Origin of the sequence: Nitrospira sp. KM1 (assembly GCF_011405515.1) — a bacterium.
Lineage (GTDB): Bacteria > Nitrospirota > Nitrospiria > Nitrospirales > Nitrospiraceae > Nitrospira_C.
On record NZ_AP022671.1, the window covers coordinates 2,592,164 to 3,514,909 of the forward strand.

894 protein-coding genes, 11 tRNA genes, 2 other RNA genes, 9 pseudogenes and 3 riboswitches (2 of these 919 only partly in view) are annotated in these 922,746 nt (G+C 55.8%); of the genes and pseudogenes, 531 read left to right on the plus strand and 385 right to left on the minus strand.

Features of this window, described 5'->3' with window-relative positions:
• The 3 genes in view from W02_RS12025 to W02_RS12035 are tightly spaced (at most 34 nt apart) and all read right to left on the minus strand, a layout consistent with a single transcriptional unit that may run on beyond the window.
• Positions 1-141: the 5' portion of a site-specific integrase gene (locus W02_RS12025; RefSeq protein WP_173047997.1), read on the minus strand. It extends 1,065 nt beyond the left edge of the window; 141 of the gene's 1,206 nt are visible here — the first part of the coding sequence; it begins with the start codon at positions 139-141; the stop codon falls past the left edge of the window.
• 17 nt (positions 142-158) lie between these two features.
• Positions 159-470, minus strand: coding sequence for a hypothetical protein (locus W02_RS12030; RefSeq protein ID WP_173047999.1), 312 nt, complete (start codon positions 468-470; stop codon positions 159-161).
• Between the two features lie 34 nt (positions 471-504).
• Positions 505-645: a hypothetical protein gene (locus tag W02_RS12035; RefSeq protein WP_173048001.1), complete on the minus strand. Its 141-nt coding sequence runs from the start codon at positions 643-645 to the stop codon at positions 505-507.
• A gap of 105 nt (positions 646-750) precedes the next feature.
• Here W02_RS12035 and W02_RS12040 point away from each other — a divergent pair, with 105 nt between their 5' ends.
• From W02_RS12040 to W02_RS12065, 6 genes are all read left to right on the plus strand, one after another.
• Positions 751-921, plus strand: coding sequence for a hypothetical protein (locus W02_RS12040; RefSeq protein ID WP_173048003.1), 171 nt, complete (start codon positions 751-753; stop codon positions 919-921).
• On the plus strand, positions 918-1,595 hold the full coding sequence (locus W02_RS12045) for a hypothetical protein (RefSeq protein WP_173048005.1): 678 nt from the start codon (positions 918-920) through the stop codon (positions 1,593-1,595). Before W02_RS12040 ends, W02_RS12045 begins: the two co-directional genes overlap by 4 nt.
• A complete protein-coding gene (locus W02_RS12050) occupies positions 1,586-2,158 on the plus strand; it encodes a hypothetical protein (RefSeq protein WP_173048007.1) in 573 nt (190 codons plus the stop codon). Before W02_RS12045 ends, W02_RS12050 begins: the two co-directional genes overlap by 10 nt.
• 203 nt (positions 2,159-2,361) lie before the next feature.
• Positions 2,362-2,598 (plus strand): CV_2116 domain-containing protein, encoded by a 237-nt coding sequence (locus W02_RS12055; RefSeq protein ID WP_173048009.1) that lies wholly within the window; start codon positions 2,362-2,364, stop codon positions 2,596-2,598.
• Positions 2,599-2,699: 101 nt separating this feature from the next.
• The gene (locus W02_RS12060) at positions 2,700-3,071 is read left to right on the plus strand and encodes a MarR family winged helix-turn-helix transcriptional regulator (RefSeq protein WP_173048011.1); all 372 of its coding nucleotides are present in this window, start codon (positions 2,700-2,702) and stop codon (positions 3,069-3,071) included.
• Between the two features lie 155 nt (positions 3,072-3,226).
• Positions 3,227-3,508: a hypothetical protein gene (locus W02_RS12065; protein WP_173048013.1), complete on the plus strand. Its 282-nt coding sequence runs from the start codon at positions 3,227-3,229 to the stop codon at positions 3,506-3,508.
• 682 nt (positions 3,509-4,190) lie between these two features.
• Here the strand turns inward: W02_RS12065 and W02_RS12070 are convergent.
• The 5 genes from W02_RS12070 to W02_RS12090 all read right to left on the minus strand — a co-directional run bounded on the left by W02_RS12070 (position 4,191) and on the right by W02_RS12090 (position 10,052).
• Entirely contained in the window at positions 4,191-4,703 is a 513-nt protein-coding gene (locus W02_RS12070) for a hypothetical protein (RefSeq protein ID WP_173048015.1), read from the minus strand.
• Positions 4,700-5,416 carry a TIGR04255 family protein gene (locus tag W02_RS12075; protein WP_173048017.1) on the minus strand — a complete coding sequence of 239 codons (717 nt, stop codon included), beginning with the start codon at positions 5,414-5,416 and terminating at the stop codon, positions 4,700-4,702. Before W02_RS12075 ends, W02_RS12070 begins: the two co-directional genes overlap by 4 nt.
• A gap of 1,327 nt (positions 5,417-6,743) precedes the next feature.
• A complete protein-coding gene (locus W02_RS12080) occupies positions 6,744-7,964 on the minus strand; it encodes an XRE family transcriptional regulator (RefSeq protein WP_173048025.1) in 1,221 nt (406 codons plus the stop codon).
• Between the two features lie 627 nt (positions 7,965-8,591).
• On the minus strand, positions 8,592-9,080 hold the full coding sequence (locus tag W02_RS12085) for a GNAT family N-acetyltransferase (protein WP_370467930.1): 489 nt from the start codon (positions 9,078-9,080) through the stop codon (positions 8,592-8,594).
• A gap of 705 nt (positions 9,081-9,785) precedes the next feature.
• Entirely contained in the window at positions 9,786-10,052 is a 267-nt protein-coding gene (locus W02_RS12090; protein WP_173048027.1) for a hypothetical protein, read from the minus strand.
• Between the two features lie 268 nt (positions 10,053-10,320).
• Here W02_RS12090 and W02_RS12095 point away from each other — a divergent pair, with 268 nt between their 5' ends.
• Positions 10,321-10,710 carry a VOC family protein gene (locus W02_RS12095; protein WP_173048029.1) on the plus strand — a complete coding sequence of 130 codons (390 nt, stop codon included), beginning with the start codon at positions 10,321-10,323 and terminating at the stop codon, positions 10,708-10,710.
• 69 nt (positions 10,711-10,779) lie between these two features.
• Entirely contained in the window at positions 10,780-11,043 is a 264-nt protein-coding gene (locus W02_RS12100; RefSeq protein ID WP_197742005.1) for an SgcJ/EcaC family oxidoreductase, read from the plus strand.
• Positions 11,044-11,320: 277 nt separating this feature from the next.
• Here the strand turns inward: W02_RS12100 and W02_RS12105 are convergent, their stop codons facing one another.
• The 4 genes from W02_RS12105 to W02_RS12120 all read right to left on the minus strand — a co-directional run bounded on the left by W02_RS12105 (position 11,321) and on the right by W02_RS12120 (position 14,925).
• Positions 11,321-12,004, minus strand: coding sequence for a lipid-binding SYLF domain-containing protein (locus tag W02_RS12105; protein ID WP_173048031.1), 684 nt, complete (start codon positions 12,002-12,004; stop codon positions 11,321-11,323).
• A gap of 749 nt (positions 12,005-12,753) precedes the next feature.
• A complete protein-coding gene (locus W02_RS12110; RefSeq protein ID WP_173048033.1) occupies positions 12,754-13,050 on the minus strand; it encodes a hypothetical protein in 297 nt (98 codons plus the stop codon).
• 1,185 nt (positions 13,051-14,235) lie between these two features.
• A complete protein-coding gene (locus W02_RS12115) occupies positions 14,236-14,373 on the minus strand; it encodes a hypothetical protein (RefSeq protein ID WP_173048035.1) in 138 nt (45 codons plus the stop codon).
• Positions 14,374-14,499: 126 nt separating this feature from the next.
• Positions 14,500-14,925: a hypothetical protein gene (locus W02_RS12120; protein ID WP_173048037.1), complete on the minus strand. Its 426-nt coding sequence runs from the start codon at positions 14,923-14,925 to the stop codon at positions 14,500-14,502.
• 157 nt (positions 14,926-15,082) lie between these two features.
• On the opposite strand from W02_RS12120, the gene W02_RS12125 reads away from it, so the two are divergent.
• The 3 genes from W02_RS12125 to W02_RS22165 all read left to right on the plus strand — a co-directional run bounded on the left by W02_RS12125 (position 15,083) and on the right by W02_RS22165 (position 16,028).
• Positions 15,083-15,271 carry a hypothetical protein gene (locus W02_RS12125; protein WP_173048039.1) on the plus strand — a complete coding sequence of 63 codons (189 nt, stop codon included), beginning with the start codon at positions 15,083-15,085 and terminating at the stop codon, positions 15,269-15,271.
• Between the two features lie 206 nt (positions 15,272-15,477).
• Positions 15,478-15,681, plus strand: coding sequence for a hypothetical protein (locus tag W02_RS12130; RefSeq protein WP_173048041.1), 204 nt, complete (start codon positions 15,478-15,480; stop codon positions 15,679-15,681).
• 86 nt (positions 15,682-15,767) lie between these two features.
• Positions 15,768-16,028, plus strand: coding sequence for a thermonuclease family protein (locus tag W02_RS22165; RefSeq protein ID WP_370467983.1), 261 nt, complete (start codon positions 15,768-15,770; stop codon positions 16,026-16,028).
• 275 nt (positions 16,029-16,303) lie between these two features.
• Here the strand turns inward: W02_RS22165 and W02_RS12140 are convergent, their stop codons facing one another.
• On the minus strand, positions 16,304-17,347 hold the full coding sequence (locus tag W02_RS12140) for a hypothetical protein (protein WP_173048045.1): 1,044 nt from the start codon (positions 17,345-17,347) through the stop codon (positions 16,304-16,306).
• Positions 17,348-17,677: 330 nt separating this feature from the next.
• A complete protein-coding gene (locus W02_RS12145) occupies positions 17,678-19,102 on the minus strand; it encodes a hypothetical protein (protein ID WP_173048047.1) in 1,425 nt (474 codons plus the stop codon).
• A gap of 648 nt (positions 19,103-19,750) precedes the next feature.
• Between W02_RS12145 and W02_RS12150 the strand changes: the two genes are divergently transcribed.
• Positions 19,751-20,416 (plus strand): outer membrane protein, encoded by a 666-nt coding sequence (locus W02_RS12150; protein ID WP_173048049.1) that lies wholly within the window; start codon positions 19,751-19,753, stop codon positions 20,414-20,416.
• A gap of 191 nt (positions 20,417-20,607) precedes the next feature.
• On the opposite strand, the gene W02_RS12155 is transcribed toward W02_RS12150, so the two are convergent.
• Positions 20,608-21,528: a YdiY family protein gene (locus W02_RS12155; protein WP_173048051.1), complete on the minus strand. Its 921-nt coding sequence runs from the start codon at positions 21,526-21,528 to the stop codon at positions 20,608-20,610.
• Positions 21,529-22,143: 615 nt separating this feature from the next.
• Here W02_RS12155 and W02_RS12160 point away from each other — a divergent pair.
• The 7 genes from W02_RS12160 (at position 22,144) to W02_RS12185 (ending at position 28,162) form a co-directional block, all read left to right on the plus strand.
• Positions 22,144-23,679 carry an arylsulfatase gene (locus W02_RS12160; RefSeq protein ID WP_173048053.1) on the plus strand — a complete coding sequence of 512 codons (1,536 nt, stop codon included), beginning with the start codon at positions 22,144-22,146 and terminating at the stop codon, positions 23,677-23,679.
• Between the two features lie 618 nt (positions 23,680-24,297).
• Positions 24,298-25,683: a hypothetical protein gene (locus tag W02_RS12165; RefSeq protein WP_173048055.1), complete on the plus strand. Its 1,386-nt coding sequence runs from the start codon at positions 24,298-24,300 to the stop codon at positions 25,681-25,683.
• A gap of 139 nt (positions 25,684-25,822) precedes the next feature.
• A complete protein-coding gene (locus tag W02_RS12170; protein ID WP_173048057.1) occupies positions 25,823-26,032 on the plus strand; it encodes a rubredoxin in 210 nt (69 codons plus the stop codon).
• Positions 26,033-26,052: 20 nt separating this feature from the next.
• Positions 26,053-26,802 (plus strand): pirin family protein, encoded by a 750-nt coding sequence (locus tag W02_RS12175; RefSeq protein ID WP_173048059.1) that lies wholly within the window; start codon positions 26,053-26,055, stop codon positions 26,800-26,802.
• A 140-nt stretch (positions 26,803-26,942) separates the two neighbouring features.
• Positions 26,943-27,254 (plus strand): hypothetical protein, encoded by a 312-nt coding sequence (locus tag W02_RS21300; protein WP_197742006.1) that lies wholly within the window; start codon positions 26,943-26,945, stop codon positions 27,252-27,254.
• The gene (locus W02_RS21305) at positions 27,223-27,396 is read left to right on the plus strand and encodes a hypothetical protein (RefSeq protein ID WP_197742007.1); all 174 of its coding nucleotides are present in this window, start codon (positions 27,223-27,225) and stop codon (positions 27,394-27,396) included. The genes W02_RS21300 and W02_RS21305 overlap by 32 nt, the downstream gene beginning before the upstream one ends.
• 340 nt (positions 27,397-27,736) lie before the next feature.
• The gene (locus W02_RS12185; RefSeq protein WP_173048061.1) at positions 27,737-28,162 is read left to right on the plus strand and encodes a hypothetical protein; all 426 of its coding nucleotides are present in this window, start codon (positions 27,737-27,739) and stop codon (positions 28,160-28,162) included.
• A gap of 1,212 nt (positions 28,163-29,374) precedes the next feature.
• On the opposite strand, the gene W02_RS12190 is transcribed toward W02_RS12185, so the two are convergent.
• The 3 genes from W02_RS12190 to W02_RS12200 all read right to left on the minus strand — a co-directional run bounded on the left by W02_RS12190 (position 29,375) and on the right by W02_RS12200 (position 32,023).
• A complete protein-coding gene (locus W02_RS12190) occupies positions 29,375-30,118 on the minus strand; it encodes an HAD family hydrolase (RefSeq protein WP_173048063.1) in 744 nt (247 codons plus the stop codon).
• Positions 30,119-31,132: a phosphotransferase gene (locus W02_RS12195; RefSeq protein ID WP_173048065.1), complete on the minus strand. Its 1,014-nt coding sequence runs from the start codon at positions 31,130-31,132 to the stop codon at positions 30,119-30,121.
• 468 nt (positions 31,133-31,600) lie between these two features.
• Positions 31,601-32,023, minus strand: coding sequence for a response regulator (locus tag W02_RS12200; RefSeq protein ID WP_173048067.1), 423 nt, complete (start codon positions 32,021-32,023; stop codon positions 31,601-31,603).
• 547 nt (positions 32,024-32,570) lie between these two features.
• On the opposite strand from W02_RS12200, the gene W02_RS12205 reads away from it, so the two are divergent.
• The 8 genes from W02_RS12205 to W02_RS12240 all read left to right on the plus strand — a co-directional run bounded on the left by W02_RS12205 (position 32,571) and on the right by W02_RS12240 (position 37,940).
• Positions 32,571-32,933, plus strand: coding sequence for a response regulator (locus W02_RS12205; protein WP_173048069.1), 363 nt, complete (start codon positions 32,571-32,573; stop codon positions 32,931-32,933).
• A 123-nt stretch (positions 32,934-33,056) separates the two neighbouring features.
• Positions 33,057-34,136 (plus strand): hypothetical protein, encoded by a 1,080-nt coding sequence (locus W02_RS12210; RefSeq protein ID WP_173048071.1) that lies wholly within the window; start codon positions 33,057-33,059, stop codon positions 34,134-34,136.
• A 115-nt stretch (positions 34,137-34,251) separates the two neighbouring features.
• Positions 34,252-34,653 carry a cupin domain-containing protein gene (locus tag W02_RS12215; RefSeq protein ID WP_173051468.1) on the plus strand — a complete coding sequence of 134 codons (402 nt, stop codon included), beginning with the start codon at positions 34,252-34,254 and terminating at the stop codon, positions 34,651-34,653.
• 108 nt (positions 34,654-34,761) lie between these two features.
• Positions 34,762-35,082, plus strand: a complete 321-nt coding sequence (locus W02_RS12220) for a hypothetical protein (protein WP_173048073.1) — start codon at positions 34,762-34,764, stop codon at positions 35,080-35,082.
• Between the two features lie 457 nt (positions 35,083-35,539).
• Positions 35,540-36,082 carry a hypothetical protein gene (locus tag W02_RS12225; protein WP_173048075.1) on the plus strand — a complete coding sequence of 181 codons (543 nt, stop codon included), beginning with the start codon at positions 35,540-35,542 and terminating at the stop codon, positions 36,080-36,082.
• 6 nt (positions 36,083-36,088) lie between these two features.
• Positions 36,089-36,421, plus strand: a complete 333-nt coding sequence (locus W02_RS12230; protein WP_173048077.1) for an FAD-binding domain-containing protein — start codon at positions 36,089-36,091, stop codon at positions 36,419-36,421.
• Positions 36,418-37,395 (plus strand): DUF523 and DUF1722 domain-containing protein, encoded by a 978-nt coding sequence (locus W02_RS12235; RefSeq protein ID WP_173048079.1) that lies wholly within the window; start codon positions 36,418-36,420, stop codon positions 37,393-37,395. Before W02_RS12230 ends, W02_RS12235 begins: the two co-directional genes overlap by 4 nt.
• Before the next feature lie 29 nt (positions 37,396-37,424).
• Positions 37,425-37,940, plus strand: coding sequence for a sirohydrochlorin chelatase (locus W02_RS12240; RefSeq protein ID WP_173048081.1), 516 nt, complete (start codon positions 37,425-37,427; stop codon positions 37,938-37,940).
• Between the two features lie 88 nt (positions 37,941-38,028).
• Here the strand turns inward: W02_RS12240 and W02_RS12245 are convergent, their stop codons facing one another.
• Positions 38,029-43,818, minus strand: coding sequence for a filamentous hemagglutinin N-terminal domain-containing protein (locus W02_RS12245; RefSeq protein WP_173048083.1), 5,790 nt, complete (start codon positions 43,816-43,818; stop codon positions 38,029-38,031).
• Between the two features lie 16 nt (positions 43,819-43,834).
• Positions 43,835-45,448, minus strand: coding sequence for a ShlB/FhaC/HecB family hemolysin secretion/activation protein (locus tag W02_RS12250; protein WP_173048085.1), 1,614 nt, complete (start codon positions 45,446-45,448; stop codon positions 43,835-43,837).
• A 376-nt stretch (positions 45,449-45,824) separates the two neighbouring features.
• Between W02_RS12250 and pyrE the strand changes: the two genes are divergently transcribed.
• Complete coding sequence (pyrE, locus tag W02_RS12255) at positions 45,825-46,403, plus strand: orotate phosphoribosyltransferase (protein WP_173048087.1); 579 nt, start codon at positions 45,825-45,827, stop codon at positions 46,401-46,403.
• A gap of 21 nt (positions 46,404-46,424) precedes the next feature.
• Here pyrE and W02_RS12260 read toward each other — a convergent pair whose 3' ends face one another.
• The gene (locus W02_RS12260) at positions 46,425-46,742 is read right to left on the minus strand and encodes a hypothetical protein (RefSeq protein ID WP_173048089.1); all 318 of its coding nucleotides are present in this window, start codon (positions 46,740-46,742) and stop codon (positions 46,425-46,427) included.
• A 71-nt stretch (positions 46,743-46,813) separates the two neighbouring features.
• On the opposite strand from W02_RS12260, the gene W02_RS12265 reads away from it, so the two are divergent.
• Positions 46,814-47,239: a rhodanese-like domain-containing protein gene (locus tag W02_RS12265; RefSeq protein WP_173048091.1), complete on the plus strand. Its 426-nt coding sequence runs from the start codon at positions 46,814-46,816 to the stop codon at positions 47,237-47,239.
• 11 nt (positions 47,240-47,250) lie between these two features.
• Here W02_RS12265 and W02_RS12270 read toward each other — a convergent pair whose 3' ends face one another.
• The 16 genes from W02_RS12270 to W02_RS12345 all read right to left on the minus strand — a co-directional run bounded on the left by W02_RS12270 (position 47,251) and on the right by W02_RS12345 (position 65,548).
• Positions 47,251-48,135, minus strand: coding sequence for a phosphodiester glycosidase family protein (locus W02_RS12270; RefSeq protein WP_173048093.1), 885 nt, complete (start codon positions 48,133-48,135; stop codon positions 47,251-47,253).
• Between the two features lie 91 nt (positions 48,136-48,226).
• Positions 48,227-49,843 carry a hybrid sensor histidine kinase/response regulator gene (locus W02_RS12275; RefSeq protein ID WP_173048095.1) on the minus strand — a complete coding sequence of 539 codons (1,617 nt, stop codon included), beginning with the start codon at positions 49,841-49,843 and terminating at the stop codon, positions 48,227-48,229.
• Between the two features lie 17 nt (positions 49,844-49,860).
• Entirely contained in the window at positions 49,861-50,316 is a 456-nt protein-coding gene (locus tag W02_RS12280) for a response regulator (RefSeq protein WP_173048097.1), read from the minus strand.
• On the minus strand, positions 50,313-51,734 hold the full coding sequence (locus tag W02_RS12285) for an ATP-binding protein (RefSeq protein WP_173048099.1): 1,422 nt from the start codon (positions 51,732-51,734) through the stop codon (positions 50,313-50,315). The genes W02_RS12280 and W02_RS12285 overlap by 4 nt, the downstream gene beginning before the upstream one ends.
• 207 nt (positions 51,735-51,941) lie before the next feature.
• Positions 51,942-53,438: an NADH-quinone oxidoreductase subunit N gene (locus W02_RS12290; RefSeq protein ID WP_173048101.1), complete on the minus strand. Its 1,497-nt coding sequence runs from the start codon at positions 53,436-53,438 to the stop codon at positions 51,942-51,944.
• Complete coding sequence (locus W02_RS12295; protein WP_173048103.1) at positions 53,435-55,132, minus strand: NuoM family protein; 1,698 nt, start codon at positions 55,130-55,132, stop codon at positions 53,435-53,437. Before W02_RS12295 ends, W02_RS12290 begins: the two co-directional genes overlap by 4 nt.
• Before the next feature lie 5 nt (positions 55,133-55,137).
• Positions 55,138-56,697: a NuoM family protein gene (locus tag W02_RS12300; RefSeq protein WP_173048105.1), complete on the minus strand. Its 1,560-nt coding sequence runs from the start codon at positions 56,695-56,697 to the stop codon at positions 55,138-55,140.
• An 8-nt stretch (positions 56,698-56,705) separates the two neighbouring features.
• A complete protein-coding gene (gene nuoL, locus W02_RS12305) occupies positions 56,706-58,670 on the minus strand; it encodes an NADH-quinone oxidoreductase subunit L (protein WP_173048107.1) in 1,965 nt (654 codons plus the stop codon).
• Position 58,671: 1 nt separating this feature from the next.
• The gene (gene nuoK, locus W02_RS12310; protein WP_173048109.1) at positions 58,672-58,974 is read right to left on the minus strand and encodes an NADH-quinone oxidoreductase subunit NuoK; all 303 of its coding nucleotides are present in this window, start codon (positions 58,972-58,974) and stop codon (positions 58,672-58,674) included.
• A gap of 4 nt (positions 58,975-58,978) precedes the next feature.
• Positions 58,979-59,500 (minus strand): NADH-quinone oxidoreductase subunit J, encoded by a 522-nt coding sequence (locus W02_RS12315; RefSeq protein ID WP_173048111.1) that lies wholly within the window; start codon positions 59,498-59,500, stop codon positions 58,979-58,981.
• A gap of 9 nt (positions 59,501-59,509) precedes the next feature.
• Positions 59,510-60,097, minus strand: a complete 588-nt coding sequence (nuoI, locus tag W02_RS12320; RefSeq protein ID WP_173048113.1) for an NADH-quinone oxidoreductase subunit NuoI — start codon at positions 60,095-60,097, stop codon at positions 59,510-59,512.
• 10 nt (positions 60,098-60,107) lie between these two features.
• Complete coding sequence (locus tag W02_RS12325) at positions 60,108-62,795, minus strand: molybdopterin-dependent oxidoreductase (RefSeq protein WP_173048115.1); 2,688 nt, start codon at positions 62,793-62,795, stop codon at positions 60,108-60,110.
• Positions 62,796-62,865: 70 nt separating this feature from the next.
• The gene (gene nuoD / locus W02_RS12330) at positions 62,866-64,110 is read right to left on the minus strand and encodes an NADH dehydrogenase (quinone) subunit D (RefSeq protein WP_173048117.1); all 1,245 of its coding nucleotides are present in this window, start codon (positions 64,108-64,110) and stop codon (positions 62,866-62,868) included.
• A 14-nt stretch (positions 64,111-64,124) separates the two neighbouring features.
• Positions 64,125-64,628, minus strand: a complete 504-nt coding sequence (locus W02_RS12335) for an NADH-quinone oxidoreductase subunit C (protein WP_173048119.1) — start codon at positions 64,626-64,628, stop codon at positions 64,125-64,127.
• 9 nt (positions 64,629-64,637) lie between these two features.
• Positions 64,638-65,165 carry an NADH-quinone oxidoreductase subunit B gene (locus W02_RS12340; protein ID WP_173048121.1) on the minus strand — a complete coding sequence of 176 codons (528 nt, stop codon included), beginning with the start codon at positions 65,163-65,165 and terminating at the stop codon, positions 64,638-64,640.
• A complete protein-coding gene (locus W02_RS12345; RefSeq protein ID WP_173048123.1) occupies positions 65,156-65,548 on the minus strand; it encodes an NADH-quinone oxidoreductase subunit A in 393 nt (130 codons plus the stop codon). Before W02_RS12345 ends, W02_RS12340 begins: the two co-directional genes overlap by 10 nt.
• Positions 65,549-66,182: 634 nt before the next feature.
• Between W02_RS12345 and W02_RS12350 the strand changes: the two genes are divergently transcribed.
• On the plus strand, positions 66,183-67,646 hold the full coding sequence (locus tag W02_RS12350) for an OmpA family protein (protein WP_173048125.1): 1,464 nt from the start codon (positions 66,183-66,185) through the stop codon (positions 67,644-67,646).
• 101 nt (positions 67,647-67,747) lie between these two features.
• Entirely contained in the window at positions 67,748-70,051 is a 2,304-nt protein-coding gene (priA, locus tag W02_RS12355; protein ID WP_173048127.1) for a primosomal protein N', read from the plus strand.
• Here priA and W02_RS12360 read toward each other — a convergent pair whose 3' ends face one another.
• From W02_RS12360 to W02_RS12370, 3 genes are all read right to left on the minus strand, one after another.
• The gene (locus W02_RS12360; RefSeq protein WP_173048129.1) at positions 70,052-70,483 is read right to left on the minus strand and encodes a hypothetical protein; all 432 of its coding nucleotides are present in this window, start codon (positions 70,481-70,483) and stop codon (positions 70,052-70,054) included.
• Between the two features lie 87 nt (positions 70,484-70,570).
• Positions 70,571-70,963, minus strand: a complete 393-nt coding sequence (locus W02_RS12365) for a response regulator (RefSeq protein ID WP_173048131.1) — start codon at positions 70,961-70,963, stop codon at positions 70,571-70,573.
• Between the two features lie 240 nt (positions 70,964-71,203).
• Positions 71,204-71,287 (minus strand) — tRNA-Leu (locus tag W02_RS12370).
• Positions 71,288-71,574: 287 nt separating this feature from the next.
• Here W02_RS12370 and W02_RS12375 point away from each other — a divergent pair.
• The 7 genes from W02_RS12375 (at position 71,575) to W02_RS12405 (ending at position 77,316) form a co-directional block, all read left to right on the plus strand.
• Positions 71,575-72,228: an HAD family phosphatase gene (locus W02_RS12375; RefSeq protein ID WP_173048133.1), complete on the plus strand. Its 654-nt coding sequence runs from the start codon at positions 71,575-71,577 to the stop codon at positions 72,226-72,228.
• A gap of 98 nt (positions 72,229-72,326) precedes the next feature.
• Positions 72,327-72,962, plus strand: a complete 636-nt coding sequence (gene queE / locus W02_RS12380; RefSeq protein ID WP_173048136.1) for a 7-carboxy-7-deazaguanine synthase QueE — start codon at positions 72,327-72,329, stop codon at positions 72,960-72,962.
• Positions 72,963-73,066: 104 nt separating this feature from the next.
• Positions 73,067-74,578 carry a leucyl aminopeptidase gene (locus W02_RS12385; protein ID WP_173048138.1) on the plus strand — a complete coding sequence of 504 codons (1,512 nt, stop codon included), beginning with the start codon at positions 73,067-73,069 and terminating at the stop codon, positions 74,576-74,578.
• Positions 74,579-75,706, plus strand: coding sequence for a beta-N-acetylhexosaminidase (gene nagZ, locus W02_RS12390; RefSeq protein ID WP_232068532.1), 1,128 nt, complete (start codon positions 74,579-74,581; stop codon positions 75,704-75,706). It begins immediately after the preceding gene.
• A gap of 27 nt (positions 75,707-75,733) precedes the next feature.
• Positions 75,734-76,120, plus strand: coding sequence for a hypothetical protein (locus tag W02_RS12395; protein ID WP_173048140.1), 387 nt, complete (start codon positions 75,734-75,736; stop codon positions 76,118-76,120).
• A 22-nt stretch (positions 76,121-76,142) separates the two neighbouring features.
• Complete coding sequence (locus W02_RS12400) at positions 76,143-76,619, plus strand: phosphate-starvation-inducible PsiE family protein (RefSeq protein ID WP_173048142.1); 477 nt, start codon at positions 76,143-76,145, stop codon at positions 76,617-76,619.
• Between the two features lie 124 nt (positions 76,620-76,743).
• Positions 76,744-77,316: a hypothetical protein gene (locus W02_RS12405; RefSeq protein WP_173048144.1), complete on the plus strand. Its 573-nt coding sequence runs from the start codon at positions 76,744-76,746 to the stop codon at positions 77,314-77,316.
• A gap of 6 nt (positions 77,317-77,322) precedes the next feature.
• Here W02_RS12405 and W02_RS12410 read toward each other — a convergent pair whose 3' ends face one another.
• The 4 genes from W02_RS12410 to W02_RS12425 form a co-directional block, all read right to left on the minus strand.
• Complete coding sequence (locus tag W02_RS12410; protein WP_370467984.1) at positions 77,323-78,813, minus strand: amino acid permease; 1,491 nt, start codon at positions 78,811-78,813, stop codon at positions 77,323-77,325.
• Positions 78,814-78,894: 81 nt separating this feature from the next.
• A complete protein-coding gene (locus W02_RS12415; RefSeq protein ID WP_173051471.1) occupies positions 78,895-79,638 on the minus strand; it encodes a gamma-glutamyl-gamma-aminobutyrate hydrolase family protein in 744 nt (247 codons plus the stop codon).
• 3 nt (positions 79,639-79,641) lie between these two features.
• Complete coding sequence (locus tag W02_RS12420; RefSeq protein WP_173048146.1) at positions 79,642-80,085, minus strand: hypothetical protein; 444 nt, start codon at positions 80,083-80,085, stop codon at positions 79,642-79,644.
• A 133-nt stretch (positions 80,086-80,218) separates the two neighbouring features.
• Positions 80,219-80,683 carry a hypothetical protein gene (locus W02_RS12425; protein ID WP_173048148.1) on the minus strand — a complete coding sequence of 155 codons (465 nt, stop codon included), beginning with the start codon at positions 80,681-80,683 and terminating at the stop codon, positions 80,219-80,221.
• Positions 80,684-80,765: 82 nt separating this feature from the next.
• On the opposite strand from W02_RS12425, the gene W02_RS12430 reads away from it, so the two are divergent.
• The 3 genes from W02_RS12430 (at position 80,766) to W02_RS12440 (ending at position 83,696) form a co-directional block, all read left to right on the plus strand.
• Positions 80,766-81,965 (plus strand): Xaa-Pro peptidase family protein, encoded by a 1,200-nt coding sequence (locus W02_RS12430; RefSeq protein ID WP_173048150.1) that lies wholly within the window; start codon positions 80,766-80,768, stop codon positions 81,963-81,965.
• 118 nt (positions 81,966-82,083) lie between these two features.
• Positions 82,084-82,893, plus strand: a complete 810-nt coding sequence (gene tatA / locus W02_RS21885; RefSeq protein WP_173048152.1) for a twin-arginine translocase TatA/TatE family subunit — start codon at positions 82,084-82,086, stop codon at positions 82,891-82,893.
• Complete coding sequence (locus W02_RS12440; RefSeq protein WP_173048154.1) at positions 82,890-83,696, plus strand: HEAT repeat domain-containing protein; 807 nt, start codon at positions 82,890-82,892, stop codon at positions 83,694-83,696. The genes tatA and W02_RS12440 overlap by 4 nt, the downstream gene beginning before the upstream one ends.
• Here the strand turns inward: W02_RS12440 and W02_RS12445 are convergent.
• The 6 genes from W02_RS12445 to W02_RS12470 form a co-directional block, all read right to left on the minus strand.
• Complete coding sequence (locus W02_RS12445) at positions 83,677-84,189, minus strand: PilZ domain-containing protein (protein WP_173048164.1); 513 nt, start codon at positions 84,187-84,189, stop codon at positions 83,677-83,679. The genes W02_RS12440 and W02_RS12445 overlap by 20 nt on opposite strands.
• 45 nt (positions 84,190-84,234) lie before the next feature.
• Positions 84,235-84,756, minus strand: coding sequence for a PilZ domain-containing protein (locus tag W02_RS12450; RefSeq protein WP_173048173.1), 522 nt, complete (start codon positions 84,754-84,756; stop codon positions 84,235-84,237).
• Between the two features lie 193 nt (positions 84,757-84,949).
• Positions 84,950-86,206 (minus strand): ATP-dependent Clp protease ATP-binding subunit ClpX, encoded by a 1,257-nt coding sequence (gene clpX, locus W02_RS12455; protein WP_173048175.1) that lies wholly within the window; start codon positions 86,204-86,206, stop codon positions 84,950-84,952.
• Between the two features lie 13 nt (positions 86,207-86,219).
• The gene (gene clpP, locus W02_RS12460; protein WP_173048177.1) at positions 86,220-86,852 is read right to left on the minus strand and encodes an ATP-dependent Clp endopeptidase proteolytic subunit ClpP; all 633 of its coding nucleotides are present in this window, start codon (positions 86,850-86,852) and stop codon (positions 86,220-86,222) included.
• Between the two features lie 56 nt (positions 86,853-86,908).
• A complete protein-coding gene (gene tig / locus W02_RS12465; RefSeq protein ID WP_173048179.1) occupies positions 86,909-88,222 on the minus strand; it encodes a trigger factor in 1,314 nt (437 codons plus the stop codon).
• Between the two features lie 41 nt (positions 88,223-88,263).
• A tRNA-Leu gene (locus W02_RS12470) sits at positions 88,264-88,346 on the minus strand.
• 536 nt (positions 88,347-88,882) lie between these two features.
• On the opposite strand from W02_RS12470, the gene W02_RS12475 reads away from it, so the two are divergent.
• Positions 88,883-89,761 (plus strand): HEAT repeat domain-containing protein, encoded by an 879-nt coding sequence (locus tag W02_RS12475; protein WP_232068534.1) that lies wholly within the window; start codon positions 88,883-88,885, stop codon positions 89,759-89,761.
• A gap of 96 nt (positions 89,762-89,857) precedes the next feature.
• Here W02_RS12475 and W02_RS12480 read toward each other — a convergent pair whose 3' ends face one another.
• The 4 genes from W02_RS12480 to W02_RS12495 form a co-directional block, all read right to left on the minus strand.
• Positions 89,858-91,081, minus strand: coding sequence for an OmpA family protein (locus tag W02_RS12480; protein ID WP_173048181.1), 1,224 nt, complete (start codon positions 91,079-91,081; stop codon positions 89,858-89,860).
• 28 nt (positions 91,082-91,109) lie between these two features.
• Entirely contained in the window at positions 91,110-91,538 is a 429-nt protein-coding gene (gene mscL, locus W02_RS12485; RefSeq protein ID WP_173048183.1) for a large conductance mechanosensitive channel protein MscL, read from the minus strand.
• Positions 91,539-91,578: 40 nt separating this feature from the next.
• Positions 91,579-92,703 (minus strand): YdiY family protein, encoded by a 1,125-nt coding sequence (locus tag W02_RS12490; RefSeq protein WP_173048185.1) that lies wholly within the window; start codon positions 92,701-92,703, stop codon positions 91,579-91,581.
• 434 nt (positions 92,704-93,137) lie between these two features.
• Positions 93,138-95,243 carry an AsmA family protein gene (locus W02_RS12495; protein ID WP_173048187.1) on the minus strand — a complete coding sequence of 702 codons (2,106 nt, stop codon included), beginning with the start codon at positions 95,241-95,243 and terminating at the stop codon, positions 93,138-93,140.
• Between the two features lie 108 nt (positions 95,244-95,351).
• Between W02_RS12495 and W02_RS12500 the strand changes: the two genes are divergently transcribed.
• From W02_RS12500 to W02_RS12525, 6 genes are all read left to right on the plus strand, one after another.
• Positions 95,352-95,441: transfer RNA gene (locus W02_RS12500), tRNA-Ser, on the plus strand.
• Between the two features lie 109 nt (positions 95,442-95,550).
• Positions 95,551-95,650, plus strand: an RNA gene (ffs, locus tag W02_RS12505) — signal recognition particle sRNA small type.
• Between the two features lie 96 nt (positions 95,651-95,746).
• Positions 95,747-97,561, plus strand: a complete 1,815-nt coding sequence (dnaX, locus tag W02_RS12510; RefSeq protein WP_173048189.1) for a DNA polymerase III subunit gamma/tau — start codon at positions 95,747-95,749, stop codon at positions 97,559-97,561.
• Positions 97,558-97,881: a YbaB/EbfC family nucleoid-associated protein gene (locus tag W02_RS12515; RefSeq protein WP_173048191.1), complete on the plus strand. Its 324-nt coding sequence runs from the start codon at positions 97,558-97,560 to the stop codon at positions 97,879-97,881. Before dnaX ends, W02_RS12515 begins: the two co-directional genes overlap by 4 nt.
• A gap of 2 nt (positions 97,882-97,883) precedes the next feature.
• Positions 97,884-98,486 carry a recombination mediator RecR gene (gene recR, locus W02_RS12520; protein WP_173048193.1) on the plus strand — a complete coding sequence of 201 codons (603 nt, stop codon included), beginning with the start codon at positions 97,884-97,886 and terminating at the stop codon, positions 98,484-98,486.
• Positions 98,487-98,599: 113 nt separating this feature from the next.
• Positions 98,600-99,037 carry a TraR/DksA C4-type zinc finger protein gene (locus tag W02_RS12525; protein ID WP_173048195.1) on the plus strand — a complete coding sequence of 146 codons (438 nt, stop codon included), beginning with the start codon at positions 98,600-98,602 and terminating at the stop codon, positions 99,035-99,037.
• 74 nt (positions 99,038-99,111) lie between these two features.
• Here W02_RS12525 and W02_RS12530 read toward each other — a convergent pair whose 3' ends face one another.
• The 3 genes from W02_RS12530 to W02_RS12540 all read right to left on the minus strand — a co-directional run bounded on the left by W02_RS12530 (position 99,112) and on the right by W02_RS12540 (position 100,957).
• Positions 99,112-100,278: a tetratricopeptide repeat protein gene (locus tag W02_RS12530; protein WP_173048197.1), complete on the minus strand. Its 1,167-nt coding sequence runs from the start codon at positions 100,276-100,278 to the stop codon at positions 99,112-99,114.
• Between the two features lie 110 nt (positions 100,279-100,388).
• Complete coding sequence (locus tag W02_RS12535; protein WP_173048199.1) at positions 100,389-100,724, minus strand: hypothetical protein; 336 nt, start codon at positions 100,722-100,724, stop codon at positions 100,389-100,391.
• 158 nt (positions 100,725-100,882) lie between these two features.
• Positions 100,883-100,957, minus strand: a tRNA-Val gene (locus tag W02_RS12540).
• A 160-nt stretch (positions 100,958-101,117) separates the two neighbouring features.
• Between W02_RS12540 and trmFO the strand changes: the two genes are divergently transcribed.
• From trmFO to W02_RS12565, 5 genes are all read left to right on the plus strand, one after another.
• A complete protein-coding gene (gene trmFO, locus W02_RS12545) occupies positions 101,118-102,434 on the plus strand; it encodes a methylenetetrahydrofolate--tRNA-(uracil(54)-C(5))-methyltransferase (FADH(2)-oxidizing) TrmFO (RefSeq protein WP_173048201.1) in 1,317 nt (438 codons plus the stop codon).
• Positions 102,407-103,342 carry a tyrosine recombinase XerC gene (locus tag W02_RS12550; protein WP_173048203.1) on the plus strand — a complete coding sequence of 312 codons (936 nt, stop codon included), beginning with the start codon at positions 102,407-102,409 and terminating at the stop codon, positions 103,340-103,342. The genes trmFO and W02_RS12550 overlap by 28 nt, the downstream gene beginning before the upstream one ends.
• A gap of 84 nt (positions 103,343-103,426) precedes the next feature.
• Positions 103,427-104,323: an acetylglutamate kinase gene (gene argB / locus W02_RS12555; RefSeq protein ID WP_173048205.1), complete on the plus strand. Its 897-nt coding sequence runs from the start codon at positions 103,427-103,429 to the stop codon at positions 104,321-104,323.
• Positions 104,324-104,332: 9 nt separating this feature from the next.
• The gene (locus W02_RS12560) at positions 104,333-105,205 is read left to right on the plus strand and encodes a M28 family peptidase (RefSeq protein WP_173048207.1); all 873 of its coding nucleotides are present in this window, start codon (positions 104,333-104,335) and stop codon (positions 105,203-105,205) included.
• Positions 105,205-105,930 carry a hypothetical protein gene (locus tag W02_RS12565; protein WP_173048209.1) on the plus strand — a complete coding sequence of 242 codons (726 nt, stop codon included), beginning with the start codon at positions 105,205-105,207 and terminating at the stop codon, positions 105,928-105,930. The genes W02_RS12560 and W02_RS12565 overlap by 1 nt, the downstream gene beginning before the upstream one ends.
• Here W02_RS12565 and W02_RS12570 read toward each other — a convergent pair.
• Positions 105,927-106,466, minus strand: a complete 540-nt coding sequence (locus tag W02_RS12570; protein WP_173048211.1) for a gamma carbonic anhydrase family protein — start codon at positions 106,464-106,466, stop codon at positions 105,927-105,929. The genes W02_RS12565 and W02_RS12570 overlap by 4 nt on opposite strands.
• 84 nt (positions 106,467-106,550) lie before the next feature.
• Between W02_RS12570 and rimO the strand changes: the two genes are divergently transcribed.
• Positions 106,551-108,017 carry a 30S ribosomal protein S12 methylthiotransferase RimO gene (gene rimO, locus W02_RS12575; protein WP_173048213.1) on the plus strand — a complete coding sequence of 489 codons (1,467 nt, stop codon included), beginning with the start codon at positions 106,551-106,553 and terminating at the stop codon, positions 108,015-108,017.
• Positions 108,018-108,053: 36 nt separating this feature from the next.
• Here the strand turns inward: rimO and W02_RS12580 are convergent, their stop codons facing one another.
• The 3 genes from W02_RS12580 to W02_RS12590 all read right to left on the minus strand — a co-directional run bounded on the left by W02_RS12580 (position 108,054) and on the right by W02_RS12590 (position 111,896).
• A complete protein-coding gene (locus W02_RS12580) occupies positions 108,054-109,565 on the minus strand; it encodes a DegQ family serine endoprotease (protein ID WP_173048215.1) in 1,512 nt (503 codons plus the stop codon).
• Positions 109,566-109,665: 100 nt separating this feature from the next.
• Positions 109,666-111,069, minus strand: a complete 1,404-nt coding sequence (locus W02_RS12585) for a heavy metal sensor histidine kinase (RefSeq protein WP_173048217.1) — start codon at positions 111,067-111,069, stop codon at positions 109,666-109,668.
• Between the two features lie 155 nt (positions 111,070-111,224).
• On the minus strand, positions 111,225-111,896 hold the full coding sequence (locus W02_RS12590) for a response regulator transcription factor (protein ID WP_173048219.1): 672 nt from the start codon (positions 111,894-111,896) through the stop codon (positions 111,225-111,227).
• A 183-nt stretch (positions 111,897-112,079) separates the two neighbouring features.
• Here W02_RS12590 and gcvP point away from each other — a divergent pair, with 183 nt between their 5' ends.
• The 4 genes from gcvP (at position 112,080) to arfB (ending at position 117,260) form a co-directional block, all read left to right on the plus strand.
• On the plus strand, positions 112,080-114,965 hold the full coding sequence (gcvP, locus tag W02_RS12595) for an aminomethyl-transferring glycine dehydrogenase (RefSeq protein ID WP_173048221.1): 2,886 nt from the start codon (positions 112,080-112,082) through the stop codon (positions 114,963-114,965).
• Positions 114,966-115,081: 116 nt separating this feature from the next.
• Positions 115,082-116,392 carry an aminotransferase class V-fold PLP-dependent enzyme gene (locus W02_RS12600; protein ID WP_197742009.1) on the plus strand — a complete coding sequence of 437 codons (1,311 nt, stop codon included), beginning with the start codon at positions 115,082-115,084 and terminating at the stop codon, positions 116,390-116,392.
• 102 nt (positions 116,393-116,494) lie between these two features.
• Positions 116,495-116,719, plus strand: a complete 225-nt coding sequence (locus W02_RS12605; protein WP_173048223.1) for a hypothetical protein — start codon at positions 116,495-116,497, stop codon at positions 116,717-116,719.
• Between the two features lie 130 nt (positions 116,720-116,849).
• Positions 116,850-117,260, plus strand: coding sequence for an alternative ribosome rescue aminoacyl-tRNA hydrolase ArfB (arfB, locus tag W02_RS12610; protein ID WP_173048225.1), 411 nt, complete (start codon positions 116,850-116,852; stop codon positions 117,258-117,260).
• Between the two features lie 112 nt (positions 117,261-117,372).
• Here arfB and W02_RS12615 read toward each other — a convergent pair whose 3' ends face one another.
• Positions 117,373-118,152, minus strand: coding sequence for an enoyl-ACP reductase (locus tag W02_RS12615; RefSeq protein ID WP_173048227.1), 780 nt, complete (start codon positions 118,150-118,152; stop codon positions 117,373-117,375).
• 70 nt (positions 118,153-118,222) lie between these two features.
• Entirely contained in the window at positions 118,223-118,834 is a 612-nt protein-coding gene (locus tag W02_RS12620) for a mismatch-specific DNA-glycosylase (protein ID WP_173048229.1), read from the minus strand.
• 94 nt (positions 118,835-118,928) lie between these two features.
• Between W02_RS12620 and W02_RS12625 the strand changes: the two genes are divergently transcribed.
• Complete coding sequence (locus W02_RS12625; RefSeq protein ID WP_173048232.1) at positions 118,929-119,195, plus strand: hypothetical protein; 267 nt, start codon at positions 118,929-118,931, stop codon at positions 119,193-119,195.
• A gap of 56 nt (positions 119,196-119,251) precedes the next feature.
• Here the strand turns inward: W02_RS12625 and W02_RS12630 are convergent, their stop codons facing one another.
• From W02_RS12630 to W02_RS12680, 11 genes and pseudogenes are all read right to left on the minus strand, one after another.
• On the minus strand, positions 119,252-119,776 hold the full coding sequence (locus W02_RS12630; RefSeq protein WP_173048234.1) for an NUDIX domain-containing protein: 525 nt from the start codon (positions 119,774-119,776) through the stop codon (positions 119,252-119,254).
• Positions 119,777-119,819: 43 nt separating this feature from the next.
• Positions 119,820-120,941, minus strand: a complete 1,122-nt coding sequence (gene gcvT / locus W02_RS12635) for a glycine cleavage system aminomethyltransferase GcvT (RefSeq protein ID WP_173048236.1) — start codon at positions 120,939-120,941, stop codon at positions 119,820-119,822.
• Between the two features lie 10 nt (positions 120,942-120,951).
• Positions 120,952-121,287: pseudogene (locus W02_RS12640) on the minus strand (FKBP-type peptidyl-prolyl cis-trans isomerase); the annotation flags it as partial.
• A gap of 75 nt (positions 121,288-121,362) precedes the next feature.
• Positions 121,363-122,580, minus strand: coding sequence for an FIST N-terminal domain-containing protein (locus tag W02_RS12645; protein WP_173048240.1), 1,218 nt, complete (start codon positions 122,578-122,580; stop codon positions 121,363-121,365).
• Between the two features lie 29 nt (positions 122,581-122,609).
• Positions 122,610-122,837 (minus strand): hypothetical protein, encoded by a 228-nt coding sequence (locus W02_RS12650; protein WP_173048242.1) that lies wholly within the window; start codon positions 122,835-122,837, stop codon positions 122,610-122,612.
• Between the two features lie 71 nt (positions 122,838-122,908).
• Positions 122,909-124,108, minus strand: a complete 1,200-nt coding sequence (locus tag W02_RS12655) for a P1 family peptidase (protein WP_173051474.1) — start codon at positions 124,106-124,108, stop codon at positions 122,909-122,911.
• Between the two features lie 28 nt (positions 124,109-124,136).
• On the minus strand, positions 124,137-124,988 hold the full coding sequence (locus tag W02_RS12660; protein ID WP_173048244.1) for a TIGR00730 family Rossman fold protein: 852 nt from the start codon (positions 124,986-124,988) through the stop codon (positions 124,137-124,139).
• Positions 124,989-125,044: 56 nt separating this feature from the next.
• Positions 125,045-125,470 (minus strand): hypothetical protein, encoded by a 426-nt coding sequence (locus W02_RS12665; RefSeq protein WP_173048246.1) that lies wholly within the window; start codon positions 125,468-125,470, stop codon positions 125,045-125,047.
• A 2-nt stretch (positions 125,471-125,472) separates the two neighbouring features.
• Positions 125,473-125,856: a hypothetical protein gene (locus tag W02_RS12670; RefSeq protein WP_173048248.1), complete on the minus strand. Its 384-nt coding sequence runs from the start codon at positions 125,854-125,856 to the stop codon at positions 125,473-125,475.
• On the minus strand, positions 125,853-126,383 hold the full coding sequence (locus W02_RS12675) for a GNAT family N-acetyltransferase (protein ID WP_173048250.1): 531 nt from the start codon (positions 126,381-126,383) through the stop codon (positions 125,853-125,855). The genes W02_RS12670 and W02_RS12675 overlap by 4 nt, the downstream gene beginning before the upstream one ends.
• Before the next feature lie 5 nt (positions 126,384-126,388).
• Positions 126,389-127,003, minus strand: coding sequence for a DUF502 domain-containing protein (locus tag W02_RS12680; RefSeq protein ID WP_173048251.1), 615 nt, complete (start codon positions 127,001-127,003; stop codon positions 126,389-126,391).
• 166 nt (positions 127,004-127,169) lie between these two features.
• On the opposite strand from W02_RS12680, the gene W02_RS12685 reads away from it, so the two are divergent.
• Positions 127,170-127,460 carry a Trm112 family protein gene (locus W02_RS12685; protein WP_173048253.1) on the plus strand — a complete coding sequence of 97 codons (291 nt, stop codon included), beginning with the start codon at positions 127,170-127,172 and terminating at the stop codon, positions 127,458-127,460.
• A gap of 680 nt (positions 127,461-128,140) precedes the next feature.
• On the opposite strand, the gene W02_RS12690 is transcribed toward W02_RS12685, so the two are convergent.
• The gene (locus tag W02_RS12690; RefSeq protein WP_173048255.1) at positions 128,141-128,512 is read right to left on the minus strand and encodes a hypothetical protein; all 372 of its coding nucleotides are present in this window, start codon (positions 128,510-128,512) and stop codon (positions 128,141-128,143) included.
• A 92-nt stretch (positions 128,513-128,604) separates the two neighbouring features.
• The gene (locus W02_RS12695) at positions 128,605-128,931 is read right to left on the minus strand and encodes a hypothetical protein (RefSeq protein WP_173048257.1); all 327 of its coding nucleotides are present in this window, start codon (positions 128,929-128,931) and stop codon (positions 128,605-128,607) included.
• Between the two features lie 379 nt (positions 128,932-129,310).
• Between W02_RS12695 and W02_RS12700 the strand changes: the two genes are divergently transcribed.
• Positions 129,311-129,385: transfer RNA gene (locus W02_RS12700), tRNA-Gly, on the plus strand.
• Positions 129,386-129,564: 179 nt separating this feature from the next.
• Here the strand turns inward: W02_RS12700 and W02_RS12705 are convergent.
• The 4 genes from W02_RS12705 to W02_RS12720 all read right to left on the minus strand — a co-directional run bounded on the left by W02_RS12705 (position 129,565) and on the right by W02_RS12720 (position 135,296).
• The gene (locus W02_RS12705) at positions 129,565-131,748 is read right to left on the minus strand and encodes a DUF3488 and transglutaminase-like domain-containing protein (protein ID WP_173048259.1); all 2,184 of its coding nucleotides are present in this window, start codon (positions 131,746-131,748) and stop codon (positions 129,565-129,567) included.
• The gene (locus tag W02_RS12710) at positions 131,738-132,865 is read right to left on the minus strand and encodes a DUF58 domain-containing protein (protein ID WP_173048261.1); all 1,128 of its coding nucleotides are present in this window, start codon (positions 132,863-132,865) and stop codon (positions 131,738-131,740) included. Before W02_RS12710 ends, W02_RS12705 begins: the two co-directional genes overlap by 11 nt.
• Before the next feature lie 43 nt (positions 132,866-132,908).
• On the minus strand, positions 132,909-133,850 hold the full coding sequence (locus tag W02_RS12715; RefSeq protein WP_173048264.1) for a MoxR family ATPase: 942 nt from the start codon (positions 133,848-133,850) through the stop codon (positions 132,909-132,911).
• A gap of 129 nt (positions 133,851-133,979) precedes the next feature.
• Complete coding sequence (locus tag W02_RS12720; RefSeq protein WP_173048266.1) at positions 133,980-135,296, minus strand: hypothetical protein; 1,317 nt, start codon at positions 135,294-135,296, stop codon at positions 133,980-133,982.
• 134 nt (positions 135,297-135,430) lie between these two features.
• Here W02_RS12720 and W02_RS12725 point away from each other — a divergent pair, with 134 nt between their 5' ends.
• From W02_RS12725 to W02_RS12740, 4 genes are all read left to right on the plus strand, one after another.
• Entirely contained in the window at positions 135,431-136,444 is a 1,014-nt protein-coding gene (locus W02_RS12725; protein WP_173048268.1) for a ChaN family lipoprotein, read from the plus strand.
• A gap of 34 nt (positions 136,445-136,478) precedes the next feature.
• The gene (locus tag W02_RS12730; protein ID WP_173048270.1) at positions 136,479-136,634 is read left to right on the plus strand and encodes a hypothetical protein; all 156 of its coding nucleotides are present in this window, start codon (positions 136,479-136,481) and stop codon (positions 136,632-136,634) included.
• 25 nt (positions 136,635-136,659) lie between these two features.
• The gene (locus W02_RS12735) at positions 136,660-137,508 is read left to right on the plus strand and encodes an SWIM zinc finger domain-containing protein (RefSeq protein ID WP_173048272.1); all 849 of its coding nucleotides are present in this window, start codon (positions 136,660-136,662) and stop codon (positions 137,506-137,508) included.
• 127 nt (positions 137,509-137,635) lie between these two features.
• Positions 137,636-137,818 (plus strand): hypothetical protein, encoded by a 183-nt coding sequence (locus W02_RS12740; RefSeq protein ID WP_173048274.1) that lies wholly within the window; start codon positions 137,636-137,638, stop codon positions 137,816-137,818.
• A 37-nt stretch (positions 137,819-137,855) separates the two neighbouring features.
• On the opposite strand, the gene W02_RS12745 is transcribed toward W02_RS12740, so the two are convergent.
• A complete protein-coding gene (locus tag W02_RS12745) occupies positions 137,856-138,524 on the minus strand; it encodes an arylesterase (protein WP_232068535.1) in 669 nt (222 codons plus the stop codon).
• A 102-nt stretch (positions 138,525-138,626) separates the two neighbouring features.
• On the opposite strand from W02_RS12745, the gene W02_RS12750 reads away from it, so the two are divergent.
• Positions 138,627-139,310, plus strand: coding sequence for an ABC transporter ATP-binding protein (locus tag W02_RS12750; RefSeq protein WP_197742012.1), 684 nt, complete (start codon positions 138,627-138,629; stop codon positions 139,308-139,310).
• Positions 139,311-139,316: 6 nt separating this feature from the next.
• Positions 139,317-142,001 carry an ABC transporter permease gene (locus W02_RS12755; protein WP_173048278.1) on the plus strand — a complete coding sequence of 895 codons (2,685 nt, stop codon included), beginning with the start codon at positions 139,317-139,319 and terminating at the stop codon, positions 141,999-142,001.
• Here the strand turns inward: W02_RS12755 and W02_RS12760 are convergent.
• The 9 genes from W02_RS12760 to W02_RS12800 all read right to left on the minus strand — a co-directional run bounded on the left by W02_RS12760 (position 141,992) and on the right by W02_RS12800 (position 150,744).
• A complete protein-coding gene (locus W02_RS12760; RefSeq protein WP_173048280.1) occupies positions 141,992-142,213 on the minus strand; it encodes a hypothetical protein in 222 nt (73 codons plus the stop codon). The two genes, W02_RS12755 and W02_RS12760, sit on opposite strands and share 10 nt — an antisense overlap.
• 11 nt (positions 142,214-142,224) lie before the next feature.
• A complete protein-coding gene (locus tag W02_RS12765; protein WP_173048282.1) occupies positions 142,225-144,975 on the minus strand; it encodes a M1 family metallopeptidase in 2,751 nt (916 codons plus the stop codon).
• Positions 144,972-145,670 carry a ribose-5-phosphate isomerase RpiA gene (rpiA, locus tag W02_RS12770; protein ID WP_173048284.1) on the minus strand — a complete coding sequence of 233 codons (699 nt, stop codon included), beginning with the start codon at positions 145,668-145,670 and terminating at the stop codon, positions 144,972-144,974. The genes W02_RS12765 and rpiA overlap by 4 nt, the downstream gene beginning before the upstream one ends.
• The gene (glk, locus tag W02_RS12775) at positions 145,667-146,731 is read right to left on the minus strand and encodes a glucokinase (protein ID WP_173048286.1); all 1,065 of its coding nucleotides are present in this window, start codon (positions 146,729-146,731) and stop codon (positions 145,667-145,669) included. The genes rpiA and glk overlap by 4 nt, the downstream gene beginning before the upstream one ends.
• Positions 146,732-146,751: 20 nt before the next feature.
• On the minus strand, positions 146,752-147,552 hold the full coding sequence (gene pgl, locus W02_RS12780) for a 6-phosphogluconolactonase (RefSeq protein ID WP_173048288.1): 801 nt from the start codon (positions 147,550-147,552) through the stop codon (positions 146,752-146,754).
• A gap of 79 nt (positions 147,553-147,631) precedes the next feature.
• Positions 147,632-148,294, minus strand: coding sequence for a hypothetical protein (locus W02_RS12785; RefSeq protein ID WP_173048290.1), 663 nt, complete (start codon positions 148,292-148,294; stop codon positions 147,632-147,634).
• 23 nt (positions 148,295-148,317) lie between these two features.
• Positions 148,318-148,947 carry a L,D-transpeptidase gene (locus W02_RS12790; protein WP_173048292.1) on the minus strand — a complete coding sequence of 210 codons (630 nt, stop codon included), beginning with the start codon at positions 148,945-148,947 and terminating at the stop codon, positions 148,318-148,320.
• 12 nt (positions 148,948-148,959) lie between these two features.
• Positions 148,960-150,108, minus strand: a complete 1,149-nt coding sequence (locus W02_RS12795; RefSeq protein WP_173048294.1) for a murein L,D-transpeptidase family protein — start codon at positions 150,106-150,108, stop codon at positions 148,960-148,962.
• Positions 150,109-150,120: 12 nt separating this feature from the next.
• A complete protein-coding gene (locus W02_RS12800) occupies positions 150,121-150,744 on the minus strand; it encodes a hypothetical protein (protein ID WP_173048295.1) in 624 nt (207 codons plus the stop codon).
• Positions 150,745-151,123: 379 nt separating this feature from the next.
• Between W02_RS12800 and rpmH the strand changes: the two genes are divergently transcribed.
• The 17 genes from rpmH (at position 151,124) to W02_RS12885 (ending at position 166,764) form a co-directional block, all read left to right on the plus strand.
• Positions 151,124-151,261: a 50S ribosomal protein L34 gene (gene rpmH, locus W02_RS12805; RefSeq protein WP_080886085.1), complete on the plus strand. Its 138-nt coding sequence runs from the start codon at positions 151,124-151,126 to the stop codon at positions 151,259-151,261.
• Between the two features lie 132 nt (positions 151,262-151,393).
• Positions 151,394-151,765, plus strand: coding sequence for a ribonuclease P protein component (gene rnpA, locus W02_RS12810; RefSeq protein ID WP_173048297.1), 372 nt, complete (start codon positions 151,394-151,396; stop codon positions 151,763-151,765).
• Complete coding sequence (gene yidD / locus W02_RS12815; protein WP_173048299.1) at positions 151,766-151,984, plus strand: membrane protein insertion efficiency factor YidD; 219 nt, start codon at positions 151,766-151,768, stop codon at positions 151,982-151,984. It begins immediately after the preceding gene.
• Between the two features lie 25 nt (positions 151,985-152,009).
• Positions 152,010-153,689: a membrane protein insertase YidC gene (yidC, locus tag W02_RS12820; protein ID WP_173048301.1), complete on the plus strand. Its 1,680-nt coding sequence runs from the start codon at positions 152,010-152,012 to the stop codon at positions 153,687-153,689.
• A gap of 8 nt (positions 153,690-153,697) precedes the next feature.
• Positions 153,698-155,125, plus strand: coding sequence for a tRNA uridine-5-carboxymethylaminomethyl(34) synthesis GTPase MnmE (gene mnmE, locus W02_RS12825; protein WP_173048303.1), 1,428 nt, complete (start codon positions 153,698-153,700; stop codon positions 155,123-155,125).
• A gap of 17 nt (positions 155,126-155,142) precedes the next feature.
• Positions 155,143-157,023, plus strand: coding sequence for a tRNA uridine-5-carboxymethylaminomethyl(34) synthesis enzyme MnmG (gene mnmG, locus W02_RS12830; protein ID WP_173048305.1), 1,881 nt, complete (start codon positions 155,143-155,145; stop codon positions 157,021-157,023).
• A gap of 54 nt (positions 157,024-157,077) precedes the next feature.
• Entirely contained in the window at positions 157,078-157,755 is a 678-nt protein-coding gene (gene rsmG / locus W02_RS12835; protein WP_173048307.1) for a 16S rRNA (guanine(527)-N(7))-methyltransferase RsmG, read from the plus strand.
• 2 nt (positions 157,756-157,757) lie between these two features.
• Entirely contained in the window at positions 157,758-158,534 is a 777-nt protein-coding gene (locus W02_RS12840; protein ID WP_173048309.1) for a ParA family protein, read from the plus strand.
• Entirely contained in the window at positions 158,512-159,360 is an 849-nt protein-coding gene (locus tag W02_RS12845) for a ParB/RepB/Spo0J family partition protein (protein WP_173048311.1), read from the plus strand. Before W02_RS12840 ends, W02_RS12845 begins: the two co-directional genes overlap by 23 nt.
• A gap of 152 nt (positions 159,361-159,512) precedes the next feature.
• Positions 159,513-160,007 (plus strand): polymer-forming cytoskeletal protein, encoded by a 495-nt coding sequence (locus W02_RS12850; protein ID WP_173048313.1) that lies wholly within the window; start codon positions 159,513-159,515, stop codon positions 160,005-160,007.
• A 77-nt stretch (positions 160,008-160,084) separates the two neighbouring features.
• On the plus strand, positions 160,085-160,480 hold the full coding sequence (locus tag W02_RS12855; RefSeq protein WP_173048315.1) for a polymer-forming cytoskeletal protein: 396 nt from the start codon (positions 160,085-160,087) through the stop codon (positions 160,478-160,480).
• Positions 160,481-160,548: 68 nt separating this feature from the next.
• On the plus strand, positions 160,549-161,631 hold the full coding sequence (mnmA, locus tag W02_RS12860) for a tRNA 2-thiouridine(34) synthase MnmA (protein WP_173048317.1): 1,083 nt from the start codon (positions 160,549-160,551) through the stop codon (positions 161,629-161,631).
• A gap of 126 nt (positions 161,632-161,757) precedes the next feature.
• Entirely contained in the window at positions 161,758-162,297 is a 540-nt protein-coding gene (gene atpH / locus W02_RS12865; protein ID WP_173048319.1) for an ATP synthase F1 subunit delta, read from the plus strand.
• A gap of 102 nt (positions 162,298-162,399) precedes the next feature.
• A complete protein-coding gene (gene atpA, locus W02_RS12870; RefSeq protein WP_173048321.1) occupies positions 162,400-163,917 on the plus strand; it encodes a F0F1 ATP synthase subunit alpha in 1,518 nt (505 codons plus the stop codon).
• 16 nt (positions 163,918-163,933) lie between these two features.
• Positions 163,934-164,812: an ATP synthase F1 subunit gamma gene (gene atpG / locus W02_RS12875; RefSeq protein ID WP_173048323.1), complete on the plus strand. Its 879-nt coding sequence runs from the start codon at positions 163,934-163,936 to the stop codon at positions 164,810-164,812.
• A gap of 28 nt (positions 164,813-164,840) precedes the next feature.
• Positions 164,841-166,289, plus strand: a complete 1,449-nt coding sequence (gene atpD, locus W02_RS12880) for a F0F1 ATP synthase subunit beta (protein WP_173048325.1) — start codon at positions 164,841-164,843, stop codon at positions 166,287-166,289.
• 55 nt (positions 166,290-166,344) lie between these two features.
• A complete protein-coding gene (locus tag W02_RS12885) occupies positions 166,345-166,764 on the plus strand; it encodes a F0F1 ATP synthase subunit epsilon (protein ID WP_173048327.1) in 420 nt (139 codons plus the stop codon).
• Positions 166,765-166,848: 84 nt separating this feature from the next.
• On the opposite strand, the gene W02_RS12890 is transcribed toward W02_RS12885, so the two are convergent.
• Entirely contained in the window at positions 166,849-167,421 is a 573-nt protein-coding gene (locus W02_RS12890) for a DUF3365 domain-containing protein (protein WP_173048329.1), read from the minus strand.
• 118 nt (positions 167,422-167,539) lie between these two features.
• Here W02_RS12890 and W02_RS12895 point away from each other — a divergent pair, with 118 nt between their 5' ends.
• Entirely contained in the window at positions 167,540-168,505 is a 966-nt protein-coding gene (locus W02_RS12895) for an RluA family pseudouridine synthase (protein ID WP_173048331.1), read from the plus strand.
• A 31-nt stretch (positions 168,506-168,536) separates the two neighbouring features.
• Complete coding sequence (locus W02_RS12900) at positions 168,537-168,959, plus strand: hypothetical protein (RefSeq protein ID WP_173048333.1); 423 nt, start codon at positions 168,537-168,539, stop codon at positions 168,957-168,959.
• Positions 168,960-169,040: 81 nt separating this feature from the next.
• Here W02_RS12900 and W02_RS12905 read toward each other — a convergent pair whose 3' ends face one another.
• Entirely contained in the window at positions 169,041-169,220 is a 180-nt protein-coding gene (locus tag W02_RS12905) for a hypothetical protein (protein WP_173048335.1), read from the minus strand.
• 166 nt (positions 169,221-169,386) lie between these two features.
• Between W02_RS12905 and W02_RS12910 the strand changes: the two genes are divergently transcribed.
• Positions 169,387-169,818, plus strand: a complete 432-nt coding sequence (locus W02_RS12910) for a GNAT family N-acetyltransferase (protein WP_173048337.1) — start codon at positions 169,387-169,389, stop codon at positions 169,816-169,818.
• Positions 169,819-170,285: 467 nt separating this feature from the next.
• On the opposite strand, the gene W02_RS12915 is transcribed toward W02_RS12910, so the two are convergent.
• The 4 genes from W02_RS12915 to W02_RS12930 form a co-directional block, all read right to left on the minus strand.
• Positions 170,286-170,954 carry an outer membrane beta-barrel protein gene (locus W02_RS12915; protein ID WP_173048338.1) on the minus strand — a complete coding sequence of 223 codons (669 nt, stop codon included), beginning with the start codon at positions 170,952-170,954 and terminating at the stop codon, positions 170,286-170,288.
• A gap of 117 nt (positions 170,955-171,071) precedes the next feature.
• A complete protein-coding gene (locus W02_RS12920) occupies positions 171,072-171,872 on the minus strand; it encodes a metal ABC transporter permease (RefSeq protein WP_232068536.1) in 801 nt (266 codons plus the stop codon).
• A gap of 270 nt (positions 171,873-172,142) precedes the next feature.
• The gene (locus W02_RS12925; RefSeq protein WP_173048342.1) at positions 172,143-172,931 is read right to left on the minus strand and encodes a metal ABC transporter ATP-binding protein; all 789 of its coding nucleotides are present in this window, start codon (positions 172,929-172,931) and stop codon (positions 172,143-172,145) included.
• 46 nt (positions 172,932-172,977) lie between these two features.
• Positions 172,978-173,889, minus strand: coding sequence for a metal ABC transporter substrate-binding protein (locus W02_RS12930; RefSeq protein ID WP_173048344.1), 912 nt, complete (start codon positions 173,887-173,889; stop codon positions 172,978-172,980).
• A 133-nt stretch (positions 173,890-174,022) separates the two neighbouring features.
• Between W02_RS12930 and W02_RS12935 the strand changes: the two genes are divergently transcribed.
• Positions 174,023-175,198, plus strand: coding sequence for an anhydro-N-acetylmuramic acid kinase (locus tag W02_RS12935; protein ID WP_173048346.1), 1,176 nt, complete (start codon positions 174,023-174,025; stop codon positions 175,196-175,198).
• 11 nt (positions 175,199-175,209) lie between these two features.
• On the plus strand, positions 175,210-175,719 hold the full coding sequence (locus W02_RS12940) for a DUF2726 domain-containing protein (RefSeq protein ID WP_173048348.1): 510 nt from the start codon (positions 175,210-175,212) through the stop codon (positions 175,717-175,719).
• 6 nt (positions 175,720-175,725) lie between these two features.
• Here the strand turns inward: W02_RS12940 and ybgF are convergent, their stop codons facing one another.
• A complete protein-coding gene (gene ybgF / locus W02_RS12945) occupies positions 175,726-176,256 on the minus strand; it encodes a tol-pal system protein YbgF (protein ID WP_173048350.1) in 531 nt (176 codons plus the stop codon).
• 265 nt (positions 176,257-176,521) lie between these two features.
• Here ybgF and W02_RS12950 point away from each other — a divergent pair, with 265 nt between their 5' ends.
• On the plus strand, positions 176,522-177,307 hold the full coding sequence (locus W02_RS12950; RefSeq protein WP_173048352.1) for a right-handed parallel beta-helix repeat-containing protein: 786 nt from the start codon (positions 176,522-176,524) through the stop codon (positions 177,305-177,307).
• Positions 177,308-177,359: 52 nt separating this feature from the next.
• On the opposite strand, the gene W02_RS12955 is transcribed toward W02_RS12950, so the two are convergent.
• From W02_RS12955 to W02_RS12970, 4 genes are all read right to left on the minus strand, one after another.
• Positions 177,360-178,289, minus strand: coding sequence for a GGDEF domain-containing response regulator (locus W02_RS12955; RefSeq protein ID WP_173048354.1), 930 nt, complete (start codon positions 178,287-178,289; stop codon positions 177,360-177,362).
• A gap of 243 nt (positions 178,290-178,532) precedes the next feature.
• Positions 178,533-178,853 (minus strand): hypothetical protein, encoded by a 321-nt coding sequence (locus W02_RS12960; RefSeq protein WP_173048356.1) that lies wholly within the window; start codon positions 178,851-178,853, stop codon positions 178,533-178,535.
• A gap of 333 nt (positions 178,854-179,186) precedes the next feature.
• A complete protein-coding gene (locus W02_RS12965; RefSeq protein WP_173048358.1) occupies positions 179,187-179,384 on the minus strand; it encodes a hypothetical protein in 198 nt (65 codons plus the stop codon).
• A 168-nt stretch (positions 179,385-179,552) separates the two neighbouring features.
• Complete coding sequence (locus W02_RS12970) at positions 179,553-179,876, minus strand: hypothetical protein (protein ID WP_173048360.1); 324 nt, start codon at positions 179,874-179,876, stop codon at positions 179,553-179,555.
• A 339-nt stretch (positions 179,877-180,215) separates the two neighbouring features.
• On the opposite strand from W02_RS12970, the gene W02_RS12975 reads away from it, so the two are divergent.
• The gene (locus W02_RS12975) at positions 180,216-180,950 is read left to right on the plus strand and encodes an outer membrane protein (RefSeq protein WP_173048362.1); all 735 of its coding nucleotides are present in this window, start codon (positions 180,216-180,218) and stop codon (positions 180,948-180,950) included.
• Between the two features lie 598 nt (positions 180,951-181,548).
• Here W02_RS12975 and W02_RS12980 read toward each other — a convergent pair.
• Entirely contained in the window at positions 181,549-181,986 is a 438-nt protein-coding gene (locus W02_RS12980) for a response regulator (RefSeq protein WP_173048364.1), read from the minus strand.
• 1,106 nt (positions 181,987-183,092) lie between these two features.
• Between W02_RS12980 and W02_RS12985 the strand changes: the two genes are divergently transcribed.
• Positions 183,093-183,878, plus strand: coding sequence for a class I SAM-dependent methyltransferase (locus W02_RS12985; protein WP_173048366.1), 786 nt, complete (start codon positions 183,093-183,095; stop codon positions 183,876-183,878).
• A 323-nt stretch (positions 183,879-184,201) separates the two neighbouring features.
• Positions 184,202-184,477, plus strand: a complete 276-nt coding sequence (locus W02_RS12990) for a hypothetical protein (RefSeq protein ID WP_173048368.1) — start codon at positions 184,202-184,204, stop codon at positions 184,475-184,477.
• On the opposite strand, the gene W02_RS12995 is transcribed toward W02_RS12990, so the two are convergent.
• From W02_RS12995 to W02_RS13015, 5 genes are all read right to left on the minus strand, one after another.
• The gene (locus tag W02_RS12995) at positions 184,465-185,643 is read right to left on the minus strand and encodes a glycosyltransferase (RefSeq protein WP_173048370.1); all 1,179 of its coding nucleotides are present in this window, start codon (positions 185,641-185,643) and stop codon (positions 184,465-184,467) included. The two genes, W02_RS12990 and W02_RS12995, sit on opposite strands and share 13 nt — an antisense overlap.
• A gap of 5 nt (positions 185,644-185,648) precedes the next feature.
• Positions 185,649-186,632 (minus strand): glycosyltransferase family 2 protein, encoded by a 984-nt coding sequence (locus W02_RS13000; protein WP_173048372.1) that lies wholly within the window; start codon positions 186,630-186,632, stop codon positions 185,649-185,651.
• 61 nt (positions 186,633-186,693) lie between these two features.
• Positions 186,694-187,851 (minus strand): glycosyltransferase family 4 protein, encoded by a 1,158-nt coding sequence (locus W02_RS13005; RefSeq protein ID WP_173048374.1) that lies wholly within the window; start codon positions 187,849-187,851, stop codon positions 186,694-186,696.
• A gap of 82 nt (positions 187,852-187,933) precedes the next feature.
• A complete protein-coding gene (locus W02_RS13010) occupies positions 187,934-188,791 on the minus strand; it encodes a hypothetical protein (RefSeq protein WP_173048376.1) in 858 nt (285 codons plus the stop codon).
• Positions 188,792-188,950: 159 nt separating this feature from the next.
• Positions 188,951-190,507 (minus strand): alkaline phosphatase family protein, encoded by a 1,557-nt coding sequence (locus tag W02_RS13015; protein ID WP_370467985.1) that lies wholly within the window; start codon positions 190,505-190,507, stop codon positions 188,951-188,953.
• Between the two features lie 266 nt (positions 190,508-190,773).
• Between W02_RS13015 and W02_RS13020 the strand changes: the two genes are divergently transcribed.
• The 9 genes from W02_RS13020 to W02_RS13060 all read left to right on the plus strand — a co-directional run bounded on the left by W02_RS13020 (position 190,774) and on the right by W02_RS13060 (position 201,788).
• On the plus strand, positions 190,774-191,793 hold the full coding sequence (locus W02_RS13020) for a glycosyltransferase family 2 protein (protein WP_173048380.1): 1,020 nt from the start codon (positions 190,774-190,776) through the stop codon (positions 191,791-191,793).
• A gap of 55 nt (positions 191,794-191,848) precedes the next feature.
• Positions 191,849-193,687 (plus strand): FAD-dependent oxidoreductase, encoded by a 1,839-nt coding sequence (locus tag W02_RS13025; RefSeq protein WP_173048382.1) that lies wholly within the window; start codon positions 191,849-191,851, stop codon positions 193,685-193,687.
• Positions 193,688-193,790: 103 nt separating this feature from the next.
• Positions 193,791-194,099 carry a hypothetical protein gene (locus tag W02_RS13030; RefSeq protein ID WP_173048384.1) on the plus strand — a complete coding sequence of 103 codons (309 nt, stop codon included), beginning with the start codon at positions 193,791-193,793 and terminating at the stop codon, positions 194,097-194,099.
• Between the two features lie 30 nt (positions 194,100-194,129).
• Complete coding sequence (locus tag W02_RS13035) at positions 194,130-195,116, plus strand: glycosyltransferase family 2 protein (protein WP_173048386.1); 987 nt, start codon at positions 194,130-194,132, stop codon at positions 195,114-195,116.
• A 15-nt stretch (positions 195,117-195,131) separates the two neighbouring features.
• A complete protein-coding gene (locus W02_RS13040; RefSeq protein ID WP_173048388.1) occupies positions 195,132-196,187 on the plus strand; it encodes a Gfo/Idh/MocA family protein in 1,056 nt (351 codons plus the stop codon).
• A 7-nt stretch (positions 196,188-196,194) separates the two neighbouring features.
• Positions 196,195-197,118 carry a glycosyltransferase family 2 protein gene (locus W02_RS13045; RefSeq protein WP_197742013.1) on the plus strand — a complete coding sequence of 308 codons (924 nt, stop codon included), beginning with the start codon at positions 196,195-196,197 and terminating at the stop codon, positions 197,116-197,118.
• Between the two features lie 17 nt (positions 197,119-197,135).
• The gene (locus W02_RS13050) at positions 197,136-198,698 is read left to right on the plus strand and encodes a lipopolysaccharide biosynthesis protein (protein ID WP_173048389.1); all 1,563 of its coding nucleotides are present in this window, start codon (positions 197,136-197,138) and stop codon (positions 198,696-198,698) included.
• On the plus strand, positions 198,695-200,296 hold the full coding sequence (locus tag W02_RS13055; RefSeq protein ID WP_173048391.1) for a glycosyltransferase family 39 protein: 1,602 nt from the start codon (positions 198,695-198,697) through the stop codon (positions 200,294-200,296). The genes W02_RS13050 and W02_RS13055 overlap by 4 nt, the downstream gene beginning before the upstream one ends.
• A 466-nt stretch (positions 200,297-200,762) precedes the next feature.
• Positions 200,763-201,788, plus strand: a complete 1,026-nt coding sequence (locus tag W02_RS13060; RefSeq protein WP_173048393.1) for an SGNH/GDSL hydrolase family protein — start codon at positions 200,763-200,765, stop codon at positions 201,786-201,788.
• Positions 201,789-201,951: 163 nt separating this feature from the next.
• On the opposite strand, the gene W02_RS13065 is transcribed toward W02_RS13060, so the two are convergent.
• The 3 genes from W02_RS13065 to W02_RS13075 form a co-directional block, all read right to left on the minus strand.
• On the minus strand, positions 201,952-203,229 hold the full coding sequence (locus W02_RS13065) for an ABC transporter ATP-binding protein (protein ID WP_173048395.1): 1,278 nt from the start codon (positions 203,227-203,229) through the stop codon (positions 201,952-201,954).
• Between the two features lie 712 nt (positions 203,230-203,941).
• The gene (locus W02_RS13070; RefSeq protein ID WP_173048397.1) at positions 203,942-204,187 is read right to left on the minus strand and encodes a CV_2116 domain-containing protein; all 246 of its coding nucleotides are present in this window, start codon (positions 204,185-204,187) and stop codon (positions 203,942-203,944) included.
• Positions 204,188-204,594: 407 nt separating this feature from the next.
• Positions 204,595-204,671, minus strand: a tRNA-Met gene (locus W02_RS13075).
• Between the two features lie 89 nt (positions 204,672-204,760).
• Between W02_RS13075 and fmt the strand changes: the two genes are divergently transcribed.
• Genes fmt through pheT form a run of 5 tightly spaced genes read left to right on the plus strand, consistent with a single transcriptional unit; the run spans position 204,761 to position 211,163 of the window.
• Positions 204,761-205,705 carry a methionyl-tRNA formyltransferase gene (gene fmt, locus W02_RS13080; protein WP_173048399.1) on the plus strand — a complete coding sequence of 315 codons (945 nt, stop codon included), beginning with the start codon at positions 204,761-204,763 and terminating at the stop codon, positions 205,703-205,705.
• A gap of 27 nt (positions 205,706-205,732) precedes the next feature.
• Entirely contained in the window at positions 205,733-207,163 is a 1,431-nt protein-coding gene (gene rsmB / locus W02_RS13085; RefSeq protein WP_173048401.1) for a 16S rRNA (cytosine(967)-C(5))-methyltransferase RsmB, read from the plus strand.
• Positions 207,160-207,843, plus strand: coding sequence for a ribulose-phosphate 3-epimerase (gene rpe / locus W02_RS13090; protein ID WP_173048403.1), 684 nt, complete (start codon positions 207,160-207,162; stop codon positions 207,841-207,843). Before rsmB ends, rpe begins: the two co-directional genes overlap by 4 nt.
• Before the next feature lie 7 nt (positions 207,844-207,850).
• Complete coding sequence (locus W02_RS13095; protein WP_173048405.1) at positions 207,851-209,419, plus strand: phenylalanine--tRNA ligase subunit alpha; 1,569 nt, start codon at positions 207,851-207,853, stop codon at positions 209,417-209,419.
• A gap of 19 nt (positions 209,420-209,438) precedes the next feature.
• Positions 209,439-211,163, plus strand: coding sequence for a phenylalanine--tRNA ligase subunit beta (gene pheT, locus W02_RS13100; protein ID WP_173048407.1), 1,725 nt, complete (start codon positions 209,439-209,441; stop codon positions 211,161-211,163).
• Positions 211,164-211,230: 67 nt separating this feature from the next.
• Here the strand turns inward: pheT and rplT are convergent, their stop codons facing one another.
• The 7 genes from rplT to W02_RS13135 all read right to left on the minus strand — a co-directional run bounded on the left by rplT (position 211,231) and on the right by W02_RS13135 (position 215,632).
• A complete protein-coding gene (gene rplT, locus W02_RS13105; protein ID WP_173048409.1) occupies positions 211,231-211,599 on the minus strand; it encodes a 50S ribosomal protein L20 in 369 nt (122 codons plus the stop codon).
• A 49-nt stretch (positions 211,600-211,648) separates the two neighbouring features.
• On the minus strand, positions 211,649-211,843 hold the full coding sequence (gene rpmI / locus W02_RS13110; RefSeq protein WP_173048410.1) for a 50S ribosomal protein L35: 195 nt from the start codon (positions 211,841-211,843) through the stop codon (positions 211,649-211,651).
• A 39-nt stretch (positions 211,844-211,882) separates the two neighbouring features.
• Positions 211,883-212,392 carry a translation initiation factor IF-3 gene (gene infC / locus W02_RS13115; RefSeq protein ID WP_173051477.1) on the minus strand — a complete coding sequence of 170 codons (510 nt, stop codon included), beginning with the start codon at positions 212,390-212,392 and terminating at the stop codon, positions 211,883-211,885.
• A gap of 10 nt (positions 212,393-212,402) precedes the next feature.
• A complete protein-coding gene (gene thrS / locus W02_RS13120; protein WP_197742014.1) occupies positions 212,403-214,337 on the minus strand; it encodes a threonine--tRNA ligase in 1,935 nt (644 codons plus the stop codon).
• Positions 214,338-214,474: 137 nt separating this feature from the next.
• A tRNA-Val gene (locus tag W02_RS13125) sits at positions 214,475-214,549 on the minus strand.
• Between the two features lie 136 nt (positions 214,550-214,685).
• The gene (locus tag W02_RS13130) at positions 214,686-214,958 is read right to left on the minus strand and encodes an HU family DNA-binding protein (protein WP_173048412.1); all 273 of its coding nucleotides are present in this window, start codon (positions 214,956-214,958) and stop codon (positions 214,686-214,688) included.
• 92 nt (positions 214,959-215,050) lie between these two features.
• A complete protein-coding gene (locus W02_RS13135) occupies positions 215,051-215,632 on the minus strand; it encodes a helix-turn-helix domain-containing protein (RefSeq protein WP_173048414.1) in 582 nt (193 codons plus the stop codon).
• Positions 215,633-215,993: 361 nt separating this feature from the next.
• Here W02_RS13135 and W02_RS13140 point away from each other — a divergent pair, with 361 nt between their 5' ends.
• From W02_RS13140 to W02_RS13255, 24 genes are all read left to right on the plus strand, one after another.
• Complete coding sequence (locus W02_RS13140) at positions 215,994-216,443, plus strand: Rrf2 family transcriptional regulator (RefSeq protein WP_255458501.1); 450 nt, start codon at positions 215,994-215,996, stop codon at positions 216,441-216,443.
• A gap of 8 nt (positions 216,444-216,451) precedes the next feature.
• Positions 216,452-218,929, plus strand: coding sequence for a sulfurtransferase TusA family protein (locus W02_RS13145; protein WP_173048418.1), 2,478 nt, complete (start codon positions 216,452-216,454; stop codon positions 218,927-218,929).
• 22 nt (positions 218,930-218,951) lie between these two features.
• A complete protein-coding gene (locus tag W02_RS13150; protein WP_173048420.1) occupies positions 218,952-219,659 on the plus strand; it encodes a phosphoadenylyl-sulfate reductase in 708 nt (235 codons plus the stop codon).
• Entirely contained in the window at positions 219,656-220,720 is a 1,065-nt protein-coding gene (gene trpD, locus W02_RS13155; protein WP_173048422.1) for an anthranilate phosphoribosyltransferase, read from the plus strand. Before W02_RS13150 ends, trpD begins: the two co-directional genes overlap by 4 nt.
• 27 nt (positions 220,721-220,747) lie before the next feature.
• Positions 220,748-221,545 (plus strand): sulfate adenylyltransferase subunit CysD, encoded by a 798-nt coding sequence (cysD, locus tag W02_RS13160; RefSeq protein ID WP_173048424.1) that lies wholly within the window; start codon positions 220,748-220,750, stop codon positions 221,543-221,545.
• A 139-nt stretch (positions 221,546-221,684) separates the two neighbouring features.
• Positions 221,685-223,529, plus strand: coding sequence for a GTP-binding protein (locus W02_RS13165; RefSeq protein WP_173048426.1), 1,845 nt, complete (start codon positions 221,685-221,687; stop codon positions 223,527-223,529).
• A gap of 136 nt (positions 223,530-223,665) precedes the next feature.
• Positions 223,666-224,586, plus strand: coding sequence for a P-loop NTPase (locus W02_RS13170; protein WP_173048429.1), 921 nt, complete (start codon positions 223,666-223,668; stop codon positions 224,584-224,586).
• Between the two features lie 22 nt (positions 224,587-224,608).
• Positions 224,609-225,361, plus strand: a complete 753-nt coding sequence (locus W02_RS13175) for a PCP reductase family protein (RefSeq protein ID WP_173048431.1) — start codon at positions 224,609-224,611, stop codon at positions 225,359-225,361.
• Positions 225,362-225,431: 70 nt separating this feature from the next.
• On the plus strand, positions 225,432-226,229 hold the full coding sequence (locus W02_RS13180; protein WP_173048433.1) for a hypothetical protein: 798 nt from the start codon (positions 225,432-225,434) through the stop codon (positions 226,227-226,229).
• A 123-nt stretch (positions 226,230-226,352) separates the two neighbouring features.
• Positions 226,353-227,111, plus strand: coding sequence for a YebC/PmpR family DNA-binding transcriptional regulator (locus W02_RS13185; RefSeq protein ID WP_173048435.1), 759 nt, complete (start codon positions 226,353-226,355; stop codon positions 227,109-227,111).
• Between the two features lie 36 nt (positions 227,112-227,147).
• Positions 227,148-227,756 carry a Holliday junction branch migration protein RuvA gene (gene ruvA / locus W02_RS13190; protein WP_173048437.1) on the plus strand — a complete coding sequence of 203 codons (609 nt, stop codon included), beginning with the start codon at positions 227,148-227,150 and terminating at the stop codon, positions 227,754-227,756.
• Between the two features lie 2 nt (positions 227,757-227,758).
• A complete protein-coding gene (locus W02_RS13195; protein ID WP_173048439.1) occupies positions 227,759-228,253 on the plus strand; it encodes a hypothetical protein in 495 nt (164 codons plus the stop codon).
• A gap of 22 nt (positions 228,254-228,275) precedes the next feature.
• Positions 228,276-229,280 carry a Holliday junction branch migration DNA helicase RuvB gene (ruvB, locus tag W02_RS13200; RefSeq protein ID WP_173048441.1) on the plus strand — a complete coding sequence of 335 codons (1,005 nt, stop codon included), beginning with the start codon at positions 228,276-228,278 and terminating at the stop codon, positions 229,278-229,280.
• Between the two features lie 174 nt (positions 229,281-229,454).
• On the plus strand, positions 229,455-230,531 hold the full coding sequence (pheA, locus tag W02_RS13205; protein ID WP_173048443.1) for a prephenate dehydratase: 1,077 nt from the start codon (positions 229,455-229,457) through the stop codon (positions 230,529-230,531).
• Between the two features lie 5 nt (positions 230,532-230,536).
• Positions 230,537-231,619 carry a histidinol-phosphate transaminase gene (gene hisC / locus W02_RS13210; protein WP_173048445.1) on the plus strand — a complete coding sequence of 361 codons (1,083 nt, stop codon included), beginning with the start codon at positions 230,537-230,539 and terminating at the stop codon, positions 231,617-231,619.
• An 18-nt stretch (positions 231,620-231,637) separates the two neighbouring features.
• Positions 231,638-232,651: a 3-deoxy-7-phosphoheptulonate synthase gene (gene aroF, locus W02_RS13215; protein WP_173048447.1), complete on the plus strand. Its 1,014-nt coding sequence runs from the start codon at positions 231,638-231,640 to the stop codon at positions 232,649-232,651.
• Positions 232,652-232,707: 56 nt separating this feature from the next.
• Positions 232,708-233,598 (plus strand): prephenate dehydrogenase/arogenate dehydrogenase family protein, encoded by an 891-nt coding sequence (locus tag W02_RS13220; RefSeq protein ID WP_173048449.1) that lies wholly within the window; start codon positions 232,708-232,710, stop codon positions 233,596-233,598.
• A 4-nt stretch (positions 233,599-233,602) separates the two neighbouring features.
• Entirely contained in the window at positions 233,603-234,925 is a 1,323-nt protein-coding gene (gene aroA / locus W02_RS13225; protein ID WP_173048451.1) for a 3-phosphoshikimate 1-carboxyvinyltransferase, read from the plus strand.
• 47 nt (positions 234,926-234,972) lie between these two features.
• Positions 234,973-235,632, plus strand: a complete 660-nt coding sequence (gene cmk, locus W02_RS13230; RefSeq protein ID WP_173048453.1) for a (d)CMP kinase — start codon at positions 234,973-234,975, stop codon at positions 235,630-235,632.
• Entirely contained in the window at positions 235,629-236,282 is a 654-nt protein-coding gene (locus W02_RS13235) for a 1-acyl-sn-glycerol-3-phosphate acyltransferase (RefSeq protein ID WP_173048455.1), read from the plus strand. Before cmk ends, W02_RS13235 begins: the two co-directional genes overlap by 4 nt.
• Positions 236,283-236,338: 56 nt before the next feature.
• Positions 236,339-238,057, plus strand: coding sequence for a 30S ribosomal protein S1 (locus W02_RS13240; protein WP_173048457.1), 1,719 nt, complete (start codon positions 236,339-236,341; stop codon positions 238,055-238,057).
• A gap of 2 nt (positions 238,058-238,059) precedes the next feature.
• The gene (gene sppA / locus W02_RS13245; protein WP_232068539.1) at positions 238,060-239,007 is read left to right on the plus strand and encodes a signal peptide peptidase SppA; all 948 of its coding nucleotides are present in this window, start codon (positions 238,060-238,062) and stop codon (positions 239,005-239,007) included.
• A gap of 50 nt (positions 239,008-239,057) precedes the next feature.
• Positions 239,058-239,336: an HU family DNA-binding protein gene (locus W02_RS13250; RefSeq protein WP_173048459.1), complete on the plus strand. Its 279-nt coding sequence runs from the start codon at positions 239,058-239,060 to the stop codon at positions 239,334-239,336.
• 7 nt (positions 239,337-239,343) lie between these two features.
• Positions 239,344-240,345 (plus strand): PCP reductase family protein, encoded by a 1,002-nt coding sequence (locus W02_RS13255; protein ID WP_173048461.1) that lies wholly within the window; start codon positions 239,344-239,346, stop codon positions 240,343-240,345.
• Between the two features lie 80 nt (positions 240,346-240,425).
• On the opposite strand, the gene W02_RS13260 is transcribed toward W02_RS13255, so the two are convergent.
• Positions 240,426-240,746, minus strand: a complete 321-nt coding sequence (locus W02_RS13260) for a hypothetical protein (RefSeq protein ID WP_173048463.1) — start codon at positions 240,744-240,746, stop codon at positions 240,426-240,428.
• Positions 240,747-240,977: 231 nt separating this feature from the next.
• On the opposite strand from W02_RS13260, the gene W02_RS13265 reads away from it, so the two are divergent.
• The 4 genes from W02_RS13265 (at position 240,978) to W02_RS13280 (ending at position 243,639) form a co-directional block, all read left to right on the plus strand.
• The gene (locus W02_RS13265; RefSeq protein WP_173048465.1) at positions 240,978-242,180 is read left to right on the plus strand and encodes a VCBS repeat-containing protein; all 1,203 of its coding nucleotides are present in this window, start codon (positions 240,978-240,980) and stop codon (positions 242,178-242,180) included.
• 108 nt (positions 242,181-242,288) lie between these two features.
• Positions 242,289-242,489, plus strand: coding sequence for a hypothetical protein (locus W02_RS13270; RefSeq protein ID WP_173048467.1), 201 nt, complete (start codon positions 242,289-242,291; stop codon positions 242,487-242,489).
• Positions 242,490-242,544: 55 nt separating this feature from the next.
• Positions 242,545-242,706: a hypothetical protein gene (locus W02_RS13275; RefSeq protein ID WP_173048469.1), complete on the plus strand. Its 162-nt coding sequence runs from the start codon at positions 242,545-242,547 to the stop codon at positions 242,704-242,706.
• An 18-nt stretch (positions 242,707-242,724) separates the two neighbouring features.
• Complete coding sequence (locus tag W02_RS13280) at positions 242,725-243,639, plus strand: D-alanyl-D-alanine carboxypeptidase family protein (RefSeq protein WP_173048471.1); 915 nt, start codon at positions 242,725-242,727, stop codon at positions 243,637-243,639.
• Between the two features lie 126 nt (positions 243,640-243,765).
• On the opposite strand, the gene W02_RS13285 is transcribed toward W02_RS13280, so the two are convergent.
• Both W02_RS13285 and W02_RS13290 read right to left on the minus strand, forming a co-directional pair.
• Complete coding sequence (locus tag W02_RS13285) at positions 243,766-244,299, minus strand: hypothetical protein (protein WP_173048473.1); 534 nt, start codon at positions 244,297-244,299, stop codon at positions 243,766-243,768.
• 148 nt (positions 244,300-244,447) lie between these two features.
• Complete coding sequence (locus W02_RS13290) at positions 244,448-245,392, minus strand: LysR substrate-binding domain-containing protein (protein WP_173048475.1); 945 nt, start codon at positions 245,390-245,392, stop codon at positions 244,448-244,450.
• A 177-nt stretch (positions 245,393-245,569) separates the two neighbouring features.
• Between W02_RS13290 and W02_RS13295 the strand changes: the two genes are divergently transcribed.
• Positions 245,570-246,010 carry a group 1 truncated hemoglobin gene (locus tag W02_RS13295; protein ID WP_232068540.1) on the plus strand — a complete coding sequence of 147 codons (441 nt, stop codon included), beginning with the start codon at positions 245,570-245,572 and terminating at the stop codon, positions 246,008-246,010.
• Between the two features lie 43 nt (positions 246,011-246,053).
• Here the strand turns inward: W02_RS13295 and W02_RS13300 are convergent, their stop codons facing one another.
• From W02_RS13300 to W02_RS13325, 6 genes are all read right to left on the minus strand, one after another.
• Positions 246,054-246,344: a hypothetical protein gene (locus W02_RS13300; RefSeq protein ID WP_173048479.1), complete on the minus strand. Its 291-nt coding sequence runs from the start codon at positions 246,342-246,344 to the stop codon at positions 246,054-246,056.
• A 17-nt stretch (positions 246,345-246,361) separates the two neighbouring features.
• Positions 246,362-246,748, minus strand: a complete 387-nt coding sequence (locus tag W02_RS13305; RefSeq protein ID WP_173048481.1) for a DUF2065 family protein — start codon at positions 246,746-246,748, stop codon at positions 246,362-246,364.
• Between the two features lie 55 nt (positions 246,749-246,803).
• Entirely contained in the window at positions 246,804-248,075 is a 1,272-nt protein-coding gene (locus W02_RS13310; protein ID WP_173048483.1) for a Glu/Leu/Phe/Val dehydrogenase, read from the minus strand.
• Positions 248,075-248,839 (minus strand): lipoyl(octanoyl) transferase LipB, encoded by a 765-nt coding sequence (lipB, locus tag W02_RS13315; protein ID WP_173048485.1) that lies wholly within the window; start codon positions 248,837-248,839, stop codon positions 248,075-248,077. The genes W02_RS13310 and lipB overlap by 1 nt, the downstream gene beginning before the upstream one ends.
• Positions 248,836-249,888, minus strand: a complete 1,053-nt coding sequence (locus W02_RS13320) for a S1C family serine protease (protein WP_173048487.1) — start codon at positions 249,886-249,888, stop codon at positions 248,836-248,838. The genes lipB and W02_RS13320 overlap by 4 nt, the downstream gene beginning before the upstream one ends.
• Before the next feature lie 124 nt (positions 249,889-250,012).
• On the minus strand, positions 250,013-251,266 hold the full coding sequence (locus W02_RS13325; RefSeq protein WP_173048489.1) for an RNA polymerase sigma factor RpoD/SigA: 1,254 nt from the start codon (positions 251,264-251,266) through the stop codon (positions 250,013-250,015).
• A 387-nt stretch (positions 251,267-251,653) separates the two neighbouring features.
• On the opposite strand from W02_RS13325, the gene W02_RS13330 reads away from it, so the two are divergent.
• The 6 genes from W02_RS13330 (at position 251,654) to W02_RS13355 (ending at position 255,681) form a co-directional block, all read left to right on the plus strand.
• Positions 251,654-252,520 carry a tRNA (adenine-N1)-methyltransferase gene (locus W02_RS13330; protein WP_173048491.1) on the plus strand — a complete coding sequence of 289 codons (867 nt, stop codon included), beginning with the start codon at positions 251,654-251,656 and terminating at the stop codon, positions 252,518-252,520.
• Entirely contained in the window at positions 252,517-253,275 is a 759-nt protein-coding gene (locus W02_RS13335) for an SDR family NAD(P)-dependent oxidoreductase (protein WP_173048493.1), read from the plus strand. The genes W02_RS13330 and W02_RS13335 overlap by 4 nt, the downstream gene beginning before the upstream one ends.
• Positions 253,276-253,343: 68 nt before the next feature.
• A complete protein-coding gene (locus tag W02_RS13340; protein WP_173048495.1) occupies positions 253,344-254,198 on the plus strand; it encodes a shikimate dehydrogenase in 855 nt (284 codons plus the stop codon).
• On the plus strand, positions 254,195-254,704 hold the full coding sequence (locus W02_RS13345; RefSeq protein WP_173048497.1) for a shikimate kinase: 510 nt from the start codon (positions 254,195-254,197) through the stop codon (positions 254,702-254,704). The genes W02_RS13340 and W02_RS13345 overlap by 4 nt, the downstream gene beginning before the upstream one ends.
• 61 nt (positions 254,705-254,765) lie before the next feature.
• Positions 254,766-254,842 (plus strand) — tRNA-Arg (locus W02_RS13350).
• Between the two features lie 638 nt (positions 254,843-255,480).
• Positions 255,481-255,681, plus strand: coding sequence for a hypothetical protein (locus W02_RS13355; protein WP_173048499.1), 201 nt, complete (start codon positions 255,481-255,483; stop codon positions 255,679-255,681).
• 36 nt (positions 255,682-255,717) lie between these two features.
• Here W02_RS13355 and W02_RS13360 read toward each other — a convergent pair whose 3' ends face one another.
• On the minus strand, positions 255,718-256,983 hold the full coding sequence (locus W02_RS13360; protein ID WP_173048501.1) for a phytanoyl-CoA dioxygenase family protein: 1,266 nt from the start codon (positions 256,981-256,983) through the stop codon (positions 255,718-255,720).
• Between the two features lie 15 nt (positions 256,984-256,998).
• Complete coding sequence (locus W02_RS13365; RefSeq protein ID WP_173048502.1) at positions 256,999-257,244, minus strand: hypothetical protein; 246 nt, start codon at positions 257,242-257,244, stop codon at positions 256,999-257,001.
• Between the two features lie 315 nt (positions 257,245-257,559).
• On the opposite strand from W02_RS13365, the gene W02_RS21890 reads away from it, so the two are divergent.
• Positions 257,560-258,936 carry a PAS domain-containing methyl-accepting chemotaxis protein gene (locus tag W02_RS21890; protein WP_173048504.1) on the plus strand — a complete coding sequence of 459 codons (1,377 nt, stop codon included), beginning with the start codon at positions 257,560-257,562 and terminating at the stop codon, positions 258,934-258,936.
• 956 nt (positions 258,937-259,892) lie between these two features.
• Here W02_RS21890 and W02_RS13375 read toward each other — a convergent pair.
• Positions 259,893-261,356: an Ig domain-containing protein gene (locus W02_RS13375; protein WP_173048506.1), complete on the minus strand. Its 1,464-nt coding sequence runs from the start codon at positions 261,354-261,356 to the stop codon at positions 259,893-259,895.
• A 344-nt stretch (positions 261,357-261,700) separates the two neighbouring features.
• Between W02_RS13375 and W02_RS13380 the strand changes: the two genes are divergently transcribed.
• Complete coding sequence (locus tag W02_RS13380) at positions 261,701-262,108, plus strand: hypothetical protein (protein ID WP_173048508.1); 408 nt, start codon at positions 261,701-261,703, stop codon at positions 262,106-262,108.
• 974 nt (positions 262,109-263,082) lie between these two features.
• On the opposite strand, the gene W02_RS13385 is transcribed toward W02_RS13380, so the two are convergent.
• The 6 genes from W02_RS13385 to zwf form a co-directional block, all read right to left on the minus strand.
• Positions 263,083-264,045, minus strand: coding sequence for a hypothetical protein (locus tag W02_RS13385; RefSeq protein WP_173048510.1), 963 nt, complete (start codon positions 264,043-264,045; stop codon positions 263,083-263,085).
• A 294-nt stretch (positions 264,046-264,339) separates the two neighbouring features.
• The gene (locus W02_RS13390; RefSeq protein WP_173048512.1) at positions 264,340-264,642 is read right to left on the minus strand and encodes a hypothetical protein; all 303 of its coding nucleotides are present in this window, start codon (positions 264,640-264,642) and stop codon (positions 264,340-264,342) included.
• Positions 264,643-265,095: 453 nt separating this feature from the next.
• Entirely contained in the window at positions 265,096-266,760 is a 1,665-nt protein-coding gene (ybaL, locus tag W02_RS13395; protein WP_173048514.1) for a YbaL family putative K(+) efflux transporter, read from the minus strand.
• Between the two features lie 195 nt (positions 266,761-266,955).
• Positions 266,956-268,128, minus strand: a complete 1,173-nt coding sequence (locus tag W02_RS13400; RefSeq protein WP_232068541.1) for an MFS transporter — start codon at positions 268,126-268,128, stop codon at positions 266,956-266,958.
• A 220-nt stretch (positions 268,129-268,348) separates the two neighbouring features.
• A complete protein-coding gene (locus W02_RS13405; protein ID WP_232068542.1) occupies positions 268,349-269,584 on the minus strand; it encodes an MFS transporter in 1,236 nt (411 codons plus the stop codon).
• Positions 269,585-270,040: 456 nt separating this feature from the next.
• Positions 270,041-271,477 (minus strand): glucose-6-phosphate dehydrogenase, encoded by a 1,437-nt coding sequence (gene zwf / locus W02_RS13410; protein ID WP_173048518.1) that lies wholly within the window; start codon positions 271,475-271,477, stop codon positions 270,041-270,043.
• A 206-nt stretch (positions 271,478-271,683) separates the two neighbouring features.
• On the opposite strand from zwf, the gene W02_RS13415 reads away from it, so the two are divergent.
• The 11 genes from W02_RS13415 (at position 271,684) to W02_RS13465 (ending at position 287,067) form a co-directional block, all read left to right on the plus strand.
• Complete coding sequence (locus W02_RS13415) at positions 271,684-271,983, plus strand: hypothetical protein (protein WP_173048520.1); 300 nt, start codon at positions 271,684-271,686, stop codon at positions 271,981-271,983.
• Positions 271,984-272,187: 204 nt separating this feature from the next.
• Entirely contained in the window at positions 272,188-274,053 is a 1,866-nt protein-coding gene (malQ, locus tag W02_RS13420) for a 4-alpha-glucanotransferase (RefSeq protein ID WP_173048522.1), read from the plus strand.
• 491 nt (positions 274,054-274,544) lie between these two features.
• Positions 274,545-275,921 carry a sigma-54 dependent transcriptional regulator gene (locus W02_RS13425; protein WP_232068543.1) on the plus strand — a complete coding sequence of 459 codons (1,377 nt, stop codon included), beginning with the start codon at positions 274,545-274,547 and terminating at the stop codon, positions 275,919-275,921.
• Positions 275,922-276,519: 598 nt separating this feature from the next.
• A complete protein-coding gene (locus W02_RS13430; RefSeq protein WP_173048524.1) occupies positions 276,520-277,188 on the plus strand; it encodes a DUF5752 family protein in 669 nt (222 codons plus the stop codon).
• A 10-nt stretch (positions 277,189-277,198) separates the two neighbouring features.
• Entirely contained in the window at positions 277,199-278,884 is a 1,686-nt protein-coding gene (treS, locus tag W02_RS13435; RefSeq protein WP_173051482.1) for a maltose alpha-D-glucosyltransferase, read from the plus strand.
• Positions 278,885-278,912: 28 nt separating this feature from the next.
• Positions 278,913-280,112, plus strand: coding sequence for a glycosyltransferase (locus W02_RS13440; RefSeq protein ID WP_197742015.1), 1,200 nt, complete (start codon positions 278,913-278,915; stop codon positions 280,110-280,112).
• Between the two features lie 54 nt (positions 280,113-280,166).
• Positions 280,167-281,444 carry a glycosyltransferase family A protein gene (locus tag W02_RS13445; protein WP_173048526.1) on the plus strand — a complete coding sequence of 426 codons (1,278 nt, stop codon included), beginning with the start codon at positions 280,167-280,169 and terminating at the stop codon, positions 281,442-281,444.
• Entirely contained in the window at positions 281,441-282,139 is a 699-nt protein-coding gene (locus W02_RS13450; RefSeq protein ID WP_173048528.1) for a hypothetical protein, read from the plus strand. Before W02_RS13445 ends, W02_RS13450 begins: the two co-directional genes overlap by 4 nt.
• A 39-nt stretch (positions 282,140-282,178) precedes the next feature.
• Positions 282,179-284,173 (plus strand): alpha-1,4-glucan--maltose-1-phosphate maltosyltransferase, encoded by a 1,995-nt coding sequence (locus tag W02_RS13455; RefSeq protein WP_173048530.1) that lies wholly within the window; start codon positions 282,179-282,181, stop codon positions 284,171-284,173.
• Between the two features lie 23 nt (positions 284,174-284,196).
• Positions 284,197-285,858 carry a putative maltokinase gene (locus W02_RS13460; RefSeq protein ID WP_173048532.1) on the plus strand — a complete coding sequence of 554 codons (1,662 nt, stop codon included), beginning with the start codon at positions 284,197-284,199 and terminating at the stop codon, positions 285,856-285,858.
• Between the two features lie 711 nt (positions 285,859-286,569).
• A complete protein-coding gene (locus tag W02_RS13465) occupies positions 286,570-287,067 on the plus strand; it encodes a Fur family transcriptional regulator (protein WP_173048534.1) in 498 nt (165 codons plus the stop codon).
• Positions 287,068-287,181: 114 nt separating this feature from the next.
• Here W02_RS13465 and W02_RS13470 read toward each other — a convergent pair whose 3' ends face one another.
• Complete coding sequence (locus tag W02_RS13470; RefSeq protein ID WP_173048536.1) at positions 287,182-287,694, minus strand: AraC family transcriptional regulator; 513 nt, start codon at positions 287,692-287,694, stop codon at positions 287,182-287,184.
• A gap of 845 nt (positions 287,695-288,539) precedes the next feature.
• Between W02_RS13470 and W02_RS13475 the strand changes: the two genes are divergently transcribed.
• Genes W02_RS13475 through msrA form a run of 3 tightly spaced genes read left to right on the plus strand, consistent with a single transcriptional unit; the run spans position 288,540 to position 290,220 of the window.
• Positions 288,540-289,229, plus strand: coding sequence for an OmpA family protein (locus W02_RS13475; protein ID WP_173048538.1), 690 nt, complete (start codon positions 288,540-288,542; stop codon positions 289,227-289,229).
• Between the two features lie 19 nt (positions 289,230-289,248).
• Positions 289,249-289,656, plus strand: coding sequence for a PilZ domain-containing protein (locus W02_RS13480; protein ID WP_173048539.1), 408 nt, complete (start codon positions 289,249-289,251; stop codon positions 289,654-289,656).
• Between the two features lie 27 nt (positions 289,657-289,683).
• Positions 289,684-290,220 carry a peptide-methionine (S)-S-oxide reductase MsrA gene (gene msrA, locus W02_RS13485; RefSeq protein ID WP_173048541.1) on the plus strand — a complete coding sequence of 179 codons (537 nt, stop codon included), beginning with the start codon at positions 289,684-289,686 and terminating at the stop codon, positions 290,218-290,220.
• A 101-nt stretch (positions 290,221-290,321) separates the two neighbouring features.
• Here msrA and ttcA read toward each other — a convergent pair whose 3' ends face one another.
• The gene (ttcA, locus tag W02_RS13490) at positions 290,322-291,194 is read right to left on the minus strand and encodes a tRNA 2-thiocytidine(32) synthetase TtcA (RefSeq protein WP_197742235.1); all 873 of its coding nucleotides are present in this window, start codon (positions 291,192-291,194) and stop codon (positions 290,322-290,324) included.
• 168 nt (positions 291,195-291,362) lie between these two features.
• Here ttcA and W02_RS13495 point away from each other — a divergent pair, with 168 nt between their 5' ends.
• Both W02_RS13495 and W02_RS13500 read left to right on the plus strand, forming a co-directional pair.
• Complete coding sequence (locus W02_RS13495; RefSeq protein WP_173048543.1) at positions 291,363-292,415, plus strand: putative zinc-binding metallopeptidase; 1,053 nt, start codon at positions 291,363-291,365, stop codon at positions 292,413-292,415.
• A complete protein-coding gene (locus W02_RS13500; protein ID WP_173048545.1) occupies positions 292,412-293,434 on the plus strand; it encodes an ATP-grasp domain-containing protein in 1,023 nt (340 codons plus the stop codon). Before W02_RS13495 ends, W02_RS13500 begins: the two co-directional genes overlap by 4 nt.
• Before the next feature lie 54 nt (positions 293,435-293,488).
• Here W02_RS13500 and W02_RS13505 read toward each other — a convergent pair whose 3' ends face one another.
• Positions 293,489-293,992: a hypothetical protein gene (locus tag W02_RS13505; RefSeq protein ID WP_173048547.1), complete on the minus strand. Its 504-nt coding sequence runs from the start codon at positions 293,990-293,992 to the stop codon at positions 293,489-293,491.
• A gap of 167 nt (positions 293,993-294,159) precedes the next feature.
• Here W02_RS13505 and W02_RS13510 point away from each other — a divergent pair, with 167 nt between their 5' ends.
• Positions 294,160-294,639, plus strand: a complete 480-nt coding sequence (locus tag W02_RS13510) for a hypothetical protein (protein ID WP_173048549.1) — start codon at positions 294,160-294,162, stop codon at positions 294,637-294,639.
• Between the two features lie 7 nt (positions 294,640-294,646).
• Here W02_RS13510 and W02_RS13515 read toward each other — a convergent pair whose 3' ends face one another.
• Positions 294,647-295,252 (minus strand): 2,3-diphosphoglycerate-dependent phosphoglycerate mutase, encoded by a 606-nt coding sequence (locus W02_RS13515; RefSeq protein ID WP_173048551.1) that lies wholly within the window; start codon positions 295,250-295,252, stop codon positions 294,647-294,649.
• An 85-nt stretch (positions 295,253-295,337) separates the two neighbouring features.
• On the opposite strand from W02_RS13515, the gene W02_RS13520 reads away from it, so the two are divergent.
• On the plus strand, positions 295,338-296,219 hold the full coding sequence (locus W02_RS13520) for a hypothetical protein (protein WP_173048553.1): 882 nt from the start codon (positions 295,338-295,340) through the stop codon (positions 296,217-296,219).
• 19 nt (positions 296,220-296,238) lie between these two features.
• On the opposite strand, the gene W02_RS13525 is transcribed toward W02_RS13520, so the two are convergent.
• Positions 296,239-296,871, minus strand: coding sequence for a DUF2628 domain-containing protein (locus W02_RS13525; protein WP_173048555.1), 633 nt, complete (start codon positions 296,869-296,871; stop codon positions 296,239-296,241).
• Positions 296,872-297,028: 157 nt separating this feature from the next.
• Between W02_RS13525 and W02_RS13530 the strand changes: the two genes are divergently transcribed.
• Genes W02_RS13530 through dapB form a run of 9 tightly spaced genes read left to right on the plus strand, consistent with a single transcriptional unit; the run spans position 297,029 to position 307,032 of the window.
• Entirely contained in the window at positions 297,029-298,240 is a 1,212-nt protein-coding gene (locus tag W02_RS13530; protein WP_173048557.1) for an acetylornithine transaminase, read from the plus strand.
• Between the two features lie 21 nt (positions 298,241-298,261).
• Complete coding sequence (gene argF, locus W02_RS13535; protein ID WP_173048559.1) at positions 298,262-299,227, plus strand: ornithine carbamoyltransferase; 966 nt, start codon at positions 298,262-298,264, stop codon at positions 299,225-299,227.
• On the plus strand, positions 299,224-300,438 hold the full coding sequence (locus W02_RS13540; protein WP_173048561.1) for an argininosuccinate synthase: 1,215 nt from the start codon (positions 299,224-299,226) through the stop codon (positions 300,436-300,438). Before argF ends, W02_RS13540 begins: the two co-directional genes overlap by 4 nt.
• Positions 300,435-301,847 carry an argininosuccinate lyase gene (gene argH / locus W02_RS13545; RefSeq protein ID WP_173048563.1) on the plus strand — a complete coding sequence of 471 codons (1,413 nt, stop codon included), beginning with the start codon at positions 300,435-300,437 and terminating at the stop codon, positions 301,845-301,847. The genes W02_RS13540 and argH overlap by 4 nt, the downstream gene beginning before the upstream one ends.
• Positions 301,844-302,080 (plus strand): hypothetical protein, encoded by a 237-nt coding sequence (locus tag W02_RS13550; RefSeq protein WP_173048565.1) that lies wholly within the window; start codon positions 301,844-301,846, stop codon positions 302,078-302,080. The genes argH and W02_RS13550 overlap by 4 nt, the downstream gene beginning before the upstream one ends.
• A 47-nt stretch (positions 302,081-302,127) precedes the next feature.
• On the plus strand, positions 302,128-304,041 hold the full coding sequence (locus W02_RS13555) for a B12-binding domain-containing radical SAM protein (RefSeq protein ID WP_173048567.1): 1,914 nt from the start codon (positions 302,128-302,130) through the stop codon (positions 304,039-304,041).
• Positions 304,034-305,296, plus strand: a complete 1,263-nt coding sequence (lysA, locus tag W02_RS13560; protein ID WP_173048569.1) for a diaminopimelate decarboxylase — start codon at positions 304,034-304,036, stop codon at positions 305,294-305,296. Before W02_RS13555 ends, lysA begins: the two co-directional genes overlap by 8 nt.
• Before the next feature lie 33 nt (positions 305,297-305,329).
• The gene (dapA, locus tag W02_RS13565; protein ID WP_173048571.1) at positions 305,330-306,202 is read left to right on the plus strand and encodes a 4-hydroxy-tetrahydrodipicolinate synthase; all 873 of its coding nucleotides are present in this window, start codon (positions 305,330-305,332) and stop codon (positions 306,200-306,202) included.
• A gap of 26 nt (positions 306,203-306,228) precedes the next feature.
• Entirely contained in the window at positions 306,229-307,032 is an 804-nt protein-coding gene (gene dapB, locus W02_RS13570; protein ID WP_173048573.1) for a 4-hydroxy-tetrahydrodipicolinate reductase, read from the plus strand.
• A 1,492-nt stretch (positions 307,033-308,524) separates the two neighbouring features.
• Here dapB and W02_RS13575 read toward each other — a convergent pair.
• Complete coding sequence (locus W02_RS13575) at positions 308,525-308,836, minus strand: hypothetical protein (RefSeq protein WP_173048575.1); 312 nt, start codon at positions 308,834-308,836, stop codon at positions 308,525-308,527.
• Positions 308,837-309,019: 183 nt separating this feature from the next.
• Between W02_RS13575 and fsa the strand changes: the two genes are divergently transcribed.
• Complete coding sequence (gene fsa / locus W02_RS13580; protein ID WP_173048577.1) at positions 309,020-309,670, plus strand: fructose-6-phosphate aldolase; 651 nt, start codon at positions 309,020-309,022, stop codon at positions 309,668-309,670.
• Positions 309,671-309,706: 36 nt separating this feature from the next.
• Here the strand turns inward: fsa and W02_RS13585 are convergent, their stop codons facing one another.
• Complete coding sequence (locus tag W02_RS13585) at positions 309,707-310,390, minus strand: uracil-DNA glycosylase (protein WP_173048579.1); 684 nt, start codon at positions 310,388-310,390, stop codon at positions 309,707-309,709.
• 121 nt (positions 310,391-310,511) lie between these two features.
• Between W02_RS13585 and W02_RS13590 the strand changes: the two genes are divergently transcribed.
• The 6 genes from W02_RS13590 to W02_RS13615 all read left to right on the plus strand — a co-directional run bounded on the left by W02_RS13590 (position 310,512) and on the right by W02_RS13615 (position 318,049).
• Positions 310,512-311,573, plus strand: coding sequence for a lytic transglycosylase domain-containing protein (locus W02_RS13590; protein WP_173048580.1), 1,062 nt, complete (start codon positions 310,512-310,514; stop codon positions 311,571-311,573).
• 10 nt (positions 311,574-311,583) lie between these two features.
• Entirely contained in the window at positions 311,584-312,921 is a 1,338-nt protein-coding gene (locus W02_RS13595; RefSeq protein WP_173048582.1) for a glycerate kinase, read from the plus strand.
• Between the two features lie 14 nt (positions 312,922-312,935).
• The gene (locus W02_RS13600; RefSeq protein ID WP_173048584.1) at positions 312,936-315,605 is read left to right on the plus strand and encodes a PEP/pyruvate-binding domain-containing protein; all 2,670 of its coding nucleotides are present in this window, start codon (positions 312,936-312,938) and stop codon (positions 315,603-315,605) included.
• 105 nt (positions 315,606-315,710) lie between these two features.
• A complete protein-coding gene (gene rmuC / locus W02_RS13605) occupies positions 315,711-317,102 on the plus strand; it encodes a DNA recombination protein RmuC (RefSeq protein ID WP_173048586.1) in 1,392 nt (463 codons plus the stop codon).
• A 9-nt stretch (positions 317,103-317,111) separates the two neighbouring features.
• Complete coding sequence (locus W02_RS13610; RefSeq protein ID WP_173048588.1) at positions 317,112-317,543, plus strand: MazG nucleotide pyrophosphohydrolase domain-containing protein; 432 nt, start codon at positions 317,112-317,114, stop codon at positions 317,541-317,543.
• Positions 317,540-318,049, plus strand: a complete 510-nt coding sequence (locus tag W02_RS13615) for a PilZ domain-containing protein (protein WP_173048590.1) — start codon at positions 317,540-317,542, stop codon at positions 318,047-318,049. Before W02_RS13610 ends, W02_RS13615 begins: the two co-directional genes overlap by 4 nt.
• 9 nt (positions 318,050-318,058) lie before the next feature.
• Here the strand turns inward: W02_RS13615 and panC are convergent, their stop codons facing one another.
• The 4 genes from panC to W02_RS13635 all read right to left on the minus strand — a co-directional run bounded on the left by panC (position 318,059) and on the right by W02_RS13635 (position 321,413).
• Entirely contained in the window at positions 318,059-318,916 is an 858-nt protein-coding gene (gene panC / locus W02_RS13620; protein WP_173048592.1) for a pantoate--beta-alanine ligase, read from the minus strand.
• Positions 318,913-319,470 (minus strand): 2-amino-4-hydroxy-6-hydroxymethyldihydropteridine diphosphokinase, encoded by a 558-nt coding sequence (folK, locus tag W02_RS13625; RefSeq protein WP_173048594.1) that lies wholly within the window; start codon positions 319,468-319,470, stop codon positions 318,913-318,915. Before folK ends, panC begins: the two co-directional genes overlap by 4 nt.
• Positions 319,471-319,484: 14 nt before the next feature.
• Positions 319,485-320,660: an LL-diaminopimelate aminotransferase gene (locus W02_RS13630; protein WP_173048596.1), complete on the minus strand. Its 1,176-nt coding sequence runs from the start codon at positions 320,658-320,660 to the stop codon at positions 319,485-319,487.
• A 69-nt stretch (positions 320,661-320,729) separates the two neighbouring features.
• Positions 320,730-321,413: a type 1 glutamine amidotransferase gene (locus W02_RS13635; RefSeq protein WP_173048598.1), complete on the minus strand. Its 684-nt coding sequence runs from the start codon at positions 321,411-321,413 to the stop codon at positions 320,730-320,732.
• 241 nt (positions 321,414-321,654) lie between these two features.
• Here W02_RS13635 and W02_RS13640 point away from each other — a divergent pair, with 241 nt between their 5' ends.
• The 3 genes and pseudogenes from W02_RS13640 (at position 321,655) to W02_RS13650 (ending at position 323,376) form a co-directional block, all read left to right on the plus strand.
• Positions 321,655-322,158, plus strand: a complete 504-nt coding sequence (locus W02_RS13640; protein WP_173048601.1) for a hypothetical protein — start codon at positions 321,655-321,657, stop codon at positions 322,156-322,158.
• 57 nt (positions 322,159-322,215) lie between these two features.
• A pseudogene (locus W02_RS22170) lies at positions 322,216-322,580 on the plus strand (macro domain-containing protein); the annotation flags it as partial.
• 100 nt (positions 322,581-322,680) lie between these two features.
• Entirely contained in the window at positions 322,681-323,376 is a 696-nt protein-coding gene (locus tag W02_RS13650; RefSeq protein WP_173048603.1) for a hypothetical protein, read from the plus strand.
• A 25-nt stretch (positions 323,377-323,401) separates the two neighbouring features.
• Here the strand turns inward: W02_RS13650 and W02_RS13655 are convergent, their stop codons facing one another.
• A complete protein-coding gene (locus W02_RS13655; RefSeq protein ID WP_173048605.1) occupies positions 323,402-324,418 on the minus strand; it encodes a hypothetical protein in 1,017 nt (338 codons plus the stop codon).
• 234 nt (positions 324,419-324,652) lie between these two features.
• Between W02_RS13655 and W02_RS13660 the strand changes: the two genes are divergently transcribed.
• Together W02_RS13660 and W02_RS13665 are read left to right on the plus strand one after the other, a co-directional pair.
• A complete protein-coding gene (locus tag W02_RS13660; protein WP_173048607.1) occupies positions 324,653-324,958 on the plus strand; it encodes a putative quinol monooxygenase in 306 nt (101 codons plus the stop codon).
• 184 nt (positions 324,959-325,142) lie between these two features.
• Positions 325,143-325,976 (plus strand): hypothetical protein, encoded by an 834-nt coding sequence (locus W02_RS13665; protein ID WP_173048609.1) that lies wholly within the window; start codon positions 325,143-325,145, stop codon positions 325,974-325,976.
• 32 nt (positions 325,977-326,008) lie between these two features.
• Here the strand turns inward: W02_RS13665 and W02_RS13670 are convergent, their stop codons facing one another.
• On the minus strand, positions 326,009-326,719 hold the full coding sequence (locus W02_RS13670) for a class I SAM-dependent methyltransferase (protein ID WP_173048610.1): 711 nt from the start codon (positions 326,717-326,719) through the stop codon (positions 326,009-326,011).
• Between the two features lie 265 nt (positions 326,720-326,984).
• Here W02_RS13670 and W02_RS13675 point away from each other — a divergent pair, with 265 nt between their 5' ends.
• Complete coding sequence (locus tag W02_RS13675; protein WP_173048612.1) at positions 326,985-327,605, plus strand: hypothetical protein; 621 nt, start codon at positions 326,985-326,987, stop codon at positions 327,603-327,605.
• Here the strand turns inward: W02_RS13675 and W02_RS13680 are convergent.
• The gene (locus W02_RS13680) at positions 327,598-327,939 is read right to left on the minus strand and encodes a hypothetical protein (RefSeq protein WP_173048614.1); all 342 of its coding nucleotides are present in this window, start codon (positions 327,937-327,939) and stop codon (positions 327,598-327,600) included. The genes W02_RS13675 and W02_RS13680 overlap by 8 nt on opposite strands.
• Before the next feature lie 23 nt (positions 327,940-327,962).
• Between W02_RS13680 and W02_RS13685 the strand changes: the two genes are divergently transcribed.
• Complete coding sequence (locus W02_RS13685) at positions 327,963-328,505, plus strand: hypothetical protein (protein ID WP_173048616.1); 543 nt, start codon at positions 327,963-327,965, stop codon at positions 328,503-328,505.
• On the opposite strand, the gene W02_RS13690 is transcribed toward W02_RS13685, so the two are convergent.
• The 5 genes from W02_RS13690 to W02_RS13710 form a co-directional block, all read right to left on the minus strand.
• Positions 328,499-329,497, minus strand: a complete 999-nt coding sequence (locus W02_RS13690) for a hypothetical protein (RefSeq protein WP_173048618.1) — start codon at positions 329,495-329,497, stop codon at positions 328,499-328,501. The genes W02_RS13685 and W02_RS13690 overlap by 7 nt on opposite strands.
• Positions 329,498-329,643: 146 nt before the next feature.
• Complete coding sequence (locus W02_RS13695) at positions 329,644-330,555, minus strand: Ku protein (RefSeq protein ID WP_173048620.1); 912 nt, start codon at positions 330,553-330,555, stop codon at positions 329,644-329,646.
• A 183-nt stretch (positions 330,556-330,738) separates the two neighbouring features.
• Entirely contained in the window at positions 330,739-331,143 is a 405-nt protein-coding gene (locus W02_RS13700) for a VOC family protein (protein ID WP_173048622.1), read from the minus strand.
• An 82-nt stretch (positions 331,144-331,225) separates the two neighbouring features.
• On the minus strand, positions 331,226-331,603 hold the full coding sequence (locus W02_RS13705; RefSeq protein ID WP_173048623.1) for a YciI family protein: 378 nt from the start codon (positions 331,601-331,603) through the stop codon (positions 331,226-331,228).
• Between the two features lie 494 nt (positions 331,604-332,097).
• Positions 332,098-332,460 carry a YciI family protein gene (locus W02_RS13710; protein WP_173048625.1) on the minus strand — a complete coding sequence of 121 codons (363 nt, stop codon included), beginning with the start codon at positions 332,458-332,460 and terminating at the stop codon, positions 332,098-332,100.
• Positions 332,461-332,648: 188 nt separating this feature from the next.
• Between W02_RS13710 and W02_RS13715 the strand changes: the two genes are divergently transcribed.
• Both W02_RS13715 and W02_RS13720 read left to right on the plus strand, forming a co-directional pair.
• Complete coding sequence (locus W02_RS13715; RefSeq protein ID WP_173048627.1) at positions 332,649-333,710, plus strand: serine hydrolase; 1,062 nt, start codon at positions 332,649-332,651, stop codon at positions 333,708-333,710.
• Between the two features lie 16 nt (positions 333,711-333,726).
• Complete coding sequence (locus W02_RS13720; RefSeq protein WP_173048629.1) at positions 333,727-334,293, plus strand: ATP-binding protein; 567 nt, start codon at positions 333,727-333,729, stop codon at positions 334,291-334,293.
• An 18-nt stretch (positions 334,294-334,311) separates the two neighbouring features.
• Here W02_RS13720 and W02_RS13725 read toward each other — a convergent pair whose 3' ends face one another.
• Positions 334,312-335,343 carry an alpha/beta fold hydrolase gene (locus W02_RS13725; protein WP_173048631.1) on the minus strand — a complete coding sequence of 344 codons (1,032 nt, stop codon included), beginning with the start codon at positions 335,341-335,343 and terminating at the stop codon, positions 334,312-334,314.
• Positions 335,344-335,385: 42 nt separating this feature from the next.
• A complete protein-coding gene (locus W02_RS13730; RefSeq protein ID WP_173048633.1) occupies positions 335,386-336,531 on the minus strand; it encodes a lipocalin-like domain-containing protein in 1,146 nt (381 codons plus the stop codon).
• A 167-nt stretch (positions 336,532-336,698) separates the two neighbouring features.
• Between W02_RS13730 and W02_RS13735 the strand changes: the two genes are divergently transcribed.
• The 4 genes from W02_RS13735 to W02_RS13750 are packed head-to-tail and all read left to right on the plus strand — an operon-like array spanning position 336,699 to position 340,043.
• A complete protein-coding gene (locus tag W02_RS13735) occupies positions 336,699-337,388 on the plus strand; it encodes an LON peptidase substrate-binding domain-containing protein (protein ID WP_173048635.1) in 690 nt (229 codons plus the stop codon).
• A complete protein-coding gene (locus tag W02_RS13740) occupies positions 337,388-338,359 on the plus strand; it encodes an ATP-binding cassette domain-containing protein (RefSeq protein ID WP_173048643.1) in 972 nt (323 codons plus the stop codon). Before W02_RS13735 ends, W02_RS13740 begins: the two co-directional genes overlap by 1 nt.
• A 19-nt stretch (positions 338,360-338,378) precedes the next feature.
• Positions 338,379-339,158 carry an ABC transporter permease gene (locus W02_RS13745; RefSeq protein ID WP_173048645.1) on the plus strand — a complete coding sequence of 260 codons (780 nt, stop codon included), beginning with the start codon at positions 338,379-338,381 and terminating at the stop codon, positions 339,156-339,158.
• A 24-nt stretch (positions 339,159-339,182) separates the two neighbouring features.
• The gene (locus W02_RS13750) at positions 339,183-340,043 is read left to right on the plus strand and encodes a SirB1 family protein (RefSeq protein WP_173048647.1); all 861 of its coding nucleotides are present in this window, start codon (positions 339,183-339,185) and stop codon (positions 340,041-340,043) included.
• Between the two features lie 130 nt (positions 340,044-340,173).
• Here W02_RS13750 and W02_RS13755 read toward each other — a convergent pair whose 3' ends face one another.
• Positions 340,174-340,929, minus strand: coding sequence for an MBL fold metallo-hydrolase (locus tag W02_RS13755; protein WP_173048649.1), 756 nt, complete (start codon positions 340,927-340,929; stop codon positions 340,174-340,176).
• Between the two features lie 5 nt (positions 340,930-340,934).
• Complete coding sequence (locus W02_RS13760) at positions 340,935-341,429, minus strand: MarR family winged helix-turn-helix transcriptional regulator (RefSeq protein ID WP_232068546.1); 495 nt, start codon at positions 341,427-341,429, stop codon at positions 340,935-340,937.
• Between the two features lie 55 nt (positions 341,430-341,484).
• Between W02_RS13760 and W02_RS13765 the strand changes: the two genes are divergently transcribed.
• Positions 341,485-342,117 (plus strand): HEAT repeat domain-containing protein, encoded by a 633-nt coding sequence (locus W02_RS13765; RefSeq protein ID WP_173048651.1) that lies wholly within the window; start codon positions 341,485-341,487, stop codon positions 342,115-342,117.
• Between the two features lie 3 nt (positions 342,118-342,120).
• Here W02_RS13765 and W02_RS13770 read toward each other — a convergent pair whose 3' ends face one another.
• On the minus strand, positions 342,121-342,978 hold the full coding sequence (locus W02_RS13770; RefSeq protein ID WP_173048653.1) for a metallophosphoesterase: 858 nt from the start codon (positions 342,976-342,978) through the stop codon (positions 342,121-342,123).
• Positions 342,975-343,538 (minus strand): hypothetical protein, encoded by a 564-nt coding sequence (locus tag W02_RS13775; RefSeq protein WP_173048655.1) that lies wholly within the window; start codon positions 343,536-343,538, stop codon positions 342,975-342,977. The genes W02_RS13770 and W02_RS13775 overlap by 4 nt, the downstream gene beginning before the upstream one ends.
• On the opposite strand from W02_RS13775, the gene W02_RS13780 reads away from it, so the two are divergent.
• From W02_RS13780 to W02_RS13795, 5 genes are all read left to right on the plus strand, one after another.
• Positions 343,537-343,692: a hypothetical protein gene (locus tag W02_RS13780; RefSeq protein ID WP_173048657.1), complete on the plus strand. Its 156-nt coding sequence runs from the start codon at positions 343,537-343,539 to the stop codon at positions 343,690-343,692. The genes W02_RS13775 and W02_RS13780 overlap by 2 nt on opposite strands.
• Entirely contained in the window at positions 343,689-344,732 is a 1,044-nt protein-coding gene (gene truD, locus W02_RS13785; RefSeq protein ID WP_173048660.1) for a tRNA pseudouridine(13) synthase TruD, read from the plus strand. The genes W02_RS13780 and truD overlap by 4 nt, the downstream gene beginning before the upstream one ends.
• A gap of 61 nt (positions 344,733-344,793) precedes the next feature.
• On the plus strand, positions 344,794-344,931 hold the full coding sequence (locus tag W02_RS22175) for a hypothetical protein (protein ID WP_370467941.1): 138 nt from the start codon (positions 344,794-344,796) through the stop codon (positions 344,929-344,931).
• Entirely contained in the window at positions 344,909-346,039 is a 1,131-nt protein-coding gene (locus W02_RS13790; protein ID WP_255458511.1) for a TIGR00300 family protein, read from the plus strand. Before W02_RS22175 ends, W02_RS13790 begins: the two co-directional genes overlap by 23 nt.
• On the plus strand, positions 346,036-346,836 hold the full coding sequence (locus tag W02_RS13795; protein WP_197742017.1) for a dimethylarginine dimethylaminohydrolase family protein: 801 nt from the start codon (positions 346,036-346,038) through the stop codon (positions 346,834-346,836). Before W02_RS13790 ends, W02_RS13795 begins: the two co-directional genes overlap by 4 nt.
• Positions 346,837-346,942: 106 nt before the next feature.
• Here the strand turns inward: W02_RS13795 and W02_RS13800 are convergent, their stop codons facing one another.
• Positions 346,943-347,317 carry a hypothetical protein gene (locus W02_RS13800; RefSeq protein ID WP_173048664.1) on the minus strand — a complete coding sequence of 125 codons (375 nt, stop codon included), beginning with the start codon at positions 347,315-347,317 and terminating at the stop codon, positions 346,943-346,945.
• A gap of 169 nt (positions 347,318-347,486) precedes the next feature.
• Complete coding sequence (locus tag W02_RS13805) at positions 347,487-348,176, minus strand: outer membrane beta-barrel protein (protein WP_173048666.1); 690 nt, start codon at positions 348,174-348,176, stop codon at positions 347,487-347,489.
• A gap of 275 nt (positions 348,177-348,451) precedes the next feature.
• Here W02_RS13805 and W02_RS13810 point away from each other — a divergent pair, with 275 nt between their 5' ends.
• Both W02_RS13810 and larB read left to right on the plus strand, forming a co-directional pair.
• Positions 348,452-349,471, plus strand: a complete 1,020-nt coding sequence (locus W02_RS13810) for an NAD(P)H-dependent glycerol-3-phosphate dehydrogenase (RefSeq protein ID WP_173048668.1) — start codon at positions 348,452-348,454, stop codon at positions 349,469-349,471.
• On the plus strand, positions 349,468-350,235 hold the full coding sequence (gene larB / locus W02_RS13815; protein ID WP_173048670.1) for a nickel pincer cofactor biosynthesis protein LarB: 768 nt from the start codon (positions 349,468-349,470) through the stop codon (positions 350,233-350,235). Before W02_RS13810 ends, larB begins: the two co-directional genes overlap by 4 nt.
• Before the next feature lie 48 nt (positions 350,236-350,283).
• Here the strand turns inward: larB and W02_RS13820 are convergent, their stop codons facing one another.
• Positions 350,284-350,760, minus strand: a complete 477-nt coding sequence (locus W02_RS13820) for a hypothetical protein (protein WP_173048672.1) — start codon at positions 350,758-350,760, stop codon at positions 350,284-350,286.
• Between the two features lie 245 nt (positions 350,761-351,005).
• On the opposite strand from W02_RS13820, the gene larC reads away from it, so the two are divergent.
• From larC to rsmA, 5 genes are read left to right on the plus strand one after another with little or no spacing between them, the layout of a single operon-like run.
• Positions 351,006-352,208, plus strand: a complete 1,203-nt coding sequence (gene larC, locus W02_RS13825; protein ID WP_173048674.1) for a nickel pincer cofactor biosynthesis protein LarC — start codon at positions 351,006-351,008, stop codon at positions 352,206-352,208.
• Entirely contained in the window at positions 352,205-353,215 is a 1,011-nt protein-coding gene (locus W02_RS13830) for a sodium:calcium antiporter (protein WP_173048676.1), read from the plus strand. Before larC ends, W02_RS13830 begins: the two co-directional genes overlap by 4 nt.
• Before the next feature lie 10 nt (positions 353,216-353,225).
• Positions 353,226-354,248, plus strand: coding sequence for a 4-hydroxythreonine-4-phosphate dehydrogenase PdxA (pdxA, locus tag W02_RS13835; RefSeq protein WP_173048678.1), 1,023 nt, complete (start codon positions 353,226-353,228; stop codon positions 354,246-354,248).
• Positions 354,249-354,263: 15 nt separating this feature from the next.
• The gene (locus W02_RS13840; RefSeq protein ID WP_173048679.1) at positions 354,264-354,587 is read left to right on the plus strand and encodes a hypothetical protein; all 324 of its coding nucleotides are present in this window, start codon (positions 354,264-354,266) and stop codon (positions 354,585-354,587) included.
• Positions 354,588-354,590: 3 nt separating this feature from the next.
• Positions 354,591-355,394, plus strand: a complete 804-nt coding sequence (gene rsmA, locus W02_RS13845; RefSeq protein ID WP_173048681.1) for a 16S rRNA (adenine(1518)-N(6)/adenine(1519)-N(6))-dimethyltransferase RsmA — start codon at positions 354,591-354,593, stop codon at positions 355,392-355,394.
• Between the two features lie 28 nt (positions 355,395-355,422).
• Here rsmA and W02_RS13850 read toward each other — a convergent pair whose 3' ends face one another.
• A complete protein-coding gene (locus W02_RS13850; RefSeq protein ID WP_173048683.1) occupies positions 355,423-355,773 on the minus strand; it encodes a PilZ domain-containing protein in 351 nt (116 codons plus the stop codon).
• A 271-nt stretch (positions 355,774-356,044) separates the two neighbouring features.
• Between W02_RS13850 and W02_RS13855 the strand changes: the two genes are divergently transcribed.
• The 3 genes from W02_RS13855 to W02_RS13865 are packed head-to-tail and all read left to right on the plus strand — an operon-like array spanning position 356,045 to position 360,025.
• On the plus strand, positions 356,045-358,495 hold the full coding sequence (locus tag W02_RS13855) for a DNA translocase FtsK (RefSeq protein ID WP_173048685.1): 2,451 nt from the start codon (positions 356,045-356,047) through the stop codon (positions 358,493-358,495).
• Positions 358,492-359,214 carry an outer membrane lipoprotein carrier protein LolA gene (locus tag W02_RS13860; RefSeq protein WP_173048687.1) on the plus strand — a complete coding sequence of 241 codons (723 nt, stop codon included), beginning with the start codon at positions 358,492-358,494 and terminating at the stop codon, positions 359,212-359,214. The genes W02_RS13855 and W02_RS13860 overlap by 4 nt, the downstream gene beginning before the upstream one ends.
• A gap of 46 nt (positions 359,215-359,260) precedes the next feature.
• The gene (locus tag W02_RS13865) at positions 359,261-360,025 is read left to right on the plus strand and encodes a 2OG-Fe(II) oxygenase (protein ID WP_232068547.1); all 765 of its coding nucleotides are present in this window, start codon (positions 359,261-359,263) and stop codon (positions 360,023-360,025) included.
• 21 nt (positions 360,026-360,046) lie between these two features.
• Here the strand turns inward: W02_RS13865 and W02_RS13870 are convergent, their stop codons facing one another.
• The 6 genes from W02_RS13870 to W02_RS13895 all read right to left on the minus strand — a co-directional run bounded on the left by W02_RS13870 (position 360,047) and on the right by W02_RS13895 (position 366,525).
• Positions 360,047-360,469, minus strand: coding sequence for a hypothetical protein (locus tag W02_RS13870; RefSeq protein WP_173048689.1), 423 nt, complete (start codon positions 360,467-360,469; stop codon positions 360,047-360,049).
• A gap of 520 nt (positions 360,470-360,989) precedes the next feature.
• Positions 360,990-361,499 (minus strand): hypothetical protein, encoded by a 510-nt coding sequence (locus tag W02_RS13875; RefSeq protein WP_173048691.1) that lies wholly within the window; start codon positions 361,497-361,499, stop codon positions 360,990-360,992.
• A gap of 80 nt (positions 361,500-361,579) precedes the next feature.
• A complete protein-coding gene (locus W02_RS13880; RefSeq protein ID WP_173048693.1) occupies positions 361,580-362,977 on the minus strand; it encodes a radical SAM/SPASM domain-containing protein in 1,398 nt (465 codons plus the stop codon).
• Between the two features lie 72 nt (positions 362,978-363,049).
• Positions 363,050-365,116, minus strand: coding sequence for a universal stress protein (locus tag W02_RS13885; protein WP_173048695.1), 2,067 nt, complete (start codon positions 365,114-365,116; stop codon positions 363,050-363,052).
• Entirely contained in the window at positions 365,085-366,218 is a 1,134-nt protein-coding gene (locus W02_RS13890; protein WP_173048698.1) for a radical SAM protein, read from the minus strand. The genes W02_RS13885 and W02_RS13890 overlap by 32 nt, the downstream gene beginning before the upstream one ends.
• Positions 366,190-366,525 (minus strand): hypothetical protein, encoded by a 336-nt coding sequence (locus W02_RS13895; RefSeq protein WP_173048700.1) that lies wholly within the window; start codon positions 366,523-366,525, stop codon positions 366,190-366,192. Before W02_RS13895 ends, W02_RS13890 begins: the two co-directional genes overlap by 29 nt.
• A 23-nt stretch (positions 366,526-366,548) precedes the next feature.
• Here W02_RS13895 and W02_RS13900 point away from each other — a divergent pair, with 23 nt between their 5' ends.
• Positions 366,549-366,818: a hypothetical protein gene (locus W02_RS13900; RefSeq protein WP_173048702.1), complete on the plus strand. Its 270-nt coding sequence runs from the start codon at positions 366,549-366,551 to the stop codon at positions 366,816-366,818.
• Here the strand turns inward: W02_RS13900 and W02_RS13905 are convergent.
• Positions 366,800-367,561 (minus strand): class I SAM-dependent methyltransferase, encoded by a 762-nt coding sequence (locus W02_RS13905; RefSeq protein WP_232068548.1) that lies wholly within the window; start codon positions 367,559-367,561, stop codon positions 366,800-366,802. The two genes, W02_RS13900 and W02_RS13905, sit on opposite strands and share 19 nt — an antisense overlap.
• A gap of 777 nt (positions 367,562-368,338) precedes the next feature.
• Between W02_RS13905 and W02_RS22180 the strand changes: the two are divergent.
• The 24 genes and pseudogenes from W02_RS22180 to W02_RS14025 form a co-directional block, all read left to right on the plus strand.
• Positions 368,339-368,437, plus strand: a pseudogene (locus W02_RS22180) (YgjP-like metallopeptidase domain-containing protein); the annotation flags it as partial.
• A 78-nt stretch (positions 368,438-368,515) separates the two neighbouring features.
• A complete protein-coding gene (gene uvrA / locus W02_RS13915) occupies positions 368,516-371,026 on the plus strand; it encodes an excinuclease ABC subunit UvrA (protein WP_173048708.1) in 2,511 nt (836 codons plus the stop codon).
• Positions 371,027-371,480: 454 nt separating this feature from the next.
• Complete coding sequence (locus tag W02_RS13920) at positions 371,481-371,705, plus strand: CsbD family protein (protein WP_173048710.1); 225 nt, start codon at positions 371,481-371,483, stop codon at positions 371,703-371,705.
• A 54-nt stretch (positions 371,706-371,759) separates the two neighbouring features.
• Entirely contained in the window at positions 371,760-372,038 is a 279-nt protein-coding gene (locus W02_RS13925) for a PepSY domain-containing protein (protein ID WP_173048711.1), read from the plus strand.
• 57 nt (positions 372,039-372,095) lie between these two features.
• On the plus strand, positions 372,096-372,743 hold the full coding sequence (locus W02_RS13930; RefSeq protein WP_173048713.1) for an outer membrane protein: 648 nt from the start codon (positions 372,096-372,098) through the stop codon (positions 372,741-372,743).
• 245 nt (positions 372,744-372,988) lie between these two features.
• Positions 372,989-373,774: a BON domain-containing protein gene (locus tag W02_RS13935; RefSeq protein WP_173048715.1), complete on the plus strand. Its 786-nt coding sequence runs from the start codon at positions 372,989-372,991 to the stop codon at positions 373,772-373,774.
• Between the two features lie 21 nt (positions 373,775-373,795).
• Positions 373,796-374,434 (plus strand): superoxide dismutase, encoded by a 639-nt coding sequence (locus W02_RS13940; RefSeq protein ID WP_173048717.1) that lies wholly within the window; start codon positions 373,796-373,798, stop codon positions 374,432-374,434.
• A gap of 33 nt (positions 374,435-374,467) precedes the next feature.
• Positions 374,468-375,316: a hypothetical protein gene (locus tag W02_RS13945; RefSeq protein ID WP_173048719.1), complete on the plus strand. Its 849-nt coding sequence runs from the start codon at positions 374,468-374,470 to the stop codon at positions 375,314-375,316.
• A 346-nt stretch (positions 375,317-375,662) separates the two neighbouring features.
• Complete coding sequence (locus tag W02_RS13950) at positions 375,663-376,088, plus strand: DUF3015 family protein (protein ID WP_173048721.1); 426 nt, start codon at positions 375,663-375,665, stop codon at positions 376,086-376,088.
• Between the two features lie 187 nt (positions 376,089-376,275).
• The gene (locus tag W02_RS13955) at positions 376,276-376,674 is read left to right on the plus strand and encodes a beta/gamma crystallin domain-containing protein (RefSeq protein WP_173048723.1); all 399 of its coding nucleotides are present in this window, start codon (positions 376,276-376,278) and stop codon (positions 376,672-376,674) included.
• A 227-nt stretch (positions 376,675-376,901) separates the two neighbouring features.
• Positions 376,902-377,207, plus strand: a complete 306-nt coding sequence (locus W02_RS13960; RefSeq protein ID WP_173048725.1) for a hypothetical protein — start codon at positions 376,902-376,904, stop codon at positions 377,205-377,207.
• A gap of 19 nt (positions 377,208-377,226) precedes the next feature.
• Positions 377,227-378,045 (plus strand): polysaccharide deacetylase family protein, encoded by an 819-nt coding sequence (locus tag W02_RS13965; protein ID WP_173048727.1) that lies wholly within the window; start codon positions 377,227-377,229, stop codon positions 378,043-378,045.
• Positions 378,046-378,087: 42 nt separating this feature from the next.
• Positions 378,088-378,327, plus strand: coding sequence for a phosphopantetheine-binding protein (locus tag W02_RS13970; RefSeq protein WP_173051487.1), 240 nt, complete (start codon positions 378,088-378,090; stop codon positions 378,325-378,327).
• A gap of 5 nt (positions 378,328-378,332) precedes the next feature.
• On the plus strand, positions 378,333-379,745 hold the full coding sequence (locus tag W02_RS13975) for an AMP-binding protein (RefSeq protein ID WP_173048729.1): 1,413 nt from the start codon (positions 378,333-378,335) through the stop codon (positions 379,743-379,745).
• A gap of 3 nt (positions 379,746-379,748) precedes the next feature.
• Complete coding sequence (locus tag W02_RS13980; protein WP_173048731.1) at positions 379,749-380,069, plus strand: MaoC/PaaZ C-terminal domain-containing protein; 321 nt, start codon at positions 379,749-379,751, stop codon at positions 380,067-380,069.
• On the plus strand, positions 380,066-381,016 hold the full coding sequence (locus tag W02_RS13985; RefSeq protein WP_173048733.1) for a hypothetical protein: 951 nt from the start codon (positions 380,066-380,068) through the stop codon (positions 381,014-381,016). Before W02_RS13980 ends, W02_RS13985 begins: the two co-directional genes overlap by 4 nt.
• A gap of 34 nt (positions 381,017-381,050) precedes the next feature.
• The gene (locus W02_RS13990; RefSeq protein ID WP_255458592.1) at positions 381,051-381,536 is read left to right on the plus strand and encodes a LolA-related protein; all 486 of its coding nucleotides are present in this window, start codon (positions 381,051-381,053) and stop codon (positions 381,534-381,536) included.
• Entirely contained in the window at positions 381,533-383,857 is a 2,325-nt protein-coding gene (locus W02_RS13995) for an MMPL family transporter (RefSeq protein ID WP_173048737.1), read from the plus strand. Before W02_RS13990 ends, W02_RS13995 begins: the two co-directional genes overlap by 4 nt.
• Positions 383,854-385,041: a beta-ketoacyl-[acyl-carrier-protein] synthase family protein gene (locus W02_RS14000; RefSeq protein WP_173048739.1), complete on the plus strand. Its 1,188-nt coding sequence runs from the start codon at positions 383,854-383,856 to the stop codon at positions 385,039-385,041. The genes W02_RS13995 and W02_RS14000 overlap by 4 nt, the downstream gene beginning before the upstream one ends.
• Positions 385,041-385,838 carry a beta-ketoacyl synthase chain length factor gene (locus tag W02_RS14005; protein WP_173048741.1) on the plus strand — a complete coding sequence of 266 codons (798 nt, stop codon included), beginning with the start codon at positions 385,041-385,043 and terminating at the stop codon, positions 385,836-385,838. Before W02_RS14000 ends, W02_RS14005 begins: the two co-directional genes overlap by 1 nt.
• Positions 385,835-386,311, plus strand: coding sequence for a hypothetical protein (locus W02_RS14010; RefSeq protein ID WP_173048743.1), 477 nt, complete (start codon positions 385,835-385,837; stop codon positions 386,309-386,311). The genes W02_RS14005 and W02_RS14010 overlap by 4 nt, the downstream gene beginning before the upstream one ends.
• A complete protein-coding gene (fabG, locus tag W02_RS14015; protein ID WP_173048745.1) occupies positions 386,308-387,030 on the plus strand; it encodes a 3-oxoacyl-ACP reductase FabG in 723 nt (240 codons plus the stop codon). Before W02_RS14010 ends, fabG (W02_RS14015) begins: the two co-directional genes overlap by 4 nt.
• Positions 387,027-389,096: a glycosyltransferase gene (locus tag W02_RS14020; RefSeq protein ID WP_173048747.1), complete on the plus strand. Its 2,070-nt coding sequence runs from the start codon at positions 387,027-387,029 to the stop codon at positions 389,094-389,096. Before fabG (W02_RS14015) ends, W02_RS14020 begins: the two co-directional genes overlap by 4 nt.
• Before the next feature lie 129 nt (positions 389,097-389,225).
• A complete protein-coding gene (locus W02_RS14025; RefSeq protein ID WP_197742019.1) occupies positions 389,226-391,727 on the plus strand; it encodes an ATP-binding protein in 2,502 nt (833 codons plus the stop codon).
• Between the two features lie 24 nt (positions 391,728-391,751).
• Here the strand turns inward: W02_RS14025 and W02_RS14030 are convergent, their stop codons facing one another.
• The 8 genes from W02_RS14030 to W02_RS14065 all read right to left on the minus strand — a co-directional run bounded on the left by W02_RS14030 (position 391,752) and on the right by W02_RS14065 (position 402,817).
• Positions 391,752-394,391, minus strand: a complete 2,640-nt coding sequence (locus W02_RS14030) for a patatin-like phospholipase family protein (protein WP_197742020.1) — start codon at positions 394,389-394,391, stop codon at positions 391,752-391,754.
• A gap of 12 nt (positions 394,392-394,403) precedes the next feature.
• Positions 394,404-395,840 carry a patatin-like phospholipase family protein gene (locus W02_RS14035; RefSeq protein ID WP_173048749.1) on the minus strand — a complete coding sequence of 479 codons (1,437 nt, stop codon included), beginning with the start codon at positions 395,838-395,840 and terminating at the stop codon, positions 394,404-394,406.
• Positions 395,841-395,881: 41 nt separating this feature from the next.
• Entirely contained in the window at positions 395,882-396,910 is a 1,029-nt protein-coding gene (locus W02_RS14040; RefSeq protein ID WP_173048752.1) for a hypothetical protein, read from the minus strand.
• Between the two features lie 100 nt (positions 396,911-397,010).
• Positions 397,011-397,574 (minus strand): TIGR00645 family protein, encoded by a 564-nt coding sequence (locus W02_RS14045; protein ID WP_173048754.1) that lies wholly within the window; start codon positions 397,572-397,574, stop codon positions 397,011-397,013.
• Between the two features lie 168 nt (positions 397,575-397,742).
• Complete coding sequence (locus W02_RS14050; protein ID WP_173048755.1) at positions 397,743-398,426, minus strand: response regulator transcription factor; 684 nt, start codon at positions 398,424-398,426, stop codon at positions 397,743-397,745.
• Position 398,427: 1 nt separating this feature from the next.
• Positions 398,428-401,154 (minus strand): PAS domain S-box protein, encoded by a 2,727-nt coding sequence (locus W02_RS14055; protein ID WP_173048757.1) that lies wholly within the window; start codon positions 401,152-401,154, stop codon positions 398,428-398,430.
• A 179-nt stretch (positions 401,155-401,333) separates the two neighbouring features.
• Positions 401,334-402,008, minus strand: coding sequence for a response regulator transcription factor (locus tag W02_RS14060; RefSeq protein ID WP_173048759.1), 675 nt, complete (start codon positions 402,006-402,008; stop codon positions 401,334-401,336).
• The gene (locus tag W02_RS14065) at positions 402,005-402,817 is read right to left on the minus strand and encodes a sensor histidine kinase (protein ID WP_173048761.1); all 813 of its coding nucleotides are present in this window, start codon (positions 402,815-402,817) and stop codon (positions 402,005-402,007) included. Before W02_RS14065 ends, W02_RS14060 begins: the two co-directional genes overlap by 4 nt.
• Positions 402,818-403,022: 205 nt before the next feature.
• Between W02_RS14065 and W02_RS14070 the strand changes: the two genes are divergently transcribed.
• A complete protein-coding gene (locus tag W02_RS14070; protein ID WP_173048763.1) occupies positions 403,023-403,799 on the plus strand; it encodes an acyl-homoserine-lactone synthase in 777 nt (258 codons plus the stop codon).
• A gap of 27 nt (positions 403,800-403,826) precedes the next feature.
• Here W02_RS14070 and W02_RS14075 read toward each other — a convergent pair whose 3' ends face one another.
• Positions 403,827-404,759 carry a LuxR family transcriptional regulator gene (locus W02_RS14075; protein WP_173048765.1) on the minus strand — a complete coding sequence of 311 codons (933 nt, stop codon included), beginning with the start codon at positions 404,757-404,759 and terminating at the stop codon, positions 403,827-403,829.
• Between the two features lie 221 nt (positions 404,760-404,980).
• Here W02_RS14075 and W02_RS14080 point away from each other — a divergent pair, with 221 nt between their 5' ends.
• Entirely contained in the window at positions 404,981-406,339 is a 1,359-nt protein-coding gene (locus W02_RS14080; RefSeq protein ID WP_232068549.1) for an OmpP1/FadL family transporter, read from the plus strand.
• A gap of 123 nt (positions 406,340-406,462) precedes the next feature.
• Here W02_RS14080 and uvrC read toward each other — a convergent pair whose 3' ends face one another.
• The 5 genes from uvrC to W02_RS14105 all read right to left on the minus strand — a co-directional run bounded on the left by uvrC (position 406,463) and on the right by W02_RS14105 (position 410,907).
• Positions 406,463-408,268 (minus strand): excinuclease ABC subunit UvrC, encoded by a 1,806-nt coding sequence (gene uvrC, locus W02_RS14085; RefSeq protein ID WP_173048767.1) that lies wholly within the window; start codon positions 408,266-408,268, stop codon positions 406,463-406,465.
• A gap of 83 nt (positions 408,269-408,351) precedes the next feature.
• Positions 408,352-409,221 (minus strand): diaminopimelate epimerase, encoded by an 870-nt coding sequence (gene dapF / locus W02_RS14090; protein WP_173048769.1) that lies wholly within the window; start codon positions 409,219-409,221, stop codon positions 408,352-408,354.
• A gap of 104 nt (positions 409,222-409,325) precedes the next feature.
• A complete protein-coding gene (locus tag W02_RS14095) occupies positions 409,326-409,724 on the minus strand; it encodes a VOC family protein (RefSeq protein ID WP_173048771.1) in 399 nt (132 codons plus the stop codon).
• Positions 409,725-409,726: 2 nt separating this feature from the next.
• Positions 409,727-410,230 carry a GNAT family N-acetyltransferase gene (locus tag W02_RS14100; RefSeq protein WP_173048773.1) on the minus strand — a complete coding sequence of 168 codons (504 nt, stop codon included), beginning with the start codon at positions 410,228-410,230 and terminating at the stop codon, positions 409,727-409,729.
• Positions 410,209-410,907 carry a polysaccharide deacetylase family protein gene (locus tag W02_RS14105; RefSeq protein ID WP_173048775.1) on the minus strand — a complete coding sequence of 233 codons (699 nt, stop codon included), beginning with the start codon at positions 410,905-410,907 and terminating at the stop codon, positions 410,209-410,211. The genes W02_RS14100 and W02_RS14105 overlap by 22 nt, the downstream gene beginning before the upstream one ends.
• Positions 410,908-410,969: 62 nt before the next feature.
• Between W02_RS14105 and W02_RS14110 the strand changes: the two genes are divergently transcribed.
• Positions 410,970-412,148, plus strand: coding sequence for a site-2 protease family protein (locus W02_RS14110; protein WP_173048777.1), 1,179 nt, complete (start codon positions 410,970-410,972; stop codon positions 412,146-412,148).
• A 4-nt stretch (positions 412,149-412,152) separates the two neighbouring features.
• Here the strand turns inward: W02_RS14110 and W02_RS14115 are convergent, their stop codons facing one another.
• The 17 genes from W02_RS14115 to secA all read right to left on the minus strand — a co-directional run bounded on the left by W02_RS14115 (position 412,153) and on the right by secA (position 433,805).
• Complete coding sequence (locus W02_RS14115) at positions 412,153-413,511, minus strand: hypothetical protein (RefSeq protein WP_173048779.1); 1,359 nt, start codon at positions 413,509-413,511, stop codon at positions 412,153-412,155.
• Positions 413,512-413,610: 99 nt separating this feature from the next.
• Positions 413,611-414,468 (minus strand): YihY/virulence factor BrkB family protein, encoded by an 858-nt coding sequence (locus W02_RS14120; protein ID WP_173048781.1) that lies wholly within the window; start codon positions 414,466-414,468, stop codon positions 413,611-413,613.
• Between the two features lie 72 nt (positions 414,469-414,540).
• Entirely contained in the window at positions 414,541-416,028 is a 1,488-nt protein-coding gene (locus W02_RS14125; RefSeq protein ID WP_173048783.1) for an NADH-quinone oxidoreductase subunit N, read from the minus strand.
• Positions 416,025-417,587, minus strand: a complete 1,563-nt coding sequence (locus tag W02_RS14130; RefSeq protein ID WP_173048785.1) for an NADH-quinone oxidoreductase subunit M — start codon at positions 417,585-417,587, stop codon at positions 416,025-416,027. Before W02_RS14130 ends, W02_RS14125 begins: the two co-directional genes overlap by 4 nt.
• Before the next feature lie 6 nt (positions 417,588-417,593).
• Positions 417,594-419,492, minus strand: coding sequence for an NADH-quinone oxidoreductase subunit L (gene nuoL, locus W02_RS14135; RefSeq protein ID WP_173048786.1), 1,899 nt, complete (start codon positions 419,490-419,492; stop codon positions 417,594-417,596).
• 91 nt (positions 419,493-419,583) lie between these two features.
• Positions 419,584-419,889 carry an NADH-quinone oxidoreductase subunit NuoK gene (gene nuoK, locus W02_RS14140; protein WP_173048788.1) on the minus strand — a complete coding sequence of 102 codons (306 nt, stop codon included), beginning with the start codon at positions 419,887-419,889 and terminating at the stop codon, positions 419,584-419,586.
• The gene (locus tag W02_RS14145; RefSeq protein WP_173048790.1) at positions 419,886-420,404 is read right to left on the minus strand and encodes an NADH-quinone oxidoreductase subunit J; all 519 of its coding nucleotides are present in this window, start codon (positions 420,402-420,404) and stop codon (positions 419,886-419,888) included. Before W02_RS14145 ends, nuoK (W02_RS14140) begins: the two co-directional genes overlap by 4 nt.
• A gap of 29 nt (positions 420,405-420,433) precedes the next feature.
• Positions 420,434-420,976, minus strand: coding sequence for an NADH-quinone oxidoreductase subunit NuoI (nuoI, locus tag W02_RS14150; protein ID WP_173048792.1), 543 nt, complete (start codon positions 420,974-420,976; stop codon positions 420,434-420,436).
• 34 nt (positions 420,977-421,010) lie between these two features.
• On the minus strand, positions 421,011-422,027 hold the full coding sequence (nuoH, locus tag W02_RS14155; protein ID WP_197742238.1) for an NADH-quinone oxidoreductase subunit NuoH: 1,017 nt from the start codon (positions 422,025-422,027) through the stop codon (positions 421,011-421,013).
• Between the two features lie 104 nt (positions 422,028-422,131).
• Positions 422,132-424,801, minus strand: a complete 2,670-nt coding sequence (gene nuoG / locus W02_RS14160; protein WP_173048796.1) for an NADH-quinone oxidoreductase subunit NuoG — start codon at positions 424,799-424,801, stop codon at positions 422,132-422,134.
• A gap of 2 nt (positions 424,802-424,803) precedes the next feature.
• A complete protein-coding gene (nuoF, locus tag W02_RS14165; RefSeq protein ID WP_173048798.1) occupies positions 424,804-426,111 on the minus strand; it encodes an NADH-quinone oxidoreductase subunit NuoF in 1,308 nt (435 codons plus the stop codon).
• A 10-nt stretch (positions 426,112-426,121) separates the two neighbouring features.
• Positions 426,122-426,649, minus strand: coding sequence for an NADH-quinone oxidoreductase subunit NuoE (gene nuoE / locus W02_RS14170; RefSeq protein ID WP_173048800.1), 528 nt, complete (start codon positions 426,647-426,649; stop codon positions 426,122-426,124).
• A 137-nt stretch (positions 426,650-426,786) separates the two neighbouring features.
• Positions 426,787-428,538: an NADH dehydrogenase (quinone) subunit D gene (gene nuoD / locus W02_RS14175; protein ID WP_173048802.1), complete on the minus strand. Its 1,752-nt coding sequence runs from the start codon at positions 428,536-428,538 to the stop codon at positions 426,787-426,789.
• A gap of 6 nt (positions 428,539-428,544) precedes the next feature.
• Complete coding sequence (locus tag W02_RS14180) at positions 428,545-429,024, minus strand: NADH-quinone oxidoreductase subunit B (RefSeq protein ID WP_173048804.1); 480 nt, start codon at positions 429,022-429,024, stop codon at positions 428,545-428,547.
• Positions 429,025-429,100: 76 nt separating this feature from the next.
• Entirely contained in the window at positions 429,101-429,472 is a 372-nt protein-coding gene (locus tag W02_RS14185; protein WP_173048806.1) for an NADH-quinone oxidoreductase subunit A, read from the minus strand.
• A 9-nt stretch (positions 429,473-429,481) separates the two neighbouring features.
• Positions 429,482-430,648: a class I SAM-dependent methyltransferase gene (locus W02_RS14190; RefSeq protein WP_173048808.1), complete on the minus strand. Its 1,167-nt coding sequence runs from the start codon at positions 430,646-430,648 to the stop codon at positions 429,482-429,484.
• Positions 430,649-431,084: 436 nt separating this feature from the next.
• Positions 431,085-433,805, minus strand: coding sequence for a preprotein translocase subunit SecA (secA, locus tag W02_RS14195; protein ID WP_173048810.1), 2,721 nt, complete (start codon positions 433,803-433,805; stop codon positions 431,085-431,087).
• 178 nt (positions 433,806-433,983) lie between these two features.
• Here secA and W02_RS14200 point away from each other — a divergent pair, with 178 nt between their 5' ends.
• From W02_RS14200 to W02_RS14235, 8 genes are all read left to right on the plus strand, one after another.
• A complete protein-coding gene (locus tag W02_RS14200) occupies positions 433,984-434,295 on the plus strand; it encodes a hypothetical protein (RefSeq protein WP_173048812.1) in 312 nt (103 codons plus the stop codon).
• A gap of 94 nt (positions 434,296-434,389) precedes the next feature.
• Complete coding sequence (locus W02_RS14205; protein WP_173048813.1) at positions 434,390-435,481, plus strand: energy transducer TonB; 1,092 nt, start codon at positions 434,390-434,392, stop codon at positions 435,479-435,481.
• Entirely contained in the window at positions 435,471-436,820 is a 1,350-nt protein-coding gene (locus tag W02_RS14210) for a sialidase family protein (protein ID WP_173048815.1), read from the plus strand. The genes W02_RS14205 and W02_RS14210 overlap by 11 nt, the downstream gene beginning before the upstream one ends.
• A complete protein-coding gene (locus tag W02_RS14215; protein ID WP_173048817.1) occupies positions 436,810-437,379 on the plus strand; it encodes a TlpA disulfide reductase family protein in 570 nt (189 codons plus the stop codon). Before W02_RS14210 ends, W02_RS14215 begins: the two co-directional genes overlap by 11 nt.
• The gene (locus tag W02_RS14220; protein WP_173048819.1) at positions 437,376-437,693 is read left to right on the plus strand and encodes a hypothetical protein; all 318 of its coding nucleotides are present in this window, start codon (positions 437,376-437,378) and stop codon (positions 437,691-437,693) included. Before W02_RS14215 ends, W02_RS14220 begins: the two co-directional genes overlap by 4 nt.
• Positions 437,694-437,823: 130 nt before the next feature.
• Positions 437,824-440,130 carry a TonB-dependent receptor domain-containing protein gene (locus W02_RS14225; protein ID WP_232068550.1) on the plus strand — a complete coding sequence of 769 codons (2,307 nt, stop codon included), beginning with the start codon at positions 437,824-437,826 and terminating at the stop codon, positions 440,128-440,130.
• Positions 440,131-440,160: 30 nt separating this feature from the next.
• Positions 440,161-440,646 carry a S9 family peptidase gene (locus tag W02_RS14230; RefSeq protein WP_173048823.1) on the plus strand — a complete coding sequence of 162 codons (486 nt, stop codon included), beginning with the start codon at positions 440,161-440,163 and terminating at the stop codon, positions 440,644-440,646.
• Positions 440,647-440,799: 153 nt separating this feature from the next.
• A complete protein-coding gene (locus tag W02_RS14235; RefSeq protein WP_173048825.1) occupies positions 440,800-441,849 on the plus strand; it encodes a tetratricopeptide repeat protein in 1,050 nt (349 codons plus the stop codon).
• Between the two features lie 70 nt (positions 441,850-441,919).
• On the opposite strand, the gene W02_RS14240 is transcribed toward W02_RS14235, so the two are convergent.
• A complete protein-coding gene (locus tag W02_RS14240) occupies positions 441,920-442,474 on the minus strand; it encodes a Slp family lipoprotein (protein WP_173048827.1) in 555 nt (184 codons plus the stop codon).
• A 95-nt stretch (positions 442,475-442,569) separates the two neighbouring features.
• Between W02_RS14240 and W02_RS14245 the strand changes: the two genes are divergently transcribed.
• From W02_RS14245 to W02_RS14285, 9 genes are all read left to right on the plus strand, one after another.
• Positions 442,570-443,208, plus strand: a complete 639-nt coding sequence (locus W02_RS14245; RefSeq protein ID WP_232068551.1) for a thioredoxin domain-containing protein — start codon at positions 442,570-442,572, stop codon at positions 443,206-443,208.
• 55 nt (positions 443,209-443,263) lie between these two features.
• Positions 443,264-445,798 carry a heavy metal translocating P-type ATPase gene (locus tag W02_RS14250; protein ID WP_173051492.1) on the plus strand — a complete coding sequence of 845 codons (2,535 nt, stop codon included), beginning with the start codon at positions 443,264-443,266 and terminating at the stop codon, positions 445,796-445,798.
• Positions 445,799-445,870: 72 nt separating this feature from the next.
• The gene (locus W02_RS14255) at positions 445,871-447,298 is read left to right on the plus strand and encodes a Do family serine endopeptidase (RefSeq protein WP_173048829.1); all 1,428 of its coding nucleotides are present in this window, start codon (positions 445,871-445,873) and stop codon (positions 447,296-447,298) included.
• 266 nt (positions 447,299-447,564) lie between these two features.
• On the plus strand, positions 447,565-447,987 hold the full coding sequence (gene nikR / locus W02_RS14260; protein WP_173048830.1) for a nickel-responsive transcriptional regulator NikR: 423 nt from the start codon (positions 447,565-447,567) through the stop codon (positions 447,985-447,987).
• Between the two features lie 3 nt (positions 447,988-447,990).
• The gene (locus W02_RS14265) at positions 447,991-448,416 is read left to right on the plus strand and encodes a DUF3842 family protein (RefSeq protein ID WP_173048832.1); all 426 of its coding nucleotides are present in this window, start codon (positions 447,991-447,993) and stop codon (positions 448,414-448,416) included.
• 109 nt (positions 448,417-448,525) lie between these two features.
• A complete protein-coding gene (locus tag W02_RS14270) occupies positions 448,526-450,586 on the plus strand; it encodes a TonB-dependent receptor (RefSeq protein WP_232068553.1) in 2,061 nt (686 codons plus the stop codon).
• Between the two features lie 100 nt (positions 450,587-450,686).
• Positions 450,687-451,664 (plus strand): deoxyhypusine synthase family protein, encoded by a 978-nt coding sequence (locus W02_RS14275; RefSeq protein WP_173051494.1) that lies wholly within the window; start codon positions 450,687-450,689, stop codon positions 451,662-451,664.
• Positions 451,648-452,706 (plus strand): ADP-glyceromanno-heptose 6-epimerase, encoded by a 1,059-nt coding sequence (gene rfaD, locus W02_RS14280; protein WP_173048834.1) that lies wholly within the window; start codon positions 451,648-451,650, stop codon positions 452,704-452,706. The genes W02_RS14275 and rfaD overlap by 17 nt, the downstream gene beginning before the upstream one ends.
• A gap of 676 nt (positions 452,707-453,382) precedes the next feature.
• A complete protein-coding gene (locus W02_RS14285; RefSeq protein WP_173048836.1) occupies positions 453,383-453,973 on the plus strand; it encodes a DNA-3-methyladenine glycosylase in 591 nt (196 codons plus the stop codon).
• Positions 453,974-454,043: 70 nt separating this feature from the next.
• Here W02_RS14285 and W02_RS14290 read toward each other — a convergent pair whose 3' ends face one another.
• The 8 genes from W02_RS14290 to W02_RS14325 all read right to left on the minus strand — a co-directional run bounded on the left by W02_RS14290 (position 454,044) and on the right by W02_RS14325 (position 460,854).
• A complete protein-coding gene (locus W02_RS14290) occupies positions 454,044-454,409 on the minus strand; it encodes a hypothetical protein (RefSeq protein ID WP_173048839.1) in 366 nt (121 codons plus the stop codon).
• Positions 454,410-454,637: 228 nt separating this feature from the next.
• Positions 454,638-456,461 (minus strand): ATP-binding protein, encoded by a 1,824-nt coding sequence (locus tag W02_RS14295; protein ID WP_173048841.1) that lies wholly within the window; start codon positions 456,459-456,461, stop codon positions 454,638-454,640.
• Positions 456,462-456,532: 71 nt separating this feature from the next.
• A complete protein-coding gene (locus W02_RS14300) occupies positions 456,533-456,928 on the minus strand; it encodes a phage holin family protein (protein WP_197742022.1) in 396 nt (131 codons plus the stop codon).
• Between the two features lie 65 nt (positions 456,929-456,993).
• Positions 456,994-457,353 carry a DUF5666 domain-containing protein gene (locus W02_RS14305; RefSeq protein ID WP_173048845.1) on the minus strand — a complete coding sequence of 120 codons (360 nt, stop codon included), beginning with the start codon at positions 457,351-457,353 and terminating at the stop codon, positions 456,994-456,996.
• Positions 457,354-457,382: 29 nt separating this feature from the next.
• Positions 457,383-458,003 carry a c-type cytochrome gene (locus W02_RS14310; protein ID WP_173048847.1) on the minus strand — a complete coding sequence of 207 codons (621 nt, stop codon included), beginning with the start codon at positions 458,001-458,003 and terminating at the stop codon, positions 457,383-457,385.
• 12 nt (positions 458,004-458,015) lie between these two features.
• Positions 458,016-458,846, minus strand: coding sequence for a carotenoid biosynthesis protein (locus tag W02_RS14315; RefSeq protein WP_173048849.1), 831 nt, complete (start codon positions 458,844-458,846; stop codon positions 458,016-458,018).
• 31 nt (positions 458,847-458,877) lie between these two features.
• Positions 458,878-459,861: a hopanoid-associated sugar epimerase gene (hpnA, locus tag W02_RS14320; RefSeq protein ID WP_173048851.1), complete on the minus strand. Its 984-nt coding sequence runs from the start codon at positions 459,859-459,861 to the stop codon at positions 458,878-458,880.
• A 102-nt stretch (positions 459,862-459,963) separates the two neighbouring features.
• Positions 459,964-460,854 (minus strand): polyprenyl synthetase family protein, encoded by an 891-nt coding sequence (locus W02_RS14325; protein WP_173048853.1) that lies wholly within the window; start codon positions 460,852-460,854, stop codon positions 459,964-459,966.
• A gap of 350 nt (positions 460,855-461,204) precedes the next feature.
• On the opposite strand from W02_RS14325, the gene W02_RS14330 reads away from it, so the two are divergent.
• The 17 genes and pseudogenes from W02_RS14330 (at position 461,205) to W02_RS14410 (ending at position 474,934) form a co-directional block, all read left to right on the plus strand.
• Entirely contained in the window at positions 461,205-461,501 is a 297-nt protein-coding gene (locus W02_RS14330; protein ID WP_173048855.1) for an antibiotic biosynthesis monooxygenase, read from the plus strand.
• Positions 461,502-461,546: 45 nt separating this feature from the next.
• Positions 461,547-461,752: riboswitch (cobalamin riboswitch) on the plus strand.
• A gap of 869 nt (positions 461,753-462,621) precedes the next feature.
• Positions 462,622-463,539, plus strand: a complete 918-nt coding sequence (locus W02_RS14335; RefSeq protein WP_173048857.1) for an acyl-CoA desaturase — start codon at positions 462,622-462,624, stop codon at positions 463,537-463,539.
• Positions 463,540-463,591: 52 nt separating this feature from the next.
• The gene (gene cfa / locus W02_RS14340) at positions 463,592-464,701 is read left to right on the plus strand and encodes a cyclopropane fatty acyl phospholipid synthase (protein WP_173048859.1); all 1,110 of its coding nucleotides are present in this window, start codon (positions 463,592-463,594) and stop codon (positions 464,699-464,701) included.
• A 5-nt stretch (positions 464,702-464,706) separates the two neighbouring features.
• Complete coding sequence (locus W02_RS14345) at positions 464,707-466,047, plus strand: FAD-binding protein (protein ID WP_173051495.1); 1,341 nt, start codon at positions 464,707-464,709, stop codon at positions 466,045-466,047.
• Positions 466,048-466,155: 108 nt separating this feature from the next.
• A complete protein-coding gene (locus W02_RS14350; RefSeq protein ID WP_173048861.1) occupies positions 466,156-466,443 on the plus strand; it encodes a hypothetical protein in 288 nt (95 codons plus the stop codon).
• On the plus strand, positions 466,440-466,775 hold the full coding sequence (locus tag W02_RS14355) for a hypothetical protein (RefSeq protein ID WP_173048863.1): 336 nt from the start codon (positions 466,440-466,442) through the stop codon (positions 466,773-466,775). Before W02_RS14350 ends, W02_RS14355 begins: the two co-directional genes overlap by 4 nt.
• 54 nt (positions 466,776-466,829) lie before the next feature.
• Positions 466,830-467,207, plus strand: a complete 378-nt coding sequence (locus tag W02_RS14360) for a hypothetical protein (RefSeq protein WP_173048865.1) — start codon at positions 466,830-466,832, stop codon at positions 467,205-467,207.
• Between the two features lie 48 nt (positions 467,208-467,255).
• Complete coding sequence (locus tag W02_RS14365) at positions 467,256-467,915, plus strand: hypothetical protein (RefSeq protein WP_173048867.1); 660 nt, start codon at positions 467,256-467,258, stop codon at positions 467,913-467,915.
• 96 nt (positions 467,916-468,011) lie between these two features.
• Positions 468,012-468,659 carry a hypothetical protein gene (locus W02_RS14370; protein ID WP_173048869.1) on the plus strand — a complete coding sequence of 216 codons (648 nt, stop codon included), beginning with the start codon at positions 468,012-468,014 and terminating at the stop codon, positions 468,657-468,659.
• Positions 468,660-468,686: 27 nt separating this feature from the next.
• Positions 468,687-469,748 carry a hypothetical protein gene (locus W02_RS14375; RefSeq protein ID WP_173048871.1) on the plus strand — a complete coding sequence of 354 codons (1,062 nt, stop codon included), beginning with the start codon at positions 468,687-468,689 and terminating at the stop codon, positions 469,746-469,748.
• A 181-nt stretch (positions 469,749-469,929) separates the two neighbouring features.
• Positions 469,930-470,994, plus strand: coding sequence for a DUF2914 domain-containing protein (locus W02_RS14380; protein WP_173048873.1), 1,065 nt, complete (start codon positions 469,930-469,932; stop codon positions 470,992-470,994).
• 46 nt (positions 470,995-471,040) lie between these two features.
• The gene (locus W02_RS14385; protein WP_173048875.1) at positions 471,041-471,403 is read left to right on the plus strand and encodes a DUF1499 domain-containing protein; all 363 of its coding nucleotides are present in this window, start codon (positions 471,041-471,043) and stop codon (positions 471,401-471,403) included.
• An 84-nt stretch (positions 471,404-471,487) separates the two neighbouring features.
• On the plus strand, positions 471,488-471,811 hold the full coding sequence (locus tag W02_RS14390) for a PilZ domain-containing protein (RefSeq protein ID WP_173048877.1): 324 nt from the start codon (positions 471,488-471,490) through the stop codon (positions 471,809-471,811).
• 548 nt (positions 471,812-472,359) lie between these two features.
• Positions 472,360-472,764: a hypothetical protein gene (locus W02_RS14395; RefSeq protein ID WP_173048878.1), complete on the plus strand. Its 405-nt coding sequence runs from the start codon at positions 472,360-472,362 to the stop codon at positions 472,762-472,764.
• A 72-nt stretch (positions 472,765-472,836) separates the two neighbouring features.
• Positions 472,837-473,781, plus strand: coding sequence for a hypothetical protein (locus W02_RS14400; protein WP_173048879.1), 945 nt, complete (start codon positions 472,837-472,839; stop codon positions 473,779-473,781).
• Between the two features lie 414 nt (positions 473,782-474,195).
• Positions 474,196-474,540, plus strand: a pseudogene (gene speD, locus W02_RS14405) (S-adenosylmethionine decarboxylase); the annotation flags it as partial.
• Positions 474,541-474,601: 61 nt separating this feature from the next.
• The gene (locus W02_RS14410; protein WP_173048881.1) at positions 474,602-474,934 is read left to right on the plus strand and encodes an SCP2 sterol-binding domain-containing protein; all 333 of its coding nucleotides are present in this window, start codon (positions 474,602-474,604) and stop codon (positions 474,932-474,934) included.
• Positions 474,935-474,946: 12 nt separating this feature from the next.
• On the opposite strand, the gene W02_RS14415 is transcribed toward W02_RS14410, so the two are convergent.
• From W02_RS14415 to W02_RS14450, 8 genes are all read right to left on the minus strand, one after another.
• Positions 474,947-478,129, minus strand: a complete 3,183-nt coding sequence (locus W02_RS14415; protein WP_173048882.1) for an efflux RND transporter permease subunit — start codon at positions 478,127-478,129, stop codon at positions 474,947-474,949.
• Positions 478,130-478,138: 9 nt separating this feature from the next.
• Positions 478,139-479,368, minus strand: a complete 1,230-nt coding sequence (locus tag W02_RS14420; protein WP_232068735.1) for an efflux RND transporter periplasmic adaptor subunit — start codon at positions 479,366-479,368, stop codon at positions 478,139-478,141.
• Positions 479,368-479,994: a TetR/AcrR family transcriptional regulator gene (locus W02_RS14425; RefSeq protein ID WP_173048884.1), complete on the minus strand. Its 627-nt coding sequence runs from the start codon at positions 479,992-479,994 to the stop codon at positions 479,368-479,370. The genes W02_RS14420 and W02_RS14425 overlap by 1 nt, the downstream gene beginning before the upstream one ends.
• A 203-nt stretch (positions 479,995-480,197) precedes the next feature.
• Positions 480,198-480,584, minus strand: coding sequence for a PilZ domain-containing protein (locus W02_RS14430; protein WP_173048885.1), 387 nt, complete (start codon positions 480,582-480,584; stop codon positions 480,198-480,200).
• A 25-nt stretch (positions 480,585-480,609) separates the two neighbouring features.
• Positions 480,610-480,996 (minus strand): PilZ domain-containing protein, encoded by a 387-nt coding sequence (locus tag W02_RS14435; RefSeq protein WP_173048886.1) that lies wholly within the window; start codon positions 480,994-480,996, stop codon positions 480,610-480,612.
• A gap of 42 nt (positions 480,997-481,038) precedes the next feature.
• Positions 481,039-481,458, minus strand: coding sequence for a PilZ domain-containing protein (locus W02_RS14440; protein ID WP_173048887.1), 420 nt, complete (start codon positions 481,456-481,458; stop codon positions 481,039-481,041).
• 276 nt (positions 481,459-481,734) lie between these two features.
• Entirely contained in the window at positions 481,735-482,214 is a 480-nt protein-coding gene (locus W02_RS14445; RefSeq protein ID WP_173048888.1) for a hypothetical protein, read from the minus strand.
• 62 nt (positions 482,215-482,276) lie between these two features.
• Positions 482,277-482,762 (minus strand): hypothetical protein, encoded by a 486-nt coding sequence (locus W02_RS14450; RefSeq protein WP_173048889.1) that lies wholly within the window; start codon positions 482,760-482,762, stop codon positions 482,277-482,279.
• A gap of 114 nt (positions 482,763-482,876) precedes the next feature.
• Between W02_RS14450 and W02_RS14455 the strand changes: the two genes are divergently transcribed.
• The 6 genes from W02_RS14455 to W02_RS14480 all read left to right on the plus strand — a co-directional run bounded on the left by W02_RS14455 (position 482,877) and on the right by W02_RS14480 (position 488,359).
• Positions 482,877-483,434, plus strand: coding sequence for a thiamine pyrophosphate-binding protein (locus tag W02_RS14455; protein ID WP_173048890.1), 558 nt, complete (start codon positions 482,877-482,879; stop codon positions 483,432-483,434).
• The gene (locus W02_RS14460; RefSeq protein WP_173048891.1) at positions 483,431-484,009 is read left to right on the plus strand and encodes a thiamine pyrophosphate-dependent enzyme; all 579 of its coding nucleotides are present in this window, start codon (positions 483,431-483,433) and stop codon (positions 484,007-484,009) included. Before W02_RS14455 ends, W02_RS14460 begins: the two co-directional genes overlap by 4 nt.
• A 43-nt stretch (positions 484,010-484,052) precedes the next feature.
• Positions 484,053-485,135 carry an alanine--glyoxylate aminotransferase family protein gene (locus W02_RS14465; RefSeq protein WP_173048892.1) on the plus strand — a complete coding sequence of 361 codons (1,083 nt, stop codon included), beginning with the start codon at positions 484,053-484,055 and terminating at the stop codon, positions 485,133-485,135.
• The gene (locus tag W02_RS14470) at positions 485,132-485,851 is read left to right on the plus strand and encodes an NTP transferase domain-containing protein (protein ID WP_173048893.1); all 720 of its coding nucleotides are present in this window, start codon (positions 485,132-485,134) and stop codon (positions 485,849-485,851) included. The genes W02_RS14465 and W02_RS14470 overlap by 4 nt, the downstream gene beginning before the upstream one ends.
• Positions 485,852-485,868: 17 nt before the next feature.
• A complete protein-coding gene (locus W02_RS14475) occupies positions 485,869-487,257 on the plus strand; it encodes a CDP-alcohol phosphatidyltransferase family protein (RefSeq protein ID WP_173048895.1) in 1,389 nt (462 codons plus the stop codon).
• A 109-nt stretch (positions 487,258-487,366) separates the two neighbouring features.
• Entirely contained in the window at positions 487,367-488,359 is a 993-nt protein-coding gene (locus W02_RS14480) for a lysylphosphatidylglycerol synthase transmembrane domain-containing protein (RefSeq protein WP_255458513.1), read from the plus strand.
• On the opposite strand, the gene W02_RS14485 is transcribed toward W02_RS14480, so the two are convergent.
• On the minus strand, positions 488,356-488,727 hold the full coding sequence (locus W02_RS14485; protein ID WP_255458593.1) for a PilZ domain-containing protein: 372 nt from the start codon (positions 488,725-488,727) through the stop codon (positions 488,356-488,358). The two genes, W02_RS14480 and W02_RS14485, sit on opposite strands and share 4 nt — an antisense overlap.
• A gap of 233 nt (positions 488,728-488,960) precedes the next feature.
• Here W02_RS14485 and W02_RS14490 point away from each other — a divergent pair, with 233 nt between their 5' ends.
• From W02_RS14490 to W02_RS14500, 3 genes are all read left to right on the plus strand, one after another.
• Entirely contained in the window at positions 488,961-490,970 is a 2,010-nt protein-coding gene (locus W02_RS14490) for a carbon starvation protein A (protein ID WP_173048908.1), read from the plus strand.
• A gap of 79 nt (positions 490,971-491,049) precedes the next feature.
• Positions 491,050-491,547: a YajQ family cyclic di-GMP-binding protein gene (locus tag W02_RS14495; RefSeq protein WP_173048910.1), complete on the plus strand. Its 498-nt coding sequence runs from the start codon at positions 491,050-491,052 to the stop codon at positions 491,545-491,547.
• Positions 491,548-491,600: 53 nt separating this feature from the next.
• Positions 491,601-492,620: a hypothetical protein gene (locus tag W02_RS14500; RefSeq protein ID WP_173048911.1), complete on the plus strand. Its 1,020-nt coding sequence runs from the start codon at positions 491,601-491,603 to the stop codon at positions 492,618-492,620.
• A 5-nt stretch (positions 492,621-492,625) separates the two neighbouring features.
• Here the strand turns inward: W02_RS14500 and W02_RS14505 are convergent, their stop codons facing one another.
• Complete coding sequence (locus W02_RS14505; RefSeq protein WP_173048914.1) at positions 492,626-493,339, minus strand: hypothetical protein; 714 nt, start codon at positions 493,337-493,339, stop codon at positions 492,626-492,628.
• Between the two features lie 753 nt (positions 493,340-494,092).
• Here W02_RS14505 and W02_RS14510 point away from each other — a divergent pair.
• Complete coding sequence (locus W02_RS14510) at positions 494,093-494,497, plus strand: hypothetical protein (protein WP_173048916.1); 405 nt, start codon at positions 494,093-494,095, stop codon at positions 494,495-494,497.
• Between the two features lie 482 nt (positions 494,498-494,979).
• On the opposite strand, the gene W02_RS14515 is transcribed toward W02_RS14510, so the two are convergent.
• A complete protein-coding gene (locus W02_RS14515; protein WP_173048918.1) occupies positions 494,980-495,858 on the minus strand; it encodes an IS1595 family transposase in 879 nt (292 codons plus the stop codon).
• Positions 495,859-496,029: 171 nt separating this feature from the next.
• Between W02_RS14515 and rsmH the strand changes: the two genes are divergently transcribed.
• From rsmH to W02_RS14620, 21 genes are all read left to right on the plus strand, one after another.
• Complete coding sequence (gene rsmH, locus W02_RS14520; RefSeq protein ID WP_370467986.1) at positions 496,030-496,941, plus strand: 16S rRNA (cytosine(1402)-N(4))-methyltransferase RsmH; 912 nt, start codon at positions 496,030-496,032, stop codon at positions 496,939-496,941.
• Positions 496,938-497,273: a cell division protein FtsL gene (locus tag W02_RS14525; RefSeq protein ID WP_173048922.1), complete on the plus strand. Its 336-nt coding sequence runs from the start codon at positions 496,938-496,940 to the stop codon at positions 497,271-497,273. Before rsmH ends, W02_RS14525 begins: the two co-directional genes overlap by 4 nt.
• Entirely contained in the window at positions 497,273-498,988 is a 1,716-nt protein-coding gene (locus tag W02_RS14530; protein ID WP_173048924.1) for a penicillin-binding protein 2, read from the plus strand. The genes W02_RS14525 and W02_RS14530 overlap by 1 nt, the downstream gene beginning before the upstream one ends.
• A 24-nt stretch (positions 498,989-499,012) precedes the next feature.
• Positions 499,013-500,512 (plus strand): UDP-N-acetylmuramoyl-L-alanyl-D-glutamate--2,6-diaminopimelate ligase, encoded by a 1,500-nt coding sequence (locus W02_RS14535; protein WP_173048926.1) that lies wholly within the window; start codon positions 499,013-499,015, stop codon positions 500,510-500,512.
• Positions 500,509-501,996 carry a UDP-N-acetylmuramoyl-tripeptide--D-alanyl-D-alanine ligase gene (murF, locus tag W02_RS14540; protein ID WP_173048928.1) on the plus strand — a complete coding sequence of 496 codons (1,488 nt, stop codon included), beginning with the start codon at positions 500,509-500,511 and terminating at the stop codon, positions 501,994-501,996. Before W02_RS14535 ends, murF begins: the two co-directional genes overlap by 4 nt.
• A 31-nt stretch (positions 501,997-502,027) precedes the next feature.
• Positions 502,028-503,104: a phospho-N-acetylmuramoyl-pentapeptide-transferase gene (mraY, locus tag W02_RS14545; protein ID WP_173048930.1), complete on the plus strand. Its 1,077-nt coding sequence runs from the start codon at positions 502,028-502,030 to the stop codon at positions 503,102-503,104.
• A 6-nt stretch (positions 503,105-503,110) separates the two neighbouring features.
• A complete protein-coding gene (gene murD / locus W02_RS14550) occupies positions 503,111-504,517 on the plus strand; it encodes a UDP-N-acetylmuramoyl-L-alanine--D-glutamate ligase (RefSeq protein WP_173048932.1) in 1,407 nt (468 codons plus the stop codon).
• 110 nt (positions 504,518-504,627) lie between these two features.
• Positions 504,628-505,746: a putative lipid II flippase FtsW gene (gene ftsW / locus W02_RS14555; RefSeq protein WP_232068554.1), complete on the plus strand. Its 1,119-nt coding sequence runs from the start codon at positions 504,628-504,630 to the stop codon at positions 505,744-505,746.
• Entirely contained in the window at positions 505,743-506,870 is a 1,128-nt protein-coding gene (murG, locus tag W02_RS14560) for an undecaprenyldiphospho-muramoylpentapeptide beta-N-acetylglucosaminyltransferase (protein ID WP_173048935.1), read from the plus strand. Before ftsW ends, murG begins: the two co-directional genes overlap by 4 nt.
• 70 nt (positions 506,871-506,940) lie before the next feature.
• Positions 506,941-508,332, plus strand: coding sequence for a UDP-N-acetylmuramate--L-alanine ligase (murC, locus tag W02_RS14565; RefSeq protein WP_173051496.1), 1,392 nt, complete (start codon positions 506,941-506,943; stop codon positions 508,330-508,332).
• A 4-nt stretch (positions 508,333-508,336) separates the two neighbouring features.
• Positions 508,337-509,284: a UDP-N-acetylmuramate dehydrogenase gene (murB, locus tag W02_RS14570; RefSeq protein ID WP_173048937.1), complete on the plus strand. Its 948-nt coding sequence runs from the start codon at positions 508,337-508,339 to the stop codon at positions 509,282-509,284.
• Positions 509,284-510,267 carry a D-alanine--D-alanine ligase gene (locus tag W02_RS14575; protein ID WP_173048939.1) on the plus strand — a complete coding sequence of 328 codons (984 nt, stop codon included), beginning with the start codon at positions 509,284-509,286 and terminating at the stop codon, positions 510,265-510,267. Before murB ends, W02_RS14575 begins: the two co-directional genes overlap by 1 nt.
• 2 nt (positions 510,268-510,269) lie before the next feature.
• Positions 510,270-511,139 (plus strand): cell division protein FtsQ/DivIB, encoded by an 870-nt coding sequence (locus W02_RS14580; RefSeq protein WP_173048941.1) that lies wholly within the window; start codon positions 510,270-510,272, stop codon positions 511,137-511,139.
• Between the two features lie 3 nt (positions 511,140-511,142).
• Positions 511,143-512,378: a cell division protein FtsA gene (gene ftsA / locus W02_RS14585; RefSeq protein WP_173048944.1), complete on the plus strand. Its 1,236-nt coding sequence runs from the start codon at positions 511,143-511,145 to the stop codon at positions 512,376-512,378.
• Positions 512,379-512,430: 52 nt separating this feature from the next.
• The gene (gene ftsZ / locus W02_RS14590) at positions 512,431-513,609 is read left to right on the plus strand and encodes a cell division protein FtsZ (protein WP_173048949.1); all 1,179 of its coding nucleotides are present in this window, start codon (positions 512,431-512,433) and stop codon (positions 513,607-513,609) included.
• Between the two features lie 129 nt (positions 513,610-513,738).
• A complete protein-coding gene (pgeF, locus tag W02_RS14595; protein WP_173048951.1) occupies positions 513,739-514,365 on the plus strand; it encodes a peptidoglycan editing factor PgeF in 627 nt (208 codons plus the stop codon).
• Between the two features lie 46 nt (positions 514,366-514,411).
• Complete coding sequence (locus W02_RS14600; protein WP_173048953.1) at positions 514,412-515,122, plus strand: YggS family pyridoxal phosphate-dependent enzyme; 711 nt, start codon at positions 514,412-514,414, stop codon at positions 515,120-515,122.
• The gene (gene proC, locus W02_RS14605) at positions 515,115-515,927 is read left to right on the plus strand and encodes a pyrroline-5-carboxylate reductase (RefSeq protein WP_173048955.1); all 813 of its coding nucleotides are present in this window, start codon (positions 515,115-515,117) and stop codon (positions 515,925-515,927) included. Before W02_RS14600 ends, proC begins: the two co-directional genes overlap by 8 nt.
• Positions 515,927-516,223 (plus strand): YggT family protein, encoded by a 297-nt coding sequence (locus tag W02_RS14610; RefSeq protein ID WP_173048957.1) that lies wholly within the window; start codon positions 515,927-515,929, stop codon positions 516,221-516,223. Before proC ends, W02_RS14610 begins: the two co-directional genes overlap by 1 nt.
• Before the next feature lie 19 nt (positions 516,224-516,242).
• The gene (locus W02_RS14615; protein WP_173048959.1) at positions 516,243-516,755 is read left to right on the plus strand and encodes a DivIVA domain-containing protein; all 513 of its coding nucleotides are present in this window, start codon (positions 516,243-516,245) and stop codon (positions 516,753-516,755) included.
• Positions 516,756-516,827: 72 nt separating this feature from the next.
• Positions 516,828-517,952 (plus strand): serine hydrolase, encoded by a 1,125-nt coding sequence (locus W02_RS14620; RefSeq protein ID WP_173048961.1) that lies wholly within the window; start codon positions 516,828-516,830, stop codon positions 517,950-517,952.
• A gap of 9 nt (positions 517,953-517,961) precedes the next feature.
• Here the strand turns inward: W02_RS14620 and W02_RS14625 are convergent, their stop codons facing one another.
• Positions 517,962-518,279: a hypothetical protein gene (locus W02_RS14625; protein WP_173048963.1), complete on the minus strand. Its 318-nt coding sequence runs from the start codon at positions 518,277-518,279 to the stop codon at positions 517,962-517,964.
• A 151-nt stretch (positions 518,280-518,430) separates the two neighbouring features.
• Between W02_RS14625 and W02_RS14630 the strand changes: the two genes are divergently transcribed.
• From W02_RS14630 to W02_RS14675, 10 genes are all read left to right on the plus strand, one after another.
• Positions 518,431-518,967, plus strand: coding sequence for a CDP-alcohol phosphatidyltransferase family protein (locus W02_RS14630; protein WP_173048965.1), 537 nt, complete (start codon positions 518,431-518,433; stop codon positions 518,965-518,967).
• 150 nt (positions 518,968-519,117) lie between these two features.
• Positions 519,118-520,332, plus strand: coding sequence for a type II secretion system F family protein (locus W02_RS14635; protein WP_173048967.1), 1,215 nt, complete (start codon positions 519,118-519,120; stop codon positions 520,330-520,332).
• Positions 520,333-520,535: 203 nt separating this feature from the next.
• Complete coding sequence (locus tag W02_RS14640) at positions 520,536-522,224, plus strand: nitrogen regulation protein NR(II) (protein WP_173048969.1); 1,689 nt, start codon at positions 520,536-520,538, stop codon at positions 522,222-522,224.
• Positions 522,209-523,594: a sigma-54 dependent transcriptional regulator gene (locus tag W02_RS14645; protein WP_173048971.1), complete on the plus strand. Its 1,386-nt coding sequence runs from the start codon at positions 522,209-522,211 to the stop codon at positions 523,592-523,594. Before W02_RS14640 ends, W02_RS14645 begins: the two co-directional genes overlap by 16 nt.
• Positions 523,587-524,510, plus strand: a complete 924-nt coding sequence (gene ispE / locus W02_RS14650) for a 4-(cytidine 5'-diphospho)-2-C-methyl-D-erythritol kinase (RefSeq protein WP_173048973.1) — start codon at positions 523,587-523,589, stop codon at positions 524,508-524,510. The genes W02_RS14645 and ispE overlap by 8 nt, the downstream gene beginning before the upstream one ends.
• A gap of 203 nt (positions 524,511-524,713) precedes the next feature.
• A complete protein-coding gene (locus W02_RS14655) occupies positions 524,714-525,655 on the plus strand; it encodes a ribose-phosphate pyrophosphokinase (RefSeq protein WP_173048975.1) in 942 nt (313 codons plus the stop codon).
• Between the two features lie 44 nt (positions 525,656-525,699).
• Positions 525,700-526,491, plus strand: a complete 792-nt coding sequence (locus tag W02_RS14660) for a 50S ribosomal protein L25 (protein ID WP_173048977.1) — start codon at positions 525,700-525,702, stop codon at positions 526,489-526,491.
• 3 nt (positions 526,492-526,494) lie between these two features.
• The gene (pth, locus tag W02_RS14665) at positions 526,495-527,082 is read left to right on the plus strand and encodes an aminoacyl-tRNA hydrolase (protein WP_173048979.1); all 588 of its coding nucleotides are present in this window, start codon (positions 526,495-526,497) and stop codon (positions 527,080-527,082) included.
• A gap of 3 nt (positions 527,083-527,085) precedes the next feature.
• On the plus strand, positions 527,086-528,177 hold the full coding sequence (gene ychF, locus W02_RS14670) for a redox-regulated ATPase YchF (RefSeq protein ID WP_173048981.1): 1,092 nt from the start codon (positions 527,086-527,088) through the stop codon (positions 528,175-528,177).
• Positions 528,178-528,348: 171 nt separating this feature from the next.
• Positions 528,349-528,843, plus strand: coding sequence for an acyloxyacyl hydrolase (locus W02_RS14675; protein WP_173048983.1), 495 nt, complete (start codon positions 528,349-528,351; stop codon positions 528,841-528,843).
• A 202-nt stretch (positions 528,844-529,045) separates the two neighbouring features.
• On the opposite strand, the gene W02_RS14680 is transcribed toward W02_RS14675, so the two are convergent.
• From W02_RS14680 to W02_RS14690, 3 genes are read right to left on the minus strand one after another with little or no spacing between them, the layout of a single operon-like run.
• Entirely contained in the window at positions 529,046-529,705 is a 660-nt protein-coding gene (locus tag W02_RS14680) for a UdgX family uracil-DNA binding protein (protein ID WP_173048985.1), read from the minus strand.
• Complete coding sequence (locus W02_RS14685; RefSeq protein ID WP_370467943.1) at positions 529,639-532,773, minus strand: DNA polymerase III subunit alpha; 3,135 nt, start codon at positions 532,771-532,773, stop codon at positions 529,639-529,641. The genes W02_RS14680 and W02_RS14685 overlap by 67 nt, the downstream gene beginning before the upstream one ends.
• Entirely contained in the window at positions 532,731-533,915 is a 1,185-nt protein-coding gene (locus W02_RS14690) for a hypothetical protein (RefSeq protein ID WP_173048989.1), read from the minus strand. The genes W02_RS14685 and W02_RS14690 overlap by 43 nt, the downstream gene beginning before the upstream one ends.
• Before the next feature lie 441 nt (positions 533,916-534,356).
• On the opposite strand from W02_RS14690, the gene rpsF reads away from it, so the two are divergent.
• The 14 genes from rpsF (at position 534,357) to W02_RS14760 (ending at position 543,798) form a co-directional block, all read left to right on the plus strand.
• Complete coding sequence (rpsF, locus tag W02_RS14695) at positions 534,357-534,704, plus strand: 30S ribosomal protein S6 (RefSeq protein ID WP_173048990.1); 348 nt, start codon at positions 534,357-534,359, stop codon at positions 534,702-534,704.
• Positions 534,691-535,089, plus strand: a complete 399-nt coding sequence (locus W02_RS14700) for a single-stranded DNA-binding protein (RefSeq protein WP_173048992.1) — start codon at positions 534,691-534,693, stop codon at positions 535,087-535,089. Before rpsF ends, W02_RS14700 begins: the two co-directional genes overlap by 14 nt.
• Before the next feature lie 20 nt (positions 535,090-535,109).
• A complete protein-coding gene (rpsR, locus tag W02_RS14705; protein WP_173048994.1) occupies positions 535,110-535,382 on the plus strand; it encodes a 30S ribosomal protein S18 in 273 nt (90 codons plus the stop codon).
• A 37-nt stretch (positions 535,383-535,419) separates the two neighbouring features.
• Positions 535,420-536,013: a DUF177 domain-containing protein gene (locus W02_RS14710; RefSeq protein ID WP_173048996.1), complete on the plus strand. Its 594-nt coding sequence runs from the start codon at positions 535,420-535,422 to the stop codon at positions 536,011-536,013.
• 62 nt (positions 536,014-536,075) lie between these two features.
• On the plus strand, positions 536,076-536,261 hold the full coding sequence (rpmF, locus tag W02_RS14715; RefSeq protein ID WP_173048997.1) for a 50S ribosomal protein L32: 186 nt from the start codon (positions 536,076-536,078) through the stop codon (positions 536,259-536,261).
• A gap of 159 nt (positions 536,262-536,420) precedes the next feature.
• Positions 536,421-537,446, plus strand: coding sequence for a phosphate acyltransferase PlsX (gene plsX, locus W02_RS14720; RefSeq protein WP_173048999.1), 1,026 nt, complete (start codon positions 536,421-536,423; stop codon positions 537,444-537,446).
• Positions 537,440-538,417, plus strand: a complete 978-nt coding sequence (locus tag W02_RS14725) for a beta-ketoacyl-ACP synthase III (RefSeq protein ID WP_370467987.1) — start codon at positions 537,440-537,442, stop codon at positions 538,415-538,417. Before plsX ends, W02_RS14725 begins: the two co-directional genes overlap by 7 nt.
• Before the next feature lie 80 nt (positions 538,418-538,497).
• Positions 538,498-539,442 carry an ACP S-malonyltransferase gene (fabD, locus tag W02_RS14730; RefSeq protein ID WP_173049004.1) on the plus strand — a complete coding sequence of 315 codons (945 nt, stop codon included), beginning with the start codon at positions 538,498-538,500 and terminating at the stop codon, positions 539,440-539,442.
• Positions 539,443-539,452: 10 nt separating this feature from the next.
• Entirely contained in the window at positions 539,453-540,196 is a 744-nt protein-coding gene (gene fabG / locus W02_RS14735) for a 3-oxoacyl-[acyl-carrier-protein] reductase (protein WP_173049006.1), read from the plus strand.
• 82 nt (positions 540,197-540,278) lie between these two features.
• Positions 540,279-540,512 (plus strand): acyl carrier protein, encoded by a 234-nt coding sequence (gene acpP, locus W02_RS14740; protein ID WP_080886408.1) that lies wholly within the window; start codon positions 540,279-540,281, stop codon positions 540,510-540,512.
• Between the two features lie 12 nt (positions 540,513-540,524).
• Positions 540,525-541,772, plus strand: a complete 1,248-nt coding sequence (fabF, locus tag W02_RS14745; protein WP_173049008.1) for a beta-ketoacyl-ACP synthase II — start codon at positions 540,525-540,527, stop codon at positions 541,770-541,772.
• 27 nt (positions 541,773-541,799) lie between these two features.
• Positions 541,800-542,516 (plus strand): ribonuclease III, encoded by a 717-nt coding sequence (gene rnc, locus W02_RS14750; protein ID WP_173049010.1) that lies wholly within the window; start codon positions 541,800-541,802, stop codon positions 542,514-542,516.
• 112 nt (positions 542,517-542,628) lie between these two features.
• Complete coding sequence (locus W02_RS14755) at positions 542,629-543,174, plus strand: peptidylprolyl isomerase (protein WP_173051497.1); 546 nt, start codon at positions 542,629-542,631, stop codon at positions 543,172-543,174.
• A gap of 96 nt (positions 543,175-543,270) precedes the next feature.
• Complete coding sequence (locus W02_RS14760; protein WP_232068557.1) at positions 543,271-543,798, plus strand: peptidylprolyl isomerase; 528 nt, start codon at positions 543,271-543,273, stop codon at positions 543,796-543,798.
• An 89-nt stretch (positions 543,799-543,887) separates the two neighbouring features.
• Here W02_RS14760 and W02_RS14765 read toward each other — a convergent pair whose 3' ends face one another.
• Together W02_RS14765 and W02_RS14770 are read right to left on the minus strand one after the other, a co-directional pair.
• Positions 543,888-544,589 (minus strand): hypothetical protein, encoded by a 702-nt coding sequence (locus W02_RS14765; protein WP_173049014.1) that lies wholly within the window; start codon positions 544,587-544,589, stop codon positions 543,888-543,890.
• Positions 544,586-545,515 (minus strand): hypothetical protein, encoded by a 930-nt coding sequence (locus W02_RS14770; RefSeq protein WP_173049016.1) that lies wholly within the window; start codon positions 545,513-545,515, stop codon positions 544,586-544,588. Before W02_RS14770 ends, W02_RS14765 begins: the two co-directional genes overlap by 4 nt.
• 203 nt (positions 545,516-545,718) lie before the next feature.
• Here W02_RS14770 and W02_RS14775 point away from each other — a divergent pair, with 203 nt between their 5' ends.
• From W02_RS14775 to panB, 4 genes are read left to right on the plus strand one after another with little or no spacing between them, the layout of a single operon-like run.
• Entirely contained in the window at positions 545,719-545,859 is a 141-nt protein-coding gene (locus tag W02_RS14775; RefSeq protein WP_173049018.1) for a hypothetical protein, read from the plus strand.
• A gap of 28 nt (positions 545,860-545,887) precedes the next feature.
• Positions 545,888-546,745, plus strand: coding sequence for a bifunctional methylenetetrahydrofolate dehydrogenase/methenyltetrahydrofolate cyclohydrolase FolD (gene folD, locus W02_RS14780; RefSeq protein WP_173049020.1), 858 nt, complete (start codon positions 545,888-545,890; stop codon positions 546,743-546,745).
• Positions 546,746-546,780: 35 nt separating this feature from the next.
• On the plus strand, positions 546,781-547,668 hold the full coding sequence (locus W02_RS14785; protein ID WP_173049022.1) for a methylenetetrahydrofolate reductase: 888 nt from the start codon (positions 546,781-546,783) through the stop codon (positions 547,666-547,668).
• Positions 547,668-548,453: a 3-methyl-2-oxobutanoate hydroxymethyltransferase gene (gene panB / locus W02_RS14790; protein ID WP_173049024.1), complete on the plus strand. Its 786-nt coding sequence runs from the start codon at positions 547,668-547,670 to the stop codon at positions 548,451-548,453. The genes W02_RS14785 and panB overlap by 1 nt, the downstream gene beginning before the upstream one ends.
• Before the next feature lie 736 nt (positions 548,454-549,189).
• Here panB and W02_RS14795 read toward each other — a convergent pair.
• From W02_RS14795 to W02_RS22185, 3 genes are all read right to left on the minus strand, one after another.
• Positions 549,190-549,993 (minus strand): symmetrical bis(5'-nucleosyl)-tetraphosphatase, encoded by an 804-nt coding sequence (locus W02_RS14795; protein ID WP_173049026.1) that lies wholly within the window; start codon positions 549,991-549,993, stop codon positions 549,190-549,192.
• A 258-nt stretch (positions 549,994-550,251) separates the two neighbouring features.
• Positions 550,252-550,650, minus strand: a complete 399-nt coding sequence (gene queF, locus W02_RS14800) for a preQ(1) synthase (protein ID WP_173049027.1) — start codon at positions 550,648-550,650, stop codon at positions 550,252-550,254.
• Between the two features lie 28 nt (positions 550,651-550,678).
• Positions 550,679-550,972, minus strand: coding sequence for a methylenetetrahydrofolate reductase C-terminal domain-containing protein (locus W02_RS22185; protein ID WP_173051498.1), 294 nt, complete (start codon positions 550,970-550,972; stop codon positions 550,679-550,681).
• Positions 550,973-551,334: 362 nt separating this feature from the next.
• On the opposite strand from W02_RS22185, the gene W02_RS14810 reads away from it, so the two are divergent.
• Genes W02_RS14810 through W02_RS14830 form a run of 5 tightly spaced genes read left to right on the plus strand, consistent with a single transcriptional unit; the run spans position 551,335 to position 555,494 of the window.
• Positions 551,335-552,237, plus strand: a complete 903-nt coding sequence (locus tag W02_RS14810) for a thiamine pyrophosphate-dependent enzyme (RefSeq protein WP_173049029.1) — start codon at positions 551,335-551,337, stop codon at positions 552,235-552,237.
• A 22-nt stretch (positions 552,238-552,259) separates the two neighbouring features.
• Positions 552,260-552,976, plus strand: coding sequence for a 2-oxoacid:acceptor oxidoreductase family protein (locus tag W02_RS14815; protein WP_173049031.1), 717 nt, complete (start codon positions 552,260-552,262; stop codon positions 552,974-552,976).
• A gap of 9 nt (positions 552,977-552,985) precedes the next feature.
• Positions 552,986-553,309 (plus strand): pyruvate ferredoxin oxidoreductase, encoded by a 324-nt coding sequence (locus W02_RS14820; protein WP_197742027.1) that lies wholly within the window; start codon positions 552,986-552,988, stop codon positions 553,307-553,309.
• A 35-nt stretch (positions 553,310-553,344) separates the two neighbouring features.
• Positions 553,345-554,109, plus strand: a complete 765-nt coding sequence (locus tag W02_RS14825) for a carbon monoxide dehydrogenase beta subunit family protein (RefSeq protein ID WP_173049033.1) — start codon at positions 553,345-553,347, stop codon at positions 554,107-554,109.
• Between the two features lie 41 nt (positions 554,110-554,150).
• Positions 554,151-555,494: a transketolase C-terminal domain-containing protein gene (locus W02_RS14830; RefSeq protein WP_173049035.1), complete on the plus strand. Its 1,344-nt coding sequence runs from the start codon at positions 554,151-554,153 to the stop codon at positions 555,492-555,494.
• A gap of 89 nt (positions 555,495-555,583) precedes the next feature.
• Here the strand turns inward: W02_RS14830 and W02_RS14835 are convergent, their stop codons facing one another.
• Positions 555,584-555,832, minus strand: a complete 249-nt coding sequence (locus tag W02_RS14835; RefSeq protein WP_173049037.1) for a hypothetical protein — start codon at positions 555,830-555,832, stop codon at positions 555,584-555,586.
• Positions 555,833-555,982: 150 nt separating this feature from the next.
• Here W02_RS14835 and W02_RS14840 point away from each other — a divergent pair, with 150 nt between their 5' ends.
• Entirely contained in the window at positions 555,983-557,101 is a 1,119-nt protein-coding gene (locus tag W02_RS14840) for a small ribosomal subunit Rsm22 family protein (RefSeq protein WP_173049039.1), read from the plus strand.
• Between the two features lie 280 nt (positions 557,102-557,381).
• Here W02_RS14840 and W02_RS14845 read toward each other — a convergent pair whose 3' ends face one another.
• Together W02_RS14845 and W02_RS14850 are read right to left on the minus strand one after the other, a co-directional pair.
• Positions 557,382-557,564: a hypothetical protein gene (locus tag W02_RS14845; RefSeq protein ID WP_173049041.1), complete on the minus strand. Its 183-nt coding sequence runs from the start codon at positions 557,562-557,564 to the stop codon at positions 557,382-557,384.
• A 38-nt stretch (positions 557,565-557,602) separates the two neighbouring features.
• Positions 557,603-557,968, minus strand: a complete 366-nt coding sequence (locus W02_RS14850) for a hypothetical protein (RefSeq protein WP_232068558.1) — start codon at positions 557,966-557,968, stop codon at positions 557,603-557,605.
• A gap of 97 nt (positions 557,969-558,065) precedes the next feature.
• Here W02_RS14850 and W02_RS14855 point away from each other — a divergent pair, with 97 nt between their 5' ends.
• The 13 genes from W02_RS14855 to W02_RS14915 all read left to right on the plus strand — a co-directional run bounded on the left by W02_RS14855 (position 558,066) and on the right by W02_RS14915 (position 575,304).
• A complete protein-coding gene (locus W02_RS14855; RefSeq protein ID WP_173049043.1) occupies positions 558,066-558,494 on the plus strand; it encodes a dual specificity protein phosphatase in 429 nt (142 codons plus the stop codon).
• A 59-nt stretch (positions 558,495-558,553) separates the two neighbouring features.
• Positions 558,554-559,435, plus strand: coding sequence for a bifunctional DNA-formamidopyrimidine glycosylase/DNA-(apurinic or apyrimidinic site) lyase (gene mutM / locus W02_RS14860; protein WP_173049045.1), 882 nt, complete (start codon positions 558,554-558,556; stop codon positions 559,433-559,435).
• A gap of 161 nt (positions 559,436-559,596) precedes the next feature.
• A complete protein-coding gene (locus W02_RS14865) occupies positions 559,597-560,796 on the plus strand; it encodes an ATP citrate lyase citrate-binding domain-containing protein (protein WP_173049047.1) in 1,200 nt (399 codons plus the stop codon).
• Between the two features lie 45 nt (positions 560,797-560,841).
• A complete protein-coding gene (locus W02_RS14870) occupies positions 560,842-562,662 on the plus strand; it encodes a citrate/2-methylcitrate synthase (RefSeq protein ID WP_173049049.1) in 1,821 nt (606 codons plus the stop codon).
• Positions 562,663-562,863: 201 nt separating this feature from the next.
• The gene (locus W02_RS14875) at positions 562,864-565,110 is read left to right on the plus strand and encodes an aconitate hydratase (RefSeq protein ID WP_173049051.1); all 2,247 of its coding nucleotides are present in this window, start codon (positions 562,864-562,866) and stop codon (positions 565,108-565,110) included.
• 25 nt (positions 565,111-565,135) lie between these two features.
• A complete protein-coding gene (locus tag W02_RS14880; RefSeq protein ID WP_173049053.1) occupies positions 565,136-567,367 on the plus strand; it encodes an NADP-dependent isocitrate dehydrogenase in 2,232 nt (743 codons plus the stop codon).
• Between the two features lie 65 nt (positions 567,368-567,432).
• On the plus strand, positions 567,433-568,143 hold the full coding sequence (locus W02_RS14885; protein ID WP_173049055.1) for a 2Fe-2S iron-sulfur cluster-binding protein: 711 nt from the start codon (positions 567,433-567,435) through the stop codon (positions 568,141-568,143).
• Positions 568,144-568,243: 100 nt separating this feature from the next.
• Positions 568,244-569,827, plus strand: a complete 1,584-nt coding sequence (locus W02_RS14890; protein WP_173049057.1) for an FAD-binding protein — start codon at positions 568,244-568,246, stop codon at positions 569,825-569,827.
• A gap of 96 nt (positions 569,828-569,923) precedes the next feature.
• A complete protein-coding gene (sucC, locus tag W02_RS14895; protein WP_173049059.1) occupies positions 569,924-571,102 on the plus strand; it encodes an ADP-forming succinate--CoA ligase subunit beta in 1,179 nt (392 codons plus the stop codon).
• 25 nt (positions 571,103-571,127) lie between these two features.
• On the plus strand, positions 571,128-571,703 hold the full coding sequence (locus W02_RS14900; RefSeq protein ID WP_173049061.1) for a hypothetical protein: 576 nt from the start codon (positions 571,128-571,130) through the stop codon (positions 571,701-571,703).
• A gap of 28 nt (positions 571,704-571,731) precedes the next feature.
• Positions 571,732-572,604 (plus strand): succinate--CoA ligase subunit alpha, encoded by an 873-nt coding sequence (gene sucD, locus W02_RS14905; protein ID WP_173049063.1) that lies wholly within the window; start codon positions 571,732-571,734, stop codon positions 572,602-572,604.
• Positions 572,605-572,669: 65 nt separating this feature from the next.
• The gene (locus W02_RS14910) at positions 572,670-573,527 is read left to right on the plus strand and encodes a metal-dependent hydrolase (RefSeq protein ID WP_173049065.1); all 858 of its coding nucleotides are present in this window, start codon (positions 572,670-572,672) and stop codon (positions 573,525-573,527) included.
• Positions 573,528-573,669: 142 nt separating this feature from the next.
• Positions 573,670-575,304, plus strand: a complete 1,635-nt coding sequence (locus W02_RS14915) for a B12-binding domain-containing radical SAM protein (RefSeq protein WP_173049067.1) — start codon at positions 573,670-573,672, stop codon at positions 575,302-575,304.
• A gap of 7 nt (positions 575,305-575,311) precedes the next feature.
• Here the strand turns inward: W02_RS14915 and W02_RS14920 are convergent, their stop codons facing one another.
• Both W02_RS14920 and W02_RS14925 read right to left on the minus strand, forming a co-directional pair.
• Entirely contained in the window at positions 575,312-576,043 is a 732-nt protein-coding gene (locus W02_RS14920) for a DUF72 domain-containing protein (RefSeq protein ID WP_173049069.1), read from the minus strand.
• Between the two features lie 55 nt (positions 576,044-576,098).
• On the minus strand, positions 576,099-577,064 hold the full coding sequence (locus W02_RS14925; protein WP_173049071.1) for a VIT1/CCC1 transporter family protein: 966 nt from the start codon (positions 577,062-577,064) through the stop codon (positions 576,099-576,101).
• A gap of 181 nt (positions 577,065-577,245) precedes the next feature.
• Here W02_RS14925 and W02_RS14930 point away from each other — a divergent pair, with 181 nt between their 5' ends.
• On the plus strand, positions 577,246-578,082 hold the full coding sequence (locus W02_RS14930) for a PilZ domain-containing protein (protein WP_173049074.1): 837 nt from the start codon (positions 577,246-577,248) through the stop codon (positions 578,080-578,082).
• Positions 578,083-578,551: 469 nt separating this feature from the next.
• Here the strand turns inward: W02_RS14930 and W02_RS14935 are convergent, their stop codons facing one another.
• Entirely contained in the window at positions 578,552-578,923 is a 372-nt protein-coding gene (locus tag W02_RS14935; RefSeq protein ID WP_173049076.1) for a hypothetical protein, read from the minus strand.
• Positions 578,924-579,031: 108 nt separating this feature from the next.
• The gene (locus tag W02_RS14940) at positions 579,032-580,048 is read right to left on the minus strand and encodes an alcohol dehydrogenase (protein ID WP_173049078.1); all 1,017 of its coding nucleotides are present in this window, start codon (positions 580,046-580,048) and stop codon (positions 579,032-579,034) included.
• A 207-nt stretch (positions 580,049-580,255) separates the two neighbouring features.
• Between W02_RS14940 and W02_RS14945 the strand changes: the two genes are divergently transcribed.
• A complete protein-coding gene (locus W02_RS14945) occupies positions 580,256-581,077 on the plus strand; it encodes a cyclase family protein (RefSeq protein WP_197742028.1) in 822 nt (273 codons plus the stop codon).
• 298 nt (positions 581,078-581,375) lie between these two features.
• Here W02_RS14945 and ahcY read toward each other — a convergent pair whose 3' ends face one another.
• Both ahcY and metK read right to left on the minus strand, forming a co-directional pair.
• A complete protein-coding gene (ahcY, locus tag W02_RS14950; RefSeq protein WP_173049080.1) occupies positions 581,376-582,632 on the minus strand; it encodes an adenosylhomocysteinase in 1,257 nt (418 codons plus the stop codon).
• 107 nt (positions 582,633-582,739) lie between these two features.
• The gene (gene metK, locus W02_RS14955; protein WP_173049082.1) at positions 582,740-583,888 is read right to left on the minus strand and encodes a methionine adenosyltransferase; all 1,149 of its coding nucleotides are present in this window, start codon (positions 583,886-583,888) and stop codon (positions 582,740-582,742) included.
• Positions 583,889-584,257: 369 nt separating this feature from the next.
• Here metK and W02_RS14960 point away from each other — a divergent pair, with 369 nt between their 5' ends.
• From W02_RS14960 to W02_RS14980, 5 genes are all read left to right on the plus strand, one after another.
• On the plus strand, positions 584,258-585,691 hold the full coding sequence (locus tag W02_RS14960) for a cytochrome c biogenesis protein ResB (RefSeq protein WP_173049084.1): 1,434 nt from the start codon (positions 584,258-584,260) through the stop codon (positions 585,689-585,691).
• Between the two features lie 75 nt (positions 585,692-585,766).
• Entirely contained in the window at positions 585,767-586,681 is a 915-nt protein-coding gene (gene ccsB, locus W02_RS14965; protein ID WP_173049086.1) for a c-type cytochrome biogenesis protein CcsB, read from the plus strand.
• Between the two features lie 73 nt (positions 586,682-586,754).
• Positions 586,755-587,372: a TlpA disulfide reductase family protein gene (locus W02_RS14970; protein ID WP_197742029.1), complete on the plus strand. Its 618-nt coding sequence runs from the start codon at positions 586,755-586,757 to the stop codon at positions 587,370-587,372.
• Positions 587,369-587,908, plus strand: coding sequence for a peroxiredoxin (locus W02_RS14975; RefSeq protein ID WP_173049088.1), 540 nt, complete (start codon positions 587,369-587,371; stop codon positions 587,906-587,908). The genes W02_RS14970 and W02_RS14975 overlap by 4 nt, the downstream gene beginning before the upstream one ends.
• A gap of 6 nt (positions 587,909-587,914) precedes the next feature.
• Complete coding sequence (locus W02_RS14980; RefSeq protein WP_173049090.1) at positions 587,915-588,661, plus strand: cytochrome c biogenesis CcdA family protein; 747 nt, start codon at positions 587,915-587,917, stop codon at positions 588,659-588,661.
• A gap of 217 nt (positions 588,662-588,878) precedes the next feature.
• Here the strand turns inward: W02_RS14980 and W02_RS14985 are convergent, their stop codons facing one another.
• Positions 588,879-589,817, minus strand: a complete 939-nt coding sequence (locus W02_RS14985; protein WP_173049092.1) for an outer membrane protein assembly factor BamD — start codon at positions 589,815-589,817, stop codon at positions 588,879-588,881.
• A 133-nt stretch (positions 589,818-589,950) separates the two neighbouring features.
• Here W02_RS14985 and W02_RS14990 point away from each other — a divergent pair, with 133 nt between their 5' ends.
• The 3 genes from W02_RS14990 to W02_RS15000 all read left to right on the plus strand — a co-directional run bounded on the left by W02_RS14990 (position 589,951) and on the right by W02_RS15000 (position 592,662).
• The gene (locus W02_RS14990) at positions 589,951-590,943 is read left to right on the plus strand and encodes a 3-oxoacyl-ACP synthase III family protein (protein WP_173051502.1); all 993 of its coding nucleotides are present in this window, start codon (positions 589,951-589,953) and stop codon (positions 590,941-590,943) included.
• A 79-nt stretch (positions 590,944-591,022) separates the two neighbouring features.
• Entirely contained in the window at positions 591,023-591,640 is a 618-nt protein-coding gene (locus W02_RS14995) for a DUF47 family protein (protein ID WP_173051503.1), read from the plus strand.
• A 29-nt stretch (positions 591,641-591,669) separates the two neighbouring features.
• The gene (locus tag W02_RS15000; protein ID WP_173049094.1) at positions 591,670-592,662 is read left to right on the plus strand and encodes an inorganic phosphate transporter; all 993 of its coding nucleotides are present in this window, start codon (positions 591,670-591,672) and stop codon (positions 592,660-592,662) included.
• 24 nt (positions 592,663-592,686) lie between these two features.
• Here W02_RS15000 and pnpS read toward each other — a convergent pair whose 3' ends face one another.
• Both pnpS and W02_RS15010 read right to left on the minus strand, forming a co-directional pair.
• A complete protein-coding gene (pnpS, locus tag W02_RS15005; protein ID WP_173049096.1) occupies positions 592,687-594,501 on the minus strand; it encodes a two-component system histidine kinase PnpS in 1,815 nt (604 codons plus the stop codon).
• Positions 594,498-595,208 (minus strand): response regulator transcription factor, encoded by a 711-nt coding sequence (locus tag W02_RS15010; protein WP_173049098.1) that lies wholly within the window; start codon positions 595,206-595,208, stop codon positions 594,498-594,500. Before W02_RS15010 ends, pnpS begins: the two co-directional genes overlap by 4 nt.
• A 150-nt stretch (positions 595,209-595,358) precedes the next feature.
• Between W02_RS15010 and ispH the strand changes: the two genes are divergently transcribed.
• The 27 genes from ispH (at position 595,359) to W02_RS15145 (ending at position 625,789) form a co-directional block, all read left to right on the plus strand.
• Positions 595,359-596,315 carry a 4-hydroxy-3-methylbut-2-enyl diphosphate reductase gene (ispH, locus tag W02_RS15015; protein WP_173049100.1) on the plus strand — a complete coding sequence of 319 codons (957 nt, stop codon included), beginning with the start codon at positions 595,359-595,361 and terminating at the stop codon, positions 596,313-596,315.
• A gap of 162 nt (positions 596,316-596,477) precedes the next feature.
• Positions 596,478-600,137 carry a chromosome segregation protein SMC gene (gene smc / locus W02_RS15020; protein WP_173049102.1) on the plus strand — a complete coding sequence of 1,220 codons (3,660 nt, stop codon included), beginning with the start codon at positions 596,478-596,480 and terminating at the stop codon, positions 600,135-600,137.
• Positions 600,138-600,330: 193 nt separating this feature from the next.
• Entirely contained in the window at positions 600,331-602,505 is a 2,175-nt protein-coding gene (gene shc, locus W02_RS15025; protein WP_173049104.1) for a squalene--hopene cyclase, read from the plus strand.
• 53 nt (positions 602,506-602,558) lie between these two features.
• Positions 602,559-603,326 carry a hypothetical protein gene (locus W02_RS15030; RefSeq protein WP_173049106.1) on the plus strand — a complete coding sequence of 256 codons (768 nt, stop codon included), beginning with the start codon at positions 602,559-602,561 and terminating at the stop codon, positions 603,324-603,326.
• Positions 603,327-603,338: 12 nt separating this feature from the next.
• Positions 603,339-604,109, plus strand: coding sequence for an ABC transporter permease (locus tag W02_RS15035; RefSeq protein ID WP_173049108.1), 771 nt, complete (start codon positions 603,339-603,341; stop codon positions 604,107-604,109).
• Positions 604,110-604,200: 91 nt separating this feature from the next.
• Entirely contained in the window at positions 604,201-604,995 is a 795-nt protein-coding gene (locus W02_RS15040; protein ID WP_173049110.1) for an ABC transporter ATP-binding protein, read from the plus strand.
• Positions 604,971-605,414 carry an outer membrane lipid asymmetry maintenance protein MlaD gene (gene mlaD, locus W02_RS15045; protein ID WP_173049112.1) on the plus strand — a complete coding sequence of 148 codons (444 nt, stop codon included), beginning with the start codon at positions 604,971-604,973 and terminating at the stop codon, positions 605,412-605,414. The genes W02_RS15040 and mlaD overlap by 25 nt, the downstream gene beginning before the upstream one ends.
• Positions 605,415-605,470: 56 nt before the next feature.
• Positions 605,471-606,100: a phospholipid-binding protein MlaC gene (locus W02_RS15050; RefSeq protein ID WP_173049114.1), complete on the plus strand. Its 630-nt coding sequence runs from the start codon at positions 605,471-605,473 to the stop codon at positions 606,098-606,100.
• Positions 606,101-606,127: 27 nt separating this feature from the next.
• Positions 606,128-607,330: a BamA/TamA family outer membrane protein gene (locus W02_RS15055; RefSeq protein ID WP_173049117.1), complete on the plus strand. Its 1,203-nt coding sequence runs from the start codon at positions 606,128-606,130 to the stop codon at positions 607,328-607,330.
• On the plus strand, positions 607,275-608,363 hold the full coding sequence (locus tag W02_RS15060) for a DUF3187 family protein (RefSeq protein WP_173049119.1): 1,089 nt from the start codon (positions 607,275-607,277) through the stop codon (positions 608,361-608,363). Before W02_RS15055 ends, W02_RS15060 begins: the two co-directional genes overlap by 56 nt.
• Before the next feature lie 157 nt (positions 608,364-608,520).
• Positions 608,521-610,464 (plus strand): 1-deoxy-D-xylulose-5-phosphate synthase, encoded by a 1,944-nt coding sequence (gene dxs / locus W02_RS15065; protein ID WP_173049121.1) that lies wholly within the window; start codon positions 608,521-608,523, stop codon positions 610,462-610,464.
• Between the two features lie 10 nt (positions 610,465-610,474).
• Positions 610,475-611,656, plus strand: coding sequence for a flavodoxin-dependent (E)-4-hydroxy-3-methylbut-2-enyl-diphosphate synthase (ispG, locus tag W02_RS15070; RefSeq protein ID WP_173049123.1), 1,182 nt, complete (start codon positions 610,475-610,477; stop codon positions 611,654-611,656).
• Positions 611,657-611,731: 75 nt separating this feature from the next.
• A tRNA-Cys gene (locus W02_RS15075) sits at positions 611,732-611,806 on the plus strand.
• A 228-nt stretch (positions 611,807-612,034) separates the two neighbouring features.
• Positions 612,035-613,051: an adenosyl-hopene transferase HpnH gene (hpnH, locus tag W02_RS15080; protein ID WP_173049125.1), complete on the plus strand. Its 1,017-nt coding sequence runs from the start codon at positions 612,035-612,037 to the stop codon at positions 613,049-613,051.
• Position 613,052: 1 nt separating this feature from the next.
• Positions 613,053-613,448: a hypothetical protein gene (locus tag W02_RS15085; RefSeq protein ID WP_173049127.1), complete on the plus strand. Its 396-nt coding sequence runs from the start codon at positions 613,053-613,055 to the stop codon at positions 613,446-613,448.
• A gap of 308 nt (positions 613,449-613,756) precedes the next feature.
• A complete protein-coding gene (locus W02_RS15090; protein WP_173049129.1) occupies positions 613,757-614,227 on the plus strand; it encodes a hypothetical protein in 471 nt (156 codons plus the stop codon).
• Positions 614,228-614,427: 200 nt separating this feature from the next.
• Complete coding sequence (locus W02_RS15095; protein ID WP_173049131.1) at positions 614,428-614,934, plus strand: c-type cytochrome; 507 nt, start codon at positions 614,428-614,430, stop codon at positions 614,932-614,934.
• Between the two features lie 53 nt (positions 614,935-614,987).
• Positions 614,988-616,691 (plus strand): cytochrome ubiquinol oxidase subunit I, encoded by a 1,704-nt coding sequence (locus tag W02_RS15100; RefSeq protein ID WP_173049134.1) that lies wholly within the window; start codon positions 614,988-614,990, stop codon positions 616,689-616,691.
• 58 nt (positions 616,692-616,749) lie between these two features.
• Complete coding sequence (locus W02_RS15105; RefSeq protein WP_173049136.1) at positions 616,750-617,556, plus strand: cytochrome c; 807 nt, start codon at positions 616,750-616,752, stop codon at positions 617,554-617,556.
• A 1-nt stretch (position 617,557) separates the two neighbouring features.
• A complete protein-coding gene (locus tag W02_RS15110; RefSeq protein WP_173049138.1) occupies positions 617,558-618,490 on the plus strand; it encodes a ubiquinol-cytochrome c reductase iron-sulfur subunit in 933 nt (310 codons plus the stop codon).
• Positions 618,491-619,603: a cytochrome bc complex cytochrome b subunit gene (locus tag W02_RS15115; RefSeq protein WP_173049140.1), complete on the plus strand. Its 1,113-nt coding sequence runs from the start codon at positions 618,491-618,493 to the stop codon at positions 619,601-619,603.
• 47 nt (positions 619,604-619,650) lie between these two features.
• Entirely contained in the window at positions 619,651-620,610 is a 960-nt protein-coding gene (locus W02_RS15120) for a hypothetical protein (protein ID WP_173049142.1), read from the plus strand.
• 26 nt (positions 620,611-620,636) lie between these two features.
• Positions 620,637-622,484, plus strand: coding sequence for a cytochrome ubiquinol oxidase subunit I (locus W02_RS15125; RefSeq protein WP_173049144.1), 1,848 nt, complete (start codon positions 620,637-620,639; stop codon positions 622,482-622,484).
• Positions 622,485-622,564: 80 nt separating this feature from the next.
• Positions 622,565-623,188 (plus strand): cytochrome c, encoded by a 624-nt coding sequence (locus tag W02_RS15130; RefSeq protein ID WP_173049146.1) that lies wholly within the window; start codon positions 622,565-622,567, stop codon positions 623,186-623,188.
• Between the two features lie 10 nt (positions 623,189-623,198).
• On the plus strand, positions 623,199-623,918 hold the full coding sequence (locus W02_RS15135; protein ID WP_173049148.1) for a cytochrome c: 720 nt from the start codon (positions 623,199-623,201) through the stop codon (positions 623,916-623,918).
• A gap of 24 nt (positions 623,919-623,942) precedes the next feature.
• Complete coding sequence (locus W02_RS15140) at positions 623,943-624,779, plus strand: ethylbenzene dehydrogenase-related protein (RefSeq protein ID WP_173049150.1); 837 nt, start codon at positions 623,943-623,945, stop codon at positions 624,777-624,779.
• Entirely contained in the window at positions 624,776-625,789 is a 1,014-nt protein-coding gene (locus W02_RS15145; protein WP_173049152.1) for a c-type cytochrome, read from the plus strand. The genes W02_RS15140 and W02_RS15145 overlap by 4 nt, the downstream gene beginning before the upstream one ends.
• Before the next feature lie 103 nt (positions 625,790-625,892).
• On the opposite strand, the gene ubiA is transcribed toward W02_RS15145, so the two are convergent.
• Complete coding sequence (gene ubiA, locus W02_RS15150) at positions 625,893-626,789, minus strand: 4-hydroxybenzoate octaprenyltransferase (protein WP_173049154.1); 897 nt, start codon at positions 626,787-626,789, stop codon at positions 625,893-625,895.
• A gap of 104 nt (positions 626,790-626,893) precedes the next feature.
• On the opposite strand from ubiA, the gene W02_RS15155 reads away from it, so the two are divergent.
• Both W02_RS15155 and W02_RS15160 read left to right on the plus strand, forming a co-directional pair.
• Positions 626,894-628,822, plus strand: coding sequence for a hypothetical protein (locus W02_RS15155; RefSeq protein ID WP_173049156.1), 1,929 nt, complete (start codon positions 626,894-626,896; stop codon positions 628,820-628,822).
• Between the two features lie 62 nt (positions 628,823-628,884).
• Positions 628,885-628,960: transfer RNA gene (locus tag W02_RS15160), tRNA-Thr, on the plus strand.
• Between the two features lie 5 nt (positions 628,961-628,965).
• Here the strand turns inward: W02_RS15160 and W02_RS15165 are convergent.
• The 6 genes from W02_RS15165 to W02_RS15190 all read right to left on the minus strand — a co-directional run bounded on the left by W02_RS15165 (position 628,966) and on the right by W02_RS15190 (position 632,574).
• Complete coding sequence (locus tag W02_RS15165; RefSeq protein ID WP_173049158.1) at positions 628,966-630,081, minus strand: site-specific integrase; 1,116 nt, start codon at positions 630,079-630,081, stop codon at positions 628,966-628,968.
• Positions 630,068-630,298, minus strand: a complete 231-nt coding sequence (locus W02_RS22190; RefSeq protein WP_370467944.1) for a helix-turn-helix domain-containing protein — start codon at positions 630,296-630,298, stop codon at positions 630,068-630,070. The genes W02_RS15165 and W02_RS22190 overlap by 14 nt, the downstream gene beginning before the upstream one ends.
• Before the next feature lie 39 nt (positions 630,299-630,337).
• Positions 630,338-630,505, minus strand: a complete 168-nt coding sequence (locus tag W02_RS22195) for an excisionase family DNA-binding protein (protein WP_173051504.1) — start codon at positions 630,503-630,505, stop codon at positions 630,338-630,340.
• Between the two features lie 323 nt (positions 630,506-630,828).
• On the minus strand, positions 630,829-632,052 hold the full coding sequence (locus W02_RS15180) for a hypothetical protein (RefSeq protein ID WP_173049163.1): 1,224 nt from the start codon (positions 632,050-632,052) through the stop codon (positions 630,829-630,831).
• Entirely contained in the window at positions 632,049-632,381 is a 333-nt protein-coding gene (locus tag W02_RS15185) for a hypothetical protein (protein WP_173049165.1), read from the minus strand. The genes W02_RS15180 and W02_RS15185 overlap by 4 nt, the downstream gene beginning before the upstream one ends.
• Positions 632,368-632,574: a helix-turn-helix domain-containing protein gene (locus W02_RS15190; protein WP_173049167.1), complete on the minus strand. Its 207-nt coding sequence runs from the start codon at positions 632,572-632,574 to the stop codon at positions 632,368-632,370. The genes W02_RS15185 and W02_RS15190 overlap by 14 nt, the downstream gene beginning before the upstream one ends.
• Positions 632,575-633,710: 1,136 nt before the next feature.
• Here W02_RS15190 and W02_RS15195 point away from each other — a divergent pair.
• The 4 genes from W02_RS15195 (at position 633,711) to W02_RS15210 (ending at position 639,224) form a co-directional block, all read left to right on the plus strand.
• Positions 633,711-634,712: a hypothetical protein gene (locus W02_RS15195; protein WP_173049169.1), complete on the plus strand. Its 1,002-nt coding sequence runs from the start codon at positions 633,711-633,713 to the stop codon at positions 634,710-634,712.
• A gap of 318 nt (positions 634,713-635,030) precedes the next feature.
• Complete coding sequence (locus W02_RS15200) at positions 635,031-636,614, plus strand: HNH endonuclease (RefSeq protein ID WP_173049170.1); 1,584 nt, start codon at positions 635,031-635,033, stop codon at positions 636,612-636,614.
• 85 nt (positions 636,615-636,699) lie between these two features.
• The gene (locus W02_RS15205; protein ID WP_173049172.1) at positions 636,700-637,203 is read left to right on the plus strand and encodes a hypothetical protein; all 504 of its coding nucleotides are present in this window, start codon (positions 636,700-636,702) and stop codon (positions 637,201-637,203) included.
• Positions 637,204-637,418: 215 nt separating this feature from the next.
• Complete coding sequence (locus W02_RS15210) at positions 637,419-639,224, plus strand: hypothetical protein (RefSeq protein WP_173049174.1); 1,806 nt, start codon at positions 637,419-637,421, stop codon at positions 639,222-639,224.
• A gap of 1,168 nt (positions 639,225-640,392) precedes the next feature.
• Here W02_RS15210 and W02_RS15215 read toward each other — a convergent pair.
• Positions 640,393-641,211, minus strand: a complete 819-nt coding sequence (locus W02_RS15215; protein WP_173049176.1) for a hypothetical protein — start codon at positions 641,209-641,211, stop codon at positions 640,393-640,395.
• Positions 641,212-641,919: 708 nt separating this feature from the next.
• On the opposite strand from W02_RS15215, the gene W02_RS15220 reads away from it, so the two are divergent.
• The 11 genes from W02_RS15220 to W02_RS15265 all read left to right on the plus strand — a co-directional run bounded on the left by W02_RS15220 (position 641,920) and on the right by W02_RS15265 (position 653,852).
• Entirely contained in the window at positions 641,920-643,956 is a 2,037-nt protein-coding gene (locus W02_RS15220; protein ID WP_173049178.1) for a cytochrome c, read from the plus strand.
• A gap of 590 nt (positions 643,957-644,546) precedes the next feature.
• Entirely contained in the window at positions 644,547-645,101 is a 555-nt protein-coding gene (locus tag W02_RS15225) for a response regulator (RefSeq protein ID WP_173049180.1), read from the plus strand.
• A complete protein-coding gene (locus tag W02_RS21800) occupies positions 645,098-645,223 on the plus strand; it encodes a hypothetical protein (RefSeq protein WP_255458516.1) in 126 nt (41 codons plus the stop codon). The genes W02_RS15225 and W02_RS21800 overlap by 4 nt, the downstream gene beginning before the upstream one ends.
• 324 nt (positions 645,224-645,547) lie before the next feature.
• Positions 645,548-646,066, plus strand: coding sequence for a cytochrome c3 family protein (locus W02_RS15230; RefSeq protein ID WP_173049182.1), 519 nt, complete (start codon positions 645,548-645,550; stop codon positions 646,064-646,066).
• 44 nt (positions 646,067-646,110) lie between these two features.
• The gene (locus W02_RS15235; protein WP_173049184.1) at positions 646,111-648,294 is read left to right on the plus strand and encodes a molybdopterin-dependent oxidoreductase; all 2,184 of its coding nucleotides are present in this window, start codon (positions 646,111-646,113) and stop codon (positions 648,292-648,294) included.
• Positions 648,295-648,315: 21 nt separating this feature from the next.
• Positions 648,316-649,023: a 4Fe-4S dicluster domain-containing protein gene (locus tag W02_RS15240; protein WP_173049186.1), complete on the plus strand. Its 708-nt coding sequence runs from the start codon at positions 648,316-648,318 to the stop codon at positions 649,021-649,023.
• The gene (nrfD, locus tag W02_RS15245) at positions 649,020-650,336 is read left to right on the plus strand and encodes an NrfD/PsrC family molybdoenzyme membrane anchor subunit (RefSeq protein ID WP_173049188.1); all 1,317 of its coding nucleotides are present in this window, start codon (positions 649,020-649,022) and stop codon (positions 650,334-650,336) included. The genes W02_RS15240 and nrfD overlap by 4 nt, the downstream gene beginning before the upstream one ends.
• Positions 650,329-650,847, plus strand: coding sequence for a quinol:electron acceptor oxidoreductase subunit ActD (locus W02_RS15250; protein ID WP_173049190.1), 519 nt, complete (start codon positions 650,329-650,331; stop codon positions 650,845-650,847). The genes nrfD and W02_RS15250 overlap by 8 nt, the downstream gene beginning before the upstream one ends.
• Positions 650,844-651,320, plus strand: a complete 477-nt coding sequence (locus W02_RS15255; protein ID WP_173049192.1) for a cytochrome c — start codon at positions 650,844-650,846, stop codon at positions 651,318-651,320. The genes W02_RS15250 and W02_RS15255 overlap by 4 nt, the downstream gene beginning before the upstream one ends.
• Positions 651,321-651,324: 4 nt before the next feature.
• Positions 651,325-652,530: a hypothetical protein gene (locus W02_RS15260; protein WP_173049194.1), complete on the plus strand. Its 1,206-nt coding sequence runs from the start codon at positions 651,325-651,327 to the stop codon at positions 652,528-652,530.
• Entirely contained in the window at positions 652,527-653,852 is a 1,326-nt protein-coding gene (locus W02_RS15265) for a cytochrome ubiquinol oxidase subunit I (protein ID WP_173049196.1), read from the plus strand. The genes W02_RS15260 and W02_RS15265 overlap by 4 nt, the downstream gene beginning before the upstream one ends.
• A gap of 190 nt (positions 653,853-654,042) precedes the next feature.
• On the opposite strand, the gene W02_RS15270 is transcribed toward W02_RS15265, so the two are convergent.
• Positions 654,043-655,791 (minus strand): thiamine pyrophosphate-dependent enzyme, encoded by a 1,749-nt coding sequence (locus W02_RS15270; protein ID WP_173049198.1) that lies wholly within the window; start codon positions 655,789-655,791, stop codon positions 654,043-654,045.
• Positions 655,792-656,197: 406 nt separating this feature from the next.
• Between W02_RS15270 and W02_RS15275 the strand changes: the two genes are divergently transcribed.
• Both W02_RS15275 and W02_RS15280 read left to right on the plus strand, forming a co-directional pair.
• Positions 656,198-656,740: a hemerythrin domain-containing protein gene (locus W02_RS15275; RefSeq protein WP_173049200.1), complete on the plus strand. Its 543-nt coding sequence runs from the start codon at positions 656,198-656,200 to the stop codon at positions 656,738-656,740.
• 110 nt (positions 656,741-656,850) lie between these two features.
• Entirely contained in the window at positions 656,851-657,876 is a 1,026-nt protein-coding gene (locus W02_RS15280) for an SDR family oxidoreductase (protein WP_197742031.1), read from the plus strand.
• Positions 657,877-657,978: 102 nt separating this feature from the next.
• Here the strand turns inward: W02_RS15280 and W02_RS15285 are convergent, their stop codons facing one another.
• Positions 657,979-658,686 carry a response regulator gene (locus tag W02_RS15285; protein WP_197742032.1) on the minus strand — a complete coding sequence of 236 codons (708 nt, stop codon included), beginning with the start codon at positions 658,684-658,686 and terminating at the stop codon, positions 657,979-657,981.
• Between the two features lie 878 nt (positions 658,687-659,564).
• Between W02_RS15285 and W02_RS15290 the strand changes: the two genes are divergently transcribed.
• The 3 genes from W02_RS15290 (at position 659,565) to W02_RS15300 (ending at position 661,628) form a co-directional block, all read left to right on the plus strand.
• Complete coding sequence (locus tag W02_RS15290; RefSeq protein WP_173049202.1) at positions 659,565-659,717, plus strand: DUF3309 family protein; 153 nt, start codon at positions 659,565-659,567, stop codon at positions 659,715-659,717.
• 17 nt (positions 659,718-659,734) lie between these two features.
• On the plus strand, positions 659,735-660,595 hold the full coding sequence (locus W02_RS15295) for an SDR family oxidoreductase (RefSeq protein ID WP_173049204.1): 861 nt from the start codon (positions 659,735-659,737) through the stop codon (positions 660,593-660,595).
• A gap of 247 nt (positions 660,596-660,842) precedes the next feature.
• Entirely contained in the window at positions 660,843-661,628 is a 786-nt protein-coding gene (locus W02_RS15300; protein ID WP_173049206.1) for an SDR family oxidoreductase, read from the plus strand.
• A 519-nt stretch (positions 661,629-662,147) separates the two neighbouring features.
• Here W02_RS15300 and W02_RS21805 read toward each other — a convergent pair.
• On the minus strand, positions 662,148-662,273 hold the full coding sequence (locus tag W02_RS21805) for a hypothetical protein (protein WP_255458518.1): 126 nt from the start codon (positions 662,271-662,273) through the stop codon (positions 662,148-662,150).
• Between the two features lie 348 nt (positions 662,274-662,621).
• On the opposite strand from W02_RS21805, the gene W02_RS15305 reads away from it, so the two are divergent.
• From W02_RS15305 to panD, 3 genes are read left to right on the plus strand one after another with little or no spacing between them, the layout of a single operon-like run.
• The gene (locus tag W02_RS15305; protein WP_173049209.1) at positions 662,622-663,203 is read left to right on the plus strand and encodes a hypothetical protein; all 582 of its coding nucleotides are present in this window, start codon (positions 662,622-662,624) and stop codon (positions 663,201-663,203) included.
• A gap of 36 nt (positions 663,204-663,239) precedes the next feature.
• Positions 663,240-663,692, plus strand: coding sequence for an SRPBCC family protein (locus W02_RS15310; RefSeq protein ID WP_173049211.1), 453 nt, complete (start codon positions 663,240-663,242; stop codon positions 663,690-663,692).
• A 3-nt stretch (positions 663,693-663,695) separates the two neighbouring features.
• A complete protein-coding gene (panD, locus tag W02_RS15315; protein WP_173049213.1) occupies positions 663,696-664,061 on the plus strand; it encodes an aspartate 1-decarboxylase in 366 nt (121 codons plus the stop codon).
• 507 nt (positions 664,062-664,568) lie between these two features.
• On the opposite strand, the gene W02_RS15320 is transcribed toward panD, so the two are convergent.
• Positions 664,569-665,279: a Crp/Fnr family transcriptional regulator gene (locus W02_RS15320; protein ID WP_173049215.1), complete on the minus strand. Its 711-nt coding sequence runs from the start codon at positions 665,277-665,279 to the stop codon at positions 664,569-664,571.
• Positions 665,280-665,358: 79 nt separating this feature from the next.
• Here W02_RS15320 and W02_RS15325 point away from each other — a divergent pair, with 79 nt between their 5' ends.
• Positions 665,359-666,030: a chemotaxis protein CheB gene (locus tag W02_RS15325; protein WP_173049217.1), complete on the plus strand. Its 672-nt coding sequence runs from the start codon at positions 665,359-665,361 to the stop codon at positions 666,028-666,030.
• A gap of 151 nt (positions 666,031-666,181) precedes the next feature.
• On the opposite strand, the gene W02_RS22200 is transcribed toward W02_RS15325, so the two are convergent.
• From W02_RS22200 to W02_RS15340, 3 genes are all read right to left on the minus strand, one after another.
• Positions 666,182-666,595, minus strand: a complete 414-nt coding sequence (locus W02_RS22200) for a response regulator (protein WP_173051507.1) — start codon at positions 666,593-666,595, stop codon at positions 666,182-666,184.
• A gap of 230 nt (positions 666,596-666,825) precedes the next feature.
• Positions 666,826-666,990 carry a hypothetical protein gene (locus W02_RS15335; RefSeq protein ID WP_173049219.1) on the minus strand — a complete coding sequence of 55 codons (165 nt, stop codon included), beginning with the start codon at positions 666,988-666,990 and terminating at the stop codon, positions 666,826-666,828.
• Positions 666,991-667,124: 134 nt separating this feature from the next.
• A complete protein-coding gene (locus tag W02_RS15340) occupies positions 667,125-669,131 on the minus strand; it encodes a catalase (RefSeq protein ID WP_197742033.1) in 2,007 nt (668 codons plus the stop codon).
• 502 nt (positions 669,132-669,633) lie between these two features.
• On the opposite strand from W02_RS15340, the gene W02_RS15345 reads away from it, so the two are divergent.
• The 6 genes from W02_RS15345 to W02_RS15370 all read left to right on the plus strand — a co-directional run bounded on the left by W02_RS15345 (position 669,634) and on the right by W02_RS15370 (position 673,451).
• Positions 669,634-669,804 carry a hypothetical protein gene (locus W02_RS15345; RefSeq protein ID WP_173049223.1) on the plus strand — a complete coding sequence of 57 codons (171 nt, stop codon included), beginning with the start codon at positions 669,634-669,636 and terminating at the stop codon, positions 669,802-669,804.
• Positions 669,801-670,292 carry a hypothetical protein gene (locus W02_RS15350; protein ID WP_173049225.1) on the plus strand — a complete coding sequence of 164 codons (492 nt, stop codon included), beginning with the start codon at positions 669,801-669,803 and terminating at the stop codon, positions 670,290-670,292. The genes W02_RS15345 and W02_RS15350 overlap by 4 nt, the downstream gene beginning before the upstream one ends.
• Positions 670,293-670,309: 17 nt before the next feature.
• Positions 670,310-670,756, plus strand: a complete 447-nt coding sequence (locus W02_RS15355; RefSeq protein WP_173049227.1) for a DUF421 domain-containing protein — start codon at positions 670,310-670,312, stop codon at positions 670,754-670,756.
• A gap of 63 nt (positions 670,757-670,819) precedes the next feature.
• Positions 670,820-671,359 carry a BON domain-containing protein gene (locus W02_RS15360; protein WP_173049229.1) on the plus strand — a complete coding sequence of 180 codons (540 nt, stop codon included), beginning with the start codon at positions 670,820-670,822 and terminating at the stop codon, positions 671,357-671,359.
• A 118-nt stretch (positions 671,360-671,477) separates the two neighbouring features.
• Complete coding sequence (locus W02_RS15365; RefSeq protein ID WP_173049231.1) at positions 671,478-672,569, plus strand: outer membrane beta-barrel protein; 1,092 nt, start codon at positions 671,478-671,480, stop codon at positions 672,567-672,569.
• Positions 672,570-672,830: 261 nt separating this feature from the next.
• Complete coding sequence (locus W02_RS15370; RefSeq protein WP_173049233.1) at positions 672,831-673,451, plus strand: PRC-barrel domain-containing protein; 621 nt, start codon at positions 672,831-672,833, stop codon at positions 673,449-673,451.
• Positions 673,452-673,686: 235 nt separating this feature from the next.
• On the opposite strand, the gene W02_RS15375 is transcribed toward W02_RS15370, so the two are convergent.
• On the minus strand, positions 673,687-674,064 hold the full coding sequence (locus W02_RS15375) for an isoamylase early set domain-containing protein (RefSeq protein ID WP_173049235.1): 378 nt from the start codon (positions 674,062-674,064) through the stop codon (positions 673,687-673,689).
• Between the two features lie 1,627 nt (positions 674,065-675,691).
• Between W02_RS15375 and W02_RS15380 the strand changes: the two genes are divergently transcribed.
• From W02_RS15380 to W02_RS15390, 3 genes are all read left to right on the plus strand, one after another.
• Complete coding sequence (locus W02_RS15380) at positions 675,692-675,865, plus strand: hypothetical protein (RefSeq protein ID WP_173049237.1); 174 nt, start codon at positions 675,692-675,694, stop codon at positions 675,863-675,865.
• A gap of 90 nt (positions 675,866-675,955) precedes the next feature.
• Positions 675,956-676,438 carry a hypothetical protein gene (locus tag W02_RS15385; protein ID WP_173049239.1) on the plus strand — a complete coding sequence of 161 codons (483 nt, stop codon included), beginning with the start codon at positions 675,956-675,958 and terminating at the stop codon, positions 676,436-676,438.
• 55 nt (positions 676,439-676,493) lie between these two features.
• Complete coding sequence (locus tag W02_RS15390; RefSeq protein WP_173049241.1) at positions 676,494-676,874, plus strand: response regulator; 381 nt, start codon at positions 676,494-676,496, stop codon at positions 676,872-676,874.
• 5 nt (positions 676,875-676,879) lie between these two features.
• Here the strand turns inward: W02_RS15390 and W02_RS15395 are convergent, their stop codons facing one another.
• Entirely contained in the window at positions 676,880-677,338 is a 459-nt protein-coding gene (locus W02_RS15395; protein ID WP_197742034.1) for a hypothetical protein, read from the minus strand.
• A 1,449-nt stretch (positions 677,339-678,787) separates the two neighbouring features.
• Between W02_RS15395 and W02_RS15400 the strand changes: the two genes are divergently transcribed.
• Entirely contained in the window at positions 678,788-679,153 is a 366-nt protein-coding gene (locus W02_RS15400) for a response regulator transcription factor (protein WP_173049243.1), read from the plus strand.
• A 280-nt stretch (positions 679,154-679,433) separates the two neighbouring features.
• Here the strand turns inward: W02_RS15400 and W02_RS15405 are convergent, their stop codons facing one another.
• Positions 679,434-679,838: a response regulator gene (locus tag W02_RS15405; RefSeq protein ID WP_173049245.1), complete on the minus strand. Its 405-nt coding sequence runs from the start codon at positions 679,836-679,838 to the stop codon at positions 679,434-679,436.
• Between the two features lie 359 nt (positions 679,839-680,197).
• Here W02_RS15405 and W02_RS15410 point away from each other — a divergent pair, with 359 nt between their 5' ends.
• Positions 680,198-680,752 carry a hypothetical protein gene (locus W02_RS15410; protein ID WP_173049247.1) on the plus strand — a complete coding sequence of 185 codons (555 nt, stop codon included), beginning with the start codon at positions 680,198-680,200 and terminating at the stop codon, positions 680,750-680,752.
• Positions 680,753-681,653: 901 nt separating this feature from the next.
• Here the strand turns inward: W02_RS15410 and W02_RS15415 are convergent.
• The 10 genes from W02_RS15415 to W02_RS15460 all read right to left on the minus strand — a co-directional run bounded on the left by W02_RS15415 (position 681,654) and on the right by W02_RS15460 (position 693,380).
• Entirely contained in the window at positions 681,654-682,169 is a 516-nt protein-coding gene (locus W02_RS15415) for an NADH-quinone oxidoreductase subunit B family protein (protein ID WP_173049249.1), read from the minus strand.
• A 13-nt stretch (positions 682,170-682,182) separates the two neighbouring features.
• On the minus strand, positions 682,183-683,760 hold the full coding sequence (locus W02_RS15420; RefSeq protein WP_173049251.1) for an NADH-quinone oxidoreductase subunit C: 1,578 nt from the start codon (positions 683,758-683,760) through the stop codon (positions 682,183-682,185).
• 7 nt (positions 683,761-683,767) lie between these two features.
• On the minus strand, positions 683,768-685,282 hold the full coding sequence (locus W02_RS15425) for a hydrogenase 4 subunit F (RefSeq protein ID WP_173049253.1): 1,515 nt from the start codon (positions 685,280-685,282) through the stop codon (positions 683,768-683,770).
• Positions 685,279-685,947 carry a hydrogenase gene (locus W02_RS15430; protein ID WP_232068563.1) on the minus strand — a complete coding sequence of 223 codons (669 nt, stop codon included), beginning with the start codon at positions 685,945-685,947 and terminating at the stop codon, positions 685,279-685,281. Before W02_RS15430 ends, W02_RS15425 begins: the two co-directional genes overlap by 4 nt.
• A gap of 2 nt (positions 685,948-685,949) precedes the next feature.
• Positions 685,950-686,918, minus strand: a complete 969-nt coding sequence (locus tag W02_RS15435) for a respiratory chain complex I subunit 1 family protein (RefSeq protein WP_173049255.1) — start codon at positions 686,916-686,918, stop codon at positions 685,950-685,952.
• A 9-nt stretch (positions 686,919-686,927) separates the two neighbouring features.
• On the minus strand, positions 686,928-688,955 hold the full coding sequence (gene hyfB, locus W02_RS15440) for a hydrogenase 4 subunit B (protein ID WP_173049257.1): 2,028 nt from the start codon (positions 688,953-688,955) through the stop codon (positions 686,928-686,930).
• Between the two features lie 15 nt (positions 688,956-688,970).
• Entirely contained in the window at positions 688,971-689,903 is a 933-nt protein-coding gene (locus W02_RS15445) for a carboxypeptidase-like regulatory domain-containing protein (protein ID WP_173049259.1), read from the minus strand.
• A gap of 38 nt (positions 689,904-689,941) precedes the next feature.
• Positions 689,942-690,178 (minus strand): hypothetical protein, encoded by a 237-nt coding sequence (locus W02_RS15450; RefSeq protein WP_173049261.1) that lies wholly within the window; start codon positions 690,176-690,178, stop codon positions 689,942-689,944.
• A gap of 509 nt (positions 690,179-690,687) precedes the next feature.
• On the minus strand, positions 690,688-692,046 hold the full coding sequence (locus tag W02_RS15455; RefSeq protein ID WP_173049263.1) for a sigma-54 dependent transcriptional regulator: 1,359 nt from the start codon (positions 692,044-692,046) through the stop codon (positions 690,688-690,690).
• Complete coding sequence (locus tag W02_RS15460; protein WP_173049265.1) at positions 692,043-693,380, minus strand: nitrogen regulation protein NR(II); 1,338 nt, start codon at positions 693,378-693,380, stop codon at positions 692,043-692,045. Before W02_RS15460 ends, W02_RS15455 begins: the two co-directional genes overlap by 4 nt.
• A 287-nt stretch (positions 693,381-693,667) precedes the next feature.
• Here W02_RS15460 and W02_RS15465 point away from each other — a divergent pair, with 287 nt between their 5' ends.
• Complete coding sequence (locus tag W02_RS15465) at positions 693,668-696,004, plus strand: PAS domain S-box protein (RefSeq protein WP_173049267.1); 2,337 nt, start codon at positions 693,668-693,670, stop codon at positions 696,002-696,004.
• 84 nt (positions 696,005-696,088) lie between these two features.
• Here the strand turns inward: W02_RS15465 and W02_RS15470 are convergent, their stop codons facing one another.
• Positions 696,089-697,273 carry a response regulator gene (locus tag W02_RS15470; RefSeq protein WP_173049269.1) on the minus strand — a complete coding sequence of 395 codons (1,185 nt, stop codon included), beginning with the start codon at positions 697,271-697,273 and terminating at the stop codon, positions 696,089-696,091.
• Positions 697,274-698,133: 860 nt separating this feature from the next.
• Positions 698,134-699,717, minus strand: a complete 1,584-nt coding sequence (locus tag W02_RS15475; protein WP_173049271.1) for a hypothetical protein — start codon at positions 699,715-699,717, stop codon at positions 698,134-698,136.
• 290 nt (positions 699,718-700,007) lie between these two features.
• Between W02_RS15475 and W02_RS15480 the strand changes: the two genes are divergently transcribed.
• Together W02_RS15480 and W02_RS15485 are read left to right on the plus strand one after the other, a co-directional pair.
• Positions 700,008-700,475 (plus strand): two-component system response regulator, encoded by a 468-nt coding sequence (locus W02_RS15480; protein WP_173049273.1) that lies wholly within the window; start codon positions 700,008-700,010, stop codon positions 700,473-700,475.
• 256 nt (positions 700,476-700,731) lie between these two features.
• On the plus strand, positions 700,732-701,244 hold the full coding sequence (locus tag W02_RS15485; protein ID WP_173049275.1) for a hypothetical protein: 513 nt from the start codon (positions 700,732-700,734) through the stop codon (positions 701,242-701,244).
• A gap of 65 nt (positions 701,245-701,309) precedes the next feature.
• On the opposite strand, the gene W02_RS15490 is transcribed toward W02_RS15485, so the two are convergent.
• Positions 701,310-704,468, minus strand: coding sequence for an efflux RND transporter permease subunit (locus W02_RS15490; RefSeq protein WP_173049277.1), 3,159 nt, complete (start codon positions 704,466-704,468; stop codon positions 701,310-701,312).
• A 370-nt stretch (positions 704,469-704,838) separates the two neighbouring features.
• On the minus strand, positions 704,839-705,321 hold the full coding sequence (locus W02_RS15495; protein ID WP_173049279.1) for a hypothetical protein: 483 nt from the start codon (positions 705,319-705,321) through the stop codon (positions 704,839-704,841).
• A 214-nt stretch (positions 705,322-705,535) separates the two neighbouring features.
• On the opposite strand from W02_RS15495, the gene atpG (W02_RS15500) reads away from it, so the two are divergent.
• The gene (atpG, locus tag W02_RS15500) at positions 705,536-706,432 is read left to right on the plus strand and encodes an ATP synthase F1 subunit gamma (RefSeq protein ID WP_173049281.1); all 897 of its coding nucleotides are present in this window, start codon (positions 705,536-705,538) and stop codon (positions 706,430-706,432) included.
• 208 nt (positions 706,433-706,640) lie between these two features.
• On the opposite strand, the gene ppk2 is transcribed toward atpG (W02_RS15500), so the two are convergent.
• From ppk2 to W02_RS15520, 4 genes are all read right to left on the minus strand, one after another.
• The gene (gene ppk2, locus W02_RS15505; protein ID WP_173049283.1) at positions 706,641-707,456 is read right to left on the minus strand and encodes a polyphosphate kinase 2; all 816 of its coding nucleotides are present in this window, start codon (positions 707,454-707,456) and stop codon (positions 706,641-706,643) included.
• 161 nt (positions 707,457-707,617) lie between these two features.
• Positions 707,618-707,980: an STAS/SEC14 domain-containing protein gene (locus W02_RS15510; RefSeq protein WP_173049285.1), complete on the minus strand. Its 363-nt coding sequence runs from the start codon at positions 707,978-707,980 to the stop codon at positions 707,618-707,620.
• A gap of 387 nt (positions 707,981-708,367) precedes the next feature.
• A complete protein-coding gene (locus tag W02_RS15515) occupies positions 708,368-710,728 on the minus strand; it encodes a PAS domain S-box protein (RefSeq protein WP_173049287.1) in 2,361 nt (786 codons plus the stop codon).
• A 551-nt stretch (positions 710,729-711,279) separates the two neighbouring features.
• Positions 711,280-711,591, minus strand: a complete 312-nt coding sequence (locus tag W02_RS15520; protein WP_173049289.1) for a hypothetical protein — start codon at positions 711,589-711,591, stop codon at positions 711,280-711,282.
• Between the two features lie 112 nt (positions 711,592-711,703).
• Between W02_RS15520 and W02_RS15525 the strand changes: the two genes are divergently transcribed.
• The gene (locus W02_RS15525) at positions 711,704-712,081 is read left to right on the plus strand and encodes a PilZ domain-containing protein (protein WP_173049291.1); all 378 of its coding nucleotides are present in this window, start codon (positions 711,704-711,706) and stop codon (positions 712,079-712,081) included.
• A gap of 276 nt (positions 712,082-712,357) precedes the next feature.
• Here W02_RS15525 and W02_RS15530 read toward each other — a convergent pair whose 3' ends face one another.
• Entirely contained in the window at positions 712,358-712,570 is a 213-nt protein-coding gene (locus tag W02_RS15530) for a hypothetical protein (protein WP_173049293.1), read from the minus strand.
• Between the two features lie 383 nt (positions 712,571-712,953).
• Here W02_RS15530 and W02_RS15535 point away from each other — a divergent pair, with 383 nt between their 5' ends.
• Together W02_RS15535 and W02_RS15540 are read left to right on the plus strand one after the other, a co-directional pair.
• Complete coding sequence (locus tag W02_RS15535; RefSeq protein ID WP_173049295.1) at positions 712,954-713,610, plus strand: hypothetical protein; 657 nt, start codon at positions 712,954-712,956, stop codon at positions 713,608-713,610.
• Positions 713,611-713,727: 117 nt separating this feature from the next.
• A complete protein-coding gene (locus W02_RS15540; protein ID WP_173049297.1) occupies positions 713,728-714,378 on the plus strand; it encodes a phosphoribosyltransferase in 651 nt (216 codons plus the stop codon).
• Between the two features lie 111 nt (positions 714,379-714,489).
• Here W02_RS15540 and W02_RS15545 read toward each other — a convergent pair whose 3' ends face one another.
• The 5 genes from W02_RS15545 to W02_RS15565 all read right to left on the minus strand — a co-directional run bounded on the left by W02_RS15545 (position 714,490) and on the right by W02_RS15565 (position 720,358).
• Positions 714,490-714,960: a response regulator gene (locus W02_RS15545; protein ID WP_173049299.1), complete on the minus strand. Its 471-nt coding sequence runs from the start codon at positions 714,958-714,960 to the stop codon at positions 714,490-714,492.
• 278 nt (positions 714,961-715,238) lie between these two features.
• Positions 715,239-715,706 carry a response regulator gene (locus W02_RS15550; RefSeq protein ID WP_173049301.1) on the minus strand — a complete coding sequence of 156 codons (468 nt, stop codon included), beginning with the start codon at positions 715,704-715,706 and terminating at the stop codon, positions 715,239-715,241.
• Positions 715,707-715,914: 208 nt separating this feature from the next.
• A complete protein-coding gene (locus W02_RS15555; RefSeq protein ID WP_173049303.1) occupies positions 715,915-716,532 on the minus strand; it encodes a chemotaxis protein CheB in 618 nt (205 codons plus the stop codon).
• Positions 716,529-716,894, minus strand: a complete 366-nt coding sequence (locus tag W02_RS15560; protein ID WP_173049305.1) for a hypothetical protein — start codon at positions 716,892-716,894, stop codon at positions 716,529-716,531. The genes W02_RS15555 and W02_RS15560 overlap by 4 nt, the downstream gene beginning before the upstream one ends.
• Positions 716,895-717,031: 137 nt before the next feature.
• The gene (locus W02_RS15565) at positions 717,032-720,358 is read right to left on the minus strand and encodes a CheR family methyltransferase (RefSeq protein ID WP_173049307.1); all 3,327 of its coding nucleotides are present in this window, start codon (positions 720,356-720,358) and stop codon (positions 717,032-717,034) included.
• A 200-nt stretch (positions 720,359-720,558) separates the two neighbouring features.
• Here W02_RS15565 and W02_RS15570 point away from each other — a divergent pair, with 200 nt between their 5' ends.
• The 4 genes from W02_RS15570 to W02_RS15585 all read left to right on the plus strand — a co-directional run bounded on the left by W02_RS15570 (position 720,559) and on the right by W02_RS15585 (position 723,031).
• Positions 720,559-720,795: a hypothetical protein gene (locus W02_RS15570; protein WP_173049309.1), complete on the plus strand. Its 237-nt coding sequence runs from the start codon at positions 720,559-720,561 to the stop codon at positions 720,793-720,795.
• 544 nt (positions 720,796-721,339) lie between these two features.
• The gene (locus W02_RS15575; RefSeq protein ID WP_173049311.1) at positions 721,340-721,597 is read left to right on the plus strand and encodes a hypothetical protein; all 258 of its coding nucleotides are present in this window, start codon (positions 721,340-721,342) and stop codon (positions 721,595-721,597) included.
• 219 nt (positions 721,598-721,816) lie between these two features.
• On the plus strand, positions 721,817-722,224 hold the full coding sequence (locus W02_RS15580) for an Hsp20/alpha crystallin family protein (protein ID WP_173049313.1): 408 nt from the start codon (positions 721,817-721,819) through the stop codon (positions 722,222-722,224).
• Between the two features lie 297 nt (positions 722,225-722,521).
• A complete protein-coding gene (locus tag W02_RS15585) occupies positions 722,522-723,031 on the plus strand; it encodes a DUF948 domain-containing protein (RefSeq protein WP_173049315.1) in 510 nt (169 codons plus the stop codon).
• A gap of 189 nt (positions 723,032-723,220) precedes the next feature.
• Here the strand turns inward: W02_RS15585 and W02_RS15590 are convergent, their stop codons facing one another.
• Complete coding sequence (locus tag W02_RS15590) at positions 723,221-724,387, minus strand: zinc-dependent alcohol dehydrogenase (RefSeq protein WP_173049317.1); 1,167 nt, start codon at positions 724,385-724,387, stop codon at positions 723,221-723,223.
• Between the two features lie 74 nt (positions 724,388-724,461).
• Complete coding sequence (locus W02_RS15595; RefSeq protein WP_173049319.1) at positions 724,462-725,478, minus strand: SRPBCC family protein; 1,017 nt, start codon at positions 725,476-725,478, stop codon at positions 724,462-724,464.
• A gap of 779 nt (positions 725,479-726,257) precedes the next feature.
• On the opposite strand from W02_RS15595, the gene W02_RS15600 reads away from it, so the two are divergent.
• Positions 726,258-726,665, plus strand: a complete 408-nt coding sequence (locus W02_RS15600; RefSeq protein WP_173049321.1) for a response regulator — start codon at positions 726,258-726,260, stop codon at positions 726,663-726,665.
• Positions 726,666-726,669: 4 nt separating this feature from the next.
• Here W02_RS15600 and W02_RS15605 read toward each other — a convergent pair whose 3' ends face one another.
• The 5 genes from W02_RS15605 to W02_RS15625 form a co-directional block, all read right to left on the minus strand.
• Positions 726,670-727,173, minus strand: a complete 504-nt coding sequence (locus W02_RS15605) for a DUF6328 family protein (RefSeq protein ID WP_255458520.1) — start codon at positions 727,171-727,173, stop codon at positions 726,670-726,672.
• Positions 727,174-727,191: 18 nt separating this feature from the next.
• A complete protein-coding gene (locus W02_RS15610; RefSeq protein ID WP_173049326.1) occupies positions 727,192-727,665 on the minus strand; it encodes a low affinity iron permease family protein in 474 nt (157 codons plus the stop codon).
• 12 nt (positions 727,666-727,677) lie between these two features.
• The gene (locus W02_RS15615) at positions 727,678-728,124 is read right to left on the minus strand and encodes a response regulator (protein WP_173049328.1); all 447 of its coding nucleotides are present in this window, start codon (positions 728,122-728,124) and stop codon (positions 727,678-727,680) included.
• A 91-nt stretch (positions 728,125-728,215) separates the two neighbouring features.
• Positions 728,216-729,175, minus strand: a complete 960-nt coding sequence (locus tag W02_RS15620; protein ID WP_173049330.1) for a YihY/virulence factor BrkB family protein — start codon at positions 729,173-729,175, stop codon at positions 728,216-728,218.
• 95 nt (positions 729,176-729,270) lie between these two features.
• A complete protein-coding gene (locus W02_RS15625; RefSeq protein ID WP_173049332.1) occupies positions 729,271-730,401 on the minus strand; it encodes a Gfo/Idh/MocA family protein in 1,131 nt (376 codons plus the stop codon).
• 330 nt (positions 730,402-730,731) lie between these two features.
• Here W02_RS15625 and W02_RS15630 point away from each other — a divergent pair, with 330 nt between their 5' ends.
• Positions 730,732-731,058: a hypothetical protein gene (locus W02_RS15630; protein ID WP_173049334.1), complete on the plus strand. Its 327-nt coding sequence runs from the start codon at positions 730,732-730,734 to the stop codon at positions 731,056-731,058.
• A 61-nt stretch (positions 731,059-731,119) separates the two neighbouring features.
• Entirely contained in the window at positions 731,120-731,431 is a 312-nt protein-coding gene (locus W02_RS15635) for a DUF2892 domain-containing protein (protein ID WP_173049336.1), read from the plus strand.
• Positions 731,432-731,476: 45 nt separating this feature from the next.
• Here W02_RS15635 and W02_RS15640 read toward each other — a convergent pair whose 3' ends face one another.
• Positions 731,477-731,977 carry a PilZ domain-containing protein gene (locus tag W02_RS15640; RefSeq protein WP_173049338.1) on the minus strand — a complete coding sequence of 167 codons (501 nt, stop codon included), beginning with the start codon at positions 731,975-731,977 and terminating at the stop codon, positions 731,477-731,479.
• Positions 731,978-732,164: 187 nt separating this feature from the next.
• Entirely contained in the window at positions 732,165-734,771 is a 2,607-nt protein-coding gene (gene ligD, locus W02_RS15645; RefSeq protein WP_197742035.1) for a DNA ligase D, read from the minus strand.
• A 284-nt stretch (positions 734,772-735,055) separates the two neighbouring features.
• Between ligD and W02_RS15650 the strand changes: the two genes are divergently transcribed.
• Both W02_RS15650 and W02_RS15655 read left to right on the plus strand, forming a co-directional pair.
• Positions 735,056-735,874, plus strand: coding sequence for a Ku protein (locus W02_RS15650; RefSeq protein WP_173049340.1), 819 nt, complete (start codon positions 735,056-735,058; stop codon positions 735,872-735,874).
• Positions 735,874-736,683: a tetratricopeptide repeat protein gene (locus W02_RS15655; protein ID WP_173049343.1), complete on the plus strand. Its 810-nt coding sequence runs from the start codon at positions 735,874-735,876 to the stop codon at positions 736,681-736,683. Before W02_RS15650 ends, W02_RS15655 begins: the two co-directional genes overlap by 1 nt.
• A 21-nt stretch (positions 736,684-736,704) precedes the next feature.
• On the opposite strand, the gene W02_RS15660 is transcribed toward W02_RS15655, so the two are convergent.
• Positions 736,705-737,172, minus strand: a complete 468-nt coding sequence (locus tag W02_RS15660; protein ID WP_173049352.1) for a CBS domain-containing protein — start codon at positions 737,170-737,172, stop codon at positions 736,705-736,707.
• Between the two features lie 188 nt (positions 737,173-737,360).
• Here W02_RS15660 and W02_RS15665 point away from each other — a divergent pair, with 188 nt between their 5' ends.
• From W02_RS15665 to W02_RS15680, 4 genes are all read left to right on the plus strand, one after another.
• Positions 737,361-737,669 (plus strand): hypothetical protein, encoded by a 309-nt coding sequence (locus W02_RS15665; RefSeq protein WP_173049354.1) that lies wholly within the window; start codon positions 737,361-737,363, stop codon positions 737,667-737,669.
• A gap of 76 nt (positions 737,670-737,745) precedes the next feature.
• The gene (locus W02_RS15670; protein WP_173049356.1) at positions 737,746-737,949 is read left to right on the plus strand and encodes a hypothetical protein; all 204 of its coding nucleotides are present in this window, start codon (positions 737,746-737,748) and stop codon (positions 737,947-737,949) included.
• A 109-nt stretch (positions 737,950-738,058) separates the two neighbouring features.
• Positions 738,059-738,523 carry a response regulator transcription factor gene (locus W02_RS15675; protein ID WP_173049358.1) on the plus strand — a complete coding sequence of 155 codons (465 nt, stop codon included), beginning with the start codon at positions 738,059-738,061 and terminating at the stop codon, positions 738,521-738,523.
• A 194-nt stretch (positions 738,524-738,717) separates the two neighbouring features.
• Positions 738,718-740,448 carry a PHP domain-containing protein gene (locus tag W02_RS15680; RefSeq protein WP_173049361.1) on the plus strand — a complete coding sequence of 577 codons (1,731 nt, stop codon included), beginning with the start codon at positions 738,718-738,720 and terminating at the stop codon, positions 740,446-740,448.
• A gap of 84 nt (positions 740,449-740,532) precedes the next feature.
• On the opposite strand, the gene W02_RS15685 is transcribed toward W02_RS15680, so the two are convergent.
• The 8 genes and pseudogenes from W02_RS15685 to W02_RS15715 all read right to left on the minus strand — a co-directional run bounded on the left by W02_RS15685 (position 740,533) and on the right by W02_RS15715 (position 750,680).
• Positions 740,533-742,596 (minus strand): response regulator, encoded by a 2,064-nt coding sequence (locus W02_RS15685; protein ID WP_173049363.1) that lies wholly within the window; start codon positions 742,594-742,596, stop codon positions 740,533-740,535.
• Positions 742,593-743,195 (minus strand): chemotaxis protein CheB, encoded by a 603-nt coding sequence (locus W02_RS15690; protein ID WP_197742036.1) that lies wholly within the window; start codon positions 743,193-743,195, stop codon positions 742,593-742,595. Before W02_RS15690 ends, W02_RS15685 begins: the two co-directional genes overlap by 4 nt.
• Complete coding sequence (locus tag W02_RS15695) at positions 743,192-744,022, minus strand: protein-glutamate O-methyltransferase CheR (protein WP_173049365.1); 831 nt, start codon at positions 744,020-744,022, stop codon at positions 743,192-743,194. Before W02_RS15695 ends, W02_RS15690 begins: the two co-directional genes overlap by 4 nt.
• 6 nt (positions 744,023-744,028) lie before the next feature.
• Positions 744,029-747,133, minus strand: coding sequence for a response regulator (locus tag W02_RS15700; RefSeq protein ID WP_197742037.1), 3,105 nt, complete (start codon positions 747,131-747,133; stop codon positions 744,029-744,031).
• Positions 747,134-747,473: 340 nt separating this feature from the next.
• Positions 747,474-748,592: a hemolysin family protein gene (locus W02_RS15705; RefSeq protein WP_173049367.1), complete on the minus strand. Its 1,119-nt coding sequence runs from the start codon at positions 748,590-748,592 to the stop codon at positions 747,474-747,476.
• 61 nt (positions 748,593-748,653) lie between these two features.
• Positions 748,654-748,968, minus strand: coding sequence for a CBS domain-containing protein (locus W02_RS21815; RefSeq protein ID WP_370467988.1), 315 nt, complete (start codon positions 748,966-748,968; stop codon positions 748,654-748,656).
• Between the two features lie 3 nt (positions 748,969-748,971).
• Positions 748,972-749,100, minus strand: a pseudogene (locus W02_RS21820) (CBS domain-containing protein); the annotation flags it as partial.
• 62 nt (positions 749,101-749,162) lie between these two features.
• Positions 749,163-750,680: an FAD-dependent oxidoreductase gene (locus tag W02_RS15715; protein ID WP_173049369.1), complete on the minus strand. Its 1,518-nt coding sequence runs from the start codon at positions 750,678-750,680 to the stop codon at positions 749,163-749,165.
• Between the two features lie 92 nt (positions 750,681-750,772).
• Between W02_RS15715 and W02_RS15720 the strand changes: the two genes are divergently transcribed.
• Positions 750,773-751,033 (plus strand): hypothetical protein, encoded by a 261-nt coding sequence (locus W02_RS15720; protein WP_173049371.1) that lies wholly within the window; start codon positions 750,773-750,775, stop codon positions 751,031-751,033.
• A 336-nt stretch (positions 751,034-751,369) separates the two neighbouring features.
• On the opposite strand, the gene W02_RS15725 is transcribed toward W02_RS15720, so the two are convergent.
• The 3 genes from W02_RS15725 to W02_RS15735 all read right to left on the minus strand — a co-directional run bounded on the left by W02_RS15725 (position 751,370) and on the right by W02_RS15735 (position 753,152).
• The gene (locus tag W02_RS15725) at positions 751,370-751,720 is read right to left on the minus strand and encodes a hypothetical protein (protein WP_173049373.1); all 351 of its coding nucleotides are present in this window, start codon (positions 751,718-751,720) and stop codon (positions 751,370-751,372) included.
• Between the two features lie 111 nt (positions 751,721-751,831).
• Positions 751,832-752,284 carry an SRPBCC family protein gene (locus W02_RS15730; protein WP_173049375.1) on the minus strand — a complete coding sequence of 151 codons (453 nt, stop codon included), beginning with the start codon at positions 752,282-752,284 and terminating at the stop codon, positions 751,832-751,834.
• 241 nt (positions 752,285-752,525) lie between these two features.
• Complete coding sequence (locus tag W02_RS15735) at positions 752,526-753,152, minus strand: hypothetical protein (RefSeq protein WP_173049377.1); 627 nt, start codon at positions 753,150-753,152, stop codon at positions 752,526-752,528.
• Positions 753,153-753,639: 487 nt separating this feature from the next.
• Between W02_RS15735 and W02_RS15740 the strand changes: the two genes are divergently transcribed.
• The 7 genes from W02_RS15740 (at position 753,640) to W02_RS15770 (ending at position 759,466) form a co-directional block, all read left to right on the plus strand.
• Positions 753,640-754,764, plus strand: coding sequence for a bifunctional 2-polyprenyl-6-hydroxyphenol methylase/3-demethylubiquinol 3-O-methyltransferase UbiG (locus W02_RS15740; protein ID WP_173049379.1), 1,125 nt, complete (start codon positions 753,640-753,642; stop codon positions 754,762-754,764).
• 108 nt (positions 754,765-754,872) lie between these two features.
• Complete coding sequence (locus tag W02_RS15745) at positions 754,873-755,058, plus strand: hypothetical protein (RefSeq protein WP_173049381.1); 186 nt, start codon at positions 754,873-754,875, stop codon at positions 755,056-755,058.
• A gap of 140 nt (positions 755,059-755,198) precedes the next feature.
• Positions 755,199-756,764 (plus strand): DUF748 domain-containing protein, encoded by a 1,566-nt coding sequence (locus W02_RS15750; protein ID WP_173049383.1) that lies wholly within the window; start codon positions 755,199-755,201, stop codon positions 756,762-756,764.
• Positions 756,765-756,851: 87 nt separating this feature from the next.
• On the plus strand, positions 756,852-757,085 hold the full coding sequence (locus W02_RS15755; RefSeq protein ID WP_173049385.1) for a hypothetical protein: 234 nt from the start codon (positions 756,852-756,854) through the stop codon (positions 757,083-757,085).
• 301 nt (positions 757,086-757,386) lie between these two features.
• Positions 757,387-757,797 (plus strand): response regulator, encoded by a 411-nt coding sequence (locus W02_RS15760; protein WP_173049387.1) that lies wholly within the window; start codon positions 757,387-757,389, stop codon positions 757,795-757,797.
• Between the two features lie 204 nt (positions 757,798-758,001).
• Entirely contained in the window at positions 758,002-758,739 is a 738-nt protein-coding gene (locus tag W02_RS15765; protein WP_173049389.1) for a hypothetical protein, read from the plus strand.
• 154 nt (positions 758,740-758,893) lie between these two features.
• Positions 758,894-759,466 carry a hypothetical protein gene (locus W02_RS15770; protein WP_173049391.1) on the plus strand — a complete coding sequence of 191 codons (573 nt, stop codon included), beginning with the start codon at positions 758,894-758,896 and terminating at the stop codon, positions 759,464-759,466.
• A gap of 217 nt (positions 759,467-759,683) precedes the next feature.
• Here W02_RS15770 and W02_RS15775 read toward each other — a convergent pair whose 3' ends face one another.
• The 4 genes from W02_RS15775 to W02_RS15790 form a co-directional block, all read right to left on the minus strand.
• Positions 759,684-760,259, minus strand: coding sequence for a response regulator transcription factor (locus tag W02_RS15775; protein WP_173049393.1), 576 nt, complete (start codon positions 760,257-760,259; stop codon positions 759,684-759,686).
• 212 nt (positions 760,260-760,471) lie between these two features.
• Entirely contained in the window at positions 760,472-761,047 is a 576-nt protein-coding gene (locus tag W02_RS15780) for a class GN sortase (protein WP_173051513.1), read from the minus strand.
• Positions 761,048-761,049: 2 nt separating this feature from the next.
• Positions 761,050-763,182, minus strand: a complete 2,133-nt coding sequence (locus W02_RS15785; RefSeq protein ID WP_173049396.1) for a marine proteobacterial sortase target protein — start codon at positions 763,180-763,182, stop codon at positions 761,050-761,052.
• 296 nt (positions 763,183-763,478) lie between these two features.
• Positions 763,479-764,399: an OmpA family protein gene (locus W02_RS15790; protein ID WP_173049398.1), complete on the minus strand. Its 921-nt coding sequence runs from the start codon at positions 764,397-764,399 to the stop codon at positions 763,479-763,481.
• 728 nt (positions 764,400-765,127) lie between these two features.
• On the opposite strand from W02_RS15790, the gene W02_RS15795 reads away from it, so the two are divergent.
• Entirely contained in the window at positions 765,128-765,781 is a 654-nt protein-coding gene (locus tag W02_RS15795; RefSeq protein ID WP_173049400.1) for a HEPN domain-containing protein, read from the plus strand.
• A 938-nt stretch (positions 765,782-766,719) separates the two neighbouring features.
• Positions 766,720-767,631, plus strand: a complete 912-nt coding sequence (locus W02_RS15800; RefSeq protein ID WP_173049402.1) for a GNAT family N-acetyltransferase — start codon at positions 766,720-766,722, stop codon at positions 767,629-767,631.
• 36 nt (positions 767,632-767,667) lie between these two features.
• Here the strand turns inward: W02_RS15800 and W02_RS15805 are convergent, their stop codons facing one another.
• On the minus strand, positions 767,668-768,174 hold the full coding sequence (locus tag W02_RS15805; RefSeq protein WP_173049404.1) for a GNAT family N-acetyltransferase: 507 nt from the start codon (positions 768,172-768,174) through the stop codon (positions 767,668-767,670).
• A gap of 146 nt (positions 768,175-768,320) precedes the next feature.
• Positions 768,321-768,385: riboswitch (Fluoride riboswitch) on the plus strand.
• 84 nt (positions 768,386-768,469) lie between these two features.
• Between W02_RS15805 and W02_RS15810 the strand changes: the two genes are divergently transcribed.
• The gene (locus tag W02_RS15810; RefSeq protein ID WP_173049406.1) at positions 768,470-769,675 is read left to right on the plus strand and encodes a cation:proton antiporter; all 1,206 of its coding nucleotides are present in this window, start codon (positions 768,470-768,472) and stop codon (positions 769,673-769,675) included.
• 12 nt (positions 769,676-769,687) lie between these two features.
• On the opposite strand, the gene W02_RS15815 is transcribed toward W02_RS15810, so the two are convergent.
• The 4 genes from W02_RS15815 to W02_RS15830 form a co-directional block, all read right to left on the minus strand.
• Positions 769,688-772,339: a sigma 54-interacting transcriptional regulator gene (locus W02_RS15815; protein ID WP_173049407.1), complete on the minus strand. Its 2,652-nt coding sequence runs from the start codon at positions 772,337-772,339 to the stop codon at positions 769,688-769,690.
• The gene (locus W02_RS15820) at positions 772,340-773,584 is read right to left on the minus strand and encodes a tetratricopeptide repeat protein (protein ID WP_173049410.1); all 1,245 of its coding nucleotides are present in this window, start codon (positions 773,582-773,584) and stop codon (positions 772,340-772,342) included.
• Positions 773,585-773,705: 121 nt separating this feature from the next.
• Complete coding sequence (locus W02_RS15825; protein WP_197742038.1) at positions 773,706-774,155, minus strand: HIT family protein; 450 nt, start codon at positions 774,153-774,155, stop codon at positions 773,706-773,708.
• The gene (locus W02_RS15830) at positions 774,131-774,775 is read right to left on the minus strand and encodes a hypothetical protein (RefSeq protein WP_173049412.1); all 645 of its coding nucleotides are present in this window, start codon (positions 774,773-774,775) and stop codon (positions 774,131-774,133) included. The genes W02_RS15825 and W02_RS15830 overlap by 25 nt, the downstream gene beginning before the upstream one ends.
• Positions 774,776-774,963: 188 nt before the next feature.
• Between W02_RS15830 and W02_RS15835 the strand changes: the two genes are divergently transcribed.
• The 9 genes from W02_RS15835 to W02_RS15875 all read left to right on the plus strand — a co-directional run bounded on the left by W02_RS15835 (position 774,964) and on the right by W02_RS15875 (position 784,144).
• Complete coding sequence (locus W02_RS15835; protein ID WP_173049414.1) at positions 774,964-775,839, plus strand: hypothetical protein; 876 nt, start codon at positions 774,964-774,966, stop codon at positions 775,837-775,839.
• Positions 775,840-775,841: 2 nt separating this feature from the next.
• Positions 775,842-776,264 (plus strand): secondary thiamine-phosphate synthase enzyme YjbQ, encoded by a 423-nt coding sequence (locus tag W02_RS15840; protein ID WP_173049416.1) that lies wholly within the window; start codon positions 775,842-775,844, stop codon positions 776,262-776,264.
• Positions 776,265-776,269: 5 nt separating this feature from the next.
• On the plus strand, positions 776,270-777,397 hold the full coding sequence (locus tag W02_RS15845; protein WP_232068564.1) for a S1C family serine protease: 1,128 nt from the start codon (positions 776,270-776,272) through the stop codon (positions 777,395-777,397).
• 64 nt (positions 777,398-777,461) lie between these two features.
• Positions 777,462-779,225, plus strand: a complete 1,764-nt coding sequence (locus tag W02_RS15850) for an AAA family ATPase (protein WP_173049417.1) — start codon at positions 777,462-777,464, stop codon at positions 779,223-779,225.
• Between the two features lie 2 nt (positions 779,226-779,227).
• Positions 779,228-780,748: a proteasome accessory factor PafA2 family protein gene (locus W02_RS15855; protein WP_173051516.1), complete on the plus strand. Its 1,521-nt coding sequence runs from the start codon at positions 779,228-779,230 to the stop codon at positions 780,746-780,748.
• A gap of 17 nt (positions 780,749-780,765) precedes the next feature.
• On the plus strand, positions 780,766-780,945 hold the full coding sequence (locus tag W02_RS15860) for a ubiquitin-like protein UBact (RefSeq protein WP_255458596.1): 180 nt from the start codon (positions 780,766-780,768) through the stop codon (positions 780,943-780,945).
• A 54-nt stretch (positions 780,946-780,999) separates the two neighbouring features.
• Positions 781,000-781,776, plus strand: a complete 777-nt coding sequence (locus tag W02_RS15865; RefSeq protein ID WP_173049419.1) for a proteasome subunit alpha — start codon at positions 781,000-781,002, stop codon at positions 781,774-781,776.
• Positions 781,777-781,815: 39 nt separating this feature from the next.
• Entirely contained in the window at positions 781,816-782,655 is an 840-nt protein-coding gene (locus tag W02_RS15870; protein WP_173049420.1) for a proteasome subunit alpha, read from the plus strand.
• 4 nt (positions 782,656-782,659) lie between these two features.
• A complete protein-coding gene (locus W02_RS15875; protein ID WP_173049422.1) occupies positions 782,660-784,144 on the plus strand; it encodes a proteasome accessory factor PafA2 family protein in 1,485 nt (494 codons plus the stop codon).
• Positions 784,145-784,202: 58 nt separating this feature from the next.
• Here W02_RS15875 and W02_RS15880 read toward each other — a convergent pair whose 3' ends face one another.
• The 18 genes from W02_RS15880 to W02_RS15965 all read right to left on the minus strand — a co-directional run bounded on the left by W02_RS15880 (position 784,203) and on the right by W02_RS15965 (position 797,081).
• Positions 784,203-785,189 (minus strand): YheT family hydrolase, encoded by a 987-nt coding sequence (locus W02_RS15880; RefSeq protein WP_173049424.1) that lies wholly within the window; start codon positions 785,187-785,189, stop codon positions 784,203-784,205.
• Positions 785,190-785,382: 193 nt separating this feature from the next.
• Positions 785,383-785,655, minus strand: coding sequence for a DUF5985 family protein (locus tag W02_RS15885; protein WP_173049426.1), 273 nt, complete (start codon positions 785,653-785,655; stop codon positions 785,383-785,385).
• On the minus strand, positions 785,652-785,918 hold the full coding sequence (locus tag W02_RS15890) for a DUF5985 family protein (protein WP_173049428.1): 267 nt from the start codon (positions 785,916-785,918) through the stop codon (positions 785,652-785,654). Before W02_RS15890 ends, W02_RS15885 begins: the two co-directional genes overlap by 4 nt.
• Before the next feature lie 2 nt (positions 785,919-785,920).
• Positions 785,921-786,307: a hypothetical protein gene (locus W02_RS15895; protein ID WP_173049430.1), complete on the minus strand. Its 387-nt coding sequence runs from the start codon at positions 786,305-786,307 to the stop codon at positions 785,921-785,923.
• Positions 786,308-786,551: 244 nt separating this feature from the next.
• Entirely contained in the window at positions 786,552-787,148 is a 597-nt protein-coding gene (locus W02_RS15900) for a DUF3365 domain-containing protein (protein WP_173049432.1), read from the minus strand.
• Positions 787,149-787,601: 453 nt separating this feature from the next.
• Positions 787,602-787,781, minus strand: coding sequence for a DUF5989 family protein (locus tag W02_RS15905; protein WP_173043561.1), 180 nt, complete (start codon positions 787,779-787,781; stop codon positions 787,602-787,604).
• Between the two features lie 130 nt (positions 787,782-787,911).
• A complete protein-coding gene (locus W02_RS15910) occupies positions 787,912-788,268 on the minus strand; it encodes a hypothetical protein (RefSeq protein WP_197742039.1) in 357 nt (118 codons plus the stop codon).
• 327 nt (positions 788,269-788,595) lie between these two features.
• Positions 788,596-789,648, minus strand: coding sequence for an acyltransferase family protein (locus W02_RS22205; RefSeq protein ID WP_173049434.1), 1,053 nt, complete (start codon positions 789,646-789,648; stop codon positions 788,596-788,598).
• Positions 789,649-790,260: 612 nt separating this feature from the next.
• Positions 790,261-790,336, minus strand: a tRNA-Asn gene (locus tag W02_RS15920).
• A 67-nt stretch (positions 790,337-790,403) separates the two neighbouring features.
• Entirely contained in the window at positions 790,404-790,673 is a 270-nt protein-coding gene (locus tag W02_RS15925; RefSeq protein WP_173049436.1) for a hypothetical protein, read from the minus strand.
• Positions 790,674-790,756: 83 nt separating this feature from the next.
• Complete coding sequence (locus W02_RS15930; protein WP_173049438.1) at positions 790,757-791,035, minus strand: pyruvate ferredoxin oxidoreductase; 279 nt, start codon at positions 791,033-791,035, stop codon at positions 790,757-790,759.
• 18 nt (positions 791,036-791,053) lie between these two features.
• The gene (locus W02_RS15935) at positions 791,054-791,761 is read right to left on the minus strand and encodes a 2-oxoacid:acceptor oxidoreductase family protein (protein WP_173049440.1); all 708 of its coding nucleotides are present in this window, start codon (positions 791,759-791,761) and stop codon (positions 791,054-791,056) included.
• A gap of 18 nt (positions 791,762-791,779) precedes the next feature.
• Positions 791,780-792,682 carry a thiamine pyrophosphate-dependent enzyme gene (locus tag W02_RS15940; RefSeq protein WP_173049442.1) on the minus strand — a complete coding sequence of 301 codons (903 nt, stop codon included), beginning with the start codon at positions 792,680-792,682 and terminating at the stop codon, positions 791,780-791,782.
• Between the two features lie 54 nt (positions 792,683-792,736).
• Entirely contained in the window at positions 792,737-793,948 is a 1,212-nt protein-coding gene (locus W02_RS15945) for a transketolase C-terminal domain-containing protein (RefSeq protein ID WP_173049444.1), read from the minus strand.
• A gap of 40 nt (positions 793,949-793,988) precedes the next feature.
• Positions 793,989-794,624 (minus strand): carbon monoxide dehydrogenase beta subunit family protein, encoded by a 636-nt coding sequence (locus W02_RS15950; RefSeq protein ID WP_173049446.1) that lies wholly within the window; start codon positions 794,622-794,624, stop codon positions 793,989-793,991.
• 357 nt (positions 794,625-794,981) lie between these two features.
• Positions 794,982-796,070, minus strand: a complete 1,089-nt coding sequence (locus tag W02_RS15955) for a hypothetical protein (protein WP_173049448.1) — start codon at positions 796,068-796,070, stop codon at positions 794,982-794,984.
• Positions 796,071-796,361: 291 nt separating this feature from the next.
• A complete protein-coding gene (locus W02_RS15960) occupies positions 796,362-796,640 on the minus strand; it encodes a YciI family protein (RefSeq protein ID WP_173049450.1) in 279 nt (92 codons plus the stop codon).
• Between the two features lie 27 nt (positions 796,641-796,667).
• On the minus strand, positions 796,668-797,081 hold the full coding sequence (locus tag W02_RS15965; RefSeq protein WP_173049452.1) for a DUF2203 domain-containing protein: 414 nt from the start codon (positions 797,079-797,081) through the stop codon (positions 796,668-796,670).
• A 459-nt stretch (positions 797,082-797,540) separates the two neighbouring features.
• On the opposite strand from W02_RS15965, the gene rho reads away from it, so the two are divergent.
• The 8 genes from rho (at position 797,541) to hisB (ending at position 805,021) form a co-directional block, all read left to right on the plus strand.
• Positions 797,541-798,788: a transcription termination factor Rho gene (gene rho / locus W02_RS15970; protein ID WP_173051517.1), complete on the plus strand. Its 1,248-nt coding sequence runs from the start codon at positions 797,541-797,543 to the stop codon at positions 798,786-798,788.
• Positions 798,789-798,883: 95 nt separating this feature from the next.
• Entirely contained in the window at positions 798,884-799,090 is a 207-nt protein-coding gene (gene rpmE / locus W02_RS15975; RefSeq protein WP_173049454.1) for a 50S ribosomal protein L31, read from the plus strand.
• 105 nt (positions 799,091-799,195) lie between these two features.
• On the plus strand, positions 799,196-800,266 hold the full coding sequence (gene prfA / locus W02_RS15980; protein WP_173051518.1) for a peptide chain release factor 1: 1,071 nt from the start codon (positions 799,196-799,198) through the stop codon (positions 800,264-800,266).
• Positions 800,263-801,165, plus strand: a complete 903-nt coding sequence (prmC, locus tag W02_RS15985; protein ID WP_173049456.1) for a peptide chain release factor N(5)-glutamine methyltransferase — start codon at positions 800,263-800,265, stop codon at positions 801,163-801,165. Before prfA ends, prmC begins: the two co-directional genes overlap by 4 nt.
• Before the next feature lie 3 nt (positions 801,166-801,168).
• Positions 801,169-802,428: a UDP-N-acetylglucosamine 1-carboxyvinyltransferase gene (murA, locus tag W02_RS15990; protein ID WP_173049458.1), complete on the plus strand. Its 1,260-nt coding sequence runs from the start codon at positions 801,169-801,171 to the stop codon at positions 802,426-802,428.
• 3 nt (positions 802,429-802,431) lie between these two features.
• Positions 802,432-803,136, plus strand: coding sequence for an ATP phosphoribosyltransferase (hisG, locus tag W02_RS15995; protein WP_173049460.1), 705 nt, complete (start codon positions 802,432-802,434; stop codon positions 803,134-803,136).
• Positions 803,133-804,416: a histidinol dehydrogenase gene (gene hisD, locus W02_RS16000; RefSeq protein ID WP_173049462.1), complete on the plus strand. Its 1,284-nt coding sequence runs from the start codon at positions 803,133-803,135 to the stop codon at positions 804,414-804,416. The genes hisG and hisD overlap by 4 nt, the downstream gene beginning before the upstream one ends.
• On the plus strand, positions 804,413-805,021 hold the full coding sequence (gene hisB, locus W02_RS16005; RefSeq protein WP_173049464.1) for an imidazoleglycerol-phosphate dehydratase HisB: 609 nt from the start codon (positions 804,413-804,415) through the stop codon (positions 805,019-805,021). Before hisD ends, hisB begins: the two co-directional genes overlap by 4 nt.
• 51 nt (positions 805,022-805,072) lie before the next feature.
• Here hisB and rnhC read toward each other — a convergent pair whose 3' ends face one another.
• Positions 805,073-805,750 carry a ribonuclease HIII gene (rnhC, locus tag W02_RS16010; protein ID WP_173049466.1) on the minus strand — a complete coding sequence of 226 codons (678 nt, stop codon included), beginning with the start codon at positions 805,748-805,750 and terminating at the stop codon, positions 805,073-805,075.
• A 105-nt stretch (positions 805,751-805,855) separates the two neighbouring features.
• Between rnhC and W02_RS16015 the strand changes: the two genes are divergently transcribed.
• Together W02_RS16015 and rnpB are read left to right on the plus strand one after the other, a co-directional pair.
• Complete coding sequence (locus W02_RS16015) at positions 805,856-806,719, plus strand: M48 family metallopeptidase (protein ID WP_173049468.1); 864 nt, start codon at positions 805,856-805,858, stop codon at positions 806,717-806,719.
• A gap of 171 nt (positions 806,720-806,890) precedes the next feature.
• Positions 806,891-807,317: RNase P RNA component class A (gene rnpB / locus W02_RS16020), an RNA gene on the plus strand.
• A gap of 21 nt (positions 807,318-807,338) precedes the next feature.
• Here the strand turns inward: rnpB and W02_RS22210 are convergent.
• Positions 807,339-807,641, minus strand: a pseudogene (locus tag W02_RS22210) (glutaredoxin family protein); the annotation flags it as partial.
• 161 nt (positions 807,642-807,802) lie between these two features.
• Between W02_RS22210 and ilvB the strand changes: the two are divergent.
• The 13 genes from ilvB to queA all read left to right on the plus strand — a co-directional run bounded on the left by ilvB (position 807,803) and on the right by queA (position 820,867).
• Positions 807,803-809,578, plus strand: a complete 1,776-nt coding sequence (gene ilvB / locus W02_RS16030; RefSeq protein WP_173049470.1) for a biosynthetic-type acetolactate synthase large subunit — start codon at positions 807,803-807,805, stop codon at positions 809,576-809,578.
• A gap of 26 nt (positions 809,579-809,604) precedes the next feature.
• On the plus strand, positions 809,605-810,123 hold the full coding sequence (gene ilvN / locus W02_RS16035) for an acetolactate synthase small subunit (protein ID WP_173049478.1): 519 nt from the start codon (positions 809,605-809,607) through the stop codon (positions 810,121-810,123).
• A 56-nt stretch (positions 810,124-810,179) separates the two neighbouring features.
• Positions 810,180-811,193 (plus strand): ketol-acid reductoisomerase, encoded by a 1,014-nt coding sequence (gene ilvC, locus W02_RS16040; protein ID WP_173049480.1) that lies wholly within the window; start codon positions 810,180-810,182, stop codon positions 811,191-811,193.
• A gap of 15 nt (positions 811,194-811,208) precedes the next feature.
• A complete protein-coding gene (locus W02_RS16045; protein WP_173049482.1) occupies positions 811,209-811,859 on the plus strand; it encodes a phosphatidylserine decarboxylase family protein in 651 nt (216 codons plus the stop codon).
• Entirely contained in the window at positions 811,856-812,662 is an 807-nt protein-coding gene (pssA, locus tag W02_RS16050; protein WP_173049484.1) for a CDP-diacylglycerol--serine O-phosphatidyltransferase, read from the plus strand. Before W02_RS16045 ends, pssA begins: the two co-directional genes overlap by 4 nt.
• Before the next feature lie 387 nt (positions 812,663-813,049).
• A complete protein-coding gene (locus W02_RS16055; RefSeq protein ID WP_173049486.1) occupies positions 813,050-814,597 on the plus strand; it encodes a 2-isopropylmalate synthase in 1,548 nt (515 codons plus the stop codon).
• A gap of 67 nt (positions 814,598-814,664) precedes the next feature.
• On the plus strand, positions 814,665-815,027 hold the full coding sequence (locus W02_RS16060) for a cupin domain-containing protein (RefSeq protein WP_197742041.1): 363 nt from the start codon (positions 814,665-814,667) through the stop codon (positions 815,025-815,027).
• Positions 815,028-815,048: 21 nt separating this feature from the next.
• Positions 815,049-816,122, plus strand: coding sequence for a 3-isopropylmalate dehydrogenase (gene leuB / locus W02_RS16065; protein WP_173049488.1), 1,074 nt, complete (start codon positions 815,049-815,051; stop codon positions 816,120-816,122).
• A 10-nt stretch (positions 816,123-816,132) separates the two neighbouring features.
• Positions 816,133-817,341: a hypothetical protein gene (locus tag W02_RS16070; RefSeq protein WP_173049490.1), complete on the plus strand. Its 1,209-nt coding sequence runs from the start codon at positions 816,133-816,135 to the stop codon at positions 817,339-817,341.
• 10 nt (positions 817,342-817,351) lie between these two features.
• Complete coding sequence (locus W02_RS16075) at positions 817,352-818,374, plus strand: aspartate-semialdehyde dehydrogenase (protein ID WP_173049492.1); 1,023 nt, start codon at positions 817,352-817,354, stop codon at positions 818,372-818,374.
• Positions 818,356-818,628 carry a DUF2905 domain-containing protein gene (locus W02_RS16080; protein WP_232068565.1) on the plus strand — a complete coding sequence of 91 codons (273 nt, stop codon included), beginning with the start codon at positions 818,356-818,358 and terminating at the stop codon, positions 818,626-818,628. The genes W02_RS16075 and W02_RS16080 overlap by 19 nt, the downstream gene beginning before the upstream one ends.
• The gene (locus tag W02_RS16085) at positions 818,625-819,833 is read left to right on the plus strand and encodes a SpoIID/LytB domain-containing protein (protein WP_173049494.1); all 1,209 of its coding nucleotides are present in this window, start codon (positions 818,625-818,627) and stop codon (positions 819,831-819,833) included. Before W02_RS16080 ends, W02_RS16085 begins: the two co-directional genes overlap by 4 nt.
• The gene (queA, locus tag W02_RS16090; RefSeq protein ID WP_173049497.1) at positions 819,833-820,867 is read left to right on the plus strand and encodes a tRNA preQ1(34) S-adenosylmethionine ribosyltransferase-isomerase QueA; all 1,035 of its coding nucleotides are present in this window, start codon (positions 819,833-819,835) and stop codon (positions 820,865-820,867) included. Before W02_RS16085 ends, queA begins: the two co-directional genes overlap by 1 nt.
• A 106-nt stretch (positions 820,868-820,973) precedes the next feature.
• Here the strand turns inward: queA and W02_RS16095 are convergent, their stop codons facing one another.
• Positions 820,974-821,672 (minus strand): SurA N-terminal domain-containing protein, encoded by a 699-nt coding sequence (locus W02_RS16095; RefSeq protein WP_173049499.1) that lies wholly within the window; start codon positions 821,670-821,672, stop codon positions 820,974-820,976.
• A 200-nt stretch (positions 821,673-821,872) separates the two neighbouring features.
• Here W02_RS16095 and W02_RS16100 point away from each other — a divergent pair, with 200 nt between their 5' ends.
• The 10 genes from W02_RS16100 (at position 821,873) to bfr (ending at position 833,849) form a co-directional block, all read left to right on the plus strand.
• Positions 821,873-822,331, plus strand: coding sequence for an RDD family protein (locus W02_RS16100; RefSeq protein WP_173049501.1), 459 nt, complete (start codon positions 821,873-821,875; stop codon positions 822,329-822,331).
• Positions 822,332-822,367: 36 nt separating this feature from the next.
• The gene (locus W02_RS16105; RefSeq protein WP_305080020.1) at positions 822,368-823,417 is read left to right on the plus strand and encodes a rod shape-determining protein; all 1,050 of its coding nucleotides are present in this window, start codon (positions 822,368-822,370) and stop codon (positions 823,415-823,417) included.
• A 23-nt stretch (positions 823,418-823,440) separates the two neighbouring features.
• Entirely contained in the window at positions 823,441-824,316 is an 876-nt protein-coding gene (gene mreC, locus W02_RS16110) for a rod shape-determining protein MreC (RefSeq protein ID WP_173049503.1), read from the plus strand.
• Positions 824,313-824,813 (plus strand): hypothetical protein, encoded by a 501-nt coding sequence (locus tag W02_RS16115; RefSeq protein WP_173049505.1) that lies wholly within the window; start codon positions 824,313-824,315, stop codon positions 824,811-824,813. The genes mreC and W02_RS16115 overlap by 4 nt, the downstream gene beginning before the upstream one ends.
• Before the next feature lie 30 nt (positions 824,814-824,843).
• Positions 824,844-826,694: a penicillin-binding protein 2 gene (gene mrdA, locus W02_RS16120; protein WP_173049507.1), complete on the plus strand. Its 1,851-nt coding sequence runs from the start codon at positions 824,844-824,846 to the stop codon at positions 826,692-826,694.
• Positions 826,691-827,815: a rod shape-determining protein RodA gene (rodA, locus tag W02_RS16125; protein WP_173049509.1), complete on the plus strand. Its 1,125-nt coding sequence runs from the start codon at positions 826,691-826,693 to the stop codon at positions 827,813-827,815. Before mrdA ends, rodA begins: the two co-directional genes overlap by 4 nt.
• Positions 827,816-827,979: 164 nt before the next feature.
• Positions 827,980-829,488 carry an Rne/Rng family ribonuclease gene (locus W02_RS16130; RefSeq protein ID WP_173049511.1) on the plus strand — a complete coding sequence of 503 codons (1,509 nt, stop codon included), beginning with the start codon at positions 827,980-827,982 and terminating at the stop codon, positions 829,486-829,488.
• A gap of 14 nt (positions 829,489-829,502) precedes the next feature.
• The gene (gene dprA, locus W02_RS16135; RefSeq protein WP_232068566.1) at positions 829,503-830,693 is read left to right on the plus strand and encodes a DNA-processing protein DprA; all 1,191 of its coding nucleotides are present in this window, start codon (positions 829,503-829,505) and stop codon (positions 830,691-830,693) included.
• Positions 830,694-830,781: 88 nt separating this feature from the next.
• A complete protein-coding gene (topA, locus tag W02_RS16140) occupies positions 830,782-833,121 on the plus strand; it encodes a type I DNA topoisomerase (protein WP_173049515.1) in 2,340 nt (779 codons plus the stop codon).
• A 251-nt stretch (positions 833,122-833,372) separates the two neighbouring features.
• Complete coding sequence (gene bfr, locus W02_RS16145; protein WP_173049517.1) at positions 833,373-833,849, plus strand: bacterioferritin; 477 nt, start codon at positions 833,373-833,375, stop codon at positions 833,847-833,849.
• Positions 833,850-833,995: 146 nt separating this feature from the next.
• On the opposite strand, the gene W02_RS16150 is transcribed toward bfr, so the two are convergent.
• The 4 genes from W02_RS16150 to W02_RS16165 form a co-directional block, all read right to left on the minus strand.
• Positions 833,996-835,678, minus strand: a complete 1,683-nt coding sequence (locus W02_RS16150; RefSeq protein WP_173049519.1) for a sirohydrochlorin chelatase — start codon at positions 835,676-835,678, stop codon at positions 833,996-833,998.
• Positions 835,679-835,741: 63 nt separating this feature from the next.
• Entirely contained in the window at positions 835,742-836,281 is a 540-nt protein-coding gene (locus tag W02_RS16155; RefSeq protein ID WP_173049521.1) for a helix-turn-helix transcriptional regulator, read from the minus strand.
• Between the two features lie 218 nt (positions 836,282-836,499).
• Entirely contained in the window at positions 836,500-836,808 is a 309-nt protein-coding gene (locus W02_RS16160; protein ID WP_173049523.1) for a hypothetical protein, read from the minus strand.
• Positions 836,809-837,655: 847 nt separating this feature from the next.
• Positions 837,656-838,093, minus strand: a complete 438-nt coding sequence (locus W02_RS16165; RefSeq protein ID WP_173049524.1) for a Fur family transcriptional regulator — start codon at positions 838,091-838,093, stop codon at positions 837,656-837,658.
• A 127-nt stretch (positions 838,094-838,220) separates the two neighbouring features.
• Here W02_RS16165 and W02_RS16170 point away from each other — a divergent pair, with 127 nt between their 5' ends.
• Positions 838,221-838,784: a hypothetical protein gene (locus W02_RS16170; protein ID WP_173049526.1), complete on the plus strand. Its 564-nt coding sequence runs from the start codon at positions 838,221-838,223 to the stop codon at positions 838,782-838,784.
• 25 nt (positions 838,785-838,809) lie between these two features.
• On the opposite strand, the gene W02_RS16175 is transcribed toward W02_RS16170, so the two are convergent.
• Positions 838,810-840,348, minus strand: coding sequence for a carboxypeptidase M32 (locus tag W02_RS16175; RefSeq protein WP_232068567.1), 1,539 nt, complete (start codon positions 840,346-840,348; stop codon positions 838,810-838,812).
• Positions 840,349-840,450: 102 nt separating this feature from the next.
• On the opposite strand from W02_RS16175, the gene W02_RS16180 reads away from it, so the two are divergent.
• Positions 840,451-841,092 (plus strand): O-methyltransferase, encoded by a 642-nt coding sequence (locus W02_RS16180; protein WP_173049530.1) that lies wholly within the window; start codon positions 840,451-840,453, stop codon positions 841,090-841,092.
• A gap of 106 nt (positions 841,093-841,198) precedes the next feature.
• Here the strand turns inward: W02_RS16180 and W02_RS21895 are convergent, their stop codons facing one another.
• The 14 genes from W02_RS21895 to W02_RS16250 all read right to left on the minus strand — a co-directional run bounded on the left by W02_RS21895 (position 841,199) and on the right by W02_RS16250 (position 855,356).
• Positions 841,199-841,399: a multidrug efflux SMR transporter gene (locus tag W02_RS21895; protein WP_305080021.1), complete on the minus strand. Its 201-nt coding sequence runs from the start codon at positions 841,397-841,399 to the stop codon at positions 841,199-841,201.
• A 216-nt stretch (positions 841,400-841,615) separates the two neighbouring features.
• Positions 841,616-842,164, minus strand: a complete 549-nt coding sequence (locus W02_RS16190; protein ID WP_232068568.1) for a heme-binding protein — start codon at positions 842,162-842,164, stop codon at positions 841,616-841,618.
• A 212-nt stretch (positions 842,165-842,376) separates the two neighbouring features.
• Positions 842,377-845,595 (minus strand): efflux RND transporter permease subunit, encoded by a 3,219-nt coding sequence (locus tag W02_RS16195; protein WP_173049532.1) that lies wholly within the window; start codon positions 845,593-845,595, stop codon positions 842,377-842,379.
• 4 nt (positions 845,596-845,599) lie between these two features.
• A complete protein-coding gene (locus W02_RS16200; RefSeq protein WP_173049534.1) occupies positions 845,600-846,766 on the minus strand; it encodes an efflux RND transporter periplasmic adaptor subunit in 1,167 nt (388 codons plus the stop codon).
• Positions 846,763-848,130, minus strand: coding sequence for a TolC family protein (locus tag W02_RS16205; RefSeq protein WP_173049536.1), 1,368 nt, complete (start codon positions 848,128-848,130; stop codon positions 846,763-846,765). Before W02_RS16205 ends, W02_RS16200 begins: the two co-directional genes overlap by 4 nt.
• 161 nt (positions 848,131-848,291) lie before the next feature.
• Complete coding sequence (locus W02_RS16210) at positions 848,292-848,732, minus strand: hypothetical protein (protein ID WP_173049538.1); 441 nt, start codon at positions 848,730-848,732, stop codon at positions 848,292-848,294.
• 94 nt (positions 848,733-848,826) lie between these two features.
• Positions 848,827-849,303: a response regulator gene (locus tag W02_RS16215; protein ID WP_173049540.1), complete on the minus strand. Its 477-nt coding sequence runs from the start codon at positions 849,301-849,303 to the stop codon at positions 848,827-848,829.
• Positions 849,304-849,651: 348 nt separating this feature from the next.
• The gene (locus W02_RS16220; protein WP_173049542.1) at positions 849,652-850,080 is read right to left on the minus strand and encodes a response regulator transcription factor; all 429 of its coding nucleotides are present in this window, start codon (positions 850,078-850,080) and stop codon (positions 849,652-849,654) included.
• Positions 850,081-850,261: 181 nt separating this feature from the next.
• On the minus strand, positions 850,262-850,903 hold the full coding sequence (locus tag W02_RS16225) for a response regulator transcription factor (protein ID WP_173049544.1): 642 nt from the start codon (positions 850,901-850,903) through the stop codon (positions 850,262-850,264).
• Entirely contained in the window at positions 850,872-852,368 is a 1,497-nt protein-coding gene (locus W02_RS16230) for a PAS domain-containing sensor histidine kinase (protein ID WP_173049546.1), read from the minus strand. Before W02_RS16230 ends, W02_RS16225 begins: the two co-directional genes overlap by 32 nt.
• A 549-nt stretch (positions 852,369-852,917) precedes the next feature.
• Complete coding sequence (locus W02_RS16235; RefSeq protein ID WP_173049548.1) at positions 852,918-853,124, minus strand: DUF2934 domain-containing protein; 207 nt, start codon at positions 853,122-853,124, stop codon at positions 852,918-852,920.
• Between the two features lie 668 nt (positions 853,125-853,792).
• Positions 853,793-854,680 carry a prohibitin family protein gene (locus W02_RS16240; RefSeq protein WP_173049550.1) on the minus strand — a complete coding sequence of 296 codons (888 nt, stop codon included), beginning with the start codon at positions 854,678-854,680 and terminating at the stop codon, positions 853,793-853,795.
• Between the two features lie 41 nt (positions 854,681-854,721).
• Complete coding sequence (locus tag W02_RS16245) at positions 854,722-855,090, minus strand: hypothetical protein (RefSeq protein ID WP_173049552.1); 369 nt, start codon at positions 855,088-855,090, stop codon at positions 854,722-854,724.
• Complete coding sequence (locus W02_RS16250; RefSeq protein ID WP_173049554.1) at positions 855,087-855,356, minus strand: hypothetical protein; 270 nt, start codon at positions 855,354-855,356, stop codon at positions 855,087-855,089. Before W02_RS16250 ends, W02_RS16245 begins: the two co-directional genes overlap by 4 nt.
• A 71-nt stretch (positions 855,357-855,427) precedes the next feature.
• Here W02_RS16250 and W02_RS16255 point away from each other — a divergent pair, with 71 nt between their 5' ends.
• From W02_RS16255 to W02_RS16290, 8 genes are all read left to right on the plus strand, one after another.
• The gene (locus W02_RS16255) at positions 855,428-855,628 is read left to right on the plus strand and encodes a hypothetical protein (protein ID WP_173049556.1); all 201 of its coding nucleotides are present in this window, start codon (positions 855,428-855,430) and stop codon (positions 855,626-855,628) included.
• A 350-nt stretch (positions 855,629-855,978) separates the two neighbouring features.
• Positions 855,979-859,236, plus strand: a complete 3,258-nt coding sequence (locus W02_RS16260) for an efflux RND transporter permease subunit (RefSeq protein ID WP_173049558.1) — start codon at positions 855,979-855,981, stop codon at positions 859,234-859,236.
• 51 nt (positions 859,237-859,287) lie between these two features.
• On the plus strand, positions 859,288-860,421 hold the full coding sequence (locus W02_RS16265) for an efflux RND transporter periplasmic adaptor subunit (protein ID WP_173049560.1): 1,134 nt from the start codon (positions 859,288-859,290) through the stop codon (positions 860,419-860,421).
• Between the two features lie 28 nt (positions 860,422-860,449).
• Positions 860,450-861,892, plus strand: coding sequence for a TolC family protein (locus W02_RS16270; protein WP_173049562.1), 1,443 nt, complete (start codon positions 860,450-860,452; stop codon positions 861,890-861,892).
• Complete coding sequence (locus W02_RS16275) at positions 861,861-863,243, plus strand: TolC family protein (protein ID WP_173049564.1); 1,383 nt, start codon at positions 861,861-861,863, stop codon at positions 863,241-863,243. The genes W02_RS16270 and W02_RS16275 overlap by 32 nt, the downstream gene beginning before the upstream one ends.
• Before the next feature lie 513 nt (positions 863,244-863,756).
• Entirely contained in the window at positions 863,757-865,352 is a 1,596-nt protein-coding gene (locus W02_RS16280) for a TolC family protein (RefSeq protein WP_173049566.1), read from the plus strand.
• A gap of 63 nt (positions 865,353-865,415) precedes the next feature.
• On the plus strand, positions 865,416-867,344 hold the full coding sequence (locus tag W02_RS16285) for an ATP-binding protein (RefSeq protein ID WP_173049568.1): 1,929 nt from the start codon (positions 865,416-865,418) through the stop codon (positions 867,342-867,344).
• A 3-nt stretch (positions 867,345-867,347) separates the two neighbouring features.
• The gene (locus W02_RS16290) at positions 867,348-868,736 is read left to right on the plus strand and encodes a sigma-54 dependent transcriptional regulator (RefSeq protein WP_173049570.1); all 1,389 of its coding nucleotides are present in this window, start codon (positions 867,348-867,350) and stop codon (positions 868,734-868,736) included.
• A gap of 440 nt (positions 868,737-869,176) precedes the next feature.
• Here W02_RS16290 and W02_RS16295 read toward each other — a convergent pair whose 3' ends face one another.
• The 3 genes from W02_RS16295 to W02_RS16305 form a co-directional block, all read right to left on the minus strand.
• Positions 869,177-869,554: a response regulator gene (locus W02_RS16295; protein ID WP_173049572.1), complete on the minus strand. Its 378-nt coding sequence runs from the start codon at positions 869,552-869,554 to the stop codon at positions 869,177-869,179.
• 520 nt (positions 869,555-870,074) lie between these two features.
• On the minus strand, positions 870,075-871,427 hold the full coding sequence (locus W02_RS16300; RefSeq protein ID WP_173049574.1) for a sigma-54 dependent transcriptional regulator: 1,353 nt from the start codon (positions 871,425-871,427) through the stop codon (positions 870,075-870,077).
• Entirely contained in the window at positions 871,427-873,091 is a 1,665-nt protein-coding gene (locus tag W02_RS16305; RefSeq protein WP_173049576.1) for a sensor histidine kinase, read from the minus strand. The genes W02_RS16300 and W02_RS16305 overlap by 1 nt, the downstream gene beginning before the upstream one ends.
• A 176-nt stretch (positions 873,092-873,267) precedes the next feature.
• On the opposite strand from W02_RS16305, the gene W02_RS16310 reads away from it, so the two are divergent.
• The 13 genes from W02_RS16310 (at position 873,268) to W02_RS16370 (ending at position 885,335) form a co-directional block, all read left to right on the plus strand.
• Positions 873,268-873,681: a response regulator transcription factor gene (locus W02_RS16310; RefSeq protein ID WP_173049579.1), complete on the plus strand. Its 414-nt coding sequence runs from the start codon at positions 873,268-873,270 to the stop codon at positions 873,679-873,681.
• A gap of 87 nt (positions 873,682-873,768) precedes the next feature.
• Positions 873,769-874,050, plus strand: coding sequence for a hypothetical protein (locus W02_RS16315; RefSeq protein WP_173049581.1), 282 nt, complete (start codon positions 873,769-873,771; stop codon positions 874,048-874,050).
• 208 nt (positions 874,051-874,258) lie between these two features.
• Positions 874,259-875,356, plus strand: a complete 1,098-nt coding sequence (locus tag W02_RS16320; protein WP_173049583.1) for a glycosyltransferase family 4 protein — start codon at positions 874,259-874,261, stop codon at positions 875,354-875,356.
• Between the two features lie 162 nt (positions 875,357-875,518).
• Positions 875,519-876,874, plus strand: coding sequence for an MFS transporter (locus tag W02_RS16325; protein WP_173049584.1), 1,356 nt, complete (start codon positions 875,519-875,521; stop codon positions 876,872-876,874).
• 76 nt (positions 876,875-876,950) lie between these two features.
• Complete coding sequence (locus W02_RS16330; RefSeq protein WP_173049586.1) at positions 876,951-878,015, plus strand: BON domain-containing protein; 1,065 nt, start codon at positions 876,951-876,953, stop codon at positions 878,013-878,015.
• Positions 878,016-878,035: 20 nt separating this feature from the next.
• Positions 878,036-879,310, plus strand: coding sequence for an MFS transporter (locus W02_RS16335; RefSeq protein WP_173049588.1), 1,275 nt, complete (start codon positions 878,036-878,038; stop codon positions 879,308-879,310).
• A gap of 9 nt (positions 879,311-879,319) precedes the next feature.
• Complete coding sequence (locus W02_RS16340) at positions 879,320-881,488, plus strand: amylo-alpha-1,6-glucosidase (RefSeq protein WP_173049590.1); 2,169 nt, start codon at positions 879,320-879,322, stop codon at positions 881,486-881,488.
• Positions 881,489-881,866: 378 nt separating this feature from the next.
• Positions 881,867-882,157: a hypothetical protein gene (locus tag W02_RS16345; RefSeq protein WP_173049592.1), complete on the plus strand. Its 291-nt coding sequence runs from the start codon at positions 881,867-881,869 to the stop codon at positions 882,155-882,157.
• Positions 882,158-882,244: 87 nt separating this feature from the next.
• The gene (locus tag W02_RS16350; protein WP_173049594.1) at positions 882,245-882,535 is read left to right on the plus strand and encodes a hypothetical protein; all 291 of its coding nucleotides are present in this window, start codon (positions 882,245-882,247) and stop codon (positions 882,533-882,535) included.
• 336 nt (positions 882,536-882,871) lie between these two features.
• Positions 882,872-883,732 carry a DMT family transporter gene (locus W02_RS16355; protein WP_232068569.1) on the plus strand — a complete coding sequence of 287 codons (861 nt, stop codon included), beginning with the start codon at positions 882,872-882,874 and terminating at the stop codon, positions 883,730-883,732.
• Between the two features lie 292 nt (positions 883,733-884,024).
• Positions 884,025-884,327 (plus strand): hypothetical protein, encoded by a 303-nt coding sequence (locus tag W02_RS16360; protein ID WP_173049598.1) that lies wholly within the window; start codon positions 884,025-884,027, stop codon positions 884,325-884,327.
• A gap of 112 nt (positions 884,328-884,439) precedes the next feature.
• Complete coding sequence (locus tag W02_RS16365; RefSeq protein ID WP_173049600.1) at positions 884,440-884,832, plus strand: nuclear transport factor 2 family protein; 393 nt, start codon at positions 884,440-884,442, stop codon at positions 884,830-884,832.
• 95 nt (positions 884,833-884,927) lie between these two features.
• Positions 884,928-885,335, plus strand: coding sequence for a hypothetical protein (locus tag W02_RS16370; RefSeq protein ID WP_173049603.1), 408 nt, complete (start codon positions 884,928-884,930; stop codon positions 885,333-885,335).
• A gap of 18 nt (positions 885,336-885,353) precedes the next feature.
• Here the strand turns inward: W02_RS16370 and W02_RS16375 are convergent, their stop codons facing one another.
• On the minus strand, positions 885,354-885,602 hold the full coding sequence (locus W02_RS16375; protein ID WP_173049605.1) for a hypothetical protein: 249 nt from the start codon (positions 885,600-885,602) through the stop codon (positions 885,354-885,356).
• Positions 885,603-885,720: 118 nt separating this feature from the next.
• Here W02_RS16375 and W02_RS16380 point away from each other — a divergent pair, with 118 nt between their 5' ends.
• From W02_RS16380 to W02_RS16390, 3 genes are all read left to right on the plus strand, one after another.
• Complete coding sequence (locus W02_RS16380; protein ID WP_232068737.1) at positions 885,721-887,208, plus strand: alkaline phosphatase; 1,488 nt, start codon at positions 885,721-885,723, stop codon at positions 887,206-887,208.
• A gap of 131 nt (positions 887,209-887,339) precedes the next feature.
• Positions 887,340-887,552, plus strand: coding sequence for a hypothetical protein (locus W02_RS16385; protein WP_173049609.1), 213 nt, complete (start codon positions 887,340-887,342; stop codon positions 887,550-887,552).
• 21 nt (positions 887,553-887,573) lie between these two features.
• The gene (locus tag W02_RS16390; protein WP_173049611.1) at positions 887,574-888,056 is read left to right on the plus strand and encodes a hypothetical protein; all 483 of its coding nucleotides are present in this window, start codon (positions 887,574-887,576) and stop codon (positions 888,054-888,056) included.
• 90 nt (positions 888,057-888,146) lie between these two features.
• Here the strand turns inward: W02_RS16390 and W02_RS22215 are convergent.
• The 11 genes and pseudogenes from W02_RS22215 to thiC all read right to left on the minus strand — a co-directional run bounded on the left by W02_RS22215 (position 888,147) and on the right by thiC (position 897,261).
• A pseudogene (locus W02_RS22215) lies at positions 888,147-888,863 on the minus strand (M48 family metallopeptidase).
• Positions 888,863-889,363 (minus strand): annotated as a pseudogene (locus W02_RS22220) (restriction endonuclease subunit R); the annotation flags it as partial. The pseudogenes W02_RS22220 and W02_RS22215, both read right to left, overlap by 1 nt.
• Before the next feature lie 351 nt (positions 889,364-889,714).
• Positions 889,715-890,635 carry an NAD-dependent epimerase/dehydratase family protein gene (locus W02_RS16405; protein WP_197742044.1) on the minus strand — a complete coding sequence of 307 codons (921 nt, stop codon included), beginning with the start codon at positions 890,633-890,635 and terminating at the stop codon, positions 889,715-889,717.
• 88 nt (positions 890,636-890,723) lie between these two features.
• Complete coding sequence (locus tag W02_RS16410) at positions 890,724-891,164, minus strand: pyrimidine dimer DNA glycosylase/endonuclease V (RefSeq protein WP_173049615.1); 441 nt, start codon at positions 891,162-891,164, stop codon at positions 890,724-890,726.
• 125 nt (positions 891,165-891,289) lie between these two features.
• A complete protein-coding gene (locus W02_RS16415; protein ID WP_173049617.1) occupies positions 891,290-891,460 on the minus strand; it encodes a hypothetical protein in 171 nt (56 codons plus the stop codon).
• A gap of 110 nt (positions 891,461-891,570) precedes the next feature.
• Positions 891,571-892,113, minus strand: coding sequence for a YdeI/OmpD-associated family protein (locus tag W02_RS16420; RefSeq protein WP_173049619.1), 543 nt, complete (start codon positions 892,111-892,113; stop codon positions 891,571-891,573).
• A gap of 228 nt (positions 892,114-892,341) precedes the next feature.
• Entirely contained in the window at positions 892,342-893,433 is a 1,092-nt protein-coding gene (locus W02_RS16425; RefSeq protein WP_173049621.1) for an aminomethyltransferase family protein, read from the minus strand.
• Positions 893,430-893,819: a two-component system response regulator gene (locus tag W02_RS16430; RefSeq protein ID WP_173049623.1), complete on the minus strand. Its 390-nt coding sequence runs from the start codon at positions 893,817-893,819 to the stop codon at positions 893,430-893,432. The genes W02_RS16425 and W02_RS16430 overlap by 4 nt, the downstream gene beginning before the upstream one ends.
• 15 nt (positions 893,820-893,834) lie before the next feature.
• Positions 893,835-894,350, minus strand: coding sequence for a tetratricopeptide repeat protein (locus W02_RS16435; RefSeq protein ID WP_173049625.1), 516 nt, complete (start codon positions 894,348-894,350; stop codon positions 893,835-893,837).
• A 119-nt stretch (positions 894,351-894,469) separates the two neighbouring features.
• Complete coding sequence (locus tag W02_RS16440; protein WP_173049627.1) at positions 894,470-895,270, minus strand: sulfide-dependent adenosine diphosphate thiazole synthase; 801 nt, start codon at positions 895,268-895,270, stop codon at positions 894,470-894,472.
• 80 nt (positions 895,271-895,350) lie between these two features.
• Positions 895,351-897,261, minus strand: a complete 1,911-nt coding sequence (thiC, locus tag W02_RS16445; RefSeq protein ID WP_173049629.1) for a phosphomethylpyrimidine synthase ThiC — start codon at positions 897,259-897,261, stop codon at positions 895,351-895,353.
• An 84-nt stretch (positions 897,262-897,345) separates the two neighbouring features.
• Positions 897,346-897,455, minus strand: a riboswitch (TPP riboswitch).
• Between the two features lie 164 nt (positions 897,456-897,619).
• On the opposite strand from thiC, the gene nadA reads away from it, so the two are divergent.
• From nadA to lspA, 3 genes are all read left to right on the plus strand, one after another.
• Entirely contained in the window at positions 897,620-898,723 is a 1,104-nt protein-coding gene (gene nadA / locus W02_RS16450) for a quinolinate synthase NadA (protein ID WP_173049631.1), read from the plus strand.
• 190 nt (positions 898,724-898,913) lie between these two features.
• The gene (ileS, locus tag W02_RS16455; RefSeq protein WP_173051523.1) at positions 898,914-901,727 is read left to right on the plus strand and encodes an isoleucine--tRNA ligase; all 2,814 of its coding nucleotides are present in this window, start codon (positions 898,914-898,916) and stop codon (positions 901,725-901,727) included.
• The gene (gene lspA / locus W02_RS16460; RefSeq protein ID WP_232068571.1) at positions 901,724-902,254 is read left to right on the plus strand and encodes a signal peptidase II; all 531 of its coding nucleotides are present in this window, start codon (positions 901,724-901,726) and stop codon (positions 902,252-902,254) included. Before ileS ends, lspA begins: the two co-directional genes overlap by 4 nt.
• Before the next feature lie 912 nt (positions 902,255-903,166).
• Here lspA and W02_RS16465 read toward each other — a convergent pair.
• On the minus strand, positions 903,167-904,048 hold the full coding sequence (locus W02_RS16465; RefSeq protein ID WP_173049633.1) for an undecaprenyl-diphosphate phosphatase: 882 nt from the start codon (positions 904,046-904,048) through the stop codon (positions 903,167-903,169).
• A gap of 268 nt (positions 904,049-904,316) precedes the next feature.
• On the opposite strand from W02_RS16465, the gene W02_RS16470 reads away from it, so the two are divergent.
• The 4 genes from W02_RS16470 to W02_RS16485 all read left to right on the plus strand — a co-directional run bounded on the left by W02_RS16470 (position 904,317) and on the right by W02_RS16485 (position 908,497).
• Positions 904,317-905,015 carry a helix-hairpin-helix domain-containing protein gene (locus W02_RS16470; RefSeq protein ID WP_173049635.1) on the plus strand — a complete coding sequence of 233 codons (699 nt, stop codon included), beginning with the start codon at positions 904,317-904,319 and terminating at the stop codon, positions 905,013-905,015.
• 140 nt (positions 905,016-905,155) lie between these two features.
• A complete protein-coding gene (locus W02_RS16475) occupies positions 905,156-906,409 on the plus strand; it encodes an efflux RND transporter periplasmic adaptor subunit (protein ID WP_173049637.1) in 1,254 nt (417 codons plus the stop codon).
• Positions 906,410-906,556: 147 nt separating this feature from the next.
• Complete coding sequence (locus tag W02_RS16480) at positions 906,557-907,261, plus strand: ABC transporter ATP-binding protein (protein WP_232068572.1); 705 nt, start codon at positions 906,557-906,559, stop codon at positions 907,259-907,261.
• Positions 907,262-908,497 (plus strand): ABC transporter permease, encoded by a 1,236-nt coding sequence (locus tag W02_RS16485; protein ID WP_173049639.1) that lies wholly within the window; start codon positions 907,262-907,264, stop codon positions 908,495-908,497.
• A gap of 54 nt (positions 908,498-908,551) precedes the next feature.
• On the opposite strand, the gene W02_RS16490 is transcribed toward W02_RS16485, so the two are convergent.
• Both W02_RS16490 and W02_RS16495 read right to left on the minus strand, forming a co-directional pair.
• Positions 908,552-909,775, minus strand: coding sequence for an HD-GYP domain-containing protein (locus tag W02_RS16490; protein WP_173049641.1), 1,224 nt, complete (start codon positions 909,773-909,775; stop codon positions 908,552-908,554).
• 103 nt (positions 909,776-909,878) lie between these two features.
• On the minus strand, positions 909,879-910,253 hold the full coding sequence (locus W02_RS16495; protein ID WP_255458524.1) for a RusA family crossover junction endodeoxyribonuclease: 375 nt from the start codon (positions 910,251-910,253) through the stop codon (positions 909,879-909,881).
• 1 nt (position 910,254) lies between these two features.
• On the opposite strand from W02_RS16495, the gene W02_RS21825 reads away from it, so the two are divergent.
• Entirely contained in the window at positions 910,255-910,386 is a 132-nt protein-coding gene (locus tag W02_RS21825) for a hypothetical protein (protein WP_255458525.1), read from the plus strand.
• Between the two features lie 59 nt (positions 910,387-910,445).
• Here the strand turns inward: W02_RS21825 and W02_RS16500 are convergent, their stop codons facing one another.
• From W02_RS16500 to W02_RS22225, 5 genes and pseudogenes are all read right to left on the minus strand, one after another.
• On the minus strand, positions 910,446-910,886 hold the full coding sequence (locus W02_RS16500) for a division/cell wall cluster transcriptional repressor MraZ (RefSeq protein WP_173049643.1): 441 nt from the start codon (positions 910,884-910,886) through the stop codon (positions 910,446-910,448).
• 14 nt (positions 910,887-910,900) lie between these two features.
• Positions 910,901-911,101: a helix-turn-helix domain-containing protein gene (locus tag W02_RS16505; RefSeq protein ID WP_173049645.1), complete on the minus strand. Its 201-nt coding sequence runs from the start codon at positions 911,099-911,101 to the stop codon at positions 910,901-910,903.
• 109 nt (positions 911,102-911,210) lie between these two features.
• Positions 911,211-911,555 (minus strand): FmdB family zinc ribbon protein, encoded by a 345-nt coding sequence (locus W02_RS21830; protein WP_173049647.1) that lies wholly within the window; start codon positions 911,553-911,555, stop codon positions 911,211-911,213.
• A 70-nt stretch (positions 911,556-911,625) separates the two neighbouring features.
• Complete coding sequence (locus W02_RS16515; protein ID WP_173049649.1) at positions 911,626-912,036, minus strand: ComF family protein; 411 nt, start codon at positions 912,034-912,036, stop codon at positions 911,626-911,628.
• A 177-nt stretch (positions 912,037-912,213) separates the two neighbouring features.
• A pseudogene (locus W02_RS22225) lies at positions 912,214-912,468 on the minus strand (double zinc ribbon domain-containing protein); the annotation flags it as partial.
• 121 nt (positions 912,469-912,589) lie between these two features.
• Here W02_RS22225 and W02_RS16520 point away from each other — a divergent pair.
• Both W02_RS16520 and W02_RS16525 read left to right on the plus strand, forming a co-directional pair.
• A complete protein-coding gene (locus tag W02_RS16520; RefSeq protein ID WP_232068739.1) occupies positions 912,590-913,288 on the plus strand; it encodes an ABC transporter ATP-binding protein in 699 nt (232 codons plus the stop codon).
• Positions 913,288-914,214: a dihydroorotate oxidase gene (locus W02_RS16525; RefSeq protein ID WP_173049653.1), complete on the plus strand. Its 927-nt coding sequence runs from the start codon at positions 913,288-913,290 to the stop codon at positions 914,212-914,214. The genes W02_RS16520 and W02_RS16525 overlap by 1 nt, the downstream gene beginning before the upstream one ends.
• A gap of 139 nt (positions 914,215-914,353) precedes the next feature.
• Here W02_RS16525 and W02_RS16530 read toward each other — a convergent pair whose 3' ends face one another.
• On the minus strand, positions 914,354-914,617 hold the full coding sequence (locus W02_RS16530) for a LuxR C-terminal-related transcriptional regulator (protein ID WP_173049655.1): 264 nt from the start codon (positions 914,615-914,617) through the stop codon (positions 914,354-914,356).
• A 136-nt stretch (positions 914,618-914,753) separates the two neighbouring features.
• Here W02_RS16530 and W02_RS16535 point away from each other — a divergent pair, with 136 nt between their 5' ends.
• Complete coding sequence (locus W02_RS16535) at positions 914,754-917,411, plus strand: FtsX-like permease family protein (RefSeq protein WP_173049657.1); 2,658 nt, start codon at positions 914,754-914,756, stop codon at positions 917,409-917,411.
• Positions 917,412-917,507: 96 nt separating this feature from the next.
• On the opposite strand, the gene bioB is transcribed toward W02_RS16535, so the two are convergent.
• From bioB to obgE, 6 genes are all read right to left on the minus strand, one after another.
• Positions 917,508-918,503 (minus strand): biotin synthase BioB, encoded by a 996-nt coding sequence (gene bioB / locus W02_RS16540; protein ID WP_173049659.1) that lies wholly within the window; start codon positions 918,501-918,503, stop codon positions 917,508-917,510.
• A 103-nt stretch (positions 918,504-918,606) separates the two neighbouring features.
• Positions 918,607-920,007, minus strand: a complete 1,401-nt coding sequence (locus W02_RS16545) for a lipopolysaccharide assembly protein LapB (protein WP_173049661.1) — start codon at positions 920,005-920,007, stop codon at positions 918,607-918,609.
• Positions 920,008-920,011: 4 nt separating this feature from the next.
• The gene (gene rsfS, locus W02_RS16550) at positions 920,012-920,458 is read right to left on the minus strand and encodes a ribosome silencing factor (protein WP_370467989.1); all 447 of its coding nucleotides are present in this window, start codon (positions 920,456-920,458) and stop codon (positions 920,012-920,014) included.
• Positions 920,445-921,101 carry a nicotinate-nucleotide adenylyltransferase gene (gene nadD / locus W02_RS16555; RefSeq protein WP_173049665.1) on the minus strand — a complete coding sequence of 219 codons (657 nt, stop codon included), beginning with the start codon at positions 921,099-921,101 and terminating at the stop codon, positions 920,445-920,447. Before nadD ends, rsfS begins: the two co-directional genes overlap by 14 nt.
• A gap of 90 nt (positions 921,102-921,191) precedes the next feature.
• Positions 921,192-922,313: a glutamate 5-kinase gene (gene proB, locus W02_RS16560; protein WP_173049667.1), complete on the minus strand. Its 1,122-nt coding sequence runs from the start codon at positions 922,311-922,313 to the stop codon at positions 921,192-921,194.
• Positions 922,295-922,746: the end of a GTPase ObgE gene (gene obgE / locus W02_RS16565; protein WP_173049669.1), read on the minus strand. Its footprint extends 574 nt past the window's final position; the window shows 452 of its 1,026 coding nt (coding positions 575-1,026); the start codon falls outside the window, past its right edge; it ends in the stop codon at positions 922,295-922,297. The genes proB and obgE overlap by 19 nt, the downstream gene beginning before the upstream one ends.

Here is a 922,746-nt window from a genome sequence, read left to right on the forward strand (position 1 = left end):
CTCTTTGCACCGCTGCCAGAGCTCATGGTCATCGGGATCGGGAAAGCGACGGCCCGCCAGACACTCGGCTTCGTAGTCTTCAACGATCGAATTGAGGGCAGGCACAGCCGAGGAGGGCACGAGCGTGAAATTGGGAGCCATTCGGACACCTCCATCGGTTAGTGCGTGCGGTCTTTCTTCGCGTACTCCGGCACCGAGATACAGGCGTCGTAGGTGGCTTTCTGCTCACACAGGTGAATCAGATGCAGCAGGTCCTCCTCGAACTCCCGTAGCTCTGACGCGAAGAGCATCTTGTAGGCACGGCGAAAGTCGCGGATGGCATGCGCCAAGAGATGAAGCTCGCCATAGTAATAGGCTTGTCGCAGTTCTTCGATGGGACGCGTGCGCCGATCTTCGGCGGCTCGCTGTTGTTCCTCGTTCTCGAAACAATCTGGCCCGGTGGCCCATCCTGGGGTGCTGTCGGCATCCATGGAAGTCCTCCTTCGTGGCTGAGGGTGGTGTGCGTTAGGCGGCCTTCTTGCCCTTGAAATGTTGCTCGAGCAAGTGACGAATCAATCCTGCTGCGGACGTGCCCTTGATCCGTTCGGCATCGAGCTTGGCTTTCAACTTGGCAGGCAGTTGGATGTTGAGACGTTGCATTTTCATTGAGCCTCCTTGCAGCTAGAATGGTCCCATGGTCCCATAGGACCACATATGATGTCAAGATGTGTGCGTTGACATCACTACAGCGTTTAGATACCGTGCGCCCCGATGGAAGAGAATGAAGAGATAAAACAGCAGCTTGGCGTCCGGATTACTACGTCCCTTGTTGTAGAGAGTAAGGTCCTCGCAGCACGGCAGAAACGACGGCTTAATGATTTAATCGAGGAGGCCATTCGCGATCTGCTGAAGAAGTACAAGGAGAAGGGGAAAGGAAAATGAGCAATACTAAAGCTCCTCGCTTCACAATCAATCAATTCCTTTCCTTCTTTTGCGGGATGACCATTTTTATAGGCGCTTCACTTCAGTCCGCAAACGGAGAGTCTCCTACAACTGTGAAAGTTGACACTGATTCAACCTCCTTCCATGTCGGGAATGTTCTAAATAGGATGGAAGCAATAAAGAAGCCACTGTTAAAACTATATGATCAGCCAACTGATATGGGGTTTGACAGGAATGCTTCGAGCTACAACGGGAATTTATCTGTGAGTTGGTTCAGTCTGTACCACGGCTTTTTTGACAGAATTGAAGTTTCACCAGAGGAATTCAAGGTTCTTGGTGATCAGAACATTAAGCTAATCAGAGCGCTTGATGAGTCGGTAGATGCAAAATTTGAGCTGTGGACCGCAGTTTATCCAGAACGAGACCAATCTTCCGATCCTGTGATCAGGGCCAATACAAAACGCCAACTAAATATCTGGACAACGGCGATGTGTGGAGACTTCAAAGCCTTAGGGGAAGTTCTTTCTAAAGTGCATATAGAGAACGGAGGGTTTGTTACCGATTCGACGAATCTAGGTGAGAGAATAGAGACAGCATATGCACCTGTTATTTGGGTCTGTCAAAAGGCAGCTAGGGAAGCTTATTACGGAGAAGGGGGTAAGGAATGCCAATAAGAATTATACTAATCGTTCTTATCCTGATTGGCAATAATGTTCCGTCTGCATTTGCCAATACTCCAGCTCATTCAACAGTGCTAATCACCGATCCTGTAACTATAATCGCAGCTGTGGCAGGGGCTCTGACCGTGATGGGAAAGGTAGCAAAGCAAATTGAAGCTTGGTTCACAGGTAAACCGGAGAAACCTAGCTCTCCTGTTACTGCCGAACAGCAAAGCGGCAGCATCCTTGTAAAAGAAAATGGACAGATCATTGAGACCATTACATCTGATGAGCTCAACAGTTTAGATCAAAGAAGCAAAATGCTCATACGTGCGCTGAGCAAATCCATAGACAATACATACGTCATTTGGGCTGCTGTTTATCCATATAGAAATGATTCTTCTGATCCCATTGTAAACGCCAAAACCAACAAGCAACTCAATGAGATTGCGAACAATATGTGTTCAGATCTGACCCGTCTTCTAGACTATATAGAAGGTCTCGGAAAGAAAATGCCTACGGACTACACTTCTGTCCACCGGGTTTGTGAGGAAGTCGCTTCACGCCAGGGCAGTTAGCCTATTCTCCGCCTTAATCAGCTCGTATTCTTCTTCGGGGCCGAGAGACGACCTCCAAGCCGCCGCCCAGCGAGGTCATCTCAGCATTGCACCGCGGGCTTGCCCCTACGCTCTTGAACCGCTCGGATCCCTCATCATCAGGCTGAGTCAAAATGTTCTCGTTTTCGTTACAAAATGCCGATCGTGGGGTAGCTTGGCCGTCTATGGCCAAAACCGTTCAGTATCACTACTACACGATCCGCTCGTTGCCCTGGCAATTGGTCAGCACCCACCAATGGAAACCACACATCGTGATTACGTGGCAGGATGATGGGAGAACGCACACACGGGAATTTTCCCCCGCAGTCACCTACCAGTCAGAGGAAGAAGCCGATGTCCACAGCGTGACCTATGGTCAGCGCGTGGTCGATGGGAAAGTGCGCGGGCAATCCCTGACCTAAGCCACAGCCTGGCATTCCGTCATCCGACCCTAGATATCCTCGCATCCTGCTCCGTCCATCCTGCTCTTGCGCGGCTGCGAGAGATCACGCATATCTAGGCGATGGGACCACAACCGACCATCCTTGAACAGATTCTGCGTCTTCACGCAGAGCTTCGAGAGCGGTTGTCCCAATTTCGCCTGACGCCGCTACAGGCCGCTGTGCTCCTCTACCTGCACCGCCATCCTGACGTGGGGACAATGCGACTCGCGGAGGCGCTCCGGCTGAAGGCTCCGACCACGACGCCCGTGATCCAAGACCTTTTCCGTAAGCGACTCATTACGCGGAGTGCGCCCACTCGTGACGGACGAGCGCGCCCGGTCACGCTCACGAACAAAGGAGCGGTGCTCATTCCGCAGATTCTGAAGAGCATTGAAGGGATACGACTTGAGGAGGCGGAGCCGGCCGACGAGCAGGAGACATCGTGGGGCTGATCACACGAACACGGAGAGATTCAGACACGTGGAGGGCACGCGTGCCCTCAACATGGGGATGGGCCAGCGGAGATAGATGTCAGGCCGACACTTGACGTCTTGGCTTGCCACAAGATAATTAGCCTTCCTAATATACCGTTCGGCTGGAGGGACTCATGGACGACTTTGACGCGCTGCTCTCATCACTCGAAGAACCGGACCCGTCCAGTAAGAATACCCTGTGCGACATCATCCTGGATCTGTGCCGGGACAATGCCGCCGTGAACGTGATGGAACGGGAGGTCCCTGAGGTCTCATCCGAACTTCGCACGCTCCTGGTTCAAGACATTGTTCAATTGTTCATGACCCACCAGCTGACGAGTGATCAGTCGATTTACCTGCTCGATGAGGTGCGTCGCGTGATTGAACCACGGCATGCACAGCCGGCCAGGCGTTGAGGCCGCGCCGACAGATCGCGACAGAGCTGCATCCCTACGATTAAGAGAACGTCTAAGCACCAGAGGATCGTGGATATAGTTGAGACGATAATTCCTCCTCTGTTGGCCGTCCAAAGTGATTTGCCACCTTAAGCTTAAATGAAATTCGACATTCATCGGTCATCTGAAGGCGTTTATTTTTAAGGGCAATGGGATAATCATCCTGGTGGATGGAGAAAACTCTATTGAGGTTAACGAAGCTTGGCTCAGATATGAGATCGGTAGGTTCAATGTAAAAAAAGTTGGAATAGTCCGTCAAATTGTTCTGTTGAAATTTGGCTGTCTCGGAAGCATCTTTTGCGATTCGTAGAATGCGAAATGGCTCAATTGGAGCAATGACGAATGAAGGGGCTTCCAATTTCCCGTTTCTACCTTCTACATCGCAGCATTGAGAGACAACGATTGTAAGACTAGGCAGGAACTTAACGATTCCCTGAAAGTATTTTGTGTTTACCAGGGTGGGAGTGAGGCGAAGTGTTTCAGTAGAAGAGGAGTCTTCTCCTGTCAGTTTCCCAATTAGTTCGAGATCTCTGTTCTTTATAAACGGAACGTATAGACCGGAGATTATGTCGCCCTGCCGTAAGGCATTCTGGTCAGGAGAAGCAGTAAACATATTTTATAGTGGCATAGTCTCCATTCCTTTTCATTCTATGTAAAGATTTCCATGCTTTTCCTTGTCTGGTTTGAAGCGGCTCGCAACCTCTAAAAAGGCCTGAGAGACCTGTGGAGAGGCGTGGCGGAATGAGAATATTACCTCATCGTCCTGGACGGTACCGTACCGCGTTTCTCTTTCGAGGTCTCCCGTGAAGGTCAACGATCCTGTTGGCAAAACCTCCGGTTGCCAGAGTCGTTCATGCAAAGAATTGCTTAAAGCGGTATATATCTGGCGCCTGGAGATAGTCCCAGCTTGGAACAACTGATCAACAGCCAGAGCCAATGCGTCAACAAAGGTGTGGGCAAGTTGCTGAACGAAATCCCTCGACTCAGGGTATCTCGGTTTAGTAGCTCTCCAGCCAGCCGTTCCCTCTTCATAATGGAGCTCGCTCAGCGCTTCGTCTGCCCCGACAAAATCTTCGAATTCAAATCCTGTTCTGGTACGACCGCCTGTCCGATCGGTTGTTATGCTCCGCAAATGAAACTCTAATAAATCATTCACGATTGCCCCCTCATCACCTTTTTATATTCGGCAGTGATATGGCTTAGGAATTCGAGTTGGATCTGATGATGTAGTTCTGCAGATGTTTTCCTTAAATCTTCAAGAGGGCAATCGCTTAAAACATAGGCATCAAGATCCAGCAGATAGACTGCTCCAGGTTGATCCGGCGGTTTTCCCGAGAATGCGGTTCTTAACGTAATGAGGCATCCCGGCTTCTTCATAGTGACTTCGAGAGAAAATTTCATTGGGCCGGTTTGGGTCGCTCGCTTGATATCGAAAAATGGATTGATAAAGTTAGTGATTTTGTAGGTTAGGCCCTCTCTAGGCACTTCAATATTGTTGACGTATCTCAGCCCCACACGCTGACAGTGGGTGATTTCGAATAAGTTGCAGACTTCTTTTGTAAGCTGTAATGCTTCGGCTTGGAACAATTCAAAAGTCTCATACTTAGTGAACAGTATTATTAGCCGATCTTCGCCAATTCTTATTGACCGCGTCCCCTCCACGTTCCAGAATGTATAGAGCTTAGCTAGAGAGCCTTCAATTAGCTCGATTTCATCTTTTTGAAATTTGGGATATGTGTCCTTGAGCTTCTTTTGTACAACACAAAGATCCCTTTGCACTTGTAGATTGAAAGGATAGCGTATTTCAAATGCTACCTGCTTCAATGGATTGAATGGAAAAACTTCATCAATGGCGTCCTGGTCAATCACCAAACACCTCCAGTGGATAGTCTAGCCTCCCCACATTGACCATTTGAAGGGCCTCCCGCCTCTCAAACATTAGCTGATTGCGCCAGAATATCAATAATGTACGGGATCTCTGTGGAGACAAGCCCGTCATCGGGAATCTCGGCCCTTGTCTTTGTATTTCTTGAGGAGGTCGCGGATGGCTTCTTCGACCAGATCATTTACCCATTGCTCCTCGTCTACTGATAAATGCTGGAGTTCCTTATACAGACTCTTGTTTAGACGGAGCCCATATGTTTTCCGTGACGAGTCGGGCTTGTCGGGGGGCATGCATGCCAACAATATGCTTGATCCATATAGCTAGTCAATAATATTGTTAGCTATTTAGTAGATGTATTTTTATATTTATATATATAGATATCTATATCATGGTGCCCAAGAATCTTTCCCGTGGGCCTCTTTATCTTCGCTTTTTGGCTTGTTCGTGTACGAGCTAGACTAACTATAACCAGACCTTCAGACGGGGAATTGGTTGGCAACCAAGCCCTTATACCTTTGGTCGTTTATGTCGTTTTGGTTGGACGTCAAAGGGAGTCGCTGGGGTGGGGACTTCAGTCGTTTTTGTCGTTTATGTCGTACCCTGATGTCGTATGAAAATTTGTTGCGAATACGGCCTTTGCCCAGTAGGTGCACATCCAATAGCAGCTATTGCTTGATCTTGAATTCTGACACAAAACGTCTCTAGACCTTGTTCATACCCAGCGTTGAGAAAATCTCTAGGAAGCCACTCGCTGTGGGCCAAGAGCTTACTCCGTGTATCGTCACAGTCTTTGACAGAAAGAACCTCGCACTGATTGAAGAGCCCCAAAAGATCAAATACTCTAATGACTGGTTTCGGCACATTCATATTAAGGTTGAGGAGCGTATTCAAGGCTTGAGCGTCGTGACTTAAGGCAGGCACCTCCAATGATACAGCTGCTGCATATGTGTACGCCTCACCTGATCCTACTCGCAATTCGTATTGCTGTCCCATTGCCTGTATAGCATCCCACGTTGCCTGGATCGTGGTTGCAGGTAGTCCAGACGTTTTCAGATGGGTTTGGAGAAAGAGGGAGTCGAAGATTTTTATAACTCCCGTTTGCAGAACCTTATCGAACCTAGCGCCTATGTACGCTTTGTATTTCTTATTTTGCCTGATCTCATTTTCGACTTCATGCACAATGACAGGTTGAATGCTATATCCTGAGCTCAATAGCTTCAACAAATTGTGTCGGTCAGTTAGTAGGAGCTGAATAGTAGCATCAGAATCACAAAGAAGGAGGGAGGGATTATCCATAGAATAGCAGAAACACTATTCTGAATAGGCGGGAACTTTATCATTAAATCTGGAGTAGAAAGTTCCTTCATCTATCATAAGAAGTTCAGCAGCTTTGCTGGTGCTAACGTTTCCTATGCGGAGAGCATCTAAGACCCTGAGAATATATGAGGAAGGCAATCGCAGCGTTCTTGTGGGAATGGTTGTGTTACGTTTGTTTTGCCACTCTGGCTTAATGCCTTTCTTTCTTATGAATTGGCCGGCACTTAAGGCCCGCTCGGAAACCTTAAGCAGGTCTTCCGAGATCTCCAAATTGATGTAATTGTTACGCTCATCTTCAGAAATGAGTTCATTGTCAACTGCTGCAGATAGCACGGTGCGTTGTTCGCAATGAGTCATACCCACGAGCTCAGCGAGTTTCTTGGAAGAAAGTGCGTGCCAATTGATTCCTAGCTTAGATGTCATATGAATCAATACTTCCCTCGGCACTAAACACTCTTTAGCAAAAGCCTCGGCCCGCTCTTCTGATAAGGAAGGTATCAAGTCTTTAGCTTCAAGAAAATCGATGGACGCTCCTTCTGTGCATGCATCAAAGATTGCGTGCGCAAGTTCATGCAACAAGACATGGTTTCTTCTGAACCATGTTCCCTTGTATGTGTTGGAGAACAAGCAAGGGCGATCAAGGGATGTTGCACCAAGATAAAAACAGCAACCTTCTAGGTTGGACTTAGGCAAGGGACTCTCGATAATGAGAACACCTTTGCTTCGCAGATTTCCTCTGAAAAGTTCTCCAATTCCGCCATGCCCTTTTTCTAAACCCGTATATTGGCGGAAGATACGCGCTGCTTGGCGCCCCTGTTCTCTAGGCGGAGCTTGCTTATCAGTCTCACGGCGTATTGCCTCAAAGAGAAGATCCCAACCTACATCTTTGGTACTAGTCACCTGCTCTAGTTGATCCACATAAAATCCTAGTTGGCGGATCAACAGGACGCATTCACGATCAGAGTCAGTCAACCCAGCACCTCTGAACTTGAACCATATGGCTGGCGTGATGTCGGCCTGATGACCCTTGATTCTCTTAGAGCTTCGTAAGAGAGTTGGTGCGACGCCGAGAACGGCTGAGAGACGACGAACCATTGAATCAGGGATCGAACGTTGTCCCGCCGCCCATTGCTGCAAGAGGTCTGGGCTGATACCAAGAAGGCCGGCGGATGTAGTTGCGTTTAAACCAGCGGAATCTAGAATCTGCTGTAGCATTTAATACCCATAGTATAAGCATTCATTAATTGACTCATAGCATGCATGAAGACTGCCTCTTCACGTGCGAAATTTTTATAGACAGTGTCACCGTGATGCGAGGGAAATCACACTTACAAGTATAGGCATAGGGGTATGCTACGGCATGCCATTGGAAAGGCGGTAGCAATTTATCATTTGAAAACAATCACTTCAAGATATTGCAGCTAGGCCTATTCGTAGTTGTTGTTACTCCCCAGCACACAATAGTTAGTATAGGTCTCACTTTGTGGCATAGACAAGGTGGATCTACGACAAAATTTGAATCGATTCCCGCGACAAGGGATCATCCATCCTATATTGTCGATTTTGCTTCATAACCCCACTCTCTCTCCATAGCCTCTTGCGCGAATTCTTGGCCGACCCACGGCGCGCTTTGGGACACAAGCTCGTCGGTGAATACCGAAGGGGCGGGTGCCTGTCTCGGCCTCTCAGAATCGAACGCTGTGCGCAGGAGGGGGCATGGCTGAGGGGTGGGAGAGACGAAGCGAACCTTTTCAACACCGTAAAAAGTCGAGGCCGGGTACCGAGGATCCGGACGGGAGAGGAATGCGAAAGTGGAAAGGCCGGGGGGGGGCTCCCTCTGCCTTAGTTGAGGTACTTTTCCATTCGAAAGTTGGTCATCGATACGCCCCTAACAGTGACAATCTGAGGGGCGATGCAATGGAATCCATGACCCTCAAAAACGGGGCGAGCGGTGATGCTGGCTTCCGTGTATAGACGAGTCAGTTTTCTTTGTCGAGCGACTTCCTCCAGGTAATCCAGCATCGCCCCAGCAACACCACGCCTTTGATGCTGTGGATGAACGTACAGCATGTCGATATGACCGTCATGCTCAAGATCGCAGAAGCCAATCACCCGCCCTAGGCTTTCCGCGACCCACGTCGCCTTTGCTTCACGTCGAGCCTTAAATTGCTCTAGGTCAATCAGCTCTGGAGCCCAAGCCATAACCTGCATTTCCGTATAGTCGTGAGGACTTGCGCTCCGTACTGAGTCACGGAATAGCGCGACAAGTGTGTCGGAATCGGCAACCAAAAATGGCCGTATACTTACAGGAAGCATTGCGCGCGAAGTCATGGATACACAGAAGAGGATAGTCTCACTGGTCGATCGGGAGTCTAACAAGGGCCAATTCGCTGCTTCAATATAACGACGGGGCGTGTGTCTGGCTAGTCGTGGGGAGCCCTAATTGGCGGGGGGCACGTTGCCTTGAGGCCGGGGGGCTTCCTGACTGTCATGTAATTGTCATGTGACTGCCCTACTCTCGCGTTGTCTGCTGTATCCTGGCGTATCGAGAATGACCGGTCTATACGATGGAAATGCAACGCCAGAACACAGCAAGCAACACTGAACCATATGCTGCGCTCCCTTCAGGGTCTAGCGCCCGCAAGGGTGTCCGGGTTCAAATCCCGGCTTCGGCACCACCCACCCATCCTGCCTAATTGTTCAATGAGTTAGAAATGCGAACGGAACGAGGTGTTACCGGGGTGTTAATCACAGCCTCAAGGCGCGTCATGGCCGCATCGAGTTTTCGGCCTTGACCGTCCGATAGCGCAGGAACATTTCGACAGAGGAATGCCCAACGATCTTCATGATCGTTTCCGTATCGACACCGGCCCTCAGCTAGATTGGTCGCGGCACAGTGTCGAAGATCATGGAAGACGAAGTCAGCAATCGATTGCTCCTCACAAAGCCGCTGGACCTCTCGGTACGTATGGTTCAGTTTCTCCCCGTCCTTCTGAAACACCAGCCCCTGAATGCGCATCACCCCATCGGCGCCTCTCAGCCGCTGGAATTCCCGACGCAGTCCCTTCTCAAGGTCAACCCGATCCCGCGTGACCGTAAGAATCTCTTCCAATCGCACCCGGTGTGATAGCCCGTCAGCAACACCGACTTGAACCAGGCCGGCGCCGCGTCATAGAGCCGTGTCCATTCTTCTGGCTCTAAGACCCCGTTCCTGGCGTTCTTAGGCTTGGGGGCGGCCACGAGACAGGCCACATTGCGGGTGATGAGATCCCGCTTCATCGCCTGCTTGAGATCGATAATCACCCGAACGCCCGAATGCGAGAGCCGCGACGGCGGGGGCTCTGGGGCGATTCCGCTCCCATGCCGCCGTGGGTGTATCGCAAGGCCAAAACGTGGGCAAGCCCCTGAATGGTTAGATCTGGAAACGTCACAAGGCGAACTGGTGCCTACTCAATAAGGGGTGATATGCTTGTCCTTCGTCGGACAAACATGACGGTTTCCGCCTTCTCTGGTCGGATATTGACTAAGCCATCCCTCTTGCCCCATCTGTATATATTGTGACGGAGTGATAATGGGAAGACGCTACGATCATATCGACCTGCGGGTACGCAGTCTGGCCAATGTGCAAGACTTCTATGCGACCCTCATGCCGGCGCTGGGATTTACCCACAAGGTCGAAGTAGCAAATTGGCTGGTGTTTGAAGGGCCGACCTTGACCGGGATGCCGGACTTCTTCGGCCTTACGGAATCACCGCAGCATGTACCCAATGAATGCCGGATCGCTTTCTGGGCTGAGAGCACGGTTGAAGTGGATCGGCTGGCCGCCCTTGCGATACGTGCCGGCGCCCAAAGGGTGGAGGGGCCGGGCTACGATGAAGGGCCCGGCTATTACGCCGTCTTCTTCGAGGATCCCGATGGGAATCGTCTGGAAATCTGCCATCGTACCAAGCACGCACAGTAAACGAATTGAATCCCCATGCCTTGAGACTTCGAATAACCGATCTCAGCCCCCTCTGAGATGGGAGGCGAAATGACGGAAGACGAACGAGCGATCCGGCATGTCATTGCGACTTGGCTGCAGGCAAGCCAATCTGGCGACACGGCCACGGTGCTCTCGCTCATGACTGAGGACGTGGTATTCATGGTTCCCGGTCTGGAGCCGTTCGGCCGAGAGGGTTTCGAATCAACCACCAACGAGCGCAGCACCACAGGGACACAGATCGATGGGACCAACGACATCGTCGAACTTCGGATCCCGAGAATTGGGAGTTCACGCGTAATCGGATCGCCCTGAGCATCACCCCATCAATCGGTAAGCCAGTGCAGCGCACCGCGCTACACCCTGACGCTATTCCGTAAGGAAGCGGACGGCCGTTGGCGACTTGCGCGTGACGCCAACCTATTGATGGCGAAAAACTAGGAAGCGAGAAAGCTGTGGAATGGTCGGAAGCTGAAAATCACTTCATCGCATCAAGACTTTCCCGCTCCCACTCCAGTAATAGAACACAGAAACATTCGGAAAGATCGAAGCCGCCGTGTTCTGTCCGGCAACCGGACTACCAAGTCGCTTCTTATTTCAAGAGCGTTTCTGCCGCAGTACGAAGGGTTGTTGCCTGAGGATTACTCACCTCTTTTTTGACGATGATATCGATCGGGCGTATAGGCCGTCCATAATAGGCAGCATTAGAGTCGTTTGACACGAAAATACGGGCACCTTCTACTGCGAGGCCCGCGAACGCTCCCTTCGTTCTGGCATATGAAACGACATCGGCCGTAACTCCTTGACCCGACATGCCTGCCCCGACAGGCCCGGCCGTAACCCCGACATTGGCGCCGAGCTTGAAGTCGTTCGAATAAAATTCCTCGAGCCCTTTCTGTGTCCGGACGACGAGGACCATCTCGGAGACATCGCCCCCGGCCTGAAGGCCAAAGCTGACCGACCCCATGGTGTAGAAAACTGGCCCTCCCCATGTGTTGGTCCTCTCGTCTCGAACGAGCAGCACGCCGCTACCACCCGCTCCGCCGACGATGACGGCTCCTCGCACGAACTGCGGGACAATGAAGAGCCCTTTGGAGTCTTGCCCCAATTGCTTCAGTGATCCCTTCATTCCGTCGTCGGCCGTAAATGCCTCCAATGTCAGCCGGGCTTTCTCAACCAGCTGCTGTTGCTCCAGCGGCTCTGCGGCGAGTGCGGGGGTTGTAACAAAGACAGAGAATATTCCGAGTGCACAAAGGAGTGCTCTAAGGGGTGACATTATAGGCTCCTCTTTGGACTAGAAGTTAAAGTGGATCCGCGAAGTCTTCATCCTTCTTTTTTGGCAGAAGTCCGTTTACATATCGAGGTACTGCTGTCACGTACGAGCAGACCCAAAACGGCTCACCCAAACACCCCTCCATAGTCCACGGACCTAATGGTGCCTCCATGAACCACTGATCTGGCGGTTCGTGAGGGCTGCTTTTGACAGCCGGGGTGATCGCACGGACACTTCGTGACCGTTTTAGCCGCTCGTTGGCATTGATCACTGCAAAATGCCTCGCCCGCCACCTGGCACGAACAAGAATCATGTGCACATTTCTGTTGTGACATCGCACACCTCCACGGTTAGAACTGCCAGTATGAGATGGAGCGGAGGCTTGGGCAATGGGAAGCTGCTCCTTTTGGTCGTTGAATCGTGAATGTCGTAACCCATGGCTGGTAGCAAGCTGGGTACCATGACCGCGACAGGGGCTCCCAAACACAGATCACCAATCAGGATTTCGAAATGCTCCAGAGTGGGATCAACCGGGGTCCTTGTGCCATGTCCGGATGCCCTGCGCTCTCGGCGGCGTTTACCCATGGAGCGATGGATATTTCGTTGATCCCGGTACGAAGTAGCTCTTCTCAGGCAAATCCATTTCCTCAGCACTGCGCAGCTTAGCGTGAGCTCTTCGGGATGTTGCATCAGATACTTCCTTCTTGGGAGACCACAGGCATGGTTCTATCACGCGACAGGCGTGAATCCATTCATTCCCGCAGGATCTCTATGCTGTTCACTTGCACCCCTTCAAAGCGCAGGGGAATGATGCAGTCGCGTGTGGCGTATTCAATCGCGAGAGCCTTCTTCCTATTCGAGCAGGTCTCAATGTTGGTAAATGCACGTGGAGGGGGAATCGGTAGGCGGTCATTTACAAAGGACACGATGGTCCAGCGGGCCTTCACGCGCCAGATACCCCGGTTGGATTTGGACAAATGAATCTTGACGATCCCTTTGCTGGCCAAATTGACGGTGCACAATTCGCAAGCCATGGAGGTCGAGACCACGCAGAATCCACGGAGCAGCCGCTCTCTAGCGCCTCCCGCATTTCGCGCAGGCTCTTCATTCAATAACAACCCGCCTTCCTAACTACAAAGCTGTACGTACTTGACCCAGACCAGCTTCAGCCCCCATGGGTTTCGGTACTTCCCTGTGTGCCCCGTATCGTCAGACTCGCAAGTTGGAAGGGGACTTGGCAGAATAGTTCTCGATCTTACGATTAGGGACACCCTTCTTTATGGCGCGATCGCTTTTCCGCCGATCTCATTCGGCTGTTCCGAAGCTCAGCTCATCTTTCGGTCGGTCGCCATGCTCCGTGAACTCCCAGTTTCGTAGCCCGCTCGCACGTGCTAACCTTATTCTCATGGACGTACGTGTCACGAGGACAGCACCCGATGCCGTCGATCAACGACGGAGATTCGACCAACGATCCGCTTTGTGGATTGGCATTTCGGTTGTCATCGCGGTTCTTGCGGTTCTTATCGTCGCTGTATTCATCTTCGGAGAAAGCTTCACCTCGATCTATCACCCTCAACCAAAAGCTTCGGTGATTCCCCAGCCGCGCGTCCCGCCCAATGCGCCGGTTCCTGCAGTCCCTTCCACCTTGCCATAAGAGATTGCTTCATTTGTGCGAGAGAAGTGAACAGCTGGAAGTAGATTTCCAATCATCCAGATCTCGAGTAAGCAAGCCACGTGAGTTGAGACATTAGAGAGCACCATAATGCGAGGATCACGTCCCGCCGACCGGTGCGCCAAGCGGGAATCGACGGTGTTACTCTTTTGTTAACTTTGCAGCGGCAAATGCTAAAAGTCTTCCCCTACCTCTTCATTTGTGAGAGCCTGAAAGTCATCCAAATTCACCTCTCCCTATGCAGAAAGGCAGGCTTCTCCATGTCGCACGTGGCTACTGTTCTTGGAACTTCCTTGGTCAGGTTCGGAATTTTCGGCTCGGTCATTGTCATGTTCGTTGGAACGACGATTTTTGCCGTTCATCTAGTCATGGTCTCCGCAGGAGACCAAGTCCCTAAGACGAGCTCAGAAGGCTGCCGTTCTGTCTAAGGAATGCCTACTACGCTGCGCCGCTCTTCCGCGATGTTCGTGCTTCGCTAGCAACTTTTCCAATCGGGGGTCAGACTGATCGATCCTCTCCCAATCCTCGACATCAGCAGCAACCCCCGCCGCCGACAATCCGCCTAGTGCCTCGTCGCAAGCGGGCCTTCCGGCCCTGACCTATAATCCAGACTGTACCGAAATTCCCGCTCAGCGAGCTTGCGTGCGTCGATCACAAGGAGGACGAGATACATCACCGCTAAGATAATCTTCATCGCCATGATGTCTCCTCCTCGCCTGGCCATTCCATCGCCGGTTCGGCAAGTGACGGTGGCTCCATGCCGTTAACGGGCTCCGGAGATGGCGTGTGGAGGGTCTCTCTTCCTATCAACCCCGTCAGCCGGGCTTCATGTTTCCGGTACATGCTCAATCCAGTCGGTCAGCGCCGCAAGATAGGCGTGCAATTCCTGCAGCTCCTTGGTGAAGATCGACCGATGCACGGCACGAAATTCGGCGATCGCTTGCGCCAAGACGTGCAGATCGCCGTTCTCGTATGCCGCAAATCGACCATCGCCCTGACACCAATGCTGCGTTTCGACATGCTCGCGCTGCGCCTCACTCTCAAAACAATCCGGCCCCGTGGCCCATCCTGGAATGTTGCTGTCGGTGTCCTCCTGTGGGTGAGTGGTGGTTACGCTGCCCCTCTTCGATTTGAAATGCTGATCGAGCAAGTGACGGATCAGGCCGGCAGCTGACGCACCGCACTGACGCTCGGCGTCGAGCTTGCGCTTCAGTGATTCAGGAATTTTGATAACGATCCGGTTCATTGTCATGATTGCACCCAGTGGCGTACACTACTTATGTTACGTAAATTCTAATGTTACATTATCTAGCAAGTGATAGCAAATGCTGTTTGCCAGCAGGTTAAGAGTCGTGTAAAACGATGTCAGGCGGGTGTCCTACAATGTCCTGCCCCAGGACGGGGGATAAATGGCTCCAAAGACGAATCCCGATAAACCTGCCCATTTGAATGTCCGCGATATCCCTCGTGAGACCTTATTTCGTCTCAAAATGGCAGCAGCGGCAGAACAGAAGACAGTAAAGGATCTTATTCTCGAACTGGTGAACGGGAAGATTCAGGAGTTGGAAAAGAAGGGCTTACTGCCGAAAGGCAAATAGAGATGGCTTCTTCAAAACCGCCCTGCCCCAAGTGTCATAGCCTGTGCATCCATCACCAGTTCGTTGGGTATGTGAGATCCCGAACTTTCAGTGGCAGTCTGGTGACCAAGCCGCTTGGGCCGGGAAACTGGATGTGCCAGGACTGCGATTATAAGTGGCGAGACGACGGCATGACGGCAAGAATGAGTCCTGCCAGGGGGTAGTCCATGTCTGCGATCAACCCCGACCTCAACGAGGTCATCGACACAATCCTCAGCCTCACCATTGACCCTTACCGGCGTTTCATAGAAAAACTGAGGATTGAGGGTCGGATCTCGGATGCCGAGATTGCCGAGTTAAACGAGGTGGTCAAAGTTCAACGAACTGAAATGTCCAAGCTCATTCAGGACGGGCTAACAGACGAGACATAGATGGCTAGAACCTCGCCTACTATGCCAGTACGATCAAATCCTTCCCCGTCCTACTAGCCCGGCTATTGGAAAAGTGAGCTTCGCGTATTCCGAGAGGAGCGCGGGGCGGTCATTCGACAAGCACCGGCCGCACGATTGCCGATGTGCTGTTAGCCGATGGAGCGGATGTGAACCATCAACTGGTCAAGAGTGGCTGGTGTTGGTGGTATGTGCCGAAGGACACCGTACTTGAGAGATTGGAGGGAGAAGCACGAGAAGCGAAGCTAGAATTATGGACTGATGCTTCTCCCGTTCCACCGTGGAAGTTCAGGAAAAGTAGGAGAGGAAGGCGCGCCGGAATGTGTTGAAATGGAAGCTTCTGCTGTTGAAGTCGCTCCATAGGACGTTCCTGAATTGTCCTATTCAGAAGGGCCACACCGACTTCATGAATTTCCGTCTCAACCATCCACCACTCTCTCATCACGTTCGCCATCCTTCAAAAGGCAAAGCGATCTGACTTATAGGCATCCTATCTCTCCCTTCTTCACCTGCATGCCAACTTGTTTCCCCATAGCTTTCATCGAGGCGACCGCACCTCGACCGTAATGACCTCAAATGTTAAGTGTGTTCATGTCTGACAGGGTTAGGGAGAGATCGGTCCGATATATTTTTGTGCAACCACAACATTGTCATACCAGATCTGACTGACATGACCCGCCGGATTTCTATAGGGGACATAATGTAGAAGCCAGACCCAGTTTAGTGCGAGCTCGGGAGCTGTCCTCCATCGGAAACCTTCGAAGGTGCCCTGGGCAGTGACTTCGGGTGTAAAGGAATCGCCAGTCCACGTTCCGCGAGGGTGCCCTTCCTCGTAGTGGGCCACTGGAACTCCGTCAATCCATAAGCGCAACTGGCCGTTTCGGGCGGAGAAAGGCTCGTTCACTTTTACGCCAAACTCCACCGCGTACCATTTCCCCGGCGCGACTCGAGGGCGGGAATTCTTCATCATGGTATTGCCAGATGCCTTTGCCTTTAACATGGAGGTGCTTGGATCGATTTCTTTTTGGACAGGTGTAACAATCTCTCCCCAGCGTTTCATTTCGACCCAGTAAAGATAGAAATCCAACATGAATTGGTCGAAGATCTCAAATCCAACCGAAAACGCAGAGTCCCCTTCCGGCCAGTGACAACAGAATCTGGGATGAGAGAGCTTGGGTGGATTAAGTCCCCCCATGAGAACTCCGGCATGGGTATAGATCCCGTCGTGCGCATATTTCACGTAGTACCGAATAAACAGTTCGTTGTAGTTCTGAGGGAGCATTTTGTAGAGGTCAGCGCCCCATGTTTGTCCGCCGATGGCGCTCAGCTTCAATGCCTTGGAGTCTCTCGCATGAGGGGCCGGATCATCGACCAAAGTCATGCCAATGCTGACATTCCTGATCTCTGACCAGTCCTGTTCAAGGTCATCCACCGAATTGCGGTCGAATCTCTCGACGAACACGACGGCAGGGTCATGTTCGATCCCCACGTCGCCGGGATACTTTTTCGCAAGGGCTGAACGGTCATCGTCGATCGTCTTGCGATATTGGAGGGGATCATCCGGATGCAGGTCAGTAGTCTCCGACGGTAGAGAAAATAGATACTCCGGCCCGTACGCGAATAATAGAAGAACAAGTGCGGTAAGCACACACCATGTCTGTCTCATCCTTTTTGGCGAAATCATATGTATGGCTTGAGACCCCCGCAAAGGTTATCCGCATTTTCCAATGAAATCCAGACCGTGCCAAAACATCATATCCAAGCTATCTTCTAAGAGTAGGCGAAAGTTAAGACATTGCGACATGCCAAGGCCATCCCCACCGTGGGGTGTAGGAAGATCAGTCGGGGAGGTGCCACAGCGGATTGAGAAGGAATCTTGCACCGTAGAGGCGCCGCCATAATGATGCCCGCCAGCGACAGGTGAGCGCCGGTATGCTCAGGATGGCGAGCAGAAACCTTGCCTACCCATCTTCAGGTATTAATCGACACGGCCGCCAGTGCTGTCGAGATGCGCGATCTCGGATGCCAGAACTGGCTGCAGGCACTGCGCAATACGAGCGTTGGCACGGCTTGAATAGTGCGCCCCAGAGGGGACGAACTTTGGGTAGCTGTCTTGGTCAATCAAACACCCTGCCATGTCGTGATACGGCAATCCTGCGCGGGTCAGCATCTGTATCGTCGGGCGTCGCTCATTAGGCACACCAAATTCAGATTCGTAGGGCAGCGTGACAATTAACGGGATCGCCCCGTCCTCCCGTATATCCTGCACCAAAGACCGGATTACGAGTTGACTGGCGCGAATGGATTCAAGAGAGACATCTTTGTACATGAATTCGCCGGGAGGCCTGACAGAGTTCAGTAAACGAAATACATAGGAGTGTTCCAGCGGACCCCAGACCCCTTGTCGTTCCCATTGTATCGGCTGAAAATAGTCGTCGAGCTCAAGATAGGGCAAGTCGTTGATCGAGCGCGCAGAAACATCGATGGTGCCGGATACTGGAGCATTAATGGCGACCGGACGAGCGTGATTCTCAACCAACCGCGGACGGACAAAAGGGAATCCAAACCACTCCGGATTCATAATAAAGGGATACACGCTGTTGATGCGCAAGAGCATCATTGAGGAAATTCCAATGACCACAATCTGCGGGTTCCAGGAACGGACATCTTGTCCATAGCGTAAAAATGTCTGATTAAGCCCATAGGCGGACACTCCAAAATTCAGGACCTGTGTGTCGGGTTGCAACAATCCTTCTAATGCATGCCCCCACGATTCTTCACAGCTCACCTCGGCGCCAAACGTCATAGAGTCTCCAATCAGCGCGATGCGAACGGTAGCGGGACGATTCGCCATGCCCGTGTGTCTGGTGCGTGAATCATGAAATGAGACGCCGAGCCGAGGGCTGCGAATTCCCTCCGTGCTGCTGAATCGCAGTCCGCTTGCACTCCTTCGAGAGGGGCCGATCGTCCAGCCGAGGGTCGGATCGGGCACGAGATAGGGAGAAGTGAAGGCCATTTCAGCGATCACGGATTTCGTCGTGCTGACGACATCGACCCAATGCCTGGGATACAACACGATGCCGAATATCGTCTCGGTCGATCCGGACGATCGAGACAGAAGCCGTGAAGTCGCTTCGAGGCTCCCTAAAACAAGGGGTAGCAGAAGCAGGTTCATGCTTGCCCCCATCAATGCATCTCGTCGGGCCTGTCTGTCGCTACTGCATACCGTACGCATCATCCATGTTACACAGACCATGATGAGGAGAGACGAACAGAGAAAGACGATGCCTGGGAGGCTGAATAGGAAGTACCACACATCCGGTTTGCCTGCCGCCCGATAGAGCGAAAGGACGGCGAGAAACAGGCCGGCTTCGGCAGCACCGAGGATAAGAAATATCACCATATTCTAGGCTTGCGATGTGAGTAGAATGCAAAGAGGAAATGGTCACTGTCAGGTAGACTCAACGAATACGAAATGCCGCTAACGATGGGCATGTCGACTCCGGTCAAGCGTTATGTGAGAGGTCAAACTACGCAGGCTAGGGGTTCGTCCTCATTGCCCACGTCGCTCACCGCATCAGATTCGTCGCTATAGCAAGCACAGGGCCTAAGGGCGACTTGCTTTGGCAGTGGGGAGAAATCCGACGAACGTGCTGTAATGGATAACTACCCTCACCTTGTGAGCACACGAATTAAATTGGTTCTACTGGACTGAACGGTCAGATGTGCGTAACCGCTCGGCCTGCGCGGTGCGCGACCGCGCAGTCTCTACGCGTGAACGCATAGTTCCGGGTCTATACAAATTGCTCGGGCCGGCTCAACGGCGGGTTGAGATCCAAATAGGAACGGGCGAGGCTTCCTATGCCGGAGGTCTGCTAAGGAAGAAAACGCGAGGTGGAGACGGCAGCAAATCAATCAGTAGACTCTAATTCCACGCATTCCATATTCCTCCTTCGTACTATTGGTGGACGAAACCCCGCTTCAGTAGACTCGGGTTCCTAAGCGTTAGAGACGTCCCATTATTCTTCTACCTCTAGCTGGAAGGAGTGCCATGATATTCTTCTTGATTCTCCTCCTCATGCCCGTTCCTGCCTTCGCTGAACTTGAAATCGCCGCCTACGGCGGAGGTTCCTTCACGAATAAAACTAATATCACCGAAGATAGTCTCAATCTGTCCATAAACAACGTGAAGTTCGATGACTCAGTCACAGTGGGTGGGAAAGTGGGGTATTGGTTTCCTGCCTTCTCCAACATTCTGTCCTATGGCCTTGGCGTGGATGTGTTTTATTTCCGACCGAACATCTCTGAGCAAACAGTTGGGCTCAGAGTCGGCAATCTCCAAGGTAGCGGTCGACTGTCCGCGATTAATATTCGAACTGTCGGAATTGGAGTGGATATTTTGAAACTGCGCTTGGAGCTATTGAAGGACGACCATTTCCAGCAGGGGCGGTTTCAACCGTATATCACGGCCGGTCCAGCTATCTTCCTAACTGAATTCAAACAGGATAATGAGAAGGCGAACGACACAAAGCTCGGTCTTAAGGCTGGTGGCGGGGTGCAGGTCCTTTTTACGAACATGGTTGGCCTATTTGCTGAGTACCGCTTCACCCATTATGTGGGAGCGGTTGATGTAGAGTTCTCCCCAGTAGATACGCGAACGCTGGAAGGTGATATCAATACTCACCATCTCGTAGGCGGCCTCGCCCTTCACTTCTAATAATCATCTCGAACGAGGGCTTCCATCAAGAGGAGCCCTCAACAGCCCCGTCGAATAACTTTAATCGTTTTTGTCGTGTTGGTCGGACCCTGACCCATTATCAGAGCGGGTCCCATCGCCGCGGCAGGGTTCTTTATGTGAGAGGTTCAGGAAGAAGAAGGCCCCTTGGCTGCGGGCTTATTCATGAGGGGCTAGAATTCAAAGCCCACGCCAAAAATGTAGGCATCGTCTACCTCCTTGCGATCGGGGGCAGGCTTCGTATTCAGCCGATAGTCGTATTCAAGGCTTACGTACAGCGTCTGATAGACAGGGATGCGGACACCTTGATCCATGGTAATGCGAATAGCATTTCCGTACTTGAAATCATAGTACCCATCAAAACGCTGAAAGATCTTGATGCGAGACCATAGCGTGGCTTCAAAGCGGTATCCTGCATGGGCGGAGGGCGTTTGGGTGCGAGGTACCGTGGTGTAATCTTCATCGACATAGGCCATGCCGACCGTGCTGGATAGAGAAAGCTGCCCTGTATTGAAGAATTGATACCCCACTCCGGCGCCTAACGTGGTACGAAGCTGGAGGTTCTGAAACCGGTCATGTTCGAGCATGTTGGACGTGTTGAGAAAGACCTTCTCGGTGAGAAAATAGTCATATTTTAATTGGAATAACCAGTTTCTCGCGGTCACGGCACCATTAGCTTCGCCATAGTTGTATTTGCCCTCCAGATCTAAACGCTGACGATGGGCTTGGATCTTGACCCGGCTGACTGCATTGACGGCTTTGGTATTGGTGTTCCCAGTGGTGTGGTTCCCCCCTAGCGTGATTGTGCCGTCATGGCGGATATGCCCGATGTTGATGCCTTTGACTTCGGATATAGGGATGGGGCCGTCCTGCCTAAGCTCCGTGACATGGCGGAATTCATGCCCGCCCACGAAAAAGTCGGAAACGAGACCTTTCTTCTCCCCTGACACCCTCACTTTCATTGGTTTGGTGGATGTCACGTGCACGACTTTCCCCCATTCGATCTTCATCTCTCCATATTCGGTGTCAAGGGTCAGAATGCCATCCTCCATCGTGACGATCTCGCCACTCAGGCGATCTCCATTGTGCGTCATGACCTCATCGGCCCATGCAGAGCCCGACATCCAGCCAAGAGCCGCTAGGATCAGCCAGTGGCAGTGCCGACATCTCAACAAGTGACGACTCTCGAAGACATCGCTCGGGCTCAGTTGCTTTCCAGGTTTGTCGCAGATCCGATACAACCCTAAGTGGAGAAGCCAGAGGTTATATCACTGGACTGCTGCTGTTCTTCAAGAGTAGTAGGAACATCGCAAATTGGCACTTTCAGGAATCTGGTTGCTACCGCATTAATAACCACGAGCTGGGAACGTGCAGTCGACTGGAATTTCCGGTCATAAGTTGGGGTTTTTCCTATAGAGAGTGTCCTCTTTTTCGAGGACATTGTAGATAAAAATCCCGTGGGTGCCCGTGTTGTATCTGTCCCTTTCGTGATCACTGCTTTCACAGATAGATTCCAATTACATATAGAGCCGGGTTTCCTTTTCGAGGGTGCCCAGGTTGGGAAAAACGAGGAGAACGGTGTTGAAACGCCTGTCAATTCTGACAGTACCCAAATCTATGAGAAACCCCTACGCTCACCCCGACTAAGCATCAGCCGGACGCTTATGCACGGTTCTGAGAATTCTGAATACGGACAAGGAGACAATTGTATGAGGGGAATCACACTGTTCGTCGTGCTCTTGGGTATGACCTTGCTACTCGTCCCTGCCGAAGCAGCGGACAAGAAACCCAACATCGTCATCATCTGGGGCGATGACATTGGCTACTGGAACGTCAGTGCTTACAACCAGGGCATGATGGGCTACAAGACGCCGAACATTGACCGCATCGCGAAGGAAGGTGCACTGTTTACCGACTGGTATGGCCAGCAGAGTTGCACCGCCGGCCGCGCGGCATTCATCACCGGCCAAGTCGGCTTTCGGACCGGGCTGCTCAAGGTGGGCCTGCCGGGTGCCAAGGAAGGGCTTCAGGAGCGAGACGTCACGATCGCTCAGCTGCTGAAAGGGCAGGGCTACATGACCGCGCAGTTCGGCAAGAACCATTTAGGTGACCGCGACGAACACCTGCCCACAGCCCATGGCTTCGACGAGTTCATGGGCTCGCTTTACCATCTCAATGCTGAAGAAGAGCCGGAGAATGTGGATTATTTCAAAGATCCGGAATTGATCAAGAAGTACAACACCCGCGGCGTGATCCACACCTGGGCGAATCCGGACGGCACGCAGAAGATCGAGAGCACCGGCCCTCTCACCAAGAAGCGCATGGAGACGATTGACGAGGAAGTTACGAAGGCATCGCTGGATTATCTGGAGCGCGCGAAGAAAGCGGACAAACCCTTCTTTCTCTGGTGGAATTCGACCCGGATGCATATCTTTACGCATCTCAAGAAGGAAAGCGCAGGCAAAACCGGGCTTGGAATCTATCCCGACGGCATGGTCGAGCACGATGCCATGGTCGGCCAGCTCCTCGACAAACTCAAAGAATTGGGCTTCGAAGAGAATACGATCGTAATGTACTCCACCGATAACGGCGCTGAGTCGTTTAGCTGGCCCGACGGGGGCACGACTCCATTCCGTGGCGAGAAAGCGACAAATTGGGAAGGCGGCTTTCGTGTCCCCACTGTTATCCGCTGGCCCGGGGTGATCAAGCCCGGCACCGTCAACAACGAGATCTTTGCCCATGAAGACATGCTACCCACGTTGTTAGCAGCAGCAGGTGATCCGGACGTAAAGGAAAAGCTGCTCAAAGGCATGAAGGTCGGCGACAAGATATTCAAGGTTCATCTAGACGGGTATAACATCACCAATGCGCTGGCTGGCAAAGCCCCAGATCCCCGTCAGGAATTTTTCTATTTCAACGACGACGGCTCACTGGTGGGGCTGCGTTACAAGCAATGGAAGCTTGTGTTTGCCGAGCAACGTGCTCATGGCTTCGATGTCTGGCAGGAACCGTTTGTCCCGTTGCGGCTCCCAAAGCTCTTTAACCTGCGCTCTGATCCGTTCGAAACGGCCGATCATGTCGGCATGGATTATAGCCGTTGGCGGGCCGAGCGCATCTTCTTGCTCGTGCCAGCCCAGCAATACATCGGGAAATTTCTCTCCACGTTCAAGGAATTCCCGCCCAGCCAGAGGGTCGGCAGTTTTAGTCTCGATCAAGTGCTGGAAACCCTTCAGAACCGCCAGTAAGCGAAGTCGCGCGCGATGGGCTCTTGTCCAGATGAGAGCGATGGATGTCTCCGCCGGGCGTGGGAGTCCTCAATCGGCCATCACGCCTGCCGCTTGATGCCGGGGGAGGACTCCTGCCATGTTGTATAAGGTGTTGCTTTTGGATGACAAACATGGGCCATTGGACCAACATTTGCCGAGGCCGAACCAGCGTGCCCTCCCTCTCACTACCGGCGGTGACATTTATACCGACTCCAGGGTTCTTTTAAACCTAGCAGCTACCTCTTGCAGCTCATCAATCATTCCGTACTGCTCCACTAGCAGCAGGCCTTCCACTCGCCCTCTCCGTTTCAACGACGGCGATATCACCGAGCATAGAAATAAATGTACCTAATGTCATTAGTGTCCCTACGAATGAGGTATTGGTCGTCAAAGTGTGAAGGAATAAGCTCCTGACGCTTTCTTAAAAGGAGCAACGCTGCTATGAAAACGATTACAAAGTGCCTCCTGTTGTGTTTCTTATCCATAAGCGTTGGCTCATTCCTCAATGCATGTAGCAGTGGCGGAGACAGCTCATCTTCCGCTCCGCCTTCCCCACCAACTACGACATCAGTTAGTTCCGGTCCCAGTATTGTGTATGTGGCCGATCAGGACATCGATGAAGTATTCGAGCTGTTTGTTGCCGGCTCCTCCGTCAAGTTGAATCCGCCGTTACCATCTGGACGAAGTGTCACAGACTTTGTCCTCACTCCTGACAGAACTGCGGTGATCTATAGGGCGGACCAAGATGCTGACGACGTGTTCGAGTTGTATCGTGTCACCTTCGCCAATCCAGGCGTCAGTACGAAGCTCAACGGGCCTTTGCCACCCGGGGCGAATGTGTCGTTCAACTTTGTCGTGACGAAAGATAGCTCTTCGGTCTTATATCTCGCGGATGAAACCACAGCCAACGTGCTGGAACTCTATCGGGTATCCTTTGTTAATCCAACGAAGAGCACTCGTCTCAACGGACCATTAGTCGCCGGCGGTAATGTATTTTTTAGATTTGCAGAAACTCCTGACAGTTCAGCGGTGGTTTACTTTGCAACGGAATTAGATGCGGATCGAGTTGAGTTATTTCGCGTCCCGTTCGCGACCCCACGCATCAGCACAAGACTCAGTGACCCATTGCAGGAGGGTGATGTCGATAGTTTTGTCATTGCGCCCAATGGTTTGGTAATCGTCCATGGTCTCTCTCGCCAGGTGCCTATCCCAGGGACTAGCTTTACTCAATTCCAAAGAGAAATATTTCTATGTTCCGCTGTCGTCTCTGGGAGCAGCACGAAGCTCAATGGACCATTCGTGGGTACTCCCACTCCGCGCTTCGTCCACGCATTTGACATCAGACCGGACAGCGCATCTGTCGTCTATACGACCGCAGATACCACAGGGGATTACCGCCAACTGTACTGGGTACCGTTCGCCGCTCCTGGAATGAGTACCCGCTTGAATGGGGTTGCCGATGACAATTTCCTGTCTTTCTTCCGAATCACCCCGGATGGCTCGGCTGTCGTGTACGCGGCTAATACTAAACCGCCCCTTTCTGCAAGCAGCACCGGCGGTACGGCCGTTTACCGTGTGCCCTTTACCTCACCAGGAGTTTCGACCAGATTGAGCGGAACGCCTGTGGCAGGAGGTGGGGTCCACTATTTTGCCAATGCATTCGCAGTGACTCCGGACAGTTCAGCAATTGTGTACCTTGCCGACGAAACGACTGACAATGTACTTGAGACGTATCGCGTCCCGTTTACGACGCCAGGCTCCAGCACAAGGCTGAATGGTCCGATCGTAGCTGGAGGCTCCGTTAGTTCTCTTTTAGGTTTCTCCATCCTTCCTGATAGCTCCGGCATTGTATACGCCGCTGATGAAGCGGTAGACGATGTTATTGAACTCTACCGTTCGGACTTCTCAACTCCAGGGGTAAGCACAAAACAGAACGGGCCTCTTGTCGCAGGAGGTAATGTGGACGGGTTCATCGTGCAGTAAAGGTGGTACACCTTCAGCACCAAACTATACGATGTCATGACCGGGGGATAGGCCGCCAGAAAGCGCCGTACCTTGGCGAGTCACTTCATAGTTCGGCGACGAAGGGGGGCGGATTCGTCACTAGCCTGAAGGAAATTACGTGGCGGACGTACCATTCAAGAGATACCTCTGTCTAGGATGCGGGTTCCACTACGACGAGGCTCTGGGGTTGCCAGAATTTGGAATCACCCCGGGCACACGCTGGGCAGACATCCCTGACGACTGGGTTTGCCCCGACTGCGGCACTCCCAAGCGCCTCTTCGAGATGGTTGAGATCGACTATGCCGAGGGGCAGCCTAAGGGACATTGAAGACTGACTTGGAAACCGCCGTGTCGAAATCATTCGTACTACGCGCTGCCGACCGCGGGCACGACCGCATTCCTTCCACTGGACCCAACTCGTCGTACGTCTCTGGACACCCGGAGTCGTTCATCATCCGCGATTCGAGCTTCAACTTCCACGAATACCAGGACGGACGACACGGCTTCGGCCGGATGCGGGTCTTCGGCGACGAGGTATTTCACGGGATGGGGTGCGGATATAACATGCATCCCCATCACAATTTCATCATCTGCGCCGTCGTTCTCAAGGGGTGCCTCATACACATCAACACGCTGGGTGATATCGACCAGCTCGGGCCAGGCGATTACTACGCATTTTCGGCTGGCTCGGGAGGGAAACACACCGAACTGAGCATCGGCGACGAGGACATGCACGCTATCTATCTCTGGTTCATCCCTGGCAAACTCTCGCTGCCGCCCACGTACGCTCGCGCCCACTTCGACTCGATCACCCGGCGAAACCAGATCACGCAACTGGTGGGAGACGCCAACGGTGCACTGCCGGTTGAACAGGACATCCGCATCTCACGCTTAGCCGGTGACAGACCAGCCGACTACATCTATACGCCGCGGTCGAGTGGGCACGGGGTGTACGTCTTCGTGATCGACGGGGAATTGCAGTGCCAGGGCGAAACGCTCGGCTGGCGCGACAGCATTGGGGCGTGGGGCCAGTCGTCGCTCGCTTGCCGGACGGGGCACGGTGGCGCGGATGTGCTGCTCGTCGAAACAATTATGTAATCGATCCCCGCACGGGAGGGTTTCTATGCCGATCATGCAAGTGCAGTATCCCGCTGGCGGCCTGAACAAATCAGCGAAAGTGGATCTTGTGAAGAGACTGACCGAGGTGCTCATCGCGATGGAGGGAGGAGCCAACACGCATGGTGGTCGCGCCTTCGCCTGGGTGCTGTTCACAGAGGTTCCGGCCGGCGACTGGTGGATTGGGGGGCAGTTGCGAAGACGAGTTCGTGTCGCCACCTGGCAAATTCCTCGTTCACGTCACCGTGCCCGAGGGGTATCTGAACGGTTCCCACAAGACGGAAATTCATGCAGCCATCAACCAGGCCGTCCTCGAAGCGACAGCGGTGGCTGCGCCTGCGGGCATTCCCCCGGCCACGGAAGCGAGCGTCCTGGTGGTAATCGACGAAGTTCCGGAGGGGAATGGGGTGCCGGCGGGAAGACCATCTCGTTGAATCGATCGCCGAGGTCGTCGGCCTTTCGAAGGACGGAGTTCGCTATGCGTGGGTGCGGGCATACTTCGCAGCGAAGGCGCGACAGTACGCGGCTGCCGGTTACCCCGAAGACACCGGCTCACTCCTTCCGACTCGCGTGTAGGTCAGCTGAGAAGATTTTTGAGCATGGCACGGAAGGCCTATTCAGCAAATGGGCAAAGGCTGAAGGAGGTTTGAAGGGTCTTTCTTGAATGCAAGATAGTGAGCAGGATCCAAGAAAATAAATGCGGGTCGTAAACGCCGAAAATTGGGATCATGGCAAGTCGCGACTCCATCTCCATCCGTCCAAAGCAGCTTCTGTGGTGTGAGCTAAGATCTGCAAACTGTGCTAGTTACGAAGGTGGGAAGCCGCTGATATTAACTTTGTGCGCAAATTGCATTGACAGAGTAAACAGCGTTCGACTAGAGCTATAGCTAGTTTTCCCCTCACTATGGGAGGTCCCATGCCGGAACCGTTTTTCAATATTCCGAAAACGATAGTTCGTCGAGACGCATCGCTCATGGGTGGAGGAAACAATCCGAGCGAAGAATTGACTCTGATCGATCTCGGAACGACATCGTTTGTGCTGCAAATGGCGAGTGTCATGATCATGGAAGATGAACCGCAAGAGAATCTCCTTGCCTTCATGGTCGTGCGGAGCCCTAACCCTAACATCCCGCCAGGTCCGCCGGAAATCATTCAGAGTCTCAGTATCCCTGTAGTGCAGAGCGGGCATTTGAAAGGGAACGGAGCCGGTACGTATGTGGGCATCGTGCAAGGCCCGATACCTCTTAAGTCTGGCGAGAAGCTTTGCTTCCAGGTGCAACGGAAAGTGGGGCCGGGCACATACGCCTTTCACGCTCAGGCATGGGGATTCGCAACGAAATGAGAAGCGATTTCCGGCGACCGCGAAAGTCAGACGGTAGGTAACGCCAGACTGGCAATCACATGCAATAACGATAAAAACGTAGGAGAACTTGCAGCCGCATCAAGCAGTACGGTCATTCGGCCTTATTCACGCTAGTGCCTGCCCCCCTGCCATAATGCTCTTGTTCTCTGTTGCTGCAGGGCATATAAAGGCTTCCGAGGTGAATCATGCGTAATGTCGCGCGGATCATCGTTGGACCGATAAACACAGACGGTCTCGACTTGCGGGTGGTGGAACTTTCGGACGGTTCGGGACGCGTTGAGGTTTGGAACGGAATTTTGTGGGTTCCCGCCGGTGGCAACCGACCTGTTACGCCCACAATCCCTGTCCACCTGCAGGTTCCTGCCTCGTTGGAAATTCACTAGCTGCCGGTCAACCCAGCCTCCGCTCTCTGTCTGCTAGGACTTGGACTGCTCTTCGCTTTTTTTGAGCTGTCTGACGTCTGCAAGAGGTATGGGCGCTCCCAACCTTCGTGTCACAAGTATTGTCTCACTGAAATCTTGTACAATGCCATACCAGTGATCGGTATGTATTGTGGGTGATGTCGATTCCTCGCCAGCCACGAGAATAGACATGAGTTGGGTGTGATATGATGCGCATACACGTTTGGTGTCATAGATGGCCCGCTTTGGAAATATGAACATGATCGTTCGTTCTGTTCTCAGTATTCTGAGCCTTGCGAACGTACTAATGTTGACATCTTGCGTTTCTTTGTCTGGGACACCCGGATCTCTCAATCGCTGTCCCTCTGCTGCCCCCAAGCAGCTTGTTGGTGCAGGTCACAATACCTTGCATGTGGAATATCAGGAGCCGGAGACCCAAGTGAACGGGATGCCGCTCAGAACACTGAGTTTTACGACCATTTATTACGACTTAGGATCTGGCGCTGTTGAATATGCAAAACATAACGCCACAGACGTTGGGGGAAAAGGAAAAGTGAGTCGAGACATTGTTATTCCGATCTCTGCCGGAAAGCAAACTGAAGTACGCGTGTGTGTGACAGCTACCAACTCCGTGGGAGAAGGAGCCCCATCCTTCTAGCGCGCTCTTTATAGAATGTCGATTTATCCAAGAGTTTCCCCGCTGCAGTGATACCAAAGAACCTCCAACGCAGCCAGCTCGATGGATCGGATGCGAAAACGCTATCCAACGATCCAGATTACCCATTACGCATTATTGTCCCTCAAAGAAGCGGACGGCGTTCAGCAATTCAGGGAAATTGTAAATAATATAATCTGGGTTGACCCCTTCCTTCTCCTGCAGACCCTGGTTTGATCGGATAAAAACGGTCTTGATTCCCACGCGTTGGGCGCCATAGACATCTCGATACATGTCGTTTCCGACATACAACACTTCGGAGCTCTTCAAGTTGATGGCAGAGAGGACGTTTCGGAACAATTGCTGATGGGGTTTTCTGAAACCTACGTCCCCGGAGACGATTATGGGATCGAAGTACCGCAAGAGACCTACGGCGTGCAGCTCCGGTACAGCATAGGGTGTCTGAGCATCAGTAATCACGGCGAGCTGGTATGTTTGATGGAGTTGAGCAATTGTATCCATCACTCCAGGATACAATTCCAATCGAAAGCGTGACGCTGCCCGGTAGGTCTCTGCCAGATACAAGGGCAAATGCTCAAGTTTCTGCTTCGGCAGTCGTCGTGAAAAATCCGATGAATACAGACTGATGATGTCCTGAAAGATTTCGACGACATTGAACTCGGGGTGCCGCTGTTGCGACGCATCGCGCTGTTCCTTCATTTTCCGAAAAAATGTGTCTCTCAACCTGGCAGGGTCGAGCGCAATGCCCTGATATGACAGCACGTTGCTTACGATCCGGTACACATCTTCGAGCCCTTCATCTGTTCTGATATCCACGAGCGTCCCGTTGACGTCGAATATCAGACCTTTGACGATCATTTACAAACCTCTCCTCCAGCACTCCTTGGCTTCGTTGATCAAGCGCCTGCGATAATCGTGATCGACCCATGCATTGCGTGCGATACGCAAAAGCGTCATGCCCATATAAAACGGGACGCGGCCGGTCATGGATCGAAATGCGCCCTCGCGGTCGGGGAAATGGCAGGCATATTCCCATAGGAAATGTCCTATGAATGGTTCTGCGGCATGCCTGTCATGCGTCATGTGCATGAAGAAATGCTTCAATTCTCCCGCGATGCGCCCGGTGTCAAACACCCGATCTGCATGCTTCCCCCGCTCGAGGTCGAACGTGATCACGTGCAAATGCTCTCCGAAGGCAAAGTTTTCCGGCGTGGCGTCCCCATGCACGAACACCTGGTTGTCCTGCCACATTTTAGGTTGACGACTCCACTGGTCCCGGAGCCAGCGCAATTCGCCGCACTCCTCGTTCCCGACGGCTCCGATCTTGTGCAGGCTATGGATGAGGCGATCGACATAGCGACAATCTTGATGGAAGTCGACCCTGGCGCTGACAGCTGTCCGATTGTGGAACGTGGAGAGAAAATACGCGAGCGCGGTCAGCTTGGAATACAGCTTGGGAGAACGCCCGTCTCGAATCGATTCACGAATCACGTCACTGAGCAGTTCTCCGCCCGTATGCTCGGTCACCAGTAGCGCGTTCATGGAATAGTAGCGCCCCAACGGTTTGACGACCTGGTGGGGATAGCCGGTCAGCCCTTGTTCCCGCATCATACACAAATGGTCGAACTCATGCGTGAGTCGTATGGCCGCCTTCTCCTGGTTCGGATTGCCCGACGAAAGGAAAAACTTGCCGATCACCTGCGTGCCTGTCGAACGCTCTTCATACAGATACACATCATTCGATCCATTGAGTTTGAACACACGGTAGGTAGCGGAGCCGGAAGTTCCCGTCAGTTGTGGCTGGACGTGGTGCTGAAGATAATCATGCAACGGATCGTGGTGCGGAAGACGCCCGACGTAGGTTTTGCGCATGGCTCAAAAGACCTGGTCGACAGTTGCGATCGGACAGCGCGTGTCACCGAGTAATCCGGAGATACGAAGGTCATTCTCACACCCGAACCCCGCTTACACAAATGCCGGCCGTTGTTGAGAAGAGGATGGATCATCCCATGCTGTGGGCGCCATATTTTCTCAGTGCGTCCATGGGAGGTGACGATTGAGACGTGTTGTGTAAGGCGAAACAAGAGCGGTACAGTTGAGGCAGGTCTTAGCCAAGCGGTGAACGGATGAATACAACTCAAGCGGCGGAACTGCGGGTGAAATGGAAGGAACGGCGTGAGATGGCCATGTGTGAGCATCTCAATCTAGAATTGGAATGGACGGACAATGGTTTTCGGACGGGATTCTATGACTGCATTGTGTGTGGAGAACATGTCGTCCGTCAGCCCAGGCCGAAGGAGGGACACGCTCAAGAAAGCTGATGTTGAGGTGGGGGCTCCCTCATAACGGTCGATCTCTTCGAATTGATTTGACGGCGGCGATGGCCTCCCGGAGCGCTTGGTCCAGGTCTTCCACGGAAGTCAATGCTTTTACCAAACAGACGTATGCACCGGACCTCATGGCAAGGTCGGCGAGCGTGAGGAAAATTTTGCGTGTCAGCACGACCACGGCGATGTCAGGGTGATGGGGACGTGGAAGGACCCGAGCCAACAGCTCCAAGCCTGTCATATCAGGCAGATCCAGTTCGAGAATGATGCAATCAAACGAGTGGGCCTGCAGTAATTGAAGAGCCGTCTGGCCGCTTTCAGCTTCTACGACATGATAGTCGGCTGAGGTTAACGTCAACTGCCGCCGCCAGTACGGGCGGTCATCATCGTTGCTGTCGATGATGAGCACGTTGATGCGCCCATGTGAGCCCTCCATACTTTCACCTTGGTCCAGATTCCTTTTCTGAGTCAACGTAAGGCCCAATTTTCTCAGTAAGTGTGACAAATGACCCCAAACACGAAATCGACGAGCCGTACCGGGAACGGTGAGACTCACTCTTGTGAGTCGACATACTTCCTCATGTAAAATTTCGTGGTTCCGTGCCGAGTGCGAACTATGAGCTTCGATTTCTGAGCGCCGATCGCCGCCGAGAGCCACGGCCAACTCCTACATAACCTTCCGTCCTTCGGTGGCCTTCGAGCGGCGGCTCTCCGAAACGATCAACACTCGGGCGTGACGGCTTGGCATGAACCGTCTGGCCCGAACAGTTTTCTTGCGGGGAACCAACGCCTGAGCATTGATCATATTCCCTCGTCTCGAAGACGCCCGCTCGCCTTCCCACCATAGCCATGTGCATTATCCCGTCCGGGATCGGTCCGAGAGCGCCATGATCCGGGATGCAAGTCTCAAATCAATCTTCTCCTTGTGAATCTCCTCGTTTTCAGTATCCTCAGTGATGTTGCGTCGTGCACGACGGGAGATTATGGCATCAATCCTCATCATCGATGACGAACCCGCGGTTCGGCTGCTCTTGCGGACCGTGCTGGAACAATCAGGTTATGACGTGCGGGAAGCCCAGAGCGGTCGAGAAGGTCTCGCTTCCTATAGAGAACAGACCGCCGATCTAGTGATCACGGACATTCTGATGCCTGATCTGAGTGGCCTGGATACGATCATTGAGCTGACGAGAGAATTTCTCAACGTAAAAGTCATCGCCATTACGGGCGTGCTAGGTGAGCCGCAGATGCTCGAAAGGGCAAGACTGCTGGGCGCCCGTCACATGCTCACCAAGCCTTTCAGTGTTCCGGAACTCCTCAGCGCCGTGCGTGACGAGTTGGAACACTAACCGGAACCGAACTCACCATCCAGGAACAGTCGATGATCCCCGCCGACGTTTTGTGGGTGGCACAAACGAGCGCGCTCGGCGTATGCTTGACCAGCTGGATAAATCCTGGGGGTCTATCTGCGCATGCGGAGCCCGGTTGGACTGGATACCATCATCAACATACGTTGGATGCTCATTATTATTCTTGGGTGTGCCATGCTCGTCGGAAGAGCAGAGGACGGCGTACCCCACTCTCCCGCCGGCTCGTCAGAGGATCAGCATTCTCATGGGTTCGTAGGGAATCGGTTTGTCGCTTCATCAGCAGGGAAGAATCCGTCGACCCAGCCGACTGGCGCAGGGAAACTGCTGCTTCGCTGCGTTTCTCCACTTGGTTGCCGCGTCAGTATAGACGGAGAGCCCTTTGCAACGATTCCACCGAATGCAGCCAGGAAAGCTGCTCTCGATTTTGGAGAACACCTGATCGAGACTGATTCAGACACTCCCGCCCTTGGAGCCATTGCCTCTCATTCGACCGTCGTGAATAGCTCGCAACAACGACTATATGAAATCGCCCCGCGACCTCCAACGTGGGCACAGGTCGCAACTGCCGTGGAAGGAAGGGCAGTCCTGGCGCATACAAAAGCCGGGGCGAGAGGTTTTGACCGGGACAAGAAGGAATGGACCGGCATCGGAGCCTCTCACGAGATCAACGGGATCTCAGATGTGTGCTCGGGGTTTCTCAACCGATTCGTCTTGGCGGACGTGGAGAAGGTTGGGTCGATGTTCATCCTCCCGGAGCTGCTGGATGTCAGCAGTTCCGGCGGGAAACCAATCGAGATCAAGCCACGAGATTGCTCGAAACAGGTAAAGCAGAATCTGCATCATCATGGATTGGAGCAAGCGGAGAGCGAGGGATGGCTGACGGTAAGGACGCAGAGTCTCACCGGGATGCATGACAAGAATGGAGAGAGCGTACTGGTCGGTCAATCGACGTCTGCCTATCCCTCCGATATCTTTTCACTCGTGGCCAGCGACGTGCGCGTCAGGGGGGGGAGAGCATTGAGGCCGGGCAAATTGGATGATTGCCCCAGGGGTGAGAACCTGGCTCCCTTCTTCATTGGCGAAGTATTGGGATATCTCTTAACGGCAAACGTAGGCCTGTATGTGGATACTGAAAAACTTGAGGAATTCGACAGCACAGTTCGGGTCTTATGGTGTCGATAGGTAGCGGAAGGTTGCACCCTCTGGTCTGATGAGACGGGAATTGATACTATGTTAAGCATTCCGCGCACCGGATGAGGGGTGCGGGTCCGGAAGAAACGGAGGAGTGTCTATCATGATGAAAAGCTATGTGGTCCAACTCGAAGAAGCGACGATTGAGAACAAGAACTTCCGCCATGTACTGTTTACCGCACACCATTCACAATTGGTCCTCATGAGTTTGAAACCCGGAGAGGAAATTGGAGAGGAAGTCCACGATCTCGATCAGTTCATCCGGTTTGAGTCGGGCACGGGTATGGTCGTCCTGGACGGACAGCAGCAGCCTGTCGGAGACGGATTTGCGGTGATCATCCCAAAAGGCACAAAGCACAACGTGTTCAATACCTCAAAGACCGAGCATCTGAAGCTCTACACTGTGTACAGTCCGCCCGATCACAAACTTGGAACTATTCACAAGACCAAGCAGGATGCGGATAGGGACTCTCAGGATCACTTCGACGGCCGGACCGACGTCCAATAATGATCGATGCGCAAGCATCGGGTGCCGAGGACGAGCATCGTGAAATCGAGCCTGCGTCGAAGGTGGACACGCCACCAACGCTGTAGGAGGTCATCCATGATGTGCGGTATGCGAATCGTTGTCGTTCTGCTCCTTGCCGTGCTTCCGACAGTCGTTCCGGCCCAAACTCCCGATGGCGTTCCTTCAAACGCTGCTACGGTTGTGAAAGGAGATGTATTGTATTGGGAAGGAGAGGAACTGGTCGTGAGAGAATTTTCAGGCCATGAAGTTCGGCTGCGCGTGGCGGCTGATACCAAGATCGTCGGAGCGGCAGGAAAACTCAAGACGGGCGACAAGATTGAAGCGTTGACCAAGTCAGATGGTCACACTACTTCAATCACGCTCCAAATTCCAGGCGGCGCATCCCCCGCTCCGCCCGTCCCTCAGTAGGCTTCTTTGCCGGGTGGACCCGATAGCCTGAAAATTTCGATTCAAACCCCGCGATTGACGATTCCTGCCGCACGCAACTCTGGGCAGTAAGAAGATGATTCGAAAGCGAGACCGTGAGATGGCCGTAACGGGTTGAGAGATCCTGAAGAAGTTCGATTCGACCCTCTACGTTACAGCTTCTTGTCGTGCAGGTACTTGGTCGGTCGTCCCTGGCTTCCCGTTTCTGCCATTGCGCTCAGTAGCCTTGGGAGAACCTGGGACGCTCATGACTATCGGACAACGGGTCTATCTCCCAAAAGCACTCTCAGGGAGATCTTGTGTTCAACTACCAGAATGTAGAGGCTGCGCTGCAAAGCATTTTTCAACTGCCAATTGAATCTCATCAGCATGCGATTGATGATTGAGGGTGATGTCCACAGATGCGCGGTGTCGTGGAACGACTAAAGTGTACCGACGAATGGGAATGAGATTTACCACGAGAGTATTGTTAGCCGTCGCCGAGTGGGCACTCGGTCTTGCCCTTGTCCTTGTTCTCCCTCAGACCGTCCATCACGCCTCTGCTGCGACTGGACAGGACAACGAAAAGATTGAACTCTATATGATCGCAGGCGACTACCGTCGTGCACTGGAAACGTGCCAGCGGGGTCTGGACGAGACCCCGTCCGTGTCGGGGTATGTTCGCTTGATCTATGTCTATCATGCCATTGATGCATATCTTGAGCACCTTTCGCGTGAGGAGCAATGGACTGCCGTCGAACAGCTGTATCTCAACCTCGCCCATCGAGCCACCGAGGAACTGGTTGACCCTCCCGGAGGCTTGGCTCGCATGGCAAAAGAAATGATTCAGACAGGTGTTCGCCAACAATCGGACGTCGCGGCAGCCATGGCAAACAGACTGAACAAAACAGAAACTGATCGTCTCTGGTTAGAGCAGGCACGGTGGCGTGACGCTCATCCGAGTGGATGGTGGAAAAGCCTGCCGTCGGATTGGATGCGGTAGACCCCCATGAGTGACGTCGCCGCGAACAACGGCAACTGGCAATGGTGCGCCTCCACCGGCACTGACGCCATGCGCGGGTACCGTATTTTCAACCCCGTCTTGCAAAGCAAGAAATTCGATCCGGACGGTAGCTACATTAAGCGGTATGTGCCAGAACTCGTCTCGCTTCCTGAGCGGTTCATTCATGAACCTCATATGATGAGCACGCAAGAACAGACTCGATTCGCTTGCCGTCTCGGCATAGACTATCCTGAGCCTGTGGTAGATCATCAGCAGGCCCGACACGAATATTTATCGCTGGCCGAATCGTCCCGAGCGGAAGCACGCGGATCCTCATGACAAGCACAGGCCTAAGCGAGTCTCATCCCTTACCGATTCGCATTGGCGTCAGCCGGTGCCTTTTGGGGGAACAGGTCAGATACGACGGCGGTCACAAACGGGATCGCTTCGTCACCGACGTGTTGAGCCGTCACGTCGAATGGGTGCCGATTTGTCCTGAGGTTGAAGCGGGCATGACCACGCCCCGTGAGCCCATGCGCCTGGAAGGCGATGTGCTGCACCCGGAGCTTATTACAATTAAGACCGGCAGGAACATGACCAGGCAGCTTGCTGACTATACAGAGCGAAAACTTGGCTCTCTGGCAGGCGATGGGCTCTCGGGGTATATTTTCAAGAAAGATTCTCCGAGCTGTGGTGTCACACGGGTACGCGTATTCGATCGTCATGGTCTGCCGATCCGTTCCGGCGTCGGACTCTTCGCACGGGCGTTTACCAAACAGTATCCTCTTGTCCCGGTAGAAGATGAAGGCCGTCTGTCCGATCCGGCCATCCGTGACAATTTCATTGAGCGAGTCTGTTCGTATTATCGGTTCCAGAGATTGGGACAGGGCGGACTCACCCGTGAGAAGATCGTTCGATTTCATACGATTCACAAGTACCTGGTACTGGCGCATAGCCGCGGTCATTACCAGACGTTGGGACGACTTGTGGCTCACGCCCACGTGTATAGATCTGCACAGCTCTACGAGCGCTACGGCCCGTTGTTCATGCAGGCCCTATCGGTAAAAACGACCCTACGAAAGCACGTCAACGTTCTTCAACACATCGTGGGCCACCTCAAAGACCGCCTCCAAGCGGATGAACGGCAGGAGCTCGATGCGGTGATCCGCGAATATCATCAGGGTTTCGTGCCGCTCGTTGTGCCCATCACGTTGCTTCAACATTACGCGGGCGTGTATGACGTCTCTTATCTTCGAGAGCAGGTCTATCTCACTCCCTACCCAAAGGAGCTCAAGCTTAGAAATTACGTGTAGGCTGTTGAACAGGCGCGATGAAAGGAGTCATGATGGCAGGAGTGGTTCGTGGCGTCGTGTTGGTAGGTCATGGAGGCATTCCGAAGGACTGCCCTCCGGAATTAGTGACGAGATTAAAGCGTTTGGAGGGGCAGCGGCGCGCGGCCAACCTGCCTCCTTCTTCGGAAGAATTGGAACTAGATACCAAGATTCGTCGATGGCCCAGGACGGCACAGACGGATCCTTACCGGTCCGGCCTCGAAGCTGTGGCGTCGGCGTTGCGGCCGCAGCTCAACGGCGTACTGTTTGCCTTGGCGTACAATGAATTTTGTGCTCCGACGCTGGAGGAGGCGGTCGATGACCTTGTTGCGCAAGGCGCGACGCATATCACCGTCGCTACGACGATGTTCACTCCTGGAGGATCCCATTCGGAAGTCGAAATTCCAGAAATTCTTGATGCGTTACGCACGCGTCACCCCGGGGTCAATTTGCGATATGCCTGGCCATATGATTTGAACTTGGTCGCCGCGCTTCTGAGACAACAAACCAACAAGTTCCTCGCGTAGAGGTCTGTCGTCCTGCTGCTACCGGGTGTGGGTCCCGCCTTACATGCCGCAGTGGGATCCACCATGAACCGCTATGAGCTTGGCGGCATCACCGTGCGGTTGCGTCAGCATCTTTGTCTTCAGCCGGTGCTGTCAAGAGAGTCGAACCCGTTCTGCAGGCGTTGATGGGGAAACATGGAGGAATTTCTCTCGCCACGCTCGGTTCATCGGATCCGATGTCGATGGGCGTTTCCGCGACGATAGTTTCCGGTAGATAGGTGGAGATCACGGCGATCATGTTCGGGCCTGTGGGCTCATAGAGATAGGAAGGAATGACCGAATCGCGATTAAAGGATGGTACGAACCCCATGAAGCCGGCAGTCGGACTGGTTGCAGGAACGTAACAACCATTGAAGCACACGAGTCCAGGCGGCGCGTTCAAGAGACTCAGCGAATTCCCGGGGCTCACCCTGCCCGTCACAAATGCCGAGATTCCAGACACGGCGGTTGCCGCGCGTATGCTGAGCATGCCGGCATTCACGTTGACCTGTAAGGGGGATATCTGTGTGCCCACCACTCCATTGAATGCTTGAAGGGTCGAATTCCCTCCGGCTGAGACATTGACTCCGGATCCCGGAGCGCTCATGACCGAGCCATTGTTGGCGGCGACATTCACCGCTCCCCCTGTAGTGAGAGACCCTAACGTCACATCAGTTCCAGCGGAATAGATGATCGCCCCCGCTCCAGTCGTGGACATTGCCGTGGCCAGCATAGCGATTGGCCCCCCCGATGTCGATACGGTCACAGTGTTCGGCCCGTCTGTCGCGAGGTTGGCAAGTTGAGTCACCGAATTCGTGGCGTTCAAATTCAAGATTCCCCCGCTTGAGGTCAATGCCCCACCGATTGTCAAGTCGCTGGCGCTCACGGATATGTTTCCGTTCACGGTCGACGCGCTGAGCGTCAAGGCGTTCGCATCGGTGAGGGAGACATTGTTTCCGCTGGCAATGCCGACGGTGCTGAAATTGTTGGCCGCATTATTCAGGGTGATGTTGTTGGCCGGGCCAGCTGCGAGGACGGTAGCCCCGGCGACCGTCATCATACCGGTTTGCGTGATCGGCCCGGTGGCGGTGATTCCGAGCGTACCGGCAGAGGTGGCCCCCGCATTGGCGCTCACGCTCCCGATGGTGACGGGGCCGGTCTCGGCCCAGGTGATGTTGCCCCCGGTGAAATTGACGGTCTCAAAACTGTTACCAGTGTTGGGCAGGGTGATGTTGCCACGGGTGCCGGTAGTGCCGCCGAGGTCCGTAACCGTCAGGTTCTGACCGACATTCAATGTCACTGGCGCACTCTGGGTCAGGTGATAGGTATTCGTTATGGTGCCGGTGAAGGCGGAGGTTGCAGTGGTCACGGAGACAGGGCCGCTGAAATGATTTCCCGCGTTGTTGAGCATAATGGCAGAGGGGAGCAGCGCCGGACCCGTGAAGGTGGCAGTGGTCCCGGTCGTGGTAACGGTAATGGGCCCGGTGCCTGGTAACGGCAGCGCATTGAGATTCGTATCGGTGCCCAACACAAAGCTCGCCCCCGCGCTGCCGACGGACGATTGCGTCCCACCGATCCGAGTTGTGCCCAGGAGGTTCACATTGCCGGCCGGAGTCAGCGTGGCATCTCCTGCGACGGTAAGAGTTTGACCGGCCGGTAGTGTCAGATCACCGGCGGTGGTGGCCGCTGTCAGATTGCCGCCCACCGTCGAAGTGTTGAACGCGAGAGCATTACCGTTCGTCAGTGTCACCGACCCCATTGCGCCCGCCGCCGTGGTGTCAAAGCTTGCCGCGCCTGCGACGGTTAGGGCGCCCGATTGGCTGATCAAGCTTCCCGCCGTAACGTTCAGCGATCCTGAAATCGTCGAAGTAGCTAGGTTCAGTGCATTGGCATCGGTCAGGACGACGTTGTTCGCACTGGTGATGCCGACGGTGCTGAAATTGTTGGCCGCATTATTCAGGGTGATGTTGTTGGCCGCGCCGGCCGTCAAGGTCGTGGCTCCCGTGATCGTGAGCGCACCGCTTTGGGTGAGAGCGCCATTGGTGGTCACGCCCAAGGTGCCACTGATGGTGGAGGTACCAAGATTCAGCGCATTGATGTCATTCAGCATGACGTTATTGCCGGTCAGGATCGAGACGGCGCCAGTGAAGTTGTTCGCATTATCGAGGGTGATGTTGTTGGCCGCGCCAGCCGTCAGGGTCGTGGTACCGGGGACCACGAGATTGCCAGAGTCGGTGATTGTGCCGCCGGCCGTGACAGACAAGTTGCCCCCTGCCTTCAGGACGGTGGGGGGCAAGGCGATCGACGCGTTATTGAATGTCAGCGTTAGATTACGCAGATTGGTGAGACCAGCTAAGGCCGGGACGGTCGCGCCGGCATTCACGTTACGGAGCGAGACGTCGCGGAAATTGGCTTGTGTACCGGCAAAAGCCAATGCCCCGCCGAAGTTATTCACCTGGGTGCCCAGGAACACGTCGCTATTGGTTGCGGTCGCGGTGAACGTGGTGGCGCCGGTGACGGAGAGGGCGCCCGACTGGGTCAGGGCGCCGCCGGTGGTCACCGTAAGGGGCCCGGCAATCGTCGAGGGGCCCAGCGCCAGCGCATTGATATCGTTGAGCGTGACGGCAGCGGCACTCGGGACCGACACGGCGCCGGTAAAGTTGTTCGCATTATCGAGCGTGATGGGATTGGCGCCGGCCGTCAAGGTTGTGGTGCCCGGAATGACGAGGGCGCCGCTGTCGGTAATGGCCCCTCCAGCGGTCACGGTGAGAGTGCCTCCTGCTGCCAGTGTCAGGGCTGGGAGAGCCACGGCGGCATTATCGTGGGTCAGGGTGAGATTGCGGAGATTCGTGAGGCCGGCCAGGACCGGAACGGTCGCGGCCGCGTTCACGTTGCGCAGCTGCACGTCGCGGAAGTTCGTCAACGTGCCGGCAAAGCCGAGCGGGCCGCTGAAGGTATTGGCCTGCGTCCCCAGCAGCACATCCGTATTGGCGACCGTGGCGGTGAACGTGGTGGCGCCGGTGACGGAGAGGGCGCCCGATTGGGTCAGGGCGCCGCCGGTCGTCACGCCGAGGGTGCCGCCGACGGTAGACGGCCCGAGGATGAGCGCGTTGGTGTCGCGCAGGGCGACGTTGTTGCCGCTCGTCACGGTGACGGTGCTGAAGTTATTGGCGGCGGTGCCCAGATTGATATCGTTGGCCGATCCGGCGGCCAGGGTGGTGGCGCCGGTGACCGTGACGACACCGGTTTGCGTCAAGGCCCCGTTGGTGGTCACGCCGAGGGTGCCACTGACAGTGGAAGCGGCAAGAGCCAAGGCCGTGGCATCGGTGAGGGCGACGTTGTTGCCGCTGGTGATGGCGACGGTGCTGAAGGCGTTTCCGGCGTCTGTGAGGGTAATGTTATTGGCCGCGCCGGCGGCCAGGGTGGTGGTCCCTGTCACCGCCAGGGCTCCCGATTGGGTCAGAGGGCCGGCGGTCGTCACCGCCAAGGTCCCACTGATCGTCGAGGGGCCCAAGATCAAGGCGTTCGCATCCCGCAGGGCGACGTTAAACGCCCGACTGACGCCGATCGCACCGATGAAGTCGTTACCGGCAGTATTCAGTGTGATGCCTGCGGCCGGGTCGCCGGTCGCCAAATCAATGGTGCCCGAGGCTCCCGTATCCACCGTTAGGACCGCTCCTTGGGTAATCGCACCTCCGGTGATGTTTCCTCCTGCTCCGGTTTGTCCGCGTGTGGTGATAAGGGTGGTTCCACCGCCGCCAGTCGAGATGGATCCTCTCAAAGCCGCTGTGCCAGTTCCTCCCGCGGGACTGTTTACGACGAGTTGAACGGCGTTCCCCCCGGAGTTTGTCGTGGCAATGGAACTCCCTGCGTTCATCGTAAGTCCTTGAGCTCCTGCCCCATCCGTATTTGCGTTGATCGAAATGGTCCCAGAACCAGCATTGACGATTCCGGAAAGACTGACGCCATTGGGAGAGGTGATCGCGATGTTGCCGGTCGTGGTCGTGAGATTCCGCACTGTCGTGATGGCTCCTGGATTGAATGGCGCTGTACTGGAAGATCCTACCGACAGCGCAATATCGCCGCTGCCTGCGCTGAGGCTACCCGCCGCTCCGAAGGTAATCCCGCCGGCGCCTGCTGTCCGATTGGCGCTGATGGCATTGGAATCGTTGGCCGACAGCGAGATATTTCCATTGTTGGTTGTGACCGCCGCATTCACGTTGATGTTACGTCCAGCCTGCATGCTGATTCCAACGCCATTGTTGGTCATCGAAATGGGATTGGACACTGTCACGTCGGCGTTTGCCTGCAAGGTCACATTTGCGGCGGCCGCATTGATCGTCGCTGAGTCAATCGTCTGGTTGGCGGCCGGTGTATCGCCGAATTGGTCCACCTGCGCCAACGTGGCGGCACCTCCCGTCGCTACGGTTATGCTGAGCGGATCGAGCAAGAGAGACCCGGTCATCCCGTTGGGCGCCAGCGCGTTCACGTGCCCATTGAATCCAAGCCGCTCATGCCCCGACACTTCTACCTGGCCTCCATTTCCGCTTTGGTCTCCTCCCCTGGCAAGAATATTTCCGTTGAACCGGGTGTCGCGGTCAGACCACACCACTACGTTTCCAGCACTCGAATGACCGGCCCCTGATGCATCGACCACGCTGTCAGTTGTGGCCACGGTATTCTTTGTCGATGCGATGAGGATTCGTCCACCCTGAGAACCATCCGTTCCTCGCGCAAGGATGTTCCCAGACAAGCGTACAGTCTCTCCGGTAATTGTCACCTGGCCCTGAGACGCTCCGGGCTGTGCCGCTGACACGTCGATTTCGCCCGTATGGAGTACTATCCCATCCGCGTGCTTCACTTGCCCCAGGTTGGTTTTCCAGCCGATGCGACCGGTATTGGTGACGGGATCCGATCCCTCCAGTCGTACGATTCCTCCCTCGCCGGCCAAACTTCTGGCTCGGATGACCCCACTTTGATTGACGACGGAGGAAAACACCTCTCCTGAGGCTTTGGCCGACAGGATGACTTGACCGCCGCCGGCTATGATTGTCCCGCTGTTTCCCACGGCAGAGGCGAGTGGCGCGCCGTCCATACCCGTGAGGCGACTAAGGACTTTTCCGTCTATCGCGTAATTGATGAGACCGTCTCCCATCATATCCATTGTGAACTGCCTACCCGACCCCAGAACGACCTGTCCGAGATTGGCGACGATCAAACCTTCGTTGGAAACGCCAGGAGCCACGAGAAACACAAAGCCATGATCCGATATCTGGATCGCCCCCCGATTAACGACCGTTCCCAGCGTTTTCAAGGGATCTTGCGCAAATAAATAGTGACCGGCCATGAAGTCGCTGTCGCGGATCTGCAATGTTGTGGCAAGCAATCCCCCGACGTTGATCTGAGACCCTGCTCCAAAGAGAACCCCATTGGGGTTCAAGAGAACGAGTCGCCCATTTGCCTGTAGTCGGCCGAGAATAATTGAAGGGTCGGTTCCAAGTACGCGATTCAGAGCGACCGAGCTTGCGGAAGGCTGAACAAATTGAACGGATTCCCCTTGCCCGATCGAAAAGCTTTTCCAGTTCAGGATGGCCTTGTCGGTGGTCTGTTGAATGGTGAGGGCTTTGCCGGTACTCAATTGTATCGTCGCCCGACCTCCAACCACCGTACCGTCGGCTGGAAGCGCAGCGGCCAGAGTCGGCATGAGGATCTGAACAGATGCCAGGAGGCAACGGAGAGCTCGCGACAGGCTGGCTCTGCCGTGAAAGCCGGCCGCCAGTCTATGCAAGCGATCTTGTTGCGTCAGAATGCGCGCGTGTGTCTTGTTGAGATGGCTTTGCGGATAAAGATGATCACGCACGCGTTGTTCCCTCGGACTAGAATCTAGCGATCGCCTGTAAGTAGATGATCGGCGAACGACCGCCGGCAACCGTACCTCCAATGGGTGTGGGTCCAAGCGGGAATCCCGCCTCGGCTCGAAGCCTTGAAGAAAGATACGGTAACTCTGTCTGAAGTCCCATTCCGGTGCCGGTCAGATTATTGGAAGGTCGTTCGCCGGGTTGAGGGTTATGTACGCGTCCGTCGCCATGGTCGATAAAGACCGTGGCCTGAGTCGATCCCAACAGCGAAGGGAAAAAGGGCACGCGCACTTCGGCAGAAACGGAGTATCCCTCATCGACGAACCGTTCGCCGAGTTGGTAACCGCGAACGGAATCCGGACCGCCGAGCAGCATTTGTTCAATCACCACGACGGGCCCTGTCGTCGCCTGTCCAGTGGCTCTGACGATCATGAGGGCACCGTGACCGAGGCTCTGTATGCGCCCCGCGTTCAAGGTCGCCTTGGTAAATCTGTTATCCGCGCCTTTGCGCGTACTAAGGCTCGAATTGTCATCCATCCCCCCGAGGAGCTCTCCAAGACCCTGATAGCCATACAGCGAAACGTAACTTCTGCCGGAAAGGTCCAGGCGATCGTAGTTGACGCCGGCTTTCAGCATGCGCACGGCGTCGTCTCCGGTCAACGTTCCCAACGCGAACAGTTTATTGTCTTTCGAGGCGAACCCCGCTTCGGCCAAGAGCGACTGAAAGCGCGACTTCGCAAATGGGTGAGTCATGGCAATATCGTATGTGGTGATCGTTCCTCGGAACTGAAGGGCCGCCAATTCTGCGCCGACATCAAAGCGTCCGCCCGACCCCGACGCGACGAGCTTTGTCCCATGAGCCCCGATCGGGACGGCATAGGCTCCGGTGACAAACTGCAACTGGTCCGGATGATCTCCGATGATGCCGTTGAGATTCATGGTCGCACCATCAAACAAGACATTTCCGGCTTCGACGCCCAGGCCAAAACGATTTCGCGAGATGGTGTTGAACCCGTAATTGTTATAATCCACCGTGACATGAAGCGGTCGCTTGTCCTCGGCCTGAAGACGGATGTTCGTCGACCCCGTGGAGGGACCCGGCTCCAGGACGGCGGAGACTTTCAAATCGGGATACTCGTTCAGCAACAACAATCCCCGTTCAAGAGCGGCGTTTTTTACGACGTTGTCCTCCATGGCTTGTGCGAAATTGCGTCGGATGAAGTCGGTTGAATAGTGCCGGTTGCCTGTGACGGAGATATTCCCCACCCTGCCTTCCAGGACCGCGACCGTCACCATACCGAACTGAATGTTCTGCTGTGGAATATAGGCCGTGGCGAGGGTATATCCCTTTTGCCGATAATGTTCTGTGACTGCATCGGCCACGCCTTCAAGTTCCGCCAGAGTCAGTGATCGGCCTGTATACGGTTTGGTCACTGCTTCGAGTTCAGATTCGGATACGGCGGTATTGCCGGCGAATGAGAATCCTTTGACAAGCAAGCTGCTAACGGGTGCCGGTTCAGCCAATCCGGCACCTCCCCACAGGCAGAGCACGATTCCGATGACGTCGACCCGTATCCATGAAAAACCGCGCGGGCCGCACCAAAATCCATACGCGATTGGTGACGGCTTCACTTTGTCGTCAAGCTATGCCAAGATGGCACCCTTTCTGATGCCATGTGGGGAATGGTTGAAAGCCTTTTCGCTACCCCTCTGTCTTATGTTGATCGTCCAGGCCTGCGCGATACATTCAGATCGCGCATCACACCACGGTGAAACGTCCGCAACCGATGAAGCACAACCGCCTCCTGAGGTAGAGAAGATAGATCCGCCTCGCCCACCGTCCACGATCTGTCCGCCTGCCATGAAAGGATCCTGTTAGATCACAGTTGTACTAGGGTCATTTGACCGTACAGCGAAGGACGAATATGGTCAATGAAATGTCCGATTTTTCACGTATGATCCGGTTTGGATCGATTACTGCTTATCAGGCTTCCGCGGTGACTCTGCTATGAGTGCCCGGCAGGAATTAATTCGAGCATTCCAGCATACGCGGTCGTTCAAATGGGATCCTGGAAAGGGGTTCATTCTCGCCTCGGGGGAAGTCAGTCCATTTTATGTCGACTGTCGATCGCTTATGGCCCATCCCGACGCGAGGAATCTCGTGGGAGCCCTTGCGCATGAGGTACTAGGCGACATCGCGTTCGATTGTCTCGGAGGTTTGGAACTCGGGGCGATTTCCATTGCGACCAGCATCTCTGATTATGTTTTTCGAGCCACGCCCCGCCGTGCATGGCGCACGTTTGTGGTACGCAAGCAGGTTAAGGGTCACGGAATGGGCAAGCTCATCGAGGGAGCGATCAATCCCGGTGATCGGGCACTGATCGTCGATGACGTCTTGACCAGCGGAGGGTCACTGCTGAAATCGGTTGCGGCTGCAAGGCAAGCCGAACTTCACGTCACTCACGCACTCGTCATTGTGGACCGAAAGGAACAGAATGGGCGATCTCGCGTTGAGCAGGAAGGGCTTACCGTGGTGAGCCTGCTGACAATTGATGATTTGCTCGCGGGTGCGCGTCAATCCGCTTGAGATCGGTGTGACGGCGTGACATCACTGAGAGGGCTTGCATCGGAATTCAATCCCCCACCGGCGCTCCGAGAGCATTTCCTGCGATCCCTGAACCGCGGTTGAAACTCTCGTCCGTCCTTTTGTTTCGCCCTCACGGGTAATCGTATATTGGCCGCCGCACTTCTCTCGCATCAGATCGATGGCGTCTTTTCGAAAGGAAGACAACATGGATCCTTGCGGCGCCTTGAATGGATAGACCACCACGCCTCCATCGCCCGTATCCTGGACGAGTTTGGCCCCTTCGGCGCACCCGATCAACAAACACGTGACGGCCAAACTGAGCCTTGACCCGATCTTCATGCGGCTCCTATCATAAACATCACGGGCCGTTCCTGTCGATTGGCGCGACGAGTATGAAAGGGAGGTATCAAATGAGCAGCCGGATGGTTGGAATAATCGGCGGTCTGGTGATGTCGATGCTCGTGGCCGGTAACGGCGTCTCGGCTCACCATTCGTATCTCTTGTCCGTCCAGCAGTTGCGGGCGGGCATCGCGAAGGCGCCTTCAAAGAGCGGAAAGGGATTCATCCTCGTCGATGTGCGCTCTGCGGAAGAGCATGCCGAAGGTTTTATTCCCGGCACCGACTTCAACATTGATTTCCGAGAGATCAAAGCCCGACACAAAGAGCTTGGAGCGAGCTTGACCGATCATATCGTCGTCTACTGTCGGTCCGGGCATCGGAGTAACATTGCCGCGGAGGCGTTAGCCGACTTAGGGTATACTCACGTGTACAATGTGAGCGGCAGCATGAATGCGTGGATGGAGGCGGGCTATCCGGTTGATTCGGGCGGACGTTAGCCATGCGGCGGCTACGGCCCCCCTCCTTGACGATGCGCATGGCGGGGTGTGATCCCGATCACGGCGGGCAATCCGATATGCCCGGCACGCTGGTCATCGAGGAACGGCATCCAGTGTTCTCCGCCCGCAGTCGTCTTTCCAATGCGATGCAGTGGGGCCGCCAGCGCCACATCCGATGAGGAACCTCCATCCATCGCCATTGCCCGACGAATCGTGAACATGCCTTCTCGTAGACACTGTCCAATCTCATACAAGGCGGCGGGTTGCGTCGTTTTGAGCAGCATGATTTTGCCGTTACGTTGTTCGGCCACAATGGTTTGCTGAGCCTGCTTTCCTGTCCGTTTGACACGAACCGTTCCGCCCTCGTCAAGAAGCATCAATGATTGAGCGGCTTCCCGATACGGAACCCGGCGCTCATCGAACGAATCTACCGTAAGGTCAAAAATACGAGCCCGTGCGGCGTCCGGATTGGTCGGTTCAGCCGTGAACAAGCCCATCCAGGTGGTGTGCGGCTTTCCGCCGAGTGAACGGCCGTTTGCGTAGAGCAAACCGAGATAGGAAAAATTCTCGCGAAACAGTCCCGCGTTGAAGACAAGATCGTGGCCTGTGCGCGCTTGCCATTCGTGAATGTCCGGCGGAACGTCCAAGCGTTCGTTCTGATATTGATGGACGGAGAAACGATATCGATCGGGATCGATCTCTATGGCGACCATCGGAGGGACGGCGGGACAACTCTCCGGAGTCCACAAACTGACGGCCAGTCCATCGGCTATGCGGTCCCAGACAATGGGACCGGCCCATCCGACAGAGCCGGAACAGGCGACCGAGATCCAGGCACAAAAAAAGAGAGAACGGAGATGAGACCCAGGTTGGCCTAAAGACAAATCCCGCAGCATGGCTCCAACGGTGCCGAGTATAAAGATCCTCTCAACGTGGGTCAAACAATCCGAATAGATGACTCATATCCTCTCGGCCGGCATCAGACCTTCAATGCGGTAAAACCGAGGGTGTGGAGGCCAGGGCTTTGGCAGGACGTGCTGCCGTATCGAGAAGATGGCGGACCGTGTGTGCCAAGGTTTCAGGAGTAAACGGCTTTTGGAGAAATTCGATAGCTCCTTCTTCATGCCCGGCCAGAATTCCAATGTCGTCCGTGTATCCGGACATGAATAGAATGCGCAGATCGGGCTTGATGATGGAAAGATGTTGAGCCAGTTCTCGCCCCCCCATCCCCGGCATGACCATGTCACTGAGGAGGAGATGCAACGCGCCGACCTGTTGGCTGGCCAGCAAACAGGCTTCGACGCCGTTCTTCGCTTCGATGACCTTATACCCGAGCTTTCGCAGTTCATCCCGGATCAGGGTCCTCACACTGCCATCATCCTCAGCCAGGAGAATGGTCTCCGTCCCGCGTTGTGCGCCGGCTTGTCGTTGGTGGCACATCCCGGTCTCCACTTCGCTGTCCACGCGCGGCAGGTAAATGTCGAACCGCGTTCCATGGCCGATCCGGCTGGCGAGGTCGATGCCTCCCCCGCACTGTGTGACAATACCGAAGACGGTTGAGAGCCCGAGCCCGCTTCCCTTGCCTTCGTCCTTTGTGGTGAAGAACGGTTCGAAGATGTGCGACTGTGTCTGACGGTCCATGCCTGATCCGGTATCGATCACCGATAGTTTCACGTATGGTCCAGGCGGCAGCGGTTGCACATGATGCACTGGGCTCCGCATCAGTTCGATCGACGACGTCTCGATTCTCAGACTGCCTCCGTCCGGCATCGCATCCCTGGCGTTGACAACGAGATTCATGATGACCTGTTCCAGCTGGGCCTGATCGGCTCGTACACGGCTTTCGTCCGGACCGGGGGCAATGACCATCCGGATATCCGCGCCGATGACCCGCCTCAGCATGCCCTCGATGTTCGACACGACGGCATTCAGAGCCAAGACTTTGGGCTCCAACGGCTGTTTGCGGCTGAATGCCAATAGTTGCTTGATTAAAGTGGCAGCCCGTTCTCCGGCTTTTTGAGATTCTTCAAGTTTGTCGTGCAGGGGATGATCCTGACCCAGCTCGGCTGAGAAGACGTGGTTGTATCCCATGATGACGGTGAGCAGATTGTTGAAATCATGGGCGATGCCGCCCGCAAGCCGCCCGACCGCTTCCATTTTTTGGGCCTGACGGAACTGTTTCTCACTCTGCCGCAGCGCTTCTTCGGCTCGTCTGCGTTCTGTACGCTCATCGCGTTCACGCAATGCGCGCTGCACGGAGGGCACGAGCCGGCCCAGACGCTGCTTGAAGACATAATCGGTCGCACCTTGGTGCATGGCATCAATCGCCAATTCTTCTCCGATCTGGCCGGACACGAATAAGAAGGGGACGTCGGGAGCGTGCTGGCGGGCGAGTGCGAGCGCGCTGATCCCGTCGAACCCGGGCAGCGAATAATCGGCGAGGATCAAGTCGAGAGTACCCTCCTTCAGGGCCGAAAAGAATTCGGCCCGGGTGTCGACTCGTTGCGTGATGCAGAAGAGGCCCGCTTCGATCAGCGTGGCACGGATGAGATCGGCGTCGAGAGGGTTATCCTCGAGATGCAGCAGGCGGAGGGGCTGATTCACGGTTCCCTTCCCCGAGACTATGAGGCGGCTTCCATCGCCGCTGGGGGCGGTTCATTGATGACACCCCAAAAGACGCCGAGTTCCTTGACGGCATTGATGAATTGGTGAAATTCCACCGGCTTGACAACATAGGCATTGGCTCCGAGCGCATAGCTCCGAGCCAGATCTTGTTCTTCCCGAGAGGAGGTGAGCATGACGACGGGAATCGGCTTCAGATCCGGGTCGCCCTTGATGATTCTGAGGACCTCCAATCCGTCAACCTTCGGCATTTTGAGATCGAGGAAGACTACTGCGGGATTACCGTGAGGGCGGGCTCTGAATGATCCGCGGCAATAGAGATAATCCAGCGCTTCTGCTCCGTCGTGACAGACGACCACTTTGTCGGCAATATGATGCTCTTCCATGGCTGCCAGCGCCAGTTCCGCGTCGCGGGGATTGTCTTCAGCCAGAAGAATCGGTTTCATCATGGTCATTGAGTATTCCTGTTCAACGGAAGTGAAAAGCGGAATGTCGCTCCTTGATCGATCGCACCTTCGGCCCAGGTCTTACCTCCGTGCCGGTGGACGATGCGTCTCACGTTCGCGAGCCCGATACCGGTCCCTTCGAACTCGTCATTTCGATGCAGGCGTTGAAAGACACCGAACAATTTATTGACATACTGCATATCGAAACCGACCCCGTTGTCCTTGACGAACAATTCGATTTCTCCGGGCGCCGCGGCAGCGACAGCCCCGATCTCAATCTTGGGAGTCTCTCTGGTCGCGGTAAATTTGACGGCATTGGATAGAAGGTTCGCATACACCTGGCGCAACATGGCCGGATCGCCGGGCACATCCGGCAACGAGCCGATTGTCCAGGAGATCGTCTTGGCTTGCAAGTCAAGTCGTAAATCGTGAATGACCGATTTCACCAGCTGGTTGAGATTCACCGTCGTCCGCAGCATCTCCTGTCGTCCCATGCGTGAAAAGACGAGCAGATCGTCGATGAGTTGCCCCATTTGCTTGGCGGAATCTGAAATGGTCTGAAGATAGCGCTGGGCTTTTTCGTTTAAGGAAGGACCGGCCGCCTTCGAGAGCAGGGAGGCATATCCATCGATATGTCGCAGCGGAGCGCGCAGATCATGTGAAACGGAATAGCTGAATGCTTCCAGCTCTTTGTTGGCGGCCTGCAGTTGCTCCCCACGGCGTTGCAGTTCGGCCGCAACCCGACGCCGGGCCGTGATGTCGTGATGAATGAGATAGTACACGGCTGCGAGCAAGACAAGGAGTAACAATGCGCCCAGGCCGAGCAGCGCGATGGTGTTGCGTGTATTGACTGTGGACTGAAGAATACGGGTTCTCATGGATTGTTGTTCGGCCGTGTCCAACTCCGCCACCACCCGATGAATCTCCACGAGTTCGACTTTGGCCGCACCCGACAGCGCCAGATGGCGAACGCCTTCCGCTCCGCCGGCGGCGCGCTGGCGGATAGCCTGCTCCTCGGAGTCGATTTGCTTCCCGATCAACTGTTCGAGAGTGGAAATGCGGGTTTGTTGCTCTGCCGAACCGGCCGTGAGGAATTCTAAATAACGGAAATATTCTGGAGCTTGGTCTTTCACCGTGCGGTGGGCCTTCAGGTAGGACTCGTCGCCCGTGACCAGAAAGCGGCGATGACCGTTCTCTGCGGCATCGAGAGTTTCAGAGATGGAGGTCAGGAGCCGGATCAATTCATGACTCGCGGTGTCCATCCGGCTGTTTTGCAACACCTCCGCGGTATTGCGGTACGAAATGGCGGTGATCACCATGATTCCCGCGAAGACCAGTCCGAATCCGGCAAGAATACGCTGCTCGATCGACCACCCCGAAAACCAACTGGCCGTGGCGGGAGTTTCGGCGCCGGAGTCGGCGACCATACCGGAATCCGTGGTGCCATGAACAGGTGAAGTCGAAGCCGAATGTTGTTGCGAGGCGGATTCCATAGGTGTTGAAAGGACGCCGGAGAAGACGACAATGGCTGCAAGAAACTGTACTCTGGCCGGCTGGACCCTGCAAGGAATATTTCAGTCCGGGTTGCGCCGCCGACTCAGTGGATATTTATTATGGGTGCGAAGAAGCGGCGATTAGAACGGAAGAGTGCCCGGGTTGGATGGCAATGAGGCGGCGGGTCCGGTCAAATTCGAGAACATCATGGTCGCGGCGACGACCCAGTCGATAACCGGTTGGGGATAGATTCCAACAATGAGTGTTCCTGCCAAGCCGACATAGACGACGGCTTTCATAGAACCCGACACCGTCAGCGGGGACGAGTCGTACGGCTCACTGATGTACATTTTCTTTACGACAATCAGATAGTAATACATGGAAATGACAATATTGATCAGACCGACGGTGATCAATGTGTATAGGCCTTCTTTGATCGCTGCGACGAAGATGTAGAGCTTTCCAATGAAACCTGCCAGAGGCGGCACACCAGCCAAGGACAATAAGAAAATCAGCATGGAAAACGCCAAGAACGGTGAACGGCGGCCCAAGCCGCTGTAATCGTCGATCTCTTCGCTGCCGATGGCCTGCCCGACCGCGATAACGATGGCGAAGGCCCCGAGATTGGCAAATAGGTAGGTCAGCAGATAGAAGAGGATGGCATCGTTGCCCATCTTCGTTCCGGCGGCCAGACCGATCAGCACGTTGCCGACCTGAGCAATTCCTGAATAGGCGAGAAGGCGCTTGATGTTGCGTTGCGCAATCGCCACGATATTGCCGTAGGTCATTGAAAGAATCGAAGCTGCAACCAGGAGGAGTACCCAGGTCGGCTTGAATGTGGCCAGCGCCACGAAGAACATGCGAAGCAAGATCGCGAACGCGGCTCCCTTGGGAGCGATCGACAGGAACGCCGTGACCGGGGTGGGGGAACCATGATAGGTGTCCGGAATCCAAGAGTGAAACGGAACGGCTCCGATCTTGAAACCCAGTGCGCCAAAGATGAGCAGAAAGCCGATGATCAAGCCTGGTGTGGCCTGGACGGACTTCATATCTGAAAAAACGAGCTTCCCGGTTTCTCCGTAAACCAGGCTGATGCCATAGGCCAATAATCCCGCCGCGAACACGCCTAATATGAAGAACTTCAGTCCAGCCTCGTTGGAGGCCACATCGTCTCGAAGATACGAAACCAGTACATAGAAACCGAACGTGGAAAATTCCAGCGTGACAAAGAGCGAAAGGAGATCGTTGGCAGAGGCCATGAACATCATGCCCAGCGCGGACATCACGACCAGGAAGTAATATTCCCCGCGGAAAAACGCGAAGCGATGCACAAACTCGACGGATGCCAAGATCACCAGCATCGTGGCCGCAACGATGAAAATCTTGAAGAAAATCGCCATACGATCGACGACGAACATATTCGCGAACAACGATCCGGAAATGCCGGAAATATCGAACCAGGCCAGGCACCCCAGGACAGCCAGCAGTCCCGCGACACTGAGGTAGGCCAATTGTTCTTTGGCCAGCCGAGGGAACGAAAAGTCGACGATAAGGATGACACAGAGCCAACAAGTCAGGAGGATCTCCGGCAGCAGCAGGAGAAGATCCGCGGATGTCATGGTCAAAGAAAATGTCATCGTACGATCCGTGATGAGTCCATAGGCTTTCGTGTGGCGAGCAGTCCGCTCTCTTCAGGTAATACGGAAGAAGCCGATGAAGGGGCGACTTCGTTCATCGCATGCGGTCGCGTCACAGGGACAACCTGGGTCACACGGGCAACCAGAGGATCGACCCCCGATCTCACCACGTTATAGAGATGCATGGGTAGAAGGCCAAAGCCGATGCTGACCGAGATCATGATGAAGAGGGGTAATCGGTCAACGGTCGCCACAGCATCGTGTGAATGACTATATTTCTGATCCATGGGACCATAGAACAGGCCGCGCATCATTTTAAAGAGATAGGCCAGTGTCAGGACGATACCGACGACAGCCACGATGACCTGGAGGGGATATTTGTTCCAGCTGCCGACAATGATCATGACTTCCGCGATGAAATTGACGGTCCCGGGCATGCCGATGGAGGCCATGCAGCCAATGACAAAGCAGCCGGCAATAAACGGCATCCGGTTTGATAAACCGCCGAGGGACGGAATGTCGCGCGTGTGCGTCTGGTCATACACCCAACCGGCCATGGCGAACAGCATACCCGTGGCCATGGCATGGGCGAACATGTAAATGACCGCCCCGCTGAGGCTGATGTAATCCAGCGCGGCCATGCCGAGGAACACGTATCCCATGTGGCTGGAACTCGAATAGCCAATGACGTACTTCGTATCTTTGGCATAAAACGCCACAAAGCCGCCGTAGATAATGCTGAACATACACAGGATGGCCGCCATCGGCATCAGTTCGCGCGTCGTCTCCGGCAATATTTCAAATGCCACACGGATGATCGAGAAGTGCCCGAGCTTCATCAGAACCCCCGCATGCAACATGCTGGTGGCGGCGGGAGCGGCGGCATGGCCGACCGGCGACCATGAATGGAGGGGCCAGAGTGGCGCGATCGACGCAAAGCCGAAAAAAATCAGGATCCAAATGATCTTATCCAGCGTGGTCCCCAGCACCGGAATGTTCATGAGTTTGGCCTGCTCACGGAGCACGAGAATGTCGAAGGTGTTGAGACCGGCATACTTGTAGATTAGCAGGATCCCCATGAGCGCCGCGACCGCGAATGCCGAAAGGAACAGCACCAGCTTCATCGCCGCGTATTCTTTGCTATTGGAGCCAAAGTTAAAAATAAAACCGACGGAGTCGCGGAGTTGGAGACCGTCCGGGTCCGTCATCTCGAGGTACTTTTTCGTGTGGCTACCCCACATGCCGAGGAGGAGATACATCGGAATAACGGACATTTCATAGAAAAAATAGAGGAAAAACAGATCCAGCGACATGAACACGCCGATGGTGGCGGCCGCAAGAATCAGGAGCCAGATGTAAAACTCTTTGGTTCTATCCTTGATGTGCCACGAAACGAAGATGCCGGCGAACAGCAGAATGGCCGAAGCAAGGACCAGCGGGGTGCCGATGCCGTCGACTCCAAGATGGAGCGAGATTCCAAGCTGTCTCGACCATTCATATTTCTGGACAAACTGAAATCCGCCCTTGACCGGATCGTAGGTGTAAAAGAGATACAATGAGGCCAAGAGGGAAATGAAGGCGGATCCCGCCGCAATGCCGCGTACCAGCATCGCCTGCCGGTTAGACACGAAGATCAGCGCCAAGGCGCCGGCGAAGGGAGCGAACAGGATATAGAGCAGCGTGTATTCACTCATACGTATCAATCAAGTCGCTTTGAGGCGACGGCGTTCTCCGATACCATCGCACCATGGTGCACGCGGTCGACCAGTGCCTGCACCGACCCGTTCATCATGCGAAGGAATGGGGATGGATACAGGCCGATCCATAGAATCATGGCTGAGAGCGAGACGGCGATGATGACTTCGCGAAGGTGCAAATCTTCGATAGAGGCCTTGACTGTTCTCCCCACCGGTCCGAGAACGGCCCGCTCGTAATACCAGAGAAAATATGCCGCTCCGGTAATGACGCCGGTCACCGCAATGAGACCGTAGAGCCAATAAGCTTTGAACGTCCCCAACAGGATCAAGAATTCTCCGACGAAGCCGTTCGTGCCCGGTAATCCGATCGAAGCCAACCCGATCAGCAAGAAGAATGTGGCCAAGAGCGGCGTGTGCTTGGCGATGCCCCCGAACGCACTGAGATGCGTGGTCTGTTGTCTGGTGTAAAGAAACCCGGCGATGAAAAACAGCCCGGCGGTGCTGAAACCAAGATTAATCATGGTCAAGAGGCTTCCCTGAAGACCCTGAAAGTTCAGGGCAAACAGACCAACGACGATGAACCCCAAATGGCTGATGCTGCTGAAGGCGAGCAGACGCCTGAAATCCGGTTGGATCAATGCCATGAGGGCACCGTAGACGATGGCGGCCAGTCCGAGCGCCATGAGCACCGTCACGACCATTTCGTTTTTGGATGCATCGGGAAGTAAGGGGATGCTGAAGCGCATGAAGCCGAATGTCCCGAGCTTCAGACCAGCCAGCGCAACGGCCATACCGATCGGACCTTCCATAAGGGCGTTGGCGAGCCAGGTATGGAAAGGGAAGACCGGAGCCTTGAAGGCGAAACCCATGAACATGAACCAGAAGATCAACAGTTGCTGGTTCAAAGGGATGGGAACGGCCAAGAGCTCCAACAGATCAAACGAGTAAAGGGTGTCGCTATGATGGAGCGTGGCCCAGTTGTGGTAATTGATGTCCAACAAGGCTATGCCCACCAGCATGAACACGCTTCCCAGCAGTGTGTACAGCACATATTTGAGCGCCGCGTAATGCCGCTCAGCCCCTCCGCCCCAGAGCTTGATCAGGAAATAACTGGGAATGAGCATCAACTCCCAGAAGACAAAAAAGAGAATAAGATCCAGCGAGACAAAGACACCCATGGTGGTCGTTTCCAGCGCCAGAAGCGACATCATGTACAGCTTCATCTGGTGCCGGACCGTGTCCCACGAATAGATGACGATGAGGACGGTCAGAAAAGCCGTCAGCCCGACGAAGAGCACGCTGATGCCGTCTACTGCCAGGTGATAACTGATCCCCAATGCAGGTATCCAGCGCACGCGCTCGACAAATTGCATCGCCGCGGAATCAGGGATGAATCGGACCAGTACGAAAATCGACAGCGCCAGCTCAACCAATGCGATCGTCAGAGCAGAGGTGCGGACCAGGTCTTCGTCATCGAACAGCCAGAGCACCGCAGCTCCGATGAGGGGGAAAAAGAGAATGCAGGACAGGATCGGAAAGGTCGAGGAGAGTTCTACAAGCATGATGAGCTTCAGCCTTGTACAATCAACTGGATCACGACTGCGAGCAGAAACAGCCCTGCGACGATGATGGCGGCATAATGATGGACCATGCCGCTTTGCAACTGCCGCCATTGTTTGGCGACAAGATGGTTCCCGTAACCGATCACGTTAAGGCCGCCATAGATCACATACTTTTCGATCCATGTCGACCCGGCGGCTCCCAGCTCAGCCATGTGCCCCACGGCGCGGACGATGCCGTCGATGACGACTCGATCCAACCAATCAAGAGCCAGACCCAATTTCTTGGTAGGTTCGACGAAGAGGAAATCGTAGAGCTCATCCACATAGTATTTGTGAAGGAGTGTGGTGTAGACCCCTCGCATCGAGGCCGCCCACCGTTCAGGGGCGCCTGGATTGATGCTGTACAGATAGTGGGCGAGCCCTAATCCAAGGAAGGCAATTCCCGTTGCGATCATCATCAGCGTCAAGACCAGACCGGTACTCGCTTGGTGCTCGCCAGCCATTCCGGCCACCGGCGCAAGAAAATGATGGAGCCATCCGTGTTCGGGAGGGAATCCCAGAAACCCGCCAGCGAGTGACAAAACTCCCAAACCCATCAACGGGCCGATCATGACCGTAGGAGATTCATGGACGTGCGCCTCGGTATGGTGGTCCATTCGGGATTGTCCGTAGAACGTCAGATACGTCAGTCGAAACATGTAGAACGCTGTCAGCAGAGCACCCACGGCGGCCATGCCGTACAACACATAGTGATGATGCGTGAAGGCATGGGCCATGATCTCGTCTTTGCTCCAAAAGCCAGCGAACGGTGGTATGCCGGCAATGGCGATCGTGCCGATGAGAAACAGCCGGTATGTCCATGGTATTTTCTGGCTCAGCCCGCCCATTTTCCGGATATCCTGTTCCCCTGAAAGTGCATGGATGACCGAACCCGCCGACAGAAAGAGGAGCGCTTTGAAGAACGCATGCGTCATCAGGTGGAAGACGGCCGCCGTGTAGGCCCCGATCCCGCAGCCGAGAAACATGTACCCCAGCTGACTGACGGTCGAATAGGCGAGGACCCTCTTGATATCGTTTTGCACCAGGCCGATCGTCGCGGCGAAAAGTGCCGTACTGCCACCGATAACTCCGACAACGGTCATCGCCGTCGGGGACAAGTCAAAGATGGCATGATTCCGGACGATCATGTAGACACCCGCTGTCACCATTGTCGCAGCATGAATGAGGGCGCTGACCGGGGTTGGTCCCTCCATGGCGTCAGGCAGCCACGTATAGAGCGGAATTTGGGCCGACTTGCCGACGGCGCCGATCAGGAGGCACAACGCGATGGCGGTTGCCATTTCCGGCGGTAGTTGTCCCACCTGAGGGAATACCTTCGTGTAGTCCAGAGTCTTGAAATTGATGAATACAAGGAAGATGGCCAGAAGAAATCCTGCGTCGCCGATGCGGTTGACGACGAATGCCTTTGAGGCGGCCTTGGCCGCCGATACTTTGTCGTAGTAGTAGCCGATTAAAAGATAAGAGCAGAGGCCCACGCCCTCCCACCCGATGAACAGCACGACATAGTTATTCCCCATGACCAACAACAGCATGGAGACCATGAACAGATTCATATAGGTGAAGAAGCGTGTGAAGCCTTCTTCTCCGTGCATATACCCCACCGAATACACATGAATAAGAAGGCCGACCCCGGTGATCACGAGCAGCATCACGCAGGTGAGAGGGTCGACCAGAAATGCGAGATTGATGGTCAGGTCGCCTCCGAAGATCCACTGGTAGGCGACGACTTCATGGGAGATTCCAGTCTTCAGCACGTCCACGAAGACCCCGAGCGTGCAGAGGAACGAGAGCCCCACCGAACCCCATGCCAGGCGATGCGCCAAGTCATGGGAATAACGGCTTCCCAGCAGACCGTTCAGAATGACGGCCAGTAAAGGGAATACAGGAATCAATTTGATCAACAGGTCTGTCATGTCACCACTTGAGCAGATTCATTTCATCGACGTTCGTCGAAATCTTGCCGCGGAAGACGACGATAATGATGGCCAGTCCCACAGCGGCTTCACCGGCGGCAATTGCAATGATGAAAAGGGCGACCAATTGACCGGCCATGGATTCCAGATAATAGGAAAAGGCGACGAGGTTGATGTTGGCCGCGTTCAACATGATTTCCACTGACATGAGTACGATGATGAAGTTGCGCCGGATCAGCACCCCGAGGAGGCCGGTCATGAACAGCACGGCGCTCACCGCGACGTATGCAGAAAGAGGAACCATGATGTCAGTTCTTATTCGTCTCGATGGGTTTGGGGGTCTTGGCCAGCACGATGGCTCCGATGATCGCGCCCAGGAGAAAGATTCCGACGATCTCGAATTGCAGGAGATAGTCGCTGAACATCTTCATGCCCACGGCATACGTCGCTCCGTCCTGGAGGACCGTGGTGGTCGGAGCGTCACCCTTGGCGCCTCCGAATGGGGAACGGAACAACAGGGCCACCACGTAGAGTGAGCCCAGTACCGCGGGAATCAAAAAGTACTGAAACGAGGAATGAAAGTATCGTTCTTCGGTTTTCAGATTGAGCAACATGAGCACGAAGAGATACAAGACCAGAATGGCCCCTGCGTAGACGACGACCTGCACGGCCCAGAGAAATTCTGCGTTGAGCAGAACGAAAAGACCCGAGACATGAAGGAGGAGCGCCAGGAGAGCCAATCCGCAGTGGACGGGATTTTTTAGCGCGACGGTCAGTACTGCCGCGGCAATGCTCATGAACGCGAAATAGGCAAAGAACAGCGAGATCATCTGTCAGGCTCAGGTCAAATGCTTTGGTGTCGACTGCGTCGGTTTCACCACCGATTGCGGGAAATAGTAGCGGTACTCCCGGCTTTCCTCGACGTTCTTTTCTTGATTGTGGGCATAGAGATATTTTTTCGCGTCGTCGAGATGACGCTCCCCGATATCGTAGAGCCGCTTTTTGTCGAATAGGAGGGTCCGCTTGTCGTGCGTTGAAAATTCGTACATCTTGGTCATGGCCAATGCGTTGACGGGGCAGGCTTCGACACAGTATCCGCAGAACACGCACTTCGTGATGTCGATATAGAACTCACTCGCGTACCGTTGGAGCGGCCGATCGGCGTCCTCTGAGCTGATGACCTTTATGCAACGCGAGGGGCATGCGGCCTCGCAGAGGTCGCAACCGACACACCGTTCACGGCCGTCGTCATATCGCAACAGTCCCAAGGCTCCGCGGTGTGCGTCCGGAATGACCCGTTGTTCGCGTGGATATTGAAAGGTGATCGGTTTGTGAAACATGTGCTTGAACGTGACCTTCATGGCGTCCCAAATCTCATAGAAGAGGGCTGCTTGAAGGATTTTCTTGGTCATGGATCCGACGTTCATCGCTTCTCGCTCACGCTTTCTCAATGGTTACGGCGGTGCGTTTGAATGACGGTACTCCCGTTGTCGCATCAACCTGAACGGACATCAAATCTTTCACCGGCGGTTCATTGAAATGCTCCGGGAAAAAACAGGTGCCGGCCGCGACGGTGTGGTCTTGCTGGACGTTGATCTGCAACGAACCTCGGTCGGAGGTCAATCGCACGGCGTCGCCGTCCCGTAGATTCAGACGTTCCATATCGGAGCCGTTCATTCGGATCCGGCCCGTGTTGGGATCGATCTTGATGAGTCCGGGCGCGAGGGTGGACAACTTGCCGGAATGATACAGCACCTGGCCCATGAGCAGCGTGAACGGCCGTGCGCTGGGGGGTGACGGTGTTACATAGCGTCCTGCAGCGCCTGCGGCATATCCGTTCGCGAGGTATCGATCGGCAGTCGGGATGATCTTCCTCGGCTGTCCGAGATTATAGTACCCAGGAAGCAGTTTCATGATCTCGGCTTGAATGTCGTTGGCGGACTCGTATTCCCATTGGCAGCCCAATCCGTTGGCGATGGCCGTCATGATGTGCCAGTCAGGGAAACTTTCTCCGATGGAATCCATGGCCTGCCTGACCCGCAGGACGCGTCCTTCCAAATTTGTGAAGGTTCCATCCTTTTCAGCATAGGTAGACGCCGGCAACACGATATGGGCGAGCCGGGCGGTTGCCGTGAGAAAGGGATCCTGGACGACCAGAAGATCCAAGCGCTCCAAGGCCGCTTGAACCTCGAGGGAAGCGGGAAGGGTCTCCAGAGGGTTTTCGCCGATCAGATACAACGCGCGGATCTCTCCTCTCCGGCAGCGCTCAAGGATTTCCATCAGCCGGACGCCGCTTCCGGATTTGGGAAGGGTGACATCCCAGGCGGTAGCCAGCCGATTTCTGGTCGCCTCATCGTCGAACGACGCTAAGCCCGGAAGAAATTCTGGAGCGACCCCCATATCGACCGCACCCTGCTCATTGGCTTCTTCGGTGACGGTGCTTACTCCGCAGCCAGGGCGGCCGAGTTTTCCTGTGATCCATGCCAGATCGATCAACTTCAAGACATTGTTGTAACCGTTGATCTGTCGCACGATGCCTTCTGCGCAGAGAATGATGGAACGCGGTGACTCGGCAAAAATCGTGACCGCCTCTTTCAGGTTGTCCACCGTCAATCCGGTGCGCGAGGCGACCTGCTCAAGGGAAACGGAGGCGACAGCGGATTTCAAGGCCGCGAAGGCCCGGGGATGTTTCGTGACCGTTTCTTCATCGACGAGATCGAGTTCGATGGCGGCCTTCACGAGCCCATCAATGATCAAGCTTTCCGTTCCTGGCTTGATCAGGAACGGATGAGAGGACAATTTGCCGAGATTGGTCACGGCGGAGTCGAAAACCATCACCTGAGCCTTATAGACGCGAATCGCTTCTTTGATGCGAACTGCCGTCAAGGGATTGGTTTCAGTCAAGTTCGACCCGATAGCCAGAACAGCTTTGGCCTTGGTGAGATCCTCCCAATCATTCGCCGCACGGCCGATCCCCAGAGCATGTTTCGAGGCATGCACGAAATTCATATGACCATAGCGGGCGCTGCTGTCGAGGTTGTTGGAGCGGAACCCGGCTCGCATGAGTTTCTGGAAAAGATACAACTCTTCGTTCGTGCAACGCGCGGTGATCAGGCCGGCGATGGAGTCGGACCCATGTTTCTTTCTCGTTTCTTCGAAGCGATCAACGACGGTATGCATGGCTTCGAGCCACGGTACGGCCGTAAGGCGGTCACCCTTGCGCACCATCGGTTGCTTCAAACGGGCCGGCGAGTCGATGTATTCAAACCCAAATCGTCCTTTGACGCAGATGCCTCCGTGGCCTTTGGCGGTCTCAGCCCGGTCGCCCCATTTATTTTTCCACGACAGCGGAGAGGTGACGCGAATGACTTCTGTATCCTTGGTTTCCACATGCATCTGACAGCCGTCGCCGCAGTAGTTGCAGGTCGTCGTGGTCTTCTTCATCTGCCAGGGCTTGTACAAATACTTTGAAAATTTATTTGTAATCGCCCCGACCGGGCAGACGGCCAGGCAATCTCCGCAAAATTCGCAGGAGAGCGGCACGTCGCCCTTGGCGACGACCTGATTGAATCCGCCTTTCTTCATGAACTGGAGCGCATCGATCATGAGCACGTCTTTGCAGACGTTGATGCATTCCGCGCAGGCAATGCAGCGGTTCATGTTGAAATCCAGCACGAGACTGCGCGTGTCCTCAGGGATAAATTTCTGTTTGGCGTTGGCCAGATTGGTGACGCCGTGCTGGAACGCCATATCTTGCAATTCACAATGGCCGTCGGCGTCGCAGACTGGGCAGTCCAGCGGATGGACGGAGAGATGCTTCTCCACCGCCTTTTTTCTGGCGAGGAACAGATCGTCCCCTTCCGTCCGGATGATCATGCCGGCCGTCGCTTTAGCCGTGCAGGAGCGGACCGGGGCCTTCTTGCCTTCCTGCGTCACCAGGCACATGCCGCACGACCCGAAAGGATCGAAGGTATAGTGATAGCACATGGCCGGGAGAATCTTGCCGGTGCTTGAGATCACGTCGTAGAGCGACACCCCGTCCTTCGCGGTCACCGTCTTCCCGTCGATGCTCAGCTCGATGGTCGCGGCTTCGACGTCAGGATTCGTGGCTGGCTTCAGTCCCATAATTCACTCCGCCTGTCATGCCCGCATGGTCTCCCTACAGGGAATACATGTGCTCCGCCGAGGATGCCCGTCATCGATCGCACTCACCCATCACGATGTCGTACGTGCCGAAGAGGGTGATGGCGTCGGCGATCATATAGCCTCTCGACATATGATCGAAGGCGCCCATGTGGATGAAAGACGGGGCACGAATTTTCAGCCGGTACGGCTTGCCTCCCCCGGCACTGACGATATAAAAACCGAGCTCCCCCTTATGAGCCTCGGTCCCGCAATAGATTTCTCCCGGAGGGGCGTTGAACCCCTGCGAGAACAATTTGAACTGTTGAATCATGGACTCGAGATTTGTGAATACACGGTCTTTGGGCGGCAACGTGACGCTCGGGACATCCGCCATGATCGGCCCGTCCTGCATTTGTTCCAGACATTGTTTGACGATCTTCACGCTCTCATACAGTTCCATGACACGGATCCAATAGCGATCGTACGTGTCGCCGTTTTTTCCAAGCGGCACATTGAACTCGCACTTGGGATAGGCGGAGTATGGTTCGGCTTTGCGGAGGTCGTAATCGACTCCGGACCCTCGCAACGTCGGACCGCTCAGCCCGAAACTCACGGCATCCTCGGCGGAAATCACAGCAACACCCTTGGTCCTGGCCAGCCAGATCCTGTTTTTCTCCAAGAAGACAATGTACTCATCGATCTTCGGAGGAAAGTAGTCCAGAAACTGCTTCAACTTGTCCAACAGCGAAGATGTGAAATCCCGTTCCACACCCCCGATGCGATACCAGCTCGTTGTCAGTCTGGCCCCGCAGAGTTCGTCGAACCAGTCCAACAAGATTTCGCGATCGCGAAAACAATAGAAAAACACCGTCATCGCGCCGATATCCAGCGCCTGTGTGCCGAGCCAGAATTGGTGGCCGATGATCCGTTGGACTTCTGCTACGATCGTCCGGAGATATTCTGCCCGCTCCGGCACGGTAATGTTCATCAGTTTCTCGACGGCTCGACAGTAGGCGAAATTGTTGTACATCGCGCAGACGTAGTCCAGGCGGTCTGTATGGGGAATAAACTGATGATAGGTTCCCTCTTCGGCCAGCTTCTCTACCCCGCGGTGCAAGAATCCCATTACGGGGGTGGACTTCACGAGCCGTTCGCCTTCCAATTCGAGGATGACTTTCAGGACTCCATGCGTGCTCGGGTGCTGCGGCCCCATGTTGAGAAGAAGCTCTTCGGTCCGAAGGGTCGGCAGCGTCTCGCTCTCCGGATGAGCCGGGTCGACTTTATAGACGGTCGTTCTTTGATCTTCGAAAGCCATCGTTCAAGCACCGATCAGCGGGATGTTTCATCGAGAAATTCGAAGGTGTCCCGCCAGCCTTTACCGCGTAGAGGGAAATCCTTTCTCAACGGATAACCTTCGGTATAGTCATCCGGCATGAGGATCCGGCGAAGATCCGGATGACGACGAAATCGAATCCCCATCATGTCGTAGACTTCCCGCTCCATAAATTCCGCGCCCATCCACAGATCCGTCAGCGAATCCACGATACAGTCCGATTCCGGCACCCGGGTTTTTAAGCGGATGCGATGGCGCTTCTTGATCGAATAGAACTCGTAGACCACTTCGAACCGTTCTTCGTCATCGGGCCAATCGACGGAGCTGACGTGAACGATATAATCGAAATCCATGGCCGGATCGTCGTGAAGAAATTGCGCCACTTCATGTAATGCCTCACGGGAGACCGTCACGGCCAAGTCACCTCGCCATTCCACGGCCTTGACGAAGCCGGTTGAAAAATTTTCCTGAAGGCGATTGGTCAATTGATCTGGGGACATAGACGATGCCTAGGCTTTGAAGCTTGGCCTCACCTGCTCGGGCTGTTTCACAAACACGCGCTTCTGCATAATTCGCTCTTGAAGCTTCAAGATTCCGTCAAACAGGGCTTCGGGCGTGGGTGGACAGCCGGGGACATAGATGTCGACCGGTACGAAACGATCCACTCCTTGCACGACACTGTAGCTGTCATAAATGTTCCCGGACGTGGCGCAAGAACCCATGGCAATCACATATTTCGGTTCCGGCATCTGATCGTAAATCTTGCGGATGACCGGTGCCATCCGCCTGCAGACGGTCCCCGCAACGATCATGAGATCGGATTGCCTGGGAGAGGCTCTGAACACTCCCGCTCCATAGCGATCCATATCGTACCGCGAAGAAACCGCGGCAATCATCTCGATAGCGCAACAGGCCAACCCGAACGTCATCGGCCACAACGAACCCTTTCGAGCCCAATTGACGGCCTTTTCCACCGTAGTCGTAATCACGTCCGGCGAGCCGTCCTTTTCCTGGCGACCGAGTTGGATTAGTCCCATTCCAGGGCCCCCTTTCGCCAGGCGTAGACGTAGGCGACGAGGAACAGCGCGATGAAGATCAGCATCTCCACCAATCCGATGACACTCACTTTATTGATATCGGTGAATACCACTGCCCAAGGGTAAAGGAAAATGACTTCAATATCGAAAATGACAAACAGCATTGCAAAGATGTAGTAGCGCACCGGGAAAGGCATTCGGGCATCGGAAAACGGCTCAGATCCGCACTCATATGCCGAAAGTTTCTCCGGTTCCGGATACTTAGGTTGAACCAAATAACTGATCAATAGGGTCACGACCCCGAATCCCAGCGCAATGAAAATGAAAAGAAGTATCGGAAAATACTTTGTCAGATACTCAAGGAGTAATTCAAAACCGCTCATGGGAAGTGCCTTTCAACGCCTTGAGTTGCAAGGAAGAACGGGATCTTAGACGGTGGGTCGTACGTATAGCAAGCGTACAAAGGACCTAGGGTCGAGACCCGAAAGTCCTAGGCTGATCGAAAGAATTTATCTTGCCATTTTGAAGCAAAAGCGAGCTTGCCGGTTGAACGTCCCCTCAGTCGCATCTCTGAATTATGCAAGAATCTTATCTGGCTGGAATTGCAGGAAAATATTCATTTAAGAACGACGCATATTCTCTGCCGGCATCCGTAAATGCCCCGGGGGTGCCTCGTCATTTTGCTGCCACTCGGATTGCAGAGGCGGCTGGGCCGTTGCCTTTTTCCGCCTATGGATTTGTGTCTCGATACGGGAGGCCCTCACGCTCGGGGATTTCTCAGGTCCGTTTGAAGGCGTACTCATGATCGATTCTTCATCCATTGGGTCGAGCGTAGCACCCGTTGTTGCCTATGGTCAATTGGGCAAGACCGCATAAACCTTGACAGTATGTGACGATTTGCTAAGGTTGCTCAAAGCAACCCTTGTCCTAACAAGAAGGACTACTACTATGATCCTGCGCTCAACCTTACATGTTGTGGTTCTGTCCGTAATGGCATTGGCTTACGCAAACTGCCAGATGGCTTGGGCTGATGATCTCGACAGCATTCGATACGGAGAATCGGTCCTCACCTATGCATCCGGATCGATTAGGCAATCGAGCCCTCAGGATGGCGTGGTCAACGTCATTACCGGAGACAATCAGACAACCGGAGACAGGATGCAGTTGGGGCAAGGTGACGTCTTGTATCTCAAATTAAGGAATCCGGGAGAGGCGTCAATAGGCGACCTTTACAGCATTTTCAAGCGAACGCGCAAGGTTTTCCATCCACAGACGAACCGATATATGGGCTATCTCGTTAACCGTCTCGCCATCGTGCGTGTGACGCAGGTGGAAAAATCGCTGAGCACGGTTCAGGTCATCAGAGCCTATGCAGCGATCTCTCCAGGCGACCCGGTGGTGAAATTCACTCTCCCTGAAGAACATCCGGCTCCTGACAGAGTCCCGGCAAAGGATGTGACGGGCATGGTCGTCGAATTGCAGGCGAACATGGGCATGACCCTCGTTGCGCAACGCAATATCGTCTACATTGATAAAGGACGAGAGGACGGGGTCCGCCCAGGGGATCAAATGGAGGTCGTTCGCTCCGGCGGTAATCTGCCTTCGCGCGTAGTGGGCCAAATCAGCATTTTGGGGACAGAGGATCATACCGCGACGGCGCTCATCACCAAATCCACCTCGCGGATCCTCAAGGGAGACCGTGTGCACCTCAAACTGCAAGGTGACGATATCGTACCGGTCTCGATGCCTTCTGAGGGATATGACTCGATTCCGTCGGTTTCCTCGGCCATGGCATCTTCTGGTGACAGGGCGGCTCATGCCAAAGGTACCGTACGGGAGACTCGTATTACACTTACCGGACTGACGAAGCAGTTGCGCTATGAATCTGGTGAGGCGACCATTCAACCGGATGGTCAAAGGGTGCTGGATCAGCTCGTGGAAAACGTGAAGGCCGCCCCGGGCGAACAAATGATTCGAGTCGAAGGGCATGCCGATGACATGGAAATTGGTCCCGCTCTCAAATCGCGCTATCCGACCAATTGGGATCTGTCCAAAGCCCGCGCGACCGGGGTTCTGAGATATCTCGTTGACAAGGGGGGCATCGACTCGGCACGAATCTCTTCCATCGGGTTTGGTGACACAAAACCGGTTGTCAGCAATGCGACGGAGCAAGGCCGTCAGCGGAACCGTCGAGTCGATGTTGTGCTGTATACTCCTGAGACCGGTAAGGGAGATGCAGAACGGTCTTCTGCGGCGGGAGATTTAAGAGACGAAGTCCAATCGAGCCATCCGGCACCGGATATCAAAGGTCTTGCCGCGCCATCCCATCAACCGGTAGCCGAACCAGCCGTCGAGTCGAAGAGCTCTGCGATTGATAGCGCCTCGATCGGATCGGATCAAATTCCAGGAGCCGGGCGAACGGTTGTCGAGCCTGCGGCTCCGGATCAGGTTTCAAATCAGCAGTCCCTCGTTCAGCCGTAGAGACTGATCCCGTTGGGAGCGTTCGCTTCCTGCGATCGCTCCACGGGCCTCTTACGACCCGCTCCATTGTTCGGTGTTTTCAAGCGCTGCTACAATGCGGCATGAACGTCAACCTGCCTTCTCCGATTTCTCAAACCGATTCTCTGTATGCCGATGTCATCGTCCCTCGTCATATGGCGGGTCCCTTTACCTACAAGGTTCCGTCCCGGCTCGCGTCGAGCATCAAGGTCGGTCACCTCGTCGTCGTCCCATTTGGAAAATCGATTTTGCACGGAGCGGTAATCGAACTGGCTCGCACGTTTTCCGGTCCAGTTGAGCACTCGAGAGTCAGAGAAGTCCAGGGATTCGTCGGCGGATCGGCCAGTGCGGAGATTCCCTCACGACTGCTTCATCTGGCAAGAGAGATATCCCACAATTATTGTGCGCCGTTGGGGCAATGCTTGCGGCTTGTCATGCCTCCGACCCATGCTTGGCCGCCTGATTCGGGACTGTTGAAACTGACTGAGAGCGGACGTGATGCTCTCAATGGGAACGGCACCCTGCCTCCTGACGAACGTATTCTCTTGAAGCGGCTTTTAAGGAAACGTGGGGGGATTAGACAGCTCACGTTGACGGGGAAAACCGGTTCAAGTGTCATGGCCACGATAGAAGGGCTGCTGTCGAAAGGTTGGATCGAGAGATCCAGAGTGCTGCCAGCTGGAGAAGACCGAGAGGACGGCCGAATCGATCGATGGACAATTGGCGGTGATGGCGGGCAGGAGACGAGAGCAGAATCGTTTCAATGGGAGCAGCGGATAAGCACTCTTCTGCTCGAGCGCCGAGCAGCCCGCATGGCGGTTCAGGCTTCCAGTCAGGATCGTATTGATGCTCTCGGACGCGCGGTAAGCATAGTTTTGGGCCAACAGCGGACCGTCATGGTCCTCGTTGGCGAGGCCAACCGAGCTGAAAGGTTGGCTGCGATGTTGTCCGCTGTCATCAAAGCGAAAGTCAATTATTTCCACAGCGGGTTACGAGAGGAACAGAGGTGCGGCATTTGGGATGAGGTCAACAGGCAGAAGGTCCCGATTGTAGTAGGGACTCGGTCAGCGCTATTTCTGCCGATGACTCAACTAGGTTTGATCTGGATTGAAGAGGACGAGGACGCGGCGTTCAAGGAACCTCAAGAGCCTCGCTACCATGCACGAGAAGTGGCCTGGATGAGGGCCAATAGCGATCAGGCGCTTCTCGTGCAAGCCTCGTTACACCTGTCTCTTGAGTCGGAGGCGCTCAGTCAAGGTGACGTGTATACTCATCCGTCTTCTGTCGCCCGACTATCGTCCATAGAAGTTGTCGATCTACGCGCTCACCCCCGAAACAAAGCACTGAGCCCCCGGATGATCGCTGCGATCGAGGAGACGATCCATCGGCAGGAGGGCGTCGTATTATTTCTCAATCGTAAGGGGTATGCAGGCGCGCTGGTCTGCGGTGAGTGCGGTCAGGTTCCTCGTTGCGCGTCCTGCAGCGTGGCGCTGACCTACTATCGGCTAGCCGGACGACTCTCATGCTCATATTGCGGCGTGCGCATCCCCATTCCCGAAACCTGCGCGGCATGCGGCGGGTCGCGTCTGCAACCAATTGGCGAGGGAACCGAGCGGGTCGAAGATGAAATCAAAGGGCGATTCCCAGGAGCGCGGGTTGTTCGGGCAGACGGCGAAACCATGCGCAAGCCGGCCCACGCCAAGGCGACATGGAGCCGCATCTCCCGGCGTGAATGGGATGTCCTCATCGGCACGCAACTCATTCTCCGAGATTCCAGATTATCTGGCGCCGGTCTTGTCGGGATCGTTCAGGCAGACAGCAGCCTCAATCGTCCTGACTTTCGCGCGGCCGAACGCACGTACCATCAATTGCTGGATGCGATCGAATTAGTCGGCCGAGACGGAGGTGGTGTAGGCCGCGTCATCATTCAATCGTACCTCCCGCACCATCATGCCATACAGTCGATTGCGCGATCCGACGGAGCGTTGTTCAAACTCGAAGAATTGTCCCATCGACAAGCGTTGATGTATCCGCCCGTCGTGCATCTGATCGCACTGCAAGTATCGGGATTGCACGGCGCAACCGTTGTAAAGGCGGCACGCGAATGGGCGAGTCGACTTCAAGAGTTTCCTCAGCCACACGAAAGAGAAGAGGGACTGGTTCCTCGCGTTGCATCAAAGACCGCTCATTCTTTCATGGTACTGGGGCCGGTGCCGTCACCCATCGCAACACTGAGAGGCCGAAGCCGATGGCAGATTCTGATCAAAACATCGGATCGAGATTACGGAGTGCAGGTCGTCCGACTCGCGACGGCCAAACTAGAGGAGGCGTATCCAGCCCGTATGGCGAAGTTTGACGTGGACGTCGATCCTGTCGAGACATGGTAATCACCGCCTGTTACGGCGGCGCGGCGGAGTCGCTGGTGGGAGAACCTCCGCTGTCGTCACAGATGCCGATGGCGTCCCTGCTCGTTTGAATAGCCCGTAGGAAAATGCCAGCCAAAATACTGAGGAAAACAGCCCGATGAGTGCGGCCGAGAGAATGGTTCCCATTTGCTCATCGGACGGCTGTTGCGTCGCCGTCCGGACCTGTATCATCGTCACGACAGGCCAGGCGAAGCTTTCCGCGCCCAGGAAGAGAGTGGACCATGCCCATACCAAGCCGGCGGTAGTGCCCTTCCAGATCAGAAATGCCGTGACGGCCGTGAATAGCAAGATGGCCAATAGCAGCGGAAAGGCATCCCATGCCAGCCAGCCGCCCACTGTGACAACAAGGCTGCCCAGCAGCGCATTGCCAAGAGAACTCCACGATATAGTCACCCATCAACTCCCGACGTGGATCATTCAGGACAGTCTGAAGTCAGTCTGAGAGCTTGTCAACGGGAGTGGAGGGCAGGGAAGCCTAAATTAGGTCTGGAGCGCCGATTCGGCTGCAGCGAGGAGAGATTTCATCTCAAACGGCTTTTGGAGAGTCCGATGCGCCCCCAACATTTTGGCCACGTCGAGGAACCCCAAGACGCCGATCATGTCGCTGCCGCCGGTGATCGCAATGATCTTCACATGCGGGGATTCGCGCCGCAGGGTGGTAATGCATTCAAGCCCGTCTTGATCCGGCATGAGAATATCGGTGATGACGAGATCGGTGGGTGCCATGCGATATTGCGTCAAGGCATCTTTCCCATTACTGGCCTCTGTTACACGATATCCCGCCTCTTCGAAGGTACTCCGGATCAACCGGCGCACCTGATCTTCGTCGTCGACAATGAGGATTGAGGGCCGAGATTCCTTTGGGAGATTCATAGCATTCATAGTGTGTGAACTGTTGTGATTGATTGCTTGGTCGAGAATGATAGTTACCGAGCACTCTAGCATCGGAGTGCGAGCCGAGCAAACAATTCACTAACTTTGGCGTGAGCCTCCTTCTCTGATGAGACTGGCACCGAGTTCTCGGAAGCTTGGGGGCATACGGTCAAGGGATCAGTCGGAGAGAGTTGGAGGTGCAAAGAGGTGCAAGATGTCTAGAGATGACCACGAAGCATTTGGTGCCGAAGGCGGGACTTGAACCCGCACGGCTTGCGCCACACGCCCCTCAAACGTGCGTGTCTGCCATTCCACCACTTCGGCATTAACGGGAGTACACCCTTGCGTGCATGGCACCCTGTTATCGTCGTCGCCTACGCACTGTTCTCCATCCCGCAATGGGGAAAATAGAACCGTCGCAGGGCGCGAGCAAGCACAAGCGACATGCTGAGGGAGCGACATTATAGAAGTACCCCAAAATCCTTGTCAATCAACAGGCTGTTCGGTAAGATTGGCGCTCGATTGCCCACACTTACAGAGCCGCTTTCAATAACGTGCAAGGGTATCACGATCTTCATCCCTCACTCGTTCGAGCCGCTACGGCGTCTTCCGTGACTTCTGTCGCGGCATTATTCGACGTAGACAACACCTTACTGCCCGGACAGGCCAGCGAAATCAGGTTTTTTCGCTATCTCTGGCGCAAAGGCTTCGTCGGGTGGCTCGAGCTCAAAAGGAGTGTGGCGTGGGTGGTCGGGAAGAGAACATTCTCCATCCATCCGCTGCGGGAAAGGAAATTGTATTTGGCCGGCAAGCATCGGTTCGAAATCGAGGCCCATGCCCGCGACTTTTTTCGAAATGAAATGGTCGGACGTGTCTCGTCGAAGGCCCGCGACCGGCTCGACGCCCATCGACAGGCCGGCCATCACCTGATCTTAGTGACGGCTGCTCCGGATTTCTTGATCATTCCTTTGGCGGAACTTCTGAACGTTCCTACGCTGTTTGCCGCCAGACTCGAACGACTCGATGGCGTCTACACGGGCCGTGTCCTTCCTCCGCTCCCTTACGGCCGCGGCAAACAGGAGTTGATCGTGGCACATGCACGCGAAAAAGACATTGATCTCAAGAATTCGTTTGCATACGGCGATAGTCCGGGAGATGTCGAGTTGCTGGAATCAGTGGGATACCCGGTCGTCGTCAATCCCATCCGGGGAATGAGACAGATCGCGAGCCGTCGGAGCTGGCCGGTTGTAGGATGGAACTCATGACGCTGAGCGTCGGCCGTGTCCTGCCCGTACAGACATCCAATTTTACTCCAGGTGATCCCCGCCTTGATTCCGGATATGATCGGCTTCGGAATTGACTCATGCGAATTACGGAAATCTTCCATAGCATTCAGGGCGAGTCATCCTATGTGGGAATGCCCTGCGTGTTCGTGCGGCTTACCGGATGCCCGCTTCGTTGCAATTGGTGTGATACGGAATATGCCTTTCATGGCGGAACAGAGTGGTCGATCGACACGTTACTCACGAAGGTGTCTTCCTACAATTGTCCCCTGGTAGAAGTGACCGGAGGAGAGCCGCTCGCGCAGCCTGAAGTGTTCCTGTTCATTACAAAGCTCTGCGACGAAGGATACACAGTATTGATTGAAACGAGCGGGGTGCTCGACATCGAACCAGTTGACAGGCGGGCGCATGTCATCCTGGATGTCAAATGTCCGGCCAGCGGGATGGCGGACCGGATGAACTGGTCGAATCTGTCCAAGCTGGAGGCAAAGGACGAGGTCAAATTCGTATTGGGAGACCGGCGTGATTACGACTGGGCACGTGATGTCATAGACCGGTTTGATCTTATCAAGCGCTGCCCCATTTTGATGAGTCCCGTCTTTGGGAGCGTTGAACCTCGGCAGCTTGCCGATTGGGTGCTGGAGGATCAACTCCCCGTGCGGTTTCAATTGCAAATTCACAAATTCATCTGGGCTCCCGACATGCGAGGGGTGTAGACCGCGGATAGGACGCCTTGCGGGAGGGGTCGCCCTGTGAATTGACGGTCTGCGTTGGTCGCGGCAGGCTCCATGATTGAGCCATGAACAAGGAGATCCGACGAATGAAGATCATGCAGGTGGAGGTCAAGGCCGGGCGAGCAGAATCTGAAGCGGCTCAAGCGATCGTATTGCTGCATTGCGAAGGCGAAGGACTGGGCAAGCAGGACGCCGCCGTCATTGATAAGGGACTCGGAGGCGCATTGCGTGAGCTGTTGCAAACCCGGGAATTCGAGGGCAAACCCCATGAAACGCTCGTCTTTCATTCGCAAGGGAAAATTCCCGCCAAGCGCATTGTCCTCGTCGGGTTGGGGGAAAAAAAGGAACTGACCCTGGATGCCATCAGGCAGGCTCTGGGGTACGCCGTCAAACGAGTCCGGCAGTGCAAGGCCGACTCTTTCACCGTGATTGCTCCTCAAGTCGCTCCGAGGGGGCATTCACTGACCGAGATGGCCCAGGCGATGGCCGAGGGCGCGATCCTCGGAAGCTACCAATTCACCGCCTACCGCAGTGACAACAGTCCGGGTAAAGACATGGCCGCGATGACGGTTCTCACATCCCAGAAAGCCACCGTCCGCCAGTTGACCGAAGGCGTCCGGCGGGGCGTGGCCACGGCCGAGGCCGCGACGTTTGTGCGAGACCTCTGTAACCATCCATCGAACGTGATGACTCCGTCGCGTATTGCGACCGAGGCCAAGTCCATCGCCAAGGAAGAGAATATCGCGCTCAAGATTCTCGAGCAAAAGGATATGGAACAGCTTGGGATGGGGGCATTGTTGGGCGTGGCCAGAGGCAGTCAGGAACCTCCCAAGTTCATCATCCTCGAGTACAACGGCGCCAGGAAGAAGGACGAACGTCCCGTCGTCCTCGTGGGGAAGACGATCACGTTTGATACGGGGGGTATCTCTCTCAAGCCGGCAGAGAACATGGAACACATGAAGGCGGACATGACGGGCGGAGCCGAGGTACTCGCGTCGATCAGAGCCGCGTCCCGACTCAAGCTTCCCATCCGTCTGGTTTCGATTTTACCGGTTGCGGAGAACATGCCGGGCGGTAAAGCGATGAAGCCGGGAGACATCGTGAAGACCCTTGCGGGAAAGACGGTGGAGGTTCAGAACACCGATGCTGAAGGCCGGTTGATATTGGCTGACGGGCTGGCCTATGCGCAGCGATATAATCCTGTCGCCCTCATCGATATCGCCACCCTGACAGGGGCCTGCGTGGTTGCGCTCGGTCAGTTCGCGATTGGAATGTTCGGGACTGACAATCGGTTGAAAGAGCAACTGCGCAAGTCCGGATTCAAATCCGGCGAACGGGTATGGGAAATGCCGCTCTGGGATGAATACTTCGAACAGCTTCGCAGCGATGTCGCGGACATGCGCAATATCGGCGGTCGTGGCGGGGGGATGATTACCGCAGCGTTGTTCTTGAGCAAGTTCGTGGGCAACTGTCCCTGGGCGCACATCGACATTGCCAGCACGGATTGGAGCGAACGGGAACGGGCCTATGTTCCGAAGGGACCGACGGGGATCGGGACTCGGCTGCTCTTGCAATACCTGATCGACAGGAGCCTCTAAGTGGCACGTCTCCAATTCAGCTCTCGCGAGAAAATCGGCCAATTGTTCATGTTCGGCTTCATGGGGACCTCGGTGGCGCCCGATCTCGCCGAATTCATCAAAGAGTATAAGCCGGGAGGGATCATTCTCTTTTCCAGGAACCTGGAATCCGTTGAGCAAATCGTGGAACTGACGAATGACTTGCAGCGGCACAGTCCGAAATCTCCGCTTTTCATTTCCATCGATCAGGAGGGTGGACGAGTGTCCCGGCTGCCGAATGGGTTTACGATTTTCCCGGCATGCGAACTCCTCGGCCGGTGCAACTCGAGCGAGTTGACGTATGCGGCGGCCGCGACGATCGCCAAGGAATTGAAGGTAGTCGGGATCAACATGAATATGGCGCCGGTATTGGATGTCAACAGCAATCCGGACAATCCGATCATCGGAGATCGGGCGTTCGGATCCACACCGGACATCGTCAGCGAGATGGCGGCGGTCATGGCCGCCGGCCTCCAAGACAATCGTGTGGTCGCGTGTGGGAAACACTTCCCCGGCCACGGGGATACGAAGGCGGATTCCCATAAAGAATTACCGGTTGTCGAAGCCGCTCACGAACGGCTGGAGGCCGTCGAACTTCCTCCGTTCCGTCGTGCCGTGGCGGCAGGGATCGCATCGATCATGACCGCCCACGTACTGTACAGAGAGCTGGATCCGCAATTGCCGGCGACCCTGTCCCATACCATCATCACCGGTTTGCTCAGGGAGGAACTTCGCTATGACGGCGTCGTACTGAGCGATGACCTCGAAATGCGAGCGATCGTCGATCACCACGGAATGGGCGACGCATCGGTTCTTGCCTTGCAGGCAGGTTGCGACACGTTATTGATCTGCAAAGAGCGTGAACGAGAAGTTGCGGCCTTTGAAGCGATTGAAAAAGCGGTATCTTCGGGAATCATTTCAACGGAGCGACTGGATCAATCGGTGGCCAGGATTCAGCGCATGAAACAACGATTTCTCATTCCCTACAAACCCGCTGTTCTTTCGGACGCCAAGTTGGTTGCGGGCTGTCGCACGCATCGAGCCTTATTGCATACTATGCTGCAGTTTAAGTCCCGGCTCGATAAGAGGGCGATTGCCAAGGCGGTGTAGCGTTGGGTGTGAGTATACGGAGGACTCATGGGAGTAAAGAAGGGCGATCTCATTGATGAGCGAAAACGGCATCCGCACGCCTGCGGGCTGGTTGTCAAAGTCATGGGCGGTGGCGCCGGGTTCGAGAAAGTCGTGTGTTGCGATCACGAGTTGACGGAAGAGGATCTGGTATCTGAGTTGGGAAGTCGAACGGGGCGCACAAAAGGAACGTTGCTTCCCGCCACCGTGATTGACGAAAAGAAGCTCTATCCGGACTCATGCGGCCTGCGGGTCATGATCATGGACGGTGGCGCCGGGTTCAAGGAGATCCGTTGCTGCGGACATTCATTGACGGCCAGTTCCGTGCGAGAGCTCAACTATGGCCAGCTCAGAGCGTCGGAACCCAAGGAAAATAGCCCCCCGGGCCACGCCTGATCGGCCGATTCGGAGGATCGCGATGCGAGATCGTAAAGAAGTCATGAAGCGTTGGTGCGGGATCATGGAGTGGCTGGACCGGCTCGGCTATTTGACCGCCGGATTCAGCTTGCTGCTCTTGGGAATGCTGATTTTTGCCCATGCCTGGTACGTGTTTGCAATCAAGGCTGGAGAATTCGGTTTGCTTCCTTCCGGCCTCAAGCTATTGAACGACCTCTTGCTCGTCATCATTCTTCTGGAGCTATTTCGGACCGTCATCCGATTTTTGCAAACCGAAGTACTGGACCTTGAGCCCTATCTTGCCGTCGGGATCATTGCTTGCACCAGACGTGTGTTGACGGCAAGCGCGGAGTTGTCACATCTACCGGCCATGAGCGAAACACAGTTCTATCAATATCTGATGGATGTCGGGCTAAACGTCATGGTGATCATGGTCTTGGTTTTGGGAGTGTTTCTGATCCGCAAACGTCCTCCCCAAACGCCCGCCCCTTCTCATTGAAGAGAATCCAATTTGCTTTCTCCCTTTGAACGGACTCTGGGGCGGTGAAGAGAGGTCGAGACTTCCCCCATCGGCTTGCCCTCTTCTCAAGTCTTGTGGCATCATGCCGTTCTTTGGAGACTGCATGGCGGCGTTGATCGAATACGTGGGCTCTGTCCATATTTACCTCGGGCCGTACCGAGGGAATCCGATCGCGTTGTATTTAAAGCGGACGGATACTAAATGCCAGATCAGTCCCAGGGTATATCCCTGGAACGACGTCATCGGGACCGGGGAAACTCCCAATAAGGCCGCAGCTGATTTTGAGGATAAATGGAAGGCAAAGGGATTGTCAGCCGAGATGTATTCTGGCCCTTCGTGGGAAGGGGGAATTAAGCCCGAGAAGCCGGCTCCTCCGAAACCTCCAGCTGCACCCAAGCCAGCTGGCGCCGCTGGCGCACAGCCATCTGCAACTCCGTCCTCTCCTGCTGCCGCTGGAAGTACTCCGACCCAGCCGATGCCTGCGGCTGCAGCGTCTCCCCCTGGACTCAAGCCGGCCGCGCCGCCTGCTGGTGTGCAACCAGGCGTCAATACAGCTTCTTCTTCGAGCTTGGAGAGCGCTCTGACTCAACCAACAACGCCCCCCGCTGCGCCGAATCCGACTCCGCCGGCTTCGCAAGCGACTGCTTCATCGAAGCCACCGGCCGATCCGGCCTAATGGACGTCACTTGGAATTCGTAGTGAGCGGGTGTCCTGCCTGAAGGTTTTCGAGGCGGCTCTTTTTCATTCCATATCCCAAGTACACCGCGATTCCAACAATCGTCCAAATTCCGAACCTCATCCACGTCAACGCCGGCAGCTGCCACATGAGTCCCAGGCAGGCCAGCATTGCGAGGATTGGTACGATTGGCATGAACGGCAGGCGAAAGGGGCGTGGGTGGTCGGGTTTCGTATAACGAAGAACGATGACACCGATGCATACGAGGACGAAGGCGAAAAACGTACCGATATTGGTCATATCGGCGGCTTCACCAATCGGAATCAGGGCGGAGAGAAAAGCCACAGCCAGGCCGGTGAGAATGGTGGCCCGATGCGGTGTGCCAAACCGCGGATGAACTGTGGAGAGGGAGGTGCCCAGGAGCCTATCTCGAGACATGGCGAAGAACACGCGAATCTGACCCAGCATCATCACGACCAAGACGCTGGTAATCCCAGCAACGGCGCCCACGGCGATGACAGCCGCTCCCCATTTAAAACCGGCGACGCGAAGCGCCTCTGCCACGGGCGCATGGATGTCGATCTGGGACACGGGTACCAAACCGGTTAGGACGGCAGCGACGGCAATGTAGAGGATGGTGCAGACGACCAGGGATCCGATGATGCCAAACGGGACGTCTCGCTTGGGGTTTTTCGCTTCTTCGGCTGCCGTGGACACTGCATCGAAGCCAATGTAGGCAAAGAAGACAATTGCAGCGGCGGCCCCGACTCCTCCGAGGCCTTGCGGCATGAAGGGGGTCCAATTGGCTGGGTCCACGGAGGTGCTGCCGATTCCGATAAAAAACGCGATGACTGCCAGCTTGATGACGACCACGATGCCTGTCACTCTGGCACTTTCTTTCACACCCACGACCAGAATGATCGTAACGAGCAGCACGATCACAGCTGCTGGAATGTTCGCGATCCCGCCCTCTGATCCGCCCGGCGGATGAGTGGCCCAGTAGGGCAATTCCAAGCCTGCGAGTTTGAGTAGATTATTGAAATACCCCGACCACCCGATCGCTACTGCCACACAAGCCACACCGTACTCGAGGATCAGATTCCATCCGGTCAGCCAGGCGAGCAATTCACCAAGCGTCGCATAGGAAAAGGTGTAGGCACTTCCTGCCACGGGAATCACGGCGGACATTTCGGCGTAACACAGCGCTGCCAGCGCGCAGGTCAGACCCGATAAAATGAAAGATAGAATAATGCCGGGGCCAGCCCCTGGGCGATGGGCATCCCCCACAATGGCCGTTCCGATCAGAACGAAAATACCGGTTCCGATGATCGCTCCTATGCCAAGACAGGTCAGGTCCCAGGCAGTCAGAGTTTTCTTGAGACGTTGGGCGGGCTGTTCCGCGTCTGCGAGGATCTGCTCGATCGATTTGGTACGGAACCATCGACCGACCAGCGAACGTCCGCTTGTTCCTTGCTGGGAAGCCGCAGCTGATCGCACGAGCACGTCAGGTTCCATACTCAATCAAGTATAGCAGCACGTCCGGATAGAGCAGTGCTGGATTGACTGGTGGTGTGGAAGTCAGGCCGCACGGTGTACACGCGCCGCGCGCAAAAAGGCTTCAAACAGACGCCGATGCGCAGGATATCGCTCGAACAGGAATTCGGGATGCCATTGAATGCCCAGGAAGAATGATCGTCCAGCCGATTCGATCGCCTCCACAATGCCATCGGGAGCCACTGCACTGGGCACCAGGGAGGGGGCGACGGTCTTGACGGACTGATGGTGGGAGCTGTTCACTCGCATCGTGACGGCTTTTACAATCCTGCCCAACAAGCTGTCATGGACAATTGCCACGTCATGGCTCAGATGGGTGGCCCGTGTCGCTTGGCGATGTTGTAACGGTGCTGCGATCTGCGAAGGGATGTCTTGGAAGAGGGTCCCTCCGAACGCGACGTTCATAGCTTGCATGCCTCCACAAATGGCGAGAACCGGCTTGTCCGAGGATCTTGCCAGGCGAAGAATGTCGAGTTCGAAATCGGTTCTTCGTTCGCTGACGATGCTGAACTTGTACCGTTGACGTTCACCGTACAGCGCCGGCTTGAGGTCCGGACCGCTTCCCGTGAGAAGCAGGCCGTCGATACCGTCGAGCAACCGTTTGCGCGAGCTGCGGTCGGCGACCAACGGGAGCACGACTGGAATGCCGCCAAGCTCTTCCACGGCCCGAACGTATCGGGCGCGGAGAAAATAGGTCGCTTCGCGGCCTCCCCAGTCCTTCCGATCACCGGCGTTAAAGTCTGGGGTCACGCCGATGAGCGGTTTCATCACTTAGCGGATAGGTTCCATTTCCGGCGTGGAAGGCGATGGAGCAGGTTCGTTATTATCGGCCACCCCCAGGAAACGGATGGGCCGGTCACCGCGGAGGTGCTCGGGAGTGATGATATACGTTCCATACATGCTAGTTGTCCAGATGCTCTTGGCTGCCTGTTCGTTCCCGCCTGAGAATGCGTAGGCGAGACCACCGACGATGCCTCCTCCGATTGCGAATACCGCCTTCAACGGAAGATAGATCAGGGTCGAAAGGCCGGCTGCGGCTCCCATCGCAGCTCCGGAAGTCGTGCCACCCTCGGATGGGTTTGTCGGCGCGGACTCCTGACTCCAAGCCTCAGGAGCCAGCAACATGGTGCAAAGCGTCAAAAGAACAGCCATGGCAATAAATCGGACGTAGGAGGTATCACCGGCAGATATGTATAATGACGAATAGCTCTTCACAGAGAGTCCTCCTTCTTCCAACGAAGCCAGGAGAGCACGGCCACGTTTCGAGCGCTCTCCCACAAATTAATATATACGTGGGTTATAGCAAATCCAGGTTTGATTGCAAACCCCCTGCCGAGAACATGATCCGTCATGAAGGACTTGTGTCTCCCGATAAAATATCCAGTTCAGATGCTACATATGATGTGATGAACGCGCTCTTATCAGGGAGCGTCTCCTCCAGCTCCTGGGAATATGTGTCGGCGATGAGACATTGGTTTTCCTGTGCGATGCCTGATTGCAACAACAGGTCAAGTTTGGTCCGGCAAACGGCTTGAATAAATAGTTCATGCGCTCTGCCGGCCAATTCCGTTCCGTCCGCTGGGATTGATCCGAACAGAACCTCTGCCAGCCATCGTCTGAAGCTGATTGAATCAACGGCACGATCGATCTGTCTTTGAGTGATTTCAATGGAAACTTGGATGCCGCCCTTCCAACTGCGTTTCTTGACGTTGTACACGCAAGCGTACGTCGACGGCTTTGTCGCCACTGGTTCAGGTCCGAAGAAGAGCGTTATTCGATATTGCGACGGTTCAGCCGGTGCATTCGATTGCATGGCAGCTATTCTAGCACGCCCATGCGGTGGTTGCCGCGTTCATTGACGGCCCCATCGACGCGACGATAAGATGCGGATTCCTATGTCGGCTGCGCATCAAGAACGAGTCGCCGCCATTCAGCGCGCGCTCCGCGAATCCTGCACGTCAGACGGATGGTTGTTCTATGATTTTCGCGGGAGCGATCCACTCGGATATCGGGTGCTTCTGCTCGATCCCGCCATACATGTGACCCGGCGCTGGTATTATTGGATCCCCGCAGAAGGTGCTCCGACGAAACTCCTTCACCGCATTGAGCCGCACGTGCTGGATGCTCTCCCCGGCGATGCCATCACGTATCTATCGTGGGACGAACAGCGCCGGTCTCTCGCCCGGATCTTGTCTGGTCACCGGATCATTTCCATGCAGTACTCGCCGTTCAATGCCGTCCCCTACGTATCACGGGTGGACGCCGGTACTGTGGAGTTGGTCAGAAGTTGTGGGGTCGAGGTGAGAACTTCGGCTGATTTGATTCAGACGTTCGAGGCCTGCTGGACCGACCAGCAGCTGGAATCCCATCAGTTTGCCGCCGCCGCCTTACGGCGTATCGTTGATGAGGCCTTCGACCATATCCGCGCCGGCGTCATCAACGGACGCAATCTGACTGAATACGGGCTTCAACAATTTATCCTCGCTCGGATCCATGCCGCCGGGATGGTGACGTCCAGCGCGCCAATTGCCGCCGTCAACGCCCATAGCGCCGATCCCCACTACGGTCCTTCGGAGGTTGGTTCCAGCGGCATCAAGCGAGATGATTTCGTCTTGATCGACCTATGGGCGAAGCAAGCTCACGCGTCATCGGTGTATGCGGACATTACGTGGACTGCCTATGCAGGTCAGCACGTTCCCCGGAAACATCAGGAGATCTTTGCAATTGTCAGGCAAGGCCGCGATGCCGCACTGACATTCGTCCAAGAAGCAGTAAAGAACGGGCGCTATCCGCTCGGATGTGAAGTGGATGACGTGTGTCGCGGGGTCATTCGGACGGCCGGGTATGGCGATCAATTTCTGCATCGGACCGGGCATTCTATCGGTGAGGAAGTGCATGGGAACGGAGCCAACATAGACGGTCTGGAAACCCAGGACGATCGCCGACTCATGGCCCGCACATGTTTTTCAATTGAACCTGGAGTCTATTTGAGGGGAGAGTTCGGCGTCAGAAGCGAGTTGGATGTCTACGTCGGCGAACGCGAAGCGCGCGTGTACGGACTGCCCCTTCAGACGGAATTGTCGCCTCTTCTCTGAATGCCTTCCGATCCAAAGCCCATTCCTTGACAGTGGCTTCCACAGGCCTTTACAGTACTCATATATGAAAAACCAATAGTATTCGGGTCGGATTTCCATAGTCAGAGAGGGTTGCGGCATGTTCGGTACAATGGGCATTTCTGAACTGATCATCATTCTTGCGATTGTCTTGATCATATTCGGAGCGGGAAAGCTGCCTCAAATCGGCGAAGGAGTTGGGAAGGCGCTTAAGGGTTTTAAGAAAGAGGTCCATGACATCCCACCTGCCGAAGTCTCGCAATCCGAGCAGAGTCAGCCGGGACCACCCCACACGCAGTCTGTCGCTGCGGCACAACCTCCTGCTCCGAACCATTCCGCCGCATCGGCGCCGAAGCCGACGGCACCCTATACCCCAGGACCCGAGTTAACCCCGGGAACGACAGCGGCTGCTGTATACAACATGGGACCCCAGCCATATCAACCGCGTTCTCAAGGATCATCCGGACAGCCCGCGGCGAATCAGAATCCTGCCGAGGCGACCTCACGACCTCTAACAATGGAGGAACGAGCGGCGACACCGAGCCCGGCCATGCGGGCGCAATATCCGCCTCTACCTGCCGGAGCGCAACAGAAGCCTGCTGCCAAACGTCCTTCGGCGGTGGTGAACAAGGATGCTGTGGCTCGGGTACAGACACAACAGGCGGCTATGAAAGCTAAATCCGCACAGCAGCAGGGAGTGTCTCCTGAGGACATGCAAGGATTAGGAGAGGGACTTGGTGATGCGCTGCGGACATTCAAGCAAGCCGTGGCAGATGTCCGAAACTCAGTTGATCCGCAAATGCGGACGATTCAGGCCGAAGTCGATGCCGCACAGAAAGAACTTCAACAGTCCATCGACGCCGCAAAAGAACTCCCTGCCGTCCATGAAGATCCTCCAAAATCGGTGTGACGGCATTGCGTAGCGCCACGCCGCGACTCGCTCTGCAACAGAGGATTGTGCTCGTCGCTGGGGTCGTACTGACACTCGCAGCGTTGTCTTGGTCTGGATGTGTTCAGGAAACACCATCTTCCGTACAGCAAACGGTTTCGACGTTGATCGGACTTCTCCATGATGCGAGCCCGGCAATGAGGCGGACCGCAGTCGAATCCCTTGGAAAGATCGGTGACCCAGCTACTGCCCTTGCGGTGATACCGCTTATTGACGATCCAAATCCGATGGTCCGGAATGCTGCAGCCAAAGCGGTGGGTCGCACCGGCTCTGGAACCATACCGGAGGTGGTGCCGCATCTTATTCGGGCCTTGGAGGACACGGAAGCGGAGGTCCGTCTCGCGGCGGCCGAGGCGCTCGGGGAACTGGAGCCTCCATTGGAGTTTCTCGGTCCGTTAGTTTCTTTATTGTCATCTCACCGCAGGGAAGTGCGAAGAGCCGCTTCCTACGCACTTATTCCGCTCGATCTGTCCTCGCGATCGGAGCAGCTCGCGGGTGCGATGCACGATCCGGATCCCGACGTTCGGCAGGCGATAGTGGCCGTACTCGGCGAAGCAGATGCAAAAGAAGCGGCGCTGCGAATACGTGAGGTCGCGCTCCATGATCCCCAGCCGGCCGTGCGCATTGAAGCGATTTACCGACTGCGGCATCTCGATGATGAAGAGACTCGTCCGGTGCTCAAGCGAATTGCAGAGACTGATCGTGCGGAAGAGGTTCGGCGATGGGCGAGATCAGAGAAAGGATCTAGGCACGGGATCGATTGAGGGCTGACACCAGATCGACGAGTTCCGTGCGCGACTTGTCATCGATCTCCGTAAATTGGACTCCCATCCCGGGAAACAAGAGAAAGCGTTCGGGTTTATTTCTGGTCCAGGCGACCTTCGCCTTCGCCTTGTGCTTTTCCCAAGGGCGGTCCGGGAGAGCAAATTCAACGGCGAGCTCAGTTCCTGGCGCCAGTGGAGTACTGCTTTCTATAAACAGGCCGCCCCCTCCGATACCTCCGGTCAGGCTGTCGAATTGCTTTCCCTCAGGCGTGGTGTATTTGACTTTGAGTGCCAACGGAGCTCTCTGATGGGCCCGGGCATGGGCATACCGCGTGTCGTCGTCTGCCGTCTGGATACGCTCAATGATTTCCAGCCACGAAACCGCGCCCAGCAACTTCCCATCCAGAGTCCACAGAGTGATCAATTCACGATCGCTGTCGATTTCCAGCGTTTTGCCCTCGTGCCCCTGTGTTTCCATAACCGGGAATTTCATATGACACGCCTCATACGGTCATGAGCGGATTGACGATCGGACGTCTCAGGCGGCTGGTTGGCCGACATGCTGAATGGCCTTGACGAGATCGAGGACACGGGTCCGAATATCGGTGGCGATCTCAGTGAAGCGTATTCCCATGCCCGGACTGAACGTATATTGGTCGGCTCGCGGACATACCCACGCGACCAATCCTTTGGCAGGAAGCCATTCGTTCGGTTTTTCAGGAAGTGAAAATTCCATCGCGAGTTTTGTCCCGACCGGTAACGGCGCGGAACTTTCAATGAACAAGCCTCCTCCGCCGATTCCGCCTGCGCGGCTTTCATAATATTGTCCTTCCGGAGTTCTGTACTTCACACGAAAGGATAGCGTCACACGGGGTTCTGTCCTGGATTCTCGTGTGGCGGGGGGTTTGCGGTAGGCAAGAATTTGGTCGATGACGAAATCCCAAGAGAGATTGCCCATCGCTTCCCCGTTAATGCCGAGAAGCGTGACAATTTCTCGCGCCGAATCCATTTCTATGGTTTTGCCCTTGTGTCTGAGACTCGACGCGACCTGGTATTTCACATGCCCCCCTGCAGACACGTACTTCCCAAGTATAGCGCAGCATTTAATGCTGTCGAGGAAAAGCGCATAGTATCAATGCTTGGGGGTTGGGGAGGATGCTGGAATGCATGTTGAAGAGGGATGCTTAGCACCCCTCTTCTGATACGGCGTAGAAAGCGGTATCGAGATGGATATATCGCGCAACAAAGCGAATTTATGCGGTTTTTGCGTCTTTGTCCTGTTCAAATATCCGTATGGGAGGATGTTTCCCTAGAATGGCGTCCTCGGTGATGAGGACCTCTTTCATTTGTTTCTGTGAGGGAGCATCGTACATCACGTCGAGCATCACCTCTTCCAAGATGGCTCTCAGACCTCTGGCGCCAGTCTTCTGAACGAATGCTTTGCGTGCGACCGCGCCGAGCGCCCCGTCGGTGAATTTCAATTTGATCTTTTCGAACGAAAGCAGCTTTTCGTATTGCTTGGTAAGAGCATTCCGCGGTTCAGTCAGAATGCGGATGAGCGCCCGCTCATCCAGTTCATCGAGGGTGGCCACAACAGGAAGCCGGCCAACAAATTCGGGAATCAGGCCGTACTTGAGAAAGTCCTCTGGTTGTACTCTCTCAAACAACTCGCCGATTCGGACTTCCCCCCTGCTGCGAATCTCTGCTCCAAACCCCATCGATTTACGGTTCAGGCGCTGTTCGATGATCTGCTCAAGGCCGACAAACGCCCCACCGCAGATGAAGAGAATATTGCCGGTATTGACCTGGATGAATTCTTGATGCGGGTGTTTCCGTCCCCCTTGAGGGGGAACGTTGGCGATGGTGCCTTCGACCAGCTTTAAGAGAGCTTGCTGGACGCCTTCTCCCGACACGTCTCGCGTGATCGAGGGACTGTCGCTTTTGCGGCTGATTTTGTCGATTTCGTCTATGTAGACGATGCCTCGTTCTGCACGTTCCACGTCGTAATCGGCCGCTTGAAGGAGCTTGAGAATAATATTCTCCACATCCTCCCCGACATAGCCCGCTTCGGTCAATGTGGTCGCGTCGGCGAGTGTGAACGGCACATCGAGATACTTCGCCAGAGTTTGTGCCAGCAAGGTCTTGCCTGTACCAGTTGGCCCCACCATGAGGATGTTGCCTTTCTGCAACTCGACGTCATCGACGTCTTTTTCTTTGGCAGAAATCCGCTTGTAATGGTTGTGGACAGCAACTGAGAGGATCCGCTTCGCCCGCTCCTGGCCGACGACATATTGGTCTAGGTGATGCTTAATTTCTGATGGTTTCTTGAGTTTGGAGGAAATTTCCTCCTTCGCTTCCTCCCAGTCCTCGGCAATAATGTCGTTACAAAGATTGACGCATTCATCGCAAATGTAGACGGTGGGACCGGCGATCAATTTACGGACCTCGTCGCGGCTTTTCCCGCAAAAAGAGCACCGAAGATGTCGGTCCATCTTTTCCTGCTTGGCCATGCGTCCTCCTGTGTTACTTATCTTTGGCCCCGTCCTTCTCTGATCCACCGACGGCTTTGAGGGTCTTGGGCGCCCTGGTTATGACTTCGTCGATCAGGCCATAGCGCTTGGCTTCCTCCCCGGACATGAAGTAATCCCGCTCTGTATCGTGGGAGATCTTTTCAATCGGCTGTCCTGTGTGCTTGGCCATGATTTCATTCAACCGTTCCCGGATCTTCAAAATCTCTCGGGCGTGGATATCGATTTCCGTGGCCTGTCCCTGAAATCCACCCAGTGGTTGATGGATCATGACGCGGGCATTCGGAAGCGCAAACCGCTTTCCCTTGGTCCCGGCGGTGAGCAGCAAGGCCCCCATACTGGCCGCCTGTCCGAGGCAAATCGTGTTGATGGGCGGCTTCACGTACTGCATCGTGTCATAGATACCCAGACCAGCCGTCACGCTTCCACCTGGTGAATTGACATAGAGGTTAATGTCCTTTTCAGGGTCTTCGGCTTCCAAGAATAACAGTTGAGCAATGATGAGGTTGGCGAAGACATCATCGATTGGCGCTCCGAGAAAGATGATCCGGTCTTTCAGCAGCCTCGAATAAATATCATACGCCCGTTCGCCCCGATTCGTCTGCTCAACGACAATAGGAACTAACATGCACGGTATCCTTTCCGCTTGTGGTGAGGCCGGCCGCCGGACCGGACGGGTCCCGACTATCCTTGAATCACGGCGTTTCGATAGACGAAATCCAACGACTTATCAGCCAGGATGCGAGCACGCAATTCCTCGATGGCATCCTGTCCACCCGATTGAATCATCTTTACCAGTTCGTTTTGGGGCATTTTTAATTCGGTCGCCAAACGATGCACTTCATGGTTCACATCATCCTGGCTCACGGTAAGCTGTTCCTTTTCCGCGATGGCCTCAAGCAGGAGCCCGACTTTGACGCGGCGACCTGCTTCTTCCCGATTTTGCTGGCGAAGCTGCTCCAGGTCTTCTGTCGCACCTCCGTCGTCGCCGCTCGCGGCTCGGCGTTGCCGCTGTTGCATATATTGCCTGATGATGGCCTCCAGTTCTCGTTCGACCAGCGTTTCAGGAAGGTCGAAGTGATGTGTCTCAACAAGCCGTTTGAGGATCGTATCTTTGTAGGAGTCCTCGATTTCCCGCTTCAGGGCCTTTTCCATTTCACTGCGAAGCCGGTCTGTCAGTTCGGTCAATGAGGCATAGGAGCCACAATCTTTCGCAAATTCATCGTCCAAGTCCGGGAGTTTCTTGATTCGTACGCCGGTAAGGAACACCGAGAATATTACTGACTTGCCTGCAACCCTGTTGTCAGGATGGCTTGTCGGATACGGCTGCGTGATTTCCACCTGGTCGCCGGAATGTTTTCCCACGAGATGTGCGTCCACATCCAATCCCAAGAGAGGAGCTTTTGATCCAACCTTGTGCAGATGGCCTTCTTTCTTGGAACCCTCGAGGGGCTGTCCGTCGAGCCGTCCTTCAATCGACAGGATGACAAAATCGCCCTCCTGGATCGTATGCCCATCGGGTGCGGCTTCGAGACGGGCGTGTTGTTCTCGCAGCACTTCCAACCCTTTTTGGATCTGATCGTCGCCGACGGAACGCTTGTCTGGCTTCAACGAAATCGGGTTGGGAGCCTTATAGTCCCTGAGTTCGATCTTGGGTTTGATTTCGACAGTCGCCGTGAACGTAAAAGGGGAATCTTTCTTGATTTTGACGCGCTCGAGCGGCGGAATATCGACCAATACCGGAGAGATACCTGCTTGGCGGACAGCCCGGCCGTAAAAATCGGGGACGATATTGCGGAGGACGTCCTCCTCTACTGACTTGGCATAACGCTGTTCCAGGAGAGCCAATGGGGCTTTACCAGGGCGGAAACCCGGCACACGGACTTGGCGATTCAACTCCTTGTAGGCCTGCACAAATCGTTGGGCAACTTCTTCCGCCGGCACTTCGATTTTCAGGGCCCGTTTCATCGGTCCCAATTCGGTCATTTCCATCTTCATGAATCGAGTCAATCCTTTGGTTCAGGGCGTGAAACGCAGTCTGGTGCGAGAGGGGGGACTTGAACCCCCACGGTTACCCACGAGATCCTAAGTCTCGCGCGTCTGCCAGTTCCGCCACTCTCGCACGGCGGGGATGTTGGACTGATGTCCTCTACACAGCAAACAGGCGAAAATACACGTTCCTATTGCTATTTTTTACCGTTGGAAGCATCCAACTGTCAACCCATACTCCTGCGGGGATTGTGGGATTGTTGGGCTTGATGTGTTGATCGATGATGCCTGAATGCAGCGCTCTCTTCAAAGCCTCAGAAGAGTATCCGATCCCGTGCCGCGAAGGGAGATACGTGCGACCCTTGTGAGGAAGAATCTCCGGTAGCCTCTGTTTGTACGGCCCGTTATAATTAGAGAATCTTCTCATCTTCACTGCCTATTGCCGGAATGCTAGTGAGGAGGTGCACCATGCCCATGGCCCCGCGTTTGATCCTGGCGCTTGTCATCCTTGCCATCTATCCGATCCCTTCATCAGCATACCGCGATTATTTATCCGCAGAACAGAAGGCCAAACTTGAAGAGATTCGGTCTGTCCGTATTGACGCATTGGCATTGTCCGACAAGGGAGCTCTTGATGCGGCCCCACTCGCGGATGTCGCGGCGAAACGAATGGAGGAATTGGGATACATCGTTGTGCGGGATTCGGCCAAGCCGCATGACGCGGTCGTGAAGGTTAAGTGCGAACAACGAAAAACATGGGAGGGAACAACCGCAGCCGGCGGCGATGCCGATTTACCTGATGCCCCGTCCAGGCTTTGGAAAGGTCCCGCTTGTCAGCTCAGCTACCTGCTTGGCGACATGAGGATCAAATGGCAAAAGGAAGTCCGTACCGATTTCGAGGATTCCGATTCCGCCTCCCGAACTGCCAATGCTGGCGATCCCGGCGCCTATGCGATGACGAGCCTGGCGGAAAAGCTGAAACAATACGATTTCCCTATTCTGCTGGCAGCCGAATGGGGACAGCCAGATCGCCTACTGAAGCTTTTGGAGGCGTCGGACACACCACAGACTCGGAAAATTAGGATCATCGCCTTATTGGGGGAGATGCAGGCGGATGAGGCGTTACCAAAATTAAAAGAGGCTCTGAAAGACAAGGATTTGTCCAAGCAGGCTGCGGTGGCTTTGGGCAGTATGGGGAAAGACGGGATTCCCATTCTGATCGATATCCTGAAACACTCCAAGCAACCTGATTTGCAGGCAGCGGCTGCGAAAGGTCTTGGCGATTTAGGTAATACCCACAATGATCCGTCTGTTGTGCCTCCTCTTCTTGAGATGCTGGATGCTCCAGGCGTGGATATTCGGGTGCAAACAGAAGTCGCCTGGGCCCTAGGCCGCGTCCCAGATCGGCGTTCCGTCCAACCACTGTTCGATCTAGACAAGAAATTACAAAAGATACGTCAGGATCCGCCCGATCCCTTGGTCAAGAAGCTCAAGGAGGCCGTTTTTTGGGCCATCAAACAGGTATACACGGAAGATCAATATAGTTGATCACGACGAAAGACCGTCAGGTGTATTGAGGCTCCTGGACCGGCACGATATGCGTGGCGCCCCCGGGCGCCACGGCAGTAGCATCAGAAAAGAGAACTACTTGGTAACGCGTATCTCGACCCGTCTGTTTTGCGCACGGCCTGCGTCGGTTGAGTTCGGACCCACCGGGCGGCTATCGGCATACCCGCTGGTCGCAGCGCCCGGTAGACCGCCCTCACCCAGCGCTTTGGCGGCATTCGCTGCGCGTGCTTCCGACAGCTCCTGGTTGCTTGGAAATCTTTTCTTAAGAGAGCTCCGAATAGGCCGGTTGTCCGTGTGCCCTTCGACTGCCACCTTGTATTCCGGATATTCTTTCAGAATAGCTCCCACTTGTTTGAGCGCCTCAGCACCGGCAGGCTTCAGCTCATCTTCGCCCGAGCCGAATAGATAGCCCGAAGCGAGGTTGATCAACAGACGTTCATTATTGAGATCGACAGCAATGTTGTTCTTGTCAATTTGAGGTCGAAGCGCACGAACCAGCCCGCGTTGGGCTTCCCTCAATTTGGACATTTCTGTCGAGAGATCACCACGGAGACCCGCCAATTCTTTGTCCCGAGCAGCCAGATCCTGCTCGCGACCGGCGAGCTGCTTTTCGAGGTCTGCCACACGTTGTTTGGTCGACGCCAGCTCGGCGGACAGGCGATCCTTATCGGCCCCTGCCCCCTGGGCCGAAGCAAGTTGAGATTCCAACTCAGTGATACGCTGTTTCGCAGCGGCCAACTCCGATGCGCACTTCTCCTTGTCCGCTCCGCCCGCCTGCAACAGCGCCACCTGTGATTGTGCAGCCGCAAGCTCGGCCGCCAGACGCTCCTTATCTCCTAGGCCGGACTGGGCTCCCGCGAGATCCGATGCCAGGCGGTCTTTATCGCCGGATGCAGCCGCCAGCTGGCGCTCAAGGTCAGCATTGCGGGATCTCGCCTGATCCAGGTCGCTCTGCATCCGTGATGAATCTCCTGCGCTCGAGCGAAGCGAGTTCAATTCACGGTCGCGATCGGCCATCTGGCCTTCCAACGCATTGACGCGGTTCGTCAAGGCGCCGTTGTCAGTCTGCGAGGCCGCCAAATCATCCGATAGCCGTCGACGCTCTTTTTCCAGCGCTGCATTGCGTGCGCCGAGATCGTCGGCGGCTTTTGAGGCATCCAGCTTATTGCGATTGCGATATTCATATCCACCGTCGCAACAGACCGCCTCCTTGAGCGTCTCAATTCTCTTTCCAGTGCAACCCGTGAAGAGGCCGAACATCATCGCGCCGAGCATGGCAAGATTGAGGACCTTCCACATGACGTGTTCCTCCAGTATAAGTGATCATTCAGACAGCAGACGTACAGTGTGCACAACGCGTCGCCCGAATCGGGATCGTGGACAAACATTGGGGGCAATCCTTCGTGGTCGGGGGACCCGGCTGTGGGTCTTTCTTCAGTCGGTTGATTTGCTTCACGAGGAGGAAGATCACAAACGCGATGATTAAGAAGTCGAAGACGGTCTGCAGGAAGACTCCGTAATTCACAGTCGGGACACCCGCCGCTTTGGCCGCTGCGAGCGATGGTTGTGGAGAGCCGGACAGATTAAGGAACAGGCTGGAAAAATCGACCTTTCCCATCAAGAGCCCGATCGGCGGCATCAGCACATCACTGACCAGCGACGAGACGATTTTCCCGAAAGCGCCTCCGATGATGACACCGATGGCCATGTCGAGGACGTTGCCCTTCATGGCAAACTCTTTAAATTCTTTGAGCATGGTCACCCTCCTCGCTTAGATTTGATGCACTCGCGCGAGCCTACGTGCGTTTGCGCGACGTGTCGAAGCTATACCCTAACGTCAAGAGGTACAAATTATCCGTGTCGGTCGTGCCCGCCGCGGGTCGGCTGTTATAGCGAAGGGTCCACTGAAAACCTGTGACAAAACCTGCGACAATCTTGAACCGTACGCCGGTGTCCGCCGTGATGTAATAGTCTTTCGAATTTTGTATCGACGGAAATCCTTCTTGAAAGTGATAAATCGCCACACGATCGTCCAAGAAGGGCCAATTGAATTTGATCGACCAGCGACCGCGGAACGAGGTCTTATCGTTCGCGACGTTAAAATCCTCATTGAAATAGGCTAGACCCGCTTCGGCGTACAGCGTCATATCTTTCAACCAGGGGCTGTCATAATCGTTCCGGTCGATGAACTGATAACCGGGGCCTGACGAGAGAGCGGTGCGGAGCTTGAGATCCTGAAACGTATCTTGTTCGAAGTACGAAGATGCGAACCAATAGAAACGCTTCGTCACGAAGAAATCGAGTTTGATCGTGCCGCGGCTGTTGCGTACGAGCAGTTGTCCGTTATCATCGCCGTAGATGTAGCGACCCAGAAGTGTCAACCGCAGCGATTCGCTCCGTCCGATAAACTCGCCGATCAGACTTCCGTTGCGAAGGTGGCTGTTGCCCGCGGCCTGTGAATATCCTCCCTGAAGGCTGCCTGTGTAGATGACGGGCGGCTGGATCAGGGGATTCACCGAATCCACTGACTGGAGTGGCACGGCAATCGTACCTTGAAGAGGTTCCACCTTCACGTTTAGGACGCCTTCCGGTTCTGATACAGCGGTTCCAACGATCACCGAGCCTTCCTTCAAATGAAACGGGAGCGGGTGAGTGAGGTTGAGCTTGGCGACTTCACTCCAGTTCACCTTCAGATACTTGTCTGGACTGGCCGCAGTGCTGATGTGAAGGACGCCGGCGCTCATTTCGATGATCTCGCCATAGATGACACTTCCGTCTTTGAGCGTCACGCTGTCGGGAACGGAAGTCGCCTGTTGAGCCGTTGCAGGGGTAACTGGGTCGGCCCCCATCACAGGGTCAGAGAGTATGAGGCACCATACAGCTGTGACCGCCATGCACACCGACCAAACGGACCGCTTCATTACCAATACCTCCTTCGGATCAGTTCGCTTAAGGATGTGACGCACGACCTGTGGATTTGCGTCGTTATCACATCTCCAAGTGAATTTCCCGGTTCAGGTGTATAACTCACACGGAAGATCACTTCAAGGCTGGAGAAACGAAAACATGTTGCACACAATGAGGCAAGCTCGATGCCGGAGGATGTTACGTAAGTAACATACATTTGTCACTGTAGGCGCAGCCCTACAGAGCCGGATTCGTGTTATAAAACATCCGCGCTTTTAGCAAGGCGACAGCGTCTGAGAACAGATTGTTCCCAGTTTGGATCAAGAAATTGAGCGACAAAGGAGCGGCCGATTCATCGGAGGAATTGAATATGGCGGTGATATCGAGAGGTTTCACCCGTTGAGTTTGTCAAGAAGTGTGTACGGACAAGCCGTGCCCCAATAGAATTCTAGCGACCAAGCAAGTCGTTCAGTAGATCCCTTCCTTCCCGCTCCAGATCACGCGGAGTTTTAGTTCCATCCAGCAAGCCTTTTACTGCTTCCTTGGCTTTATCCTGAACCTGTTCCTGAATTTTTCCGGTAAGATCCTTCAAATCAATCCCGTAGGATGGATTTTGGACTGTTCCGGTGACGAATAGTGGAAGTCGCAGCCGCCCGTCTTTGAGCGCAATCTTCACCAGAGGGGAAGACTGAGTCAATTTCCGGCTGACAGTCTGGGACAAGTTTAGATTGAGGACCAGATTGAGCGTTTGATCCAATCCGACCGTCCCTCGGCCTACCGCCTGAAAGTCGTGACTATCCATAAAAAGTTTTTGCACCCGGACGACCCCTCCTTTGAGTGCAAGATCGCTTTCCAAAGTGGAAAAGACCGTGGCGCGCGCGGATGCGGGGGAGACCCCGGCGGCTTTGAACAATTCGGCCAACTCATCCACGAGGTTGACCCCTTCGATCCTTCCATTTTTCACGTCAACGTGACCCGTACCGGTTAAAGCTTTGGTCGACTCCGGAATCGAAAACCCCTGTCCCGCGACGGCAAGATTCATGGCTGCTGTCCCCGACAAGGATACCGGGCTATCGGGATGCAGACTCTTCAGTGCGGGGGAAAGCTGCATTCCCTTCATTGTCATGTTTCCCGTAAATGGAGGAGCGGCAAGGCCGGTGGTGACCGAACCTTGCGCTGAGGTTTGCCCTTCGAGGAAGCGGACGGTCAGACCACTCAGCTTGATTTCTCTCCCTTTCATTTCCAAGGTGGCCCGAAGGTCTTGCAGATCGACCGGTTGAACAAAGGGTGTCTTCACGGGGAGATCACTGGTCTTGACCGTAGGCGAAGAAATCAACACTTTCGCTTGTCCTTCTCGAACCGTTCCCTTGACGGAGATTGCCGATGCTCCGGTCAGCACTCCGAATCGCAGATCGGAAACATCGGCGATCTCAAGAGGTGCCGCCGCATTCTTGATCGGGAGTTTAGCAGCGGCTGCCAGGTGGAAATCCTTGATGGCAGCCGGTTTGGTCAGTGGCAATTCAACCGGGATATCCGCGGTATCGATAGATGCTGCTGATGCAGTGATTTGAGCCGTGCCTCCGAGCATCGTCCCCTTGATAGTGACGAGAGATTGTCCTACGGCTACAGCCAGGCTGAGGTTTTGGATGTGTACCGATTCCATGGCGGAAACTCCCTGCCTGACGGGGTAGGGCGCGGTCACCTCTACAAGAAAGTCCTTGATCTCCACCGGCTTGGTCACAGGTAGTTGAATCGGCAGGTCTGCGGACTTTATCGAAGGGGAAGAAAGTCGTGCATTCAATTGTTGGTTCACAAGTTTGCCGGTAAGAGTGGCGGACATGTTTCCGGCACGCAGATCGAATGCATACCGTTCGATCTCGGGTCTTTCGGCGAGTGGCCCCAAAGTCCCGTCGATACGTACCGCAAGATTGGAAGGCAGAATGGTGGCTTCAGCATGGACGGCGGGCATGCTGCCGAGATGAACGGACGTGAGCGATACATTGAGATCCTGCAACTGATGTTCACTCACGGTCTGTGAAGAAAGATCGCGATAGATCAACATTCCGTGCTCGATGGTGACGCGGTCAACGGCGAGCAGCGCCAATGCCTGTAATGGATTGCCGGATGGTTCAGGCGGAACTGTCGGAGATGAGGGTTGTGGATGGCCGCTGCCTCCGATGGTCGATACGTTTAGAATGCCGGAAGAGCTCTTGATCACGGTGATGACGGGGTCGCGAAGCGTGATCGCCTCGATTTCAACAGTTCCGCTGAATAGCGGCAGGAGTTTGACCCCGATATCCAGAGAGCTGAGAGAAGCAAACGAGCCGTTGCCGAATGCCGGATCTTCCAGAACGGTAAATCCGGCAATCCGAGCACCTACTTGCGGCCAAAGAGTCAGACGAGCCTTCTGCAGTTGAATTTTCCGGTTCAGCGCTTCTTCCACCAGCGGCTTGTAGTGGTCTTGATAGTCGGCGAGGTCAACCAGGAACGGAAGCGTAAGGATGGCCACAACGATGAGGCCCAAGAATAGGAGTAGGCCAATGAAGAGTTTCATTTCAAGGATCTCTCACGGCAGTATAGGAAAGCGATACCAACTGGTCAAACCCTCACCTTGCCGCTCCTGGGAGCGCATGTTAAGATCCGCCATTCAAAAAATCGCTGCGGAGAGGTGCGAGAGTGGACGAATCGACATGCTTGGAAAGCATGCGTCCCGGCAACGGGACCGTGGGTTCGAATCCCACCCTCTCCGCCATAAGGTGTTTGATGCGAGGCCGTGTGCGCCAGCTGATGCAGCCGGATTGCTATTGCATCTTGTAGATCGTCATATCAGGCAGTTGGGTACGGAGTCGAGGTTATTTAGGGGCTGGGCCCTGTGCAACGGAACCCTGTGAACCCCGCCAGGTCCGGAAGGAAGCAACGGTAAACAGATCGTTTTGGGTGCCGCAGGATCACCTGGCCCCGCTAACGGAGATCAAACAACTACAACCTATCCGATTGTGTTCCGGGGTCCATATGCATGGGCCTGGCTGAGCGGATGGAGCTCTCTGCGGAATATTGATGGACTATCAGGTCTCAGCAAGAAAATATCGCCCCGGCACCTTCGACGACGTGATCGGTCAGGGACACGTCGTGCAGACGCTCGTCAACTCGATTACGACCAAGCGAATTGCGCAGGCCTATCTTTTTTCCGGGACTCGGGGCGTCGGGAAGACCACCATCGCGCGCATTCTGGCCAAAGCGCTCAACTGCGAGCAGGGACCGACCGGCACGCCCTGCGCCGCCTGTTCCAACTGTCTTGAAATCGCTCAAGGAACATCTGTAGACGTCATCGAGATCGACGGCGCATCCAATACGAGCGTTGATGATGTGCGGGAAATTCGGGAGAACGTAAAATTCACTCCCTTCCGAGGCTCGTATCGGGTCTACATCATCGACGAAGTGCATATGCTCTCGAATTCCGCTTTCAATGCCCTGCTCAAGACATTGGAGGAGCCGCCGCCGCACGTCGTCTTCATCTTTGCGACGACGGAGATTCATAAGATCCCCGCGACGATTCTGTCGCGATGCCAACACTATAACTTTCGACGTATCGCACGGCAGGAGATCATCGAACGGCTTCGCCATGTGGCTCGACAGGAAGATATCACGATAGAGGAGCGAAGTTTGACGGCGCTTGCCAGAGCCAGCGAAGGCAGCATGCGAGATGCACTGAGCTTACTGGATCAGGCGATCGCGTTTGGCGGCAAGACGATTGTCCATGCCGATCTCGAGGCGCTATTGGGAGCCGTTCCCCAGGAACTCCTTCGGGTGATGATCCAGGCCATTACCGCCCAAGACAGCGCAGAGGCGCTGGACGTGCTCGCCCAACTATTGGATCAGGGGCACGATCTCCGAGCCTATTGCGCGGAGGTGGTCGAGTATGTGCGGAACATGCTGGTCATAGCCGTGACGGCTCAGCAGGACTGGCCGCGGTTGATCGAAGCGTCGCCGGACGATCTTGCGCAGATTGCGGCTGATCGAGGAGCACTCACTCCGGAGCAGCTTCAGCAACTGTTTACTCTTTTCACTCAGGCTGAAGACGCATTGAGATTGAGCGCGCATCCCAGGTTCGTTTTGGAAACTGCCGCTGTGCGTGCTACCAGGCTGCTCCGGCTTTCCGAGGCGACTCCGGTACATCGAGAGCGGCCAGCTTCCGGGCCGCCTCCTCAACCCACGAAGGCTTCGCCGGACAAGACAAAGAATACGTCGGCCGAGCGACCATCAACTTCCGTCGCTTCGAGAACCGATTCCCGGCCTGCCACACCGCCTCCAGCAGGTCCCTCCGTTGGTCACTCCGAATCACGAAAGGCCCCGGTTCCGGCTGCCGACGAGAAGGTGGAAAACAAAGGATTGGAGACAGCGAGCGAGCAGAATGACCGACGGGTTGCATCCGCGCCGGTGCGCGCGCAGGCGGCGGTACTCAATTGGGAACAACTTCAAGATGAAGTGGCCCACAATCATCCCAATATCGCTCCATTTTTAGAAATGGGTCGGTTTGTGGGTATCGAGGGGAATGTCGTGACGGTCGGCTTCGCCAAACAGGCCATGACGGCCAGGAGTCTGTTGGAAAAACCAGACAACATGCACGTTCTGACATCGCTGTGCGAACGGCTGAGCGGTCAGCCCGTAAAGCTTCGGATCGTCGAATTATCCGACAATCATCCGCCGGGTCCGACGATGGCGCAGATACGGGCGGCGAAAGAACAAGAACAAAAGGTGGTGCTGTTCGAGCAAGCACGAGCCCATCCCGTCGTCAAGCAGGCGCTGGAGATGTTCGGAGCCGAGCTTGCCGATGTGAGGGCGGTGTCGCACCAGAAGGGAGTAGAGGAATGAAAAATCCATTTGGAAATATGGCCAACGTGATGAAACAGGCCCAGGCCATGCAGGCCCAGATGGCCAAAATCCAGGAAGAGGCGGCCAGCAAGACCGTCACCGGTTCCGCAGGCGGCGGTACGGTCACTGTGACCGCCAATGGAGCCATGGACCTGGTGAGCATCGTCATTGATCCCGAGGTGGTGAAAAGCGGTGATGTCGACATGTTGCAGGATGTCGTCCTGGCAGCATCCAACGATGCGCTTCGAAAGGCCCGTCAAATGATGGCCGATGAAATGAAGGCCGTGACGGGCGGCATGAATCTACCCGGCTTGTTCTGACGATGGCCGTCGACCAACAGGGACTCTTGCCGCGTCTCGTGCGGGAACTCGTTCGGTTACCCGGTATAGGACAGAAGACCGCCCAGCGGCTGGCGTTTCACGTGCTCAAGGCCGAGCGAGAGGATGCGTTGCGTCTGGCGGATGCGATCCGTGCGGTGAAGGACGGGCTGACGTTCTGTCAGCAGTGCCGGAACATTGCGGAAGGCCCGTTGTGCGAATTGTGCCTGGATCCCAAACGCGACAGAAGAAAGATTTTGGTGGTAGAAGAACCCAGTACCCTCTATGCAGTCGAACGGGCGGCAGGATATCGTGGGCTCTACCATGTGTTGCTCGGCGCGCTTTCTCCCCTCGATGGCATAGGCCCTTCCGATATCCGCGCCGAAGAGCTCATTGATCGTGTCAGGCTTGGAGGGGTCGAGGAGGTGATCGTGGCGACCAATCCGACGATCGAAGGGGAAGCGACCGCGATCTATCTGACAAATCAGCTAAAGCCGTTAGGCGTGCGTGTGTCCAGGATAGCCTATGGAATTCCCGTTGGGATGGATATCGAGTATGCGGACGAAGTGACGTTGCTGAAATCCATAGAGGGACGTCGCGACCTTTAAGGGGAAGTGAAGTCTATCGTAACAAAAGCCGCCAGTCCCATTGACCGCATTTCGGCGCGGCTGTTATAGTTCGATCCTTATTCGATCCCGTGTTCAGGATTGGCTGGAAAAGGATGAAGGCACGATCGTCAGCCAAACGCCCCTCGGTTTCTGCCCCACGGTCCGTCTCAACCCGGAGTCGCCCCAAGTCACAGTCAGGACGAGAAAAATACGGTCCCATCCGTCGTGATCTTCAGCGTCAGCGCAAAGCCATTCTTGATGAAGCCGGGGAAGGCATTACGAAGCGAGATCGGCAGGAGGCATTTCCCGACGTAAGTGATCAAGCCTCCGCCGAGGTGGATCAGAATTTCACGATGCGCATCAGGGAGCGCGAGCAGAAGCTCTTGAAGAAAATCGATGAGGCGCTCGAGCGGATGGACAAGAAGACCTATGGCATTTGCGAACGCTGTGAAGAAGAAATCCCTTATCCTCGATTGAAAGCCCGCCCAGTGACCACACTCTGCATCGAATGTAAGACCGTGCAGGAACAAGAAGAGAAAATACGCCGCTAGGGGCTTCTTCGATCTGTCCCCATCCTCCTGTTGAAGATAGCTATGGCGAGCAGGTTGCTCAGCCTATCGCGTGACTAGTGTTTGAGCGCTTTGACGCGTTGCTGAACGAGAGCGATGCGATCGGCTTCCTCGGGGATGCCTTCGACAATGGCCAGGTAGGTTTCATATTCATTGAGCGCGCGTTTTTGATCCGTCGGTTCGACCATTTCCGCCAGGTTGAAGCGGGCGAGAGCATAGTTGGGTTTTAGCAGCACGGCTTTTTCAAATGCAGCCTGAGCGGCGGCTTTGTCACCCAGCTTCTGATAGACGGTCCCTAGATTGTTGAGCGTCTCGGGCGTGTTGGGACGAATGGTTAATGACTGCATCATTTCGGCCTTCGCTTTTTCGTACTGCCCGAGTCCGAACAAGGCTTGACCGTACTTGTGATGCGCTTCGGCAAGCCACACCTTGTTGGTAAACCCGCTGGCAATGGATTTCTGATACGCATCGGCGGCGATGGCATAGTCTTGGGATCCACAATACGCCAATTGTGCCGTCTGTCCTCTGGCAAATTGCTGGAGTGACGGGAACGGTTCCTTGTCTTCTCCTCCCTGACTGTCGATCTGCTGGCCCGGTTTCGGACCATTCGGCATACGCAATCGATTCAAAAATTCCCGACGGTAGGGAGAGAATAATCGAACAAAGGGGTCCGGCGCCATGGAGGCCTGGAGCAAAACCGGTTCGTCCTTGGGTCCAATGATCATATATTGCGTTGTGGTTTTCTCATCTCCCGTTTCGTACAAGGCTGTGGAATCCATGTCGGCCTTGGTCGCGAGATTGGCCACATTTAAATAGAACTCCATGCTCGGTTTCAGCATGGTCAAGGTGTGTCGAAGCACGGGGTATGGCTTCAAATCGAGTCCCGAAGAAAATGTAAACAACGCTCCGACGAGCCAGCCGTCCTCGGTGAAGAAATAAGATTCGTCTCCCTTGGAAGGACTGCGGTCGGCAGGAATGACCAATTCCTGTCCTGTTCCCCAGCTCTTGGTTTGGAGGGATGAAGCAGGATGTTGCTGCAGAAAATCTTTCTTGCGATCACAGAGGTGAGAGGATTTGAGCAACAGCAGGTCGGTTTCTGAAGGGGGAAGGTTCGGGGGCCGAGGATTCGGCGTTTCACATGCTGCAAGTGCAGCGATCAGCGTGATGGTCAGAAGCCGCAGAACGCAGACTCGGGTGCTCGAAGGTCTGATCTTTGGAAACATCGTGGATGCGAGAATACAGAATCGTTCCGAAGTTTGCCAGTAGCCAAACAGAAACGCCCGCCTCTCCGTGCAAAGAGAGGCGGGCGTCTTAATCGAAAGGCAGAATATGGCTAGCGTCGCTGACTATCCAACATCGAATCTTCGCTGGTATAGCCGAACAGATAAGGCATCTTGCTACTCAACGTATACAATGGACGATTGATCCCATAATCAAGTCCTTGTCCGACGGGGTGTGAGACGAATGCCACCCAGCGAAGTGGATGGTCGTTCAGCGCAGCGCCTGCTGCGACGTCGGTGTACACGAGCGAGGTGCTGTCCATCACCGTATAAATGCTGGCCGGGGCGATGTAATCACCGTCCGCATCTACGGTTTGTTGTTTGGCCGTCGAACATCCGGCCAATCCCCCCACCAAGAGAATTCCCAACAGCACGGCATGAATCTTCATGTTGACCTCACATATCCCGAGCATCATGACCGACTGACGTATTCCAAACTGAATGAAGTCTAGCCGACCTCCAGGAATCTGTCCAGGATTCGAGCGTTCTCTACCGCTTAGGTTCTATGATAAATGGAGGTATTGAGTCGCTTCCGACGGGGGGAATATGGTGGGCGATACAGGTATCGAACCTGTGGCCTCTTCCGTGTGAAGGAAGCGCTCTGCCACTGAGCTAATCGCCCAACCGGGGCGAGTCTAGCACGGGGTTCTCCAACAGATCAATTTGAGGAACATGGAGTTTCACGCCGGCGAAACGCAGGCGTGGTGGGCAGTTCCTTGACTCTCCCAAAAGTGATTTCTACAATGCAATTTCCTGCACAGGATAGATCTGGATCGGATTTCATGCGAACAGACATCGTCATCATCGGAGGGGGCCTTGCCGGTTCTGAGGCGGCGTGGCAGGCGGCCAATCGCGGCGCCAAGGTGACCCTCTACGAAATGCGTCCGAAGTCGATGACGGCGGCACATAAAACGGGGGGCCTGGGAGAACTGGTCTGCTCTAATTCTTTAGGGTCCTCGGATCCAATCACGGCGCCAGGTCTCTTGAAGGAAGAGATGCGGAAGCTCGGTTCACTCGTCATCCGGGCGGCCGAGCAGGCCAGGGTGCCTGCCGGTTCCGCATTAGCGGTCGATCGTGATCAATTCTCTTCTATGATCAGCCAATCTCTTCAGGCACATCCCAATGTACGAATTCTTCATGACGAGATCACGGAGATTCCTAGTGACTGCGTCTGCATCGTGGCGACCGGTCCGTTGACTTCCGATAAGCTTTCCCAGGCAATCGCCGGGCTGACACAGTCGAACCATTTATTCTTTTATGACGCCATCTCCCCGATTATCGACGCCGATTCCATCGACATGGATGTGGCATTCCGCGCTTCACGGTATGGAAAGGGAGAGGATGATTACCTGAACTGCCCCATGGACGAATCAACGTACACTCGATTTTATGAAGCGCTGCTCGCAGCAGAGAAAGTTCTGCCAAAAGAGTTCGAGAAGATTCCTTATTTCGAAGCGTGCCTTCCGATTGAAGTCATGGCCGAGCGGGGAAAACACACGATGCAGTTCGGGCCATTGAAGCCCGTCGGCCTGGAAGATCCCCGGTCGGGCCGGCGGCCGCATGCGGTCGTCCAACTGCGGACCGAAAATGCGCATCGGTCGTGTTACAACATCGTTGGCTTTCAAACAAAGTTGACCTATGGAGAGCAAAAACGAGTTTTCCGCATGATTCCAGGTTTGGAGGGTGCGGAGTTCCTGCGGTACGGCAGCTTGCACCGCAACACGTTCATCAATTCTCCGCAGTTGCTGCACACTACATTACAGTTCAAGAGTCGAAATACCCTGTTCTTTGCCGGGCAACTCGTCGGCGTGGAAGGGTATACCGATTCCGCTGCCATGGGAGGGCTGGCAGGTATCAATGCCGCCCGGTGCCTTGCGGGTCTACCTCCCGTAGCGCCTCCTCCCACCACCGCCCATGGCTGTCTTCTGGCCTATATCACCTCCACGGATCCCTGCCGCTTTCAACCGATGAATTCGAATTTTGGGTTGTTCCCGCCCCTCTCTTCGCCTGTTCGGGACAAAGAGCGCAAACGCCGTTTGATCGTGGAGCGTGCACTTAAGGACCATGCCGCATGGATGACGCAATCCGGGCTTTCCTAAGGTTTCTGGCCACAGAACGCGGTGCATCCTCCGAGACCATACGCAGCTACAGGTCGGATCTCAGGCAATTCCACGGTTTTGTGAGACGTCATCAAACGACAATGGCAGTTGATCCGGCCTCGATTACGATTGACGCCGTGCGGGCGTATCTCCAATGGCTCGATCAGAAAAGAGAGAAGCGCACCACCATTGCGAGGAAAGTCGCTTGTCTCAGAAGTTTCTATCGCTGTTTGTTCCGAGAAGGCATCGTTGGCCACGATCCCCTCGAAGACCTCCGAGGACCCAAACAGGGTAAACCGCTCCCGCGTGTATTGACGAAAGATGAAGCGGTGGCCTTGGTGACGTGCCCTGACGTTCGCCAACCATTCGGACTGCGGGATCGGGCCATCCTCGAAACGCTCTATTCGACCGGCGCGAGAGTCAGCGAGCTCGTCTCTCTCAATACCGATGACCTTGCCTCGACCGGATTGGTACGATTGAAAGGGAAAGGACGCAGGGAACGAATCGTTCCCATCGGACAGGTTGCCGTCGAAGCGATACGCGCATATCGAGAATCCCTGCCACGTGCCAGTCCTCCGGGACATCACGACCCAATGTTTATGAATCATCGCGGAGGGCGGTTGACGTCTAGAAGCGTCGCAAGGATGGTGGCCCGCTATTCCGATCGATTGACCGGAGGTTCCGCCAGTCCGCATACGTTGCGGCACTCCTTCGCCACGCATCTGTTGGACGAAGGCGCGGATTTACGGGCGATACAAGAAATGCTCGGTCACGCATCCCTCGGCACAACTCAGAAATACACCCATGTGGCGATGGCTCAGCTTCTGGCGGTATACGATCAATCCCATCCCCGGGCCGGCCGTATGACGAGCGGGCGAGCCGCTCGAACGGGGAAACGGCCGGCGTGATTCGCATTCCACGCTAGGTCTCCGCCCGTCGTCATGGTATGGTAGCGCCAATCTCCAACGACTCCATGTTGCGGGGACCGGACGATGAATAAGCTCATCAAGAAAGCGAACGTCCTGATCGAGGCGCTGCCCTACATCCGAACGTTTCGCGGCAAGACCATCGTCATCAAATATGGTGGAAACGCCATGACCGAATCGTCCCTGAAAGAACGGTTCGCGCAGGACATCGTGCTCCTCAAGTACGTCGGCATCAATCCGGTCATCGTTCATGGTGGTGGTCCTCAGATCGATGAAATGCTGGATCGGCTCGGCATCGAATCGACGTTCCTCCACGGGGTTCGCGTTACCAACGAAGCCACGATGGAAGTCGTCGAAATGGTTTTGGCGGGCAAGATCAATATGGAGATTACGGATCTCATTAACCGGCACGGCGGAAGCGCCGTGGGTTTGAGCGGAAAGGATGGCGGGCTCATTCTCAGCAAACCGTTGACGGCAAAAGCTTGGGCCGAAAGCTTGGAGCGTGACTTCGATGAAGAGGATGGAGAACACGATTTCGGATTCGTCGGGGACATCGACAAAGTGGATCCGAGCTTGCTGCACAGACTTCAGGAAGATCATTACATTCCGGTCATCGCGCCCATTGGGACTGATCGGGAAGGCACGACCTACAACATCAATGCGGACTTGGTGGCCGGGGCGATCGCCGGTGCGTTACAGGCGGAGAAGTTGGTCATGATGACCGACATCAAGGGTATCCGGGATGCCAAGGGACGGCATCTCTCGACCGTGTCCCGCAAGGATGTTCAACGCATGGTCAAGAAGGGCACGATCACGGAAGGGATGCTCCCGAAGGTGCACGCCTGTCTTGATGCTCTCGAGGACGGCGTGGGAAAAGCCCATATCATCGACGGCCGAATGCCGCACGCCATTCTTCTTGAAGTGTTCACGCGCAAAGGCATCGGCACCGAGATTACATCATAAATTCCTGCCGTGTCCGATCAGCATCTTCGCATACGCCGGCATCTTCGAACCTTCGCGGGTGAACGTCACCCTGACACGTCCGCCGGATCGCTTCAGCAAGCGGCGCGATATATGGCAAGCGTCTTCACCCGGTCCGGTTGGGTCACCACGATGCGCCCCTTTCGGTCCGGGAGGCAGAACTATCACAACGTGGTGGCAGTCAGGAATCCGGCGCGTGGAAGACAAGCTCAGCAGGCGGCTCCACTTCTTATCGGCGCACACTATGACACGGTCACGGGATCTCCGGGAGCTGACGATAATGCGAGTGGGCTGACGGTGCTGTTGGAGGTTGCCCATCGGATGGCAGCGAAGGAACTCGTCCGTCCGATATGGCTCGCAGCATTTTGTCTGGAAGAAGAGGGCCTCGTAGGGAGTCGCGCCTTTGCCGCCGAACTTTCGAGGTCCGGCCAACCGCTGCATGGGGCGATCATTCTGGAGTGTGTTGGATATGCCAGCCAGGAAGCCGGCTCCCAACGGACGCCTCCCGGCGTACCCATTGCCGTGCCGACGGTCGGCAATTTTCTCGCGCTCATCGGCAACGAATCGTCACGGCTGCTTCTTGGGGATGTTCTATCCTGCGCCAAACAGACGGTTCCGCAGTTACCGGTTGTTCCGCTGTTGGTTCCAGGCCGCGGGGAAGCCCTGCCGGATGTTCGCCGGAGCGACCATGCGGCCTTTTGGGATGCCGGGTTTTCTGCCATCATGCTCACGGATACGGCCAACTTTAGAAATCCTCATTATCATACAGTCACCGATACGATGGACACGCTGGATCTTTCGTTTCTCGAGCACGTCATCGATCTGATCTGTGCCTGCGCCAATGGTCCGGCGGTGGCAGGCTGATGGGAAAGTCGCGACCACGAGTCAGTTCCTGCACGCGCGCGACCATCGGGAGAGTGTTTCAACGACTCGAATTCCGTACGCTGGGTCGCGTGTACTGTTATGAAGGTGGAGACGGCTTCTGGCGGACAAAGCGTGAACCTGCTCGCCGCCTGGGTACTCGAATCGCCGCCGCGCTCAGCCATGAGCTGTCGATAGGAGGACGAAGTCTGTATGTCGGGGCCGGAGTCGCTGAAATTCCGGCTCTTCTGATGGAGACCGTGGATCTCCAGCGGCGCGTGCACCCGTTCAATCTTCGGCGTCTCGAAGTCGGCTCGCTTAACAGAGCGTGTCAGGGAACCCCAGTGAGATTCGTCACTCGGGATGCGGCGACGGCGGCAGGCCCCTTCGATCATCTCTGGATCGTCAGCGTATTGAACGATCCGGAACGCTTTCCGGATCTGGCGCCGCTATCCTACGGCCGCGCTGATCCTGTGACGTTTGATCCGAAGCGATTTTCCATCCAGCGCAGAACGGTTCAAAGCCTGGTCGATCGCTGCATGCCCAAGCTGTCGCGCCCGGGGCTCGTAACGACGTCTACCGAAGAGGTCGTCTGGATTGCCGACTGGTGTCACCGGCACGGCATTCCGTATTTGGTCGGGCGGAAACAATTCCCCACTGCTCTCGTGGGAGATCCCATCTGCTTCATCCATGTTGGAATGCCCAAGAAGTCCGGCCGAATGCATTAGAGGCGAAAGCCGGTGCGTCCGGTCGACGCCCCCCCGAGATATTGGCCTGCGTATTTCACATAATTGCCGGCGGACTCTTTGATCCAATCCAGCTCGTCGGCCGTGACCGGTCGCTTGACCTTGGCTGGAGAACCCAATACGAGGCTTCTAGGAGGGACCGCGGTTCCTTCAGTGATCAGTGCCCCTGCTCCTACGACTGAATCCTCTCCGATAATGGCACCGTCCATGATGATGGCCCCCATGCCGATCAATACTCGATCGTGAACGGTACATCCGTGGAGGATGACACTGTGTCCGATCGTGACCTCGTTTCCGATGACGAGCGGATGCGTGTCATGGGTCACATGAAGCATGCAGAGGTCCTGCACGTTGGTGCGCGCTCCGATGCGGATGGAATTGACGTCGCCGCGGATGACAGCGTGAAACCACACGCTGCAGTGCTCGCCCATCACCACGTCCCCAATGACGATTCCAGTATCTTCGATGAAGCACGATGGGGGGATGGTGGGCGTTATGCCTTGAAAGGTCCGTATCATGGGGCAAACCATATTGGATTGCCTTCGGCTTTCGCAAGCGCTCATTTGACACGGTTTTTCACACTCCCGTAGACTGGCCCTCGTATGGGTCACCCATTGATCACTCCCCGGCGTGCCGGGACGAAGCGGGCGAGTACGAAAAAAGGCGCAACGACGAAGATCGGGTTCGTCAATTTGGGGTGCTCCAAAAACCAGGTTGACTCCGAGGTGATGCTCGGCACGCTCGTCAACGAGGGGTTCGAACTGACGGGAGATCCCAAAAAGGCGGAAGTGGTCATCATCAATACGTGCGGGTTTATCGAGGAGGCCAAGCAGGAATCGATCGATGCGATTCTGGAACATGGTCGATTGAAGAAGGATGGGATCTGTCGCGTCCTGATCGCCGCCGGATGTCTGGCCCAACGATATCAGGGTGAGCTACTCAAGGAATTGCCTGAATTGGACGGCGTCGTCGGGACCGGAGAATTCGGAAACATTGCCGACATTTGCCGGGATTTGCTTTCTTCCAAGAGACACCCTCGACGTCTCTGGATCAGCCAGCCTCCGTATCTGTATGACGAGATGGCCCCTCGAATGAGACTCGGAAGACACCACAGTGCCTACATCAAGATTGCCGAAGGGTGCAATCGGAACTGCGCGTTTTGCGCGATTCCCCTCATGAGAGGGAAACAACGGAGCCGTTCAATCGAGTCCATTGTGGGAGAAGCTCGGCGTCTGGCGGGCGAGGGCGTAAAAGAGATCAATCTGATTTCCCAGGACACGGTGAACTACGGCGTCGATCTTGGCTTGCGTCACGGCCTTGCCTCGCTGCTGCGCGAGCTGGTGAAGGTCAAAGCGCTTCATTGGATCAGGCCGTTCTATCTCTATCCGCAACAAGTCACGGATGAACTCCTCGATCTCTATGCGGGAGAGGAGCGGATCACCAAGTATATCGATATGCCGCTCCAGCACATCAGTGACCGGATGTTGAAGCGAATGCATCGTCTTGGCGACCGGCATGCGATCGAGCGATTGGTCGAGCGCATCCGGGAGCGGATTCCCGGCGTGTTCTTTCGAACAGCGTTCATTGTCGGGTTTCCTGGCGAAACAGATCAAGACTTCGAAGAACTTGCACGCTATGTGGGTGATGCCCAGTTCGATCGCGTCGCCGCCTTCCTGTATTCAGACGAGGAACAGACGCCGGCGGCGAGTCTTGATGCGAAGATCGATCGGTCGGTGATGCACGCGCGCCGGAACGAGCTGTTGAGTGTGCAGGAGGAAATTGCTTCCGCAAAGAATCGAGCCTACATCGGTACCACGCTTGAAGTATTGATTGACGGCCGCTCGGAAGAGTCGGAATACTTGCTTGAAGGCCGTCACCAACGACTGGCCCCTGAGATCGACGGGGTGGTCTATATTAATGATGGGATGGCCGGCGCCGGCACGCTGGTTCATGTCGAGGTGACGGACGCCGCAATGTACGATCTGGTCGGCCGAGTAGCGGGTGCTCATGGGAATGCTCCTTCCGTTTCAAAACATGTGTTGACCGGAAAGACCGGAGGCTATCGATGACGACCGCCTCCGGTCTGGACTCCGCGTAAGCCCTCGTTACACCTTCGCGCTCAAAAAAAGTGCGCTGCCGCGTCTGGTAATCAGGATCAGCACATTCTCCCCCTTTTTGACGCTGGAAGATGCCTTTTCAAAATCCTTGACGGATTTGACGGGCTGCCGGTTGATTTCCCGGATCACGTCTCCCGCCATCAGTCCCGCTTTTTCGGCACCGCTGTCAGGGTCCACGTTGGTCACCACCACACCAGCGGACTTGGCGTTCATGCCCAACTCCTTCGCGGTTTCCCGATCGAGATCCTGAACCGCGACACCGGCGAACGCGAAATCCTTTTCGCCGCTGTCGACCTTGGCCACTTTGGTGGTATCCGGCTGTTCGCCGATCGTGATCGTGAAATCTTTTTCATGACCGTCGCGCATCACCTTGACCGGCACGTGAGCTCCTACGGCGGTGCGTGTGACCATCCGCTGCAAGGCGACCGCGTCTTCAACGGAGGATCCCTGATAGGAAACGATGATGTCTCCCTGCTTGAGACCTCCTCGCTCGGCCGGGCTATCCTCCCTCACATCGCTGACCAAGGCGCCCTTGGTTTGCTTCATGCCGAAGGACTTCGCCAAATCCTGGTTGAGATCCTGGATCCCGATACCGAGGAACCCGCGAACCACCTTGCCGTTCTTCACCAGGCTCTCATAAATCGGTCTGCTCATACTCGTGGGGACAGCGAATCCCACGCCTTGGTACCCACCGGTCTGAGAAAAGATGGCCGTATTGATGCCGACCAATTCCCCTTTGGTGTTCACGAGCGCTCCGCCGGAGTTTCCCGGATTGATGGCGGCGTCGGTCTGTATGAAATCCTCGTATTGGGTAATGCCCATGCGGCCTCGTCCGAGAGCGCTCACGATGCCGAGCGTCACGGTCGAATTCAAACCGAACGGATTTCCCACGGCAAGGACGTACTCTCCAACCTGAAGCTTCGATGCATCACCCCAAGCCACGCTCGGCAGACGATCTCCTTCGATCTTGACCACGGCCAGATCGGTCTTCGGATCGGTTCCCACGATCTTGCCTGTGAACTCGCGCTTGTCCGGAAGGGTAACAGACACATCTTTGGCCCCGTCGATCACATGATTGTTGGTCAGAATATATCCGTCCGAAGAGATGATCACGCCGGATCCCTGTCCGCCACCGCGGTGTCCGCGCGGTTCCCCGGGGCCCTGCGGCCCGCGGAATCCTTTCGGACCGAACGGCCCGTTGGGCCCGCCGAAAAACTCCTCCATACGGTCGCGCATGTCGCCCCGGCCGCTACGGTCTTCCGACACTTTGTCGGCAGCGACGGTTGTAATATTGACGACCGCAGGAGTCACGGCCTTCGCCACTTCGGTAAATCCCTGCGATGACGCGGCAGCCAGAGGGGCCAGGACGGCCGGACTCTCCGCTGTCTGCGTGTTCGAAGCGTGAGACGGAGTCAGCGATCGGCCACCCCACAGCAGGACCGCGCTCAGTGCAGCCATCCCGATAACCGGGCCAACGGTTCGACGAACGACGTGATTCATGATGCCCTCCTTGAAAAACGACGTGTGAGAATCAGACTGGCGATAGAGGAGAGCGTAACAACGAGCGATGAGAGGACCATTAGGGAGGAATTAAAAGATCTTAAGACTGGCGCGGGGAAAGCGGGAGCGTCACCGTGAAGGTCGAACCTTTTCCGATCTCGCTGTGCACCTCGATGCGGCCATGGTGAGAATCGGCGATCCAGCTGCAGATGGCGAGACCCAGACCCGTCCCTTTCTTGGTGTGCGCTCGCGCGTCGTCCGTTCGGTAGAAGCGGTCAAAGATTCTTGGCTGTTCTTCGGGCGAGATCCCGATTCCCTGATCGGCGACGGAGATCTTGGCCTGAGTGGAACTCGTTGCCAGTGCAATATGGACCGAGCCGCCCGGCCTCGAATACTTCACGGCGTTATCGACGAGGTTGAGAAACAATTCCCGCAGGCGCAGTTCATCGCCGAGCACGGTCGCCGGCGACATGAGACCCACGACGACTTGAATGCCCCGCTCCTGCCCGAGCAATGCCGCCTGCCGGTGAATATCTTCGAGGAGGCTCTCAAGCTTGACCGGGAGATGCTCCATCTTGACCTCCCCCATGTCCGCCCGGGAAAGAAAGAGAAGCTCATCGACGATCCGTGTCATGCGGTCGATCTCTTCGAGATTGCTTTCCAGCACGGTCGTGTAATCCCCCGCTTCACGAGGACGTCTCAGGGCCAATTCCGTTTCGCCCTTCATGACCGTCAGCGGAGTTCGCAGCTCGTGCGACGCATCGCTGCTGAATTGCCGGATTTGACGAAAGGAGATCTCAAGCCGGGCGATCATGTTATTGAACGTTTCCGCGAGGCGGCCGATTTCGTCTGCAGAAGCCGGAGCATTCAATCGCTGCGTCAGATCGCCTCCGGCGATCCGTTGGGCCGCCAACGTAATCGCGTCGACGGGGCGCAATGCGCGCCCCGCAAGAAACCATCCCCCCGCGAGGGATACGGCCACTGCCAGCGGAATGGCGACCAACAGGACGAGCAAGAGACGGTTGAGTGTATGCTCGACGGATTCCATGGAGGTGCCGACCTGAACGATATACAGCAGATTTCCCCGATATATGATCGGCACGGATATCAACCTTAGGGGGGGCTCCTTGGGATATTTGGCCGATTCGAAGATCGTTCGACCGGAAAAGGCCACTTCCAGCGCCTGACGGCTCAAGGGGAGTTCATGCTGTTTAACGTTGGGGGACCGGATGGTGATGGTGCCGGACGGGCTGAAGATCTGAAAAAATTTGTCGATGCGGGCGAGCTCTGGAAATTGTGACATCAATTCATTTTCGTCGATCAACGGCAGGAACCCTCGTTGTTCGAGAGACCGGACGGCTGCCGCCGCGGTGTCTCCCAACGATTGATCCAACTCATCGCGGAGATCTCGAGAGGTGATAAGGTAGAGCACGGTAGAAAAGGTGACGAGAATCAGCGCGAGCGCGCTGCCGTACCACAGCGTGAGCCGAAGACGCAGCGGCATCAGCGATCCTCGGGCGGGAACACTCTGCTTTCCGTGCCCGTGAGGGACGGGCCTGGGAGACCGCTCTGATGAAGGGTCTGGAATCTGCAGGCAGATGAAACGAACACCCGATGAAAGGGGGGCAGGGAGATACCGGGAAGGATGTGCCGCATGCGCTAGTCGGCTTTCAACATATAGCCGCTTCCACGAATCGTATGGATAAGCTTCTTCGTGTGACCTCGGTCGATCTTGTTTCTGAGATAATTCACATAGACGTCTATGACGTTGGTAAACGTATCAAAATCTTGATTCCAGACATGCTCCGAGATCATGGGGCGGGTCAGAACCCTTCCTGAATGACGCATCAGGTATTCCAAGAGCGCATATTCCTTCAGCGTCAGATCGATGCGTTGCCCTCCGCGAGCCACTTCACGCGTGGCCGGGTTCAAAACGAGATCGTCAATCTGCAGGACGCCCGGGCTGTCGGTTGCGCCACGGCGCAGAAGTGCGCGAATGCGAGCCAGCAGTTCATCGATCGCGAACGGTTTGGTCAGATAGTCATCCGCCCCAGCGTCAAGACCTTTGACTCGCTGGTCGACCTGTGACTGGGCGGTGAGAATCAGGATAGGAGTCTGAATTCGTTCGCGGCGAATGTTTTTTACGATCTCAAGACCGGACAGGGATGGGAGCATCAGATCCACGATAACCGAATCATAGTTGGTGGCCAGGGCCATCTCCAAGCCCTTGGCCCCGTCTTCGCACAGGTCCACCGCGTAGCTCTCCTCCTCAAGCGCTCGCTTGATAAAGCAGCCGACCTTGGTTTCGTCTTCAATGACCAGAATACGCATTAGGAATGCATGATTATAGCAAACCCTCTGGTCCGTAGTTCCAGAGTAAATTGTGCCCCGACGATCGGATGCCGCTCCCTCTGGGCATGACGAACTTTGCTTGGAGAATTGAGGGCTGACATGGTAATCTTCTGTCGTTCAAGGACGAGCGCTGATCACACATTCATAACCTGATTACCTGCCATGGCCATTCCCGAATTCATGAATTCGACGGATTCTTTTATCAACCGACATCTCGGGGTGACCGATGCCGACCAACGCGAAATGCTGGCCATTCTCGGGGCACAATCTCTTCAGGCTCTGAGTGATGCCACGATACCAGCCGACATTCAATTGAAGCGTGAGCTGGATCTGCCACCGCATCGAAGTGAACAAACGGTGCTGCACGATTTACAGGCGTTAGCTGCGGAGAACCGAGTCTATCGGTCCCTGATCGGCATGGGCTATTACCAATGCGTCACTCCCGCTGTCATACAACGGAATATTCTGGAAAACCCAGGATGGTACACCCAGTACACGCCGTATCAGGCTGAGATCGCCCAAGGCCGGCTTGAAGCCCTCGTGAATTTCCAAACCATGGTGGCGGAGTTGACCGGGCTGCCACTGGCCAACTCCTCGCTTCTCGATGAAGCCACGGCGGCGGCGGAAGCCATGGCGATGTGTCTGTCCGTGGCCCGGAGCCTGGGACAGGAACGAACGGAATTTTTCATCTCACAAGATTGTCACCCCCAGACAGTGGGGGTTATGCAGACCAGAGCCGAACCACTCGGCCTGACTGTGCATGTCGGGAGGACGGCGGCGATCGACTTCGGCAATCCAAAATTGAGCGGAATCATGTTGCAGTATCCGGCCACCGACGGGTATGTCGGAGATTACAGTTCTCTGGTGAGCCGCGCCCATGAGGCCGGAGTCATCGTAGTGGTCGCGACGGACCTGTTGGCGTTGACGTTGCTGCGTCCTCCCGGTGAATTCGGAGCGGATATTGCGATCGGATCCAGCCAGCGATTTGGTGTGCCACTCGGATTCGGCGGTCCTCACGCGGCATTTATCGCTTGCAAAGAAGAATATAAGAGGCAGTTACCGGGCCGGATCGTCGGCGTTTCCAAGGATAAGACCGGACGCAGGGCGTATCGACTGTCCCTTCAGACTCGCGAGCAGCATATCCGGCGGGAGAAAGCGACAAGTAATATCTGTACCGCTCAAGTGCTGCTGGCGATCATGGCAAGCATGTATGCGATCTACCATGGCCCGGAGGGGTTGCAGCGAATTGCCCGCCGGATTCACGGATTGGCCATGGTGTTGGCTGCAGGGCTCCGTCAATTAGGATTCGAGATCCGGAATGAAGTATTTTTCGACACCCTGAGGGTGACATTGACGAAATACCAGGCTGACCAAGTACTGGTTCGAGCTGATGAGCAGGGAATGAATTTGAGACGGTTTGGTGACGATTCCATCGGCGTGGCATTGGATGAAGTGAGCAGTGAAAAGGAGGTCCGGTCCATTTTGGAGGTCTTTGTCGGACACAATCGGCTGCCCTTTGCGCTGAGCGACCTTGCCGAGACGGGACAACAGACATTCACGGAAGGCGTCGCCAGGACGAGCCCCTATTTGACGCACGAGGTCTTCAACCGATATCACGCTGAACATGAGATGCTCCGATATCTTCATCGGCTTCAATCACGGGACCTTTCTCTTACCCATTCCATGATCCCGCTTGGTTCTTGCACGATGAAACTGAACGCGACGACTGAGATGCTGCCGATCACGTGGCCGGAATTTTCACGCCTTCATCCATTCGCGCCTGTCGAACAAACAAAAGGTTATTTGGAATTGTTCAGGCAGTTGGAGGGCTGGCTGGCCGAGATTACAGGATTCGCAGCCGTGTCCCTGCAACCGAACGCCGGTTCTCAAGGAGAGTACGCCGGCCTAATGGTCATTCGCGCTTTTCATCGGAACCACGGAGAATTCCATCGTGATATCTGTCTGATTCCCGTCTCGGCGCATGGGACGAATCCGGCGAGTGCGGCCATGGTGGGGATGACCGTGGTGCCCGTGGCATGCGATAAGCAGGGGAATGTGGATCTGATCGACCTGGAGGCTAAAGCGGCGCAGCATCGCGAGCGGCTGGCGGCGCTGATGCTGACGTATCCCTCCACGCATGGGGTGTTTGAACCTGGCGTGCGTCGGATCTGTCAGATCGTGCACACGCATGGCGGACAGGTGTACATGGATGGGGCGAATATGAATGCGCAGGTCGGACTATGTCGTCCGGGTGATATTGGGGCCGACGTGTGCCATCTCAATTTGCATAAGACGTTCTGCATCCCTCATGGTGGCGGCGGTCCAGGCATGGGACCGATTGCAGTCGCTCGGCACCTCGCGCCGTTCCTTCCCGGCCACCCGGTTGCAGGATCGAGCAATCAGGATGCGATCGGACCCGTATCCGCGGCTCCCTATGGGAGCCCGAGTATTCTGACGATTCCCTGGGTGTATATCGCCTTGATGGGACGGGACGGACTCACCAAGGCCACACAGGTAGCCATTCTCAACGCGAACTACATGGCGAAACGGTTGGAGAAGCACTATTCCATCTTGTATACGGGTGCTCAAGGGTTTGTCGCCCATGAGTTCATCCTCGATCTGCGTGAGTTCAAAGACAGTGCCGGCATTGAGGTGATGGATGTGGCAAAACGCCTGATGGATTACGGATTCCATGCCCCGACGGTCTCGTTTCCCGTTGCCGGTACTCTGATGATCGAACCGACGGAGAGTGAATCAAAGGCCGAACTCGACCGGTTCTGTGAGGCCATGATCTTAATTCGTGCCGAGATTCAAGACGTCATCGACAACCGACAGCCACGGGCAGGCAACTTGCTCAAGAATGCTCCCCATACCGCTGAAACAGCGACGGCCACGCAATGGGACCGTCCGTATACCCGTGAACAAGCCGTATATCCGGCGCCCTGGGTGAAAGACCGTAAGTTCTGGCCTCATGTTGGCCGGATCGATGAGGCCTTCGGCGACCGCAATCTCATGTGCACCTGTCCGCCGATGGATACCTACCAATAAGCTCCGGCGCGGCCCTCATTCGTTCAGGGTCGCACCGTCAGACTTGCTCCTCGATTCAAGCTCACAGTAAAGTCTCTTTTGAGACTTCTGGTCCAAGCTCTGGAGAAGAGAGACTCATGTCTTCCATTGATCGACGCAGTTTTCTCATCCGAACCGGGCTCGCAATCGGCTCCGCAGCCCTGTCCGGAGCGCTCCCGGCTGCTCCGGCGTCCGCGGTATCGCCAGCATCTTCGTTCGAGGATTGGCGTACCCTAAGGGCGCAATTCAGCCTGGCGCCGGATGTGATCCACCTGGCAGGATTTTTTCTCGCATCGCATCCGAAACCTGTGAGAGAGGCTATTGAGCGACACCGCCAAGGGCTGGATGCCGACCCCATCGGTTATTGGTTTGGACATGAAACGAAGCAAGAGGCGGCAGTACTTCAGGCGGCCGGGTCATATCTGGGGTGCGACCCCACCGAGATTGCCTTGACCGATAGTACAACCATGGGCCTGGGGCTTCTTTACGGGGGGCTCCGCCTGCTGCCAGGACAAGAGATTCTCACGACGACACACGATCATTATTCAACGGAAACCTCCCTACGCCTTCGGGCTGAACGGACCGGGGCTACGGTGCGCAGGATTTCGCTTTATCAAGATATACGGAGTGTGTCGCGTGAGGCATTAGTGGATGCATTGATGTCAAACATTCATCAATCAACCAGGATCGTCGCAGTGACCTGGGTGCATTCGAGCACTGGACTCAAGCTTCCGATTGCGGAGTTTGGGCAGGCACTGCGGAGGCTGAATGAGTCACGAGATGAGAGAGAGCGGGTTCTGTTATGTGTCGACGGGGTGCATGCGCTTGGCGTGGAGAATTTCCGCGTCACCGATTTGCAATGCGATTTTCTGATTGCAGGAACTCATAAATGGATGTTCGGTCCACGAGGAACGGGCCTGGTATGGGGGCGCGAAAGCGCCTGGCCAGTGGCGAATGCGATTATTCCGACATTTAATACCGAAGCCTATGACATGTGGATGAATTCCATTCCTCCTAGACCGTTGCCTATGTCGGTGTATATGACTCCAGGAGGGTTTCACTCGTTTGAGCACCGATGGGCGCTTGACGCGGCTTTCTCACTGCACCAATCTATTGGAAAGGGTCGTGTGACGGAGCGGATCTATCAGCTAAATCAGCAATTAAAGCAGGGATTGGCGCGCATGCCGCAGATCCTCCTCCATACACCGATGTCCCAGGAATTGTCTGCGGGAATCGTGTGCTTCGAGGTCGATGGGAGGCCTCCCGAGCGTGTCGTTGACAGGCTGCGTCAAATGAAGATTGTCGGAAGCGTCACACCCTATGCGAATCGATACGTTCGACTGGCTCCCGGGGTCCTCAATGACCCCGCAGAAATCGATCACGTGCTCGGTGCAATGAAAAATCTGTGAATACAAGGAATTATGTTTTCCCCCTCCTTCGGGGCATTGAACCGCACTGCGAGTTTCGGCGATAAAATGAGATCTGAATGACAGAAATGAGGTTGTCGTCCTATGTCCCAGATTCTAAACCTGAGTGAACATACGACCGATGAGGAGCTTCAGCGACTCACGACGCTTCTTCTTTTTCATCTTGTCGAGCGTTGCGGGGGCCAAGTACAGTTCAAACTTGAGGATGCCCAGCGGGTCAGATCCAGCCTGACGACAAAGATGGTTCAAATGCAGGTGGGAGATGAAGTGCGGATCAGAATCATCGACCGCCTTCCCGAGTTACAGTAATCATCCTACGCCGGATCTGCAATTCATTTGTCGGCATTGCGAGTGTGGAAGCCAAAAGTTAAGGCGTACGTCTGCGCATTGATGTTGATCTACTATGTGTGACTAATCGATTCTGATCAGCCTAGGTGCGATGCTCCACATTTCATTGCAGATTGCCATTCCGGACTCCGAAATAGACATCCATGCCATCCGGTCGCAGGGGGCCGGAGGGCAGCACGTCAATAAAGTGTCATCAGCTGTGCATTTGCGGTTCAATATTGGGGCCTCCTCCTTGCCTGCGTTCTATAAAGAAGCATTGCTGAAACTGAATGATCACAGAATCTCAACCGATGGCATGATCACCATCAAAGCGCAACAGTATCGGAGCCAAGAGCAAAACCGCGAGGATGCGCTCGAACGGTTGAAGGCATTGATTCAAAGCGTCACGATTCCACGAAAGAAGCGCAGGCCGACCAAACCAACCAAGAATTCCCAGAATAGAAGGCTTGAGAGTAAGAAAAAGGCGGGACGATTGAAAGCGTTGCGTCGATCCGTTGAGTGAACATTGCAGGCGCTTCAACGGACTGTGCAAAGCCGCTGCAATGCCTATAGGTCCACCTGCATAGGCTGTTTACGGTGTGAAAACGCAGGTGACGAGGTGGTTTAATAGTCGCCTATTCCATTGGGACGAGAGATCCCAAAATGTGATATCCCCCATCCACGTAGATGACTTCTCCGGTAATGCCCCGCCCTAACGCACTGATAAGAAACATGGCCGTGTCTCCGACCTCGCCCTGTTCCGTTGCGCGCCGGAGAGGGGCACACTCCTTATGATGATCCACCATCTTGCTGATCCCGGAGACGCCTCGCGCTGCGAGTGTCTTGATGGGACCGGCAGATATCGCATTGACTCGAATGTTCTTGGGACCGAGGTCATGGGCCAAGTACCTCACCGTGGCCTCTAATGCAGCCTTGGCAACACCCATGACATTGTAATGCTGCACGACGCGCTCCGCGCCGAGATAAGTCAGTGTGACCACCGACCCGCCGTTGGGCATCAATGGAAGCGCAGCCTTCGTGACGGCGACGAGAGAGTAGGCGCTCACATCAAGGGCGGTAGCAAATCCCTTGCGCGTGGTATTGACGAATTGTCCTGTCAGTTCCTCCCGAGGCGCGAAGGCAACCGAGTGCACAAGGAAATCGATCGTGCCGGCCTCTTGCTGAACATGCTGCATCAGGGCCGCAATGTCGTTATCATTTCCCACGTCGCAGGGGAAGGCCTTCGCTCCCGACACCGTGGCGGCCAGTTCTTCCACGTTGTCCTTCAAACGCTCGTTTTGGTAGTTAAATAGAAGTTTTGCTCCTTGGGCAGCCGAGGACTGCGCAATGGCCCAGGCAATGCTGTGTTTGTTGGCGACGCCGATCACGAGACCGGTTTTCCCCTCTAGTAGCATAGCGCTCCTCTAATTCAGTTATGCATGTTCAAATTGGACGGTCACTGAATGGCCAAGATAGCATGAATGATCAGTCCCTTGCATCGATTGCGCGTCGAAGTTCCTGGAACGCGGCCAGCATCACCGCATAGGAATAGTGGGCATTCCTACCGCTGGGGTTCGGAAGGAGAAAAATTGGTGTTTCGCCGAGAGTCTGCGGCTGATATCCCAACCGAAAACGCCGGCGTGAGGAATCTGGAAAGAGAGAACGATAGATCGTCACTCCAAGCAAGGCAACAAGACGCGGGCGATACTGCCCGACAACGTCGTGAAGACGTCTGGTGCCGATAATATACTCGTGTTGTGACAACCCATCAATTCCGGACGTTGCGCGCGGGATGATATTCGTAATGCCAAGCTGCCATTCAAGCAATCGTCGGTCATCCTCATACGACAGACGTTCCGGGACGAGTGCGGAGTCGAAGAGGAGTTTCCAAAAGCGGTTCGAATAGCCGGCGAAGTGATGCCCGACTGAGGCCGAGCGCATTCCTGGATTGATACCGACAAAGAGTACACGAAGGCCATGGGTCAGGTAATCGGGAAGGACGCGTTTTGGTATGGGCAGTGAACGGCCAATTGGGTGTTGAGGCGGTTTGGTTGTCGTCTTGCTATATTGCCCCACCCACTTGACTTTGGAAGGCATTAGTTCTCTGGTACGGTTTTGCAACACATTGTTATTTCAAAATATAGTGCGTGAGAAGTGTCGGCACCGACTTTGCTGAACAACTGGATAGGCAGTGCCGATTGACAGGCACACAACTCAAATTCAAGGGAGGTTACTTACTATGAAGCGCATGTTGATGGCAATCATGGCAGTTGCGGTTGCAATTTCCTTCAGCGCTCCTTCTTTCGCCGGCGAAGAGAAGAAGGACAAGAAGGATGAAAAGAAGGGCGGCCACGTTCTCGTCTATGGTGAAGAAAAGAAGGACAAGAAGGACGAGAAGAAGGGCGGCCACGCGGACGAGAAGAAGGACGCGAAGAAGGACGAAAAGAAGGGTCACTGATCCTTTTTGGCGAGCAAGTCGGCTTGAGGGGCCGCCCGCCAAGAGCGGTCGGTCCCTCAAGCACCTTCCCTACCGATCCCCTCAACATAGATCGACAGTAAGCCCACCATCGTTTTTGCGTCTCGAATTGCGCCCGAACGGATCATAGCGACGGCTTCTTGAAGGGACAATTCGACGACATCCAGTACCTCGTCCTTATCGAGGTGCTGATGGCCTTTCGTGAGATCAGTTGCGCGATAAATGTGAATGACTTCGTCGGTAAAGCCCGGGGCGGTGAAGACGCTCGACAGGAGTTCGAGAGTCCCCGCCCTATAGCCGATTTCCTCCTCAAGTTCACGCGAGGCGCAGGCTTGAGGATCTTCACCTGGATAGAGCTTTCCTGCCGGGATTTCATAAATAAAACCGCCAGCCGCGTGCCGAAATTGGCGGACGAGCATGACGGTTCCATCTGGCTTTAGCGGAACAACGGCCGCTGCGCCGGGGTGTCGTACGACTTCGAGGTCCACGGTTACTCCGTTCGGCAGCGCAACCGAGTCGATATTCACGGTGATCACTTTTCCGTTGAAGATATTCTTGCTCACCACAGCGGGTCAGGCTCCAATAAAGCGGATCGCCGGTACGTTCTTATGAAGATGTGGTCTTTGGTCCGGCTTTGAGTCTCTGGTAGAACGGCGGTTTGACGATGTGTGCCGGAAACAATTTCCCTCGAATATCTATCGTAACCTGTGTTCCCGGCTTCGTATGAGCAATCTCCACGTATCCGAGGCCGATGCCTTTCTGCAGGAGCGGGGAAAGATTGCCGCTCGTGACCTCCCCGATGACATGTGAGGAAGACGGATCGAGAATGCGGAAGCCGTGCCGGGGCACTCCTTTTTCCAGCAGTTCGAAGGCCACAAATCGTCGTGAGGTACCGGTTTGTTTTTGTCGGTGAAGGGCATCCCGTCCGATGAACGTTCCCTTCTCGAGATCCACGGTCCATTCGGCCGCTGCCTCTAAAGGGGTGATGTCCTCGTTCATGTCGTTCCCGTAGAGCAGGTATGCCATCTCAAGCCTCAGGAGATCACGAGCGCCCAATCCGGCGGCTTTGAGACCGAACCCGCGCCCAGCCTCGAGCAACCGATTCCAGAGGAGCGAGGCTTTCTCCGCCACCACGTTGAGCTCGTATCCCAGCTCCCCTGTGTATCCGGTTCTGGCGATGAAGCACGGAATTCCGGACACGGTACTGTCGCAGCAATGGTGGAGTTTGAGGGTTTCGATGTCCGCCGCACCAAGCGATGCCAGAATTGCTCGGGAAGTTGGTCCCTGCAGGGCGATTTGAGCCAGGTCGGTCGAGCGATTGTCGATCGTGCACGCATCTTCCTGGCGACGGTTCTGTTGCATCCAATCCACGATCTTCCGGAGATTCGAAGCATTGACGCATACGAGGAATTCGGTCTCATTGGTTCGATAGACAAACACGTCATCCTTAATTCCGCCGCGATCGTTGCAGATCATTGAATAGTGAGCCTGTCCTACGGAGAGACGGGTCACATTATTGGTGGTGACATACTGAAGGTATGAGGCGCTTGAAGCTCCGGAGACGACCACGCGGCCCATATGGCTGACGTCGAAGAGACCGGCATGTGTTCTGACGGAATGGTATTCATCGACGACGCCGGTATATTGAATCGGCATCTCCCACCCGGCAAAATCGACGAGTTTGGCTCCTCCCTGGCGGTGTTGTTCGATGAGTGGGGTGTGCAGCATTGGTAAGAGATTAGACGACTTTAAGCAATTCAACGTCGAAAATCAGCGTGGCATGCGGGGGAATCGCCCCTCCGGCTCCGCGCGCGCCGTACCCTAGTTGCGGTGGAATAATCAATTGGCGCTTGCCTCCCACCTTCATACCCTGTACGCCTTCATCCCAGCCCTTGATGACTCGTCCTGCCCCGAGAGGAAAAGAAAATGGCTGGCCTCGGTCGACGGAGCTGTCGAACTGTTTCCCGTTTTCCAGCCTGCCGGCATAGTGCACGATCACGGTTTTCCCCGCCACCGCCACGTCTCCGCTCCCGACGGCCTGATCGATGTACTGAAGGCCTGAAGAAGTGGTAATTTCCTTTCCAGTGGCATCGTGTTCGCTCATAGCTGAGTCCCCCCTTTGCGACGGTGTTGAGGTGACGTCTCTGACTCAAATCTGTGACGCGTCGGGCTCTGAAAATACGGCAAGGCTCGCCGTATAACCATGCAGGAAGTTCTTCCCTCCGACCGGACCGATTTCTCCCTGCGCGAAGAACCCGGCAAGCGGGAGGTCCCCCAACCGCTCACGGACGACTCCGGTGTCGTGATGCGGCCTGCCGAACAATCCCTCTCCCCGCCCGCAACAGCTGAATAGCAGGGCGCCAAGTGGTGGGTTGGAATACTTCGACCGGTCCGCCGCAAGCAGAAAATGCAGGTCTTCACTTGCGGATCTGGCATCTCGAAGATGAAATTGCAGTGTTTGACCCTCCCGAACGACATCGCCGATGGCAATTGCGCCGGCCTCTTGGTCTGCGCCCATCAGATTGCGCACGAGAAAGTCACCCCGATCAAAATGACTTTTATGCTCGTCGATGACAATGCCCACATGGAGCGCACGATGAGCAATCCGACGCTCAGGGCTTTCAAGAGATTCGAAGACATCCTGCAGACGGCGCAAGGCGGGAAGTCCACCGAGCTCATAAACAAGATTCCCTTCGGCCTTAGTCACGACGAATCGTTCGCCGATCGGGCAGCATCCTTGTGAAATGATCGAGCGAATCACGACGGGTCCGGTGAGCTGGACACCGACGAGGCCTGCTTCATATACCGTCTCGTCCAGTAGTAATCTATTTTCTCCGGATCCGTGTCCGCCTCCAGCGAGACCTCCGATTGCCTTTCCGTTCGGATACCGCTCCGCCATAAGCGTCAACACGTCATCCACTGGGGTAGAAAACGGATCGGCCAAGAGAAGAAAGGTGGACTCGAGGACGCTCGGTTCCGGCCATCCTTTGAGCTGAATGTGATCCTGCTCAGCGGTGAACGTCAGGCGCAGCGGTTTCACGTGGACTTTCGGCAATCGCGCTGTCCACAGCGTCAGCGCCGCAGCTGTTTCCACTTCTTCCGTGCCAGCGATGATGCCGGTTCCTGAGCAGCCGAGGCAGGCGCCGACGCGAAGCTCTTCTTTGAGCATGGCGGAAATCAGCCCAGCCTTCTCCACATGATGAGGAGAAAAAAAGATACATGCGAGGTCCATCGGCTCGTGGCCGATTTGCGACCGGATAGCATCGGCCAGATCCCGCACGGCGGCTTCCGTGTCGGTCTTGCGGGAGAGGGCAGAGGCGAACTGCAGTGTGGCGGACGTAGTCGTCCGGGTTGTGTGAGCAGTCATGGTTACACAGCGCTTATTAAGGATGTGCGTTATACGCCTGGGTTCATGCGTTCGGCGCGATCTTGCGCGAGTTTTCGGTAATAACGCCAGACGTAGTGGTAATAGTCGTCCAGTTGTGCCAGCAGATAATGTAGTTCAGTCGGGTCTTCTGTTTCCAATGCCCGCACCATGCGGGTCTTCAAGAATTCGCCAAAGGCCTCGGTCTTTTCCACCGCCGTCAGGAGACGCAACCCGCCGCCGATTTGATACTCGTTCATACGGAGACTCCGTGGTCACCAGGCGCCGCAAAAGGATAACGAGCGTGTGCAACAAATTGCAAGCCGCCGCCTCATCGCTGTTCCGTCCTTGGTTCGATGAGTGCACGCAAACGTGTCAGTGAGATGGCTTCCACCCGCCGGTCGTCCCGACCTACCACCGTGGTGGCCATGGTCAGGGCATTCAGAACGGCTTCCTCCGTCGCTTCAACGGTCGCCGCAATCAATGGGTTGAGATGCGTGTCGGCCAGATGAGTCAGTGCGAACGTAGGCGTCTGAGGGTAGTGCGGAATGACGTTGGCAGTAGAGAATGCCAGGATGAAATCCCCGCTTCCATGTCTGGCCGTGGAACCGGTGCGGGCCAATCCAAGAGCTGCACGTTTAGCTAATCTGCTCAATTGGCGCCCGTCGAGGGGTGCATCGGTGGCGATGACAATGATGATGGACCCCTCGCTCATTCCAGGATGAACGGACTGAGCCACCGGGGTGTCGGTGTCATACAGTTTTCCGACGGGAACTCCCGAGACGACCAATTCAGGACGGCGGCCATGGTTGGCATTGACCAATACGCCGATGGTATAGCCATTCTCTTTTTCTGAAAGGCGTCGCGAGGCCGATCCGATCCCTCCTTTGAAACCATAAGAGACCATTCCCGTTCCGGCACCCACCGATCCTTCGATGACCGCTCCGCTGGATGCTTGATCAAGAGCCCGGACGACATCGCGCTCGGAGACGTGACGCCCTTGGATATCGTTCAACCGGCCGTCGTCACATTCCGCCACGACCGGTGTCAGCGTGTCGTCGGTGATGCCGATATCGGGGTAGCGTGCGATCATCCAGTCCATGATGCCGTTCGCGACACGCGGCACGTTCAATGTGTTGGTCAGGGCCACTGGATACTCGAGGAAGCCGGATTCGGCCACCCATGCCAATCCGGTCATCTCACCGGTGCCGTTGAGTACGAACGAACCGGCGGGGACTTTGTTATGCCACACGTCCTCGCGCGGGATGATGACGGTCACGCCAGTTCTCACCGGCCCGATTCCGGGGTTAAGAGGACCCTCTCCAGAAATAAGGGTGGTATGTCCGACCTTCACTCCTCCGACATCGGTAATGGCATTCAGGGGGCCTGGGGGGTAGGACCCAACGACAATCCCCAAATCCCGTATTCGATGGCGTATTGCGTCGGCATCCTGAGCGGCAACAAGAGGCGCTCCTTCAAGGCTGCAGCCGAGCGCGGCGTATGTAAGTGCCGCGATCACGACTCGCGTCATCACACGGGAACGTCCTCTTGAAGCGTGTTTATGACGAAGAAATACCATGGTGCCGGGCAATCAGTTCCCATGCCTCCTGTGCGGTTTCTGCGTAATGGAACAATCCAAGGTCTTGTTGGGCAATGAGCCCATCCTGCACGAGCAATTGCCAATTGATGAGTCGATCCCAGAAATCCCTTCCGACCAGTACGACGAGAATATTGCTGATCTTGCCGGTCTGGAGGAGCGTCAGGGTTTCGAAGAGTTCATCAAGCGTGCCGAATCCACCTGGAAATGCCACCAAGGCTTTGGCTCTGATGAGGAAGTGCATCTTTCGAATGCCGAAGTATCGGAACTGAAAGCTCAACTCGGGAGTGATGTACGGATTGGGGTGTTGCTCATGGGGCAGGGTAATGTTGAGTCCTATGGATTTGGCGTTTACGTCAGAGGCACCGCGGTTCGCGGCCTCCATGATGCCGGGGCCACCGCCGGTCACAATAACGTAATCGCAACGGCCGCTTATCTGGCAGACGGAAGAGACCATGCGGGCAAAATCGCGGGCGATTTCATAATACTTCGACAGCGCGACTTGACGTTTGGCCTTCTCAAGTTCCTGGATGTCTGATGGATTGCCTGGGCCGTTGGCGATAAGGCGTTCGACGTCTTGCAGTGCACTCTGCGCGATGGACGTCTCTTGAAGCCGAGCGCTTCCGAAGACCACAATAGTGGAGCGGATGCCTTGCTCCCCCAATTCCAGCTCGGGTTTTAGCAGTTCGAGTCCAAGGCGAACTGATCGGAGTTCTCCGCGCTGAAGGAATTCGGTATCGTGGTCGGCAGGGATAAAAGATGACGAAGAGAACGGTGGGTCGGTCGATGAACTGTGGGCGGAAGAAGGCTCCATACGGTGCGTAGTATAGCCGGAGGGGTGACGTGCGGCAATTCGGACTGCCTGTTGGGTCAAAAAGGGATCGGATTGAAGCGTGGCCCGGCATCTCGGTGAAGAAATGCGTGATGGCTGACTATGCCCTGCGGATCGTAGAACACCTCAAAGGCATCCGCACCCAACCCGGTGCGAGAAATGACGAGATCCGGATCAACCGGGGACCAGAATCTGAACACCCAGCCGAAGTTGACGCGTGAATATTTGAGGTCCATGAACCGGTACGTGGCGACGATCCCTTCATTGGAATCGGACAGGGCATCGGGCGTTCCCAATGTCGCGAGGACATCACCAAACGTGGTCTTGCCGGGCTCAATGAATGCCACATCGTTCGGCGTCAAGGGATGGTTGATGGTGATGCGGGCGATGTTGCACCCACTGGCGCAGACAAGAGCGGCGAACAAGAGGGGGCCGAACAAAGTCGTACGCAGGAATCGGTGCATCCTTAATCTCCGAAGGGCCAGAATCGAAATTCCATTCCCTGGGTTCGACGCGATGAAATAACATCCTCGACGACCCCTTCACGGTTGAGAAGGACGAAGACGTCATCACTCTTCACGGAGACGCGAGAAAAATTGATTAAAATGAGAAGTAGGCTTCCCGCTTTCGCATCGTATCGGTAGTACTGAAATACATCCCGTCCGTTGACTTGGAGGATGCGGTCCGGAGCCCCAAGGTAAGCGAGCACATCTGCGGTCCGACTGACTCCCTTTTGAATGGCTGCGATGGATTCGGGTTTAATGTCGTCTCCAATCGTTCCACGATTGAGCGCACAGCCGTGACTCGACCCTATCAGGACCAAGAAAAGCAGGAGTGTTCGTGCAATCATACGGATTCCTCTTGTGTATCGCGTTGGGATGTCAATGAATGAGGTGGAAGGACGAAATCTTGTTCATAGACGATGTACTTCGAACACAGGAGACCGACGCGGCGGTAAACGGTTTGGGCGGTCTGGTTGTCACGTTCGACGTAGAGCCTGACGCCGCAGACACGGGCATCTGCTCTGACCATCTCGATGATCCTTTCGTGCATCCGACGATAGACGCCACGCCGGCGATAGGCGGGATCGACATAGACACTTTGAATCCACCAGAAGACGGCGTTGCGCCAGTCGCTCCATTCGAATGTGATCATCAATTGTCCAACCAGGCGGGGCTGCGGACTGCCTTGATTCTCCGCAACCATGAAAAATCCTCGATCGGGAGCGTTGAGCACGGCTCGCGTGCCGTCCAGAAGGCGTGGACGGTCAAGCGTTCGGCCCTCGGTCTCAAGCGACATGGCCATGCTGAAGGTGACGATTGAGTCTTCATCTTCCGGTCTAGCCGTTCGGATGATGAGGCTGTCTGACGGCGGCATAGGTGTCAGGCGGACATCCTTGGCGCGCCCAACCAATCGGCGCCCGGTTGATAAAAGCCGGCTGAAAATTCCATCTTCATGGCATCTTCAGGCAGAAGGTTGAGCGGGTGAAGCTGGCGGTGCGGCACGAAGGCGAGAAATCCCGTAAACGGGTGGATGGCGGTTGGGACGAATATCATCATGAGGTTATCTGCCTGGTCGACTTGGAGAGGGGCTGGAGCAGTCCCCATCACAAAACCGAGAGCCCAGACGCCGTCGCGGGGAAATGGGAAGGCCACCACTGTGCTGCGTCCGAATCGAGATCGGAATTGAAATAGGTCGGCCATGCCTTTGAGGGTGAGATAAATGCTCCTAACGAAAGGAATATTGTCGATCCAGCGTTCAGTCGAGTCCAGCAGCCTGCGTCCAAGCATATGCGTGGCGATCATTCCGGTCACCATGACCAAAATGAAAAAGATGCCCAGACCGATCATCGGTTTGGCCGATATGCCCAGATTGTTCAGAAGGTCTGCAATGGCTGAATTGACGGTTGAGACCAGAGTCGCGAGGATGATCAATGTGGCCCATCCAGGGACTAGGATCAGCAGACCTGTGAGGAATTTCCGCCAGAACACATTCACGGGTGCGCCATATTACGTGTTGTGTGAGCAGTCAGTCTAACAGAATTTGTGTCCTGAATGGAGCGAGGAATTCGACTTGATCCCTGGGAATTCGACTTGATCTCTGGGAATGAGTACTCTATTCTGGTGCGCCTTGAGTGATTTCCTAGAATCAAGGAGTCATGAGATGGTTGAAGAACCTGGATTGAAACGCCCGGCCCGAGTTGACAAAGATCTGCTGGCGATTCTCTGTTGCCCGGAGACAAAACTTGAAGTCAGTCTTGCAGATAGCGCGTTGGTCGACAAACTCAACCAGGCCATCAGCCGAGGGACCCTTAAAAACAAAGCCAAGAAACTCGTGATGGAACCACTGGACGGTGGACTCATCCGTGCAGACAGAAAAGTTCTCTATCCGGTCAGGGAAGACATTCCGGTCATGCTCATTGAGGAAGGGATTCCTCTCGACGACAGCATCTAGCCTCGGAACAAGCACCTACCACCATGGTGTTCTGCTCCCCAACTTTGCCGAATTACGAGTCCAACTTATTGATTATCTGTCTTCGAGCCGGTTGATGTGCCGCACTGCCGACAGAAGTACTCATAGAGGTTTCCTGTTGGCAAGACAAGAAGCAACCGCTCTCTCGTCGGTGTAGCGGTACGGCAACGAGGGCAATAGAGGAGAGACGCGTTGAGCGATTCAAACTGATCAGGTTGGTCGGCTCCCCCTGGCCTAGGGGACCTGTTGGAACGAGGGGACATTCCTGGTGGCCATGATGTTCCGGGCGGACGACGCGGAGGAGAAGCCATGGCAGATTCTACGCGGGTATAGATTGGACGGTCAACGTCGGTTCAAGACAGAGGTTGATTTACCAGAACGGCCCCGTTCGGGGATTAGCAGTCGCATCGACAGCGGGCCTGAGCATCTTCCAGATCACCCTTCCAGTCTGAACTATTCCGTAGAGGAGCACTCCACTCAGGAGACCATAAAAACCTGCCGTGCTCCAGGGCCAGAGGTGCGGGGCGTGGAGCATTACGCCGAGGGCGATGTGACCACCTACTCCGAGGCACAGGGCGAAAATGATCCATTCGCGCATCACGGTGGGTTCCTGCCTCTGGATGATTGCAGCGCGTAAGTGGACGACCGACAAGAAGGATCGCTTAGATTGCCGACGCCTTTGCGGATTCAATCTCTGTAGCCGTGATCAGACTGGAGAGGTAATCGGCTACAAAATTCAGTGCTTCTTCTCTCCCATCGGCACGCCGTCCTTTTTCTCTGCGCTGAACAGACAATTCGTGATCCAGATCCGACTTCACCTCCGTGAGGACCCGCTGAAGGGATGAAGGAGTGAGATTTGCATCCATGTCCTCTAGCTCTTGGCACCGATCAAGCACCCAGTTCAGTCCCTCGATTCTTCCGGCGTAGTGCTCCTGTTCCGCCGTATCAATGCGGGCCATCGCGGTTGCAAATGTCTGGGCTTCATAGACGAGATTGTAGAAACTGGTCACAGCTCGCTGTAGGGTCGGGTTCATAGAACTCCTTTATGGACCGAGAGAATATGTTAACCCCCCAATTATACATGAGATTGAAATCGCAACAAGGAAAATTTTTAGGTGAATACCAGTTACGTAAACAGCAGTGAATGGAATTCGTTCATGAAACCGTAGTAAAGCGGAGCGAAGTCTTTCAAGCTGTCGGGGCTGGTTTCTTTCAGGCGTTTGAAAAAAAATACTTGCGTGCGCGGATCCAGTTGTTCAAGCAAATGGCTGAGTTGGGCCATGCTGTAGCTGCCGGCCGGAACGCTGAGAATGTAGTGAACCAGACGTTCGACGAACTGTTGCGCAATATATTCGGTGCTGAGGTATCCGTCAGGCAATTTGCCTGCGGTGAGGAATTCATCAAATGGAATCGCTTGAGCCGCGAAGGGACCCTGCTGCTGAGAGGAAGTCACGCTGGAGGTACCTCACGGGAAATGGCGGATCTAAACCACTCCGACAACTTTACTGGAGGTGTTTTAAGCCGTCAAGTGCGAAGAAGGAGCAGTTCGACTGAGCCAAAAGACTGATAGATCATTGGGAAGGAGCCAATCGCTTCGCATATAGCGTGTTCGAGCTAGAGGCTGCTTTGTAGAGAATATAGGAGATAATCGGAGATCGCCGAGGCCTTTCGTCTAAGCAGAAACGTCGTGAGTGAGATGAATCTTCAAATTAGAATGCATAACCGTACGAGTCGTTTGTAGACTCGTCAATTCGCTGCTGGGTGTTTTCGGTTGCTTGACAGTGCCATAACCGGTCAGTAGAATCCTGACCTTCCTGGCAGACTTCCTTCGAGCGGGAATAGCTCAGTGGTAGAGCATCGCCTTGCCAAGGCGAGGGTCGAGGGTTCAAATCCCTTTTCCCGCTCCATTCTTTTTCTTCCGTCTGATTTCGACGTGACCTGTCACGTTCGCGTAAACCCCTCGACTTTCACGGTAAGGTCAGAATACGTTGGAGGCGTCAGCCTCCTAAGACGAACGTCTCATGGCACGATCATTTGTTTCTGCCGGTAGGCTGCACTGCTGTTCAAAGCGGGCTAATGCACTGCATCACGTCGTACGAGCGAGGCGTCGTAGCGCAATGAGTTGCTCGGCGGCCCTGGCGAGTTCTTCGTGAGTGAGCGGTGTTCCACCAAAGCGTCCTCGGCAATAGAGTTCAGTGATCTGCTTCACCGGACCTCTTGCCTCCTGCCATTCATCACCGATCAACTGGAGGAACTCGGTTGATGTCGTCGCCGGATGGAGGGTCATGCCTTGACCTGCAGCGATGCTCAGCATGTTCTTGTACAGCTGCGTGATGTGTTCTTGCATGCGCGTTGCGGGATAATGACGCATCTGTCTGGCATATCTCCGATGCCAGGTGAATGCGATCAGCAGTGCAAGGCCTGCGAAGACAGAAAATCCGAGGAGCCAGTAGACCGTGCCATTGGCAATGTGAGCATGACCCAAGAGGACTGCGAGCATATGAGACCCTGTGTTTGCGAGGTTCCTGAACCAGTGGGTGACGAAGGTCCGGACGACTTCACCGCTGTCCCGCAGTCCATGGACGACCGCTATTTGATCGCGGATGTCATATCGGATGAAGACTCGGTCCCACTGTAGTTTCACGGATTCACCGAAGCGCCGGAACGTTTCCCAACCTGTCGCGGCTGGGGCGGCACTCGCGGGCGTCGGGTCCATCATGATCCATCCGGAACGAGGGAGGTAGACTTCCACCCAGGCATGGGCATCCCGTTGGCGAACGGTATAGTAGTTCCCGAAGTCGTTCCATTCGGTCGCAAGAAACCCAGTGATCAGACGAGCGGGGATTCCCAGCGTCCGAAGCATCACAACCATTGCGGTCGCATAATGCTCGCAATAGCCGGTTTTGCGCGTAAAAAGAAAATCCTCGAGCGGGCTCACTGAGGCCGATGTCTCTGTCTCCAAGCTGTACCGATAGCTGGTCAATAGATGTTGCTGAACGGCAACGGTCATTTCATACGGAGTGTGGAGGGTGGCTGTTACCTGCCGTGCCAATGCGATGACATCGTGTGAGACATTCGGCAATTGCAGGTATTGCCCACGAATAGAATCGGCATATTCTTCGCGAGAGCTCATGCGTTCGTCGGACATGATTTGGCGTTCACGAGAGGTCACGGAATATCGGATTCTGGACGCAGACGGAAAGGGCAGATGAATCCCGTTCATCCTATCGGCTTGCAAACTTCCGAAATCTCCGCTGACCAATTCGGCAAACGGAGCGGCGAACAGGACGGCTGTGTCGAGTGCTTCTAGCAAGATGTCCTGGCGGAGCTGCCGTGAAAACCGATCAGGCGGTTGGGTTCCGACCGCTCGTACGGTGAACATGCCATCGCCGATCAGCCCCAGCTGCCGACGGAATCGGCTGCCGGAACTCCATGCTCGGCCGGAATAATGTTCGTACGCTAATCCTCGGAGATAAAGGCGGTCTTTTCCCGCTGCAGGATCGTCTGGCAATCCGACCCGCATGACGATTTGAGGATCTTCCTTCACGGAACCGATCATCCCGAGATCGACGCGTTCGGAGAAGCCAGTTGTCTTGAGCCCGTCGCCTTTTGGCTGCGGGAGAAATCCGGCACTGATGCGCGGAAGAAGGAAGAAAATTGTCAGGGTCAGCACAAACGTCAGGACCGCAATTCCATTGGTCAGCCAGAAAAAGCGGCCGGTGATGACTGCCTGCACGGAAAAGGCGTTTGTCCGTCCTGAGTCGGTTCCGTCTCCCGTGGACAAGGCGTCTCGTCCGGTCAGGTGGTAGAGCAACAACGTCCAGATGGCGGTGAGAAGATAAAGAATAAAAATGGGCACATACCAAAGGTCCGCAGTCTGTGCGGCCGAAGCCAGGATGGCCATCAAGCAGAGGGCGTACAGATGCCGATAGTCGCGGCGCTGATGCAGCGAGACGACTTTGATGCACATCAAGAGCACAAGAAAATGAACGCCGGATGGCAGCAATTCCTGAGACACGACCCAGAAATCGATGACAAAGAGCGCAAACGCCAAAATCAGTAAGCCGTTCAACAGTGCTGGAGACGCTGGCACTAATTGTGGCAGGTGAGTCGCCTGAGGCCATCCAGTCGTATGAAGCAGGATCATGATCACGATAAGTGCGGTGGGGATCGCGAGTAGGACGGGGATACTTCCCGCAAGCAACAATCCGAGAAAGGCCGTTGCAGCCAACAGGATAGAACTAAGTTTCAATGCCCGTTCAAAAGGCATGAGTCAATTCCTCGATCTGAGCCCGGCGTAGTATGCGATCGATGCCGGCCATCTGCCCTTGCCATGCGGCATCAGACCAGGGCATGACGGCGATGGTGTATCCGCATTCGGCATCCACCGCCGGGTCGAACATACGAGCGGATGTATGATCCTCGGCTCGCCCTGGTTTTCGACGCGTGCACAGCGCGAGGAGACGCAGCATCGACAAGAGATGATCCGAACCGGTTCCCAGGCTGGAGTCTTGGTCGTTCACGATGAGCCGCAGGGGGTATGAGTTTCTGGACAAGTGCCAGAGAATCGAGGCGACGAGGGTGACGCTTCGTTCGAATAATCGATCCGATTCATCCGGAGCCACGGTCGATAGAACAATCGTAACTCGCAGCTGGTCTTCAGCTTCAGTTTCTCGCACCATTAACTGGGATGTACGCGCCGTTGTCATCCAGTGAATGGCGCGTGAATCATCTCCGGGCCTGTACAGTCGCAGGTTATAGAGTTGCGTTCCGTGACCACGACGCGGGAGGGAGAGGCCCTGTCCGTCACTGACGAGTTCCTCGACGAAGCGCAAAGAGAGCGGTTTGATCGGAGGGCCGACAAGAACATGCGCATCGACGCGATAGAACGCTCGTTTGAGAAATAACCCAAATGGGAAAAGAGTTTCTGCCCGAATCCCATCGATGTGAAGCCAGCCTCTGGCAGACGCAAGAAGTGGATAGGAAAGCACGATCGATCGCTGAGCCGGTAGCTGCGGAACAAACAACCCGCGTTCGAGATCCTGATTGGCCGAGACGTCGAGAATGTTGACCGAAAAGACCGGCAGATGTGCATTGCGGTTGATGACGACCACCGACATCGTTGCAGGCTCTTCGGCTATGATCAAGTCCGGCAAGTGCCTGTGGAACTCAAGGCGGCGTACACATTGCTCTGAGAGCAACCCCGAGATGATGACAAGACTCAGCATCATGGCTAGCAAAAGGTAAAACAGGTTATTCCCCGTGTTGATGGCCGCGACACCGATAGCTACGGTAAAGAGAAGAAAGCGGGTGCCTTCCGGCGTCAGCCGAATGGACCGCCTGGTTAGAAGCTGCCAGACGCGGGAAGTGATTGAACTGGGGGTCATAGGCCTGACTTATGGAGTCACAGGCTTGCCGGGTCTCGTCGGCTCAGACGGGAACGGGAATGGTGTCAAGGATGTCGGAGATGATTTGTTCCGCCTGTTCAAAGCTCTGCGCACGGAGGCCTTGGGTCCGGTTCAGCATTACGCGATGAGGGAGCACGACCGGAGCCAGTTGTTTGATATCCTCCGGAAGACAGTATGAACGCCCACGAACCAACGCCAGAGCCTTTGCCGATTTGTTGAGAGCCAATGCCCCCCTTGTGCTGACGCCCAACGAGAGTAACTCACTGTGTCTCGTGGCCTTGACGATGGCCAACAGATAGTCAGTCAGGCTCTCATCCATGTGGACATGGTTGGCTTGTTGCTGGAGTTCCAGAACACCATCCGTCGACAAGACGGCCTGTAGATTCTCGGCAGGATGAAGCGCATAGGCTCGTTCAAGGACTTGCCGCTCGTCGTCCAGAGAAGGATACCCAATCCGCAAGCGCATCAGAAACCGATCTAGCTGGGATTCCGGTAACGGAAATGTTCCGTGGTATTCGGCAGGATTTTGCGTGGCGATGACCATGAACGGTTGGTGAAGCGGATAGGTCTGATTGTCGACCGAGATCTGCGCCTCGCTCATGGCTTCCAGCAAACTGCTCTGCGTTTTTGGCGTGGTGCGATTGATCTCATCGGCCAGGACAATATTGGCGAAGATAGGGCCCGGCATGAATTCAAATGCTTGCTTCTGTCGATTGAACATCGAAACGCCGACGATGTCAGACGGCAGAAGGTCGCTCGTGAATTGAATACGTTTGAAGGAGCAGGCGAGTGACTGCGCCAGACTATGGGCCAACGTCGTTTTGCCTACCCCGGGAACGTCTTCCAACAACAGATGACCGCGGGCGAGAAGGCAGACGACCGCCATCTCGATGACAGATGCCTTTCCCTTGATGACACGGGCAATATTGTCCTGAATGGCGCGAATGGGTTGTGACGGGTTCATGGAAATGATCGGCTTGGACGGCGCGGAAATGACCGGTGCTCTGACACCGATGGAGTCTAACAAAGGGTTTCGGAACGGTCAATTTATCGGTTGATTTTCGTTCCCGACGCGGACCAACCGTCTCATCCATCAGATGTCGGGAATGAGTGTCAGCATCCAAGGCGAGGTTTCTTCGACCATGTCCCGGAATCGCCTCGCGGTGCTGCTTGCAGGCATGTCGGGAAATTCTGCGCCGCGCCGGATTTGAACCGAGTGAAAACCGAAATGGTCAGTGGAGACTCCATCGAGTCCCAGCACTCGAGGCAATTGTCGGCGAAGGGGCACATGGTCCTGGAGATTGACGGAATCATGGGCCGTCAGCTTGTTGAGCAGTTCGTAAATGTTTCCGAAGATAGGTCGAATATTGTCGAATGTAAACGGCTGGTCAACTGGTCGATAGCGGTCGTCTTCTATGAGTTGTGCCAGAATTTCCCAGAACACCTGTGTGTCAACGGCGCCCAACACACAGACCTGGCCGCGTCTGGAAAGCAACTCCAGGAGCGCGAGCGGACCGCGTATTTCGAATTTCCACGGCGGAAAGATCAGGGCGCGATCGCCGTGTAGAACTTCCAGCGCCGGTTCACCGCCATAGTCAATACGGTGGGAAGCGCCTCGGGTGCGGTTGAGATCGTGTTCGATGACCGCTGCATTGAGCCGTGCCGGTTCATAGGCGAATGTGGGTGTGGCCGGAGCCCAGCAGGCTGCGATCGAATATTGAGGAGCAAGCTTTCCGGAACGGTCCAGACGATCGAGCGCGAACATATCCTGATTGCCGAAGAACTGAAAAGACAAATCCGGTCTGGAGCGCAGCGACTCCAGACACAGGCGATCGGGATGCAGCGGACCGCCGAGCTTCGATTCGGGGTGGAGACGATCGAGGCTGTGCACGATGAGGGTCTTGCCTCGTCGGCGGATCGCGGGTGCATAGCGTTCGACCGTTTCGGTCGCGAGCGATAGGTCTCCCGCCCCGACTTCGAATAGTGAAGGAGCTTCCAAAGTGAGAAGGAGCTCGAACGGATTTGCATTCGGTTGGTGCAAAAAGTCCACGGCGTTGGCGGGGAGCGCCGTACGATGCCATGCGAAGGACGGCCGTTCGACGAGGTCGAACCAGACGCAGAGGGCGCGTACGGCTTTGGTCGGAGGAAGACCGGTCAATTCCTTCAACCGTGGACCTGGAAGATCTTGTGCCCGCTCAATATGGCCGGCTGTGAGCGCCGTGGTGATCGTGTCTCTCACTGCCGCGGGCAGTTCGACGCGCCGGACCTCCTCGATCAATCTCTTGAGCGTCACGGGAAGCTGTCCCGCCCCCACAAGGCGACGAGAGGCTTCCCATTGTTCTTCGCGTTCTTGAAGCAGCCGACTGACCTGTGAACGAAAATCTGCGAGTATGTGTGCGTGGGCGGACATGGTTGTTAAATGGATGGTATGACGAGGGGATGTACCGTTGGCGATGATGCTATTTGCAGCATAGCGACCTGACGGCTGAGGGTCAAGGCCGACGGTTGCCACAATGAAAAACGTGTGTTAGGGAAAGGAGGCGGATGCCCAGAGCTCGTGATGCACATTATCAAGTGACATTGTCCTGGCCTTGCGCCGGCTTGTTTGTTCTCTTGTTGTTTGGAGGCTGTGCGGAGTCAGTGCGTGTGACACCACCGATGTCGGATGCTCCCGGCACAGTATCTTTTCACGGAAATCAGATTATCGAGACGTCCACGCGACGAATTGTGTCTCAGAACGAGCTGATGGCGCGCGTGAATGAGCAGGACGTTGTCTATCTGGGTGAAGAACACCACAATCGGTTTCATATCGAAATCGCTCTTACGATCTTGCGGCACTTGATTGCTATGTCAAGGCGGCCGGTGCTCGCGATGGAAATGTTCGGATGGGATTCCCAGACTGCTCTCGATCAGTATGTCTCGCCCATCGGATTGCCGAAATCCGAATTATTGGACAAGCTTCGTTGGCGGCAGAATTGGGGAGGACCATTTGAGGATTACGAGGCGCTCGCGCTCTTTGCGCGTGACCAGCATCTTGCGCTTATTGCGATGAACCCACCCAAAGGATTGGTCAGGGCGGTCGCGAAACAGGGAATAGAGCAGGCCCGTCGTGACAATGAGATGATTCGATGGCACATGGATGACGAAACCGTTGTCGATGATGCGGAATATCGGTCGCGAATCCTTGGGCAGCTCCGGGCCTGTCATGATGGGGGTCCTGATGCCATGTATCAGGCTATGTACGAAGCATCGATGGTACGGGACGAAGGCATGGCCAGAACCGTGACCGAACAGGTCCAGCGCATAAGAAACGCTCATGATCGACTCGCGGGCCCGGTCGTGAGTTATACAGGCGGAGGTCATATTCAATATAATCTGCCGGTTCCCAAGCGGGTTGCCCGCCGCACAGCCGGTTCCGTACGGCAGCTCACTATTTATATGACCTCCTACGATACGACGCGTCGCAACGAAGTGCTGGAAATGATTGGCGAAAACATCGCCGATTATGTCTGGCTGACTCCGATAGGAAGCCAGGGGCCTCCCCGGCGCTGCCGTTAGGAAGATGTTGCGATGCGGACTGGAGGATCCTACAATGAACCTGTCTCATCGCCGTGAGTGGGGAAAGGATGATGAATCCTTGACACTCGAAACGAGCCACCTCAGACTGAGCCGGGATGAATCGGTTTCAGCGGTCGCGTCTGAGTTCGGGTATCCGGTCTATGCGCAACAAGATTCCTTGCTCGGCTGAACGGCTCAGTCTCCTGGATCCTCCCATGATTCAGGGAGTCGTGGATCGCAATGCATTCCATATCGGAAACCAATATCTCTCCGAGAACAGAGTTCGCATCGTCGAAGCTGATGATGCGCAAATTTCTTCTGCTGTCATCGGCAATTCCGGCCTGTATGAACAGACGATCAAGTTGAAAGATGGACACCTCGTCTCTCGGTGTAGCTGCTCTCTCCCCGAGGAGCCGATGTGCCGGCATTGCATCGCTGTCTTGCTGGAATATCACCGATGGGTCCAGCCCAGGACGAATGCGAAAAAAGCGAAGCCTCCTGCTCCAGTAGCTCCGGCTGCTCCAACCACCAATGGAGAGAGTACTCCTCCACCGTCGACAGGAGAACAAGGAATCGATGTCAGGTTGGGCGAAGTGATGGCATTCATTGAATGGCTTCAACCTGCCATGAAAGCCGTCGAAAAAGGGGCCGTCTTGCCGGATGCTTCTCGGCTCGCCGGTGATGTAAGCGTCTGGGCTCACATCATTCGAAATCTGGACCTTCGCAGACGTGAAAGTGAGGAAATTCAACTCACGCTTGAGTCTGAACGACGGGATCGTGAGGCTTTTCTGGCTAAAATGTCCGAGCAGCTCCAGGTCGCCATGGCTGAAACCAAGACGGCACAGGCCAGCAGCCAGCAGCTTCAACAAGATTTGTCTTCTTACAAGGACGTCATGGGCAAAATTTCTGATATTGCCTCAGAAATCGGCGGCTACGACAGCCAGATAAAATCCATTTCCGGTGAGTTGCTCTCCAAGGGAGCGCAATTGGACAAATTGGCGAATTCATTTAGAGAAGTGGCCGCTGCTCTCAAAGCAGCCAGCAGGACGGGATCCTCTGAATAGCGGTCAACCGTTCGTCCTCCCTTGCCGACCTGTTTCCACGATCACCTCTTGCGCCGAACCTGGCTGATTCAGTACAATGCGCACTTCTTTTAGTCATCCGATCAAGGGAGGATTCAGGATGAAGAAGATGTGTTCACAGATAAGCGCGATCGCCGGCACCGCTCTCCTGATCGGTGCGTCACAGGTGCTAGCCAACGAGCCGAAGGGTGAGGGACCGCCGGACTACAGCGGCATCAGCTGGATGTATTACACCCTGATCGGTATTGTGCTCGCATACGGCGTGTATGATTCATTTTTAAAGAAGGACTGATTTCGGTCACCGAATGACTCGATGAGGCACCGGGACCCTACTCGGTGCCTTTTTGTTTTCCTTTCTTATCCTTCCTCGCCCGATTCTGTTCGAGCACGGGCTTCAATGTTTCATATACCTTGTCTGTCACGATTCGGTAACCTTCTGCCGTGGGATGGATTCCGTCCGCTTGATTCAAGATTGATGATCCTGCAACGCGATCGAGAAAAAATGGGATCAATGCGAGGCCATATTGCTTGGCCAATGTAGGGTACATGGCCTCGAAGCCGGCCGTATATTCCGATCCGTAATTAGGAGGAAGCTTCATCCCGGCAAGGATCACTGTGACCGAGGCCTGTTGAAATCGTTCGATGATACGTTCGAGATTGGCCCTGGTTTCTTTAAGGCTCAACCCGCGCAATCCATCATTGCCTCCGAGTTCGAGAATGGCAAATTTCGGTTTGCTGTTCAGAGCCCAATCCACACGACGAAGTCCTCCCGCGGTCGTATCGCCGCTCACACCCGCATTGATGACACGGTACGATAAACCTGCTGCGTCGAGCCGACGCTGGAGCTGTGCCGGATATGCCTCTTCCGGGGCCACTCCCAGTCCTGACGTGAGACTGTCTCCGAAGGCGACGATGCGTGGCCGCTCGTGAGCCGGATTGGTGAGCGTTTCCGCCGAGGCGGACGGCCACGACGATTCGCCGGTCAGATGCGACGCCATGGCTATTGTGACCGCAGGTACTAGGATCCTGAAATAATCCAAGGCCTTCATAGAATTCAGTATAATAACAATCCAAAACGAATTTCTGCAGGAGGTACCAGAGTGATCAGTATCGCTCATCTCTCGATGCGGCTGACCGCTGCCGGCCGCACGATCACAATCTTGGACGATATCTGTCTGGAGGTCCCGGAAAAGCAAACGGTGGCGGTCGTGGGGGCTTCCGGAAGTGGAAAATCGACCTTGCTCGGACTGATTGCCGGATTGGATCGTCCCTCAAGCGGATCGATCCGCCTCAACGGCATGGAGATCACCAACATGTCCGAAGGATTGCTGGCGAAATTCCGCCGCAACCATATCGGTTATATTTTTCAATCGTTTCATCTCATTCCCACATTGACGGCATTGGAAAACGTGTTGGTGCCGCTCGAACTGTCCGGTATCACCTCAGCCGGCGAACGGGGGGTGGAATTGATGGGCGCCGTGGGGCTGAGCCATCGATTGCATCACTACCCAGTGCAATTGTCGGGCGGCGAGCAGCAACGCGTGGCGGTTGCGAGAGCTTTTGCCTGTCGTCCCTCGATTCTCTTGGCAGATGAACCGACGGGGAATCTGGATTCCCACACAGGGTATCAGGTGCTCGACCTACTTCTCTCCCTCCATCGTGATTACGGGTCCACGTTGGTCCTGGTGACGCACGACCGTTCCCTGGCTTCTTCGATGCAACGGGTCGTCACCTTGCGCGACGGGCGTGTCGAATCGGATGAGTACAAGCCAGAAGCGGGTTGATAAGCCATGACATTCCTTTCTCGTTTCGTCCGGCACATGGCCTGGAGAGAAACCCGCGGAGCGTGGCGTCATTTTTCGTACTTCTTTATCTGTATCGCAGTCGGTGTCGGTGCCGTCGTTGCCGTTTCGTTGTTCGCTGCTCATGTCGACCGAGCGATCAGCAGGGAGGCTCGTGGATTGCTTGGCGGAGACATGGAAATCCGGTCCTCCCGCGCCCTCTCGACCGAGGGACGACGGGTACTGGAGGATGTTGGCCGTCGCGGGATCGTCATCTCGCATGCAAGCGAATTGGTGGCTATGGCGGCTCGTGAGGATCGCTCATCCTCTACGGCCAAAGCGAGTGGTCAGCTGACCCAGATCATTGAATTGAAGGCCGTGGAGCCTGCCTATCCCCTGTATGGCACCCTACGACTTGAGCCCCATGAGCCATTGACCGGGCTGTTGTATCCAGGAGTCGGAATGTGTGCTCAGCCCTGTCACGGAGCGGTGGCACAAGAGGCGCTCTTCCTCCGCCTGGGACTCCAGCTTGGAGACAAGATCAAGATCGGACAAGCGGTCTTTATCTTGGCCGGTATGGTTCGAACCGAGCCGGACCGGTCGGCTAACGCCTTTAGCCTGGGGCCGCGCGTGATCGTGTCACAAGAAGGTTTGCGGGCAGCAGATTTGGTCAAGCCCGGCAGCAGGGTGCGAGAACGGTATCTTCTCAAGACTCCTCCTGCGATACCGCTCGACCCGTTGCGCAGCGAACTGAGGGGACGGCTCGTATCGGAAAAGGTTCACATCTCTGGATATCGAGATGCCCAGCCACAACTCAAGCAGTTTCTCGACCAGCTCTCACGGTATCTGGGCCTCATTGGCCTCACCGCTCTTTTCATCGGAGGCATGGGTGTGGCGATGTCGATTCACGCCTTCCTGCGGGAGAAGCTCAAGACCATCGCCATTCTCAAGAGCGTCGGCGCGGAGTCCTCGACGATTATCGGCATGTATGTGGTGCAGTCGCTCGCACTCGGGGCCATTGGAAGTCTCACTGGCATGGCAGCCGGAGTGCTCATCCAGAGAGTGCTGCCCCCGCTGCTGACCGATGTGTTCGCCACGGAGATTCTGCAGCAACTAGGTATGTCCGCTGACTTGTCCGTCGTGTCGATCGGGCCGTTGATCAAAGGGGCCATGCTCGGACTCCTTGCCACATTGTTATTCACGATGTGGCCGTTACTCGCGATCAGGGAGATAAGGCCGGGATCGATTTTCCGCCGCGAAGTGGGAGTGACTGACGGTTATGCCGATACAACGCCCCTGTCTTGGAGGACCAGATGGGGGCTGAATGACGCGCCAAAAGTCATCACCATGGTCGCCTTGCTGACGGGTCTCGCCGGTCTGTCAATGTGGCAGGCTGGAAACTGGAAAGTCGGTGGATTATTTTTTGGCGGACTGGGGGCTGGCGTCAGTGTGTTGTTGGTTGCCGCAACGTCCGCGGTCGGATGGCTCAGGAGGCTTCCGCGGCCGGGGGCACTGACACTGCGCTATGCGTTCGGCAACGTGATACGCCCCGGCAGCCAGTCCATCGGGATTATGATTGCCATCGGCGTCAGCGTGACGATCATCGTGACCGTGTCACTTGTCGAACGGGCACTTCTCAGGCAGGTCGGGGAAACGCGTCCAGTGGACGCCCCCACGTTTTTCTTCATCGACATTCAGCCGGATCAGCGGGAGCATTTTGCAGCGCTGATCCGCGATCAGACAGGTGGGCGGCTTCCTGAATTGACCCCGCTTGTGCGCTCCCGACTCCATGCCGTTGATGGCCGGATCGTCAAAATTGAAGACGATCATGAGCCGGAGGAAAGGAGGGATGAAGACAAGGAAGAACGCCGAAAACAGTGGTACCTCTCGCGTGAATATGTCCTTACGTATATGGACGAACTTCCGAAGGGGAACGAAATTGTGCATGGACGCTGGTGGACGTCGGACCGGTCGCCCACCACACCGACTGTCTCGGTTGAAGAGGAAGCGGCGAAGGCGTTGGGAGTGACCATCGGCTCTACGCTCGAATTCGACATACAAGGAACAACGGTTGCCGCGCAGGTGTCCAGTGTTCGAAAGGTCGACTGGGGAAACTTCTCCACGAATTTCTATATGATCTTTTCACCGGGATTGCTGGAGGGAGCCCCGCATACATATGTTGGAACGATCCACGTGCCTTCCTCACAGGAGCTCCCGATTCAACAGGCGGTCGTGGCCGCGTTTCCTAACGTGAGCGCGATCCATGTGGGCGACGTCCTGGAAAATTTCGGTCGTGTGTTGGACCGGCTGGCACTCGCCATCCGGGCAGTGGCCTTGTTCTGTCTGATCGCAGGGGGAGCCGTCATGGCTTCTGCCCTTGCCGCCACAAGATATCAACGCCTCTATGAATCCGTCATTCTCAAGTCGCTCGGCGCGACGCGGGCGATGATTGCCCGAACCTTTGCCCTGGAATATATGATGATCGGAATGATGGGGGGGGCCATGGCGGTGGGGTTGGCGAGCGCGCTGTCATGGCTCGTCTTGACCTATCTGTTCGAACTGTCATGGTCGTTCCACCCTGCCGTGCTGCTGAGTGGCCTTGGCCTCACGATTCTCGTGACGCTTCTGATCGGGTCCATCAGTACGTATCGCATCCTGGGACAGAGACCACTCGCCATTCTGCGTCACGAGTGAGAGGGATCGGCGGGATGCCAGGAACCGGAACCGGTTGCCTGATGAAGTGTCAGCGCATACCTCGGACCGAGGATGACGCCATTCGACAGACGGGTGTCGGCTGAGTCCAATTTGATACGGACGCCCTGGGTTCGAAGTCCGGCAACCGACTGTCTTCTGGCTCTTGCCTGGTCACGTGCCGGATACATGGTCAGTGCGGTGAATTTCACCATCGAAACGCTCCTCATTTCCAAGCAGCCTGTAGGTACCCGGGCAGAGCCGCCGATTGAGTCTGTCGAAATGTGACGACGATGCGGAGCTGTTCGAGATATTGCTCAAGCGTTCTTCCTCCAAGATCGATGTGACGGCTTGAAAAGAACGTCCTGACATCCTCCTCGAGTTCGGGGGTGGCCAGCCCGGTGATGCCGCCGCACAGTCGCCGAAGCCCTTGCTTCGGAAACTGGCGGTCCATCAGGTCCCAATTGGCCTTGACGAAATTCCAGCCGAGATGACGTCCATATACATTACCCATGACCGCGCTGACGATGAAGGGCGCGTCCTGTACACGAATCTCGCCATTGAGTGTCTTCGCCAGGGTTTGCTCCAGTAACGATGGATGTCGAAAGGCCGTCAGGGCAAACAGATAGCGGCGTTCCTCCTGCGGAGTGGCGGCAGTCTTGAACCGTTCGGTAAACTCCTCATACCGGGCCGCATCGCCGGTAAACGCCAAGATCGATACAAGAGCTGGAACAAGGTTCGGGTCGACCGAATCCGCCTCGCGTCTTGATTGACCGTACAGTTCTTCTGCCTTGGTCTGAGCCGATGAGTCGTTCCCGAGTCTGCCCAATGCACCGACGAGTTCGCTGCGCAATTGTCTAGTCAGATCATTTTCATCGGCGTGCGGCGTCCAGCCTATTTCGCTGACGGCAGGTCCGAGCCGGTGGCGGACAAACGTTTCGAGCGCGGGACGGTCTGACGTTTCGATTATGCGATTAAGAAAGGAAAACGAGTCGATCATTACAGCCCATACGTTTTTATCGCGCTCGGAGGTGAAACGTCCGGTCAATGCCAAATAGTCCGACAGAGGGAATAATCCCGCAACGGTGGTCGCCCACGCATCATTCAGAACATTGAACCGCTCGATGGCCGCAAGGTGATTGAGGCCGCCGTCGAGCAGGCGGGCGAACAGCGAAGGACCATACCGCACTCTGAAAAACCCGTGTCCACCCTCATTCACGACGAGGGATTCGGTTTCAGATGGCACCGTCACGCGAGTGCTGCGGTCGACAAGCAGCACCCGGCGGGTCCCGGACATAGCGCCAGCTCGCAGACGGATCTGAACCGGCACATGCCAGCTCGGTTGTAATCCTTTGGCTTGACTCGCTGAAGAGGGAAGATAGGTAAAGCGCTGCTGGGTCAGAGTCAGTTCTCCGTTGTCGGCAAGCTCCGCCGAGACAAGCGGGTAGCCCTCCTGGAAAATCCAGCCGTCCATCAGTTCGGGGACCGGCTGGCTGGCGGCTTTTCCCAGTGAGATCCAGAGATCCTTGGTATCGGCGTTTCCATAGGCATGGGTCTTGAGATAATCGCGAACGCCGTCTCTGAAGACAGCCGGACCGATGTATTGTTCGAGCATGCGGAGGACCGACGCCCCTTTTTCATAGGTCAGCACATCGAACATGGCTTCGGCATCCTTGGGAGCGCGCACGGGGAATTCGATTGGTCTGGTGCTGTGGAGACCGTCGACTGCGAATGCCGCCGCGCGAGAGACACTGAACGTGTCCCATCGCTTCCATTCCGGCTTCCAGGCATCCACGGCCAGCATTTCCATGAATGTGGCGAATGCCTCGTTGAGCCATAGTCCGTTCCACCAGGACATCGTGACGAGATCGCCAAACCACATGTGGGCATTCTCGTGTGCCACGACGTCCGCCACTCGCTCCAATTCCCCATGCGTGCCGCGATGCTGGTCGACCAAGAGCGCGGTTTCTCGGAATGTAATGGCCCCGAGATTTTCCATCGCACCCGATGCGAAGTCTGGAAGAGCAATCAGGTCCAATTTGTCGCCCGGGTAGGGAATGCCGTAGTAGGATTCAAAAAATCTGAGCGATGCGGCGGCAATATCCTGTCCAAAGGACATCAGCGACTGCTTGCCTGGCACGGCCCAGAGTCGCAATGACGTCGCCCCGATCAGAGTTGGCGCACTGCCTTCCAATGGGCCGACGACGAATGCGACCAGGTAAGTCGACATCTTCATGGTATCCGCAAATCGGACGACGGTCTTGTCTCCTTGAGCTGTTTTGGAAAGAACCGAACTGTTGGACAGGGCCGTGACATTCCTGTCCACCACGAGAGTGGTGGAAAACACAGCTTTGAAATCCGGTTCGTCCCAACAGGGAAAGGCTCGACGTGCGTCGGTGGCTTCGAATTGGGTGGCGGCAATCGTGTGGCTGACGCCGCGAGGATCCTTGTAGGTGCTGCGATAAAATCCTCGCAGCTTGTCGTTGAGAATTCCGCCGAATGAGAGGCTCAACCACCATTCTCCTGGAGGAATGATCGGGTCAAATGTCAGACGGCACCGTTGCAAGTCGGGTTCAAGGTCGACCGTGGCGGTTTGTTCTTGCCGACCCAGGCCCTCATGGATCGCGGCCTGTGCAATCGTCAGATCGACCGCATTGAGGACAATCGTGTGAGTCGGCTGCGCAATCTGCAATGCGATCCGTTCAGTTCCTTGAAAGGTGGCCTTGGCCAGATCCGGTTCGAGGCGGAGTTCGTATCTCGTCGGAACGACATGCCGTGGCAAGCGGTACGGATCGACCTCAGCTGATGAGTCATGAGTCATATGAGTACCTTTCAATTGGATTGGGAATGTCTGAGCCGCGGCAGGCCGAATGGCGGAGACCAATAACCTGTCGAGCGGAATAGCGACCAACGCCCCTGTCAGCCACCCCAGCATCTTAAGAATGGGGCGTCTTCCGGTCGCCGGAGAGCGGCTCATGTCCTCGAAGCAGTCAGGACTTCGGCTCCCGCTGGTTTTCCAACAATGAGCAGGTCCGTGCGTCCAACGAAGAGTCCGGTTTCGACCACTCCTGGAATCTGATTGAGCGCGGTCTCCATCTGGCGAGGATGCTCGATGGCCGCCAGATGCACGTCGACGATCATGTTGCCGGTTTCCGTTCTGAACGGGGCGCGACCTCTTTCGCGAACGAGTGCACGACTCTGTGTCACGTTCTCGATCTGGCGGACCGTGCTTCTCCAGCCGAAGGGTACGATTTCCACTGGCAAAGGAAATGAGCCGCCGAGCACAGAAACCTGCTTGGTATAGTCCACCATCACGATAAACTGTTTGGCCGCCGCAGCAACGATCTTTTCTTTCAAGAGGGCACCGCCCCCCCCCTTGATCAAATTGAATGCGGGATCAGCTTGGTCAGCCCCGTCGATGGCGAGATCAATCACCCAAGGCTCATCGGTCTGGAGCAGTGCGATGCCGGATTGTGCGGCGAGATCGGCGGTTTCCTGCGACGTCGGTACGCCGCGCAATTTCATGCCGTTACGGACTTTTACTCCCAGGGCCATCAGCAGGTGTTTTGCCGTCGATCCAGTCCCGAGACCGAGAACCATGCCGTCCCTCACATACTCGACCGCCTTGAGAGCGGCAGTTCGCTTGCATGCGTCGAGATCGGTCGCAGTCATGGACGGGCAAGTTGGGCGGCTGTGCCGGCCGCCCCGAGGAGAGCGGTGTATTCATTCAGGACGACATGAACGGGGATATTGCTCATCAACCGTTTATAGCGTCCTTTGTTGGTGAAGGCCTTCATAAACGTTCCATCTTTCAGTTTCGCAAGCAACTTGGGAGCGATGCCGCCCCCGAGGTAGAGCCCGTTGATTGCCATGGCTTTTAAAACCAGATTGCCGGCTTCTGCCCCATAGATCGAGGCAAAGAGATCCAATGCCTGCTTCGCGATTTCCGCCTGACCTTTGAGGCCCGCCTCGGCGATCTCGGCAGGAGCATTGCCTGCCGCAATTTTTTCGGCCAGCCATGTGGGCTCGTTCTTTTTCGTATCTCTCAGGAATTCATAAATCGCATGCAATCCGGGTCCGGACAATACCCGCTCATAACTCACATGAAGATAATGGCTCCGGACATGTCGCAACAGTTCAACCTCGGTATCGTTGTTTGGTGCAAAGTCACAATGACCACCCTCCGACGGCATTGGCCGATAGCGGGTACCATCCCAAAACAGGATAGATTCCCCAAGCCCGGTACCCGCTGCGATGAGGGCGATTGCCTGCTTCTGTTGGGGAGGCGCGCCGGCGTTCAGAGTGTGAAGCTCATCGGGCCGGAGAAGCAAAATCCCGTGGGCGGTGGATTCTAGGTCGTTCAGCAGTTTCACGGTTTGAACGTTGAAACGTTTGGCCAGCGCGGAACCGTCGACGACCCATGGGAGGTTCGTTGTATGGCTGTGGTTATCGATAACCGGCCCAGCGACTCCAAAACAGGCTGCATCGATCGTGACTGGACTGGCATCGTGCACGGTTTGAGGAGGAGTCTCCGTCTCCGTGGATGACTGGTTCATCGTGTCCAGCGGCACCGGCGGTTTTGGAGGAACCAGAAATTCTTCGAGCATTTCCTCCAGGCTTGTGTAATCGGAGCTCTGAAACGTCTCCAGCCTGGTGGGTTCCGTGCGTTCGTGACTCCAGTCAAATAAGGCCAGATGGGTTTTTGTCCCGCCGATGTCTCCCGCGAGGATCATGGGTGCCTTTCAAAAGATGACTAATTGCTCATGGTGGTCAATGCGGCGGCCGCCGGCCGATCCAACAGCCAGATCACATGACCCTGATGGGGACGTACGAGGGCAGCCGGAAGTTTGCGATCTGCTTCCGTTTTTGGTTGCAACAGGCGTCCGATGATTTGGGCCTTCCCGGCTCCCATGACGAGAAACACTATCATACTCGCGCGGTTGATCATATCCAGCGTCAACGTCAGCCTCGTCCTTACTCCCTGAGCCGCCTGTCCCACAGTGACCAGCCGGTCGTTGTCTGACAATGCCGGGGTGTCTGGGAATAGTGACGCGGTATGTCCGTCGTCTCCGAGGCCGAGAAGAACCAGGTCCAGGCATGGAACGGCTGGAGCAGAGCTACCGGCGACGCTGCGGATTCTATCCTCGTAACGACGCGCCGCGACTGTGGCGTCCGGGAGCTCTCCCTCCATTCGATGGATGCGATCCGCCCGGAGCCTGAGCGGGCGAACAAGCGTGATAAGAGCCGTATGGTAATTGCTGTCAGGATGATCGGGGGGAACACAGCGCTCATCTCCAAAGAACAGTTCGATCTGGGACCAGCGAACAGCGTCGCTCCATTCTGGTGTGGCCAAACGTTCGTACAGAGTTTTTGGCGTGGAGCCGCCTGAAAGAGCCATGAGGCAGCGGCCGTTTGTCTCAATGGCTCGGGTGGTCGCTTCGAGGACTAGTCGGGCGCCATCCTGGGCCCATTGGCGGCTGTCGGCCGCGACGCGTATCTCTGGGATATCAGGCATAGTGGTAATGAACGGTCGCCGCGGTGATCTCACGGTCATGGCGGCACGTTGTCGATTGGTACAGGATCCTCATATCTCAAGGCAAGGGAGGATATCGATCATCTTATGGAGCCGAGCGTCAAAAGGCAATGTGCGCTTTTTCTTCGTCTCCGGCTCTCCGGATCAGAAACGGAGTGCCATCGATGACTGACCATGCCAGCGACTGGGCATCGACAGTTGAAAGCGTGAGTTCCAGTCGTGGCTTCTCTTGGAAATCTTGCCCGGTCAACAAGATCGTCCACCATTTGTAAGCCCACCGCCGAACTATTTGTGCCTGATGCCACAACCACAAGAGCGGACGGCCGGCAGTGGACGCCACAATGTCAACTGTCAGCGCCGGTTGGAAAAGTAAGGAATATTCAGCGGGCATATCTGCCAGCGAAACCGGTTCCTGAGCGATGGGACCTGCTGGATCGATCTTGCGGCGGTCGATAGACGGGCGTGTGGATAAACGAAAGATTCCAATCAGGCTAGCAGACTGATCAAGCGACCAGCGGACAATTGGAATACGATAGAGATCGACGGCGCGCCCCCTCAGAAAGATCATATTCGTCCTAAGATCGATCAGCACATACATCTGGGCTGTTGTCGCCAACCGAACCTCTTCGGCCAATACTCGGTTGGTTTCGATCAGAGATGCAGGATCATCGGGGTCTACGGGGAGAGAGAAGGGCGAGTCCGCGGCACCGCCATCCGATGCGATGGCGCCAAGCAAGGCAAGAAGTAGGACGAAGGCCGTCATGGGCTGCGCCGACATGACGCAGATCAGAAAATCATGATGGGGGTTCCGACGCGCGCCAACTGATAGACGCTTTTCAAGTCCGTATCGTTTAATCTGATGCAGCCATGCGTCACGTTTTTGCCGAGCAGGCGAGTGTAGAGGGTGCCATGGATGAAATAACCTTTTCCGAAACCGAGTGCATATTCACCGAGAACGCCGAGTTCGATCCGATTGGCCTGCCGCGCGGGGATTTCGAGGCCCTCTTCCACGAATGCCCAGTCGGGTTTGACCCAGACGGGATTGACGAGCTTGGATTGAACCACAAACTCTCCACGAGGTGTATCAAAGACCCATTGCCCTTCACGTTCCCCCGGCTTGTCCAAGATACCGCCACTACCGGTGGAGGCGAGCGCATCGAGAAGCACCCGATCCCGTTGCTTGATGTACAGATGGTTTCTCGCGGTGTCGACAAGAATATAGGGGCGGGCAGGGGCCAATTGGGACAGTTGTCTCGTCAACGATTGATAGCGTTTTTGTTGCGTTCGCAACTCCAAGGGGTCGGATTCAACTACGCGCTCATGTGATGTGCCGGTTGTTGGCGATCCGGTACTTTGGGTTCCGGACACGAGGACTATGCCGATAAGACACGATAAGAGTGCGGAGCTTGTGCGCATGATGCATTCCGATCAAATCTGACCAGCCGGGGCATCGAGATTCGTCAGAGCCCTGGCAATAGAATTCTCCTCGTGGAGAGCGCCCACGATTGTCACCGGCGTCCCCTTGTCTACGCGGTTGAAGAGCAGCGCCATGTGTGGATTGTCGAGCATCACGCAGCCCAACGTTTGCTGCATGGGACGGTTCTCTCCACCATGGATTTCGATTTGTCCTCCGATCGATCGGGCCGAAGGGACGCGACCGGCTTTACGGCTGGACTGAAAGCGTCGGCGGTCTTCTCCATTCGGATAGTCGAGCACCAACGCCCGAAAGAATTGAGTCTGGCCCTGACCGCGTTTGTCGGCGATGCGATAGAGACCTTCCGGCGTTGCCCCATCGCCCTGATAGCGCTTTTCCTTGATGCCGTTGTAACCAAGGCGGATGGAATATGTCGCCACCTTCTCTCCGCTGCGGTACAGCGTGAGCAGACGATCGGCCTTGCTGACGACGATGGCCGTCGTCCGATGGGTGCGGGACCAGTGTACGGTGTGCCGAGCCATTTCCTTCCACTGGCCGATATGGTCGCGGTCGGCATAGCGGCCGAGTTCGCGGTTTAGGAGGGCTGCCTGCGAGACAAGATTCTCGGACGCGAGCCGAGCAGCTTCCAAAGATTGGCCATACAGTCCTTGCTGTAGAAAACTGCGAGCTTGTTTGATAAGCAGATCGGTTTCAACCGGTTTACGACCCAATATGAGGCGGCCGTCAATTGCATGGATTTGGAGAGTCGTTAAATTATGTCGATCCTCCACGCGAGCGAGTTGGTCCAGTGCTGATCGTTTGAGGGATTCGCGCTGCATGTTGATCCGGGCGACGGTGGCTTGACCATCTTCATGAAGCAGGCGAAGCGCATCCCCGACATCATTAGATTCCCATGGCCAGCGAATGGCGTCGTCTTCTGCATCCACTCTGGCTTTGAGGACGATCCATCTGTCCACGAAGTGCGCATACTCATCGGGAGAATATTCCACCGCCCGTAAATTGACCAGATCTCTGTCGATGGATTTGACCGCCTCCACCGCCTCGGGCGGAGCCACTTGAACACAGCCGATCTGGCTGACTGAATAAGCCAGGCCTCCCAGAACAACTGCACGACCCATTCGAGATACCAGCAGAGATTTCATGAATGATAGGGCTTATTTCACCTTCCGTTTTGGTGAAGAGGCCTTTACTTTTCCAATTTTTGCCAGAGCCGACTCGATTTCCGCCGAAACCGCTTGGCTTTTCTCTCTTACGGCTTTGGCCTTTGTCTGTGCTGTCAGGTAGTCACCCTTGTCAATCATCATCTGAACGTCATTCGCCGAAGCTTTCAATGCATCCGCGTCGGCTTTGATCGATTCGAGCGCCGCACGATCCTTCCCCGTTGGGGCTTTCATCACAAGGTCCATTGTCCTATTGACCGAATCTTGAGCATCATGATGTGCCTGCACGGCGGCAGTTTTTGCATCTTCCATGATTCGGGCCGACTCAGTCTTCACCCGCGAGGCCTCGGACTTCGCTATGGCGGCCATCTGATCGACCTTGCCGTAATCACGGAAAAGCGCGAATTTACTTTGCTGCTCAGAGACTTCCCTTTGGATGGCGGCCATGGTTGCCTCAAGCTTCGCATTCTCGTCTGGTAAATAAGCGGCTGCCCCGCTCTGCTGCGCTTCCTTGACGGCCTGATCGGCCGCATTGATGTCCTCGGTGGGCGGTTGCGCGCAGGCAGTGACGCACAGTACCAAGGCAACAATAGATAATGGCCGCAACTGGAGTCTCATGAAGCGTTCCTCCCGAATTCTTTCTAACGAGGTTCGATTAGGCTCCACACCCAACTGTTGGACTTCGCAAACACGATGCCCGGATCGGTTGCCGGAAATTCTCGGAGCCTATTAATGAAACAATGAGATATGCTGACGGGATCTGCAGTGCTGCTTCTTCTTGTGTAGCAGTTTAGCTCAGTTAAACAGAAAACTCTACAAAAGCGTCACATTATGAAAGCGTTATCAATATCTTAGGCCAGCTAAAGGTGACTTCTTCGTCTCGAAAGATTATATGAGGTAAAACTGCGTTTGCTGTGACTCGTTGCGGTTTGACAGGAAATACCCTCAACCCTATAATGCCCGTTCGCTTGTAACGTTCTGACAAGGAGCTATGGGTATGTCGTTTACCTTTCAACAGCCATCAAATCTCAAGAAGAAGCGTGAGCATGGATTCCGTAAACGTATGAGCACCAAGAACGGCCGAAAGGTGCTGGCTCGCCGCCGGGCCAAAGGGCGCGCTCGTTTGACGGTCTAGGTCCATTCACGGAACCGCAGACATTCGCGAGGATTCTTGCCCTCCTTGCATCTCCCTGATCGGAAGTCTTTTTTCCAGCATGATGCGGTGTAGTTGTGGTCGACCTCGGCCCGTAGGCATGAGTTAATCGCCATGGCGTTGCGAGGGACCGGGGCAGACAAGAATTTATTTCTTCGAACCAGCCGCGAGATCGAATACGTCAAGCAACATGGACGGCGGGTGTCGAACACGGTTTTCAACATGCTCATCTGCAAAATCGGTGATGGGAATACGCGTGTGGCGATCATTGTCGGCAGAAAGTTCGGCACGGCCGTACGTCGGAACAGAGCCAAACGTCTCTTCCGCGAACTCGTTCGACACATACACACGGAGCTTGTTTCCGGCCATTTGCTGGTGGTCTTTCCGAAGAGGGATGCATTGACGCTTCCCTTCAAGGCGCTCGCCCAAACATGGCGCTTCACTCTAAGGCGGCATGGCATCATCATTCACGGAGAATGCTGCTAAATGCGTGCGCTACTGCTCTACGGCTTGGCCGGCTATCGATACCTGATTTCACCGTTTCTTGGCCGAGCGTGCCGGTTTGAACCTACGTGTTCCGAATATGCGAGCGAGGCTATCGAGCGATTCGGGGTGGGGCGTGGAATCTGGTATGCCTGCCGTCGCCTGCTGAAATGCCATCCGTTCCATCCCGGAGGATGCGATCCGGTGAAAGAGGCCAGATGAAGAATTTCTGTGTGCGCGGATCACGATGATGGAAAAACGAGTCGTTATTTTTTTGGTTCTTTCGTTGGCTGTGATCCTGGGGTATGACTTTCTCCTTAAACAGTTCGGACTGCTGCCGCAATCGCCGACCGTTCAAGAGGAACCCGTCAAGAGCGAACTTGGATCCACAGCTGAGGAGGCCCATCCTGCAAATGCGGAACGAAAGGTAGAGCCTCGGCCCGACCTCTCTGTGAAGCGAGATGCGCCATCTTCGAACGACGTCACTGAGCGCACGGCCCCGCTGTCAGAGCAGGTCGTCACGGTTGAAACCGATCTTGTCAGGGTCGGAGTCTCGTCGCGGGGAGGAGTCATATCAAGCTGGGAGCTCAAACAGTATCGCAGCAGCTCTCAAGAACAAGAGCCCGTTCAATTAATCCATCAGGGTGGAAAATTCAGGGGACCGCTCTCCATCATCACCGGGAATGGCACGGCCGAGAAAGCATTGCACGAAGGGATGTTTTCGGTCGATGCGGATTTCGCAAGCCTTGACGCTTCCCATCCTGTCGGGCATATGACGTTGCGATTCCAGGATGCCAGAACGGGTTTGGCCGCTGAAAAAGTGCTCACGTTCCATCAGGGAAGTTATGTGGTGGATGTTGCAATTACGCTTACGGGTGTCACCGATCCCTACGAGGTCGTGCTCGGAACGAATTTCGGTATCGTGGAATGGGGTGACGGGTTCATCGGCCTGATCGGTTCGGCATCGCTGGTAGATGGAAAGGTGGAAAAAGAAACGCCGGACTCCGAACTCGAGCGAAAGGGAGCGGTGCAATGGGTGGCGCTCCAGGACAAATATTTCATGTCAGTCCTGATGCCTGCCGGGGGAATGGCCGTCCACGTCAAGAAAGAAGCCGATAAACTGGTGTCCGCAGGTGTGCGGATGCCTGCGTCTGGAGGGCGGATATCAAGCCGGCTCCAACTGTATGCCGGCCCCAAGGAATACGATACCCTACGTGCCCTCAATGTCGGACTGGAAGACACCATCGATTTCGGGTGGTTCGTCTTCGGCAGCTGGAGCGTCGTGAAAGCGGTCGCCAAACCGATCTTTTACGTCCTGAGATTTATTAATGAGTACACGTACAACTATGGTGTGACCATCATTGTTTTGACCATGTTCATCAAACTGCTTTTTGTTCCCCTGCAGTACAAGAGCTATAAATCCATGAAACAGATGCAGGGCATTCAACCTAAGGTGTTGGCGCTGCAAGAGAAATTCAAGGACGATCGTGATCGGTTGAACAAGGAGCTGATCAAACTTTACCGTGATTACAAAGTGAATCCCGTCGGCGGTTGTTTGCCGATGGTGCTCCAGATGCCTGTTTTCGTAGCCCTATTCAATATTCTGTATATGACGATCGATCTCAGGCAGGCCCCCTTCATGGGCTGGATTACAGATCTGTCAGTGCAGGATCCCTACTACGTTTTGCCGATTATCATGGGTGCGACCATGATCATCCAGCAGAAAATCACTCCGACTACTATGGATCCCACCCAGGCCAAGATCATGTTGATGCTGCCGGCCTTCATGACATTCTTGTTTATCAACTTTCCGGCAGGGCTGGTCCTATATTGGCTGACGAACAACGTGCTGACCATCACCCAGCAGGTCGTTACCGATCGCGTGCTCTTTGCCAACAAACCATTGGTGGTTGAACCAGCGAAGTAATCTCTGACATGGCCATGCGCGGAGGATTGGAAGACACAATCTGCGCAGTTGCGACTCCTGCAGGCCAGGGTGGAGTCGGAATCATTCGTCTGAGTGGTCCTCGCTGCCTTGCCATTGCGGACAGTCTTGTCCGCTTGCGATGCCGACGACCCCTCGAGTCGATCACGTCCCATTTCATGTACTTGGCCGATGTGCTGCTGCCGCGCTCCATGCGTCGTACTCACCCGCTTGAGGCGGAGACGGAAGCGGCCGATGTGCTTGATGAAGCGATGATTGTCTACATGCGGTCTCCTCGCTCGTTCACAGGCGAAGATGTCGTTGAAATTCAATCGCATGGAGGCGGGCTCGTATTGTCGCTTGTCTGCAAGGGATGCGTGGAGGCCGGGGCAAGGCTTGCCGAGCCCGGTGAATTTACGAAGCGCGCATTTCTCCACGGCCGGTTGGATCTGTCTCAAGCTGAAGCGGTCCTTGATACGATCCGTGCGAATTCGGCTGCCAGTCTGTCTGTGGCACAACGTCAGCTAAGAGGAGAATTGGCGGAGCAGGTGGCTGTGACCCGAGCCATCCTCGTCAACATTCTGGCACATGTTGAAGCGGGAATCGATTTTGTGGAAGAAGACATTGCATTTGTCGGACGAGAGGAACTGAGCGCCTCAGTTCAACAGGCCTCAGCCACCGTTCGCCGCCTGCTGGACACGGCGCAGCAGGGGCGCATGATGCGAGAGGGGGCTCGCGTAGTCATCGTGGGTCGCCCAAACGTGGGTAAATCCAGCCTGCTGAATGCCCTTCTCAAAGAAAATCGCGCGATCGTCACCGCGATTCCCGGGACGACGAGAGATGTGATCGAGGAAGCCGTCGACATTCAGGGGTTATGCGTGCATCTCGTAGACACGGCGGGTATTCATGAATCGGTCGATCCAGTTGAGCAGGAGGGCATTCGCCGGACAAGTCTTGCGCGGGAGCAGGCGGACCTCGAACTTCTTGTGATTGATGGGAGCACGGGTCCGACCGCTGAAGACCTGAGTCTCCTAGATGAGGTCCAGAGTAGGAAGCACATTGTTGTTCTGAGCAAGTCCGATCTGCCCGCACAGGCTGATTTTGCCAACCGTGCGAGGGGCTGGAACACTTGTCACGTTTCCGCTGTGACAGGAGAAGGTATCGATCGGCTCAGGGGCATGGTGCACAATCAGTTGGTTTCAGGTGGTGGAGACGCAACGGAAGGGGTTATGGTGACGAACATTCGCCATCAAACGGCTCTGCTTCGAGCCGCCGGTGCGCTGGATCATGCAGGAAACTCGGTTTTGATGGGGTTGCCGGCAGAGTTGATCGCGCTTGACGTGCAGACAGCGGCCGATGCGTTGGGAGAGATCACGGGCGAGATAACCAGTGATGAGATCCTGGAAAAGATATTTGCCGAGTTTTGCATCGGCAAATAGGGAGTGAAGGAATACACATGAGTCTGTCCGTTGACGTGCTCGTAGTGGGCGGGGGACATGCGGGATGCGAAGCCGCTTTGGCAGCCGCACGGATGGGAGCAACAACTCTGCTTTTGACGATGGAGCGCGACCGAATTGCCCAGATGTCGTGTAACCCTGCCATCGGGGGCATTGCCAAAGGGCATCTGGTAAAGGAGATTGATGCTCTAGGCGGCGAAATGGCAAGAAATACCGATCGAGCCGGCATTCAATTCCGGCTGATCAATACGAGCAAGGGGCCGGCCGTTAGAGCCTTGCGGGCCCAGTGTGACAAGCGGCTCTATTGCGAAGCAATGCAGAAGACGCTTTCTGAACAGTATGGGCTGTCTATCGGCGAGGGAACCGTCGATCGGGTGCTTTCCAGCGATGGAAGGGTCACTGGAGTCGTCACGAATCGCGGCGACCGGATCAACGCGCGGGCCGTGATCCTCACATCGGGTACATTCCTTAGGGGACTTATCCATATTGGACTCAATCATTTTCCCGCCGGACGTGCCGGTGAATCCTCAGCCGAACACCTTTCGGACTGCATGCGGGATTTTGGTTTCGAGATCGGCCGGCTAAAAACCGGTACCCCTCCGCGGTTAGATCGTGACACAATCGATTTCTCTGTTATGCTTCGACAGCCTGGAGATGATCCACCTCTACCCTTTTCTTATCGAACAGATAGGGTCAGGATGCCTCAACGTGATTGTTTTTTGACCCATACGAACGAGGCTACGCACGACATCATCAGAAGCAATCTCGACCGCTCGCCACTATATAGCGGAATCATTGATGCCGTCGGCCCGAGGTACTGCCCGTCTATTGAGGATAAAGTTGTTCGATTTGCCGACAAGCAACGGCATCAAGTATTCATAGAACCAGAAGGTTTGGATACTCGAGAATTTTATCCTAACGGTATTTCGACGAGCCTTCCCGTGGACGTTCAAGCTGGCATCCTACGGACAATTCCAGGGTTGGAAACGGCGGCGATACTCAAGCCAGGATATGCAATCGAATACGATTATTTCCCGCCTCGACAGCTGCACCCGACCCTTGAGACTAAGCTAGTCAAAGGGCTGTATCATGCCGGTCAAATAAACGGAACGTCCGGCTACGAGGAAGCGGCTGCGCAGGGTTTGATGGCAGGCATCAATGCGGCATTGCAGATTCAAGAAAGATCTTCTCTGGTCCTCGATCGATCGCAAGCGTACATTGCGGTGCTAATAGACGATCTCATCACAAAGGATGCAAGAGAACCATACCGAATGTTCACGTCCAGAGCAGAATATCGGCTATTACTGCGTCATGGGAACGCTGACCTGCGATTGACTCAGATTGGTCGTGATATGGGTCTGATCGATGACGACCTGTATACACGATTTCATCGCAAACAAGAACAGATCGCTTCTGAGGTTGAAAGGCTTGGGCAAGTAAGACCGAGCATCAATGAAGAAGTGAAGCGCCGTTTGATAGCTTCACAAATTAAAGATGCGACAGGACCCTGTACTGTAGCCCAATTGTTGCGCAGGCAGAACGTGAGTTATGAAATACTTCTCGATAGTTTGGATCTTGAACGTATATACGATAAGGAAAATATTGAGGAAATTGAAATTCAGATTAAATACGAAGGTTATATCAAACGCCAGCTCCAACAAGTGGGTCGTTTTAAGAAGTTTGAAGAAAAGCCAATCCCAGCAGGGTTTTCATATGACAAGATATCTGGTTTCTCACGTGAGGTCAGGGACAAGCTTAATAAAGTTAGGCCTGCGTCTGTTGGTCAAGCATCAAGAATATCAGGGGTGACGCCAGCCGCCATTTCACTTCTTCTCGTCAGCCTCGAAAAAAGTAATCTCCATCCGACAGTGCCCATCTAACCGCAGCGTTTCTACCGCCTTGACCTCTTCTTCCGATTCGCGTAATTGTTCCACGTGGAACAGTCAGAGATACGAGAATGCGTAAAAAGGTCCGCACAGGCAGTTGGAGTCGTGCTCACTGATGAACACGCATACTGTTTTTACAAATATCTCGAGCATCTGACTTTATGGAATAAGGCAATCAACCTGACGGCCATAGAGGACTCCAAGGAAATAATAGTTAAACACTTTACGGACTCACTTACTGCCCTTGTATCAGTATCAATTCAGCATGGCGCAGTACTTATAGACATAGGCACTGGGGCTGGATTTCCATCCATTCCGTTAAAAATAGTGAGACCTGATCTGACCTGTGAGTTGATTGAGCCCAATCGTAAGAAAGTCTCATTTCTTACCTCGATCATAGGATCGCTTAAGCTCTCAAATGTTTCTGTTTTTGTCGGAAATATTGAAGATTACATAGCCAATCCTGATCATAAACTCGGAGACATCGTTGTATTTCGAGCTTTGAAATTCGAGCCAATTGTGAAACACGTATCTTCGATACTCCATAAGTCTGGTCTGGTCATTTTATATAGAACGGAAAGGTTGAAACGAGCCTCAACTGGATCTTTATCCGTTGAAGCAGAAACAAGTTTTTCTTTGCCATTCGGATATGGGGAAAGAGTCATATCAGTCTTGCGACATCAAGACAGTGTTCCACGTGGAACGTCGATTATGGAGAAAGACTGACAATGGCGCGAATCGTAGCAGTTGCCAATCAAAAGGGCGGCGTTGGCAAGACCACAACTTCTGTAAATTTGGCAGCGGCGCTTGCTGTACATGGTAATAAAGTTCTCTTGGTTGATATGGATCCTCAGGGGAACGCCACCAGCGGCCTTGGAGTTGACCCTAGATCGTTAGATATGACAGTGTATAACTGTTTGATAAAGTATATAAAATTTGAAGATGCCGTAAGGCAGACTGAAATTTCCGGGCTATCCTTATTGCCATCAAACCATGATTTGGCAGGTGCCGAAATTGAGTTGGTTAACGTGGAAGAGCGAGAAAAACTCCTTCGAAACTTCCTTCGAAACGTCGATTCATTGTTCGATGCAGTGTTCATCGATTGCCCTCCAGCACTCGGTATTCTGACAGTGAATGCCCTAGTGGCAGCCAGATCAGTGCTGATCCCAGTTCAATGTGAGTATTATGCGATGGAAGGGTTGAGCCGTCTTATTGGAAGTATTGAGCGCATACAACAGGCGTTGAATCCGGGCCTGACAATCGAAGGAATCGTCTTGACAATGTACGACGCTCGGAATACTTTGGCACGCCAAGTTGCCGATCAGGTTCGTGAACATTTTGGAGACCGTGTTTATCAGGCCACAATTCCAAGGAATGTCACATTGGCTGAAGCCCCGAGCTATGGGCGCCCGGTTCTCCTCTACAATGCTTCGTCGGCCGGGGCGCAATCCTATCTCTCCCTAGCCAAGGAGTTTTCGAGTCATGGAGAAAAAGGCCCTGGGTAGAGGACTCGATGCGCTATTGCCCTCGTCAAGGACAGCGTCAGTAGCCGAGGCTTCCGAGCTTCAGCACATCCGCCTCGATGCCATCGTCCCCAATCGCTTTCAGCCTCGGCACACCTTCTCACCGGAAGATCTTGCTGAACTCACATCTTCATTGAAGCAGAGTGGGTTGTTGCAGCCCATTCTGGTACGACGTAAAGGAGACGGTATTTATGAGTTGATTTCCGGGGAGCGTCGATGGCGGGCGGCCAAAGATGCAGGACTGGAAACAATTCAAGCTGTCGTTCGAAATTGCGCGGATGAAGAGTCTGTCATTCTCGCCCTGGTTGAGAATCTCCAACGCGAGGACCTCAACCCGATGGAAATGGCCAAGGCGTATCACCGCATGATGACGGAGTTTGGATTGACTCAGGATGTGATCGCCAAGCGGGTCGGGTGCGATCGATCTTCGATAGCGAACCTCGTTCGATTGTTACAGCTACCCGTCGACGTCCAGCAGTTGATAGAAACAAATCAACTTTCATCCGGACACGCGAAGGTCATCCTTGGCCTTTCAAGCGCCGATGAGCAGCTCAGGGTAGCTCAGTTGGTCGTCTCCAAAAACCTATCCGTGAGGGAAACGGAAAAAATCATCGAGCAGGCCGTGCCGGATCGAAAACGGCGCGGTCGGGAGATCAGACGATCTCCACTGTCCGACGTAGAGGGACGGCTTCAAAAACGGTTTGGCACCAAAGTGACCATTCAGAATGGACGCCGAGGAGGCAGGATCGTAATCCATTATTTTTCGCCCGACGAACTGGACGGAATTCTGGAAAACATTCTGCAGTAGGCCGCGTCCTCTACAAATTATGATGAGGAGGAGAAAAGCATATTTGTTGATAATTCATCGGACTGATGGCACTGTTTCTAGCAGATCTCCTCGCCGTCATGTCGCAGATGTCCTCGGAATAACCATTTGACCAATCATGAGGGAGGAGTGCGATGTGGGGACAAGATAAGCAAGACAATAAGCGCGGATCTGATTCCGAACAGAACTTGGATGAAATGGTGAACAGTTCTTCTCCGGTGCGTGAAGGTGACGAGGATATCAGCGCCTTTGTCGGAAAGGGAGTCGATTTCAAAGGCACCATCACCTATAACGGCACGGTGAGAATCGATGGCTCGCTTGATGGCGAGATCCATACTGAGGGAACCCTCCTGATCGGAGAGGAAGCCGTCATCAAAGCCAAGATCACCGCCGGCACCATTGTCTGCAAGGGGAAGGTTACAGGAGACGTAGTCGCGAAAGATCGGGTGAAGCTTCGTGCACCAGCCGTCATGAATGGAAGCGTGAAGACGCCCATGCTTTCAATGGAGGACGGCGTATTGTTCAACGGCGGTCTTGAGATGAGTCAGGTTCGGGAGACAACGCAGGGAACGACGTTGCATTCAGTTGGGGGCGGCGGCGCCGGTCCCGGTACCAAGCGGGCGGGCTGATGGTCCGGAGCATTTTCCTAGTTGTTAATACGTAGGTCCATGTCCGGTCTCGATCTCGCCGACAAGGAGGCATTCGTATGTGGGCGCTAAAAGAACGAAATGCGCAGATCGAGACCGACAACGAAAATATCACGCTATTTGCGAAAGATGTGCTGTTTAAGGGTGTCATGAGTTTTGACGGGACGGTGCGGGTTGATGGGCATGTGGAAGGGGAAATCCATACCAAAGGCACGCTGATCGTGGGGGAGAGTGCGGTCATCAAGGGGTCGGTGACTGCTGCCGTCCTCATGAACAGCGGCAGGATCAATGGCACCATCACGGCGACGGAAAAAATCCAGATTCTCAAACCGGGAATCCTTGTCGGAGACATCAGCACACCTCTTATTGCCATCGAAGAGGGTTCCCATTTCCATGGCATGTGCGACATGGGCATGCACCGGCTTGACGAGCACGTCATTCCTGTTGCCTCTTAAGCGGGCCTCTTCTCCCTGCCCAGCTTCCTCTAGCCCTTTGTCACCTGTCTCAGTACAATAGCGTCCCCATGACCAAGCCCCGGGTGCTTCTTGGAATGAGTGGCGGAGTCGACAGCTCAGTGGCTGCGGCGCTCCTTGTCCGTCGCGGGTACGATGTTCAAGGCGTCACATTGCAAGTCTGGGAGCATGAGGACGAAACGGTCGCAGCCTCAAAAAAGTGGCAAGAGCGAGGCTGCTGCAAGGTTGGGATTGCCCGCTTTGTGGCCCAAAAGCTCAAGATCTCGCACGAGGTCATTGATCGACGCGAAGAATTCCGCAGCGGTGTCATTCAGGACTTTCTGCACGCCTATGCCGCAGGGACGACTCCCAACCCGTGCGTCCGATGCAATGAACGAGTCAAGCTCCGTAGTTTGTTGGAGATTGCCGATGCACGCGGGATTGCATATGTAGCCACCGGTCATTATGTCCAAATCGACGATTCGGGTCCCAGATTGCGCTTGAGACGTTCCGCCGATCGGAAGAAGGATCAGAGTTACTTTCTCTATCGGTTGAATCCGAGCTGGTTGCCGCGATTGCTCTTTCCCGTCGGCGCCATGCAAAAAGGGGAAGTTTGGTCAGAGGCGGAATCCCTGGGACTACCTGTAGAAGAATTGCAAGAAAGTCAGGAAATCTGTTTCGTCAGCCACGGAGATTATCGGACTTTCATCGAGGCGGAACTTCCATCAGCCAGAAAACCTGGGGCCTTCAAGGACAAGAATGGACAGTACCTCGGGCAACACGACGGGATTGCGTTTTATACTCCCGGCCAGAGGCGCGGATTAAGAGTCGCAACCGGGCAACGCCTCTATGTGCAACAGGTCGAACCTCAGACCAATACAGTTGTACTCGGTACCGAGGAAGGGCTGCTTAGCCGGAACTGCCGCGTCCATGATCTGAACCTCTTTGACGAGACGCTGGGCACCGGGCGATGCGAGGTGGAAGTCAAGGTCCGCTATGCGACTCCTTCAACTACGGCCACAGCGGAGCCGCTTGGTGACGGCAGCATGCAAATTCATTTTCATCACCCGCAACGTGCATTGAGTCCCGGTCAGTCTGCGGTGTTCTATCGCGGGGACGAGGTGCTTGGCGGAGGAATCATCCAGCCGATCTGAGCTGCAGCGGCATCTCCGTATTGACACTTCCCTTCTTCCAATGCTAGTTTTGCGCGCCAATTTTCGTGCTCCGGCACGGAAGCATTCCGTGTGTCTCAAATACTACTCACGAGCGGACAAGGAATAGTGATTAAGACAGCAGTTGCGCGACGGTATGCCCAGGCTCTTTTTGAGCTTCTGGAACAATCACAGATTGAGGCGACGCGAATCACTCTTCAAGGGCTGGGACAAGCTCTCAAAGATTCGTCCTCTCTCCGCCACGTGGTCGCCTCTCCAGCATTCGGGGTGGGGGAAAAGATTGCCGTCCTGATCGAACTCGGTGAACGGCTTGGCTGTCCTCCGTCCTGCAAGGCCTTTATTCAGCAACTCGTCAAGAAGAATCGAGTGGGATTCATTCCTGAGATTGCTCAGGAATTTTCGAAGCTGGTCGACCGATCGAAGGGAACTCAGCAGGTTACGATCCTGTCTACCGCCTCTCTGCCTCAGACTGAGCAGGAACGGATCACCGCTCGATTGCGAGAAACGTTAAAGCAAAACGTGGATGTCACGTTTCATGTCGAACCCAGCCAGCTTGCCGGACTTCAGATCCATATCGGCAGCACCGTCGTGGACAGTACGGTCAGGGGTAGACTCAATAGCATGCGAGCTGTCCTGACGCGAGATTAGCCCCGCCATATGGTGGTGCAACAAGGAAGCAGAGCAGATCGCTCTCTCGTCAAAACCATCGACTTTCAATGCCTGTCGAGACTGACGGACTAAGGAGTAGCCATGCAGATTAAGGCAGAAGAAATCAGCGCCATTATCAAAGAAAAAATCAAGGGTTTTGACAAGCAGGTCGACGTCAAGGAGGCGGGTTCCGTCATCCAGGTCGGAGACGGCATTGCCAAGGTCTACGGCCTCGACGGAGCAATGGCAGGTGAAATGCTCGAGTTTCCCGGCGGTCTCTACGGCATCGCGCTCAACCTCGAAGAAGACAACGTGGGTGCGGTGTTGATGGGTGACGACGTTGGAATCAAGGAGGGTGACCCCGTCAAGCGAACCGGACGCATCGCCGAGATTCCGGTCGGCGAGGCATTGGTGGGCCGTGTGGTTAACGCCATTGGCCAACCAATTGACGGTAAAGGGCCGATCAAGTCCGATCATTCGTCACGGATCGAGGTCGTTGCGCCGGGCGTCAATACACGTCAATCCGTCCGGGAGCCTCTACAGACTGGGATCAAGGCTATTGATGCCATGATTCCGATTGGCCGTGGTCAGCGAGAGCTTATCATCGGAGACCGTCAGACAGGAAAGACCGCGATCGCAGTCGATACGATCATCAATCAGAAGGGCTTGAATGTCTTCTGCATTTACGTCGCCATCGGACAGAAACGCTCGACGGTCGCCCGAGTGGTCAAGACCTTGGAAGAACACCACGCCATGGAATACAGCATGGTGGTTTCGGCCACGGCCAGCGACGCAGCCCCGATGCAGTTCCTGGCGCCGTTTGCTGGCGCCGCAATCGGCGAATATTTCCGCGACAACGGAAAGCATGCGCTGATTGTCTATGATGACTTGTCCAAGCACGCTGTGGCCTACCGGCAGCTCTCGCTCTTGCTTCGGCGGCCACCGGGTCGAGAAGCCTATCCGGGCGACGTGTTCTACCTCCATTCCCGTCTGCTGGAGCGCGCGGCAAAATTGAGTGACCAGCTGGGCGGCGGCAGCCTGACGGCTCTTCCCATCATCGAAACACAGGCGGGCGACGTCTCGGCATACATTCCGACCAACGTCATCTCAATCACCGACGGGCAGATTTATCTCGGAAGCGATTTGTTCTATTCCGGCATCCGCCCGGCCATTAACGTAGGTCTGTCGGTATCACGTGTCGGAGGATCAGCGCAGATCAAGACGATGAAACAGGTTGCCGGCACGCTCAGACTGGATTTGGCCCAATATCGGGAGATGGCGGCTTTCAGTCAGTTCGGCAGCGAACTCGACAAAGCCACTCAAATGCAGTTGGCTCGCGGGGTTCGCATGGTTGAACTTTTGAAACAGGGGCAATACAAACCTATGCCGGTTGCCGATCAGGTGTTGTCGATCTATGCCGGTGTCTCCGGGTTCCTGGACGATGTGCCGGTCGAAAAAGTTCAACAGTTCGAAGCGGATCTCCTGCATTACGTGCAGCAGCACCATCCGGAATTGAAGAAGGAAATCACGAGCATTGGAAAGATCGACGATAAAATCGGCGGCCGGCTCAAAGAGATCATTTCCACGTTTAAGCAGAAAATGGGATTCGGAGCGAAGTAACTCCGGAAGCCGACGCATGCCAAGCCTTCAATCGTTACGCCGGAAAATCGCGGCGTTCAAAAATACGCAGAAGATCACCAAAGCCATGAAGATGGTTGCGGCGGCGAAGCTCAAGCGCTCACAGGACCGCATTCTGGCCGCACGGCCGTATGCCCACAAAATGCGCGCCGTGTTGAGCAATCTCAGCCGACGTGTGAACCGCTCGTCCCACTCCCTCCTGCAGAAGCGCGAAGTGCGACGTGTCGAAGTTCTGGTCGTCACGAGCGACCGTGGGCTGTGCGGCGGATTCAACGGGAACATCATCCGAAAGACGTCGGAGTTCGTGCGTCAATGCGAAGCACGCGGACTGCAAGTCACGCTGAGCATTGTTGGACGAAAAGGCCGCGATTACTTCAGGCGGCGGACGTGGGCAATCCGTCAAGAGTGGACGGGAATCTTCGACAAGCTGAGCTTCGAACACGCGATGGACATTGGCAACGACCTTGTCGAGAATTTTACGAATGGATCCTTTGACGAATTATACGTGGTGTATAACGAGTTCAAATCCGCCATCCAGCAACGGGTGATCGTCGAAAAGCTGTTTCCCATTGATGTGGCAGCCGAATTCGATTCCTCCCAAGCAGAGGCCGTCACCGGGGGAAGTTATTTGTACGAACCCGAAGAACTGGAATTGTTGACGGTCCTTCTTCCCAAGCATTTCCAAGTGCAAGCGTTCCGGATCCTAGTGGAGTCCGCTGCGGCCGAACACGGGGCCCGCATGGCTGCCATGGACGGCGCGACCCGTAATGCCGGACAGTTGATCAAGAAGGTGACGCTCTACTACAACAAGACCAGGCAGGCGGCGATCACCAAGGAACTCATGGACATCGTCGGCGGCGCAGAAGCGCTCAAGTAACCGAATCCGTTCCCGAAAGGAGCATCTCGTGGCGACAGCAACTGGAAAAGTCATTCAGGTCATCGGACCGGTCGTAGATGTCGAATTTCCTCCGGGACACCTTCCCAATATCTACAATGCGCTGAAAGTGACGCAGGAGGAGAATAAGGCTGCGGGAAAGCCGGCGGTTAAGATCACGCTCGAGGTGGCCTCGCATCTTGGCGAGAACCGGGTCCGGGGGATCGCGATGTCCACTACCGATGGATTGACGCGTGGTATGGATGTGCAGGACACGGGTGCGGCGATCTCGGTGCCCGTTGGCCGCGAAACGCTCGGTCGCCTCATCAACGTCCTCGGTGAACCGGTCGATGAAAAGGGCCCGTTGAAGGCCAAAAAAACGTATCCGATTCACCGGCCGGCCCCCAAACTCGAGGATCAGGAGACAAAAACAGAGGTTCTCGAGACCGGCATCAAAGTCGTCGATCTCCTTGAGCCGTATAGCAAAGGTGGAAAAGTCGGACTCTTTGGCGGAGCAGGGGTAGGAAAAACCGTCATTATCATGGAGCTGATCAATAACATTGCCCTTCATCACGGCGGATTTTCCGTATTCGCCGGTGTCGGAGAACGCACCCGCGAAGGCAATGACCTGTGGCACGAAATGCAGGAGTCCAAGGTTATCGATCCCAACGACTTCACCAAATCCAAAGCCGCATTGGTGTATGGGCAGATGAATGAGCCTCCGGGAGCCAGGCTCCGTGTAGGCCTCACCGGGTTGACTGTGGCGGAATACTTCAGGGATGAAGAAAACCAGGACGTGCTGCTCTTCGTGGATAATATCTTCAGATTTACTCAGGCGGGATCTGAAGTGTCGGCCCTTCTCGGTCGTATGCCGTCTGCCGTGGGCTATCAGCCGAACCTCTCTACCGAAATGGGAGCGTTGCAGGAGCGCATCACTTCCACCAAGCGAGGATCGATTACTTCCGTGCAGGCCATTTACGTTCCGGCCGACGACCTGACAGACCCTGCCCCGGCCACGGCGTTTGCGCACCTGGATGCGACTACAGTCTTGTCACGGCAATTGGCGGAGTTGGGTATTTACCCGGCTGTGGATCCGTTGGACTCCACGTCGCGAATTCTTGACCCACAAGTCATCGGTGAAGAGCACTATAAGATTGCGCGCGGAGTCCAGTCCGTGTTGCAACGGTATAAAGATCTACAAGATATTATCGCCATCCTTGGTATGGACGAACTTTCCGAGGATGACAAAATGGTCGTCGCCCGTGCCAGAAAAATCCAACGGTTCCTGTCTCAGCCCTTTCACGTGGCCGAAGCCTTTACTGGAGCTCCTGGCAAATACGTGAAACTGAAAGACACCGTGCGCAGTTTTAAGGAGATTCTCGAGGGCAAATACGATCACTTGCCGGAACAGGCGTTTTACATGGTGGGACCAATCGAAGAAGCGGTGGCGAAGGCGGAAAAGCTGGGCGTCAAAGTCTAGCCGGTCGCTCGGCCTCGAAGAGATCGTCGTTCGAAGACAACCTGTAGGGTCGGACATGCCTGGGAAAATTCTGTTAGAAGTCGTCACACCGGATAAGCAGCTGCTGAGTCAACAGGTCGATGAAGTGATCGCGCCAGGATCAGAGGGCGATTTCGGAGTCCTCCCGGGGCATTGCCATTTTCTGTCGATGCTGAGGATCGGTGAACTGCGCTACCGAATCGATAATGCCATGCATCACATGGCTGTGCTTTGGGGGTTTGCCGAAGTAACCCCGACGCAAGTCACTATCATGGCGGAAATCGCCGAGAAAGCGGAAGATATCGATGTGGCCAGAGCCCAAGCCGCGGTCGAGAAGGCAGAACAATTGGTAAAGGCCGGAGGGCTGCCCTCCGAGGTAAGAGACGCGGAGATCAGTTTAGAGAAGGCCCGGCTCCGAAAGAAAATTGCTGAACGCGCAGTAAGACCTGTCCGATAGTGCTCGGATTGCAGGAACGCTGGTCGTAACGCCTACTTGTATCCTTGCTCTTTAGACTCCTGCCGTCACGCCTCGTAAGCCGCCTCAATTATCCAACGGGATTTCAATCACCAGGCCGTCCATCACATCGTCGATTTTGAAATCTTTTTTCTGACTGTTCGGGTGTGCATTATGGCATTCCACGCAAGATCGGCTGACTGCCCGATCGGCATAAACAGCCTGAAAATAAAGACGATTGTCGATTGTAACCGTACCGGTCACCGATCGTTCGGGATGCTCTCGCACCGCGGATAGCCCATTTGCTTCAAGCCTCCCTTGAGGACCATTCTGCGGATTGATCGGCCATTGGCTGATTAGGCGATAGCGCACCTTCGAACCCGTTGTGGCGGCGAGATTACCGGCTTCCAGGAGGAATTGAGCCGGGAGCGGAAGAATATTTTTCTTGGAGCGCCAATTTTCTGCTGCAGGTGCTCCTCCATTCTGTTCCTGTCGTTCGACGACGTGAATAGTGTAAAAAGTTCTGTCTGCTTCGATCACTGCGTGGATATAATCTGTGACGGTCTCAGGGGCAATGCCGGGTTGGTTGCGCGCGTTCAAACGATCCGTCACAACGAGACCGATCAGCACTACGCAACTCAAGAGAGCAAGCCCTTTCATGGGGACCTCCTTTGATGAATAAAATGTTCTTCACCCAGCATACCCTTCCCGTTCCATCCCGGGCAATGCGCGGGATTCTGGACCGTCGGCAACAAGTCGGAAGTGACGCGTTACGCATATGATTACAGAATTTGTCGTGACCGCCGGTGAGCAACCCAAACGGCTGGATGTCTTCCTCGTCAACCGTGAGCGAGACATTTCACGCTCCGCGCTCCAGCGTCTCATTGAGCTGGGCAGGATCCGAATCAACGGCCTTGCCGTAAAGCCAAGCCAGAAGATCAAGCCAGGCGATACGATCACCATGGACGTGCCCAAGCCGGAGCCCCTCGAGCTCAAGGGAGAAGCGATTCCATTGGAGATCCTCTTTGAAGACGACCAATTGCTTGTCCTGGAGAAGCCTTCGGGCATCGTGGTCCATCCGGCGCCAGGTAATTGGAATGGGACTCTCGTGAACGCCCTCCTCCATCATTTTCAAGTCGCAGGAGGCAGTGTCTCGACCATTGGCGGGAAAGAGCGCCCCGGCCTTGTTCACCGGCTCGATAAGGAAACGTCCGGAGTGATGGTCATAGCAAAGACCGATCAGGCGCACCGCCATTTGGCAGCGCAGTTCAAGCACCATACGATTTCCCGTGTGTATGAAGCGTTGGTCCTCGGCGTCCCGAAAAAGGGACATGGCCTGATCGAACTGGCTATCGGCAGGGACCATAAGGAACGAAAGAAGTTTTCCTCTCGCACGACACGTCCAAAGGAGTCTGTCACGGAGTACCGGGTCGATCACCGGTTTGGAAAAACCGCTTCCCGTGTCCTGCTGTATCCGCGGACCGGCCGCACTCACCAGCTCCGCGTACACTTATCGTCTCTTGGACACCCTATATTGGGAGATCCCACTTACGGCGGACGGAAGGTTTGCTATGTTGAAGGAATTGAGATTCCCAGAGTCATGCTCCATGCGCGATCTTTGGGTTTTCAACATCCGATGACCGGGGAGCGTCAGGAATATGTGCGGCCCAATCCTCCCGATATGGACCAAGTCATACATCAATTGACCCGGATCGGCTCCGCACCGCGGCTCACCGAAGCATAGTGCCGCGAAAGGAGTAATAGGAGATAACGCTATGGAAACGGGAAGCGTCCTCGATGCCATAGGAGGATTCATCGCGCATCTGAAATTGTTCGCGGCCAAGCTGCCTGATATTGTTCATTTCGCGGTCATGCCCACAGGTATGAAACCGAAACTCGAATCGATCGAGGATTACGAAGAACTGGTTTCCCGGTTTCGAGGTATGAGCGGGACGACCGCCTACAAGATGCTGAATGGGTTTTTTGTGGAATCCCTCGAAGCGTTCGAAGTCGGCAATCTACTTGGGGCCGTGCATCCGCTCCTGGCCGCACTCGATCATATCGAACGGATGCATCAGGACAGGGAAATCGCTATCGGAGCACCTGACGAAAAGCGAATCACGGAATATCGTCAGGCCTTGCACAAAATTCTTCCCGGAAACAAACCGGAATTGGACGGTGCCGGAAGGGGAATATGATCTGGGCTGATCCTTGAAGAGGCGGAATTCTTACGGCATCCCGCGTATACGTTCCGGAGACGCCGGAGCAAACAAAGAACACTAGTGACCCATCTTGGGCCCGGTGGCGTTTGCTCCTTCGGCCACCAGCTTGAACCGTACGGTAGACCCGCAGTGCGGACACTTGGCACGGATCGTCGCTTCGTCCAATGGTTCGTATTCATTCTGCTTGAGCCACATCAGCTGGAAACATTTGGGACAGCTACGGACTTGCGTTGTCATAACGTTCCTCGTACACTATGCGCGCAAGATGTTCAAGACGATACCCGGAATCGACTCCAACTCATCTACAAAAAGTCAGGGCCACCGGCGGCGTGCTCTTTTCTTCACCTCCCGCTCGCGTGTGTGGAAGGCAATCGAACCGCCAGAGGAGCTACTGTAGTCCAAGATGGCGCCTGCCCTCAAGCCTGTCGTCACGTTCTCGGAAAAAAAAGAGCTTCAGCCGGAGCAACTTCTCAAGCTGTTTCATCAGGCACCCTGGGCCAAGGAACGGACGCTCGAAGATGTTCGGGACATGCTGCGCCACACGGATATGGCATTGTGTGCGTGGGACGGCGATCATTTGATCGGATTCATCCGTGTGCTGACGGACTTTGTCTATCGTGCTACCATCTGGGATGTGATCGTCGACAAATCCCATCAAAGGCATGGCATCGGAACCGATCTTGTCCAACGAATCCTTCATCATCCCCGCCTCAAGCGCGTAGAACTCTTCTGGCTCTGTACCCGCCGTCCTGCCTTCTACGAAAAGCTTGGGTTTAACTCCAAGGAGCAGACCGGCATGGTCTGGGTCCGCTCAAAACACGTCTCCCTCGATTAGCCTGAAATATTCAGAGCGGCCGGCCGTGGATGTTTTGCTGGCAATCCGAGGTCTCTAGCAGGCCGTTGAAAAACTGTTTTGGACCCCGGAAAACACAAACCCGGGTATGATCGCTGATCGAGTCGGAAGAGCTCACAGGATGTTCAAAAAGGCCTTCCGGCAAGGCCGCAGCGAACGAAGAGGCGAATCGTAACCGTTCTCACCCGCCCGCCCCGAGCGGCCCAAGCCGCTCTTACCCGGGCGTACGCTGAGCCTCTGAGGTTCACGCCGTGCCGAATAAGGCACGGCACGCCTGTGAACGCCGCCGAGATGGTGAGGCGGCAGTGTCCCGCGAGACCGCAGCCTGGTGAAGACGTGTCTTGGCACGTCCGGGCGGGCGGGTGACATGAGCGACTTTTTCAACATCCTGCTAGGCATAGGAACGCCGCCGTCCCGGCGAGAGTGATCGCCGGGGGGCGTATTCCGGTCTAGAATATGTACTTGACGCCGAAGAGGATGTTCATGCTGGAAGCGTCGAACGCAGACCGATCGGTGACCGTCGACCCCTGTTTGGTCTCAAGGGTTCCGCGGTTTCGATTGACGGCAAATTCTGTATTTAGAAGAAAATGTTGGGTGAGGGCGTAGTCTAATCCGCCGGCGACGCGCCAGGCGAAGGTATTGCCTGGGCTTAGGGTAATATTCTGGCGCTTGAACGCGTCCGCTTCACTGGTCGAGTTGATATTGACGCCGATGCCGGTTCCGACATATGGCTGCAGTTTACCAAAATGCCCAGGCCGAAATTCTGCATAGAGCGGCAACAATGTCACCGTGTTCACGCTGGCTAAATCCGCCTTGGGTCGTTCGAGGTCGACCGAATGGCGTTCCCAGGTCAGCATGGCTCCAATGTTTATCCATTTATTTACGCCGTACATGGCCTGGAAGTTCAGTGCCGGCCCCACGCTGCTGTCGGTACCATCCACCACTTCTTGAGTCAATAAACTGAGTCCGGCACGGAACCCCACGGTCATTCTTCCTTCTGGCGCCGTCCCTTCATGTTTCCACGACATGTCCTCCGCTGCAGCGGAGCCTGAGAACCCGAAGGTGAAGAATCCTAGCAGCATCGATAACACAACACATAGGCCGAACCGGACGTTCATATGGTCCTCCGTGGTAAATGTGAACTGGCGCCCATTTTCTGGATTTTGAAGGGGCGTAATCTACCAAATGCCTGGAGGGGTTTCAATCGAAACTTGAGGATCGGGGGTAGTCAAGTCCTAGGCCGGTACAGTTGCCGTTCCGCGTGAACGTTTGGGTGAGAACAGGATTGACAGAAAAAACAGCAGGGTCGAGAGCAGGACGATGGCCGGCCCGGACGGCACGTCCCAGGTGGCTGAGACCAAGACACCGGCTACTGCGGTGGAGACTCCGATGAGTAACGAATAATACGTCAGTGTCCTGAGGCTGTGCGTCAATTGGTATGCGGTCGACGCGGGAATAAGCACCATCGCGAACACGAGAATGGCGCCCACCGTCTTAAGCGAGACGACGACGGTGATTGCAATCAACGTCAAGAGGAGAAAAAACATGCGCCGAGCCGGTACGCCGGACGCTTCGGCCATTTCCTGATCGAAGGCAATGAAGTACAACTCCTTTGAAAACACGACAATGGTTCCGATCACGAAAACCGTCAGTCCCGCAATGACTCGGATTTCCTCTGATGTCACCGACAAGACGTTCCCGAAGAGATAGCCATAGACTTCAGCATTGTAGGCTTTCATCAACCCGATAAAGAGAATGGCGAGGGCCATCGTGGCCGTATACAGGATGCCGATTGAGACATCGAGCTTCATGCGGCCGCGTTCTTCCATCCATCCCGTCATCCAGACGGTGATCAGTCCGAAGACTATAGCAACCAACAGCGGCGGCCATCCCATTAAATAGCCCAACGCCACACCGGCAAACGCGGCATGGGCCGTCCCGGCTCCGACGAATGCAAGACCGCGCAACACCACGAATACGCCGATGACGGAACAGACCCCTCCGACCAGCGCCGCCGCGAGCAGGGATCGTTGCATGAAGTCGTAAGTGAGGAGCTCAAGCATTCGGTGACGAGATCAGTATCGATCTATTGAAACAGCGAGGTCCGGGACATTATTCCCTGATCAGGGAACATCTTGAACGCAATGCCATCGAGGCTCCAGCGGACAAGCGAGTTCAGACCGCTGTTTGAAGCTCCAGAAAGATTCACAGAACCGATTAATTGCATAGTAGCCTGATCAAAGGCAAATAGCTTGACGAAACCAGAGGTGTTCAGAGAATCCGACTGTGCCAAAAGGGTTCTACCACTAATGATGATGATAGTCTTCGACGATTACGAGATCATCACCGGTGATGACCAGATCCTTGCCATACACCTCACGAAGGATATCAGGTTTGAGGACTTCCTCCGGCGGCCCAGCGGCATACAGACGAGTTTTCAGGAGCACCAATCGATCCACGCGCGATCGGATCAAATTGATATCATGGGTGATCAGAAGGACGGTCAGACCGAGATCTTCGTGCAGACGTTGCACGAGATCAACGACGCTGTGTTGGGTGGTGATGTCAAGACCGGTGGTGGGCTCATCCAACAACAGGACTTGAGGTTGCTGAGCGAGCGCTCTGGCGATGAACACACGCTGTTGCTGACCGCCTGACAAATGTCCCAGCGCGGTATGTTGGTGGGCCTCCATCCCGACATGGCTCAAGGCGTCCAGTGCGATAGCCCGGTCCTGCCTGGACGGACGCGTCAGCAATCCAAGCGCGCCGTAGCGGCCCATCATGGCGGTTTCAAGCACCGTGACCGGAAAATGCCTGTCGATCACCCCTTTTTGAGGAAGGTATCCAATGCGCGCCCGATGGTGACACCGAAGTTCATCGCAGGAGCAATCGAAGATTCTCATATGCCCCTGTCGGGGCGGCATCAGTCCCAGTACGGCGCGGCACAGAGTTGTTTTTCCTGATCCATTGGGACCAATGACCCCGATGAACTCCCCTGCATGGATTTCAAGGCAAATGTCCTTGAGGGCCGTTACTCCAGGAAAGCCAAACGTCGCGTGGTCAAAATGGATGATGGAGGGTGTTGAGCGGTGCACTAGTCACATCTCCTCCGGCCTGCCCGGATGGATCGAAACCGATCGCTTAAACGGCTTCCAGTGCATACGCCAATTGGAGCACATTATAACGCAACATGTCGAGATAGGAGTCCGTCTGGGGTATGCCGCCCGGAAGTGTCGTGAGAACCACGACACGGGCCCCCGTTTCCTTCGAGAGCAGCTCGGGAAGCTTTTGGCTGAGTTGAATTTCTGAGACGACAACTTTGACGTCCTCCTTTTTCATCATATCGATGAGTTCCTGCATGTGGAGTGCGGAAGGCTCGCTTCCAGATTGCATCTGGATCGTCCCGGCAATTTGCAGGCCGAATCGCCGGGCTAAATACGGCCAAGCTGGGTGATGTGCGACAAACCGGCGATTCTTTAGCGCTTTGACCCGACCGGCCAGCTCAGACTGGAGTTGGTCAAGACGGGTGAGATAGGCGGCTTGATTACGGCGATAATCATCCGCATGGCCTGGATCGACCTGGATCAGTGACTCCGTAATATGACGCATCATGGTGGCCGCGTTTTGCGGATCCATCCAGACATGCGGATTGCCCGATTCGCTGTTCTCGTGGGGATGTCCGTGATCGTCACGGATCAACCCGATGCCTTTGGACGTGGTCACGACCTGCAACGATCCGCTCCCGGCATTCTTGACGAGAGAGGCGACCCAAACCTCTAATCCGATACCCACCTCGAATAACAATCGCGCTTTTCTCACCGCCACCAGATCACTGGGTTTCGGAGAGTAGGTGTGTTCGTTTTCATAGCCCTTCAACAGTGAGGTGACCCGGACATGTGAGCCGCCTACCTGTTCGGCCAGATCCTTGAGCACAGGAATCGTGACGACGATATTCAAGGGTCCCTGAGGCGGTCCGGCCCAAGACGATCCCGCCAGAAGGGAGATGATGCTCATCACGAGGACGCGGATGTATCCGTACAAGGAGCGAGGCATGGGGTCGGGACCGTAACATCGGGTTTGTACGAAGTCAACGCGCGCAATCACTAGCCGTTCTCTTTACCTGCGACTTGACCGGACGACGCACTTCAATTAGCGTAGCGGCAAACTTATCTGTGGAGGGCGTTGCATGAAGATTGTGGGATTGATGTCGGGTACATCGGGGGACGGAGTAGATGCAGCGCTGGTGGACATCACAGGTCGAAATCAGTCACTCACTGCTCGGACACTTGCCGCACAAACGCTGGCCTATCCCCGTTCATTGCAACAGCGGATCCTCACCGCCTCCGTGTCGGGGACGGTCGCAGACATTTGCCACTTGAACGCGTTGCTCGGAGAATGGTTTGCGGATGCGGCATTGCAGGTCATCCGGCAGGCCAAACTGCGGCCGGCTGATATCGCGCTGATCGGATCTCATGGACAAACCGTTCATCATCTCCCCTATGGGATCCATGGGCCTGGCGTCGGAGCGATCCGCTCGACGTTGCAGATTGCCGAACCTGCCGTCATTGCTGAGAGGACCGGTATTACGACCATCGCGAATTTTCGCCCTCGCGATATTGCAGCGGGGGGCCAGGGTGCCCCTCTTACTCCGTCGGCTCACACGCTGCTCTTGAGACACTCTCGCCGTGCCAGGCTGATTGTAAATCTGGGTGGTATCAGCAATGTGACATACGTACCCAGCCGAGCGAGCAAGGACGGTGTCCTCGCGTTCGATACCGGGCCCGCGAACATCGTTCTGGACAGTTTGGTCGCGCGGGTGACGAAAGGACGGATGTCCATGGACCGTGACGGGAAGATGGCCCTCAAAGGGACTGTCGATACCAGACTACTCGGCAAGCTTCTGGCCCATCCGTTTCTTTCGAAGCGTCCGCCGAAATCCACAGGGCGGGAGGATTTTGGACCGGCATTGGTAGACGAAGTGCTGAACGCTCAGCAACAGCAGCAACTCTCTCTTGAAGACGTGCTTGCCACATGCAGTATGTGGACGGCCAAAGCCGTCGGTACCGCTCGGCGATGGATAACCGGGGAAGTGGATGAAGTCGTCGTAGGGGGAGGAGGGACGCGTAATAGAGCCATTATGAATTGCTTGTCCTCCGTTTTTTCTCCCGTGCCGGTGACGACATTCGAAGCCCTGGGGTGGGACAGCAAATCCTTCGAGGCGGTGGCCTTTGCGGTCTTGGCGTATCAGACCGCGACTGGACAAGGCGGCAACATTCCCGCTGTCACCGGTGCCACCCATTCTGTGCTGCTTGGCACCATTGTTCCCGCCGGCCCTCGCTGGACGCGGCATTTTCATCGATGATGAATCACGCCATGGAGTACGTCGCAATTGGAATGGGTGTTGTGGCCATCGTTGTGGTGTTCTGGCAGATGGCTCGGCGTTCAAAGCACTCGGATCAAGAGGACGCCATCACGCTCCCGAGCCATGTCGTCGTGAAGCCGCAGGAACTCCTCACGGCAGGAGAGTTGGCGTTCTACAATATGATCCAATTGGCGGTTCACGACCGGTATCTCGTGCTCGCCAAGGTGCCGTTGCGGGCTGTCTTATCTCTTCAAGTGGATGGAGCCGTCAGGCTGCCGCTGTTGCGCCGGATGGCGTTGAAGCAGCTCGACTTCGTGCTGATGCATCCGGGTTCAAGAACGATCGAACAGGTGATCGTCGTCGGCGATGCCCATTCCGATACAGAAGAGCATCAAGTGGGTCAAAAAGAGACTCAGGAATTTTTGAGGGCGGCGGGAATCCGAGTCACGACGTTAGGAAGAAATCGCGCATATACGGTTCAGGAATTGGAGCGGATGTGTGGGCTTGGAGACGATGATTGAAATACCTCACCGCAAGCCGTCAGCGACATCCTCAGAGAACGGTGGAACCGGTTCGATGCGGATCGAATCCGCCTCGATCGCTTTGCGAGCCAGCTCTGCTTCCGGACTGTCCGGATACTGGTCGACCACGCGCTCATACATCATTCGGGCTTTTTCGAGGTCTTTGAGCTTGGTATAGGTTTGGCCGATCTTCAGAGTCGAGGCTGCGAGTTTGGGACTTAACGGATAATACGAAACGACGTTGTAAAAGGCCTTGAGCGCATCCTTGTATCGCCCCATCCTGTACTGGCACTCGCCGACCCAGTATTCGGCGTTTGCCGCGAGTGCCGTGTGTCCGTGGAGTTCGAGAAAGAATCGAAAGCCCGCCAGAGCGGCTTCGTAGTCACGATGTTTGAATTCTTCCATGATCCGATCGTATAGATGTCGGGAGGTGTCCTGTATCTGAGAGGGAGTTGCCGTTGCATAGAGAGGAGGAGTGACAGTCAGGAGTAGGAGCATGGCGAATATTCTCACTATCCGGCCACGTCGTATTCTCATGGGAACCTCCTGGGATCAAACGTCCTCGGGTATGTCGCAATCGGCATGCCAGATCAGACATCGAACTATACCGCTAAAAGTAAGGCAATTCGCCTTGTTACAATTGTCCCCCCGAGGCCCGGTGCGATGGCGAACCTCGAACGCCCGACAGATTTGTACGATCCAGTGAGAGCCCGATCATGACTGCAAGACGCGAACGCAGCTGATTTCCGTTGTCGGCAGATAGGCCATTCATATGAACAGCCCATCAGAAAATGATTCAGCGATGATGAAGATTCCAGACAATCCGCACGGAGGCAGAACACTGATCGTCGACGGCCAGGATCCCCGGGCCTATCAGAAACCCAGCGAGGCGTTGAAAGAGGCGGAAGAACGCGACCAGATTTTTGTGAAGCCGGGTATGTATGAAGACAAGGTATTTGTCGCGGAGAGGCCGATTTTCCTTATCGGTGCCGGCAGGGACGCCGTGCAAATCTATTCCCGTCGAGGCGGACCGCTGTATCTCCAACAGGTGAAAACTGGACGGATATCCGGCATCACCTTTCGCTATGTCGGGAGCGATCAGCATTCGGCGATGAATCTGCTCGATTCCACATGCGTGGTAACGCAGTGCCGGGCCAAGGAGGGCATTTTGTCAGGCGTGGTGATTTATGGTCCGTCATCTCGTCCCACCTTCGTCGATAACGAGGTGTGCGACAACCGGGAGTCGGGCATTTTTGTATTTGCAGGAGCCCAGCCCAGAGTGGCCGACAATATATGCCGCAATAACCATCATTTCGGGATTGCGGTGCGGGATGCGGGAAGTCGGCCTGAACTTGTGAGAAATCACTGTTGTGAAAATATGCTGAGCGGAATATTGCTTTTCCATCATGCCGAAGCCTTTCTCATGGACAACCGCTGCGCCGGGAATATGCATTGGGGGATGGTCATCACGCCTGACGCCTCAGCGACACCCGGCGCTGATCAGCTTGTCAATTCAAACGTGTTTTACCCAAATCCTCGAGGGACCATCCTGGTGACGGATTCACCGTTAGCCGAGATTGGGCGATAAGGGCAGTGAGAATGCGGTTCAGATCGAGACGGGGATCGCAGTACTAAAGAAATCAGGAGGTAGAAACGGCAGCCGATGCGGCATATCCTGATGCCTCGTGGAAGGAGAATCCGCTTCCGCCCTGTTGCTTGGCGCGGTACATTGCGGCGTCGGCATGCTTGAGCAATTCGTCTACACCCTGGTCGTCATGCGGAAAGACCGTGATCCCGATGCTCACGCCGACAGTCACCGTGTGCCCCTTCAAATCGAACCCGGCTGAAAGCGCTTCGACGATCCGCTTTGCCACAATGACGATTGCGGCTTCGGTCGCCACGCCTTCCAAAATAATGGTGAATTCATCTCCTCCCATTCTTGCAACCGTATCCACTTCCCGCACACAGCTCTTGAGGCGCTCCGACACGGTCTTTAAGAGTTCATCTCCGATGTCATGACCCAATGTGTCGTTAACTGCCTTGAATCGATCAAGATCGAGCAGCATGAGCCCGATGGGCTGTTGGATTCTCTTGCTGCGGGCCATTGCCTGAACCAACCGGTCCCGAAATAGACTGCGGTTCACCAGTCCGGTCAGATGATCGTACTGGGCCAGGTATGTCAACCGTTCCTCGGTTCGCTTTCGTTCTATTGCATAGCGAACGGCACGTGCGAGCAGTTCGGGGTGCCCCTGTCCTTTGACCAGATAGTCCTGCGCTCCTTGTTGGACGGCCTGGAGAGCGAGTGTTTGATCGCTGACGCCGCTCAAGACTACTAAAGGAATTGAAGAGTTGGTCGCATGAACCTGTCGAACGGTCGGGAGACCGAATGCGTCGGGAAGGGAGAGATCGAGGAGAATGGCATCAAAACGACTCCGGCCGAGGCGATTCAGACCCTCCGTCAGCGTCTTGACATGGGTGATCTCAAATTCCTCGACGCTCCACTCCGCGAGGAGATCCTGCGTGAGTCGTGCATCGACGTCATTGTCCTCGATGAGCAAAACGGTGATCATGGAAGGACCCTTAACCGGTACCACTCAGCGGATGGTGCTTCGCTGACCGGAACAGCCGGCCGGATACGGTCGGCGGATCTCGATTGCCATTATAAGCACGAGTGGCGAGGCAAGAAACAAAAACCGCAAAACCGCCGCCCTGCAGATCGAATAATGGCGCGCTATGCCTAGCCCGGGGAAGACTCGATCAACTGTTGCGTTTTGACAACTCGGCGGACAATGCGAGGTGGGTGCTATGAACAATTATCCGTGAGGGACCAGCGGTGAAACACCGAGATAGGGCCCGCCAGGCAACCGCTCAGGACCTATGGCCGCCTCGCAGGCATACCCAGGCTCGAACGGCCAGAGCATGGACCGTCCCAATGTCGATCCTCTTACGTGGACGTACCGGAATGTCACTCCGAGACGTTCAGCCTCCTCGCGCATGGTGGAAAGACAACCCTCGTAAGAAAAGGATCTTCGCCCCAAGATAATCGGTTCACCGGTTCGACTGTGAAAAATCGTAAAGGGCTCGGCACAACCGGCCAGCAAGAGCACGCTGACAAGCAGAAATACACCACGCATTGGGATGGCTTGTCCTAACACAATGTCTCTCAATAAAAGTCCAATCGAATCGGCTTTACATCTGTAATAAGTGAACCTGATCCCTTCAACGGGCACCGCACCTGTAATTGGCCTTCGCCACTCATTCCTCTGAATTCTACACCAAAGATTCTCCCTGCGCACCAACGTATTTGAGCAAGCCCTATGGAAAGAAACAATCACAGGATCCAGGCGGAGAGCGTAGGAAAACCTCATGGGCAGGTTCCATGCCCTAACCATCTTGGCAATCAAAATATTCACGTATGTCGATGGTATGACGGTGGAGAGAGTAGGCAAACGGATGCTGCTGGTTCCTCAGACCGGTTTCTCAGCGATGTATTCGAGGTATTTCCACAGATCCTTTGCTTCGGCTTCTCCAAAGACGAGAGGAGTATTGTTGGCAGAGCCGGTAAAATACACTTTCACTGTCAGCTCGTCCTGCCAGGCCTGAACCTCACAATAGGCGATGCTGTCCAAGTTGAGGGCTTTTTTCCCGATACGTACATAGTGCATGCCATCCCTCACAATAAGATGGATCGAGTTCAGTTCGTTATAACATCGCCATGATGTCGCTCCAATGACTAAACGATTTCATGAGGGCCATACCTGCGTGGCGAGGCTTGGCAATGTATTGCGAGCGATGGATCGGATATCAGACCGCACAGACCAAGGCTATGGAAATTAGTTTCGTGGTCGTGGATCGAGATCTGCGGGCAGGCAGTAGTAGTGGGCGCTCCGGCTCACGCCCCTCTTTTCGAAAACCAGCGCGTTCCTTTCGGAGTCCGATACTTTCTCTCCACGGTCAATCGCTGATGTTTTGATGGAATTGATCAGGCCTTTCATGTCCCGCTTACACTCCTCGCGTGATTCATAGGCTTCGTAAATCGACCAACGGGTCTGCTTATTGACGAGATCCAGTAGCGACCCGCTCTCCACCCAGAGGATCCAACTGGTAAAGAGGATAGTTGTCCCACTCTGTGCCCATGTAGGCAGGAGGGAATTCATCTAAGCAGTTCCCCGTTCGCGGCAGGTTCTGTTGGGCCTACAGTATGAATTCATCAAGCCGCTGTCAAATATTTGTTGATACGAAATACAACCAATAGGCTTTGATGAAAGCCTTACAGAATCGCCTCCTGCCGTGTCTTCATGCGAACATTGTCGCAATTAGTTCTCGGAATCGCCGTATCAGCAACACCCATCGCATTGAATGCCGGTTCGCAATGAGAGTTGAAAGGGTCGTACGCGGGGAATTGTGTGCGCAGATGATCCGTTAAATCTTGACTCGTATTATAAACACGATAGCCTAATCGAACATTGGTCAACCTCAATCCAAAAGGTGTTCGAATGGCTAATCGTGCATCCATCCTCTTGTGTTTTGCCGGAGCGCTCATGTTCCTCTTGTCGTTCCCCGTGTCTGCCAGGGCCGAATATTATGCCGACATCTACGGCGGTGAAGTCTTTACCAAGGATACCGACCTCACCATCACCAGTACGCGGGGCACGACGATCAACAACCAGAATCTAAAGGTCATGAATAACTGGACAATCGGAGGGCGGGGCGGCTATTGGTTCGAAGGCATGGACTGGCTCGGTGTCGGATTGGACGTGTTCTACTTCCACCTGAAGGCTCCCAGCCAACTCGTCCAGAGCACGGCCACAGGCTTCGGCCCCACCACCACGACATCGACACCTGCGGATTGGTCGTTGCCGGTCCTCGGTATTGGGTTCGACGTCCTTCGACTACGGGCGCCGCTGCTACGCAGCGAGGAGTTTACTCACGGACGGTTGCAACCGTTTATCAGCGCGGGGCCGGCGCTCTTCATCACATGGGCACAGACGCCTCGGAACGTCCAGCCCACGGGTCAACACGATACGAACGTGGCCGTGGGAGCAAAGGCCGAAGGGGGATTGACGTTCCTCGTCACCAAAACGATCGGTCTGTTTGCAGAATATCGGTTTACGCACTTCACCTCGAAGCTGAGCTATGAAAACACGGCAGGGGGACCGGCCACTGATACTTACAAAACAACGTGGGACTCTCATCAGGTCATCGGCGGAATTACGTTTCGATTCCCCTGACGAGCGGGTACAGGTATGAATCGATTTATGGTCGCCGTGGATACGTCGTCCATGGTCAGGAGGAGAAAATCGGACGTGTAGTGTCCAAGGTCTTTCCATCATGGAATCAACACTCGCACGGCCTGCGTGCAATATACGCAGCCTAGGTAGGTGACCTCCGTGCTCCGCCTGTATTCGTCAGGGCGCATCGCCTTCACTGGTGCCAGCGCCGATGCCATGGCAGTATTGATCCGGACATCAATTGGCCCCAGTGACCGCTCGATCTTCTCAACTGCTGATCCAACCTGATCTGGATCACAAATCCTTTTACGGTCGCACGACCGACTCCCGCGGACGCTCCTGCGACGACGACCACTCCTTCCCCTGAGCCTATTGTTCCGACCGACCTTTGAGCTGAGTTCCTGCGTTCTCATCGCTGTGAATATAGTAGGACGAGTGCATTCGCACGAGGGGCACTGTATGGAAACATATTAGGTACAAACAACGAGTAACGATGTTACAGATATGCGGAGATTGAAGATGCCGTACAGTGATGTTGGAGATCGGTTCCTTGGAGTCGCTTTGACAGGGAGGGAGAAGGTTTAGAGGTGCGAGCCGCTCACCCTTTTGAAGATAGGTGCTGATCGTGCCACAACTTCATCATCGTTTCGTATAAACGGTCCACTGCGGCTTCCTTGTTGATGAACACCGAGGCTCCGGCCTCCATCATCGCAAGTTCAACGGGGCCACCCTGGTGAACAGAAAGCCCGATCACGATGATTTTGGGATGGGCTTGCTTGATCTGCCGGGTCGCTTCAATACCGTCGAGCTTCGGCATCGTAATATCCATGAGAATAACATCGGGCTGCCGCTGTTTAGCCAAGAGGATCGCCTCTCTCCCATTGGCACCTTCACCGATGACTTCGACTCCGGGATAGCTTCTGAGCATGTCGGTCAGTACTTCTCGCATGGAGGCATGGTCGTCAACGACGAGGACGCGGATGGCGCCTATGGCAGTCTGAGAGTCAGTTGAGTCTCCGAGGGAGTCCTGTATCATGGTCGATCGTATTTCATTCGTCCCGAATATTTCGAATTACTCTGACCGGAAGTCAATCCTTACGCAACTCGTCGATACCAATGACAAAGGATTGGGGGGGTGCTGTAAAGATTGACCCTCAAATCACCTGCGACATGAGGAATTGGGGATGACCATCGCGCCGAACTCGCTTGAGAGCAGCCTCACATGAATGATTGGTCGGGTCGATGTCGCCACACAGCTTCAATAGCCATTGTCGGTTCAACGCCCGTTGTAAGGTGGCCTCGTATAGGATTGGCCGAATGATTGTCCGACCGGAGCGAGCGGGTCACCATAGTTCTCCATGGCCTTCAACCGTCTTTCCCGCTCAGCCCGTTCCTGTTGTTCTTCTTTCTCGCTTTCAGTCAAATATTCCGCAGCGCTTCGGTATCCAGTGACACCAGAAGCATTAAGGAGAAGTCCTTGTGTCCCTTCAGGGCTGGCGGTCGAATTGGGGTTTGTGTTTATAGGCTGAGCATGTACTGGACATGGAAGGAAAGCCAAAATAAATAATAAAACCGATACAGTGTGTCGTATTGAAAATTTCATGATTTAGCAGACCATTCTCTGCATGGACTCGCAATCTCAGCTTCGATACATCGTACTATTATACTTCTATTTATACTTCTATTACGACTCTTGTGCTCCACATTAAAAAAGAACCTGTTCCATTATTCTAATAATCGTATGTATACATTTGGAACCAAATATCCGAGATTCCTACAGTAGCGAAGAACCAACGCTCTCATAGCTTCTACAAATTCGCTCAAACTAAAGGATTACACTCTCATGCAAAGAAAAGGATAGATGGCCCGGCTCTTGCTGACATAAGAATTAATGTCCGGCTTCATAAAGTACGCGCGTTTCTTAACGCCGACTTTGACAACAAACCTTTGCTGAAATTAGTAATCCGAATATGTCTGCGGAAACTCCTCAGCGATACACTGCCGGTCCATCTCAGACCGATCCTCCTCTGTCCTGCACTGTCTGAAATTCGTTATCGAGTGCGGTTCCCCATCAATTGTCCGTTGTGCAATGACGAACCCGCGTAAAAGTGTCACTTAATAATTAATTAAGAGGAGCAGATCATGCCGGCAACGCCGTTTGGAGTTCCAAGTGCTTCACCTTTGTCGTGGGACCAAAGCACTGCTGCCAAACCTGAATTATCGATAGCCACCCCTCGAATCATTTATGACACGTTTCCGCAAAGTCGAACAGCCGATGATGCGTTCATTCGTGATGGGATGAGTCCGGTGGAACTGCGAAAGCTGCGGGAGTTGGTCTTGGCAGAAAAACCCGCTCATGTGCTGGAGGTGGGCATGGCTAACGGGACGAGTTCGGTGGTCATTGCCGATGCGTTACGCCAGTCTGGAGGTGGATCGTTCACTTCGATTGATCCAAAGCAAACGGCCTCCAGTCCTGAAGGATACGGCAGTGCCGGGCTAAGGGCGGTAACACCGATTCTGCCGAACCATCGGCTCATTGAAGATTTTGATTATGTTGCGCTTCCCCGGTTAGCGGAACATGGAGAAAAGTTTAATTTCATTTTGGTTGACGGCTATCACTCATTTGATCTGACACTGCTCGATCTCTTCTACGCCGACAGTCTGCTCAAGGTTGGAGGCCTGCTCGTGTGTCATGACTCATCATCACCTCCGGTCTTTAAAGCGTTGCGATGGTTGGAATGCAATAAGCCTTACTCGCGCCTTTCTCCTCCGCTCTATACGGGAGGTCAACCGATAACGCGCAAACTCTACAGCCGCATTTTTCAGCGGAAGGCTCGACGCGAGAGGCAAACTCAGTGGCAAATGCTGGTTGCCTATCGGAAACAGGCCGAACACCATATGCCCGAACACCTCTTGTCGGACTTTTAGACCTGCAATCGTTCTCAGGCCCGCTAGACCCAAGCTTAGGGAGGCTATCGTCGGTTGAACTACAGGCCTGACTGTTTCCCCTCGTGTCAGATGCAGCTCATATCCGTCCCAAAGAAATCCTCTGCTAGTATCCAATAGTAATTCTGGCAGCGAGCGGAATAGCCGTGTGTCGCGCTCGGTCTTCTCTGCGTATGAATGTACAGCTCGTTCCCAGACCGATATCAATCTTCTTAAGCAATACCTCGCCTTTCCGGGAGATCATTCTTGTATAATGTGAAGCGTTGACCATGGACTCACCGTCGATCGACAGAAGGAAGGTCCCCATGAACACACGACTGATACTGATCACGATACTGCTGCCGGTCATTTCCGGTTGTGAATCGTATACAAGACCGTTGGGAGTCACCAATACGACCGTTGCCTCTGCAAAACAGGGCGAAGACTGCCGGCTTATCGTGTTCGGACTGGGAGATATGGCTGATGTGACCGAGGCCGAAGCCATACGGTCGGGTGGAATTACGAAACTACGGAATGCGGAGTATCACGTCCACACCTTCCAAGGCGTAGGAAAGGAATGCGTGACCGCTCACGGTGAATGAATAAAGCGCGACGGCGTTGAAGAGCAATCGATAAGCGGGCTCGGCCCTGTATCTATCTCTTGGTCTCTGCCCCGTAGTATCTCTAAAATGAAGGTTTCCAGTTTTTCCACATGTCGGTCGACAGCAAATTGTCGACTCAATTTCTCCGATGGTACTTGAGTGGCCAATAAACCGGCTTGAGATGAATTCAAGAAAGACACCCACTCTTCGGCACTGTCGAGAATCTTTAGACCGGCCCCCGATTGATATTCGATGCCGCGAAGGGCGTGAGGAGTTGCAAGAACGGGCACTCCGTGGTACAGGCTCTCGGCAAGCTTAATATTCACGCCCGCACCGGTGCGGATGGGGCACATCATAATATCAACCCGGTTCCAGACCACTTGGAGTTCACGGGCAAAGCCGTGGGCGACGACTCGGTCGCGAGTCGGTATCTTGTCGCTCTGCCGTCCAAAGACGTGAACTTCGATCGAACGGTGCACGTTCGGAAGGATCTCATTGAGCAGCCACATCCAGTTCTGGCGATTGGGCCACCAGGCAAAATCAGCAAGGAATCCGAGGCGAAGCCGTGCACTGGGTTGACGCGTGCGGGCTATCGGAGGCTCTGTAAACAACGGCGGAACGTACAGGCCTCGCAACCCCGGGATTTGGGTACAGCCCCAAGCCATCTCAGTCGTTGAAAGAAAAATAACTCCTCGAACACGACTGAAACCTGCAATCTCGTAACACCGCTGCTTGGCAATTTCCGCCTTAAATATCCGATGGAGGAAGGAAGAACCCAGTTGCTGAACCAGCAACTGATGCTCAAGATTATGAGCGATGAGTACCGTCGGCATGTCCGAAGGTAAGACGTCAAGAGCCCACAACATGTCGCTGCTATTGATCAACGCGGCATCGTAATGATGAGCATGCGCTCTTTCCAGGATTCTCTGCTCGAACTCGCCTTGACGCGCAAACAGGGCCTTTGCGGGGAGTTCTGAAAAACACGATTTGGCCAAGGACGCGAGCTGCCGCGACCGGTACCAGGGGCCGGGAGGAGGGTGAAGGGGCCCAATCAAGTCAACCGTGTGGTTTCTTCGCAGAGCGGCTACCAGGCCGCGCGTATAGGTGCCTGCGCCGCCAGGATGGGTGGCAGGGTCAACCAATGACGCAATGAGTAGCTTTGCCACAGCGGTCAGCGGTAGTTCGTTTCTTCCAGCTGTTGGTTTCTGAAAGCCATCAGCATTCCCTTGATCTCCACAGCATGGATCCAAAACGCGAGCCCCAGAGCGATGGGGAAGTCCGCCAGCCGCAGGCCGTAATATCGGCCTACCCGGAAACATGTTCCCCAGCTCTCGATCAGTCGACCTATGTAGAACAATGGAATTGAAGCCTGCCCGAGTCTGAGAAGCCAGCTGAAGCGCAATTGGGGGTCAACCTGACGAATGCGTATAGTGGCCCAGCCGATGTGACAACGGATATCCCGCTCCATGGACCATCCTTCGAATTCGTGTATCACGGTCATGGCAGGCTGAAAAATAAAGCGGCCTCCGTCCCGCTGGATGGCCGCAGATTGCAGTTGCGCGGCATACGGGCCTTCCTTCTCGGGTAGGGGAAACCGTTCCAAGGTTGTTCGGCGAATTCCGGAGTTGTTGTTCGAAATGAACCGGGTAGGCGCCACTCTCCCGGGATCAAGGAATCCTCTGGTCAAGACCGCAAGGCTTCGCTCGATGGCGGTCTTGCCTTCGTACATCGTCCGGCCGCTGACGGCAACGTGTTGGGGATGCAAACGTAAGGTGTCCACCAGCGATTGGAGCCATCCGGAAACTGGCGTGCAATCGACATCCAGTATGGCGATGATTTCACCTTTCGCCGCCTTGGCAGCTGCATTTTTCCGCTCATAGCTTCCATCGTGAGGCACGGCAAGTACCCGCAAGTCAGGTAGTTCGGCGATCACCTCGGCAGGGAGCTTCCGAGCGCGTTCGTCTGTCTCAACGAGGAGAAACTCGACGGGTTGGTCGACTTTCTGTCGTGCGAGAGCTTGCAGACAACTTCGCAAGTCCTCAAGGCCCTCGTGGCGCGTGGTGTCATGGTCCGCGACAATCACCACACTGACTACAGGCTTGGAATTGGCGCCGATCACCGACTGTTCCGTCATTGTATTTGTAGATGTTGGCATCGTGAATTCTCCGACTCTTGTTGTGTTCCCTGTGCATCCATCGACCAGGATGCGCGATGTTCTATTTACCCGTGCTGCAGTGTTCAACGAGACGTTGATACAGGTCGGCATGGCGCCTGACGCCCTCTTCTTTTGTGTATCGAGCGAGGACCTTTGCGCGAGCCGTTTTCAACTTGTTCAATGCTGGGGCAGGGTTGGCGATGATGTCGAGCGCTGCATCTGCCCATCCGTCTGGATCCAATGGCGCCACCAAATTACCATACAGGCCGTTCTCAAGAATTTCTGGAAATGCACCGCTGCGGCTTCCCAGTAACGGCACGCCGGCGGCAATCGATTCCAAGACCACGTGGCCGAATGCTTCGTTGTACGAAGGTATCAATAATAGGTCTATAGTCGACATGACGTCGCAAATTTGGGTTCGATGACCGGTGAATTCGACATTCTTCGAGAGTCGCAGTGTCTTGACCTGATCCTTGAGTTCTCCCTCCAAGCTGCCGCCACCGATAATCATGAGTCGAGCGTCAGGGACAGCATCAACGATTTTTCGCATGGCAGCGATCGCAACACAATGCCCTTTTTCATATTCCAGCCTTCCGATGACGGCAAGTACTGGACGCACGGGATTCCTAAGGGCGCGAATTTCCGGCAATTCGGTGCGGCCTGCAAGAAAACGATTGAGATCGAAAAATCCGCCAATCACTTCCGCACGATCCCATTCGCGTGGCAGCAACTCCTCTTTGAGCAGATGCTTCGCTACACAAACGTATGCGGCGGTATGTGTCGACAGCCAGGAGTGCATCACACGCATCAACGGCCTAAGAAACCATCGTGGTTTTGGGCCACCCCCAAAATTTATCGTTGCGATGACCACCGGTACCCGCGCCAGTCGTGCGGCCAAGCGGCCCCACACATTGCAGAACCCGGATTGCGTGTGAACGATGTCCGGTCGAATGCGGCGGAACGTCTTGTAAAATGCATAAATGGTCTTGATCATGCCCGCAGGAGTTCTAAGACTCGGAATGCCCAGCCCAAGTTCATGTATCGTGCAACCGGTTGCCAACACCGCAGCGCCGAGTGAAGAGGTGGTCGGCATCAGGGTGACAATTTCGAACTTGAAGCGCTCGCGATCCAGTTTTTCGGCAAGACCAAGCGGTGCATGCTCTCCTCCGGCATCGCGATAAAAACCAAGATAGACATACAGCACATGTATCTTTTTCATTCCGGTGTTACATGGCGAAGGATCACCGATACACAGCTGAACCCGCGCTGTACCACGCGAGTTCGGCGAAGCCGTGGTCCAGTTAAGGCTTGCGAAATCGATCCCGAAGTCTTTGTGCGATGAGTGCTACTGTTGCCCATAGGCCCCGGTAATGGAGAGACCATTTGACGAGGTCGAAGTGATTTCTCCTCCCATCATGGCCGCAAGCAACCTTTAACGTTCCCCACTTCATAATGTGAGTCCTTCGTGAACGATCTGCGTTGATCGTGTTGGCTATCATACGCGGATTCGGATGGCGACCATGAAGTATTTTTACAGTGTTATGCACAAATCCTGGTGATTCAAATCGACAATTATACTCAGAGGTGAGATTTGCCACTCTCACGCGGCTGTTATATACGGCTTCTCGAAATGCTGGCTGATCATTAAGGTTGCTATCCACTTTCGTGACGATTCCGAAGGGAGTGAGCCATTGTTGCTCCTTCCCCACATCCCTCTCATACAAGGCCAGCCAATCAGCAAACAACTGCTTGATTTGGGGAGACTTCTTAAACAACATCACTCCGGTATTAAACTCGGGAAAACTGTCTGGGATGCCATTTACCCGGTAAACGGCTCGGTACGTGCTGTGGGCCAAGGCGAGGTCGAACTTGTCCAATAGTGTAAATAGCTCCTCAAAGCTATCGCAGACGTACGTATCAGTATCCAAGAACAGAGTGTTTTCGTAAGGAGAAGAGTTCATGAGCAACACTTTATCCATGAGATTAAAGCGGGGATGTTGAATTGGCATCACACTGTCGAAATGTTTTGATTGCACCTGTTCATTGCAAAACAGTGTGATCGGGATGGCCGGCATTTGGCGTTTTAAACTTTCGGCAGAGACACAGCACTCATCAATAAATTTCCTTCCTGTTGCGATGTAGATGACTCCAGTCGACATAAATGAGAAATGAAGACCCCAAAAGCTATTCCAAACTCACGAGCCTATGAGCAGCCGATCAAGCGCGTGACTTGGCAAAACCGTGCTCCGCGGTTTGTGGGGCTAAGCATGTATTGCCACATCATCGACGTTGGACTTCACGTGTGGATCAAACCAGCACTATACGATAAGCGACTGGCCGGGAAGGTCGCTATGAAGGACGCCTGCTGCCGCCAAGACTGTAGCAGTTACATCAACCAAATGAGGCTGTCTCCCCTTGATCGGTCGGTACGTTCCCGATCGCGGCACGATAATCGCGCGTGAACCGTGGACGTGGTTTCCCGACCGCCCTGACCCCACCCCTTCGCGCAACACGGTGCCGTAGACCGGTGAAGTCACGCCCCGCAGATGTATAGCTTGTTCATTGCTCCACCGAATAATGAGGTCGGGAAGGTGATCGAGCGCTCGACCGGGAGGTAAATGTTCCCCAGGACGTTCAATGCCTGCAATGCACGCGTTCCCGTCGATATCGCAATACGTCCGGAGCCCTGCGGAAATCTCGTTGCAAAGCTCGTTTACCTCGGACTTGGCAACAATGCCATTCCGCTCTCGGCCTCGGACGTTGAGCCGAACCAACCCGGGTCCGTCGGAGGGTAATGAAAAAGCCCGAAGGGTTGGCCAGTCTTTCCCGATCGTCCCGAGTCGAGCGGTGAGCTCGAGCGAAAGGGAGTCCGGCAGCATGTCCGCTATGGCCGTTCGAAGCGAAGTGGGAACCATCGCGCGCAGTTTCGTGAGAGCGTCACTTCCAGATGACTTCTGGACCGGCGCTCCGGGGTTCAAAATTCGTTTCAACATCTCGGGAAGAAGATCGGCCCGACAGGTTTCCTGACCCATGCCCTTGGGCCAGAAGACGAAGATATTTGCGTCGGCAGGCAGTGCCTTCACAATCCGACCGAGTGCGGCATCCGCTGCTTGGTAGACGTCGACCAACGAATTCTTCAACAAAGCGGACCCAGCTGAGGATTGACCTATGAGGTTGACGGCCGCTGGATTCAAAAACTGATGGCCCGCCAGGTGTACGGCAACCATATGCACCCAGAGCACGTCTACAGTCTTCTCGGCCAGCAGTCGTTCAACTGCGCCGGCTAGGCGACCGGGTGCCTGCATGAGAATATCCCGGAGATATAACAGGTGATGCTGCGATGGCTGTCCAAAGGTCTCCTCACCTCTTGGTGTCTGGCCGAGGTGTTCTGAGAGTTCCTTGCCCACGTTTGAGGGACGCGACCACTTGGCTAAGTGGACCCGTGACTGAAATTGGCATCCGCTGACCACAATGCTGTTGGTCAGATTCTGTAGAGGATGTTCGGGTGGATCGATGGCAAGGACTCGCTTGCCCGCTCGGTCCAATCGTTGGAACAACGTATCAGCCGGCATCAGGTCATAGGAAAGCCGGAGTCGTTGTTCGGAAGGAGACCAGGTAAACAAGGAGTAAATGCCGTGTTCCGATGGATGACGACCCGTGTAAAGAGTCGAATAGACGGAACCATCGAGAAACGGGGGGGCGAGCTGAACGTTCTGGCCTGCTCGCTGAAGAGCTGCAAGATGCGGCATTCGGTCATCCCCGATCAACTGCTCGATCAGGGGCGCCGATGGAGCCTCTAATGAGATGGCCGCAATCACTTTGTGTACACCATGACAGATTGAATGGATGCGCGTGTGGCCCTTGATCCTGCACACTCCGTGGGGTGAGCTGGATTCCCCGGTTAAGACTGCCCAAAAACTATGCCAGCTCGGAATCAAAAAAATCAATCCGTTTGTCTTGTTGCTGGAATCATTCCACTGAGCACATGGATTAGCCGGTATATGGGATGCTATTTTCCTGAATTGCCTAAGCCAGGGGCCGCCCCCTATACTCTTTCACATGGTCCCTGACAGAGTGAGCGATCCGACAAGGTTGTTCATCGTTGGAAGGCAGAGTTGTCTTGTCACCGCACAAACGGTCGATGATTGACCGTACCGAATCTCCTCAAGCCGACACCATTTCGGTTGTTGTCCCGGTTCATAATGGAGGGCCGGACTTCCGACGGTGCCTGGCGAGCTTGCAGGCCGCTTCGCCACCTCCGTTTGAAATTATCGTGGTTGCGGACGGAGACACCGACGGGTCGGGGGCCTACGCCGAGCGCCTCGGCCTGCAGGTGTTGCGATTCCCAACGGCGGGAGGGCCCGCAAGAGCGCGAAATCTTGGTGCCGGCAGTGCGCGAGGAGCGATCCTCTTTTTTGTGGATGCCGACGTCACCATCAAGGGCGATACGATCGGCCGGGTGGAGGAGGCTTTCCGGCGAGAGCCGGGTGTCGCCGCAGTAATGGGTTCTTATGATGATCAGCCGGGCGATCCGAACGTGCTTTCCCAGTACAGGAATCTCTTGCACCATTGGGTTCATCAGGAGGGACGTGAGGAGGCTTCAACGTTCTGGGGGGCCTGCGGAGCCATACGTCGGACCGTGTTCGAGAAAGTAGGCGGGTTCGACGAAACATATCGAAGACCTTCCATCGAAGATATTGAACTTGGGTGTCGGCTCAAAAACGCGGGTTATCGGATACGCCTGGTGAAAAGCTTGCAGGTCACCCACTGGAAGAAGTGGACTCTTTCGTCAATCGTCTGGACCGACGTGTTTTGCCGCGCATTGCCCTGGACCGCACTCATCCTTTCACAGCGTGGGATCCCCAATGATTTAAACTTGAAGATGTCCGGGCGCATCAGCACGTTATTGGTGGGGATAATGGTGGTGAGTCTGGGCATCGTCTGGTGGTGGCCCTGGGCAATCGTCATCACAGCCCTGTCCATAGTGGGGCTGCTTGCGTTGAACCATCAACTCTATGGGTTTTTTATCAAGAAACGCGGATTGAGTTTTTCCCTGCGGGCTATCCCCTTGCACTGGGTCTACTTTCTCTACAGCGGGCTGGCCTTTGGAGCCGGAGCGCTCCGATTTCTGATGATATCTCGCACGAGGCCGGCCCGCTGAACTTCGGACTTGAAGGGCACGTGTTTCATGAAGTTCGTGTAATTGGAGAATCCAGGTGAGCCGAGCTTCTACAGTGATCATTGGCGCCGGTCCGGCCGGACTGACCGCTTCCTACGAGCTCTCCAAGCGGGGAGTGATGTCGACCGTACTGGAGAGCGGAACCCAGGTCGGCGGGATTTCGAAGACCGTGAATTACCACGGATATCGTTTTGATATCGGGGGGCATCGATTTTTCTCGAAAGTGCCGCTGATTAATGAGTTGTGGCAGGAGATCCTGGGAGAGGAATTCCTGCTGCGTCCGCGCAAGTCCCGCATCCATTACCAACAGCATTTTTTCGACTATCCCTTGAGGCCGGTCAACGCCTTGCTCGGATTGGGACCACTCGAGTCCGTTTTGATCGCGCTCAGCTATTTGAAAGCGAGATTCGCACATATCCACGACGAAAAGACTTTCGAGGACTGGGTGTCAAATCGGTTCGGGTACCGACTGTATAACATCTTCTTCAAGACCTACACGGAGAAGGTCTGGGGGATTCCCTGCAAAGAAATCTCGGCAGATTGGGCGGCACAGCGGATCAAGAACCTTTCCCTCAAGCAGGCCGTCCGCAACGCATTGCTGGGCGCCTCTCGCGGGATAGATGGTCAGAAGATTACCTCCTTGATCGAACGGTTTCACTATCCAAGGTTTGGGCCTGGAATGATGTGGGAACGGTGCGAGTCGGTGATCGGCGAGCGGGGTGTCCGCACGATTCGCGGCATCCACGTCCAGCGGCTCCGTCACGGACAAGGGCGAGTTGAGTCCGTCTCCGGGACGACGCTGACTGGAGAACAGACGGAATTCGACGGCTCTGACTTTGTCTCGACGATGCCGCTTCGGGAGCTTGTGTTCGCGCTGGATCCCTTACCTCCGGAAACAGTGCTCCATGCCGCCTCGCGTCTCCGCTACCGTGATTATTTGACCGTGGTCCTGATCCTCAACCGCGAGGAGGTCTTCCCGGACAACTGGATCTATATCCATTCTCCGGATGTCAAGGTTGGAAGAATCCAGAACTATAAGAACTGGAGCCCCTACATGGTGCCGGATCCAGCAACGACCTCGTTAGGACTGGAATATTTTCTCTGGGATAAGGATGAGGAATGGTCATGGCCCGATGAACAGCTCATCCACTTGGGCACCCGCGAATGTCATCAGTTGGGGCTCATCGATCCGAAGGAGGTCGTTGGTGGGACGGTCGTTCGGATGGAAAAAGCCTACCCCGTGTACGATCAAACGTACCAAGCCAATGTGACGATCATCCGTGACTATCTGGCGTCATTCGCGAATCTGCAGACCATAGGACGGAACGGGCTTCACCGATACAACAACCAGGACCATTCGATGCTGACCGGGATTTATGCGGCTCGGAACATCACGGGAGAACGGTGGGACGTGTGGACGGTGAACACCGAAAAGGAATATCACGAAGAGGGCCGCATGGCGAACTCGAAGGGCGGGGATCGGTTGGTTCCCGAGCCGGTAACCGTTGCCGTGAAGGACCCGCCGGCCTCACTCGATCGGGTGCTCGACCGGGCCTTTGCGCGGCTGGATCCGGTTGCCATGGGAGTGGCGATGGGGACGGTCAGTGGGCTTGGGCTCCTCCTGGCTACCGTGATCTTATTGGTCAAGGGCGGTGGAAACGTGGGGCCGAATCTGTCTCTCGTCGGACAGTTTCTTTCAGGTTTCAGCGTCACATGGATCGGCGCGGTGATCGGCTTGGTCGAGATGGGGCTATGGGGATTTCTGACTGGATACGTGGGTGCATGGCTGTTCAACCGTGGCATCGTACTCTATGCACTGCTGGTGCGTTCTAGAGCCGAGGCGGAGGAGAGACGCAATCTATTGGACAAGGTATAGCGGGATGTCGGAAAGTCCCCAGCGTTCTTCTCGGGTCACGGTTTTCAAAGCATCGAATTAGTTGTACAACAGCCTGATCGTGTTCTGGATCGATAGGTGATAGATGGACAATGCGGATCGGGAAGAACGGGAACTCAATCGCGCAGTGGTGAGAATCCAGGCGGTCCTGCTCGCGGCCGGCTTCGGACTGGTGTGCGGAGCCGGCTTATTTCTCATGACTGCCTGGCTGCTGATCAGAGGCGGCGAGGATGTCGGAATCCATCTCCGCTTGCTGGCGAATTACTTTATCGGCTATTCGGTCACCTGGACCGGCAGCCTCGTCGGCTTTCTCTACGGCACCGCAACGGGGGGACTCATCGGATGGGCCCTGGCGACTATTTATAATCGGGTTGTCGACATGCGATCGAAGTGAGGACTGTCGGGCAAAAGGAGTCCCTGCCACGTGAGCGAGACGAACAGCCCGTTGATGTCGGTCGTGATCGCGACCCCTGATAGTTTTGACGGCATTCGTCATACGATCTCCTACCTGATCCGCCAGACGGCCCGGGCTTCGCTCGAAATCGTGATCGTGGCTCCCTCGCGTAGGCAACTGAACCTGGATGAAGCTCGATTGTCCGAGCTTCTAGCAGAGTTTTCGCAGGTGCAGATCCTGGAGGTGGGGGCCATTCACTCCATTGGTCGGGCTAATGCCTCGGGGATTCGCCGGGCCTCCGCTGCGCTGATCGCATTGGCGGAGGACCATTGCTTCCCGGATCCACAATGGGCGGAGAGCTTAATCAACGCCCATCGCGGTCCTTGGACGGCCGTCGGTCCCGCGGTCCGCAATGCGAATCCCAATAGCGCCGTGAGTTGGGCGGATCTCTTTATTGGCTACGGCCCTTGGCTCTGGCCGACAACCGCCAGAGAGGCTGACTTTCTTCCCGGTCATAACACCAGCTACAAGCGGAACGTGTTGCTTGAATACGGGGAACAATTGGAGCCGATGATGGAGGCGGAAACGCTTCTGCATTGGGATTTGCGCAAGACCGGACACCGCCTCTATATCGATCCATCCGCTCAGGTTGCGCATACGAATTTTTCGTTGTGGCGGTCGTGGTTACCCGTGCAATTCTACAATGGTCGCCTCTTTGCCGGTGCAAGGGTGCGGGAAATGGCTTTCTGGCGGCGCACGCTGTTCGTTGCAGGCTCGCCGCTGATTCCTGCCTTGCGGCTCTGGCGGATCTGGCGAGGCCTTGGGTCCATTGAGCAACGGCGCCGGTTTCTTTCGTGTATCCATGCTCTGGTGATCGGACTGGTCATGGATGGGATCGGACAATTGGTGGGCTATGCCGCTGGAGTCGGAGGAGCCGTCGATCAAGTGGCCCGGTTCGAATTTCATCGGTTTCGGCACATTCGAGACGAAGACCGCCGGGATCTGTCTCTGGTGTGAACAGCGGGCTGGCGTATGGAAGGCGACACGGAGATTCGAATCGGGTTCGTCGGGTGCGGGCGTGTCACCGAACAGTTGCACCTACCGGCGTTGAAGTCACTTCAGGGGATGAAGATTGTCGGGTTGGCTGATATGGACCCCGAGGCGTTGCACCGTGCGTCTCGGCACGTCGACGCCGAGTATCGGTTCACCGATTATCAGGACCTGCTCAAGGTCGACTCGATTGATGCCGTGGCGATCTGCGTGCCGGCACAGAAACATGTGGAGGTCGCGCTGGCCGCGCTGGATGCGGGGAAGCATCTCTTTATCGAAAAGCCGCTCGCCCTCACGCTGGAGGATTGCGATCGGCTGATCGACCGGGCGTCACGCACGACTCGGATGGTGATGCTGGGATTCAATGTACGATGGCATCGGCTGGCCCGTCAGGCGAGGGCATTGATCCAAGAGGGCAGATTGGGACCGCTCGATCTCATCCGCAGTGTCCTGACGAGTTCTCATGACAGTGTTCCTGAATGGCGAAAGACCCGTGCGACGGGCGGGGGGGCTATGCTGGAGATGGCCATCCATCACTTCGATCTGTGGCGCTATCTGGCGCAAGCGGAGGTGGAGGAAGTCAGCGCCTATACGCGGTCCGGGTTGTGGGAAGATGAATCAGCCACGGTGATCGCCCGAATGAGTAACGGCGTGCTGGCTACCGTTGCCTGTGCCGAACGGACGAGTCAGAACAACAGCGTGGAAATCTGCGGGCGGACGGGCTCCCTCGCACTGTCATTCTATCGGTTTGACGGCCTGGAGTGTGCCACGACGACGAGCATCCCCGGGGATGTCCGAAGCCGAGTGGACGCAGCGAAGCGCCTTATTCAGGAACTGCCTCAGGCGCTATTAGGCTTCCGGCACGGGGGAGAGTGGTTGCTGTCCTATCGGGACGAGTGGCGGCATTTTCTTGCGAGTCTCCAAAACGGTGCCCAACCCGGGTGTACTCTGGAAGACGGCCGGCAAGCTTTGGCGGTGGCGCTGGCGGCCATAAACTCAGCCTCGACCGGCAAAAGCGTAAGAGTCGATCGGAGATGAGAGAGGCGTGAGCGACGATCATGTCCCTGCTTCGAACGCCGAGCGCTCAACTACGCCCGTGCCGTTCTTTTCGATCATCGTTCCCACGTGGAATCGACCGCGACAACTTCGGGCCTGTCTCGGAGCGTTGACCGGGCTGGAGTACCCGGCGGCACGTTTCGAGGTGATCGTGGTTGACGACGGAAGCCACCCGCAGCTTGACGCAACGGATTTCGGTCGGTCCGATGGTCGCGTGACGTGGCTGCGCCAACCCAACGCGGGTCCGGCGGCGGCCAGGAACACGGGAGCCGCCAAGGCCCAAGGCGAGTACCTGGCCTTCACCGATGACGACTGCGTGCCGGCTCCGGCCTGGCTGAAAGGTTTCGCCCGCGCGTTCGAGCACGCGCCTCGGGCGATGATCGGTGGCTGCACCACCAACGCATTGCCTGACAATATCTATGCGACTGCAAGCCATGTGATCGTGGAGGCGGCGAGGGCGTATTTTCTCTCGACGCACAGCCAGTTCCAGTTTTTCGCTTCGAACAACCTGGCTCTGCCGGCTGATCTGTTCCGGGCCATGAGAGGGTTCGATCCGTCCTTTCGAACGTCGGAAGATCGGGATTTCTGTGATCGGTGGGTGCGCGGAGAGCATCAGCTCGTCTATGCTTCCGATGCGGTGGTCCATCACTGTCACGAGCTGACCTTGGCCGGATTCTGGCGTCAGCATTTCGGCTATGGGCGAGGCGCGTATCGTTTTCATCGCGCTCGCGCCATGCGCGGGGCCGGGGCCTTTCGCCCCGAGTTCTCCTTCTATCGGAACGTGCTGGGATATCCGTTCGTGCGCACGCGTGACAGACGGACGGCTTCCCTTGCCGCGTTGTTCCTCTTGTGGCAAGTGGCGAATGTCGCCGGATTCCTTTGGCAGGGCTGCCGGCGAGAAACGCCCAGGTGAAGGATGGCACGACCGCGATGACAACCGCTCGGGTACATTCCCAGCCGGGGCACCATTTGCTCGACGGCACTGTCCGGGTCATGCTCGCGGAGGCGCTGTTCCCGGTGACTGGGCTGGTGACCGCCGCCTTTCTCACGCGCAGCCTTGGACCGGACGGATATGGATTGCTGACGTTGGCGGTCACGCTGATTGGGTTGGTGGAGTGGAGTATCAACTCGTTTTTTTCCAGGGCCACCATCAAGCATGTTGGAGAAAGCACGGACTGGCGGCCCATTGGTACGGTCGCCATCCAGCTTCAGTTCCGCATGGGGGTCTGGGCCATGGCGGCGATGTGGATGCTGGCTCTGCCGTTCGCCCGGCTGCTCAATGAGCCGTCGCTGGTGGCCTATCTCGCACTCATGGCAATGAATATCCCGATATTCGCGCTTGCCCAGGCCCATCGCCATGTTCTCGCCGGAACGGGCGCCTACCGGGAGTGCGCCGTTGCGAGTGCCGGTCGATGGATCGCGAGGCTGGTGTTTGTGATCATTCTGGTCGCAGGAGGCTTGTCCGTGTTCGGCGTCATCCTGGCCATCATCGGCTCAACGTTGCTTGAACTGCGTCTGTATCGCCGGTCTCTGCGCCCGGCGCTGTTCTCGCGCATTGGATTAACGTCATGGGCGCTGTGGGATTACTCATGGCCGCTGTTTCTATCCGCGATGTGCCTTGCGGCGGTAGGCCGCATCGATCTATTCGCCGTCAAGGCCTTGGGTGCCACGGCAGAAGAGGCCGGACTCTATGGTGCGGCGCAGAATCTTGCATTGCTTCCGGCGCTCCTGAGCATGTCGGCGGCGCCGCTGTTGCTGTCGAGTGTGAGCCGGGCGCTTTCGAGCGGAGATTCCAATCTCGCCAAGACAATGACGCGGCAGGCCATGCGGGGTGTCCTGCCGTTATTCCCCCTTGCCGCAATGGTTGCAGGATCGGCCGATGAGATCGCGGTCTGTCTGTTCGGGGAGTCATTCCAAGGGACTGGGCGGTTTCTCTCCTCACTCATCTTCGGAACTGCAGCAACGTTGCCGCTGTCGGTCGTGCTTACCGTGCTGATTGCGGATGGACACCCGCGAATGACGTTCGTGCTGACCGGACTCCTCGTTCCCCTCGCGCTGCTAGGACACGTCGTGGTGATCCCGCGATATGGTCCGTTCGGCGCCTCACTCGTCACCACCTCCGTGGAGTTCATCGGAATGGTGATCGGATTGGTCACCCTCGGCCGGCTCTGGGGTGTGACGCCGCCGCTTGGCACAGTGGTCCGCACGCTCGTTGTGAGCCTGATCGTGCTGACTGTGGCGCTGACGTGGCCGACTCCCGGCTTACTCGTCTTCGTCAAGCTGTGTGTACTGACCGGCTTGGTCATTGCCTGCTATTGGGCGTTTCAGGAATTTACAGGGGAGGAAATTGCCCTAGCCCGCTCCCTGGTCATGCGCAAGAGAACCGCGATGCCCTCGACCAACGAGACAGAGGGAGTCTCCGAGGCAGACCCAATCAAGCACGAGGACTCCGGGTCAGCGAGAACTGTGCGCGGAAAGGCCGCTACGCCATGAACGTCGGATCGTCCGAAGGGAATAGGCAGCATCAGGCTTCATTGGAGCAAGCCGTCCTACGGCCGGCACAGGATCGCCGATACGATCTGCTCGCAATGGCATTTTGTCTTTTCATTGCTGTTTTAGCACTATGGCTGGGGTCCTTCCGAGAAGTGGGAAATTGGGGAGTAGAGACCGACTTTTTCGAGCGAGATGTCATACAGGCCGCCCGGATCGTTGCCGGACAACCCTATACGAACCACCACTATCCGCCTGGCTATGCGTATCTGCTCGCCCTATCGTCCCACTTCACGCACGACATGTTTACCGCGGGCAAGATCCTGACGGGTGTTTCGGTAGGTCTGATCGGCCTCGTGAGTTATCGTCTGCTGACGATCTTGTGGGGAAGGCGGCCGGCGCTTGCGGCCATCGTCCTGACACTGCTCGCGCTCCTGCCGTATGCGGTTGTCGCATCGGCCGACATGGTCGTCAACCTTGCCCTGCTGGTATCGATGTGGATGCTGTTGCGACACGAAACCACACGGGCCGTCTGCGCGATGGCCGGCATCGCGGCGGGCGTCGCGTACCTTCTCCGCTACAACGCTCTCTTCGTACTCGTCGGGGCTCCCGTGGCGCTGCTGATTCTCGGCAAGGAAACCGATTCTTGGAAGAAGAGACTGGGTAGGATCGGGGTGTTCTCAGGAGCAGCCCTGATCGTCATGGCGCCATGGCTGTTGGTGAATTGGCATCGAAATGGGAATCCGTTTTCGAGCGATCTCTATCAGCAGGTCGCTGCGCACTTTTATCATCCGCAAGGGGATGGGTTCGGCCGGACGATTGCTGAAATGGGACAGCGCTTCACCTCTCCATGGGATGTCATGGTCCATGATCCCTTGCGGATCGCGAAGAGGTTTTTCAAGGACGTGCTCTATACCAAGGCCGCTCACTTGACATGGCGGGTGATAGAGTTCCCGGCCGCTCTGTTTGCCGGCGCAGGGCTGTTGTTATATTTCCAGCGGATGACGAAAAAGCGGGCGGCGTTTTTGATCCTGTGCATGGCCGGATACCTGCTCCATGGGCTGGCCGGATTTGCCGTCCGTTTCTATTTCTTTCTGTTTCCACTCCTCTTTGCGCTGGTGGTGCTGCCGATATTTTATTTTGAGCGGATGCCAATTTCGGGACGCGTTGCCGGAAGAGAATGGGCCGTTGGGTGGTGGGTGTTCGGCCTCGTGGCGCTTGCCGCGACCTATAGTACCTATGTGAGTACGAGCCAGTTTCTGCGGCTTGAACCGAAACATCTCCTCGAAGCGGCCTCGATGATCAAATCCCGCGCAGTTGCAGGCGACCGGATCATGGCCATTGAGCCACACCTGGCCCATTTGACTGGCTTGGAGGTGACGTCGGCAATGGTTGCTGATTCTCTAGACCAATATCTTGCAACCGTGGCGGGCGAACATATTCGGTTCCTCGTGTACAGCGAGCACGAAGAAGATTACTGGCCGGGACTGCACTCCTTGAGTCAACCGAATCAGCTCCCGAAAGGCTATCGGGTGATTTACCAGCATGGGCCGAGCCGGACCATTGTGTATGAGATCGAGGGGGCGGCTGCCAGCCCCTAAGTCATAACTTTTCCATCCTTCGTCCTCTTGCACGAGCCTGGACATGCGTGCCATCATCCCGCGGCGTTCTCGTCGGAGACTCCAGGAATGTTTTCAGATAGTCTCAAGCAGGAATAGAAGATCGTCCGCCACGTACAAGGGGCCGATCATGTCAGCTCTCACTCACCTCCACTCACTGTCCGAATGTCATCGGACTCGCTCGCTCATGAGTCCGGCTGACCCTTCACCGCTCTGCCACCAGAAGCCGGCAGGTGGTGTTCCGGTCTATTCCCAGCTCGATGAATCGGGAGATTCCGATCGAAAGAAAGGGGGGCGTCCGGTGACTTTCTTCCTCCCACGTATGACATACGTGAAAAACGTAACCCACCGAAAACGGATCCCGACCGGTTTTTTCGGCATATGAGTATGAGTGCAATGGCGTCAGAAACTGTCGCTTGCGCCAGGCGTAGAGGCTGAGAGATCTTTCATGATCAACCAGCCTCTCAAGAGGCTCTTTGTCGTCGCGGGTGTTCTACTCACCTCCCTCATTGCGCTCGAGGTCGCGGTCAGAAGTTGGGGGTTTTCTCAGCCACATATCTACGATCCCATTTATACGGCGTTTGACCGCCACGGAACCATTCCGTATGTCCATAAGCCCAATCTGGCACAAGCCAGGGCGCGCGGACTTGCCATCATTAACACCGATAGTCTCGGACTGCGGACGAAGACCGCAGGGTTATTGTATGGTCCCAAACAGCCGAACGAATATCGTATCGCGATCGTCGGAGATTCCTGCACATTCGGCGAAGGTGTGCGAAACACCGCGGATACGTTCGCACAAGTATTGGAAGACGAACTGAACGAGCCTCCACAGGCTCTCAAGGTGAAAGTGTTCAACTATGGTGCATCGGCGTATAGCGTCAAAGAGATGGCGGCGACACTGCAATACCGAATGTTGGACATCGAGCCGGATCTGGTCATGATGGCCATCGTTCCCTCGGATTTCAACTTGGCTCGAACGCCTTTGATTGATGAGGCAGGCTATCTCATCAGTCATAGGATGTCCTTTGTCAGTGGTCTGAGTTCGACGGCAAGCCAGGTTATACGGAATGCTCATCTTCTCTATGTTCTGAGAGCCTTTGCCGTCCCGTTGTTCATTAAGCCTGTCGATATCATGCAGGTGATGTCACGAGGAGAGATCCCCGAATCGTATCACTACATCAAGCACTTCAAGGAAACGGCAGAACAAGGCAGGCTCTCATACATGATCGTACTTCTTCCGCTCCTGGACAATTCGTGGGGACCTGTGCCGGACCAACTGACCCGCGACAGTATCGGCTATGTCGATCTGTCGTTCTTGGTGAAGGATTTTACGAGGGAGCAGTACAGGGCGAGCCCATTTGACCCACATCCGTCGGCTGCAGTGCACCGTCGAATCGGCCAAGAACTCGCAACGGTGTTACAGCGCAGCGCATTCAGCGCTCGAGACCATCATGAAGACGGTAGGCAGTAGTTCCCGTCTTGCTCAGGTGAAAAACTTCCGACGTGTCCGTGCATTCCTCTTGGTCGTTGACCGTTGTGAGGGAAGGTCTTCGTAAGAACACTGTAGATCTCGGTGAGACTCCCTCTGTGATTCTGAAGGGAGGGTCACTTTTCACGGCAGAAATGCGGGCAGGTTATTGCTCGAACTTATCGAAATTCACCGTCCACTGTAACCGTGGCCGAATCACACCTGGGATGGGACCACCGATGTGGCCGCGGGCGGAATGTTCGGTGTCACCTTCGACAATCTGCAGTACGAGGGCTTCGTACTCTTGTATGTCGACTTCTCGGCTGCGCAGCGTTCTACAATGGGCATTCACAAAATAGGTGCCTTCAGTGAGCAGGTTGCCCGGTACGATGCCTCGGCTGACGTAGTTGCCGACCTCTCGGCGGCGCACGGTTTGGTCCGGTTCATAGGCGGTAAAGACCAGATCGCTCTTGTCGTTCACGAGGGCAAAGTGAGGTGCCAATACCAGCCCCGGGCGAAGCACCTCATATTCCAACTCCACGGCGAACGACTCCGTGGTATCCAGGACATTCTTGACCACCATCTGCTCATCGCGGATTCGTACTGCCCGTAGGCGAACGGCATCGTTTCCCGGAGCTATCCTACGATCCGTCCATTCACGCAAGCCTGAGGCCCCGGCGTGCAGACTGAGATACTGGCTCACGACCTCTCCCGCCTGGCCATCAGCGAGAATTCGCCCTTGGTCCATCAAAATTGCCCTTTGGCACAACCGGGTTACCAAGGGCAAATTATGCGATACGAGCAAAACAGTTCTTCCTTGGCTGCCCATCTCTTCCATTTTGGCGGTGCATTTTTTCTGGAACTCACCGTCACCGACGGCGAAAATCTCGTCGAGAATCAATACTTGAGTCTCCAAATGCGCTGCGACGGCGAAGGCGAGGCGGACGTACATGCCGCTCGAATAACGTTTAACGGGCGTATCGATAAATTGCTCGATTCCGGAAAACGCGACGATTTCATCGAACCGCCGCTTGATCTCATATTTTTTCATCCCGAGGATGATTCCGCTTAAATAGATGTTATCCCGCCCGGTCAACTCACCGTGAAAGCCTGTGCCGATCTCGAGTAAGACCCCTACTCGACCGTGTATGTAGGCTCGCCCGCTCGTGGGCTCCGTTATTCGAGATAGGATTTTCAGAAGAGTTGATTTCCCAGCTCCATTCCTTCCGATAATGCCCACCGCTTCTCCGACTTTAATCTCAAAAGATACGTCTTGAAGAGACCACAATTCCTGTTGTGCCATGCGACGAGATGAAGCCGTGAGGCAGTTCCTGAAAAAATCGGATACTCGCTCTGACAGGTGTTCATGCGCCCCGTTGTTCTGTCGCTTTCCTAACGAAATGGTGTATTTCTTCTTCAGCTGTTCGGCCTTAATTGCAATCATAACTGCTACCTCGACCCTCTATTTTAGTGGTTCTACAGCACTGACATGTTCAGTCTGAGCTACGCAGTCAGCTCTCCAAGAAGAACATCGATACAAGACTCCGTATCTTTAAAGCCGAGTATAATGGGCTGTGCACAGCTTACGCCAGGTGATTTCCCACATAGCCAGCTAGACAGTAGACGCGGCTCCTGATAGGCCCATGATCAGATAAATGCTATAAAACACCAACTAGCCAGAGTATTTGTGGGCTCAACAGCAGGTTTCACAAATATATTTCGTTGCAGTCGCCGGTCAGACCTAGTGGACTGGCGAGTCAGTCAACTCGACCTTTGAGAATGCTACAACTTGAGCGCGTGCCTTAGGAAATGTATGGATCCTCATACGAATCGACACCTTGACGAGAGGCTAGTTCTTGGAGGGCAAGTTTTACAGACGAGGAAAGTCATTCTGCCCGACTTGAATGTAGACAACCGTTTTTGATCATCTTATTGGTTTACGAAAGATCACGTCGAGAAGGATGTGATTCCTTCATGTGGGGGGAACCGATTCATCCTTTCCTTTACCACAAAACCACTAAGAAGTTCATCCCCAGCAGGGCGGCACTCCCTTTGATAGGGCCGAGAATGGCAGTTGCCCTTTTTCTACCCATGTTCGCTGGAGCCATATTCCCGAACCACAACGACTCCGAAGTCTTCTGATTGAGAAGCCTGCATCACCGAGAATCAGAGAGCGATTGCCCTACTACCTTTCCATCAATGACTCGCTCCGCATACGCGATCCCATGCACATCGGCATCGGTTTCGGTTTGATAGACCCCTTCCGGCGTGAAGTGCCGCACGGCTAAGGCAGATCCGGTTTCCCAAAAGATCGTAATGTCGGATAACCATTGCTGGGAATCCAGAACATGAATGGGTTGGGATTTGATTCTGTAGTTCTTGTAAGACGCCTCTTTACTCATGAGGCGAGTGATGCCCGCTTTTCGCGAGATACACAAGAGCAAGATGGCCAGAGTAATACGCCAAGTGCATAGGGTCGGATGGCGGCACATATCGAGCGAGACGATGTGACGGCGTCAGCGGAGGGTCTAGTATCCAGGTGGCATGGCTGGTTTGTGTAAATGGCCTGAAACGCTAGCTAGATTGGACAAGTACGGATCTTCACTTCCTGTCGTGGCCATCGATATCCGCCGCCGCTATCTGGACAAGATTCTGGCTTTTCAAAATTCAATGCCTATCCAGTCCGGATCCTCGGTACGTGAGCGCGGAATTTTTCGCTGTTGCGTAATCGACCAGGACAGAACACGGACAATTTCAGTCTTATGCGGTGATTGGTTGAAAGAGGAGAGCGGTAGCGAGTTGATTTGGTTGGTTGCGGGGAGAGGATTTGAACCTCTGACCTTTGGGTTATGAGCCCAACGAGCTACCAGGCTGCTCCACCCCGCGGGCGGAATCTAACAAAGCGTGGAACGGCAAGTCAAGCAAACCGGCTATGACTGTTGCATTCGTTTCCTCGCCGATGTTAAAGCCAGCGCATGCGTATCGTATTTATGGGAACACCGGATTTTGCCGTGCCCTCGCTTGACGCTCTTTTGAAGTCGGATGACGAGGTAGTGGGAATCGTTACACAACCGGACCGCCCCAAAGGGCGCGGTCAGTCACTCGTATTTTCACCGGTCAAGCAACTGGCGGAACGTGAGCGCATTCCTCTCCTGCAACCGAGCAAGATGAAAGATCCGGATTTTCAGAAAAGTCTAGCTGCCTGGAAGCCGGATGTGATTGCGGTTGCCGCCTTCGGGCGCATCTTGCCGCAGTCGATCCTGATGCTTCCGTCCAAAGGATGTATCAATGTGCACGGCTCTCTGTTGCCGAAGTATCGCGGAGCCGGTCCCATTCAATGGGCGATCATCAACGGCGAAACGGAAACCGGCATCACCACGATGCTGATGGATGAAGGTATGGATACCGGAGCCATGCTGCTTCAGGAGTCACTGATTATCGATCCGAGCGATACGGCGGGTAGCTTATCCCCAAAACTGGCTGCATTGGGCGGTCGATTATTGGTTGAAACGATCCATCGCTTGAAAGCCGGAACGTTGACTCCTATTCAACAGGACCACAGCAAGGCGACGATGGCGCCTCTACTCAAAAAAGAAGATGGAGTAATCGATTGGAGCCTGAGCGCCAAGGACATTGCCAATCGAGTCCGCGGTCTGACGCCCTGGCCCGGCGCATATACGTTTCTGGGAGGAGAGCGTTTAATGGTATGGCGTGTACATCTCGCAGCCACCATCACGTCCGATGCTCCCGGAACGATCACCGCGGTCAAAAAGGATGAAGTTCACATCGCGACCGGCGGAGGCACCCTGATCATGACGGAGCTCCAGAGCGCGAATGGGCGACGGATGACAGTTGGACAGTATCTTGCCGGACATCCACTTCAAGTCGGTGCACGTTTGGGAACAGAGACCGCGGCATAGGTCCTGTTCTCGACCTCACGGTCACTCATGTCCAAAGGTTCCGGATCGGTATTCTTATCAGGCCGGCTTCAATCTGCACGGTCGGTCGCACTTGCCGTATTGATCCAATCGGTAGAATCCGGTGAGGGCGTCGACCTTCTGCTCGACCGCGCCCTCGACCATTCTTCATTGGATAAAAGAGATCGCGCGTTGATGATGGAACTTACCTATGGAGTCCTGAGGCGGCAGGGAACGATCGACTGGCGGCTTACACCGGTGCTCGACAAACCGATGCGCCGGCTTCCTGTGATGGTCCAAATGCTGCTGAGAATGGCAACGTATCAGTTGCTATTTTTGGATCGCATTCCCCCCTCGGCGGCCGTGAACGAGTCTGTACGTCTGGCCAAGGCTGCCACAAAAACTTTGGGACGAGATTGGAGCGGGTTCGTCAATGCCGTGCTGCGTTCATTGATTCGTGAGCCGGTACCTCCATGGCCATCGGTGGATGATGATCCGACTGCGGCCTTGGCCGTCCGGTATTCGGTGCCCGAATGGCTGAGCCGCCGATGGATCGATCGGTTGGGGATCAGGGCCGCCGAGGCCTCCTGTGAGCAGGCCGGGACGATTCCTCCGGTCACGATCCGTGTGAATCGTCTGAGGACGACCCGGGATGAATTTCTCGGCCGGTTGATTGAAGCCGGCGTGAACGCCATTTCAACAATCGTCAGTCCGTGGGGGATTGTCCTGAAAGACTGCGGCGCAATCCGATCGCTCCCGGGATTCGAGGAAGGGATGTTTTATGTCGAGGATGAAGGGGCGCAGATGATTCCTCTTGTGCTCGATCCCCGTCCCGGCGAGGCGGTTCTCGACGCCTGCGCGGCGCCGGGAGGAAAGGCGACCCATCTCGCGGAAATCATGAGCGACAACGGATTGATTTACGCAGTCGATCGACACAAGGCGAGGGTCGATTTGCTAAAAGCCAATTGCCGCCGGCTGGGGATCAACAGCGTGATGCCGGTCGTCGGTGATGCCAGGCGGCAGTGCGAGTGGTCGGTGACCGAAGACGACAGAGGCGACGCGCGTCTTCCGGCGACCTTCGACCGCATTCTCGTTGATGCGCCATGCAGCGGGCTAGGTGTCTTGCGGCGACATCCGGAATCGAAGTGGCGCAAGCAGGATTCGAGCTTCGAGCGGCATCAACTTCTGCAGCTGGAAATACTGCGCTCAGCGGCCGTCAGCTTGCGACCCGGCGGGACGCTGGTCTATAGTACGTGTTCGACCGAGCCGGACGAAAACGAAATCGTGATCGAGAAATTTCTCTCTACCCACGGGGGGTTCCGGCGTGAGTCCGCGGCGCCGTGGCTTCCCGCCATCGCTCGGGATCATTTCCTGACACCCGGGGGTGCGTATTCGACTGAAGGGAATCTGTATTCCATGGATGTGTTTTTCGCCGCACGGCTCAGAAAGCGACTCGCATGACCCGATCCGTCCACATCGCTCCTTCGATCTTGTCCGCTGATTTTGCGCGGCTGGCAGAAGAGGTTGGCGCGGTCGAACGGGGCGGGGCCGACTTGCTGCACGTCGACGTCATGGACGGCCATTTTGTTCCCAACCTGACCGTGGGCCCTCCAATCGTCGAATCGTTGAGAAAAGTCACCAAGCTCCCGTTGGACGTGCATCTCATGATTACCAATGCCGATGCGTTCATTGCAGAGTTCGCTTCGGCCGGTGCGGACTACATGACGGTGCACGTGGAGGCCTGCCCTCATTTGCACCGGACGATCCAAGCCATCAAAGAACATGGCGTGAAGGCAGGGGTGACGCTCAATCCTGCCACCTCTCTGCACACAATCGAGGAAATTCTTCCCTACGTCGATCTCGTCCTCATCATGTCGGTCAATCCAGGCTTCGGCGGCCAACAGTTCATCGAGTCGTCTCTGCAGAAAATAGCGGCTGTCCGGCGAATGCTCGACGAGATCCAGAGCTCGGCGCTCTTGGAAGTGGACGGAGGAATTAAAGTCAACAATGCCGCTCAGATCCTGGCCGCCGGTGCAGAAGTCCTCGTGGCCGGTTCCGCTGTCTTTACGAGCCGTGACTACGGCGCCACGATTGCTGCGTTGCGCGGCGCGGCGCATCCGGCCGCCTCTGCGCAGCGATAGGCTTTGGGTGGATATTTCATTACTCATCGACAGCCTGCATCCTCTCGAAATCCGCGTGCTGACCGCGTTCGGCCAGCGGGTTGTCGCGGCGACGCTCGACTCGGAACAGCTGGCCGAGGTGACGGGGCTGGAACCATCGCAACTGAGCATGGCCGTCGAATGGCTGCTGGCGAAGTCGCTTCTCGTCATCGACAAAGAGACGATCACTCCGGTCGTCTCAATCACTCCAATCGGACAACAGTACCTTGATGCCTCCTCCCCGCTCGAACGGGTGCTCGCGGCCGCCCGTCAAGGAGCCGAAACCGGCCATCGCGTGACGATACAGGCTCTTCAATCTCAGGACGGGCTCGATTCTTCCCTCGTCAGCAAAGCCGTTGGCCGGCTCAAGAAAGAAGGCGCGCTGCTGATCGTGCAGGGTGGTTGCATCGAATCGACGGGACGGCCAAGCCCCACTGCTGAGCGGCTTCGAAGCCTGTTCCAAGAACTGCGCCACAGTCCGCGAGAGCTGCAAAGTTTTCCGGAGCCGGAGCGCCACGTCATTGAAGACTATGCAGTCAAGCGAGGTAATGCGAAAGAGCCGTTTCGGATCGACGAACGCGTGGCCCGGGTATTCAAGCTTTCGGCCGAAGGCGTCACCGCGTCGGAACACCTGGTTGCACAAGGCGTTGCCGAGGAAGTCTCCCAACTCAGCCCTGAACTCCTCAAGGACGGAGGCTGGCGCAACAAGCGCTTCAGAAAATACACCATCAGTCTTCGGCCTCCAAGGATCGGAACCGGGAAAAAGCATCCATACCGAGAGTTTCTCGATTCGGTCAAGACCAAGCTGGTCAGCATGGGCTTCCTCGAAATGCGCGGCTCGCTGGTCGAGACCGAATTCTGGAACATGGACGCCTTGTTCATGCCGCAGTTTCATCCCGCCCGTGACATTCATGACGTGTACTTCGTCAAAGAGCCGACACATGCCGGGCACATTGCCGAGCCGTTTCTGACTCGCGTCGGCCAGACGCATCAGAACGGGGGAACCACGACGGGGTCGACCGGATGGGGTTATCCGTTTGATGCCGAGCGGGCGAAGCGGTTGGTCTTGAGAAGCCAAGGGACGGCCGTTTCTGCGAGGACGTTGGCGGCTACTCCAGCGACGCCGGGGAAATACTTCTCGATCGCGCGCTGTTTCCGTTATGACCAGGTCGACGCGACGCACGCGACGGACTTTTTCCAGGTGGAGGGCATCGTGCTCGGAGCGGACATTAATTTTCGAACCCTGCTCGGCCTGTTGAATCTCTTCGCTCGCGAGGTCGCGCAGGCAAGGGAAGTCAAATTCCTTCCCGCGTATTTTCCATTTACCGAGCCGTCCGTGGAACTGCACGTGCGCCATCCCCGACTCGGCTGGATGGAGTTGGGCGGAGCCGGGCTCTTTAGGCCCGAAGTCACGTTGCCGCTCGGCGTTGGAGTTCCCGTCATAGCGTGGGGGCTGGGGCTCGATCGTATGGCCATGGTGGCACTGGGAATTCACGACATTCGCGAGCTTTTCACCGACAATCTGGAATTGATCAGAACCACCAAGGTCCCGCTGTAATGTAGATCGGACTACCGGCATGCCCACTATTTCCATCTTTAAGCACGATTTTGAATCGCTGATCTTCGGCTACAGCCACTCACGGAAGACCATGGCCTTGGATCAGATCGAAGAGTGGCTGATGCTCGTGAAAGGGGAGTTAAAGGGACACAATGCGGAGACCGGTGAACTCCGCATTGAGCTCCAGGACAGCAACCGGCCGGACTTGTGGTGCTGCGAAGGCATCGCCAGGCAGATCCGGACCAAGCAGAAGGGCCGTCCCGGTCCGTATCCGTTCCTGAAGCGAAGGACTTCCGTTTCACGGAAGATACACGTGGCGGCGGGCCTGCGAACTGTCAGGCCGTTTATCGCCGCGTGCACCGCCAAGGGCTATCGTGTTACTGCCGAGGGGCTGGCTCAGCTCATTCAGACTCAGGAAAAACTCGCCGATATCTTCGGCCGGAAACGAAAGACTCTGTCGATCGGGCTGTATCGGCTCGCGAACATTCGCTTTCCTGTGACCTATACCTTGGTCAATCCGGATCAGGCCCGGTTTACTCCGCTGGGCATGGAAACCGTCATGACGCTGTCAGAAATTCTGATGGTGCATCCCAAGGGAATCGAGCACGGGCACATCCTGCAAGGACATGACCGCGTCCCGCTCCTTCACGATGCCAACGAGCAGGCATTGTCGTTTCCGCCGATCATCAACAGCCGCGAGATCGGGGAAATTCAGGTCGGCGACGAAGAACTGTTCGTGGAAGTCACGGGGATGGATTTGCCGATGGTCATGCTCACGCTCAATATCCTTGCGGCCAACCTGTCGGATCGAGGAGCCGCGATCGAGCCGGTCGAGATTCGGTATCCCTCTAAAACGGCCGTGGGGAAATCCGTACTGACGCCGCAAGATCTCGGGCGTCCTCTGGTGCTTCCGGTGAAAACAATCGAGCAATCGCTCGGGCAACCGCTCGGTGGTCCTGCCGTCAAGAAGGCGCTGGAAGTATACGGCTACGATGTGCAGGTCCGAAATGGAAAAGTAAAGGCGAAGTTGCCGCCGTTCCGCCAGGATTTGCTCCACGCCATGGACGTCGTGGAGGACGTGGCGATCAGCCGAGGGTATGCCGACTTTCTCCCCGTCATGCCGTCCCAGTTCACCGTTGGTGGCCTCTCGCAGATCGAACAGCTGTCCGATCGATCCCGTGAGCTGATGGTTGGGATGGGCTTTCAGGAAATCATTTCTAATATTTTGGGATCGCCCAATGCCTATCGGGATTCTATGCGACTCGCAGGGACGGAATGGGGACGAATGGTGGAGGTCGATAATACGATGTCCATCAGCTTCTCCTGCTTGCGCCAATGGATGATCCCATCTCTTCTCAGAGTTGAGGCGGCCTCCAACAGAGCCTTCTATCCGCATCGCATGTTCGAAAGCGGGGAGGTGGCGATACCGGACGATTCACATGAGGTGGGGTCAGTCACGGCAACAGTGCTGGGGGCGGTCATGGCGCATGCTGCGGCGCATTTCTCCGAGATTCACTCCTGTTTGGATACCCTGCTCTATCATCTTGATCGGCCGTATACGCTCCAGCCGTTGGCGCACCCGTCGTTTCTCGATGGACGGGCGGGAAGAATTCTCTTGGAGGAGATGCCCGTTGGTCTGATAGGAGAATTACATCCCGAGGTGTTGGAACGTTGGCAGATCGGGGTGCCCGTCGTGGCGTTCGAGATCAATCTATCCCGGCTGCTTTCAGCCGCAGGGCGATGACGGAGAGCGGTCGAACCGTCGCTCCGTCATCGTGGATCCCGAATCGTGCAGCAGTGTTCCGTGCGAACTACGCGGAGGCGGGAGTCAGGTGCTGCTTGGCTAAGCCGACAAGTTGTTCGAATCCCGGAGCATCCTTGATCGCCATGTCGGACAACACTTTCCTGTCGAGCAGGACATTGGCCTTTTTCAACGCGTTGATGAACCGGCCGTAAGTCAGTCCGTGTGCTCTGGTCGCCGCGCTGATCCGTGCAATCCACAATTGCCGGAATTCCCGCTTACGATTCTTCCGTCCCGTGTACGCGTACTGTTGACCCTTGTCGACCGACTCCGTGGCTGATCGGAACAGACGGCTTTTTGCTCCGTACTGTCCCTTAGCCAGCTTCAGCCTCTTCTTACGTCTGGCCCGTGTTTTAGGTCCGCCTTTTGCGCGTGGCATGACTCGTACTCCTTGTTAAGGACTGTCCCCAGTGAAATGCATTGACCGCTTAGGCGTACGGTAACAACCGGCCCAAGGCGGCGGTTTTCGTGCTATCGACCACGACCGAGCCGCTCAAGCGCCGTTTACGCTCCCGGTTCTTGCTCGTGAGGATATGCCGTTTGCCGGCCTTCTTGCGTAAAAACTTTCCGGTTCCCGTTTTATGAAACCGCTTGCTCGCTCCGCTGTGGGACTTCATTTTCATGGTCTACATTCCTTTGGTTAACGGTCAGGTCGGCACGGATTAATTTTTGGGGGCGACGATCATGATGAGGCTGCGGCCTTCCATGCGGGGGGCGTATTCGATGGTACCCGTTTCCGAGAGCTCCTGAATGACGGCATTCATGACGGTGCGCCCCATCTCCTGATTGGCCATTTCACGGCCGCGATAGGTGAGCGTGACCTTCGTCTTATTCCCTTCTTCCAAAAACCCTTTGATCTGACGGACTTTGATTTCCAAATCGTGCTTGTCGGTACGCGGTCGGAGCTTGATCTCCTTGACCTGCGTGGATTTCTGGTGCCGTCGGCTTTGATGGTCCTTCTTGCTCAGCTCATACTTGTATTTTCCGTAGTCCATGATGCGACACACGGGTGGAACCGATGTGGGTGCAACCTCGACCAGGTCGTACCCATTCTCCTGCGCCTGCCTGAACGCCTCCGGTGTAGGAAGAATTCCAAGCTGTTCACCTTCTGCCCCGATGACTCGGACTTCACGAACACGGATTTCGCGGTTCACGCGTAGTTTGGGGACGATAGGCCACCTCTCATGATGTGGGTGAATGTTGCTGTGTGGATCGATTCGCTTCAGCTCTCAACAAGTCGAGGGCTCCGGCAATCGTCATGGTTCCGAGATTGGCGCCGCTGCGCCCGCGGACGGAAAGGCTCCGGCTCTGAACTTCGCGGTCGCCGACGACGAACATAAATGGAATCTTCGCCTTTTCCGCCTCTCGAATCTTCAGACCGATCTTCTCGTTGCGGAGGTCGGCTTCGACTCGCAAGCCGGCGGCCTTCATCTCGGCGACGACCGTACCGACGAACTCACGTTGCTGATCCGTGATCGACATGACAATGGCCTGGACCGGTGCGAGCCAGACGGGAAACGCACCCCCGTAATGCTCGATCAAGATGCCGAAAAATCGCTCGATCGAACCCATAAGCGCCCGATGGATCATGATCGGCTGGTGAGGCTTTCCGTCTTCGCCGATGTACCGAAGTTCAAACCGCTCAGGATTGTTGAAGTCGATCTGAATGGTCGAGCACTGCCACGATCGTCCCAGGGCGTCCTTGATCTTGATGTCGATTTTCGGGCCGTAAAAGGCCCCGCCCCCCGGGTCCAGATGAAAAGCGATCTCTCGTCCCTTGAGCGCCGCTTCAAGCGCGCTGGTAGCCAAAGTCCAATGCTCGTCGGCGCCGACCGATTCCTTGGGTCTCGTAGACAGGAACACTTCGAACTCGTTGAACCCGAAGGTCCGCAGAATAAAGAACGTGAAATCCAGTACGCGACTGACTTCGGTTTCAATTTGATCAGGCCGGCAAAACAGATGGGCGTCGTCCTGCGTGAAGCCTCGGACACGAAGCAGTCCGTGAAGCACACCCGTCCGTTCGTATCGGTAGACGGTTCCCAACTCACCGTAGCGGATGGGCAGGTCGCGATAACTGCGGAGGTGTGATTTATAGATCATGATGTGATAAGGGCAATTCATCGGCTTCAACTGATACTCGCTGCCCTCAAGCTTCATGGACGCGAACATGTTTTCGCGGTAGTAGTCCACGTGACCGCTGGTTTTCCACAGATCCAGGCGCGCCACATGGGGCGAATACACCAGTTCGTATCCATCCTTGAGGTGCTGTTCACGCCAAAAATTCTCAATAAGCAACCGGATCGCAGCGCCCTTGGGATGCCATAGGACCAAGCCCGGTCCGATTTCGTCTTGAACGGAAATCAGGTCCAGCTCCTTGCCGACCTTGCGGTGATCGCGCCGTTTGATCTCCTCCAGCCGGGCCATATGCGCATCGAGCTCGGTCTTGGTAGGAAACGACGTGCCATAGATCCGTTGCAGCATTGGATTGCGCTCGTCGCCACGCCAATAGGCACCGGCCGTCGTCAGAAGCTTGAAAGCCCCGATATGGCCTGTCGAGGGAAGGTGCGGACCGCGGCAGAGGTCGACGAAATCTCCCTGGGTGTAGGCTGAGATGGGTTCATGATCAGGGAAGCCTTTGATGAGTTCGACTTTGTAGTGTTCGCCCCGGGATTGAAAGAAGTCGATCGCTTCTTGTTTGGAAAATTCACGTCTGGAGATCGGAAGCTTGCGCTTGGCGATCTCCAAGGCCCGGGCTTCGATCTTTTCCAAATCTTCAGGTGTGAACGGACGATCGAACGCGAAGTCGTAATAGAAGCTATCTTCAAGCGCGGGACCGATGGTCAATTGGGCGTTTGGAAACAGTTCCTTGACTGCCTGAGCCATGAGGTGGGTGCTGCTGTGACGATAGACTTCACGGCCCTCGACACTGTTAAAATGTAGCGGGTCTATAACGGAATCGGCGGTCAGGACGGCGGACAGATCAGTCGGTTGACCGTTGACATTCGCGGCCAGAAGATCCGAACCGACTGGGACGCCAGCCAGTGCGAGGGCCTGCGCGACCGTCTGGCCGCTGGGAACATCAAGGACCGCCCCGTTTTTAAAAGTCACTTTAGGCACGAATTTTTACTTTCCGGTCTATTGCGCTGATGGAACGTGGCTTGGTGTATCAGAAACTAAAAACTAGGTATCCAGGGTGGATGCAAAAATACGAAAGGCACCCCCACCGCCCGCAGCGATCAGGTGCCTCGGCTAGATGGTAGGCGCGGACGGTCTTGAACCGTCGACCTCTACCGTGTCAAGGTAGCGCTCTCCCCCTGAGCTACGCGCCTATCGTCCGAACGGGCATGCTAATATAGGCCCGCACAAGGTGTCAAGAAACACAAAAGAGAAGGAGCACCTTCGCCAATGCGGGCGAAGGTGCCGCCTCCTCTCTTGCTAACAGCAACGAAGTCCGGTCGTATGGTCTTATCGAACCGCCGACTTCAGCACTTTCCCGGCCGAGAATTTTGGAACCTTGGCAGCCGGAATCTTGAGCGCTTCGCCTGTCCGAGGATTCCGACCCATCCGGGCCTTTCTCTTGGAGATCGTAAACGTGCCGAAGTTGACCAGAGAGACACGCTGTCCCTTCTTGAGCGACGAGGTCACCGCTCCTGTAAAAGCCTGGAGCGCATTCCCTGCAGCCACCTTCGTAATTCCGGCGGAGGCAGCCATCTTCGCGATCAGTTCTTCTTTCGTCATTATCTTTCCTCCTCCTTTTATTTATAATGTGTGGGTTGATGCACCCGCCAACTTCCGATTCCTGCGCCGGTTTGAATGTGTTCGGTAAATTATCAGGCCTCGCCAACCGCACGGCCCCGCTTCACAGGGATATGCAGATCATGAATTTTCTTGCGAAGAGTGTTCCGGTTGAGTCCGAGCAACTCGGCGGCCTGGATTTGATTGCCCTTTGTTTCCTGCAAGGCGCGAGTGATCAAAGGCCGTTCAATGGCCGAAATCAGGATTGGATGTAGATTACGGCCGGATCCATTCCGCATCCCTTTGACGAAGTCTCCCATTTTTGATTCCAAATATTCCTCCAGAGAGGAAGGGGCGCTGCCGTTCAACGCCGTGCCTTTATCCCGTCCCATGCCCTGCATGAATTTTGACGCGCGTTTCAGAACGGACCTCGGGCCTGTCACCACCAAGGTCTGTGAGACGTCGATAGAAGGGGGAAGGCCGGGAGTTTGACCATGGATACCAGGCTTAGATTCGATAATGACGGCATCGTAGCTGCGCTTTGCGGCCTCGCGCGGAAGCGCACCCGCATCTTTTGCCACAGTCAAGTAGGCGTCCTTGAATGCATGCTTGAACTGATGCTGGATGTCTGCGTCGCCGCTCAGCAACAGAATACTGAACGAAGAAGAGAGTGTCATGAAGGTTGTCACCCGAAGAAGAGGGGCGGATTATTGCCCAGGGCCGATTTGATGTCAACGAAGAATTTGGCCCTGACGATCGTACCTAGTGGCATTGATTGAATGTCATCGCACAGTCCGCTTCTGATGACTGCGCAGAAGATGGCCACGTAGGCAATGACGTCATTTTACTGCGTGACGTGGAGTGCGAATAATAAAATTTTGATGTGCCTGGACAACTGCGTTCTCAAAATATTGCGAACAAGGGCCATCACTCACTGATTTTCGGCAGGGTCGATTACATCACATCTGAGACTTGACATCATAAGTGTAGGCCTGGTTATAATATCATTCGCTTTAATTCCGACCGGAATACTGAAGTATGAAGGTATCTCTTCGATCTTCTTACGGAATCATGGCAGCAGTCGATCTAGCTATGCAGTCAGGCGCTTCACCAATACAGACGAAGTCTATCGCGAGGCGACAAGGTATTCCCGCCAGATTTCTCGAGCAGGTTCTGCACGCCATGAAAAAGGCAGGACTTGTTTCCAGCTTGCGCGGAGCTCAGGGCGGATACATCTTGTCGAAGAAGCCCTCGCTTCTGACGGTCGCGGAAATTCTTGAAGCTCTCGAGGGACCCTCCTTGCCCGCTGCCGGTATGAACGGCCACAGCCCATCGAGGGGCCTCTCTAGAACGGAACAGTTGCTTGCCAAGGTCTGGGATCGCGTCAATGCCGCTCAGCGCGACGTGCTTCAGGGCATTACGGTAGAGGAGTTAGCCTCGCAGCAACGCCAACTCGAACAACAACGCTCTCTCATGTATCACATCTGAGGTCACGTATGAGTCACACGACGACTGTCGATAACACCGTTCAAACTCAAGCGATTCCTCCCGAGATTCTCGAGGAAATCCAGACATTCGAAACCGAGTCTCGCCGGCTCCTGTCAGGTGAAATCGTCAGCGATCTCTTCAAACCGTTCCGATTGCAATACGGCATCTATGGTCAACGGCAGCCTGGCGTGCAAATGGTTCGCATCAAGATTCCGTTCGGAGGGATCACGGCCAATCAATTGCGACGGGTGGCCGAACTCGCCGATCGTTATGCCACGGGCGTAGGGCATGTCACGACTCGCCAGGACATCCAGCTTCATTTCGTGGAATTAAAGGATGTGCCGACCATGATGCGCGGCCTGGCCGAAGTCGGACTCACCACCAGGGAAGCCTGCGCCAATACTGTTCGTAATGTCACCGGATGCCATCTCGCCGGTGTCTGCCCCGGCGAGGTTTTTGACATAACGCCCTATGCGAAAACCGTCGCCTATCATCTGTTACGGAATCCGCTCAATCAGAGCCTTCCACGGAAATTCAAGATCGCATTTTCCGGGTGCAAAACGGACTGCGCCCTGACCCCTATCCATGATATCGGGTTGCTCGCCGCCAGGCGAGAAGACGGCACGATCGGCTTTCGCATGGTCGCGGGCGGCGGTCTCGGTTCCGCTCCTCGGATCGCGCAGGTTCTGAGGGAATTCACCCCGATGGAAGAGTTGATTCCCAGCATCGAAGCGGTCATCAAGGTGTTCGACACCCTGGGCAACCGCAAAAACCGCAATAAGGCGCGGATGAAATTCGTCATTGAAAAGCTCGGGTTTGCCGAATTCAAGCGGCGATGGGAACAGGCTTATACGGCAATGGGATGTGCCCGTCCCACGTCTGAACCATTGAAACTGCTGCAGCACCGAGACGAGCCCATTCCACTGATCATGCCGACCTCTCCCGCAGGAAAGACAAAGCCGGCAGAAGGGAACGGCCATGTGAACGGGGCGCATCACGAGACGCCGTTTGAGATGTGGAGCCGCACCAATGTGGTCCAACAAAAACAGGCGGGCTATGTATCGGCCGTCATCAAGCTCTTCATGGGTGACCTGACGTCGAGTCAAATGTTGCTGGTAGCTGCCCTCGCCGATCGGTATTCCAACGGAAACATTCGCACGACCATCAATCAAAACATGATTATCCGATGGATACCCGAATCGAGTGTCGGACCGTTATACGAGGAGCTCGCTTCACAGGGCCTATCGGATCCTGGGGCCGAGCTGGTCGAAGACATTATCGCCTGTCCCGGGACGGATACGTGCGGCCTCGGGATCACGTCGTCCAAGGGCCTCGCCCGAGCGTTGGCAGAAGTATTTCCGGCCGGTAGAGTCCCTGCCGATTTGCGGGACGTCAGCGTCAAGATCAGCGGGTGTCACAATTCGTGCGCCCAGCATCACATTGCCACCATCGGGTTGCACGGGGTGGGGAAGCGCATAGGCGAACATACTGCGCCGTTTTACGAGCTGCATCTCGGTGGAAAGGTGAACGGGACAGCCAAGATCGGTCAGCTGGTGGTCAAGCTTCCAGCCAAGGCGGTGTCGGCGGCCATCACCCACCTCATCGAGGTGTACCGGCGCGATCGAAAACCCGGCGAAGGCCTTCCGGCGTTCATCGATCGGGTCGGCAAGAATGCGTTGAAGGATGAATTGATTCCCTACACGATCGTTCCGACTTTTGCCGACGATCCCGGCTTCTACTACGACTGGGAGGGGGAAGAGGAATTCGTTCTGGAAGATCTGGGGCCGGGAGAGTGCGCCGGCGGCGCGCTCGAAATGATCGAGAACGGCATCCTGGAGGCCGACCAGGAGCTGTATCAGGCGAAGTTGTTGGCCGACAATCATCAATATTCCGTATCGGTGAACAAGTCGTATCGCGCCGTCCTGGCCGCAGCCAAAGCACTTTTGGTCACCGAAGGTCTTGAGCCGTCGAGCGATGCGGAAACCTTTCAGGAATTTGATGTGCGGATCGCAGACAAAGGCGTGGTGCCCGCTACCTATCGGCAATTGAGCCGGCAGGTGGGCGACCTGGGACCGAAGGACACCACTGCGGCCTCGGCATTGGAGAAGATGACCTTCGCCAAAGGGTTTGTCGACGCGTGCCGAATGGCGACCGATAGTATGGGGAAGGACCTCAAATTGGGCTCAGCCCATGACATCAAGCCCGTTCCTCAGCAGGCCGCGGAAATCAAACCGGCTGCTTCCGTCCCAACAGGTGCTCCAGTCTATGACCTGCGCGGGGTGGCCTGCCCGCTCAATTATGTCAAGACGAAGCTCAAGCTCGAAATGATGGACAGCGGCGACCGCCTGGAGGTGTGGCTTGACGCCGGAGAGCCCATCAAGAATGTGCCCATGAGCCTCAAGAATGACGGACATAAAGTGCTGTTGCAAGAAGCGCTCGAGCCGCAAGCCGAACACTTTCGTGTGCTGGTCGAAAAAGTTGAATAACGGGCTCGTGGAAGGGGAGTCGATGACGGCCTTGCCAATCGAGGATATACGGAAGTGGGGAGACTCGTTCGATCTCCGCCAGCCGCAAGACATTTTGGCGTCGGCGATCGAACGATATCACCCGAAAATCGTGCTGGCGTGCAGCTTCGGTGCGGAGGACGTGGTGCTTGTTGATATGATTCACCGCATCAATTCAGCCGTGCCGCTCTTCTATCTCGACACAGAGTTCCTGTTCCCTGAAACCTATCGGACACGCGATCGTATTATCGAACGTTATGGGCTCGAGCCGGCACAGGTCCATCGGGTGACGTCTTTCCTCACGCCGCAGCAGCAAGCCGAACAATTCGGAGATGCCTTGTGGAGCCGCGATCCCGATCAGTGTTGCCAGCTTCGAAAGGTGGAACCGCTGACGCGCACTCTTAAGAATTTTGATGCGTGGATCACGGGCATCCGGAGGGATCAGTCGCCTACAAGAGCCGGTGCGCGAGTCATCGAATGGGATGAGAAGTTTCGTTTGGTCAAAGTCAATCCATTGGCTCGCTGGACGTGGACGGACGTGTGGACGTACATCACGGTCCATGAAGTTCCGTACAACGAGCTGCATGATCGCCATTATCCGAGTATCGGGTGTTCGCACTGCACGGCTCCGGTGATGCCCGGTGAAGACCAGAGGGCCGGACGCTGGAAAAATAACACCAAAACGGAATGTGGACTTCACAAGGCCTCATGATGTCGTTCCCCCTCCTCATCGCCAAAATCGCCAAAGGGCAGCGGGCCGCAAAAGACCTCACCTGGGATGAAGGCAAGCGCGCCATGAAGGCGCTGATCGAGGGAGAAGCCACTCCTGCGCAGGCCGGTGCGTTCTTGACGGCCATGCGCATCAAAATGGAATCGGTCACCGAATTGGCATCGTTCGTCGCCACGGCCAGGTCCTATGTCGTTCCTCTTCCGATTCCCCGGGACAGCGGTGTCGTGGATGTGCCGTCGTATGCGGGGAAGCAGGACACCTTTCATGCGATCGTCGCCTCGTGTATCGTCGCCGCCTCAGCCGGTGCGCTCGTGCTGATGCATGGGTATGACGGCATACCTGGTCGGCCCGGCACGGCCGCCGTTTTGAAGGCACTCGGTATTCCGGTTGATAGTGAGCCACATGTCGTTGCCGACACGGTGACGCGGCAAGGGTTTGGTTACTTGGACATCGGCCTCTATCATCCTCCTCTCTATCGATTCCTCGAGTTGCGAAAAGAATTGGGTGTTCGGAATGTCTTTCATCCGATCGCACGGCTCTTGAATCCTGCGCGCGCCTCGTCACAGGTCGTGGGTCTCACGCATCCTCCGCATTTTGAAAAGACGGCCGAGGTGTTGAGAATGTTGGGAACTCCTCGAGCACTTGTCGTGAGGGGAGTCGAAGGCGATCCTGAATTGTCGATCGCCATGGCGACGAAAGTATTGGAATTGCGCGATGAACGCATTACGCCATTGACGCTGGCCCCGAAAGATGTCGGCCTGCCATTGGGGACGTCCCGCGAGATGGCCGGATTTTCCGTCGATCAGCGCGGCAGGGAAGCGGAGTTGATCAAAGGCCTTCTCACCAACAAGATTCAAGGCGGACCCCAAAACTGGGTCATCCTGAACGCAGCCTTGCTTCTCTATGCGGCGAACAAAGAAGCATCGCTCGCTGCCTGTATTCCGCTGGCCCGCCGGGTGATCGAGAATGGGACGGCGGCGAGGAAATTCGAAGAGTTGAGTCGGTCCCCCGTCGGGGCCGGTTCGGTGTCTCACATCGCATGAGGGGAAACGGAAGAGAAGGAACAGGTCGTGAAACATCTGCGGCAGTTGGAAGATCAAAGCGTCTACATTCTTCGGGAAGCCTACAAGCATTTCGATAATCTTGCGATGCTTTGGTCGATGGGCAAGGATTCGACCGTGCTGCTGTGGCTCGCACGCAAGGCCTTCTTCGGCCACGTTCCATTCCCTCTGCTCCATGTGGATACCAGTTATAAGATTCCGGCCATGATCGAGTATCGTGATCGGCTCGCCCGCGAATGGCATCTCAACCTCGTCGTGGGACAGAACAAGGAAGCCTTGGCTGCCGGGATGAATCACACACTGGGTCGTGTCACCTGCTGCACGGCATTGAAGACCAACGGACTGAAACAACTGTTGGAGCAAAAAGGCTATACCGGTGTCATTCTAGGAGTCCGTGCCGATGAAGAGGGGACGCGCGCCAAAGAGCGGTATTTCTCTCCGCGGGACAAGCACGGGGATTGGGACTTCCGCGACCAGCCGCCCGAATTGTGGGACCAATTCAAAACGACGTTTCCTCCTGGTACGCACATCAGAATCCATCCGCTCCTTGATTGGACGGAGATCAATATTTGGGAATACATCAAGCTGGAAAATATCCCTTTTATCGATCTGTATCTCGATAAAGGCGACGGCACCCGCTATCGAAGCCTCGGCTGTGCCCCCTGTACCATGCCGATACAATCCAAGGCTAAGAATGTCGATGACATTATCGAAGAGCTGCGGCATACCACGGTGGCTGAGCGCTCTGGGCGTGCGCAGGACGAAGGGCGCGGGATGGAGTTGCTCAGAAAAGACGGATACATGTAAGCCGATACCCGGAAGCTGCGGTCCGCTGCCGCACTGAGGGCAACTCCGTTGGTAATGAGACGACACGGGTTCTCTCTATATTCCCTTCACAGGCTGACTGAACGGTGACCGAGATCATTTGTAGAGGAGCTCCAGTACCATGACGAGTGCACCGACCAAGCCGTCCGAACATCTCAACATCGTCATCGTCGGCCACGTCGACCACGGTAAATCCACTCTGCTCGGACGTCTCTATGCCGATACGGGATCGTTACCGGACGGCAAACTGGAAAAAGTGCAGGCCATCTGCCGGCAGCAAGGGAAGGAATTCGAGTACGCGTTTCTCTTCGATGCCTTTCTGGAAGAACAGGAGCAGGGCATCACCATCGACACGGCCAGAACCTTTTTCATATGGAAAGGCCGCCAGTACATTATTATTGATGCACCGGGTCATAAGGAATTCTTGAAAAATATGATTTCCGGAGCGGCCAGGGCCGAGGCCGCTCTCCTTCTGATCGATGCCTTGGAAGGCGTGAAGGAACAATCCAAAAAGCACGGCTATCTTTTATCGCTGCTGGGCGTGCGTCAGTTCGCGGTCGTCGTCAATAAAATGGACCTTGTGGGTTATCGCCAGGATGTCTTCGATGGAATCGAAAAGGAGTATCGGGAGTTTTTGAGCCAGTTCGGGGCGACCCCGGAAACGGTCATCCCCGTCAGCGCGAAGTTGGGTGACAACATCGCGAATCGTAGCCAGGCCATGGCGTGGTATCAGGGTCCCACGGTGTTGGAGACGCTCAGCCTGTTTAAGAAGGAGACCGCCCGAACCGAGCAAGCGTTACGGTTTCCGATACAGGACGTCTACAAATTCGATGCCCGTCGCATCATCACCGGCCGCATCACGGCGGGACGACTGAAGATCGGCGACCACCTGGTATTTTCTCCTTCAAACAAGCGTGCCAACATCCGATCGGTCGAAGCCTTCAATATCGAGCCGGCCCCAACCGGCGCCGAGGCGGGGCAATCAGTCGGGATCACGCTCGACGAGCAGATTTTTGTGGAACGAGGAGAAGTGGCGACTCACCAAGACGAATTGCCGCTCGTCTCGACGGCGTTCCGCGCGAATCTTTTCTGGCTCGGACGTCGCCCGTTGGAGAAGGGACGCACCTATCTGCTGCGGGTGGCAACCAAGGAAGTCGACTGCGAAGTGGCAGCCATTCACCGAATCATCGACACGATGCAATTGGACCAGCAACAAGACAGCACGTCCGTTGCAAGAAATCAGGTCGCGGAATTGACCCTGAGGACAAAGGCCCCGGTCGCGTTCGATCTCTCATCGTCGTTCGAATCGACGGGTCGATTCGTCTTGGTCGACGACTATGACATTTCCGGCGGCGGCATCGTGACCGAAATGGTTCATGACGACCAGGAACTTCTCCGCGAGGAGGCGCGTCGACGCGACTTCGCGTGGGTCAAAGGTGAAGTAGGTAACGAAGCGCGTGCGCAGCAATATGGTCACCGCGCGGCCATCGTGCTGGTTACGGGCGGGCGGCATGCCGGAAAATCGTTTCTTGCGAAGAAACTCGAAGCTCGGCTGGTCGCCGATGGACGTCATGCGTATCTTTTGGACGGAGAAAATCTCCGCCGCGGACTCGATGCCGATTTGTCGTCAGCTGAGCGGAATCACACGACTGAAATGGCGCGGCGCTATGGCGAAGTCGCCAGATTGTTGATTGATACAGGTCTGATCGTCGTCTCAACCACCAATCCGTTTGGGATGGGCTATACGGAGGCGGTTCAGGCGATACGGACGCTGGTGCACCCGGCTCCGGTCATTGCCGTCCATATGAGTAAGACACCGGAAGAGGTTCCGCCCGATACAGATATCGTGCTGGCCGGACCGACGGATTTCGACGATTCCACGGAGCGGATCGTGGATGAACTGAAACGTCGGGGTGTCCTCGCGCACGCGATTGGAGCAAAACCCACGTTTCAATATTCGATTTGATGTTGCTGGCCGGTATGCATTTTCAAACAACAATGTCGCCTGTGGACATCCTCTTCCGGTGGTTTGACTCCTCGGAAATCCTTATGTTAGCGTACCTTCTCCACTAGTTCGCTGCGCAATATGAGGCCCTCTCTTCATGGCTCCTGAGAAAGATTTAAAGACGATTTTGGGCAAGCTGAGGTATTCAGACGATGCCAAAGTCGTTCAGCAGATCACCGAGCAGATGCAGCAGGTCCAAGTCCGGATGGCCGGTATCCGGCACAAACTGGTCGTCATGAGTGGAAAAGGCGGCGTCGGGAAAAGTATGACGACCGTGAACCTTGCCCTTGCGTTTGCCAGACAACATGCCCGTGTTGGATTGCTCGACGTCGACCTCAACGGACCATGTGTTCCCAGAATGTTAGGCCTTCATGGGCAGTCCTTGACGATGACACCGCAAGGAGCGGTCCCTCCGATCGGTCCGCTCGGAGTCAAAGTCGCGTCGATGGATTTCTTTTTAGGGGCTGCATCGCCCGTACGGTGGAAAGGTCCTATGGATGTCAGTCCCGTCTGGCTCGGGCTGATGGAAATGAACGTCATTCGGGAGTTTCTTGCAGACGTGGCCTGGGGTGAACTCGATTATCTTCTCGCCGACCTCCCGCCGGGTGCGGCCGCCGATAAGCCGCCCGTGATGGCCGGGTTTATTCCCGATCTTGCCGGTGCAATCGTGGTGACCACGCCTTCCGAGGTTGCCTCTGATGTCGTTCAGAAGTCGGTGACGTATGCCCGCGACATGGGCATCAAGGTACTGGGTATTGTGGAAAACATGAGTGAATATCGATGTCCATCCTGTGGCGAGCAAAACGAATTATTCGAGGGTAATACCGAAGCCATGTGCGAGGTGTTGGACCTTCCTTTGCTCGGCCGCGTCCCCTTCGACCGGAAATTGGCTCGGACCTTTGATAAGGGTGAGCCGTTGTTGGATGAGACGTATCCGACCATTCAGCGGTATCAGGACATTGCCGGTCGCATACGAACATTGCTGGACTACAAGAAAGTCCTCGCCGAAAAATTGTGACGCGCATCCAAGAGGAGTTGCCATGAAATTTGTATGTCTGAACTGCGAAACGTACATGAACTTTGAAAAAGTTGAAAAACCGGGAGAAGGTTCGCTCGGTGTGTTTTTCGGATGTCCCTCCTGCGGGGCCAAGTTTTCGATGGTGACCAACCCCGGCGAGACTCAAATGGTCAGTTCCCTCGGCGTGAAACTGGGAGGGAGGACCGTGAGCGCGGAACCTTTTGAGATGACCAGAGGGACGTTAAAGGACGAAGCGTTGGCCGGCTCCGGGCAAATGGCAGCTTATCTGAACGAAAAAATCCAGGGCGGGCAACCGGCTGCCGCACCGGCCATGTCATCGACCAAGGCCGGTGAAAAATCCTCCAGCGGCTGTCCATTTTCCGCAATGGTGGCGGAAATGGGATTGACCTCGTCCGGAAAGCCTGCGAACGGCGGAGCCCAAAAGTCTGAATTCACGTGGACAGCGGATGCAAAAGAGAAGCTGGACAAACTCCCCGTATTCGTTAAACCGATGGTGCAGAGCAGCGTTGAGTCGTATGCCCAGAAGCACGGATATTCGACCATCACGCTCCAAGTCATGGATGATTCGAAAAACGATTCTCCGAACGGGATGTCTTGGACCAAAGAAGCCGAGCAGCGGTTGGACAACATCCCTGACTTCATCCGGCCAATGGCGCGGAAAGAAATCGAGCGGCTGGCCAAAGAGCGCGGGGTGGCCGCGATTACGGCTCAGGTCATGGATGACGCCAAGGACAAGTTCATGAAATTTATGTAGCGAACCACCACTGCAACGATTGAAAGCTCTGGGCCCATTCGGGACACCGAATGGGCCCTTCCCTTGTCAGATGCACATCGATCGTCTTCTGGTACGCCCCGGACTTCTCGCCGCGTTGCTTGTCGTGGCATCGCTGGCGGTCAGCCACGTGACCGGAATATTTTTTGTGTTTCCGTCCCATGCCCAGCACGGATCGCTCCCGCATTCGTCCACCCTCGAGGCTGATGCAGCGGGTCTGACCCATCATGGTCATGGCGGATCTCTGAATGGTTGGGAGGGTTCGTCCGAAGGCATTGCCTATTCGGAGCGCAATCACCATATCGCGGGATGGTTTGTCATTCTGATGGCCTTGACTGAACTCGGCCATGCGCTTCGACTGCCGTACATTCGTTGGACCAAGCTGCTTTTGCCAACGGCCATGACCGGGATGGGTCTGTTTCTGCTCATCTGGAGCGACCACGAAGCCTGGCCGGTGGGCTCCATGAGCTTCACGCAGACGTTTTTCGGACATGATCAAGAGATTCTTCAGCACAAGGCCTATGGCGTCCTTGCCCTTCTCGTCGGTGGCGTCGAATTTCTCCGCCGCACCGGCTGTGTCGAGCATGTGGCATGGGCCATTCCACTGCCGACCATGGCCATCGTCGGAGGATTCATGCTCTTCGGCCATTCACATGGCATCCATCCGTCCGCCGACTTGATTGCCGCGCATCATGCCATCATGGGTGCCCTCGCGATCAGTGCCGGCTCATCGAAGCTGTATTCCGGCTGGCAGTCCGGTGCATTGAAGACCGGAGGTTCCAGATGGGAAATCCTCTGGGCCGGGCTGATTCTTTTGATCGGCATGCAACTGCTTATCTATTCTGAATAAACCTCACGGCCGGGATTCGCTCCGCCTGTAATTGACACCCCGCGAAGCGCTATGTTAGTGGTACAAAGTTAGGACTTATCTGAATTTGGCGGACGAGCCGCTATCTGGCATCGGAGTGACCAAATGGGTGGACATAGTCACTGGGCAACGATCAAACGACATAAGTCTGCTCAGGATGCTAAGCGTGGGAAAATTTTCACGAGAATTATCCGTGAGTTGACGATTGCGGCCCGTTCTGGGGGCGATCCTGACGGAAATCCACGTCTGCGTTTGGCGATCGCCAAGGCAAAAGAAGCCAACATGCCGGGCGATACCATGAAGAAGGCGATTCAGCGTGGGACGGGAGAGCTTCCCGGTGTTTCCTACGAAGAATTTACACTTGAAGGTTATGGGCCAGGAGGCACCGCGTTATTGCTCGAAATTACCAGCGACAACCGCAACCGAACGGTAGCCGAAATCCGCAGTCTCTTTACAAAAAATCATGGAAATATGGCAGAAGCCGGGGCAGTGGCCTGGCAGTTTCAAAAGAAGGGGCTGGTGACGATCGAGAAGGAAAAGATCAAGGAGGACGATTTGTTGACCCTTGCGCTTGACGCCGGCGCCGAGGACGTCAAGGTCGGTGAGAAGACATTTGAGGTTGTCACGGAGACTCAGGCGTTCGACAGTGTAAAGAAAGCTCTCGCAGATGCCAAGATCGATACCTCGTTGGCCGAGATCACGTTCATCCCGCAAAATACCGTCAGGCTGGAAGAAAAAGACGCCGAGCAAATGCTCAAGCTCATGGAAATCATGGATGAGCATGACGATGTCCAAAAGACCCATGCGAATTTTGATATTTCGGACGAGGTGATGGAAAAAGTCGCCGCCGCGGCGGCCGGGTAGGTCTTCTTTCTTTCAGCCCCAGTCCGACACGATTGCATGATCGCCCTCCTGACAGGCCGATTGGCCTCTAAGGCGCCGACGCACCTGGCGCTGGATGTCCACGGCGTCGGATACGAAGTCTTCATTCCCCTCAGTACCTATTATTCCCTTCCTAACCAGGGCGACACCGTGACGTTGAGCGTTCATACGCATGTGCGTGAGGACGCCTTCCAGCTCTTCGGATTCATGACGCAATTGGAGAAGGAATCCTTCCTCTTGTTGACGACCGTGTCGGGTATTGGTCCCAAGACATCTCTGGGCATTCTCTCCGCTCTTCCGGTATCGGATCTGATTGCCGCGATCCAAAATGCCGATGTGGACACCCTCGAAAGCATTCCCGGAATTGGAAAGAAATCGGCTGGACGCATCGTTCTTGAACTCAAAGATAAAATGAGCAAGTTACGCTCGGGATCGGATATCCAGGACGAGGGGCGGCAAGACGGGCAGGACCGCACCGCCGAAGATGCCCTCTCTGCCCTGACCAACCTTGGCTACCGGGCACAAGATGCCAAGGAAGCGATGAAGAGAGCGAAACACCTGAATCCGGGAGCGGCGAGTTTACAGGAGATGATCCGCGAGACATTGAAAGAACTCGCGAGGAGGTAAGGATGTGCATCGGCTTTGGGAATCAGCTGCTTCGATGGACGTTGACAGTGGGTATTGGCATCGGCGCCGTCGTCCCAATATTGCCCGCCTCGGTTATGGCGGATGAGTCACCGGCAGAACCCAAGAGCATTCGGAAAACGTGCGGAACGTGCCCGGAAGGTTATGCAACGGTTGGCGTCACGGATGCCCCGACGATCTGCAAAGATGGGGATCCCACATTGGTCCAATGCGTGCCCCTCGGTTCTAATGTACTGTCGGTCTGCGGGTCCTGCCCTGAAGGCTATCGTGAAATGGGCGGGTCTTCAGTTCCGGTACGCTGTGGAAACCGCGACGGAGGCAGGATGAGTCAATGTCAGTTGGAAAAGATGGGAAGCGAGCTTCCTGACCCGATGAAGGGAGGCAAGACTTGCCCTCCTGACTGCGGCAGTACCGCCGTGCCTGGCCAGGGAGCACTGCCTCCTCCTCCAAGATATCTGCCTGCTCCGGAGAATAAGTAGGATCTCGATCACCCGAATGACGATGACCCCACGAACAGTCAGCCCGCAGCTAAGTGACGACGAACGGAGCACAGAGAACATCCTTCGTCCACAAACCCTTCAGGACTATGTCGGACAGTCCCGCATGAAGGATTCCCTTCGGATTTGCATCGATGCGGCTAAGCAGCGAGGCGAAACACTCGATCATACAATCTTCTATGGCCCTCCTGGACTCGGGAAAACGACGATTGCGCATATCATCGCCCGTGAAATGGGTGGAACGCTGCGGGCGACGTCCGGATTGGTGCTGGCCCATGCGGGGGATCTCGCGGCAATTCTGACCAATCTTCAAGAGCGTGATGTGCTCTTCATCGATGAAATTCACCGTCTTCCCGCATCGGTTGAAGAGGCGTTGTATCCCGCCATGGAGGACTATCAGCTCGACTTAGTGGTCGGTCAGGGGCCGGCGGCCAGAACCGTCAAGTTGGATCTTCCACGGTTCACCTTGGTCGGTGCGACGACAAGAGCGGGGGCGTTGACGTCACCATTACGCGATCGGTTCGGCCTGGTTCATCGACTTGAATTCTATACCTCCGATGAGCTTCAAACCATCGTAACCCGTTCGGCCGGACTGCTTGGCATTTCGGTCGATGCGGCTGGCGCCGAGGAGATCTCCCGACGGGCGCGTGGAACACCAAGGATCGTCAATCGCCTGGTCAAACGCGTAAGAGACTATGCGCAAGTCAAAGCGGAAGGGCGTATTACAAAGGTCGTCGCTCAGGACGCCTTATCGTGGCTGGGAATCGATAGCGCCGGGTTCGATGAAATGGACCGCAAGATTCTCCTGACCATCATCGAGAAGTTCGGGGGCGGTCCAGTGGGCGTCGAGTCCCTTGCAGCGGCGGTCCAGGAGGATAAGAGCACGATCGAGGACGTCCATGAGCCCTACCTCATCCAAGCCGGTTATCTGGAACGCACCGGGCGGGGACGCCAGGTAACCAGAGAAACCCTCGACCACTTCAAGAAACCCACAAATCGGCTGTATTAAGCCACCACGTTTCACCTCATGCGGCGATCGGCGTGTGATGCGCAAGCTCCCGAAACTGTTGGGACTCCTTGCTTTCCACGGAATCATTCCTGTATCATTCCACACTTACTCACACCCGTTCCGCCTCTGGACGTCCCGTCCAACTCATGAGGCACGGGTGGAGGGGGTCAGTGCATGTCCGAGGACCTTTCCGAACACCGGAAAGAGATCGATCGAATAGATGATGAGATCCTGCGTCTCCTCAATATTCGTTCACAGAGTGTCATCGAGATCGGCAAGCTCAAAAAGCAACAGGATGCAGGAGCTAATCTACACACTCCTGCACGGGAAGCTGCCATCTTTGATCGGTTAATCGCCAAGAATCCCGGTCCTTTTCCCACCGACGCCATCAGGCCCGTCTACCGGGAGATCATGTCAGCCTCGCTCTCGCTCGAGGGGCCGCAAAAGGTGGCCTACCTCGGACCCCGGGCCACGTTCACCCACATGGCATGCATGCAGAAATTCGGGTCATCGGCTCAGTACGTGCCGGTCAACAGCATCCGGGATGTGTTCAGCGAAGTGGAACGAGGCAGAGCCAACTTCGGCGTTGTCCCGATCGAAAATACGACCGAAGGAGTGGTCAATCACACGCTTGATATGTTTATCGATTCAAATCTATTGATTTATGGTGAGGTCTTGCAGGAGGTGTCTCACCATCTGCTGTCGAGTTCCGGCGTGGCCGAGGCCGTCAAAAAGATTTGCTCGCATCCGCACGCGATTGCCCAATGCCGCAATTGGCTAGAGGCCAACATGCCGCTGGTCCCGGTCTCGGAAGTCGCGAGTACGGCGCGCGCAGCAGAAATGTGTCTGGACGACCCGTCGATTGCCGCCATTGCATCCGAATTGGCCGCACAATTGTACGGATTGAAGATCCTCAAGTCCCGCATCGAAGACAACCTCAACAATATGACCCGCTTTCTCGTTTTATCGCAGAAGCCTCCGCAACGCACCGGGAAGGACAAGACCTCGCTCATGCTATCAATCAAGGACAAAGTCGGAGCGTTATATGACCTGCTTCGGCCGTTTGCCTCGCACGGGCTGAGTATGACGAAGATCGAGTCGCGGCCCTCCAGGCGAAAGGCCTGGGAATACATCTTCTTCGTCGATGTCGAAGGACACATCGAAGAAGAGCGCGTCAAGAAGGCCGTTGAGGAAATTACCGGCCGGTGTCTGTTCATGAAAGTCCTGGGGTCATATCCGGCCCACACCTAAGCATTATGACACTGCACGTCCATCCCGACATCGCCTCGTTACATCCGTACATCCCTGGCAAACCTGTTGAGGAACTGCAGCGAGAACTCGGCCTGACGCAAGTTGTCAAGCTGGCCTCCAATGAGAATCCGATCGGGCCGTCCCCTAAGGCGTTGGCTGCGCTTGGCGACGGAGCGGCCACCTTGCACCGGTATCCCGATGGCGGAGCATTTCGACTCCGTGAAGCCTTGGCCGATCGTTGGAAGGTCACCTCGGACCACATCATTCTCGGGAACGGCTCCGATGAAATTCTCGGCCTGTTGGCCAGGACGTTCCTCACCCCTGGCGATGAAGCGGTCATGGCGGACCATACGTTTGTCATCTATAAAATGGAAGTGACGGCCGCTCATGGCAGGACCATCGCGGTTCCACTGAAGCAATGGCGTCATGATCTGGCGGCTATGGTACGCGCGATTACTCCGAGGACGCGGCTGCTGTTCGTCTGCAACCCAAATAATCCAACCGGCACCATGGTATCGGCGGACGAGGTGGCCCGATTCATGGCACTGGTGCCTGAACATGTGCTGGTGGTGTTCGATGAAGCCTATATCGAGTATGTCCGGAGCGCGGAGTTTCCCGACTCGCTGGCCTATGTGAAGGAGGGGCGCCATGTCATTGTGCTCAGAACGTTTTCGAAGATCTACGGTCTGGCGGGGCTGCGCATCGGATATGGTGTGACGACGCCCGAAATCACTAATTACCTGAACCGGATTCGGCCTCCGTTCAATGCCAATAGTCTGGCACAGCGCGCCGCGTTGGCGGCGTTGAATGATGACGAGCATGTCTCGAAAAGTCGGGTGATGAATGCGACCGGCATGGAGCAGATGGTCACGGGGTTGCGGGCGCTTGGATTATCTCCGATTCCGAGTGAAGCCAACTTTATCTATGTCGATATCGGTCGGGACGGCCGACAGGTCTTCAATGCCTTGTTACGTCAGGGTGTGATCATTCGTCACATCGAGGGTCAGATGATACGGGTCACGGTCGGGCAGGCAAATGAGAATGAGGCATTTCTAGCCGCTCTGGTCCGCGTACTTCGGACAGATTGAACCACAGGTGAGGAAGCCATGATTATCGTGTTGAGACCGGATGCATCGGAACGTGAAGTCGACCATATCGTTGATCGGCTCCGCGAGCTCGGCCTGAAGTCCCAGCTGTCCACCGGCCAGGAACGGACGATCATCGGCGTCATCGGCGACGATCGGATTCTGCAGAATCAACCGCTCACGGCCTTGCCGGGCGTCGAAAGTGTACTGCCGATCCTCGCTCCATGGAAACTGGTCAGCCGCGAGTTTAAGAAAGACGGGACCGTCATCGACGTCGGCAGCGTCAAGATCGGCGGACACAAGTTGGCCATCATGGCGGGGCCGTGCGCTGTCGAGCGGCTCGAACTGACGGTCGGCATCGCCCACGAAGTGAAGGCGGCCGGTGCCAGCATCTTGAGAGGAGGAGCGTATAAGCCTCGGACCTCGCCGTATTCGTTTCAGGGGCTGGGCCGTGAGGGGTTGGACTATTTGATCGAGGCGCGCAAGCAAACGGGGTTGCCCGTCGTGAGTGAAATTCTGGACACCCGCGACATCGAGTTGTTCCTGGAGAAGGCCGACATTATCCAAATCGGTGCGCGCAACATGCAGAATTTCGAATTGCTGAAAGAAGTGGGCGCGTACGACAAACCTGTGCTGCTCAAACGAGGCCTGTCCGCGACGATCAAAGAATTTCTGCTGTCGGCCGAATACATCATGTCACGCGGGAATCGGAACGTCATGCTGTGCGAACGGGGAATCAGAACCTTCGAAACCCAATATCGCAACACGCTCGATCTCGCTGCGATTCCGACCTTGAAAGAGTTGTCCCATCTTCCGGTCATTGTCGATCCCAGCCATGCAACGGGCAGATGGAATCTCGTGGCCCCCATGTCCAAAGCCGCAGTGGCCGCCGGAGCTGATGGAATCTTGATCGAAGTGCATTCCAATCCCGAATGTGCGCTGTGTGACGGAGAAGAATCGATTAAGCCCACGAAATTCAAGGAGCTCATGCAGGACATGAGAAAGATCGCGGTGGCCGTAGGGCGGGATTTGTAATGACAGTCATGCGAATGAACGTGCTGTTTTCTGCGGTCTCCTCCGGCTGCTGACCGATGGCCCCTCGTTTTACACAGGCTGCGATCGTTGGGGTTGGATTGATCGGCGGATCGCTCGGAATGATCCTTCGCCGCAGAGGTCTGGCGGCCAAGGTTGTCGGCGTGGGACGCCGGCTCGACAACCTCAAAACCGCGATCGAGGTCGGGGCCATCGACCGATACGTTGTCGATCCGGCTGAGGCGATCCAAGACGCGGACCTTGTCGTCCTCGCTACGCCGGTCGATACCTACGACCGCCATTTGAAGGAATGGGCCTCGCGGTTGAAACCCGGCGCCATCGTGACCGACGTCGGGAGCGTAAAGGGGGCATTGGTTGAACAGTCGGAGAAGGCCATGCCCCCCGGCGTGCATTTCGTCGGCGCTCATCCGATCGCCGGGAAGGAAAAAACGGGCGCCGCCGCCGGTTCCGAAGACCTTTTTATGGGGGCCCGGTGCATTCTGACGCCGACCAGGCATACGACTCAGGAGGCACTCGAACGGGTGCGTGAAATATGGGAGGCCACAGGGTCGGTGGTTTTGACGATGGATCCGCACATGCACGATCAAATACTCGGCGCGGTGAGCCACCTCCCCCACGTCGCGGCCTTTGCCCTGATCAATGCCCTGATCGACATTCGGGGCCAGCTGCCCGCGCTCGATCTGGTTGGCCATTCGGGTGGAGGGTTGAGGGATACCACCAGAATCGCCGCCAGCTCGCCGGAGATGTGGCGGGATATTTTCCTTTGGAACCGGGACAATCTCGTGCGGTTCATCGAGTCATATGAACAGGCGTTGGGCAGATTGAAAGGTCTGATCCGGACCGGTGACGCATCCGGCATCGAAAAGGAATTGGAGCGCGCCAAGCAGGAACGGGACAAATTTCCGGCTCGTCCGGCAACGAGATCGTAATTCTATGGCATTCATGACCATCACGCCCGGCCGACCGCTGCGAGGCACGATCACCGTCCCCGGCGACAAATCTATTACGCACCGGGCCATTATTCTGACCGCTCTAGCCGAGGGAGTAGGGCGGATCGTGCGCTACTGCCGAGGGCAGGACTGTCTCGACACTATGCGGGCGATGCGATCACTCGGGGTGAAAATCGAGGAGTCTCCAGACGAATTGATCGTGCATGGAAAGGGACTCTGGGGATTATGCGAGCCGAGTGACATTATCGATTGCGGAAATTCCGGTACGGGGATTCGACTGTTGACGGGCCTGCTGGCCGGTCAGGATTTTTTCTCGATGCTGACGGGAGATGTCTCGATTCGTCGGCGGCCGATGGGACGGATCGTCAAACCACTGCGTGAAATGGGTGCGACGATCGCCGGGCGAAAGGGCGGCGAACTCGCCCCCCTCGCCGTGACTGGGACCACCCTGCACGCGATTACCTATGCGTCACCGGTCGCCAGCGCACAGGTCAAGTCGTCATTATTACTGGCGGGGCTATTCGCCAAGGGCACGACGCGCATTACGGAGCCGCAGCTGTCCCGTGACCACACGGAGCGGATGTTTCAGTTCTATCAACTCCCGTTCACCCGTCAGGGATTGACGCTCACATTGGAAGGCAGGCCATCGGTCGGATGGCCGGCGGCGCCGTCGATGACCGTTCCCGGCGATCTTTCCGCCGCGGCATTTTTTGTCGTGGGGGCCACGGTCATTCCCGGATCGGATGTCACCATCCAAGGCGTAGGAGTCAATCCGACCCGCACCGGTCTGTTGGATATCCTGAACAGGATGGGGGCAGATATTCAGCTCCTCAATCCGCGCGAGGCAGGCGGAGAACCGATTGCTGACATCCGCGTGAAGTCGGCTAGACTGCGTGGCGTTACCATCGAACCGGATGTGATCCCCCAAACAATTGATGAATTTCCCGTCCTATGCGTGGCGGCCGCCGTGGCCGAAGGACGTACGACGGTTTCCGGGGCGGAAGAATTACGATTCAAGGAGAGTGACCGGATCGCGACGATGGCGAACGAACTACGGGCGATGGGGGCTGACATATCGGAGACGCCGGACGGGCTGACGATTAACGGACGCGGAGGCGCTTCGGAACATGGCCGACTGCTCGGCTCCCGCTGCCGAAGTCATGGCGACCATCGGGTGGCCATGTCGCTTGCAATCGGCGCGTTGACGGCCAGTACCGAGACGGTCATTGAAGAAACCGAATGTATTGAGACATCATTTCCCGAGTTCCATCAGACCTTGTTGAACCTCACCTCGGGGAACCCGTAAAGGGGTGAGGTGATGACGTTGCGGGGGTTGGAAAGGATTTGCGCCCGATGATCGTCGCGATTGATGGACCCGCGGGGGTCGGCAAGAGTACGGTCGCGAAGCTGCTCGCATCCAAACTCCGGTTTCTGTACTTGGATACGGGAAGTCTGTATCGGGCGGTGGCCTGGGCCGTCATCCGGAATCGTATCGATCCCGCGGATGCCGATGCTGTGTCGGCGATTCTTCCCGGCCTGTCCGTCCAAATGCGATTCGAGAATGGAACGGCGGTCGTAGAGGTGAATAGACAGGATATTTCGAACGAATTGCGGACTCCGGAGGTCTCGGCCGCTGCATCGGTCGTGTCGGCCATTCCTGCCGTACGTGCATGGCTGTTTCCCCTTCAGCGGGAAATCGGGCTTCAGGGTTCGGTCGTGGCCGAGGGTCGTGATATGGGCACGCACATATTTCCCGAGGCCGAGGTCAAGTTTTTTCTAGAGGCGGATCCCATGGTGCGGGCCGATCGTCGGCACCGCGAACTTGTGGCTGCCGGTCATTCGAGACAGATTGAACAAACGGCGTTGGACATCAGCACGCGCGATGGAAGGGATCGTTCTCGTGCCGTGGCTCCGCTCGTTCCGGCTGATGACGCGCACCATATCGATACATCGGCCATGTCTGCTGCAGAAGTTGTGGAACACATGATGGCGGTGGTGACGGCCAAGTTGTGAGTGCAGTTCTATACGGTCTGTTATGGATTCTGGTCCGGCTCGTCGCCTGGATCTGTTTTCGGTATCGCGTCGTTGGAATCGTGCCGCGTCGCGGAGGTCTCTTGATCGCGGCCAACCATGCGAGCTATTTTGACATTCCGCTGCTCGGCTGCGGGATGACGCGGCGCGCGTGGTATCTCGGGCGAAGCGATTTGTTCGTTCCGGTGCTCAAGCCGATCCTCCAGTGGCTGGGTTGGATCCCGTTGAAGCTGGGACGTCTGGATCGTAAGGCGTTCGATACGGCGATCGACCTTATCCGAAAGGGAAAGGTCGTCGTGATTTTCCCAGAAGGGGGACGGACGCTGGACGGACGGCTGCGGGAGGGAAAACACGGTTTGGGGATGATTGTCGCGCAAACCGGCTGTCCCGTCGTACCGGCGTATCTGAAAGGTACCTATGATGTGCTGCCAGCCGGAGCCACACGGCCCAGGCTGCATCCCGTCACCGTCATTTTCGGCGAGTCGTTACAGTTTTCTCCGCCCGCCGCAGACGGTGAGATGAAGACATTCTATCAGGAAGTCAGCCGGACGGTGATGGAGCATGTCGCCGCCCTCGGTCAGGTTGAATCGCCGAATCATCAACGGCAAGCCGGATTTCGCAACGCTGAGTGAGTTCCGGTGCAGTCCATATTCAGCACCCGACACGGTCGGAAGAGTAGGATGAACCCATGAGCACGGTTTCGAACACCAACGAGCAGCAATTGGATCGCGATGCCCTGGCCGCCCTCTATGAGGAAACCTTCAAGAATTTGCAGGAGGGTACCATCACGGAGGGCCGCGTCGTGGCTCTGACGAAGGATAAAGTTGTGGTCGACATCGGCTACAAGTCGGAGGGCATGATTCCCAGCGACCAATTCGCGAGCGAGGAGCTCCAGAACATCAAGATCGGCGACCGGCTACAGGTCTATATTGAAGAGTGCGAAGACGCCGACGGCAACCTGATTCTTTCCAAAGAAAAAGCCGACAAGATGAAGATCTGGGAAGAATTGGAAAAACTGTACAAGGACGAGAAAAGCATCGACGGCAAAGTCGTGTCGCGCATCAAGGGCGGCATGATGGTGGACATTGGGGTGAAGGCATTTCTGCCGGGTTCACAGATCGATCTGCACCCGGTGCGTGACTTGGACGGTCTCGTCGGTCGCACGTTTCCGATGAAGATCATCAAGATCAATCATCGTCGCGGGAATGTCGTGGTGTCCCGCAGGGTGCTGCTCGAAGAGACGAGAGATAAGAAGCGGCAGACCACGCTGGCGACATTAAAAGAAGGTCAACTCATCCAGGGTACGGTCAAGAACATCACGGACTACGGAGCCTTCATCGATCTCGGCGGCATTGACGGGCTGCTCCACATCACCGACATGTCGTGGGGACGCGTGGGGCATCCGTCGGAGATGTTCAACGTCGGCGACCGCGTGGAAGTCAGCGTGCTCAAGTATGACCGGGAGACCGGCCGCATTTCCCTGGGGCTGAAGCAAAAGTCCGCAGATCCGTGGACCAACGTCGCCGGCAAGTATCCCATCGGCACGCGCGTGCGCGGAAAGGTCGTGAGCCTCACCGACTATGGAGCCTTTGTAGAACTCGAGCCGGGCGTCGAAGGGCTCGTGCACGTCTCGGAAATGTCCTGGACGCATGAGGTGCGGCATCCATCGCGGGTGGTGGCAATCGGCGACCAGGTCGAAGCGGCGGTGCTGAATGTGGATCCCGCCAGCCGCAAGATTTCACTCGGGATGAAGCAGACAGCGCCAAACCCATGGGATATGGTCGAGGGAAAATATCCGATCGGCACCCGTATCGAAGGCAAGGTCAAGAGCCTGACTGATTTCGGTGCGTTCATTGGCTTGGACGAGGGCATCGACGGATTGATCCACATTTCCGACATGTCATGGACGAAGCACATCAAGCACCCGTCCGAGTTGTTTAAAAAAGCCCAGAAAGTCGAAGCCGTTGTGTTACGGATCGACAAAGAGAAGGAGCGGCTGTCTCTCGGATACAAGCAGTTGTCGCGTGATCCTTGGGACGACGAGATCCCCGGCCGGTATCGGGTTGGAGACTCCACGAGCGGCAAAGTCAGCAAGGTGGCAGACTTTGGAATCTTCGTCGAGTTAGACGGCGGCGTGGAAGGACTGATCCACATCAGCGAAGCGGGTCTGGACTCAAGCGTCAAGCTGGAAGACAAGTTCAAACTCCAGGACGAAGTCACGGCCAAGATCATCAAAGTCGATCGTGAGGAGCGGAAAATCGCGTTGAGTCTGCGCGACCATCAGCTGGACTCTGAGCGGCGCCATGTGGACGAATATCACGCCGCGCAGGGTGCTCCGGATCAAAGCTTGGGGCGTGCGGCAAAGCAGAGTCGTAAACGCGCTGCCGCCGAAGACGACGAACGGTAGACGTGAGAGGCGACAAGCAGCGTGATGGCACGCTGCTTGTCGGATCACTCAACATGGCAGAGGCTGTCCAAGACAAACCGGTGAAGCGCTCACTTTTCCGAAAGGTACTGTGGCTGGTGGGCATTGGAATGATCGTGCTCATCCTCGTCAATGTCCTGTTCCCGGACCTGGACCTTTCAACCGAGGATCGCGTAGCGTTAATTAGGGTCGAAGGCGTCATTCTCGACTCGCAATCGACTGTGACGGAATTGAGGCGGTTCGGAGAGAATCCATCCATCAAAGCGATTGTCTTACGCATCGACAGTCCCGGCGGAGGGGTCGTGCCGTCGCAGGAGATCTTCGACGCGGTCCAACGGGTGCGCAGCAAGAACAACAAGGCCGTGATCGCCTCGATGGGAACGGTGGCGGCGTCAGGAGGATATTATATCGCGGCGGCCACCGACCGGATCATCGCCAATCCCGGAACGTTGACCGGGAGCATCGGTGTGATCATGGAAACTGCGAACATCGAAGGGCTCTTGAAAAAGATCGGCGTGGAGGGCATTGTCGTGAAAAGCGGGAAATTCAAAGACGTCGGTTCTCCGCTTCGGAAGATGAGCGATGAGGAGCACGCGCTGCTCCAATCCGTCATGGATGACGTGCATAAACAATTCATCGATGCCGTCGCCGCCGGTCGCGCGTTGGAGGTCACCGCAGTGCAGGCGCTGGCGGATGGCCGGATTTTTACGGGTAGACAGGCCAAGGATGCGAAACTCGTCGATGAATTGGGCAATCTGGACGATGCCATTCAGTTGGCGGCGGATCTGGCGGGCATTGAAGGCGAGCCGAAAGTGGTCGAACCTCGCCGCCGGTTCTCGTTCAGAGAACTCATCGATTCGCGGTTTGCGGATATTTTCCCGAAAGTCGATTTTCATGCTGGGGTGAGCCTGAAGTATCTCATGGCGTTCTAATTATCGGCGTGGCAGGCAGTCCACGCCCGGCAGCGAAAGGGGAATCGCATATGACGAAGGCCCAGATCATCGAACGCGTTTCCGAGCAGGTTACGACGCTGACGAAGCGCCAGGCGGAAATCGTCGTGAATACGATTTTTGACTGCGTCAGAGATTCGTTGAAAAACGGAGACAAAACAGAGATTCGTGGGTTCGGAAGCTTTCGACTCCGGTCTCGCCGCATGAAGGAGGGGCGGAATCCAAAGACGGGAGCGACCGTCGCCGTTCCGGCCAAAAAGGTTCCATTCTTCAAAGCCGGCAAGGAACTCAAAGAACTTCTCAACCAGTAGGAATGTTATGACTGAATCAGATTCCGACTACGCAGCGGCCACCGATGTCAGGTGGACCGAGGGCGCCTTGAAACGTATGGAACGGGCGCCAATCTTCCTCAGGGGAATGGTGCGCAGGTTGGCGGAGAAAAAGGCCAGAGAATTGGGCTACGCGGAAATTACAGAGGAAACGCTTGACCGGTTCAAGAGCCAAATGATGGGCGGAATGGGGGGAGAAGCCGGCATGGCCGATGCCGCCGCTCAAATGGCTGCCGGGCACTTGCCATGGACCGCCGCCGCAAAGGCGCGACTGCAGAGCGTACCGGAATTCATGCGGGGAATGATCCAGCAGATCGCTGAGGAGATTGCAAAAAAAGGCGGTCATATGGAAGTAAACATCGATCTCTTCGAACGGGTAGAAGCCATGGGCGACATTCGGGAAGAGTCGGTCTCCCCACTGCCATGGACACGTGGAGCTGTCGCGCAACTGCAGGAGAAGCTCAAACAGTCTCCGCCGATCGCGGTGGAGTTTGTCACTGACATGCTGAAGCGCGATACGGAAGATCTGGCGCGGGAAAAAGGCCTGACAGAAATTGACGAACACGCGCTCATTGAATTGTGGGAGGCTCCCCAGGAGCGTGTCCTATGGTCTGATGAGGCCTGGAAACGTCTTCAGACCTCCCCGGATTTCGTCCGGAGCGGCATCCGTAAGGCCGCCGAACGCCGGGCACGCAAATTAGGGCTCAAAGAAATTGACTCCGAGCATCTCACCACCTTTCGGAATCAAGCGATGATGAAGGCGGTCAAACGAATTCGTTCGTTCGGCTATCAGGATCTCACCTTCGATGCGTTTGATACCGCTCTGAAAAAGACGAAGCGACTGCAGGGCAACGATCAGGCGGAAAAGCGTCTGGAAGAGATACGCGGACACTTTGCCGATCCGAATACCAAGAAGCCCGAGGGAGGAACCCTGGGAGCGGACCTGATGGATCGGTTCCGGCGTTACCTTAAAGGGGAAGGCGCTCTGTAAACCGAGCCGAACTGTTCAGGTCCGGCTACGGTTCGATGTGTCATGAGGTGGTGGAATAGCCCAGGTAGTTGGGCGAGAGGCTAATGTGTGGCCGCCTGCTGAGGCCAGAATTTATGACGGATCTGGGGAAGCGGTTCGTTGTCGAAGTTCGGAATGTCGTACAGGCATCGGTCAATGAGCTCAACTTCTTCTTCGGTTAACTCCAGCGACACCTTCTTCTTCCAAAATTGGTCGAGTGTAAAATAATCACCCGACTGAGGCTTTTCGGCGAGAAATGCCTTCATCTTCTCGAATCCCGCAGTGTCCACACCAGGAATACGACCTTTGTTCCGGTCATGACACCAATGCAGAACCTCGGCGATTCCATACATCGTAATATCAATCTTAACGGTTTTACCCATGGATGCCTCCTTGCGAAAGGTGCTAGTCTAACCCAGATTCAATCCAATTTTCAAAGCCTTCGTCAGCACGCGCTCGAGTGACTACGGTCCGTCGTCGCTCCAAGATCGGATCCACCGCATTGCTACAGGAAAGACGGGATCGGTATACTGACACCTTCTCACCATGCCACCATCACGCTGCCAGTGCATTCGCTTGTCCGCCGTGACCGCATCCTCTCACGAGGCCGTTCGGTGAGGCTGCGACGGGATCTTCAGTGTCTTGCCGTGTCTTGCTGCTCCATCTCTCTGGGAGTGGTGTTCGTTCTGGCGATCGCCTGTTCGAAGCAGGATCCATACGTGCCGCCAGACCCGTTGTATTACTTTGCCAGTTATAAAGTCGGAAAGAATCCGACCACAATCACCCCGTTCGACATCAACCTCGACGGGATCACAGATCTTGTCACGACTAATATCGCCAGCAATACGCTTTCTATCCTGATCGGCAACGGTGATGGAACATTCCGGGACCAGGTTCAATTGCACGTGTGTCAAGAGCCTCGCTCCCTAGCCACAGGGTCGTTCAATGGAGATACGTATCCGGATATTGCTTTGGCATGCTCCGGAGGTGACCAGGTTGCCGTGATGTTCGGCCGGCCAGATGGAAAATTTGAAGAAGGACCGCAATATCCCGTTCACCGTACGCCGATCGCAATTGCCAGCGACGATCTGAACGGGGACCATATTGCCGATCTCGTGGTGGCGCTTCGGAACGACAAAATCAAAGTGTTCATCGGTCTGGGCAATGGAGAATTCAAGCATGGGGTGCAATATGAATACGGAGATACTCCCACCTCCGTGGCCCTCTCCGATTTGAATGCGGACGGCGTGATCGATCTGGTCGTGACAAACGGCGGTCCCATGTCGAACGCCGTGTCCATCTGGTTGGGCAACGGAGACGGCACCTTCAAAACTCCTACCGACTATCGGTCCGGCAAAAGACCACTGGGAGTGAGCTTTGGGGATTTTAACAATGATCAGATCCGCGATCTGCTCGTAATCAATGGGGAGCGGGATAGTTTTTCGACGTTTCTGGGAAACGGGAACGGGACGTTCCAGGCTGGTCGTGATTCCGGAGCCGATGCCGGGCCGAACTTCGGACTCGCCAGGGATTTCAATGGCGATCGACGCACCGATGTGGCCATCGTGAACCTCCAGTCCAGCGACCTGTCAATCCTGTTTGGCCGCGGAGATGGGACGTTTGAATATCCGCCCAGGAATTACCGGACGAAACCCGGTCCTTTTGCCGTGGCGACATACCGCGTGACGACAAAGGAGGTCGACGAGCCTGGGCTTGCCATTGCGGACAACGGAGACGGGTCCGTGTCGATTTTTCTGCATCGCGGACTCAAATCCATTTCGCCATCGAAGCCGCCTCCTTCGGACGGCAATGGGTAACTCGGGCGGGTGTGAGCGAAAGGGGTGTCTGCTTGACAGTCCAAAACCCCTCGGCTAGATTGCCGGGAGAGGCACTATCCATCGCATGCCGCTGTGCGGCGGGGGTCTGTGAGATCGTTCGTTTGGTGGTTTAGCATCGGCACGCTCCTTACGTTGTCGGTCTTGATGGTGCAAGGTGGAGTGAGAGATCTACTGGACGGAGCTCATCCGGCCGCAGGAACGAGTCCCTATGTGTCATTTGGGACGACCATCTTCGGCGGCGGACTTCTAGCCGGATGCCTCGCACTCGTCATGAACCGGATTCGATGACAGGAGAACGTTTCGGCGGCTTCTAGGCATGCATTGTCTCAAGTGCAAAGGATTCATGATGGTCGAGCGTCATTACACCCTGATGAACCGCCGTCTGTATGCGCGCTGCTTGAACTGCGGTTTCTGGATCGATTTGGCGGACCTACTCCGATTTTTTCACAAGGTCATCGACAGCGGATTCCGAGGACAGAAAGTCCGCGAATCGTTCACCCTCTGATCCTGTTGGAATGCGTGAATGACATTCTCTAAGATCTCGAAGACTCGATCCCCGATCATCGGAAAATGGTGCCTGGTGACAATGGTTCTTGGCGCCCTGATCGCTGCCACCCCGGGAGAAGGATATGCCAAGCGGACTTCGGGAGGGTCGCACCGGGTCCAGATGGTCAAGAGCAACAACGGCTCTTTACCCTGGAGACGCGCCCCGGCTCACAGCATTTTCATGAAGGATCTCGCGAGCGGGCGCGTGTTGTATCAGCATGAATCCGAAAAACGCCTGTCTCCCGCCAGTCTGACGAAGATCATGTCCGCTCTCGTCATCCTCGAGAAAGGACAATTGGAAGATCTGGTCACTGTGAGCCCCACCGCTTCGCGTGCCCATAAAACGCATCTGCGGCTTAAGCCGGGACAAGTATTCAGACTCGATGACCTCTTGAAGGGCATGCTGATCATGTCGGCCAACGACGCCTGTCTCGCGGCGGTCGAGCATGTGGGCGGCGATGAAGCTCAATTCGTCACGCTGATGAATGCGAAAGCCGAAGAATTGGGATTGCGCGATACACATTTCAGCAATGCCTGCGGCTTCGATCATCCCGATCACTATTCTACGGCAGAGGATCTCGCGCGGCTGAGCGTGATTGCCCTCGGTCAACCCACGTTCCGTCAACTCGTGCGGGAAGAACGAGCGATCATTGTGCCTGTGAACGGTAGCCGTGCATATGTGTTGCACAATACCAACCGGCTATTGGGTCGGATTCCTGGCGTCGAAGGAGTCAAGACAGGGTTTACGTCCAAAGCCGGACGTTGTCTCATTGCCAAAGTATCTCAGAACGGCAGCGAACTGCTGCTCGTTATTCTGAACTCAAACCGTCGCTGGAACACCGCCGTCAGCCTCATCAACTACGGGTTACGGACGTCCGATACCATCCGATAATTCGTCCGCGTCCGGCCCCCACTCGGTTCCTTCAAACGAGCCATCGGGACATTCTGGCCCTATATTTCAGAACTTACACCCGAGTACGGGGATCAGGAAGACTAGCGAGAGAGTGCGTGTGAGGAGCTATCGGAGTGGAGAAAACTCGATGTTTACGTCCTTCCCAAGATAGTTGATGACAAAACCTTGTTTATCGTACGCAAGGACCGCCCCCATGACATTTTCATCCCCGTATTCTTCTTGGCCGAGAAGCTTCCGCACGTCTTCGGGACTCTCGCTGTTTAGCACGTTCCTAAAAATTCCCCGCGTCTTGTAAGCGAACCGATTATTCACAAAGATCAGATCGACCTTGCCGTCCTGCACACGGACACCGGCCATCGGGCCGGTTGGTTTGCGCTGATCGAGCAGAAAGACGAAGAGCGCTTCTTGTTCGACCTTTATCCCTGGGATTTTTTCATTCACCAGCACATCGAGGACCTTCGCCTCACTGTCGCCTAGTTTAACACCGAACAAGGAGACATCTGGGCTCTTGATACCCTTGGGATCCATCACATCGTTCTTGCTGAGCTCATAGGGCTCAGCCAGTCCTGTCGATATAAAGATGCCAGCCAGGGTGAGCGACACGCAGATCGACAAGGCCGCTCGCAACATCACCTTCATTCATTCCTCCTCCAACATAATCCCTGATTCCGCGCCGGTATGAAAGCAGGCGTGCCGAATGGTGGGACACTGAGGGTGTATTGTAGCGAAGGGTTGGCGAAGTTGCAAGGAAGCACACGGCGGAACACCAGTCGTTGACTGGTTCGCATCAACGCCCGGATGGGTCGCCGACCCTGTCTCGAGCGGCCCGCGAGGACCTCACTGCGAGCAAACTATTCATCGTGGACCGGCACAGTAAACCGAATTCCCTTGCCGCAAGATGTTGATGACGGCGGACTCGGTGGACCAAACCGACGGCATGTGAAGGAATGGGGTCGTAAAGATCGATCACCCGAAGCGCTTTGTGCGAGGACCGATGGCGGACATACAACTCGGGAAGAATGGTAAAGCCTGCTCCCTCGGCTACCGCTTCAAGTATGCCCTCCGGTGACGTCATCTCCAGCACCACCTGTGTCGTGATGCGCGCTTTTCCACATTCGCCCTCGATCATCCTTCGCAAACAATAATCGGCGGGCATTAAGACCAGTGGAAGACCTGCCATCTCCCGCATGCGCATACGCGACGGCTTCACTTTGTGCTGAGGCGGGCCGACAAGCACCAACCGTTCGTCAAACAGTGGAATAGTCGCAAGCTGAGCCTGGGACACCGGCAACAGGCAGATCCCGAGATCAAGGCGGTTCGCGATAAGCCCTTCGACAATGTCAGCCGAGGGCTGAGAATGGACTTGCAGGTGGATCGCGGGAAATCGTTGCTTAAAATGAGAGACCAGCGGGGGAATCAGATAGGAATTGACCGTCGCAAGCGTGCCGACGACCAGACGGCCACGCCGGGCTCCATGCAGGTCGCTGACGAGCTGCACGCCATGCTCGATTTCCCTGAGCGCCCGTTCGGCGTGCTCCTTGAATAGTGCGCCCGCCTGCGTTAAGAGCACCGAGCGGCCGAGCCGGTCGAACACCTTCATGCCCAGCTCATCTTCGAGCGCGCGTATCTGGACCGATAACGACGGCTGAGAGAGGTGCAGTGAGTCCGCCGCCCGAGTGAAATTTCCCGCCCGCGCAACCTCCAAAAAGTATCGAAGATGGCGTAGTTCCATATTCAGAGCATATATAATTTATAGCTATATATTGTATAGAAACAATATATTGGATCTATTGATCCTAGCATCGGTAGCATGAGGCGTCAAATAGAGCGCGTTCGGAACGTCCACCGGCGCGGGAGTGCTATTTCATTGAGGCGGCAAGGCATCAAGGCCGCAAGAAGGAGGATGCAAATGAGCAAACTGTGTGGGTTGGGGGTCGTGGCAATCGTGCTGGCGGGGGCAGTGACTGCGTATGCGGAAGCTCAGCCGGCAGGGAAATCACTGTATGAACGGTTGGGAGGAAAACCGGCCATCACCTCGGTGGTCAATCAATTCGTCAGCAATGTTGCGGCGGACGCGAGGATCAGCGGTAGATTCGCGACGACCGACATTCCTCAATTAAAGGCTCATCTCGTGGATCAAATTTGCTCGGCCGCAGGTGGACCCTGTTCATACAAAGGTCGTGATATGAAGACGACGCATGCCGGCATGCGCATTGCGAACGCTGACTTTGCGGCATTAGTCGAAGATCTCACCGGCGCCCTCACCCAGCATAAGGTGCCGCAGCGTGAACAACAGGAACTGCTCGGGCTGCTCGGGCCCATGAAAAAGGATATCGTCGAAGTTCCGTAGGGCTTCGCAGGGCACGGGAGCTTTCCTCTACGGCTCCCGTGCATCAGCCTGGCGCGGCAATCAGCAGCAGGGTTCCCAGTTCCCGTAGGCGCCGGAAGTATGGACGACTTTCTTCATCAAGGTCCGGCTCGAGAGATTCCAGATCGAGCAGGCAATCGCCAATGATCCCTCGCCGCTGCTCGTCGAGCCCGTCGGAACTGTCGAGATAATACACGACGCATCCTCCAATGACCGTGTCCAAGGTCATCAGGGGACCTTCATGCTCGCTTGGCAGCTGTGGCCAGGTTTCTTCCTTATGTGCTTCCCACAAATCTGTAATCGTTTCTCGGTTCATCGCTCCACCATTCACGATTACAATCTTCCAATCCACCCTATCGCATGCAGGAGAAGCAGTGCAAGCGCGCATTGACCCAGGCCCCAAAAGCGATAATCCAGATCCTCGCGGTCCAGACACCAATCCAACAATGTATGCCGCCATCGAGCGGGAGCGAACCAAAAGACACCTCCTCCCGCGATCATCAGCAGACCCACGGCAATCCACAGTCCGTGATAAGCGAGGTCCGATGCCGATATGAGGAGCATCGTGCCTCCAAGGACGGAGAGGAGTTCCCAACGGATGGGCGAAGAGCCGGCCGGCATGTCGCGAAGGCGGCTCACGATCAGACGTGGCGCGATGAGAAGGGCGGCTCCATCTGCGAGCCAGAGAAACGCCAGAGAGGCCAATGCATAGAGTTTCATGCGCAATGTGCTACGGGAGGCAGCGAGGGGAGCATTTGGAGGCGGCCAGTGAATATCAGGGGTACAGGCCGCGATGGGAATGCGCCTGGGCGACCTTATCGATTCCGCTCATGAGTGCCGCCATACGCATGGAGGTTCGTTTGAGAGCCGCAAATTCCATGGTGCGAGCGAATGCAGAGGTCATCAAGTCGCGTAGCCTGTTCTGAATATCCGAAGCTTTCCAAAAGAAACGTTGAGCATCCTGCACCCACTCGAAATAGGACACAATCACGCCTCCTGAATTGGCCAGGATATCCGGAATGACGAAGATCCCCATGTCCTGAATGATTCGATCCGCCTCCAACGTGGTCGGACCATTGGCGCCTTCGGAAAGGATGCGGCACTTCAGTCGGGTCGCATTCCGTTCGGTGATCTGTTCTGAGAGGGCTGCCGGAATGAGCACCGTACAGTCGAGTTGAAGCAGCTCATCGTTTGAAAGGGCCTCCCCTAGATTCATGGCGGCCAGAGAGCGTCCAGCATCTTTGTAACCCGCTAGCAGTGTGGGTATGTCGATGCCCTTGGGATTGTAGATGCCGCCATTCACATCGCTGACCGCCACGATGCGCGCCCCACACTCGTGCATGATTCTGGCGGTATGAGAACCCACGTTCCCGAATCCCTGAATGGCTACCGTTGTATTTCGGATGTCGAGATTCAAATGTCGTAGCGCTTCGAGCGTGACGTACACGACCCCGCGCCCCGTTGCCTCCTCACGTCCGAGGCTGCCTCCGATCGAAAGCGGTTTGCCCGTTACCACTCCGGGCACGGAGAATCCGACTTGCTGGCTGTACGTATCCATGATCCAGGCCATAACCTGCGCATCCGTTCCGACATCCGGTGCCGGAACGTCTTTGTCTGGGCCGATCAAAGGGAAAATCTCCGCGGCATAGCGCCGTGTCAGCCGCTGCAATTCCCCGCGTGATAACCGTTTGGGCGCAACCGCAACACCACCCTTTGCTCCTCCGTACGGCAGATCGGCTAAGGCACATTTCCAGGTCATCCACATGGCGAGCGCCGCGACCTCACCGAGATTGACATCGGGGTGGAACCGGATTCCTCCTTTGGAAGGACCGCGAGAGGAGTCATGCTGAACGCGATATCCCGTGAACACCTCCACATGGCCGTCATCCATTCGAACGGGAACGCTGACGGCGAGCGATCGTTGAGGAAATTTCAACCGTTCGCGCAGGTCGGGATCCAGCGCCATCAGCGAAGCCGCCTCATCGAATTGAGACATTGCCAATCGAAACGTTGGAGTATCAAGTTCTCGCGACGGGAGTTGAGCCATTAGAGATCCTCGGTAAAGACCGGCGCCGGGCATGGTCCGGGTCCGGTGGCTATGTCGTTTGTTTCAACCTGCACAGTCCAGCTCAGACCGAAGAGTTGGCCGAATATCCCGGAAACCTGGTGCGCGACGTTCGAGAATGAGACCGGCATTGCACTGAGCGATGCGATGGAAGCCGTGCCGCATCCGGAGAGTCCGCAGGGAATAATACAGGAGAACCAACCGAGGTCAAGATCGAGATTCAGCGAAAATCCGTGCAACGTCACACCCCGCTCCACACGTATGCCAATTGAAGCGATCTTTGCATCCCCTTCGGATCCACGAACAAAGACGCCCGGCTGGCGATGTATGCGATACGCTGGGATATCCCACAGGGATAAGGTCCGTATCACCGTCTCCTCAAGCAGCCAGACATACTTCCTCGGTCCCGGGGCATAATCCGACAACAGAAAAATGGGATATCCGACCAATTGTCCCGGACCATGGAATGTGATCGAGCCTCCCCGGCTCACGTATTCGACGGTCGCACCCTTGCGCAACAATTCGATTTCCCCGCCAGGCAGGTGCGCCGGCGAAGTCCGTCGTCCTATGGTATAGACGGGCTCGTGTTGCAGAAGTAGCAGTGCGTCGCGGCGCCGGCCCTCAACGCGATCCTGATGCAGGCGTTGCTGGAGTGTCCAGCCGCGATGGAAGCTTATCGGAAGCAGAAACTGATACAGATCGGCCTGTTGCCTAAGATGAGCGGCCCCACCATTGTGTCGCGTCACGGCGAGGTTCTCGGCTGGCTTGGCTTCGGGAGGTGTATCGTCAATTGTCCATTCTTCCGTTGAAGCGTGAGTTGGACGGCGCTCTGGTCTCCGTTCCGGAGCAGCGCATGCCAAAAATCTCCCATATTGTAAATTTGGTGTTGGTCAACCGCGGTGATCACATCGCCTTCCTGCAGTCCGCCCATACCGGCAGCCTGCGTCGTATCGACCTTAAGGGCCAACACTCCACGGTCACCTTCAAGCCCAAGGCTGGCCATGAGGCTTGGGGAGACGGTAAGAGGAGTAAAGCCCAAGTCAGGCCGATAAATCGAGCCTCTCACAATCATCGACTCGATGTGCGGATAGACGGCGTCCATTGAAATCGCGTAGCTGATAGCTTGAGCAGAGGGGGCGATGGCTACGTTGATACCGACCACACGACCGGACAAATCGACCAAAGGGCCGCCGCTGTTACCGGGATTGATGGCCGCGTCCGTTTGGATCAGATCGTAGAGGGTCTCTCCATCAGGTGTCAGCACGGACCGGTCGAGGGCGCTCACGACGCCAACCGTGACGGTCGATCCTCCCTTCAAGGCGAGAGGATTACCGATTGCCACTACGGACTCACCGATTTCCAATGCAGGCGAGGGGCTGAGCGTTGCGGGAACCAGATCTTGCGCGTTGATCCTGACCAGCGCGAGATCCAGAAGAAAGTCCCGCGCGACGACTCGCCCGGGGGTAAGCCGTCCCGTGGAAAGACCGACGACGATGCTTTTCACACCGGCGACCAAATGATTGTTGGTCAGAATATATCCGGTCTGATCGATGATGACCCCCGATCCTGACCCTGATTGGTTTTGAGACGGAGCGGCGGGCATCCCGCGGGTGAGAATGGTGACGACGGAAGGGCGAACTTTGTTGACGACGGCCGGCACCGAAAGGGACTTGTCGGCTGCGGCTGAAACGATCGGCCCTGGATCTGCAAAGGCAGAAACGGATCCTCCGAAGGAGATCAAGAACGCAAGACAAAGGATTGATCGATTAGGACGAGAAATGAGCGAGAAATTCATGAATCTGGTCCCTCACAGACCGCCCATTCTCCCATAAGTCTTGGCAGGCGGGAAAGCGGCGCCACAAACAAAAAGGGGCGAGGAATGATCCTCGCCCCTGTGATGACCGCGCTGAACCGGAAGATCATTGAATTGCAGCAAACATTTCCTTGATGGCCGGAGTTTTCAATTTCTTGAGCGCCTTGGCCTCGATCTGTCTAATGCGTTCCCTGGTGACCGATAGATTCTGGCCTACCTGCTCCAGCGTGGATGGTTGGTCATGCCCGATGCCGAACCGAAGTCTGATGACCGTCTGCTCACGCGGCGTTAACGTACTCAAAATGCGATCCAGTTGATTCGCCATTTCCGTGCGATGAACATGAGCGTCAGGTGGAACCGCCTGCAAGTCCGGGAGGAGCTCCCCAAACTCGGTCGAGCCGTCACCGACCGGATGTTCCAGAGCCACCGGTTCCTGAAACGCCTGCACGGTTTCATGCAGCCGTTCCGGCCTCATTCTCAACACACTGGCGATCTCTTCCAGCCGCGCCGGACGCCCAAGCTGCTGTCCCAGCCGCCGGGTTACCCGAAGAATGCGATGTGACGCTTCGGTCTGGTGAACGGGTATCCTGATCGTCCTCGCCTGATCCGCGAGCGCCCGAGTGATTCCTTGCCTGATCCACCAGGTTGCATAAGTGCTGAACTTGAACCCTTTGCGGTATTGATAGCGTTCAGCGGCCTTCATCAATCCGATGTTGCCTTCCTGAACCAAATCCAACAGGGTCAGCCCCCGCCTCGTATAATGTTTCGCGACATCTACGACGAGCCGAAGGTTGCATCGCACCAATTCATCCTTTGCCGATTCGAGGATCTTTCTGGCATCGCGAATCGCCGCGAGATGTTCCTTCAATTGCTTGGAGAGGCGACCAGCCGATTTGCCTGTGCCGACCCCGGAAATTAGCACGCCAGACACGCTTGTCTCGACTTTATCGAGCACGCTGGCCGAGAGACCGCTGAGACGACGGATTTCCTGTAACGTGCGCTGGCTCTCCGCAACGACCTCGCTTCGTTTAATCTTCGATAATACTTTGAGCAACTGATGCACGGCGCTCCGAACAAGCCGCGATCCCTGATCGATTCGCTTTGCCAGTTCAGTTTCTTCTTCACGCGTCAACAGGGGTCGTTCGCCGAATGAGCGGAAGTACAAGGATTCCAGGAGAAATGGACCGGAAGCCGCCGCCTGCTTCTTCACTCTGACGGTCTCTTCCAGTTGGACTTCTTCAGATGAATCTTTACCGATCATGTCCAGAAGGTCGCTATCTTCAGGACGGTCTGCATCCATATCCTTCATCATCGATGGTTTCGTTTCCGATTCGTCGACGGGGAACAAGTCGTCCTTCATAGTATCCTCCTCCTCCCACGCCCATTGAAGTCATCCCATTTCGTAGCGTTTGGGTTACTCTGTAAGAGCCGGATTCACCAAAAACGATTCACCGCTCGACGTGGTCATTCAGATCTTTCTCTATGGTGTACTACGCAGCAATTCCTATGCTGGATTGATCATGAGAAAGGGAGAACGCGATCATACTGAAAAGCCGAATTTATTAGAGTTGCTTAATGAAGAGCTCGAAGCGATAGGTGAGGCAATCATGCTGCATCTGTGTAGGTAAAGGATAGACAGTCCTCGTTTGCGCCACGAAGCCATGCCGTCCCCGGACTCCAATTCGATGAACGCGGGAGTGTCAACGTTGTTGAAAACTGGGGAGGCGCACTTCTAAAATGCCCCACCATGTCGAAACTTGCCGACGGCGAACGCGTTCATCTGATCGACAAAAGAGGGCGGCAGTACGCCGTCAACCTCAAGGCCGGTGAGACGTATCAGTTCAGCGGGCATAAAATTCTTCATGACGACCTGATCGGTCGGCCTGATGGATCGGTGGTCACGCTCTCGGGCGGACTCATGATGATGGCGCTGCGCCCCACCTTCGGCGAGTACGTTCTCAAGATGCCGCGAGGGGCTCAGGTCTTGTATCCGAAGGACCTTGCACTCATTCCGATGTGGGCGGACGTCTATCCGGGTGCTCGGGTTTTCGAAGCCGGCACGGGTTCCGGTGCGTTGACCATGGCGCTGCTTCGTGCAACAGGTCCCCGCGGTCTGGTGGTCACCTACGAACTCCGCGAGGATTTCTCCAGGACTGCGGCGATCAACATCGAGCGCTACATGGGGAGACCATCGAATCTGATTACGCTTCGGCGGGACGCCTATGAGGGCATCGGTCTTCTCGAGGATGGGATCCCGTTCGACCGGCTCGTGCTGGATGTGCCGGAACCCTGGCAGGTAGTCCCTCACGCCGCAAGCGTGCTGCGATCGGGAGGCGTGTATCTGAGCTTTGTCCCGACGGTGCCGCAAATTCAAAAGACCGTGGAAGCGCTGGAGCAGACCAACGCATTTGCAATGATCGAAACATTTGAAACGCTCTTGCGCACCTGGTCGATTCATGGACGCAGCGTTCGTCCCGATCACCGTATGGTTGCCCATTCCGGTTTTCTTACCGTCGCCAGGAAAGTCGAACCTGGTTTTTGGGGACCTGTCCGGCATGGGGAAGAGGCAAGGGATGATTCGGAATCAGACGATAACCAGGAGGACATGACGTGAAACAGCGAATGGCCGGCAAGGTCGCGATTGTGACAGGAGGAAACGCCGGCATCGGCGAAGCCGTGGCCAAGCTGTTCGCGCAGGAAGGTGCATCGGTGGTGATCACCGGCCGCCGGCAGGGTGAACTGGACCGCGTCGTCGAAGCCATTGCACATGCCAAGGGAAAGGCTATCTCGGTCGCCGGGTCCGTTACCGACGAAGCGCATGCCCGCGAGACGACGCGACGGACGCTGGAGACGTACGGGAGAATCGACGCGCTGGTGAACAATGCCGGCATCGGAGATTTTGGGAAGCGGCTTCATGAAGTGGATGATGCCACCTGGTCTCACGTGCTCGACGTCAACGTGACCGGAGTCTTTCGGATGACCAGAGCCGTGCTGCCGCAGATGCTGAAACAGCGAAGCGGCTCGATCGTCAATGTATCCTCTATTGCCAGCCTGGTCGGAATTCCATTGCTGCCGGCTTATGCCGCCTCGAAAGGCGCCCTGGACGCGTTGACCCGCGCGATGGCGATCGACTATGCAACAGACGGCATCCGATGCAACGTCATCACGCCGGGTCTGACCGAAACGCCGATGGCTGCTCCTTTGATGGCAAATCCGAGCCAGCTGAATCCGATTCTCGACAACTATCCGATCAGGCGTACGGGCAAACCCGAAGAGATCGCGCACATGGTCCTCTATCTGTCATGTGATGAGTCGACCTGGGTCACCGGCAGTACGTTGAGAATCGATGGGGGCATGACCGCACGCTGAAAGCCGACAGTCTGGTATTCGATGCGGGTCGCAGCATAACTGTACTGCTGCTCGAATAGACGATAACGATGGATGCCAACGTCAATACTCAGTTCTGCGGAATCATCGGTAATCCAGTGGAGCATTCGCTTTCACCCGCGATCCACAACGCGGCGTTTCAAAAACTCGGTCTGAACATGGTGTATCTGGCCTGGCGGGTTGAGTCGATCAAAGAGGCTCTTCAGGGTCTTCGGGCATTGGGCAATTTTCGCGGGGCCAGTGTGACGATCCCACACAAGGTCGCCGCCATGCCGTTCCTGGATCACGTCGATCCGACCGCGCGTCATATCGGCGCGATCAACACGATCGTTTCGGACGGTGGGATGCTGACCGGCTACAATACCGATGCAACTGGGGCGTTACATGCGTTGAACCGGCAGGGGATATCGACCAAAAACGAAACGGTGACACTGTTGGGTTCGGGAGGCGCTGCGCGGGCCATCGCGTTTGCGTTGACGATGGGGGCACAGGTCGGCCGCCTGTATCTTCTGGGAATCGAGGAAAAAGAACGGGTGACATTGGCGGACGATGTCAGATCCAAAACGTCCACGAACGTGATCGATGCGTATCTCGACGAGGCGGTGCTCATACGCATCCTGCCCGAGACACGGGTCCTGATTCATTGCACGCCGGTCGGCATGACGCCCAAAGTTGGAAAGACGTGCGTGCCGCCGCAGTTGCTGCACCCAAACCTCACCGTTATGGACATCGTCTATAATCCCCGCGAGACGCAATTGTTAAGAGATGCGCGTCATGCTGGATGCCGGACTGTCGAAGGTTTGGATATGTTCCTCTATCAGGCAGTTGCCCAGTTTGAATTGTGGACGGGCCGCTCCGCTCCGGCCGATGTCATGCGCGCGGTATTGGAGTCGAGATTCACATGAACATCGTGCTCATCGGCTACCGGGGCACCGGCAAGAGTACAGTCGGCCGATTGCTCGCCACACAACTCGGCCGCACGCTCATCTCAACCGACCAGGAAATCGTCAAGCGGACCGGACAATCCATCCCCGACCTGGTAGCGGCGCACGGATGGGAGCACTTCCGAGATGTGGAATCGGAAGTCTGCCAGGAAGTCGGTGTGCGGGAGCATCTTGTGATCGATACAGGCGGCGGCGCGATCCTCAGACCTCAGAACGTCGACGTGCTGAAATCCAAAGGACGGCTGTTCTGGATGACCGCCTCGGTCGACACGATCAGCGCCCGCATCGGCGGCGATACCCAGCGGCCGTCTCTGACGGGAACCCGGTCGTTCGTCGATGAAATTGCCGATGTGCTTCGGGAGCGGACACCTCGCTACCAGGCTGCCGCCGACGTGACTATTTCGACCGATGGCATATCGCCCAGCGACCTCACCGTTACCATTCTCAATCATCTGGGAATGGCGTAGGTCATTAGCCATCGCACGACCTTGACAATTTCTCCTGCAAAGTGCTTGAAATGAACCCTGTGCGCCCGTAGCTCAGTTGGATAGAGCGTCGGGCTTCGAACCCGCAGGTCGCAGGTTCAATTCCTGCCGGGCGCACCAATCTTTCAAGTACTTCCATCCCGCTTCAAAGTTGATAGAAACCCTCAAAGTGTCCGTGTCGAATTCATCACACCTCCTCGGAGCGTAAGAGCAAATAGCTGTGGGCCGAATGCCGTGTGGCTATGTGGTTATAGATGGGGCGGGATCTGCTCGCGAGCTAATAGCGAGCATTGAGGGACCTACTTCCCCCTTCGGCAGTGTGAGCGACACACCCTTCCGTTCCAATTCCTTGAGGTGAGTTTCTAAGACTTCCAGCTTGTACTCCCGCATGGATTTGCGGTGAAGGGATGCTGCGACCTTCAGCTTGTCCGCGGTCACCATTTCAAAGAAAGGCTTAGGACATGCCGATCTCAAGACGGCAACCGTGTATATCCAGACGATGGACAGTGCCACGGCTTCCATGCATGGGCAACATGAAGCCAGACTCTTGAATGTGGCTGAGCCTAGACGGGCTGCGGTGAGGGCACCGTTTCAAGTACCTCTGCAGGCTCTCAGCCATCAGGTCTCCTCGCCACCCGTCAATCCACTCGTTGACGTGTCGCGCGTGCGACCACCTGAACCGGTTGACGTTGTGGCCACACCATCCTCCCCGCACGAGGACCACTGGCAAGAGTGGCCAGGCTGAGCAGAGAGGATCTATGGAGACGAAGGATCAGTGCGCACTCGCTGACTCCACGGTGAAGGAAGCCATGCAGATGCTCGGCATGGCGAAGAGCGTCATGTATCGGGCTCACCAATCGGGTCAGCTGGAACCGGGTTGGGCCTCGCTACAGGATGCGCGTGCGCCGCACATCGGTCATGCGGAAGCTGGCAGAGAGACAGGCTCAAGAGCTGCCTAGTGGCGCGGTCTCGGCATATGGATCTGGAAGGATCGTTCAGAGGGGATAGCTGTCTGCGACAGGAGGCTTGGCTTTCATGAAGAGCTGCCTGACAGCAGGGAAGGGGTTAAGGGCACCAAGCCTGCCAAAGGGCCTGAACACCAGGGCCCATGCGCGCCGGATATCCTCGGTGTTATTCGGGAGAGCTGCGTGCAGCGTCAACGGCGTGTGGATGGTCGCTGATCCAACAGACAGCGGACAAGGGACGGCTTGGGAGATATCCACCTTGTCAGTTGTGATTGCGTACCGATCATGAGCATCTATCTGATAATGAGGAAACAACCCCTTCTGATGGCTGCCAGGGATAAAGTGGAGACAGCCGTTGTATGCAGTGACAGGCTGCAGGGGAATCCAAAAATGTAAGGTGTTCATAGGAAAAAACCGGTTGCGAAAGGCTTGATCCTGATGCCAGCGCGTACCATGCAGCTCATGGGGCCGTTTATAAAGAGCCTGATCAAATGAGGCATAATTGGTCATTCCCCCAAGTTGCTGAGCAATGCGATGACAGGACTGAAAAGCAGTAGTCTCACGAATGGCGGGAGCAATCCTTAGCACATGATCGATGACGCCAAATGGATGACCCAAGGACTTAAACAATGGATCGATAATTCTCTGAAGGTGGACAATGTCGCCAGGAGTCGTGAGATTGGAAACGCTGAGAAAACCGTCACGCTGGAAAGCTTCGATCTCTGCTGCAGTGAGGTGTCGTTGCCCAACATGCGATGGGATGGAGTCAGTTTCTTTCCCTTGCGGGGCTAGTTTCGCAAGGCCTCTTTCAATGGTAGTGACGAGCACATCCCCTGTGGTACAGGGTTTCCACAAGCAAGCATAGGCACCATTCTTTTTCGCGAGTTCCCAGATGTCGCGGTTGGCGACGCGGGTAAGTACAATAACTGGCAATTTGGGAGCACTCGCAGCGGATACCGCATTGGCCAGAATCTGGAAGCCCGACATATCGGGCAGATCGAGCTCGAGCACCAGACAATCGATGCGCTCGCGCCGCAGAATCTCACATCCGATGTTCCCGGAGTAGGCTTCGAGAATCTGGTCGTCAGGAAAGATTCGCTTTAGACGATGAACGAAGTATTTGTGGTCGTCGGTGTCCCCGTCGATAAACAATATGTTTATCCCCATGGTGCACCTCCACCGGAACATCAGTATCGACCATATGAGGGCCTGCTGCAACCAATTTGCGTATGACGCTAAAGTAGGGGGAAAAAGACTTTCTTCAGAATTATGGCCCGTTCTTCTGAGCCCAGGCATTCAGGAATGGCGATTTTAGCTATTTATTCCACCGGCACACTCTTGCACGGTATGGCAGTCTTCGAGGATGGGTTGTATCTCTCGTTCGTTGGCGGCAATCATCAACAGATGAATTCCATAAACCGTCGCAGTGATGAGAAGGACCAGAAGGGCCCCGCACATTCCTATTCTGACGAGGGACAGCCGCAGGACCATGACATCGGGTTGGTCCGATGCCGTCCTGAACGCGGCCCGGCGGTTCACCCATGACCAGAGTGCCATGGTGGATGCCCCCCTCTACTAATTAAGGACGCACGACATGACTCGGTTCCCCACTAGGGGGCATCTCCCGCAACCGTGAGGAGAAGGGATCAACCGCCTAACCGATTGGATTATTGAGAATGTATTCACGATCCTCTCCGCTCCTCCGCAGCCGCGAAAACTCGGTACCATGAGCCTGTGAGGCGGCCCGTCAAACAGAATACTTAAGTTTGTGGGTTGGAGGACCGACGAAGAAGTAGAAACTTCCTAGAACTACCTGGAGGTCTAATACGGTTGTATCCTTTGTCGTGAGCCTTTCTCAGGGAGGAGCTGAACATGTGGAACCGTACGAGTAGTGTTAATGATCTAAAGGGAAAGGCTGAAGCGATCGACAAGGTCCAGGCAATCATCGAGTTCAACCTTGATGGCACCATACTGACCGCCAATGCCAACTTCTTACAAACCTTGGGCTATACCCTTAACGAGGTGAAAGGGCGACATCATCGCATGTTCTGCGATCCCACTTATGTCAGCAGTCACGAATACGTCGCGTTCTGGGAGAAGCTGAATCGAGGGGAGTTCGACACAGGCGTGTATCGTCGCCTTGGCAAGGGTGGTAAGGAAGTGTGGATCCAAGCGTCATATAACCCGATCAAAGGCGCGCGTGGGAAGGTCTATAAGGTCGTCAAATTTGCGACGGACATTACGGCTCAGAAAAGGGCGCAAGTTGAGTTGGAGTCCTGCATGGCCGAAGCGCAACACTCACTCGCGGCCTTGGCACAAGGCGATCTCACGCTACCCATGCAAGGGACCTATCAAGGTGATCTGCAGAAACTCCAAGTGAGCGTCAATACGGCGCTGACCAATCTCAGCCACACAATGGTGGCAGTGAAAGTCGCCGTTGATGTCGTGGCTGCGGGATCCGAACAGATCACCAAAGGCAACGAACATCTCTCGCAGCGGACCACGGAGCAAGCATCGGCGCTGGAACAAACGTCGGCTTCTATTGAGGAGATGACCTCGACAGTCAGACGCAATGCCGATAATTCCAAACAGGCCAGTCAACTGGCAGTCGCCTCTCAGAATGTTGCCAACCAAGGTGGCGCGATCACAAAGAAAGCCGTCGCAGCCATGGGCGAAATCAATGAAAGCAGTAAGAAAATCGCTGATATTATTACGGTCATCGATGAAATCGCCTTCCAAACCAACTTGTTGGCGCTCAATGCAGCTGTAGAGGCGGCTCGAGCGGGAGAACATGGAAGGGGATTCGCGGTAGTGGCTTCTGAGGTCAGGAATCTCGCGCAACGGTCCGCGACGGCCGCGAAGGAAATCAAAGGTCTCATCAATGAATCGATCCAGCGAGTGGCAGACGGTACCCAGCTGGTCAATCAATCAGGGACGACTCTGGATGAGGTCATGAGCTCGGTCAAGCGTGTCACGGATATCATTGAAGAGATCACCGCGGCCTCACAGCAACAGGCGACGGGCATCGATCAGGTCAACAAAGCCATCGCGCAGATCGATGAGACCACGCAACAGAATGCTGCGCTGGTTGAAGAGACGACCGCGGCGAGCCAATCCATGAAAGACCAGGCTCAGGAGTTGACCCGTCAAGTCGAACAATTCAAAGTCCATCAGGTGAAATCGAATCACGCCACCCGCTTGGCGGGTAACTGGGACCAGCCTGAGGTACTGAGGAAGGCAGTCGCCTAACCACTTCATCATTCCCCCCACGTCCATCTCCCATGCGCCAGCTCTTGCTGGAAGTCGTTCAAGACAGCCGAAGATCCTATGTGCAATGCGGGTAGACGATTGATCTGATTGTCCTGAGCGCCGATTGTCTCGAAACCCCAGTCTTGCAAATAGATTTGGACAGGGGTGCCGTGGCCCAGGTTTTTGCGAAACGGCCCCATTACAAGGTGACGGTGTCACGTCCCTTCTTCTCACCGCGAAATCTTATGCTCACGTACCGAGGATCCGGACTGAAAAAGGTTCTGCATTATGAAGGGCTCGGCGAGGCTTGTACCTGCACGGGTTCAGAGATCCGGCCTAACCGCTGCACCGTGTGCTGTGCCTTCCATCCCACAGAAGGGTATCAGTCTTTGGACGTGCTCGAAAATACGCTTCTGAAACCATGGTGCGCAAATAATGGTGAACGAACGGAAGTAGGAGGGAACCGACCTGGCAGTACCATCTTAGCTTATCCAGAATGCATCCACGTTTCTTTATGGAGACGAGGAAGCGTCAAGGCTTCATCAAAACCGCCCCTGCCCCAAATGCGAGAGCTTTAAAAGGTCGATCGACAGGTCTTCATTTCGTTCAGATCGCATCCAATTGGTGGGACCGTCGTTACCAAGCATAAGACGGACTCTGCAAACTGGATCTGTCAAGATTGCGGTCAAAAGTCGAGCGAAGACGATCGGTAGCACACAACATAAAAACCGGCCGGCCGCAACGAATCATAGGTCCAGGTGGGGCTGCCAAACCAACCGAGCGGTGATGAGTCGGACGAAGAGAGCACTTTTGCGCCGTCTCGTGTCACCTGCGGTTCCGACTGGCAAGGGACCGATGTTACACCGGCTGCCTCGGGGTATGCGGAATGGGCGGCGGCCACCCTGAGGTGCCGCTATTCATGGCGGTAAGGGACAGGGTTGAAATCATGAGAGAGGCTACATGGCATTAATGGTCAATTGTGTAGGGGCGGATGAGCTTGTCTGCTGCACGGGGGAGCTGGAATCTCGCACGGTAAAGGTATGAGTGGTCGTCCCGTTGCTTCCGGAGAGTGGAATGCCGCTGATCACACCCGAAGAAGGATTGAGAGTGAGACCGTTAGGAAGTGCAGGATTAACGGACCATGTATAGGGGCCAGTTCCACCGGTCGCCGCCAGTTGGATATTGGGATACGCCCGATTGACAGTACCGGCGGGCAGTGCAAACGGATTAATAACAGGCGCAGAGACGGCGCCTTCTATGAGCAGTTGCAGATTTTTTGTGACGCTTTGGGGAGTGGGAAGCGTCTGATCGGTTACCGTTACGACTAGGGTCTGATCGCTTGCCGTGCTCGGCGTCCCGCTGATGAGGCCTGATGATGTATTGAGGGACAATCCGCTGGGCAACGGGGGTGAACTGTTGGACAGCCCCCATGTGTACCCCCCCGTCCCGCCGATCGCGACGAGCTGGGCACTATAGTTTTGGCCAGCAGTGCCCCGCGGCAAAGAATCCGTGCTGATTTGTAGGGACACCGCACTGATTGATAGCTGGAGCCCTCTTTCAATAGTCAGCGATGTCGCATCGGTCAACGTAAAGGTGTGTGTCTCGCTGCTGACGACCGTAGGCGTCCCGACAATGGCACCCGTTGAAGGAGATAGAGTGAGCCCGTTCGGCAGTGGAGCAGAGCCCGGTTTCAAACCCCATGTGTACGGTGTCGTTCCTCCGTTTCCTCCTAGCGCCGTCGCATATGGTTGGTTGATGGTTCCAGGCGGGAGTGAAGAGGTCACAATCGTTAAGCTTGAAGGTGCCGTCCGGGTGGAAATGGCCAGGGATTTGGTAATGGCTTGCGAGCCGCCTTCCGTGGAATCCTGGACTCGAATGACGAGATCGACCGGTCCTCCGATCCCCGTGGGTGTTCCGCTGATAATTCCGTTAGAGTTCAAGGTAAGGCCAGCGGGAGCCTGAGGGGAATCTGACGCAAGACTCCATGTGTAACCGGGTGTACCCCCGGAAACCGCGAGGGCAACGTTGTATGGAACATTCACAGTCCCGTCCGGAAGCGGTGAGACGGTCAAGATGGTCAGGGGACCGGGCTGAGCCGGCTGGGCCGGGGGCGTGCCAGTGGAGACGTCATTACACCCGGAGATCCCAAGACAAGTTGCATATAGAAGGGGGCTTATGGCGATCATCTTGGTGATTGACCGAAGACTTCCCATGAAATTCTTTTCCATTCTTAGATTCCGGCGCTCTGTTCCCTCCAAGAGTCTCAAACCTGGAGCTGGAACATGAGGAGTACACGCCGTGCACGATCCGCCTTGATCGAGAGAATGCTTCCGCTGTGTGACTGCCAGTGGACTGCTCAATGCCATAATCCGCTCATTGTGCGTGTCATCCAAATGCGTGGTCTTCGAGATCGACGTCATTCCCATCCATGTGTAGAGCACGAATTGGAGTGTCCCTAAACACAGTCGGAGCTTAGGGGCACACACTTGCCTTAAGCAAGTGGATGTATCCGGATATGAAATTGTGTGCTTCTACGTCTTGCGCTAGATCGGAGATGAAACGATAATCGCTGCCAAGACAAACGGGCGTATTGCGTAGTCGCTTCCAATGCCTCGGCGAGCGGTGAAAGCACGCTGCGAGGGGCAGCGCGTACACCTGTGCGGAATAGGCATACGGCAGGCGAGGTCTGAGTTTGCCAGCATCGCTTTTTCGCCTTGAGAGGTGTACAAAGGCCTCTCTAGACTACTCGCGACCGGAGGAGCCGATGTACGATTTTGACGCTCTGCTCTCATCATTCGAAGAGCCAGACTCGTCCAGTCGGGAAGACCTGTGCGACGTGTTCCTGGATCTGTGCCAGCAGAATGCACGTGTGAACGTCACGGAACGGGAAGAGCCTCCACTTTCAGTAGAACTTCGCAGGAGGCTGATTCAAGACATTGTCAAGTTGCTCGAGACCAATCAAGTCACGACCAATCAATCCCTTCAGCTCCTCGATGAGGTGCGCACCGTGATTCAGCCAAAGACTGCGCAGGCCGCCAGAGAGTTGGGGCAGCTCATGCGGGCCGCGCTAGACCTGAGAACGTCTGAATCGGCTCCATCCCCTCCGTATGGGACACATCGATCCCGGTTCGATGGGACTGACCAAGGAGAGCTACGCCCCTCCAGTTCTTGACAGTTTTGAAGAAAGAGGCGCGTTGTTGATCCGGTGGTATGGCTGCCTTACAGCATCACCGCTTCGCTGGTCCTAAGCCTCTAACTCAAAGAGCAATTGATCATCCTTCGAGAGTTTTGATATTGGATCTGGTGAATAGTTGTAATTCGGATCCACCCATCGAATAAGCATACATGGAGTATCTGGGTTTTCTGCTGTCACGAGAACAGTGGCAATAGCGCCCTCTTTCCACGGCCAATAGTCTTGGAGAAGTCGGATTCGCGATCCGACTTTGAGAGCGTCAGGCAGCATATCTGGATGGTACGGAACCGTGACGGCTTGGGCAATGACCAATCATCGCGGTCCCGGCATTCGCAGCGGCTGCTGACATTGACGTCGGGTCTGCTTCAGCTTGGAACATCAATTGTCGGGACATCCATTTGGCGCACGCCCCTCGCAATCGGCTTGCCGGTCCCACTCGATGTCGCCTATACTCTTTTGAACAACGAACCTCCCTTTGTGAGGCCATACGCATGAAATCTATCGGCGTAGTTCTTGTTTCCTTCAGCCTCGCCGCTTGTATTGCGGCGCCTCAGACGGAATTTATGGGATCAAACGGCAAAATGATCTATCCCCTCACCTGTCAGACATTGGATGGGTGCGAAGGAGAAGCACGCAAAGTCTGTCCAGGCGGATACGATACCGTACCCGTCGCTTCTGGGGCGGAAAACACTTCGACCATGGGCGGCATTAGTCCTACGCCTGTGCAAAGACTCTCGGTGACGTGTAAATAACCCGAACGTGCGAGGGAGTTGCAGACCAAGTATCTGGGATATGTGCAAGGCGAGGGGCAGAGGTTACATTATGCCGATTCGGCTGCCCACACATGGCAGGGGTGTTTAGCAGAAGTTAGAAGTGTCTTTCTCCGTATTGTGTTCTCAGGTTCTATCCTCCTCCTCAACGAGTTCTCTAGAGTGCAATTCGCCATAGCGCCATCATCTGCCGGCTACACCCGTCTCTTTAGTAACTGGTCCGATTGCCTCCTTAATTGCTCTTGATTCTGCAGCGGTTTGGTCGAACCCTACCCCAACGTTTCCCGTTTCGGTGATGCTGATGCTTATCGAGAGAGGATGTGGCTGAGAGGGGTAGGGTATGAGATCAGAGCTTGGACAGTGGTATTTCTCTCGGGGCGTATCCCTTTCAGGTTGGCAGGTGTATGCCTTCCCAAACCACAGTTGATCCGGTTTGTTGCTGACCTTGATCAGATCTCCGAGTTCGACGCCGTGTACGGTGAACACTCCTCCGCCTGTTTCGGTGAGGCCGAGCATTCCCGAAGTGTGTTGTTCAAGACTCTTGATTGCCACGGCTACGGACACATCGATTGACGGCTTGCTCACCGTCGCTTCATTGTCAGGCGGCTTGGGGGGAGTTTCCACGGTTACCGCCACAGACTTCGCGAGTCTGATATAGGCAGGCTGAATCTGGAATGCGTTCTCGGTCAGATGATTAAATCGAATGAGGGCCACGAACTCCGAAGCCCTGTACTTTGGCCCTCTGACCACCAGGGCGCAGCGGTAATCCTGTAATCTGCTGTCTGCAAGAATAGCCCGAGCGGAATAGGAAGCTTGCCCGGACCTTCTTAGCTGCTCTTGCGCGGGAAGCTCCGCCTCAGGGTATTCGAACGATTCTTGCCCTCCGGCATTCACCATGGGTGTGGATACAGGCTGAAGTCCATCTCGATCCGTTAAACAGGACGAGGTCAGGACCGTTTCAAAGTTACGGTCCTTCATCAATTGGGTCATCACCAGATCATTGGCTCGTGCATGGGTGATGTCGGTCTCGGGAATCATCACGAGAGAAACGACGCCTTTCTTTGCGCCGCTCAGTTCCGATTTATCAAAATGAGAACAGGCTACCGGCATGAGGAGAAACGCAAGCATCAACAGCGCTGGATTCATCCTCACAGGCCGTGAGGACGACCCGGTTGGCTGCTGTCTGTGGTTACTGATGTCGATGCGGCAGCGGAACCTTTCGGGGGAAGAGAGAAAGCCGGACATGGCAGCACCGCCTTTCTCACAAGCAGTCGGCGGTCGGCCCCCTTTTACGATGGCCGTCGGCAGGTTGTGTATATATATTGTGCGTCTCGGACAGTTATTGTTCAAGAGGGCGGCGCATCGAGATTTTGACCATGATCAGGCGGTCATTGCACTACCATCTTCTTCGTCGGCTTCCCGAATGCCCGCATTGAAATCTCAGCTCTTGTCCAAATCCTCAATACCATCGGTCGTGACGAGGATGCGCTTCGATCGACGTGTGGAGTGAGCGACGTTCCATTGCTCGAGCTGCTGGATCAGGCCGGATGAGGTAGTTTGCACCAAGAAGTCCGTCGTGCACTTGACGACATAGTTCTCCGCTGTGGCTTTATTCTCGATTGTGAAGACCTGTGTTCCTGTCCGCGCTTCGAACTGCGCAGTGATTTCGAAAAACGGGAACTGCACGCCCAAATAGGCGCGGACGGTATCGATGCCGGTGGGAACGCCTACATTATCGTTCATGGAAACCTCATAAGAAAATTATTCACCTGCGTCTTGATCCTGGGTGTGAAGCCGACGACTGGACTCAAGTTTCTAAGCGAACGATAAGAGCAATAAGAAGCAGAAAGAGCAGCAAGAAGCAGGCCGCCGGGCCTTAACATCAAGCCTCGATCGATGATGCAAATTAGTCTCTGGAAAATCAGAGAGATGACGATTCGCCGTTCTTAGACACAGCAATCAACGCATTTCGCCAAGAACAGTTTGTCTTCGGATGTCTTGATCGAGCGCAAGGACGAGAGACAAGATGTCACATCATGCTACGCGTGCGTCATCGGAGCGCATGTTGGAAGCCGTGACGGCTCTATCTTGAAAGGGTGCCTGAAAACCCGGCTAATGGTCAAGAGCCACAGCCAAGTCTAGCAGTTGGAAAGGATTGAGGGAGTCATCTGGGCCGAGAGAGCGGGAAGCGGAGCATCATTGCTCGGCGCCTCTGCTGAGTGGCTCAAATCCCAGCATCACGTACTCAATCATTCTTCGAGCGATTTCTCGTTCTCCCATAATGACTCGTTGGGCGCCGTGCTTCGTGAGATATTCGACTTCGGCGTCGGAGTGCGCGCGTGCCACAATCGATAGCGATGGATTCAGTGATCGGGCTCGCTCGATTGCGTGTCCGGCTTCAAACACATTGGGGATGGCACTGATCAGGAGGCCGGCATCAGAAAGGCCGGCTGTCTCCAACACCCCTGCCTCACTCGCTTGGCCGAGAATCGCCGGCATTCCGTCAGTATTAAGGCGAGCGACGATGGAGGCATCGGTTTCGATGACGACCACGGATCGATTTGCTCCTCGTAGAGCAGCGCTCACGATCTGACCGACACGCCCATGCCCGATCAGGACGACGTGGCCTTTCTCGATGCCGTCTCGTTCCAGTTCAGAGGCAGATGTGGAAACCTGGGGTTGAAGGCGAGACAGCAGGGCAAACAGGAAGGGGTTCATCATGATGGACAAAATTGCGCCTGCCAAAATCACATCTCGTCCTTGGGACGACAGCACGCCGAGCGTCACGCCGAGTTGCGCGAGCATAAAGGCAAACTCTCCAATCTGAGCCAGGCTGGCAGAAATCGTCAGCGCAATCCGTTTGGAATAGCCAAACATCAGCACGATTAACCATGAGGCCGACGACTTGCCGAGGACGATAATGAGGAGCGTGGCCGCCACTGCCCAGGGATGGGTGATGAGGATTCGCGGATCAAAGAGAATCCCGACGGATACGAAGAATAACACCGCAAACGCATCTCGGAGCGGAAGGGTGTCGGCCGCCGCCCGGTGACTGAGTTCGGATTCGTTGAGGATAAGGCCAGCAAAAAATGCGCCAAGTGCGAAGGATACGTTGAACAGCGCTGCGGAGCCGAACGCAAGACCGAGGGCGATGCTGAGAATGGCCAGCGTGAACAATTCGCGTGAACCAGTCTGCGCGACGCGATGCAGCGCCCAAGGGATGAATCGTTTGCCGATGACGATCATCAGCGCGACAAATACGCCCATCTTGACGAGCGTGGTCGCAACCGCAGCGGCGAGTGATGCCAATGACGGAGATCCTCCGCCCGTGGCGTTGAGTGCGCCTGCCAGAGCCGGCACGATGAGCAACAAGACGACCATGGCGATGTCTTCGACGACGAGCCATCCCACCGCAATGCGCCCTTCTTGGGAGTTCACCAAATGTCTGTCTTCGAGTGCGCGCAGGAGCACGACTGTACTGGCAGTGGACAGTGCAAGTCCGAACATGACCGCCGCCCCGTGAGTCCACCCCAATCCGTAATGGGCGAGCGCCCAACCCAGAATGGTGGCGCTGAGAATTTGGACCACAGCTCCTGGCACCGCAATTTTCCTTACGCCCCAGAGGTCCTTGATGGAAATATGCAGGCCGACGCCGAACATCAGAAGAATCACGCCGACGTCAGCGAGTTCTTGGGCCAATCCGGAATCCGCGACAAAACCGGGTGTGAAGGGTCCGATCACGATGCCCGCAAGCAAAAAACCGACAAGCGGGGCAATGCCCATACGTTTGGCGGCCATTCCGAAGACAAAGGCCGTGACAAACGCTCCGACGAGCATGGGAATGAGATGGTGAGTTTCCATAGGTACAGATTGGCCGAAGCCGTCCATCCATTTGTTATGAATCGAGTGCCGCCTATCTATAACCTGCTGCTGGTCTTGAGGCAACTGAAGACAGGAAAGGTCTTTAGCATACTCAGTACGCAGAGGTCACTCAGGACGGAAGATGCGGGGTTTCATCGTCGGGCAGAGATGTCGCCCGGTATGCAAGATCATCCGTCAGGCGTTGACGGTTTCCGCCTGATGAGGGTTCACGATCACGCGGCCGCTGAACCAGAGAGTCGCCACACCCAAAACGAACAGCACCAAGCCAATTCCGCCCACACTGATGTATTCGTCGAATTGTTCTGTCAGCCAGCCGAAGAACGTCATGCCAGCCATCGACGTCGCTGTTGCGATTGCCGTGTAGATGGCCATGACGCGCCCCACCATCTCGGCCGGGGCAATTTCTTGAATCAAACCCCACGCGATCGGTGTCCACGTTCCGAAGCCAATCCCGATGATGCCCATAAGCAGCATCGCAACTGGCAGATCTCGGGACCAGAGTAGTCCCCAGAGTGCTGCGGTGGCGATCATGCTCGAAATTGCCACTGCCCGGACACGCATGCGGATGCGCCATTTTGTCAAAAAGACGAGCCACAATGAGGCCACAAGCAGACCGATTCCAAGACAGGACCAGATATAGCCAATCTCGATCGGTCCTACGCCGAGCATCTTTTTGCCGAATACCGGGAACAGTGTGGTGAACGCGCCTGTTCCAAAGGTGTACAGCGAGGCCAACAGAATGAGTATCAAGATAGTCCGCTGCGTGAAGAGGGAGTAGCGGAGCCCTTCCGTCATGTCGCCCAGCAAGGCGGTCGCCCAGTGCATTCGCGTACGAGCGCCGCGTGACGTATCAGGAAACCGGATTGGTATCAGACAGAGCGCCGAGGCGAGATAGGTCACCGCATTGATGCAGAGCACGTCCTGCGATCCCGAAAAAGCGATGCCTGCGCCGCTTAACGCAGGTCCGATGATGATGCCGATGCTTGTGGTGCTTTGAAGCAATGCATTGGCCGCGGTGAAGCGTGGACGATCGACGAGAAACGGAACCGAGGAGGACAAGGCCGGCACGAACATCGCTGTGGCAATCCCGTACAGAAAGACGAGCAAGTACAGCATCTCGACAGTGAAGAATTCGACCGACAATGCACAGGGGATGACGCCGATCAACAGCGCGCGCGCCACGTCGCTGCCGATCAGGATGGCTTTCTTCGGAAGGCGATCGACGGTGACGCCGATCAAGGGGCCCAGCACGATGGGCGGGAGAGTCTGAAGTAATCCGATGATGCTGGTCTTCAATGCCGAACCGGTGACCGAATACACAAACCACAACAGTGCGAGCCGGCTCACGCCATCCGCGACCTGCGAGAGGATCTGACTCCACCAAATCAGAGCAAAATCCCGTGAGAGGAGCCATTTGCGTGTACCGGCGCCAGGAGACGTGCTGGTGTCCAGTGTGGAAGTCAGAGGTATTCCGGGGTGAGGCTAGCCAAGTGCAAAGTCTGCGCGCTGATCCGGTATGCATGCCGGGAATGCTGTTTCTTCGGTGGATAACGACCTTGTGTCATGGTCAGGCTGCTGCCGCGTGCGTCCGTACGGTTGGAGTGCCAAGAGATTGTCGCGGGAAACGGGCTGCCACGCAAGCCGTTAACAGGAGGACCAAGCCGAGCCCAATAAGGCTCGCGGCAGGCCCGATCGCATCTGCTATCCAGCCGAAGCTCGACATCCCTACCATCGCTGCCGCCATGGAACCGGTGCTGAAGGTTGTAAAGACTCGGCCCATCAGATGCTCAGGGGTAATTTCCTGTAGTAATGCCCATACGACCGGATTTAGAACTGCGGCACCGGCTCCAACCATGATTACGAAGCCGCCTGCGATCAGCGGTGATTCTAGCAGGCTTAGGCTGCAAACGGCCATTCCGCCCACCGTCGTGCCGCCGACGAGAATCTGCATCCGGCTCCGCACATCGTTATTTCTACGCATGGCCAACCATGAGGATGCGCCAAGCATGCCTACTCCCAGCGCAGACCAGAGCCATCCAAGCTGAACCGGGCCGACGTGCAGGGACTCTTTCGCATAGACCGGCAGAACAAACACGAATGCGCTCGCCCCGAGATTGTAAAGAGCGGAAATAATGACCAGGACGAAGACGGTCGAATGGTCGCGGAAGACGAATCGGAAACCGATAGCGAGATCGTTCAAAATGGAAGACGTCGAGGCGGCTTCCCGCGCCCCGACCTTCTCGTCGCTCCGGATTGGTATGAGGCAGAGAGCAGAGATAAAGAACGTGACCGCGTTTACATAGAGTACATGCTGGGCCCCTATCAGCGCGATTAAGATACCGCTGACGGCGGGTCCGAGCAATGTCCCGATGTTATTCGTGCTTTGTATCAATGCATTCGCGGATACGAGTTCACGGCGCCGCACCAAGAGAGGGACCGCAGAACTCAGTGCGGGGCCGAACACCGTGGACACCATGGACGTTAAGAAGATCAGCACGAACAAACCCTCTAGGCTGAGCAAGTCCAGTCCATACAGTGCCGGTATCAGCAGTGTGAGCACGGTTCGGATCAAATCCACCCATACCATCACGATTTTCTTGGGAAGGCGGTCCAAGTACACACCGATGACGGGGCCAAAGACCAACGGCGGGATCGTCTGAAGCAAGCCGACCACAGCGAGCATGAGCGCTGATCCGGTCAGCTCATAGACAAACCACAATAGTGCAACCTTATTAAGACCCTCTCCAACCTGAGACGTGACTTGTCCCCACCAGAGCAAACCAAAATCGCGAGTCCTGATCAACCTCCATCCTCTGCCATCCGATTCAGTTGATTGAACGTCCGTTGATTCGGGATTTTGTTTCGATTCATGGGTGTTCATTCAGCCACCGTCTCAATTCTTATTAGGGGTAATGTAAATCCTATGATCTCCCTTTAAGCAATTGATAGACCAGACGGGCTCTCGCACCGAGATAACCAAACCCATGAATTTATAAGGATCATCAAGAGGCAAGCGTTTGAAGGGGTCTTTCGAAAATATTTCCGGGAGACAATTGAGCCACAGTCTGAGACAAGCTGTCCTGGTCGCGACTGCTCAAACTGACGGAAGGCGGTTCTGGGGTGAGGTGTTATGAACGAGCGTCTCGTGCAGTCGACCATCGTGTCGCCTTATAGATGAGAAAGAGATTAACCCATAAAGAAAGATCCTATTTCGGTTCTGATATGCCGGCATGAAATTGAGAGTGGCCGATTATTTGAATCAAGTGCGTTGACGTTTTGGTCTCCGAGTATTTAAACCGCCCAACTCCGGATTGTGCCAACCTCTCTCCGGCTCGACGCCCTGATCTCTACCAACTGGGCCCCAACTGCCTCGCTTATAAGGAAGGACTTTGGAGTGGCGCTTCAATACGGGATCAACGACGGCCCATGCGGCCTCGACTGCATCCTGGCGGGTGAAGAGCGCGTTATCGCCCAATAAGGCATCCCCTAAGAGGCGTTCATATGGCCCTTCTTCTCCCGGGTGTTCATCCAACAGATACAGTTCCTGCTGATCCCCGACAAACTCATGCCCCGGCCGTTTCGTGCGCGCCGCCAGCGCGACGGCGGTCCTCGGCGAAAGCCGAAAGCGGAGATAGTTGGTCCGCTCCGCAGACAGCGTAGAATCCGAGAAGAGTTTTTGAGGCGGATCTTTCAACTCCACGAGTACTTCGGCGGCCGTTTCTGCCAAACATTTTCCTGAACGGAGGTACCAGGGCACGCCGTCCCATCTCCAAGAATCGATAAATAGGCGAACCGCACAATAGGTTTCCACGTTCGATCCTTTAGCCACTCCTGGCTCGAGGCGATACCCCGCATATTGACCTCGCACGACGTCCCTGGGCTTCAGGGAACGCATGGCCTGGAATACCTTGGCCTTCTCACTGTGGATCGCGGCATAGCCCTGATAGGCAGGAGGCTCCATGGCCAGCAATGCCACAACTTGCAACAGATGATTCTGAATCACGTCCCGAAGACAGCCGGCACTTTCGTAGAATGCACCGCGGGTTTTTACACCGAACGCCTCGCTCAACGTGAGCTGTACCCCGGCGATGTAGTTGCGATTCCAGATCGGCTCAAGGAAGGAGTTGGCAAAGCGAAAATAGAGAATGTTCATGATCGCTTCCTTCCCGAGGTAGTGATCAATGCGAAAAATCGAACTCTCCGGGAAGACGGATTGGGCGGTACGGTTGAGCGCTTGCGCTGAGGCAAGATCCCGCCCGAATGGTTTTTCTACGATCAGACGTGCCTCGTTTGCGAGACCTGCCGCTCCCAATCCCTGAATGACCGTCGCAAACAAGGTGGGGGGAATGGCGAGATAATGCGCGGGACGCGAGGCCGATCTGAGTTCCCGTTTGATGGCCGCGAAGGTGGTTTCATCACGATAGTCACCTTTCACATAGCGCAGCAGCGAAAGGAGACGACGGAAAGCCTGGTGATCCGTTACGCCTCCCGCAGCATCGATACTGTGCCGCACATGCTTTGTTAACCGATCTACATTCCATTCGGACGAGGCTACGCCAATAATCGGAATATCAAGATGGCCGCGGATGACCATGGCATAGAGAGAGGGGAAAATCATTTTATGGACCAAATCTCCGCTCACTCCAAACAGAACTAACGCGTCTGATGGCATCACGCGGTCGGTGTTCACTCCCATAGCGACAACCTCCAATTTTCCTGTGCGATGGATTACTATGGCGGTCTACAGACCCGCTCCGTCCTGACTTCTCGGCATTCTAGACTAAGCCAGGCGAGGCTCAAAGATGTCGATCGACCTACTCGATGCGTCACCTTGATCCAGCCGGGTTCCAGGGGCTGGAATAGCATACCGAGCGCATGCATTCTAGAGCGATGAAGTTGGACGTGGACCGATTGACGCAGCGGGCAAAGAAAGCTCTGTCCAAGGCGGGATTGCTCGACAATCCCCGCAAAGTATACGAACTCGTCAGTTCAGGAGAAATTTGCTATCTGTCAAACGTGGGAGCGAAAACCTATATGGAACTCTGCCGGTATTTTGGAATTCGCAATGATTCTAAACATCCGGTTCGACAATTCAAGCCGCTCAATCCGGTCTACCTCAATCAATGTATCAATTATCTCCAGGGTCATGGCTACAGAGTCATCAAACCCAATCGTCGTCGCAAGAAGGGAACGACCCCGTAATCGCCATGATGTTTGTTGGAATGGCAGGAGCATCTCTCGAGATAGACGGTACTCATATTTTCTAAACTGTAGCCGGTGTTCCGTATCCGTCTGGCGCCTCATGGAAAGAGAGTCAACCTCAAAGATTCCGGGTCGATGGGGCCGAGGTCATACGCGTAGCCACACTATTCGCTCAAGTTATCCCAGTCACAATAACGCTGGAAAATGAATACTGATCAGTGGGGAATAGACGGGAAGTATGTGGATGCGGGGGGAGAGATACGCACGGTTTCGAGCCAGGCCATCGATAGAATCAGGCAGACGATGGGGAAGCCGCCCGATCCTGAAGCATTCTTTTACGATGCGCCGGTACGGGTTGTCCGGCAGGGGATGCGTATCACGCTTCCCGAGCCGGCGGACTTGCGATTGGAAGACGGCTCTGTCGTCGTTGTAACCGATCATCTCCCCGATACGGTTCCCATCGGCTATCACGATCTCATCGCCGCATCCGGACATCATTCTCCTGTTCGCTTGATCGTCACTCCAGGCCGGTGCCATTTACCGGTGGGTCTACGAACGTGGGGTTGGAATGCTCAGGTGTATGCGGCGCGAAGCCGCACGAGCTGGGGAATTGGCGACCTGGCCGATTTGCGCCGTTTGGCTCGATGGTCGCAAGATCTCGGGGCAGGAATGGTACTCGTCAACCCTTTGGATGCTCCACTGCCGGTCGTCCCTCAGGAGGCCAGTCCCTATTCACCCTCTAGTCGCCGTTTCCTCAACCCTATGTATCTGCGGGTCGAAGACATGCCAGGCGCCGCATTCCTGGGGAAAGATCTTCAGCGCCTGGTGACTGCCGGACATGCGCTCAATCAAGATCGGCACATCGACCGTGACCAGGTCTTCAAGCTCAAGCAGCAGGCTTTTCAATTGCTCTGGTCGCGATTCACCGGAAACCCAGAATTTGATGCGTTTCGTGCGGAGGGGGGAAGGACTTTGAACGAGTTCGCGGTATTCTGCGTGTTGACCGAGAACCATGGCACCAATTGGCGGCGATGGCCGGCTGCGTTCAGAAATCCTGCATCCGAGGAGGTTCTGCGTTTTGCGAAGACGCATCAGGACCGTGTGCGCTTCCATGAATGGCTCCAGTGGCAACTGCATGATCAATTGTTGGCCGCCAGCCGGTATATTCCTCTGATGCATGATCTTCCGATCGGATTTTCATCCGATGGGGCGGATGCGTGGGTTTGGCAGGATCTCATTGCCCAAGGCATGACGGTCGGCGCACCGCCGGATCTCTACAACACAGAGGGTCAGGATTGGGGCCTGCCCCCTTTTGTGCCCCACAAACTGCGGAAGGCGGCGTACAAGCCTTTTATCCAGACGATCCGTAGCGCGCTCCGGTTTGGAGGAGGTCTCCGAATCGATCATGTCATGGGGTTGTTCCGACTTTGGTGGGTGCCGGATTCCGCCAAAGCCAGCGAGGGTGCCTACGTGCGCTATCCGGTGGATGAGCTATTGGCGATCTTGGAGGTCGAGAGTGAACGCGCGAAAGCCGTGATCGTCGGTGAAGACCTCGGAACGGTGGAGCCCGGAGTCAGGGAGAAACTGAGCGGCCACAATGTGCTCTCCTATCGGGTGTTCTGGTTTGAAGAAGAGGCACCCTCATCCTATCCTGAGAAAGCGCTTGCCGCGGTTACGACTCACGATCTCCCAACATTAGCCGGCGTCTGGACCGGAGCCGACTTCACGACGCAACAGAGTCTCGGGTTGAATCCCGATCAGCATGCGAGCGAGCGATTTCGAGATAAGCTACTCCAGACCACCGGCCTTGAAGCCGATGCCGATGTCACTCAGGCCATTACCAAAACGATTGAGCAATTGGCTGACGCGCCCTCTGCCATAGTCATGGCGATGATGGAAGCAGTCTGTGTGGTGAGCGAGCGGCCCAATATGCCGTCCGCGGCAGGCAAGTATCCCAATTGGTCGTTGGCGCTTCCACTTCCACTGGAAGACATCGAGGCATCGGAGCATCCACGCAGGCTCGCGGGGATCCTCAACCTGAGAAAGGTAAAACCACCCTCAGCATCCTGACAATCAGGATTCAGAAATCGGCCAGGGTATCAGCGTTCCTAGCTCCGCGTGATTCCATGCGCGCGCATCTGTTGGAGCATGGGATCGTAAGAAGTTTCCATGGCGGCGTGAATGGCCGCTGCATCCAATTCACTCGTTGTGAAGCTTTCGTATCCCAAGAAGAAGTGATGGCAAGCCAATCATGCATGCGGATTCCAGCGCATAGGGCACCTGCTGCGTCGTTGCCCAACCAATCGCGATGTCTGAGTCCTCATGAGCAATATGCTTCACGCTTGCCGGGCATGTCTGAATGGTGTCTACCGTGTTTGGAGATTGGTTGAAATTGATGGCGAGTGGTGCGCTCAGCTTATGTGCCCAACCTCATCGTGGATGGCAGCGGGGGAAGACCAAAAATATTCAGTGGCGTAAGGAATCGTTTTATCCGTAATATTTTCTGATCCGGCATTGATGCCCTCAGACAAATGCCGGCCTTTGATGGAGGGTCTAGGCCCATGCTGCGACAATCGCGTGTCATGCTCGTCGACGATGATCTGGAAACCGTCAAGATGATTCAGGAGGTCCTCATCAAGGAAGGCTATGAAGTCGAGACTGCAAACGAAGCCGAATCGGCGCTGCGTCGCCTGACGGAGTGGCAACCGGAACTTCTCATCACCGACATTCACATGCCTGGAATGGATGGGCTGGCCTTGCTGGAAACAGTCCGTCAAAAGAGTCCTGATGTGCTCGTGATTTTGTTGACTGCCTTCGGATCGTTGAAGACGGCCGTGGACGCCATCAAAGCGGGGGCGTTCGATTATCTGAGCAAGCCATTCATCGTCGAAGACATCCGGCTTGTGGTCCGGCGGGCTCTCGAGCATAAAAAACTATTGAAGGAGAATCGCTCGTTACGGGATCAGTTGCGGCAGCGCTACTCGCTCGACAACCTGGTCGGGAGCAGTCCGGGCATGGTGACGGTGTATAAAACTGTCGCTCGTGTGGCCAAGACTGATAGTACAGTTTTGATTCAAGGTGAAAGCGGGACGGGCAAGGAGTTGATCGCGCGTGCCATTCATGCCAACAGCCCTAGGAGCAGCGGTCCGTTCATTCCGATCGACACAGGGTCATTGGCAGAGTCGCTGCTCGAATCTGAGCTGTATGGCCATGAGCGCGGAGCTTTTACGGGCGCAGTGTCGATGAAGAAAGGACTGCTCGAGCAGGCGCACCAAGGAACCTGCTTCCTGGACGAAATAGCCGACCTGTCTCCCGTCGTCCAAAGCAAATTGCTTCGGACGCTTCAGGAGCGTGAGGTTCGCCGCGTTGGCAGCAATGTCACTCAAACCTTGGACGTCCGGATCATTGCTGCGACAAAAAAGGATTTGAAACCCCTGGTGGCGGCGGGCAAGTTTCGAGAAGATCTGTTTTATCGATTGGAAGTCGTCACCATTACCCTGCCCCCGTTACGAGAGCGCATTGACGACATCGCTCCGCTTAGCCAGTTTTTCGTGGATAAATTGGGCCGAACAAAGGAGCGCCCTGTCAGCGGACTGTCGCCGGAGACCCTTAAGCTGTTGAAAAATTATTCGTGGCCCGGGAATGTCAGAGAACTCGAGCATGTGGTCGAACGCGCTATCGCGCTCACGCCCCATCCCGTCCTCCTTCCGGAGGATCTACCCGACGCGGTCCGCGTGGCGACTGTACAAGAGCATGCGCAAGCTCGCGGCTGGACTACGTTGGAACAGTTGGAAAAAGAACATATCCAGCGTGTTCTCGATGCCCATCAACAGGACCACGGGCAGGCCTCCGCCATATTGGGCATTCACCGGAAGACATTGCTTCGAAAAATTCGATCCTACGGCCTTAGCGAGCGGGGATCCGCCATTTCCCAGTAATACCTATCGTATCAGAGGAAGCGTTGATGTTCTGCACGGCACCATCTCATAAACATACGGGACGGGCAGGCTCCGACGAAACGTGAACTCCCACAAAGAAGCCATTTCCTCGCCATCCTAGAGATTTTCTGGTCCGCCGCATCAGGTCGGCTTGAGCTACGCGGGGAGCCTGCCTCAGGCAGGACTGGCTGGCGATATCCCTAATCCTTCTATCCATCATGCGGCTCGAGAATCTCCGTTGAAGACCGGGCATCGCTACCGTTACCATAGGCCTGTGATCGACCGCAAACTGGCTATGGCGTAACCCATCGAAAAATGGGATGGTGAGGAAAAAACGACGGCGATTGCTGATTGCGCACCACGTTTGATTGCATAAGAATCGTAAGCGCACGATGGAGGAGTGTTCCTCTAGGTCTCCAAAATAACATTCAAATCTCATGCATAAAATAATATTGTGACTCAGCGCCAGGGCCTCCAGCCACCGATGGACGGGGAATCCTTATCCAGGCTTTGCTGCACCGCATGTGACGCTCAAATTGTTCAGTGGAACGGGATACACGGTTTCACCTAGATAGGACCAACGACTAAGGGAGATTTTGTGTATACGGCAGAACGGCCTTTTGTATTCATGGAATGTTCGGAATTACGGGAGATACTCGGAGAAGAAGCCGAAGATGAACGTCGGCTGGCTGAGTTGCTCGAATCTGTCCCTCTCGATTCCATCTATTTTCACACCCATAGTTATTTACTACGGCATAGCTATGTGGAACGGCCTTATCCCAATGATTTTGCGCAGTGGGTTGCCATGGAAGTTCGGGACCATGTACTGGGCGAAAGACTCGCCGTGGTCGATCCGTTTGAATTCTCGGAATTGGAAGCCTTGCGGGGAGAACTCATCTCGATTATCGATGACCACCTCTCGCGCATGCCGATCGTTCCGCGGGTCATTTTTGGAGAGCCGTTTCATTTTAATAAATCTCGCATTCTCCAGGTGCCGACCGGCATTGCGGCCAAGACATTGCAGGAATTTCGAAATGCCTTGGGCGAGGTTGAGGTAAGCGCAATCTATTTCCATGTCTTCGAATCGCGTCATCGCCTGCATCAGGATGACAGCGATTTTGCCACGTGGATTGACAAGTGCCTCGGCATGCCGGACCTTGCGAACAGGTTTCGGTCCATTAATCCATATTTGGGCAGTCTCGAACGGTTACGGTCGGCACTCCTCACGGCCTGCGACGATGTACTCAGCCGTGAGCCGCAGACTTGAGGAAGAAGAGATGGCGGTGGTGATGACGGATCCAACCTGGTTCAAAGACGCGGTATTCTATGAACTGCACGTCAAAGCCTTTTGTGACAGCAATGACGATGGGATCGGAGACTTCCGAGGCTTGATCGGGAAATTGGACTACATCGAATGGTTGGGAGTGAACTGTATCTGGCTGCTCCCATTCTTTCCGTCGCCGCTGCGTGATGACGGCTACGATGTTTCGAATTACAGGGACATTTTCCCCGACTACGGCTCGATGGCAGATTTTCGGGAGTTCCTGGACGAAGCGCATCGCAGAGGGATGCGAGTGATCGCTGATCTTGTGCTCAACCATACATCGGATCAACATGCCTGGTTTCAATCTGCTCGTAGCTCACCGCAATCGCCGACCCGAGACTATTATGTCTGGAGCGACACTGATAAGCGGTATGAAAAGGCACGCATCATCTTTATCGACACGGAAAAATCCAATTGGACATGGGATCCTGTCGCCAACGCGTACTATTGGCATCGGTTCTTCAGCCATCAGCCCGATTTGAACTACGGCAACCCCGAGTTACGGAACGCCATGCTGGACGTGATGTCCTTTTGGCTGGAACAGGGACTCGATGGGTTTCGATGCGATGCGGTGCCATATCTGTTTGAGCGCGAGGGGACGATCTGCGAGAATCTGCCGGAAACCCATACGTATCTCAAAGAAGTCCGCAAACGGATCGATACGGCCTATCAAGGGCGAATCCTGCTGGCTGAAGCCAACCAATGGCCGGCAGACGTACGCCCATATTTTGGCGACGGTGACGAATTTCACATGGCGTTTCATTTTCCGTTGATGCCCAGATTATTTATGGGTTTGCGAAGCGAGGATTGGCATCCGATCGTCGATATGTTCACCCATACGCCGCCCATACCGGAGAATTGCCAATGGTGCCTCTTCCTCCGGAATCACGATGAACTGACATTGGAGATGTGCGCCGGTGAGGAACGAGATTACATGTACTACGCCTACGCACGTGATCCTCAGATGAGGCGGAATATCGGCATCGCCAGACGCTTGGCGCCCCTGCTGGACAATGACCGCCGCAAGATCGAACTGCTCAATAGTCTGGTCTTCACATTGCCGGGAAGTCCGATCATCTATTACGGCGACGAAATCGGCATGGGCGACAACGTGCACCTCGGAGACCGTAATGGCGTCCGTACACCCATGCAGTGGACGGCGGATCGGAACGGAGGTTTTTCAAAGACTGACCCCGCGAAACTCTACCTGCCGGCGAATTCCGATTCGGTATATGGCTATCAGGGTACGAATGTCGAATCCCAACGTCAGGCACAGCACTCTCTCCTACAATGGATGAAACACATGATCGCCGTGCGAAGGAGGCAGCCTGCGTTTGGTCGCGGGACCATTACCTTTCTTCGCCCGCACACCGACAAGGTGCTGACCTATCTGCGTGAATACCGCGACACGACGTTATTGTTGGTGCACAACCTGGCGGGCTCGGCGCAGCCGGTGGAGTTGGACCTCTCACGGTTCGAAGGGATGGTGCCACATGAGCTTTTCGGTGATTCGCGGTTTCCAGTTATCGGCAAACAGACCTATGCGTTGAGTCTGGCTCCCTACGGCTTTTACTGGTTCAAGCTTCACCCCAAAGCGGTTTCGGATTCTTCCTACGGCATCGAAGGCAGTGTGATCTGACGAACCGGCAACGAGAGGAGCGCCAACGGTGGCCCGCGAACTGGACGAATATCGAGATTGTGCCCCCAAAGGAACGGTCGATTTCCTCTATCGACTAAGCGACGTGGTATCGGGACGCAAGTTTCTCCATGTCAGTGCTGTCCGCTACGGGAGCGGGATGGCTGAAATCCTGCGTCGGCTCGTGCCGATGATGAAGGCGTTGGGGGTTGACGCCCGGTGGGAGGTGTTGGCCGGCGATCAGGAGTTTTTCCGGGTCACCCGGCTTCTGGCAAATGCACTTCAGAGTCAGGACGAGCGTCTGACGGACCAAATGCAGGAAGTCTACCTTCGGATCAACCAGCGCAATGCCATGGCGCTCGATCTCGACGCGGACCTCGTCATGGTTCATGATCCTCAGCCTGCCGCGTTGATCGAATATCGAAAAGGCGGTAATTGGTTTTGGCGCTGCTACCTCGACGTGGGCACGCCGCGCCAACATGCGTGGAATTTTCTTCGGCGTTTTGTGGTCGCGTATGATGCCGCCATTTTTTCGTTGCCTGGGTTTGCCCACCGGCTGCCGATTCCCCAATTCCTGATCTATCCGTCCATCGACCCCTTGAGCGAGAAAAATCGGGAATTGAGCCGTGCAGAAATCAATGACGTGATGCAGCGTCTCGGCATTCCGCGGAATAAACCGATTTTGTTGCAACTTTCACGTTTCGAACGGTTTAAGGATCCGGTCGGGGCTATCACCGCCTATCGCTTGGTGAAAAAGCATCACGACTGTCGCGTGATCATCGCTGGGTCCGGCGTGACCCATGAGCCGGAAGGAGAAGCCGTGCTCGCTGAGATCCAGGAGGCCGCCGCGGAAGACCCGGATATCCATGTCCTCCAGTTGCCTCCCGAGGCCGATCTCGAGATCAACGCTCTTCAGCGCGCAGCGACTCTGATTTTTCAGAAGTCGGTAAAGGAAGGATTCAACGTCTCGGTGGCAGAAGCCATGTGGAAGGGCAAGCCGGTCATCGGCAGCACGGCCGGTGGCATTGCGGCACAGATCATAGATGGAACGACGGGCTATACGGTCCATTCGGTTGAAGGAGTGGCATTTAGAGCCAGATATCTCCTCAACAACCCGGGAGTCATTCAGCGCATGGGAGGAGCGGGGCGCGAGCATGTGAGGAGAAATTTTCTCATCACTCGAGACGTAAGCGATTTTTTGACCCTCATGCGGCTGTTCGCAAATCGATGACCGCCCGCGTATGGTGGTTTGCAATCCGACACTCGGAGCCTAAAGGAATCAGCAATGCCAGCCGCAGCGTGGGAGCAAATTCAAGAGCAGTATCCTGGTCTCGACAAGATCGACATTCTGATCGGCCTTCCGACCTTCAATCTCGCAGCCACGATTGAAACTGTCCTGAGCGCCATTCTGGAAGGTCTCGACCGGTGGTTTCCTCAGGCGTCGGTCATCATCGTCGCAGCCGATGGAGGATCGAAGGACGGCACGCCGGAACTGATCAAGCGCAGCATTGGAAATCGCCGTCCTGTCGCGGTGATTCCCGCTATCGCCAATGGGATGGTGGCCAATCCGTTCGCGATCAATCGATTGTCGTACTCCGGGATGCCCGCCCGGGAAGAATCATTCAGATCGCTCTTCATGATCGCCGAACAATCGCGGGCGCGAACCTGCATCTGTATCGACGGAGGCATCCGCTCCGTTATGCCGGATTGGGTGGAACTGCTTGCCAAGCCGGTATTGGAAAAGGATGCCGATTATGTCGCGCCGGTCTTCCGTCGGCAACGCTATGAGGGAAGTCTCACCAATGGACTTGTCGCACCATTGACCCGAGCGCTCTATGGTAAGCGGATCGCCGGTCAAGCTGGCGGAGCATATGGTTTCTCTGGAAAGCTAATCAGCCGCTGTGTGCAAAAAGATCTCTGGGAAGGCGAGGCTGCGCGGTTCAGCATTGACACGTGGTTGACCACGGTCGCCATCGCTGAAGGATTTAATGTCTGGCAAGCGTCGCTCGGATCCAAGATTCAAGATGTCAAGGCAAACGGTCTGGACGTATCAATGGTGCTGACGCAGGCGGTGGGTGCGGTCTTTCATTATATGGAGCGCTATCAGGATGTCTGGGAAAAACAAGCTGAGTCGAGCGCGGTTCCGGTCAGCGGGCCTCCGTTTGAAGTACGGGCTGAGGCGGTGACGATCAATACCGAGCGAATGGTGCAAGGATTTCAGCAGGGACTACGGGATTTGCTCCCGATCTGGGAAATCATTCTCGCCCCCGACACCTTGGAAGGCATCCTCGCGCTCGGATTGGCCGAGGAGGACGCGTTTACCTTTCCGCTCCCACTATGGGTTCAGACCGTCTACGACTTCGCGATCGCGTACCGCGAAAAGGTCATCCATCGAGACCACCTCCTCAAATCATTGACCCCGCTGTATCTCGGCCGGACTGCATCGCTGGTACTTGAAACAAGGGGGGCCGGAACGGAAGAGGTAGAACGGGCGGTGGAACACGGTTGCACGACCTTCGAGCGCATGAAGCCGTATCTGGTCGAGCGATGGAGGTTCCAATGAATGAAATGTGGCAGGAAGCGATGGTGGAAGGCTATCGGGAAATGATGCGGCGGGTTGCCCTATTCCTTCCGAAACTTATGGCGCTTCTGACGTTTCTGACCCTGGGGCTGATCGTCGGCGGAGTCATCAGAATGTTTCTGCAACGGGTCCTGAAAGCCGTCCATTTCGATGCCTTGTGTGAACGCATGGGAGCAGCTCCGGCGCTGAGAAGAGCCGGAGTGAAGCGTTCCCCGTCTCAACTGATCGGGCAACTCGCATTCTGGATCGTGTTCGTATTCTTCGCATTCATGGGAGTCGACGCGTTGGATCTCCCGGCCACCACCCATCTGATGAGCGCCATCGTAGGCTTCCTCCCCCATGTCATTGCGGCCGTGTTTGTCGCCCTTGTGGGTATCCTGCTGGCGAACTTCAGCGGCGAAGCCGTTCTGATCGCGGCCGTCAATGCTCAAATCCACGGGGCGAGATTGATCGCCACGCTGGTTCGGTGGGGCGTAATCATCTTCACAGCGGCAATGGTTCTCACCCAATTGGGCATTGCGAAAGAAATTGTGATCGCGGCGTTTTCGATCATATTCGGAGGGATTGTGCTCGCCATGGCCATTGCGCTGGGCTTGGGTGGGCGAATCATCGCACGAGAGGCGCTGGAACGGCGCTTGCGACGTGAGAAGGTGAACGATGAACTCACGCATATCTGATCTTGTAACTCGGCGTATCCAATAAGGACGATCACCGCTATGTATCCGAAGAATGGAAGGCAACGGGTTGTCATCGAGCATGTTACGCCGGAAGTCGATGCAGGTCGGTTCGCCGTCAAGCGAGTGGTTGGTGAGCAAGTTGTCGTGGAAGCAGATGCCTTTGCTGACGGGCACGATAGTCTGTCCTTGCGGCTCCGTTATCGTGCGGAAGAGGATAAACGCTGGACGGAGATCGCCATGGATTCAGTGGGAAATGACAGGTGGCGGGCCTCATTCCCAGTCACCATTCAGGGGTACTATCGGTACACGGTTACTGGCTGGGTCGATCATTTTGCGACCTGGCGCCGAGATTTCATCAAGAAGCATGATGCCGGACAGGATATTCAAGTTGAGATGTTGATCGGGGCGAAATTGATGGAGGACGCAGCTGGCCGGGCAAAAGGGAAAGACAAAGATACGTTGTCGGCGTCTGTGCGGGCTGTGGGCGCACAGACGATCGACGTGTCAGAGCGTGTTCGGGAGGCGCTCAACCCGGTAACCGAAGCAGTTATGGCGAAATATCCGGATCGGGAATTCGCGACGACTTACGATCAGGAATTGCGAGTGATATGTCAAAGGATACAAGCCCGGTTCAGTACCTGGTATGAAATGTTTCCTCGCTCCTGCAGCGGGACTGCCGGGCAGCACGGGACATTTAGAGACTGCGAGACTCGACTGCCCTATATCGCGTCAATGGGGTTTGACGTCCTATACCTTCCTCCCATTCATCCGATCGGGAAAACACACCGGAAGGGGAAAAATAATTCTCCGACTTCGGAGGCGACGGACCCGGGAAGTCCTTGGGCCATCGGGGCGATTGAAGGAGGGCACAAAGCGATTCATGCCCCGTTGGGGACGCTTCAGGATCTGAAGCATTTCATCGAGCAAGCCCGTGCACACGGCCTGGAAGTCGCTATGGACATCGCATTCCAATGCGCACCGGACCATCCCTATGTGAAAGAGCATCGCTCGTGGTTTCGGATCAGACCGGACGGAACGGTGCAATATGCGGAAAATCCTCCCAAGAAATATCAGGACATTGTGCCTCTCGAGTTTGAGAATGGCGACTGGGAAGAGTTATGGAATGAACTCAAGTCGGTGATCGACTATTGGATTGGACAGGATGTGCGGATTTTTCGAGTCGACAATCCTCATACGAAACCATTTGCGTTTTGGGAGTGGCTGATCGAGCGGATCCATCAATCTCATCCTGATGTGATTTTCCTCTCGGAGGCGTTCACTCGTCCCAAGATCATGTACAGACTGGCCAAGCTGGGGTTTACACAGTCGTACAATTATTTTCCGTGGAGAACGACGAAGGCGGAGCTAACGGAGTACTTTACAGAGCTTACTCAGACCCCTGTACGGGAATTTTTCCGTCCGAATGTCTGGCCGAACACGCCGGACATTCTCACTGAACAGCTGCAGCAAGGAGGACGGCCGGCGTTCATGGCAAGGCTGATCCTGGCTGCCACTCTCGGCGCCAGTTACGGGATTTACGGTCCGGCTTTCGAACTCGGCGAGCATGTCCCGTTCAAGCCGGGGAGTGAGGAATACTTGAACTCTGAAAAGTATGAGATCAAACATTGGGACTTGGAGCAAGCCACGAGTCTCCGTGAATTGATCGGTCTGGTGAATCGCATCAGGCGAGAGAATCCGGCTCTCCAAAGCGATTGGAGTTTGCGATTCCACCAGATTCCAAATGACCAATTGCTGTGCTACAGCAAGCGCTCGCCGGATAAGTCGAATATGATTCTCGTGGTGGTCAACCTCAGCCACCAAGACGTTCATTCGGGCTGGGTCGAATTGGATCTCGACGAGCTGGGTCTGGAGGGGGGGTACCCGTTTGAGGTGGAGGATCTCCTTACCAACGAGCGCTATGTCTGGCAGGGCCCGCGCAATTATGTCTCGCTTAATCCCCACTCCATTCCGGCACACATTTTCCGCGTTCATCGACCTGTGACGCTGCAAGCAACGATCGACAAGTCCCGCTGAGAGATAACCAAAGGACTTCATCCATGCGAACCGATGCGCAGACCTGGGAACAGCATTTCAAACAGGGGACGGCAGACACACTCATGAAAGTCCTGCCGGGAGTTCTGCCGACGCGTCGATGGTTCGGAAGCAAGTCGAGAAAGATTACGACGGTTCGTGTTGTCGAGACGATTCAGATTCCACCGGCTTCGATGACCCTGCTGCTCTTAGTACGTGTGGGCTACTCCGACGGAAGCAGCGAAATGTACACGTTGCCGCTAATCGCGGCAATTGGAGAAGAAGCGGAGCGGGTCAAACAGAATCACCCCCAGGCGGTCATTGCTCCCTTGACGGTTCAGATCAGTGAGAGTTTGCAAAGCGGTGTCCTGTACGAGGCCACCTGGAATCCTGATTTCATGCGCACGCTTCTCCAGGCCATGAGCCGAAGAACGACATTCAACGGTACCGCAGGGACTCTTCACGCGTCATGCACGGCTGTTCTGCCAAATCTCATGCCTGCGGGAACGGAATGGGAGCCAAACGTGATGAAGGGCGAACAGAGTAATACCTCGGTGGCATTCAACAAACGTGTGATCATGAAACTATTCAGAAGGCTGGAGGAAGGACTCAGCCCGGATGTGGAAATCAGCAATGCCTTAACCAAAATCGAATTCCCGTACAGTCCTGCTCTTGCCGGAATGCTGGAATATCAACCTGAGTCTGGGAACCGATTGAGCATTGGCGTCCTGCAGAAATTCGTGATCAACAACGGCGACGCTTGGAGCAATACGCTCGTGGCGATCGAGGAGTTTCTGGACCGTGTGTCGCGCGAAAATCTTTATGACGAACCTCCACCGGAACATCACATTCCAGTCCTTGATCGCGCGCAAGAGGAATTCCCGTTTCTGGCCCAGCGGATGATCGGTCCGTACCTTTCATCAGCGGAACGATTGGGCAGAAGAACTGCAGAACTCCACTTGGCCCTGAGTCGCATCCCTGATGACCCGGCATTTGCCCCTGAGGCCTTTACGACTACCTATCGTCAGGCTCAGTACGATTCTATGACCGCGGGTATGACCGCTGCTTTTACTCTGCTAAGAGACCGCATGGATACCTTATCCCTGCGAGGACAACTGAATGCCCGCCTCATATTCGATATGGAGCCGACATACCGTCGCACTTTCGAATCGTTTAGGAACATCCATGCATCCGTTAGTCGCATCCGATGTCACGGCGATTATCATCTCGGACAGGTGTTGTGTACGACAGATGGCGATTACATGATCATCGATTTTGAAGGAGAGCCGGCTCGCCCGCTTGCCGAACGTCGGATGAAGCATCCTCCGCTGATAGATGTTGCGTCGATGATTCGGTCATTTCAGTATGCTCCATTTGCATTTCTCAAAGGACGGGGGGCATCGCTCGGAACCGGGTCCGTGGACATTTCCGAAGATCAATATTACTGGGCGAGGTATTGGTCACACTGGACCAGCGCGGCATTTGTGAAGGGGTATATCAATACCGCGGCAGGTACCGAGGTCTGGCCGCGACAGGTCGAGCAGGTCAGTTTATTGCTTGATGTCTATCGGATGGAAAAGGCAATGTATGAATTGCGTTACGAACTCAATAACCGTCCTGATTGGGTAGAAATCCCTCTGCACGGACTAGTGGATGTCCTTAGATCAAGAGCCAAAGCAAGTTCTTAGTGGACATAATTCTGAATGCGGTCATGGATACATTCAACCCCCACAGAAATCTTATCGATTAGCTGAGCACAGAAGATATTCACTTAGAATTCTCCGATGATGAACTGCAAAGGCATTGGTTGGTTTGCATCTATCCAATGACCGGCGAAGGTGCTTCCTGCCCAAAATTCCCAGCTCCACACAACAACGCTGTACGGACCCGCTCTGCGGCAATGAAGTCGAGACTGTTCATCGCTTCCTATTGTCTAGCGATGTGAAGGCTTGGCGGTTGGTTCTTAAAATCGATCCGGCCTCTTTCCCTCGGTGAGTCTTTGACCCTTGGGCGTCGGAAAATGCTCGTCGCAACAGACGTGCGGGTTCTTCGCGGGTCACAACAGGAGGTCGACTTAAATGTTGTTTAAACGCATCAGGGAGGAAGTATTGCAAGAGGCGGAGCGGGGGTCATTCCGCTCCGGCTCTCACGACGCGGCGAAAAAACGGCCGAGTCAAGCACGTCTTAATACTAGTAAAGACGTGTCAGAAGACAAAACCCACACTCCAATTTGAAAAATAATCTTTCACGGTCTTAGGTGTCCGAAATAAATCGGACAATCCAGGAATGCAGGCACAAAAAATATCAGTTAAGAGGGTGGGGAGTGATACCCGGTGATACGTCCTATATACAGAACGGTTGGCTCTCCAATGTAGTAGGGTTATTGATTTCCGTCTGCCATGAAGAGTGCATCTTCCGCCTTTATTTCACTGAACAGAAAACCATCTGTTCATAAGACGATTGACCAACTACGTTCACAGCTCACGCGGTTCCACCTCAAGTGGAGCTCACAAAGAGAGCGTATTGTCAGTACCTTCCTGCTTCAGGAACACGTGACCGTTCGTGCGCTCTATACCCAGCTCAACAAAGGGAGGCAGCGCACGCCCCTCGCCGCCGTCTATCGAACGGTCAAGGTGCTGTGTCAACTAGGGATAGCACGGCCGAGATCATTCATGGGGGAAACTCATTACGATAATGTGTCAGCAAAGTCGGAGCATGATCATTTGATCTGTACCGGATGCGGCCATATTGTCGAGTTTGAAGACCGGACAATCGAGAAACTCAGACAAAAGGTTGCGGTGGCCAACGGCTTCAGCCTGACGGCGCGCAATCTTGAGCTATATGGTCTTTGCCGTCACTGTCGAGACTATGGAGACCCTTCGCGGCAAGCCATTTGAGGTGGAGCTAACTTTCTTGCAAACGATATTCTATAGAAAGCCTGTCTCCACCCGCCTCTCCCCCTGTATCTGCCAAACCTTAGATGCTCCTGCCGCTTTAAGGAGCAAAACCATTTATAGTGCCATCATCTTGTAGTTTAGATCGTAACGGGACGTCTGGCGTCTCTTAAAAGCACTCGGGGAGCACCCTTCGATGCGCTTAAAGAAGTGACTAAATGCAAAGGAATCACTGAAACCGAGCATTGTCGCCACATCGGTGACGGATAATCCTTCTCCTGTGAGCAGGAGTTTGGCTTTCGTAATCCGGATGCTAGTCAGGTACTGGGAGAACGGGATACCCATTTGGTGGCGAAAAAATTCAGAACTGTATTTTTCTGAATACCCAAGGAATTGCCCCAAGTCTTTGAGAGTAATACGACTCTGGAGGTTCTCAAGGACGAATGCTTGGATTCGTTGAGCAGAAGAGCTTTGTCGATAGGGAAGGATAGAAAAGACAGGTGGAGATAACGCTCGATGAGCAGCAAGGTGGGGTATAGGGTGAGGGTTCTGTAAGCGCCCTTGGTCCTCTTGAACCAAAGGTGCCGCCTCCGATCGGCTTTGAACAGCAGGGTTGCTTTCGTACATCATAAAAGAGAAACCATCCTTTCCGATCGTAAAAAAAGCCCACGACCCTTTTCGGATCGTGGGCTCTGGGAATCGGATTCCTCTGGCCTCCGTATGGCACCAGCCATATTCTTGTTGAGTATAGTTATCAATATCATGATAAGCGGAAATCTGTCAAGCAAGAGTAAAGGCGCGTAGGGATATTCAAGAGAAGGTTATGAAAGTCTTCCGTCTAAGCCGAGCCAACACCACGCCTTTCCCATGTAATTCTTTAGCCGGATATTTGCCAGTGAAAGTCCCCACGAAAGCAGAATAGAATCTATACAGTTTGGGGATTACCCTTTGCGTATGACTCATACGGGACATATGGAAGGAAGGTGATATCCTTGAAACATGTGAGCAGGATAAAGTCCGGCGAACGACGTGCCTGGACACGACACTGTCCTTGCTGCGGGCGTACATTAGACAAGCAGGATCCCATTGCTCCATGGATCTGCGTCTGTGGGTGGCACAGTTAGACCTATCAGAAGTTAGATCAATAGGGAGGCCGCCGCATGAACCACATCATTCCCCACGATGTTCGAGCAGGAGTCCTTTTGGTGGTCGGATTTGCTCTCTTGGCCATTATTTGTGCTGTGGCCGCCTTTAGTACGGTCATGCGTCCCGTTCGATGGGCTGACAGAAGGCATATCGACTTTAGGCAGCGGAGGAGGAGTTACTAACCGTTTTCTGTGCCTAAGCACTGCCTCGTCATAACACCTCGCAATTTCTCACTCTTTATACGGCACGTGTTCCCTCCAAGCGCCTAATAATTTGGGTGCTATATTTGTTGTACGCAAGGAATTCCGCAACATATGGAAGGACGATGCATGCAACAACAACATTTGGGAACTAAGGCATTCATGCTTCTGAGCATCATTGTTCTCTTCAGTCAGGGCTGTGGAGTGAAATGGCTTCAATCCGATGGTGACTCTTCCAGAAAGGGCTCTCAAAGCAGCCGGTCGGGCGATATTTCAGGAACACCCTGGGATGGTAAAGGCATAAACCCCGCCTTTCCGCTCATGACGCAGAGAGAAAACGCCACAGAACTCAGCGGATTCTCCGGTAACCCGGCAGAAGAACGCCTGATGGAAGGCTCAGGCATTTCATCAAAGTATCAATCAGCAAGACGCGCGATGCAGCGCGCTGAACTAACTCAAGAGGAGAGGGCTGCCATCGAAGCAGGACTACAGGATGTATTCTTTGCCTATGATCAATGGTCGTTGTCAAAGAATAGCATGGAATCCTTGGACCATAATGCTGAGTGGCTGAAAGCACACCCCGGTGCTGTGATGCGGGTTGAAGGACATTGCGATGAACGTGGAACGGCAGACTATAACGTCGTGCTCGGTGAAAAACGTTCGAAGAGCGCCCGTGCCTATCTGCTGGAATTGGGAGTAAGTCAAACTCAACTTGGAACAGTATCCTACGGCAAAGAGCGGCCGTTCTGTCTGGACCACACCGAGGCCTGTTATCGAGAAAATCGTCGGGGGCACATGTGGCTACGGGTCAAGAAATAGACAAATAGGATGCTTTTTTATGCTGGATATTCGAGGCAGTGGAGAAAAGAGCATGGTCACCAAAGCACGTTCGGCGAAAATCGAACCCGTCGATCAGAGACGGCAGCCCCGATTCACAGCTCAATTTAGAAGTACATTTTCTGGAGGTCAGCGCGAGGGCCAAGGAAAAACAATAGATCTTTCCGATGGGGGCTGCAAGATCGAATCCAATCAAACAGTCGTCATTGGCGGCACCTTTGAATACCGCATTTATGTGCCAGGGCTCAGCTGGCCTATAAGAATTGATGAGGCCCAAGTTCGATGGGTTAATGGGAAGATATTTGGCGTACAGTTCATTTCTATCCAAGCGGAAGAGCGTCAGAAACTCAAGCAACTCCTCATCAACCTAGAAACTGAACAGGTTCAAGAGTCGTGTCGTCGTCATTAAACTTTATGGTATATATGATCAAATCATATGGCTCACGAACTTGCCACTCTCGCAGGAGGCTGTTTCTGGTGTCTTGAAGCGGTCTATGATCAATTGCAGGGCGTCATCTCCGTCGAGTCTGGTTACTTAGGTGGACAAAAGGATAATCCTACCTACGAGGAGGTTTGTGCCGGCAGTACGGGTCACGCTGAAGCGATACGCATCACATTCGATCCCACTGTTGTGAGCTACCGGGAGTTGCTTGAAGTGTTTTTTTCAATTCATGATCCTACGACGTTGAATCGACAGGGGCATGATGTCGGTACTCAGTACCGATCGGCTATTTTCTATCACGATCAGCTTCAGAAAAAGACGGCCGAGGAGATGGTCGCACTCTTGAACAAAGATCGAACGTTTCCAGCGCCTATCGTGACTCAGATCACGCCTGCCACTTCTTGGTACGAAGCCGAGCCCTACCATCAGGAATACTATGCGAAGAATCCTTACCAGGGGTATTGCACGGCAGTCGTCGGGCCAAAGATGGTGAAGTTCCGAAAACTATTTTTGGCCAAGTTGAAATCCTGACGTTCCTGCTTTCATTCTTCTTCAACCGTAAGGCAGGTTCTCGCGACATCACAAGCGACAAAGCTTCTTGCTCGGTAACGGGCGACAGGGACATCCTTCAATCAGGGAGCCTGCATTTCACCTTGATCCAACCATGCATCCTGGATTTCTGAGCCTACGGCGTTGACCCCGAGAGATTTAAAATCGAACAGTCCTCGGTCCAATAACAATGAGGGCTCGACGTTGGACAGCGCGGCGAACATGCTAGCTGTGCATCCCGGACATCGATCCTCCCACTCTCGTAAAAACTCTTTGACTTCTTTGCGCTTAAGTTCCTCCTGTGAACCGCAGAGGTCACAAGGAATGATCGGAAATGCCCTAAGGTTGGCATATCGTGCAAGGTCGCTCTCCCGAACAGCGATGAGCGGCCGGATGACGACGTGACGTCCGGTCGTGGACAATAGCTTCGCTGGCATCGTTTTCAATTTTCCGGTAAACAGGAGGTTCAGAAGGAAGGTTTCGAGAACATCGTCGCGGTGATGTCCGAGGGCAATCTTGGTAGCGCCCAATTCGGTGGCTATCCTGTAGAGATGTCCACGGCGGAGTCGAGAACACAAAGAGCAGGTCGTCTGACCCGCTGGGATGAGTCGTTTAACTATTGAGTAAGTATCCCGCTCCTCAATATGAAAGGGGACACCAATACCTGTCAGATACTTGGGTAGGATTTCTGGAGGGAATCCCGGCTGCTTTTGGTCCAGATTGACGGCAACCAAATCGAAATGGATTGGCGCTCGTTGTTGCAGAACAAGGAGCAGGTCCAGCAGGCCGTAGCTGTCCTTTCCGCCTGATAAGCAAACCATGATTTTATCGCCATTCTCTATTAGCCCATAGTCGACTATCGTTTTCCCCATCAGACGGAGCATGCGGGTCTGCAGTTGCTCGGTCGTCTCGTCTAGCCTGGAGGCTGGAGCTTTCGGTCCGGACTGTTGAAACATGACCGGCATTGTATGCGGACAGGAATGACTCTGTCGATGGCACACTCCGGCAACGTTCCTCTTCATTCTTGACGGAATCCCTGGATGGCTTCATTCTGCTCCCTACAGGCCCCGTGCGGTCATCAGTGCCACTCTGGTTAGTGTGATCTGAACGGTAGGAGTTGCAAGATGCTGAAGCTGGAAAAGCGGCATTCGTTGGCTTCCTCCACAGCTGAATCGCAACCTTGGTGGGTTCCTTGGCCTGATGACAAACTCTTGGACCTGCCGATGTGCCATCTAGAGGTCTCCCTCGCATCCCCCTTTCTCTCAAGTCTCATCCACCAGCTCTACAGTGAACTCGAATCCAATCATTTGAAGTTCCGACCGCATTTCTGGTTATCCAACGAATGGTTTACTCCCGACGGTGTGCCGGGAATTGCCATCCCTTTCTATCTCTCGCATCCTCGCCTGATGAAGCTTGAGCTGGCACAGATGTTAGAAGTTGAAGGTGGAACGAACGAATGGTGCATGCGCATCTTGAGACATGAAGCCGGACACGCGATCGAAAATGCCTACCGAACAAGACGACTTCGAAGCCGTCAACAAATCTTCGGTCGTTCGTCTGAACCGTATCCGACTTACTATCGTCCCCGTCCCTACAGCCGCAGCTTCGTCAGACACCTCGATGTGTGGTATGCGCAAAGTCACCCGGATGAAGATTTTGCCGAGACGTTTGCAGTCTGGCTTACGCCGGGTGCAACGTGGGCTGATCGATATAAAGGATGGCCGGTCATTCGGAAACTCCAGTATATGGACGAACTCATGCGTGGGTTGTCTGATGTAGCGCCAGCGGTGACCAGCAAAGAAACGGTCGATCCTCTCGACACGATGAAGAAGACACTTCGTGAACATTACGAACGGAAACGAAGCCATTATCGGATTGAACGAACATCGTTCTTCGATCCCGATCTCAAACGGCTCTTCTCGGACGAGTCTGGCCCAATCAGCGCAGCAAGGTTTCTTAATCGTTTCCGACGCGAGGTTCGTCGAAAAGTTGCCGGGTGGACCGGTGAGTATCAATACACCATCGATCTCGTGCTCGAGGACATGATTCAACGCTGTCGACAACTCAACCTGCGCCTCCAAGGACCTGAGGAACAGGCGAAGCTGGACTTCACGATTCTTCTGACCGTCCATACCATGAATTATCTTCGTAGCGGACGGCATAAGGTGGCCGTATGAAGCGTATGCGAGTTCTCGTACTTATGCACGAAGACTTGATTCCACCAGACCAATTAAACGGCCACAATCCTAAGGGTGCTGAGTGGAAGACGGAATTTGACGTCGTACGAGCGCTTCGCAAGCTGGGTCATGATGTGAAACCTCTTGGCGTGAGAAGCGACCTTGGCGTCATTCGTGCGGCCGTTGAGCAATGGAATCCTCAGATTGCGTTCAACCTCCTTGAAGAATTCGACGGCATGGCCGTTTTTGACCAACATGTCGTGTCATATCTGGAGCTGTTGCATGTCCCTTACACGGGTTGCAATCCTCGAGGATTGATGCTTGCACGAGACAAGGCACTCTCAAAACAATTGTTCTCATTTCATAGAATACCGTTCCCGGACTTCATGGTGGTCTTGCAAGGCCGGACGGTCCGGCGGCCGAAATGCCTCTCGTTTCCCCTCATCGTAAAATCAGTGACGGAAGAAGCCTCGCTCGGTATCTCACAGGCGTCGATCGTTCAGGATGATGAGAAGTTGCAGGAGCGGGTGTCGTTTATTCATCAGAGTGTCGGCACCGACGCCCTCATTGAACGATATGTCGAGGGCCGCGAGTTCTACGTCGGGGTTATCGGGAACGCTCACCTTCAGGTGCTGCCCGTATGGGAACTGAATATGGATAATTTGCCGGATGATGCCAACCGCATCGCGACGCAACGGGTGAAGTGGAGCCGAACCTATCAGGACAAATATGGAATCAGATCGACGGAAGCCAAACACCTTCCGGATGGCAAGACGGAACAAATCCAGCACTTGGCCAAACGCGTATACCGGGCGCTCGGTCTGAGTGGATACGCCAGGATCGATTTGCGAATGGATTGCAGCGGACGTCTGTACATCTTGGAGGCCAATCCCAATCCGCAGATCGCACAGGACGAAGACTTTGCAGACTCTGCTGAGAAGGCTGGCTACCCGTATCCCGAATTGCTGCAGGAGCTACTGCATGTCGGGTTACGTTGGCGACCGGCAAAGGCCGCGTGAACGTCACGCACAAGCCGTAGATCTATAGATGGTCGGTCGACGCGGACGAATCGATCAGGGTCCCCAGTTGAATCCGAATAGAAGGGTGACGCTGGAATTATCGCTCTCCGTTAATGACGGAGAAAGATTGATGTCGTGTAAGTTGACCTGAAGCGTCGAATTCAGCGCCATGTTGGGAATGACCTGGTATTCGAGCGACACCCCAATGGGGATAAACCAGCTTGTATCGTTGCGATCGATGCGGGTTGGACCGGTTCCCTTGTCGAGATCCGCGTGAAGAAATCCAATACCGGTGAACGGAACGAGGTTCACGTGATTGTTAAAACGGAAATGATAACGCCCCACCCCGGCGAAAGCGATCTGAAACAGATCCCCCATCGGGCTGATTTGCAGCATGGGACCCGCGGAGAAGTTTCTGTCGAAGTAGTAGTCGAGGTTAAAGCCCATCGTAAAAACCGTGTTATTGACGGTTCCCGATGTAAATCCCAGCCCCGTCCCGAATCCCCAACGATTCTCATCCGCATGTGCTGACGGCACCATGATGTACGTGCAGGCCATGAGGAGACATCCGGTTATGAATTTTTCTGCAATGCGAAGCATGAAGCGAATCTAGCATGGGGGATTCTCCCTGAACAAGGCGCTTGAGCCCGTTTCGCTCCTGCGGTATTCTCGCGCCCTGTAGGTGGGATCTGATTTGACCAAGTAGACGGAACGGAAGACGGGCTATGACACCGAATGAAGCTGCAGAGGCGGTGCTCCATGAGCTCCCCAGCCGTCTTTCTCCTTCCGGGCTCGAAGAGTATGGAATCCACGCCACACCGGAACAGGCACAGGTTATTTGGCAGGAAATTCTTTCGCTCAACTTCTTCTGGATCACCATGGCGGTGGAGGCGCACATCCCCAAGGAATGCCGCGTTCTCGTCAAACAGCTCGTCCTCAACTCCATTGAACAGTCTTGGCCGGCGGATGAAGTAAAAACTGTTCCCGCGTGGAACCAGTATTCAATCGAACAGCAGGAACGCACACATCGCTACGAGCGACTCGCGAATGAAGGGATGAGCCCACTAGCCATTAGCGCCGAGCTTGGCATGATGTTGGAAGAGCAACGGATTGTGGAAGAGGAGAGCCGGCGGAATGTGCTGACGCTCCTCATCGATTCTGTGCCGGTCGATGCGTATGGTGAGGTGCTCAAGGATCTAGGCTGACTGACCCTCACAGATACCGGTGATCGAGGGTGCGGCCCTGGGCATCCAATTCGTACAGTAAGGGCGCGCCAGTCGGAATATTCAGTTCGAGTACCTGTTCTCTGGAGAGCTGTTCCAGTTCCATCACCAGCGCGCGCAAGCTGTTCCCATGCGCGGCGATCAAAATTGTCTCGCCTTTCAAAATGAATGGCTTGATGGTTTGTTCATAATAGGGCAGTACCCGCTCTGCGGTATCCTTCAAACTCTCACCGCCCGGAGGACGCACGTCGTAGCTTCGTCGCCAAATCTTGACTTGTTCGTCACCAAACTTCTTGGCCGTTTCCGCCTTATCCAGTCCTTGCAGATCGCCGTACATCCGTTCATTCAGGGCCCTATCTTTTTCTATGGGAATGGTTGATTGGCCAATCGTCTCCAGCGCGAGTTGGAGCGTGTCATTGGCTCTCTTCAAGACAGAAGTGAACGCACGATTGAACGAAAATCCTCGCAGCTTTTCACCGGCCTGTTTTGCCTCCTGAACGCCTTTGGGCGATAGCGGCACATCGACCCAACCGGTGAAACGGTTTTCCAAGTTCCACTGCGACTGTCCATGACGGAGTAAAACCAGACGAGCCATCGATACCCCCTCCTTCGGCATCCGCCGCCCTTCCTGTATGCGGAGAGAATACTGGATCAGAGGCTCAAGTCAAGCGTTGCTTTCGATGACCGCTGGCAGTACCATTCCCGCCAACTTTCTTCCAACGAAGACGCTCAATTTCATGAACCCCGTTCCTCCGCACGACATCGATTGGCTCGTGGTCCAAAGCTGGTGGCAACGCATGGCGGAGCGTCTCCATGTCACCGACAAGGCGACTCCGTTCTTTCGACGCATTCAGACAGGCGATTTATTGGAGCGTATGGTCCAGGTGGGAGTGCAAGTTGATTATGTTCTCTTTGTGCTGATGCGGTATTGGGTGCCGACCGTGCTTCCGCCACCAGGCCGAGAACGACTCACCAAGAATGATCCGGACTACTGGCTGGAATCTGAGCAAATCCTCAGGGCGGCTGCCGGTCGATTGCGTGAACTCAAGCCGTTGATTGAACTCCTGACGAGTCCCGGTCCCCTGTCCGACCAGCCCGGTCACAAACATCGCACGCAACCCGAGGTCATTGAATTGGAGTTGGCCAATGTCGTCGAGGGAATTGCCGAAGCGGCGGGAACCTACGGAGGACCGGACTATACATCCATCGTCAAAGCGTTCGATCCGGTTCCACTCCGTCAAACCCAACCGTTTAAACACAACAAGAAGCACAGTGCGGAACTATGGGTCGTCTTTCTGCTCCGTGAACACTTCCGGAGCCTGGGGTTAGGCAAGGACCGCTACTGGCCGCTCGTAGCGCCGATCTGTGAAGTCGCCGGCATTCTAAACCAGTTCGGGCAACCCTACAGTCCCGATGAACTGAAATCCTGGTGGCAGAAAAACTGGCCAAGAACCTACACGCAGCTCGAACAACGGCAGGAGGCAACGGACGCAGGGGGGGCCGCCTACGAGCAGGACTTCTTATGGTTTCAGGCCTGGATTGGGTGGCAGCGCTCCATTTAGCAAATTGGAGAGTGATGCGTCAGGTCGTAGTCGATGCAGCGGGTTTCACTGGTTTCGACGGTCCAGGTTTGAAGTCCGGCGGGCCTTCCTGAACCATTTTTGCCATGACCAGCGCAAAGAGCAGGTAAAAGAAAACTCCTACCCAGATAACATACGATTGGACGCCTCCGGTTTCCTTTAAGGCGACCTCCTGGCCGGCAGGATTATTCCACGCCTTTTGCTTGATCTCTCCGATCTGTTCTCGGCAATGCCAGAAATAGACATAGTTGCCGGTGGCCCCTGCCATGACGCTCCATACGATTCCCGATGTCATATCACCGGTGAGATAGGCTGAGACCATAGGCCCAATCGCATACACCATGGCGTAGAGATACATTTTGCGATAAAGAAACCAGAGGAATGAAATGAACAAGAATGCCGGCCAATTCCACGTCAGTGCAAATTTCGGATTTTGCTCAGGCCCGAATTTCTTGAACTGCTGGAGATAACGATCCGCATTGGGACCGATGAATCGCCGCCAAAGATCCACATCGGCTTCTGTGGCACGGAAGGTCGGTTCCTCAAGAGTCTGACCTGTCGGCACGTCAGAGAGCCCGGTCCCGCATTGGTAGCAAAACCGCGAGTCGTCCTGATTCTGTTGTCGGCATTGCATGCAGACCTTCATTCGCCAGAGAGTACCATAATAGTCTCGCGGGAGTAGTGGCCAACAACATGACCTCGGGAAGAACCCGTCGCTCGGTTTGCGGTCAGGTTGATTTCATAGAGGAGCTATGCTAGCTTTCCTTTCTTTACAACGGGATACGACTGCCATGCCTACCGAAGAGCTCAAGGAAGACGCCGAGCGCTTCCTCATGGATACCTATACCAGGCAACCCCTTTCGATAGTCAGGGGCCGGGGAACCAAGGTGTACGACTTGGAGGGCCGTGAATACATAGATTTCGTCGGGGGTATTGCCGTGAACCTGCTTGGTCACGGCCATGCGGATCTCGTTTCGGCGATTCAGCGGCAGGCCACGCAAGTCCTTCACGCGTCGAATCTCTACTACACGGAACCCCAGGTCAGACTTGCGGAAATCCTAGTGGATCATTCCTTTGCCGACAAAGTGTTCTTTTGCAACAGCGGTGCGGAAGCCAACGAAGCCGCCATCAAGCTGGCTCGCCGGTACTCGTATGGCAAATACGGTCCCGGTCGGTTTGAAATTATTACCATGAACAACTCCTTTCATGGCCGAACCATGGCCACGCTCACCGCGACAGGCCAGGAAAAGGTCCAGAAGGGATATGAGCCTCTGGTTCCGGGATTTTTGCATGTCTCTCTGAACAACTTGCCGGAACTCGAACAGGCCGTTACCGATAAGACCGCGGCGATCTTGCTTGAGCCGATTCAAGGAGAAGGCGGGGTTCATGTGGCGGATCGGCGGTATTTGGCAGCCGTCAGAGAGCTCTGCACCAAGAAAGATATTCTGTTGATGTTTGATGAGGTGCAGACCGGCATGGGACGCACCGGCACGCTTTTCGCCTATGAGCAGCTTAGTGTCGAACCTGATGTGATGACATTGGCAAAGGGGCTTGGCGGGGGTGTGCCAATCGGTGCCTGCCTTGCGAAAGACGCTGTGGCGCAGGCGTTCGGTCGAGGCGCGCACGCCTCGACGTTCGGCGGCAATCCCCTGGCCTGCGCGGCGGCATTGGCGGTGTTTCGTGTTCTTCTCGAAGGGTGCGTCTTGGACCAGGGTAAACGAATGGGTGAGTATCTGAGCAAGGGCCTTATGGATTGCAAAGACCGACATCATGTCGTACGGGATGTTCGCGGTATGGGCCTCCTGCAAGGAATCGAAGTTGATATGGACGCCAAAGTCATCGTCAGCGACTGCTTGCGGCGTGGCATCCTCGTCAATGCGACCGGCGACCATGTCGTCCGATTGGTCCCACCGTTGATCATCACGCAACCTGAGATCGATCGATTGCTCGACGTACTGTCACATACGTTTAATCGACATGCATTGGAAGTATCGGCCCATTGAGAGTGCAGCGACCGATTGACCATGCCGACGAAACGACGCCACGCTTCCGAAAAGGATTTGATTGATGTCGCGACGCTCTCACGCCGCGAGATTGAAGACCTGCTTGCCCTCGCTGCCAGACTGAAGGACAAACAGCATCGCGGTATTTCTCATCAGCTCCTGCAGGGGAAAACGCTCGGGCTGCTGTTTCAAAAGCCATCCACACGGACCAGAGTATCGTTTGAGGCTGGCATGAATCAGTTGGGCGGCCATGCCTTAGTTCTGCCCATGAGTGACATCCAGCTCTCGCGCGGCGAAAGCGTGGCCGATACCGCGCGAGTTCTGTCACGCTATCTCGATGGCATCGTCATCCGCACCTATGACCATGCCACAGTCCAGGAGTGGGCGCGTGAATCGACAATGCCGGTTATCAACGGATTGACCGATCTCAGCCATCCCTGTCAGGCTCTTTCGGATTTGCTGACCATCAGGGAGAAAAAAGGACGTTTAAAGGGGGTCAAGATCGCGTACGTCGGAGACGGCAACAATGTCGCAAATTCCCTGATTGAAGCTGCTGCAAAAACAGGAATGAGCGTCGCCCTGGGTTGTCCATCCGGTTATCAGCCGGATCAGCACGTCGTCGACCTCGCTCGGCTCGAAGCCGCAAAAACCGGAGCCACCATCGACCTCAGTCACGATCCACATACGGCAGTAAAAGAAGCGGATGTCATTTACGCGGACGTCTGGATCAGTATGGGGCGCGAGCGTGAACAGGCCAGACGGCTCAAAGTTCTTGCGCCGTATCAGGTCAATATGCGTCTGGTGGGACGTGCGAAGCCGGATGTCATCGTCATGCACTGCCTGCCGGCGCACCGGGGTGAAGAAATCACCGCCGATGTACTGGACGGCCCTCAATCGGTCGTTATCGATCAAGCGGAAAATCGGTTACACATGCAAAAGGCCATCTTGACCCAACTGTTAGGGGAGAGGAAACACCGTACATCATGAGTCGCTCCATTAAAAAAGTCGTGTTGGCCTATTCCGGGGGGCTTGATACATCCGTCATCTTGAAATGGTTACAGGAGACCTATCAGGCGGAAGTCATCGCGTTCTGCGCCGATCTCGGTCAGGGAGAAGATCTCAAGGCCATAAAATCCAAAGCGCGGGCGTTGGGGGTCAAGAGAGTGTACGTGGAGGATCTTCGCGAAACGTTCGTTCGTGAGTACGTCTTTCCGATGTTGCGTGGGAATGCCATGTACGAAGGATGCTATCTGCTTGGCACATCCATCGCAAGACCATTGATAGCCCGCCGGCAGGCCGAGATCGCGCTCAAAGAGGGCGCGGAGGCCGTATCCCACGGCGCGACCGGGAAAGGCAATGATCAGGTGCGCTTTGAACTCACCTACATGGCGCTGGCGCCGGGACTGAAGATCATTGCGCCGTGGCGTGAGTGGACCATGCGGTCGCGCCGCGAGTTGATCGAATATGCGGATCGTCACGGCATTCCCGTCACGGCGACCAAGGCCAAGCCGTACAGCATGGATTTGAATCTGTTCCACGTGAGCTACGAAGGAGGAATTCTCGAAGATCCTTGGGAGTCTCCGCCTGACGAGATTTTCCAAATGACTGTCTCACCGGAACGGGCACCGGACAAGCCGATCGAGGTCGAGATTGATTATGAAGCGGGCAATCCCGTCGCGGTCAACGGCAAGAAAATGAGTCCGGCGACTCTCCTGGCCACGCTCAATACACTCGGTGGCGCGCATGGCATCGGTCGCGTCGATCTTGTGGAAAACCGTTACGTGGGTATGAAGTCGCGCGGCGTCTACGAGACTCCCGGTGGGACCATTCTCCATGTCGCCCATCGGGGTCTCGAATCCTTGACGATGGACCGCGAAGTGCTGCATTTCAGGGACAGTCTCATCCCTCGGTTCGCGGATCTGATTTACAACGGCTACTGGTTCAGCCCGGAACGGGAAATGATCCAAACGGTGATCGATGAGGCCCAGAAAGACGTCACAGGTACGGCGCGGGTCAAGTTATATAAGGGAAGCTGTACCCTCGCAGGGCGTAAATCAAATCGGTCGCTCTACCGGCTCGACATTGCCACGTTTGAAGAAGACGACGTCTATAATCAAAAAGACGCGGAGGGGTTCATCCGTCTCAATGCGTTGCGGCTGAAGATTCGGGCGCAGCGGAAAAAGGCACCATCCCGATGATCGAGCGGAGGGAGCGCGGACGGACCGGATCGACCGGCACCAAGGCCTGGGACGGCCGGTTCCGGGAAAAGACACACCGGCTCGTGGAAGCCTTCACCATGTCGGTGGAGACCGACCGTCGTTTATACGCGCAAGATATTCAGGGCAGCATTGCCCATTGCAAGACGATGCGGAAGGCCGGTGTCCTCAAAGCAGTGGAGATGGCGACCATCGTGCGCGGTCTGGAATCCATCAAGCAAGAATTCAACCGAGGCAGGTTCAGGTTCAGGCCGACGGACGAAGACGTTCATATGGCTATCGAGCGACGTCTGACCGAACTCATCGGCCCATTGGGAGGCAAATTGCACACCGGACGAAGTCGGAACGATCAGGTGGCACTCGATATCCGCCTCTATCTTCGGGATCAACTCGATGTCCTTCGTACCCGCGTGCAGGAGTTCCAGCGCGCGTTGGTGGCATGCGCCAAAGCCAATCGTGCCGTGCCCATGCCGGGATATACCCATTTGCAGCGAGCACAGCCGGTGTTGTTCGCACACCATCTGCTGGCCTATGTGGAAATGCTCGAACGTGACAAGGGTCGGCTTTGCGATGCCAGAACACGACTGAATGTCATGCCGCTCGGGTCCGGGGCATTGGCCGGGACGAATTATCCCATTGACCGTGGCTATACGGCGCGGCTGCTCGACTTTCCGGCCGTGACGGCGAACAGTCTCGATGCGGTGTCCGATCGAGATTTCATGATCGAGACGGCCGCAGCCCTCTCGATCGTCATGATGCACCTGTCACGTCTCAGTGAAGAACTCATCGTCTGGTCGTCGCAGGAGTTTCGGTTCGTCGATCTACCGGACGGTTTTTGCACCGGCAGCAGCATGATGCCACAGAAGAAAAACCCTGATGTGCCGGAGCTGATCAGAGGAAGAACCGGCAGAATCTACGGGCACCTGATGAATCTTCTGACTACTCTCAAAGGTCTCCCGTTAAGTTATAATCGTGACTTACAGGAGGATAAGCCGCCGGTCTTCGATGCGATCGATACAGTATCGGCCGCGCTTGAAATCATGACTGAACTGATGCGACGGGTAAAAGTCAATCATGCTGTTCTCCAACAGGCCGTTGAAGGCGGCGGATTGCTGGCGACCGAATTGGCCGATTATCTTGTCACTCGTGGGGTGCCGTTCCGCGATGCTCACGGGATCACTGGACGGGTCGTGCGGGCGGCGCTGGAGAGCAAACGGGAATTGGCCGACATGTCGCTTGAGGAATTACGGGGATTCTCCGATCGGATCCAGAAAGATGTCTTCGCGCAGCTGACGGTCGAGGGGGCGATCAATCGGAAAGCACAAGTTGGCGGAACGGCCCGCAGGCGGGTCGAACAACGGATCAAGGAGTTGGAACGGGCCTTATCGTGAGACAGGGTGTAATGGCGCTCGTCGTCTGTTCTCTTACGGCGTGCGGCGTGGTCGGTTCTCCAATTCCACCGGAGCATGTCGGCGTCGCTGTCACCATCGAAGAACAGAAACGTCAAGACGCATTGAACGGTCGGCAACCTCCGGTGTCAGATGTTGACCCGACTCAGTCAGACCCCGAGTTTCAAGGCCAAGACGTGAATTTGCCGTCATTGCATCCCGTGGGCACTCGGTAAGCGACGTACCCGATGCGTCACTCGCCACGCGAGGTCATGGAGGAACTATGCAATTGATCCAGCCGCTCAAACAGGGGTTGCCGATCAATCGTTCCACTGCGAATCGGCGGTTGCTCTTGGTCGACCCCTATCCGCGAAACAGCCAATACCATCTGACCGCGTCGGAGCGACGTGCGGTCTGGTTCCCCAAGCTCAGCTTACCGACGATCGCGGCCTATACGCCGGAACACTGGGATGTCGCGCTTGTCGATGAGGCGGTTCAAGATATCGATTTCGACGACCCGTGCGACATGGTCGGGATTTCCATCATGACGTGTTATGCCCCGCGTGCCTACGAAATAGCCAAGGAATTCCATCGACGGGGGAAGACCGTCGTCATGGGCGGAGTGCATCCGACCTACTGCCCGGACGAATCGCTACGCTATGCCGACGCCATCGTGTGCGGGGAGGCGGAAGATCTCTGGCCGCAGCTGGTTGCCGACTACGAAGCGGGACAGATGCAGCGCATCTACCGGATGACGTCGTTTCCTGCACTCGAGCGGTATAAGAGTCCGCGTGTCGAGCTCCTGAGCCCGGATTCGTACATGACCAGACAATGCAGCTTTACGACGCGGGGCTGCCATTTCGACTGTGAGTTTTGCAGCGTCTCCCCATTTAACGGAAAGACGACGAGACGGCGTCCGGTTGAGGAAGTCGTCACCGAGCTGCAAAACATGCAGCGCTGGATCCGCGGCGAGCTGGTCGAGCGGATCAGAGACGAACCGCTGTGGAAGGCGTTCATCCTCGGGCTCCGTATTCGTGTTGGGATCGAGGACGGCAGCATCGTGGCGTTTGTCGACGATCTGCACAACAGCAACCGTGCATACTGTCGGGAATTGTGGGCAGCGCTGAAACCACTCAAGATCAAATGGGGATGCCAATCGACGCTGTTCCTGGCGGACGATGAGGAGATGGTTAAACTGGCGGCCGAAAGCGGTTGTGTGTCCGTCTTTGTGGGAATGGAGTCGCTCGACGAAGACTGTCTGGACGAAACCAACAAGCCATTCAATCGTGTGAAGAAGTTTTCGCAAGAGATCAAAATGTTTCACGATTATGGCATTATGGTGAATCCCGGCATCGTCTTTGGCTTCGACAATGACGATGAAGCCGTCTTTGAACGGGCCGTCGAATTCCTGACGAACAACCAGGTGGAGCTGGCATATTTTAATGTCCTGACCCCTCTGCCCGGCACGGCGCTCTATGACCGCTACAATGCTGCCGGCCGCATCTTCGATCGGGACTGGTCAAAGTACGACGGAAAACATGTCGTGTTTCATCCCAGCCGTATGACGCCTGAACAGCTCCAAGAAGGATTCCATTGGGCGAACCATCAATTCTATTCATTGCCCAACATCTGGCGGCGGTTGTCCGGAACGAAGCAGCGGTTCATTGCACGGTGGGAGATGAACCGGGAATTTCGCAAGCTGGTCAAACGAGGCTGTCCAAGGGGAAGGCTGTCCCCATTGGCGTCCGTGCTGAAGAACCTTCAGGCGAAACTGCCGGTCTTCGACACCGATCAGTTGATGCCCAGCGCATTGCACGCGCCCAAACAGCGTTCGGATCCCAAAACGCTTCCGGTCGAACATCTCGCGCTGAACATCAAGGTGAAGCGGCATGACAAATTTGCAGCGCTGTTTGTCGATCTTGAAGGCACGCTGGATCGTCTCAACGCTCAGGAACTGATCAAGCGGATGACCATGGCCGCAGAGAAAGCGAAGATGGACATCATTGTGAATTTTGAACATCTCAAGCTCGCGACCCCCGATGCCTTGAAGACATTGGTGGATCCGGAAGCGATCAAAGCAGCCATTCCGAACGTGAAAGTACGGTACCGAAAGTTTAAGGATGCCTTTGAGACGGCCCTCCAGGGGTTTTCCCTTGCCGGCCTCGAAATGCTCAGCGAGGACCTTCAGGATGCATAATTTTGAATATCGCCACGGCGAACTGTATTGCGAAGACGTGCCGGTCAGCCGGATCGCCAAGGAAGTCGGCACACCTTGCTACATCTATAGTCATGCGACCCTCATCCGGCATATCCGAGCCTACGACCAGGCATTCAAGAGCATCCCCCATGTCATGGCGTTTGCGATGAAGGCCAATTCCAATCTGGCCATCCTGAGACTCATGGCAAAAGAGGGAAGCGGTGTCGATATCGTGTCCGGGGGAGAATTGTTCCGCGCGCTCAAAGCAGGGGTGCCACCGGCGAAGATCGTCTTTGCGGGCGTCGGCAAAAGCGCCGAAGAGATTCGCGATGCGCTGAACGCCGATATCCTAATGTTCAATGTCGAGTCACCAGCCGAGATCCAGGCGATCCACGACGTAGCATCTTCCATGAAGAAGAAGGCTCGGATCGCACTGCGGATCAATCCTGACATCGATCCGAAGACCCATCCTTACATCTCCACCGGTTTGAAGAAAAGCAAGTTCGGGATCGCAGCCGACCGCGCGTTGGAAGAATTTAAACAGGCTGCCTCGCTTACGCATGTCGAGGTGGTGGGTGTCCATGCGCATATCGGGTCACAATTGACCGAGGTATCCCCGTTTGTCGAATCGCTGAAGAAGGTGCTCGGTCTCGTCGAAGCACTCAAAGGACAGGGAATCAATATCCGCTACCTCAATATCGGCGGCGGATTAGGGATTACGTATTCAGACGAGAAACCGCCGTTGCCCCGGGATCTCGCCGATGCCATCTCGCCTCAGCTCAAAGGGTTGGATATCACGTTGGTCATGGAGCCCGGCCGCGTCATCGTGGGGAATGCCGGCATCCTTGTCACCAAAGCCCTATACGAAAAGGTCGGCGAAGCGAAACGATTTATCATCGTCGATGCTGCAATGAACGACTTGATCAGACCGAGCCTCTACAGTGCCTATCACGACATTCGACCCGTCTCTGAGGTAATCATGCAGCGTGCGCGGCATACCGTCGATGTCGTCGGACCCGTCTGTGAGTCGGGAGATTTCCTTGCCAAGGACCGCATGCTTCCGGAAATGAAGCCGGGCGATCTGTTGGCGGTCATGAGCGCTGGCGCGTATGGATTCGTCATGGCGTCCAACTATAATTCACGGCCGCGAGTGCCTGAAGTGCTCGTGAAGGATGGAGAAGTCCATGTCATCCGCGCGCGCGAAACGTATGACGATTTGATCCGAGGTGAAGCGGTTCCCGCATTCCTTGGATAGTCGTGGAATGGAAATGATCAGGAAGGAGTGCCCATGTTCACCGGATCGTTAGTCGCCATCGTGACCCCGTTCAAGAACGGCAAACTGGACGAAAAGGCGTTTGCCGATCTCATCGAATGGCAGATCGAGAACGGCACGAATGGCATTGTGCCCTGCGGAACCACAGGAGAATCCGCCACCCTGACGCATGAGGAACATCACCGGGTCGTCAAGTTGGCAGTTGAAGTGTCGAATGGGCGCGTGCCGGTCATCGCAGGAACCGGGTCTAATAGCACAGCTGAGGCTATCTCGCTGACCCGCCACGCCAAGGAAGACGGAGCCGACGGGGCGCTTCTCATCACACCCTATTACAATAAGCCGACTCAGGAGGGACTGTACCGACATTATAAGGCCGTTGCTGAAGCGGTGGACCTTCCGCAGGTCCTCTACAATATCCCCGGCCGTACCGGTGTCAATATGCTGCCGGCTACAGTCGCTCGACTATGCGGTCTTCAGAATATCGTCGGGATCAAGGAGGGAAGCGGATCGGTTCAACAAGCCTCCGACATCGTTCAGACCTGCGGCGAGCGGATGACGGTATTGTCGGGTGACGATGCGCTGACGTTACCGATGATGGCGGTCGGTGCCAAGGGCGTCATCACGGTGACGGCCAATATCGTACCTGATGAAATGTCCGAACTGGTCAATGCTTTTCTCGCCGGGCGAGTCGAACAATCTCGCGCAGTGCATTTCAAACTCAGTCCCGTGTTCGCCGCGTTGTTTTATGAAACCAATCCGATCCCTGTGAAAGAGGCGTTGGGGCTGATGGGAAAGATCAATCCGGAACTTCGCCTGCCGCTCTGTCCGATGGGTTCTGATACCAAAGCGCAACTCACGCGAGTCTTGAAGGACGCCGGGTTGATTTAGCGCTCTGCGCAGAAAGCTCATCACACATGGTGAATATCATTGTCGCGGGCGCGGCCGGTCGTATGGGCTGCCGTCTCGTGGCCCTCATCAAAGAAGCGGCCGAACTTCGATTGGCCGGGGCCGTTGAAGGCAAAGGACATCCGGCGGTCGGCCAGGACGCTGGTGAGGTCGCCGGCTGTGATCGCAGCGGTATCAGGATTACCGACGATCTTTCGGCAGTGATTGGCCAGGCCCAAGCGGTCATCGACTTCTCGGTACCCGAAGCCACTCTGAAGAACCTTCGCACAGCGGCGCAACACCAACGGGCTATGGTCATTGGTACGACAGGATTTTCCGCATCGGAGTTGGATGAACTGAAGACGTTGGCCGGCCGCATTCCCTGCGTCTTCTCGCCGAACATGAGTGTGGGGGTGAACCTCATTTGCAAGATCATCAGTGAAATGGCGAAGACGCTCGGAGAGGATTACGACATCGAAGTCATCGAAGCTCATCACCGGCTCAAGAAAGACGCCCCCAGCGGCACCGCGCTGAAGATTGCCGAGGTCTTGGCCAAGGCCGTCAATCGAGATTTGAACCAAGTCGGAGTCTATTCAAGAAAAGGGGTGATCGGCGAACGCAAGAAATCTGAAATCGGCATCCAGACAATTCGGGCCGGCGACATCGTCGGCGACCACACCATTCTCTTCGGCGGGGTGGGTGAACGCATCGAGGTCACGCATCGAGCCAGCAGCCGTGATACCTTCGCCCAGGGAGCATTGCGAGCGGCACGGTGGGTGGCCGGTAGGCCCCCCGGACTTTATGACATGACGGATGTGTTGGATTTGAAGTGATGGTCCATGCGCCTGAATGAATTGGCCTCTTCAATCACCACCTACGACTGGAGGCTTTCCAGTTTCCTCGCAGGCTTGTCGAAAACTGTTTTGGACTCCGGAAAACACAGAGCCGAGTATGATCGCTGATCGGGTCGGAAGAGCTCATAGGATGTTCAAAAAGGCCATTGTCTCACCCACCCAGCCCCGGCGATTCCATTTCCACCCTCCCACCCACCGATTGCTTTGCAATCGTTATCCCGCAACGCGCCGTTCCGCGGGCAAGGCCGCAGCCAGGTCCGCGGCGCGAAGAATAATGAGCGCCACGGTTGCGGACGGGCGCGAGTCGGTGAGCGCCCAGTGTCTTGAGGCGAAGCGTAACCTTTCTCACCGCCCGCCCACCGACTGTGGGAACAGTCGTTTTCCCGGGTCTCACCCGCCCGCCCCGAGCGGCCCAAGCCGCTCTTACCCGGGCAGTACGCTGAGCCTCTGAGGTTCACGCCGTGCCGAATAAGGCACGGCACGCCTGTGAACGCCGCCGAGATAGTGAGGCGGCAGTGTCCCGCGAGAACGCAGCCGGAGGAGTTTTTCAACATCCTGCTCGTGGTCAAGGAAGGCGCATCGTTGACCTCCGTGGACAGTGAAGGCCCGCGATAATCTCTGCGTGCGATCTTTGAGTCTGAAGCGGATTACAGAATGAGTCGGCTGGAGGGTTGTAACGCAGGACTGGGAAGATCGTCCGCCGGCGTTCGTTTTCCCTTCAGATTCTGCGTTCGTGTGCCGCGAGCGGATCGTTGATCATGCAAGTTTGCATGTTAGAGCTAGGAGGTCGTTCCGAGAAGTCGCTCGCCTGGAGGGTTTGGGGCCCCAGTGGTATCAAGCGCCCCTCTACGAGAATCAGTGTCTCGCTGTGAGGGGGCGAGGTTCCTGATCCGCAGCCTTGCGACGACCACAGTTCAAACAGGCGAACACCATGATCGCAAGTCCGGCATCAAGGTCGACTGCGCGCTCGGGGTACATTGTTCCGCGGCATTTGTCACATGTCTTCATGGCCCCACTCTAGCACCACCATAAATGGATGCATATCCATCGGAAGTACGGTCTAACGTGGGAAATAGGTCCCGTGTGAGCGGCATGACATAGGCCATTCGATCTATGTGCTATCGGCAGTGATAATGTACCCGGGAAAGCATTTCAAGTTGGTCCATCCTTGACAGTGAGCGACAGCTCCCATAGGATTGTGGTATACGAACATTACCTCTACTATGTATAGGATTCTCTTCGCACTAATCCTCCTCACCATCCTCTTCTTTCTAGTTCGGAGCGCCATACGGGATTTCAGGGGGCGTGCAGGACAAGGGATGCTTCCTCCCGACAAAGATCAGATGGTGCAAGATCCGGTTTGCCGTGCGTTTGTACCTAGGGGAACGGCTGTGACGGAAGTCGTGGGAGGGCAGACCTACTGTTTCTGTGGTCGGACTTGCGCGGACAAGTTTCAGAAGCAGATGTCCGCCTAACAGCCGGAGTAGTCGTAATCCGACAGCTTGTCTTCTTTATCGAACTTGAGGGTAATTTGACATTGATTCGGAGAGAAATTGAAGAGGGGAGCTCCTGTTTTCCCGCCAGCGATACGGTAATAGGTCCAGGTTTCTCCTCCGAAGAATCGAGGTGACTTTCCGTCCGGGGCGCCCCAATTCTTTTCAAACCAGGCTTTCTCCTTACCTTGCATTTCCGCCGGTCTCAAAGACGCTTCCAAATAAGGGTTGTTGCCCCCGCATGCCGAAAGTAGCAGAATCAGAAACAGCACCCAAAGGAATCGTCGCATTGTGTCTCTCCTGGAGGTCGATGAGATAGGGGAATACCGGGGGAATTGTAGCCCCCACCCTGGGGACTGTCAAACCCGGGAGACAGACATTGCGATGCAAGACCGTTCTTCATAGAATGGTCAAAGCAATGGTCGAAGGACGTGGACAGCAACCGTCATATCCGGACATGAAAGGATCGACGCATGAAATTCTATCTCGATACAGCGAGCGTGAAGGAAATTCAGGAAGCGGCGAGTCTCGGGCTGTTGGATGGGGTGACGACGAATCCTTCGCTTGTCGCGAAGGAGGGCCGTGTATTCCGCGAAGTCTTAGTCGAGATTTGTAACATTGTGGATGGTCCGATCAGTGCGGAAGTCGTCAGCATCGAGGCCGACGCCATGGTCAAAGAGGGTAAGGAGTTGGCCAAAATTCACAAGAATATCGTGGTGAAAGTGCCCCTGATCGCTGAGGGTCTCAAAGCCACAAAGCGACTGTCGTCAGAAGGCATCAGGGTCAACGTCACGCTCTGCTTCTCGCCTACGCAGGCACTCTTGGCTGCGAAGGCCGGAGCCTGGTGTGTGTCGCCTTTCATCGGCCGGCTCGACGACATCAGCTCGAACGGCATGGAACTGATTCGACAGATCGTGACGATTTATAAGAACTATGATTACAAGACCAATGTGCTCGTCGCCAGCGTTCGGCATCCCCAGCATGTCGTCGAGGCGGCATTGGCTGGTGGTCACATCTGCACCATGCCCTTTGCGATCTTCCAACAGATGGTGAAACATCCGCTGACAGATATCGGCTTAAAAAAGTTTCTCTCCGATTGGGAGAGCCAGAACAAGAAGAAGTGATGCCGCTTGCTCCTATCAGGTGTCTGCTCATTCGGGTCATACGTGCAGACGCCTACGGGCTTCTTGGAAGATGGTATCGAACATCGGCTTCGTGAGCTTGCCGGTAAATGTGTTCTGTTGGCTGGGATGATATGATCCGATCAGTGTCACATTCCATGGAAGCGGGTAGATGGCGGCGTGCCCGAATGCCGGTAGTGGAGAGGGAAGCCGGCATCCCTCTTCGCGGCAAGCTTTCAAGTACTGGTCGAACGCGACCTTGCCAAGGGTTACGACCACTTTCACATTGAGCAGCAGGCGGAGTTCTTCCCGCACATAAGGTCTGCAGGCTTCGAACTCGTCCGGTGCAGGTTTGTTGTCCGGAGGCGCGCAGCGGACCGACGCTCCGATATAGCAATTGGTGAGGATCAGCCCGTCATCCTTATGGTGCGAGAGCGGCTGATTGGCAAATCCATGACGATGTAACGCGTCATACAACCAGTCGCCGCTGCGATCTCCGGTAAAGACCCTTCCCGTTCGGTTCCCACCGTGAGCGGCGGGAGCAAGTCCCAATACATACAATTGCGCATCGGCGTCTCCAAAACCCGGCACCGGCTTTCCCCAATAGATCCATTCGCGATACTGCTTCCGTTTTTCCGCCGCCACGGTGTTTCTGTAACGCACCAATCGAGGACAAGCCGTGCAGGCTGTGATTCGATCATTCAATACCGTCAGAGGATGCATCGAAGGCAGTCTATCACGAAGACGAAAGCCGATCCTGCTTGCCGCATGAGGTTCGAGCTGTTAGCATGGGCATCGTCCGCCAGTTCATTCGCCGGAGGGAACACACATCATGAGGAGCTGGGTGCTGCGACATATGCTGTCAACCGGTCTGATCATTGCCTCGGTGTGTCCGATCTCGACGGCGGCGCAACCAGCGACCGATCCGGTGGACCTGAAGGATTCCGGCTTCCGTTCGATACTCAACGGGGAGACCGAACGTGAACTGCCTCTCCCGTCGCCGGATGCACTGGAGCCGGTGACTGACAATGAAGAACGCCTGGTCATCTTGCCCGAAATCAAACGTCAAGGTGAGCATTTCTACCTCAGCTCCTTCAGGCTACCCGACAAGATTACATTTGCAGGTCAGACCGTCCCATTGGACAACTGGCAGGTGCGAGAACGGATCGAGTACGAGTTCTATCAATTTCTCGAGGATCAGGGTGAAAGCATCATTCTGGCAAAGCGCACAGGGCGGTGTTTCCCACCTGCCGAACGACAACTGGCTGAAGCCGGACTTCCCGATGATCTGAAATATATGCTGCTCGTGGAAAGCAAGTGCATTTCGGCCGCCTATTCCAAGGCCAAGGCGTCCGGCCCATGGCAATTCATCGGTTCAACGGGAAGGCGGTATCAACTCAAGAGCGATGCGATTCGCGATGATCGGCGCAATCTGGAAATGTCCACGGAAGCCGCGGTCAAGTATCTCCGGTATTTGAAGGAGTATCAGCAGAACGATTGGTTCCTTGCGATGGCCTCCTACAACGCCGGTGAGGACCGGGTCCGTAAGCTGCTCAAGGAGCAGAAGATCTCTGATTATTGGCGGATGCATGGTCCGCGCGAAACCATGCGATATGTTCCACGCATCATTGCCGCCAAAGAAATTTATTCACAGCCGGAGAAATATCTCGGGCTCAGCAAGAAGGATTTGTACGTGCCGTTGGAAACCGAGACCGTGACGGTCAACGTGAAGGACTCTCAGCGCGCGCTCACCTCGATCGCTGAGGAATACGGGACATACTTTCTCGAACTCAAGATGCTGAATCCTGAATTCAAGAAAGACGTACTGCCGCGTGGTATCTATAAAATCAGGGTCCCTCGTCAAACCTGCCCGAGCCTCTGTTTCAAGCAGGACAAGACACCATAGTTAAACGTTCATGACCATCCATCTGCCCGCTTCCCGGGCGTCTTCGTTGCTGAAAGTCATGGTCGGACGGGCATTGAAGGCCGTCGATGCCGGAGCTGCGGTGCGGCGGGAAGTTACTCGGAACGGCGATCGGCTGGCGGTGGGCAGCCGGCGTTACGATCTCCGGCGGTACGAACGCATCGTTGTTATCGGCGCCGGAAAGGCGACGGCGACGATGGCCCGTATGATCGAGCGCATTCTCGGTCCCAAACTCGACGGCGGGCTGGTCATCGTCAAATACGGCCACGGCTTGCCGACAAGACGGGTTCGTGTCGTGGAAGCCGCGCATCCCCTTCCGGACCGCGCCGGGCAGGCCGCGGCCCTTCGTCTGCTGGCCATGGCGGCCTCTCTCTCGAAACGTGATCTGCTGATCGTCCTGCTGTCCGGCGGGGCATCCAGCCTGATGCCGGCCCCTGTGCCGGGCGTCACGCTCGCCGACAAGCAACGCGTGAGCAACCTGCTCCTGAGAAGCGGTGCGACGATCAGTGAGATCAATACCGTTCGCAAGCATCTCTCCCGCCTCAAGGGAGGGCGTTTGGTCGAATCCACCGCAGCCACGGTGGTCACGATCATCCTGTCCGACGTCCTTGGCGACGATGTCAGTTCGATCGCGTCCGGTCCAACCGTGCCCGATCCGACGACGTATCAACAGGCGGTCGAATGTCTCAAGCGCTATCGTATCTGGACCGCGACGCCCCGCTCGGTACGGGCATATTTGGAGAAAGGTGCCAAAGGTCTGTTGCCTGAGACGCCCAAAGCGGGTAATCGAGCCTTCCGCCGTGCCAGACATCTTATCGTCGGGAGCAATGCGGTCGCGCTCGCAGCCGTCACCCGTGTGGCGCGCGAGGCCGGCCTCAGAACAGTCTTGCAGTCGCCCGCCGTCACCGGCGAGGCACGGGTGGCGGGCGCGCGCTTCGCGGCCATCGCGCAGCGAATCGTACGGCGGGATGATCCGGTCCGCAGGCCCTGCTGCGTCGTTGCGGGAGGAGAAACGACCGTGACCGTGAAGGGGAATGGAACAGGAGGACGGGCGCAGGAGTTCGCTGCCGGGGCTGCGCAGGGTATTGCCGGGTTGAAGAATGTGTGGGTTGCTGCGATTGGCACCGACGGCACCGATGGTCCGACGGACGCCGCCGGGGCTGTCGTGTCGGGCGAGACGATCGCGCGCGCAAAACGCCTGCATGTCGATCTCGATCTGGCTCTTCGGCTGAATGACACCTACCCGGCGTTGTCCAACCTCAAATGTCTCGTCAAGACAGGTGCCACCGGAACGAACGTGAACGATCTTTACCTCCTTCTGCTGTTGTAGGTACTATTCGGGCGATGACCCGTCCGCTGATTCTCCCGCTCACGGACTGTACGGATCCCGCGTTGGCGGGAGGTAAGGCGGCAGGCTTAGGGCGCCTACTGGCCGCCGGCTTTCCAGTTCCTCCCGCCCTGTGTCTGACGACGCTTGTCCATCGCGAAGCGCTCATGCGTTCCGGATTTGATGCCGATGTGTGCTGGCTGGACGCTTGTCGCGTGGAAGGAGAGGAGCGACTGGCTAAGCTGCGCACAGGTCGGTCTGCGGTTTCGGCGTTGGACTACGGTCCCATCGTGGCGATCTGTCGTGAAGCCATGACTTTCCACCGCCTCACAAGCGAAGCAGGGTGGGCCGTACGGTCTTCGGCTACCGTCGAGGATGCCGGCGATGCGAGCTTTGCCGGACTGTTTAGCACTCGGCTCGGCGTGCAGTCGAAGGATCTTGCTGCCGCGATTCGGGACGTCTGGTCGTCGCTGTGGGACGAGCGAGTCCTGCAGTATGTGCGTGCTCGCGGCGCCGGAGGTCGGCCACCCGGCATGGCGGTGGTGATTCAGCCCATGGTCGCGGCTGATGCAGCCGGTGTGATGTATTCAATGCATCCTGTCACCGGCCGATCCCGTCACATCCTGATCAATGCAATCCCAGGACTGGCTGCCCCGCTCGTCGACGGTCGGGCGGCTCCCGATCAATATGTCGTACAGGTGGATGATGCTGGCAAGCCCGTCTTGGTCCGATCCGCCGTGATCTCGGAGAAGTCACGAAAACTCTCGGTCGACCAAAACGGACTGCATACTGATTCGCTGACCGCTAAAAGGGCCCGTTCCGGTACGCTGTCAGAAGGACAACTCTTCGGCCTGGCCGAAATGGCAAAGGAGATTGAGAAGGCGCTTGGTTGTCCCGTCGATGTGGAATGGGCATTCGCATCCGAGCGATTACGGATCCTCCAAGCGCGTCCTATTACGGGTATCGTCCCTACGGTGGCTACGACCAACGATGATTGTGAATGGACAAGGGCCAATTTTAGAGAAACGATGCCGGAAGTGCCGAGCCCATTGGGGATTTCGTTTCTCGAACATTTCATGGACATGTACATCATGTCGCATTACCGTCGGCTCGGATGCAGGGTTCCCGAGGGGATCTCAGCCGTGCGGGTGCTTCACGGCCGGCCCTATTTGAACGCCTCACTGTTCCATTGCCTCATCGGCCAGCTCCGAGGCGATCCCTCCATGAACATCGAGCAGCTCGGAGGTGAAGCGGTCCTCGATCCGCTGCCCACGAAGCCGATCGGCTGGGCCGCCTATGCTCGCGCTGGGTGGCTGATGTGGAAAGAGATGAAACTGGTCGATCGCATGGGCCCGGTGTGGTTTGCAGAAATGCGCGCCATGGCTTCCGACTACAACCTTGAACGAATCCGGCAATGGACCGCCGAAGAACTGTCGAGGGCTCTCGACCGGCTTGGACGGTGGCTCGATACGCGCGAGGTGACGTTCGGTATTGCCGCGGCCGTGGGCCAATGCCTTCAAACATTCAGCGTGCTGCTGCCGGCCTGGCTTGGACCGGATTGGCGAACGCTTTTCAATGCGGCGCTTCAGGGACAGGGGACGGTCATCAGCGCAAATCAGATCGTGCAATTGGCCGGGATCGTGGATGTTGCGCGGCAGGATCGCTCGCTGGTGCAAACGATCGCGACGTTGCAATGCGACATTCGGACCGTGCGCTGTCAATTTCCAGCACATCCCTTTCTTTCGGCGTTCGATCGCTACATGGAGGATTACGGCCATCGTGGAGTGGGCGAATCAGATGTCATGTCGCCGCGATTCAGGGATCAGCCGGATGCGGTGCTGGCGGTGATACGATCTCAATTGAACGGTCCCGCTGCCCGGCCCGAGGAGATTCTCACGCGGCAACGAACCACTCGAGCAGAAGCCTTGAAGGCCATCCAGAAAAGGATCGGCTGGCGCCTGGATCGGCAAGTGATCTTTCAATGGTGGTACCGACGCCTCTGTCGGTTTTTCTCTCTCCGTGAGGAGAACCGACATCACCTGATGCGGTACTCGACGGCAGCCCGCGCGCTGTTGCTTCGTCTGGGCGAACGCTTCGTCGAACGAGGCGTGCTGGAGATGTCTGACGACATCTTCTTCTTGACGCTGGATGAACGGGAGGCGTTATCAGCGTTCGTCGACCGGGAATGGAAATCTATCGTGCGCTCGCGGCGATCCGAGCATGCTAGGCAGTGGGCGGTTAGCGTTCCCGATACGATCCGGGACTGGGGAAAACAGTCGCCGGTTGGACCATCTGCTGATGATAGTATCCGAGACGGAGTGCTTCACGGACTTCCCATCAGTGTCGGGCTCTCGACCGGGCCGGCCAGATTGATCCGCTCCATGGCTGATTGGATTCATGTCAAACCCGGAGATGTGATCGTCGCACCGGTCATCGATCCAGGGATGGCGCCGCTGTTTGGGATCGCCTCCGGATTGATCGTCGAAATGGGAGGGACATTGTCGCACGGGGCGATCATCGCGCGCGAATACGGCATCCCAACTGTGGCCAATGTCGGCGATATCATGAGCCGGCTTCGAGACGGCGACATCATCACCGTGAATGCCAGCATGGGGGAGATTATTCTTCAATCTGAGATGCCGTTGTCCGTGGCAGAGCCTAAAGGCCCTAGACTCTCAAGTACTTGACCTTTGAGTAAAACTTTCGTAGTCTCGCCGAAATTTCCTGTCTTCACGAGCGACACCCTACAATTGATCTGATTCTAATCGTTAAGATGACGGGATCACGATCTCATGATTGAGGGTACCGCCCTTACCATAGGCCTTGCGGCTGGCGTGCTTTTCGGAGCCGTCATTGCCGGTTTCATCACGTCTTCTCGCGTGCGTGCCCGGATGCAGGCGCAATTGCTCGCATCCGCGGAGCGTGCGCAGCGAGCCGAGACGCTCACGGAGGAATTCCGTCGCCGCGGAGACGAGGATCGTGCCGTGCTCGATCAGCTTCGTCAGGAACTAGCCAATGCCTCGCATGCCCGTGCCGTGGCCGAAACTCAGGCCGTGGAAACACTGCGGCAGGCGGATGAACAGAAAAATCTCTTGAGTCAAGCCCGTCACGAATTGATTGAAGCGTTTCAGGCCTTATCGGGAGAAGCGCTGAAGCACAACAATGAAGCCTTCTTGAATCTAGCCAAGACGTCCTTTCAAACGCTTCAGGCCGAAGCCAAGGGTGATCTCGCCCGCCGACAGCAGGCGATCGATGAATTGGTCAAGCCTCTTACGGAATCGCTGCATCGGTACGACGAGCAGCTCCGCCACATCGAACAATCCCGGCAAGCCGCCTACGGCGGTTTAGACCAACACTTAAAGCTACTGGCGGAATCCCAGCAGCGGCTGCAAGAGGAGACCGGAAATCTCGTACATGCATTGCGCTCTCCGACGGTGCGTGGCCGTTGGGGAGAAATTACTCTCAGGCGGGTGGCCGAACTGGCCGGCATGGTGGCGCATTGCGATTTTGTGGAGCAAGGATCGGTCACTGCGGAAGAAGGGCGTATCCGTCCAGATATGATCGTCAATCTTCCGGGCGGCCGTCAGATCATTGTGGATTCGAAAACGGTGCTGGCGGGCTATCTTGATGCGCACGAAGCGGAGAACGAGGAGCGCCGGCTTGAAGGCCTGCAACGCCATGCGGCACAGGTCAGGTCACGGATGGATCAACTGAGTCTCAAGGCCTATTGGAGCCAATTTGAACAGACGCCGGAATTCGTGGTGCTGTTTTTGCCGGGCGAGCAATTCCTAGGAGCCGCATTGGAACAGGACTCGAGTCTGATCGAGGACGGATTCGCACAAGGCGTGGTCCTGGCGACCCCGACCACACTCATGGCGCTGTTGCGGGCGGTGGCGTATGGTTGGCGGCAAGAGCGGCTGACGGCGCATGCGGAGGAGGCGGGAAGATTGGGCAGGGAGCTGTATGAACGGATGGCGGTGCTGGCCGAACATTTGAACGACGTGGGGCAGTCCCTGGGAAAGAGCGTGGTGGCGTACAATAAAGCCGTCGGCTCGCTGGAGACGCGGATTCTGCCGGCGGCGCGGAAATTTAAGGAGCTCGGGGTATCGTCGGAGAAGGAGACGCCGTCGCTGTCTCCGATCGAAACCGTACCGAGGAAGGCGCTGCCTCACGAATATGAATAGGAGAGGGTCATGACTGATGCACAAGGAATGGTCGAAGCGTTCCATCGCATGTTTCAGATCGTCGTGAACGACGTGCCCACCGCGGTCGACGATCGCACGCGGGCGTTGCGTATCCGGTTGATCGAGGAGGAGTTTCAAGAACTTCAGGAAGCCATGAAGACCGATGATCTGGCCGCCATCTCCAAGGAAATGGCGGACCTCCTGTACGTCGTGTACGGCACGGCTGTGTCGTTTGGCATCGATCTGGAACCCGTGTTCCGGGAGGTCCACCGCTCCAATATGAGCAAGATCGGAGGGTACAAACGGGAAGACGGGAAATGGGTGAAGCCAGCCAGCTATTCGCCGGCGGTGATCGAACCGATCGTGGAGGGGCAGGCGGCACGGCGACGAGGAGTGGTAGAATCGGCAGAGAAGCTTGAAAGGGTGCAACAAGAGGCATGAGGACACTGCACTGTCCAAACTGCGGCACGCCGTTCGTTCGGGTGGCCTCGAACGAAGGGTCCGTCGAGCGCATGTTGAACCGTTTCAACATGTTTCCATTCCGCTGCCAGCTCTGCACAAATCGCTTCCGCGCGTTCTTTTCGGGAGGCAAACTCATCACGCAGGCGTACGACCGGCGACAGTTCAAGCGCCTGACGGCATCGATCGAGGCCCAGATCCTCGACGAACGGCAGTTGCCCTTCGCTAACCGCGTCACCGATATTTCCATGGATGGCTGCACGCTCTTGATGACGGGATTTTCCAAGGGTACGTTTCTGGAACTTGTCCTGAAACCGGCATCGGAACTCGAAGAAATCCGGATCGAGAGTGCGATGGTCTGTTCAGTCCATTCGTCTTCCGTCGGTCTGAAATTTCTCGAAATGACCGATCCGGACAAGCAGCGCCTCAGCCAAGTCGTACTGGGTCTTCTCGTGAGCCAAGGGCAGCATCCCACCACGAACGCGTAACGTCTTCTCCTATCGACGCGGCTTGACCGCCACCATCATGTTATCCAGTAAGCGGACCGATCCGATGCGAACGGCCCCCAAAATGACGGCCCGCCGCTCGATGCGGGTCAATGGTTCAAGCGTCTCCGGGTCGCATATGGCGAGATAGTCCACGGACATGGTTGGTTCGCGCCCAATGACGTGTCGCATGCGCTGTTCGATTGATCGGCTGTCGCGCAGGCCGGTTTCAACCGCGGTCCTGCCTATCAGCAATGCCTGATGAAATGTAGGCGCTGCGCGCCGTTGGAAAGGAGTCAGATAGATGTTGCGGGAACTCATGGCCAGGCCGTCTGGTTCCCGGATCGTGTCGGGCACGATGAGATCGATGCCGAGGTTCAGATCACGAATCAGACGTCTGATCAGCGCGGCTTGTTGAAAATCCTTCTGCCCGAACAGCGTGACATGTGGCCTGACGATACTGAACAGTTTGGTCACGACCGTGGCCACTCCGGCAAAATGATGCGGCCGCGACGCTCCCTCCCAGTGTTGCGCAACGACCGGGACCGTGACGATGGTTTGAAAGCCTTCCGGATACATCGCTCCGGCGTCAGGTTCGAAACAGACGTCCACGCCCTCCCCTCTACACAGTGCACGGTCTTTGGCAATCGGTCTGGGATAACGGGAGAGATCCTCGTTAGGGCTGAATTGGGTAGGATTGACAAAAATGCTGACGACCAGCGCGTCGCACTGCAATCGCGCCGCTTTGATCAAGGCACGATGACCGTCATGAAGAGCGCCCATCGTGGGCACCAATCCGATCGTCACGCCCTCGCGCCGAAGACGGTCGCTCCAACGACTCATGGCGTGCGGAAGGCGGATGATCTTCATGAATCGCCAGTCGAACTGCAGGCAGGTCTGGATCCGTAGCGCGTCGACGGTTGGGGGAACAGCAGACGGACTTCCGATGGATCGTCCGCTTCCGCCAGCAGTTGATTGACCGTGCGTCTCATGGTCGGATGAACGAACAAAGGTTCCAACTCGCTTAGCGGCATGAGGACAAAGCGACGCCGGTGGAGACGCGGGTGGGGAACGGTGAGTCCGGGTTCGTTGATCACCCGATCTCCATAAAAGAGAATGTCCAGGTCCATCGTCCTGGGGCCTGAGCGATTCTCCTCATCGCGTCCGAGGGAGCGCTCGATCTCCCGAATGACTGTCAACAGGGATTGCGGAGTCAGATCGGTCTCGATGTGGACGACGCCATTGAGAAACCAGTCGTTCCCCGGTTGAGCATGGTCGAACACCGGCTCGGACTCATAGAGAAGCGAGACGCCGGCGAGCCTCGAATGGGGAAGCAAGCTCAGCAGAGTCACTGCCCGGTCGCAGAAGTCGATGCGGTTTCCGACATTCGACCCGAACCCGATGAATACTGCTTCCCGGCTCATTCGTTCTTCCGCCGTTAAAATCCTGCTTTCTTGATGCGCTCCACGGCTTCGGCCAGCCGCTCCTTCGATGTACAGACGGTCATCCGGATATAGCCTTCTCCCGGCGCCCCGAATCCGTTGCCCGGAGTGGTCACGATGCCTGATTTTTCGAGAAGATGCGCTGTAAATGAAGCGGAATTATATCCTTTCGGAACTGTGACCCATATGTAGAACGCAGCAGGGGGAGGATCGACTTCAAGCCCCAGCTTTTTCAAGCCCGGCACCAGGATATCGCGTCGTTCCTGATAAACCTTTCGAAGCGCATCGGTCACGGAATCGTCAAGGTCAAGGGCAGTGATTCCTGCGGCCTGGACGGCCTCGAACACTCCTGAGTCCAGGTTGCTCTTGACCTTGCCGAGTCCAGCCAGCACGTCTTTGTTGCCGACGGCAAATCCGAGACGCCAGCCGGTCATATTGTATGTCTTGGAGAGCGAGTGGAATTCGACGCCGACATCCTTGGCCCCGTCCACTTCCAGAAAACTGGCCGGCCGTTTGCCATCGTAGAAGATTTCCGAATACGCGGCATCGTGGCAGACGATGATCTGATGTTCCTGCGCGAACTCCACGACGCGCTTGAAATAGTCTTTCGTCATGATCACGGAGGTCGGATTATTCGGCGAGTTGAGCCACATGAGTTTGGCTTTCCTCGCGACATCCTTTGGGATTGCCGTGAGATCGGGCAGGAACCCGTTGGCCTTGGTCAGCGGCATGATGTGTGAAATCCCGCCGGAAAAACTGGTCCCAACCGGGTACACCGGATAGCCGGGGCTCGGCACCAGGACGATATCGCCGGGATCGACAAAGGCGAGATGGATATGTCCGATGCCTTCCTTCGAGCCAATCAGAGTCAGGACTTCATTCCCCGGATCGAGCGTCACGTTGAACCGTCGTGCGTACCAGCCGGCCACTGCCTTGCGGAACGTCAGCATGCCTTCATAGGACGGATATTGGTGATGTTTGGGATTCTTGGCCGCGATGGCCAGGCTCTCGATGATTGGGCCCGGGGTCGGAAGGTCCGGATCACCGATGCCGAGGTTGATGATGTCGACGCCCCTGGAGATCGCCTCCTGTTTCATCTTGTCGATGGCGGCGAACAGATACGGCGGCAGTGTCTTAATGCGGTTGGCAACTTCGATTGGGAAACCGGCCATGGTCTCACTGCTCCTTTGCTGAATGAATGAGAATCGAGTGACAAGAGTACAGCAGGACTGAGTTGTCAATCAACGCTGTGAAGAGCTCAGATGACCGATCAGTCGATCGGCAAACTGGTGCAGGACAGGCAGATGAGGAAGTGCAGAAGCCTTCACATCCTGCGCGGTCAGGCGCGCCTTGATCAGATCCGGAGCGCATTCCCGGCACAGTGAATCAATGCCGGCTGGCTCCATTTCGATATGAAAAAGGAGCCCGTACGCAGCAAGCCCGTAGCGGAATGCCTGGAGCGGCGCAACGGATGATCGCGCCAGCGTAACGCAATGGCTCGGCAAGTCATAGATTTCGCCATGCCATTCGAAGACATCGAACGAGCGCGGCAAGGTCTTGAAGAACGGATCGTCGGACGCCTCAGGCGTGGCGGTAATCGTCGTCATGCCGAGTTCCAATTGCATTCCAGACCTCACGGTCGCCCCGAGCGCCTTGGCCATGAACTGACTACCGAGACAGACGCCGATGACCGGATTGCCGGCGAGAAGCACAGACCGGATGAAGGCCGTCTCCTCGGTGATCCAACGATCAGAATCGTTGACCGACATCGGCCCGCCCATGACGATGAGCAGATCGCCGGCGTCTTGCGGCAGGCCCTCCTTGGGAACCAGGTACGGTTCAAGCGAGACACCACGGTTGTGCAGTGCCGTTGCAAAGGCGCCGGGACCTTCGAATTCCACATGTTGGAGGATTACGGCGCGCATTGACAGTTCTGTGAAATCACACTACGCTTCGTGCTTTAAATAAGATAAGGCGAGCTGGTGCCTGCTCCGATCAGAACGTAAACGAGATATAGTTGCGCATTCAGTCTGAGGTCGAGGACGTAGTGTTGTTATCAATGTACGCGAGGTCGATTTCAGTTACAAGGGAGTCGGGAAGGTTTGGCTCTCAGGGATTACCCACAAGGCATTCTAATAGGTTAACCAAGTTTGCAGGAGTTATCATTTGAAGGAATCTGATCTCGACTGGCTGGTCCGCAACCGTTCAGCGATTCAAGAGTTGCTGCTCGAATTGTGGAAGGAATTTCCCGATACCCCTGCGCTTGATTCCCAGCCGAGGGCCATATTGCAGTTGCTTGTCGGTGCGGCATTTTCGCTATGGCGGGGCGCGTCCTTGGCGGGTACGGCGCGGGATTGGCAGGAGAACGCCAGCCATTCGAAAAAATTTCTGTATATGGTCGTGAAGGACAACGCGATCGGTTCGTCGCAGGAGCGGGAAACCGGATTCTGGACGGTGGGCTATTACTTGAACAATGCGTGTTTGCGTTTGGATATGGCCTATCGGATGCTGGACTATTCTCCACCGCTGCGCACCTCCATTGCCGATTTCCTCAAACTGCACACAGCCGCGACCGAATCACCTGCAGATCCGCGCGAACCTTGGGAACTTGCGCATCGTGCCGCCTATGATCTCTTGAACGAAACCAGACGGCGGTTGACACAGTCGTAAATACTGTCCAGCCGTTGAAGTCACGTCACGCTCGACAGGGCAGTTGAACTTCTCGTTGTGTGGGCCGATATCACGACGCTTGCTGTCGACGCGATCGTCAATGCCGCGAATGAATCGTTGCTCGTGGGAGGTGGCGTCGACGGTGCGATTCATCGCGCTGCAGGGCCGACCTGTTGAAGGAATGCCGAATGCTCGGAGGCTGCCTCACCGGAGAGCCAAGGATGACTCAGGCATACCGTCTTCCCGCCCGCCATAATCATCCACACGGTTGGACCAGTCTGGTATGGAGGGACGCGAGGTGAGCCTGACCTTCTGGCGTCCTGTTATCGTTCTGCCATTGAAATTGCGGCTGCAGCCAGCTCAGTACGATCGCATTTCCAAGCGTCAGTACAGGCGTATATGGATATCCGGTCGAGCTGGCCGTCCCTGTTGCGGTGGCATCTGTGAGAAAGACAGTGGCAAGATACTCAATCATTCGGCAAGTCGTCTTCTGCTGTTTTTCACATCATGATCGCGCCGTCTATGAAAAGCCCCTCCTCGGAAATTAGTCCTTCGAACCGTAAGGCTGACCGTCCCGCGCTTCCTGACCGCATCTATCATCTCGCTGAAGCTTCAAACTGGCCAAAAATTCGACGAACGGGACTGCATAGCACCAGCGTGCTCCTCGACCGGGCGACATACTCCGGTGAACGGCGAGACGCACTGGAACGGCACCAACGGAAAACCTCTATTGTGTTGTCTGATGGTGCTCTCATCCGCGACCAGCGGCCCATGCCGTCTGATGCCTTGGCGTCATGCCTCGTGGGTCTGTCCCCGCCAGAATGGTACGCCATGATCAATGCCCGCGTTTTCTTCTGGATTGATCCTGACAGACTGAACCGTCAGCGTGCGGCATGTGGTGCGCGGCCACAGATCGTCCTCACCGTTGACACGCAGCAATTAGTCACGGCGTATCATGACCGCATATCGGTGACGGCAATCAATACCGGCAACGCCAGACGGCGGCCGGCGCAACGCGGCGCTGCCACGTTCGTGCCGTATCAAGAATGGCTGGCGGCGCGGTGGAGCTCTGAGAGCCGTGGGCTCGGCATGCATGAACGGAGCCGTTCACATCGACCGGTCGAGCTTACGGTGTTGGAGTCAGTTCCGGATATTATGCGGTTTATCGTCGGAACCAGGCGACTCGAGCCCGGCGAATTGCTCGCTCCCGGCGACTGAGCGGGTGTGGTGAACGGGCTCTCGATCAAGGCTGTTCGAAAAAATATTTGAAGCTGATGTTCGGATAGATCGCGCGCATGTCGTTGTCGCCGGCGATGGTGAACATCACGCCGATAGCACCTACCAGTTTGGCGCCGGACTCGTAGCGGGAAAATGTATATTCAAGGCCCGGTTGGACGCCCAAGAGCCAGAACGTCTTGGTGGATGAATTAACCGGATGGCCGTCCAGCCGCGTGCCGAGCTGTTGGAGCGTCGTCAGTTCGACGAGATAACCTAGGCCGTTCTGTTCGTTCACGACGTGCTCGAGCGCAAGGTGCGTCGTGATCAGGTCCCCTCCGTAGACCGTTTCACCGGGAACTGAGCCGGATCCCGGGGCATTGTAGGTATAGAACACATTGCCGCTTACGCGAAACGGCTGAAGATTCTTACGGAACAGCAAACCCTCCGAAATCGCGGTGGACCCAAATCGGCTTGACGGAACCCTGGAGAGCGGGGTGAATCCGCCGGGAATCTCTGGTGTGCCGGCCCAACGATTTACTGGGAGCGATACCTTGCTATAGAGCGAGATAGACGGTCTCCAGGAATCCGGATTCTGAACGATCGGGCGATATTTCATGATGAGGCTGGCTGTGCCAATTCCAAGTGCCGATGTTCGGCCATCGGGGTCCGTATTGTCAGAATGCCAATAAATGCCCGACACGCTCAGGCCGGTAAGGACGTGCTGGCTGAGACCATAGTAAAGGATGGCTACCGGCATGACAGCGTCAGGACTAAATGGGGTTGCCGTCGCTTTTGAGGTGGTATTATGCTCGAAATTCCCGGTCCCGATTTGCCCTTGGACGTAGAGGCGGACGAACCACTGTCCCTTCCGCGATACGTCGGCGCTTGAGGTGAAGGATGTGCCGTGCGTTGGAGGGTTCCAACTCTGACGGTACCTCATTAATTCTTCTTGAGTCGGAACCCAGTCGAGGCCAAAAGTGGAAGACAGGTTTCCGCAACCCAGCAGAATGGTTAGGGTGAACAGTGCGGTGCGGCTGTTCACGATATCGAGCCGCCCTCATATTGAAGGTCGATCATACAATGGGGGCGGCCATTGCATTCGAGCACGAACTGGGCAATCGATGTCGTGTTAGAACGCATGGGTTCCATCTTCGTCGGCTCGAGCATATTGAAAACCGGCTTTCTCCACCAGCGATGGGAGAGGTATCGTATTTCAGGGTCATTGTTCAAGTTGTGAAATCCACAATAACGTTTCGAGAGAAGGAGGAGCGTGGATATGGTGACCATGGCACTGTTCGTCCGTTTGGAAGCCAAACCGGGAAAAGAAAAAGAGGTCGAGAACTTTCTGCTGAGTGGACTGCCGCTGGTGCAAGCCGAGCCTGCCACCACGGCCTGGTTCGGGATTCGTCTCGGTCCCTCCACGTTCGGAATCTTTGATGCATTTCCAAACGAGGCAGGCCGCCAAGCGCATCTGACTGGTAAGGTTGCCGCCGCGTTGATGGCCAAAGCCGGGGATTTATTTGCCAAACCCCCTTTCATTGAAAAGGTGGACGTCTTGGCGGCCAAACTTCCAGGCTCCTAATGCAAAGGATTTGTACTCAGGATGTTCGTGAGACTATCGGCAGAAACGCTGCCATCACGTCGTCCGGCATACTCGCTCGCGACACAGTACGATTCGACTTCGAACGGCTTCGGCAGAAGCGAGACCCTGGTGTCTTCCGTTTCTCAACTGGTCCTTACGGGCCGGGTGCGATACAATCGTACACATGAACACGCCGATCAAGGATCTCGAAGACGTCCGATGGCTCTTGGGCCATACCGGAGGATTTCGCGGCGGGTATGTCACCGACGTCCACATGTCCAAACGCCGTCTGTATGACGAAGGATCTGCGCGTGAGGTCCTGACCGATACGACGGTCAGCATCATTGTCCGTTACCGTATTCGCGAAATGGCGCGGGTCGCAAAACTGACGATGATCGGCGTCTCTGATTTTTCTATTTTTGAACAAGAAGGGGCGGATTGTTCGAGGCTCGAAGTCGTTCAGGCTGAGTGGACTGCGGGAAAATTGCGGTTCTGGTTTGATCCGCAAGGCGAGTTATATGTGGTGTGTGACGAAGCATCGCTTGAGGAAGTGGCGATGCCGTTTTTCGAAGACCGCGCCAGGGAACACCCGATCCGCTGGACGTTTCAAAGCCCGATGGCCGACTGGCCGACCGTCGAATGGCTGCTGGATGCCCTTCACGGAGCCGGCGTGCCGTGCACGTGGAAAAAAACTGCGAGAACAGCCCGCCGCCAGTCATCGATTCAATGGGAAGGGGAGTTGCTGCCGACGTCAGACGCGGAGGAAATGGAGTGTGGCGGTGTGCGCGCCATGCTGTACGGTCCACTAGACGGGCCGGGATTCGGGGTCGTTCTCCAAGTCGAGGGCGCACATAACCGAGCGGCGAATCGCATTCTCTCAACCGCCGCCGACCTGCTCGTGCGTCGTTTCTCCGGCCGGTGCCTGGTTGGAAACACGATCATTCCAGGAGGCGAATGGCTGAGTTGGAAAACGTTGGAATATCAGCGCGCGATTGATTCTGAACCAGCCGATAAATGAAGCACATCGCTGTGCAGGTGCGTCAGCTGTCGTTACGCCAAGGCTTCTTCGCTGGAATGTCCCGTCGCATGCGTGGTGGGATGCGAATAGACCGTCGTACCGTTCGAGTGGGCCATGCCGCTTCCGTTTTTGCCATTCACGCATTCGACTAACGCCCAAAACCTCAGCGGATTCACGTTCTGCTTGCGCGCGACGTGAAGGCTCGTACCCTCCAGTACGGTGTTGAGCGACAGGTCGGTTCTCCACCCGAGATGCCTGGTGAGAGGAGAAATGACTTTTTCTACGGCGGCGATCATCTTATTGCCATTGCTGAAGTGATTGAGCATGATGATACGCCCGCCAGGACGGCAGACTCGGATCATTTCATTGACCACTTTGCGGTAATCGGGGACGGCCGTCACGACGTAGGCGGCCACGACGGTATCAAAGCTGTTGTCCTGGAAATCCATCGATCCGGCATCCATCCGGTGCAGGGTCACGTGATCCATGCGATGTTCCATGGTGCGCTTTTTGGCTATGTCGAGCATGCCTTCCGAAAAATCGATGGCGACGATTTGACAATGACGGGGATACATGGGGAGAGCGAGACCGGTACCGACTCCAACTTCGAGAATGCGTTCATCGGGCTGGACATTGAGGTTTCGTATAGCTGATTCGCGCCCTTCGTGAAACACTTTCCCAAAAATTTTATCGTATACACCGGCGTAAGACGTATACACTCGCTCGACTTTGTGTAAATCCATGTCACCTCCAACCCACACATCGCGCATCCTGCCCACCCCGAGGAGCAGGGATGAACCGATAACGAATTCGGTGGGGTCTAACTATAAAATATGGCGGAGCGCCTGAAATGGAGCGAGGGGACCCGCCGGAATAAAAACAGCTCTACAATAGCCAACTTCTGGCGGTGAGTCAACAGAATCTTCCCGCATCTTGCTCAAAAATCGATAAAAATGGTTTACATGCCGGACTTGATTCGTCTCTAAACGCTGTGGGATAGCTACGCCCATGATTCTCGCGGGGATGTTTGCCGCACTGTTGTTCCTAGGATTGATTCTCGGCGACTGGCTGTACTTCGTCCGCCTGACGCCCGACGCCAGCCGGTACGGCTGCGGGATCGCGAAAAGTCAGAGTACGATTCGCGCGGTCAGCCTGCCGAGCTTCCGCAAACGGTTGGACGATAACGGCGGCGCATTGATCCTTCCGCACGGGATCGCGCGCATGTACCCCGATCTGGATCAAATAGCCATCCGTCCGCAGTACCATCTGTTCTCCATGAGTTTTCGCACGGCATGGCCGGTCAAAGGATTGATCCATCTCTCGACCGGTGAGGAGAGCACGAATATGCTGTGCGTGAAACGCATTCCGTGGTCTTCCGCACTCATCACCATGCTCTGGTTTCTCCTGGTCGGAGCAGGGACGGCGTCATTTCTGGTGATGTATGCGTTGCAAGGGGGCCTCGACTCATTCACCGGCGTGCTCATGGGAGCTGGAATCCTCGGCATTGGACTGCTTGTCTTCGCCTTCGGCCTCGTGACCGTTGTCATTTCTTATCGACTGGAGAACAGCCGGCTCGAAAGAGTGTACGGAGAATTGCGGGCAGAGATGGAGAAGACGGCGGCTACCTGAAAAGGTTGAGAAACCGGTCATACTCGGCTGGAAGATCGAGTGCCGGACGGTCCCGTGCCAATCCTGCAATGATGCCGCGGTGTTTTTTGCTGAGCCCAGAATCTTCGAATGCCCGCCTGAAGTGCTCCCATCGTAAGTCGGACTCCTGTGCCAGCCGGGCCTGATCGGCCTTGGGCAGCGCATGAACTGTGCTGGTCAGGGCACGGATGGCCTTCTCGACGCTCTCATAGGGAGGCGCGAGCTTCAACCGTGCATAAAAGGTTTCCAGATGCGTGCGAAATTCTTCTTTAAGGTCATGGATCGGATCGGATGATGGCGGGTTTGCTTGTGACATCTGCGGTCGACGGATGATACGGTATGATGGTTCAGAGTGACAACCAGTCGGCGGTAATTATTTTGCAACGGGGAGAGGGTTGGAAGATGGCACACATCAGATGGGCGGCATGGGCGCTGACGGGTCTGCTGGTTCTGACAGGCTGTTCACACCATCATCATAATAAGATGGCAGGTGGAACACACGATGCCTATTGGGACAAAGGCCGGCAGGATGTCGAGAAGCTGATTGATCGGACCGTGAAGGACCCGGCAAAAGCATCACAGGTGAAGGCAGCCGCCGATGAGATTGTGGCCCAACTCAAAACCGGGCGGGAGCAGGAACGGGCGTTTCATCGTCGGTTGTATCAACTCAACTCGAGTTATCAGGCGGTGCCGGAGGAGTTTATGAAGATCCTTGACGAGGCCAACAATCAGCGAATGCGCTCGGCCTCCAAAGTACTTGGTTTGCGTTTTAAAATGAGAGACCTGATGACACCTGAAGAGTGGAAGTCACTTTCAGACCAGATGGCAGAGTATAGCGGACGGTATGCGCATGGAGGTGCTGCGCCCACTGGCCACTACTGATTCGTGGCGGCAGCCGCTTTCAGAGGCATGGCCGTCCAGGACGCGCCGGCATTGGTCGAGTGATATAATCCGCTGCCATTGGTGCCTGCGAACAAAACTTGGGGGTTATTGGGTGCCATCGCCAGCGCGCGGATATTCAATGTTGCGAATCCCTGATTGATCGCAGTCCAGGTGGCGCCGCCGTCGGAACTCGTCCAGACGCCCGCCGGCCCTCCGATGTACAGATGTGAGGGGTCAGTCGGATGGATGACGATGCTGCTGACGAATGCCTCGGGAAGCGTATGCCCGATCCGCTCCCAGACCGAGCCTTTCGTCGTCGTCTTAAATAGTCCCTTCGTCGTGGCGGCATATACCACCTCAGGCGTCAGGGGATCGATGGCCAGCGCATTGACGCCGAGTGCCATGGCGGCCATGAGCTCCCGTTCGGGAATGAGTCCGTCATTGATCTTCTTCCAGGACATCGTCCCATCGTCCGACCGGTAGACACCGCCTGTCGTGCCGGCATACAGCACGCTCGGATGGCTGTGATCGATCGCGATCGAGACGACGATGTGGACCTCCTTCATGCCGTTCATTCGTTCCTCCCACTCACGGCCCGCATCCTTGCTGAAGAATGCGCCGACAGTGGTCGCGGCATAAATCTTTTCAGTTGCGGTGGGGTGAAACACGAACTGATTGATGAATGAGACGTGCTCTTTGAGACCGACATTGTGCGGCAGCCAGTGTTGTCCGCCGTCGGGACTCTTGTACACCGCATCCCCCATGGTCCCTGCATAGACCGTGGCGGGAAGCTGAGGATCGATCGCCACCGTGGTGACGCGTCTGGCGCTGAAACTCGGAAACCGCTCCCACAGAGCGCCCCCGTCGCGTGACTTATAGACGGCATCGTTCGTCGCCACATACAGAATATTCGAATTGGTCGGATGCAGTGCGATGGAAACGATCGCGGCGCTCTCTTTCGTGCAGCCACCTGACGCTAGGGCAATGAGCAAGGTGAACGCCGCGCAGAGTGCGTGTCGGACAGGGGGGAGCCCAGATTCGGAGATGATCATAGGAAGAAGGTTACGGATGGTGGGACCTAACCACAGACTGTCCGGTGAGTCAAGGCAACGGGAGCAGATTGAGGCGGATGCGGATGTTACGCCCGTTGTCGACGTGTTGATGAGGTGCGCTTCTTGCCGGATCCGTTCCCACCGCGTTGTCCGACGCTTTTCTTGAGGGCGGCCATGAGATCAAGGACCTTCGCCCCCTCCGCGGGTTCTTCCTCGTCGACCTCCACGGCAGGCCGTTTTTTTGCTTTGGCATCAATCAAGGCGCGCAGCGCATCGGTATAACGGTCTTTGAATGCCGAGGCATCGAAGGGTGCTGTCTTGCGCCGAATCAGCTCGCGGGCCAAATCGATGAGGTCGGCGTCCGACCGGTTCTCTTTGATCGAGGCAAAGAGTGGAGCGGCGGACCGCACTTCGTCGGCAAAGCGCAAGGTTTCCATCAGCAGCCCGTCTCCACAAGGTTTGAGTGCGGCAATGTATTCCCGAGTCCTCATGACGATTTGACCCAGTCCCATCTTGTTGGATTGACGCAGTGCGTCGCGCAGGACCCTGTACGCATCTTCAGCCAGCTCGCCGTCGGGAGCAACATAGTAGGGTTGATCGAAGTAGATGGGGTCGATTTCGCAATGATCGACAAATTGAGCCAGATCGAACGTCCGTTTGGCCTCCAGCTTCACGCTATCGATGTCGCGCTGGTTGAGTAGCACATAGTGCCCCTTGGTGATTTCAAAGCCCTTGAAGATTTCATCTGTGTCCACGGGACCCAGCCCCGGTGCGACCTTTTCATATCGTATGCGTTTGCCGCTCGGGCCGTGGACCTGATGAAATGCCAGCCTGGCGCCGGATTTGACGGCTGGATACACCCGGATAGGAACCGACACGAGCGACAAGCGGATGTGTCCGGTCCAGATCGGCCGGCCGCCTATCTCCGATGTCGATCGCGAAGCTCTTCTGGGCTTTGAACCAGATCGTCGTTCCGCTTGTCGTTTGGACGCGCTCATGTTTCTGGCTCCTTGATCAATTGCAGGATCTCTCTGTCCGAAGCGTGCGGGAGCGTCCGAGGAACACGCCCCATCCGGGAGCGAGCAAGGACGATCACACTGTACGATACGGGATTGTCCCCCGTTGCGCCAGCTGCGCTGCTGTACCCGCGATGACGCGCCTATGGCATGGGGTGTGACTATTCACGGCGCGGCGACAATCATCCATGACACTCCGAACTTGTCCGCGACCATGCCGAACCGGCGTGAAAAAAAAGTTCTGGCTAGCGGCGCTTCGACTCGGCCACCCACGGCCAACGCACCGAAATAATGGTCGGCTTCCTCTTCAGTCTGCACCATCAATGACAATGCGAAGCCTTCAAAAGCCGGATGCCCGCCGCATCGTCCGTCGGAAGCCATCACGACGGTCTCGCCGATCCGGACGCTCAGGTGCATGATTTTCTGTCCATCGCCGGATGGGCATGACGCGGGACCCGGACTGTCTTGGAAACGCATCATGGCCCCGACCTTGGCTCCCAGCGCGTTCACATAAAATTGCGCCGCCTCTTCGCAGCGACCGTCGAAAAACACATAAGGTTGGATCAGCATGACAACCCCCTTTCATGCTCTGCATATCATATTCAACTGGACCGACCGCCACACGAGGCGCGGGAATCAAGGGAACGGGATTTCAACCGGGCTCTTGGCACATCCCGGTTTTTGGCAGACCGGGAAGCTCGATCACGGGTCGCAATTCAACGGTGCCTTTCTTGGCCATGGGAATGCGGGCGGCAACATGGATGGCTTCATCAAGGTCGGCGGCCTCGATGAGAAAATACCCGCCCAGCTGTTCGCGCGTTTCTGCAAAGGGCCCATCGGTGACCAATTGCCTGCCTTGGCGCACTCTGACGCTGGTTGCCATAGAAGTCGGCATCAGCGGATTGGCGGAAATGTATTTTCCGGCTTCCTCGAGCTGCCGGGCCAACTGTGTCGATTCGGCATAGCAATCTCGTCTCTCGGTTTCGGTAAGGGCCTGCTCGTCACCATAAATTAGCAGCATATATTTCATGCTTATCTCCTGTATCCGGGGAGCGGTTATCTGGCGCGCCCGTTCATTTCCGTATTGCGAATTCGTTGCCCTCGGTTTCGCGACAAATGGTGAAATACCTTACGTGGGAAGTGGCTGTCTTGCTTTTGCAGATCGTGCCTCCGAGGCTGCGGATTGTTGTCGTGTCGCGATCGACGGAGAGAACTGCGAGATAGTTTGTAATCGGTGGTCAGGATGTTTGCGTACGATCATGCCACCGTCCACATTCCCCACGCCATGGTGGGATGTGATGCCCCAGTAATCGGATGCGCCGGGAAAGGGCTGGATCGTCCAGCCGAACAGCTTGCCGTAGAACTTCTTGGCCGATCCGGATCGTCGGCAGAAATCTCAAACCAGACGATCCGAGGTCCCGTTTTTCCCGCACGGGAGATTTCAATTGCCTCTTGGATCGGGTGCTCATCATATCCTCCTTTGATCGATGAGCTATCGCACGGGCCGGTGTCGGCATGCTCCGTCTACAACGGGAGTCCTGTCACCTGCCTGACCGGGCGGATCTCGACGCTGCCGATACGAGCGCCTGGGACGCGTTCCGCGATGAGAAGTGCTTCCTCCATATCGGCCGCATTGATCAAAAAATATCCGGCCAGCTGTTCGCGCGTTTCCGTGAAGGGACCATCTGTCATAATACGTTGTCCGTCCCGCACCTGGACGATGGCGGCGGAGGATGACGGATGCAGGGGAGAGGCACTGATGTATTGCCCTGCGGCGTGAAGCTGATGCGTCAGCGCGATGGACTGGTCGAGCAAATCCCGTTTCGTGTCGGCCGTGAGTCCGTCAAACAGCGCTTCATTATGGTGGACGAGCAGCATGAATTGCATGCGCAGATCTCCTTCAAGCGTGCGGATGAAGACTGCTATAAGATAGTCGTCCCGACATGCATAAATCGACAGGCAATTGAGATTTGATATTCAACTATACGATGGACTGTATGCGATATACCTTGCCATTCGCTGTTCTCGTCTGGCCTGCCATGAAAAGCCCTGAATGACCGGACGATTGGGATAGAATGCGGCACATTCAGCAGACCCTGGACGAGTGGCGGTTGCAATACGATATCCCGCTCGTCGCCGCTTGCATCCGTTTGGACGGGCGGTTGCTGTGGAGCGGGGTCTCTGTGGCAGCTCGCCAAAAAGCGGCCATGGGGTTGTCGTGCCCGATCCGATTTCCAATCTACAGCATTACGAAGATCTTCACCGGCATCTGCGTCTTTCGCGCAGAAGCGGCCGGGCTCCTGCATGTCGACGATCCCCTGTACTCGTGGTTTCCTGAGCTTCCCGTCTCTCGTAAGATACGACTGTCGCATCTTCTGCAACACACGAGCGGATTGCGGGACTACGGATGCATGCGAGCCTATCACGAGGCGGTCACATCCGCTCCCTCGAGCCCCTGGTCGGATCACCAATTCCTGACAGTCACACTAAGCGAGAAACCGCTGTTTGAACCCGGCACAGGCTGGTCTTATTCCAATATCGGATATCTTCTTTTGCGGCTGATCCTCGAGAAGGCCACCGGCAGCAGTTTTCGCCGCGTGGTCGACAAACATATCGTCTCGACGCTCGGCCTCGTCAATACATTCGTTGCTGAAACGATCGACGACTGGCACTCTTGTATGCCAGGTTATGGGCGAGAACTGACAATCAACAACGAAGAGACGGATGTTCGTTCGTCGTACCATCCGGGCTGGTGCGCCCCGGGCGTGGCGGTCTCGACCCCTGAAGATGTGACGAGGGTGTTGGACAGCTTATTTGCGGGAGACCTGATGGATTCCCGATCGCTGCACCGGATGCTGCACCTCGTGCACGTTCCGCGCACCGTTCCCCCTGTCGTGACACCCAGCTGCGGTCTGGGTATCCTCGCCGATCCGGACGGCGTATACGGGGCAGCTTATGGCTATGGTGGTGAAGGACCCGGGTATCGTCTCTGCGCATCCATCGTGCCTCACACAGCCGTCGGCCGGCTGAGCGTGGCTGCGTTCGGCAATAGCAGCGGTGGCGCAAATATGAAGTGGGCCGAACACGCGTTGATCCGAACGGTGCTCGCCGGCGAAACGGGACGTGGGTCACTCTAAGAACAACGCGGACCTTATGGCACATAGAGCCGTTTTACATGTGATGTCCGGCAAGCTTGCGTCCGGTAAGACGACGTTTGCAGAGCGTCTCGCAGAAACACTTGAGGCGGTCTTTATCAGCGAAGATGTCTGGCTCTCGGTACTGTTTCCAGGGCAGATCGGCAGCTTTCAAGATTATCTCGTCCTTTCCGGTCGGTTCAGGCGAACGATCGAAATACATATCCGGAGCCTTCTAAGAAAAGGCCTATCCGTCGTCTTTGATTTCGGCGGCAACGCACCGAAGGAGCGAGCATGGGTCAAGGCGATTGCCAGGGCGGAAAAGGCCGGTTTCATGGTGCACTATTTGCGCGCGTCGAATGAAACGTGCAAGAGCCGGTTGCGCCGACGTAATCGCAAAAAACCGATGGGATCGAAACCGACGACGATGAAGGAATTTGATTCGATCACAAGATTCTTTGTCCCGCCAAGCCGGTCGGAAGGATTCGACATGCGGGAGTATGCCGCGGGGAAATTGATCCTTGGGACATCGCCGGGCGCGATGGTGAGGCGGCCGCGCAGGAGTCCAAGGAACTCGGTCTCATGAGACCGGCCGTTCAGGGAGTTACCGAAGGAGATCCACCAGCGTCTGGACGAAGAGGTCCGGCTCTTCAAAAGGCGGATTGTGAGCAGATTGCTCGAACCACACGAGATGCTTACGCGGTGACCGCAACTGATGAAAATACCGCTCGGCCAGTACCGACGGCACCACATGGTCGTAGCGGCCCAATATGAAAACGATGGGGACGGAAAATGATTCGTACCGTTCGCTCAGCCGAAGCGCGGCCAACTCCTGCCATAGATGTTCGAGAGAAAATCGATTGCCTCGTCCGAAATCGACGAGGTCGATCAGATTGGCTTCGTCGGTCATCAAGGCCGACCAGATCAGGGCACCTGTGGAAAGATTGCCGTGAAATGTTCCGCCCAAACGTTCGACCCACTTTCGAGAGACAAGCATAGCGTTTACGCTATGGGGCGGCGCCCCGATCTCCTCAAGTTCGCGAATCGCCTTCTGGTCCTTTCGCTGCCGGGCCTGCGATTGCGCAAACTCGTAGGATAGCCGTTCTCCCGCAGGCATGTCGGCGATCTGCCCGACTCCCACATAGGCAGCCACCTTTTCCGGATGCGTAGCGGCGTAAATGGTGCCGGGTACGGTTCCCCAGGAGTGTCCGAGAAGAATCACTCGTCTCGCGTGAAATCGTGAGCGCACCAGCTCGACGACTTCGTCCAGATCCTTCACGATCCGGTCGATCGTCATCGTGTCGGCAGCGAGATCGCCATGGTAGGACCGACCCGTTCCTCGCTGTTCCCAATAGACGACCAAGAAATGATGTTCAAGCGCGCTATCGTATGAGCGGAAGAGCGCCGATTCGCTCGTGCCCGGACCGCCATGCAGGAGAATCAAGGCCGGGTTGCCAACATCCACCCCGCGAAACCATAGGCTTTGCGGTACCCCGCCGATGGAGATCATTTCCATCGTCGCAATACTGTTTGGAATGACAACTCCGTCGGTATCCCTGAACGGCTCCGTCCGCACGCAAGCGGTGGAGGAGATCAGTACGGCACACCAGCATAGGCCGTGAAGCATCGCATTCATCGTCGGAGCGCGTCCGGGCAAGCAGAGCCGGCCCATCATCCCTTACAACTTTCGCTGTATGCGTTCGGCATAGCCTGTCAGTTCCATATAGCCGTGCCCCTGAGCATGCGCCCGTCCTGCGCTGCCTTCAACGGTAATGGCTCCTTCCCAGTACGTCACCTGGGTGCTGCGCTCGGTCTTCAACTCCTGCTGGTCCGACCTCGGAGTGATCACCAACGAGAGGTCGAGGGAGGGCACCGTGAGTTTCCATGTGAGCGGGTACCGCGCTTGGCTGATCGGACTCGTCCAGAGCCGGGAAGACTCCAGAGAAAAATCCTGAATTGACAAGTGGCGGGTCTGACCATTGCGGTCGATGAAGGTGCCGCTGGAGACAGGATCGGCCGAGCCGTCGGTCCGCCTCAACCGATAGAGCATCAATTCGGTCCGGTCGGCCAATTGCACGCTGAACCAGTCCCACCCGACCAGCTTGTTTCCCAAGTCGGCTGAGCCGAATTCATGATCCATCCAACTCTCGCCGGTTACGTGGAATGTGTCATGACCAATCGTCACCCTGCCGGACGTGGTGAGTCTGGTCAACGAATAGTAATGGGACGACTGCCCGGATTCCGTGCCTTTTCGGCTCATGCCACCCGTCCCGTGGACGACAGGCGCTTTTTGAGACTGCAGGTCAAGGTCGATCGCAACGCGATGATCGGAAGCGGAGAGCCGGTGATGGTCGGACTGCGGCTCTGATGCGTCCACGCTCCATCGGTCGATCCAGACGTGAAGACGGTCGGAGGCGGCCCCCGCCTTGCCCAACCCCTCCCGGCTGACTTTTTCGGCATAATAAAATTGGCCAGTCTTCAAATCGCTCACGGCGAAGTGCGCCAGGTACAGCTGCGACACGGTCCAGCGCGAAGGCAAGGTCCTGATCTGACCGGGGGGAAGAGCCCGACGGAAAAATGTGAGCTGAAACCCAAATGCCCGGCCGTCCTCCGTCACGAGATTTCCCGTGTAATACCACCACTCGGTACGAAAGCGATCATGCGATCCGTGGTCACGGGGAAAATCGTAACGATACCCCGGTTCGGCCTTCTGGAAATCCTGGGCGGGATCTGCCGCCCGAACGGACCCCGCGAGAGCGGCAAGGAGAACCGGCAACGCCATTATCCATAAGATGCTGTGCGGGCGGAAGAATCGCGTGCTCACGAATTTCATTGTATCAGGGTCGAACGGGCTGCGCGGTTACGTGGAGCGCGAGAACACATGCTGGTCAAAAATCGCCTGTATTCATCGAGTGATTCTTTGCTTTGCACGAGGCTGCATGCACGCAGCGCGCCGTTGACAATTTTGGCGACCATCGGCTATCGTGAGCCATGCAAGTCGATCGTGAACGTGAACATCAGGGGCCTGAAGATCACGACAAAAGCGCCCCGTTTCCCATTCCTTCGCGCATTCCGATCTTTGCTCTTCCCAACGTCGTGTTGTTTCCGAAGACCTACCTTCCCCTCCATATTTTCGAGCCGCGATATCGTCAAATGGTCGATGACGCTGCGAGGACCGGACAATGCATCGGCATGGCGCTGCTCAAAGAGGGATGGGAACCGGGATACTACGGGAACCCGCCTATTTATGGAATGGGGTGTGTGGGGCGCCTCGTCAGCGTACAGCCACTGGCGGACGGGCGTTCGAATATTCTCCTTCAAGGGTTGCAGCGGTTTGAGGTCGCCGAGGAGTCGTACGACAAAGCGTATCGGCAGGCGACGATCACCATCAAAGCGCGCATGGTGGATACGACATTGGATGGCTCCGTCCGCCGGCAGCTCATCGGATTTCTGGAGCGGTGTCTCAGGTCTCGGGACGAAGCGCGGAGCTGGCAGAGCTGGTTCCGCGAAGACGTGACCGACGAGGTCCTGGTGAATACCCTTTCGAGTTATCTCGAATGCACGCCGCTTGAAAAACAATTTCTGCTCGAAGCCGACAGTCTTCATCAGCAGGCTTGCCGCCTCAGCGATCTCATCCAGTTCCTCATGCACGATCATCATGGCACGAAGGGCTGGGGATAATGGACCGGGCGATCGCGATCGACGTTTCACACTTCTCAAAATCGTACGACAAGCACGTCGCCGTATCAGACATTTCGTTTCAGGTCTTTGCGGGAGAGATCTTCGGACTCCTGGGCCCGAACGGCGCGGGAAAGAGCACGACGCTCCGGACTCTGATCACCCTTCTGATACCGACGTCCGGCTCGGCCACCGTATTGGGGCATGATACGGTGAAGGATGCCGACCGGGTCAGGCAGCTCATCGGGTACGTTCCGCAGGAGCGTGCCATCGACCGCTTTTTGACCGGCCGCGAGCATTTGGAATTGCTGGCGGCCCTGTATCACCTTCCCAAGAACGTTGGAACCACGCGCATCGGCGAATTGCTCAAGCTGGTGGAGCTCGAGGCTCATGCCGATCGTCCGGCCAAGACCTATTCAGGAGGGATGAAACGAAAACTGGATATTGCCTGCGGTTTGTTGCCTGATCCCAAAATCCTGTTTCTCGACGAACCGACCCTGGGTTTGGACGTCCAGAGCCGGTTGAGAATTTGGGACTACGTGCGCATGCTGAAGGCCCGAGGCATGACCGTCGTCATGACGACCAACTATCTCGACGAGGCCGACCAGCTGTGTGACCGTCTCGCGATCATCGACGGCGGAACGATTAAGACGATGGGATCGCCGGCTGAACTTAAAGTGGGTTTAGGCGGGGATATTGTCTCACTGACGCTGAAAGACTCAGGTCAAATGGGTTCGCTGGAATCGGCGTTGCGAGGCCAGCCTGCCATCAAATCTGTGAGAGCGACACCGAAGGGGCTGGATATCCGGGTCGAATCCCCGGAAAAGGCTTTGCCCGCCATCCTGGAATCCGCCAATCGACTCAATTGTCCAGTCGAATTCATTCAGTACAACCGCCCGCGTCTGGATGATGTCTTTATCGCCCATACGGGCCGCGCCATTACCGAATCGATTCCCGAGAGCCAGACGGTATAACGGTATATAAGGAGTCACTGTGTCACAGTATTGGCAGGAGATCAGCGCCCTCACGATGCGATGGGTCCGGCGACTGAGCCGGGAAAAGTTCAGTATGCTGTTCACGCTGGTCCAGCCCATGCTGTTCTGGTTGATCTTCTTTGGCAACCTGTTCCAGCGGGCAGCCGATGCTCAAGTCACGCAGGCTCCCAACTACATCAGCTTTCTGGCGGCCGGCGTGGTCGTCATGACGGTGCTCAACAACGGCCTTGCAGGAGGCGTCGATCTGTTGTTCGATAAAGAAAACGGATTTTTGGAACGCCTCATGTCCACCCCGATTCATCGCACATCGGTCATTTTGAGCCGGTTCATTTTCGTCATGACCATTACCTCGCTGCAAGTCCTGGTCATTCTTGGGGTGGCGGCGTTATTTGGGGTTCATCCAGCTACTGGTTTACTCGGGATTGCAGTGATACTCTTGATCGGCATGCTATTCGGCGTGGGGCTCACAGCAATTTCGATGGCTATGGCATTTTCCGTGAAGAGCCACGGCGATTTCTTTTCTGTGCTCGGCTTTCTGTCGCTTCCGATGATATTCTTGAGTTCGGCGCTGGTTCCGCTCTCGGCGATGCCGGGATGGATGGGGTTTCTGGCGCAATTCAATCCCATGACTTGGGCGATTGATGCCGTGAGGCCGCTGATCCTCTCGAACTGGTCCGAGGCTCTGCCTCATGTGGGAATGGTGCTGGTCGTCATGGCCATCTTCGACGCAATCTGTCTCTATGGCGGAGCGAAGGCCTTTCGCAGAGCGATGGGGTGAGACCCAGTTCTTCGGGAGTTCGCCATGGTCGTCACAGAAAGTCAGATCAGAGCCCTCATCCGACTCCTCGCCGATGAGGATAGGAGGATCGTCCAGACGATCAGCGACAAACTGATCGACATCGGCCCTCTCGCCGTTCCTCTCCTTCAAGAAGCGGAAATCGAACAGCCGGAAATGGCGGAACGGATTGCGTCCGTGTTGGAGGAGATTCGAGGAGGGAAACTCGAACAGGAATTGGTCGATCTTGCCTCGGCTCCGGACGAGGACATGGACCTCGAGAAGGGTGCCTTTCTGATCGCCCGCTATGCCTATCCATCGCTCGACGTGCCGCAATATATTCGTCAGCTCGATGAAATGGCTCAGGAAATTCGAGACCGCATCGGTCCCCGAGCTTCCGGCGAAGAAACGGTCAAGACGTTCAATCGGTACCTCTTTACGGAACAGGGATTCAAGGGGAACACCAAGAACTACTATGAAGTGGAGAACAGCTACCTCAACCGTGTCATCGACCGGCGCACTGGTATTCCCATCAGCTTATCAGTCGTGTATTTGCTGATTGGCCGGCGGTTGCACCTTCCCATCCACGGCATCGGTATGCCCGGGCATTTCCTGGTGAAGTACGAGTCGGACCGGTACAAGATCTTCGTTGATTGCTTTAACGGCGGGGCATTACTGACCGAGAAAAATTGCCAGCGCTTTCTGACGGAGGCTGGCTATGGTTTCGATGAAAAATATCTGCAGCACAGTCCTGTCCGCGCCATTCTTTCTCGAATGACGAAGAATCTTCTGGCCATCTACTCCAAACTGGATGATTCACTGAAGAAAGCCCGCCTGGGTAAGTTCATCGAGATTCTTGGATGTGACAGCCGGGAAGGCGGTCTCTAACCGGGTATGAGAAAATTGCCCTAGGCGCTCTGCTCCTCTGCTTGAAAGGCAATGCGTCTCACACCCTCCCTACGCATTGCGGTTTCCTTCGCTGCAGCCTCGCGTAAGACGATCGTGAACATCCCCCGGTCTATATCTTGATGGTCAGGCGGTCTCTGGCCTTCGTAATCATCCCATCGAACTCTTCCCCGGCTTGTCCACGCACGTCGTAGTCCTCCGCGACCGGATAAAAGTGTGACAAAATAAGCCGGCCGGGTCCCGCCTGTCTGGCCACCTGGCCGCATTGTCCGGCATGCAGATGCGCTTGGCCCGGCTTGTTGGCCGGGAAGGAACAATCCAGCACGGCGACATCCACGTTCTGGCAGAGCCGCACGAGGTTGTCACAGTACATCGTATCCCCGGAGTAGGCGATGGCCTTTCCTCGGAATTCAATCCGGTATCCGACGCAGTGAAGATCGGGAACATGTGTCATGGTCCGTGGAGAGACCTTGGTATCCCCGATCATGAAACTGCCGTCGCGTACCTCCTGAAACGTCACACCGAAGGGCACGCGTGAAAAACCGGGAAACGTGTTCATGATTCCTTGCAAAATGCGTTTTGAGCCTTTGGGGCCGATCACGGTGAGTGGGGGCCGGCTTCCCCCCCCGTACTTCGTATAAATAAGAGCATCAAAAAAGAATGTGATGAAATCGGAAAAATGATCGGCGTGAAAATGAGAAAACAGAATGTGGGTGATCCGATGGCGGTCGATATCCATCTTCAAGAGATTGGTCAGCGTCCGCGGGCCGAAATCCAGCAAGAGATGGTGGTCGGTTCGGACGAAATAACCGGCGGCGGCTCGAGTGGGATGAAGATTCGTCCCTGATCCTAGAATGGTCAATTGCATGTGAACTAATGGTCGTTGCGGCTCGTGAAACTGTCACGTATGCGGAGGAGCAATGCACGCGCCATGTCTGCTTCCTTGGGCGTCAGGGCCTGCGCGAAGAAGGGACGCAAGAAGTGGATGTGTAAGGAAAAGGTTTTCCTGAACAGGGCATCACCTTTGTCGGTCAGGCGGACCTTGATGCTTCGACGATCGACTTGGACGGTTTCTCTTCTGACCAGCCCTTTCCGGACGAGCCGGTCCAGTACGCCGGTTAACGTTCCCTTCGTGACCAATGTGCGCAGAGAAAGCTCCGAGCACGTCAACCCTTCGGTATCTCCGAGCGTGGCAATGACATCGAACTGCGAGGGCGTCAGCCGCATGGAGCGGATATGCCGGCTGTCTGCCCGCCAGAAGGCGAGGTACGCTTCCACCAATGGGCGAACCACCTTCAGATGGGGATCGTCTTGCAGATCCGGAAGCTCCATGGCGCGAGAATAATCCGCATGAAAATCAACTTGCAAGTGCCGTCGCCGTCCGTTGACGACGCAAACCACCCATCCCTATGATGCGACCCTAATGCGTCGGTCTCAATCGGGACAGGTGAATTTCAGCGCGATCATCCTGCTGCTCGGGATTGTGATTACGTCCGTCTGGATCTGGAAACGCTTGTCGCTGGATACGCAGGAATATCTGATCGATCAGGCGATTCCAATTGCATTATTGGGGGCGGCGCTCGTCGCCGTTCTGGTTCTCTCTATTCGGGCCGTTCGCCGGACTCGAAGCAGGTTGCGGAACCGGAACGACCTTTTGGCACTGTTTCAGGCTGAGCAGGCACGCGAAAAGAAGTTGGAAATTGCATTTCTCCTGATCGAGACCAATCGATACGCATTGAAAGGCATCGAATCTGTGGCTCCCGCCATGAAGGAACTCTTTACGACTACGCTCACACGCGCGTTGGGCGAAAAACAGCATCGCATCAGGGGAATGGCGGCCAGCCATCTGGGCGTCTTGCAGGACCGTAGTGTGGTGCCGCTGCTGGTGAAGGCTCTTGAGGACGATCATGCCTACGTCCGGTCTTGCGCGGCTCTGGGTCTTGGCCGGCTGCGAGCGCTTGAAACCAGAGAACGCCTTATGGCGGTGATGAAAGATGATTGGGACCAGACTGTCAGGAGCAGAGCGAAAGAAGCATTGGACAGGATGGGATCGTAATGCCTATGCGGCCTTGGCCTGCACTTGTTCGGATGCCCAGTCGATGACGACGATTTCAGGCGTGCAATTCCATCGAAACGGGAGGAACGACCATCCGAGCCCGCGATTGACATACAGGCGATGAAATGATGTTTCATGTGGACCCGCAATCCGCCCGCCGCAACCCGGGGGGAGCCAAAACGTCGGAATGCCGGGAATGCTCCATTGGCCGCCGTGACTATGTCCGCACAAAATCAGATCGGCAGCGTGGCTATCGTCCATTTGGTCCAGGATGTTCGGCGCATGGGCCAGCAGGAGCGTATAGCGCCGGTCGCTCTTTGTCGGAAGGCAACTGAGGTCGGCCCGATGCAAGGAGGGGTCATCCACACCGACGATCGCGAGTTCGCCCGCACCGGTCTCGACATAGGTGGTCTGATTGATGAGAAGCGTAATGTCGCGACGGTTCGCCCAATCGGCGAATGTCTCGATCGCGACCCCACTGTAATGGTCATGATTGCCCAGCGTCACGAAGACGGGCGCGATCTTGCGCAGCCCTGACAGAAACCGAAAGAGATGCGGAAGGCCTTCCGGTACATTCAGCAGGTCTCCGGTAATGACGATCCAATCCGGGCGGAGGCCGGACACCGCTTGCACGATCCGTTTATGTCTGGCTTGATACCGATCGATGTGAAGATCGCTCAGATGGATGGCGCGCCGCCCGGCCAATGCGGGGTGAGTTTGTTTCAACTCCGTGACTTCATAGGCCGACAGACCGACTTCCCAGTGGGGAAAGAGGCTGAAGAACCGGTAGAAGGGTTCACTGAGCCAATGACCGATGAATGCCCGGACTCGATCGGGCCACGACGCGAGGCGTCTGCTCATTTCATGACCCGGTCCAACTCCGCTCGGTCGCTCACGGTCACCCGGTACCCGCGATCATACAGCGCGCCCATGCCGGTCATCACTTCTTCGAGATTTCGTGTGCGGTGCCAGCGTTCCATCCGTTCGGTCAGCGTCGAAAGCGAGGAGCCAGGAGAGGCCTCTTCATCGACTGTCAGCGAGAGCGAGCGGAACAAATCCATCAACTCGGCCGGACTGTAGATCCGATCGTCGTTGGAATCGGCCACCAGCGCAAACTCGTAGATCGTGAGACTGACAGAAAGAATGGCCTGTGTCTTGGAAAAATCATCACGTGCCGCATTCATCCCGCCGGGATAGCGGCGTGAGCAATCGGTGCCAGGCTCGCCAGTAGATGCCGCCGGAGTCCAGGCGATCCCCTGTACTGCGGGGGGAGATTTCTTCAAGCCCTGGTAGAACCAGGACAAACAGGTGCTGGCCTCCGTAAACGCGATTTTGTCGCGATTGACATGACGTATGATGTGAGCGGCGAACTGGGAGAATACCGCGTTGTCTGCCGCCTGAACGCTCCGAGGATCGGACATGAGCAGGGTTATCAGCAAGAGGGCGGCCACATTCGGACCTGAAAGGGGGAGCCTGTGCATGGGAAAGTATAACATGACCCGGTTGATGACCGGACCAAAAGATCACAATGGGACGCGGCAACGAGACGGCCGATCCGGAGCGGTCGAGCGATGACTCCAGAGCCACTACCGTACCTGACAGATGGATGGGAAGGTATCGGCGGGCGCGCGCGGGTATTGCCGGAGGACTTTCGAGTTGACGAGCGGCCGTTGTATTTCCCCTGCGGAGAGGGCGAGCATCTGTATGTCAGGATCACCAAGCGGCTGCTGTCGACCCCCGACTTGATCCGGAAGATCTCTTCCTCGATCGGCATGAAAGTGCAGGCGATCGGCACGGCGGGTCTGAAGGATGCGAGGGCGGTGACAAGCCAGATGGTCTCTCTTCAGGGAACGACTCCCGACCGGCTTTCACGGCTTAAACTCGATGAGCAGGTCCTTTCGGTAGAAGTCCTGGGACGGCATCGGAACCGTTTGCGGCCGGGGCATCATGCCGGTAATCGATTCCGCCTCGTTCTTCGCGATGTCGCGGCTCATGCGCCGGAGGCCGTTCCGGCCGTGTTGGAACAGTTGGCTCGCAGAGGGGTCCCGAATTATTTCGGCCCCCAACGCCAAGGGAAAGAGGGAAACAATTTCCGTCTAGGAGCAGCGTTGTTGAACGACCCCGTCAGGCGGAACAGTATGAGCAAAGCGAAAAGACTCTGGTATCTGAACTCTTTTCAATCTCATTTGTTCAATCAGATCCTGGCTCGCCGGATCAGCCGTCTCGATCAAGTTCTTCAAGGCGATTGGGCCATGAAGCACGAGAATGGAGCCTGTTTTCCGGTAGAGGATGCTCTCAAGGAACAACCGAGAGCGGACCGCTTCGAGATCAGTCCGACGGGCATCCTGTTCGGCTCCCGAGTTTCTTGGGCGACCGGAGAACCAGGGGACTGCGAAACGGCGGTCGCTGAATTGAATGGTACGGCGCCGGAGCATCTGATTACCGCGTCCAAAAGCTGCGGTCTTCGAGGCGAACGACGAGCCCTCAGGGTGGCAATGACCGATCTGGACTGGACTTTGCTGGATTCACAGCTCACGTTGACCTTTACCCTGCCTCCCGGTGCGTATGCCACCAACGTGTTACGCGAACTGATGAAAAGCTCTGCACCGGTCTAATGTATCGGCCGCGGCCATGCCGCCGTATTCCACATGGTAAACTGAATACGGGAGGTCCGTCATGGTCTCCACACAAGAGGCGGTCGTTCTCCGCGGTCATATCATCGACTCACTCATTCTCGCCAAAGTACTGGATATTATCCTCACCATGGGGGGGGACCTTCGACCTCGAAGACATGTCGATTGGGAAAACACGTGATGAGCCGTCGCGCGCCAGAATCCTCATCCAAGCTCCGTCGCCGAAGATCCTTGCCGACATCCTGCGCGCGATTCAGCCGCACGGTGCGGCAATCGAACGGGACTGTGACTGTCGTTGCGAGCAGGCTCCGGCCGACGGCGTCTTTCCCGAGGAGTTTTACGCGACGACCCATTTACCCACCCAGATCAGGTTGCAGGGCGGGTGGGTTGATGTCGAACCGGTGGAAATGGATCTGGGGGTCGTCGTTTCTGCCGACTTGAGCCGTGCTCGTACGGTACCGATGGGAGAAGTTCGGCGAGGTGAATTGGTCGTCACCGGAAGGGCGGGGATACGGGTGAGCCCCTTACAGCGGCCTCGGGAGCGGGATGCGTTCAGTTTCATGGAATCGCAGGTCTCGGCCGAGCGTCCCCACGGTCATATCATCGCCGATGTCGCCAGGCGCATGAAGTCGTTGAAGGATGAGCACGGGAAGTCCGGTCAGAACAGAAAAGTGTTGTTCGCCGGCGGACCAGCCATCATCCATGCGGGAGGTAGAGAGGCGCTCATGTGGCTCATCGACGCAGGCTTCATCCATGTGCTGTTCTGCGGCAATGCGCTTGCCGCTCACGATATGGAAGCCGACCTGTATGGAACATCACTTGGATACGGCTTGTCCGCCGGACGCACCGTTCCGCACGGGCACGAGCATCATTTGCGCACCATCAATCGCATCCGCGCAGTCGGAAGTATCAGGACGGCGGTCGAACGCGGTGTCATCAAGCAGGGCATCATGGCTTCCTGTGTGAAACAGGGCGTCGAGGTGGTCATGGCCGGTACAATCCGAGACGACGGCCCTCTTCCCGGCGTGGTCACCGATTCCATCCGGGCCCAGGCTGCCATGAGAGCTGCAATTCCCGGCGTCGACTTGGCCTTGCTCGTAGCGTCTACATTGCACGCCGTGGCTACGGGCAATCTCCTCCCCGCGTCGGTCCCAACCGTGTGCGTCGATGTGAATCCGGCCGTTCCCACCAAGTTGGCTGATCGAGGAAGTTTTCAAGCCGTCGGCCTCGTTATGGACGCCGCCTCATTTCTGCGTGATGTTGCCCGCGAACTGGGATGGTCTTCATGAGCCGTCTGCTCGTTTGTCCCCCTGACTTTTTCGGCATCGAATACGAGATCAATCCCTGGATGCGCCGGTCGAACACGGTCAATCGGGACCAGGCTGTCGAGCAATGGCACGAATTGATGACGGTACTCGAATACAAGGCAGGAGCCGCGCTCGAACGAATGACCCCTGTTTCCGGGTTGCCGGATCTCGTGTTTACCGCCAATGCCGGTATCGTCTGCGCGCGTACGGCGGTCGTCAGTCACTTTCGATATGCAGAACGTCAAAAGGAAGAGGCCTATTTCGAGGACTGGTTCCGTCTGCACGGCTACCGAATCCTGACGTTGGAACGGGAGCACTATTTCGAGGGAGCGGGAGATCTATTGGAGCTTGCGGGCTCATGGTTTGGTGGGTATCGGCAACGTACGGACATCCGTTCGTTCCCTGTATTGAGTGAATGGTTTCACCGCGAGATCATCTCACTGGAGCTGGTGGACAGCCGGTTTTACCATCTCGATACCTGTTTTTGCCCGCTCACCGGAGGAGAAGTGTTGTATTACCCTGCCGCATTCGACCGTTATGGCCAGGCGGCCATCCACGATCGGGTCCCTTTGGACAAACGTATTGCAGTCCCCGAGGCGGAAGCCCTCAAGTTTGCCTGCAACGCCGTGTGTGTGGGCAAGCATGTCGTATTGCCTTCCGGTTGTCCGGAAACCATGAAGCGCTTGGAATCATGCGGGTACGATGTGCATCCCGTGACTCTGGACGAATTCATGAAGTCCGGAGGCTCGGCCAAGTGCCTCACCCTGGCGCTGAACTGATTTCTCCTGCCATTGAGTGAAGATTATTCTTCAGGCCGCAGGAGTTTCGTCCTACATCATTCACGAAATGGGTGTCGATCGGATGAATGCCGTTTGCCTGGTGCTCTCAGGGAGGCCGGCGGAACAGGAATGCTCCATACAACCCGGCGATGGCGATAGTGACGACCTCAATCGTTATCAGGAGCCGACTGACGATGGCGTCAGGGGTCGGAGGATCGAGGATAAACCTCAGGCCGAGAAATTCCGGCGTCTGTGAAGAAGGCGCTTCCCATGGCGGAAACAGCACGGCAAGCCCCAATGCCGCCACCATCAGATACAGAGCCTGAAGATTGAGAGGTTCAGGTGTTTTTTTGGCTTCGGGGGACACGGGAGAAACGGTTGCGGAAGGTTCGTCGACATAGGACTCCAGCCTCTGCCCGCATCGGGTGCAGTAGCGGTAGAGTTCAGGCAGGTCCGCGCGACAGGATGGACAGATCTTCATAAGCGTTATGTCAGAGGCTACACGGAAATGCGTTCGTTTTTCCAGATGCGATCGTGAGGACGGCTCCGAGTGTGGTTGTGTGGAAAGACGTTGGCCGTCGGCCTCGATGGGAACGACGAATTTGTTGACGACCCGTACTTGGCAGCCGGGCAGCCGCACGACGGCGCTGTCAGAAGTGGAAACTCAGGCCAAAACTGACTGTCAGCGCGCTATAGGTGGCGCTAAAACCGAAGGGATCTGCCGCGGGGTTGTCATCGTTCGATGTATAGGCCATCCTGGCCCGGTGATATTGCATTTCTCCGAATAATGCCCAACGGCGGGTTATGTAGTAGCGTGCGCCCCCCTCCACGTTCAAACCTATCGCCGTGGCAGACTGGCCCGGAGGAGCTTCTGGTCCGCTCAACTTTCCGAAAAATAAGCCAGGACCGATTCCGGCATAGGGCTGGAAACGATAGCCCGGATACCGGACCATCAGCGTCGCGACATCCCAGATGATCATTCGCTGGTGTACGCCGGGGAAGATGCCCGTAGCGGATCCCCTACTATTGGAGAGCGTCACGGCCCCTTCCTTGATGTGCGGATTGGCAAAGGACAAGCCCGATTCGACCCCGATCCATTTTGCTCTGGAGAAGTAGTGCCCGACCTTGGCCCCGAACATGATGGAGTTTTTCAGCGGTTGATCGGCGATCGTAAAATCGCCCAGTCCATGCTGGGTCACATTGCCGTCGCTTAGCGGTTGCGGGAAGGTCGTACCCACTTGTCCTCCGACGTACGTCTCAGCACGAACGACGGTATCGTTCAGGAGAACCATCGCCAACATGAAACCGAAAATGAATGTGCCGAACCGTAGGCGAGGCATTGTCGGTCCTCCGCAAGCTGAATGTTTTCGTTCTGGTCATCCTAGCGGGAACCACTGGTGAGACGAAGACAATTTCGAAATTGTGAGTCACGTGCGCAAACCGTTCTACGAGGGGCGAAGTGTCTATTGCGGCGGCGTCTATTCGGCGGGATGAGTCCCGGCCGGGACGGCGCTTCATTGACAGGTCTGCGAGCGGATTTCTATAATTCGCCCGCCGGATGACACGCCGTGCTTCGATGCACCCGTAAACTGGTCCCGCACCATCACTCCGAACCATGTCTGATATCAATCGCATTGCAATCGTCGGAGCCGGGGCGTGGGGAACGGCGCTCGCCAAGCATCTTTCTGAAAAAGGGCTCCTGGTCCATTTGTGGGCGTATGAGCGGGAAGTGGTTGACTCCATCAGGTCCACGCGTGAGAACCGGTTGTACCTTCCGGCAGTTCCGTTGCCGAGGTCCTTGGCCGTCACGAATTCATTAGGGGAAGCGATCCAAGATTGTCAGGGCATTCTCTTTGTGGTGCCCTCTCATGTCGCTCGCCAGGTTTTGCAGCGGATGGCGCCGCTCATCGAGGCCGAGATCCCCGTCATCAGCGCGACCAAAGGAGTCGAAGAGGATACGTATCTGCTCATGTCTCGCGTGATGGAGGACGTTCTGCCGGTACCGGCCCATCGGAAGTTGATGGTGTTATCCGGACCGAGCTTCGCGTCGGAAGTCGGACGCGGACAGCCGACGGCGCTCTGTCTGGCCGGAGGCGACGCCCAGCTCGTCAGCCGGTTTCAGGCAGCATTCATGACATCATCATTGCGTGTCTATGCCGACAGCGACATGATCGGTGTGCAGCTGGGAGGAGCGTTGAAGAATGTCATGGCTCTGGCCGCCGGCGTTGTCGACGGCCTTGAGCTCGGATTCAACACACGAGCCGCCTTGATTACGAGAGGTCTCGCCGAAATGGTTCGTCTGGGAACGGCCATGGGCGCCGATGCCAGAACGTTTTACGGACTATCCGGGGTCGGCGACCTCGTCCTGACGTGCACCGGGACATTAAGCCGCAATCATTCGGTCGGCGCGAGGTTAGGCAAGGGAGAGAAACTCGACACCATCCTCGGTAACATGCATGCGGTGGCCGAAGGCGTGCGAACAGCCAGAGCGGCCTTGGGCATGGCCAGACGGGCGCGAGTCGAGATGCCGATCGTTCAAGAGATCAATGCAGTACTCTTTGAAGGCAAGTCCTGCCGACGGGCCGTCAGTGATTTGATGGAACGCGTCGCCAAGCCTGAGAAGGGTCTGCCATGAATCAGGAAAGATTGGAACGGCTGTTGTCCCGGGTGCGGGTTGGTGCTCTGACCGTTGCAGAGGCGGTGGACCAACTTCGATCGTTACCCTATGAAGATTTGGGGTTCGCCTCGCTCGACCATCATCGATCCATCCGTCAAGGATTCCCCGAGGTCATCTTCTGCGAAGGCAAGACCCCGACGCAGATCCATGCGATTGCCAAAGCGCTGCGGAAACAGCACCGCCCGCTATTAGCGACAAGGGCCACGCCTCAGATTGCCAGATTGATCAAACGCCTCGACCGGCGAGCCGTCTTCCACCGGGATGCGCGCATCGTGGCGATCAGAGATGTCCGCCAGAGGCTGATTGGGCGAGTGTTGGTCATTACCGCCGGGACGTCGGATATTCCCGTAGCGGAAGAGGTGAAAGTCACGGCTGAGGTCATGGGGAGCCGGGTTGAACACCTCTACGATGTGGGTGTCGCCGGCATCCACCGCCTCTTAGGACGGCGTGACCGTCTGGCTCACGCGAACGTCATTGTCGTTGTCGCCGGGATGGACGGAGTTCTGCCCAGCGTCGTGGGAGGGCTGGTCAGTTGTCCGGTCATTGCGGTACCGACCAGCCGAGGCTATGGCGCCAGCTTCGGGGGGTTGGCCGCCCTGCTGACGATGCTGAATTCATGCGCCGCCGGCGTCGGTGTCATGAACATCGACAACGGATTCGGGGGCGGGTGCCTGGCCCATCGCATTAATCAGATGAAAGCCGGTAGCGGCACGGTACGATGACTCCCGCAACGGAAGACTGGGTTCCAAAGATCCGGGCGCCCATGAAGCCTACTTCAACTCCACCGTTCCGCGCTTAGGCCACGAGACCATCAAGGTCCTCGGGCCCTTCTCGCCGTTGGCGAGAAGTTTCGCCCTCAATTCATACTGGTACAAACCTGGCGCCGCGGGCGTTTTCTTGTGGTCCATGCCGTCCCATGAAAGGATGACAGGAAGATGAGGATGCTCTCGGGTTCCGTTCGGCGCCGGTTCGACAAGCACAGGCTGACGAGTTGAGAGGAAACGGATCGACGTGCGGGACGGCGACGTCAGAAATGAAGAGACTTCCAGGAGGGTCGCTTCGGTCAGGTCTTTCGGTAGTTGGATGACCGCGGAAAATTCCAACGGACCTTGAGAGACGTGAAACGGCGTCGGAGTGACCTTGAGTTCCAGGATCTTGAGATCCGGCTCCGGACGCGGGGCCTTCTGTTGCTTGGCCCCTGCCAACTGTTCATCTGGCGCCACACCCAGAGCCAGCAGAGTCAGCATGACCGCCGCAATACGTGGAGAGCGTAACCTGTGAGCGAGAGACCGGCTTGAGTTCGACGATCCTGGAAACAACATCCGCAGCCGTGAATGTGAACGTTCGATGAAGCAGCGCGCTCAATGTCACTCGTTGATAGGGGGATAGCACAGCGCTGGATGCCTGTCAACGTAAGAGGACACTCGTTGCCGTTAGATCGGACCTTCTGTAAGATGGCGCGGTTTATCTCAAACAGAGTGAAGGAGTGTCGGTGGGAACGCATCTCCATTTCGACTGCTTTTCCGGCATCAGCGGCGACATGACGCTAGGGGCGCTGGTTGACGTGGGCATGCCGTTTCGCGACTTGGTCGGCGGCTTGAAGCGTTTGGGGGTGTCGGGATTTCGCCTTACCAAGCGAAGAGTGCATCGGGAGGCCCTGCACGCCACGAAGGTCAATGTGCAGATCACTTCTGCGATGCGGTCGCCGCTGTCGCTACGGAGCATCCACAAAATTCTTTCCCGCAGCCGGTTGTCCGAACGCGTGAAGCAACAGAGCCGAGTGGTATTCGATCGCCTGGCAGAATCCGAAGGTCATGCTCACCGTGTCCCGAAGGCCCATGTGCATTTTCATGAGGTGTCGGTGTTGGACTCCTTCGTCGATATTGTCGGGGCCCTCATTGGCTGCGAGGCGCTGGATGTGACTCGTGTGACGTCCTCCGCTGTCAACGTAGGTAGCGGGACGCTTCAATCCGCTCACGGTACCCTGCCGGTGCCGGGACCGGCGGTTGCCGACCTCTCCAGGGGCATCCCGATCTACAGCGCCGGCCCTGCCAGGGAACTGGCGACGCCTACGGGCATCGCGCTGTTGCGTACACTGACGACCGAATTTGGCGCGATGCCGCCCATCATTCCTTCCGCCGTGGGATACGGTGCCGGCGATGCGGAGCCCGAGGGATGGCCGAATGTGCTGCGTGTGCTCTTGGCCCGGGAGTCGCTCCAACGAGGTCGGCTGCACGACATGGTCGTGTCGATCGAGACGAATCTCGATGACCTCAATCCGCAAATCTACGAGCACATCGTCGAACGGCTGTTCGACCGGGGAGCGTTGGACGTCACGCTCACACCCGTCATCATGAAGCGCGGGCGACCGGGTATCGTGTTGACCTGTCTTGCCGGACAGGAGCATGTCGAACGGATGCTGGACATTGTCTTTTCCGATACTACGGCATTGGGAGTGCGGGTTCAGCCGGTCGCCAGACAGATTCTGCCTCGCCGATTTGTATCGGTGCCGATTCGCGGTGGCACCGTCCGGGTCAAGATTGGAACAGTCGATCGTGGAACGGCCAAGGGTGTGCCCGAATATGCCGACTGCAAACGGATCGCCGTACGCACCGGCCGTCCGGTGAAAGTCGTGATGGAAGAAGCGGCGGCTTCCTATGCGAGTTTTCGCCGGAGCGGAAAGGTTCACGCGTGACCCTTCTGCTCTATGGGGTGATGTTCGTGGCCTCGGTTGTCGTCACACTCGGGGCCTGTGCCTTGTTTACCAACGGCATCGAATGGTTGGGCAAACGACTCAAGTTATCGGATGGGGCCGTCGGGAGTGTACTTGCCGCAATCGGAACCACGTTGCCGGAAACGTCGATTCCGATCGTCGCCATTTTTATTGGCGGGAGCCGTGAGGAGACGGAAGTCGGTCTCGGCGCCATTCTCGGGGCGCCCTTCATGCTCAGTACGCTGGTCATTCCGATACTGGCCATTCTTCTCATGATCTATGCCGGGTTGGGAAAGCGGACGGCTTCGTTTCGTCTGAACTATAAGGACGTCGCCGTCGATCTTTCGATCTTCGCGGTCGCGTATTTGGTCGCACTCGCCTGCGCATATCTGTCCTCACAACCGCTGCATCTGGCGGCGGCTGTGGGATTGGTCGGGCTGTATCTGTACTATGTGAAATTGAAATTTGCCAGTTCGGATGACGATGAAGGAGGGGAACCGACGGACCTGGGGCCTTTGTTTTTCGGGCGCCGGTGGTCGGTCCCACCTTATGGGCTGATTGCGCTCCAAGTTGCGGCGGGGTTAGGCGGGCTGGCTGTCGGAGCTCATTTGTTCGTCCATGCCGCCGAATCGATGGCCGCATTTCTCATGATTTCTCCTCTGATCCTCGCGTTGCTGATCGCGCCGCTTGCCACGGAATTGCCCGAGATGTCCAATAGTTTTCTCTGGCTGTATCATAAGAAGGATCGCCTCGCGGTCGGAAATGTGACCGGCGCGATGGTGTTTCAAGGGACGATCCCCGTGTCCGTCGGCCTGATCGGCACGGAATGGTCATTAGCTCCATCCGCCTTGATCACCATAGTGCTGGCGGTCATCGCGTCCAGCAGTCTTCTCCTCCAGGCGATCCTCGGCGGAAAGTGGACCCCTTGGTTAATGACCACGGGCGCAATTCTGTATATCGGGTACGCGCTGTACTTATATGGCAATTAAAAAAAAGCACATGCATGGGCGTCCACGTCCACGGCTGGGCATTACGATGGGGGATCCGGCAGGGATTGGACCAGAGGTCATTGCCAAAGCGTTGATGACGGACAAGCTCAAGAGCCTTCCCATTCCATTAGTTATCGGGTCGGCTTCCGTGATGCAACGGACCGTCCAAAAACTAAAATTAAAGATGCGGGTGATCCATGTCAAAGATCACCAAGAAGACGGAGGAGGTCGAGACGTCATCGCGGTTCTGGATCCGTTGGATCGTCCGTTGATGCGTTTCAAACCGGGAACTGCCGCCGCGGAAACCGGCGCGGCATCCGTCGCCTATATCCGGAAGGCGGTAACCTTGGCTCAATCCGGTTATATCGACGGGATGGTTACCGCCCCGATCAACAAAGAAGCCATCAACATGGCCGGCTGTCATTTCCCTGGTCATACCGAGCTGTTGGCCGATCTTACCCGGGCACGGGAATCCGGGATGATGATCCTGGGAGGGCCGTTAAAAATCATGTTCGCCACGACGCATGTCGCGATCAGAGACCTTCCCCGGTTGCTGACGAGAGAGAACATTGGAAAAGCGATCAGGCTCGCTCACCTTGCGCTGACGCGGTTGTTTGGAATCAAGAAACCACGCATCGGCGTCGCCGCGCTCAATCCCCATGCGGGGGAACATGGCTTGTTTGGCGACGAGGAGTCGCGGCTGGTGCTCCCGGCTTCGAAGGCGGCCCAACGTCGGGGGATTCTGGCCAGTGATCCGTTGCCCGCGGACACACTGTTTGGAAAGGCCGCGCGAGGAGAGTACGACGGGGTGGTCGCGCTGTATCACGATCAAGGGTTGATCCCGCTGAAGCTCGTGGCGTTCGGTTCGTGCGTCAACCTCACCGTCGGGCTTCCGATCATTCGCACGTCGGTTGATCATGGCACGGCCTTCGACATTGTGGGAAAAGGCGTGGCGGATCCCGGCAGCCTGATCGAGGCGGTCACGCTTGCAGCCGCATTGGCATCAAAACGCCGACACGTCACGAGAGGATAGAAAGGATGCGCGCATATGGCACAAGAATCTGGCGAGGCAATCACCGTCATTCAACAACAACTCAAGGAATTGGAGGGTATCGTTGAGGAGACCATGGGCACGCTCAATATCGTCTCCGGCACTGAACGCGTCACAAAGTGGAAGACCAAAACGGCGGCCTTGCTGACCCAATCTGCAGGGGCTCAAATAGGGCAGGACTTCGCGCGTATCCAACCCGGCCCATCCTTTACCAACGACATGGTGGAAGAATTTACGGATCTGGTCGAATGCTTTCGCACCCCGCTCCTGAAGTTGTCAAAAACACTGTCCCAGACCGGCGGCTCGCCAGGCGGAGGCTGATGGGTGCTCCCGTCGGATTTTCCTCCCGCCAACAAACGGCTCGGTCAAAACTTTCTCATCGACCACAATATTGTTCGAAAGATCGTCGCCGCGGCTGACATCGGTCAAGACAGTACGGTATTGGAAGTCGGGCCGGGGCGCGGGATTCTGACAGAGGCTCTGTCGGCGGCGGCAGGGCGAGTGGTGGCCGTTGAGATCGATCCGCTGCTCTGTCAGATGCTTGAAAATCGACAGGCGAAATGGCCGAACGTCGAATTCATCTGCGCCGACGCATTATCCTACCCGCTGGATCAGCTTCCGGTCGGTACGATTGTCGTCGCGAATCTTCCATATTATGTTTCCACACCTCTTCTGTTTCGCTTGCTTGACGCCCGCAGGCGCTTCCCGAGACTTGTTCTGATGCTGCAGGAAGAAGTCGTGGACCGCCTTGTGGCAAAACCCGGCGGGTCTGAGTACGGCGTCCTGTCGGTCATGGCGCAGTATGCGGCCGACATCCATAAATCGTTTCGGGTATCCGCCCAATGTTTTCGGCCGAGACCGGAAGTCGGCTCAGCAGTCGTCCGATTACTGGTCAGAGAACGGAGCGGCTTGACAGCCGAAGCGGAGCGCGAGTTTCGTCTTCTCGTGAAGGCCGCCTTTGCTCACCGAAGAAAAACGTTGATCAATTCGCTCCGCGATGAAGGCTACCTCGTCTCAAGGGCGACGGATGTATTGAACCGTCTGGGATTTCCGCTCAATGCGCGTGCGGAAACGCTGTCTGTGTCGGACTTCATAGCTTTGACGGGGCAGTTCCGAGAAACCAATTGACGACGAGTGGTATGCGGCCACAGATGGTTCAGGCGGCGTCCGAGCGGAGGTATTCCAGGAATTCACAGAGGTGGCGTTCCTGCTCCTGATGCATCGCGATGAACATCACGCCGAATGATTGATTGGAGATCCAACGGGCAATCGCCGACTCCACCTGGACCGGAGCAGGATAATAGGGGAGCTGGATGATCAGACTGTACGGGTGGCCGATCATGACGGCCTGGTCGCTGCTGACGCGGCAGCCTCCCGGCGAGAGATCGAGGATGACGCCTTCTCCTTCGAGGTTTTGAGTCGATCCCTGAGGCATCGTCACGGGCGAAAAGGACAAGAGCGAACCGGGCGGTAATGCGCTTCTCGAATGTTTCCGTCGCTCGCTCATATCGTCTGCGCTCATGAGACGGAGACTCGCCACGTGCCTGTACGGTGGTAGCCATACCGGGCTCAAGCTCCAAACACGTGAGAGGCTTGAGCACCAGCATCATCATATTCGCGTGGATCTCTCTCGCAAGAAAAAATTCGTTTCTCAATCTATCTGGGCGAGCGGGAGATCTGTCGTCGCGTCGACGACTGCGTGATCCTGTCCGGTCCGGCGCATGTGAAGACAGGACAGTCGTTTGTAATGGCCTCATTCCTGTGTTAGCATCCGCTCCATGGGCGTTACCAGTTCGAGTAAGCGGGGCGACGCCCGCCGCGCCCCTGCTCCCCCCTCCCATATCCAGCGTGAAGTCATCGGCGTCATCCTCATCGCACTGAGTCTGCTTACCCTGTTGAGTCTGTTATCGTTTGTCCCCGGTGAACCCAAGGTTATTGCCACGGCCGGCACGACGATTTCTCCTCCGACCCATAACCTCATCGGTTCGGTGGGTGCCGTGTTCTCGTCGGTGCTGTTCTCGTTGATCGGAGGTGCCGCATATCTGTTTCCGCTCCTTCTCGGCCTGATGGGGGCGCGGTGTTTCACTCAAAGCGACTTGTCGATCCGGCTGAGAAATGCGGCGGCTTCGCTGGTCGCATTGCTGTTTCTGAGCGGATTGCTTCACCTGGAGGTCACCGCCGTCCCTACCATCTCGAGCGGAATGGTCTACCGTGGGCAGGCGGGAGGACTCTTCGGTCAAGCGCTGGCCAACGGTCTGCGCGAGTATTTCGCCAGCACGGGGGCGCATATTCTAATTCTTGCCGGGTTGCTCGTGGCATTGCTGTTTACCACGCCGTGGTCGCTGGCACAGCTGATGCTGAGAGTGTCGGCATGGGGGAGAAGAATCCTGGAGGCGGGGTATGCTCTTATCCCTGAACGTGGCAGGACCGAATCGTCCAAGGACGCTGCCAAGGTCAAAAAACTCAAGACGACGAAAACGATACGTTCGGTGATCGAGGAGGTGCTTCCGGAATCGGACGAACCATTGATGCCCGAACCGCCCCTCATCCAGCCCCCACTGCAGCCATTGCCGGCCCTGGATGTGAAAGCGGTCAAGGAGTCTGCACGAGAAATTGCGGAGGTCGAAAGCGAACCCGTTCATGTGCCTGAACAACCTATTGCCGGGCATTATCGTCTGCCAGATCCCAGGGAGCTCTTGAGCGAGTCCTCGGGTACCGTTTCGCGCATCAGCGATGCCGAATTGACCCTGCAGTCCGAGATCCTTTCCAGGGCATTGATGAGTTTCGGCATCGAGGGAAAAGTCACCGAAGTCCGGCCCGGCCCTGTCGTGACGATGTATGAATTCGAGCCTGCCCCCGGCACGAAAGTCGCGCGCATCGTCAACCTCGCCGATGACCTGGCTCTGGCGATGAAAGCCATCAGCCTCAGAATCGTGGCGCCGATTCCCGGGAAGTCCGTGGTCGGCATTGAAGTGCCCAATGCGCAGCGCGAAATGGTCTCGATGAAGGAAGTCGTCATGAGCGAAGCGTTCACGCGCGCCCGTTCCAAATTGACGCTGGCGCTGGGGAAGGACATTTTCGGTGCGCCTGTCACCGCCGATTTGAAGACAATGCCGCATCTACTCGTGGCCGGGGCCACCGGAGCAGGGAAGAGCGTCGGGCTCAATACCATGCTCATCAGCATCCTGCTGTCGGCCAGGCCGAATGAAGTCAAGCTGCTGCTGATCGATCCAAAGATGCTGGAATTTCAAACCTACGATGGGATTCCGCACCTGTTGCGCCCGGTCATTACCGATCCGAAGTCCGCGGCGCGAGGGTTGAGTTGGGTCGTCCAAGAGATGGAACGGCGCTATAAGCTTCTGGCTGAAGCCGGCGTCCGCAACATCGATTCGTACAACCGGAAGGTGGCGGGTGCCCAGGGGGTTGCCGGTGATCAAGGTGCAGAAGCCAAGCTGGACCAACCAGAGCTACCCATACAGTTCTTGTCGGAAGAGGCCAGATTATCGGCCGGTGAGAGCAGCATCCCTGAAGGAAATCCGGGATCGTTTGCTCCGCCGCCTACACCGCCGGAGCCGCTTCCATACATCGTGGTCATGATCGACGAATTAGCCGATTTGATGATGGTAGCGCCCAAGGACGTCGAAGATAAGATTGCACGGCTGGCCCAGATGGCTCGCGCGTCGGGAATTCATTTGGTTCTGGCCACACAGCGTCCGTCGGTCGACGTCTTGACCGGGCTGATCAAGGCAAACTTCCCCGCACGGATCGCCTTTCAGGTTTCCTCGAAGACCGATTCGCGCACGATCCTGGATGCCAACGGGGCGGAAGCCTTGTTGGGACGGGGAGATATGCTGTACCTGGCATCCGGCACAGGCCGGTTGATGCGCCTGCATGGTTCCTTTGTCTCTGACGACGACGTCCGCCACGTCGTTGAATTCGTCAAAGAGCAGGCCCTTCCAAGTTACAATCCCGAACTCCAGTCGTTGAAACAGGAAGAAGCCAAAGAGGAAGAGGCCCAGGACGAAGTGTATGAACAGGCCAAGGACCTGGTCCTGTCCACCGGACAGGCTTCCGCATCATTGATCCAACGCCGGCTGCGTGTCGGGTATCCGAGAGCTGCCAGGATGATTGAGCAGATGGAGGCGGATGGACTTGTTGGCGCCGCCGGGCGCGACGGACGCCGGGAAGTTATCGGAAGGCGGGGGCCGGTAGGAGAGGCACAGGGATGATCGATACGCTGAAGGTGCTATGGTGCGCATGGTTGGTCGCAGGGCTTATCACAGGAATCGGCTTGGCGGCGACTGAAGAATCAGTCGACGAGCAGGCCCGGAAGGAAGTCCGGGAAGTGGTAAAACGGCTACAGGCCCGGTATGAGAAGACCAAGGATTTGCAAGCCGACTTTACGCAAAAAACCTTGATCGAAGGGTTTGAGCGTCCCATTACTTCATCCGGCAAAGTGTACGTGAAGAAGCCGGGCCGCTTGCGATGGAACTATCTGGACCCTGCGACGGAGGATATCTATGTCAACAAGGAAGATGTGAAGGTCTACGTCCCGGAACACAAGCAGGTCTTGGTCGGAAAATTGACGCAAATGGCCGCGTCGAAAGCGCCGCTCGAACTCTTACAGGGAGCTGCCAAGCTCGACGAGTCGTTTACCGTGGAGCCCACGCCGGGGAAGGGACGCGGCATCGGAGGCATCCCTCTCCTGACCTTGGTGCCCAAGATTCATGAAGGCGAGGCACAGCGGAATCTGCAAAAAATCGTCGTCGAAGTGTTCCCGAAAACCTACTACATACGGACCGTTTCGCTTCACGAAGTCAGCGGCAACGTGTCGAATTTCGAATTCTCCTCTCTGCAAGCCAACATTGGGATCGGCGATGATCTGTTCGAGCCGAATTTTCCTGCCGATGTGGAAATCGTCAAGGCGCCTGTGTTAAGTCAGCCATAGAGGCCCTGCCGAAGGTAGAGAAAGGGTCGAAGAGTTTGGAGTGCGCATGATCGATATGGCCGCGCAACATTCTGTCAGGGACGCAGTAGAGCAGGCGGTGGCCGGCTTGGACTTTGATCGTCTCAATCGGGAATATTGGGATCAAAACGAGTTTCTCTTCATCCCGCAATTCCTCGATCACTCGATCGTTGAAACCCTCTTGGTTCCTGAGGCGCAGGGTGTGAAAGGGAGCCTGAACCGTAATTATATCCCCGGCCATAAGAAAGGCGGAAGCGTCAGCTACTACACGGTCATGGAAAAGGCCCCGGTGTTTCTCGATCTCTATCGGTCCGAGGCGTTCAGGGATTTCCTGAGCCGTCTGACGGGGGTCAAGTTGATGCTATGTCCGGACCATGACCCGCACTCATGCGCGCTCTACTACTATACTGAACCCGGAGATCATATCGGATTCCACTACGATACGTCCTATTACAAAGGGGCTCGGTACACTATTCTGATGGGTCTCGTGGATCGATCGACGCATTGCAAACTGGTCTGCGAGCTGTTCAAAGATCATCCGACCACGCCGTCGAAAAAACTCGAATTGACTACCAAGCCTGGCGATATGGTCGTTTTCAACGGCGACAAGCTGTGGCATGCCGTAACTCCACTCGGCGAAGGAGAGGAACGCATTGCCCTGACAATGGAATACGTCACCAATCCCGAAATGGGGCCGATCAAGCGCTTCTACTCCAACCTCAAAGACTCGTTTGCCTACTTCGGTCTTCGCGGTGTATTCAAGCGCGCCGCTTCTCCTCGCCGGACGCACTGACCGGTTTCGCGCATCATCGATTCACGTGCGATTTCCGCTCGAATGGTTATTCGGAATTCTCATGGCATGGATCTGCGGCAATGGCTCTGCCCCTTGTTGGGAGTCGGGAGCGGACGCGCGCTGGTGGACTTGCATTGATTGACCGGTGAGGCGAGGCCGCCCGGCACGCAAGGGCTTTGCTCGTCTTGGAAATGGACCGCGGTTGGTGGCATGCAGGTCGGCGAGAGATTCCCGCATGGCACGAGCGATCACCCAGGCGAGGGTTAAACCCGGCGTCCAATACACGGCGTCGCGCATCTGTTCCACCAAGTCGGTGGGCAGGTTCACGGTCAGCCGGACCTTTCTGCAGAGCGGCTGCCTGGAGTTTCCCGTTGTAGCAGGAGCCCCTCCGTTAATGGGAATGAGACGTGGTTCAGAATTCTGTATTACCTCTTGAATGGCCATGGCATTCCTTTCGAGCTATGCCGGGCGATCGTTCCGACAACCCGGCTTGTGGATGGGATCAACTGACATGCCGACCAAAAGAAAGGCCGCGTGCCCAGAGGACGGGCAAACGCGGCCATGTGGCGCAGGTCCGTGGCGGTGGGATCGCTCCAGATGGGCACTATCCAGAGGTCGCCACACCAGCGGCACAGTTGTGGGGCCGCTTCAGTGAGGGTCCATCGACGCCGGGCCGCGCCAAACGTACAATACCTGCAAGTGGAAACCGGATGAGGTTGGAGGGACGATATGGTCACGTTGAGTCGCCTCAGCAACCCTCGTACCACGACCTAGAAACCGTGTTTTTCTAAACAACAGGGCGACAACGGTCTGATCTGTATATGATTTTTCATCTCCAATGGCTCAAATGAATTTGTGATCAAAAATGGAATGGCGAAAGACGTATCCGAATGAATACGAAGAAAAAGCTAGACGGATACAGGGTTTAGCAGGTGTAGACTGGGTGGCCGGGTTACTGCGGGGGTTACTGATGTAGATGTTTCATGGCTGCGGCGCACAGGATGATGAAGAACCCCATCCAAAGTGCCGCACGTTGGAACGGAACGGCCTCGTAGGCTTCCGTTTCGTCGTCCTCATCATCCGACTTGAAGATGACGGTGTAGAGAAACAGGGTGAGAAGGCACAGGACGAGGAAGAGCTTGATGAAAAACACAGTGAGGTATTTCGCATGGTGTTGGATGCTCGTTCCCGTCTGAGAGGTCAGCACCTGGTTGACATAATGCAGATTGATCCCACCGGTAAACAGGAGCACAACCAGGAGGATGCCGGCGACCTTCTTGTAGTGCTGATAGAACACATCGGTAATGGGTTTGATGTGTTCCTTCGCGACGCTCTTTTGAAGGCCCGGAGTGACCGCCATCACCAGAAACGCCAATCCTCCGATCCAAATGACCGCCGACAACAGGTGGAACCAATGATTGACAATAGGGATGAGCGTATTGAGGTCGGTCGCGATTGATTGTGCAGCGTCCACCTGAGTCAGCCTTCTTGGTCGAAAGTAAACTGTTGTGTGCCGGGCTGGTACATGGAAACACCAATGGGTCGAGTCAGCGTTCAGGCGTGGGACGAAGGTTTGAAGACCGGAGCGTCATTCCCGAACCGCTTTTTGCGGAGTTCTTCCATCAACTCGACGGTAATGAGCCCGATGTGGTGTTCGCGCGCATGTTTTTCGACGCCCTTCTTGACCATGGCCCGTAGGAAATAGGGAATCCGGCTCAAGCGTAAGGCCGATGCTTCGTCCCAGTTGACCTCGGTCTCTTCCTGGACATTGAACGCGACCTTGATCTTTTCCCCGCCCTTGGGGGTATACAGGCACCACTGGTCTTCGTCCAGCCAGTCCCCATGGTCGACATACGGCCTGGCGCGGCACCCGCCGCAGATATCCGTGTATTCGCAGTCTCCGCATTTGCCTTTCAGCTGAGGATATCGGAAGGAATTGAATATGTCCGATTGCTCCCAGAGATCCGCGAAACTCTTCTCCCGGACGTTGCCGGCTGACAGCGGCATGTAGGGGCAGGGTGTCAATTCGCCGTTCGGGGTCACACGGGCATAGTTCGTTCCGGCCAGGCATCCGCCGCCCATGTAACCGGTCGCTTTGGTGATCGGAGAATTCGGATCTTTTTCGTAGGCCAGGCGTTTGAAATGAGGTGCGCAACGGGCACGGACCAGCATGCCTTGGTAGTTGTCCTGGCAGTTCACCAGGTACCCGAGCACTTCTTCGTATTGCGCCGGGGTGATATCGGTCAACTCTTCCCCCCGTCCCGTACAGACCATGAAGAAGACGTTGAGCACGCGGGCACCGAGTGTATGGGCCCATTCGACGACAGCCGGCAATTCTTGATAATTCATCGGCTGGGCGCTGAAATGGATTTGGAACTGCAATCCATTGCGCTTACTCGCCTCGATGCCGGCCACGGCTGCTTCCCACGCGCCGGGCACCCCGCGAAACGAATTGTGCTTGGCGGCGTCCAGGGAATCGATGCTGATTCCTACGCCCATGACACCGATGTCTACAAGCGTGCGGGCCATGTGGTCGTCGATGAGCATGCCATTGGTCCCGAACACCACCATGAAGCCGAGAGAGACGGCATGGCGGGCGATATCCAGGATGTCCGGGCGCACCAGAGGTTCTCCACCGGTGATCACGATCAGACATCCCTTATTCACGGCTGCAATTTGATCGATCAGGCGGAAGCACTCGTCGGTCGAAAGCTCATCGTCCCCTCCGGCCGCCTTGGTCGTCGCGTCGAGATAGCAATGATCGCACTTGAGATTGCAGCGCTTGGTGAGATTCAGTGCGACGAGATAGGGTTTGAAGTCATCGACGGTGCGTCCATCATACGGACCGACGCCGGCAGGCGTAGGGGTGAAGAACTGTGTAACCTGCTGCTGAAACGAGCCCAGCCCTGCCGTCAGAGATGGAATATTGAGAATCGGGAGCGACTTTCCCATAGTCAGTCCTGAGTGCTGAGAGTGGCGTATGAAGAAATCGGAGGTGGCTCCGATCCGACGCCGCACTCAGAACTATGCTTTGGCCTTTCCGGTCAGGTTGGCAATCATGTCCTTGAGGTTGCCGGTTTTCATGGCCTCCTCCATGTACCCTTTCGCCTGCTCGATGCCTTCGTTCGCAACTTCCAGCGTGATGTGCGTCGTTCCGATCTTATCCGCATGCTTGACGATCAACGCTTTGGTGCAATCACGCATAAATCCATCCGGCGCGCGCTCAAGTCGCGCTTGGGCATCGGCGGTCCAGGTATAGGGGACTGAATCGGCAGGGGGATGTCCATTCGACGCCGTTCCGTTCACCGCGTCCAATTTGGCTGCCGCGTCAGCCGAGATGCCGGCACCTTTGTTCGCAAAAATCGGTTGGTAATCCTCCGAAGCCGCCTCTTGGATCATCGGCGCGGCGTATTCGAGAGTAATCGTCGTCATGCCTAATTTGCGGGCGCTTTTCTCGATCTTGGCTTTGGCGCGCCGTCGTTGGAACCCGGCTGGAACCGCACGGATGGCTTCCTTCGCGTCTTTGGTCCATTGCATCGGCACATCGTCGTAGGCCACGTCGGTTTCGACGGCGCCTTCCGATTTGGCCGCGGCTTCAAAGATGCTCTTGTCGACCTGCTTGAACCTGGCTCCTTCGGCTCCGCAAACCGGACATTTGACCGGTGTATCGCCCTTGCCAATGTATCCGCATCCGTCGCATACGAAATAGTTCTGATTCATCCGGTCAAGATAGGCCTGCGTGACCTCGGAATTTTTCGGTTTGTCTTCGACGACCTGGGTCATCATGCCGCTCAACGTGGAGCCCATGAGGTCTTTCGCCACCGAATCATCCGCCTGCATCTTGTCCCGATCGATTCCGGCAGCATCCAGATTTCCACCGAGTGCGCGCATGGCATCCATCGCACCCTTGGGAAGGATATGGCCGACCGCGGAATCCACGACCGTGTTGCTGATGATCGTGTGACCCTTTTCGATTGCATACCGGTGAATGGCGGTCTTGGCGACTCCTCGTGCGAAGACAGGAATTTTTTCCATCCGATGGAGGGCCTCTTCGGTCCAGGCGATCGTGTATTCCGCCTGGGTATCGATCGGAGGCACGTACTTTCGGTTGGAGACCAGGACGTTACAGGGTGCGCTCCGTAGGAGATTTTCAGTGTTGCTGCCGATATCCATGTCCTCGTCGCTATGGACGCCGATGCGGCCAACGATGAGGAGCGCAGGAATATCTTTCCGAACGTATTGAATAATCTTTTCAAAGGCCTTGCCGTCGAGCAAGGTCGTCTTGATGTCGGTTTGTTCCGCCTGTGCGATTTCGCGGGAGATGTCCAGGTGCGATTGATAAATTTTCGCCAAGCCGCTGTCGATGATCTCTTCGTGCAGCTTTTCTTGTTCCTTGAACCGGAATACTTTACCGGCCTCTTCATTCAAGACACCTGAGATGCTATGGAAAGCGGCATAGTGAAAATAGGGGTCGAATGCGGAAATCGCCTCAACGGGCATATTCAACGCTTTGCCCAAGGCCAAACCGGTCATCAGGCCGCCGAATGAATAGGGGCTGCCATCCACCGCCACGACGATCTTACCGGACGTCATGGGCTGGATATTCTTAATGATCAACATGTCCGAATTGCGGATGCGGCGGATCACACGCTCGGTATTGCTGCCAATCACACTGTCTTTGACGGCTCCCACCCCCAATGCGCCCATGATGACCAGGTCGTAGCCATTCGTATTGATATCTTCCGCCAGGACCTTCCAATTACGGCCCTCGAGCGACCGGCGCTCAATCGGTAGGTTGGCCTCGTTGCATTTCTTATCGACGTAGTCCAGATAGGAATCGGTGATGATCTGAAGTCCTCTGGTAATCAAGGAATCATGGATCTGGCGCTGGCGGTCGAGCTCTTTCTCGTCGTGATACTCTTCCGGAAGTCCGGCCTCCATCTGCTTGAATCGCTTGTCGTGCATCTTGGCCGCGTAGACATGGCTGCCGACGATCTTGGCTCCGAACATCTTGGCCATGTGAACGCCGACGTCCACCGCCGTGTTGGAATGGTCGGAGTTATCGACCGGAATATAGATAGTCTTGTACATTGAGATGTCTCCTCCAGGCACCCTCACAGACGGCGAGAATCGTCATAATTGCCAAAAAAACCAAATGGTTGACGATGGCCGCCTCTGTAAAAGAAACGGCATGATAGCACCGGCCGTCTCGGGATTGCAAGGTATTCAGGGGGTAGAAAGGACTTGTTAGGGCGAGGAGGTCGTGAGGGATTTTCCCTCTGAATGCGAGGCCGAGAGGCGAGGTTTTTTGGACCGCAGGATTCTTCCAGGGAGAGGAGCGTGTCCCGTCCGGAATTCCCTTCGATGCCACGAGCAAGTTGGCGTCGGCGTACGTGCCGCCCTCCTGCGAGGTCTGGGATAGCGAACCGGTCCATTTCCTGGGATCACGGCTTCCACTTTTTTGTTCCCAGGCCTTGAGGCATGCCTTCGCGATAATTTTGTTCAACGGTGCAGGATTATAGAGCAGTTTTCTGATGCTGTTGGGCGTCAGCATCAGCGGGTTATAGCCGGCCGACAGGTACCCTTCTTCCAGCAAACGTTGTTCGAGATCGGTGTTCGGCTGGATTCCGAGGAAGAACATCAGCGGAAACACCCGTTCTTCGCCCAAGATGGATGCAACCATCTTATAAGCCTCGACGCTCTGCAGCAGTGTCTCTTCCGTCTCTTTGGGACTATTCAGCGAGTCGTTCAGGATGACCTTGCCCTTAAAGCCGGCCTCGGCAAGATAGCGGCATCCGTCATAGAGCCGTTCGAGTTTGAAGCCCATGTACAGATTGTTCAGGACCTCCTGGGAACCCGATGTGATCGCCACCTCCAGGTCTCCCACTCCCGAGCGGACCATCAACTTGGCCAGGTCAGGGGTGATCAAGGACGTCTGGATATATCCCGACCATTCAATTTCCAATTTCTCGCTGAGAATCCGCTCTAAGATCTCCGTGCATTGAGGGTATGCTTCCTTCCCTGTAATAAACTGCGCGTCCGTGAACCAGAACCGCCTGGCGCCCCATTGATGGTAATGTTGCGCAATATCTTTGACTACCATGCCGGGGGGGCGATACCGGACTCGTTTGCCCTCTATATAAGGATAAAGACAGAAGGCGCAGTCATAGGGACAGCCGCGCTTGGTCTGCACGCCGATCGCTTCGTCTCGGTAGGCCCCGTATTGCGGGAAGATTGAGATAGGGAAGGTCGACTGTCAGCGCATCGAGGAGGGCCGGCGAGCCCTGTTGCCCCTTCCGGATCCGCCCGCTTTCCTTAATGATGTAACGTTCATCTTCGATCGATCGTCCCTCGATCAGCTTCAGGATGGCGTCTTCACCCTCGCCCAAGAGCCCGATGGTGCCTTCCGGCAACTTGTCGATCAACTGATCCGCAAAGGCGGTGAAGGCGCCGCCTCCGATCATGATCTGGGATTTGGCAAACTCCTTCCGATATGCCAAGGATACGAGAGGATCGTATAGATGTGGCGGTAATACCGGTAAAGTTGTTTGACGCCTTCGATCGATGCGACGATGCGTTTGAGAGGGTTGCTCGCAAAGTAGAAGTTGAATGCATGCTCAAGAGACGAATCGCCTTCGTGCGGCGAGAAGATTTGAATGTCGCGCCACGAGAAACACAGCAAATTCGTGCCTTCTGCCAGGCAACCAATCCTCAAATCGCTCAATTTTCTTCATTTAATGCTCGCTTAGGATTCAGCATTCAGGACCCAGCACTTTATTTGATTGCCACGTGAATGGCAACAATGCCGCCTGTTAAATTTCTATATGATACCTGCCGGAAGCCCGCGTCGCGCAAGACCTGGCAGAGCCGTTCCTGATCGGGGAATGTGCGGATGGACGCCGGAAGGTATTCATAGACGCCGGTTCTGTCGCGGGCAACCTTGGTGCCGATCCAGGGAAGCAATGTAAACGAATACCAATCATAGAGAGTTCGTAGCCAACCAAACACCGGCTTGGAGAATTCCAGGCACACGAACGTGCCGCCCGGCTTCATGACACGCCGGATTTCGCCCACGGCCTGGGCGAGATTCCCGACGTTGCGCATGCAGAATCCGGTTGTGACGGCATCGAATGTCCCGTCGGCAAAGCCCAGATGCTCGGCGTTCGCCTGCATGCAGGTGATTTTGTCATCCAGTTGTTTGCTTTGAATCTTCCTGAGCCCTTCCACGAGCATCGCGTGGTTCAAATCTGAGGCGATAACTCGCCCGGCGTTTCCCATGAGAGGTTCGACAAGTAGAGCAAGATCGGCAGTGCCGGCTCCGACATCGAGAGCCGTTCCCTGTTCGGCTCGCGGGACCAACGAGGCGGTGATTTTTTTCCAGCGATAGTGTAACCCAAAGCTCAGCAGCGTATTGTTCAGATCATAAACCCCGGCGATCGCCGTGAACATCCGCTGTACCGCCTGCTCACGGGCCTCTCCCGACCAGGTCGAAATGGTGCGGGCTTCCGCGTCGCCCTGGCGCTGGGTCTGCGTCACGGACTCCTCCACAGATAACATGCTCAGCGTGGTAGCACCTGCTTCGAGGCGGTGTCAAGCCGACAACAGACCTGTTGCCGGTTGGGCGGCATTCCCATTGCCTCACTCGGGGTTAGTGGCTGGACTTCGCCGCACATGACGAAACTTACTCTCAACCAGCTTCCAGCTTCCTGCTCCGCGCTTGCGGCGATTTGTACGGGAATTATGGATGCGTCCGAGTACAAAGCATGTCTGGACGATGACCTTGATAATAATCGTTTTTCGCCCGACCTGGGGGTGTTGGCAACTCAATCATGCACGGTGGTTTGTTCGCTATATCTCAAGAGGCTGTGATGGAAGCCATCCAGTCCTCGACACTCCGTAATCTTCAGCTCCCTGTTCCCAGGATTGAGGAACAGAGACTGATACTGGATCGATACCGCAGGTGCACCTGCCGTATTGATTTAGAACGGCGGGCATTTGGACAACCCCGCCAACAAATGCAGGGGTCTCATGCACGACCTTCCGACCGGTCGCGTGCACGTGAAGGTGGGAGCGCCTGTCAAGGACTGATTTTCTGGCCGGCTTACGCCTAGCGGAATTTGCATACTGACAGCTGTAAAACACTTGTTTCCTGAACCTAGTTTCCAGGCAATATTTTCAATTCCATGGATTTGCAAATTGTGCCAATAGCATTGAACCCGATTCTCCCGCATGAGGCGGGCCATGCATATCGCATATCAGAGGTCCTGCAAAGCGATTCGGCTATCATGATCAAGGAACGCTACAAGGATGATTCACACCGAGTCATTCTGGAACGAGGTGGATAAAGTCATGCCCAGCTATCGAGAGCGAAGGGAGTGGCTGAGGAAAAACGGCGCGTCGATGGATGTGTGAGCGCGTGCTGCGCCTGGCCAGACTCCTGATACCGAACCTCTCAATCCTATTTTTCTACATGATATAATCCCCCACCCCATGAGCCATTCCATCATCATCAAGGGCGCCCGAGAGCACAACCTCAAGAACATCGACGTGGAAATCCCGCGCGACAAGCTGGTGGTCATCACCGGGCTGAGCGGTTCAGGGAAGTCGTCGCTGGCCTTCGACACGATCTATGCCGAGGGGCAACGCCGGTACGTCGAGTCGTTGTCAGCTTATGCCCGCCAGTTTCTCGAGCAAATGGGAAAGCCTGATGTTGATTCCATCGAGGGGCTTTCGCCCGCCATTTCGATCGAACAGAAGAGTACGAGCCACAATCCCCGGTCGACCGTTGGAACGGTGACGGAGATTTATGACTATCTGCGCCTGTTGTTTGCCCGGGTCGGAAAGCCGACATGTTTCCAGTGCGGAGAAGAGATCACGGCGCAGACCGTCCAGCAAATGGTTGACGCCATCGCGGCATTGCCGGACGGGATGAAATTTCAGATTCTCGCGCCGATCGTGAGGGGCCGCAAAGGGGAATACCGCAAAGAACTGCTCGAAATGCGTAAAGCCGGTTATGTTCGGGCCCGCATCGACAACGTCATCGTCGATCTCGGCGACGACATCACGCTCGATAAACAGAAGAAACATACCATCGAGATCGTCGTGGACCGGTTGGTGATGAAATCCGGCGATGCCATGCTGCGCCGTCTGGCGGATTCGGTCGAAACCTCGCTGAAGCTGTCCGGCGGATTGGTCGGCGTGCTGACCGATGACCAGGCGATGGCACTCTACAGCGAACGACTGGCCTGTATCCGCTGCGGCGTCAGTTATCCCGAAGTCACGCCTCGAATCTTCTCGTTCAACAGCCCTCACGGAGCCTGCCCGGCTTGCGATGGGATCGGCTATGCCGTCACGCCCGGTTGCCCGGAAGACGAAGACCTGACGCTCCTGGAGCCCTGCGAGGTGTGCCACGGTGCGCGGCTCAGGCCGGAGAGTCTGTCGGTCAAGGTTGCCCGGAAGTCCATCGCGGAAGTCACCCGGCTTTCGGTCCGTGTGGCATCGGAGTTCTTTTCGGCTCTCAAGTTTACCGAGCGGGAAATGATCATCGCGCATCGTATTCTGAAGGAGATTCGCGAGCGTCTCGCGTTTCTCGTCAATGTCGGATTGGACTACCTGACGCTGGACCGGGCAGCGGCCACGCTCTCGGGGGGAGAAGGACAACGCATTCGGCTCGCGACACAGATTGGATCCGGCCTCGTCGGCGTGCTCTACATTCTCGATGAACCTTCCATCGGGCTGCACCAGCGCGACAATCGGCGCCTACTTCAGACCCTCCTGCGGCTGCGTGACCTGGGCAACACCGTGGTCGTCGTCGAACATGATGCCGAAACCATGATGGCGGCGGATCATATTATGGATATGGGACCCGGCGCTGGCGCCCATGGCGGCCGGCTGATTGCGCAGGGCACGCCGAAAGAAATCATGAAGGATCCACAGTCCCTGACCGGCCGGTATCTGCGCGGCGTAGAAATGGTGGCTGTCCCGAAGCGGGAGAGACTTCCCAAAGCGTGGCTCTCCGTCGTAGGGGCATCCAAACATAATTTAAAGGGAGTGACCGCGAAAATTCCGCTGGGATTGCTGACCTGTGTGACCGGTGTGTCCGGTTCGGGAAAGAGCACCTTGGTGCTGGAAGTTCTATTTCATTCGCTATCCCAACTTCTCTACAGCAGGAAACCAAAGATTGACGGATGCAAAGAGTTGAAGGGAGCCGATGCCCTCGACAAAGTCATCGACATCGATCAATCTCCGATCGGACGCACACCCCGTTCGAATCCGGCCACCTATACCGGGCTGTTCGGCTATATCCGGGACTTGTATTCCAACTTGCCGGAGTCGCGAGTGCGCGGATATAAGCCCGGCCGCTATAGTTTCAATGTCAAGGGCGGACGATGCGAGGCTTGCCAGGGCGACGGCCTGATCAAGATCGAGATGCATTTCCTTCCGGACGTCTATGTCACCTGCGAGGTTTGCAAAGGACAGCGATACAACCGGGAGACGCTGGAAATTCTGCACAAAGGGAAAAGCATCGCCGATGTCCTCAACATGACGGTGGACGAAGGGCTGGAATTTTTCGAACACATCCCGTTGATCAAATCGAAACTTCAGACACTCCATGACGTCGGTCTTCACTATGTGAAACTTGGACAATCGGCCACGACCCTGTCCGGCGGAGAAGCGCAGCGGGTGAAATTATCGCGCGAGCTGTCGAAGCGGGCCACGGGGAGGACAATGTATATCCTGGACGAGCCGACGACGGGTCTGCACTTTGCCGATGTCCAGCGGCTCCTCGACGTATTGGACAGGCTCGTCGAGTCCGGCAATACGGTGCTGGTCATAGAGCACAATCTCGACGTGATCAAGAATGCGGATTGGATTATCGATCTGGGTCCGGAAGGGGGCGATCGAGGCGGCCATATCGTGGCCGAAGGATCTCCCGAAGAAGTTTCAAAAATGAAACGCTCATACACTGGACAGGTCCTGAAAGAAGTCTTGGCAGGCTGACTCACATACACGATGTCTCCAGCGTTTGGCTCCTTCCCCCGCTTCCCCAGCCTGGACCTAAGAAACACTACTAGGACACACTGTCTTTTTCGGAAATAATGTCTGCAGGTTCGCCATCTGCGTGGATACGCTGCGATAGCATCGTGAAATCGTATGCACTCTAATGAACTGCATTTCTCTTCTTATAGGACAACCTATTCCTCGAGCGCTGAAATTCCAGAAGCCTTCTAATTGGTTTCGACGCCTCGTGCCGTTCGGCTATATCGAAGTTCTGCTGTAATTCCGAATCCTTCCGCCGAGCAAACCAGTCTTTCACAGAGCTGGTCCGCTGCTTGCTAGCTCATGCGTGATGTATGCGTTTCTTCCAAGGATTGCTACGCATCGCGGAGCAAATCATGTTGGATGCAAACAGACCCGGAGTCTGACCCAATCACCAAAGTCATGAGGAGGAACTATGAACAGCGATCAATTCAAAGGGCAGTGGAAACAATTCAAGGGTGAGCTGAAGAGGCAATGGGGGAAGTTTACCGACGATGATTTGATGAAAATCGAAGGAGATTACGACAAGTTCACTGGCGCAATGCAAGAACGATATGGCGACAAAAAGGACGAGGTCAGCCGTTGGGCCGATCAATGGTACGAAAAGCAGCATGCGGCCGGATCACAAGGAAAGATCTGAGCTGATAACAAAGGAATTGCGAGCGCATGGCGTTACACCGATAGGGGGATACATATGAAACAGTTTGCCGCAGCCGTTGTCATGACAGCCTTGCTAACGTCTCCGTCCTGGGCGCTCTTCGAGAGTAACAAGGAGTTGTCAAAAGGCGCTTCCGTGACTCTCGACAAAGCCGTGCAGGCCGCCGTGGCTGCAATGCCTGGAAAGGCCGTGGAAGCTCAGATCGGGAGGGAAGAGGGACGAACTGTGTATAAAGTCGAGATCATCGACAATGGCGATAAGACCCGGATGGTCTATGTCGATGCGCAAACCATGCAAGTGAAGATCGACAAATAGTTCGGGTGATGCCGGGGCTTTTCGAGGCCCCGGCATACGCTCATGGAGAGAGCCATCATGAAGAGGCAATCCGTTTTATCCAGGTTCGCTCGCCGCGTCGTCCGATCCAACGTGGTCACCAAGGTAAGGGTCGGTATCGCCACTGTTTTGATCGGAGGTGGCTTGGCGGGAGGGCTGGGAATGCCTTCCGCAACGCAAGCCGAGAATTATGTTTTTGATGACGTGGAAAAAGGTCTTGTATCGTTAGGTGGTCGCGCGACCTATTTTGATCCTCCGGGGGCGAGCCCGAAATGGTATGGCGGAGCTCAGGCGCGCCTGCATCTTGGTCAGATATTTGCCATAGAAGGGTCGGTCGATTATCGGGAAAAGAAATACGGAGACACATTTACACGAACCTATCCGGTTCAAGTGTCAGCACTGATCTATCTGCTTCCCGGCAAACGCATCAGCCCCTTCTTGCTCGGCGGGGGCGGCTGGTATTACACGAACGTCAACAATCCAAATGGCGCCAGCGATACGCAGAACCGGTTCGGGGCACACGCGGGAGGTGGCGTTCAGTGGATGCTGAACACACGATTTTCAATCGATTCGACCTATCGGTATGTCTGGTTGGAGACTATCGATTCGACCAATCAAAACATCAAAGATAAAAGTTTCAACGACAACGGCCACATGGTGACCGTCGGATTGAATTTCCACTTCTGAAGGTGAACTGATGAAAAAATGTGCTCATCCATCTTGTTCGTGCGAGGCGCAACCGGGAAAGGAATTTTGTTCGGATAATTGCAGGAACGCCGACAACCAAACCGATGGACATTGTGGTTGTGCCCACCCCTCCTGTCGGGCGCCAAGAGTCAGCTCACGATAAAGGAACGGAATACTCGGTCGATGAAACGCCGAGAAATGGGCCGCCAAAACCGAAAATTTAGACTAATCAAAGGAGAAATGTCATGAAGACGACCATGATCAATGCAGCCTGCGTCCTTACCCTATTGGGTTTCCTGGGAGGTTGCCAGGGAGGCTCGAGTCATTGGAGTTCAAGCCAGTCGGCTGATGCCAGAATGAATGCCGCCATCAAGAATAAGTTTGCGGAGGAAAAGATAGATCTGACGAAGGTCGGAGTCGACACCCAGGACGGTCACGTCTATCTCAGTGGTGTTGTTCCAACATCGGACGAAAAGGCCCGGGCGGAACAGATCGCCAGGAATACGGTGCTAGCCTCACCCGCGGTGAACTGGTTGATCGTCAATCAGCTTCAAGTGCGGCCGGTCATTGACGACGCGGTCATTACATCGTCGATCAAAGGCCGTCTGATGAACGACCGTCAAATCAACGCTTCTCAAATCGCCGTTGATACCCAGCAGGGTATCGTCAGTTTGAACGGATCCGTGCCGTCTCCCGATCATAAATTCCGGGCAGAGACGCTCTCGCGTGAAATCCCTGGCGTACGCCAGGTCGTGAACAACCTCCAAGTGCCCCCCGTGCCTCCCGCGACCGGAATTGTGCCTTCTTCCGGTCTGATCCAGAATGACCCATTGATTACGGCCACGGTCAAGGAACGTCTGACGACGGATCGCATTGCCAATCTCGCGCGAGTCCATGTCGATACGACGGAGGGCACCGTCTATTTGAACGGCGTCGTGCCTTCTTCCGGTCATAAAGTCCGCGCGGAACAGATTGCACGGGACGTGAGCGGGGTCACGCAAGTTGTCAATAATCTGCAGGTGCAACCATAGCTCCAGAACGGAGAGAAATCTATGAAACAAACAGGAACCTATACTGCCAGATCATTTGATCTGCATGGACTGCGGGGGATTTCCGATCGGACGTTGGATACCCATTTCAAACTTTACGAGGGGTACGTCAAGGAAACGAATCGGCTGATGCAGCTCTTGAGGGATTTTCTCAAGGACGGAAAGGTGGATCAGGAGGAGATGCCGGCCTATTCCGAGCTCAAACGTAGGATGGGGTTTGAGTCGAATGGTATGGTGCTTCACGAATACTACTTCGATAACCTCATGCGGGGGGGGTCCGATCGATCGCCCGACCATTCCCCGTTTCGAGAGGCGGCTGAGGACAGTTTCGGATCGTTCGAATTATGGAAAGCGGATTTTGTCGGAGTCGGCAAAATGCGAGGGGTCGGGTGGGCGGTGTGTTATCTCCATCCAACCATGGGACAACTGGCCAATCATTGGATTACCCTGCATGAAGTGGGGAACGTCACGGGTTTTGTCCCGCTCCTTGTCATGGATGCCTGGGAGCACGCCTTTATCCTGGATTACAAGCCATCTGAGCGCGGCGAGTACATTGACGCGTTCTTCAGCAATGTCAACTGGGGAACGGTCAATCAACGGTTGATCAGCTCTCCCGCACACCACGCGGCGCAGCACACGTGAGCCGTGAGCCAACAGCTGGAAGGAGCCCACTGAGTGCAAGTCCTGCTGAGAAGCCTCATCATCTGCGGGCCGTTGCTGGGGGCGGCGTGCCAACATGCGGCGCCTCCTCCAGCACGCGTGGACAAACCGGCTGTCTCATTTCGGAGCGCGTTACTCGAAGAACATTATCAACGTCTGGGTGAACAGCCTCAATTGCTCTCAGGAGACAGGCTTGTCGTCGGAACAGTGACGGCCGTCGCGTCCGAGCAAATCAAAGTCGACATCGGTGAATTGCAGCCCCGTTTCGTCCCGGTCAAGCCTTCCGAGGAAAAGCGATTTACCGTTCAACCAGGAGATGAGCTGATCCTGACACTCAATGAGCAGAATCTCGTCGTCGACTATCATCTCGCGGGTGAACGGAGCGGAGGGCACAGCGTGCTCCGTGGAAGCATCGCCCAACACCTTCCTGTCGGTCATGACCGCGTCGTCATCAAGACGACGGAGGGACGTGAAGACAGTTTTGAGATTCGACCCGCATCGAGAAGCAAACTCGCATCGATTCCGGTGGGAGTGCAGGGGGTCTTTCTTCTCGACGAAACCAATAAGATTGTCGATGCCACGTTCGCGAATCCGCAGGCCGTGGATCAGGCACGCAGACTGCCGGAGCAGAAGTCACCTTTGAAAGGTTCCTATCCGCGGATCGACGGCACCATCATCGAACCGCTTTCCCAAGATCGCATTACCATCAAGACGCAAGATCGCGGGCAACAGTCCTATCATGTGCGACCATTGGTGCAAGAGAAACTGGCAACCATGAAAAAAGGAGATGCCGTGACGGTCATGATTGATGAGGACGATGAAGTCATCGATGTAGCGGTGCCGCCTAAGGAGAAAAGTCGATAGCCAGCGGACTTCTCTTCCTCAGCGCCACAGATCGTAAGGACGGGTCTCCTAGCCACTCCACCGATTTTCTCTTCTCTCGTTCTGAACACTCTTTAATCAGCAGTCACAAGTCTTGCCTTCAATAAGCCGGTTGAATCTGCGCACTTTGTCCCCCGTGGACAGGTTATTCCACAGGGAGTCCATATGGAACCGGGAGAGATCTTCAGCGCTAGATCCATAAAACATGCGTCAGCACGCTTGATACAGCGCGTACTGATAATCAGGCCTGCTGTTTGCTCTAGACCTCGATTGCTGGCGATGGACATATAACCATCGAGTTCATTCCATAGTGAAGGAGAGCATCATCATGAGTACACGAAGCGGGTACAGAGCATTGGTCGCGTGCGGGGTTGTCTGTCTGGCTCTCAGCATCACGGCATGCAACACCACCAAGGCCACGGTCGATTCGACCGTGAAATTCTTTTCCAGCACGAGTCCTGAATCCATGTTTACAGCAGACGGCATGGTCGAGCGGGATCAACAGATCAAGCTTTTTGCCGGGGTGTCCTATGAGAATTTACGGCAAGAGGCAGCCTCGGGCAGCGGACAGTATCTCACGTCCCTCGCCGTCTTGTATGGCGTTCCAGAATCCCGGCAGGCACAGTTCGGCAAACTGCTTCAAGAGCATCACGCATGGTTGTTCCCCGCGGATCTGCAAGAGGACGCGACCGCGCATGTGAAGATGGTTACGGCGTTGAACAGTGTACTTCCGACCTCGCTCGTCACGCCGTAAACACCTATTGGATGACAGATTGGAGGATGACATGGGACCGATGGGCAAAGGCGTAATCTTGTGGCTGCTCGGTGTTCCGGCAAGTCTGTTAATCATCCTGTGGTTTCTGGGGATTTTGAGATAAACCTACTGCTCAGGGAGCTGTGGCTGGGGTCACAACCCCCTGGGCATCTTCAATGGAGGACGTATGATACAGACGAAGTCCGGAAGGATTGGATTGTTGGTTGCGGCAGTGGCACTGGCTGGTTCCTATTCCGCCTTTGGAGCGGATCTGGAAATGCAGGTAGTCGATAAGAACTGCTACATCGAGATTTTTGAAGACGACAACTTCGATATGGACGATCCTCATGTGAAGCTGCAGGGTCCGAAGGAATATGCGACTTTGAAGAATGTGGCAGGAAAAGATTGGAGCAATGACATCGAAAGCGTCATTGTAGGATCGAATGCGAATGTCCGTGCCTATGAAGACAAAGATTTCAAAGGGACGGAATTGGCGTTTGCACCGGGTCAACGGGTTCCCAACTTGGGGAAGCTCGACATGGCCAATGACATTGAATCACTCAAGATCGCCTGCGGTCCCAACTGATCAACCCGACTCTCCCACGGAGGGGTTAGGTTGACCCCTCCCCCTCCCATACGGAGCCCTTTCGGATGAGCACAACCTATCGTCGTCATATGATGATGTTGTTGTGAGAGTCGTTTCATCTGTGACGGGTGGAAGAGGCGATCGCTGGTGCGGGGTGGCGGACGGAGTTTAGACGGAACATTCATCTTTAACATGGTCGAAAACGGCAGAATGATAAGGAGGACTTTATGAGAGTGCGGATGTTGATGGCATTGGCACTGACGGTCGGAGGCTGCGGACCGCATTACACGATCCCGAATTTCGACACCGACGAAATCGAGAAAGTTGTTTCGAGCGGTCGTTCTCCGCAGGGATGCATTGAGGGTCTGAAGGAAGATGCCAAACAATTGAATGTGAAAGTACGGCTCGTGGACATGCAGCACCAAGAAACATCCGGACCGATCGCCTGGATTTACAGCAATACATATGTCTGCACCGGCAAAGTCGTTCAGACTCGGGCGGAGCACGGATCTGTCGAAAAACAGCCGCTTTAACAAATAGGAGAATGCGATCGTGTTCACCGATGCCTCTACGCCGAAGAGCGCTGACGGAACCGGTGAGAGCTATGAACCGGCTTCGGGCCTCAAAGTCCGCTTCCTCCTTACGTTCGACGATGGCCCTCATCATTGTACGTCCAGGGTCCTGCAGACACTCGCGGTCAATTCCGTGCAGGACGAAATTAAAGCCGTCTTCTTCGTCCAGACCAGACACCCGGAAGGTGGAGGGTCGGCAGCCGGTCGTGTGATCTTGAAACAAGAACATCAGGAAGGTCACGTCCTCGGCCTCCATACTGGAACCGCGACAGGACACATTAGTCATACCAGTTTGTCCCGGATGGAATTAGAACGATCATTGGAGAACGGCAAGAAGGATCTCGCGGCGATCATGCATCGATCGCCGCTGTTGGTCCGGCCGCCCTATTGGCGGTACAACGCCCGATCTTTGGAATGTTACGGGCGTCATGACCTGCACATGCTGCTATCGGATGTCAAAGCGTATGACGGAATAAATTGGGGAGCACATGTCTTCCGGCGTTGGAACTTTCGATCACAATTAAATCGCGTCCGGAATGAATCCCGACACGTGGCCAGGCGAGATCGCGAGGAGACTCGGCCGGTGGTGGTGACATTCCATGACACGAATGCCTATACCGCTGACAATCTTGCCGAATATCTTTCCTTGCTGATTGATGAAGCCGAACGGCTGGGTCTGCCGCTCCATACCAAACCGTTTTTTGACCAACCAAGTGACGTGCTGGACGGCGCCCTGCAGTGTGCAGTTCACAATCCCGTACCGACATTCCATTCCGGAATGTGTGTGACCACAGGGTGATCCATGTCAATACCGGTAGATAAATCCGAAGGGGCGCAGGCGGTGGAAATAGAAATGGCCGGTCTGATCGTCGACACACTGAAACTGGAAGTTGCACCGACGGAGATCGACCCTTCAGCTCCATTGTTTGGAGAAGGACTGGGACTTGACTCCATCGATCTGCTGGAAATCGCTTTGGCGGTATCCAGGAAATACGGTGTCGATCTCCGGTCGGGAGACCGCGCCGCCTTCGGCTCGCTGCACGCATTGGCGGCACACATCGACCGGCATAGGGTCCGATGATGTCCGTGAGCACGCACAGGTCCGCCGCGACGTTCGAGTCATCGGAAATCGGCGGCTGCGTGACCGCCTCGCCATGGATCAGTCCACTGGTTCGATACGCTGAACTCGATGCTCCATTCGCATGGCGCAAAGGCACGACGGTGACGGTCCGCCACTTTTTGAGCGCAGTCTGGCGACTGGCTGCGCGCCTGCCGTCAAAACGGCATGTGATCAATCTCTGCAACGATCGCTATTACTTTGCCGTCGGTTTCGGCGCGGCTCTGGTGAGAAGACAGATCAGCCTCCTGCCGACCTGCCGGGCGGCCGAGCCGTTGCAACAACTCTCGCATGAGTACGAGGACGTTTATGTGCTGGCCGATCATGCGGATGTTCCGTCTGGGCTTTCCACGTTCGCATTCCCTGAAGATGTCCAGAGGGTCGCTCCGGCGCCTCATAACCCATTGATTTCTATTCATCAGCTGGCCGCCATCGTGTTTACATCCGGGAGCAGCGGATGTCCTCAAGCCCATGCCAAACGATGGGGCAGTCTCATCCAAGGCGCGCATGCGCTGCGTCGCCAATTCGATCTTGGCCGGAAAAAGGCGAGCATCGCAGTCGGCACCGTACCGGCCCAGCATATGTATGGGCTGGAGACGACCATCATGCTTCCGCTGCAATGCGGATGGGGCATTCATGCCGGTATGCCGATCCTCCCGGCGGACATCATGGCCGATATCGAGCAGATCGATCTTCCTGTCTGGCTGATGACGACCCCGGTCCACCTGCGTGCGTACATGGGCCAGGGAGCGGTGCTCACGGGGCTCGAAGGCATCATTTCGGCCACCATGCCGCTGACGGCGTCACTAGCGCAGGACGTCGAACGATCGTGGTCGGCTCCTGTCTATGAAATCTATGGCTGCACAGAAGGCGGCATCATCGCTTCCCGCCGGACAGTCGACGGCAAGTGGTGGCAGCTCTGTGATGGCTTGAACATCCGACAGAACGGCGAAGAGACATGGGTCAGCGGCGGTCATGTCGGAACTGCGCTCAAACTCACGGATCGAATCGTCGTCGGAGATGATCGGACGTTGGATCTGTTGGGTTCGAGCTACGATCTGGTCAAGGTAGCAGGCAAGCGGGCCTCGTTGGCAGCCTTGAATAACGCGCTGACCCGTATTTCAGGAGTTGTGGACGGAACATTTTTTTGGCCGGATCAAGGCCGAACGGGAACGGGCCGGTTGAGCGCCTTCATCGTGGCTCCGGGGATATCCCGGTCACGCATTCTTGGCGAACTGCGGAAGCGCATCGATCCGGTGTTCCTGCCCCGCCCGTTATACCTGGTCGATGCGTTGCCACGGAACACTACCGGGAAGCTGCCGCGTGAACGATTGGAAGCATTTGCGAATCGACTCAAATCGTGCCCCTCTGTTCGAGGCTGATCCATGCATATCGAACTGCCGTGCTGCATCGACCCTGCTCACGCATCTCTAACCGGGCATTTCCCTGACCATCCCATCGTGCCGGGCGTGGTGATTCTGAACGAGGTGTTGCGGGCGGTCGAGCCGTATTGTAGCGGAATGTCGGACGCGTTCAGGATGCCTTCGGCGAAATTTCTGTCCCCGTTACTGCCCGGTCAACGATTTACCATCACCATTGATCATTCGAACGAGAAGACATGTTTTACCGTGAAGAGTGGGATCACATGCATTGTGACGGGTATCCTCACACCGGAGTCGCCCTCGTCCGGAGGCGACGTACCGTGAACAGTCTCTGGCTCGATCAACGAGAACGAGGCAGTCGCCGTTTGATCCTGTGCCTGACGTGGATCACGCTGCGGCTGGGACGCGGCCTGTCACGAGTATTTCTATATCCGATCTGCCTCTATTTTACGGTGTTTTCCGGAGGGACGCGCCGCATCTCCAAAGAGTATCTCGAAAAGGTGCTGCGACGCCGGGTGGGTTCGATGGATGTGTTCCGACATTTTCACACCTTCGCGTCCACGATACATGACCGAGTGTATCTGCTGTCGGGAAAGCACCGGCATTTCGAGGTGCGGATCGAAGGGGAGGAGATCCTCGAACCGTATCTCGAACAGAAGCGTGGATGCATTCTACTGGGCTCGCATCTGGGCAGCTTCGAAATGTTGAGGGCCCACGGTCTGTTCGAACGGCAGCTGCCGATCAGTATGGTCATGCACGAAGGCGCGACTCCGAATTTGAACGCGGTCCTCCACAATCTCAATCCTGCCATCCGGCCTCGCATCATTTCACCCGGTACGCCGGATACGATGCTGATGGTCAAGGAGCGGCTGGATCTCGGCGAGCTGGTTGGAATTTTGGGAGATCGGATCTTTCGCGGCGACCGGGCGATGGTCTGCACCTTTCTGGGGCAGCCGACTCGATTTCCCGAGGGGCCATTATTGCTCGCCGCGTTGTTGCGGGCTCCCGTTATTTTGTTCTTCGGACTGTACGAAGGCGGGCGTCGCTATACCGGACGCTTCGAGCTATTGAGCGAGGCGATGCCGGCGGTCCGTCCCAGGTCGTCCGACGACCTTCGTCCTTGGCTCGAACGGTATGTCGGCAGACTCGAACACCATTGTCGGTTGTATCCCTACAACTGGTTTAACTTCCATGGATTACCTCATGAAACACAGTCTGCACATCTTCATCCTGAGTCTCCTTTGCTGGTCGCCGACGGACGTATTCGGTGAGACGGACTCGCCGCCGTGGAACGTGCCTCAGCTGATGGAGCTTATGGCGCAAGTGACGTCCCGTCAGGAAAGCTTTACGGAGACCAAGATCGTGGGGGTCTTGACTCGTCCTCTCGTCTTGAAAGGGACATTATCCTATGTCCGGCCGGATCGGGTCGAAAAACATGTTCTGGCTCCTTATGACGAACATGTCGTCGTGCATGGCGATCAACTCACGCTGGCCAATCGCGAGGGCACCAAACGGGTGAACGTGAGAAGTCATCCGCTGATCTGGTCATTCGTGGAAGCGATCCGTGCAAGTCTCGCCGGCGATCTCACCACGCTCGGCCGTTTCTATTACATCGATCTGCAAGGAACCCGGGACAGTTGGATTCTGATCTTGCGGCCGTTGGACCGGCAGGCTGCGGAGTATCTCTCCAGCGTCAGACTGAGTGGACACGGCAACCGTTTGGTCAGCGTGGAGATTCAGGAAACAGGCGGGGACCGATCGGTCATGCTGATCCAGGGACACGTGTCGTGAGTGCCGCCTTTCGGCCCGCCCTCATCCTCTGGGTCGTCTTCCTTCTCGCGTGCGGCGCCGTGGTGACTCGAATGACAGTGACCACCGATTTGGCGGCATTATTATCCGGCTCGGCCATTCCTGCCCAGGAACTTCTGATCGCGCAATTGCGGGATGGAGTGGCGGCCCGCCTGTTACTGATTGCCATCGAGGGTGCGGATCCTGAAACTTTGGCGGAGGCCAGCGGCCGGCTCACGGAAGCGATTCAAACCAGCAACCTGTTTGGCTATGTGCACAACGGTGATCCGGCCAAACTCAAGATCGAACGCGACGTCCTCATGCGACATCGGTATGTCCTGAGTTCGGCCGTCGCCGCCGATCATTTTACCGCGCCCGCCTTGCGTGCTTCCCTTGAGCGTCAAATGGAATTGCTCGGTTCTCCTGCCGGGGCCGTGACGAAAGCGCTGTTGCCAGCCGATCCAACGGGCGAGCTCGCACACATTCTGTCCGAGTTGTCCATGGGGGACGGCCCCTCGGTGCTGCACGGAGTCTGGTTCTCACGGGATGGTTCCCGCGCGCAACTTATCGCGGAAACGCGGGCGGCAGGCTTCGATCTCGATCAGCAGGGATCCGCATTGACGGCGGTTCGGAAGGCATTCGCTTCTCTGGGGCTGCCGGAAAGTGTTCGTCTGCTTATCAGCGGACCCGGCGTCTTTGCCGTGGACTCGCGAGCCACGATCGAACGGGATTCATGGAGACTCTCGGCCGTGGCCGGCACGCTCGTCGTCGGATTGCTGCTCACGATATATCGTTCCGTTTCGCCCGTTTTACTGAGTCTGCTCCCGGTGCTCAGCGGTCTTCTTGCCGGCGTCGCGGCGGTTCAGATTGTCTTCGGCTCGGTCCACGGCATTACGCTTGGATTTGGTGCGACGCTGATCGGCGAAGCCGTCGATTATCCGGCATATCTGTTCACGCAGGTCATGACCGGTGAACGGTTTCAAGAAACGCTCTCTCGTGTGTGGCCGACCTTGAGGCTGGCCGTGCTGACGACCGTCTTCGGCGCGCTGACGATGTTGCTCTCGAGTTTCACGGGCCTGTCACAACTAGGCGTTCTGTCGGCCGTGGGTGTATCGGTTGCAGGTCTCGTGACCCGGTGGGTACTGCCTGCCCTCTCACCGCAACCCATGAAAAGTTCCGCCCGCGAAATTCTTCCGCTGAACTGGACCAGACCGTTGGCGGACCTGCGTTCCGCCTCCTGGGTTATCTGGGTGCTGTGTTTTGGCGCCATGGGGTTGCTGACGGTCAAACATCAGAGCATTTGGGATCATGATCTCGCCAATCTCAGTCCTGTCTCGCAGTCGGCCAAAGACTTGGATGCGCAATTGCGCGCTGAACTCGGGGCACCGGACGTCCGTTATGTCGTCGTGGTGCGAGGCCCCGATCAGGAACAGGTTCTCACGACGAGTGAACATCTTGCCCTGGTGCTGCACCGAATGACGCAGGACGGATTGTTGACCGGCTACGATCTTCCCAGCCGGTATCTCCCGTCTCGAGAAACCCAGAGCCGGCGACTGGCGGCGCTTCCTGACCGAGCACAGCTTGCCGCCGCGCTCACCCGTGCGCGTGACGGGTTGTCGTTCCGCTCCGGCCTCTTCGAGCCGTTCTTACGGGATGTCGAACAAGCACGCGCTGGGAAGTTGCTCGAGAGCGACGATCTGCGGGAATCGGCCTTTTCCATAAAACTCAGAGCACTGCTACTTTCCGGCAAGGACGGCTGGATAGGGCTGGCGCCGCTCCGCGGCGTGTCTTCAAGCACGGCGGTCGCGGACCGGCTTGCTCAATCCGGTCTGTCCGGTGCGAGGTTTCTCGATCTCAAGGGTGAAGCCGAACGATTGGTCGATGGGTATCGCCGGGAATCCCTTCGGTTTACAGCCGCCGGTTTCCTGGCCATCACCGCCGTTCTATGGTGGGGCCTCCGGAATCCCGGTCGTGTGGGACGTGTGCTGGTGCCGCCCGTCGTGGCCGTCATCTTTGTCGTGACGATTCTCACGGTGGCCGGTGAACGGCTGTCACTGTTCCATCTCGTGTCGCTCTTGCTGGTGATCGGGATCGGGCTGAACTATGCGCTGTTTTTCGACAGACGATTCACGGATGAAGCCGAGCGCCGGCGCAACCTTCTGTCCCTGACCGTCTGCATCCTCTCCACCCTGTCGGCATTCGGTGCGCTGGCGTTCTCACATACGGCGGTGCTCCATGCCATTGGGCTCACGGTGAGCCTGGGTGCATTCTTCTCCATGATGTTGTCCGCGGCGCTCGTCCAGAGACGGGAGACCATCCGATGAATTCCCTCACCGTCACTGCGATGACGACGGTCAATCCTCTCGGTCGCGGTCTCGCCGCGACCTGGGACGGGCTGTATCAAAACCGGCACGGACTGCGGCCCAACGATTTTGAGGACGCCGCCATCGACACCTGGATCGGGCGAGTCGACGGACTGGAGAAAGAACCGCTCGAAGGAAACCTGGCTGACTTCGATTGTCGCAACAACCGGCTGGCGGTCATCGCCTTGCGGCAAGACGGATTCGAACAGGCCGTCGCACGAGCGCGTACAAAATACGGCGCGGATCGCATCGGTGTGCTGGTCGGAACGACCACCTCCGGGATTCTCGAAACAGAGATGGCCTACCGCCAGCGAGGTTCACGGAATGGAAATCTGCCGCCCACGTTACGCTACCGGTGCACCCAAAACGTCTTTTCGGTCAGCGACGTCGCCCGGCGCCACTTGTGTCTGAACGGCCCGGCCGCGTCCGTCTCGACGGCCTGTTCGTCCAGCGCCAAGGTATTTGCCAGTGCGTCCCGCTGGATCGAGGCCGGGTTGTGCGACGCCGTCGTCACGGGCGGGGTCGACAGTCTGTGCCTCATGACGCTGTACGGGTTTTCATCGCTCGGACTGCTTTCCGACATGCCGTGCCGACCCTGCGATGTGCATCGCAACGGTTTGTCCATCGGAGAGGCGGCAGGATTCGCATTACTGGAACGGACTCATGAGGCCGACGGCGACATTGTGTTCCTGGGATACGGAGAAAGCACCGATGCCTATCATATGTCGACACCTCACCCGGAAGGAACGGGTGCGGCCGCGGCAATGCAACAGGCTTTGCAGTGCGCCGGCTTGACGCCGAGGGACATCGACTACGTCAATATGCATGGCACCGGCACACAGGCCAATGATCGCGCTGAAGATCAAGCGATCGAACGGACGTTCGGCAAACGGACGCCGTGCAGTTCGACCAAGGGCGGAACCGGCCATACCCTGGGCGCGGCAGGCATCGTGGAAGCGATTCTGACGATCTTCTGCCTTCGGTATGGGCTGCTGCCGGGAATCATTCATACGCGGCAACTCGACCCGGATTTTCGCAGTCGGATTCTCCTCCAAAGCGAACGGCGACCGGTACGGTTTGCCATGAGCAACTCCTTCGGGTTCGGCGGCAACAACTGCAGCCTCATTTTTGGAAGGACGGGCTGATGCAGCTCTATGTGCAAAGTGTGGGGCTCATGGGGCCTGGATTGAACGGCTGGGTCTCGACGCAACCGATTCTGACCGGCTCCGCTCCCTACCGGTTCGGCGATACGCCTCGGGTTGTCCCGAGCATCTTGCCGGCGACGGAGCGCCGCCGCAGCAGCGACGCGGTCAGATTGGCCATTGCCGCCGCCGAGGAAGCCTTGCGGGGCAGCGAGATTACGGGCAACGAGACGGCGACGGTGTTTGCGTCTTCGGACGGCGACGGGTATATCACGCATCAGATCTGTGAGGCATTGACGACGCGCGAGAAGGAGATTTCGCCGACTTCGTTTCACAATTCGGTGTACAACGCCCCGGCCGGCTACTGGAGTATCGCCATCGGGTCACGGCTGGGATCGACAAGTCTCTGCGCCTTCGACGGCTCGTTTGTCGCCGGCCTCCTGGAAGCCGCCGCTCAAACGTGCGTCGATCATCGGCCGGTCATGCTGATCGCGTCGGATCTCCCGTTTCCCTTTCCCCTGTATGCCCTTCGGCCTATCGAGCACGCGTTCTCCGTCGCCATTCTGATGACGCCCGATGCCGGCAGGGGCGCGTTGATGCAATGGCAGATTCAGATCGGCGCCCGCGAGCCGGCCACGTCTGATCCGGCGGGATTGCCGGCCGGCCTGTACCGTAACCCCGCCGCTCGCTGTTTGCCGTTGCTGCGGACGCTGGCCTGCCGCTCGACGGAAACCGTGGTTCTCGACTATCTCGACAATAACAGCGTGACCGTGTCTTGCCAGCCGGTGGTGCCGTCATGAAATCGTCGTCACCCAACATTGCGGACCTCATTCCGCACCAGGGAAGCATGTGCCTGCTCGATTCGGTGGAAACATGGGATGACGAACATATCGTGTGTCTTGCGACGAGTCATCGCCGCCTCGATAATCCGCTCAGGGACGGCAGCGGATTGCGTGCGCTCTGCGCCATCGAGTACGGCGCTCAGGCGATTGCCGCTCATGCGTTCCTGACGCAGGCGTCGCCCGGTGGCCGATCGGGAATCGGACTGTTGGCGGCGGCGCGCGATGTGATTGCTACCGTCTCGCATCTGGATAACGTTGACGGCCCTTTGACGATTCGTGCGCAGGCTGTGTTGCGATTCGATCGGGGGAACATCTACGACGTGGCGATTCAGTACCGTGAGCGGCCGCTGCTCACGGGTCGGCTGACGGTCGTATTGGTGAATGCATCGGTTGAACGGAAGCCCGTGAATCAAGGAGGTGACGAACGATGAGCAAACGTGCTCTCGTCACAGGTGGAAGCGGCGAGATCGGCTCGGCGATCTGTCACGAACTCGCGGCCGCGGGGTTCGAGGTCATCGTGCACGGCTATCAGCGTGCCGAGCGCGCTCGAGCCGTGGTGGAAGCCATTCGGGCCAAAGGAGGCGCTGCCGAGGCTGTGTGTTTCGATGTGACGAATGCAGAGGAGACGTCGCGGGTATTGGAAGGTCTCAAGACGACCGGCACCATTCAAGTGCTGGTCAATAACGCCGGCATGTATCACGACGCCGTGATGGCCGGGATGACCGTTGAACAATGGAGGTCCGTGATCGACGTTTCCCTGAACGGATTCTTCCATGTCACGCAACCCTTGCTGCTTCCGATGATTCAAAGCCGCTGGGGCCGCATCGTGAACATTACTTCGATCAGCGGGTTGATCGGGAATCGGGGACAGGTCAACTATGCCGCCGCGAAGGCGGGGCTCCATGGCGCGACGAAGGCGCTGGCCGTGGAGCTGGCATCCCGTGGCATTACGGTGAATGCCGTGGCCCCGGGAGTTATTGCCACTCTCGGCACGGAGGAACTCTTCACGCCGGAGGCCGTCGCCCGTCTCGTCCCGATGAAGCGGGCCGGCGCTCCTTTCGAGGTCGCCAGCCTCGTAGCCTACCTGGCGTCGGAGGCCGCCGCATACGTCTCCGGTCAGATTATTTCCATCAATGGAGCGATGGCATGAATCGATCGTCGGACGGTGTCGCCGCCGTGATCCCCGCGTACAACGAGGCTTCCACCATCCATCGCATTGCCGCAGGCGCGCTTGAATACGTCCCGCGTGTGGTTGTGGTGGATGATGGTTCATCGGATGACACGGCGGATCGGCTGCGCGGCCTTCCCGTCACCATTCTTCGCCAACCGGGTAATTTGGGCAAAGCCGCGGCCCTTTGGCGGGGTGCGCAGCATGCGATCGCGCTCGAAGCGGATGCGATCATCACCCTGGACGGAGACGGACAGCACAATCCGCAGGACATTCCTGCACTGATTGCGATGCACCGGCGAAACTCCGGCGCGATCATATTGGGGTCACGGCGGCACCACGCCGGAAAAATCCCGCTTGTCCGTTACCTTGCCAATCGTCTGGCGGACTTTTGGATCTCATCGGCGGGTGGACGAGCCGTTCGAGACAGTCAATCGGGATTCCGCATATATCCGGCTGACGTCTTGCGTGTGTTGGGAGCCCGCTGTGATCGGACAGCCGGCTTCGTGTTCGAAAGCGAAATCCTGATCGAAGCGGGTCGCCACGGTGTCCCCATCCATTCGGTACCGATATCGGTGGAATACGGGCGGCATCTTCGGCGCAGCCATTTCCGGCAGGTCCGCGACGTCAGCCGCATCACGCGCATGGTAACCCGCAAACTGCTCGGGCGCCGCAGGGAGATATCGAGACCTCCTGAGGATCGAATCGAGGAAGCGACGCTCTCACCTACAGCTCCGTCCGTCTCGAGGCGAGCCCACGGGTCATCTTTTCGCCGCCGGATCCTGTTCGTCGCCGAATCCGTCAGTCTGGCGCACGTCGCACGGACAGTCGCCCTGGCACGGACTCTTGATCCGGAACTGTACGACCTGCATATGGCCTGTGATCCAAGATACCTCCCGCTGTTTGGATCACTCCATCCAACTCTCCACCATATCCGGTCCATTACATCGGAGCAGTTTCAAGAGCGGCTGCGCACCGGAAGCCCGCTCTACTCGTCCGATGAACTCCGAGCCTATGTGTCGGAAGAGTTGCGCCTCCTGGCTGATCTGAATCCCCATGCGGTCGTGGGTGACTTCCGCTTGTCGCTGTCGGTCAGCGCCCGTGTAGTACGGATTCCCTATTTGACCGTCACCAATGCCCATTGGAGTCCCTATGCTCCATCGCGATACGTCGTTCCCGAGCTGACGATGACCGATCGATTGGGAGTGCGCGCGGGGCAATGGTGCTTCGACCTGATCCGGCCATTGATCTTTGTGCAGCAATCGTGGGCTTTGAACAACGTGAGACGAGAATACGGTTTGCCCTCTCTGGATTATACGTTGCCGCACGTGTTTACCGATGCGGACGAGACCCTCTATGCCGACCTCCCCAAACTCGTTCCCACGTTCGACTGTCCGGCGCACCATCACTATATCGGGCCGGTGCTCTGGTCCCCGCCCACGCGGCCGTCTTGGTGGAAAGGGATTTCAAAAGACCGGCCGATCGTCTATGTGAGTTTGGGATCGACCGGTCCTCATGACCTTCTCAATACGGTCTTGGAGACCCTTGAGGTTCTCGGCCTCTGCGGAATGGTCTCGACGGCGGGGAAACCCGCTCCGTCTAGCATCCCCGATCACGTGTTTCTGTCGCCGTTTGTTCCCGGTCTGGAAGCGGCGGAACGTTCGGCACTCATTATTTGCAACGGCGGCAGCGCGACTGTCTATCAGGCGTTGACCGCCGGGATTCCCGTCCTGGGAATCCCGAGCAACCTGGATCAGTTCCTGATGATGGAATATGCCGCACGGGCCGGGACCGGCGCATATGTCCGGCCACGCGAGGCAGCCGTGCAGGATCTGGCTCCCATCCTTCACGACCTTCTCACTGATCCTGAATATCGTAGCAAGGCCGAAACCTTCAAAGGTCTGATCCGTTCAGGAGACGGCTGTACTTCGTTGGATGCGATCCTCCGCAGACGGCTGAATATGAATTCGAACGGCGATGCATCATCTCCGGCTGAAAGGCGCCGCGCGTCTCACGACGCGGCGTCCGGTTCTCACTCGGCAGCCTGATCGGCTCGCTGATCCTCTCAACAATTCCTCGCATGTTCTGACGGCTTGCTGCGGACCTTGCAGGGCCTGGGGGGAATTACTAGAATGGCGGCGTTCATGCCGGTTTTCACCTGCTTCCAAGGAGTTCGTATGCCGCCGAAAAAGAAGCCTTCCGTCGGGCCCAAACAGGGCGGGACAAAACAGATAGCCGAAACGATGTCCGCTCCCTCGACGCAGGATTTCGAAAAACTCGGCGTATTATATCTGGGCCGCCCGTACGATCCTGAGGCTAAACAGCCAAAACCGGGATGGTTCCTCTACGACTCAAAAGATCTGGTCACCCACGCGGTGTGCGTTGGTATGACCGGAAGTGGAAAGACCGGCCTCTGCTTATCTCTGCTCGAAGAAGCGGCTATCGACGGTATTCCGGCCATCATCATTGATCCCAAAGGCGACCTTGGGAATCTTCTGCTTACCTTCCCCGATCTCAAAGGTGAAGACTTTCAGCCCTGGATCAATGAGGACGATGCAAAAAAGAAGGGCTTGTCCACTGCTGATTATGCCAAAGCTCAGGCAGAATTGTGGGCGAGCGGTCTGGCCGCGTGGAACCAGGACGGCGCACGCATCCGTCGCTTGCGGGATGCCGCCGAGTTCGCCATCTATACGCCGGGAAGCCAGGCGGGGTTGCCGGTTTCGATTTTGAAATCCTTTGCGGCGCCGCCGGGCGACGTCCTGAGCGATGCCGAGGTCCTGCGGGAACGAATCATGACTACGACGACGGGTCTCTTGGGCCTGCTCGGAGTCGAAGCCGATCCGATACGGAGCCGCGAGCACATTCTCCTATCAACGATTCTGGATCATTTCTGGAGGCAACAACAGGATCTCGATCTTGCGGCTCTGGTCCGGGCTATTCAAACACCCCCGGTGAACACCGTCGGAGTGATGGACCTGGATGCCTTCTTCCCCGCCAAGGAACGGTTTGCATTGGCGATGAAGATGAACAATCTCCTTGCCTCGCCGGGATTTCAGGCGTGGATGGAAGGAGAGGCACTGGATATCCAGCAGCTGCTGTACAGTCCTGCAGGAAAGCCCAGAATGGCGATCTTTTCGATCGCACACCTCAGCGATGCGGAACGGATGTTTTTTGTTACGCTGCTTCTGAGTCAAATGATCGGGTGGATGCGGGCGCAATCCGGGACGACAAGTCTTCGGGCCCTGCTCTACATGGACGAAATATTCGGATATTTTCCGCCGGTGAGGAATCCACCGTCGAAATTGCCGTTGCTCACGTTACTGAAGCAGGCACGGGCGTTCGGGCTTGGCGTCGTGCTGGCCACGCAAAACCCGGTCGATCTCGACTACAAAGGGTTGGCCAATACGGGGACCTGGTTCATCGGCCGTTTGCAAACGGAGCGGGACAAGGCACGCGTCCTCGAAGGGTTGGAAGGCGCATCCTCGGGAGCGGGAATGAAGTTTGACAGAGCCCGCATGGAGAGTCTGCTGGCCGGCTTGGGGAATCGTATTTTTCTGATGAACAATGTGCACGAAGACGAACCCGTCGTGTTTGAATCCCGGTGGTGTCTCTCGTATTTGCGCGGCCCGCTCACTCGCGCGCAAATCAAGCAGCTCATGGACCTCCAACGGTCTGACGCCGCTCTGCCGTCATCGTCGGGCAAGGTGGCGCTTCGTGAGCAGGGTGGCGCTCGCCCTTCCGTTGCGCCTGACGTGCCTCAGTTTGTCGTCCCGGTCAGAGGCTCGCGCCCGAACAATGCCGGGCTGGTCTATCGGCCGATGGTCATGGGAAGCGGTCGGCTCAGGTTCGTCGATGCCAAAAGCGAAGTAGACGACGTGAGGGAAGTGACGCGGCTGGCCGAGTTCGGAGACGGCGCCGTGACGGTCGACTGGGATCAGGCGTCGGCCCTCAACGTTTCCGTGACTGATTTGGAATCCGTTCCGGACGAGACCGCCCGATTTCTTCCACTCCCTTCTGCGGGAGCAAAAGCGAAAAGCTATGCCGGATGGAACAAAGAGTTCGGTGCCTGGTTGTTCCGTACACAAGGCATAGCGGTGCTCAAAAGCCCAAGTACCGGCGCGGCGTCCAAGCCGGGAGAGTCCGAGCGGGATTTCCGCGTGCGATTGCAGCAAGCCGGCCGCGAGCACCGTGATGAGGCCGCCGAGTCGCTGAGGCGTAAGTATGCTCCGAAAATCGCCTCATTGCAGGAGCGTATCCGCCGAGCCGAGCAGATGCAGGAACGTCAACAGGCGGAGTCGCGATCGAGCCAGTTGCAGGCCGCAGTTTCGGTCGGAGCCTCCATCCTCGGCGCTTTCCTGGGACGAAAAACGTTGAGCGCAACCAACATCGGCCGCGCGACGACCGCCATCCGTGGAGCGGGCCGCGTGTTGAAGGAGGCGCAGGACGTCAGCCAGGCACAGGAGACTGTCACCGCGTTGCGGCAACAACTGTCCGAGTTGGAGAGGCAATTCGAATCCGAACGGGAAGCCCTCTCAGCCGCGACCGATCCGCTCGGTGAGAAACTCGACGTGGTGTCGATCCGGCCGAACAAAACCAACATTGCGGTCAAGCTCGTCGCCCTGGTCTGGGTCCCCTACTGGGAAGATGGACAAGGATTGATGACCGCAGCCTATGAATGACCGTCTTCCCTTTCTGCGCCGACCTCACCCTTGAGCCTGCGCGCGCAGGGTCTCGAAGAGCCGATCGGCCGGCTGGTCAGGGTCGGTCTTCACGTTGCGAAACACCTCATCGACGATGTGTGAGCCGAGCTTCCGGTACGATTCGAATTGCGATTCGTCGAAAAACTGGTCCGCCGTCGATTCGTGCGGAAATGCCGGATGGCTGGCCGCATAATCGAGGATGTCGGTCGGTTCCTGCCCGCTCAGTGAAGGCTTGAGATACAATAGGAGGCCGCTCGGCGCTCCTGGATCCACCAGATCGTAACGGATCCTGCCGATCGCATGGTGACGCTCGCTGAAGGGCGATGAGTTCTGCCGGCGCAGTTTGCTCACGTCCATTTCGATTTCGATCCCCAAATCGATGCGGATCTTTCGAATCGCGTTCCCCAGATCGGAGAATCTCGACAATTGATCGCAGCCGGCATCGCTGACGACGATGATGTGGCAGCGCCTGCGGACCATTTCATAGAGCGCGAGGTTCTCGAAGTGGCCGCCGTCGGAGAGATAGACATATCGCCGCTCGTTATTGGTGAAGCCGAATGCCTCCGACAGGAGGGGGCCGACGGCGAACTCCGGACAGGATCTCTTGTAGGCCGTCCGGCCGGCCTCCCCCGGATTTCCCAGCCACCATCCCAGCCGGATGTTGAACAGCGTCAACAGCAGCGTGACGGCAGGAGAAGAGTGGTAGCCCATGTTCGGGCTTGCGGCGGCTCCCGAGATGGCCAGCGCGGTTCCGATCGTGATGGCTTGATTGACGGCCGGATTCTTTCCATATTCTCGCGTCGGACGGTAGCCCGGCGTCATATTCCCGCTCCCGGAGTGCAGAGGACTGACCGTGAACGACTGCGCCTTTCTTTGCTGCCAGGCGAGATTGCTCCCGTGGACGAGGTTCAAGGCGATGTTGACGACGTGGAACGGTTTCTGAACCGGCTTGCCTGCAGGCGCCAGCTCCGCCATTTGGAAGTTATCGTGCGAATCGAAACCGGTGAAGGCGTTGGGTTCACGATCCCGTCCTCGCGATGCCCCGAGATACGCACGGATGAGGCGATTGCGGTACATGGCATGAAGGGAAAATTTGTTGATGTTGATGTAAAACGACATCAGGATGGCAAAGAGCCCCATCCCGGTCATGAACTGCCCCACCGTATTTGACGAGGCGTTATCCAAGATGACGGAATTGGCCCATGCGAGCAGCATGAGCACCAGCACCACCGTCAGCGGGGCCAGCAGAAGCAGATAACTCTGGACCCCGATCCTCGCCCACCAACTCGGCCGCTCGTCGTCGCGCCGTACCGCGGTTTTTGAACCGAATCCGAAGAGGATGGTCAACAGTCCCGTGATGCCTCCAGCCGACGTGAGCCATCCTGGAATATAGGACAGGATGTGCGGCCCAAAAATCGCGATGCCGGAAATGCCGGACCAGGTGGCTGTTGCAATCAACGCCCAGGATCCTGAACGGCCCCACCATTCCCGGTCGTCATCGCCGGTCGCACGGCTCGAGATACCGATGAAGAGAGCGGCGGCGAGGAGAAACAGCGACAGAAAGGCCGGCACGGCCACGCAGGTGTACCAATTTTCGAACTGAGGCACGTCGTAGAGCGGTTCCGCCTTCATCAGCGCGAGCCACAGCAAGGCGCCGCCGAGTAACCCGCTGAGGGCGATCGTCAAGAGTTCCAGGTACCGCCACATATCGTTCCACGGTCGTCTGAGAATCAAGGCGGCGATCACCCAGGCGACGGTGTGCATGATCGCGGCTCCCGCCGCCAATGTCACCGGGGTAGACAGCCCGTAGAGCGTCATGTGATCGAGCGTGCGGCCCGATTGGAGATACCAGTGCCATGCCAGGGCTAGACACACCGCGCCCACAACGAGGGGAGTGAGGCACAGCGCTAGAAAGGCCGGCTGTCCTTCGATCTGTTTCCAGATAGGGGCTGAACGCAGCTTGTGCAGGCTCGGCCTGCAAACATGCAGATACACCAGATTGATCAATAGGAGCAGGCTTCCCAATGTGGCGGCGGTTCCAGCAATGGCATCTGAATGGGGGATGCGAAGGACCGATCGGTAGAGCAGAGGCCAAGCCAGGAAGGCAAGAAGAAACGGGATGAAGACCAGCCAATTTAGAATCAAGTTTCTCAGATAGGTGCCGACGAGAGTCCACGAGTCAGCGGACAGCAAGCCCAAACGAGGAGTCAAGTAGTTACTGTAGGCGCGAAGGTAAGCGATCGGCAGAGGCTCGATGCAGTCAGGCTTCGGTTCGAAGCGCAATTCATCGGCGACGCCTGCGAGTCCGCGCCGGTGATTGCGGATCCACGCCGACAGCCAACTCCCGATGTATCCCCCTCCCGAGACCGTAGACAGGTAATCGAATCGTTCCAGAACCTTGAGACGGGCCAATCCCTGCATGACGCCCAATGCGAACGTCGCGCTGCGTATGCCGCCCCCGGAGAGACAGAGCGCCATGCGCGGGCGGGTCAACGTATGAATGCGGGAATAGATCGCGGCGAGACGGTCGGCTTCGGACGCCGCCGGCCTGGGGGAAGCCAGCGGACCATGGATGGCGGTGTACTCCTCTTCGAGGACATGGGAAAGGTCAAAGGGGCCGTGTTCGTGAGAATCAGCAGCCATGTGCGCCTGCGATCATTTCGCTTCGAGAAAGCCCACGATGCGATGACGGTACTGCTCTACCACCTTGCGGGCGGCTTTGAGGAGTAAATCGCCATGACAAGGGGTCTTAATTTTGAACAAGGTCGGGATCACACTGACTGCCTGCTGAATCTGCTTCGGCGTCACATCCGTTGAAAAGTCTTTGCGACAGCTCTCCGGCAGATCTTGATACCCGGTCCATTCGGCATCGACGTGTTTCAAGACCACGATCCGCAAATGAGCAAAATCCGGCAACACCACTCCCTGCGTCCTCAAGCTGTGCCAGAGTAGCGTCTGATAGGTATTGGCTCGTTCTTCCATGATCCCCACGATGCGCGACGGATCCTCACGGAATACCTGAAATCCCTTGTCGTTGCCATCCAGCTCCGGGCCTCCCGCATCGAAGGGAAAAGACGTGTCGATAACGATGATGAGCCCGCGCTTGGTGGAACCCTGCGGGATCTTCTTGAGAAAGAGGGTGGTCAGCGATTCTGTCCCGAGATTATCGAACAGCCCCCCGTCCCCGATGTGCATATAGGTCGGGGATCCTTCAATGCGGTAGGTCACCGGCCCGACGACTGGCGGAAAGGACGCCGATGTCGCCACGGCGAGCGACAGCCGGAGATTTCTGTAGTCGGCTCCTACACGTTCGAACGTGAGTGGCAGAAACTGCCGGCTGGCCTTGTCGAGTCCCTTCTGAATGATGGCCATGCCTTCCGGAGTGACGGGCACGGGCCGGTCCGGTTTCTTCAATTCATCGATCAGAATGTCGATGAAATCGTAATCGAAGTCTGCGGCGGGCAGCGTGGTAAAGGCAAAGCGCCGGCCGGAGTTATACACCGTTCCGTTCAGGATGACTCGCGGGATATCTCCACGGTGTTCCCTTTCGTAGACCTGGGCGAATGTCATGTCGTGCAGGAATTGCGCATCCCATACCTCGGAAAGGGAATAGGCCAGTTTGGTCGGGTTGAAGGCACGGAAGTACGCCAACTGCCGAACGACTCCGCGCTCCTGAAAATTGGTCTGCATGGCCGTCTTGTAGCCGGAGAAAAACTCACGATATCGAGGGGACAGTCCTTCCCCTGTCAGCATCGGTTCAGCCCTCGGCGGCTTGTTCGCGATATAGTATGCCGTGGCAAGGCTCCCACCCGACACGCTGGACATATAGCTCACGGTCTCCAGTACGCTCCGCCGCGCGGCGCCTTGCTGGACTGAGGTTTCCGCCAGAGCTTCCAACGCGCCGGCGGCGAACGTCGCCGCACGGCTCCCACCCCCGGACACCGCCAGCCCGACGAGCAGTTCTTGATCCTCCAATGGCGCGAACAGCGCGGCGGCATCTTTTGGTTGAGCGGGCAGGTCGTGGATCTTCGCGAAGCAACCGGTGAGCGTGAGACACAGCAGCGCACCGATAACAACAGGCGAGTCGTTCATAGCTCCATCTCCCATAATGAATGCGGCGTGCCGCAATCGATTCAGCCGGCAGATTCCCGAATGAGCCCGCGGTGCGCCATCGGCCGCCGGGTCTGTTTCACCCGGAAGTAGCAGAACCCTTCGTGCTCGATAAGTTTCCGCGCAATGATGCCTCCTGCAGCTTCCAGGGAAGCCGCCAGGGTTTCGTTTCCTGTTCCGAAGACTCCGGCCCCACGGACGACTTTTCCCACCTCTGCCGTCACGGCGGCTTCTGCTCGCAAGGCGTCGCGCGTCACTCGAGCCAGGGCGTCCAGCGGGATGGGCGGATGATCGGCGCTGAATTCCGGATACGGCGGAATGTCCGGCGGCCACGATATCTGCAGAGCGGTGGCTCCGCTCACCGCTGGAACTTGGAACGCTGCGTCGAAGAAGGCCTCGAGAAAAATCCTGGTCAGATCCGCGGTGATACCCTGCGACGTCACCGCCTTCGCAACGCTGCGCAAGGGACGGTCGGATGTAGAAAGGTCGTGGGAGAGACCTGGAAACATGAATATGTTGCCGTTGCGATCGACGAACCCGCCCGACATGGCGGACTTGTTCGCCGATGCGTGAAGCTGGGCGGCAATGTTCCCGAAATACGCCTTGTTATAGGCGGACAGCAACAGGGTAAAGCGCGACACATCGCGCTCCAGATCATCTTCGTCGAAGTCCAAGTGGGCGTGCCAGCGATTGATGGCGGCAACCACTTTCCGGAGGAGGCTCACATCGAGCCGCCGGTTGGGTGATTCCTCCAACTCGAACACGATGGTCTGCAGGCCGTTCAGGCCGTCGGCTTCCTGTGGTTGCCGGTTCAGCAGATGCTTCACCAGCTTTGCGACGGGATCGACGGTTTCCTGCGCCTCAGAGGTCTGTTTCTTCGGCGGCGCCACACAGGCGACGTATTGTTGGATCGCGCGGTCATCTCCAGCGAGCTTTTCGCGAAATGACGCTCGATGGAGATCCAAGTTCTGCCGAAGATCGAGCACGGAAGATGTGCAAGAGGTCAGGCACAGGAGGCCGGTCAAAGGAAGCAAGCCGCGAAAGAGAGGCATGTGCGTCATCCCATCCACACTGGTTGTTGTCCATGCCCTCGCAGGTAATGTCCGTAAAACGACTCGACCTCTGATCGGCTGCTCGACCGGACCGTGCGGACTAATGTTTTTTGTCCTTTTGCATGATCTTATCCGTCCAGGCCAGGAGAATGGCCGACCCGAGAAACGTCATATGAATGAAAATCTTCCATTTGATGTGTTCGGGATCCTCATTGGCCACGTTGACAAAGGCCTTCAGCAGGTGAATGCTGGAGATCCCAATCAGGGAAGCCGCCAGTTTGACCTTGATCGTGCCGGGGTCCACGTGGCTCAACCAGTCCGGTCTATCGGGATGGCCGTCGAGATCCAGTTTGCTGACGAACGTGGCGTAGCCTCCGATCACGACCATAGTCAGGAGATTGGCGACCATGGTGATATCGATCAGGCCGAGGACGCCGAGCATGAACGTCGTTTCTTCCAGCCGATGGATGTGCGTGATCATTTCCCAGAGTTCGCCCAGAAATTTGTACGCGTACAGCGTTTCTGCGACGATCAACCCTCCGTACAGAGGAGCCTGGATCCAGCGGCTGGCGAACACGACGATTTCGAAGGCGTGCTCGACGGGATGATCCTTGAGATAACGCGCGCTGCGAATGTCATCCTGTTCTAGATGGCCGTCGGACATCACATCTCCTTGGCGGTGGTGCGTGTTGAGTAGGCGCAACGAAGGACTGGCACGATTCGTTGCGGGCGTATCCTAGAGGCAGGCCATCGTCGTGTCAATTGCGTCCGAATGGACCGGGTCATCGCGAGCGACGGAGGCAGCAATGATGCGCTGTCGTCGAGCCGGCAGTTATGTCACATCGGCGCGCGATGAAGGAGCCTTGAAGCTTCCCGCGTACAGCGCGGCCACCTGGGAGCGGCGTCCGATCTGAAGCTTGGAATAGATATTGGCCAGATAATTTTTTACGGTTTTTTCACTTAGATTCAGCTGTCCGGCGATTTCCTTGTTCGTCATGCCGTCCGCCACGAGCGGCAGCAGGCGTTGCTCCTGCGGGGAGAGCAACGGCCGTTTCGACGGCCCTCCCGACGCGGAAGACTGCTTGAGCCACTGCACGCCGTACTTGGTAAGTCGCGGGTCCACCAACGGCTGACCGCAGGCCACGGTTCTGATGGCGCGGATGAGCGCATCGGACGCGATATCCTTCAGTACATAGCCGTGTGCACCGGAGAGGATGGCCTCGAGCACGGTATGATCGTCGGCGAAACTGGTCAGGAACAACACCTTTGTCCCGGGACACGACGAGAGGATTTCTCTCGCGGCCTCGACGCCGCTTCCGTCCGGCAAACGGATATCAAGCAGCACCACATCCGGTTTCAGACGAAGGCTCATGGTCCTCGCCTCCTCCTTTCCGGCCGCCTGTCCCACCACTTTGATGCCTGGCGTGAGACCGAGCACCGCCCCCAGTCCGATCCGGACGACCTCATGATCGTCCACGATGAGCAGCCGTATGACTTTTGATTTTTGAGCGTCCATGTTATTCAACTCCTGGCAGTTCGACGGTGATACAAGTGCCACGACCCGGTGCACTTTCGAGCACCAGCCGCGCGCGGATGTTCTTCGCGCGGGCCGCGATGTTCATCAATCCGTGTCCATGGATGCGCTTCCGTTTGGGGTCGAATCCGATGCCGTCGTCGGAGATCTGCATCACCACGGAGTTCGATTCGCGGCGAAGGGAAACTTGCCGGTTCGCCGCCTGTCCGTGCCGGACGCTGTTGCTCAGCGCCTCCCTGGCGATGTTCAACAATTGTTCCGCCTGCACCGGAGAAATCGCTTCGATGACGCGGTCTTCCACGGCGAGGTCCGCCGCTTTCCGGTCGTTGGAAGAAAATGAATCCACGATTTGGCGCAGGGCTTGCCGGAAATTCATCGAAGGGCTCGGTCCCTGCTTCAGGAGGGCGATGAACGTTCGCACATCCGTCACCAATTGATTGAGTTGGTCGATCGCCTGAGTCATGTAGGTCTTGGACCGGCGAATCGATTGTCCGGCCACGAGTTTCCCGGCTTCCAGTTGCATGCCCACTGCATAGAGCGACTGCAGGATATTGTCGTGGAGGTCTTGACTGAGCCGTTCCCGCGATTCCGATGCCTGTTTCCGTTCCGTGATGTCCTGGACGACCGCCAAGAGCAGGGGGCCAGGATGGTTGGGCATGTCCACTCCGGTGGCGCGGACCGATACCCAGATAGTTTCCCCGGTTTTCTTGATATAGCGCTTTTCCAAGGCATACTCGGACCGCATGCCATGATACAACTCGTCCGTCAGAGCCACGTTTTTCGGGAGGTCGTCGGGATGGATATACAGATGATAGCTGTGTCCGACGACCTCCGATTCCGGATATCCGGTGAGGTCGCAGAATGCTCGGTTGGCCGAAAGCAGGCGTTGCTTATTGTCCAGGATGACGAGTCCCACGGGGGCCTCCTCCACAAACCGCTGCAGACGGGCCTCGCTGACCCGCAACGCCTCCTCAGCCCGTTTTTGCTCGGTAATGTCGGACCCGACTGTCACGACACATTTCACGCCGTTGAGCTCGATCAATTCGGACGAAACCAGGCAACGCCGCAACGAACGTTCCTTCGTATAAAAGTCCATCTCTTGATTGCGCAGCGATCCCGCTGCGACCAGCCGCTTCAGGAAGTCCGCTCGGCTGGACAACGTAGGCCAGAGACCGAGATTGAGGGTCGTCTGCCCAACCACTTCGTCGCGGCGGTACCCGAACAGGCGCAGCGAGGCCTCGTTGATTTCCACGCACCGTCCCGTGTCCAGTTCGGTCACGATGATCGGATGCGGACTCATGCGGAAGGCCTTGCTGAAGCGTTCCTCGCTGGTTCGTAACGCCTCCTCGACCTCCTTCCGGGCCGTGATGTCACGGACGACACAGGCGACAGTGGCTTTGACGAGCCCCGCTGCGGGGATGCGGCTCAAGACAGCGGAAAAATAGTGACGATACCCGCTGATCGCCAAATCATATTCGATCGCTCGGGTCTCGCCGGTGTCCAGCACCTGTCGGATCACTTCCAGATGCGCTCCACCCTGTTCTACGCCAAAGACATCCGTCAGGGCTTTGCCGATAATGTCCCGTCTCGGCAGGGCCAGCATGGCTTCATTCTTCGTCCACACATTGAGATAGGTCCCGGTCTCGTCGAATTCAAATGCAAGGTCATCGAGAGCGTCGAGGAACGACCGGAGCCGGGCTTCACTTTTCACTTGGGCGGCCTCCGCCCGCTTCAGGTCGGATTGGTCCACATACAGACCGACAGCGGTGGATGATCGCCCCGATTCGGCCGGTACGAAGACCGGCCACAACAACAGATCCAGTATGGATCCGTCTTTGCGACACCGCCGGAGTTCGATCGGGCCGGTGATGTCCCCCAGGAGCCCCTGCTCCCAGAGCACAGAGGCCGCGGCTTCCTCGCCATTGGGAATATACGGCAGTTCGCGCCCCAGGACCTCCTCCTCTGTCCAACCGAAGAGACGCGTCGCGGCCTGGTTCCAGGTCGTGATCCGGGCATTCTCATCCAGACTCACGAGGGGAAGCGGAGATTCCCGCACCAGCGTGGAAAGCAGTTGGGTGGTGTGCCGGTGCTCCGTGACATTTTCACAGACGACCATGATGACCAATCCTCGGTGGGGATCGACTGCCGCGCGGGCGCGCTCGTGGACCCACAGCCGGCTGCCGTTCTTCCTGACCTTCCGGATCTCCCATTCGAATGTGTCGCCTGGATGCGAGGAGCACGTCTTCAATTGGCGGTGGATCGTCTCATGATCGCCCGATTCAAACACGGTCAGTACTGATTTCCTGACCAGCTCGTCTCGACGATATCCGAGCTGTTCGGCGCCATAGGTGTTGACGGACAGGACGATGCCGTCGGGAGACAGAATGAAATACATCGAGGGGTTGTTGTCGTAAAGAAACTGAAACTGCTGCTCGCTCTCCCTGAGGGCCTCCTCCGTCCTCTCCCGCTTGCGAAGTGCATGCTCCAGATCATCGACGGTGCGCTGCATGGTCTCGACGATCGTTCGGACTTCCGTCAGGAGGCTGTTCTCAGTGCCGTGTGCCTCGGAGAACGGCGCCGCGGGTCCATTGCTTCGCGCATTCGCACGGGTGGCATGATCGAAAAGCTGTCGAAGGCGTACCAGTTGGGTCTTGAGGGATTCGATCTCGACAGACGAGGGAGAAGATGTCGAAAGCGGACGCTTCAGCATGTACGTGCCCCGCTGCAAACCTCCGACCCTCAAGACACACAGCGGACGCGAATGAAGGTCGAAAGGGACGTTCAGCCCGTTAGCATAGAGCCGGGTGCCTTGTAATTGCTAGGTGGAAGCGGAGGAGGACTCAAATGCACTTCAGGCGACGGTCCGACAAGACGGGTATGCCGGGGAAGTCAGTGTGGGCTTCCCGGATAGGTGGACTGGCTCTCTCGGACGAACCAGGCGACGGCTTCTGTCCTGCGCTTGACGTTGAGCTTCTCAAAAATATTGGCGAGGTAGTTTTTAACCGTCTTATCACTCAAATTAAGTTGCGCGGCGATCTCTTTATTGGTTTTGCCTTCGGCGAGCAATGGAATGATGAGCCGTTCCTGGGGAGACAGGGGGGTACGGGGAGCCGAGGGATGTTCCTGCCCCGGTTGCATACGAATCCAATGCAGGGCTCGTTGCGTGATCCTGGGATCCAGATATCCGCGGCCTTCGGCCACCGCGCGAATGGCCCTCACGAGGTCGTCCGTTCGGACGTCTTTCAGCACGTACCCGTGCGCGCCGCTTCGAACGGCGGAGACCACAGTCGAATCTTCCGCGTAACTGGTCAGGACCAGGATGCGTACCTGAGGGAGCACAGCCAACAATTGGCGGCAGGTATCCAAACCCGAGGCATCCGGGAGCTTCACGTCGAGGAGCACCACCTGCGGCTTCACCCGTGCAACGACGGCCACGGCTTCCGCGACGCTGCCTGCTTCTCCGACGATCTTGAAGTCCTCTTCCAGACCGAGGAGGGAGCGCAAACCGTGGCGTACGACTTCGTGATCATCGACGATGACGATTCTCGTATGGGCTGGTTTCATACAGAGGCGACCATCGGTTCCAAGGTAAACTCCGCGAGTACGCTGGTTCCGCCCCCGGCCTCAGACCGCACGGACAGATGTCCGCCCAGTTTCTTCGCGCGCGCGACCATATTGGCCAAACCGTAGCCTTTTGTACCGACCCGATCCTGCGGAAACCCGATTCCGTCGTCCAGAATATGAAGACGCACCTTGTTCCCTTTGGTATGGAGTGACAAGGTGATGCGGGAGGCTTTGGCATGCCGGACGCAGTTGCTGACCGCCTCTCGGACGATTTTCAAAATTTCCTGTTTCTCTTCGAGCGTTAAAAGCGTCATAGCCTCCGCGTGAATGTCATCGACAATCTGAATTCGGGCCGCCTGGCGGTAGGTGCTGATCAACGTTTGCAGTTCCGATGAGAGGTCGAATTCTTGAACAGTTCCCGATTCGAGCATGCGGACCATACCTCGGACTTCATGAATCAGGGTATTCAACTGTTCAACGACGAAATCCCCCATGCTATTGACATTTTGTGAGACTGATGATTGCTGCCGGCGTGATGTTTCGATTCCCAGGCCGATTGCATAGAGGGATTGAAGCACGACGTCGTGAAGATCGCGGCGAATCAACTCCCTGTCATAAAGCAATGACGTCAATCGTTCCTCGGTGGCCTTGAGAGCGGTGGTAAGTCCCTCTCCTTCATGGAGCAGTTGATTGACGGGGTTCGTCGCCCATGATCGCTGGCCGTCTTCCTGTAAAGGCAGGTATTCTCCAGACTTCTGGTTGCGCTTTTTGTATCCGTCAATGACCTGAAATCCACGTCGTATTGTCACGGTTGGTCTCGTCTCCTCTCGGTTCGGGCGATTTTTCTGAAAGCCCTGGATAGTTCCGTCCCCGCGCGTCGTATGGCGCGCGTACTGATGTTTACGGGATTCCCTCCGTCCCCGTCACCTGGCGTACACGCCAGGTGACGATTGCCGGGCATTTTGGTCATGTGGTGCCTAAATGCTGGCAATTGTCAAAAAACAGGAGGTTCCTATGCAGGTTATGCAGGAAATCCGGCCGATCGAGTTCATGGAGGACGAATTGCTCGTCAAGACTTTGACGGACGAAGACGAACTAAAAGCATCGTTTCATCTGCGTCACCAGGTATTTGCCGAGCGTCTCAAATGGGTCGGATGTAATCAAGACCGACTTGAAATAGATACGTATGATTCCTTTGCCACCTCAGTAGGGCTGTTTGACGGGGCACAACTGCGAGGGGTATTCCGGATGGTGGCTCCGCCTTATCCGTTCATGCTCGAGAGCGAATTTCGTTCCTGCCTGGCTCCCGGAAGTGAGATCAGAAGGGAGCGGGATACGGTCGAAATTACCAGGCTGGCGATCGACCCGACATTATCCGACCGCGGACTCTCAATACGGTTCATGCAGGTTCTTTTTAAAGGGGTATACCAATGGTCGATTCAGAACGACGTGCGCTTTCTCTACATGGTGGTTGAAAAGCGGTTTCTCAGGGTCCTGCGAGGAATGGGATTTTCCTGTGAGGCGATCAGTCAGGCCGTCTGCATTCCTCCGGCTGAAGCGCTGTCCATTGCTGCCGTGCTCGATTGGCAGCGTTTCCGTGAAGTGTGTCCGGTCGAGAACCCTGCCTTCTATAACTGGATTGATATCGTGGATGGATCGACGGTGTTTGAAAAGAGCGGATTTGTGGCGAAGGATGCTAGGGACAACTATACCGAGACTCGCATGCCGCGGAGCCGGTGGGCTCGTGTCAAAGGAAGGCTGGAGACGGAGAAAGGACTGGCTGTGGCCTGATCTCAGGTGGTCCGGACGACGAATGGACTATTCGTCCGCTAACAAGCCGTTTTCGATGGCAAACGCGACAGCCTGAGTCCTCGAATTGACGTCCAATTTCATGAAGATGCTCTCCACATGAAAACGGACCGTCCGCTCGCTAACGCCGATGATACGGGAAATTTCCCAATTTGTTTTTCCCTGTTTCATCCACATCAGCACCGTCATTTCCCGCGGGGAAAGACCTTTGACCCTGTTCGAAACGGGAGTATTGATGTTCGCGATCATAATCCTGTGAAGATAGGGGATGAGATATTCCAACAGGCTCTTGTACCGGATCGTACTTGCCGCGTCCCCCCCGGCAAATGAGAAGAACGTCGCATATCTGCCGGTACGTTCCCGCATGCCGGTGGTCAGTCCGTGCGTCAACCCATAGGACCGGGCTTCCTCGATGAATTCCATCTGTCTTGCAGAACTCTTTCCCGAATAGGTCTGAGTCCACACTTGGGTTTCACACGAGGTTAAAAAAGACTGGAGCACGGGATCAACCGCGGCATATCCGTTCTTGCCGTAGCTGTACAACCAGTCGTTCGAATAGCTGACGTTCAAGACACTGTTGAATTCCTTGAAGTGTCCTTTTGCCGTCAGTTGTGCGACTCCGCCGATGACGCGGGGACAGTCGACGGCCTGTTGAATGAGTTGCAAAAGATGATAGACGTCGTCACCCGTAGAGGCATCCAACGCGTGATGAAGAACTTCAGCGATGTTTTGCGTTTCACGCTTGGACAGGCCGGAGAACAGGTCGGCAGGAAACGGACGACGTTCCTCGATGGGACCGATCGAATTCGACCAGGGCCTATGTCTGGCGATACTGTGCGCGTTCGGGTGTGATGTCCAGTTTCCTCCCCTCTGGATGAAAGGAAACTCTCCGGAAAGCGCACTATCAGAAACCAGATATTCCTGTCCGAGGGGCTCACTCATTGGCAGACTCCCGGGTAAATAATGGTGACCCTGTTCTGAACAGCAAATCGGCCACAGTGTAGGGTAGACTGCTTGCAATATCAACAATTGACATAGGGTTATTCGAAATAGACCAAACAGCCCTATTGATAGGGCTGTTTGGCCCTTGTCGTGAACAGCCGATCCATGTACCTCCAGCCGGCATTCTCAGAATCCCACAACCGGATCGGGAGGGGTTGAGGGTGAATGGTCGCGGCTGGCAGGCGGGCCTGCTGTTATTGGTGTTGATTCATCCGCATCCTGCATCCGGCCAGGCCCTACGGTTTCAACCGCAAAGCGCGTCCGCAGCCGGCCAAGGCAATGCGTTCAGCGCTCAGGCGGATGATCCATCCGCGATTCACTACAATCCTGCAGGGCTCACACAGGTCGAGGGCATGCAGGCGATGTTCGGAACGGTCCTTCTCGGCGGGTCAGTCAAATACAACAGCCCGGGTGGTGTGGATACACGCGGAGATTTCGGAGGTAGTGTCGTATTTCCTCCACCGAGTCATACGTACTTCAGTGCCAATCTCGGATCTCTCGGTGCCAAAACTCTTTCTGCCTTTACCGTGGGGCTCGGATTGACGTCTCCATATGGTCTCAGCACCAGATATCCCGTCGATGGCCCATTCAACACCGCGGTAACCTCGGCAGCGCTGCCGATGATCGATATCAAGCCAACGCTTGCATACAAATTGAACGAAGATCTGTCGTTCGGCATCGGCGCCGATATCTATACGTTCGCCGGTTTTCTGGGAGAGGGCCATGCAGAGCAGCGTCAGATTTGGCCTGGCGGACTCGGTGTGCCGGCAGGGGCCTCGCTCGAGTTCTCCGGCAAAGGGACAGGCGCCGGATTTGTAGCGAGCGCATTGTATACGCCTTTGCGAAATCCCGAAGGCAGGGCGGTGGCTTCCATCGGGCTGGTGTACCACAGTCAGGCATCGGTTCCATTGAACGGCTCCCTACTGGTGAATGGTGGGAAAATTGCCGATGCATCGACCACTATGGTCCTCCCGCAAATCTTCACTGGGGCGATGGCCATCTGGCCCGTCAGGACCACCGAGCGAGAATGGAAGCTGGAACTGGATGTAGACTTCGTCGGGTGGAAATCCATGCGGAATCTCGACGTCCACCTTTCCAACGGCACGACGATTCCTCAACCCCAACAATGGAAGACCGTTCCGGTCGTATCGGTCGGGACCGAATACAGATGGCGTGACCCCTCGTGGCTGACCTCTTGGGAAGTGACGATGCGGACGGGCTACACGTATACGAAAAATCCCGTTCCGGACGCGACGTTCAATCCGGCCATTCTGTCCTTGACGGCTCACACGATTTCGCTTGGCGCCGGATTGCTGTGCAAAGGTGCCGGCCATTTTTTCGGAGTCGTCCCTTGCTCGGGCGAATCAGCGCTGTGGCCGAAGGCGGTCGGCCTTGATGTCGCGTATCAGGAATGGATCTACGAGTCGCGTACCGTGACCGGAAATAACAATCCTACCGTCAACGGACGGTACAATGCGTTCATCCATTTGGGAACCGTCAGTCTGCAGATGAGATATTGAGAACGGGCGAACGTGGGGGATTCGTTGCCAAGTATTCCACGGAAGCAGCTGAGAAATCCTTCGGCTTGATTGACTTCCTTGAAAGAGCACGGTAGGTCAGGAGGCGGTATAGGTCGGAAGATTCTAGGATGCCAGGCTGCGGCGAAGTTCCCGCAATGTTCTTTCATCCAACCCTGCCTGACGCAATGCGTCGTCGCTTGCACGAGTGATATCCTCTACGCTCTGAAAGTGCTTCAACAGCTTGGTCCGTGTAATCGAGCCTACGCCGATAATTTGATCCAGACGGGAGGATACGAGGGTCTTCCCACGCAGCTTGCGATGAAACGTGATCGCAAACCGGTGGGCTTCGTCTCGAATCCGTTGAAGCAGGTGCGTGGCCGGTGACTGAGGCTTGAGAAGAATAGGATTTTTTCTGCCTGCCAAAAAGACCCGCTCGTCTTTATCCCCGCGGGCCTTCGCCAGACCGAGAATCGGCAGATGCGGTTTACCGGCCTGCTTCAGTCCTTCCATGGCCGCAGCGAGCTGGCCGAGACCCCCATCGATGAGCACGAGATCCGGCAGCGCCAGATCCTCGACGGTCCCATACCGGCGGCTCACCACTTCACGCATGCTGGCAAAATCGTTGGCTCCGGTGACCGTGACGATTTTGAAGCGGCGATAATCGGATTTCTTCATCCGGCCCTGCTCCCAGACAACCATGGAGGCGACCGACTGGTTTCCCATCGTGTTCGAAATGTCGAAGCCTTCTATTCGGAGCGGCGGGGCTTCGAGATGCAGGAGCCGTTTGAGTTCGGCTCCGGCCTGACGATCGAGCTCTTCGTCGCGCAAATGCTCGGCCGCCGCCGCTGCGGCATTCTCCTCGGCAAGAAGCACCAGCTGGTGTTTGACGCCCCGCTCGGGAGCGATGAGACGGACCGTTTCGCCGCGCTTCTCCGTGAGCCAGCGGGCGATCAGCTCCGCATCGGGGATCTCCACAGGCACGAGTAATTCTCGGGGAGGCTGGCCGTCCTTATTATAGAACTGCTCGATGGCTGAACGGACCAGTTCTTCGTCCGCCGCATCCGCCGACTCAGGCCAGAAGAAATCTTTGCGTCCGATCAGCAACCCGCCGCGGACGAACAGCAATTGGAGATCGACCGCCGTCCCCTGCCGGGCGATGCCGATGACGTCCTGATCGGCCGAGACAACCTGTGTGATCCGCTGTTTTTCGAGCGTGCGCTCGATCTTGAACAAACGGTCGCGCAGGCGGGCTGCCTCTTCGAATTCCTCGCGACCGGCATGCGCTTCCATCCGGCTCCGCAGATCCTCGACGAGCTCCCGATCCTTCCCCTCGAGGAAATTTCTGACCTGCTTGACGATGGCATGGTAGTCGGCTTTGGACTGTTGGCCGGTGCAGGGAGCCATGCAGCGCTTGATCTCGAATTCAATGCATGCTCGTTCGGCATGGCCGTCGATATCGATGGTACATGTTGCCAGTGGAAATGCTCTCTTGATGACCTTCAGCGTTTCGCGCAATGCTCCGGCCGGTGTGTAGGGTCCATAATACAGGGCACCGTCTTTCTGGACCCGACGAACGATCGACAGGCGTGGGAAGTTATCTTTTACCGGCAGCCGCAGATAGGGATATTGCTTGTCGTCCCGCAGCACCACATTGAACCGCGGCCGGTGGCGCTTCACCAGATTACTTTCGAGGATAAGCGCTTCCAGTTCGGATCGTGTCACCATCGTTTCCAGATCGGCGACCTGCCCGACCATCAGCGATGTTTTCGCCGAGTGATCTGTGCCTTTCTGAAAATACGATCGGACCCGATCGGACAAGACGGCTGCTTTCCCGATATACAACGGCTCACCGGCGGCATTTCGAAAAAGATAGACGCCGGGTCGATCCGGCACATGTGCGAGCTTGGATTGCAGAAGGTCTTTCGTCATGGATTCACCGGCCATCCGTCAGGATACCAGGAAGTGGGGACGATTGCCCCCGGGAACGGAAGAGAAGAGGAATTGGAGAGGGACTATCGCAATGCCCGCAGGAATGAGGCGCTCAGCGTACCGCGGGCGACCTCGGCGACCGGTCCGGTCATGGTCAGATCGAAATCCGGCGCGACGTCGATATTGAGCGAGCCTCCAGGCATGTCGACGCGGACCGGGCTCTTGACCAGTCCCAGGCGAACGGCGGCACTCGCTGCCGCACAGGATGAGGACCCAGAGGCTTGGGTTTCACCCGCGCCGCGCTCCCAGATGAGGATGAAGAGTTTCTTCGGACCAGTGGGAACGGCAAGCTGGACGTTCGTCCGCCTGGGGAAAATGGAATGGTGTTCCAGCGCCGGCCCGAGGGCCAAAAGATCCTCACGCGTCCAGGATTGACCGGCTGATTTGAAGACGACGCAATGAGGATTGCCGACGCTCACTCCGGTAAAGTTCAAGGACCGGCCGGCAGCCTGGATTGGCTGGCGGATCAGTTCATCCGCGCGGAGTGTGCAGGGCAACGCACCGGGGGAGAACGTGGCACGGCCCATTTCAACTGTGACAGAGGATGCGTCGCGGCGTGCATCGAGATGCAGATCGACCGTGACCAGTCCGCCCTTCGTCTCGACAGTGAAGTGTGTCTTCTTGGTTCTGCCCGTCGCATGGAGGTACCGGGCGAAAATGCGCAGACCGTTTCCTGACTTTTCCGCTTCGCTTCCGTCCGGATTGAAGATGCGGAGTCCGAAATCGGCGCTCTTGGACGGTACCGGAACCAGAATCCCGTCGCTGCCCAGCCCCCAATGACGATTGCAGATCAATGCGACGGTCTTGCTTTTCAACGCGAAGGTCAATTCCTTCGGGTCCATGACCAGATAGTCGTTTCCCAGCCCGTGCCCGCGAAAAAACCCATTCTTCATCGAAGGCTCCTTCCAAACGGCGTTCTGCTAAAAAAACGAACGACAATACTCGGTCCGACGTGAATCCGTCAATGGAACGGGACGGCCGATCCGATGGCGGTCGATCACACGATCGTGATGTCAGGCGGCCGTTCGATCAATTCGACCTCATAGCCGTCGGGCGCGTCGATGAAAATGAATCGGCTTCCGGAGGATGTCACGGTCGGCCCATCGGTGATCCGAATGCCCTGCGCCTTCAGCGAGGACATCGTGTCGTCGAGGTCGTCAACTTGAAAGGCAAGATGCACGAGGTCTTCCTGCACCTTCACGGGACCGCTGGCGGGAAAGCTGCAGAGTTCAATCAATTCCTCGCTGTTGGGCACCCGCAGGAATGCCAGCTGGGAACCACGGGGAGAGGTCTTGCGTTCGACCACCTGCAAACCGAGCACGTCCGTGTAGAAAGCGATGGTATGATCCATATTGCTGACCCGCATTCTGGTATGCAACAGCTTCATCACGCGCATCGCTAGATCTCCTCGGCCCGCATCCCCGGTCCGGTTGTTTTTCTGAGAAGGATTTCCGCAGAACCATCAATCAGGAGGTTCGGAAGAGGCCCGATCTCCTGATAACCGTGCCTGCGGTAGAAACGGCGGGCCGGTTGGTTGAAGTCCGATACGCAGATGAAGAGATTCGTGGCTCTGGCGAATACCAGCGACTCGACATGTTCGAGTAGGCGACTTCCCACTCCGCGTCCCCTGGCCCGTGCAGCCACGCCGAACAGTTCCAGATAATCTCCGAGAAGAAAGTGGCGTCTGACCACGGCGATCGCTGCGACGACACCCGCATCATCAGGCAGGACATAACTCTCGCGCCCGGCAGGGATCGGCGCGAAATATCGATCCCAGTCCGCCATCCGATGACCGAGACGTTTCCATGGCTCTGAGCCGAGCAGGAGGCCGATGACCGCATGACGATCCTCCGCCGTCATCGCTCTGATAGGAGGCGGCATCAGCGGTTCGTCTGCCGGCATGCGAGGACATCCGTGACGGTCATGGGAATCAGGTGGCGCTGCGGCAGTACCTGTTCGGCCAGATGGGCGACCGCCTCATAGGTGTATCGGCCTTTCCCGTTGGCATGCAGCACGACGATACTGCCTTTGCGAGTGAGGCGGGAGAGCCGGTGATCGATCTGTTCCAGTGAGAGGGTGGGGTCGGGATCCCCCGACACGACGTTCCAAAGGATGAACTGAAGTCCCAGGTTTTTGACCAGATCGACGGTGTGATCGTTGAACTCGCCGTACGGCGGGCGAAAGAGAGACGTCGCCCGTCCATATTTCGTTTTGAGCACACGGACGGGTGCCAGGATTTCCTGTTGCTGTTCGTCGAGTGTATGCATGGGAAGGTGCGCGTGCACGTCGCCGTGGGTGCCCACCTCGAAGTACGGAATCCCTAGGAGGAATTTGACTTCAGTGTCGTGCCGCGCCATCCATCGGCCGGACATGAAGAATGTTGCGGGAATTTTATGTTCGACCAAATAGTCGATGACTCGTTGATCATAGCCGCTGCCATTGCGGACAGGGCAGAGATCGAACGTCAAGGCGACTCCGGGACAGGCCGGAGGGCCGCTGGTGAGGACTTCACCGCAGGCGGATCGTGCAAGGACCACGGCAAGGAGAACTGTCCCAAGGGCCAATCGGAGGATAGGCATCGTCGTCAGTATACCCGACCGCACGCTTGACGGCGAATTTTCGCCGCTGGTACGGTATCTTCATGGCATTGCCTGATTGGGAAATCGGACGGGCGCTCGGCATACCGATACGGATCCACGCGTCGTGGTTCCTCGTATTTTTCTTCATGAGTTGGACCTTGGCGACAGGCTATCTCCCGGATGCCTTGCCCGGTCTATCCCACGAACGGTATTGGGGAATGGGAGCCGTCGCGGCCCTGCTCCTGTTCTTGTCAGTTCTGCTTCATGAACTGGGCCACTCCTACGTCGCCAAGCGATATCACATCCCCATCGCCCAAATCACGCTCTTCATTTTTGGCGGGGTGGCGCATATGGGAAAGGAACCGCCCCATCCCCGTGCGGAGTTTCTCATTGCCATCGCAGGACCGGCCGTAAGCTTCGTGCTGGGCGTACTATGCCTTACGTTGGCGATGACGGCGGATACGGTGTTTCCAGGGCCGTCAGTGCGGGGTTTCGTTGTGCTGGGAGGTTTGCTGGGCATGGTCAATGTCCAATTGGGGCTGTTCAATCTTATCCCTGGGTTTCCGTTGGACGGCGGTCGAATGTTACGGGCGGGACTATGGGCATGGAGCAAAAATCTTTATCGTGCCACCGGTCATGCCGCCATGTTCGGCCTCTGGTGCGGCGTCTTGTTTTGCCTGATTGGAGCCTGGATCGTCGGAGAATCTCTGTTCGGAGGGGGTGAGCAGTCGGTGGCCGGTAATGGAGGCTGGCTGTTGTTCATCGGTGCGTTCCTGTTCAGCGCCGCTTGGAATGCGAGGAAGCAGGCGTCCCTCCGTATGGCGTTGGAAGCCACGACCGTTGAGGAAGTCATGGTCCGGACGCCGTTGGTCATCCCATCACATCTGACGGTTCGCGCGGCCGTCGATGACTATTTCGTCGCTCACGGCTTCAGTGGATTTCCCGTGGCCGAGGGGGATTCCGTGACAGGTGTGATCACTGTGGACGATCTCCAGCGGGTGCCGCAAGCCCTCTGGGATTGGCGGACGGTGCGGGATGTGATGAGCCCGGCTTCCCCGGATCTGTTCGTGACCAGGGATCGGACGGTCAAGCAGGCGCTTGATCGCATGGCCAGAACCGGCCGGGATCGGCTTGTGGTGATGGAAGAAGAGCGACCGGTCGGCCTCATCACACAATCGTCGGTCGTGACGTTTTTTCAGTTACATCGAAATGGCCGGGCGCAGAAGAAGCCGGACACCTGAACGGCTACCCATCCGCCTTGGCCACCGAGATATTCTGTGCGATGGCAATCCGAATGAGATGCACCACGAGAAGAAATCCATATACCACGCAGAAGAATTTGAAGGTGACACGATAGAAATCCATCAATAGGACAGGAAGGCAGAGCGCAAACAGGAGGCTCGCGATCAAGGTCATAAACGTCAGGCGCCGGCAGAATTCATGCGACGCTTCCTTCCCGATCGGCTTGAGGGCTCTCGCATAGCGCTCAGCGCGCTGGAGCCTGGCTTCATAGAGAGAGCGTTCACCGAAGCCCCAATAGCGGAGGTAGAAGTATCCTGCAACAATCCACAGCCATGGCATCGCCCACAACGGCCAGTAGGTCCCGCCATGATATGTGTCGCTGCTGATCAATGTGGCGAATGACGGAGCATAGAGCAATCCCAACACCAGAGGGAGGACGCGTTCATCACGAGGACGTTCCCCTGCGGGCCCGCCGTGGATCAGTTCCTTCTCGAATAGAGGGTAGCCGTACTTGAGAACCACGAGTGCGATCGCCGCGCTCATGGTCTTGTCCGGAATATACCGGATCCAGTTCTGAAGCCAGTTGACGATCCACCAACCGATGCTGTCGGCCCATGTCAGGCCGATCAGTGACTCGATGGACTGGTGGACCATGTGTTCCCATTCCAGCACGCGCGTGCTCAGCGTGTCGGCCAGATCCGGATTGAGGGAAAAGATCGAGTGTTCATTCAGGGCAGCCTGGACGAAGGTCCCCGGCACGCTCATGACCAGTGCGCCGCCGACGCCGAACGCATAGAGGAACCAGGCGTGCGAGAGTGCGGAACTTTTTCCGGTCCTGAGATACTTCTGAAATCCTCCCTGCCGTGCCATCCAGCCCCAATACAGAGCCCCGGTCATACTTACGAGCGACCAGGGAAAAATCACGACGTCTGCTCCCGACTCGGGAAATAGGAGCCAATTCACGATGGAGTTGGAGAGTAGGGCGGCCGTAGCTCCCCACCACGGACCGAGCAGGAAAGCTACGAGCGCCGTTCCGGTCATATCGAGAAAGAGGATGCTCTCCAGATGACGGCTCAGCGTCAATCCCACATAGTTCAAGAGAAGGCCGGCGGCCACGATCACACCGGTTTCATACATCAGAAGATAGGAGGTTCCGCGCAGGGGACGTGACGAAAAGAAATCAATCACCGGCGCGGGGTCCGGCAAGGCTCGTTCCGCCGCAGAATGCGCTTTGCGCTCTTGTCCCGACTTGAGCCGGTTCTGAATGTCGAGCAGCTTTTCCATCATGGACAGCATAGCGGCGACGAAGCCGGCAATGGTGCCGCCCAACATCAACAGATCTTTTCCGAAGTCGTCGAACATCTTCCGAAGGTCTCCGATGGTGGTTCATTGTAGCCAGGTCGGCACGCCCTCGCCAGAAAAAGCCCGGAAGCCGACAGCGGCAGACCTGCTCCGGATGCATTACAGCGACATGCCGGGAGTCTTGGACAGGACGGGGTCGGGCACCCGGATCCGTTGCTGCAGCGAGTGGGCGACAACGGCTCCAAAGAGGAGCAGCGTGGCAGAATAATACAGCCAGAGAAGGAGGAGAATGACTTCCAACAATGAGCCATAGAGGTCGTACAGCGCGGCGTATTCGGCATAGTTCGTAAACAGCAATTTTGCCGAGACCCACAGGAGGCTGAACGTGAGGGCTCCGATCATGGCTTCGCGCCACCCGGGAGGGCGGCGGGGTACGAAGCGGTAGAGTGCCGTGACGGTGAGAAAGGCCAGCAGAAACGGAAGCGTATAGGTCAGGAAAAAATCATGAGCCGTCAAGGCCAGGAGGTCGAGCCCCCAGAAATGGGGGATATAACTGGTGATGATGTTGACGGTCTGCGTGGCGACGTACGAGACGACGAGCAACAGTCCGACCGCTCCAAGGGAGGCGACAGAAATAATCGTCGAAATCAGCGGATGGCGTTGCCAGCGGCTTTCGAATACGACATTCAGGGCGTAGTCGAGCTCGTAGAAGACCAGCGTGCCGAACCAGGCAAAGGACAAAAAGACGAGCCAGCGCACCGTGTCCAATTCGCTCACGCGCTGCAACTCCACGGCCAGCTTGGCGCCGAGAGTCGGGAGAAAGCCTTTCAAGAAGCTGAGGAGCACTTGCGCCCCGATGACATCCTGACTGACGATGAAACTGACGCCGTACAGCAGGAGAAAGACGAGCGGGAAGAGCGAGAGCAACGAGAAAAATGCGAGGGACGCCGCGAGGCTGCCGCATCCTTGTCTTAAGAACGATGTGAGGAAGTCTTTGAGCAGACGCCAGAGTTCCATTGGCCGCCACCTCTGATGGAATCACTCAGCCTAGCACGGCTGGCGCAGTGATGCACGGGCGGTCAGCCTGTGTTATTTGAGCGGAAGGACCGACTGCACCGCCAGACTTACCAGAGGATTCGGGAACAGTCCGAAGATGATGACTCCGGCGACTGCGCAGGCCAAGACGATCGAGAGGGCCGGGGAAGGCACCAGCCGCGGAGGATCAACCACCGATGCATCCGGTTCGCGCATATACATGACCATGACGATCCGCATGTAGTAGTAGGCGGACACCGCGGCGAAGATCAAGGCGATGACGGCCAACCACGTCAGCCCGGCATCGACCGCCGCCATGAAGACATAGAACTTTCCGATGAACCCGGCGGTAGGAGGAATGCCGGCGAGCGAGACCATGAACACGAGCATGAGGAACGCCGCCATCGGTTGACGTTTTGCCAGTCCGGTGAAATCCTCGATCTCCTCGCCTTCTATTCCACCGGTACGGAACATCGCAATCACGGCAAACGCTCCCAGGGTCATGAAGGCGTACAGGACGAGATAGAGCATGACACTGGCGATTCCCGTCGTCCCTCCCGACTCGCTCATACTGCGACCGGCCGCCACGATGCCGATCAAGGCATACCCGGCATGCGCGATGCTCGAATAGGCCAGCATCCGTTTGATGTTGGTCTGCACGATTGCCACCAGGTTTCCGAGCACCAACGTGGCGAGACACAGCAGAAGGAACAGCGCGGACCAGTTGGCCTTGAGCCCGCCGAGTCCTTCCACGAACACGCGCAGGAAGGCTGCGAAGCTGGCGGCTTTGGATGCGACGGCCATGAAGGCCGTGACGGATGTCGGCGCTCCCTGATAGACATCGGGCGTCCACATATGGAACGGCACGACCGCAAGCTTGAACGCAAATCCCACTGCGATCAGGATGGTCCCGATGAGCAGCAATGGATCATCGAAGCCGCGGGATCCTATGGCTCCCGCGATGACAGAAAGTCTGGTGCCTCCCGTCACTCCATATAAGAGAGAGATGCCGTACAGCAAGAGACCCGACGAAAAGGCCCCGAGGACGAAATATTTGGCCGACGCTTCCAATGACCGTGCCGAAGACCGTTTGAGTCCCGCCATGATATACAGCGACAGAGACATCAGTTCGGTCCCGAGATAAATCGTGAGCAGATCGGTTCCGGACACCATGACCATCATCCCCGAAAGCGACAGCAGGATGAACCCGTAATATTCACCGAGCTGAAGTCGCTCGACTTTGAGGTAGGGCATCGACATGAGAATGGTCATGCCGGTCACGACATACAGCATCAGTTTCCAGAAGCGCGCATAGCCATCGACGACGACGAGGTCGTTGAATGCCTGCACCCGCACGTTCATTGATCCGATCTGGCCGCCGGTGAGCCCGATGCACAAGGCCAGCGACCCGAGACTCAGCCATGCCAGCAATTCCTTGCGCGACGGTTTCGTCACGGGATCGAGGATAAGCACCAGGCAGGCTGCCGCGACAATCACCAGCTCGGGAAGAAGGACCAACAGGTCGGCGCCGAATGAAGTCATGGCAACCGTTCTCCTTCCAAATGCATCGCCGGTGGAGAGACGAGCGCGGAGACCGGAACTCCGGCAGATGGATGCGTCGTCGGAGCGACTTTGGCCCTGGCCATGGCCTCAAGGGTCTTATCAACGCTGGCGTGCATGCGGAGAAGGACCGGGTTCGGGTACAGGCCGATCCAAAAGACCAGAATCACGAGGGGCGCGAGGATGCCCAGTTCACGATGATTCAAATCGGTCAATTTGGGCAGATGGCCGGGAGACGGGACGCCGAATGCGACGCGTTGGATCATCCACAGCATGTAGGACGCAGCGAGGATCACCCCGAGAGAGGCAACGGCCGCCGCCGCCTTGCTCCACAGGAACGTGCCGACCAGGACCAAAAATTCTCCGACAAAGCTGTTGGTGGCGGGGAGGCCGAGAGACGACAGTGAGAAAATCACTAGAAACGTGGCGTAGCGCGGCATCGGATTCGCGAGGCCCGTATTGTCGGCGATCAGGCGGCTGTGCGTGCGTTCATAGATGATCCCGACACACAGAAACAGCCCTCCGGTGGTGATCCCGTGATTGATCATTTGCATCACGGCGCCCTCGATCCCCTGCTGGTTCAGCACGAATAGACCAAGCGTGACGAATCCCATATGGCTGACGCTCGAGTAGGCGATCAGCTTCTTGAGATCCGTCTGCGCCAAGGCCATGTACGCTCCGTAGATGATCGCGACGATCGAGAGCAGCGCCATCACCGGGGTCATGACCCGGCTGGCATCCGGGAGCATCGGCAGGCTGAATCGCAGGAATCCGTATGTGCCCATCTTGAGGAGCACGCTGGCGAGAATGACGCTGCCGGCAGTCGGCGCCTCCACGTGAGCGTCGGGCAACCAGGTGTGGAAGGGAAACATCGGGACTTTCACGGCAAACGCGGCGAAAAAGGCAAGGAACAACCAGGTCTGAAGCGGGCCCGGATAGGTCACCTGGCTTAACGCAAGGATGTCGAACGTCCGGCCGCCATAGAAATACAGCACCAGAATGGCCACGAGCAGCAAGATACTTCCTGCGAGCGTATACAGGAAAAATTTAATCGCTGCATACAACCGGTTCGGTCCTCCCCAGACACCGATCAGAAGATACATCGGTATCAGCATCGCTTCCCAAAAGACATAAAAGAGCACGAAGTCCAACGCGGCGAATACCCCCAACATAGCGGTTTCCATGACCAGCAGCACCGCCATGAAACTTCGGACGCTGACCGTAATCGCCGTCCAGGAGACCAAAACGCACAAAGGCATGAGGGCGGCCGTCATGAGCACCAGCGGAAGACTGATCCCATCCAACCCCAGGCTGTAATGGATGGGCGGAGTCTTGATCCAGGCGACATGTTCGACGAACTGCATTTGACTGGAGTGCGCGTCGAAAAGCCACCACAGCGGGATTGCCAGGACCAGATCGGCAATCGTCACGCCGAGGGCGATCCAGCGAGCGGACGATTCTTTGGCACAAGCGATCGCTGCGGCTCCCGCGAGCGGAAGGAAGATCAGAACCGTGAGCCATGGAAAGCCGGTCGAAGACATTACGCCTCAATAGAGTAAAAACACGGTCAGAATGACGGCCACGCCGAGGGCCATGCCCAGTGCGTAATGCTGTGTTTGCCCGCTCTGCAGCAGCCGCATGAACCACGCGCCCCATGCGACGGCGCGGGCCACCCCGTTCACGGCCCCGTCGATGATCCCGACATCGACCCGTTTCCAGAGTTCCCCTGCCGCGCGAAAGGTCGGACGGACGATCACGCGGCTGTAGAGTTCATCCACATACCACTTGTGGAACGATAATTCATACGCCGCCTGCCACGTGCGGGCGAGGGTATCCGGCAGCGAAGGGTTGACCACATAGGCATAATAGGCGCCCCCGATGCCGAGGACGCCCATCAGTGTGGCCGCTGCCATGACTCCGGCAGCGCCGCTTCCATGATGCGCCGCCTGTTCACCGCCGGACGAAAACATCGGTTCGAGAAAAGACGGAATGCCGAGGTACCCCGTGACGATGCTCAACACCGCGAGAATCATCAGCGGCACGGTAATGGTCGGCGATTGTTCATGGACGTGTGCAGCGTGATGGGGATCGACACGGGAAGAACCCCAGAAGGTGACGAAGACCAGGCGGAAACTGTAGAACGCCGTCATGAGCGCCGTGAGCAGACCGAAGACCGTGAGCACCTGACCGAGCGGCCCGGATGACCAAGTCGATACGAGCAGGTCGTCCTTGCTGAAGAATCCGGCCGTCAGGGGAAATCCGGCGAGGGCGAGGGAACCGACGAGGAAGGTCCAATACGTGACCGGAAGCTTGTCTTTCAATCCGCCCATATGCCGCATGTCCTGCTCGTGGTGGAGCGCGAGAATCACCGAGCCGCATCCTAAGAAGAGGAGGGCCTTGAATGCTCCGTGCGTCAACAAATGGTACATGCCGGCCGCATAGGCTCCGAGGCCGCAGGCCATCATCATGTAGCCGAGTTGGCTCATCGTCGAATAGGCCACCACTCGCTTGATATCTGTTTGGGTGAGCGCGATGGTGGCGCCCAATACCATGGTCAGCCCGCCGACCACGGCAACCACGGTCATAGCCGTAGGAGACAGGTTGTACAAAGGCGCGAGGCGCGCGACCATGAACACGCCGGCGGTGACCATGGTGGCGGCGTGAATCAACGCGGAGATCGGCGTAGGGCCTTCCATGGCGTCCGGGAGCCAGACGTGCAAAGGCACTTGAGCCGATTTGCCGACCGCTCCGGTAAACAGGAGAAGACAGATCATCGTCATAACGGGAACGTCCCACGTGCCGCCCAAGGCGCTCAGGACGTTCAGTGTCGCACCGGCCGCCTCCGGGGCTCTGGCAAAGACGTCGGAATAATCGAGCGAGCCCAACGTCGTCCAGACGAGCAGAAGGCCAAGGATAAAACCAAAGTCGCCCACGCGGTTGACGATGAATGCCTTCGTCGCAGCCGCGCAGGCTGAAGGCCGTTCATACCAGTGGCCGATCAGGAGATAGGAACAGAGACCGACCGCTTCCCAAAACACGAAGAGTTGGAGGAAATTATCGGCCAGCACCAGCATGAGCATCGAAAACGTAAACAAGGCGATATAGCTGAAAAAGCGCGCATAACCCGGTTCGCCCGCCATGTAACCGATCGTATAGATGTGAACGAGTGTACTGACCGTGGTGACCAGCAGCAGCATGACGACGGTCAACCGGTCTACCGTCAATCCGATATGGATATCGAGCGTGCCTGAGGTCAGCCAGGTATACAGGCGAAGGGTCGTATGGTGTCCGCCGGCTACATCGAAAAACGCCAGTAACGACAGCACAAAGGAAAGCGCAACGGCCGGCACCGCCACGAGATGCGCCTTGTCTTTGATCCACTGTCCACCGAGCCCCAAGATCAGAAACGAGGCCAGCGGAAAGAGAGGAATCAATTCATACGTCATGAACCGGGTGCCTCAAGAAACCATCCGCTTGCCGCCGGGACAGAGCGCAGGATGTGACCCATAGATGCCGTTCCTCCGCCGAACCCGTGCATCACCATTTCAGCAACTGAAAGTCGTCGACATTGATGCTCGACTTGGCCCGATGCAGCGCGATGATGATCGCCAAGCCGATCGCCACCTCGGCGGCGGCTACCGTCAAGGCGAAAAAGACGAACACCTGACCGGCCACGTTATGGAAATACTCGGAAAACGCGACGAAATTGATATTTGTGGCGTTCAGCATGAGTTCGACCGACAACAAGATCGTAATGATGTTTCTCCGGATCAACACGCCGGTGACGCCGGTGAGAAACACGACTCCGCTGAGCACCAGATAGAACGAAAGGGGAACGGTCATGATTCGGCAGGCTCCAGGAGATCACGCTTGGCGAGCACGATCGCCCCGATCATGGCCACGAGGAGAACCAAGGATGCGACTTCAAACGGAAACAGGTAAGTCGAATACAGCACGTCACCAAGGGCTTCCGTGTTTCCCAGCTGTTCCACCGCGATGTCGGACGCATGGAGCGCTGGTGAGGGGGTTCGGCCTTTCGCAAGAGTCAGGACGATTCCTTCGAGCGCCAGCAGCGAACCGACGAGGGCGGCGGCGGGCCATTGGCGGTGATAGCGTTCATCCTGTTTGACGTTCAGCAGCATGACGACAAAGAGATACAACACCAGGATCGCACCGGCATAGACGATGATTTGCACGGCTGCAAGAAATTCGGCGCGAAGGGTCACGTATAGCCCGGCGACGTGAAAGAACATGATCAACAGGGAGAGCGCGCTGTAGATGGGATTGCGGAGTGCGACGACGAGCACCGATGTCGCCGCGATCATCAACGCAAAATAGAAGAAAAAGACCTGATCCATCTACTGATTCCCGTCCGGCCTGACGACCGTTACGAAGGTTTTTGCGGGATGTTCCCGAACGACACGTTGAAAAACGCGACATTCGGATGTTGCAATTCCAATCGCTTTTCTCGCACGGGAAACGAACGGTCCCCGATGGCGAGCAGTTGCTGTTTGTTCAGCTGCAACTGGCGTTTGTCATAGACAGCCCATTCGAATTCCCGCGTCATTCCCAGGGCATCGACCGGACACGCATCGACGCACATGCCGCAAAACAAACAACGGGTCATGTCCATGTAATATTCCTTCGAATAGCGCTTCGTCGGTTCGCCCGGCACTTCGGCGCTGACCACGCGGATGACCCGCGAGGGACAGGCCGCCTCGCACAGATCGCACCCGACGCATTTTTCCGTGCCGTCATCGTACCGGAGCAGCGCCAGCATCCCCCGGTAGTTGTCCGGCAAGGTCCGCTTTTCGTGAGGGTACTGGACGGTGATCGGCTTGTAATGCAGGAGATGCGACATGGTGGCCTTCATCCCCACAAGGATTTCGTAGAAGATGATCGTTTTGAACCACGCTGTCAGCGAACGCATGTTCGACCTATTGGATGTTCAGCACACACAAAGGCTATTGGGGAAACAAATATGCCGCGATCGCCGTCACCACGATATTGCCCAACGCAATGGGCAACATGACTTTCCATCCGAACTTCATCAGCTGGTCATAGCGCAGGCGCGGCAGCGTGGCGCGCAGCCAGAAAAACAAAAAAAGGAATGTGTAGACCTTGACCGTGAACCACGCGATGTTTTCGGCCCAGGCGAACTGTTCGAGGCCGAGGTGCCCGAGAATGGTCCCGGGATACGGAGCGTTCCATCCCCCGAGAAACATGGCCGCTGCCACGCAGGACACCAGCACCATATTGGCGTATTCCGCGATGAAGAAAAATGCGAACCGCATCCCGCTGTATTCCGTAAAAAATCCCGCCACCAGTTCGCTCTCCGCTTCCGGCAAGTCGAACGGGACGCGGTTCGTTTCGGCCACCGCGGAAATGACGTAGACGACGAACGCGAAAATCTGAGGCGCCGGCAGCGCGAAGACATACCAATGCCAGAATCCTCCGGATTGAGCCTCCGTAATCTTGACGAGGCTCAAGGAGCCGGCCAGTAAGAGAACCCCGACGATGGCCAAGCCCACGTTCAGTTCGTAACTGATGACTTGGGCGGCTGAGCGCAGTCCTCCCAGCAGGGAATATTTACTGTTGGAGGCCCACCCCCCCAGAATGATGCCGTAGGCTCCGATCGAGGTGAACGCAAGAATGTACAGAATGCCGATGTTGATGTCGCTGATCACGAACGGCTTGACCGTGATGCCCATGAATTCGAACGGTTGATTCGGCCCGAACGGCACGACGGCAAAGCCGATCAGCGCCGGAACCATGGCGAGGATCGGCGCCAGCGTGAACATGAACTTGTTGGCTCCGGCCGGTACGATGTCTTCCTTGAAAAACAGCTTCAGACCATCGGCGATCGGTTGCAACACGCCGTAGGGGCCGACTTCCATCGGACCCATCCGGTCTTGCATCCAGCCGAGCACCTTGCGCTCGGCCAGGGTCAGGATCATGACCGTGAGCATCACGATACCCATGACGGCTGCGATCTGGGCGAGAGAAATAACTAAGCGCACGCTGAGTTCAGTCACGGTCACACTCCCGGATGACAGGTAAGCAACACATTAGTCTGATAGGTTCCTCAAGGAATTTTGACGATCGAGACAGACGTGTTTCTGAACGACGGGACCCGCGTGACCGCGTCGATCGTGCACTCGAACAGATCCATGGCCTGTTGGGCAAAGTGATCGGGGAACCAGACGGTGCCCCGGGGCACCCGGTCCGTCAGCTTCACCGTCGTCGTAAAACTGCCGCGCCCATTGGACAACCTGACGCGATCGCCGTTCTTCAACATGCACGCATCCGCGTCGGCGGCGCTCATGCGCAACGAGCCCGAGCTTTCGACTTGTAGCAGTCCTTTGGCCCGGGTTGAAAGCTTTCCCGAGTGAAAGAGACTTTGAACGATGCCGAGGTCGACCGTGCCTTCTGCCTGTCCTGTGCGCGGGGCCAGAGTATACCGTCTGTCCAGGTCGAGTCGATATCCCTCTGTGAGATATCGTGCGATTGTCGATTGATCCGCCTTGGGAGGGACCGGCGCCGGTCCCAATGATCCATATCCGGGAATGATGCTCCGGATTTCCTTCAAGACGTCTTTGGCCTCCGCATATTCGAGCGGTGTGCCCAGCAATACGGACAGAACGGAGAGAATCTCCCAATCCGGCCGGCTGTCTCCGACCGGTTCGATTGCCGGCCGCACGGACTGCGCGTGACCTTCCTGGTTGGTAAACGTGCCGGCTTTTTCCATCGAAGAAGACGCGGGCAGCACAACGTGCGCCTGCAGGGCTGTTTCCGTCAGAAAGAGTTCCTGGCAGAGGAGAAATTCCAGTTGGCCGATCGCTTGCGCCGCTCCCAGTTGCGCGGGAAGGCTGCCGAGCGGATTCTCGCCGACGATGATCATCGCTTTCAACGAACCTCTTGTCGCCTGTTCGATCATCTCCACGAGCGTTGCGCCCCGTTCGGCTGGAATGGCCGCTTTCCAGGCTTGCCCGATCCTGTTCCGGGATTCCGAATCGGAACAGTCTCTGGGCCCGGGAAGGAGTTCCGCCAGGGCGCCCATTTCTGCAGCTCCCTGATCGTTGTTCTCCTCGGCGAGCGTGGCCAGGCCGCATCCCGGCGACGTCAATTTGCCGAGCAGCAGCAGGAGATCCAATAGGTTCACGCAGCTGGAATAGCCTCCTGAGCTTCTCAAGAGTTCCTGCCCCGCCAGTACGACCACACGGCGACCTTTGAGGACTTGCTGCGCGATCGCCATGAATTGTTCCTGCGACGCGCCGGTCACGGACGAGATGTCGGTCCAGGAAAGCGCCCCCGCCGCTTGGGTCAACGCTTCGACGTAGCCGGCCGCTTGCGAACGGACTGTTGGATCGACCCCGTTGTGATCGATCACCGCCTTGATCAGTCCCAGTACCGCACTACCCAATTGAGGCGGCTGCACACAGACATGATGGTGGGACAGATTGGCGATGTTGCTGATCGTCCCGACAGCCGGAACCATTGAATCGATCGTGCAAAGGGTGGCGCCGTGTTTCTTGACGGCCTCTTTGACTCTCAGTCCGGCGATGGGATTGGTTTCGGTAATGTTGGTTCCGATCAGGAGCAACGTATCGGCGTGGCTCAGATCTTCAAGACTCACGGTCCACCGGTGCGTGCCTTGCACCCGACGCATAGCCTGTACACCGTTGATCTGCCCGTATCGGGCGCTGCTGTCGAGGTTGTTGGTGCCCACGACCAGCCGCATGAATTTCTGGAAGAGATACAGATCTTCGTTCGTACAGCGGCCGGATATCAGCCCACCGAAGGCCTGCGAGCCATGCGCGGCTTTGAGGCGTCCGATTTCATCGGCGGCGAATTGGAGCGCTTCTTCCCATGTCGATTCCACGAGCGTGCCGTTGCGCCTGATCAGCGGTTTCGTGATACGGTCCGGATGCGTGGCGGCATGATAGCCGAAAAACCCTCTGGGACAGAGATCACCGTTGTTTCGGCCGGCGCCGTGGGCGGAATTCACTTCGACCAGTAATTGACCCTTGGTTTGCACGGTGATCTGGCAGCCGTCGCCGCAATACTGGCAGATCGTGTCGGCACGCTTGAGCATCCACGGACGGTACTCATACATGGAGAGACGACTGGTGATTGCGCCCACGGGACAGATCTGGACGCACCCGCCGCAGAATTCGCAGTCCAGCGGATGCGTGCTGAACGATTTGATCTCCGTCATGGTTCCACGCCCGGACGGGGCCAGCGCTTTGACGTCCATCACTTCGTCGCAATAGCGAACGCATCGCAGGCACTGCACGCACCGGTTCATCTGCGTCTCAATGAGCGGGCTGAAGTATTCTTTCTGGAAAATGCGTTTGGTCTCGGCGAAGCGGCCAGCGGTCGCGGTATATTCATGTGAAAAATCCTGAAGGTCGCAGCGGCCGCCCTGGTCACAGACGGGACAGTCGAGCGGGTGATTCGCCAGAATGAATTCCAGCACGGACTTATGCGCGTCATTGACCACGCTCGTCGCGGTGCGCACCGCCATGCCGTCCGATGCGACCGTGCTGCAGGACGTCTGGAGTTTCGGCATCTTTTCGATTTCCACCAGACACATACGGCAATTGGCGTCGGGCTTGAGCTTGGGGTGATAGCAGAAGTGTGGAATCATCACACCGACCCGCCGGGCAGCTTCAATTACCAGCGTGCCCTTGGGCACGGTGACTGAGATGCCGTCGATGGTCAAACGGACGGTGTCTGTCGTCGTCTCCGCCATGGTCAGTGCCGGGCTCCTGCCGGAATCGGCCGAATGAGATTGGCCGCTTCCGCTTCATGGATCAGCGTGACATATTCAGGCCGCCAGTGTTTCAAGGTGCTCATGATCGGCGCGACTTCCGCATCCCCGAAGGCGCACACCGTGCGGCCGGCGATGTTTTTGCAAAGGTCGGACAGGGTTTCAAGATCTTCGGCGCGCCCCTGCTTGGCGACAATGCGCCGCATGGTCTGCACGAGCCAGGAACTGCCTTCCCGGCACGGACTGCACTTGCCGCATGACTCATGATAGAAAAACTCCATCAGGCGCAGGGCAGCCCAGACCATGCTGGTCCCTTCCTCCATCACGGTGACGCCGCCGGACCCCAACATCGAGCCGGCCGCCGCCACCGATTCAAAATCCATTTTGACGTCGAGATGATCGGGAGTCAGAAACGGCGCGGAGGCCCCGCCCGGAATAAATGCCTTGATCGGCTTATTCTCCCGCATGCCGCCGGCATGCTCATCAATCAGCTCGCGGAACGTCACGCCCATGGGCACTTCGTAATTTCCTGGACGCTTGATGTGACCGCTGACGCAGAATACCCGCGTGCCCGTGCTCTTGGGCGGCGATCCGATGGCCGCGAACCACTCGAAGCCTTTTGACAGGATGTGCGGAAGATTGGCGAGGGTCTCGACATTGTTCACTACCGTGGGCTTGTTATAGAGACCATGGGTGGCGGGGAACGGTGGCTTGACGCGGGGTAGACCGCGCTTGCCTTCCAATGATTCGAGGAGCGCTGTTTCTTCCCCGCAGATGTAGGCGCCGGCACCCCGGTGGACCCAGACATCCACGTTGACTCCGGTCCCCAGAATATTCTTCCCGATGTACCCTTTGTCCCTGGCCTCTCCGATGGCCCGCTCGAGGATGCGCGACCCGAGAACCATTTCACCGCGTATATAGATGTAGGCGGTTTCGGCTCCAATGGCGTATCCTGCCAAGACGATACCCTCCAACAATTGATGAGGATCCCGCTCCATCAATTGCCGGTCCTTGAAGGTGCCGGGTTCGCTCTCGTCCGCGTTGCAGCAGAGGTAGCGGGGTCCTTTGTGGTCCTTCGGAAGGAAGCCCCATTTCACTCCGGTGGGAAATCCGGCTCCTCCGCGCCCCCGGAGTCCTGATTTCATGACCGTGGTCGTCACGTCAGCCGGGGAAATTTTCCCCAACACCTTTCTCAGCGCTTGATATCCTCCAGTCCTTTCGTAGTCCGCCAGCGAACCGCTGTACCCCTGCGCGGACATATTCTTCAATAGGATAAGTTCGTGTTTCGGCATCGTCTTCCGATCAATCTTGTGCGGCCGGTTCGGGCCACATGTAGGGACCGCTTTTCAAAGGGCTCGTGCCGGCGGTCCTCAGGTCCGCGAGAATTCTGTCCACGCGGTCCTCCGTCAACCGCTCGTAATAGTCATCGTTGATTTGCATCATGGGGCCGGTGCCGCAGGCGGCGAGGCATTCGACGGTGCTCAATGTGAAGAGTCCGTCCGTCGTCGTCTCGCCCGGGCCGATCCCGAGTTTGTGCTTCAGCCACCCGACCACCGTATCAGAGCCCACCAGAGCGCACATGAGCGATTTGCACACCTGAATGTGGTATCTGCCCACTTTCTTGAGGTTGAGCATCGTATAGAATGTAGCGGTTTCATAGACCTGCGGCGGCGTCAGGGTCAGCAGCCCCGCTATTTCGATCATGGCCGCTTCTGTCACATACCCCTGCTCGCGCTGAGCCAGATACAGCAGCGGAATGAGGGCGGACCGCTTGACCGGGTATCTCATGAGGATATCGTCGATTTCTTTCTGATATTTCTCTCTTAGCACGGGCACAGTCCTTTTTATCTATTCTGCCTGCCGTCGGCTTGCTCGAACCTCGGTCTCAGGTCAGCCTCTCAGCGGCCGCATTCCTGAAGAGCTCCGGCGGAAATTTTTCGTCCGCCCGATTCGCCAACCGGGGCTCTCTACCTGTCGCACTCTCCCATGACAATATCGTAGGTGCCGAAGATCGTGATGATGTCGGAAATCAAATAGCCCCGCGCCATGTGATCGAACGCTCCCATGTGCACGAACGACGGGGAGCGGATTTTCAAGCGGTAGGGACGGGCCGAGCCGTCGCTGACGATGAAAAATCCGAGTTCTCCCTTCGGCGCTTCCGTCGCACAGTACGTCTCCGCTTTCGGCGGTTTGAGACCCTGCGTGAAGATGATGAAGTGATGGATCAAGCTCTCCATATCCCGCATGACGTGCGGCTTCGGGGGCGGAATATATTGAGGCGCATCCGCGATGATCTCCCCGGGCGGCATCTGATCCAGGCATTGCTTGATGATCCTGGCGCTCTGCCGCATTTCCTCCATCCGGACCCAATAGCGATCGTACGTGTCACCGCTTTTCCCGATCGGGACTTCCCAATCGACCCTGTCGTAGACTCCGTAGGGCTCTTCCTTGCGGATATCGTAGGCGACGCCGGATCCCCGCAGCACCGGGCCGGTGCATCCGAAATTGATGGCATCGGCAGCGGAGATGACGGCGACATTCTTCGTACGGCCGAGCCAGATGCGATTGGTCGCGATCAATGAGTCGTACTCCTTGACCTTGTCCGAGAACGTTTCCAGAAACGTTTTCATCCGCTGGACGAGGTCGGGGGTGAAGTCGCTGTCAACACCGCCGATGCGATAGTAATTCAACGTCAGACGAGCTCCGCACAGCTTTTCGAACATGTCGAGCAGAGTCTCGCGCTCTCGGAATGTCCAGAAGAACACCGTCATGGCGCCAATATCCAGTGCCTGTGTCCCCAGCCAGAACAGATGACCGATGATGCGCTGCATTTCGGCCACGATCGTGCGGATGTATTCGGCTCGTTCCGGAATCGTGATCCCCAGCAGTTTTTCGACCGTTCGCACGTACGCGTAGTTGTTGGCCATTGCGCACACATAGTCGAGCCGGTCGGTATGAGGGATGATCTGCATGTACGCGAGGCCTTCGGAAAGCTTCTCGACTCCGCGATGCAGATACCCCAGGTCGGGCGTGGCCTTCACGATCCGCTCACCGTCCAGTTCAAGCACCACGCGGAGCACCCCATGAGTGCTGGGGTGCTGCGGCCCCATATTCAGCAGCAGTTCCTCGCGGCGACGGCGACCGGATGGAACCGAGTCGGATCGGAACACCTGTTTTTCCTGTTCGGGAATCTCGCTGCCGGCCATTTCGGCCGGCGGTTCGTCCAGGCGCGGGATGAACTCGAACTGGCTGCGCCAACCCCGGCCCTCCGTCGGGAAGTCCTTCCGCAGGGGGAATCCTTCCGCATAGTCCTCGGGCATGAGGATCCGGCGGAGATCCGGATGCCCGGTAAAATGAATTCCCATCATGTCGTACACTTCACGCTCAAGAAATTCCGCGCCTTTCCAGATGCCGGTCACGGAAGCAATCGTGGGATTGTCCTCATTCAGTCTCGCTTTGAGCCGTAACCGGTGACGATGCGGCAGCGAGTGCAGATGATAGACCACCTCGAACCGCTGCTGGTCTTCCGGATAATCGACCGAACAAATATCAGAAAGATGGTCGAAGGACGCCTCCGGTGCGTCGTGGAGAAATCTCGCCAACTCCACGATATGCGCCGATGCCACGGACACAGATACCTCGGACCGTTGCGTATCCGCCTGAACAGACAGCACGGCCTCCGGGAATTTTGTCATCAACGTTTCGAACAAGGATTCCATAACCGGCTATTTCACGAACACCTTTTCCCGCTGAATTTTTTCTTGCAACTTGAGGAGTCCGTCCATCAGCGCCTCCGGCCTGGGAGGACAGCCTGGAACATAGACGTCCACGGGAACGATCTGATCGACGCCCTGCACGACGGCATAGCTGTTGTAATGGTTGCCTGACGTCGCGCAAGAGCCCATTGAAATGACGTAGCGCGGTTCGGGCATCTGATCGTAGATGCGTCGGATGACCGGGGCCATCTTGCGGCTGACGGTGCCGGCCACGATCATGAGATCCGACTGCCGGGGCGATGCGCGGAACACGCCGGCGCCGAACCGGTCGATGTCGTAGCGCGATGAAACGCTGGCGATCATTTCGATCGCGCAGCAGGCCAACCCGAACGTCATGGGCCACAAGGCGGACTTGCGAGCCCAGTTTACGACCGCGTCCAAATTGGTCGTGATGATATTGGCTTCGAGTTGGCGCTCCAGAAAACTCATGTTGTCCTCACCGTATTCCGTCCCGAATGCAGGCACACTGGGCGAACCGGATGGGCTGAACGAATACTGGCCTCGCTCAATCCCATTCTAACGCTCCCTTCTTCCACGCGTACCACAGGCCGACCAGAAGAATGGCGATAAAGACCAGCATCTCCGCGAGTCCGAGGAAACCCAACGACTGAAACCGCACCGCCCAGGGAATAATGAAAATGACTTCGATGTCGAAAATGACGAATAGCATCGCGATGATGTAGTAGCGAATCGGGAACTGAATGCGCGCATCGGAAAACAGCGGGCTGCCGCTCTCATATGGATTGAGCTTGGCGCGATAGGGCCGGCTTGGCCTGACGAGCTTGCCCAATAATAGAGACGCCATGCCAAACACCACGGCAATCCCGATGAAGATCAGAATCGGGAGATAATTCAGCGGGGTCGTCTCTCCACCCATAGGTGTTCCTCACACCGCAGCGTACGCGCTCAATGCGGAGCCGAAAAATGGTTTGAATGCCAGGCCATCCAGTTCGGGACGCTCGATCCCTTTGTGCTGGACGAGAATCTTGAATGTGCGGCCCATGCCTTCCGGCTTCAGCAGATGAACAGCCGCTTGAAACTCCCGGCTTCCCGGTTCATGTCTGGCGATCAGTTCTTCGACCCCGAGACCCATGAGAAAGCTCATTTGATTGGTGAAACCCGTGACGGATAAACCGCACGCTTCTCCCACCGTGGCCAGAGTCGTAAAATCAACGTGCGCCGTCATGTCTTGCAGTCCGACCCTGATATATGGGTCTTCGGAGGTCATCTGTGCATGGTAACAGATCAGCGTCCCGCGTGATCGCTCCGGCCCGTACAGGTCTCGTGCCGCATGGCCGTAATCGATGGTCATGACGATTCCACGGTTGAGACTGCCTGCGACCTGCTGCATCCAGGCCGACGCCGCGAGGTTGATCTCCGTGCGATACCCGTCCGGCAGTTCGATGCGGACTCGCTCGAGATATTCGCGGAGGGCCGATTGGGACAGTGGCCTCAGACATTCGACGAACCGCCCGTCCCGGATCTCGACAAAGATTTCTAAAAGCACGCCGTCCTTCATTTCGACGCGGTGGACCGGGAAGGCATCGGGCAACTCGTTGCTGAACATCAACCCTGTCGTGCTGGATTCGCCGAGACCGCTCAGATCCTCAAGCCAGGTGATTTGGTCGAACCACGGTCGGAGATGCTGTTGTTGCACGGACCTCATCGATGCACTGCGCTCGATCAAGACGTACCGCAACCGGCGCGCCAACGCGGGGCATTCGTCATGCGCGGCGGAGAGGACATGTCGTGCGAGCAGTCCCTTTCCCGGCCCCATTTCGATCACGACGAAGGGGTTGGGATGGCCAAGAAGACTGTCGACTTGTTGCGCCTGTCTTGCGAGCGCCTGCCCCAAAATCGGATGGACATCCGAACTCGTATAGAAATCGCCTGACCACCCGATCCGCTCCTCGTGGGCTTCTGGAGGCCTCATGTAATACCCGAACTGAGGATGATAGAGCGCCAGTTCCATGAAACGGACAAATGGGATCGGTCCGGTAGCGGAGATCTCGGAGGCGATGGCGGCGATGAGTTCAGGGTGGCCAAGCGTCATAAAGGTCCCGTTGTCGCGGACAAAGCACGGAAACCAGCATTGAGGGCGAAGAGAATACTCACCCGTGCCCTGCACGGGCCAAAAGTGGCGTAGAGTAGCCTCGCGAGGCGAGTTAAGTCAAGGTGAACCAGCCTGAAATCATTGAATTTTTCAATGTTTCACGCACGTCGCTGTCGATGCGCTTGTGCCCTCAAATTTTAAGTGTCAATGCTCGAGCGTGGCGCCAGTAAGTCTCCGAGGCATTGAGGATGCCCGGCGTCTGGGAGAGGGGAGGAGGCGATTTGTTTCATGACAGCATTTGGAAAAGACTTTATATGGGTTTTTTGACTGGAACGCACGATAGCGAAGGCCATTCGTGAGCCGGATCAGCCAGGGAGAATACGTGAAAATGACTCTACAGGACAGGGGCAAACGTGAGCGAGGGAGCTGAGGCCGATTAGGCCCCGTGGCACTTCTTATATTTTTTCCCGCTGCCGCAGGGGCAGGGATCGTTTCGACCAACCTTGTCGTCGTTTCGCTGGACGGTTTGCGAGGCGATCGGTTCGTTCCCGCGATTAAGGATGAGCTTGGGCTGAGGAGGGGTGATGACGGGAGGAGGCGGTGGGGCGGCGGCCGGACCGTCGTTTCTGACCGCCTGCACATGGAACAGCCGATCGATGGTGTCCGATTTGATGCGTTCCATCATGCCGGCGAAAAGATCAAACCCTTCCCGTTTGTATTCGATCAACGGATCTTTTTGGCCGTACCCGCGCAAACCGATTCCGTCGCGAAGATGGTCCATCGCCAGAAGATGGTCTTTCCAATGATGGTCGATCACCTGCAACATGAAATTCTTTTCGAGGAACCGCATGAGATCCGATGACAACTCACGCTCTTTGTGACCGTATGCCTCCTGGACCTGGTGTTTGAGGTCTTCAATGAGTGCGTCACGTCCCATGTCACGCAGCGATTCCCCACCGTCGTGTTTCCCCTGCGTCACATCGAGGCCGAACTGCCCCTGCATCATCTCGGTCAGGCCCTTCATGTCCCATTCCTCGGGATACTGTTCGGCTGGACAGTAGACAGTGAGTGCGGACTCTGCGATGGACGACATCATGTCGAGAACGTCGCCGGCGAGGGTCTCTCCGCTCAGCACCGCTCGGCGGTGACGGTAGATCACTTCGCGCTGTTTGTTCATCACGTCGTCATATTCGAGGAGTTGCTTCCGGATCTCGAAATTGTGGGCCTCCACCTTTTTCTGCGCATTGGCGATGGCGCGCGTGACCATGCCGTGCTCGATGGGAATGCCTTCCTCCATTCCGAGCTTGAGCATCAGCTGCGAGACTCGTTCGGAGGCGAAGATGCGCATCAGATCGTCTTCCAGAGACAAATAGAAGCGGGATGAACCGGGGTCGCCCTGACGTCCGGCCCGACCGCGGAGCTGATTGTCGATGCGCCGGCTCTCGTGCCGCTCCGTCCCCAGGATATGGAGTCCGCCCAACCCGACCACGTCCTGTTTGTTCTTTTCACAATCGGAGCGGATGTCCTCGTAGACGGCCAGTTTTCGCTCATCGGGAAGATTCTCTTCCCGATACAGCACCTGCTTGAACATGAAATCCGCGTTGCCGCCGAGAAGAATATCGGTGCCGCGGCCTGCCATATTGGTGGCGATGGTCACGGCTCCCTTGCGCCCGGCCTGAGCGACGATTTCCGCTTCGCGCTCGTGCTGTTTTGCGTTCAACACGTTGTGCTTGACCCCGCTGCGGCTCAGCATGCCGGCGATCTTTTCGGACTTCTCGATCGAAATGGTGCCAACCAGCACGGGTTGGCCCCGTTCATGGCACTCCTTGATCTCTTCGACGATGGCCGCGAATTTTTCCTTCTCCGTGCGATAGACGACGTCGGCGTAATCGAGCCTCACCATCTTCCGGTTGGTCGGCACCACGTTCACATCCAGATTGTAAATCTTGGCGAACTCCGAGGCTTCCGTGTCCGCGGTCCCGGTCATGCCTCCCAGCTTCTTGTACATGCGGAAGTAGTTCTGGAACGTAACGGAGGCGAGCGTTTGATTCTCATTGGCGATTTTGACGCCTTCCTTGGCCTCGACGGCCTGATGGAGTCCGTCGCTCCAGCGGCGCCCCGGCATCAAGCGACCGGTGAACTCGTCGACGATGATGACCTCACCGTCTTTCACGACGTAATCGACATCCCTCCGGTAAAGCGCGTGGGCCTGAAGGGCTTTGACCACGTGGTGCACCATGTCCATGTTCGCGGGATCATATAAATTGTCGACTCCTAGGAGCCGTTCGACCCGGGCGTTGCCGTCTTCCGTCAACGAGGCGGTCTTCGTTTTTTCCTCGATCGTATAGTCTTGTTCGACCTTGAGTTGGGGGATGATGGCATTGATGCGATAGTACAGGTCAGTCGTTTGGTCGGTCGGGCCCGAAATGATCAGCGGCGTTCTGGCTTCGTCGATCAGAATGCTATCCACCTCGTCGACGATGGCGAAATTCAATTCCCGTTGCACGCACTGGTTCAAATCCGTGACGACCAGGTTGTCCCGCAGATAATCGAAGCCGTACTCATTGTTCGTGCCGTACGTAATATCCGCCCGGTAGGCCTCTGGCCTGGTGCAGGGGCGCAGGTGCTGCAGGCGACGGTCCGACGCCTCGTAGGTCGGATCGAAGAAGAACGAGGCATCGTGCTGAATGACTCCGGTGGACAGTCCGAGCGCATGGTACAGCTGTCCCATCCATTGGGCGTCCCGTTTCGCCAGGTAATCGTTGACGGTGACCAAATGGGCGCCCTTACCTTCGAGCGCATTCAGATAGATGGGAAGGGTCGCCACCAAAGTTTTGCCTTCCCCGGTCTTCATTTCCGAAATGCGACCCTTGTGCAGGATCATCCCGCCGATGAGCTGCACGTCGAAATGCCGCATGTTGAGTTTCCGTTTTGACATTTCCCGGCAGACGGCAAAGGCCTCCGGCAGAATGTCGTCGAGTGTCTCTCCGGCGCTGAGCCGTTTCTTGAACTCCTGGGTCTTGTCGGTGAGGGCTTCGTCCGAGAGCGGGGCAAGAGAAGCCTCCAGACCGTTGATACGTTGGACGACAGGCATCAACGCCTTGATTTCACGTTCGTTCTTGCTGCCGAAGACGAGATTCAATACTTGTGTCAGCATGGTCACGTGTTATTTATTTAACGGTACCGGCCGTGCTCATCGCAAGTGTGACGAGCTATTCTGCGGGAGTATACCGGAAACGTACGGTGAATCCTATCGTGAAGACGGCGGAGTTTTAGCGGAGCATCGCCTTGACTCCCCTTGACGCATTCCAGTACCATCGCAGCAGGAAGCTTCGATGCCCATGAACGTACGCATGGTCCGATCACTCGTCTCTCTGCTGGTCCTAGGGATCATCGTCATGGGCGGGCTTGCGTCCGCGCAATCGCTTACCCATGAATCCCAACATGCCCATCATCAAAAGGCCACTCACGGGACCGTGTTGTGTTCTTGGATGTGCGCCACAGGGCACGTCTTGGATGCAGCCGTTGTCCCTGACCTTATCGAGCAGCGCCCCGTTGCGTTAGCCGAACCGTACACCATCAAGACCGTTCCCTCTCTCCATTCTTCGATCGTCACTTCCCGCGGACCTCCTGCTCATACCCTGTAGCATTTCCAGTTGACGCAACCGGTTCAGGCAGTCGAACCGGCTTCATCGCGTCCACCGTTTGCGGGCGTAATCGTCCAGACAGGCGGAACGAGCTATGCGGGGGGTAGAGTCGGTGAATTTTTCTAACACGGCCACCGCGGTCGATGCAAAACAGATGAGCGGACAGCTTCGGCTCCGCGGCTGGGGTCTGTCCATAGGGCTGCACGGGTTTGCTGTGGCAGGTTCGATGCTTTTGATGGCGCAGATCCAACCTCCGCCATTGAAAGAGACGTTCCAGTGGGATGTTTCGGTCGTTGAGGCTCCTACGGAAAAGCCGGTCATGGCTGCGGCCCAACCTATGCGCGCGCCGGTGCCGCCCACGCCTCCACGGCCTCAAAAGGCGACTCCAGCGGCTGAACCTCCTCCTCCCGTTGTGACACGGTCCGTGCAATCCAAGGAGCAGCCTGTCGTCATGCAGCGCGATCAGCCGCGAACCATCGAACAAGTGACCCCGGTCGTTCAAGCCCAACCGGTCGAACAACACCAGGAACCCGTTCAGGAAAATATTCAACCCCAGCAAGTCCAGATGGCCGAGCGGCAGGTTGAACAAGCAACCCATGAAGCCGTACGACACGAAGAGCCGGTCCAAGAAGCGCCTCCTTACGAGAAAGTGATCGCACCGGCGCAGCCGGTGCCCACTCAAACGACGGTGGCAGCCGTTCAGCACGAGATGGCGCCCGCAGCGATCGAACAGCAGCGTCACGATGCCCCGGTCCAGCGTGCTGCGCCTGCGCAGGAATCCAGTCCGCCGGTATCGGAACGGGCGGACAGCGTGGCTGCAGCCCCTCCGGCTCCCATGGTGACGGAGACGCCCGTTCAAGTCGCAAAAGCAACTGTTTCGGGTCCGGAAACCAAGGCCGATCACCGCTGGATCGCCGAATCGCTTGGCCGCAGACTGGCCGAACTCAAACGCTATCCCAGTTCTGCGAGGATGAACGGGCTGGAGGGAAAGGTCATTCTGAAAGCCGTCATCCGTTCAGACGGACAATTAGCCGAGGTGTCGGTGCAGAAAAGTTCCGGGCATGCCGTTCTCGATGCTGCGGCCATAGAAGCCGTCAGGCTGGCCTGCCCGCTGCACATGAAGCATGCGATCGAGAGGCCTCAGGTGGTCGTCAGTGTACCGATGGTGTACAGCCTTGCCAATTAATGACGGAAGAAAAGGCGATCCGCCGGAACGAATGGGCAAACCGGTGATGATTGCGGGGCCATCCCGCAGAGCAGGATGGTTCGCGGTCTACGGGGTATGGCTCGCCCTATCCGCTACGTCGGCCTGGTCGGGGTCGCAGCTTCCCGTCGAATTCGGTCAAAAGGACGTCCACACCCATCACGTCAAAAGCGTCGTCGGTCCTTCAGTCCACATCGATGAAAAAGGATTCATCGCCGCCGCCTGGGTGGAAGAGGATAAGGATGTACGCACGATCTTCTTTGCAAAGTCCGATACACCCGGCGGACCACTTGGGCAGCCGGTTCGAGTCAATGATCCATCCGAGAGCCCCTATTACAGACAGGAGTCACCCGCGCTGTCGCTCCATGGAAACGATGTTTTCCTGACCTGGTCGAAGACGCATCCCAACATGACTCCTGACAAGCCGTTTTCCAGCGAGCTCCGCTTGAGCCGATCCCATGACGGCGGGCGTACATTCGCCCCGTCCACTCTCGTCAACGATGACGGGCAGGTGATCAATCATACGTTCGATGCCATGCAGGTGGCCCCCGATGGCGCCGTCCATATGGCGTGGATCGATGGTCGCGAAGGCAAGAAAGAACCGGGAACATTTGTGGCCCGCTCGGCCGACGGTGGACGGACGGTTACGAAGAACATGAAAGTCGATGAGAATACCTGCGTCTGTTGCCGGACGGCATTAGCCGCCTCTTCCGACGGAACCATTTATCTGGCTTGGAGAAAAATCCTCGACGGGAACGTTCGTGAAATCGTGGTGTCGCGGTCGATCGACGGAGGGGAGAACTTTTCCCGTCCAACCATCGTCGGGAACGACCGGTGGGTCTATCCTGCCTGCCCGCATCGGCCGGCTTCTCTCGGTGTCGATCGCCAGGGGCGCCTCTATGTCGCGTGGTACACCGAGGGTGCAGACGAGACTCCTGCGATCTATCTGGCTTATTCGGACGACAAGGGCTCCACGTTCTCAGAGAAGCATCAACTGAATCGCTCGAAAGGAACCTTTCCGGACCATCCGCAAATGGCGGTCGATCAGGAGGGCCGGGTCGTCGTTGTCTGGGAAGAACAATCACCGGTACGCCGCGAGGTTGTCGTCAGCTACTCTGTTGATCGAGGCGGGTCGTTCAGCATTCCGATGAAACTCAACGAAAAAAACGGTCAAACGCCGACTGTCGCGGTGAACCAACAGGGAACCGTGGTGATGGGTTGGAAAGAACATGCCATGCCGGCTCATCGAATGGTGCTACAGACCATGTCATTTCCCTCCGTGCAGGTTGCCGGAGAAGGATCCGGCCGTCATGGGCACTAGCCTCGGCACCCGGTTGGTCTGTTTGCTCATGCTTGTGGGCGCGGTCTTGCAGACAGGAGACGGCCCGGTATTCGGCGGTGACTCCGCCTCCCGTGATCCCTTTGCCGAACTGAAAATCAACCGCACGACTGCCGATCGGATCCTCGAGCCGTTCGATCTGAAGGGGCTCGACGGGGCTTCCGTCCGTTCGGGGGATCTCAATGGGAAAGTGGTGTTGTTGAATTTTTGGGCGACCTGGTGCGGCCCCTGCAAAGAGGAAATGCCGTCATTAGCACGGCTGCAGCGCGGGTTCGATCCACAGCGATTCGCCGTGGTTACGATCACGACCGATGTGCAGCCTCAGGGCATCAAGCAGTTTCTGAATCACTTGGGGATCACGTTACCGGTGCTTTTCGATGAAGACCAGGAGGTTTCGCGCGGCCTCATGGTGCGCGGATTGCCCACGACCGTACTCGTTGCATCCGACGGGAGAGTGGTCGGCCGCGCCGTGGGACCGCGAGCCTGGGACAGCCCGGAATCATTGAATTTGGTGAGGCACGTGCTCGACGACCAGAAATGAAGCGGGCTCCCGTTCTATTGTCATTGACCGTCGCCCTCTTTTATGCCGCATTGGCGATGGGGGCGGCCGGTTGCCAGTTTCTTCATCCGGACAGCCCGTTCCACTCCAGGCACCAGAGCAACTCTCACGTGGCTCACTCGGCGATATGCGCCTGGGCCTGCCAGGTCAATCCGTCGGCTGCGCTCGTCCCGGTGATTCCATCGGTGACCCTTCTATTCATGCTCTCGCGGGTCCTGCCGCTTCTCAGGACTCCCTACATTTCCTTCGCATCGCCCGTTCGGCTCTCCCGCGGCCCCCCACTCGTTGCGCGCTGAGTTCTATCACCGTCATTCGGTTTTTCACAGGCAAAAGACACCGCCTGCTTCATGGGCGCTGTCCAGCCCACCATTGAAGGAGTATCGAGCCATGTCGTCTCGTGTACAGGTTTGTCGAGGGTGGTGCATCATGCTATACGCTCTCGCGGTCGTATTCGGATCATTGGTATGGAGCAGCATTGGCGCCGCTCAAGATACATCTGTCGAACCTGCTCCCTCGGCCCGGGAAACGGAATTGCGCGATCAACTCAAGGGTATTCTCCAAGAACTGGAAGACATTCAACACAAGAAGGAACAGGCGGCACCGGAGGCGGAACGTGCGCCTGTCGTCAAGGAAAAGACCTCGGCGCCGGCACCGGAATCGGAACATGAGACTGTTCCGGAATACGAGCTCGCAGACATGAGCATCGTGAGCAAGCGCATGCAGAAACGTCCGGAAGGCGTGTCCATCTCGGCTACCATCCCGGCCGAAACCGATTCTCAGCCGACGCGTACGATGAAAGAGTCGATGGAATCTATTCCCGGCGTCGTACTGAGGCAGGCAAACGGCCCGCGCGACTTCAGCATCATGATTCGCGGCCAGGGCGCCAAGACGGCGTTTGCCGTTCGCGATATCAAGGTCTATGAAGACGGGTTCATTCAGACGCAGTCGGATGGTCTCTCGCGCCTGGATATGCAAGACCCCTGGTTCATGCGCAGCACCGAAGTGACACGCGGCGCCTCGTCCTCCCTGTACGATAACTATGCGTTAGGCGGTATGGTTCAATTTAGGACAAGGCGCGGCAGCGACATCAACGGGTTCGAAGCCTTTCTCCAAGGCGGATCCTACGGCTTTCAAAAGCAGGCGTTTGCGGTTGGTCAGCAGTTTGAAAATCTCGACGTGTCACTGTTCGGCAGTAATGCCGCCGAAGACGGATATATCAGGAACAGCGACTATTCGACGCAGACAATCAACTTCAACCTCCGTTTCAAGATCGATGACAAGCAGAATTTCTACTTCAAGGCGATTTCCAACTGGCTGGATACCAGAGTGCCGACCCGATTGACTCAAGCACAATTCACGACGGACGATCGCCAAGCCGGAGGAGCTCAGACAACCTGCGTGTCCGGAACGTACATGGCCGGCTGCGCCAATGCGACGTTGCTCCATCAACAGCGCATCGATCGGCGGACCATCGTGGGGGGTATCTATGAGCGTCAGCTCAACGCGGGCACGGTGCTGACCATCGAAGGGGATTACGACGTCAAAGACATCAATCAATACTTTTCTCAGATCACCGACAACGTCAATCCAAACGTCAAGTCATACGCCGACCTGCGAAACGACAGCCGGGTCGGAGGTATGCCTCTGCGGAGCTACGTCGGATTCTTCATCAACAACATGGAGCAGGAGGGGAACACGTTCCAAAACCTAGCGGACGGTCAAGGCACGCGGGGATCGTTGCTTCAAAACAACCGCGGCACGATACGGAACATCGGAGGAAGGATTCGAGAGGAACTCGAATTCGTTCCGAAATGGATTCTCGCAGCAGGCTTGGGATTTGAGCAGTCAATGATCAGCGTGCAGTCAATCAATTACACAGGCGCAACACCGTCGCCGGTGAGCGCGAATCGCACGTTCTATAATTGGGCGCCCGAAGTCTCGCTATCTTGGAAACCGGAAGACGGCTATCGGACTTGGATACGCGCCTCGACTGGATACGGCATTCCGCAATTCAACAATCTTCTCAGGGATCCGGTGACGGGACTGCCGGGCACCAATTTCGACCTGAAGCCTCAGAAGAATCTCAACACGGAAATCGGCACGGAAGCGAGGCTTCATCGAACGCTCGGCGTCCAATTAGTTGGGTTCTGGACATTCTTCAAAAACGAGATCATCACACAGACCATTTCAGGAGGGAATACGGCCTCCGTCAACGCGGATTCTTCCCAATACCGTGGAATCGAAGCGTCGTATGACTGGCGGCCGCTTTCCGGATTACGGCTCTCGGGAGCCTATACGCACATCGATGCCCGATATATCAATTTCTCCGATCGGGTCGCAGCGGGATTTCTCTCGAGAGACGGGAAAAACGTTCCGAATGTTCCGACGGACGTATTACACACGAAGGCCGAGTACGACCACGCGTTGTCCGGATGGGGTGGATGGATCGAGGCCTCGTATTACAATAGCTACTTTCTGAACAACAGCAATACGTTCGGAATCCCTTCCTATCTCATTGCGAATATCAATGTACACAAAACCGTGGACGTAAAGAGCAAGTGGTTCCGTTTTGCCAAATTTTATCTCGAGCTCGATAACATCGCGGATAAGAAATACGTCGCGTCCGGCCAGGTCATCGGCGGCGAGACCACCGCTGCCGGCGCCTCTCAGCAGGCATTCTTCGCCGGCTACGGGCGGGCTATCTATGGAGGGGTCACGCTGGGATTGTTCTGACAATTTGAATGGCAACAGACGGCGCGAACGATGGAAACCCTGCACGGACGTCGACCATGTCGTGCGCAGGCGGTCTTGGAGCAATTTGACGACGGCGGCTATGCCGCACTGATGGGACTGGTGAAGTCACCTGACGTGTTTGCATGCGCGGTCAGTATCGCCGGCCCAACGGATCTTCGGATGCTGCTCCGCGACAGAGAATTTTATGTGGGGGTTGGAAGCCAGGATGAAGTACGGATCGGCCGCTGGTGGTCCGATCGTGAGCGGTTGAGGCTCACATCTCCAGTCGATCAGATTGGCAGTATCAGAAAACCAGTTCTGCTCTTACACGGCGTGCAAGACGTCGTGGTGCCCGTGGAGCATTCGCGAATCATGGCGGAGAAATTCAAGGCAGCGCGTTATGCGCAGTATCGATATGTGGAGTTGCCATTTGGAGACCATTGGCTCAGCCGCGAGCAAGACCGGATCCGTGTCTTCAGCGAGCTCGAGGAGTTCCTCACACCGTATCTTCAGTGAAGGCGGAGGGCAGATTCTGTTCCCCGACGGGCTTGGATCGGAAGGACCATGGTTCCCATTCACCGCTACAGGCCGAGTTGATTTCATACCCCTCGGTCCGTATAGTCCAAGCTGTCTACGTGGCAGGCGAATGGTGTGCCGGTTGAAACGCGTATGAGCCCACGCACGCTCAGTATCTTCGCATATGGGCTCCTCCTGATTTGCCACACGGCCGCTGCCGGTGCCGCGCCATCGGATCCCGCGCGCCGCACGCTGGAGCGGGCCGCCGAATTGTCCAGGGCCGGCGATATCGATGGCGCGATCGCCTCGGCGCATAAAGCCGTTGAGTTAAACCCGTCATCCGCCGAGGCGTACCATCTTCTTGGATACCTGTATTTCCACCACAAGAAAAAACCGACTGAAGCGGCTGAGGCGTTCGAGCATGCCCTGAGGATCAAGCCGTCCTATCCTGAGGCGCTGAACGACCTGGCCGAAGTCTATATCGCGCAAGGGAAGTCGGCCGATGCCGAACACACGCTCAAGCGCGCTCTCGAGGTCGACCCGAAGCACGAAGATTCCTATCTTGATCTGGCACGACTCTATGAAGGAAGACGGGAGACGGCTGCCGCCATGAAGACGTACCAGCGGCTGCTGGTGATTCATCCCGGAAGCCCGGAGGGTTTGTTCGGGCTGGCGCTTCTGAACGAAGCCCAAGGTGAAGACAAGGCTGCCCGCGATCTGCTGGCCAGGTTGACGTCCGTGAATCCCAAGCACGCCGACGGCTGGTATCAGGCAGGAAGGCTGGCAGAGCGCAACAACGACCTGCTCGAAGCGGCCTATGACTATCGACAGGCGATCGCGGCGAAGCCGAGTCTCGTCGACGCACATTATAACTTGGGGTTCATTCTGCGCAGCCAAAACAAACCGGCCGATGCCGAACGCGAGTTCCTCGAGGTCATCCGGTATCGTCCGGAATATGCCGAAGCGCACATGAACCTGGGAGTCGTTTACACCAGCATGAACAAGCTGGAAGATGCCGAACGGGAATATGAGAAAGCGGTTGAACTCAAGCCGGGCTATGCGGAGGCCCACTATAATCTTGGTGTCTTCTATGAGTTGCACCGGAAGGACATGCCCCGGGCGCTTGCGCAGTATCACAAATATCTGAACCTGGGCGGCCGCGACGATCGGGTCGAGCGTATTATCGGAACTTCAGGACGGTAATGAGGAAAGCGCCAGCTCGTCTCGCCTGCCTTGGAGAGGGTTGGCGGGAGAGGTCATGTGACGGAGGCGGCTACCAATAAGGCCAGGGACGCCAGTAGGGACTCCAATACGGGCCCCAATAAGGCCCCGGACCATAATACGAATACGGATAAGGCCTGCTGCGCGGGTAGCTTTGCTCCGAAACATTCCAGACTTGGAGTTTTCGGGCGTCGACGGTCGGATAGGTGTATTCGGTCTCATCAAGAGGGAGCGTCACGGAACCGGTGACATCTCCGGTGACGGTCACTCTGGTCCCATGCGGGATGGTGGCTGGATCAAGAAATTCTTTGTGAAGCGCGACGAATCGCCCTTGAGATTGCGTGAGGTCGGAACCAGGCGCTCCGGATCTGTCCAGAGGAAGCTGAAGGATTTCAATGCGGGTGCCTTCCCTCAGGCGTTTGGCAGAAAGCACTTCTCCGCCCAGCTGCACTTCCTGCCCTCTATATGAGTCCGGCGACCCCTTGACCTGGGCGAACGTCACCCGGTTGACCGGAACACTGTCATCGCTTTCTTGCGATGAGGCACAACCTGCCAAAAGGGCAAGAAACAGTGCGGCATACCCGTAGGCACGCAGGTGGATGCGCATACTGCGATTATAACAAACAGCAGTCGAACGAGGTATTCGATATAATGACGGGTTCGTACGTCGAAACGCAGCAGATAAGATGAAAGGAGAGAACGGTGAAGCGATACGAAATCTGGATGGCGGCACTCTCGATAGGACTGTGGGCGCTTACGGTGGGCGCATTCGTGCACGCGGCAACTCCGGAGCTGAAGGGCAAGTTCGAGATCCTCAAAGACGAGCGGTCCACCCACTCACCGGGAAAAGTCAGGCTCATCGAGTTCGCCGATTTTTACTGTCCACATTGTCACCGGTTCGACGGCGAAGGGTTGGCCGTGCTGGAGAAAGAGTTCGGCGACAAGCTCGAGGCGACTATGGTGGGATTCCCCGTGATCAGAGGAAAGCTCCCGACCCCCTTCGACATGTATGAACAGGCGAAACTCATGGGCAAGGGCAACGAGATGAAGCGGGTGCTTTTCCGCACCATTCACACCGACAAGGTCACGGGAGTGTTGGACCGCTCGGTGCGGGAAGTCCTCATCAAAGAAGTGGGGCTCGATCCCAAGTCCTTCGAGGAAGGGATGGCCAGCGGGAAGCCGGCCAAGCTGTTCGAGGAGGGCCGCGCATGGGGTGAACGAATCAAGATACAACAAACCCCGACCGTACTCCTTGACGGTAATATCAAGGTCGAGAACATCGACCCGGAAAATCTCAAGCTGATCATCCACAGTATCCTTGACGCGGATCGGAAGAAATAAGTGGAAGGGTGTATGACAGACCGTGAAGGCTGGTCGACATGACCATCGGGTTTCTATGGCGATCGATCCAATTTGCGGCATGACGGTGGATCCGGCCACGGCTGCCGGGAGTTTTGACTATCGCGGCACCACATACTACTTTTGCGCGCAGTCCTGCCTGAATACCTTTAAGGCCGATCCCGAACGCGCCGTATTGTCCCAGCCGGCCGCTCTTATCTCGCTGGGCAAGAAGAAATCGTTACCGATGATGCCGGCCGCGGCTCCGAACTCCGGTCACATCGATCCTGTCTGTGGGATGACTGTGCAACCGGACACTGCTGCCGGTTCCCACACCTATCACGGTCGGACGTATTATTTCTGCGCGCAAGGTTGTCTGAACAAATTTCGCGATGATCCGGCGTATTTCGCATTGCCCCCGGACCAGCGGCGTCCCAAACCGGTGAAAATCCCCGCAGGGGCCGCCGTCGAATACATCTGCCCGATGGATCCGGATGTGCTGGAGACCAAGCCGGGGGCCTGCAGGATTTGCGGAATGGCGCTGGAACCCAAAGTCGTTTCGTTGGAAGACGGGCCCAATCCCGAACTGGAGGACATGACGAAGCGGTTCTGGATCAGTCTCGCACCGGCGTCACTCGTGATGGCATTGGCGATGGCCCCGATGATCCCGGGGCAACCGTTGAAGCCGTTTCTCGACGGCCAAGCCGTCAACGTGATGCAATGGATACTCTCCACGCCGGTTGTGCTCTGGGCCGGCCGGCCATTTTTTGAACGGGCATGGGTTTCCTTCGTGAATCGCGCCCCGAACATGTTCACGTTGATCGGGATTGGAACCGGCGCGGCCTATCTCTACAGCACGGTCGCGACGTTCATGCCGGGAATCATGCCGGCCTCGTTCAGCTCGCACGACGGCTCGATGGCGGTCTATTTCGAAGCAGCGGCCATGATCACGGTGCTGGTTTTGCTCGGCCAAGTCATGGAGTTGCGTGCGCGCCGTCGAACCACTTCAGCGATGAAGGCACTGCTGGGATTGGTTCCCAAAGCGGCCCGCCGGGTCGAAGATGATGGAGTGGATCGGGAAGTCCCGCTGGAACGGATCCAGGTCGGAGACCGTCTGCGGGTGCGTCCGGGAGAGCGTATCCCCGTGGATGGCGTCATTATCGACGGGGGAACTTCGGTGGACGAGTCGATGGTTACCGGTGAATCTGTTCCGGTGGAAAAGACCGTCGGTTCGGCAGTCACGGGAGGCACGATCAACGGAAACGGCAGCGTATTGATGCGGGCCCAGCGCGTAGGGAGGGATACCCTGCTCGCGCGCATCGTTCACATGGTGGGAGAGGCGCAGCGTACCAGAGCACCGATTCAACGCATTGCCGATATGACCGCCGCCTACTTCGTTCCGATTGTCATAGCCATTTCACTCCTGACGGCGGTGGCGTGGGGAATCTGGGGACCCGAACCGAGATGGGCCCATGCATTGGTCAATGCCGTGGCCGTGTTGATCATTGCCTGTCCCTGTGCACTGGGCTTGGCGACTCCCATGTCGATCATGGTCGGGACCGGACGAGGCGCGACTGCAGGCGTATTGGTCAAGAAGGCCGAGGCGCTTGAGGTGCTGGGAAAGGTAGACACATTGGTGATCGACAAGACCGGAACGTTGACCGAAGGAAAACCCAGGCTTGTCTCGATGCGCTTCGTGCCGCCCTGGACGGACGCCGAGGTGTTGAACCTCGCGGCAAGCCTGGAACGCAACAGCGAACACCCGCTGGCAGCCGCAGTCGTCGCCGGGGCCGAACGACGAGGATCGACGCTCTCGCCCGTCAAGGATTTCAGGTCCGTGACCGGTCACGGAGTCGTGGGAATGGTCAGGGATCGGCGAATCGTCATTGGAACCTCGACATTTCTGCGGGATGAGGCCGGGGGATCGGCGCCCGATCTGGACGTGCTCGAAGGCGAAGCCGCAACGCTGCGGCGCGAAGGACAGACCGTGCTGTTCGTGTCCGTGGACGGACAGGTGGCCGGATTGCTCGGCGTTGCAGATCCAATAAAAGAGTCCACGCCTGAAGCGGTAGCTGCGCTCAAAGCCGACGGCGTCTCTCTGGTGATGGTGACAGGGGATCACCGCGAGACTGCGGAACGCGTCGCGCGGCAGCTGGGGATCACGGTCGTGCATGCAGGCGTATTGCCCGAGAACAAGGGACGGATTGTGGGTCAATTGAAAGGCGATGGCCGTGTCGTGGCCATGGCCGGTGATGGCATCAACGATGCCCCGGCCCTGGCGCTCGCGGATGTCGGAATCGCCATGGGGAACGGGACAGATGTCGCCATCGAAAGCGCGGCCGTTGCGCTGATCAAAGGCGACCTTCGAGCGCTGGTGCGGGCCAGGCGGTTAAGCCGCGAAACCATTCGAAACATTCGACAGAACCTCTTTTTCGCATTCGCCTATAACATGGTGGGCGTGCCCATCGCAGCGGGTATGCTCTATCCGTTCTGGGGCATTCTCTTGAGCCCGATGCTGGCCAGCGCGGCCATGACCTTCAGTTCTCTCTCGGTGATTTCCAACGCCCTTCGACTGCGCCATGTAGAATTATGAGTGCGTCCGCTACGGGCGCATGCTAGGCTACGGACGCTTTTTATCCTGAAATTCCGACAGAGCGGGAAGGCGATGCGCGTCATTCGACCGTATGTAGGATGTCTGTGGCTCTGCGCGGCAGGATTTTGCCTCACGCAGGTGGTCCCTGTTGAACGGGCATGGGCCGGAGCCAACCTCATTCCCGTGGCGGCCGCCCATGATCTTCAGGCGCAAATCAAGGGGACTGCAGCCAAAGTTATTCCCGCGGTCGTGAGCATCGCGTCGACCGTGATGGTGCGGGACCAGGCGTTCGGCGATGAGGCCCTGCCGTTCGGACTATTCAAAGAACCGCCCGCCCGGCGCCAATACGGTCAGGGGTCGGGCGTGATCGTGACGGCTGACGGCTATATCATTACGAACAACCATGTTGTGGCCGATGCGGTGAACGTCGAGGTGATCCTGGCCGACAGGCGGCAATTCAAAGGTCGAGTGGTCGCCACCGATCCGAAGACCGACGTGGCTGTGGTCAAGATCCAGACAACGAATCTTCCGACAGTTTCATGGGGTGATTCGAGCCGTCTCGCCGTGGGCGATTTTGTGCTGGCGATCGGCAATCCTTTGGGACTGAGCCGAACGGTGACGTTCGGAATCGTGAGCGCGGTGGGGCGCGCCGACGTCGGCGTGGCAGATTTCGAGGACTTTATCCAGACAGATGCGCCAATCAATCCCGGGAACTCAGGCGGTGCGTTGGTCAATATCAACGGGGAACTGGTCGGCATCAATACCGCGATTGCGAGTCCGACGGGCGGAAGCGTCGGGGTCGGGTTTGCGATTCCCAGCAATATGGCCAAGTCGGCGATGCAGAGCCTGATCAAGACCGGCCGGGTTGTCAGAGGATTTTTGGGAGCATCGACCCAGGACGTGACACCGGCGCTTGGGAAGATCTTTCGATTGCCCGATGTGAAGGGCGCCATTGTCACGGACGTACAGGCAAAAGGCTCCGCGGAAAAAGCCGGTCTGAGGCGCGGAGACGTCGTGGCCCGCTTCGACGGCCGCGATGTCATGGATAGCGGCCATCTGCGCAATCTGATCGCAGCCGCCACGGTCGGCAGCAAACACCGCTTGGACATCGTGCGGGACAGCAAATCCCTGCAGGCGGAATTGACGGTCCAGGAAGCGCCCCGCGAGCGTGCGAAGCGCAATCAAGGAGAGGCGGCTCCGGACTCGACTTCGCAACATCCGTTGTCCGGAGTGGTCTTCGACGATATCACGACCCCGCTCGCCCGGCAGATGGATCTGCCGGTCAACAACGGCGTGGTCGTCACGGATATCGAGGAGGGCAGCCTCGCGGAATCGTCCGGACTCCAACCGGGAGACGTGATTCTCGAGCTGAACCGGCAGCCCATTCCGAATTTCTCAGTCTTCCAACGCCTGGCCGATCCCATGAAGCCGAACGATTTGGCGCTCCTCCTGATCAACCGCCAGGGAACCGTGCTGTACATCCCCGTGCGCGGCGAATAGGCGAGTCCCTAACGGGGAATTCGCTGCGCTCCCTCCTAAGCACACGGCGAGATCAGGGCCGGGCCGCCTGCCAGTTCCGCCTCGAGCCACTGGCTGCAGGCACGTAACCTCGTCGAAATCGGCTAGGATCTCCTGTCCGTCCGCCTCGGCATCTTTGACGCACATTCTCCTGTCCGTGCTCATCGTGCGGTGCACAAGTGGTTGACGCCCTGTCACCATAGGTGTTATGAATTTCACAATCGTGCTACTGACTGTTCGGTCTGGTCATGAAGAAACTCGTCCGATTCGGCGTCTCACTGGATCATCACCTGCTCGGGGACTTTGACAGAGTCGTCAAGCGCCGCAAGTACGCCACTCGTTCCGAAGCCCTTCGTGATCTGATTCGAGAGCAGCTCGTCAGTGAGGAATGGACTGAGGACCGGGATCGGGAAGCCGTGGCGACGATCACGTTCGTCTACGACCACCATGTGCGGGATCTCAGTCGCAAGCTGACGCATATCCAACACGATTTCCAGGGGCATGTCATGGCCGGGATGCATGTGCATCTCGACCACGATCACTGTCTCGAAGTGTTGGTCGTCAAAGGCACGGCCGCTCAAATCAAGAAGATCGCCGATACCCTGATCAGTGTAAAGGGCGTCAAACACGGCAAGCTTACGATGACGACAATGGGGAAGGGGCTGAGCTGACTCATGCGCGTCTGTGTCATCGATGGGCACGGAGGCGGCTTGGGACGCCGGCTCATTCAGGGGCTTCGAGATGAACTTGGTCGGGATCATGAATTGATTGCCCTCGGAACCAATCAAACGGCGGTCGAGGCCATGCGGATACCGGGAATGACCGGGGCGGTCATGGGGCCGGAGTCGATCGCCGGCACCGTTCAAACGGCCGACATCATCGTGACTTCGTTGAATGTCCTGCTGCCTTACCAAGAGAGCGAGGAGGTCACGCGTCATATCGTGAAGTCCATTCTGGAATGCCGGGGCACCAAGATCCTGCTGCCTGTCAATCAATACCGGTTGGAAGTCGCGGGAACCCAGTCGAGCAAATTGGAGCAATTGATTGCGAGTTCTCTTTCCCGGGTACGTGCCTTAGTGTCCAGCGAACCGGATCATTAAGCCGCTGCCGGCAGTCAAACCTACCAGGCCACGAAGGTCTGAATCGCGTGCGCACATGATGCGCACTTTCCGTGGGATAGACGCCCACGAATCAGACGGAGGTGGTCGAATGTTCAGACTGCAGCTCGCAGGCAGGGGCGTGGTCATGCCGGGTGTTCTGTGGATGGCGCTGTCATCCGCAGTCGTACATGCCCATGATCCGGACGAAACGGTTCTTGAAGTCCCTGAGGTCTCGGTCATTGCCGAGCGGCCCGCTGCATCTTCCTCACAACAATTTATTCCCGACAAAGAATACCTGCTTCAACCACAAGGGCGGCCGGCGCAGGTTCTGAGACTCATTCCGGGCTTCATCGCGGTCGAACATTCCGGCGGCGCCGGTAAAGCGGATCAGTATTTTTTGCGAGGTTTCGATGCGGATCATGGCACCGACGTCGCATTTTTTTCCGACGGTATGCCGATTAACTTCCGTTCGCATGCCCATGGGCAGGGCTACGCCGATCTCAACTTCATCATTCCGGAAACGATCGAAGGGCTCGACGTCTACAAGGGCGCCTACCTGCCGGAATTCGGAGACTTCGATACCGCCGGCGCGGTGAATTTCCGAACGCGTGAAGTCGTCAAGGAGGGATTGGTGCAGGCGGCCGGCGGCCAGTTCGATACGCAACGGTACATCCTGATGTTTTCGCCTACGAAGGACAAGGTCCGCACGCTGTTCGCAGGCGAGGGGTATTACACCAATGGACCGTTTCAGAATGACAACCGGTATTTCCGAGCCAACCTGCTCGGAAAGATGACGACCAATTTTACGAGCCGCGATGAATTGAGCGTGACGGGGACGTTTCACAAGGCGCAATGGAATGCATCGGGAGAAATCCCGCTCCGCGCCGTCGATGACGGCACGCTCGACCGTTTTGGAGCCATCGATCCGTCGGAGGGCGGCAAGACGCTCCGGACGACCGGTAAATTGAACTACCACTACGATACGCCTTCGCGCGGGCAGTTCTTTGTGAATGCCTATGCGCAATACTATAAATTCGACCTGTATACGAATTTCACCTATTTCCTGAACGATCCGGTCAACGGGGACGGGATTCAGCAACACGACACCAGGGTCATGTACGGCGGCGACCTCGGCTACAAACAGCGTGGAGAGCTGCTGGGTATTCCCAGCATCGGAACGATCGGACTACAAACCAGAGTGGACAACATCCACGCTCGTTTGGGAACACAAGTCGCCAGGAATCCCCTCGGCACGACCACGGACAGCGACATTCTCGAGGCCTCCTATGCCCCCTATCTCAAAGCCGAGCTTCAACCCCTGTCATGGATGCGAGTGAACGGCGGCGTTCGGGCCGAAATGTTTACCTTCGACGTGCGCAATCGCTGCGAGACGTGTGCGGAGCAGCCGGCCGGACGAACGACGTCAGGATTGGTCCTGCCCAAAGCCAACTTGATCCTGGGTCCCTGGGTCAGAACCGAATTGTTCGCCAATTACGGGGAAGGCTATCACAGCAACGATGCACGATCCGCGGTTGCGCCCGGTTCGTCGCCGCTGGCTCGAGCTAGGACCTACGAAGTCGGCCTGCGCTCGAAGCCATGGGGCGAGGAAGGCATAGAGCTGATTGCCACCCTGTGGGCGATCGACCTGAAATCCGAACTGGTGTTCGTGGGTGACGAGGGAACAACGGAAAGCCGTGGCCCGACCCGTCGGCGCGGCGTCGAGGCGGCCGTGCGTGGTCAGGTGTGGGGGCCGCTGTATGTCAACGGCAGCATCACGTGGTCGAAAGCAGAATTTACCAACGGCGATGCCATTCCTCTGGCCCCCGAATTGACGGCCTATGGTGCGGTATTGCTCCAATGGCCCGAAGGGCTTCGTTCGCAAATCCAAGCCACGTATCTCGGCGTGAGACCGCTGGTCGAAGATCGAAGCGTGAAGGCTCCGTCATGGGTGGACATCGATCTCTCGGAGCGGTATATCCTTCCAGTGAAACTTCCACATGGTCGCCTGGAAGCGTTCCTGTTCGTTCAAAACATTCTCAATACGAAGTGGGAGCAAGCCACGTTTTACTTTGAGTCGCGACTTCGTAACGAGGCCAACGGCGTCAACGACATTCATTTTGTCCCGGGCAATCCCAGGTTTTTCATGGGTGGGTTAGCCTGGTATTTTTGAGAGGAGGATCCATCTTGGGACCTGGAGGCGCCGATTCTGCTACCATGGCAATGGTGCAAGGCTTCACGATAATGTTCAACCTTTACACAGGACGATGATGATGAAACCGACATCGATTTCGCATTTTATCGATCACCACTATAGACATTTCAACGCCGCGGCGATGAAGGACGCCGCGCAAGCCTACCGTAAACATGTCGAAGGCGGCGGAAAGATGTTGGTCACTCTCGCCGGTGCGATGAGCACGGCGGAATTGGGGCTGTCGCTCGCCGAAATGATCCGGCAGGACAAGGTGCATGCGATCTGTTGCACCGGTGCCAATCTGGAGGAGGATGTGTTCAACCTGGTTGCGCATGACCATTATGAGCGCATTCCCCATTATCGGGAGCTGAGTGGAGCGAATGAAGAAGCGTTGCTGGAGCGGCATCTGAATCGAGTGACCGATACCTGCATTCCGGAGGAAGAGGCGATGCGCCGCGTGGAGCGTGCCGTATTTGAAGAGTGGGCTCTGGCCGAGCGAAACGGGGAACGGCATTTCCCGCATGTGTATCTCTATCGTCTTTTGAAGCAGGGAACGCTGAAGACGCATTATCAAGTCGACCCACAAGACAGCTGGTTGCATGCAGCGGCCGAGAAAGATCTGCCGATGTTCGTCCCGGGATGGGAGGACTCGACGCTGGGAAATATTTACGCGGCGCATTGCATCACGGGAAAACTTCGAAGCGTGCATACGGTTCGGACCGGTGTGGAGTATATGACCGAGCTGGCCGGATGGTACATGCGGGTCGCCTCGGCACGTTCGCTCGGATTTTTCCAGATTGGAGGCGGAATCGCCGGAGATTTTCCGATCTGCGTCGTGCCGATGCTGAGCCAGGATCTGAAGCGGGAACATGTGCCGCTCTGGGGATATTTTTGCCAGATCAGCGATTCCACGACCAGTTATGGGTCGTATTCGGGTGCCGTGCCGAATGAAAAGATCACATGGGGCAAGTTGAGCATCGACACACCAAAATTCATCATCGAATCGGATGCCACCATCGTGGCGCCGATGATCTTTGCGTATGTCCTCCACTGGTGAGAGGACGCGTCGCCTGGAAGATTGTCGAGTGCTGGTGACCGGTGGTGCCGGGTTCATCGGCAGCGCTCTCATTTGGGGTCTCAATCGACAGGGATGCACCGACATCGTTGTCGTCGATCGGTTGCGCCACACCGACAAATGGCGTCATCTCGTTCCTTTGCGATTTCGGGATTATGTGGAGGCGGAGGACTTCTTAGCCCGTTTGCAAGACGGGGAGCTTGGAACATTCGACATCGTGCTGCACCTCGGCGCATGCTCGTCAACCACCGAACGGGACGCGACCTATCTGGTCCGCAACAATTTTGAATTCACCAAAGCGTTGGCCCGAACTTCATTGGCGACCAATGCGCGGTTTCTCTATGCGTCATCGGCGGCGACGTATGGTAATGGGGCGGCAGGGATGAGCGATACCGAGCCAGATCTGGACGGATTCAGCCCGCTCAATGCATATGGCTTTTCCAAGCACCTCTTCGACCGACACGCATGGAGGAACGGCTGGCTCGACCACATCGTCGGGTTGAAATACTTCAACGTCTTCGGCCCCAACGAAGATCATAAAGGCGATATGCGCAGCATGGTTCACAAGGCCACTGTGCAACTGCAGGAGACAGGAACCATCCGGCTCTTCAAAAGCTATCGTCCTGACTACAAGGATGGCGAACAACAGCGGGACTTTCTCTATGTGAAGGACGCCGTGGCGATGACATTGCACCTGGCGACGAGGACGGGCGCGAACGGGTTATTCAATATCGGATCCGGTACGACTCATACCTGGAACGAGTTGGCCGCAGCCGTCTGTCGGGCTCTGAAACGGGAAACGGCCATCGAATATATCGACATGCCGGAGGATCTACGGCCCCGATATCAATATTTCACAAAGGCGGATATTGGAAAATTGCGTGGCAGCGGATTTTCTGATGCATTGACACCGTTTGAGTCAGCCATTCATGACTATGCAACGAACTATCTGCTGCGGGACCGCTACTTGGGATCGCCCGTTTCTTCAGCTTCCGGTCTCGAGATCGACCGGGGCACTCCCTGATCGCGTGTGGCGCGGCAGCGCAGGACGTCCAGCCATTTCCCTAGCGAACGGCCGACTACCGTCTGAGGCCGATTATGTCCTTCGCCCGACTGCATCGGCGGGTTCCTTCTCAGGGGCTTTGATCTCCGACTTCTTCAGCATTCCGAATACGAACACGTAGAGCCGTGGCTATATACCTTATGTCCAATCAGGCTTCAGGTGGAGTCGAGAGTCTCCGTCATCGCCCGCAAACAACGTAAGGACCTGGAGCGACGCGACCCGGTCTTTCGGGTGCGGGGCGGAGGACGCACGAGTGGTCCGACATTGACGGAACGGTGTAAGAAGGCCGGATGAGATGACCTATCGGTCGTCGAGAAAAAGTCGAGCCGCGTACGATGGTTAATATTCGCTCTTCCGAGGGCAACCGAACGAATGTTGGAGAAAGGCAAGTGGTAGGGCATCCGTCATTGGATGAAGCATCCTTCGGTACATATTGGGTCAGGTCCTGCTGGCAGAGATGTTCTGGGCTTTGTCATAATCTGCCGCCGGCCGTTGACCCTGCTCCCGCCGCTCTGCGAAACAAGAGAGATGATGCTCAAGAGGAGGGTACGCTCTTGCCGGTCGGCATAAGGAGAGCCATGCATCGGAGAACCCAACTCGGACACGCGATCTCACAATGATGTTCCATGGTGAAGGGATGTTCAAGCTGCAACAGAATCACGCGAAGGGAGCCGTGCTTCGAAGGCATTATTTCGACCGGCCGACCCTTACCGTCGCGAAGAGCCTCCTGGGGAAATATCTGGTGCGTCAGAACGATGGGAGGATGATTGCAGGCCAGATCGTTGAAGTAGAAGCCTATGTCGGCCCAGATGACTTGGCCTGTCACGCGTCAAAGGGCCGAACTGCCCGCACCGATGTCATGTTCGGTCCGGCAGGGATGGCCTATGTTTATCTGATTTATGGCATGTACCATTGCCTCAATGTCGTGACGGAGCGGGAAGAGTTTCCAGCGGCGATTCTCATTCGTGCTATAAACGTTGAGGGTACGTTGATTGACGGTCCCGGACGTCTGTGCCGGTTCATGACGATTGATCGTTCCTTGAACCGGGTCGACCTCACATGTGGCCAGCATCTATGGTTCGAGGATCGGCAAGCTGTGCTGCGCGGCCTGAAAATCGAAACGTTTCCGAGGATCGGCGTCGACTATGCAGGTCCGTGGGCGTCAAAACCCTGGAGGTTTAGAATTGTCGCCATGGAGAGCGGCAACGGTAGAGCGCGGAGAAAATAAGTACACCAAATACAACGGGGAAGCCGTGGACTGCACAGCTTCCCCGTTTCATAAGAAGAGAACGTAGGCCTTATTCGATTTTCCGGTCCCCTGTGATCTTGGTAGCCGAGGTTACGGGGGGAGCAATCTGAATCTGAGGGCCCTGAACCTTCGGAAGACGGCCGGCGCCCTCGGTTGCGGTGATACGGGCGTTGTCAGTTTTCGTCAGGTCCTGTTTTGCACTCTTTACAGAATCGGCTGACTTCAACAAGGTGGATTCCCCGCGGGCGTCATTCTGGCCAGGATCATTGGCAGTAGGCTGACCATTGACGGGGCTTCCGCTATTCTTCATCGGATAGCCCTCATGCTTGGGAAGCAACGCGGGATTGGCCGAAGCCATGGACAGCGCAAACAGGACACCGGAGACCGTCGCAACAGCGCCTAATAAGAGCTTCATACCCCTTCTCCTTTGAATAAATGGTGGCTGAAGGATTGCCGTCAATTACGTTCCGTCATAAAGCCGAATCAAGTGGGCGAATGATAGCCATAGGGGGGGAGACCTGTCAAGGGTGAACCTCCGATGAAAATTGACGTCCAGTGCCTTGGCAGCGACGAGTCAGGGCCACATGTCGGCATGAGCAAGTGGTGGTGACGGGAGAGAGAGAACGTCAAACCTGAAAGAGCATCAGGTCCCGCGTCGAATCGGCCGTCTCGGGCGGCCGCGATGATGCCGGAAGGCGGGCCCGCGGCTCACACCCGGCAGTCGGATCGTGACCGACGTCCCTTCACCCGGGGCGCTGCCGATGGCGATGGATCCTCCATGCTCCTCGATAATCTTCTTGACTGTGGCGAGTCCCAGGCCGGTCCCGGCTTTCTTGGTCGTAAAAAACGGCTCGAACACTTTATCGACGATTTCTGGCGGGATCGGTGCCCCATCGTTCTTGATGACGATCTGATCTTCGATGCCGCGGCCGGCCCGATGCTGGGTCACCTGGATCGTCAGATGCCCTCCGGGTGTCATGGCCTCCCCGGCGTTCTTGAAAATGCTGAGGAAGACCTGCTGCAGCTTGGCCTCATCTCCCCGGACGGGAGCAAGGACCTGCGCATATTCTTTGGCGACATGGATTCTCGTGACTTCCAGATCGGTCGCGACAACGGTGAGGGCGCTTTCGATGACTTCGGGGATTCGGACAAGGCGACGGTTCAGCTCCAATGGCTTGGCGAAATCCAGAATTTCGTTCAGGATCACTTCGACCCGCATGAGATCGCGCATCGCATTTTCGACCCGGGTTTGAGGGTCGAAATCCAAAATGCCTTCAGTGGTGACTTCTTCCAACTGGGAACGGATCGACGCGAGTGGTTCCCGCACCTCCGTGGCGAGAAAGGCGCTGAATTCTCCGATAGCCGCCTGTCGCTCCTGCTTCCTGATTGCGGGCTCCAGGGGCGCGACGGGAGGTGCCGACGGGGCGGTGGCTGCGCTGTCCTCTCCGGCCACCGGTACCGGAGCGACGGGGGCCGGCGCCGGAGCCTGAAGCAGGTCGGCAAGCTTGAGAATCGTCGGTTCCAGTGTCCGCGCATCGGTCGGCTGATATCTGCCGGCCTCGCGCGATGCGAGCGTTAACGTTCCTCCCACCTGGCCCCGCACGAAAAAGGGAAAGACCAGAGAGGATTGAAAGCGGTCCTTGAAGAGTTGTTTGTGATCGAGAAAGCGCCCTTGAGTCGATGCCAAATCATGATCCACACGGGGCTTGCGGTGGCGGATCGCCCACCCGGCGGCGGAACTATCCAGCGTCAGCCGTTGGCCGGCCTTCATCTCCTTGCGCCCGTCTTTCTGTTCCCCTTTCAAGTCGCCGGCGATGCCAAGAACTTCCACGTTGCCGGCCATGGGATCATAGTGGCAAACCCAGGCACGATCATACGGCACGGTCTGATTGGCTTCGGCGAGCACCGAGAGAATCTGTTCTTGCAACTCCGGGGTCAGCTGCGAGACCGGCGCGGCGTACAGCTCGGCAGGGGATGGCGCGGCAGCCGGTTCGTTCATCACCAGCGGACGGCTCAGGACCACATTCATGTTGAAGAGCCCTTCGCGCTCCAGGGCCTTCGAGACATCCTCGCCGGCCTGATCCATCAATCCCTTTTCCTTCTTGGTAAACGTCGCGCTCTCTTTTCGTGCGATGACCAAACAGCCGTAGGTACGATTGCGATGCTTGAGTGGAATGGCCAGGAGGGATTTGGCTCCCGGCGTGATCATCCGCAGACGCATGGTACGACTGCCGTCCTGATCGCGCGTCGAGCCGTCGACCATATGGGGTCCGGAGAGCGTGCGAAGAATGGCTCTGACGTCACGAATGGTGAATCCCCGCGCAGCATGTGCGACCAGCGGTCCCTGTTCCCGGTGATAGACGGCTGCCAGCGCGGAGTCCACGGGCAGTTCGTTCAAGACCGAGGTGAGCGTCCGTTGCAGATGGGTCTCAGGCTGGGACTTGTCGGGTATAGAAGATGGCGCCATAAATTCTGTCGATCATTGGAGGCGCATTGTAGCAACGGCCACCACCCATTTCAACGGAAAGTGGAGGCGGGTCATTCCGGCGGGTTGATGATTTTCGGCTGCCGCGGTTCCGTGGAGCGGACTTCTACTATACGGCGATCGGTTCCCAAGAATGTCAGCACACCCGTTACCACGCTGATAACGATCGAACCGCCCACGGCCGGCCAGAATCCGGTGACGATGAACCCCTTCACCAAATAGGCCGTCAGCTCCAGCAAGAGGGCGTTCAACACGATGAGAAACAGGCCGAGCGTCAGCACGATCAGCGGGAACGCCAGCACGAGAAGAATCGGGCGGAGCAAGACATTCAGCAGAGTCAGAACGAGTACCGCAGCGAAGCCGGCGCTCAGACTGGTGACTTCGATTCCAGGCACGATCGAAATAGCCAGGAAGACCGCGATACCGGTAATCAAGATCCGGGTGAACACGTCGGACAAACCTCCGTCCGAGGATGAAGGGTATGCAGATGCAAACTGGACGATCTGCATGTCCCTTAATGACCGTGACCGGCAGAGGGTGCGCCGGCGGCTGGCGCGTCTTCTGCGGAGGGGAGACGCTTTCCAACCGAAAAATGCACTTCGGTCGCGATCAGCACCTTCTCGTCCTTCGTCGCTTCGACCACGACCCGGTCGCCGACAGTGGGCCGATCCGTGGATTTCGGATTGCCCTTCTGCTTGAAGCGCGTGTCCTTCGTCAGTTTGACGGTGACATTTGTGCCCTTTTGAGTCTTCACCTCAACATGGTCGTTGTCGATGGCGGTGACGGTCCCGAGCACATGCAGGCCGCTGCCGTGGGCGAACACAGTCGTGGAAAACAGCAAAAATGTACAAGCCAGGATGAAACGATGCAGCATGGTCGTTCGAGTCTCCTTCTTCTTTGAGATCAATGGTGATGCCCGCCGCTGGAGTGGCCGGCGGCCGATTCGTCTCCCTCTAAAAATTTGTCGAAGGCTTCGTTCTCTTCCACCTCGTGCTGGGATTTCGGGTTCAGCGACTCCATTTCATCCAACTCCTCAGGTGTGAGTTTCGAGAGATGGCGGATGAAGTGAACAAGTTTCCAGCTGTCGAGGTCTTTCTCCGGCTCTCCCTCGCCCCAGCCCGGCATCGCGGTAAAACGGATTCCGTTATGAATGACCCAAAACAATTCGCCGTCGGACATCGACTGGGTGTCGGACAGGCGCAGGTCCGGCGCTTTGGGATACACGTTCTTGCCGATAGGCGTGTTGCCGCCGCCGTTATTCGCATGGCAAATGGCGCAATGATCGGCGAAATGCGCGAGCGACTCTTTCAGAACGTCCGGAGTCAACACCACCGGGTTCAATGCATTCCGCTGTGCGATGGGGATTGCCAGGTGGCGAATCTGTCTTGCCGCCATGACTTCCAATACATGCGGCTCGGTTTTCGCGCTGAATCCTGTCGCATAGAGCCGGTAGGCCACCCAGCTGAAGGCCAATACAGCGGCGATGACCACAATGACGAACAGGCCCACAATCTTTTTTTTCATAGCCCTTCGACACTATACAAACTTATCGGACTCAATGCCACCGGTCCGATGTGAGGCCAATGGCGGAAAGATTCTCAGCCATAGGAGGACCGTCGGAATGAGGAAGGTCAATATCCCAGCGACTGCCAGCAGAGTTTCACCGATCCAGAACGTGACGGCAAGGTTGAAGGTCAGGACGCCATAATACAGGCCGGCTCCCAACAGCAGGCGAGGCGTCATAGAGGGAGACGAGGGCTGTGGAGGAAGACCACGGTCCAGTGGAAAATAGCAGAGCAATGACAGAACGCCCACCGTGATCCAGCCGAGATAGTTGGCGATCGGCACGCCGAAATGAACACCCGGATCCGGATAGTAGTAGATCTTTCCGAGAAACCAGCGATCGCCCCGCAGCGCCACCGGATCGATGACGGTGTCGATACCTGCAAAAAACAAGGCGGTGAGGACAAGTGTCTGCCAAGAGGTTCGGGTGTGGAGATCCATGGTGATTCGTGCCGGCCCGATCTCTCGTTCCCGGTTGGTCGTGATCGGCAGGAGAAACGTCAGCGCCATGCAGTATGCGGCATACAGCAGAAAACTGAAGGACAGAGAGTCGATGAAGGGAATGTTCGACAGGTAGAGCTCTTGCCCCACGGTCGATCCATTATAGTGGTACCACCCGAAGGGTATGCCGGTCCGGGTGGAGCTGTATTCACAGATGAATGCGGTGATCCAGCTGACGAGCCAGAATCTCCAGGTTCGCGGCCAGCCGATCAATCGGATTGCAGAGAAGAGAAAAGCGGCCAGAAACACAAATACATATGGACGAAAGACGATGGTGCCGAGGAACAGCAAAAAGACATCCATCAGCAATCCGGTCGACCGATGGCCCGCATGGTCAGGCGTATCCGTGCGACCTGAACCATCGCACGGCTTTTCCCAGGGCGACTTCGGGAGGAGTCTGCGGTAATCCGAGCTCGCGGATGGCTTTGCTGCAGTCGTAGTGCATTTTGTACTTCGCCATTTTCACGCCTTCGAGCGGGATGCGCGGCGGTTGGCCCGTCAGGTGTGCGATCCACTCGTTGGCATAGGCCAGCGGAAGTATCGCCAGTCTGGGAAGCTTGATCGTCGGGGCCCGAACTCCCGTGAGCCGGCTGAGCACCTCAAACACCTCATGCAACATGAGGTTGGCATTTCCGAGGATGTATCGTTCACCAATCCGTCCCTTGTGCATGGCCAACAGGTGTCCGGCTGCGACATCGTCAACGTCGACGATATTCATGCCGGTTTCGATGTAGGCCGGCATCCGGCCTTTCATGAAATCCACAATGACCTGACCCGTAGGCGTCGGTTTTACGTCGCCTTCACCCACCGGAGCGCTGGGGTTGACGATCACGACCGGGAATCCGTCGCGGGCCATCTTGAGAACTTCCTGCTCGGCAAGATACTTGGATCGTTTGTAATGACCCGCCATTTGATCGAGCGATACGGGCGTCTCCTCGGTGCCCACGCCTCCGCCGGGGGGCAGTCCGATCGCTCCAATAGTGCTGCAATACACCGTGCGTTCCAAGTCAAGTGATCGTGCGGCCTCAAGCAGATTTCGCGTGCCGGTGACGTTGATCTCGTAAAAAATAGACGGATCCTTCGCCCACAGCGCGTAGTGAGCAGCCACGTGATACAACTGCCGGCATCCGCGTAATGCGGCTCGAAGCGAAGACGGGTCCCGAAGGTCTCCCGGCACCCGTTCCACCGACGCACCGTCCAAGTTGTGAAAGTCGGAGTCGGAACGCGCCATCACACGGACGTCGGTTCCCGCCCGTGAAAGCGCCCGCGCAACCGCACCCCCAACGAATCCGGTGGCTCCTGTGACAAGTACCTTCATAGGTGGTCGTCGCCGAGTGTGTTATGCGGCATCGCAGTGTGGCGGGACATGCGCTGCGACGATGGGCGCGATGAACGAGAAGACGCCGTCTGCGAAGGGCCGTCAATTTTTCCGCGAAGTGATATATCGGGCGATGTCGCGAAGCGCGTCAGCCGAGGTTCCGAACGCATGCAGTCGGTCAATCGCCCGCGTCACGCACTCGTCCGCGAGCCGTTTTGCCCCCTCTACACCATAGAATGCCGGGTAGGTCTTCTTGCCCCGCTCCGCATCGGTATTGGGATTCTTCCCCAGCTCCTCGCGAGTCCCCGTGACGTTCAGCACGTCGTCGGCTATTTGAAACGCCAGTCCAATATCCTCGGCATAGCCGGTCACATCGTCCAATTGTCGGTCAGTGGCCCCTGCCGCGATCGCGCCCATCCGCACTGCCGCTCGTATCAGCATGCCGGTTTTATGCTTATGGATATTTTGAAGGGTGGGAAGGTCGATGTCGCGATGCTCGGCTTCGATGTCCAGGACCTGCCCGGCCACCATTCCCAGATTGCCGGACCCGTGTGCCAATTCCTGAATCAAACGGACCTGCCGCTCCGGCGGGCATCTTTTCATGAGATCGGGTCTGCTGCAAAGGTCAAACGCCAGCGTGAGGAGCGCATCGCCCGCAAGAATCGCCATCGCATCGCCGTAGACCTTGTGGTTGGTGGGTTTGCCGCGACGGAAGTCATCATTGTCCATTGCAGGAAGATCGTCGTGGATGAGGGAGTAGGTATGAATCAGCTCGAGTGAACAGGCCACGGCCATCAGTCCCGGAGGCGATGAGCCCACCGCCTCGGCGGTCGCGATGGCCAGAATCGGGCGGATGCGTTTGCCGCCCGCCATCAGACTATACCGCATGCTCTCGTGCAAGGTGAGCGGGTGCACGGCGGCCGCGGGCGCCACGTGATCCAGGAAATGATCGACCTCAAGCCGTTTCAGTTCGAGATAGTCCTTGATGTTCATGGAGATAACGGGCTCTCGTGAGAAAAAAATTGTCAGACCCGCGCGGAGAGTAGCAAACGGGTCTTGGGGGAGTCAAACGAGAGCGAGGGAGGCCACGCAAGAATGTTTCAAAGCGATAAGAAGCAGATTGAAAGTGCTTCCGTGCCCTAAACAATTGAATGCGAGCGAGCACGAGGGTAGGTTGCCCGTGACAGGATCTGCACCCTGACGTTTCTTCCTCAAGAGTGAGCGTGAGCGCCTGCTTGCTGCATCCGCATGTCGTCGACATTGTCCCCTTTAACATCTCCGCATGGTCACGGCATAATAAAATGAACTGTACAAACTGTTATGGTAACAATGGGAGGTCAAGCATGCCGGTCACGTTGATCAATGTGTTCACGGTTCCCAAAGGCCAGGAAGAAGCGTTCACCAAATGGTGGCAGGACGTGAAGGCCGACATCACGTCGCAGCCCGGCTTCATCAGCGGGAAGTTTCACCGGAGTCTCAAACCCGATAGCAAGTACAATTTCATCAATGTGGCGATATGGGAAAACGAAGATGTCTACTGGAAAGCCTACGAGAAGAGCGTGACGCCGATGAAAGCCAAGCTCGTGCAACTCGGCGTCGAGATGGTTCCCGCACTGTATCAGGTTGCATTCGAGTATTGATTCGATGTCCTGCCGCGTGATTGACCTTGGGTCGGCCTGCTTCTACACTCCGGCCCCATTGCTGGTTCTCTGATTCATTTTGGAGAGCAACGAGGGAACCCCGTGATAATCCGGGGCTGTCCCGCAGCGGTAAGCGAGAACGACTCCACGATGCGCACTGACTCCTCCGAGTCGGGAAGCGGTGGAAAGTTAGGAACACGGCGAAATCCGAACTCGCAAACCGAAGACCTGCCGGCATCCGGTGCGGGAGAGACACCAGGCGCTGTGTTGACCTGGAAACCTCGCGGGAGATCCATGGGTCTGAGCTGGCACGGATTCCTTTTTCTCTCTCCGTTCTCTGTTTTCCCCGTCGATTTCCTGTCACCCGCGGGGTGAAGGTCTCCTAAGCGTCGTGCGTTTCCTCGACAGATACTTCGGTCGCCCTCAACCTCTCGCGCCTATTCGCAAGGCGTCAGCCGACAGCGTGAATATTGACCGGATACCTCTAAGGCGATTATGAAGCTTATCAGTGGTTAATTGGACGGAATTGCCCTGATCATCACACCGCTGTAATCGGAGAATCCCGTTGCGCGCTGGATTGCACGCACATGAAGGCTGTTTTCGAGGGGGTAGGAGGAATACCTGAAATAGTATGAGGCCGCTGGTGTGATCGCCATCCGAACGGCTGCCTCTGTACACCTCGGTGGGACCGTGAAGGGCAGGAGTATGCCCTTGCCATTTACCTGTGTGAAGCCCTGATCAGGTGCCCTCAAAGCCCAGGTCTTTCACCCAAAAGACCGTAGAGGGCTATTGCCTCGACCGACGGTCTCCTGCTACTCACGAGGGATGTTATGGGAGGGGGCTCGGTTTTCTCTTTATTCCTATGGTACTGATGGGCTATATCAAGACGATCAAGTTCACAGACGATGCGTCCTCCGGGATGCTCGTGAAGGATTGAATATTCGGCAGGTCAGATGGCGTATGGCGGCGATGTATCTTGCCCTCACCGTACTCGGGTAGCGCATCGTCAAAAAATTATACAAATCCAGTCATTGGCGAGGAAGAGGCTACTGGACGCCCTATTGTGCGTCAAGTAGCCGCTTGTTATTGTGCGTCGATTGAGGAACGTGAGGTACGACATATGAATACTGCGCACTCTCAAACCGCCGGTGCGGTTTCTGAGCGTTCCTGGATGGATCTGTTTCGGTATTGGGATGCCATTCCCTTTCTTGCCATCCATGTGTTGTGTTTGTTCGCGATTCAGACCGGTGTCCGATGGGAGTGGGTGGGGCTCGCCATCGGGAGTTACTACGTGAGGATGGTCGGTGTGACAGCCGGCTACCATCGATACTTTTCACACCGCTCATTCAAGACCGGACGTGTGTTCCAGTTCTTGCTGGCGTTTGTCGCCATGACATCGGCTCAAAAGGGGGTCTTGTGGTGGGCGGCCCACCACCGGCATCACCACAAGTATTCCGATCGCGAAGAGGATTTCCATTCGCCGTTGCAGCGAGGATTTTGGTTCTCGCACGTCGGCTGGATCCTTTCGGAGGACCATGTCCGGACGGACTTGACCTTGGTCAAAGACCTGAAGCGCTATCCGGAACTCCAGTTTCTCGACCGCTTCTATTTCATCCCTCCGCTGCTCTACGCGGGGGGGATGTATGTGTTCTGGGGATTCCCTGGCCTGGTCTGGGGCTTTTTCATCTCGACCACCGCTCTCTATCATTGCACGTTCTTCATCAATTCGTTGACTCATCTGGTCGGTACAGTCCGGTACCGGTCTGGTGACGGGAGCAGAAACAATGTCGTCCTGGCCATCCTCTGTTGTGGCGAAGGGTGGCACAACAACCATCACCACTATCAATCGACGGCCAATCAAGGATGGTTTTGGTGGGAGGTGGATTTTTCCTATTACGTGTTGATCGTCCTTTCATGGCTGGGTCTTGTGTGGGATTTGCGCACGCCCCCACCTTACATCAGGGCCGCGACCATTGCGGCCGAGTCACTTGCTCAATCTCAATCCCTCGACCGGCGTAAGCCGATCGTTCCATGCTAGCCTGAGAGTTCTGGGCCGGTACAGACCGGCCGCCATCCGAGGGATCACCATCATGAAACACAAACAAGTCATCGAACAATTGCTTGGAAAAGCCAGGGTGCGGATCAACGGCATGGAGCCCGGCGACATCCTGGTGCACAACGACAAGTTTTACGGCCGCGTTCTGGCCGAGGGATCGTTGGGCTTGGGCGAGTCTTACATGGACGGGTGGTGGGACGCTGGACGCCTGGATGAATTTTTTTCGAAGTTCCACAGCGTGCCGCTGGATCAGGCCGTGGTCGACAAGCATTTGGTCATCAACGCGCTGAAGGCACGCTTGTTCAATATGCAGAACAAGCGGCTCTCGAAGAGAGTCGCTCAGCAGCATTACGATTTGGACAGCGCATTCTACGAAAAGATGCTGGGTCCGCGGATGCAGTACACCTGCGCCTATTGGAAACGGGCGCAGGACCTGGAGGCCGCGCAGGAACACAAGCTGGACCTGATCTGCAGGAAGTTGCGCCTTCAAAAAGGTGACCGGGTGCTTGAACTGGGATGCGGTTGGGGAGGGTTTGCCCACTATGCCGCGACGACATATGGATGCCACGTGACCGCATACAACATCTCGGCCCAGCAGGTTGCGTACGCCCGTCAATGGTGCAAAGGGCTTCCCGTCGAGATCGTCCACGGGGACTACCGGGAGGCTCGCGGCGAATTCGACAAAGTCGCGGCCATCGGTCTGTGCGAGCATGTCGGATACAAGAACTATCGCACGCTGATGCAGACCATTCACCGCTCGCTCAAGCGACGGGGACTCTGTCTGGTGCATACGATCGGGAACAACGCGTCGGTTTCGACAGCCGATCCCTGGTTCGACAAGTATATTTTCCCGGGCGGCATGCTGCCCTCCGTCGCGCAATTGAGTGCGGCGATGGATGATCTCCTGGTGATGGAGGATTGGCACAATTTCGGTCCGGACTATGACCGGACGCTGGTGGCCTGGCAGGACAACGTCGACCGCCACTGGGAGGAATTGAAGACGTCCTTCGACGAGCGGTTCTACCGGACGTGGCGCTACTACCTGCTGTCCTTGGCTGGCGCATTCCGCGCCCGCCGGATCCATTTGTGGCAGATCGTGATGTCGAAGCAGGGGGTGCTCGGCGGTTACGAGCCGGTGCGATAACCCACATGATAGCGTTTGAAGCGTATGCCGAAAAGCGTGCGCGAGCGATTGCGGATGCACGGAACGCCCATATCGGTCCTCTGACCCTGGACAAGCCTACCTCCAATCTATTCCGGCACCGTCCTTCAGACAGAGGACACCGTCTCGACCTGCGCGGGTTTAACCATGTGATTCGTGTCGACGAAGCAGCCAGGACGGCGGACGTCGAGGCATTGACGACCTATGATGATCTGGTGAGGGAAACACTGCGGTTCAATTTGATGCCGGCTGTCGTACCGCAGCTCAAGTCGATCACGATCGGAGGAGCGATCGCCGGCATCGGCATCGAGTCGACTTCGTTCAAATACGGTTTCGTGCACGAGACCGTGCGGGAGCTCGAGGTGCTGCTCCCCGGAGGAACGGTCGCGGTCGCCGACCGCGAAAACGAATATCGCGATCTCTTTTTCGGATTTCCCAATTCTTACGGAACGCTGGGATACGCGCTCCGCGTCGTCATTGAACTGGTGCCGGTGAAGCCGTTCGTGCGCCTCACGCACCGTCGGTATGCCGATCCGGCTCAGTATTTTGAAACCATGTCGCAGGTTTGCCGCGATGGCGCCGTGGATTTCGTGGACGGCACCATGTTCGACGGGAGGACCTTCTATCTGACCACCGGAGAGTTCGTTGATCAGGCGGAATGGCTCAGCGACTACACGTATCTGCAGATGTACTACCGGTCAATCACGGAACGGACCACCGACTACCTGACCGTGCATGACTACCTCTGGCGTTGGGACACCGATTGGTTCTGGTGTTCCAAACACTTCCTGCTGCACTATTCCCTGATGCGAAGGCTCTGGGGCAAGCAGAGACTGAACTCGACGGTGTACTGGAGCGTCTGGAAGCGTGCGCACGCCTCCCGCGTGGCACAACTGGCCTTGGGAGTGCTTCAAGGCCGGCAGGAAGCCGTCATCCAAGACGTCGAGATTCCGATTGAAGAGGCGGGGCGGTTTGCAACATTCTTCAATGAGGCGATCGGCATAAAACCGGTTTGGCTGTGTCCGGTCGCCGCCCGCGATCCCTCGGTCTCCTATACGCTGTACCCCATGGATTCACGCAGACTCTATGTGAATTTCGGTTTCTGGGACACGGTGAAGAGCGCGCATGGCGATGGGCACTACAATCGCATGATCGAAGCAACCGTCCGCGAATTAAAAGGCCACAAATCACTGTATTCCAATTCATTCTATTCAAGAGACGAGTTCGACCGGCTGTACAACGGTCTTCAGTATGGGATGCTCAAGGAGCGCTATGATCCTCGAGGACAGTTCAAGGGTTTGTATGAAAAATGTGTGCTCAAGCAATAGATCGTACGCTTAGTAGGCATCATCGCGTCCCTCTCGCGCATAAGATCCTCATCAGCCCGTTGCCTGCCGCTTGTCATTCCGCGGGCCCCTTGGCTATAATCCGTGACCATGAGCATCAGGAAAGCGGGAGGCGATTGGGAGCCGATGCTGCTTCCGATCGAACCTCGGCATTGCAAGGTCTGCAAGCAGGGACTGTATCGGGACAAGACGATTTTGCGTGGCGGGTGGTCCCGCTGCACAGTCTGTGATGAATTCGTTCACTATAGCTGTCTTGCAAGCGGAAAGGTCTCATTTCTGAAGGCCCGGCCGCGCGTCTGCAAGACATGCCGGGCGGCTCAAATCGCCGGTTCTAACCCAGGGATTTCAACGGACCATCCGGTCGCTGTCGGCTCGTGACCTCGAAATCCGTTACCCACCCTGCTCAGCACCACCCCGCCTGGCACCATCCGTTTGCGTTTGCCGTCCGCTATGTGCTGGCTCCGCTGATCCTGTCGTTCAGCGGCTTCTTCAGCGCAAATTTTTTCATCAGCGGACACTATACCTGGCCGAGAACGAGCCGCATGCTTGCCCTGACCTTAACACTGCTCGTACTGTCCTATGAGTTTGTGTACAAGGAGCAGCGGGCAAGATCAGGTTCACCCGAACAGGCTCGGGCTGCGGTCTTGTATGCCTGCATCATCCCGTACCTCGCCGGCGTGGCGCTGATGTTGGCGTTGTGGAAACTGTAGCGTCGCCATCTCGGCGGCATCCGCAGGGACGACCATCAGAGAGGTACAGGCGTCGTGGCGCAGGTCTTTCGTAGCGGTGCATTTCTTCAGCAATGCTGGTCGGTCCATCCTCTATGCCTTGCAGTCAAACGGATGGCCGAAGGCAACACGCTCATCCTGAGTTGCAGCTCCTGCCGGTTTGCTCACCACCTGGCTGTATCCAGCATTGCACTCCGTGCATCGGCCGTTCCGGATCAAGTGGATGATCCGGCGATTGACCGCCCCGTCTCGACCGATGGACCATCCCGTTTCGCAGAGTGTCTGCATGCCCATGCCCAAGAGCTTTCTCTTCGGTCGATGGACGTGTTCGAAGATCTGGCCATGATCCGTTGCGCTGAGTGCCGCCGACACTATGTCGTCGTGGTGGCATCGTTTGAAACGCATCAAAAATGAAATGACCGCCACGGCATGGCTCACCTGTCAATTCCGTAAATCACGCTCATGACCTCGTTATCCCCCGGGCATCCGGCCGGCCGAGAACGCTCGCTGTCGTTGAACGAGGAGGAGCTTGCGCTGGTGTCGGACGGGCAACTCTTCCGCAAAAAATCCAAGATCACCGAGAAGATCCGCGCGCAACTCGAAATGGTCAAGCAGATGCTCGACGACGAACTGAAGACGACTGGATTGTTGTATCCGGATCGCTTTGACCGCAATGCGGTACAGTTCGTCAAAGGAGAACATCTGGAAGATTGCCCGTATCAGTATCTCGATTATCCCAAGCACTTTCACGGTGTGGACAAGTTTACCTTCCGCACGCTCTTCTGGTGGGGGCACCACGTCGTCGTCGCGTGGATTCTGGAGGGACAGCGGATCAAGCAGTACAAGAAGAATCTTGTCGACCGATTCCATGCCGTGGCGGGCCGAGGCGTCGAACTGTCGACGGCGCCGACCTTATGGGAATGGAAACGGGGAGAAGGGTATACCGTGAGTGTTTCTCACGATCGAAAGGCGACCATCGCCGCGGTCATGGCCGAGCGGTCGTTCATCAAACTGATGAGGGTGGTGCCCCTGGACGATTTGCTGATTCGGGAAGGTCGTCTCGACGCAGTCGTACGCGAGGCGTTTTCGGCTATGCGGTCCGTCGTGACCGTCAAATCCTGAATTGTGCATGCCGACGTATTTCGGTAGACTAGCGCCCGGTCGCCCTATGATTATGGTTCAGTTGAACGCGGTGCGCTGACGCAGAAGGAGGTTATCGTGGACAATGAGTGGATGCGGTCGGTCGCGCGAGTGCTATGCATGGCAGGGGTGTTGGCAGTCGTTGGCTGCGGAGGATCCGGGCAGACTGTACACGTCGATGTGACCCCTAAGCAGGTTCCGGCGCAAATGGCAGAGCCGGAAGCCGTCAAGATCGTCATCGAGCCATTTGAAGACCGCCGCGTCGAAAAAAATCGCGTCGGGATGCGCTCTCATCTGTGGGGCGGTGTCACGTATTTCAATGTGACCGGCGAAAAGCCCGGAGAGATGTACGCCAAGGCCATGGCCGAGCGCCTGAGGACCCGAGGCTGGCATGATCGCTCATGGGACGCGCGGGTCGCGCCGGCGGGATCCGCCACCGATGCCGACATTGTCATTACGGGACAAATTCTGGACGTATCCGCCAACGCCAAGAGCCGGGTGTTTTCAACCGCGTTGACGACGAGCAGCAAATTGACGATTTCGGCCAGGAACAACACCGACCGGACGGTCACGAACCGGACTATCGAAGGGGCGCAGAGTGACACGGTCTTCTGGTTCAGCGAGGAAGATGTCAAGAAATTACTCACTGCGACCGTTAAAGACACCCTCGACCGATATCTGGAGGACACCAAAATTTCTCAACGGGCTGTCAGGCCAAGCCGGTGATCGCGTGAAGGCGGGAGGAGGACAGTCGTGCGCGAGCGTCGCTGGGAAACCATTGCGCCACTGACGTTCGGGCAGATTCTTGCCGTCGGAGAAAGATTGGCCGCCCTGGGATTGAAGCCGGCGGCTCCGGCCAACGACGTCATCTGCTACGTCGAAGAATGGACGGTCGAGTCACCGGAAGATTTCGACGAGCTTGACGCTTGGGCCACCGAAGATGTCACGCTCATCCATATACGGGAAGGATGGCGTGGCGATTTTTTCCTCCTGTCCGGTTCCTACCACACCGTCTACCAGCGCCATCAAGACGTTGGAACATACTGTTCGATCAGCCACCCGTGGCGCATACGGGAACCCCTGAGGTGTCACGAGAGCCGGAGCATGCTTTGGCTGGGATTTCGCCATGCCCATTCGTTTGTGCGGGTACGCCTTCAAACGACCGAGGTGATCAGCCCGGGCGAAACCCGAGGTGACGCGCAGCGGGGCCGCTGGCTGGACGAGCGGCGAGCCGCATTCCTCGAAGCGATCACGACGTTGGAATTGCCCGTCGAGACGGCCATTGACCATTCTCAGGTGACCCTCCGTCCCTCGGATCCTGCCGTGCCGTTCTTCTGTTCCTGGCCCGATGCGTTTGGTCCATGCCAATTCGAGTACAACTCGTCCGATGCGTTCGAATTTCTGGTTCCCGCCAGCCGGCTGGCAGCCACCTTTGCCCCTGAGCCGGCCGGCGTCAGGGCATATCTGACCGGGTTCAACGAAACGGCACTCAATGAGTTCGCCGCCTTCGAGCCGACGCCCCGCCTGGCCTACCGATGCTCAGTCCATTGCCCGCTTGATGACTTGCCGGAGATCCGGTCGATAATCGAAACGGAGGGACGGCTCTACGCCACATTATGTGAATTCCAAACTCAGGAGTTAGTGCCGGACGGCGAGGACGCCTCTGCCATCGTGGGTATCATGGGTACTGAAGCAGGATTCCATCTGGAAGTGCGTCTCAACCGCGCGCCACTGCCTGAAGAGCATATGGAACATTGGCTGGAACGACTACTTGGGCACGAGGTGAGCTATGCGCCGCTGCCGGCCTTTGTCTGACAGAGGGCCATGGGGTACTTCCGCTTCCATTATGGCCCGCCTAGACTCGGCACGACGCTCTTCGTCATGATTATGGACCCGTCAACTTTTCCCTCTCTATTTGACAATTCGGCAGGATCTTGAAACCTTAAGCCGGATGTCCCCGAGTTCCGCACTGAGATCCTTCCTTGCCAAACCGTTCATGCCCGCCGTGTTTTTCCTGTCGGGAGTGATCTACGACACGGTGACACTGACCAGAATCGACCGCCTGCAGGACAATCTTCTGCTACTGGTCTACATCCTGCTGCTGGGAATCATGGTCGTGCTGACCGGACGGCTGGGCATCGAACCACCGCCGGACCGTGATCAACTCGCTGCGTTGACACCATTTTCCCGTTGGGTCTTGCGAACCCGTCCCTACTATCCCATGGCGAGTCAATTTCTGATGGGAGGCCTGTTCAGCGCCTATGCAATTTTTTATTCGCGTAGTGCCACATTGACCGGGACTGCGGTGTTCCTGGGGTTACTCGTCGGCCTGCTGGTTGCCAATGAGTTTTTGCGTGACCGCCTCTCGAACCTTCGACTTCTGATCAGCCTGTACGCGCTCGTGTGCTTTGCGTTCTTCACCTTTTTCCTCCCCGTCATCACCGGCTCTATGAACAGTCTCGTCTTCCTCTCGGGTGCGGTTCTCAGCGCAGTGGTGACCTCGCGCGTGGTTCATCTGGTCTACCGCGATAACCCGGATCGATCACGCCGGGAAGCAATCGGCGTCATCGCGCCGGCATTCGCCCTTATCGGTCTTCTTATCGGATTCTACTTCATGAATTGGATTCCTCCCGTTCCTTTGTCTCTGAAGTTCGGGGGGATCTACCATGAGGTGAAAAAGACAGATGGGTCGTTTGAATTGTCGTATGAGAGGAAATGGTTCGAAGTCTGGAAGCGATCGGACACGACATTCCCCGCCCACGAGCCGATCTATTGTTTCACGGCGGTATTCGCTCCGGTGGCGCTCAATACGACCGTCTATCATCATTGGTACTACCGGGAGAAGGCCGGGAGGGCGTTCACGCACGCGGACCGGATCCCGGTGAAGATTTCAGGGGGTCGCGAGGGCGGCTATCGAGCCTACACGTTCAAGCAGCAGTTGGATCCCGGCGACTGGCGCGTGGACGTGGAATCGGAAGACGGGAGAATCATCGGACGGGTTGCGGTGAAGGTGGTCGATCAGCCGGGTGGGTCTCCTCTCCTGACAACTCTCTTGTATTAGGTCGTTGCCGGTTGCGGAGGGGCGGTGCAGGGCATAGAGTTCAACCATGAACCGGCGATCACTCACCTCCTGTCCGTCAAGCCCCAATTGCGTATCGACACAGGCGCAAGACGAGGGGCATGCCATTCGTCCGTTGAATTTCCAACGGTCTCCGGCCGAAGCGATGGAGGTGCTCAAATCGGCGATTGGAACGTTGCCCCGGACACGCCTCGTAGAACAGGACGGTCTGTACTTGCACTACGAATTTACAAGCCTGCTCCTGCGATTCGTGGACGATGTGGAATTCCTTTTCGACTCCGAGACGAAAACCGTTCACTTTCGATCCGCATCGCGCGTCGGGTACGGCGATTTCGGCGTCAACCGGCGCCGCATGGAGGACATTCGGCGGCTGGTAGCGGGAAAGATGTGATGCTGTCCGACGTCGGGATCGTATGCTCGCAATTGCTTTGCGAGTACCGGCGTATTTGTTAGGGTGCTCCTGAGAGAGGGATGCGTGGGATTCAAACGTAAACATTCACGGATGGATGTCGGACGGAGCGGCCAACTGCAGAGGGGCTCGCTCTCGGCCTCCTGTACCGTTCTCGACGTCAGCGAGTCGGGGATGAGAATTGAAAGCAGGATGTTCGTCAAGACGGGAGACAGCCTCCAGTTGACCATAGATCTCGGTCGGGGGCAGGCACTGTCCTGTACGATTCAGCCTGCGCATGTCAGGTCCCCGCGCTTTGGCGCAAAAATCACGGCGATTACCGTGGAAAATCAGGAACGACTGACTCAGATCCTGGATGAACGCATCCAACGGCAATTCTCCTCACGCTAGCCCAACGAACGACGTGCGACCGCTCTGTGTGTGGTGAATAGTGTCAAATGCACCTAGATCTACTCCGATTCGCCGCTCCAGGCGGATCCCTCTTTGGGATTTATTGACAGCGTCGAACCTCCTACTCTAGGCTTTTTCCCCTGCGCATATCATCGGAGGCATCTTCATGAACCGTTCGATGCTTTCACTTCCCATGATCCTCCCCGGGGTCTGGGCGAACAAGCAAACTTCTTCCTTGCAGCCTGTGTATGGCTGTTGATCGCCGCGTGCAGTAACGGGGGCAACGATTCGGCTCCGCAATCGGGAATCCCTGCACCGGCGCCAGGGATGGGATCAGCGAGTTCCGTTGTGTGCATGGCGGATCAAGAAATCGACGGGATCAACGAATTATATCTGGCCGGGTCTAACGTAAAACTCAATCCACCACTGCAGCCTGGGAATTCTATCTTGGATTTCCAAATGCTACCGGATGGCTCCGGCGTGGTGTACCACGAGTTAGTCTCTACCATCGACCGCAGGGAGACATCGATCTATGGGAAATCTCTTTCGTGCGGTTTGCAGCTCCAGGCGCCGGCATCAAGCTCAACCCTCCAGTAACGTTTGACAACGAAGTCGTCGAGTATCAAGTGACGTCCGATAGTCGCGCCGTGGTGTACGCCTTTGCCAATCGACATCTCTACTGGAAGAAGTTTTTGCGGAGGACGTTTGATCAGCCGGGTGAGGGAATAGACCTGAACCTGCCCCTCGAAGCCGATCAATATCTGGTGGGGTATAAACTGATGCCCGATGCGTCCGGCGTGGTAATGCTGATTGGAAACGGAAATCATAGCAAACTCTATCTCAAAACGATTTACACATCCGTCAGACAATATTCTGTTGACGCCGGCGTGCACGGCATCGATTTCAGACTTTGCGGTTGTATCCGGCGGAACCCGCGTGGTCTATGCGAATGAGGGTCTGTTCATAATGGGTTGTACTATGTGGATGTTTCCGCCCCGCAGGTTGCCTTCATTTTAAATGAGCCGTTGGCACCGAATGACAGGATTAAACCGTTTGCAATTGTCCCGGATGACAGCGGTGTGGTGTATGTCAGAAATCCTTATGCCTCCTCCGTTGACGAAGTCTGTCTGGTTACATTTGCCGCGTCCGGGTCCTGTGCGAGGCTCGATGATCCGGCAGATCCAGGTCTGGTTGTCAGGGATATCGTGGCGGTGACCCCGGACAGCACGAGCATCGTGTACCTGTGGTGGTCCCAATCCAAGCGAACGACCGAGTTGTATCGGGCGCTGTTTGCAATCCCGGGAACAAGGCCGAAACTCAATAGTCCGCTGGGAACTGGTCAGCAGGTGAGGGAATTGGCTCTGACTCCCGATGGCTCGAGCGTCGTCTACATGAGCTCTGAACAGGTCAATTTGCAGGGAGGGTTCTTTGACTACTATTTGACCAACACGGAATTGCGCAGAGCGGCGTTTCCCGCTCCTGGATCCAGCACGCTGCTGTTCAAGGCCGTGAATCCGAGCACCGAGGTCAACGAGTATACGATCATGGCCAACGGCACGGCGTTGGTGTATCGCTCCTGCAAGGCGTTTAACGACGCCAACGTCTATGGAGAGCAACCCGTGCTATATCGATTGAACGTTGCGATGCCTGGAACGGTGAATAAAAATCAGTGGAACCGCAGTTCCAATGGGAGGCGTCCGTGGGTTTCAAATGCTAGAAGGAGTCTCAAGCGGAGGTCCATTGTGATTCATCCCTGCGAATTGCGCCGACCAGCCGATCAAGCCCGCATGGCAAAACCGGCTCCCCGCAATGGCCAAAGATTGAACAGGTACGTGGCATGCGTTCTGTATTGGCAATCACGCCGCTCACTTCGAACGTGCCCGCGGGCTTCGCCACTGGCGAGAAGCCCGTTCTTTATGAATCAGTGGGCCGGAGATCCCGGTTTCGGACCCAGTCGAGTGGTGTGCTGAAAGATGCACTTGGGGCAGGTGTAATGGACGAACTGTCCGCTGGCGACCAGCCGTTTCTTCATCGGAACCTTGCACCAGGTGCAAAAGCGGTCCGGAGGTTCGGCGGCTGGGGTGGTACCTGAGGAATGGGTTTGAGCGACTGTCATGTGCTGCATTGTCCCCGACCGTGGAGAAAGTTGTCAACTGATTGACTCCGGGCCTCCGCGAGCGAAAAAATATCCGCTTCTCGTAGCATCCGAAAAAAATCATGGTATAGTGCAGGAAATTTCCCGCGCGTTGGTTTCCTCACCCACATACAGAAAGGCGGACAGCCCTATGAGCGTTCCCGTTGGTTCCGATGAGACGATTTTGCCGTCCCATGCCCCGGCGGTTTCCTCACCTGTGCAAGCGCACGACATGGTCGGTGAGGGAAAAGCATGGGGACTCTGTACCGCCGTTGATTTGCAAGATTGCAATCCGGAGTTGATCCGGAATGCGGACCACATCCGCCGCTATGTCGTCGAGCTCTGCGAACTCATCGACATGAAGCGTTTCGGCGAGTGTCAGGTCGTCAATTTCGGCTCAGGACGGGTCGCCGGGTATTCAATGGTGCAGCTGATCTCGACTTCGTTGATCAGCGGCCACTTCGCCAACGACACCAACAACGCGTATCTCGACATTTTCAGCTGCAAGGGCTATGACCCTGCCATTGTCGAGGCGTTCTCCAAACAATTTTTCGGGGCGCAACGCAGTACGGCCACCGTCACGCTTCGGTATTAGGTCATTCCCGGGAGCCGCAGGGCTCGCGGCTCCCGGACCGGACGGCCGCCCTCCCTTCTTCATGAAAGCCACCAACGTGAAAGAATTCTTTCGATCCCTCCCGGCCAAATTGGATGTCGAGGCTGCCGAGGAGGTCGAAGCGATCTATCAGTTCGATCTGAGCGGCGCGCAAGGTGGTCAGTACATCGTCACGATACGGCAGGGAACCTGTGAGGTGACCGAGGGCCTGCATGAGGATCCGCACGTCACCTTGTCGATGGCGGGAGAGGATTGCATGAAGGTGTTGAACGGTCAACTCAGCGGTCCGGCTGCCGCGATGTCGGGACGGCTCAGAGTCAGCGGCGATCTCGGCCTTGCAATGCAGCTGAAGTCGTTGTTCCCGGGTGTCGCCTGAGCTCCCGACCGGTCAACCCGGGACGGGGAATTCGGCCTGAAGAGCGCTCTCCCGGGGCTCTTCTCCAGGGAGAGGCCGGGGGAATCGCTCTTCTAAGATCATGTAGACGGTCGGAACCAGAAACAGCGTGAGAAGCGTCGAGACGCTCAACCCTCCGACGACGGCCCTTGCCAGTGGCGCGTTCGTCTCGCCTCCCGTTCCCCAGCCGATGGCCATCGGAAGCAGGCCGAAGACGGTGGCCAGCGATGTCATGAGGATGGGACGAAGCCTCGTCCGCCCGGCTGTCACCACGGCCTCATGGAGTGCAAGGTCTTTTCGCCGCAGGACGTTGGTATAGTCCACCAACAAGACCCCGTTTGAGACGACGATTCCGAGCATCATGATGATTCCCATCATCGAGGTAGTCGAAAGGGTAGTGTCCGTCAGAAACAGGGCGAGAATGACACCGGGAAATCCCATGGGAACCGAAAACATGATGATGAATGGATCGACCAGGGATTTGAATTGCGCAGCCATGACCATATAGACAAGCATGAGCGCCAGGATGGTCGCAAACAGAAGACCCTGAAAGGTTTCACGCTGTTGTTGAATCTGGCCGGCCAATTGGACGTTGAAGCCCGTCGGCAGTTGCAATTGGGCAAAGCCCGCCTCCAGATCATCGGCGATCGCGCCGAGATCACGGTTCACCGGGTTGGCGGTGATGTGAACGACCCGCTGAAAGTATTTCCGGTCGATCTTCACCGGCCCGGCGTTTAATTTCAACGACGCGACGTTTTTTAACAGCACCGGTTCGCCGTTTCTCGCCGTCAGCAGAATGTTCTCGATGTCCGTCAGATCCTTCCGGTGTTCCTCGGCGAGCCATGCGCTGATGTAATATTCGTTCCCGTTTTGCGGGTCTGTGAAGATAATCGGATCGGTCTGCCCGTTTCCGTTCAAGGAAAACAGCACGGCATTGGCCACGTCGGTTTCACTGATGCCCAACAGGGCGGCCTTCTCCCGGTCTACCACCACGTTGATCTCCGGGTAATTTTCCTCCCGGCTGACCTCGATGTCGGCTAAGCCTTCGATCCGGTGCATTAATCCTTCGACCTCCCGGATGACTTGCCGGGCATTTTCAAAATCATAACCGTAAATCTCGACGTCCACGGCCTTCTGCGAGCCGAAGCTCGTCACGCGCTTGACGAGCCCCCCGGGATCGAAAAACATCGCGACACCAGGAAACAGCTTGAGGACTTTGGGACGGACGTCGTTCATGATTTCCACCTGGCTGCGTGTCCGCTTGTCCGGAGCCGTCAGATAGACGGAGATGACCGACGTATGGGGACCGGTGTTCGGGTTGAACAGGGAAGAGCGGCCCTGAGCCAGCACGCCGGTACTGGAGACGATCGTCTCCAGCTCATGCGGCGGGATCTGCTCGCGCATGATCCGTTCGACTGCGGCGACCTGCTGTTCGGTTTTTTCCACCCGCTGTCCCACCGGAGCGCGGAGAACGATGCGGAACTGGCTTTCATCCGATACCGGAAGAAACTCCGTCCCGATTTTCGGAATCAAGGCCAAGGATGCCCCGAAGATGAATATGATGCCAATGATGAATACCCGCCGATGCACGAGGACCCACCTGAGCGAATTTTCATATCCGCGGTCGAGAGACTCGTACCGGTCGCGGCTCCACATCATCAGACCGACAAACCACTGGGGCATGGACCGATGGGCGTCGTCCTCGGGTTTGAGGAACTTAAAGCATAGTGCCGGAGTGACCGTGCGAGATACGAAAAAGGAAGTGAACAGCGAAATGGCGATCGTCAGGGTGAGCGGGATGAGCAGCAGCCTGGCGATGCCGACGACGAAAAAGATCGGAAGGAAGACGACGACCGTCGTCACCGTGGAGGCCAGGATTGGCATGGCGACCTCGCGAGCCGCATCGAGAATCGCCTCCCAACGACGTGAATTCGTGTTGAGATGGCGCTGAATATTCTCCAGTTCAACGATCGAGTCGTCCACCAGGCGGCCGATGCCCAAGGCCAGCCCGCCCAAAGTGAATACATTCAAGGTCTGCCCGGTAAAGTACAGCACGATGAACGTCACCATGATCGACAGTGGAATGGCGACCGAAATGATCAGGGTGCTGGTGAGGTTACGCAGGAACACGAGAATGACCGCTGCCGCCAGGAGCGAGCCGTGCAACGCCTGCTCGATCAGATTCTGAATGGATTGGCGAATGTACACGGATTGGTCGAACGAGATGCCCAGGGCGACTCCAGGCGGAATGCCAATCATCTTGGGAAGGGCTTCCTTGAGTGCATCCACCACCCCGACCGTATTGGCGATGGGCTGTTTGTTCACCCGCAAGTAGACGGCGCGTTTGCCATCGGTCCTGACGATGTTGGTCTGGATATCGGATGAGTCCGTGACAGACCCGAGATCCCGCACACGCACGGGATTGCCCTGCTGGTTGACTTTGACGATGACGTCCTGAATCGGCTCGACCGTGCGGAACTGATTGTTGGTAAAGACGTTATAGTCAAGGTTCCCGGCCTTGATGTCTCCCGACGGCAGAATCAAGTTGGCTGCTTTCACGGACTTGACCACGTCCAGAATCGAAAGTCCCCTGGCGTTGAGCAGCGCGGGGTCCAGGTTGATGTTGATTTGTCGGATCTTCCCGCCCTCGACCGTCGCGGCGGCGACGTTGGCGATCTGTTCTATTTGAGGGGCGATCGTATTATAGGCCAGATCGTAGAGCGCCCGTTCGTCCAGCGACTCACTGGCCACCGTGACAAACGCCACGGGGATGTTTGAGACGTCAAACTTGACGATAAAGGGTTGGAGGATTCCAGGCGGAAGACTATTGAGGATCTGCGTGATCCGCTGCATGACCTCCATCTGGCCCACGTTGATGTCCGCGCCCCAATTGAACCAGACCTGGACGCCACCGATCCCCTGTTTGGAAAATGATTCCACGTGTTCGACGTTGGAAGCTGAACTGACGGCCTTCTCGATCGGATAAACCACGCTTTGTTCGATATCGAGGGGGGGAGCGCCTTTATAAATGACGCCCACAAAGGCCACAGGGACCTGGATGTTCGGGAAGAGATCGACCGGCAGGCGGTTGAGCGAGGATGCTCCGAGCACGATCATGGCCAGCGACAACATGAGAATACCGATCCGATTTCTCAATGCCAGCAGCGTGAGCCACATGAAATGCCGTTATCCTTTGGATGAGAGCGAGAGGGATGGCTCCTGAGGAGACGGGTTGGTGTGGGGAAGCGATTCGATGGGCTGCGCGTGCACCGGTGTGCCGTCATGAACGAGGTCTTTTCCTGAGACGATGACCGTCTCCGATCCGGTCAGTCCTTTGGTGACCTCGACGCGATTCTCGTCGCGAACCCCTATTTCCACCGGGACCCGTTCGGCTTTTCCTTCCCGGACGATGTAGACGTACTGCGCATCTTCCAGCCGGCTGACGGCGTCGATCGGAATCTGAAGCGCATCGGCGTGTTTCCCGACGAGCACTTCGACACGCGCGAACATGCCTCCTTTTAACAGCTGTTCTGCATTCGGCAGGTCCACCTCGACGGTCATGGTGCGAGTCGCACGGTTCAACGCTTGGACAATCCGCGTCACGGTGCCTTCGAACACGCGGTGCGGATACGCCTCCGCGCGGACCTCTGCCTTCTGCCCGGTCCGGACGAGCGGCACGTCCTTTTCGACGACTTCGATCAATGTGCGGACGATTTCGACATCGTGAAGGTTCAGAATGCCCCGCGAAGTCGTCGAAGTGCTGGTGGCAGCGCCCGTCACATAGGCACCGAGGTCGAGGTTGCGCTCGGCGATATATCCGGCAAATGGAGCGCGAATGTACGAATACGCCAGATTGGTTTCCGCCTGCGCGAGGGCCACTTCCATCTGCTTCACCTGCGCGCGCAGGGATTCCAATGCGGCGACGGCTCCGTCGAAATTGACGAGCGCGGTATCCAGGTCCTGCTGGGAGACAAACTGCTCTTTGATCAGGGCCTGCATGCGATCGAGGGTCAGTTTGGCGTTGCGGACTGAGGCATCCTGCTGGGTGACTTTCGCACGCGCCGCGGCGAGATTGGCCTTGGCCTGGTTCACGGCATGCCGATAATCCGTATGGTCGATTTCGATCAGGAGTTGGTTGGCTTTGACGAAATCTCCCTTATCGACGTAGAGCTTGGCGATATAGCCGTCAACCCGGGAGAAGATATTTACAACCTGATTCGGCGTGATGTCCGCGGTATAGGCAAGCCTGATATCCAGATCACGTTTCAACGGGGTGACTGTTCCTACGGAGATGAGCCGTGTTTTCTTGGAGTCGACCTTGGCCCCGCTGCTGAGTCGAAAGACGACGAGCGCGGTGACCGCAAAAAAGATGATCACCCCCAGCGTGACGATAGGATGTCGTCTGACGGACCGCATCACGTCCGCCTCCGGCCGGGGCGACGAAGGCCGGCCAGGAAAATATCCACGATCGTGGTCACCGTTTCCTCGTGCGAGCGGTGCATGGGCACGCCGAAGATTTCGTGCAAGAGACGATGATGAACGACCATACCGACAAACGCCCGCGCGGCGAGGAGGGGATCCACCGTCCGGAACGCACGTTCACCGATCCGCGTGTCGATGTAGGCGGCCAGCCGTTCGTAAAACACCCGATGATGTTTGCCGAAAAACATGTCTGAAAGCTCGTCCCCTTCGAGCGCACTGAACAGCAGCAGCCGCAAGAAGGTGGAATCCGTATGCGGACGAATCCGGAAGGCGGCGATGAGCGTGAAGACCCGGCGGTCATCCCTTTTCTTGGCGGATTCCTCCACCGCCTCAAGCAACTCGTTGATCGTGACTTTTTCAGCTAAAATGGCCGCGTACAACGCCCGTTTTGTCGGGAAGTATTTGAAGACCAGTGCCTCGCTTACTCCCGCTGACTTCGCGATTTCCTTCGTGGTCGTCCCATTAAAGCCCTTCGCAGCAAAGAGCGATGCTGCGGCCGCAATGAGACCGGCCTGACGTTCTTGACTTGATGGACGTCGTCGCGAGTTCGATGGCGTCATGGGGACATGGTGAGTGAGTAGTTACTCACCGGGAGACTACCATGCCGTGCGTGGGCATGACAAATAAACGACCGGGAATCTACACATGCATTCTGAAGTCTAAAGAACGGCGGCCTGTATCGTAGGAAGAAAGAGGAAAGTCGTGAGGGTTTCCCACGGCAGGAAGGTTTCGGCGACTGCCACTTGTGAAACGGAACGGAGTGCTAGGCCGATGCCTTCGGGTTCAAAGACAAAAAATAGTGGAGTCTATTCCTTTCGCGGAGATTCATTTTAGTGATCTCGACTCCAAAACGATGACCTGACGTCCATGTCACGCGGGACTCCATAATCAACAGAGGATCCTGGCCATCGGGCAGATACAGAAACAGAGTCACCTCCGTCCCGCGGCGTACCGGCACGGTGCCGTGAACTCCCAAGCCATGATGCGAGAGGTCCGTGGCCGTGCCGTCACCCATCAGGACGTCCCGGCATCCCGCTTCTGCAGAGTACATGAGTCTACAATCGGCATGTGCGCGGGTGTGTTGTCGCCGGTTACGGAAGCGTGGGACATCTCGGCTGACGCGGACGGCCGAGCCTCGGGCGGTTTTCATAGCGGTCCTCCTTACAGGCAGCAATTTAGTACCCTGTGTGCCGGGCGCGGGTCGCGCAATTCCAAACATGAAAGCGCAATTGATTCTGGGCTTCGAGGTCCCACGAGATCATCTCGACGCCGAACTGACGCCCGGAAACCCATGCCACCTTGGTCTGGGCGATGCAGACGGGCTCATCGGCGCCCGGCAAGTCGATATAGAGCGAAAGGTTCATGTTCGGATTGACCAGGCGATTTCCACGTATTCCGATCCCCCGGTCCGACATATCGGTAACCAGTCCATCACCGATCAGCATGTCTCCCGCCGCCATGCCTGAATACATGAGGGCGACCTCGGTTGGTACACGCTCCGTCAGCCTCCGGTTCGGGCGGATTTCCGACTTCGCCGTCTTGTCACATTGATGAGATTTCATGCCGTGCCTCCTGTAAGTTCTACGGGATCTCTCTCCAACGGCCTAGCCCATCGATGCAATTCGAAAGGCGGTTCGATGTTCGCTTGACGTTGACAATGTCGCATGTTTCCAGACGACTTCTTGCACGCGCTTGCGTTCGTCAGCATTCAACGTTGGAAACCTGGCGGCGAACTTGAGGCCTGAAACCCAGGAAATGGTGGTTCCGGTGAGGCAAACAGGGGGTTTACCGTCTTCTAGATACAGGAACAGGGTTACGGTGCTTCCGGCGAGAGGAGGAGTGGTGCCGACGACCTTACAGCCGGTCTTGGAAAGATTGATGAGCAATCCATCCGCCGTCACGCACCGAGAACCGGTTTCGCTGACATAGAGGACGCGGAGGTGGGTGGGTACCCGTTCGGCATACCGTCTGTCTAACTGCGCATGCGTCCTTACCGCCGCCATCTCCTTCACGCGCGATTTCATATCTGCCACCATCCTTTCTTTGCAGGGTCTATTTTGCCCGACACCTTGAAGGTAGCGGGTTTCCCGGTTTCCGGCATTCCTAGAGAGAGGGGGCAGGATACCCTGCAGAAGAGGGGGAGGTGCGACACAGCCCGTGAATAAGGCTGTGAAACGTCTGCTGTTCCTTGGAATGGCCCTTGGAATATCAGGTCGAAACGCCGGTTCAAGACCGCAATTGGCCCGTTACCGGTGAGAACCGGTTTACAAATGTGTGGGGGGCCGCGAAAGCGAGAGCGGCTAGGGAGCCGTCAGCAGGCTGCCTTCAAGAATTGTCGAGCGCAGGGTTTGGCTTTCAAAAAAGATGATTCCTTGGTCATTGCGAGTTTCATAGCGCAGAGTCACTTCCGTCTCGAATCCCTGCCAAGCATGGAATCTGGCCGGGCCAATGGCGATTTGTCCAGGTGTCCGATCAAGCGGTCCATATCGCGACTGCAGAAATTCCAGCATTTGATCATGCGCAACTTTCCCGTGATATCTGACAATGACCCGAGCGAACTTATCGTCCACGGTGACAAATCGCATGGATTCGACATTCACTGAGCCGAGGGTCAGGGGTACGGATTTCAGTTCGAATGTTTTTTGCCGCCCTCCCGTATCAACCTCTCTGAATGTCTCAGACTCCGATAGCGCGGCTCCCCAGGGAATGCCTTCGAATCCATTTGGATCGTCCTTCATTTGCACGGCAAAGGCGAGCGGACTCACGATCAAGATGGTCAAGAGTCTCACAAAAAAGATGAGATAAAACATGCGTAGGAGTAAAGAGCTGAACCGCATTGCAACTAGTCGGCCGTGTCTGCGATAAAGTCATTAAACCGGGGAACCAGCGTACGACTGTCCAGAAAGATAAACCCGCGTTCGGTACCGGCCTGGTAGGTAAGATTGATCTCGGAATCGGTTCCTCGCCAATTATATTGCTGATTGAGTCCCCGAATCATCTGTCCCGGCAGACGCTCGATCGGACCGAATTGCTGCTCCAGATAATGTAAAACTCGCGTATGCGTATTGTCTCCATGATAGCGAATCGTCACGCGGGCGAATTGATCGTCCATGGAGGAAAAGAGGATACTATCGACGGGAATATCAGCGAGGGCAGGGGTCACATTCTTGAGGCGATACTCGGTCACGTGCTCTCCCCTCCGAGCGATTTCGAAATCGGGTTGTGACTGCAAACCCGTTCCCCAGGCGATGCCATGAAATCCTCTTGGGTCGTTCAGCATCTGCCCGGCTTCGACCGGTGCAAACCATGACGCGCAGAGCGCGAGCACAATGGCTCTTTCCCATCTACATTTTCGCCATCGAGCAGTGGCGGTCATTCTGGCACGCTAACACGCAATCCATCGAGGCGCAACCGGCCCTTTTTCTTGAGAATGCGTCTGGGCATGGCTTATAATGCGCGCGCCTTTTCTGTTCGCAATCCAAGGGGGCTATTGGGCAGGATCATGATCGACAGCGGCGCATTTGTTCAGGCCATGCAGGACATGGGCGTCAATTTCTTTACGGGCGTTCCCGACTCGATCCTCGGCGGAATCATCGCGGAGTTGATGGATCGGCGCATGTACACGCCGGCGGTTCGTGAGGATGAAGCAGTCGCGATGGCTGCTGGAGCCTATATGGCTGGAAAGATCCCCGCCGTGCTCATGCAAAACTCCGGACTGGGAACGTCACTCAATACCTTGATTTCGTTAAATATCATCTACCGTCAGCCCTGCGTCCTGATCGTCTCTTGGCGGGGACAGGGCGGGAAGGATGCACCTGAACATCTGGTCATGGGAGAGGTCATGCCTCAATTCCTCGACACGATGAAAATTCCTCACCGCACATTGACGGAAAAAGCGGCCGTTGAAGATTTCAAATGGGTGGCGGAAACCTTCATGAAACAACGCATCCCGGTAGCGCTGTTTATTACCAAAGGCGTGGTGAGAGGATTACACCCATGAGACCCGAACAAGGGACATTGATTAGCAGGGCGCAGGCCATCGGCGCGTTGCTTGAGTTGTTGACGGATCAACCGGTCATCATCTGTAATGGGTTTCCGTCTCGCGAAACCCATAAAATTGCCGACCGGCCGACGCATTTTTATATGATCGGATCCATGGGAAACGCTCCCGCCATTGCACTCGGAGTGGCTTTGGCGAAACCCGGGAAACAGGTCATCACCTTCGACGGAGACGGGAACGTGCTGATGGGAATGGGGACGTTGGCGACCGTCGGGGCGTTGAAACCGAAGAACTTCATTCACGTGGTCTTCGATAATGAAGTGTATGGGACGACGGGGAATCAGCCGACCATTTCGAACGTCGTACCGTTGGAAAAGGTGGCGAAAGCGGCCGGGTATGTCAACGTCGAGCGGGTTCTGGACCGAGAAGACCTCGTGTACGAATTCAAAGACATGCTTAAGAAGGATGGCCCTAGTATGCTGTTGATCAAGGTGAATGAATTTGCGGAGGATGCCGGTCGCGTGCTTCATGAGCCGGCAGATATGACCAAGCGTTTCATGGGCGCCATTGCCTAACGGTAGACCGATATAACGACATGATGAACGATGAGGTAAAGGCATGATGTTGCTCAATCCCGGGCCGGTCAATGTCAGTGACCGTGTCCGCCAGGCGCTGTCCCGCCAGGATATCTGTCATCGGGACTCCGAGTTCGCGGACCTGCTACACGGTATCCAGGCCAAACTCTTGAAAGCATTCGTTCCAGGAGCCGAGTCGGAGTATGCCGCTGTCCTGATTTCGGGTTCCGGCACCGCCGCCGTCGAATCTGCAGTGATGTCTTCGATCCCCCACGGAAAGCGGATGCTGATCCTCAACAACGGCGTCTATGGTGAACGACTGTCCCAGATGGTCGGTCTGCATCGCCTGGGCGTCTCTGAATTGAAATACGAGTGGACGGCCAGGCCTGACCCGGAGCGTGTGCGGCTCGCCCTGCGTCAACATCCCGAAGCGCATGTGGTGGGCATGGTTCATCATGAAACGACAACCGGTCTCTTGAATCCTGTCAAAGAAATAGCAGAGGTTGTTGACAGTCAGAACCGTGTCTTCATTCTCGACGCTGTCAGTGCCCTGGCTGGAGAGAGCCTCGATATCGCTTCGTCCCATATCTATATGGTTGCCGGCACTGCAGGAAAATGCATCCAGGGATTCCCCGGGGTCTCGTTCGTCCTGGTTCGTAAAGGATTCCTCGAGCGTATGCGCGCATACCCCAAGCGCTCCTGGTATTTGCACCTGACGCATTACGTGGACAACGAAGGTCGGGGAACGACGCCCTTCACTCCTGCGGTTCAGTTGTATTACGCCTTTGATGAAGCGCTCAACGAATTGTTAGAGGAGGGGGTGGCCAAACGCATTCAGCGTTACAAGAAAATGGCCGCGTTGATTCGTGACCGAATGGCAAAATTGAGCGTCAAGCCGGTGCTCACGCCGGACCGTCAGTCCAACAGTCTTACCGCGTATTACCTGCCGGAGGCGTTAAGCTATCAGGTCCTACATGACCGACTGAAAGACCAGGGCTACGTGATCTATGCGGGACAGGGAAACCTTGAAAACCGGATTTTCCGAGTCGCCAACATGGGCGCGCTGACTGAGGAGCAGTTCACCGGTTTTCTGGACACGTTCGAGCGGATCTGTCTGGCCGCATGAAAGCCATCATCCTCGCCGCCGGTGTCGGGAAGCGTTTGTGGCAGGTAACTCAGCATCGTCCCAAGTGTTTAATTGAAATCGGGGGACGAACTCTTCTCAATCGGTATCTACGATCACTGGCCGAGGTCGGAATCCGCCGAGCAGATATCGTCGTCGGCTACAAGCAGGAGATGATCCGCTCCGCCGTAGCCTCCAACGATTGTGGCCTTCACGTCCAATTTCTCGTCAACGAACAGTTTCATCGGGGCAGTATTTCGTCGCTCTGGATCGCGCGGGCGGCATTGGACGACGATACCATCGTGATGGATGCGGATGTCCTGTTTCATGCGGAAATTCTGCGGCGGTTGGTACGCTCGCCCCACTCCAATGCGCTGCTGATGGACGAGTCGGTGAAACAGACGGGAGAGGAGTGTATGGTCATCGTCGAAGGCGGACGTGTCATTGCATTGACCAAGCAGATGCCGGCGCGTTTTGACTATGCAGGCGAGGGAGTCGGATTTTTGAAAGTGAAGCATGCTGATGCCGCGCACATGGTTGCCTCGCTCAAGACATTCGTCGATCGGGAGTTGTGGCACATGGAATATGAAGACGGACTGATCGGATTTTTTCGCGATGTCAAGGTCGGTCATGAAAAAATCGGAGGTCTGCCGTGGACCGAAATCGACTTTCCGGATGATGTTGAGCGGGCGAGCCGGGATATCCTGCCAAAACTCTGAAACGCCGCTGATGCAATATGAGCGATCGTCTTGTCCATACCGAAACCGATGTGCAGGGGTTGTCGACGGCAATCTTATTGCCTTCGATGGATCTTTTCGGTTCGCCCATCCGTTCCGCGGTGCCGCCGCTGACGCAGGTCGTCGGGATCGGATTGTTTCAACGGACGGTTCTCACCCTTCAGCGCGCTGGAATCAGACAGCTGATCGTCCTATCCGGATCTGACGAAGATCAATTGAAGGTCGCGCTCACCAAAGGACCCCGCGTGACGATTCCTGTGCGGTGGATGCCGTTACGAGAATTTCCCGTCGATGATCCGAGAACGTGGGAAGCGTTAGGGGCGGAAGTGCGTGGATTTTGCCTTTTGTCGGGTGTCGGAGGGGTCTTTTCCCGTCCCCTTATCGAGCAGTTGCGTCAGGACGTGCAGGAGGGAGAGGCGATTGTGGTGGCTCATCGTTCTGGAGCATCTCCGGACGGCAAAGCGAACATGAACGTCTTGCTCTCCAACCAAGAGGAAGAACTTGCCGACGTGGTGGTGTTACCGTGCGAACTGTTGGACGCCGCGAGCCTCGTGAGTATCGACGCGGGAATGGTTCCAGTTCGGAGATGGCTCCAAGAGGCCTCGCGCAATGGTCGGGTACGTATCTTGACGACGGATGCCAACGCCGGCCGGTGGTATCAGGAGATTCGGAATCCCGCCGATCTCCAGACCGCTGAACGAAAGTTGTTCCTTTCTCTGAAGAGCGAGTTCGAAGGATTTATCGACCGGTATTTTAATCGCAAACTTTCTCGATGGTTCACGCGAATCTTTCTCATGCTCGGTCTATCGCCCAACTCCATCACGATGGTAGCAACGATAATCGGTCTGCTCGCTGCAGCGGAGTTTGCAAGTGGTTCGTATGGCGCCGGATTGCTGGGTGCGGCGCTTTTTCAGCTATCAGCGGTGATTGATTGTTGCGACGGTGAAGTGGCACGCCTGACATTCACCGAATCGCCTTTCGGTGCATGGCTTGATATGGCCATGGACAACGTCGTGCATCTGGCCATATTCGGGGGCATTGCCTGGGGACTGTATTTGAGCATGGCGGGTGCCACCCATGACTGGGTCCCACTTGCTCTGGGCGCAACAGCCATTCTGGGTAATGTGCTGTCATTTGTCTCGGTGAATCGAGCGCAAGGGATCAAGGCGAGCAGCGGATGGAGGACGGCGCGGCATGCAGCCTGGGCGGAGTTCATGTTGAAGAATGTGGCCAGCCGTGATTTTTCTGTTGCGGTCTTTCTCTTTGCACTGTTCGGCGTGCTTGAACTCTTTCTGTGGATTGCCGCGGCCGGGTCATTGGCCTTTGCCATGTCCATGTTGTGGATCATCCGACCGTCTGCTCGTTCCGAGCCTGCTCAGCGGGGTTGAGCGCTGAATCGCCGGCCATCCTGACGGGGCACAGAGGTAGTATGATCTGTAGGCCAATCGAACGTGCCCGATCCTCCGGAGGGCTGCCGCCCTCCACCTTCTCCTTCACGTGATAAGACTTCTCCTACTTCTCACCGGCGCTGTGACACTGTGTGTTCTCGTGTGGCACATCGGTCCGATGCACATCTACGACACCGTCACTCAACTCGGCCCCCTAGCGCTTGGCGTCATGCTCTTGCCTTCCGTGGTCATGTACCTTGTCGAGGCATACGGTTGGGAGGTCGCGCTACGAGCCATGGACCAACGTGTCCCGTTTATACGATTGCTGGCGATCAGAATGGCCGGAGAAGTGGTGAATATGACCACGCCGACAGCCTATGTGGGTGGAGAGCCATTGAAAGCCTATCTTCTTCAAGCCGACCGTGTTCCGATGGTGCACGGGCTGGCTTCCGTCGTCATCGCGAAAACGACCATGACTGTCGCACAGATTGCATTCATCTTGATCGGGATAGGACTTGGAGTGTGGGCCTTGGGCGCCGACAGGTCGTCCGGGCAGATGGCCGTGGCGGCGCTCCTGAGCGCCGGCCTGCTGGGGGTTGGGGTAGCGGCATTTATTTTCGTGCAACGGAGAGGATTGTTTACATGGATGCTCGGTATCCTTCGGGCGCTCAGGCTCCGTATTCCGTTTCTCGAATCGAGAGAGGAGCAATTGCATTCGCTTGATCGCACGATTCTGGGATTCTATACGGATCATCAGGCGGCATTTTATACCTCCGCCGGCCTGTATTTGGTGGGATGGCTCGCCGAAGCGCTGGAGGTATTCGTCATTATCATCCTGCTCGGAGAGCCTGCGTTCTGGTGGTCCGCGCTGTCGATTGGTGCCTTGTCGGTGTTTATCAAAGGCGGCACCTTTTTCATTCCCGGCAGTCTGGGAGCGCAGGATGCGGGAAATCTATTGCTATTTCAGGCCTTCGGATATTCCGATGTTGCCGGAATCAGTTTTGCTCTTTTACGCCGTTTCAGGGAGCTTGTCTGGATAGGAGTTGGGCTGATCTGCTTGACGGTAATTGGGAATCGCAAGAAATGGAATCAAATCGGCTAGGGTATTGTGCCTGAGCGTTGCTGCTGAATCCTCTGAATTCGTTCGACCATCTGATCCCAGACAAAGCCGTGAAGGCGAAGGTTTGCCACGCGTTCCACCTGGATGAATTCAATGCCCGCTCTCACGCCCTGGACCCATCTGACCTGCCCTGCTTCGATTGGAAGAGACAATGGCTGGTCGGGAAGCAACAGTCGTAAGGCCAGACTGTGATCGCGCGGCAACGGTTCATCGGTCTCAACCGTACAGCCCAGGGCCGACAGATTCGTGATTGTCCCCTCTCCCACCGTCGCACTGACACAATAGACAGCCGGATAGGACATTGGAACCCTGTAGAGACTGCGCTGATAAGGTTTAAGCAATTCCTCCATGCAGCGAGTGTAACTGTGGCATCTGTTCAAAAATATCCCTCCTAAGGGGGGCGTTTGCGACTCGTGTGTGTATGGATGGTGACCTCGTACGTTCACCGTCTCTTGGCAGCGTGACTCCACTCCGCGAGGAGTGTGCCTGCTCGTATGTTAAATGTTCGCGCAATGTCGCTTGGCATCACCAATGATTGCAAGGTTCGCATGAGTTGCGTGTACGGTGTGATAGGATGCATCGCATGAAAATACCGTCCATTCTATTTTGGGGAGGGCTTTCCGCCCTCGGAGCCGGTGCGCTTGCTTTTGTCACGGGAGTGGTGGCGCCGCAGGAAAAGGTCAACGGACTGTGGCTGGTGGTTGCGGCGTCGTGTATCTACGTGCTGGCGTATCGTTTCTATGGCCGGTGGATTGCCGCCCGGGTTGTCGATCTCGATGACCGACGTGTCACACCGGCGACCCGCTTAAATGATCTCGTCAATTTCCATCCTACCAATCGGGTTGTTCTGTTCGGCCATCACTTTGCCGCGATTGCCGGAGCCGGGCCGCTGCTGGGTCCTGTCCTCGCTGCGCAGTTCGGGTTTATGCCGGGGTTTCTCTGGCTGGTCATCGGAGCGGTGCTCGGCGGAGCAGTACAGGACTTCATCATTTTGGTGGCTTCGATGCGGAGAAACGGTCGATCGCTTCCGGAGATTGCTCATGATGAACTGGGCATCGTAACCGGCACGGCAACGGCGGTCGCCGTCTTGTTTATCGTCATTGTGGCACTGGCGGGTCTGGGATTTGCGGTCGTCAATGCACTCTACCAGAACGCCTGGGGCACGTTCACGATTGCCATGACTATTCCCATCGGGCTCAGCATGGGTTTTTACCTCCAGAAGTTTCGACCCGGCTCAGTGGCAGAAGTATCGCTGTTTGGCGTCGTCCTCCTGCTGGCCGCCGTGCTGTTCGGTCGTGTCGTGGCGCAGTCGTCGTACGCCTGGCTCTTCGAGTTCGACAAACCTGCGCTGGTATGGCTGTTGGCCGGCTATGGGCTGGTCGCGTCCATTCTGCCCGGTTGGATGCTTCTCGTACCGCGAGGATATCTTTCCACATTCATGAAACTCGGGGTGGTTCTTTTGCTCGGCCTTGGCGTCATCCTCATGGCGCCCACAATCGAAATGCCCCGGGTGACGCCATTTGCAACAGGCGGAGGCCCCATCATCCCCGGCACGCTGTTCCCTTTCTTGTTCATCACCATCGCCTGCGGCGCAGTATCGGGTTTTCACGCATTGGTGTCGTCCGGTACCACCCCGAAGATGATCGAACAAGAGTCCCAAGCTATTATCGGATATGCCGCCATGCTGCTGGAGAGTTTTGTTGGAGTTATGGCGTTGATTGCCGCCTCGGTGCTGATTCCGGGAGACTATTTCGCAATCAACACAACCCTCTCGCCCGATGCACTCGCCGCCTTAGGGTTTGCTCCGGTACGCCTTGCCGAGCTTTCCCAATTGGTCGGGGTGGACATTGCGGGACGACCAGGAGGTGCTGTCTCTTTGGCAGTCGGGATGGCGTCCATCTTTGCTGGGTTGCCGGGCATGTCCGGACTGATGGCCTATTGGTATCAATTCGCCTTGGTATTCGAAGCGTTATTTATTCTGACCACGATCGATACCGGCACTCGAGTAGCGCGATACCTCATTCAAGAGATGGCCGGTCGTGTGTACGGTCCATTTCGCCGTATGAACTGGTGGCCGGGCGTCATCCTCAGCAGTGGCATCGTGGTCGGATCGTGGGGCTATCTCATCGGCACAGGAAATATTTCGACCATCTGGCCTATGTTTGGAGCGGCCAATCAATTGCTTGGGATGTTGGCGCTGTGTATCGCAACTACCGTATTGATCAAGATGCAAAAGACTGCATATGTATGGGTCACAGCCATACCGATGGCGTTTATAGGGTGCATCACCATCGTTGGTTCCTACGAAATGTTTTGGTTGTTTATGGCAAAGGCGGCAACGCTCGCTGCCGGGCTTGCTCAAACACTATATCTAGATGCAGTTCTGGTTGCGGTAGTGGCGGGTTTAGGTTTGATCATTCTCACCGATAGCATCCGGCAATGGTATAGCTACGTCATTCTTAAGCGACCGTTTACGAGCAGTGAGGTTATTGTGTTGGCAGGCGGCGGTTCACCATCCGGGATAAGACACACGATCGACTCGTGCGAACTGGAAAAGAAATTCCGATTGCCACATGGCAGCGGCTGTTGCTGATTCCAGATGGCGGCAACCGGTCAAGGCCAACAGTGTCCGGAAATCGAATGGCGCCCAGAAAGGGCCCTGGAGGAGAGAGATGGCTGATCAATTTTCATTTGATGTGGTATCTGAAGTGAACATGCAAGAGCTAAAAAATGCGCTGGACCAAGCGACCAAAGAGATTAAGCAGCGGTTCGACTTCAAAGACTCGAAAACGGAAATTCTGCTAAAGGAGAAGGAGAAAGAACTCGTCGTTGTGTCCGATGATGAATACAAGCTGAATGCGGTGCAGGATATTATCAAGGCGAAGTGCGTCAAGCGAGGAGTATCCCTTAAGGCGTTTGAACATGGCGTTGTCGAACCTGCACTGAGCGGCACGGTTCGGCAAACGGCAATGATTCAAAGCGGGCTGGCATCGGAGAAGGCAAAAGAGATCACGAAATCAATCAAAGAATCTCGGATGAAAGTGCAGGCGCAGATTCAGGGAGAACAGGTCAGGATTCTCAGTAAGAGCAAGGACGAACTTCAGACGGCCATCGCTTTTTTGAAGGGAATGGATTTCGGAGTTGACTTACAATTCACGAATTATCGGTGATCAAGACGCCAGCCTTTTGTAAATGTAAATGTTCTGGCATTCCGATGAGATGGATGCTCCTCACGCTCGTATGCCTGTCTCTTGAACTCACTGGGTGTGACCGGGGCGATCCGATCGTCCTCATTCAGCTCCATCCAACAAACCAGGATATCATTTACGTCGCGACCAACGACTATATCTACAAGACTCGTGACGGAGGGCAGACGTGGACCAATCTCTCTCAAGGGATGAGTCATTCACGCGTCATTTCCATGGCTATCGATCCGACGTATCCGGCGACCGTGTATGCCGGGACGAAAGGAGATGCAGTATTCAAAAGTCACGACGGCGGACAGCGGTGGGTCTCCATGCGTTCGGGGCTCGATGATGCGACGATTTCATCAGTGGTCAACCAGTTTGTGTTCGATCCGAGGGATAGCAATCATATATTCCTTGCAACGACGATGGGAGTATTTGAAACGAAAAACGGTGGTGAGAACTGGACAAAAAAAATGGAGGGCATGAAAGAAGTGCTGATGGTGGTGACGCTTGGCATGGATCCGACCCGCACGTCGACACTGTATGCAGGTACGAGTGGCGGCGTGTACAAAACCGTGGATTCGGCAGGGCGTTGGGAACAAGTCAATAACGGTTTGGTCCCTCCGACAATGGTCAAGACATCCCGTGCACTCAATGTCACAGCAGTTGTGGTCGATCCCTTCGATTCTCGAACGGTCTACGCTGCGACGCTTGCCGGGATCTTTAAGTCTATCGATGAAGGCAAGTCTTGGAATCGGATCGGGGAATCGCTTCCCGACCAGATGATTATGGCCATGATTCATGATCGAGCACGCCAGGGAGTGATCTACGTGACAGGGCGGGATGGAGTGCATCGTACGACAGATGGGGGAGCTACCTGGAACGCGCTCAATACCGGATTGACAACCACCAACGTCCGGGCCGTTGCCCAGAGCGAGAGAGACTCAAATACGTTGTATGCGGGGACCAATGGAAGCGGCTTGTATCGAAGTCGTAACGCGGGAGAAACATGGGAGCCAATGCCGAAGCTCAATAACCGCCCGTCTGTGCATTAAGCAGATTATCTAGGCGAACCTGTTCCCCTGTTCTGGAGACTGGAACTAACCGAGGAGCCGCCAAATGACGAGCCCACAGTCGAATCCTCGAGGCTGGATCCAATCGATGATGGTCGCAAGTTTGAGCCCACAGTGGAGTCTTGAAGATTGGATCCAACGGTGGATCGCTGCAGCGAAGAGTCGACCTCAGAAGATTCTTCACGATTGAACGAGGATTCTCCAATCATGGGACCCGCGCGTCCAGTCGCTCCGATCTCGAATCCGGTCGGACCATTCCCGCCGATATCTCTGCTATTTCTTGGCGAGAAGCCGATATCTTCCCCCGTGCGGCCCTCATTGCCGATTGCGGAGCCTGTCTTGGGAGTTCGCCCGATCTCAGGTCCTGCTGATGGAGCCTTGCCGATATCCGATCCAGTCCTTGCGCTGGACGGAAGCGTAGGTGCGCCGATGTCTCGCTGGATGGATTCCTCTACCTCTCTTGCGATTTCAGCTTCACGGCCGGCATGTTCAAAGTCTGAATGAGCTTGCTTGGAAGCCGCGTCCCCGATTTGTTCAAGACGGACGTGCAACGTGAGGAGGTCAGCCCGCGCTATGGCCACTGCACGAATCATGTCGCCGATCATGACTCCTCGCGAGGCAAACGAATAATTGGACAGCTGCGCCTGAGCAGAATTAAGGATCTCGCTCAGTTCATGCCCCAGCTCCTCGACATGCTGCAACTCAGTCAAATCAGTTTTACAACAGTCGAGAAACTTCCTGTATTTGGCAAGAAATGCAGAAACATTTTTTCTAAGCTCCTCGACTTTAAAGTCATAAGTGGCGCTTTGGTTTGCCGATCCAACTTCTTGATTTGGTGCGGTGTCTTTTTCCCCAATAAGTGGAACGCATCCCTGATCGGGCTTTGAGGAATATTGCCGATCGGTTTTGCGATCGGGGCACCAATAGATTGGTGATGCCGCAAAGCCGCTTGGGGGCTGCTGTCCGTCGGACCATAGAATAAATAACAAGCAAAGTAGCGACCTAATCACTGTCGAGTGCGTCATAGCAATATTTTTCATATAAAACTCATTGTTGATCCGATTCATCCCCTTGTCAATTAAAGGCATTCATACGGATGTGGCTGGGACGTCGATATTTGGAATACTTGAGTGAGTGATAGCTCTGAAGTTCCTAGATAGTGGCTCCCACCCGGACTTCTAACAACCAAATCCATCCATTTAAGGCTGTTCCGGCGCATGGCTTTGGGACATTTTGACCTACTCCATTCAGTGCATGAAAATACGGATGATTATATATTTCACACACCCAAAATGGCCCCTCCACAATCACCCACAAACGGTTGACTTCCATCTTATCGCCATTTTATAGTGGCGGCCTTTCTCTATCTCAGCAACCTCAAAAAAGAGGTTGCGAATTTTATCTACTAATGCTACGTAGTCACCACTGGCTAGTGCAATGCACAGGAGGCGCACATGAATAAAGAACTGTTCGAGCTTCAAGAGACGGTTCAAACGCTTGCACAAAAGCTTGAATCCCAGGAATCGGAGATGGAACGAATTAACAACCAGCTTCGCGACTGGAATAGGAAGGCACACGCTCACTGTCCATCGTGCGGCCAGAGAAGCCTTATTCGTAGCGGCAAAACACGCAACGTGCAGTTTGCCGATCTGGCGCTCCCAGAAGCTGTAATGATGTGTCTGTTTGAATTTGACTATCCGGTAAGCCCAAGAACGCTTCGATTGAAAATGGAAGAGCGAGGATATCCATCCATCAAACTGGGTCGTTATGCGAACAAGCTTCACACTGCTATCTGGAGACTGATCGCATCGGGAAGAGTCAGTAGAGAAGAAGGAGACGAGATTATAGCAATTAGATAGCAACTGGGGGCAGTGCCCCTGCTTTAGCACATCATCTCTGGACATTGTTAGCCGTGTGCTGGGATTGGTTCCGCACGCAAACCGATCCCGACCACGCAACAATGAAAGGAGGTGATTGAAATGGGGAAAAGGAAAGGGAAGGGGAAAGGACCGCGTTTGCCCCGCGGTCCTATAACACGAGTACCCAAAATCCCAGGAACACCCTACTTCATTAAGTGCTAGGCTAACGAGCAGGGGACCACTGCCCCCTCCATTTTGGTGGGAGGAAGTGGTTTCACAGTATGGTGCCGATTGTCTTACTTTGTCAAGGGCGGGAGGATTCGATACAATGCCAGGTATGGCAAAAGAGAAGCCGTTGTCGTTTAGTCCTTTGAGCCTCGACGAGGCCATGAAGAAGCTTTTATCTGTGAAGCCTGACAAGAAGTCAGTCAGGCGGAAACCCTCTCGGTCCAAGTCTTCATCGAAGTCCTCTTCCTGACAAGTCATTTATACATCAGCCTCTTGCCTTCGATCTGATTGAAGGCCAGTAATGCTCGCGTTGCATCGTCCGTCTTGCGAGCGTTGTAACGGAAATCAAATTCCGCCAGATAGCGGTGCAAGTGATGCTTTGAAACGTGATGGAATGTTCCGTTGATTCCGCGCTTCAGTAGGCTGAAAAACCCTTCAATCGTGTTCGTGGTGACTTCACCGCGTACATAATGACCGCGTGAGTGATTTATAGTCTGATGATCAGCGAACTCTTTCTTGAGGCCACGATAGCCGAGGAATTCATCAGTCATGATCCGAGCATCGGTTGAAACATTTTCACGAATAACGGATCGAAGATTGCGCGTTGTCACTCTCGGCATAGCGAATGAACGGACATTGCCATTGCGCTCAACAAGCGCGAAAACAGCGGTCTTTTTTGATGGACCTGCGGAACGCTTCTCTTTTCCACCGATGTAGGTTTCGTCACACTCCACAATGCCGCCAAGCTTGTTTCCGCCTGGAGCTTTCTGCATTGCATGCCGTAGACGATGACTCATAAACCATGCGCTCTTGTAGGTGATGCCAAGCATGCGATGGAGTTGATGGGAGCTAATGCCTTTCTTGGCTGAACACATAAGCTGACAGGCCATGATCCACTTAGAGAGTGGAATATGGGAGTCTTCGAAGACTGTTCCCACGGTCGCGGAGAACTGTTTACGGCAAGAGCCGCACTTGAGAACCACACGCTTTGAGGCTTTGACGTTGAGCGTATAAACTTTTTTAGATTTGCAATGCACGCAAATCGGTCCGTCCGGCCAGCGCATTTTTGAGAGATATTCATAGGCCGCTTTTTCATCGTTCAAATGTTTCCCTGCTAGTAGATTTTGCCCCATAAATACCCCCTGTTGTTGACCTGAACAGAGGATAACCCAAGAGGCTTGGGTGTGTCAAGTATATAATCATGAAAATACGCTGTAAGTGCATGAATAATTGTTGACAACTGTTTGACGAGGAGTATACTCCGCTTTTGGTGGGAGAATGTGGGAGAAGATGGAATCAGTAAAATTAAAGACGTTTCTGGGCATGAACCAGTCATGCTCGAAGAAATCATTCATTGGCTTGATCTAAAACCTGGTTCGATCATTTTGGATTGCACTGTGGGTTATTGTGGGCATGCCGAGAAGATTTTGGAATCCACCGCGCCTGACGGTGCTCTCTACGGCATTGATCGTGACCCAGAGGCTCTCAATGCGGCTCGTACTCGTCTTGGAAGATTCGGTACGCGAATTATTACAATTCACGGAAGTTTTGCAGACTTGAAATGGCACCTTGCAGGACGTGGTGTCTCTAGAGTCGATGGGGTGCTGTTTGATCTCGGGGTTTCATCCCCTCAACTCGACAATCCTGCGCGCGGGTTCAGCTTTCAGACGGATGGTCCTCTTGACATGCGTATGGATCCCACTACAGGACCAACGGCGGCTGATATCGTGAATAGTACGGATGAGGCCGATCTTGCGGATCTGATCTATCGGTTTGGAGAGGAGAGATTCGCGCGTCGAATCGCTCGGTCGATCGTCCGAGCAAGATCTGCTCGTCCGATCGGGACAAGCGGCGAACTGGTCGCGATTATCAGAGACGCCGTCCCGGCGCACTATCGACACGGACGACTCCATTACGCCACGAGGACGTTTCAAGGGCTTCGAATTGCGGTGAACGCTGAGCTTGATCAATTGGAGTCGGCCCTGCTGGACGCCGTCGACGTGTTGTCACCGCGAGGGCGGCTGTGTGTCATTTCCTTCCACTCGCTTGAAGACCGAATTGTCAAACGAACCTACCGCTCGCTGTCCGAATCGCGGTTGCAGGTATTGACAAAGAAGCCGCAGATGGCGAGCGAAAACGAAGTGCTTCGAAATCCACGATCCCGGAGTGCAAAGCTTCGAGTCGCAGAACGCCTTGAGCTGGAGGGACGGTCATGAAAATGATCGCATTGCTGGCGGGGTTATGCTTGGTCTTTGTGTTTGTTTGGGAACGAGTGGAAGTCGTTCGACTGGGATATCAGATCGAGCGGCTCAAGATCCAAAAAGTCTTGCTCGAACGTGAACGGGATCATCTGCAAGTCAAGTCGTCCGCACTGACGGCTCCCGAGCGTATCGCCAAGGTGGCCGTTGACAAGCTCGGATTGTTCCCGCCTCAGCAGGGACAAGTTTTTATGGTGCATCAACAGTTGGAGCCGATGACGCCGTCCGTCTCAGTACCTGATCAGATCCGTATCGCGAAAAACGTTCAAGGAGTGAAGGTGCGGGAGTAATGAGAATGGGGCCGCCGAGAAGCCGGCAGTATTTGGTTACGCTCATACTACTCTTCGGTTTTGTCGGCATCATGCTCCGCTTGGTCAATCTTCAGGTGCTTCAGGCCAAGGAACTGACTGCGAAAGCCGACCGTCAACATCAGAAGAGTGTGACCTTCGAGGGCGCTCGTGGGACCGTCACGGACCGTCACGGTAAAGTCCTGGCCATGAATATCGACGTGCCGTCTGTATTTGGTGTTCCAACGGCACTCGAGAACCCGGCTCTTGTTGCGCGTCACCTCTCGCCCGTACTCCATTTACGAAAGGATGAACTGGAGAAAAAGTTGCGTCAAGATAAGAGTTTCGTCTGGTTGGCTCGTAAGGTGGAGCCGGAACAAGGTCACCTCCTTGAGCGGCTCTCGCTCGATGGCGTCGGGGTAGTGATGGAGGGACGACGGTTTTACCCCAAGGGACCATTGTTGTCGCACGTGCTCGGGTTCGCAGGAATGGATGGGCAGGGTTTGGAGGGCTTGGAGCGTCGCTATGAGGGGGATCTTCAGGGAGAAAAACGTATGACGGTTCTACAGCGTGATGCGCTTGGCCGGACCGTGTTCCCAAAAGGATTAAAGGAAAACGCTCCTGCTTCCGGGCACACATTGGCATTGACCATTGACGAAGTGATTCAATATATCGCCGAAAAGGAATTGGAAGATGCCGTCAATCGCGCACACGCGAAGGGAGGAACGATCATTGTCATGGACCCGCACAGCGGGGCGATTCTTGCCATGGCTGTCAACCCACGATTTGATCCGAATGCCGTCGCGTCGCTCACGCCTGATCGCTGGAGGAATCGTGCGCTGACAGATACTTACGAACCGGGGTCTACCATGAAAGTCATGGTGGCTGCCGCTGCCCTTGAAGAAAAGGTCATGATGCCCGGTTCCATGTTGTTTGCCGAAAATGGTCAGATGGCAGTGGCTAATACGACGATCCATGATCACGAAAAGATGGGTTGGATCACATTCGCGCAAATGATTCAAAAATCAAGCAATATCGGTGCTGCCAAGACCGGAATGGCCCTGGGTGAACAACGCCTCTACCGCTACCTCCAGGCATTCGGGTTCGGGCAACGGACAGATATCGACCTGCCCGGAGAAGTAGCTGGATTATTGAAGGCGCCTAAGTTGTGGGGGCGACGTTCGCTGGCCTCTATTTCCATGGGGCAGGAAATCGGGGTGACGCCTCTGCAAATGGTCTCCGCTGTTTCGGCAATCGCGAACAACGGAGTCCTGATGAAGCCCTATGTGGTATCGGAAATCAGGGATCAGAAGGGAGGACTTCTGAAAGATTCCCTGACCCAGGTGAAGCGGCGCATCGTTTCTCCCGAGACGGCGAGAATCTTGACCACTATTCTCGAAGGTGTGGTTACAAACGGAACTGGGACGAAAGCGGCCATCCCTGGGTTCCGTGTTGCGGGTAAAACCGGCACCGCACAGAAAATCGATCCTCGTACCGGAACATACTCGAACACGCAGTTCATCGGTTCTTTTGTGGGATACGTTCCCGCCGATAGGCCTCGGCTGGCCATGATCGTCGTGATCGATGAGCCGCAGGGCGAAGCCTGGGGCGGAGTCGTGTCGGCACCGGTATTTCGACGGGTGGGAGAGCAGGTGCTGAACTACTTGGGCGTGTCGCAGGACGATCAGGTAAAGATTGCCATGGTGGCCAGAAGATAACGAGCAGGAGCGGGGCTCAGCACCATGAGGCTGGCGGAACTGGTATCGGCCCTTCACGGACACGTGGAAATTCTAGATCGCCGGGGTAACCTCGATCCGGAGGTGACTTCGGTGACCGATGACTCACGGTCGGTCACCGAAGGAAGTCTATTTGTCGCCGTGAAAGGCGATCGGTTCGATGGGCATGCGTTCATTGAGGACGTTGTTCGAAGAAAGGCTTCGGCAGTCATGGCACAATCCGAGGTGCAAAGCGCGATCCTCCCCTTTGTGAGGGTCAGCGATTCTCGCAAGGCGTTGGGCCTGATCGGAAGCCGTTTTCAAGGCGATCCTTCTGCTCAGTTGACGATGATTGGTGTGACCGGCACGAATGGGAAGACGACAACCACCTATTTGACCAAAGCGCTGCTGGAGGCATTAGGGCGCAAAGTGGGGCTGATTGGAACCGTCGCCTATCAGATAGGACGGCAAATTATTCCGGCATCACACACGACGCCTGGGGCGTTGGAGCTTCAAAGGCTTTTATCGACCATGCTTTCGGCAGGACTCGATACATCGGTCATGGAAGTCTCCTCACATGCGCTTGCGCTTGATCGCACGGCAGGTTGCGAGTACGACGTCGCCGTCTTCACGAATCTGACCCAGGATCATTTGGATTTTCATCGCACCATGGAGGAATACTTTGAGGCGAAGCTCAAGCTTTTTACGAGCCTGGGCGGTGGGGCGAAACGCGCACCACTGGCAATTGTCAATATGGATGACTCGTGGGGTGCCCGCATTCGGGGGGCCTGTCGGGTTCCGGTATGGGGGTATGCCATTAACGCAAATTCGGATCTTCGGGCGGTATCGGTACGTCTTTCCATGGCAGGCACTTCCTTTACAGTTGAAAGTCCTGCCGGGCGTTTCCCCATCGAAAGCCGGCTTGTCGGAGAACATAATGTGTACAATCTGTTGGCGGCCATCGGGGTTGCGTTTCATGCGGGCGCAACGTGTGATCAGGTGCGGGAAGCGGTGGCATCAATCGATAACGTGCCGGGTCGGTTTGAACGTGTTTTTGCCGGACAAAACTTTACGGTCGTCGTCGATTATGCGCACACCGAAGACGCTCTGCTTCGGCTGTTGACAGCCGCACAAGTTTTAAAAACACATCGTATCATCACGGTATTCGGGTGTGGAGGCGATCGGGATCGAGGGAAGCGACCCAAAATGGGACGTGTCGCGGTGGAACACAGCGATGTTGTCGTTTTGACCTCCGACAACCCGCGAACGGAAGATCCTTTGGCCATTCTCCAGGCGGTCGAAGTCGGGGTTCGCGATGCCCTACGACGCAAGACCATCGAATACCACCTTGTGGCTGACCGTCGTGAAGCGATCGCTCTGGCCATTCGCTTGGCTCGCCCCGGTGACATCGTGCTCATTGCCGGGAAAGGGCATGAAGACTATCAGATTGTCGGGACCAAGAAACTGCATTTTGACGATCGCGAAGTCGCGCGCGAAGCCATCGAACAACTGAGGAGTTGCGCGTGACTCCACAGCACAGTGGAGCATACAGCCACGGCGAGGAAGGGATGGCGTTGTTCACTATCGAAGAATTGCGTGAAGTCATCAGCGTCAAGGTGCTTGCGGGCGAAACGTCAACATCCGCCAAACGTCGTATCCGCGGTGTCGCCACCGATTCCCGTTCGATCCGACGAGGCGACCTTTTTGTCGCGCTCCGTGGAGAACGGTTCGACGGGCATGACTTCATTGCCGCGGTACTCGCGAAAGGTGCGACAGGGGTGATCGTGCATGACCAGTACCAGGTTCCCGCGAGCATTGCCCGATCGGGACGTTCCGTGCCCTTTGTCTTCGGGGTGCGCGATCCGCTCTTTGCGTTTCAGCAACTCGCGACGCACCATCGAAGTCGGTTTGCTATTCCGGTCGTGGCCGTCACCGGAAGCAACGGCAAAACGACTACAAAGGACATGGTTGCGGCTGTGGCGGCCCAACGATGGCGAACGCTCAAAACAGAAAGTAATTTTAATAATCGAATCGGAGTTCCTCACACCCTGTTACGCCTGACGGCTCGCCATCAAGCAGCAGTCATCGAAATGGGAGTCGATGCGCAGGGCCAGACGACCAGGCTGTCCGAGATCGTCAGGCCAACTGTCGGATTGATTACCAATATCGGACCCGACCATTTGGAGTTCTTCGGCAGCATGGAGGGGTCGGCTCAGGCCAAGGCCGAACTCTTGGACCAGTTGCCGGTGGATGGCACGGCCATTCTCAATGCCGATGATGCGTATTTTGATTATCTTGCCTCGCGCGCCCGCTGCCGAGTCCTGTCGTTTGGAATTTCGCAAAAGGCCGATGTTCGAGCTACGGGGATTACGTCTGACAGCAAGCGGGGCATGACCTTCGCCGTGACGCTCCTTGGAAAGACCCGACCCCTCCTTATCCAGATCAAGGCGCATGGTCATCACAATGTCAGCAATGCATTGGCTGCTGCGGCGGTCGGGTGTGCGCTTAATCTGACTGGAACAGCCATCGCGGAGGGGTTGGCGAAATTCCGCCCGGCTGCGATGCGTTCGCAGGTCGTGACGCATCACGGCGTTCACATCATCAATGATTGTTATAACGCCAATCCTGCCTCCATGAAGGCGGCCATACAGCTTCTTGCGCAGTGGGAACCCGCCCGCGAACGAATTGCCGTGCTCGGAGATATGCTCGAACTTGGCCCAACCGCTCGCCAAATGCATCTGGATGTCGGTCGGTTCCTTGCTTCACAACAGGTCACGAGGCTGATTGCATGCGGAGTGTTGGGACAAGACATTGCCGAAGGTGCCAGGAAGGGCGGCATGACACGTTCATCTATTGTCGAGGTTCCCGATGCATCGTCTGCGGTTGACTGCGTTCGTCGGACGATCCGTCAAGGCGATGTCGTGCTGGTGAAAGCCTCGCGTGGCATGAAGATGGAGCAAGTCGTCCAGGGAGTGACAGGTATGAGGGCCGTGACGAAGCAGGCGTCATAGGTCGGGTCATCGGTCGGGGTCGGAAGGGTGCATGCTCTACATCTGGCTTTATCCGTTTCACACGGAATATTCGTTCCTGAACGTTTTCAGATACCTGAGTTTCCGCATCATCTACGCCGCTGTGACAGCGTTTCTCATCGCATTCGTCTTGGCGCCGTGGTTGATCAAAAAATTGCAGGAAATCAAGCTTGGACAGCAGATTCGCGATGACGGGCCGAAGCGCCATTTGACCAAAAGCGGCACGCCGACGATGGGAGGCATGCTGATCATCTTTGCCGTGCTGCTTTCGACTATGCTTTGGGCGGACATCTCGAGGTCGTACGTCTGGCTCGTCATTATCGCGACGCTCGGCTTCGGCGTCATAGGATTCATGGACGACTATCTCAAGTTTATGAAGGCTCGATCCAAAGGCCTATCGGCTGCACAGAAATTTTCCGCTCAGATCGTGGTCGCTCTGCTGATCGCGCTCGCGCTCTATTTCATGCCGGGCTACACGACGAAACTCAATGTCCCGTTCTTCAAGAATTTTATGCCGGACCTTGGCTGGTTTTATGTGGTGTTCGTCGTGCTGGTGATCGTCGGCAGTTCGAACGCCGTGAATTTGACTGATGGTCTCGATGGGCTTGCGATTGGCCCGGTGATGATTGCGGCACTGGCATATACCATTGTCGCGTATGTTGCTGGACACCGCCTGATGTCGGACTATCTGCTGATCCCTCACATCGAAGGCGCGGGCGAGATCGCCGTGTTTACGGCTTCTATTCTCGGCGCAAGCCTCGGGTTTCTATGGTTCAACACGTATCCGGCCACCGTATTCATGGGAGACGTCGGATCACTGCCGTTAGGCGCAGCGCTTGGGACTGTAGCCGTCATCAGCAAACACGAACTCCTGCTCCTGATGGTCGGCGGTGTCTTCGTGATCGAAGCGGTCTCGGTCATCTTCCAAGTCGTCTCATTCAAGTCGCGGGGTAAACGAATCTTTTTAATGGCTCCGATCCATCATCATTTTGAAATGAAGGGTTGGGAGGAGCCAAAAGTCGTCGTTCGGCTGTGGATCATCGCCATCCTTCTGGCGCTGCTCAGCCTGAGCACGTTGAAGCTTCGGTGATGTCATATGGGGAGCGCTGAACACACTCCGTTGGAAGGGGCACATGTGACGGTACTGGGCGTGGCTCGTAGTGGGATCGCCGCCTGCCATCTTTTACAAGAAGCGGGAGCACGGGTCACCCTCGCCGACCGCAAAGAACCAGAAGAACTGATGTCGGCGCTCTCGTCAATCGATCGAAATCAGGTAAAGGTCGTCGCTGGAAGCCGCTATGAGACGTCTCTTGAGAAAGCCGATCTGGTGGTGATCAGTCCTGGCGTTCCCCATCGGATCGATGCGCTGGAACAGGTGCGCCGTCGCGGCGTCAAGGTGATCGGGGAACTGGAACTCGCGGCGCAATTTCTGACTGCGCCGATTCTAGGGGTGACCGGTACGAACGGAAAGAGTACGACCGTGACCTTGATGGGGAAGATGCTGGCCGAACAGGGCAAGACGGCCTTCGTGGGCGGAAATCTGGGTACGGCCTTGAGCGAAGCCGCCTTAAAGACAAGACAAGCGCACGCACGAGGATTACCCGAACCGTTCGACTACCACGTGGTGGAAATCTCGAGTTTTCAGTTGGAAGCAATCGAACAGTTCCATCCATGGTTGGCCGCTATTTTGAATATTACCGTCGATCATCAAGACCGCTATGCCTCGTTGGATGAGTATCTTGCAGCCAAGGCGAGCATTTTCCAAAACCAGACGGAACGCGATTTCGCCCTGGTCAATCTCGACGATGCAAGGGTTGCGCCTCTCCGAGGCAGGGTGCGAGCCAAACGTCTGGGATTCACCCATACGCAACGACTGCCATCCGATGTGGACGGGGGAACGTTTCTCGAGGGTGATTCGATCATCACGACCGTGACGGGAAAACGTGAGGAGGTCTTTCGGCGTGGAGAAATTAGAATGCTCGGGGCTCATAACGTCGAAAATGCGATGGCCGCGGCTACCTATGCCGCACTCTGGGGCTGTCCGCCTGACATCATCAGGCGTGTCATCTCGACGTTTCCCGGCCTTGAACATGCCCTGGAATTGGTCCGCGAGCGCAGGGGGGTCCGGTTCGTCAACGATTCCAAGGGGACGAATGTAGATGCCACCCTGAAAGCGCTCCAGGGACTCGATCGGCCAATCTGGCTTATAGCAGGCGGGAGGGATAAGGGAGGGGATTTTTCGCGCTTGACTGAAACCATTCAGCGGCGTGTCAAGCGCGTCATCCTGATCGGCGAAGCGGCGGCCTTGATGAAGGAGACCTGGAGCGGGATTCCTTCAAGCGATGCCTCGAGTTTGCGTGAAGCCGTCGAGTTGGCCGCGCATGAGGCAGTTTCCGGCGACGTCGTGCTGCTATCACCAGCCTGCGCCAGTTTCGACATGTTTGTGGATTATCAGGATCGCGGGCGACAATTTAAGGCGGCCGTTCAGGCGTTACCCGCGTAATGTGCATTGTTGATAGACAATGGTCGTGACTCGTGGCGGCTCGCTCTTCAGGAACGATGTCTTTGCCATGGACACCAACCGGCAACCGGCCTGCCAGGCATCGAGTGCCAATGGATCACACGATCCTTTTTATCACGCTCACACTGGCTCTGTTGGGCCTCGTGATGGTGTTCAGCGCCAGTGCAATCGTGGCCGGCAATCGATTTCACGATCCGGAGTTTTTTCTCAAGCGGCAGGTGGCATGGCTAGGGTTCGGGTTTGCCTTGATGCACATCGCGTCTCGCATCGACTACGCGCTATGGAAAAAATTGTCGCTCCCCATTCTTCTCTGCATGACCGCGCTCTTGGTCATCGTGTTGATTCCCGGATTCGGAGTTGTCGCGAAGGGAGCCAGGAGGTGGCTGCATGTGGGGCCGATTTCCATGCAGCCGGCCGAGATGGTCAAATTGGTGGCCGTACTCTACCTCGCCGCATACCTGACCAAGAAAGCAGAGAAGCTCTCACTGTTTCGCAGCGGCCTCTTGCCGCCTCTGATTGTCATTGGGTTGCTCGGCGGCCTCGTGCTTCTCGAGCCGGACTTGGGGACCGTCGTTGTCATTGGACTCGTGAGTGTGGGACTGCTGTTTCTCGGAGGCGCGCGAGTCTCTCACCTGATCGCACTCGGACTCTGTGCGATCCCCGTCGTGCTGATGTTGATCCTAGGGTCGAGCTATCGCCGCCAACGGTTCCTGGCGTTTCTCGCGCCGTGGAAGGATGCCTCGGACGGGGGCTTTCAAATCACGCAGTCATTTCTCGCATTCGGCAGCGGCGGACCCTTGGGGGTCGGTCTGGGGGAGGGAAAGCAGAAGCTATTCTTTCTTCCGGAGGCGCACACCGATTTTGTGCTGGCGTTGATTGGCGAGGAACTGGGATTGGCCGGGACGGCGACCGTGATTCTCTTATTTGCCGTTTTTGTCTGGCGCGGATTTGTGATCTCGTCGCGAGCGAGAATGCCCTTCGGAAAATTTCTCGGCATGGGGCTTACGCTCCTCATCGGCATCCAAGCCTTGGTCAATGCTGCGGTGGTGACGGGGTTGGTTCCCACAAAAGGGCTGACCTTGCCGTTCGTCAGTTATGGAGGGTCGTCTCTTGTCATTAGTTTCATATGCGTCGGGATTTTGCTCAGCATATCCCGCGACCGACACGCGGGAACGTCGAAGGTCGGGCGTGGTGATCCGGATCACGGATGACGATCATCATTGCCGCCGGAGGGACAGGGGGGCATCTCTATCCTGCGGTTGCATTAGCCCGGGAGTTCCTTCGGCGCGATCCTACGATTCGGATTCAGTTCGTCGGGACGGCCCGCGGTATCGAGACGAAGGTGCTTGCGCACGAGGGGTTCGAACTCAGGTTGATCAGCGCGAAGCCGGTTATGGGAACCGGAGTCTTGGGAATTGCGAAGGGTCTTGCCGCCATGCCGGTCAGTTTGTGGCAATGCGTTCGAATGGTCCTGAAAGAAAAAGCGGATCTCATCGTTGGCGTGGGTGGCTACACCAGTCCAATGATGGTCGTGGCTGCGGCCATGGCCGGAGTGCCGCGAGTAATTCTCGAACCGAACGCCAATCCAGGTATGGCAAACAAAGCCATCGGCTGGGCGGCGAATCGCGTATTTCTGGCATTCGAATCAGCAGCCACCTCCTTCAACCGGGCACGCATCCGGGTCGTCGGGACACCGGTGCGGAGAGAATTTCTCGATCATGTCAAGGAAGCACAACTGACACCGAGGACAGCCGGTAGACGGCATGTTTTGATTTTCGGAGGCAGTCAAGGCGCAAAAGCCATCAACACCGCAGTTCTGGAAGGGCTGAGCAAGCTCGCTATGGACAATCCATCCCTGACAATCACTCATCAAACCGGCCAACCGGACCATGCCCGTGTCCAACAGGCCTACCGGGGGGTGGGGATTGCCGCTGAAGTGGTGCCGTTCTTATACGATATGCCGGCCGCGATCGGCGCGGCGGATCTGGTGGTCTCACGGTCCGGTGCCATGACCATAGCCGAATTAACCACCTGCGGCAAACCGGCGGTTCTGATTCCGCTTCCGACGGCGATCTATGGTCATCAGATGAACAACGCACAGGTTATGGAAGCCGCTGGAGGGGCAGTCGTGCTGCCCCAGTCCGAACTGACGGGCGACAAGCTGGCTGCGACCGTGACGTCGCTCTTGAAAGACGAGAATCGTTTGAGAGAAATGGGAACTGCGAGTCTGGCATTGAGACGAACGGACGCCGCGGAAATGATCGTCCGCGAATGCTATTCACTCATGGGAGACCGTCATGACGACCATCAGTCTCATGGAGCCACGGGAGTCTAATGGCATCGGACCAGGAAGCAGGCAAGGGTTCAATCCTTCCCAACCCGTCGGAGGTTTGAGGCGCGCACCGATGTTTCGCAAGACGCAACAGATTCATTTGGTTGGCATCGGCGGTGCCGGCATGAGCGGCATTGCGGAAGTGTTGCTCACGCTCGGATACAAAGTAACGGGTTCCGACCTCCAAGCATCGGATACCACGCGCCGGCTGGAAGAACTCGGAGGAAGGATTTTTATCGGACACCAGGAATCAAATGTCGGAGATGCTCAGGTCGTGGTCATTTCTTCGGCCGTATCCCGGCAGAACCCTGAGGTGCTGGTGGCAAAGGCCAAGCAGATTCCAGTGATTCCGCGTGCTGAAATGTTGGCCGAGCTGATGCGATTGAAATTTGGAGTTGCGATAGCCGGTGCGCACGGGAAGACCACTACCACATCCATGGTGGCGAACGTGCTGGCTCAAGGGGGACTGGATCCGACGATGGTCATCGGCGGGAAAGTCAATGCGCTGGGTAGCCATGCCCGGTTGGGGCGAGGCGATCTCTTAGTGGCGGAGGCCGATGAAAGTGACGGGTCCTTTCTTCGACTCTCTCCGACGATTGTCGCCGTCACCAATCTGGATCGTGAACATCTCGATCATTACGGCAGCATGGAACGCATCAATGAAAGTTTTTTGGAGTTCGTGAATAAGGTTCCCTTTTACGGAATGGCGGTGCTATGCGCCGACGACGACCGGCTTCGTTCACTTTTCCCGCAGATCGTCAAGCGGTATCACACCTATGGCTTGCGAGAAGCAAGCGGTGTGATGCCTGATTTCAAGGCCGCCGATATTTCGCTCAAACAATGGGGGGCAGAGTTTAGGGCATTCTTCCGAGGTCGGAACCTGGGGCCGTTCCGCCTTTCAGTGCCAGGAATTCATAACGTCTCCAATGCGCTCGCCGCCATTGCCATCGGTGTCGAGCTCGATGTGCCGGTGGATCTCATTCGTAAGGCCCTGGCGGCATTTACGGGAGTTGAACGCCGATTTCATCTCCGAGGCGAGACGAACGGAATTATGGTTGTGGATGATTACGGCCATCATCCGACGGAGATCAGGGCGACGCTGGCTGCCGCGAAGCAAGGATGGGCTGAGCGACGGCTGATGGTCCTCTTTCAACCGCACCGCTATACGAGAACCCGCGATCTCCTGGATGAATTTTCTCAAGCGTTCAGCGACGCCGACCATCTCTTTCTCACAGAAATCTATCCGGCGAGTGAGCAGCCGATTCCCGGCGTCTCCGGATCCAAGCTCGCAGAAGCTATTCGATCCGTGGGACATCCGTCCGTGACCTTCGTCGAACGGAAAGACCAACTTGTCGATCAGGTTCTGCCTCAGATTCGATCTGGAGATTTGGTGCTGACTTTGGGAGCAGGAGACATCTGGAAGTCGGGACCGGAACTCTTGGCAAGGTTGACGAACGGAACATGAACCGATGCACCGGAGAGTTCGCGGAGAGGATGCCAGCCGTGACAGGAACACATTTCGTAAACGGGATCTGGCCGCGGCAGTGGCTGGCATTAAGGGCGCCGTGTCATTCGATATTGGACTGGGACCGTATACGTCATTTCGCATCGGCGGCCCGGCTGATGTGCTGGTCGAACCGGCCGACATTGAAGACCTCGTCCAGCTTGTCCGTCAAGCACGTCGTCAACGTGTTCCGATATTCGTGGTGGGCGGTACCAATTTGCTCATCCGAGACGGTGGCATTCGGGGAATCGTGGTGAACATGTCCGCGCTGCGGTCCATCAAGGATGAGCCGGGTCAGGTGCTGTACGTCGAGGCAGGGGTCGGGATGCCGACGCTCATTAGTTATGCGATCCGCCGCTCTTTGGCGGGTTTGGAGTGGGCGGCCGGGATTCCCGGTACGGTCGGTGGCTGCGTGGTGATGAACGCCGGAACGAGACTGGGAGAGATGAAACAGTCAGTGCAAGCCGTTCGCATGGTCTCGATGCGCGGGAAGGTCATCGACATTCCTTCCTCAGCTATTCCGTTCGAGTACCGTCGCGCTGACCTGCCCAAGGGGATCGTGGCAGGCGTCTGGCTCCAATTGCGGCAAGGAGTCAAGGCCGACATTCAACAAGTGGTCAAAGAGTACCTGCACTATCGACGCGAGACACAGCCGCTTGCCCAGCCGAGCGCAGGGTGTGTCTTCAAGAATCCACCCAAGGATTCGGCAGGGAGGTTGATCGAATCGGCCGGGCTGAAGGGCATGCGCGTGGGCGACGCCGAAGTGTCGACCAAACACGGAAACTTTATCGTGAATAGAGGTCAGGCTCGGGCGGCCGACGTTGTGGCGCTGATCGAAAAGGTTCGCCGAATAATTCGACGGCAGGCCGGGATCCGGCTTGATCTTGAACTCAAGATCGTGGGGCAGAGGTAATGGCGAAGAAGCGTCGGTTACTGACCAGTTCCCGTGTTGGTGTGCTGATGGGAGGACAGTCATCTGAGCGGGAAGTGTCCCTGCGCACCGGCGCGGCGGTCCATCAAGCGCTTCTCCGACGAGGATATGACGCGGTGGCAATAGACGTCGGTCCGTCACTGAGTAAAGATCTTCAAGCACACAGTATCGCCATGGCATTTCTTGCGCTCCATGGACCTGGCGGCGAGGATGGCTCCATCCAGGGGTACTTAGAGACGTTGGGCATTCCCTACACGGGATCTGGCATCCATTCCAGTGCGGTAGGGATGCATAAAGAAACGACAAAGATTCTCTTGCGAGCGCAAGCCATACCGGTTCCGACGGGATTTGTCATTAGGCGCGGTGCATTGAGATCAAGTGGCCGGTCCTTGCGAAGTACCAAATTGCGCTTGCCGGTGGTCGTCAAGCCCGCTTCTGAAGGATCGACGATCGGAGTCACCATCGTGAAGAAGCCATCACAGTGGAACCCTGCCGTGGCCCTCGCGCATCAATACGACCGTGAGGCGGTCGTCGAGGCCTATGTTCCAGGGCATGAAGTGACGGTGTCGCTCCTTGGGAGACGAGACGGAGCGCCGTTGGTCTTGCCTGCCGTCGAAATCATGGCACCCGGAGGATTCTACGACTACGCGGCAAAATACGAGAAAGGCAAGACTCGGTATGTCTGTCCGGCACCATTACCGGCCTCCATCACCACGCACATCCGCAAGCTGGCATCGCAAACATACGAAGCATTGGGGTGTGCGGGCGCCGTACGTGTGGATTTTCGCATTACCCCGCGCGGACGCCCCTATGTGTTGGAGATCAATACGGTTCCCGGCATGACGGAGACCAGCCTGCTGCCGATGGCGGCCGCGCAGGCCGGCATCGGCTATGACGAACTCACCGAACGGATTTTGGAGTCTGCCATCGTGCGCAGGGAACAGATGACGCAAAGGAGCAAATAACCGTGTGGTCTCCATTTCGGAAACGGCGTCAAGCAAAGATCGAGGTCCGCACCAATCGATGGAAAGGGTCTCGGGCGGCCCAAGCTGCCGAAGAACATCAGCAGCTGAAACGATCGAAACGGTTGGCGACCTGCCGGCGCATGGCCCGCGGATTCGCGTGGGGAGCGGCATCGGCGGGAATGATATGGATGGGAATTGTTGGCATTCGAGAAACAGGGCCGATGATTCAACGAGGTTTGGAGATCAGAGAATTTCATATAGAAGGCGTGCACCATGTGACGGCCCAGGAAATTGTCGACCGATTGTCGCTGAAGAAGGGGATCGCGCTCCATCAAGTGAACCTCTCATATCTCGCCGAGCGGTTGCAGGCTCTGCCATGGATCAAAGAGGCGACGATTGAAAGGCGGCCGCTGCATGAATTGCGTATCAGCGTCGTGGAGCGCACTCCCGCCGCCATCATCAAAGTGGGCGTTGAGCATTTCCTGGTCGATCAAGAAGGTGTGATGTTGAACCGGCTGGGGGCTCACGACGAATTGGCACTGCCTCTCCTGACCGGCCGTGAGGCACGGTCTGCGCTGCGCGGCGATGTGCGAGCCAGGAGAACAGTAGAAGCCTCCGTTGAATTGGCCAAAGTCATGGCGAATACCGTGGATGGGCGAGTGGAAATTGATCTCTCTGATCCGGCCGGGCCCGTTGTTTCCACCAAGGGTACGCGGTTCCAATTTGCAGCCCATGCTCTCGTTGACCAATGGAACAGATTTAAAACGGTGAAGTCCGTATCCAGGCTTGGAGCTTCGGATGGCAAACGGCATGAGGGCGGCGAAGTGGATTTGCGATACGACAATCGCGTCATCGTCCGGGAAAGGGGGTAGGCAGTGGCAAAACGCGATCAAATTCTTGTGGGCTTGGACATTGGAACCACGAAGATCTGCGCCATTGTCTCCGAAGTCACTGATGACGGTGTGCTGAACATCATCGGGGTGGGGTCGAGTCCGTCTCGCGGGCTGCGCAAGGGTGTCGTCGTGGACATCGAAAGCACCGTGGAATCGATTAAGAAAGCGGTGGAGGAAGCGGAACTCATGGCGGCGGTCCAGATCAATTCTGTCTATACCGGAATTGCCGGAAGCCACATCTCGGCGGAAAACTGCAAAGGCGTTGTCGCGCTCAAGAAATCAGAGGTGACTCGCGACGACGTGCAACGGGCTATCGAAAGCGCCAGAACCGTGGCAGTCATCCCGCACGAACGACGTATCCTGCATGTGCTGCCGAGGGAATTCATGGTCGATGGGCAGGAAGGCGTACGTGAACCGTTAGGACTGTCCGGCAATCGGTTGGAAGTCAACGTCCACGTCATCACCGGCGCTGTGACGTCCGCACAAAACATTATCAAAAGTGTGAATCGGGCCGGACTCGATGTGGTGGACATTATTCTGCAACCGCTGGCTTCCAGCGAAGCCGTATTGAGCCAGGAGGAACGTGATCTCGGCGTGGCGATGGTCGATCTCGGCGGCGGCACGACGGATCTGGCCATCTTCCTCGACGGAAGTATCAGACACTCCGCCGTCCTGCCCATCGGCGGTCAGAATCTCACGAAGGATTTGGCCATCGGCTTGCTGACATCGCAAACGGAAGCCGAGAGGATCAAAGTACAACATGGTCAGGCGAGAACGGAACTCGTGCTCGGGCACGAGCGGGTAGAAGTCCCCTCAGTCGGGGACCGTCCGGCGCGAACCTTTTCACGGCGTGACATTGCGGAGATTCTCGAACCGAGAGTCGATGAGATGTTCGAACTGGTCAGACGAGAGATCGTGCGTGCCGGGTACGAAGGAATGCTGGGAGCCGGCGTGGTCATCACGGGGGGGACGTCGCTGCTGGAAGGGATGCCGGATGCGGCTGAACATGCCTTGAATCTTCCTGCACGGAGGGGCGCACCTTCCGGAATCGGCGGGTTGCGGGACATCGTGAGCAATCCCATGCATGCAACGGGCGTCGGCTTGCTTCTTCATGCACGTCGGCACACTGACGAGATGGCTGCGGCGGGGTTGCGAAGCGGTCGGTCGTTGGGAAGGGTATTCGATCGGATGAAATCGTGGATGTTCGAGTTCTTCTAACGCTCGCGCGGACACGCCACTGCCGCGCGGCTTGCTCAAGGGAGGTGCCCCCATGTTCTCATTTCAAGAAGATGTCGTCTCTCCGGTCCGGATCAAGGTCATCGGTGTCGGCGGCGCCGGATGTAATGCCGTCAATACCATGATTACCTCCGGGCTCGCTCGGGTTGATTTTATTGCGGCCAACACCGACCTCCAGGCCCTGGAGCGCTCGCGTGCCGGATACAAAGTTCAACTCGGCCCTGAACGGACAAGGGGGCTCGGCGCGGGGGCAAAACCGGAAATTGGAAAAGAATCGGCCTTGGAAAGCAAGGACCAGATCCGTGAGTGCCTTGAAAATTCCGATATGGTCTTCGTGACGGCTGGAATGGGCGGAGGAACTGGAACCGGAGCGGCTCCGATCGTGGCCAGCATTGCCAGGGAGTTGGGCATTCTGACCGTTGGCGTTGTAACCAAACCGTTTCAGTACGAGGGCCATCGCCGGATGTGCCATGCTGATGAAGGGATACGAGACCTGCGGCGACATGTCGATACCCTTTTGATCATTCCGAATCAGCGACTCTTGGGAATCGTCGACAAGACCACGCCGCTTCTGGAGGCGTTCAAAGTTGCGGATGATGTGTTGCGACAGGCGATCCAAGGCATTGCCGACGTGATCACGACGACCGGCCATGTGAATGTGGACTTTGCCGACGTCCGCACGATCATGTCGCATACGGGGCGTGCCGTCATGGGCATGGGCGTATCCCGGGGTACGAACCGTGCCATCGAAGCGGCTCAAAAGGCCATTTCCAGTCCGCTCTTAGAGGAGGGGAGTGTGGAAGGCGCACGGGGCGTTCTGCTCAATATTACGGGTGGCCAAAACATGTCGCTTCATGAGATTGAAGAAGCTGCGTCGATCATCCAACAAACGGCAGATTCCGAGGCCAATATCATCGTCGGCCAAGTGATCAATCCGGACATGGGTGATGACCTGGTAGTCACAGTGATCGCGACAGGGTTTGAGCGTGAGGAACAGCCGGCGGCGGCATCCATGGCAGCCTCCCGACCATCTCGAAATGCGCATCAGTCCATGAGTAGCGCAGCCGCAGTGGCCGACCGGCCACACAAAGATCTCGATCGGCCGACATTTCTTCGTCGGATGAGCGAATCCAACCATGCGATGGACCGTGTGGCAGTGGTAGCGGACGACGAGTGGGATGTACCGACCTTTTTACGAAAGCAAGCTGACTAGAACCGGACAATACACAATACGATGCGCGCATCTGTGATCACGGTTCCAGCCTTCGCGTCGGCACGTGAAGGGGTCCGGCATTTTTTTGGCACGAAGGACGATGGCGGGTCACGTCCTCTGAGTGTGGGCATGCCGACGCGTACGGCCATGGGAAGGACCAAAAACTGGCTTCTGTCGGTCAGACAAGTACATGGAACGGATGTCTTGGTGGTGGATCATCCAATTGGCGAGTCGGACCGCTTTGAAGAGGGATGGGATGCGCTGATTACCAATCAGCCGGGACTCACTGTGGCGGTGAGAACGGCGGATTGTGTGCCGGTCTTGGTCTATGATCGGAGGAAACGAGCCGTGGCCGCCATCCACGCAGGTTGGCGAGGAGCGGTTAGTGGAATACTTCCAAAGACGCTCGATCGATTGTCGAACCATTTTCAGATCGAACGCGGGGATCTTAGGGTAAGCATTGGACCGTCCGCCGGTCCATGCTGCTATGAAGTGGACGATGCGGTGTTGAACCCATTACGGAGCACATTCTCAGGATGGGAGCAAGTGGTGCGCAACGATATGGGAAAGAAGACGCATTTCGATCTCAAAGCCTTCGTCAGGATGCAACTGTACCACTATGGCATCGAGCACCATCATGTAACGAGCGTCAACCTTTGTACGATTTGTCATGAGGAACTCTTCTACTCGTACCGAAGGGAAGGGCGCGTCAATGGAACGATGCTCAGTGGTATCAGCCTGATCGCGCAAGCATAGTCATCGCGCAAAGAGTTGAAGGCTGTAGCGAAATGTCCCTTCACCCATGAGCCAATTGCCTGGATTCTCGATCAGCGATCGGATCGGGATGGTGCGAGACAGAATTCAATCGGCCGCTTCACAATCGGGCCGGGATCCGCAGGCCGTCCGACTGGTTGCCGCCACGAAGGGTGTTTCGATCGAAAGGCTCAGGGAAGCCATCGGTGTCGGTTTGAACCTGGCCGGTGAAAATCGCCTTCAGGAAGCGCTTCCCAAAATCGAGGCCTTGCAGAATACGCCGGTTCGTTGGCATTTTATCGGCCGATTACAACGCCGGAAGGTGCGGGCAGTTGTCGGGGTATTTGACGTGATCCACTCCGTAGACAGCCTTGACCTCGCTCAAGAAATCGACAAACGTGCCGGGTTCGCTGGCATCCGGCAGGATATCTTGTTGGAGGTAAATCTCGGTGAGGAACCGTCCAAAGGCGGCTTCTATGCGGACCACCTCGAACGGGTGCTGCCGCAAATGGGGGGGCTGGCGCATGTGCGAGTGAAAGGGTTGATGATGATTCCGCCACTAGCTACTGTGCCGGGACACTCAAGGCCATATTTCCGTCGATTGCGCGAATTGGCACATAGCCTGTCCCGACAGTCGATCGGGGACGTCAGCATGGGCGAATTGTCAATGGGCATGTCCGACGACTTTGTCGTCGCAATTGAAGAAGGAGCGACTCTGGTGCGGCTTGGCAGAGCGATTTTCGGAGAACGTGATGCCTGAACAGAGGTCCGATACCGTAGCCTTCATGGGCGGTGGCCAGATGGCGGAGGCAATCATTGGCGGGTTGCTTGCGGGGGACGTACGGAGTGCCGAGGCCATTTGGGCGACAGATCCCGTGACGGCACGGCGAGATCGGCTGAAAAGTGAGTTCGGTATTCGCGTCGGTGCGGACAATCTCCCTGCTGTCCAGTGGGCGAGCATCGTTGTCTTGGCGGTGAAGCCTCAGCAGGTGGAACGGCTGCTCAAAGAGCTTGAAAGAGACTTATCGGGTCGAATAGTCGTGTCAATCGTGGCCGGGACATCCATTGCGAACATCGCGGATCACTCTCCGGGAGCACGAATCATTAGGGCGATGCCCAACACTCCCGCGCTCGTACGAGAGGGTATGACGGCTCTGGCTTATGGTCCGAATGTGTCCTCCGATGACGTGGAACAGGTCAGAGCCATGTTTACGGCCGTCGGACGCGTCATTTCCGTCGAAGAGCATCTGATGGATGCGGTCACCGGACTCAGCGGAAGCGGCCCAGCCTATGTGTTCCAGGCGATCGAGGCATTGGCTGACGGAGGAGTGAAAGTGGGGCTCCCCCGTCAAACCGCGGAAATCCTGGCCGCCCAGACGGTGCTCGGCGCAGCACGGATGGTGCTCGAATCCGGTGAGCATCCCGCAAAGCTGAAGGATCGGGTCGCCTCGCCGGGAGGAACGACGATGGCGGGACTCCATCAACTTGAACAGGGAAGGTTCCGTGCTACACTGATGGGTGCGGTTGAGGCCGCGACGAGGCGATCACGAGAACTGGGACGCTGATGTTCATAGGAGGAAATATCTTGCAGGGTTTTGCCACTGTTTTAGACACGGTCCTCTGGCTCTATATGTGGATCATCATTGCGCGTGCCTTGATATCGTGGGTGAATCCCGATCCATGGAACCCGATCGTGCAATTCCTTGAACGGGTTACCGAGCCGGTTCTCGCGCCGATCCGTCGATTTGTTGGGTGGCGCATCGGATTCGACATCTCGCCCATCGTGGCCATATTGGCGATCACGTTTTTGCAAGTCGCGGTAGTGCAAACCTTGCGCGACATCGCTGTCCGCATGAATTGATTCGTCCAAGGGGGATGCCATGAGAATTACACCGCTCGACATCCAGCAGATGGTCTTCAAGGCGAGCTTTCGCGGCTATGATAAGGAAGAGGTGAATCGGTTCCTCGAAGAGATCGCGGAAACGGTTGAGATGTTGAACCGAGATAATGCCGTCCAGCGGGAGAAAATTTCCTTCCTTGAGCAGCAAGTGTCCGAACTCAAGCGAACCGAAGTCACGTTGTCGAACACGCTTGTTTCGGCTCAGTCGCTCGCAGAGGATGTCAAGCGAAGTGCCCATCGTGAATCGGATCTGATACTGAAAGAGGCAGAGCTGAAAGCCGGTGAGATGATTCGCAAAGTCCGTATGGAGATGAACGATACTCAGAGGGATCTGGCGTCTCTCCAAAAGCAGCGGTTGCTGATGGTGGAGCGCCTGCGGGCGACTTTGCGAACGTTTGAACGCATGTTGGAAGTGGAAGAGCAGGAAGCGTTTTCCGACAATCCATCGACCGTTGAGGATAACCTCGAGGGAGAGTCGAGCGCCGCGCTCTAGGGGCGGCACAGTTCGGTACGTTTGGGCGTGATTCTGTCCCCAGTTGTTCTTGGGATTTTCCTCCAAAAGAATATGGTGTCACCGCACATAATCCGGACGGCCTTGCAGGAGGCCGTTCATGACGGAGTATTCCCCGGCGCCGTGCTGGCTGTCCGTGCGGGCGGTCAGGAGCGATTCATCTTGCCTGTCGGTCGCTTGACCTGTGACCCTGAAAGTTCGCCAGTAACCGAGTCGACGATTTACGATCTCGCCTCGCTCACGAAGCCCCTGGCAACGGTTACATCGTTGCTATTGCTCTTTCAGCAGGGGAGATGTTCGCTGGAAACATCGGTCGAGGAAGTACTTCAGTCGTTCCAAGGCAGCGCAATCGGGACCGCCACGGTAAGAGATCTTCTCACGCATAGTTCAGGCTTGCCGGGTTGGAGACCGATCTACGAGCGGCTAGCCCAGATGGGGCCGGGTGTCGCTCCCCTTCACTCGGACATGTTGCGCAATTCCCTTGAGACAATCCTCCGGAATGAACCGCTAATTTATCCGAGAGGATCTAAAAGTCTGTACAGCGACCTAGGATTTATTCTCCTGGGATTGATGATCGAACACACGACTGGCTTGCCGCTCGACCGCTGGTTCGACGACGCAGTCGCGATGCCATTTGGAGCTCCTCTCCTGGGTTACCGTCCAACCACGAAATTCTCTTCACAGCTTGGCGGTGGAGAGAAGACTGCCATGAGGATTGCGCCGACGGAATCAAATGCTTGGAGAGACGGAGTCACACGCCACGAAGTACACGATGAGAACGCGGCTGCGATGCGAGGAGTCGCTGGGCATGCGGGGCTTTTTGGAACTGCCGAGTCCGTGCTTGCGATTTCAGGTGCATGGCTGAAGGCTTACCATTCGACCGGATGCCGGCTTGAGCATTCACTCGTGAGGCAGTGGGTTGCTCATCAGAATATTTCGAATTCGAGCTGGGCGCTTGGATGGGATACACCATCGAAGGATTCCTCATCCGGGCAGTATTTTTCCGAGCAATCATTCGGGCATTTGGGATATACGGGAACTTCGCTCTGGATTGACCCGGTGAAACGTATCGAAGTGGTGCTCCTGTCCAATCGCGTGCATCTAGGTCATGACAACAATAAGATCCGGACGTTCCGACCTCGAATTCATGATCTCATTATGCAGGAATGTGCAACGTGAACGAGCGATCTAGGCGGGGTCTTGGTAGTCGATCCACGTTTCTTTTTCGGCCAGATATTTCGTGCCTCGAAAATTCAGTCTCGTGCGCATCTTACTAAACCCCAACGGGTGGAGTTTAGCTACAAGCTCCCTCACGGCTGAAGCGACTGTGGGGTAAGACTGTCCTTCGACCGTCAATGCTTCATACATGACCTTTGCCGAATATCCAGACGGGGTTCGATTCACCAGTATGGCACGATTGAAGTAGCGGTCACTTGGATCGACTCCTTCGATCTGATGTTTTTCGACGAGGCCTTCCTTTTTAAACAGCGATGACAGAGAACTCATGACTCCTCCGAATGACCGCGCCGATCCGATGCCGAGCCGCCAGTATAGGGGAGGTGTGACGGTCTTCGCAAGACGTTGACAAGACTTCAAGCCCCCTCCTATCATCACCGCTCCATTGCCCGGTAAGGATTCTCCTGATCTCCTGACTGGCATGAATATCCCGAACAGCCTAACGCTGCTCCGTATCCTCCTCATTCCTGTGTATATCGGATTGCTGGTCTACGGGCATTTCGATCAAGCGCTCATTGTCCTGCTCATTGCCGGGATCACCGATGCATTGGACGGCACGATAGCGCGCGCGGCGAATCAAAAAACCCGGCTAGGAGCCTTTTTGGATCCCCTTGCAGATAAACTCCTTCTGACTTCCGGGTTTATCACACTTTCGATCATACATGTGATTCCCTCATGGGTGACGATCGTGGTGGTCAGTCGCGACGTCATGCTTCTTCTAGGAACGGCAGTCGCAGAGTTGAGTGAGTTCAAGATCGACATCACTCCGACCTTTTTGGGAAAGGGTACAACATTTCTTCAACTGTCGTATGTGATCTTGGTCATTTTTCTGAGTTCCCGAAATACGGATCTAACCATTCTGTATCCTCTCCTGTTTGGCATGGTCACGTTTACTCTTCTCTCGGGCTTTCATTATCTCTACAGAGGATATCAACGCACTGGGACTGCAGTGCTGTAAGTACGCTTCTGAATGGAAGTATTTCCTCCTCTTCTGCTCCGCACAGTTTGTGCATTTGTTTGACAGGTTTTGAGGTCGAACGTAGACTCGCCAGGTAAGCATTGCACTCACCGGTCCGATACTCGGCATTTGTCTAGCGGAGTCTTGATTATGGCGACATTTGCATACGTGGGCCGTTCCCGCTCTGGCGCCGTGAAGAAAGGGGAACTGACTGCCAAGACGAGAGACGAGGCAGTCGATCAGCTTCGAAAGCAGAGTATCGTCGTCACCAGCCTTGATGAAAAATCTGGAAAAAGTAAGTTGTCCCTGAGCCTTGGCTCGGGTTTGACGGACAAGGATCTTGTGGTTTTTACTCGCCAGTTTGGAACGATGATCAATGCCGGCCTTCCGCTGGTCCAGTGTCTGGAGATTCTTTCCACCCAATCCGAGAATAAGACCCTTCGAGAATCCGTAGGCGAAGTCCGGACACAAGTCGAGGCTGGTTCGACATTCTCCGATGCTCTTCGCAGGCATCCGAAGGTATTTGACGATTTATATGTCAACATGGTGCACGCGGGGGAAGTCGGCGGCCTGCTGGATACCATCCTGACCCGATTGGCGAAGCACATCGAAAAAGCGATGAAGCTTAAGGGGCAGATCAAATCTGCCATGATTTATCCGGCTGCCATTCTCGGAGTCGCAGGAGTCGTGATCACTGTGCTGATGATTTGGGTCATCCCGATCTTTGCCAAAATGTTCGACGAGTTGTCATCTGGAAAGGTTGGGCTTCCGGGTCCTACACAGGTCGTCATTGATATCAGCAATGCGTTTCAATCGTTCTGGTACATCGGCGTCGGATGCATCTTCGGTGTTGTGTTTGCCGTCAAGAAATATTACGCGACTCCAAAGGGAAGAATGGCTATCGACCGCTTACTGCTCAAGTTGCCTGTTGTGGGCGACTTGGTTCGCAAAGCATCGGTTGCGAAATTCACCCGTACCCTCGGCACGCTCTTGTCGAGCGGGGTGCCCTTGCTCGATGGTCTATCCATCTGTGCAAAAACATCCGGCAACAAGGTCATTGAAGAAACGTTGCTGAATGCCCGAGTGAGCATCAGCGGAGGGAAAACGATTGCCGATCCTCTGGCGGCGAGTCAGGTATTCCCCAAAATGGTGACACACATGATTGCGGTGGGCGAGTCGACCGGCGCACTGGACGCCATGCTTGGAAAGATCGCTGACTTCTATGAGGATGAAGTCGATCAGGCCGTTGCGTCTCTCACGTCATTGCTTGAACCGATGATGATGGTCTTTCTCGGTGTCGTGATCGGCTTCATCGTGATCGCCATGTACCTGCCCATTTTCAAGATGGCTTCAGCGATTGGCTAACAGCCTCTTACACACAACGGCCCGGGACAAGGTGGTCGCCGTGTCTTGGGTCTTGCGGAGTGTTGAGTTCCCGCCTCATTGTCAATTCCTCTCATCCCGGGTTGCGGTCGCATGTCGCTGGTTGTTCGGATTGTTGTCCCCGTGCGGGTCGCGCTCATGCGAGGGCGCCTGCTCGTGGCGATGTGAAATGAATTCGGACCTGTATGGATGAATTTCGTTCTCGGGTACGCTCTTTGATGGTCATTCGGGTCACGATTGTGACCCTCATGCTGGGACTCTCTCTGGTTTTTCAGGCGACGAGGGGCGAGCAAGAACAGACCTTCTATGTGCTGATTATCAGTACCTACGCGCTGACCATTCCCTCCGCGCTTCTGCTCCCTCGTTTACAATCTGGTCCTGCACTCACAACGTTCTTCTGGATGCAAGTCGGCATAGATTGTTTGCTCGAGACCATCTTGGTGGCCCGCACGGGCGGGGTCGAAAGTCCGTTCGCAGTTCTCTACATCGTCACGGTAACCGCGGCAAGTCTTGTCCCTCGGCGACGCACGGGACTGCTGGCGGCCTGCGGATGCATTATTCTCTTTGGCACGGTCACCAACCTGCAATTGTATGGGTTGGTAGAGAGATTCGGATGGTTGCCTCAAAGCCATCTGACGTTTCCCGAGACGTTTCAATCTTTCGGAGCCTATACCCTTGCGCTGTTGGTCGTGGGTCTCCTCGGTGAAACATTAGCGGATCAATTGCAGGAGACAGGCAGATCCTTACGCGAGAAGGAGATGGGCTTAACCATCCTGCAGGCGTTTCACGAAAACATCGTCCGTAGCATCAGCAGCGGAGTCTTTACCGCGGATGCACAGGGAGCCATTACGTCATTCAATCCCGCTGCTCAAGAAGCCACGGGTCACGACCTCGCCAAGGTGATCGGGCGTCCGTGGCGCGAAGTCTTCAATTGGCACCCCAACAACTCAGCTGACGACGTGACCTCGCAACCAGGCATGATCCGTTTCGAGGTCGAGTGTAAACGGGCGGATGGCGATCGACTTGTCTTGGGCATGACGCTGTCGCCACTTCACCAACAGGATAATGAAGATGGCCTTGTCGGAGTGTTCAAGGATTTGACAGAAATGAGAGATCTCGAAGAAGAAATGCGCAGAAAGGAGTGGCTCGCGAATCTCGGAGAAATGTCCGCCGGAATGGCCCATGAGATCCGTAATCCGCTGGGCGCGTTGGCGGGAGCGATGCAAATGTTGAGAAAGAGCGGGGTGGATGAAACGGACCGCCGACTTATGGACATTGCCATTCGAGAAGCGACACGGCTCGACACGATCATCACGGAGTTCTTGCAGTATGCACGTCCTCCGGCCCTCAACCTCGCCGAGCACGATATTAACAAAGTGCTTGCCGAGACTCTTGATCTGGTACAGCATGAGGCTCGAGCCCGGCCGAAGCTGACCATCGCGACCGCACTGGCAACCGAACCGCTTCCGGTCCAGGTAGATCAAGATCAAATCCGGCAAGTGTTCTGGAATCTCGCGACGAACGCCTTTGAAGCCATGCCGAACGGGGGGCAATTGGCGATTGGGACGGGACGTCGACACATCGATGTGAACGGCCGCAAAGGCGACGTCATCGAAATCAGTTTCCACGATCAGGGGGAAGGGATTGCGATACAGAATCTCGACAAGATCTTTCTCCCGTTCTTCACCACGAAGAAGTATGGATCGGGACTTGGACTAGCCGCCGTGCATCGGATTGTGGATCTCCATGATGGATGGATTAAAGTGGAGAGTGATCAGCAACAGGGAACTCAGTTTGTGGTGTGCCTGCCGCGCTCCGGTCACGGCGGCGTACGGCTGTGGCACGAAGGACGGACGCCGTGGAAAAGATCTTAGTCGTTGACGATGAGCAAAGCCTTCGCGAGGTCATGAGCATCATGCTTAAGCGTGCGGGATATGCCGTAACGGAAGCTTCCGACGGAGAAGAAGCCATTGGACAGATCAATAAGGACATCTTCGATCTCGTGATTACCGACCTTCGAATGCCAAGGGCGGACGGCATGGACGTCCTCAAAGCAGTCAAGTCGAACTCTCCAGAAACCGTAGTGCTGGTGGTCACCGCGTTTGCCACGGCCGACTCTGCCGTCGAGGCCATGAAGCAGGGAGCCTATGACTATCTGACTAAGCCGTTCCAAGTCGATGAAGTGCAGCTCATCGTTCGGAATGCGCTCGAAAAACGACGCCTGACGACCGAGAACATTCTCCTCAAACGCGAGATCGCCAGTCAGTCATCGTTCGCGCAGATCGTGGGTCAGAGCGATGCCATGAAGAAAGTCTTCGACGTGGTCAGAAAAGTCGCGGACGCGAAAAGCAACGTGTTGATCTGCGGCGAAAGCGGAACGGGAAAAGAATTGATCGCCCGTGCCATCCACTACAACAGCGCGCGAAGCCCGATGCCATTCGTGGCTGTGAATTGCAGTGCGGTTCCCGAGACGCTCCTCGAGAGCGAACTCTTCGGCCACGTAAAAGGGTCATTTACCGGCGCTGTGGCCAATAAGGCCGGTCTGTTCGAGGTTGCGAACGGAGGCACAATTTTCCTCGATGAAATCGGCGATACGACACCGACCATTCAGGTAAAGCTCCTGCGAGTGATCCAAGAGCGGGAGTTCCGCCGTGTGGGCGGCAATCAGGATATGAAGGTCGATGTCCGCGTGATCGCCGCCACGAATCGGGAATTGGAGAAGGCTGTGGCGGATGGATCGTTTCGTGAGGATCTGTATTATCGTCTCGATGTCATTCCCATCCGGCTTCCACCGTTGCGACTCCGAACGGGAGATATTCCGCTCCTGGCCAAACATTTCCTGGAGAAGTTCGCGAAGGAGGGCGGAAGGTCGGCTCCATCATTGACGCAAGACGCCGTGCAAGTCCTCCTCGGTCATGAATGGCGTGGAAATGTACGTGAATTGGAGAACCTGATCGAGCGCGTAGTGGCATTCTGTTCGGGAAAGGACGTTTCCGGAGCTGATATTCAAAGCTGGTTGCATCATGCCGTCGCCCCTCCGTCGCCTCAAGGGACACCAACCGATCTCCCCGAAGACGGGTTGGATCTCGAGGTATTGATCAACGGTATTGAAAAGGATCTGCTTCTAAAGGCCCTTGAACGCACCAAGTGGGTCAAGAAGAAAGCCGCGCGGCTATTGCGGCTCAATACACGCTCGTTTCGATACCGGCTGGAGAAGTATGCTATAAAAGGAGGCCGTGACTAAAAGTTTTCCAGCCTCGGATCCCACGCCACAGGATATTGTCACAGTCGCCGCTCCCGCCAAAATCAATCCGATACTGCGCATTCTGGACCGCCGTCCAGACGGTTACCATAATCTCTGGTCCGTCATGCAGACGGTGGGGCTCGAAGATGAGGTCCAGATGCGTCTCCTGCCGGGACGACACGACATTCGTCTCCACTGTGATACGGAACAGCTGGCTTCGGATCATACGAATCTCGTGTATCGGGCTGCTTCCGCAGCGATAGGCCGGTCTCGACGATCGACTGGTCTGGAGATTAAACTTTCAAAACGTATTCCAATGGGTGCGGGTCTCGGCGGTGGTAGCAGTGATGCTGCAGCCACCCTAATTGGACTCAACCGGCTGTTGAACATGCACTGGTCACGCGAGGAAATGGCGGCAATGGGCGAGCCTCTCGGTAGCGACGTGCCGTTTTTCCTCTTTGGCCCGTCAGCCGTCGTGTCCGGACGAGGAGAGAAGGTTCGACCAGTCAATATTGAAGGACCAAGGTGGGTGGTGCTAGTGAATCCAGGGTTTGGAATTGAGACCAGATGGGCCTACGCACAATTGGCGGCATCAAGATCTTCTGTGAATCCTGCATCGTGGCATCCTCCGCGCCCCTACGATGCTGAACATGTGACATGGGATCAACTGGCTCAAGACAGTGAAAATGATTTCGAAGGCCCTGTATATGCCAAGCATGGAATTTTAAAAGAGCTCACTCAAGCATTGAGAGATCAGGGAGCGGAAATGGCGCTGTTATCCGGAAGCGGGGCAACCGTTTTTGGGATATTTCGCCATGAAGTTGCGGCAAAATTGGCCCGTAAGCACTTCGATGGTCTTAAGAAGATACAAACATTTGTCGTGCAGACCTGTTCCGGGCCGCGTATCGTTCCCTAAAGCTGCAGAGTCTTCGTGTCTCTCGGTTGACAAGGCCTCAGCATTTCCGCTACATTTCAATCCCTCAGTTGGCTTCCTCAACAGCGCGCAGCGAATAGAGGTAGGCGGGTTCGAGAGTACGCCCACCGACGCCCGCCGTCGAGACGAACCACGTACGAAATTTGGACCGTTCCGGGCCGCCCGGATGTCCGTTTGAGGGATCGATGAGCAGAGAATTGATGATTTTCTCTGGCAACGCGAATCCGGCCCTCGCTCATGAGATTTGCGCCTATCTCGGCGTCAAACTTGGTGAGGCGACCGTGTCGTCATTCAGCGACGGCGAAATTCGGATCAAGATCGAAGAAAATGTGCGTGGGGCCGACGTTTTCGTTGTTCAATCGTCCTGTGAGCCGGTCAATGATTCGCTCATGGAATTATTGATCATGATCGATGCACTTAAGCGCTCATCGGCCAACCGCATCACGGCGGTCATTCCTTACTTCGGTTACGCCAGACAGGACCGTAAAGACCAGCCTCGAGTACCGATTTCGGCCAAGCTGGTGGCCGATCTGATCAGTACCGCCGGTACGGATCGTGTGCTGACGATGGATTTGCACGCAGGACAGATTCAGGGGTTTTTCAATGTTCCCGTGGACCATCTTTACGCCTTGCCTGTGCTACTGGATTACATCACAAAACAGAAATTGGCCGACCTGGTCGTCGTGTCGCCGGATGCAGGAGGCGTGGAGCGTGCCAGGGCATTTGCGAAACGCTTACAGGCGAATTTAGCCATCATCGACAAGCGGCGTGAGGGGCCGAATCAGACGCAGATCATGAATATCATCGGTGATGTCGAAGGGAAAAGCGCCCTCTTGTTAGACGACATGATCGATACAGCGGGTACGATCGTGCAAGGCGCTCGGGCCTGTGCTGACAAAGGCGCTCGTGAAGTCTGGACAGCCTGTACGCATGCGGTCCTTTCGGGACCTGCGCTCGAACGTCTCCAAAACTCCTGTCTCCGACAGGTCGTCATCACCAATACAATTCCAATGCGTGGGAAAGAGCAAGTCTGTCCTAAGTTGCATCAACTGTCAGTTGCCCCGCTCTTGGGCGAAGCGATCCGGCGCATTCATGAAGACGAGTCGGTCAGTTCCTTGTTTGCATAGCGCCGGCTGAATATTACGAGTTCTAACGTGGACGGAGGCGTGTCATGAAATTCGATTTGGCGGTCACGGTCAGAGAAAAAACGGGGAAAGGAGCCGCCAGGCAACTACGCCGCGACGGAAAAGTCCCGGGTGTGTTGTACGGGCAGGGAGAATGTCTGCTGCTGACGATAGAGCCGGATGCTTTGGTGAAGATACTCAAAACGCAGGCCGGCAGCACAGCATTGATCTCTTTGACTATCAATGGGGCCAAGTCGAAGCCGAAACGGACGGCGCTATTGAGGGATTTTCAGGTCGATCCCGTCGAAGGGCATGTCCTTCATGCCGACCTGTTCGAAATTTCAATGGAGAAGGCTATCCGGGTCAAGGTTCCCGTGCACGTCACGGGTGGCGTTCCGGTCGGCGTCAAGGAGGGTGGCATCCTTCATTTTAATATGCGCGAGCTGCATGTCGAATGTCTGCCTGGTGCACTGCCCGACTATATTGAAGTCGACGCGTCCCCGCTTGCGATCGGACAGGGGATTCACCTCAAAGAGATTGCAAAGCGCGATGGTGTTCGGTACCTCGATGATCCCGAGCAGATGGTCGTCAGTGTGGCAGTGCCCATGTCGGATGCCAAACTCGAAGCGCTTCTGACCAGCCAAGCTGCAGGGGCTGAGGGAGCCAAAGAACCGGAGGTTGCCATCAAAGGCAAGGTCGCGACCGAAGCGACTGAAGGAGGCGAGGCGGCGAAGGCGGGAGCGCCGGCTGCTGGGGCCGACGCAAAGGCCGCAGAAAAGAAAGAAGGAGCTGCGGCCGCTCCGAAGGCTGAGAAGAAAGAAGCCGAGAAGAAGAAGTAACCGTTGCGGCTGCTCGTTGGACTGGGTAATCCCGGGACTTCATACGCCCGGACCCGCCACAATGCCGGAATGTGGGTCCTTGAGCGGGCGGCTGCCCGATGGTCGGTACGTCTCTTCAGGCGGGGAGTGGCCTGCCGGGGAGCTGGGCGTATTGGCTCCGAAGCGCTTGAACTCGCCGGCACGCTTGACTATATGAACGTGACCGGCCCGCCGGTCAAAGGACTGCTCCGAGATCTCTCGCTCACTCCCGAAAGTCTTATCCTCATCCACGACGATCTTGATCTTGAACCCGGGCGACTCCGTATCAAACAAAACGGCGGTCACGGTGGACATAACGGAATCAAATCGATCGTCCAGGCTATCGGGACCTCACAGTTCGTACGGGTCAAAATCGGGATTGGACGTCCGATTCCGAGTGTCGACTCTGCGGACTACGTATTGGCGCCGGTGACGGCAGATGACATGGCCGTCATCGATCCTGTGCTGGAGCGGGCCGTCGACGCGCTGGAATGTCTAATCTCCCGCGGCGTCGATGTCGCGATGAATCAATTCAACATCAGGGATAATTCAGGCGACGAACAGGAAGGATAAGGTATGGGGCTCTGTTGCGGCATGATCGGGCTGCCGAACGTTGGAAAAACCACAGTCTTCAATGCATTGACCGGTGGGGGTGCACTGGCAGCCAACTATCCGTTTGCGACTGTCGATCCAAATACGGGCATTGCGCTGGTTCCCGATCCTCGGCTTCAAAGACTCACAAGCATTTTTGCGTCGAAGAAGACGACGTACAGCACGCTTGAGGTCCGTGACATCGCCGGGTTGGTGGAAGGGGCCAGTAAGGGAGAAGGTCTTGGCAACCAGTTTCTGGGGCACATCCGTGAAGTGGACGCCCTGCTCCATGTAGTTCGATGTTTCCAGGGAACGGACGTCGTACATGTCAGCGGCAGCGTCGATCCGATCCGCGACATCGGAGTCATCGAAACAGAGTTGATGCTGGCCGATCTCGACTCTCTGGAACGCCGCAGACAGAAAACCGAAAAGAAAGTGCGGGCTGGCGACAAGAAAGCCGCATTTGAAATCGAATTCCTTTCTCGTATGATCGGCAGATTGGACAAAGGTGAATGGCTGGGCAATCTGACCTACACCTCTGAAGAGCGCACGCTCTTGGATGAATGCCAGCTATTGTCCGCCAAACCGGTTCTATTCGTCGCGAACGTTTCGGAAAGCGGGGACACAGATGACGCTCTGGTCAAGACGGTGCGCACCTTTGCTGAGAAGCGCGGCGCGCGTGTCGTGACGATTTGTGGTCAGTTGGAAGCAGAATTGTCAACGCTGCCTGAGACCGAACGATCGGATTTCCTGGCAGGGATGGGGTTGACGGAATCAGGACTGGTCCGTCTCACGCGGGAAGCCTATGCCTTATTGAACCTCATCACGTTTTTCACAGCGGGAGAAATCGAGTCGCGTGCCTGGCCCATTGTGAAACAGACGAAGGCACCGCAGGCGGCAGGGAAGATCCACTCCGATATGGAACGGGGATTCATTCGTGCCGAGGTCTACACGTATGACGATCTCCTCGCGCATGGATCTGAAGCCAAAGTAAAGGAAAAAGGGTTGTTTCGTCTGGAAGGCAAAGAATATGTCATTCAAGAAGCGGATATCGTCTATTTTCGATTTAACGTATGATCAAACTGCTCTTATGCCTCCCATGACAATCAATTGATCCCTCTCTTCCACGGCTCGGCATTAGCGGACAATCGATACCCTCGTAAGATTTGGATCCCCTGGGGTCTGTGCCCTCTCATTATGGCGATGTTGGGGATGTTGGCGCCGCCGTCATTCACAGAGGCGGCAGAGATGAGGCTTGAATCTTTGCTCTTGAGGGGAGGCGTCAGCGGCAGTTCGGTGATTGGGGAAGAGCAACAGACGGATTTTGGTCAGATCGACCTTGCGCTCACCGCGAAGCTTCCGTGGCAATGGGAGGTCGGATCTGACTGGATTCTGGGAACTCGTCTCCTGACCTCTGCCGGGGCTCTCCGAGGAGCACATGAAACCAATGGAATATTCACGCTGATGCCGTTTGATGTCAGCTTCGGTCGAAAAGATCAACGCGTATCCATTGATATCGGCGTCGGCGGGGCCCTACTCACCGACTACAGATTTGGCAAGCAAAATTTCGGTGGACCGTTCCAATTTGTCTGGACATTCGGAGTGCGCAGCCGAATAGCCGGTCCCATCGGACTCGGCTATCATTTCCAACATTATTCCGATGCCGCGATGTACGGAAGTGATAGCCGCGGCGTTGATCTGCATCTCCTAGAACTCATCTACTGGTTCGAGCCCTATTGGTGAAGCGGAGACCAAACGTTCGTCATCCACTCGCTTTTGGGCGCTCATTCCTGCATGAAAGCCACGATCGTTCTGCACTACATAGCCTTGGTTGTCGGTTCATCAGCAAGCGCCTATCTCTCTTCACCGCGCATAGGCCGAAGTTGTCTTTCCCAGGAAACCGCGCTATCGTTGCTAACACATCAATCTGATTTTTTGCGCGCATCTAGTAGCGGACCCTGCTTCTAGGGATTTGTTGAACTGACCGTGCGATGCGTCTCAGTTCGCCGACAAAGCGTTTGTATTCCTCGCTGCGTCGGGCTGCGTCGGGCTGATGAAGGATCGCCGACGGATGGACTGTCACGAACACATTCGGACTCATGGACGTCTTCCATCGCCGATTTCTCATTTCATGCAAGCGGATAGCTTTGCCAAAGATAGCTTGTGCGGCCGTCGTCCCAAGACATACGATCGCGCGTGGCTTGATAGTCTGTACTTCAGCTTCCAGCCAAGGCCGGCAGGCGGCCAGCTCCTTGGCAGAAGGTTTCTTGTGCTTTCGGCGCTTGCTGAGGGGCTCCCACTTGAAGTGTTTGACCGCATTCGTCACATAGGTTTGTGTCCGGGCAATGCCGGCGTCTGCCAGCGCACGATCGAGAACCCTTCCTGCCGGTCCAATAAAGGGGCGGCCTGTCCGGTCTTCCTGGTCGCCCGGTTGTTCTCCCACGAAGAGTAACTCGGCGCGCGGCGGCCCATCCCCAAACACCGTTTGAGTAGCTTGCCGATAGAGATCGCATCCGGTACAGACTGCGGCGGCTCGTTTCAGTGCCGGCAGGGCCAGTCTGACGGGGATGAACGGAGCGGCGGATCGGTCATCACGGCGTTGCATGCATTCTCATACCACGGCTCTGGGGGTATGCGCGCCTCTGATTCTTGTTCCTTGCCTTCGAGCAATTGAAGATCATGAACCGTCAGGGTGACGGCGCCGAGCATTTCCTCGACAAGCCCGCGCACGATATACGGCCGGTCGGGTGCCAGGAGATGATGGCAGCGCCGATACACGTTCGGAAAGAGAGTCCCGTCATACAGGGCGGTGGTATCTTCAAGCGTGATAAATTCCATGGGCAGATCGCTTTTCGTGGTCACGGATTTTTCCGTGATCAACCAGCCGACCATTGTGATACGATGTCCGACAAAACGACCCATCCGGGAGGCCGGGACCGGTCGCAGTCGCTCGATTTGCCGCCGATAGAGGGTCAACGGATGGCGGCTTATCAAAAAACCAAACGATTCTCTTTCATGGAGCTGCTTCTGCAAAGCCGAGTAATCCTCAGGAACCGGCAACGGTCCAGAGGATAGGCAGGCCTCCGCATACAGCCGCCACAACAACGCCGGTCGCGTAAGCTCTCCGGCAATCGCATCACAGCAGCCGGCGCGAATCAATGCGCGTGCCTGACTTGGTTTCAAGTTGACGCGCTTCAAAAAATCTGAGAACGAACGAAAAGGACCGCCCTCCGTCCGTTTCTTGATGATCTGCTCACCAAGATCCTTGGAGATCGTCTTGACCTGCATCAAGCCCATGCGGATCCGATCCCCCTCACCGCGATACGCCCAGTCGCTGGCGTTAATATCCGGAGGGAGTATGGCGAGTCCCATCCGCCGTGCCTCGGAAAGATAGGCAAAGGTCGAATAGAACCCACCCTGGTTGCTGATGACCGCGGCCATAAACTCGGCCGGATGGTGCGCCCTAAGGTACGCAGCCTTGAACGATACCTGCGCATAGCTGGCTGAATGAGGCTTGCAAAAGCTATAGCCGGCGAAGCTCATGATCATCCGCCAAATCTGCTCGATCACGAGTGGCGAGGCACCGTTTCTGGCTGCTCCTTGGCAAAACTGTCTATAGTAATCACCCAACTGCCGCTCTTTATGCTTTTTGCTGATAATCTTGCGTAGTTGATCCGCGTCTTCCACGGAAAAATCCGCCAGGGCCATGGCGACTTTGGTGACATCTTCCTGATACACCATGATGCCGAACGTCTCGGCCAGAATAGGCTTCAGCTTCTCGTGCAATGGCTTGAATTGTTCGCCATGTGCCCGCCGTACAAAGTCATGGACGAAAGTGATGGCGGCAGGCCGGACAAGTGAGGAGACAACAACGAGATACTCGAAGACATCCGCAGTCGCCCGGCACGCGGCGGGCATGCCGCTCCACAGTTTTTTCAGCAACAACCTCGTGGCCGGTGATTCGACATAGAAGCAGCCGATAGTATCTCCGCGCTGGATTAGTTCTTTAGTGGCCTCGTCCTGCAATGGATCCCAGTACGCATAGTCGAGCAATCGTCCGGTATGGCTGGCGATCGCGGCCAGTGCATCGCGAATGACGGCCAGCGAGCGGTTTCCGAGTAGGTCGATCTTGACGAGTCCCGCCTCTTCTGCCTGGTCTTTTTCCCATTGAATGACGGGCCGCTGAGTCGTCGTCGATTCGATGGGCACGTACCGCCGGATGTCATCCGGCACGATTACGACTCCTCCGCAATGCTGGGAGAGATGTCGGAAATGATTCCGTGCTCCAAGAGCCTGATAGAGAATGTCGGGCCAGGGGGCATGTAATCGAAGGGATCCGGAAAGTTCATGCACCCATTGTTCGCGCGTCTGGGCTTTCAGAAACCCCTGCTGGCGCATGATGCGAGAGGAGATCGCCGTGATCTCTTGTGCCGGCATGCCATGGACTTTTGCGGTTTCGCGGATGGCTGCACGCAAGCCAAGGCTATTCTGGTTTGCCACCATGGCGATACGACCGGCGTATTGTTTGAATACATCGTTGATAATCTTGTCGCGCTCGTCCCACGGAAAGTCGATATCGATGTCGGGAGGATCCTTACGCCCGGAATTCAAAAACCGTTCAAAGAACAGCTTATGCGTGAGGGGGTCTACGTGGGTAATGCCCAGACAATAGGAGACAATCGAGGCGGCGACCGAACCTCGGCCGCACGTTAGGCGTGACCAGACAATGTCCTGGACGATCAGAAAGTAATGCGCAAACCGGTTGTCTCTGATGACTGCGAGTTCCTTTTCAATCCGTTCACGGATTTCATGGGAAACGACGCCGTAGCGGGCCGCGGCGCCTTCATACGTCTGTTTGCGCAGCTTGACGCACGCTGCTTCATCCGACAGTCCTTGAAAAGCGTGAACGACCAACTTACCGAACGTCCAATCGCTGTGACAGGCGCCGGCGATCCGCACCGTGTTCTCCAGCGCTTCCGGTACGTGAGGGAATTGCGACGTCATATGTTCGGGTGATGCCAGCCATTGAGTCGGTGAGCAGCAGGCTTCAGGCGGGAGACGAGACAGGGTGGTATTCAGATCAATGGCCCGCAAGAGACGATGGGTTTCGATGTCCGATGGGTTTGCAAAATACACTCGATTGGAGGCGACGGGAGGCACTCCGGTACGTCGGCTCCATTGGACGGCCCGATGCATGGCCGGGCCCGGTGTCAACTCGACATACAGGTCTTGGCGGGCATCATGCCCCCAGGCCGTGAGCGCCTCTTCGTCATCGGTGATGAGAATCAGTCCGCTGCGATGACGGGCAACCGCAGTGACAAAATCAAAGGAGGAACCGGAGTGCCGTTCGGACAAGAGGCGGCATAAGTTAGAATAACCCTCCAGAGTTTTGATCAGTAATACGGTGCGATGTTCGCCCGCCGTCAATTCGGCGCCGAGAATAGGCCGTATCCCGTAGTGACGCGCTTCCTCGATGAATCTGATGGCGCCATACAGTCCGTTGGTATCCGTGACGGCGAGGGAGGTCATGCCGTATCTTTTCGCCGACTCGCAAAGCACGGCGAGTGGTGACACCCCGCGCATCGGAGAATAATCCGAATGCACGTGAAGATGAATGAACTTGGAAGGCGTCATCGTGAGGTTCGCCCACGGGAGATGGCTCCTGTTCCCCATTTTTCCCGGATTTGATCCAATGCGAGGGAGAGCCGATGATGCGCCGTCGGCTCAGTGCCGGCCGTCGACACAAACAGGGATAATTGCTCATGCGGGAATTCCAGGCGATCAGCGCAAAGTACCATTCGTCTGAGCCGGACACGGCGACGGAAGCCGCGTATCAGCAAGTGTGTCAGCACCGGCTGAAGATCGGCCTCCCAGCAGGTGGCGCATGGAAGGAATTGGCGTACGATCCGTTCGTTCCCATCGCTGTGACGGATGGTCAAGCACAGCCGCCGGCAGGTTCGTCGTTGTTGCCGAAGTGCCATGCAGAGTTGTTCCGATAGCTCGTAGAGCCGCCCTAAAAGATAGTGATAATCCACTTCACCAGGCGTCAGATCGACCGAACGTTCGATGGAGGGTTGTGCGATCGGCGGTCGCACAGGAGAGGAGTCGATCCCAAGCGCCCAGTTACGAAGGGACTCGGCCGCTGAGCCAAATGCCGATTTCAGATGGTCTGGTGACACGTCGGCAATGGATCCGAACGTCCGGAGGTTTAAATCGTCCAGACGACGTTTGATGTGAGACGCCTGCACATGGTGGAGTCCTGGGAGCAACATGGTTGGTAACGGTGCAAGGAACGACCGTTCCGAGCCGGCATGAACAGAGAGTATTCGTGTCGGGCGGTCGAGAGACGTGGCGGCAAGTTGAGCGACCAACTTACTGCCGCCCAGTCCAATGACGCTGTCCAATCCCTGCATGTGCATAATCTCCCGTCCGATACGTGTCGCGGTATCCATGGGAGCGCCAAAGAGGCGGGTGGTGCCGGTCAGATCAAGAAACAATGAGCCTGGGCGGATCGATTCCCATACCGGTGCAAAATAGGCGATACGAGATTGTAATTCTCGATGCGCGGCTTCGAGCCGCCAAAGGTCAGAAAGGACAATGCGCAGGGCAGGGCATAACCGGCCGGCCACGTCAACCGACATGCCAGGCATCACTCCTTCGTCGAACGCTTCTTGAGAAGTTTCTCGAATCAATGCTCGGGATACCCGAGACGAGACGGCAGCCACAGGCCGATGTCGCAATGAAGGTTCATGCTTCCTGGCAAGTGCGATTGCGAATGATGGAATTTGAAAACAGACGATAGAACGGTCGACCATGTAGCCAATGGTTACAAATAATATCGTGCAGAGTCAATCCCTCAAACCGATATAAAAAATTACAGGCAGCTGTAGGGAGAGACCGTTCTATTCCATGGTCAAGGTTTTTAGCGGGAAGTTTTAGCAGGATGTTGAAAAAGTCCTCTTGCCTGAAGACCTTTTTGAACATCCTGTGAGTTCTTCCGACCCGATCAGTGATCATACGGCTCTGTGTTTTCCGGGTCCAAAACAATTTTTCAACAGCCTGTTAGGGCTCCTTAACAGAGGAGCGTGTGCTAACGATGCACACTGAAAGAAACGAAGAGACACTAAATTGAACGAGCAAGTAATTGACAGATATTTTATTGCTATGTTACGTTTCCCATTTCGCACGATTCATTAGCGCGCGCTTACACCTCGCTCCCGACTGGTTCGGGGGCCTTTGTCCAGGAGGATCTCCGCATGGAACTCTACGAGTCTCTCTTTATCATTCGTCCGTCCATTACAGACGAAGAAACGAATGCCCTCATTGAAAAGATGAAAGCGGTGGCCGAAAAGACCGGCGCTCAATTCATCAAATCGGAAAATTGGGGACGTAAGAAGCTCGCATACGAAGTCCGGCGTGAACGCAAGGGCACGTATGTCTATTTTTATTTCAAGGGGCCGAATAATACCGTCGGCGAATTGGAACGGGCGTATCGTCTGGAAGACAATATCATCAAGTTTCTGACCGTCCACCTTGAAAAGGAACTGGTACCGCGGCGCGCTCCTGAGGCGCCCTCAGAGGAGTTTGCCGGTGGCCGGATTTAACAAAGTCGTCCTTCTCGGAAATCTGACGCGCAATCCTGAATTGCGGTACACACCGAACGGAACTCCCGTGGCGACTTTGGGCCTGGCGGTCAGCCGGCGATACCGACAGGGCGAGGAATTGAAAGAAGAAGTATGTTTTGTGGATGTGGTCGTATTCGGGAAGCAGGCGGAGCATTGTGGGCAATATTTGAGCAAAGGCAATGGAGTTATCGTCGATGGGCGGTTGCAGCAGCGGCGTTGGGAAACGGATGACGGTCAGAAGCGCAGCAAACATGAAGTGGTTGCACAGACCGTGACGTTCATGCCGAAGCGTACTGACAGCGGCTCGAGTCAAGAGGCTCCGGCGCACGACGAACCGCACTACGATTACGAAGAGCAGCAGTAACTATTTCGAAGGAGCAACGCATGGAACGCGAACGTGCTGGCGGTGGTGGGCGGGGTGATGGAGGTGGAGGAGGCGGACGGTTTTTTCAGCGCCGCAGACCCTGCCGGTTTTGCATTGAAAAAGGTTCGATTGATTTTAAAGATGTGGGGCTGTTGCGTAATTTTTTGACGGAACGCGGCCGCATCGTGCCTCGGCGCATCTCCGGCAACTGCTTGGGGCATCAACGCGAATTGACCACGGCGGTCAAACGAGCCCGTCACATCGCACTCATCAGTTTCGCCGAAGAACGGTAAGGACCGAGCCGGGATGTCGCTGCACACGGATGTTACGATGAATATTCTCACTCCGCTGGTTGCGGACATTACAGCCGAAGGACGTTCTTTTGTGGGCGATGTATCGGCTGAGGAGTTGGAATTGTCTGATGCCGACACGGTGCTCCGGGGTCCGTTGTCCGTCAGCTTGGATCTGCTCAAAGCGGACGAGATCATTGCCGTGACGGGAGTGATCGAAGGCACAGCGATCCGGCAATGCGTGCGGTGTTTGAAAGAGTATGACGAGGCCCTGGTGTTTTCAGTACGCGCCGCGTATTCCCGCGAGGGGAAAGAAGCGAAAAAGGAACCCAAGCCGCTCGGGGGACATCAAAAACCAGGGAGCTCGGACTCAAAACATTCTGGCTTCAGCAAACGCGAGACGGGCTCGGACGAGGATGTGGACGATGACGGCTATTTGTATCAAGGCGATCATCTGGAATTAGGACCGATGCTGCGTGAGCATGTGATCTTGGCCGCACCGATGCAACCATTGTGTCGAAGCGAATGTGCAGGCTTATGTGCCCGTTGCGGAAAAGACCTCAATGCAGGACCCTGTCAGTGTCCGGCAGAGCCACAGTCCGGTTCTATTCGAATCATTCGAAGTACAAAGTAGAGTCTTCATTCATATGCATGGAACTTGATTCGGCTGTTGCCGAGTGGTTGGAGGAACGCGCGATGCCAAATCCGAAACATAAACATTCCAGGGCCAGAAGAGACAAGCGGCGCACCCAGAAGCTGCGCATCACTCCGCCAGGGATGGCTGTGTGTCCGCAATGTCATGAATTGAAGCTTCCCCACTATACCTGTCTGAATTGCGGCACCTACAAAGGCAAGGCGGTCATCCAAGTCGAAGAAGTTTAGCGACTAGCCCCACCAGGTCCGTCCCCATGGGGTGGGCCGTAGTCCGTTGTGGAAATTGATTTACTGCGCTAAGCTCTCGCCGCAACGACAGAATTGCCAAGAAGGCGTTCGTCCATCTGAATCTCCGATCGCACATTGCCTGTGACAACACCTGTCAGGATGAAAATTGCGCTTGATGCGATGGGTGGTGACCATGGGCCGGCCCCGTGCATCGAGGGTGCGCTCCAAGCCGCCCAAGAGATGAATATTGATGTCATTCTGGTCGGCGACGAGAAAATTCTTGCCGATGAATGCCACCGCCTCGGATGTACAGACGGACGGCTCACCATCAAGCATGCACCCCAAGTCGTGGAGATGCATGAATCTCCGGCTGCCGTGGCCCGAAAAAAGCGAAATTCGTCCATCTGGATTGCGACGGAACTGGTGAAAAGTGGCGATGCCGGCGCGGTCGTGAGTCCGGGCAATACCGGAGCCAGTATGGTCTCATCGTTTTTTGTGCTGGGCCTGAGCAAGGGTGTGGAGCGACCCGCCATTGCGACGAGCCTTCCCACCCTGACCGGCGAAGCCATCATGCTGGATGTCGGAGCCAATGTGGATTGTACGGCTCAGCACCTGACCCAGTTCGCTATCATGGGAAACGAATACGGCAAGCACCTGTTTCGGAAACCGAATCCGCGCGTGGGTTTATTGAGCATCGGCGAGGAGGACAGCAAGGGCAATGAGGTGACGAAGGAAGCGTTTAAATTATTGAAAAACAGCGCGTTGAACTTCGTCGGCAATGTCGAGGGCCGTGATGTGTACAGCGGCAACGCAGACGTGGTCGTCTGTGACGGATTCATCGGCAATGTCGCGCTCAAAATTTCTGAAGGCGTCGCCGATACGATCAAGAAGCTGCTGTTTAAGGAGATTTCTGCCTCTTTTCTGGGAAGGCTTGCCTATCCGCTCATCGCCGGGCCGCTTCTCAAACTCAAACGAAGGATCGACTACGCCGAATTCGGCGGTGCGCCGCTGCTCGGCGTCAACGGGATCACCATGATCTGTCACGGCCGCTCCTCCGCCAAGGCGATCAAGAACGCCATCCGGCGGGCCAAGGGATTGGCCGAACGGCGCGTCCATGAACTGATCCAACGAGATATCGACGAAGGTCTTGAGCAGCAAGAACCGCCGGCGGACCCGGCATCATGAAGGCCAGGATCAGCGGCACCGGCTCATACGTTCCCCCAAAGGTACTGACCAATACCGATTTGGAGAGTATGGTCGCGACGTCGGACCAATGGATCACGGAGCGGACAGGGATTCGAGAGCGCCGTCTGGCGGGAGTCGGGGAGGCCTGTTCGGACCTTGGAGTCAAGGCCTCGCTGCAGGCATTGCGGAACGCCAATGTTCGCCCGATAGACCTGGATCTCATCCTCCTTGCCACCTGCACGGGAGATTACCCACTCCCCGCGACCGCCTGTCTCATTCAACATCGATTGGGTGCGACACGTGCCGCGGCCTGCGATCTGTCCGCCGCCTGCTGCGGATTTGTATATGCCCTGTCTGTCGCGGATGCCTATGTCAAAACGGGTATGCGCCACGTATTGGTGATCGGAGCCGAAGTAATGTCTTCGATCATGGATTGGACCGATCGAAATACATGCATCTTATTCGGCGACGGAGCGGGTGCGGCAGTCGTCAGTGCAAGTGAGGGGGACCGGGGCATCCTTTCCACGCACCTTCGCTCCGACGGGGCGCTGCATGATCTTATTGCCGTTCCGGGAGGCGGCTCTCGCCAGCCATTGTCGGACAAGGTCATTGCGGAGAAGATGCACTGTATCAAGATGAAAGGGAACGAAACCTTTAAAGTGGCAGTGAGGATGTTGGAAGAGATTGCCCGTGAAACGTTGGCCGCCAACAACTACGGCGTGGAGGATCTCGACCTCTATGTGCCGCATCAAGCGAATATGCGCATTCTCAAAGCGGTGGCCGACCGGCTCGGACTTCCGTCAGAAAAGGTCATGCTCAACCTCGATCGCTATGGAAATACTTCAGCGGCATCAGTCCCGATCGCCCTCGATGAGGCCGTCCAACAGGGCAGGATCAAGCCCGGATCACTCGTCATGCTCGGCGCGTTTGGTGCGGGACTCACATGGGCTTCGGCCTTGCTTCGATGGTAAGAAAAGCCGTCTCTCCGCAATGAGTTCAGTCAACTTTTCCCGTTGACTTTCAACAGTATTTCGAAGATATCTACCAGCTTATGACTTCAGCAATCGGGTTGGTCTTTCCGGGACAAGGGTCGCAATCTGTCGGCATGGGAAAGACTCTCGTGGACACCCACCCTTCGCTTCAAGCCGTGTATAACGAAGCGTCTTCCGTTCTCGGGTACGATGTTGCAGCCCTCTGTTTCGAAGGACCAGCGGAACGGCTGAATTTGACGGAATTTACTCAGCCGGCGTTGCTCGTGAGCAGCGTGGCAGCCTTGCGGGCGCTGGACCTGAGAAAGGCCAAACCAATAGCGGTGGCCGGCCACAGTCTGGGAGAGTATTCTGCCCTCGTGGCAGCCGGTGGACTTGCCTACCGTGATGCCGTCAGCATTGTTCAGAAACGTGGCAGGTATATGTCCGAAGCCGTGGCTCCGGGCACCGGACTCGTCGCTGCGCTCTTGGGGCTTTCAGCCGACATGGTCAGGGACGTGTGTCGTGAGGCGTCCCCGGTTGGAGTGGTCCAGGCGGCGAACTTCAACTCGCCTGGGCAAATCGTAATCGCAGGTGAGAAGCCGGCGGTGGAGCGGGCCATCGTACTGGCCAAGGAAAAAGGATGCAAAAAGGCCATTCCCCTTCCCGTGAGTGTGCCGGTACATACGCCGCTGATGCAGACGGCCGCCGACCGACTGGCGCAAGACCTCGCCGCGATCCGTTGGTCTGATCTCAGCAGTCCCTTGATCAACAATGCCGAAGCCAAACGGATTGAGAAGGCGGGAGAAATTCAACCGTCCCTCGTCCGGCAGCTTCCATCATCGGTTTTATGGGAGGATTCGATCAAGGCCATGGCGTCGATGGGTGTCAAACACTTCATCGAGGTGGGACCTGGTACAGTATTGGCTGGGTTGATCAAGCGAATCGTACCTGAGGCAGTCACACTCAACGTATATGATCCAAAGTCGCTGGACGCGACGCAGACCGCTTTGGAAGCAGCAACGTAAGGAGCTACGGATGTCATTACAGGGCCGTGTCGCAATCGTCACCGGTGCGGCGCAGGGAATTGGTCGCGCCATCGCAGAAACGCTGGCCAAGGCCGGCGCGGACATTGTGGTGGCCGATCTTGATCCAGCGCGATCGCAGGAAACGGTGACAGCAGTGGAACAGGCGGGGCGGAAGGCGCTCAATATCAAAGTCAACGTGGCGAATGCCGGGGATGCCAAGGCCATGGCCGAACAGGTTGTCACTGCCTGGGGGAAGATCGATATTCTCGTAAACAATGCGGGTATTACTCGCGACGGCCTGCTGCTCCGGATGAAAGAAGAGGACTGGAATCTTGTCCTACAGGTCAATTTGAACGGGACCTTCAATTGCACGAAGGCCGTCTTGCAGCCGATGACCAAACAGCGTTATGGTCGCATCGTCAATATCGCGTCGATTGTGGGAGCAATGGGCAATGTGGGGCAGGCGAATTACGCCGCCTCGAAGGCCGCTGTGATCGGCTTTAGTAAAACCGTCGCACGCGAATATGCCAGCCGAAATGTGACCGTGAACGCCGTGGCGCCTGGTTTTATCGATACGGCGATGACCCAAGGATTGACAGCCGAGGTCAAGGAGATGTTGCAGAAGCAGATTCCTCTGGGGCGACTAGGGACTCCTGCTGATATTGCCGCGGCGGTCAGATTTCTGGTATCCGAGGAGGCGGCGTATGTGACCGGGCATGTCCTGCACGTGAATGGAGGCATGTTGATGTCCTGAGCACGCATGGATGATTTGCGGGCATGAATGAACAGCAGGTTGCGAATGATATGAACGGCGAGGGAAGGAGGGTGGGACTGTTATGGCGACGGTAGATGAACGGGTGAAGAAGATCATTGCAGAACAACTCGGCGTCGAAGAGGACGAAGTGACCAGCGAGGCCAGTTTTGTGGAGGATCTGGGTGCCGATTCCCTCGACACGGTCGAGTTGGTGATGGCGTTGGAGGAAGAATTCGGGATCGAAATCCCGGACGAGGATGCCGAAAAAATTCTTACGGTCGGCAAAGCACTCGATTACATCAAAGAAAAGGCATAACGCGGTTCTTGTATGGCGGACCGGCCTTCTAGACGTATCGTTGTGACTGGAGTAGGACTTGTCACTCCGCTCGGCACTGGTGTGGAGAAAACGTGGAAGGCGATCTGTGCCGGGGAATCCGGAATCGGCCGCATCACGAAGTTCGACCCGACCACATACGATGCGCAGATCGCCGGGGAAGTGAAGGATTTCGATCCGGCGCAGTTCATTGAGAAAAAAGAAATCAAGAAAATGGACACCTTCATCCATTACGCCGTAGGCGCTGCGCAACTGGCGGTGGATGATGCCGGTCTGAAAGTGCTTCCCGAGGAGGCCACGAAGGTTGGGGTGTATATCGGATCCGGAATCGGTGGTCTCGGGTCTATCGAGCATTATCATACTGTCCTGAAAGAAAAGGGGCCGGGGCGTGTCTCCCCGTTTTTCATTCCGATGACCATCATCAACCTGGCATCGGGTCAAGTGGCGATCAGGTTGGGAGCGAAAGGTCCGAATTCGTGCGCCGTCACCGCATGCGCGACCGGCAACCACTGCATCGGAGATGCCTATCGATTGATTCAGAGGGGCGATGCCGACGTGATGATCGCCGGAGGAACCGAAGCAGCCATTACGACGCTCGGTGTAGCCGGCTTTGCGGCGTCAAAAGCGCTGTCGTTCAGGAACCACGAACCGACGAAAGCGAGCCGGCCGTTCGACAAGGACCGCGATGGATTTGTCCTCGGAGAGGGCGCGGGAGTAGTCGTCTTAGAAGAATTGGAACACGCCCGCCAGCGAGGTGCCCGGGTCTATGCTGAATTGATCGGCTACGGCATGAACAGCGACGCGTATCATATCACGGCACCGTCCGAAGAAGGGGAGGGGGCGGTTCGCTGCATGGAATTAGCCATCAAGGATGCCGGTATCGGAAAAGACGAGGTCGGCTATATTAACGCCCATGGCACCTCGACAATGGCTGATGCGATCGAGACTCGCGCGATCAAACAGGTGTTTGGAGAGAGAGCGCCGCGCATTCCTGTCAGTTCGACCAAGTCCATGACCGGGCACCTTCTTGGCGCAGCCGGCGGCATCGAAGCGGTCTTTAGCGTATTGGCCTTGCACCATGGCATCCTCCCTCCAACCATCAACCTCGACCACCCCGACCCCGAATGCGATCTGGATTATATTCCACACCAGGCAAGACAGGTCGCCATTCGCATCGCATTGTCAAATTCCTTCGGGTTCGGAGGAGTCAACGCGTGCCTCCTCTTCAGGCGGGCACCCTGACATCTCAGTGCCGGATTCGTGCGCTTCATGACGTCTCGCCTACCGATTGAATCGCTCCAATCGTCGCTGACGTATTGCTTTGTCAACGTGGGTCTGCTGGAGGAAGCTCTGACGCACACGTCATACGTCAATGAGGTCAAGAAGAGTGAATCATCGCACAATGAGCGCCTTGAATTTCTCGGTGACGCGGTTCTCTCTCTCGTCATAAGCGAATACCTCGCTGTTCGACTGCCGCACTGTTCGGAAGGGATGCTGTCCAAATTCAAAGCCAGGCTCGTCAGCGAATCGTCACTGGCGCACGCTGCGCGGCGCCTGAATCTCGGCGCCTATCTCAAGCTGGGAAAAGGCGAGGACCGCTCGAACGGACGCGAAAAGGATTCGCTGTTGGCGGACGCCCTCGAAGCAGTCCTCGCCGCGGCGCATCTGGACGGTGGGTTCCAGGCCGGCCGTATGGTTACCTTGCGAGTATTTGCGGACCAGCTTCATTCGATCACCGATCAGAACGCCGGACAGCCCGGGGCGGACGATTCGAAAACGCGGCTTCAGGAGTGGTGTCAAAAGCGGCTTGATGTCCTCCCGGTCTATGCCCTGATTCGGGAAACGGGACCGGACCATAGCAAATGGTTCGAAGTTACGGTTTCTGTGAACGGCGAGATCATCGGTGCAGGAGCTGGGCGAAGCAAGAAAGAGGCTGAGCAGGCGGCTGCCAGAGAAGGGTTGCAGCGGACTTCCGACTTGGCCTGACGGATCTGGTAAGATGTGACGGTCAAAATTTTATCATTCCTGAAGGAGGGCAACAATGCGGAGGCTGACGATGGCCGTGTTGGTCGCGGCGTGGTTCTGTGCGGGGGCAAGCATGCTCATGATGGCGGGAACAGCCGTTGCCGCTGAACAAACCCCGAAAAAGGGCGAAGTAGCAAAGAGTCCGAAAGCGGTCATCAAAACCAAGTACGGTGAGATGGAAATCGTCTTTTTCCCAGACAAGGCGCCCAAGCACGTGGAGAATTTCGTCAAGCTCGCGAGATCGGGATTTTATAACGGCACGATCTTCCACCGCGTCATTCCGGGGTTTATGATCCAGGGCGGAGACCCCAATACCAAAGACTCGAGCAAACCCGAAAGTTACGGGATGGGAGGTCCGAACGAACGGTTGAAAGCGGAGTTCAATGACACGCCTCATCGACGCGGGATCGTTTCAATGGCAAGGACGAATGACCCCAACAGCGCAGGCTCTCAATTTTTCATCGTGGTGAAGGATTCGAACTTTCTTGACGGGCAATACACCGTCTTCGGCGAAGTGGTCAAGGGCATGGAGGTCGCTGATAAGATCGTCAACCTTCCCAAGAATGCCCGTGACCTGCCCACTGAGCGGGCGGAAATGACCATTACGATCGTCGAGTAATTGATGCTCATCCAATCATCCCGTCTCGCTGCCACAAGGTTGTTGTGCTGCCTAGCGGGTCTCCTCTTTCTTACAGCCTGCGGGGGAAAGCCCGCGGTGAAACCTGCGGTTCCTCCACCTGACCCGGGTCCCAAAGCGATCATCAAGACCAAGTTCGGAGATATGTACATGAAGTTTTATCCGGACTTGGCCCCGAAACACGTCGAGAACTTTATTAAACTCGCGAAGTCCGGATTCTATAATGGAACCATCTTCCATCGAGTCATCCCCGGTTTCATGATCCAAGGGGGTGACCCAAATACGAAGAATTCGCTCAAGAAGGAGTCATACGGTCAAGGAGGACCAAAGGACGAGAAGGGAGAGCCCATTCTGCTGAGGGCGGAATTTTCCGACACGCCACACAAACGCGGAATCGTCTCGATGGCGCGGGCCAATGAGCCCGATACAGCCGGGTCCCAGTTTTTTATTGTTGTGGAAGCATCACCATTCCTTGATCGCAAATACACCGTATTCGGTGAAGTCATCAAGGGACTTGGCGTGGCAGACAAAATAGTTGCGCTGCCGAGAAACGAACGTGATTTGCCAAATGAGCGGGTCGAGATGACTGTGACGATCGTGGAGTGAGATCTTCGTGCCCGACCGGATGCTCTGCGAGCATCGTGCCGTCCACCGCAACACTTCATTTGTCTACAGATGTTGGTCGAGAACCACGCTCAGTGGTGGTGATGCTCGCAGCCCGGTCCGTGGGTATGAGGCTCCTGGACAGACGGTGGCATGAACGATTGGCCTGGGAGCACGATGTGACCGGCAGACTGCTGCTTCGTGAGATGCGCGGCAATTTCGGGATGGTACGCGCGAACGTATCCGATGAGGCCCGCAAGAAACCGCTGCGACTGGAATCCGGTTCCTGAAAATTCCGACACGAATGCGATGGCCCGATCGAGTACGTCCGGTGCGGTGTTCGTGTCGGCAATCTGTTGGGGGTTCTGCTTCTTAAAGGTGTCATATTCCTTTCTCAAATGCTCCGCGAAGACAGGCATCGGCGCAGCAGGAACATGCAACGGGCTGAGAGTGCGGCGGAGGGCTTGAATGGCGGCGATGATTTCAGCATCCTGTCCATCGCGTCTCCCTTGGAAATACGTGAAGATCACCACTTCGATCAGGTTGTAGAGTGCGACAGATTGCTGCCCCCCCACATCAGCGAGTTGGCGGTAAAAATCCCGTCGGACCGGCATGAACTGTTCTCCGAGCCGCTTTTGTTGATAGTCACTCCCGGTTTCAAGGTAGATACAGTCGATCGGGCAGGACACGCGGACGATCCGGTGCTCCCCGCAACAGACGGGGCAGATGGATCCGCCGAGCGCCGGACAGGAACGTTTGCCCTTTCGCTGATGACAATAGACGCACTGGCTCATTTCTGTATGTTCCCTTCAGGGGCGGGTTTTGGTGGGGGAGGGATGAAGCCATAGTCCGCCAGGGTCCGTTTCTCTTTATTCGACCGTTCGCTCACCGGGGCTTCCAGCCCGTTCATCTCCGCCGCATGTGCCAGCTCATACGGAACGAGGATGAGATTGTTGTTGCGGTCGATCCCCAAATCTCCGGGAGACGGCAAGTACTCTGCAATCACCTGGAAACGTTTGTCGCGGGTCATCCGCCAGACCTTCCCCGTCGTGAAGTCCGAGACGTACATATTGCCCCAGCGGTCGAAATCAACACCGCGCAAGTTGGAAAAACGTCCGGAAAAAAATCCGTTCGAAAACAGTTCCGTGACGGTTCCTTCCTGCGAAATCTCAGAAATCTTGCCTTTGTCCCAACTCACCGCGATGATATGGCCCGACTTGGGATGTATGGCCAGTCCCGTAGGCCCGGCCAGTGCCGCATCAGCGGCCAGGACTGTCACGTGTCCTGCCGCGGGGTCAATACGATAAATGGTGTTGGCCTTCTGATCGGAACAGTACAAAAATCTGTGCCCGTCATAGGCGACATCGGTCAACGACACCCCGTGTCCAGTTCCGGGCGCGACTGCGAGAGTAAAAATCGATTCCCCCGTTTTCGTGTTGAATCCTCTCAGCGTATCCAGGTCCGCGACATATAGCACATCACTGGCAAGCGCCATCCCTTTTGGCGCATGAAGCGTGACGCGATCTCTTCCTCCTTGAATGAACTTGAGCTTGACCACCTTGCCCGTCGCATCCAGCTTGGTAATAAATCCATTGTTGTCGGCAGCTTCAGGTTCGCCGTTTACGCTGGAGATAAAATAGTCTGTGCCCGACTCAGTCGCCACAAAACTGTATGGTGACTGTAGGTCGGTGACCGTAACCTGGGCCTCAGCTTCTCGCATGGGTGTGAAACACAGGACAACGCCAAGGCAAAGCCAGTGAAAGGGAAGGTAAGATGTTATGGGTAGGAGCACGGGTGAAGCTCAGATTTTGGTGAATGAAGGTACAGTTGCAGTGTCGTGCGAGCATCGTATCTTCCGATCTACGGACTGTCAAGGAACGGCGGCTGCCAGATGCACACTCATGTTCTGGAGGACGGCGTCGCATGTGGATTCAACAGCTGGGCGGCAAGCCGGCTCTCTCCGTGCAGGCGTTGACTTGCACAAAAATGCCCTGGTATCGTGCGCTGCCTCCCGAATTTCATAAGACCGGGCAGGTCCGCTGTTCGTTCAGCAGATCACACTGAGTCAACGCACTCAAGCACGGAGGGACATGTGGCGGCACGAATCATCGACGGGAAAGCCCTAGCACAGCAAGTAAGAGATCGTTTGGCGGTGGAATCAGCCGCCCTATTGGCCAAAACAGGAATCAAACCGGGATTGGCGACCATTCTCGTAGGAGACGATCCCGCTTCGCACGTCTATGTGCGCAACAAACAGAAAGCTTGCGAACAGGCTGGAATTTACGTTGACGATCACAAGTTATCCGCTTCGACAGCTCAGTCGGAGTTGCTGGCTCTCATCGAAAAGAAGAATGCTGATCCGAAGATTCATGGGATCCTCGTCCAACTCCCTTTACCGAAGCATATAGACAGTAAGGTCATCCTTGAAGCTGTTTCTCCGCACAAGGATGCGGACGGGTTTCATCCATATAATTTTGGACGGTTAGTCGAAGGCCATCCTGTTTTCGAGGCCTGCACGCCCAAAGGGGTCATCAAGATGATCGAGTCAGCCGGAGTGTCCATCGAAGGGAAGCGTGCCGTGGTGCTGGGCAGAAGCAATATCGTGGGAAAACCGCTGGCGCTTATGCTGTTGCAACGCCATGCGACCGTGACGATTTGTCATTCCAAGACCAAGGATCTTCCCGCTGTGTGCCGGGAAGCGGACCTCCTTCTGGTTGCGATTGGGAAGGCAAAATTCGTCACCGCCGACATGGTGCGCGAAGGTGCAGTGGTCATCGATGTGGGTACGAATAAAACTCCCGAAGGAAAGCTGTGCGGTGATGTGGATTACGAGCCGGTCAGCCAAAAGGCGGGCTGGATCAGCCCCGTTCCCGGCGGGGTCGGTCCCATGACGATAGCGATGTTGCTGGACAACACGGTCGAGTCTGCGAAGAGAATGGCCGGAATGTAACGGGCGGCGACAGCCGCCGCAAGGGTCTGGTTGATATGGAGCAGGAGCCGAAACGTCTACTCGAAGTGCTCGATCGCGGGCAGTTTGCCGTCACGATCGAATACAACCCTCCCAAAGGAACGAATCTCACAGCAGTACTCGACAATGCCAAGACCATGGTCGGGCGTGTACATGGGGTCAATGTCACCGATAACACGGCCGCAGTGGTCCGCGCTGGCTCTCTCCCCGTGTGTCGCCTGCTCTATGAGTTGGGGCATGATCCGGTCATGCAGATGACCTGTCGGGACCGGAATCGCATCGCGATGCAGTCGGACTTGATGGGCGCGCATATGCTTGGGATTCGGAACATTCTCTGTCTCACAGGTGATTATCCGACGGTCGGAGATCATAAAGACGCGAAACCCGTCTACGACTTGGATTCCGTTCAGGTCATGCAGCTCGTGCAGGGGCTCAATCATGGGCGGGATATGGCCGGACATGCCCTCGACGGCGCCACCGCTTTCCATATCGGGGCTGCCGTAACTCCGGAGGCAGATCCGGTCGGCCCGATGCTGGCGAAGTTTGAAGTGAAGGTCAAAGCCGGCGCAAGATTCTTCCAAACGCAGGCAATTTACAATCCGGACCAGTTTGCGGAGTTTATGAAGGCGGTTCGACCGTTCAAAGTCAAGGTGCTGGCCGGCATCCTCGTCATGCGCAACGCCAAGATGGCAGAGTTCATGAATGCGAATATTCCAGGGGTATCGGTTCCGCAGGCGATGATCGATGAGCTGCGGGCGGCAGGCGCCCGGTCCGAGGACGCGGGAGTTGAAATCGCGGTCCGCACGATCAAGGCCGTGCAACCGCACTGCGATGGTGTCCACATCATGGCGATCAAGGCAACTCATCGTTTGGGGGAGATTCTGACAAAGGCTCAACTTGGTTGATGACCATCCCTGAACTCCGACAATACAAGGGAGGGAAAAAACTCGTCGTGGTGACGGCGTATGACGCCCTCTTCGCCCGTATTATCGAGCAGGCGGGAATCGATGTACTCCTGGTCGGTGATTCACTTGGAGTGGTGGTGCAAGGACAAGCGAATACTCTTGGCGTTTCGATGGACGAGATGTTCTACCACACCAGACTGGTTGCAGAGGCGGCTCAACGCGCTCTCGTTATCGGCGACATGCCGTTTATGTCGTACCAGGCGAGCCGAGAAGATGCGATTCGCAATGCAGGTCGATTGGTGCAGGCAGGGGCTCATGCCGTGAAACTCGAAGGCGGCTCCACGATCATTGATCAGGTCGACGCCATTACGCAGATTGGGATCCCCGTGGTGGGACATCTCGGCATGACGCCGCAATCGGTCCACCGGTACGGCGGTTATAGAGTTCAGGGAAAAGCTGAAGAAGACGCCGAGGTCTTGGTCAACGACGCCAAGGTGCTGGAGGCTGCAGGGGCAGTAGCGGTCGTGCTGGAAGCGATTCCCGCCATGCTCGCGAAGCGTATTACCGAACAAGTGTCCATGCCCACGATCGGTATCGGTGCAGGTCCTCATTGCGACGGCCAAGTGCTGGTATTGTACGACCTTCTTGGTTTGTTCGACGAATTCGTTCCGAAGTTTGTGAAGCCCTATGCTCACCTCAAGGCTGACGCTCTTCAGGCGCTCAGGCGGTATAAAGAGGAAGTCGAACAGAGCAAATTCCCGTCGGATTCGGAGAGCTACCATTAACTGTCGCGCGGCAACGTGCGATTCCCCGCCAGTCATCTCATTAGAATTGCCTTGAGGTTCCCTTTGATCCGTATATTCTTGATACGGAATGCCCGTGCCGCCCACTGGTGGGTGACAAGCTTCTCAAAATAATTCGTAACGAAATCTCCGAATCTGCAAGGTGGAATCGAGCATGGAGTGGATCGAGGACTGCGAAATGCGCGGTTCGAGCGTACAGTCTATTCGTCCCGTGTCTCTTCCTGATAAGAATCATCCTCTTTACCACCGTAGAGAGACTGTTTCCGGCGCGGAAGACTCCATCCGTAGCATCTTCTTCAATGATCTCTTGGGCTGTACGCTAGTGGGGCTCGTCCTCATTCCAGCAGCTGAGTCAGTCAGTAGCCTGCCGGCTATTCGTGTGGATCTTCGCCTACCCATTCTTCGGATTAACGCCCTGGGTGGACCTCCTTTGCCGGATTGTCGTCCCACATGCTGTTCAACGACCGGATGCACATGAATATCACCTGGCAATCCAATTGGCTCAAGTGGGTTCTCGTGACACCCAGGCATCATCATGCGAACATAGTCGAAACTCCGCCCATGCCAATGTCAATTTCGGCGTGACGTTCATCGTGTGGGATCGAATATTCGGAACATATGTTCATCTAGAAACGGTCACTGAACCCATCTCATTCGAAATCAACGAGAGGGTCCCTCTTCCCCGTTTGTTGCAGGAGTTTGATCAAGAATACAGGACTTACCTGGCAAGTCCTGGAACTTGAAACACCGCCCGGTCACTCACGCGTAGCGCGGTCAATTCTCGTCCCCATACACAGCCGCTGTCGATCATCAGTAAATTGGTCTCTACGTGGAGTCCGAGCGCAGCCCAGTGCCCTGCGATAATCGTTACGTCGGCACTCTGCCTATCGGGGAAACTAAACCATGGCCGATATCCTTGAGGGGCTTCGTCAGGTCTCCCCGAAAAATTCGACAGATCGCCCGAGACGGTACAGGTCCTTATTTTTGTGAAGATACGAGTGATCGCAGCCAAGCGCTTGAGGCCTCGGAGGGACGCATGCCATCTGACCGTCGGCTCATGAAAGAGTTCCCGCAGCAAGGTTCGGTAATCAGGGCCAGCCAAGAAATGTTCCACTTCTCCGGCCAAGCGGAAGGCTTCATCGGCTGTCCACGTTGGCAGCAGGCCGGCATGGACCATGAGGTAGGCGTCATCTCGAAACACTAGCGGTAGATGACGAAGCCAAGCGGTGAGCTCGCTGCGGTCACGGGCTGCGAGCACGTCATGGATGGTGTCTTTGGGGCGAAGCGATACCAGTTCTTCGGCAGCAGCCAAGAGAAACAGGTCGTGATTCCCAAGCACCACGGAGGCTGTTCCTCCAAGACTCTTGATAAACCGCAGTACCCCCACCGAATCCGGTCCTCGGTTGACCAGGTCTCCCACGAACCAGAGCCGGTCAGTCTGTGCATTGAAGCCAATTTGACGGACCAATTGATCGAGTTGCGATGCGCACCCCTGAACGTCTCCAATTGCATAAGTGGCCATCGGAGAACACTATCCTGATGCTTGAAAATGTTCAACAAATCTCGGGATGAACAGGCTGCTCAAGGAACGGTACAACTCCTCATACGATGAGCTTGGAAATAAATCATGCCATGCGCCTTAACCGGGTAGCGCCGATCTCTCTACCCATATTCATGAGGAGCTTCTTGGTTGAGCTGAATCAACGTGGCGGGGTGACAGAGGGGAACAAGCGCTCTAGAGGTGGTATTCTGGTTGATGACGGAACCCACTCGAGGCCAGCTAGGGATATTTTGCCTCAATGACGCTACGGAGGCCGCCTCGTGCGGCGAAGGTTCCTGTAACTTTCACCCATACCGGTTTGCAGGCCGCTGCGACATCTTGCAGGATGCGGTTGACGGAATTCTCGTAGAAAATTCCGACATTACGGTAGGCATGGATATACATCTTCAGAGACTTGAGTTCGACGCAAGCCTTGTCGGGCATGTAGTGAACGGTAATCGTTCCGAAGTCTGGAAGGCCGGTCTTGGGACATATGGCTGTGTACTCGGGGATCTCTACGGTAATTTCATATCGCTTGTATTGATTGGGGAAGGTTTCTATCGCTGGAAGGGGAACGGAGATGCCGCTTCTGGCATGACGTTCGTTATACCCATAGGTCGGACGCTGCCTGCGACTCATCTTTCGGTTGCTCACGAGGCTGTTCGGTTCATAATTGTTTCATCCATTCCGTTTGGCCAATCTGTTCCAAAGCAATAAACATCGATACCCACGGACACTTCATGTCCGGGTATACTTCGCAAAATCCACCTTTCCGCACGCCTCCGCAGGGACCGTGACTCATGAACTTTGGACACTCGGCCTTGATTGAATTATCAGGGATTGGAGGACGCTTGTGGACGCCGCCGACATGCTCGGCCCCCTCGTCTTCCCCCGGAACAAGTACGCGTATCGCCATGATTGAACCAGTGTAGACAGAATCCTGCGAATGGGCAATGTGCATCTGCAATTTGTGCACGCGTCATTCCTATCGTGGGACGCTCTGAAAAGCAATGCAAGTTAGGGCGAATGGCCTATCGCTGAGGTGAGGGCTAGGCCTTCTTTCGATCGCTGTGGGCCTTCTGAGAAGTTGCTTTGATTATCAGGACGTTATAGACTTTTACCAGTTCGTTGCGCCATGCCTCCGAAGCAACATTCTGATTGACAGTGTTTTTTCGGCTTTGCTACGATGAATTTAATTTTGACAGCCAGTACATGCGTTAGATTTGTTCTTCCATCCTCGATTTCCTACGGGCTTGCTGCGCACAATTGTATCTGTCTTAAAGGCAACGTATTGTCGTTGTCACCAGAGAGGGAGGTATCCCAATGAGTCTCGACTATGTGAAGTTCTCCAATGGTTTTGAAAAGTTCATGCCGAAGGAATATCGGGACATGGTAGAGCATGGCCCTTTCGGAAAGAAGATTTCCGTTTCTCAGATGGGTAGCTTCAAGGAAGTGCTTGAGGAACATCCGATGTGTGCAGGCTGTGCCATGACACTATTCATTCGGTTGGCCATGATCGCGTTTCCGAACCCTGAAGACACCATCACGGTTGGCACGGCAGGCTGTGGTCGTTTGGCGATCTCTCAAGCTGCCATTCCATTCGTATATGGAAATTACGGTGACCAGAACGGTGTGGCCAGCGGGTTGTCCCGCGGTCTTCGCCTTCGGTTCGGCGACAAGCCGAAGGACGTGGTGGTGATGGCTGGTGACGGTGGAACGGCCGATATCGGATTCCAGCAGGTCCTCCACTCCTGGTTCAGGAAAGAGCGCTTTACGACGATCATGCTGGACAACGAAGTGTATGGCAACACCGGCGGGCAAGAGAGCGGTATGACGAACCGCGGGGCGGTGTTGAAGATGGCCCCCCTCGGCAAGAAATTCGAAAAAATGGACATGGTGCAAATGGCGAAGGTTGCCGGTTGTGCGTACGTGGCCACAGTCGTTCCTAACAATCCTCGCCGGGTCGAGAGCGTCATTAAGAAAGCCGTCTTGATTGCCCGTGAAGTCGGAGCGACCTATATTCAGGCCTATACCTCCTGCAACATCGAATACGCGATTCCCACTGATAAAGTCATGGAAGACGCAAAGACGGTTGAGAATGACCGGTATGCGTTTTCCGAATACATCAGTGACGAAGCCAAACAGTACTTGACCGAGCGGTACGGCTATAAAGAATTCCTTCCGAAGCCAGCTGCTCCAGCCGCCGCGATTCCCGGCAAAGCGTAGTTGACAACAGGGAGGCTGAATCATGGCAAAACGGTTCAACATTCGGATGGCGGGTGTCGGTGGTCAGGGTGTCGTCACGGGCTCGCATATTTTGAGCACGGCCGTCATCAACGCCGGCGGTGAAAGCACAATCGTGCCGTTCTACGGATCAGAAAAGCGGATGGCCCCCGTTGAAAGTTACGTTCGTGTATCGGACGAAGCCATCTATGAAATTGGCGAGATCACGTTCCCGCACATCATCATTATCTTCCATCCTCAGGTCATCACACACGGCAAGTCCTATACGATGCCGTTCTATTTTGGATTGAAGGAAGATGGGGTGGCGCTCATCAATAATGACGGTCCGATGAAGCTGCACAAGGATCAAGCACGTGAATTGGAAGAACGACGGGCCAAGCTGTATTACTTCCCCGCGACTAAAATTTCCTTGGAAGTTGCAGGGATGGATCTTGCCACCAATATGGCGCTCATGGGGTGTATCGGTGCCATTACAGGTTTAACCAACATGAACGGATTGGAGCAGGCCGTAAAAGACCGATTCTTGGGCAAAGGATTTGTGGTATCCGGAGGCACGGCGGCATTGGATAGCGTCGTCGAGCGGAAATTCAAGAAGAAACAGGAATTGATTGAAAAAAATGTCGCGGTCATGCGGGCCGGATGGAACTATGCCGTCGATCATGGTTGGGCGGCAGCCGACGTGAAACGCGCGGAAGAGCCGGTCGCTGCAGCCAGCGCATAAAGGAGCACTATGTATCTCGTAGCCGATATCAGCGTCGAAATCTGTGCCGCGAAAAGCTGTAAGCTCTGTACCCAGTATTGTCCGGAAGCCAATACCATCCTCTACAGCGACGAGATGGGAAAGGACAAGGGATTCAAGTACGGGTCGGCCTATGTCGCGGTGGATCGGTGTAAAGGCTGCGCACAATGCGTGTGGGTCTGTGACAACATGGCTAAGAACAATGCAATCAAGATGATCATGATCGATCAACTGCCGAAGGCCGCGTTGACCGACAATGTGACATACGGTGAAAAAAGTACGACTGCAGTCCTGGCAAGCCCAGTCGTCGGGTAGCCTACGAGCGTTAGGCGTTAGAAAGGGGAACGGGCGTGGCAACAACGCAAGATACGAGAGAAAAAATCATCGTTCCTGGCCCGGCGGGTTTTCATCCGCCTTCAGCGGCGCAACTCGGTGTCGCACTCCCCGATCCCGGGCAGGGCCTGTATTATGGATTGCTCGAGCCGAACGAGGAGAAGGTCATTGAAGAGATGGCTCGGAAGATGCTGACCAGCCCCAATGCCACCATTTTTCCTGGACCCCTTCTGCTCTGGGCCTGGAATGATCATGCGGTCGAAAAGGCAAAAGCCACGTTGGAAATTGCCGCGCAGATCCCCGAGGTCATGATCATCCCCATGCCGGATTACCGGCCGAAATATCCAAAGATCGATCCTGAAGAAGTCATCAACCCCAACCATCCGAACTTGACGATCTGGGGCAATAAGATCGAGGCGTGTATTTTTATCGGCGTGCATTGTCACTACGCAAATCTCACATTGAAGATGATTCGTGCGGGAACCAATTGTTGTACGATGGCGATCTGTGCCGAGCAGGGTCATGAAGATGCGATGCTGACGATCCGGGACTCGGATACTTTGAAAATCAAACGGGTCGCGCAGATCTTCAAAAAAGTTCGTGAAGAAATGGGTATTCAGTTGCCCAGCAGCGGTGAGAATGTCCGTTTCACGGGCACTCAGTCCAAAGTGCATGGCGGGAAATCTCATACCAATCCGATGACGTTTGCGCCATCGCCCGGTGGGGCTGGCAGCGCGGCGATGTTCGGTCATTCTCCGGAACAGATGAAGCGAGAAGGGTAGCCCGAAAAGTCGGCTCACCACTTTTTTAAAGAGGTGCGATTATGAGCGAAGCGTTAGAGACCCAGCAAAAGACAAATCCACAGGGTGATCCAATCACCAGCGTGGCGGCTCCGAAATCCGACGGGAAAAAGGATCCGCATGCCGAGGCAAAACGGCAGAAAGTCGTGACGCCGGAATATCTGTTTCACGAGGCTCCCAGGACGAAGGAATTTATTACGGGCAGCGAAGCCGCCAAGGAAGCGATTCGGCGCTCTAACGTCGATCTGGCTATTGCCTATCCGATTACCCCCCAGAGCGAAACGATGCAGCTCGTCGGCGTGCTCTATGGGGAAGGATATGTGAAGGAATATTATCGCGGCGAAGAAGAAGTCGGCGTCATGGCGGCGATTGCGGGAGGTTCTCGTGCGGGTGTCCGCTGCTATACGGCGACCGCTGGCCCTGGCACCTTGCGCGGTCTCGAAGGCATCGCCTCCTGGCCTGGCCACCGGCTTCCCGTCGTGGCCATGTTTACCTGTCGCGTCGTCAACGCTCCGCTGGCGATTCAGCCCGACAATATTGAAGTCTCGTATCTCTTGAACTGCGGCATGATCGTTTTCCACGCTGAAAATCAGCAGGACATGTTTGATTTCACCATGGCCGGATTCACCATCAGTGAAAAAAATGATGTGACCTTGCCGGTCGGCGTGTGCTGTGACGGCTTCTTTGTCACGCATGCCCGCGGGTACGTACGCATGCAGGACAGAAGCATGAAACTTCCGCCACGCGAAGCCTGGCGTGGTGCGGTTCCCGTGTTGGATGCGGAGAACCCTCCTGCGCGGCTGTCGCGTGACGCTCCGGTACAAAAGTCCAATTTCATGGCCTACAACATCCACGCCGTGTGGCAGCAGGAAGTCTGGGCCGCAGTGGAACGTTCCCGTAAGTACATCAATCAATATCTCGGCGGACTGCTGACAGCCGAAAATATTGACGGGGCGGACGCCATCATCATTGCTTCCGGTAGCGCCGCAGCACAATCACGCGAAGCGGTCCGGATTTGCAAAGAAAAGGGCTTAAACGTCGGGATCATCAAGATTCGTTCGCTTCGGCCATTCCCCACGAAAGAGCTTCGACAGCTCTGCGGGAACGTTAAGCTGATCGTTATCCCTGAATTCAATTACGTCGGATGGCTGGCGAAAGAGGTTGCGACGGCAATCTACGGTTTTTCCAAAGCCAAGATCATCGGTGGTCCGCGCGTCTATGGCGGTCAGTCGATGCCAGTGGAGTTGATCGTAGACGAAGTTGAATCTGGCCTGACGGGCAAGAAATCCACCAATGTGGCGATGTCACAGATCATGGGCGGTGCCGTCAATCCTGATGAAGTCGCTCACTTCATGCGCAGTATCTGATCGACGCAACATTCGGAAAAAGAAGAGCCCGATTCCCAAGAGGGAATCGGGCTCTTTCATTATTGGCATAAGAGCGGGCTGGATCTCTTCTATCCTTGAATCTCGTCCTCCACCATTTCCTCGCTGGACGGCATGCCGTACGCGACATATTTGGCATAGGACAGGTAGATCATGGCGCTGTCGCGCATAGCTTTTGATCCTTGCATCATACGCACCAGTTTGTCTGATCCTGGGGCCTCTGTGGCTTGGAGAGTCACCACATGATCCTGAAGGAGTTTTGTATAGCGTTCCACGGATAGTTCAACGTCTTTATAGGCTTGTAAAATGGCGTCTGTCATGTTGTCCTCCTTCGCTCGGTCAGCATACACTAGGGCATGCCTCCCTTCAACGTCAGCCAACGTGCGGGCATATCACCGGTTGTTCTGAAAGTTCTTGAGCAGATCGCAGGCAGCGTATCACGGACTACTCTGGGTCATACAGCAGCAGGGGTGAAGCATCTCTCAAGATTGTTTACCAAAGACAGGCAGAGTCTTCTCAAGAATTACCTCGATGATCCCGCCAGAGCCTCCGCTTATCTGAAGTATTTCTTTCCCATCAACCTGTCGAAGATCCAGCTTCTCCTGGACGAATTGCCGGCGGACACGTTCACATCCGATCGTTCGGAGGGATTGTCCGTCCTCGATGTAGGGTCGGGGCCTGGCACAGCAGCCATCGCAGTGCTTGATTGGCTGGTGCAGAATTACCCAGAGCGAACGAACGGACTTTCTGTCGTTGCAGTGGATTCATCGTCAGGCGCATTGATCCAATCACGCCGGATTTTGGAGGGATATTGTCGGGAAGCAGGACTGGAAGGAGTGAGGTTCACGGATCATCGGGACGATGTGGAGCAGAGCATGAGACATGTTTCCGGGAGCGCTCTTGAACAACACGGCCCCTACGATCTCGTGATCCTGGCCAATTGTCTTAATGAGTTGGGAACCGGGTTGCCCGATCCGACTACCATACAAACTACCATAGTGGCAAACGCACTGGCGCTCATGAAACCACACGGCACCGTCATGATCGTCGAGCCGGCTTTGAAGACGACGTCGAGAGCCCTCCATCGGGTACGCGATCGCTTATTAGATGAAAGACATTGTACCGTGTATAGTCCCTGCCTGCATGAAGGCCATTGCCCTGCATTGGTCCATCCCGACGACTGGTGCCACGAAGAGCGTCGCTGGGAGGCTCCGGCAGCGATTCAATGGATTGACCGGGGCGTTGGGTTCATCAAGGACGCACTGAAGTTTTCCTATCTACTGCTCCGCACAGACGGACGGACGATCGTGAAACGTAGTCCAGATGTGTTCAGAATCGTCAGTGAAATGCGAAAGATGAAGGGGGACACGAGGGCCTGGCTTTGCAACGAACTCGGGCGCATCGAACTGGGTCGCCTGGATCGGATGAGATCCGAGAGTAATGCGACGTGGGATGAATGTGAACGGGGCACGATTGCTGAGATCAAAGGCGCGCATCGCAAGGGCGGATCCAAGCTCGAAAGAATTCCTGCCGAAGGGACCGTCGCGATTGTCAGACGAACGGACTCGCCAATCAATCGAACGTCGTGAGTGCGTCACTCTCACGAAGTGACTGCAACAGAACTTCCTGGACTGCCCGGGCAGTTCCGTGATGCCGGTGTGATATGAAAAATGCGGTCCGTTGGCAGCGCTCTCCATCGCTTGTTCATCGTGGGAAGGGGAGTGGGCATTGAAGAATGTAAAGATTATCTGGGCTTCGACCTAGGCGAGGAAGACGGATGCCGACCACTGGATCTTAGCGCGGAGGATGCGAGGATGTGCAAATACGGGGCGGAGATTTGACCCTAAAGAATAGGAAACGAATAAGGTCCTAATCTGCTTCCGGCTCGGAACTGCCGTGCTGGTGCGACACTTTATCCTCTTCGAACAACTCTTCCATTTCTTCGGCAATCATGTCGCGATCATTCGGAACGGATATCAGTGGAATCTCCTTGCGGGCTGTTGCTTGTTTCTCGGCTTCAGGCGGTTCCGGCTGTTTGGGCTGGTCGCTCATGGCTGAAGTATACACTACTTTAGGAAACGGAATGGGGGTTATTCAAAGGCTTCCAAGGACGACGGTTCAGGGAACGTTCTCTTGCAATTTCCGCAGGTCACAAAATAGATGGCCTCGCGGACGGACATCGTCGCACGAAAATCCAAGCTGACCCCCCGATGGTTGCATGCCGTGCAGGAAATGTCCTTCAGCCGATACGGCACGTCTGGCTGGGTGCGGAGATAAAACTCCATGTCGGTATAGATGGGAAAACTATAAAAGCATTTCTTGCAGATGCCACGCCATTCGCCATCCGTTTGCATGAATCGTTGATCGACCCCAAAGCTGGACCCTTTGCAGACCGCGCACTGAACGGTTGCCAATCTGGATTCGACTTCCTGTACGGACGGACGAGACATGGACATCTTTCCCCCTCAGCGCAGTATAAGCGTTGCCTCTGCTTGTCCGCAACGCAGGAGGTCCCTATTGAACTCCGAACAGACGCGCGTATACTGAGCATCCATGCATGCGATTACTGAACGGTTATGGGTCGGCAATGTGTACGAGGCCGAGCGGCCGCCGGCAAAAGTGGCCGCCCTGCTCTTCGTTGCGGAGGAATTTTCAGCGGACCCTCCGTCCGGGTTGGCCTATCAATATATCCCTTTCAAGGAATATGGGCCTCCAGATGTGTCGTTGCTCGATCGTGCCGTGACATGGCTCGAACAGCAAAGTGCTGACAATGTCGTGATGGTCTGTTGTCGAGCGGGAATGGGCAGATCCGTATCCGTGGTGATGGCCTATTTGTGCTGCACGGAACGTCTGACCTATGATGACGTGCTACAACTGGCCATCAGCCGTCGGCCCGGAGCGCTTCCGCTTCCCGACCTCCGATCTGCGATCGAGAAAGTTCAAACCATCCGGCAGACCCGTATGCGCACTGTGTTGCCGTGATGGAAACGTCACCTGTTCATCATTCCCATGTTACTTTCTTACCGGGAGGCTAGTACGTCATGCCTGAATTGCCGGAGGCAGAGATTGTCGCCCGACAAATCCGGAACCGTCTGGTAGGTGCGGTGCTGACTGATGCATGGATTGGACGGGAGGATATCGTCCGCGAAGGACTTCCCCTCCTGTCCTGGTTCCAAGGCGCGTCGCTGCGCACCGTCGACCGCTATGGGAAAAGCGTCGCCATGGGGTTTCATAAGGAGGGCACGGTTCGCTTTATTGTCGCAGAGCTTGGAATGACCGGTCTCCTGCTTTTCCGTTCAGCCCAGGCACGCCATCCGCAGCACGTGCATGTGCGGGTATCTTTCATCGGAGGAGATGAGCCGGAGTTGTGTTATTGGAACCCGCGACGATTCGGCCGGATCTCGTTGTTCGATAGAGCAGGGCTCAATCGATACATTGCCCGTCGGTTTGGTCTGGACCCCCTGTCCGCCAGCAGGGAAGATTTTCTCGGTATTGTCAGGCAGCGCAGAGGTCGACTGAAGGCGCTCCTCATGCACCAGCAATCCGTTGCAGGGATTGGGAATATCTATGCCAACGAGATCCTATTTCGAGCGGGTCTTCATCCAGATGTCCGAGCCTCTCGTCTTTCGATGCACACGGTCGAGCATCTCTATGACCTGACCCAAGCGGTGCTTCAAGATGCCATCAGGTGCGGCGGCTCCAGCGTCCGAGACTTTTTTGCTCCGGACGGGACGGAAGGACAATATAAACAACGGCATCTCGTGTATGGGAAAGAGGGGCTTTCCTGTCCAAACAAATGTGGAGGAACAATTCGTCGCCTGCATGGAGAGCGCAGCTCCTTTATTTGTCCTTCGTGCCAGACAAAACGCCTAAGAAATCGTTCAGCAGCCCGGATCGAAAAGACAATTCCACAATTCCTTTAGAAAACGGTATTTTGCGATCGATATCTTCCTCCCAGGCCGCAGGATAGGCCTTTTGATCTCCATGCTTTAGTACCTCTGGTGTATTGAGTCATCCCCGCTATTTCGTTACAATCCGGCTCCCCTATCGCCCGTATCATTACCGGTTTGAGAGGAGATCCGTCATGGCCAAAGTGCTGGAAGGTCCCGGCATGGGACTGATGAAGAAGTGGGGAATTGCCGTTCCAAACTATGTCGTCGTCACGTCCGCCGATGAACTCGCCAAACTCGGGCAAGCCAATGATTGGATGAAACAGACAAAACTGGTGGCCAAGGCGCACGAAGCCTTGGGGTCCAGATTCAAGCTCGGGCTGGTCAAAGTCGGACTCGACCTCAACGGTGCGGTTGCGGCGGCCAAGGAAATGATCGGCCGTCATGTGGGAAGCATCACGGTCTCGCAAGTCATTGTGTCGGAAATGATTCCTCACAAGGAAGAATATTACTGCGCCGTCAAGTCCACCCGTGAGGGCAGCGAGGTCCTGGTGGCCAATTGCGGTGGAATCGAAGTGGAATCGAACTGGGAACGGGTCAAACGGCTGACTCTTGACGTGGGACAGTCGCCAACCGCTGACTCTTTGGAAAAGCTGGCCAAAGATGCCGGGTTTACCGGTCCGCTCGCGAAAAAAATGGCCGATTTTGCCGGCAAGATGTTTACCTGCTTCGACAGCGAAGATGCCCAGTACCTGGAAGTCAATCCCGTCGTCACCCGCGAGAGCGATGGAGAACTGGTGGCGCTTGATGCCGTGACGCTGCTCGATGGGGATGCCAAGTTCCGTCATCCGGATTGGAATTTCCAATTTGCGGCGGAGTTCGGCCGCGCCTACTCCAGGGAAGAAATGGAAGTCATGGCGGTCGACAGCAAGATCAAGGGATCGGTCAAGTTTATCGAGATCCCCGGTGGGGACACGGCGATGCTTCCGGCGGGAGGTGGGGCCAGTGTGTACTACTCGGACGCAGTGGTTGCACGCGGCGGAAAGCTTGCCAACTACGCCGAGTACTCTGGCGATCCTCCGGATTGGGCCGTTGAAGTGCTGACTGACAAGGTCTGTTCGTTGCCCGGCATTAAGAACATCATTGTCGGGGGAGCCATCGCCAACTTTACCGACGTCAAGAAAACCTTCGGCGGCATCATTAACGGATTTCGCAAGGCAAAGTCCGAAGGCAAGCTCAAGAACGTCAAGATCTGGGTGCGCCGCGGCGGCCCGCGCGAAAAAGAAGGTCTCGATGCCATGCGCGCGCTGAAAGACGAGGGTTTTGACATTCATGTCTACGATCGCAATACACCGCTGACCGACATCGTCGATAAGGCGCTCCAAACGAAATAACCTGCCATAGAACCAATGATCCGAGCGATGTAAGGGGAGATCCCGATGAGTATCCTGGCGAACAAAGACACCCGCGTAGTAATTCAAGGCGGTCAGGCCGGAGTCAACGCCGCCCGCCGCATGGCCGAGTTCAGTTACCTCATTAAGCGACCGCTGAATGTCGAAGCGTTTGTCTATCCGCCGGACGCAGGCAAAACGAATGAGATTCCTTATGGAAGCGGATTGCTCGCCATTCCCGTCTACAAGTCCATTGCCGAAGCCACGAAGCATCACCCCGCCATCAATACGAGCCTCGTCTACATCGGAGCTGATCGGGCCATGAAGGGCGGTCTGGAGGCCTTGGACGATTCGCATATCAAGGTCGTTTCGATGATCACGGAGGGTGTGCCGGAGAAGGACGCGAAACTGCTGGGAACCCACGCTCGCAAGCTCGGTAAAGTCTTCAATGGGCCATCCTCTATCGGGATCATTTCGGCCGGGGCGTGTCGTCTCGGCGTCATCGGTGGGGCATTCGACAACCTCGTTCTCTCCAAGCTCTATCGGGAAGGATCGTTCGGGGTCATTACGAAATCGGGAGGGTTGTCCAACGAAATCATCTGGATCTGCTCCCAGTTCGCCGACGGAATCACGACCGCGATCGGTATTGGCGGCGATGCGTATCCTGGCACGGACTACGTCAGTTACCTTGAGATGTTCGAGAATGATCCGCAGACAAAGGCCGTGATCATTGTAGGAGAGATGGGCGGGGATCTCGAAGAGCGTGCGGCCGAGTGGTATGGAGCGAGGAAGCGCAGGATCAAGCTGATCGGTGTCGTGTCTGGATTCTGTCAGGAGAGCTTGCCGAAAGGCATGAAGTTCGGACATGCCGGCGCGAAAGAGGGCATGAAGGGCGAAGGGTCGGCGAGATCGAAGTCCGATGCGCTCAAGAAAGCGGGAGCCATCGTGCCGGCCACATTTGGGGCGCTCGGTCCTGCCATCAAGGAAACGTATCAGGACCTGCTGAAATCCGGTCAGGTCAAAGAGCCGGTGGAGCCCGCTGTATTGCCGAAGCTGCCCAAGTCGATCGAAGAGGCCATGAAAGCGGATGAAGTCATGGTCGCTCCGCTGATCCGTACGACGATCAGCGACGATCGTGGGGACGAGCCTTGCTATGACGGGTATCCTGCCTCCGAACTCATCAACAAAGGCTATGAAATCCCACACGTCATCGGTCTGCTCTGGGATAAACGGCTGATCTCCAAGCAGGAAGCAGAGATCATCAAGCGAATTATGATGCTCTCGGCCGACCATGGTCCATGTGTCAGCGGCGCGTATGCGACGATTCTGGCGGCTTGCGCGGGTATTGGCCTGTCGCAAGCGGTCGCAGCCGGTCTCATCATGATCGGACCGCGGTTCGGCGGCGCCGTGACGGATGCCGGACGCTATTTCAAGTACGCCGTCGACCAAAAGATGACCGTCGATGAATTCCTGGCCCATATGAAAAAGCATGTTGGGCCGGTTCCGGGGATCGGTCACCGTGTGAAGAGCCTCCGTAATCCCGATAAGCGGGTCAAGGAATTGGTCGGATACGTAAAGAGTTTGAATATCAAGACGCCTTGTCTCGACTTCGCGCTGGAGGTTGAGAAAGTGACCGCGGTCAAAAAGGATAACTTGATTTTGAATGTCGACGGTACGATGGCGGCCGTCCTGGTCGATATCGGCTTTCCGGTCGACAGCTTGAACGGGTTTTTCATTCTGTCACGCACGATTGGACTGATCGGTCATTGGGTCGATCAAAAGCGGCAGGATAGCCGTTTGATCAGATTGTTTGACTATCTGGTGAACTACGCGGCCCCCAAGAGACGTGAAGTTCCGCCTTTGAAATAGCGCATGCCGTGCCGAGGAGGTAGGACTGCGGAAGGCCGGCCGCTACGTGACGGCTTCATTCGTTCGTCGAGAGCAGTTGCGGGACGCGTCCTTGCTGAAATAGCATAACCGGAAGGGACTATCCGGCCGGTGTCGGAGCCGGATGAGATGCCCGGCGGCGCGTCCGACGATCAATGCTTACATAGAAGATGGAGAACAGTTATGTCGATGGATCTTGCCAAAAAGTTGTACGCCAGAATGCCAGAGGTGTTTGCCAAAGCCAGGAAGAAGTTTGGCCGCGGGTTGACGTTGGCGGAAAAAATTCTCGTGTCGCACGCCGACAACTTCGATGCCCAGACGTGGCAGCGTGGGAAGGCCATGCTGTCGTTGCGGCCGGATCGTGTGGCCATGCAGGATGCCACCGCTCAGATGGCGATGTTGCAGTTTATGCAGGCCAACAAGAAAAAGGTCGCGGTTCCCAGCACGATTCATTGCGACCATCTCATCAGGGCCGAGATGGGCTCGCAAAAAGATCTCCTGCGCGCGATGGACGAAAACAAAGAAGTCTATAACTTTCTTGCGTCAGCGGCCAAAAAGTACGGCATCGGATTTTGGAAGCCGGGCGCGGGCATCATTCACCAGGTGGTCCTGGAGAACTATGCTTTTCCAGGCGGATTGATTATCGGGACGGACTCCCATACGCCCAATGGCGGTGGACTGGGCATGCTGGCCATTGGAGTCGGCGGTGCGGACGCCGGTGAGGTGATGGCAGGATTGCCATGGGAGGTCCTCGATCCTAAATTGATCGGCGTGCGGCTCACCGGCAAGTTGAACGGTTGGGCGTCTCCCAAAGATGTCATTCTGTATCTCTGCGGGCTGCTCACGGTAAAAGGCGGCACGAATAAGATCGTCGAGTATTTCGGTCCCGGAGCAGAAACCATCAGCGCGACGGGCAAGGGCACCATCTGCAATATGGGAGCGGAGCTGGGCGCGACCACGTCGGTCTTTCCGTTCGATCAGAAAATGGTCGCCTACATGAAGATCACCGACCGCGGCGATCTGGCCAATTTCGCGCTGTCTCATAAAGACCTGCTGGTCGCAGATCCGGAGGTCCATCAGGCTCCTGAAAAATATTATGACCAGATCGTCGAGGTCGATCTTTCAACGCTCGAACCGCATGTGGTGGGCCCCCACACGCCAGATTTGGCCCGTCCGATTTCCAAGCTGGCATCGGAAGCGAAGGAAAAGGGATATCCGGTTGAACTGAAGGCGGCGCTGATCGGCAGCTGTACAAACAGCTCCTATGAAGACATCAGCCGTTCCGCACACATCGCGCGGCAGGGTCTCAATGCCGGTATCAAGGCCAAGTCATCCTTTTTGATCTCGCCGGGCTCCGAACGCATTTATCACACGATGAAGCGTGATGGGTTTTTGGATACCTTCGAACAGTTGGGCGGTACCGTGTTGTCGAATTCCTGCGGGCCCTGCATCGGTCAATGGAAGCGCGCCGACGGTGTCAAAGGTAAGGCCGACTCGATCGTGAGTTCCTTCAATCGAAATTTTCCGGGACGCAACGACGGCATCAGTGAAACCCTATCGTTTCTCGCCAGTCCGGAAGTCGTGACGGCCTATGCGTTGTCCGGCGACCTCGGCTTCGACCCAGTGAATCACACACTCAAGGGTGCCGACGGTAAAGAGTTCAAGTTGGAACCGCCGGTCGGTGAGGAACTGCCGGCAAAGGGATTTGCCAAAGGTGAAGAGGGTTTCATCGCCCCGGCAGACAGCGGCGATGCGTTGACGGTGGATATTCCCGCCACAAGTGAACGATTGCAATTGCTTCAGCCGTTCCCCCGTTGGGACGGCAAAGATTTCGAGAAGTTGCCGCTCCTGATCAAGACCAAGGGCAAAACGACCACGGATCATATTTCACCCGCCGGACCATGGCTCAAGTTCCGTGGCCATCTCGATAAGATCAGCGACAATATGTTTCTCGGCGCGAACAACGCGTTTGCGTCAGAGCCCGGCAAGGGGACCAATGTACTGACCGGGGAGTCCGACCTCACGATCGCGCAGATCGCCCGAGCCTATAAAGCCAAAAGCATCGCGTCGTTCGTTGTCGGCGACGAAAATTATGGCGAAGGAAGCAGCCGTGAGCATGCGGCGATGTCGCCGCGGTTTCTGAACGTGCGCGCGGTCATCACCAAGAGCTTTGCGCGCATTCATGAGACGAATTTGAAGAAACAGGGGATCTTGGCGTTGACCTTCTCTGATCCGAAGGACTACGAGAAGATTGAGCAGAACGACCGCATCAGTGTGACGGGGCTACAGAGTTTGGCCCCCGGCAAGCCGGTGCAGGTGACAATCCACAAGACGGATGGCCAAACGCTCATCATCCAGGCGAACCATAGCATGACGGAGCAACAAATCGCATGGTTCAGGGCGGGTTCAGCGTTGAACGCGCTCAATTAATCAACGGACGGTGAGAGAGGATGCTATGACGACGAAAGCTGACAAGATCATTTATACGAAGACAGACGAAGCGCCCATGCTGGCGACCTATTCGTTTCTCCCCATCATCAATGCGTTCTCAAAGGCGGCTGGAGTGAGCGTCGAATTGCGGGACATCTCCCTGGCCGGCCGTGTCATTGCGGTATTCCCGGAATATTTGACGTCGCAACAGAAGCAACACGATGCCTTAGCCGAGCTTGGCGAAATGGCAAAGACACCGGAAGCCAATATCATCAAGCTGCCAAACATCAGCGCCTCGATCCCGCAGTTGGTGGCGACGATCAAGGAATTGCAACAACAAGGCTACAAATTACCGGATTACCCGGAGAACCCGAAGGATGACAAGGAGAAGGACATCAAGGCCCGTTACGACAAAGTCAAAGGCAGCGCGGTCAATCCCGTGCTCCGCGAAGGCAACTCCGATCGCCGCGCTCCCTTGTCCGTGAAGGCGTATGCTCGCAAACATCCGCACAAGATGGGTGCCTGGACCTCGGACTCCAAGACCCATGTCTCCCACATGAAGAGCGGCGATTTCCGCTCGAACGAAAAATCCATCACCGTCCCGGCCGCAACTACGGCGAAGATCGAGTTTGTAGGGGCCGACGGCAAGACCACCGTGTTGAAGGACAAGATTGCGCTTCAGGCCGGTGAAGTCCTTGATGCCACGTTTATGAGCGTGAAGGCCCTGCGCACATTCCTCGAGGAGCAGATCGAGGAGGCGAAAAAACAGGGCGTGTTGTTCTCCCTTCACATGAAGGCCACCATGATGAAGATCTCCGACCCGAAGATCTTCGGACATGCCGTGACCGTGTTCTACAAGGATGTGTTCCAGAAGCACGGCGAAACGCTCAAAAAGCTCGGCGTCGATCCGGACAACGGCATCGGCGATTTATACGCCAAGATCAAGGCTTTGCCGGACGAACAGCGAAAGGCCATCGAAGCAGATATTCAAGAGGTCTACAAGAAGAGACCTCCCATGGCGATGGTGAACAGCGACAAGGGGATTACCAATCTCCACGTGCCGAGCGATATCATCATCGACGCCTCCATGCCTCCCGTGATCCGTGATTCAGGCAAAATGTGGAATCCGGAAGGCAAGCTGCAGGATGTCAAGTGCGTGATTCCTGACGCCAGCTACGCGCCGGTGTATCACGAGGTGGTCGAATTTTGTAAAAAGCACGGCGCGTTCGACCCAAAGACGATGGGCAGTGTGCCCAACGTTGGATTAATGGCGCAAGCGGCCGAAGAGTACGGTTCGCACGACAAGACGTTCAAGGCGCCCGGCAATGGGACGATGCGCGTGGTCGATGCCTCCGGCAAGACGTTGCTTGAGCATAAAGTCGAAGAGGGTGATATTTGGCGCGCCTGTCAAGTAAAGGATGCTCCGATTCAGGATTGGGTGAAACTGGCGGTGACCCGTGCGAAGGCGAGCGGCACTCCGGCCGTGTTCTGGTTGAATAAGGATCGCGCGCATGATGCGGAGCTGATCAAAAAGGTCAATGCCTATCTGCCGAAGCATGATACGGCGGGTCTCGATATCCGGATCCTGTCGCCGGCTGAGGCGTGTCGGTTCTCGTTGGAACGGATGAAGGAAGGTAAGGACACGATTTCCTGTACCGGTAACGTTCTCCGCGACTATCTCACGGACCTCTTCCCGATTCTCGAAATCGGGACCAGTGCCAAGATGCTCTCGATCGTTCCGTTGCTGAATGGCGGCGGCTTGTTCGAGACTGGCGCGGGAGGATCGGCGCCGAAGCACGTGCAGCAGTTCCAGGAGGAGGGGTATCTCCGTTGGGATTCGCTCGGCGAGTTTCTGGCCTTGGCCGCCTCGTTGGAACACCTGGCAAAGGTAGGGAACAATCAGGTTGCAAAGATTCTGGCGGACACGCTGGATCAGGCCAATGCGAAATTTTTGGAGAGCAACAAGTCACCTGCCAGAAAAGTCGGTGAAATCGACAACCGCGGCAGCCACTTTTACCTTGCGCTTTATTGGGCGCAGGCCTTGGCCGCGCAGACGGCAGACAAAAAGATCGCAGAAAGATTTACGAAGATCGCGAAGGATCTGAGCGACAACGAGAAAAAGATCGACGGCGAATTGCTCGCGGCGCAGGGCAAGCCCCAAGATGTCGGAGGCTACTACCATCCGGACGATACGAAGGCGTCCAAAGCGATGCGTCCGAGCGCGACGTTGAACGCGATCATCGATGCGATCGCGTAAGCTAGCGCGATGAACGGCAAGGCGAGATGTCTGTCTCGCCTTGCCGATTTGCCCATTTGAGGGATATGGCTCAAGAAAACGCGAATGTGATCGACCAACCCGAAGTGCTCACACCTCGGATGGTAACGATCGAAATTTCCGGTAAGACGTACGAGGTGCCAGAGGGCATCACCGTCATCAAGGCGTTGTGGTATACGGGACAGGAAGTCGTCAGGGGCGCGGGCTGTCTCGGCGGGTTTTGCGGCGCGTGCGCGACATACTACCGCACCAAGGACGATCCAAAGGTGAAGACGTGTCTAGCCTGCCAGACGGCGGTCCAGGACGGTATGTCCTTTACGATGATGCCGCCGTTTCCAGCGCGCAAGGCCACGTACGACATTCAGAAACTGCAGGATCCCAAGCAGGATCTGTTCAATCTATATCCGGAAGCGCCGCTGTGCCGGAATTGCAACGCCTGTACGGAAGCCTGTCCGCAAAAGATCGATGTTCGAGAAGGCGTGTGGAAAGCCGTGTTCGGAGATTTTAAAGGCGTGTCCGAGATGTTCATGGATTGTGTCATGTGCGGAATGTGCACCCCCGTGTGTATTGCGGATATCGCCCCAAACCTTGTGGCCCTCTATGTCAGTCGCGCTCAAGGCGCCCACTTTACGGAGAAACCAAAGGGGCTGGAGACACGAATCCATGAGATTGAGAACGGACGTTTCAATGAAGAGTGGAACCACATTCTGAAGATGAACGAGAAGGAGTTGGTCGATCACTGTGCGACGGTAAAATGAGGGGCTGGCATTGCGTGCATTCAAGCCGAAGTGCGCAGCGCTTGGCCAGGATCCGGCCATATCCTGAGATGCACCTCCTCTCCCGCACATCCTAATCATCATGGATATTCACGCACTGCAACAGATTGTTCACAAGACCAGAGATGCCAGGCGTAAACAGACCCTTCCCAAGTTCTCTCCTGCCGATCGTGACCAGCTGATCAAGAAATATCATCCGGATTCACGCGAAAGCGCCTACCGACCCATTCGCTTCGGACCCAATGCCGGTGAGAAGACGGTCGTCGAACTCGCGACGCTTCTCGAAGGCGACAGCCTCATCGGAGAAGACGTCGATCTGACGCCCCACTATACAACCGACGTGCTTGTCATAGGGGGAGGTGGGGCCGGTTGTGCCGCCGCGTTGCATGCTCATGGCGCCGGGGCCAAAGTGATTCTCGCCACGAAGCTGCGGTTGGGTGATTCCAATAGCGTGATGGCGCAGGGTGGTATGCAGATCTCGGTGGCCCCAGAGGACTCACCGGTCACGCATTTTCTCGATACCCTCAAGGGCGGCCACATGAAGAACGACCATCAGCTGCTCAAGGTCATGGTGGAAGAAGGCCCCGCTATTGCCAAGTGGTTGATCGGGCTGGGGGTGCTCTTCGACCGGCAGGCGGACGGAAACCTTCATGTCAAGAAGGGGGGCGGGAGCTCAAAGCCCCGGTTGTTGACCTGCTCCGACTATACCGGCCTCGAGATTATGCGTGTGCTGAAAGATGAGGTCATCAATCAAAAAATTCAATTGCTGGAGTTCTGTGCCGCCGTCGAACTGTTAAGCGATGAGGGCGGCAAGTGCTCCGGCGCCATTTTCAAAGATTTGGATAATCACCGGTATGTTGTGGTGGCCGCCAAGACGGTCATTCTGGCCACCGGAGGCATTGGCCGGCTCCACATTCAAGGATTTCCCACCAGCAATCACTATGGGGCGACAGGAGACGGGCTCTGTCTTTCCTATCGAATGGGAGCGGCATTGGCTCACGTCGACACCTTCCAATACCATCCCTCCGGGGCCGTCTATCCAGAGCAGTTGATCGGAGCATTGGTCACAGAGGGAATCCGGTCCGAAGGCGGACATCTCGTGAATGCCAAGGGTGAACGGTTTGTGAATGAGCTGGATACGCGGGATGTGGTCTCGTCATCGATCATCCGCGAGTGTGAGGAGGGCCGAGGGATCCGTACGATGTCCGGTCGCGTGGGTGTGTGGCTCGATACACCATTGCTCGATGCGGAACACGGGCCGGGTACGGTAGAGAAACATTTCCCGGCCATGATGTTGCAGTTTGAACGGTTCGGTATCGACATCAGCAAGGACCCTGTGCTGATTTATCCGACCCTGCACTATCAAAACGGAGGGGTCAAGATCGACACGAATTCGGAGACCAACGTCGGCAATTTATTTGTAGCGGGAGAAGCGTCCGGCGGGTTGCATGGACGCAACCGACTGATGGGGAATTCGCTTCTCGATCTGATGGTGTTTGGCAAGCGTTCCGGCTTGATCGCGGCGTCGCGAGCCGCATCGATGCCACAGGGTCGATTGACGGTAAAACACCTGGAGCGGTTCCGCGCAAATGCGAAAAAACACGGCAGCCTGAGCGGTGTCATCTCCCCGATGATCTTGCCGGCCTATACGAGGAAAGCCGGATAGGAACACACGGCCGAGTGCATGGGCAGGGAAGCATTGAATCGGCTCGGAACAGCCGTGACCGGCCCCGCGAAGCGAAGGAAGTGGAGAAGGAGCGTTATGAACGTTCATGAATTTCAGGCGAAGGCATTGTTCGCTCAATTCGGTGTGCCGGTGCCGCGTGGAAGAGAGATTACAAATCCAGAGACTGCCACGGCCTGGGCGAATGAGCTCAATACTCCCGTGTTCGTCGTCAAAGCGCAGATCCATGCAGGCGGGCGAGGCAAGGCCGGAGGAGTCAAGATCACCAAGGACAAGACGGCAGTGGCGGGTCTGGCCAAGGAACTCATCGGAAAAACCCTGGTAACGCACCAGACAGGCCCTAAAGGACGCAAAGTTCACCGTCTCTTGATGGAAGAGGGAGCGAATATCGCCAAGGAACTCTATCTTTCGATTCTCGTGGACCGCGATACGGGGTGCCCCACCTTTATCGCGAGCACGGAAGGTGGAATGGAAATCGAAGAAGTCGCAGAAAAGTCCCCTGAAAAGATCATCAAGGAAGCCATCGATCCGTCTGTCGGTTTTCAAGGACACAATGGCCGCAATGTGGCGTTTGCCTTGGGGCTCCAGCAGATTGAGCCCGCAGTCATCAACCCATTCGTGCAGCTGCTTGGGAACCTCTATCGTCTGTTCATGGAAAAGAACGCGGCGCTCGTTGAAATCAATCCGCTGATCATCACGAAGGAGAAAACGCTTGTCGCCCTCGACGGCAAGGTTTCCTTTGACGATAACGGCCTCTTCAAGCATGAGGACGTCCAGAAAATGCGGGACTTGAACGAAGAAGAGCCGCTGGAGATTGAAGCGACAGCGAACAACCTGAATTACGTAAAACTGGACGGCAATATCGGCTGCATGGTGAATGGGGCCGGGCTGGCGATGGCCACCATGGATGTCATCAAGCTCGCCGGCAGCGAACCGGCAAATTTTCTGGATGTGGGTGGCGGTGCGACGAAGGAGACGGTCGCGGCCGGATTTCGCATTCTCCTCAAGGATCCCAACGTCAAGGGCATCTTCATCAATATTTTCGGAGGGATCGTCCGCTGTGAGCGCATTGCCCATGGCGTCATCGAAGCGGCCAAGGAAGTCAAAATCTCCGTCCCGTTGGTCGTCCGTTTGCAGGGGACCAATGCAGAAGAAGGACGCAACCTCCTGGCGGAATCAGGCCTCAAATTGGAGGTCGCCAACGATTTGTGGGAAGCGGCGCAGAAAATCGTGAAGCTGACCGGAAAGGCGGCGTAAGACCACCATGCCATGGAGAATGTTTGTGATCGGGGTCGTCCTCATGACCGTATCCGGTTGCATCATGGTTCGGGATGGGCAGGTGAAACCGCCGGCTCAGTGGCCCCCTCAAGTCACTCAACAAGCTAAGAAATCCATTTCGCTCCTTGTGTTCCAAGCCGGCCAGACCGCTCCCCCCGGCCAGGCCGTGAATCCCGAAAATGCCGAGAACGCCCGAAACTTGGCGGTAAAAGCCTACACGGAATCCGGCCTGTTTTCATCGGTCACGGCCGGGGGCCAGCCGGCTGATATTCAAGCCGACATCACGATCGGCGAACGAGGCAGCGAAGGCGTGTCGTGGTCGGGAGCGCTTTCGGCGTTGACCTTCACCATGATTCCTGGATACGTGTCTCAGGACGTCGTATCGACCACGACCTTCAAGGATTCTCAGCAGCGGATATTTGGAATGGTCGAAAAACGGGAAGTGTTGGGATTTTGGATTCAGTTTTTTCTCCTGTTTGGGATGCCGTTCGTCGATGGTCCGGCTTCGATCATCAACGAGACGGAATATGACATGCATCGCGCCACCATTGAGGAAGCACGCGGCAAAGGCTGGTTTTAGCGGTCGTCGTCGTTGAAGAGGAATAGCTATGTCCATATTGGTCAATAAGAATACACGGGTGGTGGTCCAGGGCATCACGGGCAAAGAAGGGTCCTTTCATGCCACACAATGTAAAGCCTATGGTACCAAGGTCGTCGCCGGCGTCACGCCGGGAAAGGCCGGCCAGGAGGTCGAGGGCATTCCCGTCTTCAATACCGTCGCGGATGCAGTCAAGAAAACCGAATGCGACACGTCTCTGATTTTCGTGCCACCGCCCTTTTGCGCCGATGCCATTTTGGAAGCCGCCGATGCGGGAATCAAACTCGTGATCTGCATTACCGAAGGCATTCCCGTGAATGATATGGTCAAGGTGAAACGCGGATTGCGTGGACGCGATGTGCGGTTGATCGGTCCGAATTGTCCGGGGGTCATTACCGTCGATGAAGCGAAGATCGGTATCATGCCGGGCTTCATTCACAAGAAGGGTATTGTCGGCGTGGTCTCCCGAAGTGGAACGCTCACCTATGAAGCCGTCCATCAGTTGTCGACGTTGGGCCTCGGTGAAACCACCTGTGTCGGAATAGGTGGCGATCCGGTGAACGGGACAGGATTCGTCGATGTCCTGCCGTTATTCGAGAAAGATCCCGACACCCATGCTGTTGTCATGATCGGCGAAATCGGGGGCGATGCAGAAGAAAAGGCGGCCGAGTTCATCAAGAAGCACGTCAAAAAACCCGTCGTGAGTTTTATCGCAGGGATTACTGCCCCGCCGGGTCGTCGCATGGGCCACGCAGGAGCGATCATCTCGGGCGGTAAGGGCACGGCCAGCGAGAAAATGAAGGCTCTGGAAGCCGCGGGTGTCAAAGTGGTGAAGAATCCGGCCGAAATCGGTATGGCAGTAAAAGCTGCGCTAGGTCGGTGATACAACCACGGGAACGATGGGCATGGAGCGGCCGGTTGATTCTATTGACCGGGAGAAGGCGAGCAATGAAACGTCTAATCGTGCTCCTTGTGCTGATTGTCTGCGGGCAAACGCAGCTCACCGACGCAGCCGGCCGAAACACAACGGTTACCTGGCACGGCCACGCGGCGTTTGAAATCATCACGCCCAACGGGACGACACTCCTTATCGATCCTTGGTTGAACAACCCGCTCAATCCTCTGGTGAAGGACAAACAGGATCCGGTCGAACGTCTCGCAAGAGCGGATTACATACTGGTCACGCACGGTCACTTCGACCACGTGGGGGATACTGTCGCGATTGCCAAGAGGACCGGCGCGCGCTTGGTCGCCAATTTTGAGTTGGGGACGAACTTAGCCAAGTTGCAGGGATTCCCCAAAGATCAGATGGGCTTCGATACATTGATGAATCCCGGCGGAGAGATTTCCCTCGCAAACGGTGAAGTGATTGTGGCCATGACTCCTGCCGTGCATTCGAGCGGCATGGGCAACCCCATGGCAAACGAACAAAGCCCGGAGCTCGTCTATGGAGGCAATCCTGGCGGTTTTGTCATCAAGGTCAAAGGCGGCCCGACGATTTATCATTCCGGCGATACGGCATATTTCAAAGACATGGAAGTGATCGGCGAACAATATGAGCCGGATCTCGCGTTGCTCAACATCGGCGGCCATTTCGGAATGGAGCCTCGCATGGCCGCTCGTGCTGCTGCCAGCGTAAGGGCGAAGGTCTCAGTGGGCCATCATTACGGCACGTTTCCTGTCCTCACGCAGGATACAACTCAATTTTCTGATGCCTTGAAAAAGCGAAAGCTGGGGTTTCGTCAAATGACGCCCGGCTCCTCCATCGTCTTCAACGGCACCAAGCTGAAGCCTGCCCAACCCTAGCCACGATTTTTATTTTGCACACGATTCTCATGGTATTTCGCGTGTAAGTCGCGTATCCTCATAGAATTCGTCTACTGCAGACTGTGCCGCCGATCATCGCTAGCCGGTCCCCTAAATGATTGAAGCCGAAGCAAGGAGCTGATTGCGAGTCTTTCTCGTTCACGTCCGGGACCCCCAGTTTTACGCGCTTCCGGCGAAAACTCGCGCGAAAAACGGCAACATACGGGTCATGGGATTCCCGCCTATCGGGATCATGTCCCTTTCCGCTGTTCTCAAGGAGGCCGGACATGAATGTGTCATGTTCGACCAGGCCAATCCGGATACTCCCAACGCGGTCATTCTCGAACAAATTCACCACCAGCAGCCTTCATTGGTAGGCCTCAGCTTTCTCAGCACGACCAGCTATCCGTATGCGAAAATTCTCGCCCGCCAGATTCGCGCCGCCAATTCAAAGGTCAAGCTGGCCTTCGGCGGTGTATTCGCCAGCCTGAACGCACCTTTGGTCAAACTCCAATGCCCTGAAGTCGATTTTATCTGTCGCGGCGACGGAGAACAGCTGATTCTGGATCTCCTCGCCAACCTCGAAGAGCCGGAAGGCGTATGCGGTCTGACATGGATGAGCGATGGGAGAGTTGTCCAGAATCCGGGACGGCCGATAGAGCGACACCTTGACCAATGGCCGTTCCCCGACCGGGAGAGTCTCAAGCTCGATTTTGTCGAATCCATGCCGTTGGATGTTCCGGCCGTGCTCTCCATGGACCGCTTCACCACCATGCAGACCTCGCGAGGATGCCCCTGGCCGTGCGTCTTCTGCGACATTCCAATTTTTAACGAAGGCAAGTGGCGCGCGCGCAGCGCACAGCATGTCGTGGACGAGTTGAAATACCTCGAATCACTTGGATATGGATCGGTCTATTTCGTCGACGATCATTTTCTCCTTCAGCCCAAGCGGATCGAGGCGATCTGCCAAGGGGTGACGAATCAGGGGTTACACATTCAGTGGGGAATCGAGGGACGCGTGGATTCGGTGGCACAACATCTCTTTCCTGCCATGGCCAAAGCCCATTGCCGAACGGTGATGTTCGGCATCGAGAGCGGAAGCCAAGCGATTCTCGACCGGTTGAAAAAGGAGCAAACCCTTCAGGAAGTCGAAACGGCGGTGACAAACGCCAAGAATGCCGGCATTGAAATCGTGCACGGATTCTTTACGGTGGGAAATCCTGATGAGACGGTCGAAGACATGAAGGCGACGTTTGATTTTGCCGCCAAGCTTCCACTCGATACGTTCGGCTTCAATCGCCTCTGCGTGTATCGAGGAACCCCGCTCTGGCAGGAATACATCAAAAGAGGACTGGTGAGCGAAGCGAGCGATTGGTACAAGTACTTCAAGTGCTCGGAGATTGATCCTACATGTCTGCCGGGTGAAACGATCAATCATGTTCGGCAAGAGGGTCTCAAGAGGCTGTTTATTTATAAGCTCACGCGCTATCCTTTGCAGACCTTTAGATTGCTCCGGCGGTTTCTCAGATTTATGCCGGTTCGCGATGTAGTCTATCTCATCATGAAGCCGTTTCTTGGACAGAAAAAGGGAGCCACCAAAGCCGAAATTCTTTCTCGCGCTGTTGAGCACGCCGATATGAAGGACGCTGCCGCTCAACTCACGCACTTGACCGATGAGATGCTACACAACGTTCTCGAAGCGTCTCGTGTCGAGCGCCAGCGGATCCAACTCGAGGCGGAGAGTTCAAGAGAACTTCCGATGGTGCCGGCCAGGTAACCTCTGATTATTCCGTTGGAGTGATGAGACGCAGAAGTGTATCTGCCCACACCCAGGGCGATCCCTGGTCCTCATGCTTACAGTACACAAAGCAGTCCATGCCCTGCCTATTCGCTTCTTTAATTCGCTCCGCCCAATGGCCGAGGGCCGTGTGGTCATATTCGGTCTTCCGCAACCGGATGTACCAGAAGTCCGCCGTTTGACGCAGCTCAGCCGGACGGTCGTCGGTATCGGCCGCCACCCAAGAAACATTTGATTGTTTCAGTAGTGTTTCGACTCCCGGTTCGTACCAGGAATCATGGCGGAACTCGACCGCCCATCGGTGTGATCGGGGAAGCTGGTGAAGAAACCGCTCGAGACGGTCGTCATCTCTAGTCAGATTGGGAGGCAACTGGATGAGCCACGGACCGAGCCGATGCGCAACAGCCATTGGTGCCAATTGAGTGACCATGACATCGAGAAACGAATAGCAGTCCGGCTTGAGTCTGTACCGATGTGTGATTTGACGGTGAACCTTGGGTGCGAAGACGAAATGGTCAGGGGTCGCCGCCATCCAGTTCGAAACCGCTTTGTCGCCGGGCAGACGATACCAGAGCCCGTCCAATTCAACAGTATCGTATCTCGTCGCATAGTACTTGAGAAAGTCGGCATGCTTGAGATCCGGCGGATAGAAACGGTCAGGCCCCTGCCACGGTTTGTACGAGTATCCGGACAGCCCGATATGGAATCGTGCGTTCATGCCTCCGATTATAACGAAGCCCAAGCTCCTATCTGAAACTATTTCAAGGGACGATCTAGACTGATATGCCCCAAAATCGCTGAGCCAGCAGCCCGATACTGTAGCTCACGCCCACCGCAACGGTGAGAATGACGAGATTCAACAGTATGCGGCGTGTGACATTCATGCCGGAGAGGAACGATAAAAGTGTCGAGACGACGACGACCATGATACCGGCGGTGGCCACTGACAAAACGGCATTTGTTGCGCCGAAGAGCACGGGCAGGACCGGAACGGTGGCACCAATGATATAGGCGGTTCCCACTACGGCCCCTGACACGACCGGCGATTCTTCCATTATCGCCTGTTCAGGCTCTTCTCCGAGGAAAATCTTTTTGGCCAGGTCCGTTGATTTCACTTCCTTTTCGGAGTTCAACGCGAGGAACGCTCCGGCAGCCATCGAGAAGGCGCCGGCCACTGCGGTGGTGCAGGCGGCGATAAGCACGGTCGTGGGATTCCCGAATGCACCAAAAAATCCGCTCACAGCGCCCAGAATTTCCACTACCCCATCGTTCAGGCCCAGGAAGATGTTGCGAATCTGCTCGGCGCTGATCTTCCGTTCCGTGAGAGTCGTGACCATCACATCTTCATGCTTGAATTCATCCGTAAGGATCCCACGGAGCGCCTCGCCCAGTGGTTCCTTCTTGTAGGCTTGCCACAGCGTCAGATATTTGCGGACTCCATGCACTTCGATTGCCTCGAGAATGAGATGAATGGCTCCCGTTCCGAACAGACGGCAGACGAATATGAGCAGGCGGAGCTTTAGCCGCCTTCCGATATCGAGCCGATCCGTGTGCAGGCCGAAAAAGTCTTGCCAGAATCTCAGATGCTCCTCTTCGACTGCGACGAGCTTGTCGAGCGTGTCTTGCACATCACAGTCGCCGGTCATAGCCTTCAGTTGACGATAGAGGGAGAGGTCGAACAGTTCGTCCAGAACCAACGTTCTGGCTAAGTGAAGGTCATGAGAAGATGTGGAAATCATGAGTGACGGATAGAAAAGGATTATAGCGAAATGTGTCCGAGGCGTCGATAACCGGTATGCCGGCATAGTGCTGGCTAGATGGACCGACTAGGAACGGGCATCTTCATTCCCGCGATTTTCTTGACGGAATTCGCACCTTGCGATAGAAAAATACAAGCTCAATCGAGAGGGCCATTCGCGCATGAAGCCATCCCCAAGAAAATCCCGCACGTTGGTCAGAATCCCCGTCGAGTTCGAGAGTATTGCGGACGACACCGAGTTGAAGGGGAAGGGATACACGCTTGATCTCAATATGAACGGCTGCCGGGTTGAATCCCATACCATCGTCCCACGTGGCAGTTATTTACGGCTGCGGCTGACGATTCCGAAGGTGCCGGCGCCAGTGCTGATTGGGATGGCCCGGGTACGGTGGGTTCAAGCCCATTCCTTTGGCGTTGAATTCATCCAGCGGTCCGCAGACGACATTCCTGTGATCAACCGAGTGACGGCCGAAAGCACGGAACAAAAAGAGTCCGTGGGCCGCGCGATCCAACAACGGGCAGGCACTGCCAACTGCACGGTCCTTGTCGTTGAAGATGATGAGGATGTGCGGCACCTCTGCGCACGCACACTCGAGGAGATTGGGTGCAAGGTCATCAAGGCGGCCGGTAGCACAGAGGCACTGCAGGCGTCTGCCGCCTACATGGGACCGATCCACCTCCTTCTGATCGATCTCATTCTGCGTCCGCCAGTTCTTCAGTTGCAGTCAGGCGGAGAACGATATCCACGGGTACATGGACATGAACTGGTGAACCATATCCTGCGAATCAGAAAGAAATGTCACGTGGTGTTCATGTCCGGTCACGACGACAGTGCTCTGAAAACCCTCGGCATAGATGTGGGAGAGGCACTCTGTTTGCAAAAGCCTTTCAGCCGGGAGGATCTGCTCGTTGCCATCAACCAGGCCATGGCCGCTTCACCTTGCGAATACCGGGAATCCCGCCCGGACAAGCCCAAAAAGGCGGCCAATTCCCGCTAGATCGTCTCACTGATCGGTTCTGGACGAAACACACACCAATCCACCCATCGATGACGCCACAGTCCGCAGCATGTGACCCCGTCGTCAGCCCATCAGGAAATACGCACCGAACCCGATAGCAGCCAGGACAGCGATACTCAGCATCGCTTTTTCGTGGCCGCACATTCCTGCTTGAGCCTTGCAGGCGGAGAGTGAACACATGACCGACATACAACCTCCAGGGCAACTAGGACATCATAGCGCACCCCTGAAATCAAGCAGGTAAACCATGACCGACGGCAGCAAAACGAGCACGGTCATCGCCGTGTCAAGGCTTGTCTGGTCTCATCAAGGTGTTTTTGCAGATGGCGAGAGGTCCGATAGGATAAGCGTTAGTTTTTCTGACAAGTTAGGCAAGTAAGATACGCAGAGGTCGAACTGGCAAAGCATAGCCTCCTGCCCGCTGATGGACAGGAGGCATTTAGTGGTCTTACCGACAATTAGGCGGGGGGCTGTTTCCGAAAACCTGTTTGAGATTCGTCCAGCGTTCGAATTCTTGGGTTGAGAGGTCACGCGCTCCCAAGCTGCCGGATTTGGTAGACAATTTCACCCATTCCTCGTACATGGCACATTCTTCGGCGGAAGCTGCCGGTAGAGCAGATCGAGGAACTCTGACGGCATTGTCTCGTTCGGCGGCGGCCGGTGCCGATGATTTGGAGCTAAATTCCGAAGCCTCCGGAATGGTGCTGAAACCCTCCTTGTCGGATTCTTGAACAGCATGACAGCCCGCGCGAGGCTGGTCCGTATACACTTCACCGGGGCACACGTACATTGCAGCAGCGAGAACAATGGTTTCCAGCATGGAAGGCCCTCCTATAAACACCGGTAGCACAACAGTAACATGGAAGACCCGAACCAGAAAGAAAATCCACGTGTTTCTCAGCTTGCCATCGTCCGATCGCCTCTCGCCTCAGTCCATGGTCAGCACGACGCGAAACCTCGCCTTTCCGCTCAACATGCGGTCATAGGCCGATGCCACCTGTTCGAGGGAAAAAGTTTCAACCATTGGTCGTATTCCGGTGAGAGCGCAAAATTTCAGGGTGTCTTCAGAATCGCGCCCCGTCCCGGACGGCCATCCTTGGATCGATCGCCGTGCCCCGATGAGCTGAATCGGAGTCACAGTAATCGGGTCGGCTGAGGCGCCGACGACTAGAAGCTTCCCGCCGACAGTCAGCCCATCAACAAGCGCGGACATAGACTTACTGTCAGGGGCGGTAGACAGGATGACTGTGGCACCTCCCATTTTCGCCAACTCACCGGCTGCGTTGGCCGAACCCGCGTCAAGGTATTTCGCTGCTCCCAATCGAAGTGCGAGAGCCTCCTTATCCTTTCCTCTTCCGATGGCCACGGTATGGAATCCCATCTTGGCGGCGAACTGAATTCCAAGATGTCCCAGGCCTCCTAACCCCTGAACGACGACCAAGTCTCCCGCGCGCGCGCCGCTGTGCCGAAGACTATTAAAGGTTGTGACACCCGCACACAAGAGGGGAGCGGCTTCCACCGGGGAAAGATCATCGGGAATCGCTGCGAGGGTTTCGCTTTTTGCAATCATATATTGGGCGTAGCCGCCATCATGGCTGAACCCGGTGACCTTGAACTCATGACAACCCATGAAGTCTCCTCGACGGCAGGGCATACAGCGGCTGCAATGGCCGCCATGCCAGCCCACACCCACTCTCTGCCCCGTCTTCCAGTTTGGAACATCCTCACCGGCAGTATCGATCACTCCCGCGACTTCATGCCCTGTGATCCGAGGGTATTGGAGCGCCGGCCAATGTCCCTCCTTGACAAACACATCGCTATGACAGACACCGCAAGCCTGCACTTTGATGCGAACCATACCGGGACCAGGATCGGGAATCGCCCGTTTCACAATTTCAAATGCACCGCCGGGATTATTGATCTGGGCCGCAGTCATTTGAGCCATGGTTGCCTCCCAAAGGATGTGGTCGTGAGGGTATAGAAAGAGCCTAGTTCATCCGATTCGATCAGGGCAAGATCCAAGGCGGACTCAGATAACAGGGTGCATCGCTATATGGCTCCATCAGGATATTTCCCGCAACACAGTTCGCTTCATGATAAAACATGGACGTCGCCTTTCAAAGTAAGGGATCGAGGAGGTGCGAAGAAAAATATGAGTGGTCAGCCGTACAGGATGCGAATCATTGTGGCGGTCTGTCTTCTCGTGATGTGCTCATGCTCCAGTGATCCTGTGCCAACTGGAACATTCGTCCACGAGAAGTTTGTCGATCTCACACATCCGTTCGAACCGGAAACAATCGTCTGGCCTACCGAGCAAAACTTCAGGCTGATCACGCAGTTCCAAGGAGACACGCCGGCAGGCTATTACTATTCTTCGAATCGCATCGAGATGCCCGAGCATGGCGGCACTCACATCGACGCGCCGATCCACTTTGCCAAGGGCGGCCGCACCCTCGACCGAATACCTCTAGATAAATTGATTGGTGCAGGGGTTCGGATTGATGTGTCGTCATCATGCAGCCGCGAGCGGGACTATCGGGTGATGGTGCGGGACCTCCAGCAATGGGAGTCGCTAAACGGAACTATCCCGTCTCATGCTATCGTGCTGCTCGACACGGGGTTCGCCCGTCTTTGGCCCAATAGGCGAGATTATCTGGGAACGGAGCTGAGAGGACCGGCAGGTGTGCGGGAACTTCACTTTCCCGGATTGCATCCTGAGGCGGCTGCGTGGCTGATACGCGAACGGCATGTGAAGGCCGTCGGCATCGACACCGCTTCTATCGATTACGGACAGTCTATTGGATTCGAGTCACATGTGACATTGTTGTCCAACGACATTGCTGTATTCGAGAATGTAGCCGATCTCTCATTACTTCCAGCTCGCGGGTTTAATGTGGTGGCGTTGCCGATGAAGATTGCGGAGGGATCCGGCGGACCTTTACGCATCATTGCGGTGATGTCGGAAGCGAAATAGTGCGCAGGCTTTTCTGTTCCGGTGGACTCGAGCGTTCTTTTCAGGCGAAGGACAGAAAACTCAGCGTCAATTGCATAATCCCGTTTACGTTCCACGACAGCACTAGCTGGCAGCCAATCTCCAACCTTTTGGTCTGAGCGGCTTCTGCAACCCTGATGAAGCAATGGAGTTGAAAGTGGACATGGATTCGATGAGAGACTGCGGTCGCCGAGGCGACCGCAGTGAAGAAGGTGATAGGCGGTTCGATTAGCCGGAGGGGGTGTTCCGGCACTCGTACAGAGCAGTACTCAAACCGTCACTATGTCCCCATCTCCCAACTCGCCAAGTACTTTTCCTGTTCTTTCGTCAGTTTGTCGATCGCGACTCCCATGCCGGCCAACTTGAGCCGCGCGATTTCCTTATCGATCGCCGGGGGAACGGGATAGACCTTCTTTTCGAGCATCTTATAGTTCTTCACGATATATTCGGCGCCGAGCGCTTGGTTGGCAAAGCTCATGTCCATCACGCTGGACGGATGACCCTCGGCCGTGGCGAGATTCACCAACCGGCCTTCGCCAAGCAAGCTGACCCGATTGCCGTTCTTCAAAGTGAATTGTTCAACGCCCGTGCGGATGATCTTCCGTTTGCGGCTCATCTTCTCGAGCGCTGGTATGTCCAGTTCGACGTTGAAGTGGCCGCTATTGCACACGATCGCTCCATCCTTCATCTCGGCAAAATGCTCACCGCGGATGACTTTCAAATTTCCCGTCACCGTCACGAAGAAATCACCGATCGGAGCAGCCTGCTCCATAGGCATCACACGGAATCCGTCCATGACGGCTTCCAGTCCTTTCAATGAATCGACTTCTGTCACGATCACATCGGCACCCATGCCCTTGGCTCGCATCGCGATGCCGCGGCCGCACCAACCGTAACCGGCGACGACGACGACTGATCCGCAGACAAGCCGGTTTGTCGCACGCACGATGCCGTCCATCGTGGACTGCCCGGTCCCATAGCGGTTGTCGAACATATGCTTGGTATCGGCATCGTTGACCGAAATGACCGGAAACTTGAGGACTTTCTTCTCCGCCATGCTTCGAAGGCGAATGACCCCCGTGGTGGTCTCCTCGGTGCCTCCGATCACGTTCTTCAACAGGTCCTTCCGTTTGGAATGCAGATGAGAAACGACGTCTGCCCCGTCGTCCATCGACACGTGTGGGCGGTGGGCGATGGCCGATTCGATATGGCGGTAATAAGTCGCATTGTCTTCGCCCTTGATCGCAAAGGTCGGGATGCCTTCATGCTGAACCAACGCAGCGGCGACGTCATCCTGAGTACTGAGAGGATTGGACGCACAAAGGCGCACGTCCGCCCCACCTGCCTTCAGGGTAATGGCCAGATTGGCAGTCTCGGTGGTGACGTGTAGACAGGCAGTCACCCGTACTCCCTTGAGCGGCTGCTGTCGTTTAAATCGCGTTCGGATGAGCCGCAACACGGGCATCGTGGCTTCTGCCCATTCGATTTTCAGTCTGCCCTGATCGGCCAGCTTAATGTCTCTCACGTCGTAATCCACAGAGTCCTCCTCTTTGTGATCTTTGTGTAGGAATCGCTGCCCAAGAAAAGGGGGACGGGTTGGTGGAACCCGTCCCCCTCATTTATCGACTCATACGCCCAAGGCGATTACAGTCCGGCGTCCTTGCGCAGGATCTTCGCCTTGTCCGTCTTTTCCCAGGTGAATTCCGGTTCATTCCTGCCGAAATGACCGTAGGCCGCGGTCTTTCTAAAGATGGGCCGGCGGAGCTTGAGGTGATCGATGATCCCTCGCGGAGTCATTGGGAAATGTTTGCGCACGAGTTTGTCGAGGTTGTCCACGGACACTTTTTCGGTGTTCTTGGTATCTACCAACACGGACACAGGATCGGCGACGCCGATCGCGTATGCGAGCTGAACTTCGCATTTATCGGCAAGTCCGGCGGCCACGATATTCTTGGCAATGTAACGGGCCATGTACGAAGCAGAGCGGTCAACCTTTGTGGGATCCTTTCCGGAAAAGGCACCGCCGCCATGACTACCATGACCGCCGTATGTATCGACAATGATCTTCCTTCCGGTCAGTCCTGTGTCACCCATTGGACCACCGACCACGAATCGTCCGGTCGGATTGATATGATGCTTGACGCTAGTCAGGTCGTAGAGTCCCTTCGGCATGACCGGCTTGATCACCTTTTCCATGATTCCGCGTTCGATCTGCTTGTTGGTCACGTCCGGGCTGTGCTGAGTGGAGACGACAATGGTATCGATACGGACCGGCTTTCCGTTTCGGTATTCCACTGTGACCTGGGACTTGCCATCCGGACGCACCCACGGAAGGATGTTTTTCTTTCGGACTTCAGCCAGGCGGCGGGTCAATCGATGCGCCAGGACGATAGGCATGGGCATCAACTCCGACGTTTCATTCGTCGCATAGCCAAACATCAGACCCTGGTCTCCGGCTCCGCCCGAATCGACTCCCATGGCGATGTCGCCGGATTGTTGATGAATAGCCGTCAGGACGGAGCAGGTATTGCAGTCAAAGCCCCAAGACGCGTCGCAGTACCCCACGTCTTTGATGACATCGCGGATGATGTCCGGGATCTCGACGTAAGCTTTGGTCGATATCTCGCCGGCTACGAATGCGATGCCGGTGGTCAGGATAGTTTCACAAGCCACTCGGCTGAATTTATCCTGACCGATGATGGCATCCAGAATGCCGTCGGAAATCTGGTCGGCGATTTTATCGGGATGTCCTTCGGTCACAGACTCGGACGTGAACAAATAATTGTTTCTCATCGGCTCCTCAGTGTGATTCGGTGAAAGAAACCCCAGCCGCTTCGGTGTGACCCGGGTGACGTCGGGGTGCTTTGCAGAATAGAGGCGATATTAACGGAGATATGCTGCTTTGTCCATCACTTCAATAGTACTGGACGGGGATTCCAATAGTAGGGGCTCTGCAGGCCCTACACAGCGGGCGAGGTTTGCTTGACACTTGTTTTCCAGCACTTGTAAGATGCAAGCGTTTGCGATTTCCCCCGCCTTGCAATAAGGCTAAGGGTGCTCTCGGGAGTGAAGGCTATCCCCTTGGCTCAGTACCGTCTTAGCTCCAATTCAACGATGTTGTAATGATGGTGTGCCTGATGGAAGAACTAAGGTATCCGGGTAATGAATATGCCGCCTGAGACGGTATCACCCCAGGACGCTCCACGGTCCCCGGCTCCTGGTATCGGCTGGAATGAGTTTTCACGTGAACTGGTGGACTTTTTCGCCTCGATCAGGCTGGCGATGTTTCTGTTCCTCTTCATTGCAATGACCGCCACCATCGGAACCGTCATACAGCAGGGGGAACGGCCTGAAACCTACATTCAGGAATACGGGGAAAATGCCTATCGGTGGTTTCTTCGACTTGGGTTTACCGACGTCTACCATACATGGTGGTTCACGAGTCTGCTCGGACTGCTGTGCGTGAACTCTCTCACCTGTTTCTATAAACGGTTCCCGGCTGTCTGGCGTTCCATGAAGCAGGACAGGGTCAGCGTGACCTTGAGCTTCATTCAGGGAATGAAACAGCGGGCAGAGATGCATGTTTCGGGTAGCAAGGAATCCGTCGCCAAGCAATTGGCCCAGCACTTTATCGAAAAAGGCTATCGCGTTCTCGCAAAAAACGATGCCGGCGATGTCACGGTGTACGCGACGAAGGGAGTGATGGGCCGGGTAGGCGCTCATATGGCCCATCTCAGCGCCACGGTCATCGTACTGGGCGGACTTCTAGGGAGTTATTACGGCTTTCAAGAGTTCGGCGTGTGTCTCGAAGGCCAGACCTACCATATCCCGCGAGGCAACTTTGACTTGAAAGTAGACAAGTTCTGGATCGATTACCATGAGAACGGGTCCGTCAAGTCATACAACAGTACGTTGACCGTCCTAGATGGTGGGCAAGCGAAGTTGACGAAGACGATTACGGTGAACGATCCGCTGGTCTATAAGGGAATCTGGTTCTACCAATCCAGTTACGGTGACGCATGGGACCAGATCGAAATCGCGCGGGTCAATATCAAGGAGAAGCAATCCGACAAGGTGATCAAGACAGTCGATCTCGAGTGGCAAAAGGAGCAGGCCGTCGATGATCTCAAATTAAAGTTGGCCATCACGGATTTCGTAGCGGACTTTGCATTCAACTCCACGGAAAAGAAGGTCTATTCCAAGACCGTCGAACATGCCAATCCAGCGATCAAGCTGGCAGTGAACGAACGTAGCACGGTGGAGGCGACGCCGTGGATCTTCTATCAATTCCCGGATTTGTTCGACATCAAAGATTCGAAATATCAGTTCGAGCTGATTGGCTATAAGCCAAAGAAATACACGGGTTTGCAAATTGCCAAGAATCCCGGCGTCAATATTGTCTGGATAGGTTCCACGATGATTGTCGTCGGCATTACGTTGTCTTCTTTCATTTATCACCGCAGGATTTGGACGAAGATCATTCCCGATGGAGATGGCGTTACCGTGCATATCGGAGGAACGACGCACAAGAGTCTTATCGATTTTCAAAAGGAATTTCGTAAGCTTACTGAGAAAATCCACACATTTTCCGCATAGCCGATAGTGGTCAAATCGTACCTGACTTGGGTATGATGAACGATCGGGAATGTGGTATCGATCAACGGAGGATTTATGGCCCGCTCGTTGTTCTTATTCGACATGACTTTTTGGCTCTATCTGGCTTCGTTGACCCTCTACATCGCCTATCTGTTCGCGCGCCGTCCTGCAATGGCATTCGCACCGGCAGGACATCCTATTGAGAATTTTGACGAGCGTGACGGGGCATGGGCCACACAACTCGGACAGGTAGCCACGCTTGTGACCATATTCGGCTGGATGGTGAATACGGCCGCGCTCTTCACGCGCGCGTTTGAACGACTCCAACATTCAGGGACGTTTGCGCCCTGGTCGAATCAGTTCGAAGCAATGGCGTATGTGTCCTGGGCGATCATTCTTGGGTATGTACTGCTTGAGTTGCGTTACAAGATCAAGGCGATAGGCGCGTTCGTCGTGGGAATAGGATTTATCGCCATGGGGGCCGCCTCTTTATTGCCCTATCGATATCAAACCGCCGAGCCATTGGTTCCAGCCCTCAATAGCTATTGGATTTATATTCACGTATCCGTGACGTTGACCAGTTATGCTGCATTCGCGATGGCGGGCGGACTCGGCCTGATGTACCTATTTAAGGAACGGGCAGAACAACACGGGAGCAAATCGCGTTTTTATGCTGCATTTCCAGACCTTGAGACGATTGATGAACTCGGATACAAGGCCATCATGATCGGGTTTCCTCTTCTGGCATTCGGCATCATTCTCGGAGCCATGTGGGCTAATTATGCATGGGGGGGGTATTGGAGTTGGGATCCCAAGGAAACGTGGTCGCTTATCGTATGGCTCATCTATGGCGCGTATATCCATGCCCGGATGACCAGGGGATGGGAGGGGCGACGGGCGGCGATTTATGCCGTCTTCGGATTTCTCATGGTCATTTTTTGCTTCTGGGGAGTGAATTTTTTATTGTCGGGACTTCACGCCTACGCTTGATGAGGCGGAGAACCGGCACCCAACCGGATAGACCGGTTTCGAGCCTGCGGAAGGCTCACAGAAGAGGACACCCGTGTCAGACCAGCCGACAACTTCGTTATCAGATTCGACCGGCCGTTCCCGCCCGCTGATCTTCGTCATCGGAGCCGTCATTTTCGGCCTCGTGTTTGGCATCGTTTGGATGCAAAGTGCGAAGTACGAACCCTTGGTCATAGGAAAAATGGCTCCGGATTTTGCTTTGTCTGATCTCAGTGACAAGCCGTATCGGCTGTCCGATTTTCGTGGGAAAGTCGTATTTCTCAATTTTTGGGCTACCTGGTGCAAACCGTGCCGCGAAGAAATGCCTTCGATGGAAGTGCTCAACAAGAACTTCGAGAAGGATGGGTTGGTGATCCTGGCTGTCAGCATCGATCGTGTCACGACGACCAAGGATATTCCTCCATTCGTCAAGGGCATGAACCTGACGTTTCCCGTCCTCATCGATTCTTGGGGAAAGACGGACAAACCGTACAAGCGCATGGGCGTTCCCGAGACATTCATTATCGATCAGGAGGGGATCATTCGTGAGATCGTGATCGGACCCCGTGATTGGACGAGAATCGATAGTCTTCAAATCCTGACGAAACTATTGAATGTGACCCCAAAAACTGCCGCCGAATCCTCGATTGTCTTAGAAAGGAAGAGAGGATGAAGTCCGCTTTGTCCATAGGAGCGGGTGTCGCCGTCATCACATTATGGACAACGGTCCTCACGGCTGGCGTGGTCATTCCCAGTCCCGTGGCCAAGCGGGGAATCGTCAAGACAGGGGACGAAGCTCCTAATTTTCAATTACGGGATATGGAAGGGCGGCTGGTCGCGTTATCGGACCTTCGCGGCAAAGTCGTGCTGCTCAACTTTTGGGCAACTTGGTGCGGGCCCTGCCGAGTTGAAATGCCGGCGATGGAAGAACTGTATAGAACGTTCGGGCGGAAGGATTTTGAAATCCTGGCCGTATCGACGGATGCGCAGGGGGTCACGGTCACCCGCCCATTTCAGCAGGAAAATCATCTGACGTTTCCCATCCTCCACGATGCGGACTTTCGTGTTGGGCTGACATATGGAGCCCGTACCCTCCCAATGACATTCATGGTCGACCGACAAGGTATCGTGCGGCACCAGATTTTTGGCGCACGGGACTGGAGCGCCCCTGAAGCCCAGCAATTGATCCGCTTGTTGATGAAGTCGTAGTAGGCTGTGACACAATCAATCTCACAAATCTCGCTGCTTGCCGCATTTTCAGCAGGGCTGCTCTCATTTGTCTCCCCATGCGTCCTGCCGCTCGTCCCATCATACATTTCCTACATTACAGGATTGTCGATCGAGCAATTGACCGATGCGACCGCCCGTTCGAGATTCAAGACCACAATCGTGGTCAACTCGCTCCTCTTCATCGCGGGGTTTTCTGCCGTATTCGTCGCCTTTGGGGCGTCCGCCAGTTTTATCGGGCAGATGCTGATCACCTATCAGGACCATATTAGGAGAGTCGGCGGCGTGCTGATTATCGTGTTCGGGTTGTATTTACTGGGGATTTTGAACATTAATTTCCTGCAAATGGAGCACCGGTTTCAATTCCGTAACCGGCCGGTCGGCTATCTCGGCTCATTTCTCATCGGCGTGGCGTTCGCTGCCGGTTGGACACCATGCGTCGGTCCTGTGCTCGGAACCATTTTGTTATACGCGAGTACTACGGACTCATTGCTAAACGGCATCCTCCTCCTTACGAGCTATTCCCTCGGGCTAGGTCTTCCCCTGTTTCTCACGGCTCTCGGAGTCGACCGGTTTCTAGCCTATTTCAAACAGGCGCGTGCATACCTTTGGGGAGTCTCCACGGTGAGCGGGGTCATGCTAGTGGTCGTGGGCGTGATGATTTATGCGAATTCACTGACGATGATCACGAGCTTCCTGGAACGCTATGGAATCGGATGGTATCTCGGCCAATGAGAACCGCTGAAAAAGCTTGCAGCATCGTTCTCATGCCAGCGCGAGCGTCATCCGTACTGGCAAAATTTCGAACTCATCCGGTGATTGCCAGGAACCGCCAGATACGGTGAGAGGCTCACACCCCATAAGAGTGACCCCGAGTGCATACACGCTTAGTAGTACGGGTTTCCTCTTGAGAGGAAAGTCGAAGGAAAACGACTGGCTCAGGGTCTGCGGATCAGCACCAGGCGCCGATTCGGCAAGTTACAAATGAGGGGGCCAGCCCATTGGCCGAGGGAATGCGAAGGGAACTACCAGTGGTCTCGGGAACAACTCCAGCGGCAAGGCTCGATTGATCACCGGATGAAGAAGGGGAGGCTTCAACGGATGCGGGCTCATCTTGTTTCTTGGCCGCGACAGCAGTCGGTTTACCACCGTTTATTTTGGCCAGCAGTTTCGCCCCCTCTTTGGAGTGTGTACTATTCGGATACTTTTCCGCCAGCAGCGTGAGTTTTTCACTCGCCCAGTCATCCGCGCCCAGGTCGTGGTAACTCAACGCCAAAAAATATAGGGCATCGGGAGCGACGGACTTATCTGGATAGACCTTCATGATCTGGTCAAACCGGTGGGCAGCTGCCAGGTATGACCCTCTTCGATAATAGAACTGTCCGACAAATAAATGCATCTGAGCCAGGAGATCATGGCATTCCTGCAATTTTTCACTCGATGGACCGTCGTATCTGCTTCCGGGATATTCGCGACGTAATCGCTCGAACGATTCGATGGCCTTCTGAATAGGTTCCGGATCGCGTTCGATGCCTTTGGCCCGTTTCATCTGGCTTTCACCGACCCGAAACGCCGCATAGGGTGCGAGCACATGCGTGCGATGGAGATCGAGGAAGTGATTGTATTCCACGATCGCTTCGGCGTATTCCTCCTTTTCGAAGAAGGCCTCGCCGCGCTTCATGATGACGTTCGGATCGTAGTTTTTTTCGATAGTATCGCCCAGGAAGATGGACTCGTCCGTTCCACTCACGTTTTTCTTGGCAGTAGGGTCGGCATTTTTGGGCGTGCTTGAACACCCGACGGCGAAGGAGAAGGCTCCGATCAGGAGCATGAACTGTAACGGAATGCCCGGCCACTGAGTACGTATGACCGAACGTATCATCGATAGCATAAAGTGATGCCCTAGTTTGTAGCAGGAGAGTCTCCAAATTGCAACGAACTACGATGAGTTGACCCCCATACCATCGGGACCTATAATCCCGCGCAGAAAGCAAACGTGGATCGACCGAGAATCCAGCTTGAGCATGATCCGGACTCGAATAATTGGCACAGGTTCGTACTTGCCAGACCGTGTGGTCCCAAACGGTGAATTAGGCGCCGGTTTGGGAACCAACCCTGCGAAGGTCCTTCGATTAACTGGTATTTCCGAACGTCGTCGGGCGACGGAATCGCAGGCTTCCTCTGACCTTGCTGTTGAAGCATGCCGGGAAGCATTGACGTCCGGAGGGGCCCTCGCCTCGTCAATTGAGGCCATCTTAGTATCGACCACTTCGCCGGACAGCGCGTTTCCGTCTACCGCCTGTCATGTCCAGCATCGGCTCGGTTGCCGTGGGGTAGCGGCGTTCGACCTGGCCGCTTCCTGCTCCGGATTTCTGTACGGACTGTCGATGGCTGATGCCATGATCCGAAGTGGTCAGATAAAACAATGTCTTGTAGTGTCCGCTGAGGTGAAATCTAGTTCGGTTGATCCCGCGGACGCCGACACCGCATTTCTATTTGGGGATGGGGCGGGAGCCGTGGTTGTACGCGCGGAGTCAGGACCCGATCAGCAGACTCAGGGGGTGCTGGGAATCAGATTGTACGCCGATGGGGGGAGGCACAATCTGATTCATATCGCGGCGGGAGGATCGAGAAATCGGGCTACGGTGGCCGCCATCCAGGCGAATGAACATAAGATACGGATGGAGGGGGGGCCGCTTTTTCGTCTGGCAGTCAGAAAGCTGGAACAGGCCATTCGAGATATTTTAAAGGAATTCGGAGTGGGATTGGATGACATCGCGCAAATCCTCCTGCATCAAGCCAACGGTAGGATCCTCTCTTGCCTCACGGAGAGATTGGGCGTGTCTGCATCCAAAGTCTGCTCTGTCATCGAGCGGTATGGCAACACTTCGTCGGCTTCTTTGCCAATAGCATTGGACCATGCAGTTCGGAACGGCAACGTTCACGAGGGCGACGTGGTGCTACTGGGGAGTTTCGGAGGAGGAATTACATGGGCTGCAGGATTGGTCAAATGGTAACGATGAGCCCGAACACGAGACAGGCGGTGCGAGGAACGCAAACAACAGGAAGGTTTTCCATCGGAGGAGCCCTGTCATGATGTTCGGATTGATACCGAGAGAAGAAGCCTTCTTCGAATTGTTCAAGAAGGCGGCTCATAACATGATCGAGGGAAGTCGTCTGCTTGCCGGGATGATGAAAGATTTACGGTCCCCCATTGATCAGGCCAAACGGATCAAGGATGTCGAACATATCGGGGACGGCATCACACATGACATCGCACTTCGGTTGAATCAGACCTTTATCACTCCGATCGATCGCGAAGATATTCACGATCTCGCCAGCGCGTTGGACGACATTCTGGACGTGGCGGAGGCCGTGGCTGACCGTTTCGTCCTGTACAAGGTGACACAGCCGACACCGATGGCCGTCAGGCTTGCGGAGATCTTGTATCAGGCTTCAGTCGCAGTCGGGCGTGGGGTCGACCGGCTTGGGCTGCCGCATCCGCAAATTCAGGAATGCAGCGTTCAGGTGAACAGCCTCGAGAACGAGGCCGACCGCGTATCCCGTGATGCCATATCCGAACTCTTTGAGAAGGAAACGGACCCTATCGCGGTCATCAAGTGGAAAGAGATTTACGAAGGGTTCGAAGCCGGAACCGACCGCTGCGAAGACGTCGCCAACATCCTGGAACGAATCTCCATTAAACATCACTGAGCAGAGGCCGAACCTCTACATCCGACACCATGCCTGATCTCGGCGGAATGCTTCTCCTTGTCATTTTTCTCGCACTGCTGTTCGATTTTTCGAACGGATGGCACGACAGCGCCAACGCGATCGCGACGGTCGTGTCCACGAGAGTCGTCCCCCCGTTTGTGGCCGTGATGGGCGCGGGAATACTGAACATCGCGGGAGCGTTCATGTCGACGGCGGTTGCCAAAATGGTCGGGTCGGGCATCGTGGATCCGGCATCCGTGACTCAGCAGATGGTTGCGGCTGCCTTGGCGGGCGCCATCTTATGGAACCTGTTTACCCTGCTCCTGGGTCTTCCGACGAGCTCTTCCCACGCGTTGATCGGCGGCTTAGTTGGAGCGGGAGTGACGCACGGCGGATGGAGTACGGTGAAATTTTCCGGCCTTCGGTCCGTTCTGGAGGCAATGGTACTGTCACCGTTCTTCGGATTTGCCATAGGACTGTCGTTCATGGTGATCATCAGCTGGTTGTTTTTTCGCGTGGCCCGCAGCGTGGCGACAAAACTCTTCAAACGCCTGCAATTGTTGTCCGCCTGTTTCATGGCCTTCAGCCACGGAGCGAACGATGCGCAAAAAGCGATGGGGATTATTACCCTCGCGCTGCTGTCTGCCGGTGAGATTCAGACGGCCGAGGTGCCCACCTGGGTCATCGGCTCCTGTGCCATAGCCATGGGACTGGGTACGGCAGTTGGCGGATGGCAGATCGTCCGTACGCTGGGTATGGGAATCGTCAAATTAGAGCCTGTCCATGGATTTGCCGCTGAAACCGGGGCTGCTGCCGTGTTGATGGTCACCGCCCATATCGGGCTGCCGGTCAGTACAACCCACACCATTACTTCTTCAGTGATGGGAGTCGGGGCCATCAAGCGCCTCTCGGCCGTTCGATGGGGTGTGACAAGGCGGATTCTCTATGCCTGGATCTTTACTCTTCCCGGCGCAGCCATTCTCGCCTCGATCATCTACGTGCTCGGCGCCAAATTCTCATAGCCGGCCCTGAGAGTCAGATACAGCCTACAGGATGGGGAGCCTCACGACGAACCGGCTCCCGGTGGGACTATTCGCTTCTGCCCAGACCTGCCCGCCGTGTCCCTCCACGATATGCTTGACGATCGCCAGGCCCAGGCCGGTGCCTCCCAGTTCACGTGACCGGGCTTTGTCGACCCGATAGAACCGTTCAAAGATGCGTGGCCGGTCCTGCTCGGGAATGCCGATTCCTGTATCAGCCACGCTAATCTCGATCATGTCTTGCGGATGGCCGGGCAGGCCGACATTGTGGATCGGGCGGGCCGCGACGGTGATGGTCCCGCCCTCCGGAGTGTATTTGATCGCATTGTCGACCAGATTCGCGAGGACTTGGAGCAGTCGCTCTTGGTCCCCGCTAAAGAGCGGAAGGCCCACCATGCCGACGGCTTGCAATTGGTGCTGTTTCTTATCCGCCAGAGGTTTGATCATGGAGAAGGTGCGTTCGATAAGCGAATCAATCTGCAGCGGCTCACGCTTGAAGTGCACCTGCCCAGATTCAATCTTCGACAGTTGAAGGAGGTCTTCCAGGATCAGGTTGAGCCGATCGCTTTGTTTAAGGATGATGTGAAGAAAATTAGTCCTGCTTTGCGGATCATCCTGCGCGCCGTCCAGCAGGGCCTCGACATAACCCTTGATCGAGGTGAGCGGCGTCCGTAATTCGTGAGACACGTTCGCCACAAAATCCTTTCGAATGCTTTCGAGCCGGCGAAGTTCCGTGACGTCATGGAAAATGAAGATGGCGCAGACGTCGTATTCTCCTTGCGCGCCTGCTGCCGAGGCCTCGATATGCACGCAGCGCCCCGAGTCCAGGAGAATTTCCTCTTGTTCCGTCGTCGATCCATCAAGGACCCTTGAGACAATCGCATCAAGCTGAGGATGTCTGAAGGCCCTGGAGTAATGATGCCCTCGCGCCTGTGACTTCGAGATGCCGAACATGCGTTCCAATGCCGGATTGACCTGGAGGATACGTCCCGCGCTGTCCAAAACCATCACGCCTTCCACCATGGACGTCAACATGGCGAGCAATTGAGCACGGTCGTCGGAAATTTCCGCGATGCTCGTGTTTAACTGGTCGGCCATTTGGTTCAGTGTATCGGCCAAGAGGCCGACTTCATCGCGCGACGACACACGAATCTTGACCGTATGATCTCCGCCCGCCAGTCTCTTTGCCGCCGATGCCATGTCCAGCAACGGCCTGGTGAGGCTTCCCGCCAGCCAGACGCTGAGACCGACAACGAGCAAGAACGCGCTGCCGAACGCAAGAGCGAGGTTGCGTTTGAGCGTCGCCTGTTCTTGGTCAAGCGTCGTCATCGGAAGTCCCAGCCTCAGATAGAGCGGTTGAACAGACGGATTGGCGTTGTGCAGACGTGTGGCGCGGTAGAGCGTCCGATCTCCCGTCGTTTTGCTGGCGCGCAGGTCCGTGCCAGTCCCCGTTGCCACGGCCTGCTCGATTTCCGGTCTCGTACGGTGATTTTCAACGGCGGCAAGGTCCCGGTCTTGGACCGCACTATCGGCCACGACCGTCCCGTCACTCGCGATGAGTGTGACTCTGGCCAGGGACCGTGTGCCGAGTTCCCGCAGGACGGATTGGAGTTGAAATCGGACAGCCGGTGCCTGGAGATCGGGAAACAGACCTCGTAGTTGATACGCGATCAGGCTGGTCCGGACTTCCAATGTCAGATGGGATCGAGTGAGTTCCTGCTGCTCCAGTGAGCGCGCGGCGAGAATTCCCGCGATGACGAATCCACAAATAAGGGCAAGCAGTGTGGCGAGCGCGACCTTCCAGCGGATCGAGATCGTCATGTCGTGCCAGGTCGCTCCTTCAATTTATAACCAAGGGATTTGACGGATAGAATCGCCTCATCGAGGAGCGAGATCTTTTGTTTGAGGCGACGGACATGCACATCGACGGTTCTCGTCGTGCCGAAGTAGTCGTACCCCCAAATGGTATTCAACAGGACTTCCCTGGTCAGCACGCGTCCGGGATTACGCAGCAGGTGTTCCAGAAGACCGAATTCCTTGGCCGTGAGCGGCACCTCTGTGCCTTGGACGGTGACTTCGTGGCGTGAGAGATCCATGACCACTGGGCCGTAGCGGTAGACAGTGGGACTGTCCGTGTGACTTCGGTCGAGTCTGCGGAACATGGCCTTGACCCGTGCCACGAGTGCTTTCGGGCTGAACGGTTTCGTGACGTAATCATCGGCTCCGAGCTCGAGACCAATGACGGTGTCGGACTCTTCCGCTTTGGCCGTCAGCATGATGATCGGCAGCAGAGCGGTTTCCGCGGAGGCGCGCAGACGTTTACAGACCTCAAGCCCGTCGATTTCCGGCAGCATCAGGTCGAGCACGAGCAAATCCGGCTTTTCGGATTTGGCCAGCTTCAGACCTTCGGTTCCATTGGCGGCCGCGACGACCCGGTATCCCTCCTTCTCCAGGTATAATTTGACCAGTTGAAGAATGTCCCGCTCGTCCTCGACGACGAGGATTTTTTTGATGCCGTTCTGTGTCATGGCGACGAGTCAGCGTACGGAGGTATGTGAAGCGTGTCAAGGCACGCTGTGACTCAGGATCCTCCTTGGGAGGTGTAATCTGTTGACGGAGACCGTCAATGTCACGTAAGGTGATGCACGGGTTGTCCAGTCAGAAAGGGGCCTGATTCCATGAAAATTTATCTCGCCAATCCGCGCGGATTCTGCGCCGGTGTGGACCGGGCCATCGATATCGTCGATCTCTCGTTGAAGAAGTACGGAGCTCCGATCTACGTGCGCCACGAGATCGTCCACAGCCGTCATGTCGTGAATTCATTGCGTCAGAAAGGAGCCGTGTTCGTGGAGGAACTCGGTGAAGTGCCTGAAGGCTCCGTCGTGATCTTCAGTGCTCATGGTGTGGCAAAGTCGGTCTGGGATGAAGCGAATCGTCGCCGGCTGCATGTCATCGACGCGACGTGCCCGCTCGTCATCAAGGTCCACAATGAAGTCAATCGCGACTATACGCAGGGGTATGACTTGATTCTCATCGGTCATGCCGGACATCCCGAAGTGATCGGAACGCTCGGACAGATCCCCGACAAGTTTCACCTGGTTTCCTCGGTGGAGGATGTTGAAAAGTTGCAGGTGGAAAATGCTCATTCCTTATCATATGTCACGCAGACGACGTTGAGCGTCGATGAGTGTCGTGACATCGTCGGGGCTCTTCATAAGCGATTTCCCAATATCAAAGGACCGCATCAGGAAGATATCTGCTATGCCACGCAGAATCGTCAGAATGCCGTCAAGGAACTGTCCAGGCTTGTCGATGTAATCCTGGTCATTGGATCGCCAAATAGCTCAAATTCCAATCGGTTGCGGGAGTTGGGCGAGCACTGTGGGATCAATTCTTATTTGATCGATTCCGCAGCCGACATCAATCCGGGCTGGCTGAAGAACGTCAATGCCGTGGGTATTACTGCCGGGGCGTCCGCTCCAGAAGTCTTGGTTGAGGAAGTCGTGGCGTATTTGAAGACCTATGGGTCTTCGGCAGAGGTGGAGCATTTGAATGTGATCGAGGAGGATGTAGAGTTCCTACTTCCGAAAGAGTTGATTGCGATCGAATCTGCAGGCAAGTCCGTCACCGCATGAGTCCCGCCTGTCCCTGTTTCGACCAAATATTGTAGGACTTGGCTAGCGCCTCCACTACAGGCTGTATTTTTCTTTGATTCCCCGGCCGGGCTGTGCTACAAAACTTGCCCGTGCAGTCCCCACACCGACCAGCAAAAACTTCTATCACAGAAGGAGCCGTGCATGTATCTCAAGTCGCTTGAGATGTTGGGGTTCAAGTCGTTCGCGGAAGCGCGAATCGAATTTCCGGAGGGTGTGACGGCGATCGTCGGCCCCAATGGAAGCGGTAAAAGCAACGTAGTCGATGCCATTCTATGGGTGCTGGGGGAACAGAGCACAAAAACGTTGCGCAGTGAAAAAATGGAAGACGTGATTTTCAACGGGACCGAGTTGCGCAAACCCTTGGGTATGGCGGAGGTCTCACTGATCATCAGCGGGCTCGATCATATCAAAGTCGATCCGCTCTCCGGTCTCACAAGCCAACTCGCGGAATATCAGGATCTGATGATCACACGCCGCCTCTACCGTAACGGAGACAGCGAATATCTGCTCAACAAGGCGGCGTGTCGTTTGAAAGACATCCGCAGCGTGCTGCTGGATACCAGAGCGGGAACGAAGGGACACACGGTTATTGCCCAGGGACAGATCGATCAGATTCTCAATGCCTCTCCGCAAGACCGTCGTGAGCTGATCGAGGAGACCGCAGGGATCGTTCGATACAAAAAACAAAAAGCCGAGGCGCTACGCAAGCTAGACTCCACACATCAGAATCTCCTGCGGGTGAGAGACATCATCGCCGAGGTCAAAAAGCAGTTGAATTCGCTCGAACGCCAGGCGCGTCAGGCGCGCTCCTATCAACTGCTTCAACAGGAAGCCCGGACGCTGGAAATTCGGTTGCTTACCGATGAATATCGAACGCTAAGCAGGGGCATCACCGACATTGAGAAGGCGCTTTCAGGCCTGACGGAACAGGAATCGGAGCAAGCAGCACAGCAGGGGAGACTCACCGCTGAACTCGAACGGACCAAGCTGTCGATTGCCCAGGCGGGCGAGGTCATTCAACAGCGCCGTCAAGAACTCGAACGCGTTGAACAGCAGCAATCGCAGGCGTTGACCGCCGCGGAGGTCGAACGGCATCGGGGTGAATTGTTTCGCCAGCAGCGAGTTCAGGGAGAGCGCGAATCCGAACGTATGCGGCAAGAGCAGGAACGGGTCAAGGCGGACGATGCGGTGCTGCGCGAAACGCTGGAAACGCTGGAATCGCAACTCGTCGAGCGCGAACAGGAACTCGAGGTGCTTGACTGTGAGGTGAAAGCCCTCTTGCACCGGCGGGCAAGCGTTGTACAGGAAGAGGAGCGCGGACGTGTGGACGTATTGAATCTTGCCGTCCTTGTGGCAAACACGGAGCAGAACCTGTCCCAATTGACGACACGGGTCGGCGACTTATCGGCACGAGAGACCCGAATGGCCCAGGAGCGGGAGGAGTTCCGCGCGCAGCATCTCGCGACGGCGGACAGACAGCATCAGGTGGGTCTTGATCGGCGAGAGGCCGAGACCTCTGTCGTCGAACTGCGCCATCGACAGCAAGAACTTGCGCAGTCTATGGAACAGACGGAACGTGCCGTGACGGAACTGGATCGCACAAATCTGCAGCAGGCCGAGGAACTCGCCGCCGCGGACTCACATTTGCGTGCGCTACAGGATGTTCTGCGCGAAGCGATGGGATATGCCCGGACGGGAGCCGAAGAATCCACGGCTCTAAAGGGTTGTGATGGCGTCCAGGAGGCAATTGCCGAGTGGCTTGAGGTTCCCTCAGGTCTCGAGCGCGCGGTAGAAGCTATATTGGGCGAACGGGTCCGAGGCTGGTTCGTCGATAACCCTGAGGCGGCAACACGAGCGGTGGGTTTTCTCACGCAACATGAACTAGGGCGTGGAGCGTTTCTTCCCCAGTCTCTCCGGTGGACAGAACGGCAGTCCGTCGAGCCGTGGTGGGAATTGCTTCGAGAATGTCCGGGCGTCGTCGGACAGGCTCTTGATCTCATCCGTGGTGACGACGCGCGCAACGCTGTCCGCGCCTATCTGTTCAGCGGCGTGGTCATCGTCGACACACTGGATGTGGCCATGACTCTGTGGCGTGCCGGAACCTGGACCGCTCCCGAGGGGCCGACGTTCGTGACACGTTCCGGTGAGGTTCTCGATGCTGCCGGGGTCGTAAGCGCTGGCCAGGCCGGAGCCTCGGGAGCCGGTCTTCTTGAGCGGCGTCGTGAAGTCATGGATCTCGATGCCAGGCGGACGCGCCTTGGGGAGGCCTTGGAAGAGGGGCGTTGCCGTCGCGAGCAGATGGGCGTAGCACTGCAATCGCTTCGTGAAGAATCACGAGTGGTGGCGGACTTCCTGCGTGAGGCCGAACTGAAGGCGCTCTCGCTTCAGAAAGATGAAACGGGGTTGCACCAGTTTCTCGGAAATTTATCACAACGCATCGAGGTGCTGGAGGGGGATTCAAAGCGCGACTCGGAGGAGGTTCAGAGACTCGAGCAGGAAGTCCGGCTGAACGAGGGACAGTTGGCCCAGTGGATGAGAGAAAAAATGGGACAAGAGCAGTCGCTGGGGCAAGTTCGCGCACGAGCGACTGAAATCGATCACCGGGTGCAAGAGGTGCAACAACGGCTGACGGCAGCACAGTTATCCGCCCAGGGTGTCCGCACGACCTGCGAGCATCATCGCCGGGACTTGGAGCGCGTCAGACAGGAACATGAAGAGGCCGTCAGGCGCAGCGAGGAACTCACCCAACAGCTGGAGTCCTTGAGTGGGTCCATTGAGCAGAGCGAAGCAGAACGCCGGAAGCAGGAAGATCTCTGTCGGGATCTGGGCGCCGCGGTCGACGCCGCGAAGGGGTTGTTGGTAGGGGCGCAGGATTGTCAAACGGAAGACCTGACCCGCGCACAAGGGATTGAAGTTGACCTGGACACTGTGCGGAATACGGTATCGTCCCTCCGAGAGCAACGGATGACCGTTGAGGTTAAGCGAGCCGAAGTGCGTACGCAACTCGGCGTCGTGGAATCCACGTTGACCGGTACCTATGAAGTCGATCTTGGGATGCTATCGGACCAATTTCAAACGGACGCATTGCCGGACGGACAGAATCAACCCGACCAGCCCGTAGATGATCCCAGGCAGCAACTGCAGAAAATCCGAGAGCGGCTCGACCGCATGGGACCGATCAATCTTGCGGCCATTAGCGAGCATCAAGAATTGGAAGAGCGGCATCGATTCCTGACAACGCAGGAGCAGGATCTCTCGAATTCGATCGCCTCGCTGAAAGAAATCATTCAACGCATCAATAGAACGACCAAGGACATGTTCGCCTCCACCTTTGCCGAACTGCAGGAGAAATTTAGCCAGGTTTTCGCGAAGTTCTTTCCTGGCGGCCGCGCCGAACTCCAGTTGGTGGATGCGGCGGTTGATGAATCCGGCGAGGGAACAGGCTCGGAGGATCCGGGAGTCGAGATCGTCGCACAACCTCCTGGAAAACGCCTGAAGAACATTACGATGCTCTCCGGAGGTGAAAAAACATTGACGGCCATGGCGCTATTGTTTGCCAGTTTCCTTATCCGTCCGACGCCGTTCTGCATTCTTGACGAGATCGATGCGCCGCTCGATGAGGAAAACATCGGACGGTTCACGGCCGTGCTCCGTGAGCTGTCCAGCGATGCGCAATTTATGGTCATCACGCATAATAAGCGCACGATGGGGATCGCAGATTCCTTGTTTGGGGTAACCATGGAGGAGCCGGGAATCTCGAAGCTCGTCTCGGTCCGCCTCAGCGATTTTCAACCAGCGTAGAATGATAATAGTCGAAAAACTCTTGTAGTTCAGGGCACTTCCGCTCTCCTCTTGCTTGACTTCGCTTGTGGTGTCTGTTATATCCCGAGACACTAGTCGTGGTCGATCCGCGTATCGAAAGCCCGGCATGCGCCGATGAGGTAAAATCGGTAGGGCCGATTCCTCTCGCGTCTATTCTTGCAGTCAAATCACGATGAACATTATTCGGACGTTACTCGATCGTCTCTCCGATAGTCTGTTTGTCACCGTGCCCGACAAGATCAGGCTTGCCACCGACCCGTCTCTGCTCCCATCTCTTCGGCTGGTTTCCGACAAGTCCTCCCCCGTGGTCTCCCCAGATGTGCCGGGCCGGCGTACGGCGTCACCGGTCGGGAGCCAACTGGATGCAATCGATGATGCGGTGCGGCGGAGCCAAGCCTGGTTTCTGTCCAGGCAGCATCAATCGGACGGCTATTGGGTTGCCGAGCTGGAAGCCGACACGACATTGACGTCCGAATATCTCATGCTGCGCCGTTTCCTCGACCGCGTGGATCCCGAGCGCGAGCGAAAAGCCGTGCGATACCTCCGCGCGACGCAACAGCCGGACGGAGGCTGGCCAATTTTTTACGGAGGTCCGTCGGAAATCAGCGCGTCGGTCAAGGCGTACTTTGCTCTCAAATTGAGCGGAGTTTCAGCGGAGGAACCGTTCATGATCCGCGGCCGCGACCGGATTCTCGAAATGGGCGGGGTCGTGCAGGCGAATGTGTTCACAAAAATCGCTCTGGCCCTGTTCGATCAATACGACTGGCAGGGCATTCCCAGTATGCCTCCCGAGATCATGCTTCTTCCCAAGCGATTCTACTTTAGTATTTATGCGATTTCCTATTGGTCGCGGGCGGTGTTGATCCCGTTGCTCATCGTGTTCGCAAATCAGCCGGTCTGTCATGTTCCGAAAGAGCAGGGGATTGACGAGTTGTATCTGTCTCCCCGCGCAGGCCTCCGATACCGGCAATTTCCGCCGTTTAACAAAGACCAGGGATGGTTTACGCCGCACAACGTGTTTGTGGTTCTCGATGCGGTGCTTAAATTGTACGATCGCATGCCGTTGAACTGGGTGCGGGAAAAGTCATTGCACCGCGCCGCGACGTGGATGTTGGAGCACATGAAAGGGACGGGCGGGCTCGGGGCCATTTACCCGGCGATGGCGAATTCCATCGTGGCCTTGCGGTGCTTGGGCTATCAAGTGGACGACCCGCTGGTTCAAAAAGCGCTGCGTGAAATCGAAGACCTGGAAATTTACGATTCCGTGGCAATCGGAGACCAGCGCGTCGACGCGCTGCACCTGCAGCCCTGCCATTCTCCAATTTGGGATACGTCGCTGTTGATCAATGCCCTCATCGAGGCTGGAATGGCACCGGATCACCCGGCTCTTCAGCGCGCCGGCATGTATTTGATGTCACGGCAGACCAAGACACTGGGAGACTGGAGATTCTCTTCTCCGCAGGCGGAGCCGGGAGGCTGGTATTTTCAGCACGAGAATGAACTGTATCCCGACGTCGACGATTCCGCGGTTGTCCTCATGGCGTTGGCGAAAATTCGTCTGCCTCAGGCCGAGGCCCTACAGGATTCGATTGAACGAGGACAGCGCTGGGTAGTGGCCATGCAGGGTTCCGATGGAGGCTGGGGGGCATACGACAAAGACAATAACCGCATCGTATTCAATTACATCCCGTTTGCGGATCACCATGCGTTGCTCGACCCAAGCACTTCGGACTTGACCGGCCGATGCCTCGAAATGTTGGCCGCGATCGGATACGATCGATCGCATCCGGCAGTGGCATCCGCCCTTAAATTCTTGAAACGCGAGCAGGAATTGGACGGCAGTTGGTACGGCCGCTGGGGGGTGAACTATATTTACGGAACCTGGTCCGTACTAGCCGGTCTCAGAGCGATCGGAGAGGACTTGTCCCAACCGTATATCCGGCGGGCTGTTGAGTGGCTTGAATCCAAGCAAAATCCCGACGGGGGTTGGGGAGAATGTTGTCAATCGTATGGCGAGTGTGAATGGAGCGGAAAAGGAGACAGCACGCCTTCTCAGACCGCCTGGGCCGTGATGGGGCTCATGTCAGCGGGCGTCACTGATTCGTTCAGTGTGGCACGGGGTATTCAGTATCTGCTCCGACAACAGATGAAAGACGGCTCCTGGGAGGAGATTCGCCACACGGGCACGGGTTTCCCGCGCGTGTTCTATCTGCGCTATCATTGGTACTGCCAGTATTTTCCTTTGTGGGCGCTGGCGATGTACCGCAATCTCAGGGCGCGCGGGAAAATGCGGGCTGATGAGGTTCGTCAGTCAAAATTGGCTTCCAGACCACGGGCCGATGCTTGATTGCTCAGTCGACGAATGCTGCTGTCCGTGAGCGAGCGGACTCGCGACCTGCTGTGAGCCCCGTCGCGATCTTTGCGGCCACTCGGTGGGAAGTTCGCGCCCTTCTTCGTGCTCTCCCGACAACACAGATGACAAGGATCGGTGGAATCCGCTGTTGGAGTGGTACGCACGGAGGCATTCCCTATCACATTGTGCAAACGGGTGTAGGACCGGAGCCTGCCGCCAAGGCCGCACGAGCGATAACCGAGGCTCGGGCTCCCGCGCTCATGATTTCGACCGGATTTGCCTGTGCCCTTGCCTCGGCGCGTATCGGAGATCTTGTCGTCGGAACTGACGTGCAGTCTGTGGCCTATCAGGCTGGATGGAAAAAGAATACAGCGACTTGGGTCTGCGATCAGCGAATGCGCAGTCGCTTGTTTCACGCCGCGAGCGGCGCGGGAATTTCAGCTCTTGATGGCGCCGTCGTCTCGGCGCCGACGGTCGTCTGCTTGGCCGGCGAAAAGCGCGATTTGGCCAGCATGACTCAAGCCGTTGGCCTGGACATGGAAAGCGCGGCGCTGGCAGGGGTCGCGGCCAGACGGGAGATTCCATTTTTGATCGCGCGTACGGTTTCTGATCTTGTCGACGAAAATCTCGCTGTCGATTTCAACCTCTTTCTTCGACCACAGGGGTGGGCGCGAGGAGTGCTCATGTTCGTCCGGCGTCCGTCCAGCATTCTGGATTTAAATCGCCTGAGGAGGCAGAGCCACATTGCGGCGGATCGGTTGACGACGGTGTTCCAAGCGTTCGCCGCCGACGCCTTTGGATTGTCAGAGTCGTGAGGGCCGTATAACGTGATCACATTCATTGAACATCTCGGAAAACAGGCAGTAGGGATGATCCGTGAGATGGGACGGATGCTGCTCTTTCTCGTGTCGTCATTCGCCTGGTTGATGCGGCCGCCTTTTCGACTGATCCAGTTCGTCAAGCAATTGCATTTTGTCGGCTACAAGTCGACGTTCGTGGTAGTTCTGACGGCCGGATTCACGGGAATGGTGCTGGCTTTACAGGGATACTACACGCTACGCAAATTCGGTTCGGAAGGATTGCTCGGTTCTGCGGTGGCACTGAGCATGATACGAGAGCTCGGACCGGTATTAGCAGCATTGATGGTCACGGCGCGTGCCGGATCCGCCATGACTGCGGAGATCGGTATCATGCGCATCACGGAACAGATTGATGCATTGGACACCATGGCGATCAATCCGCTGCAGTACCTGATCGCACCCAAATTGGTCGCCGGCCTGGTCGGGGTGCCTTTGTTGGTCGCCATCTTCGACGTCGTCGGGATCTATGGAGGCTATCTTGTCGGTGTCGAGCTCCTCGGGGGCAACGGCGGGGCCTACTGGAATTCTATCGAGTCCGCGGTCGAGTGGAAGGACGTGTACGGCGGGATCCTGAAATCGGTGAGTTTTGGGCTGATCGTCAGTTGGATCTGCTGTTACAAAGGCTTCTATACCAGGCAGAGCGCGGAGGGACTGGGAAATGCCACCACCGAGGCGGTGGTGCTGGCATCCGTGCTCATTCTTGTCTGGGACTATTTTCTTACGTCGGTGTTGTTGTAGTTCGAGAGATGCGTGAGCATCACGCGAGGAGCGCATTCAGTGTGGGGTGGTATTTCCAGGCATCGGTGCGGGACGCGGGCGTCGGAGACGCATGATTAAACTCGTCGGTGTGGAAAAAACATTGGGTGGGCAGCGCGTGCTGCAAGGACTCGATCTGTCCATTCCTATTGGAAAACTCACAACGGTGATCGGCCGCAGCGGCGAGGGGAAGAGCGTCCTCTTGAAGCACATGATCGGACTGATGCAGCCCGACCGCGGTGAAGTGTGGGTGGACGGTATTGAAATCTCGCATCTGAAGGAGAAACGGCTCAACGATATACGAAAGCGGTTCTCCATGCTGTTCCAAAGCGCCGCGCTGTTCGATTCTCTTTCAGTATTTGAAAATGTGGCTTTCCCGCTCCGCGAGAAGCTCCGGATGACCGGCTCGGATGTGACGAAACGTGTCGAGGAGAGGCTGGAACAGGTCGGGCTGCAAGGGATGGGTCACAAATTTCCGGCCGAACTCAGCGGGGGCATGCGAAAACGCGCCGGCCTGGCACGTGCGTTAGTCATGGAGCCCGAAATCATTCTGTTCGACGAGCCGACGACCGGCTTGGATCCGTTAATGGCGAAATCCATCCACGACTTGATCGTCGCCATGCAGCGGCGCTTTAAATTCACGGCCGTCATGGTCAGTCACGAAATTCCGGAAGTCTTCGCGATTTCCGATTGGGTTGCCATGCTGCGGAAGGGTCGGATTGCCGCCATGGCGCCGGCTGCCGAGTTTGTACAGATCACCGATCCCGAGATCCGGGAGTTCATTACCGTCGGCGGCACGGTCTCACTGCAGGGAGCACCGATGCGCGCGGCAAGGGAGGACGAATGGAAAAAGCCAAACTTGAACTGATCGTGGGCCTGTTCGTCTTGGCGGGCATCGTCTGCCTGGGCTACCTGTCGGTCAAATTGGGGAAGCTGGAACTCATTGGTGGAAACGTGTACGAAGTGATCGCACAGTTTACGACGGCTTCGGGACTCAAGCCAGGCTCGGCGGTGGAAATTGCCGGCGTGGAGGTCGGTCGAGTGCGCGGCATTCTGTTGAAGGACGACCGGGCCGCTGTGACGCTGGCAATCAATGATCAGATCAAGCTGTACTCGGACACGATTGCCTCTATCAAGACCAGAGGGATCATCGGTGAAAAGTTTCTCGCGCTGTCTCCGGGCGGCGGGGGCGACCAGTTGAAACCGGGTGATACGATCAGAGACACCGAGTCCGGACTCGATCTCGAAGAGTTGGTCAGCCAATACGTCCATGGTAAGGTGAACTGATTTTTATGGAATCGGCGTGTGAATTCGCACGGGAGAGTGATGTTATGACAGGATTTGTGAGAACACCGAGGAAGGTAGCCGTCGGAATCGTGGCCTGTGTGTTCCTGTGGGCGGGAGGCCTGCTCGTGCATCCGGTCGACGTGGCGCATGCCGGTGATGCCACCGATGCGATGAAGTCAACCATCGACGAAGTCCTCAAGGTTCTGAGAGACAAGGAACTCAAGCAGCCTCCAAAAGCTGACGAACGGCGACAATTGCTGGAGAAGGTGGTTGGGGAACGGTTTGATTATCCAGAGATGTCCCGGCGTTCGCTGGGAGCGGCTTGGACGAATCTAAACGACAAAGAACGGGATGAATTCGTCGGGCTGTTCAGAACGTTACTGGTCAATACCTATGCCGATAAGATCGAGTCGTATTCCGGTGAAGGTGTCCAATATCTCAGCGAGCGGACTGAGAAGGAGTATGCCGAGGTCAGGACAAAAGTCCTGACGGGGAAAACGGAAATTCCTCTCGATTACCGGCTGCTGCACAAGGCATCGGCCTGGCGCGTCTATGATGTCGTGGTCGACGGAGTCAGCCTCGTCAACAATTATCGCGGACAATTTGCAAAGATTCTACGCAGTGGAACCTTTGCCGACCTCGTTGATCAACTCCGCAAGAAATCCGATAAAATTAAAGCCCCATAACGCGATCGCTTACCCGAACGAGTGCTCATGACGAGCCTGCGCGGCATCGGTGCCATTTTCGCATGCCTGCTTGCGGGCGCCGGCATGCTCTGGGGTGCCGCCGCGCGGGCGGACACGCAAATCTTCCCCATTCCATCCGCTTCCACCTCCCGCAATGACGGAAATGACGTGGGATTGATCGTTCCCATTTTGATGACGGACCCGGACGGCGAATTGAAATATCTGCTGGCTCCAATGCTCATCAAGAACTCGATCGTCGGGACGAGAGGGACATTGAATGTGTTCCGATACGATTCAGGCGGACGGCAGATGCAATTCATCGGCTCGTTCACGGAAAGAATTGAACGCAAGATCATGTTCAACTATACCGATCCGGCATTCAGCAATGGACGCTACTTTCTGAATTTTGGAGGAGCGTTTTTCAAGAACGCGACCGCCAGATTTTTCGGCATCGGGCAGGCGACTCCGGAATCCAACGAGACGAATTATACTGACCGCGAGGCGAGAGCCAACTGGCGGTTTGGCATCTATGCCAACGAGGTGACGCAGATCTCCGTCAGCCAGCGATTCCGTCAGGTCAGCCTGCAAGAGGGCGCGACCGATTTGCCGTTTACCGTGGACCGGTTTCCAACCGTCGATGGCGTGACGGGTGAGTCCCTCATTTTCGGAAATCGCGCCACCTTTCACTATGATACGCGCAACAATCTCGTTTCTCCGACAGACGGAATGGCGATCACCGCGTACGCTGAGATCAATCAGAACATTCGTAACGGGGATCATCCGGTATATTCACGCTATGAGTTGGAGGTGAAGAAGCTGTTTCCCAGCGAATCCAAACGGGCCATATTAGTGATGCGCGCGGACATTCAAGCTACGCTGGGGACACAGGTTCCGTTTTTTGAACAGAGTTCGTTGGGAGGTCAGAACAACCTCCGCGGGTACGGCGTGGACCGCTTTATCGATAAAAACCTGGTCGCCGTGAGCATTGAAGAACGCATTCACATTGCACGAACCAAGCTCGCGGGCGTGACAGCCGATTTCGAAATCGCACCGTTTCTCGATACCGGCCAGGTGTTTAATGATTTCAAGGACGTCAGTTTCAAAGATTATCGGATGACCCCGGGGATGGGATTCCGCGGAATTGTGCGCCCGAACATGGTGGGCCGCATCGATTATGGATATAGTAAAGAAGGCGGCGCCATATTCGCTGGTCTCGATTTCCCATATTGAAATTGTGCGCCTTCGTATCGCAGTTGCTCTCCGCCGTGCCCTGCCTGTCATTCTGGTTGCGGCCCATCTTGCTTTTCCGATTCCACTGTGTGCCGAAGGATTCGGCCCGTTCCCGGTAAGGAATTTCAACCCACTCGATCAATTGGTCCTGAACATGCCGGGCGACCGTGCATCGGTGGTGAAGAAGGGGACCCTGGATATCCGCCTCGAAGTCGCGAATACCGCCGTCATCTATCGGGAGGAAAATCCGCAGGCCAGCGCCACGATCAAGTTCGAGACATTGCGAAGCGGGCTCTTTCTCCGCTATGGAGTCCATGATCGGTTCGAAATTGCCATTGAAATTCCCGGATACTACCGATATCAAGGATTTATGGATGGACCGATCAAGACCGTTGAACGACTCACAACCGGACTGTCTCCGGCCCGGAGCGCTCTTGGAGACATGTCCTACGTCTACAACATTTCTCGCGGGGGACAGACCGTAGTCAGCGGAAGGGAAGGAGCTGCAGGGTTGGGAGACACGACGCTCATGAGCAAGTATCAGGTGCTCCCGGAGACGTCGGTATGGCCGGCGCTTTCGATTCGCACGGCCATCAAACTGCCGACTGGTAACGAAGGAGAATTTTTTGGAAGCGGAAGTCCAGATTTTGGAATCGGGCTGGCTTCGGAAAAATCGCTGGGCGGTCGGTGGATTCTTTACGCCAACCTGAACGGGGTCTTTCCGACGGGGCGGATCGGCGGCATGCCGTTACAACCCACCTTCACGGGAATCGCCGCTGCTGAATATCTTTGGACCGAGGCGTTGTCTCTGACCATTCAATTTGACTATTATTCCCCTCCTTTCCACGGAATCGGGCTTCGTACACTCGACCGCGGTGTGACGGAAGTGGCTGCCGGGTTCGGCTACCGTATGGCGTCACACTGGTTGTGGCAACTGTACGCTATCGAAAATGTTGACTTCATCACGGGGAGCGCTCCCGATTTCACCGTCTCCACACTGATCACCTATAGGTTTGGGTTGTGGTCCGACTGAGTATTCATACTCAGGCCTAACATGCCTAAGCGCTTGACAACATAGGCATCTTGTGTGAAACTACGTCTGCCATCATACGCCGCATGTCTGCTTCGCCACACCTTGGTTTACTCAGCCTGTAAATCAGGCAACGGTTACTCGCAAAGGAGCTTCCAACATGTCAATTTTGAAGACTATCCATAGCCCGGCGGACTTAAAGAAGGTCCCTGCTTCTAAATTTCCAGCCCTATGTCAGGAAATCCGTGAGCAGATCATCGGGGTTGTCTCCAATGTAGGAGGCCATCTGGCGTCCAATCTTGGCGTGGTCGAATTGACGGTCGCGCTTCATTATCTGCTGGATACACCTCAGGATAAAATTGTTTGGGATACAAGTAACCAGGCCTACACGCACAAGCTGTTGACCGGGCGACGGGAGCAGTTTCATACACTCCGGCAGTATGGAGGGTTAAGCGGGTTCTGTAAACGTGAAGAAAGCACGTACGATACGTTCAACGCGGGCCACGCAGGGACCGGGGTCTCGGCAGCTTATGGCATGGTGGAAGCCAGAGAGCAGTTAGGGCAGAACCACAAAGTCGTCTGCATCGTTGGTGACGGGGCCATGACTGCTGGGATGACTCTGGAGGGACTGCACCACGCAGGAGGATTGGCAAAAGATTTTCTGGTGATATTGAACGATAACCAGATGTCGATTTCGAAGAATGTCGGAGCGATTTCCTCGTATCTTAACCGGACGTTCACCGGTGAGTTCTATACGAAGATGCGGGAAGAAACCGGACAACTGTTGGCGAAGATCCCTCACATTGGTCAGGATGTCCAGAAGCTGGCTCGGCGTGCGGAGGAGCTTGCCAGGGGAGCGATTCTCCCCGGACTGTTGTTTGAGGAGCTCGGTTTCCGTTATGCGGGACCGATCGACGGGCACAATTTCGAGCATCTCCTCCCGACCCTGGAAAACGCGTTGAAGATGAAGGGGCCGGTCCTGCTTCACGTCATTACGAAAAAGGGGTTGGGGTATGAGCCCGCAGTCCAAAACCCCGTCTGGTTTCATGCTTGTCCCGCATTCGTCCAGGAGACCGGCGCTCCCGCAAAGAAAGCCGCACGCCCCTCCTACACTCAAATGGCCATCGAGTCTTTGGTCAAGCTGGCACGGGAAGACAAACGGATCGTGGCGATCACTGCCGCGATGTGTGAGGGGACGGGGCTGAATGCATTTGAAAAGGAATTTCCAGACCGCCTGTACGACGTAGGCATTGCCGAGCAGCATGCCGTCACCTTTGCTGCAGGGCTTGCGACGCAAGGCATGCGGCCGGTTGTGGCGATGTATGCCACATTCCTGCAGCGCGCCTATGACCAGGTGGTGCACGACGTGGCCACCCAGAATTTACCCGTGACCTTTTGCATCGACCGCGGCGGTTTGGTGGCCGAAGATGGCACGACCCATCATGGTGCCTTCGATTATGCCTACCTAAGGCATATGCCCAATATGGTCATCATGGCACCCAAGGACGAGAATGAACTTCAGCATATGCTCAAGACGTGCGTCACATACGATGGGCCGGCTTCGGTGCGTTATCCCCGCGGAGTGAGCCTGGGGGTCGAAATGGATCGCGTCCCGACCGCTCTCCCAGTCGGCAAAGGAGAACTGCTGCGAGATGGTCATGAAGTGGCCATCATGGCTATCGGAGTTCCTGTCTGGCATGCGGTGAAAGCTGCCGAACGGCTTAGTGCCGAAGGCATTTCGACGGCGGTCATTAATGCCCGGTTCGTGAAGCCTCTCGACAAGGATCTCATCGTGAGCATTGCCAAGAAGGTACGGTATGTTGTGACGGTCGAAGAAGGCTGCAAAATGGGAGGATTTGGGTCAGCGGTTCTCGAAACCTTGTCGGATGCCGGAGTCGGGGGACTCAAGACCAAAATCCTCGGACTTCCCGATTGGTATATCGAGCAGGGTCCGCAAGACCTCCTCCGCGAACGGTATGGGTTGACGCCGGAAGGTATCTACAACAGTGTGAAAGAGCTCGTGGGGGATGGCGCGGTTTCGCTGCAGGATGGAATGCCGTCGATGGCAGGACATCTTCCTCACGGGGATGAACAAGGAAGTTAGCCTCACGCTCATGCATATTACACGACGGAAAACGAGGCAAATCACGGTCGGAAAGATCAAGGTCGGCGGGGATGCCCCCGTGTCGGTCCAGTCGATGTGTTCGACGGACACTCGCGATATCGCCGCCACGATCGAGCAGATCCACCAACTCGAGACCGCCGGCTGCGAGGTTATTCGTGTTGCTGTTCCGGACGAAGATGCTGCAGCGGCTCTGCCGAAGATCAAGGCCGCGATGGCAGTGCCGCTGATTGCGGACATTCATTTTGATCACCGGCTCGCGCTGAAGGCCGCAGCCGTCGTGGATTGTGTCCGGATTAACCCTGGCAATATCGGCGCCTGGTGGAAGGTGGAAGAAGTCATCAAGGCTGTGAATGATCACGGGATCCCGATTCGGGTCGGCGTCAACGGCGGATCGCTTGAACGGCCTCTGTTGGACAAATACGGTTGGCCGTCGCCGGAGGCATTGGCTGAGTCGGCGCTGAACGCCGTGCATGCGTTGGAGGACGTCGGTTTTACCAACATGAAGGTGTCCCTCAAAGCCTCTGACGTCCACCATGCGATCGATGCCTATTGGTTGTTTGCGCATCAGTCGAACTATCCCTTGCACATCGGAATCACTGAAGCGGGTACCGCGATGACCGGAGCCGTCAAATCGTCCATGGGGCTCGGTTTTCTCTTGTCGCAAGGAATTGGAGATACACTCAGGGTCTCGCTCGCCGCCGATCCGGTTGAAGAAGTGAAAGTCGGATTCGAAATCCTCAAGTCCCTTGAGCTTCGCCATAGGGGCATCAATGTGATTGCCTGTCCTACATGCGGACGAGTCGAGATCGATGTCGTGCGAATGGCCAACGAATTGGAAAAGAAGCTTGGCCACATCAAAACTCCGCTCAACGTATCGGTGCTCGGCTGCGTCGTCAACGGCATCGGTGAAGGGAAAGAAGCCGATATCGGGATCGCGGGCGGGGAAGGAAAAGGAATTCTCTTCAAGAAAGGCAAACTCGTTCGCAAGGTGCCGATGGAAGAACTCATGGATACGCTCATTCAGGAAGTGGAGTCGCTTGCCAAGGAAAAAGAAGCCGAAGGTAACGGCGAAGTCGTCGAGCGTGCGGATGAGGGCTGGGAACCCCTCATCGCCGGATCAGATCAACCCTCCACGCTCGGGAAAGAAATTCCCGTTCTTCCCAACCGCTAGACCGGTCCATCCTGGTAGCTACCGCCATGCGCGAAAGTTGAGATGCCGAAACCAGGCCCGTTATAATGGCTGCGTGGCGCCGTACCCAAGTGGTAAGGGAGCAGTCTGCAAAACTGCGATGCAGCGGTTCGAACCCGCTCGGCGCCTCCATTCCAGCTTTTTCCGAGATTGACTATCGCTCCGCTTCTTTTGTCGTAGGTCGACGTATTGAGGGCAGCATAAAGTATCCCTAAGGGCGGCTGTTGTGTTGGTGGACTTACGAGGTGTGCGAAATTGACCCTCCTCTGAGGGAATGTTAAAATCTCGCACGTTAGGATTCCTCGATCGTATCACACGCTGCAGCGCCTCGTATAAAAGCGCACTACGGAGGAGAGTGGAATGGGTGTTCCCCTTTCGCAAATGGTTACCGTGTCAAAGTACGTGCTGACTCAAAGACTCCGCGGCGTGGCGCGCTATCCCCTCGTATTGATGCTGGAGCCTCTTTTCCGGTGTAATCTTGCCTGCGCGGGGTGTGGCAAGATTCAGTATCCGGACCATGTTCTCGACAAGCGATTGACTCCCGATCAATGCTGGGCCGCCGCGGAGGAATGCGGGGCTCCGATCGTCAGTATTCCAGGAGGGGAGCCCCTGATTCATCCGGAAATCGCGAAGATCGTCGAAGGACTCGTGGCGCAAAAACGATACGTGTACCTGTGCACCAATGCGATCCTGCTTGAGCGAAAACTTGACGAGTACAAACCCTCGAAGTTCCTCACGTTCAGTGTCCACATGGATGGACTCAAGCCCGAGCATGATCTGGCCGTGTGTCGGGACGGGGTCTACGATGTCGCAGTCAAGGCGATCAAGGCTGCTCTCAAGCGGGGCCATCGCGTGACGACCAATACGACTCTCTTCGACGATGCCAACCCCGAACGAGTCAGAAAGTTCTTCGACGAGATGATGAAACTCGGGGTCGAGGGCATGATGATTTCCCCCGGCTACAGTTACCAGAAGGCGCCGGACCAACAGCATTTTTTGAAACGATCGAGGACTCGAGAGTTGTTCTCGCGAATTCTGAGCAAGCCCGAACGCGGCTGGCAATTCAATCAATCGCCGCTGTTTTTGGATTTCCTCATGGGGAACCGGGATTATGAGTGCACACCATGGGGAAACCCGACGTACAATGTATTCGGTTGGCAGAAGCCCTGCTACCTGTTGCAGGAGGGATATGCCAAGACGTTTCGTGAGTTGATGGAAACGACGAAATGGGATCAGTATGGATCTTCCAAGAACGAAAAGTGCGCGGACTGCATGGTGCATTGTGGCTATGAAGCCTCGGCCGTCCAAGATACCTTTGGCACCCTTTCAGGATTCAGCCGCACGGTGAAGCTGACGCTCCTGCCGACCTCCAGATAACATGACCGATACAAAGGATCACAGCGCGGCGGCGGGAGCCGCCTCGCTGGAAGGACGCACGTTTCGTCCGACATCCCCGCAAGAGTTAACGGAAGCTGTCGAACTCGCATTCGATTATCGTGGGGATGTCACCCTGTACACGACGTCTGGCCAATTGATCACAGGGTACATTTTCAACCGCGATGCCACAGGGATCTCCCCCTATCTGGAAATATTTCCTTCCGGCGAATCCGCAGCTTGTCGGATTAACTACAACCAAATTGCCAGTATCGCTTTTACAGGGCAAGACACTGCGTCAGGGAAGTCCTGGGAAGCTTGGATGGCCAAGAAAGAGTCCGAACGACAGGCTGAAACCCGGCGTGTGGCCACCGATGCAGAGTCTCGCGGCCATCTCTAACGTGGATCCTCTGTTCATTGTCGAGCATCATCCCCTCCTCGCGGATTCTAAACCCCATCAATATCCTCAAAATCTGCATTTCTCTAATGCGATGAGGACCTCCTCTCGTTGACAAAGATAGGGTCCTATGTTAGAAGAGCGGCCTCAAAATTGGGTACGCTTGGCCCACGGAATTTCGTTGCCTGGCAGACGTAGCGGAGGCTTCGGGGCACGATAGTCGTCGGTCAGAAGCGGCCCGGGGTGATTTTGTCGTCGCACAGGGGACATTGACATCGTTACGATGGGTTGCAGTGCTTGCGGCGGCTCTCGTGTTTTCGCCTCTCATAGCCGTGGCGACGCACGAGGCCGACCATCGGTTCACTGTCGAAGGTTTTGTCTGTGGTCCTGATGGAAAGGGAAGTGCTGACGCCGATGTCATGGTGAAGGATACCAAGATTTCCTACGGTCAAGTCGTAAAGACCGATGGAAACGGGTATTACAAGGCTACCTTTCACCTGCACAATGACAATCTTGGTGATCCGCTCCTCGTCGAGGCGAACGGACAGCAACAGGAGCAAAAAGTTCAGTTTGATCCCAAGGACCTGGAGTCGGAACGCAAAATTCAGGTCCATTTTGGGCAAGGATGTATTCGCGACGTCGGGGGGCCTCCGGTGTGGGTGTACGCGGGGCTCGGAGTCGGCGTTCTGGCAGTGGCAGGCATCATCGGGAAGAAGATGGTGCGTTCATGGCGGAAACAGGGTCAGAAGAGAGGAAAGTCTCAAGGTAAACGGAAGAAATAACCGAGGCGGATCGTGGGGCTGTTGCGCACCTCGCCGTATCGGTCGGATGACATGGCGGGAACATTGCGCGTGGCTTCAATGGATTCGTGAGAATTGGCGCTTTTGCAGAGGTTGGCATTCACCTTGGCGAAAGCGCTTTTTTTTGGCCGGAAATCATATTTTTTGAAAGCGGTGGGGGAAAGAAAGGAGCTCGAATCCGTATGAAAATCATTCAATGGGCTTTCTTGGCTGGAGTGGGATTGGCGTTTGCCGGCTGTGGTGGAGAGGGCGGCGGTGAAGGACCGATTGTTCCGCCTCCTCCTGCCCCGGCTGAATACGCGGACAAGCACATGCCGGCTGGTTGGTGGGCGGACGCGGCCAAAGTAGAAGAGGGGCGCAAGCTGTTCATCGGTGAAACCAATCCGGACGTGAACTGCGCAAGCTGCCATGGAAAAGATGGCAAGCCGGTCAAGGCCGGTGCGCGGGACTTTCGAAACGGCGAGCGGATGAAGCTATATTCAGATTCCGTGTGGTTCTGGCGTATCTCGGAAGGTGTACCAAACACGAAGATGAAAGCTTGGAAGAGCAAGCTCTCTGATGAAGATCGTTGGAAGCTCGTCCTCTTTGAACGGAGTTTTGGACTCTCCGGCAAGGCCTGGGATGCGGACAAGAAGCAATGGGCTGATGCGGGAACGGTCAAGGTCGCAGCGGCTGAGTCCGTGAAGTAATCGAAGCTGGCGGATCGAACACTCGTGACTGTAGTAGGAGGGCGGCGAGTATTATGAAAACCTGGCAGCGCGGTCTCTTAGCATTGTTTGCGCTCGTGGCGTTGTGGGGAGGCACAGCCTATGCGCAGGCTCCCGGCGCCCCACCGGTTGAGTTTCCCTATACGGGAAACCGGACCGCCGTCTGGATCGTCGCCCAACTGCACATTCTCTTCGCCGGCTTTATTCTGGGCGCCCCGATCTTCGTCGTGATTTCCGAATGGCTCGGCTATCGGAAGCAGGATCCCCGGTACGACAGGTTGGCGAAGGAAGTCACCAAGGTAACCGTCATTTTGTACAGTATGACGGCGCTGACGGGTGGGCTGTTTATCTTTGTCCTCCTGGCCACCTATCCGCAATTCACGACGTGGCTCATCAATCACTTCTTCATCGTGTTTGCAGTCATCTACCCGCTGCTCTTCATCGGGGAGACATTCGTCCTGTACATGTATTTCTACACCTGGGATGCGTGGAAGGGGAATAAGAAAGCCCGTCATATCGCGCTCGGTGTGCTGTTGAACCTGATTGGAACGATTACGCTGTTCGTGATCGACGGGCCGACCTCGTTCATGAACACCCCCGTCAAAGCGGAGGGCATTTCGCCGCAAGAATTTCTTGCGACGGCCACGATCTGGGACAAGATTTTCAATTACAGCTGGATGCCTCTCAACTTGCACCGTCTTGTCGGGAATGTGACGTTCGGAGGATTCGTCGCCGGCCTCATCGCCGCCTACATGTACATGGGGGCGGACAAAGAGGAAGAGCGTTCCTACTATGACTGGATGGGGTTCGTCGGCAATCTAATCGGTGTCGGTGCGCTGTTGTTCCTTCCTTTCATGGGCTACCTCCTTGCCTACGAACTCTGTGACTATGACGCCTCCATCTGTCCGTATATGATGGCCGATCAGCTCTCGATGTTCTTTGAAATGCAGGGCGCCATGATCGGACTCATCTTTTTGGCCAGCAACTATTACATCTGGTTGAGCATGAAGCGGATCGAAGGCGTCGAGAAAGTCCGTATGACCATTCTCGCGCCTATCGTCATGATTGCGCTGCCTCTGATCATGACCAAAGTCCTCACCGACTATCCGGCCCCGGATCCAACGTCGCTCGTCTTCTTGCTCCCGCTCCTCTTAGCGCCTGTCATCCTCGGCAGGTTCATTCCTGTGACAGTTTCCGCCCGCACCGTCATCAAAGTGGGATTCTTGATGGTCGTGGTCGGCAACGCCATCTGGATGACTCCCCACGGCTTTGTGCCAACGGGAGCGAAGCTCGTCGCCGAGCTGGAGTTGCCGTCCGACTGGAATTTTCTGGCCCTGATGCCGGCGAAAAACTCCGCAGCGTTCACGCTGGTGTTTGTCACCGTCGTCAATTATGTGATTTATAACCGGGCCATCAGCCAGGGGACCATTGTTTGGGGACGAATCGATTTCGTCTCACAGTTCGTCCTGATCTTCCTTGCATTCAGCGCGATTTGGACCATGGGATTGATGGGCGCCGTGCGCTCGCTCCTGCGGAAGTACTTCCATACATATAACCTGTTGCCCGATTTCACGGCGGAATCATTCACGCCGACATTATCCTATTCGGCCTGGTGGATTACTGCCATCACCGTCGTCTTTTACGGCGTCGTCAGCTTTGCGATTTTGGTCACCTTACGGGCATCACATCCCAAAGACCACGTTCCGGAAGGGAGCCCCGTTCCTGCCGGAGCCAAGTAGTCGCCGTATGATATGAATGGTTGGTGAGTAGACTTGAGCATTACGCACGAGGAGTTTTATGGGTAAGGCAATGTTGAAGATCGTCACGGGTTTGGTCATCGGTGTCGTGCTGTGGGTCGTCACAATGGCACTGGAATTCCCGCCGGTGTTCCGCTGGCTGTTTTTTGGCTATGCCATGCTGGGGACCGTCGTGTTTTTGATTCTCGACGCGCCGAATCTGAAGCCGATGAGCGGGGTCAAGGCGGTCGGGGCATTGCTGGTCTTTTACGCCGTCATGTGTACGGTCTACATCGCCGGAGCTTCATTGTGGCCGCAGTACGATCCGGAAGACGAAAAGGGAAAGATCGACAAAATCCTCAAGCCCAAACGCGCTGCGACTGAGCAAGGGAAGGCCGACGAGTTGATCGCCCGTGCCAAGGCGCTCGATGAGCAGGCCAAGGCATTGGCGGAACGGATCAAGGCGCTGGGCGGCGATCAAGCTTCCGGTGCTCAGGCGGCCGGGGGGCCGGGGGCCCCGCCCTCAACGACGGGTGCGGCCGGTGGCGATATTCTCAAAATCGGTGAAGATCAGTGGCAACTGCAAGAATGTTACAACTGCCACAAGCTCAAGGGTGAAGGTGGAAAGAAGCGGGGTCCCGAGCTCGACAATATCGGCAGCTACCTGACCGTCGACGATATCAAGCAGAAAATTCTCGATCCGAAAAGCTGGATGGCCGAAGGATTCGAGAAGGAGTTTGAAAAAGGCAAAATGCCGGACAAGTACAAGGACCTCATGGAAGAGAAGGACGTGGTGGCTCTTGCCACCTGGCTCGTGACCTTCAAGGATACGTCGGTGAACACGCCGAAACCCATCAAGAAAAAATAGCATGCAGCCACAACTCAAATCCAAAGTTCGGTGTACGGATCGTGAAATCGGTGAAGTGACGAAGGTCGTCGTCGATCCGCTCTCGCACGAAATCAGCCACATCGTCGTCTCCATGAACGGAAGCGGCGAGCGTCAGGTCGCCATGGCTTCTGTCCGTCATGTGACGGAGGGAACGGTGGAACTGGGGACGGCTTCGACGGACGTGTTGTCGCTTCCCCCGTTCAAGCGTGACGATTACGTCACCACGCACGAAGTCGAAATCGCCCATCTCGAGGAAAAAGTGCATGTGACCCCCGGCGAAGTGCTGGTGCCATTCCCCGAGCTGGAGAAGAACGTCAAGCGCCGGACGTTCTTCATGAACTTCACCCATGCCATCGGCTTCCTCATTGGGTTGCCCATCGCCTTCCCGATCCTTCGGTACCTCATGAAGCCGATGTATGTGCCGTTCGACAACAGTTGGCTCAAGATCGGTAATGTCGGCAAGATCAAACAAAACGATATCGGTGTCCAGTTCAAATACAAGCGCAAAGTCAAAGAAGCGTACATGCCGGAAGCCGAAATCGAAAAAAACGTCTGGATACTGAAAGCCACGCCGGCCGTACTTGAACAGGTGTATCAAGGCAAGGACATGGAGTTCCGGAATGCGTCGGGTTTGCCCGTCTGGACCAATAAGAAAGACATTCCCTACGTCGCGTTTTCCGGCAAATGTCCTCATCTCGGGTGTGGATACAAGTGGCGGCAGCATAAGGTGCTCGGTCAGGTGTTTCTCTGTCCATGCCATTTGAGCATCTACGATGCTGCGGGAAAAGTACTCGACGGCCCGGCTCCGCGACCGCTCGATTCGTTGCCGATCAAAGTGTCGGCCGGCGGAGACGTCGAAATCATCGACATGGAATTCAAGGCGGGCACCAAAGCCCAGATCCGGATCATCTAGATGGAACATTCGTCGATTCCAAGCACCCAGCCGACCGTCATCGAAAAGGTGGTGGCCTTTATTGACGAGCGGGTTGGCCTGAAGCAGATGCAGGCGAAGATGTTGAATGAGCCGGTCCCTGGGGGATCTCGCTGGGCCTACGTCTTCGGCTCGGTCCTGCTCTTCATCTTCATCATGCAGGCGCTGACCGGCATCTTGTTGATGTTCTACTACGTGCCGACTGCGGATCACGCCTATGCCAGCACGCAGTACATCATCCACGATGTGGACTATGGGTGGTTCCTGCTGAGTTATCACTTTTGGGGTTCAACCGCCATGGTCGTCTGCGTATTTGCCCATATGTCTCAGGTGTTTCTCTGGGGGGCATACAAAGCTCCCCGTGAAATGATCTGGCTTGTCGGCCTGGCATTATTCGGGGTCGTGATGGGATTCGGTTTCACCGGCTATTTGCTCCCCTGGGATCAGCGCGCCTATTGGGCCACGACGGTAGGCGTCGAAATCATGGACAAGACGCCGGTTCTGGGCGACTTCATGGCCCGCTTCCTCAAGGGCGGTCCCACGCCGGGCCAGATGACGCTGAGCCGGTTCTTCGTCATCCATGTCATGATCTTGCCGGCCGCCTTGATGGGGCTGGCAGGCTTGCACCTCTTCCTCTTCCGGGCGGCGGGACCGGCCGGTCCGTTCCGTGGCTCCGTTGAAGAGATCAAGGCCAAGACGGATTACTTTTTCCCGCGTCAGATCTGGAAGGATATCGTCGGCATGGCCGTCGTGTTCGCGAGCATCTGCGCGCTCGCGTTCTGGGAGCCGGTCGTGCTCCTGGAGGAAGCAACGCCGGATCCCGGCGACTATCATCCGGAACCGGAATGGTACTTCCTTTTCCTGTTCCAGCTGCTGCGGCTGAAGATTTTTTCTGGGGAGTTCGGTCAGTTCCTGGGCGCCATTGCCGTGCCGGGTGCATTCATGGCGTTGCTCGCGGCTTTGCCGTTCATCGATCGGGATCCCGAACGAAACATTTTCAAACGTCCGATCGCGCTGATCGGATGGATCGTCGTGATGGTCACCATTTTATTGTTTACCGTATCCGCAATCATCAACCGGGAATTCTTGGACTGAGGACGCCGCGCCGTGCGCCACAACCCATGACCGACGAACGGGATTCCATGTCGCCAACAAAAATCGGATTGCAGGTACTTTGGTCCACCTTCTGGACGGGGCTGCCGATCAAGCTGGCAGTTGCCGTGCTGTTTTTAGCGATGGGCATCATGCATTTCGAAGGACGGCTCGGCCTGGCGTTTTTGATGCTCCTTGCGAGCCCGGTCACCGTCTTCGCTCTCCCGGTGATCAGCGCGGCATTTGACTCTCATCTCGGTGAAGGCGCCGGGATTGCGCTCCTCTTCCTTATCTCTATCCCGGTCGACATCTGGGCATTTGGGGTGGTGAGCAGGACGTTTTTTCTGGAGAAGTTCAGGAAAAATCCGCCGGACGGCCTTGGCTTGACGCTCTGGTGGAAGTCGGCCGTTGCCGGGGCGATTTTCCTCCCGATTCTGTGGTTCCTGGTCGGTACCGTGACATCGGCTTCGATCTCCATGTCCCACAGTTTGCTGGACATGGACATGTTGAAGGCCATTCCAGTCGCCGAGCGGATCAGCATCGAGCTCACCATTTGGGGGATGATCTCGACCACCGTACTATTGATTCTCCTCCTGATCGGCGTGTCAATCGTTGGACGCATCATTCGCAGCAAGGCAGCCACGGCCGGCCCGGCTCCGGAGAACTACCAAGGCATCGTGACCCGCTGGGACCTCATGCGTGTGCCTGCCGACCAAACCTTGATGCTGACGGCCATGACGGGGGCAGGTGTGGCGCTGTCGTTGTTGTTCTGGTCGGTGCTTCCTGTCACGACTCCACATCCTCACGAGTGCTGCAAGAAAGAGGAAGTGAAAGCGCGTCCGGCCATCAGGCCCCTCGAATCCTTGAACAAGGACGAGAAGCTGATTGCCCAGCTGACCGCGCAACTGGATGCGCTTGAAAAGCAAAAAGCCGAGTCGGACAAAGACAAGACCAAGGGCAAACAGAAAGCGTCCAAAGAGACGGCGTCTCCAATTCAGAAGAAACCGTAACTCAAGAGATCAATGAGGTGAGTGCCATGCGACACCAGGGCGGAATGATTCAGCGGCTGCTCCGAGCCCTCGATGGTCCCGGCAGATGGCTTCCGGGTCTGTTGCTTGGCGCTGGGATTCTCGCGCTTCCCTCTCTGGGGTTTGCGGCAGAAGGGACCCAGGCCGGTCCGACCGAATATCGCGACATTCCGGGGATCGGCAGCCGGAATCTCGTCTGGATCATCGCACAACTCCATCTGCTGCTGGCGGGATTCGTGCTGGGCGTTCCAATTTTCGCCTGGCTCTGCGAAGTCGTGGGCTGGAAGGGTGGGGAGAAACGGTATGACAAACTCGCCAAGGAGTTCACGAAGCTTCTGACGTCCGCCTATGCCACGACCGCATTGTTCGGCGGCATTCTCCTGTTTCTCCTGATCGCGTTTTACCCCAAACTCATGAATTATCTGACGGATATTTTTTTCCCGTCGTTCATTTTCTATTGCATCCTCTTCCTGCTTGAGACGGCTACACTCTATCTCTACTGGTACGGGTGGGATGCGATGCAGGACGGCAACAAGAAGACCTTCCACATCTTCTTGGGCTTTCTCCTGAACTTTTTTGCCTTCTTTATCATGATCGTGCCGAACTCCTGGGCCACGTTCCAGGCCAGTCCGGTCGTGATCGCGGAGGGCACAGACCTCCAGCGAGCCTGGGCGGCGACCTGGAATCCCACCTGGTGGCCCGTCAACATCCACCGGTTGATCGCCAACGTCGTGCTGGGCGGATACATTTGCGGCGCCTATGCGGGCATCCGATATCTGTCGGCGAGAAATGCAGAAGAGCGGGACCATTATGACTGGATGGGATACGTCGGCAATTTTATCGGCGTCTTCGGTCTACTCCCGCTCCCGTTCGCCGGCTACTGGTTGATGCGCGAAATCTATCAGTACAATCAGCAGATGGGCATCACCCTGATGGGCGGATTCCTCTCCTGGCTCTTCATCCTGCAGGCCATGCTGATCGGCGTGTTGTTCCTCGGGTCCAATTATTATTTCTGGCTCGGGATCACGCATCGCATTCCGGGCTCCGAAATGAAATATCGCAAACCGATCATGACCATGCTGATCATCCTGCTTCTGTGTCTGGGAGTGTGGATGACGCCGCACTCGCTCGTCGCCAGCCTGGAGGAAGCGAGAAAGATGGGCGGGACGCACCATCCCCTGCTCGGGGTGTTCGGAGTCATGTCCGCCAAGATGACAGTGGCCAACCTCATGATTCTCGTCACGTTTATGAGCTTCATCATGTATTGGCGCGCGGGCAAACAGGAAACCGCCACGTGGGCCAAGGTGGCCAGGTCAGTCATGGGCGGAGTGCTTGTGCTTGCAGGTATCGCCGTGATCGTACTGGGTGTGTGGGGCTATTTCGTTCCGGCCATCATCCGCATCAATTATTTCTCGACCTCGCAGGTGCTCATCGTACTGTTCGTCATGCTGACGATCACGCCACTGACGGCACTTCTGCTCAAGAGCGCGAAGACGACCACGGAGATGGTGTGGGGACGGATGCCGCCACGGGCCGGTTATGCGCTTGTATTGAATTCCGTCATGGTCATTCTTTTGATGACGCTGATGGGCTATGCGCGTTCGTCGTCACGAGTTCATTGGCACATCTACGGTGTCATGCGAGACTCGTCGCAGTATGCTTTTTCACCGGCGCTCGGATATGCGGCCGCCTTCATGGCGTTGAATACGTTTCTCTTCTGCATGCTCGTGGCATTTATCTTCTGGGTCGCGACGATGGGTGACAAGGCCAAAGGCGGTCATACGAGTGACAAGGCTGAGCTGCCCCACGGCATTCCCGCCATGGCCGGCGGGGCGCCCGATCGTGACCGAGCATGAACATTTCATCGTTCGATTATTTCTGCGTGATCGGGCCGGCTGATTGAGCCGGCCTGGTTGGACATTTTGAGCGAGGGATTATGAGCGAAGTCGCAATGCTGCAGTTGATCGGGCTCTTGGTCGTCTGCACGGGAATCAGCATCCTGCTCTTCATCCGTGCCCAGTTCGCCAGGGTCATCGGATTCGTGGCCATTGTCCTGGGCCTGTTTTCTCTGGTCGCGCTGGCCGTTCCTCAGATGGCGTCGCTGCCTCCCGCGGAGGAAAAGTTCGACATTGCCACCGTGAAAACCCCGACGGATATGGCGGCCATCGGTCAAAAGATCTTTTTCAGCAAAGGCCAATGCGCGCTCTGTCATTCCATCGGTCCGAGTGAATCAGCCCGCTGTCCGGACTTGAAAGGCATCGGCGCCAAGCTGAGCCGGGAATTCATCTTCGAGAGCCTCACGCAGCCGCAAGCGTATATCTACCTGGACTACCGGCACGAAGGCCCGCCGAAGGAGTACCCGGCGCGCATGCCGTACATCAACAAGAATCCGATCGGCCTCTCCAAGAACGAGATCCTGTCCGTGATCGCATTCCTGCAGCAGATGAGCGGGGAGCCGATTTCCGTCAGTCCGTCAGAACTCGAAGTGCCGGGACAGTCTCCCGCCGCACCGGTCAAGGCCGCGGTAGAAGTTCCTGTCACCGTCGCACACGCACGTTGAGGAGGCACGTATGGGTGGCCCATTAGTCAAACCCGTGATTCTGATCGGAGTGGTGTATCTGCTCCTGAAGTTTGTGGTGCCGAATATTCCAGGCTCCGCTCCGCTGCCATCCAGTCTGATCTTTCTGTACCTCATGCTGGTCACCTCCGGGATCGTGATCTTTGCCACGATGAGCGGCGAATCCAAGGATGCCTTTTGGGGACCGATTCAGCGATTCCTGACCGGCGAGAACATCGGCGCGTTGCAAACGGCCCGCTACGGGGTCTTGATTCTCTTTCCGCTGCTCGTCGGTTGGCAGACCTACGGAAGCACGGCGGTCAGCGATCAGCCTCCGGCGGAAAACCGGACCATTCATCCTGCGCCTCCCGGTGAATACACGGGCCTTTCAAACCCCGTCTCGAAGACTCCGGACAACATCATGCAGGGCAAGGGGTTCTATGCGGCCTTCTGTTCTCCGTGCCACGGCGGAAATTTCGATGGAAAGGGACCCGCGGCGCGCGGGTTCAATCCTCCTCCGGCGAATTTTTCCGATCCGACGACCATCGCCATGCTTCAGGAAAGCTATCTCTTCTGGCGTATCAAGAAGGGCGGGGTCGGTCTGCCGATCGAGGGCATGCCCTGGAAATCCGCAATGCCCCGATGGGAAGTCGAACTGCCGGATGAATGGATCTGGAAGATCATCATGGGCGAATACGACGGAGCCCATCAGTCCCCGAGAACGTGGGAGTAACCAATCAGGTTGGATGAGGCATTTATGACACGGGTAAAGCCGCGGCCAGTGACCACTTTCAAGATAGCGTCGGCAGGTGCAGCATTCGCATGCCTTCTGGCCGGAGCCGTTCCTGTGCTTGCGCAAGAAAGCGTTGCGGTTCGCGCCCCGTTGGCCAAAGGTGCGCTGCCGGTCGATGATCCAAACGCCGCTGCCTGGAGCAGCGCCCCGCAGGCGCAATTCCCCATGTCGCCACAGGTACATTGGCAGAACCGTATCCAAGAAGTCACGGTCAAGGATGTCAAGGTCCGTGCGCTGCACGATGGCACACAGGTCGCGTTTCTGCTCGAGTATGAGGATCCCACGGAAGATCCGGACGATGCCGCTGCGCTCGAATTCATGGTCGGCGAGTTGAAAGCCCACTTCGCCCATGGCCAGCCGATGTCCCAGGTCGAAGGCGGTCCGGTGAACATCTGGTTCTGGAAGAATAAGGCGAACAAAGCCGTTGACATGAACGCCAAAGGGTTCGGCACGCTCAAGACGCAATCCCATCAAGATGTGACGGCGAAGGGGGTGTACTCCAACGGAACATGGAAAGTGGTCTTCTCCCGTGCGCTCTCCAACGAGCATGTCGATGAAGATACGCAGGTCAAGCCGGGAGAATTCATCAACATCGCTTTCGCAGTGTGGGACGGTAAAAAGAACGGCGCCGGTGAACTACAGGAAAAGGGGTCACAGAAAGCGGTCTCCTCCTGGTGGTATTTCCGTGCAGAGCCGCCACCGGATTACTCAGGCTATCTTTATGCGGCGATGGCCATTGCCGTGGCGGTCGGATTTCAGTTTGTCCTGATCCGCAAACTGAAGAAAGGGCAGTCAGCATGAAGGCGGCAAGGCTTCAAGTCATGGGAGCGGTGGCCGGCCTGATCGGCGTGTGGGGTATGGTCGCCGGTGGCTGCGCGAGCGAGCAGCAGAAAAAGGGGCACGAACTCTATGCCCATTACTGCCTGCATTGTCACGGAGAAAACGGCCGTCAGAACGAAGGGTTCAATTGGTCCTCGATGCCGGATCCCAAGCCGAAGGATTTGTCCAATAAGTCGGAGATGAGTACGTTCAAGGACGAGGACATCTTCAACACCGTGTCGCGCGACATGAAGGATACCAGCCCGGGCGGTGACAAGATCGGCGATGACGATTTCGCTGTCCCGACGATGCCGACCTTCAAGTACACGCTCTCAGAAGAGGAGATCTGGGCCATCGTCGGGTATGTGCGCACGCTTCACGGCATGAAGTTGGAATTCAAAGTCGAGGAGCGGAAGAAGGAGTTGGCAGAGGCGCTGAAGTCCGCCCAGACAAAGTTCGATGAGTCGAAGGCGGCCTATGAGGCGGCGGAAAAGAAAGCAAGCGAAGAAGCGGAAAAGAAAAGCGCCGCGCTCAAAAAAGACGTCGATGTCGACGAGTCTTCCTATGCCAAAGAACAGGAAGCCATGGGCAAAGCGAAGAAAGAATTGGACGCGGCCCAGATGGCGGTGACCAATTTCACGAGCAGACCGGGCAAAGGCACGAGCGTGGCCAGGCCGGATCTTCCTGTCAAAGGTGATCTGACGGCTGTGCAGGATCTTGGCAAGCGACTGTATTTCAATAAGTATGGTTGCAACGGTTGTCACAGCATCGGCGAAGATGGCGGTAAAGTCGGTCCGGCTCTCGACCGTGCCGGATTCCGCCTCAACGGCACCTGGATCTATCGATGGGTCAAGAATCCACAGGCGATGAAGCCCGAGACGCGCATGCCGGCCCTCGGACTCAGCGACGCGGATGCCAAGGCCGTGACAATTTATCTGGGAACGTTGCGTGCGCCGAGAGCCGAACCGGCGAGCGACAAACCCGCGAGCTGATCTATGTTCGGCTGTCCAGCCGAGCTTGGGAAATGCAGCGCCGTGCGCAGTTCGCACCCGACGGCGCCAGCCGATATGCAGCGTAGGTCGAGCGCCACACTGGTTACAGATAGAACCCGGTCAGCAGTCCAGCCGCAATGACCGAACCGAACCATACGTGCCGGTGAAACAGTTCAAACGCACGTGAGGGTGAGAGCGCGGTTCTCAGTTGAAAGACCTGTCCGAGGCATACCAGGCTGAGGCCTGCGAGTACGACGAAGAAACTCCGCCCGATAGCCGACATCCAGCCGGCCAGTCCCAGCAGAAATAACATCGCGGCCAGTGCCACGCCGACCGCGATCCATGAGATCCGTCCGAAGAACAAGGCCGATGATTTCACGCCGATGCGGAGATCGTCCTCCACGTCCTGTAGCGCGTAGATCGTATCGTAACCAATGGCCCAGAAGACGGTTGCGGCAAATACGAGCCATGCCGGACTGTCGAGCGTTTCGCGAGCGGCGGCCCATGCCATGATCGTTCCCCAACCGAACGCGATGCCGAGCATCGTCTGCGGCACATGAATGATCCGCTTGGCAAACGGGTACAGTGCCGCGAGCAGCAGTGCGATCGGACTCAAGAGCATGGCAAGGGGATTGAGAAGCAGCACCAGCCCGGCGGCGGCGGCCACCAGGACGGCGGCGATCGCCGTCGCCTGTTTCACCGTCATTTCACCGGAGGCTAATGGTCGTAAGCGGGTCCTTGAGACGTGCCGGTCGAACGAGCGGTCGGCAAGATCATTCAGCACGACACCAGCGCTGCGCATAAGGAACGAGCCGAGTGAGAAGATTGCGAGCAGTTTCCATGGAGGAACGCCCCGGGAGGCAAGGATGAGCGACCACCATGTCGGCAGCAACAGAAGGAGAGTCCCGGTCTGGCTCTGAAGACGGATCAAGCGAGCAACCGCAGACCAGGATGGCAGGACCGAAGGTCTGATAGATTCAGACGGAAACTCTGCAGGCATGCCCGCGACCTTAGCCGAGGCATGTGTGGCTGTCAAACGGGCTCTCAACTCATCCGGTCGGTTGTGGCTGACGGCGCCTTTTCGGTATAACGAATATGGTGAGGATGATTCACACTCATCGTGGTATCAAGAGCCGGCTTTCCACCGCGGCTATGGTCGCGGGGTTTTTGACGCTCCTGTTGGAGGGGTGCGGCCTCTTTAGCAGTCGAGACGGCCTCGGAGCCGGATATTATCTGCCGCTGACGGTGCAGCTGCGGGCCAATCCATCGGTTGCCGCGGCGCAGGTGACATACCAGGACGCCTGCGGCCAGGAACGCACGCTCCCAATCGGAGAATCTCTTTCGGCGGCGATTACACGCAAGACGGGCCGTGTCTTCCAAAAGGTCGTGTCCGATGAACAAGCCGGGGCGGCCGTGGACGGGTATGAGGATGTGTCGGTCGGCCTCGCGACGCTCGATCTCCTCGTCACCAGAAAAGTGAAGAAGAGCTATCCTGCCACGCTCACGATCGGATTGGATTTCGCCTATACGGCTGCCGACGGGACGGTCCTCTTTCAGAAAAAGTTACAAAGTTTGGGAAGCGGCGAAGTCGATGCGAGCGCTTCCTCATGCGATGTCACGGGACTCGAGCAGATTGCCCACGACGCGATCGAGCGCGTCACCGACGGGATGGCGATTCAACTCGGAACCTCCAGCAAGGTCCTTGAGGCCGCCCGCAAAGCAGGCAGCGGCACACCCACACCTCAGGTCTCGGTCCCTCCCTCGCCGATCCCGTCGGGTATAAGCGCTGCCGCGCCGCTCACGATGTCTTTGGTTCACACTCCGTCACGATCGTCGGCTCCGGCCGTTCCCGGCGGACCAGCGACGTTGACATTTAGGGCCATCGTGCGCGATGAGAACCGCAATCAGGTGCTCCATCCGGGCGAAGCGCTCTCTGTCGAAATCGAAATCACCAACGACGGGCCGGGGGATGCGCTTGGCGTCGAGGTGATGGCGAACGGAACTCCCGAGTTGGTCGAACAGATCCCGAGCGTCGTGCCGGTGGGAGACATTCCACGGGGCGATGTAAAACGGATTTCAGTCGAAGGAAAAGCGGGAACGATAAAGGAAGCGCTGCAGGCCGAACTGACGCTCTCCATGCGAACCACTTCGCCATCGGATCAACTGCCTCAAGCCAAGCGATTCGTCATCTCGATGAAACCTGAAAGCGCTCCGGGCGCCACGGCCGCCCCGGTCGATGTCGATGAGATTCCCAAGTCGAGCGGAAAACTGAAACAGCCGAAGGCCATCGGAATTGCCGTGGGGATTGGACAGTTCCGCGATCCCGACGTGCCACAGGTCAAGTATGCCTCTCGCGACGCCGAAGTCATGGGCGGCTATTGGCAGGCGGTGAGCGGAATTTTGCCGGACCGGATCCGTAGACTCACAGATCATCGTGCCCTTAAAGACGATCTGATCGAAGCCTTGGAGGAGTGGCTTCCGGCTAAAGCCGATGCGTCCACCGTTGTATATCTGTACGTGTCGGGCAGGGGAGTCGTGGATGCCTCGACTGGAGCCGTGTCCATCGTGCCGTTCGATGGTCATGCATCCGGCACCCGGATGTATTCGTTGCGGCGGCTCCACGAATCCCTGACACGATTACCGATCTATCGAGCCATAGTCATGCTCGATCTGTCGCTCGAGACGATTGCCAGGCAGGACGGGTTGGAACCTGCTGCACCGGTGTGGGAACAGAGCGCGCAGGGGAAAGACAAGGTGCTCTTGATGGTCGGCAATCGGAGCGTTCAGGAAGCCCACGCTTATGATCCGGGGCACCATGGTCTGTTTACATACGAGGTCCTGAAAGGCATGGCCGGTGCCGCCGATGTCGATAAAGACGGACAGGTTTTGGCCGGTGAACTATGCGCCTATGTCAAAGGTGAAGTGCGTGTGATTGCAAGAGAACAATTCGGAAACGAACAAGAGCCCTTTTGCATACCGGGCCCGAATCAAGGCGCGAGCGTGAGATTGCAGCCGATCTCGAAGATCAAGTAGCAGGGGAAAAACCTCTTGAGACCTGGAAAAAACCCGTGTAGGGTAAGGATCCTTCCGCAGACGCCGGCGTAGCTCAGTTGGTAGAGCAGCGGTTTCGTAAACCGCAGGTCGCCCGTTCAATCCGGGTCGCCGGCTCCACAATCTCAAGCACTTACGTTCTTAGAAGAATCCTTCAAATCGGCAGGTGTTAATACAGTGTTAGAAAGGTAGGTAGAGAGCTTACCTGCAGCGGCAATCAAATCACTTTCTGCCACGCTGTTATATCGCTTCCACATCATCGGCGATTTGTGCCCGATGATCTGCATGGCCGTGGTTGTATCGACGCCTGCGCGTCTTAGGTTTGTGGCTGCGCAGTGTCTCAAATCGTGAAACCGTAAGTTCTCTATGCCTGCCTTCTTGCTAGCCGTCTTAAATGACCTTTTGACTTCCCTCACAGGATTTCGCTGATACACGAATACGTGTTTGTGTTTTAGGTCTCTGACCTTGGATAGGTCCATCAAGGCGGTCTTCACATCATGAGTCATCGGCACCTGACGGGGTTTGTTGGTTTTTGTATCAACACCCCGTAGTGTAATGATCCCTCGATGCAGGTCTACTCGATCCCAGGTCAAATTTAAGATTTCGCCTAAACGCTGACCTAGATGGTAGGCAGTTAGCAAGATGGGCTTCAAATGAGGGGCAGAGCATTCGTATAGCCTGCTCCACTCTTCAGCACTTAACACTCTGTCTCGTTCATTGTTCGGGTTAGGAATGGGTACAAGGCTAGCAGGGTTGACCATGAGCAGACGCTTTCGTCTCGCTACGTTCAAGCAATGCTTCAGGACGATGTGATCATTGTTAATGGTCTGAAGCTTTACCGCATCACCATTACTCTTCTTTCGCTGTGCCCTGTACTCCTCTACATGTTCAGGAGTAATTGCTGTTAGCTCCTTGTTTCCAAAGAACGGTATCAGCTGTAACTGGACTATGTTAATTCGGTCCTTAAGAGACTTGAGCCGTAGAACCTCCTCTAGTGCTAGGTAGGTCTCTCCCCACTCCTTAAATGTGAGCGGTTTGGCTGCGTCGCTCTTGATCATGCCCTTCATCAATTCAGTCTTGATAAGAGCTTCCTGTTGTCTAGCAGCAGTCCGGTTATGACTTCCGACCTTCCACCGTCGCAGCTTTCCTCCTCCTTTTCCATTTGCTAGCGATATTGTCTTACCATCATCAATGATAGAGAACTCCACATAATAACTATCCTTCCGTTTAGTCAGCCCCATCGGACTTCCTCCTTTCCTGTGGCTTGCTTGCCACTCCGACCAGTTGGGTAAGGGAAACGTTTAGCGCCTTACACAGCTTGAGAAGAGTGGAGAGCTGAGGGTCAAGCAGGCCAGCTTCGAGCCTTGCAAGTGACACAAAGTGCACGCCACTTAAGTCCCCCAGCTTTCGCAAGCTCAACCCTCGTCGCTCTCGCCACTCTCTCAAGCATGTCTTCATAGACGAATGTTAGCGTTTATGCTAATACACTGTCAATCACTATTTGGCGGGCATCGGCAGGACAGTGTGTTCCTCGATCCAGTTATCTAACGCTTGTCGATCAAACTTGGTCAGGCGTCCCACCTTCACAAAGGGTATTCGGCGTTGGCTTACCATCGTATAAAGGGTATGAACACTTATCCCAATGATGTCTGCCATTTCTCGCATACCCAACAGTCGGCGCGACGTTTGCTGAGACGGCTCAGTCACTTGGTTATCCTTTCGTTTTCTCTAGTCCCCGGGTCTAGCGCTCGCCTTCCCGCGCCAGCGGGGAAGGCGAGCGCACTAGACAACTCGGCTTTCAGTGGGTGAGATTCCACACTCTCAGTGTTGACCTGCTAAATTTTAGGGGATGCAAAGGACGACCTACGAGCTTTTGGGGGGTGTACTACATCCCTCGTTACTTCAGTTATTTGGGAATGTGGCTTTAGAAAAGATTAATCAATCATAGGTGAGCACACACCCCCACAAAGTTAGTAGGTATTGAGGGTCTATAAATGGATGAATTCGTCTTTCATCGACCATGCCCACTCGGGATTTACGACCAACTGATGCGGCACCCCATTTCCATAGTCCTCATACAGTGCGAATCCCAACCACGCCATCTCCTGCATCGCTAGTTTTGCAGTGTCTGGGCTTACTCTGAGAGCGTCTTTAACTTGGTTGACTGTTAAGGCCTCCCCTCCGTTTCTCTTGAATGCCAGCAGTATTTTCCTCCGCTTCTCTGGCATTGACGACAGTGCCACTTGTACGACATGTGGCATATCCTCTACCGTTAATTGTCGTCGTTCGTGCAGAAGCGCATGACCCCGAGCTAGGTTATACAGAACAGCCTGTGCCCTATATGGTGCTTCATGCTGTGGTTGTATGTCTGGGTCATAGGGAGTTCGCATTATCGCAAGGAGCTTAGCGCAAGCTGCAATACTCCTGCGGGTTTCAGCAGGGTCTTTAGCAAGCTCCCAGGGAACACCTCTGAACCCCTTATTGTCTGTGAATACCTGAGCCAAAAACTGATGTACCTGCAACCTGCACGTCCTCAACTTTTCGACATAGGGAAGTTCCCCATGATTTATCTTGGACAGTTCTTCAACAGTGGGTTCTGACATGGCTTGCATGACAAGGAAAAACATCCGACTGCCGAGATTGGCCATAACCTTCCATACCACTGAATCAAATGGGGTTGTACAACCCAACCATGCAAACAAGTAATCGCCCTCATAGCCACGTCTTCCATGTGTCCCGCTATCAGTCATGAAACCCTGACCATCCAACACGCGAGTGATTACACTAAATTTTTCGATTAATTCATCCTGTTTTCCTTTAAAGATGGTTGCCATTTCCGGGGTAAGCAGTACCCGCTTTTGAATTTTTGGCAGGAGATCAACTTTCTTTAACTTGTCTACCGACGTATTTGCCGATTGGCTCACAAACGCAGCATGCGTGAACTTATCCGACCGATAACAGATCGGGTCACCATTCATGCAGGCCCCATCGAACATACTGGCAACCGTAGTTTTCCCTGCACTGGGTGGTCCCACGTAAATTAACGCCACAGGGTTCACGTTGTCGGCGAGCAATAGTGTGGCGCACGTCGATAGTCCCATCTCTACAGCCTGCCATAAGTCAGGGAAATGCGTAGTTATGACATCACGGACATCCTTAATGCTCACTTTGTTGACGGTTGCAATTTCTTCCACCGCACTATTCACGTTCATGCTCCTCTCCGTACGCTCGGAAGTTTGTTCCGAGATGTGGTATTTCCTGCATAGCTGACCTTCATGCCTTTCTGCGCGGCCTTCGCGCAATAGATCTTGCGTCCCACGAAATGTTTTCGGATTAATTCATCAGCCTGTGGGTAGATGACATGGTCCATATAGTCGTCATCCTTTTTATTGAACAATGAATCCGTTAGCGGAACAGAGTTATGATTGATGCGCGGAGAATCTGCTCCATCCACGTCCCCCACGATCTCAAGACGGACGGGATCACCCGTTACCGGAAGTCTCCATTCTGCTAGGACACGCGTTATCTCAACTTCGCTCATGCGTCACCTCATTTATCGGCTGATTTGGTTTAAGCCCAAGACGAACCCATGCCTCCAAATCTGATACCCGTATGCGTGTCAATCGACCAACTTTCACGATTGGGATGTGACCACCGGCGACCCATTTTTTAAGCATCGCCACTGAACACGAGAGACGTGTTGCTACTTCTTTGATCGAAAGTAAATCTGCCATGAACTGCTCCTTGATAATGTGGATGAAACACACTGCCATCCGCTGGCACTATGCCATGGTCTAGTAGATCATCTAAGAAAACTCGATTGGATTGAATAAAGACCTAGGGAATAGGCAGTGAACAAGCACTAGCGGACATAACCAAGCGCGCGCACAGTCGCAGTTACATATGTCACCTCCTGGTTGACTTATTGGATGGACGGATCTGAAGCAACTAATGTTGCCTATCTGAAAATATCTGCGAGAAGTGGAGTTGCTTTGCGCTTACATAGGCTGAATCTTATATCTAAACCATCATGGACCATCAGGATACGATCTCATGGTCTATGGAGGAAGATTTCGATTGCTACTTCCCGAGCTGCCTATCCCGATAACGTCAAAAAGGTCACTGTATCTGAAGGGATACCTCTCGAATAGTGTTTTGAGCCTGAGATCCCCTGCTAGGACTCATACAACTTACCGCAGGTGATTGGTGGAAATATGTCAAGGTGAACCTACGGTATCAAGCGGTATCCACTCATAGTAACGATGAAGGGGATTTTAGGCTTTCTCATAACACTTAACGGTCATCTCCTAAAAAAGTAACATCCTTCATCAGATGTGTAAGACCAGCATGTCATTCAAACTTTATAACCATATATAAAATGTATGAATTTTCCGAGGTACTTAGAAATTGCCTAGAAATCAATAATCTAAACTTTCTGGCGAAGCCTCACCCCTAAACGAGTTGAACATAGCCATGTCCTTCCCTTTTTCCGAAAAAGCTACCTCAAGAGGTTAAATTAGGTTTGAGAGAATTTTCGATGTGCCTGAAAGCCTACTTTGCCCATTTTTACAATAACCTACGAACACTTTTAATGGTCTGAAAACGCTTCAATTTAGGTCGACTTTTGTCAACCATCTTGTCAACCGCCTTCCTTCTCTTTACGCATATACACGCATATGCATATTTCTCATGGCTCTTGCGCCTCTGTCACAGAGGCTCCTAGAATTGCTTCCCAGAAAAGGTTTATGTCCGAACATATCCCTTACTTCATCACATGGCGTACTTTATAGATTTGTTTTCGCCCGAAACGTATGACGCCTTCAGTCGATCCAAGCGCGACATATCTGGATTTCGCATTCGTCATAAGCGAATGGCAGACCGCATTAAGCCAGGGGATGTGTTCGTTTGCTATCTCACTCGATTGTCGCGCTGGTTCGGTTTACTAGAAGTTGTCGAAGGGCCGTTCATTGATAATCACCCGATATTTATTTCAGAAAACGATCCATTTGTAGTCCGCTTTCGCGTTCGCCCTCACGTGTGGCTGGATGTAAAAGTGGGAATTCCCATACACGATGAGTTGATCTGGAACGGACTATCTTTTACGCAAGGGTTAGCAAAAGGATCAATAGGATGGACTGGGAAGGTCCGTGGCAGTTTAGTTCGCTTAGATGATCGGGACGCCTTATTTCTTTCTGACCGGCTGAAGAAGCAATCCACTGAGCAGAAGTCATATCCGCTAAGTGACCAAGATATTCGGCGTCTCTCAACTCACACCGTTAATCGCTCTGACAAGGTAGTCAATGTCTCAGTGCCCGATGATTCAAATCTTTTCGAGGATGTTGAAGCTGTTGAAATAGAAACACGAGAATCAATCCGCATGCAGGCACTTACCGCACGAATAGGACAACAAATGGGGCTTTCCATTTGGATTCCCCGAGCTGATCGAAGTGGTGTTTTGAAAGAGCTAAAGGATGCTGGACAGGTACTTGAGCGGCTACCACTTAATTACGATGACACCACTCTTCGAACGATTGAGCAGATAGATGTTCTGTGGTTAAGAGGCCGCTCGATTGTTCGAGCCTTTGAAATTGAACATACCACATCTGTTTATTCTGGTATTTTGCGAATGGCGGATCTATTAGCTCTTCAGCCCAATATGGATATTAAGTTGCACATCATCGCGCCGGTGATGAAGAGAGAAAAAGTCTTTCAAGAGATTAGACGACCTGTATTTTCACTTCTCGAAAAGGGTCCATTAGCCGAGACCTGTACCTACATATCTTATGATAGTTTGCGAGAACTGAATGGACTAAAGCATCTGGAGCACCTATCAGACAGCGTGCTTGATGAGTATGCTGAAGAAGCGGAATGAAGTGTCCAGTGATTATCAAACTGATACTGCAATAATTGATTCGGTGATTGTAGAGACAATTGTGAGCAAAAGTTTATTGCTTCGAAACTCCCAGCTTATATGACCACAAGATCAAAGACGTCTCTGGTCGGGTAGAGGACACCTGCATTATCAACAGGTCTACACCAAACTTTACGGTCTATATGCCATTGCTGGTTCGGAAAAAGGCAAGATTACTCAAATTCATGAGTCTCATGAGACAGGTAATTGCAACAAATCTGTTAAAACATCTTGACTAGCTTCTCGTGAACGTCAATTGATGCGCCGGTCATTGCTTACATGCCATTTTCACAAACCGTAAGAGATCAAGCCCTAGTAGCCGCAGCTAGGCATTGTTGTGTTTGTCATCGTTATAAGGGCGTCAAGGTAGAAGTTCATCATATAGTGCATGAATCAAAGGGGGGCACGAATGATCCGTCCAATGCTATTACGCTTTGCTTTGATTGTCATGCAGACGCAGGACACTACAATCCGGATCATCCCAGAGGTACGCGATTTTCACCAAGGGAATTAAGAATTCACAGAGATAACTGGCATTCGATAGTTCTATCTCAAAGGGTTGCTGCTCCCACCGAACCGGATTTTATGTACTGCCGGTTTCTATTGTGTAAGAGCTTTGACGCAATTCGTGAGATTACTCTTGGAGATCTTTCAAACGTTCCTGTCTCTCAGCCGATGCTTGTTCAAAATTCAGTTTTGGAATTTCAAAAGATGATTGTTCAAGCGCACCCAGTATCTTATCGCCACGACAAGGAATGGGGAGACAGCTTTCCTAATATAGAGGCTTATTCAGAAAGGTATCCGACTGTCCAAATTCACAATCGCTCGGAGATGTCTGGATATCCGTATTTTGAAGCAATACGCGCCCCCTCCATCGATGAGCTTCAAAGTAAATTAGCTCCTAAAGATGGAGTCACTCGACTCCTGATCGAAGCCGGTGTTGCTCCGGCATCTATATCCCAAGTATTAGCCTACCATGAGCGATGTGGGGCCGATTCCTTTCAGGAAATATATCGATTGCGGCCTTTGTGGTGTCTTTATCTTGGGGCTACTAATCTCACATCAAACCCGTTGCAATTGAGAGGTATAGTATGTGAGAAGTACGAGCCTGCGGGCCTGGCATACAGAGATTTTTACCCATCAGTAGGAACTGATCATACTTCAACAGTTCATGGTCTACCGCTTGCTGCGTTACCGGCAGGAGCGACATTGTTATTTCCGGTTGCAACAATGCTTGGACCAATGGAATGTATCGGCTTTGAATCAACATTTCAGGAAACTGCAGACATACCTTCTGGACAAGTTCAGACTTTCTCCCACGAAGATTTGTCTCCGGCGCAGGCTGTTACATCATTGATCGGGCCTGTTATGTGGCCGAAGTCGATTGATGTTCGAGTAAACTCAATACAGGTGGAGCAGCAGATTCATGATTTTAATCTCAAGTCTTTATACACCATTAACAGATATTGGGAGATGGGTTCATGCCCGCATATTTTCTTCCTTGGTCAAGAAACTATTTTGCCAGAATATTATGGTGAATTATTTGCAAAGCAGCCTGGTGAATCTCACCAGGAGATAATTATCATCCCAAGTGGTATTGATACCGTTTTGATAGTCGAGTTGGAGCCAGAGCAGACAATCATCGAGGAGATCTCGATAAACAAATCCCTGTATAGAACAATGGTGAGACTTAACCAAGGCGACGCGCTAAGTATTCCCGTAAAATCCGGGGACCTTATTGACCTGAAGGGCCATTATATTTCTAAAAGCACCGCAGCAACTGACCCATGGTTCAGGAATGCGTTGGTTCATGGTTTTATTTTGGAAGGCGCGGGATTAAAGTCACACTCGATTCAATCATAGAAGTGTCATAAGCTCCTTCCGCTACATCTGCAGGCTCTTCACAGGTGCCGGAGCACTTACTCGCAGGAAAGAACGTAGCACTGCATTGCTCAGCATACTCTTTATAGTCATTCTTCTGATCTCTTCTGCTTCATTTGCTGCTGTGTTCGACAGGCAAAAGGCCTCACCCTATATCCTTGAGTTCTACATTGCTTTTAACGAAGGTGCCGATTGCCCGCGTTTGTATGAACTGAGAAAGGATGCGAAACAACAGGGTGCAGATAACCAGCAACAACAGGAGATAAACGATAAATTGCGTTCGGTTGGTTGTATAACCGAGAAGTCGAGGAGGGTGGAAATAGGTCGACCTAACACAGGAAACTTTACGGTGACAGAATACAAGATTTACAGAGAGATAGTTGATTTACCAATATCTATATCGGAGGAGCAGGCTCTTGACGATGTTGCAAGAAAGTACAAGATTTCAGTCTCCGAAGTGCGAAATAAAGTTAATAAGGTCCAAAGTAATCTGTCGAAAAATGGGTGGATGAACGGCAATCCTAAAGACGAGATTCGTTATGCATCAGACTGGGCTGGTGAGACACCGTAAAAAGTTATCGAAAACCGCGTGTGGCTTCAGCGTCCTGCAATAGTTGAACTGCCGAACTAAACCATTTGTTTCGCCCCAGTTGAGACAATGCGGTAGCTATGGAACTGGTGATTAATTTCTCCCTAGAGTGTGAAGTTCTACTTGATATTGGCTGACTGACTCAGGATCGGCAGGTGTTAGCTTTGCGAATACACATAACTTAAAGATGTTTCATCATGTCTGGCCTTTCCAATTTTTATAACAACCTATTAACGATCCAAGTCGCTGTCTTCGGAATTATCACAGCCGCTGTTTTTGTTCTTGTTCAAATTTCATATTCCGTATCACATAGGCATAGTCTAAGGCTTTTTAGAGACAGAGTATTGATAGTATACTTCGCAGTTAGCATAGTCGCCCTCACGTTGACTTCTAGCGCTAGTCTTTTACTGTCGCTTCCGAAACATGATTTTCTCCCAGGATACAATGTAAATGTTCGCGGGCTTTTACTAAATCTATGGACGCCGCCAACACTTTTATTTCTCACCGGTTTATCGGCCATCTTATTCTGTGCGTTTCTTCTTAGAAATATTCAATACCTCCATCCTCAAAGAGTTCTGTTATTGATTAGCAAGACAGTAACTCCTGAAGAAGTACAACTCTTTTTACTCAAGAAATATGGGCTTTCTCCTCCGCGTCTATCCTCTCATTTGGGAAACATATCTGATGAAAACCTGCAGCAACTAATGAGATACGTAGGAGGGACTGGGCCTGAACCAAGTGAGGAAAACATGCAACAATTCGCTGAAGCTGAGAGGGAGAACGAGCAGCGATTTAAAGAAGATCAGCTACGCTATATAGAATTCAAAAGAAAGGCAGAATCTGCGACAGATCCCCTTGATACTCTGTCGACTGTCGCCGTTGCAGCTCTCAAAGCTACGGATCTACAGACACTTGCGGAGGTCCCTAAGACTATTAGGGGCATTACTCGCGCTGCTCTCGCATCAATAAAGCCTTCAGGTCTAACTCACTGGAACCCAGCTGGAGGTCTAGCAGATAAGTGGGTAATGCATTTGATCAATTTTACATCAAGGCTACTTGAAGTGGCCCGCAAAGAGGGTTTGTCTTCAGTCGAAGTTGATATCCTTCAAACTACCGACGACTGTGTCTGTCAGCTGATTGAGAAGGAAGAAGAGCAGGCAATTATCAAAATTATGGGTTTTTGGAAGCAGGTTAGCAATGCGGCAATTGGTAATAACAAGTCAGTTTTTATTTGGCTAATTACCAAATATGCGGCTATTGGGGAGACAGCACTTGAGCGTGAGCTGAAATCAATAAGTGATGAAACCTTCAGACACCTGGGATGGCTAGGAGAAAACCTGTTAGATAAGACAGGCTATACAGAAAAAGCAATTATGTATGACCTAGACTATTCAACAGAGTTTGATGAACTTCTGAATGCGTTACTGTCATTCGGTTCCATTTATAGCTCAAAGTATTCCAAGCAATATCCTTTAATCTACTTCGATGCGATTCGTGTAGTTTTTATAAAACTCTCGAAGTTAACAAAGGGGCTTCCATCAGACTCTGAAATCAAAAACTCATTGTACGCTTGCATAAGCAGCATAGCCTCCTTTATTGACGCTGCACTGCGCAGCTCAAACTCTGATGGAGCAGCGCTTGCGGTTATCAGAATTAGACAGTGCTACGAAGAATTGGTAACGATTCAACTTCACGAGAGGGCAGCTGAAGTTGTGAGTCTGCTTGTTGATGCCGCAGTTTCTGCAGTTCAGAGTGACTGCAAAAGCCATCTTATACCAGAAGGAATAGGCGAATATTTAACTAAATTGCTTATTAAATGCCCGTATAAAGATAAAATCGCTAGCGCAGTTAGAGACAGCCTTATAAAGTCCCACGGGACTGGACACTCAAAAGTATGGGGTTTTGTCACAGAGTTAGGAAAACGCATGGGTACAAATTTCGGATTAATGTTCGATGAGAAAACGGGGAAAATCTACGCAAATGATGACCCACGTCGGCAATAATTGGTTATCGTCACCTCTGCCTCTTTTTCATCTCACACAGCCTTTCTTTATATAAGCTAGCCTACTAACAGACAGGCCCAAGTGTGGGCAATAGGAATGGACCTGTGGTGGGTAAATCATTTGGCCTAAATTGGCTTGAAAAAATCCCCCCTTAGCCCCCCTTTGTTCAAACGGTAACATCCACAGGGGTATGTATCAGTGTTATTACAGTGTTAGGAACAGCGACAAACTAGACTGAAATGGACTGAACAGCAGATAACTGAATGAGGTAGCAAGATTCCTTGTATGCAACAATGACAAGGGGATTGCCCAATCATCAAAGACTTGAACAATCCCCCATTACTGATTCGTAAACCGCAGGTCGCCCGTTCAATCCGGGTCGCCGGCTCCAGCAGAAGTGGTTGAATGTATGGCCCTTGCTCCACTGGAGTCGGGGCTATTTTATTGTCTTTTATCGCTTCTGCTACCACTTTGCTACCACTTTCAGAATTAACGGTCATATCCAGCCGGTCCAGTGCCCCTGGAGCTTGCTTTTCAACCGTCGTCCATAGGTCGATACCGTGAGCTTAATGGTGGTGTGGCCCAACTGTCGTGCAACACTGCTCAACGTGTGAAGACGGCCGCCTGAGGGTATTGAACATATCAAAAGCTGTATAACAGCTCTTGGCATGATTCCACTGTCCGACCCGGAGACACGCCGTTAAATTGGGGCCTGATGCGCATCCACAGGCAGGACAGCCAGCATGATCTGTTTCATGGTGTCCTCCTATTTTCTATCAAGCAAACGAAAGTTAGGCGTCGATGACTCTGAGACGCTGCTTAATCGCAGTACATGGGGGTTCGCCTACTTCTGCTCTTCTTTTTACTTCATGAAAGAGATCATCTAAGGGGTGCGTTATAAGACGGTTTTCAGTGTTGTAAATAGCATGGGTATAATTGCGGCCTACTATCGTATACGAGCTAGATGAGAGGATCTCCCGTCGTATGTCGCTACAGGAGCAGAACAGGATTGCGATTCCAAAGTAGACTATATATTTGCCCATTGTAGTCTTGTCCAACCATGTCTTTGAGGGAAACGCATGTTTCCAATAACAGCGGGCCACTAGTTGAATTTACGTCAGCACTCGGCGCGCGAACATTATCCAATTTTGGGCGCAGCCTACCGCAATCAATTGGATGGTCCTGAGGGCAGAGAACCGGAAGGTTGGACCCCCGGTTGACTAGGCCTACTCGGTACAGAAGGTGGAGTAGTTGCTGCCGCAGAAGATTTGAGCACCTCAGCTATCTTCTGAAGTTCTTCTATTCCTATTCCTGCTTTCGCATTCTGATAGAACGCTTGTTGTGCTTCCTTCATGTTGGGAAACTCTGCTTTGATTAGGTCAATAGCCTTATCCAATAAATCCTGTTTCTGGGTTAGGTAATTTTGATAAGTCTCTTCTTCACTATCACGACCTAACCATTTGTTCATTCTGTCTATACAGAGGCTATGTAAGCTATCTCGGTAAATCTGCAATCCCTGTGTTCTGTAAAGTAACGGTGCAATTTGAGTTGCAACTGCTCTGGCATATTGATTTGCAAGTTCACCAGTTATCCCGCTCTTGGGTTCTTGCGCAGCGAGCTTAAAACCATCGGCCACAGTGGAGGCAAAGGTCTCACCTACATCTGGGGGAGGCTCTGAACAGGTTATGAGATCACCCTTGTTATGGGGATTTTCAGCAACAATAACGACTCTTCTACTCGCCGTGGTCGCGAAGGTATTTACAGATCTTGGGTTGCCAAACCACTTGCTCCAGACACTGGTTGTATACACTTCATCTTGAATTGAAGGATTTGTGTCCCTTTTCGACCAGGTAGAAGTGCCACAACCGAATACTGATATCGCAACCAAGATCAGTAAGCTCAGCCGTGCTATAGGGTTTAACCGCATGTCAATAACCTCCGTAATAGAAAAAATCTCTGCATCCAGCGTGCGGACATCACACTGCATTCGGAATGACCTTTCAGCAAGTTTGCTGCCTAATCATTCTCACGGATTATTGGATTTTTCGTTAATCATGCGAACGGACAAGGTTCTACTATGAATCGAATTGAGTACATGAAGGATTCGAAATGATTCAGAGGTCACTATATAAGTGGGCCGTATTAGTTGGAGGCCATACACGGCCATTAGCCTGAAAGTGAAACGAAGATGAGGAACACACTTTCCTCAGGCGAGGAATAGGAGTTAAAAAAGATTCGTGGCAACGGTTGCCGACGGGAGATGGCTCAATGTCGCCAGTATAGAAGCAGACAAGAACATGATAGGCACTTGGTCCATGACATCGGGAAATAGCTCTGTCGGAAAATGCCTGGGTATTTAACTGACTTGCTATGCTACCTTTCTACTAGAAGTGTCATAAACAACTTCATTGGACTAACCCCGGGTCGAATACCCTGATTCCTCTCGTGTCAGAGGATAGATTCACAGGTGTTCTCAAGCACGAGCGAGCAAGTATACCGCTGCGCGTCACCGGGTCGTCTCACAACTCGCGTTATCGTGTGGCTTCACGAATCGGCTAATGCTCGGGACCATCTGATGGGTTTTGAGCACCGCCACACTTTCTCCCTGTCACTCCTTTTGACACAAATACTCCCCTTATCCTAGAATCACAACAGCAACAAAGTTCCTGCGAGGTCCACTCCGCTGATGAGCTGGATGTTGCTTTCGCGGAAACGAGTTGTCCTGATCACGTTCGGACTCCTCTTCCTGCTAGACGTAACCCGCTCGCTATACGCCCGGATCGGGTATGCCGATCCGGTTGAATTGTGGCAACCGGATCGCGCCCACTATGCTGACCTTGTTTGGCCTCCAGGCACCGGCGTGCCGCCCGATACGCCTCTCGGCCAACGCATCTTTGCCAAGCGATGCGCGGTCTGTCATGGGCCGGACGGTCGAGGGAACGGGCCGGCGGCCCCTTCGCTGATTCCGCACCCGCGCGATTTCACCAAAGGCCAATTCAAGTATAAGTCCACTCCGCCCGGCCAACCGCCAACCGACGAAGATTTGACTCGTGTAATTACGAACGGGTTGACCGCCAGTGCGATGCCCTATTGGGGCGATCTGTTGACCACAGAGGAAATACGAGCCGTCGTCGATCACGTGAAGAGCCTATCGCCGGTGTTTGGTCAGTCTGTCCCATCGGCCTTCTCCATTCCAGCACGATCCAAGTCCGATTCTGACAGCATTGCACGGGGCAAAGCGCTTTTTGTGGCACAAGCCTGCGTGGCCTGTCACGGGCCGGAAGGCCGCGGGGGGCTGCGGCTCAGGGATGCCAACGGTTATGAGGTGGTATCCCGCGATCTGACAGCCCCGTGGACCTTTCGCGGTGGAAGTACACCGGAGCAGATCTGGCTCAGGATTACGAACGGCTTGGCGCCAAGCCCGATGCCTTCATTTGCCGAAAGGACATCGCCTGCCCAGCGATGGGATCTTGTCAACTACGTCCTTTCGCTGGCGAGGGCAGCCCCATGGGAACCGGGTGGAACTCTCGACGGACCCGGACACTCGACCGATCCCGTCAAGCGTGGGGCGTACTTGATTCGAGCCGAGATGTGCGGCCTGTGCCATACCCAGATCAACCGGACCGGCATCTATCGGAGCGACGAGTTTTACTTAGCCGGTGGGATGCGGGTCGACCTGGGGGCACATGGCCATCTTGTCAGCCGGAACCTCACAGGCGATTCCACTACCGGACTCGGTGAATGGACCAACGAGCAAATCATCGAGGCCTTGAGAAACGGCCGTACCCCGGATCGGGTCCTGAATGTCCTCGACATGCCCTGGAATTTTCTTCACGCCTTGCCCGACGAGGATGCCAACGCGATCGCCAGTTTTCTGAAATCGCTGTCACCAGTCAGGAACCACATTCCACCTCCGCTGCACTTTGGCGTCCTCGAGACTATTGCTGCGAAACTTATGCATCCCCGATGGCCGGCGTTTCCACCTGCCTACCTGGTCTTCGTTGAAGGCAACTTCGGACAAACTGGAGACGCCGCTTCACGTGGCTGGTTACAAGCCTACCTCATCAATGCTCAATGGCTTATCTTGCTGCTTGGCATAGTGGCATTCGTCTTCGCTGGAACACGTGCCAAGCGGCAGAGAGAACCTGGGAACCGGTGGAAAACGGTAGGAGTCGTCTTGGCCGTCCTCGCAATCTTCTTTGTCGGCTGGTTGGTGTATTTCCTTCCTGCTCTCAGCGTGTTGCCTCCTGAGCGGGTCTCCCAACAATTTTTGGATCGCATTCCAACACCCAATCTCACCGAGCTTCCGTCTCCGGAGCACGCCGCATTAGTGAAGCGTGGGCGCCTTCTCTACACAGTCGCCTCTTGCGCATTCTGCCACCGCCCGGAAGGCTACGGCGGGCTCAAGATTAGCTGGAAACCCTTCGGGACATTGTGGACGAGGAACATCACCCAGGACCGCAAGACTGGAATTGGTGCGTGGAGCGATCGGGAGATTGCCCGCGCGATCCGCAGCGGAGTGACTCCCGACGGTCGCATGCTCCATTGGCAGGGCATGATCTGGGACTTTGCGTCAAATTGGGACGAGGAAGACCTCCGCTCGATCATTGCCTATCTGCGGACATTGCCACCGGTGTCAAATCAGGTTCCATCGGCGCGGCCTCCGGCAGAGGACGATTGTGACAAGTATACTTTTTGGATCAACGAGAGCGCTCGGCCAGGATGTGAATAGAATTGTTCGTGACGGCGCGCCTAACATCTACGCTCTCATGCAAAAAATAGTCAGGACTTCATCCCCGTCCAGTCGCCGAACCAATCTATCCAGAACCAGCGAACTGAGGGGATTCGAAGGGGATGTGTCCCCTTCGTGGGGATCGTACAAGGGGGCCGGTCCCCTTCGTTAGGAATCGGTGAGGCACGATTCAGAGTCGAACCGGTGACTGGTCGCCCGTTCGATCCAGGTCGGCGGCTCCCACAATCTCAAGCACTTAGATATTAGCCGCAGCGACAAAAGGCTATTGTGCTAAAAGTGTGCTAAACGACTCTCGCCTGCCGCAGATCATGGAAGCGAAATCCTGAATCGAAGTGAGGTGGATAATCTTGAATGCCGAGCAGCTCAGGGGCGAGCGATTGGCGTCTAATTTGGTGAGGAGCGGTACGAAGGAAGTGGCGAGAGACCCTTCTGAAGATCCAAATCCTATTGAATCCCCTAAGCTGACAGGCAAATCGGCTCCTATCTTGGATTCTCGGTCCCTTGATTAAGAACTCCCACCGATCCACACTACAGCATCTTTCCCACCGTATAACGCAGGAGGACACCTCATGGCGTCTAGTTCGTCCTTCCCTCTTGTTGAAAGATCATCCACCGGAAACCGTGATAGGAAATCTGTCCTGATCATTGACAACACTCTCAAGGATCGAGAGTACTATGCTGACCGTCTGGTGCCCGAGTATTTCCTGTACATGGCCGACAGAGGGAAGACCGGCCTCGAATGCTTCTACGCACACCGGATTGACTGCGTAGTCCTTGAACTGGATCTTCCTGACGTAAGTGGGTTTGAAGTACTCATCGAGTTGGTGCCAGTGGCTAGCCGTCCTGCTGTTCCTGTCATCATCCTGACTAGACTGCCGAACCGAATGATTACCGAACTTGCGGTGAAGAATGGCGCTCAAGCAGGGTTACACAAATCTGAGACAACGCCGGATCAACTCAGCGAGGCAGTGTTCAAGGCAATAGTTGCGGTGCCTCGTGATTATAAGAAAGAGAGTGAAGCCTTCAAGTTCCCTCGCACGAAAACTGAGACCCTGATAACCGAAAATCCTGCAGAACGCAGCTCTTCCAGAGTCCTCGGGGACTCGTCCAGCGAACACCAGTGATCGAAACCGACAAGGAAATCTTACCTGACACCAAGCAGTTCACACCTGATGAAGTCGAGGTGGTGGAGTACTATGCCGGTGAAGTGGCGAAGATAGCCAGCGGGCTATCGGAGAACCGCTAGTCCATTCCTGAATCCTCTATTCCCCTGTGCTCATAGACGCTGTGTGTCTACGTCCAATCATCGGCAATGTGTCCGTGAACATGTCCGTGCGTGTGAACTCTTGTTGCAAGCAGTAAAAAACAGGGAATTGTCTGAAGAGGAATGGAGTTTCCAACCTGTGTGGAAAAGGGCTCGGCGGATGCGATGACTTATTTCCCTTCTTGAACAGCCGGCGATCTCGATCAAGAATGAAACAGGTTTCACATCCCATTCGCGCGACATCGGGCGCCGGGACGATTCAGGATGTCGCGGACGACGAATCCGAAACGATGCACGGGTGGGCACATGAACAGGGTCCGCACCATCGTCATCTTCATCGTTTTGCCGATCGCAGGGATGGCTGCAGCGTTTGGTACGCTGTACTCAACCGGCAGCACCGACCTGGCAAGCCAGGATCGACAGCCGATCGCCTTCAGTCATGCGCAACATGCGGGGCAACTCAAGGTATCGTGTCTGTATTGTCATCGCCATGCCGCGGAATCCCAGACGGCGGGAATTCCTCCGGTTCACCTCTGTATGACCTGTCATCAGCGCATCGCTCCAAGGTCCGAGCCATTGCGGCAGCTGGCCGCGTACTGGAAGGAGCAGCGTCCAATCCCATGGGTGCGGCTGCAACGGCTTCCTGACTTCGTCTACTTCACGCATGAAATGCATTTGACCGCCGGTTTCGAATGTGCCGACTGCCATGGCGCGGTCGATCGCATCCGCACCACGCCTCGTGCGGCAAGCTATGAGATGGGGTGGTGTCTGACCTGTCATCGCCAACAGGAGGTGTCCCAGGATTGCTGGACCTGTCACAAGTGACAGATCCTTGAGTCGACCACGCAAATGCACCGTGGAGCTACCGAATGGAATTCCGTCGGCGTGATGTTCTTCGTCTCATGGGCTTTTCGATCGCCGCTGCGGCGCTGCCGGGCTGCAAGCAGGAGTCGCATAATCTCATCCCGTATCTGCTTCCCGACGATGAAATCATTCCCGGTGTCGCCAATTGGTATGCCACGATCTGCCAAGAATGCGAGGCTGGTTGCGGGACCATAGTGAGGGTACTGGAGGGCCGAGCGAAGAAAATCGAGGGGAATCCGGCGCATCCCCTCAACAAAGGGAAATTGTGCGCGAAGGGCCAATCGTCGTTGCAGGCCCTCTACAACCCTGATCGACTGAAGAGTCCCCTTCGCCGGATGGGCCCACGGGGCGAAGGACGCTTCGAACCGTTGACATGGTCCGAGGCCATCGAGGCCTGCCGCGACATCGTGCGTGAATCTCCTGCTTCGTTGCTCGTGGGTCGCGCGGCGCCGGGCAGTGAATCAACCCTCCTCGACCATTTCATGAAGACTGTCAAGGGAACCGCCCTCTTCTATACACCGGAAGACACAATCTCATTAAGGAAAGGGCTGCGGACGGCGTTTGAGTTTGATGGTCTTCCCGCCTATGACCTCGCACATTGCGATTATCTCCTCTCGATCGGCGCTCCATTTCTCGAATACTGGCTTTCACCTGTGTCCCTCAGCGCCGGATTCGGCGCGATGCGGCAGGAACGTCAGTCTATACGCGGCCGGTTCGTTCAGGTCGAGCCTCGTTTGTCCGCGACCGGCGCGAGTGCGGACCGATGGATTCCGATCAGGCCCGGCACCGAAGTATGGCTGGTGCGTGCCCTCACCAAATTGCTCTGGCAAGCCGGACGGGTTGGTCGCAACTTCAGGAATGAGGCGAAATGGTTGAACGAACTTCGCGACCTCACGATCGATGAGATTGCCGACACCATTGATGTGTCGGTGACGTCCATACGGGACTTGGCGAGCGAACTCCTGGAGGCCCGAGCGCCCTTGATTCTCGCCGGAGGCACATCCAGCGATCACACCAACGGCACGGATCTTATTATCGAAACGCTCGCGCTCAACGCCATGCTAGGGTCCGTCAATCGTCCCGGCGGCATGCAGCTCGGCCGCCCCATCGAATTTTCCGCCGGACCGTCCGCCGTCGGCGAACAGGCATTGATGCAGGCGCTCGGCCGTCTAGCTGACCGTGAAGGCGCCCTTTTTCTCCATCAGACCGACCTTCTCCATGTTCTTCCGACTTCGTTGGATGCGCTTCCATTGCTTCGCCGCTGCCGGCAGATTGTCAGTTTCGCCTCGTTCCCTGACGACACGACGATGATGGCCGATCTCGTACTTCCGGTTCATACGGCACTGGAGTCGTGGGGAGATCGAACCTATGCCGGCCTGACGGGAGTGCCGGCGGTCGGTCTTCAACAACCCGTCGTCCAGCCGCTGTTCGAGAGTCGTCAAATCGGTGATCTGATCATCGAGCTTGCTCGGCTGTTGGGAGAGAGCGTTCAGGCTGAATTGCCTTGGCAGTCCTTTCACGCCTATCTGCAGGAACGATGGAAGGGACGCGCGGACACAACCCATGAGACGGACCAGTGGATTCATCACCTGCAACAAGGCGGGCGGTGGGCCGGAACCGACTCGCCCGTCACCGTGACCCTGTCGGCCCCGCCGTCACGCGAGCCGGCGGCGTTTGCCGGAGATCCGTTGGAGTTTCCGTTTTATCTTCTACCGTACCCTTCGTCGGGACTTCACCGAGGAGAAGGAGCGAATCGGCCGTGGTTACAGGAGCTGCCTGATCCGCTGACCGCGGCGGTCTGGGGCAGCTGGATCGAACTCAACCCCGTGACGGCGCGAACGCTGGCCTTAAGCGACGGTGACGTCGCCAGAGTGCTCAGTCCTTACGGGGCTGTCGAAGCTCCTGTCGTGATCTCGCCCGGCGCTCGTCCGGACACCATCGCCATGCCGCTGGGACAGGGACATGCAGCCTACGGACGCTACGCGTCGAACCGCGGAGTTAACCCGACCTCGCTGCTCGCTCCGCTTTTCGATCGGCGCTCAGGACATCTTGCAAGCGGAGCGACGCGCGTGCGGATTGAACGAACAGGGCGGCAGGCCCGGTTGGTCCGAATGGAAAATCCTGGCGAGGGCGACGGCACGTCCTTGATACATATCGAACGATTACGGCGGAGGCCCGGTTACGCCTAGCCAATTACAGGAGGGATAGACATGTCTGCCACGGAGGGGCCTCCAACCTATAAATGGGAAATGGTAATCGACCTGGACCGTTGCACGGGGTGCCAGGCTTGCGTCGTCGCTTGCCATGCAGAAAACAACGTGCGCAATTCCAGCGAGCAGGAATGTGCGGACGGGCGCGCCATCAGTTGGATCCGGATCGAACGATACGTGGAGGGAACATATCCGAATACACGCGTACGCTTCGTGCCGGTGCTGTGCCAACACTGCGGCAACGCGCCTTGTGAGCCGGTCTGTCCGGTGTACGCGTCGTATCATACGCCGGACGGGCTCAACGCGCAGGTATACAACCGCTGTATCGGGGTGCGCTATTGCGGAAACAATTGTCCTTACACGGCTCGTCAGTTCAACTGGTTTGATCCGCAATGGGACGCTCCGCTGGAGGAACAGCTCAATCCTGATGTCACGGTCCGCATGAACGGCATCATGGAGAAATGCACGTTCTGCGTTCAGCGGATCAGGCGCGCCAAGGAACAGGCTACGCGGCAGGGCCGGCCGGTTCAGGACGGCGAAGTCATTCCGGCTTGTGTCCAGTCCTGCCCGACCTCCGCCCTGGTGTTCGGCAACCGGCATGATCCGGAGAGTCGGGTCTCGAAACTCGCCGCCAGTGAACGACGGTTCCATCTCTTGGAATCGTTGGGGGTGGAGCCCTCGGTGACGTATTTGAAGCGCTTACCATGACGCAGGATGCTGGTGCAGGAGAGTTCGAGAGGATCAACTGCGAATTGCTCGCGCCGATGGAATCCTTTGGCGCGGGATATCTGGCGTTGGTCATCGTATTGGCCTGTATCGCGGCCTTGGGGGCCGGGGCATGGGCCTTTCAGGTTGAAACAGGCATCGGCCAGACCAACCTCCATCCGCCTATTTTCTGGGCTTCCTATATCGCCTCCTTTGTCTTTTGGATCGGCGTGAGCCATTCCGGCACGTTCATTTCCGGCGTGTTGCGTTTGACCAAAGCGGAGTGGCGCCGCCCCGTAACGCGCATGTCGGAATTGATGACGATTATTTCAGTCGGCATCGCCGCGCTGTTCGTCTTTTATCACCTGGGCCGCGTCTGGCGTTGGTATTACTTGCTACCGTATCCCAACCAACGGGGCATCTGGCCAAATTTCCGTTCTCCCCTTCTCTGGGATGCGACGGCGATTTTCACCTATGCGACGGCGAGCACCATTTATCTCTATCTGCCGTTGATCCCGGACTTTGCTCTCGCCCGTGATCGGTTCCGCGGCCGGCGCAAATGGATCTATGGGCTGTTATCGCTCGGCTGGAGGGGCAGCCAGTCACAATGGGAAATGCTCCAGACCGCCATCCGGATCATCACCCCGCTGATCGTCATGGTCATGATATCGGTTCATTCCATTGTGGGGTGGGATTTCGGCATGTCCATCGTTCCCGGATGGCATACGTCGATCATCGCGCCGTACTTCGTGGTCGGCGCCGTTCATTCGGGACTCGGCATGGTCGTCATCGCGATGTTCGTCGTGCGCAAGGCGTATGGCCTGCAGACCTATATCCGTCTGGAACATTTCGACAAGCTGGGGAAGCTCATCGTCGTCACCACGCTGACGTTGGCCTATTTGTATTTTGCCGAGCTGCTGACAACATGGTACGGCAAATTCCCGGACGAAGAATCGGTCATGTACTCGATGCTGACCGGCCGCTTCTCTCCTGTGTGGTGGGCCATGATCATGATGATTTATGTCGTGCCGTTAGTGACGCTGACCATTCCACGGTTCCGGCAGTGGCCGGTGGGAATCATGATCGTCGGCGTTTTCATTAACATCGGGATGTATACCGAGCGCATGCTGATCCTCGTTCCTCCGCTTGCCCACCCCCGGTTGTCGTACAACTGGAGCGCCTACTCGCCCTCGATCATCGAAGTGATTCTCATGGCTGCCTCTCTGGCATTCGCGGTGTTGTTATATGTGCTGGCCGCAAAGTTCGTTCCTATGATTTCGATCTGGGAGGAAAAGGAAGGGCGATCCCGTGCCTGACGTGAATCCCTACAGTCTTTTTGCGCTGTACCGTCCGGCAACGCCCTTGACGGGCCTCCTGACGCGATTGCGCGAGCAAGGCCTTGCCGAAGATGCGATCGAACTGCTGACGGGAACGCCGTTGCGCGAGGCGAGCTCCGCGCGATGGAAGGGCATCCCCGTGTATCTCATTACCCTATTGTCGGGATTGGTCGGCATCGGTATGGGTATATTGTTTGCTGCCGGAACGGCCGTCTTGTATCCAATCTTTACCGGAGGCAAGCCGATTGTCGCCCGCCCGGTCGTCGCGATTATTTCGTACGAAACGATGATGCTGACGGCGATCGTCATGACCTTCGCAGTGCTGCTTGTAGGTCTCCCTGCGGGCCGACGGGGTGACGGTCAGTACGATCACCGTGTCGGCGACGGATATATCGGCGTCGTCGTTCGGGTCGAGCCGCAGAAGGTGGACGAGGAGAAAGTGTATCGCACCCTTGAACTGGACGATCCGGTCGAACTGCGGAGAGCATGATGACGCGGGTTCCTCTATGGATGGGTGTGATGATCAGTGTCGGCGGTTTAGTTGCATCCTGCTCTCGGGACATGGCGGAGCAGCCGTCCTATCATCCACAGGAACAGCCTCGAAAGCACTCGCCCACCCTCAGTATTCCGCAATCCAGCCGGGTGATCCGCTCATCGCGGTCCGATGGGCCGTCTGAACACCCCGCTATCGCCGCCCGGTTGTTCGCCATCAATTGCGTTCATTGTCATGGCTCGGAGGGACATGGAGACGGTCCTGTAGCTGGATACTTGCTCGAGCGCCCCGAGAATTTGCACTCACGCGAGGTTCGAACAAAGTCCCAAGATGCGCTCTATGCCGTCATTACCGACGGGCATAAAGGGATGCCGGCGTTTCGCGGATACCTTTCTGCGGACGAACGCAGCCTCCTCGCCGCTTATGTCAACTCATTCGATTCTCAAAACACAGCCCCCGACGGACCGTGAGCGCATGGAAATCCAAACCGTTCAGATTCCCTTACTCGGTAATAGCGCGGCGGTGGGAATCGCCAGCCTCTTGCATATCGCAATTGCCAGTTTGGCCGTGGCATTCATGCTCCTGGCGCCGGTTGCGGAAGCCATCGGCCGTTTTTGTCCTCACTTCGAAGAGCTGGCTCGGAGCATGACCCGCTTCACGCTCGTCACCTATACCGCCGGTCTGGTGCTGGCGGTGCTTATGGTTGAATTGTTCATCGGTTTCTATCCGATCACCAATGCATGGCTCTTTAATCGATTCCGCATGCCAATCGGCATCGCACTGGCGGCATTTCTGCTGCAACTGCTGTTGCTCTACCCCTATTACCATTTTTGGGATCGCATTCGAACCTGGAGCATCAGAGTACATGTGGGGATGGGAATGGCGGCATTCGCACTCATGTTGGTGTGGGTGGGGGTGCTCGATGCGATTGGTTCGTTCATGCTTACTCCGCGAATGGATGAAGGCGGCACCCGTTTGATGAACCCGTCGTGCGTGACGCTCATCATCCACCGCCTCTTCGGTGATCTTGTGGTGGCCGGGTATGCCATGGCCGGCTACGGAGCGTGGCGCCTTTCGTGCGCAAGCGACACGGACCGCTTCTATTATGCATTCATGGCGCGCACAGGCATGTGCGTTGGGCTGTTCGCACTGCTTGTTCAACCGGTCACCGGATTTGCCTACGGATATGTCATTGAGCATGCCGCTCCCGATGCCTATCGCGAGATGCTCTCGGGACGGTATCAACCGCTGTTATATGGACAAACAGCCTGCGTGGCGCTCCTGTTCGCAGGTTCGGCACTCTGGATTCGCCTCACTCACGGCCTGCCGGCGGCGGGAATTCTCCATTGGGCGTTCTTGGCGGTCGCGGTTTTGACGGTCGGCTTCGCCGATGCGCCGGGATGGCGCAGGGCATGGACCGCGTTGCTCGTCCTCGGAACGCTGTGGCAGCTTCTGAAGGAAGGAACACCCCTTTCGGCAGGGATGGATACGATCGGAGAGAAGGAAGCTCGTTGGACTGCAGCGGCCCTCGCTTTGCTTGCGCTGGGTACGTACCTCACGATGGGGATCATGCGAGAAAGTTTGCGGCACCCCTACACGGTGCATCACGTAATCGTTCTGACCGACGGAACTGAGACCGTGGCCGGTGCGGGTGAACATGCTACAGGAGGCGGACAGTGATCGAGCAGGAACCTCTTTTCATTCCGATGCTCGCAGGACGGGTGGCCATTGCGACCGCCGCCCTGACACATAGTTTGTTTGCCACGTTTATTGTCGGCACCTCGCTGATCGCCGCAGCGGTCGCGACCGTCTGGTTCCTGTCCCGTGCTCCGGAGCATCAGCGACTCGCGCGCGCTCTCGCTTTCACGCTCGTACTGGCCACGGGTACGGTATCATTTTTCGGCGTCATCTTCGTATTCAGTCTGAACATTTTCTGGCCACGGTTCTGGCACAGGATTTTTCACATCATGATGTGGCCGTTTCTGGCGGAAGTGATGTTGTTTCTGGGCGAGGCCATCCTGGCCTATGCCTGGTATTACCTGTGGGATTGGTCCTCTCGACATGCAGTGTATCGGCGATGGCATCTGGGTTTCATTTGGGGCGCGGCGCTTTGCGCCGTCTCGGCCATGTTCATGATCGATATTACGGCGTCCTACATGCTCACCCCGTTTCCCGCTGAGTCGGGATGGCAGAACGTCCTCAATCCGACCATGATCCATCTCGACCTCCATCGCTGGTTCGGTAATTTGACGTGGGCGGGATTCGCCTTGGCCGGCATCAATGCTGTCGGACTGGTCAGGGCCAAAGATTCCTCCGAGCGGGCATATTTTCAGTGGGCGGCAGATCGCTTTTTCGTCATTGGATTCGGGGCGCTGCTGGTGATGCCGATCATTGGATATCAATATCTCCTGCATCTCCGATACGGCCAGCCTCAGGCCTTTCAAGTGCTCATGCTGGGAGAACGATCCTGGCTCTTCGACCTTGTTGCACTGCTGTACGGGCTGCTCGTCTTTCTCGGATCTCTTCACGTCGTACACATGGTGCGACAGCAGAGACGGGAATCGCCACTCTCCGCCGCCCTAGTCCTGGTCTCCACGATTATCATTGGTCTTGCCGCTGTGATATTGGCAATGCCCTATCACATTCAACACATCCCATTTGCTTCCCTGTTGACTGATCGGGAAATCAATCCGATCGGTAAGATGCAGCCCAATAAATACTTTGCGCTGTCTTTTTTATTTGCGTTCGGTCTGGTCAACAGTATCTGTTCCATCCGAGCTCTGCGGCAATCCCACGGTCTGCAAGATTACCCTCAACCGCCCTGCATTCGAACGACTTCCATCCTCCTGGCGATCAGCGTCTGTTCCATTGTGATCATGCTGACGATGGGATGGACGAGAGAAACAGCCCGTGCGTACAACGGATACCTTATTTACAACCAGTTCAGCCTTGGAGACGAACGAAATACATATGCCGGACCGCCTCGGGCGTTGAAGAATTGAGGCAACTTTTCGTGACGGGAATCGAGACGATCCACTCGCCGCATGATGGGTGGTCACATACACGGTGAAGAACAGGTCGGCGGCGTCGATTGCAGCAGCCAATGCGTAAAGCGATATCCCGCAAAGGCGGAGCGGGCCGGCGTGCATATCCTGCAATTTCCCGGCTGATCGTTATATTTCCATTTCGACTTCACACGACTTCTCGAATGGCATTTTTTAGGACAGTTTTAATGATCTCCCACCGATCTTCCTGGCCGCGCGCGAGCGCCTTCCCGAACTGCATGGCTTGGTGAAGCGAGATATGCCCGGGCAAGGGAGGCTCCAGCGCATCGACGCTCGCTTCGACCAACACGGGTCCTGAATCGCTGAAGGCTTTTCGCAGCACGTCGCCCACCGCTTCCGGGTGATCGACAGAATACCCCGCGGCGCCGCAGGCTCTGGCATAGAGGACAAAATCTATCGGCTGCAATTCGACGCCAAATTGGGGATTGCCTTCCATCGCAAGCTGTTCCCATTTGATCATGCCCAGTAAATTGTTCTTGAATAGAATGATCTTGACCGGCAACCGATATTTAACGAGTGTGGCGAGCTCGCCCATGAGCATGGTGAACCCCCCATCACCGACAATGCAGACAATCTGACGGTTTGGACAGGCCATGGCTGCCCCGACCGCATAGGGCAGGCCGCAACCCATCGAGGCTAACGTCCCCGAGGCCGTAAACTGCATCTGCTCTCTGATACGCAGGTGGCGGGCCGCCCACGTGGTAATGGTCCCGGTATCACAGCAGATAATCGCATCGGGATCAAGAAACTCATTGAGCCGATGTGCAACAACCTGCGGTTTGAGCGGGATGTCCATTCGAGTCCCGCGTTCCTCCATCAACGTCGTCCACTGCTGCATGCTCTGCTGCGTCTTTGCAAGGAAGGTCCGATCGCGTTTTCTCTCGAGCAGGGGAAGCAAGGCGCGGAGAGTTGGCCGGCAGTGGCCGACCAACCCGATATCCACTGGATAGCGAAGTCCGATACGGGCGGCATCCACATCAATCTGGATCCCTCTTGCATCCGCCGGCTTCGGATAAAATTCAAGGTACGGGAAACTGCTCCCGGCAATAATGAGCGTGTCGCAGGTTTGCAGAACCTCTTGCGAAGGGGCCGTTCCGAGCAACCCGATGCCCCCGGTCGTATAGGGGCTATCATCTGGCAGCACGGCTTTCCCGAGTAGGGCTTTGATCACTGGCGCGCCGATGGTTTCGGCGAGTTGCAGTATTTCTTCCCGCGCAGTCAAGCAGCCGCGACCCACCAGCACCGCCACTCTCGCTCCCGCATTAATAAGGTCCGCGGCCCTTCTCAAGTCTTCTGTGGAAGGGAGCGGCATAGCCTCGCTGTATCCTTGGCCACTGTGTTGGGCCGTATTGCCGCTGGAGCGCACTTCATGCGTCCACTCCTGCACATCCTTTGGAATCGTGATATGGGCAACCGTTCGGCGTGCGAGAGCAGTCTTGACGGCTTCGTCGACCACGTTGAGCGCATGGGCAGGCCCGTTGATCCGTTCATTGTAGGCCGCCACGTCGACAAAGGCTTTGTTGAGATCGACATCCTGTTGGTAATGGGTGCCAATGAGGTCATGAAATGTGTGGCCGGTAAGCGCCAATACGGGTTGCCCATCGGATTTCGCGTCATAGAGGCCATTGATGAGATGCAATCCACCGGGACCGGAGGTGGCAAGACAGACGCCAAGTCGTCCTGTAAATTTGGCATACGCACAGGCGGCAAATGCGGCCGCCTCCTCATGACGGACTTGAACCACGTGAATTCGATCTTGGCGAGTTCGTAAGGCCTCGAACAACCCATTGATGCCGTCGCCGGGAAGAGCAAAGATGGTCGTCACGCCCCACTCAATCAGCCGTTCCACCACGCAATCCGCCACCGTGTATGCCACAGGTACATCCTTTCAAGTTCACTGCAAGAAACCGATCATTCGCCGATAGTCAACTGATTGATGACGCGATGAATAAAATATTGACCCATCGCGTCACCCTGTCTAAGTATTTCACCGACGCAAGTGTTAGGAAACAGGTTATATGGCCCTGTGACTAAAACAGCGTGAGATCGGGATGCGCTCTGACGCGGTTGAGAGGGCGAATGGAGAAGTGAGAGACTGATCGGACGCCCCAGCACACGGACACCCTGTCCGGCGAGACAACTTCTCCGCCTGTAGCTCAAGCCAAATCCTCTCTCTCCACTAGAAATCATCCTATTTGTGGGACCTGCTCGTTATGGCTTTGGGTTTGCAACACATCTGCCGTGCCTAGAAGCTGTCACCTCAAACCAATTGGAGGATCATTATGGGATTGGTGACCAGGACTCCCGACGTACTCAAGATGTTGAAAGACGATCATGACAAGGTCAAAACGATCTTTGAGGACTTTGAGCAGGCCGATGACAGGATGAAAGCGTTCTTAGTCTCGCAAGGGATTAGGGAGCTCGAAGTCCATGCGGCGATTGAAGAGGAATTGGTCTATCCCGTTTTACGATCGGACTTGGAGGAAAAGCACATTCTGGACGAAGCGTTAGAGGAACATCATGTGGCGCATTTGCTCATCGAGGAGTTGCGAGCCATGTCGCCGGCGGATGAGCGGTATTTCGCTAAGTTTAAGGTCTTGGCCGAGAGCATTCGGCATCACATCAAGGAAGAAGAAGGTACCATGTTCCCCGAGGTTGAGGAGAAAGAATTGAACTGGGAGGAACTGCTTGTCGCCGTCGAACGGCGAAAAAACGAGTTGCTCGAAGGAGCCAAGCCGGAACTGCAACCGGGAGTCAGCACCATTACAAAAGGGAAGCACGCCAAGGCCGAGGTGGACATATCGAGCCAGACCATTCACGTGTAAATCCTCCTCAAAGCTGGCGCAGGCGGCGATGGACGGTACGTAACCTCTTAACCTGCATGGGAGGCAGTGAGTCATACTGAAACCCCTACCTCCGGCGAGGAGGCTGACGGGTGAGACGCAATTTTCAATCATTCACTCCAGGCGACAGAAAGGTCGTTATGCTTACCAAGGTGTGTCTCTCAATTCTTTGCCTTGCCGGGTCACTTCACGTCGTGGGATGCGGACATCATTACGATGTGAAAGACAAAGTCATCATCATCACCGGAGCCTCAAGTGGCTTTGGGAAAGGCGTGGCGCAACAATTGGCCGGAGAAGGCGCTCATGTCGTGCTGGCCGCCAGACGAACTGCTCTCATCGAAGGATTAGCGCAGCAAGTTGGCAACGATGCGCTGGCGGTCACCACCGATGTGGGAAATGTGGAGGACATGCAGCGGCTCGCGCAAGCGACACTCTCAAAGTTTGGTCGCATCGACGTGTGGATCAATAATGCCGGAGTGGGAGCATTTGGTCGATTCGAGGATATTCCCGTCCAGGACCATGCCCGGCTCGTCCAGACGAATTTACTCGGGGTGCTGTACGGCAGTCATTTGGCAATGAAGCAATTCCGACAGCAGGGCTTCGGCAGGTTGATCAATATTGCCTCGATTTCGGGAAAGATCGGTACGCCGTACTATGCGTCCTATAGCGCCACCAAATTCGGCATCAATGGATTGGGAGAAGCACTCAACCAGGAATTGAGATTGAGCAAGAGCGACACGATCCACGTTTCCACAGTCAATCCTCCTGCTGCCGACACGCCGTTTTGGGAACACGCAGCCAATTATACGGGCCACACACCACGGGCAACTCCCATGTACGATCCCTCGGATGTCGTCAATGCGATCGTGGATACCGTGCGCAATCCACAGCAGGAAGTGAATGTAGGTTTCGGAGCCAAATCGTCTGCGTTCTTTCACCGTATGGCTCCAGACACCGCCGCCGGCTTGTTTGGACGATCGATTCATACGGTTCAAATGGAGAACGCTCCGCTTAGGAGCAAGACGCCCGATAGTTTGTATGAACCTGGTATGAGCGGCACCGAAGTGTCGGGTGGCGTGAGAGAACGCATTGCGGAGGAAGACCGTGTCCGCCGATGACCTGGAAAAAGTTAGAGGATCTATGAAGTAACAGAGTGGCAGTCGAAGGTATGGCCGCAGGATTGTACTGGGAACGAAACTCGAGCCGATCGCGCTAGCGTGCTAGTCCGGTTCTCGCCAGCTTTCCGTCCAGACCGTGAAGCTTGCACAATTTTTTTGCAGTTCATAATACAACGTCTGAGGCTCATGTAAGGTGATGGTACAGAAGCCCCGTGGTCCTGAGAGCATCAGAGGATCTGGATCGATCGGGGTGCGGTAGAGTTTCACATCGCAATTGACCGGTCGAATGACATAGCGAAATGTTATTTCAACGGCCGTCATTGAGGTTCGAAGCCGAAGTTTGGAGAACGAAGACGGCAGTCTCGGCCTAGGCTTCAGTACGACCGCCGGTTCGCCCGCATCCTTCAAACCGGACCACTCGTTCTTGCCTGTTTCTTTCTGAGTCGGCGGAATTTGTGCGATGCCTCGCAAGATTGTCATGGTCAAGAGGTCGCCTGTTGTATGCCATTTCCATAAGCAGGCATAGGCCCCGTGCTTCCTCGCGAGATCCCAGATGTCGCGATTCGGGACACGCGTCAACACGATAATCGGGAGAGACGGTTCGCTTGAGACGGGTACACACTCAAGCAGGATCTGAAAGCCGGACATATCCGGGAGTTCAAGTTCGAGCACGACACAGTCGATGCTTTCCGTTTGCAATGTTTGGCGGGCGTGTTCGCCCGCAGCGGCCTGCAGAATGCGGTAATCCGGCAAAGACAATCCGAGGCGCTCGACAAAGTAGGACCGATCCTCATGGTGCCCATCGATCACAAGGATAGTTATCCCATGGCAATCCCTCCTCACTTCTAAAGGGGCTGGCTCATTTGGACTGTTCGAAGAGTCAGTGCCTTTATGCAAAGCAACAGCTCTGATCTGCTTTCGACACTAGCCTTTCTACAGATTCGCATCTTGCACGGACTGTTCTTGTCCGTAATGTGAGACAGCGCATGGGGTTAGGGTTCAATGCGGGTGCCGCCTGTTTATGAAATGGAAAGACATTCTGTCCTCGAAGAGGACAAGTTACCGCGCGGCGCGCATTTCCTCCACGTAGATTTGCCTGTATTGAGCACAATGTGAACATGGCTCTGCCTGTGCACTCGTATCCTTACCAATAAACCCCCTTATTGAGCAGCCTTGGCTTAGCTGGGATCTAGTAGAGCTAAATTTCGTAAAGAGACATTGGTCTGGTTTATGATGATCAAGATACTCGTCGTGGATAATTTCCCTCTATGCTCGAAGCGCTTAGTGAAATCATTGGGTAGCTACCCCAACTTCCAAGTGATCGGCCAAGGCAGAAATGGCCACGAAGCGACGGTACTGGATGGGTTCGTCTGCCATGGCTTAAAGAACGACCATCTACCCCTCCTTTTAATTCTTACAACGTAGGGACATCCAAAGCTGCTCGGTGCGTGAGGTCGATGTTTCATGATGTCTCTATATATAGAGAACGCCTCATAACTAACTCCCACCGTTGACGACAAATCGTCCTATTTCGACAGATTGTCCTAGGGTCCCATTGTGGGTGCGTCGGAAATCGAGCACTTCTCGTCCTTTGTGATTCGGTACTCCCTTTGCAGAAGTTGCAGCGCCGTCCACTGAGCGGTCAGCGACGGTATTGACAGGCCCAGCCGCACGAAAGGATTCTTCCTATGAACAACATTCTCATCATCATTCTGATCTTGTTGTTGATCGGAGCATTGCCAGCATGGCCGTATAGCTCGGGGTGGGGCTACTACCCCTCTGGCGGCCTTGGACTGATCCTGCTCATCCTTGTAATTCTTGCGATATCAGGTCGTATCTAAACCAAAGAGGAAAAGCCATGGCGTCTGAACATCAAACCAAGCCCGCGCAGCAACAGAGTGGCCAGCCCGGTGTGGAAGCAAAAATGCGGCCTCGGCCAAAAGTGGTGTCGCGTTCCTATCTCGGGAGCGGGAAGCTCACTGACAAAGTAGCCCTGATTACCGGCGGGGACAGCGGGATTGGGCGGGCGGTCGCGGTACACTTCGCAAAAGAGGGAGCGGACATTGTCATTGTGTACCTCAATGAACATGACGACGCCCGAGAAACGCAACGGCTTGTCGAAAAAGAGGGGCGCAAGTGTCTGACGATTTCCGGCGATGTCGGTGAAGAGAGCCTGTGCCGACAGGTGGTTGACCGCACCGTGCAGGAGCTGGGGCGACTGGATATTCTCGTCAATAATGCAGCCGAACAGCATTCCCAGGAATCGATCGAACACATCACGGCTGAGCAACTGGAGCGGACCTTCCGAACAAATATCTTTTCATTCTTCTACATGACGAAAGCCGCGATGTCACATTTGAACGAAGGCAGTGCCATCATTAACAGCACTTCAGTGACGGCCTATAAAGGGAGTGATCATCTTTTGGATTATGCATCTACCAAGGGTGCCATCGTGGCTTTTACGCGCTCACTGTCGCAAGCCGTAGCGGAAAGAGGCATTCGGGTCAATGCCGTAGCCCCTGGTCCAATTTGGACTCCCCTGATACCCGCGACGTTTCCGGCGGATAAGGTGAAGACGTTTGGATCCAATGTGCCTCTCGGAAGGCCTGGAGAACCGGAAGAGGTCGCCCCAAGCTATGTTTTTCTCGCCTCAGATGATTCGTCGTATATGACCGGGCAGGTCCTCCATCCCAATGGGGGAACCATCATCAACTCGTGACGCTGTCTCGGCGGAGAGGTAGGGGTATAGTGGGTGCTGTCATTCGCTTTCTGTAATCGTTGTGCCCGTGCCATATCACATCTCTTCGGGACCTTCCGTAAAAGGGTATAAACAAGACTTCCTTGCAATCGATGAAGATCACAAGAGGGAAGGATCTCAAAACAGACCAGACTCCATCTCCCCGTACAATAAAAGCGCCTTCCTTGGTTGGTGGCATGGCCTTATGGGCTGGGGTAGAGTAGAAGCCATGGACCATTGGCGTGGCAAATGGGCACTCATCACGGGAGCCAGTGCGGGAATCGGCCAAGCACTGGCTGAGCAACTTGCCGAGGCCGGCGCCCATCTGATCTTGACTGCGCGGCGTTCTGAACGCCTGGAGGTATTAGCGGAGAAGCTCACACGCCAGTATGGGGTGCGCATCAAAATCTTCCCAGCCGACCTGACACGACCAGCCGCGCCCGATGATGTGTTCGCATTTACAGAGAAACAGCGTCTTGAGGTGGACCTGTTGGTTCTCAATGCCGGCTTTGGCACCTATGGACCATTTTCAACGTCCGACCGCACACGGCAGTTGGCAATGGTGCAGGTCAACGTCGCGGCAGTTGTCGCCTTGACGCATCTGTATTTACCGGGAATGATCGATCGCCGACACGGAGAGGTCTTGATCGTCTCTTCGACCGCCGCCTTCCAGGGGTTACCCTATTTCGCCACGTATGCTGCGACGAAGGCGTTCGATCTGCTGTTCGCCGAGGCGCTGGCCGAAGAAGTACGTGGCTATGGCCTCCGTGTATGTGCCCTCTGTCCCGGGAGGACCGTCACTGAATTTCAGAAAGTGGCAGGAGGGCCCCGACGACACAAGCAACAGGCCAAGTCTGCGGCCGAAGTGGCTCGGGTGGGATTGCAGGCACTCGCACATGGGAGGAGCTATACGATCTCGGGCGTCGTCAATTACTTGCACACCCACGCCCAGCGATTCGTTCCGCGTCGACTCGTGACCGGCATGGCTGCGAAAAATCTTCGTCCGCCTGCCTAAGCCGCTTCTCACGGTAATATCCCATTTTCGAAATTGCCACGTGTGCCCCGGACCCATATGATCGTTCGTACTACAGCTTTCCTTCTGTCCCTCTGTCCCTCTGGCATGCCTCCTCCCGCGATGGCTCAAGACCAATCCGACTCGTCGGATCAACCGGTATGGTGGTATGGATTATCGTCGACCGCTCTGATGCTGAGTGGAAGTACTTTGTCTGTGAAGATGACCTCCCGAGTGCATGCTATCGTGGTATGGATACTGGTGAGAATATTCCCCATGTCTGTTACTCCATATCGGACTGAAGGCATACTTGGAAGGCTGTGGTTTACCTGTACCTCCATCAAGTTACTTCGCTTCTTCAACTGCTTGGTTGGGGATTGGTTGCGGAGGCAGGGCATCTACCGCCCGTGACCATCAAAACATGATCGGGTTCGTGACAGTTCTGAGCTGCGATACACGCAGCAGTTGAGCGCGGCTGCACACAACGGCATTATCATTGATCTTCAGGATTATGCAGCGCTGCTACAAGCGGTGATGCCGCTTCTCCGAATCGGCCTCAACGGCCATGGTCCAAGAGATTAGCGCGATAATCCCACCCAGAATAAGCACTCCAAGCAATCCTATTTCAATCATGCCTAATTCAATCATGCGGCACCTCCCTGCTTCCCTGCCGTTCTAATTTCACTTCCGTGCTTCCCATGTAAAGTATGCAATCTCACTTCCGCGTTCGATCGTCGTCTAAGAGTCGAAAATCCCAACCTTTTCAGGGTTGGCATCGCGCGATGATCCCGACAAGTTGTCAGATTAAGACAAGATGTCGAGTGATTAGGAATATTCTCACACAAGGAATACGCAGTTATCAGGAGAATCATCATAACGGATTAGGGCATTCCTCTTGCTCCCTTCACTCAGTAGACCGACCCAAATCGATAGGTGTTCACAGGATGCGTTCAAACTCTTAATGATCTGAACGGTCTTCAGGTCCGGAGGTACAGCATGAGATCCATGTTACACATCGCCGCCATCGGTGCCGTCGTTGCCATTTATGGAATGGTGCCGGCAGTCGGGACCGCTGCGTCCAACGATTCCGGGAACAAGAGAGAGCTCGGGACACCTGCTTCTGGATCCGCTAATGATACGGAATCAACTGAAAAGAAGCGTGATCCGAACAGAACGCAGACACCCGAGCAGAACCGGCAAATTACCGTGGGAGGAGCGCAGGCTACCCTCGAAGGAGAACTGGTCAGTGTCAACGGAGAACAATACGAGATTCAAGCCGCGCCGTCAGGGGATCGGGTCAAAGTAATGGTGAATAAAGACACCAATCTCGACTGTGCCAAAGCTCCATCCAGTGGTGACAAAGGCAAAGATCAAATGTCGAGCGATCGGGATGCAGACAAACACCAGGGTATCAGCGAGCGGCAAGCTCAGCAGGGCCAGCGGCCGGATGAAACCGCGAAGGGTTCAGGATTCAAGATCGGCTCATGTGATTTCCATCAAGGCGATCGCGTGAAAGCAGAGGTGGACGACATGGGTCGTGTGACCACGCTCAAGTATCTCTCGAAGGCCTCTCACTGAGGCGCTGATGGCCAAACTCAACAGAGGAGAAAACCAATGTCATTGATCGAGAAGGGTGTGGAAATCAGTGTGCCCGTCACAGTCGCCTACAACCAATGGACGCAGTTCGAGGAATTCCCCCGCTTCATGAATGGAGTGGAGCAGGTCACTCAGCTCGATACCACGCATCTGAAGTGGAAGGCCAATATCGGAGGAAAAACAGAAGAATGGACGGCGGAAATTACCGAGCAAGTACCAGATGAACGCATTGCGTGGAAGAGTCTTGACGGAACCCAGAACGCGGGCGTCGTGACCTTCCATCGGCTCTCGGACACCCGTTCAAAGGTGATGCTCCAGCTGCAGTATGAACCGCACGGCATGGTGGAAAATGTCGGAGAGGCAATAGGGGTGGTGTCCAATCGAGTCGAGAGCGACCTTGAGCGGTTTAAAACCTACATCGAGGCGCGGGGCAAAGAAACTGGTGGATGGCGCGGCACGGTAAAGCACTAAGGCATGTTTCGGCAAATGTTGCGATCCAAAATTGACCGCGCCACGGTGACCGGCGCATATCTGGAGTACGAAGGTAGCTTGACGATCGATGAGGACCTCATGGAAGCCGCCGCGATTCTTCCCTATGAGGCCATCATGTGCTTTGACTTAAACAACGGTGAACGATTTCTGACCTATGCGATTCCGGGCCGGCGAGGTGGAGGGAATGTCATCGTCAACGGTCCCACCGCCAGGAAGGCTGCAGTGGGCGATCGACTGAGCATCTTTTGCTATGAATATTACGATGAAGAAGAGATCACACGGCACGTCCCCAGAATCGTCCGCGTCGATGCCAAGAACCGAATCGTTAAAGCCGCAGCAACCCAGTGAACCAACCCCTCTCAAAGGAGACATCATGTCACACGCAGTAAAGAGCATTCTCGCTATGAGTGCCCTCCTCGTCGCCGTTCCACTCAGCATGTCGGAAGTAAGTGCTGAGCAAGGCATGGCGCAGTCCGATAAGTCGCGGCAGCCAGGTCAGCCGCAGTCAGGCAATCCGAATTCACCATCAGGCGTGGAGCGAGGATCCGGTCAAAAGTCAGACGGAAGTCCAAAGAGTGGGTCGTCAGGGATGGGATCTATGGGCGGTGGAAACCCAGGCAGTGGAAGTACGGGGACCGCAGCCCCCATGCCAGCCCCCACGGCTCCTGGATCAAGAGGAGGAATGTCGGGCGGGTCAGGTGGTGGATCAGGTGGCGCAGGCGGTGGCGGACGATAAGCCTCCCCTCGCCCGGAGGTCCATCGTCCAACCAACCTCCCTGCTCAAGCAAGGGCAGCATATTTCCCTCTGTTGCCCTTGCTCTCTATTGAATTCTCACGATTTCATGTTTCCCCATCCTAAGCTGGCGGCGCTAATCGATGATATTCGTCTCGAATGAGTGCGTAGTGTTCGCAGGAAGCGGATTCCAATGCTTCGCGATCCAGAATGCGTATGATGCCGCGTCGATAGGTGATCAGGCCGGCATGCTGGAGGCCACTGGCCGCGAGCGACACAGTGGCACGTCGAACGCCTAACATCTGTGCAAGAAATTCCTGTGTCAGGGTAAACTCGTCCGAAACGACTCGGTCATGTGTCATCAAGAGCCAGCGCGCACATCGCTCCTCGATCGAATGGACAGCACTGCAGGCGGCGTGTTGCGCGATCTGATTGAACAGGGCTTGAGCATACCGATAAAGCAGGCGACAAAAGCTAGAGCTCGCATCGGTGGTGATGGATCGGAAATCGGTTGCGTTCATCACCAAACATTCACCGGCCACTTGGGTGAACGCCCGTAACGGGACGGTCTCCGTTTGGAAAAACACAGGAAGGCCCAACACCCCTTCATTGCCCACGGTCGCCACTTCGGCGGTCTTGCCATCTTTCGTGTCACTGACGATGGAATAAACCCCGCTCAACGGGAAATAAATCTTTTTGATCGGCCGGTTTTTTTCATAGATTTTGGATCGCACCTTCATCGTGACGCGTCTCAACTTCTGTAAAATCGGTTTCCGCTCCGGCTCTCTCAAGGCCATCAAGAGACGATTGGCTTCTTGGGTGGAAGTCTTCACTGCCGTTCCCCTTTCCATTTGGACATATGTTACGGTAACATTCATCTGTACGTTACCGTACTCAAAAGTGAGGGGAGAGATGTCTCGAGCCGATCAGTTTGCCGCCTTTGATGTCGTGCTGATCGCCGCGTCCGTTGGCGGCATAGAGGCCGTTCGAGAAGTCATCAGCGGATTATCGCCCCGTTTTCCTGCCGCCATCGTCATTGTGACCCACATGACGAACCCCGCAAGTTACTTTGTGAACATTCTCAGTCGCGTGACCAGTCTTCCAGTGAAGTGGGCCGAGGAATACGACCCTATCCGTCCAGGGCACATCCTCGTCGCTCAGCCTGGCAAGCATTTGATAATCAGAAAGAATCGGACGTGCCATGTCTCGAGTCTGCAAAAGCTGAATTACGTCCGTCCCTCGGCCGACATTTTGTTTGAAAGCGCGGCCTATGCGTATGGGAAGCAGACCTTGGGGGTGGTATTAACGGGGTCGGGACGGGACGGAGCCGTCGGCAGCCGGTTTATCAAAAATGCCGATGGACGGGTCTTAGTGCAAGATCGACAAACGTCGTACAGTTTCGACATGCCCCACGCCGCGATTGAAACCGGGGCGGTGGATTTTATTCTGCCGTTGGGTCAAATGGCCTCGACCATCACCGCAATGGTGACCGTGAAGGGAGTCTCTGATCTGTTTCGTGTCTCGCCAAATTTTGCTTCATCGTACATCGGTATAGCCCGTGGGTTGTGCTTGTCCTCTTCCTAGCAAGCCTCTTGCCCTTCCCTTCGGATTGTTCGGATCAACGTGGTAGTTGTCGCCTCGTTCGTGCGACGAGATGAGATCGATATCCGACTTAGGTGTTCGGACGGCGAGAGGAGACTTCGAGGGTCGATCCGAGCTATGACACCTATTGTTTCTACTCAAAGGAGAATCTTGGCAGATGACGCTCCTTCTTTTTGGGAGGGATGTGTGCCAGAGCTCTTAGGATGGTCATGGCAAGCATGTCACCCGTGGCTTGCGGCTTCCAGAGACAGGCATATGCCCCGTTACTCCTCGCGAGTTCCCAGAGATAGCGATTGGGCACATGCGTGAGCACAACGACTGGCATAGAGGGGGAGTGCACACGTTTCACACTGTTTACGAGAATTACGAAAGGAGAAACATCGGTGAGATCAAGCTCAAGCACGATGCAGTCCACTGATTGATGACGCAGGATCTCACGTCCCGCTCCACCGGTGTCGGCTTCAATAATATGGTAGTCGTAAAGGTGGGTCTTGAGACGCTCGACGAAGTAGGAACGATCTTCTTTATTCCCGTCGATGAATAAAATATTTACCCCATTCCATCACCTTGTCTAAGTATTTCACCGACGCAAGTGTTAGGAAACAGTTTTTATGGCCATGTGACTAAAACAACGGGAGATCGAATGGCTCTGACGCGGCAGAGAGGGGCGAGTAGCGGAGTGAGAGATTGATCTCAGACGCTTGAGGATATTCTGCAAGGCACCTTGTCTTGCTGTGTCAGCTGTTTTCACCTCTTCTTAATGAAAAGGACATTGCCTTATCCATGAGATCTTCTTCGTCCAGCTCTTCCGGATGGCTGGTAGACGATTTCCTCTTCGATGGCGGCCGGTATGGACTCAAGCTCCCGAACCCCTTCCAGAACCAGTCTGGCTTTCTTACGCTTGTCAGTGGCCTCCTCGAATTCATCGAAGATGGCTTTCACCTTCTTATGATCTCCTTAAGCATCTTTCAAACTGTCGGTGGTTTGGTCATTACGGGCATGGTTCGATCTTGCTCGTATGAGTTATACAAAGCCCATTTCACTCGGTGTCGAACTCGTCTTGCGCCGCTCCTTTCTTATTTCGGCCGATTCCAATGGCGGTGGTGGCTCATCGCTTCGACAAACGCCTTCGACAGGTCGTTAGCGTCTTTGTCGATGACGACACCGGCCGCCGCACTGCTCACCCCCACGGCCTGTAACAGTTCCTTAGCATCTCCACTCGCAGCAATGGCCTTCCCATGATCGTACGCCTCGCGTACGAAATGACGGGATTCGTAATCGTTCATCAGTGCCGACACGCTTTCTTTCCCGGAGGGGATATAAACCGCGTCATACATGATGGAGTCCGCGGTGACAAAACTCTTATCAATCTTGAGATCTTTCAGTTGGCCCATATGCGGAGCGATGATCTCGGCGGTCGCACCTTCCTTCTTCAAGCTTGCTTCAAGGCGTGTAATGTCCGACGTCACGACGCCGTCTGATGCCAAGATCGCCACTTTGCGGCTCTTGATCGTCCCAGTCGGCGGTTCCTCCTGGCTGAGACCCTTGGCTTTGCCCGCACGAGCCGCGGGCTGCCCCTTCGGGGACTGCAAGCCGAGTTTGGCTGCGACTTTGGTCGCCAAGGCCTCATCGACTTTTGCCAGATGATCAAGCATCAATGATTTGATTTTGGCCTCGGAAACTTTCGATAACTCGAAGGTCAAGGCTTGTCCGATGTGATCCTGCTCCGGCAGGGTGAGGCTGTTGTAAAACAGCGCCGCCTGCGTGTAGTGATCACCGAATGTCTTGCTCCTCTCTTTTATCTTCGTACCCTGCACCGTGGAGGGGTAATGCACATATCCGCCCTTGGTTGCCTCGGCTTCGTCCGGAGTGCTCTTCAGAGAGTTGGGTTCATAATTGGCCTTTCCCGGTCGATTGGTAAAGCGCATCGGCCCGTCCTGCTGGAAATTATTCACCGGCGACTTGGGTTGATTAATCGGCAACTGGGTAAAGTTCGGCGTCCCAAATCGATTGAGTTGCGTGTCGAGATACGAGAACAGACGGCCTTGCAACAACGGATCGTCCGATACATCGATGCCAGGGACCAGATGGCCGGGATGAAACGCGACCTCTTCCGTCTCAGCAAAGAAGTTGTCGGGGTTGCGGTTGAGGGTCAATTTGCCCACACGCTGCACAGGCACTTTGTCTTCAGGCCAAATCTTTGTCGGGTCTAAGACATCGACGCCGATCTTGTCCGCCTCATCTTCCGGCACGAGTTGAAGAGCCAGTTCATACTCCGGATACGCCTTGTTTTCGATCGCTTCCCATAAGTCACGCCGGTGGAAGTCAGGATCTTTGCCCGCCAGTTTTTGAGCCTCATCCCAGACGAGGGAATGTACGCCCAGTTCAGGCTTCCAGTGAAATTTCACAAAGGTGGACTTGCCCTGATCGTTGACGAGGCGGAACGTATGGACGCCAAACCCCTCCATCATCCGATAGCTTCGCGGAATGGCTCGGTCGGACATAATCCACATGATCATGTGCATCGATTCGGGCGTGAGAGAAATGAAGTCCCAGAAGCTGTTATGCGCCGTAGAGCCTTGCGGTATATCGTTGTGCGGTTCGGGCTTGAAGGCGTGCACAAGATCGGGAAACTTGATCGCGTCCTGGATAAAGAACACGGGAATGTTATTGCCGACGAGATCCCAGACCCCTTCGCTCGTATAGAACTTCGTCGCGAATCCTCTGGCATCGCGAATGGTATCGGCAGTGCCGAGGTTCCCATTCACCACTGAAAAGCGCACGAACACGGGAGTTTTGGCCGACGTATCGGTCAGGACGGCTGCCTTGGTGTATTTGGACAAGGACTTGTACACTTGAAAATAGCCATGGGCTCCCGACCCCCGCGGATGTACCACACGTTCAGGCATCCGCTCATGATCGAAATGCGTCATTTTCTCCCGAAAGTGGAAATCCTCCAGTAAGGTCGGGCCTCGTGAGCCGGCTTTCAACGAATTCGCATCATCCTCGATTTTGATGCCCTGATTCGTCGTCAAAGCATCCCCTTGAGCCACCGATGGCTGTTTCGCATCGCGGGGGGCCATGGGGGACTTGTCATTGGCAGAAGCGACACCGTGGAATAGGAAAGTAAGAGCAAGCAGGACGAACAAGCCAGGGAAAACGCAGGTCGTTAATGCGCGGAGCTCTGTCTGTTGCATAGATCTCCTTGGGACTAGCGGTTAAAGGAACGGCAGCCACTCCTTTGCAAAGTGAAGACCATTCAAGAAAACTTGACTAGAAGGCGGTTTTTATTATGGAGCTGCTTGGAATATGCCGGGCAGACTGTCTCGTGGAGACAGTGTGTCAGATCATTTTGTCCGATGGACTCATGGAAATTCGGAGAAAATGGCTTACTCTCATCACTATCGCTGCTCTCTCGCCAGAGAATCTGAAATTGCACAAGGCCTTTTGTTCATGGACAATGAGCCGATGGCCGCTCCCACGCTTTCCAAGATACAACTTCGAGCCTCAGAGGCAGCTTGTGAGGTTTCATTTCATTATGTGATCGATCCCCCTCATTGCCAGGTCAGGCTCTACAGGACACCGATGGATATGGATCCTCTGGTGGTCAATGGTCCTGCAGGATGGGGCACCATCGTCTTGGATGAACCGAGGACACTCTACTTCGACTTTGTGAAAAACGAGGGTAGTTTCTCGCTCTATACAGACGGCTGGCGCGAGCCGTCAGCCACGGACCCTCTCATACTCCTCCCATGAACGAATGGCTGGATCTCAAACAGGATCTTCCATTCCAATACCGTCAATGGAAAAGCGAACGCATTGGCTGGGGTATACTTGCCCTGTTCATTGCTGCAGCCCTTGGCGGACTCTTCGGGCATCATCCGCTAGCACGCACTTCCGCTTCCAGTTCTGATGGACATCTCGTCGTCACATATGATCGTTTCGCTCGCTACGGCAGCCAGTCGGATATCTCCGTTCGCATAAAGAATTCCGCTTTCAAAGAGGGAACGGTGCGCCTCTGGATAGATGAAAGCTACCTCAATGACTTGTATGTTCAGGTGACCAGTCCCTTCGCTCTGCCAGGCGACAGCCGAGAAGGGAGTCGAGCATTCGTCTTTAAGGCGACCGGAGAGGACGCGACGATGTCCTTCGCGCTCGAGTTTCGATCACTTGGCAGATTAAGTGGAAGGGTTCGGCTCGATGACGGAACGCCTGTCACGCTGAGCCACTTTATTTGGCCATAGTCAACGAAAGGCTGTCCATGGACTCCATCATTCGTGGTGTTACCGTCTATGTGTTCTTATTAGTAATCTTTCGCATCGCCGGGCGCCGGACCTTGGGCAACATGACCAATTTTGATTTCGTCCTCGTGTTGATTATCAGCGAGGCTGCTCAAAATGCCATGACCGGCGATGATTTCTCCGTAATCAACGGCATGCTCGTGATCTCCACGCTTGTCGGACTCAATATTCTCCTGTCCTACATGAAGCTCCGCCTCCCTCGGCTGGAACGCGTGATTGAAGGCATGCCTCTGATACTGGTGAAGGACAGCCGACCGCAGAGAGAGCTGATGAAGAAAGCGCGCGTGGACGAAGAGGATATCTTGTCATCCGCACGGGAGAACTATGGCCTCGGCACGATGGAACAGATCCGCTATGCCATTCTTGAAACCAATGGCAGCATTTCGATTATTCCGAAGGCGGGATGATGGGCAAGGTCGTAGGTGGCTGTTGAAAAACTGTTTTGGACCACGGAAAACACAGAGCCGGGCATGATCGCTGATCGAGTCGGAAGAACTCACAGGATGTTCAAAAAGGCCTTCCGGCAAGGCCGCAGCGAGGTCCGCGACGCGAAGAATAATGAGCGTCACGGTTGCGGACGGGCGCGAGTCGGTGAGCGCCCAGTGTCTTGGAGGCGAATCGTATCCTTTCTCACCCGCCCGCCCACTGACTGTGGGAACAGTCATTTTCCCTGGCCGTACGCTGAGCCTCTGAGCGATGCGAGAACGCAGCCGGAGGACTTTTTCAACATCCTGCTAGGTGGCTTCGCGCTATGCGCAGTCTGTCTCTTGCCGGCTGGGTGCGTAAGCCCGCAACAGCTGGACGATGACCGCCTTGCCGCTCGGATCGATGAGGCATTCCTCAGAACGGACGAGCTCAATCTCAGCCGGTTGGAAGTCAATGTCGAGGGAGACGTGATCTATCTGAGCGGCATGTCGGATGATCATGAAAGTAAATCCCATGCTGAAACCATCACCCGATCCCTTGCCGAAGGCAAACGAGTGGTAAACAAAATTGAAGTGGATTTTTAGATACTGTTCACCAGGGTCGTTCCCGCCCGGCTCTGGAAATGCGATTGCTTGTCTATCATCGCGCCACGTTTCATGGCTGATCGGGCGGATCCTCGTCGTATCTCTCTCCACATGGTTGATGGCGTTCCAACACGGGCAAGCTGCCGATGTATGGCAGTACGGGGGATTTCTGGATCTTGCGTACGAGTTGAACTACAACTTCCCGGAAAATCATCAATGGAGAAGCAAGGAAACCAGTCCCCGTACCAATGAGCTGGCTCCGAATATGGGACTAGCCTATCTGCGGAAAGACCCCGCGCGCGAGTCGCGTTGGGGCATGGAGCTCGCCTTTCAAGGCGGGTACGACACCGACGCGCTCGTGCCGCAGCCGAATGCGAGTGGGGTAAAACCGATCGAAGGGGCTGATACGCTCAGATATCTGGCGCGGGCCAACGTGAGTTACCTTGCTCCTGTCGGACACGGGCTGACGATTTCAGCCGGCCTGATCAAAGGCATGAAGACCTATGAAGAGTTTTATGCGAAATACAATATCAATTACACCCGCGCCTATCTCACCGACTACAACCCCAACTTTATGATCGGCGTGGGTGCGTCGTCTGAAATCACAAAATCCTTCGAATTGGGCCTGTACATCGTCAATGAATATCAGCATCTCTCGCATGCCAATGACTTGCCTAGTTATGTGGCGAAGATGGAGTGGCGCGCCGGAGATCATGTCACGCTGTATCAGAATCTTTACTATGGGCCCGATCAGCGAGATACCTCACTCAGGTTTTGGCGAATTTTTTCAGATTCAACCGTGGAGTGGCGGACTCCTGAGTGGAAGATCGCCCTGTCCTATGATGTTGGCAGCGAGGAGATGAGCGACGCGCCGACGAACGCCCGGGCGGCATGGATGGGCGCTGCGCTCTTCACGCAGCGGCATCTCGCAGGACCCTGGAGCGTCGGAATCCGGCCGGAGTTTTATTGGGACCCACAAGGTAGGATGACTGAACGAGATCAGTTGCTCTGGGCCAATTCGACGACGCTTGAGTACAAGCGGCATTTCGGGCAACAACTCGCCATTGTCCGTTTCGAGTACCGCTATGACCACTCGAGCGGGGCGCAAGGCGGATTCTTTCATCATGGCTCCGCGCTCGGAGTACCCAAAATCGTGCCAAGCCAGCACCTCACCATTCTGGGGCTGGTACTGGCGTTTGATTCGGCATAGCGGTTGAGGCGTGAAAAGGCTTGGTCGGAGGGATCCGCCTTTCCCGAAGCAGCGTGAAAGTTCTTCAATATCTGGGTGTGGGGGCGATGATTCTCTTGACAGAACGTCCCGGTCAGACAGATTGTCCATAAGGAATTGATCCTTCGCATCGAAATCCAACTAATCTGCCGCTCACTCTTCGGCCTTCTCCTTGCACAAGACCGTTTTAACTACATCGTCAGTCATTTCGTGGGAACACACTTTTAGAACGAGGGAGGGGTTATGAAAAGCAGAACTTGTGTCTTGAGTGCCGTGGGCGCGTTCATGTTGATGGCGTGGCCGCTGCAACCGGCAGTGGTCGGAGCGGATTCATCAGCCGATCAGCGTGAGCAACAACGGGGAAAGACGTCCCCGGGGTCGACGAACATTACGAACTCGGCGGGGGATACCGGGGTCCCGAGCAAATATACCGTGTTGCCCGTGGCCCGCGGCAAGAAGGTGGAGGTCGAGAGCTCGCTGGTGGGCGACAAAGTCGTGGGCCAGAAGGGGGAAGAACTGGGACAGCTGAAGAGCGTGATCATGGATTCTGAAACAAAACGCATTGAATATGCGATGATCGAGATCGGCCACAGCGGCCAGTATCAGGCGTTTCCCTGGAGCAATTTTAAAGTGGACAAGGAGAAGGGCCAGGTTCAGCTGAATATACCCAAGGAGCAACTGAATCCCAGCGTGGCCGCCGCCGACACGTCGCCGGATGTGAAGAAAGTATTCGAGGATGAACTCAAGAACATCCGTGAACGCGAGTCGCAAATGGATCGTAGAGGTAGTGGGGTGACCGGTGACGATCCGACCGCAGGCGGCTTTCCCGCTGGCTCAGACATGCCAGGCCAAGGCGCCAAATGACATTTTAAAGTTAGAGGACCAAGTGGGGGCTTGGACCTAGCAGTGCGAAGGCCAAAAGACTTCCCTAGTTGAAAAAATTTAACACATCACCGTATCGACCGGAGGCTGTACCAAACTGTAGCGGCCTCCGGCGACAAACTGTAGCCGGCCTAGCAGGCAAACGCCTATAGAACGTAAGCGCTTGCTTTTGTCGGTTCTCTTTTCAGTTGTCTTTCTACCGAGTCCCACTCAATGACTATCCAGCTGACTTTGGTTTTGGATCAACTGGTCTCAGCGGATCGACATCTCGAATCGAATTGAAGGTGCCGTACTCATTGGCGATTCGGCGAAGATTTAATGGGTCTTCTTCCCAACGCTGCCCGTCGATCACAAACTTATACTGATAGGCCCCTGGTTCGAGTCGCAGGGTAATCTTCCACAATCCGCCAGCGTCGGTTTTGAGAGAGTGAGCTTCCGGATCCCATTGATTAAAATTCCCGGCGACGGTGACAGTGGTCGCCGACGGGCCGAAGTATTCAAATGTCACCGGCTGTTTGGTCGAGCGCCGAGGCGAAGTACGAGATGCTGACGGTTTCTTGGACCCAGAAGATTTCTTGATGGCTGGTTTTTTCATTTATCCTTTCTCCATTTGGAGTCAATGACTGACAGATGCAACTGCTGGATGCAGTATCAGTTCCGTACTGAGGCTTAATCAAGCCACGCTTCAGATAACCAACGAGGTACCTTTCCTCCCTGAGAGCAGATCAGACAGAACCCGAGGCGTTAGCCTACGGATCTGCAATCCACACATACCTGCTCACGATCAGCACCCTCCCTTTCTAACCGGCGAAATTACTCACTGCATTTTTCAGGGTATCATGCCTTAGGTAGCCCGGAAGTTCCTCTTTGACGAACAAGCGTTAATCAATCAATTGGCAGGGGGCCGCGGTGGGCTCGGCACCGGATTTGGTGGCCTTCATTTCCACCGGATCCATCTCTCGGGCCTAGCAGGATGTTGAAAAAGTCGCTCATGTCACCCACCCGCCCGGACGTGCCAAGACACGTCTTCACCAGGCTGCGTTCTCGCGGGACACTGCCGCCTCACTATCTCGGCGGCGTTCACAGGCGTGCCGTGCCTTATTCGGCACGGCGTGAACCTCAGAGGCTCAGCGTACGGCACGGGTACGAGCGGCTTGGCCGCTCGGGGCGACGGGTGAGACCCGGGAAGACGACTGTTCCCACAGTCGGTGGGTGGGCGGGTGAGACCCGGGAAGACGACTGTTCCCGCAGTCGGTGGGCGGGCGGGTGAGACCTGGGAAAACGACTGTCCCCGCAGTCGGTGGGCGGGCGGGTGAGACCTGGGAAAACGACTGTCCCCGCAGTCGGTGGGCGGGCGGGTGAGAATGGATACGCTTCGCCTCAAGACACTGGGCGCTCATTATTCTTCGCGCCGCGGACCTCGCTGCGGCCTTGCCTGCGGAGCGGCGCGTTGCGGGATGACGATTGCAAAGCAATCGGTGGGTGGGAGGGTGGAAATGGAATCGCCAGGGCTGGATGGGTGAGACATGGCCTTTTTAAACATCATGTGAGCTCTTCCGACCCGATCAGCGATCATACCGGCTCTGTGTTTTCCGGGGTCCAAACAGTTTTTCAACAGCCTGCTAGAGGCCTTGCGGCTCTTCATCTGCAAGCAACTTACTCCGACCAACCTGTTTGAATTCCTGTTTTTCAAGCTGTCGGCTCAGGCGCCACTTCATTGAGCAAGGCACTATCCCAAGCACTCTGACTGCCATGCCGCGACACTATCGAGGGTTTGTAAATGCCATCTCACTGTGTGGCGACAGGACGATCGATGACCTGAGAGACGAAGCATCGTGTTGGTAGAGCAACACGTAACTTGCCTGATTTGCTGGATGTCGGTCATCGCATCGCATGGACCAATGCGAAAAGCCCCCGGAACTGAAAAGGTATGAATTCTGCAGTCAATACCGGTATCAAATCTATGGGTTGAGGCGTCATGACGGTGCTCGTTGCAACATCATCCTCCTTCAATGTTTTGCCTCTACACTTTTGTGCCTGCCGAATGATTCTATCCTCAGGGTCTGCATTCTCATGTTGTGATTGCTGATTCCCTATTTCTTCCGGGTGTAGCAGCTCCGCGCCCTCTCGGGTTCTTAATGCAACTTCGCTGTAACAGCGGGGAGCATCAGGCTGTAACACGGGATCGTTACAATATGCGCGTCGAGAATGAGGAGGACCATATGAGACAACATGACACATGGGAAGATGAAGTGGCGTATCGGCGCACATTGTTTCAAGCGGCGTTGTTAGGAGATCAGCAGGCGCAACTGGAACTGGAGCGGGAGTTTCATGCCCGGATTTCGAACGGATTGGCGGATGAGTCAAAGAAGAGGGAGGCGACCCCTCATGCATGACTACCGACCCATGCTCTTGATCGAGCGCACCGCAAAGTCCATTGAGTCCGATCATTGGCCCTGCGGCGTGCGCGGCGAAAGGCTGCGTTTATGAATTGGACCGGAAAAGCCGAAAAAGTCTCACTGATTCAGAGCGGGAAAGTCCTCCATTCGGAGGAATTGCTCATGACGAGACGAGTCTCAGCCATCAAAGGCAAGACGCGACAATCGCAACCGCGCCTCGTCGTTCTGAGTGCAGTGATCACGTGGGCCGTCGTAGGGCCGATGCAGGCGACCGTAAGCCAATCGTTCGATACACGGCAGGATTCGATTGTTCAGGTGGAGGCGTCTCTCGAGCGCGCTGCGATCAACAAGCACAAAGTCTCAACCCAACGTGATGTGCATGACATCACGTTCTTGCTGGAACAATCATGGAAATCTGCAGTGAAAGCGGATCTTGCAGCACGGAAGCTCTATGCCAAGGAAGCCCTGACTCTCTTGCAACGTTCGGCCGCCCATGGAGACTTTGATTTAGGGAAAGCGGATCCAGTTCTGATCCTGATCCGGCGCCTGCTGTCCGATCAAGCAATCTAATGCAGAGGTGCAAGCATCATGGTCGTGACGGAGAATAACAGACCGGGGAGGTCTTATGATCCGGGTGGTCGTCATTGACGATTTTGCTGCCATGCGCAACGCGCTAATTGAGGTCGTCCGCGCCCACCCAGCGTTGGAGCTGGTCGGTGCGGGTATGAATGGCGAAGACGCCGTCCACCTGGCCGACGTACGACATCCCGATGTCATTCTGATGGATGTGTCGACCGACACCTGTGATGGCATTGAGGCCACGCGCCACGTGAAGCGGCGGCATCCTGAGATTGCCGTGATCGGAATGGCCGCGCAGCCGTCCGAAGAGGCGATCTTTGCGATGCGATCGGTGGGTGCGAGTGATATTCTCGCCAAGGGCATACCCACGAAACAATTGTATTCGCGAATTCTGGGAATGTATGAGATACGACAGGCGGTGTCGTAGCAGGCTCAGCGTCGTACGATTTCTAAGATCGTTCTGATCCGCTGTTCAGTCAGCGTTTCATCTGCTTTCAGATATCCCTCGAAGTCTCCTCGTATCACTTTCAAGGCATACCGTTCGGTTTCGATTTCTCTCGATGTCCGAACACCTAACCGACGGAGCACGGGCACAGGGGGACACCACCCTTGTATCGCATGTTGCAGGAGAAAGCCGGCTACCACGGCAGGAATGACAAATAAGCGACGATCGAACAAAGCCCCTAGGCCTAATCCGAATAGGGAAATGCAGGCGGCATTTGTTTCCAGCGCGCGTTCGATATCCCATTCCTCATCAAGTTCCTTCAAGCGGATATCGATCTCATCTCGTTGCACGACCGAGGCGATATCACGGACCATATCCTGCTCAATCTGCTCGATAATCGCCTCGTTCGTGTTTCCCTCAACGCGTTCAGTGGTGGCTGGTATCATGGCTCATTCTCCTGTGTGGTGGTCTCTATTGGGATTAAACAGGCTCGGCATGGCCAAAGAGCCTATCACAACGGAGGATGTGTCATGACCCGGATGGCGAACAATAACCGCAACATAGTCACCTTTTCTCCCTCCACCTCTTGTTATTTCAAAAAGGTTTGCTCTCATGTGCCGAGGAGACGTGAAGAGCGTTCAGTGGAACACCCCTCCATAATCAACAGACCTAATCGTTCCACCATGATCCACGGACCCAACGGCTGGCGTGTGCGGTCCTTTGCAACCGGGATGATCACAGGGGCATCGCGTGATTGTCTTGGCTGCTCGCTCGCACCTACCACTGCAAAATCGCTTGCCTTTCACATGACATGAACATGAATTATGCGCACACTTCTGGTGTGTCATGGCCCCTCCGAGGTTAGACGTTCAGTATGGGATGCAGTTGGGGCTTGCGCAATGAGAAAGGAAGTGATGTAACGAATGCAGAACAACGTGGTCAACAACACTTTTGTCGTTTCTTCGGTTCTCGCTCAGCAGATCATACGGCAAGCTTAGGGCGAATCCGGCGGCATGCGGGGTGTCGCTGGCGGAATCGGCACAGGCTTCGGCGGTGGCACTGGAGACGGTGGCAATGGAGTCGGCGGTGGAGGAGGTATTGGGGTGGGCGGAAGAGGTTCCGGTGGCGGATTGGGAATCGGTTGTGGAGGTAGTGGGTCGACCACCGACACCATCAACACATGAGTTGACTCGTGACAGCCCTGACTTGCTAGATAGACGAAGCAGCTTAGGACGATAGCGTACATTTTCAAACCGCTTTCCAGCGCAACATAGTGAGCAGCATTGCTCCGGGTGAATGATGCTGCTTTTCTGAATCAGCCTCAACGGCCATTGCCCAAGCTCTGCTAATCCATATGCAATCTCATGTCCATTAGTAAACCGCTTCCCTAAGAATTGGAAATACTGAGCTTCGCTGGTTTGTCCTTTCACTTTGGCTTCCGACAAGTTGTCAGATTAAGACAAGATGTCGAGTAAATAGGATGTTCTCAATCGACGAATACGCAGTTTTCAATTGAATCAGAATAACTGACTAGGGCATTCCTCTTGCTCCCCTCACCCAGTAAAAACCAACCAATTCACCCAATTGGTAGTGTCCATATTGTGAACCAACTTTTGATGACCTGAACGGTCTTCAGGTCTGAAGGGACAGCATGAAGTCCAGTCACACATAATTGCGAATAGGCGGCGGTAGGCATTTGGGGGCGCCAGCGAGCGGAAGCCCAGCAGGGCCAGCGGCGGATGAAACCGGGAAGGGTAAGATCGGCTCATGTGAATTCCATCAAGGCGATCGCGTGAAAGCGGAGATGGACGATATGAGTCGAGTGACCACACTGAAATATCTCTCGATCGGGCAGGGTGGCTGATCGCCAAGAGGAGAAGCATACGGCTTGTGACATGATGCGAGTCCTCGTCATTGACGACTTCACAGGGATGCGAGACGTGCTGATAGATATCTTGCGGGAGCATTCAGATGTGGACGTCGTCGGCGCCGGCGGTAATGGGCAGGACGCGGTCGAGCTGGCCGAGAGCCGTCGCCCCGATGTCATCGTGATGGATATCACTATGCCGCGATGCAGCGGTGTCGAAGCCACACGTATCATCACCCAACGGTTTCCCGACATGAGAGTCATTGGAGTAACGGCCTTAGACGATGATGCCAGTGAAGCCGCCATGCGCGATGCCGGAGCCTGCGGCTTTCTCTTAAAGGAGCAAGCGCCTGATCGTCTCTATTCACTCGTTCATGCGGCACACTACAGATGAAAAGGCAACGTTCATGTCAGGACAAACTGGAAATTCTTATTCCAAGGAGCCATCGGGTGCCAATGCCGTTCGGCATTACGCTGGTCAATGCCGAGTTCGGCATGAGCCAACCTGATAAGTCCAGGCAGCCAGCCTACCCAGCTGGCAATTCCTCCTGCACCGGCTCCGGCAGTCCCGGGAGCAGGGCAGGCGGATCAGGAGGCTTCCCTTGGTGGCGTCTCGGGTGGCTTCGGTGTAACAAGAGAGGGCAGACATTCTATCGACCTTCGCGTGACATTTCTTATGGCGGAGGTAGCGGCGCGTGTCGTAGCCCTCGGCCCGTGGAATCGAGAGCACGACGCACGAGCAAGCGCAGATCATTGATGAGGAATGGCTTATTAAGGAGATCGAATGCCCCTGCCTTCAGGCCTTCGACGGCTAATTGTGGTGACCCGCCGGCACTGAGAAGGATGATTGGCACATCGGTTCGAACGGCTCGGATTTGTTCCAACAGGGCTAACCCATTCATTCCAGGTAAATGAATATCCACAATCAGGAGCTGAGGATGCCACGTCTCAAAGTGGCGGAGCGCCGCCTCCGCGTCGGTCGCCGTCGCGATCTCACACCCTTCGGAAGAAATCAGCTCAGTGAGAAGCGTCAATGTGTCCTCATCGTCGTCGACGAGCATGACGCGGGGAAGAGACATGGCGCACCATAGAATTGGCTTAGGGGCGGCACAGCATAACGAGGGACCGATCAGCCTGTCCAGCGCTCAACACTTTCACGTAGATAACGGATCCTCACCTAGTGGTTCTCCTAGCGCATAGCCGTCTGGTCATCCCCATCTTCGGGTTGTACGTGTCATTCCGTCCAATGCGGAAATGCCCAAACAAAGACCGAGAGGTGAAACTCCCTATCGACTGGTGCGATCTTTGCACTATTTCAGGTTAATGCGCTTTACTTCACCGCGTGAGCCGGCGCTCCTACAAACCGATGCGGTATGTCTGACGATCTAAATGGGTGACCTCTATGCCTCAACATATGATCCCGTGCACTCGGGAAGTGATGCAACAAATGCAGAACAACGTGGTCAACACCCTGATCGATGTCGGGCTCTTAGACTTCCCGGCGGATCAGACCGAACAAGAGAGCCTCGCCGAGGCGTATAGAGACGTTCTCGACGCGCAAGGATTGCTTCGATCACCCGACAACGCTATTGAGCTGGGACGATGTGTAGTCCTTCCCAGTTCAGCAGAAGAACTCTCGCTGCTTCTGGTTACACCGTCCCCGGTCGATGAATATGATGAGGAGTTGCGACGCAAGACTTCGCCAGTCATGTTTGAGCGGAGGCCGAACGGCGACATTTGTCTTCCGCAGCGGTGGCTCCTGACCCAAATCGAACACCTCGCTGACAATCCTTTGGCGCCCGAAGAAGTGCAGGCGTGCGCCAGGATGGTAAGCCTCACCGCTGTCATACCAGGAGGAGGCATTATTGTGCCTCACACGACAGACACGATTGCCCTAAGTTTGAGCAATGATGATGGAACCGAGACCGTGCTTGAGGCGCTCCCCGGGGGCCTCACATTTACCCTGGAATTTCTAGGAAAGGATGCTGATTGAAGAGGTTGTCTGCCACGGCTTAAAGAACAACATCTAAACCCCTTTGAATCTACAACATGGAGACATCCAAAGCGGCTCGGCGCGTGAGGCGATTCGATGTCTTTATAATAGAGAATGCCACACAACTACCCCACCGTTGACGACAAATCGTCCTGTTTCGACAGATTGTCCCCTTTGGGGTGCGCGGGGAAGTGTGAGCCCTTCTCGCCCTTTGCAGAGGTGCAGCGCCATCAACTGAACGGTCAGCGGCGGCGTATTGACAGGCCAGCCGCATGAAAGGATCCTCCTCTGAACAACATTCTTGTCATCATTCTGATCTTGTTATTGATTTGAGCATTGCTGCATTCGACCCGAGTGTGGCCGCATTGGCCAGCCGGTTCCAAAACCGCGTGCCTTCCTCCTCCACCAGCTGAGTATTGAACCCCGCAAGGGTCTCCGTGTCGGCGCCGGAATTCCAGGAGCCGCGAGCTGCCGATTCAGCGCCCGCTCACCCCTTGCTGTTGCCATTTGAACGTCGAACTGCAGTAGAAGAAATAACCGGGGGGGAGTCTTTTCTGAACCAGCTCGCTCATTTAACGACTCCTCAGTCCGACCATTGTTCTTTGTTTTAGGCCGGTAAGAGAGCCGCCGGGAGGAATGTGATTTAGCGCAGTTTGGTAAGTGAGGGCGTGCTAATCGGCCCGCACCTTGTCCACGGTTACGCGAGATACATTTACAACCTTGACTATCTCTTCCATAGGAGTACGGCGTTCCAGGCGCCTCATGATAAGCGTGACTTGGCGGGGTGTAATCTTTTTGTTCTTTAGCATGTCCAGTGGATCCAAACTGAGAGCGTGGTTCTTATTCAACAGAGGAAAAGGAAAAATCCAGACTTGGACATCGAGTCAAGACTAGATACTTGTCACGACGATGGTCGTGATCTGCGAACATCCGCGAGGGCCTCAAGAATCTCAGCCGGTCTCGGAGGGCAACCGGGGATACAAACATCGACCGGAATGTGGCGGTCTACCGGGCCTGTTACTGCATAGCTGCCTTTAAAGATTCCGCAATTGACGGCGCAATCGCCAAGGGCAATCACCAGCTTCGGATCAGGCGTCTGCTTATAGACGTCCTTCAAAGGGTGCTCCATATTGGCCGTGACTGGTCCGGTCACGACCAAAGCATCGGCATGACGCGGGGAGGCGGCAATATGAACGCCGAACCGCTCGATGTCGTATACGGGATTTGTCAGAGCGTTCATCTCCATCTCGCAGGCGTTGCAGGAACCTGTGTCTACCTCGCGGATCGCCAAGGATTGCTTGAAGGGCAACGCCTTTTCACGCGTCTCCGGCGCAAGGGATGCGCATGATTGTGCAGCATCGGTATATTGCCCCGTCACTACGCCGGTCTTCAGGCTCTTTTTCAGAATACGGAACATAGATGCCTCTCCTTTAAAGATCGTTGCCGGCGTAAGACAGATTGAAACTCTTGTTGATCAGCGGAAAATCAGGAACGATATTCCCGATGACGGCCCACTGGATCGCGGGCCAATTGACGAACGAGGGGTCGCGCACTTTGCAACGATGGATACGGCCGTTCTCTCCGGCCATCACGAAATAGAGGATTTCTCCCCGCCAGCCTTCGACCGCCGAAAGGGCCCACTCTCCGGGGCGCGGCTGATGATCAGAGGTGGCGACGAGTGGACCTTGCGGCATCTTGTTGAGAATTTCGCGGATCAGACGGATCGATTCATGAATCTCGTCCATGCGCACGCGTAAGCGCGCACGGACATCGCCATAGCGATAAAGCACGACGTTGATCGCTAATTCATTATAGGCGGCGAAGGGGCGGTCTCGCCGGACATCCTGATCCATGCCGGACGCTCGTCCAACAATCCCGACCACTCCGTGGTCCCAAGCCGTGCGTTCTGTCAGGACGCCGGTCGTTTCCAAACGGTCGGTGAGTGACGCATTCGCAAAAATGATGGATTCCAGCTCGGCAAAATCCTTTTCGATCGCATCCAGGACATCGACCATTTCGCTGCGTTGGATGGCCGATACGTCGTTCGTGACGCCGCCTATGGCCAACGCGCCTCGAAGAAATCTCGATCCGGTCAACCGGTCGTTGAGCTGCATCAGCAGTTCTTTCATCCGGCTGCAGTGGGCATGAGCCAGCGCATAGGCGGTATCGGTGCAGATCGCTCCGACGTCTCCGAAATGATTGTGGAGCCGCTCCAATTCCAGGAAAAGCGAACGGAGGTAGCGTGCGTGTCTGGGGACCTCAAGGTGTAAAAGACTTTCCGCTGCCTCGCAGTAGGCCAAACCATGTCCGAACGTCGTGTCTCCAGAGACCCGTTCGGCGAGCGGAAGCGCGGTGATCAGCGTCTGTTGTTCAAACAGCTTTTCGATGCCACGGTGCTTCCAAAAGTGGCGGATTTCGAGCTGCATGATCGGCTCACCGGCGACTGAGAACCGGAAGTGGCCTGCCTCGATCACGCCGGCATGAATCGGACCGACCGGGATTTCGAAGACGCCTTCCCCCTCGATATGACGAAACCGGTATTCACCCTGCTGCCGGCCGATAGTCTTATCCCACAAGAACTCCTTCATCAAGGGATGCGTGCCCTTAGGCCAGTGCTCATGGCGAACCAGGCGGCGCAGATCAGGATGCCCTTGCGGGATCAAACCGAAAAGATCACGAATTTCCCTCTCATACCACTGCGCCGCGTGGACGGACGGTGTAATCGAGGTGAAGAGACGGTCTGCTCCGGCAACCGCCACCGTCAGGAGCACCCAGTGCCGGTCCAAGCTGAACAGATACTGAATCTCGTATTTCTCTTCGAGCGGGCGGCAATCGACGGCGAACAGCAGCGCCAGGCGGCCCTGCAGCTTTTCGTGGAGAAACCGGGCAAGCTCCGGAAGCCGGCTCTTGTCGACGCGATACTGCACGAGGCGGTCGGATGAACGCTCCGCGATCAAGTCGGGAAAGGTTGACTGTATCCGTAGCACGGCCGATGATCGTTCCGTCACGTTCCTCTTAGCGGCTCAGTAATAGCGTGGAAGCCATTTCAACAAATTGTCGGAAAGACGCTGGCAGCGTCATGCAAAATCCCACGAGCATGGCGCCCAGCAGAATGATCGGAATATGACCGATTGACCACTGTTCGCCATGCACGATGTCTTCAGGCGCTGGACCCCAGACCATGCCGGTGATCCTGTAGAGAAAGCCGGCAAAGGCCACGACACTGCAGAGCAACAGGATCACGACAGGCGTCCTTGTGCCGGGCTGGGTCCACTCACCCGGAAGGCCGGATGAGCCCAACGCCGTAATGATCTGCATCTCGCTGGTAAACAGCGCAAAGGGCGGCAGTGCCGTGAGCGCCAGTCCGGAAATCAGCAATGCCAGGGCAGACCAGGGCAGCACGGTCGTGAGCCCGCGGACCTGGTCGATCTCCACGGTTTTAAACCGTCGGTGGATATTGCCGGCCGCGAAGAACGCCAGCGATTTCGCGAAGGCATGGTTGACCAGATGGAATAATCCACCGAAGGTGCCGAGTGGCCCGCCGACTCCGAACCCAACCATGGCCAGGCCCATGTGCTCAATGCTGGAATAGGCAAACAGCCGCTTATAATTGTGTTGCAAAAGGATGAAGAAGGCTGCGAGTGCAAATGAGATGAGCCCGAACAGTGCCAACAGGCCGCCGGTGAAATCGGGAGACAGGGCCTGGTCGGCAATCCCACGGCATCGGAGTATCGCATACACCGCCACCGTTTCCAGCACGCCAGCCAGCATGGCCGCGACCGGTGCCGGCGCTTCGGTGTAGGCGTCGGGAAGCCAGCTGTGCATCGGCACCAGGCCGACCTTCGTGCCGTATCCCACGAAGAGAAAAACAAAGGCCAATTTCAGAATGTGCGGATCGAGTCGGGCCGCCACCTGCTGGAGCTGGGTGATATTGAGAGCGGAGCTGACATCGCCCAGCACGCGAAGGGAGGAATAATACATCAGCACGACGCCGAACAGCGCCAGGGAAATGCCGACTGAACAGAGGATCAAGTACTTCCACCCGGCCTCCAACGATTCGCGCCGCCGCCAGAACGCGATGAGAAATGTCGTGGCCAGCGTCGTGGCTTCGATCGCCACCCATTGCACACCCAAGCTGTTGGCGACGGTCGCCAGAACCATGGCAAGCAGGAACATGTGAAACAGAAAAAAGAAGAGACTGAGCCGATTGGGCGCAATCATGCCACGCGCCACCTGCTCATCCATGTAGGAGCGCATATACAGCGAACAGGCGAGGCCGACCGTGCCGATAATGAACAGAATGACCGATGACAGAGCGTCAATATAGACGATGTCGGCGAAGGCCGTGACCGACCCCTGTAAGAAGACGGCTCGCCCGATGACTGCCTCCGCGCCAACCAGTGTCCCAATGCTGATGAGGTTGGTGACATGGAGCCAGCGCGAACTTTTGATGAACAGGCTCAGCCATCCGGCCGTCAGCGGCGCGAGCAGAAGCAGACCGACGGCGATCATGATGGTGAATCCGGTCATTCCTTTAACTCGGTGAGATGAGTCGTATCGACGCTGTCAAACGCGTCTTGCAGGCGATTCGTATAAATCCCCGCGATTAAGGCCGCGACCAGCACGTCGAAGAACACGCCTAATTCGACGATCAGCGGCATGCCGTACGTGGCAGCGGTGGCCCCCAGAAAGAGGCCGTTCTCCATGACGAGAAACGCGATCAACTGCGTGACGGCTTTTTGCCGGGAAATCATCGTGAAAAACCCGATGAGCACGATGGCCAAGGCGATGGCCAAAGAGTCGCGTGTCAACAGATGTCCGAAGGGAATGATTGGTTGTGTAATGAAGAAGGCGATCATGACCAGCGCACCGCAGATCAGCAGGCTTGCCGGTATGTTGATCCTCATGACCAGTTCGCGGGTGACGTTGAGCCGTTCGATGACGCCTTTCAACACGCGGGGAATCACGATGACCTTGACGACCACCGTCAATGCCGCGGCGATATAAATGTGACGGGTGCCGGTGAAGAACGCCACCAGGGCAGCCGTCATGGCCAAAAACAGGGACTGTAGCGCGAAGAGGTCCACGCAGGCCGAAAGCCGGCGCTGCGCCACGATGGCAAAGCAGGTCAGGAGCAGCATGGCCGAGCTGAAATCGACAATTTGCGTCGCGATATGCGGTGACAGCCAGGACACGGTTAGCCTCGCAAGATGTAAAAGAACAGCAGTCCGAGCAAGGCCAGGATGAACGCCACACCGAGAAGATCGGGGACACGAAAGAGACGCAGTTTGGCGAACATACATTCGATCGTCCCGATCAGCACGGCAAGACCGGCGACCTTGACCACATACACGGCTAGTCCGATCGACAGGGCCACCGGCGTCACACGTGTCGCAATGCCCCATGGAACGAAGACATTGGCAATGAGAGTCAGGAACACGAGCAGCTTGATGCCGGAGGCCCACTCCATCACTGCCAGATAGCGGCCCGAATATTCCAAGACCATCGCCTCATGGATCATCGTGAGTTCGAGATGGGTCGCCGGATTGTCCACCGGAACCCGACCAGTTTCGGCGAGGGTCACAATGAAAAGGGCCGCGAGTGCCATGACATGCGAGGAGGGATCCGTCACAATGCCTTCCAGCAGAGCGGTCTTGTGGACAATCGTGCTGAGATTGGTGGAGCCGGCCGCCAATGCGATGGCGAAGATGGCCATGATCATGGCCGGTTCCGTCAGTGAGGCCACGATCGACTCCCGGCTGCTGCCCATCCCACCGAACGATGATCCGGCATCAAGGCCCGCCAGAATAAGAAAGAACGTGCCCAACGCAAGCAAATAGACAAAGGCGAGGATATTGCCCGCAAAGTTCAAAGGCATCTGCGAGGCGAAAACCGGCACGAGCAGCCCGGCCGTCAACGTCGACGCAAAGACGATGTAGGGGGTTGCCGTGAAGATCCATGAAGCGGTCGTGGAGACGACCGGTTGCTTGCGGAACAGTTTCCTAAGGTCGGCATACGGTTGGAAAATGCCGGCGCCCTGGCGGCATTGGAGCCGCGCCTTCACCTTTCGAATCAGACCGACGATCGCGGGCGCAACAGAAATGAGGACGATGGCCTGGGCCAACGTGAGCGCGATCGCTTGGAATATCGACTGGTCCGTGATCATGACTCCCCGTTACAGCGCCAGCAACAACAGCATGACCAACGTCACGAACATATAAGCCAGATAGAGATGAAGACTTCCTGCCTGGACGATTCGCAGCCGGTGGGCCAGCCCGGACATGAACGTGACGACGGAGTCGTACAGGTATTTCTGAAACACCGGTTCGATGTGGAATTCAAATCGCCGCCGCTTGGCAAAATACCGTGACTCTTCCAGAAAATCCGTTTCGAGCTTGACCGTCGGCTGATAAATTGTGCTGAACACTCGTTTGATCGGTTGCACGAATCCGGTCGCGCTGTACTCCATGCGAGGGGTCACGTTGAGACCGCATGCCCAGGTCTTGCCGTATCGATAGGCACGGGTCCCTCCGTGGAGTGCGACAAGGGCAAGCCCGAATGCTGCCGTTGCTGCCAGGACGAGACCAAGGACAGGGGAGGAGATACTCGAAAACTCGACATTGACCGGCGTCAACGCCCATCCGCCGAGGGCCAGCATCTTCTCTGAGATCGAGGCGCCGATCATAGAAGCGGTCACGCGGTCCATTATTGGGACTGCCAACATGGGAGCCAGCCCAAGAGCGACACAGCCGGCCGCCAGGAAACCCATTCCAATGCGCATGGGCCAAGGCACTTCTTCGGCATGTTTGGCATGGGAACTACGCGGGAGGGCCAGAAAAGAGATGCCGAACGCCTTGGCGAAACAAGTCAGCGCAAGCACTCCCGTCAGTGCCAACATGGCAGCCGCGATCGGGAGCATGAGCTTCATGAAGAGTGAAGGTATCTCGTAGCTTAAGAAGAGGCTTTGAAAGACGAGCCATTCGCTGATGAAACCGTTGGTCGGCGGCAACGCGGCGATTGAAACCGCGCCGATGAGAAAACAGGCGCCGGTCCAGGGCATTCGACGCAGGAGGCCGCCATATTCCTCCATGTTGCGGGTGTGAGTGGCATAGAGCAGAGATCCCGCGCCAAAAAACAACAGCGCTTTGAAGATCGCATGGTTGATGGTGTGGTACAGACCGGCGATCAACCCGAGGGCCGCTAATTCCTCGAAGCCATAGCTGTGAAAAATCATTCCTGCTCCGATTCCGAGCAGAATGATCCCGATGTTCTCGACGCTGTGATAGGCCAGAAGGCTCTTGAGGTCATGCTCCATCAGCGCATACATCACGCCGAGTACTGCCGACACCGCACCGATGGCAAGAACAACGAATCCCCACCACCAGGGAAAGTACCCGCCGAAAAAGTCGAAGCATACTCTGACCAAGGCATAGATGGCGGTCTTGATCATCACACCTGACATGAGCGCAGAGATATGCGATGGTGCGGCGGGATGGGCATATGGCAGCCACACGTGCAGCGGCACAAAGCCCGCCTTGGTGCCGAAACCGATCAGTGCCGTCAGGAAGACCATGGTCTTCATGCCGTCCGGCAGGGACTGCTCCGGTTGACGAAACGCATCAAATGAAAACGATCCGCTTTCTTGGAAGAGAAGGAGAAATGTCAGGAGGATGAATGCGGTCCCGACGTGGGTCATGATCAGATAGAACAAGCCGGCGTAGCGCACGTCGCTCTTCTCATGCTCCGTCACGACGAGGAAATATGAGATCAACGACATCAGCTCCCAGACGATGAGAAAGAAGAATCCATTGTCGGCGATGACGACCAATGTCATGGAAAGAAGAAAACCATTGAAGAGCGACCCGAGCAGCGACATCGACACCCGTCCGTAGAATTTCGTCACGTAGCCGAGCGCATAAATGGATGCAGCAAGGCTGACCAGCGAAATCGTGAGCAGAAAGAAAGACGCAAGGGGGTCGAGCCGGATGGCGAAGGTCAAAAGAGGCAGCGTCGAGGGCACGGACATCTCAAACGGTTTGGCTGCGAGCAGGCCCGTGATGCCGAGGCAACATCCTCCGACCGCCGCAACACCGGCAAGGCCGTGCGCAAGGATGTTTTGTACCTTTGGTCTGGCGGGAACACAGAGTGGGAGAAGCAGTCCGGCTGCATACCCGACGAGGGTCAAGAAAAGCAGAATGGCCATGGACCGGTGGATGGCCTACCGTTCCTGGCGGATGAGGGTGGGAACGATCTGGCTTTGGACTTCATTCGTGACGGCAAACCGCGTATAGGGACGGTCGACCATTTGATTGGCATAGAGCCGCCCGACCGGTGCCGGAATGGTGATGTCCATTGCTGTGCGCCCCTTGGGTGCGATCGTAATCAGCTGTTCTCTCGCGCCTCCGATGTAAGGATGCCACACGACCAGCTTGTAGGTGCCCGGTGGGATGTCGCTGATCTCGAAACCTCCGTCTTGATCGGTTATGGCATAGTAAGGATTTTCCATCGCCAATCCCCAACTTTCCATGTAGGCATGAAAACCGCACTGCATGACGAACACCCGGCGGCCTTTCGACATGCCCAGGCGCTGCTTCATCGGCTCGCCGGCCAAATGTTTGTGGTACATGGCGGCGTTGCTCCGGTCTTTGAGATCGCGCGGGTGTTGCGGATTCATCGGCAGCGGCACGTTGAACAGGACTCGCGCACCGAGCTGAGAACTTTCGTACGCTTGGATGTCATGCATGACTGGATCCATGTTCACGACGACGACATTCTCTTTCTCTCGAACGATCGTCGTAAAAGGGACAAAGCGGCAATCCCTGGCTTCAATGCGCGGGCTCGTAAAAGCGGACGCAACACTCCTTCCTTTCTCGATACCTTCGATGTAGATCACGACGTCTCGAAATTCTCCCGCCGGCCCGACATTGAACGGCTGCAACAAGCGCCAGCCTTGACCGTCTGAAATCCGGCCACAATAGACCTGGTCCGGCAGCGTTGTTAGATTGTAGCCTTTGGGTTTAGGGACTTGCCCTTCCAGCCTCACGGTACCGCGCACCATTCCTCCGTCTGCCGCCGTCATTTCTTCGTATGCCCAGACGGTTCCACCATAGAAAGAGGCCGCGACCAGTACGATTGAAAGAATGCGATGCATAGGAGGTCTCCTTTTTGTCTGCTGTCCGAGCGGTTGGATCACATCTGAGACTGGAACGGCCGTCCGGTCCGGTTCCGGCACCGGTTCACGCCTTCGCGCGCCTTGAGATTGTTGGGATCAAAATCCAATATCGCCTTCCAATTGAATAATGCTTCGTCAGGCAGATCCAACTCCTCGAGCAGGAGCGCCAAGTCGCAACGGGCAAGGACATCGCCGGGGCAGACATTGAGCAGTTTCTGTAACTCAGCGAGACGCTCGATCCGCTTGTTCTGCATGGGCCTTCCTTGAGGTGTGTTGTGTTGTCACGGGATATTTGAGCTGGTTGAGTGCGCGCAGGTCTCGCAAGGCCCAATACACCACTGCCAGCACCAGTAATGCGATGGGCAAGTTGAACGGCCCCAAGCCCCAAACACTGCCGACCGCGAGACACAACGCTACCGCCGAACACGGAATTTCCAGCCGGACGACCTGATGCCTAGCAGGCGGGGTCATTGTTTCAATCTGTTCAGACATTGGATGTCAGGATCCAAGTGCAGGGAAGATGCCGCAGTGTCGCTTGAGAGGATGTTGCAACGACGACAAACAAATTGCGTACTTGCATAGGGAGCATTCGTCATCCACGGCCTGTGTAAGCCAGCGTTCGTCCATTCATGCAAAGTTTGCAGATCGATCGAACGCGGGATCCAAACCGCTGCAAATTTTGCACGAGTCAATCGCGGCGTCCTCGCCGGACTCTGATGTGGGAGTTGAAATGTGAGATTTGGAATCGCGGCGGCGCGCCGCGTTACTCGCGGATACCGTACTCTTTGATTTTGTACTGAAGGGCACGCAGGCTGATGCCAAGCAGTTTGGCCGCCTTCTCCCGATGGTTGGTCACCTCGACGAGGGTACGGCGGATCGCTTCACGCTCGATCTCTTTCAACGGGGATCCCAACGAGACGACCATGGTGCGTGCATCTTCCCGGCTTGCCTGCACCTCTTCCGGCAGATGTGCCGGTTCAATCACCGCGTCTTTCACGGTGACCACCAACCGCTCGATGAGATTCCGAAGCTGCCGAATGTTCCCCGGCCAGGCATAGAGCCGCAACAGCCGCATCGCTTGCCCAGAGATTTCCTTCGGTTGGCGGTGATGCTGGGTCGAGAACTTGGCCATGAACCGATCCGCCAACAGGGGGATATCGTCCCCCCGCTCGCGCAGCGGCGGCAGATGAAGAGGAACGACATTGAGCCGGTAGTAGAGGTCCTCCCGAAAATGTCCTTCTTTCACCGCGGCTTCGAGGTTGCGGTTGGTCGCCGCAACAATCCTCGCATCAACCTGCACGATCTTGGTTCCACCCAGTCGTCTGAACTCCTTCGTCTCCAGTACGCGCAAGAAATCCACTTGGGACTTCAGCGACAATTCTCCGACTTCGTCCAGCAACAGCGTCCCGCCGTCGGCCAGTTCGAACCGTCCCATTTTGTTCGCTGCCGCGCCCGTGAAGGCGCCCTTTTCATATCCGAATAATTCACTCTCGAAAAGATTTTCAGGGAGCGCTCCACAATTCAAGGTGACAAACGGACCGTTTGCCCGGTGGCCTTTGTGATGAATCGCGCGTGCCACGAGCTCCTTCCCGGTCCCGCTTTCTCCCGTGAGGAGCACCGTCACGTCGCTGTCCGAGACCATCTCGACCAGACTGTATATGCGTTGCATTGGCTCGCTCGCTCCGACCATCTGATCGAAGCGCGTCCGGGTTTCGAGACGATCCTTGAGCTGCTTGTTTTCACGCGCCAACGCATGGCGCTCGAGGGCTTTCTCCGTCACGGCCGCAAGCCGTTCACGATCGATGGGTTTCGTAATATAGTCGTAGGCCCCGCATCGCATGGCCTCGACCGCCGTCTCGATGGAGCCAAACGCGGTCATGACCAGGACCTCGATGTCCGGCCACTTCTCCTTCAGCCGGCGAAGAAAGTCCATGCCTCCCATGCCGGGCATCTTGAGATCGGTGAGGATGAGATCAGCCGTGGCCGCCTCCAACTCCTGCAGCGCTTCTTCAGCCGTTCCGGCTCCGTGCACCTCATACTGTTTCTTCCCGAGGAGCGTCACCAAGGCTTCGCGGATGTTCAGTTCGTCGTCGACGACGAGAATGCGGCTTCGGGCTGTCACGATCTCGCCTCGAGTGTCCGGGGATGGGTGACAAGAGCAGGAAATCTCAGCCCAACGGATGTTCCACTTCCCGGCGCACTCGAAACACTGATGAGTCCGCCATGGTCCTGCATGATCCGGTACGCGATGGCGAGGCCAAGCCCCGAACCGCCTTGTTTGGTCGTGTAGAAGGGATCGAACAGCCGCGGCATCGCCTCTTCGGGTATGCCCATGCCGGTGTCTCGAACCGAAATGTCCACCCAGCGTTTTCCATCGGCCGGGCATGTGGTCGCCGCAAGATGACAGCGCCCACCGTCAGCCATGGCATGGAAGGCATTGACCACGACGTTCACCAACACCTGGCCGATCTGTGTCTCGTCACCAAGTACGGGCGGCAGATCCTTTTCGATCGTGTAGTCAAGGCGGATCTTGTGCTCCTGTGCTTCAAGCTGCATGAGTGCGACGATATGCTCAATGACTTGTTGAACGTCTACTTCCCGAGTGTCGACGGAGCTGGGACGCGCGAATCTCATGAAATTGTCCAGAATCGCAGAGAGACGGCGGCATTCCGCGTTCAAGACTTCTAAATAATGGGCGGTCCTGCTGGCCACGGGGGCAGGCTCCCGTAACTCCTGCTCGAGGAGATGGAGGTTCAAATCCATTGCGCTTAATGGATTGCGTAATTCGTGTGCCACTCCGGCGGACAAGGTATGAATGGCGGCAAGCTTTTCGGCGACGCGAACCCGTTGTTCGAGGCCCAGCCACTCCGTGACATCCTGCGCTTGCAACAGGATGCCGGCCGGCTGGCGATCATCTCCGACCAATTCGACCGTGCTGACACGAATCGTGTGAAGTCGGCCATTAGGGCCTTCATACGGCACATCCCTCTGGCTCATATGCTGATGGTTCCTGAGTGCTCCGTGGAGCGCTTCACGAATAATTTCACCGCCGGGAAACACGGATTCATACGAATTCCCGAGCAAATCAGCGGCGTGCCGTTTCAACACCGCTTCGGCAGTCGGATTGACCGCTGTGACGATACCGCTGCGATTGACGGTCAGGATGCCTGTCGGAATGCTCTGCAAAATGTTCCTCGCGAGCCCCTTCACCTCTTCGAGCGTTCGCTTGGTGTTGGCAAAGTGCAAAAAACTGATCAGGGCTGCAGTGCTCACTGCAGTGCTGAGAGCGAGAAACACTGCCATGAAGATGACATCCCGACGCGAAAGAGAGGCGAAGACTTCCACGCTCAAGAGGACGATGACAATCGCACCGATGGCAACGACGAACGGAATAGAAGCGATCAGCCGGAAGGGAGCCCTTCGAAAAAAAGGGGCTTCAGGAATGGGTCTAAACATGGTGATTGGGTATTGGGCAAATCCCGCCACATGCTAGCACGCGCGCCCATGGATATGCTGGATTTTTGTCGATAGCCTTCCGCACAGTTCTCAAGTCTCATTTCTCCTTAGACGCCACTATGGCCAGAGTGGCCTCGCCCGGATCTCCGTAGACGCGAAATCACCTTGGTCAGGCTGATTTTCCCGTGGTATGAAGGGGGAATTGGCGCAAGGGAGTATCGCTGCATGCCGCATTTTATGTAAAATCGACCGGCGGGTTTGCTGGCTTGAGGCTAGGCGACCTACTGATGAAACTCCTGGCGGTGTACGGATTCGGTATTGCAGCGGCAATTCTTGCCGGCTTCCTCCGTTTCGCACTCGAGGGGCTTCTTCCCGCTGGTCTTCCGTTTCTTACCTTCTTCCTCGCCATCATGTTGTCTGGTTGGTATGGTGGCTTCGGGCCCTCGCTGATGACAACGCTTCTCTCTGCCCTATTTACTGATTATTTTTTGATAGAGCCAATGCGATCGTTTGCGATCGGTCAACCCTACCGGCTGGCCTTGGCTCTGTATGTCCTAGAGGGGGTCCTGATCGGGTTTTTGAGCAGCCGGGCAAAATGGGCGTTAGATGCATTGCGAGAAAGCGAAGGGCGGTTTTCCAGGTTTATGCAGCACCTCCCTGGTCTGGCATGGGTCAAAGATGAAGCCGGCCGGTATGTCTACGTCAATCCATCCGCCGAAGCCGCATTTGGTATGCCAAAGGAACACATCTATCTGAAAACAGATGAAGACGTGTTTCCCATGGCAACAGCGCTCGAGTTTAAGACCAATGATGCAACCGTGAGAAACAGCGGCGTCGCTCTTCAAACGATTGAGAAAATGCAGCAGCACGATGGATATCATGAATCATTGGTCCATAAGTTTCCCATTCCAACCGATGCAGGCCATTCTCCGATGGTCGCGGGGATTGCCATTGATATCACGGCATACCGGCGCACTGAGTCCGCATTGGCGCACAGTGAACTGCGTTTCCGTATCATGGCAGATAGCGCGCCGGTATTGATCTGGATGGCCGATGTGACACAGGCGTGCACGTGGGTGAATAAACCATGGTTGGATTTCACGGGCCGTTCAATGAACGAGGAATTGGGCGCCGGCTGGGCGGAGGGGATTCATCCGGATGATCAAACAACGTGTCTGGGTATCTACAGGGAAGCCTTCGACGCCCGTCAACCGTTCACGCTGGAATACCGATTGCGCCGGCATGACGGCGTGTTCCGTTGGATACTCGACAACGGGGTCCCCTGCTTTTTTGGAGACGGAACGTTTACCGGCTACATCGGTTCCTGTCTCGACATCACTGATCGGAAGGAACTTGAACTGTTCCTTGGCCAGAAGACCGAACGCCTGGAAGCCTTTTCGGCAAAACTCGAGCACCTCATCAACGAGCGCACAGCCGATCTCCGGCAATCCCAGATCCGCCTGCGCGCGCTCGCCACCGAGCTGAACCTTGCGGAGCAACGGGAACGCAAACGCTTAGCTGCGGAACTGCACGACGGTCTGGCGCAGATGTTGGTCGTCGCTCGCCTTCGACTGTCCGAGGTTCAAAAGTTATCCGGCGTGCAAACGGATTGCTCGGAACGTATCACGCAGGTTCAGCAGGAATTAGAGGGGTGTCTCAGCTATACGAAGACGCTCATCTCGAATTTGTATCCGCCGGTCTTACATGAGTTTGGACTAGCCTCTGCCCTGCGATGGCTTGCCGAACAGATGAAGCGAAGGAATCTTCTTGTCATGCTGGACCTCTGTGAGATTACCGATCTCAATATCCCGGAACATCAATCAGTCTTGCTCTACCAATCAGTACGAGAGCTGTTGATCAATGTCACGAAATACGCGGGCGTCGATACTGCGTGGGTCCGAATGTATAGGAGTGAGTCCACCCTGTTCCTCGAAGTGCGCGACGCGGGCGTCGGCTTTACGGCCGAATCGCCTGATGGTTCTGCGACCACCAGCACATGGGCCGCCAAGTTTGGGTTGTTTAGCATTCGAGAGCGAATGAGGGCGTTGGGCGGTGCACTCGCCATACAGTCGCAAGTAGGCCAAGGCACCGTGGCTACCATCAGCCTCCCGTTTAGCACCATGGCGATGCACGCATCGCCGGATTCTGTGGCTTCAGCTACTCTAGGGCCTCGACCACCCACCCCCCAGGGATTGTCGAAGCTTGTCGTCGATAAAATTCGTGTCATGCTCGTAGATGATCATGCAGTCATTCTCCAGGGACTTCGGAGTGTGCTCGAAACCTATCCGGACATTGAAGTCGTGGGAGAAGCGTCCGATGGACAGATCGCCATTACCAAGGCCGAGCAGTTACAACCGACCGCCATTGTGATGGACATCAATATGCCCAACATGAATGGCATCGACGCCACCGCGCATATTACGAAGCGATTTCCTCAGATCGTGGTAATCGGCCTCTCGGTGAATGCGAATCAGCGAAATGAAGAACTGATGAAGGAAGCCGGTGCGGCAGTACTCATTCCGAAAGAAGCTGCTGTGGATAAGCTCTACCAGGCTATTGAGCATTCGGTAAGAAGGAGCGCGTTCGACGACACTACACGCCACGTCAAACTTGATTTACCTTGAGCCGCATGCCGGTGCACAGTTCCTCTATGCCTACCGCTCGCATACTGGGTTTTCCGCGTGACCCAACCTCGTTGTCATCATCACCTAGGTCAGGGTCGGCAGTGGGCTCAGAGGGTTTTTTTGTGCAGTGATATCCTCCGCAATCCCGGCGATCCGATATACCAGGCCTGCCTGATCGCGAATCGGGAAAGCTCTATCCCAAATCCAGCGGATGGTCCCGTCTGGCCGAATGATGCGGTACTCAACGTCGTAGGCTCCAGGGATCTGTTGCGTGAGCCTGGCTTGCCGGATGCGAGGTAGGTCATCGGGATGGATCGCGTCCAGCCAGGACTGCGGAGACGCATACAGGCTGCTGCAGGTGCGTCCCCAGATGTCCTCATAGGCAGGACTAATGTAAATCGTTTGCGTTTTTGCCGGATCGGTCATCCAAAAAACCTCTCGAATGTGCTCGGTCAATTGCCTGAACAGCTCATGGCTTTCCCGCAATGTCTCTTCCGCGCGCCGGCGCTCGGTAATGTCCTGGGCCAACACCAGAACCCCCATGATCGTCCCTTGTCTATCACGGTAGGGCACTTTATCGGTTTGCACCCAGCGCTTCTCTCCCGAGGCCGTTTGATACAACTCGACGATGCCGAGTTTGGACTGGCCCGATGTAATCACCACCAGATCATCCTGGTAATATTGTTCCGCTTCCTCGGGATAGAGCGCATAGGTGGACTGGCCTTCGATTTCCGCCACCGTCTTGTTGATGGATTCTGCCGCTCGTCGATTCGCCCGCACGATGCAGTTGTGAGTGTCCTTGTACCACACCATGGCCGGAATCAAGTCCAACAACGCCTGCTGTTCGATCTGAGACCGAAGCAGCCTTCGTTCCATGTGTTCCTCTCGGACCGCCGCGGCCGGACCGATCGCGCCGCGCAGCATCGCCTTGAGTTCCTCTCGGTCAAAGGGCTTATCAAGCCAGGCAAACGCGCCGAGCTGGATTGCCTGTGCTTTCCGCTCCTTGGTGGGGAGGGCTGATAGGATGAGGACAGGCACTCGTGGATCGGCTTTTTTCAAGACCGGGAGTATCGAGAGGCCATCTTGATCGGGCAATCCCACATCTAAGATTATGGTGTCAAAGTGCTGGTGCGTCGCTCTGGCAAGCGCCTCCACTCCGGTGGAAACGGACTGCACCAGGTAGCCCTCATGCTCCAAGAGATCCTGGACGGCCTGACAGATGTCCGGATTATCATCCACAATGAGCACAGAGGGATTAACAGGGGCCATAGAGCCCGACCTCACGAAACTTGTCTTCCTTCTATCAAAACCACAACGTCATCCAGCCCATAGCGCACCGGCCGATCTCTTTCTCCCAGAGTGTATTCCTTTGACTTGTCATCAAGTGCACTCAAGACGGAGCATCACGACTTCTGCTTTTGGTAATACCCTACTGCGTTCTGTTTTCCAGACCCTGTAGACTGCCGCCATGGAGCATCCTGGGCCGGATGCAATGCAAATAGATACTTGGCGAACGCGTGCACCGCAATCCTGATGCCAGACTGCGTCCTCAGGCTTAGAGGATTGTTGAACCTTCAATAATTGCGGGTGGATATGCAGGAGCGGGCTTCTAACTGATTGTTTCCTATCACAGATCAGAGACAGCGTTGCGAATCACATTCGATTCAAATTGAATCACAACAGATTCAAGCATTGCATAGAAGTGCTGCGAGACAGACAGCTGAACAAGAGGAAAGTTCAAGCCAGGGTTGCATAGCCAATCAAAGCTATTTTGCCTCCCAGATAACCCGCAATAGCGAAAACAGCGCAGCACTTGTGAATGAGGCGAAGATGACGACGACCCACATGGAGATTCCTCCTTCGTTCGTTTCCGAAGCAGCTAGCGATTCAGTCATTTGAGGTGAAGGAGCCTGTTCATCGAGCATCTTGTAGAGCAATCCTGGTGCCGCAGCATCATCAGATGGAGAATTGCCATCACAGCAGTGATTTCAGAGGGATATACATTGAGTAGCTTTCCGTTGGAAGGTTCTTGTTTAAATGCGCGACCCGCCCAGTGAATTGAATAAGATTACGAACGAATCATTACCGATTCTGGAAAGGACGTAAAGCGAGCCCGGCTGCGACTAAGGTTACCCTGTCCGCTCTTGGGGTGGAGGGAGCCAAGAGGTCTTAGCTCCTCTGAGTCCGATCAGGACCGCATCGCCCGATTGAGCGACCAACCGACCGTTCGAGAGGAGAAATTGCTTGAATTCCTCTGACAGTTTGTATCCCCACAAATAATCATATTTGGAGAAAATCGTCCCCCAATTCACGTGATCAAAGGCGGTGTCCCGTTCGACTTGGACATAGTCGGTTTGGGCCGATCGCATGTGTAGAGGGTGGGCTTCGTCCCAGGCATAGAGAGTTGGAACGAATGCATGCCGGTAGATAGTCGCATAGTGGGGCGTAAAGAAGAAATGCATGTCCCAAAGCCAGCTTCGAGCCGCTGATTGATCATGCACAACCATTGGATACAACCGAGCGCCGTCCGGTAACTGGTCAAGCATGCGGACCTGCGTCTGCACCTCCTGGCCGATACGGTCCCAATAGTGCCAAACCACTCCGACCCGCAGGACGGAAAGGCCCAACAACCCTATAATTACATAGCGTCCAATCTTCTTCGACGCATGGATATGGATTGCCAACAGCAGCAAGATGGCCGCGGGGAGGAGAAAACGCCGGTCCAAGTAACTCGAGCGGATGCCTCCGCTCATGGGCGAGACTACATAGAGAGCCAGTAAGATGGCGCCGATCCAAGATAGCTCCCAATTGACGAAGTGGATTGCCTTCGCTTTAACAGAGAGAAGCACTAACAACATGAAGACAGATGCGAGACCGAGGTCGATGACCAGGTTGTAGCTGAGAAATGGGTAGAGCAGCCCCGTGAGCTTCTTCTCGAGCAGGGGGTGCCACCATTCCATGGGCTCTTGGTGTTGGATTCCTAAACCATACAAGCAATAAGTCGCTGCCGGAGGGAATAGCGGCAGAAGACCTAACACATGCTCCAGCTTGAGAGATCCGGTCTTCATCATATGAATCCCTGTCAGAAATCCGAGAGCGATGAACAAGAACACGAACGCTGAGAGATGGGAGACATAGCAGAGCACGGCAAGCATCGAGATGGTGAGGAGTCGGTGGACTGTCCAGCGTGAACAGAAGCGCATCCACATGGCGAGCGTGATAAAAAACAATCCCAGCCCGAACATGTAGTTCACAAATCCGTAGGAAAAAGAGAAATTGTACGTGAAGAACGTGGCGGCCAGGGCACTCCAGTGGGGGCGCCCATAGATGGCAAGTCCCAACACATGAAGTCCCAGATTGAACGCAAGAATAATAAGCGAAAGGAAGGCCTTGCTCGATGTCTCTATGCTCACGATATTTCTGAGTGCAGGTACGATCAGATCAATGGCCAAATTGGGAATAGGTCGCCCGTCGCGCTCATACGTGGCCTGATACAATGTGTTCTCACTGTATTCATGCAGAATAGCGGCCCGAGCCAAATGATTGGGGTAGTCATGCATAGCGGGGTAGCGCGTGAACCAGATCGGGCAGAGCTGAAGCAGGAGCAGAACCGTGAAGATCAGGTAGTAGGGTCGCTGTTCGTCAAAGCGGTAACAAGATAAACGGCTCTGAGATTCGTGATTGGACATGAAAGGTTGTGGTGCGCGCGCCACGCGACTCCTTCATGATTAAACGTATTCCATGCCCGGCTCTTGTGCACGTCTCACCTCTTACAATACGACGGCTTCCGCCCTTCGTAAACCCGTTTCATGCCTGCCTTTCAGTTAAGCAATGACTCGTCCAACTGCTCAGCCCATGAAGGAACAGCGAGTCGGACCTTGATCGTCCTCTGATCAGCACTCCGGATCGTCGCTGTGATCCGCCTCACCTCCCTGCAAACTGGCTCCCAGCAAGGTTAGATTCCCGGTTGATCATGGGAGACTCCGCGTCGAGAATTGTTTGCATGGATCCGGAAGGCTTGCTGAGCGTTCTCTTCGTGGACAGCGACGATGAAGCCCGGCAGTACTTCGCGGACAGGCTCAAACTATCTTCCCCGCATTACCACATTGTCCAAGCAATTAGCGGCCAACGCGGGAAAGAGATCTATCGGGCCGTTCCCCTTGATTGCGTGATTCTGGAATTAGATCTTGCTGACATGTCTGGATTTGAGCTGCTCATTCATTTGGTTCCCATCGCCCGACATCCCCAAATTCCTGTGATTGTCCTGACCCGAGTTCTGAATCTTGATCTTATTGACCTTGCGATTGAGAACGGGGCTTTCGCCGGGCTGCGCAAGAGCGCGACGACGGGTGACATGCTGGACGTTATGGTGAGAAGAGGTGTGGCGACGATTGTGCCTGCTCGAAAGCAGTCCGGCTCCGATCGATGGCCAACGAACCGGTTTGCCAAAGGCCAGGATAGGGATCACTGATCACTTTGGCGGTCGCCCGCCACAACACCTGCGCACAGATCTGATCCACCCACAGTCTGCTCACTCCCCATTTGTCCCCGCGCCGCATTTCGGGTATAGAACACCATGTGATCAAACGGTGTGGTGGTGCCCTTGACGTTGGGGGGGTCTCAGAGAACCGATCTCTACATGTCCATGGACTGGCGGTACTGCCTTGCCTGTAGTAACGATTCACGGTATCGTGACATTTTTAGTCAACACTTACATTGGTGCATCTATGAAAAAAGTGCTGATCGCATTCACGTTCGTGTGCCTCAATTTCGGCTTCGCGCAGGCGGCAACTCCAATCCAGCGTGATTCGTTGCGCTACCTTCCTGGCGTTGCGGTCATCATTGAGGAAGTTCCCGCAGATGCTAAAGCGGATGGTTTATCGGAAGATCTGATTCGTGCCGCCGCAGACCGTTCGTTGCAATCAAGCCGGGTGACGGTTCTCACTCCGGCTGAACAGGCGAATACCCCGTCTAAACCTTCTTTGTACGTGCGAGTGAGCACGTACAGGATACGGTCAGGCCTCTATGCGTATGCTGTCACGGTCGCACTCAAGCAATCAGTGATCTTGGCGCATCGGCCGCAGCGAACCATGGTGGCTACGACGTGGGAAGAAGGTGTGATTGGGACGCCTGGCCCTAACAATTTACATCAGGCTACCAAAGCGGTTGAAGATCTTGTAACGGTTTTTGTGAGGGATTTTCAGGCTGCCAATAACCAGGATGCCGTGCGAGAAGAATAGCAAACACACACCAACTCCCCATGAGCGGCCGTTGGCGTACTGGATCCGGCGACAGCTCAACGAAATTATAGCGGCCGATCTTCAAGGGATTCCTCTTCGAGACCGGTCATGTCAGCTTCTGCGCGTGGTGGATCGAACCATGGAAACAGGGCTGGGATCACAAGCAGGGTGAGTGGTGTTGACGTGAGTAAGCCTCCGATGACGACAACGGCCAAAGGACGTTGAACTTCCGAGCCGATGCCATGCGCAAACGCCAATGGGATCAGTGCAAGCAGTGCCACCAAGGCTGTCATGAGGACCGGACGAAAGCGAAGCAAACAACCATTGATGATGGCTTGATCGCTTGGCTCTCCGCCTTCGCGTAATTTGACGATGTAGGACACCAATACGATGCCATTGAGCACGGCAACGCCGAACAGGTTGATGAATCCCACAGAGGCTGGAACGCTCAGATATTCTCCCGTTATCCACAGAGCCAGAATGCCGCCGACCATCGCAAAAGGGAGGTTGAGGATAATGAGCGCGGCGTACCGGATGGAGTTGAAGGAAATGTACAAAAGGAAAAAAATCAATCCAATCGTCAACGGCACGATCACGCGTAACCGTGCCATGGCATGCTGCATGTTTTGGAAGGAGCCTCCCCAGGTGATGCTGTATCCCGGAGGCAGTCGAACTTGGTCCTGAATCTTCTTCGATGCTTCCGCAACGATGCCTTCAATGTCCCGGCCGAACGTGTTAAATCCGACATATATCCGGCGCTGCAACCCTTCACGACTGATCACTGAAGGTCCTTGACGTATTTCGATCTTCGCGACGTCACTCAACGGAACGATGGCGCCGTCAGGCGCTTTGAGCAGAATCTCCCGCAAGTCTTCGACGCTATCCCGGTATTGTTCGGCATAGCGCACGATGAGTTGAAACCGTCGTTGCCCTTCATATACTTCTGTGGCCGGCGTCTCGCCGATGGCGGTGCTGATGATGTCGCGAATCTCGGCAATATTGATGGCGTGCCTGGCGATGAGATCGCGGTTGATCTCGATCGTGACATATTCCTGACCGAACAACTGCTCCACGCGTGTATCCTTCACGCCGGGCGTCAACGCCAGAATGGCTTGGATCCCATGAGCCGTTTTTCTCAGCACATCCAAATCTTCCCCGATAATCTTGACGGTGGCTTCTGACCGCACCCCCGACAGAAATTCATCCACCCGTTGCTGAATGGGTTGCGTAAGCAAGAAACTCGCGCCCCGGATTGTTTCGAGCCGGCGACGGATGGCGTCATCCAATTCCGATTTGCGACTGGCCGTCGTCCAAGTCTCGATCGGTGAAAACGAGACGATAGGATCACTGACGTTCACTTCCTGCGGATCATTCCCGAGCTCAGAGCGTCCGATCTTGGACACGACTCTGGTCACCTCGGGAAATTCCAGCAGCGTGCGATGCACCGTCTTTTCCACCTCGATCGACTGGTCCAGCGCAATGCTCGGAAGGCGTATGACCTGAGGAGTGAGCGCCCCTTCGTTGAGGATAGGGATGAATTCGCCGCCGAGGAATGGGAAGATCAGCACCGCAGCGAGAAGCAGAATCCCCACCATGCTCAGCAGAATCGGACGGTGTCTCATCGCCCAGTGCAAGGCGGGCAGGTAGGCTCGCTTCCCCCATCGGACCAGGGGGCCTTCCTCATGACCGCCACCCTTGAGCAAAACGAGGCACAGCACCGGCGAGAGTGTGAGAGACAACAGCAACGAAGCGAACAAGGCAATGATAATGGTCAGTGCCAAGGGGGAAAACATCTTGCCTTCCATCCCTGCCAACGAAAGCAGTGGCAGGAACGTCAGGGCGATGATGAGCTCTCCGAACATGCTCGGCGCGCGCACTTCCAGAACAGCTCGACGAACAATAGGCAGGCGCTGCAGGAGCGAGCGCACTTTATCGGTAGGGAGGGAGTTGAGATGGCGCTCGACATTTTCGACTTGAATGATGGCTGCATCCGCAATCATGCCAATCGAGATGGCCAAACCGCCGAGAGACATTAAATTAGCGGAAAGACCGGCAGTTTTCATGATGATAAACGTCATTAACGGAGCCACGATGAGGACGAGAGCGACAGCGAGCGAACTTCGAAGATGACCGAGAAAGAGAAAGAGAATAATGACGACGAACGTCACGCCTTCCAGCAATGCTTTGTACACGGTTTTCAGGGCCGCGGTAATGAGCTCGATGCGATCATAGAACGGCACGATCCGAAGACCGTCGGGCAACAGACGTTTCTCATGTATCTCATCAATCTTATGCTTGACCGATTCCACGACCTCCTTGGCATTGGCCCCACGAAGCATGAGGACCATGGCCGACACGACCTCCCGCTTCCCATCGACCACAGCCGCGCCATGGCGTACAGCGTGACCGATCTCTACGTCGGCGACATCATGCACGCGAATCGGAGTGCCATTAAACTCTTTGAGCACGATGTTTTCGATATCCTTGACGCTCGTGATGAGGCCGATGCCACGGACGATGTATTTCTCGCCGTGCTTCTCCATGAGACTGCCCGCGGCGTTGGCATTATTCCGCTCCACCGCTTGGAACACCTCATGCAAAGCCAAATCGTACTTTCTCAAGAGACCCGGGTTGATCAGGACTTGATACTGTTTGACGAATCCGCCCATGGAATTGACTTCCACCACGCCGGGCAAACCTTTCAGCAATGGCCGGATAACCCAGTCCTGCAGCGTGCGGCGCTCGGTGAGAACGGCTTCGGTCATCTCGCGGGTATCGTCGTTGGGGCCTTCGAGAAAGAACTGATAGACCTCGCCGAGCCCCGTGGTATTTGGAACGAGCGAGGTCGTGATGCCCTTAGGAAGAGATTCTTTGGCTTCGAGGACCCTCTCCAAGACGATCTGTCTCGCCAAATAGATATCAACATCGTCTTCGAACACGACATCGATCATGGAAAGGCCTACTTTTGAAAGTGATCGGATTTCCTTCAGTCCCGGGGCGCCGGTCAATTGGAGCTCGAGAGGGAAGGTCACAAAGCGTTCGACTTCAGCCGGCGAAAAACCGGAAGCTTTCGTCACCACTTGAACCAGGATGGGGGTGACGTCAGGGAAGGCGTCGATCGGCATTGTGCGGAAGGCATAGAGCCCCAGACCTGCAAACAATGCAGTGATGAAAAAAATGATGATGCGTTGACGAAGTGACAACTCGATCAGGGCTGTAATCATCGTTCAACCGGTCGTGCAGGTTTGTACGCAATCAACTCGCGGCTCTGTTTGACGTAATCAGGAGGCTGGCCGCCTTCGTGGATCCTTGGCCGGGGTCACCGGGGTTGTTGATGCGACGATCAAGCGAAATGATGCATATACAGCACATGGCCGGTCGTTTTCAAATTGTGGAAGTATGAAATGAAAGGGGCTTAATGAGCGGTATTGGCCATATTGAGAGCAGGATGATGTGATTGCGGACTCATCGACATCCGGTGCTACATGAAGCGCAGTCTCAATCAGTTCAACGTCGGATGCATCCGTTGCCGAGTGCCAATGTGGAACATGACGTTGATGCCGGGAGGATTCTGCGCGCCGATATCCTGTGCTGTCAATGACCCCGAGGCGTTGACTGAGGCTTCGCCCGACTCTCACCACGAAGGACCGCCAAGTAGGCAAGCGTATCGATCAGTTCCCGATTGGTCAGGTTGGTTTCCGGAAACATCCCTGTACCCACTCGTCCCTCTCGAATCAATTTGGCTCTTTGCTCGTCGTTCTTGAGTCGAAGGCTCTTGGGTTTTCTCAAGTCCGCAGGCTGAGGGTCGAGCTGTGTGATTACCATTCCAGTATCCGATTCAAGCTGCGGCCGATTGTCGATGTTCCCGTCGGTCCCATGACAGTAGTAGCACACGCCCTTCCCGTTAAAAATGATCCGTCCCGCTTCCGGATCTCCTTGTTTCTTTGCATGGGCTCCCGTTCCTCCAAGACTTTCCGAAACAATGGGTCCACTCACGACCAATCCCGAGGCGACAAGCAGGCACGGGAATGCACCGGCGACCCCTTTCCAGTTCCAATATCCAATCAGTCTGAGCATGGCGCGTACCCTCCCTTCTTTCGTCGAGTGGATCCGAGCACCAATTCGCATTTCAAACGCTGTAGGGATGGAGTATATAGGAAACAGTAATTTCCGGCATAGGAATGTCGCCGCGACAGGGGGATCAGATCGTGAGTTCCTTTGGTTGACTGCTCTCAGCGCCGGTGATACCGTGTCCCCCCCGGTAAGCATGCTTTAGATAAGGTTGATTCGTATGCCCAGCCTGCAGTCGGTCCGACGTAAGATCGATTCAGTTAAGAAAACCCAGAAAATCACCCGGGCCATGAAGATGGTGGCAGCCGCGAAGCTCAAGCGCGTGCAGCAGCGTATTCTTGCGGCTCGTCCATACGCACTCAAAATGCGTGATACGATTCGTACCCTCAGCCGCCGTGTCAATCGCGAGTCCCACCCATTGCTCCGAAAGCGGGGAGAGAAACGCATTCTGGTCGCCGTTGTCACAAGCGATCGCGGGTTGTGCGGGGGATTCAACACCAACATTCTGCGCAATGCCACAGCGGCTCTTAAGAAATTTCAGTCAGACGGAGCAGAGGTCGAGGTCACGGTGATCGGCAAAAAAGGACGGGACTATCTCCGTCGGCGAGACTGGAAAGTGCGGCGTGAACTGGTCGATATGTTCGACAAACTCTCCTTCGAGCATGCGCTGCTGATCGAAACAGAAATCAGGGCGATCGAGGACTTCATCGCCAACCGCATCGATGCCGTCTATGCCATCTATAATGAATTCAAGTCTGCAATGCAGCAACGCGTGGTGGTCGAGCGGCTCCTTCCCATCGATTGGAACGTCGAGGTCCCGGATATCAACGCGCCCACTCCAGTCACGGAGTCTTTGCCAGGCGGATATCTGTACGAACCCAGTGAAGAGGAGCTACTGGACCAATTGCTCCGCCGCAATGTGCAGGTACAGGCGTATCGCATCTTGTTGGAGTCGTCCGCCGCCGAGCAAGGTGCGCGCATGACGGCCATGGAAGGGGCCACGAGGAATGCCGGCGAGCTCATCAAAAAACTCACGGTCTATTACAACAAGACCAGACAGTCTGCCATCACGAAGGAATTGATGGATATTGTCGGCGGTGCGGAAGCATTGAAATAGCTAGCTGCCCCATTTCACATCTCTCGTTTCGTCTCATCCCCAGCGAGGAATTTCGACGCTCGAATAGAGGGGATAGTCTCCATACCTGTCTATCAGGCTTGGAGGAGATGGATCGAGCGTAGGCAACATTTTCTGCTCGTTGAGGCTCCGGGTCACTCTTCGCACGCGATTGCCCAGTCAGTGGTTGATTCTGTTCGAACGAGCGCGGTCAGTATCCCTGAGGAATAAAGTGTCGTCCCTTCAAGGTCGCCTGATCGTCGTACTTATGCTTCTTCGATCGCTCAGGAAGCTGAAGCGCAGTTCTTTTCACCTTTTTGTAGGGAATGAGACTGAGCAGGTGATGAATACAGTTCAATCGCGCTCGCCGTTTGTCGTCTGAACGCACCACATACCAAGGCGCATGCTTCGTGTCCGTCGACTCCAGCATGAGATCCCGCGCCCGCGAATATTCATACCACTTCTCACGCGAGGGCAGATCGATGGGACTGAGTTTCCACTGGCGCAAGGGATCCTCGATACGGGCCTGAAAGCGCTTCTCCTGCTCCTTATTGCTGACTTCCAGCCAGTACTTGATGATCAGGATGCCCCCCTCGACGAGGATCTTTTCAATGGCCGGACACAGTTCGAGAAAGCGCCGGTGCTCCTCCTTGGTACAAAAGCCCATCACATACTCCACCCCGGCACGGTTGTACCAACTTCGATCGAAGATAACGATCTCGCCTGCAGCCGGGAAGTGTGCGAAGTAGCGTTGAATGTACATCTGCGTTTTTTCTCGATCCGAAGGGGCTGGCAACGCGACGACGCGAAACACGCGAGGACTGACACGCTCGGTGAGGGCGCGGATGGTGCCCCCTTTGCCGGCTCCGTCGCGCCCTTCAAACACCACGATCACCCGCAGGCCCTTGTGTTTCACCCAGGTTTGAAGGTGGCAAAGTTCGGCTTGAAGGCGACGCAACTCCTTTTCATACGCCTTCCGCTTCAATTTCGGTTGATCGTCGGCCTGCGTTTCCTCGGCATGTTTCATAGCGTTGTCCTTCAACGTCAGTTTGGAAATGGATGGTACTCAGATCACGCTTGGCCGTACGCGAACAGTTGACGGCTGTCTGGCCCATTCAAACGACTCGAGCCGACAGCAGAAATGATTCGTATAGTTTCCCGGCATGATCGTTAAACCCGTAGCACTGGTTACTGCTTCAGCCACGTGAGAGCAGCCGTACGATCAGCGGCATTGAAGTGGCGAACTTCCGCCTTGATGAAATGTTTGGCAATTTGTGGGGCTATGGAGAGTACGGTGCTGTCGGAAACCGCTGCGATTTTCTCAATGACTCGGTGATGGTCTCGAACGAAGCGCATATGTGAGATGAATGCGCCGAAGCTGTCCCAGCCGGGGAACGATTGTGCTTCGATTAAGATCCCGTGCAGCTTTCCGTTCTTCTCGATATACGCGTCGACGACCCTCCCAACCGATGCAAAGTCTTCTGATTGAAGCGCTCCTTCGGGACGAAGCAGAAGGATGCCTTCGTCCCGCAAAAATTCATACGTTAGCATGGGCTCCTCCCAATAGTGGTTCAGCGATCTCTTATCGGCTGGTCCGGCCCAAGGGCGGCATACTGTAACAAGCCGGCCATGGAGGCAGGAACTGGCAAAACTAACAGGTGTCACGAGCCCGACGTGTATGTCTGTTGGGAATCTCGGCGCCCGGCCTTCCCGACCAGTGCCGGTAAGGAGAACAGGTCCGCGAACATAGGAGGCAGGATCAAACTGTTAACGGGAGGCAAGCGTTTCTGTCTGTGGCCTGCCGCATCGATGGCTCCGCCAATTGAACGGAGAGACGCGTAGCGTCAGGGTCATTTCTTCATGGATAGTGGGCAAGAGTGAGTGTGGGAGATGGTCGGAACGCTGCAACATCAAGGCAAGGGAAAGACCGTCTTTACATCATCTCGAAACCGCTGGGATCTCGTCTCCCGTCAGTCCAGTGGTCACTATGTCGTTGATGGCCTGATAGAGTTCACCGGCTGCGGCTTCCTTGGTGAGAAGCACACGAGCGCCTGCGCGCTTCATGGCTTCCTGGTTCACTGCATCCACGTTGACGGAAAGACCGATCACATGGATGTGGGGAAACTGCGCTTTGATTCTCGCGGTGGCCTCGATGCCGTTGCACTTCGGCATATTGATATCCATCACGACGACACGTGGCCGGAATTGTTGCACGAGCGTCAGCGCTTCATCTCCATTCCCGGCTTCACCGACGAGGTGTAACTCGGGATAGCTTTGTAACATCGCACGTAAACCTTCCCGAACCATGACATGATCGTCGACAAGCAAGACACGGATGCGCTTATCTTGATCAGGCTGAGAAGCGTTCACAGGCGTGTCGGGAGGGGCAAATGGCGGAGTCGAGGTGGGAAGAGGAGTGTACCTCAACGGCAGGCGGAGCCTCGCGATGGTCCCCTTGCCTCGTTCCGAATCCAGGTCGAAACTCCCTCCAAGAGCCAACATGCGCTCGCGAATACTGAATAGGCCAAATTTGGTCGATGATTCATCAAGTGCATTATCTGTGAACAGGGTAGCGGGCTCGAATCCTTCCCCTTTGTCCTGGACCTCGATCTTCAACATGTCATCCTGCCATGTCATGTGTACCGATGCGTGCCCCGTCCTGGCATGTTTGTAGCTGTTGAACAACAATTCGCGAACGGATTGAAAGAGCAAGCCTGCCTGATCTTCGGGAATGATCGGTTCATGCTCCGGCACTTCAACGGTCACCTGGAAGTCATATTTCCTCATATGGTCGGCCAGCCATTTGACGGCGAGCGCAAGCCCGTGCTCCCTCAACACGGGTGGACTCAATTCGGCCACCAGGCCGCGTGTATACTTTAACGCGTCGCTGAGCACCTGATCGCTGCTTTCGATGATGTCCAGACAAGCGGGCATTCCCGGCGTCAGGCGCTTGAGTTGCGACATCTTGATCTTGGTCAGCACGAGCAGTTGCTGGAGATGATCATGCAATTCGGTCGCAAGCCGATTCCGTTCTCGCTGCTCGGCAAGATCCAACTCTCTTCCCAGCGCCCGCAGGCGATCTTGCGAGGCCACGAGTTCTCGAGTGCGTTCCTGAACCAATAGTTCCAGTTGACCGGCCAGTGTACGCAGTTTGTCTTCGTACAGCTTGCGGTCGGTGATGTCGGTTCCGGTGGGAACAAGAAAGATCACCTGCCCCTGATCATCTTTGACCGGCGCGATCAACAGATCCACCATGCGTTCGGATCCGTCCGCCAGAAAATAGCGTGACTCTCGCCTGAACAACGTTCCGGCTGCAGCCAGACGGATACCCTCCCGAACCATCTCCATGAGCGCGGGTGATCGATTCCACCAGCCGCAATCCCAAAACTTCTTGCCGACGACATCCTTACGGGTGAAGCCGCAGGCCTCTAAAGAGAGACGGTTGGCCTCGAGCAGCGTACCGTCCAATTCCATGACACCGGCGAAATAGGAGCCCTGTTCGAAAAATGTACGGAACTTGGCGTTGGTCACGGCCATGGCTCGCTGCTGAGCCGCGGTTTCATCTTGCTTGGTGATATCCCGTGCAATTTTGGAGGCTCCGATAATCGTTCCCGAGGCATCGAGCACGGGGGAGACCGTGATCGCAACTCTCACAAGGCTTCCGTCCTTCCGCCGCCGGACCGTTTCGTAGTGTTCCCATCGTTTGCCACGTCTGATGGTCGCCAGGATGTCTTCCTCTTCGTGCCGACGATCCGAAGGGACCAGGCGTAGAATGGACTCACCGATTATTTCGTCGGCGGTGTAGCCAAAGAGCCGTTCCGCGGCTGCATTCCAACTCGAGATCGTGCCGTCCAACGTTTTGGCGATAATCGCGTCGTCGGAGGACGTCACGATGGCCGCGAGATACGCATTGGCTCGTGCGGATTGCTGATGTCTGGTCACGTCTCGAGCGATCTTTGAAGCGCCGATGATGCTTCCATCGGTACTCACGATCGGTGACACGGTCAGGGACACATCGATGCGAGACCCGTCTTTTCTGATTCTGATCGTCTGGTAATGCTCCAGACGCTCACCGCGTCGTATCGTGCTGAGGATCCGCTCCTCCTCGTGGAGACGCTCGGCGGGGATCAGCCGAACAATGGATTGCCCGATCATTTCCTCAGCGGTGTAGCCAAAGAGCCGTTCAGCGGCTGTATTCCACGTCAGCACGACCCCTTGCAGCGTCTTGCTGATGATGGCGTCGTCGGATGATCCAACAATAGCTGCGAGAAAGGCGGTTTCGTTGCCTGATATCGTCACGGTGTGAATGGTCTTGTCGGCCTATGGTGAGTGAATGTATCCGTACCTATGGCGTGACGCTTTGATTAGGGTACAGTGATTCCAGCCCTTGAACAACCTTCACAAGGTGGGCATATGGCTTGTCCCGACGTGATGGGTGATCTTCTCTTTGGCGCCATGTGGATCAGGCAACGGATCTCTCCCTCGCGGCTGGGGAAATTGTATAACGTGCCTTCTCGTTCTACAGTATGGACAGCGTCATACGTGAGCCGATCGCACTTCGCCGTATTTGCCAGGGAAGGGGACATCGTATGCCCAGTGAGACATGTGCGCACGCATCATGTTCCTGCAAAGTGGAGGGCAGTCCTTTTTGTAGCGACGAATGTCAAAACGCAGCAAAAGTCGGCGGGCCATGTCCCTGTGGACATCCTGGATGCAAAGTGGACGGTAGCAAAAAATAATCGGTTCGTTACCTCGAAACCTGGTTCGACCTACTGACTCTCGACCTGCCCTGAATGAGACGGCCCGTTTTGGTGTTTATCCTGAGGCCGTGACCAACTGTTGCGTGACCGTTAGTCCTGCGTCGTAAAGGCAGGGAGCCGGGCGGGCGCATATCCTTGCCGGCTTTCCTCGTCGATTTGTTTGAGTGCGTTGAGTTGAAACGTGAGTTCTTCAATCTGCCGGTCTCGCTCTTTCAACTGACGCTGCAAGCCACGTATCTGGTCCATTTGCGAGGGAAGGACTTTGCAGGCCGATTTCGGGGGCTCTGGCCTCTGTTGCTCGGGTGCCGGACGTGCGACCGGTTCCTGCGGGACATTTTGCGTAGACGGGACCGTCTGACATCCGGCCATAATTGTAAAAAGGAGGATCGTCCTGATGCGCATTGTGTCTCTCATTAGGTCACCCAGCCTTTCCTACACTGTAGGCGTAGTTCCTTTCGGTCTCTTCGATTGAGACCTTGAGTGCTATAGTTCTACTGTAACCAGCGGAGGGAAAATGGCAAAGCGGATTCGTCCCAGGGTAGGTGTCCATCGGCAGGTGAGCTATCGATATGCCAAAGGAGAAGGCAAGGGCGTCTTGGCGGACCTCTCCGCCGGCGGCTGTCGAATCCGCGGGCTGATCAAGTTCGCTCCTGGCATGCGCGTGCGTCTCCAATTGTGGCTCCCGGATCAGGCCGAACCGATGTCGATCGAGCAAGCCACCGTTCCATGGATTCGAGGTGAATACTTTGGCGTCAGCTTTCCGGTTCTGCATGAGAATCAGAGGAGTCGGTTGGCCAACCTGGTAAAACTCTTACATGCCGCTCAGGAAGATGAGGTCGCGGCAATCCCTGCCTCAGTATTTGGAACGGCTCGAACACGGTCATCACCGTGAGCGGAGATTGCCGTGCCCGGTTGAGATCCACGGCATCCCAGTCCAGACTTCAATCCGTCAGCTCGTAGAATGAGTTCGTCTGCTTTGTTCGGCCTCACGATCGTTCGTACTATCCGATGCATTGGGGACGGTTATAGGTGCTCAGCAGATGAGTGCAAGCAAGCCATTGGCAGGGATGGCACCGGCATGACTAAGGCCGGATGGCCTGAGGAGTTTGCCGAGGCTCAATGAAAGGATGAACCGGTTCCGCAAACAGGAGGCGGGACATAGAGAGAGTTAATAGACAAAGGTGACTTGGTTGCCGCCGAGAGTGGCGATCTCGCGCAGCCGATCGTATGAAATGATGAAGCCGATGGTGATATGCGCGCCCGATACTTTGGCGATTGCCAGCAGGTCCATCAGCTGATCGTAACTCACCGGCGTATTGAGTGTGAGATTAGCCCCGAGGGTTGCAAGGTCTTTCATCAGTTCGTAGTTGAGAGTGTCCACTCGGCTCGGCTCCGCACAAACCGGCTCGATTCTACGAGCGCCCGCAGAGATTCACAAGAGAGCCAAAAAGCCCAATTGCACGTAAACCGTTCTAGGGCCGTTCGGCTAGGCTCTCTGTTACCCACGTGACAATTAAAAGGCGTTACCACCGATCTCCTACAGTGAAACACTAAGATCGCCAACCCGGTGATTGTGCTGACGCGTGTTCCGAACCAGATGTGTGAGAGCTTGCCGTCAAGAATGGAGTTTAGCGAGTCTCCAAAAGTCCCGCTGCCATAGATTAAGGGAGCGATGGGGTATAAAATTTCTATGCAACTTAAACACACTGCCGACGGCCTCTAAAGGCCTGACCGCCGACATTGTGAGAAAGGCGGTCACTCCCATTGGCTCACACGGTCGCTTCAACTTCGTCTTATCAAGAGTCCGGCAGCATCCTCTTCATCATGGATGAGCCTCCACTCGCCCAGTTGTTGGGGATTGTCGTTCACGACATTGTGCCGGACATCCAAGTAGAAATTTGCCATTCGCAGGAAGATGCCATGTATAGCCTGGAACGCTCCTCGTATTTGCTTGCGATCACGAGCGCCGAGTGTGCCACTACGAACGACTTCCGGCTTCTCCATCAGGCACGGAATTACCAATCCAGCATGCCGCTGATTGCGGCGGTGCCGGAGACCGAGCGATGTGACGTTTGGAAAATGGTCCATCACGGTGTCTTCGATCTGCTCCCCAATCCTCCGAGTCAGTTACAAGTCATGAAATCTATTCACCGGGCACTCTCCCACAACGAATTGCTTTGCAATCTCGCCTCGACACACAGGGCGATCGAACAAATTATGCAATACGAGGATACGGTTCGCACCAGAATGAACAATGGCAGTCATGATGCTCAACGCATTATGCAAGAACTGGCTCTTCGCTTCGAAGCGACCAAGGCCCGTTTGACGGAAAGTGCGGACCGTTTGTCTCGCCATGTCGAAGAAATCAGAACGGAAACTCAATGCCGTGCTGTAAGAACCTTGAGTACCCGCCGAATCTGAACTACCCCAGAGAGTCACGACTCCTATCCGAACGTTTCAAATCATAGATTCTGCTTCAGCGGCCCCGAGTCTCCCGATCACCTTGCGCAGATCTGTACCGACTTCTAGGATAGAACGATGCAACGATTTCAAGATCGCAGGGAAGCTGGAAGGATTCTTGCCCGGCATCTCTACGGTGAGACGTTTGGACTTCATCCAGTCGTGTTGGCTTTGCCGCGGGGAGGTGTGCCGGTGGCCTTCGAAATCGCTCATGCCTTGCAATCGCCTCTCGACGTGCTGATCGTCAGGAAGCTCGGTGTGCCGGGACAGGACGAACTGGCCATGGGAGCGATCGCCAGCGGCGGCATTCGGATTTTGCACGACAGGATCATCCGGCAGTTGGGTCTTCCCGCCAGCGTGATCGCCGAGGTGACTCGACGGGAGGAGCGCGAGTTGTTCAGGCGAGAGCGAGTCTATCGGGGGAAGCGACTGCCCGTTCCTATCGGGGGACGGGCGGTCATTGTCATCGACGATGGCCTGGCCACCGGGGCCACGATGCGAGCGGCCGTCGCGGCTCTCCGCCAACGGAGTCCGGCGCGCATCATCGTTGCAGTGCCGGTCGCGCCAAGAGAGTCCTGCGAAGAACTCAAGCAGGAGGCGGATGACGTCTTCTGTGTCCTCACTCCGGAACCGTTTTGGGGAGTCGGACAATGGTATGAAGATTTCTCCCAGACCTCGGATGAGGAGGTTCGTGAGCTGTTACAGCAAACGGCTGAAAGCAGCCTGTGATCCTCAATCCGGCTTGGGCTTCCGAATCGTCCGTTCGTACCACCCGCGGCCATTCCCATGATGGTCTCTGTACCTGTCGAGCCGCCTAAGAGCTGCACTGTCCAATGAAGATTACTTCGATGCGTCTCGGGGGTGGCTCAGCCCGCCACGATGAACGTGAGAGGAGAGACCTGGTTCCTCCCGCAAGAGACCTGGGACATGCAGGGCTCGCCGAATGGCCTGTTCAAGTTGCTCTCTCGACGTATGAGGTTTCCATAAGTACGCGTGAGCGCCGTTTGCCAGTGCCAAGTCAGACAAACCCCGATGGCGGAGACGCGTGAGCACGATGACGGCCGTTTTAGGATATCGAACGAATGGGATGATGCGAATGAGGAGTTCGAAACCAGATCCATCCGAAAGATCCAACTCGAGCACAACACAGTCGATGTGTCCTTTTGCGAGGATGTATTCGGCTTCCCTGACTGTCTTGGCCGCATCGATGCGATAGTCAGTCCTCAGATATCGCAGCCGAAGCGCGAAGTACTCGAGATCCTCCCTGTTGGAATCAACAAACAAGATATGCCTAAGTGATTCGGGTTCCATAGTACAGATTATTGAAGCAAATGACATGCCGAAATCCAACGATTCGAGAAGGGAAGAGATTGAAGAAACACCAGGAATATGCGGCAAGAAGAAAAGACAGTGTACTGTCGCAATTTTGATTCAGTGAAAAACTGAAGTCCGAACCGTACACCGTATGTTCCTACCTCTGCCTCAGGACGGCTTTCTGCGGCTATGAGTCGCCAAGGTTTCGGTGACCGTGGATGTATAGATAGGTACAAACGGACATAGGAGGGCGGGCTGGTATGCAGCGTAAGGCTTTACAAAGCCATCTCATCGTCGGCTTGCTGGAGATTTCTATAGCGGTCCTTGCCATGCGACACGATTTTCGCCATAGCTCTGATGACCACGTCATGAAGTCTTTCACCGGAGGTACGCCCTTTGATCAATCCTTCAAACGCTCCATTTTTTACTGCAAGCACCAGAATGTCAGGATTCGGCAATCTCGTCAGCACGATGACAGGGATTTCCGGACGACGAGCAACCGGCACCAGCTTGATCAAGATCTCAAAGCCGGACATATCCGGCAGGTCAAGCTCTAAGATCACGCAGTCGATACGCTGTGATTCACAGGCCGACAATCCCATCTCGCCACTGGCGACTTCGATGATGGCATAGTCAGGACAATGATCTCTGAGGCCGTCGGCATAGTGTGACCGGTCCTGATCGTTTCCATCTATGATCAAGACAGATTTTTTTGAAACCGGGGGCGGAGGTGGAGCTGTCATGGATGACCTGCGATCATTCGTCCGATGGGTAGGTCGTCCGGCATGATGAGCGTAGGCTACGCTCAATGAGAAAGTGGTTCAAGAGGAGCTGAACGAACGTCACCCAGATGATAGGCGGGACATTCGTTTAAGGGAGGGTGGCGACAGTGAATGGCTGCAAAAGATTGATGAATTTGGCCGATTGAGGTCGGCAACGAGACGCACAATGCTATTCAGTGTGGCGGGCCAGCGTTCCTTCTGCTGCTCTTCCCATGGCTAAATCCAAGAGGAGCGGCGGCAGATCGGCTAAGGATACGACATAGTCGACGCTATCCTCCAAAATACCATTGACCGGCATGCTTGGATCAATCGCTTCTTCGGGATCTTGCACGATGGATTTCCCACCGTGTTCTTTGATCGCGATCAGCCCGTGCGCACCATCCGATCCGCCTCCTGTGAGAATCACCCCAGCCACCCGCTCTCCAAACGATGCGGCCGCCGACAAAAACAGGGCGTCGGCAGCCGGTCTGGTGAAGCTCATCTTCGGTCCTCGCGTGAGCCGTACGCCGTCGAGTTGAAACTGCATATGATGGTCTGAAGGGGCAAAGTAGGCCGTTCCTTCCTCGAGCACATCGCCCATTTTAGCTTCACGCACGCGGATGCGATCTCGTTTCCCGTAGATGGCTTCGATGTTGCTGACGTAAAAGGGACTTCGGTGAATCACCACGCCGACGACGGCGGGGAATGAACGTGGAAGCATACGGCAAAGGTATTGAAGCGCTTGAACCCCACCGCTCGATGCCCCGATCACAATGACATTGCGCCTGATCGCGGTCACTACTTTCATTGCCCGGTCTTCTCTTTTGAGGATGGGCTCATGAGAACGACCTGCGTGTCTTGAATTATCCTTTCCAACGAAACAATCTGATCCTCGATCTGCATGGCCCGCTCCTGGAACCTCACGGCTATGGAAGGATCGGAGGGCACGGGCGCGTCCTGCATCATGGCCAACAGCATTTGGAGATGCTTGAGAATGGCGACCACAGACCACTGTGTGTATTCCAACTCATCTTCCTTGGCCCTATATGCGTCAGGGAGAGAGAAGGTATGTCCGACACTGCACCGCAATTGGACGTGCCCGTGCGGACCGCGGACGAGTTCCAGTCCGCCTGCGCATGCAGGGCATCCGATCATGGTTGGCTGAGACACGTGACCTTATCCTGTCAGTGGATGCGTACCCTCTCCCTATTGTCGGTGTGGGATGAGATCTGCGCAAGAAGAAAAGCCGCTGGACTAGGAGGTGAGGCACACCGGATGAACTTGCATACGCGAAACGGGAAGGAGACTTATCGCCTCTTGATGATTGCACCGATATGGACGGGGCTATCCTGTCCGCTCCGGACGAGGAAGAGTTTGAAGGTGACGGGAAGACGTGTGCCGTCCTTTTTCATAAAGTCTTGTTCCAACTCCACTTGGCGGCCGTTCTTCAGCAACCCGTCGATGGCCCGTTCGAGGATCGGCCGCATGTCCGGACTCACGAAATCCGCTACGTGACTGTGCCCCGAAATGTCGTGCCGAGAGGCCGAGGCCATCGTGGCAAACGCTTCATTCACATTGAGGATGCAACCTTTGTTGTCGGCAAACGCCGTGGCTTCTGTCGAGGAGAGGAAAATACCCGACAACTGCTCCTCCGCATGTTTTCTGGCGGTGTGGCTGGTTGCCGGATTCGAGACATCCACGGCAATCGCCCATTCTTCCCATCCGCGGACCTGAAAGTATTTCGAAATGCTCGACCAGGCGAGTGTCTTGATCGAGCCGTCGGCACAGGCGGTTCGCACCTCCCAATCGGTATAATTGCCGTCAAGGCGCCGCTGTTCTGCCAAGACTTTTTCCCGATATGTCAGATCAGGATACAACTGAGACAATGCGTCCGGATTGCCGAGCATCTTGAATGCGGGGTGACCCGTCACCCGCTCGCATTCCCTGTTCCAGGCGACAAGAACATTGCCCGGTCCCCAGGCGGCCAGCATCACGGGCATGGTGTCCAGGACCCGCCTGATCATATCCTCGCGTTCGTCCAAGGACTGTTCCAAATGTTTGACGGCCGTAATGTCCGTGAAGGTGAGCACCGCACCGTCGATCACATTCTCGAGGGTTCGATACGGAGAAATTCGCATGAGATACCAGTTCCGTCCCTTGGTCTCGACTTGAACTTCTTTCGATCCCAACGTCTCCAAGACTTCCTTCACATCCTCCGACAGCCGGTCATATCGAAGGTTCGTGGCGATATCGGTGATCGGCCGGCCGATATCCGTGTGGATGAGGTTGATGACTTTGGCGGTCTGCGGAGTAAAGCGTTTGATGTGGAGGCCGTTCTCCACGAAGACTGTGGCAATATCCGTACTGTTCAACAGATTTTTCATGTCGCTGTTGGATTCGGACAAATCTTCGATCTTCTGCTGCAGCTCGGAATTGACGGTCACCAATTCCTCATTCAACGACTGCATCTCCTCCTTCGATGTCGTGAGCTCTTCGTTGGTACTCTGCAGCTCTTCGTTGGTGCTCTGCAGTTCTTCGTTGGCGGATTTGAGCTCTTCTTGGGAAGTTTCCATCTCTTCGACGGTTGTCTGCAATTGCTCGCGGGTGTACTTCAATTCCTGTTTCAGTTCATCGATCAATTTGCCGGACTTGGGCAATGTCTTGCTGGAGGATTTGTCGCGGGTCTGTTTCGCTTCCGGCGCCTGTTCGAAGGCGATCAACGCCAGGCCCCGATATCCCGGCTGCCCTTTCAAGGGACGCACGGTGACGGTGACGAGCGAATAGCCGCCGTTGGTCTGTACGCGGAGCCCCGAGACGGTGATATCCTTCTGTTGCAGAAGAGCTTTTCGAATCATGCCGCCTAATTCCAGGCGCAAACCCTCACGGGCCATGGCGAAGACGTTCATCGTGGCTTCTCCGGAAGCCGGCTCGAGAAACTTTCCGGTTTTCCCATGGATAAACAGAATTTCTCCGGTTTCATTGACCAGGACGGCCGGAGGGGCAAATCGTTCCAGCAGCAGCTCCCGCGAGATATCCGGCAACGGCTGGTCCAACTGAGGCCGGCCCTTCCTTGTGAGCTGTCCCTTGCCGGAGCGGGGGAACAGCGGGGAGGGGATTTCGACTTTGGCCAGCTGGCCGACCGTCGATTCACGTCGCTGGAAGAGCTTCCACTTATTGTCGATCGTCGAGAACAGATCGTGGAACCCTCCGATGGTCTCGGACGACCCGAGGAACAGAATGCCGGAAGGCGCGAGGGCATAATGAAACAGCGGCAGAAGCTTTTTCTGAAGCTCCGCAGTGAAGTAGATCAGAACATTGCGACAGGCAAGGAGATCCAATTTGGTGAACGGCGGGTCCATAATCATATTCTGAGGCGCAAAGACCACCATTTCTCGTATCTGTTTGTGGATCCTGTACCCTCCGTCTTCTCTCGCAAAAAACCGCTGCAGACGATCGTGGGACACATTCGCATCGATATCGTGCCCGTAATATCCCTGCCGGGCCCGATCGACCGCCTCTTTATCGATATCCGTGGCAAAAATCTGGACCTTGAAATGTCCTTCTAGCTTCAATTCCTCCAGACATTCCCGGATGGCAATGGCAAGGGAATAGGCTTCTTCCCCGGTCGAGCACCCCGGCACCCATACTCGAAATCCCGATCCTTTGGATCTGCCTTTGAAAAGCGGTGGGAGCACCTTTTCCCGCAGGACATGAAAGGCCTCGGGGTCCCGAAAAAACCCGGTCACGCCGATCAGCAATTCCTTGAACAGAACATCGATCTCCTGCGGGTGTTCATGGAGATACTGGGCGTACTTCCCGATGCTGCTGATTTGGTGCACATTCATCCGCCGCTCGATACGGCGGTGGATCGTATTCTTCTTGTAAAAGGAAAAGTCGTGATCCGTGTGGGATCGCAAGAGGGAGAAGATTCGAGTCAATCCGTTGTGCGCCGACCGTTCAGGCGGGCCGCCCATCTTTTTCTTGATCGTATGCGCCATGTAGGCGACCAACTTGGCGGGCAACTCTGCCGGAGTGGCGACATAGTCCACCGTGCCTGTCTGTATCGCCGATTTCGGCATACTGTCGTATTTCGATGTTTTTGGCTCTTGCACCAGCACAAGTCCCAAGTGCTCCTTGATGGCTTTCACGCCGACGGTTCCGTCGTTCCCCATGCCGGACATGATCACGGCCACGGCATGGTCCTCCTGATCTAAGGCCAAGTGACGAAAGAAGAAGTCGATGGGATTTCGCATGCCGCGCGGAGTGGTAAATTCACTGAGAGTGAGCATCCCGTCAGTGATGCGCAATTCTTTGTTCGATGGCACCACATAAATGACGTTCGGACGTACGGCCATGCCGTTCGACACCTCGAGTACCGGCATATGCGATGAACGCCCGAGGAGTTCGGGCATCATGCCCTTGTGGGTCGGATCGAGATGAGGAACCAAGACGAAGGCCGCACCGGTATCCGCCGGCATATGTGAAAAGAAGGACTCGAATGCTTCAAGCGCTCCGGCAGACCCTCCCATTCCGACAACGTAGGCGGGTTTTCGCGACGGCTGCGATGGATGCCCGACCTTGTTCCGAAGAGCGTTCGTCCCGAGGGAAGGACGGCGTTTAGATTTTCGAGCCATAGTAAGAAGGTCCCAAAGTGAGTCGAGCCGAGGTTGAACCGTCAAAGGGAGCCGTTTGTGATCCGTCGTGACCGATCGAATTCTAAGCTGGGGTTGGTGCTGAAACAAGAGGGAACTAGTCTCCGCCGTGATGGTCGTCGCAGCGGTTCGGGCACATTATAAATGTTTCGCAGTCGTCGGGCGGACGCTAGAGTGTCGAAATGGATATTTCCAGAGCTGTGCAAGAATTCGTCGTCAACGGTCAGGATCTCTATCGGCGTCTGAGGGGGGAGGGCGAGGCGTTGAGTTCACTGGATTTGCACATACTTCATGTCCAAATTCGAATTCTTGAAATTGAAGTTATCGGGTTGAAGGTCCTGAAGGCCAAGTATCATGAGCCGGGTGAGCCTGAGATGTTAAGGGGGTTCGCAACTGGAGACGTATCAGCTCAGAGATAATGCGACGGAGAGATTGAGGGCACAGTTCGCGCACAGATCCGAGATTTGAGTTTAAGAATGCCGTCCCGTGCGTGCACAAAGAGAACGGCTGATCATATCTCCGCCGCCCGGACTCCAGTGCGACCCATCCCAGATCTCAACTCTACCAGACCCGTCATCAAGTTCCACGACTCGCAACACAAGCCCCTGGACATCGATGGGGCCGACTATAATTGATTCTCGTTCGAACATCGTCCAGGTATCCTCTATAGGGTCAGTACAGCGTTTCGATGTTTCAAAGCCCAGCTTGAATTCTCAGTGTTTCAGTGAATCGCTTTGTAATCAACGCGTAATATTACCTGTCGATGAATTTCGGACTGTATAACCGGAAAACTTGGCGAAATTGTCATTAGAGTTCGGACAATATGTCTGCAGGGACAAGTTTTCCATGTGCATTATCCTTTCCAGCAAAAGTATTTTCCACGAAATAGACCACTTAGATTTCTAAAGAAAAGGTGTGCTCTTTGCACCTCTTGCGGCCTCAACACCTTGAGAGGAACAGATAATGACTGCCAGGGCTTGGCTTCACGGCCGATCCGGCTTTAAAACTGCACTAAAAAGTGACCACGAAGCAGCTACCGGCGAAGCGGTACTTCGGACGTCCGCTGTGAAAATATTTATGGGAGGCATGCTGATCATTTTTCTCATTGCCGCGGCAATTGTGGGGATTCATCGATTCATGGTGGCTTCGGAAAAATCAACCGTCAAGCCTGTTCTCGAGGATTGCCATACCGTTCGGGAGTGCGCGGCCTTGATGAAATAGCTTTCTCAAGCCCCGATTAACTTCTTCTCATCCTCCTCTATTTCCACCGACTCATCACCGCAGTGTTCATCCAAGTCCCCTTGCAAGCCCCCTTGACTCCAGGCAAGCGAAGATTATCTGGCAACTGTCGCTGATATCAGCCGTCAGTTCGAAGTGGAGACAGAAAAAATCTTGCGACCCTTTGCTATTGTCTGAACAGAGGACACAAGGAGGATAACTATGACCGGTTACATTCCAGCGGTATTGAACGGACAAATCGACCAGATTCTCGACGAAGCGCTCCGTGGTTTCACCCGCGAATCCACATGGTCCCCTGCCAGCAACGTCTGGGAGGACGACAAGGGATTCTACGTGCAGCTCGCGCTGCCGGGCTGGGAACCGAAGGATGTTTCATTGGAAGTCGAGAAGCAAGTATTGACCGTCAAAGGAGCTCACAAGACGGAAGCTGATTCCACAAGAAAGGTTTACCAGTGGGAAACGGCTGCCGCACAGTTCTCCAAGCGGTATCGGCTCCCGGATTTTGCCAATCAGGAGCAGGCATCGGCTGTCCATAAGAACGGTATGCTGACGGTCTCGTTCCCGAAACGCGAGGAAGCCAAGCCTCGCCGGATTGAGATCCAGGGCTAACATGAGCCTAGCGGCCTCGTCCTCGCAGGATGGGGCCGCCCGCCTTACGTGGAGGTTGTCTTTCCTGCCTCTATTTGCTTCAACGAGAGTTCCGGAATCTTCCCGTCGATGGATATTCTGTCCGAATATCACCCCGATCTTTGAGTAACCGGGCTTCCTATGCATGGGATCTCTTCACAAAACTAGAGGAAGTGCATCATTGCGGAAAAGCTTCCGGCTGGGATGATAGCATTGGGCCCGAATATTGCTCCATTCGATTTGACGACAATGTAATCGTGATCAATAGAGGAGATGGAGATGATGGCTATGACAGGTCTCGATATTGCCGCCCTGGTCGCTGCGGTCGCCTTCGCTGCATTGGTCGGATTTCTCATTCCCGTACTCATCCGGCTGAAAAATACGGTGGCCGAATCCGAGCGGGTCATCGTGAAACTGAATGCTGATTTACCATTCATCCTCGGGGATTTGCGGGAAGTGACCGCACATGTGAGCGATATGACTGGCCAAGCCCGTGATGGTGTCGAGCACATGTCGCAGTTACTGCATAAAGCCGGTAGGGTCGGGGAGATGATCCAACAGGCGAATCGGGCTGTTGAAAATACTTCCAACCGCTTATTAAGTAATGCTGCCGGCATTATGGCAGGAGTCAGAGCAGGATTGACTGTCGTACGGCGGAGGATGTTTCTGGAAAGACTTGCTCATCCGCCGCTTCCATCGTTCGAGGTGCGCTCGACCCGCCCGCCAGCCGTTCCGACCGTTGTAGCGCCGACGCCCGTTGCTGATGTCCGTCCAGGAGCCCTTCAATAATATTAATAGGTTCGCAAAGCAGACTTCTGCAGACTCTTATCGGGAAGTGCTTCACCTCAAAGATTCTTTGCGGGACTCCCCGCTTATTCGGCAACGTGTCCGTTAGACGACACATTGCCCTTTAGTCCAACGAGGAGGGTGCATCGCTCTCCGTAATTGAGTGAACACGTCCAGATTGTTATCACCGGCCTATGGCGTCATCACGATCTTAATGCAGCCATCCTGTTTCTGAGCAAAGGTATCGAATCCTTTGGCGGCTTCATCGAGTTTCAATCGGTGGGTCACGACGAAACTGGGATCGATTTCGCCTTGAACGATTCGATCGAGCAGGGGACCAAAATACCGTTGCGTGTGTGTCTGCCCCGCCTTGATTGTCAAGGCCTTGTTCATCACTGCTCCCATGGGCATTTTATCGATGAATCCGCCATATACACCCGGCACCGAGACTGTTCCTCCGCTGCGGCAGACCATGACGGCCTGTCGCAGCGCCATCGGGCGGTCTGACTCAGACATCAAGGCCTGCTTCATCCGATCGTAGTAATACTCAAGGCCGGGTACATGGGCTTCCGAGCCGACCGCATCTATGCATGAATCCGGCCCTCGTCCGCCGGTCATTTGCATCAGCATGTCGAAGACGTCCGTCTCTTCATAGTTGATTGTATGGGCACGGCCATCGCTCGCCATGCGCAAGCGTTCCGGGATACGGTCGATGGCAATGACACGTTCCGCTCCAAGCAAAAATGCGCTCCGGATGGCGAATTGGCCCACTGGTCCGCAGCCCCAGACGGCGACGGTATCGCCGGGTGTGATCTGACAGTTTTCCGCCGCCATGTAGCCCGTCGGAAAGATGTCCGAGAGAAAAAGGACTTGCTCGTCTGCAAGGCCGTCAGGGATCTTCACCGTTCCGACATCGGCAAACGGCACTCGTGCGTACTCGGCTTGTCCCCCGGCAAAGCCGCCGGTTAAGTGTGAGTATCCGAAAATGCCGGCGGGAGAATGGCCGAACAATTTCTCGGCCATCCAGGCGTTCGGATTGGAATTCTCACAAAGCGAATACAGTTCCTTTTTGCAAAAGAAACACTTGCCGCATGAAATAGGAAACGCGACGACGACACGGTCTCCGACCCGTCGTTGCCGAACTTCGCTTCCCACTTCTACGATTTCACCCATGAACTCGTGCCCCATGATGTCGCCCTTTTCCATGGTCGGAATAAATCCGTTATACAGATGCAGATCGGATCCACAAATCGCCGTGGAGGTAATTCTGACAATCGCGTCACGGTCATTGAGAATCTGGGGATCAGGCACATCAACGACCTGGACGTTTCGTTTCCCATACCAGCAATTGGCTTTCATGGGCCTCTCCGTTAATGACCGGGTTTACTGGGGTTATGTAAATCTGTGTCTGTCGAGCTATGTTGTCAGTCAGGCTAACGTCCATATGCCAGCAGTTGGCCATGACCCGACGGTTGGCCATCCGTGGTGATGATTTCTCCGGCTTCCATCACCTGTTTGAATCGTCGCACATCGTCTTTCACGGTTTGAGCGGGTTCTTCCCCGAACAGGGCGGCGACACCCGCTCCCAGCGTTCCGGCAGGCGGACGGTACTCCATTTCAACCGAAACAAACGTTCCGCGACCGGCCGGCGCTTCATCGAAGCGGACACATCCTGAATGATCGACGTCCGCATTCTTCAACGTGCGCCAGGTAATCTGCCGGTCGGGACTGTCCTCCACGATTTCGGCGTCCCATTCGACTGTCGTGCCGGCAGGCCCGGCGACGGTCCAATGCGAGCGGTTTTCTCCGATCGACTTCACAGATTTGAGGTGCGACATGAAAAGGGGAAGATTTTCGAGATTGCGCCAGAAACGGTACAGATCTGCCGGCGACCGGTCGATAGCCGTGCTCACGCGAACTTGCACGACTCCGTCCTGCGTCGTGGATCCCCTCGACAGTTGCAGGGCGCACAGCACATCGAGAACCGTGGTCCCGACGACGGCCGTCGTCGCTGCCAGGACCTTGGCCCGGTCCGCACGGGGAGCAACGAGTGCCGCACTGAGACATGCCAGATCGACAGCGTCTCCGGTTACTCGAGACCACATGCCGACCTTGGGATCACCCTGGGTCAGAATTCCTATTCCGCTGATAATTTCCCGGAGCCCAAACGATCGGATCAGCATGCGATGATCAGGCCGAATTCCGATCAGCTTTGCAATGCCCCGCGGCCAAAGGAGTTCGGCCGTTCCGAGAGCAATGCCAAAGTATCCAAGTCCGTAGGCCAGTTGCTGTTCCTGACTCGCGCCTCGGCGGCTACCACGCTGTCGAGCCGAGATACACCTCTTATGAGCCGCGCGTGCGCTTTTATTTCCCGAGGCTCTCCCCTCCCTTTGACGAGGGTGTTCACTGTTTCCCTGGCCCGGGCCCTGTTGGACGTCTTCCATTGGCATTGTCTTCTCCTCTCAAGGTGTTGAACGTGTGTCTGCGATGTGCGGTACTTTGTGTGCGTTGGATCCGCACAACGGAACACTTGCATAACCGACGAAACGTATTATGGAGCAATAAACAGACCGAGAGGCCATTCAAGGGATGGAAGGTGCGAGGTTGTAGCGGCGAGCCTGTAAAGCGCCGTTTTACATGTCTTGATTAACAAGAAACGTTGCAACAAATGTCGACGACGTTTTGTCAGGCAGCGCAGGTTGTCTCTGGATAGCAGACAGAGGACAGATTGTCGTTGAGTGAAATCCTCCCACTGCAAAGTAAACAAGCGTCTCTCAGCTTATTGCCTGGGTAATTACGGTAGGTATGCGACGAGTCGACCGGAGCCGACGCTCTGTGCCAGGGCCTTTGATTTGCACGAGGACAATTAGCACGCAATGGTGAAGCGGACGACAAACCGGCTGCCGCCTCACTATCTCGGCGGAGTTCACAGGCGTGCCGTGCCTTATTCGGCACGGCGTGAACCTCAGAGGCTCAGCGTACGGCCCGGGCAAACGCCTGTTCTGACAGGCAGTGGGGTAGGTGGGTGGAAACAGAGAGTACGATTTGCCTCTTCGTTCGCTGCGGCCACGCCCGTGGAAGGGCGCGTCTTGGCGCGTAGGTTGGGGGGTGAGAACAGCAGCCTTTTTGAACATCCTGTGAGTTCTTGCGATCCGATCAGCGATCATTTCCGGCTCTGTGTTTCCCGGGGTCCAAAACAGTTTTTCAACGGCCTGCTAAGCGTGATCGGATGAATGTCTTATTGATCGATGGCAATGACTATGATCGCGAATATTTCAGGCATCGCCTGCTGCAATCGTCGTCTGAGTATGTGGTCACCGAAGCCAAAAGCGGTCATTACGGCCTGAAAGCCTTTGAAGAGGGACGGTTCGACTGCGTGGTCTTGGAATTGGAACTCCCGGATCGTTCAGGTTTTGAGGTGCTCGTCAAGCTGATTCCTGTCGCGAGACAACCTGCCGTCGCCGTCGTCGTTCTCACTCACATGGCATTTCATGCATTGAATGAGCTTGCCATGAACAATGGGGCGCAGTATTGCCTCGTCAAGGCGAGAACATCCGGAGATGAGTTGGATCGTGCGATCCGAAAGGCGGTGGCGGCGGTTGGTCCTCGAAACAAGCGGAAAGTGAGACGCGAATAATCCATCAGTTGGAGCGGCCCGACCAGGCCATCCAGCGCTGAAAGACAGAACTCCTCGGCAACACGATCCAGAATAATGTGAATACCGCGAACAGCATGGCGGTAAGCATGAAGCTGATCGATGCGCTCTGCACCAACAACTTTCCGACGAGATAGAAATCCAGCAAGATTCCTCCCATCAACGGAAACATGGACCACGTCAACAACCGGGTGGAAATGAGCAAGAAGTCCTTTGATACAGCAGACGGAGTGGCTTGGCGGTGATAGGCGGCCGGAGCCATGACAAAGACGACCGAGAGGGTCACAAGGGAAATAGCAATGTAATGGACCAGTTGCTCATCCGAATTGAGCGCAGTCCAGAACGTCGCATTAAAGACGGCCACGAGTTGGAATCCGAAGAGCGCTTGAATGCCGGGCAACACCATTCGGCACTCTTCGAGCATATGACTGATGCTGCGGGAAAGACTCTCGGGGGTCTCGGTACGGTGCGTTGGATGGCGGGCTTGCATCGGTGCACAGTGGCCGGCCTATGAACGGGGGACGTCCGGGGTCCCGGTATCTTCAGATCCGGTCGGCATGGTCGTATCGGCTCTCTTCGAGATGGTTTTGTAGAGTCTCGTAAATGTGTCCAGATCCTTCTGCGTCAATTCTTCGACTCCGATCAGCGCATTGTGGGCTCCTTGCTTCGAGCGAATCAATTCGTCGAGTTTCAACTGGATGGCGCAACTGTCACGATTCTGGGAATTCTGAATAATGAATACCATCAAGAACGTCACGATGGTCGTGCCGGTATTGATGACCAGCTGCCACGTGTCGCTGAACCCGAACAGCGGACCGCTCAGCGCCCATACGGCGATCGTGACGCAGGCAAGAGCGAAGGCGGCCGGATGGCCGACGGCTGATGCCGTTCGCTTTGCGATGGTTGAAAAGGACAAGGCGTGGTCAGAATCCGACGGCTGTGCCGGGCGTTCGAAGTCGGTATGGTTCGCCCCGCCGTCCATCTTGGGCCCTGCTCAGCTTGCAATGTGCAGCGAGGACCGCGAAACGGGCGGGATCTTATGAGAGTGGACAGGGGCGAGAGCCTGACGGATGGCCCGATGGAGATCTTCCGGCCGGGTATCGGATTTCACCAGACAAGCCCGGGCGCCATTTTTAAGGGCAAGATCCCGCAAAGCTTTGCCGGTGAGTTGAGTCAGCACGATCACGGGTATCGCCGGCTGCTGGGGAGATGGGATGAGATGCATCAACACTTCGAATCCCGACCGGTCCGGGAGCTCGAGTTCTTGGACGACGCAATCGAACGTTTCATTCTTGTACCGTCGCAATCCCGTGTAGCCGCCGGTGGCCTGATGGAGCGCGTAATCCGATGCGCAGGCTTGCAGACCGGAAATGTAACGCTGCCGATCTGATTCTTCGCCGTCGATAAAGAGCACTTTGATGGCCCGATTTTTGTGTTGCATACAAGAAGTCTCCCACGCGGGCCACCGTTGTTCAATGACTAAATCGGTCAACGCGATTTGGCGCTCGACTGTCCCAAGGTCTCCGAGTTACCTACGAAGACTTCGCTCGCGAAGATGATAATGAAGAGCGGCGTGGAAAATATCGCGTCGCATACCCGCGCCCACTCCCGGGCTTGGCGATCTGATAGCGTCCGCTTTTGCATGCGTATACTTTAGTCAATTCGACTCCGTACAAAAGAATCTGCGCGGAGTAATACACCCAGACGAGTACGATCACCAGTGAGCCGGCAGCGCCGTATGCCGAGCCGACCTCGGTCTTCCCAATGTACATTCCAATGGCGAATTTGCCGATGCTGAATAAACCTGCGCTGATCATGGCGCCGAGCCACACGTCGCGCCAGGCCAATGTGGTATCGGGCAAAATTTTGAAGATCAAGGCGAAGAGGAACGTAATAACGGAAAATGACAGGAGGAGATTGAACGTCTCAAGGAGAAATTCTGGAAATGGCAGGAGGTGACCGAACCATTTTCCCAGTGCCGCCACTGCCACGCTGAGTATGAGCGACACGAGGAGGAGAAAACCGCTGCCGATCACGGTGAGAAACGAAAAGAAGCGGTCACGGATCAGCCCCCATAGCCCTCCTCCCTCTTTGGGAGGAATCCGCCAGATCGTATTCAACGAGTCCTGCAGCTCGCCGAATAATCCCGAGGCCCCAACGAGCAGCGCGCCTACCGAAAGGATCGTGGACAGAATTCCCGACGAGGGCTGATCAGCCCGGCGCAACATGTCTTTGATCGCCGCCGTACTTTGAGCTCCGATAAGCTGGCTCACGTGATCAAGGATCATTCCCTCCGATGCCTCGCGGCCGAACACCATGCCGGTGATGGCGATGGCAATCAGCAAGAGCGGCACCATGGCAAAGGTCGTGTAGTAGGCGAGCGCGGCTCCCATACGTGGAGCCCGGTCCAGACTCCATTCTCCTGCCGCGTCGATCATCAATTCTCGTAGGTGCCTATAATTGAGCGGTATGCCGTACCAGTTGTCGGACATATGCGTTGCCCCATTTTGGAAACACTGAATCAGTAAGGAGCAAGTACGCTGCCAGAGGTGCCGGCAAGGCATGTGTTGCGGATCGGCTCCTGCGGCTACAATGACGGTGATTGCGTTTTGACCAGCTTCGGCTTCGGCACCGGGGGGCGGTGAATGATCTGACGTGAGGTGGGCCACTGACGTTTGGAGGGCAGCTTCAGGGTGACAGGCCGTTTCGTGGCTGCGGAGCGGTAGAGGGCCTCGATGATCTGCACGTCGATCAAACCCTCCAGTCCGGAGGGTTCGGGTTCCGCATTCCGGTGGATGCAGTCCGAGAAGTACAGGAGTTCGGATGCGAATTGATCGCCGGCCGGGAATCGTTTCGTCTGCGGCTCTTCTCCGAGTGTGAGGCGATGTGTGAGACGGCCGACGTATTCGTACGCAGGGTCGAGCTGCAGGCGACCTTTCGTCCCGACGATTTCATACGAGGAAACGTCCGCTGCGCCAAAGCTGCACATAAAGCTTGCAAGCTTGCCGTCCGGAAACCGCAGAACGGCCCCAGACATTTCATCGACTTCCCGAAAGCGCCGGTCGGTTCCTTTTACCGAGAAGGCCGACACTTCAACCGGATTTTCCTGGAAGACGTTGCGGGCCGCATTGATGCAGTAGATACCGATGTCATACAGAGAGCCGCCTCCCATTTTTCGTCGGACACGGATATCGCCTGGCCGCACCTGCAATGAGAAGACCGAATTGAACATGCGGATCTTTCCCAGCCTGCCGGACTGAGCCATCTCGATGGCCCGCACAGTCGCTTCTTCGAAGTGGAGCCGATATGCGATCATGAGTTTCGTCCGACTCTTCCTGGCGGCCGTCATCATGCTGTGGCATTCCCGCTCGGTCACAGCCATCGGTTTTTCGCAGAGGACGTGGATGCCGGCTTCGGCCGCCCGCACGGCAAAGTTACAATGCATATTATTCGGCAGCGCGATATACACCGCGTCGATATGTTCGTCGTGTAGACAGCGATCGTATTCCCGATAGGAATAGGTATAGGGGACCTTGTAGCGCGCGCCGAGCGTGGAAAGCTTTTTGGGATCGTTCGATATGAGCGCCGTGAGTTGCGAATTTGCCGAGGCATGGGCGAAAGCCGGGAGAACGGCCGCCTGAGAAATATGGCCTAAGCCGACCACTGCATAGCGGATCTTCCGATCGCTTCGCTCGCGGGACACCCGATTGACTGACATCACGCCGCTCCTTGACCTTTTATAGCCCAAGCCTGTCGCAGGCCTGCTGTGACTTTTTTACGTTAGCCTGCAGGTGTCCCGTGCACAATATGTTTTTTGGATAAACGGTGCCGGTTCGCGGGTGAGGCGTCAACGAGAAGCGACAGAATGTCCGGGCTAGACAGTCTGTCCGGTTGAATGAACGAGGAAAAGTCTTCCATCCAGGTCTAGGATTTTGAACAACCCTGATCATTCCTCGTTTATTGTGGTTGAACGGTCTCTGGCCTTGCGATTGCAGAAGTCCCGCTTTGCACAATCGCATTTCACCGCCATTATCCTTTGGAGGTCATCATGAAGAGCTGGCGTCGGATATTTTTGGGAGCTGTGTCGGGGGCCATTGTGGTTGCATTGCCGGCCGGTCCACTGTTCATCGGTATGGATCAGGCCTTTGCCGAACAACAGAAACAGTCGCAAGGTCAGTCCAGCAAGGGTAGCGGTTCGGCGACTGGTGGACAGGGGCAATCACAAGGGCAAGATAAGGGGAAAAGCGCCACAGGCGAGCCTTCTGCAGGCGGGCCGCAGGGAGAAGAAAAGGCCGGCGGCAGCGGGCCGAGCGGACCCCAGTCGTTGTCTCCAGGGGGCGCTCCTCAATTTGAAGGCGCAAAAAAGAATAAATAGCGCAAGGCACTGATTTCCGTATCGACCATGATGGTCGCACTGGTTAAGTAATGGAGAGCGTATGGCCTACCTGAGTGAGGACATTGCGATGTTGAAAGGGTATCGTCCCAACAGGAGGCAGCTCACCCGCCTACGGGACGAGGTGGCCGCTGGAAGCGGCCAGAACGTGGGGGACACAGAGCGGATCGCGTCTGCGATGCTCGCCAGCGGAATGTTCATGGCGAGCATCGCTCGGCTAACGAGACCGACCGGAAAAATTGCCGTATTGATTGGAGCAGCATTGGCGTATCGGGCGTTGACCGGAGATTGCCCACTGTATCGAACGCTGGGCCTTACCTCAAAGAAGGGCGGCGTGGAATCATACCTGACGTAGCATTGATTCGGTTGGCGTTCTGTGCGGCGGCCGGGCGTTATCCGGTCATCCCTCGTCGGCCAATTTGGCGATCACCCGGCGCAAACGTTCCCATTCGGTCTCCTTTAACTTCACAAAGCCCAGTCCATACTCCTTGTTTTTTACCCACTGTACCGTCGCCTCATCGATCATCAAGGGCCAGTCGAGATCCGGGACATGAATCCGAAGTTCAATCGATGCATCCCGAACCATCGCGACCGGTGTTTCCACGCGGCAACCGCCGATGGACAGATCCAGCACGGTGCCCTGCCCTTCCTGCGAGGCGCGTCCTCCCAGGACGGTTCTGAATTGGACGCGGAAACGGGGCGCCATTCGACGTTCTGCCGACCGCTGCTCCGGCGGGTGCGTCGACGCGAGGTGCAGTGCTGTTCCGCATACGGTGCAGAGGTAGGCTTCCGTAAACGTTCCGGCAAAACCCGTTTCTCGGCTCAATGAGAGGTGTGGACAGTCCGGATTGCCCTTTTCTCTCCATGCATCGCGCAGCATCATACCCAAGGCGTCTTTCATGCGCTCTCCATAGTATCGAGTTGATTAGTAATGAGTTGATCGGCCGCAATGTCCCATGGCGGTGACATGCTCCGACGGAAGGGATAGGCGAATTAATTTGTTGTATCGGAGAGCCGTTCGAAGAGCAATGTTGAAGTCCGATTCGGCGATTGAATGATTCGTATCCCTCTGCGGCGAACGTGCCGCACTAGCCGCGCAGCAGTTTCGCATTGAGTGTGGCGACCTGGCGGATCATTGCCGGTGTGAGGGACTGGCGGGTCGTCGCGAATCCTTCCCAGGGGTCCGACTTCCCGCCGGCCAGCCGGCTGGGAACCGTATTCAAATTGAATGACGTGAAATCCAGTTTTGGCGCCAACTCTTTCCACCGCAGCGGAGCCGATACCGTTGCGCCGGCTCTCGCCCTCGTCGAATAGGCTGCCACGCTGGTGGCCCCATATCCGTTGCGCAGGTAATCGACAAATATCTTCCCGGCTCTTCTGGATTTCGCCATGACGTCGATGTACCGCTTGGGATCGTGCGAGGCCAATGATCCCGCAATCTGCTTCGCAAACTGCTTGAGTTCATCCCAGGAGACGCGGGGTGTGAGGGGGACGACCACGTGCAATCCCTTGCCGCCGGTCGTCTTCACGAAACTTGTTAGCTCGATGGCCTCCAAGAGATCCCTGACCAATTGCGCCGCCTCAATCAGATGATTCAGAGGCACGTCGGGGGCGGGATCCAGGTCGAACACGAGGCGGTCCGGCTTATTCAACGAGTCTTCTGTACACCCCCAGGGATGGATTTCCAGCACGCCCAATTGCACCAGGCCGGTCAAGCCATCGAGATCATCGATCACCAGGGTCGTCATGGATCCGTGCTTTTCTTTGACACGAACGCCTCTGATCGAAGGCGGAAGACCTTCCATGACATGTTTCTGATAGAAACATTGTTTGTCATATCCGTGAGGACATCGCACGATCGTTAATGGCCGGCGCACGATATGCGGCAGGATCCACGATGCCATGGTCTGATAATACTGCGCCAGCATGAGTTTCGTGATTCCTTGCTCCGGATAGAGGATGCGTTCTGAATTGGTCAATTTGAAGGGGGAGGGTAAAGCGGCCGCCGGTTCCTTCCTCCTCGAACGGCCTTTTGGGGGAGATGCTGCGGCTGCCTCGGACATCGGCTTGGGCGCTTCACGGATGACCTCGTGCGGGGACTTGTCCGCCCGAAGGCCGAGAAAGGCCGGATGCCGCAAGACATTATCAGAGGTCCACTCCGTAAAACGGATTTCGGCCACCAATTCGGGGTTTACCCAATGCACGCCGCGGCGGGAGATATCCTTTGGAAAATCCTTGAACGGCATGGTCGAGGTTTCACGCGCGCGAAGTTGCTTCATCACATTGCCCAATAATTCCTGAGAAAATCCCGTCCCCACGCGACCGGTATACCGAAGGTGCCGGCCGCCTTCATACACGCCGATCAGCAGGGCTCCGAAGCCCGTGCGCGCGCCGCCGGGGTCCGTGTACCCGCCGATCACGAATTCCTGCTGCTGGGTGCATTTGATTTTCAACCATTGCGGAGAGCGGCGTTGGCTGTAATGGCTGGATACGTCCTTCGAGATCATCCCTTCGGCTTTGAGGCTGCACGCGTGATTGTGAAAGTCCTCGCCGTGTCCCAGCACATGATCCGAGTACCGGATCACGGAGTGCGTGTCGACGTGAGGGGACAACAGTTGATTCAGTATCTCTTTGCGCTCGAGCAGAGGCACCTGAGTCAGGTCATATCCTTCACCGTACGGCACATCGAAAATATAATAATGGAGAGGAACGGCAGACTTGTTCTGCAGCATGCCTTGCAGAGCTTGAAAGTCGGTCGTGCCGTCGGCCCGGATCACGACGACTTCTCCATCGAGCATGCCTTCCTGGACCGGCAGGCCGGCCAACGCTTCGACGAGGGTGGGGAATTTGGCCGTCCAGTCCAGGCCGTTGCGGGTCATGAGCGTGGCGCGGCCGTTTCGAATGAACGCCAGCAGCCGGTAGCCGTCCAGTTTGATTTCATGCAGCCAGCCGTCGCCGGCCGGCGGCCGATCGACCAGAGTCGCCAGCTGAGGACGGAACGCCTTCGGCAGTGCGGTCTTACGGGCGCCGGGGGCGGATGCAAACAGTTGCCGAGACGCGGCGCTTCCGATACGTTTCAGTGGCGAAGGGGCTCGGAGTTCTTTCTTTCGGTGTGACGACCAGACCGCGTTGCGTTGAGAGGCGATTTCCTCCATCGTCCGTCCGGACACGACGCTTTCGCTTCCCTCGTCATCCGAGTCCTCGGATCGGCTGGAGTACCCGTCGGTTTCCTTGATCAACAGCCATGGATCGCCGTGTTCAGTCTTCCGTGCTTTCATCCGAGCGAGCATCCACCCGCCTTTGAGTCGCTCTCCGTCGAGCACGAACTTGAGTTTTCCGGCTCTGTACGATGCCGAAGGATCTCCCACCGGTTGCCAGGTGCCCTTGTCCCATAGCATGACGGTGCCCCCGCCGTACTCACCCTTCGGGATGATGCCTTCGAATGATCCATATTCGACCGGGTGATCTTCGACATGCATGGCAAGGCGTTTGACGGCGGGGTCAAGGCTCGGTCCTTTGGGAACCGCCCAGCTTTTCAATACGCCGTCCAATTCAAGGCGGAAATCGTAATGCAATCGGCTGGCGGCATGCTTTTGTATGACGTACAGATGCCCTTGTGCCGATGCGGCCTTCCTGCCCTTCGGCTCTGGCGTCCGCCTGAAACGTCGTTTTTGGTGATAACGCTTGAGGCTCACGATCCGTGGTTCCGTGACGATCCCGCTTTCTTATCAGCGAGTATAGCTCGGTCGGGGCGGTTAGTCCTCCGCTGAATGCGGCGGGAGGATGGCTCATCGGGCCGTTGACCGGTCGATCGGTTTGCCGGGATCCCTTGCCTAGGACTCCTTCGAAGCTGTTATACTTGAACCCCGGGTCAGTCTCTTGACCCATGTGACAGGGAGTTTTATCCAGTCTGTTGCGTTGTTTGATTGCACTGCACGCCATGGCGATGACGCAAATGGCGAACCGAGAGGATTGAACCATGCCGCGCATGCTTCGTGAAGGCAGCATCTCGTTCGGACTGGTCAACGTTCCTGTGCGGCTATACACCGCCGCGCGTTCGGAAAGCATTTCGTTCAATCTCATCCATGCGAAGTGCGGCTCGCGCATCAAACAGCAAATCTATTGTCCGAAATGCGAACTCGTGATCGAGCGCTCGGATCTCGTGAAAGGGTACGAGGCCGAGAAGGATCAGTATGTGCTGTTTACGGAAGCCGAGCTGGACGAACTGGAGGCGGACGCATCGGACAGCATGCAGATCATGGAATTCATTCCGCTTTCGTCCGTCGATCCGCTGTACTACGAAAAGACCTATTTCCTCGGCCCCGGCAAGGGGGGGGAGAAAACCTATCAGCTCCTGGCTCAAGCCATGGACAAGACCCAGCAGGGTGCGATCGCGCAGTACGTCATGTATGGAAAAGAGAATCTCGTGTTGATCCGCGCGATGCAAGGCGGGCTCGTGTTGCACGTGATGTACTATGCAGACGAGGTGCGAGACTTCAAGGAAATCGATAAAGGGAAACAAACAGAAACGCGCGCCGATGAAATGAATCTCGCGATCCGCCTCATCGACGGTCTCAAGAAAAACCGGTTTCGCCCCGACGAGTATCAGGACGCCTACCGCGAACGCGTCATGGAGTTGATCGAGAAAAAGCAGAGCGGACAGACCCGGAAAGCACGCGGAGGATCCAAGCCGACGCCCGTCATCGACCTCATGTCCGCCTTGAAGGCCAGTTTGGAACGCAATGCTCCCGCCAAGCGGCCGGTCAAAACCGCAGCGCGCGGTAAAAAAGTCGGGTGATGCCCTCGGTCTATTCAGCGGCGGACATCAGCCGTATTTTGAGTCTGCCGCTCTCGGGCGTCCGGCGTTGTGTCCGGGCCGCGCTTCTGCCTGCGCCCCGCAGTACCTCGGGCTATAGCTTTCAGGACCTCATCCTCATCCGTACCTGCCGCAGTCTGATCGGCGCCAGGATCCCGGTGACCCGCATCAGACGCCTGCTGCAGTCTCTCAAGAATCAAATTCCACAGGAGCGGCACCTCTCCACGATCCGTATTTATGCCGATGGCCGGAGGATCGTCGTCTGGGACGGAACAGCCCATTGGCAGCCGGACTCAGGACAATTTCTTTTTGCCTTCGACGCGGCTGAGTTTCCTGGCCCCGCCGGAGAACCGAAAGCCCTGCAACGGACGCCGAAGCGCACCGCCGCCCAGTGGTATCTCCTCGGCAAACAGTTGGACGAGACGTCGGGAGAAGAGGCGAGGAAGGCCTATGAGGAAGCGCTACGTATCGATCCGGCCTATCGGCCGGCGCTGATCCAACTGGGGTCGATCTATTGTGCCGAAGGTCGCTGGCGCGAGGCCGAGCAATCTTTCCGCGAGGCCAGCCGGAGCGACCCCCGTGATGCGCACGCGCTCTACAGTCTCGGTCACGTTCTGGAGCAGCTCAAGAAACCGCGCGGGGCCGTGAAAGCCTATCGCCAAGCCATCATATGCAGCCCCCGGTTCTACGAAGCGCACTATCGTCTCGGATTGCTGTACGAGTCGCTTGGAAAGAAAACCGACGCCATCCGGCACTTCAACATCGCCCGCCGCCTGAGAAAACAAACATAGGTCGTGTGTCGCGCGTTGTGCTCAATGGGATGTCTGAACGGCAGGCCCGGTCTGTTCCGACGAAGGCTCCGAGACCGTCGTCAGCGCTTCGTGCGTTCTTGTGGCGGAGACATTCGAACGGTGAAAGACGTCCGCGGTGGAGACGACGCCTTCCAGTTCCCCCGCTCCATTCAGGACGAGAATGCGCCGCACTTGGTGGTCGCGCATGAGTTGCACGGCTTTATCGATGTCATCCGACGGATCGGCGGCGATGATGTTGGTACTCATGCATTGCCCCAACTTCACGGTCTTCGGGTGCACATCCGCTGCAATGACCGCCATACAGAGGTCCCGATCGGTGACGACGCCCAGCACTCTTCTATTTGAAGCAGAGGCTACGACCGGGACGATTCCGGCGTTCATTTGTCTCATGAGGCGCGCCGCCTGGGCGGATGAATCCTCCGGCACGCAATAACTCGGATCCGTGGTCATGATATCCCTAATCAGCATGGCGTCTCCTCAGGGGGCATACTCGAGTTGTGTCATGTCAGGCTGTCCCTTCAGCTGTATCGTCCGCCATTGGCATGGACAAGACAAGATGAGTCACGGTGATACCGATGTCATCGTTGATACTACAGTCGGGCAGGAGTTGCTTCTGGACATGCCATCTGGCAGAACACTTCCCTGAAATGATGATCGTGAAACGTTTGAGGCAGGCTTTCTCCCTCCCCTTGGGTCGCATGCCGCGCGTCACATTCTGCTGCGCCATCCATCTGCTTTGCGTCGGTGTCATGCTGACCATGCTGGGCACGACCATCTCATTCTGGAATCTCGACGAGCCGGACGACTTATTCGGCAAGTCGGTACTCGAAGGATTCGCCGTCGTTCCGGATTCCCGCGTGCTGATCGCGTTCGTCGATGCGGAGCCTGCCGTGGCTCCTCCGGTGCCGCCGTACCGCTACCTTCAGCCATCCCGGGTCTTCCATCCTCCCGTGTCATCTCTCTGACGGTGTCTGCCGGCGCACGCGTCTGCGACACAGACCGATAATCCTGTACTCGATGTATCCGTCATGAGGAGAACCGATGACCAAACAATTCCCGGAATTGGCTGATTTTCAGAAGTGCACCCGCGCGCTGGCGAAATTGCTCGATGGCGATCCGCATCTCCAGGTCGATGATCAGCTCTCGATTGAAAACCATTTGCAGATCATGCAGCTGGCCTACGGCGCCTGGTTGAGCCGGTACATCTCGCGATCCAGGAAAGGCGTCGACCAGGAGGCAAAATGAATTCCGCCGGTTCGCGAAAATCAGAAACCTGTCTGATCACGGCAAATCGTTGCCGGGCGTCATGTTTCAGCCTCTTGCGCAAGCAGGTCTATGAGCGGATGATAATCGCATGATCTCGGACGGCTTATCGGTTCTGTTCATCGACGGACATGATCGTGATCGTCGAGCCTTCACCGATCTTCTCAGGCTCTGTTCTCCAGTCTACCGAATCTCGGAAGCGACGGACGGGCAGAGTGGACTCGATTTCTTCTATACCCGTCCGATCGACTGCGTGGTTTTGGAGTTGGACTTGCCGGATGGATCCGGGTTCGAGGTGCTCAAGACCCTGTTGCCGGACGCATCCAATCAAGATGTCGCCGTCGTTGTGTTGACTCATCTGATGAGTGAGCCGCTTTTCGAATCCGCGTTGAAACTGGGCGCCCAAGAGGCGCTGCTCAAGCGGCGCACTTCCGCCAACATCCTCGACAGGGCCGTGGCGAAGGCCATTGCCAACACGTTGTCTGCTCCGCACGCATGGACCGGACATATCTGCGGTCCAGCTCAATCCCATCGGTCACGCGTCTCGACGACATAGTCGCTCCCGCGGTCATCCGCCGCCAGTCCAATCGTGGCAAACGAATGCCATCGTTTCAACGACATGGCGGTACCGCCGGCCCGCTCCCGTAACCTCCCTTGCCATGCTCTGCTCCCCATAGCGGTCAGGGCGTTTGGTACCATGGCAGGTAGAATCTCTTTCATGCCGGCAATGAACACATCGGGAGGATCGGTATGACCAAGCAGGACATCGCTCGCGTTCTCCGGGAGATCGCGTTCTTTCTCCGGTTCAACGGCGACAACCCGTTCAAGGCGCGGGCGTATGAAAGGGCCGCCTCTTCGCTGCTCCTCAGTACGGAAGAGTTGAGTTGTCTGGTGAAGGGAGAAGGGCTGATGCGGCTTGTGGATGTCGGTCCCGGGACCGCATCGGTCATACGGGACTTGGCCACGACCGGATGGTCACAGCTGCATCGGACCGTGCAAGGAGCCTATCCCTCGTCGCTGGCAGAGCTCGGCGAGGTTCCGGGGCTCAGGTTCAAACAGATTCGGAAGCTCTATGAGCGCGCGGGGATCAGCACCCTTGCCGGGCTGCAGGAGGCCTGTCGGGCGAATCGTCTGCTGTCTGTAAAGGGCATCGGACCGAAAATCCAGCAGAGGATGATGTCGGCCCTCGGGGAGTACCAGCGCGGCCGCGGGTACCGGTTGCTGGCCGATGTTTTGGAGGAAGCCGCGAGTCTGGAACGCGCTCTCAGCGCCGGTCGGGGGGTCCGGTCAGTGACGGCGGCAGGAGGACTGCGTCGTAAAATGGAGGTGATCGATGAATTCGTTTTCGTCGTCGAATGCCGACAGGGAGATGGGATTGCAAGAGTTGCCCGGCAATTCAACGCCGTTCCCTATCTGACCGCTGTGACTGCGAGTGCCGACCGATTGACCGCACACACCGTGAGCGGCATGCCCGTACAGGTCGTTTTTCCCCTGCCCGATCATCTCGGCGTTCGCCTTCTTCAATCGACCGGTGCACAGGAGCATGTGGACGAGCTATTGGATAGGTTTGCTGCCGTGGGCTTGCCGTCTTGGCGCGATGTGGAGAACCGATTCAGCGGAGCCGGGGAGGAAGAACTCTACAGAGCGTTAGACCTTCCATGTATCCCCCCCGAGGTGCGAGAAGGACGAGAGGATTTGGATGCGCTCAAAGGCCGAAAAACTTGCAGCCTCGTCGAAGCGGCCGACCTGCAGGGGTGTTTTCATTTTCACACAGACTACTCAGATGGGGAGGACACGGTCGATGCCATGGTGGCCGCAGCCCGCGCGCGAGGCTATCGCTATGTCGGCATTTCGGACCACAGCCGGTCGGCGTTTTACGCCAATGGATTGAAGGAGCCTCGGATCCGCCGCCAGTGGGAGGAGATAGAAGCCGTTCAAGGCAAGCATCGCGATATCCATATTTTCAGAGGCATCGAAGCGGATATTCTGCCTGATGGGTCAATGGATTACGCCGACGAACTGCTGGCAGAGTTTGATTTCGTGATCGCATCCGTTCACAGCCGCTTCAATCTCCCGGAGGCCGACCAGACCGCTCGAATTTGTCGTGCGCTGGCGAATCCGTATGTGACGATGCTCGGCCATCCGACGGGCCGCCTTCTCCTCTCGAGACCCGGTTATCGCGTGGACATGGGACGGATTTTCGCTGCAGCAGCCGCGCACCGAAAAATTATTGAAATCAACGGAAGCCGGCACCGCCTGGACATGGATTGGCGATGGGGCCGTGCCGGGAAGGCGCAGGGCGTGAGATTCTGTATCAATCCGGATGCGCATGCGATCGATGAGTTCAGAAATGTCGACTACGGCGTGAACGTGGCGAGAAAAGCCGGGCTGCTCAAAGCGGATGTCGTGAACACGTTGCCGCTTGCGGGTCTGCAAGGGCTCTTGAAGGATATGCGGCCGTCGGAATCGTCCGTGCAGTAGAAACGGCACCGACGCTTCGGCGTTCCGAACCGCTCGCTGTCAGGAGGATTTCTATCTCATCCTGGGCGGGGATCACGCCCTTGCTCATCCCTGGGCGGGAATCACACCCTTGACCGCCTGATACAATTGATCGACTGCCGCCTCTTTGGTCAGGAGGGTCGCTGCACCTGCCCTGGTCATGGCGCGAATGTTTTCTTCTTCGGCGTTGACGGACAGACCGATCACCCGGACGCAGGGGTGACGGGACGTAATGCGCGCCGTCGCCTCAATCCCATTGAGCTTCGGCATGTTAATATCCATCACGACGACGGACGGCTGCAGAACATCCACCGCGGAGACCGCTTCTTCTCCATTGCCGGCCTCCCCGACCACCTCGACGTCCGGGTAATTTTCGAGAATGGTCCGGAGTCCATGGCGCATCATGGCGTGATCGTCAACGAGCAGGACTCGGATGGAATCCGTTGCGCCGGCCACTTCTTCCAGATTCTCGGCCACAGCCTCGACAGGCTCAGTGCGAGGAGATGAAACTTCGGCTGCGTCTTGCCCGGCCACCGGCAGCATGAGGGTGGCGGTCGTGCCTTGCCCCGGAGCCGACTCCAGTCTGAATTCGCCCCCGAGTGCTTTCATGCGCTCCCGGATGCTGAACAGGCCGAATTTCGACGAAGGGCCGGTATGGGGCTCACCGGATGATTCTGCCGTCGTGTCGAACCCCTTCCCGCGGTCCTGAACCGTCAGGCATAACTCGCCGTTCCGTTCTGCCAGCGTCACATCAGCTTCCGACGTGCCGGCATGCTTCCAGGCATTCATCAGCAATTCCCGCGCCGATTGAAAGAGCAGCACCGCCTGGTCCTCTGGGAGTTGGTGAGAGAGTGAGTCGGGTATGGTGACCGTGACGCGGACGTCGTGCCGCTTCATGTATTCACCCAACCACTTGAGCGCCTGCGGCAGTCCCAGATTGTGCAGAACCGGTGGGCTCAGGTCCGTGACGAGCGTGCGTGTATATCTGAGCGACTCCTCCAGCACCTCTTCCAAACCTTGAATAAGGTCGGCCGGAGGCAGCTCTGGCCCTCGGATGTTCTTGATCTGTGACAGGCGCCATCGCCCTAATGCCAGCATCTGAGCGAGATGGTCATGCAGCTCGTTCGCCAGGCGCTTCCGTTCCCGCTGTTCCGTGATAGTCAGCTCTTTGGCGAGCGCTCTCAATCGCTGTTGGGATCGTCCAAGCTGCTGGGTGCGTGCGCTCACCTCACATTCGAGTTCATGATTCCATTGGCGCAACCGTTCCTCCAGCCGCTTACGATCCGTCACGTCGAAACTCACTCCAATCATGCGGGCTGGCTGTCCTGTCTCCTCATGGAGGACGGCTCCTTTCCGCATCAACCAACGGACCGAACCATCAGGCCGCACGACTCGGAATTCATGATCCAATCCACCACCGCTTTGAATGGCGCGTTGCACGGCGAGCCGAAGTGCCGCGGCGTCATCGGGATGCACCATCTGATACCATCGAGTCATCGAGGGGTTGTCTTCAATAGGAGACAGCCCCAGCAGCTCGAACTCCTTGGCGTCTGACGTGACCGTGTCCGTGGCCAGATTCATATCCCATGAGCCCATTGCTCCGGCGGTCATGGCCAGTCGCACGCGCTCGTCGCTTTCACGCCGCGAAGCCTCCGCGCGATTACGAGCCTCCAGCAGCTGGGATTTCTCCTCCAGGAGCCGATGCAATTCATCCCGCTGGCAGATGATTTCCTGCCGGTGCCGATACAAGTCCACGAAGACCTGGGTTTTGCTGCGAAGGATCTCCGCCTCGATCGGCTTGTAGAGAAAATCCACCGCTCCCGTTTCGTAGCCTCGAAACCGCCGCTCGACATCTTGTGCGCTGGCGGTGATGAAGATGATGGGGACGCGCCGGGTGCGTTCGACACCCCGCATGAGCTCCGCCAGTTCGAAGCCGTCCATGTCGGGCATCTGCAGGTCGATCAGCGCCAGCGCCACGTCGTGAACGAGCAACGATTCCAAGGCGTCGCGGCCCGAGCGGGCCTGCAGAATTGTCAGGTCGTCCTGGCGGAGCACCGCGCATAATGCGATCAGGTTGGCCTCGATGTCGTCGACAATGAGGATCGTCGGGGAAGGAAGCGATTCGGTCATCGTCGTCCCATTCCTTGCGTCAGCAGCTCAGTCATCGAGCCCAGACCGAGCGCCCTGGCTCTGGCGGAAGCCGCCAGCGCCGCATCCGGCATAGACCTGGCCTCAGCCGTATCCGGTGCCTGAACCCACATCGCGCCGCCCGCCTCGGATACCGCCGTGATCCCTTTTGACCCGTCTTGGTTGGCGCCCGAGAGCACGATGGCCAAGAGATTCGAGCCATAGGCGTCTGCCGCGGATGTGAAGAGGAGATCGATCGACGGGCGGGAAAAATTGACCGCCTCTTCATTCGAAAGGGACAGGACGCGAGTGCGTTCCACCAGCAAGTGATAATCCGGGGCGGCAAAATAGACGGTGGAGGGCGCAATCGGCTCCTTGTCCTCCGCCTCTTTGACCGTGATCCGACACCGTTCGCGGAACAGTGCCACCAGACTGCCGGTATCTCGCGGCGAGATGTGCACCGCAATCAGGATTGGAAGAGGATAGCCGCCGGGTAGCGGAGGCAGCAAGTGTGTGAGTGCGGAGACCGCGCCGGCGGACGCTCCGATGACGATCAGTTCGACGGATTGCATGCATCCGTCCATCTGCTCCCGTCCGCTCATTCGTTCCCTCGTTTCTGAAACCACTTGGCCGATCCGGCGATCTCGGCGAAGTCTTCATAATGCGCATTGAAGCGCAGGTTCTCTCTGGAACCCAATCCGAGAAAGCCCCGGCGGACGAGCGCGTCCTTCAGGAGACCGACAGCTCGGTCTTGGAGCGACCGATCGAAGTAGATCAAGACATTGCGGCAGGAGATCACGTGCACTTCCGCAAAGACGGCATCGGAGACCAGGCTGTGATCGGAAAAGACAGTGCGACGTCGCAACGTCTTGTCGAACACGGCTGCCTGGTACCCGGCGGTATAGTAGTCGCTGAGAGAACCGGTTCCCCCCGATGCGCGATGGTTGTCCGAAAATCTGGCGATGCGATCGAGGTGATAGATGCCCGCTTCCGCCTTGCTGAGCGAGTCGCTATTGATGTCAGTGGCGTAAAAAAGCGTACGGGCTTCGAGACCTTCTTCACGGAACAGGATGGCCATCGAATACAGCTCTTCGCCCGTACTGCATCCGGCGATCCAGACCTTGAGGGAGGGATACGTCTTGAGGTGCGGAACCACATGTTGGCGCATCGCCAGAAAGTATTCGGGATCCCGGAATAGATCACTGACCTGGACCGTGAGATATCCGAGCAGCTGAGGCAGCAGCGACGGCTCCTGCATCACCCTGTCTTGTAAGAGAGACAGACTCCGGCACCCAAACCGCTCCTGGGCCTGAAGGACCCGGCGCTTGATCGACGCGCGGGCGTAACCGCGAAAATCGTAGTCGTATGTCCGGTAAATGGCTTCGAGCAGCAGATCCAGCTCGATGTCCTGGGCCGTCGCGTCACGCATACATGTTTACCGCGGCATCCAGACCCGAATCAGGGAAAAGAGCCTGTCTACGTCCAACGGTTTTGCCATATAGTCGTTGGCCCCCGCCTGGAGCGTATGCTCTTGATCACTCCTCAGCGCTTTGGCCGTCAGGGCGATGATCGGAAGTTTTTTCCATTCTTCCCGCCTGCGGATTTCGCGTATGGCTGTCAGGCCGTCCATTTCGGGCATCATAATGTCCATCAATACCAGATCGATCTTGGTCTGTTGGTGCTGCGCCGATTGCTCCAGCGCTTCCAAGGCTTCGCGGCCGTTTCGGGCAACGTGAATCGCCAGGCCGCTGGGTTCCAGCACGCTTCGCAGCGCAAAAATATTACGGATATCATCCTCCACGATCAAGATCCGGCGCCCCGACAGCGTGGCATCCCGCCGGCGCGCCTGTTCCAGCAGAATCTGTTGCTCCGATGGAAGGTCTGCGACGACCCGATGCAGAAACAACGTCACTTCGTCGAGCAAGCGTTCCGGCGACTTGGCTCCCTTGATGATGATCGATCGGGAGTAGACCCGGAGACGTTCCTCCTCATCCGCCTTCAGTTCCCGCCCGGTATAGACAATCACGGGAGGGAAGGCGTACCGCTCTTCACGACTGAGCGTATCGAGGAGCGAAAACCCCGTGGCGTCCGGAAGATTCAGATCCAAGACCATGCAATCGAATGTGGCGCGCGAGAGCTGCTCCAGACAGGCGGCGGCGGTATTCACGTCGATGATTTCCACGGCAGGGGAGCTCAACAGGAGCCGAAGGCTCTCCCGTTGGGCCGCATTGTCCTCCACGATCAGAATGCGGCGGACATGTTTCGCGAGCTGCATCGACAAGCGTTCGAACGCTTCGATGAGTTGCTCGCGTTTCACTGGTTTGAGCGCGTAGCCCACCGCGCCGAGGGACAGCGCCGTTTGCGAATAGTCGTGAGCGGATACGACATGGACCGGGATGTGACGGGTGCGGGTATCCAACTTCAGTTGATTGAGCACCGAGAGTCCGCTGTGGTCGGGAAGCCCCACATCCAGGACGATCGCGCTCGGCACGTACCGGGCCGCCAGGTCCATGGCCTCGGCGGACATTCTGGCCAGAAGCGTATCGAAGTTGAGTTCGTGCGCCAGGTCGGACAAGATACCGGCGAAGGCCGGATCGTCCTCCACGATGAGAATGACGCGGCGGTCTCCGCTGAGACGCTCGCGATCGTCGGCCACCGGTTCTGACGCCTGTTTGGCGGAGGCAGGCGGATTCTTCGGCGCGCGCGTCTGCACAGTCGGTTTCGTCTGCGACACCGGTTCCGGAGCGGAGTGTTCGTTGGCAGGGACATAGTGTCGCGGCAAGAGAACCGTGAACGTACTCCCGACCCCGAGCGCGCTCGAGAGGCGGATTTCGCCGCCGAGAAGCCGTGTCAACTGCCGGCAAATGGAGAGACCGAGGCCTGTCCCGCCGTATGCGCGGTTGGTCGTCCCGTCCGCCTGACGGAACGGTTCAAAAATCATGTGGTGCTGGTGCTCGGCGATCCCGATGCCGGTGTCGCGGACCGCGAATGCGATCCGGCCGTCCGGTCTCAGCGTGACGTGCAACGCCACGTCGCCGTGCTCGGTGAACTTCAATGCATTCGACATCAGATTTCTCAGCACTTGTTCGAGCCGCTGGGGGTCGGTGCTGATGCTGGAGGGCACATCGGGAGCGATCTGAAAATCGAGACTCAGCCCCTTCTGGCCGGCGATGGGAACGAATATGCCGCGAAGGCTGTCCAGCAGGCGGGAGACGTCAACGGTTTGCGGGCGCACGTCCATGTGTCCCGCTTCGACCTTGGCGAGGTCGAGTACGTCGTTGATCAGCATGAGCAGGTCCTTGCCGGCCGATTCGATCGTGCGGGCGTGGGTGACTTGCGCCGCCGTCAAATTGCCTTCACGGTTGTCAGCGAGCTGCTTGGCCAGAATGAGGGACGCATTGAGCGGCGTACGCAACTCATGCGACATGTTCGCCAGGAATTCCGATTTGTACCGGCTGGCCTGCCGGAGCTCCACAGCTTGGGATTCCAATGTCCGCTTGGCCCCGGCCAGATCTTCCTTTTGCATTTCGAGCAGGCTCGACTGCTGTTCAAGTTGTGCGTTCGTCTCCTCCAGTTCGGTTTGTTGCAGTTCAAGTCGCGTATTGGATTCTTTCAGCGCTCGGCTTCCTTCCTCCAGTTCTTCGTTGTTGACGCGTAACTCCTCGCTTTGCATCTGGAGTTCCTCGGCCTGGCGCTGCGTTTCTTCCAGCAGCACATGCAACCGCTGCCGGTACTGAGCGGATCGCGCCGCAATGGCAATGGACTCGGATACCCTGGCCAGCAGCGTGGAAGCCTCGTCATCGGGCTGCTGGAAGAACCCGAATTCCAGGACAGTGTTGACGATTCCGTTGACGGCAAGAGGGGCGATGAGCAAATGACGTGGCGTACTGCGTCCGAGGCCGGAGCCGGCCGTCAAATATCCCTCGGGCACGCCATGGACCGAGATGATTCGTTTGTCCTGCATCGCCTGGCCGAGCAACCCGTCGCCGGCTTGAATCGACTCGGCAATGACGGCGTCAGCCGGCACGCCGTAGGTCGCCACGCGAGGGAGCTTCGCGTCGTGTTGCACGAACATCGCGCCCGCCTGCGCGTCGAGATACTCGGCCAGGATCTTGAGCACGTGGCGCCCCAGCATCTCGACCGGCAGTTCCCCCGCCATGCCTTCGCTCAGTTTCGTCTGGCCGGCCTGCAGCCATTGTTCCCGGCGAACTTCGAGTTTCACCCGAATGAACTGGTGCCCCATTCCGCCCAGCACGATGACCGTTATGAGGCCGAAGCTACGGTTCATGATACTGAACCGAGGGTCGATTCCCGGGTGACTGAGGAAAAAGCCTATTGCCACCAGTATGAGGATCATTCCGGCGACCATCACGGGCACAAGCGGACGCCAGACGTAAAAGGACAGCACCGCGGGTACAAAGTAAAAGACCCAGATGGTCACACCGAGTGGCGTAAACAGATCGGCGATGGCGATCGCGATCAGAGAAAAGACGATTCCTACGTAGACGAGAGGGGTCGGCGTCCGTTCGAAACGACTCACGCAGCACCCTTTCCAGCGAGGATACGTGGGCAAGGGTGATGGAAGAAGATCCAACCGGTGGGAGCCGGAAGTTTCAATGCAGCGGTGTAGAATGGAACAAGGTGTACGGAGGACATTCTCAATCCACGATATTTCTCAGCACCGCATTTGCTTAGATGGGGGATTGTCATCGGGCAAACCCCCCGATAGCACAATAAGCCAAGAGTCCACGGTTGCCTGGATCAAGAGCGATCGGCGATCATGGATTATGGCTGGGGAAAGAGGCTATGACAAGCCGTATCATTCGGATGGAGCAAAAAATGCAGACCATGGCACGACGGCGTCGGAGCTCGATGCCGAATTAGGATCCGGTTCGGTTCATCCCCACCGTGCGCGGGGATGTGCTGAGCACTTTGCGGAGCATCCCGTCGTCGTCTTCGTCATAGATCTCGCCGACGATCTCTTCAAGAATGTCCTCCATCGTGACGATACCCAGCAGCGACCGCTCGGCATAGACGATCGCCATATGCATCCGCCGTTCCTGCAGCAGCCGTAAGGCCGGCAGGAGAGGCATCGAACTTTGAAACCTGATTGCCGTGCGGATGAGGGAAGTCCAATTGTCGCGTCCTGCACCACGGAGGGCGATGAATTCCTTGGTATTGAGGATTCCCACCACTTCATTGTCTTTCACCACGGGAATGCGGGTGTGTCCGGAGGACAGGACCAGATGCTCGATGTCGCCGATCTCCTGCCGGCATTCGACGTGCACGACGTGTTTCCATGGCAGATGGATCTGTCGCAGCGTCTTCCGTTCAAGACTGACGACGTTCATGACATACTCCCGGTGCTGGGCGGACAGCACATCCAACATGATCGTTGTCTCTTCCCCGTTAGGCGACGAACCGGGGAGGTCCGCCTGGGAAGGTGCGGGCGTCGGCTGCTTCCGGATGCGGAACCAGGCAAGTAAGGTCAGCACCTGCTTCGTCGACCACTCGAACACCGTCACGATCGGACCAAACAATTTGTCGAACAGCGACAACCACGGAGCGGCACGTAGTGCAAACTTTTCCGCATGTCGAAGCGCAAGAGATTTGGGCACCAGTTCACCGATGACGACTGTCAAATACGTAAGCGGCAGGACCACGACGCCGATGGCGATCGTGTCTGCCGTCGAATCCGCAACCCCAAACAGGCGCTCGAACGAGGGGCTGAGCAGCTCTTCGGCGCCGGCGCCGCCGACGGCGCCGGCAAGCGCTCCCACCAGGGTAATTCCGATCTGGACCACGGACAGCGTGCGCTCGGGATTCTCACGCAGGTGCAGCAGCAATTGGGCCCGTTTATGGCCCTGCCGCACGAGCTCGCGCAGATATGGCTTGTTTACCGCGACGAATGCGATCTCGGCCCCCGCAAGCAGCGCATTCACGAACAAACATCCCATGATGATCAGCAGGTCGACCATGGCGGGTGGATTATAAACCACATGGGGTTCGCTTCGTAGGACGGATTTCCAGTAAGAGACCGTGAATGAATAATTCACGGCATCAGGGATGAGCCGAATGATGAGACATGGCGGCCCGCGGCCCGCTGGATTGAGAGGTTGGAATGGATGCCATCACGAGGATGTCGGCAATGTGCTCCTTCGGCAAGTCTCCGCGTTGAAAAAGATCCCCGATTGCAATGACCCCCTGAGGAGACCCCTCTCCGTCGATGATGACGAGCCGGCGGATCTGGTTGTCTTTCATGAGCGCGGCCACGTGCTCGAGGTGGTCATCCGGTTTGGCGGTGATCAGTTCCGTCGTCATGCAATCCCGGACGGTGACGGAATCAGGACTGACGCCCGCGGCGACGACAGCCATGCAAAGATCGCGATCCGTCACGATCCCAACGAGCATCGTGTTGAATAACGACTCGATAACAGGCACCATATCAGCGTCGCTTTCCTGCATGATGCGGGCGGCATCCATGCAGGAATCGGCGGGGGTGCAACAGGTTGGTCTCGGGTCATCACCTCACGAACGAGCATTTATCCTTTCTTTCTTCAGCTCTCGAATCAATCCGCGGCACTCAAATCCGCATTCGCCGGCCCGTTCAGCACCTTCCCGTACGGATCGAAGCGCGATCCGTGGCAGGGGCAATCCCACGTCTTTTCGGTGCCATTCCATTGGACGATACAACCGAGATGCGGGCACACCGCCGAGCATCGATGTAACGTCCCGTGGCTATCGCGGTAGACGGCCACCTTTTTCAATCCCCGCCGGATCAAGGCGCCCGAGCCGCGCAGAAGTTCGCGCGTTTGATCGATGTCGCCCGGGGTGCCGTACGATCCGAATTGGGCTATGACATTGAGATTTTCCTTGGCAAAATCTCCGGCGGCCATGAGAGAGATGCGCGACGGATCGTAGAGGGTGGCCCATTGATTGGGACGGCCCATAATCAGATCGGTCAGTAATATGCTCGCAATCGTGCCGTGCGTCATGCCATTACCTGAATCCCCGGTCGCCACGTAGATATTCTGTTCTCCGGGACTATGCCCGATATAAGAAAGACCGTCGACCGGCTCCATCACCTGGCCGGACCACTGAAAGACGATCGATTCTGCGGCAGGGAACCGCTCCCGCATCCAAGCTTCCAAGCGATCGAAACGCTCCTCCGTGTTGTCGGCCTGCCCCGTCTTATGATCTTCCCCTCCGATGATCACGATCGCATGGTCGTCCATCCCGCAGATACGCACATAATGATACGGTGATTCCGTGTCCCAGTAGAGTGCTTTGGTGGCCGCCTGTTGAGGGATGCGGGCGCCGATGACATAAGTGCGGTATGCGGCCTGCTTCGTGTGGATGGCCACCCAGGTGTTCACGGGAGTGTTGGTCGCCACGATCACCGCATTCGCCGTCACGCTTGGCCCTTCAGACGTGCCCACGCGGCATCGTTCTCCGCATTCGATGGCGTTTGCGTGGCTATTGTTGAAAATTTTCCCCCCTCTCGCTTCGATGGCGCCGGCCAATCCCTGGATATATTTGAGCGGATGGAATTGTCCCTGACGAGGAAATTCGAGGCACTGCCCCGTCTCAAACCTGTCGAGCGGGGCTCGCTCGACGAAACGTACCGGCTGCAAACCGGCCCGGTGGGCTGCTTTCAATTCCTCTTCGAGCACATCGGGGGGATCTCCCGGAGGTACGATCAGGTAGCCGTTTACACGCTCGAAATCGCACTCGATGTTCTCTCGATGCACATTGGCTTCAATGCAATCGATGGCGGCCGAATGGCTCTCCGCGGCGATCCTTGCTCCCTGCTCGCCATGCATGCGCTCGAGTTCCGTATAGCGGGTGTCGAGAGCTGTGACCAGATGCGCGGTGGTTCGTGACGATTCCCCTCCGGCAATGGGACCGTCGTCGAGAACGACGACGGATCGACCCTCCAGTTCCAGCATATATGCCGTCGATATGCCGGCGATTCCAGCCCCGATGACACAGACATCTGCCGTGACGTCCGTAGTCAAAGCAGGTCTTGACGGGATGCCGCCCCTGCTCATCCACACCGACGTTGTTGATCCGGATCCCCTCTTCATGCCGGCACTCCTCTCACTGGAAGGTGTTGGTCATCGAACCCCTGTGCACCCACGTCCCGGCATGCCCCTTGGCGAGCGTCCGGACTTAATAAATGCTGTTAATCACCACTACACGCGATCTGTGTTTGTGGCTGAGCCTGGACCAGCGCCGCCCTATCAGTAAGAGCGCGATCATTCCCATGGCTGCCAACCCGAATACGGCGATTGAGGCTCTCTGTCCGGCTCCGGAGGAAAAGATGCCGGCTCCGAAGAGCGAGACAGCGACCGCGGATATGAGCAATACACACAGCATGATGAAGACACTCATGAGCCGGGACATACATAACCTCTTATGTTATGTGTTGAGCCGATAAAAAAGGGGAGACTCTTACTCCCTGTCGCCAGGAAATCTGCCTCCCCTTTCCGACCATCGTAGGTCCTTCCGGACCATTGTGGTCTCTATGGATGGATGTAATTCTGCATCATATGTTGTGCAATCTCTGCACCAAGCGTTTCACCGGCTGGCATTCCAAGAAATCCGCAGCATTTATCTTACGGTTTAGCGTCGGCACCGAACGTCCAAAGACTGTTTGTCGTTCTGAAAAGGAAATACCAAGATTTTTCACATGAATTAACACGGGACAATAAGTCGCTGGCGGACAAGTTGCCCGCATCGGGAAATCTGGCACGGCTATAGGAAGGGGGTTTGACTAAGATGCAGGACTAGGAGGATCCTCGACAGCTTCAAGCAGGCGTGAACAGGGGAGACTGTCATGAAGAGGCAGATGCGCGTCGTCAGGCGGCCATCCCTTGGCATCTCGAAATCTTCGCAGTTCCTGTTCGTCGAACAGGTCATTCTTCCAAAATCTCGACCAATAGGTGTTCTCTTCACAGTGCTCAGCCCGACAGGTCGCATGGCGAAGCCATGTCTCATATGTGCCGGTCGGTCGGACCGACGCAATGCCAAGCCGCCTCCCAAAGAAGTAATAGGAACCTATGACCCAGCCGTCGCGGGTCAGATGATACTCCGCCTCGTAGTCGTCCATGGACGCTGTCATCACGCACCCGGTCTCTTTGGGGGCTGGGGATCAGTGCTGCAATGAAACTCCCGGTGGGCCGATGGCTCTCTCAATATGTTGAATCGGGTGAGCCATCGGCCCAATGCACAAGCATCAGTGCTTCACGGTTCCTCTCCATGCCCCGGTTTCCTGACCACGGCTTTCAATGTAGCTCTTAAACCGCTCGAGGTCGCCTTCGATTCGGCGCGTGACGACCCCCACGGCATCTCCGGCCTGTTCCACGATGCCCTGCGGCTCGTACTCGAGCTGCAGCATCACCTTCGATTTCAAATCCGACAGGCGATGGAACGTCACCACGCCGGCGTTGGACGCCCCTCCCTGACTCTTCCAGGCAATCCGTTTATCCGGCACTTGTTCGGTGATGTTGGCTTGCCATTCCTGTTCTTTCCCTCCTATATCGGCCTTCCAATAGAGATGCGTGTCATCGATTTGCTTGACCTGTTTCACACCCTCCATAAATCTGGGGAATTCTTCGAATTGGGTCCACTGGTTGTAGGCGGTCTGCACCGGTACGTTCACCTCAATGGACTTTTCAATCGTTGACATGGATGGTCCTCCTTTATTGCGTCCATACATGAATGAATCGGTTTCACTGTACACTTGTCTCGACAGGCGAGTTTGAAGGCCTGTTTGCCAAGCGTTCTTCATGTGCGTTTTGGAAAATGCTTAATGGTCTGACCCTCTTTGCTGCGACCGCTGCCTTTCCTATATTGCGACGTGCTGCGGCACGCTGCTTTGGCGTTGCCACTCGATATGCCTCCGAATGTCGGCAAATGCCGCGTTAGAATCAATGGTGCATGGCGCTCGCGACGTACTTGAGAGTGGTGACGCGCCCCATATCGTCCACTTCCGCTTTTATGCGATCCCCCTGCTTGAAGTCGCATGAGCCGATCTTGAACCCGGAACCGCGCGCGGTTTCGTCGTTCCGCTGCCCTTGAGCCATTTGGCTGCCGCTCGTGGCTCCTTGCTTATCCATGGGCACTCGATCACTTGAAAGTGTATCGGATTGTTTGCGATCGCCGGACCGTGGGGATTTCGCACAGTCCATATTCGTGTCCTGATTTACAACTACGCGCACCCGGTCTCCAGCCGGATCGGTTTTGATATCGAAATTTTGTCCATCGACGGTGAGAATTTCACCTTCAAGCGTCCCTTGGGCTCCCCCTACGGTTACTTGACGATTCGAATCAGGCGACTGGGCCTTGTTGGGATCACGTTTTTTCCTCGTGTCTTCAGTGTCACCGCTTTGCTGGGGAATCGGAATACCCAATTCCTTTTCCTGCTGTGATTTTGATCCTCCCGTAGGAGTCGTCGAGTCCGCGGAAAGTGTCGGCAGTCCCGTCAGACATGTCAGGCCTGCCGATAGCAACACCGTTGATCCCATTGTTGCGGTTCTGTGTAGATTGAATTTCATGAGAGACGCTCCTCCTTGAAAATAGTTGAGAATGTGTTTCGCGACCGTGTTCATGTCGAGGATTCGGCCACGCAGTGCCGATGAGAAGCAGCAAAACGGGTACCGTTGGGAGTCTCGCGACGTAACGGCACGGAAACCTGCGAATCAGGCGGCCCGTACAGGCGTAAACCGGCTGGACAGTTCGTCTTGCATGGATAAGGTGTCCGTGCATCTGATGGATTTTCGATTGCAACTGTTTGGAGTAATCCGATTGGAGTAACCCGGTTCCCTTCCCGACATCCTGTCCGACACAGACAATTTGTCAGGCAGTTTACGAGTCGTCGCACCGGGTATCATCGAGTAAGTATTTGTGATTGTGAAACTTGCTGATGAACAACTGTCGGCCTTGCCTTTGCAACAGCCAGAACGCGCGCTTGGATCTGTCGCATCAGCGATAGCAGTTTTTGTGAAAGCTGTCTTTACGTGTAATCGATCAATGGACACTTGCGTGAACTCGTCAGCCGAGCAAGAGACTGAAGAGGCCGTCGTATCCCGGCAAGCGGTGGGTCTCAGTCCGCCATCTGCACCAGAGGGCGGCCGCAGCGGGTGTTTGTTCTGCGATGAGTTGGGAAAGCGGGTGGTGTGCTCGATCGAAGCCATGGTGGACCAAAAGGATTTTCTTGAACGGTTCTACCGTGAGCGGTGGCGCGTACAGGATGAAGCGAGCGCTTCCGATAGGCTGTCCTTTACGCACAAACCGGCCTGGGAAATCAGGGCCTGCGTGAGCTGTGGACTCCTGAGCAGGGTACCCGAGCCGGACTATGAATCGGTCACGAATGCCTATATCAATGAAACGTACGATCAGTCCTATTTGCGGAGTGAATTGGCCACCCAGCGCCTCTGGTTTCGATCCAAAGTCCCCACATTAATGCGATATCTCCTCCCAGTGTCACGACGCCGGATTCCAAGAGTCTTGGAAGTCGGCAGTTTTGTCGGGGGATTTCTCGCAGAAGGCTTGGCCGCTGGATGGGACATGCTGGGCGTGGACCCAGGCCGCGACGTCGTATCGTTCTGCCGAGCGCAGGGGCTGCCGGTTCTGAGAGGGACCATCCCCGAAGCAAAGCTCGCCGTCGAGTTTGACGCCGCTGCCATATGGAATACGTTCGATCAGGTGGCGAGTCCTGATGAGTTGTTGGGTTATGTGGCGCCCCTGCTGCGGCCCGGCGGAATCTTGGTGATTCGAATTCCGAACGGTTCATGTTTCGATTGTGCCATGAATGTGCGAATGACGGCATCCAAAGTGAAGCGTTCTGTCATTGATGTGGCATTGGCGTGGAATAATTTGTTGACTTTCCCATATCTGTACGGCTACTCGGTCGAACACATCGTCGGTTTGACCCGCCGCCACGGGTTTAGGTTGAAATCGTTTCATCCCGACACATTGGCATCCGCCCCTCAGGGTCATTTGAAGCGTTGGGCTGCGGTTGAAGAGGCGACCGTGCAATGGTTGGTCCGGCTGCTCACATCGTCCAGCGGGGCGACAAGGATGGCGCCTTGGCTTGATTTGTACTTTGAAAGGGATGCGTTGATCGGCCACGGACCCAAGCAGCTTCCGCTGGAGCCACGATGGTGACGGTCAACTCGCCGTAGGCTTTGATGTGGGCGTGAAGTTGTCGATGCACCGACGATCTTGTGAGTAGAGCGATGAACAGCTTTCTTCACCGTAGAAAGGAGAGCGATCATGAGACGAACTAAAAAGAGTTCCGGGCGATCGGTCAAACGTGCCGCGTCGGCAAAAGGGAAAAAGCCCGCCGGCGCCGGTCGTGCAGGGCGCGGACGGATGAGCGTGGGCAGAAAGCGAACGACCGGCAGAAGTGGATCGAAGGGGAAGCGCAATCAATCGGGTATGGAAGCTGAACAAGAGTAAGCGACATATCTGAGAGGAAGCTTCCGATGCCCACGTGGTTTCCTCAGGTGCCGATTGATTCGCACCATCTTGAACGAGCTTCAGCTCCTCTCGTACCGCCAGGTACCTGCAATCTTTTATTGTGAATCTCTGAAGACGTTATGAAGCGACATCCATATCTGGCGCTGGCGATTGCCGTCCTGGCATTTCTGATCATCATCGTGGGAGCCGGCGTCTGGTTGGGGAAAGAACCTCTTCGCCGGTCGCTGGAGTCCAGATTGAATGATCAGGTCGAAGGATATCGGTTCGTCATTGGGGGACTCGACCTGCATCCTATCCCGTTCTCCGTGCGATTGAGGGATATCGCCGTCAAGTTGTCTGAACAACCGGAGCTTTCTGTGGCGGTGGTCCCGTCCATGGTCATCGGTGTCAACGTGCTACCGTTGTTGACCGGAACCATTGAGGCACAGGTCGAGCTGGATAGCCCGGTGTTGTCGCTGACTCGCGAGCAAATCAAAGCGATTGAAAGAAACAGCTCGAAGGAGGATCTGAAGGAGGAGACACAGGCGTGGCAAGACCGAGTCAGGAATGCGACGGGTTTTAAGGTCGCCCTTCTCGTCACAAACGGACGGGTCACGTATGAGGGAACGCCCTCACCAATTCGTGTACAGCACGCCGACTTGAAGGTGGAGAATATCACGAATCGTCCATCGGATGGCCAGTCCCGTCCGTCGTCGATTCGCCTCTCCGCCAAGGTGTTCGACAGGGCGCGGCTGGAGGTGGAGGGAGATGCGGATTTCCTGGCGGTTCCTCTTCCTCATGTCGAGGCCCGGGTCGATCTGAAGCAACTGCAATTGGACGATCTCAAGCCCAATCTGGAGAAGTATCACGTTCGAGTCCACGGGGGCATACTATCTGTCAACGGACGAATGCAGTATGCGGGTCAGGACGTGCTGTTGGCAGCGGAACAATTTCATGTCGAAAACACCAAGATTGATTATCTTCATGCCTCAGCGGCTGAGGCGCAGGAAAAGCGTCAGCTGAAACGGGTGGCCGAAGAGGCAAAAGAAATCCATCAAAGCCATACCATAATTGTAAAAATTCAACAGGGCAGCATTACGCAGAGCGAGATAGGTTTCACGAATCACGGAGCCGAGCCTCAATATCGTTCCACCTTGACCAATATGGATGTCGAGATCAACAACATGACGAATCGTCCGGAGGAAGGTATCGGAGACGTCAGCATTAAGGGAAACTTCATGGGAAGCGGACCGACGGTGATCAAGGCGTCGTTTCGGCCGGAGAAACCGCGGCCGGATTTTGCCCTTACCGTGAAAATCACCAAGACCGATGTGACGAAGCTCAATCCATTGCTGCGGGCATACGGTCGCGTCGATGTGACCAAGGGGACCTTCGCCTTCTTCAGTCAGATCGAAGTGAAGAATAATGAGATTCGAGGATACGTGAAACCCTTCTTGAAAGACGTCGAGGTTTACGATCCCATGCAGGACAAGGACAAGGCTCTCGGTCAGAGACTGTATGAAGCGGTCGTGGGTGAAATCGTGAATCTCTTGAAGAATGTTCCTCGAGAGCAGGTGGCCACCAAGACCGACGTATCGGGTCCGGTCGGAAATCCGAGGGCAAACACCTGGGATATCATCGAAAATCTTGTACAGAACGCCTTCTTCAAGGCCATTCTCCCAGGATTTGAGAAGAGCGTGACGTAACAGGCAGGAGATCGGGTTGATCAAGCAAGGTCAACGGGTGAGTATGGATATAGCAGATTCAATCCTGAGACTCAGCGGAGGAATGGCATGGAGAGTGACATCAAGAAGCAGCGAGAGCTTCAACACCAGGTGCTCAGGTACCTCAGCGAGGAGGGGCCAATTCACTATAATAATCTGTATCTTCAATTCGATACCGATCAGACCGGCGCTATCGGGGCAGTACTGCAGGATTTAATGGAATGGAAATGCGTGGATTTGGTGTACTACGACCAGGTCAGTATTACACCCATCGGTATACAGCTGTTGGAAAGGGTTGACTGACAGGATTGATGCATCGCTTCACGGTTCCCTTCCTCGACCAACGACTAAAAAGCATTCCTATCTGTGTGGTTCTGATTTCTTCCTCCATGTGTCCGCATGAGAGGCGAAGAATGTCTCGGTTCTGACGATATTTCCTTTCCTGAGCAGGGGCCACTTGTCTGGAATATTAGGCAAAATGACCCCAGGACGATACCGCCGAAACAGTTCACTTCCTCCAAATGGAATTCTGCTATCGTTGGCCAAGACTCGGTGGGTGACGAGAAACTCCGGTACGAAGGCGGAGTTGCCGAGAGTATGCACCATGCCCACGATCTTGGTTATCGATGACGAGGCTCCGGTCCGCACATTGTTGCGGACGGTATTGGAAAGGCTCGGATACGACGTCAGGGAGGCCTCGAACGGCCGGGCTGCGTTGGCCCTCTGCCGGGTGCAAGCGATCGATCTCGTCATTACCGACATTTTCATGCCGGACCTGAACGGGTTGGAAACAATCAGCCGATTAACCCACGAGTTCCTCAATGTAAAGGTGATTGCCATCACCGGTGCGCAAGGCGACCCCCACATGCTTGAACAGGCGAGGCTTCTAGGTGCCCGCCATACTTTGGTCAAGCCGTTCAGTTTGCCGCAACTCGTCAGCACCGTCAGCTATGAGCTGGCTCTCACAGATTCCCTCCTGCCCGGCGACCTCCTGCACGATACAACCTGCGAGTGATCAGGCATCTCTCCATCAATCCATGGGGTTACTGCATTCACAGGAGATGAGTCGATCAACCGAGGCCAATCTATTGCCTTGTGATGCCATGACCTTGTGATGATCGTCCTCGGCTTGGAACGGTGGACTCGGACAAGGGAGGGTTCTCAAACGGGTAACGGCGGCTACTGGACGCCGGAAGCCGGTTTGGAATAGGATTGCGGCATGTTCGACCAGAAATATATAGACGGACTCCCGGAAAATCAGCTGGATGCCGGCCGAACCTTCTGCGCCGATTTTTTCCTGTATCACGATCAGGTGCAGGCGAGCTCGGATGATTTGACGGATGTTCTGTACGGAAACTATCTCGCCGCATTCGGCCTTGCGCAGGCGATCTCGGACGACATCGGCCTCGAAGTCGAGGTGCCTTGCATGGATGAGGACCGCCATGCAGCCAAGGATTGCATCAGCGACTATGTCAGGGCCTTGCGGGGGCGATTGGACGTCGAATTCGCCGCGCTGACGGTCGCCCAGAACAAGGACAAGCTGAGACACAAATTTGGAAAGACCTTCCATTATGAATTCTCTCCGGGTGATATCGCCCGCGCGCAGGAGTTGATCAACGAACTCAGGGACCTGATGGTCAAGAACGAGTTGTTCGACGAACACCGAAAAGTCCGTCTACTCGCGCGTCTGGACAAGCTCAGATCGACGCTCCACAGCAAGGTTTCAGATCTGGATCAGTTCTGGGGTCTCATCGGAGATGCCGGAGTGGTGATGGGAAAATTCGGCGAAAATGCCAAGCCGTATCTGGACCGGATCAGGGAAATCACGCTGATCGTCTGGGCGACCCAGGCGAGAGGCGAAGGGCTCCCGAGCAGTTGTCCATCTCCCTTGTCGTTCCCCTCGGCACTTCCTTCAGCCGACCAGTCGGAAAACAGCTTCCCCAGCCTTGAAGTCTGACTGGGCGCCTGAGGCACTCCAGCCTCGCGACACACAACACCGCACAAGCAGGAACCGACGCCGGGATCCACCCTGCTGCAAATTGAGTATAATAACCGCCGTCCGGCCTCAACACATGTTGAGCAACGAATCAGCGACCGATCAAGGAGAATCCATGAATCGAAGGGCCTTTCTCGTGAAGTCACTGTTTGTGCTGGGGTACGTGTCGTGGCCGCTGCTGTTCACCGGTAAAGCGACTGCGAAGTGCAACAAGATACGTTTCGTGAGTCCGATGCAGACGCTCGTGCTGCAAGCCTGTTCCAAGGGAGCCCTTGGAACCAAGAAACCAGATGACGATCCGGAAGAGCGTTGCTGGACCTATTCGGAATGGATCTGCGGAAAAAATTCAGCTTGCACGGTCAAGGATCTCACGTTCGGATTGGTGAAGGCAAAGCCTGGGGCGCCGGGCACGTTCCTGCTCAATTTTGACTATAAGACCGAACGATACCGGTCCGAAGCTCCCGGGAGCCGCTGGGTGTTCAAGGCATTGGACAAGGACGAGAAGATGGTATTCGAATGGCAGTACCCCACTCCCATCATGTTTATCTGCAATCGTGAAGAACACTATTCCGACCGGGTCGAATGCCCGGCCAACGTCGCCGGGCTATTGCATACGATCAAGACCGTACACCTCACGACAACCGAACTTGGCTGGAGGTACGACTCATGCGATACGGCCGCGTGCTAAAAGAATCACCCCTCCTGTGTGTCCGCACTCTTCTTGCCTCCGCGAAATGACCAGCTGATCGCTTTTTCAGTGACCGGCCGGTCATCCGGTCTTGACTGTCCCGCTGTCCCATGGAGCGATACCGGAGCGATGCCATCTCGTGGTCTCCCCGAAACCGGTATCTATTGGATGGCGATTGCAGGATTTAGCTGAACGTGCGGAACTGCCGTCGGACGGACTATGACATCGGAAGTTCGGAGAGGGGATTCCGCACGTCCGCAGGCATCATTTCTTGTGACGGTGAGGAATTGACGGCACGGCTGACATGCGGGTTGTAACGGATGGAGAATTCGATGGTCTTGTACAGGGCGCCCACCGCGTCCTCCTTGCACACAAACGCCACGGCTCCTGCGGCAATCATCGCATTGTATCCGGTTGGCGTGTATTGACTGGAAACGCCCACGATCGCGGTGTGGGGCCACTGCTGGTGCAGGCGGCGTGTCGCTTCTACGCCGCTGAGGCGAGGGAGCTGGATATCCATGAGCACGATGTCAGGTCTATACAAATCGGTCAGGGCGATCGCCTCCTCCCCATCGGAAGCCTCTCCGACCACTTCGAAATCGGGATGCTCTTCCAACAGGATTCGAAGAAGATTTCGAGCAATCGCGTGATCATCGACAAGAAGAACACGCTGCGGTTTCCGGGGTTCAGATTCGTTCACTTTCCCGTCGGCCGCCGCCGTCTTCGAATTCAGTGACGCATAGTTGGGAGCCGTTTCGAGCGCTTCAGGTCCGGATTGCACTGGGGTGCTCATGGTCCGCCTCCGACTTACGTATAAACCACACTCCCTGCATGAGATGATTTTGCCTCTATCGGAAGTCATAACACAATAGGAATTTTTGGAAATGTTCATGACGTGTTTTCCAAGAGAACATTCATTATCGGATTGGTCGATAGAGGGAACAATCGGAGCAGGTGGGCCAATAGGCAACCCATTGTTCTGTAGATCATTTCCATGCCGCCGCGTCATGGAGGTTTCCCGGCGACAGCCGTTACGACGTAGCGCAAGGGCCCGCTTGCCGACGGACTGTCGAACGGATAGCAGGTGACGAGGATGAGGATCGATCGTTCTCTCTCGATCCCCACACGCCCGGTGCGCTGGTCGAGGATCTGATGTTCCATCACCTGATAGGAACGGATTTCCCCACCGGTGCTTTCAAGAATAACCCTGTCCCCCCTGTGAAGATCCTTCAAGAACCCGAAGTGCGTATCACGGTGGCCGGTCAATACCGTGGTGCCGTTCGTTCCGGGAAACGCGCTGGATTCCAGGTAACCCGGGCCGAAAGCGAGCGTGCGGCCGTAGGCGCCGTTGAGGATAATGAGATCGATGTGGCGTGAGGGAACGGTGAGCCTCGCAATCGGCCAAGTGTCTGCCCAAGGCCAGGGTCTGACGGCCCGCTCTCCTGCCAAACTGCGTGACCAGGCTCGCTGCAGCAGATACTGCGCGAGCCCGGCCTTCGCATACATCCAGGCTCCTTCGGTGGCCTGCCACGACCCGATGATGGCAAGGCTAAGAACGAGTGCAGCCAAGATACGTCGCATCGTCACGGTCGCAGCCGTACCTGTGCGGCTCCGTACATCCACAACAGCCCTGCGGCCGAGAGCATGGCCATCCCGGCCATGAGCTGGAATTGCCAGCCGGCGGCCGTTCTCGGTAATCCGAACAGGGCTTCATAAACTTGCCCATCCGGCAGATTGGTCTTGATCGCATGGTTGATCAGGCTCTTATCCGTCGGCCGCACCGGATCCGTATCGACCGCCACGAGACTCGTGTACTTGCCGGCGAGATGATGCGCCAACGCCACATCGGTAACGGCCTGTCTGACCGCTGAGTCGTCGTTCTGATCGTTCCGCTGCTGATCCATGAGCCAGTCGATTTTCCGGCGTGCCCAGAACACGGACATTCCGTCCCTCGACGGGCTATCTCTCAATGGCACGGTGCTGAACCACGGCTTGCCTCCAATCGAACCTCGAAAGGTCAGTGCGGCCGGGACGACCGTGCTCCTGACCGCCACGACGATTGGCTCGCCGTCATAGAGATCAGGAACTCTCGTTGGAAACATCTCGGCGCCCTCATCCAGTCCTTCGACCTGAAGACCTGTCAGGACCGGACGTTCCAACTTGCGAAACATGGCATCCATCTGCGTCTTCACCTCATTGACGCTCCCGATGTGCATGAAGGTGCCCCGCCCGAATTCCGCCGCCTTCCGCATGAAGTGGCTGTTGGGCGCCGAACCGATGCCGATCGTGAACAGGCGGCTTCCGCCGAGCCGGCTGCGGATGATCTCGAACAACTCATTCTCGTTTCCGACCTGTCCGTCCGTGAGAAATATGACCTGTCTCAGGTGCGTCGGAGGCGCGGCGCCTTTGAGCGCCATCTTGATTGCGGGGAGAATTTCCGTTCCCCCATTGGCGTGCAGCCGTTCGACATAGCGCACCGCTTTCCGGATCGTGGCGGTGTTCACGGGCTGCGCCTGCGAGAACAGCACACGGGTGACGCTGTTGAACTGGATCACGTTGAAGCGGTCTTGCGTCGTAAGCCGCGTCAGCGCCAAAAGCAGTGCTGCCCTGGCCTGCTCGATGGAGGTACCGGCCATCGAACCGGATGTGTCGATGACAAAGATGGCTTCCCGTGGCTGTCGCGCGACGGGCATATCCGGAGACGCCGGAGGGGAGAGCATCAGCAACGAATAAGAACCGCCGTTATGAAGCTGCTGAAAGGCGGTCGCAGTCGGTGATATGCCGCGAGACGGCTCCCATTTCAAGACGAAATCCCGATTCGCCGGTTCGTCCTCGTTCCGCAGGGTGATATGGCGGCGGCCATCCGGGTCTGAAATGTCGAGAATGTCATGATAGGGCGATTCGATCTTCCCGAGCGGAAACCCCGCTGCCAGGTCGATCGTCAGGTTGACGGGATTGAGAGGCCCTTGTTGAGGATGTGCAAGCGGCGGCGTGATGCGCGAAGCATCAGGAACTCGATCGGTGTCGGACGACCAATCCGGTCCGGATAGTTGATCTTCCGCGACAACCGGCGTGCCCGGAATATACCGCGGCCCCACGACCATCGGGAAACGGATCGAATAGGTACCCTGATCGTAGCGGACGGTTTCCTGGTACTCGATCTCGACGGTGATCCGGTCGCCCGGTGCGATATTTGCCACGGACGTCGTGAAGACATTCGGGCGCTCCTGCTCGACGAGGCTGGCACGCTTCCCTACTTGTTTTGCCCGGTCATAGATCTTCTTGGCCTCGGCCCGTTCCTTGATCTGTCCCTCGATGGTTCGATCGCCGACCTTCATGCGAAGGTGGTCCACAGCGGCGGTTTCCGGGAGAGGGAAGACGTAGATACCCTCCGCCCAATCATCCTTGTTACGGCTCGAGTTTATAAACTCCTGCTTGAGTTTTGTTCGAGAGACGATGCCTGTGATCGTAATCTCGGCGTCCGTTTGGAGCGCCGGAGCGGGGATGTACCGGCCGGATTCGGCTGTTTTAAACAGCAGGCTTCCCTGCGTCACGTCTTTCAGCCCTACCCAGGTTGTGGCGGGAGATGGCGCGGGTTTTTCCCCGCAAGCAAGTAACAGAGGCAGACCTCCCGCGAAAGAGAAGAAGGAGAAGAGTGTGGCAAGCGCGCACAGATGAAGAAGGGAGATGCGTCGGCCGATTGTCGTCTGTGTCATACATCCTCGTCTCTTGTTCATTATGAATAGCCGTTCAAATCTTTCTTCTCCCGACAGATGCTCAAAAAGGTCTTCCGGCAAGGCCGCAGCGAGCGAAGGGAGGAGGAGGTACCTACCAAGCTTCGCTTGATCCGCTCGCTTCGATCAAATGCAAGCGGGTAAGTACTTTGCCTCCGGTATTCCCGTACGTTGAGCTCATGAGCGACGTGAGAACGAAGCCGGAGACATTTTGGACATCCGAACCAGAGCCGATACCTACATGAGGCGGACTCCTCATGTAGGTGGGCTCGGGTGGTCTAGCTGCCGGATGCCGGTTCGAGGGCGGTGTGGTTCGGATCGTCCTGTTGTGCGGCGGCTGGAGAAGTTTCGCTATCGATGACGGATCCCACGTTATCGGAAGTTTCAGATGCGGCCGCAGTTGCCTGAGCCGATGCGGTGGTATCGGCAGGTTCAGGCGTCTCAGCCATGACCGGCGGGGTCATGTGCTCCTGTCCGATTGATCTGATCTCGAGATGCACGCGGCGGTTCATCTGGCGGCAGAGGTCGCTGTTGTCGATGCACAATACACCGTCCTTACCGAGGCTGACGGTCTTGATTTGATGCTCCGCCACCCCGGCATTCACCAATTCCATCTTGACTGTTTCCGCCCGTTTCATGCCGAGCATCATGTTATAGCTTGCCGAGCCCTGGCGGTCGGTGTAGCCCTGCACGAGCACGCCGAGGTCTCCGTCATTCCTGAGCATGGCAGCCTGCTGCTGAACGATCGACTTGGCTTCGTCCGTCAGACCTTTGCGGCCGACTTCGAAATAGATATCGTTGTGAATGATACCCGGGGTGTTGATCGCGATCCCGGTTTCCTGTTCCTTTGCCGAAGAAAGGGAAACCGCGATTGCCTGAGGTTGAGCATTGCTCTTCAAGGCATCCCTGACCTCGGCTCCCGACAGCCGGTCGGGAACTGCTGCGGTCGTCTGCTCGATCGAACTGTAGTACCAGAGCCCCCCGATGAGCGCCGCCAGGCTTACGACGAGTCCCGATACGACAAACACATCTTTGTCCTTCTTGGGTGCCGAAATGGCCGGAGCGATGTTTCCTGATGTCACCTGTGATGGACCTTTCTGCATGATGAATCCTCCTCGTTCATTCAACCGTTCATGTTCAGTAGACGTTTTTGGATTGAACCGGCCGACCTGGATGTTGTTGCGGCTTACTGTGGTCACCCCCTTTCCAGCCTGTTTGCCGGTGTGCCGACGGTGAAACGGTTGAGCAACGGGAATGCCAAAGGAGAAGTGCTGATGGATTTCGAAAGAGTCGAGTGAAATTAATGAGTTAACGAATGAAGGAGCAGAGCAATTTCATGCGGGGAAGCGAGGCCCATCATGCCGTGCGGGGATGGCCCCGCACGCGGGGCGTTGAAACCGGTCGTCCGCTGCGTTCTCACATCGCTCAGTGGCTCAACGTACGAAAGGAGTACGCCTCGCCACTTCTCTCGCTGCGGCCTTGCGGGACAGCCGGTTTGAACGTCCCGCGGTCAAGAAGCAGTAGGTGGCTAGTCGCGTCCTCACCTCCCGGAGCGACCCTTTCAGACTCAGCCGGATGGAAGCCTTCGGGAATTCCCTCGAAGACTCGGTCAGTTCCCGCTTTCCTTCCCGGCTGAGTCTCGATGGGACCCCGCTCCTCCGGTGAAGTTGCTCCGCTCTCTGCCATGCTCTTTGGAGGATGTACAACGGAATGGCTGCGACCTCGCAGGACGACCGGTTCGAAGATCGGGCAGTGAGGGGTGGGCAGACTGATTTATCGCTTCACAGTTCAGCAGTACCCCTTCCCTCATTTCCAGTCGATGACTGCTCTAGATAGATAAATTGAATTTGGATTAGACTTGCCAGTACGTACTGGAGCAGGCCTATTCCAGTTGCATGACTCGGACAACACGAATGTATGAAGACGAATGTCTGAAGCTGTACTGATTCGATTGAAGCGGGCTCGTTCGTGGCTCGATAAAGCGAGTGCATCAATATTGCGAGATGATATCGATGCACAATTCATTTTGCTGTGGATTTCGTTCAATGCCCTCTATGGAACTCCGCGATATCATCACCGTCGTAGAGAGAAGAATCATATGGAGAATAATGGAGAAATCGGTGACTTCAAGAGGTTTTTAAGACTGGTAGAGAATCTGTCCAGTGGAGAACTTGAGAAGGCTCTAGTACCGTACGCGTCTCAGATTGAAAAAGTAATGCAAAATCCCTTTCTGGACATCGAAGCCTGGCGAAAATGGGATAGCGAGAAGATCCGTGACAGGCAAGAACGCTTCAGGAGTGCGTGTAATGTGTACAGTAAAAGAACTCATCTAGATGAGCTTTTCCTTCGATTCTATATTTTACGGAATCAGCTTTTACATGGTTCCGCAACCGATCAGAGCGGCAGGAATCGAGAATCATTGAAGAATGTCGTGCCAATACTTCGAAAAGCAGTGCAAGCTTTAGTTTTGCTTGCTGATAGGTATGGTGAAAAGATCTTTGGGACGGATCCCATTCCGTTTCCCCCTTCACTAGGGGAGGGCGGCCAATTCAATCCACCTCGAATTGGGCGTGACAGATAGAAGGTGATGATTCATGCTTGCGTGCTGCGGCAACTCAGAACATCAATGGGAAAAACATAGAGTAGGACAGCGATGGTTCCCGCAGCCATTGAAGTGCCTCATCATTGGGGAAAATCCTGGTGACGTCAAGTCCCAGTACTTTTACGACGAACCATCGAGCTATAACTCAGACGACGTGGTAGTTCGTCGATCTTTACTACAAGGGTTATATGAATGTGGGATCATCCAACAGGCTACTCTTCAGTCTTTTCGAGATGCTGGCTTCCTCTTTGATCACGCGATACGCTGCCAACTGGCACCGTCCGCGGTCAATTTAGAACGCAGGAGAGCGATGACCTACAAATCCAGTCGTGTAGATGGCTCTTTTCATCTTGAGTCTTCGGTCAAGCAGGCGACCGTGATCTGGGTTATGGGACACCTAGCTAGTAATGCTGTTGCAAACGTAACTCTGGAATTCCCAAAGTCCAAGCGAAGGATCTCCAAAAATCCCTTCCCTTGTGGAATCTCGACCTCTACAAGGTTCTTTGTCTCAGAATACATTACTTGGCGCAATCAGAAGAGAGCAAATGAGTTCTGCGAAGCCTTTAGGATCTTTTCCGATGGCAAAGTGAGTTTTACTAATTCATAGCAAGCATAGAAAACATATTAATGGGCGACATTCTGCATTCCGCGAGTGAAAGTCTGAGCGTTTGAGTAGTTCGGTGTTTTATGACCAAACTTCGCGTCCAAAGCTTCGCGATCTCCATCGACGGTTCCGGTGCCGCGCTGACCAGGTCTCAGAAATCCGCTTGGTGTCATGGGCATAGAGTTGATGGGCACATGTCACTCCGATGGAAAAGCCTCAAGAGTTCACTGCGCTGATCCGTCTGTGGTTATCCGGTTGCGCATGACGTAGAGGCTATGGGATTTCTCGCCATCATCAAAGCCAGTCGAGACCCATGGCGCTGACCTTTCCCTTCGAGACGCAATTAAAAGACGGATCGCCGGTGCAGCTGGTGCTGGCCGGTGAACAGGACATCGAGCCGCTCAAACATCTTTACCGCCTCATCGTCGATGAGGGCTCGTCCTATCCGCATGACGAGTTTCCCCGTGACGATGAATTCATGGATTATTGGTTTAGAGGTAAAATCACAATTGCCGCCTACGCTCCGGACCGGGCTCATGCGACCGGCATGGCCGGAGCCTTTTACCTCAAGCCCAATTGGCCGGGACGGGCCGGACATATCGCCAATGCCGGCTTCATTGTGGATCCGGCATGGCGCGGTCGCGGGTTGGGATGGTTCCTTGGGACAACGATGCTCGACTACGCCAAGCAATCCGGCTATCACGGCGTGCTCTTCAATCTGGTGTTTTCGGAGAACCGTTCCGCCCGCAGGCTGTGGGAGCAATTGGGTTTTACGCAGCTCGGAGTGATTCCAGGCGCGGTCCGGAAGAACGATGGGAGTTATCAGGACGCGATCATCATGTTTCGTTCCCTTGTGGAAGGGTGCGGTGTGACGGTCGACGAATTGTTCCAAGGACAGGAGAAAGTCCGCCGCATCTTCGATGCCGTACACAAGAAAATAGGGGCGATGGGTAACGTGACCATGCGCCCGAGCAAGAGCCAAGTGGCATTTCGCCGCAGGAAGAATGTCGCTGTGGTGTGGGTGCCGGGCCAATATATCAAGACTTCAGATGTCCCGCTTGTCCTGACGATCAGCTTTCCTGCAAGAGATTCCTCGAGCCGTTGGAAGGAGATCACGAGAATCTCAGCCCACCGCTACACCCACCATCTTGAACTCCGACGCGTCAGAGATGTCGATAACCAGGTTGTCCGTTGGTTGAAGTCAGCTTGGGAAGCGGCAGGCTAGGACTTGCATGCGTGGATGGCTTCTGCCCAAAGTCGGTCACAGCATTTTCTGCATATAGATGACGTGAAGCCACCGGCCGAACTTATGCCCCACCTCGTCGAGGCGGGCGACCTGCGTGAATCCGCCGGCGGCATGCAGCGCGAGACTTGCAGGTTGATCGGCATCGATGCCGGCGATGATCGTATGATGGTCTAACGCGCAGGCACGGCTGATCAGTTCGGTCAGCAGCGCGCGGCCGATGCCTCTGCGCTGGTGGTGATGGTGGACATAGATCGAATTCTCGACTGTGCGAGCGTAGGCGGCACGGGCGTGGAAGCGGCTCAGCGAGCCCCAGCCGAGGACAGCCCCGGCGACATCGGACGCAACGATGACAGGATGCTTTTCATCATGTTCGCTGAACCAAGCTCGGCGGGCGTCGAGCGTCTCTGGTTCTGTCTGATAGGTGGAGGTCGAGTGAAGGACGTAATGGTTGTAGATATCGTTCATCGCGAGGAGGTCGTCGATTGTGGCGGTGCGGATGTGCATGTCCTTGCAGGTCGCCATCACTCCCGCAGGATGCGTGAATAGCCAGTGAAGCGCAAGCTCCTCTTCGATGAGAACTGGCGGCCAATGAACCTCTCGTACATGATTGAGCGCTCTGTTTCTTGCCATTCACTGGTTGTCGCCAAACGTTTCGCGTATACTCCGGTCCATCTACAGGGGATGGGGTCCCCCGTATAACCGCCACGGCCAGGCTGATGACTCCTACGTTCTCATTGCCGCAGCCGTGGGGTATGCCGTCATCGTGGCGGCACCGGCCTGACGCAGGCGAACCCTGGCCGGAACGGAGGACTCCTCAATGGAACCTGTCTTCTTCACGGTCTCCCTGTGGCTTGCCCTCGCGGTGGCATCCGCTCTCATCGCGTCCCGGCTTCGTCTGTCCATTGCGCTCATTGAGATTTGTGTCGGGACCGTGGCGGCCGCGGCCCTTGGCCTGTTTGGGTTGGCTGATCTGCTTGCGGCCAATTCGGAGTGGGTACGGTTTTTGGCGGCCTCCGGCGCCGTCGTGCTCACGTTCCTCGCGGGGGCCGAACTGGACCCCGATGTCCTGCGCCTAAAACTCAGGGAAGTGAGTGTGGTAGGGCTGGTCGGGTTTGCAGCGCCACTGCTCGGCACGGCCGCAGCCGCCCATTACATGTTTGGATGGGATGCCGACGCGAGCTGGCTGTGCGGAATCGCGCTGTCGACGACCTCCACCGCGGTGATCTATGCCGTCATGCTGGACACCGGGTTCAATAAGACGGAGTTCGGCAAGGGCGTCCTTGGTGCGTGTTTCGTGAACGACCTGAGCTCCGTGATTGCGCTCGGCCTGTTGTTCGCTCCGCTCACGTACAAAACGTTCGTGTTCATTGCCATAACGGTGATCGTGTTGGGCACGCTTCCGTATACGACGGCATGGCTCACCACTCACTTTGCCTTTCGTACGGCCGCCATCAGGACGAAATGGGTGATGCTGGTGCTGTTCGGGCTCGGCGGTCTGGCGCTCTGGTCGGGCAGCGAGGCCGTGGTTCCGGCCTACCTGGTCGGAATGGTGCTGGCCGGGAGCGCGGCGAGAGATGCCCATTGGATGCGACGACTGCGCACGCTCACGGTGGGGTTTCTGACGCCATTTTACTTTCTACGCGCGGGAACACTGGTATCGCTCCCGGCCCTGGTCGCGGCGCCGCTCGTGTTTTTAGCGTTGCTGGGAACGAAGATGGCATCGAAGATCCTGGGACTGTATCCGGTGATCGGACTGTTCCGGAAAAATTCACGCGAGCGCTGGTACTATACGCTCTTGATGTCGACGGGGCTCACGTTCGGAACGATTGCGTCGCTGTACGGCCTGGCTCACGGGTTGGTCACGCCTGAGCAATATTCCTATATCGTCGCGGCCGTCATTGCGAGCGCCGTGGCGCCCACGCTCATCGCCGGAATGTTCTTCGTGCCGGCTCATCTGTTGCCGGAAGCCGACCGAGCCGCCGGAAGCCAGCGGCGCATCAACGGCCTGAGCGATGAAGGCTGAGCACGGCGGCCTTCAGGACTGGGGAGCTGTCTTCGACCGATCATGATGAGCGAACCGTCGGCGGACCAGCGTTTCGACGGATTGAAAGTGGCGGTCCGGCAGATTCTTGAAACGGCGCCTGCATTCGAGGAGTGCTTCATCTGCCGAGGCGAACGGTTCGATGACGGAGAGAAGATGAGTGTAATAATCCCTCAGTTTCAGTTCGACGGTTCTGAGATGTACGGCATCGCCGGCAATAGTCGACGCGGCTTTGGCGTGATCGCCTCCGGCTTCACCCAAGGCCTGGAAACATAGACCTTTGAGCCGTTGCGTGACCGTGCTGCGGTCCCACCCCAACGCCTTGGCCGTGGCCTGCATATCGAATCCCTGCCGTCGCAGGCATTCCAGCACCGCGGCATCGCCGGCTGGGTCCGGCAGGAACACGGTGCCGCCCCGTTCTTGTTGTACGGTCTGCCGGGATTCCAGAGCGATCGACTGTTTCGTCAGAACAGGCCCATCGTTGAGCGTCACGGCCCGTTCCAAGACCTGCCGCAGCTCACGAACGTTGCCGGGCCAGTGATATCCCTGCAAGAGGTGCAGGGTCTCGTTGGTGATTCCAGGAGCCGGTTTTCCCGATTCTTGGGCGATCTCGGCGAGGACCGCTTCCGTCAGGAGAGGGATATCGCCTGGGCGCTCTCGCAATGCAGGAAGGCGAAAGACGAGTCCCTTCAATCTGAAATAGAGATCCTCGCGGAACCAGCCTTCGGATACTCCGCGCTGCAAGTCGCGATTGGTGGCGGCTACGACGCGAACGTCGGCGGTGGTGGGACTGGTCGCTCCCACGCGATAAAATGATTTTTCCTGCAGCACCCGCAGCAATTTGCTTTGATGATCGAGTCTCAGGTCGCCGATCTCGTCCAGGAAGATCGTTCCCTGATGCGCCAGTTCGAAATACCCCCGGCGATCTGCGGCGGCGCCGGTGAAGCTGCCTTTGGCATGTCCGAACAGCTCGCTTTCAAACAGTTCGGGAGAGACCGCGGCCATGTTGACGGCAATGAACGTTTTTCCTTCTCTGGGGCTCAGGCGATGGACGGCACGTGCGAAAAGTTCCTTTCCCGTCCCGGGCTCGCCGAGAAGCAGAACGGTGAGCGCGGATTTGGCACCTTTCTTGACATCATGGAACAGCCGAAGCAGCTCGGCATTCCGAGTGACGATGCCGAGCCGCCTGCTCTCGGCGCGGAGGTGATCGAGATCGGCGTTTCCCAGAGGACCCGATTGCGGCTCGGCCTCGCGGAGACCGTGGAGCTGCCGCTCCAACTGCTCCAACTGACCGCGGGCCGTCTGTTCCTGAGACTGGACCTCGGCCAATTCCGCGCGCAACGAATCGGCCGTTCTGGACAAATCTTCCTGCCGACCGGCGGACTCCGTTGCGGCGGTCCTGGCGGCTTCGAGGTCTTCCTGAAGCGCCTCCGCCCGGTTTTCGCGCAACACCAGTGCTTCGCGGACCGCTGCTTCATCCCGGCGCAGCCGCAGCATGTCGCGTTCGAGCAACAGCATGCGCTGGCCCGCGACGAGATGCGTCCATCCGGTGGTGCCCACAAAGACAAACAAGGCTGCAGTCAAAGGGAGTGCAAGCGGAAGGATGACATTGCCGCCGGACAAAGCGACGAGAGTCAGCATGACGTATATGGCGAGCGCTCCGATCGCGAATACCAGACCTCTCGGTCCGTGGTATCTGAGCAGGCACCAGGCCACGAGAGAGGCCAAGAGCAGCGTGAAGCTATACTGACCGAGCGAACCGCTGTGGTAGAGACGGTTGCCTGTCAGCAACATGTTGACCAATTGGAGATGGACAGCCATGCCGGCGGCCGATTGTCCCGTTGGCAGCAGCCACGGCTCCGATTGGACAGGGTTGGGTAGAATCGCGACGATGTTGTCTTTGAACAGGGCTTCAAGAGTCGAGTTCTGCTGTTCTTGAATCGCGTCCCAGACGATCGAGAGCGGAGCGACCGGCAGGTCCACTCCCGAGCCGTTCCCGATCAGATTGACGAGGGCCGAGCTTCCTGTTTGGCCGATCAGCGGCGCCGCAGCGGTGGTCGCCCGTTGGCGATAGGCCTCGTAGAGAAGCGATCCGAACGCGGGTACGGTTTGCGTGTCGACGAGAGCCAGGATCGGCACATGGCGCGCAACGTGGTCGGGCTGCGCGGTCATGAGTACGTGACCGGACAGGGCGGCGGGTGATGCAAAGGCCGGTTCGGAATCATGGACAAAGACCACGGGCGCCGCGTTCTGTATCGCTTCGAGAAGCAGGGCGTCGCTGGCTGCGCCGCCCCGTTGGGCAGGACTGCCTTGAGCCAGGCGATGATCGACGCCGATCGCGGCGGCTCCAAACTCCTGCGCGGCGGATATCAGCCGGGCGAGGACGCTGCGGTCGAGCGGACCCGGTCCGAAACGCTCTTCGCTCGCCGCATCCCGGGCGATGATCGCCAGCGAGGGGCTGAACCCGATCGGCGGGCGATTGCGAACCCACCCATCGTAGACGGACCAGTCCAGCGACGTGAACGTCGCCGGGGCAACGGACCAGAAGCCCCTGGCGAGCAGGACTGCCAGGAGACCGATGGCGAGCGCCTGAAGAGGAAGTGAGGCGATGAAGCGGCGCCAGAGTTTCAGCCAGTCGGGCGACATCTATGGTGTGCTGAATTCGTCCAAGATGGCTTTCGCCTCAGGCTTTGGAATTCCCCGCAACACGGCCTTTGCCTTCTGAAGGTCCGGTTCCATGCCGATTCCTTTGCCGTAAATGCGAGCGAGCGACTTCTTGGCCGGAAGGAATCCGTCCCCGGCGACCTTTTCGAGACAGATCAGAATCTTCCGTTCGAACGGCGAAAGAGTGTCACCCCAGCCGGATTCGTAGAATTTGGCGAGTTGCGATTCGGCGGACTCGCTCAACGCATAGGTTTCTTTGAGCAAGGTGGGGACGGCATGATCGATGCGGTCATGCGCGACCATCAAGGCGCCGAGTGAATCGTCCGACCCCGACGGCTTGTAATCCGGAAATTCACTCCATAGTTTGTCGCGATACGTCCGGAACGCGTCCAGGGCTTCCTTCCGTCTCCGTTCCGATTGTTCGGATGAAAGGGCTTGTTTTCTGAATTTCGAGAGCGCTTCGCCGGCGGCCTGATGGCCCAGCCGTGAGGCTTTCGACCACCACAGAATCGCCAGTGCCGGATCCTTCTCGACGCCCTGGCCGGCCTTGTAGGCATTGCCGACAAAAAATTGCGCCTGCGGAATGCCGCCCAGCGCGGCTTCTTCCATGAGTTGAGCCGCTTCCTGCCGTTGGTCCGTCAGCTTCAGCAGGAGCGCCAGCCGGTAACGGGCATCGGGAAAATTCGGCCGAAGCTCCAGTGCTTGGCGATAGGTCTGGATCGCAGCCCGGACGTTGCCGGTCGTATAGAGCACCGAGGCCAGGCTGTAGTAGGCGGGCGTGAGTTCGGCGTTCAGCCGGACCGCCTCTTTGAGCACGGAAGATGCGCCGCGCCAGTCCTGTTTGGCCATGAGCATGACGCCGAGCTGGAGGTGGGCGTTCGCATTGTCCGGTTGCAATTGAATGGCGGTACGGCATTCTTCGACCGCTGCGTCCAGGTCTCCGATGCGGTGCAGCGCTTCAGCCAATCTGATCCGTTCATCGGGATTGTCGGGTGCCGTCTTCACGGCTTCGCGCCGCTCGCTCAGAGAGACCGCTGCATCGTCGCGCTCAATGACCGGGTCATCGAGAAGCAATGGTTCTTCTCGCGGAGAAGTCGGGACGGGGGGAGGGCTTTCGACAAGCGGCTCGATCGGGACCGGTTCCTCGGGTGTCTGCGCAAATATGGACGGACCTGTCAGGAGCATGGATGCGATGAATAGGCCCAGGGCCAGCCGGTGACGGTGCATCGGATTCTCCGGTTCCTTTCGGAGCGGGTGGAAGCAGGCATTATAGCATTGGGCTCGGTCGCGAAGATTCCACAATTCTCTCGTGCGATACTCAGACGCGTCAGGCGGATGGAGTAAGCGGTTACTTATATCTGCCCAATCCCTCATGGATGCGCCGGATCCGCTGCGCCAATTCTTCCCCTCTGACTGCGAGCGGGTCATGAGGAACGCGCCAAACGGGATCGAGAGGCGCAGGGTCTTCGGCAAGCCGGGGAATGAGGTGCCAGTGGATATGCGGAAGCTGGTTGCCGAGGAGTTCGTAGTTGATCTTGTTCGCCTCGAAGGTATGGGCCAGGGATTTGGCGACGAGACTCACCTCCTCCATCAATTGAATGCGCTCGGTCGGAGCCAGGTGAAACAGTTCGGTCGCATGCCGCTTGAACACCACGACCGTCCATCCCTTGAAAAACTGATCGTCGTGCAGATAGGCCCGGGAGAGGGCAAGGTCTGCGATCAGGTGGTCGGCACGGGGCCATGTGCCGACGCAGGCGGGACAGCCTGGTTCCGTCATGGCTGCATGGCCTTCCGCCATTCCTCTTCCGTGATCACGCCCTTTTTGAGCAAGAGCTGAATGAGTTTCTCGGTCTGCCTGTCCGCAGGCACTCGCTGAGCGCCGAGAGAGTGCGACGGTGATCCCGGCTGTTTCGTTTCTGGCGGCGGGCGTTTCATGCCGTACACGCGAAAGGAGGGAGTGAACACCGCCAAGTAGTCTTTGTTCCGGATGCGTACGACGGCGGGTCGGCTTTCTGCTTGAGGGACCAGATCGGGGCTGGAGCCGCTGGGAATTCGAAAGTAAGGTTTCCCGTCGTCGGTTTCGCCGTCCTGACCGAGAATGTCGAAGCGGCTGAGAATCGGCTCGCTCTTGAGAGGTTCCCGTTCTTCCCCCGCCAAATTGGTGATTTTCTCGAGTACGACGATCAGAGAATCCGCGATAAGCGTATCAGGCGAATGATTGCGTACGCTGATGTCGTAGCGATATTCGCTGGTGAAATTGTCGCGCCCTTTGAGTGTGACGATGGCAGAGGTCCGACCGGTCAAATCCGTCAATTGCTCGATGCCTGAAGCCGCAGCATCGGATGGCATGACGATGGGTGCGTAGGTTGTCAGGAAGAGACAGATCAGAAGTCGGAACCACAATGCAGGACTGATCATGCAGCCTCGAGCAGGTTTCTGAACGGCCACGCGGAGCATATCAAAGATGTCTCAATTGATCGAGCGAATCCCGCCTCTCGGCTTGACACTCAGTTTGGCCCGACGATATTCTGCGCGACGCTTGCGAAGTTGCGAGCGCATTCGCCGTTTCGCCGGCGATGCCTGCTTTCTCCAGTCCGGAGTTCCACGTGCGATCCATGACGACGACCGCGCAGTCCGCCTCCTTAGTGATTGCTCCCTCGCTGGTTTCACGATTGATGAAGTTGTACGACTATCCTCACCCAACGGAACGAGGGAAGACGATCCGAGGCTATGACCGTCCACATGCCGTACGCACGGCCAGGATGTGCGCGGCGGTGTCTTCGGCATTGGGCCACGGCCCCGAACGCGTGCGCCAATATCAGATTGCCTGTCTGCTGCATGACCTGGGCCGTGCCGGGTTGGATCGCCGACTCTTCGGAAAGATCTGGTCCTGGGCCAAATCCAATGGCATTCCGACGAGGCCGCGTGAATGGAGGGCCATACATCCGGAGACCACGTACGGGCGGGAGACCGAGGCTTTTGTCCGCCTGTATTCGGACGATTTGGCGTCGGTGGGAGTCGACATGACGCCCTGGGCCAGGGAACAAGTCGAAATGCGTCTGGGCTATGCGCGTCGGCTCGCAAGGCGCCTGCGGAGCGTGCGGCCGTCCATCAAGGCGATGGGCGTCCGATGGGAATCCTGGATGCAGCTGGTCATGCTCTATTACTATTACCCCGAGCGGCTCAAGGGAGCGAAGTCCTGGGTGCGGCAACTGGCGGAAGTGCTCGTGGCATGCGAACAGTTCGAGGCCTACAGTAACCAGCGCCGGGGCAGGGATTACTATGTCAGAAACAAGGAAACGATCGTCGAAGCCTTCGCCTATCTGGAGCAACTTCGAAAGGAACGTATCCTCAGTTCGTCGGTGATGAACACGATGAAACAACTCGCTGCCGGCGGGACATTCGACGACATCATTGCCGAGGCTCGCGGGCGCGGCTTGACGCCGGAAGAAAAGCGCCGGCTGCGGAACATGGATTGCTGAAGATGGCTGTCAGGACCGTGCCGTTTCAAGTCAGCATGCGGGGGGGGACGCAGATCGAAAACGTCACCAAACCCGTGCAGGACGCGTTGTCGGGAGCCGGGTTGACCGGCGGAATCGTGACCGTATTCGTCAAACACACCACGGCCTCAATGATGATCATCGAGGACGAACCTGGCATCAGGGCCGATACGAAGACATTCTGGGATCGAACGGTACCGGCCGATCCTGCCTGGGAGCACAACCGGCGTAATGCCGGGGAAGATAACGGGCATAGCCATTTGCGCGGACAGTTGCAGGGACCGTCAGTGACCATCCCCTTTGCGCAGGGTGCGCTGGTATTAGGGATTTGGCAGCAGATCGTCCTCGTGGATTTCGATACCCGCCCCCGCACTCGCGAACTCATCATCCAAATCATGGGGGAATAGTTCCGGTGCATTCCGGCCTCTTCTCGAAAATTGCAGTCGTGGCGGCGGTCTGGCTTCTTCTCTCCGGGGTGATCGCTTCGGCTGTCGAATGGGGAAAGCCGCTCGGGTCGGCGTACGACGGCGCCGAGGGAAAGCCCCGTCCCGTGATGCCGGGTCCGACCGAGTTATCGTCCGACGAACGGTCCACGATGGCGGTTTTCGAGCGGGCGACCAAGTCCGTCGTCTTCATTTCGAATACGGCCATCCAGCGTGATTTCTGGTCGTTCGATACGATGGAGGTTCCCCAGGGGTCCGGATCAGGATTCGTCTGGAACAAGCAAGGGCACATTGTCACCAATTTTCACGTCATTTATGGCGCGCACTCGATCAAAGTCACGTTGGGAGACCGCAGCGAACACCAGGCGAAGGTCGTCGGGGCGGATCCGGACCATGATCTGGCCGTTCTGCAAATTCAGCTCGCAGACGGTCCGCTTGAGCCGCTGGCGGTGGGCGCCTCAAACGACCTGCGCGTCGGGCAAAAGGTCTTGGCCATCGGGAATCCGTTCGGATTGGACCACACGCTGACAACCGGGGTCGTCAGCGCCCTGGGGCGTACGATCAAATCGTTGTCCAACCGGACAATCGAAGGGGTCATCCAGACCGATGCGGCGATCAACCCCGGCAATTCCGGCGGTCCGTTACTCGACAGCAGCGGACGTTTGATCGGCGTCAACACGCAAATTGTGAGTCCGAGCGGCGCCTATGCCGGCATCGGATTCGCCGTCCCGGTGGACACCGTGAACCGCATCGTGCCGGAGTTGATCAAACACGGAAAGCTGATCCGCCCGGGGCTGGGGGTGTCGCTCGTGCCGGATGCGATGGCGAAACGCTGGGGAGTGAAGGGGTTGATCATCGGCAAGGTGTGGCGGGGCGGGTCGGCAGAGAAGGCCGGACTTCAAGGCGCGCGAGAAACTTCGCCCGGGCGGGTGGAGCTCGGCGACATCATCACTTCCGTGGATGGGAAGCCGGTCTCGACGGTCGACGACCTTATGGATGTATTAGAAACCCGAAAAGTCGGCGACCGTGTGACTGTGGAAATCGTGCGGGCAAACCGTAAACAGCAGGTTTCGGTCAGTCTCCAGGCCGTGAATTGAGTGGCGGCATTCTCAAACACCTCTATGGTAGGATCAGTGATCCGATTGGCTTTGGAGGAACCGAATGAGTGACCGCCGGTCGCCTGATTCAGGCTTTGAACAGTCCAGAAACAAGAGAAATGATCCCGCAGGGAAAACGCCTGCCGAGACGGATCCCTTGGAACTGATCGAGGAGTGTCTGGCATTGTTTCCCGATGCCGATCCCCGGCAGAAGCTGCTCTACAAGATCCGCCATGCGATTATGCAGGCCCAGGCCACGACCCAGCAGCGGGAAATCGAATTCAAGAAATCGAGCGATGTGATCGCGAAGCTGACGGCTCCGGCCAATCGCATCGGCACCCTGCTCGATCTGCCCGGCGAAGGCCTGGCCCGCATCGTGGTCGGTGGAGCTGAATATTATGCCAACGTGGATCCCCGCGTTTCAGCGACAGATCTCAAAATCGGCGCACAGATCCTCGTCAATGAGGCCTATGCCGTCATCAAAACCCTCGGGTATGATCGGAACGGTCCGATCCTGAAATTGGCGGAAGCGTTGGCCGACGGGCGGCTGCGCTTCGAGCAGGAGATGGGCAGACAATCACTCATCCTGCAACGGTCCAGCGATCTCGTCGGTGTGGATCTCAAGGCGGGAGACGAAGTGCGAATCGATCCGAGTTATCGGATCGCCATTGAGAGGCTCGAAGACCGGAAGGCTCAGGACCATCTGCTCGATGAGACGCCGAACGTCACGTGGGAACAGATCGGCGGACAGCATGAGGCGATCGCAGCCATTAGAAAGGCGATCGAATACCCGTTGCTTCACGCCGAGACATTCGAAAAATTCAAGTTCTCGCAACCCAAGGGGTTTCTACTCTATGGGCCTCCCGGCTGCGGGAAAACGCTGATCGGGCAAGCGGCTGCGAGCAGCTTGTCCAAGCTGGTCGGGGAAACCAAAGTGGCGGAGACGGAAGCGGACCGAGCCAAGAGGCCTCCGGTCACCGGCGGCGCCTTCTTGCACATCAAGGGGCCGGAAATACTGAATATGTGGTTGGGAGAGTCTGAGCGAATGGTGCGCGACCTGTTCGCTCAAGCGCGAGCCAGGCGGAAAGAAGGGGCGCTGCCGTTTATCTTCATCGACGAGGCGGAGTCCATACTGGGCACGAGGCGGGCCATGCGGTCCTTCAACATTTCCAATACGCTGGTCCCCATGTTCTGCAGCGAGATGGACGGGATCGAATCCTTGCGCGACGTCGTGATCATTCTGGCTTCCAACCGGCCGGATCTGATCGACCCGGCCGTGCTGCGTCCGGGCCGTATCGACCGGAAGATCAAAGTGAGCCGTCCCGATCGTCGGTCGGCCGCGGAGATTGTGAAGGTGTACCTGACCGAGGATCTCCCCCTGGATGATGCCCTTCTTGCGGAGCATCATGGCAACAAGCAGGCGGCGCTGGCCGGACTTGTGGAGCAGGTGCTCGACGCGATCTTCAAAAAAACCGATGATGCCAGGCTGTTATCCATTCGTTTGCGAAGCGGCCAGAACAAGGTGCTCTACCGGGGAGATCTGCTGAGCGGAGCGATTCTGTCTTCGATCGTGCAGCGCGGAAAGGAAAAGGCGATCGAACGGAGCATTCGTCCTGATGCCCCAACGGACGGGCCGGCTGGTCTGGCGGTTCAGGACCTCCTGACCGCCGTGAGCGAGGAATTTCGCGAAGGGGAAGTGTTGCCGCCCGATGACGCCGCGGAAGAATGGCTGAAGCTGCTCGATCACCACCCGGAGCAAATCGTCGGGATCTCATCCTTCCGTCGAGGAAGGAAGACCGAGGAACGGTTGGTCAACCAGATTATCTAGTGATGGCCCTCTTCGGGATCGAAACTGAGTACGGAATCACGAGGACAGACCTGGACCAGGTCGACCCGGTCGTTGAATCAATGGAATTGGTCCGTGCGCATCTGACCGCCTCGTTTGAGCGGCGGTGGGACTATGGAGGAGAAGATCCTCACGAAGATGCGCGCGGGTTTCGAGTCTCGGGACTACAGCAGGATCAGGAAGAAGACGAATTTGCCAAGGTTGACGCCCATCGCCCATTTTCTTTTCACGAGATGAAGAGCGACCTCGTGTTGCCGAACGGGGCTCGCTTCTACAACGACCACACACATCCAGAGTATTCCACTCCGGAATGCCGGACGCTCAAAGATCTGCTATCGCAGGACCGGGCGGGGGAGCGCATCGTTCAGCGCGCCGCGCAGCGGCGCAATCAGATGCTGGGCGGTGAATATGTGCAACTCTACAAGAACAACACCGACTTCCACGGTCACAGCTACGGTTGCCACGATAATTATCTGGTGCCGCGCGCCGTGCCGTTTGCGGACCTGGTGTCTGGACTGCTCCCGTTTCTCGCCAGCCGGCAGATCATGGCCGGCGCCGGGAAGATGGGCTCTGAAGCGCAGGAGTCCGGGTTCGTTCCGGGTGCCTATCAACTGTCGCAGCGCGCGGATTTCATGGAAACGGAGTTGAGCGTCGATACGATGCACAACAGGCCCATCCTCAACACACGCGACGAACCTCACGCTGATAAGAACAAATATCGCCGGCTCCACCTGATCATCGGCGATGCCAACATGTGCGAATATGCGACCGCCCTGAAAATCGGCACGACTCAGCTGGTCCTCGATCTTATCGAACGGGGGCTCGCTCCGGATCTCGAATTGGAACAGCCGGTGACTGCCGTGAAAGAATTGTCGCGAGATGTCGACTTCCAAAGGACGGTTCGGCTGAAGAACGGTCGAACCATCTCAGGGCTGGATATTCAGGAACAGTATCTTGTATCCGCGGAACAGTCACTTGGCGGACGGGATCAGGAGTCCGATTGGGTGTTGAAGGAATGGGCGGACACGCTTCGGTTGTTGAGCGGAGACCGGCGACAATTGGTAGGCAAACTCGACTGGATCACGAAACTCTGGTTGTTGGAAACCTTCGTAAAGGAGGAAGGGGTCGGATGGGACGATCCCTGGCTCGCGAGTTTGGACCTGGAATATCACAACGTGAATCCTGAACGCGGACTTTATCTCGGACTTGAGGCGGAGGGTAAGGCATGGCGTCTGACGACTGAACGCGACGTGGAAACGGCCTTGATCGCCGGTCCGCAGGACACGCGGGGAGGATTGAGGGGCTTGTGTATCCGCCGGTTTCCGGATCACATTAAGGGTATGCAGTGGGAGCGTATCCAGTTTACGGGGGGCATGCGGTCAAAGTCCCTTGAGATGAGCAATCTGTTCGATCCCGCCGCCGTCAAGGCCTGCACGGAAATCTTTGGACAGGCTTCTACTCCGACGGAGGCGCTCGGGTTATGGCATGCAAGGAAGGACATGTAGATATGCAATACAGTAGGATGCCGGAACGACGGGAACGACCTGTGGACCCGATGCCGAAGTCCCCTGCTCCGTCCGATGAGGGCGGCGGGCCGCGAAGGCCAGAGACAGGGTCTCCGGATAAGGACAATCTGATGAAACGCATGCGCAAAGTAGACCCTAAGCAGGCGGAGCGCTACCGGCAGAGGACGGGTCAATAGTCAGGACCGGCTAAAGATGCGGGCGGGAGGTCCGTCCGGTGAAACGAGGGCACGATGGGCATGCAGGGAGATTTCTACCAACTCTTGCGCGAGCAGGGATATCAATTTGGAACACCGGCGGTGGCGGGCGATACGCTGGATATTCCCACGGCGACGACCATTCTGTCATTCAAGTATCGCGACGGCGTGCTGGTGGCGGGAGATCGACGGGCGACAGCCGGAAACATGGTGATGTACGACCGGACGGACAAAGTCCTGGAGATCGACCGGTACTGCGTGATGGCGATCGCGGGTGTCCCGGCGACGGCGTACGAGATGGCCCGCATTCTGGAACATTCATTCAAGTACTATCGCCGGACGCAATTACAAGAATTGAGCTTTGAAGGGAAGCTGCGCGCGTTGTCGAAACTGCTCAAAGACAATGTGCCGGCCGCGCTCGCCGGGACCGGTGCTGTTGCGCCGATTTTTGCCGGATATGATCACGAGCAGGGAGTGGCCAAAACGTATTTCTATGACATCCTGGGCGCTGAATTCGAAGGTGTGGAATATGCGGTGTCCGGTTCCGGTTCCCCGACCATTCGAGGGATTCTGCATTACCTCAATACCTGGGGAGAACAGCCGCTCAGCGGGATGCCCGAGGAACAGGCCATGGTACAGGCGCTGCGCCTGCTGACGAGCGCTGCGGAATTCGATTCCGCGACCGGAGGCGTCAACCGAGATGCCAATTTATATCCCGTGATCAAGGTGATTACGCGCGAAGGAGTCCGCACGATTCCCGATGCGCAATTGAAGATTCGGTTCGATGCGAACGTCGCTCGTGCAGTCTCATGACGGGTGTCCGATATCGGAATTCACAGCGAGGGTTGCGACATGTATGAAGAGCCATATCGGTGGGTCGAAGCTGTCGGGAATCGGCGCCACTATCTCGATGAGCAGTTCAAACAGGGCAGTCCGGTCGTCGCGCTGACGTACGAGTCGGGCATCCTGCTGCTGACGGTGAGCAAGGGCACGCCGAAGTTGTACGAGATCTACGACCGGCTGGCGCTCGGCGGCATGGGGCATCCGGCTGATTTGGAAAAATTGCGGTTCAGTCTCCTGGAGATGGCGCACGTCGAAGGATTTAACCGGTCTCCATCGGATGTGACCGGCGGCCGGATGGTCAAGTACGGCATTGCCCCCGTCATCAAACAGGCCTTCGAGGAAGTCTTCAAGGCCCCCTTTATCGTGAAAATCCTCCTGGCAGAATTGGGACAGAAGTCCGGCAGAGACGCGTTTTTGGTCATCAACTATGATGGGACCTTCGAGGAAGGAAGCCGTTTCGGAGTGCTCGCAGCCACCTCTGCGGTCGAGCGACAGATGCTCGACTATCTCCGCGTACAATCTGGAGCGTCGTCGACTGTGGCAGAAACGTCGTTGACGTTGGATGAAGCCTTTGGAGCGGCCCTGCGAGCCTGGGCAGTGGGTGATCAGGCGCAGCGGCAGGCTGCGGAGCAGGCTGATGGAGGAGACGAAAAAAAGGTCGAAGATCCCAAGTCTGCCGCATCCGATCACGCGGATCTCTATGCGTATCTTCGTGAGACCGTCGCAGAAAAGACCATTGAATGCGCCGTGCTCGACCGCCATCAACAGGGCTCATCCAAGTTTCGATCGTTGTCGGTCGACGAACTCGGGCGATTGCTGCCCCGAGATATCAGGCCTTCTCTAACCTGACGCCATGCTGAATCGAATCTTCGGCCTCGAGACGGAATATGGTCTCCTGGTCCATCAAGACCGTCCGGAGCATTCGCCGACCTGGTTTGCGCACAAACTTCGCGACCATATCTTTCACGTGCAGCGGCAGGGCGTGCTGGACCTCCACCATCGGGGGCATGACGAGCCTCCCGGCAACGGAGGCTTCATTACCAATGCCGGCCGGATCTATCTCGACATGGGGCATCTGGAATATGCGTCGCCGGAATGCCAATCGTTGACGGATGTTGTGGCGACGGATCGTGCAGGTGACGCGATCATCCAGCAGGCGATCGACGATTTGGACCTGGGCGAGCAGGTCTCATTGATCAAGAACAATGTCGATCATGAGACCGATGCCACGTTCGGCTCACATGAAAATTATCTCGTATCGCGGCGATTTCCGTTTACACGGCGTGGGCTCGCCCCCCTGGTGACCTTTCTGGTCACCAGACAAATTTTCACCGGCTCCGGTCGTGTTGGCGCGGCCAATCCACAGGATGCCTGGATCCAAATGGACCGGCTGATCGTGCCCCGCGGAGCCATGGGGCACCGCCCGGATATCATCCGGCTGCCATTTCAGATTTCACAGCGCGCCGACCACATCGTGAATGATTTCTTCGAGTGGGTGCAGCAGAATCGGGCCATCGTCAATACGAGGGACGAACCGCTGGCTGATCCGAATCAGTACCGGCGGATTCATTTGCTCCTCGGCGACTCCAACATGGCCGAGTACGCGACGGCGCTGAAAATGGGCACGACCGGTCTGGTCTTGCAGTTGATCGAAGACGGAAAAGCTCCGCGCGACATCGAGCTGGATGAACCGGTGGAGACATTGCAGGAGATTTCACAGGATCAGGAACGGCGATGGCTGGTCCGCCTGATGTCTGGAACCACGATTTCCGCAATCGACGTGCAGGAGAGATTTCTTGAGGCGGCAAAGGCCCACTGTATGGGACAGGACGAAGAGACGGATTGGGTGCTTCAGCAGTGGGAGGTGGTGTTGCAGGACTTGCGCGGCTCCTATGACCGGCTCGTTGGCAGGATCGACTGGGCCTCCAAACTCTGGCTCTTGGAGTCCTTCCGCGAGGCGGAACAGCTCGAGTGGAATGATCCGATGCTGAAAAGCCTGGATTTGGAGTATCACAATCTGAATCCCGGGAAAGGTTTGTACTATGGCTTGTTGGAAGAGGGCCGCGTACCCCGTCTCACGACGGACAAAGCCATTGCACTGGCCATGAATCATCCTCCACGGAACACGCGGGCGTTTGGCCGCGGGGAACTCGTTCGTCATCTGGTGGCGTGCGGACCTCCCGCCGAACCGGAAGATTCCAAGGTCGAGGAGCGTTTCTTTCCGTCCTACGTCATCAACTGGTCGATTTTTCAGTTGCGAGGGCAGGCACCGTTTCCAATGGCGGATCCGTTCAAAACGTATGCCCAGGAAGTGCGCAGCCACCTTTCGATCGCATGATCGTCTCTTCCGGTCACACGGCTCATGCATCCCAGGCTTGTTGAACGACCTACACGGATTATGATCGGATCCCGGCAATGAGCTCCACGATCCGATTTTCCGCCCAGTAGCGGTCTTCTCCGTTCGCATGGGATTGCAAAAATCCGCAATGTCCTCCATGCCTCGGCGCAATGAGCGTAATCGCTGGATTGTGACTGATCACAGATGATTCGAACATGCCGTAGGGAATAAAGGGGTCGTCTTGCGCAGTGATGATCGTGGTCGGCACGGCAATGGAACCCATGACATGGCGCGCTCCTGCGCGATCGTAATAGTCGGCGCCGTTCAAGTATCCTCCGTCTTTCGCGGTATACAGGTCATCGAATAATCGGAGAGTTCGGATGTCGTTCAGAGCGGCGAGGTCCCATTGTCCGGGATACAGCGCCGATTTTCTCCGCATGCGTCCCTTCATGCTGATCAGGAAATGGTGATGGTAGATTCGGTTGGAGGGGAGTTCGAGCGCATCGACACACCGTGTAGGGTCGATATTCGGACATACCGCGACGACGCCGGCGAGAGCCGGCTGTTCTGTTCCAGCCTCCCCGGCGGTTCGTAATACGAGATTGCCCCCCATCGAATAGCCCACAAGCCAGATCCGTTCGAGGCCGTCCGAGGAGGCCAATTCATCGACGACCTTCCGGAAATCCTGGCCAAGCCCGCTATTGTAGAGTGTGGGCGTGAGGTGTTCTGTTCCTCCACAATTGCGCTGGTTCAGCCGAATCACGTTCATCCCGAAGGTGTATGCCTTGGTGGCGATGCCACGCATATAATGCGAATCGCTTGATCCTTCGAGCCCATGTACCAGCACGACCGTCTTATGGCCGGTCTTGTCGGGCTGCCAGTGGCAGAATCCCAACAGCTGCGTGTCCGGGGTGACGCGGAAGAAACGAGCCTCAGTCGGAATGCCGGCAAGTAGAGGTCCCCGCGGCCAGTACCGCGCAGTCAGCGTCATGAGATGGGGATTACGGAGAAGAGCGGGCGCTGCGAATGCTCGATGGACCGTCACCGGATCAGCCTGACGGGAAGGAGGCATGAGTTAGAGGAGACGAGGTCCTTTATGAGATAGCCTGCGAATCGGAGCGTCGTGGCCGCGAGGAACGGGAGCCTCCGATTCCGTTCGTTCATCAATCCAACAATATCAATGTCTCAGGAGGCCGGGCTCAATTGCAAGTCGGCAGGCCATGCGCCTAGAAGCACACTCAACCGGCGTCACGGTTTTTCTGGATGACTCCGAAGGCGATCAGCCCGTAGGAGATGAGTCGGAGGACATAAATCACTGGATGCTCCTCTGAGGCTGCGGCGCTCAGAGCCATGAGGATGCGGCTGGCCACTTCCACGAAGAATGCACAGGCAAATAAGAGAAAGAGCCGGTCGCGGGTGATCTTGTAGAAACGCAGAAAAAACAGTCCCGCTGCGAATGTTCCCAACGCTACCGCGCCGAGCAGCCATTCCTGTGCTTCAAGGAGGCTCATTCTCCGGTCTCATTCTGCATGATCAGCCCGTATAGAAGGACGATAACTGCCACCAGTGCCACAGCATGACGAACAACTGCCAGATCGTTGCGAGGGAATATGGTTTTGTCGACGACGAGCAGGACGTTGTTGAAGGTTTGAATGGCAAAAAATACGCCGCTCCAGAGCAGAAGAGCGTTCCGACGCTTGCGATAGCCTCGTAGAAGCAGGTAGGCACAAAGAAAGGCGGTCATACCGCTGAGACCGTAGATGACTTCGTGCATGATTAGTCTTGCCTCTTGATCCTAAACGCGTCGGCAAAGTCCTGAATCGCTCGCCTGGGCTTTTGATGAACGAAGTTTGTCACTGGAATGAGATATTTGCGGTATGTCTCCGCCACCAGTGTGACCATGTGGCGGAGTTGCTCGGTCTTCGGATCGTATGCGAACATGATCGGATCATGATCTTGTGTCCGCAGCAGGCCTCGTGCAGCGAGCCTGGCGAGTAAGGGCTTGGTGCCTTCTCTATCTGCATACAGCTGGTCGGCGAGCGCATCTGTACTCCAGAGTTGATCGGTGTGTTCGCGAAGAAACAGCAATGCTTCAAGCTGCACGATGGAATCGATGTGTGCGATCAGAAAGTGTTTGATTTCGTCGGGAATCATCTCGGCCATGGCCAGCCTGTGGGCAGCGGCGGAACTGTAGCAGGCGCACCGCTCAATTCAGTGCAGCGCTCGATTGAGGCATATGAACACAACCTAGGTCAATGAAGATGCAGCGCTGGCGAGCCTGCCCAAATTGCAGTACGAATTGTGTAAACTTACTGGAATGGTGAACGAAGCGCAAGCGGGCAGCGCCGCCAGTGGCGAATAGAGGAAGGCGGCGGCTGTCAGGAGCCACTATCGAAAGTGGCATTGTTTACTGCGGGAGTGGAATTGTCAGGAGAATGCCTCCCATCACGTCTCCGCCCTTGAAATCTCTCTTTGGACTCTTGGGGTGCACATTGTGACAATCGGCGCACCTCTGAGAAATGGCTTTGTCGGCATAGAGGGCCTGGAAGACCCGATTCTTGCCCTCGGTTGTGACCCCTGTATAAGGGCGATTGGAGTTCGACAATATCTTCGTAAGGGCGGTCCGTTCGAACTCTGTCGCTGGACCATTTTTCTTGTTAATCGGCCAATTGCTGATGAGCCGGAATCGCATTCCATTTGATTGCTTGGCAACGAGCCGACCTGTTTCAAGAACGAATTGAGCGGGTAAGGGGAGATCTCCGGTTTCCTCCCACTGTTCCGAGGCGGAGACAATGCCGCGCGTCTGCATCCGCTCTACGATTTCGTTGGTGTAAAAGGTTCGATCGGCCTGGACGATGCTATGGATATAATCTGCGACGGTTTCGGGAGCGATGCCCTTTGGGGGATCAGGTTCCTTACTCGAGGCCGAGAATACCCACTGACCAAGTAGGCAAGTGGAGATGGTTCCTACTGCGAGTCCCAACCAAAAGCCTTTTATGCCCATGATGTGTCCTCCATTGGCCGGGGCCTTCATGCCCGGGTACTTCCGATAACCTGGCTATCATCAATATTCAGCGAATCACGGCTTGGTATGGGACCAAGCGTATGCTTCTTATCATCCCGTGTGGATCGTTGGAAGGTTTTCCAAGCCATGGTCTCTCGCGAGACCTCAGATTGTGTTTTGAGGGTGTTAACCCCCGAGCTTTACAACCCCTGGGTCTTGAGGCGCCGAAAGATAAGAATAGGCATGAGCGCCGGCGCCAAGCAATAGTAAATCGGAGTCAGGTCAGTGGTATCCGCAAACTGTTGGTCTTTGTTCCTCTGCAAGCTGTGCGAGGCCGCGCTCTAATACAGCAGACCGTAAGAAGATATTCGGATCCCCGGCTCCTCGATATCCCGAGCGAATCCGCCCCTCACGGAGAAATCCAAATGCAAAAGTTCGCGATACCTCACAGCGTCAGAAGATCGAATAAATGGCCGGGGCCATGACGCTGCCTTCGAGAAAGCACGCCAGCGTTGCGAGCATCAAGATGGCGAAAATCAGCGGCGCCAGCCAGTAGGATCTCCGCTCACCGAAGTAGATGCGTACCTCATGGATTAACTGAGAGTACTCTCGAACTCCTGACGCAAGATTCATAGACCCCTCCCTTCTCCTCACAACTAGATATTATTTAATGACCATCTTTGCCGAGTCGAACATAACCATTCAGGCCTAAAGGCTCGGATTAAGCGCCGGTTGTATTCAAGTTGGTTCATGGAAAGATTATTCAGCTTCCCAGGGTTCCTCCCGTGCACCCCGTCATCAGCAGTGAAAAGAGCGTGCCGCCGGCATCACTCAGGAATATCGGCCTCGAATCAGGTGTTCCTGGCTTGATATTCTTTACCAATAGTGTTCCATCGGCTGTGCCGTCCGATTTCCACTGCTCGAAATCGTTCGATGGCGTCAGCGCCACTGACAGTGACAATCCAAATAAAGTAGGAATGAAACCATGCGGCAGAAAGCTAGGTGCATGATTTTCCCCTGGGATTAAGAACTGCCGCAATCCTAACAAGGTAATCCAGTCAAAGAACTTCATCTTAAGAAGGGGTTTAAAAGAGAGGGAAAGAATTCCGATGAAATACATGCATAAGTTACTGGCCGTGCGGTGCTATAGAGGCAGATGCGTGAGCACGTGCGACAAGCAGGTTTCATTCCGCAGCCAAGGTGGGAAAAGGCATTTGAGTAGGTGTTAAATCGCCAAGCAGTTTATATACCGCCAGAAACAACGTTTCCACGAGTGCGCAGATCGTGCGGTTGCGCACCGCTCAGCCTGGGCGGTTTCGCACTGATTGATGTCCGCCATCTTTTGTCTGGTGGGCAGGATATAAGGGGGTTTTCAAAAATCCGCGGCAATTTCAGCTCACAAGGAGTTTTGGATCAGCGATTTAGGAAAGCGCTCAGAGTGCCAACCTCAACCCACTCCAACCGTCCAAGAATCGGATGGATTGGTCATATTGCGTACAATTCTTGCGCATGAGATGGAGTCAATGCATGCCCATTCCTTTCCTTTACGCTGCTTCGTTCTCGGCTCTATAGACACACCAAGAAGAGACTGTTCGCAACCACGCCGATATCCGCTTCCCAGTAGCATGAATGGAGGTTCAATCCACACGAATATCAGCCTTGCTAAGACAATTGCGACAGGACAAGAGAAGGCAGCCAACAGCATGATGAGGGCTAGCGGTGGGATATCAGTCATCATCCCCGTGTCGGCAAGGAGCAAGACGCCTCGCGCCATACAATACAAGATGATTATGTGGACCAAATAAAAACTGTACGGCACTTGGCCCAGCAACCTGAGCCATCGAACGTCGAGGCAGCGAAACCATTGCCAGTCAGGACCATACACCAAACAGGTGATCAGCGCACAGGCGCTGAGGGCCCGTACACCATGGGAGCGGGCCAAAGAAAAGCCGTTATCGCCAACAGAATGTTCAATCCAGTACCATGAGCATGAGAGATCGCACCACGCCCCTGTTTTGCGAGTCAAGGCATGAAGCAGCGGCAGCACGAGCGCCACCATTAATTCCACCCTCAGCGTCCAACAGACGGGGTTCATGTCGGTGTTCACAAGCAAGAGATTGCACAAATCTGTAGTGGAGAACGGAGATCGATACAAGGAGTTAAACCATGCTGTGCCGTGGATAGCCTCATCAATGTTCACGAGCCATGGCATGATCGCTCCCACACAAAGCAGCGACAGAATAAGAGCGGGATAGATCCTGAATGCACGACGGAGAACGAGTCCAAGATATGCAGAGACCGGTCCGGTAGTACTACGATCAAGCGAAAGACCGAGGACAAATCCGCTGAGAACAAAGAAGTGTATGACCGCCGAATTTCCGTTGAAGACCGCTAACAGTATTCGAGTGATTAATGATTGAATCCCAGATGCTTCTTGGAACTGATTATGCGGCAAGGCAAGGAGGCTATCGACGGACAATACGATGAAACTATGGACCAATCGCCACCGTCAAGGCTGCGGCTCCACGTAATACGGTCAGCCGATCGAGAGCGTTTGGCATTGTCTCACTTAGATTATTCGGCTTCGAGAGGCTAGACATACGGATTTCACTCTCAAGCTAGATCTAGTAGGAGAGCATTGCCCTAGTATCAACCAATCCGGACAGATATCTAGTGAAAAGAATCCCTGGTGCAGAATATCGCAGAGTATGTGCAATACATGCCTGCGTCTTCCTGGCCCCTTGCCACGGATGTAAAGGCATTCAAGGCCTCCCCAAAATCCGCCGTAGATAAGCACCTACTAGTTGGGTGGAGCGGTATTCCGTCACAGTTGGGGATCAGATTGATTACGGTCATGCAACCGGAATGTACAATGGAATGCAGAGAAGGGTGGCTAAACGATACATCCAGATGAAAGGAGTAGTTAACAGGGAAAGCCAATCCGTCAGATTCTGATCACGATCAGAACATGTAATCTTGATATCAACCAGTGGTTCGCTCAGGTAACTGGAAACCCAATAACTATCGGAGGTCCGCTTGCAAAAGAGAAGCTGCGGAAAAGGTTTGCATTGGAGATGGGTTATGGCGGAACCCTTGTTTTGCTAAGGAAAGGTGGCTCCCCGGGCAGGACTCGAACCTGCGACCAGCCGGTTAACAGCCGGCTGCTCTACCAACTGAGCTACCGGGGAACAAAAGGATTGTCAACAGGAAGCGAGCGGTATCTTAACAAATGTTGCAGACCAGTGGAATGGTTTTTTACACGTCGAAGTCTTCAGTCTCATCCTCATCCGAGGACGCGTCGGTATTGCCTTGTGCCACGGCCGCATAGTGTTTTGCCCAAGTCAGGTACAGATTGCCGCTGTCACGCATCGTATCCGCGGCTTTCACCAGTTTTTCCACGAGGTCAGGATCCTTCCCTGTCGCTTGAATGGCGGCCGCCCGGCGCTCGATCGCTTTTGGATATTCGTTGATCAGACCCGCGATCTCCTTAAGGAGCTCGTCGAGTATATTGTCTTCGCTTCCCATATATCCTCGCTCTTTCGCATCGCAACAAAAAACCCCATAGCGCCGATCGCCATGGGGTTTCTGTGCACGACAAACAGAACGGATCAGCCTTGGTAGGCTTGCCCCAAGCCAGCTGATTCGCCCTTCTTATTCATGAGCTGCCCACTGGCGCTGACGGCTTGCATCACAATTGCCTCATGCTTGGCTGCATTGCAGACCACGACGCACAATTCACATCCCTTGCAGCGGTCAATATTGACCTCGGCCACCATCTTGCTCGAGTTGAGGTCCAGACAATTGGCCTCAGGGCAATACATGATGCAAAGGCGGCATCCCTTCTTCGCGGTACACTTTTCATCGATCACTTGCGCGATGTTATACATGCAACGTGGTTCCTTCTCTTACGCAGCGACAGCCGGATTGCCGACTCGCAATTCAATTTTGTTCTTCTCCGCCCACTCCGTGGCGATTTCGTAGGCCCGCTTGACGGTTGCGAGATTCTTTTGCAGCAACATCTCCTTTTTCGCGAACTTCTTCTTGATGGCTTCATCGAGAGAGGCCGTTCCGCCCGATGCGACGAACTTTTTGCCGAACCGCTCCTGCAACGCCCCGTCGAGGGATTCCATCGACACACACTTCGTGATGCCGGCCACCGATCCGATCATCGTCATGTTCGTGGACAACTCCGTGCCTGCAATCTCGATGGCGATCTGCGTGCCGGGAATATAGAACAAGGCCACGTTCAGATCCTTGAGGCGTTGAATGTCTTCATCTGACAGCAGCGGCACGTCGGAATTGATAATCACGACGCCACCTTCCTTGATGCCAGAATAAAACGGCATGGTGTAACTTTTCCCCATGGTGATGACCTGGGGATGGAATACTTCGATGACATCCGGAAATACCAGCTCTCCGCGGTCATAAATCCGTTCAATTCCAATGCGGCAATAGCTTTCGGCCGGGGCCATCCGCTTTTCCGCTCCGAAGAAGGGATTCGAAATGGAAAACTTACCGTCCCGGTTGGCGGCCATAGCCATGACGTGTGCAGCGGTGACGGCGCCTTGCCCACCCAGGCCCGACATTCTGATGTTCAATCGTTTCTTGATCATGAGTCGCCTCCGCTTCCGTTAGGCTTGGCCGGCCAGTTGTTTCGCCGCCGCTTTTCTTTCTTTGTCTTTGGCCGCAAGCTCCGCCAGCAACTGCTTGGCTGGTTCGCTGACATATTCCTTGTAGGCGAACCGCTCGGTCGGCTTTTCCGAATCCCGCATTTCCTGCAGGCCTTCCATGCTGTTTTTCCCGATTTCGAGAATGCAGGGCGTATACAGCTGGAGATAGGTCGGTCCGATCTCGCGAGCGATGTGAACAGCGTTGCGGATGACCTTTTCGACCAGCGAGGGCTTGCTGACGGTGCAGTTCACGACGTAATGACAGCCGGACTCGCGTGCGATTTCTGGCAACCGGACTTTGTCAAACAGCTTCCCTACCGGGGCCATCTTGGCGACAAAGCCCTTCTGCATGAGCCCGCTTTCCTGACCGCCGGTGTTGGCGTAGAGCTCGTTGTCGAAGCAGATGGTGGTGAACTTCTCCTGGCGGAACCAAGCCTGGAGCGTCATATCGAGCCCGATGTCGACGGTGGCTCCGTCACCGGCCAGCACGACCACGTCTTTTACACGGTCAGGGAAACGGACGCTGAGCGCTCTCTTCAGACCGGATGCGATGGCATTCTGATTGCCAAAGAGTGAGTGGATGTTATGAACTGCCACCATGGGGAATACCAGGCTGGTACAGCCTGTTGAGCCGACCATGACCGTGTCCTCAGGATTTGGCAAAGAGGCCAGGATATACCGAAATGCCATGGATTCCGGGCAGCCTGCGCAGAGTGAATGCTGTTCGATCAATTCTTTGGAAGACCCGATATCTTTCCATCCTCGGTCTTCTTTGCCATACGTCGCACTCTTGACGAGGTCTTGATAGTCCGATGGCATGATGTCGTACAGGGCTTCTGAAATTTGAATGCGCTCTTTGCTCATATCTATCCTCCTCAGATTCGCCCGTAGGAGCGAATAGGTTCAAAATGTACGCTATCAGCTTCCACGGCCGGCCAGGGAGAAGCTCTTCATCCCGAGCGCCGTCTTGATTTCTGACACGATGATCTCCGGAGGCATTGTCATCCCGCCACAGACATGCGGCCCTGCGTGCACGCGCTGCGGGTTGGGAATCGAAGCTCTGAGTTCCTTCGCCAGCCAACCGGTGACGTTAAATTCCGGGACAAAAATATGTTTGGCGTTCTTGGTCGCCTCACGAATTTCCTCTTCCGGCCAAGGACGGAGCGTCTTGATCTTGACCAACCCGCACCGTACACCTTCGTCCTCCAGCAAGCGAATTGCTTCACGCCCCTGCGATACGGCGGTGCCGGAAGCCACGATGACGATATCAGCATCGGTATTTTCTGTATCGATCAGCCCATTAAGCCAGTGGATTGAATGCTTGCGTGAGCGTTCGATCGCAGCCCAAATTTCCTGCTGCCAGCTCGCATGCGTGGCATAGCTGATGTAATTGCTCTTCATCACGAACGGATCGCGCATCATGCGCACGGGAGGACATTCCATGTCCATGCACGGAACCGGCGAACGATACGGGTCATAGGGCGGAAGACACATATCGGTTGGGGTCAGATTCACCACGTCCTTCGTGTGGGTCACGAAGAATCCGTCGCAGCATAGTGCGAGCGGCAAGTGCACATCCGGCTCTTCAGAGACCATAAAACCCTTCAAGATCCAGTCGAAGAAATCCTGTGCGGTTTCGGCGTGCCAGACCAGCATGCCGGTATTCAGCAGGTAGGCAATTTCCAACGTGTCCGGTTGAATGGAGAGCGGGGAGTTGATCCCTCGACACGTCACGATCATCTGAATCGGCAGCCTGGCTCCGGCCCACATCGGGAAATTCTCCATGGCCCGCATCGTGCCGGGTCCCGCCGTCGTTGTAAACACGCGGGCTCCGCCAAAGGCTGCTCCTGCGCATTGCGACATGACCGCGAATTCGCTTTCTCCACGGAAGTAATCGCCGATATAACCTTCGGCGAACAGTTCACCGATCAGGGCCGCCGCCTCGCTTTGCGGAGTGATGGGATAGGCGATCATAACGTCGCAGCTGGAACGACGAACGGCTTCCTTGATGACTTCGCTACCGGTGTAAAAGGAGGGAGTGCGTGGAGCCTCGTGAAGCATTTTCCAGGGGTCTGTGAACGTTTGCCCCTTCTTGTTCTGCGTTCCGATGAGAGATTTGACTTCCGCCATGGTTCCGGCCTCCTTTCACGACCACGAATCTTCGAACGGACTAATTGGAAGATCCGTTTCTGGCTGTCGCCAGCTTCGGTTGGACTGTCCCTTTCAACTTTTTCACCCAATCGGCAAGTTTCATGATTTTTTCGACCGAGGTATCGCGGATGGAAAGCATCGCGTCTTCGTGGCCAGCCTGGGCACACATTGCGATTGTATAACAAGAGGTTCCACCTCGGATGATTTTGAGCGACAGATTCGCTTGATGACAATGCACACCAACGAACATGCAACAATCGATTTTGTTATGCCAGATCGTCAAGTTCGGGTGGTTGGGATTGATTTCGACTTCTGGATTGATCTTCGGGTATTTGGGCCTGTAGTCGGGCATGGGGATGAGCATCGGTTTTTGGCCTGGCTGCACGCATTCTTTCAGCGTATTGAACAGATGACGGATTGCAGTGGCTTTCTTGGCTGCCTTTTCATTCCAGGCCCATAAGACGAGGGGGCCTGGAAATATAGTAGGCACTTTCGCCATGAGAAATTGACGAGCAGCTTCCTCATAGGCTTTCTCTTCTGAAACGATGACGCCATTAATGTGGCCTTCACCCGGATTAGGTAGCCGAATTCCCATCGAGGCTGCTGCGGGAGGAAGAAAATGCTCTGGACCGGGCAACACACGATAGTCACTCATCACAACCTTGCTCCGCGTAAAGGGTTAACAACGTGAGAACACTACTTTTCAATAGAAAGATACCCGTCATCAATTTATGCTTTTCGCTCAGATCGTGCAACCTCGCATAAGACCCAAACCACGAAAATAATGGGCTATTGTCTAGAAGTGCATTAGGCCTTTTGTCCTAACGCCGTTAGGCAAGAAACATCGATTTGATCGGATTTGCTTGCTCATTATAGGAGGGCCTCTTCCGTTATGTCAAACGAACATAATAGAGGGAATTCTAGGTTTGGAAGCCTATAAAATGATCGTAACATATTGAATGAGAAAGTCCTTTTCATGTACTTCCTCTTTCTCAAATTAAAGAAACCTGTCTCAGCGAAGTTGTTCGCACGCTCGTGTGTCACCCAAATCACAAGCCTTTTCAAAGTCCTCTTTAGCTAGGTGTCTATTGAGACGAATCATATGGACAGTGCCTCGAATGAACAGCGCGCCGGCATTCATGGGATCGACGTTAATGACGGTGTTAAGGTCCCCTAATGCCTTATCAGGTTTCTTTAATTTGAGAAAAAGGTCGCTTCTTAATAAATATGCTTCTTTCTGATAGGGAACCCAGCTCTCCGAAGGTTGCGCCTCAATCAATGCATTCAAAATTCTAACGGCGTAATTCCAATGCTTGGCATCGGCTTCCTGTCGAGCTTTCATTGTGTACAAGACGATCAGACGCTGCCGGGCAAGATCAAAAAACGGATCCAGTGCCAGTGCTTGTTCGTAGGAAGCCGCTGCCTCATCACTGTGCCTGAGCCAAGTCTGAGTGTCTCCTTTACCAAGCCATCCCCAGACGTTTTTCCCGTCTAATTGCACCGCTCGATCGAAGTCTGCACGAGCACGTTCCAGGTGGTCCGCATAGCCATCGCTCGCGGACTGCTGGGAAAATGCAATGGAAACCAGGCGCAGGTAGGTTTGTCCGCGAATGATGGAGGCGTCTGTGCACCCATTGTCCGAGGTAAGGGCTTCGGATGCTAAACGAATTTTATCGGCTAGGTCGTGAGTGTGTATAGCTTTGGTCAGAAGGATTCTTGCCCGCTGGACCCCTTCGGACTGCCCGTCAGGGTTGATTGCCAGGATTCTGACTCCGACTGGTTCGCGCTGGAGATCCTTCAATCGCTCCCGGAGTTGGCTATTCTCTCGTTGCAGTTGATGGAAGTGCTCGGCAAGCCGTGCCTCGGCATGTAATCGCCGGACTATATCGGTCAACCCTTGAACATTAACCGTCGCTCTGATGCGAATAAAAAACACCGGGCAATCGGTGTCGAATGAGCGGCGAGTTTCAAGAATCTGAGTTTGCACGATGGCCGCGGAAATTGTTCTGATCTCCAGGGCGCTCATCTGAGTAATGTGGCTGTGGGATTCTCGTGCGATGTCATGGAAGATTGTTTCCAGATACACACCGGCTTCTTCCACCGCTCTTCGCTGAGCACGTTGGAGAACCTTTTCTTCCGCTCCTCTCAACGTGTCTTCGTCTGTCATGGTGTACGAGGCTTCAGCCTCGACAACTTTCCCCTGGGTTGCTGCGTCGGTCGGCGGGTGGGGGATCAGGATGGCCAAAACAGTGATGAAAACGGTCAAGATCACGCGCATTCAGCAACTATACTGGCCGATTTGTGTGGCCGACAATCAAACGAAAGAAGGGTATGAGCTAATAGACAGAGGGCGGAAAATGTAACCAAACGCAGCGCCAGCGATGGAACCTGATTAGGTCGACTTCGGGTAAACTTGCGTAAAAGGATGTACTTCAACTCGTTCAAAGACACCATGTACGGTATAAGGATCCTCCTGCGCAAACCGATTGGCTTCCTCCCATGAGTCTGCCTCGATCACGATCAGACTTCCTGCTTTGTCGGTCAATGGCCCAGCGAGTACGACTCGGCCTTGCGCATCGAGAGGATCCATATTGGCCAAGTGTGCGGGACGGTAGATCTTTCTCTTGGCCTCGCCGTCTGGACCATCAAAGCCAAGAATGACAAATTTCATTGTCTTACGTCCTTAGAAAGAGACGACTCAAACAGAGTCCTCGAGGGATAAGCGATCCTTATAACCCGTGGTCGTTTCATGCCACCATCGAATCTCGTCCTCACCGAGTTTCCAGCACAGAAATACTACCCGGCCTTCGCGTAAATGAGGGAAGTCGCAAAGACCCATGTCTAGATCCTTGACCAATACTCCCAATTCCTGGATCGCTTGAATATTGTTGCTTACTTGCTGCAGGCTGGAAATGTACAGAGGGCCCATCGCGCTCCCCCCTCCATACTCGGCTCGGGCGCTTGCCTTCTTGATGTCTTCTTTCGTTCTGACAAGGGCGGCCTTTGCTTGCTTAACCGAATTCAGGCGGGAATTCAGTTGTGGAATGAGGCGATTCGCCTCAGCAAGCGTAAATAGACGCTCATGCTGCTCTTGATCGTCGTGCTGACCCATATACGGCTCCTGTGAAGGCGTCATGTAACATACCCATGTTTCTTCCCGCAACCAGTTGATCGGTACAGATGGTTTTTTCAAGCGGCGCCATGAATCACGATAAAATCAGATCGGATATTGACAATGCCAGAGACGGGGGGTATGCTCACCCTAGTTTTTCAACTGGGTCTACGAACTCTCCATCCACAAAACTCCCGGGGCGCATCTCGAAACCATCGGCATTCGATAACGTGAGAAAGTCGATTCGCATAAGCGCTTGCTCGCATTGTTTGCAGAATTATAGGCAGGTCAGCCCTTCACGAAACGTCCCCTCAAGCTAAGACACACAGCGCTATCGCCGAATCAATTATCAGCTGGTCATTTCGCGTCACTTCATGGTTGATCACGTTCCGGACTCATCGATAACTATCTAGCCGAGAGCTTGAGAGGATACCTATGGCACAAACCAAGGGAGAAGTTATGCATCTTGCCGAGTTGAAGCAAAAGACTATCGCCGACCTGAATGACGTCGCGCGGGATCTGAAGATCGATGGGGCGGCCAATCTCAGGAAGCAGGAGCTGATCTTCGCTATTCTTCAGGCTCAGACAGAGAAAAACGGCGTGGTCTTCGGTGAAGGGGTGCTCGAAACCCTTCCAGACGGATTCGGATTTCTCCGTGCTCCCGACTCGAACTATCTTCCAGGTCCTGATGATATCTATATCTCTCCTTCCCAAATTCGACGATTTAATCTTCGGACGGGCGATATCGTTTCGGGCCAAATTCGGCCTCCGAAAGAGAGCGAACGATATTTCGCTCTGCTCAAGGTCGAGAAGGTCAATTACGAGGATCCTGAAGTTGCCCGAGACAAGATTCTGTTCGATAACCTAACGCCGCTCTATCCCGAAGAACGCATTCAGTTGGAATTTGACCGGGAAGAATTCTGCACCCGTGTCATGGATCTGACTACTCCGATCGGTAAAGGGCAGCGCGGCTTGATCGTTGCCGCCCCACGGACAGGCAAGACCATGCTCCTGCAGGCCATTGCTCGGGCCATTCTGAAAAATCATAAAGAAGTCACGCTCATCGTGCTGCTCATCGATGAGCGGCCTGAGGAAGTCACTGATTGGCAACGCCAGGTGAAGGCCGAGGTCATCAGTTCAACGTTCGACGAACCCGCCCAGCGCCATGCACAAGTTGCCGAGATGGTGCTCGAAAAAGCCAAGCGACTGGTAGAACATAAGAAGGATGTCGTGATCCTCCTCGACAGTATCACGCGCCTGGCCAGAGCGTATAACACCATTGCTCCCCCCAGCGGGAAAGTCCTTTCCGGCGGACTGGATTCCAACGCCTTGCAGCGGCCGAAGCGGTTTTTCGGAGCTGCCCGCAATATCGAAAATGGAGGCAGTCTGACGATCATGGCGACTGCCCTTGTTGATACAGGCAGCCGTATGGATGACGTGATTTTCGAAGAATTCAAAGGCACAGGAAATATGGAAGTGCATCTCGATCGGCGCCTTGCCGACAAGCGCATCTTCCCGGCCATCGACATCAGTCAGTCTGGGACCAGAAAAGAAGAATTGCTCGTCGATAAGGATCGGCTCAATAAGATGTGGATCCTCCGGAAGGTATTAAGCCCGCTGGGAACGATGGAAGCGATGGAATTCCTCATGGATAAAGTGCAGGGAACCAAGAATAATCAGGAATTTCTGCAGTCCATGAATCGGTAGGAGACGACTTGTAACTCGGCACGAAGACAGGGTAAAGTGACGTGCCTTCGAATAGGCGAGGGCGGTTACGGTTACATTGACGGCAGGAGTGACACATGAAGAAGGGCATTCATCCCTTGTACCGTGAAGCCACTGTTCACTGTGCATGCGGCAATAGGTATAAAACCAGGTCGACCGTCGGCGATATTAACGTCGACATCTGCTCTAACTGCCATCCGTTCTTCACCGGAACTCAAAAAATCGTCGATACGGAAGGACGTGTCGAACGGTTCAAGAAGAAGTACGCGAAGAAGGGCAAGTAGCGAATATTCAATATAGGGGAGAGACCCTGCTTCGCTGAGGGGCAGGGTCTCTCTTTTTTTTGGTCGATCGCACGTATCGAGACAGGTAGAGCCATGGAAACCACATTGCTCAAGAGATGGGAATCACTGGCCAGCCGGCACGAGGAGTTGACCGCCCTGTTGATGGATCCCTCGGTCATTGGCCAGCCGGCACTATTGGTCAAAATGACCAAAGAGCGTACGGAATTGGAGTCCGTCGCCCAGTTATTTCATCGTTATCAAGGTGTGACCAAGCAACTAGCCGAAGCCGAGCATCTACTGGAGGATCCATCATCTGGGTCGGAACTGCGGTTCTTGGCAGCAGAGGAGACGGCGAGACTGATTGCGGAGCGAGACCTCATCGAAAACGATGCGACCGAGCATTTGACGCCGCGGGATCCGCGGGACGACAAAAACATTTTTTTGGAAATTCGAGCTGGTACGGGAGGCGACGAAGCCGCCTTATTCGCCGGAGACCTCTTTCGGATGTATATCAAATTCGCCGAACGAAACAGGTTGAAGGTTGAAATGGTCGAGGCGTCGGAGACCGGCAAAGGTGGATTTAAGACTGTCGTCGCGCTCATTGAAGGTAAAGGCGCGTATGGGGTGTTCAAATACGAAAGCGGGGTTCATCGAGTACAGCGTGTGCCGATTACAGAGGCTTCCGGCCGGATCCATACTTCCACGGTGACCGTCGCCGTCATGCCCGAGGTTGATGAAGTGGATGTGCAGATTGACCCCAAGGACCTCCGTATTGACACATTCTGTTCATCTGGCGCGGGAGGGCAGAGTGTCAACACGACATATTCGGCTGTCCGAATTACTCACATTCCTACCGGTGTCGTCGTCTCCTGCCAGGACGAGCGTTCTCAACTGAAAAACCGAACAAAAGCGATGCGCACCCTTCGCGCCAGGATTGTTGATGCCGAACGTGAACGGCAGGAAGCGGAGATCGCTCAAACGCGCAAGGCCCAGGTTGGAACGGGTGATCGAAGTGAAAAGATCCGGACATACAATTTTCCGCAAAACCGTGTCACTGATCACCGTGTCGGCGTAACATTGCACAAGTTGGAACAGGTTCTGGCGGGTGACTTGAGTGAACTGGTGGAGGCTTTACGGATGCAACGAGACCAGGCCGCAGTTGCTGAAGCTTCATGAGGTTCGAAACCGGTGTGGACATTGGGAAAACCCCGCGGACGGTCGGAGAGCTGGTCGCGTGCATTCGCCAGCAGCTCTTTGCCGCCGGCATTGAAACGGCCTACCAGGAAGCTTCGTGGTTGATCGAGCATGCACTTGGTTTGTCGGGACTCGAGCAGACCATCGAGCGTCACCGATCGTTGACCACACAGGAGGTGAAGCGCGCGGAGGCTATTTCTGCGCGGCGAGTCTCGCGTGAACCTCTTCAGTATATTTTAGGATCTCAAGAGTTTTGCGGACTACAGTTTGAGGTCAACCCCACCGTGTTGATTCCCCGCCCCGAGACCGAATTGCTGGTGCGGGAAAGTATTCGACGTCGGCACCAGCATCTCCGACCGACCATGATCGATGTGGGCACGGGGTCCGGGTGCCTCGCCGTGACACTCGCTCGCACTATTCCAGATGCACGAATCATCGCAATCGATCAGTCTGAGGGTGCGATTCAGACAGCGCGACACAACGCTATCCGTCATGGAGTGAACTCTAAAATTTCATGGATGCAAGGCGATCTCCTGAGTCCACTGAAGGACCACGGGCCTGATGACGGTGCCGCGATTATTGTATCAAATCCTCCATATGTGTCCGAGGCCGAGTGGGAAACATTGCAGCCGGAAGTCCGACTGTTCGAGCCGAGGGTGGCATTAGTAGCTGGTCCATTGGGTACAGAGTTGCATGAGCGGCTTTTGCAGGATGGGTGGCGATTTCTTGCGCCTGGCGGCTGGCTGATTATGGAATTGGGAAAGGGACAAAGCTCGATTTTGAAGGAAAAAACCCAGTGCCTCGGTCCATATTGTTCGGTCGATGTCATTCAAGACGAGGCAGGAATTGACCGACTTCTCCTCGCGGAACGAGGGGCCTGAACCGTGGATACAATCGTCATCACCGGGGGGAATGTCCTGCACGGAGAGGTCCGGATCAGCGGGGCAAAAAATTCGGCCCTGCCGATTCTGGCTTCCACCATTCTGGGGGGCGAGGAATGCGTTATCAATAACGTCCCTCAAGTCGTGGATGTCGTCACCATGGGGAAATTGCTGCGTCTTCTCGGCGCCCAGGTTGAGCATGAGGGGAACCGGGCGGTCGTCAGGGCCGGTGTGATCCATTCGACCCAGGCGCCGTATGAACTCGTGAAGACCATGCGTGCGTCGGTGTTGGTTCTCGGTCCGCTCCTTGCCCGCTGGGGTGAGGCCACAGTCTCACTGCCCGGTGGATGCGCCATCGGTTCCCGCCCGGTCAATATTCATCTCGCCGGTCTGACCAAACTCGGAGCAGAGGTGTCTGTCGAGCACGGATACATTCGGGCAAGATCAAGGCGCCTAAAAGGCGCCTTGATCTACTGCGATGTTCCTACGGTAACCGGTACGGAAAATCTGATGATGGCCGCATGTCTCGCGCAGGGAACCACCACGATTGAGAATGCTGCCAAGGAGCCGGAAATTGTCGACTTGGCCGATTTTCTCACCAAGCGCGGAGCCAAAATCGCCGGTGCTGGGTCCGACATCATCACGATCGAAGGGGTCCGTGAGCTTCGCGGTAGTGATCACGAGGTGATCCCCGACAGAATCGAGGCAGGAACCTATCTAGTCGCTGGAGCCATGACTAAAGGGGCGGTTGTCGTCAACGGATGCCGCCCGGACCATTTGGAGCCTGTTCTGGCGAAACTTCTGGAGACGGGCGTCACGATCAAGGTCGAAAAGGAAGCCGTGCATTTAGATGCTTCCAAAATAAACCGTTTGAAAGCGGTGGATGTGCGAACCTTGCCCTCGCCCGGTTTCCCCACCGACATGCAGGCACAAATGGCTGCACTGATGGCTGTCGCCGAGGGAACAAGCGTGATCACGGAAACCGTCTTTGAGAGCCGGTTTATGCATGTAGAGGAATTGAGAAGGATGGGAGCAAACATCCGTGTCGAAGGGAACCGGTTGGTCATCACCGGCTGTGAACGGTTGACGGGAGCCCCTGTGATGGCCTCGGATCTCCGGGCCAGCGCGGGATTGATTCTGGCCGGACTCTGTGCTGATGGGGTGACGGAGGTGTTGCGGGTGTATCATCTCGACCGAGGCTATGAACGTCTCGAAGAAAAATTGCAGACCTTGGGGGCCGCAATTGAAAGACGGAAGGCATAGACGATGCTGACGGTTGCTCTCTGCAAAGGCAAATTGATCGAACCCACTCTTCAATTGTTTGCGCGGGCTGGTTATGCGGAAACGCAACTCTCCACTGCGAGCCGCCGCCTGGTCTTCCCGTGTCCCGACTTTGGAGTCACCTTTTTGATCGTTCGTCCGACCGATGTTCCCACCTATGTCGAGCATGGAGCCGCCGATGTGGGGATCGTGGGCAAGGACGTGCTCATGGAGCAGGACGCGGATGTATACGAACCGTTGGATTTGGGGTTCGGAGCGTGTAGAATCGCCGTCGCCGCGCTTCGCGGTCAGGAATCACGGGACGGTCTCTCCTCAAAAATTCGTGTGGCGACCAAGTACCCCAAGATCGCAGAACGCTACTTCAATGAACGCGGCGTGCCGGTCGAAATCATTAAGCTGTACGGTTCAATCGAGCTGGCTCCAATCGTGGGTCTTGCAGACCGTATCGTAGATTTGGTTGAGACTGGGAACACGTTGAAAGCGCACGGACTTGTTGAAATTGAATGTATTGCCCGCTCAACGGCCAGGTTGATCGTGAACCGGGCCAGTTTAAAATTGAAGCACGCTGCCGTGACGGGCTTAATTAAACAGCTGCGCCTGGTCGGATCGGCGCCATCAGGGCGACGTAAGGCGAAGTTGTCTGGGGCCGGCAGGGGCCCTGTGGGCCACAAAGGGCGTGTGCATTCATGAAGATTTTGGCGTCAACGGATCGCACCTTCGGTGCAGCGGTGAAAAAGGTCGCATCTCGCGCCCGTATTCAGGGCGTCGCCGTCGAAAAGACCGTGAAGGCGATTCTGCAGGCGGTGGAGAAGGGCGGAGACCAAGCGGTTCTCCGCTATACTAAGCAATTTGATCGGATCGCGCTCAAGGCATCGGACTTGAGAGTCACCTCTGAAGAAATTAAAGAAGCCTATCATCGTATCCGGAAGGAAGAGGGGGATGCGCTTCGGTTTGCCGCGGAGCGAGTCACGGCATTTCACGAGCGCCAACGTACAAAAACGTGGATGTATCAGGATGGATCGGCCACCCTGGGGCAGGCCGTTACATCGATCGATGCGGTCGGAGTCTATGTGCCAGGCGGAAAGGCAGTGTATCCTTCGACGGTCCTCATGAGCGCCATCCCGGCGAAAGTCGCCGGCGTTCCGCGGATTGTCATGTGCACGCCTCCTCACAAAGATGGAATCAGCCCCTACCTCTTGGTTGCAGCTCATATTGCCGGGGTAACGGATGTCTATCGTATCGGAGGCATACAGGCGATAGCGGCGCTTGCGTTTGGGACCAACAGTGTTGCCAGGGTCGACAAGATCGTTGGGCCTGGGAATATCTATGTGGCGACTGCGAAGCGCATGTTATACGGGACGGTCGGCATCGACATGGTGGCAGGGCCGAGCGAGTTGTTGGTGGTGGCCGACGAGGATGCTAAGCCGGCCCATGTGGCAGCGGATCTTTTATGCGAGGCCGAACATGATGAAGACGCACAGGTTTGGTTGGTGACGACCTCAGCCTCGCTCGCCAAAGAGGTGTGCCGGTTGGTGGATGTCCAGTTGAATGGACTTCAACGGACGAAGATCGCGTCGAAGTCTGTGGAGCGACATTCCATGGCATTTGTGGTTGCGACGATGGACGAAGCGATTGCGGTTGCCAACGAGATTGCCGCCGAGCATTTGACGCTGTCCGTGGACGAGCCGTTTGAATACCTTCAAAAGGTGCGCCATGCGGGAGCCCTCTTTCTTGGCCGCTACACGCCTCCAGCGGTCGCCGACTACATCGCCGGGCCCAATCACGTGCTGCCGACCGGCGGAACGGCTCGATTCTTCTCGGCCTTGTCGGTGCACGACTATACGAAGATCAGCAATATTGTGCATTACACGAAGGAGGAATTGGCCAAGGTGAAAGATCATCTTGTGCGACTGGCTCAGATCGAGGGATTTGATGCCCATGCCAAATCGCTTCAGAGTAGGTTCTCATGAAACGCATCGACACGACGCACAGGCAAGGTTCAATCCATCGCGCCACCAAAGAAACCGAGATTCGTGTCGATTGGATGCTCGATGGAAACGGCCAAGGAAAAATCGAAACAGGTATTCGATTTTTCGATCACATGCTCGAACTGCTGGCCAAGCACGGGTTCTTTGATCTGACAGTGCAGGCCAAAGGCGATATCGATATCGACGAGCATCATACGGTTGAAGACGTCGGCATCGTCATGGGAAAAGCCTTGCACCAGGCATTGGGAGAAAAGGGCGGGATCAAACGATTCGGGTTCGCCTCCGCTCCGCTGGATGAAACATTGGCGCAAGTCACGGTTGATCTGAGCGGCCGTCCCTTTCTTGTCTATAACGTCAATCTCCCTGATCGAAAGATCAAGTCATTCGATCTCGGGCTGTTCGAGGATTTTTTTCAAGCTTTCGTGACACACGGGGGCCTTAATCTGCACATCAATTTGATGTATGGCCGTAATCCGCACCACATTATGGAGGCGATCTTCAAGGGGTTCGCCAAGGCGCTAGACCAGGCGACGACCTTGGAAGAGCGTTTGAACGGCAAGGTGCTTTCAACCAAGGGCACACTCTAGAACCGTTTGGTTGAGCGTTCGTCCAAGTCAAATTTTCTCCATGCACTTCTCCTATGTGTGATTGCGACCAGTGTCTATCGGCGCTCTCTGCCCAAGAACAGCCGCGGTCGTTTTGAAATGCAACTTGGCCACCGTGGCAAGGCGTGCTTCTCCATGTTTCTTGACGATCATTTTCCCTGCCAACTCCACCGCCGGCGACGCTCCTTTCGGCAGCGTAGTGCCAACCTCATCTGAGAGTCGATTCAGCCTGAGGAGAAACTCAGCTCTCGCAAGGATGGAGGCTGCGGCGACAGCCAAATCAGATTCTGCCTTCGTGCGTTGTTCCAGCTGAATGGTCTTCCCCCTCTGCTGCAAGGCATTTAGGATGAGTCGCTCGTCGCCGAATTGATCGGAAATGGCGCGGGTGCACGTGACTCGTTCGAGAAGATTTTCCAGAGCCTTGGCATGGCCCCATGCCAATAAGCGGTTGAGGTTGCGGATTTTGGTGTACAGATCATTGTACTTTTGAGGTCCGATGGCAATCACGCTATGAGGACACAGCATGTTGATGTCCGGGGCCATTTCCAGGATGCGGCCATCGGATATCTTCTTGCTGTCTCTGACCTGCATCAGAGAGAGCTCTTCCTGTGTGGTCTGGTCAACGAAGACGGCCGCTATGACCAGTGGACCGAAATAATCGCCCTTCCCTGATTCGTCGATTCCGATACGTTCGACAGGACGAAGAGACATGCAGCGTCAAAAGGCAGCGGCAGAGTGGAATTGCATGCTTGAGGCGAGCTAATCTAGCAAAGCCGTTCTGCCCGGTCAATTTGGACCCGATCAGAAGGAGTGACCATGCTCACATCGCCCGTAGTACGCGTGATCGCCATTTCACTGTCTTTATCAGCTGCGGTTGTCGGATTTCACGGATGTGAGACAAATCCCTATACCGGTCGGTCGCAATTGCTGATGACCTCTGTGTCAGATGAGATGAAGATGGGAGCGCAGGCGTACAGTCAGGTGAAGAGTGATCCGAAGATGAAGGCCTCCCAAGATCCTCGGGAGATTGAGCCGGTCAAGCGGGTAGCGGCCCGCATCGTCGAAGCCGCAAAGCGATCCAAGTACGCGGATATGGCAAAACAATTTCAATGGGAGGTCACGGTCATCAAGGACGACAAGACGGCCAATGCATTTGCGCTTCCAGGGGGCAAAATGGCCGTGTACACGGGAATTTTTCCGATAGCGAAAAATGAGGCCGGGCTCGCGGCTGTGATGGGACATGAAGTGGTGCACGCCCTGGCCCGTCATGGAGCAGAACGCATGAGCCAAGGGCAGTTGACCAGTGCCGCGCTGGAAGTGGCCGGCGCGGCCGCCGGGGCAGCGGGCGGCGGAGGGTTGGTATCGCAGGGTGCCATGGCCGCACTCGGTGTCGGGGCGCAGGTCGGTGTATTGCTTCCGTTCAGCCGGAAACACGAATCGGAGGCCGACTATATTGGAATTCTCCTTGCGGGCGATGCTGGGTATGACCCGCGCGAGTCGGTAGCGCTTTGGGAACGCATGGCAAAAATGTCGGGGAGCGGACCTTCAGAATTTATGTCCACCCATCCCAGCAACGAGACGCGAATCGAGCAGTTGAAGAAGTGGATGCCAGAGGCGATGACCCTCTATAGTAAAGCACAACCGGCTCCGCCAGCGGAGCTTCCTCATGTCGGGCAATGAGATAGCAGGGGGCCTTCCAGCCATAGGAAAACGTGTAGGACTGTCATGGGAATTACTGCTGGCCAACCCCGAAAGAACCGAGGATGAACCCCCGGTGAAAAGACTCATCAACAATGCGAAAGCTGTTCCTTGCTTCCTCCTCGGCTGTCTCCTATACTGAGCCCGCGCGAGGGAGAAGACCGGATGATCGCTCGCCGGTCTCGTACCGCGAGAGGAAAGTCCGGACTTCCAGGGCAGAGCGCTGGGTAACTCCCAGGCGGAGCGATCCGACACCCGCACCACAGAAAACAAACCGCCGATGGCCGAGGCGATGGGATCTCGATCCCGTCATCTCCGATCAGGTAAGGGTGAAACGGCGGGGTAAGAGCCCACCGCGGTGGTGGCGACATCACCGGCACGGTAAGCGTCGCTCGATGCAAGGCCAAATAGGAAGACAACTGTCGCTCTTCTCTGAAGAGAGGCAACCGGCTGGCCCGGCCGAGGTCTTCGGGTAGGTCGCTTGAGGTTCGAGGCAACTCGAATCCCAGAGAAATGATCATCCTCGTCTCGGAGCATATCCCAGGCGAGACAGAATCCGGCTTATAGGTCTTCTCCACCGCGCTCTCCTGATTGCTCGCCTGAGATCGCCTTCGGTTATCTTTCCTGCACATTGTTCGATTCCATCCACCAGGACTACCGGGATTCGATGCCCGAATGCGGTCACGAGGTTTGGGTCGGAGTCTATCAGGACTTTTTCCACGACCATGGGATATTCTTGCTGGAGATTCTTGGCTATACGCATGACAACATTGCAAAGATGACAATTCGGACGCGAAAGAATAGTGACGGACATCTGTTCTGAAATTTTATTCAAGATGTTTGATCTCCTGTGTGGCACCCTAGCATGGATGATCTCTGCGATGAAGCTACACGATCGACTCATGCCCCTTGACCCTCATATGGGCGGAATGTTAGGATCTCGCATCTTTCTCATTGATTTTTAAGAAACTTTTGAACAGTCGGGAATTGTCGCTGGTGCATTCCCGAGTGCATTCAATATCTCCATCTGCCGATTCCACACGGCCGAGGGCTGGAGGTGCAATCGTGAAACTGACAGGCGCAGAAATCTTTATTGAATGTCTCAAGCGCGAAGGGGTCAAAACACTCTTTGCCCTTCCCGGCGGAGTTGTCCTGAAAATATTCGATATGTTGCATCAGCAGAAAGACATCGACGTCATTTTGACCCGTCACGAACAAGGTGCGGGACATATGGCCGAAGGATATGCGAAGGCGACGGGCAAAGCGGGGGTCTGTCTCGTGACGTCCGGACCCGGTATGACAAACGTGATCACGGCCTTGGCTGACGCCTACATGGATTCCGTGCCACTCGTATGTTTCAGCGGGCAGGTTCCTACCAGTTTGATCGGTAACGATGCGTTCCAGGAAGCAGACAATGTCGGCTTGAGCCGTCCTTGTACGAAATACAATTTCCTCGTCAAAGACGTCAACGATCTTGCTCCGACGATCAAAGAAGCTTTTTACATCGCAACCACCGGACGGCCAGGTCCTGTTTTGGTGGATATTCCCAAAGATGTATCCATGGACAAAGCAGAATTCAATTATCCGAATTCGGTGTCGATGCGGGGATATAACCCTACCTACGACGGGAACAAGTGGCAGATCAAACAGGCAGCCGAAGCCATCATGAAGGCCAAGAAGCCGATCCTCTATGTCGGCGGCGGAGTGGTCTTTTCCGGCGCCTCCAAGGAACTGATTGAACTGGCCGAAATGACGCAGATTCCCGTCGACATGACGTTGATGGGACTGGGAGTGTTCCCCGGTGAGCATCCGTTATCTCTCGGCATGATGGGCATGCATGGCACCTATCAGGCCAACATGGCAGTCCACTACGCGGACCTCGTTGTAGCCATTGGCGCGCGGTTTGACGATCGAGTGACCGGCAAGGTGTCGGAGTTCTGCCCCTATGCCAAGATTGTGCATATCGACATCGACCCCACGTCCATTAGAAAAAATATCAATGTTGATATTCCCATCGTGGGTGACTGTAAAGCCGTGTTACGGGATTTGAACCAGATTCTGCGGGCCACGGTAAACGGTGAGCAGAAGGATTTGCGCAAAGCATGGTGGGATCAAATCCGTGAGTGGGAGCGAGCCCATCCATTGGCCTATCAGCAGGAGAAAGACGGTCCAATCAAGCCGCAGCATGTTATCAAGCGGCTCTATGAGTTGACCAAGGATCGGGACCCGATTGTTTCAACCGATGTGGGACAGCATCAGATGTGGGCTGCGCAATATTTCAAACTTGCCAAGCCAAATCGGTGGCTGACCTCCGGAGGGTTGGGAACCATGGGGTTTGGTTTCCCTGCGGCCATGGGTGCGCAAGCAGCGTTTCCTGGAAGACTGGTACTTTGTATCGCGGGAGACGGTAGCGTGCAGATGAACATGCAGGAGATGGCCACTGCCGTGGTGAGCAAACTTCCTGTGAAGATCATTGTATTGAACAATCGGTTCCATGGGATGGTTCGTCAATGGCAGGATTTGTTCTATGAAGGGAGATATGCGTCCAGCTACCTGGATACGACTCCGGATTTCGTAAAACTGGCCGAAGCGTATGGAGCGATCGGGTTGCGCGCGAAGACCGTGGGAGATCTCGATGGCGTTTTGAAAGATGCCATTGCCGCAAGCGGACCGGTCATCGTGGATGTGCCGACGCACCCGTTCGAGAATGTATACCCCATGATTCCGGCTGGAGGGTGCAATCACGAAATGATATTGGAAGATCCTCCGGAATTGAAGCAGAAGCAGGGCGGACCCAAGCCGGCGACGCCTCAGGATAAGGACACGATCTTAACCGCATAACGGACGGTGGGCGGCAACAGGCAATAATGGAACACATTATCTCTGTCACGGTCGAGAATAAGTTTGGAGTGTTGTCTCGCGTCGCGGGGCTTTTCAGTGGACGGGGATTCAATATCGAAAGTCTGTCAGTCGCCCCGACGCTCGATGCGTCCATGTCTCAAATGACTATTGTGACCTCCGGGGATGAGCGGATCATCGAGCAAATCGTCAAGCAGTTGAACAAGTTGATTGACGTCATCAAAGTCGTGGATCTCAACGAGAGCGATTTCGTCTCCCGTGAAACAGCTCTTATCAAAGTGCACACGAAATTAGAAGATCGTGCTGAAGCCTTGCGAATCGCGGATATTTTCCGTGCGAACGTGATCGATTCGACTCCGGCCACGTATACCATCGAAGTGACCGGTGATCCGAAAAAAATTGAAGCTATCATCAATCTATTGCAACCATTAGGGATTAAGGAACTCACGAGGACCGGCAGGGTTGCGGTCGCCCGGGAACCGGTTCGCTCATCTACTGCGCAGCCGAAGAAGGTCGCCCGCGAGTAACGCCGGCCTCATAGTCCACCGACACCGGATCAACCCCTTCTGACCAGGAGCCATCCATGAAAATTTATTACGACAAGGATTCTGACATACAGCAGATTAGGAATAAGAAAGTGGCGGTGATTGGGTACGGTAGTCAAGGCCATGCACATGCCTTGAACATGAAAGAGAGCGGCGTTTCCGTTGTGGTGGGATTACGGGAGGGTAGTTCTTGGCGCAAAGCAGAGCAGAGCGGACTTAAAGTTATGCCGGTGGCCGATGCAACCAAGGCATCGGATATTGTAATGATTCTGGCACCGGATGAGGCACAGGCCGCTGTTTATAAACAGGACATCGCTCCGAATCTCAAGCCTGGTTCGTATTTGGCGTTCGGCCATGGGTTCAATATTCATTTCGGACAAATCGTACCGAGCGCGACGACCAACGTTTTTATGGTCGCGCCGAAGGGGCCGGGACATCTGGTTCGATCAGAATATACGAAAGGCAGCGGGGTGCCGTGCTTGTTGGCCATCCATCAAGACCCGAGCGGGACGACAAAACAAGTCGGATTGGCCTACGCGAGCGCCATCGGGGGAGGCCGCGCCGGCGTCATTGAGACGAGCTTCAGAGAAGAGACTGAAACGGATCTGTTTGGCGAACAGGCTGTCTTGTGCGGCGGACTCACGTCCTTGATTCAGGCGGGGTTCGAAACACTAGTCGAGGCCGGATATTCACCAGAAATGGCCTATTTTGAGTGCCTGCACGAAGTCAAATTGATCGTCGACCTGATCTACCAGGGAGGCATCGCCAACATGCGGTATTCGATTAGCACGACCGCCAAGTATGGCGATGTGACCCGCGGCCCTCGCGTCGTTACGGAAAACACCAAGCAAGAGATGAAGAAAATCCTGGCAGAAATCCAGCAAGGTCAGTTTGCCAAGGAATGGGTGCTCGAGAACCAGGCCAATCGTCCTGTCTACAATGCGTTGCTGGCAAAAGGGGAAGCCCATCCGATAGAGGAAGTCGGGGCCCGGCTTCGGGCTATGATGCCCTGGCTGAAAAAAGACCAGCTCGTCGATAAGAACAAGAATTAGGAATCAGGGAGTTTTGTGGCGGACCGCGCCGTCGGCGTGCCCTTTGCCAAAGAAGGTTTTCCCTTCATTGGTGTGGGAGTCGGCGTTACACTGGCATTCGGTTGGCAGGGTTGGACCACCGCGACATTCGTGTCCGCGGGCGTGACTCTTTTTGTCTCCTGGTTCTTTCGGAATCCCGCGCGTGTCATCCCGACGGGTTCGGGGTTGGTGGTCGCTCCGGGAGACGGGAAAGTCATTGCCATTGAGGAAGAATTCGAGCCTCGGTACTTGAAGGATCGTAGTGTACGGGTCACGATCTTTCTCAATGTCTTCGACGTGCACATCAACCGTATTCCTTGTGATGGCGTGATCGAACAAGTCCAATATCAACCTGGCTTGTTTCTCGTGGCAAGTAAGCCTGCTGCGACGTTGAAAAACGAACAAAATGCTGTGATGATAAAGACGGCGCAGGGCGCCAAAGTTCTGTGTGTTCAGGTGGCAGGGTTGATTGCGAGACGGATCGTCTGTTGGGTTTCCCCTCTCGATCGAGCCATCTGTGGCGAGCGATTCGGGCTCATTCGATTCGGTTCCCGTATGGATACGTTCGTGCCGGTCGGAACGTCGCTGAAGGTAAAAGTGGGTGATCGTGTCAAAGGTGGCGAAACAATCCTAGGAGTGCTGTCATGAAAACCACGGGATTGCGACAATCCTTTGCCAAAGGCGGGAAACGGCATCGAGCCGCGATGCATGTGATTCCGAATCTTTTTACCACCGGGAACTTGTTTTGCGGCGTCTATGCCATTTTGTCGGTGTTCAATGCGAACTATCTCGCGGCTGCGATCGCCATTCTCGTGGCGATGGTTTTTGACGTGCTAGATGGGAAATCGGCCAGGTTGACCAACAGCACCAGCCATTTTGGTCTGGAATATGATTCTTTATCGGATGTCGTATCCTTTGGAGTCGCTCCGGGCCTGCTGCTCTATTCATGGGCGCTCAGCGGGCAGGGGACGTTCGGTGTTGCGGTTATGTTCGCGTATGTCGCGATGGGAGCCGTGCGGCTTGCACGGTTCAATTCGACCGCATCTCCTTCGGAGGGCAAGTATTTTACTGGTTTGGCCATTCCCGCAGCAGCGGGGGTCGTCGCCTCGATGGTGATTTTCGATCATCACATTGTTCGAATGGGGTCGGAGATCAAGCCGATTTTTGTCCTCATTATTACGCTGGTATTGTCCTTTCTCATGGTCAGCACCATCAAGTACCGTAGTTTCAAGGATCTGAAGTTCCGGGGGGGGCAACACATCACCTTTCTGGTATGGGGTATCCTTGCTCTTGTTCTAGTAGCCGCATGGCCCCAAGGTATGCTATTTGTCATCTTCACCGGGTACGCATTGCTGGGACCTGTCGAACGTATGCTCACGATGTTCGTGAAGGTAACGGCAAAGCATGCACAGTCGAAGAGAGAGTCATCAACGGTCGAAGTAAAGCCGTGAGGCGTTGACGAGGAGTAGTAGGCTGTTTGTCGAATCGTTTCAGAGAGCTGGTGGGTGGTGCAAACCAGTGTCGACAGCGCTGAACTCGCCTCCGAGCCTGAATCCGTGAACCGAGAGTAGCGGATTCCGCGTTGCTCCCGTCACGAGCTAACGAAGGGCTGAGACAACGATCGCGTTGTGTCGGCCGAATCAGGGTGGTACCACGGAAGCGTCCTCTCGAGCCTCCGTCCCTGTCCAGAGGGATGGAGGCTTTTGTGTCTTTCTTCTCGATACAGGCCTCGGTGATCGGTTCACAGGAACGTACCTTGAAACTGCGTTCTGTGGACGATTCTACAGGGCGACGTTCGACAGTCGTGGATCAGTTCAGACTCAAAGAGAGGTGAACGTATGGCGCGCATGATCAAAATTTTTGATACGACATTACGCGACGGCGAGCAATCTCCCGGAGCCAGCATGAATGTGGAAGAGAAAATCATGGTGGCCAAGCAACTGGCTCGTCTCGGGGTAGACATTATCGAAGCGGGGTTCGCCTATAGCTCCCCAGGCGACTTCGATGCCGTGCATCGCATCGCCCAGGAAGTGGAGGGTCCGACAATTTGCAGTCTGGCAAGAGCCCGTCCCGAGGATATCGACCGCGCGTGGGAAGCTTTGAAAGGAGCGCCGAAGGTCCGTATTCATACGTTTCTTTCCGCATCGGATATTCATTTGAAGCATCAATTCCGTATGACCAGAGATGAGGCAAAAAAGCGCGCGGTCGAAATGGTTCAGCGCGCCCGCAGTTATGTTCAAGACGTCGAGTTTTCTCCAATGGATGCCAGCCGTGCCGATCCGAATTATCTGTTCGAGGTCGTCGAAGCGGTGATTGCAGCCGGCGCCGGTACAGTCAACATTCCAGACACGGTTGGTTATGCGATCCCCCAGGAATTCGGCAGATTGATTCGAGACATCCGTCAACGGGTCTCCAATAGCCACCTGGCAGTAATTTCCGTCCATTGCCATAACGATTTGGGATTGGCCGTGGCCAACAGTCTTGCGGCGGTGATGGAAGGCGCGGGTCAAGTCGAATGCACCATCAACGGGATCGGTGAACGTGCCGGCAACACCTCATTGGAAGAAATAGCTATGGGGTTACGGACGAGAAGAGATTTATACGAGGCAGATACCCAGATTCATACGGAGGAAATTTCCAAAACGAGTCGGTTGGTCAGTAAAATCACCGGCATGGTCGTACAGCCCAACAAGGCCATCGTGGGCGCCAATGCGTTCGCTCATGCCTCGGGAATTCATCAGGACGGCTTGCTCAAGGACAAGACCACTTACGAGATCATGCGTCCCGAGTCGGTGGGACTGGTGGAAAGCAAGATGGTGATGGGGAAACTTTCAGGCCGCCATGCCTTTCGGCAGCGACTCGAGGATCTCGGGTACAAATTGACGGATGAGGAAGTCAACCACGCCTTCGAACGGTTCAAGAAGTTGGCGGATCACAAGAAGGAGATTTACGAAGAAGATCTCGAGGTCATTGTATCCGAAGAGTTGGCAAAGATGGCTGATCGCATTACGCTCAAATCGTTTCGGGTGATGAGCGGAACTGATCAAGTGCCGACCGCGACCGTCGAGCTCGAGGTCGACGGCAAGGCGGTGTCGCAGACCGGTACGGGAGACGGACCAGTCGACGCCGTCTACCGAACCATTGCTGCGATCACGCAGACCAAAAGCACCTTGGTCATGTATGTGGTGAAGGCGATCACTGGCGGCACCGATGCGCAGGGCGAGGTATCGGTGCGTGTGCAAGAGGACGGGAAAACGGTCTCCGGTCATGGAGCCGATACCGATATCATCACGGCTTCCGCTCGGGCGTACCTCAGCGCACTGAACAAGTTGGCCTATCTGACGGCCAAACAGGCGCAGGGAGAACAAAAGGTGAACTTGATTTGAGGTGGTTCCCACGCTAGAGTGATGCGCCCGTCGCACGTGCCTTGCCGGTGAAGGTGGGAGCCTGTTCGTGTTCAAGGTCACGCCGTCAGATTGTCCGGAGTTTCTGGCCGGCGACCATACGCGCCTTCGGGAAATACTTCATCCGACTAAGCATCAGTTGAAGTTGGGCTACAGCCTTGCGCATGGAACGTTGGCGCCTGGACAACGGTCCAAGCTCCACGTTCTCGCGTCTTCCGAGGTGTATTATTTCATCAGCGGCGCGGGTCGCTTTACGATTGATGATCAGGACATGGAAGTCGAGGCCGGGACGACTCTCTATGTGCCGCCTGGTGCGCAGCAATCATTGCAGAATACGGGAACTCTGACCATCGAGTTTTTGTGTCTTGTCGACCCTCCATGGAAGCCGGACGATGAGAGGATTCTCGAATAGATAACGAAGGAGTGTGACGACGTGAAGGCGAAGATTGCGGTGCTTCAGGGTGACGGTGTGGGACGCGAGATCGTTCCGGAGGCAGTGAAGGTGTTGAAAGTCGTCGCTGAAAAGTTTGGACATCAGTTCGAATTTGCCAATAGTGACGTCGGAGGGCAGGCAATCGACAAGGTCGGAGTGCCGCTTCCTCAGGAAACACTGACATTGGCCAAGCAGAGCGACGCGGTGCTTCTAGGGGCTGTCGGCGGTCCCAAATGGGAAGGGCTCGAATACAGTCTACGTCCCGAGCGGGCGCTGCTCGGCCTCCGTGAACAGTTGGGTCTGTATGCCAATCTTCGACCGGCCAAGCTATACGATGTGCTGGCCGATGCCTCGACTTTGAAGAAAGATGTCATTCAGGGAATCGATATTCTGGTGATTCGCGAACTGACCGGGGGTATCTATTTCGGAAAGCCGAAGGGGATTGAAAAGCTGGCTCATGGGGGCGAGCGCGGGACCAATACCGAGGTATACACCACCGAGGAAATTCGACGAATTGCCAAAGTCGGGTTTGAAGCCGCACGCAAACGTCGCAAAAAGCTGACCTCTGTCGATAAAGCCAACGTGTTGGAATCGTCGGAGCTCTGGAGGCGGGTCGTCATCGACGTACGGAAGGACTACCCGGACGTCGAACTCAATCATATGTATGTCGACAACGCGGCGATGCAATTAGTCCGTAATCCTCGACAATTTGATGTCATGCTCTGTAACAATATGTTTGGAGATATCTTGAGCGATGAAGCGGCGATGCTGACTGGATCTATTGGCATGTTGCCGTCTGCGAGTGTGGGAGCACAGGTCGGGCTCTTTGAACCGATTCACGGCAGCGCCCCTGACATTGCCGGAAAAAACATTGCCAATCCGATCGCTACGATCGCATCGGCTGCCATGATGCTTTCCTATGCGTTCAAACTTGACAAGGAAGCTGAGCTGATTGAGCAGGCTATCGTCAAAACCCTTGATCTTGGATATCGAACGAAGGACATCCAAAGCACCGGAACCCGCCTGGTCGGAACGACAGAGATGGGTGACGCGATTGTGCGCAATCTCAATTGATGGATATTGAATGGTGAGATCTGAAGCAACAAAAACTTGGATGATCCGCACGGTTGCGGGCAACGGCGATGGTGCATGGACCGGTGACGGCGGCTCCGCCGCCTCTGCTGCTCTCAATGAGCCCAAAGCTGTGATGCAGGATTCGGCAGGAAATTTGTTTATCGCGGATTCTGAGAACCATGTTGTCCGACGTGTGGATCGAAATAGCGGAGTGGTCGTCACGATAGCCGGACGGACAAGCGCGCCCCGGCTCCAGGCGACACACACACCGCAGGATATCAATCATGAATCAGGTGTGTCCGATCCGTTTGACGATTCATCGATTACAGGAGAACGGGCATTCACGCAGCAGACCGATTTGAGCGGAACCGTTCGGTACATCATCAATGGGTCAGGACCGGGTATGCGCTTTGGAGGGGATGGTGGTCCGGCCGATCGCGCCCTCATGAATTTCCCCTCTGCCTTGGCCATTGATGCGGACGGGCATTTGTATGTCGCCGATACGATGAACCATCGTATTCGACGGATCGATGCGAAAACAGGAACGATATCGACCCTTGCGGGAATCGGTCAGCCTCGATTCGGGGGTGACGGAGGGCCGGCGGCAGATGCCGGTCTCAATGAGCCGGCTGCGTTGGCCATCGATCGAACAATGCTGTATGTGGCCGACCAAAGCAACAACCGGATCCGAGCCATAGACCTTGGGACGGGTACCATCAGCACCATCGCGGGAACCGGCGCTGCCGCCTATAATGGTGATGATTTGCCGGGGATCGAAGCGACCTTGGCCGGCCCGAGTGGCCTAGCCTTGGGCTCGAACGGAACACTTTTTATCGCCGACACATTCAATGGCCGAGTCCGCGCCCTCGACCTAGCCGGTCACCGGATACGTACCGTTGCCGGCGACGGAGGTGCCTATCGGTACCAGAATTCGGATGAACCACCGTCGAGCAGCCTGTCAAGGCCTTCGGGTATTGCCGTGGATATCCACGGTAATCTCTACATTACCGATTCGGATAATCACCTCGTTCGTCGATGGGATCGGCTGACCGGCCGGCTGGAGCGTCTCGCCGGCGTTGGAGCGGCAGGTTATGGAGGAGATGGGGCATGTGCGTTGGAAGCTGCGCTTAATTACCCATTCGGAATTGCCATGGGACTCAACGGAGCTGTGCTGATCGCAGACACGTTCAATCACCGTATTCGAGAAATGACGCAGTAAGCGGATCCATATGCTGAAGAAAAAATCCGGATATGTCATTGCAATCCTCGGGGCGACCGGTGCGGTGGGGAAGGAAACGCTGGAGATCCTGGAAGAACGGAAATTTCCGCTCTCTTCTTTACGGCTGTTCGCTTCGAAACGTTCCGCCGGAGTCGAGTTGTCCTGTCAGGGCAGGGACTGGAAAGTGGAAGAGTTAACGCCGGCTGCCTCCTTCCATGGTGTCGACATCGCGCTGGTTTCGGCAACGGATACCATCAGCAAGGAATACGGGCAGCGATTGGCTGCGGCCGGTGTGATTGTGATCGACGACAGCGGCGTGTTTCGCATGGATTCGGACGTCCCCCTTGTCGTGCCCGAAGTCAATGCTGCAGCGCTACGCTTGCTCCCACGAGGCATCGTGTCCATTCCAAACTGCACGACGACTCCCCTGGTCATGGCGCTCAAGCCGCTGCTCGATACGGCTGGGATCAAGCGGGTTGTGGTCACGACGTTTCAGTCCGTCTCGGGGACTGGAGCTGCCGCAATGGACGAACTCATGACGCAAACAAAGGATCTGTTGGCGTTCCGCGATGCGAAGACAGAGGTGTACCCGTACCAGATCGCATTTAATCTGCTACCGCATATCGGATCATTTGGTGACAACGGAGATTGCTCCGAGGAAGTAAAGATCGCGCGAGAGACCAGAAAGATTCTCGATGCACCGGAGCTGCTGGTCACGGCGACCACTGTACGAGTTCCGGTGCTGCGGTGTCACTCTGAAGCGGTCAACGTCGAGTTGTACCGGCCGCTCAAGGCGAATGATGCTCGAGCGGCGCTTGCGGCCATGCCTGGTGTCCTGGTCTACGATGATCCCAATAAAAAACTCTACCCTATGCCGCTGGACGCCACAGGTAAGGACGAGGTCTATATTGGTCGGGTGCGGGAGGATGCCTCGGTTGCGAACGGACTCAATCTTTGGCTCGTATCCGACAATCTCCGGAAGGGCGCCGCGTTGAATGCGGTGCAGATTGCGGAGTGTCTGGTGACCAGGTGATCGCCGGCTGGGACCATCTCGGGAAGCTGCTCGTTGGAATCGGAGCCGTCATTCTCTTGGTGGGGCTGGTCGTCATGATGGTGGACCGGGTTCCTGGAATGGGGAGCCTGCTCAGTTGGTTTGGCAGACTACCGGGCGATCTCTCTATCAAACGAGAAAATTTCAGTTTCTATTTCCCTCTTGGAACGAGCCTCCTGCTGAGTCTGCTTCTAAGTCTGGTATTCTATTTCCTGTCATGGATGTTCCGTCGGTGAATGCCTTCCTGAGGGTACTCAACATCGGAATATTGCTTGCCAGTTGGCTGCTGGGGGCGCCGACGGCCGAGGCAGCGCAATCGATTCGAGTGTTGCTGTCGGACGACGTCCTCAAGCTCGATGCTCAGGTCAATGGAGCCATATGGATTACCGATCCGACCAAGCACGGCCGCGCCGTTCGATCGGCGGTACATATTGTTCCGGTAGGGAAAGGGTTTTCTGTAAACGGTGTTCGGACCACGTTTGATCAGCTCACGATGCGAGGCGGCGAAGGGGGGATGACCCTCACTTGGGTCAAGCAGATCGGAAAACCTCAACAGGCGGCCAAGGTTCATCAGCAACGGTTGTCCATTCCAGTCAGCGGGATTGTCCATCTCGTTCGTCGCCCAAATGGATTTGTGGTCATCAACCAAGTCGATCTAGAAGAATACGTCAAGGGGGTGGTGCCGGCAGAGGTCAATTCGTCCTGGCATCCTGAAATGCTGAAAGCGCAAGCCGTTGCCGCGCGCACCTATGCCTTGTATCAACAAATGCTGAGTGCTGCACGCGAGTACGATGTCGTTGCCAGCGTGCAGGATCAGGTCTACAAAGGCAGGCAGGGCATAGATGCCGCAGTCCTGCGTGCCGTCGAAGACACCAAAGGACAGGTCTTGACGTACGATGGAGCGCCGATTTATGCCGCATTTTCATCGACGACCGCCGGACTCACAGAAGATGCCGTCAACGTCTGGTCCAAGGACTATCCGTATTTGAAAGGAGTCGAATGCCCCTTTGACTTGGCCTCGCCCTATTATCAGTGGACGGCGTCGTTCAAACGGGAGCTGCTTGAACACAATCTCCGCCAACAAGGATTCGCCGTGGGCACCATTTCGGCTCTTAACCCCACGACGCTTAGCCGCGGCGGCCGTGTGGCTACCTTGCGAGTCATCCATACAGAAGGCGAACTGCTGCTTCGCGGAGAAGAATTACGGAAAGCGGTCGGCTACATGGTGGTGCCCAGCACGCAGTTTACGGTCGATGCCGTCGGAAGCGATGTCATTATTTCCGGGTACGGCGCGGGGCATGCGGTAGGTATGTGTCAATGGGGCGCGAAGGAATTGGCGGAACTCGGCTATCCGTTCTCGACCATCCTCCATTACTATTACCCTGAAACTGAATTGCAGGATATGGCGCTCACCAGAGCTCCTGTTCCTCCTTCCTCTTAATGCATCTGTCTGATTTCGATTTTCCTTTCGATTCTGAACTGATCGCATCACAACCGGTCTTACCTAGAGATGGGGCCCGACTGTTGGTCCTGCGTCCGCCAAGTCCGTCTTTCGATCATTTGTCGGTGAGAGACTTTCCCGATCTATTGGAACCGGGAGATCTCGTGGTTGTGAACGATACGAGGGTCCTGCCGGCGCGGGTCGTCGGGCGCAAACAGGTATCCGGCGGTTCTGTCGACATGCTATTTGTGCGGGAGCTTCCGGACGGATCGTGGGCCGTACTCTTGAAGGGGCACGTACGTTCCGGTCTTCGTCTCGACGTTGCTCCGTCAACGTGGGTCGTGGTGCAGTCGCGGGATGCCGGCCGGACGACGGTGAGGGTAGAGGGAGCATTGTCCGCACGTGAATTGTTTGAACATCACGGACGCATGCCGCTTCCGCCATATATCAAGCGTGATCCGACGGACGAAGACCGTATATGGTATCAGACGATTTTTGCTGGGAAAGAAGGCGCCATTGCCGCACCAACAGCCGCGCTGCATTTTACACCAGACCTCGTTACCCGGCTCAGGGATCGGGAAGTCGGGTTCGCCACAGTGACGCTCCATGTCGGACTCGGCACGTTCAAACCGGTGACAGCCGAACGCGTGGAAGACCATCGGATGGAACAGGAGTCGGTTGAAGTCAATGAAAAAACGGTCGCGGCCATTCATCAAACCCGCGCGGCCGGGAGAAGGGTGATCGCCATCGGCACAACGGTCGTACGGGCTCTTGAGTCAGCGGCCTGTGCGGAAAATGGTTTGGTTCCGTATCGGGGAGACACAAGTCTCTTTGTTACTCCGGGATTTCAGTTCCGTGCGGTGGATGCCCTTCTGACAAACTTTCATCTGCCAAAGTCCACGCTCCTGATGTTGGTTTCCGCATTTGGCGGACGAGAACTTGTCCGGAACGCCTATCAGGAGGCAGTAGCGGCCCGGTATCGCTTCTATAGTTATGGGGATGCGATGTTCATCGTCAATCGCGACCGGCCATGAGGAATTGTGATCGAAGAAATGGAAGAATCAGCCTGACGAATTGCCGTCGATCGCGCGTGCGCCGATTGTGTTCTTGCCCGCAACCAGACGGGAGAAGAGGGCACTTTCACAGCAATTCGCGATGAATCTTGATGGGAATGGATGCTTTGAGCGATTGGGTGTAGGCCATGAGAGCCCGTTGCTGTTTTTGAACCAGAACGTCTTGAACGGCTCGATCCTTTGCGAGGGCGACCTTGGCTGGATCGTTCTCGGGCTGACGAAGCGTCAGCGCCTGTGCTTCAGCCAGTTCCGACGGCGTCAGCGTAACGGCATCGGCGACCATCAACCGTGCCCGATTCGTCAGGAGTTCCTTCGTTTCGATCGCTTCGAATAGTGCGGGTGTCAGGTGATTCGCAGCTAGAATCCGCTGATAGAGTTCGGGTTCGAAGGTGCCGTTCTTCTGGAATTCAGGAATTTGCATGATCGCGTCACGAAGATCCTCATCCGAGATGCTCAGACCCATCGTTTTTGCCGCGATCAGCCACACGCGGTTTTCTACCAATTGGTCCACGACAAACTGCTTGATGGTCTCGTCCTTGAATTCTCCAGGAAGCTTGTCTTTGTAAAATCGGTACGAATTTTCATAGGCTCTCTTGAACTCGTCCTGCGACACTGTCATGTCGCCGACGGATGCCACGACGGATCCTGGTTGTTCTCCAAATCCCCACCAACCCATCGTGATTACAAAGGCTGCAGCCAGGATGATCATGATGGATTTCAACAGCCAAGGATAATCATGGGAGGCTTCTCGCATTAATTTGATCATGAGCGGTTCCTGCAAAAATTTTAAAGGAACGATTGTACTGATCGGCTTCTCGATTGGCAAGCGGGAGGGCAGATAAGGACCGGCACCCATGCATCTCGTGCGGTATGAGCCACACGCATGGGGCTTCGGTGGAAGTTGGCTTTCGTTTGTGCGAGATAGTGGAATTTGTTATACTTTGCCACGAATTATGAGGAGAATCCTTGGCAGGTGACGAGACGACGACCCATTCGTTTAGCTCAGGGCTCTACCCGAAAGCACAGGTCCTCAATCGCTTCATTGCCAAGTTAATCGATTTATTCATCGTTGCGGCGGCGGCCCAGATGATTGACACCGTGGGATTTCTCGCGGGAATGGCCTATGTGCTTGTTGCAGACGGGTTTGCGGGCGGCCGTAGCATCGGGAAGCGATTGATCGGGCTTCAAACGATTTTACCCGATACTCGGGAGACTGCGGGATTTCGCGAATCGATTATCCGGAACTCGCCGTTTGCGGCCGCGCAGATGGTTTTTGTCGTCCCGTACGTTGGTTGGCTCGCCTCGTCGGCGATTCTTGCCTTTGAGGCCGTTCTGATCATTGGGAATGAACGTGGGCGACGTTTGGGCGACGAATTGGCCGGCACGCAAGTGCTCGATGCTGGACGATTGGCCATCCCGGACTGAGGCGACGGGACGATTTCGAGCGGAAGGGAGAACACCGTGGGGTTCGCGAGCGATATTTTCGGTTGGTTTTCGAATGATCTGGCCATCGATCTCGGAACCGCGACCACTCTGGTCTATGTTCACGGGAAAGGAATTGTCCTGAACGAACCTTCCGTGGTCGCGGTGGAAAAGAAAACGGAGAAAGTGCTTGCCGTGGGAGCCGACGCCAAGAAAATGCTTGGGCGCACACCTGGCAACATTGTGGCCGTGAGGCCGATGAAAGAGGGAGTTATTGCCGACTTTGAAATGGCCGAGCAGATGCTCAAGCGGTTCATTCAAAAAGCCCACAACCGGAGCGCGTTTGTCCGGCCCCGCATCATCATTGGCGTGCCATCGCGGATCACGCAGGTTGAGCAACGTGCCGTCCGGGACTCCGCAGAATTGGCCGGGGCCCGGGAGGTCTACCTTATCGAAGAACCTGTGGCTGCGGCGATCGGCGCCGGATTGCCGATTACCGAGCCTTCGGGAAACATGGTCGTCGACATCGGCGGCGGGACGACGGACATCGCCGTCATCTCACTGGGCGGAATTGTCTACAGTGAATCCGTGAAAGTGGCGGGCGATCGCATGGATGATGCGATCATGAATTACATCAAGAAAAAGTACAATCTCCTGATCGGAGAACATATGGCGGAACGGATCAAGTTCGAAATCGGGTCCGCCTATCCGTTCGAGGAACGCAAAACGATGATGATCAAGGGGCGCGACCTGATCTCCGGAATCCCCCGTACCTTGGTGGTGGACGACGCCGAAATCCGGGAAGCGCTTCAGGAACCTATCGGAACGATCGTGAATGCGATCAAGGTGGCTCTGGAGAACACTCCGCCGGAACTGGCGGGCGATATTATCGATCGCGGCATTGTCTTGACCGGCGGCGGCTCTTTGCTCAAAGGCATGGATACGCGCTTCCGGGAAGAGACGAATCTGCCGATTATCACCGTGGATGATCCCTTGACCTCCGTTGTCCTGGGAGTGGGAAAGATCCTCGATGAACTCGATCTGCTCGCCAAAGTTGCGGTGATGTCACAGGCCAATACCTTCCGATAGCGGTTCCATCCCGATCGATGCGGATGGCCAACTTGCGTGCTCCCTACAGTGCTAGACGCCTGGCGCTCGGAGTGTTCGGGCTCCTTCTCGCCGCTCTCCTGCTCTTTCCTCGTCAGAGTCAGGGATTGTTCCAGTATCTGGACGGACCTGTCGGCCAAGTCGTGCGGATTCCGCTCGAAATCGTGGCTTCCGTGGATGAAGGTCTTGCGGGCATCTGGCACCATTACATTGCCTTGCAGGACGTTCAAACTGTAAATGACAGACTTCGACAGGACATGGAATGGCTGCGGGGGCAGAACAGCCAACTTCGTGAAGCGGCAGCCGCGACGGAACGATTGACCAGTCTGCTGCAATTCAAAGCTCAGGCGCTTCCCATGATGATGGCGGCACAGGTTATTGGACGGGATGCGACGAATTGGTACCGGTCCGTGATCCTCAACAAAGGGGACAGCGATGGTATCAAACCGGACATGGGAGTGATTACTCCAGCGGGAGTCGTGGGACGAGTGGTCAAAACGACAGGAGGTACGTCAGTCGTGTTGCTCATGACCGATTCCAACAATGCCATTGCCGGATTGATTCAGCGAACGCGAGACGAGGGCATCGTCGAGGGAACGCATCAAGGATATGCGAAACTGAAATATATTCCTTTGCTGTCGAATGTCAGAGAGGGCGACCGGGTCGTGACATCCGGACTCGTGGGAGGATTTCCAAGGGGGTTGGCGATCGGCACGATTACGCGTATCGACAAGGAAGAGGGAGCGCTCTTCCAGACAGCCGAGCTGACCCCTGAAGTGGATGTGAGCCGCTTGGAAGAAGTTCTTATTATTCAGGCTCCGTATGGGACATCCGGCGAGGCCGGCGGAGGCGTGGACTTCGCCGGAAAAAGCAGACCGTGAAAATAGTGATCTATGCCGCCATTCTTCTCCTGCTGGTCCCGATCCATACGACTATGTTGCCTCATGTCAGTGTTTTGGGAGTGGCACCCGATGTCGGTCTCGTGATTGCCGTTCTGATTGGCCTGATGGAGGGGGAACTCGAGGGGCTTCTCGTCGGCCTGGCAATCGGGTGGTTGCTCAGTATGTATTCAGCGGGAGATCTATGGCTGAGTCTCGTCACGAAAGGGGGAGCCGGCGTATTGGCTGGAATTCTCGGGCGGCAGGTTGCCCAGGTGACGCCCACTGTTTTGTGTATCGGGTTAGGAATCGTTTCACTTGCCGGAGGCATGGTCACTGCCCTCACCATGAAGGCCGGTGGATTGGAGGATGTGTGGTGGAATATGCGGACAATCGTTCTTCCTCAGGCCTGTTTGGATGCGGCGTTGGGCGCGGCATTATTTTGGTTGGCCAATCGGCGCACGGTTATGGATCGATTCCGCGTCGCCGAGCGCTTTTGACGGCTCACAGGCCGAGTTTATCGAACTGATATGGCATTAGTCAGCTCCTTAGAGTCCGATCTTGGCGAATTGCAACGCCGCTTGGTGATCCTTCGGGTCGGACTGCTTTTGGTCGTGGCCCTTCTCGGTCTTCGGCTCTGGCACCTACAGATCAGAGAGGGGCCCTATTACCGGGATCTGTCAGAGAATAATCGGACCCGGTCAGTCATCCTGGAACCTGCCAGAGGCCTGATCTACGACCGTCATGGGGTGCTTTTGGCCAATAATGTTCCAAGCTTCAGTTTGTATGTATCTCTCGAGGATGTGAAGGATCGGGATGCACTCGTTGATCAATTGACACAACTCATCGGGCTGGACCCCGCATTGGTCCGAAAGAAGCTCGCGGTACGCGGCGCGAAACAAATCCCCCGGAAAGTCAAAGATCGCTTGACACTGCGCGAAGCCACACTCATCGAATCCCATCGTCTGGATCTGCCGGGGGTCATGATTCAAGTCGAATCGCAACGGAATTATCCAAATGGTGCCACCGCCGGCCACGTCTTGGGCTATGTGGGCGAGGTGTCGGCCGAGCAGCTGGAAAAACCGGAATTCGCGGAACTGCATCAAGGCAGTATCGTCGGACAATATGGGATCGAAAAATTCTATGATCGTGCCGTTCGAGGAAAGGCGGGTCAGAAAAGTGTGGAGGTCGATGCGCTGGGACACGAAAAACGAACGGTCGTCGTCGATCAACCGCAAGCGGGAGACGACCTGTATCTGACCATCGATGCGAGATTGCAAAAAGTCGCGGAGGATCTGTTGGGCCAGGAGTCCGGGGCGATCGTGGCAATGGATCCGACCTCGGGGGATATACTCGCGATGGCGAGCCGGCCGGGATTCGATCCTAACGTCTTGTCTCGGGAACTGACGGGAAAGCAATGGATTGAAATCGTTCAGGACGAAGGCCGCCCACTCAATAATCGGGCATCACAGGGACAGTATCCACCCGGATCGACGTTTAAGGTGATGATGGCCGCGGCTGCGTTGGAATCAAAGACGGTGTCTCCTTCTTCATCCGTGCATTGCAACGGAGGGTATCAGTTCGGACGGCGCCTCTATCGTGACTGGAAAGCCGGGGGACATGGGGCTGTCGATCTTCGTAAAGCGATTGTTCATTCTTGCGATGTGTATTTTTACACGGTCGGTCAACGCATGGGGATCGATACGATGGCGTTCTTCGGGCGCCAATTTGGGTTGGGAGAGGAAACCGGTGTGGAACTCCCGTCCGAACGTGTCGGTATCATGCCGTCAACGGAATGGAAGCAAAAAGCAAAGAATGAGCAGTGGCTGCCTGGAGAAACCATTTCCGCTTCGATCGGACAGGGATACGTGACGGTGACTCCGTTGCAGATGGCGAGTTTGATCGGCACGGTTGCGAACGATGGAGTGACCTTTCGCCCCCGCCTCGTCCGTTCGATCATGGATCGAGAGACGGGTCAGTTGCAGGAACTGCCCGCCGTGGAAAAACGGAAGCTGCACATCAAACCGGAGTATCTCAAAGTGATTCAGGAGGCGCTCGCCGACGTCGTGACCGAAGGAACAGCGACAAAAGCCAAATCTACTCTCGTCACCATCGCGGGTAAGACTGGCACGGCGCAGACGGCGGCATTACGGACCGGGCCCGAGAAAGATATTCCAAAGAAATTCCGCGATCATGCCTGGTTTGTTGCCTTCGCCCCTGTGGACCATCCGAAGATTGCCGTGGCGGTCTTGGCCGAGCATATGGGGCATGGCGGGTCGGCTGCGGCTCCTCTGGCGAAGGATCTCATCGAAACGTACGTCAAATTCAACACTCCCGGTGCATCCGTCGAGCAACATCCTGCGGCGAAGGCAGGGACATGATGATCGACCGGGTCATGGAAAGCCGGGAGTTCGACAACTTCGATGTTCGATTCTTGGGCCTAGTATTTGCCATCCTCGCAATCGGGGTCTTATCGATTTACAGCGTGACGCATGACCAAGGTGGAAGCGGGTTGCCATTTTTTGCGAAGCAGTTGGTGTGGATCTTTCTAGGCACGATCGCATTCTTCGTGATGCTGATCTGGGATTACCACCGGATCGCGCGGCTGGCCTATCCCGCATACATCCTCATCATTCTGTTGTTGGCATTTGTGTTGTTCGAAGGCAAGAGCAGTCGAGGGGCTCAACGATGGATTCCAATTGGTCCGTTTGCCTTCCAACCATCCGAATTCGCCAAGCTGGTCCTGATACTGGTGCTTGCCCATTATTACTCCAAGGCGCCGCGGGTGGGTTGGCTGCAGCGAGTCGTGGTGCCGGGGCTGCTTGTGCTTCCCGGACTCTTCTTGATTCTGAAGCAGCCCGATCTTGGGAGCGGACTCAGTTTCCTGGCTATTTATGCGGCGATGCTGCTTATGGTTGGAATGCGCTCGCAGGCGATCGGTGTCATTCTCTTGTTTTCCCTCATGCTCTTTCCATTCGCATGGGAAATGATGTGGGGGTCCTTGCATGATTACCAGCGTCAGCGCATTATGGCGTTCGTTGATCCCAATTACGATCCTGGTGGGAAGGGGTATCACGCTTTGCAATCCCGCATCGCGATCGGTGCCGGAGAATTGACGGGAAAGGGTTTATACGGCGGTACGCAAAGCCAGTTGAAGTTTCTTCCCGAGGGTCACACGGACTTTGTCTTTTCGGTGTTCGCAGAGGAATGGGGCTTCGTCGGCGTTCTCACGCTACTGGTCTTATTCGTCGCGCTGATCTGGCTTTCGCTCGAGATCGCCGCACGGGCCAAGGATGAACTGGGAGCGCTGTTGGCGGTGGGCGTCATCTGTATGTTGTGTTTTTGTGTTGTCGTCAACATCGGTATGACGGCTGGCATGTTTCCCATCGTGGGAATTCCTCTGCCACTCATGAGTTATGGAGGCAGTGCGACCATCATGACGATGGCGTCGCTCGGTCTTCTCTTGAATGTGAAACGTCGTCGATTGAGTTTGTTTTACTAACGAAGGTGATCGTGCCGCGCCTGTCGGTCGCGGCGACGATTGGTATGCTGGAACATATAGGTGCGGCCGAACGACGCAGGCATGACCGCATACAGCGGACCTGAGGAGTTCTCGCGTTCGCCCAAAATGCCGGTTCGGCGCATCGTTGAATGGAAGGAGTGTGTATGGGAGTGGAAATTGCGATTACAGTGGCACGGGAAGAAACCCGAGTCGCGGTTCTGGATAACGGGGTGGTGACAGATCTGTTTGGCGACCGTGCCAAGCACAAGGATTTCGTCGGAAATATTTACAAGGGTAGAGTGGCCAAAGTGCTTCCCGGCATGCAGGCGGCATTTGTGGATATCGGGTTAGAAAAGGCTGCGTTCATTCATGTCTCGGACCTGTCCATGGACGCAGAGCCTGGGGACACCCTCGTGGATTCTGACGAAGACGACAAGGACAGCGACGACTTGCGTCCTCGTCGTGAGAGTTCGAAGCCGATTGAACAGCTCTTGAGCGAAGGGCAGGAACTCATGGTGCAGATTTCAAAAGGCCCGATCGGAACCAAGGGGCCGCGTGTCACGAGTTACGTGTCACTGCCTGGGCGCTATCTCGTATTCATGCCCAACGTTGAGCACATCGGAGTGTCCCGACGCATCGCGCGCGATGAAGAGCGTTCTCGGCTCAAGGAAATCATGAAACGGGTCAGACATCCGGGATGCGGCTACATCGTTCGGACCGTCAGTGAAGGGGTCAAAGAGGATGAGCTACGATCGGACGTCGATTTTCTCCATGTGCTTTGGCAGGACATCCGGGAGAAGCGAGATCAGCAGCCTGCTCCGGCTCTGCTGCACACCGATCTCAGTCTGAGCTTCCGGGTGGTGCGGGATTTATTCGGGAAAAAAGTCGACCGTCTCTGGATCGATTCACGCGAGGAGTATGAAGCTGTTCGAGACTTCGTTCAGCGATTCTCACCTGAGCAAACCTCTCGCATTCACTTCTACGATAAGGATGAACCGTTGTTCGATCACCTGGGGGTGGAACAGGAAATGGCGAGGGCGCTGAGCCGGAAAGTGTGGCTGAAGTCTGGCGGGCATCTTGTGATCGACCACACCGAAGCCATGACGGTCATCGATGTGAATACCGGACGGTTCGTCGGCAAACGCGATCAAGAGGAGACCATCCTGCGCAATAATCTCGAGGCCGCCAAGGAAGTCGCCTATCAGGTGAAGCTGCGGGGCATTGGCGGCATCATCATCGTCGATTTCATCGACATGGAGCGTGAAAAGAACCGAGACAAGGTGTACCACGCGCTGGTCGATGCGATGGCATCGGACAAGGCGAGAACGAGAATCTCCAGAATCTCTGATCTTGGTTTGGTCGAGATTTCACGTGAACGGGTGCGAGAGGACCTGCTCCGATCACTCTCAGAACCCTGTCGGTATTGCGACGGACGTGGGTACACAAAATCGCCCACGACGGTGGCGTATGAAATTTTTCGTGAGATCCGTCGGATCGGAGGCGATACCGAACCGCAACGTATCATCCTCGGCGCCCACCCGGCGGTGGCCGATCTGCTGCAGGATGAGGAACGACAAGGGCTCGAAGCCTTGGAACGGGAATGCAAAGCCAAGGTTATCGTGATGTCGGACGATCAGTTACATTTGGAGCAGTACGATCTCGCCGTGGTCTGAGGACGTGGACGGTCGTGACGGGACAGGCCCAGTATTCCACTAACATCGTGAGCGGGAGATCGGCCGGGGACGCACGCCCATCGACCTCGCACGAGGAATCCCTGAGAGCCTGGTTTCTGCTGAGAGCGATCCCCGGGCTGGGCGATGTGACCCTTCTCAGGCTGATAGATCTCTGGAAAACACCTGATGCGGTTTTTGATGCGTCGAAGGATGAATTAATCGCAAACGGGTGCAGTCCGCGGCTCGTGGAGGCGATTAAAAAGTCTCCGGACCCATCAATCCAGCGGGAGATCGACCGGGAGCTGTCGGAGCTTCGTCGAACCGGGATACAGGTTCTCACCATTCTCGATGCCTCCTATCCGCAGCGTCTCAGGACCATCGCCGATCCACCTCCGATTCTGTATGCCTCAGGTCGAATGCAGAAACAGGATGAGTTATCTGTGGCCATTGTCGGGGCCAGACGCGGGACTCCCGGCGGGCGAGCCTTGACGGAAGAGTTCGCAAGGGAGTTGGCGACATATGGTGTGACGGTCGTCAGTGGATTGGCGCGAGGGATCGACGCAGCGGCTCATCGGGGTGCGCTCGACGGGGGAGGCCGAACGATCGCCGTTCTGGGCTGTGGAGTAGACCGTACCTATCCGCCCGAACATGACCGCCTGCGCCGTGAAATCGAAGCCCGAGGCGCTGTGCTCTCAGAAGTCCCGCTCGGATCTCCACCCCACAGCGCGCACTTTCCGCGACGAAACCGGATCATCAGCGGGTTGTCGATTGGCGTGGTCGTGACACAAGCCGCCATCAACAGCGGATCTTTGATCACGGCTCAGTCGGCGATCGATCAGGGGCGCGACGTCTTCGCGGTGCCAGGATTCGTCAAGGACGTCGCCAGCCGAGGGACGAATGCCTTGATCAGGAACGGGGCGACCTTGGTCGAGCAGGCGGCGGACATCGTCGAAGCCATCATGCCGCAGCTCGAACCATCCGTTCGCGCGATGGTGCGGCCTCTCCAGATCGAGCGTAAGAGAGCTCAAGATTTTGGTGTCCATGAACAGCTGGTGTATGATGTGCTTTCGTATGAGCCGAGAACCATCGATCAGATTGTCGTAGCCGCCCGCGCGTCCGTGTCGGCCGTCATGGCCGCACTCCTGACCCTGGAATTGCGCCAGCGTGTTCGTCAGCTCCCTGGACAATGCTATGTCCGGGCATGAACCGTCGGTCTTTTCCGTTCATGAGTTGCGTTGGCCGAAAAAGTTTGGTACGGATGGTAAAGTAAACCGGTAACGTAGCTGAGTCTGCATGGCAAAATCTCTTATCATTGTCGAGTCACCGACCAAGGCCAAGACCATTACCAAGTATTTGGGACGTGGGTACACGGTCATGGCCTCAGTCGGTCATGTGAAAGATCTGCCAACCAGCAAACTTGGGGTTGATCTGGACGACGATTTCAAACCGCAGTATGTCACGATCAAGGGCAAGTCCAAGGTGCTGGCTGAAATCAAGAAAAAGGCCGAAGAGGCCGACAAGGTATTTCTGGCTCCGGACCCGGATAGGGAAGGGGAGGCGATCGCCTGGCACTTGGCCGAGGAGTTGCGGGGGAAATCAAAAAAGAAATCGGACGGAAAAGTGTTTCGGGTTCTCTTTAACGAAATCACGGAATCCGCCATCAAGCGCGCGCTGCAGTCTCCTGGCCAAATTGATATGAAACTGGTCAATGCGCAGCAGGCGCGCCGGGTATTGGATAGAATCGTCGGTTATCAGGGCAGTCAGCTCTTGTGGAAGAAAGTTCGCCGCGGGCTGTCCATGGGACGCGTTCAGTCGGTCGCCGTCCGTCTGATGTGCGAACGCGAGCAGGAGCGCGAGGCATTCCGCACGGAAGAGTATTGGTCCATCACCGCCCTGCTTGCCGGAGCGATTCCCCCGCCGTTCGAAGCCAGATTGCATAGTATCAATGGTGAAGAAGCCTCGATTGCTAACGCCGATCAAGCGCAAGCGATCGTCTTTGCCATTCAGGGAAAAACCTTCACCGTCACCTCCGTCGAGCGAAAGGAAAAGAAGCGGAATCCGGTCGCACCATTTATCACCAGCCGCCTGCAGCAGGAGGCGGCACGGAAGCTCCATTTTACGCCGAAAAAGACGATGACTCTTGCTCAGCAACTCTATGAAGGTATAGAAATTGGCGCAGAAGGGGCCACCGGCCTCATTACCTACATGCGTACCGATTCTCCGAGGATCTCGCAGGAGGCGATGGCAGATGCCCGCCAACTGATCCAGGATCGCTTCGGCGCGGAATATCTCCCCGCCGTGCCGAACGTCTATAAAACGCAGAAGGCCGCGCAGGAGGCGCACGAAGCGATTCGGCCCACGTCCGCGTCGCGGGATCCGGAATCGATCAGGCAATATCTCGAACAAGATCAATATAACCTCTATAAACTCATCTGGAATCGGTTCATCGCGTCTCAGATGGTGCCGGCAATTCTCGACGTGACGCGGATTGAATCGACGCCGCTCGAGACGCAAGAGCGGTATGTGTTCCGATCCAGCGGGACCGTCGTCAAGTTTCCAGGCCATACCATCGTCTACCGCGAAGGAGTCGACAAAGAGTTGCTTGCACAGAAGACGAAGCCGGATGAAGAGGCCGACGAAGGCTCTGAGCGGCAATTGCCCGAATTGAACGAAGGGGAGCGGCTCAGGCTGATCGAACAGCCGGAACAGACCGTTCCAGGCGTGCTGTCAAAACAACATTTCACTCAGCCGCCGCCTCGCTACAACGAAGCGCTGCTGATCAAGGAGCTTGAAGAAAAGGGAATTGGAAGACCATCTACGTATGCCGCCATTATTTCGACGATCCAAGACCGTAAGTATGTCGAGAAGGTGGAAGGACGCTTCATTCCTACGGAAACGGGGCGCACCGTCAACGATTTTTTGATCAAGGGGTTTCCGGCGATTGTGAACGTCGATTTCACGTCTCATCTCGAGGAAGAGCTCGACGAGGTCGAGGAGGGTAACAAGCCGTGGGTCGATGCGGTGCGCGATTTCTACGATCCGTTCACATCGGATTTGGAAAGAGCCAAAACCATCCCCGGCCCTAAAGACACCGTTGAACCTCCCACCGACATTCCCTGTGAGAAATGCGGCAGAATGATGGAAATCAAGTGGGGAAGAAACGGAAAATTTCTCGCCTGCCCAGGGTACAAGGACGATCCGCCGTGCAAGAATACTCAGAACTTTGAGAAATTGCCTGATGGAACGATCAAGATCGTTCCGAAGCAAGAATTGACGACAGACCAAGTGTGTGACAAATGTGGAAGTCCGATGGTCGTCAAGACCGGACGATTCGGAAAATTCATTGCTTGCTCCGCATATCCGGAATGCAAAACGACCAAGCCATTGGCACTCGGAGTGAAATGTCCCCAGCCCGGATGCGATGGCGATCTGGTTCAGAAAAGAACCCGCAAAGGTCGTTCGTTTTTCGCGTGTAGTAAGTATCCGCAATGTGAGTTTGCTTTGTGGGATCGTCCTGTCAACAAAGTCTGCCCGACCTGCAGCGCGCCATTTCTGATTGAAAAAGTCAGCAAACAGACCGGACGCAGTGTGCAATGCCGGAATGAAGAGTGCGGATATCGAGAAGCCGGCTAGCCCATCATTTTTTCTTTTTTCCTCCATCATTCATCTTCCTCCATTGATGCGAGAGTACAATCTTCGCTCTCCATGCGTTCACGCATCATATGCGCTCGCGAGATTGATAACTCGTGTCACCGAAACTGAGAGATGGAATCAAGACGCGTCCCGCAGCGAGTTGACGAATGACAAAACCGTGATGATAATGAGCATGTCATCGTCATGTATGCGGTCGAGCATACGAATGTTTATCGAAAGGGGGAACGATCATGAAAGCAAAGGAAGGTGTTATCAACCTGCTGAACAAGATCCTGACGGCCGACCTCACAGCGATCAATCAATATTTTGTTCATGCAAAAATGTGCGAGAATTGGGGCTATGAACGCCTCCACCACAAGGTACGTGAGCGAAGCATCGATGAAATGAAGGACGCTGACGAATTGATCGGCCACATCCTGTATCTCGAAGGTGTGCCGAATGTCCAGCGGATGAATACCGTTCATGTAGGCGAAACAGTTCCGGAACAACTCAAATTGGACTTGAAAGCCGAGCAAGAGATGCTCAGCGTGCTCAGCGAAGGAGTGGTTCATTGCACCAAAGTGTCGGATTTCACGACTCGCCATATGTTGGAAGATATGGCGAAAGACGTGGATGCGCACATCGATTGGATCGAAACACAAATGGAGACGATCAAACAGATCGGATTGGAGAATTATCTCGCTGAGCAGATCAAGAAAGAGTCTTGATAGACATCTCTCCATCGCCCGCCTCACAATATGACTCAAGGAGGGGGGCTTGCATACAGCATAAGTCCCCCTCGTGAAGAGCAGAAGTGATACGCCGACAATAGAGTCACATGGACTTGAGATGGCCGGGCCAGTATGAAATCGAGTTATTTGGTATTAGGTGAGCGGCCGCTGGCAGACTTTAATATGTCTGCACTGATACGCGCTACCTCCCGCTCCAACCATTCAGTCAACAGAGGGTCAAGGAGCCCCTTGTCGTTCATCTCGTACGCTAGTCCCTCGAACATGCGCCTGTACGGTCCCGCCCCATACAAGCGGTTGGCAATGACGATGACCCTTCCTTGTTTCCCAGCTTCCTCGATGGCGGTCCGTGCTTCGGCAACGGCCTTGTCGCGCTTCTCGGGCCAATCTTCACGCACAGTCAGTGCCTTGATGGATTTGAGCTGTGCGCAGTGAGGATCCTGACGGAGTCGGGCAATGTGCTGGTCCATCAGGTCTAGCCACTTGGTATTTCCCTCGTCCGTCGATTCTCCATGTGCCACCAAGAAGACGGATTCGTTCGCGGGTTGTCGACTCAACTCCAAGATGCGTTTGTGGTGGATGCTTGCCATGGCCGGGTCATGCTCATATCCGCCAACTGATGAGAACAACGCACTAGTACGAATCTGGATCGGTGCGGGAGCATGGGTGCCGTGATCGCCGTCATGTCTCATGGCGGGAGGTTGATCGATCAATCCGATGACATAGTCCGTGACCGGTTTGACCTGATGATCTAGCGCGTACATCCGAACAAAGATGATGCGTCGGATCCCACGTTCCTCCAGCCGGGAAACCGCACTTTGGATAATCAGTGGATCGCCCATGCCATAAGCCATTTCGACCGGATAGGATGCCGTCAAAGGACGAATGACGTTCTCGACGGCATCGTTATATGGTTGGCTCGCTCCATGAGGCATGACGATCACCCCGATATCGGATGCAGTGACCGGTGTATACCGATTCGCGGTCTTCCGGAGCCAGAGAAGCACGTTCGGGTGGGGCAGAAGCTCATCCGGCTGATAGACAATTTGCGTCTGTTTGAATTGCCTGGTGAACCAAGCCGTGAGCGACATGGTGTGGTCGTATTTCGAACCGATGAACGCGGGGACGAGTAGCGTACGTCCGTCCTTGGGGGCCTGGTTCAGCAAACGGGCCTTGGCAGCCTGATTCTTTTGTTCGGCATGCTCAGCGGCGCGATCGTAGTACACCACGGCCTCGGTTTCTCGGAAGGGCTTGTATCGTTCGATATAGCGGAGCAATCGATCGATATCTCCTTTTAGGTTTGACTCGCTCTGCTCGTCGGTCGCACCAACGCCCACGAGTATCAAGCGTTCGGATTCGGGGTGTTGACTGAGTGTCTCGACCCGGTCCAGCACGATCTGCCGGATCAGGTGGTCATGGGCCATCGTACTGGCCCATTGCACAGGAAGGTCTCCCGTGTATCGGCCGAGGTCCGGAACAACACGTCGGAGTAGCGGATCAGCATCCGATAGGAATAGAGGGATGGCCACAATCTCTGCCACATGGAACTTTCGAAGCGCATCGATCGCGCGCGTCAGATAGACACCATATTCATCTAGCCCCCCTGCAGCGTCTCGTCCGACGAAAGCGAGTGCGGCAGGATACGACTTCCTGAAATCGTCGACAAGACGCGTTACTTCCTGATTCCCCAGATAGCCTCGATCGGGTGCGACTACGAGAAATCCAATTCTCGGCTGGTCCGCCAATGTAAGCTGAACACTGCAAAGGAGAAAAACCGCCACCATGCTCACCATAATTCGCGCCAGCATGTTGTTCCTTTCGGCATAGAGCCCTGTATCTCCTGACTTTCCCAAAATCGAATCGAGTGCTTGTCAAAGTTGGCCGGGTGTTTGAGCATAATGAATGCGCCGGTACATGCCGGGAGATTGACCGGTCAGCCGCTTAAAAAACCTGCTGAAGGCGAACTGATCGCTATATCCGATGGCTTCGGCAATTTCCTCCAGGCCGTTCTGTGTTGTGGCCAACAGCGTGCGCGCCTTTTCCAGCCTACAAAGGGTGAGATATTCGGAGAACGGTCGCCCCATCGTGGCGCGAAACAATTCCGAGCAATATTTCTCCGAGTACCCGAGAAAGTACGCCATCGCTTTCAACGTCAGTCCTTTGTGGAGATTATCAGCCACGAACAAGCGGATTTCAGCAGTAAGAGTCCGATGATTCGTGGTGGCGATTCGGTTGGAAGAGACTGCATAGCGTAAATTACACAGGTCCTTAACGACTTCCAAGAGTTCCCGCTCGGATTGAGCACGCAGCAAGCGGTCCCCCCATTGCGGAGCCTGCCTACGTAGGTCCTTGGCAAGGTTGAATAAGCGGGGTGATGCAAACATCGGCGAGCGTTTGTGCTTCAGGGGCATGAGAATCTCCTTCCTCTTGCAATCAAAAAAAGAGCCCATGGTTCAGTTGCACCATGGGCTCTGGACGAAGTGTCCGTTGGCCTCTCCTTCCTTACCTGGGAGGAGGATGACGATCAGGGTAATGCTCAGGTGTCGGCGTCACCCGGGATCAGGTCTTGTTGTATGGCTCCAGTGAGCATACGAAGCCGCTGTTGTAGACCGTTACTGATAGTCCTCGTTCAATGAATTAACAAACGCGACCATTGCAGCAGTATCTGCCGGAAGCAGAGCGATATCTTGGAGTTGGATTGCGCCATGGGCAGTGCACCCGCTCTGGCTTGGTTGGACGTTCCGCGATAAAAGCCGAGAATATCTTCTATGGTATCGAACTGCCCCGTATGCATGTACGGAGCGGAATGCCCGAGGTCCCGAAGGCCGGGGGTCTTGAATCGGGCAATTGCGCGATCGAGCAGCACGACATCAGATAACGGACAAGGGACGACGTCATCACACAGAATGGCTTGAATCTTTGTTTGAGGCGCCGGCATGTCAGGGTTTTCAAATATGTTTCACACGCCAAATCGGTCAACTGGGTCCCCGCAGTGGGAATGGACCGGAAGCGATCACTGACTCCGGGATGTGCTTCGGTTGGCGGCAGATCGTTGGGTGTTCGAATGTCAATGTGCCCCACTACGACCGGATATTGCGTCCCACCGGGCCATAGTGGATGAGTGCGTACATCACGCCTCCTTTCCTAACCCATTTCGAAGCACTTGTTCCGACCATCCTTCGATGGCAGAAAAGGGTATGATGACGATTCGCTTGCAGCGTTTACACTTTAACTCGATGCTGCATCCTTGAACTTTTGCAATGAGCTGGCCACACTCGCATCGAGTCTCATGACCGGAGGAACTGGCTGGAGACCGTGGTTTCGAAATCAGCATGGCCTATGAAATCCTTATCGATGAAATTGAGAACGATTATTACTATGATGTTCGGCTCTGCAATGTCAAGCGGCCAGAGACAGAATTCAATTGGTGACGATGACAGGACTATAATGAGGTATGAGACTGTGGGTCGGACTACTTCCCAAGCGTTTGGTCGCATTAGTCATAATTTCAGCGAGTTATGCGGGGTGCTCCAAAATTGGCAGACCCACAGGCGGTAGCTCTTGCGGGCTCTCGGAATGGTCGTCGAGTTATAGCTGTGCTGACGGGGTGAGAGGGGCCGCATCGATCCCAAGGGTCAGGAAGGGCATATCCACCTCTCACCTGGGCTGCACCATTATCTTTACAAAAATAGCTCCCGAACTCGCAGGCATCTGTAAGGGGACAACATCAGCCAGATACAACCTCTTCGAGATTCGCCAATTGGGCGGGGACGGATAGCGTTGTCTCAGCTGCGGCAGCGGGAGCAGAGCCCGTAGAGTTCCAACCGGTGAGTTTGTATTGTGAAGCCGTTCCGAGTGGCAACTTCCTCTTGGAGCTTTTCAATTTCGCAGTTCTCGAACTCGACAATCTTACCGCAGTTGGTGCAGATCAAATGGTCATGGTGTCCCTTGTGCGAAATATTGTCATACTGAGTTTGTGACCCAAAATGGCGCGCTTGCGCCAGGCCGGCATCGCAAAACAAATTGAGGGTGCGATAAATGGTGGCAAGTCCTAAATGAGGATCCGCTTTGGCCAAATGATGATAGAGCGCTTCAGCGCTGACATGTTCCTGCCGCAGAAAGGCGCTGAGAATCAACTCCCGTTGCCGGGTGAACTTCAATTGGTTCTTGGTCAGATGTTCCTTGAGAACATCCATTTCTTTTGCGTACTTCAGCGATGACATAGCCGGTCCTCCAGGGGAGATTATTAGAAACCAAAGCTTCGGCCGCGGTCAAGAGGGATGATGTGATTGACTGAGTCCTGCTAGGCTGTCTATATTGCCTGATTTTTACTGCAAGGAATGATATTCAATGCGAAAGCCTGTACAAATCACCGTCGACCGGGCCCTGCTGCTGTATGTCCTGCAATGTGCTGAACCTCACGGACTTCTCAGTGATGTCAAATTGCAGCAGCTATGCTTTCTGTGCGAACTTCAGATGTTCGGGAAAGGCCTTAAAGGATTTCATTTCGAATATTTTCGATTTGCCTATGGCGCGTTCAGTAAAGACTTGGACAATGATCTGACATCTCTCCGCCGCAAGGAACGTGTGGAAAACTTCACGCTTTCGGACCAAGCCCGGGAGGAGGTCCTTCCCTTACTTGAACAAGGGGTTGCAGGCGTCGAGCAGAATGAGAAAATGATTGAGATCATGAAGGCCGTGATCGCGGCCTACGGACCTCAGGACAGCGGCGTGATCACCAATTCCGTAGAGGCCGTCGAGCTCAGTACGCCACAGGATCCCGAATTCAAAATTCCCATCCGCGATATCGTGTTCCACACGACATTGCTCGTGCCCAGTCGCATTGAAGTCCAGCATGAGTTCGCGGTTGTTCCCGCCATCTTGGCGAAGATCAATCAGGCCATGGGGTATTGAACTGAGTTGTGAAGGAGGCGGTTGCTCAGTCGCGAAGTTGATATAATTCGCCGTACTTTCGCTCCAGATAATGCAGAAACGGTTCGGGGCTGATGCTGGTGCCTGTGACGCGCTGAGCGAGGCGCTCCGGAGTGTACATGCGTCCCCAACGATGGATCTTCTGTTCTAGCCAGCGCCGAAGGATCATGAGTTGACCTGCCGCGATCTCTTCTTCCAGGTGAGGAATCTCTTGCCGGGCTTGGTCGTAAAACTGAACGGCGTAGAGGTTCCCCAGCGTATAGGTGGGGAAATAGCCGAATGCGCCGAATGACCAATGCACATCCTGCAGCACCCCTTCGGCGTCGGTCGGAGGAGTAATTCCCAGATAAGACTCCATCTTCTGATTCCATAACGCGGGAAGTTCTTCCGGCTTGGCCCTGCCCTCGATGAGTTCCTGTTCGATTTCCACTCGAAGCATGATGTGTAAGTTATATGTCAGTTCATCGGCTTCCACCCGGATGTACGAGGGTTTGACTCGGTTGATAGCCGCATAGAAGGATTCCAAATCGACCGCGCGTAGCTGATGGTGAAAGGTCTGCTGCAGAATGGGATAGAAAAATCTCCAGAACGCCCGAGACCGTCCGACACAATTCTCCCACATTCTGGATTGGCTCTCGTGAATGCCGAGGGACACCGAGTCTCCAAGCGGCGTCCCATAGTAGCGAGGATCGAGGCCTTGATCGTATAGGCCATGCCCTCCCTCATGGATGCAACTGAACAGACAGGAAGGTAAATCGTGCTCATGAACGCGTGTCGTGACTCGGACATCGGTCGGATGAAATGAGGTGGTGAACGGATGAGCGGACAAATCCAGGCGTCCACGCTCGAAATCATATCCCATGGCGATGAGGATGAGCCGGCCAAACTCCAGTTGCCGCGCGGTGTCATACGCATGGAACAGAATGCCGTCATCGATGCGAACGGAGCTGTTTTGGACGCGTCGAAGAAGGGGGACGAGCCGCTCCTTGAGCGAACCGAAGAGTGGGCGCAGCCCGGCGATAGTCGATCCGGGTTCGTACACGTCGAGCAGCGCGTCATAAGGCGAGTCTTCAAATCCCAGATACTGGGTTTCTTCGCGCTTGAGTTCCAGAATGGTTTTCAGATTGGGGAGAAACTTGGAAAAGGCATTCTCTTCCTTGGCTTCAGTCCAGACCTGTTGGGCGAGAGAGGATTCCCGGCTCAGGCGGATGACGAATGAAGACGGCAGTTTTTGAGCCCGCGTGAAGTCTCTCCACACTTCGCGAAGCAGAGATTGTGAAGATTCATCCCACAATTCTCCATCGCGATCTAACGGGATACCTGTCTCAAGATCGACCGACTCTCTCAGAAGCCGTTCCATTTCGGGAGAAATCAATTTCTGATGGGCAAGGCCCTGCAGGGTAGCGATCTGCTCGGCCCGCGCCATCCCTCCGCCGGCGGGCATATACGTTTCCTGGTCCCAGGACAGGACGGAGGCCGCGCTGTTGATGCGTTGGATATCGAGAAGCTGAGTGGTCAGGGATTCGAGCACTTTGAGGGTCTTCACCGTGCATTTCCTCTCTCTGACGGCCGTGGTACCATGCCGACTCAGCGTGACGCATGCAGTGTACCCATGCCTTGATGAGTTTTTCAAACGGGAGGCCCTCTGATGGGCAACATCGTTTCCGCAGACATTGAAGCCTATGCCCAAGCGCATTCGATTCCGGAATCCGCAGTCTGCGCCGACTTGCGGCGGGAGACGGAGCGAACGATGAAGGATTCTCGGATGCTGGTCGGACCGTTGGAGGGTGCGTTTCTAAAAATGATGGCTGGGCTGGTCGGGGCCAAAGAGGTTCTGGAGATCGGTATGTTTACCGGGTACAGTGCGCTCTGTTTTGCGGAAGCAATCCCGTCGGACGGACATGTCGTTACATGCGAGATCGACGAGCGGTCAGCTGCCCTTGGCAGAGGGTTTATCGACCGGTCCCCGCACGGACAGAAGATTCAGATTCGTATGGGGCCGGCATTGGATACGATGCGAGAGCTGAGCGGTCCCTTTGATGTTATTTTCATCGATGCGGACAAGACGAACTATGCCAATTACTATCGTCGCGCATTGGAACTGATATCGCCCAGGGGTGTGATCTTGATCGACAACGTGCTGTGGGATGGAGAAGTTCTGAAGCAACCGTCCCTTGACGAGAGGACCGCCGCCATTCAGGAACTGAACCGTCTAGTTGCTGACGATCAGAAGGTGTACGCCGTTCTCGTAACGGTCAGAGACGGCTTGCTTGTGGTACGCCCGGCCTGAGAGATGTCGGGCCTCTCGCTTGTCGTGGCCCGTTCTCGAAATGCCTAGGACGGGTCCTCCCGCACGACAGACTTGTCGAAGTCAGACGGGAGAGCGATTGAAGTGGTCAGGAAGAAAGCTTCAGCCCGATGATGCCGGAAATAATAACGGCGATGCTCAGGATTCTGAATCCGTCTTGTGATTCATCGAAAAGCATGATGCCGAGGATGGCTGTTCCCGCCGCGCCAATCCCCGTCCATATGGCATAGCCCGTCCCGACGGGACTCGTCTTCAAGGCCATGGCCAGGCACCACAGGCTCAACATCATCGCGATGGCGGTCCATACGCTGGGCCATGGGCGAGAGAATCCTTCCGTGTACTTAGTCCTACGGCCCAACCGATCTCAAACAAACCCCCAATGATCAGAATTATGTCCAAGCCATACAATCCCCACGGCAGAAAACAGAAATCGGCTTTGTTAGTATCTAGAAACGTGTTGACGTCAAGGGTGAATTGACGGGCTCGGTTTCCGGACTCTCACCGTTCATTTCCCCGCGGGGACTTTCTGAACGGCGCCGATGCTGTCCAGACCGGCCTGCGCGCAAGCGGCGTCCAAGTGACCACCCGGTGCTCCGCCGACGCCGATGCCTCCCAAGACTTCGCCGCCGAAGTCGATTGGCAGCCCGCCGCCCAGGATCAAGATTTTATCGCTCATATCCCTTAGACCCTGCGCTACTGGCATCTTCGATACCATTTCAGCCATGTCCCCCGTTGGCGTTCGCAGGCTGGCCGCCGTATAGGCCTTTTTTACGCTGCTTTCGACGGTGTGGGGTCCGGCGCCGTCGCCCCGGATCAGTGACCGCAACACGCCGGCGCGGTCGACAACCGCGACGCTCACTCGGTATCCGTCTTTTGTGCACTTGTCGAGGGCGGATTGAACCGCTTTCATGGCAAGAGCGGCGGGCAGCACCGTCTCTTTTGGCAAATCCTCGGCGGAAACAGGCACCGGTCCCAAGCCAAACGTGAGAATTCCGCATATCAGCCCGTTCCTCAGCCACATTGTGCGAGTGTGATCGGTCAAATGGCCATCCATCGGTTCCTCCTTGTGATGATAGTGAACTGGCACGCTCCAAAGCGGAATCCGGCAACAAAACCCGGAGTGACTCTTCAGAAATGTATTCGATCACTCAGATACCCGATCCCTGGTCGTCACGCCATGGAGCTATCACCGTGGCCGGGTCTGCATCAAGGGCATGGGACGAGGACGAGATGACCGTCGCATTTGCCACGGGGAGGATTCGGCACTTATCCGGGATGAGTCTGCGGACGATGAGGGACCAGCGGAGGTGCATCCTGAGAACGTTCCTCGCCGTTCCTTCTCTCGTCAGTCAGCGCACCGGAACCCTTCCTGACCATACCCGGCGGTTCAACCTGTCCCTCCACCCATCGATACAGAACTGGAAGGACGACCAGTGTCAGCAACGTTGAACTGACCAAGCCGCCGATGACCACAACAGCAAGCGGACGTTGGACTTCGGATCCTATCCCATGAGCGAATGCCAGCGGAACCAATCCAAGCAGGGCGACCAAAGCGGTCATGAGGACGGGCCGCAAGCGCAGCAGACAGCCTTTCATAATCACATCGTCGCCGCTCAGCCCTTCGTCACGGAGCTTGTTGAGATAGGAGACGAGGACGATACCGTTTAGTACCGCTACTCCGAACAAATTGATGAACCCTACGGAAGCCGGCACGCTGAGATATTCCCCGGTCAGCCAGAGCGCCACGATGCCTCCGATCATGGCAAAGGGGAGGTTCATGATGATGAGCGCGGCATGCCGGACGGTATTGAATGAGGCGAACAACAGCAGGAAGATGAGCCCGATCGTAATCGGCACGATGACTCGCAAACGAGCCATCGCGCGCTGCATGTTTTCAAATGACCCCCCCCAGGCAAAATGGTAGCCGGCGGGCAACTTGATCTCTTGCGCGATTTTGGCTTGCGCTTCCGCCACGATGCTTTCGATGTCGCGGTCCTGAGTGTTGAAGCCGACGTAAATTCTTCTTTGCAGACCTTCCCGGCTGATCAAAGAAGGGCCTTCGCGCAACTCGACCGTGGCGAGATCTCCAAGTGGAATCAGCGCCCCGGTGGCCGAAGTGAGTAATATGTCGCTGATGGTCTGGACACTGTCGCGATATTTCTCGGGATAACGAAAGGTCAAATCGAACCGTTTTTGTCCTTCGTAGACCCGCGTCGCAGCCTCCTGGCCGATCGCCGTCGTAATGATCTCCTGCACATGGGCGACATTAATGCCGTGTCTGGCGATCTTCGCGCGATCGATATCAATCGTGAGGTACGTCTGTCCGAACAGTTGTTCGACGCGTACGTCCCCGACCCCTCGTATCGACTTCATGATGGTCTGCACTTTTTCGGCGGTATTTCTCAGGACATTCAAATCCTCGCCGATGATCTTGACCGTCGCCTCCGACCGGACCCCTGAGAGCAATTCATCGACTCGCTGCTGGATGGGTTGGCTCAGGAGAAAGTTCGCCCCCGCGACCTTTTCAATCCGTTTTCTGATGGCATCGTCCAATTTTGATTTGGTAGCGGCCGTTTTCCATTGGTCCATCGGGTACAAGGTGACGACCGGATCGCTGGCGTTAGGCTCCTGCGGATCATTCCCCAATTCTGACCGTCCGATTTTCGAAACCACCATACGGACTTCGGGAAATTCGAGCACCGCTCTCTGCATTTCTTTTTCGATCTCGATGGACTTGTCCAGCGCGATGCTCGGGTAGCGGATGGTCTGCGGCGTGATGGCCGCCTCATTCAGGACAGGAATGAATTCTCCCCCGAGAAAAGGAAAGAGACACAGGCTGCCGCCCATCAGAATGACCGCGATAAGGAGCACGGCGACGCGATGCTGGAGCGCCCAGCGCAAGGTCGGAATATAGATGCGCTTGGCGCCTCTGAGCAGGAACGTATCGTCTTCGCTGCCTCCCTTCATCGCCAGCGAGCAGAGGACGGGCGACAGGGTCAGCGAAAACACCAGGGAAACCACGAGAGCGATGATGATCGTGTAGGCCAGCGGCTGGAACATTTTGCCTTCCATGCCTTGCAACGTCAGGATCGGCATGAAGACCAGAATGATGATGAGAATGCCGAACACGACCGGCTGGCCGACCTCAGTGACCGCTTCGATAATGACGTCGGTCTTGCTGTGTTGGGAATCCCTTTTTTCGGAGAGATGACGGTACGCATTCTCGACCACCACCACCGATCCGTCCACCATCATGCCGATCGCGATCACCAAACCCCCAAGCGACATCAGGTTCGCCGTGAGCCCGACTTGGTCCATGATGATGAAGGTCACCAACGGGGTGACAATCAGCGTGGCGGTCACGATCAGCGCACTCCGAACATTTCCCAGGAAGAGAAAGAGGATGACCATGACCAATACGATGCCTTCGAGCAGAGCCTTGTAGACCGTGCCGAGCGCCGCCGTGATGAGTTCGATTCGGTCGTAGAACGGGACGATACGCAATCCTCCCGGCAGGATATTCTTCTGATGAATTTCGTCGACCTTGTCCTTGATCGACTGCACCACGTCTCTGGCGTTGCCGCCTCGAAGCATCAGTACGATTCCCGTGACCACTTCCCGTTGTCCGTTCAGCACCGACGCTCCGTGCCGAACGGCGTGCCCGATACGCACCTCGGCGACATCGCGAACGTAGACCGGGGTCCCGCGCACTTGTTTCACAACGATGTTTTCGATGTCACTCAACGTTTTGATGAGGCCCACGCCCCGCACGACGTACTTTTCGGCGTTCTTTTCGAGGATATTCCCGCCGGCATTCGCGTTGTTTTTTGCGACGGCATCGAACACGTCATGCAGCGCGAGATCGTATTTTCTGAGAAGCCCCGGCTCGACCAACACCTGATATTGTTTGACGAAGCCTCCCATGGAATTGACATCGACCACGTCCGACAGTCCTTTCAGGATGGGTCTGACCACCCAGTCCTCCAGGGTTCTCCGTTCCATCAAGTCCTCGTCCGTCAGGACGAAACCCGGATCGTTGTCGCGAGGTCCTTCCAGGTAGAACTGGTAGACCTCTCCCAACCCTGTCGTGTTCGGGACTAACTGGGACGAGGAGCCGGGGGGGAGGAGTTCCTGAACTTCGAGGACCCGTTCAAGCACGACCTGCCGCGCAAGATAAATGTCGATATCGTCGCGAAACACCACGGTGATCATGGAGAGGCCGACTTTAGAGAACGATCGGATATCCGTCAGGCCGGGAGCCCCCATCAGTTGGAGCTCCAGAGGAAAGGTCACGAAACGCTCGACCTCGGCGGGGGACAGACCCGGTACTTTGGTGACGATTTGAACGAGAACCGTGGTGACGTCGGGAAAGGCGTCGATGGCGATCGTACGGAATGCGTAGATACCGCCGACGGCGAGGATGCACGACAAGGCGACGACTAAGACCCGTTGACGAAGGGAGAGGGCCAGAATAGACGAGAGCATGTGGTCAGATTTGTTCGCCGAGGAGTTCGGATTTCAAGACGAACGCGCCCTTGACCACGATCTGCTCTCCTTCGCGCAACCCATCAGTGATTTTGACATCCCGTCCGTTCGATTCGCCCAGGCTGACGTCCCGCGCTTCGAAGGACTGGGCGTCACGTTGTACAAAGACGAACCGCCGGTCCCGGTCGCGCTGCACGGCTGCTTCCGGTACAGCCAGAGCATTGGGTTCCGGGTCAGAATAGACGCGAATGGTGGCAAACATTTCCGGCTTGAGTTTTTTGTCTTGATTGGCCAATTCCAGTCGCAGGTTCATGGTGCGGGTGGCGACGTCCAGCACGTCTCCCACGTAGGTGATGGTCCCATGGAAGATCCGATTCGGATAGGCATTGACAAGTACTTCGACCGATTGTTTCACCGGAGAATTATCCTGATGAATATACGGGATGTCCTTTTCAGGGATATTGGCCAAGACCCACACTTCGGAGAGATCGGCGACCGTGAACAGCTTTTCGGTGGTTTCCACCACTTCGCCTTTGGTCAGATTCCGGAGGATGATCCGGCCGTCGAACGGCGCCATGATCGGCACGTAGGACCGGATCGTATTGTCCCGTTCCAGACGCCGGATTTGCTCCTCGGACATGCCGTACAACTCCAATCGGTCGCGTGCCTCACGTTTTTCCGCGCGCAAACTGAGCATCTCGCCCTTCCGCTTTTGCGCTTCCGCCAATCCGATGACTTTTTCGGCAAGCAGCATTTTGGCCCGCTCGTAGGACTGCTCCGCCACATAGAGTCTCGCGTTCGCTTTCAAGTATGCCGACTGCGCAATCCCTAGGTCTCCGCTATACAACATGGCCAACAGATCGCCGGCCTTGACCTGCTGTCCCAAGTCAGCGTAGACGTCCACGACTCGTCCCCGAACCAATGTGGTGATCTCAGCCAGCGCATGCTGATTCGGCACAACGGTTCCAGGAAAGTCCCGGTGTGTCCGGAACTCTCCTCTCGCCACCGTGTGAATTTCCAAGCCGGCGCTGGCCACCTCCTCAGGCGTCAGGCGAGCAATGTATTGAGACGACTCGGGGCTTGCTGGTTTCGTGGATGCATCACCAGTGGGCGGAGCATCGCAGCCAGCCGTCAGGAGGAGGAAGAAGACACCAATGATGCCTCGATTCACAATAATCCTCCTACCGAACGTTCCAAGCGGGCCAGTGAAACGGACAAGTCATACCGTGCCTGCGCGTAATCCAATTGGATATCTCGTTGTACCCGTTGAGCGTCGAGCACTTCCAGCAGGCTGGACGCTCCCTGCTGAAAACTGAATTGCGCCAGCCGCAGCGCTTCCTGAGCTTGTTTCAGCAGGCCCTTCTCGAAGACACCGATCATGGTGGCGGTCGTTTGAGCCTCTTGATAATGCTGGTTCACTTCTTTGAGCAGCCCGTTACGCGCCCGCAGCCATTCCGCTTCCTCCCGTCGTTTCGCTCCGAGTGCCGTCGCGATCTCTCCCTGCTGCTGGTACCAGATTGGTGTTGGAACCGTGATCCCGCCTTGAATGGCTTCGCGGCCTATTTCACGCCAGTATGAGCCGTTCACCGTAATATTCGGAACTCGCGCCTGGCGCTCAAATTCAAGGAGCCGCTCAGCTTGTTGGATCAGGTTTGTCAGACGCTGCAGCGTCGGATGTTGGTCACCCGCCCGAACCACAAGCGTATCGAGAGTCATATTCGACGGAAAGGTTTCAAAATCTCCGGCAATGCTGAACGTTTGTCCCAACGCACCACCTGTAAGCGTGTCCAAGACCACTCGGTTGACGCGAACGATATTCTCCATCCTAGTAATCAACTGATTGGCCTTTAAGACCTCGACTTCTGCCTTGATCGCGTCAAACTGGGGAGCTTCCCCCAGTCGCACCCGTGCCTTCACGATCCGCTTGACGTCTTCGATGGTCTGGCCATTCAAACGGGCTAGATCCAGATCGCGCTGTGCCAGCAGGAGATCATAGAAGGCGATCTTGACCGTTGCGGACAGGTTTAGTTTCGTTTCGGCTAATCCTGCTGTCGCACCTGCGAGTCCGGCCTCAGCCGCCTTCTTTCTGGCCGTCCTTTTGCCGGGCCACTCCAAGGGCTGTCCGATCGTCGCGTTGTACTCTGTGAGGGAGGTTCTGGAAAGATCATCCCGAATATCCGCTCGGCCGGTATCTCGAATCTCTCCACGTCCGCTGTTCCCACTGAAATATGGATTGGGATATGCGCCCGCTGTGACGCGCTGGCCAGCGCTCTGATCGATGCTGGCATTTGCGCCTGCGACGACTGGATTGTGCTCAAGAGCCAGTTTGACGATGTCATCCAGCCTGTACGCGGATGAATTCTCCGCAGTTGCGATGGCATACGGCGGTAGGGCCAGCAAGATCATCGCAAACAGACTGATGCCCGCGCGCATCTTCCAATCCTGAGACAGCGCTGGATTCCGAGAGGGAGAGGCGCAAAGGGGTTTGCCAGCGGCCCTGGACGAAATGCCCGGTACAGTCATTGTTCGTGTCATGGCGTATCGTTCCTTTTGCTATAAGAGGCACACATCTGCGTGTTGGAGAACAGAGAAATTGTGCATCTTCTGTTAACGGTATTCAACTCCGTGAAAAACGGGGATACCGCAGCGCGTGTGGCGAAAAGAGCGGCAAGTCAGTGAGTGGGGGGGTGACGACATCAATCAACCCGAATCGTAGCGGTTGGGCTCATGGAGCCTTTGATATTTTCCAGATCCAACCATACGTTGTATTGGACGGTCGTGGCTTTCGAGAAGCACAAGCTCGCATAATCTTGCGGTGGAATCGTCACCACGTCTTCCATGGCTCCAAAGCTCCCAAAGCCCGTTTCACAGCTCACAACATCACGCCACGCGACATTCAAAATGCCGACGCGTATGGGACTGGATGATGCATTGTGCCACCGCACTTCCTCTCCGATCCGTGCGAACAACACCCTCGGAGTGACCTCTTTATTGATTTCGACGTAACGGACAGCGGTTCCGGCGCCCGGCTTGCCGACGCCGCATCCCTGAAGTAGCGCGAGCATGAGCGCGATCTCGAGGAGGCCCCTGCCTGTTGGACGACCCACATTGTCTCGTCGATATCGTAAGACCGTCACAAATCGCTCTCCCTCTCTTGTTAGGACGTGGCCCGGGGCTCATTCCGCACCTCCGTCACGAAGCTGGATGTTCCTGATATTACCACGACAGCGTTTATTCATTCGTCCGGGTCATGTCGTGGTGACGGCCCTGAAACACGTTGAGACACTTCCTGCGCAATAACTCAAAATCGAATGGTTTGACGAGATATTCTTTTGCCCCCGCGTTCATAGCAACGCGGAGTTTCCCGACATGAGCCGAGTCGGACATGACGATCACCGGTACATGCGGAAACCGCTCGCACATCTCCTGCAGCACGGCCAGTCCACCAAGAGTCGGCATCTGCAGCTCGACGAGCACGCCGTGGAACGGTGTACTGGCTTGCTCGTGTCCCAGTCGTAGCAAGCCGGATAGACCGCTATCTTCGGCAACCGCGTCGAAGCCGATCGCCTCCAAGCGATCACACAAGAGCCGGCTGATGTCAACATGGTGATCGATAACTAGAATACGGCGTCGTGAGGAGGCGGAGTCTGCCGGTACATTGTCATTCCGGCCCAACAGAGCGTCATTGGTATGCAAAGGTGTATTCATAGGCGGCCATTTGTTCGCCCATGGCTAGGTTCCGTGAGGACGCTGATTCCGTTCCGACAGAACCGTTGATACAGGCGGGTCAACCGTATCCCCTGCTTCCTCCAGGCTTCCCACTGGCCTGCCACCGTGAAGTCAAAGCGGCGGGGTCCTCCGATGGAGCCCACCCATTCCATATTCTCCGCCTGCCTGTGGCTGCACATCCGATTTCGGCTCCCAGAACTCGTCATGAACGTCTCGCATCCACCCGCTTTGTGTGTTTCTCAGCCGTCTTCAATGCCAGGTGAATTTGAATCATCAGGATGTTCCGGAATCAACCGGGTCACTACGTCTGGCCAGGGAATGTGTCCGTCAGGCCATCGAGGTGTCCAAAGCCGTCCGATCAATCGGACATGATTGATGGTCCTGGTTACACCAGACATGCTGGACGACGGCACGTATCGAGGAGAGCAAGGAATGCGAGGATCCTTTGATTAAATATCCAGATGCTCCCGCTGCGAAGGCCTTGGACATGATCTCAGGTTCGCTATAGGAGCTATAGAAAATGAGCCGGCATTCAGGCAGGGAGCGGTGAATCTCTCTTGCGGCTTCGATGCCATTGACGACAGGTATGTCGATATCCGTCAGGACGATATCAGGGCGCAGGGCTTGGGCAGCTTCGATGGCGGCCCGCCCATTCGCCGCGCTGGCCACGACATCGTATTCGGGTTCCAGTAGGGACTGAAGCATCATGCGAATTGATGAATGGTCGTCGGCCAATAATACGCGGAGTCTGGACATGACCGGTATACCTTACTGAGCAGGTGAAACCCACGAACCAATATTATGAAATGTTTATGAGATGAGAGTAGCTGGATGCCGGAGAATAGGCCAGCGGGTTCGTACTGGAGAGCCCTGGTGAAACTACTGGGTGTCAGATAAATGTCTACGTAGGGTTAGAATGCCATCACAGACCCTTTCGTCAAGTCGTAATGAGGCCGTTCGCGATCGCATATTTGACGAGATCGGCCGTCGTGTGGAGGTCGAGGAGCTCCATGATTTTGGCTTTATGAAACTCCACGGTCCGATGTGACACTTTGAGTTGGCTGGCGATTTCTTTAGCCGAGAATCCCTCGGCCACCAATTGAAGAATTTCACGCTGCCGGGCGGTCAGATCATCGGCCGCATGTACCTGAGGCCGTCCGGGCGACAGCAGCGAGGCGATGACGTCTTTTGTGATCAAGGGGGTGACGTAATAGTTGCCGCTCACCACTGATTGAATCGCCTGAACGAGCTCTTTGGCTGCCGAACGCTTGAGCAGATACCCATTGGCCCCGGCTTTGAAGGCTTCGTTGATATAGGCGGCGTCGGCATGCATGGTGACGAAAATGATTTTGACATCCGGAAGGAGCTTCTTGAGCCGTCTGGCAGCATCGATACCGTTGAGTTTGGGCATCGAGATATCCAGAAGAATCAAGTCCGGCTGGGTGCGGCCGGCCATCTCGACCAGGCTACGGCCGTCTTCCGCCGTGCCGACCAATTCGGCATGGTCCTCCAGCAACTTCTGAAATCCCTCTAGAACGAGGGTGTGGTCATCGGCTAAGAGAATTTTCGGTTTCTTCATGTCGTGTATTCGGAAGCGGGATCAGGACAGACACATGTGTTCCCCGCTTCGGTATAGAGTGGATATCCAGGCGTCCGTGGACCGAACGCACCCGTTCTCTCATGTTGACCAGACCCAGACCGGCCTCCACTTGTTCCATATCGAACCCGACACCGCTGTCCCTGATGAACAGGGTAACCTCGCGTGAGTCACAGGTCAATTCAACCTCGACGCGTGATGCGCGGGCGTGTTTGGCGATGTTCGCCAAACTCTCTTGTGCGATACGGTAGAGGCACGAGGCGATATGCAGGGGAAAGGACGATGGCAAGTCCTCCTGCACGACGATCGTCTTGATTCCCGTTCTTGACGAGAACTGATCCGTCAATTGACGCAATGCCGCGCTCAAACCCAGGTCGTCAAGAATGGACGGGTGGAACTGATAGGCAATGCGTCGCACATCATCTGAAATGACGGCGATCCGCTGGGCGAGCGATTGAAACGCTTTTTGGACCTCGGCAGCCGGCAGAGGAATTTGATTGTCCAGATTGCCGATTTCAATGGCCAGGAGAGCCAGCCGTTGGTTGATATCGTCATGCAGATCGCGCGAAATGCGGCGTCGTTCTTCCTCCTGGGCCGAGATCAGTTGACTCGTAAACGACTTCAATTGTTGTTCGGTCCTCAGCCGTTCCGTGATATCGCGAAGAATAATCGTGCAAGTCGTTTGTGCATCGATGCACAAACGCGAGATGCTGGCCTCTGCTGGAAATTCGCTCCCGTCCTTGTGACGTCCAGATACCTTGAACGGTTCGGCCGCCCGTCGTGCCGCCGGTAATCCTTGACTTCGGTCGACGGAGTCGAGGCGCGCGTAAGCCGGCAATAGGATATCGATCCGATGTCCGAGAATCTCGTGAGCCTCATAGCCAAACAATCTGGCGGCTCCCTGATTGAAAAGCGAGATGGACCGGTCTTCCGCCATGACGATAATCGCATCTTCGGCGATATCCAGGATGCCGGCAAGACGGCCTTGAGACACCCGGTACGCCTGTTCCGTGTGCATCCGTTCTGTGACTTCTGAGACCAGAGCCTCGTTTACCTTTGCCAGTTGGTGGGTTCGTTCGGCAATCTTTTCCTCCAACCCCTCATTGACCTTCTGCAGGGCCAGTTCCGCCTGACGCCGTTTGTATGCAAACCAGGCGAGGATCCACAGAACGATGATCGTGAAGGCGCGATTTCCCAATGGGATCCAGATAGGCGTTCCGGGAATGAGATGGCCGTAGAAGGTTGCTGTAATGGTGAGGACTGTGCCGATGGCTGCCGTCGCGGAGGGCATCCAGAGGAAACGCGACCCAGTCGCGATCAGGATGACGCCTGTGTAGAGAAAATGGTTGGCGAACCCAAGAGGCGTATGTGTATCCAGGGCGAACAATGCCCCGAACAGCAGCACCATCAGGCCGCCGCGCAGCCATTCTTTGTCCGACAGGAGCATAGTCTGTGGAGGCGAAATTATGATCCTTCGATGTGCGGAGGTTCAAGATCCCGGGCATCGACGGGTACGACATCGATTGTATGCGGACATCAAGAAGAAGTCAGTGAATCTGACGACTTTGTTCTAGAATAGAGGCCGCACTTGTTTGAACTCGCGAGGGTGAAGAATGACCGGATCGTTCAGAAACGATGGGTGAGGGAATGAAATTCGAAAGCCGTTCAAACGATTGGGAACGTATTCAATCCGATGACGAGCAAGCCGATGAGGGCCATCATCATCCAGAACAGCTCACGGTCGCCGCATTTATCCAAAAAGCGTCGCATGGTCCGGGAAACAGCAAGGCATATGCCTGCAGAGCGGGATACAGATTTCCAACTGCTTATGGGGCCGCCGCGTTAAAAAACGAGCGATCTCGCACACTCCGCACAGTGCGAGCGTGTCTGGTACTAAGAGTGGTTTGGGCAAGGTCAAGGTGTGATGGCCTTGGGGTTGCCATCGATCTCGATTGTGCATGACCCTAGTACAGAAGGTTTTAGATAGCGATGATTATCAGCGGATTGTTCCATCTCGTATCAGGACCTCCGCTTTCAACCAGTCCTCGACATCGTGGCCGTCTTCACAGCCTCGTGTAAGGTACAGTTCGTACGCTCGAATTGCCACTTGTTGCGAGGTGTCTGCGTCATTCTCATTGCGTGGAAGGTCATTACTGGGCTTGCTGCGGTCGGCTCGTTTTCGAGCCTGCCCCTGCTTCTTCATCAGTGCCTCCATGTTGTCACCCGGAAATACCATTCTTTGAAGATGCGACGAACCGCTGCGAAACACGCTCTTGAACATGCTCTTGGTGGTCGTTCGACAAGCACATGGTTGTGTCAACTGGATATCAATGGTCATGCAACAGACATGCGTTACCTGTCTCGCGCAGTCCCTCTTACAAGTATCTGGCGAACGAGCGCGGTGTAGAAATACTGCCGGCTTGGTTCGTGCGAGTTCCGCGATAACAGAGTGCTCATTCCCCCGAGATCCGTCGGATCCCGCGTATTCCATTGCGAAAGCGGCCCCCACAGGAGGGCAGGGACCTGTCGTGGGACACACGCGAGTTCCTTCCGCTTATGAAAGCCGCATCATAGAAACCCGATTTCCGTCATCCTCACAGCTCTGGCGTGCCTCGGGTGCGAATCCACCGATGTCCGGGAGCGACAGGACATCCGATTTGCACGAATTGTGGCGTCCTCGATATTTCCACAGTTCAAGCATCTCATTGACGTGACCATGTGATGCAAGCGCTCTTCCGCGCTCTCCGAAAACGATTCGGCCACCATAAATCCCTCACACCGTATGCAATGCATGGAATGACCTCCCTCGTTGATCCATTGGTCTCCGCAGCCGAGCAAGTGTCATGCGCGATGTGCGCACGGAGGATCTCGTTATCGGCCTCCAGACTCTGTTGTCATCGGTCGTTGTGATATCTCCGACCCGGGATTGATGAGAATCGGCACGTTCAATTTGTCCGGCAGCAGGACGAATTTGGCATTCTGACTGTCGTACAACTTGAACCGCAGATAGTTCTCCGTCAGCGTTTGGGCAATAGTTTCCTGGGCTTTTGCTTGGCCGCTGGCGCGAATGCGCAGGCCCTCCGCCTCTCCTTCCGAGCGAATGTGAATCGCATCGCCTTCTCCTCGCGCTCGACGTCTCGCGATCTCGGCGTCTTTCTCTGCAATGACCAGCTCAAATTCCTTCTGCTCTTTCTCCTGCTCCTTCGCCTGCTTCCGTTCGACTGCCTCCAGTACGACTTTCGCAAGCTCGATATCAGCCAATGCCACGCTGGCGATTTCGAGATGGCGCCCTTTGAGTTTTTCCACGACGACCGCCTGAACTTTGCTTGCAATCTCGGCACTTTTTTCCGGGACGTGCACCATCGGATAGCCGGATACGACGCTCCGGACGGCCGCCAGCAATTCGGGTTTGACGACCCGCGGATAAAAGTCTTGGCCGACCTCCTGCGCAAGAAAATAGATTTCTGCGGGGGCCGGCCGCATGATGATGGCGGTTCTGAGTTGCACGAGCAGATCATCGGAGCTCAAAGCATCGACGGTCTCCGTATAGCTCTGCCATCGGATGTCGTACAGATAGATCGAGTTCCAGGGTGCTCTCCAATAGAACCCGTCCTTCAACGGCTGCGCGGAAAGTCCGTCACCGAAGGGATGCCAGAACAGTCCACGCTGTCCGGGTTGGACGCTGGTTCCTGCACAACCCGTGATAAGCAAGATAGAAACGGCGGCGACGGCAAGAAGAAAGCGGTCGGTGCGTTCCATGGTTCCCTCCAGGGCCTGCCGAGCGTCTCCCCGCATCCGGCCTATCGGGGGGTGCTTGCGCCCGATAGCGTCATGTCCGTCATCCCGTTGAGATGCTCCCAGGCCATGCGTTCCCGTTTTTGTGCTTCCGCTTCATAGAACTGGGCCAGCAATCTGGCTCCCGACACCCATTCCGAATCAGGGCCGAACACCTGCTCATACGCAGCGGCCTGCTCGACGGCTTCGCGGGACTTGTGACGAAGCACGGAAGCCTCACGGGAATAGTACGAGGCGATACGATGCTGGTCACTTGCAGGATCAAACGACTGGAGATCCAGAGGCGCTCCGGAACGCATGCAAGCAACGGCACTCGTCAGGAGCATCCCGCTCAACCCCGCCACGAAGGCAGATTGGTTCACCCTGCGATTCATGACTCTTCCGCTGTGGATGAGTCTGTGCCGGTGTCACGTATGGTGATGCGTGCATCAATACGCAGGAATCGAATCTCATAGTCCGTACGGCAGGCGATCAGTTCGACCGCACGATCCTGTTGCAGCCGGTTCAAGGCGGCAAACAATCGATGCCAGGTACAATCATGCATCTCCAGGGCTAGGTCTGTGAACATCATCCGTGGACGCTGCCGCCCCAGTGTGAGAATTCGCTTTTCAAGTGTGTGAGAAACGGATTGAGCCGTCATCGTGGATTCTTCCACATGGGTTCGTTATCCGTTTGGAGGAGCAATTTTTGATCCGCAGGTGGTTTGGCTCCGTGGGTGATATATGGCAGCAGCAGATCCGCCATGCATGGACGAACGACCCGATGATCCTCGCGCCGGATAGTAAGGCCAAGATCACGCATCACAAACGGGAATGTTTCTTTCGCACAGTGCGTCTCGTGCGAATCCGCTCGATGAAGGCACGGGATCGTCGCATTGTGATCAGCTGGCACAGCATGCAATGGGTCGCATGAGGCATTACTATTGCTGGATGATGTGCGCTTGGGGCACAATCACAATGATGTGGAGTGTGGGCAGTTGGCATTGCGGACGATATGCTGCTGCTCAGACGCATGAAGCCGTTGCATGATCATTCGACGTACAACATGAATTGTGGTCGACGTCTATCCATCCATCGTGTCGCCTCAAGAGACTTCGGAGGCTTGAGAACTGCCGCGTGTCTTACGGAGCCGGCTTTCCAAAACGCTCTCGGGATTATTGGCATCGTCTGGTAGACTCTCGGCACGCGAGGCCATCCCCACATCACCGGCGTGATGATGTCGCCTCCTGGCGCGGAGGCGATGTTGAAAGGTTTCTCTAACTGATGGTTCGCGCGTCGCTGAAGAATCCCTATGCGGTGATCGCGATCAGCCTGATCGTCATCATCGTCGGGATCGTGTCCTACCAGAAGATGGTCGTGGACATCTTCCCGGAAATCAACATGCCCGTCGTGGCTGTAGCCACGTTTTACAAAGGCATGGGCCCGTCGGAGGTCGAAGGCGCGATCACCCTGCGACTGGAACAGGCCTTTCTCCAGGCCTCGTACATCGATCACATCGAGTCGCGGTCCCTGCCCGGTGTCAGCCTGATCAAGATCTATTTCCACTCTTCTTACGATGTGAATGCCGGGTTGGCCGAGATCACCAGTTTGACCTATGCCAATCTTCGTTATCTGCCGCAGGGCATCTTCCCGCCAATCATCATCAAGTTCGGCGCCGCCAGCCTGCCGATCGCCGTCCAAACCACGAGCAGCGAGTCGATGACGGAAAAAGAAGTGCGGGATCTCGCCTACTTCAACGTGCGGCCTCAACTCGGCAATGTGCCGGGGGTGGCATTTCCGACCACCTTCGGCGGAACCGTCCGGCAGGTGACGGTCTTTCTCGATCCCCAGCGCATGCTGGCCCGCGGTGTGTCTACCCATGAAATCGTCCAGTCGGTCAACCTGCAGAGCGTGCTGCTTCCGGCCGGTGATGTGAAGATCGGTGACTTTGATTACAACGTCTACACGAACAGCATGATCAAGGTCGTCGATCAGATGAACGACATCCCCATTAGAGTCGTGAATGGCGTGCCGGTGTTCCTGCGGGACGTGGGCAAGGCCGTCGACTCGACGATGATTCAAACGAACGTCGTACGGATCAATGGCAACCGCGCGGTCTATCTTCCGATCATGAAGCAGGCCGGCGCCAACACGATCGCGGTGATCGATGGTATCAAGGATGTACTTCCCAAGTTGATCGGCATCCCCAAGGATCTGACCGTCAAACTATTGTTCGATCAATCGCTCTATATACGCCAATCGATTCATACGCTGGAGCACGAAGGGTTGCTCGGCGGAGGATTGGCCTGCCTGATGGTGTTGTTATTCCTGGGTAGCTTACGTTCGACGTTGATCGTGGCAATGGCCATACCATTGTCCGTCACGGCGGCATTCATCGGCCTGTATTTCACCGGCCATTCGATCAATATCATGACCCTGGGAGGGCTGGCCTTGGCGGTCGGACGGCTCGTCGATGACGCCATCGTCGTCGTTGAAAACTTCCATCGTCATCTGGACATGGGAAAATCTGCTGGACAGGCTGCGGGGGATGCCGTCAGCGAAGTGGCGCTGCCCATGCTCATCATTACCGTCACCGTGTTTTTGGTGTTCCTGCCGATCGCCTTTTTCACCGGCGTGATCAAATTCCTGTTTGTTCCGCTGGCCCTCGCCGTCGCCTATGCCATGATGGCCTCGTACGTCGTCGCGCTCACGGTCGCGCCGGTCTCGATGGCCGCGCTCATTCAAGGGCATGCGCATCCTCAACGTGATGTGAGGTTCCGGCGGGGAGGCCTGAGCGGCTGGTGGGATCGTCTCAACCTCTTCGATCCGTTTGTGGAGCGGTACGTTCGACTTCTTCGATGGTGCCTGATGCACAAAGCCGCCGTCATTCTCGGTGTGGCCCTTATTTTCGTCGGATCGCTGTTCATGGCGCCCCTGATGGCGACAGAGTTTTTCCCCAAAGTCGATGCCGGATCGTTCATTCTCAACGTCTCGGCTCCGGAAGGCACGCGCATTGAAAAGACCGAGGCGATCGTTGCACAAGTCGAAGAGATCATTCGCCAAGAGATTCCCGCTTCGGATCTGGATCAGATCGTCTCGAACGTCGGACTTCCCCAGGGGTGGATGGTGCTCTATACGCCGGTCAACGGCCCCCATCAGGCGTTCATTCTCGTCAACATGACCCGCGATCATGCCGTGCATACGGAACATGTGGTGCTGAAGGTCCGCGAGCGGCTGCGCCGGGATCTGCCAGGGCTCAAATATTCGTTCCAGACCGGAGGAATAGTCAGCGACGTCATCAACTTCGGCTTGCCGGCTCCGGTGGATATCAAGGTGAGCGGTCCCAGGATGTCGGAATTGTCCGCGACGGCTGGGAAAATCCGCGACATCGTGGCGGAGATACCCGGCACGGCCGACGCGCAGGTTCGTCAAGGCATGGACTATCCTGAAATCCATCTGGATGTGAATCGAGCCAAGGCCTCCTACCTCGGGCTCAACGAGCACCAGATCGTGACCGATCTGGTGACAGGCCTGTCTTCGAACGTCACGCTGAACCCGGGATATTGGATCGACCCGCGGACCAACAACGCCTATTTCGTCGTCACGCAGTTTCCCGAGCAGATCCTCATGACTTTCGAGGATTTTCTCAACATGCCGCTTGTCGGCAGCCATGTGGAGCAGCCAATGGCCGTCAGTATTGGAGGCGCGGGATTGAGAGGAAGTTCGCTGGTGATGTCGCAGACACCTTTCCCGGTTCAGGCCAGGTTGCCGGGCGTTCAGCCGAATGGTGGCAGCCCGGTCATCTTGCGGGATCTGGTCGACGTGACGAGAAAATCGGGACCTGAAACCGTAGACCATTTCAATCTGCAACGGACCATGGACGTGCTCGTCAGCATTCCGGGAAACGATCTGGGCCGGGTCGCCTCGCAGATCGAAGCGGCGGTCGCCAAGCTGGAGCTTCCCAAGGATGTCATCTTGACCTTCAAGGGAGAGGTGGACAGCATGAGGGCGGCACTGTCAGGATTTGCGGGGACCCTCCCGCTGGCCATGCTATTGATCTATCTGATCATGGTCGGCCTGTTCCGGTCATGGCTCGATCCGTTCGTCGTGATGTTTGCGGTCCCCCTGGGATTCATCGGAGTGATCTGGATGCTGTTGCTGACGCATACTTCCGTCAACGTCGAATCGTTGATCGGGACGCTGATGATGATCGGCATCGTGGTGTCCAACAGCATTTTGCTGGTTGATTTTGCGAATGGAAAGCTCAGGGAAGGCATGCCGCTTGAAGATGCCGTGGTGGAAGCGGGACGGTTACGCATCAGGCCGATATTGATGACGTCGCTCGCCACCGTCATCGGTCTGGCGCCGATGGCACTAGGGATTGGTGAGGGGAGTGAAAGCAACATGCCATTGGCACGAGCCGTGATCGGAGGGTTGACCGTCTCGACGTGTATGACGCTGTTTTTCGTTCCTGTGTTACATGCCCTCGCACGCAGGAGATCGGTCGCTGCAATTGCCGGACATCGCCCTGATGAGCGGTGAAGCAGGTATTCGAGGGAAGCCGATGAGGCTGGGTAGGCTGCCCAGAAGATCATGACGCTTTCGTCCAGACTCAAAGTGCTCCTGTCCGTGGCCGCAGGATTATTCGTCCTAGCCGTGGTGTTCATGCTCCTCCAGGGCCAGGAGCAAAGTGGATCCACCCCCGGCGCAAAGTCGGATCTCCATCAAGTCCAGACCATGAAAGTTCAGGTGCGGGACATCGATCAAACCTTGACGCTGCCGGCCAACATTTCGCCGTGGTATCAAGCCACGCTATACGGAAAGGTTTCAGGATATGTGAAATGGATCGGTGTAGATAAAGGAGACGTGGTCAAGCAGGGCCAGTTGCTCGCGACCATGGATGCGCCGGAAATCGAGGATCAGTTCGAACAGGCGGAAGCGGACTATACGATCAAAAAAGTGACCTATGAGCGGTATCTCGGAGTCTGGCAGGAAAATCACGACATTATCGCCAAACAGGACGTGGACGTCGCCAAGGCCGCGGCCGAGTCGGCCAAGCACTTGCGGGACAGTCGGCGGACGTTGCTGGGGTACACGAAAGTCTATGCGCCGTTCAGCGGTGTCATCACTGCACGATTTGCCGATCCGGGCGCGTTGATTCAGGCCGCGACCGGTTCATCGACCGGAGCCGTACCACTATTCACCATCATGGACATGGAAAAAGTGCGGATCTATGTGAACGTTCCCCAGGAGGCTGCGTATTTTGCAAAACCGGGACTCGCAGTGACGCTGGTGTCCAGGGAACTTCCCGGCAGGGAAGTGGCTGCGTCCATTACCCGCACCACCGAAGCCCTGGATCCGGCGACCAGGACCTTGCTCGTCGAGATCGATGTTCCGAACACAGACCGACGCTTTCAGCCCGGCATGTTCATCAATGCCTCGCTCCATCTCCAACGCCATCCGCAGACGCTGGCTGTTTCTCCGGGCGCCATTGTCCCGGATAAAACCGGCCAGCGGAAATCGGTGTTTGTGGTCGAAGGCGGGACGGCCAAGCTGCGACAGATCAAGACCGGGATTGATGACGGGATATGGATGGAAGTCTTGGAAGGTCTGTCCGGAGATGAAGAGGTCGTTGTCGTTGGAAAAGGCGATCTTGCGGATGGACGGGCGGTGCATGCATCTCCGTACAATCTTCCGGCCGGGACACCGGCCAAACAGAAACTCTAATGCGCATCTGGACATCGGACATTTGTGTATGCCGCCCGCTTCGCGCTTGATTCGCCGTTTCTTTTGCTCCCTCCCTGTCGTCATGCTCACGCTCTGCGCGGGTTCGTACGTCTACGCAGAGTCCGGGCCGGTGGCCCCTTCGGTTGAGCGCAAGCCGTCCGCCATCGCGAATGCACAGACCGGACCATCGATGACGATGGATGAAGCGATTCGGATCGGGATCCGGAATCATCCGCTCATCGAACGTGCCCGGCAGAGCCTGTTGATCGCCAAGGCGCTGACACGCCTGCGGGAGGGAGAGCGCTATCCCTGGTTGGATGCGTCAGTGGCCGGCGCCGCCGGTGCCATGCGTATCGTCGGTTCCGACGGACAAATCCTACATGACGCGGGCGGCCATGGATTCAATCCGGGCGGAGGGTTGCCGCATCACAATCAAAATATGGTGAGCGGCGGGCTGCTGCTCAACCAATTGATCACCAATTTCGGCTATACCGCGCACAGAATCCTTGCAGCCGAAGCGACCGAGGCGGCAGGGGAAAAGGAGATCCAGACCCACAAAGCCTTCGTCATCCTGAACGTGCAAAAAGCGTATTTGGATTGTCTGCTTCAGCACAATCTGGTGTCGATTGCCGCCGAGACGCTCAAACGCCGATTGGTGGTTCGAGACCAGATCGAGGCGCTGTACCGGCGCCAACTGAAGTCCAAGCTCGACTTGGATCTCTTGCTGGTGGAGGTCTCAAGTGCCGAATTGTCACTGATCAGGGCACGCAATGAATATCAACGAGCGTTTGCATCGTTGCTGAATGCCATGGGAACGGATCGTACCGACCGATTCGAATTGAAACCTGTTGCCATCGTCGTGACGCCGCCTCCTCCGATCGAGGCATTAGTGGTTCTGGGCCTCAATGACCGGCCGGAATTGCTGGGTAACCGGGATCGGATTTCCGCAAGTCGGGAACTGTTACAGGCGGTCAAGTCTCAGCATTTCGGGTCGCTGTCGGCCGTGGGATCCATCGGGATGACCCAGTACGGAACCGTGCACGACGATGGAATCCCTCCTGACGGAGGTGCTCCATTTTGGGGTTTCGGCGCGACGATGCAACTTCCTCTCTTCACTGGATTCCGAATCCAAAGTCAGGCCAAGGAAGCCGATCATCGGAAAGGTGAAACGGAAGAAGAATTGAACATGCTGGCGAACGATATCGTGCTTCAGATCGTCCGTGCGTCACTCACGAATACCACGAATGCCGAACAAATTGCGCTTGAAGAGGAGCGCGTCGCACTGGCCAGCAGCGCGTTGCAGCTGGCCCAGGAACGATACCGGCTCGGGTTGAGCCCCATCGTCGAGGTGGTGAGGGCGACCGAGATGCTGTTTGAATCGGAGTCCAGATTGGCCGAAGCGCGGTACATCTATAAAACCAGCGAATCACTGATCGCGTATGCTACAGGGCAAGATTACAAGCGGTATTAGATTTTTCCTGATCGGCCTCATGGTGCTTGGGGTGACCGTACAGGCAACGGCCGGCTCTTCCCAGGTCGCTCCCTCGGTGACCGGGCCGCTGACCTGGGAGCAGGCGATCCGGACGGCGGTCGAGAGGCATCCGCTCATCAAGGCGGCGGACTATGAGGCGCTCGCATCCCAGGCCGTCGTCAAACAAATCGAATCTGCCAACTATCCCCAGCTGACCGGAGTGTATGCCAACTCCGGCGGCAACACGCGCGTCGTGGCCAACCTCAGTATCGGTGGATCACTACCGAAACCGACCAATTATCTGACGTCTCCCGGACTGCGCGCGGATTTTTTGATTACCGACTTCGGACACACGGCCCACCGGATTCTCTCCCAGCAGTCGATGGCTGCTGCCACGCAGAAAGCCGCGCTGGCGATGAAAGCGTTGACCATTCTGAACGTCGAACAGGCCTATCTGAATTGTTTGAAGCAGCAGCGCCTGGTCGAAATTGCCCAGGAGGTTCTTCGAGAGCGCAACCTCATCAGACAGCAGACGGAAGCATTGTATCGGCGCCAGCTACGGTCGAAACTCGACCTGGATTTTGCCTCGGTGGAGGTGAATCGGGCCGAAACCGTTCTAATCAAGTCACAGAATGATCTGTCGCTTGCCTACGCAGCACTGCACACTGCAATGGGAATTCCAGTTTCAGCCGCACGGGTTCTGCAGTTGGAACAAATCGAATCTGCCGTCTCGGCCGACACAGAGGAGTCGGTTCTGATCCGTCTCGCGATGACGCAGCGGCCGGAACTGCAGGGAAGCCGGGAACATATTCAAGCGGCCGAGGAGGCGGTGAAGGCCGCTAAAGCCATGCGGTTCGGTTCAGTATCCGCTATCGGCACGCTCTCCTACACATGGTGGGGGCACGAAGAACGAACCGACGGACGGAAGGTCAATAATCCTGGTGCACAACTGGGGTGGTACGGTGTCGGCGTGACTGCCGACGTGCCGCTCTACGCGGGCGGTCGAATCGAAGCGCAGATCGATGAGGCCGACGCGCGCAGGGGGGAAACAGAAGCCGGAACACGCTCGCTGGCCAATGATATCGTCCTGCAGGTGATGCGGGCCTATTTCAGCCGTCTGACCGCTGCGCAGCACATTGAAGTCGCAAAGGAAAAGGTCGCTCATGCGCGGGAGGCCTTGACACTCGCCCGTGAGCGATACAAGGCGGGGCTGAGTTCCATCATCGAAGTGACGACGGCAACGGCCGGTCTCCTCAGCGCCGAAGTTGAACTGACGGAATCGCAATATGAGTATCGTGCCAGCGATGCCGCATTGGCCTATTCGACGGGATCCGAATATGGCCGATACTAGCAGGCTGTCGAGAAAGTCGCTCATGTCACCCGCCCGCCCGGACGTGCCAAGACACGTCTTCACCAGGCTGCGTTCTCGCGGGACACTGCCGCCTCACTATCTCGGCGGCGTTCACAGGCGTGCCGTGCCTTATTCGGCACGGCGTGAACCTCAGAGGCTCAGCGTACGGCGAGTAAGAGCGGCTTGGGCCGCTCAGGGCGGCGGGTGAGACCCGGAAAGACGACTGTTCCCACAGTCGGTGGGCGGGCGGGTGAGACCTGGGAAAACGACTGTCCCCGCAGTCGGTGGGTGGGCGGGTGAGACCTGGGAAAACGACTGTCCCCGCAGTCGGTGGGTGGGCGGGTGAGACCTGGGAAAACGACTGTCCCCGCAGTCGGTGGGCGGGCGGGTGAGAACGGATACGCTTCGCCTCAAGACACTGGGCGCTCACCGACTCGCGCCCGTCCGCAACCGTGGCGCTCATTATTCTTCGCGCCGCGGACCTCGCTGCGGCCTTGCCCGCGGAGCGGCGCGTTGCGGGATGACGATTGCAAAGCAATCGGTGGGTGGGAGGGTGGAAATGGAATCGCCGGGGTTGGGCGGGTGAGAACCGAGGCCTTTCTGAACAGCCTACGGGACATGCTGATGGCAGCCGTGTCTCAGACACGACGCCATTTCCGAGGTCATCACAGTGTTTATCAGCACACGGCTAGGTACGCGTCGTGCTGCGAGCGAACGTTCATCATTATCGCCGGGCTCGTCCTGACGCTGCACGGCTCCGGTGACATCGGTTGGCCCCAGGAATCGTTCATCGACAGTGCGTCGCAAGAATCCCCCTTCTCATCAACGGACCTGCCCAACAGGAAAGGTGCATTTCTCGGCTATGAAAATGCCATTCGGATCGGGGTTGAACATCATCCTCGGATACGGCGATCCAAGGAGACGGCGCTTGCCGCCGGAGCCGTGTCGGATCAGGCCGTCTCTCGCTTCTATCCCGAGTTGAATGCGTATGCCATTCAGACTGGAGGGGCAGTCCGTCCTGGGAGTGTGTTCAATGTCGCCGGAACGCAGAACAAGCCGACTTCCTATGTGGGGAACGCAGGAGTACGCGCCGATCAGCTGATCTATGATTTCGGACAGACCTGGCACAAGGTCCAGGCCGAACAAGCCGGTCAGGAGGCGGCGGAGACCGACATCCGCACCCATAAGGCCTTGATCATTCTTCGCGTGCAACAGGCGTACATCCATGCCCTTCGGCAGAAGCGGCTGGTCACGATCGCGGAGGAGACCGTCCGGGAACGTGGGGTTCTCCGTGACCAAATCGCGACGCTGTTCAAGAAAGAACTGAAGTCTCGGCTCGACCTGGACTTCATCTCCGTCGAACTCAGAAACGCGGAAGTACAGTTGATTCAGGCCAGGAACGAGCTTCGGGCGGCCTTCGCGGGACTCAACAATGCCATGGGGATTCGAGGCCCCGAGGAGTATACGCTCGAAAACGTCCCTGACGTGACCGCCTCGTCCGAGACGCTCGAGGCATTGATCGCCACGGCGATGGAAGATCGTCCCGAATTGATCGGGGCCGGCCTGCTGGTGACCGAAGCCGAGGAGCGATCGAGTTCGGCGCAGGCGTTACATCTTCCTACGATTGCGGCCCAGGGCATGTACGGGGTGGTCCATTTCAGCGACGCTCCCGTCAATCAATATGCCGGTTCCCATCCGGGCCAGACCAATCTGTGGTGGGGCGTGGGCGCCACGGTCTCGGTGCCGATCTTCACCGGTTTTCTGATCGAGAATCGTGTGGCGGAGGCCCGGCAGAGCAAGTATAAGGTTGAACAAAGGAAGATCGATCTGTCGAACCGGATCATGCTCGAGGTGACGGATGCCCACCTGTCTCTCCAGACCGCGAGGCAGCAGATTACGGTGGCCGAGAAGGAAGTCGAGTCGTCCCGCAGCGCGTTGACGCTGTCCAAGGAGCGATATCGCCTCGGACTGGGCTCCATCGTGGACGTGACAACGTCTACCGTGGCGTTGCTGACCGCGGAAGTGCGTTTGGCCGAAGCGCGGTATGCGGTCCAAGCCGGGACGGCGGCCGTGAGTTATGCCACGGGGCAAACGTATCAGAACTTCTAACACGCCGTGCAGCCGGTTTGACTCCGAACGGCCACCTGATTACGATGTTTCAGCGAGGCTTTGATGCGCCGCCTCCTCCGAGTCTTCAGTGACCTTCCGATCGCCCGCAAGCTCTTCCTTGCATCGTTCATCCCTGTCCTGACCGTGATTCTCCTCAGTATCGTGACGTATCGCAGTGTCGAAACGTTTTCCGAGGACGAAGGCGAACTCAACAACATCTATCTCTCCCAGCGCCTGGCGGCCGAATATTTGCGTCTCATCGTGGACCTGGAAACCGGGTTTCGCGGATTCGTGATTACCAGACAGGACAAGTACCTCTATCCCTATCGTACCGCCCAGGATCATGTCCAAGCGGTCGGCCTGTCGCTGGAGGAAAAGGTCCGTGAATACGGGGAGCAGCGCTTGATCATCGCCAAGGTCCAGTCCCTGGCGGCACAGTTCGTTATGGAAAAAGAGGACCTGATCGAGGCGGTGAAGTCGGGTCGTCCCGAGGATGCGAGACGATATATCGAGGATGGCCGCGGGCGCACGATCATGCTCCTCATACGAGAAGAGATGTCCCGGTTCGACCACACGGGCCAAACCATCTTGAATGCCAGGCTGGCACGATTGTCTCAAGATCGAAACACAATGCTGTTCGTGATTCTGGGCGGCGGCTTTGTCGCGCTGGGGTTGATGCTGTTTACGCTCAATCTGATCGCCCGGTCGATCACCGGTCCTCTCGTGTCGTTGGCAAAAGCCGTCGGCTCTTCCCCGGCCGCCTTGATCCCGACGATTCCTGTCACGATGCGGAAGGACGAGATTGGAAATCTGACGCAGGTGATCCATACCATGAGCACGCAGTTACGCGAGCATTTGGCGGCGGTCGAAAAATCGGAGGCGGAACAGCGGATCTTGAACCAGGATCTCTCCGTTTCGGAATTGAAATACCGCAGTCTGGTGGATCACGCGCCGTTCGGGATATTTTCCACCACCGGCTTCAAGATCACGTTCAGCAACCGGTACAACCGTACGTTGGCCGGTTTGAGTCCCGATGATGAAAGCGATCCCGAGTCATTCCGTCAATGGATCCACCCCGATGACCGCGACCGGGTGTTGACGGCGTTTGCCAAGGCCGTGGAGGAGCGCCGGCCGTACGAGACCGTCTTCCGATTTCTGCACCATGACGGGACCGTTCGAAAGGTGCTGAGCCGGAGGATTCCGATTCAACAGGAAGACGGCCAGCCGGTCGTCTACCAGGGATTCAACATCGATATCACCGCGCTCGATCAAATGCAGGCCAGGTTGAGCCGTGCCGAACGGCTGGCCACGCTGGGGCAGGTCGCGGCCGGGATCGCGCATGAGATTCGGAATCCGTTGGTGGGCATCGGGTCGAACGCCTCGTTGCTGTTGGACGAGTTCGATGCGAACGATCCGCGCCGTTCCGATCTGGAACTTATTCTGAAAGAGACGAGACGACTGGATCGCATCGTCAATCAAATCATCGACTATGCGCGCCCGCGTGAGGTGGCGCCGGCCCTGTTCAATCTTGCGGAGTTGATTCAGGAGTCCCTCAAACTGCTGGAAGGATCGATCGTGGCCAAACGCATTGCCGTACACTCCGGCATGGTTGCCGACCCGGCACTCATGCACGCCGACCGCGATCAACTGAAACAAGTGTTGCTGAATTTGATCCAGAATGCAGTGGATGCGCTGGACCATGACGGGACGATCACGATGACCGTGGGAGAGTCGATCCGCAACACCGAGACCGGTATCGGCGTCACCGTGACGGATTCCGGGCATGGCATCAGACCCGAAGAGTTGCCGCACGTCTTCGAACCGTTTTTCACCAGCGGGAAACACAAGGGCACGGGGCTGGGACTGGCGATCTGCCGCAACATCATCGAGGCCCATGGCGGCGATATCCGATTGGTAAGCGAAGTCGGCCGAGGGACATCCGCCAGCATCTGGATCCCGTCGATTCAACAACCGAGAATGAGGGAGCACTGAACCATGCAAGCCACGATTTTTGTCACGGACGACGAACATGCGATCCGTTCCGCATTGGTCAAGCGACTGACACGCAAGGGCCACCGGGCGAGTGGTTATGAATCAGGTGACGCGCTGCTCGCGGCCGTGGACCGCGAACAGCCGGATCTGGTCCTCCTGGATCTGAAGATGCCCGGCCTCAACGGATTGGACACGCTGAAAAAGGTTCGGCCTCTGTCCCCTCATTCCTTGTTCATCATGCTGACCGCATATGGAACCGTCCAGGATGCTGTAGAGGCCATCAAGCTGGGCGCCTATGATTTTCTGATCAAGACCGTGGAATTGGACGGCGTCGATCCGGTGGTCGATCGGGCGCTGGATCTCTTGACTCTCCGGCGACGGGTGGAATTCGAGGCGGAGCATCACGAAAGTCAATTCTCATTCAGTACGGTCGAGGCGCACAGTCAGTCTATGCAACGACTCATGGGACAGGTCAAAGATGTCGCGGAGAATCCGAAGTCGACTGTCCTGCTGCAGGGAGAAACCGGAACGGGCAAGGAATTTCTTGCCCGAGTCATCCATCACAACGGCCCGCGGGCCAACGGGGCCTTCGTCGGCGTGAACTGCACGGCGATTCCGAAGGAGCTGTTTGAAAGCGAACTGTTCGGTTACGAGCGGGGAGCGTTCACGGGTGCCCATCAGCGAAAAATCGGGCTATTGGAAAAAGCGGAAGGCGGGACGCTGTTTCTCGATGAAATCGGAGACTTGGATTTGTCCATGCAGGCGAAGTTGCTCCGCGTACTGCAGGAACGGTCATTCCGCCGGTTGGGGGGCACGGAAGACATCGCCGTTGATTTCAGGCTGATCGCGGCAACGAATCGTGATCTCAAGCGAGCCGTGACCTCGGGGACGTTCCGCGAAGACCTGTTCTTCCGGCTCAACGTCATCACATTCGAACTGCCGCCCCTTAGAAACCGTGTGGAGGATATTTTGCCGCTCTGCCGCCAGTCTCTCATCCGGTATGCCAAAGAATTCGGGCGCGACGTCTTGGATTTCGATCCTGCGGCTCAGACCATGCTCGAACGGTACAATTATCCGGGGAACATTCGTGAACTTCAGAACATTATCGAACGCGGCATGATCTTCTGTAGGGAAAAAATGATGACCGTCGACTGCCTGCCGATCGAACTGCGTGTGGCGAGCAAACCGATGGCTCAGGCTGTCACACAAGGACAGGATCGTCTCATCAGATTGGAAATGCAGCTTGGGAAACAAACGCTGGCGGAGATGGAGCAGGCCATTATTGACGAAGTCATGCGCGTCTCCGATCAGAATAAGAGTCTGGCCGCCAAACATCTAGGGTTGACACGCTTTGCGCTGGACCGCCGGCTCAAGAAAGTGATGGAGCCGTGAGCGCACGGCTCTCAGGCTGGATCGGGCACCGTGGAAAGTCGCTGATCCTTCCGGCATCCGGCCGGATCGTTCCCACAAACCGGACCTTGCTGCGGAACATTCTCGGTATCGAGGAGTTCCAGGCCTTTCCGCGCTTGAGCGGAATACAACTCGTAGCGAGTGCGTGGAAATTCTACGAGGACCGTCCAATACATTTCCTCTGCTACGTGCGGGAGACAGGCTTCTTGTGCGACTTGCCCAACCCGCAGTGTGCATGCCGCAGCCATCGCAGAGTGGATCGACCGAAACTCTGATGGGCGGTAAAAGCTCTTTGTTTCGTTTCGGTTCGGATATCGGACTCACGGTGAGTTCGTGGCCCGGCCTCGCGAAGAGAAACTCGAAGCGATCCCTCAACACAGGGCATTTCATGCTGAGGCGTTCGAACATTGGGCCTGCTTCCATCACGCCGCAACGGAATCACGAACCGCGACCGCGAGCATTTCGGACAAGATGGTCACATGACCGTCCTTGCGCACCCAGGCATACGCTCCGTGCTCGATGGCGTCGAGCTCCATGCCGTGTTCTGACTCGGACAGAACAATGATCGGTATCCAAGGCCATTGTGATCTGCTGATCGCGAGGAAATCCCACCCACCCAGCTTGGGAATGCGAAGATTGGTCACGATGACGTCGATCGGATGCTTTTCCAACTGCTCAAGCGCTTGCATGCCGTCGGTCGCGCCGTATGGACTATACCCTTCGCTGATCAGCTTGACGGAAAGAGCAAACATACACTCGTCTTCGTCATCGATGATCAGTACACGCTTCTGTCTGTCCATCTGAGGTCCCCCCTTTTCGGATGCACGCCGAACCTGTCTTGTTCAGTTGATGGGCGTGTGAGTCGATCATTGCGGGCTTGAGTTGAGATGCGGCACGGTTCGTGTTCACTTTCAGATTTAAGCGCAGAAAGGAGCCGTCGGTCGGTTGAGGCCCTGTAAAGGACACGGGTGCCGTCAATAGACCGAGAAGCACGAGGATAATTCCCAGTTTGGTCATTGCCGGCATGAGGCCGAAAAGTCCTTGAAAGTCCCTTGTTAGTGGAGTTCTGGTATCGCAGATACAGCGGAATGGTGAGCAAACAGGAGGCCAGACAGGCGTGACAGAGGGACAGACAAATAGTGCTTATAAATCAGGTTGATAGAGCAGCGTATGGGGATAAAGGAACAGATGTGCTTCAGCTTATGCCCTGCGGAGAGGAACAACTTGTCGTCGGTGATGATGGAGAAAAAGAAAAGCTCGCGCCAACCGCGGGCTTCAGCCGTTGAGACATCCTGTCACCCTTGGGGGCAGAATGGTCGCTCAGGCCTGGCCGTACTGCCGAAGCTTCCGCAGCAGCGTTTTTCGGTGAATTCCCAAAATCGCCGAGGCTTGCCCGTGGTCATGCTGGTGCGCCTCAAGCACGCGCTGGATGTAATCCTTTTCGAGCTCTTCCAATGTCGACCAGCCGCGCGCCCTGGCTGTTTCCTGCACCGTGGCTACGCGTATGGCATCAGGCAAATCCTCCGGCACGATCACCGGATGCGGCGTCAGGGCGATGGCTCGCTCGATCACGTGTTCGAGTTCGCGTACGTTGCCGGGCCAGGAATATTGGGTGAGCAGCGTGAGCGCCTCGGCCGAAATGCCTGTGACGACCGGTTCCTTCGTCCGGCCGAATTTATCGACAAAGTACTGACCGAGGAACGGAATGTCTTCGGTGCGTTCCCGCAGCGGAGGCAAGACAATGGTCACGACCTCCAAGCGGTAATAGAGGTCCTCGCGAAACGAACCCGACTCCACCAGCGGTTTGAGATCCTTCTTCGTCGCGGCAATGATTCTGACATCGAGGGTGCGGGTGGTATTACTGCCGACACGGCGGACTTCTCGCTCTTGCAGCGTGCGCAGTAATTTGCTTTGGATCACCGGCGACAAATCTGCGATTTCATCCAGAAAACAGGTTCCTTGATGGGCCTGTTCGAGCAACCCTTTTTTCGTGGCGACCGCTCCGGTGAACGCGCCTCGCTCATGACCGAACAATTCCGACTCCAACAGGGTTTCCGCCAGCGAGCCGGTATCGATCGGGATGAACGGTCCGCTGTTGCGGGAACTATTGGCGTGAATCGCGCGGGCGATCAATTCCTTGCCGGTACCGCTTTCCCCTTGTATCAATACCGTACTGTCCGTTTCAGCGACGCGGGCGACCATCTTATACACCGCCACCATGCCGGGACTGCTGCCTACCAGATTGTCGAATGAATACCGTTCCCTCAACTGGTCTCGCAGAGACCGGTTCTCTTTCAAGAGCTTTTTGTGCTCGAGCGCTCTTCGGACCACCAAGCGAATGTCTTCGACGATAAACGGTTTACTGAGATAGTCGAATGCCCCGGCTTTGATCGCATCAACTGCGGTCTTCAACGATCCATATGCCGTCAGGAGGATGACGAGCATATCGGGGGTTTTTTCGCGCACGGCGGCCAGAAGGGCGAGGCCGTCCATGCCTGGCATATGTATGTCGGTGATCAGAAGGTCGGGTTGCCACTCCGCAAGACGCCGGAGCGCCGATTCGCCATCTTCCGCCGTTTCGACCTCATATCCCTCTTTGGCGACCACTTCGCGTAGCAATGCCAGCGTTTCAGAATCATCATCCACGACCATGACGCGAGATTGTCGGAGCATCAGCGAGCACCTCCATCCACCGGAAGCACGATCATGAACCGGGATCCTTTCCCGGGTTCGCTTTCAACGTCGATCTGACCGCCGTGGGCACGCACGGTTTCCAAGGCGATAGCCAGACCCAAGCCCGTGCCTCGACCGGCTTTCTTCGTGGTAAAAAACGGCTGGAAGATCTGACTGAGCTGTTCGGCGTCCATTCCAAAACCGGTGTCTGCAAATTCGACCGATACCCAGGACCGCTGATCCGCGAGCAGGTGGGGCGTGTGAGGCGAGACAGAGATCATCAAGGTGCCGCCGGCGGGCATGGCGTCAAGGGCGTTTTCAATCAGATTGATGAATACTTCCTGCAGCTGCTGGGAATCGGCTTGGATTTTATCCAGATGATGATTCCATTTGGTCATGACGGATACGTTACGGCGCTCGAATTCGAGCCGGAATAGAACGATGCATTCCCTGATGCATGTATTGAGATCGAGAGGCGCTCGTACAGGTTCCGGGCGTCTCGCATACAGCAGCATGTCTTGAATGATTTTTGAGGTGCGTTCGATTTGTGACTCCACGGTCTGCAATCGCTGGCGAGATTCCGCCCCTAAATTTCGATCCTCAGCCATCAATTGGATGTGGCCTGACAACGCCGTCAGCGGCGTCCCGATCTTGTGGGCGACCGTCGCGGCCATCTGCCCGATGGCCGACAGTCGCTGAGATCGTGCGAGATCCCTCTGCGCGGCGGATAGCAGCTGGTTGGCCTGCGCCAGCTCCCGATTGGTCTGCATGACTTCGGCCGTGGCGTCGAAGACTTTCGATTGCAGGCTATCATTCATGGTGCGCAGAGATTCCGTCAGGCGGGCATTGTCTTCAGTTGCTTTTCCAATTGTTTTCACCATCAAATTGAATCTGTTGGAGAGTTCTCCCAATTCGTCCTGCCTCTCGACCGGAACTTCCGCCGTCAGGGTTCCTCCAGAGACGTCCTCGATTGCGGAAAGGACTCGGTGCAGCGGTCGGTGGACGTTGATGTACAAAAACAGGTTGATGGCAAAAACGACGGCAAGCCCAGTGATGATCCGCCTATTGCGGTTGGTGCGTTGCATGGCATCGAGGGCGTCATCCATTTGCAAGGTTGAAAACTCCGCATAGGTGGATCCGACCACGGCATGTCTTAAAAAAATCGGAGCTGCGAGGTAGACTCGGTGCGTGGTCTTCCTACTGGAGTAATCTATCAGCGGTTTTTGTTCGGTTCGAACGCGACGCACGAGGTCCGGCGCGCCGTTCTGTCGAGGCATCTCAGTCGGTCCGGAGCTGGTGATGATGGTCGTGTCGTCTCCGGTCTCGTTGGGGAAGGCATACAGCACGATATCAACGAGATCCGGTTGATTTGCCACGATTTTGTCGAGTTCTTTGGTTCGGGCCTCGCGGTCGGTCAGATAGGCTGTGCTGGTGACCGTCCGGTCTATTGATTTCCCGACTGCCAGAGCCACGTCCCGGACGTTTTCCTCCACGAGATGTTGAATATAGCGGGACTCAAGCCATTCGGTGATGACGGCTGAAACTGTCACGATGATCACGACGATCATCGTAATTTTGGTCTGGAGGTTTAACGGCTGCCATCGCGGGATCATGCTGCCATGGTAGTCTCTGGCCACTTCCTTGTTCAATTGGAATCGAGACAAGATGTCTGTTTCGGCATAAGTTGTCTCCGAGTTTTCTATTTCTCCAGCGCCAATTCCGAGAGGCCTGGTGCCAAAGACCGCATCTTCCGCACGCTTACGACATAAGCCGACGAACGGAGGACGTGCATCGATCAGGCATCCGGCTTGCTCACTCTCTCCGTCCGAACGGTAATCATATGGCTGGACTCATCCTTCTCGTCGAAGCGGATTTCGTGTTGGGCGCTGTCCTGGGAGAAGTTCTGCGTCATAGCGGGTATGAGGTGACCTTCATGAGGTCGCTGAAAGGTGAAGTTGAACGCAAGCACCCGATCAGTGCGGTCGTGCTTGATGTCGATACGCTCTCGGCTGATAAAGAAATCACCTTACTTGAATTGCTTGAACAGTATGGCGAGGACCTTCCGCTCATCCTGATCGGATTACTCGTACCCGGCACGGTTCACCATCATCTCCGAGCGCACCTTCAAAAATTGGAGTCTAACCACCCTAAGCATGTGGCGTGGGTACGAAAGCCTTTTCGCAATGAAGAGCTTATAGCGGCAGTGCGAAGGGTTCACGACCATCATCCTATGGTCTGTTCGGAGCATAAGTGATTCAAATGTACGTATTAATAACCGGTGGTGCTTTTATTGCACCTTTACAACTGCGGTAAGCTGTGTCTGCATTGGAGGGAAGCGTCGATGAAACAGCAAGGATCGACAGGAGTCAGCGAGATTCAAGAGGACTCCGGTCACTTTCAGCTCGACTGGCTTGGAGCTGAAGCCAGTGTTCACATCCTGCCCCACAGACAAAGTGCATTCCAATACATACAGTCAAATTGGATTTCAAAAGGGAAATTTCTGACTGTATTCATCTCTGGTCTGGCAATGGGAGGCTGGCTGGCATTGTTTTCAGCCAAGCCAGTTGCTACGCTATGGGCTTCCGGCGTAATAACCGCCGAAAATAACGTCGGTAGCGAATGAACTCTCTCATAGGGGTTTTATCGGTGTATGGTTTTGAGGTTACCGGTGTATGATTTTAAGTGCACAGGTAGGTTGCAATGCATCTGAAGTAGTATCTGGAAAGATACATGAATATACTGCTTGATGGGTTTAAACGTAGAACAGGAGCATGGGCGAGTGATATGGAAAGGTTGGAAACAACTTCATTTCGAGAGGAAAGGACATACAGATGAAAATCGCTCAGGTTTCCCCATTGTGGGAGAGTGTTCCTCCTAAACTATATGGAGGAACGGAACGCATCGTATCGTATTTGACTGAAGAGCTGGTTCGCTTGGGCCATGATGTGACTCTATTCGCCAGTGGAGATTCCATCACATCGGCTCGCCTTGAACCGATTTGTTCAAGCGCATTGCGGTTGAACACGGGAATATTCAATCGCGACGCCCCCTTGACGATGTTGATGGAACGAGCCCTCGGTAGATCGGGTGACTTCGATATTATCCATTCCCACTTGGACTTTTTAGGTTTTCCTCTGGCGCGGCGAAATCCGACTCCTACGGTTGCCACGTTTCACGGACGGCTCGACCTTCCGGAGTTACAACCAATATTTCGCGAATATGCAGAGCTTCCCATGGTCTCGATCTCGGATGCACAACGGAAGCCGGTCTCTTGGGCCAATTGGAAGAAAACGGTCTATCATGGGGTGCCTGAAAATCTATACAGCTACCATGAGAAGCCTCAAGGGTATCTCGCGTTTTTGGGTCGCATTGCCCCCGAAAAGCGTCCGGACCATGCCATCGAGGTTGCGAAGCGGTCGGGAATACCTTTGCGGATTGCGGCCAAAGTAGATCCGATGGACCGAGACTATTTTCAACGTGAAATTGAACCGTTGTTGTCGCATCCGCTGATCGAATACATTGGGGAAATCACAGACAAGGAAAAAGATCAATTTCTGGGAGAGGCCTTGGCGCTGGTGTGTCCGTATGACTGGCCTGAGCCTTTCGGGCTGGTGCTGATCGAAGCGTTGGCCTGCGGAACTCCCGTGTTGGCGTATCGTCGAGGGTCCATTCCCGAAGTGATCGAGGACAAAGTCACCGGCTTCGTCTGCGACGGGTTGGATGACATGGCGTCCGCCGTCCACCGCGTTGCAGAACTCGACCGTCAGGGTTGTCGAAAGAATTTTGAAAAGCGATTCAGTGCCAGACGGATGGCTCAGGATTATGTCCGGGTTTATGAGGAACTCCTGCAGGCGGCTGCGAAGCCGAACGATGTCGAGAGGGGGCTTCCGAACTATAGCCTCTGGCCCAGTCTCGCAACCAACGTATAGCATCCCGATTTCTGACGATGCAGGGGCCGAATGTGGGCTCCCCTGCATCCCGATCGGAGAGTCCGGTACGTTCTCCATTCCACAGGAAGGCAGAGCTCATGAAATGGAGGATGGAGCAGTGTATAGTGTCCCAAAACAATTCAAAAGGTGGGCAAGAAGAAGATGGAAGTCAAGGAACCGATAGCCGTATCCGAAGAACAGCATCCCGCTGACGAAATCGTCGCACCTGCGAGTCTTGATTCGGAAGTGAAGGAACTTCCGGCGTCTGGATGGGGTTTGCTGAAAACCCGAAACTTTGGTCTTCTCTTCGCAGGTCAAGCCATATCGCAAATCGGCGACAGCATGAATAAGGTCGCACTGCTGTGGTTCGTGTACGAGCTGACCGGGTCGGCATTCAAGATGACGGTCATCGGCTTGTTGCAAACGATTCCGCCCCTGGTGTTCGGTCCCCTTATCGGTGTGTATTTGGACCGTCTGCGGAAGAAACCGGTCATGATCTGGGTCGATTGCATCCGTGCGGTGCTGGTGCTTTTAATTCCCCTGCTCTACTCACTCGATGCGCTGTCGTTAGAACGGTTGTACCTGCTCGTCTTTGCCACCTCAATTGTTTCCACCATTTTTGGACCTGCATTGGCGTCCTCCGTCCCTCTGATCGTGTCGCGCAATCAATTGATGGGTGCCAACGCACTTGTTCAGAGCACGACGAACATCGGATTGCTGATCGGTCCAGCTGTCAGCGGTGCCGGCATCGCGATGGTAGGAGCACAGAATGTCCTGTACATCGACGCGGCGACGTTCTTTATTTCGGCTCTTTGCCTGATGCCGATCATGGTGCGGGAAGTTCCTCAAGCAGCGACACGGCCGCTGGACAGGGCGGGACTGATACAGGACCTGCTCGTGGGTTTCCGGTTCGTGTTCGTCCAGCACCGTACGGTGCTGCTGCTCATGCTGACGGCCACGCTGTACAGTCTTGGGGCCAGCGCGTTCGTATTCCTCCTTCCGGTATTCGCCACGCAATTGTTGGATGCTAGCCCCGTCGAGCTCGGATGGTTATGGTCATCGCTCGGAATCGGCATGCTGATTACTTCCGCGTGGCTTGCGAAACGCAATCAGGGAGACATACGAAGCCGGCTCCAACTCGTTGCCATTGCTCTGGCGGTAGGGGCGGTTGCCGTGTGTACGCTTGGCATGCTGCAGGCCCCCATCATGGCCGCAGTCTTGATCGTCGTCTTCGGTGGCAGCACCGCAATATTTACCCCGGTCGTATGGGCCATGCTTCAGGAGTTGACCCCGGAAAATCTTCTCGGACGCGTGTTCACCACGTTCAGCACCGGCGCGATGGCTTCGGCCATGGCCGGGATGGCTGCCTTCGGCTGGGCAGCGGATGCCATAGGACCTGCCGAAAGCCTCCTGGGTATTGGGCTGGTCCTGCTGGGAACAGCTATCGTCACGGCCGCATTCAGCCGCCGATATCTGCATCCCACCCAGTCAAAGCTTCCTGGACTGATGACGGTGTGAGACTGTTCCTGTAAACAGTAGCATGGTTCTACAGGCCTCACGAGGTGGAAAGGGGACGCGACTCACGTTGCGACTCATGAACGTTAGGCATACGTTCCGGGCGCTTGGCATTGGCGCGCTTCTTATAGGAATTCAGGTGACCGGCCCGGCTACGGGTCGTGGCGACCAGACCCCGCCACCGGCATCTTCCAGCTCGTCTGATCCAGGCAAAAATACCAGTCAGTCTCCTGCCGTAAAGACTCAGAGCACTCCTGCTACGCCTTCCCAGGACTCAAAACCTGCGACTCCGAAAAGTCAGTCCACAAACGGGAACGGTGATGAGACGAAGCCCAAGGACGACCGGAAACCTGAAGAGAAGAAATCCGAAGAGAAGAAATCTGAGGAGAGGAAGTCCGAAGAAAAGAAGCCGGAAGACAAGAAGCCGGAAGAGAAAAAAACGGAAGACAAAAGAGTTGATGATAAACGGTCTGAGGACAGGAAATCCGATGAGAAAAAGGTAGAAGAGAAGAAGGTTGAGGAGAAGAAGACGGAAGAAAAGAAGTCCGAAGACAAGAAGTCGGACGAAAAAAAGGCCGAGGACAAGAAGGCTGAAGATAGGAAAGCTGAAGACAAGAAATCCGAGGAGAAAAAGGCCGAAGAATCAACTGAAAAGGAGAAAGGCAAGGAAAAGGAAAGCTCTGGGAAGCGAACCGTCTCCTCAATGATTCTGACGGTGAAACTCGCTTTGATTGCAGATCCTCGAATATTCCCGTATGAAATAGAAGTAGAAGGTGGGGCCGAAGAAATCGCGCTGTCTGGAAAAGTGGGGAACGAGGGTGAGAAGTCGATTGCCGGATCGGTCGCTCGTACTGTGCCGGGTGTCAAAAACGTGGTGAATAAGATCGATATCGTAAAAGACCTGCCCGACGTACTTGGCCGCAAACAGGACGATATCCTTACACATCAAGTCAAAGAACGGTTCGCGAGAAGTGCGACGCTGAAAGCCGCGAACTTCGAAGTGAAGACGGAAGGCGGAGTCGTTTCGCTTGCCGGGACCGTCCGTTTTCAGGTCTTTATCTGGGAGGCGGCGGAGGCGGCAAGGGAAGTTCCAGGTGTGAGAGCTGTGCGCACAGATAAGGTGAAGATCGAGAGTGAGGGATGAGGTCTTGGCAGGCGGTATCGATGGGCCGATCGGTAAGTGGACAAGAGAACGTCCTCAGAGAGGCGTCTCGTGCTGCACCTCGCAATTTGCTGTTCACCAGAGATTTTGGGCTTGTATGGCTCAGTCAGCTCATTTCTCAAGTCGGGGACGGGATCTCCAATCTTGCGTTGCTGTGGTTCGTCTATTCGATCACCGGCTCTCCGGTGAAGACAACCATCATCGGACTTCTGCATACGATTCCTCCCATCGTCCTGGGGCCCTTGATCGGGGTGTACGTGGACCGGCTTCCCAAGAAATTCTTTCTCGTCGGCTCCAATACACTCAGGGCATTGCTCATTGGCATCATTCCCTGCGCGATTCCGACGGATTTGTTCACGGTAGACATGCTGTATGGGCTCGTCTTGCTGGATGCCGTGGCGATGGCGGTGTTCAGTCCGGCACTGACCTCCTCTATCCCCTTGATCGTCCCCCGCTCCCAATTTACCGCGGCGAATGCCTTGATCCAAAGCACGACCAGCCTGGGAATTATCTTCGGTCCGGCCGTGAGCGGCGTCGGCATTTCCATGTTCGGATCACAGGAAGTCCTCTGCCTCAATGCGCTGACCTATTTCTTGGCCGCCGTCTGCCTCGGGTTTATCCGGTTGCGGAGCCTGCATGCCTCATCCGCCACGGAACAGGCACCAGGGTCGGCATGGCAGGACTTCGTCGACGGCGTAATGTTTCTCGTCAAGAAGCAGCGGGTCATTCTATTGCTCATCATGGCGGCAGCCTGCTACGGATTCGGGGCGAGTGCGCTGACGACGCTATTTCCAGTGTTCGCAAAAAAACTGCTTGGTTTGGGGCCCGTCGAAGTCGGATTCTTGTGGTCTGTGCTTGGCATTGGTCTTCTCCTCATGTCGATCGTGCTGCTCCGGTTCACCGAATGGAATTTGTCGGAGCGCACCAGAATCATCGCCGCGGCGGGCGTGACGAACGCCGTGGCCATCTCGGCCCTCGTCTGGACGAAGGACCTGTACTTCGTCAGCTTCCTCATGGTGGTCATTGGGGCAGGGATGGGCGTGTTCACACCGATCGCCTGGGGCGTGGTCCAGGAACTCACTCCGGCTCCAATGGTCGGACGAATTCTCGGCCTGTATAGTACTGGGGCCATGGTTGCCGCCATCAGCGGGATCAGTACGTTTGGATGGGTCACCGAGCACTTCGGGGAAACGACCGGAGTATCCAGCATCGGCGCGACCTTTTTGCTGACGGCCACGTTCGGCGCATTGTTGAGCCGCTCGATTCGAAGCAGATGAGGTGGAACCGTGGAACACCTTGATGATCCTCGTGAAGAACCTTTCGAAATTCTGGCTTCATCTTCTCTGGCGGACTCCCATATCAAGGTTCTGAAACAGGGCGACACGTTCGGAGTTTTCGATCGGGACGGTGATGTCCGCTCCGTCAAGCAGGCGGCCGAAGGCCTCTATCATGAAGGGACGAGATTTGTCTCGAGACTTGAGCTCACGCTGAACGGTGTACGTCCGCTGTTGTTGAGCTCGAACATCAAAGAAGACAACGTTCAGCTCAGCGTGGATCTCACGAACCCCGACATGATGCATAAGGGTCAAATGGTCATGCCGAGAGGTTCACTCCACTTGGCCCGCGTGCGGTTGTTGTGGCAGGGCCGTTGCTTTGAACGTCTTCGCATCCACAACTATAGCCTCCGGCCTATGCCCGTGCGCCTTTCGTTTCGAATCGATGCGGACTTTGCCGACCTTTTTGAAGTGCGAGGGCGAAAGCGCGAGCGCCGCGGGGAACGGTACGATCCTGTTCTGACCAAAGAGGGTGTCATCCTGGGGTACCGGGGATTGGATGGGGTGCGGCGTCGGCTGCATTTCCGATGCAGCCCTGCCCCGACGACTATCCAGGAGGGAGAGCTCATCTGTGAGACGCTTCTGCCGGCTGGCGATGCCGTGCAATGGGATCTCACGATGATCTGCGAAACCGGGGGCTCTTCGTTCGGGGAATTATCCTACGACGGCGCTCTGACAGAAGTGGATCGGTCGATCAAATCCGCCGAGGCAGATGAATGTCTCATTGTCACTTCGAATGAACAGTTCAATGCCTGGCTGAACAGTTCCTTGGCTGACCTGCACATGATGGTCTCTGATACCCCGGAAGGACCGTATCCCTATGCCGGGGTGCCCTGGTTCAGTACGCCGTTTGGACGGGATGGTCTCATCACCGCCTTCGAACTTTTGTGGGTCAATCCCGCGATTGCACGGGGCGTCCTGGCCTATCTTGCCGCCACTCAGGCACGAGAAGTGTCGCCTGAACGCGACGCCGAAATCGGGAAGATCCTGCATGAAACCCGCAAAGGGGAAATGGCTGCGCTCAATGAAATTCCCTTCGGGCGTTATTACGGGAGCATTGACTCGACTCCACTGTTTATCATGCTCGCTGGAGCCTACTACGAGCGCACGGGTGACTTGCCGTTCATCGAACATCTCTGGCCCCATATCGAATTGGCGCTCAAATGGATCGACGAGTCAGGAGACCGGGACGGCGACGGCTTTGTGGAATATTTCCGACAGTCCAGCGACGGCCTCGTCCAGCAGGGCTGGAAGGATTCGTATGATGCGGTCTTTCATGCCGATGGACGGGCTGCTGAAGGTTCCATCGCTCTCTGCGAAGTCCAGGGATACGTGTATGCCGCAAAACGCCGCGCCGCCAGGCTCGCGCTCGTACTGGGTCATGCTGAGAAAGCGAGGGGTCTCCTAAGAGACGCTGAGAGATTACGCGCGAAGTTCGAGAAGAGCTTCTGGTGCCAGGATTTATCTACTTATGCGTTGGCGCTCGACGGATCCAAGCAGCCGTGCCGGGTCAAGACTTCCAATGCCGGGCACTGTCTCTGGACGGGGATTGCGGATCCGAAACATGGCATGCGAACGGCCAAGACGTTAGCGGGAGAGGCCTTTTTTACCGGGTGGGGAGTGCGGACGGTCGCGACATCCGAGGCGAGATACAATCCTATGTCGTATCACAACGGATCGGTTTGGCCTCATGACACGGCTATCGTGGCAGCCGGGATGGCTTCCTATGGATATAAGCAGGGCGCAGTAAGAATGCTGAGCGGCCTCTACGATGCCAGTTTGTTCCTTGAACTCAAACGTCTACCGGAACTGATATGCGGCTTTACCAGGAGACCGGGCGAAGGGCCGACGCTCTATCCCGTCGCGTGCAGCCCGCAAACCTGGTCTTCCGTTGCCGTGTTCCTGCTTCTGCAGGCCTGTCTCGGTCTGCGTATCGAAGCTCCCCGTGCCCGAGTATCGTTCTCCAAGCCCACTCTCCCTTCATTTCTCGAACACGTCGAAATAAAGAATCTTCGTGTCGGGAATGCGTCCGTCGATCTGTCGCTTGAATTGCATGCGAATGACGTCGGCATCAATGTACTCCATCGAGATGGCCGCGTAGGCATCGTCGTGACGAAGTAGATTACACTCGGCATCCGAGAGATCCCCCTTACTCAGCACCTCGTTTCCAAGCTGTCCGCAATTTAGACATTCTGTCCGTCGCGGACAAAATGTTTCTAATCAGATATTTTTTATAATTAATCAATAGCTTATAGAGTGGAGGCTACGCGTGTTTGCCCAATAGTTCCCCGTCAGAAGTATTTCCTGCACATGATAGGCAGATGCCTACACTCATCTAACTGCACATAAATAAAATGAAATTCAGAATGTAGCCGTATCGAATCTAGGGAATTTTGAAGGTCTATCTTTTGCAAAATTATCAGGCAAGTTCGCGAATGTTTTGAGATCAGTTCGAGATCCACATCGTGGGCGCGTTCATCAAGAGGAGGAGTCGTAAAAATGCAAGAAATGAATACCAACCGGCTAACGCTGATGAAAGAGCGAGCAAATCTCGATACAAGTGCGGGCGTTCGGAAACTGCCGATCGAGAGTGAGCTTGAAGGGCAAATTTGCGTTCATTGCGGCAGCAGACGGTATTCGCTGGTTTTTCGAATGGTCAAAGGGCAACCCGGCGGTCGACTGTCCGCCCGTTGTACCCAGTGCCGAGGGTACCGAGCGTTCATTCCCGACCACATCGTTCCTGAGGCCACAGAGGTAGTCGGCGGTTATGCCGGAGGACCATCGGTATAACCAGCATCGTCAAACCCAAACGTTTGCCGCACGGATGCTCCGTCGTTTGAAGTATCAGGGCGGATCACTCAAGAATAGGAGGCAGTAATGGGACGTGATAATCGAGACAATACTGAACAATCCAAGACTACGGTTGAACCTCAGGATGGAAATCCGATGCGGTGCCAACGGTGTCAGGGTTGCATGGTCAGAGACATTTTTCTTGACGTCATCAATGTAAGCGGCGAAATGGATTTCAACGGCTGGCGTTGTTTGAATTGTGGGAACATTACCGATCCGGTCATCGTGCACCACCGGTATGCCGACCTGAATAATGAACCGGCACGGGCAAAACGTCGATGGTCCGGTTTTGTGTCGGTATTTACTCCTTCTTCCTAACCAGTCTGAATGCGGTACGGCGGAGTGGGACGAGTATGTTGTGGGGGACGCCCAGCAATTGATACAGTCTTTCCCCCGAGTGGATGAGATGGCGTCTCCCGGAACCGATAAAAAAAGCTAGTCCTCTAGCACCTTCTAGTTTTAGAGCGCGTCACGTCTGTCCGAACACGAGCCCCCATCGGGATTCCCTTCCTCTTTCCAGCGTGCCGTAACTGCGCTCTCGCGACAAACGTAGCGGGCGGAGCCAAGCGTGGATTATCCTTGACGCTGGCCGCAAACGACTGTAATTCCTTCCCCATGCCATATCGGTCTCAGAGTCTTGCCTACGGAGCCGTCGTGACGGCAGCGGTTCTGTGGGGAGGGTCGATCGTGGCGCAAAAGCTGACGCTCAGCGGCTTTTCCGCTGTCGAAGCCTCCGTCTTACGGGATATCGGCGGTCTGGTCATTCTCCTGGCAACCTGGTGGTGGCAGCAGGAAACACTGGGGCGGCTGAGCGGGCGAGACCTTCGCACGCTTTTTTCCCTGGGACTTGGCGTCCTTGGCAATCATCTACTGATCCTCATCGGCCTCAAATACGTCAGTGGCGCGGTTGCCGGTGTAATTATCGGTTCATCGCCGGTTGTCACCGCGCTGCTTTCTGCTTTGTTGATCCGGGACGTCCCGCTGCGCCTGGTGTGGGGTGGTAGCGTATTGTCATTTCTCGGGGTAGGGGTGGTGTCTGTCGCGGGATATCAGGCGGCCGGCGAACAGCCATTGTTCGGCGGGTCGATGGTATTCCTCGGAGTGGTGAGCTGGGCCTTATTTACAATCGGAAGCCGGACGATCATGGAACGCATGTCCGCTTTGACAGTGAATTGGACCACGTTGTTGGTGGCAACAGCGTTACAGGTACCATTGCTTTGGACCGACAGAAAGATGCTGCAAGCCGGCTTATCCTCTGTTTCCCCTTCGGATTGGCTGGCTCTGGGATATTTGATCGTGTTTGCGACGGCCGTTGCACAGCAAGCCTGGTTGTTCGGTGTAAAGGGAATCGGACCCTCCCGGGCCTCCGTATTCGGTAACTTGACTCCCGTCGCGGCCGTTCTTCTTTCCGCCTTGATCCTTCACGAACCAGTGGGGATGATCGAGCTGGTCGGCATCTCCCTGATTCTTATGGGTGTGTGGCTGGTCGGCAAGCAAACCGCTCGGTCAGAATAGATCGAACCGAGTTTCGGCGGCTCCTCCGTTTCTGCGATCACACATTCTCAAACTCAAGATTTATGGCCGGCACTTGCCGGACATAGTGTCCCTCCACACGACTGAACGTTTGTACACTGAACCCTTCAGTCACAGACATCCGAATTTACACAGTCTTCGTATACTGCGAATTTATCTCCGCTTATTGAGGGGAACAGACCTTGCGAGTTTCGCATGCGGTTCACATTGAAAATGCTGAACGTGCCCGATATGGCAGCGAGTGCGGAGAATAACCGATCACGAAGGAGCAAGAATGAAGGTCAAAGGTATTTTGGTAGAAGACATCGAGGGAGAAGAATTCCTGGTGACACTTCGGGATTCGACCACTGCCGGGAGGCCGGCATTTATTGTCGAGCGGCGTGAACGAGGCATATGGATGACCGCTGAACTTTCTCCCCGTCAAACGGTGACGATTACCGCCATGGCTCTGATGGGATTGAGCGCGCTCCTGGAACGTTGCGGGTTGAGATTGGATGGGACGGGAAGCGATTGCCATGGACCGAGTGCGAACGAGCCCCCTCGTACGTCAATGTCCTACCCAGGACTTTCTCAATAGCCCCAAACTATGTTTTCCTGCCCGCCTCTCCCAAGGATGCGGGGCAATGTCGACGCTCGCCCCCAGTCTGCTCTTTACAGTATGATAGCGGACTCACACACGGGAGGCACGAGTGATTGAGCAGCGTATCGAGGAAGTGACCCTAGCGAACCAGCGGTTTTACGAAGCATTTGAGTCTCTCGATATTGCCAAAATGGATGAGGTCTGGGCACACCTTGAGTATGTCACCTGTGTGCATCCGGGCTGGACCCTACGTTCCGATTGGCCCAATGTGCGGGATTCATGGGTGCTGATTTTCAATAACACGTTCTCGATGAAGTTCGAGCTCAGTGAGGTCACGATCCAGGTGGCGGGGGATGTGGCATGGGTGATCTGCGTCGAGAATATCACCAGCCAGCAGTCGGACGAACCGCAACAAATCAGAGTCATCGCCACGAACCTGTACGAGCGGATCGGGGATGAATGGCTGATGATTCATCATCATGGATCCGCCGTGATGGGGTGAACGAATCGACTGGGTGACATAGCCGCGGCGGCACTGCGGGCGTTCACACATACGCCGTCCGCTCGTACGGATCGCAGTTGCAATTGATGTGTGACATGGGCAGAGCCGTACGACGGACGATCAAGACGGTGATGTTCTCTGCGGTCCTCCTCACCGGGGTGGGATGCATATCAGTTGCGCAGGTTACGACATTGTCCGACGAGCAATGCCGTCGGACATTCGTCTCCCAACTGGAATCCATCCTCACAGAAGAAGGTGAACCCCAAGATGAAGCCGGCCGGTTGGCCGGCGCTACGGTTACAGCGCTGGCGAGCGGCCGTGTCGGGCCCAGACCCTTTTTGGTGCCTGCATCCTCCGGAGTCGATTACGGCCTGTTTGTGCAGCGCAAGTCGTCCAACTGCCTGTTGCGGTTGTTCAGCCGCCAAAAGGGATTTGTGCGGTACCAGAACAATCTGACCTATATTGCGACGCGTCAACTCGAAGGCTGTGACTGCTCGGAATAACGTGTTTGAGGATGAGGGTCAAACAGAAGTGGCCCGGGGAGCAGAGGAGGACGGAGTATCCACGGTTCGGACTGTTTGCTGCCATTCGGCGGCAATGGTGTCTCGTTGTTCCATCGACATGCCGGCATAGAGAAGAAACATCTGAGGGCCTTTTCTCCGGCGCCAGGTGAGGAAACTCAGAAAATGTTCTTTACAGACATTCTGGGTTCCCGCCGGGGCATAGACTTTCCCCTGGCACCCGTGAATCATGCAGCGAAGGTCGTTCATGGTCCCTCCAGCCTCAGTATGCAGGACCGTCGGTCTGTTTTTCAACCGTTCCGTATTGGGAGAGTTCCTCTGGTCTGCCGCTGACCAGAGTGATACGATTGCCCCCCTCGTCATGTTGATGCGAACTCGCCCCAATACATTGATTCTGGCGATTGTATCGTCAGTGTTTTTTCTCTCCTTTGGATGCACTTCGCCATCAAGAGAAGGTCTTCCTCCGGGCAGTCCCTTCGGTGACGAAGCGGTCGCGGGGGAGGTTCTGTTCCCATACGGGGTTGCTGTCGGAGATGTGAGCAGTCGTTCGGCGGTTCTGTGGCTCCGTACGGATTGGCCTAAGGCTGTACAAGTCGAATGGGCACCTGCTGACATATGGGACAAGGCTGCCTCGGTAGCCTCCGTTCAAGCCCCCGTATCACGTTCGAAGGTAAGCGTGACGGGTCGCGCAACCGATTTTACTCTTTCGGTGCCGCTTCAAGGATTACAGCCGGATACGCGGTATCGCTATCACATCACCGTTAAAGATCCGAATCCGTCCAAGAAGGACGGTCTCGGAATTGTCGCCGCGCGTGGCGAGTTCACGACATGGCCGGATTCTGTACAGTCTGCCTCGCTGACATTTGCCTGGAGCGGCGATCTGGGGGGACAGGGGCGTTGCAGGCAAGGAGAAGCCGGCTATCCTATATTCGACGTCATCCGTTCCGCTCGTCCCGAGTTTTTTCTCTTTCTCGGCGATACGATTTATGCGGACAATCTCTGCCCGTCTCCTCCGAACGACCCCGGTGCCGACTTCATCGCGACAACTCTGGAGCAATATCGTGTGCGGCATCGCTATCAGCGCGGAGCTCTTGCACTGCGCCGGCTTTTGGAGACGGTGCCCGTATATGTCATGTGGGATGATCACGAGGTGAGAAATAATTTCTCCGGGGCGTCCGAGCCGCTTATGCCGGCCGGCCGTCAGGCCTTTCGGGAATACTGGCCGATGGCGACGGTCCCAGAGGACGCGAACCGGTTTTATCGCTCGATCCGGTATGGAAAGGTTCTGGAGGTGTTTCTTCTCGATGTCAGGCAGTATCGGAGTCTGAATAGTGAACCGGATGGTCCAGCCAAGACCATGCTGGGTTTCAGACAGTTGACCTGGCTTCTGGAAGGGCTGAAGGCCTCTGACGCGACGTGGAAGGTGATTGTCAGTGGCGTGCCGCTTTCGGTCCCGAAGGGCGGTGGAACCGCGATCCCCGGATACGATGGCTGGGCGGGAGGACCCGATGGGACGGGTTTTGAGCGCGAACGGCAGGTAATCGTCGGGACCATTCTTGATGATCACATGAAGAATGTCGTGTTTCTGACCGGAGATGTCCATTGGGTACAGGCAAACGAATATGACCCCGACGAGGACGGCGTGTCGGATTTCTATGAATTCGTCGCTGGGCCGCTTTCGGCGAATCCCGGTCGGCTCACTGCCCCAGGTCCGGCGCTCCATCCGAAGAATTTGATCAACGAGTCGGGGTATGACAATTTCGGGCTTGCCCGCGTCACGCCGGATGTATTCGAAGTCCGCATGCTGGACGCCCAAGGCCGCGAGCGCTTTGCGCACACGGTCAAGGCTCGTTGAATTTCTCACTCCTCGATCGGCCCTTGCATTCTCACCTGCCAGGCGGGTACGGTACCGCGTCATCTGAATTCGTATCATGGAGTGACGGCCGAAGGATGATAGTTCAGCTGATATCCGTTGCCGGTGCTCTAATGGTTTTGACCGCATATGGATTGAATCAGGGCGGAGTCTGGAAGGAATTGCACGCCGGCTATCTGGCGCTCAATATTATCGGATCTCTGCTCCTGGGTATCGTCGCGGTTATTGATCAACGGGCAGGGTTCATCTTGTTGGAATTCTCGTGGGCGGCCCTCGGATTCATTGGTGTGGCGCGCGCATTCAAGGCGAAGCAGCACGCACGGTAACACGAAAAAGGAGACGTGATTATGGCCGGATTGATGTCGGCGGAAGATGTGTTCGAGAAGGTTCAGGCAGCGGCGGTTGCCGCGACCAGTCCAGATGAAAAGGCCTTACAGATCGACTATCCCTCGCTCAAAACGAAGATCCAAGCGGCACTCGGAGACCGGAAAGTCGCATTGTGCCATGTGAATCGCTTTCTTCCGGAAGGCTATGAGGATCAAGGGCGATTCAATCTCGTCCTGCTCACTGCGGGGAACGTCGCATTCGATATCGTCATCGGCGATTCCTATTTCCGCTATGACGTGGTCTCGGTCGGCCAGCTGGACAAGGTGCAGGTAATCGACGCGATGTGGGACAACAAGGAAAAGCGCCGCGAGGAGCCGTTCCTCAGTTTGCGGCTGATGCACGGCGAAGAAGCGCATCTTCTGCTGGCGCTGGATGACGACGAACGCAAGAGCTTGCTGGCATTTGCGAAGGCCGTTTCGATAGCGCGCAATCCAGAACGCTGAGCATGATTCTGTAGAAGAGACTCTCAAGCCTTTTCTTTCGGCTCGCGGGTGTCCGGGTGGTGAAGCCGGAGATTGAAAAATCCAGGTGTCCTATTCTTCCCATACCTCCGCAGCCAGCGGCAGCTCGTTTAACTCTGCCCTGACCTCACGCCCATGACGGGTAGTATTTTGCCAGCAGCGTGAGAAACTGCTCGCTGTGGGTGGGCGCTATCAGATGCAGCATCTCGTGGGCCACCACATACTCGAGCAGATCCTTCGGCTTTTTCACGAGCTCAGTATTTAGGCGGATGTTCCGTGCCCGGTAGTTACAACCGCCCCACTTGGTCTTCATGCGCTGGAGAAAGTACCCGGCTACCTCGACGCCCAGTTTGTGCTCCCATTTGCGGATCAATCCGGGTACTGCATCGTGCAGGAGTGATGTGTGCCACTCGTGCATGATCGCCTCGCGCTTCGACCTGCTACTGTTGGGACGCACGGTGAGCATGATCCGGCGGTGACTGAGTGCGACCGAGGGTCTCGTGTCTTTCTCCCTGACAGAGAGCAAATAACGCCTTCCCCAGAGGGAGTGGCTTTCACGCTCAATGAACTGGCGGGGCGTTTCCTGGCCTGTCCGCGCATCTGCGACTGTTTCTCACGTATCCAGCCGAGTCTGGAAATCGCATAGGCACGAACCGCTTCCGGTCGTGTACCCTTCGGCACGACCAGCGTGACGCGCCCGTCCGGTGGATGTACCGACAGGTGGACATGCTTGATTTCCTTGCACGTCACAGCGACGGCGATCTCACCCAGTTGAATAGTCTCAGTCATCAGTACCCTGGCTGGTTCTTGACCAGCTCAAAGAGCGCGAGGGTGGCCTTGCGGTCACGATTGAGCAATGGGAACAGTGCGTTCAGCACCTGGGCTTCGCGCGCCTGGTCGCCCTTCCAGCCCGCAGGCGCTCTCTCTCGAATAGTACGGTCAATCTCTAAGGCCAACTCAACGCGCTCGTTTCCGTAGGCAGGGTGAGACTCAGCTATCACTGAATCCCGGTCCTGCTCCACCGCGAGAATCCGCGGCAGGTTGTTATAGATCACAACTGCCTCTCGTTTGCCATGCAGGGCTGAAGGCACACCCGCTTCGGGCTGCTTCTTCGCGAGCCGCTTCACCAGTACTTCGGCCTTACGCAAAAACTCCTCGTAGGCCGCCGTGTCGGCCCGGCTCTGCTGGATCAGATCGTCGAGCAGCTTTGACATCTGGTCGTAGAAACGGGGATCGGTAAGCCGGTCGCGGAGGATGGTCTTGCGGACGTTGTTGATGATCCCTTCGGCGAAGGTCTCTGCCACTTCCGCCAGGGTAATCTCCGGTCGGGCCGCGAGCAACTGAAGGATTTTCACCGGCGTTTCTACCGCCGAGTCGATGGCGTTGAGGTACTCGGACGCAAAGCCGAATTGAAGCAGCAACTCGTGGCCGTCGAGTTGCAGTTGCGGCCCCGGCCTCGCGGCAGGCCTGAAAGATGCGCTGGATGCCGCGGCCCCAGGCTTCGATCTCTCCGGCCCGGAAGAAAGCGTTGGCGCGATGAAGCCATCGAGGCTTGCGGCGGTGTAGTATTGTGTTCTCATGGTTTGGAAGGTTTGATTTGGGCGGCTCCGTGTCCCCTTCACGCGCAGAATAGGGAGCGATCATGTGCCGGCGGCAAGGCAGGCAGCGATTCCCGACCGGTAGGGCGTTGGCCCGAGTCCATAGACCGCCTGGATCTTCCCGCTGTCGAACCGATAGTCGTACTCGAACTGATACATCATCTCATCATTCTCCCTCAACACCGGTACGAACAGTCCCATCAACCGTAACATCCAGCGCGGCGCACGCTGCATCTTGTACGGGCGTCCTGCGAGATCGCAGGCGAGGCGCACGAAGTCCTCGCCGGTCAATGGCTCTGTTGTGGTCGGCACGTGCCACGTCTGCCCGCACGCCTCCGCAGACTGTCCCAGTACCGAGACTGCATGACCAGCATCGGGCGTGTAGGTGAAGGTGTGGACCGTCTTCGCGTTGCCGACCCATTGCGGCGTTTTGCCGGCCTTCAGGCGTTCGAATACGGTGGCATGCGGGAAGCTCTGCACCGCCCCGGGTCCGTAGAAATCGGCCGCCCGTACGATCATCGCCTGCAGGTTGCCTGAACGGATCTCGTCCAGCAGCATCATCGCGATCCGGGCCCTGACTTCACCTTTGCGGCTGCACGGGTTGAACGGGGTCTCTTCCGTCATCGGCCCGTCGACTCTGCCGTACGCGTAGACGTTGTCGAAAAAGACGAGGCGGCTGCCATGCCGCTTGCAACCGTCGATTACGTTCCGCATGATCCGCGGCCACTGCTCATGCCAGACGGCGGTGTCGTATTGCAACCCCGCCACTAGATAGGCGACATCACTGCCAGCGATGGCTTGAGCGGTCGCCGTGGGATCCAGGAGATCCGCGGGGAAGGTCTCGTCGCCGGCATTGACCCGGCGGGGCCTGCGACTCACCTGTCGAATCCGGTCAGTCGAGGCCGAGAGGCTCCGCGAAAGCTCGCGGCCGATGACACCGTTGGCCCCCAGAATGGTCTGCATACGGATCGTTCCTTCTGAAGCTGGCTTACGCAATGTTCAATCACGGTCTCCGGGCAAAGAACGGAAGGTTCCTAGAATCAAGGTGCTGTCAGGTGCCGCGTGACGCCCGCTCCCATGACGCTACCGATCCGGGGCGAAGGCGAAACAATGGATGGTGCGCAGGATCAGTGATGCCGCACCACTTTGAAAGAAGAGGCGGGTTGCGCGTCGAGAGTTTTTTGAGAAGGTGCTGCCACTCATAGCGAATCTGTCCGTGAGACACTGGAATGTACCCAACTACCTGAATCGGGCCAACCTTGCTCCGGTCAAAGTTGTAGCCTCGCGACAGTGCTTCGACATAGATGGCATCTAGGTATGCATTGATTGCCCGGCGCGGTGAATCATGAGAAGTAAAACGCTCAAGTTGGGGGTGATGCCTGTACCCCTTGGTCTCGCCGCGAAGGACGGCTTGCGCCAATAAGGCCTCACGCCACAGCGCTACCAAACCTTGTGGATCCAGGTACTTTGGATGCAGGGACCAGAGACGCATCGTGTCGTGGTGTCTAAATGTGTCCCGCAGGTTGCCCGTGCCGTATAGCAGGGCGTCGCCTGGAATTGTTCGGTACCAACCTTACACCGATTTATGTTCTGTGCCAGCGCCAGAAGTGAGGAAGATCATGGTCGTCGGCTCAGAAGTCCGCGTGGAACAGGCCCCGCCTCTGGGGTGACCAACAGCCAATCGTCCGTGATGCATTCGGCGATACGTTCAACGTCATTGGAGATCATCGCGGCGTTGAAATGCTCTTCAAGCTCTTGAAGAAACTGCGGGATTTCGGTCGTGATCATTGATTCACTTCGAACACTCCCAGCCGCCTAACACCTGAATTAAGCCACGCCGCGAAGCGGCGTCGGCTTGAATGAATTGTTAGGCGCGGGTCGCGATATGACGGACATTCCTACTCTTCGGCTTCGGGAGCGCTGAGGCTTTTGCTGTAGAACCCGGATTGATCGAAACAGCAAACCTGCTTTTTCCCGGAAGCCAGCATGGCACACGCATTCTCTCCCCGGTTTTTGCGAGTCTTTGCCCGCTTCGCGGACTCAACCCAGTGTACGCGGGCAATGGTGGTGGTGGAATCCCATACCGCCTTGGCTTCCGGGGAGGCGACAAGTGCTTCCTGGAAGTCTGACGGCAGCTTGGGCTCAGGCTCCTTCGCCACAGAAGCAATCTCTAGCATTACCGTGTCGCCTATCTTTACGCCAGAAGCTTCACGCAGCGCTTTACTGACTTTTAACCAGTGGCTCAGTTGACCATCCGGCTCTAGCGTGTCTCGAAAGGGATGACCGTTGATCGTTCCTTCTATGCTCGTTCTACCGCGCCGTGGGAGCTTTTCGCTTGCGAACTTTGGCAAAACCAGAAAAGCCCAGGAATTCTCCTCGGCTGACTTGCCTGGGCGAAGCAGTTTTGCTTTGAAGCGTGACATTTTTGTGACTTGGCCCATAGTTCCTACCAACAGCGCCTAACTAATAAGTCTGCTGCAGGCGATCTGGGCAACGTAGCACGGAAACCCACGCAGTCCAGCGGCCGGCAAGTCTAAAAAGAAATCCGTCACTTATCAAGATACCACTCCGCTTGGCCATCCCCGGATAGACTGCGAATCCCGCAGGATATCCGGGCGATGGATAGTAGCTATGCGCTGAAAAGGAAATGGTTCAGTGCAGCTGAACGGCTATGTCTTCTGGTAGAAGGGCAAGGTGTAGACTGCGGCGTCGTGGCGCGTTCCGTCGATTTCGACCGACACCGCACTGCCGGCATTACTGAAGTCCCGCAAGGGGAAGCCCAACGCAATGACGGAGTTCATCTGAGGCGAGTATACGGCGCTGCTGATCCAGCCTATTTCCCGGTCTCCGCTAAAGAGCTTTGAACCCTTCGGGGGAACAGTGGCGTCCTTCAGTACCAAGCCCACCAGCTTTCTTCTCACATTGCCGTAGGTATCCATTCGGGCCACGACTTCCTGCCCAGGATAGCACCCCTTGTTGAGGCTGAAAGCTTTGCTCTCCAGATTGGCCTCCGGAGGCACGATATCTTCGTTGAGGTCTGCTCCGGTTCTAGGAATCCCGGCTTCGATCCGCAGGGCCTCCAGGGCTTGTCTGCCGACTGGGATGATGCCAAACGTCGATCCCGCTTCCATGAGACGTTCCCACGCCGCAACGAGACCATCGGAGGGAATCAGGATTTCAAAATCGCGTTCGCCAGTTTCTTCCGAAGCAATGATCATTGCCGATTGTCCCGCGATCGTTGCCGAGGTGAAATCGACCGGCATCAGATCGCCGACTCCGGCTCCAAATGCCGTCTGTATGACGCTTGCGGCGTGCGGGCCGCCCACGAGCAGAAGCCCCCAAGTCTCGGAACAATTTTCAATTTTGGCCTTCGTGCCGTATAAGAGAAATTTTCTGAGAGCGGCATAGGTGGCATCGCCGATTTCGCCCACATCTTCCAGTATGACGACATCTGTCTCCATATAGCACCGGAAGTACGAAATCATCTTGCCCTTATGCGTCAGGAAGCTCGAATATCGTCCTTGGCCGTGTTGGAGCGGCAGGATATCATTACTGATGATGCTCTGAAGCCATTTGATGCGGTCCTCGCCGGTGACGCGAGACTTGCCCCGGTGAGAAAGATCGGCCAGTCCCACAGATTGGCGGACGGCATGGTGTTCGCCCGTAGGGTCACCATAGTGCAAAGGGACCGTCCAGCCCGCGACTTCCTCAAAGGTCGCTCCGGATCGAGCATGATGATCGTGGAGGCGTGACGCTCTCATGCAGCGGCTCCTGTGACTTCTTCCAGCAGATCCTTCGTCCTGGCAGAAAATTCATTGCGAGAGACGATTTTTGTGACGCCCATTGCTCTTGCGCGGCTCCAGGTATCCACCTCCTCGTGATTCGCGAATGCAAGGATGGGGATGGCCTGCAGGCGAGGATTGGACTTGAGCGTCTCCAGAGCTTCAAACGCGTTGAGCACCTGGTCGTTCATGTTCAAAATGATCGCTGCCGGATTCGACGCCGACGCCTGGCCGGCGACATCCGATTGAGTCCTGGCCCGCTCGAGACGATAACCCCTCGGAAGCAAAGCATCGCGCACCTTCGTGTAGAAAAAAATATCCGTCACGGCGACCAGAATGGTTTTCCCGGAGGTGGGATCCGACACGCGTATTCTCCCTGCTTAGTTCAATGAACTGATCAGCCGACCCAGAGATTTCTTGGCCAGGACGTAGTCCGGATTGAGCGCCAGTGCCTGCTTGTACGAGGCGATGGCCTCCGTCCAATCCCCCTTTTTCTCGTAGACTCTTCCAAGGTTCAAATGAGGAAAGGCGGGACTTTCGTATCGTTTGGCCAGCATCGCCTTTTGAAACCAGGGAATGGCATCGTCGAATTCGCCTTTTTCGATCAAATAAGCGCCAATGTCGTTATAGGGGTTGCCGAACTCTGGGTCACGCTCGATAGCGCGATGACACTCATCGATAGCGTCATTGAGGCGTCCCATAAAGCTGTATGTCCAGCCGAGAAAGGTGTGGGCTTCGGCGGTAGGATGCAAATTCAACGATTGTTTGTAGAGTGAAACCGCTTCCTCCAACTCCCCTTTCATTTGCCGCTCGTATGCCCGTTGGAATAACTGCCAGGCTTCCCGCTTGTCCTCATCGCGCCCCTCGCCTTGTATCAGAAAATCCTGTACATCCATGTGTGGCTCTTGAAACTCGTCCTCAGTCGTTCGCTCTCCGCCTCGGGGCGCTCTCTCCATGCGGCCTTGCTGAATAACGGGTATGAAGAGCCGCAGGGAAGGAAGTCGAGAACATTCTCTTACTCCTGCTTCAGTTTCTTCTTGATCAGTTCCGCGCCATAGCGTCCGGACAACAGCATGGATCCGAATGCGGGACCCATGCGAGGCGTTCCGTGTACGGCGGCGACGGCCAATCCGATGACAAAACATCCAGGATAGACTTCGCCGGTATGGTCCATGACGTCTTCTTCAGAGCGGGAGACCCACATGGCGCCGTTTCCCGGTACCTCGGTGTAGAGACTTCGCTTATGAAGGAGATTCACGACAGCGGCATCGTGACCGGTCGCATCGACGACGATCTTGCTTTCCAGCGCAATAGGATCGACGTGAATCACGTCGTGGCCGGCCATTTCCGCCGTGGTATTATTGACCACGACGCCTTCGAGCGCGCCGTCGCGACGAAGTATGAGGTCCACCACTCTCGTGAGGTTCAGGACGCGCGCGCCTCCCCGATAGGCCGCCGCGATCAGCGCTCCGGTGGCATGTGGAGGATCTACGATATACATGCCATCGCAATCTTTGATCTTTTTACAGGGGACGTCCAAGTTCTCAAGGATCTTATGGGCCGGCGCGCAAATAGTGGCCTTATTCATCAGATAGCCGCCGTGCCAGAACCCCCCGCCGAGAGCCAAGCTCTGTTCGACGATGACGGTCCGGAATCCCATTTCCGCGAGATCATGCGCGCAGATCAAACCTGACGGTCCGGCGCCGACGACGATGACGTCGCTTTCGATCAATTGGTCGAACTCTTTGTAGTATTCCCGTGCGATCTGTCGGGTGATATCCCGTTCCCGCAGTGGCGCCGGTTTAGGTTTGCCCATTGTCTGCTCCTTGCCCACGCTGAATCACTGTAGAGAGGTCGTTTGGCGCGCGCTCCCCGGTTCGACGACCGCCGCAGCGGCTACCGATAGATTTCCGCTCCGGTTTTCTTGAATTCTTCCGCTTTTTCCTTCATGCCAATCTGGATCGCCTGGTCTTCACGAACGCGCTTGGCGGCCGCATATTCACGCACGTCCTGGGTGATTTTCATGGAACAGAAATGCGGTCCGCACATACTGCAGAAGTGCGAGACCTTCGCCGCGTTGTCGGGAAGGGTCTCATCGTGAAATTGTTTGGCCGTGTCCGGGTCGAGTGACAGGTGGAACTGATCCTCCCATCGGAACTCGAATCGAGCCTTCGAGAGGGCGTTGTCACGGATCTGCGCGCCGGGATGACCCTTGGCCAGGTCGGCGGCGTGCGCGGCGATTTTGTAGGTGACGACACCAGTCTTGACGTCTTCCCGGTCGGGCAATCCCAGGTGTTCCTTCGGAGTGACGTAGCACAGCATGGCGCAGCCGTACCATCCGATCATCGCTGCGCCAATGCCTGATGTGATGTGATCGTATCCCGGTGCAATATCCGTGGTGAGAGGCCCGAGGGTATAAAACGGCGCCTCCTGGCACTCTTTCAACTGTTTCTCCATGTTGACCTGGATCATGTGCATGGGAACATGGCCGGGTCCCTCGATCATGACCTGCACGTCATGTGTCCAGGCGATTTTGGTCAATTCGCCCAGGGTTTCGAGTTCCGCGAACTGCGCCTCATCGTTGGCGTCCGCGATCGAGCCGGGCCGCAATCCGTCTCCGAGGCTGAACGACACATCGTAGGCTTTCATGATTTCACAGATGTCTTCGAAGTGTGTATAGGCGAAGTTTTCTTGATGATGCGCGAGGCACCACTTGGCATGGATGGATCCGCCTCGGGAGACGATTCCGGTCATTCGCCGTGCCGTCATCGGCACATAGCCCAGGCGGACACCGGCATGGATGGTGAAGTAATCCACTCCCTGTTCTGCCTGTTCGATCAACGTGTCACGATAGATCTCCCAGGTCAGGTCTTCCGCTTTCCCTCCCACCTTTTCGAGAGCCTGATAAATAGGTACGGTGCCGATGGGAACCGGAGAGTTGCGAATGATCCATTCCCGCGTTTCGTGAATGTTCTTCCCCGTCGAGAGATCCATGACCGTATCGGCGCCCCATCGGATGGACCAGATCATCTTTTCGACTTCTTCTTCGATGGATGAGGCGACTGCCGAATTCCCGATGTTCGAATTGATCTTCACGAGAAAATTCCGGCCGATGATCATCGGTTCGGTTTCAGGATGATTGATATTGGCGGGAATGATCGCCCGGCCGCGCGCCACTTCGTCGCGGACGAACTCCGGCGTCATCGCCTTCGGCATGCCGGCGCCCCAGGCCTGGCCGGGATGTTGAACCGTCCCGCCGCCGTGCCCGTTTCTCGATGCAAGCTCGCGGGCTATCTCGCGTGATTGGTTTTCCCGGATGGCGATAAATTCCATTTCCGGAGTCACGATGCCTTTGCGCGCATAGTGAATTTGAGTGACATTCAATCCTGGTTTTGCGCGAAGCGGTTTGCGAATGTGCTGAAAACGGACGTCTGCGAGTTTCGGGTCGGCCGCGCGTAACTGGCCGTACTGCGAGGTCACGTCTGAGAGCTGCTCGACATCGCCGCGTGAAAGAATCCATTCGTGCCTGGTGGGGGCGAGCCCAGCCCTGATGTCGATGGTCGCCGAGGGATCGGTGTAGGGGCCTGACGTGTCGTATACGGTGATCGGCTCGTTCGGAAGGGGTGTTCCGCCGTTCATGGGGCGGGTCGGACTCAAGCTGATTTCACGCATGGGGACTCGCACACCGGCTCGCGTCCCAACGACGTGCACCTTTTTCGATGCCGGAAACGGTTCGGTGGTTAGCGTGCTCTGTCCGGGAGAATTTCCGTTACGCGTTGAACCATTTTGTTGTGTGTGATCACTCATGGGCAGATCCTTTCTCGGAACAATGGACGCGCAAGTACCCGCTCGCTTCTAATCTGCAGAGGACAAATGGGGGGTAAATCGAGGCCGACGGCTGATCCGCTTCCCTACGCTGGTATTACCCAGGTCAGGTTCCAAGGGTCATCCGACCGATGATCGATCGGATTCTCAGCCGCTAGGCTCCCCCAGCTATTAACCGAAATCGTATGCTCCGTCTCCTTCGAAGTCAACGGGTTATTAGGCCTATCCAAGCTGATGCCGAGTGGACCTGCCCGGCTGGGACTTCTACCCGCCGGTGGATTCGTTGATTGTCGGCTGGACGTATCGTAAAATTAGAATCCAACCGAGGAGTCGAGGTATTGTGAGCGCCGTCACATCAGTTCTCAAACCCATTAGCGAGTATCAAGCCCTTTCTCCCGAACAGTTGTTCAAGCGAACGGCTGAGGCAAAGCATGCGCTGGGAAATCAGGTGATGATTCTCGGTCATAATTACCAGCGCGACGAAGTCATCGAACATGCTGATTTCAGAGGTGATTCACTCTTGCTCTCGAAGCTTGCGGCGGAGCGCTCCGAGCGTCCATATGTTGTATTCTGCGGAGTCCACTTCATGGCCGAGACCGCGGATATCTTGAGCCGGAGCAATCAAACAGTGATTCTGCCCGATCTGGCCGCCGGTTGTTCGATGGCGGACATGGCAGCGATCGAGCAGGTGGATCAATGTTGGGAAACCTTGGCAAGAATTCTTCCGGTTGAAGAAACAGTCATGCCGGCGGTCTACGTGAATTCCGCGGCGGTACTCAAGGCCTTCTGCGGGGAACACGGAGGGATTACCTGTACATCGTCCAATGCCAGAGCAGTCATTGAATGGTCGTGGGCCAGGCGTGAAAAGATCCTGTTTTTCCCCGATGAACACCTGGGTCGCAACACGGCGAACAAAATGGGTCTCCCGAGGGAGGAGATGCTCGTGTGGGATCCGTTTCAACCGAACGGTGGGAATAGCCGAGAGGCCATCAAGCGAGCGAAATTGATTCTGTGGAAGGGACACTGCAGTGTTCATCAGATGTTCCAACCCGTTCATGTCGACAATTTCCGAAAGCAGTACCCCCAGGGAAAGGTCATCGTCCATCCGGAATGTCATGAAGATGTGGTGAACAAAGCGGACATGTCAGGGTCTACGGAGTTCATTATTCGGACGGTCACTGCCGCTCCCCCCGGCACGGTCTGGGCCGTGGGAACCGAACTCAACCTCGTGAATCGCCTGAAGCGCGAAATGACGGACAAGAAGGTATTTTTCCTCTCTTCGACCGTCTGCCAGTGCGCCACGATGTTTCGGATCGATGGGGCGCATCTCTGCTGGGCCATGGAGAATCTGGCGGAAGGTCACGTAGTCAATCATATTGTCGTCCCTGACGACGACAAGCGATGGGCAAAAGCGGCGCTGGACCGCATGATGGCCGTCAGTTGATGTCCAAGCACGCCGATCGATCAGCGTCCGCCGGCCCCCATCACGCTTGAGCTTAGTCGATCTGCGACGTTCCCTTCAGATTCATCTGGTGCCTTCACCCTTCCTTCCGGTATATTCCTTCGATTGTTTAACGTGTTAAATATGGTTAACACCCTATCCATTTGAGAATATCGGACCATCACCAATGGCCATGGATTACAAAGCCACACTGAATCTACCCAAAACGGATTTCCCCATGAAGGCGAACCTGCCGCAGCGGGAGCCCGAACTGCTGGCTTGGTGGGAGCGTGAGCGTGTCTATGACCAGATTCAGGAGGCCGGTAAAGGCAAACCACGATTCATGCTTCATGACGGGCCTCCCTACGCGAACGGGCATATTCACATTGGACATGCGCTCAACAAAATCCTGAAGGACATCATTGTCAAATCGAAAACGATGGCGGGGTTTCACGCCCCTTATGTGCCGGGGTGGGATTGCCACGGACTTCCCATCGAACACCAGGTCCTCAAAGATCTGGGCGAGAAAAAGAAGACCTTGGATGCCACGGCGATTAGGAGTTTGTGCCGGCAATATGCGGAAAAGTATTTCGCGATTCAGCGTGAAGAGTTCCAACGTTTGGGGGTGCTTGGGGACTGGACGAATCCCTATCTGACGATGCACCACGGCTATGAAGCCACGATCGTCCGTGAGTTCGGGAAATTTGTCGAGCGGGGAGGGGTGTATAAAGGGCTGAAGCCGGTGCTCTGGTGTACGCAGGACCAGACAGCCCTAGCTGAAGCTGAGGTCGAGTACGATAACCACACCTCCCCGTCGATCTACGTCAAGTTTCCCCTGGTGAGTCCGCCCGAGATCTTGAAAACTGCGTCGCAGCTGAACATTGATCTGCCTCCCAACGTAAAGAAGGCGTCGATCGTCATCTGGACCACGACTCCCTGGACATTGCCGGCCAACCAGGCCGTCTGTCTGCATCCGGATATCGACTACGCCTTTGTTCAGACCGGCGATGAAGTGCTGGTGATTGCCGAGAAACTAGTCGATGGCGTCGTCAAAGCATGCCGTCTGGAGCAAATCCGCGTGGTCGGCTCGAAGAAGGGGCGGGAAGGATTTGAAGGGCTCGAAACCCAGCGTCCGATCAGTACCGGTCTTTCCCCGGTGCTCTTGGGCGATTTCGTCACGCTGGAGCAAGGGACCGGCTGTGTGCACATCGCGCCAGGCCACGGGATGGAGGACTACGTCCTGGTGTTGGAGCACAATGCCAAGGCTTCTCCAGGCGAGCGGCTCGAAATCCTGGCTCCGGTCGATGATGCCGGTCGCTTCACCGAGAGCGTCAGTGAGTTCGCAGGGCAGCATGTATTCAAAGCCAACCCGGCGATCGTCGAACGCTTGAAGTCGAACGGAACACTTCTCGGATCCTCGACGCTCGACCATTCCTATCCCCACTGTTGGCGATGTAAAAGCCCGGTCATTTTCCGTGCGACTGAACAGTGGTTTTTGTCAATGGAGAAAAATGAGCTACGTCGACAGGCGCTAGCTGAGATCGATCGCGTGCAATGGGTTCCGCCTTGGGGTAAGGATCGCATCGATGGCATGATTGCCAACCGTCCTGATTGGTGCTTGTCACGCCAGCGGGTCTGGGGAGTGCCGATCCCGGGTTTCACCTGCATAGGTTGCCGCAGGGTGATGGCCGAACCAGTTCTCATTGAGCACATTGCTGCGTTGATTGAGTCCGAAGGGTCTGACGTCTGGTTCAAGCGGTCTGCGTCGGAGTTATTGCCGATAGGAACTACGTGCGGAAACTGTGGGGGAACTGAGTTCGAAAAGGAGCACGACATTCTCGACGTGTGGTTCGAGTCCGGAGTCAGTTATGCCGCGGTGCTCAAGCCGAGGAAGTGGTGGCCGGCGGACTTGTATCTCGAGGGATCGGATCAGCATCGCGGCTGGTTCCATAGTTCGTTGTTAACTGGTGTGGTTACCGATAGCCGCGCTCCTTACAAAGCCGTGGTGACGCACGGATTTGTCGTCGATGACCAGGGCAAGAAGATGTCGAAGTCGGCCTGGAATGGCGTCGCCCCCCATGAAATCATCAGGCAGTACGGCGCCGAAATTCTGCGTCTCTGGGTCTCCGCACAAGATTATCAAAACGATGTGAGAATTTCGCCTGCGATCCTGATGCAGTTGGTGGAAGCCTATCGGAAGATCCGCAATACCTGTAGGTTTCTCCTAAGCAACCTGTATGATTTCAACATTGCCGTACATCGGGTTCCATTTGAACGTTTGCCAGAGTTGGACCGCTGGGCACTCATGCGGCTGGAAGATCTCAAGGGACGGATCCGCAGCGCGTATGATCAATTCGAATTTCACGCCATTTATCATGCGTTGAATAATTTCTGCTCGGTCGACCTGAGCGCCGTCTATCTGGACATTTTGAAGGACCGTCTCTACACCTTTCGGGCCGACAGCGCCCTACGCCGAGCATCCCAGACCGTGCTGTTTGAGATCATCAGTGCCATGACAAAACTGATGGCGCCGGTGTTGAGCTTCACAGCCGAGGAAATCTGGAAATCTCTGTCTTCACAAGCCGGCGCGGCAATGCCGTCGAGCGTGCTCCTGACCGAGTTTCCCGAAGCCAGACCCGAATGGAATGATGCCGTGCTGGCCAAACGCTGGGAACGGATTCTCTCGATTCGCGAGGTTGTGCAGGGAGTACTTGAAGTCAGTCGGCGGGAAAAAGTCATCGGCTCTTCGCTCGAAGCGGCAGTGGAATTACGGGCCAATGCAGACGACTATGCCTTTCTCCTGTCCTGTCAGCATGACCTGGCGACGCTGTTGATCGTCTCTCAGGTCAAGCTCGTCCGGGCCGATGACGACGGGAGTGCGCTGTCCGTATCCGCCGCGAAATCCGAATATGCGAAGTGCGAACGCTGTTGGAACTACCGTGAAGCCGTCGGCGCAGATTCGGCTCACCCGACGCTGTGCGACCGTTGCGTGGAGGCGGTCGCGTGAATCGAACAGCGCTTCGCTATGCCTGTCTGGGACTGCTCGGACTCGTCATCGTCGTCATCGATCAGATGACGAAGTTTTGGGTCATGCAAACGATGCGATTGCATGAGACCATTCCGATCATTCCGAACCTCTTCAGTCTGACCTATATCCGCAATCCCGGCGCAGCCTTCGGACTGCTTGCGGGAAGCAGCAACGCGTTTCGCATGGTCTTTTTCGGTGTGACGTCGCTCTTTGCGCTTGGGCTGTTAGGAACGATTCTCATCCGCTTGCCGGAAAGAGATTGGATTGGACAGCTCAGTATCGCGGGCATTCTGGGGGGTGCGATCGGAAACCTGATTGATCGCGTGCGGTTCGGCGAGGTCATCGACTTTCTTGACGTATATGTCGAGCCCTATCACTGGCCCGCATTTAACGTAGCGGATTCGGCGATCAGTATCGGTGTGGTGTGCCTCATCATCCATTTCGCGTTCGAGCGGAAAGAAACGTCGGTTCCGGCCACGGAAATGCACCCGCCTTCGTCCCTCTAACTGTTAATCCGCCAGAGCGATGACAAAGCCCGTTTCCCTTGCACTGCCTCTGTTGCTCGGCAGAAAACATGACCAATGGCTCGCTAATGACAGAAGCCGCAGACTTCGAGGAGAATGGGAGGTCATCTCTCCGAGGCTTTGCTGGTGGCGTCGGGCAAGTCTGATGGCCGTTGAGTGGTCGGTCGTCGTCACTTCGAAGTGTAATGGCCCGTTCTTTCCCTGAATCCTCGTATCGAAGAATGGACGGTCACGGCAGTCTCCTCCTTAGCAGGCGGTTGAAAAACTGTTTTGGACCCCGGAAAACACAGAGCCGGGTATGATCGCTGATCGGGTCGGAAGAGCTCACAGGATGTTCAAAAAGGCTGCTGTTCTCACCCAGCCAGCCCCGGCGATTCCATTTCCACCCTCCCACCCACCGATTGCTTTGCAATCGTTATCCCGCAACGCGCCGTTCCGCGGGCAAAGCCGCAGCGAAGTCCGCGGCGCGAAGAATAATGAGCGTCACGGTTGCGGACCGGCGCGAGCCGGTGAGCGCCCAGTGTCTTGAGGCGAAGCGTGACCATTCTCACCCGCCCGCCCACCGACTGCGGGGACAGTCGTTTTCCCAGGTCTCACCCGCCCGCCCACCGACTGCGGGAACAGTCGTTTTCCCAGGTCTCACCCGCCCGCCCACCGACTGCGGGAACAGTCGTTTCCCGGGTCTCACCCGCCGCCCTGAGCGGCCCAAGCCGCTCTTACCCGGGCCGTACGCTGAGCCTCTGAGGTTCACGCCGTGCCGAATAAGGCACGGCACGCCTGTGAACGCCGCTGAGATGGTGAGGCGGCAGTGTTCTGCGAGAACAAAGCCTGGTGAAGTCGTGTCTTGGCACGTCCGGGCGGGCGGGTGACATGAGCGACTTTTTCAACATCCTGCTAGAGACCGAAAATATACAAGACGATGAGGCCCATGAGGATGCGATAGTAGGCAAACGGCCGCAACGTGTGGCGCTTCACAAATGTGAGAAATGCAGCGATCACGATCCATGCCGTGAGAAACGAGACGATGAGGCCGATTGCGAGCGCCATATAGTCATCCGGTCCGAAGAGTCCACGAGACTTCAGGAGTTGATACCCTGTGGCCACGATGAGTGTCGGGAGCGCGAGGAAGAAGGAGTATTCTGTTGCGACTTTGCGGTCGAGACCGGCCAGCAAGCCGCCGATGATGGTCGATCCAGATCTGGACATTCCGGGAATCAGCGAGGCGCATTGCGCGAGACCGATGAGCACCGCGTATCGGAGGCCGACCTGTTCCAGCCGGACGACGCGTGTCCGATTAGGCAGCCCCTCGACGATCAAAATGATCACTCCGCCGATAATCGAAGTAATGGCGACCGTGAGTGGACTGAACAAGTGGCTCTTGATCCAATCGTGGGTGACGAATCCCACGAGTCCGGCCGGCACGAAGGCGACTCCCAACCCAATGAGGAACCACAGGTGCGGGTGAGCCGACAGGGATTGCCGCAGCAGAGCGGCCCATGTATCCATGGCCGACTGGCTTCGAATCGATCGCACCAATGCGGTCTGTTCGGCTTGCGCGTTTGAAATCAACGATCGCAATTTCGCGCGTTCATACACGATCACCGCCAGGATGGCGCCGAGTTGAATCGAGATTTCAGCATGCGCGGCCGTCTCGCCGGTAAACCCAAGCGCATGGCCCACGAGGATGAGGTGACCTGTAGAGGAGACCGGCAGAAACTCTGTGAGTCCTTCCACGATGCCGAGAATGATCGCGAGTGAGACGCTCCATTCATTCATGAGTGATCCTTTGAATCTTGCATGTACTGAGAACAAAGACGCATAGCATACGACGGTGCCCGTGAGTCAAGCTGAGACGACGATGTCATGAGATGGCGATGTCTGTGGTATCGGTCCGATGGCGGGCAAATCAGTTGACAAAGTACGAGGCATGGCATACACAGAGTCTTAGCGCCGGATCATCCCCTAGTCAGGCCGGATGACCGTTGTGCCAGGAAAGACACGAAACAGCAAGCGGTGCTACACCGCCGGAGTAGAGGAGGTTCGCATGAAGCCACAGTGGATGGCAGCGGTCGCGGTCATCGGGGCAGTCTCGATGGGCGGGTGTGTGGTCAGCAACAGCAAGTATCAGGATGCCGTCGCCGAAACCGAAGCGGCGAAGACGGAACTGGCGACGACGCGGGCGCAGAAGAGTGCATTAGAACAGCAGGTGAAGACGCTGAAGGAATTGAACGTCAAGTTCGGCAACGAGGCCCAGGCCGCCAATGACGAACTGGAACGTATTCAGCATGGGCGTGATAAGGAGCGGAGTTCCATCGATGCCAGAACCAAAGAACTTGAGGACCGGGTAAAACAATTGACGACCCAGAATCGGGCGATTCGGGGTGAATACGAGGATGCGAAACGTCACAATGAAACTTTGAAGTCTCTCGTGGCGCGGTATCAAAAGGAGCTCAAGGAACGCGCTGTCCCCGGCGCGCTGTCCCCGTCTACCACCGCGCCCAGCTTGCCTCCTGCCGCCATGCCGCCTTCTTCAGGAGCGGCCACGCCGCCTGCGTCGGGCATGATGAACGTCAACAAGGCTTCCGCCGGGGACATGGTGCTGGTGTTGGGAATCCCCAAAGACGTTGCCGAACGGATCGTCTCCAACCGCCCATATAAAGTCAAAGGCGAATTGGTCGCAAAAAATGTGTTGCCGAAGGAAACCTTCGACATGATCAGGGAGCGTATTACCGTCAGCCCCTAATCCGGTCGCAGGGTCTTCTGGCGGGCCTCTACGTGCACCGGCATGTAGGGGCCCGTCGCTTTTTGGCGCCTATCGATAGATGATTCCCTATCTGCTTCTTGCTAGAATGTGCGGCAGTTCTTCTTCCGGAGATCCTTTTCATGCGACGTTCCGCACAGATTGCCGCCGTGTTGTTGATCTGCCTGGCTATTGCCGGCTACGTGTTTTTCAACGGCGAGCGGAAAGTTCCTATCCGCTATAGAACCGCTACTGTCGAGCGCGGATCCGTGGTGTCGCTCGTGACGGCCACCGGGACCATCAGCCCGGTCGTGTCCGTTCAAGTCGGTACCCAGGTGTCCGGCATGATTAAAAGTTTGCATGCGGACTTCAATTCAGTGGTGAAAGCCGGCGATGTGGTGGCCATCATTGATCCTGAGCCGTTCAGAGCACGACGGGACCAGGCGGCCAGTAACGTGGAAATGGCTCGGGCGAATCTGGCGCGGTCCAAGACAGATCAAGCGCAGCGCCGGCGCGAGCTGGAACGCACGAAATCACTGCTATCTCAGCAGTTTGTGTCGCAAAACGACGTCGACGTCGCCGTCACCAATGCGCAGGGGGCCGAAGCACAGGTCAATCTAGCGACCGCGCAGGCGAAACAGGCTGAGGCTGCTCTCAATGCCGCCGAGCTCGACTTGAAGTATACGACCATCCGATCGCCCGTCAACGGCATTGTCGTGGTGAGGAACGTTGAGGTTGGTCAAACCGTTGCCGCAAGCTTTGCCACGCCGAACCTTTTTCTGATCGCGTTGGACCTGACGAAAATGCAGGTGGATACCAATGTCAGCGAATCGGACATCGGTGGCATCGTCGAAGGCAAAGAAGCCGTGTTTACAGTGGATGCCTATCCGGGTATTCCGTTTTCGGGAACCATCCGACAGATCAGGTTGGCGCCGATCAATATTCAAAACGTCGTGACGTACAACGTTGTGGTAGGCGTGGATAACGACGATTTACGGCTGAAGCCTGGGATGACTGCCAACGTCTCCATCGTTGTGGCCCAAAAGGACGGCATTCTCAAGGTTTCCAATGCCGCGCTTCGGTTCGTTCCACCGAAAAGCGAGCACCCGGCTTCAGTCTCATCGGTCGGTGTTTCCACAGGGGCATCCGACCTCCCTCCCTCGGGAACGGTGCCACGCATGGTCTGGAGACAGAACGAAAATGGAGATCCGGTTCCCCTTGTAGTCTACGCGGGTATCTCGGACGGGGCCTTCACCGAGATCGCCTCACCAACTGTTGGTGAGGGCGAAACAGTCATTGTCGGGATCGAACCGATCCGTGGCGCCCGGAGTAGTACCGATTTGCCTCCAGGTTTCGGGACGAGCGGCCAGCGCCGGACTCGAGACCGCGGCATGTAACCTGGGACAGCGCGGCATTCGAATTGTGAAAGCCCGATCGCGATTGTCAGCGCACTGCCTGCGGGCGACTGTACCGCCCTCCGTTCACACTGGTTCGTGCTTCGACAGAGACTGCGACCCTGGCTCCCGAATGGCTCTACCCCGTGCATGCTGATTCAATGCGACGATATCTGGAAGGTGTATCGTCTCGGGGATGTCGAGGTCCAGGCATTACGCGGCATCAGTGTCGGTATTCAGCGAGGTGAGTTCGTCGCGATCATGGGGGCATCAGGCTCGGGCAAATCGACCCTGATGAACATCATCGGATGCTTGGACAAGCCGACCAAGGGTGCGTATCAATTCGATGGTGCAGACACTGCGCGGCTCCACTCCGACCAACTCGCCGATCTCCGCAACCGTCAGATCGGATTCGTCTTCCAAAATTTCACCCTGCTTCCGCGGACGAGCGCGCTGGAGAATGCACAATTACCGCTGTTGTATCGGGGGCTCACGCTGCATACCCAACGAGCGCGGGCCGCAGAAACCCTCCGCCGTGTCGGATTAGCCGGACGGGAGCGGCATTATCCGACGCAACTGTCTGGAGGGCAGCAACAGCGTGTTGCGATTGCCAGGGCACTTGTGACCGAGCCGGCGCTGCTCCTGGCGGATGAACCGACGGGAAATCTGGATACGCAGTCGAGTGCCGAAATCATGGACATCTTGGCGTCACTCAATCGGGATGGCATGACGGTCATCGTCGTCACGCACGATGCGGAGGTGGCAGCGCATGCATGTCGGGAGATCGTCTTAAAAGACGGGGCCATCCAGAGCGATCGGATGACAACGGACGGTTCGACAGCGGTCGAGGTGTGAATGCCGGCGTTCATCTGGCTCACAACAGTGACGGCCTTACGGATACTCGGTCGGAACCGCCTACGTGCGGGGCTGACCATGCTCGGCATCATTATCGGGGTTGCGGCGGTCATTGCCATGGTGGGGATCGGCGAAGGGGCCAAACGGGCGGTTCAGGCTCAGATCGCCTCGATCGGGACGAATGTCGTGATCGTGTTCCCTGGGGCCACCACGGTCAGCGGAGTACGGAGTGGGCAAGGTGGCGCGGTCACCCTCACCGTCGCCGACGCCCTGGATATCAAGAAACGGATCCCCCTGCTGGCGGACACAGGTTGGGCCAAGCGCGATGTCATGCAGATTGTCAATGGGAACAGAAACTGGAACGGGCCGGTGAGCGGCATTTCACCAAATTATCTGACGATCCGTGACTGGTCCTTCACGAGCGGGGGGGCCTTCACCCAGGCGGATCTGGATAGCGCTGCTCGCGTAGCGCTCATTGGACAAACGGTGGTTGAAAATCTCTTCGAACCGGGCGAGGAACCGGTCGGGGCGGTGATTCGGATCAGGAATGTCCCGTTTCGGGTTATTGGTGTACTGACGCCGAAGGGACAGTCGGCGCAAGGCTCCGATCAGGATGATGTGATCTTCATTCCGTTCACCACTGGAGAACGCAAGGTTTTCGGCACGTCCTTTCTCGGCTCGGTGGGAGCCATTGTCGGGTCGACCGATCGTCCTGAAGATCTGCCGGAAGCGGTCGATCAGATTCGAGAGGTGCTTCGGATGCGACACCGGCTGCAGTATGAGCAGAATGACGACTTCACCGTACGAACGCAGGTTGACATCGGGAAGGTACAAGAGGGGACCAGTCAGACATTGACGATCATGTTGTTCTCGATCGCCTCTGTGTCGCTGGTCGTCGGCGGGATCGGCATCATGAACATCTTACTCGTCTCCGTGACGGAACGGACGCGAGAGATAGGCGTTCGGATGGCGGTCGGTGCAAAACGCCGGCACATTCTCATGCAGTTCCTGATCGAAGCCATGACGTTGAGCCTGCTCGGGGGGATCGCGGGGATTGCGTTTGGGATTGTCGGCGCCAAACTCACGACCATCGTCGCCGGTTGGCCGACCATCATATCCGGAGACGTCATCGGCGTGGCATTCCTCTTTTCGCTTGCCGTGGGGCTGTTCTTTGGCCTGTACCCCGCCCGTAAGGCATCCCGGCTCAATCCAATCGATGCGTTGAGGTACGAATAGTTCTCAGAAGGCTCCAAGACCTTCTCGGATCAGGCGAGCAGCCGACGATTCTGATCAGGCCGCATGAGTGGCAGCCCCACGCAATTCCTCAGGGCTATTGAGGACGGAATCAATGGCGCGTTCGGGCGGATGGCCGTCCTGATGCGCCAGGTCGATGACAAATGGAGCCGGATAGTGGCCGCCCCCCGGTTCATGCGTTACGGTGACGACCGGTTGGTGGAGCTTTGCGGGATTTAAGCTGGTTACCACGGCCAGTTCTCTCGTGCTCAAGCGGACGGAACTATGGACCGGATAAATGCCGACCGCCTTGATGAAGCGCGAGAGGATCTCCTGATCGAGGGTGCCCTCGTGCGCCTCTCTGTACAGACGTTGGAGAGCCTGGTGTGGCGCCAGAGGCGTGGCGCCGCCGAATCCGGTGATAAGTTCATCGTAGCGATCCGCAATGACGAGGATGCGTGCCTGATCGGACGTAAACTCGCCGCGTGTTTCTGGAGGGTAGCCGCTTCCGTCCAGAAGCGCATGATGTTCTCCGATCAAGTGAAGCGTAGCGGCATTGAATCCTTGTTGCCGCTCAAGCAGCGTCACGGCCAGACGGGGATGGCTTTGGAAGTGCAGGAGGTCCCGCTGGCTCAGGGGTGCCGATGTCGTCGCGCTACGTTTGACGATCGTGTCGGGAACCTTGAGCAGACCGATGTCATGCAGGAGCGCAGCCGTTGCCAATTCGTGAAGGACCAGAGGATTGTAGCCGTATGTTTGTCCCAGGATCAGCGCCAAGGTGCATGTGGTCAACGCGTGTTGACTGAGCGAGGAATCCCCCGCGCGGTCCTGGCTTGACGCCATGAACATGGCCGCCACTGGCAGCGTACGCGTGGCAATGAGAATTTCCTGTACGGCTTCACCCGCCGTTTGGGCTTGAGGGCCATGACCTTGATTGATGGCGGAGAATACGGCTCGCACGGATCGCTCGAGCTGCATTCTGGCCAATATGGCGTGTTCACGTTCCTCTTTGAGTTGGTCAAGCGATTTGTAAGGGGTGGCCGAGGCAGCGAGTGCGGGATGCTGTCCCTGCCCTTGCCCAGGAGAAGCGTTCGAGAACGGAAGGTGGGCTGGCGGTAGCAGTCCGTAATCGGGATCGATTTCAACCGTCCGAACACCGGCTCCTCGTAATTTCTCGATTTGCGCGGCATCGTCGATTAACAACGAATGACGCAAGAATGGCGACCGAAACCAGGAAAGGTCCAATTTGCAGACGTACATCCCAACGCGAAGCTCGTCCAAAGAAATTCGTTGTCTGGCCATCATTCGTTAGGGATGGATCAGAAAATTCGGATGAACACGTTGTCGTAGGAACTCTATCGGCAGAAAACGGACGATCTGTAGTTCAGGTAAGCGAGGATACGTTGGACAGAGCGACTTCGATGCGCGGATTGATCTTATCGACATGTTTGTAGAGGTGGGTTTCCACGATGCGGTTATCGTTGAGGCCCAAGCCTTCGCAGAGAGCATCCTGCGCGATCTTCAGACCCCCGTCCACATCGCGCCGTAACGCGGAGGTGAAGTAAAACCGGACGGACAATGTCAGGAATCCGGATTGTAGACGATGGAGCAGCCCATCGCGGTCAGTGTCTTTGGTGAGGGCTAACCAGACGAGTTCACTGACCTGGGCTTTGTAGGAACGACCTGCCGCAGTGAGCAGCCTCCTACCGTTCACAGTTGCATATTGGTGATTGACACTGGGCGGAATGGGGAGGGTCAACGTGATCGTTGCGGGTGAAGAGATGGCGGGGAAGACATTAGGGCGGGGTATGGTCCGCCGCGCTGCCGCACGTGGCCGCCTGAACGGACGCGCCGACGGAATGGGAGCCATGCCGAAAGACGACGCCAGTTGAGGCGGTAACTGCGAAAAAGATAAGCGGATCGGTCTCCGATAGGCAGGCATGCGGACGGTCTAGAGCAGGTTCAGAATCTTGGACATGTTTTGATCGTATCGCTCTTCTGAACGGGCGATGTAGCGGCGCCACGAACTTGGGTTCCACATTTCCATGCGGTGGTAGAGACCAACGAGGATGATCTCTTGGTCTTCATCGAGCGGAACGAGTTTTCGGAGACGGCCCGGGATCAGAATTCTTCCCGTCTTGTCGATTTCCGATATGCCAGCTTCGGACACGACGAAATGCATGAAGAGGCGGCTTTGTTCTTCGTCCAATGTCGCCTTGGTTCGTTCCAGAACCTTGTCCCATTCTTTGGAGGAGTAAATGAGAATGGATTCTTCCGGCCCCTTGAGAAAGACCACCGCTCGTCCTTCGGACTCGATCTGCTCGCGAATCGGGGAGGGAGCGATAAACCGTCCCTTTTCATCGACTTTGCAGAGATACTCTCCCGCAAACATCTAGTGATCCTGTTTCATTGCGGAGACAGACGTGACCGCGTGCGGTGCCGTATCCATTGTTCCAGATCCGAACGCACGAATCGCCATTCTTTTCCAAGCTTGAACGCGGGAATTTGGCGACTCTGAAGATAGCGGTAGAGCGTGCGCTGGGTAATTTTCAGATATTGACAGGTCTCCTCCGCCGTCATCAGTTCGCTCTTGAGCGCTTTGGCCATTGACACGCCGTGATCGAGAGGAGTCCATGTCGGTTACGGGGCTCCGGATATGATGTGAGCGTAGGTAAAAACGGCCAGACTGTCAAGTGAAATTATATGACAATACATGTCATATCACGCCAGCGTCACCTCCATCCGTGAGATCGAGGTTCGGGTCCAGCCCTGCCTCATCCATGCCTGATGCAGCCTCATCTCCCATTTCATGCCCCATGTTCTTCATGAACCGCGATACGCTTTCTGGGTCGTTTTCGTCGAGTCCGGCGAGCGCATCCGGATCGGCAAATGATTCAAACCCGGCGGCTTCCGATCTCGGCGATGCAAACCGTGACAAAATTCGTTCCAGGCGCATTCCCTTACAATGACCGCAGAAAACCGGGCGCGGATTGGTCACGCTTAATTGAAGAATCGAGCTTCGCTGTCCACACGTAAGGCATCGATATTCATAGATTGGCATGATTCACCAAAACGGCATCAGCAGGGTAGGATGGCTTGGGAGTCATGTCTGCGGCCGTGATACGATCATATCAGCATCCCAGTGTAGAGAGGGGTCGTGAACTCGGTTTGGCAACGATTCGATCCGGAACAAGGCTTCCTGGGATGGTTCGCGCCAGCGTGAGAACTGTGACTGATAGGGCTCCAGCTTTCCGAAGGACTTCTGCACACTCGTTTACAGTGGTGCCGGTGGTGAAGACATCGTCGATCACAAGGATCCGACGCTCTTGCACGCCGGTGGTATCTCGAATCGCAAAGGCGTTGCGAAGATTCCGCAACCGATCATGACGCGACAATGTCGTTTGAGGCTCGGTCGCGGTTACACGCATAAGCGCATTCGGCAGAACAGGCTTTACAAGGTGTCGAGAGAGGTTGTCAGCCAACAGCAGCGACTGATTGAATTCTCTACCTCGAAGACGAGACGAGTGCAGAGGGACTGGCACAAGCACATCCGCGGGCAATTCTGATGGGAGTGCCGAGAGCATGAGTCTGGCCAGAGGTTCGGCAAGCGCGCTCTTCCCACGGTATTTGAACGAACAGATTGCATCCTGCAAGGGTGGAATGTAAGGGAATAATGTCCATGCCTTGTGATACGCCGGCGGGTGTGTGAGACAGGCCTGACACTGATGTGCTGGCGTATATGATGTAGCCGCGGGTGATACGAACGGCTGACTGCACCGCTCGCAGGCCGGACCCTTCAGTGGCGTAATCGTGGCCCAGCATGAACGGCAGAAGAATGGGACAGGGTCGCCATACAGACGCTCTCCACAGGCGGTGCAGTCTGATGGCAGAACAAAGCGTATCGTGCGGAGGCCCCACTCCTTCAATCGATTGATGACCAGTTCAGACGAGAGACGCGTTGTAATGGAAGACATGCAGTCGTTGCTCCAGCAATAGGTCTTCTATGAAAATTGTCCCTGCCTGTCAAGGTTGTTGCATCATAAATGGTTGTGTTATACGAAGAACATCGATCAAATCAGGAAGGCGAACTTGCGGATGGTCAGGCTCGACGGGGTATCAAAACTGTATCAGTTGGGCTCCCGCTCCGTGACGGGTCTCGATGCCGTCTCATTGCACGTGGCGAAAGGTGCGTTTTGCGCATTTGTCGGTCCCAGCGGCTGCGGCAAGAGCACGTTGCTAAACCTGGTTGCCGGGTTGGATCGTCCCTCTAGCGGCGAGATTCTCCTGGATGGCCGCTCCACGACCCGTTTCACATCCGATGACTGGACAACAGCCAGACGGGAGGTCATCGGCATCGTCTTCCAGGCGTTTCATCTGATAGCGGGCCTAACGGCCGAAGAGAACGTCGCGTTCCCACTCTTGTTGCAAGGGCAGAACAGTGCAGCCGTGATGAAACGGGTGAGCGAGGTACTCGAATTGGTTGGCATGACTCATCGGCGTCGTCATCGGCCAGGTGAACTCTCCGGAGGAGAACAGCAACGCGTGGCCATCGCAAGAGCGATCGTGCATAAGCCAAAAATCCTGTTGGCCGACGAGCCGACGGGCAATCTCGATTCGCAGCATGGGACCGAGATCATCGCCCTGCTGCGGACGCTGGCTCAGCGGTTTTCTCAAACCGTTCTGCTGGTCACGCACAGTTCGACGGCGGCAGAGGCAGCCGATTACACCTGGACGATGAAAGACGGCCGGCTTGTCGACCGTGTCATCCCGACGAGATTGGCGGTAGGTGTGTAATGGAATTGTCGGTTGACATTGCGGGTGTCAAGTTCCCGGGGCTTTTCATGAATGCCTCGGGAGCGCGGTGTGTGACACGCGAGGAGTTGCTGGCTCTCGGCGCTTCTCGATCCGGTGCGATTGTCACGAAGTCCATGACGGTCGATCGTCGGGAAGGCAATCCGTCGCCGCGATACTATGGATTTCCCGGCGGCTCGATCAATTCGATGGGGCTGCCGAACCTTGGCTACAAAGCCTATGCCGATCTCATCCCGGAATTGAAAAGGTTCGGGAAGCCGGTCGTTGCTAGCGTGGCGGGACTGTGTGAAGACGATTTCCCGACGATTGCGGAACTCATCAACGCGGCCAATCCGGACTTGATCGAGGTCAATCTTTCCTGTCCCAATATTCCGGGCAAGCCTCAAATCGGTTACGATCCCGACGCGTCCGAACGTCTCATGAAGCGGGTACGGAAAATCGTTACGGTCCCGATGGGGGTGAAGCTGCCGCCTTATTTCGATCCCGCCCACCACAAAATCATGGGTGATGTCATTGGCCGGTGCGGAGTGGATTTTCTCAATCTCATCAATTCGGTCGGGAACGGGCTGGTGGTCAATCCCGAGACGGAGACTGCGGTGATCAAGCCAAAGGGCGGTTTCGGGGGACTTGGAGGGAGCATCATCAAGCCGGTGGCGCTGGCCAATGTGCGCGCATTCTGGAGGCATTTCACTGGACGCATGCCAATCATCGGGACGGGTGGTGTGATGAGCGGCACGGATGCGTTTGAACATCTTCTGTGCGGGGCTTCGGCGGTGCAGGTCGGCACCGCGCTTGTCGAAGAAGGACTGGACGTATTTACTCGCCTGGAGTCAGAACTTGCGATATGCATGCGCCAGAAGGGATATCGAACTGTAGCGGATTGCCGAGGACGGCTCAAAGAACTGTAAGCTCGCGCGTCGTAGGATCGGACTGCGGCAATCAGCGCCGCCACAGGGGAATGTCCTATAGGCTCCGTTTCTCGACGCGTTCAATTAGGATGATCGGCGATTTCGGGAAACGTCGGGTGCCCCGAGTAGACGAGAAGACTTATTTCCCGAATGATTTGGCGAGCAGCCCGAGTTGGAGGGCTCGTCTCAGCAGTTGAGCTACGTTCCGAACATTCAAGCGGCGCATCAGATTAAACCGATGCACTTCGACGGTGCGCACGCTGATCTCCAGCATCGACGCGATTTCGCGATTGGTATGACCGACCGACACCAGTCGTAAAATGTCCCGCTGACGTGGTGTCAGAAGATCGAGTTCCACCGGTTCGGCTGAGGATTCAACCTTTCGACGTAGCGCACTCTTCATATCTCACCTTGCATCTCGTGAATGACTGAAGCGAGTCTAACAAAGGTGGGTAACCCTGTAAACGAAACGACTGATTCCTGCACGACGCCGCGTCTTGTCGGCTCCAGTGCCGACGGCGTGCGCTGTCGTAGCGGGAATGGTTATTCTTTTCCGTGAGAAAGAAGGGTTGCAGGAGGTGAGACTGCTCTCGCCGCATCTTCAGGTGCTCATCCGGGCGCATGTTCGGGAACGACCGGTGCGTGTTCTGCTGAGCGTGGTTGGTGTGGCTCTGGGCGTTCTCGCTTCCACGGCCATTGGTACGGCGAATGTCGAAGTCCTTCGCTCGTTCGAACGATCCGTGGCAGCGGTGGCCGGTCCTGCCGCATTGGAAATTGTCGGCCACGACCTGGGGATAGATGAAAAAGAGATTACGCGCATTCGCCGCAGCGGGGGAGTGGTCGCGGCTTCTCCACTGGTTGAAGAGAGCGTTGTTGTCCTGTCGGGTGATCATCGCGGCGAGGTCCTTCAAGTGTTCGGCCTTGACCTCTTGAGCGAGGCTGGTGGCGGACGACTGCAGGTCGATGAGGACAGCCGAGAGCAGGTGATCGACGATCTGATGGCCCCGGACACGGTCTATGTCGGCCGCTCGCTCGCTCATGCCTGGAATCTGCAGGTCGGGAGCATCCTGGAAGCCGGAGCGGGAACACAGAACCTCCGTCTTCGCGTCGCGGGTTTAATTCACGGGAAAGAAGGCAGGGAGTCGCTGTGGGACCGGGTGGCGGTGATGGATATTGCCGTTGCGCAGTTGGCATTCGACTCGATCGGCCGGATCGACCGCATCGATCTTGTCGTCGAGCCCGACCATCCAATCGACGATGTGGCGGCGACGATTCGTTCTACGTTGCCTCCGCATCTCATTGTTCAGCGGCCGTCACAGCGGACTGCGCAAGTCGAGAACATGATCCGTTCGTTTCAGCTCAATCTGACCGTCTTGAGCTGGGTCGGGCTCCTCGTCGGTACGTTCCTGATCTACAATACGATGGCGTTCGCTGTCACCCAACGGCGGAAAGAGATCGGGATCTATCGCGCGCTCGGCATGACGCAGCGGCGTGTGTCCATGCTGTTTATCATTGAGGGAGGATTACTTGGCCTCCTCGGAGGCATGCTTGGAGGCATCGGGGGCGTCTGGTTGTCTCAAACGTTGATCTCGCTCGTCAGTCGCACCATTACCGATCTGTATGTTCCGCTGGAGTCGGTGACGACGACGCAATGGCTGGACGTTCGCAGCCTGTTGACTGTGATCAATGGCATGGGCTTCGGCGCGGTGGTGGCCATGCTGGGCGCATTGGCTCCCAGCATTGAGGCCGGACGAACCGTGGCGGCCAGGGCGCTGGCGCCGGGAGATTATGAACAGACACAGCAACTGCGAAGCCGTATGTTCGTGGCGGTCGGTCTTATCCTCTTCGTGCTTTCCGGTTTGTGCTCGTTCATGGGGCCGGTGGGTGGACTGCCGCTGTTTGGGTATCTCGCTACACTGTGTCTCCTCGCAGCGTTCGCGTCATTCTCGCCCCTTTGCATCCAGGCCTTGGGACGTCGGACAGCCCTACGTGATGGCGCTTCGACGAATGGGGATGTGAAACTTAGGGTTATTGCAACTGAGCATGCGGCGCGTCACCCGGGCCGCAACGCGGTGACGGTTTCCGCTCTGATGGTCGGTCTTGCCATTATGATTGGCGTCGTGGTGATGGTGCGGAGCTTTCGTGAAACCGTCGAAGTATGGGTGAACGAGACCGTCATGGCTGATTTGATTGTCGCGCCGCCGTCCTGGTTGCAGGGCAAACAGATCGGCCACGCGTCGCGGGCTCTTCCCATTTCATGGCTGCCGGTGTTGTCAGGACTGGAAGGCGTCGACGCCGTCGATACGTATCGCGACGTGCAGGTCATGGCACAGGGACAGTCCGCGATGCTGGTGTCCAGAGACCTTCGGCTTCATGCGCGTCGGAGTCGCTATTTGCTTCTTCAAGGCGATTCGAGCGCCGCGCTGAACCGCGCGGCCGAAACCGGCGGGGTGCTGGTTTCGGAAGTGTTGGCCAACCGGTTGAGGCTCAAGACGGGCGAGAATATTACGATCACGACTCCTCGTGGACCGAAGATCGTGCCGATAGAAGGCGTCTTCTACGACTATGCGACGGATGGCGGGAAAATGGTCATGGATAGGAGCTTGTACCGGCAGCTCTGGGAAGACGACCTTGTCACGGTATTTGCGGTGTATCTGGCGTCTGATGCAGCCGGCGAATCCGTTCGACGCACCATCGTGCGTACGTTTGCGGACATGAAAGGAGCGGTCGCGCCCCCAATCGTCATCAAAAACAAGGAGCTGCGACAAGAGATTCTGGAGATTTTCGATCGAACCTTCTTGCTTACGTACGTGCTGGAGTTGATCGCCGTGCTGGTCGCGGTCCTGGGAATTGTCAACACGCTGGTGACATCGGTTCTCGAGCGGCGGCGTGAGCTTGCGACGCTGCAGGCGATCGGCGCCAGTACGAAACAGGTGGAGCGTCTGGTTCTCTGGGAGGCCGTCTATCTCGGTTTGATCGGAGCTGGGCTTGGGGTAGGAGGTGGCCTAGCCATGGCCTGGATCCTGATCGCGGTCATTAATAAACAGTCCTTCGGCTGGACGATCCACATGACCGTTCCGGTGGGACTGCTTGTGCAAGCGGTTACGTTGGCGGTATCCGCGGCCTGGATTGCCGGTTATTTTCCCGCACGGTGGGCGGCGAGGCAGTCGCTGGTCGACGGCTTACGAGACGAATAACTGGAGTGTGAGTCTCAGCTATGAAGGTGGTATCTCCGCAGCTTCAAACAGATCCGATGACGGAAGGTTTATAAATGACCTGAGGCGGCGCCTGCTTCAGCACGCGACGGGTTGTCGATAATCGACTTCGATGCTGAACCCCAGATCCTCGATCATGCCCCAGACTTCCGGTGCAGGAGTGCCGGGAGTCGTCAGATACCCGTTCACGAAGACGGAGTCGGCCGGATAGAGAGCGAGCGGCTGCAGGGACCGTAAATTATGTTCCCGACCGCCGGCAATTCGGATTTCGGTCTTGGGGTGGAGGAAGCGGAAGAGACACAAAATCTTCAAACAACGCTGTGGAGTCAGTTGGTGGGAATGTTCCAACGGGGTCCCTGCCACAGGGTGCAGCGTATTCAATGGAATCGAGTCCGGTTTGACATCCCGGAGGGCGATGGCCAAGTCGATGATGTCTTCGTTCGTTTCACCCATGCCGACGATGCCGCCGGAGCAAATCTCCAAACCGGCCGCGCGAGCGTTTCTGATCGTCGCGAGACGATCCTGAAACGTATGGGTCGTGCAGATTGATGCGTGATACGCTTCGCTCGTATTGAGATTGTGATTGATGCGGTCCACGCCGGCCGCCTTCAGCCGCCGCGCCTGCTGTTCGTTCATCAGGCCAAGCGAACAGCAAATTTGAATCGGCGTTTCCTGCTTGATCGAGCGGACGGCTCCAGCGATTTCGTCAATCTCACGGTCCAACGGACTTCTGCCGCTGATCACGATGCAATAGCGTTGTGCTTTGGAGGCGGCGGCCCGGCGGGCGCCTTCGATCATCTGCGTCTGTGGCAAGAGGTTGTATCGTTCGATTGGCGCGGTCGAGATCGACGATTGTGAACAGTAATGACAATCCTCCTGACAGGCTCCGCTCTTGGCATTTTGCAGCATTTGCAGGCGGACCGTCTTGCCGAAATAGCGCGACCGCACGATAAATGCGGCCTGCAACAGCTGAAGCAAGTCCTCGTCCGGAGCATTGAGAACGGCGAAACATTCCTGGTGAGTCAACAGTTGGTCGTTGAGAGCTTTGGACGAGAGTGCAGAGTAATCCGCCATGGCTTATACCTTTCGGGCAACTGTGAACGGTCTGAATGCGTTTTGGAAAATCACTGGAATATCAGAGGAACGGACGGTCGGCGTGAAACCAACCGTCGGGACCCTACACGGTTTCAAATGGAGAAGCAATGCCTTGGTATGGAACCGAACGCACGGGAAGAGGACCGCTTTCCTGCTCCGATACTGATTGGACCGAGTCGAGTTTGGGAAGTGCCACGAGCGTGTTCCAGCTGCCGCAGCGGCGGCAGCGTCCGGCCCATTCAGCGGTGTCCTGCTGGCAGGCGGTGCACACGTAAGGGACGACGACCCGCTTTTTGAACTGCAACGCTCGCTTGAGCTCGATAACCGCCTGTTCCATGTGTTGCTTGCGGAGAAAAAGGTTTGCCATGATCTTATGGTAATCCACGAGCTGGTCCTGAGGACCTTCGATCGTAGAGAGGATGTCGAACGCTTCGTCCACCATTTCGAGGCGGTAATAAAGCTTCCCGAGATAGAACCGAAGCATGGGATTGTCTGGGTCCTGCTCCAGCGCCTCCTGATAGGTGCGAATGATTTCGCTGGGTTCTCCTTGCTCCAGGAATAATTCTTCGAGCCGGTGAAGCAGAATGACGTTTCTCGTTCTGGCATAGACTTTCTTTAGAATTTCCACGGCTTCTTTGGTCTTGCCTTCACGGATGAGAATCTCACCCAAACCGATGTATGCCGGCAGGAAGGTGCGGTCTTTCTTGATCGCTCCTCGGAAGTATCGCCGGGCCTTGTCTGGATGCCCGCGCTCCAGCAATTGGCGCCCGACCTCATACATGCATCCGGTTAGGAGATGCGCCTCAATACGGCGTTCCGACTCAGGAAGATTCACCTTGAGTAGCCTGTGCTGGATCTCAAGCGCTTCGCTCCACTTTTCAAGACGGATGGAGAGGTCTCGCTTGCGAATGAGGGCGGTGAGATTATCCGGTTCGATTTTGAGAATTTTCTGTAAGGCCTGCAGTGAATCCTCATACCGCTTGGCGGATTCCAGGTCCTTGGCCAGCTCAAGAAGAATTTCAATGCTCCGGTCATCGATCCGGTTGGCATGCTGGTGAAGCCGGATCGCTTCGGAAAAATTGCTTTCCGACCGGTAGATATTCCCCAGCCATAGCAGCGAGTCGACGCGGTTCGGGTCGATGGCCAAAGCTTTTTCGAATAGACTGACGGCCTCGCCGATCCGTTTGGACATGAAGGCATGTGTTCCTTCGCGATGAAGGGCGTCAACCTTTTCCTTGCGCCGTTGAAGTCTGGTACTCCGCCAGTTGCCGATCACGTGGACGGTTTGCCGGAATCCGACCGCGAGCGCGACGAATACCGCGCCAACCGCCATCGAAAAGACCACTAATGTAACCGAGCTGAGTTCGAAATGAGTCGACGGCCCGGCATGGACCGTAATGGTACCGGGGTTCAATTCCCGGAAGTAGCTGTAGATGAAGATCCCGGTACTAATCAGGAAAATCGTGGAGAGAAGTCTGAGCATGAGTTTATGCTCGCCTGGTCGCCCGTTCTCGCTTCAGCCGGGACGGCTTGGGTGGCTCCGCCGTTCCATTGACCGCCTCGGCAGGAACTGGAATGCTCTTGGCATCGGCCCAAAGACGTTCAAGTCCGTAGTGATGGCGCGCATCGTGCCGGAATATGTGGACGACGACGTCGCCGAAGTCCATCAGGACCCACTGCGAAGAGGCCTTTCCCTCGATACTGAGCGGGCCGGACCCGGATTGGGATAAGACGCCGTCAACATGATCGGCAATGGCTCTGGTTTGTCGATCTGATTCAGCAGAGCCAAGAACAAGAAAATCGGCAACCGAGGTCAGTTTCGCGACATGAAGCACCAGGACATCTGTCGCTTTCTTGTCGAGCATCGCTCTGGCGATGGCAAGGGCAGTAGCCTTGGATGTTTGTGCGATCGGGGTCCCCTTAGTATAAATGATGTTGAATTATATAGGACTCCACCTCGCTGGGCAATAGATTAGCCAGGGAATGCCCTTGACGAATTCTCGCTCGAACCTCCGATGCAGAGATATCGCACGATGCTAATCGAAGGCATATGACTCGTTGACGGCCACACGCAATGTCTACACGCGCAGTCCGTCCGGCATCGAGGTCCAGGAGAGCTTGTCGTGGAATAGCCGGCAGAAGCGGAAGTGCATGTAATGATTGAAAGGAGGTTCCCGGCCTGAATATGACCACGAATGAGCAGAGACGCAGCAGTGCCTCAGGTTCTCGCCAACTCGGGAGGTCAAGGAACGCGTCGAGCCCGATTAGAAATAAGAGATCGGTCTGGTGCCCGTAGGACTGCCGGAGTGATCTCACCGTGTCGATCGAATAGGATTTGCCGGTCCGACGTATTTCGATGTCCGACAATTCAAACGTCGGTTCAGACTCAATGGCCAGCCGTACCATTTCGGATCGGTCCCTGGATGTGGCCAAGGCGATTTCCGTCTTGTGAGGCGGGTCCCCGGTGGGGATGAAGAGGATGCGGTCGAGCTCGAGCACTTCGCGCGTTTGGCGCGCAATCGAAAGGTGCCCATTGTGGACCGGATTGAAGGTGCCGCCGAAAAGACCGAGACGCATGGACGTGTGGTGCCGAGTGTTCAAAACCTTGAAGCGATCCCACAGCCGTGAGAGCGGGAAATCATCTCGATAATCAGTCGTCGCGTCAGTCTACAGGATGACAAGATTATCTCGGTGGATCACCTCTTCGTACTCCTGTTGTCCCAGTTGGCGATTGATATCGGAGGTTTTCATTCCCTTGATCCGGCCGACCATCTCCGAAGAACAGTTGACGAGTCCCTTGGCGAATTCCCGGCCCTCTTGATCCACGCAACTCACGGGATCTCCCGCTTCAAACGGGCCGCTGACGTCCAGGATGCCGGAAGGAAGCAGGCTCTTGCCGCGCTGTGACAACGCCTCAACCGCGCCGTGATCGAGCGTAATCTTGCCTCGCGCGCGCAGGGTAAAAGCGATCCAGTGCTTGCGGCTGTTCAAGCGCCGTCCTTTGGCCAGAAACAGGCTTCCGGCAGCTTCGCCAGCCAGCACTTTTGGTAGCAGCCCCGGCTGTTGGCCATTGAGGATCAGGGTGGCGACGCCATACTCTCCGACTTTCTTGGCTGCCCGTACTTTGGTAGCCATTCCACCAGTGCCTTCAAAGGTACTCGAGAGACCGGCCCGCTTTTCAATATCTTCGTTGATCTCGGTAATCAGCGACATCAGTGCGGCGGAAGGGTGTTTCCGAGGATCTTCTGTGTAAAGTCCGTCCACGTCCGACAGGATAACCAACAAATCCGCATCGACCAGATGAGCGACCTCAGCCGCCAGTGTATCATTGTCTCCCACGCGGATCTCGTCGACGGCCACGGTGTCATTTTCGTTGATAATGGGAATGACGCCGAATCCGATGAGGGCAGCCAGCGTATGACGGGCATTCAAGAACCGTCGGCGATCCGCAAGATCGTGATGTGTGAGGAGGATCTGAGCCACCTTGACGTCCAGTCGCTCAAACGACCGTTCATACGCCCACATCAGGCGGCTCTGACCGACAGCCGCCGCGGCCTGTTTGATCGGAAGACTCTTGGGATATGCCTTGAGCCCCAGCTTCTTGATGCCGGAGACAATCGCCCCTGACGAGACGACCAGAATTTCTCGACCCCCGGACTGCACGGCGGCGATTTCTTCGCTCAATCGATCGATGCGATCCGTCCGCAATCCGGAATCGCGCGACGACACCAGGCTGCTTCCGATCTTAATGACGATCCGGCGTGAGGATGTTAGGATTTCGTCCCGCATGCGGCTGCCCGGAGGTGGTCGACCTGTTGTCCGACGAATGTGGTCAATTCAGCCAGCCCCGACCTTGTGGCGGCTGAGATGGGCAGGCATGTATACCGATGCCGGGAGCAGTAGCTCTGCAGTGCGGCGAGCCGTTCGCCTTCACCTGAGATGTCGATCTTGGTCGCAACAATCGCAAAAGGTCGCCCAATGAGTGATGGATCGTATGATTCCAATTCTCTGCGCATGACTTCAAAGCTTTCAATAGGCTGTTCCGGAGCCCATTCGGATACATCAATGAGGTGAAGAAGAAAGGACGTTCGCTCGATGTGTCGTAGAAACTGAAATCCCAGTCCCTTGCCTTCGTGTGCGCCCTCGATGAGACCCGGAATATCGGCGACCACGAAGGTGCGATCCGATGCCCATTGCACGACGCCGAGATTCGGCGTCAGAG

What these genes read in the sequence shown, in the direction of transcription:
- W02_RS15810 (WP_173049406.1), top strand. Translation starts at nt 768,470, where the DNA reads ATGGAACCTGTCTTCTTCACGGTCTCCCTGTGGCTTGCCCTCGCGGTG.
- W02_RS12475 (WP_232068534.1), top strand. Translation starts at nt 88,883, where the DNA reads ATGGAGGAATTGGGATACATCGTTGTGCGGGATTCGGCCAAGCCGCAT.
- mlaD (WP_173049112.1), top strand. Translation starts at nt 604,971, where the DNA reads ATGGAAAAAGCCAAACTTGAACTGATCGTGGGCCTGTTCGTCTTGGCG.
- W02_RS13700 (WP_173048622.1), bottom strand. Translation starts at nt 331,143, where the DNA reads ATGCTGATCCAACCTTATGTGTTTTTCGACGGTCGCTGCGAAGAGGCG.
- W02_RS15750 (WP_173049383.1), top strand. Translation starts at nt 755,199, where the DNA reads ATGAAGCGACATCCATATCTGGCGCTGGCGATTGCCGTCCTGGCATTT.
- ppk2 (WP_173049283.1), bottom strand. Translation starts at nt 707,456, where the DNA reads ATGAAACATGCCGAGGAAACGCAGGCCGACGATCAACCGAAATTGAAG.
- panD (WP_173049213.1), top strand. Translation starts at nt 663,696, where the DNA reads ATGTTTCGGCAAATGTTGCGATCCAAAATTGACCGCGCCACGGTGACC.
- W02_RS14960 (WP_173049084.1), top strand. Translation starts at nt 584,258, where the DNA reads ATGAATATGCCGCCTGAGACGGTATCACCCCAGGACGCTCCACGGTCC.
- W02_RS12260 (WP_173048089.1), bottom strand. Translation starts at nt 46,742, where the DNA reads ATGAAGATCGGGTCAAGGCTCAGTTTGGCCGTCACGTGTTTGTTGATC.
- W02_RS12060 (WP_173048011.1), top strand. Translation starts at nt 2,700, where the DNA reads ATGGGACCACAACCGACCATCCTTGAACAGATTCTGCGTCTTCACGCA.
- W02_RS15485 (WP_173049275.1), top strand. Translation starts at nt 700,732, where the DNA reads ATGAAAAAAGTGCTGATCGCATTCACGTTCGTGTGCCTCAATTTCGGC.
- W02_RS12315 (WP_173048111.1), bottom strand. Translation starts at nt 59,500, where the DNA reads ATGATCTCGCTGTTCTTTGCCTATTTCGCGTTCATGAGCATTGCCGCG.
- W02_RS14010 (WP_173048743.1), top strand. Translation starts at nt 385,835, where the DNA reads ATGAAATCGTCGTCACCCAACATTGCGGACCTCATTCCGCACCAGGGA.
- W02_RS14060 (WP_173048759.1), bottom strand. Translation starts at nt 402,008, where the DNA reads ATGAAACCAGCCCATACGAGAATCGTCATCGTCGATGATCACGAAGTC.
- W02_RS15590 (WP_173049317.1), bottom strand. Translation starts at nt 724,387, where the DNA reads ATGAAAGCCAATTGCTGGTATGGGAAACGAAACGTCCAGGTCGTTGAT.
- W02_RS15630 (WP_173049334.1), top strand. Translation starts at nt 730,732, where the DNA reads ATGAAGAGCTGGCGTCGGATATTTTTGGGAGCTGTGTCGGGGGCCATT.
- W02_RS15120 (WP_173049142.1), top strand. Translation starts at nt 619,651, where the DNA reads ATGTCGCCAACAAAAATCGGATTGCAGGTACTTTGGTCCACCTTCTGG.
- W02_RS12885 (WP_173048327.1), top strand. Translation starts at nt 166,345, where the DNA reads ATGCCTGGGAAAATTCTGTTAGAAGTCGTCACACCGGATAAGCAGCTG.
- proB (WP_173049667.1), bottom strand. Translation starts at nt 922,313, where the DNA reads ATGCGGGACGAAATCCTAACATCCTCACGCCGGATCGTCATTAAGATC.
- W02_RS15865 (WP_173049419.1), top strand. Translation starts at nt 781,000, where the DNA reads ATGGGCATGCAGGGAGATTTCTACCAACTCTTGCGCGAGCAGGGATAT.
- W02_RS14105 (WP_173048775.1), bottom strand. Translation starts at nt 410,907, where the DNA reads ATGCCTATCCTCCGATTGGCCCTTGGGACAGTTCTCCTTGCCGTGGTC.
- W02_RS12045 (WP_173048005.1), top strand. Translation starts at nt 918, where the DNA reads ATGAGCAATACTAAAGCTCCTCGCTTCACAATCAATCAATTCCTTTCC.
- W02_RS12580 (WP_173048215.1), bottom strand. Translation starts at nt 109,565, where the DNA reads ATGAATCACGTCGTTCGTCGAACCGTTGGCCCGGTTATCGGGATGGCT.
- W02_RS15425 (WP_173049253.1), bottom strand. Translation starts at nt 685,282, where the DNA reads ATGACCGGATTCACCATCATGATCGCCGTCGGTCTGCTTCTGCTCGCG.
- W02_RS13780 (WP_173048657.1), top strand. Translation starts at nt 343,537, where the DNA reads ATGAGCAGGGTTATCAGCAAGAGGGCGGCCACATTCGGACCTGAAAGG.
- ileS (WP_173051523.1), top strand. Translation starts at nt 898,914, where the DNA reads ATGGATTACAAAGCCACACTGAATCTACCCAAAACGGATTTCCCCATG.
- W02_RS15555 (WP_173049303.1), bottom strand. Translation starts at nt 716,532, where the DNA reads ATGAAAGTAGTGACCGCGATCAGGCGCAATGTCATTGTGATCGGGGCA.
- W02_RS16075 (WP_173049492.1), top strand. Translation starts at nt 817,352, where the DNA reads ATGCTGAAGAAAAAATCCGGATATGTCATTGCAATCCTCGGGGCGACC.
- W02_RS15735 (WP_173049377.1), bottom strand. Translation starts at nt 753,152, where the DNA reads ATGAAATTCAATCTACACAGAACCGCAACAATGGGATCAACGGTGTTG.
- W02_RS16425 (WP_173049621.1), bottom strand. Translation starts at nt 893,433, where the DNA reads ATGAGAGCGTCACGCCTCCACGATCATCATGCTCGATCCGGAGCGACC.
- W02_RS15295 (WP_173049204.1), top strand. Translation starts at nt 659,735, where the DNA reads ATGGCGTCTGAACATCAAACCAAGCCCGCGCAGCAACAGAGTGGCCAG.
- larB (WP_173048670.1), top strand. Translation starts at nt 349,468, where the DNA reads ATGAATCAGGAAAGATTGGAACGGCTGTTGTCCCGGGTGCGGGTTGGT.
- W02_RS14430 (WP_173048885.1), bottom strand. Translation starts at nt 480,584, where the DNA reads ATGAAAACCGCCCGAGGCTCGGCCGTCCGCGTCAGCCGAGATGTCCCA.
- W02_RS12340 (WP_173048121.1), bottom strand. Translation starts at nt 65,165, where the DNA reads ATGGGACTAATCCAACTCGGTCGCCAGGAAAAGGACGGCTCGCCGGAC.
- W02_RS16015 (WP_173049468.1), top strand. Translation starts at nt 805,856, where the DNA reads ATGCTCACATCGCCCGTAGTACGCGTGATCGCCATTTCACTGTCTTTA.
- cfa (WP_173048859.1), top strand. Translation starts at nt 463,592, where the DNA reads ATGAAACACAAACAAGTCATCGAACAATTGCTTGGAAAAGCCAGGGTG.
- dapA (WP_173048571.1), top strand. Translation starts at nt 305,330, where the DNA reads ATGTTCACCGGATCGTTAGTCGCCATCGTGACCCCGTTCAAGAACGGC.
- argF (WP_173048559.1), top strand. Translation starts at nt 298,262, where the DNA reads ATGCCGACGAAACGACGCCACGCTTCCGAAAAGGATTTGATTGATGTC.
- W02_RS12600 (WP_197742009.1), top strand. Translation starts at nt 115,082, where the DNA reads ATGTCTTCCATTGATCGACGCAGTTTTCTCATCCGAACCGGGCTCGCA.
- W02_RS12210 (WP_173048071.1), top strand. Translation starts at nt 33,057, where the DNA reads ATGCGGAGCCCGGTTGGACTGGATACCATCATCAACATACGTTGGATG.
- W02_RS15580 (WP_173049313.1), top strand. Translation starts at nt 721,817, where the DNA reads ATGACCGGTTACATTCCAGCGGTATTGAACGGACAAATCGACCAGATT.
- W02_RS15625 (WP_173049332.1), bottom strand. Translation starts at nt 730,401, where the DNA reads ATGTCAGTCAATCGGGTGTCCCGCGAGCGAAGCGATCGGAAGATCCGC.
- W02_RS12120 (WP_173048037.1), bottom strand. Translation starts at nt 14,925, where the DNA reads ATGACAATGAACCGGATCGTTATCAAAATTCCTGAATCACTGAAGCGC.
- pssA (WP_173049484.1), top strand. Translation starts at nt 811,856, where the DNA reads ATGAAAACCACGGGATTGCGACAATCCTTTGCCAAAGGCGGGAAACGG.
- W02_RS13465 (WP_173048534.1), top strand. Translation starts at nt 286,570, where the DNA reads ATGAAGAGTGCATCTTCCGCCTTTATTTCACTGAACAGAAAACCATCT.
- W02_RS16435 (WP_173049625.1), bottom strand. Translation starts at nt 894,350, where the DNA reads ATGGATGTACAGGATTTTCTGATACAAGGCGAGGGGCGCGATGAGGAC.
- W02_RS13275 (WP_173048469.1), top strand. Translation starts at nt 242,545, where the DNA reads ATGATGGTCGAGCGTCATTACACCCTGATGAACCGCCGTCTGTATGCG.
- W02_RS13880 (WP_173048693.1), bottom strand. Translation starts at nt 362,977, where the DNA reads ATGGGAAAGTCGCTCCCGATTCTCAATATTCCATCTCTGACGGCAGGG.
- W02_RS16275 (WP_173049564.1), top strand. Translation starts at nt 861,861, where the DNA reads ATGCTACAGGGCAAGATTACAAGCGGTATTAGATTTTTCCTGATCGGC.
- W02_RS15470 (WP_173049269.1), bottom strand. Translation starts at nt 697,273, where the DNA reads ATGGCCCCTGTTAATCCCTCTGTGCTCATTGTGGATGATAATCCGGAC.
- W02_RS12790 (WP_173048292.1), bottom strand. Translation starts at nt 148,947, where the DNA reads ATGCGCACAAGCTCCGCACTCTTATCGTGTCTTATCGGCATAGTCCTC.
- W02_RS13575 (WP_173048575.1), bottom strand. Translation starts at nt 308,836, where the DNA reads ATGCGACGATTCCTTTGGGTGCTGTTTCTGATTCTGCTACTTTCGGCA.
- W02_RS13030 (WP_173048384.1), top strand. Translation starts at nt 193,791, where the DNA reads ATGGACAATGCGGATCGGGAAGAACGGGAACTCAATCGCGCAGTGGTG.
- W02_RS12735 (WP_173048272.1), top strand. Translation starts at nt 136,660, where the DNA reads ATGATTCAGGGAGTCGTGGATCGCAATGCATTCCATATCGGAAACCAA.
- murD (WP_173048932.1), top strand. Translation starts at nt 503,111, where the DNA reads ATGGGGAGCGCTGAACACACTCCGTTGGAAGGGGCACATGTGACGGTA.
- W02_RS15435 (WP_173049255.1), bottom strand. Translation starts at nt 686,918, where the DNA reads ATGATCACGGACCAGTCGATATTCCAAGCGATCGCGCTCACGTTGGCC.
- argH (WP_173048563.1), top strand. Translation starts at nt 300,435, where the DNA reads ATGATCGAGCGGAGGGAGCGCGGACGGACCGGATCGACCGGCACCAAG.
- W02_RS13925 (WP_173048711.1), top strand. Translation starts at nt 371,760, where the DNA reads ATGAAACAGTTTGCCGCAGCCGTTGTCATGACAGCCTTGCTAACGTCT.
- W02_RS15445 (WP_173049259.1), bottom strand. Translation starts at nt 689,903, where the DNA reads ATGCATCGCATTCTTTCAATCGTACTGGTCGCGGCCTCTTTCTATGGT.
- W02_RS13010 (WP_173048376.1), bottom strand. Translation starts at nt 188,791, where the DNA reads ATGTCGACTGGAGTCATCTACATCGCAACAGGAAGGAAATTTATTGAT.
- W02_RS15290 (WP_173049202.1), top strand. Translation starts at nt 659,565, where the DNA reads ATGAACAACATTCTCATCATCATTCTGATCTTGTTGTTGATCGGAGCA.
- W02_RS15410 (WP_173049247.1), top strand. Translation starts at nt 680,198, where the DNA reads ATGCAACAAATGCAGAACAACGTGGTCAACACCCTGATCGATGTCGGG.
- W02_RS14850 (WP_232068558.1), bottom strand. Translation starts at nt 557,968, where the DNA reads ATGTCCATGTCTCGTCCGTCCGTACAGGAAGTCGAATCCAGATTGGCA.
- W02_RS16545 (WP_173049661.1), bottom strand. Translation starts at nt 920,007, where the DNA reads ATGCTCAGACTTCTCTCCACGATTTTCCTGATTAGTACCGGGATCTTC.
- W02_RS14025 (WP_197742019.1), top strand. Translation starts at nt 389,226, where the DNA reads ATGCCGCCGAAAAAGAAGCCTTCCGTCGGGCCCAAACAGGGCGGGACA.
- W02_RS13220 (WP_173048449.1), top strand. Translation starts at nt 232,708, where the DNA reads ATGGCCCCTCGTTTTACACAGGCTGCGATCGTTGGGGTTGGATTGATC.
- W02_RS13280 (WP_173048471.1), top strand. Translation starts at nt 242,725, where the DNA reads ATGACATTCTCTAAGATCTCGAAGACTCGATCCCCGATCATCGGAAAA.
- W02_RS13460 (WP_173048532.1), top strand. Translation starts at nt 284,197, where the DNA reads ATGCGAACCGATGCGCAGACCTGGGAACAGCATTTCAAACAGGGGACG.
- W02_RS16475 (WP_173049637.1), top strand. Translation starts at nt 905,156, where the DNA reads ATGCGACGTTCCGCACAGATTGCCGCCGTGTTGTTGATCTGCCTGGCT.
- W02_RS16410 (WP_173049615.1), bottom strand. Translation starts at nt 891,164, where the DNA reads ATGCGTCTCTGGTCCCTGCATCCAAAGTACCTGGATCCACAAGGTTTG.
- W02_RS14425 (WP_173048884.1), bottom strand. Translation starts at nt 479,994, where the DNA reads ATGACGCCATCGAACTCGCGACGACGTCCATCAAGTCAAGAACGTCAG.
- hisC (WP_173048445.1), top strand. Translation starts at nt 230,537, where the DNA reads ATGACACTGCACGTCCATCCCGACATCGCCTCGTTACATCCGTACATC.
- W02_RS13340 (WP_173048495.1), top strand. Translation starts at nt 253,344, where the DNA reads ATGGATGCCAACGTCAATACTCAGTTCTGCGGAATCATCGGTAATCCA.
- W02_RS13920 (WP_173048710.1), top strand. Translation starts at nt 371,481, where the DNA reads ATGAACAGCGATCAATTCAAAGGGCAGTGGAAACAATTCAAGGGTGAG.
- W02_RS16095 (WP_173049499.1), bottom strand. Translation starts at nt 821,672, where the DNA reads ATGATCAAATTAATGCGAGAAGCCTCCCATGATTATCCTTGGCTGTTG.
- W02_RS14325 (WP_173048853.1), bottom strand. Translation starts at nt 460,854, where the DNA reads ATGAACATCAAGGACTATCTCGAACTGAAACGGCTTGAGGTCGATCAT.
- W02_RS14000 (WP_173048739.1), top strand. Translation starts at nt 383,854, where the DNA reads ATGAATTCCCTCACCGTCACTGCGATGACGACGGTCAATCCTCTCGGT.
- W02_RS15115 (WP_173049140.1), top strand. Translation starts at nt 618,491, where the DNA reads ATGGAACATTCGTCGATTCCAAGCACCCAGCCGACCGTCATCGAAAAG.
- pdxA (WP_173048678.1), top strand. Translation starts at nt 353,226, where the DNA reads ATGCATGGGCGTCCACGTCCACGGCTGGGCATTACGATGGGGGATCCG.
- nuoG (WP_173048796.1), bottom strand. Translation starts at nt 424,801, where the DNA reads ATGGCGGAGACGACGACAGACACCGTCCGTTTGACCATCGACGGCATC.
- W02_RS12235 (WP_173048079.1), top strand. Translation starts at nt 36,418, where the DNA reads ATGACAAGCACAGGCCTAAGCGAGTCTCATCCCTTACCGATTCGCATT.
- W02_RS13320 (WP_173048487.1), bottom strand. Translation starts at nt 249,888, where the DNA reads ATGAATTTCTCGCTCATTTCTCGTCCTAATCGATCAATCCTTTGTCTT.
- W02_RS14920 (WP_173049069.1), bottom strand. Translation starts at nt 576,043, where the DNA reads ATGAACGCACGATTCCATATCGGGCTGTCCGGATACTCGTACAAACCG.
- W02_RS12035 (WP_173048001.1), bottom strand. Translation starts at nt 645, where the DNA reads ATGAAAATGCAACGTCTCAACATCCAACTGCCTGCCAAGTTGAAAGCC.
- W02_RS16155 (WP_173049521.1), bottom strand. Translation starts at nt 836,281, where the DNA reads ATGCCCCTGAAGCACAAACGCTCGCCGATGTTTGCATCACCCCGCTTA.
- hisD (WP_173049462.1), top strand. Translation starts at nt 803,133, where the DNA reads ATGAAGATTTTGGCGTCAACGGATCGCACCTTCGGTGCAGCGGTGAAA.
- W02_RS13195 (WP_173048439.1), top strand. Translation starts at nt 227,759, where the DNA reads ATGTGCATCGGCTTTGGGAATCAGCTGCTTCGATGGACGTTGACAGTG.
- W02_RS12965 (WP_173048358.1), bottom strand. Translation starts at nt 179,384, where the DNA reads ATGCACTATGTACGTATCGGGAAAAAAGCCCTCAACTTGGACAGCATC.
- W02_RS14215 (WP_173048817.1), top strand. Translation starts at nt 436,810, where the DNA reads ATGGGCACTAGCCTCGGCACCCGGTTGGTCTGTTTGCTCATGCTTGTG.
- rpmH (WP_080886085.1), top strand. Translation starts at nt 151,124, where the DNA reads ATGTCGTTTACCTTTCAACAGCCATCAAATCTCAAGAAGAAGCGTGAG.
- W02_RS13475 (WP_173048538.1), top strand. Translation starts at nt 288,540, where the DNA reads ATGCAACAACAACATTTGGGAACTAAGGCATTCATGCTTCTGAGCATC.
- gcvT (WP_173048236.1), bottom strand. Translation starts at nt 120,941, where the DNA reads ATGCTGCACACCCCACTCATCGAACAACACCGCCAGGGAGGAGCCAAA.
- W02_RS15715 (WP_173049369.1), bottom strand. Translation starts at nt 750,680, where the DNA reads ATGAAGAGGGGATCCGGATCAACAACGTCGGTGTGGATGAGCAGGGGC.
- W02_RS13310 (WP_173048483.1), bottom strand. Translation starts at nt 248,075, where the DNA reads ATGGCTCAACTCCCGTCGCGAGAACTTGATACTCCAACGTTTCGATTG.
- W02_RS12185 (WP_173048061.1), top strand. Translation starts at nt 27,737, where the DNA reads ATGCCGGAACCGTTTTTCAATATTCCGAAAACGATAGTTCGTCGAGAC.
- W02_RS12065 (WP_173048013.1), top strand. Translation starts at nt 3,227, where the DNA reads ATGGACGACTTTGACGCGCTGCTCTCATCACTCGAAGAACCGGACCCG.
- W02_RS13000 (WP_173048372.1), bottom strand. Translation starts at nt 186,632, where the DNA reads ATGCCAACATCTACAAATACAATGACGGAACAGTCGGTGATCGGCGCC.
- ftsZ (WP_173048949.1), top strand. Translation starts at nt 512,431, where the DNA reads ATGTTCTCATTTCAAGAAGATGTCGTCTCTCCGGTCCGGATCAAGGTC.
- mnmG (WP_173048305.1), top strand. Translation starts at nt 155,143, where the DNA reads ATGAGTCTGTCCGTTGACGTGCTCGTAGTGGGCGGGGGACATGCGGGA.
- argB (WP_173048205.1), top strand. Translation starts at nt 103,427, where the DNA reads ATGAATAAGCTCATCAAGAAAGCGAACGTCCTGATCGAGGCGCTGCCC.
- W02_RS16190 (WP_232068568.1), bottom strand. Translation starts at nt 842,164, where the DNA reads ATGGATGGCCATTTGACCGATCACACTCGCACAATGTGGCTGAGGAAC.
- W02_RS13935 (WP_173048715.1), top strand. Translation starts at nt 372,989, where the DNA reads ATGAAGACGACCATGATCAATGCAGCCTGCGTCCTTACCCTATTGGGT.
- W02_RS12100 (WP_197742005.1), top strand. Translation starts at nt 10,780, where the DNA reads ATGACGGAAGACGAACGAGCGATCCGGCATGTCATTGCGACTTGGCTG.
- W02_RS13615 (WP_173048590.1), top strand. Translation starts at nt 317,540, where the DNA reads ATGAGGACACTGCACTGTCCAAACTGCGGCACGCCGTTCGTTCGGGTG.
- W02_RS13040 (WP_173048388.1), top strand. Translation starts at nt 195,132, where the DNA reads ATGGAAGGCGACACGGAGATTCGAATCGGGTTCGTCGGGTGCGGGCGT.
- W02_RS13495 (WP_173048543.1), top strand. Translation starts at nt 291,363, where the DNA reads ATGCTGAAGCTGGAAAAGCGGCATTCGTTGGCTTCCTCCACAGCTGAA.
- W02_RS14875 (WP_173049051.1), top strand. Translation starts at nt 562,864, where the DNA reads ATGTCGATGGATCTTGCCAAAAAGTTGTACGCCAGAATGCCAGAGGTG.
- nuoI (WP_173048792.1), bottom strand. Translation starts at nt 420,976, where the DNA reads ATGCGTTCGCTGACAGCGTGGTTCAAAACGATCATCTTCTACGAAATC.
- W02_RS16295 (WP_173049572.1), bottom strand. Translation starts at nt 869,554, where the DNA reads ATGGACAGACAGAAGCGTGTACTGATCATCGATGACGAAGACGAGTGT.
- W02_RS14235 (WP_173048825.1), top strand. Translation starts at nt 440,800, where the DNA reads ATGAGCCCACGCACGCTCAGTATCTTCGCATATGGGCTCCTCCTGATT.
- fabD (WP_173049004.1), top strand. Translation starts at nt 538,498, where the DNA reads ATGACTTCAGCAATCGGGTTGGTCTTTCCGGGACAAGGGTCGCAATCT.
- W02_RS12290 (WP_173048101.1), bottom strand. Translation starts at nt 53,438, where the DNA reads ATGACATTTTCTTTGACCATGACATCCGCGGATCTTCTCCTGCTGCTG.
- W02_RS12095 (WP_173048029.1), top strand. Translation starts at nt 10,321, where the DNA reads ATGGGAAGACGCTACGATCATATCGACCTGCGGGTACGCAGTCTGGCC.
- W02_RS15805 (WP_173049404.1), bottom strand. Translation starts at nt 768,174, where the DNA reads ATGGCGACCTGCAAGGACATGCACATCCGCACCGCCACAATCGACGAC.
- nuoI (WP_173048113.1), bottom strand. Translation starts at nt 60,097, where the DNA reads ATGAACGTCGGATCCATGACCAAGAAAATCCTTCAAGCAGCCCTCTTC.
- W02_RS15760 (WP_173049387.1), top strand. Translation starts at nt 757,387, where the DNA reads ATGCCCACGATCTTGGTTATCGATGACGAGGCTCCGGTCCGCACATTG.
- W02_RS15225 (WP_173049180.1), top strand. Translation starts at nt 644,547, where the DNA reads ATGGCGTCTAGTTCGTCCTTCCCTCTTGTTGAAAGATCATCCACCGGA.
- W02_RS13525 (WP_173048555.1), bottom strand. Translation starts at nt 296,871, where the DNA reads ATGCAATGCCGACAACAGAATCAGGACGACTCGCGGTTTTGCTACCAA.
- W02_RS15095 (WP_173049131.1), top strand. Translation starts at nt 614,428, where the DNA reads ATGAAAATCATTCAATGGGCTTTCTTGGCTGGAGTGGGATTGGCGTTT.
- W02_RS16525 (WP_173049653.1), top strand. Translation starts at nt 913,288, where the DNA reads ATGGAATTGTCGGTTGACATTGCGGGTGTCAAGTTCCCGGGGCTTTTC.
- W02_RS13660 (WP_173048607.1), top strand. Translation starts at nt 324,653, where the DNA reads ATGGTGACCATGGCACTGTTCGTCCGTTTGGAAGCCAAACCGGGAAAA.
- W02_RS12940 (WP_173048348.1), top strand. Translation starts at nt 175,210, where the DNA reads ATGGAGTACGTCGCAATTGGAATGGGTGTTGTGGCCATCGTTGTGGTG.
- rodA (WP_173049509.1), top strand. Translation starts at nt 826,691, where the DNA reads ATGATGATCGACCGGGTCATGGAAAGCCGGGAGTTCGACAACTTCGAT.
- W02_RS15540 (WP_173049297.1), top strand. Translation starts at nt 713,728, where the DNA reads ATGCAACGATTTCAAGATCGCAGGGAAGCTGGAAGGATTCTTGCCCGG.
- W02_RS15480 (WP_173049273.1), top strand. Translation starts at nt 700,008, where the DNA reads ATGGATCCGGAAGGCTTGCTGAGCGTTCTCTTCGTGGACAGCGACGAT.
- nuoF (WP_173048798.1), bottom strand. Translation starts at nt 426,111, where the DNA reads ATGCCGAAACACGAACTTATCCTATTGAAGAATATGTCCGCGCAGGGG.
- W02_RS16485 (WP_173049639.1), top strand. Translation starts at nt 907,262, where the DNA reads ATGCCGGCGTTCATCTGGCTCACAACAGTGACGGCCTTACGGATACTC.
- W02_RS14765 (WP_173049014.1), bottom strand. Translation starts at nt 544,589, where the DNA reads ATGAGCCAGTGCGTCTATTGTCATCAGCGAAAGGGCAAACGTTCCTGT.
- W02_RS13840 (WP_173048679.1), top strand. Translation starts at nt 354,264, where the DNA reads ATGGCACAAGAATCTGGCGAGGCAATCACCGTCATTCAACAACAACTC.
- W02_RS13145 (WP_173048418.1), top strand. Translation starts at nt 216,452, where the DNA reads ATGAGTCACACGACGACTGTCGATAACACCGTTCAAACTCAAGCGATT.
- rpsF (WP_173048990.1), top strand. Translation starts at nt 534,357, where the DNA reads ATGGAACTCTACGAGTCTCTCTTTATCATTCGTCCGTCCATTACAGAC.
- W02_RS12950 (WP_173048352.1), top strand. Translation starts at nt 176,522, where the DNA reads ATGATGAAGATTCCAGACAATCCGCACGGAGGCAGAACACTGATCGTC.
- W02_RS21890 (WP_173048504.1), top strand. Translation starts at nt 257,560, where the DNA reads ATGTGGAACCGTACGAGTAGTGTTAATGATCTAAAGGGAAAGGCTGAA.
- W02_RS15675 (WP_173049358.1), top strand. Translation starts at nt 738,059, where the DNA reads ATGATCTCGGACGGCTTATCGGTTCTGTTCATCGACGGACATGATCGT.
- W02_RS15795 (WP_173049400.1), top strand. Translation starts at nt 765,128, where the DNA reads ATGTCTGAAGCTGTACTGATTCGATTGAAGCGGGCTCGTTCGTGGCTC.
- W02_RS14415 (WP_173048882.1), bottom strand. Translation starts at nt 478,129, where the DNA reads ATGTGGCTCACGCTGCTGGCATTGAGAAATCGGATCGGTATTCTCATG.
- pgeF (WP_173048951.1), top strand. Translation starts at nt 513,739, where the DNA reads ATGCCGACGCGTACGGCCATGGGAAGGACCAAAAACTGGCTTCTGTCG.
- W02_RS15190 (WP_173049167.1), bottom strand. Translation starts at nt 632,574, where the DNA reads ATGGCAGATTTACTTTCGATCAAAGAAGTAGCAACACGTCTCTCGTGT.
- ilvC (WP_173049480.1), top strand. Translation starts at nt 810,180, where the DNA reads ATGAAAATTTATTACGACAAGGATTCTGACATACAGCAGATTAGGAAT.
- W02_RS13480 (WP_173048539.1), top strand. Translation starts at nt 289,249, where the DNA reads ATGCTGGATATTCGAGGCAGTGGAGAAAAGAGCATGGTCACCAAAGCA.
- W02_RS16160 (WP_173049523.1), bottom strand. Translation starts at nt 836,808, where the DNA reads ATGCCGGCGCCTCAAACAAAGATTCAAGCCATTCTGTGTGATGACGTC.
- W02_RS21815 (WP_370467988.1), bottom strand. Translation starts at nt 748,968, where the DNA reads ATGGCTGTCGTCGCCGCGGGCGTCAGTCCTGATTCCGTCACCGTCCGG.
- W02_RS12295 (WP_173048103.1), bottom strand. Translation starts at nt 55,132, where the DNA reads ATGAGTGAATACACGCTGCTCTATATCCTGTTCGCTCCCTTCGCCGGC.
- W02_RS15730 (WP_173049375.1), bottom strand. Translation starts at nt 752,284, where the DNA reads ATGTCAACGATTGAAAAGTCCATTGAGGTGAACGTACCGGTGCAGACC.
- W02_RS13710 (WP_173048625.1), bottom strand. Translation starts at nt 332,460, where the DNA reads ATGCAATTCATGCTGCTCGTCCACCATAATGAAGCGCTGTTTGACGGA.
- W02_RS13650 (WP_173048603.1), top strand. Translation starts at nt 322,681, where the DNA reads ATGAAAAGCCCCTCCTCGGAAATTAGTCCTTCGAACCGTAAGGCTGAC.
- W02_RS15940 (WP_173049442.1), bottom strand. Translation starts at nt 792,682, where the DNA reads ATGAGCAAAGAGCGCATTCAAATTTCAGAAGCCCTGTACGACATCATG.
- mnmE (WP_173048303.1), top strand. Translation starts at nt 153,698, where the DNA reads ATGGCCATGCGCGGAGGATTGGAAGACACAATCTGCGCAGTTGCGACT.
- W02_RS14815 (WP_173049031.1), top strand. Translation starts at nt 552,260, where the DNA reads ATGGCAAAACGGTTCAACATTCGGATGGCGGGTGTCGGTGGTCAGGGT.
- ubiA (WP_173049154.1), bottom strand. Translation starts at nt 626,789, where the DNA reads ATGCCTGCAGAGTTTCCGTCTGAATCTATCAGACCTTCGGTCCTGCCA.
- glk (WP_173048286.1), bottom strand. Translation starts at nt 146,731, where the DNA reads ATGATCCTCGCGGGAGACATCGGCGGGACAAAAACCCATCTGGCCTTA.
- W02_RS13170 (WP_173048429.1), top strand. Translation starts at nt 223,666, where the DNA reads ATGGCTCCTGAGAAAGATTTAAAGACGATTTTGGGCAAGCTGAGGTAT.
- W02_RS16370 (WP_173049603.1), top strand. Translation starts at nt 884,928, where the DNA reads ATGGGCAGAGCCGTACGACGGACGATCAAGACGGTGATGTTCTCTGCG.
- W02_RS15155 (WP_173049156.1), top strand. Translation starts at nt 626,894, where the DNA reads ATGATTCACACTCATCGTGGTATCAAGAGCCGGCTTTCCACCGCGGCT.
- W02_RS15545 (WP_173049299.1), bottom strand. Translation starts at nt 714,960, where the DNA reads ATGGAACCCGAATCACTTAGGCATATCTTGTTTGTTGATTCCAACAGG.
- W02_RS15635 (WP_173049336.1), top strand. Translation starts at nt 731,120, where the DNA reads ATGGCCTACCTGAGTGAGGACATTGCGATGTTGAAAGGGTATCGTCCC.
- W02_RS22175 (WP_370467941.1), top strand. Translation starts at nt 344,794, where the DNA reads ATGGTCTCCACACAAGAGGCGGTCGTTCTCCGCGGTCATATCATCGAC.
- W02_RS15365 (WP_173049231.1), top strand. Translation starts at nt 671,478, where the DNA reads ATGGCGTTCCAACACGGGCAAGCTGCCGATGTATGGCAGTACGGGGGA.
- W02_RS14100 (WP_173048773.1), bottom strand. Translation starts at nt 410,230, where the DNA reads ATGCCGGCAGACGAACCGCTGATGCCGCCTCCTATCAGAGCGATGACG.
- W02_RS14050 (WP_173048755.1), bottom strand. Translation starts at nt 398,426, where the DNA reads ATGGACGCTCAAAAATCAAAAGTCATACGGCTGCTCATCGTGGACGAT.
- W02_RS14255 (WP_173048829.1), top strand. Translation starts at nt 445,871, where the DNA reads ATGCGCGTCATTCGACCGTATGTAGGATGTCTGTGGCTCTGCGCGGCA.
- W02_RS12705 (WP_173048259.1), bottom strand. Translation starts at nt 131,748, where the DNA reads ATGCCTTTTGAACGGGCATTGAAACTTAGTTCTATCCTGTTGGCTGCA.
- W02_RS13755 (WP_173048649.1), bottom strand. Translation starts at nt 340,929, where the DNA reads ATGCAATTGACCATTCTAGGATCAGGGACGAATCTTCATCCCACTCGA.
- W02_RS13675 (WP_173048612.1), top strand. Translation starts at nt 326,985, where the DNA reads ATGATTCTCGCGGGGATGTTTGCCGCACTGTTGTTCCTAGGATTGATT.
- W02_RS14035 (WP_173048749.1), bottom strand. Translation starts at nt 395,840, where the DNA reads ATGAACGACTCGCCTGTTGTTATCGGTGCGCTGCTGTGTCTCACGCTC.
- W02_RS13360 (WP_173048501.1), bottom strand. Translation starts at nt 256,983, where the DNA reads ATGCCTGGGCTCAGAAGAACGGGCCATAATTCTGAAGAAAGTCTTTTT.
- W02_RS14630 (WP_173048965.1), top strand. Translation starts at nt 518,431, where the DNA reads ATGAATATCCCGAACAGCCTAACGCTGCTCCGTATCCTCCTCATTCCT.
- W02_RS12350 (WP_173048125.1), top strand. Translation starts at nt 66,183, where the DNA reads ATGGCTTGGGCTGATGATCTCGACAGCATTCGATACGGAGAATCGGTC.
- uvrC (WP_173048767.1), bottom strand. Translation starts at nt 408,268, where the DNA reads ATGACGAAAGACCTTCTGCAATCCAAGCTCGCACATGTGCCGGATCGA.
- W02_RS12725 (WP_173048268.1), top strand. Translation starts at nt 135,431, where the DNA reads ATGCCCAGAGCTCGTGATGCACATTATCAAGTGACATTGTCCTGGCCT.
- W02_RS12160 (WP_173048053.1), top strand. Translation starts at nt 22,144, where the DNA reads ATGAGGGGAATCACACTGTTCGTCGTGCTCTTGGGTATGACCTTGCTA.
- W02_RS14640 (WP_173048969.1), top strand. Translation starts at nt 520,536, where the DNA reads ATGGATGAATTTCGTTCTCGGGTACGCTCTTTGATGGTCATTCGGGTC.
- W02_RS15310 (WP_173049211.1), top strand. Translation starts at nt 663,240, where the DNA reads ATGTCATTGATCGAGAAGGGTGTGGAAATCAGTGTGCCCGTCACAGTC.
- W02_RS16465 (WP_173049633.1), bottom strand. Translation starts at nt 904,048, where the DNA reads ATGAATGAATGGAGCGTCTCACTCGCGATCATTCTCGGCATCGTGGAA.
- W02_RS16285 (WP_173049568.1), top strand. Translation starts at nt 865,416, where the DNA reads ATGCGCCGCCTCCTCCGAGTCTTCAGTGACCTTCCGATCGCCCGCAAG.
- W02_RS13960 (WP_173048725.1), top strand. Translation starts at nt 376,902, where the DNA reads ATGAGAGTGCGGATGTTGATGGCATTGGCACTGACGGTCGGAGGCTGC.
- cmk (WP_173048453.1), top strand. Translation starts at nt 234,973, where the DNA reads ATGATCGTCGCGATTGATGGACCCGCGGGGGTCGGCAAGAGTACGGTC.
- W02_RS13955 (WP_173048723.1), top strand. Translation starts at nt 376,276, where the DNA reads ATGATACAGACGAAGTCCGGAAGGATTGGATTGTTGGTTGCGGCAGTG.
- rplT (WP_173048409.1), bottom strand. Translation starts at nt 211,599, where the DNA reads ATGCCACGCGCAAAAGGCGGACCTAAAACACGGGCCAGACGTAAGAAG.
- W02_RS14795 (WP_173049026.1), bottom strand. Translation starts at nt 549,993, where the DNA reads ATGGCCACTTATGCAATTGGAGACGTTCAGGGGTGCGCATCGCAACTC.
- W02_RS13810 (WP_173048668.1), top strand. Translation starts at nt 348,452, where the DNA reads ATGTCTGATATCAATCGCATTGCAATCGTCGGAGCCGGGGCGTGGGGA.
- lysA (WP_173048569.1), top strand. Translation starts at nt 304,034, where the DNA reads ATGCATAATTTTGAATATCGCCACGGCGAACTGTATTGCGAAGACGTG.
- W02_RS16180 (WP_173049530.1), top strand. Translation starts at nt 840,451, where the DNA reads ATGGGCAACATCGTTTCCGCAGACATTGAAGCCTATGCCCAAGCGCAT.
- W02_RS13630 (WP_173048596.1), bottom strand. Translation starts at nt 320,660, where the DNA reads ATGGCCGGTTTCCCAATCGAAGTTGCCAACCGCATTAAGACACTGCCG.
- W02_RS21895 (WP_305080021.1), bottom strand. Translation starts at nt 841,399, where the DNA reads ATGATGTTGAGCCTGTGGTGCCTGGCCATGGCCTTGAAGACGAGTCCC.
- W02_RS15165 (WP_173049158.1), bottom strand. Translation starts at nt 630,081, where the DNA reads ATGGGGCTGACTAAACGGAAGGATAGTTATTATGTGGAGTTCTCTATC.
- W02_RS14870 (WP_173049049.1), top strand. Translation starts at nt 560,842, where the DNA reads ATGAGTATCCTGGCGAACAAAGACACCCGCGTAGTAATTCAAGGCGGT.
- W02_RS12365 (WP_173048131.1), bottom strand. Translation starts at nt 70,963, where the DNA reads ATGAATCTCCCAAAGGAATCTCGGCCCTCAATCCTCATTGTCGACGAC.
- W02_RS12415 (WP_173051471.1), bottom strand. Translation starts at nt 79,638, where the DNA reads ATGAAACCGCTCATCGGCGTGACCCCAGACTTTAACGCCGGTGATCGG.
- mscL (WP_173048183.1), bottom strand. Translation starts at nt 91,538, where the DNA reads ATGCTCAAAGAATTTAAAGAGTTTGCCATGAAGGGCAACGTCCTCGAC.
- W02_RS14770 (WP_173049016.1), bottom strand. Translation starts at nt 545,515, where the DNA reads ATGCGAGAAGCTGAGGCCCAGGTTACGGTCACCGACCTACAGTCACCA.
- W02_RS15620 (WP_173049330.1), bottom strand. Translation starts at nt 729,175, where the DNA reads ATGTCCGACAACTGGTACGGCATACCGCTCAATTATAGGCACCTACGA.
- W02_RS16250 (WP_173049554.1), bottom strand. Translation starts at nt 855,356, where the DNA reads ATGACGGCTCAATCCGTTTCTCACACACTTGAAAAGCGAATTCTCACA.
- W02_RS14185 (WP_173048806.1), bottom strand. Translation starts at nt 429,472, where the DNA reads ATGGGTGGAGAGACGACCCCGCTGAATTATCTCCCGATTCTGATCTTC.
- W02_RS12425 (WP_173048148.1), bottom strand. Translation starts at nt 80,683, where the DNA reads ATGCAATCGAATGCACCGGCTGAACCGTCGCAATATCGAATAACGCTC.
- W02_RS14610 (WP_173048957.1), top strand. Translation starts at nt 515,927, where the DNA reads ATGTTCATAGGAGGAAATATCTTGCAGGGTTTTGCCACTGTTTTAGAC.
- W02_RS15895 (WP_173049430.1), bottom strand. Translation starts at nt 786,307, where the DNA reads ATGGCCGAGATGATTCCCGACGAAATCAAACACTTTCTGATCGCACAC.
- nrfD (WP_173049188.1), top strand. Translation starts at nt 649,020, where the DNA reads ATGACGCAGGATGCTGGTGCAGGAGAGTTCGAGAGGATCAACTGCGAA.
- fsa (WP_173048577.1), top strand. Translation starts at nt 309,020, where the DNA reads ATGAAATTCTATCTCGATACAGCGAGCGTGAAGGAAATTCAGGAAGCG.
- W02_RS14180 (WP_173048804.1), bottom strand. Translation starts at nt 429,024, where the DNA reads ATGAGTTTTCTGGAGCGCCAACTCGAAGCCAATATCATCACGACCAAT.
- W02_RS15745 (WP_173049381.1), top strand. Translation starts at nt 754,873, where the DNA reads ATGAGACGAACTAAAAAGAGTTCCGGGCGATCGGTCAAACGTGCCGCG.
- ruvB (WP_173048441.1), top strand. Translation starts at nt 228,276, where the DNA reads ATGACCCCACGAACAGTCAGCCCGCAGCTAAGTGACGACGAACGGAGC.
- W02_RS16300 (WP_173049574.1), bottom strand. Translation starts at nt 871,427, where the DNA reads ATGCTCCGACAATCTCGCGTCATGGTCGTGGATGATGATTCTGAAACG.
- W02_RS15380 (WP_173049237.1), top strand. Translation starts at nt 675,692, where the DNA reads ATGAGACAACATGACACATGGGAAGATGAAGTGGCGTATCGGCGCACA.
- rnhC (WP_173049466.1), bottom strand. Translation starts at nt 805,750, where the DNA reads ATGTCTCTTCGTCCTGTCGAACGTATCGGAATCGACGAATCAGGGAAG.
- W02_RS15890 (WP_173049428.1), bottom strand. Translation starts at nt 785,918, where the DNA reads ATGCACGAAGTCATCTACGGTCTCAGCGGTATGACCGCCTTTCTTTGT.
- W02_RS21300 (WP_197742006.1), top strand. Translation starts at nt 26,943, where the DNA reads ATGGTGGTCGCGCCTTCGCCTGGGTGCTGTTCACAGAGGTTCCGGCCG.
- W02_RS14475 (WP_173048895.1), top strand. Translation starts at nt 485,869, where the DNA reads ATGAGCGATCGTCTTGTCCATACCGAAACCGATGTGCAGGGGTTGTCG.
- shc (WP_173049104.1), top strand. Translation starts at nt 600,331, where the DNA reads ATGAACATTATTCGGACGTTACTCGATCGTCTCTCCGATAGTCTGTTT.
- W02_RS15600 (WP_173049321.1), top strand. Translation starts at nt 726,258, where the DNA reads ATGAATGTCTTATTGATCGATGGCAATGACTATGATCGCGAATATTTC.
- W02_RS14345 (WP_173051495.1), top strand. Translation starts at nt 464,707, where the DNA reads ATGATAGCGTTTGAAGCGTATGCCGAAAAGCGTGCGCGAGCGATTGCG.
- rmuC (WP_173048586.1), top strand. Translation starts at nt 315,711, where the DNA reads ATGATTGAGGGTACCGCCCTTACCATAGGCCTTGCGGCTGGCGTGCTT.
- W02_RS15850 (WP_173049417.1), top strand. Translation starts at nt 777,462, where the DNA reads ATGAGTGACCGCCGGTCGCCTGATTCAGGCTTTGAACAGTCCAGAAAC.
- W02_RS13555 (WP_173048567.1), top strand. Translation starts at nt 302,128, where the DNA reads ATGCAATTGATCCAGCCGCTCAAACAGGGGTTGCCGATCAATCGTTCC.
- W02_RS15450 (WP_173049261.1), bottom strand. Translation starts at nt 690,178, where the DNA reads ATGCAGAACAAGCGGATCGAGCGTCTCGCTGAGTTACAGAAACTGCTC.
- ispG (WP_173049123.1), top strand. Translation starts at nt 610,475, where the DNA reads ATGCATATTACACGACGGAAAACGAGGCAAATCACGGTCGGAAAGATC.
- W02_RS12975 (WP_173048362.1), top strand. Translation starts at nt 180,216, where the DNA reads ATGGCTAATCGTGCATCCATCCTCTTGTGTTTTGCCGGAGCGCTCATG.
- W02_RS12530 (WP_173048197.1), bottom strand. Translation starts at nt 100,278, where the DNA reads ATGTTTCCAAAGATCAGACCTTCGAGCACCCGAGTCTGCGTTCTGCGG.
- dnaX (WP_173048189.1), top strand. Translation starts at nt 95,747, where the DNA reads ATGGACTATCAGGTCTCAGCAAGAAAATATCGCCCCGGCACCTTCGAC.
- W02_RS15690 (WP_197742036.1), bottom strand. Translation starts at nt 743,195, where the DNA reads ATGAGCGGACGGGAGCAGATGGACGGATGCATGCAATCCGTCGAACTG.
- W02_RS12970 (WP_173048360.1), bottom strand. Translation starts at nt 179,876, where the DNA reads ATGAATTCCCTCCTGCCTACATGGGCACAGAGTGGGACAACTATCCTC.
- W02_RS14330 (WP_173048855.1), top strand. Translation starts at nt 461,205, where the DNA reads ATGCCGGTCACGTTGATCAATGTGTTCACGGTTCCCAAAGGCCAGGAA.
- W02_RS14040 (WP_173048752.1), bottom strand. Translation starts at nt 396,910, where the DNA reads ATGCCTCTCTTTCGCGGCTTGCTTCCTTTGACCGGCCTCCTGTGCCTG.
- rpmF (WP_173048997.1), top strand. Translation starts at nt 536,076, where the DNA reads ATGCCAAATCCGAAACATAAACATTCCAGGGCCAGAAGAGACAAGCGG.
- W02_RS15615 (WP_173049328.1), bottom strand. Translation starts at nt 728,124, where the DNA reads ATGCAACACAAAAATCGGGCCATCAAAGTGCTCTTTATCGACGGCGAA.
- W02_RS13385 (WP_173048510.1), bottom strand. Translation starts at nt 264,045, where the DNA reads ATGAATCCAGCGCTGTTGATGCTTGCGTTTCTCCTCATGCCGGTAGCC.
- ruvA (WP_173048437.1), top strand. Translation starts at nt 227,148, where the DNA reads ATGATCGCCCTCCTGACAGGCCGATTGGCCTCTAAGGCGCCGACGCAC.
- W02_RS15520 (WP_173049289.1), bottom strand. Translation starts at nt 711,591, where the DNA reads ATGCGCATCAGGACGATCCTCCTTTTTACAATTATGGCCGGATGTCAG.
- mutM (WP_173049045.1), top strand. Translation starts at nt 558,554, where the DNA reads ATGCCTGAATTGCCGGAGGCAGAGATTGTCGCCCGACAAATCCGGAAC.
- W02_RS15385 (WP_173049239.1), top strand. Translation starts at nt 675,956, where the DNA reads ATGAATTGGACCGGAAAAGCCGAAAAAGTCTCACTGATTCAGAGCGGG.
- hisG (WP_173049460.1), top strand. Translation starts at nt 802,432, where the DNA reads ATGCTGACGGTTGCTCTCTGCAAAGGCAAATTGATCGAACCCACTCTT.
- atpG (WP_173049281.1), top strand. Translation starts at nt 705,536, where the DNA reads ATGCCCAGCCTGCAGTCGGTCCGACGTAAGATCGATTCAGTTAAGAAA.
- W02_RS14005 (WP_173048741.1), top strand. Translation starts at nt 385,041, where the DNA reads ATGCAGCTCTATGTGCAAAGTGTGGGGCTCATGGGGCCTGGATTGAAC.
- W02_RS15950 (WP_173049446.1), bottom strand. Translation starts at nt 794,624, where the DNA reads ATGAGTGACTATCGTGTGTTGCCCGGTCCAGAGCATTTTCTTCCTCCC.
- W02_RS12905 (WP_173048335.1), bottom strand. Translation starts at nt 169,220, where the DNA reads ATGACAACGCAAGTCCGTAGCTGTCCCAAATGTTTCCAGCTGATGTGG.
- W02_RS15595 (WP_173049319.1), bottom strand. Translation starts at nt 725,478, where the DNA reads ATGCCAATGGAAGACGTCCAACAGGGCCCGGGCCAGGGAAACAGTGAA.
- W02_RS14880 (WP_173049053.1), top strand. Translation starts at nt 565,136, where the DNA reads ATGACGACGAAAGCTGACAAGATCATTTATACGAAGACAGACGAAGCG.
- W02_RS16205 (WP_173049536.1), bottom strand. Translation starts at nt 848,130, where the DNA reads ATGACACGAACAATGACTGTACCGGGCATTTCGTCCAGGGCCGCTGGC.
- W02_RS12745 (WP_232068535.1), bottom strand. Translation starts at nt 138,524, where the DNA reads ATGGCGTCGCATCTGACCGGCGAATCGTCGTGGCCGTCCGCCTCGGCG.
- W02_RS12915 (WP_173048338.1), bottom strand. Translation starts at nt 170,954, where the DNA reads ATGAACGTCCGGTTCGGCCTATGTGTTGTGTTATCGATGCTGCTAGGA.
- W02_RS12080 (WP_173048025.1), bottom strand. Translation starts at nt 7,964, where the DNA reads ATGCTACAGCAGATTCTAGATTCCGCTGGTTTAAACGCAACTACATCC.
- W02_RS14130 (WP_173048785.1), bottom strand. Translation starts at nt 417,587, where the DNA reads ATGTCTTCGACCGGCTTTCCATGGCTCACGGTTCTGATCTTCCTTCCG.
- W02_RS12765 (WP_173048282.1), bottom strand. Translation starts at nt 144,975, where the DNA reads ATGAGCCGCTCTCCGGCGACCGGAAGACGCCCCATTCTTAAGATGCTG.
- thiC (WP_173049629.1), bottom strand. Translation starts at nt 897,261, where the DNA reads ATGAGTGATCACACACAACAAAATGGTTCAACGCGTAACGGAAATTCT.
- W02_RS14410 (WP_173048881.1), top strand. Translation starts at nt 474,602, where the DNA reads ATGAAAGCCACCAACGTGAAAGAATTCTTTCGATCCCTCCCGGCCAAA.
- W02_RS12585 (WP_173048217.1), bottom strand. Translation starts at nt 111,069, where the DNA reads ATGCCGCTGCGTCTTCGGCTCACGCTGTGGTACGGCAGCGCGCTCGCG.
- W02_RS15660 (WP_173049352.1), bottom strand. Translation starts at nt 737,172, where the DNA reads ATGCTGATTAGGGATATCATGACCACGGATCCGAGTTATTGCGTGCCG.
- W02_RS15685 (WP_173049363.1), bottom strand. Translation starts at nt 742,596, where the DNA reads ATGACCGAATCGCTTCCTTCCCCGACGATCCTCATTGTCGACGACATC.
- W02_RS15770 (WP_173049391.1), top strand. Translation starts at nt 758,894, where the DNA reads ATGAATCGAAGGGCCTTTCTCGTGAAGTCACTGTTTGTGCTGGGGTAC.
- W02_RS15055 (WP_173049117.1), top strand. Translation starts at nt 606,128, where the DNA reads ATGACGAGCCTGCGCGGCATCGGTGCCATTTTCGCATGCCTGCTTGCG.
- W02_RS13505 (WP_173048547.1), bottom strand. Translation starts at nt 293,992, where the DNA reads ATGGCCTGCACGTACATCATGGTGCCGTCAGCACATGCGGATGAGAAT.
- hisB (WP_173049464.1), top strand. Translation starts at nt 804,413, where the DNA reads ATGAAACGCATCGACACGACGCACAGGCAAGGTTCAATCCATCGCGCC.
- W02_RS13295 (WP_232068540.1), top strand. Translation starts at nt 245,570, where the DNA reads ATGAGCAAACTGTGTGGGTTGGGGGTCGTGGCAATCGTGCTGGCGGGG.
- smc (WP_173049102.1), top strand. Translation starts at nt 596,478, where the DNA reads ATGTATCTCAAGTCGCTTGAGATGTTGGGGTTCAAGTCGTTCGCGGAA.
- fabF (WP_173049008.1), top strand. Translation starts at nt 540,525, where the DNA reads ATGGCGGACCGGCCTTCTAGACGTATCGTTGTGACTGGAGTAGGACTT.
- W02_RS12720 (WP_173048266.1), bottom strand. Translation starts at nt 135,296, where the DNA reads ATGTCCGCCCACGCACACATACTCGCAGATTTTCGTTCACAGGTCAGT.
- W02_RS15575 (WP_173049311.1), top strand. Translation starts at nt 721,340, where the DNA reads ATGACTGCCAGGGCTTGGCTTCACGGCCGATCCGGCTTTAAAACTGCA.
- W02_RS13865 (WP_232068547.1), top strand. Translation starts at nt 359,261, where the DNA reads ATGATCGATATGGCCGCGCAACATTCTGTCAGGGACGCAGTAGAGCAG.
- W02_RS12910 (WP_173048337.1), top strand. Translation starts at nt 169,387, where the DNA reads ATGGCGCCTGCCCTCAAGCCTGTCGTCACGTTCTCGGAAAAAAAAGAG.
- W02_RS14205 (WP_173048813.1), top strand. Translation starts at nt 434,390, where the DNA reads ATGCGGGGGGTAGAGTCGGTGAATTTTTCTAACACGGCCACCGCGGTC.
- W02_RS15260 (WP_173049194.1), top strand. Translation starts at nt 651,325, where the DNA reads ATGGAAATCCAAACCGTTCAGATTCCCTTACTCGGTAATAGCGCGGCG.
- W02_RS15965 (WP_173049452.1), bottom strand. Translation starts at nt 797,081, where the DNA reads ATGGGTCAGCACGACGATCAAGAGCAGCATGAGCGTCTATTTACGCTT.
- W02_RS13290 (WP_173048475.1), bottom strand. Translation starts at nt 245,392, where the DNA reads ATGGAACTACGCCATCTTCGATACTTTTTGGAGGTTGCGCGGGCGGGA.
- W02_RS12985 (WP_173048366.1), top strand. Translation starts at nt 183,093, where the DNA reads ATGCCGGCAACGCCGTTTGGAGTTCCAAGTGCTTCACCTTTGTCGTGG.
- W02_RS14030 (WP_197742020.1), bottom strand. Translation starts at nt 394,391, where the DNA reads ATGGCTGCTGATTCTCACGAACACGGCCCCTTTGACCTTTCCCATGTC.
- W02_RS15300 (WP_173049206.1), top strand. Translation starts at nt 660,843, where the DNA reads ATGGACCATTGGCGTGGCAAATGGGCACTCATCACGGGAGCCAGTGCG.
- W02_RS13990 (WP_255458592.1), top strand. Translation starts at nt 381,051, where the DNA reads ATGGAGCTTATGGCGCAAGTGACGTCCCGTCAGGAAAGCTTTACGGAG.
- W02_RS15130 (WP_173049146.1), top strand. Translation starts at nt 622,565, where the DNA reads ATGAGCGAAGTCGCAATGCTGCAGTTGATCGGGCTCTTGGTCGTCTGC.
- murC (WP_173051496.1), top strand. Translation starts at nt 506,941, where the DNA reads ATGTTTCGCAAGACGCAACAGATTCATTTGGTTGGCATCGGCGGTGCC.
- W02_RS12225 (WP_173048075.1), top strand. Translation starts at nt 35,540, where the DNA reads ATGGGAATGAGATTTACCACGAGAGTATTGTTAGCCGTCGCCGAGTGG.
- W02_RS13705 (WP_173048623.1), bottom strand. Translation starts at nt 331,603, where the DNA reads ATGAAATATATGCTGCTAATTTATGGTGACGAGCAGGCCCTTACCGAA.
- W02_RS12220 (WP_173048073.1), top strand. Translation starts at nt 34,762, where the DNA reads ATGCGAATCGTTGTCGTTCTGCTCCTTGCCGTGCTTCCGACAGTCGTT.
- W02_RS15040 (WP_173049110.1), top strand. Translation starts at nt 604,201, where the DNA reads ATGATTAAACTCGTCGGTGTGGAAAAAACATTGGGTGGGCAGCGCGTG.
- W02_RS14265 (WP_173048832.1), top strand. Translation starts at nt 447,991, where the DNA reads ATGCGCGTCTGTGTCATCGATGGGCACGGAGGCGGCTTGGGACGCCGG.
- W02_RS13130 (WP_173048412.1), bottom strand. Translation starts at nt 214,958, where the DNA reads ATGACGAAAGAAGAACTGATCGCGAAGATGGCTGCCTCCGCCGGAATT.
- sucD (WP_173049063.1), top strand. Translation starts at nt 571,732, where the DNA reads ATGTCCATATTGGTCAATAAGAATACACGGGTGGTGGTCCAGGGCATC.
- W02_RS15855 (WP_173051516.1), top strand. Translation starts at nt 779,228, where the DNA reads ATGGCCCTCTTCGGGATCGAAACTGAGTACGGAATCACGAGGACAGAC.
- W02_RS14710 (WP_173048996.1), top strand. Translation starts at nt 535,420, where the DNA reads ATGAATATTCTCACTCCGCTGGTTGCGGACATTACAGCCGAAGGACGT.
- W02_RS12285 (WP_173048099.1), bottom strand. Translation starts at nt 51,734, where the DNA reads ATGGTCGCCGACTCCGGCGCCGAAACTCCCGCCACGGCCAGTTGGTTT.
- W02_RS15650 (WP_173049340.1), top strand. Translation starts at nt 735,056, where the DNA reads ATGCCGCGCATGCTTCGTGAAGGCAGCATCTCGTTCGGACTGGTCAAC.
- dapF (WP_173048769.1), bottom strand. Translation starts at nt 409,221, where the DNA reads ATGAAGAATGGGTTTTTTCGCGGGCACGGGCTGGGAAACGACTATCTG.
- W02_RS14615 (WP_173048959.1), top strand. Translation starts at nt 516,243, where the DNA reads ATGAGAATTACACCGCTCGACATCCAGCAGATGGTCTTCAAGGCGAGC.
- W02_RS15785 (WP_173049396.1), bottom strand. Translation starts at nt 763,182, where the DNA reads ATGACACAGACGACAATCGGCCGACGCATCTCCCTTCTTCATCTGTGC.
- W02_RS12855 (WP_173048315.1), top strand. Translation starts at nt 160,085, where the DNA reads ATGTGGGCGCTAAAAGAACGAAATGCGCAGATCGAGACCGACAACGAA.
- W02_RS14755 (WP_173051497.1), top strand. Translation starts at nt 542,629, where the DNA reads ATGCTCATGATGGCGGGAACAGCCGTTGCCGCTGAACAAACCCCGAAA.
- hpnA (WP_173048851.1), bottom strand. Translation starts at nt 459,861, where the DNA reads ATGAAGGTACTTGTCACAGGAGCCACCGGATTCGTTGGGGGTGCGGTT.
- priA (WP_173048127.1), top strand. Translation starts at nt 67,748, where the DNA reads ATGAACGTCAACCTGCCTTCTCCGATTTCTCAAACCGATTCTCTGTAT.
- W02_RS16070 (WP_173049490.1), top strand. Translation starts at nt 816,133, where the DNA reads ATGGTGAGATCTGAAGCAACAAAAACTTGGATGATCCGCACGGTTGCG.
- W02_RS15605 (WP_255458520.1), bottom strand. Translation starts at nt 727,173, where the DNA reads ATGCAAGCCCGCCATCCAACGCACCGTACCGAGACCCCCGAGAGTCTT.
- W02_RS14515 (WP_173048918.1), bottom strand. Translation starts at nt 495,858, where the DNA reads ATGGGGCAAAATCTACTAGCAGGGAAACATTTGAACGATGAAAAAGCG.
- W02_RS16150 (WP_173049519.1), bottom strand. Translation starts at nt 835,678, where the DNA reads ATGCTGGCGCGAATTATGGTGAGCATGGTGGCGGTTTTTCTCCTTTGC.
- murG (WP_173048935.1), top strand. Translation starts at nt 505,743, where the DNA reads ATGACGATCATCATTGCCGCCGGAGGGACAGGGGGGCATCTCTATCCT.
- rnpA (WP_173048297.1), top strand. Translation starts at nt 151,394, where the DNA reads ATGGCGTTGCGAGGGACCGGGGCAGACAAGAATTTATTTCTTCGAACC.
- W02_RS15400 (WP_173049243.1), top strand. Translation starts at nt 678,788, where the DNA reads ATGATGCGAGTCCTCGTCATTGACGACTTCACAGGGATGCGAGACGTG.
- W02_RS16055 (WP_173049486.1), top strand. Translation starts at nt 813,050, where the DNA reads ATGGCGCGCATGATCAAAATTTTTGATACGACATTACGCGACGGCGAG.
- W02_RS12565 (WP_173048209.1), top strand. Translation starts at nt 105,205, where the DNA reads ATGGGAAAGTCGCGACCACGAGTCAGTTCCTGCACGCGCGCGACCATC.
- W02_RS15840 (WP_173049416.1), top strand. Translation starts at nt 775,842, where the DNA reads ATGGCTGTCAGGACCGTGCCGTTTCAAGTCAGCATGCGGGGGGGGACG.
- W02_RS15885 (WP_173049426.1), bottom strand. Translation starts at nt 785,655, where the DNA reads ATGAGCCTCCTTGAAGCACAGGAATGGCTGCTCGGCGCGGTAGCGTTG.
- W02_RS15395 (WP_197742034.1), bottom strand. Translation starts at nt 677,338, where the DNA reads ATGATACCAGCCACCACTGAACGCGTTGAGGGAAACACGAACGAGGCG.
- W02_RS14995 (WP_173051503.1), top strand. Translation starts at nt 591,023, where the DNA reads ATGTTCGGATTGATACCGAGAGAAGAAGCCTTCTTCGAATTGTTCAAG.
- W02_RS13285 (WP_173048473.1), bottom strand. Translation starts at nt 244,299, where the DNA reads ATGAAGGTGATGTTGCGAGCGGCCTTGTCGATCTGCGTGTCGCTCACC.
- clpP (WP_173048177.1), bottom strand. Translation starts at nt 86,852, where the DNA reads ATGTTAGTTCCTATTGTCGTTGAGCAGACGAATCGGGGCGAACGGGCG.
- W02_RS16325 (WP_173049584.1), top strand. Translation starts at nt 875,519, where the DNA reads ATGGAAGTCAAGGAACCGATAGCCGTATCCGAAGAACAGCATCCCGCT.
- topA (WP_173049515.1), top strand. Translation starts at nt 830,782, where the DNA reads ATGGCAAAATCTCTTATCATTGTCGAGTCACCGACCAAGGCCAAGACC.
- W02_RS15085 (WP_173049127.1), top strand. Translation starts at nt 613,053, where the DNA reads ATGACCGATACAAAGGATCACAGCGCGGCGGCGGGAGCCGCCTCGCTG.
- atpG (WP_173048323.1), top strand. Translation starts at nt 163,934, where the DNA reads ATGCCAAGCCTTCAATCGTTACGCCGGAAAATCGCGGCGTTCAAAAAT.
- W02_RS12125 (WP_173048039.1), top strand. Translation starts at nt 15,083, where the DNA reads ATGGCTCCAAAGACGAATCCCGATAAACCTGCCCATTTGAATGTCCGC.
- W02_RS13980 (WP_173048731.1), top strand. Translation starts at nt 379,749, where the DNA reads ATGCATATCGAACTGCCGTGCTGCATCGACCCTGCTCACGCATCTCTA.
- W02_RS14910 (WP_173049065.1), top strand. Translation starts at nt 572,670, where the DNA reads ATGAAACGTCTAATCGTGCTCCTTGTGCTGATTGTCTGCGGGCAAACG.
- W02_RS13300 (WP_173048479.1), bottom strand. Translation starts at nt 246,344, where the DNA reads ATGAACCGAGAAACGATTACAGATTTGTGGGAAGCACATAAGGAAGAA.
- tatA (WP_173048152.1), top strand. Translation starts at nt 82,084, where the DNA reads ATGTTCGGTACAATGGGCATTTCTGAACTGATCATCATTCTTGCGATT.
- W02_RS14925 (WP_173049071.1), bottom strand. Translation starts at nt 577,064, where the DNA reads ATGATTTCCACATCTTCTCATGACCTTCACTTAGCCAGAACGTTGGTT.
- W02_RS13530 (WP_173048557.1), top strand. Translation starts at nt 297,029, where the DNA reads ATGCCTACCGAAGAGCTCAAGGAAGACGCCGAGCGCTTCCTCATGGAT.
- W02_RS14385 (WP_173048875.1), top strand. Translation starts at nt 471,041, where the DNA reads ATGAACCGGCGATCACTCACCTCCTGTCCGTCAAGCCCCAATTGCGTA.
- W02_RS15550 (WP_173049301.1), bottom strand. Translation starts at nt 715,706, where the DNA reads ATGACAGCTCCACCTCCGCCCCCGGTTTCAAAAAAATCTGTCTTGATC.
- ybaL (WP_173048514.1), bottom strand. Translation starts at nt 266,760, where the DNA reads ATGGAAACTCACCATCTCATTCCCATGCTCGTCGGAGCGTTTGTCACG.
- W02_RS15195 (WP_173049169.1), top strand. Translation starts at nt 633,711, where the DNA reads ATGGCAGACCGCATTAAGCCAGGGGATGTGTTCGTTTGCTATCTCACT.
- W02_RS13775 (WP_173048655.1), bottom strand. Translation starts at nt 343,538, where the DNA reads ATGTCCGATCCTCGGAGCGTTCAGGCGGCAGACAACGCGGTATTCTCC.
- W02_RS13255 (WP_173048461.1), top strand. Translation starts at nt 239,344, where the DNA reads ATGACTGAATCAGATTCCGACTACGCAGCGGCCACCGATGTCAGGTGG.
- W02_RS14675 (WP_173048983.1), top strand. Translation starts at nt 528,349, where the DNA reads ATGAGGCTTGAATCTTTGCTCTTGAGGGGAGGCGTCAGCGGCAGTTCG.
- clpX (WP_173048175.1), bottom strand. Translation starts at nt 86,206, where the DNA reads ATGGCCAAGCAGGAAAAGATGGACCGACATCTTCGGTGCTCTTTTTGC.
- W02_RS14635 (WP_173048967.1), top strand. Translation starts at nt 519,118, where the DNA reads ATGGCGACATTTGCATACGTGGGCCGTTCCCGCTCTGGCGCCGTGAAG.
- W02_RS15060 (WP_173049119.1), top strand. Translation starts at nt 607,275, where the DNA reads ATGGATATAGTAAAGAAGGCGGCGCCATATTCGCTGGTCTCGATTTCC.
- W02_RS15565 (WP_173049307.1), bottom strand. Translation starts at nt 720,358, where the DNA reads ATGGCTCGAAAATCTAAACGCCGTCCTTCCCTCGGGACGAACGCTCTT.
- W02_RS12265 (WP_173048091.1), top strand. Translation starts at nt 46,814, where the DNA reads ATGAGCAGCCGGATGGTTGGAATAATCGGCGGTCTGGTGATGTCGATG.
- W02_RS12650 (WP_173048242.1), bottom strand. Translation starts at nt 122,837, where the DNA reads ATGAACGAGTATCAAATCGGCGGCGGGTTGCGTCTCCTGACGGCGGTG.
- W02_RS15695 (WP_173049365.1), bottom strand. Translation starts at nt 744,022, where the DNA reads ATGCGTGACGCGACGGCCCAGGACATCGAGCTGGATCTGCTGCTCGAA.
- W02_RS14945 (WP_197742028.1), top strand. Translation starts at nt 580,256, where the DNA reads ATGAGTGGTCAGCCGTACAGGATGCGAATCATTGTGGCGGTCTGTCTT.
- mreC (WP_173049503.1), top strand. Translation starts at nt 823,441, where the DNA reads ATGGCCAACTTGCGTGCTCCCTACAGTGCTAGACGCCTGGCGCTCGGA.
- arfB (WP_173048225.1), top strand. Translation starts at nt 116,850, where the DNA reads ATGCTCCACATTTCATTGCAGATTGCCATTCCGGACTCCGAAATAGAC.
- truD (WP_173048660.1), top strand. Translation starts at nt 343,689, where the DNA reads ATGACTCCAGAGCCACTACCGTACCTGACAGATGGATGGGAAGGTATC.
- W02_RS14295 (WP_173048841.1), bottom strand. Translation starts at nt 456,461, where the DNA reads ATGGCGCCATCTTCTATACCCGACAAGTCCCAGCCTGAGACCCATCTG.
- W02_RS12405 (WP_173048144.1), top strand. Translation starts at nt 76,744, where the DNA reads ATGGCGGCGTTGATCGAATACGTGGGCTCTGTCCATATTTACCTCGGG.
- rpmI (WP_173048410.1), bottom strand. Translation starts at nt 211,843, where the DNA reads ATGAAAATGAAGTCCCACAGCGGAGCGAGCAAGCGGTTTCATAAAACG.
- W02_RS14625 (WP_173048963.1), bottom strand. Translation starts at nt 518,279, where the DNA reads ATGAGTTCTCTGTCATCGCTGTTTAAAAAGGAAGGCCTCGTCGAAAAA.
- W02_RS12430 (WP_173048150.1), top strand. Translation starts at nt 80,766, where the DNA reads ATGTCGGCTGCGCATCAAGAACGAGTCGCCGCCATTCAGCGCGCGCTC.
- W02_RS14420 (WP_232068735.1), bottom strand. Translation starts at nt 479,368, where the DNA reads ATGCGGTCCGTCAGACGACATCCTATCGTCACGCTGGGGGTGATCATC.
- W02_RS14045 (WP_173048754.1), bottom strand. Translation starts at nt 397,574, where the DNA reads ATGTCCGACGGCCATCTAGAACAGGATGACATTCGCAGCGCGCGTTAT.
- W02_RS15340 (WP_197742033.1), bottom strand. Translation starts at nt 669,131, where the DNA reads ATGGCCCCCCGCGATGCGAAACAGCCATCGGTGGCTCAAGGGGATGCT.
- W02_RS12480 (WP_173048181.1), bottom strand. Translation starts at nt 91,081, where the DNA reads ATGTGGAAGGTCCTCAATCTTGCCATGCTCGGCGCGATGATGTTCGGC.
- W02_RS15780 (WP_173051513.1), bottom strand. Translation starts at nt 761,047, where the DNA reads ATGCGACGTATCTTGGCTGCACTCGTTCTTAGCCTTGCCATCATCGGG.
- W02_RS15350 (WP_173049225.1), top strand. Translation starts at nt 669,801, where the DNA reads ATGAACGAATGGCTGGATCTCAAACAGGATCTTCCATTCCAATACCGT.
- W02_RS12535 (WP_173048199.1), bottom strand. Translation starts at nt 100,724, where the DNA reads ATGAAGATTCATGCCGTGCTGTTGGGAATTCTCTTGGTGGGGGGATTG.
- secA (WP_173048810.1), bottom strand. Translation starts at nt 433,805, where the DNA reads ATGCTGACACAAGTATTGAATCTCGTCTTCGGCAGCAAGAACGAACGT.
- W02_RS14775 (WP_173049018.1), top strand. Translation starts at nt 545,719, where the DNA reads ATGTGGATTCAACAGCTGGGCGGCAAGCCGGCTCTCTCCGTGCAGGCG.
- W02_RS14435 (WP_173048886.1), bottom strand. Translation starts at nt 480,996, where the DNA reads ATGAAATCTCATCAATGTGACAAGACGGCGAAGTCGGAAATCCGCCCG.
- rsmB (WP_173048401.1), top strand. Translation starts at nt 205,733, where the DNA reads ATGTCCAAAGGTTCCGGATCGGTATTCTTATCAGGCCGGCTTCAATCT.
- W02_RS14350 (WP_173048861.1), top strand. Translation starts at nt 466,156, where the DNA reads ATGAGCATCAGGAAAGCGGGAGGCGATTGGGAGCCGATGCTGCTTCCG.
- W02_RS15200 (WP_173049170.1), top strand. Translation starts at nt 635,031, where the DNA reads ATGCCATTTTCACAAACCGTAAGAGATCAAGCCCTAGTAGCCGCAGCT.
- W02_RS12050 (WP_173048007.1), top strand. Translation starts at nt 1,586, where the DNA reads ATGCCAATAAGAATTATACTAATCGTTCTTATCCTGATTGGCAATAAT.
- gcvP (WP_173048221.1), top strand. Translation starts at nt 112,080, where the DNA reads ATGGCCATTCCCGAATTCATGAATTCGACGGATTCTTTTATCAACCGA.
- W02_RS12605 (WP_173048223.1), top strand. Translation starts at nt 116,495, where the DNA reads ATGTCCCAGATTCTAAACCTGAGTGAACATACGACCGATGAGGAGCTT.
- W02_RS13885 (WP_173048695.1), bottom strand. Translation starts at nt 365,116, where the DNA reads ATGTACAAGACTATCTATATTCCGGTCGATAACTCCGACCATTCCAAC.
- W02_RS15360 (WP_173049229.1), top strand. Translation starts at nt 670,820, where the DNA reads ATGATCGCTGATCGAGTCGGAAGAACTCACAGGATGTTCAAAAAGGCC.
- W02_RS14275 (WP_173051494.1), top strand. Translation starts at nt 450,687, where the DNA reads ATGAAACCGACATCGATTTCGCATTTTATCGATCACCACTATAGACAT.
- W02_RS14285 (WP_173048836.1), top strand. Translation starts at nt 453,383, where the DNA reads ATGTTCAAGCTGCAACAGAATCACGCGAAGGGAGCCGTGCTTCGAAGG.
- W02_RS21305 (WP_197742007.1), top strand. Translation starts at nt 27,223, where the DNA reads ATGGGGTGCCGGCGGGAAGACCATCTCGTTGAATCGATCGCCGAGGTC.
- W02_RS16240 (WP_173049550.1), bottom strand. Translation starts at nt 854,680, where the DNA reads ATGGAACGCACCGACCGCTTTCTTCTTGCCGTCGCCGCCGTTTCTATC.
- W02_RS14620 (WP_173048961.1), top strand. Translation starts at nt 516,828, where the DNA reads ATGGTGTCACCGCACATAATCCGGACGGCCTTGCAGGAGGCCGTTCAT.
- W02_RS15210 (WP_173049174.1), top strand. Translation starts at nt 637,419, where the DNA reads ATGTCTGGCCTTTCCAATTTTTATAACAACCTATTAACGATCCAAGTC.
- W02_RS12200 (WP_173048067.1), bottom strand. Translation starts at nt 32,023, where the DNA reads ATGGAGGGCTCACATGGGCGCATCAACGTGCTCATCATCGACAGCAAC.
- W02_RS13765 (WP_173048651.1), top strand. Translation starts at nt 341,485, where the DNA reads ATGCGTCGGTCTCAATCGGGACAGGTGAATTTCAGCGCGATCATCCTG.
- W02_RS14990 (WP_173051502.1), top strand. Translation starts at nt 589,951, where the DNA reads ATGATCCGGACTCGAATAATTGGCACAGGTTCGTACTTGCCAGACCGT.
- W02_RS13520 (WP_173048553.1), top strand. Translation starts at nt 295,338, where the DNA reads ATGACCGCTGGCAGTACCATTCCCGCCAACTTTCTTCCAACGAAGACG.
- W02_RS13380 (WP_173048508.1), top strand. Translation starts at nt 261,701, where the DNA reads ATGTACGATTTTGACGCTCTGCTCTCATCATTCGAAGAGCCAGACTCG.
- W02_RS12665 (WP_173048246.1), bottom strand. Translation starts at nt 125,470, where the DNA reads ATGCACCGATTCCTGCGTACGACTTTGTTCGGCCCCCTCTTGTTCGCC.
- trpD (WP_173048422.1), top strand. Translation starts at nt 219,656, where the DNA reads ATGATGTCGTTCCCCCTCCTCATCGCCAAAATCGCCAAAGGGCAGCGG.
- W02_RS13345 (WP_173048497.1), top strand. Translation starts at nt 254,195, where the DNA reads ATGAACATCGTGCTCATCGGCTACCGGGGCACCGGCAAGAGTACAGTC.
- W02_RS15765 (WP_173049389.1), top strand. Translation starts at nt 758,002, where the DNA reads ATGTTCGACCAGAAATATATAGACGGACTCCCGGAAAATCAGCTGGAT.
- acpP (WP_080886408.1), top strand. Translation starts at nt 540,279, where the DNA reads ATGGCGACGGTAGATGAACGGGTGAAGAAGATCATTGCAGAACAACTC.
- W02_RS15510 (WP_173049285.1), bottom strand. Translation starts at nt 707,980, where the DNA reads ATGCTAACGTATGAATTTTTGCGGGACGAAGGCATCCTTCTGCTTCGT.
- W02_RS15100 (WP_173049134.1), top strand. Translation starts at nt 614,988, where the DNA reads ATGAAAACCTGGCAGCGCGGTCTCTTAGCATTGTTTGCGCTCGTGGCG.
- W02_RS13930 (WP_173048713.1), top strand. Translation starts at nt 372,096, where the DNA reads ATGAAGAGGCAATCCGTTTTATCCAGGTTCGCTCGCCGCGTCGTCCGA.
- hpnH (WP_173049125.1), top strand. Translation starts at nt 612,035, where the DNA reads ATGGGTGTTCCCCTTTCGCAAATGGTTACCGTGTCAAAGTACGTGCTG.
- W02_RS15495 (WP_173049279.1), bottom strand. Translation starts at nt 705,321, where the DNA reads ATGCTCAGACTGATTGGATATTGGAACTGGAAAGGGGTCGCCGGTGCA.
- W02_RS12990 (WP_173048368.1), top strand. Translation starts at nt 184,202, where the DNA reads ATGAACACACGACTGATACTGATCACGATACTGCTGCCGGTCATTTCC.
- W02_RS14365 (WP_173048867.1), top strand. Translation starts at nt 467,256, where the DNA reads ATGACCTCGTTATCCCCCGGGCATCCGGCCGGCCGAGAACGCTCGCTG.
- W02_RS12935 (WP_173048346.1), top strand. Translation starts at nt 174,023, where the DNA reads ATGAAGATTGTGGGATTGATGTCGGGTACATCGGGGGACGGAGTAGAT.
- W02_RS12190 (WP_173048063.1), bottom strand. Translation starts at nt 30,118, where the DNA reads ATGATCGTCAAAGGTCTGATATTCGACGTCAACGGGACGCTCGTGGAT.
- W02_RS15525 (WP_173049291.1), top strand. Translation starts at nt 711,704, where the DNA reads ATGGCAAAGCGGATTCGTCCCAGGGTAGGTGTCCATCGGCAGGTGAGC.
- W02_RS12645 (WP_173048240.1), bottom strand. Translation starts at nt 122,580, where the DNA reads ATGACTGCTCACACAACCCGGACGACTACGTCCGCCACACTGCAGTTC.
- fabG (WP_173049006.1), top strand. Translation starts at nt 539,453, where the DNA reads ATGTCATTACAGGGCCGTGTCGCAATCGTCACCGGTGCGGCGCAGGGA.
- W02_RS15125 (WP_173049144.1), top strand. Translation starts at nt 620,637, where the DNA reads ATGCGACACCAGGGCGGAATGATTCAGCGGCTGCTCCGAGCCCTCGAT.
- W02_RS14690 (WP_173048989.1), bottom strand. Translation starts at nt 533,915, where the DNA reads ATGGTCGACCGTTCTATCGTCTGTTTTCAAATTCCATCATTCGCAATC.
- W02_RS13175 (WP_173048431.1), top strand. Translation starts at nt 224,609, where the DNA reads ATGAAATTTGTATGTCTGAACTGCGAAACGTACATGAACTTTGAAAAA.
- W02_RS14685 (WP_370467943.1), bottom strand. Translation starts at nt 532,773, where the DNA reads ATGGGGAACAGGAGCCATCTCCCGTGGGCGAACCTCACGATGACGCCT.
- W02_RS14145 (WP_173048790.1), bottom strand. Translation starts at nt 420,404, where the DNA reads ATGGATCAGGTCTTTTTCTTCTATTTTGCGTTGATGATCGCGGCGACA.
- W02_RS12660 (WP_173048244.1), bottom strand. Translation starts at nt 124,988, where the DNA reads ATGGAGCCTTCTTCCGCCCACAGTTCATCGACCGACCCACCGTTCTCT.
- W02_RS15860 (WP_255458596.1), top strand. Translation starts at nt 780,766, where the DNA reads ATGCCGGAACGACGGGAACGACCTGTGGACCCGATGCCGAAGTCCCCT.
- W02_RS14190 (WP_173048808.1), bottom strand. Translation starts at nt 430,648, where the DNA reads ATGACGCTTGGCCACCCTGAACTCATCGCCGCCATCGCCTCCGAGATC.
- W02_RS15135 (WP_173049148.1), top strand. Translation starts at nt 623,199, where the DNA reads ATGGGTGGCCCATTAGTCAAACCCGTGATTCTGATCGGAGTGGTGTAT.
- W02_RS12690 (WP_173048255.1), bottom strand. Translation starts at nt 128,512, where the DNA reads ATGAACCCGACCCTACAGCGAGCTGTGACCAGTTTCTACAATCTCGTC.
- tig (WP_173048179.1), bottom strand. Translation starts at nt 88,222, where the DNA reads ATGAAGATGGAAATGACCGAATTGGGACCGATGAAACGGGCCCTGAAA.
- W02_RS12980 (WP_173048364.1), bottom strand. Translation starts at nt 181,986, where the DNA reads ATGATACAGGACTCCCTCGGAGACTCAACTGACTCTCAGACTGCCATA.
- W02_RS15275 (WP_173049200.1), top strand. Translation starts at nt 656,198, where the DNA reads ATGGGATTGGTGACCAGGACTCCCGACGTACTCAAGATGTTGAAAGAC.
- panB (WP_173049024.1), top strand. Translation starts at nt 547,668, where the DNA reads ATGACCATCCCTGAACTCCGACAATACAAGGGAGGGAAAAAACTCGTC.
- W02_RS15960 (WP_173049450.1), bottom strand. Translation starts at nt 796,640, where the DNA reads ATGAAATTTGTCATTCTTGGCTTTGATGGTCCAGACGGCGAGGCCAAG.
- W02_RS12740 (WP_173048274.1), top strand. Translation starts at nt 137,636, where the DNA reads ATGTGTTCACAGATAAGCGCGATCGCCGGCACCGCTCTCCTGATCGGT.
- W02_RS16195 (WP_173049532.1), bottom strand. Translation starts at nt 845,595, where the DNA reads ATGCTCTCGTCTATTCTGGCCCTCTCCCTTCGTCAACGGGTCTTAGTC.
- W02_RS13425 (WP_232068543.1), top strand. Translation starts at nt 274,545, where the DNA reads ATGCTGCGACAATCGCGTGTCATGCTCGTCGACGATGATCTGGAAACC.
- W02_RS13390 (WP_173048512.1), bottom strand. Translation starts at nt 264,642, where the DNA reads ATGAACGATAATGTAGGCGTTCCCACCGGCATCGATACCGTCCGCGCC.
- W02_RS16320 (WP_173049583.1), top strand. Translation starts at nt 874,259, where the DNA reads ATGAAAATCGCTCAGGTTTCCCCATTGTGGGAGAGTGTTCCTCCTAAA.
- W02_RS12395 (WP_173048140.1), top strand. Translation starts at nt 75,734, where the DNA reads ATGGGAGTAAAGAAGGGCGATCTCATTGATGAGCGAAAACGGCATCCG.
- W02_RS12620 (WP_173048229.1), bottom strand. Translation starts at nt 118,834, where the DNA reads ATGCCTTCCAAAGTCAAGTGGGTGGGGCAATATAGCAAGACGACAACC.
- W02_RS13635 (WP_173048598.1), bottom strand. Translation starts at nt 321,413, where the DNA reads ATGCGCGCCGTAATCCTCCAACATGTGGAATTCGAAGGTCCCGGCGCC.
- W02_RS15145 (WP_173049152.1), top strand. Translation starts at nt 624,776, where the DNA reads ATGAAGGCGGCAAGGCTTCAAGTCATGGGAGCGGTGGCCGGCCTGATC.
- W02_RS14655 (WP_173048975.1), top strand. Translation starts at nt 524,714, where the DNA reads ATGAGCAGAGAATTGATGATTTTCTCTGGCAACGCGAATCCGGCCCTC.
- nuoL (WP_173048107.1), bottom strand. Translation starts at nt 58,670, where the DNA reads ATGACAGACCTGTTGATCAAATTGATTCCTGTATTCCCTTTACTGGCC.
- W02_RS12205 (WP_173048069.1), top strand. Translation starts at nt 32,571, where the DNA reads ATGGCATCAATCCTCATCATCGATGACGAACCCGCGGTTCGGCTGCTC.
- metK (WP_173049082.1), bottom strand. Translation starts at nt 583,888, where the DNA reads ATGAGAAACAATTATTTGTTCACGTCCGAGTCTGTGACCGAAGGACAT.
- W02_RS16235 (WP_173049548.1), bottom strand. Translation starts at nt 853,124, where the DNA reads ATGAAGAAGCAGGGGCAGGCTCGAAAACGAGCCGACCGCAGCAAGCCC.
- W02_RS13180 (WP_173048433.1), top strand. Translation starts at nt 225,432, where the DNA reads ATGCACATCGATCGTCTTCTGGTACGCCCCGGACTTCTCGCCGCGTTG.
- W02_RS15185 (WP_173049165.1), bottom strand. Translation starts at nt 632,381, where the DNA reads ATGAGCGAAGTTGAGATAACGCGTGTCCTAGCAGAATGGAGACTTCCG.
- bfr (WP_173049517.1), top strand. Translation starts at nt 833,373, where the DNA reads ATGAAAGCAAAGGAAGGTGTTATCAACCTGCTGAACAAGATCCTGACG.
- W02_RS14055 (WP_173048757.1), bottom strand. Translation starts at nt 401,154, where the DNA reads ATGCTGAAGCGTCCGCTTTCGACATCTTCTCCCTCGTCTGTCGAGATC.
- pyrE (WP_173048087.1), top strand. Translation starts at nt 45,825, where the DNA reads ATGAGTGCCCGGCAGGAATTAATTCGAGCATTCCAGCATACGCGGTCG.
- W02_RS13240 (WP_173048457.1), top strand. Translation starts at nt 236,339, where the DNA reads ATGAGCACGGTTTCGAACACCAACGAGCAGCAATTGGATCGCGATGCC.
- W02_RS14075 (WP_173048765.1), bottom strand. Translation starts at nt 404,759, where the DNA reads ATGAGTGAGCCCCTCGGACAGGAATATCTGGTTTCTGATAGTGCGCTT.
- W02_RS14530 (WP_173048924.1), top strand. Translation starts at nt 497,273, where the DNA reads ATGAGAATGGGGCCGCCGAGAAGCCGGCAGTATTTGGTTACGCTCATA.
- nuoD (WP_173048802.1), bottom strand. Translation starts at nt 428,538, where the DNA reads ATGGAATCCTTGTTCGAAACGTTGATGACAAAATTCCCGGAGGCCGTG.
- W02_RS15930 (WP_173049438.1), bottom strand. Translation starts at nt 791,035, where the DNA reads ATGTATAACATCGCGCAAGTGATCGATGAAAAGTGTACCGCGAAGAAG.
- W02_RS16330 (WP_173049586.1), top strand. Translation starts at nt 876,951, where the DNA reads ATGAACGTTAGGCATACGTTCCGGGCGCTTGGCATTGGCGCGCTTCTT.
- W02_RS16385 (WP_173049609.1), top strand. Translation starts at nt 887,340, where the DNA reads ATGGTTTTGACCGCATATGGATTGAATCAGGGCGGAGTCTGGAAGGAA.
- W02_RS13260 (WP_173048463.1), bottom strand. Translation starts at nt 240,746, where the DNA reads ATGGGTAAAACCGTTAAGATTGATATTACGATGTATGGAATCGCCGAG.
- nuoH (WP_197742238.1), bottom strand. Translation starts at nt 422,027, where the DNA reads ATGGGTATCGTGATGCTCACGGTCATGATCCTGACCCTGGCCGAGCGC.
- ychF (WP_173048981.1), top strand. Translation starts at nt 527,086, where the DNA reads ATGGGGCTCTGTTGCGGCATGATCGGGCTGCCGAACGTTGGAAAAACC.
- W02_RS13005 (WP_173048374.1), bottom strand. Translation starts at nt 187,851, where the DNA reads ATGAAAAAGATACATGTGCTGTATGTCTATCTTGGTTTTTATCGCGAT.
- W02_RS12040 (WP_173048003.1), top strand. Translation starts at nt 751, where the DNA reads ATGGAAGAGAATGAAGAGATAAAACAGCAGCTTGGCGTCCGGATTACT.
- nuoD (WP_173048117.1), bottom strand. Translation starts at nt 64,110, where the DNA reads ATGGCTTTCGAAGATCAAAGAACGACCGTCTATAAAGTCGACCCGGCT.
- W02_RS15905 (WP_173043561.1), bottom strand. Translation starts at nt 787,781, where the DNA reads ATGAATCTTGCGTCAGGAGTTCGAGAGTACTCTCAGTTAATCCATGAG.
- W02_RS15180 (WP_173049163.1), bottom strand. Translation starts at nt 632,052, where the DNA reads ATGAACGTGAATAGTGCGGTGGAAGAAATTGCAACCGTCAACAAAGTG.
- W02_RS12525 (WP_173048195.1), top strand. Translation starts at nt 98,600, where the DNA reads ATGAAGGCACGATCGTCAGCCAAACGCCCCTCGGTTTCTGCCCCACGG.
- W02_RS16500 (WP_173049643.1), bottom strand. Translation starts at nt 910,886, where the DNA reads ATGTTTGCGGGAGAGTATCTCTGCAAAGTCGATGAAAAGGGACGGTTT.
- W02_RS14110 (WP_173048777.1), top strand. Translation starts at nt 410,970, where the DNA reads ATGGCATTGCCTGATTGGGAAATCGGACGGGCGCTCGGCATACCGATA.
- W02_RS12570 (WP_173048211.1), bottom strand. Translation starts at nt 106,466, where the DNA reads ATGATACGGACCTTTCAAGGCATAACGCCCACCATCCCCCCATCGTGC.
- W02_RS12085 (WP_370467930.1), bottom strand. Translation starts at nt 9,080, where the DNA reads ATGACTTCGCGCGCAATGCTTCCTGTAAGTATACGGCCATTTTTGGTT.
- W02_RS12400 (WP_173048142.1), top strand. Translation starts at nt 76,143, where the DNA reads ATGCGAGATCGTAAAGAAGTCATGAAGCGTTGGTGCGGGATCATGGAG.
- rpmE (WP_173049454.1), top strand. Translation starts at nt 798,884, where the DNA reads ATGAAGAAGGGCATTCATCCCTTGTACCGTGAAGCCACTGTTCACTGT.
- W02_RS15670 (WP_173049356.1), top strand. Translation starts at nt 737,746, where the DNA reads ATGACCAAACAATTCCCGGAATTGGCTGATTTTCAGAAGTGCACCCGC.
- W02_RS12840 (WP_173048309.1), top strand. Translation starts at nt 157,758, where the DNA reads ATGGCGCGAATCGTAGCAGTTGCCAATCAAAAGGGCGGCGTTGGCAAG.
- W02_RS12800 (WP_173048295.1), bottom strand. Translation starts at nt 150,744, where the DNA reads ATGAGACTCCAGTTGCGGCCATTATCTATTGTTGCCTTGGTACTGTGC.
- W02_RS13150 (WP_173048420.1), top strand. Translation starts at nt 218,952, where the DNA reads ATGACGGCCTTGCCAATCGAGGATATACGGAAGTGGGGAGACTCGTTC.
- W02_RS22190 (WP_370467944.1), bottom strand. Translation starts at nt 630,298, where the DNA reads ATGAAGACATGCTTGAGAGAGTGGCGAGAGCGACGAGGGTTGAGCTTG.
- murB (WP_173048937.1), top strand. Translation starts at nt 508,337, where the DNA reads ATGCACCGGAGAGTTCGCGGAGAGGATGCCAGCCGTGACAGGAACACA.
- W02_RS14225 (WP_232068550.1), top strand. Translation starts at nt 437,824, where the DNA reads ATGCTATACGCTCTCGCGGTCGTATTCGGATCATTGGTATGGAGCAGC.
- W02_RS13670 (WP_173048610.1), bottom strand. Translation starts at nt 326,719, where the DNA reads ATGGATTTACACAAAGTCGAGCGAGTGTATACGTCTTACGCCGGTGTA.
- W02_RS16270 (WP_173049562.1), top strand. Translation starts at nt 860,450, where the DNA reads ATGCCGCCCGCTTCGCGCTTGATTCGCCGTTTCTTTTGCTCCCTCCCT.
- rfaD (WP_173048834.1), top strand. Translation starts at nt 451,648, where the DNA reads ATGTCCTCCACTGGTGAGAGGACGCGTCGCCTGGAAGATTGTCGAGTG.
- W02_RS12900 (WP_173048333.1), top strand. Translation starts at nt 168,537, where the DNA reads ATGGAAACGGGAAGCGTCCTCGATGCCATAGGAGGATTCATCGCGCAT.
- W02_RS12685 (WP_173048253.1), top strand. Translation starts at nt 127,170, where the DNA reads ATGGTTGAAGAACCTGGATTGAAACGCCCGGCCCGAGTTGACAAAGAT.
- mraY (WP_173048930.1), top strand. Translation starts at nt 502,028, where the DNA reads ATGCTCTACATCTGGCTTTATCCGTTTCACACGGAATATTCGTTCCTG.
- W02_RS14535 (WP_173048926.1), top strand. Translation starts at nt 499,013, where the DNA reads ATGAGGCTGGCGGAACTGGTATCGGCCCTTCACGGACACGTGGAAATT.
- W02_RS12270 (WP_173048093.1), bottom strand. Translation starts at nt 48,135, where the DNA reads ATGCTGCGGGATTTGTCTTTAGGCCAACCTGGGTCTCATCTCCGTTCT.
- W02_RS14220 (WP_173048819.1), top strand. Translation starts at nt 437,376, where the DNA reads ATGAAGCGGGCTCCCGTTCTATTGTCATTGACCGTCGCCCTCTTTTAT.
- W02_RS14525 (WP_173048922.1), top strand. Translation starts at nt 496,938, where the DNA reads ATGAAAATGATCGCATTGCTGGCGGGGTTATGCTTGGTCTTTGTGTTT.
- nikR (WP_173048830.1), top strand. Translation starts at nt 447,565, where the DNA reads ATGAAGAAACTCGTCCGATTCGGCGTCTCACTGGATCATCACCTGCTC.
- W02_RS13735 (WP_173048635.1), top strand. Translation starts at nt 336,699, where the DNA reads ATGCAAGTCGATCGTGAACGTGAACATCAGGGGCCTGAAGATCACGAC.
- rpsR (WP_173048994.1), top strand. Translation starts at nt 535,110, where the DNA reads ATGGAACGCGAACGTGCTGGCGGTGGTGGGCGGGGTGATGGAGGTGGA.
- W02_RS14455 (WP_173048890.1), top strand. Translation starts at nt 482,877, where the DNA reads ATGGCTTATAATGCGCGCGCCTTTTCTGTTCGCAATCCAAGGGGGCTA.
- W02_RS15110 (WP_173049138.1), top strand. Translation starts at nt 617,558, where the DNA reads ATGCAGCCACAACTCAAATCCAAAGTTCGGTGTACGGATCGTGAAATC.
- W02_RS15490 (WP_173049277.1), bottom strand. Translation starts at nt 704,468, where the DNA reads ATGATTACAGCCCTGATCGAGTTGTCACTTCGTCAACGCATCATCATT.
- W02_RS13695 (WP_173048620.1), bottom strand. Translation starts at nt 330,555, where the DNA reads ATGAGCGCGTCCAAACGACAAGCGGAACGACGATCTGGTTCAAAGCCC.
- W02_RS14865 (WP_173049047.1), top strand. Translation starts at nt 559,597, where the DNA reads ATGGCCAAAGTGCTGGAAGGTCCCGGCATGGGACTGATGAAGAAGTGG.
- W02_RS16315 (WP_173049581.1), top strand. Translation starts at nt 873,769, where the DNA reads ATGAAACAGCAAGGATCGACAGGAGTCAGCGAGATTCAAGAGGACTCC.
- W02_RS14290 (WP_173048839.1), bottom strand. Translation starts at nt 454,409, where the DNA reads ATGAAGCTCTTATTAGGCGCTGTTGCGACGGTCTCCGGTGTCCTGTTT.
- sucC (WP_173049059.1), top strand. Translation starts at nt 569,924, where the DNA reads ATGAACGTTCATGAATTTCAGGCGAAGGCATTGTTCGCTCAATTCGGT.
- W02_RS16375 (WP_173049605.1), bottom strand. Translation starts at nt 885,602, where the DNA reads ATGAACGACCTTCGCTGCATGATTCACGGGTGCCAGGGGAAAGTCTAT.
- W02_RS13510 (WP_173048549.1), top strand. Translation starts at nt 294,160, where the DNA reads ATGACACCGAATGAAGCTGCAGAGGCGGTGCTCCATGAGCTCCCCAGC.
- W02_RS16220 (WP_173049542.1), bottom strand. Translation starts at nt 850,080, where the DNA reads ATGTCCAGACTCCGCGTATTATTGGCCGACGACCATTCATCAATTCGC.
- W02_RS13940 (WP_173048717.1), top strand. Translation starts at nt 373,796, where the DNA reads ATGAAACAAACAGGAACCTATACTGCCAGATCATTTGATCTGCATGGA.
- ftsW (WP_232068554.1), top strand. Translation starts at nt 504,628, where the DNA reads ATGGATCACACGATCCTTTTTATCACGCTCACACTGGCTCTGTTGGGC.
- W02_RS16130 (WP_173049511.1), top strand. Translation starts at nt 827,980, where the DNA reads ATGGGAGTGGAAATTGCGATTACAGTGGCACGGGAAGAAACCCGAGTC.
- W02_RS14380 (WP_173048873.1), top strand. Translation starts at nt 469,930, where the DNA reads ATGCCCGCCGTGTTTTTCCTGTCGGGAGTGATCTACGACACGGTGACA.
- W02_RS15235 (WP_173049184.1), top strand. Translation starts at nt 646,111, where the DNA reads ATGGAATTCCGTCGGCGTGATGTTCTTCGTCTCATGGGCTTTTCGATC.
- W02_RS13445 (WP_173048526.1), top strand. Translation starts at nt 280,167, where the DNA reads ATGCCAGCCGCAGCGTGGGAGCAAATTCAAGAGCAGTATCCTGGTCTC.
- W02_RS13740 (WP_173048643.1), top strand. Translation starts at nt 337,388, where the DNA reads ATGGACCGGGCGATCGCGATCGACGTTTCACACTTCTCAAAATCGTAC.
- queF (WP_173049027.1), bottom strand. Translation starts at nt 550,650, where the DNA reads ATGAGTCGCAGGCAGCGTCCGACCTATGGGTATAACGAACGTCATGCC.
- W02_RS13020 (WP_173048380.1), top strand. Translation starts at nt 190,774, where the DNA reads ATGATTGACCGTACCGAATCTCCTCAAGCCGACACCATTTCGGTTGTT.
- malQ (WP_173048522.1), top strand. Translation starts at nt 272,188, where the DNA reads ATGAATACTGATCAGTGGGGAATAGACGGGAAGTATGTGGATGCGGGG.
- W02_RS14835 (WP_173049037.1), bottom strand. Translation starts at nt 555,832, where the DNA reads ATGACAGACGCCATTTTACAAGCCTATAAAGACGTTGAACTATCCGTG.
- trmFO (WP_173048201.1), top strand. Translation starts at nt 101,118, where the DNA reads ATGCGAACAGACATCGTCATCATCGGAGGGGGCCTTGCCGGTTCTGAG.
- W02_RS15680 (WP_173049361.1), top strand. Translation starts at nt 738,718, where the DNA reads ATGACCAAGCAGGACATCGCTCGCGTTCTCCGGGAGATCGCGTTCTTT.
- W02_RS15830 (WP_173049412.1), bottom strand. Translation starts at nt 774,775, where the DNA reads ATGATCAGTCCTGCATTGTGGTTCCGACTTCTGATCTGTCTCTTCCTG.
- W02_RS15935 (WP_173049440.1), bottom strand. Translation starts at nt 791,761, where the DNA reads ATGATCAAGAAACGATTGAACATCAGAATGTCGGGCCTGGGTGGGCAA.
- W02_RS12670 (WP_173048248.1), bottom strand. Translation starts at nt 125,856, where the DNA reads ATGATTGCACGAACACTCCTGCTTTTCTTGGTCCTGATAGGGTCGAGT.
- W02_RS16170 (WP_173049526.1), top strand. Translation starts at nt 838,221, where the DNA reads ATGCGAAAGCCTGTACAAATCACCGTCGACCGGGCCCTGCTGCTGTAT.
- ispH (WP_173049100.1), top strand. Translation starts at nt 595,359, where the DNA reads ATGAAAATTTATCTCGCCAATCCGCGCGGATTCTGCGCCGGTGTGGAC.
- W02_RS15240 (WP_173049186.1), top strand. Translation starts at nt 648,316, where the DNA reads ATGTCTGCCACGGAGGGGCCTCCAACCTATAAATGGGAAATGGTAATC.
- W02_RS13600 (WP_173048584.1), top strand. Translation starts at nt 312,936, where the DNA reads ATGACCCGTCCGCTGATTCTCCCGCTCACGGACTGTACGGATCCCGCG.
- W02_RS15010 (WP_173049098.1), bottom strand. Translation starts at nt 595,208, where the DNA reads ATGACACAGAACGGCATCAAAAAAATCCTCGTCGTCGAGGACGAGCGG.
- W02_RS14490 (WP_173048908.1), top strand. Translation starts at nt 488,961, where the DNA reads ATGAAAATACCGTCCATTCTATTTTGGGGAGGGCTTTCCGCCCTCGGA.
- W02_RS15570 (WP_173049309.1), top strand. Translation starts at nt 720,559, where the DNA reads ATGGATATTTCCAGAGCTGTGCAAGAATTCGTCGTCAACGGTCAGGAT.
- W02_RS12895 (WP_173048331.1), top strand. Translation starts at nt 167,540, where the DNA reads ATGATTACAGAATTTGTCGTGACCGCCGGTGAGCAACCCAAACGGCTG.
- W02_RS16470 (WP_173049635.1), top strand. Translation starts at nt 904,317, where the DNA reads ATGAAGCCACAGTGGATGGCAGCGGTCGCGGTCATCGGGGCAGTCTCG.
- W02_RS13165 (WP_173048426.1), top strand. Translation starts at nt 221,685, where the DNA reads ATGACGAGTGCACCGACCAAGCCGTCCGAACATCTCAACATCGTCATC.
- W02_RS12445 (WP_173048164.1), bottom strand. Translation starts at nt 84,189, where the DNA reads ATGAAATTCCCGGTTATGGAAACACAGGGGCACGAGGGCAAAACGCTG.
- W02_RS13715 (WP_173048627.1), top strand. Translation starts at nt 332,649, where the DNA reads ATGCGGCACATTCAGCAGACCCTGGACGAGTGGCGGTTGCAATACGAT.
- W02_RS16230 (WP_173049546.1), bottom strand. Translation starts at nt 852,368, where the DNA reads ATGCTCCTGTCGGACAAAGAATGGCTGCGCGGCGGCCTGATGGTGCTG.
- W02_RS22195 (WP_173051504.1), bottom strand. Translation starts at nt 630,505, where the DNA reads ATGCGAGAAATGGCAGACATCATTGGGATAAGTGTTCATACCCTTTAT.
- W02_RS14575 (WP_173048939.1), top strand. Translation starts at nt 509,284, where the DNA reads ATGGCGAAGAAGCGTCGGTTACTGACCAGTTCCCGTGTTGGTGTGCTG.
- W02_RS14440 (WP_173048887.1), bottom strand. Translation starts at nt 481,458, where the DNA reads ATGAAATCGCGCGTGAAGGAGATGGCGGCGGTAAGGACGCATGCGCAG.
- W02_RS13950 (WP_173048721.1), top strand. Translation starts at nt 375,663, where the DNA reads ATGAGTACACGAAGCGGGTACAGAGCATTGGTCGCGTGCGGGGTTGTC.
- W02_RS12335 (WP_173048119.1), bottom strand. Translation starts at nt 64,628, where the DNA reads ATGTCCCCAGATCAATTGACCAATCGCCTTCAGGAAAATTTTTCAACC.
- W02_RS12615 (WP_173048227.1), bottom strand. Translation starts at nt 118,152, where the DNA reads ATGCTACTAGAGGGGAAAACCGGTCTCGTGATCGGCGTCGCCAACAAA.
- W02_RS15375 (WP_173049235.1), bottom strand. Translation starts at nt 674,064, where the DNA reads ATGAAAAAACCAGCCATCAAGAAATCTTCTGGGTCCAAGAAACCGTCA.
- plsX (WP_173048999.1), top strand. Translation starts at nt 536,421, where the DNA reads ATGAAAATTGCGCTTGATGCGATGGGTGGTGACCATGGGCCGGCCCCG.
- W02_RS12195 (WP_173048065.1), bottom strand. Translation starts at nt 31,132, where the DNA reads ATGCGCAAAACCTACGTCGGGCGTCTTCCGCACCACGATCCGTTGCAT.
- W02_RS14115 (WP_173048779.1), bottom strand. Translation starts at nt 413,511, where the DNA reads ATGTTCGACGACTTCGGAAAAGATCTGTTGATGTTGGGCGGCACCATT.
- bioB (WP_173049659.1), bottom strand. Translation starts at nt 918,503, where the DNA reads ATGGCGGATTACTCTGCACTCTCGTCCAAAGCTCTCAACGACCAACTG.
- W02_RS12300 (WP_173048105.1), bottom strand. Translation starts at nt 56,697, where the DNA reads ATGCTTGTAGAACTCTCCTCGACCTTTCCGATCCTGTCCTGCATTCTC.
- W02_RS14095 (WP_173048771.1), bottom strand. Translation starts at nt 409,724, where the DNA reads ATGCGCGTGATGAAGCTGTTGCATACCAGAATGCGGGTCAGCAATATG.
- W02_RS12030 (WP_173047999.1), bottom strand. Translation starts at nt 470, where the DNA reads ATGGATGCCGACAGCACCCCAGGATGGGCCACCGGGCCAGATTGTTTC.
- W02_RS14460 (WP_173048891.1), top strand. Translation starts at nt 483,431, where the DNA reads ATGAGACCCGAACAAGGGACATTGATTAGCAGGGCGCAGGCCATCGGC.
- W02_RS14930 (WP_173049074.1), top strand. Translation starts at nt 577,246, where the DNA reads ATGAAGCCATCCCCAAGAAAATCCCGCACGTTGGTCAGAATCCCCGTC.
- ccsB (WP_173049086.1), top strand. Translation starts at nt 585,767, where the DNA reads ATGGCCCGCTCGTTGTTCTTATTCGACATGACTTTTTGGCTCTATCTG.
- W02_RS14200 (WP_173048812.1), top strand. Translation starts at nt 433,984, where the DNA reads ATGCCCATGAACGTACGCATGGTCCGATCACTCGTCTCTCTGCTGGTC.
- W02_RS13355 (WP_173048499.1), top strand. Translation starts at nt 255,481, where the DNA reads ATGGAGACGAAGGATCAGTGCGCACTCGCTGACTCCACGGTGAAGGAA.
- W02_RS15325 (WP_173049217.1), top strand. Translation starts at nt 665,359, where the DNA reads ATGTCTCGAGCCGATCAGTTTGCCGCCTTTGATGTCGTGCTGATCGCC.
- W02_RS13365 (WP_173048502.1), bottom strand. Translation starts at nt 257,244, where the DNA reads ATGGCACTCTGGTCATGGGTGAACCGCCGGGCCGCGTTCAGGACGGCA.
- W02_RS15815 (WP_173049407.1), bottom strand. Translation starts at nt 772,339, where the DNA reads ATGTCGCCCGACTGGCTGAAACTCTGGCGCCGCTTCATCGCCTCACTT.
- W02_RS16265 (WP_173049560.1), top strand. Translation starts at nt 859,288, where the DNA reads ATGACGCTTTCGTCCAGACTCAAAGTGCTCCTGTCCGTGGCCGCAGGA.
- nuoK (WP_173048109.1), bottom strand. Translation starts at nt 58,974, where the DNA reads ATGGTTCCTCTTTCTGCATACGTCGCGGTGAGCGCCGTGCTGTTCATG.
- W02_RS12385 (WP_173048138.1), top strand. Translation starts at nt 73,067, where the DNA reads ATGAAGATCATGCAGGTGGAGGTCAAGGCCGGGCGAGCAGAATCTGAA.
- zwf (WP_173048518.1), bottom strand. Translation starts at nt 271,477, where the DNA reads ATGGGAGTGAACACCGACCGCGTGATGCCATCAGACGCGTTAGTTCTG.
- W02_RS13585 (WP_173048579.1), bottom strand. Translation starts at nt 310,390, where the DNA reads ATGCATCCTCTGACGGTATTGAATGATCGAATCACAGCCTGCACGGCT.
- W02_RS15870 (WP_173049420.1), top strand. Translation starts at nt 781,816, where the DNA reads ATGTATGAAGAGCCATATCGGTGGGTCGAAGCTGTCGGGAATCGGCGC.
- rho (WP_173051517.1), top strand. Translation starts at nt 797,541, where the DNA reads ATGCATCTTGCCGAGTTGAAGCAAAAGACTATCGCCGACCTGAATGAC.
- treS (WP_173051482.1), top strand. Translation starts at nt 277,199, where the DNA reads ATGGCGGTGGTGATGACGGATCCAACCTGGTTCAAAGACGCGGTATTC.
- W02_RS12930 (WP_173048344.1), bottom strand. Translation starts at nt 173,889, where the DNA reads ATGCCTCGCTCCTTGTACGGATACATCCGCGTCCTCGTGATGAGCATC.
- W02_RS21830 (WP_173049647.1), bottom strand. Translation starts at nt 911,555, where the DNA reads ATGCCAATCTATGAATATCGATGCCTTACGTGTGGACAGCGAAGCTCG.
- W02_RS13795 (WP_197742017.1), top strand. Translation starts at nt 346,036, where the DNA reads ATGAGCCGTCTGCTCGTTTGTCCCCCTGACTTTTTCGGCATCGAATAC.
- W02_RS12490 (WP_173048185.1), bottom strand. Translation starts at nt 92,703, where the DNA reads ATGAAGCGGTCCGTTTGGTCGGTGTGCATGGCGGTCACAGCTGTATGG.
- W02_RS14485 (WP_255458593.1), bottom strand. Translation starts at nt 488,727, where the DNA reads ATGGAGGAATTGCTTAAACCTTATCAGCGCAGTCTCTACAGGGTTCCA.
- fmt (WP_173048399.1), top strand. Translation starts at nt 204,761, where the DNA reads ATGCGTATCGTATTTATGGGAACACCGGATTTTGCCGTGCCCTCGCTT.
- msrA (WP_173048541.1), top strand. Translation starts at nt 289,684, where the DNA reads ATGGCTCACGAACTTGCCACTCTCGCAGGAGGCTGTTTCTGGTGTCTT.
- W02_RS14680 (WP_173048985.1), bottom strand. Translation starts at nt 529,705, where the DNA reads ATGCAACGCCGTGATGACCGATCCGCCGCTCCGTTCATCCCCGTCAGA.
- W02_RS16290 (WP_173049570.1), top strand. Translation starts at nt 867,348, where the DNA reads ATGCAAGCCACGATTTTTGTCACGGACGACGAACATGCGATCCGTTCC.
- W02_RS15875 (WP_173049422.1), top strand. Translation starts at nt 782,660, where the DNA reads ATGCTGAATCGAATCTTCGGCCTCGAGACGGAATATGGTCTCCTGGTC.
- W02_RS13140 (WP_255458501.1), top strand. Translation starts at nt 215,994, where the DNA reads ATGAAGGTATCTCTTCGATCTTCTTACGGAATCATGGCAGCAGTCGAT.
- W02_RS15370 (WP_173049233.1), top strand. Translation starts at nt 672,831, where the DNA reads ATGAAAAGCAGAACTTGTGTCTTGAGTGCCGTGGGCGCGTTCATGTTG.
- W02_RS13305 (WP_173048481.1), bottom strand. Translation starts at nt 246,748, where the DNA reads ATGAAACTCTATGCATTGGCCTCTCTGGCGTTTCTCTGGCTCGCAGAT.
- atpA (WP_173048321.1), top strand. Translation starts at nt 162,400, where the DNA reads ATGCAGATTAAGGCAGAAGAAATCAGCGCCATTATCAAAGAAAAAATC.
- W02_RS16225 (WP_173049544.1), bottom strand. Translation starts at nt 850,903, where the DNA reads ATGAAGAAACCGAAAATTCTCTTAGCCGATGACCACACCCTCGTTCTA.
- W02_RS14855 (WP_173049043.1), top strand. Translation starts at nt 558,066, where the DNA reads ATGCATGCGATTACTGAACGGTTATGGGTCGGCAATGTGTACGAGGCC.
- W02_RS15105 (WP_173049136.1), top strand. Translation starts at nt 616,750, where the DNA reads ATGGGTAAGGCAATGTTGAAGATCGTCACGGGTTTGGTCATCGGTGTC.
- W02_RS13515 (WP_173048551.1), bottom strand. Translation starts at nt 295,252, where the DNA reads ATGGCTCGTCTGGTTTTACTCCGTCATGGACAGTCGCAGTGGAACTTG.
- W02_RS12280 (WP_173048097.1), bottom strand. Translation starts at nt 50,316, where the DNA reads ATGACCATGATGAAACCGATTCTTCTGGCTGAAGACAATCCCCGCGAC.
- W02_RS12550 (WP_173048203.1), top strand. Translation starts at nt 102,407, where the DNA reads ATGGATGACGCAATCCGGGCTTTCCTAAGGTTTCTGGCCACAGAACGC.
- W02_RS14510 (WP_173048916.1), top strand. Translation starts at nt 494,093, where the DNA reads ATGAATAAAGAACTGTTCGAGCTTCAAGAGACGGTTCAAACGCTTGCA.
- W02_RS15305 (WP_173049209.1), top strand. Translation starts at nt 662,622, where the DNA reads ATGAGATCCATGTTACACATCGCCGCCATCGGTGCCGTCGTTGCCATT.
- W02_RS12760 (WP_173048280.1), bottom strand. Translation starts at nt 142,213, where the DNA reads ATGGTGAAATTCACCGCACTGACCATGTATCCGGCACGTGACCAGGCA.
- W02_RS13770 (WP_173048653.1), bottom strand. Translation starts at nt 342,978, where the DNA reads ATGAGCAGACGCCTCGCGTCGTGGCCCGATCGAGTCCGGGCATTCATC.
- W02_RS12345 (WP_173048123.1), bottom strand. Translation starts at nt 65,548, where the DNA reads ATGAGCGGTTTTGAATTACTCCTTGAGTATCTGACAAAGTATTTTCCG.
- W02_RS14125 (WP_173048783.1), bottom strand. Translation starts at nt 416,028, where the DNA reads ATGACTTCATTCGGCGCCGACCTGTTGGTCCTTCTTCCCGAGCTGGTG.
- W02_RS12960 (WP_173048356.1), bottom strand. Translation starts at nt 178,853, where the DNA reads ATGCGTGGTGTATTTCTGCTTGTCAGCGTGCTCTTGCTGGCCGGTTGT.
- W02_RS14660 (WP_173048977.1), top strand. Translation starts at nt 525,700, where the DNA reads ATGAAATTCGATTTGGCGGTCACGGTCAGAGAAAAAACGGGGAAAGGA.
- rnc (WP_173049010.1), top strand. Translation starts at nt 541,800, where the DNA reads ATGACGTCTCGCCTACCGATTGAATCGCTCCAATCGTCGCTGACGTAT.
- W02_RS12730 (WP_173048270.1), top strand. Translation starts at nt 136,479, where the DNA reads ATGAACCTGTCTCATCGCCGTGAGTGGGGAAAGGATGATGAATCCTTG.
- W02_RS15825 (WP_197742038.1), bottom strand. Translation starts at nt 774,155, where the DNA reads ATGGCGGAAGGCCATGCAGCCATGACGGAACCAGGCTGTCCCGCCTGC.
- W02_RS16405 (WP_197742044.1), bottom strand. Translation starts at nt 890,635, where the DNA reads ATGCAGACCATTCTGGGGGCCAACGGTGTCATCGGCCGCGAGCTTTCG.
- mnmA (WP_173048317.1), top strand. Translation starts at nt 160,549, where the DNA reads ATGACCAAGCCCCGGGTGCTTCTTGGAATGAGTGGCGGAGTCGACAGC.
- dxs (WP_173049121.1), top strand. Translation starts at nt 608,521, where the DNA reads ATGTCAATTTTGAAGACTATCCATAGCCCGGCGGACTTAAAGAAGGTC.
- W02_RS12955 (WP_173048354.1), bottom strand. Translation starts at nt 178,289, where the DNA reads ATGATCACCGTTTTGCTCATCGAGGACAATGACGTCGATGCACGACTC.
- W02_RS14315 (WP_173048849.1), bottom strand. Translation starts at nt 458,846, where the DNA reads ATGGATGTCTTTTTGCTGTTCCTCGGCACCATCGTCTTTCGTCCATAT.
- W02_RS12130 (WP_173048041.1), top strand. Translation starts at nt 15,478, where the DNA reads ATGTCTGCGATCAACCCCGACCTCAACGAGGTCATCGACACAATCCTC.
- W02_RS15585 (WP_173049315.1), top strand. Translation starts at nt 722,522, where the DNA reads ATGATGGCTATGACAGGTCTCGATATTGCCGCCCTGGTCGCTGCGGTC.
- prmC (WP_173049456.1), top strand. Translation starts at nt 800,263, where the DNA reads ATGAGGTTCGAAACCGGTGTGGACATTGGGAAAACCCCGCGGACGGTC.
- recR (WP_173048193.1), top strand. Translation starts at nt 97,884, where the DNA reads ATGGCCGTCGACCAACAGGGACTCTTGCCGCGTCTCGTGCGGGAACTC.
- W02_RS14470 (WP_173048893.1), top strand. Translation starts at nt 485,132, where the DNA reads ATGAAAGCCATCATCCTCGCCGCCGGTGTCGGGAAGCGTTTGTGGCAG.
- proC (WP_173048955.1), top strand. Translation starts at nt 515,115, where the DNA reads ATGCCTGAACAGAGGTCCGATACCGTAGCCTTCATGGGCGGTGGCCAG.
- W02_RS13330 (WP_173048491.1), top strand. Translation starts at nt 251,654, where the DNA reads ATGTCGAAACTTGCCGACGGCGAACGCGTTCATCTGATCGACAAAAGA.
- W02_RS16350 (WP_173049594.1), top strand. Translation starts at nt 882,245, where the DNA reads ATGGGACGTGATAATCGAGACAATACTGAACAATCCAAGACTACGGTT.
- W02_RS16505 (WP_173049645.1), bottom strand. Translation starts at nt 911,101, where the DNA reads ATGGCCAAAGCGCTCAAGAGCGAACTGATGACGGCGGAGGAGACCTGT.
- W02_RS13805 (WP_173048666.1), bottom strand. Translation starts at nt 348,176, where the DNA reads ATGCCTCGCCTACGGTTCGGCACATTCATTTTCGGTTTCATGTTGGCG.
- W02_RS15610 (WP_173049326.1), bottom strand. Translation starts at nt 727,665, where the DNA reads ATGGACGGCGGGGCGAACCATACCGACTTCGAACGCCCGGCACAGCCG.
- W02_RS12710 (WP_173048261.1), bottom strand. Translation starts at nt 132,865, where the DNA reads ATGACCCCCAGTTCAATCACTTCCCGCGTCTGGCAGCTTCTAACCAGG.
- W02_RS12890 (WP_173048329.1), bottom strand. Translation starts at nt 167,421, where the DNA reads ATGAAAGGGCTTGCTCTCTTGAGTTGCGTAGTGCTGATCGGTCTCGTT.
- W02_RS15140 (WP_173049150.1), top strand. Translation starts at nt 623,943, where the DNA reads ATGACACGGGTAAAGCCGCGGCCAGTGACCACTTTCAAGATAGCGTCG.
- pheT (WP_173048407.1), top strand. Translation starts at nt 209,439, where the DNA reads ATGCCCACTATTTCCATCTTTAAGCACGATTTTGAATCGCTGATCTTC.
- W02_RS13610 (WP_173048588.1), top strand. Translation starts at nt 317,112, where the DNA reads ATGACTGATGCACAAGGAATGGTCGAAGCGTTCCATCGCATGTTTCAG.
- W02_RS14310 (WP_173048847.1), bottom strand. Translation starts at nt 458,003, where the DNA reads ATGAAAAAAAAGATTGTGGGCCTGTTCGTCATTGTGGTCATCGCCGCT.
- W02_RS13540 (WP_173048561.1), top strand. Translation starts at nt 299,224, where the DNA reads ATGAGTCGCTCCATTAAAAAAGTCGTGTTGGCCTATTCCGGGGGGCTT.
- W02_RS15355 (WP_173049227.1), top strand. Translation starts at nt 670,310, where the DNA reads ATGGACTCCATCATTCGTGGTGTTACCGTCTATGTGTTCTTATTAGTA.
- W02_RS14240 (WP_173048827.1), bottom strand. Translation starts at nt 442,474, where the DNA reads ATGCGCATCCACCTGCGTGCCTACGGGTATGCCGCACTGTTTCTTGCC.
- W02_RS14335 (WP_173048857.1), top strand. Translation starts at nt 462,622, where the DNA reads ATGAATACTGCGCACTCTCAAACCGCCGGTGCGGTTTCTGAGCGTTCC.
- W02_RS12715 (WP_173048264.1), bottom strand. Translation starts at nt 133,850, where the DNA reads ATGAACCCGTCACAACCCATTCGCGCCATTCAGGACAATATTGCCCGT.
- W02_RS15220 (WP_173049178.1), top strand. Translation starts at nt 641,920, where the DNA reads ATGTTGCTTTCGCGGAAACGAGTTGTCCTGATCACGTTCGGACTCCTC.
- hyfB (WP_173049257.1), bottom strand. Translation starts at nt 688,955, where the DNA reads ATGGCCATTCTGCTTTTCTTGACCCTCGTCGGGTATGCAGCCGGACTG.
- dapB (WP_173048573.1), top strand. Translation starts at nt 306,229, where the DNA reads ATGGTGAATATCATTGTCGCGGGCGCGGCCGGTCGTATGGGCTGCCGT.
- W02_RS12515 (WP_173048191.1), top strand. Translation starts at nt 97,558, where the DNA reads ATGAAAAATCCATTTGGAAATATGGCCAACGTGATGAAACAGGCCCAG.
- W02_RS13135 (WP_173048414.1), bottom strand. Translation starts at nt 215,632, where the DNA reads ATGACACTCTCTTCTTCGTTCAGTATTCTGTTGCTGAGCGGCGACGCA.
- W02_RS13455 (WP_173048530.1), top strand. Translation starts at nt 282,179, where the DNA reads ATGTATCCGAAGAATGGAAGGCAACGGGTTGTCATCGAGCATGTTACG.
- W02_RS15405 (WP_173049245.1), bottom strand. Translation starts at nt 679,838, where the DNA reads ATGTCTCTTCCCCGCGTCATGCTCGTCGACGACGATGAGGACACATTG.
- W02_RS16310 (WP_173049579.1), top strand. Translation starts at nt 873,268, where the DNA reads ATGGCTGGACTCATCCTTCTCGTCGAAGCGGATTTCGTGTTGGGCGCT.
- W02_RS14500 (WP_173048911.1), top strand. Translation starts at nt 491,601, where the DNA reads ATGCTCCTCACGCTCGTATGCCTGTCTCTTGAACTCACTGGGTGTGAC.
- nuoL (WP_173048786.1), bottom strand. Translation starts at nt 419,492, where the DNA reads ATGACGTATGAATTGATTCCTCTCTTTCCGCTGGCCTCGTTTCTGATC.
- nuoK (WP_173048788.1), bottom strand. Translation starts at nt 419,889, where the DNA reads ATGACCGTTCCCCTTTCGTTCTATCTGGTGCTCAGCGGAGTCGTGTTT.
- W02_RS12590 (WP_173048219.1), bottom strand. Translation starts at nt 111,896, where the DNA reads ATGCGTATTCTGGTCATTGAAGACGAAACCAAGGTCGGCTGCTTTATC.
- queE (WP_173048136.1), top strand. Translation starts at nt 72,327, where the DNA reads ATGCGAATTACGGAAATCTTCCATAGCATTCAGGGCGAGTCATCCTAT.
- W02_RS15820 (WP_173049410.1), bottom strand. Translation starts at nt 773,584, where the DNA reads ATGCACCGTCACCGGCTGGCCCTGGGCCTATTCATCGCATCCATGCTC.
- W02_RS16335 (WP_173049588.1), top strand. Translation starts at nt 878,036, where the DNA reads ATGGGCCGATCGGTAAGTGGACAAGAGAACGTCCTCAGAGAGGCGTCT.
- W02_RS12230 (WP_173048077.1), top strand. Translation starts at nt 36,089, where the DNA reads ATGAGTGACGTCGCCGCGAACAACGGCAACTGGCAATGGTGCGCCTCC.
- W02_RS13860 (WP_173048687.1), top strand. Translation starts at nt 358,492, where the DNA reads ATGATCGATACGCTGAAGGTGCTATGGTGCGCATGGTTGGTCGCAGGG.
- W02_RS16215 (WP_173049540.1), bottom strand. Translation starts at nt 849,303, where the DNA reads ATGAATACACCTTTGCATACCAATGACGCTCTGTTGGGCCGGAATGAC.
- W02_RS15945 (WP_173049444.1), bottom strand. Translation starts at nt 793,948, where the DNA reads ATGGCGGAAGTCAAATCTCTCATCGGAACGCAGAACAAGAAGGGGCAA.
- uvrA (WP_173048708.1), top strand. Translation starts at nt 368,516, where the DNA reads ATGAGCCATTCCATCATCATCAAGGGCGCCCGAGAGCACAACCTCAAG.
- ttcA (WP_197742235.1), bottom strand. Translation starts at nt 291,194, where the DNA reads ATGTTTCAACAGTCCGGACCGAAAGCTCCAGCCTCCAGGCTAGACGAG.
- W02_RS15415 (WP_173049249.1), bottom strand. Translation starts at nt 682,169, where the DNA reads ATGTTCCGTATTCTGAAAAAGAGCCTGAAGACCGGCGTAGTGACGGGG.
- W02_RS14305 (WP_173048845.1), bottom strand. Translation starts at nt 457,353, where the DNA reads ATGCTGCATCGTTTCATCCTGGCTTGTACATTTTTGCTGTTTTCCACG.
- W02_RS21805 (WP_255458518.1), bottom strand. Translation starts at nt 662,273, where the DNA reads ATGATTGAATTAGGCATGATTGAAATAGGATTGCTTGGAGTGCTTATT.
- W02_RS15640 (WP_173049338.1), bottom strand. Translation starts at nt 731,977, where the DNA reads ATGAAAGACGCCTTGGGTATGATGCTGCGCGATGCATGGAGAGAAAAG.
- ilvN (WP_173049478.1), top strand. Translation starts at nt 809,605, where the DNA reads ATGGAACACATTATCTCTGTCACGGTCGAGAATAAGTTTGGAGTGTTG.
- W02_RS13470 (WP_173048536.1), bottom strand. Translation starts at nt 287,694, where the DNA reads ATGATGTACGAAAGCAACCCTGCTGTTCAAAGCCGATCGGAGGCGGCA.
- W02_RS13790 (WP_255458511.1), top strand. Translation starts at nt 344,909, where the DNA reads ATGTCGATTGGGAAAACACGTGATGAGCCGTCGCGCGCCAGAATCCTC.
- W02_RS14845 (WP_173049041.1), bottom strand. Translation starts at nt 557,564, where the DNA reads ATGAGCGACCAGCCCAAACAGCCGGAACCGCCTGAAGCCGAGAAACAA.
- W02_RS15925 (WP_173049436.1), bottom strand. Translation starts at nt 790,673, where the DNA reads ATGGGAAGCGAAGACAATATACTCGACGAGCTCCTTAAGGAGATCGCG.
- W02_RS16380 (WP_232068737.1), top strand. Translation starts at nt 885,721, where the DNA reads ATGCGAACTCGCCCCAATACATTGATTCTGGCGATTGTATCGTCAGTG.
- W02_RS12675 (WP_173048250.1), bottom strand. Translation starts at nt 126,383, where the DNA reads ATGCCGCCGTCAGACAGCCTCATCATCCGAACGGCTAGACCGGAAGAT.
- W02_RS12795 (WP_173048294.1), bottom strand. Translation starts at nt 150,108, where the DNA reads ATGAAATCTCTGCTGGTATCTCGAATGGGTCGTGCAGTTGTTCTGGGA.
- aroF (WP_173048447.1), top strand. Translation starts at nt 231,638, where the DNA reads ATGATTATCGTGTTGAGACCGGATGCATCGGAACGTGAAGTCGACCAT.
- W02_RS14465 (WP_173048892.1), top strand. Translation starts at nt 484,053, where the DNA reads ATGATGTTGCTCAATCCCGGGCCGGTCAATGTCAGTGACCGTGTCCGC.
- yidD (WP_173048299.1), top strand. Translation starts at nt 151,766, where the DNA reads ATGCGTGCGCTACTGCTCTACGGCTTGGCCGGCTATCGATACCTGATT.
- W02_RS16520 (WP_232068739.1), top strand. Translation starts at nt 912,590, where the DNA reads ATGGTCAGGCTCGACGGGGTATCAAAACTGTATCAGTTGGGCTCCCGC.
- W02_RS16415 (WP_173049617.1), bottom strand. Translation starts at nt 891,460, where the DNA reads ATGATCACGACCGAAATCCCGCAGTTTCTTCAAGAGCTTGAAGAGCAT.
- mrdA (WP_173049507.1), top strand. Translation starts at nt 824,844, where the DNA reads ATGGCATTAGTCAGCTCCTTAGAGTCCGATCTTGGCGAATTGCAACGC.
- W02_RS14785 (WP_173049022.1), top strand. Translation starts at nt 546,781, where the DNA reads ATGGAGCAGGAGCCGAAACGTCTACTCGAAGTGCTCGATCGCGGGCAG.
- yidC (WP_173048301.1), top strand. Translation starts at nt 152,010, where the DNA reads ATGATGGAAAAACGAGTCGTTATTTTTTTGGTTCTTTCGTTGGCTGTG.
- W02_RS15255 (WP_173049192.1), top strand. Translation starts at nt 650,844, where the DNA reads ATGATGACGCGGGTTCCTCTATGGATGGGTGTGATGATCAGTGTCGGC.
- aroA (WP_173048451.1), top strand. Translation starts at nt 233,603, where the DNA reads ATGGCATTCATGACCATCACGCCCGGCCGACCGCTGCGAGGCACGATC.
- W02_RS12920 (WP_232068536.1), bottom strand. Translation starts at nt 171,872, where the DNA reads ATGCAACGATCCCTGCTCGCGGCGGCGCTGGTCGGAGGGGTCTGTTCC.
- W02_RS12240 (WP_173048081.1), top strand. Translation starts at nt 37,425, where the DNA reads ATGATGGCAGGAGTGGTTCGTGGCGTCGTGTTGGTAGGTCATGGAGGC.
- W02_RS13680 (WP_173048614.1), bottom strand. Translation starts at nt 327,939, where the DNA reads ATGTCACAAGCAAACCCGCCATCATCCGATCCGATCCATGACCTTAAA.
- W02_RS14820 (WP_197742027.1), top strand. Translation starts at nt 552,986, where the DNA reads ATGTATCTCGTAGCCGATATCAGCGTCGAAATCTGTGCCGCGAAAAGC.
- pnpS (WP_173049096.1), bottom strand. Translation starts at nt 594,501, where the DNA reads ATGACGATCTCGATCCGCTGGAAGGTCGCGCTCGCCACACTGCTTGCC.
- W02_RS14070 (WP_173048763.1), top strand. Translation starts at nt 403,023, where the DNA reads ATGCAGGTTATGCAGGAAATCCGGCCGATCGAGTTCATGGAGGACGAA.
- folK (WP_173048594.1), bottom strand. Translation starts at nt 319,470, where the DNA reads ATGAGCCGGGAAGCAGTATTCATCGGGTTCGGGTCGAATGTCGGAAAC.
- W02_RS14495 (WP_173048910.1), top strand. Translation starts at nt 491,050, where the DNA reads ATGGCTGATCAATTTTCATTTGATGTGGTATCTGAAGTGAACATGCAA.
- W02_RS13750 (WP_173048647.1), top strand. Translation starts at nt 339,183, where the DNA reads ATGGTCGTCACAGAAAGTCAGATCAGAGCCCTCATCCGACTCCTCGCC.
- W02_RS12155 (WP_173048051.1), bottom strand. Translation starts at nt 21,528, where the DNA reads ATGACGCACAATGGAGATCGCCTGAGTGGCGAGATCGTCACGATGGAG.
- W02_RS13820 (WP_173048672.1), bottom strand. Translation starts at nt 350,760, where the DNA reads ATGCTGACTCTGCTGGCTCTGGGTGTGGCGCCAGATGAACAGTTGGCA.
- W02_RS15655 (WP_173049343.1), top strand. Translation starts at nt 735,874, where the DNA reads ATGCCCTCGGTCTATTCAGCGGCGGACATCAGCCGTATTTTGAGTCTG.
- ybgF (WP_173048350.1), bottom strand. Translation starts at nt 176,256, where the DNA reads ATGAGAATACGACGTGGCCGGATAGTGAGAATATTCGCCATGCTCCTA.
- rimO (WP_173048213.1), top strand. Translation starts at nt 106,551, where the DNA reads ATGGGTCACCCATTGATCACTCCCCGGCGTGCCGGGACGAAGCGGGCG.
- W02_RS12055 (WP_173048009.1), top strand. Translation starts at nt 2,362, where the DNA reads ATGGCCAAAACCGTTCAGTATCACTACTACACGATCCGCTCGTTGCCC.
- W02_RS16440 (WP_173049627.1), bottom strand. Translation starts at nt 895,270, where the DNA reads ATGGGCAAACCTAAACCGGCGCCACTGCGGGAACGGGATATCACCCGA.
- W02_RS12655 (WP_173051474.1), bottom strand. Translation starts at nt 124,108, where the DNA reads ATGACGCGAGTCGTGATCGCGGCACTTACATACGCCGCGCTCGGCTGC.
- W02_RS13685 (WP_173048616.1), top strand. Translation starts at nt 327,963, where the DNA reads ATGATGGTTCAGAGTGACAACCAGTCGGCGGTAATTATTTTGCAACGG.
- W02_RS14830 (WP_173049035.1), top strand. Translation starts at nt 554,151, where the DNA reads ATGAGCGAAGCGTTAGAGACCCAGCAAAAGACAAATCCACAGGGTGAT.
- W02_RS16165 (WP_173049524.1), bottom strand. Translation starts at nt 838,093, where the DNA reads ATGTCATCGCTGAAGTACGCAAAAGAAATGGATGTTCTCAAGGAACAT.
- W02_RS13070 (WP_173048397.1), bottom strand. Translation starts at nt 204,187, where the DNA reads ATGAGTAAAGAGGCGTCTTACAAGAACTACAGAATCAAATCCCAACCC.
- W02_RS13870 (WP_173048689.1), bottom strand. Translation starts at nt 360,469, where the DNA reads ATGGCCATTCAAGAGGTAATACAGAATTCTGAACCACGTCTCATTCCC.
- nadD (WP_173049665.1), bottom strand. Translation starts at nt 921,101, where the DNA reads ATGCGTCTCGGTCTTTTCGGCGGCACCTTCAATCCGGTCCACAATGGG.
- W02_RS16245 (WP_173049552.1), bottom strand. Translation starts at nt 855,090, where the DNA reads ATGAATCGCAGGGTGAACCAATCTGCCTTCGTGGCGGGGTTGAGCGGG.
- pgl (WP_173048288.1), bottom strand. Translation starts at nt 147,552, where the DNA reads ATGACCGTGAGATCACCGCGGCGACCGTTCATTACCACTATGCCTGAT.
- W02_RS13375 (WP_173048506.1), bottom strand. Translation starts at nt 261,356, where the DNA reads ATGACGTCGATCTCGAAGACCACGCATTTGGATGACACGCACAATGAG.
- W02_RS14230 (WP_173048823.1), top strand. Translation starts at nt 440,161, where the DNA reads ATGGAAACCCTGCACGGACGTCGACCATGTCGTGCGCAGGCGGTCTTG.
- W02_RS15390 (WP_173049241.1), top strand. Translation starts at nt 676,494, where the DNA reads ATGATCCGGGTGGTCGTCATTGACGATTTTGCTGCCATGCGCAACGCG.
- W02_RS12325 (WP_173048115.1), bottom strand. Translation starts at nt 62,795, where the DNA reads ATGGGACTGAAGCCAGCCACGAATCCTGACGTCGAAGCCGCGACCATC.
- W02_RS16420 (WP_173049619.1), bottom strand. Translation starts at nt 892,113, where the DNA reads ATGGGCCAAGTCACAAAAATGTCACGCTTCAAAGCAAAACTGCTTCGC.
- W02_RS13065 (WP_173048395.1), bottom strand. Translation starts at nt 203,229, where the DNA reads ATGATTGCAATTAAGGCCGAACAGCTGAAGAAGAAATACACCATTTCG.
- W02_RS12850 (WP_173048313.1), top strand. Translation starts at nt 159,513, where the DNA reads ATGTGGGGACAAGATAAGCAAGACAATAAGCGCGGATCTGATTCCGAA.
- W02_RS15230 (WP_173049182.1), top strand. Translation starts at nt 645,548, where the DNA reads ATGAACAGGGTCCGCACCATCGTCATCTTCATCGTTTTGCCGATCGCA.
- W02_RS16260 (WP_173049558.1), top strand. Translation starts at nt 855,979, where the DNA reads ATGGTTCGCGCGTCGCTGAAGAATCCCTATGCGGTGATCGCGATCAGC.
- W02_RS12495 (WP_173048187.1), bottom strand. Translation starts at nt 95,243, where the DNA reads ATGAAACTCTTCATTGGCCTACTCCTATTCTTGGGCCTCATCGTTGTG.
- W02_RS14600 (WP_173048953.1), top strand. Translation starts at nt 514,412, where the DNA reads ATGAGCCAATTGCCTGGATTCTCGATCAGCGATCGGATCGGGATGGTG.
- W02_RS14890 (WP_173049057.1), top strand. Translation starts at nt 568,244, where the DNA reads ATGGATATTCACGCACTGCAACAGATTGTTCACAAGACCAGAGATGCC.
- W02_RS13500 (WP_173048545.1), top strand. Translation starts at nt 292,412, where the DNA reads ATGAAGCGTATGCGAGTTCTCGTACTTATGCACGAAGACTTGATTCCA.
- panC (WP_173048592.1), bottom strand. Translation starts at nt 318,916, where the DNA reads ATGAAGATCATCCGCCTTCCGCACGCCATGAGTCGTTGGAGCGACCGT.
- W02_RS16360 (WP_173049598.1), top strand. Translation starts at nt 884,025, where the DNA reads ATGAAGGTCAAAGGTATTTTGGTAGAAGACATCGAGGGAGAAGAATTC.
- W02_RS15465 (WP_173049267.1), top strand. Translation starts at nt 693,668, where the DNA reads ATGAAACTCCTGGCGGTGTACGGATTCGGTATTGCAGCGGCAATTCTT.
- fabG (WP_173048745.1), top strand. Translation starts at nt 386,308, where the DNA reads ATGAGCAAACGTGCTCTCGTCACAGGTGGAAGCGGCGAGATCGGCTCG.
- W02_RS14885 (WP_173049055.1), top strand. Translation starts at nt 567,433, where the DNA reads ATGGCTCAAGAAAACGCGAATGTGATCGACCAACCCGAAGTGCTCACA.
- W02_RS13050 (WP_173048389.1), top strand. Translation starts at nt 197,136, where the DNA reads ATGACAACCGCTCGGGTACATTCCCAGCCGGGGCACCATTTGCTCGAC.
- W02_RS13450 (WP_173048528.1), top strand. Translation starts at nt 281,441, where the DNA reads ATGAATGAAATGTGGCAGGAAGCGATGGTGGAAGGCTATCGGGAAATG.
- W02_RS14935 (WP_173049076.1), bottom strand. Translation starts at nt 578,923, where the DNA reads ATGCTGGAAACCATTGTTCTCGCTGCTGCAATGTACGTGTGCCCCGGT.
- W02_RS13850 (WP_173048683.1), bottom strand. Translation starts at nt 355,773, where the DNA reads ATGAGCGAGCGACGGAAACATTCGAGAAGCGCATTACCGCCCGGTTCG.
- rpiA (WP_173048284.1), bottom strand. Translation starts at nt 145,670, where the DNA reads ATGACTGCGACCGATCTCGACGCATGCAAGCGAACTGCCGCTCTCAAG.
- W02_RS16345 (WP_173049592.1), top strand. Translation starts at nt 881,867, where the DNA reads ATGCAAGAAATGAATACCAACCGGCTAACGCTGATGAAAGAGCGAGCA.
- W02_RS12145 (WP_173048047.1), bottom strand. Translation starts at nt 19,102, where the DNA reads ATGGTGATATTTCTTATCCTCGGTGCTGCCGAAGCCGGCCTGTTTCTC.
- W02_RS15910 (WP_197742039.1), bottom strand. Translation starts at nt 788,268, where the DNA reads ATGTATTTCATCGGAATTCTTTCCCTCTCTTTTAAACCCCTTCTTAAG.
- queA (WP_173049497.1), top strand. Translation starts at nt 819,833, where the DNA reads ATGCATCTGTCTGATTTCGATTTTCCTTTCGATTCTGAACTGATCGCA.
- W02_RS15800 (WP_173049402.1), top strand. Translation starts at nt 766,720, where the DNA reads ATGGCGCTGACCTTTCCCTTCGAGACGCAATTAAAAGACGGATCGCCG.
- W02_RS15755 (WP_173049385.1), top strand. Translation starts at nt 756,852, where the DNA reads ATGGAGAGTGACATCAAGAAGCAGCGAGAGCTTCAACACCAGGTGCTC.
- W02_RS14120 (WP_173048781.1), bottom strand. Translation starts at nt 414,468, where the DNA reads ATGGAACTCTGGCGTCTGCTCAAAGACTTCCTCACATCGTTCTTAAGA.
- W02_RS12755 (WP_173048278.1), top strand. Translation starts at nt 139,317, where the DNA reads ATGACATTCCTTTCTCGTTTCGTCCGGCACATGGCCTGGAGAGAAACC.
- W02_RS15345 (WP_173049223.1), top strand. Translation starts at nt 669,634, where the DNA reads ATGGATATGGATCCTCTGGTGGTCAATGGTCCTGCAGGATGGGGCACC.
- W02_RS16480 (WP_232068572.1), top strand. Translation starts at nt 906,557, where the DNA reads ATGCTGATTCAATGCGACGATATCTGGAAGGTGTATCGTCTCGGGGAT.
- W02_RS15000 (WP_173049094.1), top strand. Translation starts at nt 591,670, where the DNA reads ATGCCTGATCTCGGCGGAATGCTTCTCCTTGTCATTTTTCTCGCACTG.
- W02_RS15215 (WP_173049176.1), bottom strand. Translation starts at nt 641,211, where the DNA reads ATGCAGTGTGATGTCCGCACGCTGGATGCAGAGATTTTTTCTATTACG.
- W02_RS14250 (WP_173051492.1), top strand. Translation starts at nt 443,264, where the DNA reads ATGGCGATCGATCCAATTTGCGGCATGACGGTGGATCCGGCCACGGCT.
- W02_RS14810 (WP_173049029.1), top strand. Translation starts at nt 551,335, where the DNA reads ATGAGTCTCGACTATGTGAAGTTCTCCAATGGTTTTGAAAAGTTCATG.
- W02_RS16535 (WP_173049657.1), top strand. Translation starts at nt 914,754, where the DNA reads ATGGTTATTCTTTTCCGTGAGAAAGAAGGGTTGCAGGAGGTGAGACTG.
- W02_RS22185 (WP_173051498.1), bottom strand. Translation starts at nt 550,972, where the DNA reads ATGCACATTGCCCATTCGCAGGATTCTGTCTACACTGGTTCAATCATG.
- W02_RS12150 (WP_173048049.1), top strand. Translation starts at nt 19,751, where the DNA reads ATGATATTCTTCTTGATTCTCCTCCTCATGCCCGTTCCTGCCTTCGCT.
- W02_RS14020 (WP_173048747.1), top strand. Translation starts at nt 387,027, where the DNA reads ATGAATCGATCGTCGGACGGTGTCGCCGCCGTGATCCCCGCGTACAAC.
- W02_RS13595 (WP_173048582.1), top strand. Translation starts at nt 311,584, where the DNA reads ATGACCATCCATCTGCCCGCTTCCCGGGCGTCTTCGTTGCTGAAAGTC.
- W02_RS14975 (WP_173049088.1), top strand. Translation starts at nt 587,369, where the DNA reads ATGAAGTCCGCTTTGTCCATAGGAGCGGGTGTCGCCGTCATCACATTA.
- W02_RS15720 (WP_173049371.1), top strand. Translation starts at nt 750,773, where the DNA reads ATGCTGTTAATCACCACTACACGCGATCTGTGTTTGTGGCTGAGCCTG.
- W02_RS13720 (WP_173048629.1), top strand. Translation starts at nt 333,727, where the DNA reads ATGGCACATAGAGCCGTTTTACATGTGATGTCCGGCAAGCTTGCGTCC.
- pheA (WP_173048443.1), top strand. Translation starts at nt 229,455, where the DNA reads ATGTCCGAGGACCTTTCCGAACACCGGAAAGAGATCGATCGAATAGAT.
- W02_RS14985 (WP_173049092.1), bottom strand. Translation starts at nt 589,817, where the DNA reads ATGCTATCGATGATACGTTCGGTCATACGTACTCAGTGGCCGGGCATT.
- W02_RS15775 (WP_173049393.1), bottom strand. Translation starts at nt 760,259, where the DNA reads ATGAGCACCCCAGTGCAATCCGGACCTGAAGCGCTCGAAACGGCTCCC.
- W02_RS12785 (WP_173048290.1), bottom strand. Translation starts at nt 148,294, where the DNA reads ATGACGGCCTTCGTCCTACTTCTTGCCTTGCTTGGCGCCATCGCATCG.
- W02_RS15460 (WP_173049265.1), bottom strand. Translation starts at nt 693,380, where the DNA reads ATGTTTAGACCCATTCCTGAAGCCCCTTTTTTTCGAAGGGCTCCCTTC.
- W02_RS16390 (WP_173049611.1), top strand. Translation starts at nt 887,574, where the DNA reads ATGGCCGGATTGATGTCGGCGGAAGATGTGTTCGAGAAGGTTCAGGCA.
- W02_RS13665 (WP_173048609.1), top strand. Translation starts at nt 325,143, where the DNA reads ATGAACACGCCGATCAAGGATCTCGAAGACGTCCGATGGCTCTTGGGC.
- W02_RS14270 (WP_232068553.1), top strand. Translation starts at nt 448,526, where the DNA reads ATGTTCAGACTGCAGCTCGCAGGCAGGGGCGTGGTCATGCCGGGTGTT.
- W02_RS12115 (WP_173048035.1), bottom strand. Translation starts at nt 14,373, where the DNA reads ATGGCGATGAAGATTATCTTAGCGGTGATGTATCTCGTCCTCCTTGTG.
- W02_RS13250 (WP_173048459.1), top strand. Translation starts at nt 239,058, where the DNA reads ATGACGAAGGCCCAGATCATCGAACGCGTTTCCGAGCAGGTTACGACG.
- W02_RS12845 (WP_173048311.1), top strand. Translation starts at nt 158,512, where the DNA reads ATGGAGAAAAAGGCCCTGGGTAGAGGACTCGATGCGCTATTGCCCTCG.
- W02_RS12105 (WP_173048031.1), bottom strand. Translation starts at nt 12,004, where the DNA reads ATGTCACCCCTTAGAGCACTCCTTTGTGCACTCGGAATATTCTCTGTC.
- rpe (WP_173048403.1), top strand. Translation starts at nt 207,160, where the DNA reads ATGACCCGATCCGTCCACATCGCTCCTTCGATCTTGTCCGCTGATTTT.
- W02_RS16530 (WP_173049655.1), bottom strand. Translation starts at nt 914,617, where the DNA reads ATGAAGAGTGCGCTACGTCGAAAGGTTGAATCCTCAGCCGAACCGGTG.
- W02_RS13325 (WP_173048489.1), bottom strand. Translation starts at nt 251,266, where the DNA reads ATGAAGGACGACTTGTTCCCCGTCGACGAATCGGAAACGAAACCATCG.
- W02_RS13060 (WP_173048393.1), top strand. Translation starts at nt 200,763, where the DNA reads ATGATCAACCAGCCTCTCAAGAGGCTCTTTGTCGTCGCGGGTGTTCTA.
- W02_RS13725 (WP_173048631.1), bottom strand. Translation starts at nt 335,343, where the DNA reads ATGAATGCGATGCTTCACGGCCTATGCTGGTGTGCCGTACTGATCTCC.
- W02_RS14940 (WP_173049078.1), bottom strand. Translation starts at nt 580,048, where the DNA reads ATGGCTCAAATGACTGCGGCCCAGATCAATAATCCCGGCGGTGCATTT.
- W02_RS15900 (WP_173049432.1), bottom strand. Translation starts at nt 787,148, where the DNA reads ATGGGCATAAAAGGCTTTTGGTTGGGACTCGCAGTAGGAACCATCTCC.
- W02_RS13855 (WP_173048685.1), top strand. Translation starts at nt 356,045, where the DNA reads ATGGGCGTTACCAGTTCGAGTAAGCGGGGCGACGCCCGCCGCGCCCCT.
- W02_RS13055 (WP_173048391.1), top strand. Translation starts at nt 198,695, where the DNA reads ATGAACGTCGGATCGTCCGAAGGGAATAGGCAGCATCAGGCTTCATTG.
- W02_RS13800 (WP_173048664.1), bottom strand. Translation starts at nt 347,317, where the DNA reads ATGAAGATCTGTCCATCCTGTCGCGCGGACCTGCCTGAACTCTACCGC.
- W02_RS12215 (WP_173051468.1), top strand. Translation starts at nt 34,252, where the DNA reads ATGAAAAGCTATGTGGTCCAACTCGAAGAAGCGACGATTGAGAACAAG.
- W02_RS13185 (WP_173048435.1), top strand. Translation starts at nt 226,353, where the DNA reads ATGGGTGGACATAGTCACTGGGCAACGATCAAACGACATAAGTCTGCT.